The sequence below is a fragment of the Flavobacterium erigeronis genome (genome assembly GCF_054075165.1).
In genome coordinates, this window is the sequence record NZ_JBSKGP010000001.1 from 115,343 (window position 1) to 961,495 (window position 846,153).

General features: G+C 34.0%; 702 protein-coding genes, 9 tRNA genes, 1 pseudogene and 2 riboswitches (1 of these 714 running past the window's edge). Of the genes and pseudogenes, 359 read left to right on the forward strand and 353 right to left on the reverse strand.

What is annotated here, in order from left to right:
* A protein-coding gene (locus ACWA1F_RS00515; RefSeq protein ID WP_456890761.1) for a helix-turn-helix and ligand-binding sensor domain-containing protein crosses the window boundary here: on the forward strand, nucleotides 1-2,851 show its 3' portion. Its footprint begins 29 nt before the window's first position; the window shows 2,851 of its 2,880 coding nt (coding positions 30-2,880); its start codon lies off the left edge, out of view; the stop codon is at nucleotides 2,849-2,851.
* 41 nt (nucleotides 2,852-2,892) lie between these two features.
* Here ACWA1F_RS00515 and ACWA1F_RS00520 read toward each other — a convergent pair whose 3' ends face one another.
* Both ACWA1F_RS00520 and gldJ read right to left on the reverse strand, forming a co-directional pair.
* Nucleotides 2,893-4,179 carry a UDP-N-acetylmuramoyl-tripeptide--D-alanyl-D-alanine ligase gene (locus tag ACWA1F_RS00520; protein WP_456890763.1) on the reverse strand — a complete coding sequence of 429 codons (1,287 nt, stop codon included), beginning with the start codon at nucleotides 4,177-4,179 and terminating at the stop codon, nucleotides 2,893-2,895.
* Between the two features lie 106 nt (nucleotides 4,180-4,285).
* Nucleotides 4,286-5,971, reverse strand: coding sequence for a gliding motility lipoprotein GldJ (gene gldJ / locus ACWA1F_RS00525; protein ID WP_306155935.1), 1,686 nt, complete (start codon nucleotides 5,969-5,971; stop codon nucleotides 4,286-4,288).
* Between the two features lie 212 nt (nucleotides 5,972-6,183).
* Between gldJ and porU the strand changes: the two genes are divergently transcribed.
* From porU to ACWA1F_RS00565, 8 genes are all read left to right on the forward strand, one after another.
* Nucleotides 6,184-10,020, forward strand: a complete 3,837-nt coding sequence (gene porU / locus ACWA1F_RS00530) for a type IX secretion system sortase PorU (protein WP_456890765.1) — start codon at nucleotides 6,184-6,186, stop codon at nucleotides 10,018-10,020.
* Between the two features lie 40 nt (nucleotides 10,021-10,060).
* The gene (gene porV, locus ACWA1F_RS00535; protein ID WP_456890766.1) at nucleotides 10,061-11,266 is read left to right on the forward strand and encodes a type IX secretion system outer membrane channel protein PorV; all 1,206 of its coding nucleotides are present in this window, start codon (nucleotides 10,061-10,063) and stop codon (nucleotides 11,264-11,266) included.
* A 79-nt stretch (nucleotides 11,267-11,345) separates the two neighbouring features.
* Entirely contained in the window at nucleotides 11,346-11,828 is a 483-nt protein-coding gene (gene cdd, locus ACWA1F_RS00540) for a cytidine deaminase (protein WP_456890768.1), read from the forward strand.
* A 159-nt stretch (nucleotides 11,829-11,987) separates the two neighbouring features.
* The gene (gene pdhA, locus ACWA1F_RS00545; protein ID WP_306155854.1) at nucleotides 11,988-12,986 is read left to right on the forward strand and encodes a pyruvate dehydrogenase (acetyl-transferring) E1 component subunit alpha; all 999 of its coding nucleotides are present in this window, start codon (nucleotides 11,988-11,990) and stop codon (nucleotides 12,984-12,986) included.
* A gap of 5 nt (nucleotides 12,987-12,991) precedes the next feature.
* A complete protein-coding gene (locus ACWA1F_RS00550) occupies nucleotides 12,992-14,632 on the forward strand; it encodes a dihydrolipoamide acetyltransferase family protein (RefSeq protein ID WP_456890769.1) in 1,641 nt (546 codons plus the stop codon).
* A gap of 93 nt (nucleotides 14,633-14,725) precedes the next feature.
* On the forward strand, nucleotides 14,726-16,573 hold the full coding sequence (locus ACWA1F_RS00555; protein WP_456890771.1) for a hydrolase/aminopeptidase: 1,848 nt from the start codon (nucleotides 14,726-14,728) through the stop codon (nucleotides 16,571-16,573).
* 501 nt (nucleotides 16,574-17,074) lie between these two features.
* Entirely contained in the window at nucleotides 17,075-17,605 is a 531-nt protein-coding gene (locus tag ACWA1F_RS00560; protein ID WP_125722183.1) for a carboxymuconolactone decarboxylase family protein, read from the forward strand.
* A gap of 89 nt (nucleotides 17,606-17,694) precedes the next feature.
* Nucleotides 17,695-18,573 (forward strand): helix-turn-helix domain-containing protein, encoded by an 879-nt coding sequence (locus tag ACWA1F_RS00565; protein WP_456890772.1) that lies wholly within the window; start codon nucleotides 17,695-17,697, stop codon nucleotides 18,571-18,573.
* Here ACWA1F_RS00565 and ACWA1F_RS00570 read toward each other — a convergent pair.
* Nucleotides 18,570-19,814, reverse strand: coding sequence for a glycosyltransferase (locus tag ACWA1F_RS00570; RefSeq protein WP_456891808.1), 1,245 nt, complete (start codon nucleotides 19,812-19,814; stop codon nucleotides 18,570-18,572). The two genes, ACWA1F_RS00565 and ACWA1F_RS00570, sit on opposite strands and share 4 nt — an antisense overlap.
* Before the next feature lie 113 nt (nucleotides 19,815-19,927).
* Between ACWA1F_RS00570 and ACWA1F_RS00575 the strand changes: the two genes are divergently transcribed.
* Together ACWA1F_RS00575 and ACWA1F_RS00580 are read left to right on the forward strand one after the other, a co-directional pair.
* The gene (locus tag ACWA1F_RS00575) at nucleotides 19,928-20,509 is read left to right on the forward strand and encodes a MiaE family protein (protein ID WP_132990767.1); all 582 of its coding nucleotides are present in this window, start codon (nucleotides 19,928-19,930) and stop codon (nucleotides 20,507-20,509) included.
* 50 nt (nucleotides 20,510-20,559) lie between these two features.
* A complete protein-coding gene (locus ACWA1F_RS00580; protein ID WP_456890773.1) occupies nucleotides 20,560-23,316 on the forward strand; it encodes a hypothetical protein in 2,757 nt (918 codons plus the stop codon).
* 273 nt (nucleotides 23,317-23,589) lie between these two features.
* On the opposite strand, the gene rpmA is transcribed toward ACWA1F_RS00580, so the two are convergent.
* Nucleotides 23,590-23,850, reverse strand: a complete 261-nt coding sequence (gene rpmA, locus ACWA1F_RS00585) for a 50S ribosomal protein L27 (RefSeq protein ID WP_012023622.1) — start codon at nucleotides 23,848-23,850, stop codon at nucleotides 23,590-23,592.
* 24 nt (nucleotides 23,851-23,874) lie between these two features.
* Nucleotides 23,875-24,312: a 50S ribosomal protein L21 gene (gene rplU / locus ACWA1F_RS00590; RefSeq protein ID WP_073412831.1), complete on the reverse strand. Its 438-nt coding sequence runs from the start codon at nucleotides 24,310-24,312 to the stop codon at nucleotides 23,875-23,877.
* A gap of 272 nt (nucleotides 24,313-24,584) precedes the next feature.
* Between rplU and ACWA1F_RS00595 the strand changes: the two genes are divergently transcribed.
* Together ACWA1F_RS00595 and ACWA1F_RS00600 are read left to right on the forward strand one after the other, a co-directional pair.
* Complete coding sequence (locus ACWA1F_RS00595; RefSeq protein ID WP_456890775.1) at nucleotides 24,585-25,907, forward strand: M16 family metallopeptidase; 1,323 nt, start codon at nucleotides 24,585-24,587, stop codon at nucleotides 25,905-25,907.
* A gap of 12 nt (nucleotides 25,908-25,919) precedes the next feature.
* Nucleotides 25,920-27,968, forward strand: coding sequence for a M16 family metallopeptidase (locus ACWA1F_RS00600; protein ID WP_456890777.1), 2,049 nt, complete (start codon nucleotides 25,920-25,922; stop codon nucleotides 27,966-27,968).
* A 223-nt stretch (nucleotides 27,969-28,191) separates the two neighbouring features.
* Here the strand turns inward: ACWA1F_RS00600 and ACWA1F_RS00605 are convergent, their stop codons facing one another.
* On the reverse strand, nucleotides 28,192-29,058 hold the full coding sequence (locus ACWA1F_RS00605) for a DMT family transporter (RefSeq protein ID WP_456890779.1): 867 nt from the start codon (nucleotides 29,056-29,058) through the stop codon (nucleotides 28,192-28,194).
* Nucleotides 29,059-29,160: 102 nt separating this feature from the next.
* Between ACWA1F_RS00605 and ACWA1F_RS00610 the strand changes: the two genes are divergently transcribed.
* From ACWA1F_RS00610 to ACWA1F_RS00640, 7 genes are all read left to right on the forward strand, one after another.
* Nucleotides 29,161-29,538: a heavy-metal-associated domain-containing protein gene (locus tag ACWA1F_RS00610; protein ID WP_456890781.1), complete on the forward strand. Its 378-nt coding sequence runs from the start codon at nucleotides 29,161-29,163 to the stop codon at nucleotides 29,536-29,538.
* Nucleotides 29,539-29,841: 303 nt separating this feature from the next.
* Nucleotides 29,842-30,375, forward strand: a complete 534-nt coding sequence (locus tag ACWA1F_RS00615) for an OmpH/Skp family outer membrane protein (RefSeq protein WP_456890783.1) — start codon at nucleotides 29,842-29,844, stop codon at nucleotides 30,373-30,375.
* A 67-nt stretch (nucleotides 30,376-30,442) separates the two neighbouring features.
* Nucleotides 30,443-30,964 (forward strand): hypothetical protein, encoded by a 522-nt coding sequence (locus ACWA1F_RS00620; protein ID WP_456890785.1) that lies wholly within the window; start codon nucleotides 30,443-30,445, stop codon nucleotides 30,962-30,964.
* 10 nt (nucleotides 30,965-30,974) lie between these two features.
* Nucleotides 30,975-36,140 (forward strand): hypothetical protein, encoded by a 5,166-nt coding sequence (locus ACWA1F_RS00625; protein ID WP_456890786.1) that lies wholly within the window; start codon nucleotides 30,975-30,977, stop codon nucleotides 36,138-36,140.
* A gap of 7 nt (nucleotides 36,141-36,147) precedes the next feature.
* Nucleotides 36,148-40,521: an RHS repeat domain-containing protein gene (locus ACWA1F_RS00630; protein WP_456890787.1), complete on the forward strand. Its 4,374-nt coding sequence runs from the start codon at nucleotides 36,148-36,150 to the stop codon at nucleotides 40,519-40,521.
* A gap of 17 nt (nucleotides 40,522-40,538) precedes the next feature.
* Nucleotides 40,539-41,348, forward strand: a complete 810-nt coding sequence (locus ACWA1F_RS00635) for a toxin-antitoxin system YwqK family antitoxin (protein WP_456890789.1) — start codon at nucleotides 40,539-40,541, stop codon at nucleotides 41,346-41,348.
* A gap of 322 nt (nucleotides 41,349-41,670) precedes the next feature.
* A complete protein-coding gene (locus ACWA1F_RS00640) occupies nucleotides 41,671-42,336 on the forward strand; it encodes a hypothetical protein (RefSeq protein ID WP_456890791.1) in 666 nt (221 codons plus the stop codon).
* Nucleotides 42,337-42,378: 42 nt separating this feature from the next.
* Here ACWA1F_RS00640 and gldD read toward each other — a convergent pair whose 3' ends face one another.
* The 4 genes from gldD to mutY are packed head-to-tail and all read right to left on the reverse strand — an operon-like array spanning nucleotide 42,379 to nucleotide 45,782.
* Nucleotides 42,379-42,939 (reverse strand): gliding motility lipoprotein GldD, encoded by a 561-nt coding sequence (gene gldD / locus ACWA1F_RS00645; protein WP_456890793.1) that lies wholly within the window; start codon nucleotides 42,937-42,939, stop codon nucleotides 42,379-42,381.
* Nucleotide 42,940: 1 nt separating this feature from the next.
* Complete coding sequence (locus ACWA1F_RS00650) at nucleotides 42,941-44,236, reverse strand: gliding motility-associated protein GldE (RefSeq protein WP_456890795.1); 1,296 nt, start codon at nucleotides 44,234-44,236, stop codon at nucleotides 42,941-42,943.
* Between the two features lie 26 nt (nucleotides 44,237-44,262).
* Nucleotides 44,263-44,700 carry a single-stranded DNA-binding protein gene (locus ACWA1F_RS00655; protein WP_306155842.1) on the reverse strand — a complete coding sequence of 146 codons (438 nt, stop codon included), beginning with the start codon at nucleotides 44,698-44,700 and terminating at the stop codon, nucleotides 44,263-44,265.
* A gap of 35 nt (nucleotides 44,701-44,735) precedes the next feature.
* The gene (mutY, locus tag ACWA1F_RS00660; protein ID WP_456890797.1) at nucleotides 44,736-45,782 is read right to left on the reverse strand and encodes an A/G-specific adenine glycosylase; all 1,047 of its coding nucleotides are present in this window, start codon (nucleotides 45,780-45,782) and stop codon (nucleotides 44,736-44,738) included.
* A gap of 140 nt (nucleotides 45,783-45,922) precedes the next feature.
* Here mutY and ACWA1F_RS00665 point away from each other — a divergent pair, with 140 nt between their 5' ends.
* The 3 genes from ACWA1F_RS00665 to ACWA1F_RS00675 all read left to right on the forward strand — a co-directional run bounded on the left by ACWA1F_RS00665 (nucleotide 45,923) and on the right by ACWA1F_RS00675 (nucleotide 49,050).
* The gene (locus ACWA1F_RS00665) at nucleotides 45,923-46,213 is read left to right on the forward strand and encodes an HU family DNA-binding protein (protein WP_007805026.1); all 291 of its coding nucleotides are present in this window, start codon (nucleotides 45,923-45,925) and stop codon (nucleotides 46,211-46,213) included.
* Nucleotides 46,214-46,600: 387 nt separating this feature from the next.
* Nucleotides 46,601-48,145, forward strand: coding sequence for a ribonuclease E/G (locus tag ACWA1F_RS00670; protein ID WP_306155840.1), 1,545 nt, complete (start codon nucleotides 46,601-46,603; stop codon nucleotides 48,143-48,145).
* Between the two features lie 110 nt (nucleotides 48,146-48,255).
* Nucleotides 48,256-49,050 (forward strand): hypothetical protein, encoded by a 795-nt coding sequence (locus tag ACWA1F_RS00675; RefSeq protein ID WP_456890803.1) that lies wholly within the window; start codon nucleotides 48,256-48,258, stop codon nucleotides 49,048-49,050.
* A 1-nt stretch (nucleotide 49,051) separates the two neighbouring features.
* On the opposite strand, the gene pbpC is transcribed toward ACWA1F_RS00675, so the two are convergent.
* The 3 genes from pbpC to ACWA1F_RS00690 form a co-directional block, all read right to left on the reverse strand.
* Nucleotides 49,052-51,427 carry a penicillin-binding protein 1C gene (pbpC, locus tag ACWA1F_RS00680; protein WP_456890805.1) on the reverse strand — a complete coding sequence of 792 codons (2,376 nt, stop codon included), beginning with the start codon at nucleotides 51,425-51,427 and terminating at the stop codon, nucleotides 49,052-49,054.
* 130 nt (nucleotides 51,428-51,557) lie between these two features.
* The gene (locus tag ACWA1F_RS00685) at nucleotides 51,558-57,245 is read right to left on the reverse strand and encodes an alpha-2-macroglobulin family protein (RefSeq protein ID WP_456890807.1); all 5,688 of its coding nucleotides are present in this window, start codon (nucleotides 57,243-57,245) and stop codon (nucleotides 51,558-51,560) included.
* 215 nt (nucleotides 57,246-57,460) lie between these two features.
* Complete coding sequence (locus ACWA1F_RS00690; RefSeq protein ID WP_125722166.1) at nucleotides 57,461-57,904, reverse strand: nucleoside deaminase; 444 nt, start codon at nucleotides 57,902-57,904, stop codon at nucleotides 57,461-57,463.
* Between the two features lie 61 nt (nucleotides 57,905-57,965).
* Here ACWA1F_RS00690 and ACWA1F_RS00695 point away from each other — a divergent pair, with 61 nt between their 5' ends.
* From ACWA1F_RS00695 to ACWA1F_RS00705, 3 genes are read left to right on the forward strand one after another with little or no spacing between them, the layout of a single operon-like run.
* Entirely contained in the window at nucleotides 57,966-58,604 is a 639-nt protein-coding gene (locus ACWA1F_RS00695) for a hypothetical protein (protein ID WP_456890809.1), read from the forward strand.
* 54 nt (nucleotides 58,605-58,658) lie between these two features.
* Entirely contained in the window at nucleotides 58,659-60,446 is a 1,788-nt protein-coding gene (locus tag ACWA1F_RS00700) for a 1-deoxy-D-xylulose-5-phosphate synthase (RefSeq protein WP_456890811.1), read from the forward strand.
* A 32-nt stretch (nucleotides 60,447-60,478) separates the two neighbouring features.
* Complete coding sequence (locus tag ACWA1F_RS00705) at nucleotides 60,479-61,480, forward strand: DUF3078 domain-containing protein (RefSeq protein WP_306155833.1); 1,002 nt, start codon at nucleotides 60,479-60,481, stop codon at nucleotides 61,478-61,480.
* Nucleotides 61,481-61,544: 64 nt separating this feature from the next.
* On the opposite strand, the gene ACWA1F_RS00710 is transcribed toward ACWA1F_RS00705, so the two are convergent.
* From ACWA1F_RS00710 to ACWA1F_RS00720, 3 genes are all read right to left on the reverse strand, one after another.
* Nucleotides 61,545-62,891, reverse strand: coding sequence for a deoxyguanosinetriphosphate triphosphohydrolase (locus ACWA1F_RS00710; RefSeq protein ID WP_456890814.1), 1,347 nt, complete (start codon nucleotides 62,889-62,891; stop codon nucleotides 61,545-61,547).
* 528 nt (nucleotides 62,892-63,419) lie between these two features.
* Nucleotides 63,420-64,007 carry an outer membrane beta-barrel protein gene (locus ACWA1F_RS00715; protein WP_456890815.1) on the reverse strand — a complete coding sequence of 196 codons (588 nt, stop codon included), beginning with the start codon at nucleotides 64,005-64,007 and terminating at the stop codon, nucleotides 63,420-63,422.
* 222 nt (nucleotides 64,008-64,229) lie between these two features.
* A complete protein-coding gene (locus ACWA1F_RS00720; RefSeq protein WP_456890817.1) occupies nucleotides 64,230-64,811 on the reverse strand; it encodes an outer membrane beta-barrel protein in 582 nt (193 codons plus the stop codon).
* Nucleotides 64,812-64,959: 148 nt separating this feature from the next.
* Between ACWA1F_RS00720 and gldA the strand changes: the two genes are divergently transcribed.
* Both gldA and ACWA1F_RS00730 read left to right on the forward strand, forming a co-directional pair.
* Entirely contained in the window at nucleotides 64,960-65,856 is an 897-nt protein-coding gene (gene gldA / locus ACWA1F_RS00725; RefSeq protein WP_456890819.1) for a gliding motility-associated ABC transporter ATP-binding subunit GldA, read from the forward strand.
* Between the two features lie 397 nt (nucleotides 65,857-66,253).
* Entirely contained in the window at nucleotides 66,254-68,371 is a 2,118-nt protein-coding gene (locus ACWA1F_RS00730) for a TonB-dependent receptor domain-containing protein (protein ID WP_456890821.1), read from the forward strand.
* A 93-nt stretch (nucleotides 68,372-68,464) separates the two neighbouring features.
* Here the strand turns inward: ACWA1F_RS00730 and ACWA1F_RS00735 are convergent, their stop codons facing one another.
* The 17 genes from ACWA1F_RS00735 to ACWA1F_RS00815 form a co-directional block, all read right to left on the reverse strand.
* A complete protein-coding gene (locus ACWA1F_RS00735; protein WP_456890823.1) occupies nucleotides 68,465-69,865 on the reverse strand; it encodes a pyridoxal phosphate-dependent decarboxylase family protein in 1,401 nt (466 codons plus the stop codon).
* A gap of 102 nt (nucleotides 69,866-69,967) precedes the next feature.
* Nucleotides 69,968-71,191 (reverse strand): dicarboxylate/amino acid:cation symporter, encoded by a 1,224-nt coding sequence (locus ACWA1F_RS00740; protein ID WP_456890825.1) that lies wholly within the window; start codon nucleotides 71,189-71,191, stop codon nucleotides 69,968-69,970.
* A gap of 78 nt (nucleotides 71,192-71,269) precedes the next feature.
* Nucleotides 71,270-71,938 (reverse strand): class I SAM-dependent methyltransferase, encoded by a 669-nt coding sequence (locus tag ACWA1F_RS00745; RefSeq protein ID WP_456890827.1) that lies wholly within the window; start codon nucleotides 71,936-71,938, stop codon nucleotides 71,270-71,272.
* Nucleotides 71,939-72,070: 132 nt separating this feature from the next.
* The gene (metF, locus tag ACWA1F_RS00750) at nucleotides 72,071-73,027 is read right to left on the reverse strand and encodes a methylenetetrahydrofolate reductase [NAD(P)H] (RefSeq protein ID WP_456890829.1); all 957 of its coding nucleotides are present in this window, start codon (nucleotides 73,025-73,027) and stop codon (nucleotides 72,071-72,073) included.
* A 91-nt stretch (nucleotides 73,028-73,118) separates the two neighbouring features.
* A complete protein-coding gene (locus ACWA1F_RS00755; protein ID WP_456890831.1) occupies nucleotides 73,119-73,475 on the reverse strand; it encodes a four helix bundle protein in 357 nt (118 codons plus the stop codon).
* An 84-nt stretch (nucleotides 73,476-73,559) separates the two neighbouring features.
* Complete coding sequence (gene metH / locus ACWA1F_RS00760) at nucleotides 73,560-76,235, reverse strand: methionine synthase (protein WP_456890833.1); 2,676 nt, start codon at nucleotides 76,233-76,235, stop codon at nucleotides 73,560-73,562.
* Between the two features lie 116 nt (nucleotides 76,236-76,351).
* On the reverse strand, nucleotides 76,352-77,185 hold the full coding sequence (locus tag ACWA1F_RS00765) for a KilA-N domain-containing protein (protein ID WP_456890835.1): 834 nt from the start codon (nucleotides 77,183-77,185) through the stop codon (nucleotides 76,352-76,354).
* A 58-nt stretch (nucleotides 77,186-77,243) separates the two neighbouring features.
* Complete coding sequence (locus ACWA1F_RS00770) at nucleotides 77,244-78,245, reverse strand: homocysteine S-methyltransferase family protein (protein ID WP_456890837.1); 1,002 nt, start codon at nucleotides 78,243-78,245, stop codon at nucleotides 77,244-77,246.
* Nucleotides 78,246-78,582: 337 nt separating this feature from the next.
* Nucleotides 78,583-78,698: riboswitch (SAM riboswitch) on the reverse strand.
* Between the two features lie 248 nt (nucleotides 78,699-78,946).
* Nucleotides 78,947-79,081 carry a hypothetical protein gene (locus ACWA1F_RS00775; RefSeq protein ID WP_262700154.1) on the reverse strand — a complete coding sequence of 45 codons (135 nt, stop codon included), beginning with the start codon at nucleotides 79,079-79,081 and terminating at the stop codon, nucleotides 78,947-78,949.
* A 565-nt stretch (nucleotides 79,082-79,646) separates the two neighbouring features.
* Nucleotides 79,647-80,699, reverse strand: a complete 1,053-nt coding sequence (locus tag ACWA1F_RS00780) for an NAD(P)/FAD-dependent oxidoreductase (RefSeq protein WP_125722122.1) — start codon at nucleotides 80,697-80,699, stop codon at nucleotides 79,647-79,649.
* Between the two features lie 96 nt (nucleotides 80,700-80,795).
* Nucleotides 80,796-81,377 carry a precorrin-2 dehydrogenase/sirohydrochlorin ferrochelatase family protein gene (locus ACWA1F_RS00785; RefSeq protein ID WP_456890839.1) on the reverse strand — a complete coding sequence of 194 codons (582 nt, stop codon included), beginning with the start codon at nucleotides 81,375-81,377 and terminating at the stop codon, nucleotides 80,796-80,798.
* 48 nt (nucleotides 81,378-81,425) lie between these two features.
* Nucleotides 81,426-82,235: a uroporphyrinogen-III C-methyltransferase gene (gene cobA, locus ACWA1F_RS00790; RefSeq protein ID WP_456890841.1), complete on the reverse strand. Its 810-nt coding sequence runs from the start codon at nucleotides 82,233-82,235 to the stop codon at nucleotides 81,426-81,428.
* Nucleotides 82,228-84,318 (reverse strand): nitrite reductase, encoded by a 2,091-nt coding sequence (locus tag ACWA1F_RS00795; RefSeq protein ID WP_306155816.1) that lies wholly within the window; start codon nucleotides 84,316-84,318, stop codon nucleotides 82,228-82,230. The genes cobA and ACWA1F_RS00795 overlap by 8 nt, the downstream gene beginning before the upstream one ends.
* 67 nt (nucleotides 84,319-84,385) lie before the next feature.
* The gene (locus ACWA1F_RS00800) at nucleotides 84,386-85,630 is read right to left on the reverse strand and encodes a sulfate adenylyltransferase subunit 1 (protein WP_456890843.1); all 1,245 of its coding nucleotides are present in this window, start codon (nucleotides 85,628-85,630) and stop codon (nucleotides 84,386-84,388) included.
* A 141-nt stretch (nucleotides 85,631-85,771) separates the two neighbouring features.
* The gene (gene cysD, locus ACWA1F_RS00805; RefSeq protein WP_008466601.1) at nucleotides 85,772-86,671 is read right to left on the reverse strand and encodes a sulfate adenylyltransferase subunit CysD; all 900 of its coding nucleotides are present in this window, start codon (nucleotides 86,669-86,671) and stop codon (nucleotides 85,772-85,774) included.
* A 137-nt stretch (nucleotides 86,672-86,808) separates the two neighbouring features.
* Nucleotides 86,809-87,519, reverse strand: coding sequence for a phosphoadenylyl-sulfate reductase (locus ACWA1F_RS00810; protein WP_456890845.1), 711 nt, complete (start codon nucleotides 87,517-87,519; stop codon nucleotides 86,809-86,811).
* A 25-nt stretch (nucleotides 87,520-87,544) separates the two neighbouring features.
* A complete protein-coding gene (locus tag ACWA1F_RS00815; RefSeq protein ID WP_306155813.1) occupies nucleotides 87,545-88,447 on the reverse strand; it encodes a TSUP family transporter in 903 nt (300 codons plus the stop codon).
* A gap of 310 nt (nucleotides 88,448-88,757) precedes the next feature.
* Between ACWA1F_RS00815 and ACWA1F_RS00820 the strand changes: the two genes are divergently transcribed.
* Nucleotides 88,758-89,540: a sulfite exporter TauE/SafE family protein gene (locus tag ACWA1F_RS00820; protein ID WP_306155812.1), complete on the forward strand. Its 783-nt coding sequence runs from the start codon at nucleotides 88,758-88,760 to the stop codon at nucleotides 89,538-89,540.
* 116 nt (nucleotides 89,541-89,656) lie between these two features.
* On the opposite strand, the gene ACWA1F_RS00825 is transcribed toward ACWA1F_RS00820, so the two are convergent.
* From ACWA1F_RS00825 to ACWA1F_RS00875, 11 genes are all read right to left on the reverse strand, one after another.
* On the reverse strand, nucleotides 89,657-90,067 hold the full coding sequence (locus ACWA1F_RS00825) for an RrF2 family transcriptional regulator (protein ID WP_125722103.1): 411 nt from the start codon (nucleotides 90,065-90,067) through the stop codon (nucleotides 89,657-89,659).
* Nucleotides 90,068-90,201: 134 nt separating this feature from the next.
* Nucleotides 90,202-90,705 carry an RDD family protein gene (locus ACWA1F_RS00830; protein WP_456890847.1) on the reverse strand — a complete coding sequence of 168 codons (504 nt, stop codon included), beginning with the start codon at nucleotides 90,703-90,705 and terminating at the stop codon, nucleotides 90,202-90,204.
* 60 nt (nucleotides 90,706-90,765) lie between these two features.
* Nucleotides 90,766-91,278: an alpha/beta hydrolase gene (locus ACWA1F_RS00835; protein WP_456890848.1), complete on the reverse strand. Its 513-nt coding sequence runs from the start codon at nucleotides 91,276-91,278 to the stop codon at nucleotides 90,766-90,768.
* An 80-nt stretch (nucleotides 91,279-91,358) separates the two neighbouring features.
* Entirely contained in the window at nucleotides 91,359-92,531 is a 1,173-nt protein-coding gene (locus ACWA1F_RS00840; RefSeq protein ID WP_456890850.1) for a trans-sulfuration enzyme family protein, read from the reverse strand.
* A 164-nt stretch (nucleotides 92,532-92,695) separates the two neighbouring features.
* Nucleotides 92,696-93,124 carry an OsmC family protein gene (locus tag ACWA1F_RS00845; RefSeq protein ID WP_456890851.1) on the reverse strand — a complete coding sequence of 143 codons (429 nt, stop codon included), beginning with the start codon at nucleotides 93,122-93,124 and terminating at the stop codon, nucleotides 92,696-92,698.
* 139 nt (nucleotides 93,125-93,263) lie between these two features.
* The gene (gene thrA / locus ACWA1F_RS00850) at nucleotides 93,264-95,678 is read right to left on the reverse strand and encodes a bifunctional aspartate kinase/homoserine dehydrogenase I (protein ID WP_456890853.1); all 2,415 of its coding nucleotides are present in this window, start codon (nucleotides 95,676-95,678) and stop codon (nucleotides 93,264-93,266) included.
* Nucleotide 95,679: 1 nt separating this feature from the next.
* Nucleotides 95,680-96,663, reverse strand: coding sequence for an alpha/beta fold hydrolase (locus tag ACWA1F_RS00855; protein ID WP_456890854.1), 984 nt, complete (start codon nucleotides 96,661-96,663; stop codon nucleotides 95,680-95,682).
* Between the two features lie 77 nt (nucleotides 96,664-96,740).
* Nucleotides 96,741-96,848, reverse strand: a riboswitch (SAM riboswitch).
* A gap of 190 nt (nucleotides 96,849-97,038) precedes the next feature.
* On the reverse strand, nucleotides 97,039-97,239 hold the full coding sequence (locus ACWA1F_RS00860) for a hypothetical protein (RefSeq protein ID WP_306155808.1): 201 nt from the start codon (nucleotides 97,237-97,239) through the stop codon (nucleotides 97,039-97,041).
* Between the two features lie 637 nt (nucleotides 97,240-97,876).
* The gene (locus ACWA1F_RS00865; protein WP_456890856.1) at nucleotides 97,877-98,965 is read right to left on the reverse strand and encodes a homoserine dehydrogenase family protein; all 1,089 of its coding nucleotides are present in this window, start codon (nucleotides 98,963-98,965) and stop codon (nucleotides 97,877-97,879) included.
* Nucleotides 98,966-99,171: 206 nt separating this feature from the next.
* Nucleotides 99,172-100,476, reverse strand: a complete 1,305-nt coding sequence (locus ACWA1F_RS00870; protein ID WP_456890858.1) for an O-acetylhomoserine aminocarboxypropyltransferase/cysteine synthase family protein — start codon at nucleotides 100,474-100,476, stop codon at nucleotides 99,172-99,174.
* Nucleotides 100,477-100,522: 46 nt separating this feature from the next.
* Nucleotides 100,523-100,720 carry a hypothetical protein gene (locus tag ACWA1F_RS00875; RefSeq protein WP_125722087.1) on the reverse strand — a complete coding sequence of 66 codons (198 nt, stop codon included), beginning with the start codon at nucleotides 100,718-100,720 and terminating at the stop codon, nucleotides 100,523-100,525.
* 769 nt (nucleotides 100,721-101,489) lie between these two features.
* On the opposite strand from ACWA1F_RS00875, the gene metK reads away from it, so the two are divergent.
* Nucleotides 101,490-102,740, forward strand: coding sequence for a methionine adenosyltransferase (gene metK / locus ACWA1F_RS00880; protein ID WP_306155805.1), 1,251 nt, complete (start codon nucleotides 101,490-101,492; stop codon nucleotides 102,738-102,740).
* Nucleotides 102,741-102,841: 101 nt separating this feature from the next.
* Here metK and ACWA1F_RS00885 read toward each other — a convergent pair whose 3' ends face one another.
* From ACWA1F_RS00885 to ACWA1F_RS00895, 3 genes are all read right to left on the reverse strand, one after another.
* Nucleotides 102,842-105,082, reverse strand: coding sequence for a hypothetical protein (locus ACWA1F_RS00885; RefSeq protein WP_456890861.1), 2,241 nt, complete (start codon nucleotides 105,080-105,082; stop codon nucleotides 102,842-102,844).
* A gap of 93 nt (nucleotides 105,083-105,175) precedes the next feature.
* A complete protein-coding gene (locus ACWA1F_RS00890) occupies nucleotides 105,176-107,863 on the reverse strand; it encodes a carboxypeptidase-like regulatory domain-containing protein (protein WP_456890863.1) in 2,688 nt (895 codons plus the stop codon).
* Nucleotides 107,864-107,934: 71 nt separating this feature from the next.
* Nucleotides 107,935-108,822, reverse strand: coding sequence for a GLPGLI family protein (locus tag ACWA1F_RS00895; RefSeq protein ID WP_456890864.1), 888 nt, complete (start codon nucleotides 108,820-108,822; stop codon nucleotides 107,935-107,937).
* Between the two features lie 215 nt (nucleotides 108,823-109,037).
* Between ACWA1F_RS00895 and ACWA1F_RS00900 the strand changes: the two genes are divergently transcribed.
* From ACWA1F_RS00900 to ACWA1F_RS00915, 4 genes are all read left to right on the forward strand, one after another.
* A complete protein-coding gene (locus ACWA1F_RS00900) occupies nucleotides 109,038-109,853 on the forward strand; it encodes a hypothetical protein (RefSeq protein ID WP_456890866.1) in 816 nt (271 codons plus the stop codon).
* Entirely contained in the window at nucleotides 109,853-110,467 is a 615-nt protein-coding gene (locus ACWA1F_RS00905; RefSeq protein WP_129746158.1) for a deoxynucleoside kinase, read from the forward strand. The genes ACWA1F_RS00900 and ACWA1F_RS00905 overlap by 1 nt, the downstream gene beginning before the upstream one ends.
* 158 nt (nucleotides 110,468-110,625) lie before the next feature.
* Entirely contained in the window at nucleotides 110,626-110,922 is a 297-nt protein-coding gene (locus ACWA1F_RS00910) for a type II toxin-antitoxin system HigB family toxin (protein WP_456890867.1), read from the forward strand.
* A 3-nt stretch (nucleotides 110,923-110,925) separates the two neighbouring features.
* Nucleotides 110,926-111,294, forward strand: a complete 369-nt coding sequence (locus ACWA1F_RS00915; RefSeq protein ID WP_456890869.1) for a helix-turn-helix domain-containing protein — start codon at nucleotides 110,926-110,928, stop codon at nucleotides 111,292-111,294.
* A gap of 90 nt (nucleotides 111,295-111,384) precedes the next feature.
* Here the strand turns inward: ACWA1F_RS00915 and ACWA1F_RS00920 are convergent, their stop codons facing one another.
* From ACWA1F_RS00920 to ACWA1F_RS00940, 5 genes are all read right to left on the reverse strand, one after another.
* Complete coding sequence (locus ACWA1F_RS00920; RefSeq protein WP_456890870.1) at nucleotides 111,385-113,934, reverse strand: sodium-translocating pyrophosphatase; 2,550 nt, start codon at nucleotides 113,932-113,934, stop codon at nucleotides 111,385-111,387.
* A gap of 113 nt (nucleotides 113,935-114,047) precedes the next feature.
* A complete protein-coding gene (locus ACWA1F_RS00925) occupies nucleotides 114,048-114,578 on the reverse strand; it encodes an inorganic diphosphatase (RefSeq protein ID WP_306155797.1) in 531 nt (176 codons plus the stop codon).
* A 111-nt stretch (nucleotides 114,579-114,689) separates the two neighbouring features.
* Nucleotides 114,690-115,289 carry a DNA-3-methyladenine glycosylase family protein gene (locus ACWA1F_RS00930; protein ID WP_456890871.1) on the reverse strand — a complete coding sequence of 200 codons (600 nt, stop codon included), beginning with the start codon at nucleotides 115,287-115,289 and terminating at the stop codon, nucleotides 114,690-114,692.
* A 237-nt stretch (nucleotides 115,290-115,526) separates the two neighbouring features.
* The gene (locus ACWA1F_RS00935; protein ID WP_456890873.1) at nucleotides 115,527-118,028 is read right to left on the reverse strand and encodes a DUF5686 and carboxypeptidase-like regulatory domain-containing protein; all 2,502 of its coding nucleotides are present in this window, start codon (nucleotides 118,026-118,028) and stop codon (nucleotides 115,527-115,529) included.
* 70 nt (nucleotides 118,029-118,098) lie between these two features.
* Nucleotides 118,099-119,076 (reverse strand): pyruvate dehydrogenase complex E1 component subunit beta, encoded by a 978-nt coding sequence (locus ACWA1F_RS00940; RefSeq protein WP_306155794.1) that lies wholly within the window; start codon nucleotides 119,074-119,076, stop codon nucleotides 118,099-118,101.
* 501 nt (nucleotides 119,077-119,577) lie between these two features.
* Here ACWA1F_RS00940 and ACWA1F_RS00945 point away from each other — a divergent pair.
* The 4 genes from ACWA1F_RS00945 (at nucleotide 119,578) to ACWA1F_RS00960 (ending at nucleotide 123,129) form a co-directional block, all read left to right on the forward strand.
* Entirely contained in the window at nucleotides 119,578-120,324 is a 747-nt protein-coding gene (locus tag ACWA1F_RS00945; RefSeq protein WP_281634704.1) for an electron transfer flavoprotein subunit beta/FixA family protein, read from the forward strand.
* Between the two features lie 145 nt (nucleotides 120,325-120,469).
* Nucleotides 120,470-121,438 carry an electron transfer flavoprotein subunit alpha/FixB family protein gene (locus ACWA1F_RS00950; RefSeq protein WP_456890874.1) on the forward strand — a complete coding sequence of 323 codons (969 nt, stop codon included), beginning with the start codon at nucleotides 120,470-120,472 and terminating at the stop codon, nucleotides 121,436-121,438.
* A gap of 165 nt (nucleotides 121,439-121,603) precedes the next feature.
* On the forward strand, nucleotides 121,604-122,227 hold the full coding sequence (locus tag ACWA1F_RS00955) for a bifunctional nuclease family protein (protein ID WP_008466556.1): 624 nt from the start codon (nucleotides 121,604-121,606) through the stop codon (nucleotides 122,225-122,227).
* A gap of 50 nt (nucleotides 122,228-122,277) precedes the next feature.
* Nucleotides 122,278-123,129, forward strand: coding sequence for a thymidylate synthase (locus tag ACWA1F_RS00960; protein WP_456890875.1), 852 nt, complete (start codon nucleotides 122,278-122,280; stop codon nucleotides 123,127-123,129).
* Between the two features lie 35 nt (nucleotides 123,130-123,164).
* Here ACWA1F_RS00960 and ACWA1F_RS00965 read toward each other — a convergent pair whose 3' ends face one another.
* Entirely contained in the window at nucleotides 123,165-123,461 is a 297-nt protein-coding gene (locus ACWA1F_RS00965) for an isoamylase early set domain-containing protein (RefSeq protein WP_456890877.1), read from the reverse strand.
* Between the two features lie 239 nt (nucleotides 123,462-123,700).
* On the opposite strand from ACWA1F_RS00965, the gene ACWA1F_RS00970 reads away from it, so the two are divergent.
* The 4 genes from ACWA1F_RS00970 (at nucleotide 123,701) to porT (ending at nucleotide 126,565) form a co-directional block, all read left to right on the forward strand.
* Entirely contained in the window at nucleotides 123,701-124,045 is a 345-nt protein-coding gene (locus tag ACWA1F_RS00970; RefSeq protein ID WP_306155789.1) for a 2TM domain-containing protein, read from the forward strand.
* 10 nt (nucleotides 124,046-124,055) lie between these two features.
* Nucleotides 124,056-124,538 (forward strand): dihydrofolate reductase, encoded by a 483-nt coding sequence (locus tag ACWA1F_RS00975; protein WP_456890879.1) that lies wholly within the window; start codon nucleotides 124,056-124,058, stop codon nucleotides 124,536-124,538.
* Nucleotides 124,539-125,115: 577 nt separating this feature from the next.
* Complete coding sequence (ubiE, locus tag ACWA1F_RS00980; protein ID WP_456890881.1) at nucleotides 125,116-125,847, forward strand: bifunctional demethylmenaquinone methyltransferase/2-methoxy-6-polyprenyl-1,4-benzoquinol methylase UbiE; 732 nt, start codon at nucleotides 125,116-125,118, stop codon at nucleotides 125,845-125,847.
* Between the two features lies 1 nt (nucleotide 125,848).
* The gene (gene porT / locus ACWA1F_RS00985; RefSeq protein ID WP_456890883.1) at nucleotides 125,849-126,565 is read left to right on the forward strand and encodes a type IX secretion/gliding motility protein PorT/SprT; all 717 of its coding nucleotides are present in this window, start codon (nucleotides 125,849-125,851) and stop codon (nucleotides 126,563-126,565) included.
* 9 nt (nucleotides 126,566-126,574) lie between these two features.
* Here porT and ACWA1F_RS00990 read toward each other — a convergent pair whose 3' ends face one another.
* Nucleotides 126,575-127,303: an RNA methyltransferase gene (locus ACWA1F_RS00990; RefSeq protein WP_456890885.1), complete on the reverse strand. Its 729-nt coding sequence runs from the start codon at nucleotides 127,301-127,303 to the stop codon at nucleotides 126,575-126,577.
* A 37-nt stretch (nucleotides 127,304-127,340) separates the two neighbouring features.
* Between ACWA1F_RS00990 and tamL the strand changes: the two genes are divergently transcribed.
* The 5 genes from tamL to ACWA1F_RS01015 all read left to right on the forward strand — a co-directional run bounded on the left by tamL (nucleotide 127,341) and on the right by ACWA1F_RS01015 (nucleotide 133,457).
* Nucleotides 127,341-129,914 (forward strand): translocation and assembly module lipoprotein TamL, encoded by a 2,574-nt coding sequence (gene tamL, locus ACWA1F_RS00995; protein ID WP_456890887.1) that lies wholly within the window; start codon nucleotides 127,341-127,343, stop codon nucleotides 129,912-129,914.
* 60 nt (nucleotides 129,915-129,974) lie between these two features.
* Nucleotides 129,975-131,042 (forward strand): class II fructose-bisphosphate aldolase, encoded by a 1,068-nt coding sequence (gene fbaA / locus ACWA1F_RS01000; RefSeq protein WP_229354528.1) that lies wholly within the window; start codon nucleotides 129,975-129,977, stop codon nucleotides 131,040-131,042.
* A 104-nt stretch (nucleotides 131,043-131,146) separates the two neighbouring features.
* Complete coding sequence (accD, locus tag ACWA1F_RS01005) at nucleotides 131,147-132,001, forward strand: acetyl-CoA carboxylase, carboxyltransferase subunit beta (RefSeq protein ID WP_111367748.1); 855 nt, start codon at nucleotides 131,147-131,149, stop codon at nucleotides 131,999-132,001.
* A gap of 186 nt (nucleotides 132,002-132,187) precedes the next feature.
* Nucleotides 132,188-132,775, forward strand: a complete 588-nt coding sequence (locus ACWA1F_RS01010; protein ID WP_456890891.1) for a hypothetical protein — start codon at nucleotides 132,188-132,190, stop codon at nucleotides 132,773-132,775.
* Between the two features lie 67 nt (nucleotides 132,776-132,842).
* Nucleotides 132,843-133,457, forward strand: coding sequence for a hypothetical protein (locus tag ACWA1F_RS01015; protein ID WP_456890893.1), 615 nt, complete (start codon nucleotides 132,843-132,845; stop codon nucleotides 133,455-133,457).
* A gap of 96 nt (nucleotides 133,458-133,553) precedes the next feature.
* Here the strand turns inward: ACWA1F_RS01015 and ACWA1F_RS01020 are convergent, their stop codons facing one another.
* Together ACWA1F_RS01020 and ACWA1F_RS01025 are read right to left on the reverse strand one after the other, a co-directional pair.
* On the reverse strand, nucleotides 133,554-134,441 hold the full coding sequence (locus ACWA1F_RS01020; RefSeq protein WP_456890895.1) for a cupin-like domain-containing protein: 888 nt from the start codon (nucleotides 134,439-134,441) through the stop codon (nucleotides 133,554-133,556).
* A gap of 89 nt (nucleotides 134,442-134,530) precedes the next feature.
* Nucleotides 134,531-135,778: an ABC transporter permease gene (locus ACWA1F_RS01025; RefSeq protein WP_306155782.1), complete on the reverse strand. Its 1,248-nt coding sequence runs from the start codon at nucleotides 135,776-135,778 to the stop codon at nucleotides 134,531-134,533.
* Nucleotides 135,779-135,942: 164 nt separating this feature from the next.
* On the opposite strand from ACWA1F_RS01025, the gene purH reads away from it, so the two are divergent.
* The 6 genes from purH (at nucleotide 135,943) to rodA (ending at nucleotide 143,217) form a co-directional block, all read left to right on the forward strand.
* Entirely contained in the window at nucleotides 135,943-137,469 is a 1,527-nt protein-coding gene (purH, locus tag ACWA1F_RS01030) for a bifunctional phosphoribosylaminoimidazolecarboxamide formyltransferase/IMP cyclohydrolase (RefSeq protein ID WP_456890897.1), read from the forward strand.
* Between the two features lie 56 nt (nucleotides 137,470-137,525).
* Nucleotides 137,526-138,554, forward strand: a complete 1,029-nt coding sequence (locus tag ACWA1F_RS01035; RefSeq protein WP_008466528.1) for a rod shape-determining protein — start codon at nucleotides 137,526-137,528, stop codon at nucleotides 138,552-138,554.
* A gap of 112 nt (nucleotides 138,555-138,666) precedes the next feature.
* Entirely contained in the window at nucleotides 138,667-139,497 is an 831-nt protein-coding gene (gene mreC / locus ACWA1F_RS01040; protein WP_125723314.1) for a rod shape-determining protein MreC, read from the forward strand.
* Entirely contained in the window at nucleotides 139,490-139,996 is a 507-nt protein-coding gene (locus ACWA1F_RS01045; RefSeq protein WP_125723313.1) for a rod shape-determining protein MreD, read from the forward strand. Before mreC ends, ACWA1F_RS01045 begins: the two co-directional genes overlap by 8 nt.
* Nucleotides 139,993-141,963, forward strand: a complete 1,971-nt coding sequence (gene mrdA, locus ACWA1F_RS01050; protein ID WP_456890899.1) for a penicillin-binding protein 2 — start codon at nucleotides 139,993-139,995, stop codon at nucleotides 141,961-141,963. Before ACWA1F_RS01045 ends, mrdA begins: the two co-directional genes overlap by 4 nt.
* A gap of 18 nt (nucleotides 141,964-141,981) precedes the next feature.
* Nucleotides 141,982-143,217 carry a rod shape-determining protein RodA gene (gene rodA / locus ACWA1F_RS01055; protein ID WP_456890900.1) on the forward strand — a complete coding sequence of 412 codons (1,236 nt, stop codon included), beginning with the start codon at nucleotides 141,982-141,984 and terminating at the stop codon, nucleotides 143,215-143,217.
* A 205-nt stretch (nucleotides 143,218-143,422) separates the two neighbouring features.
* Here the strand turns inward: rodA and ACWA1F_RS01060 are convergent, their stop codons facing one another.
* The 6 genes from ACWA1F_RS01060 to xrtF form a co-directional block, all read right to left on the reverse strand.
* On the reverse strand, nucleotides 143,423-144,103 hold the full coding sequence (locus tag ACWA1F_RS01060; protein ID WP_306155778.1) for a DedA family protein: 681 nt from the start codon (nucleotides 144,101-144,103) through the stop codon (nucleotides 143,423-143,425).
* Between the two features lie 133 nt (nucleotides 144,104-144,236).
* Nucleotides 144,237-144,578, reverse strand: a complete 342-nt coding sequence (locus ACWA1F_RS01065; RefSeq protein ID WP_456890902.1) for a heavy-metal-associated domain-containing protein — start codon at nucleotides 144,576-144,578, stop codon at nucleotides 144,237-144,239.
* A gap of 34 nt (nucleotides 144,579-144,612) precedes the next feature.
* Nucleotides 144,613-146,619 (reverse strand): TonB-dependent receptor plug domain-containing protein, encoded by a 2,007-nt coding sequence (locus ACWA1F_RS01070; protein ID WP_456890903.1) that lies wholly within the window; start codon nucleotides 146,617-146,619, stop codon nucleotides 144,613-144,615.
* 119 nt (nucleotides 146,620-146,738) lie between these two features.
* Nucleotides 146,739-147,137 (reverse strand): HYC_CC_PP family protein, encoded by a 399-nt coding sequence (locus ACWA1F_RS01075; protein ID WP_456890905.1) that lies wholly within the window; start codon nucleotides 147,135-147,137, stop codon nucleotides 146,739-146,741.
* Nucleotides 147,138-147,183: 46 nt separating this feature from the next.
* Nucleotides 147,184-147,630 carry an exosortase F system-associated membrane protein gene (locus tag ACWA1F_RS01080; RefSeq protein WP_456890907.1) on the reverse strand — a complete coding sequence of 149 codons (447 nt, stop codon included), beginning with the start codon at nucleotides 147,628-147,630 and terminating at the stop codon, nucleotides 147,184-147,186.
* On the reverse strand, nucleotides 147,620-148,156 hold the full coding sequence (xrtF, locus tag ACWA1F_RS01085) for an exosortase family protein XrtF (RefSeq protein ID WP_456890908.1): 537 nt from the start codon (nucleotides 148,154-148,156) through the stop codon (nucleotides 147,620-147,622). The genes ACWA1F_RS01080 and xrtF overlap by 11 nt, the downstream gene beginning before the upstream one ends.
* 70 nt (nucleotides 148,157-148,226) lie before the next feature.
* Between xrtF and ACWA1F_RS01090 the strand changes: the two genes are divergently transcribed.
* The 10 genes from ACWA1F_RS01090 (at nucleotide 148,227) to rpe (ending at nucleotide 161,023) form a co-directional block, all read left to right on the forward strand.
* A complete protein-coding gene (locus ACWA1F_RS01090) occupies nucleotides 148,227-148,682 on the forward strand; it encodes a GAF domain-containing protein (protein ID WP_456890909.1) in 456 nt (151 codons plus the stop codon).
* 33 nt (nucleotides 148,683-148,715) lie between these two features.
* A complete protein-coding gene (locus ACWA1F_RS01095; RefSeq protein ID WP_456890911.1) occupies nucleotides 148,716-149,405 on the forward strand; it encodes a toxin-antitoxin system YwqK family antitoxin in 690 nt (229 codons plus the stop codon).
* Between the two features lie 131 nt (nucleotides 149,406-149,536).
* The gene (gene rpsO / locus ACWA1F_RS01100; RefSeq protein ID WP_111288334.1) at nucleotides 149,537-149,803 is read left to right on the forward strand and encodes a 30S ribosomal protein S15; all 267 of its coding nucleotides are present in this window, start codon (nucleotides 149,537-149,539) and stop codon (nucleotides 149,801-149,803) included.
* A 180-nt stretch (nucleotides 149,804-149,983) separates the two neighbouring features.
* Nucleotides 149,984-152,119, forward strand: a complete 2,136-nt coding sequence (locus ACWA1F_RS01105) for a polyribonucleotide nucleotidyltransferase (RefSeq protein WP_306155770.1) — start codon at nucleotides 149,984-149,986, stop codon at nucleotides 152,117-152,119.
* 244 nt (nucleotides 152,120-152,363) lie between these two features.
* The gene (locus ACWA1F_RS01110) at nucleotides 152,364-153,104 is read left to right on the forward strand and encodes a hypothetical protein (protein WP_306155769.1); all 741 of its coding nucleotides are present in this window, start codon (nucleotides 152,364-152,366) and stop codon (nucleotides 153,102-153,104) included.
* A complete protein-coding gene (locus tag ACWA1F_RS01115; protein ID WP_456890914.1) occupies nucleotides 153,105-155,885 on the forward strand; it encodes a TonB-dependent receptor in 2,781 nt (926 codons plus the stop codon).
* 4 nt (nucleotides 155,886-155,889) lie between these two features.
* Entirely contained in the window at nucleotides 155,890-157,119 is a 1,230-nt protein-coding gene (locus tag ACWA1F_RS01120) for a DUF4249 domain-containing protein (RefSeq protein WP_456890916.1), read from the forward strand.
* Nucleotides 157,120-157,132: 13 nt separating this feature from the next.
* On the forward strand, nucleotides 157,133-158,923 hold the full coding sequence (locus tag ACWA1F_RS01125; RefSeq protein WP_456890918.1) for a hypothetical protein: 1,791 nt from the start codon (nucleotides 157,133-157,135) through the stop codon (nucleotides 158,921-158,923).
* A 199-nt stretch (nucleotides 158,924-159,122) separates the two neighbouring features.
* Entirely contained in the window at nucleotides 159,123-159,986 is an 864-nt protein-coding gene (locus tag ACWA1F_RS01130) for a sigma-70 family RNA polymerase sigma factor (protein ID WP_456890920.1), read from the forward strand.
* 374 nt (nucleotides 159,987-160,360) lie between these two features.
* A complete protein-coding gene (gene rpe / locus ACWA1F_RS01135; protein ID WP_456890922.1) occupies nucleotides 160,361-161,023 on the forward strand; it encodes a ribulose-phosphate 3-epimerase in 663 nt (220 codons plus the stop codon).
* On the opposite strand, the gene ACWA1F_RS01140 is transcribed toward rpe, so the two are convergent.
* Complete coding sequence (locus tag ACWA1F_RS01140) at nucleotides 161,000-161,788, reverse strand: DNA/RNA non-specific endonuclease (RefSeq protein ID WP_456890924.1); 789 nt, start codon at nucleotides 161,786-161,788, stop codon at nucleotides 161,000-161,002. The two genes, rpe and ACWA1F_RS01140, sit on opposite strands and share 24 nt — an antisense overlap.
* Nucleotides 161,789-161,882: 94 nt before the next feature.
* Nucleotides 161,883-164,066: a carboxy terminal-processing peptidase gene (locus tag ACWA1F_RS01145; protein ID WP_456890926.1), complete on the reverse strand. Its 2,184-nt coding sequence runs from the start codon at nucleotides 164,064-164,066 to the stop codon at nucleotides 161,883-161,885.
* 214 nt (nucleotides 164,067-164,280) lie between these two features.
* On the opposite strand from ACWA1F_RS01145, the gene surE reads away from it, so the two are divergent.
* From surE to ACWA1F_RS01170, 5 genes are read left to right on the forward strand one after another with little or no spacing between them, the layout of a single operon-like run.
* Nucleotides 164,281-165,060 (forward strand): 5'/3'-nucleotidase SurE, encoded by a 780-nt coding sequence (gene surE, locus ACWA1F_RS01150; RefSeq protein ID WP_306155742.1) that lies wholly within the window; start codon nucleotides 164,281-164,283, stop codon nucleotides 165,058-165,060.
* A complete protein-coding gene (locus ACWA1F_RS01155; RefSeq protein WP_456890927.1) occupies nucleotides 165,053-165,322 on the forward strand; it encodes a hypothetical protein in 270 nt (89 codons plus the stop codon). The genes surE and ACWA1F_RS01155 overlap by 8 nt, the downstream gene beginning before the upstream one ends.
* A gap of 47 nt (nucleotides 165,323-165,369) precedes the next feature.
* On the forward strand, nucleotides 165,370-166,491 hold the full coding sequence (gene lpxB, locus ACWA1F_RS01160; RefSeq protein WP_456890929.1) for a lipid-A-disaccharide synthase: 1,122 nt from the start codon (nucleotides 165,370-165,372) through the stop codon (nucleotides 166,489-166,491).
* A 6-nt stretch (nucleotides 166,492-166,497) separates the two neighbouring features.
* Entirely contained in the window at nucleotides 166,498-166,998 is a 501-nt protein-coding gene (locus ACWA1F_RS01165; protein WP_456890930.1) for a C40 family peptidase, read from the forward strand.
* Between the two features lie 47 nt (nucleotides 166,999-167,045).
* Nucleotides 167,046-169,070 (forward strand): ComEC/Rec2 family competence protein, encoded by a 2,025-nt coding sequence (locus ACWA1F_RS01170; protein ID WP_456890932.1) that lies wholly within the window; start codon nucleotides 167,046-167,048, stop codon nucleotides 169,068-169,070.
* A 3-nt stretch (nucleotides 169,071-169,073) separates the two neighbouring features.
* On the opposite strand, the gene ACWA1F_RS01175 is transcribed toward ACWA1F_RS01170, so the two are convergent.
* The 6 genes from ACWA1F_RS01175 to ACWA1F_RS01200 all read right to left on the reverse strand — a co-directional run bounded on the left by ACWA1F_RS01175 (nucleotide 169,074) and on the right by ACWA1F_RS01200 (nucleotide 176,344).
* Nucleotides 169,074-169,523, reverse strand: a complete 450-nt coding sequence (locus ACWA1F_RS01175; RefSeq protein ID WP_306155736.1) for a thioredoxin domain-containing protein — start codon at nucleotides 169,521-169,523, stop codon at nucleotides 169,074-169,076.
* A gap of 260 nt (nucleotides 169,524-169,783) precedes the next feature.
* On the reverse strand, nucleotides 169,784-170,239 hold the full coding sequence (locus tag ACWA1F_RS01180) for a thioredoxin family protein (RefSeq protein WP_456890934.1): 456 nt from the start codon (nucleotides 170,237-170,239) through the stop codon (nucleotides 169,784-169,786).
* A gap of 218 nt (nucleotides 170,240-170,457) precedes the next feature.
* A complete protein-coding gene (locus tag ACWA1F_RS01185; protein ID WP_456890936.1) occupies nucleotides 170,458-170,925 on the reverse strand; it encodes a thioredoxin family protein in 468 nt (155 codons plus the stop codon).
* Between the two features lie 47 nt (nucleotides 170,926-170,972).
* On the reverse strand, nucleotides 170,973-172,457 hold the full coding sequence (locus ACWA1F_RS01190) for a peptide MFS transporter (RefSeq protein WP_456890938.1): 1,485 nt from the start codon (nucleotides 172,455-172,457) through the stop codon (nucleotides 170,973-170,975).
* Entirely contained in the window at nucleotides 172,458-174,134 is a 1,677-nt protein-coding gene (locus tag ACWA1F_RS01195; RefSeq protein WP_456890940.1) for a peptide MFS transporter, read from the reverse strand.
* A 38-nt stretch (nucleotides 174,135-174,172) separates the two neighbouring features.
* Nucleotides 174,173-176,344 carry a S9 family peptidase gene (locus ACWA1F_RS01200; protein WP_456890942.1) on the reverse strand — a complete coding sequence of 724 codons (2,172 nt, stop codon included), beginning with the start codon at nucleotides 176,342-176,344 and terminating at the stop codon, nucleotides 174,173-174,175.
* A 180-nt stretch (nucleotides 176,345-176,524) separates the two neighbouring features.
* Between ACWA1F_RS01200 and ACWA1F_RS01205 the strand changes: the two genes are divergently transcribed.
* The gene (locus ACWA1F_RS01205) at nucleotides 176,525-177,838 is read left to right on the forward strand and encodes a hydroxymethylglutaryl-CoA reductase, degradative (RefSeq protein ID WP_306155723.1); all 1,314 of its coding nucleotides are present in this window, start codon (nucleotides 176,525-176,527) and stop codon (nucleotides 177,836-177,838) included.
* A gap of 122 nt (nucleotides 177,839-177,960) precedes the next feature.
* Nucleotides 177,961-178,869: a GYDIA family GHMP kinase gene (locus tag ACWA1F_RS01210; protein ID WP_456890944.1), complete on the forward strand. Its 909-nt coding sequence runs from the start codon at nucleotides 177,961-177,963 to the stop codon at nucleotides 178,867-178,869.
* Nucleotides 178,870-178,888: 19 nt separating this feature from the next.
* On the opposite strand, the gene ACWA1F_RS01215 is transcribed toward ACWA1F_RS01210, so the two are convergent.
* The 7 genes from ACWA1F_RS01215 to ACWA1F_RS01245 form a co-directional block, all read right to left on the reverse strand.
* On the reverse strand, nucleotides 178,889-179,332 hold the full coding sequence (locus tag ACWA1F_RS01215) for a hypothetical protein (RefSeq protein WP_456890946.1): 444 nt from the start codon (nucleotides 179,330-179,332) through the stop codon (nucleotides 178,889-178,891).
* Between the two features lie 268 nt (nucleotides 179,333-179,600).
* Complete coding sequence (locus ACWA1F_RS01220) at nucleotides 179,601-181,700, reverse strand: peptidylprolyl isomerase (protein WP_456890948.1); 2,100 nt, start codon at nucleotides 181,698-181,700, stop codon at nucleotides 179,601-179,603.
* Nucleotides 181,701-181,807: 107 nt separating this feature from the next.
* On the reverse strand, nucleotides 181,808-183,064 hold the full coding sequence (locus ACWA1F_RS01225) for a hemolysin family protein (protein WP_456890950.1): 1,257 nt from the start codon (nucleotides 183,062-183,064) through the stop codon (nucleotides 181,808-181,810).
* A gap of 3 nt (nucleotides 183,065-183,067) precedes the next feature.
* Nucleotides 183,068-183,262, reverse strand: coding sequence for a hypothetical protein (locus tag ACWA1F_RS01230; protein WP_306155716.1), 195 nt, complete (start codon nucleotides 183,260-183,262; stop codon nucleotides 183,068-183,070).
* A gap of 4 nt (nucleotides 183,263-183,266) precedes the next feature.
* Nucleotides 183,267-183,824, reverse strand: a complete 558-nt coding sequence (gene lptC / locus ACWA1F_RS01235; protein WP_456890952.1) for an LPS export ABC transporter periplasmic protein LptC — start codon at nucleotides 183,822-183,824, stop codon at nucleotides 183,267-183,269.
* A gap of 51 nt (nucleotides 183,825-183,875) precedes the next feature.
* Nucleotides 183,876-185,105, reverse strand: a complete 1,230-nt coding sequence (locus ACWA1F_RS01240; RefSeq protein ID WP_306155712.1) for a hypothetical protein — start codon at nucleotides 185,103-185,105, stop codon at nucleotides 183,876-183,878.
* Nucleotides 185,098-185,832 carry a type III pantothenate kinase gene (locus tag ACWA1F_RS01245; RefSeq protein ID WP_456890954.1) on the reverse strand — a complete coding sequence of 245 codons (735 nt, stop codon included), beginning with the start codon at nucleotides 185,830-185,832 and terminating at the stop codon, nucleotides 185,098-185,100. Before ACWA1F_RS01245 ends, ACWA1F_RS01240 begins: the two co-directional genes overlap by 8 nt.
* Nucleotides 185,833-185,931: 99 nt before the next feature.
* Between ACWA1F_RS01245 and ACWA1F_RS01250 the strand changes: the two genes are divergently transcribed.
* The 4 genes from ACWA1F_RS01250 (at nucleotide 185,932) to ACWA1F_RS01265 (ending at nucleotide 189,825) form a co-directional block, all read left to right on the forward strand.
* Nucleotides 185,932-186,004 (forward strand) — tRNA-Phe (locus tag ACWA1F_RS01250).
* Nucleotides 186,005-186,268: 264 nt separating this feature from the next.
* Nucleotides 186,269-187,867 carry a C1 family peptidase gene (locus ACWA1F_RS01255; protein ID WP_456890956.1) on the forward strand — a complete coding sequence of 533 codons (1,599 nt, stop codon included), beginning with the start codon at nucleotides 186,269-186,271 and terminating at the stop codon, nucleotides 187,865-187,867.
* 213 nt (nucleotides 187,868-188,080) lie between these two features.
* Entirely contained in the window at nucleotides 188,081-189,574 is a 1,494-nt protein-coding gene (locus ACWA1F_RS01260; RefSeq protein ID WP_456890958.1) for an MFS transporter, read from the forward strand.
* Between the two features lie 14 nt (nucleotides 189,575-189,588).
* Nucleotides 189,589-189,825 carry a DUF6814 family protein gene (locus tag ACWA1F_RS01265; RefSeq protein ID WP_456890960.1) on the forward strand — a complete coding sequence of 79 codons (237 nt, stop codon included), beginning with the start codon at nucleotides 189,589-189,591 and terminating at the stop codon, nucleotides 189,823-189,825.
* A gap of 141 nt (nucleotides 189,826-189,966) precedes the next feature.
* Here ACWA1F_RS01265 and ACWA1F_RS01270 read toward each other — a convergent pair whose 3' ends face one another.
* From ACWA1F_RS01270 to ACWA1F_RS01315, 10 genes are all read right to left on the reverse strand, one after another.
* The gene (locus ACWA1F_RS01270; RefSeq protein WP_456890962.1) at nucleotides 189,967-192,843 is read right to left on the reverse strand and encodes an alpha-amylase family glycosyl hydrolase; all 2,877 of its coding nucleotides are present in this window, start codon (nucleotides 192,841-192,843) and stop codon (nucleotides 189,967-189,969) included.
* A 211-nt stretch (nucleotides 192,844-193,054) separates the two neighbouring features.
* Complete coding sequence (locus tag ACWA1F_RS01275) at nucleotides 193,055-194,353, reverse strand: HlyD family secretion protein (protein WP_456890964.1); 1,299 nt, start codon at nucleotides 194,351-194,353, stop codon at nucleotides 193,055-193,057.
* Nucleotides 194,354-194,377: 24 nt separating this feature from the next.
* Nucleotides 194,378-196,573 (reverse strand): peptidase domain-containing ABC transporter, encoded by a 2,196-nt coding sequence (locus ACWA1F_RS01280; protein WP_456891810.1) that lies wholly within the window; start codon nucleotides 196,571-196,573, stop codon nucleotides 194,378-194,380.
* A gap of 2 nt (nucleotides 196,574-196,575) precedes the next feature.
* Entirely contained in the window at nucleotides 196,576-198,165 is a 1,590-nt protein-coding gene (locus tag ACWA1F_RS01285) for a vitamin K epoxide reductase family protein (protein WP_456890966.1), read from the reverse strand.
* Nucleotides 198,162-199,544, reverse strand: a complete 1,383-nt coding sequence (locus ACWA1F_RS01290) for a DUF6734 family protein (RefSeq protein WP_456890968.1) — start codon at nucleotides 199,542-199,544, stop codon at nucleotides 198,162-198,164. The genes ACWA1F_RS01285 and ACWA1F_RS01290 overlap by 4 nt, the downstream gene beginning before the upstream one ends.
* A 5-nt stretch (nucleotides 199,545-199,549) precedes the next feature.
* Nucleotides 199,550-200,716 carry a DUF6625 family protein gene (locus ACWA1F_RS01295; protein ID WP_456890970.1) on the reverse strand — a complete coding sequence of 389 codons (1,167 nt, stop codon included), beginning with the start codon at nucleotides 200,714-200,716 and terminating at the stop codon, nucleotides 199,550-199,552.
* Between the two features lie 76 nt (nucleotides 200,717-200,792).
* On the reverse strand, nucleotides 200,793-200,993 hold the full coding sequence (locus ACWA1F_RS01300) for a hypothetical protein (protein WP_354588964.1): 201 nt from the start codon (nucleotides 200,991-200,993) through the stop codon (nucleotides 200,793-200,795).
* Nucleotides 200,994-201,446: 453 nt separating this feature from the next.
* Entirely contained in the window at nucleotides 201,447-202,262 is an 816-nt protein-coding gene (locus ACWA1F_RS01305) for a SusE domain-containing protein (protein ID WP_456890972.1), read from the reverse strand.
* A gap of 25 nt (nucleotides 202,263-202,287) precedes the next feature.
* Nucleotides 202,288-203,892: a RagB/SusD family nutrient uptake outer membrane protein gene (locus ACWA1F_RS01310; protein ID WP_456890974.1), complete on the reverse strand. Its 1,605-nt coding sequence runs from the start codon at nucleotides 203,890-203,892 to the stop codon at nucleotides 202,288-202,290.
* Nucleotides 203,893-203,927: 35 nt separating this feature from the next.
* On the reverse strand, nucleotides 203,928-206,909 hold the full coding sequence (locus tag ACWA1F_RS01315; protein WP_456890976.1) for a SusC/RagA family TonB-linked outer membrane protein: 2,982 nt from the start codon (nucleotides 206,907-206,909) through the stop codon (nucleotides 203,928-203,930).
* Between the two features lie 236 nt (nucleotides 206,910-207,145).
* Here ACWA1F_RS01315 and ACWA1F_RS01320 point away from each other — a divergent pair, with 236 nt between their 5' ends.
* The 15 genes from ACWA1F_RS01320 (at nucleotide 207,146) to ACWA1F_RS01390 (ending at nucleotide 226,613) form a co-directional block, all read left to right on the forward strand.
* A complete protein-coding gene (locus ACWA1F_RS01320) occupies nucleotides 207,146-208,177 on the forward strand; it encodes a LacI family DNA-binding transcriptional regulator (protein ID WP_456890978.1) in 1,032 nt (343 codons plus the stop codon).
* 177 nt (nucleotides 208,178-208,354) lie between these two features.
* Complete coding sequence (locus ACWA1F_RS01325; protein ID WP_456890980.1) at nucleotides 208,355-209,710, forward strand: MFS transporter; 1,356 nt, start codon at nucleotides 208,355-208,357, stop codon at nucleotides 209,708-209,710.
* Between the two features lie 22 nt (nucleotides 209,711-209,732).
* Entirely contained in the window at nucleotides 209,733-210,386 is a 654-nt protein-coding gene (gene pgmB, locus ACWA1F_RS01330; protein WP_456890982.1) for a beta-phosphoglucomutase, read from the forward strand.
* A gap of 193 nt (nucleotides 210,387-210,579) precedes the next feature.
* Complete coding sequence (locus ACWA1F_RS01335) at nucleotides 210,580-212,883, forward strand: glycoside hydrolase family 65 protein (RefSeq protein WP_456890984.1); 2,304 nt, start codon at nucleotides 210,580-210,582, stop codon at nucleotides 212,881-212,883.
* Nucleotides 212,884-212,904: 21 nt separating this feature from the next.
* The gene (locus ACWA1F_RS01340; RefSeq protein ID WP_456890986.1) at nucleotides 212,905-215,019 is read left to right on the forward strand and encodes a glycoside hydrolase family 97 protein; all 2,115 of its coding nucleotides are present in this window, start codon (nucleotides 212,905-212,907) and stop codon (nucleotides 215,017-215,019) included.
* 243 nt (nucleotides 215,020-215,262) lie between these two features.
* Nucleotides 215,263-217,125: a glycoside hydrolase family 13 protein gene (locus ACWA1F_RS01345; protein ID WP_456890988.1), complete on the forward strand. Its 1,863-nt coding sequence runs from the start codon at nucleotides 215,263-215,265 to the stop codon at nucleotides 217,123-217,125.
* Nucleotides 217,126-217,357: 232 nt separating this feature from the next.
* Nucleotides 217,358-219,022 (forward strand): alpha-amylase family glycosyl hydrolase, encoded by a 1,665-nt coding sequence (locus ACWA1F_RS01350; RefSeq protein WP_456890990.1) that lies wholly within the window; start codon nucleotides 217,358-217,360, stop codon nucleotides 219,020-219,022.
* A 201-nt stretch (nucleotides 219,023-219,223) separates the two neighbouring features.
* On the forward strand, nucleotides 219,224-219,901 hold the full coding sequence (locus ACWA1F_RS01355) for a glycerophosphodiester phosphodiesterase (RefSeq protein WP_456890992.1): 678 nt from the start codon (nucleotides 219,224-219,226) through the stop codon (nucleotides 219,899-219,901).
* An 86-nt stretch (nucleotides 219,902-219,987) separates the two neighbouring features.
* Nucleotides 219,988-221,196, forward strand: a complete 1,209-nt coding sequence (locus ACWA1F_RS01360; protein WP_456890994.1) for a BaiN/RdsA family NAD(P)/FAD-dependent oxidoreductase — start codon at nucleotides 219,988-219,990, stop codon at nucleotides 221,194-221,196.
* 5 nt (nucleotides 221,197-221,201) lie between these two features.
* Nucleotides 221,202-221,849: an HAD family hydrolase gene (locus tag ACWA1F_RS01365; protein ID WP_456890995.1), complete on the forward strand. Its 648-nt coding sequence runs from the start codon at nucleotides 221,202-221,204 to the stop codon at nucleotides 221,847-221,849.
* 95 nt (nucleotides 221,850-221,944) lie between these two features.
* Complete coding sequence (locus tag ACWA1F_RS01370) at nucleotides 221,945-223,015, forward strand: hypothetical protein (RefSeq protein ID WP_456890996.1); 1,071 nt, start codon at nucleotides 221,945-221,947, stop codon at nucleotides 223,013-223,015.
* A 103-nt stretch (nucleotides 223,016-223,118) separates the two neighbouring features.
* On the forward strand, nucleotides 223,119-224,486 hold the full coding sequence (locus ACWA1F_RS01375) for a YncE family protein (RefSeq protein WP_456890998.1): 1,368 nt from the start codon (nucleotides 223,119-223,121) through the stop codon (nucleotides 224,484-224,486).
* A 21-nt stretch (nucleotides 224,487-224,507) separates the two neighbouring features.
* Nucleotides 224,508-225,089 (forward strand): Crp/Fnr family transcriptional regulator, encoded by a 582-nt coding sequence (locus ACWA1F_RS01380; RefSeq protein WP_456890999.1) that lies wholly within the window; start codon nucleotides 224,508-224,510, stop codon nucleotides 225,087-225,089.
* A gap of 60 nt (nucleotides 225,090-225,149) precedes the next feature.
* Entirely contained in the window at nucleotides 225,150-225,839 is a 690-nt protein-coding gene (locus ACWA1F_RS01385; RefSeq protein WP_456891001.1) for an MBL fold metallo-hydrolase, read from the forward strand.
* 51 nt (nucleotides 225,840-225,890) lie between these two features.
* Nucleotides 225,891-226,613, forward strand: coding sequence for a hypothetical protein (locus tag ACWA1F_RS01390; protein ID WP_456891002.1), 723 nt, complete (start codon nucleotides 225,891-225,893; stop codon nucleotides 226,611-226,613).
* A 47-nt stretch (nucleotides 226,614-226,660) separates the two neighbouring features.
* On the opposite strand, the gene ACWA1F_RS01395 is transcribed toward ACWA1F_RS01390, so the two are convergent.
* Nucleotides 226,661-227,137 (reverse strand): TspO/MBR family protein, encoded by a 477-nt coding sequence (locus ACWA1F_RS01395; protein ID WP_456891004.1) that lies wholly within the window; start codon nucleotides 227,135-227,137, stop codon nucleotides 226,661-226,663.
* A gap of 148 nt (nucleotides 227,138-227,285) precedes the next feature.
* Here ACWA1F_RS01395 and ACWA1F_RS01400 point away from each other — a divergent pair, with 148 nt between their 5' ends.
* The 7 genes from ACWA1F_RS01400 (at nucleotide 227,286) to ACWA1F_RS01430 (ending at nucleotide 232,750) form a co-directional block, all read left to right on the forward strand.
* A complete protein-coding gene (locus ACWA1F_RS01400) occupies nucleotides 227,286-228,386 on the forward strand; it encodes a diphosphomevalonate decarboxylase (RefSeq protein WP_456891006.1) in 1,101 nt (366 codons plus the stop codon).
* Nucleotides 228,387-228,422: 36 nt separating this feature from the next.
* Nucleotides 228,423-228,677, forward strand: coding sequence for a hypothetical protein (locus ACWA1F_RS01405; protein WP_456891008.1), 255 nt, complete (start codon nucleotides 228,423-228,425; stop codon nucleotides 228,675-228,677).
* Nucleotides 228,678-228,681: 4 nt separating this feature from the next.
* Complete coding sequence (locus ACWA1F_RS01410; protein ID WP_456891010.1) at nucleotides 228,682-228,831, forward strand: hypothetical protein; 150 nt, start codon at nucleotides 228,682-228,684, stop codon at nucleotides 228,829-228,831.
* A gap of 3 nt (nucleotides 228,832-228,834) precedes the next feature.
* Nucleotides 228,835-229,773: a mevalonate kinase family protein gene (locus ACWA1F_RS01415; RefSeq protein ID WP_456891012.1), complete on the forward strand. Its 939-nt coding sequence runs from the start codon at nucleotides 228,835-228,837 to the stop codon at nucleotides 229,771-229,773.
* 67 nt (nucleotides 229,774-229,840) lie between these two features.
* Nucleotides 229,841-230,431: a DUF502 domain-containing protein gene (locus ACWA1F_RS01420; protein ID WP_456891014.1), complete on the forward strand. Its 591-nt coding sequence runs from the start codon at nucleotides 229,841-229,843 to the stop codon at nucleotides 230,429-230,431.
* Between the two features lie 59 nt (nucleotides 230,432-230,490).
* On the forward strand, nucleotides 230,491-231,447 hold the full coding sequence (locus ACWA1F_RS01425) for a geranylgeranylglycerol-phosphate geranylgeranyltransferase (protein ID WP_456891016.1): 957 nt from the start codon (nucleotides 230,491-230,493) through the stop codon (nucleotides 231,445-231,447).
* Between the two features lie 394 nt (nucleotides 231,448-231,841).
* Nucleotides 231,842-232,750: a pseudouridine synthase gene (locus ACWA1F_RS01430; protein WP_456891018.1), complete on the forward strand. Its 909-nt coding sequence runs from the start codon at nucleotides 231,842-231,844 to the stop codon at nucleotides 232,748-232,750.
* A gap of 61 nt (nucleotides 232,751-232,811) precedes the next feature.
* On the opposite strand, the gene ACWA1F_RS01435 is transcribed toward ACWA1F_RS01430, so the two are convergent.
* Both ACWA1F_RS01435 and ACWA1F_RS01440 read right to left on the reverse strand, forming a co-directional pair.
* The gene (locus ACWA1F_RS01435; protein WP_306155659.1) at nucleotides 232,812-233,414 is read right to left on the reverse strand and encodes a DUF937 domain-containing protein; all 603 of its coding nucleotides are present in this window, start codon (nucleotides 233,412-233,414) and stop codon (nucleotides 232,812-232,814) included.
* A 274-nt stretch (nucleotides 233,415-233,688) separates the two neighbouring features.
* The gene (locus ACWA1F_RS01440; RefSeq protein WP_456891020.1) at nucleotides 233,689-234,189 is read right to left on the reverse strand and encodes a DUF456 domain-containing protein; all 501 of its coding nucleotides are present in this window, start codon (nucleotides 234,187-234,189) and stop codon (nucleotides 233,689-233,691) included.
* 199 nt (nucleotides 234,190-234,388) lie between these two features.
* Here ACWA1F_RS01440 and ACWA1F_RS01445 point away from each other — a divergent pair, with 199 nt between their 5' ends.
* Together ACWA1F_RS01445 and ACWA1F_RS01450 are read left to right on the forward strand one after the other, a co-directional pair.
* Nucleotides 234,389-234,619 carry a hypothetical protein gene (locus ACWA1F_RS01445; RefSeq protein ID WP_456891022.1) on the forward strand — a complete coding sequence of 77 codons (231 nt, stop codon included), beginning with the start codon at nucleotides 234,389-234,391 and terminating at the stop codon, nucleotides 234,617-234,619.
* Nucleotides 234,620-234,668: 49 nt separating this feature from the next.
* On the forward strand, nucleotides 234,669-235,154 hold the full coding sequence (locus ACWA1F_RS01450; protein WP_456891024.1) for a hypothetical protein: 486 nt from the start codon (nucleotides 234,669-234,671) through the stop codon (nucleotides 235,152-235,154).
* Nucleotides 235,155-235,189: 35 nt separating this feature from the next.
* Here the strand turns inward: ACWA1F_RS01450 and ACWA1F_RS01455 are convergent, their stop codons facing one another.
* Nucleotides 235,190-236,293, reverse strand: coding sequence for a glycosyltransferase family 2 protein (locus tag ACWA1F_RS01455; protein WP_456891026.1), 1,104 nt, complete (start codon nucleotides 236,291-236,293; stop codon nucleotides 235,190-235,192).
* Nucleotides 236,290-237,234 carry a hypothetical protein gene (locus ACWA1F_RS01460; RefSeq protein WP_456891028.1) on the reverse strand — a complete coding sequence of 315 codons (945 nt, stop codon included), beginning with the start codon at nucleotides 237,232-237,234 and terminating at the stop codon, nucleotides 236,290-236,292. Before ACWA1F_RS01460 ends, ACWA1F_RS01455 begins: the two co-directional genes overlap by 4 nt.
* 120 nt (nucleotides 237,235-237,354) lie before the next feature.
* On the opposite strand from ACWA1F_RS01460, the gene ruvC reads away from it, so the two are divergent.
* The 8 genes from ruvC (at nucleotide 237,355) to ACWA1F_RS01500 (ending at nucleotide 242,610) form a co-directional block, all read left to right on the forward strand.
* The gene (gene ruvC / locus ACWA1F_RS01465; RefSeq protein WP_125723175.1) at nucleotides 237,355-237,909 is read left to right on the forward strand and encodes a crossover junction endodeoxyribonuclease RuvC; all 555 of its coding nucleotides are present in this window, start codon (nucleotides 237,355-237,357) and stop codon (nucleotides 237,907-237,909) included.
* Between the two features lie 110 nt (nucleotides 237,910-238,019).
* Nucleotides 238,020-238,397 (forward strand): four helix bundle protein, encoded by a 378-nt coding sequence (locus tag ACWA1F_RS01470; protein ID WP_456891030.1) that lies wholly within the window; start codon nucleotides 238,020-238,022, stop codon nucleotides 238,395-238,397.
* Between the two features lie 106 nt (nucleotides 238,398-238,503).
* A complete protein-coding gene (gene hemW / locus ACWA1F_RS01475) occupies nucleotides 238,504-239,655 on the forward strand; it encodes a radical SAM family heme chaperone HemW (protein ID WP_456891032.1) in 1,152 nt (383 codons plus the stop codon).
* 81 nt (nucleotides 239,656-239,736) lie between these two features.
* Nucleotides 239,737-240,507, forward strand: coding sequence for a cyclase family protein (locus ACWA1F_RS01480; protein ID WP_456891033.1), 771 nt, complete (start codon nucleotides 239,737-239,739; stop codon nucleotides 240,505-240,507).
* Between the two features lie 199 nt (nucleotides 240,508-240,706).
* Entirely contained in the window at nucleotides 240,707-241,108 is a 402-nt protein-coding gene (locus ACWA1F_RS01485) for a GNAT family N-acetyltransferase (protein ID WP_456891035.1), read from the forward strand.
* Nucleotides 241,105-241,455 carry a DUF4260 domain-containing protein gene (locus ACWA1F_RS01490; protein ID WP_456891036.1) on the forward strand — a complete coding sequence of 117 codons (351 nt, stop codon included), beginning with the start codon at nucleotides 241,105-241,107 and terminating at the stop codon, nucleotides 241,453-241,455. Before ACWA1F_RS01485 ends, ACWA1F_RS01490 begins: the two co-directional genes overlap by 4 nt.
* 6 nt (nucleotides 241,456-241,461) lie before the next feature.
* Entirely contained in the window at nucleotides 241,462-241,821 is a 360-nt protein-coding gene (locus ACWA1F_RS01495; RefSeq protein WP_456891037.1) for an MmcQ/YjbR family DNA-binding protein, read from the forward strand.
* Nucleotides 241,822-241,905: 84 nt separating this feature from the next.
* Nucleotides 241,906-242,610: a PH domain-containing protein gene (locus ACWA1F_RS01500; RefSeq protein WP_456891039.1), complete on the forward strand. Its 705-nt coding sequence runs from the start codon at nucleotides 241,906-241,908 to the stop codon at nucleotides 242,608-242,610.
* 171 nt (nucleotides 242,611-242,781) lie between these two features.
* Here the strand turns inward: ACWA1F_RS01500 and ACWA1F_RS01505 are convergent, their stop codons facing one another.
* The gene (locus ACWA1F_RS01505; RefSeq protein WP_456891040.1) at nucleotides 242,782-243,882 is read right to left on the reverse strand and encodes a DUF4407 domain-containing protein; all 1,101 of its coding nucleotides are present in this window, start codon (nucleotides 243,880-243,882) and stop codon (nucleotides 242,782-242,784) included.
* Nucleotides 243,883-244,119: 237 nt separating this feature from the next.
* Between ACWA1F_RS01505 and ACWA1F_RS01510 the strand changes: the two genes are divergently transcribed.
* Nucleotides 244,120-246,930 carry a TonB-dependent receptor gene (locus ACWA1F_RS01510; RefSeq protein WP_456891042.1) on the forward strand — a complete coding sequence of 937 codons (2,811 nt, stop codon included), beginning with the start codon at nucleotides 244,120-244,122 and terminating at the stop codon, nucleotides 246,928-246,930.
* A gap of 77 nt (nucleotides 246,931-247,007) precedes the next feature.
* Nucleotides 247,008-248,066, forward strand: coding sequence for a phytase (locus ACWA1F_RS01515; protein ID WP_456891044.1), 1,059 nt, complete (start codon nucleotides 247,008-247,010; stop codon nucleotides 248,064-248,066).
* A 344-nt stretch (nucleotides 248,067-248,410) separates the two neighbouring features.
* Here the strand turns inward: ACWA1F_RS01515 and ACWA1F_RS01520 are convergent, their stop codons facing one another.
* From ACWA1F_RS01520 to ACWA1F_RS01530, 3 genes are read right to left on the reverse strand one after another with little or no spacing between them, the layout of a single operon-like run.
* Nucleotides 248,411-251,074 carry an outer membrane beta-barrel protein gene (locus tag ACWA1F_RS01520; RefSeq protein WP_456891046.1) on the reverse strand — a complete coding sequence of 888 codons (2,664 nt, stop codon included), beginning with the start codon at nucleotides 251,072-251,074 and terminating at the stop codon, nucleotides 248,411-248,413.
* A gap of 54 nt (nucleotides 251,075-251,128) precedes the next feature.
* Nucleotides 251,129-251,863, reverse strand: coding sequence for a GLPGLI family protein (locus ACWA1F_RS01525; RefSeq protein ID WP_456891048.1), 735 nt, complete (start codon nucleotides 251,861-251,863; stop codon nucleotides 251,129-251,131).
* A 56-nt stretch (nucleotides 251,864-251,919) separates the two neighbouring features.
* On the reverse strand, nucleotides 251,920-252,141 hold the full coding sequence (locus ACWA1F_RS01530) for a hypothetical protein (protein ID WP_456891050.1): 222 nt from the start codon (nucleotides 252,139-252,141) through the stop codon (nucleotides 251,920-251,922).
* Nucleotides 252,142-252,275: 134 nt separating this feature from the next.
* Between ACWA1F_RS01530 and ACWA1F_RS01535 the strand changes: the two genes are divergently transcribed.
* Nucleotides 252,276-252,578 carry a helix-turn-helix domain-containing protein gene (locus ACWA1F_RS01535; protein ID WP_456891052.1) on the forward strand — a complete coding sequence of 101 codons (303 nt, stop codon included), beginning with the start codon at nucleotides 252,276-252,278 and terminating at the stop codon, nucleotides 252,576-252,578.
* Between the two features lie 53 nt (nucleotides 252,579-252,631).
* On the opposite strand, the gene pckA is transcribed toward ACWA1F_RS01535, so the two are convergent.
* On the reverse strand, nucleotides 252,632-254,236 hold the full coding sequence (gene pckA, locus ACWA1F_RS01540; protein ID WP_456891054.1) for a phosphoenolpyruvate carboxykinase (ATP): 1,605 nt from the start codon (nucleotides 254,234-254,236) through the stop codon (nucleotides 252,632-252,634).
* Nucleotides 254,237-254,537: 301 nt separating this feature from the next.
* A complete protein-coding gene (locus ACWA1F_RS01545; protein ID WP_306155620.1) occupies nucleotides 254,538-254,924 on the reverse strand; it encodes a DUF423 domain-containing protein in 387 nt (128 codons plus the stop codon).
* A gap of 187 nt (nucleotides 254,925-255,111) precedes the next feature.
* Here ACWA1F_RS01545 and ACWA1F_RS01550 point away from each other — a divergent pair, with 187 nt between their 5' ends.
* The 5 genes from ACWA1F_RS01550 to ACWA1F_RS01570 all read left to right on the forward strand — a co-directional run bounded on the left by ACWA1F_RS01550 (nucleotide 255,112) and on the right by ACWA1F_RS01570 (nucleotide 260,306).
* Nucleotides 255,112-256,476: a saccharopine dehydrogenase family protein gene (locus ACWA1F_RS01550; protein WP_456891056.1), complete on the forward strand. Its 1,365-nt coding sequence runs from the start codon at nucleotides 255,112-255,114 to the stop codon at nucleotides 256,474-256,476.
* Nucleotides 256,477-256,702: 226 nt separating this feature from the next.
* Nucleotides 256,703-257,173, forward strand: coding sequence for a transposase (locus ACWA1F_RS01555; RefSeq protein WP_456891058.1), 471 nt, complete (start codon nucleotides 256,703-256,705; stop codon nucleotides 257,171-257,173).
* Nucleotides 257,174-257,213: 40 nt separating this feature from the next.
* Nucleotides 257,214-258,518: a DcaP family trimeric outer membrane transporter gene (locus ACWA1F_RS01560; RefSeq protein ID WP_456891060.1), complete on the forward strand. Its 1,305-nt coding sequence runs from the start codon at nucleotides 257,214-257,216 to the stop codon at nucleotides 258,516-258,518.
* Nucleotides 258,519-258,538: 20 nt separating this feature from the next.
* Nucleotides 258,539-260,077, forward strand: a complete 1,539-nt coding sequence (locus ACWA1F_RS01565; RefSeq protein ID WP_456891062.1) for an MFS transporter — start codon at nucleotides 258,539-258,541, stop codon at nucleotides 260,075-260,077.
* A gap of 10 nt (nucleotides 260,078-260,087) precedes the next feature.
* Nucleotides 260,088-260,306, forward strand: a complete 219-nt coding sequence (locus ACWA1F_RS01570) for a DUF6814 family protein (protein WP_306155613.1) — start codon at nucleotides 260,088-260,090, stop codon at nucleotides 260,304-260,306.
* 167 nt (nucleotides 260,307-260,473) lie between these two features.
* Here ACWA1F_RS01570 and ACWA1F_RS01575 read toward each other — a convergent pair whose 3' ends face one another.
* The 6 genes from ACWA1F_RS01575 to ACWA1F_RS01600 all read right to left on the reverse strand — a co-directional run bounded on the left by ACWA1F_RS01575 (nucleotide 260,474) and on the right by ACWA1F_RS01600 (nucleotide 266,788).
* Entirely contained in the window at nucleotides 260,474-261,691 is a 1,218-nt protein-coding gene (locus tag ACWA1F_RS01575; protein WP_456891064.1) for a M56 family metallopeptidase, read from the reverse strand.
* Nucleotides 261,688-262,059 (reverse strand): BlaI/MecI/CopY family transcriptional regulator, encoded by a 372-nt coding sequence (locus ACWA1F_RS01580; protein ID WP_026726910.1) that lies wholly within the window; start codon nucleotides 262,057-262,059, stop codon nucleotides 261,688-261,690. Before ACWA1F_RS01580 ends, ACWA1F_RS01575 begins: the two co-directional genes overlap by 4 nt.
* A 113-nt stretch (nucleotides 262,060-262,172) precedes the next feature.
* On the reverse strand, nucleotides 262,173-263,135 hold the full coding sequence (locus tag ACWA1F_RS01585) for a DUF6624 domain-containing protein (protein WP_456891067.1): 963 nt from the start codon (nucleotides 263,133-263,135) through the stop codon (nucleotides 262,173-262,175).
* A 146-nt stretch (nucleotides 263,136-263,281) separates the two neighbouring features.
* On the reverse strand, nucleotides 263,282-264,250 hold the full coding sequence (locus ACWA1F_RS01590) for a DUF6624 domain-containing protein (protein ID WP_456891069.1): 969 nt from the start codon (nucleotides 264,248-264,250) through the stop codon (nucleotides 263,282-263,284).
* A gap of 19 nt (nucleotides 264,251-264,269) precedes the next feature.
* The gene (locus ACWA1F_RS01595; RefSeq protein WP_456891071.1) at nucleotides 264,270-264,680 is read right to left on the reverse strand and encodes a toxin-antitoxin system YwqK family antitoxin; all 411 of its coding nucleotides are present in this window, start codon (nucleotides 264,678-264,680) and stop codon (nucleotides 264,270-264,272) included.
* Nucleotides 264,681-265,399: 719 nt separating this feature from the next.
* Nucleotides 265,400-266,788, reverse strand: a complete 1,389-nt coding sequence (locus ACWA1F_RS01600; RefSeq protein ID WP_456891073.1) for a dipeptidase — start codon at nucleotides 266,786-266,788, stop codon at nucleotides 265,400-265,402.
* Nucleotides 266,789-266,897: 109 nt separating this feature from the next.
* On the opposite strand from ACWA1F_RS01600, the gene ACWA1F_RS01605 reads away from it, so the two are divergent.
* From ACWA1F_RS01605 to ACWA1F_RS01615, 3 genes are all read left to right on the forward strand, one after another.
* A tRNA-Leu gene (locus ACWA1F_RS01605) sits at nucleotides 266,898-266,982 on the forward strand.
* Nucleotides 266,983-267,137: 155 nt separating this feature from the next.
* A complete protein-coding gene (locus tag ACWA1F_RS01610) occupies nucleotides 267,138-267,887 on the forward strand; it encodes a hypothetical protein (RefSeq protein WP_456891075.1) in 750 nt (249 codons plus the stop codon).
* Between the two features lie 355 nt (nucleotides 267,888-268,242).
* Nucleotides 268,243-268,635: a hypothetical protein gene (locus tag ACWA1F_RS01615; RefSeq protein WP_456891077.1), complete on the forward strand. Its 393-nt coding sequence runs from the start codon at nucleotides 268,243-268,245 to the stop codon at nucleotides 268,633-268,635.
* 152 nt (nucleotides 268,636-268,787) lie between these two features.
* Here the strand turns inward: ACWA1F_RS01615 and ACWA1F_RS01620 are convergent, their stop codons facing one another.
* Nucleotides 268,788-269,012: a hypothetical protein gene (locus tag ACWA1F_RS01620; RefSeq protein ID WP_456891079.1), complete on the reverse strand. Its 225-nt coding sequence runs from the start codon at nucleotides 269,010-269,012 to the stop codon at nucleotides 268,788-268,790.
* Nucleotides 269,013-269,098: 86 nt separating this feature from the next.
* Between ACWA1F_RS01620 and ACWA1F_RS01625 the strand changes: the two genes are divergently transcribed.
* The gene (locus tag ACWA1F_RS01625; protein WP_306155593.1) at nucleotides 269,099-269,329 is read left to right on the forward strand and encodes a helix-turn-helix domain-containing protein; all 231 of its coding nucleotides are present in this window, start codon (nucleotides 269,099-269,101) and stop codon (nucleotides 269,327-269,329) included.
* A 297-nt stretch (nucleotides 269,330-269,626) separates the two neighbouring features.
* Nucleotides 269,627-270,418, forward strand: coding sequence for a hypothetical protein (locus ACWA1F_RS01630; RefSeq protein WP_456891081.1), 792 nt, complete (start codon nucleotides 269,627-269,629; stop codon nucleotides 270,416-270,418).
* A gap of 151 nt (nucleotides 270,419-270,569) precedes the next feature.
* Here the strand turns inward: ACWA1F_RS01630 and ACWA1F_RS01635 are convergent, their stop codons facing one another.
* From ACWA1F_RS01635 to ACWA1F_RS01680, 10 genes are all read right to left on the reverse strand, one after another.
* Nucleotides 270,570-271,235 carry an HAD family hydrolase gene (locus ACWA1F_RS01635; RefSeq protein WP_456891083.1) on the reverse strand — a complete coding sequence of 222 codons (666 nt, stop codon included), beginning with the start codon at nucleotides 271,233-271,235 and terminating at the stop codon, nucleotides 270,570-270,572.
* 369 nt (nucleotides 271,236-271,604) lie between these two features.
* Nucleotides 271,605-273,188 (reverse strand): MFS transporter, encoded by a 1,584-nt coding sequence (locus tag ACWA1F_RS01640; RefSeq protein WP_456891085.1) that lies wholly within the window; start codon nucleotides 273,186-273,188, stop codon nucleotides 271,605-271,607.
* 1 nt (nucleotide 273,189) lies between these two features.
* Entirely contained in the window at nucleotides 273,190-274,242 is a 1,053-nt protein-coding gene (locus tag ACWA1F_RS01645) for an HlyD family secretion protein (RefSeq protein WP_456891087.1), read from the reverse strand.
* A gap of 143 nt (nucleotides 274,243-274,385) precedes the next feature.
* Nucleotides 274,386-275,741 carry a TolC family protein gene (locus ACWA1F_RS01650; RefSeq protein WP_456891089.1) on the reverse strand — a complete coding sequence of 452 codons (1,356 nt, stop codon included), beginning with the start codon at nucleotides 275,739-275,741 and terminating at the stop codon, nucleotides 274,386-274,388.
* Nucleotides 275,742-276,097: 356 nt separating this feature from the next.
* Nucleotides 276,098-276,922, reverse strand: coding sequence for an AraC family transcriptional regulator (locus tag ACWA1F_RS01655; RefSeq protein ID WP_456891091.1), 825 nt, complete (start codon nucleotides 276,920-276,922; stop codon nucleotides 276,098-276,100).
* Between the two features lie 1,326 nt (nucleotides 276,923-278,248).
* Complete coding sequence (locus tag ACWA1F_RS01660) at nucleotides 278,249-278,494, reverse strand: GIY-YIG nuclease family protein (RefSeq protein WP_125723148.1); 246 nt, start codon at nucleotides 278,492-278,494, stop codon at nucleotides 278,249-278,251.
* Between the two features lie 67 nt (nucleotides 278,495-278,561).
* Nucleotides 278,562-278,635 (reverse strand) — tRNA-Asp (locus ACWA1F_RS01665).
* Nucleotides 278,636-279,239: 604 nt separating this feature from the next.
* A tRNA-Asp gene (locus tag ACWA1F_RS01670) sits at nucleotides 279,240-279,313 on the reverse strand.
* Between the two features lie 86 nt (nucleotides 279,314-279,399).
* Nucleotides 279,400-280,326, reverse strand: coding sequence for a DUF58 domain-containing protein (locus ACWA1F_RS01675; protein ID WP_456891093.1), 927 nt, complete (start codon nucleotides 280,324-280,326; stop codon nucleotides 279,400-279,402).
* Nucleotides 280,323-282,899, reverse strand: coding sequence for a M1 family metallopeptidase (locus tag ACWA1F_RS01680; RefSeq protein ID WP_456891095.1), 2,577 nt, complete (start codon nucleotides 282,897-282,899; stop codon nucleotides 280,323-280,325). The genes ACWA1F_RS01675 and ACWA1F_RS01680 overlap by 4 nt, the downstream gene beginning before the upstream one ends.
* Nucleotides 282,900-283,052: 153 nt before the next feature.
* Between ACWA1F_RS01680 and ACWA1F_RS01685 the strand changes: the two genes are divergently transcribed.
* The 5 genes from ACWA1F_RS01685 to ACWA1F_RS01705 all read left to right on the forward strand — a co-directional run bounded on the left by ACWA1F_RS01685 (nucleotide 283,053) and on the right by ACWA1F_RS01705 (nucleotide 288,768).
* Nucleotides 283,053-283,406, forward strand: coding sequence for a hypothetical protein (locus ACWA1F_RS01685; protein WP_456891097.1), 354 nt, complete (start codon nucleotides 283,053-283,055; stop codon nucleotides 283,404-283,406).
* Nucleotides 283,407-283,869: 463 nt separating this feature from the next.
* Nucleotides 283,870-284,790: a DUF4625 domain-containing protein gene (locus ACWA1F_RS01690; protein WP_456891099.1), complete on the forward strand. Its 921-nt coding sequence runs from the start codon at nucleotides 283,870-283,872 to the stop codon at nucleotides 284,788-284,790.
* A gap of 16 nt (nucleotides 284,791-284,806) precedes the next feature.
* Nucleotides 284,807-285,277 carry a DUF4625 domain-containing protein gene (locus tag ACWA1F_RS01695; protein WP_456891101.1) on the forward strand — a complete coding sequence of 157 codons (471 nt, stop codon included), beginning with the start codon at nucleotides 284,807-284,809 and terminating at the stop codon, nucleotides 285,275-285,277.
* A gap of 10 nt (nucleotides 285,278-285,287) precedes the next feature.
* Nucleotides 285,288-287,495, forward strand: coding sequence for a TonB-dependent receptor (locus ACWA1F_RS01700; protein WP_456891103.1), 2,208 nt, complete (start codon nucleotides 285,288-285,290; stop codon nucleotides 287,493-287,495).
* A 49-nt stretch (nucleotides 287,496-287,544) separates the two neighbouring features.
* On the forward strand, nucleotides 287,545-288,768 hold the full coding sequence (locus ACWA1F_RS01705) for a hypothetical protein (RefSeq protein ID WP_456891105.1): 1,224 nt from the start codon (nucleotides 287,545-287,547) through the stop codon (nucleotides 288,766-288,768).
* A 302-nt stretch (nucleotides 288,769-289,070) separates the two neighbouring features.
* On the opposite strand, the gene ACWA1F_RS01710 is transcribed toward ACWA1F_RS01705, so the two are convergent.
* Together ACWA1F_RS01710 and ACWA1F_RS01715 are read right to left on the reverse strand one after the other, a co-directional pair.
* Nucleotides 289,071-289,652, reverse strand: coding sequence for a hypothetical protein (locus ACWA1F_RS01710; RefSeq protein WP_456891107.1), 582 nt, complete (start codon nucleotides 289,650-289,652; stop codon nucleotides 289,071-289,073).
* 42 nt (nucleotides 289,653-289,694) lie between these two features.
* Nucleotides 289,695-290,249: a hypothetical protein gene (locus ACWA1F_RS01715; protein ID WP_456891109.1), complete on the reverse strand. Its 555-nt coding sequence runs from the start codon at nucleotides 290,247-290,249 to the stop codon at nucleotides 289,695-289,697.
* Nucleotides 290,250-290,456: 207 nt separating this feature from the next.
* Here ACWA1F_RS01715 and ACWA1F_RS01720 point away from each other — a divergent pair, with 207 nt between their 5' ends.
* Both ACWA1F_RS01720 and ACWA1F_RS01725 read left to right on the forward strand, forming a co-directional pair.
* Nucleotides 290,457-291,164 carry a LytR/AlgR family response regulator transcription factor gene (locus ACWA1F_RS01720; RefSeq protein WP_456891111.1) on the forward strand — a complete coding sequence of 236 codons (708 nt, stop codon included), beginning with the start codon at nucleotides 290,457-290,459 and terminating at the stop codon, nucleotides 291,162-291,164.
* On the forward strand, nucleotides 291,161-293,236 hold the full coding sequence (locus ACWA1F_RS01725; RefSeq protein ID WP_456891113.1) for a tetratricopeptide repeat-containing sensor histidine kinase: 2,076 nt from the start codon (nucleotides 291,161-291,163) through the stop codon (nucleotides 293,234-293,236). The genes ACWA1F_RS01720 and ACWA1F_RS01725 overlap by 4 nt, the downstream gene beginning before the upstream one ends.
* 314 nt (nucleotides 293,237-293,550) lie before the next feature.
* On the opposite strand, the gene trxA is transcribed toward ACWA1F_RS01725, so the two are convergent.
* On the reverse strand, nucleotides 293,551-293,868 hold the full coding sequence (gene trxA / locus ACWA1F_RS01730; protein ID WP_008466289.1) for a thioredoxin: 318 nt from the start codon (nucleotides 293,866-293,868) through the stop codon (nucleotides 293,551-293,553).
* 241 nt (nucleotides 293,869-294,109) lie between these two features.
* Between trxA and ACWA1F_RS01735 the strand changes: the two genes are divergently transcribed.
* The 4 genes from ACWA1F_RS01735 (at nucleotide 294,110) to ACWA1F_RS01750 (ending at nucleotide 300,620) form a co-directional block, all read left to right on the forward strand.
* Nucleotides 294,110-296,581, forward strand: coding sequence for an AsmA family protein (locus tag ACWA1F_RS01735; protein ID WP_456891116.1), 2,472 nt, complete (start codon nucleotides 294,110-294,112; stop codon nucleotides 296,579-296,581).
* A 178-nt stretch (nucleotides 296,582-296,759) separates the two neighbouring features.
* A complete protein-coding gene (locus ACWA1F_RS01740; RefSeq protein ID WP_456891118.1) occupies nucleotides 296,760-297,833 on the forward strand; it encodes an HD domain-containing protein in 1,074 nt (357 codons plus the stop codon).
* The gene (locus ACWA1F_RS01745; protein ID WP_456891120.1) at nucleotides 297,817-299,616 is read left to right on the forward strand and encodes an ORC-CDC6 family AAA ATPase; all 1,800 of its coding nucleotides are present in this window, start codon (nucleotides 297,817-297,819) and stop codon (nucleotides 299,614-299,616) included. The genes ACWA1F_RS01740 and ACWA1F_RS01745 overlap by 17 nt, the downstream gene beginning before the upstream one ends.
* 8 nt (nucleotides 299,617-299,624) lie before the next feature.
* Nucleotides 299,625-300,620: a hypothetical protein gene (locus ACWA1F_RS01750; protein ID WP_456891122.1), complete on the forward strand. Its 996-nt coding sequence runs from the start codon at nucleotides 299,625-299,627 to the stop codon at nucleotides 300,618-300,620.
* 53 nt (nucleotides 300,621-300,673) lie between these two features.
* Here ACWA1F_RS01750 and ACWA1F_RS01755 read toward each other — a convergent pair whose 3' ends face one another.
* Entirely contained in the window at nucleotides 300,674-300,907 is a 234-nt protein-coding gene (locus ACWA1F_RS01755) for a hypothetical protein (protein ID WP_456891124.1), read from the reverse strand.
* A 342-nt stretch (nucleotides 300,908-301,249) separates the two neighbouring features.
* Here ACWA1F_RS01755 and ACWA1F_RS01760 point away from each other — a divergent pair, with 342 nt between their 5' ends.
* A complete protein-coding gene (locus ACWA1F_RS01760) occupies nucleotides 301,250-301,564 on the forward strand; it encodes an HPF/RaiA family ribosome-associated protein (protein ID WP_306154800.1) in 315 nt (104 codons plus the stop codon).
* Nucleotides 301,565-301,810: 246 nt separating this feature from the next.
* Here ACWA1F_RS01760 and ACWA1F_RS01765 read toward each other — a convergent pair whose 3' ends face one another.
* A complete protein-coding gene (locus ACWA1F_RS01765) occupies nucleotides 301,811-302,467 on the reverse strand; it encodes a hypothetical protein (protein WP_456891126.1) in 657 nt (218 codons plus the stop codon).
* 447 nt (nucleotides 302,468-302,914) lie between these two features.
* On the opposite strand from ACWA1F_RS01765, the gene ACWA1F_RS01770 reads away from it, so the two are divergent.
* The 5 genes from ACWA1F_RS01770 (at nucleotide 302,915) to ACWA1F_RS01790 (ending at nucleotide 307,390) form a co-directional block, all read left to right on the forward strand.
* Nucleotides 302,915-303,403, forward strand: a complete 489-nt coding sequence (locus ACWA1F_RS01770; protein WP_456891128.1) for a nuclear transport factor 2 family protein — start codon at nucleotides 302,915-302,917, stop codon at nucleotides 303,401-303,403.
* Between the two features lie 263 nt (nucleotides 303,404-303,666).
* Complete coding sequence (locus ACWA1F_RS01775; protein ID WP_306154795.1) at nucleotides 303,667-305,049, forward strand: ammonium transporter; 1,383 nt, start codon at nucleotides 303,667-303,669, stop codon at nucleotides 305,047-305,049.
* A 503-nt stretch (nucleotides 305,050-305,552) separates the two neighbouring features.
* Nucleotides 305,553-306,230, forward strand: a complete 678-nt coding sequence (trmB, locus tag ACWA1F_RS01780) for a tRNA (guanosine(46)-N7)-methyltransferase TrmB (protein WP_306154793.1) — start codon at nucleotides 305,553-305,555, stop codon at nucleotides 306,228-306,230.
* Nucleotides 306,231-306,271: 41 nt separating this feature from the next.
* On the forward strand, nucleotides 306,272-306,910 hold the full coding sequence (locus ACWA1F_RS01785) for a LysE family transporter (protein WP_456891131.1): 639 nt from the start codon (nucleotides 306,272-306,274) through the stop codon (nucleotides 306,908-306,910).
* Between the two features lie 153 nt (nucleotides 306,911-307,063).
* Nucleotides 307,064-307,390: an MGMT family protein gene (locus ACWA1F_RS01790; protein WP_286968192.1), complete on the forward strand. Its 327-nt coding sequence runs from the start codon at nucleotides 307,064-307,066 to the stop codon at nucleotides 307,388-307,390.
* A 264-nt stretch (nucleotides 307,391-307,654) separates the two neighbouring features.
* Here the strand turns inward: ACWA1F_RS01790 and ACWA1F_RS01795 are convergent, their stop codons facing one another.
* Nucleotides 307,655-308,980 carry a sensor histidine kinase gene (locus ACWA1F_RS01795; RefSeq protein WP_456891133.1) on the reverse strand — a complete coding sequence of 442 codons (1,326 nt, stop codon included), beginning with the start codon at nucleotides 308,978-308,980 and terminating at the stop codon, nucleotides 307,655-307,657.
* A gap of 151 nt (nucleotides 308,981-309,131) precedes the next feature.
* The gene (locus ACWA1F_RS01800; protein ID WP_456891135.1) at nucleotides 309,132-310,481 is read right to left on the reverse strand and encodes a sigma-54-dependent transcriptional regulator; all 1,350 of its coding nucleotides are present in this window, start codon (nucleotides 310,479-310,481) and stop codon (nucleotides 309,132-309,134) included.
* Nucleotides 310,482-310,641: 160 nt separating this feature from the next.
* On the opposite strand from ACWA1F_RS01800, the gene ACWA1F_RS01805 reads away from it, so the two are divergent.
* From ACWA1F_RS01805 to ACWA1F_RS01815, 3 genes are all read left to right on the forward strand, one after another.
* Complete coding sequence (locus tag ACWA1F_RS01805; protein ID WP_456891137.1) at nucleotides 310,642-311,880, forward strand: efflux RND transporter periplasmic adaptor subunit; 1,239 nt, start codon at nucleotides 310,642-310,644, stop codon at nucleotides 311,878-311,880.
* Between the two features lie 97 nt (nucleotides 311,881-311,977).
* Nucleotides 311,978-312,685, forward strand: coding sequence for an ABC transporter ATP-binding protein (locus tag ACWA1F_RS01810; RefSeq protein WP_125719006.1), 708 nt, complete (start codon nucleotides 311,978-311,980; stop codon nucleotides 312,683-312,685).
* A gap of 131 nt (nucleotides 312,686-312,816) precedes the next feature.
* Nucleotides 312,817-315,243, forward strand: coding sequence for an ABC transporter permease (locus ACWA1F_RS01815; RefSeq protein WP_456891140.1), 2,427 nt, complete (start codon nucleotides 312,817-312,819; stop codon nucleotides 315,241-315,243).
* Nucleotides 315,244-315,307: 64 nt separating this feature from the next.
* On the opposite strand, the gene ACWA1F_RS01820 is transcribed toward ACWA1F_RS01815, so the two are convergent.
* On the reverse strand, nucleotides 315,308-316,900 hold the full coding sequence (locus tag ACWA1F_RS01820; protein ID WP_456891142.1) for a L,D-transpeptidase family protein: 1,593 nt from the start codon (nucleotides 316,898-316,900) through the stop codon (nucleotides 315,308-315,310).
* 419 nt (nucleotides 316,901-317,319) lie between these two features.
* Between ACWA1F_RS01820 and ACWA1F_RS01825 the strand changes: the two genes are divergently transcribed.
* The 4 genes from ACWA1F_RS01825 to ACWA1F_RS01840 all read left to right on the forward strand — a co-directional run bounded on the left by ACWA1F_RS01825 (nucleotide 317,320) and on the right by ACWA1F_RS01840 (nucleotide 319,845).
* Nucleotides 317,320-318,450 (forward strand): Mrp/NBP35 family ATP-binding protein, encoded by a 1,131-nt coding sequence (locus tag ACWA1F_RS01825; protein WP_125719000.1) that lies wholly within the window; start codon nucleotides 317,320-317,322, stop codon nucleotides 318,448-318,450.
* Nucleotides 318,451-318,531: 81 nt separating this feature from the next.
* Nucleotides 318,532-318,771, forward strand: coding sequence for a NifU family protein (locus ACWA1F_RS01830; protein ID WP_306154777.1), 240 nt, complete (start codon nucleotides 318,532-318,534; stop codon nucleotides 318,769-318,771).
* Nucleotides 318,772-318,985: 214 nt separating this feature from the next.
* On the forward strand, nucleotides 318,986-319,468 hold the full coding sequence (locus ACWA1F_RS01835; protein ID WP_306154776.1) for a hypothetical protein: 483 nt from the start codon (nucleotides 318,986-318,988) through the stop codon (nucleotides 319,466-319,468).
* Nucleotides 319,469-319,527: 59 nt separating this feature from the next.
* Entirely contained in the window at nucleotides 319,528-319,845 is a 318-nt protein-coding gene (locus ACWA1F_RS01840) for a 2Fe-2S iron-sulfur cluster-binding family protein (protein WP_091490641.1), read from the forward strand.
* A gap of 42 nt (nucleotides 319,846-319,887) precedes the next feature.
* Here ACWA1F_RS01840 and ACWA1F_RS01845 read toward each other — a convergent pair whose 3' ends face one another.
* From ACWA1F_RS01845 to ACWA1F_RS01870, 6 genes are all read right to left on the reverse strand, one after another.
* Entirely contained in the window at nucleotides 319,888-320,379 is a 492-nt protein-coding gene (locus tag ACWA1F_RS01845; protein ID WP_456891145.1) for a DUF6058 family natural product biosynthesis protein, read from the reverse strand.
* Between the two features lie 189 nt (nucleotides 320,380-320,568).
* The gene (locus ACWA1F_RS01850) at nucleotides 320,569-321,078 is read right to left on the reverse strand and encodes an SMI1/KNR4 family protein (protein WP_456891147.1); all 510 of its coding nucleotides are present in this window, start codon (nucleotides 321,076-321,078) and stop codon (nucleotides 320,569-320,571) included.
* A gap of 128 nt (nucleotides 321,079-321,206) precedes the next feature.
* Entirely contained in the window at nucleotides 321,207-322,196 is a 990-nt protein-coding gene (locus ACWA1F_RS01855) for an aspartate-semialdehyde dehydrogenase (RefSeq protein ID WP_306154769.1), read from the reverse strand.
* A gap of 176 nt (nucleotides 322,197-322,372) precedes the next feature.
* A complete protein-coding gene (locus ACWA1F_RS01860) occupies nucleotides 322,373-323,092 on the reverse strand; it encodes a hypothetical protein (protein WP_456891150.1) in 720 nt (239 codons plus the stop codon).
* A gap of 104 nt (nucleotides 323,093-323,196) precedes the next feature.
* A complete protein-coding gene (gene mscL / locus ACWA1F_RS01865; protein ID WP_456891152.1) occupies nucleotides 323,197-323,577 on the reverse strand; it encodes a large conductance mechanosensitive channel protein MscL in 381 nt (126 codons plus the stop codon).
* A gap of 204 nt (nucleotides 323,578-323,781) precedes the next feature.
* A complete protein-coding gene (locus ACWA1F_RS01870; protein WP_456891154.1) occupies nucleotides 323,782-326,253 on the reverse strand; it encodes a bifunctional UDP-N-acetylmuramoyl-tripeptide:D-alanyl-D-alanine ligase/alanine racemase in 2,472 nt (823 codons plus the stop codon).
* A gap of 133 nt (nucleotides 326,254-326,386) precedes the next feature.
* Between ACWA1F_RS01870 and ACWA1F_RS01875 the strand changes: the two genes are divergently transcribed.
* Nucleotides 326,387-326,992 carry a hypothetical protein gene (locus ACWA1F_RS01875; protein WP_456891156.1) on the forward strand — a complete coding sequence of 202 codons (606 nt, stop codon included), beginning with the start codon at nucleotides 326,387-326,389 and terminating at the stop codon, nucleotides 326,990-326,992.
* Here the strand turns inward: ACWA1F_RS01875 and ACWA1F_RS01880 are convergent.
* Nucleotides 326,987-327,691 (reverse strand): porin family protein, encoded by a 705-nt coding sequence (locus ACWA1F_RS01880; RefSeq protein WP_456891157.1) that lies wholly within the window; start codon nucleotides 327,689-327,691, stop codon nucleotides 326,987-326,989. The genes ACWA1F_RS01875 and ACWA1F_RS01880 overlap by 6 nt on opposite strands.
* Before the next feature lie 226 nt (nucleotides 327,692-327,917).
* Here ACWA1F_RS01880 and ACWA1F_RS01885 point away from each other — a divergent pair, with 226 nt between their 5' ends.
* The 4 genes from ACWA1F_RS01885 (at nucleotide 327,918) to ACWA1F_RS01900 (ending at nucleotide 334,335) form a co-directional block, all read left to right on the forward strand.
* On the forward strand, nucleotides 327,918-328,271 hold the full coding sequence (locus ACWA1F_RS01885; protein ID WP_456891159.1) for a hypothetical protein: 354 nt from the start codon (nucleotides 327,918-327,920) through the stop codon (nucleotides 328,269-328,271).
* 160 nt (nucleotides 328,272-328,431) lie between these two features.
* On the forward strand, nucleotides 328,432-330,639 hold the full coding sequence (locus ACWA1F_RS01890) for a TonB-dependent receptor (RefSeq protein WP_456891161.1): 2,208 nt from the start codon (nucleotides 328,432-328,434) through the stop codon (nucleotides 330,637-330,639).
* 238 nt (nucleotides 330,640-330,877) lie between these two features.
* A complete protein-coding gene (locus ACWA1F_RS01895; RefSeq protein WP_456891163.1) occupies nucleotides 330,878-332,986 on the forward strand; it encodes a prolyl oligopeptidase family serine peptidase in 2,109 nt (702 codons plus the stop codon).
* A gap of 353 nt (nucleotides 332,987-333,339) precedes the next feature.
* Complete coding sequence (locus ACWA1F_RS01900; RefSeq protein ID WP_456891165.1) at nucleotides 333,340-334,335, forward strand: Gfo/Idh/MocA family protein; 996 nt, start codon at nucleotides 333,340-333,342, stop codon at nucleotides 334,333-334,335.
* A gap of 205 nt (nucleotides 334,336-334,540) precedes the next feature.
* On the opposite strand, the gene ACWA1F_RS01905 is transcribed toward ACWA1F_RS01900, so the two are convergent.
* Together ACWA1F_RS01905 and dnaE are read right to left on the reverse strand one after the other, a co-directional pair.
* A complete protein-coding gene (locus tag ACWA1F_RS01905; RefSeq protein ID WP_306154751.1) occupies nucleotides 334,541-335,497 on the reverse strand; it encodes an outer membrane beta-barrel protein in 957 nt (318 codons plus the stop codon).
* Between the two features lie 177 nt (nucleotides 335,498-335,674).
* Nucleotides 335,675-340,207: a DNA polymerase III subunit alpha gene (gene dnaE / locus ACWA1F_RS01910; RefSeq protein ID WP_456891168.1), complete on the reverse strand. Its 4,533-nt coding sequence runs from the start codon at nucleotides 340,205-340,207 to the stop codon at nucleotides 335,675-335,677.
* A gap of 466 nt (nucleotides 340,208-340,673) precedes the next feature.
* Between dnaE and ACWA1F_RS01915 the strand changes: the two genes are divergently transcribed.
* From ACWA1F_RS01915 to leuB, 6 genes are all read left to right on the forward strand, one after another.
* Nucleotides 340,674-341,477, forward strand: a complete 804-nt coding sequence (locus ACWA1F_RS01915) for an SDR family oxidoreductase (protein ID WP_456891170.1) — start codon at nucleotides 340,674-340,676, stop codon at nucleotides 341,475-341,477.
* Between the two features lie 242 nt (nucleotides 341,478-341,719).
* A complete protein-coding gene (locus tag ACWA1F_RS01920; RefSeq protein ID WP_306154744.1) occupies nucleotides 341,720-342,640 on the forward strand; it encodes a helix-turn-helix domain-containing protein in 921 nt (306 codons plus the stop codon).
* Nucleotides 342,641-343,154: 514 nt separating this feature from the next.
* Complete coding sequence (leuC, locus tag ACWA1F_RS01925; protein WP_456891172.1) at nucleotides 343,155-344,549, forward strand: 3-isopropylmalate dehydratase large subunit; 1,395 nt, start codon at nucleotides 343,155-343,157, stop codon at nucleotides 344,547-344,549.
* Between the two features lie 159 nt (nucleotides 344,550-344,708).
* Nucleotides 344,709-345,305: a 3-isopropylmalate dehydratase small subunit gene (leuD, locus tag ACWA1F_RS01930; protein WP_091490627.1), complete on the forward strand. Its 597-nt coding sequence runs from the start codon at nucleotides 344,709-344,711 to the stop codon at nucleotides 345,303-345,305.
* Nucleotides 345,306-345,420: 115 nt separating this feature from the next.
* On the forward strand, nucleotides 345,421-346,941 hold the full coding sequence (locus tag ACWA1F_RS01935) for an alpha-isopropylmalate synthase regulatory domain-containing protein (RefSeq protein WP_456891175.1): 1,521 nt from the start codon (nucleotides 345,421-345,423) through the stop codon (nucleotides 346,939-346,941).
* A gap of 110 nt (nucleotides 346,942-347,051) precedes the next feature.
* Nucleotides 347,052-348,107 (forward strand): 3-isopropylmalate dehydrogenase, encoded by a 1,056-nt coding sequence (leuB, locus tag ACWA1F_RS01940; protein WP_289664457.1) that lies wholly within the window; start codon nucleotides 347,052-347,054, stop codon nucleotides 348,105-348,107.
* 97 nt (nucleotides 348,108-348,204) lie between these two features.
* Here the strand turns inward: leuB and ACWA1F_RS01945 are convergent, their stop codons facing one another.
* Nucleotides 348,205-348,576: an RNA recognition motif domain-containing protein gene (locus ACWA1F_RS01945; RefSeq protein ID WP_306154737.1), complete on the reverse strand. Its 372-nt coding sequence runs from the start codon at nucleotides 348,574-348,576 to the stop codon at nucleotides 348,205-348,207.
* A gap of 109 nt (nucleotides 348,577-348,685) precedes the next feature.
* Nucleotides 348,686-349,174: a DUF6252 domain-containing protein gene (locus ACWA1F_RS01950; protein WP_456891178.1), complete on the reverse strand. Its 489-nt coding sequence runs from the start codon at nucleotides 349,172-349,174 to the stop codon at nucleotides 348,686-348,688.
* A gap of 183 nt (nucleotides 349,175-349,357) precedes the next feature.
* On the opposite strand from ACWA1F_RS01950, the gene ACWA1F_RS01955 reads away from it, so the two are divergent.
* The 3 genes from ACWA1F_RS01955 to ACWA1F_RS01965 all read left to right on the forward strand — a co-directional run bounded on the left by ACWA1F_RS01955 (nucleotide 349,358) and on the right by ACWA1F_RS01965 (nucleotide 351,245).
* Nucleotides 349,358-349,921 (forward strand): 30S ribosomal protein S16, encoded by a 564-nt coding sequence (locus ACWA1F_RS01955; protein WP_306154734.1) that lies wholly within the window; start codon nucleotides 349,358-349,360, stop codon nucleotides 349,919-349,921.
* Nucleotides 349,922-349,936: 15 nt separating this feature from the next.
* Complete coding sequence (rimM, locus tag ACWA1F_RS01960; RefSeq protein WP_456891180.1) at nucleotides 349,937-350,461, forward strand: ribosome maturation factor RimM; 525 nt, start codon at nucleotides 349,937-349,939, stop codon at nucleotides 350,459-350,461.
* 70 nt (nucleotides 350,462-350,531) lie between these two features.
* The gene (locus ACWA1F_RS01965; protein WP_456891182.1) at nucleotides 350,532-351,245 is read left to right on the forward strand and encodes a tRNA1(Val) (adenine(37)-N6)-methyltransferase; all 714 of its coding nucleotides are present in this window, start codon (nucleotides 350,532-350,534) and stop codon (nucleotides 351,243-351,245) included.
* Nucleotides 351,246-351,282: 37 nt separating this feature from the next.
* Here the strand turns inward: ACWA1F_RS01965 and ACWA1F_RS01970 are convergent, their stop codons facing one another.
* From ACWA1F_RS01970 to ACWA1F_RS02000, 7 genes are all read right to left on the reverse strand, one after another.
* Nucleotides 351,283-352,923 carry a S41 family peptidase gene (locus ACWA1F_RS01970; RefSeq protein ID WP_456891184.1) on the reverse strand — a complete coding sequence of 547 codons (1,641 nt, stop codon included), beginning with the start codon at nucleotides 352,921-352,923 and terminating at the stop codon, nucleotides 351,283-351,285.
* A 36-nt stretch (nucleotides 352,924-352,959) separates the two neighbouring features.
* A complete protein-coding gene (locus ACWA1F_RS01975) occupies nucleotides 352,960-354,249 on the reverse strand; it encodes an HlyD family secretion protein (RefSeq protein WP_456891186.1) in 1,290 nt (429 codons plus the stop codon).
* A 2-nt stretch (nucleotides 354,250-354,251) separates the two neighbouring features.
* Nucleotides 354,252-356,444 carry a peptidase domain-containing ABC transporter gene (locus ACWA1F_RS01980; protein WP_456891188.1) on the reverse strand — a complete coding sequence of 731 codons (2,193 nt, stop codon included), beginning with the start codon at nucleotides 356,442-356,444 and terminating at the stop codon, nucleotides 354,252-354,254.
* Between the two features lie 315 nt (nucleotides 356,445-356,759).
* The gene (locus ACWA1F_RS01985; protein ID WP_306154719.1) at nucleotides 356,760-356,951 is read right to left on the reverse strand and encodes a hypothetical protein; all 192 of its coding nucleotides are present in this window, start codon (nucleotides 356,949-356,951) and stop codon (nucleotides 356,760-356,762) included.
* A 45-nt stretch (nucleotides 356,952-356,996) separates the two neighbouring features.
* On the reverse strand, nucleotides 356,997-357,131 hold the full coding sequence (locus ACWA1F_RS01990) for a hypothetical protein (protein WP_306154717.1): 135 nt from the start codon (nucleotides 357,129-357,131) through the stop codon (nucleotides 356,997-356,999).
* Nucleotides 357,132-357,200: 69 nt separating this feature from the next.
* Nucleotides 357,201-357,383, reverse strand: coding sequence for a hypothetical protein (locus tag ACWA1F_RS01995; protein ID WP_306154715.1), 183 nt, complete (start codon nucleotides 357,381-357,383; stop codon nucleotides 357,201-357,203).
* A gap of 57 nt (nucleotides 357,384-357,440) precedes the next feature.
* The gene (locus ACWA1F_RS02000) at nucleotides 357,441-358,997 is read right to left on the reverse strand and encodes a vitamin K epoxide reductase family protein (RefSeq protein WP_456891191.1); all 1,557 of its coding nucleotides are present in this window, start codon (nucleotides 358,995-358,997) and stop codon (nucleotides 357,441-357,443) included.
* A gap of 773 nt (nucleotides 358,998-359,770) precedes the next feature.
* Between ACWA1F_RS02000 and ACWA1F_RS02005 the strand changes: the two genes are divergently transcribed.
* From ACWA1F_RS02005 to ACWA1F_RS02015, 3 genes are all read left to right on the forward strand, one after another.
* A complete protein-coding gene (locus tag ACWA1F_RS02005; RefSeq protein ID WP_456891194.1) occupies nucleotides 359,771-359,911 on the forward strand; it encodes a hypothetical protein in 141 nt (46 codons plus the stop codon).
* A gap of 63 nt (nucleotides 359,912-359,974) precedes the next feature.
* Nucleotides 359,975-360,118, forward strand: a complete 144-nt coding sequence (locus ACWA1F_RS02010; RefSeq protein WP_456891196.1) for an rSAM-modified peptide — start codon at nucleotides 359,975-359,977, stop codon at nucleotides 360,116-360,118.
* Between the two features lie 54 nt (nucleotides 360,119-360,172).
* Nucleotides 360,173-360,319 carry an rSAM-modified peptide gene (locus ACWA1F_RS02015; RefSeq protein WP_456891198.1) on the forward strand — a complete coding sequence of 49 codons (147 nt, stop codon included), beginning with the start codon at nucleotides 360,173-360,175 and terminating at the stop codon, nucleotides 360,317-360,319.
* Between the two features lie 10 nt (nucleotides 360,320-360,329).
* On the opposite strand, the gene ACWA1F_RS02020 is transcribed toward ACWA1F_RS02015, so the two are convergent.
* Nucleotides 360,330-362,105, reverse strand: a complete 1,776-nt coding sequence (locus ACWA1F_RS02020) for a helix-turn-helix domain-containing protein (protein WP_456891200.1) — start codon at nucleotides 362,103-362,105, stop codon at nucleotides 360,330-360,332.
* 167 nt (nucleotides 362,106-362,272) lie between these two features.
* Between ACWA1F_RS02020 and ACWA1F_RS02025 the strand changes: the two genes are divergently transcribed.
* From ACWA1F_RS02025 to ACWA1F_RS02035, 3 genes are all read left to right on the forward strand, one after another.
* On the forward strand, nucleotides 362,273-363,451 hold the full coding sequence (locus ACWA1F_RS02025; RefSeq protein WP_248729059.1) for an acyl-CoA dehydrogenase family protein: 1,179 nt from the start codon (nucleotides 362,273-362,275) through the stop codon (nucleotides 363,449-363,451).
* An 88-nt stretch (nucleotides 363,452-363,539) separates the two neighbouring features.
* Nucleotides 363,540-364,322, forward strand: a complete 783-nt coding sequence (locus tag ACWA1F_RS02030) for a DUF3050 domain-containing protein (protein WP_306154701.1) — start codon at nucleotides 363,540-363,542, stop codon at nucleotides 364,320-364,322.
* 68 nt (nucleotides 364,323-364,390) lie between these two features.
* The gene (locus ACWA1F_RS02035; protein WP_456891202.1) at nucleotides 364,391-365,149 is read left to right on the forward strand and encodes an SGNH/GDSL hydrolase family protein; all 759 of its coding nucleotides are present in this window, start codon (nucleotides 364,391-364,393) and stop codon (nucleotides 365,147-365,149) included.
* Nucleotides 365,150-365,371: 222 nt separating this feature from the next.
* Here ACWA1F_RS02035 and ACWA1F_RS02040 read toward each other — a convergent pair whose 3' ends face one another.
* The 7 genes from ACWA1F_RS02040 to ACWA1F_RS02070 are packed head-to-tail and all read right to left on the reverse strand — an operon-like array spanning nucleotide 365,372 to nucleotide 371,499.
* Nucleotides 365,372-366,391 carry a hypothetical protein gene (locus ACWA1F_RS02040; RefSeq protein WP_456891204.1) on the reverse strand — a complete coding sequence of 340 codons (1,020 nt, stop codon included), beginning with the start codon at nucleotides 366,389-366,391 and terminating at the stop codon, nucleotides 365,372-365,374.
* Nucleotides 366,369-367,997 (reverse strand): flavin monoamine oxidase family protein, encoded by a 1,629-nt coding sequence (locus ACWA1F_RS02045; RefSeq protein WP_456891206.1) that lies wholly within the window; start codon nucleotides 367,995-367,997, stop codon nucleotides 366,369-366,371. The genes ACWA1F_RS02040 and ACWA1F_RS02045 overlap by 23 nt, the downstream gene beginning before the upstream one ends.
* Nucleotides 367,972-369,492, reverse strand: coding sequence for a polyamine aminopropyltransferase (locus ACWA1F_RS02050; protein ID WP_456891208.1), 1,521 nt, complete (start codon nucleotides 369,490-369,492; stop codon nucleotides 367,972-367,974). Before ACWA1F_RS02050 ends, ACWA1F_RS02045 begins: the two co-directional genes overlap by 26 nt.
* Entirely contained in the window at nucleotides 369,485-369,700 is a 216-nt protein-coding gene (locus tag ACWA1F_RS02055; protein WP_306154691.1) for a DUF350 domain-containing protein, read from the reverse strand. The genes ACWA1F_RS02050 and ACWA1F_RS02055 overlap by 8 nt, the downstream gene beginning before the upstream one ends.
* 14 nt (nucleotides 369,701-369,714) lie before the next feature.
* Entirely contained in the window at nucleotides 369,715-369,900 is a 186-nt protein-coding gene (locus ACWA1F_RS02060) for a hypothetical protein (protein ID WP_456891210.1), read from the reverse strand.
* Nucleotides 369,901-369,906: 6 nt separating this feature from the next.
* Entirely contained in the window at nucleotides 369,907-371,133 is a 1,227-nt protein-coding gene (locus ACWA1F_RS02065) for a DUF4178 domain-containing protein (protein ID WP_456891212.1), read from the reverse strand.
* Nucleotides 371,134-371,136: 3 nt separating this feature from the next.
* On the reverse strand, nucleotides 371,137-371,499 hold the full coding sequence (locus ACWA1F_RS02070; RefSeq protein WP_456891214.1) for an S-adenosylmethionine decarboxylase family protein: 363 nt from the start codon (nucleotides 371,497-371,499) through the stop codon (nucleotides 371,137-371,139).
* A 286-nt stretch (nucleotides 371,500-371,785) separates the two neighbouring features.
* Between ACWA1F_RS02070 and dinD the strand changes: the two genes are divergently transcribed.
* Nucleotides 371,786-372,631: a DNA damage-inducible protein D gene (gene dinD / locus ACWA1F_RS02075; RefSeq protein WP_456891215.1), complete on the forward strand. Its 846-nt coding sequence runs from the start codon at nucleotides 371,786-371,788 to the stop codon at nucleotides 372,629-372,631.
* An 86-nt stretch (nucleotides 372,632-372,717) separates the two neighbouring features.
* Here the strand turns inward: dinD and ACWA1F_RS02080 are convergent.
* Nucleotides 372,718-372,804: transfer RNA gene (locus ACWA1F_RS02080), tRNA-Ser, on the reverse strand.
* A gap of 59 nt (nucleotides 372,805-372,863) precedes the next feature.
* Nucleotides 372,864-373,733 (reverse strand): LysR substrate-binding domain-containing protein, encoded by an 870-nt coding sequence (locus ACWA1F_RS02085; protein ID WP_306154684.1) that lies wholly within the window; start codon nucleotides 373,731-373,733, stop codon nucleotides 372,864-372,866.
* Nucleotides 373,734-373,823: 90 nt separating this feature from the next.
* Here ACWA1F_RS02085 and ACWA1F_RS02090 point away from each other — a divergent pair, with 90 nt between their 5' ends.
* Nucleotides 373,824-375,068: an MFS transporter gene (locus ACWA1F_RS02090; protein WP_456891217.1), complete on the forward strand. Its 1,245-nt coding sequence runs from the start codon at nucleotides 373,824-373,826 to the stop codon at nucleotides 375,066-375,068.
* Nucleotides 375,069-375,244: 176 nt separating this feature from the next.
* Here ACWA1F_RS02090 and ACWA1F_RS02095 read toward each other — a convergent pair whose 3' ends face one another.
* From ACWA1F_RS02095 to ACWA1F_RS02125, 7 genes are all read right to left on the reverse strand, one after another.
* A complete protein-coding gene (locus ACWA1F_RS02095; RefSeq protein ID WP_456891219.1) occupies nucleotides 375,245-376,273 on the reverse strand; it encodes an asparaginase in 1,029 nt (342 codons plus the stop codon).
* Nucleotides 376,263-377,399, reverse strand: a complete 1,137-nt coding sequence (locus ACWA1F_RS02100; protein ID WP_306154679.1) for a 1-acyl-sn-glycerol-3-phosphate acyltransferase — start codon at nucleotides 377,397-377,399, stop codon at nucleotides 376,263-376,265. Before ACWA1F_RS02100 ends, ACWA1F_RS02095 begins: the two co-directional genes overlap by 11 nt.
* Before the next feature lie 63 nt (nucleotides 377,400-377,462).
* Nucleotides 377,463-378,251 carry a TatD family hydrolase gene (locus ACWA1F_RS02105; protein WP_456891220.1) on the reverse strand — a complete coding sequence of 263 codons (789 nt, stop codon included), beginning with the start codon at nucleotides 378,249-378,251 and terminating at the stop codon, nucleotides 377,463-377,465.
* Between the two features lie 401 nt (nucleotides 378,252-378,652).
* Entirely contained in the window at nucleotides 378,653-380,362 is a 1,710-nt protein-coding gene (locus ACWA1F_RS02110; RefSeq protein WP_456891222.1) for a S41 family peptidase, read from the reverse strand.
* 237 nt (nucleotides 380,363-380,599) lie between these two features.
* Complete coding sequence (locus tag ACWA1F_RS02115; protein WP_456891224.1) at nucleotides 380,600-382,261, reverse strand: S41 family peptidase; 1,662 nt, start codon at nucleotides 382,259-382,261, stop codon at nucleotides 380,600-380,602.
* A 507-nt stretch (nucleotides 382,262-382,768) separates the two neighbouring features.
* The gene (locus ACWA1F_RS02120) at nucleotides 382,769-383,494 is read right to left on the reverse strand and encodes a tetratricopeptide repeat protein (RefSeq protein WP_306154672.1); all 726 of its coding nucleotides are present in this window, start codon (nucleotides 383,492-383,494) and stop codon (nucleotides 382,769-382,771) included.
* A gap of 2 nt (nucleotides 383,495-383,496) precedes the next feature.
* Nucleotides 383,497-384,081 carry an RNA polymerase sigma factor gene (locus tag ACWA1F_RS02125; RefSeq protein ID WP_456891226.1) on the reverse strand — a complete coding sequence of 195 codons (585 nt, stop codon included), beginning with the start codon at nucleotides 384,079-384,081 and terminating at the stop codon, nucleotides 383,497-383,499.
* A gap of 130 nt (nucleotides 384,082-384,211) precedes the next feature.
* Between ACWA1F_RS02125 and ACWA1F_RS02130 the strand changes: the two genes are divergently transcribed.
* From ACWA1F_RS02130 to ACWA1F_RS02150, 5 genes are all read left to right on the forward strand, one after another.
* Nucleotides 384,212-384,511 (forward strand): hypothetical protein, encoded by a 300-nt coding sequence (locus ACWA1F_RS02130; protein WP_456891228.1) that lies wholly within the window; start codon nucleotides 384,212-384,214, stop codon nucleotides 384,509-384,511.
* Between the two features lie 348 nt (nucleotides 384,512-384,859).
* On the forward strand, nucleotides 384,860-385,834 hold the full coding sequence (locus ACWA1F_RS02135) for a hypothetical protein (protein WP_456891229.1): 975 nt from the start codon (nucleotides 384,860-384,862) through the stop codon (nucleotides 385,832-385,834).
* A gap of 112 nt (nucleotides 385,835-385,946) precedes the next feature.
* The gene (locus ACWA1F_RS02140) at nucleotides 385,947-387,899 is read left to right on the forward strand and encodes a PKD domain-containing protein (RefSeq protein ID WP_456891231.1); all 1,953 of its coding nucleotides are present in this window, start codon (nucleotides 385,947-385,949) and stop codon (nucleotides 387,897-387,899) included.
* 210 nt (nucleotides 387,900-388,109) lie between these two features.
* Complete coding sequence (locus ACWA1F_RS02145) at nucleotides 388,110-390,737, forward strand: CHAT domain-containing protein (RefSeq protein ID WP_456891233.1); 2,628 nt, start codon at nucleotides 388,110-388,112, stop codon at nucleotides 390,735-390,737.
* Nucleotides 390,707-391,144 carry a retropepsin-like aspartic protease gene (locus ACWA1F_RS02150; protein WP_456891235.1) on the forward strand — a complete coding sequence of 146 codons (438 nt, stop codon included), beginning with the start codon at nucleotides 390,707-390,709 and terminating at the stop codon, nucleotides 391,142-391,144. The genes ACWA1F_RS02145 and ACWA1F_RS02150 overlap by 31 nt, the downstream gene beginning before the upstream one ends.
* Nucleotides 391,145-391,211: 67 nt before the next feature.
* Here the strand turns inward: ACWA1F_RS02150 and ACWA1F_RS02155 are convergent, their stop codons facing one another.
* The 6 genes from ACWA1F_RS02155 to ACWA1F_RS02180 form a co-directional block, all read right to left on the reverse strand.
* On the reverse strand, nucleotides 391,212-392,462 hold the full coding sequence (locus tag ACWA1F_RS02155) for a TCR/Tet family MFS transporter (protein WP_456891237.1): 1,251 nt from the start codon (nucleotides 392,460-392,462) through the stop codon (nucleotides 391,212-391,214).
* Between the two features lie 121 nt (nucleotides 392,463-392,583).
* Nucleotides 392,584-395,760 (reverse strand): efflux RND transporter permease subunit, encoded by a 3,177-nt coding sequence (locus ACWA1F_RS02160; protein WP_306154656.1) that lies wholly within the window; start codon nucleotides 395,758-395,760, stop codon nucleotides 392,584-392,586.
* Between the two features lie 101 nt (nucleotides 395,761-395,861).
* Nucleotides 395,862-396,929 (reverse strand): efflux RND transporter periplasmic adaptor subunit, encoded by a 1,068-nt coding sequence (locus tag ACWA1F_RS02165; protein ID WP_456891239.1) that lies wholly within the window; start codon nucleotides 396,927-396,929, stop codon nucleotides 395,862-395,864.
* Nucleotides 396,930-396,941: 12 nt separating this feature from the next.
* Entirely contained in the window at nucleotides 396,942-398,276 is a 1,335-nt protein-coding gene (locus ACWA1F_RS02170) for a TolC family protein (protein WP_306154652.1), read from the reverse strand.
* Between the two features lie 89 nt (nucleotides 398,277-398,365).
* Nucleotides 398,366-398,965: a TetR/AcrR family transcriptional regulator gene (locus ACWA1F_RS02175; protein ID WP_306154650.1), complete on the reverse strand. Its 600-nt coding sequence runs from the start codon at nucleotides 398,963-398,965 to the stop codon at nucleotides 398,366-398,368.
* A 108-nt stretch (nucleotides 398,966-399,073) separates the two neighbouring features.
* A complete protein-coding gene (locus tag ACWA1F_RS02180; RefSeq protein ID WP_306154648.1) occupies nucleotides 399,074-399,595 on the reverse strand; it encodes a YceI family protein in 522 nt (173 codons plus the stop codon).
* Nucleotides 399,596-399,859: 264 nt separating this feature from the next.
* Here ACWA1F_RS02180 and ACWA1F_RS02185 point away from each other — a divergent pair, with 264 nt between their 5' ends.
* On the forward strand, nucleotides 399,860-400,834 hold the full coding sequence (locus ACWA1F_RS02185; protein ID WP_456891242.1) for a polyprenyl synthetase family protein: 975 nt from the start codon (nucleotides 399,860-399,862) through the stop codon (nucleotides 400,832-400,834).
* 46 nt (nucleotides 400,835-400,880) lie between these two features.
* Nucleotides 400,881-401,234 (forward strand): hypothetical protein, encoded by a 354-nt coding sequence (locus ACWA1F_RS02190; protein ID WP_456891244.1) that lies wholly within the window; start codon nucleotides 400,881-400,883, stop codon nucleotides 401,232-401,234.
* Nucleotides 401,235-401,270: 36 nt separating this feature from the next.
* Here ACWA1F_RS02190 and ACWA1F_RS02195 read toward each other — a convergent pair whose 3' ends face one another.
* Complete coding sequence (locus tag ACWA1F_RS02195; protein WP_456891246.1) at nucleotides 401,271-401,705, reverse strand: hypothetical protein; 435 nt, start codon at nucleotides 401,703-401,705, stop codon at nucleotides 401,271-401,273.
* A gap of 91 nt (nucleotides 401,706-401,796) precedes the next feature.
* Nucleotides 401,797-402,348, reverse strand: a complete 552-nt coding sequence (locus ACWA1F_RS02200) for a hypothetical protein (RefSeq protein WP_456891248.1) — start codon at nucleotides 402,346-402,348, stop codon at nucleotides 401,797-401,799.
* 116 nt (nucleotides 402,349-402,464) lie between these two features.
* Between ACWA1F_RS02200 and ACWA1F_RS02205 the strand changes: the two genes are divergently transcribed.
* From ACWA1F_RS02205 to ACWA1F_RS02240, 8 genes are all read left to right on the forward strand, one after another.
* On the forward strand, nucleotides 402,465-405,239 hold the full coding sequence (locus ACWA1F_RS02205) for a 2-oxoglutarate dehydrogenase E1 component (protein ID WP_456891250.1): 2,775 nt from the start codon (nucleotides 402,465-402,467) through the stop codon (nucleotides 405,237-405,239).
* A 4-nt stretch (nucleotides 405,240-405,243) separates the two neighbouring features.
* Nucleotides 405,244-405,816, forward strand: a complete 573-nt coding sequence (locus ACWA1F_RS02210) for a hypothetical protein (protein WP_456891252.1) — start codon at nucleotides 405,244-405,246, stop codon at nucleotides 405,814-405,816.
* A 90-nt stretch (nucleotides 405,817-405,906) separates the two neighbouring features.
* Nucleotides 405,907-407,154 (forward strand): 2-oxoglutarate dehydrogenase complex dihydrolipoyllysine-residue succinyltransferase, encoded by a 1,248-nt coding sequence (gene odhB / locus ACWA1F_RS02215; RefSeq protein WP_456891254.1) that lies wholly within the window; start codon nucleotides 405,907-405,909, stop codon nucleotides 407,152-407,154.
* A 198-nt stretch (nucleotides 407,155-407,352) separates the two neighbouring features.
* Nucleotides 407,353-409,845: a TonB-dependent siderophore receptor gene (locus tag ACWA1F_RS02220; RefSeq protein ID WP_456891256.1), complete on the forward strand. Its 2,493-nt coding sequence runs from the start codon at nucleotides 407,353-407,355 to the stop codon at nucleotides 409,843-409,845.
* Between the two features lie 63 nt (nucleotides 409,846-409,908).
* Entirely contained in the window at nucleotides 409,909-410,241 is a 333-nt protein-coding gene (locus ACWA1F_RS02225) for a hypothetical protein (protein WP_306154633.1), read from the forward strand.
* A gap of 12 nt (nucleotides 410,242-410,253) precedes the next feature.
* Nucleotides 410,254-410,556 (forward strand): hypothetical protein, encoded by a 303-nt coding sequence (locus tag ACWA1F_RS02230; protein WP_306154631.1) that lies wholly within the window; start codon nucleotides 410,254-410,256, stop codon nucleotides 410,554-410,556.
* Nucleotides 410,557-410,559: 3 nt separating this feature from the next.
* Entirely contained in the window at nucleotides 410,560-412,113 is a 1,554-nt protein-coding gene (locus tag ACWA1F_RS02235; RefSeq protein ID WP_456891257.1) for a PepSY-associated TM helix domain-containing protein, read from the forward strand.
* 244 nt (nucleotides 412,114-412,357) lie between these two features.
* Nucleotides 412,358-413,470, forward strand: a complete 1,113-nt coding sequence (locus ACWA1F_RS02240; protein WP_456891259.1) for a PepSY-associated TM helix domain-containing protein — start codon at nucleotides 412,358-412,360, stop codon at nucleotides 413,468-413,470.
* A 55-nt stretch (nucleotides 413,471-413,525) separates the two neighbouring features.
* On the opposite strand, the gene ACWA1F_RS02245 is transcribed toward ACWA1F_RS02240, so the two are convergent.
* On the reverse strand, nucleotides 413,526-413,873 hold the full coding sequence (locus ACWA1F_RS02245) for a toxin-antitoxin system YwqK family antitoxin (RefSeq protein WP_456891261.1): 348 nt from the start codon (nucleotides 413,871-413,873) through the stop codon (nucleotides 413,526-413,528).
* A 211-nt stretch (nucleotides 413,874-414,084) separates the two neighbouring features.
* Nucleotides 414,085-415,080, reverse strand: coding sequence for a TlpA family protein disulfide reductase (locus ACWA1F_RS02250; protein ID WP_456891263.1), 996 nt, complete (start codon nucleotides 415,078-415,080; stop codon nucleotides 414,085-414,087).
* Between the two features lie 157 nt (nucleotides 415,081-415,237).
* On the opposite strand from ACWA1F_RS02250, the gene aspS reads away from it, so the two are divergent.
* The 18 genes from aspS to ACWA1F_RS02340 all read left to right on the forward strand — a co-directional run bounded on the left by aspS (nucleotide 415,238) and on the right by ACWA1F_RS02340 (nucleotide 435,546).
* Nucleotides 415,238-416,989, forward strand: coding sequence for an aspartate--tRNA ligase (gene aspS, locus ACWA1F_RS02255; RefSeq protein ID WP_456891264.1), 1,752 nt, complete (start codon nucleotides 415,238-415,240; stop codon nucleotides 416,987-416,989).
* A 306-nt stretch (nucleotides 416,990-417,295) separates the two neighbouring features.
* Complete coding sequence (locus tag ACWA1F_RS02260) at nucleotides 417,296-417,490, forward strand: cold-shock protein (protein WP_007137066.1); 195 nt, start codon at nucleotides 417,296-417,298, stop codon at nucleotides 417,488-417,490.
* A gap of 242 nt (nucleotides 417,491-417,732) precedes the next feature.
* On the forward strand, nucleotides 417,733-418,098 hold the full coding sequence (locus ACWA1F_RS02265; protein WP_306154575.1) for an NADH-quinone oxidoreductase subunit A: 366 nt from the start codon (nucleotides 417,733-417,735) through the stop codon (nucleotides 418,096-418,098).
* A 150-nt stretch (nucleotides 418,099-418,248) separates the two neighbouring features.
* On the forward strand, nucleotides 418,249-418,797 hold the full coding sequence (locus ACWA1F_RS02270; protein WP_111378918.1) for an NADH-quinone oxidoreductase subunit B: 549 nt from the start codon (nucleotides 418,249-418,251) through the stop codon (nucleotides 418,795-418,797).
* A gap of 1 nt (nucleotide 418,798) precedes the next feature.
* Nucleotides 418,799-419,320 (forward strand): NADH-quinone oxidoreductase subunit C, encoded by a 522-nt coding sequence (locus ACWA1F_RS02275; RefSeq protein WP_306154573.1) that lies wholly within the window; start codon nucleotides 418,799-418,801, stop codon nucleotides 419,318-419,320.
* A gap of 21 nt (nucleotides 419,321-419,341) precedes the next feature.
* Nucleotides 419,342-420,580: an NADH-quinone oxidoreductase subunit D gene (locus ACWA1F_RS02280; protein WP_306154571.1), complete on the forward strand. Its 1,239-nt coding sequence runs from the start codon at nucleotides 419,342-419,344 to the stop codon at nucleotides 420,578-420,580.
* 262 nt (nucleotides 420,581-420,842) lie between these two features.
* On the forward strand, nucleotides 420,843-421,373 hold the full coding sequence (locus tag ACWA1F_RS02285; RefSeq protein ID WP_379827605.1) for a complex I 24 kDa subunit family protein: 531 nt from the start codon (nucleotides 420,843-420,845) through the stop codon (nucleotides 421,371-421,373).
* A 1-nt stretch (nucleotide 421,374) separates the two neighbouring features.
* Nucleotides 421,375-422,745, forward strand: coding sequence for an NADH-quinone oxidoreductase subunit NuoF (gene nuoF / locus ACWA1F_RS02290; protein WP_109191391.1), 1,371 nt, complete (start codon nucleotides 421,375-421,377; stop codon nucleotides 422,743-422,745).
* A gap of 92 nt (nucleotides 422,746-422,837) precedes the next feature.
* Nucleotides 422,838-423,866 carry an NADH-quinone oxidoreductase subunit G gene (locus tag ACWA1F_RS02295; protein WP_306154567.1) on the forward strand — a complete coding sequence of 343 codons (1,029 nt, stop codon included), beginning with the start codon at nucleotides 422,838-422,840 and terminating at the stop codon, nucleotides 423,864-423,866.
* A 6-nt stretch (nucleotides 423,867-423,872) separates the two neighbouring features.
* The gene (gene nuoH, locus ACWA1F_RS02300; RefSeq protein WP_456891271.1) at nucleotides 423,873-424,925 is read left to right on the forward strand and encodes an NADH-quinone oxidoreductase subunit NuoH; all 1,053 of its coding nucleotides are present in this window, start codon (nucleotides 423,873-423,875) and stop codon (nucleotides 424,923-424,925) included.
* 161 nt (nucleotides 424,926-425,086) lie between these two features.
* Complete coding sequence (locus ACWA1F_RS02305; RefSeq protein ID WP_456891272.1) at nucleotides 425,087-425,632, forward strand: NuoI/complex I 23 kDa subunit family protein; 546 nt, start codon at nucleotides 425,087-425,089, stop codon at nucleotides 425,630-425,632.
* Entirely contained in the window at nucleotides 425,633-426,172 is a 540-nt protein-coding gene (locus ACWA1F_RS02310) for an NADH-quinone oxidoreductase subunit J family protein (RefSeq protein ID WP_125718840.1), read from the forward strand.
* Nucleotides 426,172-426,492, forward strand: a complete 321-nt coding sequence (nuoK, locus tag ACWA1F_RS02315; RefSeq protein WP_008466103.1) for an NADH-quinone oxidoreductase subunit NuoK — start codon at nucleotides 426,172-426,174, stop codon at nucleotides 426,490-426,492. The genes ACWA1F_RS02310 and nuoK overlap by 1 nt, the downstream gene beginning before the upstream one ends.
* Nucleotides 426,493-426,498: 6 nt before the next feature.
* On the forward strand, nucleotides 426,499-428,382 hold the full coding sequence (nuoL, locus tag ACWA1F_RS02320; RefSeq protein ID WP_456891275.1) for an NADH-quinone oxidoreductase subunit L: 1,884 nt from the start codon (nucleotides 426,499-426,501) through the stop codon (nucleotides 428,380-428,382).
* Between the two features lie 10 nt (nucleotides 428,383-428,392).
* Nucleotides 428,393-429,832, forward strand: coding sequence for a complex I subunit 4 family protein (locus ACWA1F_RS02325; protein WP_456891277.1), 1,440 nt, complete (start codon nucleotides 428,393-428,395; stop codon nucleotides 429,830-429,832).
* A gap of 66 nt (nucleotides 429,833-429,898) precedes the next feature.
* Nucleotides 429,899-431,290, forward strand: a complete 1,392-nt coding sequence (locus ACWA1F_RS02330) for an NADH-quinone oxidoreductase subunit N (protein WP_456891279.1) — start codon at nucleotides 429,899-429,901, stop codon at nucleotides 431,288-431,290.
* Between the two features lie 154 nt (nucleotides 431,291-431,444).
* A complete protein-coding gene (locus ACWA1F_RS02335; RefSeq protein ID WP_306154553.1) occupies nucleotides 431,445-432,212 on the forward strand; it encodes a Bax inhibitor-1/YccA family protein in 768 nt (255 codons plus the stop codon).
* Between the two features lie 478 nt (nucleotides 432,213-432,690).
* Nucleotides 432,691-435,546, forward strand: a complete 2,856-nt coding sequence (locus tag ACWA1F_RS02340; RefSeq protein ID WP_456891281.1) for a pectate lyase family protein — start codon at nucleotides 432,691-432,693, stop codon at nucleotides 435,544-435,546.
* A gap of 65 nt (nucleotides 435,547-435,611) precedes the next feature.
* Here the strand turns inward: ACWA1F_RS02340 and amaB are convergent, their stop codons facing one another.
* On the reverse strand, nucleotides 435,612-437,165 hold the full coding sequence (gene amaB / locus ACWA1F_RS02345) for an L-piperidine-6-carboxylate dehydrogenase (RefSeq protein WP_456891283.1): 1,554 nt from the start codon (nucleotides 437,163-437,165) through the stop codon (nucleotides 435,612-435,614).
* Between the two features lie 180 nt (nucleotides 437,166-437,345).
* Between amaB and ACWA1F_RS02350 the strand changes: the two genes are divergently transcribed.
* Nucleotides 437,346-438,302 (forward strand): MBL fold metallo-hydrolase, encoded by a 957-nt coding sequence (locus ACWA1F_RS02350; protein WP_456891285.1) that lies wholly within the window; start codon nucleotides 437,346-437,348, stop codon nucleotides 438,300-438,302.
* Nucleotides 438,303-438,350: 48 nt separating this feature from the next.
* Here ACWA1F_RS02350 and ACWA1F_RS02355 read toward each other — a convergent pair whose 3' ends face one another.
* The 3 genes from ACWA1F_RS02355 to ACWA1F_RS02365 all read right to left on the reverse strand — a co-directional run bounded on the left by ACWA1F_RS02355 (nucleotide 438,351) and on the right by ACWA1F_RS02365 (nucleotide 440,673).
* Nucleotides 438,351-438,530 (reverse strand): hypothetical protein, encoded by a 180-nt coding sequence (locus tag ACWA1F_RS02355; protein WP_456891287.1) that lies wholly within the window; start codon nucleotides 438,528-438,530, stop codon nucleotides 438,351-438,353.
* A 131-nt stretch (nucleotides 438,531-438,661) separates the two neighbouring features.
* Entirely contained in the window at nucleotides 438,662-439,201 is a 540-nt protein-coding gene (locus ACWA1F_RS02360; RefSeq protein ID WP_456891289.1) for a 3-hydroxyanthranilate 3,4-dioxygenase, read from the reverse strand.
* Nucleotides 439,202-439,578: 377 nt separating this feature from the next.
* Nucleotides 439,579-440,673, reverse strand: coding sequence for an endonuclease/exonuclease/phosphatase family protein (locus ACWA1F_RS02365; protein WP_456891291.1), 1,095 nt, complete (start codon nucleotides 440,671-440,673; stop codon nucleotides 439,579-439,581).
* Between the two features lie 228 nt (nucleotides 440,674-440,901).
* Between ACWA1F_RS02365 and ACWA1F_RS02370 the strand changes: the two genes are divergently transcribed.
* From ACWA1F_RS02370 to ACWA1F_RS02420, 11 genes are all read left to right on the forward strand, one after another.
* Nucleotides 440,902-441,801: a S66 peptidase family protein gene (locus ACWA1F_RS02370; protein ID WP_456891293.1), complete on the forward strand. Its 900-nt coding sequence runs from the start codon at nucleotides 440,902-440,904 to the stop codon at nucleotides 441,799-441,801.
* Between the two features lie 159 nt (nucleotides 441,802-441,960).
* Nucleotides 441,961-442,332: a YraN family protein gene (locus ACWA1F_RS02375; RefSeq protein ID WP_456891295.1), complete on the forward strand. Its 372-nt coding sequence runs from the start codon at nucleotides 441,961-441,963 to the stop codon at nucleotides 442,330-442,332.
* A gap of 123 nt (nucleotides 442,333-442,455) precedes the next feature.
* Nucleotides 442,456-443,112 (forward strand): hypothetical protein, encoded by a 657-nt coding sequence (locus ACWA1F_RS02380; RefSeq protein ID WP_008466087.1) that lies wholly within the window; start codon nucleotides 442,456-442,458, stop codon nucleotides 443,110-443,112.
* A gap of 385 nt (nucleotides 443,113-443,497) precedes the next feature.
* Nucleotides 443,498-444,061 (forward strand): RNA polymerase sigma factor, encoded by a 564-nt coding sequence (locus tag ACWA1F_RS02385; RefSeq protein ID WP_306154536.1) that lies wholly within the window; start codon nucleotides 443,498-443,500, stop codon nucleotides 444,059-444,061.
* A gap of 499 nt (nucleotides 444,062-444,560) precedes the next feature.
* Nucleotides 444,561-445,739 carry a FecR family protein gene (locus ACWA1F_RS02390; RefSeq protein ID WP_456891298.1) on the forward strand — a complete coding sequence of 393 codons (1,179 nt, stop codon included), beginning with the start codon at nucleotides 444,561-444,563 and terminating at the stop codon, nucleotides 445,737-445,739.
* Between the two features lie 191 nt (nucleotides 445,740-445,930).
* On the forward strand, nucleotides 445,931-449,143 hold the full coding sequence (locus ACWA1F_RS02395; protein ID WP_456891300.1) for a TonB-dependent receptor: 3,213 nt from the start codon (nucleotides 445,931-445,933) through the stop codon (nucleotides 449,141-449,143).
* Between the two features lie 8 nt (nucleotides 449,144-449,151).
* Nucleotides 449,152-450,660: a RagB/SusD family nutrient uptake outer membrane protein gene (locus ACWA1F_RS02400; RefSeq protein ID WP_456891302.1), complete on the forward strand. Its 1,509-nt coding sequence runs from the start codon at nucleotides 449,152-449,154 to the stop codon at nucleotides 450,658-450,660.
* A gap of 14 nt (nucleotides 450,661-450,674) precedes the next feature.
* The gene (locus tag ACWA1F_RS02405; RefSeq protein ID WP_456891304.1) at nucleotides 450,675-451,754 is read left to right on the forward strand and encodes a SusE domain-containing protein; all 1,080 of its coding nucleotides are present in this window, start codon (nucleotides 450,675-450,677) and stop codon (nucleotides 451,752-451,754) included.
* A 108-nt stretch (nucleotides 451,755-451,862) separates the two neighbouring features.
* The gene (locus ACWA1F_RS02410; protein WP_456891306.1) at nucleotides 451,863-453,245 is read left to right on the forward strand and encodes an alpha-amylase family glycosyl hydrolase; all 1,383 of its coding nucleotides are present in this window, start codon (nucleotides 451,863-451,865) and stop codon (nucleotides 453,243-453,245) included.
* Nucleotides 453,246-453,325: 80 nt separating this feature from the next.
* Nucleotides 453,326-455,473, forward strand: coding sequence for a glycoside hydrolase family 97 protein (locus ACWA1F_RS02415; protein WP_456891812.1), 2,148 nt, complete (start codon nucleotides 453,326-453,328; stop codon nucleotides 455,471-455,473).
* Between the two features lie 234 nt (nucleotides 455,474-455,707).
* Entirely contained in the window at nucleotides 455,708-458,821 is a 3,114-nt protein-coding gene (locus tag ACWA1F_RS02420) for an Ig-like domain-containing protein (protein WP_456891308.1), read from the forward strand.
* 76 nt (nucleotides 458,822-458,897) lie between these two features.
* Here ACWA1F_RS02420 and ACWA1F_RS02425 read toward each other — a convergent pair whose 3' ends face one another.
* Complete coding sequence (locus tag ACWA1F_RS02425) at nucleotides 458,898-459,452, reverse strand: DUF5683 domain-containing protein (RefSeq protein ID WP_456891310.1); 555 nt, start codon at nucleotides 459,450-459,452, stop codon at nucleotides 458,898-458,900.
* Nucleotides 459,453-459,630: 178 nt separating this feature from the next.
* Here ACWA1F_RS02425 and ACWA1F_RS02430 point away from each other — a divergent pair, with 178 nt between their 5' ends.
* A complete protein-coding gene (locus ACWA1F_RS02430) occupies nucleotides 459,631-459,780 on the forward strand; it encodes a hypothetical protein (protein WP_456891312.1) in 150 nt (49 codons plus the stop codon).
* Nucleotides 459,781-459,856: 76 nt separating this feature from the next.
* Here ACWA1F_RS02430 and mfd read toward each other — a convergent pair whose 3' ends face one another.
* A complete protein-coding gene (gene mfd, locus ACWA1F_RS02435; RefSeq protein WP_456891314.1) occupies nucleotides 459,857-463,222 on the reverse strand; it encodes a transcription-repair coupling factor in 3,366 nt (1,121 codons plus the stop codon).
* Nucleotides 463,215-463,823 carry a hypothetical protein gene (locus tag ACWA1F_RS02440; protein ID WP_306154519.1) on the reverse strand — a complete coding sequence of 203 codons (609 nt, stop codon included), beginning with the start codon at nucleotides 463,821-463,823 and terminating at the stop codon, nucleotides 463,215-463,217. Before ACWA1F_RS02440 ends, mfd begins: the two co-directional genes overlap by 8 nt.
* A 311-nt stretch (nucleotides 463,824-464,134) precedes the next feature.
* Between ACWA1F_RS02440 and ACWA1F_RS02445 the strand changes: the two genes are divergently transcribed.
* On the forward strand, nucleotides 464,135-465,073 hold the full coding sequence (locus tag ACWA1F_RS02445; protein ID WP_306154517.1) for an L-threonine 3-dehydrogenase: 939 nt from the start codon (nucleotides 464,135-464,137) through the stop codon (nucleotides 465,071-465,073).
* 180 nt (nucleotides 465,074-465,253) lie between these two features.
* Here the strand turns inward: ACWA1F_RS02445 and ACWA1F_RS02450 are convergent, their stop codons facing one another.
* Nucleotides 465,254-467,134 carry a M1 family metallopeptidase gene (locus ACWA1F_RS02450; protein ID WP_456891317.1) on the reverse strand — a complete coding sequence of 627 codons (1,881 nt, stop codon included), beginning with the start codon at nucleotides 467,132-467,134 and terminating at the stop codon, nucleotides 465,254-465,256.
* Between the two features lie 64 nt (nucleotides 467,135-467,198).
* Nucleotides 467,199-468,833 (reverse strand): S8 family peptidase, encoded by a 1,635-nt coding sequence (locus tag ACWA1F_RS02455; RefSeq protein WP_456891319.1) that lies wholly within the window; start codon nucleotides 468,831-468,833, stop codon nucleotides 467,199-467,201.
* A 300-nt stretch (nucleotides 468,834-469,133) separates the two neighbouring features.
* Here ACWA1F_RS02455 and ACWA1F_RS02460 point away from each other — a divergent pair, with 300 nt between their 5' ends.
* The 3 genes from ACWA1F_RS02460 (at nucleotide 469,134) to ACWA1F_RS02470 (ending at nucleotide 480,796) form a co-directional block, all read left to right on the forward strand.
* Entirely contained in the window at nucleotides 469,134-473,759 is a 4,626-nt protein-coding gene (locus tag ACWA1F_RS02460; protein WP_456891321.1) for a T9SS type A sorting domain-containing protein, read from the forward strand.
* Between the two features lie 3 nt (nucleotides 473,760-473,762).
* Nucleotides 473,763-474,464, forward strand: coding sequence for a glycoside hydrolase family 78 protein (locus ACWA1F_RS02465; protein WP_456891323.1), 702 nt, complete (start codon nucleotides 473,763-473,765; stop codon nucleotides 474,462-474,464).
* 254 nt (nucleotides 474,465-474,718) lie between these two features.
* Nucleotides 474,719-480,796, forward strand: a complete 6,078-nt coding sequence (locus ACWA1F_RS02470) for an RCC1 domain-containing protein (RefSeq protein ID WP_456891325.1) — start codon at nucleotides 474,719-474,721, stop codon at nucleotides 480,794-480,796.
* Between the two features lie 73 nt (nucleotides 480,797-480,869).
* Here the strand turns inward: ACWA1F_RS02470 and ACWA1F_RS02475 are convergent, their stop codons facing one another.
* Entirely contained in the window at nucleotides 480,870-481,727 is an 858-nt protein-coding gene (locus ACWA1F_RS02475) for an MBL fold metallo-hydrolase (RefSeq protein ID WP_456891326.1), read from the reverse strand.
* A gap of 75 nt (nucleotides 481,728-481,802) precedes the next feature.
* Nucleotides 481,803-482,723 carry a hypothetical protein gene (locus tag ACWA1F_RS02480; protein ID WP_456891328.1) on the reverse strand — a complete coding sequence of 307 codons (921 nt, stop codon included), beginning with the start codon at nucleotides 482,721-482,723 and terminating at the stop codon, nucleotides 481,803-481,805.
* Nucleotides 482,724-483,064: 341 nt separating this feature from the next.
* Between ACWA1F_RS02480 and ACWA1F_RS02485 the strand changes: the two genes are divergently transcribed.
* The 7 genes from ACWA1F_RS02485 to sufD all read left to right on the forward strand — a co-directional run bounded on the left by ACWA1F_RS02485 (nucleotide 483,065) and on the right by sufD (nucleotide 487,518).
* Nucleotides 483,065-483,394: a HesB/IscA family protein gene (locus tag ACWA1F_RS02485; RefSeq protein ID WP_026727150.1), complete on the forward strand. Its 330-nt coding sequence runs from the start codon at nucleotides 483,065-483,067 to the stop codon at nucleotides 483,392-483,394.
* A gap of 59 nt (nucleotides 483,395-483,453) precedes the next feature.
* Nucleotides 483,454-484,902, forward strand: coding sequence for a Fe-S cluster assembly protein SufB (gene sufB, locus ACWA1F_RS02490; RefSeq protein WP_306154500.1), 1,449 nt, complete (start codon nucleotides 483,454-483,456; stop codon nucleotides 484,900-484,902).
* Between the two features lie 15 nt (nucleotides 484,903-484,917).
* Nucleotides 484,918-485,115, forward strand: a complete 198-nt coding sequence (locus ACWA1F_RS02495) for a DUF2683 family protein (protein WP_306154498.1) — start codon at nucleotides 484,918-484,920, stop codon at nucleotides 485,113-485,115.
* Nucleotides 485,106-485,231, forward strand: a complete 126-nt coding sequence (locus ACWA1F_RS02500; protein ID WP_456891331.1) for a type II toxin-antitoxin system RelE/ParE family toxin — start codon at nucleotides 485,106-485,108, stop codon at nucleotides 485,229-485,231. The genes ACWA1F_RS02495 and ACWA1F_RS02500 overlap by 10 nt, the downstream gene beginning before the upstream one ends.
* On the forward strand, nucleotides 485,232-485,378 hold the full coding sequence (locus tag ACWA1F_RS02505; RefSeq protein WP_456891814.1) for a Txe/YoeB family addiction module toxin: 147 nt from the start codon (nucleotides 485,232-485,234) through the stop codon (nucleotides 485,376-485,378). It begins immediately after the preceding gene.
* Between the two features lie 11 nt (nucleotides 485,379-485,389).
* A complete protein-coding gene (gene sufC, locus ACWA1F_RS02510) occupies nucleotides 485,390-486,136 on the forward strand; it encodes a Fe-S cluster assembly ATPase SufC (protein ID WP_008466070.1) in 747 nt (248 codons plus the stop codon).
* A 65-nt stretch (nucleotides 486,137-486,201) separates the two neighbouring features.
* Nucleotides 486,202-487,518: a Fe-S cluster assembly protein SufD gene (sufD, locus tag ACWA1F_RS02515; RefSeq protein WP_306154493.1), complete on the forward strand. Its 1,317-nt coding sequence runs from the start codon at nucleotides 486,202-486,204 to the stop codon at nucleotides 487,516-487,518.
* A gap of 185 nt (nucleotides 487,519-487,703) precedes the next feature.
* Here sufD and ACWA1F_RS02520 read toward each other — a convergent pair whose 3' ends face one another.
* Complete coding sequence (locus ACWA1F_RS02520) at nucleotides 487,704-489,053, reverse strand: serine hydrolase domain-containing protein (protein ID WP_456891334.1); 1,350 nt, start codon at nucleotides 489,051-489,053, stop codon at nucleotides 487,704-487,706.
* Between the two features lie 221 nt (nucleotides 489,054-489,274).
* Between ACWA1F_RS02520 and ACWA1F_RS02525 the strand changes: the two genes are divergently transcribed.
* From ACWA1F_RS02525 to ACWA1F_RS02555, 7 genes are all read left to right on the forward strand, one after another.
* On the forward strand, nucleotides 489,275-490,489 hold the full coding sequence (locus ACWA1F_RS02525; protein ID WP_456891336.1) for an aminotransferase class V-fold PLP-dependent enzyme: 1,215 nt from the start codon (nucleotides 489,275-489,277) through the stop codon (nucleotides 490,487-490,489).
* A gap of 11 nt (nucleotides 490,490-490,500) precedes the next feature.
* Nucleotides 490,501-490,926, forward strand: a complete 426-nt coding sequence (locus tag ACWA1F_RS02530; RefSeq protein ID WP_456891338.1) for a hypothetical protein — start codon at nucleotides 490,501-490,503, stop codon at nucleotides 490,924-490,926.
* Between the two features lie 2 nt (nucleotides 490,927-490,928).
* Nucleotides 490,929-491,351, forward strand: a complete 423-nt coding sequence (locus ACWA1F_RS02535) for a SufE family protein (RefSeq protein WP_456891340.1) — start codon at nucleotides 490,929-490,931, stop codon at nucleotides 491,349-491,351.
* Nucleotides 491,352-491,484: 133 nt separating this feature from the next.
* Complete coding sequence (locus tag ACWA1F_RS02540) at nucleotides 491,485-491,895, forward strand: GxxExxY protein (protein ID WP_456891342.1); 411 nt, start codon at nucleotides 491,485-491,487, stop codon at nucleotides 491,893-491,895.
* Between the two features lie 127 nt (nucleotides 491,896-492,022).
* Nucleotides 492,023-492,346 carry an SUF system Fe-S cluster assembly protein gene (locus ACWA1F_RS02545; RefSeq protein WP_012023258.1) on the forward strand — a complete coding sequence of 108 codons (324 nt, stop codon included), beginning with the start codon at nucleotides 492,023-492,025 and terminating at the stop codon, nucleotides 492,344-492,346.
* A gap of 80 nt (nucleotides 492,347-492,426) precedes the next feature.
* Complete coding sequence (locus tag ACWA1F_RS02550; protein ID WP_456891344.1) at nucleotides 492,427-492,936, forward strand: DUF2480 family protein; 510 nt, start codon at nucleotides 492,427-492,429, stop codon at nucleotides 492,934-492,936.
* A 78-nt stretch (nucleotides 492,937-493,014) separates the two neighbouring features.
* On the forward strand, nucleotides 493,015-493,947 hold the full coding sequence (locus ACWA1F_RS02555) for a DUF3078 domain-containing protein (RefSeq protein ID WP_306154476.1): 933 nt from the start codon (nucleotides 493,015-493,017) through the stop codon (nucleotides 493,945-493,947).
* A gap of 260 nt (nucleotides 493,948-494,207) precedes the next feature.
* Here the strand turns inward: ACWA1F_RS02555 and hflX are convergent, their stop codons facing one another.
* The 16 genes from hflX to ACWA1F_RS02635 form a co-directional block, all read right to left on the reverse strand.
* Nucleotides 494,208-495,437 carry a GTPase HflX gene (hflX, locus tag ACWA1F_RS02560; protein ID WP_456891346.1) on the reverse strand — a complete coding sequence of 410 codons (1,230 nt, stop codon included), beginning with the start codon at nucleotides 495,435-495,437 and terminating at the stop codon, nucleotides 494,208-494,210.
* A gap of 173 nt (nucleotides 495,438-495,610) precedes the next feature.
* Nucleotides 495,611-496,468, reverse strand: coding sequence for a hypothetical protein (locus ACWA1F_RS02565; RefSeq protein ID WP_306154473.1), 858 nt, complete (start codon nucleotides 496,466-496,468; stop codon nucleotides 495,611-495,613).
* A 166-nt stretch (nucleotides 496,469-496,634) separates the two neighbouring features.
* On the reverse strand, nucleotides 496,635-497,705 hold the full coding sequence (locus ACWA1F_RS02570; RefSeq protein WP_456891349.1) for a TFIIB-type zinc ribbon-containing protein: 1,071 nt from the start codon (nucleotides 497,703-497,705) through the stop codon (nucleotides 496,635-496,637).
* A gap of 8 nt (nucleotides 497,706-497,713) precedes the next feature.
* On the reverse strand, nucleotides 497,714-498,805 hold the full coding sequence (locus ACWA1F_RS02575) for an SPFH domain-containing protein (RefSeq protein ID WP_456891351.1): 1,092 nt from the start codon (nucleotides 498,803-498,805) through the stop codon (nucleotides 497,714-497,716).
* A gap of 13 nt (nucleotides 498,806-498,818) precedes the next feature.
* A complete protein-coding gene (locus ACWA1F_RS02580; RefSeq protein ID WP_456891353.1) occupies nucleotides 498,819-499,796 on the reverse strand; it encodes a hypothetical protein in 978 nt (325 codons plus the stop codon).
* A 2-nt stretch (nucleotides 499,797-499,798) separates the two neighbouring features.
* Nucleotides 499,799-500,779, reverse strand: coding sequence for a hypothetical protein (locus ACWA1F_RS02585; protein ID WP_456891355.1), 981 nt, complete (start codon nucleotides 500,777-500,779; stop codon nucleotides 499,799-499,801).
* A gap of 1 nt (nucleotide 500,780) precedes the next feature.
* Entirely contained in the window at nucleotides 500,781-501,767 is a 987-nt protein-coding gene (locus ACWA1F_RS02590) for a hypothetical protein (protein WP_456891357.1), read from the reverse strand.
* 2 nt (nucleotides 501,768-501,769) lie between these two features.
* The gene (locus tag ACWA1F_RS02595) at nucleotides 501,770-502,750 is read right to left on the reverse strand and encodes a hypothetical protein (RefSeq protein ID WP_456891359.1); all 981 of its coding nucleotides are present in this window, start codon (nucleotides 502,748-502,750) and stop codon (nucleotides 501,770-501,772) included.
* A 6-nt stretch (nucleotides 502,751-502,756) separates the two neighbouring features.
* Nucleotides 502,757-505,585, reverse strand: coding sequence for an OmpA family protein (locus ACWA1F_RS02600; protein WP_456891361.1), 2,829 nt, complete (start codon nucleotides 505,583-505,585; stop codon nucleotides 502,757-502,759).
* A 2-nt stretch (nucleotides 505,586-505,587) separates the two neighbouring features.
* Complete coding sequence (locus ACWA1F_RS02605; protein ID WP_456891363.1) at nucleotides 505,588-506,082, reverse strand: DUF4280 domain-containing protein; 495 nt, start codon at nucleotides 506,080-506,082, stop codon at nucleotides 505,588-505,590.
* Between the two features lie 6 nt (nucleotides 506,083-506,088).
* On the reverse strand, nucleotides 506,089-507,327 hold the full coding sequence (locus tag ACWA1F_RS02610) for a hypothetical protein (protein ID WP_456891364.1): 1,239 nt from the start codon (nucleotides 507,325-507,327) through the stop codon (nucleotides 506,089-506,091).
* Nucleotides 507,328-507,381: 54 nt separating this feature from the next.
* On the reverse strand, nucleotides 507,382-508,719 hold the full coding sequence (locus ACWA1F_RS02615; RefSeq protein ID WP_456891366.1) for a DUF5689 domain-containing protein: 1,338 nt from the start codon (nucleotides 508,717-508,719) through the stop codon (nucleotides 507,382-507,384).
* A 17-nt stretch (nucleotides 508,720-508,736) separates the two neighbouring features.
* Entirely contained in the window at nucleotides 508,737-511,556 is a 2,820-nt protein-coding gene (locus tag ACWA1F_RS02620) for a carboxypeptidase-like regulatory domain-containing protein (RefSeq protein ID WP_456891368.1), read from the reverse strand.
* Nucleotides 511,557-511,734: 178 nt separating this feature from the next.
* Complete coding sequence (locus ACWA1F_RS02625; RefSeq protein ID WP_306154467.1) at nucleotides 511,735-512,949, reverse strand: MFS transporter; 1,215 nt, start codon at nucleotides 512,947-512,949, stop codon at nucleotides 511,735-511,737.
* Nucleotides 512,950-513,295: 346 nt separating this feature from the next.
* Nucleotides 513,296-514,339 carry a Gfo/Idh/MocA family oxidoreductase gene (locus ACWA1F_RS02630; RefSeq protein ID WP_456891371.1) on the reverse strand — a complete coding sequence of 348 codons (1,044 nt, stop codon included), beginning with the start codon at nucleotides 514,337-514,339 and terminating at the stop codon, nucleotides 513,296-513,298.
* Nucleotides 514,340-514,416: 77 nt separating this feature from the next.
* A complete protein-coding gene (locus tag ACWA1F_RS02635; RefSeq protein WP_456891373.1) occupies nucleotides 514,417-515,487 on the reverse strand; it encodes an NADH:flavin oxidoreductase/NADH oxidase in 1,071 nt (356 codons plus the stop codon).
* Nucleotides 515,488-515,687: 200 nt separating this feature from the next.
* On the opposite strand from ACWA1F_RS02635, the gene rseP reads away from it, so the two are divergent.
* The 3 genes from rseP to ACWA1F_RS02650 all read left to right on the forward strand — a co-directional run bounded on the left by rseP (nucleotide 515,688) and on the right by ACWA1F_RS02650 (nucleotide 517,300).
* On the forward strand, nucleotides 515,688-517,031 hold the full coding sequence (gene rseP / locus ACWA1F_RS02640) for an RIP metalloprotease RseP (protein ID WP_456891375.1): 1,344 nt from the start codon (nucleotides 515,688-515,690) through the stop codon (nucleotides 517,029-517,031).
* An 83-nt stretch (nucleotides 517,032-517,114) separates the two neighbouring features.
* Nucleotides 517,115-517,188 (forward strand) — tRNA-Asn (locus tag ACWA1F_RS02645).
* A gap of 38 nt (nucleotides 517,189-517,226) precedes the next feature.
* Nucleotides 517,227-517,300: transfer RNA gene (locus tag ACWA1F_RS02650), tRNA-Asn, on the forward strand.
* Nucleotides 517,301-518,118: 818 nt separating this feature from the next.
* Here the strand turns inward: ACWA1F_RS02650 and ACWA1F_RS02655 are convergent.
* Nucleotides 518,119-518,802, reverse strand: a complete 684-nt coding sequence (locus tag ACWA1F_RS02655; RefSeq protein ID WP_456891376.1) for a hypothetical protein — start codon at nucleotides 518,800-518,802, stop codon at nucleotides 518,119-518,121.
* A gap of 117 nt (nucleotides 518,803-518,919) precedes the next feature.
* Nucleotides 518,920-519,198: a hypothetical protein gene (locus ACWA1F_RS02660; protein WP_456891378.1), complete on the reverse strand. Its 279-nt coding sequence runs from the start codon at nucleotides 519,196-519,198 to the stop codon at nucleotides 518,920-518,922.
* Between the two features lie 176 nt (nucleotides 519,199-519,374).
* On the opposite strand from ACWA1F_RS02660, the gene ACWA1F_RS02665 reads away from it, so the two are divergent.
* Nucleotides 519,375-519,773, forward strand: coding sequence for a helix-turn-helix domain-containing protein (locus tag ACWA1F_RS02665; RefSeq protein ID WP_456891380.1), 399 nt, complete (start codon nucleotides 519,375-519,377; stop codon nucleotides 519,771-519,773).
* 52 nt (nucleotides 519,774-519,825) lie between these two features.
* On the opposite strand, the gene ACWA1F_RS02670 is transcribed toward ACWA1F_RS02665, so the two are convergent.
* From ACWA1F_RS02670 to ACWA1F_RS02745, 16 genes are all read right to left on the reverse strand, one after another.
* Entirely contained in the window at nucleotides 519,826-522,435 is a 2,610-nt protein-coding gene (locus ACWA1F_RS02670; protein WP_456891382.1) for a hypothetical protein, read from the reverse strand.
* Nucleotides 522,436-522,576: 141 nt separating this feature from the next.
* Nucleotides 522,577-523,773: a C1 family peptidase gene (locus ACWA1F_RS02675; protein ID WP_306154448.1), complete on the reverse strand. Its 1,197-nt coding sequence runs from the start codon at nucleotides 523,771-523,773 to the stop codon at nucleotides 522,577-522,579.
* Nucleotides 523,774-523,994: 221 nt separating this feature from the next.
* The gene (locus ACWA1F_RS02680; RefSeq protein WP_456891384.1) at nucleotides 523,995-525,155 is read right to left on the reverse strand and encodes a BamA/TamA family outer membrane protein; all 1,161 of its coding nucleotides are present in this window, start codon (nucleotides 525,153-525,155) and stop codon (nucleotides 523,995-523,997) included.
* Nucleotides 525,156-525,221: 66 nt separating this feature from the next.
* On the reverse strand, nucleotides 525,222-526,190 hold the full coding sequence (locus tag ACWA1F_RS02685; protein WP_456891386.1) for a SphA family protein: 969 nt from the start codon (nucleotides 526,188-526,190) through the stop codon (nucleotides 525,222-525,224).
* Nucleotides 526,191-526,248: 58 nt separating this feature from the next.
* Complete coding sequence (locus tag ACWA1F_RS02690; protein WP_306154442.1) at nucleotides 526,249-527,424, reverse strand: helix-turn-helix domain-containing protein; 1,176 nt, start codon at nucleotides 527,422-527,424, stop codon at nucleotides 526,249-526,251.
* Nucleotides 527,425-527,538: 114 nt separating this feature from the next.
* Nucleotides 527,539-528,117 (reverse strand): DUF4136 domain-containing protein, encoded by a 579-nt coding sequence (locus tag ACWA1F_RS02695; RefSeq protein WP_456891388.1) that lies wholly within the window; start codon nucleotides 528,115-528,117, stop codon nucleotides 527,539-527,541.
* 289 nt (nucleotides 528,118-528,406) lie between these two features.
* Nucleotides 528,407-529,807, reverse strand: coding sequence for a DUF2252 domain-containing protein (locus ACWA1F_RS02700; protein ID WP_456891390.1), 1,401 nt, complete (start codon nucleotides 529,805-529,807; stop codon nucleotides 528,407-528,409).
* Nucleotides 529,808-529,824: 17 nt separating this feature from the next.
* Nucleotides 529,825-531,297, reverse strand: coding sequence for a DUF1254 domain-containing protein (locus ACWA1F_RS02705; RefSeq protein ID WP_456891392.1), 1,473 nt, complete (start codon nucleotides 531,295-531,297; stop codon nucleotides 529,825-529,827).
* Between the two features lie 43 nt (nucleotides 531,298-531,340).
* On the reverse strand, nucleotides 531,341-532,159 hold the full coding sequence (locus ACWA1F_RS02710) for a hypothetical protein (RefSeq protein WP_456891394.1): 819 nt from the start codon (nucleotides 532,157-532,159) through the stop codon (nucleotides 531,341-531,343).
* Nucleotides 532,160-532,266: 107 nt separating this feature from the next.
* Nucleotides 532,267-533,289 (reverse strand): HAD family hydrolase, encoded by a 1,023-nt coding sequence (locus ACWA1F_RS02715; RefSeq protein ID WP_456891396.1) that lies wholly within the window; start codon nucleotides 533,287-533,289, stop codon nucleotides 532,267-532,269.
* A 68-nt stretch (nucleotides 533,290-533,357) separates the two neighbouring features.
* Nucleotides 533,358-535,040 carry an arylsulfatase gene (locus ACWA1F_RS02720; RefSeq protein ID WP_456891398.1) on the reverse strand — a complete coding sequence of 561 codons (1,683 nt, stop codon included), beginning with the start codon at nucleotides 535,038-535,040 and terminating at the stop codon, nucleotides 533,358-533,360.
* A 578-nt stretch (nucleotides 535,041-535,618) separates the two neighbouring features.
* The gene (pyk, locus tag ACWA1F_RS02725) at nucleotides 535,619-537,052 is read right to left on the reverse strand and encodes a pyruvate kinase (protein ID WP_306154428.1); all 1,434 of its coding nucleotides are present in this window, start codon (nucleotides 537,050-537,052) and stop codon (nucleotides 535,619-535,621) included.
* Between the two features lie 5 nt (nucleotides 537,053-537,057).
* A complete protein-coding gene (locus ACWA1F_RS02730; RefSeq protein ID WP_198854955.1) occupies nucleotides 537,058-537,546 on the reverse strand; it encodes an IPExxxVDY family protein in 489 nt (162 codons plus the stop codon).
* A 125-nt stretch (nucleotides 537,547-537,671) separates the two neighbouring features.
* Nucleotides 537,672-538,412 carry a ribonuclease III gene (gene rnc, locus ACWA1F_RS02735; RefSeq protein ID WP_306154426.1) on the reverse strand — a complete coding sequence of 247 codons (741 nt, stop codon included), beginning with the start codon at nucleotides 538,410-538,412 and terminating at the stop codon, nucleotides 537,672-537,674.
* Nucleotides 538,413-538,421: 9 nt separating this feature from the next.
* Nucleotides 538,422-539,675: a beta-ketoacyl-ACP synthase II gene (gene fabF, locus ACWA1F_RS02740; RefSeq protein ID WP_111378847.1), complete on the reverse strand. Its 1,254-nt coding sequence runs from the start codon at nucleotides 539,673-539,675 to the stop codon at nucleotides 538,422-538,424.
* A 236-nt stretch (nucleotides 539,676-539,911) separates the two neighbouring features.
* Nucleotides 539,912-540,148, reverse strand: coding sequence for an acyl carrier protein (locus ACWA1F_RS02745; protein ID WP_007137004.1), 237 nt, complete (start codon nucleotides 540,146-540,148; stop codon nucleotides 539,912-539,914).
* Nucleotides 540,149-540,323: 175 nt separating this feature from the next.
* On the opposite strand from ACWA1F_RS02745, the gene purN reads away from it, so the two are divergent.
* A complete protein-coding gene (gene purN, locus ACWA1F_RS02750; protein ID WP_456891401.1) occupies nucleotides 540,324-540,887 on the forward strand; it encodes a phosphoribosylglycinamide formyltransferase in 564 nt (187 codons plus the stop codon).
* 517 nt (nucleotides 540,888-541,404) lie between these two features.
* On the forward strand, nucleotides 541,405-541,881 hold the full coding sequence (gene rnhA, locus ACWA1F_RS02755) for a ribonuclease HI (RefSeq protein ID WP_456891402.1): 477 nt from the start codon (nucleotides 541,405-541,407) through the stop codon (nucleotides 541,879-541,881).
* Nucleotides 541,882-541,937: 56 nt separating this feature from the next.
* Here rnhA and ACWA1F_RS02760 read toward each other — a convergent pair whose 3' ends face one another.
* Nucleotides 541,938-542,285: a DUF6249 domain-containing protein gene (locus ACWA1F_RS02760; protein ID WP_306154223.1), complete on the reverse strand. Its 348-nt coding sequence runs from the start codon at nucleotides 542,283-542,285 to the stop codon at nucleotides 541,938-541,940.
* 433 nt (nucleotides 542,286-542,718) lie between these two features.
* Here ACWA1F_RS02760 and ACWA1F_RS02765 point away from each other — a divergent pair, with 433 nt between their 5' ends.
* From ACWA1F_RS02765 to ACWA1F_RS02780, 4 genes are all read left to right on the forward strand, one after another.
* Nucleotides 542,719-543,306 (forward strand): RNA polymerase sigma factor, encoded by a 588-nt coding sequence (locus tag ACWA1F_RS02765; protein ID WP_456891404.1) that lies wholly within the window; start codon nucleotides 542,719-542,721, stop codon nucleotides 543,304-543,306.
* The gene (locus ACWA1F_RS02770) at nucleotides 543,290-543,694 is read left to right on the forward strand and encodes a hypothetical protein (protein ID WP_456891405.1); all 405 of its coding nucleotides are present in this window, start codon (nucleotides 543,290-543,292) and stop codon (nucleotides 543,692-543,694) included. Before ACWA1F_RS02765 ends, ACWA1F_RS02770 begins: the two co-directional genes overlap by 17 nt.
* A 206-nt stretch (nucleotides 543,695-543,900) precedes the next feature.
* On the forward strand, nucleotides 543,901-544,824 hold the full coding sequence (locus ACWA1F_RS02775; protein ID WP_456891407.1) for a PfkB family carbohydrate kinase: 924 nt from the start codon (nucleotides 543,901-543,903) through the stop codon (nucleotides 544,822-544,824).
* Between the two features lie 80 nt (nucleotides 544,825-544,904).
* Nucleotides 544,905-546,803, forward strand: a complete 1,899-nt coding sequence (locus ACWA1F_RS02780) for an amidophosphoribosyltransferase (protein ID WP_456891408.1) — start codon at nucleotides 544,905-544,907, stop codon at nucleotides 546,801-546,803.
* 853 nt (nucleotides 546,804-547,656) lie between these two features.
* On the opposite strand, the gene ACWA1F_RS02785 is transcribed toward ACWA1F_RS02780, so the two are convergent.
* From ACWA1F_RS02785 to ACWA1F_RS02800, 4 genes are all read right to left on the reverse strand, one after another.
* Nucleotides 547,657-548,268: a superoxide dismutase gene (locus tag ACWA1F_RS02785; protein WP_095930681.1), complete on the reverse strand. Its 612-nt coding sequence runs from the start codon at nucleotides 548,266-548,268 to the stop codon at nucleotides 547,657-547,659.
* 139 nt (nucleotides 548,269-548,407) lie between these two features.
* Nucleotides 548,408-549,034, reverse strand: a complete 627-nt coding sequence (gene pth / locus ACWA1F_RS02790) for an aminoacyl-tRNA hydrolase (RefSeq protein ID WP_456891410.1) — start codon at nucleotides 549,032-549,034, stop codon at nucleotides 548,408-548,410.
* A 622-nt stretch (nucleotides 549,035-549,656) separates the two neighbouring features.
* Nucleotides 549,657-550,268 (reverse strand): 50S ribosomal protein L25/general stress protein Ctc, encoded by a 612-nt coding sequence (locus tag ACWA1F_RS02795; RefSeq protein WP_306154212.1) that lies wholly within the window; start codon nucleotides 550,266-550,268, stop codon nucleotides 549,657-549,659.
* 73 nt (nucleotides 550,269-550,341) lie between these two features.
* Entirely contained in the window at nucleotides 550,342-551,283 is a 942-nt protein-coding gene (locus ACWA1F_RS02800) for a ribose-phosphate pyrophosphokinase (protein WP_111378835.1), read from the reverse strand.
* 286 nt (nucleotides 551,284-551,569) lie between these two features.
* Between ACWA1F_RS02800 and ACWA1F_RS02805 the strand changes: the two genes are divergently transcribed.
* A tRNA-Leu gene (locus ACWA1F_RS02805) sits at nucleotides 551,570-551,649 on the forward strand.
* A 113-nt stretch (nucleotides 551,650-551,762) separates the two neighbouring features.
* Here the strand turns inward: ACWA1F_RS02805 and ACWA1F_RS02810 are convergent.
* The 15 genes from ACWA1F_RS02810 to ACWA1F_RS02880 form a co-directional block, all read right to left on the reverse strand.
* Nucleotides 551,763-552,233, reverse strand: a complete 471-nt coding sequence (locus ACWA1F_RS02810) for an OsmC family protein (protein WP_456891412.1) — start codon at nucleotides 552,231-552,233, stop codon at nucleotides 551,763-551,765.
* Nucleotides 552,234-552,433: 200 nt separating this feature from the next.
* On the reverse strand, nucleotides 552,434-553,306 hold the full coding sequence (locus ACWA1F_RS02815) for an alpha/beta fold hydrolase (protein WP_456891414.1): 873 nt from the start codon (nucleotides 553,304-553,306) through the stop codon (nucleotides 552,434-552,436).
* Nucleotides 553,307-553,465: 159 nt separating this feature from the next.
* The gene (locus tag ACWA1F_RS02820) at nucleotides 553,466-554,653 is read right to left on the reverse strand and encodes an aldose epimerase family protein (protein ID WP_456891416.1); all 1,188 of its coding nucleotides are present in this window, start codon (nucleotides 554,651-554,653) and stop codon (nucleotides 553,466-553,468) included.
* A gap of 105 nt (nucleotides 554,654-554,758) precedes the next feature.
* Nucleotides 554,759-556,267 carry an L-arabinose isomerase gene (gene araA, locus ACWA1F_RS02825; protein ID WP_456891418.1) on the reverse strand — a complete coding sequence of 503 codons (1,509 nt, stop codon included), beginning with the start codon at nucleotides 556,265-556,267 and terminating at the stop codon, nucleotides 554,759-554,761.
* Between the two features lie 179 nt (nucleotides 556,268-556,446).
* Complete coding sequence (locus ACWA1F_RS02830; RefSeq protein ID WP_134148412.1) at nucleotides 556,447-557,148, reverse strand: L-ribulose-5-phosphate 4-epimerase; 702 nt, start codon at nucleotides 557,146-557,148, stop codon at nucleotides 556,447-556,449.
* Nucleotides 557,132-558,823, reverse strand: a complete 1,692-nt coding sequence (locus tag ACWA1F_RS02835; RefSeq protein WP_456891420.1) for a ribulokinase — start codon at nucleotides 558,821-558,823, stop codon at nucleotides 557,132-557,134. Before ACWA1F_RS02835 ends, ACWA1F_RS02830 begins: the two co-directional genes overlap by 17 nt.
* 231 nt (nucleotides 558,824-559,054) lie before the next feature.
* Nucleotides 559,055-560,170: a glycoside hydrolase family 43 protein gene (locus tag ACWA1F_RS02840; protein WP_456891422.1), complete on the reverse strand. Its 1,116-nt coding sequence runs from the start codon at nucleotides 560,168-560,170 to the stop codon at nucleotides 559,055-559,057.
* A gap of 40 nt (nucleotides 560,171-560,210) precedes the next feature.
* A complete protein-coding gene (locus ACWA1F_RS02845) occupies nucleotides 560,211-562,193 on the reverse strand; it encodes a glycoside hydrolase family 127 protein (RefSeq protein WP_456891424.1) in 1,983 nt (660 codons plus the stop codon).
* Nucleotides 562,194-562,426: 233 nt separating this feature from the next.
* Nucleotides 562,427-563,407: an arabinan endo-1,5-alpha-L-arabinosidase gene (locus tag ACWA1F_RS02850; protein WP_456891426.1), complete on the reverse strand. Its 981-nt coding sequence runs from the start codon at nucleotides 563,405-563,407 to the stop codon at nucleotides 562,427-562,429.
* Between the two features lie 269 nt (nucleotides 563,408-563,676).
* Entirely contained in the window at nucleotides 563,677-564,618 is a 942-nt protein-coding gene (locus ACWA1F_RS02855) for a glycoside hydrolase family 43 protein (RefSeq protein WP_456891816.1), read from the reverse strand.
* 268 nt (nucleotides 564,619-564,886) lie between these two features.
* Nucleotides 564,887-566,509, reverse strand: coding sequence for an arabinan endo-1,5-alpha-L-arabinosidase (locus tag ACWA1F_RS02860; protein WP_456891428.1), 1,623 nt, complete (start codon nucleotides 566,507-566,509; stop codon nucleotides 564,887-564,889).
* Nucleotides 566,510-566,519: 10 nt separating this feature from the next.
* On the reverse strand, nucleotides 566,520-568,058 hold the full coding sequence (locus ACWA1F_RS02865) for an alpha-N-arabinofuranosidase (RefSeq protein ID WP_456891430.1): 1,539 nt from the start codon (nucleotides 568,056-568,058) through the stop codon (nucleotides 566,520-566,522).
* 54 nt (nucleotides 568,059-568,112) lie between these two features.
* Nucleotides 568,113-569,117 carry an arabinan endo-1,5-alpha-L-arabinosidase gene (locus ACWA1F_RS02870; RefSeq protein WP_456891432.1) on the reverse strand — a complete coding sequence of 335 codons (1,005 nt, stop codon included), beginning with the start codon at nucleotides 569,115-569,117 and terminating at the stop codon, nucleotides 568,113-568,115.
* 121 nt (nucleotides 569,118-569,238) lie between these two features.
* Nucleotides 569,239-570,801, reverse strand: coding sequence for a RagB/SusD family nutrient uptake outer membrane protein (locus tag ACWA1F_RS02875; RefSeq protein WP_456891434.1), 1,563 nt, complete (start codon nucleotides 570,799-570,801; stop codon nucleotides 569,239-569,241).
* Nucleotides 570,802-570,830: 29 nt separating this feature from the next.
* Nucleotides 570,831-573,887, reverse strand: a complete 3,057-nt coding sequence (locus ACWA1F_RS02880; protein WP_456891436.1) for a SusC/RagA family TonB-linked outer membrane protein — start codon at nucleotides 573,885-573,887, stop codon at nucleotides 570,831-570,833.
* 573 nt (nucleotides 573,888-574,460) lie between these two features.
* Between ACWA1F_RS02880 and ACWA1F_RS02885 the strand changes: the two genes are divergently transcribed.
* Nucleotides 574,461-575,150 carry an NUDIX hydrolase gene (locus ACWA1F_RS02885; RefSeq protein ID WP_306154181.1) on the forward strand — a complete coding sequence of 230 codons (690 nt, stop codon included), beginning with the start codon at nucleotides 574,461-574,463 and terminating at the stop codon, nucleotides 575,148-575,150.
* Nucleotides 575,151-575,410: 260 nt separating this feature from the next.
* On the opposite strand, the gene ACWA1F_RS02890 is transcribed toward ACWA1F_RS02885, so the two are convergent.
* The gene (locus tag ACWA1F_RS02890; RefSeq protein WP_456891439.1) at nucleotides 575,411-576,409 is read right to left on the reverse strand and encodes a GntR family transcriptional regulator; all 999 of its coding nucleotides are present in this window, start codon (nucleotides 576,407-576,409) and stop codon (nucleotides 575,411-575,413) included.
* A gap of 101 nt (nucleotides 576,410-576,510) precedes the next feature.
* Between ACWA1F_RS02890 and ACWA1F_RS02895 the strand changes: the two genes are divergently transcribed.
* The 5 genes from ACWA1F_RS02895 (at nucleotide 576,511) to ACWA1F_RS02915 (ending at nucleotide 582,784) form a co-directional block, all read left to right on the forward strand.
* Complete coding sequence (locus tag ACWA1F_RS02895; RefSeq protein ID WP_456891441.1) at nucleotides 576,511-577,563, forward strand: aldose epimerase family protein; 1,053 nt, start codon at nucleotides 576,511-576,513, stop codon at nucleotides 577,561-577,563.
* A gap of 30 nt (nucleotides 577,564-577,593) precedes the next feature.
* A complete protein-coding gene (galK, locus tag ACWA1F_RS02900; RefSeq protein ID WP_456891443.1) occupies nucleotides 577,594-578,754 on the forward strand; it encodes a galactokinase in 1,161 nt (386 codons plus the stop codon).
* A gap of 18 nt (nucleotides 578,755-578,772) precedes the next feature.
* Nucleotides 578,773-579,831: a UDP-glucose--hexose-1-phosphate uridylyltransferase gene (locus ACWA1F_RS02905; protein WP_456891445.1), complete on the forward strand. Its 1,059-nt coding sequence runs from the start codon at nucleotides 578,773-578,775 to the stop codon at nucleotides 579,829-579,831.
* A 250-nt stretch (nucleotides 579,832-580,081) separates the two neighbouring features.
* Nucleotides 580,082-581,767, forward strand: coding sequence for a sodium/sugar symporter (locus ACWA1F_RS02910; protein ID WP_306154172.1), 1,686 nt, complete (start codon nucleotides 580,082-580,084; stop codon nucleotides 581,765-581,767).
* 237 nt (nucleotides 581,768-582,004) lie between these two features.
* Nucleotides 582,005-582,784, forward strand: a complete 780-nt coding sequence (locus tag ACWA1F_RS02915) for an SDR family oxidoreductase (RefSeq protein ID WP_456891447.1) — start codon at nucleotides 582,005-582,007, stop codon at nucleotides 582,782-582,784.
* A gap of 307 nt (nucleotides 582,785-583,091) precedes the next feature.
* Here the strand turns inward: ACWA1F_RS02915 and ACWA1F_RS02920 are convergent, their stop codons facing one another.
* Entirely contained in the window at nucleotides 583,092-583,958 is an 867-nt protein-coding gene (locus ACWA1F_RS02920; protein ID WP_456891450.1) for an AraC family transcriptional regulator, read from the reverse strand.
* Nucleotides 583,959-584,097: 139 nt separating this feature from the next.
* Here ACWA1F_RS02920 and ACWA1F_RS02925 point away from each other — a divergent pair, with 139 nt between their 5' ends.
* From ACWA1F_RS02925 to ACWA1F_RS02940, 4 genes are all read left to right on the forward strand, one after another.
* Complete coding sequence (locus tag ACWA1F_RS02925; RefSeq protein ID WP_456891452.1) at nucleotides 584,098-585,786, forward strand: UxaA family hydrolase; 1,689 nt, start codon at nucleotides 584,098-584,100, stop codon at nucleotides 585,784-585,786.
* Nucleotides 585,787-585,826: 40 nt separating this feature from the next.
* A complete protein-coding gene (locus ACWA1F_RS02930; protein WP_456891454.1) occupies nucleotides 585,827-586,591 on the forward strand; it encodes an SDR family NAD(P)-dependent oxidoreductase in 765 nt (254 codons plus the stop codon).
* 337 nt (nucleotides 586,592-586,928) lie between these two features.
* Complete coding sequence (locus tag ACWA1F_RS02935; protein ID WP_456891456.1) at nucleotides 586,929-587,783, forward strand: fumarylacetoacetate hydrolase family protein; 855 nt, start codon at nucleotides 586,929-586,931, stop codon at nucleotides 587,781-587,783.
* A gap of 12 nt (nucleotides 587,784-587,795) precedes the next feature.
* Nucleotides 587,796-588,131, forward strand: a complete 336-nt coding sequence (locus ACWA1F_RS02940) for an L-rhamnose mutarotase (RefSeq protein ID WP_456891458.1) — start codon at nucleotides 587,796-587,798, stop codon at nucleotides 588,129-588,131.
* Nucleotides 588,132-588,345: 214 nt separating this feature from the next.
* On the opposite strand, the gene ACWA1F_RS02945 is transcribed toward ACWA1F_RS02940, so the two are convergent.
* The gene (locus tag ACWA1F_RS02945; protein ID WP_456891460.1) at nucleotides 588,346-589,596 is read right to left on the reverse strand and encodes an NAD(P)/FAD-dependent oxidoreductase; all 1,251 of its coding nucleotides are present in this window, start codon (nucleotides 589,594-589,596) and stop codon (nucleotides 588,346-588,348) included.
* Between the two features lie 101 nt (nucleotides 589,597-589,697).
* Between ACWA1F_RS02945 and ACWA1F_RS02950 the strand changes: the two genes are divergently transcribed.
* From ACWA1F_RS02950 to dusB, 35 genes are all read left to right on the forward strand, one after another.
* Entirely contained in the window at nucleotides 589,698-591,218 is a 1,521-nt protein-coding gene (locus ACWA1F_RS02950) for a flexirubin biosynthesis tyrosine ammonia-lyase FlxA (RefSeq protein WP_456891462.1), read from the forward strand.
* An 81-nt stretch (nucleotides 591,219-591,299) separates the two neighbouring features.
* Nucleotides 591,300-592,523 (forward strand): WG repeat-containing protein, encoded by a 1,224-nt coding sequence (locus ACWA1F_RS02955; protein WP_456891464.1) that lies wholly within the window; start codon nucleotides 591,300-591,302, stop codon nucleotides 592,521-592,523.
* An 87-nt stretch (nucleotides 592,524-592,610) separates the two neighbouring features.
* Entirely contained in the window at nucleotides 592,611-593,342 is a 732-nt protein-coding gene (fabG, locus tag ACWA1F_RS02960) for a flexirubin biosynthesis SDR family reductase FlxB (protein WP_456891466.1), read from the forward strand.
* 206 nt (nucleotides 593,343-593,548) lie between these two features.
* On the forward strand, nucleotides 593,549-594,784 hold the full coding sequence (locus ACWA1F_RS02965; protein WP_306154152.1) for a beta-ketoacyl-[acyl-carrier-protein] synthase family protein: 1,236 nt from the start codon (nucleotides 593,549-593,551) through the stop codon (nucleotides 594,782-594,784).
* Entirely contained in the window at nucleotides 594,777-595,031 is a 255-nt protein-coding gene (locus tag ACWA1F_RS02970) for an acyl carrier protein (protein WP_306154150.1), read from the forward strand. The genes ACWA1F_RS02965 and ACWA1F_RS02970 overlap by 8 nt, the downstream gene beginning before the upstream one ends.
* Entirely contained in the window at nucleotides 595,032-595,910 is an 879-nt protein-coding gene (locus ACWA1F_RS02975) for an LpxL/LpxP family acyltransferase (RefSeq protein ID WP_456891468.1), read from the forward strand.
* Between the two features lie 379 nt (nucleotides 595,911-596,289).
* Nucleotides 596,290-597,192 (forward strand): NADPH-dependent FMN reductase family protein, encoded by a 903-nt coding sequence (locus tag ACWA1F_RS02980; protein ID WP_456891470.1) that lies wholly within the window; start codon nucleotides 596,290-596,292, stop codon nucleotides 597,190-597,192.
* 17 nt (nucleotides 597,193-597,209) lie between these two features.
* Entirely contained in the window at nucleotides 597,210-598,343 is a 1,134-nt protein-coding gene (locus ACWA1F_RS02985) for a dialkylresorcinol biosynthesis protein DarB (RefSeq protein WP_306154144.1), read from the forward strand.
* A complete protein-coding gene (locus ACWA1F_RS02990; RefSeq protein ID WP_456891473.1) occupies nucleotides 598,343-598,774 on the forward strand; it encodes a hypothetical protein in 432 nt (143 codons plus the stop codon). Before ACWA1F_RS02985 ends, ACWA1F_RS02990 begins: the two co-directional genes overlap by 1 nt.
* 8 nt (nucleotides 598,775-598,782) lie before the next feature.
* Complete coding sequence (locus ACWA1F_RS02995) at nucleotides 598,783-599,250, forward strand: ABC transporter permease (RefSeq protein WP_456891475.1); 468 nt, start codon at nucleotides 598,783-598,785, stop codon at nucleotides 599,248-599,250.
* Nucleotides 599,251-599,279: 29 nt separating this feature from the next.
* On the forward strand, nucleotides 599,280-599,681 hold the full coding sequence (locus ACWA1F_RS03000) for a flexirubin biosynthesis protein DarG (protein WP_456891477.1): 402 nt from the start codon (nucleotides 599,280-599,282) through the stop codon (nucleotides 599,679-599,681).
* Nucleotides 599,681-600,679, forward strand: a complete 999-nt coding sequence (locus tag ACWA1F_RS03005) for a BtrH-related acyltransferase DarH (protein ID WP_456891479.1) — start codon at nucleotides 599,681-599,683, stop codon at nucleotides 600,677-600,679. The genes ACWA1F_RS03000 and ACWA1F_RS03005 overlap by 1 nt, the downstream gene beginning before the upstream one ends.
* A 61-nt stretch (nucleotides 600,680-600,740) precedes the next feature.
* On the forward strand, nucleotides 600,741-601,439 hold the full coding sequence (locus ACWA1F_RS03010; protein ID WP_456891481.1) for an ABC transporter ATP-binding protein: 699 nt from the start codon (nucleotides 600,741-600,743) through the stop codon (nucleotides 601,437-601,439).
* Nucleotides 601,429-602,712, forward strand: a complete 1,284-nt coding sequence (locus tag ACWA1F_RS03015; protein WP_456891483.1) for an ABC transporter permease — start codon at nucleotides 601,429-601,431, stop codon at nucleotides 602,710-602,712. The genes ACWA1F_RS03010 and ACWA1F_RS03015 overlap by 11 nt, the downstream gene beginning before the upstream one ends.
* Nucleotides 602,687-603,136 (forward strand): acyl-CoA thioesterase, encoded by a 450-nt coding sequence (locus ACWA1F_RS03020; protein WP_456891485.1) that lies wholly within the window; start codon nucleotides 602,687-602,689, stop codon nucleotides 603,134-603,136. The genes ACWA1F_RS03015 and ACWA1F_RS03020 overlap by 26 nt, the downstream gene beginning before the upstream one ends.
* A 289-nt stretch (nucleotides 603,137-603,425) precedes the next feature.
* A complete protein-coding gene (locus ACWA1F_RS03025; RefSeq protein WP_456891487.1) occupies nucleotides 603,426-604,577 on the forward strand; it encodes a beta-ketoacyl-[acyl-carrier-protein] synthase family protein in 1,152 nt (383 codons plus the stop codon).
* Nucleotides 604,578-604,782: 205 nt separating this feature from the next.
* The gene (locus tag ACWA1F_RS03030; protein WP_456891489.1) at nucleotides 604,783-605,328 is read left to right on the forward strand and encodes a hypothetical protein; all 546 of its coding nucleotides are present in this window, start codon (nucleotides 604,783-604,785) and stop codon (nucleotides 605,326-605,328) included.
* Nucleotides 605,329-605,432: 104 nt separating this feature from the next.
* Entirely contained in the window at nucleotides 605,433-606,047 is a 615-nt protein-coding gene (locus tag ACWA1F_RS03035) for a 3-oxoacyl-ACP synthase (RefSeq protein ID WP_456891491.1), read from the forward strand.
* A gap of 2 nt (nucleotides 606,048-606,049) precedes the next feature.
* The gene (locus tag ACWA1F_RS03040; protein ID WP_306154122.1) at nucleotides 606,050-606,307 is read left to right on the forward strand and encodes a phosphopantetheine-binding protein; all 258 of its coding nucleotides are present in this window, start codon (nucleotides 606,050-606,052) and stop codon (nucleotides 606,305-606,307) included.
* A 142-nt stretch (nucleotides 606,308-606,449) separates the two neighbouring features.
* Nucleotides 606,450-607,646, forward strand: a complete 1,197-nt coding sequence (locus ACWA1F_RS03045; RefSeq protein WP_456891493.1) for a beta-ketoacyl-[acyl-carrier-protein] synthase family protein — start codon at nucleotides 606,450-606,452, stop codon at nucleotides 607,644-607,646.
* Nucleotides 607,646-608,710: a beta-ketoacyl synthase N-terminal-like domain-containing protein gene (locus ACWA1F_RS03050; protein WP_456891495.1), complete on the forward strand. Its 1,065-nt coding sequence runs from the start codon at nucleotides 607,646-607,648 to the stop codon at nucleotides 608,708-608,710. The genes ACWA1F_RS03045 and ACWA1F_RS03050 overlap by 1 nt, the downstream gene beginning before the upstream one ends.
* Nucleotides 608,707-609,483 (forward strand): polysaccharide deacetylase family protein, encoded by a 777-nt coding sequence (locus ACWA1F_RS03055; protein ID WP_456891497.1) that lies wholly within the window; start codon nucleotides 608,707-608,709, stop codon nucleotides 609,481-609,483. The genes ACWA1F_RS03050 and ACWA1F_RS03055 overlap by 4 nt, the downstream gene beginning before the upstream one ends.
* Nucleotides 609,484-609,774: 291 nt before the next feature.
* Nucleotides 609,775-610,401 (forward strand): flexirubin biosynthesis/transport protein LolA2, encoded by a 627-nt coding sequence (locus ACWA1F_RS03060; protein WP_456891499.1) that lies wholly within the window; start codon nucleotides 609,775-609,777, stop codon nucleotides 610,399-610,401.
* The gene (locus tag ACWA1F_RS03065; protein WP_306154112.1) at nucleotides 610,367-611,002 is read left to right on the forward strand and encodes a flexirubin biosynthesis protein LolB2; all 636 of its coding nucleotides are present in this window, start codon (nucleotides 610,367-610,369) and stop codon (nucleotides 611,000-611,002) included. The genes ACWA1F_RS03060 and ACWA1F_RS03065 overlap by 35 nt, the downstream gene beginning before the upstream one ends.
* A 37-nt stretch (nucleotides 611,003-611,039) precedes the next feature.
* Complete coding sequence (locus tag ACWA1F_RS03070; protein ID WP_306154111.1) at nucleotides 611,040-611,627, forward strand: porin family protein; 588 nt, start codon at nucleotides 611,040-611,042, stop codon at nucleotides 611,625-611,627.
* Nucleotides 611,628-611,629: 2 nt separating this feature from the next.
* Complete coding sequence (locus tag ACWA1F_RS03075) at nucleotides 611,630-612,244, forward strand: outer membrane beta-barrel protein (protein ID WP_456891502.1); 615 nt, start codon at nucleotides 611,630-611,632, stop codon at nucleotides 612,242-612,244.
* 17 nt (nucleotides 612,245-612,261) lie between these two features.
* A complete protein-coding gene (locus ACWA1F_RS03080; RefSeq protein ID WP_456891504.1) occupies nucleotides 612,262-612,900 on the forward strand; it encodes an outer membrane beta-barrel protein in 639 nt (212 codons plus the stop codon).
* A 6-nt stretch (nucleotides 612,901-612,906) separates the two neighbouring features.
* Nucleotides 612,907-613,278, forward strand: a complete 372-nt coding sequence (locus ACWA1F_RS03085; RefSeq protein ID WP_306154107.1) for a hotdog family protein — start codon at nucleotides 612,907-612,909, stop codon at nucleotides 613,276-613,278.
* Between the two features lie 2 nt (nucleotides 613,279-613,280).
* The gene (locus tag ACWA1F_RS03090) at nucleotides 613,281-613,766 is read left to right on the forward strand and encodes a hypothetical protein (RefSeq protein WP_456891506.1); all 486 of its coding nucleotides are present in this window, start codon (nucleotides 613,281-613,283) and stop codon (nucleotides 613,764-613,766) included.
* A gap of 16 nt (nucleotides 613,767-613,782) precedes the next feature.
* Entirely contained in the window at nucleotides 613,783-614,946 is a 1,164-nt protein-coding gene (locus ACWA1F_RS03095; RefSeq protein ID WP_456891508.1) for a DUF2062 domain-containing protein, read from the forward strand.
* Between the two features lie 99 nt (nucleotides 614,947-615,045).
* A complete protein-coding gene (locus ACWA1F_RS03100) occupies nucleotides 615,046-618,720 on the forward strand; it encodes a 1-acyl-sn-glycerol-3-phosphate acyltransferase (RefSeq protein WP_456891510.1) in 3,675 nt (1,224 codons plus the stop codon).
* Nucleotides 618,720-620,237, forward strand: a complete 1,518-nt coding sequence (locus ACWA1F_RS03105; protein WP_456891512.1) for a phytoene desaturase family protein — start codon at nucleotides 618,720-618,722, stop codon at nucleotides 620,235-620,237. Before ACWA1F_RS03100 ends, ACWA1F_RS03105 begins: the two co-directional genes overlap by 1 nt.
* Before the next feature lie 57 nt (nucleotides 620,238-620,294).
* The gene (locus ACWA1F_RS03110) at nucleotides 620,295-621,959 is read left to right on the forward strand and encodes a C45 family autoproteolytic acyltransferase/hydolase (RefSeq protein WP_456891514.1); all 1,665 of its coding nucleotides are present in this window, start codon (nucleotides 620,295-620,297) and stop codon (nucleotides 621,957-621,959) included.
* Complete coding sequence (locus tag ACWA1F_RS03115) at nucleotides 621,956-623,242, forward strand: flexirubin biosynthesis putative acyl-CoA ligase FlxY (RefSeq protein ID WP_306154095.1); 1,287 nt, start codon at nucleotides 621,956-621,958, stop codon at nucleotides 623,240-623,242. Before ACWA1F_RS03110 ends, ACWA1F_RS03115 begins: the two co-directional genes overlap by 4 nt.
* A 481-nt stretch (nucleotides 623,243-623,723) precedes the next feature.
* Nucleotides 623,724-624,716: a tRNA dihydrouridine synthase DusB gene (gene dusB, locus ACWA1F_RS03120; RefSeq protein WP_306154850.1), complete on the forward strand. Its 993-nt coding sequence runs from the start codon at nucleotides 623,724-623,726 to the stop codon at nucleotides 624,714-624,716.
* 34 nt (nucleotides 624,717-624,750) lie between these two features.
* Here the strand turns inward: dusB and ACWA1F_RS03125 are convergent, their stop codons facing one another.
* The 4 genes from ACWA1F_RS03125 to rbfA form a co-directional block, all read right to left on the reverse strand.
* Complete coding sequence (locus ACWA1F_RS03125; RefSeq protein WP_456891517.1) at nucleotides 624,751-625,764, reverse strand: hypothetical protein; 1,014 nt, start codon at nucleotides 625,762-625,764, stop codon at nucleotides 624,751-624,753.
* A gap of 99 nt (nucleotides 625,765-625,863) precedes the next feature.
* On the reverse strand, nucleotides 625,864-627,291 hold the full coding sequence (locus ACWA1F_RS03130; protein WP_456891519.1) for an MATE family efflux transporter: 1,428 nt from the start codon (nucleotides 627,289-627,291) through the stop codon (nucleotides 625,864-625,866).
* A gap of 172 nt (nucleotides 627,292-627,463) precedes the next feature.
* Nucleotides 627,464-628,663, reverse strand: a complete 1,200-nt coding sequence (locus ACWA1F_RS03135) for an ABC transporter permease (RefSeq protein WP_456891521.1) — start codon at nucleotides 628,661-628,663, stop codon at nucleotides 627,464-627,466.
* Between the two features lies 1 nt (nucleotide 628,664).
* The gene (gene rbfA / locus ACWA1F_RS03140; RefSeq protein ID WP_095930618.1) at nucleotides 628,665-629,057 is read right to left on the reverse strand and encodes a 30S ribosome-binding factor RbfA; all 393 of its coding nucleotides are present in this window, start codon (nucleotides 629,055-629,057) and stop codon (nucleotides 628,665-628,667) included.
* A 228-nt stretch (nucleotides 629,058-629,285) separates the two neighbouring features.
* Here rbfA and ACWA1F_RS03145 point away from each other — a divergent pair, with 228 nt between their 5' ends.
* A complete protein-coding gene (locus ACWA1F_RS03145; protein ID WP_456891523.1) occupies nucleotides 629,286-629,705 on the forward strand; it encodes a CBS domain-containing protein in 420 nt (139 codons plus the stop codon).
* A gap of 37 nt (nucleotides 629,706-629,742) precedes the next feature.
* Here ACWA1F_RS03145 and ACWA1F_RS03150 read toward each other — a convergent pair whose 3' ends face one another.
* From ACWA1F_RS03150 to ACWA1F_RS03240, 19 genes are all read right to left on the reverse strand, one after another.
* Nucleotides 629,743-630,993: a murein hydrolase activator EnvC family protein gene (locus ACWA1F_RS03150; protein WP_456891525.1), complete on the reverse strand. Its 1,251-nt coding sequence runs from the start codon at nucleotides 630,991-630,993 to the stop codon at nucleotides 629,743-629,745.
* 23 nt (nucleotides 630,994-631,016) lie between these two features.
* Nucleotides 631,017-631,796, reverse strand: a complete 780-nt coding sequence (locus ACWA1F_RS03155; RefSeq protein ID WP_456891527.1) for a lipoprotein insertase outer membrane protein LolB1 — start codon at nucleotides 631,794-631,796, stop codon at nucleotides 631,017-631,019.
* Between the two features lie 14 nt (nucleotides 631,797-631,810).
* A complete protein-coding gene (locus ACWA1F_RS03160) occupies nucleotides 631,811-633,160 on the reverse strand; it encodes a tetratricopeptide repeat protein (protein ID WP_456891529.1) in 1,350 nt (449 codons plus the stop codon).
* 49 nt (nucleotides 633,161-633,209) lie between these two features.
* Nucleotides 633,210-634,226: a sugar phosphate nucleotidyltransferase gene (locus ACWA1F_RS03165; protein WP_456891531.1), complete on the reverse strand. Its 1,017-nt coding sequence runs from the start codon at nucleotides 634,224-634,226 to the stop codon at nucleotides 633,210-633,212.
* Between the two features lie 60 nt (nucleotides 634,227-634,286).
* Nucleotides 634,287-634,721, reverse strand: coding sequence for a dUTP diphosphatase (gene dut, locus ACWA1F_RS03170; RefSeq protein ID WP_008465845.1), 435 nt, complete (start codon nucleotides 634,719-634,721; stop codon nucleotides 634,287-634,289).
* Between the two features lie 27 nt (nucleotides 634,722-634,748).
* Nucleotides 634,749-636,209, reverse strand: coding sequence for a lipopolysaccharide biosynthesis protein (locus ACWA1F_RS03175; protein WP_306154079.1), 1,461 nt, complete (start codon nucleotides 636,207-636,209; stop codon nucleotides 634,749-634,751).
* A 95-nt stretch (nucleotides 636,210-636,304) separates the two neighbouring features.
* Nucleotides 636,305-636,745: a GNAT family N-acetyltransferase gene (locus ACWA1F_RS03180; protein WP_456891534.1), complete on the reverse strand. Its 441-nt coding sequence runs from the start codon at nucleotides 636,743-636,745 to the stop codon at nucleotides 636,305-636,307.
* Between the two features lie 730 nt (nucleotides 636,746-637,475).
* A complete protein-coding gene (atpG, locus tag ACWA1F_RS03185) occupies nucleotides 637,476-638,336 on the reverse strand; it encodes an ATP synthase F1 subunit gamma (RefSeq protein ID WP_306154075.1) in 861 nt (286 codons plus the stop codon).
* A gap of 90 nt (nucleotides 638,337-638,426) precedes the next feature.
* Nucleotides 638,427-640,004, reverse strand: coding sequence for a F0F1 ATP synthase subunit alpha (gene atpA / locus ACWA1F_RS03190; protein ID WP_306154073.1), 1,578 nt, complete (start codon nucleotides 640,002-640,004; stop codon nucleotides 638,427-638,429).
* Nucleotides 640,005-640,041: 37 nt separating this feature from the next.
* A complete protein-coding gene (gene atpH / locus ACWA1F_RS03195) occupies nucleotides 640,042-640,575 on the reverse strand; it encodes an ATP synthase F1 subunit delta (RefSeq protein WP_456891537.1) in 534 nt (177 codons plus the stop codon).
* A 4-nt stretch (nucleotides 640,576-640,579) separates the two neighbouring features.
* Nucleotides 640,580-641,080: a F0F1 ATP synthase subunit B gene (locus ACWA1F_RS03200; protein ID WP_012023142.1), complete on the reverse strand. Its 501-nt coding sequence runs from the start codon at nucleotides 641,078-641,080 to the stop codon at nucleotides 640,580-640,582.
* A gap of 91 nt (nucleotides 641,081-641,171) precedes the next feature.
* The gene (gene atpE / locus ACWA1F_RS03205) at nucleotides 641,172-641,369 is read right to left on the reverse strand and encodes an ATP synthase F0 subunit C (RefSeq protein WP_008465835.1); all 198 of its coding nucleotides are present in this window, start codon (nucleotides 641,367-641,369) and stop codon (nucleotides 641,172-641,174) included.
* A 32-nt stretch (nucleotides 641,370-641,401) separates the two neighbouring features.
* Nucleotides 641,402-642,586, reverse strand: a complete 1,185-nt coding sequence (gene atpB, locus ACWA1F_RS03210; protein ID WP_306154065.1) for a F0F1 ATP synthase subunit A — start codon at nucleotides 642,584-642,586, stop codon at nucleotides 641,402-641,404.
* Nucleotides 642,587-642,704: 118 nt separating this feature from the next.
* Nucleotides 642,705-643,097, reverse strand: coding sequence for a hypothetical protein (locus tag ACWA1F_RS03215; RefSeq protein ID WP_306154063.1), 393 nt, complete (start codon nucleotides 643,095-643,097; stop codon nucleotides 642,705-642,707).
* A 57-nt stretch (nucleotides 643,098-643,154) separates the two neighbouring features.
* On the reverse strand, nucleotides 643,155-643,382 hold the full coding sequence (locus ACWA1F_RS03220; protein WP_095930601.1) for an AtpZ/AtpI family protein: 228 nt from the start codon (nucleotides 643,380-643,382) through the stop codon (nucleotides 643,155-643,157).
* Nucleotides 643,360-643,761 carry a bactofilin family protein gene (locus ACWA1F_RS03225; protein ID WP_456891541.1) on the reverse strand — a complete coding sequence of 134 codons (402 nt, stop codon included), beginning with the start codon at nucleotides 643,759-643,761 and terminating at the stop codon, nucleotides 643,360-643,362. The genes ACWA1F_RS03220 and ACWA1F_RS03225 overlap by 23 nt, the downstream gene beginning before the upstream one ends.
* Before the next feature lie 13 nt (nucleotides 643,762-643,774).
* Nucleotides 643,775-646,387: a type IX secretion system periplasmic lipoprotein PorW/SprE gene (gene porW / locus ACWA1F_RS03230; protein ID WP_456891543.1), complete on the reverse strand. Its 2,613-nt coding sequence runs from the start codon at nucleotides 646,385-646,387 to the stop codon at nucleotides 643,775-643,777.
* Nucleotides 646,388-646,477: 90 nt separating this feature from the next.
* Complete coding sequence (locus ACWA1F_RS03235) at nucleotides 646,478-647,173, reverse strand: ABC transporter ATP-binding protein (protein WP_456891545.1); 696 nt, start codon at nucleotides 647,171-647,173, stop codon at nucleotides 646,478-646,480.
* 77 nt (nucleotides 647,174-647,250) lie between these two features.
* Nucleotides 647,251-648,711 (reverse strand): DUF5687 family protein, encoded by a 1,461-nt coding sequence (locus tag ACWA1F_RS03240; RefSeq protein ID WP_456891547.1) that lies wholly within the window; start codon nucleotides 648,709-648,711, stop codon nucleotides 647,251-647,253.
* A 128-nt stretch (nucleotides 648,712-648,839) separates the two neighbouring features.
* On the opposite strand from ACWA1F_RS03240, the gene ACWA1F_RS03245 reads away from it, so the two are divergent.
* Both ACWA1F_RS03245 and ACWA1F_RS03250 read left to right on the forward strand, forming a co-directional pair.
* Nucleotides 648,840-649,892: a 2Fe-2S iron-sulfur cluster-binding protein gene (locus tag ACWA1F_RS03245; protein ID WP_456891549.1), complete on the forward strand. Its 1,053-nt coding sequence runs from the start codon at nucleotides 648,840-648,842 to the stop codon at nucleotides 649,890-649,892.
* Between the two features lie 151 nt (nucleotides 649,893-650,043).
* Entirely contained in the window at nucleotides 650,044-650,355 is a 312-nt protein-coding gene (locus ACWA1F_RS03250) for a hypothetical protein (protein ID WP_456891551.1), read from the forward strand.
* 146 nt (nucleotides 650,356-650,501) lie between these two features.
* Here the strand turns inward: ACWA1F_RS03250 and ACWA1F_RS03255 are convergent, their stop codons facing one another.
* The 3 genes from ACWA1F_RS03255 to ACWA1F_RS03265 all read right to left on the reverse strand — a co-directional run bounded on the left by ACWA1F_RS03255 (nucleotide 650,502) and on the right by ACWA1F_RS03265 (nucleotide 654,125).
* Nucleotides 650,502-651,509, reverse strand: a complete 1,008-nt coding sequence (locus tag ACWA1F_RS03255; protein ID WP_456891553.1) for a glycosyltransferase family 9 protein — start codon at nucleotides 651,507-651,509, stop codon at nucleotides 650,502-650,504.
* Between the two features lie 241 nt (nucleotides 651,510-651,750).
* Complete coding sequence (locus ACWA1F_RS03260; RefSeq protein ID WP_456891555.1) at nucleotides 651,751-653,496, reverse strand: ATP-binding protein; 1,746 nt, start codon at nucleotides 653,494-653,496, stop codon at nucleotides 651,751-651,753.
* Between the two features lie 23 nt (nucleotides 653,497-653,519).
* Entirely contained in the window at nucleotides 653,520-654,125 is a 606-nt protein-coding gene (locus ACWA1F_RS03265; protein ID WP_125718547.1) for a DUF4254 domain-containing protein, read from the reverse strand.
* A 111-nt stretch (nucleotides 654,126-654,236) separates the two neighbouring features.
* Between ACWA1F_RS03265 and upp the strand changes: the two genes are divergently transcribed.
* A complete protein-coding gene (upp, locus tag ACWA1F_RS03270; protein WP_456891558.1) occupies nucleotides 654,237-654,890 on the forward strand; it encodes a uracil phosphoribosyltransferase in 654 nt (217 codons plus the stop codon).
* Here the strand turns inward: upp and ACWA1F_RS03275 are convergent.
* The gene (locus ACWA1F_RS03275; protein ID WP_306154044.1) at nucleotides 654,885-655,814 is read right to left on the reverse strand and encodes a DUF6427 family protein; all 930 of its coding nucleotides are present in this window, start codon (nucleotides 655,812-655,814) and stop codon (nucleotides 654,885-654,887) included. The two genes, upp and ACWA1F_RS03275, sit on opposite strands and share 6 nt — an antisense overlap.
* 141 nt (nucleotides 655,815-655,955) lie before the next feature.
* Between ACWA1F_RS03275 and ACWA1F_RS03280 the strand changes: the two genes are divergently transcribed.
* Nucleotides 655,956-656,186, forward strand: coding sequence for a DUF6341 family protein (locus ACWA1F_RS03280; RefSeq protein WP_110308163.1), 231 nt, complete (start codon nucleotides 655,956-655,958; stop codon nucleotides 656,184-656,186).
* A gap of 40 nt (nucleotides 656,187-656,226) precedes the next feature.
* Here the strand turns inward: ACWA1F_RS03280 and purD are convergent, their stop codons facing one another.
* Complete coding sequence (purD, locus tag ACWA1F_RS03285; protein ID WP_456891560.1) at nucleotides 656,227-657,501, reverse strand: phosphoribosylamine--glycine ligase; 1,275 nt, start codon at nucleotides 657,499-657,501, stop codon at nucleotides 656,227-656,229.
* Nucleotides 657,502-657,634: 133 nt separating this feature from the next.
* Between purD and ACWA1F_RS03290 the strand changes: the two genes are divergently transcribed.
* Together ACWA1F_RS03290 and ACWA1F_RS03295 are read left to right on the forward strand one after the other, a co-directional pair.
* Nucleotides 657,635-658,954: a phenylacetate--CoA ligase family protein gene (locus tag ACWA1F_RS03290; protein ID WP_456891562.1), complete on the forward strand. Its 1,320-nt coding sequence runs from the start codon at nucleotides 657,635-657,637 to the stop codon at nucleotides 658,952-658,954.
* Between the two features lie 32 nt (nucleotides 658,955-658,986).
* The gene (locus ACWA1F_RS03295; protein WP_456891564.1) at nucleotides 658,987-659,517 is read left to right on the forward strand and encodes an ORF6N domain-containing protein; all 531 of its coding nucleotides are present in this window, start codon (nucleotides 658,987-658,989) and stop codon (nucleotides 659,515-659,517) included.
* Here ACWA1F_RS03295 and ACWA1F_RS03300 read toward each other — a convergent pair whose 3' ends face one another.
* The 13 genes from ACWA1F_RS03300 to ACWA1F_RS03360 all read right to left on the reverse strand — a co-directional run bounded on the left by ACWA1F_RS03300 (nucleotide 659,518) and on the right by ACWA1F_RS03360 (nucleotide 673,668).
* Nucleotides 659,518-660,285, reverse strand: a complete 768-nt coding sequence (locus ACWA1F_RS03300; RefSeq protein ID WP_456891566.1) for a glycosyltransferase family 2 protein — start codon at nucleotides 660,283-660,285, stop codon at nucleotides 659,518-659,520.
* Nucleotides 660,286-660,350: 65 nt separating this feature from the next.
* Entirely contained in the window at nucleotides 660,351-661,334 is a 984-nt protein-coding gene (locus tag ACWA1F_RS03305) for a UDP-glucuronic acid decarboxylase family protein (RefSeq protein WP_456891568.1), read from the reverse strand.
* 1 nt (nucleotide 661,335) lies between these two features.
* Nucleotides 661,336-662,460, reverse strand: a complete 1,125-nt coding sequence (locus ACWA1F_RS03310) for a glycosyltransferase (RefSeq protein ID WP_456891569.1) — start codon at nucleotides 662,458-662,460, stop codon at nucleotides 661,336-661,338.
* Nucleotides 662,447-663,640 carry an O-antigen ligase family protein gene (locus ACWA1F_RS03315; protein WP_456891571.1) on the reverse strand — a complete coding sequence of 398 codons (1,194 nt, stop codon included), beginning with the start codon at nucleotides 663,638-663,640 and terminating at the stop codon, nucleotides 662,447-662,449. Before ACWA1F_RS03315 ends, ACWA1F_RS03310 begins: the two co-directional genes overlap by 14 nt.
* Complete coding sequence (locus tag ACWA1F_RS03320; RefSeq protein WP_456891572.1) at nucleotides 663,637-664,428, reverse strand: glycosyltransferase; 792 nt, start codon at nucleotides 664,426-664,428, stop codon at nucleotides 663,637-663,639. Before ACWA1F_RS03320 ends, ACWA1F_RS03315 begins: the two co-directional genes overlap by 4 nt.
* The gene (locus tag ACWA1F_RS03325; protein ID WP_456891574.1) at nucleotides 664,421-665,803 is read right to left on the reverse strand and encodes an O-antigen ligase family protein; all 1,383 of its coding nucleotides are present in this window, start codon (nucleotides 665,801-665,803) and stop codon (nucleotides 664,421-664,423) included. The genes ACWA1F_RS03320 and ACWA1F_RS03325 overlap by 8 nt, the downstream gene beginning before the upstream one ends.
* Complete coding sequence (locus tag ACWA1F_RS03330) at nucleotides 665,784-666,884, reverse strand: glycosyltransferase family 2 protein (RefSeq protein ID WP_456891575.1); 1,101 nt, start codon at nucleotides 666,882-666,884, stop codon at nucleotides 665,784-665,786. The genes ACWA1F_RS03325 and ACWA1F_RS03330 overlap by 20 nt, the downstream gene beginning before the upstream one ends.
* Nucleotides 666,871-668,169: a flippase gene (locus tag ACWA1F_RS03335; protein ID WP_456891577.1), complete on the reverse strand. Its 1,299-nt coding sequence runs from the start codon at nucleotides 668,167-668,169 to the stop codon at nucleotides 666,871-666,873. The genes ACWA1F_RS03330 and ACWA1F_RS03335 overlap by 14 nt, the downstream gene beginning before the upstream one ends.
* 79 nt (nucleotides 668,170-668,248) lie before the next feature.
* Nucleotides 668,249-668,785 (reverse strand): hypothetical protein, encoded by a 537-nt coding sequence (locus ACWA1F_RS03340; protein WP_456891579.1) that lies wholly within the window; start codon nucleotides 668,783-668,785, stop codon nucleotides 668,249-668,251.
* A gap of 80 nt (nucleotides 668,786-668,865) precedes the next feature.
* A complete protein-coding gene (locus ACWA1F_RS03345) occupies nucleotides 668,866-669,855 on the reverse strand; it encodes a hypothetical protein (protein WP_456891581.1) in 990 nt (329 codons plus the stop codon).
* Between the two features lie 7 nt (nucleotides 669,856-669,862).
* On the reverse strand, nucleotides 669,863-671,542 hold the full coding sequence (locus ACWA1F_RS03350) for a DUF6909 family protein (RefSeq protein WP_456891583.1): 1,680 nt from the start codon (nucleotides 671,540-671,542) through the stop codon (nucleotides 669,863-669,865).
* Between the two features lie 123 nt (nucleotides 671,543-671,665).
* Complete coding sequence (locus ACWA1F_RS03355) at nucleotides 671,666-673,150, reverse strand: GH3 auxin-responsive promoter family protein (protein WP_456891585.1); 1,485 nt, start codon at nucleotides 673,148-673,150, stop codon at nucleotides 671,666-671,668.
* 11 nt (nucleotides 673,151-673,161) lie between these two features.
* Nucleotides 673,162-673,668: a peptidase gene (locus tag ACWA1F_RS03360; protein ID WP_456891587.1), complete on the reverse strand. Its 507-nt coding sequence runs from the start codon at nucleotides 673,666-673,668 to the stop codon at nucleotides 673,162-673,164.
* A 213-nt stretch (nucleotides 673,669-673,881) separates the two neighbouring features.
* Between ACWA1F_RS03360 and ACWA1F_RS03365 the strand changes: the two genes are divergently transcribed.
* Nucleotides 673,882-674,061: a Sec-independent protein translocase subunit TatA/TatB gene (locus ACWA1F_RS03365; RefSeq protein WP_008465789.1), complete on the forward strand. Its 180-nt coding sequence runs from the start codon at nucleotides 673,882-673,884 to the stop codon at nucleotides 674,059-674,061.
* Between the two features lie 158 nt (nucleotides 674,062-674,219).
* On the opposite strand, the gene ACWA1F_RS03370 is transcribed toward ACWA1F_RS03365, so the two are convergent.
* Complete coding sequence (locus tag ACWA1F_RS03370) at nucleotides 674,220-676,343, reverse strand: Tex family protein (RefSeq protein ID WP_456891589.1); 2,124 nt, start codon at nucleotides 676,341-676,343, stop codon at nucleotides 674,220-674,222.
* Between the two features lie 114 nt (nucleotides 676,344-676,457).
* On the opposite strand from ACWA1F_RS03370, the gene ACWA1F_RS03375 reads away from it, so the two are divergent.
* On the forward strand, nucleotides 676,458-676,727 hold the full coding sequence (locus ACWA1F_RS03375) for a DUF1294 domain-containing protein (RefSeq protein WP_456891591.1): 270 nt from the start codon (nucleotides 676,458-676,460) through the stop codon (nucleotides 676,725-676,727).
* A gap of 187 nt (nucleotides 676,728-676,914) precedes the next feature.
* On the opposite strand, the gene rpiB is transcribed toward ACWA1F_RS03375, so the two are convergent.
* Together rpiB and ACWA1F_RS03385 are read right to left on the reverse strand one after the other, a co-directional pair.
* Nucleotides 676,915-677,346, reverse strand: a complete 432-nt coding sequence (gene rpiB / locus ACWA1F_RS03380; RefSeq protein ID WP_306154006.1) for a ribose 5-phosphate isomerase B — start codon at nucleotides 677,344-677,346, stop codon at nucleotides 676,915-676,917.
* Between the two features lie 812 nt (nucleotides 677,347-678,158).
* On the reverse strand, nucleotides 678,159-678,392 hold the full coding sequence (locus tag ACWA1F_RS03385; protein WP_306154004.1) for a putative signal transducing protein: 234 nt from the start codon (nucleotides 678,390-678,392) through the stop codon (nucleotides 678,159-678,161).
* A gap of 110 nt (nucleotides 678,393-678,502) precedes the next feature.
* Between ACWA1F_RS03385 and rnr the strand changes: the two genes are divergently transcribed.
* Genes rnr through ACWA1F_RS03400 form a run of 3 tightly spaced genes read left to right on the forward strand, consistent with a single transcriptional unit; the run spans nucleotide 678,503 to nucleotide 682,072 of the window.
* The gene (gene rnr / locus ACWA1F_RS03390; protein ID WP_456891593.1) at nucleotides 678,503-680,686 is read left to right on the forward strand and encodes a ribonuclease R; all 2,184 of its coding nucleotides are present in this window, start codon (nucleotides 678,503-678,505) and stop codon (nucleotides 680,684-680,686) included.
* A gap of 22 nt (nucleotides 680,687-680,708) precedes the next feature.
* The gene (locus ACWA1F_RS03395) at nucleotides 680,709-681,377 is read left to right on the forward strand and encodes a head GIN domain-containing protein (RefSeq protein WP_456891595.1); all 669 of its coding nucleotides are present in this window, start codon (nucleotides 680,709-680,711) and stop codon (nucleotides 681,375-681,377) included.
* 14 nt (nucleotides 681,378-681,391) lie between these two features.
* Nucleotides 681,392-682,072 carry a LysE family translocator gene (locus ACWA1F_RS03400; protein WP_456891597.1) on the forward strand — a complete coding sequence of 227 codons (681 nt, stop codon included), beginning with the start codon at nucleotides 681,392-681,394 and terminating at the stop codon, nucleotides 682,070-682,072.
* A 273-nt stretch (nucleotides 682,073-682,345) separates the two neighbouring features.
* On the opposite strand, the gene ACWA1F_RS03405 is transcribed toward ACWA1F_RS03400, so the two are convergent.
* From ACWA1F_RS03405 to ACWA1F_RS03415, 3 genes are all read right to left on the reverse strand, one after another.
* Nucleotides 682,346-682,416: transfer RNA gene (locus tag ACWA1F_RS03405), tRNA-Cys, on the reverse strand.
* A gap of 94 nt (nucleotides 682,417-682,510) precedes the next feature.
* Complete coding sequence (gene folB, locus ACWA1F_RS03410) at nucleotides 682,511-682,870, reverse strand: dihydroneopterin aldolase (RefSeq protein ID WP_306153998.1); 360 nt, start codon at nucleotides 682,868-682,870, stop codon at nucleotides 682,511-682,513.
* A gap of 52 nt (nucleotides 682,871-682,922) precedes the next feature.
* Entirely contained in the window at nucleotides 682,923-683,141 is a 219-nt protein-coding gene (locus ACWA1F_RS03415; protein WP_456891599.1) for a hypothetical protein, read from the reverse strand.
* Nucleotides 683,142-683,273: 132 nt separating this feature from the next.
* Here ACWA1F_RS03415 and ACWA1F_RS03420 point away from each other — a divergent pair, with 132 nt between their 5' ends.
* The 5 genes from ACWA1F_RS03420 (at nucleotide 683,274) to ACWA1F_RS03440 (ending at nucleotide 688,193) form a co-directional block, all read left to right on the forward strand.
* On the forward strand, nucleotides 683,274-685,391 hold the full coding sequence (locus ACWA1F_RS03420) for a glutamine--tRNA ligase/YqeY domain fusion protein (protein WP_456891601.1): 2,118 nt from the start codon (nucleotides 683,274-683,276) through the stop codon (nucleotides 685,389-685,391).
* Between the two features lie 1,217 nt (nucleotides 685,392-686,608).
* On the forward strand, nucleotides 686,609-687,088 hold the full coding sequence (locus ACWA1F_RS03425; RefSeq protein WP_456891603.1) for a hypothetical protein: 480 nt from the start codon (nucleotides 686,609-686,611) through the stop codon (nucleotides 687,086-687,088).
* Nucleotides 687,089-687,181: 93 nt separating this feature from the next.
* Nucleotides 687,182-687,508 carry a YtxH domain-containing protein gene (locus ACWA1F_RS03430; protein WP_306153994.1) on the forward strand — a complete coding sequence of 109 codons (327 nt, stop codon included), beginning with the start codon at nucleotides 687,182-687,184 and terminating at the stop codon, nucleotides 687,506-687,508.
* Nucleotides 687,509-687,584: 76 nt separating this feature from the next.
* On the forward strand, nucleotides 687,585-687,935 hold the full coding sequence (locus ACWA1F_RS03435; protein WP_456891605.1) for a competence protein: 351 nt from the start codon (nucleotides 687,585-687,587) through the stop codon (nucleotides 687,933-687,935).
* A 3-nt stretch (nucleotides 687,936-687,938) separates the two neighbouring features.
* Nucleotides 687,939-688,193 carry a DUF6327 family protein gene (locus ACWA1F_RS03440; protein WP_456891606.1) on the forward strand — a complete coding sequence of 85 codons (255 nt, stop codon included), beginning with the start codon at nucleotides 687,939-687,941 and terminating at the stop codon, nucleotides 688,191-688,193.
* A 25-nt stretch (nucleotides 688,194-688,218) separates the two neighbouring features.
* On the opposite strand, the gene ACWA1F_RS03445 is transcribed toward ACWA1F_RS03440, so the two are convergent.
* Both ACWA1F_RS03445 and gltX read right to left on the reverse strand, forming a co-directional pair.
* A complete protein-coding gene (locus ACWA1F_RS03445; protein ID WP_456891607.1) occupies nucleotides 688,219-689,199 on the reverse strand; it encodes an SPFH domain-containing protein in 981 nt (326 codons plus the stop codon).
* A gap of 254 nt (nucleotides 689,200-689,453) precedes the next feature.
* Nucleotides 689,454-690,959 carry a glutamate--tRNA ligase gene (gltX, locus tag ACWA1F_RS03450; protein WP_456891609.1) on the reverse strand — a complete coding sequence of 502 codons (1,506 nt, stop codon included), beginning with the start codon at nucleotides 690,957-690,959 and terminating at the stop codon, nucleotides 689,454-689,456.
* Between the two features lie 230 nt (nucleotides 690,960-691,189).
* Here gltX and ACWA1F_RS03455 point away from each other — a divergent pair, with 230 nt between their 5' ends.
* The 7 genes from ACWA1F_RS03455 to ACWA1F_RS03485 all read left to right on the forward strand — a co-directional run bounded on the left by ACWA1F_RS03455 (nucleotide 691,190) and on the right by ACWA1F_RS03485 (nucleotide 702,744).
* The gene (locus ACWA1F_RS03455; protein ID WP_456891610.1) at nucleotides 691,190-694,588 is read left to right on the forward strand and encodes a coiled-coil domain-containing protein; all 3,399 of its coding nucleotides are present in this window, start codon (nucleotides 691,190-691,192) and stop codon (nucleotides 694,586-694,588) included.
* On the forward strand, nucleotides 694,585-695,004 hold the full coding sequence (gene ybeY, locus ACWA1F_RS03460) for an rRNA maturation RNase YbeY (protein ID WP_456891612.1): 420 nt from the start codon (nucleotides 694,585-694,587) through the stop codon (nucleotides 695,002-695,004). Before ACWA1F_RS03455 ends, ybeY begins: the two co-directional genes overlap by 4 nt.
* A gap of 592 nt (nucleotides 695,005-695,596) precedes the next feature.
* A complete protein-coding gene (gene mnmG / locus ACWA1F_RS03465; RefSeq protein WP_456891613.1) occupies nucleotides 695,597-697,468 on the forward strand; it encodes a tRNA uridine-5-carboxymethylaminomethyl(34) synthesis enzyme MnmG in 1,872 nt (623 codons plus the stop codon).
* 326 nt (nucleotides 697,469-697,794) lie between these two features.
* On the forward strand, nucleotides 697,795-698,643 hold the full coding sequence (locus ACWA1F_RS03470; protein WP_456891615.1) for a class I SAM-dependent methyltransferase: 849 nt from the start codon (nucleotides 697,795-697,797) through the stop codon (nucleotides 698,641-698,643).
* Nucleotides 698,644-698,879: 236 nt separating this feature from the next.
* Nucleotides 698,880-699,464, forward strand: coding sequence for an OmpH/Skp family outer membrane protein (locus ACWA1F_RS03475; RefSeq protein WP_456891617.1), 585 nt, complete (start codon nucleotides 698,880-698,882; stop codon nucleotides 699,462-699,464).
* 102 nt (nucleotides 699,465-699,566) lie between these two features.
* On the forward strand, nucleotides 699,567-701,846 hold the full coding sequence (locus ACWA1F_RS03480; RefSeq protein ID WP_456891619.1) for a helix-turn-helix domain-containing protein: 2,280 nt from the start codon (nucleotides 699,567-699,569) through the stop codon (nucleotides 701,844-701,846).
* Between the two features lie 136 nt (nucleotides 701,847-701,982).
* Nucleotides 701,983-702,744, forward strand: coding sequence for a hypothetical protein (locus ACWA1F_RS03485; RefSeq protein WP_456891621.1), 762 nt, complete (start codon nucleotides 701,983-701,985; stop codon nucleotides 702,742-702,744).
* Nucleotides 702,745-702,786: 42 nt separating this feature from the next.
* On the opposite strand, the gene ACWA1F_RS03490 is transcribed toward ACWA1F_RS03485, so the two are convergent.
* Both ACWA1F_RS03490 and ACWA1F_RS03495 read right to left on the reverse strand, forming a co-directional pair.
* Nucleotides 702,787-703,230 (reverse strand): hypothetical protein, encoded by a 444-nt coding sequence (locus ACWA1F_RS03490; RefSeq protein ID WP_456891622.1) that lies wholly within the window; start codon nucleotides 703,228-703,230, stop codon nucleotides 702,787-702,789.
* Nucleotides 703,231-703,351: 121 nt separating this feature from the next.
* On the reverse strand, nucleotides 703,352-704,323 hold the full coding sequence (locus ACWA1F_RS03495; RefSeq protein ID WP_456891624.1) for an HU domain-containing protein: 972 nt from the start codon (nucleotides 704,321-704,323) through the stop codon (nucleotides 703,352-703,354).
* Nucleotides 704,324-704,562: 239 nt separating this feature from the next.
* Here ACWA1F_RS03495 and dprA point away from each other — a divergent pair, with 239 nt between their 5' ends.
* A complete protein-coding gene (dprA, locus tag ACWA1F_RS03500) occupies nucleotides 704,563-705,663 on the forward strand; it encodes a DNA-processing protein DprA (protein ID WP_456891819.1) in 1,101 nt (366 codons plus the stop codon).
* Between the two features lie 16 nt (nucleotides 705,664-705,679).
* Here the strand turns inward: dprA and ACWA1F_RS03505 are convergent, their stop codons facing one another.
* The gene (locus ACWA1F_RS03505; RefSeq protein ID WP_306153972.1) at nucleotides 705,680-705,802 is read right to left on the reverse strand and encodes a hypothetical protein; all 123 of its coding nucleotides are present in this window, start codon (nucleotides 705,800-705,802) and stop codon (nucleotides 705,680-705,682) included.
* A gap of 131 nt (nucleotides 705,803-705,933) precedes the next feature.
* Nucleotides 705,934-706,908, reverse strand: a complete 975-nt coding sequence (gene trpS / locus ACWA1F_RS03510; protein WP_456891625.1) for a tryptophan--tRNA ligase — start codon at nucleotides 706,906-706,908, stop codon at nucleotides 705,934-705,936.
* 284 nt (nucleotides 706,909-707,192) lie between these two features.
* Between trpS and ACWA1F_RS03515 the strand changes: the two genes are divergently transcribed.
* Both ACWA1F_RS03515 and ACWA1F_RS03520 read left to right on the forward strand, forming a co-directional pair.
* Nucleotides 707,193-707,576: a GxxExxY protein gene (locus tag ACWA1F_RS03515; protein WP_456891627.1), complete on the forward strand. Its 384-nt coding sequence runs from the start codon at nucleotides 707,193-707,195 to the stop codon at nucleotides 707,574-707,576.
* 147 nt (nucleotides 707,577-707,723) lie between these two features.
* On the forward strand, nucleotides 707,724-708,464 hold the full coding sequence (locus ACWA1F_RS03520; RefSeq protein WP_456891629.1) for a lysophospholipid acyltransferase family protein: 741 nt from the start codon (nucleotides 707,724-707,726) through the stop codon (nucleotides 708,462-708,464).
* A 555-nt stretch (nucleotides 708,465-709,019) separates the two neighbouring features.
* Here ACWA1F_RS03520 and recA read toward each other — a convergent pair.
* From recA to ACWA1F_RS03540, 4 genes are all read right to left on the reverse strand, one after another.
* On the reverse strand, nucleotides 709,020-710,027 hold the full coding sequence (gene recA / locus ACWA1F_RS03525) for a recombinase RecA (RefSeq protein WP_125718440.1): 1,008 nt from the start codon (nucleotides 710,025-710,027) through the stop codon (nucleotides 709,020-709,022).
* Between the two features lie 143 nt (nucleotides 710,028-710,170).
* Nucleotides 710,171-710,680 (reverse strand): acyl-CoA thioesterase, encoded by a 510-nt coding sequence (locus ACWA1F_RS03530; RefSeq protein ID WP_111284243.1) that lies wholly within the window; start codon nucleotides 710,678-710,680, stop codon nucleotides 710,171-710,173.
* Nucleotides 710,681-710,795: 115 nt separating this feature from the next.
* On the reverse strand, nucleotides 710,796-711,179 hold the full coding sequence (locus tag ACWA1F_RS03535; RefSeq protein WP_095930182.1) for a DoxX family protein: 384 nt from the start codon (nucleotides 711,177-711,179) through the stop codon (nucleotides 710,796-710,798).
* 7 nt (nucleotides 711,180-711,186) lie between these two features.
* Nucleotides 711,187-712,335 carry a DNA polymerase III subunit gene (locus ACWA1F_RS03540; protein ID WP_456891632.1) on the reverse strand — a complete coding sequence of 383 codons (1,149 nt, stop codon included), beginning with the start codon at nucleotides 712,333-712,335 and terminating at the stop codon, nucleotides 711,187-711,189.
* Between the two features lie 413 nt (nucleotides 712,336-712,748).
* On the opposite strand from ACWA1F_RS03540, the gene ACWA1F_RS03545 reads away from it, so the two are divergent.
* The 12 genes from ACWA1F_RS03545 to ACWA1F_RS03600 all read left to right on the forward strand — a co-directional run bounded on the left by ACWA1F_RS03545 (nucleotide 712,749) and on the right by ACWA1F_RS03600 (nucleotide 746,454).
* Complete coding sequence (locus ACWA1F_RS03545; RefSeq protein WP_306153959.1) at nucleotides 712,749-713,201, forward strand: hypothetical protein; 453 nt, start codon at nucleotides 712,749-712,751, stop codon at nucleotides 713,199-713,201.
* A 191-nt stretch (nucleotides 713,202-713,392) separates the two neighbouring features.
* The gene (locus ACWA1F_RS03550; protein WP_306153957.1) at nucleotides 713,393-714,682 is read left to right on the forward strand and encodes a hypothetical protein; all 1,290 of its coding nucleotides are present in this window, start codon (nucleotides 713,393-713,395) and stop codon (nucleotides 714,680-714,682) included.
* Between the two features lie 102 nt (nucleotides 714,683-714,784).
* Nucleotides 714,785-715,189, forward strand: coding sequence for a hypothetical protein (locus ACWA1F_RS03555; protein ID WP_456891634.1), 405 nt, complete (start codon nucleotides 714,785-714,787; stop codon nucleotides 715,187-715,189).
* Nucleotides 715,186-716,649, forward strand: a complete 1,464-nt coding sequence (gene sprC, locus ACWA1F_RS03560) for a gliding motility protein SprC (protein WP_456891636.1) — start codon at nucleotides 715,186-715,188, stop codon at nucleotides 716,647-716,649. The genes ACWA1F_RS03555 and sprC overlap by 4 nt, the downstream gene beginning before the upstream one ends.
* 1 nt (nucleotide 716,650) lies before the next feature.
* Nucleotides 716,651-721,201: a PorP/SprF family type IX secretion system membrane protein gene (locus ACWA1F_RS03565; RefSeq protein WP_456891637.1), complete on the forward strand. Its 4,551-nt coding sequence runs from the start codon at nucleotides 716,651-716,653 to the stop codon at nucleotides 721,199-721,201.
* 118 nt (nucleotides 721,202-721,319) lie between these two features.
* Nucleotides 721,320-739,250: a T9SS type B sorting domain-containing protein gene (locus ACWA1F_RS03570; protein ID WP_456891638.1), complete on the forward strand. Its 17,931-nt coding sequence runs from the start codon at nucleotides 721,320-721,322 to the stop codon at nucleotides 739,248-739,250.
* Nucleotides 739,251-739,293: 43 nt separating this feature from the next.
* Nucleotides 739,294-740,274, forward strand: a complete 981-nt coding sequence (locus tag ACWA1F_RS03575; RefSeq protein WP_456891640.1) for a PorP/SprF family type IX secretion system membrane protein — start codon at nucleotides 739,294-739,296, stop codon at nucleotides 740,272-740,274.
* Between the two features lie 158 nt (nucleotides 740,275-740,432).
* Entirely contained in the window at nucleotides 740,433-741,620 is a 1,188-nt protein-coding gene (locus ACWA1F_RS03580) for a phosphoglycerate kinase (protein ID WP_456891642.1), read from the forward strand.
* 110 nt (nucleotides 741,621-741,730) lie between these two features.
* Nucleotides 741,731-743,554, forward strand: coding sequence for a LysM peptidoglycan-binding domain-containing protein (locus ACWA1F_RS03585; RefSeq protein WP_456891644.1), 1,824 nt, complete (start codon nucleotides 741,731-741,733; stop codon nucleotides 743,552-743,554).
* Between the two features lie 46 nt (nucleotides 743,555-743,600).
* Nucleotides 743,601-744,569 (forward strand): DUF4837 family protein, encoded by a 969-nt coding sequence (locus ACWA1F_RS03590; RefSeq protein ID WP_456891646.1) that lies wholly within the window; start codon nucleotides 743,601-743,603, stop codon nucleotides 744,567-744,569.
* Between the two features lie 618 nt (nucleotides 744,570-745,187).
* Nucleotides 745,188-745,829 carry a DUF1579 domain-containing protein gene (locus tag ACWA1F_RS03595; RefSeq protein WP_456891648.1) on the forward strand — a complete coding sequence of 214 codons (642 nt, stop codon included), beginning with the start codon at nucleotides 745,188-745,190 and terminating at the stop codon, nucleotides 745,827-745,829.
* A gap of 178 nt (nucleotides 745,830-746,007) precedes the next feature.
* Entirely contained in the window at nucleotides 746,008-746,454 is a 447-nt protein-coding gene (locus ACWA1F_RS03600) for a GNAT family N-acetyltransferase (RefSeq protein WP_456891650.1), read from the forward strand.
* A 91-nt stretch (nucleotides 746,455-746,545) separates the two neighbouring features.
* On the opposite strand, the gene ACWA1F_RS03605 is transcribed toward ACWA1F_RS03600, so the two are convergent.
* From ACWA1F_RS03605 to rnpA, 4 genes are all read right to left on the reverse strand, one after another.
* Nucleotides 746,546-747,349: an OmpA family protein gene (locus ACWA1F_RS03605; RefSeq protein ID WP_456891651.1), complete on the reverse strand. Its 804-nt coding sequence runs from the start codon at nucleotides 747,347-747,349 to the stop codon at nucleotides 746,546-746,548.
* Nucleotides 747,350-747,352: 3 nt separating this feature from the next.
* A complete protein-coding gene (locus ACWA1F_RS03610) occupies nucleotides 747,353-748,990 on the reverse strand; it encodes a S41 family peptidase (protein WP_456891653.1) in 1,638 nt (545 codons plus the stop codon).
* A 2-nt stretch (nucleotides 748,991-748,992) separates the two neighbouring features.
* Nucleotides 748,993-749,793 carry a DUF4349 domain-containing protein gene (locus tag ACWA1F_RS03615; protein ID WP_456891655.1) on the reverse strand — a complete coding sequence of 267 codons (801 nt, stop codon included), beginning with the start codon at nucleotides 749,791-749,793 and terminating at the stop codon, nucleotides 748,993-748,995.
* 70 nt (nucleotides 749,794-749,863) lie between these two features.
* On the reverse strand, nucleotides 749,864-750,268 hold the full coding sequence (rnpA, locus tag ACWA1F_RS03620; RefSeq protein ID WP_456891657.1) for a ribonuclease P protein component: 405 nt from the start codon (nucleotides 750,266-750,268) through the stop codon (nucleotides 749,864-749,866).
* Nucleotides 750,269-750,393: 125 nt separating this feature from the next.
* Between rnpA and ACWA1F_RS03625 the strand changes: the two genes are divergently transcribed.
* The 3 genes from ACWA1F_RS03625 to ACWA1F_RS03635 all read left to right on the forward strand — a co-directional run bounded on the left by ACWA1F_RS03625 (nucleotide 750,394) and on the right by ACWA1F_RS03635 (nucleotide 753,071).
* Nucleotides 750,394-751,134, forward strand: a complete 741-nt coding sequence (locus tag ACWA1F_RS03625) for a lysophospholipid acyltransferase family protein (protein WP_456891659.1) — start codon at nucleotides 750,394-750,396, stop codon at nucleotides 751,132-751,134.
* A gap of 45 nt (nucleotides 751,135-751,179) precedes the next feature.
* The gene (locus tag ACWA1F_RS03630; protein ID WP_306153931.1) at nucleotides 751,180-752,172 is read left to right on the forward strand and encodes an acyl-ACP desaturase; all 993 of its coding nucleotides are present in this window, start codon (nucleotides 751,180-751,182) and stop codon (nucleotides 752,170-752,172) included.
* Between the two features lie 245 nt (nucleotides 752,173-752,417).
* Nucleotides 752,418-753,071 (forward strand): HD domain-containing protein, encoded by a 654-nt coding sequence (locus ACWA1F_RS03635; RefSeq protein ID WP_456891661.1) that lies wholly within the window; start codon nucleotides 752,418-752,420, stop codon nucleotides 753,069-753,071.
* A gap of 271 nt (nucleotides 753,072-753,342) precedes the next feature.
* Here ACWA1F_RS03635 and tnpA (ACWA1F_RS03640) read toward each other — a convergent pair.
* The 4 genes and pseudogenes from tnpA (ACWA1F_RS03640) to ACWA1F_RS03655 form a co-directional block, all read right to left on the reverse strand.
* Nucleotides 753,343-753,807 (reverse strand): annotated as a pseudogene (gene tnpA, locus ACWA1F_RS03640) (IS200/IS605 family transposase).
* A gap of 553 nt (nucleotides 753,808-754,360) precedes the next feature.
* Nucleotides 754,361-756,460: a ferrous iron transport protein B gene (gene feoB, locus ACWA1F_RS03645; protein ID WP_456891663.1), complete on the reverse strand. Its 2,100-nt coding sequence runs from the start codon at nucleotides 756,458-756,460 to the stop codon at nucleotides 754,361-754,363.
* Entirely contained in the window at nucleotides 756,460-756,699 is a 240-nt protein-coding gene (locus tag ACWA1F_RS03650; protein WP_008465698.1) for a FeoA family protein, read from the reverse strand. The genes feoB and ACWA1F_RS03650 overlap by 1 nt, the downstream gene beginning before the upstream one ends.
* 103 nt (nucleotides 756,700-756,802) lie before the next feature.
* Nucleotides 756,803-757,468 carry an SCO family protein gene (locus ACWA1F_RS03655; RefSeq protein ID WP_456891666.1) on the reverse strand — a complete coding sequence of 222 codons (666 nt, stop codon included), beginning with the start codon at nucleotides 757,466-757,468 and terminating at the stop codon, nucleotides 756,803-756,805.
* 228 nt (nucleotides 757,469-757,696) lie between these two features.
* Between ACWA1F_RS03655 and ACWA1F_RS03660 the strand changes: the two genes are divergently transcribed.
* Nucleotides 757,697-759,754, forward strand: coding sequence for a M13 family metallopeptidase (locus tag ACWA1F_RS03660; RefSeq protein WP_456891667.1), 2,058 nt, complete (start codon nucleotides 757,697-757,699; stop codon nucleotides 759,752-759,754).
* A gap of 68 nt (nucleotides 759,755-759,822) precedes the next feature.
* Here the strand turns inward: ACWA1F_RS03660 and ACWA1F_RS03665 are convergent, their stop codons facing one another.
* Both ACWA1F_RS03665 and hemB read right to left on the reverse strand, forming a co-directional pair.
* Nucleotides 759,823-760,221, reverse strand: coding sequence for a c-type cytochrome (locus tag ACWA1F_RS03665; RefSeq protein ID WP_456891669.1), 399 nt, complete (start codon nucleotides 760,219-760,221; stop codon nucleotides 759,823-759,825).
* Nucleotides 760,221-761,219, reverse strand: coding sequence for a porphobilinogen synthase (hemB, locus tag ACWA1F_RS03670; RefSeq protein WP_456891671.1), 999 nt, complete (start codon nucleotides 761,217-761,219; stop codon nucleotides 760,221-760,223). Before hemB ends, ACWA1F_RS03665 begins: the two co-directional genes overlap by 1 nt.
* A 209-nt stretch (nucleotides 761,220-761,428) precedes the next feature.
* Between hemB and ACWA1F_RS03675 the strand changes: the two genes are divergently transcribed.
* Together ACWA1F_RS03675 and ACWA1F_RS03680 are read left to right on the forward strand one after the other, a co-directional pair.
* Nucleotides 761,429-762,061, forward strand: coding sequence for a hypothetical protein (locus ACWA1F_RS03675; protein WP_456891673.1), 633 nt, complete (start codon nucleotides 761,429-761,431; stop codon nucleotides 762,059-762,061).
* 2 nt (nucleotides 762,062-762,063) lie between these two features.
* Nucleotides 762,064-763,923, forward strand: a complete 1,860-nt coding sequence (locus ACWA1F_RS03680; protein WP_456891675.1) for a hypothetical protein — start codon at nucleotides 762,064-762,066, stop codon at nucleotides 763,921-763,923.
* A gap of 52 nt (nucleotides 763,924-763,975) precedes the next feature.
* Here the strand turns inward: ACWA1F_RS03680 and ACWA1F_RS03685 are convergent, their stop codons facing one another.
* The 11 genes from ACWA1F_RS03685 to hemA form a co-directional block, all read right to left on the reverse strand.
* Nucleotides 763,976-764,866 (reverse strand): fructose bisphosphate aldolase, encoded by an 891-nt coding sequence (locus ACWA1F_RS03685; RefSeq protein ID WP_456891677.1) that lies wholly within the window; start codon nucleotides 764,864-764,866, stop codon nucleotides 763,976-763,978.
* 81 nt (nucleotides 764,867-764,947) lie between these two features.
* Nucleotides 764,948-765,886, reverse strand: a complete 939-nt coding sequence (locus tag ACWA1F_RS03690) for a DUF4421 family protein (protein WP_456891679.1) — start codon at nucleotides 765,884-765,886, stop codon at nucleotides 764,948-764,950.
* Nucleotides 765,887-765,985: 99 nt separating this feature from the next.
* Nucleotides 765,986-766,444: an IS200/IS605 family transposase gene (tnpA, locus tag ACWA1F_RS03695; RefSeq protein WP_456891681.1), complete on the reverse strand. Its 459-nt coding sequence runs from the start codon at nucleotides 766,442-766,444 to the stop codon at nucleotides 765,986-765,988.
* A gap of 532 nt (nucleotides 766,445-766,976) precedes the next feature.
* Nucleotides 766,977-767,879, reverse strand: coding sequence for an oxygen-dependent coproporphyrinogen oxidase (hemF, locus tag ACWA1F_RS03700; RefSeq protein WP_456891683.1), 903 nt, complete (start codon nucleotides 767,877-767,879; stop codon nucleotides 766,977-766,979).
* Between the two features lie 3 nt (nucleotides 767,880-767,882).
* Nucleotides 767,883-768,296, reverse strand: a complete 414-nt coding sequence (locus ACWA1F_RS03705) for a hypothetical protein (protein WP_456891685.1) — start codon at nucleotides 768,294-768,296, stop codon at nucleotides 767,883-767,885.
* A gap of 1 nt (nucleotide 768,297) precedes the next feature.
* Complete coding sequence (locus tag ACWA1F_RS03710) at nucleotides 768,298-768,855, reverse strand: GNAT family N-acetyltransferase (RefSeq protein ID WP_456891687.1); 558 nt, start codon at nucleotides 768,853-768,855, stop codon at nucleotides 768,298-768,300.
* 1 nt (nucleotide 768,856) lies between these two features.
* Entirely contained in the window at nucleotides 768,857-769,231 is a 375-nt protein-coding gene (locus tag ACWA1F_RS03715; RefSeq protein ID WP_456891689.1) for a hypothetical protein, read from the reverse strand.
* A 147-nt stretch (nucleotides 769,232-769,378) separates the two neighbouring features.
* A complete protein-coding gene (gene hemE / locus ACWA1F_RS03720; RefSeq protein ID WP_209572690.1) occupies nucleotides 769,379-770,404 on the reverse strand; it encodes a uroporphyrinogen decarboxylase in 1,026 nt (341 codons plus the stop codon).
* A 50-nt stretch (nucleotides 770,405-770,454) separates the two neighbouring features.
* Nucleotides 770,455-771,120 carry a uroporphyrinogen-III synthase gene (locus ACWA1F_RS03725; protein ID WP_456891691.1) on the reverse strand — a complete coding sequence of 222 codons (666 nt, stop codon included), beginning with the start codon at nucleotides 771,118-771,120 and terminating at the stop codon, nucleotides 770,455-770,457.
* Nucleotides 771,120-772,043 carry a hydroxymethylbilane synthase gene (gene hemC / locus ACWA1F_RS03730; protein WP_456891693.1) on the reverse strand — a complete coding sequence of 308 codons (924 nt, stop codon included), beginning with the start codon at nucleotides 772,041-772,043 and terminating at the stop codon, nucleotides 771,120-771,122. Before hemC ends, ACWA1F_RS03725 begins: the two co-directional genes overlap by 1 nt.
* Before the next feature lie 127 nt (nucleotides 772,044-772,170).
* Nucleotides 772,171-773,421: a glutamyl-tRNA reductase gene (gene hemA, locus ACWA1F_RS03735; RefSeq protein WP_456891695.1), complete on the reverse strand. Its 1,251-nt coding sequence runs from the start codon at nucleotides 773,419-773,421 to the stop codon at nucleotides 772,171-772,173.
* 227 nt (nucleotides 773,422-773,648) lie between these two features.
* On the opposite strand from hemA, the gene ACWA1F_RS03740 reads away from it, so the two are divergent.
* From ACWA1F_RS03740 to ACWA1F_RS03770, 7 genes are all read left to right on the forward strand, one after another.
* Nucleotides 773,649-774,524: an AraC family transcriptional regulator gene (locus ACWA1F_RS03740; RefSeq protein ID WP_306153895.1), complete on the forward strand. Its 876-nt coding sequence runs from the start codon at nucleotides 773,649-773,651 to the stop codon at nucleotides 774,522-774,524.
* 221 nt (nucleotides 774,525-774,745) lie between these two features.
* Nucleotides 774,746-775,759, forward strand: coding sequence for a ferrochelatase (hemH, locus tag ACWA1F_RS03745; protein WP_456891697.1), 1,014 nt, complete (start codon nucleotides 774,746-774,748; stop codon nucleotides 775,757-775,759).
* Nucleotides 775,760-775,773: 14 nt separating this feature from the next.
* Complete coding sequence (locus ACWA1F_RS03750; protein WP_456891699.1) at nucleotides 775,774-776,340, forward strand: hypothetical protein; 567 nt, start codon at nucleotides 775,774-775,776, stop codon at nucleotides 776,338-776,340.
* Nucleotides 776,341-776,889 carry a CopD family protein gene (locus tag ACWA1F_RS03755; RefSeq protein WP_456891701.1) on the forward strand — a complete coding sequence of 183 codons (549 nt, stop codon included), beginning with the start codon at nucleotides 776,341-776,343 and terminating at the stop codon, nucleotides 776,887-776,889.
* Nucleotides 776,890-777,123: 234 nt separating this feature from the next.
* A complete protein-coding gene (locus ACWA1F_RS03760; protein ID WP_456891820.1) occupies nucleotides 777,124-778,539 on the forward strand; it encodes a sensor histidine kinase in 1,416 nt (471 codons plus the stop codon).
* Between the two features lie 10 nt (nucleotides 778,540-778,549).
* Nucleotides 778,550-779,332: an enoyl-CoA hydratase/isomerase family protein gene (locus ACWA1F_RS03765; RefSeq protein WP_456891703.1), complete on the forward strand. Its 783-nt coding sequence runs from the start codon at nucleotides 778,550-778,552 to the stop codon at nucleotides 779,330-779,332.
* A 185-nt stretch (nucleotides 779,333-779,517) separates the two neighbouring features.
* On the forward strand, nucleotides 779,518-779,916 hold the full coding sequence (locus ACWA1F_RS03770; protein WP_456891705.1) for a hypothetical protein: 399 nt from the start codon (nucleotides 779,518-779,520) through the stop codon (nucleotides 779,914-779,916).
* A 247-nt stretch (nucleotides 779,917-780,163) separates the two neighbouring features.
* Here the strand turns inward: ACWA1F_RS03770 and ACWA1F_RS03775 are convergent, their stop codons facing one another.
* The 3 genes from ACWA1F_RS03775 to ACWA1F_RS03785 all read right to left on the reverse strand — a co-directional run bounded on the left by ACWA1F_RS03775 (nucleotide 780,164) and on the right by ACWA1F_RS03785 (nucleotide 783,317).
* Nucleotides 780,164-780,817: a metal-dependent transcriptional regulator gene (locus ACWA1F_RS03775; RefSeq protein ID WP_306153881.1), complete on the reverse strand. Its 654-nt coding sequence runs from the start codon at nucleotides 780,815-780,817 to the stop codon at nucleotides 780,164-780,166.
* 164 nt (nucleotides 780,818-780,981) lie between these two features.
* On the reverse strand, nucleotides 780,982-782,850 hold the full coding sequence (locus ACWA1F_RS03780) for an Nramp family divalent metal transporter (protein ID WP_456891707.1): 1,869 nt from the start codon (nucleotides 782,848-782,850) through the stop codon (nucleotides 780,982-780,984).
* A gap of 74 nt (nucleotides 782,851-782,924) precedes the next feature.
* The gene (locus ACWA1F_RS03785) at nucleotides 782,925-783,317 is read right to left on the reverse strand and encodes a Fur family transcriptional regulator (RefSeq protein ID WP_306153878.1); all 393 of its coding nucleotides are present in this window, start codon (nucleotides 783,315-783,317) and stop codon (nucleotides 782,925-782,927) included.
* Nucleotides 783,318-783,410: 93 nt separating this feature from the next.
* Here ACWA1F_RS03785 and ACWA1F_RS03790 point away from each other — a divergent pair, with 93 nt between their 5' ends.
* The 8 genes from ACWA1F_RS03790 to ACWA1F_RS03825 all read left to right on the forward strand — a co-directional run bounded on the left by ACWA1F_RS03790 (nucleotide 783,411) and on the right by ACWA1F_RS03825 (nucleotide 791,208).
* The gene (locus ACWA1F_RS03790) at nucleotides 783,411-783,764 is read left to right on the forward strand and encodes a MerC domain-containing protein (protein ID WP_456891710.1); all 354 of its coding nucleotides are present in this window, start codon (nucleotides 783,411-783,413) and stop codon (nucleotides 783,762-783,764) included.
* 207 nt (nucleotides 783,765-783,971) lie between these two features.
* A complete protein-coding gene (locus tag ACWA1F_RS03795) occupies nucleotides 783,972-784,880 on the forward strand; it encodes an NAD(P)/FAD-dependent oxidoreductase (RefSeq protein WP_456891712.1) in 909 nt (302 codons plus the stop codon).
* 181 nt (nucleotides 784,881-785,061) lie between these two features.
* The gene (locus ACWA1F_RS03800; RefSeq protein WP_456891714.1) at nucleotides 785,062-787,311 is read left to right on the forward strand and encodes a TonB-dependent receptor; all 2,250 of its coding nucleotides are present in this window, start codon (nucleotides 785,062-785,064) and stop codon (nucleotides 787,309-787,311) included.
* 230 nt (nucleotides 787,312-787,541) lie between these two features.
* Nucleotides 787,542-788,006, forward strand: coding sequence for a thioredoxin family protein (locus ACWA1F_RS03805; RefSeq protein ID WP_456891716.1), 465 nt, complete (start codon nucleotides 787,542-787,544; stop codon nucleotides 788,004-788,006).
* Between the two features lie 18 nt (nucleotides 788,007-788,024).
* Entirely contained in the window at nucleotides 788,025-789,206 is a 1,182-nt protein-coding gene (locus ACWA1F_RS03810) for a lycopene cyclase family protein (protein ID WP_456891718.1), read from the forward strand.
* Nucleotides 789,207-789,217: 11 nt separating this feature from the next.
* Entirely contained in the window at nucleotides 789,218-790,015 is a 798-nt protein-coding gene (locus ACWA1F_RS03815; RefSeq protein WP_456891720.1) for a tetratricopeptide repeat protein, read from the forward strand.
* A gap of 210 nt (nucleotides 790,016-790,225) precedes the next feature.
* The gene (locus ACWA1F_RS03820; protein WP_306153862.1) at nucleotides 790,226-790,666 is read left to right on the forward strand and encodes an ArsR/SmtB family transcription factor; all 441 of its coding nucleotides are present in this window, start codon (nucleotides 790,226-790,228) and stop codon (nucleotides 790,664-790,666) included.
* Nucleotides 790,667-790,797: 131 nt separating this feature from the next.
* Nucleotides 790,798-791,208: a BrxA/BrxB family bacilliredoxin gene (locus tag ACWA1F_RS03825; protein WP_179003802.1), complete on the forward strand. Its 411-nt coding sequence runs from the start codon at nucleotides 790,798-790,800 to the stop codon at nucleotides 791,206-791,208.
* Nucleotides 791,209-791,392: 184 nt separating this feature from the next.
* On the opposite strand, the gene ACWA1F_RS03830 is transcribed toward ACWA1F_RS03825, so the two are convergent.
* The 3 genes from ACWA1F_RS03830 to ACWA1F_RS03840 are packed head-to-tail and all read right to left on the reverse strand — an operon-like array spanning nucleotide 791,393 to nucleotide 797,090.
* A complete protein-coding gene (locus ACWA1F_RS03830) occupies nucleotides 791,393-792,760 on the reverse strand; it encodes an efflux transporter outer membrane subunit (RefSeq protein WP_456891722.1) in 1,368 nt (455 codons plus the stop codon).
* Nucleotides 792,753-795,926: an efflux RND transporter permease subunit gene (locus tag ACWA1F_RS03835; RefSeq protein WP_456891724.1), complete on the reverse strand. Its 3,174-nt coding sequence runs from the start codon at nucleotides 795,924-795,926 to the stop codon at nucleotides 792,753-792,755. The genes ACWA1F_RS03830 and ACWA1F_RS03835 overlap by 8 nt, the downstream gene beginning before the upstream one ends.
* 18 nt (nucleotides 795,927-795,944) lie before the next feature.
* Nucleotides 795,945-797,090, reverse strand: a complete 1,146-nt coding sequence (locus ACWA1F_RS03840) for an efflux RND transporter periplasmic adaptor subunit (RefSeq protein WP_456891726.1) — start codon at nucleotides 797,088-797,090, stop codon at nucleotides 795,945-795,947.
* Between the two features lie 464 nt (nucleotides 797,091-797,554).
* On the opposite strand from ACWA1F_RS03840, the gene trhO reads away from it, so the two are divergent.
* The 4 genes from trhO (at nucleotide 797,555) to ACWA1F_RS03860 (ending at nucleotide 801,841) form a co-directional block, all read left to right on the forward strand.
* Nucleotides 797,555-798,913: an oxygen-dependent tRNA uridine(34) hydroxylase TrhO gene (gene trhO / locus ACWA1F_RS03845; protein WP_456891728.1), complete on the forward strand. Its 1,359-nt coding sequence runs from the start codon at nucleotides 797,555-797,557 to the stop codon at nucleotides 798,911-798,913.
* Nucleotides 798,914-798,936: 23 nt separating this feature from the next.
* Nucleotides 798,937-799,383 carry an IS200/IS605 family transposase gene (gene tnpA / locus ACWA1F_RS03850; protein ID WP_456891730.1) on the forward strand — a complete coding sequence of 149 codons (447 nt, stop codon included), beginning with the start codon at nucleotides 798,937-798,939 and terminating at the stop codon, nucleotides 799,381-799,383.
* Between the two features lie 986 nt (nucleotides 799,384-800,369).
* A complete protein-coding gene (locus tag ACWA1F_RS03855) occupies nucleotides 800,370-801,611 on the forward strand; it encodes a peptidase U32 family protein (protein ID WP_456891822.1) in 1,242 nt (413 codons plus the stop codon).
* Nucleotides 801,611-801,841, forward strand: a complete 231-nt coding sequence (locus ACWA1F_RS03860; protein ID WP_039118414.1) for a ferredoxin — start codon at nucleotides 801,611-801,613, stop codon at nucleotides 801,839-801,841. Before ACWA1F_RS03855 ends, ACWA1F_RS03860 begins: the two co-directional genes overlap by 1 nt.
* A 71-nt stretch (nucleotides 801,842-801,912) precedes the next feature.
* Here the strand turns inward: ACWA1F_RS03860 and ACWA1F_RS03865 are convergent, their stop codons facing one another.
* From ACWA1F_RS03865 to ACWA1F_RS03875, 3 genes are read right to left on the reverse strand one after another with little or no spacing between them, the layout of a single operon-like run.
* Nucleotides 801,913-802,455: a hypothetical protein gene (locus ACWA1F_RS03865; RefSeq protein ID WP_456891732.1), complete on the reverse strand. Its 543-nt coding sequence runs from the start codon at nucleotides 802,453-802,455 to the stop codon at nucleotides 801,913-801,915.
* A gap of 18 nt (nucleotides 802,456-802,473) precedes the next feature.
* The gene (locus ACWA1F_RS03870; protein WP_456891734.1) at nucleotides 802,474-803,811 is read right to left on the reverse strand and encodes an ankyrin repeat domain-containing protein; all 1,338 of its coding nucleotides are present in this window, start codon (nucleotides 803,809-803,811) and stop codon (nucleotides 802,474-802,476) included.
* A gap of 28 nt (nucleotides 803,812-803,839) precedes the next feature.
* Nucleotides 803,840-805,021: an ankyrin repeat domain-containing protein gene (locus ACWA1F_RS03875; RefSeq protein WP_456891736.1), complete on the reverse strand. Its 1,182-nt coding sequence runs from the start codon at nucleotides 805,019-805,021 to the stop codon at nucleotides 803,840-803,842.
* A 352-nt stretch (nucleotides 805,022-805,373) separates the two neighbouring features.
* Here ACWA1F_RS03875 and ACWA1F_RS03880 point away from each other — a divergent pair, with 352 nt between their 5' ends.
* From ACWA1F_RS03880 to ACWA1F_RS03905, 6 genes are all read left to right on the forward strand, one after another.
* The gene (locus ACWA1F_RS03880; RefSeq protein ID WP_456891738.1) at nucleotides 805,374-806,771 is read left to right on the forward strand and encodes a PSP1 domain-containing protein; all 1,398 of its coding nucleotides are present in this window, start codon (nucleotides 805,374-805,376) and stop codon (nucleotides 806,769-806,771) included.
* Complete coding sequence (locus ACWA1F_RS03885; protein ID WP_125718313.1) at nucleotides 806,755-807,234, forward strand: gliding motility lipoprotein GldH; 480 nt, start codon at nucleotides 806,755-806,757, stop codon at nucleotides 807,232-807,234. The genes ACWA1F_RS03880 and ACWA1F_RS03885 overlap by 17 nt, the downstream gene beginning before the upstream one ends.
* A gap of 10 nt (nucleotides 807,235-807,244) precedes the next feature.
* Nucleotides 807,245-809,551, forward strand: coding sequence for a penicillin-binding protein 1A (locus ACWA1F_RS03890; RefSeq protein WP_456891741.1), 2,307 nt, complete (start codon nucleotides 807,245-807,247; stop codon nucleotides 809,549-809,551).
* A 307-nt stretch (nucleotides 809,552-809,858) separates the two neighbouring features.
* On the forward strand, nucleotides 809,859-810,560 hold the full coding sequence (locus ACWA1F_RS03895) for a CoA transferase subunit A (protein WP_456891743.1): 702 nt from the start codon (nucleotides 809,859-809,861) through the stop codon (nucleotides 810,558-810,560).
* Between the two features lie 97 nt (nucleotides 810,561-810,657).
* Entirely contained in the window at nucleotides 810,658-811,311 is a 654-nt protein-coding gene (locus ACWA1F_RS03900; protein WP_456891745.1) for a 3-oxoacid CoA-transferase subunit B, read from the forward strand.
* A gap of 151 nt (nucleotides 811,312-811,462) precedes the next feature.
* Nucleotides 811,463-811,903 carry a hypothetical protein gene (locus ACWA1F_RS03905; protein WP_456891747.1) on the forward strand — a complete coding sequence of 147 codons (441 nt, stop codon included), beginning with the start codon at nucleotides 811,463-811,465 and terminating at the stop codon, nucleotides 811,901-811,903.
* Nucleotides 811,904-812,003: 100 nt separating this feature from the next.
* On the opposite strand, the gene ACWA1F_RS03910 is transcribed toward ACWA1F_RS03905, so the two are convergent.
* Both ACWA1F_RS03910 and ACWA1F_RS03915 read right to left on the reverse strand, forming a co-directional pair.
* The gene (locus ACWA1F_RS03910; RefSeq protein ID WP_306153819.1) at nucleotides 812,004-812,534 is read right to left on the reverse strand and encodes a DUF6646 family protein; all 531 of its coding nucleotides are present in this window, start codon (nucleotides 812,532-812,534) and stop codon (nucleotides 812,004-812,006) included.
* Between the two features lie 52 nt (nucleotides 812,535-812,586).
* Nucleotides 812,587-813,321 carry a metallophosphoesterase family protein gene (locus ACWA1F_RS03915; RefSeq protein ID WP_456891749.1) on the reverse strand — a complete coding sequence of 245 codons (735 nt, stop codon included), beginning with the start codon at nucleotides 813,319-813,321 and terminating at the stop codon, nucleotides 812,587-812,589.
* A gap of 140 nt (nucleotides 813,322-813,461) precedes the next feature.
* On the opposite strand from ACWA1F_RS03915, the gene dinB reads away from it, so the two are divergent.
* Both dinB and ACWA1F_RS03925 read left to right on the forward strand, forming a co-directional pair.
* A complete protein-coding gene (gene dinB, locus ACWA1F_RS03920; protein ID WP_456891751.1) occupies nucleotides 813,462-814,544 on the forward strand; it encodes a DNA polymerase IV in 1,083 nt (360 codons plus the stop codon).
* A gap of 98 nt (nucleotides 814,545-814,642) precedes the next feature.
* Nucleotides 814,643-815,143 (forward strand): PAS domain-containing protein, encoded by a 501-nt coding sequence (locus tag ACWA1F_RS03925; protein ID WP_456891753.1) that lies wholly within the window; start codon nucleotides 814,643-814,645, stop codon nucleotides 815,141-815,143.
* 130 nt (nucleotides 815,144-815,273) lie between these two features.
* Here ACWA1F_RS03925 and ACWA1F_RS03930 read toward each other — a convergent pair whose 3' ends face one another.
* From ACWA1F_RS03930 to ACWA1F_RS03975, 10 genes are all read right to left on the reverse strand, one after another.
* Nucleotides 815,274-816,878, reverse strand: a complete 1,605-nt coding sequence (locus ACWA1F_RS03930; RefSeq protein WP_456891755.1) for a fumarate hydratase — start codon at nucleotides 816,876-816,878, stop codon at nucleotides 815,274-815,276.
* Between the two features lie 73 nt (nucleotides 816,879-816,951).
* Complete coding sequence (locus tag ACWA1F_RS03935; RefSeq protein WP_456891757.1) at nucleotides 816,952-817,695, reverse strand: hypothetical protein; 744 nt, start codon at nucleotides 817,693-817,695, stop codon at nucleotides 816,952-816,954.
* Nucleotides 817,696-817,700: 5 nt separating this feature from the next.
* Entirely contained in the window at nucleotides 817,701-818,162 is a 462-nt protein-coding gene (gene tnpA, locus ACWA1F_RS03940) for an IS200/IS605 family transposase (RefSeq protein WP_456891759.1), read from the reverse strand.
* A gap of 423 nt (nucleotides 818,163-818,585) precedes the next feature.
* Nucleotides 818,586-820,025 (reverse strand): nucleoside recognition domain-containing protein, encoded by a 1,440-nt coding sequence (locus ACWA1F_RS03945; RefSeq protein WP_456891761.1) that lies wholly within the window; start codon nucleotides 820,023-820,025, stop codon nucleotides 818,586-818,588.
* Nucleotides 820,026-820,317: 292 nt separating this feature from the next.
* Nucleotides 820,318-821,391, reverse strand: coding sequence for a winged helix DNA-binding domain-containing protein (locus ACWA1F_RS03950; RefSeq protein WP_456891763.1), 1,074 nt, complete (start codon nucleotides 821,389-821,391; stop codon nucleotides 820,318-820,320).
* Nucleotides 821,392-821,883: 492 nt separating this feature from the next.
* On the reverse strand, nucleotides 821,884-822,597 hold the full coding sequence (locus tag ACWA1F_RS03955) for a 3'-5' exonuclease (RefSeq protein WP_456891765.1): 714 nt from the start codon (nucleotides 822,595-822,597) through the stop codon (nucleotides 821,884-821,886).
* 191 nt (nucleotides 822,598-822,788) lie between these two features.
* Nucleotides 822,789-823,265, reverse strand: a complete 477-nt coding sequence (locus ACWA1F_RS03960; RefSeq protein WP_456891767.1) for a methylated-DNA--[protein]-cysteine S-methyltransferase — start codon at nucleotides 823,263-823,265, stop codon at nucleotides 822,789-822,791.
* Nucleotides 823,266-823,355: 90 nt separating this feature from the next.
* Nucleotides 823,356-824,204, reverse strand: coding sequence for an NAD-dependent epimerase/dehydratase family protein (locus tag ACWA1F_RS03965; protein ID WP_456891769.1), 849 nt, complete (start codon nucleotides 824,202-824,204; stop codon nucleotides 823,356-823,358).
* A gap of 169 nt (nucleotides 824,205-824,373) precedes the next feature.
* On the reverse strand, nucleotides 824,374-824,823 hold the full coding sequence (locus ACWA1F_RS03970; RefSeq protein WP_456891771.1) for a GNAT family N-acetyltransferase: 450 nt from the start codon (nucleotides 824,821-824,823) through the stop codon (nucleotides 824,374-824,376).
* The gene (locus ACWA1F_RS03975; RefSeq protein ID WP_456891773.1) at nucleotides 824,808-825,710 is read right to left on the reverse strand and encodes a LysR family transcriptional regulator; all 903 of its coding nucleotides are present in this window, start codon (nucleotides 825,708-825,710) and stop codon (nucleotides 824,808-824,810) included. The genes ACWA1F_RS03970 and ACWA1F_RS03975 overlap by 16 nt, the downstream gene beginning before the upstream one ends.
* Nucleotides 825,711-825,859: 149 nt before the next feature.
* Between ACWA1F_RS03975 and ACWA1F_RS03980 the strand changes: the two genes are divergently transcribed.
* Nucleotides 825,860-826,255, forward strand: coding sequence for a rhodanese-like domain-containing protein (locus ACWA1F_RS03980; RefSeq protein WP_456891775.1), 396 nt, complete (start codon nucleotides 825,860-825,862; stop codon nucleotides 826,253-826,255).
* Nucleotides 826,256-826,316: 61 nt separating this feature from the next.
* Here the strand turns inward: ACWA1F_RS03980 and ACWA1F_RS03985 are convergent, their stop codons facing one another.
* Genes ACWA1F_RS03985 through ACWA1F_RS03995 form a run of 3 tightly spaced genes read right to left on the reverse strand, consistent with a single transcriptional unit; the run spans nucleotide 826,317 to nucleotide 830,597 of the window.
* Nucleotides 826,317-828,707 carry a M28 family peptidase gene (locus tag ACWA1F_RS03985; RefSeq protein ID WP_456891777.1) on the reverse strand — a complete coding sequence of 797 codons (2,391 nt, stop codon included), beginning with the start codon at nucleotides 828,705-828,707 and terminating at the stop codon, nucleotides 826,317-826,319.
* A 16-nt stretch (nucleotides 828,708-828,723) separates the two neighbouring features.
* A complete protein-coding gene (locus tag ACWA1F_RS03990) occupies nucleotides 828,724-829,071 on the reverse strand; it encodes a hypothetical protein (RefSeq protein WP_306153792.1) in 348 nt (115 codons plus the stop codon).
* Entirely contained in the window at nucleotides 829,068-830,597 is a 1,530-nt protein-coding gene (locus ACWA1F_RS03995; RefSeq protein ID WP_306153790.1) for a bifunctional GNAT family N-acetyltransferase/carbon-nitrogen hydrolase family protein, read from the reverse strand. Before ACWA1F_RS03995 ends, ACWA1F_RS03990 begins: the two co-directional genes overlap by 4 nt.
* 178 nt (nucleotides 830,598-830,775) lie before the next feature.
* Between ACWA1F_RS03995 and ACWA1F_RS04000 the strand changes: the two genes are divergently transcribed.
* Nucleotides 830,776-831,099, forward strand: coding sequence for a single-stranded DNA-binding protein (locus tag ACWA1F_RS04000; protein ID WP_456891780.1), 324 nt, complete (start codon nucleotides 830,776-830,778; stop codon nucleotides 831,097-831,099).
* Nucleotides 831,100-831,404: 305 nt separating this feature from the next.
* Here ACWA1F_RS04000 and ACWA1F_RS04005 read toward each other — a convergent pair whose 3' ends face one another.
* From ACWA1F_RS04005 to ACWA1F_RS04070, 14 genes are all read right to left on the reverse strand, one after another.
* Nucleotides 831,405-832,097, reverse strand: coding sequence for a DUF2461 domain-containing protein (locus ACWA1F_RS04005; RefSeq protein WP_456891782.1), 693 nt, complete (start codon nucleotides 832,095-832,097; stop codon nucleotides 831,405-831,407).
* An 84-nt stretch (nucleotides 832,098-832,181) separates the two neighbouring features.
* Complete coding sequence (locus tag ACWA1F_RS04010) at nucleotides 832,182-832,367, reverse strand: hypothetical protein (protein WP_456891784.1); 186 nt, start codon at nucleotides 832,365-832,367, stop codon at nucleotides 832,182-832,184.
* 82 nt (nucleotides 832,368-832,449) lie between these two features.
* Nucleotides 832,450-832,968: a ferritin gene (locus ACWA1F_RS04015; protein WP_306153784.1), complete on the reverse strand. Its 519-nt coding sequence runs from the start codon at nucleotides 832,966-832,968 to the stop codon at nucleotides 832,450-832,452.
* 89 nt (nucleotides 832,969-833,057) lie between these two features.
* Complete coding sequence (locus tag ACWA1F_RS04020) at nucleotides 833,058-834,509, reverse strand: hypothetical protein (protein WP_456891786.1); 1,452 nt, start codon at nucleotides 834,507-834,509, stop codon at nucleotides 833,058-833,060.
* A 130-nt stretch (nucleotides 834,510-834,639) separates the two neighbouring features.
* Entirely contained in the window at nucleotides 834,640-835,773 is a 1,134-nt protein-coding gene (locus tag ACWA1F_RS04025) for an OmpA family protein (RefSeq protein ID WP_456891788.1), read from the reverse strand.
* Nucleotides 835,774-835,947: 174 nt separating this feature from the next.
* The gene (locus tag ACWA1F_RS04030) at nucleotides 835,948-837,336 is read right to left on the reverse strand and encodes a hypothetical protein (RefSeq protein WP_456891790.1); all 1,389 of its coding nucleotides are present in this window, start codon (nucleotides 837,334-837,336) and stop codon (nucleotides 835,948-835,950) included.
* A gap of 31 nt (nucleotides 837,337-837,367) precedes the next feature.
* Nucleotides 837,368-837,997 (reverse strand): CatA-like O-acetyltransferase, encoded by a 630-nt coding sequence (locus ACWA1F_RS04035; protein WP_456891792.1) that lies wholly within the window; start codon nucleotides 837,995-837,997, stop codon nucleotides 837,368-837,370.
* Entirely contained in the window at nucleotides 837,997-838,704 is a 708-nt protein-coding gene (locus tag ACWA1F_RS04040; RefSeq protein ID WP_111284918.1) for an HAD family hydrolase, read from the reverse strand. Before ACWA1F_RS04040 ends, ACWA1F_RS04035 begins: the two co-directional genes overlap by 1 nt.
* Before the next feature lie 383 nt (nucleotides 838,705-839,087).
* Nucleotides 839,088-839,975 (reverse strand): DMT family transporter, encoded by an 888-nt coding sequence (locus ACWA1F_RS04045; protein ID WP_456891795.1) that lies wholly within the window; start codon nucleotides 839,973-839,975, stop codon nucleotides 839,088-839,090.
* Between the two features lie 141 nt (nucleotides 839,976-840,116).
* Nucleotides 840,117-841,523, reverse strand: a complete 1,407-nt coding sequence (locus ACWA1F_RS04050; RefSeq protein ID WP_456891797.1) for a hypothetical protein — start codon at nucleotides 841,521-841,523, stop codon at nucleotides 840,117-840,119.
* Between the two features lie 206 nt (nucleotides 841,524-841,729).
* Nucleotides 841,730-843,181 (reverse strand): hypothetical protein, encoded by a 1,452-nt coding sequence (locus tag ACWA1F_RS04055; protein WP_456891799.1) that lies wholly within the window; start codon nucleotides 843,179-843,181, stop codon nucleotides 841,730-841,732.
* A gap of 154 nt (nucleotides 843,182-843,335) precedes the next feature.
* Nucleotides 843,336-844,847: a flotillin family protein gene (locus ACWA1F_RS04060; RefSeq protein ID WP_456891801.1), complete on the reverse strand. Its 1,512-nt coding sequence runs from the start codon at nucleotides 844,845-844,847 to the stop codon at nucleotides 843,336-843,338.
* A 17-nt stretch (nucleotides 844,848-844,864) separates the two neighbouring features.
* Nucleotides 844,865-845,428 carry an NfeD family protein gene (locus ACWA1F_RS04065; RefSeq protein WP_306153765.1) on the reverse strand — a complete coding sequence of 188 codons (564 nt, stop codon included), beginning with the start codon at nucleotides 845,426-845,428 and terminating at the stop codon, nucleotides 844,865-844,867.
* Nucleotides 845,429-845,575: 147 nt separating this feature from the next.
* Nucleotides 845,576-845,851 (reverse strand): hypothetical protein, encoded by a 276-nt coding sequence (locus ACWA1F_RS04070; protein ID WP_456891804.1) that lies wholly within the window; start codon nucleotides 845,849-845,851, stop codon nucleotides 845,576-845,578.
* Nucleotides 845,852-846,153 lie beyond the last annotated feature (302 nt).

Genomic DNA, 846,153 nt, shown 5'->3' on the forward strand with positions numbered 1-846,153 from the left:
AATTTTATTGTTATTCTTACAAATAGAAGGTTTTTCACAGGTAAAAAATATTGGAATTCCAGATATAAAAAATTATAAGAGATCTGAATACAAAGGTGGAACTCAAAACTGGAGTATTGATCAGGATAAAAATGGCAATATCTACTTTGCTAACAACAGCGGTTTGATTCAATTTGACGGTTCAAACTGGCATAAATACTCCTTACCCAACAAATCGGAGATTAGAAGCTTAAAAATTGATGCTTTAGGAAGAATATTTGTTGGCGGAAATAACGAATTTGGATATTTTAAGTATGACGAAAAGGGAATTTTAAAATACTATTCCCTTTACAATCTTTTAAGCCCAATAGACAAAGAAAACATTAATTTAATCTGGAGAATTCACATTTTTAATGGAGAGGTTATCTTTCAATCATTCAGCAAGGTCTTTTTTCTAAAAAATGAAAAAGTTACAACGCTAACCGCTCCTCACAAATTTCAATTTTCATTTTTGGTTAACAATCGCCTTTATTTTCAGGATAAAACATTAGGAGTATTAGAATACAAAAACAGAAAACTTACAGCTATAAAAGGCACTACTGTTTTTAATGATAAAGAAATATGGTCACTTTTTCCATTGTCCAACAATAAATTATTGTATGCAACTTTAGAAAAAGGTCTTTTTGTTTCAGAAAACGGAGTTATCAAACCTTGGGCAACAGAGGCTAATGAATTCATTAAGAAAAACACTTCGCTGGGGGGATCAATTATCAAAAATAAGTTTATAATACTCAATTCGGTATTAGACGGAGCCATTATCTGTGATTTAAACGGAAAAATAATCCAGCATTTAAACCGTCAAAAAGGTATTCAAAACAACACCATTTTAGCTTCCTTTGTCGACAATAAAAGCAATATCTGGCTTGGTTTAGATAACGGAATCACTTTTATAAATGAAAATTCGCCTTTTTCATATTTTGATTACAGTTACAATATAGGGACAGTATACGCCTCTACCACTTACAACGGAAATCTTTATGTTGCAACAAATCAAGGGCTATTTTATCACCCTTGGGGAAGCTCTTTTAAAGACAGTCCATTTACGAGAGTTGAAGGAACGATTTCTCAAGTTTGGAACATTCAAGTCTTAAATAATGTATTAATATGCGCCAGTAACAGTGGGGCATTAATTATTGAAAACAACAGAGTATCAAAAATACTGGACAATAAAGGATATTTCGGATTTAAAAAAATACCCGACCACGAAAATTACATAATTGGTGAAAGCTATAACGGATTTTCAGTTTTTAAACGATCATCTTCAGGATATGATTATCTGCATCAGGTAAAAGGTTTTGATGAAACGACTAATAATTTTTCTGTAGAAATAGACGCTAATTACTTATGGCTAAAGAAAAATCCTTTCTTATATCAGGTAAAATTATCTGAAGATTTGCAAAGATTTGATTTTATCAAAAAACACGTCAACATATCTGAAAAATACAAAGGGATAAACAGTCTTCAAAACATTAATGGGAAAGTTTATTTTCAAGTAAAAAATCATTTTTACAGATATTCTGTAGAACAGGAAGCTTTTTTTGAAGATAAAAAAATAACAAACTTATTTAACGGAATCCCAACCATAAACACCTTAATCGAAGATCCGACAGGAAATTTATGGTATGCTTTTAACGAATCTCTTGGCGTATTAGTAAAAAACAAAAACGGGACTTTTACCAAAAAACAGGCAATATTCTCGAACTTGACCGGAAATTTGGTGAACAATTATATCTCAGTTAACGCGATAGATCCTCAAAACATTTTTATAGGATTAACAGATCGTTTGGCGCATTACAACTCGACCATTCCAAATACTTTTATGACAAAGCCAAAAGCTTTTATTGAAAGCTTTACAAATCCTGGAGACACTATTTTAACGGGAAATCTGGCCAATAAATTAGATTCATACAGCATACCATACAAATACAATCGTGTAAAATTTACTTTTGCATCGCCAACTTACGAAAATCAGGATAATGTAATGTATTCCTATAAATTGGAGCCTTTTGAAGAAAATTGGCGCGGATGGTCGTCTACAGCCATAAAAGAATACACCAATTTGAGGGAAGGCAATTATGTAATGAAATTAAAGGCCCGAAACAGCTATGGCATCGAATCGAATATTACTGAAGTTGAATTCACCGTATCGCCGCCATGGTACAGACACTTTTTGGCTTATTTGTTTTATTTGATGCTCATATTACTTGGCGCTTATTTAATTTCAGTTAGAATTAAGCTGAAGATCAGAAAAAACAGGTATTATGAAACCATCGAACAAAGAAGATTATATCTGGAGAAAGAATCTAAAATCAGACATGAACAGCATGATTTGGAAAAAGAAATTGAAAAACTGAAAAACGACAAACTTCAGATTAAAATCTTAGCAAAAGATAAAGAGCTAGTAAACAACTCATTGCAGGTTGTTAAAAAGAATAAAGTCTTAAATGGAATTATTCATAAATTGAAAGATATTGATACCGCAATATTGGATGAAACCACTAAATCTGAGTTTAGCAAATTGCATAAAAGTATTGTAAAAGAAGTAAATACCGATAAAAGTTGGAAAGACTTAGAAAAACACATTAAAAACGTGCATTTTGAGTTTTTAAAGCGCTTAAAAGGGCAATATCCGACAATATCTCCTCGAGAATTAGATTTATCGACTTATCTATTAATGAATATGTCGACAAAGGAAATCGCCGAAATCATGAATATCTCAACAGGTGGAGTGGAATTGGCCCGTTACCGTTTGAGAAAGAAACTAGGGCTAAACAAAAAAGAAAACCTAATAGGTTTTCTAATGAGCATTTAAAAACAAAAGCCATTCGACGCGTCGAATGGCTTTTGTTCTTTTTAAAAAATATAATCTAAAGTTCGCTCTAAGGCCATGCCTCGCGAACCTTTTATCAATATCATATTAGAATCAAATTGGAACGTTTTTAAGAACGATGCAAATTCATCAAAGGTTTCGAAAAACTTTACATTTTCATTTGACACAAGATTTGCATAAAATGATTTTCCAATTAAGAAACACAATGCCTGATCTTGAGCTACCAAAGAATTGACAATAACTTTGTGTTCATGTACACTTTCGTCTCCTAGTTCGAACATATCTCCAAGAATCATAATTTTATTTTTCTTTTCCAATTGCAGAAAATTGGTAATCGCTACCGCCATACTGCTCGGATTGGCATTGTAAGCATCTAAAATGATTTCATTAGAACCTTTTTGCATCATTTGAGATCTATTGTTTGCCGGAATATAATTCTCAATACCGCTCTTTATATCGCTTTCTTTTACCTCAAAATATTTTCCAATTGCCACAGCCGCATTTATGTTATTAGCGTTGTAAAGTCCAATTAAATGCGATTCAATTGCAAAATCATTATAATTAATAGCAACAAAAGGGTTGGCTGTAATATTCTGGATATTTAAATCTGCACTTTCTTTTTTCACTCCGAAAGTAAATGATTTAATTCCTTTTGATTTCTCAATCTGGATAGGATCTTCCAAATTTACGAAAACAGTTTTCTGGTTTGCAGCAAGATATTTGTACATCTCACTCTTACCAGCAATGACACCTTCAACGCCACCGAAACCTTCTAAATGTGCTTTTCCAAAATTGGTTATATACCCAAAATCTGGCTGTGCAATTTCACACAAAAATTCGATTTCTTTCTGGTGATTCGCTCCCATTTCAACAATTCCGATTTCTGTTTCTTTTGTAAAAGAAAGCAATGTCAAAGGCACGCCAATATGGTTATTTAAATTGCCAATTGTAGCTTTTGTTTTAAACTTTTTTGACAGCACAACGTTGATTAATTCTTTTGTTGTCGTTTTTCCGTTACTGCCCGTCAAAGCAACGATTGGAAGAGCCAAATAACTGCGATGAAACTTTGCCAATTTCTGAAGCGTTTGCAGACTGTTTTCTACCAGAATAGTCCTTTCATCAATAAAATAAGATTCATTGTCAATAACGACAAATAAAGCCCCTAAATCCAGCGCTTCTTTAGCAAATGTATTAGCATCAAAATTCTCTCCTTTAATAGCAAAAAACATCGAATTCTTTTCGATTTTTCTTGTATCTATAGAAAGAGAACTACACTGTAAAAACAAGTTATGAATGTCTTGAATATTCATTTATAAAAATTATTTACATTAAAAATAAGCAATAAAAAAATTCCAAATTCCAAAAGCTGAGTAATTCAGTTGGAATTTGGAATTTTTTTTATTGAATTTCTAGAATTTAGTTTCTAGGAGATTTTCTTTTTTCTGCTTTAGAACCTACTCTAGACATTGCACATCTGAAACCAATGTAATCAGTTGCCATATCTTGAGGGAAGTATCTTCTTTGAGCTGGATCTAACCAATAAGCTCTATCTCTCCAAGAACCTCCTTTGTAAACTCTTACTTTATCGTCGATTAAAGTTGTACGTTTACTAGAGTTATCATACTTTCTGATCATTTTTCCTAAACTATCAGTAGTGATGTTGTGCTTAGGAGAATTGTACATAGCTTGATCTGCTTTTGATCCTGATTCAGAATCTCCGAAGTCAAAATATCTTGAAGATTGTTTATCACCATCTCTGTAGTTGATATTGTCGCTTGTACTGAAATTTGTTCTTAAATATGTTTCTTGTTCGTCAACTGGCACTTGAGCAATTTCTCCTGGAAGGTTTCTTGCAATAACTTTACCGTTACTTAAAGTATCATATTTAATATTAGCAGCCGTTACAATTTCTAATTTACCATCTTTACCAATTTTGTTTTTAGCATATTGGTTACCTCTGTAGTAGTTGAAATCATTTGCTTCGTTATCGATAATAGGTCTGTAAACGTCAGCTACCCATTCTGCAACGTTTCCTGCCATATCATAAAGACCGAAATCGTTTGGTGCATAACTTTTTACTTCATTCGTAATATCAGCTCCGTCATCTGACCAACCTGCAATTCCACCGTAATCACCGTTTCCTTGTTTAAAGTTAGCCAATTGGTCACCTTTATTTTTACGTTTGTTAGAACGTGTATAATCTCCAGACCAAGGGTATTTCTTTTGTCCTTTGTAGATATTGTATTCTCTTTGTCCAACATCAGCTGCAGCTGCATATTCCCATTCAGCTTCAGTAGGAAGTCTGTATTCTGGTAAAATAACACCAGAAGAACGTTGAGCATAAACGTTTTTCTCTTCAGGAACTACACCGTCTTTACCAGCTCTAGGTTTTCTTCCGTTAGGGTTTTTCTTTAATACCAATTCTTCGTTTCCACCATAAGTAGTAGATGGAGAAGCAACATAAGCTTCAGTATTAAATAAACTTTCAGCGCTTACATCATTAGTTTTAGCACCTTTTTTAAGATATCCATTTTTTTCTAAAACAGCCTCGTTTACACGGTCTGTTCTCCATTTGCTAAATTCAACTGCTTGAATCCAGTTAACACCAACTACAGGATAGTTAGCATAAGATGGGTGTCTTAAATAGTTATTAGTCATCGTTTCGTTGTAACCTAAACGATTTCTCCATACTAAGGTATCAGGAGATGCTCCTTCGTAAATATTCTTGTAATTTTCTTCTGTCGGTGGAAAAACTTTCTTTAACCACTCTAGGTATTCTAAGTACATACCGTTCGTAACTTCGGTTTCATCCATATAGAATGATTGAACGTGTTGTTGAGTTGGTGTGTTATTCCAATCGTGCATAACATCATCCTGTACTTTACCCATAGTAAACGTACCTCCTTCAACAAAAACCAAACCAGGACCAGCCTGTTGTTTTTTTCCTGCATTTCTGGCAGCAGTTCCATTCTGACTATCTACATCCCAGCCAGTAGCTCTAGAAGCGTGAGAGGAACTCGATTTTTTGCTACAACTAGCCGTGCCCAACATCAATACCATTGACATCATTAACTGCAAGACTACAATTTTGTTTACTTTCATACTCATTCTTAGGTGATAAATTTAGGTGCTGCAATATAATAATTAACATTTAATTGGCAACATCTGTTCTAATAATTTTATTTAGCTGTTTTTTCCAGAAAATAACCTTTAGTTACGAACGCAAAAATATACTTTTTATTATTTACTGTAACATGAAATACTATATTTTTACTTACTAATTATTTTTTAAGTAAATTTCGCTTTTTAAACCTATGAAACAAGTAATAATTATCTCTCTTTTTCTAATTCCAATTCTTTCGTTTTCCCAGATAAATGGGGCTATAACGATAGATTGGCAGAATAAAAAAGAGGTAAATTTTGGCGAAAATAAAATCACAATTCCATACTTCTCAGGAAGCAGTTTTCGCTTCGACACTACAAAAAAAAGCATAACATTCCTCCAAAATTTGAACCAACAGAACGTCTCAAGTGGCAGCTCTGTGCAAATCAGCAATATCATTTACGAGTCAATCACTAGAGCAGATTTAGGAGATTTAACACTTGAAAACATCTCAGAAAAACCAAATGAGGCTGTAATTATCACCAACGCAAGAGATATAAAGTATACTTTTCTTTCGTTGTCTCCAATAATTAAAGAAGGAAACAGCTACAAACGCATAAAATCTTTTTCTTACTTTATCAGTAATGCAACTGCGCGATCTGCAAGCACTTCTTCCTTTCAAAAATCAGCAGCCATTTCAAATTCTGTTTTAGCGTCAGGAGAATGGTATCGATTTTACATCCAGAAATCAGGTGTTTACAGAATAGATCGATCTTTTTTACAAAGTTTAGGATTCGATCCTTCTAAAACTGATCCGAGAAGAATAAAGATATACGGAAATGGCGGAAGAATGCTTCCTTTGGCCAATAACACTTATTATCCTGATGATTTAACTGAAAATGCGATACAAATCTCAGGCGAAAATGATGGTGTTTTCAATAATGAAGATTACATTCTTTTTTATGCTGAAGGAACCGATACTTGGAATTCAGAAAGCCAGACCAACATAAACTTATACGACACCAAGTCCTATTATTATATAACTGCTTCTGGCGGTGACGGAAAGAGAATTCAAAACTTAAACCAGCCTACAGGAATTAGCACTTTGGAGCTAAACACGTTTGATGACTATCAATATCATGAAATTGACCAAACCAACATTGCGCACCTTGGCCGCCAATGGGTCGGCGAAGCATTTGATATTAATCAGGAACAGGAATTCTCATTTAGTTTCCCAAATCTTGACGCCACGGTTCCAGTAAAAATAGAAGTAAGCGCCGCATCGGCATCTTTAACCACTACTTCTTTTGCAATAGCAGCAAACGGGCAAAATACGGGGTCTATAAATTTTTCGCCTTTAATAGCCAATTCCGACACTAAATATACTACAGGTAAATTACCATCAAATGCACAATTTACCGGAACAGACAATATCAAAATAAAACTTACTTATAATAATAATGGTGTTCCTGGATCAAAAGGCTATTTAGATTACATTAATCTGACTGCCAAACGAAAGCTTTTAGGAACAGGCAAACAATTTCATTTTCAATACAACGCTGCCGGTTCTACAGCAGGAATCGTCAATTACACATTTGGAAATGCTTCGGCAATATCTCAAATTTGGGACGTTACAGACCTATATAATGTATCTAAAATAAAAAATGCAAATCAGGCTTCTTTTAGCTTTAAAGCCAATTTAGGAGAAATCAGAAAATATATAGCCATTGATCCTTCTGACTATTATGTTCCTTTAAAAGAAAATCAGTCGAAAATTGCGAATCAGAATTTAAAAGGAACGCTTTTTAGAAATAATCAAAATGCTTTTCAAGATATAGATTATATCATCGTAACTCCAAAATCTTTAGTATCACAAGCTGAAAGATTAGCGAGTTTCCATAGAACAAACTCCAATTTAAACACAAAAGTTATTGCTTTAGAAAATATCTATCAGGAATTTTCTTCTGGCAAACAAGATATTGCAGCTATTAGAAATTGCATTAAATATATTTATGACAATGCTTCTTCTTCAGAAAGAAGAGTCCGTTATGTCAACTTATTTGGAGACGCTTCGTTTGATTATAAAGACCGAATTTCAAATAACACGAACATTGTACCTATATATCAATCTCTAATAAGTAATACGGTTGGCGAAGCTTCATTTCCTTCTGATGACTTTTATGGATTAATGGACGCTAACGAAGGCGTAATTATTCCGTCTCTTGCCGGAATTGATATCGCGATAGGAAGAATGCTCGTTTCAGACAACGCGCAAGCGCAGGAAATGGTCAGCAAAGTTTTAGAATATTACGATACCAAATCTTATGGAAATTGGAGAAACAATATGGTCTTAATTAGTGATGATTCAGACAAAGCGGGCGATCAGACTTTACAGGCCAATCAAAATGCGCTTGCAGATCAAATTGCAACTGAAAAACCTTTTTTTAATATTGATAAAATATTTTTAGACGCTTACACACAAGAAGCTTCAGCGGGCGGATCACGCTACCCGAAAGCAAGAACAGACTTTTTTAATGCTTTTGAAAAAGGTGCTTTAATATTCAATTATTTAGGACATGGCGGTGAAGACGGATTAGCAAGCGAAAGAATTTGGGAGAAATCAGACGGACAAAACCTTACCAACCAATACAAATATCCTTTATTTATTACGATTACTTGTGAATTCTCCCGTTTTGATGATCCTACAAGACCAACTGCGGGCGAATATGTTTTCTGGAATCCGAAAGGAGGCGCTATTTCGATGCTGACTACCGTTCGTGAAATTGGGCAGACTAATGCTGAAGACTTCAATAAAACGCTCAGCAAAAACCTTCTTTCTTATGGTTCCAATCAATACAATACGATTGCAGAATCTTTAAGAATATCCAAAAACGAAAATCCAAGTTCTGCCAGCAATGTGGTTTTTTATATAGGAGATCCTGCTTTAATGCTTGCCATTGCAAAACCGCGAATTAATTTAACGAAAGTAAACGATATTGTGATTTCGCAAGCAATTCCTGACTTAAAATCGTTATCTAAAATTAAAATTTCTGGAGAAATCACAGACGAAAACAATACGCTTTTAAGCAATTATAATGGAGAATTAGCCACCGCTATTTTCGATAAATTAATTACAAATACGACTTTAAACAACGATGGTTTTAGCCCTCCAATGCAATTTAAAACTCTTGGAGAAACCATTTTTAGAGGAAACGCCTCCGTTACTAACGGTCAATTTGAATTTAGTTTTGTCGTACCAAGAGATATTAGAATTCCTGTTGACAATGGTCGAATTAGTTTTTATTCGAAGAAAAATGAATCTTTAGAAAATCAAACAGGCTACAATAACGTCATTAAAATTGGAGGAATTAACGAAAATGCACCTCAGGACAATATAAGTCCAAAAGTGAAGTTATATATGAACGATGAAACTTTTGTATCGGGAGGAATCACAAATGAATCGCCTTTTCTTTTGGCTTTTTTAGAAGATGAAAACGGAATTAATACAGCAAGCGGAATCGGACATGATATTGTCGCTATTTTGGACGGAGACGTAAGCAATCCTTATATTTTGAATGATTATTATCAGACAAAATTGGACGATTACACCAACGGAAATTTACGTTTTCCATTCAGAAATTTAGCTCCTGGACTACATACCATAAGTTTTACCGCTTGGGATGTTTACAACAATCCCGTTACGAGCGAAATTCAATTTACAGTTGTAGGAGACGATTCCTTGACATTATCGCACGTTCTTAATTATCCAAATCCTTTTTCTACTTATACACAATTTTGGTTTTCGCACAACAGACCGTACGAGCCATTAGATGTTCAGGTACAGGTAATGACCATTACAGGTAAAGTTGTCTGGACAAAAAACCAAACCGTTACAACAGAAGGATTTTTATCACGAGAAATAACATGGGACGGAAGAGACGATTTTGGTGATAGAATTGGAAAAGGAGTGTATATTTACAAACTGACTGTAAAATCGAATTTAACAAATAAAAAAGCAGAAAAATACGAAAAGCTTGTCATCCTATAATATTATATATATTTGCACCACCAAAACACAAGTCCCATAAATGAAAAAACTATCACTTTTATTAATTTGTATTTTTAGCATTTACAATTCAAAGGCACAGGAATCAAGACCTATTGTTACTGGAGTACCTTTTTTATTAGTCGCTGCTGATGCTAGAGCAGCAGGTTTGGCAGACCAAGGTGTCGCCACTTCTGCAGACGTTTTCTCACAACAATGGAACCCTGCGAAATATGCATTTTCTGAAGATGCGCAAGGTCTTTCTATCAGTTACACTCCTTATTTAACAGATCTTGCCAATGATATTTCATTAGGCCAGATTACGTATTACAACAAAATCAACGAAAAAAGTGCTTTTGCAGGAAGTTTTCGTTATTTTGGTTTTGGAGGAATTGAATTAAGATACACAGGAGATCCGAATGAAGCTGTAAGAGAAGTAAATCCGAATGAGTTTGCCTTAGACGGATCTTATTCTCTAAAATTAAGCGAGAAATTCTCGATGGCCGTTGCTGGACGTTTTATCAATTCAAATCTAAAGGTTGCTTCAGAAGAAGTTGATGCTACTTCTGCAAGTTCTTTTGCTGTTGATGTGGCCGCTTTTTACCAATCTGAAGAAATCGCTTACCAAGATTTCAATGGTAGATGGAGAGCTGGTGTCAACCTTCAGAACCTTGGACCAAAAATCAGTTATGATAATGACGATGTAAGTTCAAACTTCTTGCCTGCTAATTTAAGATTAGGGGGAGGATTTGATTTTATCTTTGACGATTATAACAAACTTACTTTAAGCGCAGAGCTTACTAAACTTTTAGTTCCAACCCCTCCAGGAATCGGAACACCTGTTGATGCAAATGGCGATGGAGATTTTGATGATCCAGAAGATATTTCTCAGCAAGAAGCTACTGAGATTGGCTACAGAAACTACAATGACATTGGATGGTTCGAAGGCGTTTTCAAATCTTTTGGAGATGCTCCAGGAGGTTTCAGTGAAGAAATTAAGGAGGTTACCTATAGCGTTGCGGCAGAATATATGTATCAAGATGCTTTTACAATGCGTTTGGGTTATTACCACGAAAGTCCAGAAAAAGGCGCTAAACAATTTTTCTCTTTAGGAGCAGGATTTAAGTACAACATCATGAAAATTGATGTTTCGTACTTATTCTCAGCATCTAAAATAAAAAATCCTTTAGAAAATACACTTCGTTTCTCTTTAACGTTTAACTTTGGAGACAAATACGAAACTTATTAAAGAGAAAAAATCAAAATAAAATAATTCAATCCAAATTCCTGCATTTTAGGAATTTGGATTTTTTTTCCCTTAAAAACAGATGAAAGAAATCAATATAACCTCTTCATTTACAATATTTGATAATTTAAATGAACTTCCAGCCAATATTCAAGATTTAATGAATCAGGCTGTCGAAATTAGAAAAAAAGCTTACGCACCCTATTCTAAGTTTAAAGTGGGCGCCGCTTTGCTTTTAGACAACGGAAAAGTTATCGTAGGTTCTAATCAAGAAAATGCCGCTTATCCGTCAGGACTTTGTGCCGAAAGAACAGCCATTTTTTATGCCGGAAGCAGCTATCCTGAAGCAAAAATCTTAAAAATGGCCATTACAGCAGCTTCAGACACCAACCAAACTACTGCTCCTATTCCACCGTGTGGATCTTGCCGACAATCAATAGCAGAATACGAGATAAAACAAGATACCCCTATAGAAATCTATTTTATGGGCGAAATAGGTGAAGTTTATAAATCAGCATCCCTAAAAAATTTACTCCCATTAATGTTTGATAAAAAGTTCTTGTAAAAAAAAGCCAAAAAGTAGCGTTTAAATTTTAGTTCTTAAATGTAATGTCTTATTTTTGCATCCCGACCTTTCGGGCGCAAATTTGTGGGAGGAAACTATTTTGCGTTACAGGCACAATAATCGATAACACAAACAACTTTAGCAAAAGAAAGAATTCAGATGAAAGAAGTTACAAAAGAGGTATATTTAAAGTGGTATGAAGACATGCTACTTTGGAGAAAGTTTGAAGACAAACTTGCAGCGTTATACATCCAACAAAAAGTTAGAGGTTTTCTACACTTATATAATGGTCAGGAAGCTGTATTAGCAGGTGCTCTGCACGCTATGGATTTGACCAAAGATAAAATGATTACTGCTTACAGAAACCACGTTCAGCCAATTGGTATGGGAGTTGATCCTAGAAACGTAATGGCAGAACTTTTAGGAAAAGCAACAGGAACTTCTAAAGGTATGGGAGGTTCTATGCACATTTTCTCTAAAGAACACGGTTTTTACGGAGGACACGGTATCGTAGGTGCTCAAATTCCTGTAGGAGCTGGTATTGCTTTCGCAGATAAATATTTCAACACTGGCGGTGTTACCATGACTTACTTTGGTGATGGAGCTGCTAGACAAGGTTCTTTACACGAAGCTTTCAACATGGCTATGTTATGGAAACTTCCAGTTGTATTTATCGTTGAGAACAACGGTTATGCAATGGGAACTTCTGTAGAAAGAACTGCAAACCACACTGACATCTGGAAATTAGGTTTAGGTTACGAAATGCCTTGCGGACCTGTAGACGGAATGAATCCTGTAAAAGTTGCTGAAGCAATGCACGAAGCTATCGAAAGAGCACGTCGCGGAGACGGACCAACTTTCCTTGAAATGAAAACGTACCGTTACAGAGGACACTCTATGTCTGATGCACAATTATACCGTTCTAAAGAAGAGGTTGAAGAATACAAAAAAATTGACCCAATTACTCAAGTTTTAGACGTAATCTTAGATCAAAAATATGCTACTGAAGCAGAAATTGAAGTAATTGACCAAAGAGTTAAAGATTTAGTAGAAGAATGTCAAAAATTCGCTGAAGAATCTCCATACCCAGATTTACAACAATTATACGACGTAGTATACGCACAAGAAGACTATCCATTTACACCTCATAAATTATAAGAATTATGGCAATTAAAGTAACAATGCCTCGTTTGAGCGATACAATGACGGAAGGAACGGTAGCGACTTGGCTTAAAAAAGTAGGCGATAAAGTAAGCGAAGGCGATATCTTAGCAGAAATTGAAACAGACAAAGCAACAATGGAGTTCGAATCTTTTAACGAAGGAACTCTTTTACATATCGGAATTCAGGCTGGAGAAACTGCTCCAGTTGATTCATTATTAGCCATCATTGGTAACGAAGGAGAAGATATTTCTGCTCTTTTAGCTGGTGGTGATGCTCCTGCTGCCGAAGCTCCAAAAGCGGATGCTCCTGCTGCTGAAGCTAAAACAGAAACTGCTGCTCCTGCAAAAGCGGCAACTGAATTACCAAAAGGAGTTATAGTAGTAACTATGCCTCGTTTGAGTGATACAATGACAGAAGGAACCGTAGCAACTTGGTTGAAAAAAGTTGGCGATACTGTTGCTGAAGGCGATATCTTAGCAGAAATTGAAACAGACAAAGCTACTATGGAGTTTGAGTCTTTCAATGCTGGTACATTATTATACATCGGTATTCAAGAAGGAAACACTGCTCCTGTTGACAGCTTATTAGCTATCATCGGACCTGCAGGAACTGACATTTCTGGAATTGCTGACAATTTCTCTGCCGGAGGTGCTGCACCTGCAAGTGCTCCTGCTTCTGAAGAAACAAAAGCTGCTCCTGCTGCTGAAAAAGCGCCAGAAGCTGCTGAAACTTCAAACGGAAGAATTTTAGCTTCTCCATTAGCTAAAAAAATTGCTTCTGACAAAGGAATTCAATTATCTCAAGTTAAAGGTTCTGGAGAAAACGGACGTATCGTAAAAAGCGATATCGAAAACTTTACTCCATCTACGCAAGCTGCACCTGCATCTAACGCTTCTGCACCTGCTGCAAAAGCGGAAGAAAAAGCTGCTGCTCCAAAAGTATTTGTTCCTGCTGGAGAAGTTTACACAGAAGAGATCAAAAACTCTCAGATGCGTAAAATTATTGCAAAACGTCTTTCTGAGTCATTATTCACTGCTCCTCACTACAACTTAGTAATCGAGGTAAGCATGGACGATGCAATGCAAGCTAGAGCTGCTATCAACAGCATTCCTGATACAAAAGTATCTTTCAACGATATGGTAATCAAAGCTTGTGCTTTAGCATTAAAAAAACACCCAAAAATTAACTCTACTTGGAAAGAAGATGCTATCATCATCAACCACCACGTAAACATTGGTGTTGCTGTTGCTGTTGAAGACGGATTAGTAGTTCCTGTATTGAAATTTACAGATGCTATGAGTTTATCTCAAATTGGCGGAAGCGTAAGAGATCTTGCTGGAAGAGCGAAAAACAAAAAATTAGGACCACAAGAAATGGAAGGAAGCACATTTACAGTTTCTAACCTTGGTATGTTTGGTATTACTGAATTTAATTCAATCATTAATCAGCCAAACTCTGCAATTCTTTCTGTAGGTGCAATTGTTGAGAAACCTGTTGTTAAAAACGGTCAGATCGTAGTTGGAAACACAATGATGTTATCATTAGCTTGTGACCACAGAACTATCGACGGTGCAACTGGAGCTCAGTTCTTACAAACATTAAAACAATACATCGAAAGCCCAGTTACAATGTTGGCGTAATCGTTGTTAATTTTATATTTAAATCCCGTCCCGAAGTTTTTCGGGACGGGATTTTTTGTTTAATTTTCATCCTCAAATTCAAAACCTCATAAAATGAAGAAACTAATTCTTTTCGCTTTATTTCTGACAGCAATCGCCTGCCAGAAAAAAGACAAAACAGAAAATACAGCAGCTGTTGTAGATGAACACAGCTATTCTAAACCAGAACTTGCTGTTGTAAAACATCTTGATTTGGACATCAAAGTGGATTTTGACACACAGACGATTTCAGGAAAAGCATCTTGGACGATTGACAACAAAAGCAAAGGAAACGAAATTATCTTTGACGAAAATACTTTAGAAATTACTAAAGTAACTTTAGGCGATGACGAAAAAGAAACAAAATTTGAGCTTGGAAAAGACACTGAATTTCACGGAAAACCACTTCATATTACGATTGAACCCAATACAACCAAAGTAAACATTTACTACAACACTACTAAAGATGCTGTAGCATTGCAGTGGCTAAAACCAGAGCAAACGGCAGACAAAAAGAAACCATTTTTATTCTCTCAAGGAGAAAGCGTTTGGTCTAGAACTTGGATTCCGTGTCAGGATTCACCAGGAATTCGTTTTACTTACAACGCAAAAGTTACAGTTCCTAAAGATTTATTGGCTGTGATGAGTGCTGTAAATCCTCAGACGAAAAATGATACTGGAGTTTATACTTTCAAACAAGACAAAGCGATTCCGTCTTACTTAATGGCAATTGCAGTTGGAGATATCGAGTTTCAAGCGATTGACAAAAGAACTGGAGTTTATGCAGAACCTTCAATGCTAAAAAAATCAGCTTACGAATTTGCCGAGCTTGGAAAAATGGTCGATGCTGCTGAAAAACTTTACGGCCCATACCGTTGGGGACGTTACGATGTTTTGGTTCTACCGCCAAGTTTTCCTTATGGCGGAATGGAAAATCCAAACTTGACTTTCTTAACTCCTGGCGTAATTGCTGGAGATCGTTCGCTAACAAGCTTATTGGCACACGAATTAGGCCACAGCTGGAGCGGAAACCTAGTTACCAATGCAACTTGGGATGATATTTGGCTAAACGAAGGTTTTACCACTTACGTTGAACATCGAATTGGAGAAGCAATTTTCGGCAAGAAAGAATTTGAAATGCAAAACGTTATCACAAATAAAGAATTAACAGATAATGTTGCAGAATATGGCGAAACCAATCCAGATACAAGATTAAAAGTTAGTCTTACGAACAGAAATCCAGATGACGGAATCAGCCAGATTCCTTATGTGAAAGGTTATGCGTTTTTAAGAGTTATTGAAAATGCTGTGGGACGCGAGAAATTTGATCCGTTTATTAAGAATTATTTTGATTCGCATGCATTCCAGTCGATCACAACTGAAGATTTTGTGAAGTATTTGAATGAAAATCTTATTAAAGGCGATAAAGCATTGGAAGATAAAATTAAATTGGAAGACTGGATTTACAAACCAGGAATTCCGTCAAACATACTTCCTGTTAGTTCTGCCGATTTTGATGCTATTGATGCCATTCAAAAAAGCTGGAGAGAAACTGGAGTAGCAGGTTTGAGCAAAAAAATCACTACAACCGCAGAAAAACAACATTTTATAGACCATTTGCCAGCTGACATTACAGCAAAAGAAATGGAAGCTATTAACAAAGAATTCAACTTTACAAAAGGCGGAAATTTCATTATCAAACGACAATGGTTTGTTCAGGCATTGCGTCATCAATACAAAGCTGCTTATCCTGCAATCGAACAATTTTTGATCGGAATCAGCAGAACTGGCTCTGTAATGATGCTTTACAAAGAAATGGTTAAAACTCCTGAAGGAAAGGTTTGGGCGAAACAGGTTTTTGAAAAAGCAAAATCTGGTTATCATGCTACGACTATTCAGGCTGTTGAAGGGGTTTTGAAATAATTTTTCTTAAATATAATTTTAAAAGAGGCTTTTTGCCTCTTTTTTTATGCCTAATATTTGTCATCCCGAGGAACGAGGGATCTCCGCGAGAAACTCCACAATCAGAATCGACAATCTTTGTAGAGCTACTTGCGAAGATCCCTCGTTCCTCGGGATGACAAACTAGACAAAAAAAACTTGACTAAAGATGACAAAACAAACGAAATAAGTTCTTATGAAAATGAATCCTCTAGCCCAGATTGAAGTGGAAAGCCCGGAGCTCGAAAGCCTGATTTTTCTTGCCAGAAAACAGCGACCAACGGAAGCTCGTTTTATGGTTTAGAAAAATCAGGCTTTTGAGTGAGGACTTGAAACGGAAAGCTGGATTAGCTCCTGAAAATAAAGCAAGGGAAAATTGTCCATCACATAGCGTAAATCCTCCATGCTCTAAAATCTGTAATCGTCGCACCTTTGTAATGTCAAAAGACAATAACAAATTATAACAATTAAAATTTAAATAAAATGACACGATTAACAGCATTAAACCCAGAAGAAGTAACAGGAAAAACTAAAGATTTATTCAACGCTGTACAAGCTAAATTAGGTGTTGTTCCAAATATGATGAGAACAATGGGGAATTCTCCAGCAGTTTTGGAAGGCTATTTAGGATTAAGCGGCGCTTTGAGCCACGGAAAATTAAGCGCTAAAACAGGTGAATTAATTGCTTTGGCAGTTTCAGAAAGCAACTCTTGTGATTACTGTTTAGCAGCTCACACTTTTATCGGTGAAAAATTGGTAAAAGCTGATCCAGCAGTTCTACACGCTGCAAGAACAGGAAATTCTACAGATGCTAAAACAGAGGCGATTTTGCAATTGGCTAAAACCTTAATCAGCAAAAACGGTTTGGTAAATGACGAAGATGTAAACAAAGCTAAAAATGCAGGCGTATCTGATGCTGAAATTGCCGAAACTGTGGCACATACAGCTTTGAATGTTTTGACCAACTACTTCAACAATCTTGCAAATACTGAAATTGACTTTCCAACAGTATAAGGCAATCTTTCAATAACAAAAAACAATGTATAAAGATAGCTATGAGTTTATTTCATAGCTATCTTTATATTTCCAAAAATGAATAGATTATGAGTTCACAGAATGTTTTCACTTTAATAAATCCGCAAAATGGGAATTTGGCTTTCAAGATTCTTCCTTTTGACGACAACAGCCATTTTGATTATTTACAGCGAAATAATTATTATTCTCTAATTTGGGTTACGAAAGGAAAAGGCAAAGTAAAAGCCGATTTTGCAGAACATCATTTTGAAGAAAACTCACTTCTCGCCTTTTCTCCATACCAGCCGTTTATGCTTTGCGTGAATGAACCAATTGAGGGAATTGCAATTCATTTTCATCCTGATTTTTACTGTATTCACATGCATCAAAAAGAAGTTTCGTGCAATGGAGTTTTATTCAACAACATTTATCAGCCACCTTATGTAAAAGTGACAGAGCAAGCTGCTTTAACTTTTAATATAGTTATTGAGCAGATGAAATCTGAGATTCAAAATGCAGAATTAGCGCAATATGAATTGCTTATTTCGTATTTAAAGATTTTTTTAATTACAGCTTCTCGATTAAAAACTGAGCAATTGGAAGAAATGAAATCGATTCCGGATACGAAAGAGCCTTTTATACTTCAAAATCTAAAGGACGCGATCGAACTGAATTTCAAAACCAAACATTCTGCCGCAAATTATGCCGATTTATTAAATATTTCTCCAAAAGCATTGGCGAAATTGGCCAAGAATTATTTCAATAAAACGCTAACTGATTTAATTTCGGAAAGAATTATTATTGAAGCCAAAAGAGAATTGTATCTAACCAATAAAACTGTAAAAGAGATTGCTTACGAATTGGGCTATGATGACGAGCATTACTTCAGTCGTTTCTTTAAAACCAATGCCGATGTTTCTCCGCAAATCTATCGTGAAACGGTTGGTTTTGGAAAAATGGACGCTTAACTTTTATTCTTAGCTTCTATCCATTTAGACATGTACATGGTGCTTTTGTAGGCATGATGTTGCAACAGATTTCCCATAAAATTATGAAGACGATGGTTTTCTGAATCTATTGAAAGTGAATTTACTAATGAAACCAATTGCTCAGAATAACTGCTTTTTTGATAGCATTTATTAATGATTTCGATTCCGTTTTTTTGAGACTGCTTCCAAAGATTTTCATCTTGATAAAGCTGAATCGCTTTTTTAGCAAATTCTGCCGGATTATCTTCAATAAAACCATTCCAAGACAACTCGGCATGCATCGCTTCTGAACCAATAGAAGTTGTGACACTTGGCGTTCCGCATTGCATAGCTTCTAATAATTTGCCTTTTAAGCCCGCTCCAAAGCGAATTGGCGCCAAAACAATTCTAGATTTCTTCACAATTTCATCAGCATCTTCTGCCCTTCCCATAATATAAAAACCATTTTTAGGCTGATGCAATTGCAGTACTTTTTGCGAAGGATAAGCTCCGTAAACTTCCAAAATGGCTTCAGGAAAATCTTTTTTTATGAAAGGCCAAATCGCTTCTTTTAAATATTGAACCGTATTCCAATTCGGTTCATGAAGAAAATTCCCAATGAAAACAAAATTCTTGCGATTTTCTAAAGAAGGTAGCTGCAGAAGGTTCTCTTCCTTCATTTCGTCAACCAAAAACGGAAGATAGAAAAGTAAGTCTTCGTTAATTTTGAAAACATCTTTTAAAATATTCATTTCAAAATCAGAAATAATCAGAGACAAATCGCATCTTAAAATACTGGCAATTTCTCGTTTTGCCACTTCTTCAGATAGCAAGTCGATTAATTCAAAAGCTCTATTTTCTTTGAAGGCTTTTTGCCTTGCGGTTCTTAAACAATGCAAATCTTCGGTATCTAAAATTCGGATTGCTTTTGGACATTTTTCAATCACACGCCATCCAAATTGTTCTTCAATCATAAAACGATCAAACAAGACAACATCTGGATTCAATTCTGAAACAAAATCATCAAAAGAAGAAGAATTGAGTTCGATATTTTTTTTCGAAACTCCAAATTCAGACAAATCCACCATAAAATCACTGTCCTGCGCGGCGCTGGCAAAAGTAATTTCGAATCCGTTTGCTGCGAAAATCGAAATCAATTGCATCATTCTACCGCCTGCTGCAGAAGACTTTGGCTCTGGCCAGACAAAGCCAATAATTAAAAGTTTTTTGGACTGTTCCATTTTAATTGGTTTCATTTTACAAAATAATACATTTTTGAACGTTTTTGCACCATTTTTCCTGACTTTCGGTTGTAAAAAAACACTAATTTTGCAAAACTAAATTCTTAGAAATTATGTTGGGATTAAAATTAGCTACAGACCCTCGCTGGGTAAATATCGTCGAGTCGAATATCGAGGAAATTTTAACTGATCACGCATGGTGCGAACAAAAAGCAGCTTCAAACGCCATTAGCATCGTGACGTATAATTCTGAAATAGAGGAATTAGTAACTGAAATGCTGGAAATTGCCAGAGAAGAACTGGAACATTTTCAGATGGTTCACAACATAATCAAACAGCGCGGACTTACTCTAGGACGCGAAAGAAAAGATCATTATGTAAATGAACTTTTTAAATTCATGAAAAAAGACGGAAGCCGCAGAGACGCGCTTTGCGATAGATTATTGTTTTCTGCCATGATCGAAGCTCGAAGCTGCGAGCGTTTTAAAGTGCTTTCTGAAAATATTAAAGATGAAGAATTGGCCAAATTCTATCGTGATTTAATGATTTCTGAAGCGGGTCATTACACCACTTTTTTAGGATTTGCCAGAAAATACCAAGACAACATTGACATCGACAAACGCTGGAAGGAATGGATCGAATATGAAGGTTCTATTATTACCAATTATGGTAAAAATGAAACTGTTCACGGATAATTTGAGCTCTTTTTTTGACTTTATCTTACATTTAAATACCACAATTCGCTATGCAGAAGAGTAAATCCAGATCAATCGTTTTTAAAATTGCGAAGTATTTCGGAATAACTTTCGCGGTTATTTTAGGATTATTATTTTTAACGCCTATCGTATTTGAGGATCAAATTAAAGAACAAATAAAGAAAACAGCCAACGAAAGGTTGAGCGCAGAATTGAACTATTCTGATGTTTCGGTTTCATTCTTTCGCCATTTTCCTTCTCTGACTTTAACTTTAGATGACTTAAGCCTCAATGGATCGGCTCCGTACACAAACGAAAAATTCATTACTGCAAAAGAGGTTTCTTTTGGGATAAATGTAGCGAGTCTTATTTTTAGCAAGTCGGTAAAAATCGATCAGATTTATTTATCGGATTCTTTTATAAATGTAAAAGTGAATCCGAATGGTGAAGCCAATTATAACATCTATAAATCTCAGGAACAAGCTTCTAAAGCTAAAGACAGTTCTGACACGGCTTTAAAATTGGAGCGAATTGAGATTTTGAACAGTAAGATTATTTACGACGACAAATCTACAAAAGTCCATTTCGACGCTTACGGATTTAACTATTTAGGAAAAGGAGATTTAAACAAAGCTGTTTTTGATTTGTATTCTAAAGCTAAAATCGAAAAATTAAATATCGTTTACGAAGACGAACCGTATTTAATGAACAAAAAGATTGACGCGGATTTGATTACAAAAGTCAACATCAACTCGCTTTCTTTCTTTTTCCAGCAAAACAACCTGAAAATCAATCAGCTATTAGTAGATTTCAAAGGAAAATTTGACATTTTAAAAGACGGCTACAATATGGATTTTGTCATTAAATCTGACAATAGCAAACTCTACGATGTATTCACCGCTTTTCCTCCAAAATACATTACCTGGCTTTCTAAAACAGAATTGCAAGGAAATACAAGTTTTCTACTGATTTTAAAAGGAAAATATATTACCTCAGAAAATATCGCTCCAGATTTGGATCTGGATGTTAAAATAAATGATGGGTTTGTCAATTATAACAAAAGCGCATTTCCTGTTTCTAACTTAAATTTAGACATTAAATCAACTGTTCCGTCATTAAATCCGGATTTAGTTATTGTTGATGCTAAAAATCTGTCTTTAAACATTAATCAGGATTATTTAAAATCTAAGTTTTTGGTTAAAGGAATCAATACACCCGATATTAATGCCGATTTTAAAGCTAAAATTGATCTTGAAAAATTAACTAAAGCGCTTGGAATTCCTGATATTGAATTAAAAGGAAATTTAGTTGGCGATGTAAAAGCAAACGGAGTATTTGACCAGAAAAACAAACGTTTTCCTGTGACAAACGGAACTATTAATTTGGATAATGGATATTTAAAAACACCTTATTACCCAAATCCAATTACAAACATTACGATTAAATCGAAAATCGAAAACCAAAAAGGAACTTTCGAAGATTTGAAAGTAAACTTACATCCGACGCAATTTACTTTTGAAGGAAAACCAGTATTTGTTCAAGCCGATTTAAGCAATTTTGATGATTTAAATTATGATGTAAAAGCCAAAGGAGAATTGGATGTGAGCAGAATTTATAAAGTTTTCTCTCAAAAAGGTCTTGATCTGGATGGTTTTGTAAAAGCTGATTTATCTTTAAAAGGCAAACAAAGCGATGCTGAAAAAGGAAATTACAGCAGATTAAACAATAAAGGAACGCTTGAACTAAGAAACATCGGAATTGCTTCTGAATACCTCCCAAAGAAATTCATTATTAAAGAAGGAATATTCAAAATCAATCAGGATAAAATGTCGTTCAATAATTTCTTGGCGGCTTATGGCCAGTCCGATTTTAAAATGAATGGTTATTTACAAAATGTTTTTAATTATGTGAGCACCAATACAGGCGTTTTAAAAGGTTCTTTTAAAGTGACTTCGCGATATATCAATGTTGATGAATTCATGTCAAAGGTAGATCCAAATGCATCTGTAAAACAGACTTCTGCTAAAGAAACAAAACAATCTGAAAATGCACAAACTGGAGTAATTATTATTCCAAGCAATCTAAATTTACAATTAATTGCAAATGCTCAAAAAGTAAATTTTGATAAATTAAACCTTCAAAATGCAACCGGGCATTTAACAATGAAAAATGGTAAATTGACGATGCAGAATACTGGTTTCAATTTAATTGGATGCCAAGTGTCTATGAATGCCAATTATCAAGCCGTAACGCCACAAAAAGCCAACTTTGATTATGCTATAAAAGCCACCGATTTTGACATCAAAAAAGCGTACAATGAGATCGAAGTTTTCAGAAAAATGGCAAGCGCTGCAGAAAAAGCACAAGGAATTGTTTCTCTAGATTATCAATTAAAAGGCCGATTAAACAAAAACATGGATCCTGTTTATCCTTCGCTTTCAGGCGGTGGAACGCTTTCTGTAAAAGATGTAAAAGTTCGTGGTTTAAAAATGTTTAATGCGGTAAGCAAACAGACGAATTCGGAGTCGATGAAAAATCCGGATCTTTCGAAAGTAGACATTAAAACCACCGTTAAAAACAATATTATAACTGTAGAGCGCTTTAAATTTAAGTTTGCAGGCTTCAGACCAAGAATTGAAGGAACATCAAGTCTAGACGGCAGACTGAACTTAAAAATGCGTCTCGGATTACCTCCTTTCGGTATTTTCGGAATTCCATTAACTGTTACAGGAACGCAGGATAATCCTAAAGTTAAAGTGGGAAGAAAAACGGAAGATTTGGAAGAAACTAAGGATACTGAAGAATAAAATTGGAAAATTCCAAATTCCAAATTCCAAATTCTAAATTCTAAATAAATAACAATATACTCCAACCTTTTCAAAGTTTAAAACTTTGACAAAGGTTTTTTTTTAGACCATTATATTCACACTCTTTGTCATTGCGAGGAACGAAGCAACCACACTACAATAATCACTAATTAAATTTAGCACGTGAGATTGCTTCGTTCCTCGCAATGACCAAAAAACAAAAAACCCGTTCAGAAATGAACGGGTTTTTTATAAAAAGTAATCTATGGATTATTATGCCTCGAATGGGATAATAGATACATAAGATTTGTTATCTCTTTTCTTTTGGAACTTAACAACTCCAGCTACTCTTGCGTGTAGTGTGTGATCTTTACTGATGTAAACATTTTCACCTGGATTGTGTTTTGAACCTCTTTGTCTAACGATGATGTTCCCAGCAATAGCAGCTTGTCCACCATAAATCTTAACGCCTAGACGTTTTGATTCTGATTCTCTACCATTCTTCGAACTACCGACACCTTTCTTGTGAGCCATGACGTATGAGTTTAAATATTGTTATTATTCTTTAGTAGCTTCTTTTTTAGCTTTTGGAGCTGCTTTTTTTGCTTTAGGAGCTTCTACTTCTTCAGTAGCTGCTTCTTCTGCTACAACCGCTTTTTTAGCTGCTGCTTTTTTAGTTCCTCCTGCTGCAGTAATACCTTCAATTACAATCTGTGTAAGATATTGTCTGTGACCATTTCTCTTTTTGTATCCTTTTCTTCTTTTCTTTTTGAAAACGATAACTTTATCACCTTTTAAGTGTTGTAACACTTTAGCCTCTACTGAAGCACCTTCTATAGCTGGGGCGCCTAAAGTTACATTTCCGTTGTCATCTAATAAAAGAACTTTGTCAAAAGAAACTTTTGAACCTTCTTCGTTAGCTAAACGGTGAACATAAACCTTTAAGTCTTTGCTTACTTTAAATTGTTGCCCTGCTATCTCTACGATTGCATACATACCAAATTGATTTATTGATTTTTAAGGTTGCAAATATACAATTAATAATTTACTGTGCAATCTATAAAAGCAAAAATATTTTCAATCAAAAAAACCTTGTTTTTCAAGCAGTTTCGCACGATAAATGAAACTATTTTAAAGTAAAAGATTGTTAAAATTTCATTTATTTAAAAACAAATCTGCAATTCATAATTAAAAAAACTATTTTTGATGTAACCAAAATCAACTCTTGTCGACCTACTCTTGTTGATATTTTAAAATTATTAATCTTTATGAAAAAATCAATAATGATGTTAAGTGCTGCATTAATGCTTGGCGGAGTGGCTCATGCCCAAAAAGTAGCTTTTGAAGAATACGATTTAGACAATGGATTGCATGTCATTTTACACAATGATCCTTCTGCTCCAGTTGTGATTACTTCGGTAATGTATCATGTTGGATCAAAAGATGAACGTCCAGACCGAACTGGATTTGCACACTTTTTTGAACATTTATTATTTGAAGGAACTCAAAATATAAAACGCGGTGAATGGATGAAAATCGTTACCGCAAATGGAGGGGTAAACAACGCCAACACGTCTGACGACCGTACTTATTATTATGAAGTTTTTCCTTCTAACAGCTTAGAACTTGGTTTATGGATGGAATCTGAAAGACTGATGCATCCTATTATTAATAAAATTGGAGTTGATACCCAGAACGAAGTCGTAAAAGAAGAAAAAAGAATGCGTTACGACAATCAGCCTTACGGAAATATTCTTCCTGAGGTTAAAAAGAATATGTTCAAAAATCATCCTTACAGATGGACTACAATTGGTTCTATGAAAGATTTGGATGCTGCAACGTTAGAAGAATTTCAAGCTTTTAATAAAAAATTCTATACTCCAAACAACGCTGTTTTGGTAGTTGCTGGAGATTTTGAAAAAACAAGAACGAAAGAATGGATTCAGAAATATTTTGGACCGATTCCTAGAGGTGAAGAAATTAAAAAACAAACCTATACAGAAGATCCAATTACTCAGACGATTAAAGCGACTTACGAAGATCCGAACATTCAGATTCCGATGATTGTCGCTTCGTACAGAACACCTTCGATGAAAACTAGAGACGCAAGGGTTTTAGATTTGATTTCGTCTTATTTAAGTGACGGAAAAAGCTCTAAACTTTACAAAAAAATAGTGGACGACAAAAAAATGGCGTTGCAAATTGGCGCTGTAGGATTTAGCCAGGAAGATTACGGAATGTACATTCTTTACGGACTTCCAATGGCTCCGAACACTACGGCCGATATTTTAAAAGAAATGGATGAGGAAATTGTAAAAATACAAACCGATCTTATTTCTGAAAAAGATTACCAGAAATTACAAAACAAATTCGATAACAATTATGTAAATGCCAACTCGAGCGTAGAAGGAATTGCAGAAAATCTAGCTTCGTATTATTTATTGTATGGTGACATCAATTTAATCAATACTGAAATTGACATTTATCATTCTATAACAAGAGAAGAAATTAGAGAAGTTGCCAAGAAATATTTAAATCCAAATCAGCGATTGATTTTAGATTATATTCCTACTCCTAAATCTCAAAACTAAGAATATCGAATCATGAAAAAAATATATACTTTTTTAATCCTTTTTTTCCTAACTGGAATTATGCAAGCACAAGATCGTCCACAACCCAAACCAGGAAATGCCCCAGTAGTCAACATCAAAAAACCGCAGACGTTTGTTTTATCAAACGGAATGAAGGTTTTAGTTGTTGAAAACCATAAATTGCCTAGAGTTAGTTTTACGCTTACGCTAGACAATGCTCCATTTACTGAAGGCAATAAAAAAGGAGTTGACGAATTGACTAGCAGTTTAATCGGAAACGGAACTAAAAAAACAACCAAAGAAGCTTTTAATGAAGAAATTGACTTTTACGGAGCCAATATCAATTTTACTTCGCAAGGTGCTTATGCAAGTTCATTGTCTAAATATTCAGGACGCGTTTTAGAACTTTTGGCAGAAGGTGCTTTACAGCCAAATTTTACTCAAACCGAATTTGACAAAGAAAAAGCAAAACTTTTAGAAGGTCTTAAAGCGGACGAAAAAAGCGTTCCAGCAATTTCTAACCGAGTGGTAGATGTTTTAGCTTTTGGAAAAAACCATCCAAATGGGGAATATCTTTCTGAAGAAACTGTAAAAAATGTTACTCTAGCAGACGTCCAAAACAATTACAACACTTATTTCGTTCCAGAAAATGCTTATCTTGTTGTTATTGGCGATATTAAATTTAAAGAAATAAAAACGGCTGTTGAGAAATTATTTGGCGGATGGAAAAAACAAGCAGCGCCTAAAAACACTTATCCAAGCCCAGTAAATGTTTCTAATCTGCAAATTGATTTTGTTGATGTTCCAAACGCAGTTCAATCTGAAATTTCATTGATAAATACTGTAAATTTAAGAATGAGCGATCCAGACTTTTTCCCTGCTGTTATTGCCAATCAAATTTTGGGAGGCGATTTCAACAGTTATTTAAACATGAACTTACGTGAACAGCATGCTTGGACTTACGGTGCAAATTCTAGCATTGGAAGCGGAAAATATGTTACTAAATTCAAAGCTTCATCGGCAGTTAGAAACACTGTAACAGACAGTGCCGTTGTTCAATTCGTAAAAGAAATCAAAAGAATTAGAACAGAAAGAGTTGATCCAGAAGTTTTAAGAAACGTAAAAGCAGGCTACATTGGAAGATTTGTAATGCAGGTTGAAAAACCGCAAGCTGTTGCACGTTACGCTCTGAACATCGAAACAGAAAAACTTCCTGCTGACTTCTACGAAAAATATATTCAGACTATTAATAATGTTACAGCAGACGATATTTACCGCGTTGCCAACAAATATTTCTTATTAGACAACATGCGTATTGTAATTGTTGGAAAAGGTTCTGATGTAATTTCTGGTTTAGAAAAATTACAAATTCCGATCAATTATTTTGACAAATACGGAAATCCAGTTGAAAAACCGGCAGCTAAAAAAGAAGCCCCAAAAGATATTTCAGCAAAAACAGTTTTCGAAAACTACATTAATGCTATCGGTGGCGAAAAAGCCGTTACTGCAGTAAAAACATTGTACATGAATGGCTCGACAACTGTTCCGCAAGCTCCTACTCCGTTGACTTTTACTTCTAAATTAGATTCAAAAGGAAAAATGATGGTTTCGCTTTCAATGGGAACTATGAATTTAATGAAACAAGTGGTTAATGAAAAAGGCGCATACGTTGAACAGCAAGGACAACGTAAAAACCTTGAAGGTGAAGATTTGGCTGAAATGAAAGCAAACGCAGCTCCTTTTGAAGAATTACAGCTTGTAAAAAGAACTGACTTAAAAGTTGAAGGAATTGAACCAATCAACGGAAATGATGCTTACGTAATTAAAGACGGCAAGACAAAGTACTATTATGATGTGAAATCAGGTTTAAAAACGGCTGAATCTAAAGTTCGCGAACAAGGCGGAAAATCGGTAGAACAAATCACAAATTTCAACGATTATAAAGAAGTAAAAGGCGTGAAAGTTCCTTTTAATTTAGTTCAGAATGTTGGTTTCGAATTAGACATCAAAATGTCTGATATCAAGATAAACGAAGGAGTTTCTGAGAAAGATTTTTTATAATACAAGGTACATAGCCACAAAGGCTCAAAGGCACAAAGTTTTTTATCAGCTTTGTCAAGGTTTTAAACTTTGACAAAGCTTTTCTTTTACGCTAAGTTTTGTCAGGCTGAGCGGAGTCGAAGCCCCGTTCCAATTGGGAAGCCCTTCGACTTCGCTCAGGGTGACACTGCAACAACAATTAACCATACCGATTGTCAGGCTGAGCGGAGTCGAAGCCCAAGCCTTACTTCTTCGCAGACAAATAAACTCCGATTAAAATAACAAAAGCACCAACTGACTGAATCGGAGTCAAAAATTCATTATTTAACAATCCCCAGAAGAATGCTACAATTGGAATCAGATAAGTTACTGATGTTGCGAAAACTGGCGACGATATCTGAATCAGTTTAAAGAAAAGGATATTGGCTATTCCGGTTCCTAAAACCCCTAGAATCATTACAAAAAGTATAGAATGCTGCGTTTCTGCAAAATGTATTTTCTGACCAATATCTGTTGTACTCAGAATAATTAAGGCTGGCAAAAATAAAACCGCAAAATTTCCTGTTGTAATGCTAACCGAATTTAAGTCGTGAAGATATCTCTTAATCAGATTTACGTTGATTGCATAACTAAGCGTTGCAATTACAACTAAGACGACATATAGATAATTCTGAGTTCCGCTTGAAGAATCTCCGCTTAAAACTAAAAGCAGACAGCCTACAAGCCCAACAAAAACGCCTAGAACCTGTCGCTTTTGAAACTGAATTCCAAAAGCCATAATTCCTAAAACCAAAGTATTTAAAGGCGTCAATGAATTTAAGATCGCTACAATCGAACTGCTCACCTGAGTTTCTGCAATCGCAAAAAGATAAGCCGGCATAAAAGTTCCGAAAAGTGAAGTTATAGCAACATACTTCCACTGGCGGCGAGAGATTTTTTTCAAACTATTAAAACCAAAAATCAACAAAAACAGCGCGGCAAAAATAATTCGGAATGAACCCACCTGAATAGCAGTCAGTCCAATTAGTCCCTTTTTTATTAAGATAAAAGAACTTCCCCAGATAAGAGAAAGAATCGCTAAGTAAATCCACTTTAACTGTTTTGTGTCCATAAATTGTTATTTAGTGCAAATTTGTAATTATTTTACGAACTGAGCATTCTCTTTTTATTAATTTTGCAAACAACCTAATTCGCAATTTAAAATTTATATATAATGAAAATTTCAAAAATCTTAATCGCTGCAACAATCGCTGGTTTAGTATTTGTTGGCTGTAAAAAAGAAGAAGATAAAAGTCTTCAAGTTGTAAATGCAGAAAAAACTGCTCCAAAAGAACACAAACCAATTGCAGCCGAAAATTTACAAACAGCAAGCTTTACAATAGACGGAATGACTTGTGCTGTTGGATGTGCTAAAACAATCGAAGAAGAATTAGCAAATCTTGACGGTGTTGACAAAGCAACAGTTGATTTTGACAAGAAAACAGCAACAGTAAGTTTTGATAAAACGATTCAGAATTCAGAATCTTTAACAAAAGTGGTTCAAGAAACTGGAGATGGAAAAACATACAAGGTTTCGAATTTTAAGTCTTAACTAAAAATACTTATTTCACAAAAAAGGATCCAAATTGGATCCTTTTTTTGTTATTCTTAATTTATTTAATACGCATAGATGAGTTATTCCAAAAAATACCCAAAATGTGGTTTACCGTAATGAAATGCCGATTTTATAATTAATATTTGCGTCGATTTAATGTTTGATGCGTTAAAAAACCAAGTTACAATACTAATAACCAATAAATCAACAAATTATAGATTAAAAAAAAATAACAATATACCACTTATTAAATTAACATTTATTTAATTAGTTTTGTTAAAATTATCCCAAGATCCAAAAATGAAAAAATTACCATTGTATGCTGCAGGTTTTGCAGTTTTTTTTAGTATTCTAGCAATTTATTTTGCAAAATCAAGTTCAGAATTAGTCTATGTAGATGTCAACAAATTGATTACTGGCTATAGCAAAACAAAAATAGCCAAAGCTGAGTTTGATAAAAAAGCTTCTTTGATGAAATCTAATGTGGACTCTCTTATCAGTAATTGGCAAAACGAATTAAAAACTTACGAAAAAGAAAGAGCATCTTTATCTCCGAAAGAATTAAAACTAAAACAAGAGCTGTTATCTAATAAACAGCAGCAAATTAATGGTTACCAAGAAGCTATCCAGAAAAAAATTCAAGAAGAAGATAAAAAAGTAACCCAAACCGTAATCAATGATATAAACGATTATATTAAAGAATACGGAAAAGATCACAACTACAAAATCATATTCGGCGCAAGCGGTGGTGGAAACATCATGTATGCCGACGACTCAACGGACTTAACTGAAGAAGTATTAAAAGGTCTTAATGCTGAGTATGACAAAAAATAAACTTTTACTATTTTTTTTATTACTAATAATTTCCTCTTGCTGCAAAAAATTTGATACGCAAGAGGAAATGAATAGTTATATACAAGATGAAGATAACGGCTATATCTATAAAAAAACTATAGCCGATGTTGACTATGTTTTACAGTACAGACCAACTGATTTATTAGTAAAACAAGAATTAGGTGACAAACCTAATCCTGCTCAAATAGAGAAATTCAGAGAACAATACAACAAATACATGTATTTCAACCTCTCTATGTCAAAAAACGATCAGGAGCTATTAAATGGGGTCGCTCAAGATAAAGCCAAATTCGGACAAATGGTAAATGAATTAGCTTTTGGAATGGAAGAAAAACTGCATGTTTATACTCCAACAAAAGACACTCTTGCCCTAGCCGACTTCATTTATCCGAGAATGTACGGAATGAGCAATTCCACTTCAATTATGATTGTTTATCCTCGTGATGAAAAATACCTGAAACAAGAATACCTAAATTTTGTAATCGAAGATTTAGGTCTTGAAACAGGAGATGTTAAATTCAAAATAAACACCAAAGCCTTAATAAACGAACCTCAATTAGTATTTTAATACCACTACCATGACCAAATTCCAAAAACGCCATCGTATTATTGCTACTTTTTTCTTGTTGATCTTCTTTCCAACAATATTACCTAATAATCTGTTTGCTTCTAATAATGGGCCAGTTGCGCCAGAAGCAACTAGTTTTGAGCCCATAGATGCAACAGATATGGTCAACCTAAATACAGGAGACATGTCCTATGTATTACCTTTACTAAATGTACCAAGCCCTGAAGGAGGCTACCCGCTTTCATTATCAAACCATGCAGGTATAGCTATGGATCAAGAAGCATCTTGGGTTGGCCTTGGATGGAGCCTTAATCCTGGAGCAATAAATAGATCTGTAAAAGGTGTTCCGGACGATTGGGATCAAACAAGAACAACCGAATTATTATATGATCAGGGACAAACTTTAAATTATTACAATTTATCAATTGGCGGAATGTTACCTAACGGTTTAACCATAGGAATGAGTACAGCTTGGGGAGCACATAAAGCTTGGGGAGGGATAATTGGATACGGAGGAGGATTTGGACTGAAATTAGATCTTGGTTCTGAAGATGCAGGAATAACTGCGTCGCTTGCTGGAGCAAGATATAGAATGGGGCAAAATACAGGTCAAAGCGTTGGATTAAGTTTGAAAAATGTAGATTTAAATTATGACTCTGAAACAAAAGCTTTAAGCTGGCAAGCATCATTAAAATTATCTAGTGCTTTAGGTATCTCATTAAGCTCTAATGGAAACAATACCATAACACTTTACAATTCAAGTATTAGTTCTTCAAGCAAAACAAATACCATTGGTGACTACTATCAAAATGTATCAACAAATGGATTTAATATTAACGCACTAGGTTTCTTCTGGGTTCAATACCAAAAAACACAAGTCTCTTATTCTCTTTTTAAACTAACCAACAGTTACAGTTCTGGAATTCTAAACCTCTTCGATTCAAAAAAAGAATCCCAATACAAACAGGACAAAAATTCTTCTATGGATGTTAGAAGCCATAATATCATAGATAAAAATCGCCCATCTAGCACTGGTTTGTTTACTCAAGCAGAAATAATATTACCTAACTATGATAATTATTCTGCAACAGCTCAAGGAATGTCAGGCACATTTTCGCCTCGAATTTATGATGAAGTTATGTTATATGGAAGAGGAGATGAATCAAATGATCTTACAACATATCTCACATATCCAACAAACACTAATGATAGTAATTATAAGCTAAACAATAAATTATTCTTCTATTTTGACAATGTAAATTCTTCTTTTTTAAGAACGCAAACTGGAGATTTCAAATCATTAGACACTACATTTAATTTAGACAACAATACAGTCGATTCTAATGGGTCAAATTATATGGGGAGGTTTGTAAATAATATCGTTACAGACACTGACAATACTTTTAGCTCTAATTTTAATAAAGATGGACAATTAACTAAGGTTGGTAACAGAAAAAGAGATGGTCAATATATTGAAGCTTTTACTAATAAGCAAATTGTAGATGGAAATACAGGACAGACCCCTTTTTTAGAATCCGCAGATTTTGATAGACAATATTACAAGAATATTGCCGAAAATGGAATTGGAGCTTACAGAATTACCGCTTTAGATGGTAAAGTATATCATTATTCACTGCCTGTATACAGTTTTGAGGAAGTTTATAAAAATTACTCCAATATCAATAATGAAAATGACAAATTTTTAGAAACAATCAAAACAAAACCATATGCAACGCATTGGCTATTAACTGCCATTACAGGCCCTGATTATGTAGATATCAATAATAATAATATTATTGACAAGGATGACTATGGGTATTATGTTCAATTTGAATACGGAAAATGGTCTGACGGATACGGATGGAGGTCTCCGAAAGTAGGAGGAAAAACATACAACGAGAAGAATCTCTATTTCTGGGGACGAAAACAAATTTATTATTTAGACAAAATTAAAACACGTACCCATACAGCTTTATTTGTTAAATCAATCAGAAATGATGACAAAAGTACATCTATACAATACAGAAATGGGCAATACCAATCTGGTGCAATGCCAATAAATCTAACACAAAATTTTCAAGATCGGATAGCAAGACCTATAGAACAAGGATATTATTATGTACCGGTATCAAGTGGATCTAACACATACCAGTATTTAAACTTTAATTATGATTATGATTACAAACACAGAACCTATAAATATGTGGATCTGCCCGAAAATTTAAGTTTAAAACTTGACAAAATAATACTTTTAAAAAATAGCGATGCTATAAATGTAAATAAAAATCTAGGAATCGGTACAAATAGAAAAAAAGGTTACGTCTATTTTGATTTTGGCTTTTTTGGCGCATACGATGTATGTCGCAAAAACCCATATGATGTGAAAATTGCTGACATAAATACTGATCAAACCGTTCTTGACGCGGAAGACATACGTGTTTTTAACCAGTCTCAAGGTTATGACATTCAAACAAAAGCCGTTAAAGTAATCAACTTTAATTACGATTATAGTCTTGGAAGTAATTTACCAAATGCCAGTAATGGCAGACTTGCTTTAAGAAGTCTTGAATTTAACGGTAAAAGTAATACTAAAACTATGCCTCCATATAAATTTAATTATTCCAAAAGCTCTGTACCATATAATTTTACTAATTCAGATAACTGGGGATATATTAAAGATAATCCAGATGCCTGGAGTTTGAATGAAATTATAACACCTAATGGAGGAAAAATAAAAATTGATTATGAGCCAGATTCCTTCTCAAGAGAAGCCGCTTTTAATTCAAATGCAATTACAAGATCAGCTGAATCTTTTTATAGGGTTCCTGAGCCGCGCTATAATATACCTATAAAATATTCGATACAAAATAACATTCTAACAATAAATTCAGATTTTAAATATCCATCTGATAATCTAAATGATATATTCAGTATAAATCAGGAAATTAATTTAAGCTTCCAGTTTAAAAACCCAAGTTCTCCGAGTTCTAACTCTCCTGACAATAAAGAATTTTTAAATAGTTACACAATAATTGGTATTAATAATACTAATAAAACATTAACTCTAAAACCAAACGATAGAACTGATATTGATCTTCAAAAAAGATTTTTTGAAGGACCTTACTGCTCTATTGTAAGTGGAGATGGAGGATTTACATCTTATGTATATAGTTATTCTCAGGCAAATGCCCTAGAATACGCATACAGCTTCAGGGTTATTGCCAACTATAATGCACTTATAGGCCAATATGGAAGAAATGGTAAAAATGGTGGAGGGCTTAGAGTTAAAAGAATTACTACATCCGATTTTAATAATGGCAATACATTATTTACTGATTATGATTATAGAAATCCTTACACAACCAATATCTCAGGGGTTACTTCTTTTGAACCCTCAGACAATCCTCAGGTAGCTGATAAAATTCAGGCTGTTGAAGAAATTCCATCACCGAACGTACAATATGAATATGTAACTGCGACCATTAAAAATAATTCTGAAGCCTTAGCCAGCTCTCTTTTTAATTTCAGAGTAATGGATGATATTATAATGAGCGATCCAAAACAGGGAGAATATGATTACAAGTTCGGAGATCAATTTTATATGAAATTTTATGGAGGCAGCAGAAGACAATTAAATTCCAATCATCGTCAAGTATCTACTTCTAAAATTACACTGTACGACAACTTTTCATCATTGGGACAGCTTTTAAGTGTAAAACATTTTAATTCTAAGCAACAATTAATAAGTCAGACCATCAATAAATATAAAAAGTTCCAATATGATGATAGAGAAAATGGTATTTCTCAAGAAAGCTATAAATATGCTATACAAGAGTACACTAATAGAAATGTAATAAATGTAAAAGATTATAGATATACTTTCAATTCTATAGGAAAAGTTACCTTCCCTTCCAGATTAGAAAGTACTACCACAACTAAAAACGGATGGTCTAATACAAACTATTATGAGAATTACGATTTTTTAACTGGTCAGGCTAACGAAGTACGAAACATAAATAGCGATGGTGAAATAACTAAAACTAAAATTGTACCTGCATATTTAAAATATGGAGGCATGGGGTCAAAAGTTGATAATCCTAGTATAAACAAAAATATGTTATCTCAAGTAGCTGTAAATTATTCTTACATGTATGATAAAAACGGTGGTGCAAGTAAGCCTTGGAAAGAAACTGGTGTTGGCATTACAACATGGAATAATATATGGTCATATAAAAATATGGCAGGCGCAACAGAATCTCCTACTTTATTAAATGAAAAAATTTGGAGAAAGCATAAATCCTATATCTGGAACGGCAACAAAGATAGCAATGGCATCTTTATAGGTTATATAAGTGGCAACAATTATGACACTGATGATGATTTTAAATGGAATCCTTCCGCAGGGGAAACACAATCTACTAGATGGAAGCAAATTTCAGAAATAACCTTATATGATCATTTTTCGGCTCCACTTGAAACAAAAGATATTAATGGTAATTATGCTTCAACTAAAATGGGAGATAATAACACCAAAATAACTGCTGTTGGAAATGCTGGGTATAATGAAATGTTCTTTGCAGGCGGTGAGAGCTCATTAATGGCAGGATTTGCCAATTTTATAGAACCCGAGGTAATAATGAATAATGCTTCTTTAAACGCTACTTATTCCCATACAGGCAAAAAATCGATAGCTGTCACATCAAGTTCTCAATTTGGAGTAGCAATGAAAAGCGGTCAGCACAGGGCTGGCAGATATAGAGTGTCCGTATGGGCTGAAAAAGCAAACGCTTCAAAAGCCAGGATAAATAATAATGGAACCGTAATAGATTTTTCAGAATCATATTCCGCAGGGAATTGGGTGCTAAAAGTTGGCTATGTTACTGCAACTTCAGGAGTATATAGCATTTATTTAACATCCTCTGACACTTCTATAGTATATTTTGATGACCTAATGATTCGTCCAATTTCATCTTCAATAAATGGATATGTCTATAATGAATGGGATGAATTAAGTTATATTATTGGGAACAATGGTTTAGCAACAAGATTTGAGTATGATGCTGGAGGAAGACTAATAAAAACTTACTCTGAAGTACTGGATGATACAGCAAATCAAGTAACAGGAGGTTTTAAACTATTAAAAACAAACACATATAATAATAGATATTTAAATTAATCAAGTTATGAAAAGATACATATGCATAATACTGTACATAATAGGTTTTTATTTAAATTTTACTATTGCCTATTCTCAAGAATCGAATAGCAAATCAGCTGCCACACAAAGAATCATAGAACCAGAACCAGGAAATTGTGAAGAATATCAAAAATATCAATGGTTTTATGACAATGATGGTGATGGAGCTGGAGATCCAAATTATTCACAAATGGCATGTACAAAACCTTCTGGAAAATGGGTCAGCAATAGCTACGATTGCAATGATAATAATTCAGAGATAACATACTACACTTGGTATTATGATGGAGATCGCGATGGCTATGGGGTAAACAACGTAACAAGATCAGATTGTACACAGCCGGAGGGCTTTGTTGACAATAACCTAGATTGCAACGACAATAATAAGGACATTCACCCTTATACAAAGTGGTATGTAGATAATAACGGAGATGGAATTGGATCAGATCTAGACGGTTCGCCAATTATGAGCTGTATCAAACCTGGAGAAAATTATCTTAATCAAGGAAGCGACAACACTGCTCATTGGATTCATCAGATTACTTATGATGTAAAAGGAAATACAACGGGAACTTCCAGAACTTTCTTTGATGATTTAGGAAAATCTGATGTAAGCTTATCCAAAGATTATGTAACAAATAAAATATGGGGTACAGAAACAACGTATGATGATTTTGGAAGAGCAGACAAAACTTCTTTTATTGCTCCTTCCCCATTGAATACTTTTGGAAAAACTAATTTTTTGAAAAGCAGTAGTGAAGCAGCTTCATCTTCTTCTCCACCTACTCTGTCATTAAACAATATTACATCAGGTGGTACTTATAAAGCTTCACAGTCAATCATTGTTACAGGAACAGTAAGTTCCGGCTTAAATGCAAGTTTGACAGCACCCACTATAACATTAACCAACAATTTTATTATTACTGCCACTGCAGGAAGTAGTTTTGTCGTTACTGCAGCAAATCTGCCTGACAATTCTGCAAATGCAAGTTTGGCAAATTATTACAGTGACAATAATACAGATGAGCTGTATCAGGCTACAGCAACACATCCTTTCGCTCAAACGAATTACGATTCCTTAAACCCTGGCAACGTAATAAATGTTGTAGGTGGAAATAAAATCAATGGAGAATGGAAGACAGGATATGCTTACACTGTTCCTGCCGCTCAAGAAATGTATTATGTATATGGCTCTGATTATTATGACGGACCCATTTCTGGCGGAAGGGAAGAAGTAATTACAAAGTTTTATAAATCAGTAAGCGTAGATGCAAATGGAAATGAAAATGTAGCTTTTACAGATGGAGAAGGAAAATTATTAGCTTCTGCCCGATCTGGCGGTTCAACAACTTATCCAGTAGTTTCACTTATTGGCACGCAAGGTTTTGTAGATGTGCACATTCCTGCAGGGATCACATCTGGAATTTCATTGATCGGAGGTGCTGGTTTATATAAAATATACGATTTAAAAACAGGATTACTTACATCTGGCGTAACGGGCGGAAACGCCTATAGAATTGAAGCAATTACGCCTCCAGCATTAGATCCTAAAACATACATTTCTGGCGGACAGCCTACATATGACTCTGGAGCATTGGGAATAACTTATAATGTAAATTATTATGATTATGCTGTAAATGTTTATAATAAAACGGGACAGCTAGTAAAATCGATACAACCTAATGGCTATACAGCCAACACAACTGTAGTCGCTAGCCCAAGCCACATGACTTCTACAAATTTTGTATCAACTTATGAGTATAATTCATTAGGACAATTAATAAAAGTCTCAAGTCCAGATGAAGGGATTAGTAAATTTGCATACAGGAAAGATGGACAGATTCGTTATTCACAAAGTGCGCTTCAAGCTGACACTAAAGTTTCTTATACCGATTATGATGAATTAGGGAGACCAAAAGAAAGTGGTGTTGTTACAGGTAACAATGGAATTTGGGCTAACGCCTCAGCAAATCCAGATGCTGATCTAACTGGATCTCGTTCTGAACAAGTTTTTACCATTTATGATTATCCTGAAAACAATGCAACATCTGTATCTATGCCTGCTAATTTAACTTTATCTGGAGTTTTAGCAACCGCAGGAATTAGCAGTACCAATTATACTCAAAATAATTTATCTGGAAATGTTGCTGTTACTTATACTAAACCTGGAACAACCATTTCGGCTATTACCTGGTATAGTTATGATTTGTATGGAAGAGCAGAATGGATCGTACAGTACAATGAAGGAATTGGAGCCAAAACTATTCACTACGAATATGACCATAAAGGCAATGCAAAAAAAGTTTTATTTCAAAAAGACAATGCTGCTGAATTATTTGTACACAGATATACCCATGACGCAAATAGTGTATTAACTAAAGTAGAAACTTCAACAAATAATGCGACCTTTACAACTCATGCAGACTACAGCTATTATAAAACTGGTGAATTAAAAAGAGTGAATATTGCGCAGGGAGCACAAGGCTTAGATTATGTATACACACTGGGAGGACAATTAAAAAGCATTAATCATCCAAGTTTAGAAGCTTCAAAAGATCCTGGAGGAGATGGCAATGATGTATTTGGTTTAACACTTGATTATTACAATGGGGATTACTTAAGAACTGGACGAAATATAACTTCTTCTCCAACCGCAGGATCTGATTACAATGGAAACATCAAAGCTGCTCGTTGGGCCAATAAAGGCATTTCTGGAGATTACAATGGAAGCAGTGCTAACCAAAAGGGCTATTTATATAACTATAATCGCAACAATTGGTTAACGGGGGCTACCTTTGGAAATACAAATTCAAGCAATGCTGTTATTAGTCCTATTGCTAGTTTAGCAGAAGGAAACCTTACTTACGATCCTAACGGAAACATTCAAAGTTTGCAAAGAACCAATGAATTAGGAACTATTGTAGACAAGCTGACCTACAACTATACTAATACAGGAAAAAACCAACTAAACAGTATCAACGAAAGTGCAGCCGTAACAACGGATATTAATGATATAGAAAATCAATCTCCCGGAAATTATGTTTATGATGCTGCTGGTCAGTTAATACAAAATGTTTCCGAAAATTTGTATTACTTTTACAACACTCAAGGACTAGTAACCGAAGTAAAAAAAGGGGCTAATACCTTAGTGAAGTTCTTTTATAATGAAAGAGGTCAACGTGTAAAAAAAGAAAGTTATAATAGCAGTAACTCCTCTTTACAAAGTACCACTTTCTATCAGTTAGATTTATCTGGAAATACTTTGGCCGTATATAATTTACCTAGCGGCGGAAGCATAACACAAATAGAATTATCTATATATGGCTTAGACCGTTTAGGTATTTATAAAAAATCAAGTGGAATTGCCAGCTATGAGATTAAAGACCATCTTGGTAACGTAAGAGCGATTATAGAAAAAGAAAACGGCAGTCCTGCTATTAAATCTTTTGCTGACTATTATCCTTTCGGAGAACAATTACCATCTCGTAATGCATTAAGCAATTATCGTTATGCTTTTCAAGGACAAGAACTTGATCAGGAAACAGGGATGGAAGCTTTTCAGCTGCGTCTTTGGGATGGCAGAATTGGGAGATGGCTTTCGCCTGATCCTATGGGCCAATACACAAGTCCCTACCTAGGGATGGGGAATAATCCTGTTAGCAGAATTGATCCTGATGGAGGTTTTGACATAGAACCAACAACTCCAGGTATAAGACATAGTGCTCAACCCGAAGGAGATTATTATTGGAATGACGTTACAAGCGCTTATGAATTTGAAGCTAAAAATGTAGGTTTTTCACAAAACCCAATATCTTGTATGCCGATGAGTGTTAACCATAATGATGCTTTTAGTTCTTTTTCAAGCGCTTTTGGTTTTTTTTCAAACACTTTTTATGATCCATATCCAAATTCTAAATGGGATTGGTTTAAAAATAGGCAAAGTGGTTATCTCTTCTTTGGAGGTGACGACGCTAGGGGCCAAGAGTATGGAGACTCTAAAGGCGGGTATGGCGAAATATATGGCACTATTGACAATAATTGGGCCGTACCAAGTAGTGCTGGAGTTGGGCCAAAATTAAAATTATGGCAAAAAAGATTTGGTGGATTTCCACAAAAATCCACGGTAAAAAATTGGATCAAAATAACAAAAGAAATCAAAGATTATAACTCAGGTGCAAAAAATTTAATAAAAGTTGGTAAAATTGCAATAGATTCTTATGACGCAATAAACGTTATGGATAGTTCAGTCCAAGTTCACGGCATCTCTGGTAATACTCATTGGTATATAAACGCTAGTGGACCAAGTGCAGCTAAAAGTATTCGTCAAGGTTTAACAAATGAGGGATACAAAATTGAATAACAACAAAATTATAATAAATGAAAAAAATAATAATAATCTTCTTACTACTACCTATTCTAATTATATCATGTAAAGAAAATGTAATTAAGGAATATAAAAATGGAGTTCTTTACAAATTATACACCCTTGACGATAATGATGAATATAATGGTGTATATAAGGAATTTTACAATAACGGAAATGTTAAAGTAATTCATAATTTTCAAAATGGTGTCTTAATTGATTCTTCAACAAGTTATAATACGGATTCAAGCCTTTTAGACATTAGATTTTATAATAAAAAAGATACTGTTTTTTGTAAAACATTTAAAAATAATACTTTAGAGAGTTCTGGAGAAGCATTCAAAACTAGAAAAATTGGTTATTGGAATTACTACAATGAAGATGGGCGAATTATTAAGAAACAGCAATTTATAAATCTTTGCGGTAAGCATTATGTTAATCAAAGCTGGGAGTATGATAAAAACAATAGTATAATAAAAAACAAGGGGAATTATTATAAAGTAATTTTAGAAAAAAAAGAATATTCGGTTGGTGAAAAAATAGACATTAAAATTATATACACCCCCTTATTGGGAACGAAATCAAAAAATTTAATTTGCACAAGTACAAAAATTAGTGATGATTTTTGTAATATTAAAGATGTAAAACTTGATTACTGGCATTCTGATAATAGAGAAATAACGATAAAATTAATTTTTAGCACGAAAGGAAATAAAAATTTGAGAGGTTATATTCAAGAGTATTTATATAAAGAAGAAAGACCTATTAATGATAAATATCTATATCGTGAAGTTTATTTTGACATATTCCTCCATATAAGATAATGCAAACGACAAAAACATATTTATTCATTAAGATACAGCAAAACAATCAATACTTCCAATAGCGCGGATTTCTAATCCCTGCCCGTAACAATAAGACACAATACAAATTATTAAATCCAAAAATCTTTCGCCTTATACTTATTTTTTAAATGCTTAACTGTTGCGCTTACTCAACTTTGTGGCACAGATTACAAATTTGCGCTAACGGATAACGGAAAATAAGGCTACTATAACAAATAAATTTACAGGAAAGATTGATACGCTGATTGCTTTTCAAAATAAAAACCCTTTAGTAAGATTTTATAAAACTGACGAAAAAATAATGTTGGATAGTTTGAATGTTTCTGATAAAAACTTTGTAACATTTAATTTGGGAGTAGATATAGATATGGATAAAGATAAATTTTTAAGCAAATTTAAGGCTAACAAAAAAGACTCTTTTTCTGACACTCTTTCAATCATCGATGACGAAGGAAATAGCTCAGTTGAACTTTCATTTACGAATAAAAAATTAAAAAAAATAGCAGGATTCTGCATTACAGCCCAAGGAATCATTCTTATTAATCAATCTTTTCAACTATTTATGCAGATAAATGAAAGCAAAAAGCATCCATACATCTGCACCTTTGTAGGAGCCGAAAATCCGAGTAATTACTTATTCCCCGGATTATATATCTTTTTAGTTGGTACTATTCTAATATTTAGTATTCCAGTATTATTAAAAACACTAATTAATCTAAACACAATAATACCATCTTATTTTCTTTTTTATTTCGTGCTATTTTCAATACTGAATTTTCAAATTAATATTTCTTTAGATTTCGTAAATAAAATATTCATTTGTTTAGGCATGTATTTCTCTACTATTTATATGTCAAAAACGAACAACTTTGATTGGAAAAGTCAAATCAAGAACAGTTATCTATTCTCCGTTTTTATAGGTATTTTATTAGCCGTAGCTCAATTAGTCTGGATTTCATATTATTAAAAAAATAATCCACAAATTTGTCACTTTGAAACTTCTAAAAAATTACTTCCACTTCAACGTTTCCATCAACCTCTGCATATCATTTTTAACATAACTCGCGGCAGGCATAATCGAGTCAAAGTTAGGCTTTGCGTAAAAATACATTGAACCAATTAAAAAATGTTTTGTACTGTCGGTAACGTAAAACTGAGAATTTGTCGCTGCGTTTCCGTCTACTTGATAAAACATTCCGTAAACCTTTTTCTGCGGATTTAGATATGGCTGTTCTAAAATATCATCGGCTTTAATAACGTGCTCGTAAGTCAGTTTTTGAGCGTCGCGTAGTAATTTGTCAATATTGCCATTTACGGGCTTATACGTCAAATAAATGGTCGCTTTCATCTTTGGATACGTAATTGCAAAACCGCATTCTTTCTCGCCTTTTATAATTGCATCTTCATTCATCTGAAAAGCAAACGGACAATTGTTTTCAAAGTTCACATATTTTGCTTCTGGATAATCCAATCGCAGGTAACTCGCTGGTTTAGGCAAAACATCATTTTTACAGCTTATAACAGTTAGCGCAAGCAAAATTGCCGTTATTGAAAGTATTTTATTTAACATTTTAATTTATTGTAACTTTTATTTGTTTTACACGCTTTTTATCTACTGTTTCTACGGTGAAAATACAGTTTTCAAAAGGCACTTTTTGATCTTTTTTCGGAAAATTTCCTAAAATCTCTAGAATAAATCCCGCCAAAGTTTCTGCTTCTCCTTTGTGAGACTCAAAAACATCTTCGTCAACATCGACTATTCTGTAGAAATCTTTCAGGTTTATTTTTCCTTCAAAAAGAAAATTGTTTTCATCAATCTGCGAGAAGTTTAGATTTTCATCGTCAAACTCGTCGCTAATATCCCCAACTATTTCTTCGATAACATCTTCTAGAGAAACCAAACCAGATGTTCCTCCATATTCATCAACCACAATCGCCAAATGGCTTTTCAAACTCTGAAAATCTTTTAAAAGATTATCCAATTTTTTATTCTCAGGAACAAAGAAAGCTTCTCTAATTAAAGATGCCCAATCAAATTCTTCTTTATCAATATGAGGCAGCAAATCTTTTACGAAAAGCACGCCTTCAATCTGATCGATATTATCGCGATAAACTGGAATTCTAGAAAAACCTGTTTCAATTATTTTAGGATAAATCTCTGCAAATGTTTCGGATATTTCCAATGCAAAAATATCAATTCTCGGACTCATTACCTGCTTTGTATCCGTATTTCCAAAAGAAACAATTCCTTCCAGAATCTTCTGTTCTTCTGTTGAAGTTCCTTCAGAATCGGTTAATTCCAAAGCCTGAGAAAGCTGATTGATGGAAAAATTATTTTTTTGTTTGCCCAATTTATGCTGCAAATATAAAGTAACAGCGCGCATTGGCAAACTTATAGGAGAAAGCACTTTATCTAGAAAAGCCAGCGGATAAGCAACTCGCTTAGCAAAACGAATACTATTTCTGCTTGCATAAACTTTTGGAAGCACTTCGCTAAATAATAAAATTAGAAAAGTAACTACGATTACTTCAAGTGTGAATTTAAATGCTGGCGAACTTACATTGACAAAAATATTTTGTCCCATATAAGCAAATAGGATTACTACGCCAATATTAAAAAAATTGTTTGCAACCAGTAATGTTGCCAAAAGCTTTTTAGGCTTGTCCAGTAAATTTGAAATAATTTTTCCTCTTGCAGGATTATCGTTTAAAGAATCATCAATATCTTGCTGAGATAAAGAAAAAAGAGCAACTTCAGCACCAGAAACAATGGCTGAAAGAAATAACAAAATAAAAATTCCGACGAAACCAATAATTAAATTAGCGTCAAAATTTGTAGAAAAAAGTAAACTGGGCTCTGGGTCCAAACTGTATAAAATTAGTTAAACGTCACTTAGAAGGGCAAATCATTTATTGGCAGTCCTTCAGGAGCATCAAAGTTAGCATTTTTTGCCGACTCTGTATCCTGGTTTTGTTTCGTGTAAGCAGTTTCTTTTTTTGTTGTCAGGAAAGTAAACTCCGTAACCTGAATTTCTGTTGTATATTTTGTCGTTCCGTCTTCTGTCTGCCACTGACGAGATTTTATTCTTCCTTCCACATAAATTTTATCTCCTTTAGAAAGATATTTTTCGCAAATCTCTGCCGCTTTATTACGCACAACCAAATTATGCCATTCTGTAGAAGTTATCTTTTCATTGGTCGTTTTATTGATATACACTTCATTTGTAGCCAGCTGAAAACGTCCGATGCAGTTTCCTCCATCAAAATAATGCATCTTTACATCATCGCCTAAATGGCCAATAAGCATCACTTTATTTAATGTTCCGTTCATAGTTTTGGTGGTATTTCTCCCAAAGATACATTTTTTTAGCAATTTATTTCTTGCTTTTCTATAAAATTATATATGACAATTGGAAAAGGAAAAGTTTTTAATTTTTGAGAATCCACTCCGTTTTCAATTTCTTCTTTTATCTTAATTTTCCAAAATTGTATATGCAAATGCTGATGCGAAAGTTTATGTATAAGAGTCGATTCGCTATAATCTTCTATACTTATAATAGTATACTCTGGAAAAATTTTATTCTTGATCGTTTTAGAAACCACGTCAAAATCAATTATTGACGGAGTTTCCAAAAGCGGAAACTCATATAGATTATGCCAGATTCCTTTTTGAGTTCTTTTCTGGATTAATGTATTTCCTAAAGCATCTTCTAAAATGAGATAATTAAAGAAGCGATTGGTGACTTTTACTTTTTTCGACTTAACAGGAAGCGCATTAACTTTTCCTTTTTGTAATGCAGCACAGCTTTCGTTAAAAACACAAACCGAACAGTTTGGACTTTTAGGCACACACTGCAGCGCACCAAACTCCATTATGGCCTGATTAAAAATAGCCGGACTATCTATAGGCATTAACTCGTTTGCCAAAGCCGCAAACTCTTTTTTGGTTGCTGGAAGTGCAATATCCGATTCAATATCAAAATAACGAGCCAGAACCCGAAACACGTTTCCGTCTACAACAGGAACTGATTCATTATAAGAAAAAGAAGCAATTGCGGCGGCTGTATATTCTCCTACTCCTTTTAGTTTTAAAAGTTCTTTATAAGAATCAGGAAAAATGCCATTTAAGTCATTACTTATATATTGAGCCGTTTTATGAAGATTTCTAGCTCGAGAATAATACCCTAAACCTTGCCAAAGTTTCAAAACTTTCTCTTCTGAGGCATCTGCCAAATCTTTTACAGTAGGAAATTCCTTCGTAAATAAAAAAAAATATGGCATTCCTTGAGCAACTCGCGTTTGCTGAAGCATAATTTCTGAGAGCCAAATTTGGTACGGATCGACCGTTTTTCGCCACGGTAAATCACGCTTGTTTTGTAAATACCATTTTATCAATATGTTAGAAAAATCCATTCGAAAATACTTAGATTGCAAAAGTAAATGTTTATGTAATTAAAATTTAACGATTTAGCTTGATTAATTATTTTTTTAATTCCTATATTTGCAAACTCAAAAAAATAGTACACCATTTATAAAATAAAATAGGAAAGAAAATGACGAAAGCAGATATCGTAGCGAAGATTTCAGAGAAGCTAGGTCTTGAAAAAGGAGACGTTCAAGCAACAGTAGAAACTTTTATGGAAGAAGTTAAAACTTCTTTAGAGACTGGAGACAATGTATACCTAAGAGGTTTCGGTAGTTTTATCGTTAAAACTAGAGCTGAAAAAACTGGAAGAAACATTTCTAAAAACACTACTATTAAAATTCCAGCACACAACATTCCTGCGTTTAAACCTGCAAAAGTTTTTGTAGAAGGAGTTAAAACTAACAACGAAGCAAAATAATATTAATTAACATAAAATCTGACACGATATGCCAAGTGGTAAAAAAAGAAAGAGACATAAGGTAGCGACTCACAAACGTAAAAAAAGAGCGAGAGCTAACCGCCACAAAAAGAAAAAGTAGTTTTAAACTACTTTTTTCTTTTTAAAAGTTCATTGAAATTGAAAATTAGTATTCAGTCATCAGTATTTAGTGTTCAGTCCACTGATTACTTACCACTGCAAACTGCCAGCTAGTTTTCGCCGGGTATAATACCTGTTTAAAATATTGTTTAATCCATCTGTAGATAAGATTTTAGATTTTAGATTTCAGATTTTAGATTTTTTTCTAAGTCTATATTCTTTTCTCTTTAGTTCTATTTTCTGAAAAAACAGATAAAAATTTACAGTGTGAATAAAGAATTAATCATTAGATCTAGTTCTGAAGCCGTAGATTTTGCCTTATTAAAAGATGGAAAACTAATTGAATTACACAAAGAAGAAGAGAAAAGCAATTTTCAGGTTGGTGATATTTTTATTGCCAAAATCAGAAAACCAGTTGCTGGACTTAATGCTGCTTTTGTAAATGTGGGTTTCGAAAAAGATGCCTTTTTACATTATCACGATTTGGGTCCAAACTTAGCTTCCCAACTGAAATTCATAAAACTTGTAAGCGCAGGTAAATTAAAAGATTTCTCCCTAAAAACCTTTCAGTTTGAAAAAGAGATTGACAAAGATGGCATCATTACTGATATTTTAAGTGCCAATCAATCTGTTTTAGTTCAAGTAGTTAAAGAACCTATATCAACCAAAGGACCAAGAATAAGTGCTGAGCTTTCTCTTGCCGGAAGATTTATTGTTCTAGTTCCTTTTTCTGATCGCGTTTCTATTTCTCAAAAAATAGAAGACAAAAAAGAAAAGGATCGTCTAAAAAAACTTGTTCTATCGATCAAACCTAAAGGATTTGGTGTTATTGTTCGTACAGTAGCAGAAGGCAAAAACGTAGCCGAATTAGAAAAAGATTTGCAGAACCTGCTTAGCAGATGGTCTGCAATGTGTAAAAAATTACCAACTGCTCATCATCCGTCAAAAGTATTAGGAGAGCTTAACAGAGCTTCTTCAATATTAAGAGATGTATTCAATGATACCTTTAGCGGTATCCAAATAGATGATGAAGAGTTGTACCATCAAACGAAGGAATATCTGCAAGAAATTGCCCCTTCAAAACAATCGATTGTTAAGTTTTATCAATCAAATGACACTCCGATTTTTGAGAAATACAATATAGAGAGACAAATCAAAACTTCTTTTGGCCGAACTGTTTCCATGAGTAAAGGTGCTTATCTTATTATAGAACACACTGAAGCTCTTCACGTTATAGACGTAAACAGCGGAAACCGTTCTAACAAAGCGACCAACCAAGAAGATACTGCCATGGAAGTAAATATGATTGCCGCTGCAGAAATCGCAAGACAACTACGTCTGCGTGATATGGGCGGAATAATCGTAGTTGATTTTATCGATATGTCTAATCCTGAAAATAGGAAAGTTTTGTTCGACTTCTTGCGAGAAGAAATGAGCGACGATAAAGCAAAACATAAAATATTACCGCCAAGTAAATTTGGACTTGTCCAGATTACTAGACAGCGAGTAAGACCAGAAGTTAACATTAAAACTAGAGAAGAAGATCCAAATAAAGTGAATGGTGAAATTGAAGCACCAATACTAATAATTGACAAGATCACCTCTGATTTAGAAAGACTTTTAAAAACCCACAATAAAGTTGTGCTTAACACACATCCGTTTGTGGCTGCATACCTCAGCAAAGGTTTTCCATCATTACGTTCAAAATGGTTTTTTGAACATAAGAAATGGGTGAAAATCATACCTCGTGACGCTTACACGTACTTAGAATATCATTTCTACGATAATAAAGGAAATGTTATTTCAGAATAAAATCAAAACCGCTTTTCGAAAGATTGGCGGTTTTTTTGTGCCTTTTCCATTCTTAAATTAAATATTTTTCTTACTTTTATCAAATTACATTATCCTATTTTTTATCTGCAATGCCATTTATTTATCCTCTTAATTTTCATTACAAAATAACTTCTTTCTACATTTTAACTGCATTTTTATGTTCATTTAAAATTACTGCTCAAAATGACACGCTGTATTTTAATCAGAAATGGAAAAATACAAGTAAGGATTCTGCTGTATTTTACAGAATCAAACCTTTTAAAGTAAAAACAAAAGATGCTATAGGTTATAAAATAAAAAACACCGATTCACTTTTCGTAATTAAGGATTACTATATAAACAATAATAAATTACAATTTGAAGGTTATTCAATAGATTATGAAGCAAAATATCTGGTTGGTAAAGCAGAATGGTTTACTGAAATTGGAAATTCTGATTCAAGAAATTTCAATTACAAAGAAAATAACAATACTACGAAGTTTAAAATTCCTGAATTTCTTATTTTTTATATAGACTACAAAATAGCCGATAAAAGCTTGCTTACAGGCGGCTTAGAATTTTGTCTTAATTGCAAAAATGAAAATAAACTGCTTTTAGGAATCGGCTATGGAATTACAAACAGTTACAACGGAAATTATTATGGCCTACCCGATCTCCATCTGTTTTATAACAGAGAGTTATTATTCTTCAAAACAGGAAGTTCTCATAAAAATGCTTATGCCTTAGGCGGATTCACCTTTTTTAATGTATTTGATTTGGGATTTGGCTATTCTTTCCCTTACCAAAAAGAAAGCATACCTCATTTTAAAGGTTTTACATCTTCTCTCAGTTTCCGATTTTCAAACAATCAGAAAGTGTATAAAAAATTCAATGTTATGCAATAAACTATTCCCTCACAATTTCAATCTTCCTTCTAATTTCATTTCCAGAAGCATCTACAACCGTAATATAATGCGTTCCTGTTGTTGGCGTAATGGCCAATTCATGAAATGTTTTGGTTGTAGCTTTATAAACATCATCAACGTACCAGAATAGTTCTTTATCTCTTTCAGAATAAGCGACTTTTAAAATTACCGGCTGCACGTTACTGCTGAAGTCTTTCGTTAAATAGATTTTGCTATTTGCTTTAGGATAAATAAAATCCATTGTAGTGGTCTGCGTTCCTTCACAGGCTTCTTTAAATGGCGGTAAAGGCAAATATTCTATATGTTGGCTTTTGTAATACCACGCCATAACTGGAGGCAGTACAAACCAGTTTTTAGTCACTATATTATCAATGTTTTCACAACTGCTATTGACCTGAAATTGTTCTGTTTTATCTAAATGAATCGTTTTATGATAGGGACAAACTTTAGTAGATTTTCCTTTTTTAGTAACCCATTGTTTGATTTTCGGACAATTATCTTTTGCTAGATAACCGCTTAATCGGCAAACCTCAACTTCAGCCAAATCATTGCATGGCGTATCAAACCATCTTTGTCGTGGCAATAAATTAAAAACATCAAATAAAATAGGCGCTGCACTTGTAACTCCTGTTAATGTTGGACGTCCTTCTCCAGTTGCATTTCCAACCCAAATTCCGACTACATATCTTGAATTTGTTCCAATTGCCCAAGCATCACGATTTCCGAAACTGGTTCCTGTTTTCCAAGCTATTTTAAGCGAACTGTCATAAAACTTCCACGCTTCGTCTCCTTCGGGTCTGTTGACTTCTTCCATTGCGTTGTAAGTCAGCCAAATTGAACCTGCTCCCAAAATATTCTTTTGATTGGTTTCTGAACCAAAATCAGGTTTAAAATCATTTTTATAATTGAGTTCGGTAAATTCGTTAGTTCGGTATTGTCCTTTATTTTTATTGAAATAATTGACCGTAGAAGAAAGATTCGCATACGTACGGCATAAATCCCATAAATTACTTTCAGCCCCTCCTAAAATCAGCGATAAACCGTAATGATCGGGTGTTTTATTAATATTCTTTAACTTGAATTTCTGCAATTCTTCATAAAATTTATTCACTCCAAAATCCTGCAACATTAAAACTGCGGGAATGTTTAATGAACGTGATAGTGCACGATGTGCGGGAACAGCTCCGTCAAAAGTCAAATTAAAATTCTGAGGCGTGTAACCAGAAATCTGTGTTGGAATATCGGCAATTAAAGTATTCGGCAATAACTCTCCATCATCAAGCATAGCGCCATATAAAAGCGGTTTTAAGATACTTCCTGTACTTCTTGGCGCATCAATAATATCCACATCTTTCTGGTGATCTGCATCGGCTGGAGCATTTCCAACATAACTCATAACATTTCTGCTCTGAACATCGATAACTAAAATCGCCAGATTATGAACTTCATTCTGTTTGTATTGATTGTAATAATATCTCGCAATTTGATTGACTCTATTTTGTAAAGCATAATCAATTGTGGTTTTTACTCTTGTTCCTTCTTCGTTTTTAGCCACTCTTTGAAGCAAATGTGGAGCAATTTGAGGCAAATCATACGGTTTCTGAGGCAATGGTTCTTCTATGGAAAGTTCGTATGTCTGCTTGTCAATTATGCCTTCCTGATGCAGTTTTAGTAAAAGTCGATTTCTTTTATTTAAAAGTTTAATCTGATTTTTTCCTGGATAAATCAAACTTGGTGCATTCGGTAAAACCGCTAAAACCGCATTTTCTGCCCATGACAATTGATTGGACTGAACGCCAAAATAACGCCAAGAAGCCATTTCGAGCCCGACAACATTTCCTCCAAATGGTGCGTGTGCTGCGTACATTTCGAGGATTTCATTTTTAGAATAACCCAATTCTAATCTTGTCGCGAGAATAATTTCGATAAATTTTTCAAAATAGGTTCTGTTTTTTCCTTTTCGCGAAAGCCTAATAACCTGCTGCGTAAGTGTACTTCCTCCCCTAACGACCTTTCCTGCTTTTCTATTTTGTTTGAAAGCATTTGTCATCGCGCCGGGATTAAATCCGGGATGTTTATAAAAATATTCGTCTTCGAAATAAACAATGCATTTTTTGAACTTATCGGGAACGCTGTCTTGCGCCGGAAAACGCCATTGGCCATCACGGGCAATTTTAGCTCCAAGCAGCTCTCCCTCTTTGCTTTCTATAACGGTTGAATAAGGTTCTTTGAATAAAGTTCGAGGTATCGAAAAATAGTAAATCAGCAAGAGCAGAAATGCAATTGCTGATTTTATCTTATTCTTTTTTATCCAATTGATAATGCGCTGAAAGAACGCTTTTATTTTATTTTTCAATACTTGTTATTTTAACCGCAATCCCGATAGCTATCGGGAGCAAAGATTTACGCAAAGTTCGCAAAGTTTTTTTTCGCCACGAATTCACGAATTTAAATTATAATAATTCGTGAATTCGTGGCTAATAATTTTACTTCACTACCTCGACCCAGAATCCTTTTGTTCTGGCTAAGAATGTATTATCATACATCGCTTCGCATTGCAATCCTGGCAGATAATAGTTCCCTAAATAAGATGCGTTCAACAGAATTCTGAAAACTTTGGTTTCTCTGGCCTTCATTCCGAAATAGAAATTCGTTCTGTCGTCGCGGATATCAATATAATCTGCAATATTGTTTACAGCGTCTCCGTAATCTGTGAAACGGGTATTTACAATTTCGAATCCTGAAGGAAGAATTTGCGATAAAGCTACGTTTTGAACACTTTCTCCTCTTTGGTTTTTAATCGTTACTTCCGCTACAAATTCAGTTCCCTGACTGATTTTCGAAACATTAATTATACTACCCTTTCTGTTTTTGAAAACAATAGAAGCCGTAACATCACTTTGAACCGCATTTTCTTGTCCGATTGGCAATATTCCAGTATTCAAGACGCGAACATAAACCGTATTGGCTTTATTGTTTTTCAGCGTGATACTATTTGAACCAGATGCAACAGAAAGACTGCGATCTGCGACAGATTTACCTGTATTTATCACTTCTCCTTTTCCGTTTTTACTAAACTGGATATTGATTCCTTTTGGACCGTTGCTCACCGCAAATTTCGACATCGCGTACAAGCTGTAAGCCGTTGTCTGCGTACTCATCCATTGATTTGCCGACATTTCTTTGGCTAATTTTGTTGCTGTAACAAAAGCTTTTTGTTTTTGATCTAAAAGCAGCATAGTTTCTAGAGCCATTGCCCTATTTCTTTCGCTTGAACCATAATAGTAATAACTGTAACCGTCTGAACTTCCGTCGATACTCGTTTTCAAGAATAAACTTTGTCCAGCCGATTTCTGACCTGCTAAAACATAAGCCGCAGCCAAACGAAGCATACTTTCGTTCGAAATGCCTTTTGTTTCTCTCAATCTGTTCATTGCTGATAAATCGGCATTTCCAGCTAAAGCTAAAGTGTACAAACGATACGCCTGCGCTAAATCATTTCCGTATTTCGGTTCAAAACGCCATTGTTTGGCTTCTTTCTGCTGATATGAAAGCCATTTAGATTTGAAATTAATTGGCAATACATACCCTTTTTTCTCTGCTTCAATTAAGAAATGTCCAGCATAAGAAGTTCCCCAATCGTCTGCAATTGCATTTCCTTGCCAGTATGGCATTCCACCATTAGACAATTGGAAATTACCTAATCTTGCAATTCCCGCAACAATATTTTTCTGAATCAGATCTTTTCGTTTCGCATCAATATCAGCCACATCAGCTAAATATAATTGAGGAAAAACCGATGAAGTTGTCTGTTCTACACAACCGTGCGGATATTGAATCAAGAATTGTAATCTTCCATTCAAATTCATAGACGGCATTGACGAAACTTCTAATCTTGCTTTGTTACTTCCTGCAATTCCAAATGTTTTCCATGAAATTGTTTTGGTGCTATTTGGCGTTAAAACAACATCGGTAAACGTACTCGTAACTGGATTCGGATTTGTCATATCGATTTCTACGTCATAAACTGATTTCTCACTTCCTGAAGTTGCGATTACCTGAACTTTTGCAATTCCTGTAGCCGAGCCGACAACCAAATTAAAATAAGCCATTTTTTCATCTGGCTGAGCAAAATTCAATCGTTGAACAGCACTTCCCATAACTTTCAATCCGTTGCTGGTTTTTACTTGAATCGAAACATTTTTGATTTTGTTTTCAGTTGCAAAAACTGTTACTGGCAATGTTACTTTTTCTGATGGCGAAATCTTTCTTGGCAACGAAGCCAAAACCATCAACGGACTCTTAACCTGAGTTGCTTTTTCTACACTTCCGTACGCGCTTGTATTCGCATCTCCCGCCACAACCATTGTTCGAACAGAACCAATGTATTTTGGCAATTTTAACTGATGCGATTTTGTTTCGCCTTTTCCTAATTTGAATGGACCGTAATACAGTACCACAGGTTTAAAACGGTTTGCTTTTTTGGCTTTTCCACCGCCCAAATCCTGATCTCCACCAATACTGAAAATCTGATTTATTTTTCCGCCGTAAGCTCCTATCACATCATCGTAAACGTCCCAAGTTTTTACCCCTAAAGCTTCACGAACATAGAAACTGTCCCAAGCATTTGGCGTTTTAAAACGAGTTAAATCTAAAAGCCCTTCATCAACAACTGCAATTGTATAAGTCATTTCTTTACCTGATTTTTCACCCACTTTTACGGTAAAGTTTTGTTCTGGTCGTAAAACATCAGGCATCGAAAGCGTTGGTGCCAGAATCGTATTTTTGTCTACCACTTCAATCGGCACAATTCCGTACATACGAATAGGCGAATCGTTTTTGGTTGAGGCGTGAGGCTGTAATAACGTGATATTAAAATATACATTTGGCGCCATTGCTCCCGTGATCGGAACTTCTACTTTTGTTTCTCCTTTTTTGGTTTCTGCCCAAATAGTTTGCACTACTTTCGATCCGTTTTCTACCGAAATCAACGCACGTCCGCCTTCGCTTGACGGGAAAGAAATTTGTGCTTTTTCACCAACAGCATAGTTTTTCTTATCGGTAGAAAATACCAACATATTAGCCGTAGAAGCATCTCTATTACGTGTTTTTCCAGACCAGATTGGCCAGTCGATATTTACTGTTAAAGAGGTTGCGTGACCATCCTGCTGATCTTCAACACGAATTAAATAACGCCCCCATTCTTCGTCTGTTAAGGCAAATTGGAAACTTCCTTTTCCGCTAGAATCCGTATTGATCACGAAGGTTTTATAAGAAGTCGTTGAGTTTGACGAGTTATAATTCGATAAATTATCGCTCGAAGAATCCCACCACCATCTCCAGTCTACTTTGTAAACTCTTACTTCAAGATTGCGGACTGATTTTGGCCTGCCGTTTTCATCAACCGTCACCACTTCAAAACGATTGTTTGTTCTGGTTTCAAGCATGCTGTACTTATTCAGTTCAGGCGTTTTAAGTCCGACATACGTTTTGTATGGCGAATAAGTCGTTGACATTACGTCTGTACTAAAATCACCACCTTCTTCATATACTTTTGTAATGAATGAAGCACGTAACATTCCTGGTGCCTGACCTTGCAATCTTGGCTGAATGTTTATCGAAGCTTTTCCGCTTTCGTTTAATTTTCCAGAGAAAACATTTATTTCTTCTGTACTAAATTGGCGTACAATATCATCAAAAGTATATTTTTCAAAACCTTTAAAAGTCGTGGTTTGCTGAGAGAATTTCGCCTGCATTTCTACATTCAAATTCTTTGCAATTGCCCCATGAAGCCAAGTTACTTCCAGATTATCTGTGTTAGGATACGATGCAGAAAGTGTTTTTCTACTAAAGGTATTTTTGATTTTTAAACGATTTGGTTTAATCGTTTCAATCTTAATGCTCTTATAGAATTTCGCACCTCCAACGCTTACCATTGCTTCCCAGTTTCCTGTTGGCGCATCTTGGTTGGTCGGAACTGTAAAAGAATAGTGATTTAATTCATTTGTTTTTTGAATGGTCTGATAAACCGTTTTTCCGTTCGGATCATTTAATCTGAACTTAATTGGATGTGATTTCGGAAGTTTATTCGCAGCGTCATTCAAAATAAAAGACAAATACAAATTATCTCCAGGACGCCAAACGCCTCTTTCTCCGTAAATAAATCCTTTTAAGCCTTTCTGTAAAGTCTCTCCCGCAACATCAAAATTACTTACCGATAAAGAAAGTCCGTCATCCAACTTCACATAAGTCGACTGATCGCCTAAAGTTACGATCGCGAAATAAGCGAATTTGTCTAATTGGAAAGATGCAATACCTTCGCTGCTTGTGGCTTCTGTCGCTATTTTCTGCTGTTGGAAATTGTACAAATCTACTCTCGCATTTGAAACTGGCTCCGTTGTAACAATATTGTTTACAGCAAACAAATACGATTTATTTTCTCCTCTTTTGGCAATAACTCCCAAATCTGAAGCTAAAATATTGGTTGCAATTCGAGCATTGTAGAAATAAGAACCTGTACAAGGATCCTGACTTTCTCTCCAATCGTAATCGTCATAATAATAGTAATCGTCGTAAGAGTTTCCGCTGTAGTTTACGTCGTTTTCATCCACTTCTTCTTCCTCAGTTTCGTCATCATTTCCTTCGGAAGTTTCACATTTATACAGCGAATATTTCTTTTTATAAACAAATTCAACTCTGTAAATTGCTCCTGGTTCTGGTTTAATAATTTTAGATAAATCTAAAGCATACGTATTCCATTTTGTGAGATTTACGAGCGTGCTTTCTCTTAAATTTAAAGTGGTTTTGGCAATTGGCTGCGCGACTTTTTTGAGGTTTTGCCCGCCATTTAATTCATTATACTGCAAAAACTGAAGAATATTATTTTTATAAATCTTATACACTTTTACATCAACAGCGCTCAGATTTACAGCTTCAAAATTTAATTTTAAATTATTTGAACTTGGTAGAATCGTTCCGTTTTTAACAAAGCGAATGTTTGGTTTGATCTGATCGAAAGAGATTTTTTCGCTGTAATTATTTTCCAGCTTTTTACCGTATTGGCTTTCAATTCCCTGAAAAACTTCTAATAATAATTCGCCTGTCACCACTTGCTCTGGTTCTTCATCTGGCACATATTCAACTGCTTCCTCTACGACTGCGGCAGCTGAATCTACTGCAACCGTGGCTGAGTCAACTACTACTGCAGCTGAATCTACTGCGACTGCAGCTGGTTCTTCTACAGCAACAGCTACTGGCTCTTCTTTTTTTGGCGCATTTTGGTTTGTAAAATATACTTTCAGTAAATTTCCTTGTGTTGAAAATTTCAGATTATTAGTATTTTGAATCGAAACCAATCCAGCAAAATCCTGCCCCTTTTCTAAAGGTTCAGAAAAATTAATTAAAACCTGCTGATTGTTTCCGTCTGGAACTTCAACTTTTATGACTTTAAATTCGTTGATGCTTGTGATTGGAAAATCAATCTGGCCTTTTTGATCAATATCAAAATCATTTCCGTCATAGATAATTTCTAAATTTGAAGCTTCAGACTGACGCTGAATACTGTCAATTATAAAATGAAATTCTTTTCCTGAAGACACATTTTTATCAAACTTAATCTTAAGATCGTTTCCGTTATGTTTGGCTTTAACCAGCTTAATTGCAGTTTCCAAATCAATATTATCTGCTACTTTTAAAGTACAGTTTAAATACTGATACTCTTTACTGTAAGACTGAATATCACCTGTATTAATGGTAAAATCCTGTTTAACCGTTTTTACTGTAAAATTGAATTTAGACAATTCCTTTTCCTTCTCTTTCGGAATCGCAGTCAGCTTATCTAAGTTTAAAGTAACTTGATATTCTGTACCCATTTTCAGTTTTTTCTCCGGAATAAAAGCTAATGTATTGGTAGAAAGCGCTACAACTTTCCCCCTTACGCTTGGCGAAATATCAAACAGATCGTCATCTAATTCCTGATTCGGTTTCCAATCATTTTTATCGAATGCCAAAACCACACGGATATCAGAATCTGCCGAAACGATACCCCCCGTAAAACTGGTAATGTAATCTTTAAATAACGAAAAATCGGAATTGAAATCTGCAGCTGATTTACGCCCGCAGGATTGAAAAATAAAAAACACAAAAAATGCGAGAAATAGTCCTTTTGCTTTCACTTCTATCTACAGTTAATCGGTTAATAAACTAGCAATTTAAATGTGTCATGCAATTAAAATTAACAGCAAAACCCAAAATTAAATTATGATAAAAGTAAATTATTTTCTGAATTTCTTAAGAAGAAAATTCTCTAATAATGATTATTTAACTTTTGTTGAAGTTTCTCAAATACTTAAAACTCCTTATAGTGCATCAGAAAGGTATCTATTGAAATTTATTTACGTCTTTCCAGAAAAAAACGTTTCATTAAATCGGCTGCTTCATTTGCCATTACACCAGAAACTACTGTGGTTTTAGGATGCAATTTTGTTCCCATATTCAGAAATCCGCGCTGTTCGTCGCGGGCGCCAAATACAATTTTAGAAATCTGACTCCAATACAAAGCACCTGCACACATTTGGCAAGGTTCTAAAGTAACGTACAATGTACAGTCTTTTAAATACTTTCCACCAAGAAAATTGGCTGCAGCGGTAATAGACTGCATTTCTGCATGAGCCGTAACATCATTTAGCAATTCGGTCAGATTATGGCTTCTTGCGATAACTTTATCGGCTACAACAATAACAGCTCCTACAGGAATTTCGCCTTTTAAGTAGGCTTCTTCAGCTTCCTGCAAAGCTTTCTTCATAAAATATTCGTCTGTAAAAGGATTTTCCATAATTGCAAAAGTAAAACTTTACACTTTAATTTTTATTACATTTAAACCTTGAAATTCGAGTATGAAAATAAAACATAAAATAACTGCTAAAATAAATTGCAAATTGTTTTTGTCAACACTGTTTGCGGTTATAACTGTAGTTTTTTTCAGTTGTCAAAATAAAGAAGACAAGCAACAAGAAGTTAAAAATATTAAAGTTGTTAAAGATACTTCAACAACACAATCAGTTGCTTTAGATACAACTGCAATAAGCAAGAAAAAATTAGAGCAAACTCAAAGAGATTTACCAAAAGCGGTGAAAACTGAATTAAAACAAACAACAACAATCGCATCTAAAGAAATTGATGCAAACAAAACTTCAAAAACTGATAAACCAAAAAAAGATGATTCCTCATCAAACCCAAAACCTCTTTCAAATATAAATGCAGAATTTCCCGGTGGTATCGACCAGTTTCATACTTTTTTTATGAAAGAATATAAAAAACCACAAGATGTTAATTACTGGAAACTCAATTTCACTCTAGCCTTTGCGGTAGAAAAAAATGGTTCTGTATCGTTTCTTGAATGTTCTCCAGCCGTTGAAGAACCTTTGGAAAAAGAAATTATCAGAGTTTTAAGTTTATGCCCGAAATGGCAGCCTGGCGAATCGAACGGAAAAAAAACTAGAATGCAATATTCTGTGCCTATTTTATTGAAATAAGACGCTGTAAAAGAAATTAAATTTAAAACCGTAAATTTGCTTTTTACCTTTACAATGAAAAGCGATTTACTTTCCAACATATATAATCCTGCTGATTTACGTCTTTTAAAAGAAGAACAGCTTACTCAGGTTGCTCAGGAACTTCGTCAGTTTATTATTGACATTGTTTCTGTAAAAGAAGGTCATTTAGGAGCGAGTCTCGGCGTTGTCGAACTTACAATTGCACTGCATTATGTTTTTAATACGCCAGATGATTTATTGGTTTGGGATGTGGGACATCAGGCTTACGGACACAAAATCCTGACGGAAAGAAAAGAAATTTTCCACACCAACAGGCAAATTGATGGAGTTTCTGGTTTCCCGAAAAGAAGTGAAAGCGTTTATGACACTTTTGGCGTTGGCCACTCTTCTACTTCAATTTCGGCAGCCCTCGGAATGGCGATTGCTTCTAAACTAAAAGGCGATTTTGAAAAAGAGCATATTGCAATTATTGGCGATGCGTCTATCGCAAGCGGAATGGCGTTTGAAGGTCTTAATCACGCTGGAGTTACAGATGCTAATATTCTGGTAATTCTTAACGATAACGCCATCGGGATTGATCCGAGTGTGGGCGCTTTAAAAAAATACCTTACTTCGGTTAAAAACGGAAAAAACCCGAGGCAGAATAACATTATAAAATCGCTGAATTTTGATTATTCTGGCCCTATTGACGGTCATGATCTTCCAAAATTGATTAAAGAATTAAATCGTTTAAAAAAGATAAAAGGTCCAAAATTTCTTCACATTGTAACTACAAAAGGAAAAGGATTGCAGCAGGCGGAAGAAAATCAGGTCAAATATCATGCTCCTGGAAAATTTGACGCTTCAACGGGAGAAATTCATTTAAAATCGGAAGAAAATCTGCCTCCAAAATATCAGGACGTTTTTGGCTTGACCATTTTAGACTTAGCCAAAAAGAACGAAAAAATAATCGGAATCACTCCGGCAATGCCATCAGGCAGTTCTTTAAAATTTATGATGGACGAATTGCCAGATCGCGCTTTTGATGTGGGAATTGCCGAACAGCATGCCGTTACTTTGGCGGCAGGAATGGCTACTCAGGGAATGGTTGTGTATTGCAATATTTATTCGACTTTTTTACAGCGTGCCTACGATCAGGTCATTCATGATGTGGCTTTGCAAAACCTGCCAGTTATTTTTTGTCTTGATCGTGCGGGCATGGTAGGCGAAGACGGCGCAACGCATCATGGTGTTTTTGATATTGCGTATCTGCGTTCAATTCCGAATATGGTTATCTATGCTCCGTTAAACGAAATTGAACTTCAAAACATTTTGTATACGGTTCAGTTGGGAATAGATCATCCTATTGCCATTCGATATCCAAGAGGCCGCGGAGTCATCCCAAATTGGGAAGTAGAAAATTTCGGACATTACGAAAAAATAAATTGGAACCAAGCAAAATGCCTTAAAGATGGTACGAAAGTTGCTGTGCTATCGACCGGAACAATTGGAAATAATGTTATAGAGGCTCTAAAAGAATCAACCAATTCGGAGGAGATTGCGCACTATAACTTTAGCTTCATTAAACCACTAGACATCAATACATTAAACACCATTTTTAAAACTTTCCAAAGCATAATTACAATCGAAGATGGAGTTAAAAATGGTGGTTTTGGAAGTGCTATTTTAGAGTTTGCAGCATCAAATAATTTTAAAAATTCTATTGAAATTTTGGGTGTTCCAGACGAGTTTATAGAGCACGGAACAGTAAATCAACTGCAACAATTGTGTAAAATTGACGTTAAAAGTTTAATAAATCTTTTTTCTAACGGTTCAAAATAATTATTTTGCGACACCAAAAAAAAATTACCAAAATGAATTTATTGCGTTCTACCCTTTTGCTGTTATTGCTTTTGTGTACTTCTAATAACTTTGCCCAGATTATACAAACCACTTTAAGCCCAAATCAAGCACCTAAACCGCCTTCTAACTGGACACCTAAAAACCAACTTGGTTTTGACCTTTCACAAATTGCTTTTGTCAATTGGAGTGCCGGGGGAACGAGTTCTATCTCAGGTTTATTTAAAGGTGAATTTTCTAGAACATATCTAAAAGGAAATCATAAATGGTTTAACGAACTTATTATGAAATATGGTCTAAATAAGCAGGATGATATTGAAATGAGAAAAACAGATGATGCGGTTCAATTCAACTCTACTTATGGTTTTAGAAAAGATACCGCTTCCAATTGGTATTATTCAGCTAAGTTTAATTTCAACACGCAATTTACAAACGGTTATAATTATCCTAACCGAGATGTGCCAATCTCTAGACCTTTCGCACCAGCGTATGTCTTTCTAGGAGCCGGAGCTGAGAATTCGAATAAAGAGAAAAATAGAACTTTTTATTTCTCACCTATTACGTTAAAAACCACTTTAGTATTAGATCAAAATTTGGCAAATCAAGGTTCTTTTGGTGTTAAAAAAGCAGTTTATGCACCAGATCCTTTAGACCCGACACAGCAAATTTTAATTGAAGAGGGGCAAAAAGTAAAAGCCGAATTTGGTATACTTTTAACTGGATACATGAAAAGCGAAATTTATAAAAATGTTTTTTATGAAAACAGGCTCACTTTATATACCGACTATTTAAACCGCTTTGGAAATGTGGATGTTGATTATGATACACGGTTGGACTTGGTTGTAAATGCTTATGTTAAAGCTAATATCGGCGTTCATATTATTTATGATGATGACATTAAAAATAAAAAGGACGTTATTGATCCAACTACAGGAACAAAAAGCCAGGTTACCGAAGGACCAAAAATGCAATTAAGACAAGTTTTGGGTGTTGGTCTTGTTTATGCTTTCAAATAAAAGAGAAAAATACAACTATAAAAAAAGCTTCTTTTAGAATATTTCTGAAAGAAGCTTTTTCTTTTTAACGCTTTTTTTGTCCCTGAATCATTTCATACAGTTCAAGCGCATTTCCGTCTGTTAAGAGCGAAACGTAATGACAAATATGCAATAGACGCTCATACAAATTGGTTTTGTCTAAATGATGCTTTTCTGGCAGCATTTTCAAAATCAATTTATCATAGTTTGAAGCAGTTCCGTCGTATTTATTATTGTATGCTGTTATAAATTTATCCAACAGCGTTTGAATAATCTGGTAACCCACAATTTCTTTTTCGATTACTTCTCGGCTCTGATAGATTTTTTCAACACTTAGTTTGATAATATCATTCATCTGCGCTTTGTATTTGCTTTTATCTGTTAAAGCATACGGAAAGTTTCCAGCCAAAATTGCTTCTTCATTTTCAACAAAGACATTTACAGCATCATTAATTAAAGTTCCGATTGCCAAAGCTCTTAAATAAGAGATTCGGTCTTCTTTTGTCGTCAATGATTTGTATTTGGAAACTCCGATATTGTCTTTGACCAGATTAATCAAATATTCTAAAGCAAAATCTTCAGAAACTAAACCTAGATTTATTCCGTCTTCAAAATCAATAATCGTGTAGCAAATATCATCTGCAGCTTCTACTAAATACGCTAAAGGATGTCTTTCAAAACCAATATCATCTCCAGATTTATTGGCAATCATTCCCATGTCTTTGGCCACTTCTTCAAAGAATAATTTATCTGTTTGAAAGAAACCGTATTTTTTATCTGCGATATTATTGGTTGGCTTTTTCGGAAGACTTTCTTTCGGATATTTCATAAAAGCACCTAAAGTTGCGTACGAAATACGAAGTCCGCCTTCAATTCCTGGACGGCTTGCCGTTAGAACTGAAAATCCGTTAGCATTTCCTTCAAAATCAATTAAATCCTGCCACTGTTTATCCGTCAGCTGATTTCTATATTTCTGACCGTTTCCAATAGAAAAATATTCTCCAATCGCTTTTTCACCAGAATGTCCAAAAGGCGGATTTCCGATGTCGTGCGCTAATGAAGCTGCCGCCACAATAGCTCCGAAATCATTCATATGATAACCGTGGACTTCTTTCAAGTACGGATATTTCTCGATAATCTTTTTTCCAACCAAACGTCCAAGCGAGCGCCCGACAACAGAAACTTCCAAACTATGCGTTAAACGCGTGTGCACGAAGTCTGTTTTAGAAAGTGGAATAACTTGTGTTTTATCTTGTAAACTTCTAAAAGCAGCAGAGAATATAATTCGGTCATAATCGACTTCAAATCCTAAACGTGTGTCATCTTGTTCTACACGTAATCTTTTGCTTGTATCGCCCTGACGTTTTAAAGATAAAAGTTGTTCCCAGTTCATTTTTATATTTTATATTTCTGATATTAGATTTTAGATTGAGGATCTAAAGGTCAAAAATACGTTTTATTCGCCACGAATTCACGAATTTTTACAAATCATTGCGCTTAAAATAATTCGTGAATTCGTGGCAAAAAATCTAAACGTCTGTTATGGAAAAATCATTATAAAATTGTGGTATCTAAGATATTTTTTTGTTTTTTATGCCAACAAGTGAGACCGAATTTAATTTGTTTTCGGTTTCACTTTAGTTGGCATTATTTTTAAAGTTTGCAAAGAATAAAAGAAACTATAAATCCTAAAACAAACCATATTACTCTGGTAATTAGAGCCTCTCTGTTTATTTCTTCTTTTTCAATATTTCTAACTTTCATGGCTTTTTGATTTAATATTTTTGATACGCAAAATTATAGCGAACAGAAAAAGAAAATAGACTTTAAAAAGTAATAAAATAACTCAATAAAATAATTTTCCTTATACATAAAAAAAGCGCTCCAATTGGAACGCTTTCTGATATGTAAAAATCTGAAATTAGAAGTTTTTAGAAACTCCGATGTTTATCGTTTTTCCAAAGTTGAAGTAAAATTGACTAGAATCAACATCATTTCCATCGTTATCATAGCTCAAAGTTTCATATCCTAAACCACCAATACTAAAGTTTAAACCAAAACCTTTTTTCATATTAATAAAAAGAGCGGGAGTTAAACCGGTATAAAAACCATTGCCTTTATTTTCATATTGAAGTAATCCATCATCATAACCTTTGTCTTTTTGACTTTTGAATCCAGCGCCTAGATCGGCAAAAACTGAAAAAGTTTCACTTAACGGATATGTATATCGCACAAATGCGCCAATTTTATATTCGTTAGATTTTCCTTCCCCCTCTCCAAGTGTACTTTTTGAAGATACCAAAGCAAACTCAACTCCAGCGGTCCAATTTTCATGAAATTGATAACCAACTTTTGGAGAAAAAGCGAAAGCATCTGTTTTTGCTGGCGCATCTTCACGATCGATTTTATTAGAGTTATAGCTAATGTCTCCACCAACCAAAACTGTTCCCTTTTGGGCATTTGCAAAGCCAAAAACTGACAATGCAAGAATAAGTAGCATTTTTTTCATTATGGTTTATAATTTAAAATTTGTAAGTATTAACCAACAACGATGCCACCTGTAATCCAAATAATACGCAAAAATTGATATTTACTATTGATTAATAATAGCCAAACAACAGCTTAACAAATCAATTAAAAACTGCGATCTAGATAACATTATCTTAAAAATCATCATAAAAAAAAGCACCCCAAATTGGAGTGCTTTCTGAAATTGAATATAAACTTAAGATTAAAAGTTTTTAGAAATTCCGATATTGAATGTTTTACCGAAATTAAAGTAGAAATTACTGTAATCTTCTCCGTTGTCATCAAAGCTTAAAGTTTCATATCCTAAACCACCAATACTGAAGTTAAGACCGAAACCTTTTTTCATGTTGATGAAAAGTGCTGGAGTTACATCTACATAAGCACCGTCTCCTTTATATCTTACATAATTGTTTGCAGTAGTGTAAATCTTGTTCTTTTCTGTTTGGAAACCAACTCCCATATCTGCAAAAACAGAAAAAGTCTGGCTTAATGATTTTGTATAACGTACAAAACCTCCTGTTCTAAATTTGTTGTCTTTACGTTTTAAATCTGCATTATCTATATCAGATGTGCTTAAAGAAAGTTCACCTCCAACTGTCCAATTTTCGTGAAATTGGTAACCTACTTTAGGAGAAAAAGTAAATGTACTTGCCTTATCTTCACTAAATCTGAATTCTGATTTTTCAGAAGTGTAACCGATGTTTCCACCAACTAAGATTGTTCCTTTTTGTGCGTTTGCAAAACTGCAGATAGCTAAAGCAGCTATCACTAACATTTTTTTCATGTGGGCTTTTAATTTAAAATTTAAGTTTCCTTTAACAACAACAGTGCCGTGAATTGGGAACTTTATATTTTTTTTAAGAAATACTTTAAAAGCCAAAATGTAGCAATCGAAAGGATTTCTCGTTACTTTTGTAGCAAATAAAAAGTCCATGTCGATAGAAGTAAACAACATATCAAAAAGTTACGGAACACAAAAAGCATTAAATTCAATTTCATTTTCGATTAAGAAAGGAGAAATTGTTGGATTTTTAGGTCCAAATGGAGCAGGAAAATCTACTTTAATGAAAATTTTGACTACCTATTTATTGGCAGATGAAGGCTCAGCCCTTGTAAATAGTCACGATGTCATGACAAATCAAAAGGAAGTTCAGCGCTCTATCGGTTACTTGCCAGAACATAATCCATTGTATTTAGATTTGTATGTTCGTGAGTATTTGGCATTTAATGCCGACGTTTATAACGTGCCAAAATCAAGAATTGAAGAAGTAATTCAACTGACAGGACTGACACCAGAGAGCCATAAAAAAATTGGCCAACTCTCTAAAGGATACCGCCAGCGTGTGGGACTAGCGAATGCTTTGCTTCATGATCCAGAAGTTTTAATTTTGGACGAACCAACTACCGGACTGGATCCTAACCAGTTAATGGAAATTCGTAATGTGATTAAAAATGCTGGAAAAAATAAAACAGTTTTTTTATCGACACACATTATGCAAGAAGTTGAAGCAATTTGCGATCGTGTCATAATTATTGACAAAGGACAAATAGTTGCCGACAACAAATTAGACCATTTAGTTACTGCCGATAAAGAGCAAGTTATTGAAGTTGAGTTCGATTACAAAGTCGAAGAACAACTTTTGGCTAAACTGGAAAATATTTCTTCGTACGTAAATACTCATGACATGACATGGGAGCTGACTTTTATTACCGAAAAAGATATGCGACCAGCTATTTTTGACTTTGCCAATGCAAATGGATTAAAAACACTACAATTGAATCAGAAAAATAAAAATCTGGAAGCTGTATTTAGAGAAATTACAAAATAAGGTTCTAAGTTGCTAAGATTCTAAGCTACTTAGATTTCAAGTTTTTTTATAAAAAAGCGGTTTGTTTTGAACGTAAAACAAACCGCTTTTTCATTTTCTTTTCATTCTTTTCTCTATAAATCAGTCAATTATCATTTTTATTTAAAAAATAATCATTATTTTTATTTAGACTTGTTATAAATAGTGTTATATTTGGCAAATCAAATTTTAAATGCCACGGTATGTTACGTACACTCCTTATCCTAAAAAAACTTATTTCAACTGTTTCAAATCAAGCGATAAATCTTCAAAAAAGGTTTTCAGACAAATTAGAACAAATTGTACTGCAATAAATTCTGATTTAAAAATTACAAGATTATGTTCTAGCCTCGGTTAGAATCGCCAAATTTAAAACAACATGAAAAATATTATAACCTCCATAATGCTTGCTTTTTCGGTATATGGATATTCTCAAACAGAAAAAGAAACTGACAGTATTGTTGAAACAACTATAAATGCTTTAGATGAAATTGTGATTAGTAAGAAGAAAGTACTTTACACTCAAAAATCAGATCGTCTTGTTTTTAATGTAGAAAACAGCATCGTTTCTGAAGGCGGAACAGCTCTTGATGTTTTATCGCGTGCGCCTGGCGTTGTGGTATCTCAAGATGGCGATTTATCTATTCGCGGTCAGCAAGGTGTTGCGGTAATGATCAATGGTAAATTGACACAGCTTTCTCAGAAAGAATTAGCTAACTATTTAAAAGCTACAACTTCATCAAACATCAAACAAATTGAAGTCATTACTAATCCTTCTTCTAAATATGATGCAGCTGGAAAAGCTGGTATTATCAATATTATTCTAAAAAAACCAAACTCTTCTGGTTTAAAAGGTACTGCATTTGCCAGTTATGGAAGAGGTCGAAAAAACAGAACCAATTCTGGTTTTAATTTAAATTACAATAAAGATAAATGGGGCGTTTTCGGAAATTACAGTTATACTTTCCGTGGCGAAGAAGAGCGTAAAAAATTCAATCAGACTCAATATACAGATCTTACGCATCAGCAAATTTTGTCTACAAATCATCAGACCTCTATTACAGATGAGCCTCTGACTTCTAATAATTTCAAAATTGGAACGCAATATGAAGTTTCTCCTAAAACTAATTTAGAGTTTTATGTAGATGCTAAAATCGGACGCTATGAAAATATGGCCGACGGAACTAATACAGTTCTTAATACTTCAAATCAGCCCATTTTTGATGCTTTAACTTACAATGACAGTAAAGAAAAATGGAACGATTATACGTATGCTTTTTCTGGTACACATAAATTTAATGACGAAGGAAAAAACATGAATTTTGATTTTGAATATGAAACGTCTAAGTTTAGATCTAACCAATTTCAAAGTGCCGATAATACAGCAAACACTACGGTTGTAAACGATCGTCGCGGTTATATTCCTTCTCAGTTAAAAGTTTTTACTGGAAAAATTGACTTTGTAAATCCGTTTAAGGAAAAGCAATCTATTGAGTGGGGTTTTAAGGCCAGCGTTAAAAACAATGATAATCCATCGGTTTACGAATATTACGAAAACAACGAATGGTTAATCGATTTTAATTCGACCAATCATTTTGAATACAACGAACAGATTTATGCGGCTTACGCCAATTATAAATATCAGTTAGAAAAATTAAATATTCAGGCGGGTTTAAGAAGCGAATACACTGCAATTAATATCGATCAGAAAACTTTAAACGAAGAGCACAAAGATGATTATTTAAAATGGTTTCCGAGTCTTTCTTTAAAATATGAATTCACCAGCAACCATTCTGCACACGCTTCTTACAGTAAAAGAATCAATAGACCAAGCCAGTTTGATTTGAATCCGTTCCGTTTTTACGATGATTCATTCAACTATTCGCAGGGAAATCCAAACTTGATTCCTGAGATTACGCACGCCATGGAAATTGGTTACGCCTGGAAAAGTAATTTTATGGCCTCTGTTTATTTTAATAGCACCAAAGACGTTTTCACAGAAGTGTATAACTATAATCCAGATACCAATACGACAGTTACAACTCAAATAAACGTTGACAAATCATACAATTACGGAATCAATATCACCAACACAGCTGAATTAAACAAATGGTGGTCTGTAAATACTTTATTTAATGTTTTTGAAAATAAATTTATGGCTGACATCTTAAACAGCAATACTATTGATCCTATAATGACATTAAATGTAAGCGTTCAAAATTCTTTTACCATAACAGAAACCCTGAAAGCAGAAGGAAATGCTCAATATCAATCAAAATCGAATCTTGGCATTTATCAAAGAGATGGATTCTTTGATTTCAGCATCGGAGTTTCAAAACAGGTTTTAGCTAAAAAAGGAAGCATCAAACTCAATTTTACCGATGTTTTCAATACCAATAATTTCTACATTAAATCTGCAGTTGCACAAACTGCTATTGATAAAAAATACGATCTAGACAATCGCATTGCGACGATTGCATTTACATACCGCATATAAAATTTCGTTCTTTAAATACCTTGTTTTTTGTTTTTTTTTTGTGTTAGTCAAGAGCCTGTTCCTTCAAACAGGCTCTTCTACATTTAAATAAGTTTATATTCTCGAAAGCACTTCTCTCATTTCCTGAATTACAAGTTTAATATCATTTTCTGTTGTACGCCAGTTTACAAAAGAAGCTCTAATTCCTTTTTTGTTTTGATAAACTGTCGGCGTCATAAATACTTTTCCGGTATCGTTCAAATCAGACAAAAATCGGCTTACTTTTTCCTGATTGTGTTCTCCTTTTAGCGTGAAGCAAACATTATTTAAACGAATTGGTGCTAAAAGCTCAAAATCATTTTCTATTAAAGCATTTCCAAAGTGCAAAGCTAATGCTGTACTGCATTCAATTATATCTCTAAAACCTTCTTTTCCATACGCTTTAAGCGAAAACCACGCTGGAAGCGCACGCAGACGGCGAGAATTTTCAGGAAGTACATTTAGATAATTAAAATTCTCCAAAGCATTTCCTAAATAAGGCGCATTTGAATTCTGAAATGTTTCAATCTGCAGGTTTATATGTTCTTTTTTAATTAAAAAGAAAGCACTTTCATAAGGCACATTCAGCCATTTATGACAATCAATTGTGATACTGTCGGCTCCTTCCCAGCCTTTTACCAAATGCTTATATTTATCTGAAACTGCTGCAAATCCGCCAAAAGCGCCATCGATGTGCCACCAGAAATTGTATTTTTCTTTTAGAGCAGCAATCGCTTCAAAATCATCAAAATCGGCAGTATTTACTGTTCCTGCACTTGAAATAAGTATAAAAGGTTTTCCGTTTAATTTCTTGATATTTTCTTCTAAATCGGCAATATCAAGAGCTTCACGATTTCCTTCAATGGTTTTTACAGTCGTATAATTCTGACTTCCAATTCCTAAAAGTGACAAACATTTTACAGAAGAAGAATGTGGAGTTGCTGTGAGAATATTGATAGTTTCTGAAATTCCGTTTTTAGCAAAATCTTTTCCAAACTGTGCTCCAAACCATTGCCTTGCAACGCCTAGAGACGTAAAGTTTGACATCGTCGCGCCTGTAACAAATCCGCCTAAAAAGTCATCTGGAAGATTTAACAGCTGTAATAATAAATGAATCGTTTCAAACTCAATAAAAGCCGACGCCCCACCTTGTGCTTTTACTGCCTGCGTATTCTGATCGTAAACAGCCGCCAGCCAGTCACCTACGATAGATGCCGGAGTAGAACCGCCTGTAACAAATCCCCAATATCTTGGCCCCGAAGAAGAAACCATCAATGGCGCTAGTCTTTCATTAAACTCTTTTAAGGCTTCGATCGAGCCTAGACCCAATTCTTTTAAAACGCTTTTTGGATCAATTGTGTACGTATTAGAAGTGGGAATATTTTCGATAGCATTTAAAAAATCAATTCCCTGCTGTTTTGTTTTTTCTAAAATGTTATCAAAATCATTGAGATCTTGCTGTAGTATTGAATTCATATTATATAGTATTAAATCTCTTTGTCAGACTGAACAAAGTCGAAGCCTTAACATAAGAGGAAAATATTTTAAATTAATTATTTGAGGTGTTTTAAAGTGAAGCTACCACTTCGTTTTTTCTGAGAATCTGGACACTAGCATCGATGAAATTACATCGCCGTTTGCATTTAATAATGTTGCAATTGGATCAACCAAAGTTCCCAAAATCATGGCTACTGGCAAAGCTTGCTCCATTGGAAATCCATAAACAGTAATAGCTAAAACTTCCCCTATGTAACCGCCATTCGGAATTCCGCCTTCGACAATAGAAACAATTATGGTAATTCCTAATGCCAAGAGAATGGTTAAAGGCTCGGTGAAATCTTTTCCAAACATGGCAAACAGAAAAGTAATTTTTAGGATAGATGACATACTCGAGCCATCTTTGTGTAAAGGCGCTCCAAGCGGAATCACCAAATTTCGAACATGCGCTGGAATTCCCATTTTTTGTGCAGCATCCAAATTAGCTGGAATGGTTGCAATACTGCTGCAAGTTCCGATTGCGGTTAAAGACGGCGTAATATTATTGCTCCAAAAAACTTTGAAAGCTCTTTTTCCGCCCGCAATAATCGCATATAAACTGAAAAATGTAAAGAAATAAAAAATACAGGCTGCATAATAAACTGCCATAGGTTTTGCGTAAACGCCAAACAATTGAGGTCCGAAAATGCCAACTTGATACGCAAAATAAGCTCCAAGACCAATTGGAGCAAATTTCATGATAATGTTTAATAATTGTTTCATGACTTCATTTCCAGAATCCAGAAAACTTTTAAATGCGTTTCCTCTTTCTCCCGACTGCAGAGTCGCAAAACCAATTAAAAACGAAAATATAATGAGCGCCAGCATACTTTTTCTGGACAATAATTCGAAGAAATCGTTTGTTGTAAGCAACTTTGCAATCTGATCGCCTACCGAACCTGTTTGAACATTTTCAAATGGAATTTTCGCAATAGCAATATCTTCATGAATTGGAAAAAGATAAACGGCAAAAATCATTACGATTGCTGAAATTAAAAGTGTCGAAAGGAAAACCAAAATCATGATTAAAAATAGTTTCCCGAGCTTTTCTTTCTGTTCCAAATTTGCGATTGATGAACCGATCGTAAAAAAAATCAATGGAATAATCGCTGTAAAAAGTAAGTTCAGAAAAATATCTCCAATTGGTTTTATTACCAACACTTTTTCTCCGAACACCAATCCGAAAATACTGCCGATAATGATACCGCCAAGAAGTAAAAGAATACTGCTGTAACTTTGTAGAAAATTGATTTTTTTTACTTCCATAATTTAAAAGTATTACAATTTAGAAACCAAAATGGAACAATGAAAGTACTTAAAAGCAACTAAATTTAATGCCGCAGATTAAAATGATTTAAAAGACTTTTCTAAGACAATCGTCGTAAAAGCCCTGTCAACCAGTTCGCCAGTTTTGCTTTTTATTTTTTCAGTCTGAGTTTCTTTGTAAACAATTTTAAAATCTGATTTTGCAATTAAATCCTGCGCTTTTTGAGTGCTATAAAGTTCGAACTCAAATTGCGTAAACGGCAGTTTTTTCATGAAATCTTCTTCAGCAAAAGTCAGGCAGAAATTACCATTTGGTTTTAAAACTCTGTAAATTTCTGAAAGTAAATCTTCTGGTTTCTGCCAAAAATAAATGGTGTTTACTGTGAATACTTTATCGAAAGTTTCATCTTCGAATGGAATTTTATTTCCATCATAAAGCGAAAAGAAAGCTTGTTTTTGAGAAACAAAATTTCTGTTTATTTTACGTGCTTCCTGAAACATCAAGTCCGACATTTCGAGTCCGTAATATTTTAAGTCTTTGGCTTGTTCGAAAAGAAATTCTACATGGCCAGCGTTTCCGTGACCTAATTCAAGAATTTTATTTTCCTTTAAAATATTTAAATTTTGGATGGAATGTTTGGTCATAGTGATGTTTGTTTCGTTCATCATATTACCCATTTCAATTCCTTTTTCTCCAGAAGGATGTTTCAATTGAGAAGCTATGGCTTGTAATTCTTCGTCTTTCATGATATGAAAATTTTAAACTTCTAAATTAAACAATTCCACGTTATGTTTGTCATTGCGAGGAACGAAGCAACCACATTTACAAAATCAGCAAAGAAAATACCTCGTGAGATTGCTTCGTTCCTCGCAATGCCGTTAAAAAACCTGACTTGCAATCTGTCTGATATTCTCCGATTTACCCATAGAATAATAATGTAAAAACGGAACTCCAGCTGCTTTTAATTCTAATGACTGCTGAATCGCCCATTCGATTCCGACTTGTTTGATATCAGCGTTGTTTTTGCATTTGTCTACCGCATCGATTAAATCTTCTGGCAAATCGATTCTAAAAATTTGTGGCAAAACTTGTAAATGTCTTTGAACAGCAATTGGCTTAATTCCAGGAATAATTGGAATTGTGATACCCATTTCTCTTGCTTTTTCTACGAAAGCAAAATATTTAGCATTATCAAAAAACATCTGCGTTACCACATAATCAGCTCCTGCATCAACCTTTTCTTTTAATCTTTTTAAATCCGATTGTAAAGAAGGAGATTCTAAATGTTTTTCTGGATAACCTGCAACTCCAATACAGAAATCGGCTCTATTATCGGTATCGATTACTTCGTGCAGATATTGTCCGCAGTTTAAATTTTTAATTTGTTTTACTAAATCAATTGCATAATGATTTCCCCCTGCTTTTGGCGTAAAAGACTGTTCATCTTTCATAGCATCGCCGCGAAGTGCCATTACGTTATTGATTCCTAAATAATGACAATCAACCAGCACATATTCGGTTTCTTCTTTTGTAAAACCTCCGCAAAGCAAATGCGGAACTGTATCGACATTATATTTATGTTTTATAGAAGCGCAAATTCCAAGCGTTCCCGGACGCATACGAGTCAGTTTTTTGTCTAAAAGTCCGTTTCCCTTATCAATGTAAATGTATTCTTCGCGAGAAGTCGTTACATCAATAAACGGTGGATTAAACTCCATCAACGGATCGATATTATCGTATAATTCCTGAATGTTCTTCCCCTTTTGAGGCGGAATAATTTCAAATGAGAATAATGTTTTTCCTTTGGCGTTTTCTATATGTTCTGTTACTTTCATTCTTTATTAGTTGATAGTTTTTGGTTGATGGTTGATGGCTTTAGTTTCTTTCTTGTCACAACTAACCATCAAATAAATTAACAATCAATAACTAAATTATTTTTTTATAATAGTTAATAAATCCGTTTAAGAGCTTTTTACAAGTTTCAATTTGTTTAAGAGCAACATTAAAATTATTATCATCAATATATTTTTGATCAAATGCCAAATAATATTGCGTTTCTAATTCATAAAGTGATCCTCTTGAAATATGAAGGAAATGTATCGTATCTTTTGATGTCTGTCTTCCGCAACCCTCTGCTATATTTGAAGGAATTGAAATTGCTGCTCTTCTCATTTGATTAGTCAATCCAAACAATTCTTCTTTTGGAAACAATTTAGACGAATCATATAATAAATTCACCAACTTTCGAGCCTCCAGCCAAACCTCCAATTTACTGTATTCCATTTTTTTTAGTTGTTAGTTATCGGTTGATAATTGTTGGTTCTGTGAGTCAATCCATCAACTATCAACCAAAAACCATCAACCATTCTAGTCTGCTATATTAGGGTTTAACCATTTTTGAGCGTATTCTAAAGGTACATTTCGGCGTTTAGCGTAATCTGTCACCTGATCTTCTTTTATTTTTCCGAGTCCGAAATATCGGCTTTTCGGATTTCCGAAATAATATCCCGAAACCGAAGAAGCTGGCCACATCGCCATACTTTCTGTCAATTTCACTCCCGTTTGTTTTTCAACATCCAAAAGCTTCCAAATCGTTGGTTTCTCCAAGTGATCTGGACAAGCTGGGTAACCCGGAGCAGGACGAATCCCTTTATAAGATTCTTTAATCAATTCTTCGTTGGTTAAAGATTCCTCTGAATCGTAACCCCAGAAATCTTTACGAACTCTCTCGTGAAGATATTCGGCGAAAGCCTCAGCAAAACGATCGGCAAGCGCTTTAACCATAATAGAGTTATAATCGTCAAGATTTTTCTCGTATTCCGCAGCCCATTCGTCTACTCCAAAACCGGTTGTTACACAGAAAGCTCCCATATAATCGTCAATGCCGCTTTCTTTTGGCAGAATAAAATCGGCTAAAGCTGGATTTGGTGCGCCTTTTGTTTTTTGAGATTGTACTCTTAAAGTCAAAAACTTCTCTAAAACTTTTCCGTTTTCATCGCGCAATTCGATATCATCGTCGTCAACTTGATTGCAAGGGAAAATTCCGTAAATACCTTTTGCTTTTAGTTTTTTCTCTTCCAAAATCACTTTCAGCATTGCTTGAGCATCGTTGAAAACAGAAGTTGCTTGTTCACCCACAACCTCATCGGTTAAAATCGCAGGATATTTTCCGTACAATTCCCAAGTCTGGAAAAATGGCGTCCAGTCGATATACGGAACCAAAACATCTAGTTCCACTTCAACGACTTGTGCACCAATTTTCTTCGGTTTCGTCGGAGTATATTCACTCCAGTCCAATTGCAATTTGTTTTTACGGGCATCTTCAATTGTCAAGAAATTTTTATCTCTCGAACGATTTAAAAATGTTTCTCTAAAATTGTCATATTCTGCACGAATATCAGCTGCATATATTTTTCGGTTATGATCTAACAGGTTTCCTGCAACAGTAACGGCTCTCGAAGCATCGTTTACGTGAATTACCGTTTCTCTATATTGAGGCGCAATTTTCACGGCTGTATGTGCACGCGAAGTCGTCGCCCCACCAATCATAATCGGGATTTTAATTCCTTGTTTGTCTAATTCTTTGGCCAAATAAACCATTTCGTCAAGCGAAGGTGTGATTAGTCCGCTTAGACCGATAATGTCTACTTCATGTTCAATCGCCGCTGCAATAATTTTTTCTGGAGGAACCATTACACCTAAGTCAACAATCTCGTAATTATTACAAGCCAAAACTACCGAAACGATGTTTTTTCCAATATCGTGAACGTCCCCTTTTACAGTCGCCATCAGGATTTTTCCATTTCCTTGTTTATCTCCAGCTTGTTTGCTTTCTTCAATAAAAGGCAATAAATAAGCAACCGCTTTCTTCATTACACGAGCCGATTTTACAACCTGAGGTAAGAACATTTTTCCGCTTCCGAATAAATCTCCAACGACATTCATTCCAGCCATCAAATTGATTTCGATAACTTCAATTGGTTTTGTCGCTGCCAGACGTGCTTCTTCTACATCTTCTTCAATAAAAGCATCGATTCCTTTTACCAAAGAATGCGTAATACGATCCTGAACCGATCCTAAACGCCATTCCTGAACCGCTTTTTCGTCACTTTTTACTTCGCCTTTTACATTTTCTGCAAAATCTAAAAGTCGTTCTGTCGCATCGTCGCGTCTATCTAAAATTACGTCTTCTACGTGTTCTAATAAATCTTTCGGAATATCATCGTAAATCGTCAACATTTCTGGGTTTACGATTCCCATTGTCATTCCGTTTTTGATCGCGTGGTATAAGAAAACCGAGTGCATCGCTTCACGAACCACATCATTTCCTCTAAATGAAAACGAAACGTTACTTACACCTCCGCTGATATGCGCGTGCGGTAAATTTTCGCGAACCCATTTTGTCCCTCTAAAGAAGTCCAACGCATTCAAACGGTGTTCTTCCATTCCGGTTGCAACAGGGAAAATATTCAAATCGAAAATGATATCCTGAGGCGGAAAATCAACTTTGTTTACTAAAATATCATATGAACGCTGGCAAATCTCCACTCTTCGATCATAATTATCTGCCTGACCAACTTCGTCAAAAGCCATCACAATCGCTGCCGCTCCGTAACGTTTGATTAATTTTGCATGATGAATAAAAGCTTCTTCTCCTTCTTTTAACGAAATGGAGTTTACAACACTTTTTCCTTGAACTACTTTTAATCCAGCCTCGATAATTTCCCATTTCGAGCTGTCGATCATAATCGGCACTCTCGAAATATCTGGTTCTGCTGCAATTAAGTTTAGGAATTTGGTCATGGCCGTTACACCATCCAACATTCCTTCGTCCATATTAATATCGATAATCTGCGCTCCTCCTTCTACTTGCTGTCTTGCGATATCAAGTGCCTCATCATACTTCTCTTCCTTGATTAATCGAAGGAATTTTCGCGAACCCGTTACATTCGTACGCTCCCCAACGTTTACAAAAACACTTTCGGGCGTAATAATCAACGGTTCTAATCCTGATAATACAAGGTCTCTTCTTTTTTCAGTCATTTTCTTTAAGGTACTAAGTTCCTAAGATTCTTAGGTTCTGAGTTTTTATTCTTATTCTTTATTTCTTTCCTGCAAGGTTTTTGAAACCTTGTAGGTATTTACGTTTTCTATAATCTTTAAAGTAATTTCTTTTTATCTGATTTTAATAACGATGTCATTTGCTCGATTGCCATCTTATTTAAACGAATTACTCTTTCATCTTGTGTTAAACCTAATTTTATTAGTTCAGCATTCATGCTTTCAATATTTACTAAAATTATAAGTTGGTAATAAGTCGCTTCATCTCTAATATTACCTTTAATATCAGGATTTTGTTTTCTCCATTCCTTTGCAGTTACACCAAACAATGCCACATTTAATACATCAGCTTCATTTGCATATACAATCCCTTTTAACTTTTGCGTAATATCTTTAGGAATCAAATTTTCTTTTATGGCATCTGTATGAATCCGATAATTGATTTTAGATAATTCTCTACTTAAATTCCAATTTAATGACAAACGACTATTTTCATCTCCTTTTAATCGTTGATAATCCTTAATAATATATAATTTAAACTCTGCTGAGACCCAAGATGCAAATTCAAAAGCAATATCTTTATGTGCAAAAGTCCCTCCATATCTACCTGATTTTGAAACAAGACCGATTGCATTTGTTGTAGTTATCCATTTTTGAGGAGATAATGTAAAGGCATTTGTTCCTGCTTCGTTTTTAAACCTATCGAATTCGATAGGTTTAAAATTAGAATTATTTAATTGCTCCCATAAGCCTATAAAAAGTATGGTATCCTTACTTCTAAGCCAATTATTTATGACAATAAAAGCATCATCTGGATTTTTAAATTTTGCAATATCAGTTAATGACAAATAATCATTATCATCTCCAAAATGTAAAACAGCTATTTCAGCGCCATTAGCATTTAATATTACTTTTTGTTTAATTTTTTCCATAAATACTTTAACATCATCAATTTCATTACTGTTTTGTTTATTCTTAATCAAATATAGATTACGCAAAAACCGGTGCCACTCTCGGCTTATAATCCTTCGCAACTTCAGCCATTAATCGGATATGATCTGGAGTTGTTCCGCAACAACCTCCAATGATATTGATTAAATTATCATCTAGATATTCTTTAATGAAAACCTGAGTTTGTTCTGGCGTTTCATCGTATTGTCCGAACGCATTTGGTAATCCTGCGTTGGGATGTGCCGAAACGTTAAACTGTGTATGTTGTGACAATGTTTTTAAATACGGTTTCAATAAATCGGCTCCTAAAGCGCAATTGAAACCAACGCTCAATAACGGAATATGTGAAACTGAAATCAAAAACGCTTCAACTGTCTGCCCAGAAAGTGTTCTTCCTGAAGCATCTGTAATCGTTCCTGAAACCATAATTGGCACATCGATATTGCGTTCGTCTTTTACTTCTTCAATGGCGAAAAGTGCTGCTTTTGCATTTAAGGTATCGAAAATCGTTTCTACTAAAAGTAAATCGCAACCTCCGTCTAGTAAAGCTTCAACTTGTTGTTTGTAAGCAATTCTTAAATCGTCAAATGTTACGGCTCTGTAACCTGGATCGTTTACGTCTGGTGACATACTTGCTGTACGGTTTGTCGGCCCGATTGAACCAGCTACGAAACGTGGTTTTGCAGGATTTTTAGCTGTGAATTCGTCGGCTACTTCACGGGCGATTCTTGCCGATTCGTAGTTTAATTCGTAAACCAAATCTTCCATGAAATAATCGGCCATACCGATTGTAGTTCCTGAGAATGTATTGGTTTCTACAATATCTGCTCCTGCTTCGTAATATGCAGCGTGTACAGCACGTATTGCATGTGGCTGTGTAAGTGATAATAAATCGTTATTTCCTTTTAACGGATGTGGAAAGTCTTTGAAACGTTCGCCACGGAAATCTTCTTCTGAGAAATTGTAACGTTGTAACATCGTTCCCATTGCTCCATCAAGGATCAGGATTCTTTCTTTTATTGCTTGTTGTATTGTTGACATATTTCTTATTTGTTAGCTGCTAAGACACTAAGGCGCTAAGTTGCTAAGCTTTTTTTAATTCTACTTCCGATTTTAAACCCGGCAGGTTCTAAAAACCTGTCGGGTTTATTAGTTATGTTGATTTTTTGTTTCTAAAAGTTCACAATTGATGGCTTTTTAGCCCCGATGGGAGCAAATATCCTTTTATTCTGGGGTTCAGAATAAAAGATATTGCGGACAGCGGGAACTAATGACGGCAAAAATGCGCCAATGATTCGCTCCTTTCACTAAAAATTATTTCAGTGAAATTATGTTGTAATGTTGTCAGGAAAAGTTTTGAGAAATACTGCTTGTATTTGTGTTATCTATCTTAGTTACTGTATTTACAGTATAAAGTAGAATTTAGCACCTTCTTTATGGTAAAGGGTTGCTAAGGTTTCATTGGGTCTATCCCTCCGCCTTTCGTGATAACTTTCAATAAAATTATGAACGCTGCAAAGTAACGACATAAAGGCGGTAATTGCAAGTTTTTTTTAAGATTCTGAGCTGCTAAGGTTCTGAGGTTCTAAGTTTTTTTGTAAAGCGACTAAGTTGCTAAGCTACAAAGGTTCAAAGGTTAAAAACGAAAAGCTCAAACTTATAAATAAAGTTTGAGCTTTTGTCTATTTTTTTGCTGTCGACTCAATAAATTTGAGTGTATTGTTCTTTTATCAGAAAGCTTTTTAAAAACTTCTGTCCCAATTAAGAAATGTGTCCATGACTTCTTGATGATCTGTAAATTCATTATCTGTCATTTTCATTTCATTGTCATTTTTTGACTTTTCTTCGAGTAGTGTTTCTTCATCCCATTTGCTCATAGTAGATAATTTTTAATACATTCTTAAAGTTAGTACTTTATATTGATTCTTCAAAATATTATTTTACAATGCAAAGCTAGTATCTCATTATGTCGGGTCAAAGGAAATAAGATTAAGTTAATGTGATGTTTTTTTAAGCTTCTGAGGCGCTAAGGTTCTAAGAAAGCTTAAAAGTCTATATTTGATTTGCATTATAAACACAAGATTGTAGAACATTGCCCACGGTTTCAACCGTGGGATGCGTTTTGTAATTTTATACGGCGTGATTTGCATTGCGTACCCACGGTTGAAACCGTGGGCAATGTTTGAATTTGATTGTTTAATATATGCTCTTGAAGAGAATAATATTTATAGAAAATATTTTAACCATCCGATAAAAAGCTTCAGCAGAGCGACACATATTTAGATAATATCGCTCTGCTGGAGCTATCTTAATGGGTATCCATTTCTGTTCTATAAATATGTCATCCCTCTGGGATTTTAAAATAAAAAGCCCAAACTTTTAAAAAGTTTGGGCTTGCTATATAAAAACCTTAGCGCCTTAGTATCTCAGCACCTCAGAAGCTTAGACTATCGCTTTCACAACCGCTTTTGGCGCTTCTTTACGAGTTCCATCGAAACCGTCTACTCCAGAAACTGTTGTATATTTCAATACGTATTTTTTACCTGGATTGATGATTCCATACGCCGCTTGACACATTAATGTTGCTTCGTGGAATCCGCAAAGGATTAATTTTAATTTTCCTGGATACGTGTTGATATCTCCAATTGCGAAGATTCCTGGAATATTAGTTTGGTAATCTAAAGCATTGTTTACTTTGATTGCATTTTTCTCAATTTCTAATCCCCAGTCTCCAATTGGACCTAATTTTGGAGTTAATCCGAAAAGTGGGATAAAATAGTCGCAATCGATTTTACGGTGTGCTCCGTTTTCTTCGATATCCAAAGATTCTACGTGCTCAGCGCCATTGATTCCGATTACTTCTGCCGGCGTAATTAATTTGATTTTTCCAGCTGATTTTAATTCCTGTACTTTTTCTACAGAGTCTAAAGCTCCTCTAAATTCGTTTCTTCTGTGAATTAAAGTTACTTCTGATGCTACGTTTGCCAAGAAAATTGACCAGTCTAATGCTGAATCTCCTCCTCCTGCAATAACAACTCTTTTATCTCTGAATTTCTCAGGATTTTTGATGAAGTATTTTACTCCTTTATCTTCATAAAACTCGATATCTTCAATAAGTGGCTTGCGAGGCTCAAAACTTCCCAAACCTCCCGCGATAGCAATAACTGGCGCGTGGAATTTAGTTCCTTTATTAGACGTTACAATAAAAGTTCCGTCTTCTTGTTTGTCGATTGTTTCTGCACGCTCTCCTAAAGTAAAACCTGGCTCAAATTGCTTAATCTGCTCCATTAGTCCGTCGATTAGGTCTCCAGCTAAAACTTCTGGGAATCCAGGAATATCATAAATTGGCTTCTTAGGATATAATTCTGAAAGCTGTCCTCCTGCTTGCGGTAAAGCATCTAGGATATGACATTTTAATTTTAATAATCCTGCCTCGAAAACGGCAAATAAACCTGTTGGTCCTGCTCCAATTATAAGTATATCTGTTTTAATCATTATGGTGTTGTTTATAATCATTCTTAATAACGCAAAGAAACGAATAAATCCTTGTACTTTCAATGATTTTTATCATTTATTTCTTTCCGAAACTTTTTACTCTCTATTTTTTAATGAAGAAGTGATCTCATTCATTCGTTTAACCTTCTCTTCAAAATTACCTTTTAGCGTTTTACGGTATTCATTCAGATTCTCAACCATTTGATTGATGTCTTCTGGAATTACTTCTTCAAAAAACTCACGAAGCCTTTTGGCTGTTGTAGGTGATTTTCCGTTGGTCGAAATGGCAATTTTCACATTTCCTTTTGTTACGATTCCGCCCAAATAATAATCGCATAAATCTGGTGTGTCGGCGATATTACAAATCAAATAACGCTTTCTGGCCAAGTCGTACACTCTTTTATTAACTTCAAGATTATCTGTACAGGCTATTACCATGTGGCGCTTTTTGAGCATTTTCTTTTTAAACTTCGATTTTGTTAATTTTATCGAAGGATGCTGTTCTGCTAGAATTTTTATTTCTAAATGAAATTCTTTTGCTACTACCTCAACATTGGCATTCGGACTTGACTTAAGCAAGAATGAAAGCTTTTCCAGACCTACATTTCCTCCGCCTACAATTAATACATTTAAATTGTGAAGCTTTAGAAATATTGGATATAATTCGTTTTGTTCCATTTTAATTTATTTTCATCCAATCAAAATTAGATGATTTTATTCAATCAATCATTTTTTACCAACGAATTGGTTCTGACGGAACATTTTATCTAACTCTTTCTTTTGACAAAATTCTTCGTAAAATCCTTTTAATTTAGTGCTTTCGCGAACAACCTCGCCTAAAACGATAATTGCTGGAGAACTTAATTCTTTTTCTTTTACGATCTCCAAAATCGAATCGACTGTTCCTACGCCAACTTTTTCTTCTGCTGTTGTTCCGTTTTGGATGATGGCAACTGGCAGATTTCCTTTGTTTTCTTTTTGAAACAAATCGATAATCTGAGGCAGTTTGTGCATTCCCATCAGGATTACAATGGTTGCAGAAGATTTTGCTGCGAGAGCTACATCTGAAGATAATTTTCTGTCTGATGTTGTTCCTGTAATGGCCCAAAAACTTTCTGAAACACCTCTTTTTGTAATCGAAATTCCTTGACTTGCTGGAACTGCGATTACAGATGAAATTCCTGGAATAACAATTGTTTCAATTCCGAAACTTTCTGCAAATTCCACTTCTTCGCTTCCTCTTCCAAAAATAAACGGATCTCCGCCTTTTAATCGAACTACATTTCCATACGTAAGTGCATTATCTACAATCAATTGATTGATTTGATCTTGCGTGTAAGCATGATTTCCGATTCTTTTTCCAACAAAAATTCTGATGGCATTTTTAGGCACGTAATCCAGAATTTCTTCGTTGGCTAAGGCATCGTATAAAACCACATTAGCTTCAGCCAGTGCCTTTACAGCTTTCAGCGTCAGTAAATCGGGATCGCCCGGACCTGCACCGACTAAAGTTATTTTCGGTTTTATATTATGCATTTGCTAATTCTTGTGCTCTGAAAGTTTCGATTTTATCAAAGAAAACTACTGCCTGAGCAATGTAATCTTTAGCGAAAGCTTCAGATGGTTCGTTTTTATTGATTTGGTAAACCAAGTCTTTAAAAGTTGAATTCAACTCTATTTTATTAGTGTCAATAAAAACAGTGTCAAATAAATCTACGATTCCTGCGTGATGATTTGTTTTTTGGTTTTCTGCCAATAACAATGCTTTTGCACCGTTTACAAATCCTGCATAAGCGTGATAAATGGCATCTGACCATTTTTGGTTATCGAAAGCTTCTTGTGCGAAAGTGATTTTTTCTTTGGCTTCTAATAATAAAGTCGCCACTAAATCGATCACCACACCTGCACATTCTCCAACTCCAACTGCTTTTACATAGTTATCTGCGTTACCCCAATCTACAAAATCAGCTTCTGTTAAATTGGTTACATCAGATAATGGTTTTAAGATTTCGTAGAAGTATTTCTCTCCTTTTGCATCGTAATAGTTCAGGAATTTTTCTCCATTCGCGTTAGCGTCAAAATCATTTAAGATCGTACGCAAAGCTTCTGGTCCTCTACGGCTTGGAATTTTGATTACTTTATCAGCAAAACGTCCTTCTCCGTTTCCTAATCTTCCACCACCCAATAAAACCTGTAATGCCGGAGCCACTAGTTTTCCTGAGTTGATAGACATTCCTTGGAATCCGATTGCAGACATATTATGCTGTCCGCACGCATTCATACAGCCTGAAATTTTAATTTCAATTTCGCGGTTGTTTAAATACTGAGGATATTCTGCACTTAAAACTCGTTCTAATTCTTCGGCAATACCTGTACTGCTCGCAATCCCCAAGTTGCAAGTATCTGTACCAGGACATGCCGTAATATCTCCAACTGAATTATATCCTAAATGAACAAAGTCCAATTTGGCTAATTCTTGATAAAAGAATGGTAAATTCTCTTCTTTTACGTGACGTATTACAATATTTTGACGCAATGAAAAACGTAATTCATTTGCTGCGTAATTTTTAATTAAATCTGCCAATAATCTGGCTTTATCAGTATAAAAATCCCCTAATAAAACTTTAATTCCGATAGCATAATAGCCTTCTTGTTTTTGTGCAATTACATTTGATTTTTTCCAAGCTTCATAAGCTGCTGTATCTTCGATTGTAACTTGCGGCACTTCTAAAACAGGTTCTGGAATTGGTCCGTCAAAAGCGGTTGTGTCGATTTCGTATGTTTCAAAAGCGATTGCTTTTTTCTCTTTTTCAACCAAATCAAGAAAAGCATCTTTCCCCATTTCTTTGATTAAGAATTTCATACGCGCTTTCATTCTTTTGGCGCGCTCACCGTATCTATCAAAAATACGGATGATTCCTTCTGCTGTCGGAATGATTTCGTTTACTGGAATAAACTCAGAAAGCAATTCTGCATGTGCTGGCTGAGATCCTAAACCTCCACCAAAAACTACTTTAAATCCTTTTTGTCCGTCTTTGATTTTTGGAATAAATCCTAAATCGTGCAAATAGCTCAAGGCTGTATCTTCGTCTGAAGAAGAGAACGAAATTTTAAATTTACGTCCCATTTCCTGACAGATTGGGTTTCTTAACAAATATTGGAAAAGTCCGTGTGCATAAGGCGAAACATCAAATGGTTCGTTTACGTCTACACCAGCTAATTCGCTTCCTGTAATATTTCTAACAGTATTACCACAAGCTTCACGCAAAGTGATATCATCTTTAGCCAATTCTGACCAAAGTTCAGGTGTTCTGTCCAAGCTCACATAGTGAATCTGAATATCCTGACGAGTTGTAATGTGCAAACGTCCTGTAGAATATTTATCTGACACTTCGGTAATTCTTCTCAATTGCTCGCTGGTTACTTTACCATAAGGCAATTTGATACGAATCATCTGAACGCCTTCTTGACGCTGACCGTAGATACCACGCGCTAAACGAAGACTGCGAAAACGCTCATCATCAATTTTTCCTCCGCGGAATAAGTGAATCTTTTTTTCTAATTCGATAATCTCCTTCTGAACTACCGGATTTTCTATTTCTGTTCTAAAACTTTCCATTTCTTTCTTGTTTTTGGTTTATTGTTGGTCGTTTATTATTGGTTTCTAAAAAACCATAAACCATCAACTATTTAATAAATCCAACTCCTGCTGTGGTATTGGTAGCGGTATCAATTAAGATAAAAGCGCCGTTTGATTTATTTTCGTTATAAGAATCAAAATACAATGGTTTGCTTAATTTGATTGTTACTTCTCCAATCTCGTTTATCGCTAATTGTGAAGCTTCTGTTGTTCCAGAATAATCTGTTGCAATAGTATTTTTAACGCTTTCTACTTTTGCTAAAACTCTGTTTGTATTATGCTGAACCAAGTATTTTGTTCCTGCAACCAGTTTTTTACTGTCCATCCAGCAAATTGTGGTTGTAATATCTTTTTCAATTTTTGGAAGTTCGTCTGATTTCACAATCATATCGCCTCTTGTAACATTGATATCATTTTCTAATTCGATTGTAACTGAAGATCCTGCTGTAGCTTCGTCAAATGATTTATCGAAGAAATGAATTTTAGAAACTTTAGATTCTGTTAAAGAAGGAAGAACCGTTACTGCATCTCCAACTTTAATAGAGTTTCCGTATAATTTTCCTGCGTATCCTCTAAAGTCGTGGTATTCTTCTGTTTTTGGACGAATAACAGTCTGAACTGGGAAACGTGCTTTTCCTGCTTCATAAACATCATGAGAATGTAGCCCTTCTAAATGTTCTAAAACAGTTTGTCCATCGTACCAAGGCATATTTTCTGATTTGTCCACAACATTTCCTCCGTTGATTGCACTTAACGGAATGTAGCTTACGTTTTGTTCTTTATAAGTACTTTTTGCGTTTAATGCTTCGAAATCGGCTTTAATTTTATTGAAAACTTCTTCAGAATAATCTACTAAGTCCATTTTGTTGATCGCAACGATTACTTCTTTTACTCTCAATAAATTATTGATAAAAAAGTGACGGTAAGTTTGCTCAATAACCCCTTTTCTAGCATCAATCAAAATGATAGAAACCTGAGAAGTTGAAGCTCCTGTAACCATGTTTCTTGTATATTCTACGTGGCCTGGAGTATCGGCAATGATGTAACTTTTCTTTACTGTTGAAAAATAAATGTGTGCAACGTCAATCGTAATTCCTTGCTCTCTTTCTGCCACCAATCCGTCTGTTGCAAGCGAAAAGTCAAGGTAATCGTATCCTTTTTGTTTACTGCTTTTCTCGATTGCTTCAATTTTATCTGTTGTCAATGATTTTGTATCGTACAATAATCTTCCGATCAAAGTACTTTTTCCGTCATCTACACTTCCTGCTGTTGCTATTTTTAAAACGTCCATTCTGTAATATTTTGTTTCAGGTTTAAAGTTTCAAGTTTTCTGTTGAAACTAATAATCTGTATGTTTTTGTTTTCTTGATTTTTACTTTTAAAATTTCGTTCCGAATTGCATTCATAATTCACAATTCATAACTCATAATTATTAAAAGTATCCTTGTTGTTTTCTTTTCTCCATTGCAGCCTCAGAACGTTTGTCATCAATTCTGGCTCCTCTTTCAGAAATCGTTGATGATCTGATTTCTCCAACTACTTCTTCAATTGTTGCTGCGTAAGATTCAACAGCTGCTGTACAGCTCATATCTCCAACGGTTCTGAAGCGAACAATTCTTTCTTCGATTTGTTCGTCTTCTTCTTGGTACACAAAAGGAGAATGTGACCAGATTAAACCGTCTCTCAAAAAAACTTTTCTTTTATGTGAAAAATAGATTGAAGGAATCTCGATTTTTTCTTTTTCGATATAACTCCAAACATCTAATTCTGTCCAGTTCGAAATTGGAAAAACACGAACGTTTTGACCATTTTCGATTTTTCCATTCAAAATATCAAACAACTCAGGTCTCTGATTTTTTTCGTCCCATTGTCCGAAATCGTCACGAACAGAGAAAATACGTTCTTTAGCTCTTGCTTTTTCTTCATCACGACGCGCACCACCAATACAAGCATCAAATTTGAATTCTTCAATTGCATCTAAAAGTGTTGTAGTCTGCAAGCTGTTTCTACTAGAATATTTTCCAGTTTCTTCAACTACTTTTCCTTCATCAATAGCATCCTGAACATTACGAACGATCAACTCTAAACCTAATTCTTCTACCAATTTATCTCTGAAAGCGATTGTTTCAGGGAAATTGTGTCCCGTATCAACGTGTAATAGAGGAAACGGAATTTTAGCAGGGAAAAATGCTTTTTGCGCCAAACGCACCAATGTAATAGAATCTTTCCCTCCTGAGAAAAGTAAAACCGGTTTGTCAAACTGTGAAATTACTTCTCTGAAAATGTATATCGCTTCACTCTCTAAAGCGTTTGTTTTTAATACTGAACTCATTTTGTTTTTTGTTTGATATTTTTTGTTTCAAGTTTCAGGTTTCAAGTTTTCACTTGATCTAAAATTCTCCACATTCATTCTATTCTCTTTATTCTATTTTCTAAAAGAAAGTCTTGCCTCTAGCTTCTTTCTTCTACTTAGTCTTTTTTCGCACTGTGAAGCCCACATTCTTTATGGCTTGACTCCCACCACCATCTTCCGGCTCTGATATCTTCTCCTGGAAAAATTGCCCTTGTACAAGGCGCACATCCGATACTTACGAAACCTTGTTTGTGTAAAGCATTTTGCGGAACATTATTTTCTGAAAGATACGTCTCAACTTCTTCTAAAGTCCATTTTAACAGAGGATTAAATTTGATAATTTCGAAACCTCCGTCGTATTCAAATAAATGCAAATCGCTTCTGTTTTCTGATTGTTCGGCTCTTAAACCTGTAATCCAAACTGAATTCCCTGCCAAAGCTTTTCTTAACGGAACCACTTTTCGAATGAAACAGCATTCTTTTCTATTTTCAACCGAATCGTAAAAACTATTCGGTCCTTTTGTCTGAAGCAGATTTTCTACTGAAGCTGCTTCTGGGAAAAAGACTTCGATTGGTCTTTTGTATTTTTTTAATGTTTTATGAAAAACATCATACGTTTCCTGAAATAATCTTCCGGTATCTAAAGTAAACACGGTAATATCAGTGTTACTTTTTGCAATGAAATCGGTAATTACCTGATCTTCTTGACCAAAAGAAGTCGAAAAAATCACTTTTCCCGGAAACTCATTTGCTAAAAAAACTAAGGTTTCGTCAAGCGAAAGAGCTGCAGTTTTTTCTAATAATTCTTGTACAATACTCGCACTCATAATCTCTCCTTTCTAAAATTATTCTTTAAAATAATTTAGATAATGTTTTTAAACTCAATAATATAATTAGAATCCCAACCGCAACCATCATTGGTTTTCTTTTAATTTTATTTACTAAAAATGCTGCAATTGGTGCCGCAATTACACCTCCTAAAATCAGTCCAATAATTACCTGCCAGCCGTGAATTCCTCCAAAAAGCATGAAAGTGATTCCACTTGCAAACGAAATCGCGAACTCAGCTGCATTAACAGAACCAATGGTATATTTCGGATTTCTTCCTCTTCCTAATAAAGTTGAAGTTACAATTGGTCCCCAACCTCCGCCGCCAACTGAATCCATAAAACCTCCAAAAACAGCTAAAACGCCTAGTTTTTTGGTTTTCTTTTTTTCAACATTTTTCTTCAACGCTTTTTTGATGATAATTACAGCCAAAACAATCATATAAACTGCTATGAAAGGCTTAATAATATCGCCATCAATCACATCTGACAATAAATAAGCTCCTGTAATCGAACCTAAAACTCCTGGAATCAATAAATGTTTTACCAGTTTTTTGTTGATGTTTCCAAAACGGTGATGCGAAAGTGCCGACGCTCCAGTAGTAAACATTTCTGAAACGTGAACCGCCGTACTGCTTACAACTGGCGGAACTCCATAAGCCAAAAGAAATGATGTTGCAGTTGCTCCATATCCCATTCCTAAAGCTCCGTCTACCAATTGCGCAAAAACACCAATTAAAAAGAACGCTAAAAGACTTTCATCAAATCCCTGAACAAAACCATCCCATGAAAATTCAGCGTGATGATTATAAATTAATGTAGCTACCAAACCTAACAACAAAATTACGGGAATCGCAATCCATAATTTTTCTTTTGATAAAGCATATGACTTTACCGTTGTGTTGTCTAACTTAAGTTCATTTTCCATATTTTAAGAATTTGTTTTGTTCTTAAAAATCCATTACCCTATCGGCTTAGTAGATTACTTTGCAAATGTACTACATATTTCGAAATATCAAAATAATATATTTACTTTTTTGCACAAGCTATTACCCTATAAACCAAGATAACAGACATTTAAAAAGGAATTAGTAATTAATTTAACAAATATTGTACTGCTTCGTCTTATTTTAACAGCACACCCTATTTTTGTGATTTACAAAAATACACATTTAATCTCTACCAAATCTATAGGATAATTATAAAAATGTTATTATTTTAGCGGCAAATATTTTTTCATGGATTTTCAGATTGGTCTTGTCATTGCAGGTTTAGTGGTTGGTTTTATTGTAGGGTTAACAGGTGTTGGAGGTGGTTCTTTAATGACTCCTATTTTATTATACTTTAATATACCTCCCACAACAGCAGTAGGAACCGATTTACTTTATGCCGCTTTTACTAAAGCCGGAGGAATTTTTGTTCACAATAAAAAAGGCAATATCAACTGGAAAATCACAGGATGGCTTACTTTAGGAAGTGTGCCCGCTGCTTTACTTACTTTATGGATATTGCACAGCATTAAAACAGATATCGAAACCATAAACCGTGTTATCAAACAAAGTTTAGGCTGGGCATTATTATTTACTTCTGTTGCGATTATTTTCAAGCAAAAATTAATGAAGTTTTCGCAGAAGCACGCTGGAGATAAATTTCATACCGAAAGTACAACTCAAAATATGCTAACTATTGGAATTGGAGTTTTGCTTGGAGCAACAGTAACTTTAACTTCAATTGGCGCGGGAGCATTAGGAACCGTTACATTATTTTTCCTTTATCCTTTGCTGCCAACTCCTAAATTAGTAGGAACTGAAATCGCACACGCGGTTCCGTTAACTTTAGTTGCAGGAATTGGCCACGCTTCAATGGGAAATTTAGACTTAGGATTATTAGGTCAATTATTAATGGGATCCCTTCCAGGAATCTATATGGGAAGTATGTTAAGCGGAAAAGTGCCTGATCAGTTTCTTAGAAATGCCATCGCAGTAATGCTTTTCCTTGCAGGCTACAAACTGATATTTTAAAAAAATAAACCATATAAGTTATATAAGTTCATTTTATATACATTCCGTATATAATTAGACGCACTGCTCTGCGTCTCTACAAAAATAAACTTATATAACTTATATGGTTTAAAAAATTAAAAAGCGATATCTGCCAAAGAATTGCTTTCTAATATTTTAAGAGTATTGTCACGAACTTCAGTCATTAAACGTCTTGCTGCACAAGTAGTTTCGTCGTCGCAGTCGTCGCATCTTTCGTAGAAATTATGGCTGGCGCAAGGCAAAAGTGCAATTGGACCTTCCAAAATTCTATAGACTTTTGCCATGCTAATGTCTTTCGGATCTTTTATTAAATAGTAACCGCCGCCTTTTCCTTTTTTTGCTCCAAGAAATCCAGAATTTCTTAGAAGAAGCAAAATACTTTCTAAAAATTTAATCGAAATATGTTCGCTTTTTGCAATCTCTGCAATTTGTACCGGTTCGTTATTCTCACGTCTCGCTAAATAAGTTAAAGCTTTAATTCCGTATTTTGTTTTCTTTGAAAGCACGTACTAGATTTTAGATTTTAGAATGTAGATTTTAGATTTCACTATTATCATAACTCTAAATTTTATTAGAAAACAAAAGTATGCTTTTTGTTTGAACTTTCACATAAGAAGAAAGTTAAATTCTACTAAACCTATCAGATTAATTCTTTTTCTCCAATCAAATCTACGGAATAAAAAATTTCCATATCTGATTCTAAACCTTTTCTGTTGACAACATAAGTTTTAGAAAAAGAGTCATGCCAAAATTTACCAGATTTACCTAAAAATGACACTATATCAAAAGGAATCAAACGGCATAACGTTCTAATAATGATCTTACCTAAATTTGGTTTCGCACCACTTTCTGTAACAACTACAATACCTGTAGCAAATTTGCCCATGGTTGCTCCAAAAAAAGATTCCATAAACAAATAATTAAGCATTAAAAAAGTAAATAATGCCAAGTAAGGGGAATTGGTAACAAATCTTTCCCAAACAGAGTATATATCCCAATTAAAAATATTCCCAATTATTACAATAATAAGACTAGAAACAAAAATTGAAATAAAAACAAAGATAAAATCAACAATACCACTTTCAAAACGCTTTCTGTCTGAAGCAAGCAACTTTTTATCAAGAATGTAAGTTCGACCACTCATAAATTTGTTTATATTAAAATTTTTCTGTCTGAAACAAAAGTATATCTTTTGCAGAATTAATTACAAAAAATTACTGCAAATTTGAAAAGCATTTTCTTTTTCTTGATACAAAAGATGATCCTGATTTTCAATAATCTGATTTGAAATTTTCAAATCCCAAAACCAAATTTTATTTGGAACATTTAAATCTCTATCTCCAAAATATAATCTTATTTCACAATTTGGAACTTCAGTTTCAAAACGCAATCTTGTCGAAGAAACAGCAACTAATTGTTTAGTTTTTAATCCTTTTAAAGAAGCTTTCCACCCAATTGTCCCACCAATACTAAAACCTAAAACAATTACTTCTTCTTTTTCAAAACTTAATAAACTATTTACTGCTTTTTCAATTCCTCCATTTACAAATTGATTATGAATTTCCTCTTCATTATTTGATGAATCAATCTGAGCTAATTTTAAAACATTGTAATATCGGATGTCATATTTAGATTCTAAAATTTTAATATAGTATTGAATCCATTCCGGATTGCCTCCAAATAAATCTGACAGTAAAAGCAATCTTGGCTTTGACATAATTTACATTTTATTGAAAAGTTAATATACTAAAAAAGGGCTATTAAATAGCCCTTTCAAAATTTTATATAATATTATAGTTATTCCAATGCTTGCTTCAAATCTGCAATTACGTCTTCTACCGTTTCTAATCCAACAGAAACACGAACCAAACCTTGCGTGATTCCAACTGCTAGTTGATCTTCTTCAGATAATTTGCTGTGTGTTGTAGATGCTGGATGCGTAACAATTGTTTTTACATCGCCAATATTTGCAGAAAGAGAACATAATTTAATCTTGTTCAAAAATTTTCTTCCTGCTTCTAATCCGCCTTTAATTTCAATCGCAATAATGTTACCACCTGAACGCATTTGCTTTTTGGCAATTTCATATTTTGGATGCGATTTTAAAAAAGGATATTTCACACTATTTACATTTGGATGACTTTCTAAAAACTCAGCTACTTTCAAAGCATTTTCGCAATGTCTGTCCACACGAACAGCCAAAGTTTCTAAACTTTTTGATAAAACCCACGCATTAAACGGTGACATTGCCGGTCCTGTATTTCTTGAAAACAAATAGATTTGACGAATCAGCTCTGCGTCTCCTACTGCAACTCCGCCTAAAACACGACCTTGACCATCCATTAATTTTGTTGCAGAATGCACTACGATATGTGCACCATATTTAATTGGCTGCTGAATGTAAGGCGTTGCAAAACAGTTGTCAATTATTAAAATCAAATTGTGCTTTTTTGCAATTTGACCTAGAAGCTCCAAATCAATTACATCTACACCTGGATTTGTAGGCGTTTCAGCATATAAGATTTTAGTATTTGGCTTAATAAAACTCTCAATTGTTTCTGGTTTATTGATATCAAAATACGAAGTTTCGATTTTCCATTTTGGAAAATAAGTCATAAACAAAGCGTGAGTCGAACCAAAAACACTTCCCGCAGAAACAATATGATCTCCAGATTCTAGCAATGCTGCAAACGTAGAATAGATCGCTGCCATTCCGGTTGCAAAAGCGTAACCAGCTTCGGCACCTTCCATCGCACAAACTTTATCAACAAATTCTGTTGTGTTTGGATTGCTAAAACGAGAGTAAATATTGCGGACTTTTTCTTCTGTAAAAGAAGCTCTCATATCCTCTGCATCTTCAAATATAAAGCTTGATGATAAGTACAAAGGGCTTGAATGTTCCTGAAATTGTGTTTTTTCTAAATTTGTTCTAATGGCTTGTGTTTCAAAACCAAGATCTTCTATATTCATTGTGTTGTTATTTTATTTTTAACACGAATTGCACTAATTAGCGCAAATTCGTTTTCTTGTAAAATTTCACAGAGATTCGCAAAGTGAAACACAGAGTTTCACAAAGCAATTAGTCTGATTTTTAATAAGCCACAAAAGAATTATCTAATTCTCAAATTGACTAATTATCTTAATTCTTCGTCGTTCAAGACAACTTTATACTTTATTGTTGCCGTTGGCTCAACCGTTTTAGCAACTGAGCAATATTTCTCGAAAGAAAGCTGCGCCGCTTTTTTTGCTTTTTCTGGGTTGATTTCTCCTTCTAAATAGAAAACCACATCGATTTCTTTAAAAGGTTTTGCTTCTTCGATTTGTACACGTGTACCTTCAACCTCAGCGTTAAAAGAAGTGATTTCTTGACGCTGTTTCTTTAAAATAGAAATCATATCAATAGCACTGCATCCCGCAACTCCCATTAACACTAATTCCATTGGACTTGCGCCTAAATCGCTTCCGCCAAATTCGGCTCTACTGTCAACGTCAACTATATGTCCGCGTTCATTTTTTACTTTAAAATGAAAAGCGTCGTTTACTCTGTTTAAGGTTACTTTCATTGTGTTGTTATTTTTTTGTTTTGTTGTTTATTTTTATGTTTTGTCTTTGCGAGGAACGAAGCAACCTCACTAACAATTACACAAAGCTTAATTTTGCAAATGTGATTGCTTCGTTCCTCGCAATGACAAACTAGACTTTTTATCCCTTATCAGACAATCTCAAAATATCTCCGAAAACTCCTCTTGCGGTTACCGCAGAACCCGCACCGGCTCCTTGAATAACGATTGGACGATCTCCGTAAGATTCTGTATAAATTTCGAAGAAAGAATCAGAACCTTTTAATCCGCCCAGTGCTGTGTCTGACGGAACTGAAACTAATTTTACTTCTAAATTTCCTTTATCATTTTGCAAATCTCCAGACAATTCACCAATGTATCTTAAGACATGATTTGGCTGTTGGTCTGCTTTTATTTTAGCATAAATTGGATCGAATTCTTTCAGTTTCGTCAAGAAATCGGCTGCGCTTCCTTCACGCAAATGTTCCGGAATTAGGTTCTGAATTGAGATTTCTTCGAACTCATTTTGCAAGTCTAATTCTCTAGCTAAAATTAATAATTTTCTACCAACATCGTTTCCGCATAAATCTTCACGCGGATCTGGTTCTGTATATCCGTTATCAATTGCTTCCTGCAAGATTTCGCTGAAAGGCGCATCTTTAGCAGAGAAATTATTAAATAAATAACTTAATGTTCCAGAGAAAACACCTTTGATCTTAGTGATATTTTCTCCTGAAAGATGTAGTAATTTAATGGTATCAATTAATGGTAAACCGGCACCAACATTGGTTTCGTATAAATAATTCTTTTGGTTTTCTGCTAAAGCTTTTCTTAGTTCTTTGTAAAAACCATAACTTAACGTATTGGCCACTTTATTAGAAGAAATCAAATCGAAACTGCTTTCTACAAGCGGAATATAATTTTCTACAAAAGCTGCACTTGCCGTGTTATCAATTGCAATTAAGTTTTCTAAATGATGCTCATTCGCGTAGGCGATAATATCATTAATTGTGTAAGCTTCTCCTTTGGTTTCTATCTCGTTTTTCCAGTTGCCATTAACACCGTATTTATTCAAAAGCAGCTTTCTAGAATTCGCTATAGCGAAAACATTCAACTTAATATCTTTACGTTTTTCAATTGCAGAAGCCGATTCTAAAATCTGATTAATCAAAGTTCCTCCAACTAATCCGTGACCGAAAATCGCGATGTTGATCTTTTTAGAAACTCCAAAAATCTCTCCGTGAATTACATTTAGCGCTTTATTTAATTCTTCTTTCTTAACAACCAAACTCACGTTTTTTCCTGTAACGGTGTTGTTGAATAAAATCGGAACAATTTTATTTTTAATTAAAGCCGTATACGGTTTATGGAACGTACTTAAATCCTGACCAATAATCGAAATTACAGATACATTGTCTGTTACCGTAATCTGATTGACGTCTTTCGAATAAAAGTCATTTTCAAATTCTTTTTCTAATTCGACAACCGCAGTTGTTGCTTTATCAGTTGCAACCACTAATCCGATTCCTCTTTCTGATGAACCTTGCGAAATGATACTTACACTGATATTGTGATCTCCCATTACTTTAAAAATTCGGGCATCAACTCCAGCTTTTCCAAGCAATCCGCGTCCTTCAAGATTTACAAGAGAAACATTTTCTAAAACAGAAAGCGTTTTAATTCCCTCTTTTGAAGAATCTGATGTAATTAAAGTTCCGCGGTTCTCGTGGTTGAATGTATTTAAAATACGCAAAGGAATATTCTTTTCTAACAAAGGAATAATCGTTTTGGCATGAAGAATCGTAGCTCCAAAATTTGCAAGCTCATTTGCTTCATTGAATGATAAATATTCAATTTTCTTTGCATCGGCAACCAAATCAGGATTTGCGGTGTAGATTCCGTCTACGTGCGTGAAGTTTTGTAATTCTTCAGCATTTAAATAATTGGCGATTAACGAAGCGGTATAGTTACTGCCATTTCTACCTAAAGTAGTTGTGTCGTTGTTGTTGTTAGATCCAATGAAACCTGTAACTATATTAACCGTTTCTCCGTTATGTTCTTTAAAATAATTGATTACGTTTTTCTTCGAAAGCTGCTCTAAAGGCTGTGCATCGCCAAATTTAGAATCTGTTTTCAGTAAATCCCTTGTATCTACGAAATTGGCTGGAATTCCTTTTTCCAATAAAATAGCTGTCAATAATTTAGCCGAAAGCAATTCTCCTTTTGACAAAATCTGATCTTTAATTTTTTTGCTATAATCGCCAATTAAGCTTACTCCTTCAAAAAGTTTATCTAAAATATTGAACTCTTCAGATAAATCAACTTGTGGGTAATCTGATATTTGATATTTTTTAAAGTTTTCTAATAATTCTTTGTAGCTGCCATTTTTAGCCGCAATGCTTAAGATAAATTCTAGCTCGTCTGTCGCATTTCCGCGTGCAGAAACTACAACAGCAATTTTTTCACCTTGACTAACTTTATCAGAAATGATAGAAACAACTTTGTTAAGTCCTTCTCCGTTTGCTAACGATTTACCTCCAAATTTTAATACTTTCATTTTATTTCTTTATTGTTTCTGCCTTAAAAATGTCGGCAAGTAAATGATCTAATTGTTTGTACTCGATTAAAAAAGCGTCATGTCCGTGAACAGAGACAATTTCGCTGTAGAAAACATTGTCTTTAAACTTCTTCAATTCTTCGTAGGTTTCTACGTTTTCTTTTGCTGTAAAAAACAGATCAGAATTGATTCCGATGATATGAATTGAAGCCGTTGTTTTAGCCAATAAGTTTTCAAAACTTTCACTATTTCTAGTAATATCAATTGTTTTAAGCAACTGATTCATTAATTTATAAGAAGAAAGCTGAAATCTTTTCTGCAATTTTTTTCCGTGGTGTGCCAACCAGCTTTCGATATTAAAAATCAAAAGATCCTGATTGATGGTTCTTTGGAATTTTTCTTTGAATGATTCTGGCGAACGATAACACAACATGGCATGAATTCTCGCATCTTCTATTGGTTTTGAAGAATTATTCAGGATCTGCTCCTGAAGAAAACAATTTGCAATAAGCCAGTCTGTCGATTTCCAGTCACTCGCAATCGGAATAAGGTTTTCTGTAATATTTGGCGCTAATGCTAAAATTTCCCAAGCAATTCCACCCCCGACAGAACCTCCGATAACAGCAAAAAGCTTTTCAACATTTAAGGCTTTTACACCCTCAATAAAGATTCTTGCAATGTCTCTGGCTGTAAAATCAAAGTAATTTTCGATTAAAAAAGAATTTGTTCCGTTTCCAGGAATATCAAAGGCTAAAATGGTATAAACAGCAGTATCGATAGTCTTACCTTCGCCAATTAAGTCATTCCACCAGCCATTTTCGCCAGTAACTTGTGAGTTTCCTGTCAAGGCGTGATTAACCAAAACAATAGGCGCACTGTGCAGCGGCTGGCCAGACAGTGTAAAACTTAACGGTATAGAATGATAATTTGCACCACTTTCTGTGATGAAATCTTGAATTATAATGGGATTTGGTATATTTTCCAATTTCAAATCTGTTGTATTATGATTTGTATATGGAAATATTAGAAAGAAAAAACTAGTCTAAACTAGAAAAATTCTGATTGTTATCTTTCCACGTTGGGCGTGGTAGAATGCAGCACCTTCTTCGAATTAACGAAGGGTTGCTAAGGATTCATCGGGTCTAATCCCTCGTCCTTTCTTTATAACATTTCAATACTTTTATGAACTTATCGAGTGCAAATTAACTACTAATTTCTTTAACAAACAAATTTAATCTAAAAGTGTTTGTTAAATTTCTGCGACTTACATGAGCAAAAACTATTATACGCAAAAATTTACCGAACAAAAATGCCCAGTAAAATTAAGCAGGTTTTCACCTAGTTTATGATGCTTTTCCGTTTAGATAAAAAGCGTTTCATTTTCTTTTGAATACATCAAAAACAATAAAGAGTTTGGTACTTTTTTGGCAGTACTTTTATCTTCTTCTGTGATTCCGAATCTTGGGTGAGCCAATTCGTTTGTTGGCGGCGGATTGCTATTTTTTGTCCTTCTGTTTTTCAATTTAGAAATTTTTTCTGCGAAGTAGTTCAATTTGCTCATGATATTAAGTTTTAGTTCAGTTGTGTTTTATAATCTTTATTTCTCTTTTATGTTTCTGTTAAATCGCTTTTTGGAATAAAAAAACCCTTTTGGATTTTTAGATACCAAAAGGGTTTAAGTTTTTACACTCATGTATGCTTTTAGTATCAACAGACGTATGCGCAAATAAGCGCGACAGTAAACATCTTGTTCATCTGTAAGGATTTATTCATCTGTGATTTATATTGTATTTTAAAATTCTGCATTTCTGTTAAATTAAAAAGCCTCCTAAAAATTTCTTAGGAGGCTCTTACTATATTATTATTGTATTCTTACAATTTTTTTAAGCAATAGACACCCCAACCTCGGTCTTAACCGAAATGGCACAAAACATTTTGTTGACTTTTAAGTTCATTTGATTTCTAGTAGTTTTTGGGTATAACAAATATGCAAATATTTTTTTTATTACACAAATTAAATTCAAGAATTTAATTACAAAAATCGTTAAAAATCAGTTTTTTAACGATAAAAAACCTCTTACAAAAACGAAAACGAAATAATAAAGGTAAAAAACTTACAAAACAAGCCTTTTTTTCTTCATGACTCCAATTGACAAATCAAATTATCAAAGAACCTTTTTCTTTTTTTATTCAAAAATTTACAGCCAGACTGCCTCTTTACTCCTAATTCGCTCTGCAATTTTTAGAATATCGGTTATAATTCCTCTTGAAATTGCCTGCTTGCACGGAGGCGCGCTCTGAATTACAATTGGAATATCACCGTAAGATTTTGTGTAAATTTCAAAAATCGTGTCAGAACCTTTTAATTGTCCAATTGGTGAATTGGCTAATTCAGAAATCAATTTGGTCTCTAAAGTGCCTTTTTCCAAATCAAATTCGCCCACATATCGAAGCACATGATCTTCTGCCTGAGTAATTTTGGCAATCTTAAAAGATTTATCGACAGCATCTTTATTGAGCACTCCATTTTTCTCCAAATGCTCTTCAGTTATAAATGGTTTGATCTTAATATCAGAAAGCTCAAAATCTTTTCCGATTTCTCTGGCCAATATCAAAAGTTTTCTTGCCGTATCATTTCCTGACAAATCTTCTTTAAAGTTGGATTTCATTAAACCTAAAAGGCTCGCATCTTTTAGAATGGAAGAAAACGAAACATCTTCTGTTGAAAATCGATTAAAAACATAACTCAGATTATCTGAAAAAACACCTCGAATCTTTGTGATTTTTTCTCCAGAATAATACAAATCTCTTAAAGTCCGTAAAACCGGAATTCCAGTCTCAACAGAGGTTTCGTAAAGAAACTCTTTGTCGTACTTTTTCAGATTCGATCGAAGTTCTTTATAAAGATCTAACGGAAGCGTATTGGCTTTTTTATTTACAGCTACAATATTAAATCCGTTTTTGATTAGCGTATTATAGTGTTTTACTAATTCGTCGCTGGCCGTTGCGTCTACAGCAATTAAGTTTTCGAATTCATTTTCTTGAGCAAATTCGACAATATCTTCTACTTTAAAAGGAACTGCCAATTGTCTGAAATTGGTTTCCCACGAATAACCGACACCTTCTTTTTCGAAGAAAGCGACTGTCGAATTGGTTATAATTGGAAAATGAAAATCGACATTTTTGCTTTCAAGAAAAAACTCCTGACTTTCGATAATCTGATTAATCAAAGTGCTTCCGATATTACCAATTCCAAAAAGGACAATATTTATTTTAAGCTTTGACATGATTTCTAACATTTTTTGAAACCATATAAGTCATATAAGTTCATTTTAGGATTGGCGCATTTCTGTGCGCACAAATTGTGGCGCAAGAAATTAAATGAACTTATATTCCTTATATGGTTTAAATTTATAAAGATGTTTTTCATAAAAAATTACCTTTAGCAAAACCACTCGCTAAAGGCAATCTTTCAAACAAAAAACAAAAAAACCTAATTTTTATTGATGCTGTATTGAGAAAGCTTCACACTTTCAAAAACTGCTTGCAGATCTGCAATTAAATCTTCGATATCTTCAATTCCGACAGACAGACGAATCAAATCTTTAGAAACTCCTGTTTCAATTTGCTCCGCTTCTGTCAATTGCTGATGCGTTGTGCTTGCCGGATGAATAATCAATGACTTTGTATCTCCGATATTAGCCAAAAGAGAGAACAATTTTGTTTCGTCTACTACTTTTTTCGCCGCATCAAAACCGCCTTTTAAGCCGAAAGTGATAATTCCGCTTTTTCCTTCTGGAAGATATTGATTTGCCAAATCGTGATATTTACTAGATTTCAGCCCTGGATAATTGACCCAAACCACCTCATCTTGTTTTTCTAGCCATTCAGCCAGAGCCAAAGCATTTTCGCTGTGTTTCTTAATTCGGATTGGCAGCGTTTCTAATCCTTGAATAATCTGAAAAGCATTAAAAGGACTCAAAGCAGAACCAAAATCACGCAGACCTTCAATTCGGGCTTTTGCAATAAAAGCCGCATTTCCTAAAGCTTCGTGATATACTAATCCGTGGTATCCTGCAGATGGTTCGGTAAACTCAGGGAATTTTCCGTTTGCCCAGTCAAAGTTTCCAGCATCAATGATAACGCCTCCTAATGAGGTTCCGTTTCCAGCAATATATTTTGTTAAGGAGTGAATTACAATATCGACACCATATTTAATTGGGTTTAATAAATAAGGTGTCGCAACTGTATTGTCTACTATAAACGGCACTTTAAATGCTTTGGCTTCTGCCGAAATTCCTTTAAGATTTAAAACATCCAATTTTGGGTTTCCTAGAGATTCTACAAAAAAAGCTCTTGTATTTTCTTTGGCTGCTTTAGTAAAGTTTTCTGGTTTTGACGGATCTACAAATGTTGTCGTGATTCCTAATCTTGGCAAAGTAACTTTTAAAAGATTATAAGTTCCGCCATACAAACTGTTTGATGCCACAATATGATCCCCCGCTTTTAGCAGTGTTAAAAAAGTTGTAGAAATTGCCGATGCTCCAGAAGCTGTCACCACCGCTCCGATTCCGCCTTCAAGTGCTGCCAATCTTTGTTCCAAGATATCATTGGTTGGATTATTTAATCTCGTATATATAAATCCGGCTTCGGCAAGACCAAATAAATTGGCCGCATGATCGGCATTATTAAAGACGTATGATGATGTCTGATAAATAGGCACTGCTCTTGTTCCTGAATTTTTAGTTACATCGTGTCCTGCGTGAAGTGCGTTTGTTGCAAATTTTTGTGTGCTCATGATTTCTTAGTTTTTTAGGTATTGTTAATACTATTATATATTGTAATTAATTGTTGAATTGCGCCTGAACATATAAATCTTCTTCTTCCAGATTGTATAATTGAAGGAGTAAAGAATTCTGACTTTCTAAATATTGATCCTGATTAAATTCTATTGTCTGATCTTCTAAAAAATTATTCTGTTCCTCAGAATTTGTTCTTAATAAGTATTCGTATGCGATTGTATTGATATCTAGTGTTTTCATGATTTTAAATTTTTAAGTATTGAAATAAAAAAAGCCCTTTCGGATGGCTTACCAAAAGGGCTTTATAGTTGAAACTATAACAAAGATTCGATCTTTCACTTTCGGCAACAGCAAGGCAGGATACACATTGGCATCTTACAACACATCATCATCATTTTATTTGCTGCTGAATTTTTCATTTTGTTTTGTTTTGTTTTTTATTTCACCATATAAGTGATATAAGTTCATTTGAATTCTGCTTATTAGACGCACTGCGGTGCGTCTCTACACATATGGTTTAAAAAATTTGTATAAAAAAACCTCTGCTGTTGGGCAGAGGTTTTATTGTTATTATAGATTTAAATACTAAACAATAGCGCGCTCTGCGGATAATTCCGACATCATACAGCACATATTTTTAATACCTAAATTCATTTCTTTCTTGTTTTGTTTGACAAAGTTGAAAACTTTTTTTCAAACAGCCAAACAAAAAGTGAATTATTTTCTATTACCCTATCAAATTACTATACTTGTGTTAAATTTTAATGGATTAAAATAAAAAAAGTTGAACTTTAATTTGCAAATCAAAATGGTTTCATACCTTTGCACGCGAATACAGAGGAAAAATTTGAACTGATTGCAACCTCTTCATAATGAAATGGTTCATTATGATTGCCGAGAGATAAATTTCGGCATTAAAAAATGCTAAAGCAGCAACTCTCCTTTAGCCCTTTTTTGCAATTATTTTTTCCTCGCTAAATTTTAATTTATACAAATTTAATACATTATTATGGCTTATTTATTTACGTCAGAATCTGTTAGTGAAGGGCATCCAGACAAAGTTGCAGATCAAATTTCGGACGCATTAATTGACAACTTTTTGGCATTTGACGCTGACTCAAAAGTAGCTTGTGAAACATTGGTTACAACTGGTCAGGTTATTTTAGCAGGTGAAGTAAAATCGAATACTTATCTTGATGTACAAAACATTGCACGTGAGGTAATCCGTAAAATTGGATATACTAAAAGTGAATATATGTTTGAAGCAAACTCTTGCGGAATTCTTTCTGCAATTCACGAGCAGTCTGCAGACATTAACCAAGGTGTTGACAGAGCTAAGCCAGAAGAGCAAGGTGCAGGTGACCAAGGAATGATGTTTGGTTACGCTACAAACGAAACTGAAAACTACATGCCTCTTGCATTAGATTTATCTCATAAATTATTACAAGAGTTAGCTATTTTAAGACGTGAAAACAAAGAGATCACTTATTTACGTCCAGATGCTAAATCTCAGGTAACTTTAGAATACAGCGATGATAACAAACCAACTCGTATTGATGCGATTGTTATCTCAACTCAACATGATGATTTTGACGAAGAAGCGGCAATGCTTTCTAAAATCAAAAAAGATATTATCGAAATCTTGATTCCAAGAATTATCGCTAAAAATCCAGAGCACGCTCATTTATTTAACGATAAAATCAACTACCACATTAACCCAACAGGAAAATTCGTTATTGGAGGACCTCACGGAGATACTGGTTTAACAGGAAGAAAAATTATTGTAGATACTTACGGAGGAAAAGGTGCTCACGGTGGTGGTGCATTCTCTGGAAAAGATCCAAGTAAAGTAGATAGAAGTGCTGCTTATGCTACACGTCATATCGCTAAAAACTTAGTTGCTGCTGGTGTTGCTGACGAAATCTTAGTTCAGGTTTCTTACGCAATTGGAGTTGCTGAGCCAATGGGAATTTTCATTGAAACTTACGGAACTTCTAAAGTAAACTTAACAAACGGTGAAATCGCTAAAAAAGTAGAAGCTATCTTTGATATGCGTCCTTACTTTATCGAGCAACGTTTAAAATTAAGAAACCCAATCTATAGCGAAACTGCTGCTTACGGACACATGGGACGTAAACCAGAAACTGTAACTAAAACTTTCTCTGCTCCAGGTGGAAACGAAAAAACAGTTACTGTTGAGTTGTTTACATGGGAAAAACTTGATTTTGTTGACCAAGTAAAAGCTGCATTTGGATTGTAATCTAGATCTTTAGACTAACTTAGATAGTTAGACTTCCAATATAAAAAAGCCGATTTCTATTGAGAAATCGGCTTTTTCTTTTTACTCATAAGAGTTTTTATTTAATAAGTTCCATTCTGCATTTTATTTAGCACTTCTTTCATTTCGTTTGCACTTTCGCCGTCGACACCTTCATTTAAATACTTTACTGCCAAAGTTTGTGTTTCAATTGCTTTTTGCTTTTGTCCGTCTTTGTAATATAGTTGAGCCAAAGTGTCTAAATAATAAGGACTATTTTTTGTTATAACCAAACTATATTCTGACCATTTGATAGCATCTTTTAAAAAGTTAGCATTCAGCGGGTTTGTAACTACAGCCCATGCCGCAGTGTTTGCTGTACTAGAATGATATTCTTTAAACATATTCCATCCGTCATAAGAATAGCTTGAACTGGAATCTAATGTTGAAAAAATCGCATCTAATTTCTCAATCGGACTTGTTCCTGCTAAAGTAGAATCGAAATACGTATTAAACTCTTTTAAATAAGTGGTATTAGAACCGTCTTTGTCTGTAATTTGGCTTAAATAATAGAAGTAGTTTCTATAGGCATCAAAATTTCCTTTTCCTGAAGCAATGATTTTTTTATAAATAGCATTGACTTTTTCTCTGTTTATTTCGCCAGAAACTCCATCTTGAGAAGCGTAAAGATTTTGCTGCAGGGCATCTGAAATTTCAGAAATCGGGTTTCCAACACTATGAATTTCTCCTATTTTAGTGTTAAAACCAGAACGAATACTTTCGATTTCATCTGAATGTTTTAAGACATAATCTATTGCTAAGAAATCGGTATCATTCAAAACTCTGTCTGTACTAAATAGCTGTTTTGTAAATCCTTGGTTTTTGATTTCTTTCAAAATCGTTTCGACCAAATACATGTTTACCGCTTTATCTTTTTGATGCGCTTCAATCAGTTTTTTCCAAGATTGCGCCACTTCTTTTTGGTCTAAAGCTGTTTTAGTTATTACGAATTCCGTTGAATTTGGATCGGTTACTGTATATGCTCCCTCATAATCATAAGATGATTCTAGTAAAGCAGCTTTATTAAAAGCATTTATTAAATCGGCATCAGATGCTTTTTTATTCTTTAAAATAGTATTGATAGAAAGAAAAGCATTTGCTCTCTGCAATCTTCTGTAGAAATCGCCATAATAACTAAACTGATATTGTTGTGTTGCCAAATCAGATTTTGCAATAGCCAGCTGATTTCCTTCTCCGTTTAAAATAATAATGCTTGGATCGCTGATGATTTTATTGTTTTTAAGCCATTTTTTATCATCGGCTCCAGCCAAATAATAATTGTAAATATCATAAAGCGCATTGTACGAATCGTACATATTATATCCTGTTTGCGTTTCCTGTTCTTTTACAAAATTGTCAAAACTCTCTTTAGCCGATTTGTTTTTGCTGTCTACTACAACAACCAAAAATTTATTGCTGGCTGATTTTGTAGACTCAATTGCTTTTTTAAGATTGCTTTCGATTTTTAATTTGAAATCATATTTGTTGTATGCCGGCGGCGGAATTGTTGCTTCAACAATAGCTGTGGTGTCTACTGCAACCCCAAAATCATCACTTAATAAAGTATTATCTTTTCCTGGATAAGTCCAATTTGAAACGGTCTGAGTTTCAAGAGGAGCAACTTTTGGTATTTTCTTAACCGGCTGAGGATCTTTTTCATTCACAAATACCAACGGATTCAATCCTGATTTCTCTGAAATTCTAAGTTCGTTGGTTTGTTTATCAAAGTATCCTGCAATTTGTAAATCGCCCAAAACTGCCAATTCATAATTGATTGTTATTTCTGAAACATCTTTTGGCAGCGCATATTTGTAAACAATGCTTTTACCTCCATATTCTTCATAAACTAGATATAAGAAATCCGTTTTTTCAATTTCAAAATCCAAATCGATTTTTGCATATTCTGGATCGACTTTAGTTTTAATATCCGAAATTCTCTGGTATTGCACTTCTTCTTTACCTTTTTGAGTTCCGATATAAAAAGAATAATAGGAAGGATCCGTAAACTTTATTTTTATGTTTTTAGCATTTTTATCTACCTTGAAAGAAAGATCAAAATTGGTCTGTGCTGATGGATTTTTTGCAAATAGTAAAGAATCGCCTTTTACCTCGTAACCGCCAGAATAAAAAACCAGTTCGTATTTATTATCATCTAATAAATTCAATTTGATTTTCTGACCTTTATTAATCGATAAATAAGTTCCTTTTTCAATGCCAGTTGTTTGAGAAAAAGAAACAAATGTTCCAATAAACAAGAGTACTAAACTCCAAATAAAGTTGCGCATAATTAAGATTTTGGTTGATAATGTATGAATCACAAAGATATTTGATTCTTCATTAAACAAATCACAAAACGCGCTATATTAGCAACAAAAATACTACAAATTATATTTCATCGAAAATATAATGTATCGAGGCTGAACGGTGTACTGAGAAACTCGGGTTGAGAACTGCGAAAAACTGTCATCATTAAGATAAGTTGTGTTTAACAGATTGGTTGCCGAAACTTTATATTCCCATTTGCTGTTCTTTTTCTGGTAAATTAAACTCGCACTTAGGAAATCATATTCGTTATCAACCGATTTATCTCCATTATAATAATGGTAGAATTCATATTCAGATACAAAAGAAAAACTGTCCAAAAAGTAGTAATCTAATCTTGCAAATGGCTTATCGGTATAAAAAGTTGAACCGCTGTATTTGTTAACCAAAAGATTATATCCAAACTCAATATTCGGAAGTTTTTTATAATTTGTTGAAGCTCTTATCGTATAACTTTGTACAAAACTTTCAGTAGTTCTTAACTCATCATTTTGTATGTTATTGAATTTAGACCAATTAAGACTCGCATTAACTGAAGCTTTATAGTTTTTTAAAAACGAACGTCCGTAAGCTCCCATTCCCGATACCGTTTCGTCTGCCAGATTCGAATTGTAAGGAACCGAAGATTGGTTAATCCCATCAAAATTTGCCTGCGTTTTTATCGCATCTACTTTTCTAGTATAAGTTGCATTGGCAAAAATGTTCTCAAAATTGAACATGTTATATTTAAAATAACGAAGCGAATGTACTTGCGAAGTGGCATTTTCTAAGAAACGATTTCCGCGAAATAAACTGCTGTAATCTGACAAAACATAACCCGCTGCCAGCTGATTGATATCGGTAAAATCATTCGTTAAAGAAAAATTATACGTCAGCGTTTCTGATTTTTTGATTTGATATAAAGCGAAGAAATCTGGCAACACTTTTACAAAATTCTGAGAATAATCGCTTCCTAATTGTCCGTTTGTCATTTGATACGTATGCAAACTTACTCCAGGTGTAAACGTAAACTTTCCAGTCAATATTTTATAATGAAAACCTAAAAACGCATCATTAAAACGGTAATCAACATCGTTATTATTTTCAGAATTATTTAAATCATTTCGATCTCCATTATCTAACATTTGAAAGATGTGAGAATTGAAGTTTTGATAGGAATACGTATTTCCTAAAGTAATATTGATGTTACTTTTTGGCGTTACCATATAATAGTAATCCAATTTGGCATCCAATTTATTAGTTTTCACAAACCGATCCTGATTCAGATCGTTTCTGTTTTGTCCCGAAATGTATCCTGACAAATCAAAAGGCTGCGATCTTAAATTGGCATTATAAAATGGATTTTCATCTTGATACAAATGCTGCATTTCAAAAGCAAAAATGTTTTTAGCACTTTGCGTATAATACAAACTCAAATTCTGATTAATAGAAGTTGGGTCTTGTTTCTTTCCTGTTAAAATGGTTTCAACCGCCGAAACATCGCTTACAATTGACTCACGAAGTAAATCGGTATCTTCATTTTGCTTGGTCAGTTTAGTCAAAATATCATAATCAAACTGAAATTTATCGCTTGGTTTATAAGTCGAACTCAGTTTAAAAAGTCCCAAATTATTTTTCTGATGAGTAATTTCATCACGTTTCTGCTGATCGCCAGAATCCAAAATCGTAGTTTGAGATTTGGTTTCTAAATCTGTTTTTGAAGTCGAAAGAATTCCAAAACCACTTAGATTCCAAGCTTTATTAACAGAATAAGCAAAATTTGTTGCTCCAAATTTGGTTTCGATTTCTTTAGCGCGATTATTTCTCAGCAATGAAATTCCTAAATCATTTGAAGAAACATTAAAACTACTTCCGCCCTTTTTCATCATATTTTTAAATCCGCCCGTGAACTTAAAATAGTCTTGCGCGGTAAGTGGCAATTCTCCAATATTATTAAAATTGGTTATTAAATTAATGCTGTATTTCGGACTGTAATAAAACAGTTTCGGATTAATAATATAGCGACTGTCGAGTTCTGCAACTCCAATTCCAGCGGTTACATCACCAAACCAAAAGTTCTTTTTTCCTTCTTTCAGTTTGATGTTCATCGCCACATTATCCTGATCGTTTTCAAGACCTTTCAATTGGCTAATTTCATTGTAATTTCTTAAAACCTGCACTTTATCAATCGCATCGGCTGGAATATTTTTAACGCCTAGTTTGGTGTCTCCATCAAAAAAATCTTTTCCTTCCACCATTAATTTGGATACTTTTTTCCCTTCCACTTCAATTTCTCCGTCGGCATTTACCTCAACACCAGGAAGCTTTTTCAAAACATCTTCCAGCTTTTTTTCTGTTCCGGTTTTAAAAGAATCTGCATTATACACAATCGTGTCTCCTTTTATAGAAACAGGCATTTCACGCACAATTTCAACGCCTTCCAATTCGATTCCTGTGCCATCCAAAACAATATTCTGAGTCATATTTTCAGCTTTTGTTGAAACCGCGATTTCTTTCGATTTCATTCCCAAATAACTTACTTTAATTGTGTAGGCCGTATTTGGTTTTAAAGTCAGCTGAAACTTTCCTTTGTCGTTGGTAATCCCGTACGAATCCATTGCTTTTGTACCATTATTAATAGCCATAATATTGGCCATCTCCAACGGATTTTTCTGTTCGTCCTGTATAAAACCATCAAAGCGAATACTTTGAGAAAAACATATAGAAGTAAAAAGTAAGGCAAAGATGAAAAGTGTTTTATTCATTATCAGAATATTGGAATTTTGAAATTCGAACTTTGGAATTTGAGATTTGAGATTTGGGATTTTATAAAAATTTATCTTCCCATTGGCGGAGCCATACCTCCACGTCCACGGTTTGTCTCTCTAAATTCTTCCATTTTTTTAATTACCGTTTCATCGTATTCTTTCTGCGAAACTACTTTTCCTTTTTTAGACGGTTTTATCTCTACTTTATCCTTCGCATTCAAAACAATTTTAGAACACAAAATCGTAGTTGTTCCATCGTTGATTTCTAGAATTAACCCAGGAAGTCCCCAATAGTTTTCTGGGCCTTGGTTTACAGGAATTTCTGGCGTATACCAAGCTGTTACAACAATTTCTTTAGGTATTTCGAAGTTATCGGCAAAATTCGTTTTTGTCTCTCCAGAAATCTTTTTTGCTTCGTCTTTTTTATCGTCTTCCTTTTTAGGTCTGAAATTTCTAAAATCGGTTTTGCTTGCTTGCTTTACTGCAGTTGCTTTAAAACAGTTGTAACCGCCAATTTGCTTGGTTTCCTGTTCCAATTTCCACTCTAATTTTGGGAGCGAATCAACAACAAGAAATTCTTTACCCATAAATTCCTTATCTACCGTATAGCTTTTTGTTTTTACATCTTTATAAAAAGTTCCTCCGCCACCTGTAAGCGAACCAAACATAACACGAAAACCTCCTTGCTGCTGGCCTGGTGCTTCTAGTTTTTCTTCTTCTTTATAAATAGAGGCCGATTTATCGAAGTTTAATATGAATGTTTTTTCGAGCATTTTTTTCATACGCTCTTCCATATTTTTCTGCATTTCTGGTGTAATGTCTCTGTTCCCACGCATTCCTTCAAACTTGGGCGCTTGTGTTTTTGACTCGTAAACAGCCATTCCCTGAAAGTCTTTTTGCGCCTGAATTTGCGTAGAAACAAGCAGCAACGTCATATAAAAAAATATTTTCTTCATTTCATTTTCATTAAAAGTGAGTAAATCCGATAAAACTTACATTCAAATGTATTATTTATTTTAAAATCTTAAAAACTAAATATATTAATGGCTTCTAAGCATAGATAGAACCGCTTATTTTTTAGACTATTAGATTAAAAAAAGGTTTAAGCCTTAAAATCGATTTTTTAAAAAGAGTTTTTCGTAATTTGGTGCTCTTGTAAATTAATTTTCTAATGCTTGGAACTGTGCAAAAATTTTTATTCTCTCTATTTGTTTTCTGCACTTTTAATGCACTTTCAGCTCAGGATTTGAGCATAAATCCGATTTTAATTTCGCAGTACAAAAATACTTCTGATATATTTTTAGGATATGATGCTTTTGGATATTCGTATCAGATTACCAACAATGTTTTTAGTAAAATTAAAGGCAAAGAAATTTTCGAATACAAGAATGTTTCTTTAGGAAAAATTACAAAAGTCGATCTTCAGAATCCGTTAAAAATTGTATTGTTTTATGAAGACTTCAATAGCGTTGTTTTATTGGACAATCAATTAAACAAAATGACCGAAATTAATTTTTCGCAGAACGCAACTCCAATTGTCGTTAGCGCAATCGGGATGTCAACTCAAAATCAATTATGGATTTACAACACTTTAAATCAGCAGATTGGTCTTTTTGATTATTTAAAAAATGAATACAAAACCGCTTCGATTCCGTTAACAGAACCAATTAAATATTATCAAACCGATTTCAATACTTTCTATTGGATTGATAAAAAAAACAACTGGTATTCTTGTGATATTTTTGGAAAAATTACTTCGCTTGGAAAAGTCGGAGAATTTGATAAAATTCAAATTATTGGCAGTTCAAAATATATTTTTAGTAAAGCTAATCACTTGTTTCTTACAGAGATTGATAAATCGGGTATTGAGAAGGTTTCTGAAATTAAAGTTTTAGAAAAAACCTTTGACAATTTTGATTACAAAGACCAAATTTTATCTATTTTTACAGCTACAGATATATTAAATTATAAAATCGTAACACCGTAATGCACATAGCAATAGCAGGAAATATAGGCGCAGGAAAAACCACTCTGACCAAATTATTAGCGAAACATTTCAAATGGGAACCTCATTATGAAGATGTAGTTGATAATCCGTATTTGGATGATTTTTACCATCAGATGGAGCGCTGGTCGTTCAATCTTCAGATCTATTTCCTGAACAGCCGTTTTCGCCAGGTGCAGCAAATTCGCGAAAGCGGAAAAAAAATCATTCAAGATAGAACGATTTACGAAGATGCGCATATTTTTGCTCCTAACTTGTATGCAATGGGTTTAATGACAAGTCGTGATTTTGAAAATTATACGTCTTTGTTTGAATTAATGGAATCATTGGTAAAAGCTCCTGATTTATTGATTTATTTAAGAAGTTCAATCCCAAATTTAGTGGGGCAAATTCATAAACGCGGACGCGAATACGAAAACTCTATTTCAATCGATTATTTAAGCCGTTTGAACGAAAGATACGAAGCTTGGATTCAGACTTATACGAAAGGAAAACTTTTAATTATTGATGTTGATAACATTAATTTTGTTGACAATCCAGAAGATTTAGGAGACATCATTAATAGAATTGATGCTGAATTGAACGGATTGTTTTAGAACACGAATTTCACAGATTTACACGAATAAAAAAGGCCTCTAAAAATAAATTTTAGAGGCCTTTTCTTTTTTAAAACAGGTATTATTTTGAAATATTTTTCTTACTTTTGTTTTAAACAAAATATTTCCCGTATTGGGAAAAAATAATTACTTTTGTAATGAGAATAATAGCAAAAAGAACTTTGCAAAATTTTTGGGAACGTTTTCCTTCTGCTAAACAGCAATTATTATCATGGTATCAGATTTTTGATAAAAACAACTTTCAAAATTCAAATGAAATTCGATTAATATTTGGTTCAGCTGACTTTGTTGGAAACAACAAGGTAGTTTTTAATATCTGTGGAAATCATTATAGATTAATTGTAAAAATTAATTATGAAACTCAGATTGTATATATCTTATTTGTTGGAACCCACAACGAATATGACGATTTAAAAGACATAAAAAGTTTATAGAAAATGGAAATAAAACCTATAAAAACTGAAAAAGATTATGATTTGGCTTTAGAAAGAGTAAATGCTTTATTTGATGCTAAACCCAATACGGATGAAGGAGATGAATTGGATATTTTGGTCACTCTTATCGAAAAATATGAAAAGATTCATTATCCAATACCTGAACCTGACCCTATTGAAGCAATTAAATTTGTAATGGAGCAAAGAGGTCTTACTGATGCCGATTTGGGGAATTTATTAAATAGCCGTTCAAGAGTATCTGAAATATTCAAAAGAAAAAGAGCGCTTACTATAAAACAAATTAGAGTTTTAACTAAAGAACTTCAAATTCCTGCTTCCATTTTAATTAAAGAATATGCATTAGTGCAATAAACAAAAGCCTCTAAAATTTTTAGAGGCTTTTTCTATTGAATTCTAAACCTGACAGGTTTTAAAAACCTGTCAGGTTTCTGTTCGATGTAATTATTTCGCAGCTTCGACTTTTGCTAAAACTTCTTCTTCAGTTCCTTCAAAAACTTCTGTTGTTGTTTTACCGTTTTCAGTTTTGGTAACCGTTCCTGTCGTTTTTCCGTTGATGTTTTTAACCTCAACTTTTACTGAAGACCTGTTTTGGTATTTTGAAGTATCAAAACAATCTGTTTTTTGATATTTTCCAGTTGTATCAAAATGAGCTAGACATTTTGCTGTTTCTTCTTCAGAACAACCTTTTTCTTTACACATTTTAATACATTCTTCTTTTGTCATTCCAGACATGTCTCCACATTTAGAGAAACCATCTGCATGCATTTCTGTTTTAGCACAACAAGAAGCTTTTGCAGCAATATCAGAAGGTGCATGACCTTCACCCAAAATTGGAGCAATTACCAATCCTATTAAACAAGTTAGTTTAATTAAAATATTCATTGAAGGTCCAGAAGTATCTTTAAACGGATCTCCAACTGTATCTCCAGTTACGGCTGCTTTATGCGCATCAGAACCTTTATAAGTCATTTCTCCGTTGATCATAACTCCTGCTTCAAAAGATTTTTTAGCATTGTCCCAAGCACCTCCAGCATTGTTCTGGAAAACTGCCCAAAGCACTCCAGAAACGGTAACTCCAGCCATATAGCCTCCAAGCATTTCAGCAATTAACTGATTGTTGTGCGTGTAAACTAACTTTCCTAAAAGAACAATTAAAATCGGGAAACCAATTGTCAGCACTCCTGGAAGCATCATTTCGCGTAAAGCGGCTTTTGTAGAAATTTCCACACATTTTCCATATTCTGGTTTTGCAGTTCCCTCCATAATTCCAGCAATTTCTTTAAACTGACGGCGAACTTCGTACACCATATCCATGGCGGCTTTTCCAACAGAATTCATTGCCAAAGCAGAGAAAACCACCGGAATCATTCCGCCGACAAATAACATGGCTAAAACTGGCGCTTTAAAAATATTGATTCCATCAATTCCTGTAAAGGTTACATAAGCTGCAAATAACGCTAATGAAGTTAAAGCTGCAGAAGCGATCGCAAATCCTTTTCCTGTTGCTGCAGTTGTATTTCCTACTGAGTCTAAAATATCGGTTCTTGTACGAACTTCTTTTGGCAGTTCGCTCATTTCGGCAATTCCTCCAGCGTTGTCAGAGATTGGTCCAAAAGCGTCGATTGCCAATTGCATAGCGGTTGTAGCCATCATTGCAGAAGCGGCTAATGCTACTCCGTAAAATCCTGCTAAAGCATAAGAAATCCAAATTGCTACAGCAAACAATAAAACGGTTGGAAACGTAGAAATCATTCCTGTTGCCAAACCTGCAATTACGTTTGTTCCTGCACCTGTTGAAGATTTTTGTACGATTGCCAATACTGGTTTTGTACCTAATCCTGTGTAGTATTCTGTTACAGATGAAATGGCTCCACCAACTACTAATCCGACTAAAGTTGCATAGAAAACGCGCATTGATGAAATGGCTTTAGATCCTTCTCCAAAGAAAGTCATCTGCATAGTTTCTGGCAGCATATACTGAACTAAGAAAAAACAAGCCACAGCTGTTAAAACAATAGAAACCCAGTTTCCTATATTTAATGCTTTCTGAACTTGCGCTTCTTTAGCATTATCATCTGTAACTTTTACTAATGTTGTTCCAATAATAGAAAATAGAATTCCGAAACCTGCAATCGCCATTGGAAGTAAAATTGGCCCAATTCCGCCGAAAGCATCGTTAATGCTTCCGCCCATATCTTTTATCACATAGTTTCCAAGAACCATAGCGGCTAAAACAGTTGCCACATAAGATCCGAACAAATCGGCTCCCATACCTGCCACGTCCCCCACGTTATCTCCTACGTTATCTGCAATAGTTGCCGGGTTACGAGGATCATCTTCTGGAATTCCTGCTTCTACTTTACCCACTAAATCGGCCCCAACATCGGCAGCTTTTGTGTAAATTCCACCTCCTACACGTGCAAACAAAGCAATTGATTCAGCTCCTAGAGAAAATCCTGCTAAGGTTTCCAGAACAACCGTCATTGTATCAGTGTCTTTCCAAACTCCGCCAGAAAAAAGATGGAAGAAAATGATGAAAAATGATGTTAAACCTAAAACGGCTAAACCTGCAACACCAAGTCCCATTACGGTTCCGCCGCCAAAAGAAACTTTTAATGCCTGAGGAAGGCTTGTACGTGCGGCTTGAGTAGTTCTAACGTTTGTTTTGGTTGCTATTTTCATTCCGATATTTCCAGCATAAGCCGAAAATAACGCCCCAAAAATAAAGGCAATTACGATTAATAAATGTGTTTTTACTCCTGGAATAAATGTAATTCCTGCCAAAGCTAAACTGGCTATAATTACGAAGATGGTTAATAACTTATATTCGGCTTTTAGAAAGGCTAAGGCTCCTTCGTAAATGTAATCTGAAATCTCTTTCATCTTACCGTCTCCGGCATCTTGTTTTAAAACCCAACTCCTTTTTATTCCCATGAAAAGTAATCCCAAAACTGCCATAACAATTGGCAGGTAAATCATAAATGCATTCATAATATTTTAATGGTTTTGGTTAATAGTCAACAATCTAACTAAAACGAATTTAAACAAAAAAGCAATACTCCTGACGGCAGTATTGCTTTTTTTATATTAGAATGCGGTTAAAATTATTTAATACTAAATAATCCTTCCGGTTTATTTTCAATGTCATCAAAACGTTTTGTACACTCAGCGATAATATCGTAAGCTTCTTTTACGTCTCCCCATCCTTCAACATCTACTTTTTTGTTTTCAAGATCTTTGTACACTTGGAAGAAGTGCTCGATTTCTTTTACTAAGTGTGGGTTCATGTCAGAAAGATCGTTTAATGAATTCCAGATTGGATCTGAAACTGGTACACAAATAATTTTTTCATCTGGCCCTTTATCATCTGCCATGTGGAATACACCGATTGGCTTAACTTCCATAACACATCCAGGGAAAGTTGGCTCGTTTACTAAAACTAATACGTCAAGAGGATCACCGTCTAAAGCTAAAGTTTCTGGAATAAATCCGTAATCTGCTGGGTACATCATTGAAGAGAATAACATTCTGTCAAAACGCATTCTTTTAATTTCAAAATCGTACTCGTATTTATTTCTGCTTCCTCTTGGTATTTCGATCAATACATCGAAAGTCGTTAATTTGTCTGCGGTCATTTTTGTTTTTTAATGTTTCTATAATTTCGGTTGCAAAAATAACTAAAGAATCTAGTTTTACAATAAAAAACAAGGTTAAATTATCTTCATTATCGTTTAAAAAACAAGCATTTAATAGGTGATTTTTCTATTTCGTTTCTTTAAGTAATAATGCCACAGCAAATAGGTTGCATAAGAACGGTAAGGACTCCATTGTTCAGCATGAATTTCCATTTCCTGTTTGTCGTGAATATTCAATAATTCTTTGATGGTATTGATTACGGCAATGTCTCCTAGCGGAATCAAATCGGGCTCTTCCAGGCAGAACATCAAATAAATATCAATCGTCCAGTTTCCTATGCCTTTTAATTTAATTAGTTCTTCGCGAACTTGCTTTGCCGATTTTGAAGCTAAACTTTCAATATCTAATTCTTTGTTTAAAACCGCTTCCGCTAAAATTTTAATATATTTCGTTTTCTGACGGCTTACTCCTAAACTTCTGAATTCTTCATCAGATAAAGCCGCCATGTTTTCTGGCGTACAATCTTTATAAACCTTAATTTTTAAAAATGTGGCTTTCGCCGAATCTATAGAGACTTGCTGTTCTAGTATCAGCAAAACCAAAGTTTCAAAACCAGGCGGCCGTCTCGGAATTGGAGGCAATCCATATTTTTCTATAATTTCTAGAAATATAGGATTTTTAGAGGATAGAAAATCTATGGCTTCCTGCATGATTGTGTTTTAAGTTTATTCCAAAATTAGATAAAAAAGAATCTCGCAAAGACGCAAAGTCGCGAAGTTTTTTTGTTTCACGCAGATCTAGCAGATGAAGCAGATTTATTTTTTTAATATTCTAAAAATAAGATCTGCACGCATCAGCTTAAATCCTTATAAATCTGCGTGAAACAAATCACAAAAAAAGCCGCAAAGAAAAACCTTTGCGACTTTGTAACTTTGTCTCTTTGCAACCTAAAAATAAAACCCAAAAGATCCTTTTATTGCAAATTTATGTGCGTCTGGCATATCTAAATAATTTCCTCTCCATGAGAAATCTAGACGGAATACTTTGAAAATATTTCCAATTCCTGCATTGTATTCCCAATATACTTTTTCTGGTGCATTGTATGGCAATCCAGAAGCATTTATTGCGCGATTGGCATCAGAAATAGTTCCGTGTACTGCTCTTACACCAATGAATTCTCTCCAATTTAGTTTTCTCATAAATGGAATTCTCGCGAATAGTCTTCCTCCAAAATCATGATTCCATTGCAGAGTTGTATATTGATCTGTAACGAATTCGTAGAAATTTAAGTTACTGAATGTATTCTCAATCGTAAAATAAGTCTGGTTACCTGGAATTACACTCATCAAACCTAATGGAATTGTTCCAAATGTTTTTCCTGTTTCAACTGTAATATTACTTCTTCCTAAAGGCCCAATAATAATTGGCTGTCTGTAGAAAACCTGAATTTTTTCGTACGCAAAATCACTGTCAAAAACTCCTTTTAATCCGTAACTAAAATTCACAAAGAAATGACTAAATGGACTATCAACTAAATCCCTTTCTACCCCGTAACCAATTGTTTTTCGGTTTGGCATAAACTCAAACTGAATATTGGCTTCTGCCTGTCTCACCATACTTTGTACCGTTCCTGCAGGATTTGCAGCGGTTGGTAAAGTAGTATAATAATCTAAACTAAACGTTTTTGATGCCGATTCTAAAGTTCGATAGGAGAATCCTGCCTGAACAATAAAATTCTTTTTTGCTTCCATTTCGATAGAAACATTGCTCAAATTAATATTCGTCAGCTTTCCGTTGCTTCCTGTAGTAAATAACGCTGATGAAGCAAAACTTCGCCCTAAAACATCGTTTGTTGTAGTTAAACTTGCACCAATCTGTTCAATATCGCGCCTATTTCCTCCAGAAATAATAAGTCGGTTTTTCTTATCAACCATCCATTTTCCAGAAACTCCATATTTGAACTTATTATCATCAAAACCATATGCAGTGTAAGCCTGAATACGCCAAGGGTCATTTGGTCCAAAATAGGTTCTTCCTCCAACTCTTAAGCGCAAGCCTTCTACTTCATTATACCCAAAAGTAGAGAAGATTGGTCCATAATCGAAGTTTTTAAATTCAATATAACCGCTTCCCAAAATAGAGACGAGATTATACAGTTGCTTAAATCGCTTAACGGTCTGTAAAGTATCGAGCATTTTATAAATACCCGCTTCGTCTTTATTTAATTTTTCAAAACGATTTTCTTCCCAGAATTCCGGCGGTCGTTCATAAACAGCATTATCAATAAAATTGACTTCTTCCTTATAAAACTTCTCTGGTTTCTGAATATTGAATTTATGTCCGCGATACAAAGTCGTTCGTTTTCCGTAAACTCCTTTTGATTTTTCTTTTTTATTTAAAGCAAAATCAGACATCATGTAATCACGCGTCAAAAGAAAAACAGAATCGTTTTCAACTTCAAATTCCTGTTCGATATAAATATCTTTTACCCAGTTAATATTGGCACTTTTGGTAACGCCCATATTAATTTTTTTGATCGCAAAAGTGGTATCATTAACCCAAAAATCTCCTTTAAAAGTTAATTCATTTTTACGTCTTGGATAGAAAACAATATTATAACACCATTTTTTGTCAATAAAAGCACTGTCTTTCAATACGTAATTGTAGACATCAATTCCCGTTTTAGACAGCGGACTTGTAAAACTTTTATCAAAAAATTTAAGGTGGTTATCGTAAATGTTGTAGTCAGAATAAAGGTCTTTTACGAAAGATAAAATCTGCTGATTTCCGTTAAAACCAGACATTTTATTCCCTGTTAAATTTTCTTTTACTTTCTTTAATTTATTGTCTCCATAAACATCATAAACGGATTCGTTTATAAAAATCGGCAGATAGGTTTTTCCCGTAACATCAGAAGTATCAACATGATTAAAGACAAACTCCATTCCTTTGAAAAGTTTGTTTTTCATGAATGCACTATCAATAGTATTCATGTCAAACTCGACTTTTTCGTACTTCTGCATTTGATATTGATTGAACTGGTACAATCCGTTTTTACGTTTTCTTGCCCAGATTTTCCTCAAGATATCCAATGCGGGATTGTTCTTCTTCGAAGTTTTACCTGTATAAATTACGACTTCATTTAAAGCTTCGGCTTCGCCTAAAACTATTTTAAAATCGTAGTTAACTGCTTTTTCCAAAGTGACTTCTTTATCTGAAAATCCTGCAGAACTTACAATCAAAGTTTTATAAGTATTGGGAGACTCTAAATAAAAACGGCCATCTTCATTAGATACAATTCCAATGTTTGTACCTTTAAATACCACATTTGCAAAAGGTATCGGCTGATTTGTTTTGTCCAAAACAACTCCACTCACTTTAGTTTGTGCAGTAACAACATTCGCAAATGCAAATACAATATATAAGAGAAGTAGAGTTAATTTGTTCATTATAAAGTAAAAAAAAACTTCACCAATCCATGTTTGTCTGATGAAGTTTTATGAGTATTATGTATTTGTATTATTTGTATAATACTTTTTTAACTGCTTTTACTACATCACCTGCATTTGGCAACCATTCTTTAAGCAAAACTGGTGAATAAGGTGCAGGAGTATCTGCAGTTGTAATACGTTGAATTGGCGCATCTAAGAAATCGAAAGCCTGTTCTTGAACAAGGTAAGTGATTTCAGAAGAAAGACTGGCAACTGGCCAAGCTTCTTCAAGAATTACTAAACGATTTGTTTTCTTAACAGAAGTTAAAATCGCATCTTTATCCATTGGACGAACTGTTCTTAAATCGATAATCTCACAAGAAATTCCTTCTTTAGCTAATTCATCAGCAGCAATAAAAGCTTCTTTGATGATTTTTCCGAAAGAAACGATAGTTACATCTGTTCCTTCACGTTTAATATCAGCAACTCCTAGAGGAATTGTGTATTCTCCGTCTGGTACTTCACCTTTGTCACCGTACATTTGCTCAGACTCCATGAAAATAACTGGGTCATTATCGCGAATAGCCGATTTCAAAAGTCCTTTTGCATCGTAAGGAGTTGAAGGAACAACAACTTTAAGACCTGGAGTATTAGCAAACCAGTTTTCTAAAGCTTGTGAGTGAGTAGCTCCTAATTGACCAGCAGAAGCTGTTGGTCCGCGGAAAACGATAGGCACATTAAACTGTCCTCCTGTCATCTGACGCATTTTAGCAGCGTTGTTTATAATTTGATCAATACCAACTAAACAGAAGTTGAATGTCATATATTCTACAATTGGGCGGTTTCCATTCATTGCTGAACCTACAGCAATTCCTGAAAAACCAAGCTCAGCAATTGGAGTATCAATTACTCTTTTTTCACCAAACTCAGCAAGCATTCCTTTTGAAGCCTTGTAAGCTCCATTGTATTCTGCAACCTCTTCGCCCATTAAATATATGGATTCATCGCGACGCATTTCTTCGCTCATCGCTTCGCAAATGGCCTCTCTAAATTGTATTGTTCTCATATTTTATATTGTATGTTGAATTTTCTGAAGAGCAAAAATAAATATTTTAAATAACTTAAAAGCATAAATTGAATTTAAAATCGCATGAACTTCTATCTGTTCTCTGGTTTTAACTTTTTAAAGTTTATTGTGATATTTACGAAATCGATATAATACGTATATTTTACACTTAACTTTTCTTAAAACTATTTTTCAGACAAACTTGTATTCATTTGTTTAATTCTTGTTTCTTCAGAATTCATTCATCAGAACGGAAAAATTCGAAAATTAGTATTTATCATACAAGATTAATTTACCGCTAAACCGTCAATCATTGCAAAATTCCTAACAATCAGACAAAATAGCTGTTTTTTCATTTTTAAATTCCGATGAAATTCATTTCAAACTGCATAATCAGCGAAATCGTAATAGTTTTAAAAAATATTATGCATGCATAGTATAATTATTCCAAATAATATTCTAAATTTGTAAAAGCATATTATAAATTCAAAATATATACTTATGAAAATACTAGTTTGCATCAGCCATGTGCCTGATACTACTTCAAAAATTAACTTCACCAACGGTGACTCAGAATTTGACACTAATGGCGTACAATATGTAATTAATCCTAACGACGAATTCGGTCTTACACGTGCTATCTGGTTCCAAGAACAACAAGGGGCAAATGTAACGGTTGTAAACGTTGGAGGTCCTGATACTGAACCAACATTGCGTAAAGCTTTGGCAATTGGTGCAAACGAAGCAATTCGTGTTAATGCAAATCCTACTGACGGATTTTTTGTTGCAAAACAATTAGCAGAAGTAATTAAAAACGGTGGTTACGATTTAGTAATTGCTGGTAAAGAATCTTTAGATTATAACGGAGGAATGGTTCCTGGAATGATTGCTGGAATTTTAGGCTCTAACTTCTTAAACTCTTGTACAGCTTTAACAGTTGACGGAAACAATGTAAAAGCAGTTCGTGAAATTGATGGTGGAAAAGAAACTGTAAGTACAACTTTACCATTAATTATTGGTGGACAAAAAGGTCTTGTTGAAGAGAAAGACTTGCGTATCCCGAACATGAGAGGAATTATGACAGCTAGAACTAAAGCGCTTACTATTCTTGAGCCAGTTGATGCTGCTGTAAATACAAAAGCGGTGAAATTTGAAAAACCAGCTCCAAAATCGGCAGTAAAATTAGTTTCTGCAGATAATTTAGATGAGTTAATCAATTTATTACACAACGAGGCTAAAGTGATTTAAGATTGTAGAGTTTAGATTTTAGATTGCTCATCGCAATGCTAAATCTAAATCAACATTTGATTCACTTCAAAATCTAAAATCAATAATCATTTTAGGTTTCAATTTTAAAAAATCTGAAATCTAAAATCTAAAATCTAAAATTATTATGTCAATATTAATATATGCAGAATCTGCAGAAGGAAAATTTAAAAAAGTTGCTTTCGAATTAGCTTCTTATGCTAAAAAAGTAGCAGAATCATTAGGAACTACTGTTACAGCTTTGACTGTAAACATTAGCGACGTAAGCGAATTAGGAAAATACGGAGTTGATAAAGTTTTAAAAGTAAGCAACGATAAATTAGCTGGTTTTAATGCAAAAGCTTACGCTGATGTGATCAAACAAGCTGCTGAAAAAGAAGGAACAAAAGTAGTTTTACTTTCTTCTACAACAGACAGTATTTATCTTTCGCCACTTGTTGCGGTAGCTTTACAAGCTGGTTTCGCTTCAAACGTGGTTGGATTGCCAGTTAGCACTTCTCCATTTCAAGTAAAAAGAAATGCTTTCTCAAACAAAGCTTTCAACATTACAGAAATCAGTACAGATGTAAAAGTTCTTGGTTTAGCTAAAAACTCTTACGGCCTTTTTGAAAGCGCTGGAGCTGCTGCTGCAGAAGACTTTAGCCCAACAATTGGAGACAACGATTTTGGAGTAAAAGTAGAATCTGTAGAAAAAGTATCTGGAAAAGTTTCTATCGCTGATGCTGATATCGTAGTTTCTGGCGGACGCGGATTAAAAGGACCTGAAAACTGGGGATTAATTGAAGATTTAGCTGCAGTTCTTGGTGCTGCAACTGCTTGTTCTAAACCGGTTTCAGATTTAGGATGGAGACCTCACAGCGAGCACGTTGGACAAACTGGAAAACCGGTTGCAACTAACTTATACATTGCTGTAGGTATTTCTGGAGCAATCCAGCATATTGCAGGTATTAACTCTTCTAAAGTGAAAGTGGTAATCAATAACGATCCAGAAGCTCCTTTCTTTAAAGTTGCTGATTATGGTGTTGTTGGAGATGCTTTCGAAATTGTACCTCAACTAACAGAGAAATTAAAAGCTTTCAAAGCTCAGCATTCTTAATACAAAGAATTCTCTTTAAAAATATTGCTGCCTAAAAACAAGATGTTGTATCTTTGTTTATAGGCAGCTTTTTTGTTCCATATTTTTTGATTAAAATTGCAGCTTTATTTTCTAATCAAAAACAGTATTAAAATAAGGCGCTAAGTGCCTTTTTTACAAACATATATGAGTCTAGTAAAATTATCCATAAAAGGAATTTCATACAGTCAAACTCAAAATGGCGCTTATGCCTTAATTTTGAATGAAGTCGATGGCGAAAGAAAACTACCTATTGTTATTGGCGCTTTTGAAGCCCAGTCAATCGCTATTGCTTTAGAAAAAGAAATAAAACCGCCACGTCCTTTAACTCACGATTTATTCAAAAATTTTGCTGAAAGATTTGATATCGTGGTGAAACAAGTTATCATTCACAAATTAGTCGACGGCGTTTTTTATTCAAGCTTAATCTGCGAAAGAGATAAAATCGAAGAAATTATCGACGCTAGAACTTCAGATGCTATTGCTTTGGCATTACGTTTTAACGCTCCTATTTTCACTTATAAAAACATCTTAGATAAAGCAGGTATTTACCTAAAATCAAACACTGCCGAAACAGATTCTGGAGCTCAGGAAATTGATGATGTTCTTTCGAATCCTGAAACTTTCGGACACGAAGAAGAAAGTAATCAGTCTGGAGATGTATACGCAAAACATTCTTTGCAAGAATTAAACGAACTTTTGGATCAAGCTGTTTCTCAGGAAGACTACGAAAAAGCAGCCAAAATTAGAGACGAAATCTCTAGACGATAAAATCTCAATTGTAGATTTTAGATTTCAGATTAATATTTAGATTTTATCAAATGAAACAATACTTAGATTTAGTAAAACACGTTTTAGAAAACGGCAATCAAAAAGGAGACCGAACAGGAACTGGAACAAAAAGTGTTTTTGGCTACCAAATGCGTTTTGATTTAAGTGAAGGTTTCCCAATGGTTACAACAAAAAAACTTCATTTAAAATCCATCATTTACGAATTGCTTTGGTTTTTAAAAGGAGATACCAATATTAAATATCTTCAAGAAAACGGAGTAAAAATATGGGATGAATGGGCAGATTCTAATGGAGATTTAGGACCTGTTTACGGACATCAATGGCGTAACTGGAACAGCGAAGAAATCGATCAGATTTCTGAATTAATTACAGAATTGAAAACAAACCCAAACAGCAGAAGAATGCTTGTTTCGGCTTGGAATCCTTCCGTTCTGCCAGATACCAAAAAGTCTTTTGAGGAAAATGTTGCCAACAACAAAGCAGCATTGCCTCCATGCCATGCCTTTTTTCAATTTTATGTGGCAAGTCCAGACCTAGAAAAAGGCGAAACAAAAGGAAAACTTTCTTGTCAATTGTATCAGCGAAGCGCCGATATCTTTTTGGGAGTTCCTTTTAATATTGCTTCTTATGCATTGCTTACCATGATGATTGCACAAGTATGTGATTTAGAACCAGGCGAATTTATTCACACTTTTGGCGATGCGCATATCTACAACAATCATTTTGAGCAATTAGAGTTGCAGCTTACGAGAGAACCAAAACCATTACCAAAAATGATTTTAAATCCAGAGATTAAAAACATTTTTGATTTTGATTATGGTGATTTCACACTTATTGACTACGATCCGCATCCTGCTATAAAAGGAAGTGTCGCTGTATAAAACAAAAAATCCGCTTTAAATTAAAGCGGATTTTTTTATACAATTAAAACACTGTTTTCACTTCCAGCAAAATCATTCCATTTATAAGAATCGGCTTCTGGGTCATTTACATAATTCCCGTCAACCAGATACTTAAATTCGTATATAGCATCTTTAACCAAGTCATAAGTTGCTTTAAACGTTCCATTTTTCAATTTACTCAAAGCGCCTTCTTCGGCATTCCAATTATTGAAATCTCCAACAACAGCAGCCGAATCTGCATCTTTAGCATCTATTGAAAACGTAACTTTACATACAGGCTTCGTTTTCACAAATTGTTTCTTTAAAGACATAACTATTTCGTTTTTAGATTTATACATCTAAAATTAATTAAATTCAGCGAAACTCCAGTTACTACCTGAACCGATTTATGATAATTCCAAAAACAGCATATCATTTTCGCTTTATCTATAATTTAAAGCTGTTAAAATTTTGTTTTTCAAATTCCTATAACATTTAAAAGGAAATATTCCCCATCCAAAATAGTGACTTTCGAAAATAAATTTTAACTTTATGATCTGATTTTTATCTTATGGAAAAAGAAGCACACGAACAGTACGAATACGCTAGACGCCGCTTAAGACAAAAAAAAGTCTTATATTTTCACTTTGTTCTTTTCCTGTTAGGAAGTTTATTTTTATTTGTTGCCAATAGATTTTTTGGTTTCGGAGAAGGCACAACTCAAAATTGGTGCATCTGGGGTATTACAATCTGGCTTTTCCTTTTTATTCTGCACTTTATAAAAGTTTACATAACCGACCGTTTTATGAATAAAAAATGGGAAAGAGAACAAATTGACAGACTTGTTGCTTTACAGCAAAAAAGAATTAGTCAGCTTGAATCTTCTATTAATGAAGAGAATGAAAATAAAATTTAGTTAGCATACCATGATTATAATGATAGCGGCAGCAGCCGAAAATAATGCGCTTGGAAAAAACAACGAATTAGTATGGCATTTGCCAAATGATTTTAAAAGATTTAAATCGCTTACTACTGGCCATCATATTATTATGGGAAGAAAAACTTTTGAAAGTTTCCCTAAACCATTACCAGATCGTGTTCACATTGTCATTTCGCGACAAGAAAATTACAAACCAGAAGGGTGCATTGTAGTAGACAGTATTGAAAAAGCAATTGCAATTTGTCCTGAAAACGATGACAGCTACATTATAGGCGGCGGAGAAATTTACAATCTTGGCCTTCCATTTACCGATATTATCGAATTGACAAAAGTGCATCATTCTTTTGATGCTGATGCTTTTTTTCCTAAAATCAATAAAAGCGAATGGGTTTTAGTGGAATCTGAAGAAAATTTTAAAGACGAAAAGCATCTTTACGATTACACTTACGAAACTTACATTAGAAAATAAATAAAAAACATCCTCTTTTTAGGGAGGATGTTTTTAAAACAACTGAACTGAAGCCTAACTCGCTCAAGAAAAATTTTTTGTTAAAAATCACAAATGTTAAGAACATCTGTAAAAACTGAATAACATTTAATGTTATTTGAGACCTAAATCTCAAAAACGCCTTTAATAACAAATACCACTAAGATATTAAAGGCAGAAAATTAAAATTTCCAAAAACAAATTTAATCCTAAGAACGTACTTTGCACTTAAATATAGTATTTCCCCCCAAGAACAATACTTTACAAAATTTCTTCAAGAACAAATGATTTACCAGCGCAAAAAAAGTAATCATTTGTTTAAGTCACAGCGACATCAATTATTAAAACTTTAATCATTTTTACTTTAGCAAAGTTGCTCATAATACAATCATTAGACAATACCAAGATTTAGGGATTTTGGCAAAATACCTAGATTTAGGGATGGCCGAAATACCTTTATATTGTGTTTTAAAACAAACACTGCAAAACATTTATTTGACAAATTAAAAAACTCAATTACAGTTAATCTAGATTGTTTATATTTGCCTAAATAAAAAAAATGTCTGAAAAAGTAACTCCGTATAAAGACTCTTCACTAGGTAAAAAAGAGCAAGTAACCCAAATGTTTGACACCATTTCTGGGAATTACGATAATTTGAATCGCGTAATTTCTTTTGGTATTGACGTTAAATGGCGTAAAAAAGTATTAAAGATAGTATCAGACAAAAAACCAAAAGTTATTTTGGATATTGCAACAGGAACTGGCGACTTAGCCATTTTGATGGCGCAGACTAATGCTGAAAAAATTATTGGTTTGGACATTTCTGCTGGAATGCTGGAAGTGGGAAAAAAGAAAGTAGAAGAGAAAAAACTTTCTAATGTTATCGAGCTTGTTTTAGGCGATTCTGAAAACATGCCATTTGAAGACAATCATTTTGATGCGATTACAGTAGGTTTTGGGGTAAGAAATTTTGAAAACCTAGAAAAAGGTTTTGCAGAAATCTTACGAGTTCTAAAACCAAATGGAGTGTTTGTTATACTAGAAACTTCTGTTCCTGATAAATTTCCTTATAAACAAGGTTACAATTTTTACAGCAAAAACATCCTTCCGTTAATCGGAAAATTATTTTCTAAAGATAATGATGCCTATGGTTATTTATCTGAATCTGCTGCTGCTTTTCCTTATGGTGAAGCCTTGAACAATATTTTGCGAAAAACTGGGTTTATAGATGTTGTGGCAATGCCCCAAACTTTTGGTGTCGCAACAATTTATTCTGCATCTAAAAAATAGTATGAAAAAAGTTGTAATCTTATTTTTACTGGTCTTAACGACAAAAGGACATTCTCAATTTGCTAAAAACATGTTTAGCAAAGACCCAATTATTAACCTAGAAAACTGGCAGAAACAGCGTGTTTACTTTGGTTACTATTTAGGATTTAATAGTTTTGACTTTAAATTTGATTACAAAAATCCTGTACAGGAAGACATTCAGGTTAAAAAAACTACTGGTTTTAATGTTGGTGTTGTAGCCGATTTAAGACTTCAAGAATACATCAATCTTCGTTTTGAGCCAGGTTTGTATTATACTAAACGAGATTTGTATTTTCCTGGCGTTGGAACTTCAGAAAGCGACTATTTAAGAGAAGTAAACAGTACTTATATTCATTTCCCTTTATTGGTAAAATTTTCAGCTTTAAGAACTGGAAATGTCCGCCCTTATTTAGTTGGAGGAATGTCTACCACTTTAAACTTGTCTAGTAATTCTAAATCTTCAGATGACAACTTTGAAGGAAAATTTAGAGTAAAACAATGGACAGCTGCCTATGAAATAGGTTTTGGAATTGACTTCTTTACAGAATATTTCATCTTCTCTCCTTCTGTAAGAGGAATGTTTGGAATTACAGATGAATTAATTCGCGATAAGCCAATAAATGGACCAAGTCCGTGGACAGATAATATCGATTCGATGAAATCTAGAGCGATTTTAATAAATTTCACTTTCCACTAAAACAAAATATCAACTATTTCGTTTAAATTCACTAAGAATAATTGCTGTTGCAGTAGCTACATTTAAACTTTCTGTTTTTTGCAGCTCTCCAAATCTAGGAATTGTTAGACGATCGGTTACTATTTTTTCGATTTCTTCTGAAATACCGTTGGCTTCATTACCCATAATAATGATTCCTTCCTGCGGTAATTGAGATTGATAAATATTTTCCCCATCCATAAAAGTTCCAAAAACAGGCAGTTTAGTTTGAGCAAGATAGATTTTTAAATCAACATAACTTACATTTACTCTGGTGATAGACCCCATTGTAGCTTGTACCACTTTCGGATTATAAATATCTACTGTTTCTTTAGAACAGACAATCTGCTTAATACCAAACCAATCGCAAAGACGCAAAATAGTTCCTAAATTCCCGGGATCTCTAATATCGTCTAACGCTAAAATTAAACCCGAATCGATTATTTTCTTTTCGGCTGGAATTTTAAAAACTGCCAGGCAAGAATTTGGAGTCGACAAAGCACTTATTTTTTTCAGTTCTTGATCACTAATAAGCGTTCGTTTTGAAGCATCAACTGCTTCAAAATCATTTAATGTTGTGTATAAATGTTCTAATTCAAAATTGGATTGCAGCAATTCTTGAATTACTTTTACTCCTTCAGCAAAAAATAATTGATTAGCAAAACGCTGCTTTTTTTGATGTAAACCTGAGATAAGCTTTATTTGGTTTTTACTAACCATAAAATAATGTACTTTTGAATTAAATATTAAAAAACACTTGAAAAATAATTCCACAAAAATAATAGCATTTCTTCTAATTGCAATATTAATTTGCGCTTGTAATGCCGTAAAAAGAGTTCCCGATGGAAAAAACCTTCTTGTAAAAAATAATATTTTGGTTAACGGAAAATCAACAAACGATGAAACGGCTTCTAACCAAATGTACCAAAAACCAAATGGTAAATTATTAGGTTACAAACTTCGATTAAATTTATACAATTTAGCCAATTTAAATCCAGATTCTACTTATCAGGCAAAATTTAAAAACAATCCTGGAAAGTATGAGCGTATGTCTAAAATATTTTCTGCAAAGCAAGTAGATCGTTTGGGACAGTCTTTTTATTATAAAGGGATTCATGAATTTCTAAAAAATACTGGTGAACCGCCTGTTATAATTGACACTTCAAAGACTAAAAAATCATTATTACGCTTAAAATACTATTATTTCAATAATGGCTTTTTTAATGTTCAAACCGATTATACTATTGATACGGTGGGAAAAAAGAGAGCCGCAATTAATTATAATATTACTACTGGACCGGCTTATAAACTGGATACCATCAGAACCAAAATAATGACTCCGGCATTAGACTCATTATATCAAACTAATAATGATCCTTCTTTATTAAAGTCTGGAAATCAATATAAAACTTCAGATTTTGAAGAAGAAAAAAACCGTATTACAACCTATTTCAGAAATCATGGGGCTTACTATTTTCAGCCTACTTATGTAACTTTTGACATTGACACTATCGGTAAAAAAGCCAAAGCAGATGTTACCTTAATTATCAATAACAATAGTATTCAAGAAAGAGATTCTAGCCGTACAGAACCTTTTAAATTGTATAAGATTAGCGATGTAAATATCTACACCGATTATTCTGCAGCAAATGCTAAGAAAAAACCAACAGACAGTGTAACGTACAATAATTTTAATCTATACAGTTACAAGACTTTAAAGTACAGACCGCGTGCTATTACAGATGCTATTTTCATTACAAAAGGAAGCACTTTTGCGGACTTTAGAACTACTCTATCTTCTCGATATTTAAATAATTTAAGAATTTTCAATTATCCTTCTATTCAATATGAAGTTGACAAAAGAGATTCTACAGCCCAATCTCTTATTGCGAATGTTTATCTAACGCCAAGAAAGAAATACAGCTTTGGGGCCACTCTTGACGTAACGCATTCTAATATTCAGGATTTCGGAATTGGAGCCAGTGTTTCTGAGACTATTCGAAATGTGTTTAACCGTGCAGAAACTTTAGAAATTTCGGCTCGTTTAAACGTGGGTTCATCCAGAGATATGGCCAATCCGAACGATAATTTCTTTAACGTTTCTGAATATGGTTTAGATTTAAAACTGAATTTCCCGAGAATTTTACTGCCCTTTGGAACAGAAAAAATCATTCCCAAGAGTATGATTCCGTACACTTCTGTGTCGTCTGGTTTTTCAAAACAGCGAAATATTGGTCTAGACAAAGAAAACTTCACAGGAGGTATTTCATACAACTGGACTCCAAAACGTCATAACACGGCAAAACTGGAATTGTTAAACGCACAGTTTGTCCGTAACTTAAATCCAGATAATTATTTTAGAGTTTATACTTCTTCTTATGATGATTTGAATGGAATTGGAAAAGATTACAATACTAATCCTTCTAACTGGGGAACTACACCAGATGAACAAGAGAGAAAAGATTTAACTATACCTACAGGAACAACGGGATTTACGAGAGAAGTATTGACTGGACAAACAGCCTTAACTCCTGCAGATTCCCAATACCAAGAAGTGGAAAGCATCGAAGAAAGAAGAGTCCGTCTGACTGAAAATGATTTCATTCTGGCGACAAGCTATTCTTTTACGAAAACAACAAAAAAGGATTTGGCTGATAATAATTTCTATCAATTTAGAACAAAAATCGAGTCAGCAGGAACCTTGCTGTCTGCAGTTTCTGAGATTGGAAATCTTCCAAAGAATGCAAGAGGAAACTATGAGATCTTCAATTTAGAATATTCAGAATATATTAAAACTGAATTTGATTACATCAAACACTGGGACTTTGGAAAAGAAAAAGTATTAGCCGTAAGAAGCTTCTTCGGAATTGCGATTCCGTTTGGAAATTCAAACTACATTCCGTTTTCTCGAAGCTATTATGGTGGAGGTTCCAATGACAACCGTGCTTGGCAACCTTATGCTTTAGGGCCGGGAAGTACGAATGCCGTAAATGACTTTAATGAGGCCAATATGAAAATTGCTGCTAGTATCGAATATCGATTTAAAATTTTTGGCGATGTTAAAGGTGCGCTCTTTGCAGATGCCGGAAATATCTGGAATGTGCTCGATAATGTCATAGATCCGAAGGCAAGATTTGACAACTTAAACGATTTAGAAGAAATTGCTGTGGGTACCGGATTCGGTTTAAGATATGATTTGAGCTTTTTTGTGATTCGTTTAGATTTAGGCTTTAAGACTTATAATCCGGCGCATGAGAAGGGAGACCGATGGTTTAAAGAATACAATTTTGGGCACTCGGTTTTAAATTTTGGTATAAATTATCCGTTCTAATGCTAATTAATTCTTATTTTTGCAACCTAAAAACTAAAAACAACTATAAAAAAAAGTACAATGGCACACAACATTAAACCAGGAGTAGCTACAGGAGATCAAGTTCAAGAGATCTTTAATTATGCGAAAGAGAAGGGTTTTGCTCTTCCAGCAGTAAACGTTACTGGATCTAGCACAATTAACGGAGTTCTTGAAACTGCAGCAAAACTAAACGCGCCAGTTATCATTCAATTTTCTAACGGTGGAGCACAATTCAACGCTGGAAAAGGATTATCAAATGCAGGTGAAAAAGCAGCTATCGCAGGAGGAATCGCGGGAGCAAAACATATTCATACTTTGGCAGAAGCTTATGGTGCAACTGTAATCTTACACACTGACCACTGTGCAAAAAAACTTTTACCTTGGATTGATGGTTTATTAGATGCTTCTGAAAAACACTTCGCAGAAACAGGAAAACCATTATTCAGTTCTCACATGATCGATTTGTCTGAGGAGCCAATCGAAGAAAACATCGAGATCTGTAAAGAATATTTAGCTAGAATGAGCAAAATGGGCATGACATTGGAAATCGAACTTGGTATTACAGGTGGTGAAGAAGATGGTGTTGACAACTCTGATGTTGACAGCTCAAAATTATATACTCAGCCAGAAGAAGTAGCTTACGCTTACGAAGAACTTTCTAAAGTGAGCCCTAAGTTTACAATTGCTGCTGCTTTCGGAAACGTTCACGGTGTTTACAAACCAGGAAACGTAAAATTAACTCCAAAAATCCTAAAGAACTCTCAAGATTTCGTACAAAACAAATTCAACACAGGACACAATCCAGTTGATTTCGTTTTCCACGGAGGTTCAGGTTCTACTCTTGAAGAAATCAGAGAAGGAATTAGCTACGGAGTTATCAAAATGAACATTGATACAGATTTACAATTTGCATACACTGAAGGAATTCGCGATTATATGGTTAAAAATCTTGACTATTTAAAATCACAAATCGGTAACCCAGAAGGTGCTGATGTTCCTAACAAAAAATACTACGACCCAAGAAGATGGGTACGTGAAAGCGAAGTTACATTCAACGCAAGATTGGAGCAAGCTTTTGCTGACTTAAATAACGTTAACACGTTATAATAAAAGTATTCAGTTTACAGTTTTAAGCGTTCTGTTTTGAATGCTTAAAACTGAATACCACTGAACACTGAAATTTTTATTACTGAACACTGAATACTAAAGAAATGGCTTGGTTTAAAAGACAAGAAAAAGGGATTACGACCGCTACAGAAGATAAGATGGACGTTCCGAAAGGATTGTGGTACAAATCTCCTACTGGAAAAATTATTGATGCTGACGAATTAGCAAGAAATTTATTCGTAAGCCCTGAAGATGATTTTCATGTTCGAATTGGAAGCGCAACCTATTTTGAAATTTTATTCGACAACAACGAATTTGTTGAGTTAGACAAAAACATGACTTCTAAAGATCCTCTGCATTTTGTGGATACAAAAAAATATGCAGATCGTTTGAAAGATGTAATGGAAAAAACTCACCTTAAAGACGCTGTACGTACGGGAGTAGGAAAATCTAAAGGAAGAGAACTTGTAATCTGCTGTATGGATTTTGCTTTTATCGGTGGATCTATGGGAGCAGTAGTAGGAGAAAAAATCGCAAGAGGTATTGATCACGCGATCAAAAACAAATTGCCTTTTGTAATGATTTCTAAATCTGGTGGAGCTCGTATGATGGAAGCTGCTTATTCGCTTATGCAATTGGCAAAAACTTCTGTAAAACTAGCTCAATTAGCTGAAGCTAAATTGCCTTACATCTCTCTTTGTACAGATCCAACAACTGGAGGAACAACTGCATCTTACGCTATGTTAGGAGACATCAACATCTCTGAGCCAGGTGCTTTGATTGGTTTTGCTGGTCCGCGTGTTGTACGTGATACTACAGGAAAAGATTTACCAGAAGGTTTCCAAACTGCTGAGTTTCTTTTAGAGCACGGTTTCTTAGACTTTATCACGCCTAGAAAAGAATTGAAAGATAAGATCAACTTATATATCGATTTGATTCAAAATAATGATATTCGATAGTTTTAAAACTATTCAAAATAGAAAATCCCAAGAAAAATTGTTTCTTGGGATTTTTTTTGTTTTTAACCATATAAGTAATGTAAGGTTATTTAAGTTTCTACTGCAGGGTTTTCCAAATCTAGAAAACGAAATCACACATAATTTACTTCCTGTTTTTTTATATCTTTATTTTAAATCTGATTCTCTATGGCTAGAATTTTTATTGGCATAATGATTTGTTTGCTTCTTTTGAATTGTGCTAAAAAAGAAGAAAAAGCTGTTACTAAAAACAAACCTTACATAATCTCTTATGAAAATGAAATGCTTCAAAAATATTACGATTCATCAGCAGTACCGCCTCCATCAACAAAAGGATTTTTCTATGGAGAAAGCCAATTATTAATTGACAAAAAAGGCAATCTTTATTTTTATCAGAAAAGATACTTTTTGAATTTTTGCAGTTACGGAAGTGAAAATGATACTCTTCCCCATTTTTTAAATTTAGAGCCAAAAGACATTGTTAGAATCCCTCAAAAGAACTTAAATGATTTTCTTTCGGAAAATATTTTGACAAAAGAGAAAAGGAGACAAATTTTAGTAATAGGCTCACAAAGCGATACAATTAAAAATCCTTACTTTTTGGATTTTTTAAAAAGCAACATCATACAAACTTACTACATAAGGAGAACCACACAAGAAGAAGATACTGTTTTAAAATACAAAACTAATAGTAATTACTATTACTCTGATTCTATTAAATGGGATCGAACAAAAATTAAGTTCCCTAGTAAATAACACAAGTAAATTTTAGGAAATTACTTCGTGGAATTTTTTTATATCTTTATTTTAAATCTGATTCTCTATGGCTAGAATTTTTATTGGTTTTATGATTTGTTTGCTTCTTTTGAATTGCAAAAAAAAAGAAGAAAAGATTATTATTAAAAACAAACCTTATATTATTTCTCAGGAAAACAACAGACAAATTATAAATGGAGACACCATTCCACCACCACAGATTCCAGGCTTTTTAGTTTATGGAACAAATACTTTTATAATAGATTCTGATTCAACAATGTATTATTTCAAAAGAGGTGACGTTGGCCACATTTGTGGAAATTGGGAAAGAGGTGATACAATTCCATATTTTATAAACTTACAACCTAAAGACTTAACTCAAATACCAGCTAATTCTATTTCTAGTTTTATAAAATCGAACTACAAAGACCATTATCGAAACATGACTTTTATCTCTTCAAAACTAGACACTTTAAAAACGAAAGTTTATTTTGATTTAGTTAGCGCACTTAAGTCTTCATCAAAAGAAAGAGATCTTTATTTCATGCGAAGAACAACCCAAGAAGAAGATACTGTTTTAAAATACAAGAAAGAAAACCTATCTTATAATTCAAAAAAAATTAAATGGGATAAAAAAAGAATAACATTTCCATTTATTAAGCCCGAATTACAAAGTAAATAATATATGACGTTCCTACGGAACTTTATCAGATGCGGGAAATTCATTTTTCAACGGAATAAATTCCGTTGCTACAAAATATTTCATTCCTACGGAATTTTAACTCGCTTTCTTCAAATCTCTTTTTAATTCTTTTTCCGCAATTTTATAAGCTAATTTTTCGCGCCAAACAGCATAACGTTTTCTAAAAACCACTTTTATACCACTATCTACCGCGCCGTGCATAAATAAACTCCATACGCTGGCTATTTTTCGGGATACAGATTGATCCCACGCACGAAGTGTTAGCGAAAAAGAACCATCTATATAACGCATCCAATGCCACATTCCTGTCGGCATGAATAAAGTATCGCCATGTTCTAAGAAAACTTCATACCCCTCTACTCCTTTTAAGGCTGGAAATTTTTCAAAATCAGGATTAGCTACATCGTAATCTTCTAAAGCGTAAGTTGTGTTTGGAATACAATACAATCTTTTTTTCCATTTATTATCAAATAAGATAATATGTTTTCTGCCTCCAAAATGAGTGTGAAATAAATGCGGCAGATCAATATCGTAATGTAGAAACGTAATAGCCTTAGAACCTCCAAAAAACATTGCAGGCATGCTTTCTATAAAACCTCCCATTAATTCTTTTGGAACTTTTACATCATTAATAAGTTCTGGCCTGTGTTTAAAAAGATTGAAGAAAAAAATACGCAGTTGCGTTGGCTCTCTTTTTATAAGATCTAAGTATTCGCCAAATTTCATACTGGCAATTGAAGCATTAATTACTTTTGAGGGATCAGCTTTAGAATTATCAACCAATTTCACCTCAATTTCTCCAGCAATTTCCTTAAAATATTCTGTCGACCATTTCTCCCTTGCAGGCCAGTCATTGGTAAGTCCTTTTATAATTAAGGGCTTCTTTTTGTCTAAATAATTTCTTTTGAAATCTTCTCTAGAAATAGACTCAACAGTATCGACAGATCTAAGGTTAAAGCTCATTTGTTTAATGGTTTAAGTTCTTAACCTATCAAAATTATCTAATTATTCCGACCCAACAAAATTTACAGTAAAATAACACAAAAGCAATATTACATTCCTGTTCGAATTGCTTCAACAGGATCTAAATTTGCCGCCGAAATTGCGGGTAAAATCCCCGAAATTAAGCCAATAAGCGCTGCTAAACCCGTTCCTAAAATAATATTCCCTAAACTAAGGACAAATTCGAAGTCAAGCAATTTAGTTAAGGCAAAAGCAATTCCCCAAACCATTAAAAGACCTATTATTCCTCCAATTACAGAAAGAATTACAGCTTCAAACAAAAATTGGAATAAGATAAATTTATTTTTTGCTCCCAATGATTTTTGAATTCCGATAAGATTGGTTCTTTCTTTCACCGAAACAAACATAATATTGGCAATTCCGAAACCGCCAACCAAAAGAGAAAATCCGCTGATCACCCAACCTACAAAATTCATCTGTCCTAAAATTCCATCAATAAAATCAGTAAATCCAGAAAGCACATTTATAAAGAAATTATCCATTTCACCTGCTTTCATTCCGCGGATTGCTCGAAGTTTCTGGGCAATTTGCGCTTTGTACGCATCCATATCAACTCCTTTTTCGGGTTTCAAAACAATTACAGGCGTCATTGCATCGCTGTCACCGTACATTCTTCTTAAAAAATTAGCTGGAATATAAACCGAAGTATCGTTACTGTCTCCAAAAAATCCTGCTCCTTGTTTTGCCATTACACCAATAACTGTAAATCGCTGTCCGTAGAGACGGATGTTCTTACCAATCGGGTCACTTGTTCCGAAAAGTCCATCAGCAATATCGTAACCCAGAACAATAACAGCTGTTCCAGAGTTCGATTCTGATTCGTTGTAAAATCTGCCTTTATCAAAACTCACACCGTCAATATCGACCATTTCGCTTGACGCTGGAATAATATTGACATCGCTGACTGTTTTAGAATCATACTTTAAACTTTCTCTATTTACAAAAAGCTGATACCCCACTTGATCGGTGTCGTTCATCGAATTTTTAAGCCCGACATACTCATCATATTTTACATTTGGAAACTGTTCTCTTTTCCATTGTGGAATTTCAGACGGCCCAAAGCTGAATTTCATTAAATAAATTGTATTTTTATCTAAACTGCTCAAATCTTTAGTGATTTTTTTATCTAAAGAGTCAACCGCAGCCAAAACAGCGATAATTGAAAAAATACCAATCGTAACGCCTAAAAGCGACAATAAGGTACGCAATTTATTATTTCGTAAAGCATTGATGGCGAAGCTCAGGCTTTCTTTTAATAATCTTAGATAAACGATCATATTTTTGTATTTTTCAATAAAGTAAAATTCAATAATTTAAATTTAAAAAACTAATAAAAGTTAACTTACTCATCAGTAGATTTTTTTAGCATATTGTTACACTAATTACTTTAAAATAATATATAAAAAAACTACTTTTGCAGTCTGAAAATCATAACTACACAATGAGCACAACTAAAAAAATACAATCGGCATTAATTTCTGTTTTTTCTAAAGATGGATTAGAACCAATTGTTAGAAAATTACACGAACAAAATGTAACACTTTATTCAACTGGAGGAACTGAAGACTTCATCAAAAACCTTGGTATTCCGGTAGTTCCTGTTGAAGATATCACTTCTTTTCCTGAAATTTTAGGCGGAAGAGTAAAAACTTTACATCCAAAAATCTTTGGCGGTATCTTAAATCGTCAAGATAATGAAAGCGATGTTCAGCAAATGAAGGAATTTGATATTCCTCAAATCGATTTAGTAATTGTTGATTTATATCCTTTTGAAAAAACAGTTGCTTCTGGAGCAAGCGAACAAGATATTATTGAAAAAATTGATATCGGTGGTATTTCATTAATTCGTGCTGGTGCAAAAAATTTCAAAGACACTGTAATTGTAGCTTCTGTTAACGAGTACAGTTTACTTTTAGATTTGATTACAGAGCAAAATGGAGCAACAACTTTAGAAAATAGAAGATTGTTTGCTACTAAAGCATTCCACGTTTCATCTCACTATGATGGAGCTATTTTTAATTATTTCAATACAGATGAGACTATTTACAAAGAAAGCATTGCAAATGGTCAAGTTTTAAGATATGGTGAAAACCCTCACCAAAAAGGATTTTTCTTTGGAGATTTTGATGCAATGTTCCAAAAACTTCACGGAAAAGAATTGTCATACAACAATTTACTAGATGTTGATGCTGCAGTTAATTTAATTGCTGAATTTAAAACTGACGGGCCAACGTTCGCGATTTTGAAACACAACAATGCTTGCGGATTGGCTTCTAGAAAAACGATCAGCGAAGCTTATTTAGCAGCTTTAGCTTGCGATCCTACTTCTGCTTTTGGAGGTGTTTTAATTTCAAATGTTAAAATTGATTTAGAGACAGCGCAAGAAATCAATAAACTATTTTGTGAAGTTGTAATCGCTCCAGCTTATGACGATGAAGCAGTTACAGTTTTACAAGAGAAGAAAAATCGTATTATTCTAGTTCAGAATGAAGTAGAATTACCAGCTCGCCAAGTAAGAACTTGTCTTAATGGTTTGTTAATTCAGGACAGAAATAATATTACGGATAATAAAGAGCATTTAAAAACCGTTACAATTACAGAACCTACTGCTCAAGAGATCGAAGATTTGATCTTTGCTTCTAAAATCTGCAAGAATACAAAATCAAACACTATTGTATTTGCTAAAAACGGAACATTGATTTCATCAGGTACAGGTCAGACTTCAAGAGTTGACGCTTTAATTCAAGCTGTTGACAAAGCAAAAGCTTTTGGATTTGATTTAAATGGAGCTTCGATGGCAAGTGATGCATTTTTCCCATTTCCGGATTGTGTAGAATTGGCTAAAAAAGCAGGAATAACTGCTGTAATTCAGCCTGGAGGTTCGATTAAAGACGAATTAAGTATAAATTATTGCAATGAAAATAATCTTGCAATGGTATTTACAGGAACTCGTCATTTTAAACATTAATTTGTTTAACTTTGTTCGATAAATAATTTATAACATTTTAAACCCCTAAAAAACTTATGGGATTTTTTGATTTCATGACCGAGGATATTGCGATAGACCTTGGAACCGCAAACACTTTAATCATTCATAATGATAAAGTTGTCATTGATAGTCCGTCTATCGTTGCACGTGATAGAGTATCAGGCAAAATCATTGCTGTTGGTAAAGAAGCCAACATGATGCAAGGTAAAACACATGAAAACATCAAAACTATAAGGCCTTTGAAAGATGGTGTAATCGCTGATTTTGATGCTTCGGAAAAAATGATCAATATGTTCATTAAAAGTATTCCTGCATTGAAAAAAAGAATGTTTACTCCAGCTTTACGTATGGTTGTTTGTATTCCTTCTGGTATTACTGAAGTGGAGATGAGAGCGGTGAAGGAATCTTGTGAGAGAGTAAACGGAAAAGAAGTTTACTTGATTCATGAGCCAATGGCAGCGGCAATTGGTATTGGTATTGACATTATGCAGCCAAAAGGTAACATGATTGTAGATATCGGAGGTGGTACAACAGAAATTGCTGTTATCGCTTTGGGCGGAATTGTATGTGACAAGTCTGTAAAAATTGCAGGTGACGTTTTCACAAATGATATCGTTTACTACATGCGCACACAGCACAACCTTTTTGTTGGAGAAAGTACTGCTGAAAAAATTAAAATTCAAATTGGAGCGGCGATCGAAGATTTAGATGGTCCGCCAGAAGATATGTCAGTTCAAGGTAGAGACTTGCTTACGGGTAAACCAAAACAAGTAGATGTTTCTTACCGTGAAATCGCAAAAGCTTTAGATAAATCAATTCAGCGTATTGAAGATGCAGTAATGGAAACATTATCTCAGACTCCTCCAGAGTTAGCAGCAGATATCTACAACACTGGTATTTATTTAGCTGGTGGTGGATCAATGTTAAGAGGTCTTGACAAACGTATTTCTCAAAAAACAGATTTACCAGTTTATATTGCTGAAGATCCGTTAAGAGCAGTTGTTAGAGGAACAGGAATGGCCCTTAAAAACATTGCAAAATTTAAAAGCATCTTAATCAAATAAGATTTAAAAATAACAATCAATTTACTTTTATAAGGGTCGAATTTTCAATATTTGACCCTTGTAAAAACTGAAACCTTTAAGCATATCCTGAAACAAAATAACCAGACAAGAAATGCAGCAAATATTTAATTTCATTATAAGAAACAGTAATCGATTGCTGTTTTTGCTGCTTTTAGGTATATCGTTAGGACTCACAATTCAATCACATTCCTTTCACAGAAGCAGAGTAATCAGTTCGGCAAATTTTTTAAGCGGAGGTGTTTACGAAAGAATCAATCGTGTTAATGAATACTTGAATTTAAGAGCAGAAAACGACGAACTTGTACTTGAGAACGCAAGATTAAAAAGTCTTTTATTCAATAAAGAAGACACTACAAAACCGCCTACTCCTGACAGTATTAAAGGTGTAAAACCTTCAGATATTATTGTATCTAAAGTTATTCATAATTCATACAGTACACACGAGAACTATATCACTTTGAACTCTGGAAGCAAAGACGGAGTAAAACAAGACATGGGAGTTATAAATAGTTTAGGAATTGTTGGTGTTATCGACAATACTTCGCCAAACTACTCCACTGTGGTTAGTATTTTGAATATGAAATCGCACATCAATGCGAAAATCAAAAAATCAAATCATTTCGGTTCATTAACATGGAACGGAAAAAGTACTGGATATGTACAGCTGGAAGATGTTCCTAGATTGGCTTCTATCAGAAAAGGCGATACGATTGTTACTGGTGGACAATCTGTAATTTTCCCTGAAGGAATTAATATCGGAACGGTTGATATTGTGTACAAAAAAGAAGGTACAAGTTTTTATGTTATAAAAGTGAAATTGTTTAACGACATGACCAATTTGGGACACGTTTATATCATTAAAAGTAAAGGAAGAGAAGAGCTTATTAATTTAGAAAACAAAAGCAAAGAGAAAGATGAATAGCGCTTTGTTGGTAAATATTTTTCGATTTATTATGTTACTGGCAATTCAGGTTGTTATTTTCAACAACATGAATTTCTTAGGATACATAAGTCCTTTTCCGTATATCTTGTATATCATTTTATACCCTGTAAACAGTAATAAAGCAGGATTAATAATTTCTAGTTTCTTCTTAGGATTAATAATGGATATGTTTTGTAATTCTGGCGGTATACATGCTACTGCCTGCGTTATTTTAGCTTATTACCGACCTTATATATTTAAATTTTCTTTTGGTTTGAGTTATGAATACCAAACTATTAAACTAAACGAATCTTTAACACCAGAACGATTTTCATTTATACTGGTCTCGGTCTTAATGCATCATATTGTATTATTTGTCTTAGAAGCATTCCAATTCAAATTTATCTGGGACATTTTGCTCCGAACCTTATTTAGCTCTATCTTTACGATAATCACCTCTATTATAATAATTTATCTTATTAAGCCCAATAAACGATGAGAAAAGTCTTGCTGCCCACTATAATTATTATTGCAGCATCTTTGCTAGTGATCAGAATCTTTTACCTGCAGATTATTGATGATTCTTTTAAATTAAAATCTGAAAATAATGCGATAAAAAAGGTCTATGACTACCCAGAAAGAGGCTACATCTATGATCGTAACGGAAAACTTCTTGTTGCGAATCAGGCTTCTTATGACATCATGGTTATTCCTAGAGAAGTAAAAAAAGACCTTAATATTGCTGAATTTTGTTCGCTTTTGAATATTACATCAGAAGATTACCACAAACGTATCGAAAAAGCAAAAGTTTATAGTCCTAGACTTCCTTCTGTATTTTTGTCTCAATTGAACAAGAATGAATTTGCTGCTTTTCAAGAGAAAATCAGAAAATATGATGGATTCTATTTCCAAAAAAGATCTCTTCGTGATTACGAAGTAGATTATGGCGCCAATATTTTTGGTTCTATTACACAAGTAAACGAAAGCCAAATTGCAAAAAATCCATACTATAATAGTGGAGATTTAATTGGAAGACAAGGTGTAGAAGAAAGTTATGAAGAAATTCTACGCGGTATTAAAGGCGTAAAATACATTCAAAAAGACAAATACAATCGAGAAATAGGCTCATACAAAAGCGGAAAGTATGACACAATCGCTGTTGCTGGAGAAGACATTAACTTAACTATCGATGCCGAACTTCAGAAATATGGGGAAGAATTAATGATTAACAAGCGAGGCGGAATCGTTGCTATTGAACCTAAAACAGGTGAAATTCTTTCATTAATTACCGCTCCTTCTTATGATCCCGGAATTTTAGTAGGACGCCAAAGATCTAAAAATTACACGCTTTTATACAACGATTCTATTGCAAAACCATTATACGACAGAGGACTTTTAGCAGAGTATCCTCCTGGTTCTCCATTTAAAATCTTAACAGGTTTGGTTGCACTTCAAGAAGGCGTGATAGACGAAGAAAAATTTAGTGTTTCCTGCCATCACGGTTTTAGCTACGCGCGTGGCCGTTTTATGAGATGTCACTGTAGCGGTGGACAATTGCAATTGCATAGAGGAATTTATCAATCTTGTAATACTTATTTTGCAACCGCTTATATGAGAACGATAAACAAATACACTAAGCCAGGCGCTGCTGTAGACATTTGGAGCAATCACGTAAAAAGTTTTGGGTTAGGTCAGTTTATGGGTTACGATTTGCCAACAGGTAAACGAGGAAATATACCAACTTCTAAAACCTATAAAAGAATTTACCCTAATGGTGGCTGGAGAAGTACTGCAATTGTATCTAATGCCATTGGACAGGGAGAAGTTTTGATGACGCCAATTCAACTTGCTAATATGATGGCAACAATAGCTAATCAAGGTTATTATTATACGCCTCATATTATTAAAAAAATTGAAGGCGAAAAGATTGATCCTAAGTTTACAACAAAACACGTTACCACAATTGACCAGAAATATTTCACTCCTATCATAAGCGGTCTATTTGATGTTTATAATCGAGGTACTGCTTACTCGCTTAGAGTAGAAGGAATTGATATTTGCGGTAAAACGGGAACAGCAGAGAACTTTGCTAAAATTAACGGTAAAAGAACGCAGCTTAAAGACCACTCTATATTTGTAGCATTTGCTCCAAAAGACAATCCGAAAATCGCCATTGCTGTGATGATCGAAAATGGAGGTTTTGGTGCAACTGTAGCTGGACCGATAGCAAGTTTGATGATTGAAAAATATTTGAGAAAAAAAATCACTAGAACGGATTTAGAAATTAGAGTTTTAAATAAAAGTTTGGCAGCAGAATACGCAAAAGTGGCGCCACCAAACCCAGCAAGTATTATAGAATCTGTACCTAAAGATTCTGTTTTGAGAGCCAAAATCATTGTCCCGAAACCAGTTGTTCCGAAACCAGAAGCCAAAAAAACAGCAGTAGACACAACTAAGAAAAACTAAGAAAGAAGATTATTTCAAATGAAAAATCAAAGTGTAAAAAATAATATTGATTGGATAAGTGTCTTTATCTACATTGCGTTGGTAACTTTAGGTTGGCTGAATATCTATTCGTCTTCTTTATTGTCTACAGATGGCACTTATCAAAAACAGCTTATCTTTATTTGCTGTACAATTCCTTTGATTTTTGTCGTTTTATTTGTTGATGGTAAATTTTATGAAAAATATGCCAGTATAATATTTGGTGTCTCTTTATTGTCTCTTGCAGGATTATTCCTCTTCGGAAAAACAATTGCTGGACAGCGATGCTGGTATGCCATAGGAAGTTTTACATTGCAGCCTTCTGAGTTTGCAAAAGCGGCTACTTCTTTGGCTTTAGCCAAATATTTAAGTGATACGCAAATTAACCTAAAAGAAACCAACAGGCAGATTCAGGCTTTAGCCATTATGCTCTTGCCAGTATTATTGATTTTACCACAACCAGACCCTGGAAGTGCTTTAATTTATAGTGCATTCATTCTTGTTCTGTATAGAGAAGGCTTGCCTTCTTGGTATGTTTGGACCGCCTTTATAACTATTGTTCTCTTTGTTCTTACTTTGGTTTTAGAACCATACGCTGTTATTATAATGGCTTTTATGGTCTTAGCAATCATACATTTTAAAGGCAGAGCAGTCGATCGAAATATCATTTTGAGCGGTATCTTATTAGTTTTAATCTCTGGATTTGTGTTTTCTGTAGATTATGTATTTGACAACGTTTTTAAACAGCACCACAGAGACCGTTTCAATATTTTACTAGGTAAAACTGTAGACATGAAAGGTATTGGATACAATACGAATCAGTCTGAAATTGCAATTGGATCTGGTGGATGGATCGGAAAAGGTTTTCTAGAAGGAACACAAACCAAAGGAGGGTTCGTACCTGAGCAGCACACCGATTATATCTTTACAACCGTTGGTGAAGAATGGGGATTTGCTGGTTCTTTTGTCGTTATTTTACTTTTCGTTAGCTTATTGCTTAGAGTAATTTATTTGGCAGAAAGACAGAAGACAAAGTTTAGCCGGGTTTACGGCTATTGTGTCGCTGCAATTCTCTTTATACACTTCTTTGTAAACATTGCGATGGTAATTGGTATTTTCCCAACAATCGGGGTTCCTCTGCCCTTCTTTTCATACGGAGGTTCTGGACTTTGGGGATTCACTATTTTGCTGTTTATTTTCCTTAAAATGGATGCTAATAAAGTGAATGAATGGTAGGTTTCTGAGCTACTAAGCTGCTGAGGGACTAAGATTAAGGTTCTGAGGTTATTCCTAGAGCTTCTTTCGTAAAGCTTTGAAGCTGTAAAAGTCAAAAGATATTTACTTAGACAACTCGTCATTTATATTTTAATATCGATATTATACATAAAAAATCCGAAGCTTTCACTTCGGATTTTGTTTTTATATGAATTGAATTTCTTTTTTAGATATTCTCGCTTGGTCTCTTTTTTAATAATTTCATTAAAACTGGGAAAGTAGAGATGATAATGATAATGATAATAATGTATTCGATATGTTTCTTTAAATCTATTCCTTGTTTTAAGAAGACACCGTATAAATAATGTCCTGCAAAAATCAATATAAATGACCAAAGGAAAGAACTTAAGACATTATAAAACATAAACTTCTTTTTGTCCATCGAAACGATTCCGGCAACAATTGGAGCAAACGTTCTGAAAATTGGCAAGAAGCGCGCGTAAATAATTGCTTTTCCACCGTACTTTTCAAAAAAGTCTTTTGATTGAAGCAGATATTTTTTCTTAAACCAGAATGAATCTTCTTTTTTAAATAAATAGTAACCGCTTTTTGCACCAAACCAATAACCTGTCATATTTCCTAAAACTCCCATAATAGCAACTGCTGTAGCAAGCAGAAATACATTTAAAAAATCATTTGGGATATAGGCAACATTCTCAATCAAATCACGGCTGTAGATACCTGCTAAGAAAAGCAAACTATCTCCAGGCAGAAAAAAACCTGCAAAAAGTCCTGTTTCAGCAAAAACTATAAACAGAACAATAAACAACCCAATCTGAAAACCTCCGACACTTAAAGTAATATAAAATTCAGGGTTTAATAACTGGGTCCATTCAAAATTATTCATAAAACGAGATTGGTTATCTTTATAGTTCGTGAAAGTAACAATAATTTACTTTAACCACAATAAAATGCGGTATTTTAAACATAAATTAACTATTAAAAAAAGCCCAAACTATTTGTCTGGGCTTCACTTTACACTATTCTCTTACATACTTGCAACAGTTATGCAAGTTGTCATAATCTTCAGTAGTTGCTTTAACTTCCTTAGTATCATGACCTGCCTTAGCAATTGCTTTGTTTAAATCTGATGGAGAACATTTCTCTTCATTTAAAATAACTGAAAGCTGATGCGAACTAACATCCCAGCTTGCCGATTTTACACCTGGAACACCGTAAGCGGCTTTTTCAATTCTTTTTTTGCACTGTTCGCAGTTTCCGTTTACTTCAGTTGCGTATTTTAAATTCTTATTTTTTTTGGTTTGAGCCTGAGCTGAAAAACCTAAAAACATCATTATGGCGATTAAAACTATTTTATTCATTTTGTCTATTATTTATCGTTATTGAAATTATTCTTTATTTAATTTTAAATCGTAATCCTGCATAATACATTTGCCCAAAAATTGGAGCGTATGCTATTGATGCATCAAAATTAGGTCCAAAGGGATCATTTGCCCCTAAAATTGCTTTTTTTTGCTTGTAATTTCCAATATTTTCTCCTCCTATATATACTTCAAAAACAGAAGAAAAAACACGTGTTACTTGCGCATTCATTACCGCATAAGCTGGAGAAAAATCTGGAAATTGATCTTCTGCTGGGTTCGATGCCGTATAAGGCAATTGCTGTTTTCCTGACCAGTTATAGGTAAAATCAAACTTCCATTGCTTATCATCATTCATAGTTGTTTCGTATTCTAAATTCCCTAAGAAACGATGTTTGGCTTGTAGCGGACGCTGGAATGTTCCTCTTAAATAATCTGTCTGAATGTCGTAATATTTATAAGCCGTTCTCAAGTTTAAATTATGAATCAACTCATAATTAAATTCAACTTGAAGACTGTTAGCAAAAGAACTTCCTTTCAAATCATAAAATAAAACTTGCTGTGGACTTTGCATTACGTCTACAACTGCTTGATTTTGGAAATCGGTTCTGTAGAAGTCAAAACCTGCATCGGCATTTTTGCCAAATATTTTGAATTTCTGCGAAAAACTCACTCCATAATTCCAAGCAATTTCTGGGTTTAAACCGTATACTTTTCCATTAGAATCTAAAATTGAAAAAGTTCTTGAACTGGCAAAAAGCTGTTGGTTTTCTGCAAAAATGTTAGCTGAACGTTTTCCTCTTCCTGCAGAAAAACGAATTACTCCATTTTTCCAAGGATTATATCTCATGTGCAATCTTGGTGTCACAAAAAATCCTAATCGGTTGTGATTGTCAACTCTTCCTCCTAAAATTAAACTGAAATTATCTGTATTGTCATACGTATATTCAAAAAAGGCACCGACCGAATTATCGATTCTGCTTACATCTGTCAAGTTTACAAACTCTTGATATTGATCGTAAGAAAAATTCAAGCCAGTTGTAAACTTATTCATCGTATTGTTTATAATCGAATTGAAAATCAAATTCGAATAAAAGCTGTTTTGCTTGATATCGTATTGATTTAAACCAAAATAAGAATCTTGTTTATGACTATTAAAAGCATTTTGAAATCCGATACTTTGGTATGGCATATCCTTAAACACATAACCGATTTTTGTTGAAACATCAAAACGTTCTGTATTAATTTCAGATCCCCAATAGTTTGTAGTTCCGCGATCACGATCTTTATCAAAATCTACTTCTCCAGTTTGCTTTTTATCATTCATATATCTGAAATTGATAAAACTAACCAAACCACTTTCTGGATTATAATATTGGTAGCGATTTAAAACATTGATTTGTTTTCCTAAAGGATTATCTAGAAAACCATCATTGTTCATGTCATTTTTTGCTACACGTGTATTTCCGTGAACAAATAAACTTGTTGCCCATTTATCTGAAAGTTTTTTATTAAAATGCGTATTCAATTCAAAACGAGAATCGGTCGAACCGTAAGCATTTAAAAAGAAAGGAATATCGCTTAATGGTTTTAAAAGTTCTGTGTTAATTTGACCTGAGATACTTTCGTAACCATTTATAACACTCCCCGCTCCTTTGGTAATCTGAACACTTTCGATCCAAGTTCCAGGAGTAAATGACAATCCGTAGGCTTGAGAAGCACCTCGAACAGAAGGGATATTTTCTTCTGTAATCATTAAATACGGACTCGTAAGCCCAAGCATTTTGATTTGTTTGGTTCCTGTTAAAGCATCAGAAAAATTAACATCGATTGACGGATTGGTTTCAAAACTTTCAGCAAGATTACAACATGCTGCCTTAAGCAGTTCTTTACTCGTAATCACAGAAGTATTGGCTGTTAACGTATAGGATTTTTTAATTCCTTTTTGCTTTTTTGTAATTTTTACTTCTTCCAGATCTTCTTGTGAAAATACCGATACAGAAAGCATAAATGCTACAAAAAGCATTATATTTTTTTGCATAAAAAAATGATTTTAATGTTGAAATAGAATTACATTTTTGCATTCTGCGAAAAGCAAAAAGCAATAAAATGTAAACGCAAAGCCTTAATCAAGACTTGCAGTGCATCTTAACATTAAAATCAGGAATAGAAAATATACTGATGGTATAATTTAAATAAGGGGGGTGCATTCGCATCAGCATAATACGAAAGAACTTCTTTCTTTTTGAAACTTGGAAGTTCTAAAAAAACAAGAGCCTTATAGTCTTGTGTAACTGCTGGGAAGGCAAATTGAAAAAAGAAGAATTTGATTGTTGCGTTATCTGATTTTTTTTCGAAATGAACAACTTTGTCTTTGCAACAAGAATTCTTTTTCTCTTTAGAACCGCAACATTTCTTTTCAACTACGGGTTCTGCTGTAGTTTTTAAAGAAACCGAAGCAATGTGTCCTCCACAATAGTGCACATCAAAAGCAAACCCAATATTGGAAACCAATAAAAGGAACGCTAAAAATAGGCCTGTACACTTTTTCAAATTCATAGTGCAAAGCTATTCAAAAACTGTCGATAAAAAACTAAAACAAATGTTATTTTTTAGCTTTTTGTAGCTGATAATAAAACCCAGGAATAAATAATAACACTAAAATAGGCTGAATTATAAATCTCCTTACATAAAAAAGAAGCCAGCCAGCATCTGGAAAAAATTGGAGTATTATAAAAAATGAAGTTAAAAGAACAACCAAAAAGAAAGCATATACAAACAAGCTGAATTTAAAAATATCGCGATTCTGAAACAAAGCATAAATCAGTAAAAGAGACAATGCCGAGTTTAAAAAATAACGCAGAAAAAGTCCCCAGAAAAGTTTTAAAGTATCTACTTCAGGATAAGGAATTGAATGAAAGTCGGCCTTAAAATATACCAGAAAAGGATCATAAAACAATTTATTTTCAAATGTTCTAATCAAAGCAAGACCTATTACCACAATAATTACGGTAAAAATTTTAAACTGATTCTCTTTTAATTTATTTAGCATATTTTGAAAATCTATTAATCCAGAAAATCCATAAAACAAAAACATATCCGTAAATCATTAAAGGAAAGAAAGTTCCGTGCAAAAATCGCGTATATTGCGGAAAGTTATACACAAGTACAATCAGAAGAGAAATTCTTATGACATTTAATATATAAATAGATATAAGACCTAAAAACATAAACAATAGAGTCTTTTTTAAATTTCCCGAAAAAGCAGCTACAAACGACACAAAGAGTATCATCACACTTACAGCATTACATCCTTCGGTAATGCGAGCGATATATCTACCATTTAAAATAATATCCTGCCACGGATTTTGTGAGTTTTTCTGAATTATGACATCATAATTAAACAGTTTTAGCAATTGCTCTGAATTTCTGCCAGAAAGCATCGTTACTCCGTCAAGATCTTCGACTTGATAGCTGTTTAAATAAAACTTATAAAGCAGTGTAAGCACAATATAAGTGAGGAAAAAGATGCTTACAAAAATCAAGAATGGCTTAAACTGGATTAAATATTTTTTCAAGAGATTTTTTTTTCAAATTTATGTATTTTTTAAGTTTAGCTTTAAATACTTTTGTATAAATTTTTACATTATGACATTTCAAGAATTACAACCAAAAATAAGCGCAATTATCGCTGGAAATGAAGCAACTAGAGACGAAAAATTATTGGCAGTCTGCCAGCTTTTAAATGAAAACGTAGAGTATTACAACTGGGTTGGTTTTTATTTTGCTAATCACGACACTAAAACTTTACATTTAGGACCTTACGTTGGCGCAGAAACAGATCATACCGTTATTCCGTTTGGAAAAGGAATCTGTGGACAGGTCGCAGAAAGCAATGCTAATTTTGTTGTGCCAGACGTTAAAGCTCAAGACAATTATATTGCCTGCAGTTTAACTGTGAAATCAGAAATTGTAGTGCCTCTTTTTGTAAATGGAGTAAATATTGGACAGATAGATATTGACAGCCACGTTATTGACCCTTTTACAGAAGCTGATGAAAGATTTTTAGAATTTGTAAATCAAGAAGTTGCTAAATTATTCTAGAAGAACTATTTTTAAGGTAAAAAATAGAACTGAATGAAAAGAATCCTTCCTTTTTTGTTTCTGATACTTTCAGTTAGTCTTTCTGCTCAAATTAATATGGTTTCTAAAAAAATCTTTTTAGACTCCTTAAATCGTGAATGCAAACCTGAAAATCAAATTTACACCAGAGTAATTACAAACTATTCGCAAGTAAGCGCACGCTATGTTGTGACTGACTTTTACAAGAACGGAAGAAAGAAAATGACAGGTTGCACTTTGGATCGCGATATTTTGAAAAAAGACGGCGAGTTTATTTACTTTTTTAAAAACGGATCAAAAGAAGCTGTTATCAATTTCAAAGATGATCATAAAGAAGGAAAAGAAATCAATTGGTATGAAAACCAAATTAAAAAGTCTGAAAAACAGAATATTTGGAATCCGAAAACCAAAACATCTCAAACATTGCTTTTAAATTTTTGGAATGAAAATAAAGAGCAGATTGTTACCGATGGAAATGGAGAATATGAAGGAACCGAAGGATTTACAACACAAAAAGGAACTATCAAAGATGGGCTGAAACAAGGCATCTGGCAAGGAACGGATACTTTGAACAAAGTTACTTTTATTGAAAAATACGAAAAGGGCGTTCTAATTTCTGGAACAAAGACAGATGAAAATAATATAAGTTATTCTTATCCATCAAAAGGAAAAGAAGTTGCTAAAAAATCGGCTTCAAATCATTAAAAAAGAATTTCTTAACTCCTTATTTTTAGATTCTTTTATTTTTTTTTGATTTTTCTGTTTTTTTAATCTAATTTTGCACCCGTCTTACAAAAGTTGTATGACATACATAAAAATCATTAAATAATATTGGAATGTATTTAAGCAAAGAAAAGAAAGAAGAGATTTTCGCACAACACGGTGGTGCAACAAACACTGGAAGCGCAGAAGGTCAAATTGCATTGTTCACTTACAGAATTTCTCACTTAACTGAACACTTGAAAAAAAATCGTCACGATTACAACACTGAGCGTTCTCTTGTACTATTAGTTGGTAAAAGAAGAGCTTTGTTGGACTACTTGAAAAAGAAAGATATCAACAGATATCGTGAGATTATCAAAGTATTGAATATCAGAAAATAATCAATATAGAAAAGAGGTGCGAGAGTGCCTCTTTTTGTTTTTACATTACAGCTGTTTATTACAAGCATATTACAAGAAAAAAAGTTTGGTTTTTCATTGGGTTTTAGATAACAACAACTACACACAACAACAACTACAACACAACTAAAACCCATTGTATAATCAATAAGGAAAAAATTTATGATTCCACAATTATTTGTAGAAAAAATCGATTTAGGTGATGGCAGAAGCATCACAATCGAGACAGGGCGTTTAGCTAAACAAGCAGATGGTTCTGTAGTAGTAAGAATGGGCGACACGATGATACTTGCAACAGCAGTTTCAGCTCGCACATCAAACCCAGGCGTTGACTTTTTACCATTAACGGTAGATTATCGCGAAAAATTTGCAGCAGCTGGTCGTTTCCCAGGAGGTTTCTTTAAGAGAGAAGCTCGCCCTAGCGACAGCGAGGTATTAACAATGAGATTAGTAGACCGTGTTTTACGTCCGCTTTTCCCAGATGACTATCATGCAGAAACACAAGTTATGATTCAGTTAATGTCTCATGACGAAGAAGTTATGCCAGATGCATTAGCTGGTTTAGCAGCATCTGCAGCATTAGCAGTTTCAGACATTCCATTTTACAACTTAATTTCTGAAGTACGTGTTGCACGTATCGACGGAAAATTAGTAATCAACCCAAGCAGAGAAGAATTAGAAAAATCTGATATCGATATGATGATTGGAGCTTCTATGGATTCTGTAGCAATGGTTGAAGGTGAGATGAAAGAAATTTCAGAAGCTGAAATGATTGAAGCAATTAAATTTGCTCACGAAGCGATCAAAGTTCAAATTGAAGCACAATACCGCTTACAAGCTGCTTTTGGTAAAAAAGAAATTCGTACTTACGAAGGTGAGAAAGAAAATGAAGAAATTTACAAAAAAGTAAAAGAAGCGGCTTACGATAAAATTTATGCTATTGCAAAAGTTGGATCTGCTAAACACGAAAGAGGCGCTGCATTTGCTGAAGTAAAAGAAGAAGTAAAAGCTTTATTTACAGAAGAAGAATTGGCTGCTGATGGTGATTTAGTTTCTAAATATTTCTACAAAACAAACAAAGAAGCTGTTCGTAATGTAGTTTTAGAATTAGGCGTGCGTCTTGATGGTAGAAAAACTACAGAAATCAGACCTATCTGGTGTGAGACTGATTATTTACCAAGAGTACACGGATCTTCTTTATTTACACGTGGAGAAACTCAAGCTTTGGCTACTGTAACTTTAGGAACTTCTAAAGAAGCAAACCAAATCGATTCTCCATCTGAACAAGGTGAAGAGAAATTCTACTTACACTATAACTTTCCTCCTTTCTCTACTGGTGAAGCAAAACCATTAAGAGGAACTTCAAGAAGAGAAGTTGGTCACGGTAACTTAGCTCAAAGAGCTTTAAAAAATATGATTCCTGCAGATTGTCCTTACACAATCCGTGTTGTTTCTGAGGTATTAGAATCTAACGGTTCTTCTTCTATGGCAACAGTTTGTGCTGGAACTATGGCTCTTATGGATGCTGGAGTTCAAATGACAAAACCAGTTTCTGGTATTGCTATGGGATTAATTACTGACGGTGAGAAATTTGCTGTATTGTCTGATATCTTAGGAGACGAAGATCACTTAGGAGATATGGACTTTAAAGTAACTGGAACTGCTGATGGTATTACGGCTTGCCAAATGGATATCAAAATCGAAGGATTACGTTATGATATTATGGAACAAGCTTTAGCTCAAGCTCGTGACGGACGTTTGCATATTTTAGGTAAATTAACTGAAACTATCGCAACTCCTAGAGCAGACGTTAAAGCTCATGCGCCTAAAATCATTACTAGAACTATTCCTGGAAACTTTATTGGAGCATTAATCGGACCTGGAGGAAAAGTAATTCAAGAATTACAAAAAGCTACTGGAACTACTATTGTGATCAACGAAGTTGACGAGCAAGGTGTTATCGAAATTTTAGGTACAGATCCTGCTGGAATTGAAGCGGTATTAGCAAAAATTGCTTCTATTACTTTCAAACCACAAATGGGAGAAGCTTACGAAGTGAAAGTTATTAAAATGCTTGATTTTGGAGCTGTTGTAGAATATACTGCTGCACCAGGAAACGAAGTATTGCTTCACGTATCTGAATTGGCTTGGGAACGTACAGAAAATGTTGCTGACGTAGTTAAAATGGGAGATGTTTTCCAAGTGAAATATCTAGGAGTTGACCCTAAAACTAAAAAAGAAAAAGTGTCTAAAAAAGCACTTGTTCCAAGACCTCCACGTGAGGATAAAAAAGAGTAATCAGATCTTAGTTTACTAAAGGTTTATTCATAGAAAACCCCAATTCTTAACCGAATTGGGGTTTTTCAGTTTAAATCTTTTTTTTAATAACGAAGCCAGTTTTCATTTTCGAATAAAAAACCTTCATACTATTAACTTAATTAAATAAAATTTTTATTACATTTTAACAATATTGCGTGATTTTTATAACATTTTTTTAATACTTTTGGAGCCATTCAATCCAAAAACAAAAATCACATTTCCTTTGAAAAATTACCAAAAAAAATTCATTTATCTTTCGATATTTGGAGTCTTCTTAAGCATATCACAGATACACTCACAATCTGTTGAAAAATTATCACTCTATGATTATTTCGATCAAGCGGTCGGAAAAGACAATTTGAATATCAATAACGGAATTGTACATAGTGAGCCTTTTCGAGCTATTGCAGGCAAAAACAGATATTACATTGAAGAGTTTAATGTTGGAGACATTAGTTTTGAAGGTCAGATTTATTCTAATGTCAATCTTAAATACGACATTTTAGTTGACCAAGTTATATACAAACAAGGTGGATCTTCAGAAAACCTACCAATTAATTTAATTAGCGAAAAAGTTGATTACTTCTTTATAAAAAACAAGAAATTTGTCAACTTAAAAGCCGAATCTACTAAATTCCCAAGTGTTATTAATGGCATTTACGAAGAAAATTACATCGATAATGTTTCTCTTTACATTAAACATTATAAGGAAAAAGTAAAAGTTTTTCAAAGTGACGGTGTTTACTACAATTTCATTTATAAAATAAACTACATCTTAAAATACAACAATTATTTTTATAAAGTAGATTCTCAAAAAGACATCAAAAAAATATTCCCAGATCTTAAAAAAGAAATCAACAGCTTTTACAGCACTAACAGAAAGTTAGAACGTTCCGACAAAACTCAGTTTATGGAAAATCTAGCAAAACAAATCAATGGTTTTTTAAGAAAAAGTTCTAATTAAATGAAAAAAATTACTTTTATACTCTTTTTAATCGCCTTTCAACAAATAATCAATTCTCAGGTAATTAGCGACAAAGTAACGGTTGAATTTAAAAATGCTTCCATAAAAACTGCCATTCAGGATATTGAGAAAGTATCTTATTTTAAATTCTATTTTGATGAAAAATGGTTTGAAAATGACAGCACTTTATTAAACAAACAATATAAAGAAGTGCGAATTGGCGAAGTTCTGGATGACGTGTTTCAAAATACAAGTTTTAATTACTTTGTCTCTCAAAACAAAGTAATTGTAACAAATAATAGTATTATTTACAGCCAGCTTCCAGATGATTATTTTGGCGGTTTTATGGAAAGAGATGAAAACGGACAAGTTACACCTGTCTTTTATCAGCAATATGATTCTGTAAAAAAGACAAACTCAAGAAATCCTAATAAAAATATTAGAGATCTTGTTCTGATCGGAAAAGAAGTTAAAGGACAGAAAAAGAAAACGTACACTTTATCAGGTTTTGTACGGGGTGGAAAAAATAATTCAGGCCTTGCAAATGTTCTAGTAAAAATTCCTAATTCAGAATTCACAGCTTCAACAGACAAGAGAGGATATTATAGTTTACAGGTTCCCGCCGGTTTAAATGTTTTAGAAACCGAAACATTTTCATACAATAAAGTCACTAAAAACATAATGGTTTATAATGACGGATCTTTGAATATTGCTTTAACGGAAAATATCAACCAGCTTGATGAAGTTTTAATTAACACAACTAAAAGTAAAAGCGCAAAATCTGCAATTACCGGCGTAACGACAATTGATGCTGAAGGAATTAAAAACGTTCCTTTGGTACTTGGCGAACGTGACATTCTTAAAGTCGCATTAACAATGCCGGGAATAAAAACTGCAGGAGAAGGATCCTCTGGATACAATGTAAGAGGCGGTAAAGAAGATCAGAATTTATTTTTACTTGATCATGCTACATTATACAATCCTTCGCATTTCTTTGGTTTTTTCACGGCTTTGAATCCATATACAACTAAAAAAGTGGATATTTATAAAGGAAGTATCCCTGCTGAATTTGGCGGAAGATTATCTTCTGTTTTTGACATTACTTCTAAAGTTGGAAACGTAAACGAATTTCAAGGAGAAGGCGGTATTGGTCCTGTTACTAGTAATTTAATGCTTTCTACTCCTGTCGTAAAAGGCAAATCAAGCTTGGTTTTTGGTGGTAGAGCAACTTATTCTGACTGGATTTTGAAAAGTTTAGACGAAGAAAATTTAAAAAATAGTCAAGCCTCATTTTATGATTTTATTCTAAAATACAATCATAAAATAAATGCTAATAATGATATTGAATCAACATTGTATTATAGCCATGACAAATTCAGTGTTTCTTCAGATTCATTATATAAATACAGCAACAGACTGGCAACTTTAAAATGGAATCATACTTTTAATGAAAAAAATAAAGGGTCGCTTATTGTTACAAACAGCGAATACAAATTCAACATTGACTACCAATCTGAAGGCTTGAATAATTTTGATTTTGGATATAAAATCAACGAAACTCAGGCAATGTTAAAAATGAATTATCTGTATAGCGATAAACATAAATTCAGTTATGGAATTTCGTCAAAACTATACTCTGTTGATCCTGGATATCTGAGCCCAAAAAATTCTGAATCTATTTTAGTTCCAATTGATGTAGAAACCGAGAAAGGACTGGAATCTGCGGCATACATTGGCGATAATTTTAAGATAAGCGACAAATTTCTACTAGATTTTGGTTTACGCTATTCTACTTTTGCCGCTTTGGGAAAATCTACTCAAAGAATTTACGAAGAAAATGTACCTATTAATGATGCTACGGTAATTGATACAAAAACGTACGACAATAATGAAGTCATTAAAAGATATGGCGGACTGGAACCAAGAATTGCGGCAAGATACTTTCTTACCGATGATTTTTCTATAAGAGCCAGCTATGACAAGACTTACCAATATATTCATTTATTATCAAACAACACAACGCAATCTCCTACTGATATTTGGAAACTTTCAGATTTGAATGTTAAGCCAGAAAGCGCACAACAAGTCTCTTTAGGTTTATATAAAAACTTAAAAGGCGGCGATATTGAGCTTAGTTTAGAAGGATATTACAAAAAATCGAAAAATATTTTAGACTATAAAGTTGGTGCCGAGTTATTATTAAACGAAAACATCGAAACCGAACTTTTACAAGGAGAAGGAAAAGCGTACGGTATAGAATTTTTACTTAAAAAGCAGGTTGGAAAACTTAATGGCTGGGTCGGCTATAGCTATTCTAGATCTTTAATAAAACTTGACAGCCAGTTTCAGCAGGAAAAAGTAAATGACGGAAAGTATTTCGCTTCCAATTTTGACAAACCACATGACTTTAGCGCTGTTTTAAATTATAAGATTACACAGCGTTACAGTTTTTCGAGTAACTTTATCTATCAGACTGGAAGACCCATTACTTATCCGATTGGAAGATATGATTACGGTAACGAGCAATACACAGTATACAGCGATCGTAACAAGTTTAGAATCCCAGACTACTTCAGACTTGATCTAGGTTTGAATATTGAAGGAAATCATAAAATTAAAAAATTAGCACATAGTTTTTGGAACATCTCAGTTTATAATGTTTTAGGAAGAAACAACCCTTACTCCGTATTTTTTATTACAGACAAAGGACAAATCAAAGCTTATAAAACATCTATTTTCGCTTATCCGATTCCAAGTATTACTTATAATTTTAAGTTTTAAAGACATGAAAAAATACCTATATAAAATCTCATTATTATTCATTCTGACATTTGCAATTAGCAGCTGTACAGAGCAATATGTTTTTCAGAATACTGATTTTGAAAGCGCCCTTGTTGTAGAGGGAACGATTACCAACGAACTTAAAAATCAAACTATCAGACTTTCGCAGGTTTATCAGCTTGAAGAAACCGGACCAAGGCTCGAAAAAGGTGCGAATGTATTTGTTTTAGACGATCAAGGCAACGAATATCAATTTGAAGAAAAAGATACTATATACGCTTCTATTACACCTTTCAAAGCCGAACCTGGAAGAAAATACCAATTAAAAATTAGAACAAGTGCGGGTAAAAATTACAGTTCAGACGAACAGATTTTAACCACAGAAACCAAAATAGATAATGTAACTGCGACCGTAGAAAATGTAAATGGAGAAAGAGGCGTTCAAATAAACGTAAACAGCTTTGACCCAACTAATACTTCAAAATACTATCGCTATGAATATACTGAAACGTACAAAATTATAGCACCTGTTTGGGATCCTAGAGAAGCTGTAATGGAAAGCTATCCAGCCGTTCCTGAAAATCCGATAGAGGGCACTCCAGGATCTCCTGCTGGAGAAAACATAGTGGTGAGACCTAGAAATAGAGAAACCAAAACTTGCTATTCTACTAAAAAATCCGATTATATAATTTTAAATAATACAAATAGCTTAAGTGAAGATCGCGTACATTTTCCTGTACGCTTTATCAGCAATCAAAATTATATAATCTCGCACCGCTATAGCATTTTTGTAAAACAATATGTTCAAAACTTAGCGGCCTATACTTATTATAAAACTTTAAAAGACCTTTCAAGCTCTGGAGGAATTCTTTCTCCAAAACAGCCTGGTTTCTTTTATGGGAATATAAAGTCTGTAGAAAATCCATCAGAAAAAGTGATCGGTTTCTTTGAAGTTTCTGCTGTTTCTTCTGAAAGAATATTTTTTAATTACGCTGATTTATTTCCAAAAGAAAATCTTCCACCTTATTATGAAACTGATTGCGACATTAAAAATTTTATAGATTGTGAAGGACTTCCTCCTTGCAGCGGACCACAACTTCGTAATTTAATAAGATCAAGAGAATTAGTCTTCGTGTCAACTAATTTTAATGGTGACTACGGAATGGTAAAACCACCATGCGGTGACTGTACGTCATTTTCATCTAATATTGTCCCTCCTTTTTGGATAGATTAATTTTTTATAATTCATGAGAAATCTTTACACATATTATAATCAAGCGAATATCAGAAGAATTAAGCATATCATTCTTTTGGTAATTTTGTTAATGCAGAACAGATTTGTTTTTGCACAGCATCTTCAAAATAAAAATACGCCTACTCTTTCAACTCAGGAAACTATTTTTCTACATTCAAATACTACAACTTTTTTGACTGGAGAAACATTGTATTTCAAACTGTATTGTTTAGATCCTTTAAACAATAAAACAAGCCAAATCAGTAAAATTGCTTATGTTGAATTAATTGACAGCGAAAAAAAATCTGTTCAGAAAAACAAAATATACCTTGATAACGGAATTGGAACGGGAGATTACTTTATTCCGACAACTCTAAAAACTGGAAATTACAAAGTGGTTGCCTACACAAAATGGATGCTAAATGATCCGAATTCGCAAAAACACCAACTAGATATTTTCATCATAAATCCGTTTCAAACTCAAGAGTCAACAGATAACATAACATTTAATCTTGCTGACACGCAAAATACTGCGACAACAACTCAAATTATAAATTCAAATACAGAAAATAATAAAAGAATTGATTTTGAATTTGACAAAGAAAGTTACTATACTAGAGAAAAAGTCAATTTAAAATTGAAATCGCTGACTGAAACTATCGAAAAAGGAAATTATTCTGTTTCGATCAGAAAAACAGATCAAATCCCAACTTTAAAACAGCTTACCCCAGCAGAATTCACCAAGAAATCTGCAGAAAATTATGCTGCTTTTAATACAAGTTCATTTACCTATATTCCAGAGGTAAGATCAGAACTTATCACAGGCTATCTTACATCAAGCAATAATCAGGATTTGAGCAACAAGTCGATTGCTTTATCACTGCCTGGAAAGGAATACGTATTGAAAATTGTAAAAACAAATGCTCAAGGAAAATTTGCATTTTTACTAGATCAATTTCCTAATTTTCCAAATGCTATTTTGCAAGTAACAGACGAAAACCGAAATGACTACACTATTCACTTAGATGGTTTTCCAAAGTATGATAGTTCTTCATTACAATTTACATCAAAGTTGAATTTATCTCCCAACTTAAAACAAGAAATTGAAGAAAGATCAACGGCTAGCCAAATTCAAAATGCTTATTATCAAATTAAAAAAGACAGTTTGGTGACAGAAGCCGTTATGAATCCTTTTTTCAGCACAATTGAAAAAGCTTATGTTTTAGATGACTACACAAGATTCCCTACATTAAAAGAAAACATTGTAGAGGTTATTGTAGAGCTTTATTACAGAAGAAATAACGGCAAATATGTGCTTCATATTAGAAACAACCAAAAAGATCTAGAAATTTATGGCCCACCATTGGTATTAGTAGATGGATTATTAATTCAGGATCCAAGTGATCTTTTTGATTACAACATGGCCAATGTAAACAAAGTAAGTTTAATTACAGAGCCTTATGTTTATGGACCAAATTTATATGGCGGTTTAATAAGTTTTGAAACTAAAAACAATGAATTTTCAGAAAATTACGCAAAAAAATATCTGAAAACAATGGAAATTCAGCGTCCTAATCCTCAAAAAGTATACAACAATCCAGATTATGCATCGGGAAATAAACTGCAAAGGATTCCAGACTACAGATATCAATTATTATGGAAACCTGATGTGAAATTAGAATCTAAAGAAGACCAATTGTCTTTTTACACTTCAGACATTAAAGGAAATTTTGAAGTTGTTTTAGAAGGCTTTACAGAAAACGGACAACCTGTTTACGTTTCAAAAAACATTACTGTAAAATAATAACTCCTTATTTATAATACATTTAGCCTTGACCAATAATTTGATCAAGGCTAAATTTTATACCTCAATTAACACGTTAAATTATCGATTCAATCTGGTATTGCATAAAAATTTAAAAAAAATTAAAAATAATTGTAACTTTTTCGATACTCTCTACGTATAACCATTTGTACACTTTAAAAAATAGGGAGACAACAACATGAGACAACTTAAAATCACCAAGCAGGTAACTAATCGTGAAACTGCATCGTTAGATAAATATCTACAAGAAATTGGAAAAGTTGACCTAATTACCGCTGATGAAGAGGTAGAATTAGCACAAAGAATAAAGACTGGTGATCAAAGAGCTTTAGAAAAACTAACAAAAGCCAACCTACGTTTCGTAGTATCTGTGGCTAAACAATATCAAAATCAAGGATTAACTCTTCCTGACTTAATTAATGAAGGAAACTTAGGTTTAATTAAAGCGGCTCAACGTTTTGATGAAACTCGTGGTTTCAAATTCATTTCTTACGCTGTATGGTGGATTCGTCAATCGATTCTTCAAGCATTAGCTGAACAATCTCGTATTGTACGTTTACCATTAAATAAAATTGGTTCTATCAATAAAATCAACAAAATGTACGCTTTATTAGAGCAGTCTAATGAGCGTCCGCCTTCTGCTGAGGAAATTGCAAAAGAACTTGACATGACCGTAAACGACGTAAAAGAGTCTATGAAAAACTCTGGACGTCACCTATCTATGGATGCTCCGCTTGTTGAAGGAGAAGATTCTAACCTTTATGACGTATTACGTTCTGGTGAATCTCCAAATCCAGATAGAGAATTAATTCACGAATCTCTTCGTACTGAAATCGAACGTTCTTTAGAAACATTAACTCCAAGAGAGGCAGATGTTGTTCGTTTGTATTTTGGTCTTGGCGATCAGCACCCAATGACTCTTGAAGAAATCGGAGAGACTTTCGACCTAACTCGTGAGCGTGTTCGTCAGATTAAAGAAAAAGCAATCCGCAGATTGAAACACACTTCTAGAAGTAAAATCCTTAAAACTTATTTAGGATAAAAATATTAAATTTCAATACTAAAATTCCAAATTCCAACACAAATTGGAATTTGGGTTTTATAATTTGGAATTTTACCGCAAACAACAGTTTGATTGACTGTTCGTTTTTTGATTGATGATTGAAACTCCGGCTGATTACCGGAGTTTTTTATTTGTTAATGTTTTTGTTACGCAAAGGGCGCAAAGGATTTTCGCAGAGCGCGCTAAGATTATAAAAAGGTTCTTGTTAAAGATAAAGTCCACAAAGCTTTGTGAACTTTGCCTTCTTATTTATTTAAAAAAAAACTTTGCGCACTCTGCGAAAATCCTTTGCGAGCTTTGCGGTAAAATTTCACATTCTAAGTATCTTTGTAAAAACAACACACAACTATACAATGATAAATACATTTATTGCTCCTTCAGTTCTTGCAGCAGATTTTGCTAATTTACAGCGAGATGTCGAAATGATTAATAACAGTCAAGCCGACTGGTTTCATATCGATATTATGGATGGAGTTTTTGTACCGAATATTTCTTTCGGAATGCCGGTTTTAGAAGCAATTTCAAAACATGCCAAAAAATATATTGATGTACATTTAATGATTATTGATCCAGATCGATACATTAAAAATTTTGCCGATTTAGGAGCAAATGGACTAACCGTACATTACGAAGCTTGCACACATTTACATAGAACATTGCAAGCAATTAAAGCAGAAGGAATGAAAGCTGGAGTAGCTATGAATCCGCATACTAATGTTGACTTATTAGAAGACGTTATTAATGATATTGATGTGGTTTGCATTATGAGCGTAAATCCAGGATTTGGGGGCCAGTCATTCATCGAAAACACTTATGACAAAGTAAAGAAACTAAAAGCGCTAATTACACGCAAAAACGCTTCAACACTAATCGAAATCGATGGTGGCGTGACAAGCAAAAATGCCAAGCAATTAGTAGAAGCTGGAGCTGATGTTTTAGTTGCTGGAAGCTTTGTTTTCAAAGCTGAAAATCCAACAGAAACTATTGCAGATTTAAAAGTCCTTACTACTTTTTAATTTTTTAAGATTCGGGAAGAAATCAATTCCAGTCATTTTTTCTAAAGTTTCAATCGGAACAACAAAATCATAAATCGATTTGTCGCTCTTTTCGTTTGGAACCAAAAAAGCAATTGCTTTATGCTCTTTACCATTTTTAGCTAAAACAATTTTATAAAAATATTTAGGGACAGCAACATTTTCTTTCCCTATTTTTTTATCCGAATCTTTTAGAATTCCGCCAGTCACTACATAAATATCATTGTATTTCCCAGCCCAGTAACGCGTCTTCTGCTCTATTCTATTCCAAATTCCAGAATTGAATTCCTTTTTCTGCGGAGAAATATTCGAAGTATAAAAAGTATCATTGTAAGCCTCTTTACTAAATTCCATATCTCCAGCAGGGCAAAGATGTCCTTTATCATAACCCGATTTTTTATAGTTTCTCCAATCTGCAGAACCTGTTGTTACTTTTGGATCTTCAATAAAATATGGTCTTTTGAAATCATTATTTTTCAAATATTCTTTTTTCAATTCGTAAGCCACCCATTCTGCTTGTTCAAACTTTTCATTATATGACAAAGTGTAATATTGATGCTTTACAATCTGTTTTGTTGTCGAAGTTGGCAAATAAGCAACCGTATAGACAGTACTATCAGTCGCTGTTGGATTTCCCTTAAAAGAAACAGCTTCTTCATTACTTCCTTTTTCAGTAATTTCTACATTTTCCTTTTTACAAGAAAACAAAGCGAAACTCATTAAAACCAAACTCAAACAAACTTTCATATTTCTATTTTTTAAAAGTTAAACTTACAAAAAAACGCTCCATAAATTCAAAAATTTATAGAGCGTTTTTAAACAAATTAAATTCTTTTCGAACTTAAGACTTCACTAGTTTATCCTTTTTCATTTTAGGATTAACCGCATTTTTTACCAAACCTTTTGTCTGTAAATCATCCAAAACATTCAAAGCTTCTTCTACATAAACATCTTTAGATAAAGCTTGGTGCCAAGCATCTCTTTTCTCTTTTAAAGAAGCATCTGCTTTCATTTCATCTTCTTCATAAGGAAGCGATTTAAAAATCAAATCGTTTTTGTAATCAGAAATTGGTTTGTATTTTTTTCCTTCGTTTTCAACTTGTTCTTGAGTTGCTTTAAAACTCTTAATATTCAAGCTGTATACGTTCTCTTTGTTTTTAACATCGATCCATTTCGCATTATCATCAATCAATTTGAACTGAGCATTTTGAGCAATTCTGTTTTTACTGTTCATAATTGCTTTATTGAAATTCTCAGTAGAAGTCCAAGTGCTGTAATCGGCTGGATCAATTTTGTCCCAAGGCATTGCATTGTCGATATCTCTTTCTCCCATTTTTAAGTAAGCATAACGATCTGGCATTACCACATCACTATGAACACCTTCTAATTGAGTCGAACCTCCATTAATTCTGTAAAATTTCTGCCCCGTAATTTTCAATGCGCCAAGATCTCCGTAGTTTGCATTACGCACAAACTGATTTAAATCTAATACATTTTGAACAGTACCTTTACCGTAAGTTTGTTTACTTCCGATAATAACTCCACGTTTGTAATCTTGAATAGCTGCCGCTAAAATTTCAGATGCCGAAGCAGAAAAACTGTTCACCATAATTACAAGCGGACCATCCCATTCGATTTTTTTATCTTTATCGTATAAAACTTCTTTCTTTTTACCAGCAGATTTTACCTGAACAATTGGCCCTTCTTCGATAAATAAACCAGCAATATCAACCACGGTAGAAAGAGATCCACCGCCATCATCACGAACGTCTAACACGATACCGTTAATATTTTGCTGTTTCAATCTTTCAACCTCGCGAGCAATATCTTTTCCTGCGTCACGTCCATCTTTATTTTCAAAATCGATATAGAATTTAGGAAGATAAATCACCCCATATTTCAATCCGTTTTTCTCAACAATACTAGATTTAGCGTAGGTTTCTTCAATTTCAACAACATCTCTAATAATTGAAATCACTTTAATAGAACCGTCTACTTTTTTAACTGTCAGTTTTACTTCAGTTCCTTTGTGACCTTTAATTTTTTTCACAACATCGTCCAAACGCATTCCAACAACATCTACCGGTTCCTCATTTCCTTGAGCAACTTTCAAAATTAAATCTCCCGCTTCAAGCTGTTTTCCTTTCCAAGCCGGACCTCCAGAAATCAATTCGTCAATTTGAGTAAAATCATTTTTCTTAGTCAAACGAGCTCCGATTCCTTCCAATTTACCACTGATATTAACATCAAAACGGTCTTTTTCTTCTGGTGCAAAATAACTTGTATGTGGGTCAAAACGAGCCATGATAGAATTCAAATACACAGAAAACCAGTATTCTCTATTCAAATCTTTAATTACGCTAAAATTATCATCTAGAGATTTTAGAGAACTTTCGCGAGTTTCTTTCTCTAAAGTTTCAAAAGGCTTTTCTTTGTAAGCTGGATCTTTTTTCTTCTTTTCTTCTTCAATTTTTTGTTTAGTAACTAAAGAAGAAAGTGTAGATAATTTTATTTGTTTTCTCCATCTTTCATTAATCTCAGCTAAGTTTTTTGCATACGGGATTTTTTCATAATCCGCATCAAAAGTTTCATCAACATTATAGTTAAATGGCTGCGCTAAAATCGTTTTATAACGTTTTTTGCTTTCTTCCATACGCTTCATTAACCTTGTATAAGTCAGGTTGAAGAATGTAATATCTTTATTCAAAAACTGATCATCCAACATTAATTCATATTGCTTAAACTCGTCAATATCAGACTGAAGGAAAAATCTTTTTGAAGGATCTAGAGCCTCAATATAATCTTTAAAAATACCTTTTGAGAATTCATCATTTATTTCTGCCGGACTATAATGCCCTTTTTCAATAACAAATGCTAGCAATTCCAAAAGTGTCTTGTCTCTATTAGGATCTGGGTCGATTGTCCTATCGGCATTCATTTTAAATGCAAATAAGGTAAGCGATAAGCACAATACGGCTATGAGTATCTTATAATTTCTTTTCATAAACTTTATAATAGCATTCATCAAAATTTTTTATCTAAATTACGTTAAAAACTATGCCACGAGAGCTAACGTCACGATAATTTTTTGTTAAAGATATAAAAATGTTTAATTCGCAAAAAAGTTCTTTACCTTAGTTGACAAATTTTGCATTATTTGTGACTTATCTCGAATAATTTGCAATTAAATTTAGATTTAAAATCTTACAATTGTTAAAACTACACATAATTTTTATTAAATGAAAGCTGAGAAACCACTAATTTTAGTAACTAACGATGATGGTATTCTGGCTCCCGGAATTAGAGCCCTTATTAGCGTTATGGAAACCATAGGCGACGTAATTGTCGTTGCGCCAGACAAACCACAAAGCGCAATGGGTCACGCCATAACAGTAAACAATACATTATTTATAGATAAAATTTCGAAAGAAAATGATACAATTGCAGAATACAGCTGTTCTGGAACTCCTGTTGATTGTGTAAAACTTGCTGTCAACGAAATCTTAAAACGCAAACCAGATTTGTGCGTTTCGGGAATAAACCACGGATCCAATTCTTCTATCAATGTCATTTATTCTGGAACAATGAGCGCGGCCGTAGAAGCGGGAATTGAAGGTATTCAGGCAATTGGTTTTTCTCTTTTGGATTTTGATTGGAATGCCGATTTTGAACCCATAAAATCTTTTGTCAAAAAGATTGCTTTAGAAACCCTTGCCAATAAACTCCCTCCAGGAGTTGTTTTAAATGTCAATTTTCCAAAACTTAAAGAATCAGAAATAAAAGGAATTAAAGTTTGCCGTCAAGCGAAAGCCTACTACGCACAGAAATTTGAAAAAAGACAAACTCCTTTCGGAAAAGATTATTACTGGCTTGCCGGAAAATTTGTCAATGAAGACCAAGGCGAAGATACTGACGAATGGGCTCTGGCAAACGGATATATTTCTGTAGTTCCTGTACAATTTGACTTGACTGCCCACCACTCTATTCAGCAACTTAACACTTGGAAATTAAATGACTAAAGAAATACTAATCGGTTTTTTAATCGGAATTTTTACGGCTCTTTTAGGAAGCTATCTATTCATCACTTTTTTCACAACATTTGACATTTCTTCAGGATTTCAAATGATTAGAAAGCAAGGATATTTGGGAAAAATAATCACTTTAGGAACACTTTTAAATCTTGCTGTATTTGCTATTCTTTTAAAAAGAAATAAAGAATTTATGGCTCGAGGTGTAATTTTAGCCGTGATTGTACTGGCAATTTCTACATTAGTTATTTAAATATTATCTTTGCTAAGTCACCGTTAGCACTTTACAAAAAAACCAACATGAAGTATTACATCATTGCAGGAGAAGCCTCTGGAGATTTACACGGTTCCAATTTAATGAAGGCATTATACGTTGAAGATCCAGAAGCAGAAATTAGATTTTGGGGCGGCGACTTAATGCAAAAAGCAGGCGGAACTCTCGTAAAACACTATCGTGACCTTGCTTTTATGGGCTTCATCGAAGTGGTTTTCAATTTAAAAACTATTTTAAATAATATTAAAATCTGCAAAAAAGACATCACGGAATTTCAGCCAGATGTTATTATTTTTATTGATTATCCTGGTTTTAATATGCGAATTGCAAAATGGGCTAAAGAATTAGGCTATAAAACGCATTATTATATTTCTCCTCAGATCTGGGCTTGGAAAGAAAACCGAATCAAAGCCATTAAACAAGACGTCGATAAGATGTATGTTATTTTGCCTTTCGAAAAAAGTTTTTACGAAGACAAACATCATTTTCCAGTAGATTTTGTCGGGCATCCGCTTATTGATGCCATCCAGAATCAGCCAGCATTTAACGAGGAATTGTTTCGAAAAGAAAATAATCTGGGCGAAAAACCAATTATTGCTGTTCTGCCAGGAAGCCGTAAACAGGAAATTACCAAAATGCTGAGCGTAATGCTAAGTGTTGTTGATGATTTTCAGGATTACGAATTTGTAATTGCTGGCGCTCCAAGTCAGGAATATGAATTTTATCAGCAGTTTCTAAAAAACAAAAACATCGCTTTTGTTTCTAATAAAACTTACGATCTGCTTCGTTCTTCAACAGCTGCGCTAGTAACTTCTGGAACGGCAACTCTAGAAACGGCTCTTTTTAAAGTGCCTGAAGTGGTTTGCTATAAAGGAAGCGAAGTTTCTTATCAGATTGCCAAACGTATTATTACTTTAAAATACATTTCTCTTGTCAATTTAATTATGGATAAGGAAGTGGTAACCGAATTAATTCAAGGAGATTGCAACAAAAAACGAATCAAAGAAGAGCTTCAAAAATTATTAGAGCCCGACTATCGCAATAAAGTGTTGCAAAACTACGATATATTAGAACAAAAATTAGGTGGAGTTGGTGCAAGCAAAAACACCGCAAAACTTATCGTAGCCGATTTAAAACAAAATAATTAATTGATTTTGAAAAAAATAATCCTTTTTCTGCTTTTAGCAATTGCTTTCACTTCTTGTAAATCCACTTCAACAGCAGTATCAAAAAATAGCAATACAAAAAGCGAATCAAAAAAAGAAAGCAGGTATTTAGTTAATAATTTAGTAGAAAAAGCAACCGAAAATATTGGAGTTCGTTACAAAGCTGGAGGAACCACCAAAAGCGGATTTGATTGCTCAGGACTTGTTTATACCACTTTTGAAAGTGAGAATATCAAACTTCCGAGACCCTCTTACGAACAGGCAAAAGTTGGAAAGGTAATTCCGCTAAATGATGCCCAAAAGGGAGATTTGATTTTCTTTAAAACCAATAAAAGTAGAACTATAAATCACGTCGGATTAATTACAGAAGTCAATTCTGATGAAGTAAAATTTGTCCATTCTTCTACATCAAAAGGTGTAATTATTTCTTCTACTAAAGAACCTTATTATAAAAACTCTTTTGAACAAGTTAACAGAGTTATTCCTTAAATAAAAAATTTATTATTTTTCTTACAAATATTTAATACTTTTACACCATGAAAGTATTAGATTTTCCGTTAGTAAAAATTATAATTGCTTTTGCACTTGGCGTAATTGCCTCGTACTATCTGCATTTTTCGATTTCATTAGTTATTATTTTGCTTGCGTTGAGTTTTGTCTCTTTTTGCGGAGCTTTCTTTTGGTCTTTAAACCGAAATAAGAAATCTTTTTTATTCGGATTTTCAAGTTATATTTTGTCTTTCTTCATTGGCACTTTTACACTTTTAAGCCATACCGAAAACCTTCAGAAAAACAATTATACTCATTGTAAATCTGCTTTCAAAAATCCTCAATCTATAACTTTACTTTTAAGAGAAAAATTAAAAAGCAATGATTACAGCGATAGATACATCGGCCTTATAAAAACGATCTCAGGAAAACCGTATTCGGGAAAAATAATTGTAAACGTTCAGAAGGACAGTAGCAAAAACCATTTGATTATTGGCAACAGCATTAAAATTCAAACGCTTTTACAGGAAAACAAATCAAGCAAAAATCCGAATCAATTTGACTACGGCCGTTACTTGGCAGACAAACAAATCTATGCACAGATTTATTGCCAGAAAAATCAAATTCTAGTTAGCAAAACTATCCAAAAAGACATTTGGTATTATTGCGCTAGATTGCATTCGAGAATAATTTCCAATCTTGAAAAATCAAAATTCAATAAAGAGGAAATGAATGTAGCTTTGGCATTAATTTTAGGCCAACAGCAAGAGATTTCACCCGACATTATTCAAGATTATCAATATTCTGGAGCAACGCATGTTTTATCGGTTTCTGGGCTTCACGTGGGCTTTATAATGCTTTTTATCACTTTTATTCTAAAGCCAATTCCAAACACAAAAAAAGGGTCTTTCATTAAATTAACTTCGATTCTCGTTTCTTTGGCTGGCTTTGCGGTAATTTCAGGTTTATCTCCTTCCGTTCTCAGATCTGTAGTCATGTTTTCATTTCTTGCCATTGGCAATCATCTTCGCAGAAACGGCAATATCTACCATACTTTATTGGTTTCGATTTTATTGATCTTACTTTTTGAACCGTATTTCCTATTTGATGTTGGTTTTCAATTAAGTTATTTGGCGTTATTTTTCATTCTTTGGCTACAGCCCATTTTAAAAAATATCTACAAACCAAAAAACAAGTTAGCGGTTTACATTTGGGAAGCGCTAACTGTTTCGTTTGCTGCGCAGATTGGCACGTTGCCTTTATGCCTTTATTATTTTCATCAATTTCCAGGATTATTTTTTGTCACAAATATCATCATACTTCCGCTTTTATCATTCATCATGATTGCCGGAATTGTCGTTATGATTATTGCTATTTTTAGCAGTCCACCAATATTTATTACAAAGATTTTTGAGAAAAGCATTTATCTGTTAAACCTTATGATTCATGCGGTCGCCTCTGTTGATTCATTTGTTATTCGTGATATCAGCTTTAATATGTATCATTTATGGGCATTCTCAATCTTTATAATAAGTACCATAATCTGGATCAAAAAACCGAATTTTCAGAAATTGCTACTGGCATCTGCTTCTATTATACTGATTCAGCTTGCTTTTATTTTTACCAAAATAGAAACTGAAAAACAAAAAGAATTAATTGTTTACAACGAAAAGAACAATACGCTTATTTCTGAGCGTTTGGGAAAAAATATTGTGCTTTATAGCAGAGACACTACAATTCATAACAACAAAAATATTAATTCGTACCTCGTCGGAAATTCAATTGATTTGTCTGGAATTAAAAAGATTCAAAATCTGCTTTACTTTAAAAACACCAAAATTCTGATTATAGATAGCAGTAGAACTTTTTCAGAAAAAATAAAACCAGACATTTTAATTCTTACTCAAACTTCTAGACTTAATCTTGATCGGTTGCTAGAAAATATACAGCCTAAAATTGTAATTGCAGATGGCTCCAACTCAAACTCCATTCTGAAATATTGGAAAACTAGCTGCAGTAAAAAAAATATCCCTTTTCATTCAACAAAAGAAAAGGGATATTATAGATTATAATTTTTATTCTGGATTTAAAATCGAATTGGATTCAGAAATCCAAGCTTTCGCACTAGAAGAAGTATATCCAATAAGTCCGAGTTTGTTAAAATTTGTTTTGTCTTTTCTAACAGTCACTTCAGAAAAACAAACTTGCGGAATCTCTTCGATACCAAAAGCATTCTTTAAACGTAAGTTTTGCTCTTTAGCGGCATCAGTAATAGTAGGATCTGAAAGATCTAGTTTGACCAAAATAACATTTTTACGAGCCCACTCTTCAAAATCTCGAGTAGAAAAAATTTCATTTTGCAGCTGCTGGTTTACACCCTGCCCAGTAAAAAAAATCAGCAAGGGCTTTCTCTTTTCGGCACTTGTAGCCACAGCGTCATTAATGTCTGTTTTCCATATTATATTTTGAGAATTCATACAAAATGGACTTAAAAACAATAGTAGGATAAGTAGTTTTTTCGGCATATAATTTTGGTTTTGGTTATGTTAATAAAACTAAAGTAGTATAAAAATATAATCCAATAAAAACTTTTAAGCGATTAAAAACCAACTTCTAAACATTAAAATCAAATTGCTAATAAATAGTCTATTTTTTAATAAATGTAAAATAAACACTAATTAAAATAATCAAATTCTTAGTAAACCCTTTTATAAAAAAATCCCCTTCTGTAAAACAGAAAGGGACTAAAAAAAAAATTAAAATAAAAGTCGAATGAAATCGTTTACTATTCTGCTGGATGTAAAATTGCATTTGATTCTGCAATCCAAGCCTTGGCTCCTCCAGGTTTATACGCTATTTTTCCTAAAGCGCTAAAAGTAGTTTTGTTTTTTCTTACTGATGCCATTGCAAAGCATACTTCTGGAAGATCTTGAACTCCAAATGCATTTTTTAATTTCACATTTTGTTCGCGATCGCTATCTGAAGCGTTCATATCAGACAAATCCAGTTTTACCAAGACCACGTTATCTCTTGACCAAACAGCAAAATCTGGCGTTTTAAAGATTTCATTTTGAAGATTTTCTGGTACACCTGAGGCAGTGAATAAAATCAACATTGGTTTTTTCTGGTCATTACTTATGGCAATGGCATCTGTCATGTTTGTTCTCCATGCTAGATTATTTTGTGCTTGCATCATAAATGACCCAAAAAAAAACAGTAGGATAAGTAATTTTTTAGTCATATAAATTGGTTTTGGTTAGATTAGCAAGACGAAATTAACATTATATTTTAGTTATCCAAATTTTATTGGCACAAAAAATACATTATGTGTTTTTTTATATATAATAAAATATAAAACACACAATCTAAAAGCTTTTTGTAAAGAATTTTTCCTACTAAACACAAAAAAAAAGCCCCTTACTAAGTAAGAGGCTTTTTTTGATTATTTTAAATCGAAATTTATAATTTCTTTGGATGTACAATTCCTTCTGCAACAGTTAACCATGCTGATGGTCCGCCAGCCACATAGCCTGTTTTACCAAGACCTTTAAAGTTGACTTTTCCTTCTTTTGTTTCTGCACTTGTAAAGAAAACAGTTGGAAACCCCTGAATACCAAAAGCTTGTTGCAATTCGTTATTTTGACTTTTAAGCTCTGGAGTCTGCGGAACAGATCTAGGATAATCTAATTCAACCAAAACTACATTATCTGTTGCCCATTTTTTAAATTCAGCAGTCTTTAAAACTTCATTTTGCAAACGAATACACCAGCCACACCAATCACTACCAGTAAAAAACATAAGCATAGGCTTTTGTTCTTTATTGCTAACAGTAATCGCTTCTCTAACATCTGTATACCATTTTAATTCTTGTGCCTGAAGATTTGCAGCACCAAGTAAAAACAAAGCAATAAGTACTATTTTTTTCATAATGAGAAATTTTCCACAAATTTATACAAAAAGTGATTACAATGTAATTATTTAACTTCTTGCATTAATCTTCTAATTAATGGCGTTAGAACAATAAATGCAATACCTGCAATAAGAGCATAAACAGCCAATTGATAATATCCGCTTGTGTAAGCAATAAGTTTAGACATTAATGTAGTTCCTGTATTGGCATCAGACATTTCAGCTCCTAATTTACCAGCAGCAAACTGTCCGAATGCACTAGAAAGAAACCATAATCCCATCATCATTCCAAATAATCTTTTTGGAGACAATTTTGTAATTACCGACATTCCGATTGGACCGATACACAATTCACCCAATGTATACAAAAGGTATCCTAAAGCAAATACGTCTAGCGAACTTAATCCGTCTTGGTTTACAAAATATCTAGCAGCATAAAAGATAAAAAAACCTGCTGCTAATAAAATAAATGACAAACCAAATTTAATTACTGTATTAGGCTCTATTTTTCGTTTAGACATATAGATCCACAAAAAGCCTAATAATGGACTAAAAACAATAACATACAGTGAGTTAATACTATTATTAACTACATTTGGATCGATATTAAAGAACAACAGTTTATTCGTTAAATTATCTTTGGCAAATAACGACAACGAACCTCCTGATTGCTCAGAAATTGCCATAAACATAAAATATGCAAAAATAAAAATAAAGGCAGCCAAAAACTTAAGTTGCTGCTTTCTTTCTTTTATTAGTATCAATTCGTATAAAAAATATACCAAAGCTAAAATCCCTATAGTATACATAAAATACTCTGTAAAATCAGAATTTATAACCATCATGTAAACTAGTGGAATTACTGCAAAAGAGCCTACATAAACAGCAATCTCATAAAGATTTCGTTTTTTAGGCGCATGATTTTCTAATGGAGAATTTCCAATTGGTGCTAAATGCTTTTTCGTTAGAAGAAAAGTTACAACACCAATTATCATAACAATCGCCGCCGAAAGAAAACAAAGACTCCATGAATAATTTTTCCCTAAATAAATCGGTATTGCTCCACCGAGCATTCCTCCAATATTAATCCCAGCATAAAATAATCCGTAACCTGCATCACGACGGCCGTCGTTTTCATGATATAATTCTCCTACCATGGAAGAAACGTTTGGTTTAAAAAAACCTGTCCCGATAATAGAAAGTGTTATTCCATAGTAAAAGAAATCGTGAGGATTTGCAGCAATTAGCAAATTACCCAAAATCATAACGATTCCTCCAAAAAGAAGCGATTTTTTAAATCCTAAAATTTTATCTGCAAAAATCCCTCCAATAAACGTAAAAGCATAAACAAAAGCCTGTACTGCACCATATTGAAGATTTGCTTTTCCTTCAACCAGACCTAATTGGTCTACCATGAAAACTGCTAAAACCCCTCTCATTCCGTAGAAACAGAAACGCTCCCACATTTCAACCAAAAACAAGTACCACAATTGTTTTGGGTACTTGCCTTCAAAATTTTGAATTTCTTCTAAAGTAATCTTGCTTTCCATTTATCTAACACCGTGCATTAATTTTTTCAAAAGTGGCGTTAAAGCAAATAATAAAATTGCCGCAATCCCTGTCAAGACAACAAAAACCATAAAGAACTCATATAAATTATGGATTTCGAATCCCGCAAAAATTGGATTTTGCGCACTAATCTGATGTTGATCCAATAAAGCTAATTGCTCAGCTGATGGTGTTATTTTTTTATCTAAAACCGCTTGAAGATCGATTCCAAGTTCTTTTGCTTTTGCAAATTTATCACCAGTTGCTGGCAAGATAGAACCTAAAGTTCCTCCTAATGCATATCCAGATGCATTAGACAAAAAGAATACTCCGTATAATAATGAAGCAAAACGTTTTGGAGATAATTTACCCACCAATGACAAACCAATTGGAGATAAACATAATTCTGCACATGTGTTTAAGAAATATAATAAGATAAGCCATTTAACCAATAAAAGTCCAGAAGTTCCGATGTAAGAAACCTGAGTAGCAATCATTAAGAAGCTGATCGAAATTATTACTAATCCTGCAGCAAGTTTTACTGGCGAAATAGGTTCTTTTCCTTTAGCTCTTAAAGTATCCCAAAGAACACTAAAAGGAACAGCCAAAAGCACCACGAATAATCCATTAAAAATTTGAACCATTGACGGTGGCATTGCCCACCCGAAGAAATGTCTGTCTGTTTGGTTATCAGCAATGAATGTCAAAGATGAACCAGCCTGCTCAAACGCAGCCCAAAAGAAAATAATAAAAAACGAAACGATGTAAATTACAATGATTCTATCTCTTTCAATTTTAGTCAAAGAAGTATCAGAAATAATTAATCCTGCTAATGCCAAACCACTTGAGTAAATCAATGTATAAATCAAGTTCTGACCCACAACATAATGGAAAAAGAATCCTAAAGCAATAAATGCAACTCCAGCACCGATCAAAGCTTTAGTAGAAAAGTTTGCTTTTTGCGCTTCTCCTTCTTCAAAATCTGAAGCATCGTTTTTAGACGGCAATCCTCCTAATGGTTTTCCTTCTGGAGAAACCACATATTTATTTTTTAAGAAGTAAAAAAGAATTGTCCCTAATAACATTGCAACAGAAGCTGCCATGAATCCCCATCTAAAAGCATGGATATCTCTAACTCCGCCTGCATCTTTAACATCTCCTAATAATGGACAGATTGACTGCCCAAGAAATGCTCCGATGTTAATTCCCATATAGAAAATAGTAAAAGCACTATCCAATTTTGTTTTTTCTTGTTTTGGGTACAAACTTCCCACCATACTAGAAATATTTGGTTTGAAGAATCCGTTACCAAAAACAATTACACCTAATGCAGAATACATGATGATTTTTGCCAGACCTAAATTTGATTCAAAAACACTTCCGCTGGTAAACAAAAGCATTTGTCCAATTGCCATTAATAATCCTCCTAAAAGAATACAGTTTCTGTTTCCTAAATAACGATCGGCAACAAAACCACCTAACATTGGTGTTAAGTAACAAAGTCCAAGAAAACCACCATAAATTAGCGAAGCTTCCTCTTCTTTCATTAATAATGAATTCACAAGAAATAAAGTCAATAAAGCTCGCATTCCATAAAAATTGAATCGCTCCCACATCTCCGTTCCAAACAATACCCAAAGTCCTTTTGGATGCGCAGTTTTTACTTGAGTTTCTCCCATATTATATTCTGTTTAATTAGGTTTAGTATATTTTTAGATTATAAATTTTCTTTGATAAAATTGGTCATTTTATTGTAAAGCTGAATTCTCGTGTTTCCGCCATAAATACCATGATCTTTATCTGGATAAATTTGAGAATCAAATTGCTTATTTGCCTGGATTAAAGCTTCCATCATCTGCATTGAATTTTGAACGTGAACGTTGTCGTCTCCAGAACCATGAATCAACAAGAACTTCCCTTTTAACTTGCTAACATGATTTATAGGAGAGTTTTGATCGTATCCGCTTGCATTTTCCTGTGGAGTCTGCATGTATCTTTCTGTGTAAACACTGTCATAAAAACGCCAGTTTGTAACCGGAGCAACGGCAATTGCCATTTTGAATACGTCGTTACCTTGGAAAATACAGTTAGAAGCCATAAATCCACCATAGCTCCATCCGAAAATTCCAATTCTAGAAGCGTCAACATAAGAGTAAGCACCAATTACTTTTGCCGCATCAATCTGATCTTCAACTTCGTATTTTCCTAATTCTTTTTGGGTTACTTTTTTGAAATCTGCTCCTTTGTAGCCTGTACCTCTTCCGTCAACACAAGCCACAATATAACCTTGCTGTGTCAATGAAATAAACCAGTAATCATTAGAATTATTCCATTGATTTGCTACCTGCTGCGATCCTGGACCAGAATATTGGAACATGAAAACAGGATATTTTTTTGAAGGATCAAAATCTTTTGGTTTTAAAATCCAAGCATTCAATTCGTTTCCTTTTGCTGTTTTTAAAACAATAAATTCTTTAGAAGGAAGATTATAACCTTTTAATTTATCAGCAAGAGCCTGATTATTTTCAATAACCTGAATTTCTTTTCCAGATTTAGCCTCATTCAAAGTGTAAGTCGTTGGCTGAGTAGCACTAGAATAGGTATTGATAAAGTATTGGAAATTTGGACTAAAAGTCGCCGCGTTTGTTCCAACTTTAGCCGTTAAAGCTGTTTTATTTTTTCCGTCTAATGAAATACGGTAAACTGCTCTGTTTATAGAACCATTTTCTGTAGACTGGTAGAAAATAGTTTTGTTTTTTTCGTCGAAACCGTAGTAATTAGTCACTTCCCAGTTTCCTTTTGTAACCTGATTTTTAAGCTTTCCGTTTTTATCATACACATAAATATGATTAAAACCGTCTTTTTCGCTTGTCCAAATAAAACTGTTGTCTTTTAAGAAAGTCAAGTTATCTGTGATATCTACGTAAGCTTTGTCTTTTTCATTTAAAACAACTTTTGCTGTAGCTGTATTGCCATCAACAAATAGTAAATCTAAATTATCTTGATGACGGTTTAAAACCTGTGCAGAAAGCACATTTGCATCATTTGTCCACTGCATTCTTGCAATGTAAAAATCATTATAGTTTCCTAAATCTACTTTTTTAGAAGTATTTCCAGCAGCATCATAAATATGCAATGAAACTACAGAATTTTTTTCTCCAGCTTTAGGATATTTGAAAGTTTCAATTTTTGGATATAAATCTTTGTGGAAAATTGACATCGAAAATTCTGGAACTTGGCTTTCGTCAAAACGAATATAAGCTAGTTTTTTACTATCTTTACTCCAGTCAAACGCACGTACAAAAGCGAATTCTTCTTCGTAAACCCAGTCCGTAATTCCATTTATAACGGCATTTTTCTTTCCATCAGTTGTAACTGCCGTTGATTTTTTTGAAGCAACATCATAAATATATAAGTTGTTTTCTTTCGCGTAAGCAATTTTAGTTCCGTCAGGTGAGAATGTTGGTTCTTGAATTTGGAAATCAACCAGTTTAGTCAGAGATTTTGCTGCGATATCATAAAGGAAATAATCTGCAGTAAAAGAGTGACGGAAGATTTTATTTGAATTACAAGCAATTAAGATCTTTTTTTCAGAAGCATCAAAAGTATAGCTGTCAATTCCGTCGGCAAGTTCTTTATGGTTTTTTGTATCTATAAGATTCGATACTTTTTTTAGCGTTGCAAAATCGTATAAATCAATCTGCATACTTCTGCTCGCCATATCAACATTTAAAACAGTATATTGATTTGTATTTTTTAGCGATTGCAGCTCATCCATTCCTTTAGCCCGGAAAGTACCGCCAAAAACATTTTCGACAGTTATCTTTTGCTGTCCAAAAACGACTGCAGTTAAAAATAAAAGTACTGCAGTAAATTTACTTGTATTCATTAGAATTATTTTAAATATAAAAAGAGCCCAATTTTAGTGAAAAATTTAAACATAATACACATTTTAAGTGTTAAATGTTAAAAAAAATAACGATTGCGTATTTCGATCTTCAAAATAGATTGCAAACAAAACTCTTAAAATAGTATCTTTGCCGCAACATTATTATTTAATATATTGAGAATGAACAACGCTGTTGCTGGATTTTCTAAATTATCCAAAAAAGAAAAAATTAACTGGATTGCAAATGAATATTTTTCGAATCCTGAAGAGGCGCAAAATATTATAAGAAATTACTGGAATTCAGACGAAAAGCTTCAGCAGCTTCATGACGAATTTATAGAAAATACGATTACAAACCTTTATATCCCTCTTGGAGTTGCTCCTAACTTTTTAATCAACGGAAAATACAAAACCATTCCGATGGCCATTGAAGAAAGTTCTGTTGTTGCAGCGGCTTCAAAAGCAGCAAAATACTGGTCAACAAGAGGCGGTTTTAAAGCTACAATAATTGATACCGAAAAAATTGGCCAAGTGCATTTTACCTATAGCGGTGATGCCGAAAAACTAACTCAGTTTTTTGACCAAATCAAACCAAAATTCTTTTCAGAAACACAAAGCATTACCAAAAATATGCAGCAGCGTGGCGGTGGAATTTTAGATATTAAACTAAAAGATAAAAGAAGTCTACTAGAAAATTACTATCAGCTTCATGCTACTTTTGAAACAAAAGACAGCATGGGAGCTAATTTTATAAATTCTTGTTTAGAGCAATTTGCTTCGACCTTAAAAGAAGAAGCTCAAAATTCTGACTTATGCCAAAATGATGAAAAATTAGAAGTCATAATGAGTATTCTTTCTAACTATGTGCCGCATTGCCTTGTTAGAGCTGAAGTTTCTTGCCCAATTGAAGAATTAGCAGAAAAACATATTACGAATCCACAAGAATTTGCAGAGCGATTTGTTCAGGCCGTGCAAATTGCAGAAATCGAACCTTTTAGAGCCGTTACCCACAACAAAGGCATCATGAATGGTGTCGATGCTGTAATTCTAGCGACCGGAAATGATTTTAGAGCTGTAGAAGCAGGTGTACATGCGTATGCCTCTAGAAATGGCCAATACGCAAGTTTGTCTCACGCGAAAATCGAAGATGGAATTTTTACTTTTTGGCTTGAAATTCCTCTTGCAGTGGGAACCGTTGGCGGTTTAACTTCTTTGCATCCTTTAGTGAAATTATGTCTGGATATTTTAGAAAAACCTTCTGCCCCAGAATTAATGGAAATTGTAGCTGTTGCAGGTTTAGCGCAAAATTTTGCAGCATTACGTTCTTTAACTACCACCGGAATTCAGGAAGGCCACATGAAAATGCACTTGAACAACATTATCAATCAATTTGAAGCTACAGATGAAGAGCGCCATTTAATTAAAACGCATTTCAAAAAAACAGCCGTTTCTCATAGTGCTGTGGTAGAATTTATTGAAAACCTTAGAAAATAACGAAAGTTAAATTCCAAACATTTCAATTTTTAAATAAATTCCAAATTCCAAAAACAACAGAATTTGGAATTTGAATTTGAGTCTTGGAATTTGGAATTTAAAATATTGGAATTTATACAACAATGAAGAAAACATTTTATAGTAACGGAAAACTTTTTATCGCTGGAGAATATCTTGTTTTAGACGGAGCAGATGCTTTTGCGTTACCTACAAAATTTGGTCAGGATTTAGTAATTGAAAGTTCTGAAGACAAACAAATTGAATGGAAAAGTTACGACCACGACCAGCATTTATGGTTTGAAGAAACTATTTCTTTTGATGAAGTTATAAAAGGTTCAGATCCGCAAATTGATACCGTAAAATCTACTTTAGTAAATATTCTGCACGAGGCTTATATTTTGAATCCAAAATTTATTGATAGTGCTAGTGGATACAAAGTAAGCACCCATTTGAGTTTTCCAAAAAACTGGGGATTAGGAACTTCTTCTACGCTTATAAATAATATTGCCCAATGGACAGAAACTAATGCTTTTACTTTGCTTAACAATAGCTTTGGCGGCAGCGGTTATGATATTGCTTGCGCGCAAAACAACACTCCAGTTTTATATCGAATTAAAGATAATTTTGTAAAACAAGTTGAATTTAATCCTGACTTTAAGGAACATCTTTATTTTGTTTATTTGAATAAAAAGCAAAATAGCAAATCAGCCATACATTCTTATAATAATCATAAAAGCAATCATTTAGCAGCAAGCGTTGCAGAAAATAATCGAATTACAGATGCAATTCTTCATGCCCAGACTTTAAAAGAGTTTGCTGTGGCAATTCAGAAACACGAAATCCATTTGAGTAATATCTTAGAAATGCAGACTATAAAAGAGGCTGTTTTCCCTGATTTTAATGGAGTGATTAAAAGTCTTGGAGCTTGGGGCGGCGATTTTATATTGGTAGTTTCTAAAGAAAATCCGAAGGAGTATTTCTTTACTAAAGGATATGAGACAATTTTGACTTACGAAGAAATGATTTTATAAAATCAATTTCAGAAACAAATTAATTAGCTCTTTTATTGCCTCTAATGTGCTTTGTCTCTAAACGACGAACAGCTTTGCTTTCTTGCTCATTAGACTCTATAAGCCTATTATGCAAGCGTTCTGCCATTTTTTCGATACTATTTGTAATAGAATCGTAAACCACCTCCATTCGGCGGTGTTTTTCTTCTTTTACTGCTCTTAAAACGTCTTCTACAAAAATTTTATCGTATTTTTCAGCAACAGAATCATGAGTATTAGTTAATCTAATTACATTATCGTTGCTCAAAATAGTAACTTTAAAATGCTGCTCTTCATTACTTAAATAATACTTTCCACCCAATTCATCAACATTGATGTCGGTGCTAGCCACTTTCAAAAGCTCTATAATAATACCATAAATATGACTTTCTATTTTGGTATATACTCTTGGCTTCTTTCTAAAAAACTTAAAAGTAAAAAACATTAAATAATTGATTATTATAGTTTTTGTTTATGGATTCTTATTTTCTTTTTAGCAAAAGCCAAAAATATGTTAAATTAAAAATTCGAGCAAATTAACTGTAATAATTTGAAAATCACAAGTTTTTTAAATTAAATTTCGATTATTCCTATATAGATTAAGAAAATTACCTCAAAAAAAAATATAAAATTTAATTATAGATATCTTAGGAAAAGAAAAAACCCGAAACACATAAGCGTTTCGGGTTTTTATAAGAGGAGTTACTTTTTAATTAGTAATTAAATTGTAATCTGTTATCTTCAATTTTAGCATTGTTTTTCAAAGCTGGCAATACTCTGTTTGCATCATTAGCACTTTGAGCTTTTACTTTTTCTACATAGGCAGCGTGATTAGCAATTGCAGGAGCTTTTACAGTTTTAATATTTTTCACTACATAAACACCTGTATTTCCTTCAATTGGAGCTGAAATTTTGTTTGCAGTTAAAGCAAATGCATTTCCTACTACTCTTGGCTCTTGTCCAACTCCACCTGGTAAAACTGGATTATCAAGAGTTACGTCTGCAGCTTGCTGAACAGCAACTCCCGCCGCTTTAGCAATAGCTTCAATACTTGAACCTTGCATTTTAGCTTTTAATAATTCTGCTTTTTTCTTGTTTTTCAAGATTGGCTCCACATAAGGTCTTGCCATATCAACAGAAACTAAACCAGATTTGTTTTCGCCTTTATATTGTGCAATAACGTGTCCGATGTTTGCGATCTCAAAACGTTTTACATCTCCTTTGCTTGTTTCTTTATCAAAAGCCCATCTTACAATGTTACGTTGGTTTCCTAATGGTCCAAACGCTTCATCCATAGCTTTTGCATTAACTGGCTGAGCAACTTTTAAACCTAATTCTTTAGCTGCAACATTAAAATCTTTATCAGCAGCGTCCATTTCAAATTTAGTTGCTAATGTAAATACTTTATCAGAAGTAGCTTCAGATGGCTCGATTTTTTGAGCAATTGTAGCTAAACGAATTCCGTCTTGTTTGTCTGTAATTTTGATAATGTGGAAACCGAAAACAGTTTCTACTAAACCAACTTTACCAATTCCGTTGCTGAATACAAAATCATTGAAAGGTTTTACCATTTGGTTTGGCCCAAAATATCCTAAATCACCACCTTGCTGTGCAGATGAATCATCAGAACTTGTAAAAGCTAACATCATAAAACTATCTGGATTAGCTTGAACTTGTGCTAAAATTTCTTCAGCTTTAGCTTTAGCTTCTTCTTTAGTTCTTTTTTCTTTTGCGTTTGGAGTTTGAGATCCTTCGTAACCAATTAAGATATGACTTGCTTTTGCATTAACACCAGCTTTAAATCCTTGAGATTTAGAGATTGCGTAGTATCTTCCGTAAACGTATGGTCCGTAAATTGCTCCAGCTGGCAAGCTGAATAATTTATCAGCATCAACTGCTGGCAATGCATTTTTAGGAACATAAGTAGAATCGTAAGGAACATCAGAATTTGCGTTTACAAATTCAGCAATGTTTGTTGCGTTTCTAAATCCTGGCAATGAATCGTTTTTACCCGTTTTTGCGTTGTAAACAACACTTCCTGATAATAATGCAGTTAATTTAGCTTTAATTTCAGCCTCATCTTCTTTAGAAGCTTTATCTTCAACTAAAACGTATTGGATTTCGCGAGTTGCGTCTGCTTTGAATTTTTTCTCGTTTTTCTTCATGTAAGCTACAATCTCATCATCAGAGATTTTTACTTCACTATCCTTAATAGAAGAATATGGAGCAGCTGCAAAAGCAAAACTTACTTTATTAGTTTCCATTTCATACTTTAATTTTCCTTCACTAGCAGTTGTGTAAAGTCCTGATTTAATTAAAGTATTATAGATTTGAAACTTTGCATTCAATTCAGCATCTTTCTCTTTTTGAGAGATGTATTGCGCCGCTTCTGGATTTGATTTAAAATAATCTTTAAACTTAACAACATCAAAAATTCCTGCTGCGTTTAAGAACATTGGGTTTTTACCAATATTTGGATCTGATTTCAAAACCTCTAAAATGTGTTTTTCACCAACTCTCAATCCTAATTTATCAAATTGCGTTGACAATAAAGCGATTGAAACTTCTTGATCCCAAACTCTGTTTGCAGCTTCAGTGGAAGTTATACCTTGCCCACTTTTTTCAACATTACTAACTTTAACTCTAAAGTCTTCAAATGAAATATCTTTTCCATCGATGCTTCCTACATCTTTTGAACTTTGACCAAATGTTCCTCTTGTAAATAGATCTTGTATTATAAATGCAAATAATGCAAGTGCAATAACTCCTATCAATAAAGCGGAACGCTGTCTAATTTTTGCTAAAACTGCCATTTTATTATCGTTAATTTTATATTCAGTTTGCGAAAATACAATTATCTAGTTAATAACAATACAACTAGCGTTTTATTTTCAACTTTTTTTTTCATTAATTTAAAAAATCACTCTTTAATCCTTAATTTGACTAGTTCGATTTTCTTATTTGAAGCCTCTTCAATAGAAAAATGAAACCTGTCTATTACGATTTTATCTCCTTTTTGCGGAATTTCTTTGGTATGATTTACAATAAAACCTCCTAATGTGCCATAAGAATCTTCTTCTGGAATCATCAATTTGTAAGTCTCATTGAGATACTCAACATCTAATCGAGTCGAAAACAAATACTTGCCTTCTCCTAATTCTTCTTCAACCAATTCTTCGTCTAAATCGTGTTCGTCTTCAATCTCGCCGAAAAGTTCTTCTACAATATCTTCAATTGTAATAATTCCAGAAGTTCCACCATATTCGTCTAAAACGACTGCTACATTTTTTCGTTTTTTGATTAGCAAATTCAAGACATCTTTAATCAAGATTGTTTCCGGAACAAATTCAACCGTCATTAAAACCGATTTTATAGTTGACGGCTTTTTAAACAAATCGAATGAATGAACATAACCCACAATATCATCTAATGAATTCTGGCTTATTATAATTTTAGAATAGCCTGTTTCTATAAACATCGCTTTAAGATCATCGACTGTATCAAATAAATCTATGTCTACAATTTCTGTTCGAGGCGTCATAATATCACGGGCTTTCACGCCAGAAAATTCTAATGCATTCTGGAAAATCTGAATTTCAGAATCTACTTCATCTTCTTCTTCAACCGTACTCATTTGTTCCGTTATATAATTGCCAAGTTCTATACGGCTAAACAAATGGATTTGGCTTCCTTCTGTTTTAAAAAATTTACTTAAAACAAAATCTGCAATCCAGATAAAAAAAGTAGAGATGTAATAAAATAATCGGTAAAACAAATATGCTGGAAGCGCTAGAATTTTAATTAACGAATTGGCATAAATTTGAAAAAATACTTTCGGAAAAAATTCTGAGGTTAGCAAAACTACAAATGTTGCGAGAAGTGTCTGAATTAGCACATTCCACCAATCAGAAAAAACTAAACCAAAATAGGCCATCCATTCTAAGATGAGATCGCCCATAAAAAAACCGTAAATTACCAGAGTTACATTATTGCCAATAAGCATGGCCGCAATAAACTTTGACGGATTTTCGGTTAATTTGGTTAAGATTCGAGACAAGAAATCGTCTTGTTTCTTTTCTATTTCGAGATAAATTTTGTTAGCGGATGTAAAAGCGATTTCCATCCCAGAAAAAAAGGCGGCTAGTATTAAACAGATTATTATAATACTAATTTCCATTTTTTATTGGTTTTTGTTACGGTCGTTATGCCTGTTAAGAAATCTTCTCCTAAAGAAGAACATGAAAATTGCCATTCCTGCAATTACAAAATAGAAAGGATAGCTCTCATCTCCTTCGTTTAGTTTTACGAAACCATCGTAAGTAAAGAAAACTGCAAAAAGGATGTAAACGTATTGTGTATATTTTAAATAACCCATAATATTATAATTCTTCGTTAGATTCAATTTCGCCAGTTATTCGCTGCGAATTGATCACTTTAAAATCTTTGCTAAAATCTATTCCCTGACCATGGGAAACCCCTTTTTTATCAGTCAATTTAAATTTTCGTTCTGTGTAAAACCATTCGTTTTTCTGATCGAAATATAATTGTTCTGTTTCTAAAATCTGACCGGCTTCAGAAGTAATTTTCACTTTTCCTATCAAATCGATAATTCCAGTATTTTTATACGAAACGGCATAATTGCCTTTTATAAAGGTACGTTTTTGCTTTTTATCGTATAAAGTAACGTCGATTCCTTTAGGAAATTCTGTAAATGGAAATTCAAGATTGGAATAATCCAGCATTTTCGGACTTATCAAAACTCCTGTAATGCGTCCAGAATCTGTGTATTTAATATTTACAGTATCGGCATCACTGGCAGGAACAAATTCTGAGAAGTTAATTTTCTGAACTTCTTTAAAATTACTTTCGCATCCAAAAAATAGTGTCACAGCAATAACTGTAACAACTATCAGACTATATCTTTTTGGTAAATTCATTTGCCAAATGTAGTAAATTGTAATGAGCTTCTAAAAGATAAAATATATTGTTTACTGGTATTTGCTCTTCACAAACCATTTGTCGTTGAAAGAGAAACTCACACTAAAATTAACATAATTTTCCTGCACTAACTCTGCTGAAGTCGTACCGCGTTTACCAAATTCGATTCCAAAATTTACATTTGAAAACGATCCTGGAATCGGAATTCCTGCTCCTAATGACATTCCGATATCTTTAATTGATTCGTTATTCACAATCAGACCAATTTTTTCGTATTTCAAACCAGCTCTATAGGTAATTCTGCTCATGTAACTAGTAAAAGAAGCATAATTTGGAAGGTAATATCCTCCAACAGCATATTTAGAATAACTCTCGTATCTCACATTAGGCATAGTATTATAATAGTTGGCTAACTGACCGTCTCCTTGAAAAGTCATATTTGCTCCTACAAGCCATTTTCTAGCTTCACCCATACCTAAACCAATACTTAATTTGTTCGGAAGTTTTAGTTTTGTTGATTCTGTTGGAACTGCATAAGCGCTAGGATCTCCTTGAACCGAAATAACTCTCGTATTATCTGAATTCAGATCACTTGCAAAAGAATAGCTTAAACTAGAAAACAAACTAACTTTTTTGTATATTTTTTTCTGATACATAGTCCCGAAACTAAATGCCGTTCCTGAAATTTCAGAGGTATTTACTTCTGCGGTTCCGTTTGCAACTCCCGTAATAGCTTCTACGCTGGTTGTTGTAATTTTTCCAAAATTATATTGTGCGTCAACTCCAATATTCCAGCCAGGAATTATTTTGTATGCTAAACCAAAATACACTTTATTGACACCACCTTTTCCGTCAAGCTGAGAACTTGTTGCTCCTTCTATAGCAGAATTGTCGTTACGAATTTTGTACCCTACTGAACTCACGGGTATTAAACCAAATGAAGCACCAAATTTTCCCATTGGAATTCCTAATGCTAAATAATCAAAAGTAGAACGCTGTGCTTTTTCTGACTGAGAACTCGTTTTTAAATTAGAAGTGGCAAATGTTCCTCCAACTGTAAAAGTGGTCTGAATTAAGCTGGCATAACTCGCCGGATTTTCTATATTTAAGTGAATCGTGTCCTGCTCTACTGCAACTCCTGCCATAGATCTGTTTTCAAGTGTTCCCTTGAATCTCACATCTCCTATTCCGAAAAAAGAATAAGGTGAAGCAGTACCTTGTTGAGCGAATGAAACGAACGATATAAGCAAACAAGCGCTTAGTATTACTTTTTTAATCATTGTCGATTTTATATTGATATGTTTGGCTCAAACTCTCCAGAAGGAAATTTGAATTGGCAAATATGGTATTTTTTAATCGTTTAGCCAAAAAATCTGCATCGCCTCCCGTTAAAATTATGATAAAATTTGAAAACTCTTTGCGATATTCATCGATAAAACCGTCAATCTCATAGACGAAACCGTTGACAACCCCAGAATGTATGGCTTGTGCCGTAGAGTTTCCTACATAAGAATCGGGTTCTTCTAAGGTTAGTAACGGCAGTCTGGCGGTAAAATTATGTAGTGATTCATATCGTAATCGAAGGCCGGGAGAGATCGCTCCTCCTAAATAATTGTCATTTTCGTCGATAAAATCGTAGGTAATGCATGTTCCTGCATCAATAACCAAACGGTTTTGTTTTGGAAATTGCAGTGTTGCTCCTGCAGCCAAAATCATTCGATCTATTCCTAAAGTTTTTGGCGTTGCATATTTATTATGGAAAGGAAAAATGTCTTCGTGAGTAAAAAAATGAACTTTTAGTCTGTTTTCGAAAGCTAAAAAGGATTGTTTTTCGATACTTCCGACTGAAGCAACAGCCAAATCGGAGCATTTTGGATATTTTTCTAAAATATTTTTAATTTTTTTTTCGATTTCATTTTTATCAAAAACAAAATTTTCTAGAGAAGTATTACCCTCAAATACAGATGCTTTAATTCTGGTATTGCCAACATCGACCGTTAAAATCATATTTCTATTTTTGCTTTTGCGAAGATACGAATTGATTTTTTCTAAAAAATGTTTTGCACAAACCAAAAATGATTATATATTTGCACCCGCAACAAGCACGGTACCTTAGCTCAGATGGTAGAGCAATGGACTGAAAATCCATGTGTCCCTGGTTCGATCCCTGGAGGTACCACGAAACCCACTCAACCGAGTGGGTTTTTTGTTTTTTATACTTTTCTGTTTTTAACCGCAAAGAGCGCAAAGATTTACGCAAGGTTCGCAAAGTTGTTTTAAGCTTTGCGAACCTTGCGTTTTTTACTACAAATATCCTATTTTGAAATTTTTTTTTTGTTTATTAAGAACAAAATGTACAAAAAATACATTTTAATTTTTTGTAGCTAAAATATTACTTTTTATGTGTTTTTATTCTTATTATTGTTAATTAAAACAAATAATTATGAAAACAAAATTTTTAAATTTAGCCATGGCATTATTTGCCATTTTAATGTTTCAATCTTGTCAAAAAGATGAACTTCCGCAAAATGTGGAAAAGAGCAGCACACAGAATGAAAAGAGATCTATGGGCTACATTCCTTCTACACCTGAGCAACTCGCTCAAATTAAGTCAATAAAAAGCTCTTCTCAATTTAGCAAAATTACTGCTTTGCCTTCAAAAATCTTGTTTCCAGAATTACCAACAGCTCTTAATCAAGGCTTTAAAGGCTCATGCATTGCCTACGCAATTGCAGATGCATGCACTCTTATGAACAATGAGACAAAAACATTAGCTGATGGAAAACCTAACTATAACGCATATGCAAGTGGGGATTATTTATATGAAAAATGTAGAATTTCCAAAAATTCATGTCAAGGAGGCATCTATTATATTGATGCTCTAGATGTTTTAAAAACAGAAGGAACAACCACTTATAGCGATATGGGTCTGACACTTTGTGGCACTCTGCCTACTAAAAGCCAACAAAATAATGCGAAAAAATTCAGAATAAATGATTATTACCGACTAACCTCCGATACAGGAAAACCGACTCTAGAAGACATAAAAAGACAATTAGCTAATGGCAATCCTGTAATTATTTCAATAGCTATTGATAATGACTTTACTTCAAGTTCCATTAAACTGTGGGATATAAACAATAGCGTGTACGCTGGCGGGCACGCTGTTGTTCTTACAGGATATGACAACGAAAAACAAGCATTCAGACTCCTAAATTCATGGGGATCAAACTGGGGCGAAAACGGTTACTTATGGGCAACTTATAGAAAAATAGAGCAAGCCATAAATGAGGAGGTTTATGTACTTGTAAAAGATAGTCCTTTAACTCTAACAAAAAATGTGAGTGGAACTGCTGTTACATTTATTAAAGACCTAAAAAAACGAGCAGACAATGTAGGTTTTTATCCTACTCAGCAAACTTTCACCAATCAGATGGTTCCTTTCATGAATGACGGCGAACTAAATTGGAATAATAATGTAATACAACCTCTTTACCAACAAAATAACAATCCTATGTTATCTTTGGGCTATTGGACATCAAATGATGGATTTGATATTAGCGGCGATTATACTTTCGAAGTAAGAGTACGATTAGAATCCAGCAAGTCAACGAGCTATCCTACCAATACAACAAAGGGTGTCATGCTCGAATTATGGAATGGCGGCTATGGAGGCAGCAAAAGCAAAACCATAGATTGCTTCATGCCAATAACAGGATCTGATGCATGGACCTATTTTAATAATGATCTAGGAGAAACTTACAAGTGGCGATCAAATTACATATTTGGCAACTATAATGGTAACTTACCTCTATCAAATGATGTAACAATAAGATTCCGTCTTAAAGATGGGCAATTTGTTGTAAACAATATTTCTCCAAGTCCTAAACTACCATCAGGAATCAATCGATTATATACTTTTAATATAAACTTTGTTGGCGTAATAGGCACAGTGAGTGACGTTAGAATTTATAGAGGAAACAAACAAATTGGTATCGATACATTTGACGATCGCGCACCAAAAATGCAATGGTATGAATAACACTTAAAAAAAGAAGAATTAATAATTATTTATCTGAAGCCTGTTTCTATAGAAACAGGCTTTTTACTTATTTACACTATTGAAACAAAGATCAAATGTCAACAAATAAATAGTTTTTGTCAAAAAAGTATTAAGTGGATAAAAAAATATCTTATATATTCGTAAAACTGTATTTTTAGACTTCAATTATTAACAAGATCTCAAAGTTGTTTTATGAGCAAAACTTCTACTAAGGGCATTTGGAAAGTGATTTCTGCCTCTTCTATGGGCACCATGATTGAGTGGTACGATTTTTATATCTTCGGCAGTCTGGCTGTTGTTATTTCAACCAAATTTTTCCCCAGTGACAATCCTACCGCCGCGTTCCTATCTACTTTAGCCACATTTGCCGCCGGATTTGTTGTTCGTCCTTTTGGCGCTTTATTTTTTGGAAGGCTTGGCGATATTATTGGTCGTAAATATACTTTTATGGCTACCTTATTATTAATGGGAGGTTCTACTTTTTTAATTGGCTGTATTCCGAGCTATGAAACGATTGGTTTTCTGGCTCCTTTACTGGTTTTGATTTTGCGCCTTTTGCAGGGACTTGCTCTAGGAGGTGAATATGGCGGAGCCGCAACGTATGTCGCCGAGCACGCGCCAGCAGGAGAAAAAGGATATTGGACTTCCTGGATTCAGACTACCGCTACTGTTGGTTTATTTATTTCGTTAATGGTTATTCTGGCAACCAAAAGCGTACTTTCTGCAGAAGCATTTGATTTATGGGGATGGCGTGTTCCGTTTTGGATTTCGATTGCGATGGTTGGCGTTTCTTATTTGATTAGAAAAAATATGGACGAATCTCCGGTTTTCGCGAAAGCTAAAAAGGAAGGAACAACAAGTACGAATCCGTTAAAGGAAAGTTTTGGGAATAGATATAATTTAAAATTTGTTCTCTTGGCCTTGTTTGGAGCTACAATGGGCCAAGGTGTGGTTTGGTATACAGGACAATTCTACGCCATGAGCTTCATGAAAACGGTAATGAATATTGACTCTTCTCAAGTAGACGAACTGTTAGGGATTGCTCTTTTAATTGGAACCCCATTTTTTATTGTTTTTGGATGGCTAAGCGACAAAATTGGACGCAAATATATTATGATGTTCGGAATGCTTATAGCTATTTTATCCTATAGACCTATCTACAAATCAATGTACACAACTACAGATATTAGCCTCAAAACAGAAATAGTCGAAAATTCCAGAGAAACAACCGAAAAAAAAGCTGACGGAAGTACTGTAACAACCCTTCAAAAAAAATATACTGACGGTACAACCGTAACAGAGAAAAAAACGTACATGGAGAAAAAAGATGTGCAAACAAGTGTCTCAATTCTAATTAATACAAACGATAAATGGGCTTTAATTTTTCTGGTTTTTATTCAAGTGTTATTTGTAACAATGGTTTACGGCCCAATTGCAGCATTTTTAGTTGAAATGTTTCCGACCAAAATTAGATATACTTCTATGTCATTGCCTTATCATGTCGGGAATGGAATTTTTGGAGGGTTGCTTCCTGCTATCTCTACTTACTTTGTATCACACGCCAAAACAGCAGGCAAAGCCGATTTTTATCTGGACGGATTATGGTATCCGATAATAATCGCCGGAATCTGTTTTGTAATTGGAATGATTTATATTGACAACAAAAACAAAATTACTCACCTTTAAAATTTACAAAAAAAATGAATGCGATTAAACAAGTTTTAGGGGCGTTATGGATTGCTTTGGCTGCAGCTGCTGCTTACTTTTGCGTTTTTGAATTTGGTTTACCTAAACTTCTTTCAGACCAGCAGGACGATTTGGTATTTGGTGCAATTATTCTATTTATACTAACCCCACTTATCGTTATGGGATTAGGAACATTTGGATATTATTCTTTAATTGGAGAGTATAATGACCCTAAAAGAAAAAACAAATAAAAATTATAATTAAAAATGTCTGATTATTAGCCCCTCGAAAAGACATTAAAAATATAAAAGATAAGATATTTGTATAAAAACTACTTAAACAAAAAAAGGCTGTCCATTTCTAGACAGCCCTTTTTTCATTACTAACCAAACCTAATTTTTAATAAACTTCACTACACGAACTTTATTATTTTCGTCAAACGTTTTTACGAGATACAATCCAGAAGTTAAATTATGTACTGAGAATTGATAATCTGTATTTCCGTTTGTATTAAATGTCTTCACTAATTGTCCTGCCATAGAATAGATATCTACTTTTGAAGTTTTAAATCCTAAAGTAAAATAATCGGCAACAGGATTTGGATACAGATTAACCTGACTTCCTTTTTCAAAATCTTCTATTGCTAGATTTGCCTGTTTATTTCCATAAATTCTATATTCTCCTGGAGCTAAACTTATTGGTGCGTTTACATCTGTAATGTTAATCGTCGAATTATCCATTAAGTTATACCACGCTCCAGTATATTGAAATCCCGGAATCATATTTTGTGCGGCTGTATCAAAATTGGCCAAAATCACTACGTCTTTCAACTGAGCCGAAGTCAAATTGCTGTTGGTGATTTTAATATTTACCATCAGAGTAGTTGTATTGGCCATTGTCGCCGTTCCTAAAAAAACTGGTTCTGCTTTTTTAAGCGTAATGATCTTAGCCCAATCGTTGTAAATTTTATTTCGATTCGAATCGCCAAGCCAATTCTCTGTCCATTGCGGCTGTGGTTTTGTATCCAATTTACAGTCGCCCGGAGTGGCTGACGTTTCATCGTTTACAGTTCCGTTATTACAGCTAAAAATAGAATCGTCCATTCCTAACTCGCCAAAATGCCAAATCATTTTTGGTCCTGGAATCAACAGAGAAACCGCTCCAATTGCAGACATTCTAGACAATGCCGTATTTAATGTTTTTACATTATAACTTCCGTTTGAAGCTCCATACTGTACATTTTTATACATCAATCGTTCTTCGTCATGGCTTTCTGCATAACCCATCAAACGATTTGCTGCAAATCCGCGGTTGGCGCTATTCATTCTAAAAATATTACTCTCAGAAGCATAGCCCATCGACAATTGATTGTACTCTTTTGTCATTTTACCCCACATCATTACCCCTTTGCTTGGTGTTTCTGTTACTTTATAATTGGCCCATTCTTTTTCTTCGGCATCACTTCCTAAATGTTCGAAAATTGTATAATGCGTAGGATCTATTGCCCAAGAAAAATCAGCATATTTTTTCAAAATATCGACGCGATCTTGTTTGAATGAATCGGTACAAGAATTATCTCCAGCTGTACATAATTGTGTAAATCCTTTGGTTAAATCCCAACGGAAACCATCAATTTTATATTCTTCAATCCATTGTTTAATCACTCGATTTACATAATACTGCGTTTTTAACGATTCATGATTAAAGTCTTCACCCACACTATAACTGTGTTTTGCTACTGTATTAAAATACGGATTTTCTGCTGTCGGCGATCCAAAACCGTCTCCGTCAGGATCATTCATCCACATTCTTACCATTGGATTCCTTCCAAAAGCATGATTTAGGGCAACATCAAGAATAACAGCAATTCCGTTTTGGTGGCACAAATCAATAAATTCTTTTAATTTGTCTGAAGTTCCGTAAAACTTATCTAAAGCCATGTGAAATGAGGTATTATATCCCCAGCTTTCATTACCTTCAAATTCCATTACTGGCATTAATTCGATCGCATTTATTTTTAGATTTTTAAAATAATCTATCTTATCAATCAAGCTTTGGTAACTTCTCGCTGCGTCAAAATCACGAACTAAAACTTCATAAACCACTAATTTTTCTTTTTCTGGTTTCACAAAATTTGTCACCTGCCAATTGTAAGGACTCTGTCCCGTTTTTAAAACTGTAACCTCAAAATTTTGCCCAGTTGGGTATACAGGCATATTCGGATAAGAAGCCGCAGGAATATATTGATCATCATAAGGCGATAAAACCAATGTCGAATAAGGATCGGCTGTTTTTACCATTGAAGGCGAATTTGTCAAAGGAGTCGCGTCGACAACCCAATATTGATACGTATTATTTTCGCCTGCAACCAATCCCGTTATTTCTAACCAAAATTTCCCTGTAGACGGATCTTTTTTCATGGCATAAGCTGTTGTTGGCTGCCAATTATTAAAACTTCCGGCCACATAAACAAAATCTTTTAAAGGCGCGTCTAGCACCAAAGTTGCTTTTGTAAAATCGGCAGGGTTGTAATTAATACCGTCAACCAAACCCGCAGGCATGGCTTCAGAAACAGTATTCGGATTTATAATCACAGTAAATTTCTTCGAAATCGTAGTTGCCCCTTGAGTCGCAATCAATTCATAATTTTGGTTCCCTGTAATATTGGTATGCGTGTACGAATAACTTGAAGTGCTAGCATTAGTATTTATAGTTGCTCCATTAGCTTTCAAAGTATAGCTTCCCGCCCCACCTGTATTTGTTGCTGCAATATTAAAACTTGAACCAGAAGCAATAATTGTAGTGCTATTTTCTGCCGGAGAAGTCAGAGAAACTTGGAAAGAGCCAACATTAAGAAAAAAGTCGGTACACGACGGCGCCAGTTTCAAGGTCTGACTTCCGTTTGCACTTCTAAATACAATTCCCATTTTTGTTGCCGCTGTCTGCTGAGCTGTTGTTAACGCAAAATAGGTGCTTGGCGTGATCGTAATACTCCATGTGCCATTTGCATTCTTAGTCATTAATCCAACGCCATCATCGGTTCCCCAATTTCCTTTGACAACTTGCCAAGGATTTGCTTCGTTACCTATTCCTGCATGCATATAAACCTTAGTCGGATTAGTCCCCATGGTATTGCATGTGCTCGAAGTAAATGAGGCTGTAATTGTAATGGGCTCATTTACCTGAAATACGGCTGGGGAAACGGTTATTTGCTGAGCATCAATAGTAATCGACAATAAAAAGAAAATAAAAAGTAAAGTTTTTTTCATATTTAAATTTTAAATAATGATTAATCAATCAAAAAATGGAGATAATTAATAAAGATATTTTATTAACTCGAAATGCAAGAGGTGTCATTTTAAAATAGACTTACGACAACGTTATAGTGTTTACAACTTTATTATAAATCACTGAAAATTATTATAAAAACAAAATTTCATATACTTCATTTTTTAACAGCAAATATCAATAAGTCAATATTTATCTTTGAACTAATTTTCTAAATTGATAGAAAACACGATCAATCAAGCGCATTTCATCAGTAATAATATCTGCTGTTCCAGTTAATTCTTTATCAAACTTTATGTTTCTGCCATAGCTTGTTAGCAGACCGTTTGGCATTGTAACTTCTATAAAATAATTTCCCTCTTTGTCTGTTATAGTCGACATAGATTGTATGCGTCCTTCCAGCATTCCGTATTCTTGAAAAGGGTAATTATCTAATTTAATCAAGACCTTTTGATTTTGTCTTATTTTGCCTGAGTTCTGAGATGGAACTTTTAGACTGCTAATATATTGTCCTTGATTTTCGGGCAATATTGTAGCAAACAAATCTCCTGTTTTTATGAGCTGATTTTCTTTCCATGAGTTTTGAAATTTGAAAATACCATCATAAGTGGCTTGAAACAGATAATTCTGTTTCCAGATTCTAATGCTTTTTTTCAAATCGTCCAACGTCTGAAATAAAGAAGTCAAATTAGTAACGTCAGCTTTTTTCTGAGAAATTTTACTGACTGCAACTTGTTTATTTGCTTGTTCGATCGCTTCTCTTTGCTGAGAAATCGCCGTATTTATCTGATCGTAACTCTGCTTAGCCTGCAAATTATTTGCTTTCTGGATATCTAAATCGTATTTTGAAATCACTCCTTTTTCATAAAGTTGCAACGATCTCTGGTATTGCACATCGCTCAATGAAAGTTTTATTTTTTCAAGTTTTTGCTGCCCATATAGTGATGACAATCTATTTTTGTTTTCTGTCTGTGAACTTTTACCTGCATTTATTTCTTCTGAATAAGGATGAAGTTTTTGATTCAGCTCATTTTCTATATAAGCCTTATGAAATTGGCTAAATGAAGATTGAATATCGCCAAGCTGTAAATTCTTCATTTCTTCGAAAGGAAAATAAAACGATTGATAATCGGAAGGAATTGCAGACACACTTTTGTCTAATTTTAAAACATCTTCAAAATTGGCAGAGCTTTCTAAAATAGCCAAAATATCATATTTCTTAACTTTTGAGGAATTGGAAATGTATAGTTTTACGATTCTTGAATTTACTTTAGATTCTAATCTTTCTGGCGGATAATTTGATGTTACTATGGCTTTGGCAGAGATTACATCTGGATATGTAATAAACCAGCTTCCAGAAACAAATAGAAGTATAACTCCAAAAATAATTGAAATGCCATAACGCACAATCCACGCTGGAGGATTTGACAATACTTCCTGCACAGCTTCTGAACGCAATTCTAAATCATCTAAAACACTTTTTGATGTCATTTGATTTTATATTAATAAGGAAATTTAACTTCCTAATTCTAATTGATTTTTTACTAATTCGTAGTAATTCTTTTGAGCAAGAACCAGTTCTTTGTGTGTGCCTATTTCGACTATTTTGCCTTTTTCTAAAACCACAATCTGGTCTGCGTTTTTTACTGTAGACAAACGATGCGCTATAATTACAGCTGTTTTCCCCACCAAAAACTGATTAAGATTTTCCATAATTATTTTTTCATTATTCGCATCGAGAGAAGAAGTAGCTTCATCAAAAAACAAATAATCCGGATTTTTATAAACCGCTCTTGCAATCAAAAGACGTTGTTTTTGCCCGCCCGATATTCCAGTTCCCTCATTGCCTATTTTGGTATTATATGAAAGAGGCAGACATTCTATAAAGTCTTTGATATTGGCCGTTTCAACAGCATGCAGCAATTTTTTCTTATCGATATAATCTTCGCCTACAGCTATATTATTGGCGATAGTGTCATTAAAAATAAATCCGTCTTGCATCACAACGCCGCATTTTCCTCTCCAGGCGCTAGGCGAAATAGTATTGAACTTCATCTTTCCTAAGAGTATTTCTCCTGCATTAGGCTCATAAAATTTCATGAGAAGCTTCAGTAAAGTTGTTTTTCCGCTGCCGCTTGTCCCTACTATTGCTGTTGTTTTTTGTCTTGGTATAAGCAGGCTTAAATCTTCTAGAACATAATCTTGACTTCCAGTATATTTAAAAGACACTTTTTTTATTTCAACATCAGAATGATCTAAATCATGGTTTTTAGGATTTAGAGCATCTTCTTCATCTTCTTTATCATGAATTTCACCCAAGCGTTCTAAACTTATTTTGGCATCTTGCAGAGAACGAACAAAACCAACCATCTGCATTAACGGACTGTTGAGCTGCCCGATAATATATTGTACAGAAAGCATCATTCCGAGAGTTAAATCTCCTTTAACGACTAAGGTTGCTGAGAAAAAAGTAATTAATAAATCTTTTAAATGATTAATGAAATTTGACCCCACAGATTGCCATTGTTCTAAAGAAAGCGCCTGAATATTGACTTTAAAAAGACGGATCTGAACAAACTCCCAACCCCAGCGTTTTTGCTTTTCGGCATTATGCATTTTTATTTCCTGCATTCCGTTTATAAGCTCAATTACTTTTGATTGCTCATTCGAAACTTGAGAGAAACGTTTATAATCTAATTCTTTTCTTTTTTTCAAAAAAAACAGAATCCAGCCGAGATAGACAATGCTTCCAATTAAAAAAACCAAAAACAATTGAAGGTTATAAAAAACCAAGACAAAGCTAAACACAACTAGATTTAAAAGGGAAAACATTACATTGAGCGAACTCCCAGTCAGTAATTGTTCAATTCTTCTATTATCGGCTATTCGCTGCATAATATCTCCGGTCATTCGGCTGTCAAAATAACTAATGGGCAATTTCATCAGTTTGATAAAAAAGTCCGAAACCAATGAGATATTTATTCTCGTACTGAGATGAAGCATAATCCAAGAACGAAGCACTTCTATGGCGGTCTGACCCGCAAAAAGCATTAATTGAGCCAGAAGAATTAAATAGATAAAATTTAAATCTTGAGTCTGAATCCCAACGTCAACAATACTTTGAGTAAGAAATGGAAATAATAACGAAAACAAACTCGCTGCCGCCAATCCGATTATTAGCTGAATTACCAGACCTTTATAACGAAACAAATATTTTGTCAAATAACTAAAACTTCTTTTAGATTTTTCATCATCTGCATCCCATTCGTTTTTATAAAATTCTGGTGTTGTTTCTAAAAAAAGAGCTACTCCTTCTTCAGTTTTTTCGTGTGCATTTTTACCTATCCAAAATTTGATAAATTCTTCTTTAGAATAAGTAATTAAACCGTGACTTGGGTCTGATACATAAACTCTATCTTTTTTTATTTTATAAACAATAACAAAATGCTGGCTATTCCAATGCACTATACAAGGCAAAGGCATTTCGTTTTGAAGTGTTTCAAAATTAGTTTTTAATCCAAGAGTTCTAAAACCTAAAGCTTCTCCTGCATCGCTTAAACCCAAAAGACTGCTACCTTCACGAGTAGTTTCAGAGAGATTTCGTATTTGCTGCAGCTCAATTACTTTTCCATAATATTTTGCAATAATGCGTAAGCAGGTTGGGCCGCAATCTTTAGTATCGGGCTGTTTGTAAAAAGGGAAAGAGGTAATTTTCAAAATGCTAAGATTTTTTCTTCTATTAGATTATCAATAAAAAAATTAAGTTCCTGAACGTCATATTCTTTGGGCAATAATTGTCCGTTTAAAATGATGGCTGGTGTATAAAAAATCTTGTTTTCAAGACAAAATTGATACTGAGATTGTATGAGCGAAATTCCAATTTCAGAATAGCCGTCCTGCCATTTTAATTTCCATTGTTCAAAATCTAATCTCTCGATATGCCATTCCTTTAATGATGAAACCGCTTTGTCGTATTCTCCTTTAATATAATAGGCCATTGCTTGTTTATAGACAATATTATATGGGTTTTGAAGATTCTCAACATTTATATTAAAAACAAGCTTTACTTTTAAATGTTCTGGATTTTTAGACTGTAACTTCAACAGTTTTTCATAAACGCTATGGCAATGCATACAAGACGCACTAAGAACGGCATTGATTGTGATTGGCGCGCTTTCTTTTCCAATTATAATGGTTTCTAATTTTTCTAAAGCGAGTTCGTTTACACTCTTTTCCCCATCAATTAAAGCTTTAAAAACAGGATATTTCCTTTTAAGCTGATTGTATTTAAGCTCTATAGTATTGTTTCTCAAGTTACTTATTACAAGTTTTTTTATTTCTAGAAAAAGAAAACTTATAATAACCAAAACGAATAAAAACAAGACTGCATTTTTAGTTTTGGTTAAATCTATATTTAGACTAAAGCCGTTTATTGAAACCAATGAAACCTGAATTGCTAATGCAAACACAATTCCCAAACACAAAACGCACCATTTTTTTACCATAAAACCTTGTGCAAAAACAGAATATAGCATTACAGGAATGCTAAAAAACGCCAAATAGCTGTAAAGAAAAGTAGAATCCTGAAATTTGGTGAAAATTGAAAAAAAAGTCAGAGCCAAAAAGTAGATTAAAGAAAGATCACTCAATTTTAATTTTCCTAGAATTTTTGCTCCTTTCGAATGAAGCACTTCTGTACAGCTTGTCTTTTTTGCAGCATAACATATTTTTGAAATTGCAGCATCCTGAAAACCCAATTCTTCTCGAACTAAAAAAACACTGATTAACAACCCAAAAATTGAGGCTAAAAAGTATCCTATGGACAGAAAAGGACTGGACAAATTCTGTGCATAAACCTGAAACAGAGCAAAACTGCCGATAAACAATAAAAGCAAAGGGATGTTTTTATAAAAAATGTCTTTGCCTAAATTTTCAGGATTTTCGTTTTCTTCAATAGCGACAATCATTCCGTTCCACCCTTCTAAATATTCATTTCTATAAAGTTTTTGAACAAAACCATTTGCAAACTGAATTTCAAAATCCTGGCTTATTTTTTTGGTGTAAACAATTTCGCTTCCGGTATGTGTACAAAAAACAGAAATAAAAGTATTGGGCAGATTTTCCAGTTCGCTTGGATCAATTCTCGCCGCTACATTTTCGATATCATAATAATTGAAAACATCTACAATCGCAATCAAGCTTGGATAATCGGGATGTGCTTCTAATTCGAGTAAAATTTTTTCTCCAACAAAACCATACTTATGTTCATGAAGATATTTTTTTAAATAAAAAAAGTCTGTCATTTTGATGCAATTAAGTCTGGTTCTTCAATCATTACTTTTAAAAAAAGCACTTTTTCTACTAAAAAGAATCTTATTCTGTTCTGAATTAATTCAATAAAATCATTTTTCCCCTGTTGATCTACATCTTCATCCAAATATGCGGTCATGTTGAGAATAAGCGTTTCATAAAGAATTGGTTTAGCAAGTTCCTCCAGAATTAATTCGTCGATTTCATCTATACTTAAACGAGAAATTCTTTGTCCCAGTTCTGGTAAAACCACCGATCTGATATTTATATCTAATTGGTCGTCAAAAAAATCTGTTATCTCCGTTTCTGGCAATTTCGATAATTCAAAAGCTTTATTATTAGCAATTAAAAAATCAAATTCCTGCGGAAATTCTAAAGACATAAAATTTCTTCCCACGAGATATTCGTTCGTCAATTCCTGTTCTGTATTTAAAGCATTTTTTATTTTAAAATGATTTTTCAAGCTTTTATTTACAGTATGGTCAAATGACATATTGTATTGTGAAAAATAGGAAGGAAATAATTTTCTTAATCGTTCAAAATATTCTGGATATTCTTTGATTACATAAGTTTCAAGACTGCTACAAATACGAACGCTTTTTTTGTAGGTTCCTAATAAATGCAGATAACTTTTTTGGTTTGGCACTTTATCAAAATCTCCAAATCCGATATAATTATTATCATTTGGAGTATCAGAAAACAAACAATTCACTTTTTTAGAAGACTCTTTTATCATGTTATAAAACAGCACCTGCTCAAAAAAAATATTGAAATTAAATCCATTAATAGAACTCCAAACCGATTTGTTTTTATCTACAAAATCAGAAGAAATCGAAGCATATTTCTTGAAATATTCATAATTATGACCACCAATTATACCCATATTATAAGCATAACTATTATGATTATTGAGATAGTCTTTCATCTCAGCAGGAACGTATACTAAATGAGGAAAAATATCTTGCCACATTTCTGCATAATATTCGGTTGTAACTTCTAGATTTTGAGCAATAAATTCTCCACTTAATAACTCATCTGAAAATTCTTTCCAGATAAACACATCTCCGTCAACATGCAAAAAAGGTTCGTTCTGAAGACTATAGGTTTTAATTTTAGGCATCGCCCAAAGACTTTTATGATAATGGTTAAGCTCATCTAGAACAACATGAACTTTATGATAAGGCAATTGAAGCTGGTTAATCAATATTTCATAACCTTTCTGATCGGTATATAATTCGACTTCATAAAATTTTGCTAACTGATTTGCACTTAATATCCAGCTTAACCAATTGTGTGCTTCAGAAAGCCATCCGTAATTTTCCTCTAATGGATTTTCCAGATTCTGTGACCAAAATGATTGAATAATTTTCATTGATTTTATAATTTGGAATATTTAATTAAGTTCCCATCAAGAAATACTTGCGAGAAACTATTATTTTCATTTCTATAATAATGTTTGGTTTTTGTGTTAAAAAAATAGTTGGAATGAAAAATCATTGAAGTCAAATCAAATTGGTTTTGCAAACCTTCATAGCTTATATAATTTTCCTTTTGGGCGCTTTTACCAATAAAAACAATCCGATTCATATAAGAATACTTTCCTTCTTCTATGCCTTTTAATTTTTTTATATTTAAAAACTTAGACCAAAACATATCTGCTCTAAAAAGAAAATTTCTAAAATTTGGATTTATGTCGTCTGTCCATTTGGCAAAAAAATAGTTTGAACTTTTTCTGATGTTGTACTTATCAATGTAATAAGATCTTGGTATTTTGTTCCATTTTTTTTGAACCGAAAAAACATTATTCTTATAACTGCTAAGATGATACAGCAAAACTTCGTACTCGTTTTTATAGCTTAAAATTCCGTTATCCCATTTTATATTTCCAGGTGTTCCTTCGATAATAAATAAATCAAAATGGATTCTGATGTTATTTTTTTCCCTAACTAAAACATGGAAAATGCTTTCTGTTTTTGTTTGCACATCTAGAATGTTAATTCCTGACATTACTTCATCATAAGCTCCTCCACATTCATCAAAACAATAATTTTCATTTGAGGTAAAAATGAATTGATAATCTTTACTTTTTTCGAATAAATAATTCACAACGGGATTGTTTCTAAAAAGCAAAAAATAGCCTGAAGGAAAAGAATCTTTAACTGAAATAACATCATAATTATTGAGCAGTTCTTCGGTCATGAATTCTCTTATTCTGCCAAAAACAAGATCAATATCGCAAACGCCCCAAAAATCATATTCTGAAATTTGATCCTGAAAAATAACTCCAAACGCAGGTTTGAAATCGCAAATTTTATAAGCACTGGAAATTTGTATATCGAGATTGAGTTTTTGTGAAGCAAGAGAATTAAAATCTGCCAATGAAAATTTCACAATTTTGACATTTTTAGGCGTTTCCCTTTTCTCTTCATCATCAGAAAAGATAATAAAATCAATACTTGGATTAGTCTCACAGGACTTTAGAAAAAAATCAAAATACCAAGGAAGTTTTCCTAGATAACAGTTTAGCAATATTATTTTATTCATTTCGTCAGACCAGAAAAACAGACTATACTATAATTAACTTATAGTATAGTCTTTGTTATAAATTCTCAAGAATTATTTAGTAGCAAATTCCAGTATAAATGTCTCCTGGATATTGTGGTTTTGGAACACATTTTAAAGTTGGCGCGCAGTTAAAAATACCGTGGTTCAAATAGCAGAAACTTCCTGCTGGAGATCCGCATCCTGAACCTCCTTGAATCATTCTCATTTCGTCTCTTTTTAAACCTTCTGTAATATTTTTTAAACTAATCTTTTTCATTTTAATAAATTTTGATTTTTTACATGTCTACTCATTAGCTTTTCGACTTCCGCTTTTTGGTTGTTACAAAATCATCTTTTAGTGACATCAATTTCAGGTTCGGTCTTAGGTTGCGCAACCTGTATTTAAGAGTCTTTTGATTTGCATTTGCAACTACAAACTAATCAGACTGATAAAACAAAAACTAGGTGTTTTTTTAGCAGTAATTATGCTATTGCTTTTTTAAAAATATAAAAAATACCTTACCGATTAACGGCAAGATATTTCCAAACAACACTACAACGTTATAGTGTTAACAAATAATAATAACAATAAAAAATTATGTAAAAAATTAACAGTTATGTATTTTTTACAATTAAATAATACAAAATCAACAAATAAACGTTTTCAAAAAATCGCATAAAAAAGGGCTGTCTTGCGACAGCCCTTTCTGAAATTATATGTGCTAAAAAATTAATCTAATGTGATCTTTTTCGCACCATTATCGATTGTTAAAACTCTTGGTCCTGTAACTCCTGTGTATTTAAAGTTACTATCGCCATCACCAGCATTTACCAATTCGTCATCGATAGTATAACCAGCCGATGAATAGTAAGTATAGTTACGGCTTGCATCCCAGTTACCATTGCTTGTAAAGTTGTTTCCTAAGAATTCTCTAAATGATTCTCCGCTTTTAAGAACAACTGTTACTTGATAAACATCTGTTTTACCAACTACTAATGGGAATTCAGTTTCTGCATCACCATCCCAAGACCATCCTCCTGGAGTAGCTGCACCAACTAACCAGTGAGAAGTTGCCAATGGTACGTGGTAAGGAGTCGCTTTAAAAGTATAGAAATTAGAATATTGCGCTTCTGCTCCTGTACCAACAGTCGCTTTAATACGAATATCAACACTGTTTTCTTCTTTCTCAATAAAACCTCCGTTTACCAAAGCAGAGTTTAATTCTGCTACTGTTAAAGCTCTATAACGCGCTGTAGTTGTAGTAACTGCAACTGGTGTCGCAAATTTTGTTCCTGCTTTTGCAATCTCTATAGTATAATTAATAACAGTTGCTGTACCATCGTATTTTGCATAATCCCAAATTACTGTAGTTGCAATCTCTTTTTCATTTTCTTTAGTAAGAACAATGTTAAAGTCGTTTTGAGGGCTAAGTAAAACTGGGGCATCTGCCGGTGTAATTACTGGTCTATCTTCTACATCATCTGCATTACATGACACCGCTAATACACCAATGAATGCGATTAAAACTTTATATATATTTTTCATTTTGTTTATTTTTTATAAGGGTTAGTTAGTATCCTGGATTTTGTTGTAAAGTTGGGTTTGCCTGAATAGCTCTTGACGGAATAGGCATTAAATCTCTATAAGAGTCAGTACCACTACCATTTTTAATACCGCCTTTCCATTGCCAGATTTTAGATGATCCTGTGAATTTACCAAAACGGATCAAATCTGTTCTTCTATGACACTCCCAGAATAATTCACGTCCTCTCTCGTCTAAAAGAAAGTCTAATGTTAATTCTGCATTTGTAATAAGACCTGCACTAGCTCTTGCTCTAATTTTATTTACATATTCTAAAGCTGTTGCTATATTACCTGTAGTTGCTCCTCTAAGTGTCGCTTCAGCGTACATTAAATAAACATCTGACAATCTGTACATAGGGAAATCTGTGTCTGGCATATCTGGTCTTTGTGCTTTAGAACCATCAGAATTTACATTTGTAAATTTTGTAACCGCATAACCGTTGGTAAATACTCCGTAATCAGCTATATCCAAAGTTTGTCCATCCGTAAAGAATGTGCCTCTTTTATCAGCCGCCGCATTTACGTCAGGAAATAATTGTACAAATTCTGGTCTTGTTCTAATTCCTGACCAGCCACCGTCCATTCCTTGATCTGCACTAGCCATTTTTCCTCCAATAGATGCGTGTAGAATAAAACTCATACCTCCACCGATTGCTCTAATTGCATTTCCATCTCCAACAACTGGGAAAATAACTTCAGTTTGTGCACCATTTCTATTATTATCCGCAGAAAATATATAGCGGTAAGGAACATTTGCAAAAGTATAAGTAGAACTAGTAATCTCGTTACATAATGTAGCTACTTCATTGTATCTTTCTGTTCCTGTATAAACTTTAGAATTTAGATAAATCTGTGCCAATAAAAATTTAGCCGCTATTTTATCAACTCTACCATACTCATTAGATCCAGAAGCTGCTAAAGTAGCATCCATATCTTTTAATTCTGACTCTACAAAAGCAAAAACTTCTGCTCTTGTTTTTTGTTCTGGAAAATAGTATCCAACTGGATCTTTTTCTGTAGTAATTGGCACATTTCCAAATAAGTCCATCAAATTAACATAAGAAAAAGCTCTTAAAAAACGTGCTTCTGCTCTTAAAGTAGTTACTTCTGCTTTTAGATTTGCATCAACACCTCTTGCTTCTAGTTTTTCATCTGTAGTTTGTCTTAAAAATTCATTCGCAACACTGATTTCATAAAAAGCGCGTGAAAAAATTCCATACAAAAACTGATTACTCGGGCTCCATTTTTGTCCATTTATAGCTGGCAAACCGTCATCAGACCAAGCCACAATTGCCTCATCTGTTGGGAATTCCTGAGTAACAAACATTAGTCGTAAATAACTACTGAAATCTCCTCCAAGACCAGCAATATCTGCTTGACCGTCACCATCATTTCCTCCTACATACAATCCTGCATACAACTTCGCTAATACTTGTTTGTATGATGCTGGATCTTGAAAAAATGCATCAGAAAGAAACTCATCATCATCCTTTGGCGTCACGTTTAAATCGTCAGTACACGAAGTAAGCGTCATACTTATTCCTAAAATAAATAGGAAGAAATAAGATATATATTTAAATGATATTTTCATTTTGTTATTTTTTAAATTTAATTTTCAATGTACTATTAGAAGTTCGCATTTACTCCAAACAAGAATGTTCTCGGTCTCGGATAAACATTGTTATCTATTCCGTTGAATTTTTCAGGATCTAAACCATTGTATTTTGTAAGTACAAAAACATTTTGAACTCCAGCAGTAAATCTTAATGAAGCTGCTTTTAATAATGATTTATCAAATGTATATCCTACTACAATGTTATCTAACTTGATGAAAGAAGCATCTTTCACATAGTAATTTGAGTAATTACGCTGTGTTCCATTATTATTACTTTCAGTTGTAAAACCTGTATTATAATAATCAGTCGTGATATTAGCAAGGTCTGAATCTCTTCTTAAACCAGCTTGCAAATATCCTTTATCAGAACTTACGTTATCGAAAATGTAATTTCCTAAACTAGCTCTCCAGTTCATTGTGAAATCAAATTTTTTATAATTCAAAGTAGAATACAATCCGAAAGTATAATCTGCCGTTGGTTTATGATATTTATAACGGTCAGCATCTGTAATCGCTCCGTCACCATTTCTGTCTGCATAAGCACCTTGAATAGGTCTTTTGTTTTCATCATATAATTGCTCAAATACAAAGAATGAATTTGGAGCATATCCCTCAGAGTGAATTAACACCTGATTTCCTGTACCACCAGCAATTACATCTCCTGTAATATATCCTTGGAATCCAGGAACTGTAACTCCTAAATCAGATATTTTTTGATCAATATAGGTTACGTTAGCTGCAACATTCCATGTTAATTTATCATTTTTGATGATGTCTGATTGAACGCTGAATTCAACCCCTTTAGTTCTAACACTTCCAATATTGCTATATCCTTGGTTACGAATGTTAGCTCCATCTGGAACTGGAATATCTGCTAATAAGTCGCTAGATTTTTTATCAAAATAGTTGATAGATCCAGTCAATCTTTCATTAAAGAATCCAAAATCTACTCCAATATTCATCTCAGCTAAATCCTCCCATTTAATATCTTCATTGTATCCTTCTGGCCTTGCAGCTCTGTAAATAACACCATCAAACATATATTGAGTATTCAATGTTCCAAAAGTCACCCTTCTTAAGAAATCGTATGCTGGCGGAATATCCTGCTGACCAGTAGTTCCGTATCCAACTCTTAATTTTAAGCTAGATAAAGTTTGATTATCTTTCAAGAATGCTTCTTCTGCCAAATTCCATGCAAAAGCACCTCCGGCAAAGTTACCCCATCTGTTTTCTTTAGAGAAACGAGAAGTTCCGTCTCTTCTGTAGTTAACAGTCAATAAATATCTACTGTCATATCCTAAATTTACACGTCCAAAATATGATTGCAAATTGATATCTGGATCAGTCGTAACATCCGCAGGCGGATTTGGCTGTTTGATGTCTCCAGAATTGAATCCTTCTCTCTGGAATAACTGATAGTTGTAACCAGCTGTTGCATCAATTTTAAACTTACCAATATCTTTAGTATAATTAAAGTATGTATTTAAGTTTTTGTTCTGACGATTGTCTGTATAGTGAGTGTATCCACCTAAGTTTACCCAGTTACCTTTATCAAATGAATTAGGTTGGTATCCTAAAATACTTTCTGTGCTAATAGCATTGTAACCATCACTATCAAATTTATCAATACCTGCTTCTGCAACGATTCTTAAATCTTCAAAGAAATGGAATTTATAATCTAATCTAATGTTACCCCATTTTCTTGTAGAAGTTGCTCTTCTATCCTCTTGATTTATTCTTGCAACAGGGTTTCTTGCTGGCAATAACGGCACATTTCCATTTGCTTCCAACCACTCGAAGTATCCTCCATAACGAGAACCTTCTTGGTAAACTGGCTGTGTCGGATCAAATATAATAGCACTGCTAATTGCTGCTCCTTCATTTTGGAATTGATTTTTACCAAAAGCTAAATTTCCTGTTATATCAATTTTTAAATGATTGTCAAATAAAACTGGATTTAACGATAACGATGTCGTAGTTCTTTCAAAAGAAGTGTTTCTTAAGATTCCAGGATTATCAACATTTCCAACAGATAAACGCACTGGAAGTTTATTAAATAATGACCCACTTACTGAGACGTTATTGTTTGTTGTTAAAGCTGTATGGAAAATTTCATCTTGCCAATTTGTATTTGCTGTACCTAATAAAGCTTTTTGAGCTGGCGTACCATTTGCGTTTACAAGAGCACGATATTGATCTGCACTTAAAACATCTACTGTATTAGCAACTGTATTGATACCAACTTGAGAGTTAAAGTTTACTTTTACGCCACCTTTTGTTCCTTTTTTAGTAGTGATTACAATTACACCATTTGCAGCACGAGAACCATAAATTGCAGCTGCAGATGCATCTTTTAAAACTGTAAATGACTCAATATCGTTTGGATCAATTGTAGATAAAATACTAGTTGCTCCACTAGGAACCGCATTACTCATAGGAAGTCCATCAATTACAATTAAAGGCTCGTTAGAAGCACTTAAAGAAGATCCTCCACGAATTCTAATATCTGCTTTTGCACCTGGAGCTCCTCCTCCAACTACATTAACACCAGCAATACGTCCGCTGATTAATGTTTCTGGAGTTACGTTGATACCTTTATTAAATTCTTTAGCAGAAATTTGAGAAACAGATCCTGTTGCGTCTTTTTTCTTCACAGTACCGTAACCAACTTGCACCACAACTTCTTTAAGCTGATTTGTGTCTTCTTCTAAAGAAACATTTAATGTTTTTTGACCAGTGTATTCAATTGTTTCCGTTTTGTATCCAATGAAAGAAACAACGATTTTGTTACCGTTTTTAACATTTGATAGCTGGTAATTTCCATCAAATCCAGTTGATGCACCGTTTGGAGCACCTTGTACATTTACATTTACCCCTGGTATTGGCTGACCTGTTGTTTTGTCAACAACAGTCCCTTTTAAAGTGTTCTGAGCCAACACTGTAAAAGGCAACAATAGGAATAAAAATAACAACTTTTTGTAAATTGTTTTCATACTTTTTGTTTAAATTAGTTTTGAGTTTTTGAACGTTAGTTAAGTTTTTAATTTTACTTCGAATTTCAAAATTATGAATTTATTAACATGCTCGACCAGAGGCAATTTATTATGCGTTACGAAAACGTGGTAGTGTTGAAAACTTTCTATATTTTGTAATCTTTTCAGTCAAAAATTATCAATTCTAAAAATATTAGATACCTTTATTAATAATTAGATTTTTTTCAAATAAAACCATGAAACGCAAAATAACCTTAAAACAGATTGCAAAGGAGCTTGACGTGTCTATCTCAACTGTCTCAAAATCACTTAGAAACAGTCTTGAAATTGGCGAAGAAACACGACTAAAAGTGCAGGCTTTTGCGAAGTTTTACAACTACAAACCAAACAATATTGCTCTCAGTTTAAAAAACCGAAAAACGAAGAGTATAGGAATCATTATTCCCGAAATTGTACACTACTTTTTCTCTACCGTTATCAACGGAGTCGAGCAAGTCGCAAATGAATACGGATACAGCGTAGTAATCTGTGTATCAGACGATTCTTTTGACAAAGAAGTTTTAAACATGGAGATGCTGGCCAACGGAAGTATAGATGGTTTTATCATGTCTCTGTCTAAAGAAACACAATACAAAGGCGACTTCCATCATATTACCGAAGTGATCAATCAGGGAATGCCTGTAGTAATGTTTGACCGTGTTACCAACGATATATTATGCGATAAAGTAATTATTGATGATAAATCTGCTGCTTATGAAGCCGTTCAAAGTTTAATTGACAATGGCAGAAAGAAGATTGCTCTAGTAACTACAGTCGATTATGTAAGTGTTGGAAAACTGAGAACTGACGGCTACGAAAAAGCATTATTAGACAATGGACTACCTTTTAATGAAGAACTTATTATTAAAATTGAAGATGTAGAAACTTGCGAAATAACGATCAGTCAGCTTTTACATGAAAGAGCTTTTGATGCTGTTTTTGCTGTAAACGAGCTTTTTGCTGTAACCATTATCAAAACAGCAAACAAAATGGGATTGAAAGTTCCTGAAGATTTAGCTGTAATTGCTTTTACTGACGGAATCATTTCAAAATACTCTACTCCGACTATCACAACTGTTAGTCAAAGTGGCGAAAAAATGGGTAATAAAGCAGCGAAAATGCTTATTGAAAGACTCGAAGCCGAAGAAGATGACGACGAAGAACATACTGAAAATTACACTACAGAAGTGATAGAAACACACCTCATTAAAAGAGAATCTACTGACTAATTTTCTTAAAATCAATCTATTCCAAAGCCATAAAAAATATTTATGGCTTTTTTATTAGCATAAATAAAAAAATAATTTATACTTTTACGCCCGTCAAGGCTTTTACTTTTACTTCGAAAAAACAGTAAGTTTTGATAAGCAAAGCGCTTATCGTATAATTTTTCACAAATTACGATAATGGAAAAGCGTAAATTAAGTTTCTGGGAAATTTGGAACATGAGTTTCGGCTTCTTAGGAATACAAATGGGGTTTGCACTTCAGAATGCAAATGCCAGCAGAATTCTTCAAATTTTTGGTGCCGACGTACATGAACTTTCGTGGTTCTGGATTATTGCTCCTCTTATGGGATTGATAGTACAGCCTATTATTGGTCATTATAGCGACAAAACTTGGGGAAAATTCGGCAGACGAAAACCTTTCTTTTTAGTAGGAGCCGTTTTAGCTTCAGTGGGATTAATTTTAATGCCACAAGCCAACATTTTCATTTCTGTACTTCCCGCTCTGTGGGTTGGAGCAGGAATGCTAATGATTATGGATGCTTCTTTCAACATTGCCATGGAGCCTTTCCGTGCACTTGTTGGCGACAATTTAAGAACAGATCAGCGTACTGCGGGATTTAGTATCCAAACTTCATTAATTGGTTTTGGAGCCGTAATTGGTTCAGCATTACCCTACGTTTTAACGAAATATTTTGGCGTGCCAAACAGCACAGTTCCAGGAAGTGTTCCGTTAAATCTGACTTTGTCCTTTATCATTGGAGCAGCGGTTTTAATTGGTTCGATCTTAGTAACTTTATTCACAACCAAAGAATATTCGCCTGAAGAATTGGCAAGATTCGAAGATCCGCAAAATGAAGTGATTTCTGATTCTGAAGAAAAATCAAAAATTACAGACATCTTTACCGATTTTGCAAAAATGCCATTAACCATGCGTCAGCTTAGCTGGGTGCAATTCTTTTCTTGGTTTGGTTTATTCGGAATGTGGGTTTTTACAACTCCAGCCATAGCGCACCATATCTATGGGTTACCATTAAATGACACTTCTAGCCAGCAATATCAAGATGCGGGTGACTGGGTCGGAATTTTATTTGGTGTTTACAACTTAGTTTCTGCTATTGTCGCTTTGTTTTTCTTACCGTACATCGCTAAAAAAATTGGTCGAAAAGCAACACATTCACTTTCATTGATTATTGGAGGAATTGGATTAATTTCCATCTATTTCATGCCAAATGAAGACTGGGTTGTACTTCCAATGATCTTAATTGGAGTTGCTTGGGCAAGTATTTTGGCAATGCCATACGCTATTTTAGCTGGATCTATTACTCCTAAAAAAATGGGTGTTTACATGGGAATCTTCAACTTCTTTGTTGTTATTCCGCAAATTGTAAATGCGTTAATTGGAGGTCCAATTGTAAAATATCTTTACAACGGAGATGCCATTTATGCTTTGGTTACAAGTGGTGTAAGCTTTCTAATTGCTGCCGCTTTAGTTTCTAAAGTAAAAGACGTAGACGACTTTTCTAAAAAATCATAATTTAAGAATAATTCCCCCTAAAATGAACAAAAAGGCATTTATATTCGACCTTGACGGCGTAATTGTAGACACCGCCAAATACCACTTTTTGGCTTGGCAGAAAATCGCTCAGTCATTAAATATAAATTTTACCCACGAACATAACGAACTTTTAAAAGGCGTGAGCCGAGTTCGTTCGCTAGATATAATTCTCGGATTAGGCAATGTTCAAGCTTCTCAAGAAGACAAAGACAAATGGCTAATTCAAAAAAATGAAGATTACCTATCTTATTTAGTTGACATGGATGAAAGTGAGGTTCTTCCAGGAGTTTTAAAAATTCTAAAACTATTAAAAGATAAAAATCAAGGAATTGCATTAGGTTCTGCCAGCAAAAATGCAAGACCAATTCTAGAAAAAACAGGGGTTCTATCTTACTTCGATGTTATTGTTGACGGAAACGACGTCACCAATGCAAAACCAGATCCTGAAGTTTTCTTAAAAGCGGCTCAATTATTAAACATTGATCCAAAAAATTCAATTGTATTTGAAGATTCTGTTGCCGGAATTCAGGCAGCAAATATCGCAGAAATGGTAAGTGTGGGAATTGGTGAGGAAACAATTTTACATGAAGCTGATCATATTTTTAAAGATTTTACCCAAATCGAAACAAGCTTTATTGAGGAACTAATTAGATAATGAGAAAATTTGATAATTAGATAATTTCTCCACAAACGAATTATCTAATTACCTAATTGACGAATTGTCTCAATTAAAAAAAATGTAAAACAACAGCAATTCAATAGAATAAAAGTCAAAAAAAATAATTATCCAATTATCCCAATTGACAAATTATCTAATTGACACATTGCCCAATTATCTAATTAAACAAATGAATCAAGATTATATAAAACCAGACAATTGGTCCGTAATAGAAGAAGGATTTGATGCTGAAAGAGTAAAATCGTCTGAAAGTCTTTTCAGCATCGGAAACGGCGCTATGGGACAGCGTGCGAATTTTGAAGAGACATATTCTGGAGAAACTTTCCAAGGAAGCTATATTGCAGGTATTTACTATCCAGACAAAACAAAAGTGGGCTGGTGGAAAAACGGTTATCCGAAGTATTTTGCGAAAGTTTTGAATGCGCCTAACTGGATTGGAATTGATGTAGAAATCAACGAAGAAAACCTTGATTTACACAATTGTACAGAAGTTAGAAATTTCCGCAGAGAATTGAATATGAAAGAAGGATGGTACAATCGTTCTTTTGAAGCTGTACTGAAAAACGGAACTGAAATCGCGATAAACATCCGTCGTTTTCTTTCAATGGATTTAGACGAAGCGGGAGTAATTAAATACGACATTACGCCTTTAAACAAAGATGCAAAAATCGTTTACAAACCGTATATCGATGCTGGAGTTACCAATGAAGATGCGAACTGGGAAGAAAAATTCTGGGAACCGCTTGAAGTTAAAAAAGGAACAAACGAAGCTTTTGTAACTGCTCAAACTTTCAAAACGCATTTTAAAGTTACGACTTTCATGCACAATACGATTTTGGCAAATGGTGAAAATATCAACGTTTCTCCGTCAACAATCGATTCAACAACAGATAAAGTTCAGTACACTTACGGAACTATTATCGCAAAAGGACAAACCTCAACGATTCAGAAAATTGGAGGTTATACGGTTTCTTTAAACCACGAAAATACTTTGGCTGGTGCCGAAAAAGTAATTAAATCTGCAGTTGCTTTAGGGTACGAAACTTTGCTTCAAAACCAAATTGATGCTTGGGCAAAAATCTGGGAAATGTCAGACATTACAATTGAAGGTGATGTTAAGGCACAGCAGGGAATTCGTTTCAATATTTTCCAATTGAACCAAACCTACTCAGGAAAAGATTCTCGTTTGAATATTGGTCCAAAAGGATTTACAGGAGAAAAATACGGCGGATCAACTTATTGGGACACTGAGGCGTATTGTATTCCGTTTTACATGGCGACAAAAGATCAGCAAGTTGCAAGAAACTTATTGACGTATCGTTACAACCAATTGGATAAAGCGATTGAAAATGCTAAAGATAATTTAGGTTTCAAAAACGGCGCTGCTCTTTATCCGATGGTAACCATGAATGGTGAAGAATGCCATAACGAATGGGAAATCACGCATGAAGAAATCCACAGAAATGGAGCGATTGCTTTTGCCATTTACAACTACAACCGTTACACAGGAGATTACTCTTATATTCCAGAAAAAGGATTAGAAGTTCTAATCGGAATTGCACGTTTCTGGCATCAGAGAGCATCTTTTTCTAAAGATAAAAATCAATATGTGATTCTGGGCGTAACAGGTCCAAATGAATACGAAAACAACATCAACAATAATTTCTACACCAATTATATTGCAAAATGGTGTATCGATTTTGCTTCAGAACAAATAGAAAAAGTAGCCAAAGAATATCCTTCAGATCATAAAAGAATTTTAGAAAAAGTAACGCTTTCTTCAGAAGAAATTAAAGAATGGAAAAAAGTGGCAGACGACATGTACTTCCCTATTTCTGAAGAACTTGGAATCTATTTACAGCAAGACGGTTTCTTAGACAAAGATTTAGTTCCTGTTAAAGATTTAGATAAATCGCAGCGTCCTATTAATCAAAAATGGTCTTGGGATCGCGTTTTACGTTCGCCATATATTAAGCAAGCCGATGTTTTGCAAGGTTTTTATTTTTTCGAAGATCATTTTTCTAAAGAAGAATTAAAACGTAATTTTGAATTTTACGAATCATTTACGGTTCACGAGAGCTCACTTTCCCCTTGTGTGCACTCAATTCAAGCTGCTGTTTTAGATAAAATGGACATGGCATATACTTTCTATTTAAGAACTTCTCGTCTGGACTTAGATGATTACAATAAAGAAGTAGAAGAAGGCTGTCACATTACCTCAATGGCTGGAACTTGGATGAGCATTGTAGAAGGTTTTGGCGGAATGCGTGTTAAAAATGACCAGCTTCATTTCTCTCCAAAAATCCCTAAAGAATGGAAAGGCTATTCATTTAAAATCAATTTCAGAAACCAGATTTTAAAGGTTTCTGTAAATCATGACGAAACTAATTTTACCGTAGACGGCGATCAGGATTTAACGATTATCGTAAACGGGAAACCGATAACAGCAGAAAAACCTGCTTCAATTAATTAATATTTCTAAAATCAAAAAAACATGAAAAACTTATTTTTCGCAAGTTTAATCTTGTTTGCGGCTAGCACAATCGCTAAAGCGCAACAATTAAAATCTCCCGAAGGAAAGTTCGTAATGGAATTTTCGCTTCAAAGCGACGGAACTCCAACTTACAATTTAAAATACAAAAACAAAGAAGTTGTAAAAACCAGTAAACTAGGCCTTGAACTGAAAGATGATAAAAAATCTTTGTTGAATGACTTTACAATTGCTGATACTAAAACTTCAACTTTTGATGAAACTTGGAAGCCGGTTTGGGGTGAAGTAGATCAAATTAGAAATCATTATAATGAATTGGCGGTTACTTTAAACCAAAAAAGTACAGACAGACAAATCGTAATCCGTTTTCGTTTGTTTGATGACGGTTTAGGTTTCCGTTACGAATTCCCAGCACAAAAGAATCTTACTTACTTTATAATAAAAGAAGAAAGATCTCAATTTGCTATGGCTGGAGATCACACAGCTTTCTGGATTCCAGGAGATTATGATACTCAAGAATACGATTATACAAAATCTAAATTATCAGAAATTAGAGGTTTATCTCAAAAAGCATACACAGCAAACGTTTCTCAAAAGTCATTTTCACCAACAGGGGTTCAGACTTCTTTGATGATGAAATCTGCTGACGGAATCTACATCAACCTGCACGAAGCAGCTTTGATTGACTATTCTTGTATGCACCTTAATTTAGATGATAAAAACTTAGTTTTCGAATCTTGGTTAACTCCAGACGCAAAAGGAGATAAAGGACACATGCAAGCGCCAAATCACTCTCCTTGGAGAACAATTATCGTAAGCGATGATGCTAGAGAAATCTTAGCTTCAAAAATGACGTACAACTTAAATGATCCTTCAAAAATCGAAAACACTTCTTGGATCAAACCAGTAAAATACATCGGAGTTTGGTGGGAAATGATTACAGGAAAAAGCTCTTGGTCTTACACAAACGATTATCCAACAGTTCAATTGGGAGTTACAGATTTCGCGAAAGCAAAACCAAACGGAACACACGGAGCAAACAATGCTAACGTAAAAAAATACATTGATTTTGCTGCTGCAAATGGTTTCGACGCAGTTTTGGTTGAAGGTTGGAACGAAGGATGGGAAGACTGGTTTGGACATTCTAAAGATTATGTTTTTGATTTCGTAACGCCTTACCCAGATTTTGATGTGAAAGGACTACACGAATATGCAAAATCTAAAGGTGTAAAAATCATCATGCACCACGAAACTTCAGGATCTGTTCGTAACTACGAGCGCCACATGGATGCTGCATACAAATTCATGAACGATAACGGATACGATGCTGTAAAAAGCGGTTACGTTGGAGATATTTTGCCAAGAGGCGAAAACCACTACAGCCAATGGATTGTAAATCACTACCAATACGCTATCGAAAAAGCAGCTGATTACAAAATTATGGTGAACGCTCACGAAGCGGTTCGTCCAACAGGAATTGCAAGAACGTATCCGAACTTAATTGGAAACGAAGCAGCAAGAGGAACAGAATACCAAGCTTTTGGAGGTTCTAAACCAAATCACGTTACGGTTATCCCATTTACAAGATTAATTGGTGGACCAATGGATTACACGCCTGGAATCTTCGAAATGGATATCAGCAAAATGAATCCTGAGAACAAATCACATGTAAACAGTACAATCTGTAATCAATTGGCTTTATACGTTACAATGTACAGCCCATTACAAATGGCTGCTGATACTCCAGAAAACTACAACCGTTTTCCAGATGCATTCCAATTCATTAAAGATGTGGCTGTTGACTGGTCAGAAAGCAAATATATTGAGGCTGAGCCTGGAGATTTTATAACGGTTGCCCGTAAAGCAAAAGGAACAAACAACTGGTTTGTTGGAAACGTAAACGGAGAAACGGCTCGTACTTCAAACATCGATTTCAGCTTCCTTGAAAAAGGCAAAAAATACACAGCTACAATTTATGCTGATGCAAAAGATGCACATTACAAAACAAATCCGCAGGCTTATACCATCAAGAAAATTGCTGTTACAAGTAAATCAAAATTATCACAGCTTTCTGCTCCTGGAGGAGGTTATGCGATAAGCATTATTGAAAATAAATAATTAAAATAACCATATAAGAAATGTAAGTTCATTTAATTTGAAATTCCCCAGTTTTAACTTATTTGTTCTTACATTTTTTTATATGATTTAATTCAAGACTGATTGTCTTTGTTCTAAAGTTTAAACAACCTGTAATCCCGAAGCGTCGGGACAAAACCTTGTAGGTTTATATAATACCAAAGACTTTCTCTAGAATACCTACAAGGTTTTGAAAACCTTGCAGGAAACTAAAAACTTCACGTTATGAACATCAAAAAAACAAACCACACATTCTACAAACTAATCCTTTTAGTTTTGTTGTTTTCCGCTTCCGCGAAAGCGCAAATCCAAAAAGTAGAACCGCCTTTCTGGTACGCCGGAATGAAAAATCCGGAATTGCAGATTATGTTCTACGGAAAAAACATTGCACAATATGAAGCTTCTGTTTCGAACAACGTTGCGATTAAAAATGTAGAAAAAACAGAAAACCCTAACTACGTTTTCATCACCATCGACACGCAAAAGCTTAAAGCATCAGAACTTACTTTTTCATTCAAATTGAAAAACAAAGTCGCTTTTACACAAAAATATTCTCTTAAAGAAAGAAGAGCCAATTCTGCTGACAGAAAAAGTTACGACGCATCAGATGTAATGTACTTGATTATGCCAGATCGTTTTGCTAACGGAAATCCGAAAAACGACAGCGATGCTAATTTAACAGAAAAAGGAAACCGCGCAGAGCCAGGCGGACGTCACGGCGGCGATATCGAAGGAATCATCAAAAACTTAGATTATATCTCGTCTCTTGGTGCAACGACTATTTGGAGCACGCCTTTATGCGAAGACAACGACAAACAGCATTCTTACCATACTTACGGACAATCTGATGTTTACAAAATCGATCCTCGTTATGGAACGAACGATGACTACGCTCGTTTATCTGCAGAAATGCACAAAAAAAACATGAAATTGGTTATGGATTACGTAACCAATCACTGGGGAATCACACATTGGATGATGAAAGATATGCCAACCAAAACATGGTTCAACCAATTTGAAACTTTCACACAAACACACCACAGACGTGAAGTAATTACAGATATTCACGCTTCAAAAATAGATCAGGAAGTTTGTGTTGACGGCTGGTTTGTACCTTCTATGCCAGACTTGAACTTAAGAAATCCGCTTGTGGCAAAATACTTAACTCAAAACGCTATTTGGTGGATTGAATTTGCAAACTTAGACGGTTTCCGTGTGGACACTTATAATTATTCAGACAAAACGGCAATGGCCAATTGGGCAAAAGCAATTACTACAGAATATCCGAACTTTAATATCGTAGGTGAAATCTGGATGCACAATCAGGCGAATTTAGCTTTTTGGCAAAAAGACAGTAAAATTGGAGCGATCGAGAATTACAATTCAAACCTTCCATCTGTAATGGATTTTACGCTTCAAAGCCAGGTAACGTCAACTTTCAACGAAGACGAACCAAGCTGGGACAACGGATTGATTAAATTCTACAACAATTTTGCAATGGATTTTTTATATCCAGACACGAATAACATTCTAGTTTTTGCTGAAAATCACGATACAGATCGTATGAACGATAAGTTCAAATACGATCTTCCGAAATACAAATTGGCAATGACTTTATTGGCAACTATTCGCGGAATTCCACAGATTTACTACGGTTCAGAAATTGGAATGGGCGGTGACAAAAGCAAAGGTGACGCCGATATTCGTCAGGATTTTCCAGGCGGCTGGGCTGGTGACAAAAACAATGCTTTCACAGCGACAGGCAGAACAGCTCAACAAGCAGCTTATTTTGATTTCACTTCAAAATTATTCAATTGGAGAAAAACAAACGAAGCGGTTCATTTTGGAAAAATGACGCATTATATTCCTGAAAATAACACCTATGTATATTTCAGATATACAGATAGTAAAACGGTTATGGTAGTTTTCAATAATAATGCAAAACCACAGACTGTAAAAACAAACCGTTTTAAAGAAAACATCAAAAACTACAAATCAGGAAAAGATGTTATCTCAGGAAAAGCATTCGATTTAAGCTCTGAAATTACTCTAGAACCAAAATCGGCTTTGGTTTTAGAATTGGAGTAATTTCTTAACACATAGAAACATAGTTTATAGAAACGTAATAAGTCGTTTCACTCAGCATCAATACACATAGCTATGTGTTAAATGACGAGTCATTTTTCGATCTTCTCATTTAGAAAGGAAAAAATCTATGTCTCTATGTGTTTAAAATTTTTAGCCACAGATTAAAAAATCATTCTAATCTTTTTAATCTGTGGCTATTCTTTTTATTAATACTTCGTTAAATCAAATATTTATGAAAAAATACACTTTCCTTTTTCTATCTTTAGTATTCATAATTACGGGTTGTTCTGGCTCAAAATCAGTTTCAATGAATACAGATACTTCAAAGACACCTTTCGTTTGGGAAGGCGCAAATGTTTATTTTTTACTTACAGATCGTTTTTACAACGGAGACAAATCCAACGACATTAATTTTAACCGAACCAAAACTCCTGGAAAACTCCGCGGATTTGAAGGCGGTGACATTATCGGAATTACCAAAAAAATCGAATCGGGTTATTTTGATAAACTCGGAATCAATGCCATTTGGCTTACGCCGATTGTAGAACAGATTCACGACGGCGTTGATGAAGGAACTGGACTTAGTTACGGTTTTCACGGCTATTGGGCAAAAGACTGGACGTCTCTTGACCCCAATTTCGGAACCAAAGAAGATTTAGCCAATTTGGTTAAAAAAGCCCACGAACACGGAATCAGAATCGTTTTAGACGGCGTTATCAATCACACTGGTCCCGTAACTTCAGAAGATCCTGTTTGGCCTTCAGACTGGGTTCGTACGGGAATTGTTTGCGATTATAAATCGTTCGAAAATACAACCATGTGTACGCTGGTAGATAATCTTCCAGATGTAAGAACAGAAAGTTCTCAAAATGTAGAATTGCCACCACTTTTAATTGAAAAATGGAAAAAAGAAGGCCGTTACGAAAAAGAAATTGCTTCGCTTGATGAATTCTTCAAAAGAACAGGTTATCCTAGAAGTCCGAAATATTACATTATAAAATGGCTTACTGATTATATTACAGAATTCGGAATTGACGGTTACCGTGCTGATACTGTAAAACATACCGAAGAAGGCGTTTGGGCCGATTTCAAAAAAGAATGTGATTACGCTTTCGCGAATTGGAAGCAGAACCATCCGCTTCAGGTTTTAGATCAAAACCCGTTTTATACGATTGCTGAAGTTTACGGCTACGGAATCAGTGGCGGACAGGAGTATGATTTTGGAGATAGAAAAGTTAATTATTTCCAGAACGGTTTCAACAGCATGATCAATTTTGAATTTAAATGGAATGCTGCTCAAAGCGATTATGAAACTTTATTCTCGAAATATTCGAATGCTTTAAACAACGAATTAAAAGGTTATTCAGTTCTTAATTATACGTCTTCTCACGACGACGGCCAGCCTTTTGATGCCAATCGTGTAAAAGGTTTTGAAGCAGGAACTAAGCTTTTACTTTCTCCTGGAATGTCACAGGTTTATTACGGAGACGAATCGAATCGTTCTTTGGTTATAGAAGGAACTCAAGGCGACGCGACTTTACGTTCGAACATGAATTGGGATGATATTCAAAACAATGCAGATACGAAGCGAATGCTTTGGCACTGGCAGAAATTAGGGCAGTTCAGAAGAAATCATCCTGCAGTTGGCGCTGGAATTCATTCTAAAATTGAAAGCAAACATTACTTGTTTTCAAGAACTTATACTAACGGCAATTTTACAGATAAAGTAATCATCGGTTTAGATTTACCTGAAGGTAAAAAAGAACTTCCTGTAAACTCCATTTTCGAAAACGGAACCAAATTAAAAGACTCCTTTTCTGATAAAGAAGCTGAAGTCATTGATGGAAAAGTAACTATTGATAGCGAATATGGAATTGTTTTATTAGAAAAGATTTAAACTTAACCGCAAAGCACACAAAGATCTACGCAAAGCGCGCAAAGTTTTTTTGCCACAAATTTCACAAATTTTCACAAATTAATTTATCTTATCTAATTTGTGAAAATTTGCGAAATTTGTGGTTTTTATTTTTTTTAAAATTCATTGCGACCTTTGCGTAAATCTTTGCGACCTTTGCGGTTAGAAAAAAAACACTCGCAAATGCTAAAAATAGCTCATAGAGGTGCAAAAGCATACGAACCCGAAAATACTCTTCAGGCTTTCCAAAAAGCTTTAGATCTAAATGCAGACGGAATCGAACTCGATGTTCACCTAAGTGCTGACGGACATATTATCGTAATGCATGACGAAACCATCGATAAAATGACCAACGGAAAAGGTGAAATCAATACTTATACTTTAGCTGAATTAAAGTCATTTCGAATCGCTGATACACTTCAAATTCCAACTCTAAACGAAGTTTTTGATTTAGTCGACAAAAAATGTTTCATCAATGTTGAGCTAAAAAATGCCGATACTTCAAAACAAGTTGTTTCGTTAATTGAAGAATATATTTCTAAAAAAGGCTGGAAATACGAACATTTTATCATTTCAAGTTTTGACTGGAACGCTTTAGAAGAAGTTCACAATCTAAATCCAAACATTTTAATTGGTGTTTTAACAGAAGAAGATATTCAATCTGCTTTGGCTTTCGCCGAAAGTATAAAAGCATATGCTATTCATCCTGATTTTCAGTTATTGAATAAAGAAAATACAAAAACCATTCAGGAAAAAGGTTTCCAAGTTTTCCCTTGGACAGTAAATTCCGAAGAAGACATTCAAAAAGTAAAAAGTTACAACGTAAACGGAATTATCTCTGATAATCCAGACAAAATATAAAGTTTAAGAATAGCCACGAATTCACGAATTTTTATTCTCAAAGATTGGCAAAAATAATTCGTGAATTCGTGGCGATCAAAAAAATTATGATTAAAAATTTCGATATAATAATCGTTGGCGGAGGTGCTGCAGGCTTTTTTACAGCAATTAATATTGCAGAGAAAAACCCAAAACTCAAAATCGCTATTTTAGAAAGAGGAAAAGAAGTTCTTTCTAAAGTTCGTGTTTCTGGCGGCGGTCGCTGCAACGTTACGCACGCTTGTTTTGAACCCAACGAATTGGTAAAATTTTATCCGCGTGGCGAAAAAGAACTTCGCGGGCCATTTCATCAATTCTGTTCTGGAGATACGATTGAATGGTTCGAAAAACATGGCGTCGAATTAAAAATTGAAGAAGACGGAAGAATGTTTCCCGTTTCGAATTCATCACAAACTATTATCGATTGTTTCTTAAAAGCAACCGAAAAATTAGGCATAAAAGTACTTACAGGACAAAGCGTACAATCGATTTTCAAGAAAGAAAATCATTGGAAAATTGATACTCAAAGTGACAATTTTGCTTGCGAAAAATTAGTAATGGCGACCGGAAGCAACCCAAAAATCTGGGAAATGCTTCAGGAACATGGCCACGCTGTTGTAAGCCCCGTTCCTTCCCTATTTACTTTTAACATCAAAGATCCGAGAATTAAAGAATTGCCAGGCGTTGCAGCGCAGGTTACGGTAAATGTAAAAGATACAAAACTAGAATCGACTGGGCCTTTGTTAATCACACATTGGGGAATGAGCGGACCCGCAATTTTGAAACTTTCAGCTTGGGGCGCACGTATTCTACACGATAAAAATTATCAATTCACCATTTTTGTGAATTGGTTAAACGATGTTGATACCGAAGATGCCGAAAAAATTCTAAAAGACTTAAAACAAGAACACGCTAAAAAAGCCGTTTCTAAAAAATCTCCTTTTGATTTTCCTAATCGTTTGTGGGAAAGTTTAGTTTTGGCTTCAGATATTAGTGAAGAAACCAAATGGGCAGATTTATCGAAAAACCAATTGCAGAATTTAGCTTTACAATTGACAAAAGCAAAATTTCAGGTAAACGGAAAAAGCACTTTTAAAGAAGAATTTGTAACCGCAGGCGGAATCGATTTAAAAGAAATCAACTTTAAAACCATGGAAAGCAAAATTCACGAAAACCTTTATTTTGCGGGTGAAATCGTCAATATCGATGCCATTACAGGAGGATTTAATTTCCAGAATGCCTGGACAAGCGGGTTTATTCTGGCTCAAAATATTTAATTAGAATGAAATTTAAAGGAATTATTTTTGATTTAGACGGAACATTAGTCAATTCATTACACGACATTTCAGATGCAATGAATATTGTTTTAACTGGTTTAAATCACCCCACTCATAGTTACGAAACCTATCAATATTTTATCGGAAGCGGTTTGCGAAATTTGGTCAGCAAAGCTTTGCCTTCAACTCATAATAATGACGAACAAATCGAAATTTGTTTTGATTGCATGATAAACGAATATCGTAAAATCTGTACTTTAAAGACAAAACCATACGATGGCATTTTAGATCTATTGAACAATCCAGCTTTAGAAAATATCAAAATGGCTGTTTTTTCGAATAAAGCAGATGAGTTGACGAAAAAAATAGTTTCAGAAATTTTTCCAGAACAATTTGATTCTGCCGTTGGCTTGAGTACAGAAGCTCTGAAAAAACCAAATCCGTTTGAGGCTTTAGAAATTAGTAAAAAATGGAATTTAAGTCCCGCAGAAATTCTTTTTGTTGGCGACTCTGATATTGATATGTTGACTGCAACCAATGCGAATATGTTTCCTGTTGGCGTTACTTGGGGTTACAGAACCGAAGAAGAATTGAAAAACAGCGGAGCCAAAAAAGTGATTCATAAAGCATCTGAATTAATTGAAATATTATAACCCTATAATTTTTTATATTCTCCATTATTACTAAAAAAACTTCTATATTTGCTTTTTACACATAAGTCAAATCTTACAATAATTTCGAAGTAATAATGAAAAAATTCTTATCGATTATAATTATATCAATTATAATTTTAAGTTGTGAAAATGATGATTCCCAAAGTTTTAAAGAAGAAAAAATAATATTAAAGACCAATGTTATTGATGCTGAATATTCAAAAAAAAATGATCAGTTAGTATATATCTCTTCAAATCCTTCTCAAGTTAACATTCTTGATTCCAATACAGAGTCGTTAAAAAAGATTTCACTGGCTTATGAGCCTAAATGTATTTCTATTTCGCAAGATGGAAACACAGCTGTAGTAGGTCATGACGGCCACATTACACATGTTAATTTAAAAAATCCTTCTATAATCCAGACGTACGATATTTCTTGCTCTGCTCTTGATATAGTTCTTGGCAATAATAGATGGGCTTATGTTTTTCCAGAAAAAGATCAATGGACATATGTTAAAAGTGTTAATATGAATTTGGAATACAATTACGAAATGCCTATCAGTATGTACAATCAAATATATGCAGGAACTAAAGGAAGACTACATCCGTCAGGCAAATATATTTATGCGCAAAGCCCGTCATCAAGCGCTAAAATTCAGAGACTTACAATAAAAAACGGAAATATTGATGATAGATATGAATCTGATTTCGAGGAAGAAGACTATACTATTCCAAGCATATGGTTTTCAGAAGATGGTAACAGGCTTTTTACTAGAGAGAGGAGTGTTTTAAAAACCTCTGAACTTAATAGTTTAGATGTTTTATATAATGGTAGAATTCCTTCCGAAAACAATTCTAAGATTGATTGGATGGATCATTCTTCATCAAAAGGAAAATTATATGTGATCTTTTCAAATGGTGACAGATGGAATCCAATAAAATCAAATAACATTTATGTTTTTAACGATTCAGATCTTAGCTATGTAAATAAATTTGATTTAGAAAAATATTTCAGTCAAACGAAACAAAATAGTGTAGAAACTTATGATGCAGCTCCTTACTTTGTTTTTAGCAACTCAACTGGAAATCGTTTATTTGTAATAACAAAAGCGCTTAATTCTGATTTAGTGAATGAATGGGCGGTTCAAAAAATAAATGTTAACTAATAATTGTTCTTTTTAATTAAAACTACCTAATATTTGTGTCTCTTTTTTAATTATAGCGATCAAACACTATTAAAAATAATGAGATACAAAACAAAATAATATTATGAAAAAAATTGTATTAGCCTTAATTACGGTGTTAACAATTGTTGGCTGTTCGAATAATGATTCAAATGAACAAACTAAAGAAGCAAATTACTCGGTACCAGATACTTTAAATTTTACAATCTTCAATAATAAACTTGTTCTTAACATTGAAAATCAAGGAGAAGTACTTTTAAACTATAGTATAGTAAATTCTAAAAGCTATGTCTCTCTTTCTAAAAAAGAAGGAAATATAACTTCTCTAAATCATGATGAGATTACGGTTACAGTTGATAAACAAAACTTACCAAATGGTAAATCTTATTCAAAACTATATCTGAATATCAACAATAAAAAAGATTCAATAGTTGTAAGCGTTACCAATTTTGTTGAACAAAAAGTAATCTTAAATTCTGATGTTGTAGATGCAGAGTTTTCTAAAGTTACCAATCAACTTGTTTATGTTTCATCAAGTCCTGCAGCTGTAAACATCCTAAGTACAAATACAGGCTTAATTGAAAGTATCCCATTATCGTATCTTCCTACATGTATCTCAATATCTCCTGATGGAAAAACTGCTTTAGCTGGACATGATGGATATATTTCTTATATCAATTTAACTGGCAAAACTATTACAAAGACATACCCTGTATCCTGTTATGCAAATGATATTGTACTTGCGGGCAATAAGTGGGCATATGTTTTTCCTAAAAATGGTCAATCAACTTTTATAAGATCCATTAACTTAAACTTGGCAAATGACAATGAATATCAACATCTTGGTGAAAAGATTTACGAAGGAAACAAAGCAAGATTACATCCATCAGGCAAATATATATACGGAGCAGAAAATGGGTTATCCCCAATGGATATAGAGAAATACGATATTCAAAATGGAAATGCAGAATATAGTTACGATTCTCCGTATCATGGAGATTATATTATGAATGGAAATTTGTGGTTTTCTGAAGATGGAAATAGAATATTTACCAGAGGCAAAACTGTATTTAAAACTTCCGAACTTAGAAGTCAGGATATGTTATATAACGGTGTAATCAATACTGACACGAATCCATACACACCTATACAATGGCTAGATCATTCAGTAGCAAAAAACAATCTGTATTTATTACTAGTAGCTGATGATAGCTGGACTCAAAAGAAACTTCCTTACATTTATATATATAATGATTCAAACCTTGCTTTTAAAAACAAAATCCCGTTAGAGCAATTTCTAGTTTCTAAAAATGAATCAGAAAAAGTATTTTACGATGCAGAACCATTTTTTGTGTTTAGTAATTCTATTGGAAATAATTTATTTGTAATAGTAAAAGCAACTGGATCTGGTTTAGCCAAAGAATGGGCAATAGAAAAAATTAGTGTCGAATAAAAATATTGTTACCCAATATAATTGATAAAAAAATATCTTTCACTACAAAAACAAATCACAGCAATTGCTTCTTTTTCTGAAAATGAAATTGAAGCAATTTCTTCTTGTTTTGAATATGAAAAATACAACGCCAAAGAATATCTCTCTGAAATGGGAAAAATCAGCAACAGGATTTTTTTCATTCTAAACGGATTGGCAAGGGTTTATTATTTAAAAGACGGAAAAGAAATTACTACGTATTTAAGCTGTGATGACGGTTTTATTGCCTCCTATTCGAGCTTTATCAATCAGACTAAATCATTTGAAAATATTCAGTGTATTGAAGATTGTGAAGTGCTTTCTATTGCTTTCGAAAAAATGCAGTTTTTGTACAGCGAAATTCCGAATTGGGAACGTGTCGGAAGAATTTTAGCCGAACAGAATTACCTTTGCATGGCTGACAGAGTTTTAAAACTTCAAATGATTCCTGCCAAAGAAAAATATTTGACTTTTCTGGAATCGGCTCCAGCCAAAATAATCCAGCGAACACCTTTAATCCATATTGCTTCTTTTCTTGGAATTACGCCAGAATCGCTGAGCAGAATTCGTCAAGATATTTCTTAACATTTATCAAGTAGATTGAAAACCCGAATTCAAATCTTTGCGAAATAAAATTTCAAAAAGATGAAGAATATTGCCAAAGACTTTTATCAAATTCCATTATTTCCTCGAAACGCTATAAATTCCTACTTAATTGAAGATGTCTTAATTGATGCTGGAATTAGAACTTCTGCCAAAACTATATTAAAAGCAATTAAAGGCAAATCTGTTACCAAACACGTACTCACGCACGCCCACGCCGATCATCAGGGAAGCAGTAAAATAATCTGCGAAAAACTCAACATTCCGCTTTTGTGCAGCGAAACCGAAAAAGAATTTGCTGAAAATGGAAATGTTATTAATGAATATCCAAATCCGAATCATTTTATTTCTAAGTTTCAGAAAAACTTTTGGGCTGGAAAAGGGCATTCCGTTTCTGAAACTTTAAAAGGAGGCGATCAAATTGGTGGTTTTACGGTGATTGAAACTCCAGGACATTCTCGTGGTCATTTATCTTTTTTTAGAGAAAAAGACGGCGTTCTCATTGTGGGCGATGTTATGACCAATATGAATCTCTTAACAACAAAAGTTGGTCTGCACGAACCTCCTAATTTATTTACTAAAGATTCGGAAACGAACAGAAAATCTATTTTAAAACTGGCTTCTTTAAAACCTAAAATATTGTGCTTTGGCCATGGTCCTGTTTTATATGATAATGGAGAATTGGAAAAGTTTTCAAAATCATTAATTAACAAGAATTTACAGAATCTGTAAGTTTTCGTTAAGAGTATTCTAATAATTTTACTCTCAGCAAATTAATCGCGTATGAGAGTAAAATTACTTACCACAATTTCTTTTCTTACTTATCAATTTTCAATTTCCCAGACTGAAAAACTTCTTCGTGGAAAAGTTATGAATCAAAACGTATCTCTTCAAAAAATAGAAGTCATCAATAAGACTGCTAAAACTAGTACCACTACAAATGATTTAGGAGAGTTTTCGATTTTAGCAAAAGCAAAAGACAGTTTGATTTTTTTCTCCCAAGATTACTTATTTACAAGATTGCAACTAAAAAATGCAGATTTAGAAAGTGGTTTTATAATTGTAAATATGACTCCAAAAGCTGTAGAATTGGAGAATGTAGTTGTTTCCAGATCTGTTTTTAATAAAACTGAACTTAAAAAAATCGCCAATGACAAAGAGGGAATAAATAAGATTATAATTCGAAAGCAATTTGACGAAGTAACTTCAAAAGTAATGGTCTATGACGGCCAAATTAAACATGGTTTGAATTTCAGTTACCCCATTTTTGATAAACCGAAGAAAAAAATAGAGCCTAGCGACGACCGTTTTAAGAAACTCGTCATCGCTTCTTGTCCACCTGATTTTTTTATCAAAAATTTAAAAATCAACCCCGAAGAAAAAGAAATTTTCTTAAATTTCTGTAATGCTGATGCAAAATCTAAAATCCTTTTAGAAAAATCAAATGTTTTAGAATTAATGGACTTTTTATATGCTAAAAATGAAGAATTTAAGAGTTTGAAATAGAATTCTAAAAAAACTTGAAACAAAATAAACCTGAAACATGAAACTACTTATTTATTTAGCCACCAAATACTAGCATTCAAAACCGTTGCAAATCCGACCCAAGCCAAGTAAGGAATCAATAAATAACCTGAAATTTTATTGATTTTAATGAATTTCAAATACGTTTCGTAAATCATTAACCACAAGAGAACAATTTCAACAAGTGCCAGCATCGGATTTTTTAATCCGAAGAATAAATACGACCAAATTGCATTTAATGTCAATTGAATTAAGAAGAAAAGTAATGCTGTCTTCACTTTTTCAGTTTGTTCTTTTATTTTGTCCCAAACCAATGCCGCTGCAACTGCCATAAAAATGTAAAGCATAGTCCAAACCGGCATAAAAATCCAGTTCGGCGGATTAAAAATCGGTTTTTCAATTGTTGGATACCAGGATTCTACACTCGGTCTGGTTACCAAACTTGCAGAATATCCAACTGCTAAACAAACAATTAAAGCTATAATGATTTTTACCGTTTTATTCATTGCATCAAATTTTGAGTTCAAAAATAATCAAAAGAAAAATGAAACCATATAAGTAATATAAGTTCATTTAGTAAAGGCTTTATATTTTCTTATATAACTTATATGGTGAAAAAATTTAAAAACTATCTTTGCCAAAATTTTATAATTCATGTTAACAGCAGCCGATTTTATTCCAGCTCAATATACTTCAACAATAGAAAACGGAAACTTTGAATGGAGTGCTCCAAGCAACATTGCCTTAGTTAAATATTGGGGCAAAAATGACAATCAGATTCCGGCAAATCCTTCAGTAAGTTTTACTTTGAATAACTGTAAAACGATTACAAAATTGGCTTTTTCGAAGAAAGACATTTCGACTCCGCTCAATGTGACAAATCATTTTTCTTTTGATTTACTTTTTGAAGGAAAACCTAAAGAAGATTTCAAACCAAAGATTCAGAAGTTTTTAGAAAGAGTTGAAGTTTATCTGCCGTTTTTGAAGGATTATCATTTTACAATTGATACACAGAATACTTTTCCGCATAGTTCTGGAATTGCTTCTTCGGCTTCTGGAATGGCGGCTTTGGCAATGAATTTTATGAGTTTGGAAAGAAAACTAAACCCGGAAATGACAGATGAATATTTTTATCAAAAAGCTTCATTTTTGGCACGTTTAGGTTCTGGAAGTGCATGCCGAAGCGTAAAAGGAAATGTAGTCGTTTGGGGAAATCAGGCGAATATTGAAGGAAGCACCGATTTATTTGGAATTGAATTTCCTCATATCATTCACGAAAATTTCAAGAATTATCAAGATACGATTTTATTGGTTGATAAAGGCGAAAAACAAGTTTCGAGTACTGTCGGACATGATTTAATGCACAATCATCCGTATGCTGAAAGACGTTTTACTCAAGCACATGAAAATCTAGACAAATTAATCGCCATTTTCGAAAACGGAAATATCGAAGAATTCATCAAAGTGATAGAAAGTGAAGCTTTGACTTTGCATGCTATGATGATGACTTCTATGCCGTATTATATTTTGATGAAGCCAAATACATTGCAAATCATCAATGCTATCTGGAAATTTAGAGCTGAAACTCAGATTCCAGTTTGCTTTACACTAGATGCTGGCGCCAATGTGCATGTGCTTTATCCTGAAAATGTTGCAACAAAAGTATTGCAATTTATTCAAACCGATTTAGTTGTTTTCTGTCAGAATAGTCAGTACATTTGCGACGAAATTGGAAACGGTGCAATTGCATTGTAATTTTGCGTATCTTTAATACTTTAAAGCTAAAATAAAATGAATACAGCGGCTATAAAACTTTATGACTTGTTTAGAAAAGAGCTTAACCTCGACGAGAGTAAGGCTAAAGAGTTTGTAGAAGCAATTGACAGAACAATCAGCGAAGAAATCAGACAAGATAAAAATGAAATTGCTTCTAAAGATTTTGTGAAAAAAGAAATCACCGATGCGAAAAACGATATGATCAAATGGTTTGTTGGACTATTTTTCGCTTTAGCAATGATGATAATTGGCTTGTACATTAAAAAATAAAGTTATGGACATTGAAGCAGAAAAAATCGAGGTAGCAAAACTGATTATGGCTTGTGATAATCCTATCATTTTAAGAAAAGTTCGAGAACTTCTGGAAAAAGGATTAAAGAAAAAAGCTTCTCAATCAAATAAAATAAAAAAAGACATTAAATAAATCATGAAAGGACCATTATTTTACTCAAAAATATTACTCTTTGGAGAATACGGAATTATCCGCGACTCTAAAGGACTTTCTATTCCTTATAATTTTTATAACGGCGCTTTGAAAAAAAGCGAAGAACATTCGGCAGAAGCTATTGCATCTAACAAAAGCTTGAGAAGTTTTGCTTCTTACCTGGAAGTTTTACATACGCAGCAGCCAGAGTTGGTTACTTTCGATTTAGAAACTTTAAAAAATGATGTCGAAAGCGGCATGTATTTCGATTCTAGTATTCCGCAAGGATATGGTGTGGGAAGCAGCGGTGCTCTTGTTGCGGCTATTTATGACAAATATGCTACAAACAAAATCACAGTTTTGGAAAATCTTACTCGTGAAAAACTATTACAATTAAAAAATATATTTTCACAAATGGAGAGTTTCTTCCACGGAAAAAGTTCTGGTTTAGATCCTTTAAACAGTTATTTAAGCATTCCGATTCTTATTAATTCTAAAGATAATATTGAAGCAACCGGAATTCCGACTCAGAGCTTTGACGGAAAAGGTGCTGTATTTTTATTAGATTCTGGAATTGTCGGTGAAACTGCTCCGATGGTTAACATTTTTATGGAAAACCTAAAAGACAAAGGTTTCCGTGCGATGCTAAAAAACCATTTCGTAAAATATACCGATGCCTGCGTAGAAAACTTCTTGCAAGGCGACATGAAATCTTTGTTTACCAATACCAAGAAACTTTCTAAAGTGGTTTTGAATCATTTTAAACCAATGATTCCAGAACAGTTTCATGGAATCTGGCAACACGGAATTGATACCAACGATTATTATCTAAAACTTTGCGGCTCTGGCGGCGGCGGTTACATTCTAGGTTTTACCGAAGATTTGGAACGCGCTAAAGCTTCGCTGAAAGACTACAAACTGGAAGTCGTTTATCAATTTTAAGCTTTAGGTTTATAGACATAGCTGGTAAATACTCTTCTTTAAATTAATCTTTAAAAGATATATAATTATGAAAAGTATTTTAAAAATTATCAAAGCAACATTTTTGGGAGGCATTTTATTTCTGGCTCCCTTAATTTTATTGCTTGTACTTTTAGAAAAAGGCTTCTCTATAACACAAAAAGTTACTAATCCGATTGTAAATAATCTCCCTAGAGTCAAAATTTTGGGATTGGCTTTGCAAGAAATTGTAGCCATTGCGATTATCGTAATTATCTGTTTGGTAGCTGGGCTTATTTCGAGAACTGTTTTTGCCAAGCAGCTTATTCAGAAACTTGAAGAAAGCGTTTTAAGTTTTGTTCCTGGTTATTCATTTATGAAAAACATGAATGAAAGCATTATGGGAATCGAATCTAACGAAAATCTAAAAGTTATTCTAGTTCCGACAGACGCTGGATTACAGTTTGCCTTTTTGATTGAAGAAATTAACGAAAATAAATTTGCCGTTTTTATTCCAGACGCACCAAATCCGTGGAGCGGTTCTGTGGTTTTTGTGGAGAAAAAAGACATTACCGAAGTTGATATTTCGCAAAAAGAAGCATTGGCCTGTATTAGAAAATTAGGGTTTGGTTCTAAAAATTTATTAAAAAATAAGCTTTAATCATTCTAAAAAAAATATTTGCCTTAAATTACCACTCTAAAAACTATAACCCATAAGAAATGCTGAGCAGACAAAATAAACTTTTAATAATGAAAATTGTTAGTCTGTTCTCTGTAGTTCGTGGTTACAACATTCCGATTATTGTTCTGGCGCAATATTTATCGGCTATTTTTATTCTTGCACCAGAAATTAGAGCGCTCGATATTTTACTTGATTTTCATTTATTCTTAATTGTTTTTGCATCTGCTATTACAATCGCTTCGGGTTATATAATCAATAATTTTTATGACAGTCAGAAAGATTTAATCAATCGTCCGAATAAATCTATGTTGGATCGATTGGTAAGTCAGAAGACTAAATTATCGGTTTACTTTTCTTTAAATTTTCTTGCTGTATTAATGGCTTTTATTGTTTCGTGGAGGGCATTTTTGTTCTTCTCGGCCTATATTTTCTTAATCTGGTTTTATTCGCATAAAATTAAAAAGTATCCAATAATAGGGAATTTAATGTCGGCATTGCTCGCAGTAACGCCATTTTTTGCAATTCTGCTCTATTTCTATAATAAGATTTCGTTTGAAGAAATTGAGAATCACATGAGTCATTTTGTAGTGATTTCGGCGCATGCTATGTTCTTGTTTCTACTTTTACTAATTCGTGAAATGATTAAAGATCTGGAAAACCTGAAAGGCGATTTGGTAAATGATTATCGCACCATTCCTGTCCTTTATGGTGAAAAAGTTTCGAAACAAGTTATTACGGCGTTAACTATTTTGACTATTCTTCCCGTTTATATTTTGGTAAATATTTATGATGTCGGTTATATGGACATTTATTTTTATGTCTGTTTTGGCGTTTTACTTTTTTTCCTGATTTATTTGTGGAAATCCGATTCTAAAGAACAGTATTTACGACTTCATAATGTACTCAAGTTTTTGATTGTAGCTGGAGTTTGCTGTATCGTCCTGATTAATCCGAGCGTTTTATGGCACGGGAGGGAATTGATTTCTAATTATTAAGTTTGTTATTTCACAGAGTTTTTTATTCCGCAAAGATTCACAGAGTTTTTGCACAAAGATTCGCCAAGATTTTTTAAAAGCTTTTCTTTAAAATGAATTCTTTCTTCTTTATACTTTTCAATAATTTTAAATTCTTTGTGTATCTCTGTGGCACAATACCACTCAATATCTAAAAGAAGCCTATTGTTTGGATTTAGCCCCGATTGAAGTGGAAATCCTTTTATTTTTTGCTGCCAAAAAATAAAAGATTGGAGCGGAAAGCGGGAATCCATGCTTAAAAAAAGCCTATTGTGATGCTTCTAAACCATTTAAAAATCAGCGCTATTAATCTAAGAACAATGAACTTAAGATTTATTAGCAGGAAAAAACTATCTTTGCATAAATTAATGATTGTATGAACAACAAGGAAGGCAATAATAAAAGAGGCGGATCGAGACCAAACAGCTCAAGATCAAACTCTAACAAGCCAAAACCTGCTTTACCAAAACGCGCGCAGGGACCAAAAAAAGTAAAACCTGAAGTTAAAGCAGCGCAGGAAGCAGCAGCTGAAAAACTTAAAAAACAAAATCAGCCTGCAAAGAGACAAAAGGCTTCAGATGAAATTCGTTTGAACAAGTACATCTCTAATTCTGGTGTTTGCTCGCGTCGTGATGCGGACATTTATATCCAGTCTGGAAACGTAAAAGTTAACGGTAACGTAGTTACTGAGATGGGATATTTGGTGAAATTAAATGATGTTGTAAACTTTGATGGCGTTACGCTAACTCCTGAAAAGAAAGAATATATTTTATTGAATAAACCTAAAAACTTTACGACTGCTTTTGATGAAGGCCAGGAATACCGTAACGTTCTAGAACTTGTTCGTGGTGCTACAAATGCAAAAATTGCAGCTGTAGGAAGAATGGACAAGAATACAACTGGTTTGCTTTTGTTTACAAACGACACTGATATGATTCGTAAATTCACGCTCCCGAATCAGAAATCGCCTAAAATTTATCAGGTTTCTTTAGACAAAAACTTAAAGTTTGAAGATTTAGAAAAAATCAGCAAAGGTTTAGTTCTTGACGGACACCGCGTTTCTGTTGAAGAAGTAAGCTACATAGATAACGAACCAAAAAGTGAAGTTGGCCTTAAATTGCGTACATCTAACGTAAAAGTGGTGCGTGCTATTTTTGAATCTTTCGAATACAATGTATTGCGTATTGACCGTGTTTCTTTTGCTGGATTAACCAAAAAGAATCTTCCTCGAGGAAATTGGCGCTTTTTGACCGATCAAGAAATTATCAATTTGAAAAACATGTAATTGTTTTCAAATTAAGATTATAAATGAATCCTGTTTTCTTCTGAAAATGGGATTTTTATTTTTAGAAACTAAAGAAATTATGTCCGAAAAGGGTAAAAATAGATCTTCCGATAGATTGGTTTTTATCTTCTACTGTTTCGTAAGATGAAAAGCCTAGGATGATTTTGATTCCGGGAGGAATGCTGTTTAAAATTTCTCTTTTTTGGTCGTCTAAAAGGAGTTTTAAACTTTCTATTAATTGAAGATTGTATCTTAAGTAAGACATTACAAGTAATGCTGAAAAGTTAAGTATTTCGCGAGCTGTTTCGCTTTTTATACCAACTTCATTGGAAACCATTTCTGAAATTCTGCCTTTTTTATTAGCAAATAATTCTTTCAGCAATATATTTCCTTCCAATCGGTAACAGTCGTCGACTGATAATATTCTGCCTGCATTAAAATCTACTTCTTGGTAAAAAGTGGAATCTTCTTGGATTAGTGAAACGATTTCAGAATAAAAATCAGATTCTTCGGCTTTGTTGTAGAGTCCCATTAAAATCGTGCCGATCGAGACGTCTATTCCCTTTATTAGCAGTGCATCATTCTCAAAATAAAACTTGTTTAACTTGGAGACAACATTAGAAGAAATAAAGCGTCTAAGTTCAATTTGTAGGTTTGGGGTCATACTCATAACTTAAAAAATGATTATTTATATTCGTTTAAAATAATCGATAAAATGAGGCTTTTTATCGTTTATCGTGATAAAAATATAAAATATTTTAACATTTCCAAAAATTAAGTTAAAAATTTACCTTCTTAATAACCAGTTCTTAACAATAAAAACTTCTTAGCACTAGTAAATTCAACCTTTTCCGGTTCAAATACAAAACAAATACATGTAAGAAAAACCTTTTGTTTGTTTTTAATTCCAAAGCTAAAGAGCTGGAAATGTTATAGAATTAAAATAAAATGTTTCGATATTCCCACATAATACTTAAAAATATACCCAAATAAACTACTGCAAACAGAAAGTTAACAAAACTCGAAGCGAGGAATCCTAATAGCGATCCAGTAGCCGCTTTTAAGGCCCTTTGATGATTCTGAGAGTCATACATTAATTCGCCGATAAAAGCTCCCACAAATGGTCCGATTATAATTCCAAACGGAATTGGCGCTAAAATTCCGACTATCAAACCAATGTTGGTTCCCCAAACTCCGTAAGAGCTTCCACCGAACTTTTTGGTTCCTTTTGAAGGAATTACATAATCTAATATTGTAATAATGACCATTAGGACAAAAGTGATTCCTAATACCCAGTAATTATTTTCGACTGCCTTTGTGAAATACAGCAAAAGCAGTCCGACCCACGAAGAAGATAAGCCAGGAAGAACAGGTATAAAACTCCCGAAAACTCCAACAATCATACATATAAAACCTAATAATACCAAGATTAAATCCATAACTTTTTGTAATTTTGCACCTACAAATTACATTAAATTTTGTGAGATGCGTTATATAATTCAAATATTACTATATACATTTCTAATTTTTGCGATTAGTCAGAATAGCAATGCGCAGACAAAAAAACTTCCTTTACAAGATCAAATATTGCAAGACAGCCTATATCGAATCAATAAGAAAAAGATTTTAAATTTTTCTATGAAGGAATTTGATGCGCTTTTCTTTGAGTTTTTTACAAAGAAAAACAATCCAGATATTTTGCTGTCTAAGACCGAATATTACGACTATACGGTTCAAATTGCCACTTTTTCTGATCGCCTTGCCCGTTTGTATCCTGATCAAAAAGAAGTTGCCGCTCAAAACAAAGAAAAATGGCTGTCGGAAAGCTATGAAGATTATTTAGAATACAAAGCATCTCAAAAAAAATAATCGTATTTTTATACCACAATTTTTTTCTATTCAATTCAACTTTAAAATCTTGAAGCAGTTTTTCCTATTTTTCATTTGTCTCCTTTTTAATTCTTGTCAATACTTTGAGAAGCAGGTTCCGTCTGAAAAAGAGTTACTTCAAAAGGAATTAAAATCAATCAATTGGAAAGAAGTTGATGAATATCCGTCTGTTCCAGATTGCGATAAAATTGCCGATAAAAAACTTCGGCAGCAATGCTTTTTTGAAGTAATGTCGAGCCTTATTCAGGAAAAATTAAACATCGATACGTTGTCTATTTTATATCCTGAATTGGATACCATCGAAGTAAAAGTAACTGTTTTTCCTAATTCGACGATGAAGTTTGAGCCTCAGTTTCCTAAAGATTCTGTGGCTTACGACACCATAAAAATCGACAGCATACTGCATGCGCGTCTAGTCGATTTCCCAAAAGTAAATCCAGCCATAAAACGTGGGATTCCAGTAAAAACGCAATTTATTTTGCCGGTTATTATAAAAGCAAAAGAAGACAAATAAATTTAACCATATAAGGCATATAAGCTTATTATAAGTTACTTTTTGAATTTTCTGTCTTTCCATTCATAAGAGCCAAATAGACTATACAAAGCTACAGTTGAACTAAAAAACGGATAAAGCAAACTGCTTAATAAAAGGCTTTTAATTCTCGTTTTAGTTAAAAATTGATTCGTTATTGAAAGTAAAACAAAATCAATTGCAACTTTAGCAAAAGCAAAAATTACAAAAATTGGATAAGGCCAGATTCCGAAAATCAGAAGAAAAAACCCAATAACAAAACTTAGATTTCCAAAGAAAACAATTAGCCCTAAAAATTTACCAAAAGTACTTTTGTATGAACTCGTTTTGGCCGCCCAGCGTACTCTTTGATAAAATAATGATTTCCAATTTTCGGTTGGTTTTGTTGTGACGATTGCCTCTTCTGCCTTTAAATAATGAACTTCTTTCGGGAATTTCTCAATTGCTTTTTGCAGTAAAAAAACGTCATCGCCACTGGCAATTTTATCGTTGTCGCTAAAACCATTCAAATCTTCAAACAATGATTTCTTGTAAGCGAAATTGGCTCCATTGCACATAAATCCATTTTTCAAACCAAAACTTCCAATTGTTGCACCTTGCAGGCTTGTTAAATCTAATTGCTGAAAATGATCTAAAAAAGAGTTATCACATTCATAAGTCACAGCTCCAGCTAGCATTGAAACTTTATTTTCTTGAATATAATTATCAAAAGTCAAAAGCCAATTTTCAGGAACAATACAATCAGCATCCGTCGTAATAGCCCAATCGGTTTTTACATGTTGCATCGCGGTTGTAATGGCATCTTTTTTGGGAGATTTCGAAACCCGAATATTGTCGATTTGTGAAACGTCAAATGTGAAATGTGAAATGTGAAACTTTTCATCTGAATTGTCATCAACCAAAATAACTTTAAATAAATTTTTTGGATAATTCACATTAGAAAAACTCTCTAAAAGTATCGGAAGATTTTCTTTTTCATTCCGAAAAGGAACTATAATCGTAAAACTAGTTTTCGGCTCTAGATTCTTTCTTTGGTATGTTTTTATTCTAAAAAAACCATAAATAAGTAAAGCAATACTTATGATGTAAATGGCTAATATGGAGAAAAATCCAAAAATCATTCTGTCGTTTTGGTTTTAAAATTCAGCACAAAATAACTTCCTAAAACAACTGGCAGAACTACATTTAGAAACCACATCAAAGTAGAGATAAAAATGACAATCCATTCGTTTACGCCCAGAATTCCAAAGAAATAAATGGCAACACTTCCTTTTACTGCAAAATCTAAAAACTGAAAAGTCGGTAGAGAAGATGCTAAAAAATAAACCGATGTAATCGCTGCCATTAAAGTTAAATACGGTAAATCGACATCAAAACCCAAAAACAAAAAGTAATATTGATGCGAAAAAACTACATAACGGCAGATTCCTAAAAAGATATTTTTCTGATGAACCGATTTCGGAATTTCATTGATTTTATGAATCAGTTTTTCGATGGAATAGCCTTTGATTTTTATTTTTTTTATAGAAAAAAGTAGAATTAAAAGCAATAGAAATCCGCCGAAAAGAATCAGCACTGTTTTGGTTGTAATAACATTGAACTGCGCATTGAAATAGAGCAGTCCGAAAACTCCAAAAATGATCGTTAAAATCATCTGGATTCCGTTGCAGATTAAGTTTAGAAATACGACTCTTTTGGCCTCCGATTTTGGATAATATAACGCTTTTCCTGCGTACTCTCCTACTCCATTTGGCGTAAAAATCCCAGCTGTTAAAGCGGCTAAAACCTGTTTTGTAGCTTCGTAAAGCGATATTTTGTGAATTACTTGCGCAAGATTCTGCCATTTCAAAATCTCGAAATAACGGTTCAAAACACTCAAAAGCAAAATAAACGAAATCCCTAAAACCGACTGATTTTTCTTGAACAATACAATAAACTTCTGCCAGTCTAATTTGTCGTTATTCGCCAGCTGGTTGTATATAAAATAAAATGCACCGCCAACGATTAAAAGTTTGGCCAGAAGAACTAGGAATTGCTTAGCTTTGTGAGGAATTGAAATCATGCCGCAAAAGTAAAGCTATTTCGCAAAGATTCACGAAGAAATCACAAAGATGCACGGAGAAAATAAAAACTTTGTGAATCTCTGTGGCAGCTTAGCGAAACTTTGTGTAACCAACTAAGAATGACACAAGAACGCATCATATTAGGTATTGACCCCGGAACCACAATTATGGGTTTTGGATTAATAAAAGTCACCAATAAAAAAATGGAATTTTTGCAGTTAAATGAATTGCAGCTTTCCAAATACGATAATCATTACCAAAAATTAAGAATCATTTTCGAAAGAACAATCGAATTAATTGAAACGCATTGCCCAGACGAAATCGCAATTGAAGCGCCTTTCTTTGGTAAAAACGTACAGTCAATGCTGAAATTGGGTCGTGCGCAAGGCGTTGCAATGGCCGCAGGACTTTCGCGAGGAATTCCGATTACAGAATACGAACCTAAGAAGATAAAAATGGCGATTACCGGAAATGGAAATGCCAGCAAAGAACAGGTTGCCAAAATGCTTCAGCAGCTTTTAGGCTTAAAAGAATTACCCAAAAATCTGGATTCAACCGATGGTTTGGCGGCTGCAGTTTGCCATCACTTTAATTCTGGAAAAGTGGTCGCTGGTAAAAGTTATTCAGGTTGGGACGCATTTGTTAAACAAAATGAGGATAGAGTTAAAAAGTAGTGATCAGTGGTCAGTTTTTTAGTGATCAGTTTTCTAATAATCTGCAATTAATTTTTGTAAGTTTTTTCTTTTTAAAATTAAATACTTTATCTTTGTCTTTAAAAAAGTAAATGAGATTTCAAGATTTATTAGCTTATAAAAAGTCATTTTCTCTAGCAATGAAAATATTTAATATTACAAAACAGTTTCCAAAAGAAGAAACTTATTCATTAACTGACCAAATTAGACGTTCATCAAGGAGTGTTCCTGTAACTATTGCAGAAGCTTACAGAAAAAGAATATATCCAAAACATTTTTATAGTAAATTAACTGATTCAGATGGAGAAAACTCAGAGACACAAGTGTGGCTAGAATTTGCTCTTGCCTGTAAATATATTTCAATTGAATTATATCAAGAACTTTTAAATGAAAGTATTGAAATAGGGAAACTAATAAATTATATGCTTTTAAATCCAGGGAAGTTTGGAGTAAAAGTTAGTGATCAGTGATCAGTTTTTTAGTGTTCAATTACAACTTATACTGATTACTAAAAATCTGATCACTAAACACTAATTAAACTGATCACTAAAAACCTGACCACTGAACACTAAAAAAATGAGCGGCATCTACATTCACATACCATTTTGCAAGCAGGCTTGCCATTACTGCGATTTTCATTTTTCGACTTCGATGAAGAAGAAAGATGAGATGGTTTTGGCATTGGCTAAAGAAATTGCGATGCGTAAAAATGAGCTCTTCGACTCCGCTCAGAGTGACAATGCAGTTGAAACAATATATTTTGGAGGCGGAACACCTTCTGTTCTTAGTAATGAAGAAATTAACTTCTTGATTTCTGAAGTTTATAAAAATTATAAAATTGCCGAAAATCCAGAAATTACGCTCGAAGCCAATCCAGATGATTTGTCTGCTGAACGCATTTTAGAATTATCAAAAAGTCCGATAAACCGGTTGAGTATCGGAATTCAGTCTTTTTATGAGGCCGATTTGAAGATGATGAATCGCGCTCATAACTCGGCGGAAGCCAAAAAATGTTTGGAAGAAGCGACCAAATATTTTGATAATATTTCGTTGGATTTGATTTACGGAATTCCGGGTTTAACTGATGAAATGTGGAGACAAAATATTCAAACAGCTTTGGATTTCGGCATTCCGCATATTTCGAGTTATGCTTTGACGGTCGAACCAAAAACAGCTTTGAGCAAATTAATCCAAACCGGAAAAATTGCTGAACCTCAAGATGAAGTGGCTTCCAATCATTTTACTATTTTGGTTGAAATGCTTCAAAACAACGGTTTTATTCATTACGAATTATCGAATTTTGGAAAAGAAAATTATTTCTCCAAAAATAATTCGGCTTATTGGCTAGGCAAAAAATATATCGGAATTGGTCCATCTGCACATAGTTATGATGGCGAAAAACGAGGGTGGAATATTGCTAATAATTCACTTTATTTAAAAGCAATTCAAAACGATGAACTTCCATTAGAAACAGAAACCTTAACTATGTCTGACCGTTATAATGAATATATTATGACGGGTTTACGAACGATTTGGGGCGTTTCTCTGGAAAGAATTGAAAAGGAATTTGGAATCGAATATTTGAATTATCTTAAAAAGCAATCTCAAAAATTCTTAAACGATGATTTGCTTTCAATCGAAAACAATATCTTGAAACCAACTTTAAAAGGAAAATTTCTAACGGATGGAATTGCTTCAGATTTATTTTATCTAAATTTGGAAGAGTAAAGAATTAGCCACGAAGGCACAAAGGCACAAATTAATTTAAACTTTGTGACTTAGCGTCTTTGCGGCATAAAACCCAAATTTGTGTTAGCAACAATCAACAACTTCGAAATAGACTTATCAAAACCCATTGATATCTCAATTCCATTAACGAATACAGATGAAAATCCGATTGCTTGGTATATTGAGAAACCTGTAATTGAACCCGTCGTTTTCGGCGATTGGATTGGGAAAGTTTCGGAAGGAAAATCATCGACGAATTTTAATAATATTTTCTTCAATCCGCATGGGCATGGAACGCATACGGAATGTTTGGGGCATATTACCAATGATTTTTACAGCATTAATCAGTCTTTAAAACAGTTTTTCTTTTTTGCGAAATTGATTACGGTTGAACCTGAAAAAGAAGGTGAAGATTTTGTGATTACGAAGGAACAAGTTCAAAAAGCGTTTAGCACTTCGACTCCGCTCAGTGTGACAAAACCACAAGCGATTATTATTCGAACAATTCCAAATTCAAAAGACAAAAAATCAAGAAAATATTCGAATACAAATCCGCCGTATCTTTCTGAAGAAGCCGCGATTTTCATCCGCGAAAGCGAAATTCAACATTTATTGATCGATTTGCCAAGTGTTGACAAAGAGCATGATGAAGGAAAATTATTGGCGCATAAAGCGTTTTGGAATGTAAAAGACACACACAATTTAAATTCAGATGCGAGATTAAATGCAACAATTACTGAAATGATTTATGTTCCAGATGAAATCGAAGACGGAGATTATATCCTAAATTTACAGATCGCTTCTTTTGAAAACGACGCAAGTCCAAGCAAACCTATACTATACAAGATTTAAAAAGTTAGCCACGACCCGAGCGATAGCGAACAGGCGAAGCAATTGCACGAATTTGCACGAATTTTATTTTAATTATTTTCTGCCACAGATTAAAGGATTAAAATAATTAAAAAAATCTGTGAAAATCTTTTAATCTGTGGCTAAATAAAAAAAGAAATTAGAGTAATTAGTGAAATTCGTGGCAAAAAAACTCAACGAAATGATAGAAGTATCGACAGATAAAACAAAACTTGATGTTCCTTTTATACAGAACTTTTTGAAGGATATTTATTGGGCAGCGGGGCGAACGATGGACGAAGTACAACGCACGATTGATGCTTCATTTTGTTTTGGAATTTACCTTGACAACAAACAAATTGGTTTTGCACGCGTAATAACTGATTATGTCGTTTTTGCTTATTTAATGGATGTTTTTATTGATGAAGAACATCGAGGAAAAGGCTATTCGTCAATGCTAATCGATGCGATGATGAAAGAACCACAATTGCAAGAAGTCAAAATTTGGCGTTTGGCAACAACCGATGCGCACTTTTTATACGAGAAATTCGGATTTACTAAATTAGCGCATCCTGAAAAAATGATGGAAAAAGTAATCAAATGAAAACAGTTTTAAAACTCGAAGAAGCCGCTTTATTTATTCTTGGAATCTTTCTTTTTAACCGTCTAAATTATGAATGGTGGTGGTTTCTGGCTTTAATTTTAGCTCCCGATTTATCGATGATTGGTTATGCATTTGGCAACAAAACTGGCGCATTAATTTATAATATCTTCCATCACAAAGGAATTGCGCTTTTAGCTTATGCAGCAGGATGTTATTTGAATATTGAAATTATGCAGTTAGCCGGAATTATTTTATTTTCACATTCGGCAATGGATCGAATTTTTGGTTACGGCCTTAAATACGAAAAAGGCTTTAAATACACGCATTTGGGCGAAATCGGTAAATAAATAATTATGAATTTAGAAACGTTTTACGAATATTGTCTCTCGAAAAAAGGTGTCAGCGAACACTTTCCTTTTGATGAAGATACTCTGGTGTTTAAAGTGGGCGGAAAAATGTTTGCTTTGTCTTCACTTTCTCAATGGGAAAAAAACGAGCAATCGGTCAATTTAAAATGTGATCCCGAGCGCGCGCAAGAACTAAGAGCCGAATATGACGAAATAAAACCAGGTTTTCACATGAGTAAAGTGCATTGGAATACGGTGGCTTTAAACGGAAATCTTCCTGATAAATTTGTCAAAGAACTCATCGACCATTCTTACGAATTAGTTTTCAAAAGCTTAACGAAGAAAATTCAAAATGAAATTACTTAATTAAAAAATTAGGCATTACATTTGTAGCGTCAGTAAAAAAAACTTAGCCGCTCAGCAGCTTAGAAACTTAGCACTTAACAAGCAATGAAAGAACAATTTAAAAAGTTTTTAAACGAAGAACAAGATCCAAAAGCGATTGAAAAAATCACTTCGAAACTTACCGATTTATTAATGAAAGGTGAAGAAGTTGGATATATAGCAGTGCAAAAAAAGCCTGCAATTACTGTTTTTCCAGATAGTATTGTATTAACAAACAAACGTATCATTATCTGTAAGCCTAAAAATTTAGGTCTTTCTATGGATTTTACAGATTATACTTGGGACGATGTTGCAAGCACTTTTGTGAAAGAAAATATTTTAGGTTCTGAGTTTTCTTTTGGAACTAAAACTGATTTAGCGGTTTCTATTGATTATATTCCGAAAATTCAGGCTAGAAAAATTTATACTTATGCTAAAGAGCAATTGGATTTATTGAAAAATCCAGTTCAAACTGCAGTTCCTGTTCAGGAAATTGTAGAAGAAGCAGAACCAGAAATCGAGGAAGTTGAAGAAGTAGAAACAGAAGAAGTAACGAGTTTTGCTGAAATTTTGCCTGCTGCTCCAGTTTATGAAACTTACGAACAAATTACACCTCAGGCACCTGCTCCGACAGGAGATCGTAAATTAAGCGAATTATCTAAAGAAGAACTTTTTGATAAATTGCAGAATTATAAAAAGCTTCTTGATAATGGTTTGATTATGCAAGGAGAATATGATGCTTATAAGAAAGAGATTTTGAGCTATATGTAAAACTTAACCGCAAAGGTCGCAAGGATTTACGCAAGGTTCGCAAAAATAAATAGCCACAGATTAATAGATTTAAAGGATTTTTATAATCCCAATAATCATTTAATCTGTGGCTAAAATTTTTAAATTGTAGCGTGCTTTGCGTAAATCTTTGCGAACCTTGCGGTTAAATTCTTAAAGCGTTGCTTTCTGCTTCTCTACAAACTTATGCGATTGCAATTCCAGCAATTCCTTTGCGTTTTTTCGCTGTAAATCGTACAGACTTTTATCTTCTGCAATATCAGCATAAACTCTATCGTGCATTTCAGCACTAGTTTTAACCAATAAATCTCTTTGATATTTGTTTTGCGCTAAAGTCGCTTTCATCGCGGTTTCGGCTTCTTCTTGCTTAAAATCGAATTCTCCTTTTGGCGCTAATAATTTGGCAATAATTGGCGACGTTTCAATTGCCAGAAACAAGAGCATAATGAAGAAAGACGGAAGCCAAGGCAATTTATTCAACGCATTGATACGCGCCATTAATCCGTCGAAACCTTCTATGATGGGCTGTGTCTGCGAAACTTTTTTATCTAAATCGGCTTGAAGCTGTTTCCCCGCTTTTTCTTTTTCGGCAATTTTGGCTTCGTTAGTCGTTTTTAATGTTTCGTACTCTTTAAGTGCCGCATCATGTTTTTCGCGTTTTTCTTTATAAACTGGGCCTTTTCCTAGTTTTTTAGTTCCGGCTGTTCCTTCGGCTTCTGTAATATAAGTAGAATACAAAGCGTTTACTTCTTTTTCTTTCTTAACTATATCAGCTTTTAGTCCTGCGATTTCAGCTTTATTTTTATCTAAATCTGTTTTGAAATAAGTTCCGATTTGCTTCTTATTTGCCAATTCCATTTCATTTTTTTCCTTCAATAAAACGGTATTGATTTCTTTTTCGAAAATTTTAATTTCTAAAGGTTTTGAAATTACAATCGCAATAATAATAGCCAAAGCAATACGTGGAGTCGCCTGCAGGAATTCATCCATAAAACGATCTCTTTTTTTAATGGTAGAAACGATAAATCGGTCTAGATTAAAAATCAATAAACTCCATACAAATCCAAAAATCAAAGCGGGATAAATAGAATCGAAAACGGTAAAAAGCGCATAAGCACTGGCTAAAAAAGCCATAACTGCTGTAAAGAAAACCGTGGCGCCAATACCAACATATTTGGTTTGCTCGCCTTCTGAGCAGTCTTTCAGGATGTCTCGGTCGACTCCTGAACATAGGATAAAAAATTGTTTTAACATGATTGATGATTTTTGATTAATGATGATACGGCAAATTTAACGCCAAATTTTCAATTACAATCAAAATATCATTTTCTTTTTACTTGTGAATCAATTATTTGATGGCTTGTATGTTATTTAAAGATTACTAAAATCTAAAATTATGTGGCTAATCATAACACTATGTTAATTTTTTTTGAAGGCTTTATTAATACATGAGGTTTAGCTTCGCAACCGAAATCAAACTAAACACACACAATGAAAAAATTCTATTTACTAACCTTATTCTTTTTATTCGCCTTTACAGGATTTGCTCAGAAGGCCATTATATCTGGAAAGATATTAGATGCCGACGACAAACTGCCTCTTCCTGGAGCTATGGTTCAAATTGTAGGTGAGAAAAAATATACCGTTTCTGACTACAACGGTCGTTTTGAATTATTAAATATTAATGAAGGAACTTACAAAGTTGAAGTAAAATATATTGGTTATACTTCTTTAACTCAAGAAATAAAAGTAGAATCAGGAAAAAACAACGTAATTGACTTTTCTCTTAAGGCTTCTGAAAATGAGCTGAAAGAAGTTGTTGTTGGAGATATCGTAAAAGGTCAGGCAAAAGCACTGAATCAGCAAAAAAACAATAAAAACATTGGAAACGTTATTTCATCTGACCAAATGGGACGTTTTCCAGATGCTAACGTGGGAGACGCTTTAAAACGCGTGCCTGGTATCACGATGCAGAATGACCAAGGTGAAGCTAGAAATATCATTATTAGAGGTTTGGCTCCGTCTTTAAACTCTGTAACTTTAAATGGAGATAGAATTCCTTCTGCAGAAGGAGATAATAGAAACGTTCAAATGGACTTGATTCCATCTGATATGATTTCGACAATCGAAGTAAACAAAACCCTTACCTCTGATATGGATGCCGATGCAATTGGAGGTTCTGTAAACTTAATTACTAGAGCAACTCCAAACGGAGAAAGAATTTCTGCAACTCTTGCGGGAGGTTATTTACCAATTCGCGACCATGCTTCTTACACTGCAGGTTTAGTATACGGTAACCGATTTGCTAATGATAAATTAGGAGTTGTTTTCAGCGGATCTTACAACAATGTAGATTACGGTTCTGATAATATCGAAAACGAATGGGTAAAAGATGAATTCGGAAATGATTATCTGCAAGCTTCTGAAATTAGAAAATATGATGTACAGCGTATTCGTAGAAGTGCTTCTTTGGCTTTTGATTATAAATTCAACGAAAACAATACGATTTTTGCAAACGCAATCTACAACTGGAGAGACGATAGAGAAAACCGTTTCAGAACCACTTATGATGATATTGAACCAATTTACAATGGCGAAGAAATTACAGGTTTTGAAGGCCGTGTAAAACGTCAGACTAAAGGTGGTGTTGATAATAATAGGAACAAAAACAGAAGATTAGAAGACCAAAGAGTGCAAAATTACTCTATTCGTGGAGAACACTTAATCAACTCAACTTTAGATTTAGACTGGTCTGCAAACTACGCAAAAGCAAGAGAGTATCGTCCGCAAGAGCGTTATATCGAATACCGCCAGAAAGGTTTAGAAATGTTTCAAGATTTATCTGATATCAGATTTCCGCTTATCACAACTGTAGGAGAATCTGTTGACGAATTTGAATTTGATTCTGTTACTGAAAATACAGACGAAACAAGCGAAAGCGAATTTGGTGCAAAAGTTAATATCCGTTTCCCTTTCTCTGTTATTGCTGGAGAAAAAGGAAGATTGAGAACAGGTCTTAGACTTCGTTTGAAAGAAAAAGAAAGAAACAATATGTTCTATTCTTACACTCCGATCAATGACGATATGGAATTATTATCGCAAGTTCCGACAAGTTATTATGACGGAAGAGATTTTAATCCGGGAAGTAAATATGTGCCAGGAACGTTTGCATCTGCTAATTTCTTAGGAAGTTTAGATTTAAACAATGCCTCTTTATTCGAAAAAGAAACAGATCCAGCAGAATATTTAGCCGTAAACTACAATGCAAAAGAAAGAATCACTGCAGCTTATGTAAGATGGGATCAGGATTTTAATGATAAACTTTCTATGGTTTTAGGTTTCCGTGTGGAGAATACGCATATTGATTATACAGGAAACCGTGTACTTGACGAAGAAGAATTAGAGAGCAAAATCAACAACACGAACTCGTACACTAATTTATTGCCAAGTATCTCATTACAGTACAACGCAACAAAAGATTTAATTTTAAGAGCTGCTGCTACAACGGCTTTGGCAAGACCTAACTATTATGCTTTAGCTCCTTATGTAAACAATATTGCTGCAGATAAAGAAATTACAGCTGGAAATCCAGATCTTAAAGCTACGTATTCATACAATTATGATTTCATGGCAGAGAACTATTTTAAATCTGTTGGTTTAATTTCTGGAGGTGTTTTCTACAAAAGACTAAATGATTTTATCTACAACTATAGCGACAACCAATATGATGCTGCAAAATTTGCTGCAGATTTCCCAAATCAGATAAACCCAATTCCAGCGGGAGAAAACTGGTCATTCTTACAATCAAGAAATGGAGAAAATGTTGATGTTTACGGATTTGAGGTTGCATTCCAGCGTCAGTTAGATTTCTTACCTGGGAAATTCTTAAAAGGTTTTGGTATCTATTTGAACTATACATACACGCAATCTAAAGCAAAAGGAATTGCCGATGAAGACGGAAATGAAAGAAATGACATCAGTCTTCCAGGTACAACTCCACACATGTTTAACGGATCTCTTTCTTGGGAAAACAAACGTTTCTCTGCTAGAATCTCGACTAACTTTACCTCTGATTACTTAGACGAATTAGGTTCTGAGTCTTACAAAGACAGTTATTATGACAAACAATTTTTCTTAGATGCAAATGCTTCTTATAAAATCACAAAACAATTACGTGTTTTTGCTGAAGCTAACAACTTAACAAACCAGCCTTTACGTTACTATCAAGGTGTAGCTGACCATACTAAACAGGCAGAATATTACCAAGCTCGTTTTAATCTAGGATTGAAATTAGACTTATAAAATACAATTTTTTAAAATTCTTACATTAGACAGAGTTTTTAAGGCTCTGTCTAATTGCATTAAAATATATTATTAAAATGAAAAATAAATCTATATTGTCATTTTTACTTTTAAGCGTTTTATTCATCGCTTGTAAAGACGATAAATTAGCTCCAGTTCAGCCAAACGCTGTAAAACCGACAGCAGTAACAGAAGCTTTGCCACACGATACAGACGATCCTTCAATCTGGATACATCCAACAGATCCTTCAAAAAGCATTATAGTTGGAACAGATAAAGATTCAGATGGCGGTTTGTATGCTTTTGATTTGAATGGAAAAATCCTTAAAAAATCAATTCCGTTAAAGCGTCCAAACAATGTTGATATCGCTTACGGATTGATTATTGATGGAAAAAAAGTAGACGTAGCGGTTACAACTGAAAGAGAAGAAAACAAAATCAGAATTTTTAGCTTACCTGATTTAGAGCCAATTGATAACGGCGGAATTCCAGTTTTTGAAGGAGAAGCACAACGCGACCCAATGGGAGTTTCTTTGTACACTCGCCCAAGCGATCAAAAGATTTTTGCTATTGTAGGAAGAAAAACAGGGCCTTCTGGAAGTTATTTATGGCAGTATGAACTTTCTGGAAACGGAAAATTCGCAGCAGCAAAAGTAGTTCGCAAATTCGGAACTTACAGCGGTAAAAAAGAAATCGAAGCGATTGCGGTTGACAACGAATTAGGTTTTGTGTACTATTGCGACGAGCAAGTTGGAATTAGAAAATACAAAGCAGATCCAGCTTTAAACGATAATAAAGAATTAGCATTCTTCGGTCAAAAAGATTTTAAAGCAGATCACGAAGGAATTGCGATTTACAAAAAAACAGATTCAACTGGATACATTTTAGTATCGAATCAGCAGGCAAATTCTTTTATGGTATATCCGAGAGAAGGTGCAAAAGGCAATCCAAACAATCACCCGTTGTTGGCTGAAGTTCCAACTTCTACAATCGAATGCGACGGTGCAGATGTAACAAGTGTTAATCTTGGCGGAGCTTACAAAAACGGACTTTTCGTAGCAATGAGTAACGGAATGACTTTCCATTATTACGCTTGGGATTTAATTCAAAAACGCATAGACGAAGCAAAGAAATAAAGATTCAGTGTTGATTTGAAATTGCAGGTTTTCAGTCCTTTCCTTTAAACTGTGACTGAAAACTGCGTTTCAATGATGATTCTTTCACAAAAACACACAAAGTAAAAAACGCAAAGGTTCGCAAAGTATTTTTTTAATCTTTGCGAACCTTTGCGTAAATCTTTGCGGTAAAATTTTGATGCTGAAAGATGTTAGTATTGTCAGACTGAGCGGAGTCGAAGCCCCGTTCCAATTGGAGCGCCCTTCGACTTCGCTCAGGGTGACATAAAGAACTGCATTCTAAACTGAAATCTAAAAAACTGAGCACTGATCACTAAAAAAAAAGCTGTTTAAAACGATTAGTTTTATAATTTATATGTCAGCGAAAACATCAATACTCTTGGCAAAATATAAGTCGCTTGCTGACTAATTATATAATCTGAAAAAAAGTAGCTGTTCTTTTTCTGTACATTAAATACGTTGTTACAAATCAATTCCAAACCAAGTGAGCTATTTTTTCTTTGGTATCTCAACGCCATATTAGTTATCTCATGAAAATTATTTTCATTATTAGAATTGGAATTTTTTAGATATTGATAATCTATTTTACAGTTCCAAAAACTTAAAAAATCATAATCAAAAATGCCACTTATCGTATCTGACCAATAATTAGATTTTGTTAGTCCGCTAAAATGATCAAATCCTTTTTCATACCCAAAACTAAAATTAGGCCATTTTTTAAAGGTCATTTTTAGTATTAATCCTGCATTTTTTTTGTTTCTAGTATTCAATGTCAAAACATTGTTCAGCATTTGATAATAACTAAGCCAATTAACATTTGCATTTAATTTCAAATCAAATTTGTATATTTTTTTTGTAAATGCTCCTGTAAAGAAAATAGTGTTTTCAGGATTATTTGTCCAGACTGGTGTATTGTATTGATTAATATCTTCTACTACCACTTCATTTCTAATCGTTTCTGTCTTTTTAGTGTAACTAAAAAATCCATTCCAGAAAATACCTTTATACATATTCATCTTTGTATATAGTAAACTAAAAGAGTGGTATCTAGTATTTTCCAACATCTCATTTCCTTTATAGATAAGATTATATGTTTGAAGAGTATAGCGGCTGGACAAAGCATTAATTTCAGGAAAATTTGTTTCCAATTTGTAACTAAATGTTAATTTTTCTGATTGATTAAATTCGTAATCGCTATTCCATTGAGGTTGAAAAAGATATTTTGAGAATCCATAATCATTGTCTATCTGGTTGTTTTTAAGTTTATAAAAATGATAATATAAACCCGCTTTATTAGTCCATTTACCGATTTTAAATTTATATTCTAAACCATAAAAAATGTCAGTAAATCGATATTTTGTTTTATTTCCAAACCCTGATTTATCAAAATCATTAATTATGTAATCACTTAAAATTTGTTTTTCTGATGTTTCAAAATGTGAGTTCTCAAACGTCACACCGATATTTGTATATAAATGATTACGATTATTTATTATCCAATAATGTTTAAAAACCCCATCAATCGTGTTTGTTTTTAATTCCTTTAATTGTTCAATTTTATAATCTATATCTTCTTGCAGCGGAATTAACCCTATGAAAAAAGGTTTATTTGTCAACCATTGCTTTTTCGGTTTATTATTTTCATACATCTGATTAAAAACAAATGTCGTAGTATGAGCCAAGTTATAATTTTTATGCCATTCTAAATATTGCTTGTAAGAAACATTATTTTCATTATTTATTGTTTTAAATAGGTTTGAATTTGTATTTGAAATCGATTCTAATATGCTGTTTAAATCATTAGTTCCAGATTGAAATTGTGTATTATAAAACAACTTTTGATTTTTGTCTGGAGTATAATCCAATTTTAGATTACTCACATTTAGATTACTCAAGCTACGATTAGCTTCTATCTTATTCTCAAAAGTCTGATTAATATTTTCTAAATATTCATTTTGCGTGTATTTTTTTGTTTCTCTAAAAACTTCTGAAAAAATAGTAAAAGCTGAGACACATAATTTTTCGGAAGGATTAAAACTAATGTTTATTGCTTCAAACTGCGATTTGTTTTCCACAACATCTGTATTGTCTTTTGTAAGTGAATATAAACTATTGGCTGTTTTCCTTTTTATAATATAATTGCTCCAGCTGTTTGTAAATCTTCTTAAATCACTATAGGTAAAAGTGCTTTTTCCAATATTATTGACATCACCTATAAAACTGATATTTAATTTTTTAGAATAATAGAACAACCCCGAATGCAGCAGATTCGATTTATCTACTCCTATACCAAGCCCTGCTTCTATATCTCCAAAAACAAATTTCTTTTTATCTTCTTTTAGCTTAACATTCATTGCCAAATCTTCGCTATCAGAAACTTTTTTCATAAAACCGACTTCATTAAAATTATCTATGACTTCAATTTTATCAAGGGCATCTGCTGGAATATTTTCCACAGCCAATTTAGATCCTCCACCAAAAAAAGGCTTTCCTTCAACCAGCATTTGGGTAACTTTTTTACCTTGAACGGTTACAGTTCCATCTTTATCAACTTCAACTCCGGGAAGTTTTTCAAGAATTTCTTTCATTTTGCGTTCGTTACCGTTTGCAAAACTTTTTACATTAAAGGTTAGGGTGTCTTTTTTTATTTCAATAGCCTTATATTCATGTTTTATAACAATTTCTCTCAGATTTTCTCCGCTTGGTTTAAGTATAAAATCATGTGTTAGATTCTCTAAGTTAGATTTAACAACAAATAACTCATCTATAAAACCAATATATGAAGCGTTAATCTCGTAATCTACACCATTTTCTAATTCTAATCTATAACGGCCTTTATGATCAGTAATCGCAAATTTTAAACTTGCTTTTTCTTGTAAAGGTTTAGCGATAATATTAGCCAATTCTAAATTAACATTTGTATTCGAAGAAACCACACCTGTTATTGTATGGTGGGTTTGGGCAGTAGTAATTATAGAAAATAAGAAGAAAATTATATTTTTAATCATTTGTAGATTTTACACCGTTTACACGAGTATTAAAGATTAACTGGGTGAAAGCCTTTAAAACTTATCTCCGGGTTTTATAAATCCATTAGTAGAATTTCTGTTTTTATAGACTGTCATTATCTTTTCATCTAATTGCTCTTGATTAATAATCGGATAATCTTTTGGCTGCCCTATAACAGGTGGCTTAGGCAAATTGAGATCAATTTTTTTAACGCCATAAACAACATTTCTTACCTGAAGTTCTAGAATTAAGCCTGGTAGATTACCATAACCATTAGGCCCAAAAGAAATTGGAATTTTTGGGCAATACCAGGCAATAACTGGAAAAACAAAATTTCCTTTGCCATTATTTACTTTTTTTGTAGAAGTAGCTTTATAACACACAAAACCTTCAATTTCTTTTGTTTCGTTTTCTAGCACCCAGTCTTTAACAGCATCTGTTTTTAGCAAATAATTACCAAAACCATAGACTGCACAAAGCGAAAAATCTTTGTTTTGATAAACTTCGTTCATGTAACCAGCAGTTACTTTTGACATAAAAACATCTTGACTTCCTAATCCTAAGCCCTCATTAGAAGAAAAAACAGCATTTTCTTTATCAAACAATAAAGTGAAACTTAAGTATTGTGCATTATTAATTGATTCCCTATAGGAATTTTCTATTACGCCTCCTTTCAAAGCCTCAATCATTTCGATTGTAACTCCGTATTCAATTTTACCATTTTGAACTTGTGCAAAAGAATTTAAAGCATTAAGCAGTATAGTAATTACAATTATTCTATTTATCATAAATATGTTTTTGAAAAAAATGGGTTTTCTCCTATAGTGAAAACCCATTTTAGTTATTATCCTCTCATACAAGAGCCCCATGCACCCGCTCCATAAAAATAAGATGTCCAGTAACCGCATCCATTCGACATACATTCATCGAATGCAGCTTCTTGATCTTGCATACAGTTATAGAAAATGATAGTTTTAACTTGAAGCTTTTTAACTTCTAGATTATTAGCGGAAGCCACAGTTCCAAATCCTACTACAGCAAAAACTGTAAATAATAATTTTTTCATAAATTTAAATTTGTAATATTAATACTATTTTTTTAATATTACAAAGATGTATTTATGTTCTTTTTCTTACTATATTAATATAGAATATAATTTATTCTGTTTTTAACTAATTATTCCCAATAAACCTTTTAATTATGCCAGTAGGATTTAAAATCAAAAAATTGAGAGAAGAAAATAATTTATCTCAAAGCTTATTAGCCGATCAATTAGGAATATCACAAAGTGAATTGTCAAAAATTGAAAATGGAAGGACAAAAAAAATTGATATTTATCTGATGATTAAAATTTGTAAATGTTTCAACAAATCATTAGACTTCTTTACCCCTGAAAAAAGATTAGAAAAAGAAGTGGAAAATTTTAATATTGAAATTTCTTCTGGTATAGTAATGGATGAACTAAAAAAAATAATTACTGAGTTTCAAAAGAAAAATAAATAATAAAAAAAGCTGTTCATCTCTGAACAGCTTTTTTATTGAATCAATAATTCCTTTTATTCTGTAATTGGCGCTCCTGCTAAGATTTCAGCGTTGGCAAACTCTTCAAATTTGGCGAAATTAGCTTTGAATTTATGTGCTAATTCCAACGCTTTTTTATCGTATAAATCTTTGTCTTCCCAAGTATTTCTAGGATTTAGAATTTCTTCTGGAACATTCGGACAAGATTGTGGTTGTGCAATTCCAAATACTTTGTGATCTACAAATTCTACATTATCCAATTCTCCTTTTAATGCAGCAGTAATCATAGCACGAGTAAATTTCAATTTCATACGGCTTCCTGTTCCGTAAGCTCCGCCAGTCCATCCTGTATTGATTAACCAAACTTTTACGCCAGCATCTTTCATTTTTTTGCTTAACATTTCAGCATATCTTGTTGGGTGCAAAGGCATGAATGGCGCTCCAAAACAAGCAGAGAAATTAGGCTGAGGCTCTGTCACACCAGCTTCTGTACCCGCAACTTTTGCCGTATATCCAGAAATAAAGTGGTAAGCCGCCTGACCTGGAGTTAGTTTTGAGATTGGAGGCAAAATTCCGAAAGAATCTGCCGTTAAGAAAAATATATTTTTAGGATTGTGTCCAACCAAACCTGGCTGCACATTATCAATATGCGTTATTGGATAACTTACACGAGTATTTTGAGTGATCGAAACATCATCATAATCTACTTCATTTGTTCCTGCTTTAAAAACCACATTTTCTAAAAGCGCTCCTTTTTTAATTGCTCTAAAAATGTCTGGTTCATTTTCTTCAGTTAAATTAATAACTTTTGCATAACAGCCGCCTTCAAAGTTGAAAACCGTATTTTCGTTTGTCCATCCGTGCTCATCGTCTCCGATCAATTTACGCTCTGGATCTGCAGATAAAGTTGTTTTTCCAGTACCAGATAATCCGAAGAAAATTGCTGTATCTCCTGCTTCACCAACATTGGCGCTACAGTGCATTGGAAGTGTATTTTTGAAAACTGGAAGAATAAAGTTCAAGGCAGAAAAAATTCCTTTTTTCATTTCTCCTGTGTAACCTGTTCCTCCTATTAAAGCGATTTTTCTAGTAAAATCTAAAATAGCGAAGTTAGATTGTCTTGTTCCGTCTACGGCAGGATCTGCCATAAAACTTGGAGCACAAACTACTGTCCATTCTGGAGTAAAATTAGCCAATTCTGACTCTTCTGGACGTAAGAACATATTGTAGCAGAACAAATTTGACCAAGCTGTTTCTGTTACAACACGAACATTCAATCTGTAATTTGGATCAGAACACACATAAGAATCACGAACAAAAACTTCTTTGTCTGATAAAAATGCTGTCACCTTATTATAAAGCTTTTCAAAAGCTTGTGGTTCAAACGGGATATTTACATTTCCCCACCAAACTTGATCTTTAGTAATATCATCTTTTACGATAAAACGATCTTGTGGAGAACGACCTGTAAATTCACCTGTATTAATTGCTAAAGCTCCAGTAGAATTCTCAACACCTTGTCCTGACTGCAAAGTAATCGCATGTAATTCATCTGCAGATAGTTGATAACGAACTTTTGCATTTTCAATTCCTAACTCTTTTAACGAAATCGATTGCGCGAAAACTGTATTAGTGTCCATAAATTTTTAAGTTGTGTGTGATTTTTTGTTTAAAGCAAAATTACAGATTAATTCTTATTCCTTTTAAAATACTTAAATTTCACTTTAATTAATGTCAAAAAAGAGAAATTTTACTTTAAAAATTACAAAAAGAAAAAAATAACCGCTCCTAATTTGTTTATTTACAACCTAATGCGTGATTTTGTTATATTATTTTTGTTTAACAATAGAAAATACAAAAAAGTCACACAAATAAAGTTATATGTTATTTATGTGACAAAATTAAAGATTAATTCTTAGACAGAATTTTTTTTTCGGGATTTTATGATTTTCGCTTCAAAATCGTAAAGAATAATAGCGTCCAAGCAATAATTAATAGAAAACCACCCACTGGAGTTGCGAATACTATAATTTTGGAATAGAATAAAGTGTAGTCTTTTGTTGCCACCAAATAGATAGATCCGCTAAAAAGAACAACACCAGCAACTACGAAATTGTAGATTGCTTTTAAGGTCTTTTCTGCAATTTCTTTTTGGGTCGATAAAAAAAGAAGAAATAGAGCATGATACATTTGGTAACGAACACCAACTTCAAAAGTATTTAACTGATCTACCGAAAGGTATTTTTTCAATAAATGAGCGCCAAAAGCACCCAAAATAATAGCTAACATACCAATAAAAGCTCCAGTCAGAACGATTCTTCTTTTCATAATATATCTCTTTTGAAATTTGAAGCAAAAATACTTCAAACGAACTGAAAAACCGCCTAACTTATTCGATTATTTAGAACAAAAGCAGATTATTTTCTGTTATAATTCAAAAAATAAATTCAATTAAATTCAAATTCAATTGTTATATTTATAACATTTAAATATATTTGTGTTAAATATTTGAAACATGAGAAACGTTTTAATAATTGGAGCAGGAAGATCTGCATCGTCTTTGATTCGATATTTGCTATCAAAATCTAGCGAAGAAAACCTGCAAATCACTGTAGCCGATCTTTCTTTGCCTTTAGCGGAAGCTAAAACACAAAATCATCCAAATGCCACTCCAATTGCTTTAAATATTTTTGATACTGACGAAAGAAAGGCCGCTATTGCGAATGCTTCAATCGTGATTTCAATGTTGCCCGCACATCTGCATATTGAAATTGCCAAAGATTGTATCGAATTCAAAAAACATCTGGTAACGGCTTCTTATATAAGTGATGCGATGCAAGCGCTTGATACAGATGCCAAACAGAACAATCTGATTTTTATGAACGAAATTGGCCTTGATCCTGGAATAGATCATATGAGCGCCATGAAAGTTATTGACGAAATCAGATCGAAAGGCGGAAAAATGCTTTTGTTCGAATCTTTCTGCGGCGGACTTGTAGCACCTGAATCTGATACTAATTTATGGAACTATAAATTTACATGGGCGCCAAGAAATGTAGTTTTGGCGGGGCAAGGCGGTGCAGCCAAGTTTATTCAAGAAGGCACTTATAAATATATTCCGTATAGCGCTTTATTCAGAAGAACTGAATTTCTAGAGGTTGAAGGTTACGGAAAATTTGAAGCCTATTCGAATCGGGATTCTCTTAAATACCGTTCGGTTTATGGCTTAGACGATATTCTCACTTTATATAGAGGAACAATTAGAAGAGTTGGTTTTTCTAGAGCTTGGAATATGTTTGTACAGCTCGGAATGACTGATGATAGTTATATTTTAGAGGGGTCAGAAAATATGAGTTATCGTCAGTTTATCAACTCTTTTCTTCCGTATCATCCAACGGATTCTGTCGAAATTAAAACCCGTCTAATCTTAAAAATCGATCAAGACGATATTATGTGGGATAAACTTCTGGAACTGGATTTATTTAACCCAAACAAAAAAGTAAATCTGCCAAATGCTACTCCTGCTCAAATTTTAGAAAAAATCTTAAGCGAAGGTTGGGCACTGGAACCAGATGACAAAGATATGATTGTGATGTATCATAAATTTGGTTATGAACTGAATGGAGAAAAGAAACAAATCGATTCTAAAATGGTTTGCATTGGCGACGATCAAACCTATACCGCAATGGCAAAAACGGTCGGACTTCCCGTTGCGATTGCGACATTATTGATTTTAAACGGAAAAATCACAACTCCCGGCGTACAGCTTCCAATTAAAAAAGAAGTTTACGAACCCATTTTGAAAGAATTAGAAGAATATGGCGTCATTTTTAACGAACAGAAAGTGCCTTATTTTGGATACAATCCAGACTTATTTTAGTCTGGACTGCATGTTTATTTTAGAATTTTTTTTAATTAGTTTTTAATTTTGATCCGCTTCTTCCATCAGAGGCGGATTTTTTTTGGAAAATTTCAAGGATTTTCACACAATAGATATCTTCTTTATTTTAACATTAAAAAAATAAATATAAGTTTTTTATGATGTTTTTTATTTACATAACATAATTTTGTAGCTAATTTACTATATTTATGCAAATTAATTATATATGAAGATTTTAGCGTGTCCGAAGTGCCAGAGCAGCACAATTATTAAGAGCGGTGTGATCAAAAGCAAGCAGAGGTATTTATGTAAAGGATGCAATTACTATTTTACAGTTAATAAAATTGGCAAAAAGATTGACAGCTATTATGTTACAAAAGCCTTGCAATTGTATCTGGAAGGTTTGAGTTATAGAGAAATAGAACGGGTTTTGGATATTTCTCATGTAACAATCAGTAATTGGATAAAGGCATTTCATATCCAAAAGCCTTTTCAGACTGATTACCACCCTACATACAAGATTTTCAGTCACATAGAATTAATTGAATTCTTGTCAAAAAAGGAATTTTTATCTGGCGCAGGAGTTATAATAACAGAACTTGGAGATAAATTTATGGTTATAAAATGGGAACGCTACAAAGCGCAACTATACCTCTTTACACAAATATATACCAGTATTTTTTTTACTGATAAATAATTTCAATTTGGCGGTCTTGAAAAACTAACCAACCGCTATAATGAAAAAAAAATTGCTGTTCTTTTTACTTGGAATACTTTCTCTGCAGGGACTTGCACAAAATTCAAAAGTCGAAAATACTTCAGTTATACCAACCTTAACTGCAAAAGAATGGGATTTTAATTTTTACGGTTTTATAAGAACCGATTATATTTTTGACACTAGAAAATCGGCGCAGGTACGTGAGGATAATTTGAATCTTTATCCGTTAGACAAAAACTTGGATATAAATGGACAAGATTTAAACAGTACAGGGGCTTCGAATATCTTATCTATAGTTTCAAGAGTTGGCCTAAAAGTAAAAGGACCAGATGTTTGGGGAGCAAAAATGACTGGAACTCTCGAAGGAGATTTCTTTGGAAATACAGAAGCTTCAATAGGATTAGTAAGACTGCGACATGCTTACATCACTATGGATTGGTCAAAAATTTCGCTTTTAGTTGGCCAAACATGGTATCCGGCATTTATTCCCGAAGTTTTTCCCGGTGTAGCCAATTTTAATACCGGAATTCTATTTAATCCTTTTGGATGGGCATCTCAGATTAGAGTGAAACAAAACTTCACCAAAGAATTATCACTATCGGCAACAATCTATAAAGAACGTGAGTTTACAACAGCAACTGCAGCTGGAGGAACGCAAAACTCGGCTTCCATAAATTCTGCTTTACCCACTTTTCACGCACAATTTCAATTTAAAAATACCAATTGGTTTGCCGGTATCGGAGCAGAATACAAATCACTCCAGCCTCTTACAGAATATAAACCGACACCATCTACAACAGCAAAAACTACCGAAAAGGTAAATAGCTCATCCTTCTTAGGATTTTTAAAATATACAAACGATACATTTTCTATAAAAGCATATGGAATTACAGGAGGCAATCTAAACAATTTTGTAATGCTGGGCGGTTTTGCTGGATATACAAATCCCATGCAACCTGAGAAATACGAACCTACTAAAACCTCATCTTTTTGGATGGATCTGGCAAGCAATAATAAAAAGATAGCCCCTGCACTGTTTTTTGGTTATACCAAAAATGAAGGAAATGGAAAAAATGGTCTTGCAGCCGATGAAACTGTAAAGTATTATATGCGAGGTGTATCGAACTCTAGAGTCGTAGATAATGTCTGGCGCGTTTCTGGCCGTGTTGAATTTAAACGCAATAATTTTAAAGTTACTCCAGAACTAGAATACACTGCAGCCACATGGGGAGATTTGGACACAAAGGCAAACGGAAAAGCAGGTTTAAACAAAACAGATGTCGCCAATTTACGGGCATTATTTTCTTGCGCTTACTCTTTTTAATTAACTAACAACCACACATTATGAAACAAAATTCAACAAAAAAGATCTGGAAAGTAATTTCCGCTTCTTCTATGGGAACAATGATTGAATGGTACGATTTCTATATTTTTGGAAGTTTGGCGGTCGTGATTTCAACAAAGTTCTTTCCTGCAGATAATCCTGCGGCGGCATTTTTAGCAACATTGGCAACCTTTGCTGTGGGTTTTATAGTTCGTCCATTTGGAGCTTTATTTTTCGGAAGGCTCGGCGATCTTATAGGACGAAAATATACTTTTATGGTTACCTTACTATTAATGGGTGGTGCAACTTTCCTGATAGGCTGTATTCCGAGTTTTGAAACCATTGGATTTATGGCTCCCGTTCTAGTATTAATCTTAAGAATGCTTCAAGGTCTTGCGCTCGGCGGCGAATATGGCGGTGCGGCAACGTATGTGGCAGAACATGCCCCTGTGGGCGAGCGAGGTTATTGGACGTCTTGGATTCAAACTACAGCAACCGTCGGGTTATTCATTTCGCTAATGGTCATTTTAGCTACCAGAAATTTGCTGACACCTGAACAGTTTGACCTTTGGGGATGGAGAGTTCCGTTTTGGATTTCTATTCTTATGGTTGGAGTTTCGTACTTGATTCGTAAAAACATGCATGAATCTCCTGTTTTTACCAAAGCAAAAGAAGAAGGCAAAACCAGTAAAAATCCTTTGGCAGAAAGTTTCGGAAAAAGGTATAATCTCAAATTTGTTTTATTGGCCTTGTTTGGTGCAGCAATGGGGCAAGGTGTTATTTGGTATACCGGACAATTCTACGCCATGAGTTTCATGAAAACCGTGATGTCTATCGAATCTTCTCAGGTAGACACGCTATTAGGAATAGCGCTTTTGTTTGGCACCCCGTTCTTTATTTTTTTTGGATGGCTAAGCGACAAAGTTGGGCGCAAATATATTATGCTGGGAGGAATGCTAATCGCAATTATATCCTACAGACCGATTTATCAAAAAATGTATGAGGCAACCGATGTAAAAAATAAAACAGAAATTGTCGGTAAAACCAAGATTACAGCAGTGCTCAAAGAAGGCAAAGAACGTGTAATGGATTCAGTTTATACCACTACAAAATCGTATACAGACGGAACCACTTTTCTTGAAGTTAAAACAGTACAGCTAGTAAACGGAAAAGCAATAGTTGCAGATGGAAAGATAAAATCAGAAATCAAAACCACCATAAATATTAGCAGCAAAGATAAATGGTCGCTTGTTTTTTTAATCTTCGTTCAGGTTTTATTTGTTACGATGGTTTATGGCCCTATTGCGGCTTTCTTGGTCGAAATGTTTCCTGCAAAAATCAGATATACCTCAATGTCTCTGCCCTATCATGTAGGAAATGGAATTTTCGGAGGATTGCTCCCAGCAGTTTCTACTTATTTAGTTATAAATGCTAAGGAAAAGGGCGATGCCAGTTTCTATCTGGAAGGACTTTGGTATCCGATTATTATTGCATCCGCATCTTTTATAATCGGAATGATTTATATTAAAAATAAAGACAACAAAAACACTCATATTTAAACACACAGCCATGAATCAGATAAAAAGAGCTTTCGGATTGATTTGGATAGCGTTAGCAATTGCATCCTCCTACTTTTGCATATTTATTTTCGGTCTGCCAAAATTAGTATCTGGCAAACAAGAAGATTTAGTTTTCGGGATTATCATTCTTTTGGTGCTTACCCCATTAATAACTGCTGGACTAGGTATTTTTGGCTATTACGCGTTAATGGGCGATTATGATGACTAATATTTTTTCTTTAAGTGACAAAGGGGCAAAGTAACAAAGGGGCAAAGGGTTTCTACTTTGCGTAAAAAAAACTCCAGCTAAAGCTGGAGCCTATTGAAAAGTCTTTTGCAATTTCTTTGTCTCTTTGTCTCTTTCTCACTTTGAATCTTTGCAACTTTGTCTCTTAGTTACTTAGACTCAGCCTGAATCGTAATTGGCAAACTATAAAGCACTCGAACAGGCTTTCCATGTTCGCTTCCTGGAATCCATTTTGGAGAAAGTTTTAAAACTCGAACTGCTTCTTCTCCTAAACCATATCCAGCATCTTTTACAATTGTGATTTCAGACAGACTTCCGTCTTTTTCGACCATAAACTGCATCGATATTTTGGTTTCGATATTATTTTTTGAAGCTTCTGCTGGAACTTTAAAACGCTGCCCCACAAACTTATAAAATTCTATAATTCCGCCTGGAAATTCGGGCTGTTTAATTTTTAAATCTCCTGATTTATAAATCTTATTGGTAACTGGATCAACATTTTGAGCTGTCGCTTCTGAACTAAAAGTAAACAGAAGTAAACTGCAAACTACGCCAACAATAAAAACCTTGAAAACTATTTTTAAAGCAGATTCTTTTTTAGTCATCATAAGCAAACGCTTTTTAGTTATTTGATAATTAATAGTACTTGCCAGCGGAACTGTTTGTTTGTTTGAAGCAAAATCAAGCAGCAGATTCTGGTAATTGCTTATTTCTCCGAACTGTTTATTTACAGCTTCATCGGCCAAAAATTCGTGATTTAGCTTAATAGCTTTTATAAAATAAGAAATGAACGGATTTACCCAAAATACTATTCTCAAGACCTCAGCAAAAAGAATATCCAGCGTATGTTTCTGCTCCAAATGCGCTTTTTCGTGCGCGATTAATTCTGATGGAATTTTTCCTGACTCAAAATCTGTTTTATTAATAAAAATGGCATTCCAAAAAGAGTGAGGCAAAACAGCTTCTTCCGTTAAAACTACTTTTACGCCATTGATCAAGCGGGTTTCTTTTGTTTTTAGTTTTATAAAAAATGAAATCAGGTTTAAAACCAAACGGAAAGCTAGCACTATTGAAACCATAATATAAACACCGCTCAAAATAGCGAATAGGTTTTTCATAATATAATTTTGATCTAAAGGAGTACGATTAGTTTGGATTATTATTTCGTCCAATTGAATGGTATTTATTCCTGTTTCAAACATCGCCTTCACTGAAAACAAGTGCAGCGGAATCACAAAACTAAAAACCAAACTCCCAATAAGATACGCGCGATTAAAACGAAACATTTTTTCGTTTTCCAAAAGCAATTTATATACTGCATAAAAAACCAAAAGCAGTATTCCAGATTTTAAAAGATAGTTTATCATTTTTTCTTTTTTTGAATTTCTGAATCGATTATTTTTTTAAGATCTTCCAATTCTGAAGCCGATAAATTGGTTTCGGTTGTAAAGAAAGAAGCAAACTGCGACGCCGAATTATTAAAGAAATTGCTAATCAGCCCTTTTACGTGTTTCGAGAAATAATCTGTTTTTTTTACCAAAGGATAATATTCTCTCGAATTTCCAAATTCGTTATAGGCAACAAATTTCTTATCAATCATTCGTTTTAAAAGCGTAGCCACCGTTGTCGTTGCTGGTTTAGGTTCTGGATAAGCTTCGAGCAAATCTTTCATAAAAGCTTTTTCAAGCTTCCATAAATGCTCCATTAATTGTTCTTCTGCGTTAGATAATTGCATTTTTTTTAAGGTTCTAAGGTTCTGAGCCACTAAGCTTCTGAGATTTTAAGTTCTATCTTAATTCTTAATTCTTAATTCTTAATTCTTAATTCTTAATTCTTAATTCTTAATTCTTAATTCTTAATATTTTCAAACTTTTCCGATTCTGCTAATTCTTTTTTATAAGCTTCCAAATTCCATTCAATATTCATTTTTGCTGCATATTCAGCCATAGTTCCGAGTCCGACTTCTGCACGTCTTTTATCTACGTTATCTGGATCAATCATTGGCGCTATGCAAATCTTGTTTGTCTTTTTATTCTTCGAACTTTGACTGCCATAAATTTGTTTTTTCCCTTCTCTCAAAGCTACTCGATCTTCCAAATATGCCAGATTTGCTGAATCTGCATTACCATTTATGACGGCTTCTCTCATCATAGGCAAATACTTTTGCTGGTATTGTAAATCGGCGTGCTGAATAACCACAAACAACGTTTTGTTTCCCTCAACACCTACAATATTTTTCCCCAACCAACCTCTTTCATCCAGTATTTTCATCACCTTAACGAGGTTAATACTGTCTTTTCTATCCATAATTTTACCTATGCTGTCCATTTTCTTCTTATCAGGATTTTGAGTTTTATAGACATTCATAAATTCTCCTCTAATTTCCTGATCATCAGTATAAATCAAAGCAAGTTCTTTTTCTAGCGCCTTATCGTAATTTGCGCCAATAGTCTCCACCTTTTTCTGTAATTTATCGATCGTCTTTTTCCATTCTTTTTCTGAATGCAGACGCTTTAAATCATCATCAATTTGAATATGTGAAATGTTTTCATATCCTTTATCAATTGACAGATTCAGCCATTTAAAAGCTTTTTTGTTTTCTTCTGCCATAGACGCAGAACAGCCTGCATGATAGAAGTCAACAAACGATTTTTGCTCTATTTTAAAAGCTTTAGAATAATACGCAACAGACAATTTATAGTTTTTTGCCTTATAACAAGAATCTGCCTTGCTAACCCATTCTTTATACGTTTGAGCATTTAAAAAACTGAAATTCAGCACAAGCAAAATAAAAACAATCGATTTTTTCATAGGCTAAAGTTAGGTTTTATTTAATAATCTGTTCTGAGATTAATTTCCTTTTTCCTGAAAAATACAACCCTTGCAAAACAAAATCGATGCGTTCCTTGAATCTGTTCTCATTAACCATTTTCCGCTAGCTTCTGTCACGTATTTTTTTACTTGGTTTTCTTTTCTCGGATCATTCTTTCAAGTTCTGGGAGCTCTTTTTTATATTCTTCTACGTTCCAGACAATATCCGATTTTATGGCAGAATCTGCCAGTGGTCCTAATCCTACTTCCGATCTTCGCTTATCTACATTATCAGGATCTTCAAGAGGTGCAATAAATTTCTTTTGGGTCAAAGGATTTGTATAAACCTGACTTCCGTAAATCTGTCTACCTCCATCTCTCAACGCGACACGATCCTCAAGATAAGCAAGATGACTAGGTTTTGCACTTCCCTTTTTTGCAGCTTCTCGCATCATTGGCAAATACTTTTTCTGGTATTTTAAATCGGCATGCTGAATTACCAAAAACAATGTTTGATTAGCCTGAGAGCTCACTAAACCAGTGCCAACCCAGCCTTTTTCATCCAAAATTTTCATCACTTTAATAAGATTGATACTGTCTTTATACCCCATTAAATTATTAATACTATCAAAAGCTTTACTTTCTCGGCCTTTCTCTTTATAAATCTTCATGAATTCATGTCGAATACCCTGATCTTCTGTATAAATGGCTAAAAGTTCTTTATTAAGAGGTTTATCGTAATTTGCTTCAAGCACATCTAATTTTTTCTGTAAATGATCCATTGTTTCTTTCCACTCTTTTTCTGAATGTAGCCATTTTAAATCACTATCCATTTGAATATGTGCAATGCTTTCAAAACCATTATCAATCGCCAGATTTAACCACTTATAAGCTTTTTTATTTTCTTTTGCCATAGACGCAGAACAACCCGCATTGTACAAATCATCAGGATCTTTCTGTTCTATTTTAAAGGCTTTTTCATAATTAGCAACAGACAATTTATAATTTTCGGCACGATAACAAGAATCAGCTTTTTTAACCCATTCTTTATAGGTTTGCGCTTCCGCGAAAGCGAAGTTGGTTACAATAAAAAAGCAAGCAAATAGTTTTTTCATAGGTTTGATAGTTAATAGTTTATTGTTTTTTTTGTTCTGAGATTAATTCTCCTTTTTCATAATATTTAATGTTTTTCAGTTTTCCGTTATCCGAATAAAACTTCCATTCTCCAAAATAAAACCAGTGCGACTCAACCGAGTTAGTTTCAAATTTAGTTTTCCCTTTCGATTCTAATTTTCCGTTTTCATAATAACTTTTTACAACACAAATTCCATTTTTGTATTTCTCTACCTTATAGATTTTTCCGCCAATATAAGTTTTCCATTTTTTGACAGGCTGATCGTTTTTGTAATGCTCTATAGATTTATATTGAATATTATCCTGAACATAAACATCAACCCACTTGCCTTCTTTTTTCTTATCAATTTTCTGATTGACAACAGAAGTTTTACAACTTAGAAAGCTAAAGAGCATCAAAATAAAAGTCATTTTTTTAATCATTGGCTCTACAATTATAGATTCTATTCTACAAATGTAGAATTAAATTTCAAACAGACAAGTTTTTTCTTATGTTTTTATCTCTTAGATTATTTTTTTAACCGCAAAGAACGCAAGGATTTTTATCAAACGTTACGTTTATAAACGCAAAGTTCGCAAAGCTTTGTACATAAAGCTTTGCGAACTTTTTAAAATCTTACTTAAAAAATCTCAGCGAACTTTGCGTAAATTCTTCGCGTCCTTGTGGTAAAAAAATCCGCTCATTTCTGAACGGATTTGTATCTAAATCAACTTTGTCAAAGTTTAAAACTTTGACAAAGTGAAAAACTTAAAAAACTTTGCGTCTTTGTGACTTTGCGAGCAAAAAAAAGCGCACTTTGTGTAAAAAATTTAACCGAAAAGTTCGCAAGCATTTTTACCATAGGTTACGCACATAAACGCAAAGTTCGCAAAGCTATATGTACGTACATAGCTTTGCGAACTTTTATAAATCTTGCTAAAAAAAATCTTAGCGAACTTTGCGTAAATTCTCCGCGTCCTGCGATAAAAAAATTTAACCGCAAAGTTCGCAAGGATTTTTATCAAACGTACACTTATAAACGCAAAGTTCGCAAAGCTATGTACATATAGCTTTGCGAACTTTTATAAATCTTGCTTTAAAAAATCTTAGCGAACTTTGCGTAATTCTTAGCGTGCTTTGCGGTTAAACTTTATTTAGAAAGCTCCACAAAATACTTGTAAAACAACGGAATCGTCTCAATACCTTTCAAGTAATTGAAAATTCCGAAATGCTCATTTGGCGAGTGAATGGCATCACTATCCAAACCGAATCCCATTAAGATCGTTTTACTTTTTAATTCTTTTTCAAACAAAGCCACAATCGGAATACTTCCTCCAGAACGAACTGGAATTGCAGGAACTCCAAACGTTTCTGTATACGCTTTATTTGCTGCCTGATAACCAATACTGTCAATTGGCGTAACATAACCTTGACCACCGTGGTGAGGCGTTACTTTTACCGTAACTCCAGCTGGAGCAATACTTGTAAAATGTTTTGTAAACAATTCTGTAATCTCTTCCCAATCCTGATTTGGAACCAAACGCATTGAGATTTTAGCGAAAGCTTTACTCGCAATAACCGTTTTAGCACCTTCGCCAGTATAACCGCCCCAGATTCCGTTTACGTCTAATGTCGGACGGATTGAGTTTCTTTCGTTGGTTACATACCCTTTTTCGCCGTAAACATCAGCAATGTTCAAAGCATTTTTATAGCGTTCTAAGCTAAAAGGCGCTTTTGCCATTTCCGCTCTTTCTTCTGCAGATAATTCCTGAACTTTATCGTAAAAACCTGGAATCGTAATATGGTTATTTTCGTCGTGAAGCGAAGCAATCATTTTTGCCAAAATATTAATCGGGTTCGCTACTGCCCCGCCGTACAATCCTGAATGCAAATCGCGGTTCGGACCTGTAACTTCTACTTCAACATAACTCAAACCTCTTAAACCTGTCGTAATAGATGGCTGCTGGTTTGAAATCATTCCTGTATCTGAAATTAAGATTACGTCGTTTTTCAGTTTTTCCTGATTGCGCTCTACGAACCAAGCCAAACTTGCAGAACCTACTTCTTCTTCTCCTTCGATCATGAATTTTACGTTGCACGGAAGTTCGTTGTTCTGAACCATATATTCCAATGCTTTTACGTGCATGTACATCTGACCTTTGTCGTCACACGCTCCACGCGCAAAAATGGCTCCTTCTGGGTGAATATCTGTAGTTTTAATAACCGGTTCAAATGGTGGCGAAGTCCATAATTCTAAAGGATCTGGCGGTTGTACGTCGTAGTGACCGTAAACTAAAACCGTTGGAAGATTTGGATCTATAATTTTTTCGCCGTAGATAATTGGGTAACCTGGAGTGTCGCAAGTTTCGACATAATCGCAGCCTGCTTTTGTTAAACTTTCCTTAACAGCTTCTGCTGTGTCAATAACATCTTGAGAGTATGCAGTGTCGGCACTTACCGACGGAATTTTTAATAATTCGATCAACTCATTGATAAAGCGATCTTTATGTTGTTGAACGTAGGACTTAATATTTTCCATTTAAATAATTTTTATAGAAACCCAAAAGTACGAGAAAAAGAATTAAAAAAAATTTTCAAAAAATGCTTTGATAATTCAAAAGTATGCCTATCTTTGCACCCACAATTCCGCGGATATGGTGAAATTGGTAGACATGCCAGACTTAGGATCTGGTGCCGCAAGGCGTGTAGGTTCGAGTCCTATTATCCGCACCAAAAAAGCTTCTGAAGATTTTTCAGAAGCTTTTTTATTTTACCTACTTCTCACTTTTGTTATTAAAATTGTTGATAAGCAATTTACTACAATTTTAAACCTTTGTCTTTCTGTCTTATTTTTGAAAAAACATACTTTCAAAATTAAGATTAAAAAAATGCTTAAAAAACTTGAAGACTTAGTTAAATTTTTTCCATTACTTTTCGTGGTATTAACAACTCTAGGATACATTCATCTCCAATGTTATTATTATTTTTTTGATATTGAAATTTTAAATTATTTAGATCTCTCTGAAATTATTTTATTGTTTTTCGATAAATCAATTTTATTAATTTTGGGATTATTACTCGTAATAGCTATTTCTTATATCCTAGATGACAAACTTGAAAGAAAGTTTTATACCAGCACCAAAGAAGAATCAAGCCGACCAAAAATTGATCGCAATAAAAGGTTTTTTAAAATAATCAAATACTTCTTATTCTTTACTTTAGCATTGCAAATTATATCCAATTTAATAAGAGAAAATTATATTGGTTTAGTTTTTCCTATAGGCTTTATTATATCCATAATTATTTTTTTTCTATTTGAGAAGTTTTTTTTTAGAGTATTTTTAGAAAAATATAGTTCTTTTTTTTTCTTAAGCTTTACAATTAGTTTAGCCGTTGTACTACTTATTAACCTTAATACAATTTCTTCTGTTTTAGAAAAAGGATATAATTTGAGACACAATCACCAAACCATTAAGCAAGTTTCTTTTTACTACAATAATAAAATAGTTAAGACATCTAATAAACTATTTTATATTGGTGAAACTAAAAAAAATCTGTTTCTTTTCGATTCCCAAAAAAGTGAAACTTTAATTTTCAAAATGGAAAACATTGATAATTTGAGAATAAAAAATAAGTAGTTAATTTAAAAATTTAATGAATAGAGAATTAGTTTTTCTTAGAAGTACATTTAGATATTTTGATAAAAACAAATCATGGATTTTAAGTGGCTTATTTATATTCTCAATCATAAGAGATTATGTTTGGTATGCTTGCTTTGGTGTAAATATTTTATCATATTCCACAATACAAGACACCTTCATTTCAATGTTTAACTACATTTTAATTTTCACAATTTTTCCTTTTCTTTATTTCTCACTATCATTCTTTTCCCCAGCGATAAAAAAAGAATGGAAAAAAATTGCATTAATAATCTTTAAGTGTATAATTGTATTGATATTTGGTTTTATATTTTTTTTCCTATTCAAAAAATCTATGTCTTTTCTTTCCGTCTTATTTGTTGTTGCATCTGTAATGCTAGACTACCATGAAAAAAACCATATCAAAATTTTAAGTTTTATTATATTAATCTTTACTCTTTTATCATTTTATCTGCCATTAATTACCTATATGGAAGTCTTAAATAAAATTGAAAAAGGAAAGTCTACACAATTTATGGTAAAAGAAGATAATATGGATTTCTTTTCATTTTCTTACAACAATCATATTTATGATACATCGAGCAAACGTTTTTATTTAGTAGGTAATACGACAAACTACTTTTTTCTATTTGATAATAAAACCGACAAGACTTTAATTTTTCCTAAAGACGAATGCAAAGACATCAAAACAGAAGTCTTTATACTTTCTAATTTAATTAGCAAATAATAATTGATTAATCCATCCATCTTGACGAAAGAAGATCCCCAACATCACCAACAAGTTTGTACACTATGAAAAAAATTGCGGAAATCACTCTGGAATTTTTGTCGGTTTTGTTGTTTTGGTTTCTCCTTTCGTCGAGATGAATTGTTTATTCTCTATTCAACCTCCAAATAAGGATCCAAAACTTCTGCCAATTCATTGAGCCAATAATAGAAGTTTTCGAGATTTATTTTTCCTAAAGAATCTTTTTCTCTTATCACACTTAAAGTCAGCATATAATTTGCTTGACGAATTGCCTTTGCCATATCTTTTGGATCTATAACATTTGTAAAGAAGTTATTTAACCGATTTTCAACTTCCGAAACACATTCTGTAGCCATTGTCTTATTTTTTGTTTGAGGCAAATATAATAATTTGTAGGCATGTATGCTATCAAAAAGGAAATAAATCTTTCCACTTTTGAAATATGAACATTTCAGAAGAAACTTATATCATAAATCTTGGGATTCACATTAGACAATTACGTGAAAAAAAAGACTTATCACAGCAAGATTTAGCTGATGATTCTGGTATGACCAAATCTCAAATAGCAAGAATAGAAACTGCCAAGATCAATACTTCCGTAAAAACTCTAGTGAAAATTGCTAAAGGTTTGGATATTGAGCCAAAAGAGTTGTTGGATTTTCCTTTGAAATAATTTCGGTTAAAGCCATTTTAAAAAACTCCAGCTAAAGCAGGAGGCAATTGATTAAACTTATATTTCCTTCATCAAATCAAACCTACAAGGTTTTGTCCCGAAGACTCGAGATTGCAGGAAAATTAAAAATGAACTTATATTTCTTATATGGTTTAAAAACCATACACCGCAACAATAATTCAGAAATTTCTTTAATTATTTTATGTTTTAGTCTATAAATATTCTTATTTTTAAATACCAAAAACCTAATTCTCCTTATTTTATTCATTTTTAAAACTCTAAAATCCTTTAGAACACATGAAAAAATACAGATTATTAGTTATCCTTTTAGGAATTATTGTGCTTTTTTACCTTGCGAGAACGGTTCGAAACTTTACCGTTAAGCAGGAAATTCAAACCATAAAAACAGAACATTTTATGGTTTCCTATAGCGGAATTTACAAAAGTGAAGCAGAAAAAGTCAGCAAACATCTGGAAGAAAATTATACGCCAATAAGAGAAAATCTAAAAGACGTAAAACACGACGTTATAAAGGTTTTTATTTACGGTTATTCACACAAGTTTAAAGCGGCTACTGGCTTAAAAGAAAACACAAAAGGCACAAGCCGCGGCCCAAACGAGTTTCATTTTGTCTGGACGAGTTGGTTTAATTCTCTTTTTCCCGACGATCCGTTAAAAACGGCTTTACACGAATTTACGCATTGCGTTCAATTAAATATCTTGATCGATAAAGCCAAAGAGACTATAATTACGCAGGACAGAGCAACTTTTGAAAAGGAATTCGATAAAAAATTCAAAGCCGAATATCCGCGCTGGCTCTGGGAATCGATCAGTATTTTTGAAGCGAAAGAAGTAAATAAATTAAGCGTAAAATATGCCAAAAGCAAAAACCTGACTTTAGAAGAATTAAATAAAAGCAATCAGATTTATAATATTGGCTATACGATTATTGAATATGTAACTTCTAAATGGGGAAAAGAAAGCGTGGCTCAATTAATTTCGTCATTTGGCAATATTGAAAAAACACTAAAAGTAACGCCCGAAGAATTTGAAAAAGGCTGGATTGCTTTTTTGGAGGAGAAGTATTGACGAAACTCAATTTAATCCGTCTTGTTATGTCATTTCGACTGAAAGGAGAAATCACACTCGGGATTCTACAAAGATTGGCAACATACTTTGTGGAGTTTCTAGTGTGATTCCTCGTTCCTCGGAATGACAAACTTTGGGGAAATTTGGGATTTTAAGAATTGGTATTTAATATCTCAACTATTTTCCCCACATTCACTTCACTATAATCATTGATATAAAAATCACAAGGCGGAAGTTCTTCTTTGGTATGCGTACTCAAAACGCCTACGACTTTCATTCCGGCATTTAATCCTGCTGTAACGCCCGAAAAAGAATCTTCGAAAACCACACAATCCGACGGAGAAGCACCAACACGCTCTGCCGATTTTAAATACACTTCTGGATTTGGTTTGTGAAACGTAACGTCTTCGCTAGACATCATCGAATCCATTTTTTGGTCGAGTTTTAGGAAATTGGCAATCAAATCCAGATTCGCACGCGGCGCAGAAGTGGCAACGGCCGTTTTGAATCCGCGGGATTTTAATTCTTCCAGAAACGTCATATAATGCGGAATCGTTTCGACTTTGTCTTTATAAATCTCACGAAACATTCCTTCTTTTTCGTCTTCCAATTTGATTAATTCTTCTCCCGCAATCGGACGTTTGAAGAAATGCGACATGATGTAACTATTATGTTTTCCGTACATATGTTCTTCAAATTCTTCATTGGTGTACGGAATTTTATATTTATTGAAAAACTCTTCGAAAGCAACTACATGATGCGGATTGGTATGGCAGATTACGCCGTCCATATCGAAGATTACACATTTTTGGCTCATAATTTTGTTCTATTTTTTAAACGGGTGCAAGATAAGGCAATAAAGCGTTTATTACGCAGAGATTCACAAAGGTTTTTCGCAGAGATACGCAAAGAGTTTTTTTTGAATCGCGCAAAGTCGCAGAGGCGCAAAGTTTTGTTTCACGCAGATTTTAAAAGATTTAAGCAGATTGTGCAGATTATATTTTAAAGAATCAAATAATCTGCTCGATCTGCTGAATCTGCGAGAGAAACAGAAAATCCAATTAAATCTGCTCCAATCTGCGGCATCTGCGTGAAACAAAATCCTTTTAATCTTAATAATCTGTGGCAAAAAAACAAAACTTAGCGCCTCTGCTCCCGATAGCTATCGGGATTGCGAGATTAAACCCTACCCTATCCAAATTTTACTTTTAACCAAAGTAATCGTCTGTCTCAAATGCTGATTTAAAGCAATCAGAATAATCAAAACTACTAAACCATAACCCACAATCGTATAAATTTCCATATCGGCCAATAAAGTCGATTGTTTGCTTATCGTTCCGAAAATCTTTTTCATGGCAAGAACATTGGCATTGTCTGCTGAATATCCTTTGGCGATAAAACTCTGCGTTGTAGCAGCGATATTTTGCTGTGCTTCTGGATTTTCTCCTGTTACGAATTGGCTTAGCTTTAAAAAGTGCTTTTTATTCAGGAAAACCATTGCATTCTGCATGACGCAAAAACCAATCGTACTTCCCCAGAAACGTCCCGAAACGCCGACAATTCCCGAAGAAACCGCCATATTTGCCGGAACCGATGATGTCGTAAATAAGATGAGCGGAACAAATAAAAACCCAACACCAATTCCTTGCAAAATATAGGGAACAATAATATCTGATAAAGCCACATCGGGCACAAAAAGAAACGTAAACCAAAAATGAAATATCGCAATAAGCGTGAAACCAATCAGAAAAATGATTTTGGTCGAAACGGATTTCATCAGAAAAAAAGCGGCTAAAATAAGTCCGATTACATTTCCTAATCCGTTAATGTATTGCACGCCCGCCACACGCGACGGATCCCAATTCCAAATTGAATACATCGCCCCGTGACACAAACTCAATGTGGCACGGCTGATGTAAAAAAGAAAAAACAATAGAAACCCAATTCGAAGATTGGCGTATTTTATCACTTCAAAATCGAAACTTGGACGTTTTACCAAACGTTCTTTAAAAATGAACAATCCGCCTGTAATAAGCGAAATCATTAGCATAAGAACCATTTCTGAAGATTGAAGCCAGTATTTTTTTTCGGCATAAACAAAAAAGTAGGCACCGCAAAGAATAGAAATTAAAACCAAAAAATAACTCATCCAATCGATTTGATACAAAGGGATTTTCTTTGTAATTCGGTGCCCTCTAAAAGTAACTAAGATTAAAAAGACGTTTAAAACCTGAAGTCCGCCCGAAACATACAGCATGTATTTCCAGTCGTAATGATCGAGGAACCAAACCGCAATATTCATAATAAAAGGCGTAGACAACAGCAATGCTCCGTAATAGAATGAAAAACCAATAATTATCGCATTTTTAGTATTGAATTGTTCAATAAGCAATTGTCTAATGGTGATTACAGGAAGCGCCATCAAGATTCCTTCTGCAACTCGCATCAATAAAAAAACCGAAAAATTGGTAATATAAGCCGAAGAAACAATCGTAATTCCGATAAGGGAATACACCGCCATCAGGTAATTTTTGGCAGGAAAAAAACTCGAAAATCGGCCTTCGATTAAAATTGTAGCGAGCAACGTTCCGTACGTAACGCACATTGCGAATTGCAAATCTTCTGGCTCAATATCCAGAAAACTTGCCGCATAGGTTACATTCGAACTGTAAACTCCCAATAAAATCATGGAATGCAACAGACAGACGAACAATATAATTATGATCGCCCATCGCGGAACCCAAGATTTAAATATACTTTTATCTTCCATTTTATTTGTGTGCAGCAACAACTGTAATGTTCATTCCTGCTCTTAAAAAATCGGTTTGTTTGTCGTTGTCTTTTAACTGAATTCGAACTGGAATTCGCTGTTCGATTTTTACAAAGTTTCCTGTCGCATTATCTGGAGGTAGCAAAGAAAATCTCGCACCGCTCGCAGGCGATAACGAAGCAATTGTTCCCATAAAAGTTTTATCATTTATAGCATCAGCCTTGATTTCGACTTCTTGTCCAACGGTTAAATATTGCAGTTGCGTTTCTTTAAAATTGGCTGTAATCCATTTTTCTTTACTTACTATTGAAAGCAAAGATTGTCCTTCTTTTACCATTTGTCCTGGCTGTAAAGTGCGTTTTCCGATCCAGCCGTCGTAAGGCGCTGTAATAATCGTGTACGAAAGAAATAAAGCCGCATTATCGACAACAGCTTGTTTTGAAGCAATATTCGTCTGCGTTGTTGGAACATTCGCTTCGGCAACAGAAGTGCTTAAAGCCGAAGAATGAATTCTATTTTTCATTTCCTGAAAATGCGCCTGAGCCGTTTCGTAATCGGCTTTTACTTTTTCAAGTTGTTGCGAAGTCGCTGCTTCTTCTTTTACCAAAGCCTGATATCTTTCGTATTCTAATTTGGTTTTCCAAAGATTTGATTTTGCCGCTTCCAACTGCGATTCGTTTATCGCCGTTGCACTTGCTGTATTTATGGCATTTTTCTGAGCCACAACACTATTTTGTTTAGCGTTTTGAACATCGGCCAAAGCCACATTTAGTTTCGACTGATATTCTCTGTTATCAATCACCACCAAAGTATCACCTTTGTGCACAAACTGATTTTCGTTAAAACGAACTTCCTGCACATAACCTGTAATTCTAGACATAATCGGCGTTACGTATTGCTCCACCTGCGCGTCGTTGGTTTCTTCGTGATTTCGGTTAAAAACATAAAACCAAATCCCTAAAATAACCCCGCTTATAACCAGCGTACACGCAATAATTGTTATTATGATATGAAACGTTCTATTTCTTCTAGTTTCATTTTTTATCTTAACCATAAACTTTATATCTTTTAATTTCCCCGGATTAAAATCCGGCGCTACAATATGAATCGTTCCTTCGGAACTAAAAATCTATATTCTTTATTCTATTATCTATTTTCTTATTTCAAGTCTTGTTTCTAGCTTCTTTCTTCTCAAAATCAGCTCTGCGAAAGCATTCCAGCCGTATGCAACAATTCGTAATGTTTTAAAACCGCATCCAATCGCGTAGAGATTTTGTTGTATTTTGCTTGAAGCAAAGCATTATCAGCATCGACCATTTCGGTTATCAAGACCAATTGATTTAAGTATTTCAGCTTTACAATTCGATAATTTTCTTCGGCTAAATCCAAGGCTTTGTCAACCACTACAAACTTTTCCAGGATTTCTTGATATTGTGTATGGTCTTTAAACAGTTTGTCTTCAATTTCGTCTTTTACAATTTCGGTTTGCATTTTCTGCCACTCGATTTTCGTATTAGCCTGTGCAACTTTGGTTTTGTTTTTATACAAAGCCGAAAGATCAAAACGCGCCTCGATTCCCACCTGTCCTAAAGTATACAAATACGGATTGGGCGGAAAGAATTTATAGTTTGGATAATAAAAACCATAATTTCCAAAGAAATTGACGCTCGGCAGATAATTCCCTTTTACCAATTGCAATTCGGTTTTACTGATTTTCAATTCCTGACTTGCAATTCGCATTTCTTCGTTCTGCATCGCTTTGTTCAGATAAAAATCATACGGATCTAAACCGTTCATTTCGTCTAAACTGGAAGTTGTATCGATTGCAATTTCCTCATTTTCTGGAAGCTGAATCAACGTCTTCAGATCGTGAAGTGCGATTTTAATGTTTTTGGAGTTAGTTAACGCATTCAATTCGCGATCTGAGAGTTGCAATTCGGCACGAATAACTTCATTTTTGGTCACCGTACCATGTTTCTGCATCGACTGAACTTCCTTCAATCGGCTTTTTTCTTCTTTAATGTTTTCTTCAAAAATCTTCTGAAGTTCCATCATTTTATAAATCGACAGATAGTTGGCTACGACCTGCAATTCGATATCATTCTCTGTTTTTTCCGATTTTATTTTGGCAATTTCGCTTTCATCATTCGCAATTTTAATCGCGTTGTTGATTTTGTTTCCAACGTAAATTGGCATTTTAAAAGTCGAATTTACCTCATAGATTTCCGGAATTGCTTTGGTTACTTCTTTCCCGTTAAGAAAACCGTTTCCTTTAAATTCGGTAATGTTGGTAATTCTGGAATACATTCCGTTTAATTCGACATCTGGAAGTCGGAGTTCTTTTCTTTCTTTGATGTTTTGCTCTGAGAGCGTAATGTCCAATTGAGATCTTAGGACTTTTTTGTTGTTTTCTTTTGCCAGTTTCATCGCTTCTTGTAAAGAAACCGAATGAACCTCCTGAGCTTGTAAACTACTGAATGCTAATGCAATTAAAATTATCAATAAGCTTCTGAGAAAACAATCTTCTTTAGAATTTGTTGTTTTAAGGAACATGAATATTTAACTATTTGATGCTGCAAAGTTCCTTCATTTTTTCGTTGACTGATAATTATTAAAAGCCAAGAACATATTCATTTCAGCCAAATGTTAAAATCTCCATTTCCGAAAACGTTGTATTAAAATATTGAAGTCCAAAAGCTTACACCTTTTTGTTTTATACAGATTTTCAAGGGTTTAGAAAAAAAAGTTTCACGCAGATTTAAATAGATTAAAGCAGATCTGGCAGATTTTTTTTTTAATATTTATCTGCTCAATCTCCAAAATCTGCGAGAGAAAAAAATTATACATTCCAACACAAAAAAAATCAAAATTAAATCTGCTTTAATCTATTTAAATCTGCGTGAAACAAATTATTTGCTTTTCTCCAAAATTTCCTGACCGTTTAAGTAATCAGAAGGTCTTTGCCCGAGAATTTTAAAAAAGGTATTACTGAATGTAGGAACACTGTTGTAACCCACTTCTTCGGCGACTTCTTTGACCGAAAGTTTTCTTTCCAATAAAAGCTCGATCGCTTTTAAAATTCTTCGAATAGTATAATATTGAATAAAAGACATTTTAAGATCTTTCTGAAATAATCTTGATAACGACCTTTCACTATATCCAAACTCATGCGCTACGTTCGAAAAGAGAATTGTTTCTCCCAAATTATTCTCCACATGACGCAAAATTTTACCCAAGCGTTTGTCTTTCGGTTGCGGTAATTCTAACGGAAGATTCGTCGGACAGATTTGCGGTAAAATGGCTTTTATAGCTTTAGCAATGCTAAAATTCGGAGTTCCTTCTTCAAGATCGCCATTCCAACGATTGGTAAAAAGCATCATTTGTAGCAAAAGGTTATTTACGGGATAAATGCCTTCGTTTTTATAAAACTCATCTTCATTTTCTTCAATCGGAAAATAGAGATTCCGCATCATCACATGTTCTGACTTTGGTTCGATGCTGTGCTCTAATCCTGCAGGAATCCAAATAAAATGTCTTGCAGGTAAAAAGTACGATTTCGTTTCGGTTGTCACAAAAACCACGTCGCCTTCTGCGTAGAGCATTTGCGCTTTTTCGTGCTTGTGTGTTGGAACAAGCAATTCACCCATTATATCATGATGACAATAGATGCTTTTTGGGTCTGCATCCACTCTCTTGATGTAATATTTGTCTACTTTAAATGGTGATTGTTCCATAGTTCTTTAACCGTTAAGGTTTACGCAAAGTTCGCTAAAATTCTTTATTAGGCGTTGAAATATGCTCGCAAAGTCGCTAAGACGCCAAGTTTTGTTTTTTTGCCACAGATTATATGGATTAAAAGGATTTTGTTGTTTTTTGTCATTTCGAACGGAGAGAGAAATCTTCACAAGTAGCTCGATACAGAATATCGCCAATCTTTGAGAGTTTCTCGCGAAGATTTCTCTCTCCGTTCGAAATGACAAGATTCTCCGAATTCTTTTTAGAGAAAAACCATAGCCCAAGGTTTCAACCTTGGGAAACGTATTGTGATTGCGTAATGTGATATTGATTGCGTACCCAAGGTTGAAACCTTGGGCTATGTTCTGATGTTATTATGTGCAAAATTTCATTGCGGTTAAATTCCAAAAAAAAGATTTTTCCACCATTTTTTGTCATTTCGAACGAAGAGAGAAATCTTCGCAAGTAGTTCGATACAGAATATCGCCAATCTTTGAGAGTTTCTCGCAAAGATTTCTCACTCCGTTCGAAATGACAAGATTCTCCGAATTCCTTCCAGAGAAAAACCATAGCCCAGGGTTTTAACCTTGGGAAACGTATTGTGATTGCGTAATGTGATATTGATTGCGTACCCAAGGTTGAAACCTTGGGCTATGTTCTGATGTTCTATGTGAATTTTTCTTTACGGTTAAATCAAAAAAAAAGATTTTTCCACCATTTTTTGTCATTTCGAACGGAGTGAGAAATCTTCACAAGTAGCTCGATACAGAATATCACCAATCTTTGTAGAGTTTCTCGCGAAGATTTCTCACTCCGTTCGAAATGACAAGATTCTCAGAATTCCTTCGAGAGAAAAACCATAGCCCAGGGTTTTAACCTTGGGAAACGTATTGTGATTCCGTGATGTGATAATGATTGCGTACCCAAGGTTGAAACCTTGGGCTATGTTCTGATGTTATTATGTGCAAAATTTCCATTGCGGTTAAATTCCAAAAAATAAGGATTTTGTTTCACGCAGATCTTACAGATTAGGGCAGATTATTTAAATTTAAAATCTGCGCAATCTGCTTAAATCTTTTAATCCTGATAGGTATCGGGAGCGTGAAATAAAAACTTGGCGTCTTTGCGACTTTGCGAGATTAAAAAAAACCTTTTGCGGACTTTGCGTTCCCGATAGCTATCGGGATAGCGCCCCTTGCGGTTAAATCCAAAAAAAAGTCTTTCCATAACGGAAAGACTTTCTAAATTTAAGTCTCGTTTTGAAACGAGAGGACTCGAACCCGTCTCGTCTCTAGACGAGATGACAGGCATGTATTCTAACCAACTTATTTTCTGTCTTGAATCAGAGCTTCAATTGATTTACGATTCAATTTTTTCAATCGTAATTCTTCAATTAAAGCTTCTCTTTTAGTTTCAAAACCTTTTAAATAAACTAATTCCCAAGGGCCTTTATTAGCCGTATATTTACTTCTATTTTCATTATGATATATCAATCTTTGATCTACGTTTTCACTAAAGCCTTTATAGTAGACATCAAAAGTTTTTGAATAAATAATATAAACGTAAAACATAATAGTAAGCTTTAAGTATAAACAAAAAAAATGCCTTTCTTTAGAAAGGCATTTTTAAAAAACTAAGCGGTCTGGACGGGACTCGAACCCGCGACCCCATGCGTGACAGGCATGTATTCTAACCAACTGAACTACCAAACCCTGCTTGTATTGTGAGTGCAAAAATACAACAGAAACTGGATTCTGCAAGGGTTTTTAGAAATAAAATTTAATAATTTTTTAATGAGCTAAATTCCAATATTTTAAAAATTGAAGTTTTTGCCAAAAAAGAAGAATTTTCTTTATTCTTAGCTTTTTCTAACCGCAATGCACGCAAAGTTTTTTTTAAGACGACACAAATAATCGCAAAGTTCGCAAAGCTTTATCCAAATAGCTTTTGCGAACTTTTTTATTATATAAAAATTACTCCAAAAACTTAGCGTTCTCTGCGTAAAATTCTTTGCGAACTTTGCGGTTAAATCTTTACGGAATTACGTGTGCGATTTCTCCCTTCGGTCGAAATGACAAACTATATGTAAATTGGAATTTGGAATTTAAATTTTGAGACTTCAAAATCATTGGAATTTACCTTTTTACAAAAGGTCTTAAATCAAAAAAGCCATCCACAAAAGTGGAAAGCTTTTCATTGGTCTAACTACTAAACCAGCTACGAGTTACAAAGTCGTAGCAAAACAACACAACTAATCTTAGATACCGTATTTGGGCAAAAAAGCCTTTCTGTTACGAAAGGCTTTTCCCAATATTGCGGTCTGGACGGGACTCGAACCCGCGACCCCATGCGTGACAGGCATGTATTCTAACCAACTGAACTACCAAACCTCTGCGTTATTGCGGTTGCAAAGATATAACAGAATTTCGTTTCTGCAAGTGTTTTTATAAAAAATATTTAATTTTTATTTAAAATATTATCCAAAGTTTTGTTTTTCAACCAAATAAGTAGTCAATATTTTTTCAAAGTTATCGCCCACATTGACCGAAACATACTTAATCTGGTTCTTCGCGCAGGTTAAAGACAACTCTTTAAAGTAGGCTTCTGCCCTTTTCTCGTATTCTTCTTTTACATTATCGGCAAAAATAGAAACCTCATCTCCTGATTCTAAGTCAATAAACTTTCTCGGCGTATTGTCAAAATCAAATTCCAATTCGGTTTTACTGTCTACCACGTGAAACAAAACGACTTTATGTTTATTATGTTTCAAATGCTGCAACGCGTTAAACAACTTCTCATCGTCTGCTGTTTGAAACATATCAGTAAACAAAATAATCATCGAACGGCGATGCATTTTCTCTGCAATTTGGTGCAAATACGTAATGGTATCAGTCGTTTTTTTGACTTTTGGCTGTTCTAACAATTGTTCCAGTTTATTCAGCAGCATTCGGTGGTGGCGATCGCTACCTTTTTCTGGAGCGTAATATTCGTAATGATCGGAGAAAACGCTTAGACCAACAGCATCGCGCTGTTTCTTTAAAATATTCATCAAAACTGCCGAAGCCAGAACTGCAAAACCAATCTTCTTTTCATAAAAAGGCTGATTCGATTTCAGTTCAGGATAATGCATTGACGACGAATTATCTACAATAATATGACAGCGCATATTCGTTTCTTCCTCAAAACGTTTGGTGTACAAACGGTCTGTTTTGGCAAACAATTTCCAGTCGATATGTTTGGTGCTTTCGCCTGCGTTATAGACTTTATGCTCAGCAAATTCGGCCGAAAATCCATGAAACGGACTCTTGTGCATTCCCGAAATAAAACCTTCCACAACCTGATTTGCCAGCATTTCAAGATGCTGAAAACTGGAGACTTTCTCTATTTCTGTTTCGATTTTCATTCGGTTTCTTTTTTAATATTTTGTGCTTTATAAAGCAAATCTGTCGCTTGATATAATTTACGTTTCAAGATTGGACTAAAATTAGGGTTTTCTTTTAAGAATCGCTGCACTTCATCAAAAGCATATTTCGACGAATATTTTCCAACCGTATTATCCAGCCAGTCTTTCGGAAAGAAAATATCTCCCGTACGCTGAATTTCGTCTACCAAATCTAGTGAAAATCTAAGATATTTTTGCGCACTTTCCTGACGAAGCGGATGATTTACATTGGCAAGTCCGGCAGAAACCCAAGATTCTTTCTCACGGTTGGCATCGTCTTTTAAAGATTCAATGAAAGCATTTCTCACTTTTTCATCCTGAGAAAGCGAAGGCATCAGAAACTCAAATCGTTTTATTTTATCTGGATTTGTCATCGCCATTTTAGCTTTCACTAAAATCTGATTGGCTTTTTCATGTTTAAAAATGGCTAGATTCATTGCCATATTGGTGTAATCGTCTTCATTTAATTTCAGACCTGGAATCGTGATTTCTTTGCTCCAGATTTTAAATAATTTTTCTTTTCCAGAATCTGAGTAAGCAATCGAACTAAACAATACGAATAAAGTCTTTTTAATATTAGCTGATAATTTTTCGTTTAAACGGGTATACAAGACATCTTCAAGTTGCTTTTGGACTTTATTTTGCTGTTTTTCAGTCAAAAATCTCCAGTAAATTGTATTCAGATTACCTGAAACCATTCGCAAAACCAATTCATTTTCTTCCGATTGAATTCCTCTAAAAAGACAATCAAAAGCTTTTTCTGGCGAAACATTCCCAACCAAAGTATTTTCATAAAGATTACTGTACGCCGAAGCCCTTGCAACCTCATCTTTTAAACCTGAAATATAATTTAAATTATTCCCGTCAAGCGGAAAAACACCGTATCCAAAACCATTATAATTATAAATGACAGCCAACGGTTTTTGGAGTCCGATCGCTTCGTTTAAAATCAGTTTTTTATCATTTATCTGAGCATTCAGCACTTTTACTTCATTCTTATAAACCAATCCGATTTGGAAAATCTGAGGCCAGATATTATCCGAACCGTCTTCTGCTTTCTGACTGATTTCAAAGCTTTTAATCTTATTGTTTTTATCCAATTCCACTTTGTCAGAAAAAATGGCTCTTCCCGATTTGTTTACCCAAACCTCGCTCCATTTCTTCATGTCTAGAGGCGTTTCGGCATCTAGAATTTCTACGAGATTATTCCAATCGGCATTATCGTTGGCGTATTTCTGAATGTATTTTTCGATTCCTTTTTGAAAAGCTTCCTTCCCCATCGAAGCTTCTAACTGGCGCATCATAATCGGTGCTTTATTGTAAATCATGGCACCATAAAGCGACCCCGCATCTTTCAAATTGGCCAAATGTTGTCGTATCGGATGTGTCCCCAACGAACGGTCTTCCGCGTAAGCGCTAGGATAATGCGCTGTAAAAAACTGCAAATTGTGATTGACTTTCGGGAAAATTGGATTCATGATTTTGTCTGCCATAAAATTGGCAAAAACCTCTTTCATCCAAACGTCATCAAACCATTTCATGGTGACCAAATCGCCAAACCACATGTGTGAGGTTTCATGCGCGATTAATTTGGCGCGATTCAATTTTTCGCTGTCTGTCGAACTATTATCCAAAAACAAAGTCGATTCTCGGTATTGAATTGCCCCGACGTGTTCCATTCCGCCATATTGAAAAACAGGAATTGCAGCAAAATCTAGTTTCTGAAAAGGAAATTTACAATTGGTATATTTTTCTAAAAAATCTATCGACTGCTGATGCAAATTGAAAATCGTATCGGTACTCATTTCAATCTTTCTCGGATTGTTTTCCCTATACAGCATAGTCATTTCCATGTTCCTTGGCTTTTTTATTACACTTTGAAATTTTCCTGCTACGAAAGAAAACAAATACGTACTCATCTTATCGCTTTCTCCAAAAGTGTAAGAAGTGAAATCGCCTTTTTCATTTTTTTCTTTGACATCGGCTCCAGCCAAAACTTTCCAATCTTTCGGAACAGTTAAACTTAATTTATAAGTAGCTTTTAAATCGGGCTGATCGAAACACGGAAACAGTGTGCTCGCGCGGTCTGGAACTAATAAAGTGTAGAGAAAATCATCGTTTCGGTTGAGAGATAAATTCCCAGCAATAAACGAAATCTGGATTGTATTTTTCCCTAAAACCAAACTCTGTGAAGGAATTACAATATGTCCTTTTTCATGAATAATCGCAATGTTTTTTCCGTTTGCTTCAACTGTTTTGATGTTTTGAGATTTCTCTTTAAAATCTAAATACATAGGCTGACTTAGGTCTGATAAAGTTGCTTCTAAAACCAATTTTGAAGTAATATCTTCGCTTTTCTGATTCGAAATTTCGAATGAAAGATCGTACTTCAAATTAGAAATCTGCTGTTTTCTAAAATGCGCCAATTGTTCTGAAACACCATTTTCTAGAACAATATTTTCTTTTGGTTTGGATTGGGAAAATCCAATCGTAATGGTCATTAAAAAACTGAGAAAGCTGTAGCGAAATTTCATTTTTAAAGGAATATAAGATTGGCTAAAATAGCAAATTAGCTGCTTTTTTCAAACAATTACTGCAACAACATTGCATTTAAAAATAAGATTTATATATTTGCAACATTATTGCATTAATCAGCAAAAAACTCGTCCAGAAGTCAACCTTCACGAATGAAAAAGAAAATTAAATATATCAATCTTCTGATGCCATTAATCGTATTGTTCGCAATACTGTTTCCGGCTGTCCATTCGTATGAACATATTCTAGATACGCATTCGTCAAAAGAAAAACTGGAATTTTCAATTTCAGAAAAGCCACAGTTCAAAGCAAAATTACATTCGTTTCATAAATGTTCGATTTGCGATTTTAAATTCAGCGCTGTCGGAACTTTTGAGTTTTCTGCTTTTCAATTTTATAAAAATAATGTTGCTGTAAAACATCTTAGTTTCTACAGCGAACAGCATTTAGCATTTTTTAAAGGGTCTTTATTCTCACTTCGAGCCCCTCCTGCTTTTACACTTTAATTTTTGTGCTCCGATTGTTCGGCTGTTTTTTTATTTGTCCTTTTTAATGATTTAAAATCTTAAAAAGCGATTAACAATCACATCTGTTTTCAGAAGTTAATACTTTACATTGAATTCATTTTTGCATCAAAAATCTATTTTTTGATGTTGAGATACTGCTTTTTTCCGCACAAAAATTATTTCCCTTTTTAATCGATTTCTGTATTCTGACTTAAAGCTTAATTATGGCTTTTGGTCTGTTTGTTTATGTCGCTCCTCTGGAGCTTAATGATAGATTCAATTTCGATTTCTATAGATATGTCGCCCCGCTGGGGCTTTCGCATCAATGCCAATTTGATTCTATAACTATATCGTCCTCTGTGGCTTTCGCCTAAATCTATCGTCCTTATTGGACTCAGACACATTGAACCTTTTACGTAACCCAAATACTCTTTATAAAATGATCAAAATCAAATCAGAAAAAATGAAAACAACAAAACTCATTCTGGCTTCGCTTTTTGCTGCAATTGCTTTTACAAGCTGTAGCAATGACGATTCAGAACCAGAAAAAGCTATTCCTACAATCGACAAAATCGAATTGGGTCTTGGCAACAACGAAACGGCAACTATTGGCGCAGATTTCCATTTTAATGCGGAAGTTACTGCAGCTGATAAAATCGAAAATGTACAGGTCAAAATTGTTCAAAGAAGCGGTGAAACCTATTCTAAAGTTTGGTCGCACGAAATTACTTGGACGCAATATGCGGGTGCAAAAAACGCAACTGTTCACAAACATTTTGATATTCCAGAAGACGCTGCAGAAGGTAAATACGACTTTATCATTATCGTAAACGACCAAAACGGAAGTAAGCTTGAGATAAAGAAAAACCTAACGCTTTACAAATTAGAAAATATTCCCGTAAATCCTGTTGCATCGGTATTTACTCTCTTTATAAATGATGCTTTTATGTACCGAAAAGGCAAGTTTTCTAATGCTGATGCCAAGTACAAAAACAACGACATTTTCAGTTCTCAGGTAACACTAGAAGGCGTAAAAGGAGACGGAATTATGTATTTGCTTTTAATTAATAAGAATGTCAAACATACTCCCGAAAGTGTCGATCAGATTGATTTTAAAAAAGTTATTGTTTATGATGTTTTTGAGCATAAAAATGTAGCCGATGCGAGTCAGTTCTCTAATGTTCCTTGGGACGGTACAAAGTTTACGAGAGAAACTCCAAAACTTACCATTGGCGCTGCAAAAGACAACAATGTTCCTGTTGGACAAGATTTAATTGCTAACAAATCTTGGGTTGCAGGCGATTATACTTTCTTGGTTTTGTACAAAAATACAACGTATAATATCAATTTTTCACAGTCGATCGATTTGCCATTTGCCCTTTAATTAAAATTCAGAAAACATGAAAAAGATAAAAATATTGTTGAGCGTCTTGGCTCTTGCTTTTATTTCTGCCTGCTCTAGCGATAATGCCGAAATCGACACCGAATATCCTGTAATTGATATTACAGCGAGCGGCGCATTTCCAATTCAGTGCAGTACAATCCAACGCGGGCAAACTATCACTTTTAAAGCCGTTTTTAGCGATAATACCGCGCTGGGTTCGTATAGCTTAGACATTCATCACAATTTCGATCATCATACGCATAGTACAGAAGTGGAAAGTTGCGAGATGGATGCCATAAAAAAACCAGTAAAACCAATGCTTTTCATTAACAATTACACCATTCCCGATGGCGTAAAAAATTATGAAGCAACGGCACAAATCTCAATTCCGGCGGATGTTGATCCAGGCGATTATCATTTTATGATCCGTTTGACGGACAAAGAAGGCTGGCAGACTCTGAAAGGTTTAAGTATTAAAATTTTATAAATCAGATTTAATGAAGAATGCCCAATTCCTTTTTTGGAAATCTTGTTTTTTACTCCTTAGTTTATTGCTTTCAACTGAAGTTATTTCTCAAAATCAGCCTTCAGAAAAAAAGCCTGAAATTAAAGAACTCAAAGAAGTTTTGGTAAACGGAAATGCTGCTGAAAAACGCAAAAAAGAAGAATCGCTGAATGTAGAAACCGTCAACAGCAGTTTTATTCAGCGTAATCTTGGCGGAAGCTTGATGCAGTCTTTACAGAAATTGCCTGGCGTTAAAACTATTTCGATTGGTTCGGGAGGTTCAAAACCGCTTATTCGAGGTTTGAGTTTTAATCAGGTAATTGTGGTCGAAAACGGTTTAAAACACGAAGGCCAGCAATGGGGCGCCGATCACGGATTGGAAATTGACCAATATGCGGTAAACCGAGTAGAAATCATAAAAGGTCCTTCTTCATTTATTTACGGATCTGATGCTGTGGGCGGTGCGGTGAATATTAAACCGCTTCCTCTTCCATTTAAAAATACTTTTGGCGGAAGTGTGGATCTTACTGGAAAAAGCAACAATGCACAATTTGGAAGTTCGCTTAATTTATTTGGGCGAAATGAAAACTGGTTTTTCGATACGCGTGTAACGGCTATGGATTATGGCGATTATCGCGTTCCAACTGATAAGGTGCAAGTTTACAGTTATGAAGTTCCATTATACAAAAATCATTTGCGGAATACGGCAGGACGCGAACTCGATTTTCATTTGAGCACGGGTTACTCTGGAGAAAACTTGAAGTCTGCTTTTTATTTCAGTAATGTTTACACCAAAAGCGGATTTTTCGCGAATGCGCACGGACTCGAACCTCGAAATGTGGATACAGAACTGCACGATAAATCGAGCCGCGATATTTTGATGCCATATCAGCAGGTGAATCATTTGAAGGTGAGCAATACAACTTCATTTAATTGGAAAAATCATGCTTTTGAAACGCAGCTTGGTTTTCAGAAAAACTTTAGAAGAGAATGGAGCCATTATGTAAATCACGGTTATATGTCCCCAATTTATCCTGAAGATATGTACGCGCCGCAAGATCTGGAACGCCAATATGATAAAAACGTTTGGTCGTTTTCTGCGAAGGACGAATTCGCCATTAATCACCATCAGATTACTGTCGGGACTAATGTCGTTATACAAGAAAATGCGATTAACGGATGGAGTTTTCTAATTCCGGCTTTCAACCAAATTAATGCGGGTCTATTTGTTTATGATAAAATAGAACTGAACGAAAAATGGTTGCTGCACGGCGCTGTACGTTACGATTACGGCAAAATTAAAATGAAATCGTATTACGATTGGTTTCAGAGTCCTGTTACAGAAAACAATCAGACGGAGTTGGAATATTTACAGCGTTCTCAGGATCTGACGAAAACCTTTGACAGTTTTACATGGTCGGCGGGAATCAATTATAATCCTGGAAAACTTTCGCTTAAAGCGAATTTAGGATCTAGTTTTAGAATGCCAATTGCCAAAGAACTGGCTTCAAATGGGGTAAATTATCATTATTTCCGATTTGAAAAAGGAAATCCGAATCTGGATGCGGAGCGTTCGTATCAACTAGATTTAGGAATGGAATGGAATCAGCAAAACTGGTCTTTTCAGCTGACGCCGTTTGTGAATTATTTTCCGAATTTCATTTATCTGAATCCAACTTCGGCACATGATATTTATTATGGAGCAGGAAATCAGGTTTTTGAATATGAGCAAAGTGAAGTTTTCCGTTACGGTGCCGAATTGCAGACACGATATTATTTCATCAAATCTTTAAGCGCCGAAATCGCGGCTGAATACTTGTATTCTGAACAAAAATCAGGAAGCAAAAAAGGTTATACGCTTCCGTTTTCTCCACCGCCTTCGGTTTTATTTGGACTGAATTATGAACCTCAAATTAGCTTTTTAAAAGATTCTTATTTCTCTGTTGATTATCGTTTTACAGCTACACAAAACAATATTGTTCCGCCTGAGAAAAAAACAGCCGAAAGTCATGTTTTTAATGTGGCTTTGGGCACAAAAGTAAAAACAGGAAAAGAGGATATCAGCATCAATGTTCAAATCCAAAATTTATTCAATACGAGATATTTAAATCACACTAGCTTTTACCGACTTATCGAACTTTCAGAAGCGGGAAGAAATATTATTGTTTCTATGAAAATTCCTTTTTCGATTTCGCGATAAGCGTACCATTCAAAATCAATTATTTACAAATTTTAAATCCTTTATTACAATGAAAAACAAGTTTTACAAACTGCTATTTTTATTTGCTTTGTCGCTTTTTGCGGTTTCGTGCAGCAGCGACGATGACAATCACGACGACCATGATCACGATCATGACACTTCGGAAGAACATACATTTGTTAGAGTTTTAATTTCTGACGAAAAAACAACAGAGCTAACGCTTTTTGATCCACATGAAGAGAAAACGAGTTCATTTACGGCAAAATTTGCTAAATCTTCTTTATACACGACAGAATCTGGACGTTTTGCAGGAATTGTGCACAGAGACAATAATTTCGTAGAAACCTTCGACAGCGGACTGGAATTGCACGGCGATCATATTGATGTTGATGATGTTCCAAAATTTGGAATTTTAGCGACAAGCGCATTAAAACCAACTCATTTTAAAAGTAAAATTGGAGAAATCCTGACTTTTAATGACGGTGACGGAACGCTTTCTGTTGGAAAAGAAGCTGATGTAAACAAAGCTGGAGCGACTTTCAAAAACATTAACGCAGGTTTATTGGCGCATCATGGTGCAATGGCAACGTTTAAAAACGGAACTTACGCGGTTACGGTAAAAGACAATTCGGTTACAGGAACGCTTCCAGAAAAAGTAAAAATTATTGACAACACCGGAAAAACGCTTTTTGAACCTAAATTGGCTACAAAAGGAATTCACGGAAATGCTTCAGACGGAGTTTATGCTGTTTTTGGTTCGTCAAGCGGAATTTTAGTTGTAGAAAGCAATGGAAATCAAAAACTAATCAATCACCCAGAAGATTTTGGAACAGCTTGGTTTGGAAGTATTTTAGAAACCGCTTCGGCTGGAAAATTTATTGGTTACACGGCTGCAAAAGGCGCTTATTTAATCGATGTTGTAGCTAGTACGGTAAAACCAATCATTGCGAATACAACGATTATGCAATGCAAAGTGAGTTACGATCATAAAAAACTGGCTGTTTTATTGCATTCAGGAGATTTCAAACTTTACGACATCAGCAGTTTACAAGTTATAAAAGAAGTTAAAGCAACTTCAGAAACGGCAACAGATGCGACTTTAAAACCACAAATGGCAGTAACTGACCGTTTTGCGTACGTTACTTCGCCAACAAGCGGAGAATTATTACAGTTAAATCTTTCTACATCGGCAATCAAAAAGACTAAAGTTTCTAGTACTCCTTATATGATTACGGTATTAGGTTATGAAAACAGCGAAACACACAATCACTAATTTGGTTTAGCTGCATACCATTTTCAAGGACAAGTTTGCAAAGTTTAAAAGCTTTGCGAACTTTTTCTCATTTAGTTTTATTCTAGTCCAAAAAAATGCTCGCAAAGACGCAAAGTCGCCAATTTTGTTAAAAAATTTAAGTAGAAAAATCTTTGCGTCTCTGCGACTTTGCGCGATTAAAAACATATAGAAATAAAAAAACTTTGCGGTTAAAATAACCCCCATTACATTGCAAACGAAAAAGGTCTGACGATTGTCAAACCTTTTCCTTTACTAATTCAAAAGCTATCCAAAAAAAAGAATTATTCTGTTTGTTGAAAATCAAAGCTTAAATCTCCCGCATTATAGCTTGAAGACACCATAGTTGGGAATGTCTGTGCTGTTCCCGAAAGCCATCTGTACTCATTAATTGTAATATTTCCTGCCACAATTGGATACGTTACGTTAGAATTATCTGCTTTATTCTTTTTGTACCAATCATTTGAGTTCATGGTAATCATGTATTTTTTGTCTTTTTCTAAAGCCAGCTCGCTAATTTCTTTTGTAACCTGCACATCTGCAGTAACTACGTTTACAGTTTCAGAACGTAAAACTGCTTTAGAAGCAAAATCCCAGATTGTTACCCGAATCGTCGGGTTTGCCGCGGGAAGCTTTAAAGTTAAAGCGTTTATTTTTCCTTTTACGGTTGGCGTAAATACAAGTCCAAATTCGTAATCTCCTGAGTTAATAAAATTGGAAACGGTAGTAAAACCTGTAGCAGTATAATAAGCCGCAAGCGGATTTTCTGTTTCAAATTTTGGCGTATTGTCTTTGTCATCATCACTGCTGCAAGCTGCAGAAAGAGTAATAATTAGAACGGTAATAAAAGTTTTAAAAGCTCTCATGGTATATTATTTTTAGATTAGTTTTTATTTAAATTGATTTAGTTAAGGTTGGATATTAAAATGCGCGCAAACTTCTTCGTAACTCATTTTAGCATAATCCAGTTTTGCTTTTTTTGCTGTAGCAGCTGACGCGCCTCCAGGAATTAAGATATAACGATAGGTAAGAGTTGATGGCAGTCCAACTGTTGTTCCGTCAGCCGCATGTTTAAATCGGAAGATTTTGATTGTATTAAGACTTGCAATGGCTGTAATTGTATTAGCATATCCGCCAGCTGTTGAAGTGTAAGGCAGTGTATAAATATTAACTCCTGATCCAAAAGACATATATACTAAGATGGTTCCTTTAGCCATAATGTCTGCCGTAAGTTGCGGAACAGCAAAAGAAGTAGATAATCCTGACGTTCCGTCTATTGTTTCTGGTGTTCCTGCTGGCGCATTAATCCAGCCGCTATAGATTACATTTGCTGTTCCTGCTGGTCCTTGCGCTCCAGGTGCTCCGTCGACTCCATTTACTCCATCGGTACCGTCATCTGAGCTGCAGGAAATTATTGAAACTGAAATTAGAAAAATGAAAAAAATTGACTTAAAAGTTTTCATAACATTTTGGTTTAAAAAATTTAATTAAATAGTTCTTTTTTAACTTAATAGCTTTTATTTTTGCAACTATCACAAAGGCCATTTTGTTTATTTGTGATAGATTTACAGGACAAAGTTGCCGGATTAAATTCTGTGAAAAAACCGCTAATAGACGAACAGCATTTTAAATAGACAGACGACCTACTTTTGCAATTCAAAGACAGTTTGATGATGAAAAAATACTCTTGCATTATTGTTGACGATGACGAAATAGACAGGCTTACGGCGGTTTCTTATGCCAAGAAGTTTCCTATTCTAGATATTGCAGGCGTTTTTGAATCGGCTGAAGAGGCAGTTCCTTTTTTAGAAAAAGAAAAAATTGACATTCTGTTTCTGGATATCGATATGCCAGGATTAAACGGAATTGAATTTAGAAAACAGGCATTAGAAGTTCCTGTCTGCGTTTTTATAACCGCTCATCCCGAACATGCAGTAGAAAGTTTTCAGATCGAAACTTTAGATTTTATCGTAAAACCTTTAAAACTGGATCGTTTTACCCAAACCATAAATCGGATCGAAGAGTTTATGGAAATTAAACTCAAAGCTTCTCTTTTTGAAGCCAGTATTGGCGGCGATACCATTTATATAAAAGAAGGCCACGAACAGACTAAAGTAAAACTTCACGAAATTTTGTATCTCGAAGCGCTTAAAGATTATACTTTAGTGGTGACAAATCAGAAAAGACATTGTGTTTTATCGAGTATCGGAAATTTGCTGAAAGAAAATCATTTTCAGTCCTTCGTTCGTATTCACAGAAGCTACGCCGTACAGAAGCAATATGTGCAGAAAATCAATTCAAACGAAATCATTTTGAATAATAATGCCGTAATTCCGATTGGAAGAAGTTATAAGGAAAACCTAAACTTAATGGCATGAAAAGCGTAGGGCTACTGCTTTTACTTTTCATTTCTTGGAATGCTTTTGCACAGCAGGAACCTAATTTAGCGCGTTATAAAACAACAGATGAAAAACTGAAAGTCTGGCTTCGATATACTACCCAACTTTTAGAAAAAGAAGATTATTCAAAACTAATAATCGCTGCAGACAAAGGTATTTTGATCGCTAAAAACCAGAATGCTTATAAAAGCCGTTTTTATATTCAAAAAGGACTTGCGTATGAGTTTAGCAACAATCAGTATAAGAATGCGCTGGTAAATTATGAAAACGCATGGAAATATGCTCGAAAAGCGCGCCATTTAAAAAATGAAACCACCGTTTTAATGCGTTTGAACTACGCTTATTATTCGGTTCAGGATACCGTAAAAAGTAAATCTTTAGCCCAATACATTAAAAAGGTTGTTGATACTACCAAAAGCAATTATACCAAAGCTGTTTTGTATGGAAGTTTAGCCGAATATTATCAGGATAATGCCCAATACGAGACTTTTATCAGTTACCAATTAAAAGCGATTTCATATAAAAAACTGCTTAAAAAAGATAAAGTTAATGTGGAAAATATTGGCATTTCCTATCTTCAAATCGGGAGTGCTTATACGAGAATGAAACAATATCAAAAGGCAATCGAATATTTGAACGAAACCAAAAAATATACCATTCATTCTCCTTATGTCAACGCTTTTTTATGCAATTATTACCTGCATTGTTATGGTTCACTAAAAGAAAAAGACAGCATTCAAAAATATTACAACCAAGTATATACTTATCCTACACCAAAAGATTCTTTATTTCTCAATCTAAGTTATGCTAACCGAAGTCTATCGGAATATTATGTCAACGACGGCCAGACTCAAACCGCTTATTATTATGCTAAAAAAGCGGTTTTATTAGGGAAAAAATCCAATGATGAGGATATTATTATGGAAGCCAATGCGATAATGGGAAGAGTTTTGTATGAAAAAGGAGAATACAAAAAAGCCATTGAAACCTTAAAAAAAGCTTCTGTAAATGCCTTAAAATATGATAAAGAATCGTTTGTCAACATCAACAAAAGACTCTCTCAAAGTTTCGCCGCACTCGGACAATGGAAAGAAGCCTATTATTACAACGAAATCTACAGCAAAAACAGCGACGAAATGATGGCTGAATCTGCCAAGCAAAATATTGCCAATGCAGAAGCTAAATTTCAGAACAAAACCAAAGCGCAGGAAATCAAGAATCTTTCGACCGAAAATGCCATTAAAAACATTCAGATTGAAGATGCCAGACAACAGCGTATTTTCCTGACCGCAGGAATTATTCTGGTTCTTATTATCGGATTATTATTATGGAGACAAAGCCAGATCAGGAAAAAAACCAATCTGGAGCTTCAGACACTGAATCAGGAATTGGATGAAGCCAATAAAATAAAGGCGCGATTCTTTAGCATAATAAATCATGATTTGAGAAGTCCGATTTCAAATCTGATTCATTTTCTGCATCTTCAAAAAGAAAATCCCGAATTATTAGACGAAGAAACCGCACTAAGAATGCAAACCAAAATTACGACTGGAGCCGAAAATCTATTGGATTCTATGGAAGATATGCTGCTTTGGAGCAAAGGCCAAATGGAGAATTTTAAACCTCAACCGAGAAAAACAACTGTTTCTTCTATTTTTTATGAAATCCAAAAGCATTTTTCGAGCGCAGAGAATGTCGAAATTATATTCGAAAACCCGGAAAACATCATTCTAGAAACCGACGAAAATTATCTAAAAACCATAATGCGAAACCTAACAGGAAACGCCATAAAAGCTTTAGACAAAACTCCAAACGCACAAATTATTTGGAAAGCCTGGCAGGAAAACGGAAAAAACTTTCTCTCGATTACCGACAACGGCCCAGGCGGCACACAGGAAAAATTCAAAGCCCTTTACGACGAATCTGAAGTAATCGGAATCAAATCGGGCTTGGGTTTACATTTAATTCGAGATCTAGCAAACGCCATAAACTGCAAAATTGAAGTCTGTTCCAAACCAAATGCCGGCGCTACTTTTACATTGATATTCTAGGTTTTTCGCCACGAATTCACGAATTATTGTTATGCTTTAAGAAAAACTCAATTTGCGAAATTCAATTACACAAAAATATTAGTGCCAATTCGTGAATTCGTGGCGAAAAAATCCTTTTTAATCTGCGTAATCTGTGGCAAAAAAATAAGCGTCACTTTCATTATAAAAATTCGAGAAATTCATGCAGTAAAAAAATTAGCGTCAATTCGTGAATTCGTGGCGAAAAAAAATAATTCGTGGCAAAAAAAAACAGCCCAATAAAAAAGGCTTGACTCTCGTCAAACCTCTTTTATATCAATTGCAATCTTTGGAGATTACAACAAAGCGTCTAAACTATCTGCGTAGGCTTGTTTCGGAGCAACTCCTACTTGTTTACCTACAACTTCACCGTTTTGGAAAACCAAAACTGTTGGTATGTTACGCACACCGTATTTTGCAGCAAATTCTTGGTTAGCGTCTACATCTACTTTACCAACAACTACTTTACCAGCGTACTCTTCGCTTAATTGGTCAATGATTGGACCAACCATTCTACAAGGACCACACCATGCTGCCCAAAAATCTACCATTACTGGTTTATCTGATTTTAAAACTACTTCATCAAAAGTAGCATCTGTTATTGCTAATGCCATAATATATTAAGATTAAATTATGTCTGAATTATTAACTTTCAAACTACAGTACAAATTTAAAAATTTAAAACAAATCAAACACCATTACTAAATTAGTTTTCATTATAAATGTATTGTCATTAATTATATACTGTAAATACATTTTTGTTCTATTTATAAAGTTCGTATTAATTTGAATATCAAAAATTTAAATTAAAGTTAAATTTTTATAGTATCTTTAATGTCAACAAATTTGATTTTAATGCCGGAAACTTTACTTCAAATAAAGACCTTTTTCCAATCTGAACGTTTTAAAAAATATGCCAAACGCTTCGGATTTTTTATTTTGGGATTATTTGCTATTCTCCTACTTGCCTGCGGAGCCCTGTCGATTTACTTCAACCAAAATAAAGCCGAAATTATAGCCAAAGTCAACACCAAAATCAATGAAAATATCAATGGCAAATTTCACGTAACCGATTTCCATTATAAGTTTCTCACGGGTTTTCCCAATTTTACGCTTGCGCTTAATGAGGTCGAAATTAAAGACAATAAATGGCCGAGCCACAAACATACTTTACTGAAAGCAAAAGAAATAGAAGCGCGTTTAAACATCTGGAGTTTACTGCAGCACGAAATTAATATTCATAAAATCTTAATTAACGACGCCAATATTTATATTTATAAAGCCGAAGACGGTTATTCTAATGTCAATATTTTCAAGCCCAAAAAGAAAAAACCGCAAACCAATACAGATAAGCCAGAAACCACGATAGACGAAATCAACCTCAACCGAGTTCATGTAATTATCGACAACCATTTGGGACATAAATTGTTTGATTTTGATGTCGCAAATTTAGAATCTAAAGTCAATTATGACGATGACAACTGGCAGACGAATCTGTTTTTGAAAACCAAAATCAATAGTCTGGCTTTTAATACCGTTCATGGAAGTTTTGCTAAAGAAAAAATACTCGAAGGCAAATTTGATATTTCGTATTCTGAAGGCAATCAGAAAATTGACATTCATACCAAAAATCTTAAAATTGGTTCTGACACTTTTGATATTGTAGCTTTCTTTAATATCGGAAAAGGAAATTCGCTTTTCGGAATCAATATCGGAACGGATATTTTATGGCGAAATGCTTCCAATTTATTATCGGCAAACATTAGTTCGAAGCTTAATCAATTCGATTTAAAGAAACCGATTAAAGTAAACTGCGACATCAAAGGCGATCTGAATGTAGAAGGCGACCCAAAAATTGTGGTGCAGGCCGACATTCGAAACAACGAATTGACAATTCCCGATGGTTTGTTTACCAATTGCTCTTTTAAAGGAATTTTTACCAATAATTTCAAACCCGAAAAAGGTTTCAGCGACCCAAATTCTGCCATTATTTTAACTCATTTTAAAGCAGAATACGAGACTATTCCGCTGACAATTGCCCAAGCCGTTATCAATGATCTCGAAAAACCAATTGCAACAGGAGTTGTAAATGCTGATTTTGACGTATCAAAACTCAACGGAATGGCCAACAATAAAATTCTCCATTTTGAAAGCGGTCATGCCAAAGCCAATTTAAAATTTCAGTTTGATATTGTCAATTTGTATATCAACAGACCACGTTTTACTGGCGATGTTGACATTGACGACACAACTTTTGATTATTTTCCGAAAAACATCAGAGCCGAAAAAACAGACGTACAATTATCGTTTACCGAACAGGCGCTTTACATTAAAAAGATTGCCTACAAACACAAAAATAATATCATCCGCATTGATGGAAAAATCGATAATTTCTTGAATCTCTATTATGACGCACCAGAAAAAATGGTCGTAAACTGGAATATTTATTGCCCGCATATCGATGTAAAACAATTTTTGGGTGTACTCAAACAAAGTCCTGCCCAAAAGAAAATAGCACAGAAAAAACCCGCTAAAGGAAATGTCAATTTTATGACGCAGTTAAAACCGGTAATTGATAAATGTACGGCAATAATTAACCTCAAAGCAGACAAAATCACTTACGGATCATTAACGGCAACAAACACCCGAGCGACTTTGCAAATGCTGAATTCTAAAGTGCTGCTCCAAAACGGAACCCTACAAACCTCTGGCGGAAGCATCAATTTTAGCGGTTCTGTACAGCCAAGCGGCAATCATTATGTTTTTAGTTCAAATGCTCAGGTAAACCGCGTAGATATTGCCAGTTTCTTAAGATCGTTCAACAACTTCGGAATCACCTCTTTTAGTCCGAAAAATATTCGCGGCCGATTAACCAGTAATGCCAATGTTGTCGGTTTAATGAGTAGTAAAGGCGATTTAATTGTCAATTCGATGAAAGGAAAACTGGATTTTAATGTCAATCAAGGCGCACTGCTCAACTTTGAACCAATTATGAAAGTCGGCAAATTTGCTTTTCCGCTTCGCGATGTAGAGAATATAACTTTCAGCGATTTATCTGGTTCGCTCAATCTTCGCGGAGAACAAATTGATGTCCATAAACTTACCATAAGTTCCAGCGTTCTCAACCTTGATGCCGAAGGCATTTATTCTTTCGGCCGAGGCACGAATCTCGCCCTCACCGTTCCGCTAAGAAATTCTAAAAACGACGCCAAACTCGCCACCAAAGCCGAACGAAAAGCCGTTCGCGAACGCGGTATTGTCCTGCATCTTATTGCTTATGATAATGAAGGGAAGATGAAGATTAAGTGGGGGAAGAAGGGGAAATGATGAAATTCTCAACATATTGACATTTTAAAAGTACAATATTTTAATTAAAACCTTTTATATTTGTCAATAAATTACTATAATATCTGCCTTTATTTCTTTAAAACTTTAGTTTTTTGCAATAAAGGAAAATTATAATTGAAACCCAAAAACCAAAAATAAATCTTTTAAAAACCATAAAGTGAATATTGAAGAAGAATTCTTAAAGTTCAGAGGAAAAAAAAATATTTTCCCTCATGATAAAAATTATATTAGTTACTACGAAATCCTAAAAGAAAAATTTGATAAAGATGTTCATCCTGAAGTTAAATCAAAAATTTTAGAAATTGAAAAAAGTGGTTATTATAATGATCATGGGATTGATCATATCAAAATGGTAATTGATAGGGTTTCCAAAATTATTGAATGCTTAAATCCTACTTTTAAGAAAGAAAAGAATAAATATCACATAACCCCTTATGAATTATTTATTTTATTAATGGCTATTAATCTCCACGATACGGGTCACTTAATTGCAAGCAGAGCAGATCATGCAAAAGCAGGAAAATCACTTCTAGCCAAATTTGATAAAGATAATTTACTGAGCGCTGCAGAAAAAACAATTATTGGAAATATTGCGCAAGCACATGGCGGAAAAGATGATCCCATCGGAAAGCTAGAAAAAGTTATGAACCTTTCACATCAAGAAATAAGGCCTCAATTTTTAGCCGCCCTTTTGAGATTGGGTGATGAATTAGCTGAAGACGAAACAAGAGCGTCTGGTTTCTTATTAGAAATTGGGCAAATTGAAAAAACAAGTGTAATTTTCCATTTATATTCAGCAAGTTTAAATAGTGTCACTCTTAATAGTAATGAAATTTCTTTAGATTTTTATCTAACCGACAAGTACTTAGATAGAGCTTTTGAAAAACAAACTAACGAGGGAATAGTCGAAGAATATATAATAAATGAAATATATACTCGTACTCAAAAAACATTATTAGAGTCTCTATATTGCTCTAGGTTTCTTCCTGAAAATGCTAGATTTAACAAGGTTAAAGTGAAAATAAATTTGCTAAAGTTAGATAGTCATGAAGAAATTATGCCTGCTATTGGATATAAATTAAAAGAAAATGGTTATCCATTTATAACAGAAGAGGATATCTACAAAAGATGCGAAAGCCTTTCAATAATGGGCGAAAAAATTGATGGAAAATATGTCGCAGATCTTATTAAAGAACAAGAAAAATCTAGAAAAAATGAAAAATCCATTTGAAGTAAACACACCCGAAGGAATTAATGCTGAAGATGTTCATGATCTATTTGTAGATGTTTTTTCTGATTTTCATCAGGTACCAAAATCAGGGCATACTTTCTTGAATGGTCCAAGAGGATCTGGAAAGAGTATGATGTTTAGGTACATGATGCCAAATTGTCAAAGAATAATAAAATTAGACGATGACACTATTAGATATAAAGAATTTTCAGAACTAGATTATTTTTCTTTATATGTACCCATAAAACTTACGGATATAAATTTAAAAGAATTTGAAAAATTTAAAAATGATGCAAGTATTTTTATCAATGAGCATTTGTTAACTAGTTACATTGCTTCAAAATGTTTTCTAGAATTTTCTACTCTTGATGAAAATCTAGATAAATATATTGATGAAATATCTCATTTTTATAAAGATACATTCTTATGGTATTTAGAATTAACTGGATTTGACATTTCGAAATATGAAAACCTTGACTTCAAATCTGCTAAAGAGTATTTCGCACAAATGGTAAAACTAATGGATAAAGTTTTTATTACTTGTAAAAAATACTGGGTAAATCTGGCAATAAATCCTAATGAAAGTGGATCTTATAACGGATCTTTATGCAATTATTTAGATTTTTTACTTCCGATATTAAAAGAAATAAAAAAGATGTCTTTCATGCCGCAAAACAAGCCTATTTATTTACTTATTGATGATGCAGGTTATTTAAATAAAACTCAAGCTCAGGTATTAAATACTTGGGTTTCTTATAGAACTTCAAGTGACGTTTGTTTAAAAATCTCTACACAAATTGATTATAAAAGTTATAAAACAACATCTGACAAAACAATTGATTCTCCTCATGATTATTCAGAAGTAAACATTGCGGATATTTACTTAACAACGAACAATAATTATTACAAAAGAGTAGATGAAATTGTAAAAAAGAGAATTAGTAAATTTTTAAAAAAGAATATAGCTTCAGAAGATTTCTTTCCTGCTGATAAAGAACAATTGATTAAACTTCAAGCAATAAAAGAAGATTTGAAAGAAAAGTTTAAAAATAATGATAAAAAACATACTGCAGGGGATGCCGCGAGAAGATATGCAACATCAGAATATTTTAAACAAATTTCTGGAAATTCATCTACTTATAGTTATTCAGGATTCGAAAATCTAGTAGCTATATCTTCAGGGATAATACGCCACTTCTTAGAACCAGCATCAAATATGTTTGCAAATTATCATAAAGACTCTCATTCTATTGATTTTATTCCAGATAATATTCAAAATAACGAGATAAATGAATATTCTAAGAGATTCTTTGAAGAAGAATTTGTTAAAATAAATGAAGAACATGGAAGTAAAAGAAGTGGAGAAAGATTTAGTAAAGCCGATAAGCTTTATAATCTAATTCAAGGACTTGGTGGTGTTTTTAAAAAAATTTTTATGTCTAATAGAACTGAAAGAATTGTTTTTTCAGTAGCACTAAATAATTTACCAGATGCTGAATTAAGTGAAATTATTGATTTGGCCGTTCATTATGGTTATCTTCATAGAAGTACAATTGGAAATAAACAAGGTACTGGAAGAAATAAACTTTATATCCTTAGCAGAACTTTGGCTCCGTACTTTAAATTAGATCCCACAGGAATAAAAGGTTATAGATTTATGAGTTCTGAACAATTAAAAATCAGCTTAACTAATCCTAAAAAATTTATTGACGACGTTTCAAAAAGCCTAGACAATGAATTGGATAATGTCGCTCCAACTTTATTTGACAATATTGAAATTTAGAAAGAATTATGAAAATAAAAAACATAGATATTGCAAAATACCTTGGCAAAATAGATTTACTATTTCTGTCATCTGGATTTGAGGATCGTTCAAAATCATTGAGTCAATGTCTTGACAAATCAAAAATCACTAAGACTGTTTTATTTCATTTAGAAGACAATTATACTTTAGCAGTTAATAATAAGGATCAGATGATTTCCTTACTAGACATAAATGATCTGATTGAATATCCAAAAAATGATTCATTTAGTACTTTCAATATATTCTATAAAGAAATTGAGACTCTTTTGACAAATATTACAACAAAAAGAAAACTTAAAGTTATTTTAGATGCAACTGCATTCTCAAGAGAAATATTGCTCATCTTAATTAAGGTCTTAACAAGACCGATATTTATAAAAAAACTTGATATTTGTTTCATTCATACTCCTGTACTAGATTATTCAACTGACAAAGGTTTTTGGCTAACAAAGGGCGTTAGAGAAATAAGACCCATTTTTGGTTTTTCAGGAATTATGACTCCTTCAAAAAAGCTATTACTTGTAGTTTTTAATGGCTTTGAAGAAGAAAGAACCGAAATAATAATCGAATCATTTGAACCAAATGCGTTAATATTAGCAAATCCTTCAAAATCTGGGTCAATTAGCTCTCAGATAAAGTGTCTTGTAGATATCAAATATAACAATATAAAAAATAAATTTAAAAATATTCTCGTAGAAGAAAAAGAATTTTCTTGTTTAGAAATTGAAAGTACGATCGCCTTACTTAATGATGTTTATGATAAATACAATGAGGAATATAATATTGCTATTTCTCCATTAAATAATAAAACTTCTACAATTGGAATTGCAATCGCCTCAATTATAAATGATGCTTTTCAAATATGTTATGCATCTGCAAATCAGTACAACATTGACAAAAAATTAACACCTAGTGAATACTTTCTGCTTTATAATTTAAGCGATTTTTATACTGAAAAATCAAAAGAAACTAATACATTATAAATTAAGATTAACAAAAAGCCACTTCCCAGTGGCTTTTCTCATTTCGATAAATTCTACTCAACCTCCAAATAAGGATCCAGAATCTCGGCCAATTTTTTCAGCCAGTAAAAGCTTTCATCCAGATTGATATTTTCTTGTTGCAGAAATTCGTTTTCGTGCATTACGTTTAAGGCAAGAATATAATTTACTTGTCTTAGGGTTTTCGCCATACTTTTCGAATCGATTGAATTGTTGAAGAATTCAGCTAATCTCAATTGGGTTTCTTTGGAAAGGGTGTTTGTACTCATAATCTTGAATTTTAGGAATAAAAAACCCATGTAGCTTAGCTGTCCTGCGCATTCAAGAACGCGCTACGGTTGTTTCCAATACCGTCAGCATACCACATGGGCAAGAATTTTTTTGTGTTCATAATCTTGAATTTTAGGAACTTCAAATATATGAAAAACAAAAATAAATTGTAAGTTTTTTCTTTATTTATAAATTAAAATACTATGAGTATATTTTCACCAATCGAAATTACAAAATTGAAAAATAAATCGTTTAAAATTTCATAATATTTCCTTAACCTACTTGTCTTTTAGTTGTAAAATCGATAAGTTTGAGAATGAATCATTAAAAAATTATCCGTTATGAAAGTACAAATCAATACAGACAAAAACATTGAAGGAAGTGCAAGATTAGAGAGTTATTTTTCTTCAGAAGTTGAAAAAAGTTTAGATCGTTTTCAAGATAAAATTACCCGTGTCGAGATTCATTTTGGTGATGAAAACGGCGAAAAATTCAGCTTGCATGACAAAAAATGTGTGATTGAAGTCCGCCCTGTAAAATTACAGCCTATAACGGTTACAGAACACGCCGAATCGCTTGAGAAAGCTTTCAGTGGTGCATTGGCTAAAGTAAAAAAATCGCTGACTAGCACTTTCGAAAAAATAAAAGAACATTAATTTTTAAACCATATAAGCGATATAAGTTCATTTTTAGTTTCTTACTGAAAAGAATTAATCTCGCAAAGACGCGAAGCCGCAAAGTCTTTATATACTTTGCGGCTTCGTGCTTTTATTAAATAAATGATAAAAACTTAAATTTTCTAAAAATTCAAAGCCTCAAAGTATAAACTTTGAGGCTTTGTTTATTTACAGTAAAAATAAAAAAACTTTAAATTTTCTTATATCACTTATATGGTTCAATTTTTATTTTGGCAATGGAGCTCCAACGGCAACGTCACAACGGTGACCTGGTTTTCCGTGTGGCGGATTCATTCCGTCTGCTACTGTTGCTTCTGTTCCTTCGGTACTCAATAATGCCGGAACTGGATTTGATGCTGGCGGAGGCGTTACCGAAAAGTTTTGTGTAACCGTTCCGCTTTGTGCTGTGTTTGTAGTTGTTGTATTTTTTGCGGGAGGCGAATTTAATGGTGCTCCAACCGGAATATCACATCTGTGTCCTGGCTGTCCATGTGGCGGATTCATTCCTTTTGCTGTTTTAGCAGGAACAGTTGTAGTTGTCACTACTTGAGGCTGTCCTACTTTTACCGTTTGTCCTGTTTGCGTCGCAACCTGACCTTGCTGTGGCGGTGCAGAATTTAAAGGCGCTCCAACCGCAATATCGCAACGATGGCCCGGCTGTCCGTGCGCTGGATTGATTCCTTTGGTGTCACTTAAAACGGTATTTGGATTTGCTGCAGGATTTTGCACCACAGGCGCAGCAGCTTTAGTTGTATCTTTTGCAAGTCCTAACCTTACTAATTCAGATGTTGCTGTACTTTCCTGCGGTTCCAATTCTTTTTTGCAGGAAATAAAAAGTAAAGAAGTAACTGCTAGCGAGCTTAGAAGTATTTTTGCATTCATTGGGGTATTATTTAAGATCAATCAAATATACTTGTTTTTTGAATTTAAATCCTATAAGTAATGTAAGTTCATTTAAAGTTATTTGTTAATGAATTTTAAATGTTGCAAAATGTGATTTCTTTCCTCTCGCAGATCGGACAGGTTTTTTATGTTTCACGCAGATTTTAAATGATTAATGCAGATACCGCAGATTATTATTTTATTAAATAATCTTTTACTATATCTGCTAAAATCTTTCGAATCTGCGTGAAACAAAAACTTAGCGACTCGGCGACTTTGCGAGAAACAACTATCGGCTTTAATTGACTTCCATTGGTTTAAAAAATATTGCGTGCAAAAAAAATTAGCGTCTTGGCGACTTCGTGGCAATAACCAATCCTTTAATTGACTTACATTACTTATATGGTTTAAAAAAAATAATATCTTTAAACTTTAAATTTATATCTCATGAAAAAAATTGCTTTACTTCTTCTATTTATTACCGCTTTCGCGAATGCACAAACCGACAAAAACAAAATCAATCAGACCTTAGACGCTTGGCATAAAGCTGCAGCTGAGGTTAAATTTGACGCTTATTTTAGTGTATTAAATTCAGATGCGATTTATATTGGCACAGATGCTACCGAAAATTGGACCAAAAAAGAATTCGCTGTTTGGGCAAAACCTTTTTTTGATAAAGGAACGACATGGAATTTTAAAGCCTTAGAACGCCATATCTTTTTTGACAAAAGCGGAAAAATTGCTTGGTTTGACGAATTGCTAGACACGCAAATGAAAATCTGCCGTGGTTCTGGAGTTTTGGTTAAAGTGGGTAACGAATGGAAAATTCAGCATTATGTTTTATCAATGACAGTTCCGAATGACGAAGTTGACGCTGTAACCAAGATAAAAGCGCCAATTGAAGATGCTTTGATTGCAAAACTTCAGAAAAAATAAAACATTTTCGACTTTTCTTATTATAAACATAACTTTTTGAGCACTTTAAAAGCATTGTTGATAGACTAATTTTAATTAATTCGTCAAAAACAATGCTTTTTTGTAACTTTAGAATAAGATACTGTCAAAAAAAGAAGCTGTATTTTACAAAATCGATCAAAATAAAAGCCTAACCTCTATTTTAACAGCCTTTAAAACGAGAATATTTATTTTTTTCTAACTTTGACCCCAAAAAAAATAGGGTTAAACAAAGTATTTTAAAAATGAAAATAGAAAAACGCTGGATTATTTCCTTTATTATGATAAGCGTCGTATGTACGATAGGTGCATTTTGGCCGACAGTTACAGAAAATAATTATGTTTTATCAGAATTTGGAACTTTAGATCATATCGTTCCTGCCGATGTTGCCTGGATGCTTACTTCAAGCTGTCTGGTTTTGATCATGACACCAGGATTGTCTTTCTTTTACGGCGGAATGGTAGGAAAGAAAAATGTCATTTCGACCATGCTTCAAAGTTTTATCTGTTTGGGTGTTGTAACGCTTTTATGGGTTGTGGTGGCATTTAGCTTAGCCTTTGGAGAACCAGTCGGATTTGGTTCTGGAGATCATTTTTACAGCTTTTTCGGAAACCCGACCACTTTTGCTTTTATGGATTATGTGGGCGTTCTGCCTCATAAGCAATTGGCAAATACGATTCCGTTTATGCTTTTTGCTTTGTTTCAAATGAAATTTGCCATTATCTGCCCTGCGATCATTACAGGTTCGTTTGCAGAACGCGTTCGTTTTATTTCTTATTTAGTATTCATCAGTTTATTTACCATATTTATTTATGCTCCTTTATGTCACGCCGTTTGGTATCCGACGGGTGTTTTAGGAAGCTATTTTGGAGTTAAAGATTTTGCAGGAGGAACTGTGGTGCACATGAGTTCTGGTTTTGCAGCTTTGGCCGGAGTTATTGTTTTAGGAAAAAGAAAAAACAGCCAGCATATTCCAACCAATATTCCGTTTGTATTATTAGGAACTGGAATGCTTTGGTTTGGATGGTTTGGATTTAATGCTGGATCTGCTCTTGCTGCCAACGGAACTGCCGCTATGGCTTTTGCTACAACTACCACTTCATCTGCTGCAGCGATGCTAACTTGGATTTTCTTTGACCGAATGAACGGAAGAAAAGTTTCGGCTCTTGGGGCTTGTATCGGGGCGGTTGTTGGTTTAGTGGCCATTACACCTGCCGCAGGATTTGTTTCGGTTCCAGAAAGTATGTTCTTCGGATTCATCACAGCTTTGGTTTCTAATACGGCTGTAAACTGCAAATATTCTAAAAGATTCGACGATACGCTTGACGTTTTTGCTTGCCACGGTGTTGGTGGAATTATGGGAATGATCTTAACAGCCGTTTTTGCTCACGGCGAAAATGCAAGTTTACTTCACGGCGGTTGGAATGTTTTCGGACACCACATGATGGCATTGGTTTTGGTTTCGATCTTTACTTTCTTCGGAGCTTATTTCTTGTTTAAAGTAACCAATTTTATTATTCCACTAAGAGTTTCAGAAGAATCAGAACACATCGGATTGGATTTATCGCAACACGATGAATCTCTTGATCCGAAAGCACAGCCAATAACAGAACCACATTACGGTTAATTTTTTTTTTCGCCACGAATTCACGAATTTTATTTTTAAAAACAATTCGTGAATTCGTGGCGGAAAACTTTTAAGCCACAGATTGCACAGATTCTCACAGATTAAAAAATAAAATCCATATAATCTGTAGCAAAAAAATATCAAGAATAATTCGTGAATCCGTGGCGAAAAAAATCTACACACAGTTAAAATCCGTTTAATCTGTGCAATCTGTGGCAAAAAAATAAACTAAGAATAATTCGGGAATTCGTGGCGAAAAAATATACGCACAGTTAAAAATCCGTGTAATCTGTGTAATCTGTGGCGAAAAAGAAATCAGAGTAATTCGTGAATTCGTGGCGAAAAAATTTACGCCCAGTTAAAAATCCATTTTAATCTGTGAAATCTGTGGCAAAAGAAAAATCAAGAATAATTCGTGAATTCATGGCGAAAGAACTTTTAAACCTAATTCCGCTATTTTCATTCGTTTATATTCCTTAATTTTGCGGAAAATTTTTGTAAAAGTGGGAAGTAAAAATAAACTAAAAAGATTCAGAGAAAACGAAACATTTGAAAACGTTTTTCAGCCAACCAGAGAAGAAGTTGTAGGCAATTTAATGCCTTTAAGAGGAAAATGGAATTCTGATTTCTTTAAAAATGATAATCCATTAGTTTTAGAATTAGGATGCGGAAAGGGAGAATATTCTGTTGGATTAGCAGAGAAATACCCCGACAAAAATTTTATCGGAATCGATATTAAAGGAGCACGTTTCTGGAGAGGTGCCAAAACTGCTGTAGAAAATGGTCTTCACAATGTGGCATTCGTTCGTACACAAATCGAATTGATCAATCATATTTTTGCTGAAGGCGAAGTGGACGAAATCTGGATTACTTTCCCAGATCCGCAAATCAAATACAAGAGAACAAAACACAGAATGACCAATTCTGAGTTCCTGCAATTGTACAAAAAAATCCTGAAAAAAGACGGTGTCGTAAATCTTAAAACCGATAGTGAATTCATGCACGGTTACACGCTTGGATTACTTCACGGAGAAGGCCACGAGGTTCTTTATGCCAATCATAATGTTTACAAAAACGAGGGAAGCCCAGAAGTGGTAACTTCGATCCAAACTTTTTATGAAAAACAATATTTAGAAATTAACAAGGCAATTACGTATATTCGTTTCAAAATTAAAGACTAGCTTTAATTTTGAAACCTTTATCTAACCGATTTAATTACTAAATGACCTACCTTACTCCATTACTTTCAGGTTTTATTGCTGCCGCTATTGGGACAATTCCGCCAGGATTGCTCAATATGACAGCTGCCAAAATAAAAATGAAAGAAGGGAAAAAGAATGCTATTTGGTTTGTAATCGGTGCTGTTTTAGTTCTTTTTTTTCAGGCGTATGTGGCAGTATTGTTTGCACGCGTTATAGATAATCGCCCAGACGTTGTCATACTTTTGCGCGAAGCTGGTTTTGTCATTTTTGCAATCTTAACTATTTACTTTTTCTTTTTTGCAAAAGAACCAATAGCCAAGAAAAAAACAAAGATCAAAAAGAGCAGTAAAAAAAGTCGTTTCTTTCTAGGAATGCTGCTTTCTGGACTGAATTTCTTTCCTATTCCGTACTATGTTGTTGTCAGCGTGACGTTGGCCTCGTATCATCTTTTTGTATTCGAAAACGCGATTATTTTGACTTTTGTTTCTGGTTCTGTTCTTGGAGCTTTTATCATTTTATACAGCTATATCGCTTTCTTTGGAAGAATAGAAAAGAAAACCGATTACTTTATGCGTAACATGAATGCTATAATCGGAACCATTACTGGATTAGTTGCCCTTGCGACACTTTTTAATATCTTGAATTATTACTTCGGATAAAATTTATGCCACAGATTAAAGGATTAAAAATGATTCTTTCTTTTTTTGTGATTAAATTTTTACGCAGATTTCCCAGATTTAGCAGATAAATAGTAATTTTAGAATCCTTTTAATCCTTTTATCCCGATAGCTATCGGGAGTAGCAAAATAATTATGGCTGAAGAGAATTTTTTCGAAAGAGTTTATGTAATCGCCAGACAAATTCCGTTTGGAAAAGTAACTTCTTATGGCGCTATCGCAAAAGCTTTAGGCACAGCTCGTTCTGCACGAATGGTCGGCTGGGCAATGAACGCCTGTCATAATATGGATGATGTTCCTGCACACCGAGTAGTCAACCAAAAAGGACTTTTGACTGGAAAACACCATTTTGACGGAACGAATTTAATGCAGCAGCTTTTAGAAAATGAAGGCATTAAAGTTGTCAACAATCAGATTGTCGATTTTGAAAAACATTTTTGGAAACCTGAAATTCAGGGGTGATTTTTTTTGAACCATATAAGTCATGTAAGTTTTTTTTAATCTCGCAAAGTCGCAGAGGTACAAAGCTTTTTTGTTTCACGCAGATTCTGCAGATTAGAGCAGATTTAATTTGATTTTTTATAATACAATCTGCGCGATCTGCTTAAATCTTTTTAAATCAGCGTGAAACATTTTTTTGCGACTTCGCGACTTTGCGAGAGATTCGACAAAAATTAATGATTTACTTTTTAAATGAACTTAAATCGCTTATATGGTTTAAAAAAATTAAATCAAGCATATCACAAAACTTGTTTGATCTTCATCGGTTTGATAGCTTAAATAACCGCCGTGCGCTTCAATGATATTTTTAGAAAGCGTTAACCCGATTCCGGCGCCGTCTTTTCTTGTGGTGAAAAATGGCAAGAAAACTTTATCTCTAATCTCAGCATCTACTCCTTTTCCGTTGTCAGAAATCACGATAAAAAAGCGGTTGTTTTCGGTATAGCTGGAAATAATCAGTTTCTTTTCTTCTTTTTCTTTTAAAGCATGAATACTATTGGTAATCAAATTGATAATTACTTGTTCCATCTGATTTTTATCAATCAGAATAGAGCGTGAACTATGAATTTCATTGATTAATTCTATTCCTTCTTCTTTCAAAATCGGACTCATTATGCGCAAGCAATCTTCAAACAAAGCATTTATCGGTGTCATTTGCTTGTTGGGAGTCGGAAGCATGGCCAATTTGCGGTAATTTTCGACAAAAAACTGCAAATGATCACTTCTGTTTATGATCGTCGAAATACTGCTTTTAATGTCTTCAAAATCATCTTCTTCCAATTCTTCCTGATCTACAATATGAAGTAAATTCTGCGAAAGCGCCCGAATTGGCGTTAAAGAATTCATTAATTCATGCGAAATAATTTTCATTAAATTAATCCAAGCTTCTTTTTCTTTTTTCTCAATAACACGCTGAATACTATCCAATAAAATAATAAAATATTCTTTGTTATAGGTTTGCGTGCGAGAAGTCTGTAACATAAAAGTCTGCAAATCCTGATCTTCTATTTTAATCGAAATTGCCGTTTTAAGTTCGCTAAAATCTACGTTTTCGATTTCAGCACAAAGACTTGGAAGATAATTTTTAAGGTATTTCCAATGACTTACTTTCGGTACTTTAAACAAACTCGAAAAACAATCGTTCATAATGAAAATCGACCAGCTGTCTTCTTCTTTTTCTAAAATGAGAGCGGCAGTATCGATACTGTTCAAAATCGAACGATAGATTAATTCTTTGGAAATCTGCTCTTGTTTCTGAACCTTTAAAGTATCGTATAAAAGATATAAACTATTAAAATTGTCTTTTTTATGCTCTTCTGGAAAATGGGCAGAAAAGTCGTCGTGCAAAATGGAATTAATTGTTTTATCATAAAACATCAATTGATTTTTGACAAAAAAATACATTTCGAACAGAAATATCAAAACAAAAGCGCCGACTAGAATCCCGTTGAATTGAAACCCTTTATAAAACAACAAAGCACTGCAGAGAAATAGTGCCATTACAAACACAACTCTTATAAACAATGCATTATAAAATTTCCAATTCTTCATTTATTTTATTTGAATTGCCTCCAGCTTTAGCTGGAGAGATAAAATTATTGATAGAAATAGGGCTTTAGCCAAACATACACATTTTGGCTAAAGCCTCAAATTCTTTCCTTATTATTTACATCCAGCTAAAGCTGGATGCTATTCATAGTATTTAATTCTTCAAATCGTATTTTTCAATTCTTCGATATAATGCTGCACGCGACAAACCTAATTCTTCAGCAGTTTTACTGATATTTCCGTTATGTTTGAATAATGCTTTTTCGATCGCACCTTTTTCCATTTCAGACAACGGATTTTCATCATTTTCCTGAATTTCTTCAAAATCCAAAATATCGAGATCCATTACAGAGATTGTATTGTTTTCGGCGAGAATCAGAGCGCGTTCGATTTTGTTTTCCATTTCGCGGACATTTCCTTTCCACGGATATTTTTCTAAATAAGAAGCCGCATTATATTCAAATTTTAAATCTTGCTGATTGTACTTTTCGGCAATCTGTTCTAAGATAAAGTTCGCCATCGGTACAATATCGTCTTTTCTTTCGCGCAAAGACGGAAGATTGATTTCCATTGTATTGATTCTGTAAAGTAAATCTTCACGAAACGTTTTATTTTTTACTTCTGTTTTAATATCGCTGTTTGTTGCCGCAACAACGCGAACATTCAGCGGTCTTGGTTTACTCTCTCCCAAACGCGTTACGGTTTTAGTCTGCAAGACATGAAGTAATTTGGCTTGAAGATGAAGCGGAATATTCCCTATTTCGTCTAAGAAAATAGTGCCGTTTTGTGCTGTTTCAAATCTTCCGGCAGTATCAATTTTGGCATCTGTAAAAGCGCCTTTAGCATAACCGAAAAGCTCACTTTCGAACAAATTATCGCTCAACGAACCTAAATCTACATGTACAAAAGGCTGATTTTTTCTTTCAGAATGCTGATGAATATACTCAGCAAAGACATATTTTCCAGTTCCGTTTTCGCCCAAAATCAAAACGTTGGCATCTGTACGCGCTACTTTTTCGGAGATCGCATAAGCTTGTTTTATTTTGGCTGAAGTTCCGACGAAATATTTCTTTTCTGTTTTTTCTAATTTATCAACGGTTTTTTTACTGTTTTTTCTGCTTTCGGTAACGGCTTTATCAATGATTTCAAGCAGTTTTTCGTTATTCCAAGGTTTTAAAACATAATCAAAAGCACCTATTTTAATGCCTTCTACAGCAGTTTCGATTTTACCAAAAGCCGTCATTAAAATTACAATTGTGTTTGGCGAAAGCGTTTTGATTTCTTTTAGCCAATGAATTCCTTCTCGCCCATCTTCAAAACCAATTCGGTAATTCATATCCAGCAAAACTACGTTGATGTCATTTTCGCTTAAGATTGAAATGATTTTTTTTGGACTATTAGTGGTAAAAATCGTTTCAAAATGTTTCTTGAGAATCATTTTTGCAGAAAAAAGAATTTCTTCCTGATCGTCAACAACTAATATTTGGGCTAGTTTTTTTCTCATGTGGTGTTTTTTCTGTCCGCTTCCGAACGGTCAACTGTTCATTATCGGACACTGCTTTTCTGAGGCGGTTTTTAAAGTCTCTTTAAAATCAATGCCTTACAAATAATAAATTTTATGGCACAGTATTTACCTATTGACTATCAGTAAAATAATTAAAAAAATGGACACGATAATTCCTCGTAAAAATAAAAAATTTAGATATCTCGCAATAGCAATTGCTGTTTTTTTAGTTTTGCTTACCATCACGATTTTTGCTTTTAACACCAAAAGAACCTTAAACGTAAAAACAGACGAATTGGTAATTCAAAAAGCAGAAAAAGCGTTTTTCGAAGATTTTGTCGTTTTTCAGGCAAAAGTAGAACCTTTGAATATGATGCTGGTAAATGTAACTGAAGGCGGTTCTGTAAAAGAGATTTTTGTAGAAAACGGTGCTATGGTTACCAAAGGACAGTCGCTGGCACGTTTGTACAATCCGAATACAGAACTGAATTATCTGACTCAGGAAACGGCTATTATCGAGCAAATCAACAATTTAAACACAGGGAAATTAAACATCAGAAATCAAGAATTGAACTTAAACAAAGATCTAGTTCTGATTGAACACGATTATAACGACGCCAAAAGGCTGTACGACATGAATGCGAAGCTTTACGAAAAAGATGTCATTTCTAAAAACGACTGGAATACCTTTAAGGAAAGTCTTCGCTTTCAGGAAGAACGTAAAAAAACGATTCAGCAGAGCATTCAAAAAGAAAAACAAAGCAATCAGGTTCAGATTTCGCAAATAAACCGTTCGATTCAGACGATGGAAAAGAGTTTGGATATCCTTAGAAATAATAAAAAGAACTTTTTAATTACAGCGCCAGAAACAGGACGATTAACTTCTTTTGAAGCGGTTTTGGGACAAACTTTTCAGGCAGGTCACAGCATTGGAAAAATTGACTCTAAGAAAGGTTACAAACTGGCAGCGGAAGTTGATGAGTTTTATCTGGAAAAAATTAGAGAAGGCTTAAAAGGTCAAGTAGAATTTAAAGGTGCAACTCTTGAAGTTATGGTAACTAAAGTAATTCCTGAAGTTAAAGGCGGACGTTTTACTGTAGAATTGGCTTTTTCATCTAAGGAAAATATTGTTCTTCAGGACGGACTCAGCTTTGGCGTAAAATTGATTTTATCTGAAAAGAACAAAACACTGGTAATTCCGAGAGGCGCTTTTAACCAAGAAGCTGCAGGAAAATGGATTTTTGTAGTGAATGGAAACAAAGCCGTAAGAAGAAATATCAAATTAGGACGAGAAAATCCTTCTTATTATGAAGTTTTAGAAGGCTTAAAAGAAGGCGAATCTGTAGTTACTTCTTCTTATACCGATTATAAAGACATCGAAGAGCTTTCGTTCGAATAAATATCAAAACAATAAACCAAAAACAATAAACAACAATCATCATTTCAATCATCAATCAAAAAACGTATTTAATAACATTTCAAAACCTTAAAAAATTATGATCACAATTCAGAATTTAACCAAAGTTTTTAGAACAGAAGAAATAGAAACTGCTGCTTTGAGCGGAATCAATTTAGAAATAAAAAAAGGAGATTTTTTAACTATTATGGGGCCTTCAGGCTGCGGAAAATCGACTTTACTGAATATTATCGGTCTTTTGGACAGTGCAGATGGCGGAAGCTACAAATTACTAGATCAGGAAATGATTGGTTTGAAAGAAAAAGGAAGAGCGAAAGTTAGAAAAGAAAATATTGGTTTCATTTTTCAGAATTTCAATCTAATCGATGAGCTTTCTGTTTATGATAATATCGAATTGCCTTTGCTTTACAACAATGTAAAAGCTTCTGAAAGAAAGCAAAAGATTGAAGCCATTGCAGAAAAACTAAATATTTCGCATCGATTGAGACATTTTCCGCAACAGCTTTCTGGAGGACAACAGCAGAGAGTTGCCGTTGCAAGAGCTTTGGTAAATGATCCGAAGATTATTTTGGCCGATGAGCCAACAGGAAACTTAGATAGTAAAAACGGTAATGAAGTAATGGAACTTTTAACCGATTTACATGCTAAAGGCGCTACTATTTTGATGGTTACCCACTCTGATTATGATGCTTCTTTTTCGCAAAGAACCATTCACATGAAAGATGGAGTTATATTTTCTGAGAAATTAAATCAACGAAATGTTGATGTTTTTATGGACGCTAAATAACAAACTGATGATTAAAATTATTGTCACAGCATTCGTAGTTCTGGTAGAATTTGTCTGCAGAATATTTACTATGCTTTAAAACCAAAAGCATTTCAAAACAACCATATCAACTATAAAAAATATACATCAAAATGATTTTTAACTGGTTTAAAATATTTATATATCATTTAAAGCAAAGCAAATTGTTTTCGCTTTTAAATGTTCTAGGATTAAGCATCGGAATTGCTGCGGTTATTTTTGCCATTCTGTACTGGAACAACGAGCACTCTTACGATCAATGGAATCCTGGAAAAGAGAATACTTACATGGTTTTGAACAGGCTTAGCAATGGAGACACTTGGGGGTCTAATTCGATACCATTTGGTGAAACTTGTAAAGCTACAATTCCAGAGATCGAAAAAATATGCTTCTTTAATACTTGGTACGACGAGGATCTTATCAAATATCAGGGTCAAAAAGTAATTGTAAAAAACATCACAACTAGCGATGAAAACTTCTTTGATTTCTTTCCTTTTGATATCATAAAAGGTGCAAAAACAAATATTCTTAAAGAAAAAAATAGTGTCGCTATTTCTGAAGAACAGGCTCAATATTTTTTTAAAAATGAAGACCCAATTGGAAAATCTATTGTTTTTGGAGGAAAAAATTATACTATAAAATCGGTTTATAGAATTATCAAACCTTCCTCTATTCAGCCTTCTTTTGTTTTTAACGGAGTAAAGAGAGACGGCGACGAAAACAGCTGGGGAAATTTTAATTACGGCTTATTGATCAGAACTAAAAAAGACGCCAATATTAATGCTGTTTTAAAGAAAATGCAAAATGTCTATTTTGTAAACAGAACTGTAAAAGATGCCAAAGAAAGTGGAATGACTGTGGCTCAATATGTAAAAGAAAATGGAGAAATAAAAGTAATATTAGATCAATTAAAAACGTCTCGACTTCATGGAACCAAAAGTTCTGCAGGACAAAATTACCCAGAAGGTGTTGGTAATTTAAAACTGCTTTACATCATGGCTGGTTTATCCATTTTGATTCTGGTTTTATCGCTGGTTAACTATATCAATCTGGCAACAGCATCTTCAATAAAGCGTGCAAAAGAAGTTGGAGTACGTAAAATTGTAGGCGCTTCAAAAAAACAGATTATTACTCAGTTTATTTTTGAAACTGCTATAATTGTAACGCTGGCTATTTTATTCGCATTAGCAATTGTAGAACTTTCATTGCCTTATTATAATTCTTTTTTAAGAAAGACTTTAACCATGAATGGTAGCGAATTTTACCTGCAGCTCATTTTCATTTTTGGATTAGTAATTGTTCTTGCAGGTATATTCCCGGCCATTTATATTTCGAACTTTGAGACTTTAAAAGTATTAAAAGGTAATTTTTCGAGAAGCAAAAGCGGAATCTGGATTCGAAATTCGATGCTTATTTTTCAATTCGGAATTGCTGCATTTTTTATCATCGGCGCCTTAATTGTGAACTCGCAGGTCGATTATATGATGAATAAAGATCTGGGCTTTAGCGGAGATCAGGTTCTTTCGATTCGTTATAATACTCCAGACAGAATTAGAAGAACAGATCAATATCTGGTACAAAAACAAGAAATGAAAAAGATTCCTGGTGTCGTTGATGTTACTGTTTTTGCGGGTGCGTTTGGAACCACTAGCGGTTCTAGTTCAGGATTTAAACATAATGGGATTTTTGTACAGCCAAAAAACATTGAAATGGATTTTGGTTTCTTAGACATGATGAACATAAAAATGGCTCAAGGACGCGATTTATCTCCTGAATTTGCATCAGATACTATTAGCAGTATGTTAATGAATGAGACGCTGGTTAAAGAATTAAATCTAAAAAACCCGATTAATACGATTATAACTTCTGGATGGAGCAACGGAGGAGATAATTTAAAATTTAAAATTGTCGGGGTTGTAAAAGATTTTAATCTAACCGGATTACAAAATAAAGTACCTCCAATGGTTTTTATAAATCTTAAAACTTTAAAGTGGAATAACTTTGGAACTGTCCTTGTAAAAGTGTCTCCAAATAATTTAACAGAAACGTTAGAAAAATTGAAATTATACTGGGAGAAAAATGTAAACCCTGACTATCCTTTTGACTACGAATTTGTTAACAAAGGATTTGCGCGAACTTATGAAGAGCAAGTAAAGCAAAAAAACCTGTTTTTTATCTTAAATCTAGTCGTAATTGTAATTGCTGTATTTGGATTGTTTGCTTTGGCATCATTTTCGATGGAGAGAAGATTGAAAGAAATCGCCATTCGAAAAACTTTAGGAGCTGAAACAGATATACTCTTAAAAGAATTATCGAAACAGTATATTGTTTTCTGTTTAATAGGATTTGGAATCGGAATTGTTCCTGCTTATATATTATTACAGAAATGGCTCGAAGATTTTGCTTTTAGAATCGGAATATCATCCGTTCCTTTTGTAATTGCCCTGATTTCTCTTTTGATTTTAACTTTAATTATTGTTTTGACAAAAGCGTTTCAGGTTACCAAAATAGATGTATTAAAATATCTAAAATACGAATAAGCTTGTAGACCATTTTTTTTAAAGAAGCCCGACAGATTTCAGTAAAATCCGTCGGGCTTTTGTTTTAATCTTTCATCGTTACAGCATCCGAATAAAGCAATTTATCTAAACTCTCATCGCGGCTATACACATCTGGAAAGAAATTTATCTCGCCATTGTCCTGAACCCAAGCCGTAAAATATCCTATATAAACTGGAATTTTACGTTTAAGCATGCAAGTAGTTTCTTTTTCGCCACTCATGGCTTTTTCAATTTTATCAACTGGCCAATCTGGATCATCTTTTAAAATATGCAATGCCAATTGTTTCGCTTCTTTTACATTGATACAGCCATGACTAAATGTACGATTTTCAAACTGGAACAAACTTTTGGCAGGTGTGTCATGCATGTAAATGTCATTTGGATTTGGAAACATAAATTTCACTAATCCTAGCGAATTTTTAGGTCCTGGTTTTTGTCTTACTTTCCCTCCATTCCATTCCATATTATGTTCGGCAAGATAATTTTTATTACTGGCAATTTGGAGTTTGAGCTCGTTCTGAATAATACTGTTCGGAACATACCAATAAGGGCTAAAAACAATACGGTCCATATTACCGCTGAATATGACAGTTTCGCTAAGCCTATTGCCAACAAAAATATCCGACACCAAATCATACTTGCCGTCTTTAACATAGAACATTCTGAAAGACGGAATATTAACCATTACATATTCTTCTGCGCGTGCCAATTTGGTCGGAATCCATCTGCATCGTTCCATATTTAGCATAATGGTTTTAATTCTTTTACTAATCGGTTCATTAAACTGCTTAATATGATCTCTATTAATAATATAATTGAGCGTCAAACCGTGTCTTTTTTTGTAATTCATAACACCATCCATCAACTCTCTATCATAAAAATCACTTTTAGAATCTTGCTTGAGATCGCCAAGCACATAGAGCCTTTGTCTTATTTGTTTTATCGCTGGTGCAGTAGTATCTGGTCGCATATCTTTGTATGTAGCGCTATCAATCGTGATTTTCTGCCAAAGACCATCTTTTTCTATCTTTCTGTATTTCTTTAAAGCATCCTGAAGTTTATAATATTGCGAGAATAGCAAATAATCATCTTCATTTAATCGATCAGAATCAACAATAAGAGAGTCTAAAATTCGAGCATAAGAAATATTTTTCGCTGGAAGAAACCAGCCTATTTTTTTTAACGTTGCAGGATCTACTCCAGAGTAAACGTTGCTAGCATAAAACACATACATGTTTGTAAGCAATAATTCTGTATCAATTTGCGGAGGCTCGATATTATCGCTTTCGTTAAAAGCTTGGTCAATTACATCCTTATAAGGCATTGTAGCCTCGATTCCCTGATCTTTGAGCACATTTACTTTTTGATATAAAAGCGCTCCAAATTCGGTTATGCTTTTATCATCATACCAAATAGATTTGTATTGTTTGGCTTTGTAGATATCCTCAACATCTTTCTGATACTTTTTAAGTTTGGGATATTTTTTAAAGAATGCATTAATCGAAGCAGCATCAATAGTAATAATTGAAACCGCTTTCCGATTTGTAAAATCAGCTCTGTTTTTGGTAGTAGAATTAAATGAAAAAGCAAAAAAACTGACTGCGGCAATAATCAATGAAAAAGTAAAATTTCGCATATTTTTAAAGTTTAAATTGAAGAAATAACTTTAAAAAAAAATACCGAAAACCCAATAAATACTTTAAAAAAACCTAGTTTTCACATATTTTTTTCATGTCTTGAGAATCATCGATTTGGGCTATCAAATATAACGAAGTTTTGTGAGAATTTTTATTTAATTAAAAGAAAACTTACATAAAAAACATTTGTTTGAATCGGAAAAACTTTTCTCTCGCAATCCAAAAGTCCGATCGTTCTTAATTCTTATTTTCATCAAAATTTAATGCCGCATAATTTTGAATAATCTCAATATCAATAATTACAATTCAAAAACGCTTAATTTCCGAACTTAATCTGTTATCTTTGCACCCTGAAACAGTTTAAATAAATATAATCTTATAAGACTGTTTTCTTGGAATAAAAAAATAGCCCATTACAATGAAACTAGATAGAAAAGAAATTCTAAAAGCTTTAGAGACAATCACTATTGCTGGAGAAGGAAAAAATATGGTGGAAAGCGGCGCTGTAACCAATGTTATTACATTTGGAGATGAAGCTGTTGTAGACCTTGTATTGCATACGCCTGCTATGCATATCAAAAAAAGAGCGGAAGATGATATAAAAAAAACAATTCATGATTTAATATCTCCTGATGCGAAAGTAAAGGTTAATATTAAAGTAGAAACTCCAGAGAAACCTGAAATTAAGGGGCGTGCAATTCCTGGAATCAAAAATATTATTGCAGTTGCTTCTGGTAAAGGAGGAGTAGGAAAATCTACTGTAACGGCAAACTTGGCTGTAACGCTTGCAAAAATGGGCTTTAAAGTTGGTGTTTTGGATGCTGATATCTACGGGCCATCTATGCCAATTATGTTTGATGTTGAGAACGAAAAACCTGTTTCTATTACAGTTGACGGAAAATCAAAAATGAAACCTATTGAAAGCTATGAAATCAAAATGCTTTCAATCGGATTTTTTACAGCTCCAAGCCAAGCTGTAATCTGGAGAGGACCAATGGCTGCTAAAGCATTAAATCAAATGATTTTTGACGCAGATTGGGGAGAATTAGATTTCATGCTTCTTGACTTGCCTCCTGGAACTGGAGATATCCACCTTTCTATCATGCAGTCGCTTCCAATTACGGGTGCTGTTGTAGTAAGTACACCACAAGCAGTTGCACTTGCAGATGCTAAAAAAGGAGTGGCAATGTTTATGCAAGACAATATCAATGTTCCAGTTTTAGGAATTATTGAAAACATGGCTTATTTTACACCAGAAGAATTGCCAGAAAATAAATATTATATCTTTGGACAAGAAGGTGCTAAAAACCTTGCCGAAGATTTAGATGTTCCATTTTTAGGAGAAGTTCCAATTGTACAGTCTATTCGTGAAGCAGGAGATTACGGTCGCCCTGCAGCTTTACAAACAGCATCGCCAATAGAAAAAGTTTTTGAAGAAATTACTAGAAATGTAGTACAGGAAACAGTGAACAGAAATGAGAGCTTACCGGCAACAGAAGCAATCAAAATTACAACAATGGCAGGCTGTTCTGCAGTAAAGAAAAACTAATTAGATAATGAGATAATTTGCCAATTAGAAAATTTTAATCATTATCTAATTGGCTCATTTCACAATTGACACATTATAATTATGACAACAGAAGAATTAACAAGTAATGTTTTATTGGCCTTAGACGAGATAAGACCATTCTTAAAATCTGATGGTGGAGATATTTCTTTGATCTCTATTGAAGATGACAAACATGTAAAAGTTCGTTTGGAAGGGGCTTGCATTAGCTGTAGTGTTAATCAGATGACGCTAAAAGCAGGTGTAGAAACAACTATAAAAAAATATGCACCACAAATTGAAACTGTGGTAAATATAATGTAACAAATTGCCTCTTTTCGAAGAGATTGTAAGTTTGAATATTAACAAGAATAATAATCCTTAAAGGATTTTGATTAGGAATTATTCAATAACAGTCTTAAAAGAAATGCAGTTTTTACGACATTATCAAAAAAGAACTCAAAGTTTTAAGAGTTTTAATTAAGGAATTGTTACATTTTTAACTTAAATTTGTGACATAACCCTCAATCTTAAACTTATGAAAAAACATTACGCTCTTTTTTTATTATTGTTTTTTGCCGCAAAAAATTACGGCCAACAAAACCAAACACTCTTCGCAGATAAAGCGTGGGTAAATGAATCTGAAGAATGGTCAGACTTTCAGTATGCTGGTCAAATTATTTTCTCTACCACAGCAAGCAGTGAAGAAGGAAGTCTTAGAATTGGCAACTATGATCTTCTATATGATTTTTGCGAAGGAAAAGCAAAATTTTCCAACAAGGCCACTTACAGTTCTGCGGAATTTTCTCATCCAAGAAAAATTAGTTCTCAAACCGACAAACAGGGAATTTTAAATTCTAATTATGAGGGAACCCTAATTTTTCAGTCTGATAAAGATTATTATTCTGTAATAGCTTTGGTTACAATACTAGAAAAAGGGGGCAATATTATTGGTGTAAAAATGCGCCAGAAAGAAGGCAACCGAAAAGAGTATGCCTTTAGCTTAAAAGAAAAAAGTTAATTTTAAATAAGGATTTTTTCACGTTATAAAATCCTGCCACAAAATTCCAATAATTAAAAATGGATGTATTAATAAAAATTAAAGATCGAGAAGGAGTTATACACGAATTACAGGCTCCAACTGATATGGCAATGAATATAATGGAGTTATGCAAAGCATACGAACTTCCTGTTGAAGGAACCTGCGGAGGAATGGCCATGTGCGCTTCTTGCCAGTGTTATGTTCTAAATGATGTTGCATTACCAGAAATGGGTGACGATGAGGAAGCCATGCTTTCGGAAGCATTTTATGTTAAATCTAATAGCCGTTTAGGTTGTCAGATTCCAATTACTGAAGATTTGGAAGGTTTGGAGTTAGAATTAGCGCCAGAATACTAAAAAATACAAAAGCGAGAATTTATGATTCTCGCTTTTTTGTTTTTAATACTTCTTGATCAGATCGTCTAAAGAAAACTCTCTTAATAATTTATCTAAATATTTTCCTCTACTGCTCAATTCACGCTGATAAGGAGCAAACAAACTTGTCGATTTATTCAGTTCATCATTCAATTCTTTCAGATAATTTTCTTCTTCTTTTGTCTGCGAAGATGATTTATTGGCTATAAAATCTAGAATTCGTTTAATCGCGATTTCTTTTTCTACAATCGCATTTTCATCATTATTCAAAGTGCAGATTCCGTAAACGCCTTTACAGAAATAATCCCACTCTTCTTCTAATGCTTTATCAGCCTTTTCACTAATTATCTGGTCTTTTTCATCAAAAACATTTCCATAAGCAAATGCTTTATTCTCATGATTATTTAAATAAGATAATAAATTCTGTTTAAATTCATGCTTTAATTTTTCATAACTCTCTCCAGTATTTTTCTTGATCAGATCTACAATATTTTTGGCAAAATATCTTCTGGACATTGTTAATGTATGCTGATCATTTAAAGGAGAACTAATCGTTATTTCCGAATCAATTACATAAGAAGGTGATGGAATTAACTTTTCTTCAATAAGCTTATTTAACTCATCATAGATAATCTTGTAAGCCTTTTGACTTCTTCAAATTCCAGATAATTATCTACGATATAAGCAAGATTTTCATCTCTCATCTTAATTACTTTTTAAAAATTCTGATGGATCAAAAGGCTCAAATTCTCTTTCAGAAAATGCTTCGGTCAATATTCCTGCTGAACATAACCATGAAATAGTTTCTTCAAGCGAATTACCTATGTTGTAAATCATTTCACTATATCGTGGTAAAATATAATATTGATTATTTAAAAGAATAATTTCATCTCCATCAAAAGTATCTCCAATTCTGATTGAATTTAAAACTTGATCTTTCGTTAAAACCTCTTTTCCTTCATCCCAAAACCAATATTCGGTTATACGCTTTTTCCATTCTTCCAGAGTTAAAACAATCGTCTCAGGAAGATAAATTCGCACATAAGTTCCTCCAAGAATACCGCTTCCATATTGTTGAACGTATTCTTTATAATCTTCATCAAACACTACGTTAAATGTCTTTTCGCAAGCCAGAATTTCTTCTTCGTCGGCTGTAAATAGGTCAGTTTTATTCGTATTATAATTTGGAATTATCTTATAGTTGTCAAAATTCATATTATAAGTTTTAACTGCTAATTTAATTATTTAAGAACCAAGCCAAAAGTTTTTGAAACGAAAAAACCGTAATCACATTGCTGCGATTACGGTTTTTTCTTTATAACAATTTTATTTAATCTCTAAAATTATACCAAACCTGCTTTAATTAAATATTCAGCGATTTGGATTGTGTTTGTTGCAGCACCTTTTCTTAAGTTATCAGCAACAATCCACATGTTTAAAGTGTTTTCCTGGCTTTCGTCACGACGGATTCTTCCAACAAAAACATCATTTTTACCTTCAGCATACAATGGCATTGGGTAAGTAAAGGTATCTAAATTATCTTGAACCACTACTCCATCAGTGTTGTGTAAGATTTCGCGAACTTCATTTACATCAAAATCATTTGTAAACTCAACGTTTACTGCTTCACTATGTCCGCCTACAACTGGCACACGAACTGCAGTGGCCGTAACTCTAATAGTGTTATCACCTAAGATTTTTTGAGTTTCGCGAACCAATTTCATTTCTTCTTTAGTGTACCCGTTTTCTTCAAAACTGTCACAGTGAGGAATCGCATTTCTGTGGATAGGATATTTGTAAGCCATATCTCCTTGAACTCCTGCGTACTCATTTTCTAACTGTTTAACCGCTTTTACACCAGTTCCTGTAATAGATTGGTAAGTAGAAACAATGATTCTTTTAATGTTGTATTTTTTATGTAATGGAGATAAAGCCAAAACCATCTGAATAGTCGAACAGTTTGGGTTTGCGATAATTTTATCTTCTTTAGTCAAAACATCAGCATTGATTTCTGGAACCACCAATTTTTTAGTCGGATCCATTCTCCATGCAGAAGAGTTGTCGATTACAGTTGTTCCGGCAGCAGCAAATTTTGGAGCCCATTCCAAAGATGTATCACCTCCAGCAGAGAACACAGCGATATCTGCTTTCATATCAACAGCTGTTTGTAATCCTACTACTTTATATTTAGTTCCTTTGTATTCGATCTCTTTTCCTACTGATCTTTCTGATGCAACAGGAATTAATTCTGTAACAGGAAAATTTCTTTCCGCTAAAACTTTAAGCATTACTTCGCCAACCATTCCGGTAGCACCTACAACTGCAATTCTCATTTTTATATTTTTAAATAATCAATTAATCTAATTTGTATGGCAAAAATAAGTATAATAAAAGTCTTGACAAGGTGATTCACAAAAAATAACAAATTGTTACAAAATAAACATTTCGTTTTAAATTTTAATAATTGACTTTTTCAAATGAAAGTCACCGAAACCAAAACTATTAATCTTTATGAATAAAAAATGACGATATCATCATCAATACTTTTTGCATTTTTACTCAATTCTATAGCATTAAATAATATTGAAGAACTTTCATTAATAAGTCTCTCGTTATCCATAGCACTTTCAAAATGACTTTCTACAGTATTTTTCAATAACTCGTTTTTTCCAAGACTTTTAATCGTAAGAATTAATTCTTTCTTTTCATTCAAATCATCACATTCATTGAGTTGTATTCTACTATGTAAAAGTATAATATACTCCAGCTCTTGTATAAACTCATCTCTTTTAAGATTCATTCTATCTCTTTCATCATAATTCCAACTTGAATAATCCACCGATTCAGAATCACCTAGACTTAAAAGAAAAAAACTTGCACAGCCATGTGATATTTTATGCATTAACTCAAAACCAAATTCCTTCATCTTATCTACAAATCTTGGATCTTCTGGGGCATAATAACCCATTTTCTCCATTCCTACAGATACTTCGTAAATATAGCTTTTGATACGATCTAATTCGTGAAAAGTCAATAAGAATGTGTCCGTTTTTATTTTCTGAATTATAACATCAGCATCTGTTTTAGAATACGTATCCCCATTAATGGTGTTTTGTTCAACTAAGTGATTTTTAAAGAAAACATATGAATCCTCTTCTTTTTCAAGTTCTATAAATTTAGCTGTTAAAACATCTCTTTTTAAAAGATAAAAATCTACATGACATCCCATAATTTTTCGTGCAAATCGATTAGTTTTTAATCTGAAAACAAATCTAAAAAAACCGCCTCTTTAGAAGGCGGTTAAGTTAGACTTAGTGTAGCGGTATTATATTTTTATTTATTTTTTAATAAATCTCTAATTTCTGTAAGCAACTCTTCTTGAGTTGGTGCTGCAGGCTGATTCGGTGCTGGTTCTTCTTTCTTTTTAAGGCTATTCATTCCTTTAATAACAAGAAATAAAACAAATGCTACGATGATAAAATTAATTACTGCTGAAAGAAACAGACCGTATTTTACACCTCCAAAGGCGGTTAGTTCTTCTATCTTTGACAAATGAGCTGCGTCTAAAGCTGGTTTTAATACTAACGGTGTAATCACGTCTTCGATAAATGAACTTACAATTTTACCAAAAGCAGCTCCTATAATTACAGCAACAGCAAGGTCAACTACATTGCCTTTCATTGCAAATGCCTTAAATTCTGAAAAAAATCCCATATCTGACTTGTTTATATTTATAATTAACGAGTATCGAAAATACGCAATTTTATTTAAAAAACCATATTAGCCATTCTCTTTTAAACCATATAAGTTATAGTAGAAATTATAAGTTTGACGTAATTAAAATACATAATCAAGCAACAAAAGAAATAATCTACATCTAAAAATGAACTTATATAACTTATATGGTTTAAAATAATACTATCTAAAAAATACGCGCTTTACTCGTTGTGAAATGCTTGTCATAATCTCGTAAGGAATGGTTTTTAACGCTACAGCCATTTCTATTACGGTTGGGCTTTCGCCGAAAATAATCACCGAATCGCCTTCTTTGCAATCGATATGGCTTACGTTAACCATTAGCATATCCATGCAGACACTTCCTACGATTTTAGCTTTTTGGTTTTTAATCGTTACATAACCAACCTCATTTCCCCATAATCTCGCAATTCCGTCTGCGTAACCAATTGGGATTGTTGCAATTTTTGTTTCTCTATCTGCCATAAAACGACGTCCATAACCTACGCTGTCGCCAGCAGGAATAGTTCTAACTTGAGAAATTATCGATTTTAAAGTTCCAACGTTTTCCAGATATTTTTGTTCTGACCAATCGTTTGAAACTCCGTACAAACCAATTCCTAAACGTACCATATTGTATTGCGCATTTGGGAAATTGCTAATTCCAGAAGTATTCAAAATATGTCGGATTGGATTTATATTTAATTCACTAATTAATCTTGAAGATAATTTCTCAAACAATGCAATCTGCTGATTAACAAAATCAAAATGTTTTGGATCATCACTTGTCGCCAAATGCGACAAAATACTCTGTACGCGAACGGTTGAATTTCCTTTTAAAGTTGCAATCAATTCATCGATGGTATTATTTTCAAAACCTAAACGATGCATTCCCGTATCCATTTTAATATGAATTGGATAATCTTTTAAGTTCTTTTCACGGGCAATTTTCAAAAAGGCATTTAGACCTTTTAAACTATAAATTTCTGGCTCTAATTGATATTGGATAATAGAAGGAAAACTGGTCGATTCTGGATTTAAAACCATAATTGGAAGTTTTATTCCTCCGTTTTTCAACGCGATTCCTTCATCGGCGAAAGCCACACCCAAATAATCTACTTTATGATGCTCTAATAATTTAGCAATTTCTAAACCGCCGTTTCCGTAGCCAAATGCTTTTACCATTACCATCATTTTGACATTTGGCACCAGTTTTGATTTGTAATAATTAAAGTTATGGCTAATAGCATCGAGATTAATCTCTAGAATTGTTTCATGCGTCTTTTCTTCCAGGTAAGAAACAATTTCTTCAAACTTAAAAGATCGCGCTCCTTTTATCAGGATCGTTTCATTATTGAAATCTAAATTGTCAATTTCGGCTATAAAATCGGCTGTGTTTAGAAACATTTTACTGTTCGGAAACTTAGCTTCAAAAGAAGAAATCGTTGGCCCAATACCAATTACTCGGTTTATTTTATTGTCTGAAATTAACTGGGCAACTTTAGAATACAATTCTTCGTTGGAAAATCCGCTTTGAAAAATATCTGATAGAATAACAGTTTTTGAAGCACCTTTTTTCTTTTGACTTTCTAAAAAGTCTAACGCAATTTTAAGCGACTGAAAATCGGAACTGTAACTATCATCAATAATACTGCAATTGTTGATTCCGTTTTTTACTTCCAAACGCATTCGAACAGGATAAAGCATCTGAATTCGATTCTGAATCGTTTCCTGATCGTAATCAAAATGCAATAAAACCAATAAACACGAAATCGCATTTTCTACAGAAGCCGAATCGCTAAAAGGAATTATAAGATCATGAATTTCGTTTTTGTATTGATATTGAATTGCTGTCATTTCATTTTTGCTTTCTTTTTTCGAAATAAAAACATCAGCATTCTTATCTGTAAAACTCCACGAAAAAAGCTTTCGCGGATGCATCATATATTCTGCTGCAAACTGCAATAAACAAGAATCGACAATTTCGTATTTTTGATAAATAATTATCGGACAATCTTTGAACAAGAGCAATTTCTCGTCTATTTTTTCCACTAGATTTTTAAACCCTTCGTCGTGCGCAGAACCTATACTGGTAAGCACACCAATTGTTGGTTTTATAATTTCCTCTAGTTTAACCATTTCGTTAACTGTCGAAATTCCAGCTTCGAAAATTCCTAAATTGTGTTTTTCATTAATGGCAATTACCGAAAGCGGCACTCCAACCTGAGAATTGTAACTCTTTGGACTTCTAATAATATTATAATCTGGGCTCAATAAAAAATTAAGCCATTCTTTTACAATCGTTTTACCGTTGCTTCCCGTTAATCCGATAACTGGAAAATGAAACAGATTTCTGTAATAAGCCGCAAATCCCTGAAGTGCAAAAAGGGTATTTTCGACCACCAAAAAATTAGCTTTATCTGCATAACCTTCTGGAATATACTGTACCACAAAATTCTGAACTCCGTTTTCTATTAAATCGGGAATAAATAAATGAGCATCGTTGTTAACGCCGGCCAAAGCAAAAAACAAGGTTTGCGATCCGTTTTGAAGTGAACGGCTGTCAATTGAAATATGATCGATTAAAACATCAGCCTCTGAACCAATCCATTTGGCATGAAGAACTGAAACCAGGCTTTTTAAATTTATGCTCATTTGGTAATTTCTTTTTTTCAAAATTACAGTATTAAGAGTTAATTTGCCACGAATTCACGAATTTCCTTTTTATATCATTCGTGAATTCGTGGCAAAAAAAGTATATTTGTTTTTACACCACAAATATTGCGTTTTGAAAAAAGTACTTCCACTCTTCTCTTATATATTACATCCGATTTTTATATCGCTGTACGCTACTTTGTTTTATCTGTTTTGCAAAGAAGACGTTTTTAGCAGACAGGAAAAGTATTTTGTATTAATACAGATTTTAGTAATCAATATCATCGTTCCCGTTTTGTTTTATCTGCTTTTAAAATCGACTGGACATGTAAAATCGATCATGTTGAGCCAAACTTCAGAACGAACTATTCCGTTGATTCTGCAATGTTTTTTATATATTTTATTAGTCAAAAGAAGCATTGTCATTACCCGTTATCCTGAACTTCACTTCTTTTTTCTTGCGGGTTTATTCAGTACTATTTTAGCATTGGTCTGCGTACTTTTTAAGACAAAAGCAAGTCTGCACATGGTTGCTATTTCGGGTTTAACGGTTTTTGTTATCGGATTAAACATTCATCTTCAAATGCATAATCCGTATTGGCCGGCATTACTTATTTTATTGTCGGGAATTGTGGCTTCATCTCGTTTAGAAATGAATGCGCATACTCCTAGGGAAATATTAGTAGGATTGTTTATTGGAATAATGCCACAGCTTTTATTTTTATATCTCTGGTTATAAAATATAAAAAATCAATCCCGCATTTAAGGTTTTCATTTTGATTGGTTCTCCAGACAAAGTAGTGGTCGAATTAAACAGCGGATTTAAGCCATAATACAAATAAAGATTCCATGTATTGTAACCCGCAGCAATGTATGGTCCGTATTGAAATGTATTGACATTCTTGTTGTTATTGATTCTGTATGTATTTTCGCCATCGTTTAAAAGAGACATGCTCGAAAAAACATAACTCAATTTTACTCCGCCATAAATACGCCAGAATTTAGTGCTTTCATAAGTCGAATTACGCCATCTGAATTCTATAGGAAGATCTACGGAATATTGACGGTAACGGTTCGATACAAATTCGCCATAATTATTCACACCATATATTGGATTGCCTGACGCATCTTCAGAAATTGTTAAGTTTTGAAAGTAATTCTGATAACTCAAACCTAAACCTGCTGCAATAGCAACTGTCCGAGATTTATTTACGGGCATATCACGCAAAAAACCTCCTGAAAGTCCGAGAGAAAATTTATTTTGTTTGAAATTGATCGGAATATCGGTAAACATATTATACGTAACCGAAAAATAAAACTGATCTTCTCGATACAGAGAATCTATTTTTACAACTGGTTTTATCTCAGGTTTAACCTCTTCTTGTGCAAAAGAGTTAAAAAAAGTGAGTAAAAATAAGCAGCTAAAAATAATTCGCATGTCGTGGTTTTGGGTTTTAAAGAGATGATTACAAATAAACGTTTTTGTACGCTTATTTATTTCACATACAAATATAATATAATGCTTTTTGTAGTAAAGATACAAAGTAAAAATATTCTCATTTTGACTGCGATTAAAATTAATTGCTGCATTATTTTTAATAAATCAATTCGCTGAAAGAAAAAATTAATCAATTTTGTTTTTATCTTTTATACCTTTGCAGAGCATGAAGAGAAAGCAGCTCATATTAAGTGTATCGTTTGCTGTAACAATATTGTTTTCGATATTGTTTCAGTCCATACACAGTTATGAGCATATTGTAAAACAGCTTACAGAAAAACAGTGCCATCATAATTACAATGATCCTAATGGCGAGATAACACATCAGCATCATGATTATGACGTTTGTTTTGTTTGTCATTTTGCTTTTGAATCTTTTATTCTTCCGCAAAATTTCTCTTTTGAATTTCATTCATTTGACAGAGAAACACCTTATTTCTTCCCATTTTCAGAGAAGATTTTTTCAATTTCAACCACTTCGTATTTCTTACGGGGGCCTCCTGCTGTTATAGTTTCTTAAATTTCGATTATTCGAAAAACATCACTTTTCTTTTAATTAAATTCAAAATAACATTGAGTTTCCTCATCCTATTACTATCAATTAGGATCAGAATGCTTTATTGTTGGCTTTTGTTTTTCATTCGAAGAAAAAATCAATTTAACTATAGCATCATTTTCAAATGAAAAAATTTATAATTGCCCTTGTTTTAGGGTTTTCGGGCATGCTGAATGCTCAAAATTCGGTTTCAGGAATTGTAACCGACACTCAAAACAATCCATTGCCTGGCGTTTCTGTTTATGCTCCAGAATTGCATAAAGGAACTACAACAGATGCAAACGGAAAATACGAACTGAATAATCTTCCAAGCGGAAGCCTGCGTATCGCTTTTACTTATGTTGGATATGCCAATCAAAATAAAACAATTGCTAAATTATTAAAGCAAAACACTTTAGACATAATTCTAGAAGAGTCTATTTTAGAAATGGATGAAGTAGTCGTGTCTACGCCTTTCAACAAATTGCAATCGCAAAACGTAATGAAAATCGAGCACGAAAGCATTAAAACTTTACAGCAAAAAGGAACTTCAACCTTAATTGAAGGTTTAGCCACCATTCCTGGAGTTTCGCAGATTTCTACGGGAACTTCTATCGGAAAACCCGTAATTCGCGGACTTAGCGGTAATCGTGTTTTGGTTTATTCTCAAGGCGTTCGTATCGAAAACCAGCAGTTTGGAGACGAACATGGTTTAGGTTTAAATGATGCCGGAATCGAAAGCGTCGAAGTAATAAAAGGGCCAGCTTCCTTATTATACGGTTCTGACGCCTTAGGAGGCGTTTTATATTTCAATCCTGAAAAATTTGCTGATGCGGGAGATTTTAAAGCTAATTTCAGTCAAAAATATTTCACAAATACACAAGGAAGCAATTCTTCTATTGGATTGAAAACTTCTACAGAAAATTGGAAATTCTTAGCACGCGGAAGTTACAACACACATTCTGATTATAAAATTGCTGATGGCGACCGCGTAACCAATTCACGTTATAACGAAACTGATTTTAAAACTGGAATCGGTTATAGTAATTCTACTTTCTCAAGCGTTCTTCGTTACAACTTTAACAAACTGGATATTGGAATTCCAGAAGATGGAATTGCAGAACAATCGTCAAGCAAAGACACGCAATTTCCGAGACAGGGAATTAACAATCATCTATTGAGTTTGAATAATGTGATTTTCTTTGAAAACTCAAAATTGGATGTTGATTTAGGATACATTGCTAATGACAGAAGCGAATTTGAAGACAGCAATGAAGCTTCTTTGCACATGAAATTGAATACTTTCAATTATAATGCGAAATATCACTTTCCTAAATTCGGAAAAATTGAAACTATTTTAGGCGTTCAAGGAATGCATCAGACGAATAAAAATTCTGGTGAAGAGTACCTGATTCCAGATGCCACAACTAACGATTTTGGTGTTTTTGGAACTGCTAATTACGAATGGGATAATAGCGTTCTCCAAGCAGGATTGCGTTTTGACAATAGAAATGTGAATTCAATTGCTCACGGAACTGAAGGTGAAGAAGGATATTTTCAGGCTCTAGACCGATCTTTTGACAGCTTTAATGCTTCTTTAGGCTATAAAACCAAATTGGCAGAACCGTTAACGCTTCGTTTAAATGTAGCAACAGGATTTAGAGCGCCAAACTTAGCAGAACTGACTTCAAACGGTGTTCACGAAGGAACAAACCGTTACGAAATTGGGAATGCAAACTTAAAAACGGAACAAAACGTTCAGACCGATCTTAATTTAGAATATAAAAATTCTCATTTTGAGTTTTTCGTAAACGGATTCTACAATCATGTAAACAACTACATCTACACTTCGCCAACAGGAGAGGTTTTAGACGATAATGATGTTTTTGCTTACGTTCAGGACAATGCACAATTATTTGGTGGAGAAGCTGGTCTTCACTTTCACCCGCATCCTTTAGACTGGTTGCATTTTGAAACTAGTTTTGAAACTGTTACAGGCAAAAAAGACAATGATGATTATCTGCCTTTAATTCCTGCAAACAACTGGAATAATACGCTTAGAACCGAATTTAATATCAAAAACTGGTTAAGCGAAGGTTTTGCATCTTTGAATGTTTCATCAACTTTCAACCAGAATAATGTGAGCGGTTTTGAAACGGCTTCTAAAGGATATACTTTGGTAAATTTAGGTTTTGGAGGAACAGTTAAACTCGGAAAAACGGCTTTTGATATTAACTTAAACGGAAACAATTTATTCGATAAAAAATATATCGCACACCTTTCAAGATTAAAAACAGACGGTATTCCGAATATTGGAAGAAACATCGTTTTGGGCGTTAATTTTAATTTATAATTTTTTTTGAACCATATAAGTTATATAAGTTCATTTTAGCATAATGGGCTATCCTGCAAGGTTTCAAAAACCTTGTAGGTTTTGTTTATTTTAGATTTGATCGCAAATTATACCTACAAGGTTTTGGAAACCTTGAAGGAAAATAAAATGAACTTATATGACTTTTATGGTTTAACTTTTCTTCCAGATTTTTTACAACAAAAAGTACTATTTTTGTTACAACAGATAAAAACTAACTATGAAAAAAACATTTTTATTAATGGCAATTACAACCGCAGGACTATCATTTGGTCAAGATAAACTTCAATATCCGCAAACTAAAAAAGGAGAAACTGTTGATGTATATTTTGATACTAAAGTAAGCGATCCGTACCGTTGGTTAGAAGATGACAAATCTGCTGAAACGGGAGCTTGGGTAAAAGCTGAAAACGAGGTTACTTATGGTTACTTAAATAAAATTCCGTTTCGTGATCAACTTAAAAAACGAATGGAACAACTTTGGAATTACGAAAAAATTGGAGCTCCATTTAAAGAAGGAAAATTTACGTATTATTCTAAAAACAACGGACTTCAAAATCAATCTGTAGTTTACAGAAAAGATGAAAAAGGAAAAGAAGAGGTTTTCTTAGATCCGAATACTTTTTCTAAAGACGGAACAACTTCGCTTGGCGGTTTAAACTTTTCTAAAAACGGAAACATCGCGGCTTATTCTATTTCTGAAGGAGGAAGCGACTGGAGAAAAGTCATTATTATTGATGCGCTTTCTAAGAAAGTTTTAGAAGATACTTTGGTTGACATCAAATTCAGCGGCGTGTCTTGGCACGGAAATGAAGGGTTTTACTACTCTAGTTACGACAAACCCAAAGGAAGCGAATTATCTGCTAAAACAGATCAGCATAAATTGTATTTCCATAAACTGGGAACTTCTCAAAAAGACGATAAAGTAATTTTTGGAGCTGACCAGAAAAGAAGATATGTAGGCGGATATGTTACTGAAGACAATCATTATTTGGTAATTACAGCGGCTAATTCGACTTACGGAAATGAATTATATATTAAAGATTTGACTAAGCCAAACAGTCCGATTGTTACCATTGTAGATAACTTTAACAGTGATAGTGCTGTTATCGAAAATGAAGGCAACAAATTGTTTATCGAAACCGATCTTAATGCTCCAAACAAACGCGTTGTGACGGTTGATGCCTCAAATCCGAAACCAGAAAATTGGAAAGATTTCATCAAAGAAACCAAAGATATTTTATCTCCTTCAACTGGCGCTGGCTATTTCTTTGCTAATTATACTAAAGATGCGGTTTCATTCGTACAGCAATATGATTACAGCGGAAAATTAGTGCGTGAAATTAAACTTCCTGCTGTTGGAACTGCAGGCGGTTTTAGCGGTAAAAAAGAAGATAAAATTTTATATTACAGTTTTGCGAATTACACTACTCCAGGAAGCATCTATTCTTTGGAACCAAAATCGGGTAAATCTGAAATTTATCAAAAACCAAAAGTAGATTTCAAAAGTGAAGATTATGAGTCTAAACAGGTTTTCTACACTTCAAAAGACGGTACAAAAGTTCCGATGATTATTACGTATAAAAAAGGAACAAAATTAGACGGTAAAAACCCGACAATCCTTTACGGTTACGGCGGATTCAACGTTAGTTTAACGCCAAGTTTCAGCATTGCCAATGCAGTTTGGATGGAAAATGGAGGTGTTTATGCTGTTGCTAACTTAAGAGGAGGCGGTGAATACGGTAAAAAATGGCATGATGCAGGAACTAAATTGCAAAAGCAAAATGTGTTTGATGATTTTATCGCTGCTGCGGAATATTTAATCGCACAAAAATATACTTCAGCTGATTATTTAGCTATTCGCGGAGGATCTAACGGAGGTTTATTAGTTGGTGCAACAATGACGCAACGCCCTGATTTAATGAAAGTAGCGCTTCCTGCAGTTGGAGTAATGGATATGCTTCGTTACAATGCTTTTACAGCAGGTGCTGGATGGGCGTTTGACTACGGAACTGCTCAAGACAGCAAAGAAATGTTTGAATATTTAAAAGGTTATTCTCCTGTTCACAACGTAAAACAAGGAACTCATTATCCTGCAACTATGGTAACTACTGGAGATCATGACGACCGCGTAGTTCCAGCGCACAGTTTTAAATTTGCTTCTGAATTGCAGGAAAAACAAACAGGAGAAAATCCGGTTTTAATTAGAATTGATGTAAAAGCAGGTCACGGAGCAGGAAAATCTGTTGCGGCGACTATTCAAGAAAATGTAGATATTCAAGCGTTTACACTTTACAATATGGGTTTTAAAGCTTTGCCTTCGAAGTAAGATTTTAGAAACTAGATTTTTTTATAGCCACGAATTCACGAATTTTTTTTGTGAGTTCGTGGTTATTTTTTTTGCCACGAATTCCACGAATTGCGCTAATTTGTTTCACGCAGATTTAAAAGATTTAGGCAGATAAAAACAGATTTTAAATCTGCTCCATCTGCAAAATCTGCGTGAAACAAAATACACCCAAAGTTTAATCTTTTTAATCTGTGGCGAAAAAAATTAGCGCAATTCGTGTAATTCGTGGCAAAGAATTTTTTATCCACAATCTGCGTGAAAAAATAATTCGTGAATTCGTGGCTAACCTTTTTTAAATAAACTTTAAATTTGAGAAACTTAAAACTTAAACCATGAAAATTATAAAATGGGGAATTATTGGCTGCGGAAATGTAACCGAAGTTAAAAGCGGACCCGCATTTCAAAAGGCTCCAAACTCTGCTTTGGTGGCTGTGATGCGCAGAGATGCTGCCCTTGCAGAAGATTATGCCAAACGCCACAATGTTCCGAAATGGTATTCAAAAGCTGAAGATTTAATAAATGATCCAGAAGTTGATGCTGTGTATATTGCTACTCCTCCATCTTCTCATAAAGAATACACTATTTTATGTGCCAAAGCGGGAAAGCCAGTGTATGTTGAAAAACCAATGGCGTTGACTTTTGAAGAGTGCAACGAAATGATCAGCGCTTGTAAAGAGCATAATGTTCCGTTGTTTGTGGCTTATTACAGAAGAGCACTTCCGCGTTTTTTAAAAATTAAGGAAATCATCGACCAAGGAAAATTAGGGAATATCAGACATGTCAATTGTGTTTTATACCATCCTTTTGAAGAGCGTTATGATGACGAAATCAATCTTCCTTGGACAGTTTTGCCACATATCTCTGGAGGGGGAATTTTCGTCGACTTGGCTTGCCATACTTTAGATTTCTTAGACTTTGTTTTAGGTCCGATTAAATCGGTTCGCGGACATGCGACTTCTCAATTAATGGCTTACCCTGCTGAAGATTCGGTTTCGATGTCTTTCTTATTCGAAAATGGGATTCACGGTTCTGGAATATGGAATTTTGCAAGTTTTGAGCGCTATGACAACACTGAAATTGTGGGCGATAAAGGAAAAATCTCTTTTTCTACTTTTGGAAATGATCCACTTCACATTCAGTATGCAAATGGCGAAAAAGAAACTATTACCATCGAAAATCCGCTTCATATTCAACAGCCTTTTATTGAAACGGTTATTGCAGAACTTTTAGGTAACGAAGGCGCTTCTCCATCAAAAGGAACTTCTGGTGCTAGAACAACCTGGGTAATCGATCAGGTTTTGAAGGAGTTTAGAGAGGCTTCGAAATAAATTTGAAGCAATGTTTGTCATCCCGAGGAACGAGGGATCTTCGCAAGTAGCTCCGTAAAGTATAGTTTTCAATCTTTGTCGAGTTTCTTGCGAAGATCCCTCGTTCCTCGGGATGACAAACAATTCGCAAAATATCATTAAGCCAAACAAAAAGAGGATATTCTTTCGAATATCCTCTTTTTTTAAACTAAAAACTTCTATAAAATTATAGGCTGTATTTGATCCCTAAAGTTAATCCTAAACCAGAAATTCCAACATATGAACTTAACTCATCCATTGCTTCGTTAGGTCTTGTTGTATCTCTTTTATCCGGAGTAGCTGTATTTGGATTAAAGGCTGCATTATTAGAATTAACATCTAATCTATCTCTATAGTTAGTATGAATTTGTGACGTAGTTCTTGTCGCTAATGCGTCTTGTCCATTTACAGTAAACTCAGTAGTTTCTTTTGTTTTCCCATGAACTGTAAAGTTTCTGTATTCCAATTCAGCAAAAGCAGAAAGGTGACTAGTTAATTTATAAGTTGTACCAACAGCAGCCGTAAATCCTAAAGTTGGGTTTGGTTTTACTTTATCTACACTATGAACGTTTCCAAAAGCAACAGGTGCTCCTGTAGTTGGATTAAATGCAATTGGCGCATAGGCATCAGAAGTGATTTCTAAATCTCCATGAATAGGAACTAAAACCCCAACTTTTGTATAAGGCTCAAATCCACCAGATTCTCCTAAAAACATTACAATTGCAGGCGCTAAATCAAAAGCTGTAATTTGACCTACAGATTTGAAGCTATATTCTCCCGTTGGAGTAATTGGCGTATCAGTAGTTGTCTGAGCCATTTTTTTATCATTACTGTTATAGTAATTAACCCCTAATTCAACTCCTAAACGTGTCGAAAAACGATAACCTGCAGTAATACCAGTTCTAAAACCTTGACCGAAAGAACCTGTGATACTTTTTTCAGATACTAATTGTCCTCCAACAAATGTTTTGTCTAAAGGTAAATTTCCTCCAACAACTGGAAATTCTGTTGAAGCTGTTTGGTTAAAGTATGATCCTCCTAGTTTGAAATACCAGCTTTCTGGTTTGTCTGCTTTTTCTGTTGTCTGCGCAACACCGGCCATTGAGCAAACTAATAATCCTAATAAAAATAGGTTCTTTTTCATAATTTTGATTTATTGATTTATACAAACTTAGAATAATTTAACAGATTCTTACAGTTTGCAAAGTTAGACTTGGAACGAAAACGTTGTAATTTGGCGCAATATTACTAAAAAACAATTATGCATGCATAATTTTAACACTAAAAATTAACATTCGTTTAAATTTTAACTGTTAAATTTTTAGTTCAGTTTAAAATTAATCTGCATTTTCTCTAATTCCTGCAATAATTCAGTTGATATTCTAACCTTCAGACGACGGCTAGGCATCGATAATTTGGTTACTACTTTGATTTCTTCTACCTCATTTACTTCCTGAATTTTCGTGTTTTCAGGACCATCTTCAGTTTCGCTTTCTTCTTCAAAAACTGCATCTTCTGCTTCAAAATCAGTTGGAGTTTCTACCTCAACCAATTTTTTAATTTTTTCTAATTCCATTATTTCAAAAGTCACCGAGTTATCCCCTTTATTTTCATTGAATAAATGGCTCAGCTTATGTATAAATTCAGGATGAAGATCTTTAATATTCAAAAGCAAGATTAGCTTTTTAGCGAAAGCTTCCAAAATATCCTGCAACTGGCGAATCTCCACAAACTGCATTCTCGGATCGGTTTTCTTACCCGTATCATGATTTACCCAGCCATCTTTTATTAATATTTTCAAAAAGGCAAAGTTATTCTGAATCAAGAAATGGCGGAATTTCAAATATTCTTCACCAAAAATCTTGAATTCGTAACTCTCATCATATCCTTCTAAGTTAAACGCCGCCCAACCTTTTCCGTTTTTCGCTACACGATGCTGAACGTTATTAATAATTCCGGCAAAATGAAGATTCTTTCCAACATATTCGTTCATACTTTTCAAAGCTTCTAAACGAGCGTTGCAGAAATATTTCATCTCAAATCTAAAATCATCAAGCGGATGCCCGGAAATATAGATTCCGACCACCTCTTTTTCTTTGGCCAGTTTTTCCATTGTACTCCAGTCTTCGCATGGCGGTACGACGGGTTCTGCAATCTGCACTTCACTTGCTTCTCCAAACAAACTTACTTGCGATGAGTTTTCATTCTCTTGAAATTTCGATCCGTAACGCATGGCTTTTTCGTAGAATGTAATTCCGTCTCCATCATCGTGAAAATACTGAGCTCTGGTTGTTCCTTCAAAAGAATCAAAACCTCCAGCCAAAGCTAAATTCTCAATCGCTTTTTTATTCGCAGCGCGCAAATCAATTCTCTTCGCTAAATCAAAAATCGACTTATATCTTCCGTCTTTTCTGTTTTCTACAATTGTTTCTACAGCTCCAGAACCTACTCCTTTAATCGCCCCCATTCCGAAACGAACGGCGTAATCATCGTTTACCGTAAATTTATAGTACGACTCGTTTACGTCAGGCCCTAAAACTTGTAAGCCCATTCGTTTACATTCTTCCATAAAGAACGAAACTTGTTTAATATCGTTCATGTTATTCGAAAGCACCGCTGCCATATATTCAGCAGGATAATGCGCTTTCAAATAAGCCGTTTGATAGGCAATCCAAGCATAACAAGTCGAGTGCGATTTGTTGAAGGCGTAACTCGCGAAGGCCTCCCAGTCTTTCCAGATTTTCTCTAAGACTTTGGCATCGTGACCTTTTGCAGCCGCTTGTTCAACAAATTTCGGCTTCATTTTATCTAGTACGTCTTTCTGTTTCTTACCCATCGCTTTACGAAGTACGTCGGCCTCACCCTTTGTAAATCCAGCCAAAGACTGAGACAAAAGCATTACCTGCTCTTGGTAAACCGTAATTCCGTAGGTTTCAGATAAATATTCGGCGCAGGCATCTAAATCGTATTTGATTTCTTCGTCACCATTTTTTCTTCGAACGAAAGACGGAATATACTCCAAAGGTCCTGGACGATAAAGTGCATTCATGGCAATTAAATCTCCAAAAACTGTCGGTTTCAGATCTTTCATGTATTTCTGCATCCCAGGTGACTCGTATTGGAAGATTCCAACAGTTTCTCCTCTTTGGAACAATGCATACGTTTCTTCATCGTCAATTGGGAAATTATCTGGATTCAGCTCAATTCCCGTTCTATATTTTACCAGTTTTACGGTATCTTTTATCAGCGTAAGGGTCTTCAGACCCAAGAAGTCCATTTTCAAAAGACCTGCACTTTCAGCAACCGAGTTATCGAACTGTGTTACATATAAGTCCGAATCTTTTGCGGTAGTTACGGGAACATAATTCGTAATATCCGACGGTGTAATAATTACCCCGCAGGCGTGAATTCCCGTATTACGCATCGAACCTTCCAGAATTTTTGCCTGCTGAATGGTTTCTCCAGCCAAATCATCTTCATTGGCAATGGCGATTAATTCTTTTACATTATCAAATTCGTCTGAACGAAGGGCTTTTTTAACCTCATCTTCACTTTCCGAAATGAAACGCGCCAAATTCCATTTTGACGGCATCATCCCCGGAATCAATTTCGCAATTCTATCCGCTTCAAATAAAGGTAAATCCAGTACACGCGCCGTATCACGAATCGCCGATTTGGTAGCCATTTTACCATACGTGATAATCTGCGCCACCTGTTTCTGACCGTATTTGTTGATTACGTATTCCATTACACGTCCACGACCCTCGTCATCAAAGTCGATATCAATATCGGGCATCGATACACGGTCAGGATTTAGGAAACGCTCAAAAAGTAAGTCGTATTTAATAGGGTCGATATTGGTAATTCCGAGACAGTATGCAACGGCAGATCCCGCTGCAGAACCACGACCTGGTCCTACCGAAACGTCCATTTTTCTTGCCTCGGCAATGAAATCCTGTACAATCAAAAAGTAACCTGGATAACCTGAGTTTGAAATCGTTAATAACTCAAAATCCAAACGTTCCTGAATTGATTCGGTAATTTCGCCATATCTTCTTTTCGCACCTTCCATCGTAAGGTGTCTCAAATAAGCATTTTCACCGCGAACACCATTGTCTTTTTCGTCTTCTGGATCAACAAATTCTTCCGGAATATCAAATTTAGGAAGCAATACATCTCGATAAAGCGAATAACCTTCGACTTTATCAATAATTTCCTGAATATTAATAATCGCTTCGGGAAGATCAGCAAAGAGCTTTTTCATCTCGTCTTGCGACTTATAATAATATTCCTGATTCGGAAGCCCGTAACGGTAACCACGACCACGGCCAATTGGCGTTGCCTGTTTTTCACCGTCTTTTACACACAATAAAATGTCGTGCGCATTGGCATCTTCTTTATTTAAATAATAGGTATTGTTGGTCGCAATTAATTTTACATTATGCTTTTGCGAAAACTCAATCAGGGTTTTGTTGACGCGATTTTCATCTTCTTGATTGTGACGCATTATTTCTAAGTAGAAATCTTCGCCAAATTGTTCTTTCCACCAAATCAGAGCTTCTTCGGCTTGGTTTTCACCAATATTCAGGATTTTACTCGGAATTTCTCCGTATAAATTCCCAGACAAAACCATGATATCTCCTTTATATTGCTCAACAATTTTGCGGTCAATTCTCGGAACATAATAAAATCCATCAGTATATGCAATCGAAGCCATTTTTGCCAAGTTATGATAACCCGCTTTATTTTTAGCCATTAAAACAACTTGATAACCGTTGTCTTTTTTGGATTTATCTAAATGGTTTTCACAAATATTAAATTCACACCCAACAATTGGTTTTATTTCAGTTTCTGTTGGTTCTTCACCAGCTTCAACTAAAGCTTTGTTTTTTGCAGAAGCTCCTTTGTTGTGATTCATAACAGCGCTCACAAAATGGAAAGCTCCCATCATGTTTCCAGTATCGGTCATTGCCACGGCAGGCATTCCGTTTTTGGCTGTAGCCGCTACGATATTTCCAATTCCGATGGTAGATTGAAGAACCGAAAACTGGGTGTGATTGTGTAAATGCGCAAATTTTGCCGCTTTAAAATCGGCTTTATCTTCTTCTGACACAACTGTTTCTTTGCCTTCTCCAGCAAGAGCTTTAAGCTGTTCTCTAATTTTATCAGAAGCCGCTTTTAAATTGATGTGTTTTAAACCAATGAGCTTAAACGGCTCAGCATTTCTTTCTTGAAATTCTTTGAAATACTCTTTCGGAACATCAAGCTCTTCTTTGGTAAAAACCTCTCTTCTAACCAATTCTAAGAAGCAACGCGTAGTTGCCTCAACGTCGGCAGTTGCGTTGTGCGCTTCCGCGAAAGGCTTATCGAAAAGATAACTGTGCAATTCGGTCAAAGTCGGAAGTTTAAATTTTCCTCCACGACCTCCGGGAAGCTGTAATAATGAAGCCGTAACTTCGGTACAAGTATCCAGAACAGGCATCGAACTCATTTGAGATTCTACTCCCATTCTATGAAATTCGGCTCCCATAATATTAACGTCAAAACCTAAATTCTGACCAACAATAAATTTGGTTTTGCTTAAAGCGATATTGAATTTCTCCAAAACTTCAGCCAGCGTGATTCCGTCGGCTTCTGCCAGTTCGGTAGAAATTCCGTGAATACGTTCGGCGTCATACGGAATATTAAATCCTTCTGGTTTTACCAAATAATCCTGATGCTCGATAAGCGTACCCATTTCGTCGTGCAATTGCCACGCGATTTGTATACAGCGAGGCCAGTTATCAGAATCGGTAATTGGCGCATCCCAGCGTTTTGGTAATCCGGTTGTTTCGGTATCGAATATTAAATACATATATTTTTATGGAAAAGTCAATTTTTAAAACTCCAAATTCCAAATCTTTCCTATTGCAAACAATTGACAATATGAAACATAACTAAATGCGAAATGAAAAACGGAAGGAAGTCAAATTTACGCTTTTTTTACAGAAATAACGAAACGAAAGTTGTTAACAAAAGCACTTTTAACACCTATTCAAAATGCAATTCTTCAACGCGGATGAAACGGATTCGTTATCACGAAGACGCAGATAAAAACGGATTTTTTAGATATAATAAAAAAATCCGTTTTAATCTGCGTTTTTGCCTAGCAAATCCGTGTCATCCGCGTTATAATTTCAAAACAATTTCACTCATGTTTTTTCATCCTAAAATTTAGATTATTCATTTTGGATACTCATTGCACCAAAATGAACACTTTTAAACTCCAGCGTATCCTGAACTTTGCTTCATCAAATTATAACAATTAAAAAATAATAATCATGAAAACAATTTTTATCACAGGCGCATCATCAGGTTTAGGAAAAGCAACAGCAAAATTATTTCAGGCAAAAGGCTGGAATGTAATCGCAACGATGAGAACTCCAGAGAAAGAAACAGAACTTTCGAATTTAGCAAACGTAACGCTTTTACCTTTAGATGTCACCAATTATGATCAAATTCAAAGTACGGTTAAAAAAGCGCTTGAACTAAGCGATATTGATATCGTTTATAACAATGCCGGTTATGGTCTAATTGGTCCTTTGGAAAGTCTTAGTGATGCACAAATTACCAAACAACTTGACACTAATTTACTGGGTGTAATTAGAGTTACGAATGCTTTTATACCCTATTTCAGAGAAAGAAAAAGCGGTTTATTTATCTCTACAACTTCTATCGGCGGATTGATTGCTTTTCCGTTAGGATCAATTTATCACGCTACAAAATGGGGATTGGAAGGTTGGAGCGAAAGTATGGCTTACGAATTGAATCCGTTTGGGGTTCATATTAAAACGGTTTCACCGGGCGGTATTAAAACAGAATTTATACATGGTTCTCTTGACACAGGAACAAAACCGGAATACGAAGCTATGACCAACAATATGTTTGCAAGTGTTGATGCAATGTTTCAAATGGCATCAACTCCAGAACAAATTGCCGAAGTCGTTTACGAAGCCGCAACCGATGGAAAAAATCAATTGAGATATGTAGCTGGCGAAGATGCAAAAGCGCTTTACAAACAAAGATTGGAGCAAGGCGATGAAGTTTTTCGCGAAGCGTTTGGTAAACAGTTTTTTGGAGAATAATAAAAATAGCTTCGGAGAAGCGAAATATTTATAGAAATCATATTTCCTATTAATAGCAAAGCTCCAGCGGAGCGAAATACATCAGTATTAAAATATTTCGCTCCGCCGGAGCTCTTTTGCATCTGCATGGTTGGATTTCTATAAATATTTCGCTTCTCCGAAGCTGTTTTTTTCTAAACAAATAGGCTGCTTAATTGTTTCTGAAAAACCTAATTAATCTTTTAATTTCATACATTTATATCATGGAAAAGAAAAATAATCCTCCTGCAAAAATTTCTTCTATCTCACAGTTTCACAGCTTATTGAATCTGCCCAAACCGCTTAATCCGATGATTAGTTTGGTCGATAACACGCAACTGGTTATAAATGGAGATTTAGACAATAGCTCTTTTCTGCTTGAATTTTATAAAATATCTTATAAATTTTCGACCAACGGAAAAATGGGTTACGGTCAGGGTTATTACGATTTTAATGAAGGCGGATTGATGTTTGCTTCTCCCAATCAGCTGATTTTTACTGATAATGAAGAAGGAGCAAAATATGGCGGTTTCACTTTGCTTTTTCATCCCGATTTTATCCGCAATTATCCTCTGGGAAAAAGCATCAAAAAATACGGTTTCTTTTCTTATGATACGAATGAAGCGCTTCATCTTTCAGACAGCGAGAAAGCCATTATTATTGGCTTATTAAAAAGCATTGACAACGAACTTCATACTGCAATTGACGAAATGAGTCAGGACGTAATTGTTTCTTATATAGATGTTTTGCTCAATTACAGCAATCGTTTTTACAAACGTCAGTTCATTACCAGAAAAACAATTAGCCACGATTTGTTATTGAAGGTTGAGGAAACGCTCGATAGTTATTTTAATAATGCCGAAAGCTTAAAAAGAGGCTTACCAACGGTCGATTTTCTGGCTTCAAAAATTAATGTGTCTACGCACTATTTAAGCGATATGCTCCGCAATTTAACTGGACAAAATGCACAACAGCACATTCATTCTAAACTAATCGAAAAATCAAAAGATTTCTTGATTACAACCAATCTTTCAGTTGCAGAAATTGCTTATCAATTGGGTTTTGAATATCCGCAATCCTTCAGCAAATTATTCAAAAAGAAAACCAATTTAACGCCTTTGGAATTTAAAAATTCTTTGAATTAATTTTCAAAAAACATCCAATCATCCGATCCATTTTCTTCTTAAAATTCATAAAAAAATACAAAAATTCACTTCTTGGATGTCGTAGTATTTTAGTCTTTTTTTGAAGAGATAGAATCATTCTAAAAAGCTTTTTTCGATTAAAAAAAAGCAAAAAAACGTGTTTTTTACAAATTTTAAAAACTATCAATTATTACTATTTTTATTCATTTTGTTACATTTTTTCAAAACAAACACTGTATTTTATAGTGATTTTGAGATAAATTTGCAAACTATTAAAACAAAGAACAATCAAGCAGAATTAAATCTGAAAAAGAAAAACAAAATCAGTTTCTAAATCATTTTTCTGTCAAATTTGAAGTTGCAAATGCTAATTGGCAATTTGTAATTTAGTTTGGGTATCGTATATAATGAAATATTGAAATTGACGCTTTTTTATCTTTTTTTACTTTTGTTTTGCTATTATAATGAACAGGAAAGGCTGTAGTTATAGAATTACATTTAAAAAAAATAAAAAATGAGTAAGACATTATTTGACAAAGTATGGGATTCACACGTTGTGCGTAAAATTGAAGATGGACCAGATGTGTTTTTTATTGACCGTCATTTCATTCATGAAGTAACGAGCCCTGTTGCTTTTTTAGGATTAAAATCAAGAGGCGTTAACGTTCTATATCCAGAACGTACTTTTGCAACTGCAGACCACAATACACCGACTATAAACCAGCATTTACCTGTTGCAGATCCTTTGTCTGCAAATCAGCTTAAAGCGCTTGAAGACAATGCAACTGAATACGGAATTTCGCACTGGGGATTAGGTCACCAAAAAAATGGTATTGTACACGTAGTTGGTCCTGAAAACGGAATTACTTTGCCAGGTGCTACTATTGTATGTGGTGACTCGCATACGTCTACTCACGGTGCTTTTGGAGCTATCGCTTTTGGTATCGGAACTTCTGAGGTTGAAATGGTGCTTTCTACTCAATGTATTATGCAGCCAAAACCAAAGAAAATGCGTATCAACGTAAACGGACAATTAAGTAAAGGTGTTGGACCAAAAGACGTTGCGCTTTATATTATTGCTCAATTGACAACTTCTGGAGGAACTGGATATTTTGTTGAATACGCTGGTGATGTTTTTGAAAACATGACTATGGAAGGCCGTATGACAGTTTGTAATTTAAGTATCGAAATGGGTGCTCGTGGAGGAATGATTGCTCCTGACCAGACTACTTTCGATTTCCTTGAAGGAAGACTTTACGCTCCAAAAGGAGAAGCGTGGACAAAAGCAGTTGAATACTGGAAAACACTTAAAACAGATGCAGATGCAGTTTTTGATGCTGAATTAAACATCAAAGCTTCTGACATTGAACCAATGATTACTTACGGTACTAACCCTGGAATGGGAATTGGTATCACAAAACATATTCCGAACGCTAAAGAAGTTGAAGGCGGTGAGGAAACTTACAAAAAATCTTTAGCTTATATGGGCTTCCACGAAGACGATGTAATGATCGGAAAACAAATCGATTACGTTTTCTTAGGAAGTTGTACAAACGGACGTATTGAAGATTTTAGAGCTTTTGCTGAAATTGTAAAAGGAAGAAAAAAAGCGGATAATGTTACAGCTTGGTTAGTTCCGGGTTCTCACGTTGTTGAAGCGCAGATTAAAGAAGAAGGAATTTTAGATATTTTAACTGAAGCTGGTTTTGTACTACGTCAGCCTGGATGTTCTGCTTGTTTAGCAATGAACGATGATAAAGTTCCTGCTGGAAAATACGCAGTAAGTACTTCAAACAGAAACTTTGAAGGTCGTCAAGGTCCTGGTTCAAGAACACTTTTAGCAAGTCCAATTATGGCTGCTGCAGCTGCGGTTACAGGGAAACTAACGGATCCAAGAGAATTATTTTAAATTGGAGATTTTAGATTTTAGATTGCTCACTTTGCGTAATCTTCTAAATTTCTTCAAGTAAAAATTCATTCACATTATTAATACAAAAAGGTTTTAGCGTTTAGATTTCACCCCAGAGAGGAAAATCTAAAATCTAAAATCCAAAAATCTAAAATTAAAATGGCATACGATAAATTTAATATACTTACTAGCAGCGGAGTTCCGTTGCCAATTGAGAACGTAGATACAGATCAAATTATTCCAGCTCGTTTCTTAAAAGCTACAAAACGTGAAGGTTTTGGAGATAACCTTTTCAGAGACTGGAGATATAACGGAGACGATACTCCAAAAGCAGATTTCGTTTTAAACAACCCAACTTATAGTGGAAAAATCCTTGTAGGAGGAAAAAACTTCGGTTCTGGATCTTCTAGAGAGCACGCGGCTTGGGCGGTTTACGATTACGGATTCCGCGCTGTGGTTTCTTCTTTCTTTGCAGATATCTTCAAAGGAAACTGTTTAAATATTGGTGTTTTGCCAGTACAAATCAGCCCAGAATTTTTGGCAAATATTTTCAAAGCTATCGAAGCTGATCCTAAAACAGAATTAGAAATCAATCTTCCAAACCAAACCATTACTTTATTGTCAACTGGCGAGCAAGAATCTTTTGCTATTAACGGTTACAAAAAAAATAACTTAATTAATGGTTTTGACGACATTGATTATTTACAAGATATGAAAGAGGATATTAAAGCTTTCGCTGATAAACTTCCTTACTAATAGAAATATCATTCAGTCTATTAGACCCGAAAGGCTTCAAAACCTCTCGGGTCTTTCTAAATTAATAATACAAACCCACTATCATTTCGAATTAAAAGAAATATAGAATATCAATATGGAAAAAAGAAAAATTGAAATAATGGATACGACACTCCGTGACGGTGAACAAACGTCTGGGGTATCTTTTTCTGCTGCAGAAAAACTGACCATTGCGCAATTATTGTTGGAGGAATTAAATATTGATAGAATCGAAATTGCTTCTGCGCGTGTGAGCGAGGGAGAGTTTCAAGCTGTAAAAGGCATTACTTCATGGGCTGAAGAACGCGGCTATATTGACAGAATCGAGGTTCTGACATTTGTAGACGGCGGTGTTTCGATTGACTGGATGAAAAAAGCGGGTGCCAAAGTGCAGAATTTATTGACCAAAGGCTCAATGAATCACTTAACGCATCAGTTAAAGAAAACGCCTGAACAACATTTTGCCGAAATTGCTCAAATTATCGCTTCCGCGAAAGAAAACAATATTGAAACCAATGTTTATTTGGAAGACTGGAGCAACGGAATGCGAAATTCTCAGGATTATGTTTTTCAATTTCTAGATTTCTTAGCAACTCAACCCGTTAAAAGAATTTTATTGCCAGATACTTTAGGCGTTTTAATTCCGTCTTTGACATTTGAATTTATTTCAAAAATAAAAGCAAAATATCCTCAGATTCACTTTGATTTCCACGCGCATAACGACTACGATTTAAGCGTTGCCAATGTTATGGAAGCCGTAAAAGCTGGAATCAATGGACTTCACGTTACGGTAAACGGAATGGGAGAACGCGCTGGAAATGCTCCTCTTGAAAGTACTGTCGCAGTTATAAACGATTATATGCCAGAAGTACACATTGGCATAAAAGAAACATCTTTGTATTCTGTAAGTAAGCTAGTGGAGACTTTTACAGGTTACAGAATCCCTGCTAATAAACCAATTGTAGGCGATAACGTTTTTACGCAAACTGCTGGAATTCATGCCGATGGCGACAACAAAAACAATCTTTATTTTAATGATTTGCTTCCAGAACGCTTTGGAAGAAAAAGAAAATATGCACTCGGAAAAACTTCGGGCAAAGCCAATATCGAAAAGAATCTTCAAGAATTAGGTTTAAAACTGAACAACGAAGATTTGAAATTGGTGACCCAAAGAATTATCGAGTTGGGCGACAAAAAAGAAACCGTTACCAAAGAAGATCTTCCCTACATTATTTCTGATGTTTTGGATAGTCACACATACGAAGAAAAAATTACGATCAATTCTTATATGCTGGTTCATTCTAAAGGAATGCGCCCTTCGACAACTTTATCTCTAAATTTAAACGGAGAAATAATCGAAGAAAACGCTCAAGGAGACGGTCAGTTTGATGCTTTTATGAATGCTTTATCAAAGATTTACAAAAGCAAAAAATTAACGCTTCCAAAATTGATTGATTACGCAGTAAGAATCCCACCCGGAAGCAGCTCAGACGCTTTATGCGAAACGATCATTACCTGGGTAAATAACGGAAAAGAATTTAAAACAAGAGGTTTAGATTCAGATCAAACGGTTGCAGCGATAATTGCAACACAGAAAATGCTCAACATAATAACTTAATATAGTGACAAAGGTTCAGAGTTGCAAAGTGACAAAGGTTTATACCACTTTTAAACTTTGAACCTTTGTTACTCTGTCACTTTGAACCTTAAAATAATAAATACTACAAAATGAAATTAAACATAGCCCTTTTAGCCGGTGACGGAATCGGACCAGAAGTAATCGATCAAGCCGTAAAAGTATCAGATGCTATTGCACAAAAATTTGGACATGAAATTACTTGGAAACCAGCTTTAACTGGTGCCGCTGCAATTGATGCTGTTGGCGAGCCTTATCCAGATGCAACACACGAAGTTTGTAAAAATGCCGATGCCGTTCTTTTTGGAGCAATCGGACACCCAAAATACGATAATGATCCTTCTGCACCAGTTCGTCCAGAGCAAGGTTTGTTGAAAATGCGTAAAGCATTAGGTTTGTTTGCAAACGTAAGACCAACTTTTACATTCCCTTCATTATTAGATAAATCTCCATTAAAAAGAGAAAGAATCGAAGGAACTGACTTAGTTTTCCTAAGAGAATTAACTGGCGGAATCTACTTCGGAGAAAAAGGAAGAAAAGATAACGGAGACACTGCTTACGACAACTGCGTTTATACAAGAGCTGAAGTACAGCGTTTGGCTAAAAAAGGTTTCGAATTGGCAATGACTCGTTCTAAAAAATTATGTTGTGTGGACAAAGCAAACGTTTTGGAAACTTCACGTTTGTGGAGAGAAACGGTTCAGGCAATGGAAAAAGACTATCCAGAAGTTGAAGTAAGCTACGAATTTGTTGATGCAGTTGCGATGCGTTTGGTTCAATGGCCAAATTCTTATGACGTATTGATTACAGAAAACTTATTTGGAGATATTTTAACAGATGAAGCTTCTGTAATTTCTGGCTCAATGGGATTAATGCCTTCTGCATCTATGGGAGCTGAAGTATCTTTATTTGAACCAATTCACGGTTCCTACCCACAAGCTACAGGATTGAACATTGCTAATCCAATGGCTACTGTTTTATCTGCTGCTATGATGTTCGAAAACTTCGGATTGATGGAAGAAGGAAAAGCAATGAGAGATGCTGTAAACAAAGCTTTAGAAGCAGGAGTAGTTACTGAAGATCTAGCTAACGGAGGCAAAGCCTACGGAACAAAAGAAGTTGGTGACTGGTTGGCTGCGAATGTATAATTAGTTAATTTTTGTTTCAGGTTGCAGGTTCCTGAAACTTGAAACAAAAAAAGGGATCAATGAAAATTGATCCCTTTTATATTTTAGAAAAAAAATATTAATATCCTCCTCTGTTTCCACCACGGTCATTTCCATAACCTCCACGGTCATTTCCACCGCGGTTGTTTCCATAACCACCACGGTCGTTTCCGCCACGGTTGTTATTAAAACTTCTTCTTTCGCCTTCTGGTTTAGGCTCAGATTTATTCACAACAATTGTACGTCCTGAAACTACAGCACCGTTCAATTCATCGATAGCTTTTTGAGCCTCGCTATCATTTGGCATTTCAACAAAACCAAATCCTTTACTTCTTCCAGTAAATTTATCAGTAATAATTTTAACAGAGTCAACTGCACCATAAGCCTCAAAAGACTCTCTTAAATCTGCTTCCTCAATACTGAATGGAAGGCTTCCAACAAAAATATTCATAGATATTTATTTATAATACTTGACAAATGTAGTCTTATTTTTTTCTAATCTACTATATATAAGTTTATTTAAGTTTTTATTTGGATTTAAGCATAACCGAATAGCAGTATTATTCGGCTGGAATTTTATTATCTGCCCCTATCTTAATTTTATAAAAAACACCTTCAGTAAAATGTATTTCCTGTTTTTCAGCATCAGGATTAGTATTAACAGCCGTAAATTTGAATGTTCCCGAAATAGTATTTTCTTCCTTATTATATTCGGTCACTGTAATTTCTCCATTTCCTTTACCTGCTCCAGTGCTAAATTCTGCCTCTTGTCCTTCAATTGTAGTTTTATAAATGGCCTTTGTATTTTCATCCACACCTAAAACAAAAGTTTTCTCAGCTATTTCAGGAAGCTTAAAATTGATTTGTTCGTAGCCAAGAGAACTTTCGACAATAAAAACTCCATTCGTTTCCATTTCTACTCCATAAATTTGAGCTCTCCAAAAAGTGTTCTCTTTTAAAGCTTGAAAAGCGGTATTATTAGATGCAATATCTGCTGTACAAGATCCTAGCAGAAGTATAAGTGATAAAAAACAGAAGTATTTTTTCATGTTTAAAAATGAATTTGGTGCAGACTTAATACACTAAGAACTGAAACTAAAAAGTCAAAAAAATGCTGAAAAAACAGCTCTTATATATTTAATGCTTTTTGAAACGTATATTTCGTAAAAAAATTATATCTTTGCGCCCTTAATTAACAGAGGTCGAGTACCTCAAAATTTAATCATTAGATTATGTCAGTAAAAATTAGATTACAAAGACACGGTAAAAAAGGAAAACCTTTTTACTGGGTTGTAGCTGCAGATGCACGCTCAAAAAGAGATGGTAAATACTTAGAGAAAATCGGTACTTACAATCCAAACACTAACCCAGCAACTGTTGAGCTAGATCTTGACAGCGCAGTAAAATGGTTACACAATGGTGCACAACCAACTGATACTGCAAGAGCAATCCTTTCTTACAAAGGTGCTTTATTGAAACACCACCTTGATGGAGGTATCCGCAAAGGAGCTTTAACTCAAGAGCAAGCAGACGCTAAATTAGCAGCTTGGTTAGAGGCTAAAACTGGAAAAGTTGATGCTAAGAAAGATGGTTTATCTAAAGCAAAAGCAGATGTTAAAGCTAACGCTTTAAAAGCTGAAAAAGAAGTAAACGCTAAACGTGCTCAAGCTCAAGCTGAAGCGCTTGCTGCTGCTACTGCTGTTGAAGAAGCTCCTGCTGCTGAAGAAGTTGCTGAAGTTGAAGCAACTGAAGAAGCTCCTGCTGCTGAAGAGAATAACGAAACAACTGAAGCATAATTTTACTTAGCGATAATGCGTAAAGAAGACTGTTTTTATTTAGGTAAAATCGCTAAAAAATTTAGTTTCAAAGGTGAAGTTCTGATCTATTTAGATACAGACGAACCTGAGTTATACGAAAATCTGGAATCAGTGTTTGTTGAACACAACAAACACTTGGTTCCTTTTTTTATTGAGTCAAGCTCAATGCACAAAAACGACTTTCTAAGAGTTCGTTTTGAAGATGTAAATACCGAAGAAGAAGCTGATGCTATTGTTGGAAATGGTATTTATCTTCCTTTATCTATGTTACCAAAACTTAGCGGTAACAAATTCTACTTTCACGAAGTTATTGGTTTTGAAATTGAAGACAAACGTTTAGGCGTTTTCGGAAAAATAACTTCTATAAATGATTCAACTGCCCAACCTCTTTTTGAAGTTTTAAATGGCGAAGTTGAAATCTTAGTTCCAATGATTGACCAATTTTTGGTAAAAATTGACCGCGAGAACAAAAAGGTTGTTATGGATCTTCCTGAGGGTCTTGTGGAAATGTACCTGTAAAAAAGTATTCAGTGTTCAGTTTTGAGTGTTCAGTTTTCTTATTGAACTTATAATCTCTAATTTCTTATTTATGTCTAAATTCACTTTTAAGCAATTTTCTGTTTTACAAGACAAAACCGCAATGAAAGTAGGCACAGATGGTGTTTTATTAGGTGCTTGGACTCCTATTTCTCATCATCCTTTTAGTGTATTAGATATTGGTGCAGGAACTGGAATTATTGCTTTGATGATCGCACAGCGTTCTAGCGCAGAACAAATTGACGCTTTAGAAATTGATGAAGATGCCTACGAACAAGCGGTAGAAAATTTTGAAAGTTCTCCTTGGGGCGATCGTTTATTTTGTTTTCATGCTGGTTTAGATGAGTTTATAGAAGAACCTGAGGATGAATATGATTTGATCGTTTCGAATCCGCCTTTTTATGCTGAAGATTATAAGACAGAAAATGAACAGCGCGATTTAGCTCGTTTTCAAGATGCAATGCCTTTTGAAGAAATTGTTGAAGCTGCCGATCTATTACTTTCTGAAAATGGTATTCTTGCGATTATTATTCCTTTCAAAGAAGAAGAAAAGTTTATTTCTTTGGCAAAAGAAGCAGAATTATATCCGATAAAAATTACGCGTGTAAAAGGAACTCCGACTTCTGAAATCAAACGTAGTTTATTGGCTTTTAGCCGAAATGAAATTTCAGAAATCGAAGTTAATGAATTAGTTATCGAAATTGATAGGCATGTTTATACTCCGCAATATATCGAATTAACTAAAGAATTTTATTTGAAGATGTAAAAAACATCTTTGACAAGGGTTTCTATTTAAATTCTCTCTATTTTCCATTTTTAGCAAAAAGAATTGCTCTGTCCAGAATTTCATCTTTACCCTGCTGAATTCCTAAAATAGTTTGCTGAACCTCAATATCTGGAACAATCCCAATACGTTGGGTCTCTTTTTTATCTGGATAAAAAACTCCATAACAAGTAAAAGAAGTCCAAAGACCTTTAATAATTTCAAATCTATAACTATATCCGTCTGAGCCTGCGGTCTGATTTCCTATTATAGTTGCTTTTGGAGCAACTTTCAAAGTCATTGCAGAATATTCAGAATGGCTGATTGTTTTTTCATTTACTAAAATAATGACATTGCCTTTGTAATAATCTGGATTAATTTTTCCGCATTTCCCACCTTCAGCATCTTTTCTCCAAATAAAACGCCCAGGAGAACTTAAATCAATATCGACCGATTTTACAAATTCGACTGGTTCTGGATTTAAATATTCTGCAATAAGATAATTGGTTCCCTGCGGATAGTTGCGAATATCAAAAATTATAGCTTTTGTGTTTTTAAATTTTTCCATCATAGCTTCCACATCATCAGGAAATAACGCTCCCATGTTCACATATCCAATATTATTTTCCAGCAATTTATATTTCTCCTGATGATTTTCATAATTAATTATTAGTTCTTTATATTCATAGAAATTTATTGTTTTTATCATTGTTTTATCATCTCTGATAAATTCAATTTCAGCAGTATTTGTCTTATTATAAAAAACGGGCCAATCTATTTTGTTTAAAATGGCAGGAGAATTAGAACCTTCAATATATTTTTGATTTTTCTTTATAAGCTCGGCAACTGATTCTCCCCTTATTTTAGTAATAATATCACCAATTTTTATGTCGTTTATCTTTGATAGAGAATCATTTTTAAAACCCGTAACGATTGCCTTATCATCAATAATTTTCACATTAAAAGGAATAGATTTCCATCCAAAAATTTGAAATAATTTATTTGCTCCAAAAAGAGCATGACTATCATTCAGTTTAGCACTCAGTTCTTTTAGTGATAAATAATAATCATCCTCAGAGATTGGACTAATTGTTCTTGGCAGAAATTCATTCAAAGTCAAATCCCAGTTTTGATCCATTTGGTATTTGTACGGAAAGAAATATTCTACATAATTCCAAAAACGAAACAAAGCCAAAAGACGAAATTTTTTGTCCTTATCATTAAATTCACTGTATTCTATTTCATTTTTGAATGCAATGCCTTCTTCAACATAATATTGCTTTCCTTGAATTTTATTCTCTTCAATAAATTTAAGCTTCTGACAAAGGCTTTTAGCAAAAAATTCATTTTCCTGAGTCCAAGAGAGATCAAAATTTTTATCAAAATACTCCGTCTTTTCAGAAGCAATTTCAGCTTTATAGACTTTTACTTTCCCTAAAGAATTAATCCATTTTTCTAAAACATCTGAAAACTCAGCATCAGTTTTTGCTTTTTCAATTTTAGGCAAAACTTCAAAAAGCTGCTGATCCCAATCAAATTTTCCACTCGCAACATTTGGGTGGTAATATTTTAGAAACCCCCAAACTTTACATGTTGCCGCTAACTTTTGAGTTTCAGTAATTGGTTTTGAAAAAGAAATCTGAAATAATAAAAGAAGAATAAAGAGTAGCGTTTTTTTCATTTAGAAAATATGGTTTTAGGTTAGTTTGTTTTTGGGTTAAACTTGTTCAAAAATATTTTTAAACTGATATAAAATTCGTTCGATTAAACGCAGATCTTCGGTTACAATTTCTGCGCTTCCTTTCATTTCCTGCTGAAAGGCAATCTGTTTGTTATAAGAAGTTTTTAAACCGTTTGGAAGTGCCACGTCCAGCAATAAATTTCCATCCTTATCTGGCACTAAGGAAATATTTTTTATTTCGCCTTTCAGCACACCAAATTCTCTATCAGGATAATTGGCCAGTCGAATATTGACTCTCTGCCCCACTTTTATTTTTCCTGAATTTAAAGCCGGCGCTTTTACTTTTCCGATGAAGCTGTTTTTTGCGTCTGGAATGATCGAAAATACATTGTCGCCAACATTTATGGTCTGATTTTCATTCCAAACCTGCAGAAAAGTAACTTTTCCGCTAATCGAAGATTTTAAGGCGTATGCCAGTTCCCAATCGCGTATTACTTTCTTTAACTGATAAAAAGATTGTGAAACGCTGCGTCCGAGATTAACTTCTTCTCTGGTGCTATTTATCTGCGAATTCTGGCTTGATTTTGTATTGTCTATAAGAGAAGACCTCAATTGGGAAATTGATGACAATAAACTCCTGTAATTCTTTTGTGCCTGAAGAAAATTCAATTTCTTGGCTTCCATTTCCTGAGCCGAAATAATTCCTTTATTAAATAATGTTTCAAAACGGGCAACCTCATTTTTCTGAAGTTCCAATTCGCGCTCGTTGATCACTTTCTGTTGCTGCAGAATTTCTAATCTCTCCGTTATCTGAATTTTTTCCGATCGCTGCGCTCTGCTTTCTATTTCAAAAGGATGCAGATCTTGGTTTAATTCCTGCGCTTGATAATCTTTTTGAAATACGGCAAATGCACTTTCTATTTCGCCTAATTGTTTGTTTTTTAATAATTCAAAAGGAAATTCTTTTTTAGAATTGTTTATATCGTATTTGTCCACAATATCTTTTAACAAAAAAACATCTTTGTAGTTGGCTGTATTTTCGATAATGGCCAACGTGCTGTTTTTGGCAACTACGGTTTTATTTCTGACCAAAATGGCTTCAATGCGCCCAGAGGTTTTTGATACTATTTTCTCTGGCGGAATATTAGTAGTAATTACAATTTCTGCCCTTACAACGTCTGGATATTTTACAAACCACGAAACAAAAAATAGCATGATAATGATGGCAAAAATCAAAACTGTTCCCCATCGGATCATCCAATGCGGGACTTTGGTCAGGATATCCTGCACTTCTTCGCTTCTTAATTCAAATGTATCTTCGTTCATGATTAATTTCCTAATTGCAGCTGATTTCTAACCAATTCAAAATAATTTCCTTTTTGTTCCACCAATGCAGAATGGCTTCCGATCTCGATGATTTTTCCTTTGTCTAAAACCACAATCTGATCTGCATTCATAACTGTACTCAAACGGTGCGCGATTACAACTACGGTTTTGTCTTTGAAAAAGATATCCAATTTTTTCATGATTTCTTTTTCATTATTGGCGTCTAAAGCTGAAGTCGCTTCATCAAAAAATAGAATTTCAGGATTTTTATAAACTGCCCTTGCAATCAATAAACGCTGTTTCTGTCCGGTACTCATTCCCAGACCTTCTGCCCCAATTTTGGTATTAAAACCTAAAGGCAATTCGCTGATGTATTCTTTAATATTGGCTACATCAGCAGCATAAAGCAGTTTTTCTTTATCTACCCTGTCAACTCCAATAGCAATGTTATTGGCAATAGTATCGCTAAAAATAAAACCTTCCTGCATCACGGCGCCAATATTGGATCGCCAAGCGCTTTGCGATATATTTCTAAGCTGCGAATTTCCAATAAGAACTTCTCCTTTTTCAGGTTCGTAGAACTTAAGAAGCAGTTTCATTAAAGTTGTTTTACCGCTTCCGCTGACTCCTACTATTGCGGTTACTTTATTGCACGGAATTATCAGACTTAAATTATCTAAAACGGGAACGTCTGAACCTAAATATCGAAAAGAAAGATTTTTAATTTCGATATCGACATTTTGCGGCACTTCGTTGGTCTGATTGATTTCCTGTTGCACTTCGTCTTCTTTCTCATGAATTTCAGACAATCTGGCCAGCGATATTTTAGCATCCTGCGATTCTCTCACAAATTCAATCAGCTGAGTAATCGGACCATTTAAACTGCCTACAATGGCGCTTATGGCAAGCATCATACCCAACGTTATAGAACCATCAATAACCAATTTGGCCGACAGAAAGATGATGAAGATATTCTTTAATTCATTAATAATCGAAGAACCGATTGTTTGCGTCTGCTCCAAAACAAGTCCTTTTATAGAAACCCTGAAAAGTCGTGCCTGAACATACTCCCAGCCCCATCGTTTTTGCTTTTCGGCGTTGTGAAGCTTAATTTCCTGCATTCCGTTTATGAGTTCCATCACTTTACTCTGTTCGTTGGAAACTTCAGCAAAACGTTTATAATCTAATGCTTCCCTTCTTTTCAAAAACAAAACAATCCATGCAAAATAACATACGCTTCCTGCAAAAAAGACTAAAAAGATCTGCAGATTGAAATAGGCCAGAACACCACCCATAACAAACATATTAATTATAGAAAAAAGAACGTTCAGAGATGATGTGGTCAGTATTTTCTCGATACGGCGATGATCATTTATTCGCTGCATAATATCTCCCGTCATTCGAACATCAAAAAAGGAAATAGGCAGATTCATTAATTTGATAAAGAAATCTGAAATGAGAGAAATATTGATTCTAGTGGATAAATGCAGCAGAATCCAGCTTCTGATGAGTTCTAAGCCTGTTCTTCCTGCAAAAACAAAAAGCATAGCAAAAAGTATCAGATAGATAAAATGGATATTCTGATTCTGGATTCCGACATCAACAATACTCTGCGTTAAAAAAGGAAAAATCAGGTTCAGCAAACTGCTCGCTAAAAGTCCTATCGCAAGCTGGATAAGAAATGATTTGTATTGAAGCAGATATTGGGAGAGAAAACGGAATCCTAATCCTGAATTTTCTTCTTTATCAAATTCCGATTGAAAAAATTTGGGCGTTGCTTCAATCAATAAGGCAATACCTTCTTTTGTTTCATCATCGGCATTATTACCAATCCAGAACTTTACAAACTCTTTTTTACTGTATTCTAAAAGACCAAAAGCGGGATCTGAAATATAATATTTCCCCTTTTTAATTTTATAAAGCACTACATAATGATCGTTATTCCAGTGAAGAATACAAGGTAGAGGTGCTTCTTCAATTCTTTTTACAGACAGTTTTACGCCTAAGGTTCGAAATCCGATTTTCTCGGCGGCATCACTCAAAAAAAGCAAATTACTTCCTTCACGAGTTGTTTCGCTAAAATCTCTCAACTCCTGAATATTGATTGTTTTACCGTAATATTTAGCAATAATTTTTAAACATGTCGGTCCACAATCTTTATGGTCTGCTTGTCTGTAATGGGTGAATTTTTTCAATTTTATTTTGATTTATTCAAGACCAATGTAAGAAAAAATTTTCTTGTTAATCCATAAAAAAAACAGAGAAAATATAAATCTTCTCTGTTTAACTATTTAAAAACAAATTTTAGCAACACAATTTCTTTAGGACATGGCCGCGGTTACCCTAACCAAATAAAACTAACACAGCGACCAACTCCTAAGAATCTCAGTACCAATCATCAATACTGAGAATATGCTCAATGTTCCACGATCGAGCGCCTATACATTCAAAAAAAACATGACTAAATTCTAAATAAGGCTATATCGTATTACTTTTAAAAAAGTTAAAAATTAACAACAAAGACGACTTGTATCACAAATACCCGATGATGTATTTAGCGGACAAGTTTCGCCTGGCGGTATTAAAATGCATCCTGCTTGCAAAGCATAAATCCAGCATTCTGGAATTCCTCCTCTAATGGTTTTTTGCTCACTTTTATTAATGTGCTGAGCACCTTCAAGGCTTAAAATTTTCTTTAGCATATAATACCTTTTTTAGTAACTATCTTTCTGTTACTTCTTTGAAAATTAACAAGCATAATATTTATCGACAGCCGCATCATTGCAATTGAATTCTTGCGCATAATCACTGCCCAAAATATTTTTCTGCTCTTTTTTTGTCAATTTTCTTGTTTCTTTGCTTTTCAAAATTTTTTCTAACATAATCTAGCTATTTACATTTTTGAGTTTAAGCCTCAAATCTCTAATAACTTGATGCTTAAAATTTCCTCTTTAGCAGCTTCCGACATAATTACTTGGAATGCAGTTCCAGTACGCTGGCACAGTTCCAAATTCTGTACATCTTTTAGCTTTAAATCCGTCTTCACAAATAGGAGCATGATCTCCATTTATTGTTTTCAGCTCATTAGCAGTCAATTCTACTGCACCTTTCAATTTCAAAATATTTTTTAACATAACTGCAGGTTTTTGGGGTTTAACTATTTCTATTTGGACAGTTGAAACTTCTGTGTTTTATGCTGTTTTTTCTAAAATTTGAACTTCTTCGACAAAATCATTTAAGAAATATTTCAATTCATTCAATTCATATTCATTAGGAAACAGCCTGTCGTTTACAATTTTAATAGGTGTGTAATTAAAATTGTTCATAGAGCACCAATCGTATTGTTTCTGAATTTCTTGATTTATCATCATGCTTACAGAATCAACATTCCATTTTTTAAGCCACTTTTTGTGAATCATTCTCTTGATATACCAGTCTGAAATTGCTTCAACTGTTTTTCCTGGCGTTGTTCTATTAATCGTTAAAAGTCTTTCGACAACTGCTTTGTATGGATTATCGTTGTTTTCTGGATTAATATTAAAAAGAACATTCAAAAATATTTTATCTGGATATTTTAACACTAAATCAAAAGCTTCTTGAAAAGTTTTATAGCAATGTCCACAGCTTGGGCTAAGGATTACAGAAAGCCTAACTCCTGCATTTTTATTACCAAATGTCAAACCTCTTAAATCTTCAAATCCTTTTGTATATTTTACTTTTTTAGACAAAAAGTTTAATAGCGAATAATTTCTTTTAAATTTCTTAAGCTCTTTCAGAGAGTTCTCATTCTCAAGCATTTTTCTAATCATTACCTTAACTGTTGCCCAAATTGGTATTAAAAGCAATAAAGAAAACACGTATGGAAAAATGGCTTGGAAACTAAAACTTAGTGTAAATAAATCTGAAGAAAACCAAACAATACTCTGAACCAGTATTAAAAATGAGATTGCTAAGCACATGATGCACCATTTTTGAATCTCAAATTTTTGAATCCAAATCGAACAAACTATTATTGGAATAGCCAATAGACTTAGAAATCCAACAAAAACAGCTGAACTTAAAGGCTGAACCAATATCGCAATAATGCTTGAGCTAAAGAAAAGCAATGGCAAATCTGAAAAACTAATCCATCTATTTGCAATATCATCATTAAAGCTTATTACGGAGTGGCAAGAAGAATTGGAACTTAAATTGCAGAATTTTGAAATCACTGTGTTTTTAACTCCCCATCTTTCTTGTACAATAAAGATGCTTACAATTAAACCAAGAACAGATGTTACCAAAAATGAAGCGCTAAATATATCAAAACGATTATAGAAGAAAGACAATCCCGCTAGAAGCACAAGTGGCAAAAAGTATTTTAACCAATTGTATTCGATTTTTAGATTTTCTCTTGCTACAACATTGTTTGGTTCAATAGCTACAATTACACCATTCCAGTCTAAAAGGAATTTGTCATACGATAATTTTTGAGTTCCTTTTTTTGTGGTTGTAATTCTAACTCCGCTTTTAATTTTCTCGACTAATATTAATTCGTCTTTAAAATACGCCAAAAAGTTAAACGGCAAATCTTCGATCTGTTCTTTCGAAACTCTTACGGCTGCATTCTCTACAGAAAGCAAATCAAACGAATCTGTAATGGCAAACAAACTCGGATAATTCGGATGAGACAAAAACAGATCCTTGAACTCATTTTTTATGTCTGAGTAGCGATTGATTTGCAGAAATTTTTGGACCAGTTTTAACATCGTTTTTGATCGTTTTTAAATCATAATTACACTGCAAAGATTGGGGATTTTATTGATAAAAAATGCATATATGCATACATTTTATTAATTATACCACATACAATTTATAAATTATACCAAGTATAGTAAATACCTTAATTTATTTATTTTCAACATATTACGTCTTTATTTTTTCGCTAAAAAGCTCAAAAAGCCTATTTTCGATTAACGGTCTTCCTTTTTATCTAGTTTTGGATAAGCAATAATCTAAACATTAAAAAACATGAAAAATAGGCCAATTAAAACCTATGATTTTACAAGAAAAAAATCATAGAAAGAGGCTGCAAAAAGTGATTTTAAATCATCAAAATTGCCCCTTAAAAACATCAAAAAACACTCCCAAAAAAGTAAGTTAGGATTAATTAAAAAACATACAGTTACCTTAAAGTAATACTTTTTCTACTGCTTTTTGAACTAAAATAAACCCAAAAAATCTTTACATAAACCAATTTTTAGCGCAGTTTTTTTTCGCATTTGATAAAGTTGCCTAAAAAAATTATGAAAGATTTATAGTACTAATTTTTAATATAAACATATACAATATGATAGACTCAAAGTTAACATTCAAAGATTTCGAATCAGAACAAATTAGTAAAGATTCCAAAAATTATCCGTGGCGATAATCGTCAGTCTGAAGGTACCACCAATCCGATAAAGAACGGATCTGGCAGAAACGGTTAATTTCTCATAAAATTTAAAACAGTCCAAAAAAATAGAACCCTAAAAAAAGAAAAATGAAAAATACACAATTAACATTCAAAGATTTCGAATTAGAAACTATAGATAAAAACGCTCAAAAAATTATTCGTGGCGGTGGCAGTGACTCTGAAGACACAACCAATCCTGTAAAAAACGCAGGTGGAGGAAATGGATAATTAAAAATCTCATGAATTTTTAAAGCTCATCCTAAAAAAATATAATCTTAAAAACGCAAAAAGATGAAACGTAAAATATTAACATTCAAAGATTTTGAATTAGAAACTATAGATAAAAAAGCCCAGAAAATTATTCGCGGTGGAGATGAAGAACCTATTGACCCACCTACTACTCCTGCAAAAAGTGGAGGAGGCGGAAACGGTTAATTCACCCATAAAATTTAAAGTAATTCAAAAAATATAATCTTAAAACTTAAAACGATGAAACATAAAATATTGACATTCAAAGATTTTGAATCAGAAACTTTAGATAAAAAGGCTCAAAAAATTATTCGCGGCGGAGATGAAGAACCGCCTATTAACCCACCTACGGGTCCTGTAAAAAATGGAGGTGGCGGAAATGGCTAATAATTTCTTCTTAAATATTGTTCGCAAACTGAGCTGGAGAGACTCCAGTTCTTTTGCGAAACGATTTTGCAAATGAAACGGCATTTTTAAATCCTACACTTTCTGCAATAGCTTGAGTTGAATATTTACGATATAAATGATTTGTAATCATCTGATTGATAACGTAATTTATTTTCAACTCATTAGAATATTCCCCAAACGATTTTCCAAATCTTTTGTTTACCACGTAGGACAAATATGTGGTATTGGTTTTAATTTTTTTAGCAACATATGAAAGTGTAAAATCTGCATTTAGATATTCAAGCTTTTCTTCAAGCGCCAATAATTTTTCTACAATTTTATTTTCTTTCGCTTCATCTATACTAAGATTCGCATTTTCTTTCTTAAGTTGGACGTCTTCAAATTCTGGAACTTCTACAACTACAGTTTTTTCTACTGCTGCATTTTCGAGTTCGGCTTTTTCCATTTCTTTTTTCTCCAAATTGGATTTAAATTCCTCAATTAGAGCATTCATTTTTTTCTGAGCTTTATTTTTATCCCGAATATTTTTAATCAGAAAAAATACAATTCCTAAAACCAGAATAACATAAAAGACTTTTAGAATTTTGTTCCATAAAACTTCATACTTATACTTTTCCTGAATACTAATCATCTCATCACTAAGATCTGCGGTTCCGAGTTTGTAATTAACTTCCAAGGCTTCCTCTCTCAGTTCTCCTTCATATTTTTCGTAAGAATCAAGATAGACTTTAGAATGTTTAAATGCTAACTCGGGTTCGTTTTTAATATTATAAATTTTGGCCTGAAGATAATTGGATTGAAAAGAAATTCTATCTATTTTTTTTCCTTGAACAGAAGCAGAATCAACTTTTTTCAAAAAAACCAGCGCTTTATCGTATTTTTTTTGCAAATAATTAAGTTCTCCTAAATTATAATTCGCAAATCTGTTATATGTTAAGTCATTATTCTGTTTAGCGTACATTGAAATATCAAAATACGTTTTCTCGGCATTTTTATATTCTTTTTTAAACAAATAAATATTTCCTAAACTAAGAGTAGAGGTCATTTTATTATCTATGTAATTTTGGGAGTAAGTAATGGCTCTTTTGTAAAAATATTCTGCCGAGTCAAGTAAAAACAGCTTGCTCCTATTTTTCGCAAAATAACCTTCATACACATTTCCTAAATTGGTATAAATATTACTTTTACTATTTTGGAGCTGGTCAGACTCATACAGATTTTCATTCTTACTCAGGAAATCACTATTTTGCCTTAAATTTTTAATAGCGAGTTCATAATTCCCTACTTCTTCGTTTACTAGAGCTATATTACTTTTAAATTTTACAATCTGAATAACATCATTTGTTTTTGTAGAAAGCTTAATTCCCTCCTGATAGCTACTTAAGGCATTACTGAAATTTTTTCTCTTCCATTCAGTAAGTCCCTTATAGTTATATAGATAGGCTCTAAGATTGATTTTTTCAACAGATTCCGGAATTTTTTTATAATAAGATAGTGCCTTATTATACCATTCATCAGCTGTGAGTCTATTGTTTTTTAATTGGTACAGATAAGATCCTGCACCATAAGCGAACGCTAAATGTATATTATTCCCTGATTTTTGTAATTCAGCTACATATTGAAGCCCTTGGTCAAAATTACCATTCATGCTGAAACGAATTTTATCCTGCAGTTCCAGATATTCTTGTTCAGTAAACTCTTTTGTAGGTTGAGCCTTACCGGTAAAGAATACAAGTAAAAAGAAAAAAGAGATGATCAGCCTCATTAAAGTTTGTTTTTGGAATTCAAAAATAGTCTATAAATTATCAATAAACTACAATTAATTTGCCAAATTCCTATTAATTATATTTTTGCTATATATAAATATAACAATTTAACCGTAATTTGTTATATTTTTATTGTGTAACTTTGCTTTGATAAAAATTAAACAACATGAAACCAGACCTATTTCAATCTCCAGATTACTATAACTTAGACGATTTGCTAACAGACGAACATAAATTAGTTCGTGAGTCTGCTCGTGCGTGGGTTAAAAGAGAAGTTTCTCCTATTATAGAAGAATATGCTCAAAAAGCTGAATTTCCGAAACAAATTATAAAAGGTCTTGGCGAAATTGGTGGTTTTGGCCCTTATATTCCAGTAGAATATGGAGGAGCAGGATTAGATCAAATCTCGTACGGACTTATTATGCAGGAAATTGAAAGAGGCGATTCTGGCGTAAGATCTACCTCATCTGTACAATCTTCTTTGGTAATGTATCCAATTTGGAAATACGGAAACGAAGAACAGCGAATGAAATATTTGCCAAAATTGGCTACAGGAGAGTTTATCGGCTGTTTTGGTTTAACAGAACCTGATCACGGATCAGATCCAGGAAGTATGATTACCAATTTTAAGGACATGGGCGATCATTATCTTTTAAATGGTGCCAAAATGTGGATTTCAAACGCTCCTTTTGCTGATATTGCTATTGTTTGGGCTAAAAATGAAGAAGGAAGAATTCATGGTTTAATCGTAGAACGAGGCATGGAAGGATTTTCCACTCCAGAAACACATAATAAATGGTCACTTCGTGCATCGGCAACTGGCGAATTGATTTTTGATAATGTAAAAGTGCCTAAAGAAAATCTTTTACCTAATAAATCTGGTTTAGGCGCACCGCTTGGGTGCTTAGATTCAGCTCGTTATGGAATTGCATGGGGAGCAATCGGCGCTGCTATGGATTGTTACGATACGGCTTTACGATATGCAAAAGAAAGAATCCAGTTCGGAAAACCGATTGGAGGAACTCAATTACAACAGAAAAAATTGGCCGAAATGATTACCGAAATCACAAAAGCGCAATTATTAACTTGGCGTTTAGGTGTTTTAAGAAATGAAGGAAAGGCAACAACAGCGCAGATTTCTATGGCAAAACGTAACAACGTAAATATGGCAATTACCATCGCACGCGAAGCAAGACAAATGCTCGGGGGTATGGGAATCACTGGCGAATACTCGATTATGCGTCACATGATGAATCTAGAAAGTGTGATTACTTATGAGGGAACTCATGACATTCATTTACTGATTACTGGAATGGATGTAACTGGAATTCCTGCGTTTAAATAATTGATAATTATTAAAATATATACAAAATCAATCTAAAAAGCTTCTTCTAACAGAGAAGCTTTTTATCTTTGCATCAAAATTTTTTAAAATGAATATCGAAACGATAAACAAAAGCATACAACCACAAAAAGACCAATTATTAAACCACTCCTTATATAACAAGATTCAAAACATAGATGAGTTACACAGCTTTTTAGAAACTCACGTTTTTGCTGTTTGGGATTTTATGTCACTTTTAAAAGCATTACAAGCCAAACTTACCTGTACAACAACACCTTGGTTTGCCACTAAAAACCCAGAAACCCGTTATTTAATTAATGAAATTGTTCTTGCAGAAGAAACCGATTTAACACTAGACGGAAGAAGACAAAGCCATTACGAAATGTATTTGGAAGCAATGGAAGCTTGCGGTGCCGATACAACTGGAGTTTTGAGCTTTTTATCAGAAGTACATTCGCTTCATAATATATTCGTTGCCATCAAACAAAGTTCATTGCATCCAAATGTAAAGTCTTTTCTTGATTTTACTTTTAGAGTTATTGAAGAAGGAAAACCGCACGAAATCGCAGCAGCATTCACCTTCGGAAGAGAAGATTTGATTCCGAGTATGTTTACGCAGATTTTGAAAAATTTCCAGAAAAACCTTCCCGATACTGATCTGACAAAATTGCTTTACTATTTTGAAAGACATATCGAACTAGATGCCGACGAACACGGACCAATGGCAATGCAAATGATTACAGAATTATGTGAAGAAGATGCTCAAAAATGGAAAGAAGTTGAAGAAGTTTCTATTCTTGCCTTAGAAAGACGCATCGCACTTTGGAATGCCATTGAAGAAGAAATCGTGATGAAAACCGAAATGGTATAAAATCCAAAACCGCATATTTAACGTAACTATTTGTTTAAAGCGACTGCAAAATCTAATTTAAACAGATTATGAAACCACATTTTAAACAAATAGTTACCGTTATATTTTCCATCTTTCTTTTGAGCTGTAATGCCGAAGAAACAGATTCACCTCCGCCTGTAATAACTCCCCCGGTTGTAACTCCTCCCAAAGCGCCCGAACCTCCAATTTCAGGTTCAATAAATTATTTAGCTTTAGGCGATAGTTATACCATTGGCCAAAGCGTTTGCGCGACTTGCCGTTTTCCAGAACAACTCAAAGCGAGTTTAAACGCCATGTATTCTAGTTCGATTTCGCTTAAAATAATTGCGACAACAGGCTGGACGACATCTAATCTATTATCAGCAATTGAAACCCAAAAGCCAGAATCCAATTATGATTTGGTTACACTTTTAATTGGCGTCAACAATCAATATCAGCATAGAAATTTTTCTGTTTACGAAAAAGAATTTCCAGAATTGGTCAATAAAGCAATAATGCTGGCCAAAGGCGACAGAAAAAATGTTGTCGTGATTTCTATTCCAGACTACGCATATACTCCATACGGTCAAGCTCTTGCAGGAGATCAAAGTAACAAAATTTCAGCAGAAATTACACAATACAATAATTTTGCAGAGAACTACTGCAACACCAATCAAATTGCTTTTGTTTCGATTACTGAGATTACTCGCGAAGGCCTTAACAGTCCAAGTTTAGTTGCTTCAGACGGACTTCATCCTTCAGAATCTGCCTATAAAATGTTTGTCTACAAGATGATGCCGAAAGTAAAAATGGCATTGCAGAATTAGTTTTTTTAGAAATAGAAAATTCGTTTTTTTAACGGATTAAAATTCGTCGCTACTAAATTTTATTTTGAAATATCGAAGAGCCATCGGCTCGAATAATTTTGTAGGGACGGATTTTAATCCGTCCATAAGCGGCGGCAGGAAAATCTATATGAATCTCTCTTCAACGGATTAAAATCCGTTGCTACAATATTTATTCGTTTCTACGAAACTTTATTGATTGATTTATTTCTTCGATTTCCATATAAAACCATCTAATAAATAATGCGTAAACTGAGGCACCGTCAGTAATGGAACCAATAAAATCTGCCAGTTCGAAAAATCAAAATTGGATACGCTAATGTTTTCATTCCAAACAAAAAGTTCCCAAAGAAATTCTTCCGAAAAGGCAATTGCAAGAAGAATTCCAATATAAATCAAAAGTCCTTTATATTGTTTTAAAAAAGACAATTTCCCTAGTTCAGATTCCGATTTTCCGTCGATTTCTTTAAAATAAATCAATGCCATATACGGAATTCCGTGCGAAACGACATTCAATAAAGTAAAAATCAGATCGTCATTAAAATATACAATTCCGAAATACCAAGAAAGTGCCGTTCCTAGAATAATCATATTCTTCGGAATATTAAAAAACTGATTTTGAATAGATTTTACCGCAGTATAGATCACATACAAAACCATAATTGCGACATAGATCCAAAACAGAACTTCCAGCAATTTTTCGTTTTCAAATCTAAAAAATTCATTTTCCACAAACCAGTTGAACTTTCGCTTAGACGAAAAAAACCAATATAGCATCGGATATCCAGTTGAAGCATAAATAGCCAAATTATCAATCCAAACTGACATTTTGGTTTTAGTTTCTTTTCTAGCGTACAATCTCATAAATCCGTATTGCTGTCTGATGAAATGAAAAACAGCTACATAAGCCAAAAACGACCAAAAGACTAAACTTCCAAAAGAGAAAAGCACAATTCCGGTTACAAAACAAAAAAGAGGAAGCAAAACCAATCTTCGCTTTTGTTTCTGAAATTCATCGGCAACAAAATAAGTTTTAAATAAAGTCGCATAAACGTGCGCTACGTCTATAAAAACAATTAGAAAAAGCCACGTATAAAAAGAATAATGTTCTTCAATTTCAGTAATATAATCCTGAAAAATGAAGATAATCGCCAGCACAAAAAAGGAAGGTCCGATAATAAATGTCAGATCTGTTTTGGCTTTATGAATCCAAGGTTGTGTCATCTAATAATTCGTTTACTGCATTAATTCCTTGATGAAAAGCTTCTTCAAAAATCGAAATTCCAGACAAATCGCTATGCGCGAAATATATCTTTTTCTTAATATTTTGTTTGGCTTGTTTCTTCGCTTCACCAAAAATAAATCCTGGTGCTGGCGAAATCATTCCGTGTCCCAAAAGAAAAACTTCTATCTCTTCTGTACATTCTTCAATATCGGGATGGGCAATTTTTAAATCATTTAAAACAAATTGCTTCCAATATTCTTTGTCTTTTTTATAAAGCTCTTTTCTAGTCTTCTTTAAATCGGCCGAAGAAAAACTATAATAATACGTAATGACCTTTTTATCCTGAACCTGATTCAAAGTCTGATGCTGATCATAGACATATCCCAAACCTTTTGCATCATAAATCACATTGTCCCAAGACAGCGGAAAACTGCCATTGTCTGCTAAATCATTGACGATTAAAGTTGCCAAAAGCCACGGTGTGTAATGAAAATCTTTTGTGAAAGCCTTTCGATCTGAAATCAAATACTGATTTACAAATTGCGGAGATGCCATAATTACTTTATCAGCAATGATTTCAACAGAAGTTTTTGTCGCATCATCAAAAGCTTTTGCGATTACTTTTTGGTTTTCGATTTTCACTTCATAAACCAAATGATTCTTTAAAGATTTATCAGTCGTATATTTTTTTAAATGAGTGGCAAGTCGCGCATTTCCTTCTGGCCATGTCAAAACGCTGTCGTGTTTTTCAGGCGTGCTGTCTTGCTTTCTTCCCGCAAAATAATGAATTCCCGCCCAAGCCGAAACATATTCAATTCCCAAACCGAAATCGTCTTTACAACAATAATCAATATAATTAAACAAAGGTTCAGAAGTAAAATGATTCTCTTTAAACCATTCCTTCATCGTAATTTTATCTAAAGCTCTTGTCTTTTCGTCTTTAGAAGAAAGATAAATCGGTATATCAAACAGAAATTTTTGGTCTTCTCCTTTTCCAGTTCTAAAAACGTCCATTTGCTTGAAGAATTTCTCAAACTCCAAATCATCAGAAACTAAATTGCCGTTTTTTGGCACTACGCCTTCTTGCCAATTGTTTTTGTAAAACAAGCGTTCGTCTGGCGCAAAAGTCAGCTGCAATTCATCAAAAATGGGAAATCCTTTTGAATCGTAACCTAAAATTATTTTTTCTTCTTCTAAAAATTGAAGCAATTCTTTGTCTTGAAAATTTGGCAATGGCAGATAATGCGCGCCCAAAGGATATTTCGAGTATTTGTTTTGTCCATTTGAAGAATTTCCTCCTAAATGGTTTTCTAATTCTAAAATTAAAAAATCTGAAATGCCTCTTTTTTGAAATTGTCGTGCAGCGCTCAAACCCGAAATTCCTCCGCCGACAATTAAATATGGTATCTGAATTTGCTTGGTCGGCTTAGGAAAATCTTTAATCCATAAACGATGTCCGAGCAAATGTTTGGTTCCAGATAAACGAATTAGCAGCACCGCAATTTTATCAGAACAAAACTGCAGAAACGGAACCGCAATTAAAGCCGCGCCAATTACTTTTATAAAACCTCTTCGCGATTTATTGCAGTCTTCCCCACTCTTCATCAAAATAACGTACTAAAATCTGGTTGTCTAAACGGTTAATTTCGATCTCATTCGAAATCATATCATTGGTAAAATAATTGAATCGGTCAAATTGATAATTGTAAAATTTCAATTTTTCGGCTTTTAGGTTTACGGTATTAAATGTAGTCCCGAAACCGTTTATAGCAATTGTATAACCCCATTCTCCAAACGACGGAACATACGCATGATACGCATCGACCTGCGGGAAAACTTGCATTACGGTTTTATTAATACACCAAAAAGATTTTGGCGCAAAATAAGGCGACGTGGTCTGTATAACTGCTACTGCGTCTGGCTTTAAAATGGTTTTTAAAGTCTGATAAAAATTCAGCGAATACAATTTCCCCAAACTATAATTGGACGGATCTGGAAAGTCGATTATCGCGACATCAAATTGCTCTTTACAGCTTTTTGCCCAAATATAAGCGTCTGTATTGATCACTGTTACTTTAGGATTATTGAGTGAATTTTGGTTGAAATTGGTTAATACCGTATTGGTCTTGAACAACTTCGTCATTCCTTCGTCCAAATCGACCAAAGTTACTTTTTCGACGTCTTTGTATTTCAGGATTTCACGAACCGCCAAACCGTCTCCTCCACCCAAAACCAAAACATTTTTGACGCTTTTTGCCATCGACATTGCGGGATGAACCAAGGCTTCGTGATAACGGTATTCGTCTGCCGAACTAAACTGCAAGTTATTATTCAGATAAAGCCTGTAATCGCTCTTATTGTGCGTTAAAACAATGCGCTGATAAGGTGTCGAATTGGTATAAATGATGTTTTCTCCGTACAATTTGCCTTCTGAATACGCCAGAATATCGTTCGAAAAAACAAAAACCGCCAACAATAATACAAAGGAAAAAATGGCTTTTGCTTTCAGAAAATAAACCTTTTTTAATTCTCTTTTCAGCAAAAAACAAAGTACGATTGCAATGCTTACATTGATCATTCCAAAGAAAAGAGAAGTTCCCATGATTCCTAATTTCGGAACCAAAACTAATGGAAACAGAATTGAAGCCAGCAAAGCCCCGATATAATCAAACGTGAAAACATTCGAAACGAGATCTTTAAACTCGACTCTATCTTTTAAAATATTCATTAAAAGCGGAATCTCTAATCCGACCAGGAAACCCGTTACAAAAACGAATAAATATAAAATAAACTGAAATGACCCAACATTTTCGAATAATAGAAATAAAACTACCGAACTCAGACCTCCAATAAGTCCAACCAGTATTTCAATTTCTACAAAAGTGTTGAGCAGATTTTTATGAAAAAACTTGGAAAAAAACGAGCCTATACCCATCGAAAACAGGTACACGCCAATAATAAACGAAAATTGTTTTACCGAATCGCCCAATAAATAACTAGCCAAAGTTCCTGCAACCAACTCATAAATAAGTCCGCAGGTGGCAATTATAAATACGGCAAAAAGTAAAAGATATTCGAACCTAAGAAACTTTTTACCCATGAATTGCGGCACTAATAATCATGGAGATTCCAATGATAAATGCTGCCAGAACAATCGCAACAGCAACATTATTTTTTTCTACAACTTCTTTCCAAGTGTGCTCTGGAGTTAGTTTTTCAATAATAAAATACCCGATTAACAGAATAACAATTCCTAAAAAAGAATAAATAATCGAGTTTACTATTGGCTGGGCGTGAATTAATTCCATATTGATTGATTTTTTTATTTGTGATAAAAACGGTTATAAGATGTTCGGCTTCCGCTCGTTGTTGATTTATAATTTTCTGTGGTTTCGCAATCGCAGATTCGGTTTCCTGCGAGTGTAAAATAGATGTAAACTCCAAAGCAAAAGAACCCGATTGCCAAAGGAGCCCAATTATAGCTGAAAAAATCAAAAATTCTTTTCATATTAATTTATTCGTAAGTAGAGTAAGAACTGTCTGCCCATCTCTTTTTTTCAAATTGAATTCTAAAATAACGTACTATTAAGTAAATTACAATCATTCCGATAATAACCAACCAAGCATTTCTGTTCGAAGGCTGATTCCAGACTACACTGATCGACATTTCGCTGTTCGAAAGATCTTCTGGAGCTTTCATTGGGGTTATTAAAAGATGGTATTTTCCGCCTTCTACACCGCAAATATTAAATTTCTCAGACTGGCTTCCTTCTGTCCACGATTCTCCATCAGAACTGCCGTAATAATATTCTATGTCTTTGTTGGCGTAAATTTCGTCATTCGTATCTTCGTTTATCAAAGCAATATTTACGTTTGCCCAAGAATTATTAACGCCTGTAGAAACCTTTATAGTCATAGGCGCCGATGCGCCATTGAGCACAAACGACGGACTTGTCATTTCCTTATTATCAAATTCGCTAAATTTAATGCTGCTATTAAAAACATTTTGCTCCACCTGATCTTTATAAATGTACCAGTTTGCAGTAATAATCAGCAAAGCAAAAAGACAGAAAATAACAGCTGTATTTTTAAGATCAAAATAAAACGGCTGAATCATACTAGTTCCTGACTGATACGGCAATGTTATTCCTGGAAATGCTTTTTTGATTTTATTTTTGCTGATATATTCACCATGAAAAGCAGTTTGAACATTATTCATTTTCTCAACCGAAACAATGTATGGCGGATTTATAAATTCTGCCAAATGAATTTTCTTATTTGGAATCTGAAAATCGAAAAATCCTTTCGCATTAATTATGTCAGCATCCGAATGTTCAAATAAGTCGTAATCTCTTCCATCATATTTTAGAACTTTCGTTCCTTTTTTGATATCGGCAATCTCTTCCATTTCGGTAAGCATCATCCAATGCCCGTTTGAAAGCGACAAGTAAAGAAATTCTTTTTCTTTGTTCTGCAAGATAAATTCTGTCCAAGTGTAATCTGGATACACATTTTTCCTTAAAATTCCCGTTACTGTGTACTCACTTCCGTTTAAGAAACCAGTGTCGCCAATTGCCAGCGGACAATCATGAAAAGGAGCTTTATATTGCGATCTTCTTCTAAATTGTCCCGCATCATCAACGACATAAACACTATAACATACAGGGCAAACAAAATTTATTACTTCAAAACCAACCTCTAATTCGGTTTCTGTATTACAGTCGTAACAAGGAATCTTCATATTTTAACGGTTAATTTCAAAATCTTTAATAATTGAGGCATCAAAATACGTAACATAATCGGCCATTACAGCGCGCACTTTTGCCGAATTATCCTGAAGATAATTGCACAAATAAACGTCTAAAGTTAACTGATTGTATTCTGGCCAAGTGTGTATACAAATATGCGATTCTTTCAAGCAGTACGAAATCGTAAAACTGGCGTTATCAAAATCGTGAACCACTGCTCCGACCTTCTCCAGTTCGTATTTCTCCAAAATAGAATTGGTAACCGCAACAAAACCTTTGCTGTCTGTAAGCTTCGAGATTTGGCCGACATGTAGAGTAACCAGTTTATGTAACCCTGGCGAATAAGGAGGTAAATCCATCAAATTATTTGTATTACGCAGGAGCCAAATATATAATATTTCTGTAATAAAAAAATGCGGGAAACCGTATTTTTAGAATAACTTTTTAGGACTATGTATTTATAGTTTTGATGTTTTTTTAAGGAGCAGAAATTTGGTTTTCAGGATAAGTTTAGTCCCGCTATCCGCTAAAATACTACTATTATTAATGTACTTCTAATCATTATCTTTACATTTTTTTTATCCAAATACCATTGCTTAAATGTTTTTATGTAAATTTTCTTACATTTGAAATTAAAAATACAAAATGAAAAACGAGATAATCCATACTTTAACCAATAATTTTGAGACTTATTCTAATCACACAGAAGATGGAATTGAATTTTGGCTTGCAAGAGATTTACAGCATCTATTAGCATATTCAAAATGGGACAATTTTTTAGGAGTTATTTCTAAAGCAAAAACGGCCTGTGAAATCTCTGGTGAAAACATAGAAGACCATTTTGCCGACGTCGGGAAAATGGTTTCAATCGGCTCAGGTACTCAAAAAGAAATAGCCGATTTAATGCTTACTAGATATGCTTGTTATCTTATTGCTCAAAATGGAGATCCTCGTAAAGAAACTATAGCTTTTGCACAACGTTATTTTGCTATTCAAACGAGAAAAGCAGAGTTAATCGAACAAAAAATACTTGAATACGAACGTGTTCAGGCCAGAAATAAACTTAAAGCAACCGAAAAAGAACTTTCACATGTAATTTTCGAACAAACAGGGAGTAATGAAAATTTTGCTTTAATTAGAAGCAAAGGAGATACGGCATTGTTTAGCAAAACTACTCAACAAATGAAGGTAAAATGGGGATTAACAAGTACAAAGCCATTGGCCGATCATATGCCTACAATACTATTAAAGGCAAAGGATTTTGCAACAGAAATAACCATTTTTAATGCTAAACAGCATAAAATGAAAACAGAGCATCAAATATCTAATGAACATATAGTCAACAATAAGTCTGTGCGAAATACACTGCTTTCACGTGGTATTGTTCCTGAAAATTTGTCTCCCGAAGAAGATATTAATAAAATTGAAAGAAAATTATTAAGTGATGAAAAAAAAGCTTTCAAAAATCCCGATAAACTAAACGATAAGTAATATTGAGAATAACTAAGCACAATTAGGATTTTATAATATAAAATCCCTCAATTTCATTAAAAATGAAGTTGAGGGATTCAATTCAGCAGAAAGGAAGGGATTCGAACCCTCGATACAGTTACCCATATACTAGCTTTCCAGGCTAGCTCCTTAAACCACTCGGACACCTTTCTATTTTGGTCTGCAAATAACACAAAAAAATATGACTTTACAAAAGTAAAATCGAAGTTACTTATATGCTTTTTCTAAATTCTTCCATAAACAGTTTTACCGCTTTTTTCTGATAACTGCCAATTGTAAGCATAAAAGCCTCTCTTTTGGTCGCAACACCTGTGATCTGTATCGCTTTGAGATCATCCCAGCCCTTTAATGCTTTTTCAGCCACTATGGTCGACCAGTCACTGTTTTCTACCATTTGCAGCAGTGCGTGAATAGAATGCAGTTCGATCGAAATCTTGGGTTTCATATTAAACTTCTGGAATAATTCTTCGACAAATTCTCTTGAGTTCGAACCTTTTCCGGGTAGAATCAGCGGAATTTCTTCTATTTTCTTAAAAGCAATTTTATCTAAATGCGCCAAAGCATGATTTTTAGAAACTGCCATCACCATATTCGATGTAAATAAAGGCACTTTTAAAATCGGACTTTCAATGGTATGCGACGGAATGACCAGAACGACATCAACGTCATTATTAATCAATTTTTGCTCGAGCGATTCTGTGGTGCCGTATTCTACAATAATTTTTAGGTTCTTATATTGTTTGGCAAATGTATTGACAACAGGCAGAATCAAGAGTCCGAAAATATAAGTCACGCCAATTCTAAGTTCTCCACCAATCATTTCATTTAAATCTTCAATTGCCTGTTTTCCGTTTTGAACATTTTCGACCACTTTTTTCGCGTGGATCAGAAAAACAGAACCTGCTTCTGTCAATTGCACTTTCTTGCCAATTCGCTTAAACAAAGGCATGCCGAGTTCTTCTTCAAGTTTTTTTATTTGTTGTGAAAGTCCCGATTGCGTTACAAAACACAATTCGGCTGCTTTGGTAAAGTGCAAAACCTCAGCCGTTTTAATAAAATATTCCAGTTGATATATTTCCATATTGATAAGTTTTAATACTTATTATCAGTAAAATTATTAATTTTTCTAATGCTATCATAATCCCGACCTTTGTATTAAATATTTAGAGTCATGTTTAAAGCCTTAAAATCAAAAAACTTCAAGTTATTTTTCTACGGTCAATCTGTATCAGTTATCGGAACCTGGATGCAGAAAACAGCCGTAAGCTGGATGGTCTATAGCATTACAGGATCTGTTTTTTTATTGGGTTTGGCAACTTTCTTAAGTATGATTCCGTCTTTGTTTTTAGCGCCTTTGGCAGGAAGTATTATTGGACGCTACGACAGACACCGCGCCATGATGGTATTGCAGTCTTTGGCAATGCTTCAAGCTGGGGCTTTAGCTTTGCTTATTTATCTTAAAATATACAATATCAATTTCATATTGGCATTGAGCCTTATTCAAGGAATTATTAATGCTTTTGATATGACCTGCCGCCAAACCATGATGATCGATATTGTTGACAATAAAGAAGATCTTCCAAATGCGGTGGCGCTTAACTCCACTTTAAACAACTTTGCACGTATTGCGGGTCCTGCGCTTGCTGGGATTATTTTGCATGAATATGGAGAAGACATTTGTTTTATTGGAAATTTTGTGAGCTACGTTCCTGTTCTGATTTCATTAATGATGATGAAAATTACACCGCATATCAAAACTGAAAACAAACTAAACATGATTGACGATCTTGTAGAAGGTCTAGATTATGTAAAAAAAGAAACCGAAATGGCACGAATGCTCATGATGCTAACTTGCAGCAGTTTATTTGTAATTTCTTTTAATACTTTGATGCCGGTTTTTGCGAAAGATATTTTTAACGGAAACGCAGAAACTTTCAGCTGGTTCGAAAGCGCTGCCGGAATTGGTTCTGTTTTATCTGCCATTTATCTTGCCAATCTAAAATCGGCAGAAAACATGAATAAATTGATGATCGCAGCAAGTTTACTTCTTGGTTTCAGCGTAATTATTTTAGCGGTTTCAAGCAGTATCACAATCGCTTTGATTTGTATGACGCTAAGCGGAATCGGAATGATGGGACAAACTTCTTCTATCAACATTTATATTCAGACTCATAGTGCTGTTAATATGCGTTCTAGAAGCATCAGTTATTATATGATGGCGTATCAGGGAATGATTCCTGTGGGAAGTTTGATAATTGGTTACGTTTCTCACTCACTTGGCGTAAGAGCTACCGTTGCTATTCAGGGAATAATTTGTATTCTTTCTGTGATTGTTTATGTGTATTACAAAAAACATAAAGCTACTGAGGAGGACTTGGAGACTTGTCCTGTTCCTTACGGAAATTCCAAAAAATAAATCCCAAATTCCAAGTGGATTTTAAACCATATAAGTGATATAAGTTTTTTTCCAAACAATGCGTAGAACTTTGTCAAAGTTTAAAATTTTGACAAAGTTCTCGAAAGCCTAGCAAGACACTCTTTGCCATTTCGGGCAAATTTGGAATTTGGGATTTAAAAAAATTGGAATTTCAATTAAGATATTTCCCCGCGCAAAGCAGTTTCAAATACATCTTTAAACTCGTTTTGAGGAATTTTATGTCCTAGCAAATACATTAGTTTTGTAATTGCGGCTTCTGTAGTAATGTCTTTTCCAGAGATAACGCCTAAAGATTTTAGGGCTGTGCTGGTTTCGTATTGTCCCATGTTGACGCTTCCGCCTGAGCATTGCGTTACGTTTACGATATGCATTCCAGATTTAATGGCTTTTTCAATTAAGTTTAAAAACCAATCTTCGGTTGGAGCATTTCCTGAACCGTATGTTTCTAGTACAATTCCGCGTAGGCCAGAAGTCCCAAGAATTGAAGCTAGAACAATTTCGCTCATTCCAGGGAACATTTTGATAATGGCTACGTGATTGTCTAAGTTTTTATGAACGATCAGTTTTGCGTCTTTATTTACAGGAAGAAATAAATGTCTGTTTAATTTTAAGTGAACACCAGATTCTACCAATTCTGGATAATTTGGCGCTGTAAAAGCTCTAAAATGTTCTGCATTTACTTTAGAAGTTCGGTTTCCGCGGTACAATTTGTATTCAAAATACAAGCAAACCTCTTTAATAACTGGTTTTCCGTTTTCTAAAAGCGAAGCAATCTGAATTGCTGTAATCAGGTTTTCTTTGGCATCGGTACGCAAATCTCCAATTGGCAATTGCGAACCTGTAAATACAACTGGTTTTGCTAAATTTTCGAGCATGAAACTCAATGCCGAAGCCGAATACGACATGGTATCTGATCCGTGCAGTACCACAAATCCGTCAAAAGCGCTGTAGCTTTCCTCGATAATAGTGGCAATTTTGGTCCACATTTGAGGATTCATATTTGAAGAATCTATTGGGTGCTCAAAAGAAATCGATTCTATTTCACAGTCCAATTGTTTGATTTCTGGAATTTTCTGAATTAATTTACCAAAATTGAAGGCTTTGAGCGCTCCCGTTTCAAAGTCTTTGCTCATACCGATAGTTCCTCCGGTATAAATCAATAGAATTTTTGCTTTAGATGACATCTTGGTATTTTAATTTATTGACAACAGGATTAGCATACATGGCTAAAAACCCTTGCCTTGTAACAGGATTATCGCTTCCGATTCTCATTTCTAAACGACGCTCAAACAATGATTTTTCGCTTTCTTTATACTTGTCAGCAAATCTATCTGTTTCGTTCAGAATATCGTAAGCAATAAAATTAGTAGGCCATAATTGATAATTTTTCAAAATAACATCATCAATCGTTTGTGCCAAAGCCTGAACTTGCTTGTTTGCATTGTCATTCTCAGCTACAATCTGATCGATTTCGGTATCTAAAACATCTCCGACAGAAATATGTATTCTTTTTTTAGTTCCCATGATACCACTTATAATGGTCATGAAATCTTCGTTTTTATCTTTTACGTAAACTTCGTTGTTTGCTTCTGCCATTAATTGTGGCATTTTCAGCACATCCGTCGGATCATATTCGTAAGAAATAGAAACCGGAACGATTCTCAATTTCTTAAAATAATCCATTAAGTTTTCTTCGTCAGAACCCATTCCAATCATTTTTAAAACTCCAGGATTGGTTTCGTCATTTCCATCTTTTGTTCTTCCTTCTCTTTGTGCAATCCAAACCGAGCGGTTTTCGCGAAGCAGTAATTGTCCCATATATTCAGCCAATAACTTAGAACTTTGCAGCATTTCACGAGGCGTTAATCCTCTTAAAACCAAAAAGTTTCGATTTAATTTCGCTAAAGTTGCCAAGAAAGCTTTCTTTACTAGATTGTCTCCAATTGCCGAAGCTGTCATTACTAAACCATGTTCGAATAAACATACATTTAGTAAAGTAGTGTCCAAAAGAATATCTCTGTGATTCGAGATAAAAAGATATGAAGTATTAGGTTCTAGTTTTTCAAAACCTGAAGTAGTTAAACCTTCAGAGCTTTTTTCTAGAACTTTCTGAATTGTGTTATAAATAAAGTTGCATTGAAAATCACGAATCGAGTGTGTTTTCTTTAATTGTTCCTTCCAAACCTCATCTTCTACTTCCGGAAAAGTAAAGTTCATCATGGTTTTCATCATCGGATGATTAACCACACCATGAAGTGCTTCATTTATTTCGGAATCATAAAAAGGTCGAATGGCATCAAATTTCTGCATTATTTATATAGATTTAAGTGGGCAAAAGAACAAAAAAAAAATTAAAGTTTTGTAAGGCACAGGTTAAATCCCAAAAACGTCTTTTGAGTTTTGGGTTGTAATTGTTGCGATTTCTTCTATAGAAACTCCATATATATCGCTCAATTTAGCAATAACGTTTACCAGATAACTGCTTTCGTTTCTTTTTCCTCTATAAGGAATTGGCGCTAAATAAGGAGAATCTGTCTCCAAAACGATATGTTTTAAATCGATTTGATTTAAAAACTGATCGATTTTTCCGTTTTTAAAAGTCACAACTCCACCAATTCCTAATTTCATATTATAAGAAATAGCTTGCAATGCCTGTTCTAAAGTTCCGGAAAAACAATGAAAAATCCCAAACAAATCTTCAGATTTTTCTTCTTCTAGCACTTCAAAGATTTCATCGAAGGCTTCTCTGCAGTGAATTACAATGGGCAATTTGTATTGTTTTGCCAGCTGAATTTGTCTTTTAAAAGCGATCTGCTGTTCTTTTAAATGCGTTTTATCCCAATACAAATCGATTCCGATTTCGCCAACTGCATAGAATTTTCTTTTAGATAATTCGGTTTCCACATGCGCCAATTCGTCCAGATAATTATCTTTCACATAAGTGGGATGCAAACCCATCATCAAAAATATATTTTCAGGATAGTTTTTCTCTAAATCGTACATAGACTGCGTTGCTGCAGCATCGATTGCAGGAATAAAAAAACGTGTAATTCCAGCATCTATAGCGCGCTGAATCATTTCGTCTCTATCCTGATCAAACTCTTCAGAATATAAATGTGTATGCGTGTCGGTAATAATGGGTGTTGAATTCAAGGCTTTCATTTTAAAACGCCAAAATTACGACAATATTAAAAGAATAGCAATTCTGGAGTTGGAACGCGGATTTTCCAGATTCGCTTTCGCGAAAGCGCAAATGAAAAATGGATTTTTATTTTTTTTGTTATTTCTGAAAGAGAATTCTATGCATCGTTAGACTTGACAAGTTTTTAAAACCTGTCAGGTCTAGACGCGAAGTTGTTGCGAATTTTTCCTTTCGCAGATTTTGCAGATATGGCGGATTTTCACACACCGTTTGTCTTGCTGAGCGGAGTCGAAGGATCTCATGCTGTGTCTACACATTGTGGTTACAGCACTTGTCCTTCGACTCCGCTCAGGAAGACAAAACTTTGATGAGTTACTTGCGAAGATCCCTCGTACCTCGGGATGACAGACATCGCGATTTCTTAGTTTTTAAGATTTTCCAGATTCTTGATTGTTGCTTGCTGCTTTTGAGAATCTTGTGGTTTTAATTCTCCTTTTTCTATAAAAGAAATTGCTCTTTCTAAAACCTCATCTCTTCCTTCCTGAATTCCTTTTATGGTTGGTTTGACTTCAATATCTGGAACAATACCGATTCTTTGGGTTTCTCGACCGTCTGGATAATAAACTCCAATTCCGGTAAAAGCAGTATGAAATCCTCTGAAATCAAACTCAAAATTATTTCCATCTGTTCCCGCTGTCTGGCTTCCTATAATAGTGGTATTTCCTGCCGTTTGAAAACACATTGCCGTCCATTCTGACTGACTTATAGAATCTTCGTTAAGCAATACAATCACTTTTCCTTTGTAATGATCTTTGTTTGCAAATCCAGCTTTTCTTCCTTCTTCAAAAACAAATCTACCTGGATAGTTTAAACAAGGATATGTATAATCGCAAAATTTCTTTTCCTCTGAATTCAAGAAATCTGAAATCTCTTTAAAAGTTCCTTTTGGATAATTTCTCATGTCAAAAACAATTGCTTTTGTCGATTTGAGATTCTCTATCATATCAGGAACATTTTTGGGTTTAATTTCGCCCATATTAACATAGCCGATATTGTTCTCCAGAAGTTTAAATTTATCTTTCTTTTTCTGCGCTCCTTTTTTAAATTCATTTCTGTGTGAATCATGGTAATTAAACCATTTCATCGCTTTTGTTTCGTATTTTCCGTTTGTTAAAAATTCTACTTTAACATTTTCAAATTCGCTTTTTAGTAAACTAGCAATAATTCTGTTTTGATAAGAAACTTCATTTGAAGCACTAACAACATCTCTCTTTTCTTCAATAAGCTCTTTAATCGTTTTATTGTTGATCTTAGTAATTACGGTTCCAATTTTAATATTATCAGCTTCAGCTAGACTATCTCCTAAAATCTCAGTAATGACTAGCTTTTCATCTATTATTTTACCTGTTGCAGGAAAATAAACTGGGCTTTTTACAGTTGTTGCATCTGGATAAATGTGAAACATAACATGACTGTCATTTAGTTTCGTACTCATTTTTCTTAATGCTTTATTAAACTCATCCGAATTTTTCGCCTCAACCATAGCAGGAAGTATTTCATTTAAAGTAATATTCCATTTTTGATCCATAATATATTTATATGGAAAAAAATATTCTATTGCATTCCAATAAGCAAATGTCATTAAAAGTCTGTTGCTTTTATTATTATAATCAAGGTCAAAGTAATTTTTTACCGTTTTAAAAGCATCAAAATCTGGGTTAAATTCTGTATTACTCTGAAACCTATTTTCTTCAATAAATTTCAATTTTGCTGAAAGATTTCTAGAAAATAAAGCACTTGTATTGATCCACGATAAATCAAAATTTTTATCAAAAAACTTGACATCTTTCGGCTCAGGAATTGGTGCAATTAGCGGCACTTCTCCTAAAGTATCTATCCAGTTTGAAATTACCAATGAAAACTCTTTTCTTGTTTGCGCCTTTTCGACTTTTGGCAAAATGTCTAGCAATTGCTGATCCCAGTTGAATTCTCCAGCAGCAACTTTTGGATGGTAATATTTTAGAAATCCCCAAACTTTACATGTTGTGGCAAGTTTTTCTGTTTCGGTAACTTTTTGACTAAAGATAAATTGAGAAAAGATAATTAGAAAAAATAAGGTAATTTTTTTCATGCAATGCTTTGGGGTTGGTTAAATAGTTTTGGGAAACTTCATTTTTTGATTCCGCCGAATGTAAGAAATATTTCCAAACAACTTTTACGGCTTTCCTCAAATTATACTGAAAATTAGCAAACTAAAAAGCATCTAAAAGATTCGCTTTCGCGAAAGCGCAGATAAAAACAGATTCGACTAAAAACAAAAACCTTTGTCAAAACTTAAAACTTTGACAAAGGTCTAAACAATAATAACCTATTTTCCATTTTCTATATAGAGCAAAGCCCGCTCCAAAACCTCATCTTTGCCTTCTTTAATTCCTTTTATAGTTGGTTTTACCTCAATATCGGGTACAATTCCTATACGTTGGGTTTCCCTTCTGTCTGGGTAATAAACTCCCATTCCTGTAAATATTGTTTGAAATCCTTTAAAATCAAATCGAGAAATAGTTCCGTCTGCACCAGAGGTCTGACTACCAACTATAGTAGTATTACCAGCGCTTTGAAAACACATCGCTGTCCATTCGGCATGACTTTGAGATTTTTCGTTAAGCAAGACAATTACTTTTCCTTTATAGTTATCTTTATTGTCAACACCTATAGAACTTCCTGGAGCCCACATAAATTTCCCTGGATAACTTATATCTGGAATCGTATAAATGGCAAATTTATTTTCTTTAGAACATATAAATTTGCCAATTTTCTCAAAAGTCCCATTTGGATAATTTCGCAGATCAAAAACAATTGCTTTTGTATTTTTTAATAGCTCAATCATATCAGGAACATTTTTTACTCCTAAAATCGCCATGTCTACATATCCGACATTATTATCCAGCATTTTAAATTTTTCCTTCTTTTTTCTTGCTCCTTTTTTAAATTCATTTCTGTGCGAATCGTGATAATCAAACAAAGTCATTGTTTTGGTAATGTACTCGCCATTTTTAAAAAACTCTACTTCAACCGTGTCAGAATAACTTAGCAAAATTCCTTTAACCAGCTTATCTAAATATTTAGCTTCATTAGAAGCACAGATCCAATCTTTCTTTTCTACAATAATTTCTTTTATTGTCTTTCCATTTACTTTAGTAATAATATCACCAACTTTTATATCAGCTGCCTGTGCTAAACTATCTCCTAAAATTTCTGTAACCACTATTTTTTCATCGATTATCTTAGCATCAACAGGAAAATAGTATTTATCAGGTTTAACTCCTTCCACAGCAGGATATATATAAACATCGTTATGACTATCATCAATTTTTGAAGTTAATCTTATCATTACTTTATAAAAATCTTCCCGATTATCAGCCTTAATAGCTAAAGGTATTATTTGTTCTAAAGTTGTATCCCATTTTTGATCCATTATATATTTATACGGAAAAAAATATTCTACTAGATTCCAAAACATAAAGACCATTCTAAGCTTTGAATTCTTATCTGTAAAGTCTGGATGCGCAAGACTTTCATTTTGCATACCAATATTTCCTGAAAGCGGTACGGTGTAAACATAAAATTGCTCTCCTTGATATCTATTTTCTTCTATAAATTTTAGTTTCTTCGAAAGTTTTTTAGAAAATAGTTTACCATTAAACCAGCTCAAATCAAAATTTTTATCAAAATGTTCTATATCCTTTGGCACAGCAATCGGCGCTATTTCTTTTACTGGACCAAGATCGTCAATCCAATTTTCTAAGATCAAAGAAAATTCTTTTTGAGTTTGTGCTTTTTCTATTAAAGGCAATTTTTCTAAAAGCTGAGTATCCCAATTCAATTCTCCACTAGCAACTTTGGGATGATAGTATTTTAAAAATCCCCAGACTTTGCAGGTTGCGGCAAGTTTTTCGGTTTCAGTGATTTTATTTTGGCTAAAGAGAATTTGTGAAAAGACAATAAAGAAAAATAAGGTGATTTTTTTCATGCAATGGTTTGGGGTTGGTTTGAAAAAGTTTTGGAAAACTTCATTTTTTAATTCCGTCGAATGTAGGAAATATTTCAAAACAACTATTACGGTTTTCCTCAAATTATACTGAAAATTAGCAAACTAAAAAGCATCTAAAAAGATTCGCTTTCGCGAAAGCGCAAATAAAAACGGACTATTATATTTTGCTAAAAACAAAAAACCTTTGTCAAAGCTTAACTTTGACAAAGGTCTGAACAATAATAACCTATTTTTGTTATTCTAACGAACGAAGGACCTCACAAGAAGCTTCGAAAAAGAAAACCCCCATTTTTTCTCTCGATCAGCTAGTGCGATCCCTCGTTCCTCAGTACGACAAACAGGTTTTTAATTTACCTGCTCCTATAAATAGCAAAGTGCGTTCCAAACTTCATTTTCTCTAAAAAGAAAATCGAATTTAGAACTAAAATTCCAAATTCGATTGAGGTTTCCCGTATTCTGGGCATTTTTTTTACAAAAAGTTGAAATTTATTCCAATTCTTCTAATAAATGTTCCACTTCATCATAATCTTCATAATCCTGTGAGATGGTTTCTAGAATTGCTTTACACTCGGCATATTTTCCTTGTTTTAGCTTAGACAAAGCCAGATTCCACTTTGCTTTTTCTTTGAAAACAGAATTTCCTGCTTCTAATTCTTTAAAAATAGTTTCAGCTTTTACATATTTGTTTACCTGCAATAATGAAACACCGTAGAAATATTTAATTTCTGGCGAATTATTTTCTTTCAAAATGCTTTCAAAAAGCGGAATTGCTTTCTCATATCTTTTTCCATTAAAATCATTTTCTGCTTTTTTCAAAGTTTCTTCAGACACGCCTCTCTCTGTAAAATAAGCACTTTCTGGATGATTGTAATCTTCAAAATTTGGATAATGTTTATAATCAAAGAAAAACAATCCGAACATAATAATTACCGATGCGGCAACGGCAAAATACCACGGCTTAAGCGATACAACTTTTTGTTTCTTTTTATTGAAATATTTATCCGAAATTCGAGTCAGATTTTCTTCAAAAGCGGCTCGCTCCTGTTCTTTTCCAAATTTATTTTCCAGCTGAAAATGCATTTCTTTGAAACTTTCAAACTCCGAAGCCAGTGTAGCATCTTCAGAGAGCTGTTTCTCAAAATTGTTTTTTTCATCAACGGTCAGTTCGCCTTGAAGATATTGGTCAAATAATATATAGCGTTCTTCGTTCATGATTAATTGTTTTTTAAAGAGTTAAAAATTTTCGCTTCCTGAATCCATTGCGTTAATTGCCCTGTGCACAACGATTTCTTTTTTCTGACATAGCCGTAAGTTACGTTGAGTTTTTGCGCCACTTCTTCCATTGATTTTAGAGAAAAACTGAGTTTCAAAACTTCTTGACATTTCTCTCCCAGTTTCTGAAACATGGTTTCGAAAAGCTTTTGTTTTTCATCAAATTCTTCTGCTTGAGCAATTAGTTCGTGAGCAGATTCATTGATAGATACTACATTCTCATAAATTGTTACCCCTTTATTGGCAGAATTTTTCAGTTCGTTGAGCCAGCGTCTTTTGCATAACAGGAAAAAATAGGCATCAAATGGGCAAGTCAGCTGAAGTTTTCCGGCTTTCGCCTGATTAAAAAGCAAAATCATGATTTCCTGAATCACATCCTGCGCATGATCTTTGTCACCAGAATTATTAGTGATAAACTGGACAACTTTTGGCGCGAACTTTTTATATATCATTTCAATAACTACAGAATCGTTTGCAGCAAGTCCGTCGATATATTTTTGATCAGGATGAATTTTATTTTGATCCATAAAAAAACATTTTACAGCTAATTTAAAAAAAGAATCTTAAAAATCTTTAAAAACAAGAGGTAACAATATTACAATCAATTGTATATATCAAAACAAAAGTCTTTTAAAAACCTTTAAAAAATTAAAAGAAATGGAAAGTTATCAATTTATTACTGAAAAAAACATAGATCGATTTTACGAAATAATCGCCGCCAAAACTCGCAACGGTTTTGTTATTACAGAACAAAATGAGAAACTGCCTTATGTGGTTTTGTCTAAAGAAAAGAAAGCTGTAAATCATACTTTTCATTTCTTTCTCAGCATCATTACCTTGGGTTTCTGGTTGATTGTATGGATTTATCTCACTATTACATTTTCTCGCAAAAAAGACATTTTGGTTGCTGTTGACGAAGATGGAAATCTATTTGAAGACAAATGTATTTCTGTTTAATTTTTTAAACACATAGAAACATAGGTTTTTATACTGTAAAAAGAATATTAAAAGAAACTAGTTTCTAACGCATAGCCTATACCACTTTTACTATGTGAATTTAAATTAGTGAAACGCCTCTTTTAAAGACTCCTAAAAACTATGATTCTATGTGTTTAAAAAAAAATGAGCATTAACGGGGTAACAATTTTTCAGTCTAATTGATATAACACTATAAAAGCCTTTAAAAAAAAAATCAAAACAAAGGGTAACAAAATCAAACCCAAATTGATTTACAAATAAATATAACAACCAAATCTGAAAAACCACTTGATAACAATCAAGCCAGATTTATAAAAACTAGAAATTATGAAAACAAATTTTAAAACAATCGGACTTTCACTTTTATTACTAATCTCTTTTGCAAGCTGCGATAATACCGACGGAGATGACATCAAACTTTCGCCACCAACTGCTGGAGCTTTTAAAAGTATCAACGAAAAAGGACTAAAAAGAAATACACAAAATTTTACGATGACAGCGGGAAATGGCACCGTAACCTTAACCTCAGCAAAGGGTGTAAAGCTTTACATTAATGGAGACTGTTTAACCAAAAACGGAAACCCAGTTACGGGTCAAGTCGACATCGAATACATCGAACTTTTTGACAAGGGAAATATGCTGGTTACCAATAAACCAACAATGGGAATTATGCCTGACGGAAAGAAAAATCTTTTAATTTCTGGAGGAGAATTCTTCATCAAAGCAACTCAGGGGGGAGTCGAATTGCAAACTTCTTGTTCGTTGAGCATGATTGTTCCAACGGCGCTAACTGACGGATATGACAACTTAATGACTTTATGGACTGGAGTTATAGATGAAGATGGTGAACTGGCTTGGAGAGAAGCCAATGCAAATGGTGATGGTAAAGGCGGCGTACAAGGCGAAGGAAACAATTATTATGTAACATTCGGAAACTTTGGATGGACTAATGTTGACCGTTTTTACAACGACCCGAGACCAAAAACAACTATTCTGGTTGATGTTCCAGACGGCTACAACAACACAAACAGTGCCGTATATCTTTCTTATGATGGAGAAGGCACAAACGCTCTTGCCAAATTGGACACTTATACCGCTGAAGGATTGTTTAGCGAACATTATGGACAAATTCCAGTTGGTTTAGCTTGCCATATCATCTTTGCAACTGAAGATAATGGAAACTGGCGTTATGCAATAAAAGGCGTAACAACAACTGCAAATGCCGTTTACACCTTTACATTGTCCGAAACAACAGTCGGTACAGAAGCTCAATTGGTTGCTGCAATAAATGCCATACAGTAACTTACAAATGCTTTTTTTAAGAAAAAGTGATGATTTGCTCATCACTTTTTTTTACATTTAATCTTGTTTTAAAATTGATTCTGAAGATTTTAAAGCCAAAAAATATCTCGTTATGAAACCACAACTGTCTATTTTCTTTATTCTATTTTCTATTCTTTCAATAGGTCAAACCAAAGTAAAAGACACCATAACCCGAAGAGCCAATATTGGTTTTACTCAAAACGGAAATCAGGTTATTTTTAAACCCGAAACACCGCCTTTGATTCCGATTGCGGGTGCGCCAAAACCAAGTTATTCGTATTTATGGGAACTTGGCGACGGACATTACAGTAAAGAAGCCGAGCCGAAACATGTTTATAAAAAGAAAGGCACTTACACGACAAGACTTGCCGTAACGAATAATTATGACAACGGAAAACCGCCGGCAACAAGACCTAAAAAAGTAGCGGTAAATGATATTACTGACACCAATTATAAAGACATTGCGTCTATTGCAGATCAAAACGGATTTGCGATTATCAAAAACTGCGATCCAATTCCAGATCAGGAAATGGTAGTTGTAGTGAGTTACCAAAATCTCGAAAATTATGTTTCGAGCGGAAAGCTTTATTTGTTTTATAATGAAAAGCAATTCAAACACAACAATTTCGAATTAAGCGATTTTAGAACGTATGCGGGCGAACGTGAAGTTCAGGAAAAATTGGTCGCTTCGACTGACGATCTCAACGATTCGAATACTTTTTTGGCTTCCGCCGAAGGGAATTTCAAAACTAAAAAATACCGCAATACCACAACAGAAGAAGATTTGGATGCTTCGCTTCTAGATGCGAATAAAACCTATCATAATGTTTCTATTTTAGAATTTGATGAGGCCAATCCTGGAGAAACGCGAAATGTTTTTTACACTTTTAAAACGACTCCTGAAATGATAAAAGATACCAGCGCAACGGTTACCATGCGCGGTATTTTTGTTCCGAATCGAAGCTATAAAAACCATAAGGTAAAAAATCTAGAAATGGAAATTGTAACTTCTCACGATCCAAACAAAATGGGATCCAACGGAAGTTTTATGAATTACAGATTGGTGCGTTTTAAAAGAGTTAATTTCAAAACTCGTTTTCAGAATAACGGTGAAGGTCCAGCGCGAAAAATCCGTTTAGAAACGGATATTCCCGATATGTTTGACAAAAAGACTTTTCAAATTGAAAGTATGTATCCAGAATGTCCAATTTGTCCAAAAGGCGAAGAACCAACTGTAAGCTGTCTCGACACAATTATCAAACAAAAGCAGATTATTTTCACTTTCAAAAATATCTATCTTCCTGGAACCGAACAGAAAAACGTTCATGAAAAAGATTCTACCAAAGGTTTTGTCAAATATTCAATGAAGTTTGGCGAGGATTTTCATAAAGTAAAAACCAGAAGCCGCACGGCAATTATCTTTGATAAAAACGAACCTATTATAACCAATTATGCCACAACAAGATTCTTGCCTGGAATTTCGATTGGTGCCAAAGCAGGTTATAATATTTATCCCGATTTAGATAAATCTACGAGTTATTTCGTGGGCGCGACGCTTTCTCCTTTTAAATCCTATCGTTTTTACTGGCAGGTAGAGTGGGAAAATGCTTTAAACCAATATAATAGTGCTGTAACTGTTGTTGATGCCTTTAACACTAATGCCAACGGAACGAGACAACTAGTGCGAACGACAACTTCTACAGAAAATAAAAATATCAATTGGGAGATTCCGATTTTGATTCGATATAACATTAATAATTATATTGGAATTGGCGCAGGAATTCAGGCGAATGTCAATGTATCGTCTGAACAAAATCAAACAATTCAGGTGGATACTTACGAAGGCGACAAGGAAAATTTCTTGATTAGCACCGAAACTTCTTCAAACAAAATAAAAAACACGTTTACCGATTATAAAGCAGGACTTCTATTTGATCTAACGGCTGGTTTTGCGAGAATTGGTCCAAGTCTGGGCGCGCGTTATGTGATGAATTTCGAACAGAATTTTAATTATGTCCAGCTTTATGGTATTTGGAAGTTTTGATTGGTTACGCAGAGATACACAAAGTTTTTTGCCACAGATTAAAAGGATTAGAATGATTTTTTATACTCTTTGGCTAAAGTTTTGCCACGAATTTCGCTAATTTTCACTAATTTAATTTGTGCTAATTCGTGAAATTCGTGGCAAAAAATCTCGGCGAAACTTTGTGGAAATCCTTTGGGAATCTCTGCGAAATAAAAAAACAACTTTAATATGAACTTATATCGCTTATATGGTTTAATATTTTTCCTCCTGACAATAAATGGTTTCAGCCAAAGTCAGGAAGAAAAAATCTACAATGCGATTGATAGTTTTACCGCAAAACCTTCCGCGGAAGCGTTACAAAATTTAAGAAATACGGAAAGTGTTTTTTGGAAAAGTGTCAAACCGAAAACTAAAGATGAGTTACTTGCAATTGTAATTCTTAATTGCAATAAAGCTTATTATGAAAATCAGTTTGGGCAGACTTTAGATGCGGTAAAAAGCTATGAAAAAGCTTGGATGATTTATCAGAAAAATAAATTTAAAAACTACGATATTATTGAGTTCTGCCTAAAACCTTTAGGAAATTTATACACGATTCTGGGTGATTACGAAAACGCGGAAAACATTATCAAACAATATTATTTTATTGCCAGCAAAGAAAAAAACGAATCGCAGAAAGTTTCGGCGATTCTCAATTTATCCAATGTTTATCAAAACACTGGAAATGTTGAAAAAGCCATTGATTTAATCGAAAAAACACTTCAAACTGAAAAACTTTCTCCCACTCAAAAAGGCATTTTATACAATAATTTAGGAGCTAATTATTTATTAACGAATGTTGGTTTTGTTGTAAAATATAATGTAAAGAATGCCGAAAACTCTTTTTTAAAAGCAATTTCTTTATTGAAAAAAGATAAATCTCAAAGTGAAACTTTAGCGAATGCGTACCGAAATTTAGCCAAACTAAAAATGGAGCAAAACGATCTGGAATCGGCTTCAGAATTTTTAGCGAAAGCGAATATCGAATTTCAGAAAACGGTCAAAGAACCACGAAAAATAGCGCAATTGTATTATGAAACCGCTTTTTTGAATTTTAAGCAAGGAAAAATTACCGAAGCGAATCAGAATATTTCAGCTGTTTTTAGGACTTTGATTCCAAATTACAATTCGAAAAATATACTTCCAAATCAGAATTCGCTTTATGCAGAAACCGTTTTATTGGATGCTTTAGATTTGAAATCGGAGATTTTTTTAACCGAAAATAAACCTCAAGATGCTTTGAAAAGTTTTGCTCTTTCATTTCATATTGAAGAGTTATTACAGACACTTTTGATCTATGAAAATTCTAAAATCGTAACCCAAATCAGAAACCGAAATCGAACTGAAAAGTGCATCGAGATCTATTATTCGCTTTATCAAAAAGAGAAAAAAACGAGTTATTTGGAAAGTGCTTTTCTGCTTTCGGAAAAAACAAAGTCGGTTGTTTTAAAAAATCATCTTTCGAATGCAGCGTCACTTTCGAGAGAACAAAAACTGATTTTACAGCAATTACAAAACTGGAATACTACGATTTTAAAAGAGCAGCAGAAATTGGAATTGGCAGATATTTCTAAAATAAACAAAGCGATAAAAAAGCAAAATGAATTGATGCTTTTGCTGAAATCAAAAAACACAAAAAACAATGCAAAATCGCAAAACACGTTTGAACTAGGAAAATTGTTTGACAAATTAGAAAAAGATAATGCAGTTCTAGTGGAATACTTTTTTGGATCGCATTCTATTTACAATTTTACTATTGAAAACAGAAAAATAAAACTCTTTCCTATTTCTTTGGATGGTACTGGATTAACGAAAATAATTGGTTTTATTAATAATTTTAATGATTCTAAAACAATTGCCAATAATCCTAAAAATTACAATCTTGTCGGAAATAAGGTTTATAAAAATCTTGAAATTCCAAAACCTAATCATCACAAAAACCTTATTATAATTCCAGATGGAATTTTAGGTTTTCTTCCTTTCGAAGCTTTAATAACGACAGCATCAGAGACAACCAATTTTGCAAAAATGCATTATTTGCTTCATGATTTTGACATTGCCTATAATAATTCTGCTGAATTTTATTTGAATTCTATTTCGCTTTCGAAAGGAAAAAAATCAGTTGTAGGGATTTTTCCAATTTTCGAAAAAACTAGTTTTACACTGCGTTTTTCTAAGAATGAATTAGAATCTATTAAACATAATTTTGAAGGTCAGTTTTTTGAAAATGAAAAGGCAACTTTCAATAATTTTAAAAATAATGCCGTTGGAAAATCGATTATTCATTTAAGTACACACGCTTCGGCAGGAGATTTGGAAACTCCTGCCAGCATTAAATTCTACGATCAGGAAATCTTATATTCTGAGTTATATAATTTACAACTCAACCCCGATTTGGTTGTTTTGAGTGCCTGCGAAACAGGAATTGGAAAATTGTTTAAAGCCGAAGGTGCCATGAGCGTAGCAAGAGGTTTTCAGTTTGCAGGCGCGCAGAATCTTTTGTTTTCTTTATGGAATGTGAATGATTATACAGCTTCCGTTTTCATGGATTATTTTTATAAAGAAATAAAACACAATTCTTCTTTTGTACACGCAACAGCAAACGCGAAGAGAGCATTTTTAAAAGATGAAAATATTCCAAATGCGAAAAAATCTCCTTATTATTGGAGTGCTTTTGTGTATTATGGAACTCTAGAAACTCCCGAGAAATCTTCAAATTATATCTTCTATATCATTAGTTTTTTGGGTGTAATTGCTTTATTTTTGATATTTAAGAACAGGCATAAATGGAAAATCTTCACAAAATTCTCAAAATAGAGAAGTACAAAAAAATAAAGTTTAAAATTACCAAAACACAGCATTTGCAGATTAAAGCCAAGATTAATGGCATTTCTGGAATTTTCATTTTAGATACGGGCGCATCCAATACCTGTGTCGGTTTTGAAAGTATTGAACGTTTTGAACTGTCTGCAAAAAACTCTAAAACAAAAGCTTCTGGAGCTGGAGGAACTGGAATGATTACACAGATTTCGTCTGAAAACAAACTGCAGTTAGGAAGCTGGAAAAGCAAAAATTTCAGTATCGTTATTTTTGATCTTTCGCATGTAAATGAAGCTTTAGAATCTTTTAAAGCGAAACCTGTTCATGGCATAATCGGCGCCGATGTTTTATTGGAAGGAAAAGCGATTATTGATTATTTTAATCATTACGTGTATCTTAAATAAAAGGAAATTCCAATTTTTTAAAATCCAAATTCCAAATAAAAAGCCTTCTCATCGAAGGCTTTTACTTTTATTCTATTTCTTGTTCGACAATTTCTGTTTTTGAAACCGAATGTTTTTTCAACGAAAAATAAGCTACAACTGTGCTCAATAACATTAAAACTCCACCCAAAATAAATGGCGCTCCTGCAAATTTAAATGGCGCATCTTCGTGAGTGAAAAAGTAAAAGGTATTGGCCATCATTGGAGGCCCAATAATCGAAGAAGCACTCATTAAACTGGTTAAAGTTCCCTGGATTTCTCCTTGTTCACTTGGTGCAACTTTACTTGCTACAACAGATTGCAAAGCGGGTCCAGCAATTCCTCCTAGACAGTACGGAATTAAAAACACAAACATCATCCAGCTTTCTGTTGCAAAAGCAAATAACAGCATTCCGATTGTATATAAGGCCAGACCTATATAAATACTTTTCTCATTTCCAATTTTAGGATTGATGTAACGAACTAATCCGCCTTGCACCACTCCTACTAATAAACCGATTATTCCTAATGAGATTCCGATCATTCTTTCGTCCCAATTAAATTGATAGATGGTAAAGAAACTCCAATTACTTTGTACAGCATGCGAACCGACATACAATAGAAATATTGCGGCTATTAATCCGATTAATGTCGGGTATTTTCTTAACCCTAAAATTGCTCCAATTGGGTTGGCGCGTTTCCAGTCAAATTCTCGTCGGTTTTCTTTTTTAAGTGATTCTGGTAAAATGAAAAATCCGTAAAGAAAATTTAGCATGCATAAAACGGCTGCTGCGTAAAATGGAACTCGCGATCCATATTGGCCTAAAAGTCCGCCAATAACAGGTCCAATGATAAATCCTAATCCGAAAGCAGCTCCAACTAATCCGAAGTTTTTAGCTCTGTTTTCAGGCGTACTTACATCGGCAATATAGGCTGATGCTGTTGTAATACTTGCACCCGTAACTCCAGCAATAATTCTTCCAATAAAAAGCCAGATTATAGTTGGCGAAAATGCCAGTAAAATATAATCTAAAGAAAATCCGAAAAGGGAAATTAATATGATTGGTCTTCTTCCGAATTTATCACTTAAATTTCCAATTACAGGAGCAAAAACAAACTGAGTTATCGCATACGCGAAGGTTAACCAGCCACCAATTTTTGCGGCTTCGCTGATGTCTCCATGAATGAGTTCTTCTATTAATTTTGGAATTACAGGAATAATAATTCCCCACCCTGTAATGTCTATTAACATGGTTATGAAAATAAACCCAATTGCTGCAGACTTATCTTTTTGTGGCATAATACATTTTAAAAATGAACTACAAATAAACGAAAAATCCCAAATTCCAATTTAAGGAATCTGGGATTTTTGTTTGAAATTCCGAATTCGGGTTCGGAATTTCTATTGAAAATTAAAACTATTAATGTGTATGTTTCGGATTAAAACCGTCTTCGCTTAATTCTGTATGCTCATAATCTGCATGCATTTCAGCCTCGTAATCGATTTTTTCTCCTTTAGAGAACTTACGGATAATTTTCTCCATAATTTCATAGATTACTGGTACAACAATCAAAGTAAGGAATAATGATGAAATCAAACCTCCGATGATTACCCATGCTAATCCGTTTTTCCACTCAGCTCCTGCTCCAGATGCTAATGCAATTGGGAACATACCAAATACCATCGCGATTGTTGTCATCAAGATCGGACGTAAACGCGCGTGGTTTGCTTGGATTAATGCTGTTCTGATAGATTCACCAGCAGCTCTTCGCTGATTGGTATAATCGACAAGCATGATCGCATTCTTACACACCAGACCGATCAACATGATGACCCCTAAAATGGTAAAGATATTCAATGTATTGTTTGTCAACGCCAATGCAAATAAAACTCCAATGAACGAAAGCGGAATAGCAAATAATACGACAAACGGGTGAACGAAACTGTCGTAAAGACCAACCATTACAAGGTAAACCAAAATAATAGCGGCTAATAATGCAATTCCTAAAGTACCAAAACCTTCAGATTGGTTCTCTTGGTCACCACCCCAGATATAGTTAACTCCAGTTGGTTTTTGCAATTTATCCAGTTTTTCTTGCCATTGCTGTACAATTGTTCCTGCTGGCACCCCAACGTTCTGACCTTGTACGGTTACAGAAGCAGTTTTATCTCTACGCTCTAATTTACTTGGTCCAGAACCTTCTGTAATAGTAGCAAATTGGTTTAATTTAATTTGCTGACCTGCATTGTTTATGAAAATCAAGTTACTAACGTCTGTGATATTTTTTCTATCAAATTCATTGTATTTGATGTTGATGTCATATTCGTATTCACCAGCTCTAAATTTACCGTCTGTATTACCGCTATAAGCCGTCTGCATGGTTAAACCAACCGTTTGAAGCGTTAATCCTAAAGCAGCCATTTTATCTCTGTCTACCTGAACGTTGATCTCTGGGTTTCCGTCCTCAACTGTTAATTTAATCTCTGTTGTTCCAGGAATGGTACGTAATTCAGCTTCTGCCATCTTTGCAAATTTCATAGCGCTTTCTACGTTTGGACCAGTTACGATCAAACCTAAAGTTGCATCTTCAGCAGTTCCTAAGATACCTACTGGTACTGTTTTAACTTTAGCTCCAACCAAAACTTTCTCCAGTTTACGTTTTACTTTTGCAGCATACACGTTCGCGTCATCTGTACGATCTTTTTGTTCGATCATTTTAACGTCGATCTCTGCTTTGTAAGCCGTTGCCTGAGCAGCTCCTAAACCTTCACTGGTTTGTCCTACAGTTGTAATCTGGCTGAAAACGTATTTTTCTCCTTTTAAGAAAGCTTCTGCTTTTTGTGTCATAAAGTTAGTCTGCTCTAATGAAGCATCTTTTGGCATCTCGATTTGTACTAAGAACTCCCCACTATCAGATGATGCGAAGAACTCTCCTCCAATGTATCCGCCTCCCATTAACCAGAAGATCGTTCCAAAGAACATTACAATGATAGCCACCATTGTTTTGATATAGTGATCTAAACACCAGTTTAGTAAGTTTGATACCCAGTTTGTAAAACGAGTTAAGTAGCTTTCAAATCCAAGAATGATTTTTCCGAAAAGGTTTTTGCCTTCAATATGCTCTAGTTTTCCAAAACGAGAAGACAACCATGGAATAATTGTAAATGAAGCCAATAACGAGAACATTGTTGAAATAATTACCGTAACACAGAATTGTGTAATAATATTCGATACCAATCCTGTACTCATTGCAATTGGCAAGAACACCACCACAATTACTAACGTAATCGAAGTTACCGTTGCTCCAATTTCGGCAGTTCCATCATAAGAGGCACGAATTCTGCTCTTACCCATCTCCATGTGTCGGTAAATGTTCTCCAATACCACAATCGCGTCATCCACAAGAATACCTACAACAAGAGATAAACCAAGTAAAGACATTAAGTTAAGCGTGTAACCTAATAAATAGATTCCGATAAATGTAGCAATCAAAGATGCTGGAATAGATACCATTACGATTAACGAGTTTCTAATACTGTGCAAGAAGAACAACATTACAAATGCTACCAGAATAACCGCGATTAACAAGTCATGTACAACAGAATCTGCTGCCTCAAGCGTAAAGACTGTACTGTCTTTTGCCACTTCTAATTTCAATTGAGCCGATTTGTAATCATTCTCTAATGTTTTGATCGTTTTAATCAACTGCTCACTTACCGCAACGGCATTCGCATCTGATTGTTTTACAATTTGAAGTACGATCGCACTTTTCTGATCTACACGCGCAATTTTCTCCGCGATTTTTTGCGTATCCTGAACGTCAGCAATATCCCCTAAACGAATTTGAATTCCGTTTTGAGAAGAAACTACTAAGTTTCTTAATTCGTCAACGTTCTTATATTTACCCGCTAAACGGATTAAGATTTTTTGATTTCTAGTTTGAATATTTCCTGTTGGGAAATCCAAGTTTGAAGTTAAAATAGTTTGCTGTACTTGAGGAACAGAAAGACCGTAACCTTGCATTTTAACAGCGTCCAAGTTTACTTGAATCTCACGCTCTTGACCACCAATAATATTTACCTGCGCCACCCCTTGTACACGAGACAAAACTGGAGCAATCTTTTTATCGATCAAATCGTAAAACGCTGCTTCGTCCATTTTTCCATTCGCGCCAAGCGTCATAATTGGTAAATCACTCAAAGAGAATTTAGTCAAAGACGGCGGATCTGCATCGTCTGGAAGATCACTTAAAATCGCATTAATTTTACGTTGCGCATCGTTCATGGAAATATCTACATTGGCAGTAGAAAGTAATGTGATCGATACTACAGAAAGTGATTCGTAAGATTTCGAATCGATTTTCTTGATATTTTCTAAGGAAGCAATCGCGTCCTCAATTTTCTTAGTAACCGTGTTTTCAACCTCACTCGGAGAAGCTCCAGGATATACAGTTGAAACCGTAATTACGTTGGTTTCGAATTTTGGGATCAGCTCGTAGCCCAATTGGCTGTAACTGAACAATCCACCTAATGTCAGAATTGTAAACAATACAATTACCAACGACGGACGTTTAATGGATATTTCGGCTAATTTCATATATTTTTTTATTTTATTAAGTCCTTAGTTTTTAGTCCCTAGCGGTTAGTTTTTGGCTAATTCTAAGGACTAGGTACTTTGTACTAATAACTAATTAACTATTACTTAATAATTTCTACTTTATTTCCGTCTTGTAAGTTGATTTGTCCTGTAACGATTACAACTTCTCCGTCATTCAAACCGTTGATGATTTCAACTTTATCTCCTAAAATTCTTCCAGCTACAACTTTTTTCAATTTAGCAACATTGTTTTCTACAACAAAGATTTCGTTGCTGCTCACACTTCCAACAAATGCATTTCTTGGAACCACTTTTAAGTTTTGCTTTTGGTTTTTAGCACCAAAGTTTGCCGTTCCGTACATACCTGCTTTTAGGTCGTTGTTAGCGTTGTTTGTAATTTCAATTTCAACAGGGAAATTTAAAGACGCATCTGCTTTTGCAGCGATGAAAGTAATTTTACCAGAGAAAGTTTTATCAGGATAAACACTTGCTGTAATTTCAACAGGGTTTCCTAATTTTAAACTTGCCACTTGGCTTTCGTTTACCGTAACCGTCAATTTTAATTTAGAAACATTTACAATATCAAATAAAGCAGTTGCAGGCATTCCAGCTAAAATAGAACCTGGTTCGATATATTTTTTATTGATGTATCCGTTAATTGGAGCTTTTACTCTTGTATCACCAACATTGATTTTAGCTTGAGTGTAATTAGATTGAGCATTTGTCAAAGCCAATTTTGCTTGATCTAATTGCTGTTTTGTAACACCGCCAGTTTTAAAAGCATTTTCATATCTAGCATAATCCGATTTTGCATTTTGATAAGCTGCTTCAGCTGCTTGAGCATTTACGTTGATAACGTCACCTCTTACTGTTAAAAGAGTTTGTCCTACTTTTACATAGTCCCCTTCTTTAACTAAAACACTAATTACTTTTCCAGATTTCTCAGCAGAGAAAGTCAATTCTTGAATCGGTGCAAAGTTTCCGTTTGCAGTAAAACCTAAGTTAACATCTTCTGTTTTTACTGTTGCTACTTTTACAGAAACCGCTGCATTCTTTTCAGCCACAATTGCAGTTTTGCCTTCGTTTTCTGCTTTGTTTTTATTTAAAATGTAGTTAATCCCGACAAAAGCCACGACTATGATTACGATTGTTATAATTATTTTCTTCATTGTAATAATTTGTTATTTAGTAAGAGATTTTAGTTCGCCTTTCGATTTGATTAGAGATATTTCGGCAATTTTATAATTTAAAACTGCTCTTGTAAAGTTATTTTGAGCTTCAAGCGATGCATTTTCTGCGTCTAGCAAATCGGTTAAAGAGGCTAAACCTTGAAGGTAATTGTTTTTGGTATTGCTTAAAATTTCACCAGCTAAACGCATATTTTCCCTCTGATTCTCGATAGTAACCAGATTGTTTTTTATCTGAGTCATAGCATTTCTATAATCTAAATCAAGAGAAAGTTTGGTGTCTTTAATATCTTCTTGAAGTTCTCTGATTTGAACATCTGCTTGTCTCACTTTAGCACGAGTTCCAAAACCTGTAAAGATTGGTACGTGTAAGTTTAAAGCAACTGCAGAGAAATCTGACCAGTAAACTCCTTTTTCTGGTTTTGCAAACCAAGGCATTTCTGGACCTTGCCCAAAATAATTGTAGCCAGCAGACAATGAAAGCGTTGGATAATATCCTGCTTCAACTGCTTTTTTATTGAATACTAACAATTCTTCTTGTTTTTTCAATAATAAGTATTCTGTTCTGTTTTCAATATTTGGCTCTTCTGTTAAAGCTGCTGGAACGACTTCAAATTCTTCTTTTGGTAATACGATTTGAGTTTCAATTGGCATACCCATATAGAACTTCAATGCATTTTCTTGCAATTCAATTTGATTTTTAATCTGCTGACGCTCTGTGTCTATATTAGACATTTTCACGATAATACGATCTAAATCAATTTTTTTAGCCAGACCATTATCAAACTGTCCTTGTACGATATCGCGAACTTTTGTAGTATTTACATAATTGCTATCTAGCAAAATAAGTCTTTCTTGCTGCACGTAAACAGAATAGTAGTTGTTTGCAACTCTCTCAATAACTTGCTCTTCTGTCAATTGATCATTGATTTGATAGAATTCGCGAGTAGATTTTGCCGCTCTCAATCCTGTAAAAACAGACTGATCAAAAATTGCCTGAGTTAAAGAAAGTCCAGCAGTTGAAGACCATTTTTGACCAAAAGCTGCTTGAATTGTAGTTCCTGGCGCACCAAAAGCCGCTCCATCGATAACTGTGGTTTGAATTACTGGATTATAAGTCAGATTTCCGTTTGCGCTAATTTGCGGTAAAGCTCTCGAACGCACTTCTTGAATTTGGTACTCACTATTTTCAACCTGAAGTTTTGCTTTTTTAGCATCCGCTTTATTTTGAAGCGCATAATTGACTGCGTCTTTCAGAGTTAAAGTAGTGGTTTGTGCGACGGCAGACAAGCCTATTGTACACAAAACTATAAGAAAGATTCTTTTCATAAGTAGTTACTATTTATTTAAATATTTGAGATGGCATCGTCATTTTATCTTTTACAACTCTCCCAGAAAAATGACGACAATTTGGATAATTAATTATTAATTTTTTTTAATTGCTTTTCTAATTCCTCTACTCCTTTTTCGGTTGCCATGGCACGAGTATGATACTCCAAGGCTTCTAATTCTATTCTTTGCGCTTCACTTTCAGAAACCGTATTTTCGTTTATATGAAAAACTAGAGTGTAATAAAATTTAACATAAATCTCTATGTTTAAATCACTTCTATAAAGACCTTCTCGAATTCCTTTTTCAATATTATCTCTAAAAAGCTGGGTACACTGATCGATTTCGTACGATAAGATGTTCTGATAAATCTCCGGATAATGTTTTTTTAACTGATAAATTGGAGAAGTATCAATATTGTTTTTAAACATGTCACGAAACATTTCTCTAATCTCAAAATTTTCATGAATTGCATTATAATTCTTTGCTATAATGGTGTCCATAATCTCGTGAACTTGACTATGAACCAGTGAAGTGCTTTCTTCAATTAAAACTTCCTTATTGCAGAAATATTTGTAAATCGTTTTTTTCGAAATACACATTTCTCCTGCAATATCATCCATTGTAACACTTTTAAAACCAAGCTTTAAAAACAATTCGCTTGCTTTTGCTATTATCTTCTCTTTCATTTTAAATTCTCGAATTGCCTTACAAATATACTTTGGAAACTAAAATCAAAAAAATAGTTTCCGATTTATTTGTAATAATTTTACATTAATTTATTCTTTTAGTAAGATTTATATGCTAAATTCTAAATTTGCTATAAGTTTGATGTCTTTACCTAGAGCTGCACCAGAAGAATGATTGAAAGAGCTGAAATCTAAACCAAAGTCTTCGCGTTTGATATTTCCTTTAATTTCAAAAGCTACTTTCTTTTCTCCGTTGTAAATATTCTCGCCTAAAAATTCTGCGTCCAATTCAACTACTCTCGTAATATCTTTTATCGTTAAATCTCCTTTGAAGAAATTGATATTCTGATTTACTTTTTGAAATGATGTCGATTTGAAACTGATAATTGGATGCTCATCTTCTTCAAAAAAATCTTGAAGCTGCAAATAAGCATCTATAGATTGGAAACTTTCATTTTTGTTATTGATATCCAATGAAAATTCTACAGAAGCATCTTCAATTTCATTGTCTTCAATATTCACATACCCATCAAATTTATTTGCAGTTCCTCCCAAATAAGAAGTTCGCGATTGTCTCATTTTCAATAAAACATCTGATTGGCTAGAATCTAAGGTCCATTTTGTTTTCATAAGCACTTGATTTAATTGATTTTATAAATCATTCAAAAATCTTAATGGAAACTTTTATGGTTTTCTCAGTTTCCATTAACGCTGCAAATATAGACAGGAAACTCTGAATACCAAAAAAGTTTCCAAGTTTTTTAGATTTTTTTTAAAACATTAAAAATGAGAATAATTAAAAGCCCGTTTCCAATCATTAATCGGCTTTTAACATTTCGTCCTCAAAAATTCATATATGAATTGTATATTTGAGCCTCGAAATCAGAATTTATTATGCACGATATAAGTCAGTACCAAGATTTTTTCATCAATTATCTAAAAAACCAAAACATACATAAAGAGCCTAAAAATCTTTACGAACCTATAGAATACATTTTAGGACTTGGCGGCAAACGAATCCGCCCTGTTTTAACTTTAATGGCTGCAGAGGTTTTTGATACTGATTATTCGACGGCACTTCCCGCAGCAATGGCGGTCGAAGTTTTTCATAACTTTTCTTTAGTTCATGATGACATTATGGACGATGCTCCATTAAGGAGAGGACAAGTTACGGTGCATGAAAAATGGGATTTAAATACAGGAATTCTTTCTGGAGACGCTATGCTGATTTTAGCCTATCAGTATTTTGAGCAATATGAACCAATTGTTTTTAGAAATTTAGCCAAATTATTCAGCAAAACGGCGCTTGAGGTTTGCGAAGGACAGCAATGGGATGTTGATTTTGAGACTCGTAAAGATGTTACGATCCCGCAATATCTAAAAATGATCGAATACAAAACAGCGGTTCTAGTAGCAGCAGCCATGAAAATGGGGGCAATTGTGGCTAAAACTTCTGAAAAAGAAGCTGATTTAATTTACGATTTCGGATTGAATTTAGGATTGGCTTTCCAACTTCAAGATGATTATCTGGATGCCTTTGGAGATCCGGAAACTTTTGGAAAACAAGTTGGAGGAGATATTATAGAGAACAAAAAAACGTATTTATATCTAAAAGCTTTAGAATTTTCGTCAAGCGAAAAAGCTTCAGAATTAGAACAGTTGTTTACGTTACAATTAGACGATAATTCAGGAAAAATTGAAACAGCGAAAGCTATTTTTAATGAATCTGGAGCCTCAAAAGCAACTCAAGATGCCATCGAAATGTATACTTTAAAAGCTTTTGAAACGTTAGAAAAAATGGATATCAATGCCGAAAAGAAAGACATTTTGAGAACTTTTGGCGAGAACTTAATGGGACGTAAAGTTTAGTATTCAGTAAATCTACAATCATCACTCTAAAATCTAAAATAATAATATGTTTGTAGCACCAACAAATACAGAATCTTTACTAGAGCAGGCTCAGGCACAGACTTTATATCTTAATCTTATTGAACAGATTAATAAGGATTTCAATCTGGCCAATGAAGGAATCGATTTTCCGTTAAGCATTTCGCCAGACGAATTGAAAATCCAGCTGCACGAAAAAATCTATCGAATGATTCAGTACAAATTTGCTGAATATTTGAATCTTCTTTATATTATAGATGTTCCTGAAGACCAAATAAAAAGTCTCGATGGCTCTGATTTGGTAATTCTAGCTGAACAAGTTGCTTTTTTGATTCTGAAAAGAGAATGGCAGAAGGTGTGGTTTAGAAACTTCTACAAGTGATTTTTTTTAGCCACGAAGGCACAAAGTCACAAAGTTTTATCTTTGCAACTGTACTTTTAGAATTTCATGACTTTCTTTTGCATAAGTTATTCTAACAGGCAGCCCGTCTCTAAAAACTCCATTTTTCGTTTTACTGAAATGATTAAATTGACCTAATAGAACATTACTATAACTAAATTCAACTGAATCAACTGTAAAACTTTCAATAGTAATAGTTGCCATTTTTTTTACCTGTTCCTTTCTTTCAAAATCTGAAATAAAACCTTCAACCACCAATGAATTAGGCGACCTAAAAACATTCAAAATCCTCTCTTCTGTTGTGTCTTTTATAAAAAACTTCAAATAGAAAAACATAATTGATGATAAACTAAAAAATATTCCTGTAATCCACAGTAAAATTATTTTTTCATAATCTTCATCTTTCTTTTTAAATCTTTTAATCAAACCCCAAAGAATGAGCGATACAATCATCACCCAAAAAAAGATTTCAAAAGATCTTATGTGAGTTGGCAAATCAGATATCGACCAATAAGTATAGTAATTCATAAAAAAACTTAGCACCTTAAAAATAAACTCTCACAAAAGGCATAAATCCAGAGCCGTAAAGACTTTTATTTGGATCATACAAAACATCGTAACGCGCTCCAATTGTCACATTATTAGTTCTGTACCCTGCTCCTAAATATAAAGCTGTATTCCAATAGGCATCGGCAAAACCTGGATGATAGTAATTTTCTTCGTAGTCGGTATCAACCCTAACCTGCTCCAATTCTGCAGATAATTGCAGTTGCGGAATCGGGTTTACAAGCGTGATAAAACTTCCGCCGTAAACAAAAGATTCGTAATAATTTTTTTGATATAAATATCCAAATTGCAATCCGACACCAACGGCAACAATTTCGTTGATATTGTAAATCGCACTCGGCATTACCGAGACATTAGTGTAGCCAGATCCAAAACCCAATCCGAGACCACCTCCAAATTGAACTTTTTCCCAAAAATGGTTACTGTTGTCAATGACATATTTTTGTTGTGCAATAGTATAACTAGAAAATAACACTGCCAAAATCACAAAAAAACATCTGCAATCGATTGAAAATTGAATTTTATTCATAGTTAACGTTTATTTTAACAAATTTTTACGTAAAAGTACGTAAAAAAAAGATTTAAATAAAGGTGATTGTTGTACTTTTGCCTTTCTATATAACAAAAAGTATATTCACTCATATTATGGATAGGTTTTCATTTTTAAACGCAGCGCATACCGAGTTTTTTGCACAATTATACGATCAATATTTAGTCAACCCAGACAGCGTTGAGCCTAGCTGGAGAAGTTTCTTTCAAGGTTTTGACTTTGGACAAACAACTTATAACGACGAAAACCCTGTGCAGACAATCGTTGAGTACGTGACTAGCGACAACACAGATTACAGTCAGGTTTCTGAAAAACTAAAGAAAGAATTCAACGTTTTAAAATTAATTGACGGATACCGTACGCGCGGGCATTTATTCACGAAAACAAATCCTGTTCGTGACCGTAGAACTTCATCTCCAACTTTGGATATCGAAAACTTCGGATTATCGGCGGCAGATCTTTCAACTGTTTTTGATGCTGCTCAAACAATCGGGATGGCGCCTTCTTCTTTGCAAGATATCGTAAATCGATTAAAAGCTATTTACTGCCAGCATATCGGTATCGAATATATGTATATTAGAAATCCTGGCGTTGTAAAATGGATTCAAGATAAATTATCTGTAAATACAAATCAGCCGAATTTCTCTACAGAAGAAAAGAAAACGATCTTAAATAAACTTAACGAAGCTGTTTCTTTTGAGAACTTCCTTCATACTAAATATGTTGGACAAAAACGTTTCTCATTAGAAGGTGGAGAATCTATCATTCCAGCTCTTGATGCTTTAATCGAGCAAGCTGCTGAAAAAGGTGTTGAACAATTTGTAATGGGAATGGCTCACCGTGGTCGTTTGAACGTTTTGGCAAACATCTTCGGAAAATCGACTCAAGATATTTTTGGTGAATTTGACGGTAAAGATTACGATCAGGAATATTTTGATGGTGACGTAAAATACCACTTAGGTCTTACTGCTGACAAGAAAACAAGAACTGGAAAAAGCATCAATATCAATTTAGCGCCAAACCCTTCTCACTTAGAAACTGTTGGAGCTGTTATTGAAGGTATTACCAGAGCAAAACAAGATAAATATTATAATGATGATTTCTCTAAAGTTTTACCAATCGCTGTTCACGGTGATGCTGCAATTGCAGGACAAGGTATTCTTTACGAAATCATTCAGATGGCACAACTTGACGGTTACAAAACTGGAGGAACAATCCATATCGTAATCAACAATCAGGTTGGATTTACAACGAACTACTTAGACGCTCGTTCTTCTACTTATTGTACAGACGTTGCTAAAGTAACGCTTTCGCCAGTATTGCACGTAAATGCTGATGACGCTGAAGCTGTTGTACATGCTGTATCTTTTGCATTAGACTACAGAATGCAATTTGGACGTGACGTGTTTATCGATCTTTTAGGATATAGAAAATACGGACACAACGAAGGTGACGAACCTCGTTTTACACAACCAGTTTTATATAAAATCATTGCTAAGCACAAAAACCCAAGAGACATTTACGCTGAGAAATTACTTTCTGACGGCGTAATTGATGCTTCTTATGTTAATGCTTTAGAAAAAGAATACAAATCTAGATTAGAAGAAAACTTAGAAGCTTCTCGTAAAAAAGATTTGACTATCATTACTCCATTCATGAAAAACGAATGGGAAGGATTTGTTCAGGTTACTGATACACAAATGCTTCAAAAAGTAGATACCACTTTTGACAAAAAAGGATTGGATTCTATCATCAATACAATCTCAACTTTACCAGAAGACAAAAAATTCATCAACAAAATCACTAAAATTGTATCTGACAGAAAAGCAGGTTATGATAACAATACTGTTGATTGGGGAACTGCTGAAGCATTGGCTTACGGTTCACTTTTAACAGAAGGATTTGATGTTAGAATTTCTGGACAAGACGTAGAAAGAGGAACTTTCTCTCACCGTCATGCTGTGGTTAAAGTAGAAGATTCTGAAGAAGAAGTAATTTTACTAAATGCTATTGAAAACAAAAAAGGAAACTTTGGCGTATTCAACTCTCTTTTATCTGAGTACGGAGTTTTAGGTTTTGATTACGGATATGCTTTAGCAAATCCAAAAGCCTTGACAATCTGGGAAGCACAATTTGGAGATTTCTCTAACGGAGCGCAAATTATGATTGACCAGTATATTTCTTGTGGAGAAGATAAATGGAACAACCAAAATGGTATTGTGCTATTATTGCCTCACGGATACGAAGGACAAGGTGCTGAGCACTCTTCTGCAAGAATGGAGCGTTACTTACAGCTTTGTGCAAGACATAATATGTATGTTGCAGACTGCACGACTCCAGCAAACTTCTTCCACTTATTGAGAAGACAAATGAAGAGCAATTTCCGTAAACCTTTGGTAGTTTTCTCTCCAAAAAGTTTATTGCGTGATCCAAGATGTGTGTCAACAGTTGAGGAAATCGCAAGCGGAAGTTTCCAAGAAACTATTGATGACAATACTGTAGATAAAAAGAAAGTTAAAACTTTGGTTTTCTGTACAGGTAAATTCTACTATGATATTGTTGCTGAAAGAGAAAACAACGGAAGAAATGACGTTGCGGTTGTTCGTATCGAGCAATTATTCCCTTTCCCTGCAGAACAAATCAAAGAAATCATTGCAAAATATCCAAATGCTGATGATTATGTTTGGGCGCAAGAAGAGCCTAAAAACATGGGAGCTTACAGCTTTATGTTAATGAATTTTGATTTCATCAAATGGAGATTGGCTTCATTAAAAGCATATTCTGCTCCAGCATCTGGAAGTTACACACGTGCAAAACGTCGTCACGCAGATGCTATCAGAATGGTATTCGATAAAAATTTATTTAGATAGATTTATGAAAAAAGTATTTCTATTTATTGTTATTTTATTATCAATAACGGTTAATGCTCAAGAATTAAAGAAACCGGCCGAAGGAAAAACAATTGTTTACTTCGTAAGGTCTTCTGGAATGGGAATGTTGATAAATTTTAAATATTTTGATGGAGAAAAATATTTAGGAAAGTTTAACTACGGGAAATATTTGATTTACGAATGCGATCCTGGAAAACATTTGTTTTGGTCTAGATCAGAAAACACAAGTTTTATAGAAGCAGAACTTGAACCAAACAAAATTTACATTATTGATTCTGAAGCTCAAATGGGCGCGATAAAAGCTGGTGTAAAATTAGTGGCATTTGATCCTAAAGCCGAGCATTACAAAACACCTAAAAAATTTGAGAAAAAGAAAAAAATTATTTTAGAAGCAATTACAGAGCAGAAAGAATATATTGCTACAGCTGAAGATCTCAAAGAAGGCGCAACAGAATTTGAAAGTGTAATTAAAAGATCTACTGAAAAATATAATAAATCAAAAGAAAAAGGAGAAGAATTTGCAAAAGTCCTTCCTGAAATGTCATACACAAATTAGATAATAAAAAATAATTGTTTCGGTTTTAAGCTTCACGTTTTGTCATAAACCTGAAACTTGAAACTAACTAAAACTTTAAACAAAAACAAGATGATTTTAGAAATGAAAGTCCCATCACCAGGGGAATCAATAAAAGAAGTTGAAATTGCAACTTGGTTAGTAAAAGACGGTGATTATGTAGAAAAAGATCAAGCTATTGCTGAAGTTGATTCAGACAAAGCAACTCTTGAATTACCTGCTGAAATGAGCGGTGTAATTACACTAAAAGCAGAAGAAGGCGATACAGTAGCTGTAGGTGCTGTAGTTTGTTTAATCGATACAGATGCTGCAAAACCAGCAGGATCTGCTCCAGCAGCTGAAGCTCCGAAAGCAGAAGCACCAAAAGCGGAGGCTCCAAAGGCAGAAGCGCCGAAAGCTGAAGCTCCAAAAGCGGCAGAAGCTCCTGCAGCTGCAAGTTATGCAGCAGGAACTCCATCTCCAGCAGCAAGAAAAATATTAGACGAGAAAAATATTGCACCAGCATCAGTTTCTGGAACTGGTAAAGGTGGAAGAATTACTAAAGATGACGCAATAAACGCTGTTCCTTCTATGGGAACTCCAACTGGTGGAAGCCGTGGAACTGAGCGTACTAAATTATCAATGTTACGTCGTAAAGTAGCGGAAAGATTAGTTTCTGCTAAAAATGAAACGGCTATGTTGACTACTTTCAACGAAGTAAACATGACGCCAATCAACCAAATTCGTAACGAATATAAAGATGCTTTCAAAGCTAAACACGGTGGTTTAGGTTTAGGATTTATGTCTTTCTTTACAAAAGCAGTTACAAGAGCTTTACAATTATACCCAGATGTTAACTCTATGATGGATGGTGATTACAAAATCGGATACGATTTCTGTGACATTTCTATCGCAGTTTCTGGACCAAAAGGATTAATGGTTCCTGTTGTTCGTAATGCTGAAAACTTAACTTTCCGTGGAATTGAAGCTGAAATCAAAAGATTAGCTTTAAGAGCTCGTGATGGTCAAATTACAGTTGACGATATGACTGGAGGAACTTTCACAATCACAAATGGTGGTGTATTCGGAAGTATGTTATCTACTCCAATCATCAACCCTCCTCAATCTGGAATCTTAGGAATGCACAACATCATCGAGCGTCCGATTGCAGTAAATGGAAAAGTGGAAATTCACCCAATGATGTACGTTGCTCTTTCTTATGACCACAGAATCATCGACGGACGTGAGTCTGTTGGTTTCTTAGTTGCGGTTAAAGAAGCTTTAGAAAACCCAGTAGAATTATTAATGAATGGCGATGCTAAACGTGCTTTAGAATTGTAATCAGCATAATTTTCAAAATATAAAAAGCCTGTTCATTTGTTTGAGCAGGCTTTTTTGCTTCTTAAACAACCATTTCCAAAACCTATTTTCTGACTAAAAATGATTATTTAAAAAAATTATTTAGAATAAATAAGAATAGCTTGCATTATATGCATTCAACATGTACATTTGCGCTATTAAAATCAATTCTAAATAAAAATGAAATTCAAATTTACAATTTCTTTTTTGAGTTTTTGTTTTGCTTTAATGACCAGCGTATCTGCCTTGGCTCAAGAAAAAGCAACTATTAAAGGCCAAATTAGCTTAACAAATAATGAAGCTGCAGACAATGTTTCTGTAGTATTGAAAGGAACAAAAATAGGAACAAGTACAGATGCAAATGGTTTCTATGAAATTAAAAACATTAAACCAGGAAATTATGTGATTAAAGTTTCTGGAATTGGATATTCTTCTAAAGAAAAAAGTGTTAGCCTTAATGCAGGCGATTCTATTATTGAAGATTTTAGAATTAGCGAAAACTCTCAAGAATTGAATGAAATTGTGGTAAACGGAAACAGAAAAAACCCGTTAGCTCGTAAAGAGACAACACAAGTATCAAGATTACCTCTTAAAAATCTTGAAAACCCACAAGTTTATACTACCATTACTGCTGAACTTTTAAAAGAACAGGTAGTTACAAATATTGATGATGCATTAAAAAATGCTCCAGGTTTATCTCCGCTTTGGGCTTCTACAGGTCGTGGTGGCGACGGTGCAGGATACTTCTCTCTTAGAGGTTTTGCCGTACAGCCAACTATGACAAACGGATTGCCAGCTTTGAATAACGGAAGCATCGATCCTGCAAACATTGACAAAATTGAAGTTATTAAAGGACCTTCTGGAACTTTGTTCGGAAGTAGTTTAATTTCTTACGGAGGTTTAATTAACCTTACTACAAAAAAACCTTACGATCATTTTGGTGGAGAAGTAAGCTACACTGCTGGAAGCTACGGATTAAACCGTGTTACTGCTGATGTTAACACTCCATTAGATGATGAACACAAAATTAATTTCCGTGTTAACACAGCTTACCACAGCGAAAATAGTTTTCAAGATGCTGGATTTAGAAAATCGTTTTTCTTTGCTCCTTCATTATCTTACCAAGTTAGTGACAGACTTTCGTTCTTGATTAATACAGAATTCATGAATAACAAACAGACGAACCCAACTATGTTATTCTTAGATAGAGGAACAGAGTTGAGAGTTCATAACATGGATGAATTAGGATACGACAACAAACGTTCTTATACAAGCAACGAATTATTTATCGAAACTCCTTCTTACTCTCTTCAAGGACAGATGAATTACAAAATTTCTGACCAATGGACTTCTCAAACAGTTCTATCTAGAGGATCATCTAAATCTGAAGGGTATTATACTTATTTATACGAAGGAACACAATTTGCACCGACGCAGATTAATCAAGGAATTGTTTTAGGACGTTCTATGAATTACCAAGACACTACTACATTAACAACAGATATTCAACAAAACTTTATTGGCGACTTTAAATTAGGCAGTTTAAGAAACAGAATTGTTGTTGGTTTGGATTATTTTAATAGAGGACAAGTTGACAATGGTTCAGGATACGTATCAAACGGATATGTTTATATCGGAAACTTAGATGTAGCAACTGTAAATAATTATTTATTTGGAATTACAGATCCTACAAAATATATTACAGATAATGACAGCGGTAATCTAACAAAAGCTGGTTCTGACAAACTTATTGCAGCAACTGATGCAAACAACAACAAAACAAAACAAGAAGTTATTAGCGCTTACGCATCAGATGTAATCAATATTACGCCTGCATTATCGGCAATGGCTAGTTTACGTGTTGACCGTTTTATGACAGAAGGTGACGTTACAACAAATGCTGATGATTTTAACCAAACTTCTTTTTCACCTAAGTTCGGTATCGTTTATCAGCCAATTATTGATAAAGTATCGCTTTTTGCTAACTACATGGATGGTTTTACTAACACAGCTCCAACAACTGATACTGGCTTAGGCGGAATGGGTATTCCAAGAACTTTCAAACCAGAACATGCTAACCAATTTGAAGTTGGTACGAAATTAAATGTTCTTAAAGATAAAGTTTATGCAACATTCAGCTACTACGATATTAAGGTAACAGATCAAGTTTATACTGTTTATGGTTCTACAGGCGGAGTACCAACTCAAACCTCTTACCAGGATGGTGAACAAAGAAACAAAGGTTTTGAAGCAGAAATCGTTGCAAGCCCAATTGACGGTTTAAACATCGTTGCAGGTTACAGCTACGTTGATGCTGTCCTAAATGCTGGAGATCCTTCTTTTGTAGGACATAGACCAGAAAGCTCTGGACCAAGAAACACTGCAAACTTCTGGGCAAGCTACAAATTCCCACAAGGAGATTTACAAGGATTTGGTTTAGGTTTTGGAGGAAATTATGCTGATAAAAACTTAATCATGAACAGAAATGTTGTGGGTCAGTTTACACTTCCTTCTTACACCGTATTAAATTCATCTATTTTCTACGGAACAGAGAAATTTACATTGACACTTAAGTTAGACAACATCGCAAATGTTGACACTTATGACGGATGGTCAACCATTCACCCAAAAAACATGAGAAGTGTGTCTGCAAACTTTTCATATAGATTTTAATAAATAATTCACAAAAACACCTTTCTAAAAATTTAGAAAGGTGTTTTTTAAATTTCTAAGATTATGATTACTATTGCCAGTCTTATCGTTTTTTTAGCTTTTTACACGCTTTATTACACCTCAAAAAGAGCGGTTTTATCGTATGATTTTGGTTTTGAGAAATGGATGAAAAACAATCCAAAGCAAACCAAACTTACAGGTCTAGGATTATTATTGATTGCTTATGCATCTTGGCTTTACACACAATCTTTAGGCTGTGGCACTTTGATGTTTTTTATTCAGCTAATGACTGTTGGAAGCTTAATTATCATTTTAGCACCACTGAAAAAGGTAAACCACAAAGCGCTTTTAGCACTTTTGATCATCATTTCTATTTTAGAATTTTATTACGCTTAAATCCATTAACGAATGCCAGCAAATCCAAAATATTTAACTCCAGCCTTTTTGCCGCGTTTTCTTAAAATCACGGCCGCAATTTTAGGCGGTTATTTCGTTGCCGTTTCTTTTCACCTTGCTCTTGCGGCTTGGTTTAATAGAGCTAATGTTTTAATGACAATGGCTTATAGCGGTTTTATTCTTTGGGTTGCGCTTATGGTCATTGCTTTTCTAGCCAAAAGTGGTTGGAAAATTTGGGGAATTTACATTCTTCTTACTTTAGTGTTCTGTCTTTTTATTTACTTAGGTCAAACTTACCATCCAACGGCAAAATAATTTATGAATAACCGTCATTACAATATCTATTTTCATACACATACTGTTAGCGGAATCGTTATCAGCGTAGTTCTTTTTGTAATTTTCTTTGCTGGGTCTTTTTCTTTTTTTAGAGATGAAATCATCAATTGGGAAAGAAGTGAATCCACTGCAATTACAAGAGAAATCCAACTAGACTACAATAGTGCACTGAAAGATCTTGACAAAAAACATATCCTTCACGGAAGAAATATTACCATTTCTAAACCTTCTGTCGAAGAAAGAGTAGCCGTTTACATGGAAGGAACCAAAGATACTTTGGCACCAGCCAAACAAAAAGAAGGTTCATTTTTCTATCTTGATGCAAAAAATTTTAAATCGTACACTTACGAAGAATCGTATTCTTTAGGAGAACTTTTATACCGTCTGCACTTTTTAGCGCAGATTCCTTATCCTGCCGGATATTATTTATCTGGATTTACAGCTTTATTCTTCTTGTTTGCAATCGTAACAGGAGTTTTATTGCATTGGAACAAAATTGTATCCAACTTCTACATCTTTCGTCCAAAAGAAAAATTAAAAACACTTTGGACAGATGCGCACACTGCATTAGGAATGATTGGTTTACCATTCCAATTTGTTTATGCGGTTACAGGAGCCTTTTTTATGATTAAACTTTTAATAGTTGCTCCCGCTGTAATGGCTCTTTATGGAGGAGATGATAAAAAACTGTATGACGAATTAGAATACAACGATCCTGATTATACTTTTGAAAATAAAAAACTGGCCAATCCTTTTAATGTAAATGAATTAGTTGCAAAGGCAAAAAACAACTGGAAAGATTTTGAAATCACCAGAGTAATCATTCAGAATTACGGAGATATTAACATGCATGTTTTGGTTGAAGGCGAATTATTATCTCATAAAAAATTTGTCGGCGTTGGAAAAGCAGTATATCGCGTATCTGATGGAAAAGAAATTGCTAAAAAAGATCCAGTTTCACAAAACAATTATCTTGATGCTGTAAAAACTGTTTTATACCGTATCCATTTTGGCGATTATGGCGGATATGCTCTAAAAATCGTAAGTTTCATTTTAGGAATTATAACCTGTTTTGTCATAATTTCTGGAGTTATGATTTGGCTTGTTGCTCGACAAAAAAACAATTTGCCAGAAAAGAAAAGACGTTTCAACGCTGCAGTTGTGCGTATTTATTTGGCTATTTGTTTAAGCATGTATCCTATAACAGCGCTATCTTTCATTGGAAGTAAAATTTTCTATCCTTTAAGCCAATCTAATTTATTTGCACTTTATTTTGGAGGATGGTTAATCCTTACAATCTTCTTTATTATTAAGAAGAATGATGCTTTTACGAACAAGTTCTGTCTGATTTCTGGAAGTATTTTAGGATTCTTAATTCCAATTACAAACGGTATCGTTTCTGGAGATTGGTTTTGGACTTCTTTTATGGAAAACAAAATTCAGATTTTCTTTATTGATGTTTTCTGGATTTTCTTGGCTTCCATTTCGTTATATACAGCTTATCATTTAAAACCTAAAAAAGCGGTTTCTAACTAAAAAGTTTTTTTTTGCCACGAAGACACGAAGGCACTAAGTTTTTTTGAATCTCGCAAAGTCGCGAAGTCGCAAAGTTTTTCTTTCACGCTGATAAAAAAATCCTTTTAATTTTTTTAATCTGTGGCTAAAAAAACTTTGCGACTTCGCGACTTTGCGAGATTCTTTTATCAGCTTATCTACAAATTATTTGCAATAACTTGTCCCTTATAAATTTTGAGCATACTTTTACGCTTTTAATCAAAAAATGGGATTCAAGACCAAAATACGATTTCTGCATAAATGGCTCGGATTAATTTCTGGGCTTATTGTTTTTGTAGTCTGTATTACGGGTTGTATTTTTTGTTTTCATGACGAAATAAAAGACATTACCCGAAAAGAATGGCGTTTAGTTGAACCTCAAAATAAACCATTTTCACTACCTTCTGAGTTGCAGAAAAAAGCAAAAGAAGCCGTTCCCGAAAACAAAATCAGCATGATTGCTTATTACGGAAAAAACAGATCGGCAATTGTTTATACGTATTCAGATAACGGAAATCTTTACTTATATTTTAATCCGTACACGGGAAAATATTTGCAATCTGAAAATCCTGAAACTGATTTCTTCATTATTGTAGAATACATTCATCTGTATCTACTTCTACCCGACTATATCGGAAAACATATCATTGGTGGTGCTACAATTATTTTCATCTTATTGTTAATTTCTGGAATTATACAATGGTGGCCCAAACGAAAAAGTGATCTCAAAAGAAGTTTAACTATAAAATGGGATGCCAAATGGCGCCGTGTCAATTATGACTGGCATAATACCACAGGTTTTTACATTTCGTTAATTGCTTTAATTCTAGCCATAACTGGGCTTACATTTACATACGAATGGGTTGGCGACGGAATTTACAAATCGTTCAATTTGGGCGGAGACAAAGCAGCCGAAACTAAAACACCTATAATTGATACTACTGCATTCAAAGCAAATTCGATTACCGCAATTGACAAAGCCTTTATTCAGACTCAAAAATTAGAACCAAAAGCAGAAATGTTTTTTGTGATGATTCCGCAGCAAAAAGGCGATATTGTGAGTACAGGTGCTTATCCGCATACATTACGTTATGACCAGCAGAGCAATTATTATTTTCATCCGTCAAGCGGAAAATTAATTCAAAGTCAGACTTTCGATAAAAAAACTTTAGGATTACAAGTTGTAGAAATGAATTACGGAATACATACGGGACAAGTTTTGGATCTTCCTGGAAAAATTCTAGCCTTTACCGTAAGTTTAATTGCGGCCGCACTGCCCGTAAGCGGATTTATAATTTGGTTTGGAAGAAATAGAAAATCTAAAAAAGTAAAAGCATAAAAAAACCGCCTCAATGATCGAGACGGTTTTTTTATAGTTGTTTTCGAAATTATAATTAATTTCTGTTTGCTAAAGCATTTTTCTGTAAACTTTTAACTGAGCTTACTTTATTGTCTACATAGGCAACTTCATTTAAACTGCTTTCATTGAAGTAAATCCATTTTCCAGTTTTAACTCCGTCTGTGTATTCTCCAACGGCTTTTTTATTTCCATTTTCGTCATATGATACCCAGACACCGTCTAATTTACCGTCTTTAAAAAAGCCTTCTTGCTGCACTTTACCATTGTCATAGTAATACGTTGCTTTTACCTTGTTTCCAGCAGCTTCTAATTCAGGCTTTCCTTCTTGTGCAACTACAATTCCTGAGAACAATATTGCAGCTAAAATTACACTCTTTTTCATATCTTTAGGTATTTAATGTTAAGAAATCTTTATCAAATATAATCAAATGTTTACATTAAAAAAACTTTTGCTTAACAATTTGGTAACATAGAATAAAAACTTAACATTGGAAAACTTCAAAAAAACAAAAAACCAGCGCTCAGGCACTGGTTTTACTGGTGTTTTATAAAAAATGCTATTTTACGAAAACGTTTTAAATTTCGTAAAAAATTTAGTTCAATAATGCGCTAAGCTGTTTATCTAATTCAGGATCAGACGGTCTTGCCGCTTCAGATTTCAGAATATTTCCATTTGGATCTATCAAGATAAATCTCGGAATTCCTAATATACCGTAGTTAACAACAAACTCAGATTCCCAATCCTTGTCAGCCAATAGCTGTGTACCGCCAAGATGCTTATCATTTACAAATTTTTTCCATTTCTCAGTATCTTTCAGTTTATCAATAGAAATACTCACAAATTCAATATTCTTTCCATGATATTTTTCTTCAATTTTTTGTAAATACGGAATCTCAGCTCTACAAGGTGCGCACCAAGTTGCCCAAACATCAATGTAAACATATTTCCCTTTCAAGTCAGAAAGTTTTGTTTTTCCTCCTTTATAGTTATCATAATCAAAACCTGGAGAAGGTTTTCCAGTCAATTTATTAGCTTTTGCAGCTCTCTCGTATTGTTCTGTGCCATATTGGTGAAAACTTTCGAAACTAAGTTTTAAAGATTTTTTAAACTCTGGATCAAAATTATTCTTCTCTAAATTTTCTGTATCCGATTTTAATTTGCCGTCAAGCAAAGCTGTAAATTCAGCTGGTTCTTTAGTAAAAGCATCTTTCTGAAAGTTTTCGTCCTTTAGGGCTTGCTCTGCTAAAAAATTACTTTCATCAACACCTTTACCATTATAAACAATAGTTTCGTCAAATTCTTTTGCATCCATTGTTAAATTGATTTCAGAATTTGGCTTTAAGTATAAATTAGAAGATTCCTTTCCGTCAGAAAACACATAAAACCCCTGAGGAGCATCAAAAGTTGCAGCAAAAACTTCCTTTTTATCAATTGGAATTACTTGTCTGAAATTATCTCTACCTCTTATTACAAGAGTATCGCTATTTCTATTGGCAATCTTAGCAGTAAATTTTATTGAATTTTTACTTTGACCGATAACATTCAAAGCATTAAAAATTACCAAACCTGCAACAAAAAGTTTTTTCATAGGTATTATAATTAGTTTTTAGATAATCAAAACTAAATAAATTAAAGCTTTCAGATTTGACAATTAACAAAATATTTAAAATTATTCTGCATCAACTTCTCACTTTACTATATTAATTTGAATTTTGTGTTTACTTTTGCAGTCTAAAATTTTGATTATGTATAGAAGTCATAATTGTGGCGAATTAAATGCCTCAAATATTAATACGGAAGTTACACTAGCGGGATGGGTTCAAAAATCTCGTGATAAAGGATTTATGAATTGGGTTGACTTACGTGACCGTTACGGAATTACACAACTTATTTTTGACGAAAGCCGTACCGATAAAACCGTTTTTGAATTGGCAAAAACTCTAGGAAGAGAATTTGTGATTCAGGTAAAAGGAACTGTAATTGAGCGTGAAGCTAAGAACAAAAATATTCCAACAGGTGAAATCGAAATTTTAGTTTCTGAATTAACGATTTTAAATTCGGCTTTAACTCCTCCTTTTACGATTGAAGATGAAACAGACGGTGGAGAAGATATCAGAATGAAATACCGTTACTTGGATATCAGAAGAAATCCGGTAAAAAACAGTTTATTATTCCGTCACAAAGTGGCAATGGAAGTTCGTAAATATTTATCTGATTTGGATTTCTGCGAAGTTGAAACTCCTTATTTAATTAAATCTACTCCTGAAGGAGCACGAGATTTCGTTGTGCCAAGCCGTATGAACGAAGGTCAGTTTTATGCTTTACCGCAATCTCCGCAAACTTTCAAACAGCTTTTGATGGTTGGAGGAATGGATAAATATTTCCAAATCGTGAAATGTTTCCGTGACGAAGATTTACGTGCAGACCGTCAGCCAGAGTTTACACAGATTGACTGCGAAATGGCTTTTGTAGAGCAGGAAGACATTTTGAATGTTTTTGAAGGATTGACAAGACATTTATTAAAAGAAATTAAAGGTATTGAAGTAGAGAAATTCCCAAGAATTACTTACGACTATGCCATGAAAACATACGGAAACGACAAACCGGACATCCGTTTCGGAATGAAGTTTGGAGAATTAAACGAGTTTGCACAGCATAAAGAATTCCCAGTATTTAATGCAGCAGAATTAGTTGTCGGAATTGCTGTTCCTGGAGCAGGAAACTACACTCGTAAAGAAATCGACGGATTAATTGACTGGGTTAAACGTCCGCAAGTGGGAGCATCTGGAATGGTTTACGTAAAATGCAACGAAGACGGAACATACAAATCTTCTGTAGACAAATTTTACGATCAAGACGATTTGGCAAACTGGGCAAAAGCTACAGAAGCAAATTCTGGCGATATGATTTTTGTACTTTCTGGTCCTGCAAACAAAACACGCGCACAACTTTCTGCACTTCGTATGGAATTGGCAACTCGTTTAGGATTGCGTAATCCAGAAGAATTTGCACCTCTTTGGGTTGTAGATTTCCCATTATTAGAGCTTGACGAAGAAAGTGGCCGTTACCATGCAATGCACCACCCATTTACGTCTCCAAAACCAAAAGATATGGCTTTATTGGAAACAGAACCTGGAAAAGTTCGCGCAAATGCATACGACATGGTTTTAAACGGAAACGAAATTGGCGGAGGATCTATTCGTATTCACGATAAGGCGACACAGCAATTAATGTTTAAATATTTAGGATTTACCGAAGAAGAAGCAAAAGCACAATTTGGTTTCTTAATGGATGCTTTCCAATTTGGAGCACCGCCGCATGGAGGTCTTGCTTTTGGTTTGGATAGACTTGTTTCCATCTTAGGCGGACAAGAAACAATTAGAGATTTTATCGCTTTCCCAAAAAACAATTCTGGGCGCGACGTAATGATCGATGCACCTGCTGCAATTGATAATGCACAATTAAAAGAACTAAAAATTAAAGTAGATATTGCTTAGTTTAAATAGTTCACTCATAAAAACTAAAAACGCGTTGCAATTGCAGCGCGTTTTTTGGTTTAATAAAATGTTAAGAAAAATCTTAGAGCTATTTTTTTTGAATTATCAAATTCTTACAAATGCAATATTTTTAGATTCTTACAATTAATGATTCGCAAATTTCACTATTCTATAAATAAATTGATGCAATAAACCGCGTAAAAACACTGTAAATCAATAATTTTTACAAAAAATTAACACGTAGATGTCTTTTGTATTATTTTATATATTACATTTGTTTTATTATAAATTATTATTACAATTACAATGCGTACAGGTACAGTAAAATTTTTCAATGAATCTAAAGGTTATGGATTCATTACAGACGAAGAAACAGGAAAGGACATCTTCGTTCACGCTTCAGGAATTAACGCGGAAGAATTACGCGAAGGTGACCGTGTAAGCTACGAAGAAGAAGAAGGAAGAAAAGGGAAAGTTGCTGCTAAAGTAGCAGTAATCTAAGAAAAATATAGCAATTTATTTTTTTTGCCTCTGAATGGTCTCAGAAAACGTCTCGAAATATCGGGACGTTTTTTTTTACCCATTTCTTAAAAAAATATTAAAATAACGCAATGTTATTTATAATGAATAAAAATTACACGTAAACGCGGTTTCAAGCACTACTTATCTCCTCCTTTAGCTTGTGTTTTACAGAGTTCCAAGTTATCTTTGTGGCTCATTTTTTAAGTAAAAAATCGAAGTTTATGCAATCTGATCAATACAGTTACATTCCTATTTTAATGCAGTTTATTCTAGCTGTTGGTTTTGTGGTAGGAACAATCATTATTTCTGGAAAATTAGGACCTAGAAGAACCTCTGAAGTTAAAGATAAAAACTTCGAATGCGGTATCGAATCTGTTGGTAACGCCCGTATTCCTTTCTCAGTAAAATACTTCTTAGTTGCTATTTTGTTCGTATTATTCGACGTAGAGGTTATTTTCCTTTACCCATGGGCAGTAAACTTCAAAGACTTAGGAGTTGAAGGAATGTTAAAAATGATAGTTTTCATGTCTTTACTTTTAGTTGGTTTCTTTTATATCATCAAAAAGAAGGCATTAGAGTGGGAATAAATGATTTTAGATTTTAGATCTGAGATTTTAGATTTATCTAATACTGAGATTTAAAATTTGAACTCAAATTTAAAGTACTGATTTAAAAAATTGATTTTACTTTTTACGATTTAAAAAATCTAAAATCTAAAATCAGAAATCTAAAATAAAATGAGCGATTCAAAAGTAAATATGGTTGCGCCGCCAGAAGGAGTTACTGGTGAAGGTTTCTTCGCTACAAAACTTAGTGATGTTGTTGGTTTAGCAAGAGCCAACTCATTATGGCCGCTTCCTTTCGCGACTTCATGCTGTGGTATTGAATTCATGGCAACAATGGCATCTCACTACGATTTAGCTCGATTTGGTTCTGAACGTGTAAGTTTCTCTCCTCGTCAAGCTGATATGCTTTTAGTAATGGGAACTATTTCTAAAAAAATGGCGCCAATTTTAAGACAAGTTTACGAACAAATGTCTGAACCACGCTGGGTAATTGCTGTTGGAGCTTGTGCTTCTTCAGGAGGAGTTTTTGATACGTACTCTGTTCTTCAAGGAATTGACAAAGTAATTCCGGTTGACGTTTATGTGCCAGGATGCCCGCCAAGACCAGAACAAATTGTTGATGGAGTTATGAGATTGCAAGATTTAGTAAAAAGCGAATCTGTGAGACGAAGAAGCTCACCAGAATATCAAGAATTATTAGCTTCATATAATATCTCATAAGATGGCTTTAGAAAATACCCAAATTCAAGACAAACTTGTAGAAACATTCAGCAATGATGTTTTTAACTTTCAACAAGAAAGAGATATTTTTTCTTTAGAAGCTTCGGCTGATAAAATCACACCGTTGATTCTATTCCTTAAAAACGATCCAGAATTAAAATTTCATTTCTTAACTGACTTATGCGGTATTCATTACCCAGATAATGAAGCAGAACGTCAGTTTGCAGTTGTATATCATTTACACAACTGGTACGAAAACAAAAGATTAAAAATCAAAGTTTTTCTAAACGGAGAAAAACCAGAAATAAAATCAATTTCAAATATTTTCTTGTCTTCCAACTGGATGGAAAGAGAAACTTTCGATTTCTATGGAATTGACTTTATAGGTCATCCACAATTGAAACGTATTTTGAATATGGACGAAATGCAGTCTCACCCAATGAGAAAAGAATTCCCATTGGAAGACAGCGGAAGAACTGATAAGGATGACAGGTTCTTTGGAAGAACAACAACAAATTGCTAAAAAATAATTCAACATTATAAAATGTCAGAACTATTATTACCACCAGAGCATCGTTATGCTAAAATAATTAAGGAGAGACTAAATGACGACGGAAGCGAACTTTCTGTACTGAATTTAGGTCCGACTCACCCAGCTACACACGGTATTTTCCAAAATATCTTGTTGATGGATGGTGAAAAAATTCTTGAGGCTGAGCCAACTATTGGTTACATCCACAGAGCTTTCGAAAAAATTGCCGAAAATCGTCCTTTTTATCAAATTACACCTCTTACAGACCGTATGAACTATTGTTCGTCTCCTATTAACAATATGGGATGGTGGATGACAGTAGAAAAACTATTAGGTATTGAAGTTCCTAAAAGAGCTCAATATTTAAGAGTTATCGTTATGGAGCTGGCTCGTATTACAGACCACATTATATGTAACGGAATTTTAGGTGTAGATACTGGTGCGTATACTGGTTTCTTATACGTTTTTCAATTTAGAGAAAAAATCTACGAAATCTACGAAGAAATTTGTGGTGCTCGCTTAACAACCAATATGGGAAGAATTGGTGGTTTTGAAAGAGACTGGTCTCCAGAAGTTTTCAAAAAACTAGATGCTTTCCTTGAAGAATTCCCTCCTGTTTGGCAGGAATTCCAAAACCTATTTGAAAGAAATAGAATTTTCCTTGATAGAACTGTAAACGTAGGTGGTATCACTGCTGAAAAAGCTATGGCTTACGGATTTACAGGTCCAAACTTACGTGCTGCGGGAGTTGATTATGATGTACGTGTAGCACAACCTTACTCATCTTACGAAGATTTCGATTTTATTGTTCCTGTTGGAAAATCAGGAGACACTTACGATCGTTTCTGTGTTCGTAATGCTGAAGTTTGGGAAAGTTTAAGCATTATTCGTCAGGCGTTAGAGAAAATGCCTCCAGGAAACGAATACCATGCTGAAGTTCCAGATTATTACCTTCCTCCAAAAGAAGATGTTTACACTTCTATGGAATCTTTAATTTATCACTTTAAGATCGTAATGGGAGAAGTTCCTGTACCAGTTGCAGAAGTATATCACCCAGTAGAAGGAGGAAATGGAGAACTTGGATTCTATTTAGTAACAGACGGAAGTAGAACTCCATATAGATTACATTTCAGAAGACCTTGCTTTATTTATTATCAAGCATTCCCAGAAATGATTAAAGGCGCTATGCTTTCTGATGCAATTATCATCTTATCAAGTTTGAACGTAATTGCAGGAGAATTAGACGCGTAATTGATTGTAGATTTAAGAGTTTAGATTTTAGATTGCTTCGCAGATTTTAAAATTTAGATTTCTAAATCTAACCCAAATAAAGATTGAAGAATCTAAAACTTAAAAAATTATAGATATAGATTATAGATACAGATTTGAAAAAATCTAAAATCTAAACTCAGAAATCTAAAATTAACAAGATTGCAGAATACGGATTGGACAAAGATTTGAAAAAATCTATCCCGATAGCTATCGGGACTAAAATCTAAAATCTAAAATAAAAATGGAACGTAAACATTACAAACAAGAAATAAATATGACTGAGGCATTGATGAACCGCATCAATGAATTGATCAGTCATTATCCTGAGGGCAAACAAAAATCGGCTTTACTGCCTGTTTTGCACGAAGTTCAGGATGCACACAACAACTGGCTTAGCATTGAACTTCAAGATAAAGTTGCCGAGATTCTTCAGATCAAACCGATTGAGGTTTATGAGGTGGTTACTTTCTATACGATGTTCAACCAAAAGCCAATTGGTAAGTATATGTTTGAGTTCTGCCAGACTTCTTGCTGCTGTTTAAGAGGTGCTGAGGATCTGATGGATTACACTTCTGAAAAACTAGGCATTAAAATGGGCGAAACAACTCCAGACGGAATGTTTACTATTGCTGGTGTAGAATGTTTAGGTGCTTGCGGATACGCTCCGATGATGCAGTTGGGTGATTTCTACAAAGAAAAACTGACAGAAGAGAAAATCGATCAGATTATTGCTGATTGTAAAGAGGATAAAATAATATTACACGATAAATAAGATGTCACAAAAAATATTATTAGATAAAATCAATATTCCTGGAATTAAAACCTACGAAGTATATCGTCAAAACGGTGGTTATGCTTCTGTAGAAAAAGCTTTAAAAACACTTACTCCAGACGAAGTTACTGAAGAAGTAAAAAAATCAGGATTACGTGGTCGTGGTGGTGCAGGTTTCCCTGCTGGAATGAAATGGAGCTTTATTGATAAAAAATCAGGAAGACCAAGACACTTAGTGTGTAATGCCGATGAGTCTGAGCCAGGAACATTCAAAGATCGTTTCTTGATGGAATATATTCCTCACTTATTGATCGAAGGAATGATTACTTCAAGCTACGCTCTAGGCGCGAACCTATCTTATATCTACATTCGTGGAGAATATATGTGGGTTTTCAAAATTTTAGAAAGAGCAATCGCAGAAGCAAAAGCTGCAGGTTGGTTAGGAAAAAATATATTAGGATCAGGATATGATTTAGAACTTCACGTTCACTGTGGAGCTGGAGCATATATCTGTGGAGAAGAAACAGCATTAATCGAATCTTTGGAAGGTAAAAGAGGAAATCCTCGTATTAAACCCCCTTTCCCAGCGGTTTCTGGTCTTTGGGCAAACCCAACAGTAGTGAATAATGTTGAAACTATTGCAACGGTGCCTTGGATCGTAAACAATTCTGGTGATGATTATGCTAAAATTGGAATTGGACGTTCTACTGGAACTAAATTAATTTCTGCTTCTGGACACATTAAAAATCCTGGAGTTTACGAAATTGAATTAGGTTTAAGTGTTGACGAATTCATGAATTCTGATGAATATTTAGGAGGAATGTCTTCAAGCAGACCTTTGAAAGCATTTGTTCCTGGAGGTTCTTCTGTGCCAATTTTACCAGCTGAATTAATTTTTAAAACAGCAAACGGGGAAGACCGATTAATGACTTACGAATCTTTAAGTGATGGTGGTTTTGCCACTGGATCTATGTTAGGCTCTGGAGGATTTATCGTTTACAACGACACTGCTTGTGTAGTTAGAAACACTTGGAATTTTGCTCGTTTCTACCACCATGAATCTTGCGGACAATGTACTCCTTGCCGTGAAGGAACTGGATGGTTGGAAAAAATCTTATGGAGAATCGAAAACGGTCAAGGCCGTGAAGAAGATATCGAATTATTGTGGAGCATTCAAAGTAAAATTGAAGGAAATACAATTTGTCCGCTTGGTGACGCCGCTTCTTGGCCAGTAGCTGCTGCGATTCGCCACTTTAGAGACGAGTTTGAATATCACGTTCGTTTCCCAGAAAAAATTAAAAATAGAGATCACTTTGTAGCTGAGCCTTTTTCTCAGGTTAAACATTTAGTTGGCGGTAAAGTAATCGTATAAAAATATATAGCAGAAAGTTATAAAGTTAAAAATATTAAAAGGACAGCAACTCTTTTGAATATTCTTACTTTCAACATTCAAATCAATAAGAGATGAAAGTAACCATAGACGGTCAAAGTATAGACGTAGAACCAGGAACAACGATCCTGCAGGCTGCACGTATGATTGGTGGAGATTTAGTTCCGCCAGCCATGTGCTATTACTCAAAATTAAAAGGCAGTGGCGGAAAATGCCGTTGCTGTTTAGTTGAAGTTTCTAAAGGTAGTGAAGCTGACCCGCGACCAATGCCAAAATTGATGGCATCTTGTGTAACAGGATGTATGGACGGTATGGAAGTAAACAGTAAATCGTCTGCAAGAGTAACGGAAGCACGTAAATCTGTAACAGAATTTTTATTAATCAACCACCCATTAGATTGCCCTATTTGTGATCAGGCTGGAGAGTGTGATTTACAAAATTTAAGTTTCGAGCACGGAAATCCGAAGTCACGTTACATTGAAGAAAAAAGAACATTTGAACCAGAAGATATTGGTCCGAATATTCAACTTCACATGAACCGTTGTATTCTTTGCCAAAGATGTGTACAAGTTGCAGATCAATTGACAGACAACAGAGTTCACGGGGTATTAGACCGTGGTGATCACGCTAATATTTCGACTTGTATTTCTAAAGCTATTACAAATGAGTTCTCTGGAAACATGATTGATGTTTGTCCAGTTGGAGCTTTAACAGATAAAACTTTCCGTTTTAAATCAAGAGTTTGGTTTAACAAACCTTACAACGCACACAGAGAATGTACAACTCCAGGATGTTGCGGAAAAACTACCGTTTGGATGTTTGGTGGAGAAATTCAGCGTGTAACTGGTCGTAAAGACGAGTACCATGAAGTAGAAGAATTCATCTGCAACAGCTGTCGTTTTGATCATAAAGATGTGAAGGATTGGGTAATTGAAGGACCAAGAGAATTTGAAAAAGACTCTGTAATCAACCAAAATAATTACACTCAGAAATTAGAGAAAGTAACGATCGACACAGAAAAGAACATTCTTTTAGGCCGTGATATTGACCGTAAAAAAATTAGTATGGCAGCAATTCCATTAACTGATAAAGACCAAAAATAGTAAGAAATGGAAAGTGCATTAATTATAGAAAAAAGTGTTGTGATTGTAGTCGTTTTTGCGGTTACAATGATTATGGCAATGTATTCCACTTGGGCAGAACGTAAAGTTGCTGCTTTCTTACAAGATCGTGTTGGACCAAACCGTGCAGGATGGGGTGGTTTGTTGCAGCCACTTGCAGATGGTATGAAATTGTTTTCTAAAGAAGAATTTTTCCCAAACACTCCTAATAGATTCTTATTCGTTGTAGGTCCGGCAATTTCGATGAGTACAGCCTTGATGACAAGTGCTGTAATTCCGTGGGGAGATCGTTTACACCTTTTCGGAAGAGACATTATTCTTCAGGCTACTGATGTAAATATTGCTTTATTATACATTTTTGGAGTTCTTTCTGTTGGAGTTTACGGCATCATGATTGGTGGATGGGCTTCTAACAATAAATTCTCTTTGATGGGAGCTATTCGTGCTGCTTCTCAGATGGTTTCTTACGAGGTTGCAATGGGATTATCAATAATCGCTTTATTGATGATGACCGGAACAATGAGTTTAAAAGAAATCTCATTACAGCAGCAAGGAATGAACTGGAACGTTTTTTATCAGCCATTATCATTCTTAATTTTCTTAATCTGTTCATTTGCAGAAACAAACAGAACTCCTTTCGATTTAGCAGAATGTGAAAACGAGTTAATTGGAGGTTACCATACAGAATATTCGTCAATGAAAATGGGATTCTATTTATTTGCTGAATATGCGAGTATGTTTATCTCTTCTACTATTATTTCTGTTTTATTCTTTGGCGGGTACAACTACCCAGGAATGCAATGGATGGTAGAAAATGTAGGTGTAAATGCAGCTAATTTATTAGGAATCGCAGCATTATTTGTAAAAATATGTTTCTTCATATTCTTTTACATGTGGGTACGTTGGACAATTCCAAGATTTAGATATGACCAATTAATGAACTTAGGCTGGAGAATTTTAATTCCGCTTTCGATCATTAATATCATGATAACAGGTGTTGTTATTTTAAGACACGAAATCTTAGCTGCCTTAGGCTTCTAAGAACCATAATGCCCTAGCCCTGATAGAAGCGGCATCCTTATGTTTTTTTCTTTAAAAAATATAAGATATAGCGGATAGCAGGATTAGCTTCAAATAAAAAACAAAATAGATTTTGAATTTGATTGATGTCAAATTGTAAATCATAAACTATAATAGTAAAAATGTCAATAGAAACTATATCATTATCGGGTAGAAAAAAGGTGGTGTCAAATAAAGACATGTCTTTTGTTGAGCGATTGTATCTTGTGGCGATTGTAAAAGGTCTGGTTATTACAGTAAAGCACCTTTTTAGAAAAAAAGTTACCATTCATTACCCAGAGCAGGTTCGTGAAATGAGTCCAGTTTATCGTGGTCAGCACATGCTGAAACGCGACGAACAAGGCCGTGAAAACTGTACTGCTTGCGGATTATGTGCATTATCTTGCCCTGCAGAAGCAATTACTATGAAGGCTGCAGAACGCAAGCCAGATGAAAAACACTTGTACAGAGAAGAGAAATATGCAGAAATCTACGAAATCAATATGCTTCGTTGTATTTTCTGTGGTTTATGTGAAGAAGCTTGTCCAAAAGACGCTATTTACTTAACTGAATCTAAAGTGTTAGTTCCTGCTAGCTACAACAGAGAAGATTTCATTTTCGGGAAAGATAAATTAGTAATGCCTTTAGAAATGGCTTTGAAAAACGCTCAACTTAAAAACGCTAACTAAATGATACATATTCCTGATTTTGCACACGCAACAACTGTTCAAGTTATCTTTTGCTTTTTAGCGTTTATTACCGTTATTACTGCTTTCTTGACTATTTTCAGCAGAAACCCGATTCACAGTGCCATCTATTTGGTAATCTGTTTCTTCTCAATTGCTGGTCATTATTTACTATTAAATTCTCAATTCTTAGCTGTTGTTCATATAATAGTCTACTCTGGAGCTATTATGATTCTGTTCCTGTTTACCATCATGTTGATGAACCTGAACGAACAACGAGAAGTTCACCGTCCTAGAATTACACGTCTTGGCGCTATTGTTTCTTTCTGTTTAATCTTGATTGTTTTAATTACAATCTTTATTAACTCGAAACCAATTGTGGGTGAATACGATTCTACTGGAGAAGATTTCCAATCAATTAAAGTTTTAGGTAAAATTTTATTGGACGAATATATGGTTCCTTTCGAATTTGCTTCAATCTTACTTTTGGTTGCTATGATTGGAACAGTTCTATTGTCTAAAAAAGAAAAATTAAATAAATAATGGGTAATATATTAAATCAAATAGGTATTGAAAACTACATCTTTTTGAGTGTTGTACTTTTCTGTATTGGTATTTTTGGTGTATTGTACAGACGAAATGCTATTATCGTTTTCATGTCTATCGAAATTATGTTGAATGCGGTAAACCTTTTATTTGTTGCTTTTTCAACTTATCATCAAGATGCGCAAGGACAAGTTTTTGTGTTCTTCTCGATGGCGGTTGCTGCAGCCGAAGTTGCGGTAGGATTGGCCATTTTAGTTTCTATCTTTAGAAATATCGGATCAATTAGTATCGATAATTTAAAAAATTTAAAAGGATAATCAGAAATGGATACCAATTTAGCTTTAATTTTAGTTTTAACTCCTTTACTAGGTTTTCTAGTAAATGTCTTTTTTGGAAAAAGCTTAGGGAAAACAGCTTCTGGTGCAATCGGAACTGTTGCTGTAGCGATTTCTTTTGTAGTTTCTCTTTTACTTTTTAATCAAATAACTTCAACGGGAAAAGGAATTGAGGTTACTTTATTTGATTGGATTCAAATTAGCAACTTAAAAATCAATCTTGGATTTTTATTAGATCAATTATCTGTTCTTTGGTTATTATTTGTAACTGGAATCGGATCTTTGATTCACTTATACTCTATCAGTTACATGCATGACGATGAAAATATGCACAAGTTTTTTGCGTATTTAAATCTGTTCGTATTCTTTATGATTACGCTTGTAATTGGAAGCAACTTATTAGTTCTTTTTATTGGATGGGAAGGTGTTGGACTTTGTTCTTACCTATTAATTGGATTCTGGCATAAAAACCAAGATTACAATGATGCGGCAAAAAAAGCTTTCATCATGAACAGAATTGGAGATTTAGGTTTACTAATCGGAATGTTCATCATCGGGTCGATGTTTTCAACTTTGGATTATTCGACTTTAAAAACTTCAATTGCAGGAACAGCTGATTTAAATTTACCATTACTTTCTTTAGCTGCTTTATGTTTATTTATTGGAGCTTGTGGTAAATCTGCTCAAATTCCTTTATATACTTGGTTGCCTGATGCGATGGCTGGGCCAACTCCAGTTTCTGCATTGATCCACGCGGCTACGATGGTAACTGCAGGTATCTTTATGGTAACAAGATTAAACTTTGTATTTGACTTAGCTCATGATGTACAAAATGTAATCGCAATTATTGGAGCTATCACTTCATTGGTTGCTGCTACAATTGGATTAGTACAGACAGATATCAAAAAAGTTTTAGCTTATTCTACAGTTTCTCAATTAGGATTAATGTTTTTAGCATTAGGATTTGGAGCTTATGAAGTAGCCGTTTTCCACGTAATCACTCACGCTTTCTTTAAAGCTTGTTTATTCTTAGGTTCTGGATCTGTAATTCACGGATTACACGGAGAACAGGATATGCGTAACATGGGAGGTTTGCGTAAAGCGATGCCAATTACATTCTGGACCATGTTAATTTCCTCATTAGCAATCTCAGGAGTTCCATTCTTCTCTGGATTCTTTTCTAAAGACGAAATTTTATTGACAGCTTTCCACCACAGTATTCCATTATACGTTGTTGGATCTATTGCTTCAATTATGACAGCTTTCTATATGTTCCGTTTAATGTTCTTGACTTTCTTCAAAGAATTTAGAGGAACAGAAGAACAAAAACACCATTTACACGAAAGTGGTTCTTTAATTACTATTCCGCTTATCATCTTAGCTATTTTAGCAACTTTCGGTGGATTAATTAGTTTACCTGGAAACAGCTGGTTAAATCATTACCTAGCTCCTCTTTTCACAAAAGTAGCTGGCGAAGAGCACCATTTAGGAACAACTGAATATACTTTAATGGGTGTTGCTGTTCTTGGTGGATTATTAGGAATTTTAATTGCGTACGTAAAATACTTTAAACAAGATAATGTTCCAGAATCTGATGAAAACATTACAGGTATAAGCAAAGTTTTATACAACAAATATTATGTAGACGAAGTTTACGATGCCGTATTTGTTCAGCCAATTAATAGCTTATCTAAATTCTTTAGAGATTATATCGAAACTGGTTTATCTGCTCTTGTTTTCGGATTAGGCAAAGTGACGAATGAAATCGCTTATCAAGGAAAGAAATTACAATCAGGAAGTATCGGATTATATCTATTTGTATTTGTTTTAGGAATGTGTGCCATTATTTCCTATATATTTTTAGCTCAATAATATTATAACTATGAACGTTTCTACTATATTAATTATACTTTTAATTGGTGCATTTGCCACTTATTTTTCTGGTGACAAACTAGCTTCAAAAGTTGCTTTGCTTTTCAGCTTAGTCGCTTTAGGATGTTCAATTGTATTATTGAATAATTATAATGCTGGTGAAAATATTAGCGTAATCAACAGCTGGATTACACAGCCTAAAATTTCTTTCGCTTTAAATGCTGACGGATTAGGATTGGCAATGGTTTTATTAACTGCAGCCCTTACTCCTATTATTATATTTTCTTCTTTTGGGAATGAATATAAAAACGCAAAAGCTTTCTACGGATTAATTCTTTTTATGGCATTTGCTATGACAGGAACTTTCTTAGCTTCTGATGGTCTTTTATATTACATTTTCTGGGAGCTTGCTCTTGTTCCGATTTACTTTATTGCTTTGATCTGGGGTAATGGCGATGCTGAAGAACGCAGAAAAGCAGTGGTTAAATTCTTTATTTACACACTTGCTGGTTCGTTATTCATGTTAACTGCTTTTATTTATTTATACACAAAAGCAGGATCTTTCTTAATTGAAGATTTATATAAATTAAATTTATCTGCTTGTGAGCAATTCTGGATTTTCTTGGCATTCTTCTTAGCTTATGCTATTAAAATTCCAATTATTCCTTTCCATACTTGGCAGGCAAATGTATACCAAAAAGCACCAACTGTTGGAACAATGCTTTTATCTGGTATCATGTTAAAAATGGGACTATACAGTGTTCTTCGTTGGCAATTGCCACTTGCACCAACAGCTGCAAAAGAATACATGTATATCTTTATTGCTTTAGGAATTGCAGGTGTAATTTATGGCTCAATTGTAGCCTTAAGACAAAATGATCTTAAAAAATTATTAGCTTATTCTTCTCTTGCACACGTTGGTTTAATCGCTGCGGCTTCTTATACCTTAACACTTGATGGTTTAAGAGGTGCAGTTTTACAAATGATTGCTCACGGTTTTGTTGTGGTTGGATTATTCTTTGCTGCCGAAGTTATTTTCAGAAGATATGAAACTAGAGAAATTGCAGAAATGGGCGGTATTCGCACGCAGTCTCCAAAATTTGCTTCAATGTTTTTAATCTTAGTATTGGCTTCTGTTGCATTACCAAGTACATTTAACTTTGTTGGAGAATTTACTGTTTTATACAGCTTATCTCAAATTAATATTTGGTTTGCTATTTTAGGAGGAACAACTATTATTTTAGGAGCTTATTATATGTTGAGAATGTTCCAGCACGTAATGTTGGGTGAAACGAACTCAAAAGCTTTTGCTGATGTGACACTTAACGAAGGAATTTCTTTCGCAGTAATTATCGCTGTTTTATTGTTCTTCGGATTTTATCCAAAACCAATCACAGATTTGATTACACCAAGCTTGGAAAACATTTTACAAGTTATCAATAAGAACTAATATTTTAAACAAAAAATAAATTAGGGTTACATTTAAAAATGGAAATCCTAAATCAAAAAGATAAAAATGAATACATTAATAGCTATAACAGGATTGGGTATTTTCTGCCTATTGTTTGAAATTCTTAATTTAAGAAAAGCCATCGTTCCTTTTACCATCTTAGGTTTACTAGGAGTATTGGCAATCAATTTCTGCGAATTCGGAATGGAACAAAGTTATTACAACAATATGATTACAGTAAGTAAGTTCTCTACTTCGTTTTCATCATTGTTTATTGTCCTGACGATTTTCCTTGTAGCATTAAGCCATAATTTCTACCATAATCATCCAACGAAAATTTCAGATTATGTTGCTATTAAAGTTTTCTTACTGGCTGGAGCTGTAGCAATGGTTTCTTTTGGAAACTTAGCAATGTTCTTTTTAGGAATTGAAATTTTATCTATTGCATTATATGTTTTAGCAGCAAGCGATCGTTTAAATATTAAGAGCAACGAGGCCGGTATGAAGTATTTCTTGATGGGATCTTTTGCCTCTGGAATTATCTTATTCGGTATTTGTTTGATTTACGGTGCAATGGGAAGTTTTGATATTAGCGAAATTCACGAAAGCGCACTTTCTGCAGAGTTACCAATCTGGTTTCCAATCGGTATGATTTTAATGGTTATCGGTATGTTGTTTAAAGTAGCGGCTGTACCTTTCCATTTCTGGGCTCCAGATGTTTACGAAGGCTCTCCAGCTTTAACAACTGCTTTAATGAGCACATTGGCAAAAGTGGTAGCAATTGCAACGCTATTTAAATTGATTTCTGGTTTAAATTTAATTGCTTCATTAGACAACCAAGATCTTTTACACACATTTGAAGTTATTGTAGTTGTTCTTTCTATTGCTTCAATGTCTGTTGGTAATATTATGGCATTAAGACAAGTAAACGTAAAACGTATGTTGGCTTTCTCTGGAATCTCTCACGCAGGTTTCATGTTAATGACATTATTAACTGTTTCAGCTTCTGCTGGCGTTTTATTATACTACACTGCTGCTTACGCATTATCAGGAATCGCAGCTTTCAGCGTAATTTTATATGTTTGCAGAGATCATGACAATGAAGACATTACCAATTTCCACGGTTTAGGAAAAACAAATCCGTTATTGGCTGCAATCCTTACAGGTTCATTATTGTCGATGGCAGGTATTCCTATTTTCTCTGGATTCTTTGCTAAATTATTCTTATTCAACCAAACTATTCAAGCAGGATATATCGGATTAGTAATTGTTGCCGTAATCAATTCTATCATTAGTGTTGGATACTATTTCAAATTAATTCTTGCTATGTATTCTAAAGAACCAAATCAGGAAAGAACAGGAAGACCATTCCTTATTTATGCAACTGCAATAGTTTCAATTGCTTTAAATATTATTATTGGTTTATTCCCTTCATTAGTTTTAGACTTATTGAATTAAGATAAGAAATACAATATATAGAAAAATCCATCAGTCTCGGCTGATGGATTTTTTTTGCTTTATAAAGAACAGAAAATCATGTTAAAAAATTCTCTCCGGAGATTGCACTTCAAAAAATCTCCATATATTTGGGTTCAATTAAATGTATTAAATTATGAACTTTAATTCAAAAAATCCATTTTTAAACAGTAAGCGTTTTTCAAATGCTGACTCAAGAACAGAAGTACACCAAGCTCAGATTATTGATTACAATCAAGAAATGACGGTGTCTGGAACAATCAATAAAACTGCAATCTTATTTCTTATTTTATGCGGTGCTGCTATGGTAACATGGTGGATGGCTTTTAACGGAATGAATCCTATGTTGCCTACAATTGGAGGCGCAATTATTGGTTTTATTTTAGTGTTGGTTTCTTCATTTAAACCACAGGCTTCTCCTTACCTAGCGCCTGGATATGCTTTATTTGAAGGATTGTTTATTGGAGGAATTTCTGCAATATTTGAATTAAAATTTCCAGGAATCGTAATTAATGCCGTTGGTGCAACTCTAGTTACTTTCTTAGTTTGTTTAGGATTATACAAATTCAGAATTGTTAAGGTTACAGAACAATTTAAATCTGTGGTTGTTGCGGCAACATTGGCAATTGCTACTTATTATTTAATCTCTTGGTTAGTCTCTCTATTTACAAGCTGGCAGCCTGTTCATTATGGAAATTCTATGATGAGTATTGGGATCAGTGTTTTTGTAATTATTATTGCTGCTCTTAATTTATTCTTAGATTTTGATTTAATTGAAAAAGGTGCAAGAGAAAGAATGCCAAAATTTATGGAATGGTACGGAGCGATGGGATTAATGATTACATTGGTTTGGTTATACATTGAATTCCTAAGACTTTTAGCTAAGCTTTATAGTAAGGATTAATTTCTTCTTTATAAAAATTTAAGCCCTTTTGAGTAAAATCAAAGGGGCTTTTTTTATTTTAATAAATTACTTTTTTAAAGTTTAAATGTAAATTTTGAGATTAAATCTTTAAGAATAATCTGTTCTTCAAAAAACAAAAAGAATTCTTTTCCTACAAAAAATGGAAATGTAATTTATGTAATTAAAAAAAATTACAAATCCTCTAAATTCTTCCTGTTTAAATTGTAAAATTCTAAAAAGCTAATAAATTACGGCTTTCCTTACACAATAATCAATGTGTAATAAATTACAATTCATGCAATTAATTACATTTTTAACATTTTAAAAGCTAAAAAAATTAAGTATATTCTTTTTTTTAGTAAAAAAATTACGGTATTAAAAATTAATATATAATTTTGTGTAATCGATTACAATTAAACCACTTGGAGTCGAAAATAAAACCACTTACTTATTTTATTAACTATCTTAAACAAACACTATGAAAAAAAACCTACTTTTCGTAGCTGTCTTTCTTATGACAGCTCAATTATGGGCCCAAACTATCAATGAAGCTTCCGGCTGGTTGGAATCTGCTTTTGTAAAGTGGCAGCCAGTCAGCGGTGCCCAGACCTACAATGTTTACTACACGGGTAACGGATTTACAGACAAAAAAATTGACGACCAGCTTATTAGAAGTTATGGCTCTTATTTTCGCGCTGATATTCCTGGGTTAAAAGCGGGAACTTATACCGTAAAAGTAAAGCCTGTTATAAATGGCAACGAGGGAACTGGAACCACAACGGGAAGCTTAACTGTAGCAGCACATGACCGAAATGGATTTGCCTTTGAAAGCGGCCGCATTCCAGGCGGATATAAAGCAGACGGAACTCCAAAGGATAATGCCGTAATTCTTTACATTACGCAAAATACCAAAAACACCATTTCTATGAATATTACTGGTGCAAGTTCAAATCCTTGTATTGGTTTACAAAATATTTTGTATGCCATTAAAAAAGGAAAAGATACGCGTCCGTTCATTATTCGTTTGATTGGAAATATCACCGATATGACCGTTATGGAAGGTGGTGATGTTGTTATTGAAAACGCAAACAATGCTTCAAGTTATGTTACATTTGAAGGTATTGGTGACGACGCTGTTGCAAATGGCTGGGGAGTTAGATTGAAATCGGCTTCAAACATAGAAGTAAGCAATCTTGGATTTATGAACTGTAACAGTACTGCAGGTGATAACGTAGGAATGCAGCAAGACAACGATCACGTTTGGGTACATAACTGCGATTTATTCTATGGAAATGCAGGAAGCGATGCCGACCAAATAAAAGGCGACGGAGCATTAGACAACAAAACTTCGACTTATATTACATTGTCTTACAACCACTTTTGGGACAATGGAAAAGCAAGTCTTTTAGGTTTAAGCGAAGGTACAACTTCAGGATTGTACATCACATATCACCACAACTGGTTTGACCATTCTGATTCTCGTCATCCACGAGTGCGCTATTATTCGGCACATATTTACAACAACTATTATGATGGCGTTTCTAAATATGGAGCAGGTTCAACTTTAGGATCTTCACTTTTTGTTGAAGGAAATTATTATAGAAACAGCAAGCACCCAATGCTAACTTCACTGCAAGGTACTGATATTTGGGACGAAGCGAACCAAGTAAATAACGCAGGAACAATGGGAACATTCTCTGGAGAAGCAGGTGGAAGCATCAAGGCTTTTAACAATACTTTTGACGCTTCTAACGGAACAAACAATATGCGTTTTGTAGCGTATAATGATCCAAATCCTCTGTACAATATTTCAGGAAAGATAAGCTCTACAACAGATTTTGATGCTTACGTAGCGGCAACAAGAGGAGAAGTCGTAAGCAGTTCTGTAAAATCGAAATCAGGCGCTAATAGCTACAACAACTTTGATACAGATGCTAATTTGTATGTAAAAAATTTAGTAGTAGACACTCCAGCAGCGGCAAAAACTAAAACGACTCAATATGCGGGACGTGTTTCTGGAGGAGATTTAAAATGGACATTTAATAACGCAACAGACGATACTTCTTCTTTAGTTATTACAGCATTAAAAACAGCTCTTACCAACTATACAGGAACTCTAGTTGCTGTACAAGGCGAAGGAAATCCACCTTCAAGCGGGCAGACTTTAACGCTGACATCTACTTCAAACAACAATCAGACTGTTGCAAGCGGAACTGCAATTTCTTCGATCGTATTTACATGGGGTGGCGACGCAACTGACGCTACTGTAACGGGATTACCAGCTTCTGGATTATCTTTTGTAAAAAATACATCAGCAAAAACGATAACTATTTCGGGTACGCCAACTGCAACAGTTTCGTATTCTATTGCAACTTCTGGAACTAGTGGTTCCCCAGCCACTGGTTCAGGAACTGTAACTGTTACTGCTGCAGGAAACCAAACTTTAACTTCTTCTGGAAACAATAACCAAACTGTTTCTTCTGGAACTGCAATTGCTTCGATTGTGTTTACTTGGGGCGGAAACGCTACAGACGCTTCAGTAACTGGATTACCAGCTTCTGGATTGTCTTTTGTAAAAAATACATCGGCAAAAACCATTACCATTACAGGAACTCCAACTGCAAATGTATCTTATTCTGTAACCACTTCTGGAAGTGCAGGAACTCCAGTAACTGCATCAGGAATTATAACCGTTACAACGGGTTCTACTGGCGGTTCTGAAAATCATAATTTTACAACTTCTGGAAAAACAAGTTCATTCTATTCTATTACAGGAAATATGAATTCAACTCCAGGTTCTGTAACTTATAATGGCTTAACGCTAACACAACGATTAAAAATTGAATCGAGCACTTCTATAACGTATACAACAACAAGTGCATCAACTTTAACATTGGTTTTCGATTCTAACTTTACAGGAACTATTAAAGTAGACAATGTTTCTTATACCGCATCTGCTGGTATTGTAACAGCTTCTATTGCTGCTGGTTCTCATAGCATAACAAAAGGTTCTGTTGCCAATTTATTCTATATCAGCACGGTCTACAGTGGAGGAACGTTAAAAATGATGACTGCAACTGATTTAGCTGTAGAAGAAAACGATACAAAAACTTCAGATATTATTTTATATCCAAATCCAGTTTCTAGCACTTTATATTTATCAGATCCTGAGCAAAAAGTGCAAAAAGTACTGATTTACAATATTTCTGGAAATCTAGTAATTAATTCTGGAAATTCTCAAAGCATTGATACAAGCGGATTAATTCCTGGAACTTATCTAGCGAAAATTTATACTGTCGATGGATCATTTAATCAAACTCTTATAAAAAAGTAAAACTAAACTTAACTTAAAAAGGCTTCCAAATTTGGAAGCCTTTCTTATTTCAGATATTTATATAATTACAAATCAAATTTAATTCCCTGCGCTAGCGGAAGATTTGTTGTATAATTGATTGTATTTGTTTGGCGTCTCATATAAATTTTCCAAGCATCAGAACCTGATTCGCGACCGCCTCCAGTTTCTTTTTCGCCTCCAAAAGCACCACCAATTTCGGCTCCAGAAGTTCCAATATTTACGTTTGCAATTCCGCAGTCAGAACCAGTTGCTGATAAAAATCTTTCGGCTTCCCGCAGATTATTCGTCATAATTGCTGACGATAATCCTTGGGCAACACCATTCTGAATTTCGATTGCATTTTCTACTTCACCAGCATATTTAATTAAATATAAAACTGGAGCAAATGTTTCGTGCTGTACAATTTCAAACGAATTTTCAGCTTCTGCAATAGCCGGTTTTACGTAACAGCCACTTTCATAACCTTGACCAGAAAGCACTCCTCCTTCTACTAGAATTTTTCCTCCTTCAGCCACAACTTTATTCAAAGCTGCTGCGTACATTTCGACAGCATGTGTGTCAATAAGCGGTCCAACATGATTATTTTCGTCAAGCGGATTCCCGATTCTCAATTGTTTGTAAGCCGCAACCAAAGCGTCTTTTACTTTATCATAAATACTTTCGTGAATGATCAGTCTTCGAGTTGAAGTACAACGCTGTCCAGCCGTTCCAACCGCTCCAAAAACAGCTCCGATTACCGTCATTTTTATATCTGCATCTGGAGTCACAATAATAGCATTATTTCCTCCTAATTCTAATAATGATTTCCCTAATCTTCCTGCAACGGTTTGTGCTACAATTTTTCCCATTCGGGTTGAACCTGTAGCAGAAATAAGGGGAATACGAGTGTCTGCTGTCAGCAACTCTCCTATTTTATAATCTCCATTTATTAAACACGAAATTCCTTCTGGAAGATTGTTTTCTTTAATAACCTGAGCAATAATATTTTGGCAAGCAATACCACAGAGAGGCGTTTTTTCAGAAGGTTTCCAAACGCAAACATCTCCAGAAATCCATGCTAAAGCTGTGTTCCAAGACCAAACTGCAACTGGGAAATTGAATGCCGAAATAATTCCAACAATTCCTAATGGATGATATTGTTCGTACATACGGTGTCCTGGCCTTTCAGAATGCATCGTTAATCCGTGAAGCTGACGAGATAAACCAACTGCAAAGTCGCAGATATCAATCATTTCCTGAACTTCTCCAAAACCTTCTTGCAAAGATTTCCCCATTTCGTAAGAAACCAATTTTCCTAAAGCTTCTTTATTTTGTCTCAATTTTTCTCCAAACTGACGTACAATTTCACCACGCTGTGGCGCCGGAATCAATCTAAAAGTCTTAAACGCTTCTGCCGCTGTTTGAATTGCTTTTTCGTAATCTTCTGCAGTTGACATTTTTACCGAAGCAATTAATTTTCCGTCAACCGGCGAATAACTCTCTAAAATTTCTCCAGAAGAAAAATTGTTTATTCCTGTTGATGTTCCTTTATTTATTGTCTTGATGCCCAATTTTTCAAGAGCTTCATTCATTCCAAATTGCGATGCTATTGTTGTCATTGTAACTTTTTTAGTTAAAATTGTTATATTTTAATGTAAAGATATTGTTTTAGAATTAATTTTCGATTGAAGTTAATTCATAAATCAACGTAAATTTAAGTTTATTTTAGAGTATTAACAGTAACGAAACTTTATTATTAGATTTATTTAATGAAATTTGCATTACTTAAAATTAAAAATATGACTCTTAATCGGCTTCTTCTCTTTTGTTTGTTATTCGTTTCAACTCACATATTTTCTCAAAAAGAAAATGCCTCTTTTTCTGTAGTTCCATTGGGTGTAATGGGCGGTATTGATGAAAAAAATCTTTCTGCTTACTTAATAGCTCCTTCCAATACTAACGACTATATCTGTCTTGACGCTGGAACGGTAAATGCGGGAATTGAAAAAGCTATTGAAAAGAAAACTTTTAAAGTTTCTACAAGTGAAGTTTTACGCAAATACATTAAAGGATATTTGATTTCTCACGCGCATTTAGACCATGTTTCTGGTTTAATTATCAATTCTCCAGCCGATTCTTCGAAGACGGTTTATGCAACGCATAAATGCATGGAAATGATGGAAAACCATTATTTTAATGATCAGACTTGGGCCAATTTTGGAGATGCGGGACCTGGTTTCCCTTTAAGAAAATACCATTTTCAAACTTTGAATTTAGGCGAAGAAACTCTTTTAACGAATGCTAAAATGACGGTTAAGGCATTTCCTTTGAGTCATGTTAATCCATTTGAGAGTACTGCTTTTTTAATTAGAAGCAATACTGATTATGCATTATATTTAGGAGACACTGGACCTGATGAAGTCGAAAAAAGCAATAATCTTCGTGATTTATGGACAGCCGTTGCACCATTAATTAAACAAAAACAATTAAAAGGGATTTTTATTGAAGTTTCTTTTCCAAATGAGCAACCGGACAAATTTTTATTTGGGCATTTAACTCCTAATTATTTAATGAAAGAACTTCATGTTCTAGAAGATTTAGCAGGAAAAGGTTCTCTGAAAAACTTCAAAATTATCATCACGCATTTAAAACCTCCTGCGAAGAATATTGTAAAAATTAAAGAGCAGTTAAAAAATCAAAATGATTTAGGAGTTCAGATTATTTTTCCTGAACAAGGGAAAAAATTGGAGTTGTAATTTATTACGCCACAGATTTCACTGATTAAAAGGATTAAAATTAATATTTTAATCCTTTCTTTTTAAAATTCCGTTTTTCTCTAATTCAATTAGCATTTCTTCATGAGTAATAAAATCGCCAGCTAAATACTCTTCTTTTGCTTGCTTGATATCAGCTTTTAATTCTAAAATAAATTTTTCTTCTTCGCTAAGTGAAGGTGAAACATTTAATCCTTCATCATTTTTCATATTTATATCTGTTTAACAATTCTAAAAAGTAGGTGTCATAGCCCTGATGGGATCGGCATCCTTTTGTGGCGGGGTTCGCCACAAAAGATATAGCGGACAGCAGGAAATAGCTTCTAATATTTATTATTTAATTATTTCTTCGCTACAAATCTCGGATCAGTCTCCATCACAGTTCCGCAATTATCGCATGTTCTTAATTCTTCTGAATTGTAAAAATGTTCAAAATGAGGAAGAAAATCTTTCTCTATATTGTGAAGTTCAAAATACACTTCGTACAATTTATGATTGCAGTTGTCACAGTGCCAAAGCAGGCCATCAGTAAAACCTTGTCCAGCGCGTTTTCTTTCAATTACAAGACCAATAGAACCTTCTGAACGAACAGGAGAATGAGGCACTTTGGCCGGATGCAAATACATATCGCCCGCGTTTAATTCCATTTCTCTACGCTCTCCATCTTCCTGAATCACCACTTTAATACTTCCTTCCAGCTGATAAAAAAGCTCCTCTGTTTCGTTGTAATGATAATCTTTTCGGGCATTTGGCCCTGCTACAATCATTACAATATAATCTCCAGAATCTACATAGAGATTTTTATTTCCAACAGGTGGTTTCAATAAATGACGATTTTCGTCAATCCATTGCGTCAGGTTAAAAGGTTTTGCTATAGCCATTTTATAAGTACTAATTTTGAAAAGCTAAAGTTAGTAAATTTGTAGAGACGCACCACAGTGCGTCTTTAGATTCGTATAAAACATTTAAAAACCATAATCGAAAAGATTACTCTGATTATTCTGCTGCTTATAAAAGCCGTTGCAAAAGAAGTTTTGAAGAAAATCAAATGAGTTTTTTTGCCACAGATTAAATGAATTAAAATGATTTTTTTAGTTTGCCACGAATTTCACTAATTACACTAATTCATTCTGGCTGAAAAAATCCTAAAAATCTTTTTAATCTGTGGCTAAAAAATTCGAGCAATTCGTGTAATTCGTGGCAGAAAAATTTTTAGGGTTTTAAAACGAGATATTAGACGCACTGCTGTGCGTCTCTACTAAAATTCTTTTATCAAATAAATATAAACGGGAAAATGATCACTAAACCCTGCTTCTGCAACTGAATTTCGCAGCGGATAACCTTTATATTGTCCCGAAGTTTGAATAAGATAAGGTTTGCTAAAAATACCAGCTTTCCAAAAATTATAAGTTGAAAAATCAGGTTGAATTAAGGATTGGGTCATGATAATCTGATCAAAAATATTCCAAGAATCACGATAAGCGATCGTTCCTAAACCTTTATTTTGAAGTTCTTCAAACGGATTAAAAACACCAAATTCTGTTACTTCAGTTTTTACACCTTTTGTACCTAAACCAGATTTTATGCTTTTATTCAATGGTCCGTCATTAAAATCTCCCATCGTCAAAACTTTGGCTTGCGGATTAATCTGTTGTAGAGAGTCGATAATTTTTCGGTTTAATTTTGCTGCGGCTTCTCGAAAGAGACTTGTTGCTTTTTCTCCACCCGATCTCGACGGCCAGTGATTAACAATAATATGTATTTCTTCATCTTCCAAAAATCCTGAAACCAAAAGCTGATCTCTCGTAAAAACACGATTCTTATTTTCCCTTTTAACCTCAATTTCATCATCTAAAACTTCAATCAGTTCTTCTTTTTTAGGAATTTCTTTTTTATAAATAATTAATGGAATATTCGAATAAGAAGTCGGTCTGAAATATTTTTTCTGATAAAGTAAAGCCACATCGATACCCCGTTTGTCTGGCGAATCGAAATGAATAATTCCTAAATCCAGTGGCAAGAGTTTTGGCTCTTTAATTAAATCTTCTAAAACATTGCGATTTTCTATTTCTGCTCCGCCAATTAAAGTTGGCGAATTTGAATTTTCAGGTGTTCCAATTTCAGAAATCACTCTCGCTAGGTTTTTCAATTTCTGTTGATATTTTTCTTTTGTCCAATGCTGCGCACCATTTGGAGTCCATTCATCATCGTTTGTAAAAATATCATCTTCAGTATCATACAGATTTTCGAAATTGTAAAAGGCAACGGTATGTATTTTATACTTTTTGGATTGCGATTGCGTTTGAAAAGAAAAAAGAATAAGTATTAAAAAGTAGCTTCTAAAAAAGTGCATATATTTAGTATTTAAAAAAACATTCAATATTACTCTTTTTTAATTAATTGTAAGAAAATTCAAATATATTTAAAATCTAAAATTTCTATATTTGTTTTTTCATATAAATGAAAGAAGCAAATGATGACCATGAAAAACCTTTTAAACATTAAGAAACCGTCTCTTATTTATCAATTCGCATTTCTTATTTTTGCTTTACAATCATTCAACTGTCAATCTCAACAAAACATGATAACACCGCCTTATTTACAAAAAGGAGATACTGTAGCGCTTTTAGCGACAGCGCGAAAAAATATCGATGACAATTTAAAACCAACAATAGATTTATTGCACAGCTGGGGTTTAGAAGCAGTTGTCGGATCTACAATTGGCTTAGATTACCATCAATTGGCTGGAACAGATGAGCAAAGAGCTGCCGATTTTCAAAAACAATTAGACAATCCTAATATAAAAGCCATTTGGTGTGTTCGCGGCGGATATGGTACTGTTAGAATGTTAGATTTATTGGATTTTACGAAATTCAAACAGCATCCAAAGTGGGTTATTGGTTTTAGCGATGTCACAGTTTTGCATAATCATTTGAATACGATGGGTTACAAATCTATTCATGGAATTATGCCGGTTACGGTTCCAAGAGCAACTCCAGATGCTGTAAGTTCTTTAAAAGCGGCGCTATTTAATGAACCTATTTCGTACTTGGTAAGTCCAACTCCTATGAATCGTTTGGGAAGCGCTACTGGCGAATTGGTGGGCGGAAATTTATCTATTTTATATAGTCTATTAGGATCTCCATCGGCAATTGACTGCAAGGATAAAATTTTATTTATAGAAGATTTAGACGAATATTTGTACCATATTGACCGTATGATGATGAACCTGAGACGCAACGGCTGTATTGAAAATCTAAAAGGAATTATCATTGGCGGAATGACAAGCATGAAAGACAATGAAGTGCCTTGGGGTAAAAATGCTTTGGAAATTATTGATGATGTAACCAAAAAATACAATATTCCGGTAATTTTCAATTTTCCAGCAGGCCATATTAGAGACAATAGAGCTTTAATTATGGGAAATACCGTTTCTATGGAAGTTACTGCTACTGGAAGCACGGTTACTTTTAAAAGATAATATTTCGTATTCCTTTTTTAAGGAAGTTCAAAATACCACATAAAATCTCGCAAAGACGCGAAGCCACAAAGTTTTATGATTTTGTGTCTTCGCGTCTTTGCATGCAAAAAACTCAAACCCAATATAAGATTCAAAAACTTGAAACTTTAAAAGAAAACCATGGCAGAACACAATGATTTAGGAAAATTAGGCGAAGACCTTGCCGTCTCGCATCTTGAACAAAACGGATATACTATTCAACACAGAAATTACGTTTTTCAGAAAGCAGAAATAGATATCATTGCACAAAAAGATTCTATTTTAGCCATAATTGAGGTAAAGACTCGATCGAATTTAGATTTTGGTTCTCCGCAGGATTTTGTGAAGCCAAAAAAAATTCAATTACTTATAAAAGCAGTAAATGCCTACATAAACGATAGGGAAAAGGATTTTCAGGAAGATTTAGAAATCCGTTTTGATATCGTTGCCATCCATAAAGACAGGGAATCATTTGCAATTGAACATCTTACCGATGCTTTTTATCACTTTTAACATAATTTTTTATTGTTATAATTGTAACAATTTGTTTTTTTATTTATATTTGCAAAGAATTATAACATCGCAATGTTAAATTAACAACCAACTCAACTGTTACCAAAAAAAAAAAAAAGAATTATGAAAACTGTTTCTTCTATTGTAGAAAACTACATTAAAACAAAACCATTTTTATTAAATGCTCTGTCGCTCGGAATTATTAACCTAACTTCACTTTCGCGAAATATTATGACCGAATTAGAAAGTGAGTTTGGAAAAGAAGTAAAACAAGGCGCTGTTGTAATGTCTTTAAAACGACTGACGGAAGAATTAGATTTTAAATTAAACCACAAAATCAATAAAGTAATTAAAAATATAGGTGAAATCACCGTTCGTTCTGAGCTTACAGATTACACTTTTGCAGCATCTGAAACTGTTTTAAACAAACAGGCAGATTTAATCTCAGACATTAATGCTTTATCTGATATTTTTTATACCTCATCTCGTGGCGTAAACGAAACCAATATCGTTGTCAGCAGCAGTGTAAATCACTTAGTTGAAAAACACTTTATGAGAGAAAAGTTAATCCAAAAATTAGATAATTTAGCTTCTATTACAGTAAAATTACCAAAAGAAAATATCGTAGTTCCGGGTATTTACTACTTCATTTTCCAGCGTTTGGCTTGGGAAGGAATTATTATCAATGAGGTAATTTCGACTTCAAATGAATTTACGATTTTAGTTGGAGAAGATCAAGTTGATGTCGCTTTTAAAGTGATCAAAGACTTGAAAAACTAATGCGAAAAATACAGCTTTTAAAAATCAAATAAGAGTTTATAATACCAAAATCCTTTTGTCTTCCTATAAGATAAAGGGATTTTTCTTTTGAAATAAAGCCAGAAGACTAAAATTTCATATTTCGTAGATAAGAATATTCTCAAAAGTAAGATTCGGAATAAAAATTTATTTGGCAATAGCGTCAAAATAACACTTACTTGTAGAAAAGCCACTTCAGCGTGATTTTTAAGTCATCATTACAAAAAACTAACAAAAAATCCGAATTAAGTTTTTTTAGATATAATTTGTTGCGAATAATATTTTTATATATTTGCGAGGAAGTCAGATTCAGGACCTCTTATTTTGATAGCCTAATATCATTAGAATTAAATAAAAGCGATTAAAATTGTTAGAAGCTGCCAACCATAGTGAAAAATTATTGGTAAGTGAACTCAAAAAAGGAAACGAAAAAGCCTTTCGCCAGCTTTTTGATTTATTTCGCCAAGATATTTATGGATATAGCATTAGTCTTCTAAAATCGAAAGAAGCTGCAGAGGAAAATGTGCAGGATGTTTTTTTGAAAGTTTGGCTTAATCGCGAAAGTTTAGATGTAGATCAGTCTTTTAAAGCCTACATTTTTACGATTGCCAGAAATCAGGCTTTTAATGTTTTGAATAAAGCGGCAAATGAAGTTATTTTGAAAGAAGCCGTTTTTTATGAAAGTCAGAAAACACATGAACACGGAGATTATGCTATTCGGGAAGCCGATTGTAAAAAGCTCCGAAAACAAGCTATAAAGCAACTCCCGCCCAAACGACGGCAGATTTTTAAAATGTCTCGGAAAAAAGGAATGAGCTACGAAGAAATAAGCGAGGAACTCGGAATCTCGATAAACACGGTCCGGAACCAAATGAGTAAAGCGCTCGAATCGATGCGCGGTTTTTTTCAACTTCACGATGAAATTATCTAACCAAAACCACAATAATGCCCTTAAAAATCACTCTTCGGAGTGATTTTTTTGTTTTAAATTATACCAATCCCTCTTTTTAAAATCATCTATTTCAAACATAGCCCAAAACGTCTTGATTTGCGTGATTTGCGTTGCGTTCTAAGATTGAAACCATAGCCCACGGTTTCAACCGTGGGAAACGTATTGATTTGCACGATTTCTATTGCGTGATTTGTTGCGTTGCGTGATTTACATTGCGTGATTTGCGTTGCGCTCCCACGGTTGAAACCGTGGGCTATGTTTTAATTTCTTTGCGTCGATCTTTGTCAAAGTTTAAAACTTTGACAAAGATTTCTAATTAATCAGAAAATTTTTTGTTTACAAAAACCTTTAAAAATCAACAAGTTAACCACATATCATTCGTTTCCAAATGTTAAAATTTAAAAATTTATAACGTTTGAGTAGTACTCAACTCCTTCTCAGCTGTATTATAGAAACACAGAACCCAAAAACATTCTTAATGAATTCAAATTCTGAAATAAAAACGCTTTTAGAGAAGTTTATTTTAAATCAATGTACTGCTGAAGAAACAGAACAGGTTATTGTTTATTTCAGAAGCAATAATCTTACTGATGAATTTCCAACAGTAGAAGAAGTGAAAAATCTCTTGAGCGAAATGCCAAAAATGGAGGAACAGAAAGCCGATTCCATTTTTGACAACATATTAGCTACAGCAAAAGAACAGGAAACCGTTATCGAATTACAACCTAGAAAATCAAACTACAGAAAATACATTTCTATTGCGGCTTCTGTTTTGGTTCTTCTTGGAGTTGGACTTGCCTACAAACAAGGTTTCTTCAGTAAATCTACTGAAGCAACTTTCGATTTTAAAAGCTCTGATATTGTCCTACAAATGGAAGACGGAAGTATTAAAGTTATTTCTGAAAACGGAAAAGTTCAAGTTCATGATAAAAACGGGAATATTATTGGGAACCAAGACGGCGATAAATTGGTTTATGAAAATCAAGCTGATTCTGATCAATTGGCTTACAACACGCTTAAAATTCCGTTTGGCAAAAAATTTCGTTTGCAATTATCAGACGGAACTATGGTTCATTTAAATTCTGGTACTACTCTAAAATATCCAGTAAAATTTATTGCTGGAGAAAATCGTCAAGTATATCTGGACGGAGAAGCTTTTTTTGATGTAGCAAAAGATAAAAAACATCCTTTTATTGTAAATGCAGATAACTTAAATGTCCGCGTTTTAGGAACACACTTTAATGTGTCTAATTATCCTGAAGATGCTGCCACAGATGTTGTGCTTGTTGAAGGTTCTGTTGGCATGTATCGCTCTAGCGAAGATTTTAATGCTGAGAAAAGCACTATTCTTAAACCAGGTTTTAAAGGAAGCTTCAACAAAGCAAATGCTTCCATCTTGACCAAACAGGTTATTACAGAAATTTATACTTCTTGGATAGATGGCGGACTTACTTTTAGAAATATGGCTTTCAAAAATATCATTACTAAATTGGAAAGACGCTACAACGTAACAATCATCAATAAAAACGAAAAATTGGCAAATGAGAAATTCAACGCCAGCTTTAAAGAAGAATCAATCGAAAATGTGATGAGTTATTTTAATGATGTTCATGGCATTAATTACACGATAAAAAACAATCAGATACTAATTAACTAACCACCTAAAACCAATACAATATATGATGAGATAACATTACGGGAATAAAAAAATCGGAAAGAGCTGCGAACAATTTCCGATTAACTAAGTGATTGAATATAACGAATTAACTACAATCAATTAACAAAATTATGAAAAAAAAATCTAAGAATAATGGGTTTCTATACTCATTGTTCCAAAATGACCTAAAATTGAAATTAACTACACTACTTATTTTGGTCGCCATGTTTAATATCAAAGCGAGTACTTATGCGCAAAAGACAAAAGTTACTCTTGAATTGAACAATTCAACCATCGAAAAGGTTATTGAGACCATTGAACAAAAAACAGATTTTAGATTTATTTACAAAATGAACGATGTCGACTTAGATCGAATGGTTTCAATTTCTGTAAAAGATCAGTCTATATATGTTGTTTTAGACAAAATTTTTAAAGGAACGCCAACCGAATTTAAAATTCGTGACACGCAGATTATCCTAAAAAAACCAGAGCTTAAAACGCAAGTAATCGAATTTCAAAAACAAACCGTTTCTGGTGTTATTACAGACGAAAACGGCCTGCCATTGCCTGGAGCTTCAGTTATTGAAGAAGGTACAAAAAATGGAATGGTTACGGATTTTGACGGTAAATATAAACTTACTGTAGAAAGCAGCCAGTCTGTAATCATTGTATCTTTTGTGGGATATAAAGAAAAAAGAGTAACTGCAAATCAACCTGTTATAAACATTCAGCTACTTCCAGACGCAACTGACTTACAGGAAATTGTAGTAGTAGGTTATGGAACTGCAGCCAAAAAAGATGTAACAGGAGCTGTTTCTTCTATTGCCGCAAAAGACATGAATCAGGGAGCAATTGTAAATCCTTTGCAGTTGATTGCAGGAAAAGCTGCCGGAGTTAATATTACGCAGATAGGAAGCGAACCAGGTTCTGGTCCAAGTGTTCGTATTAGAGGTATTGGCTCTTTAATTGGGGGAAACGATCCTTTGGTAGTAGTTGATGGGATTCAGGGAAACATGGATTTATTAAATCAGGTTCCGCCAAGCGAGATTGAGAGTATCGATGTTTTAAAAGATGCTTCTGCAACTGCCGTTTATGGTTCTAGAGGTGCGCCTGGTGTAATCATTGTTACGACTAAGAAAAACAAAGCCGGAAAAACTACGATAGAATATACAGGCTCAACTTCTGTTGATTTTATTCCAAAAAAACTGGATATGTTGAGCGCTGACCAATGGTGGGAAACGGGTCAAAAATATGGTGTTCCGGCTTCTGCAAATCATGGTTCAAATACCAACTGGTATGGTCTTTTAACTGAAACTGGAATTACTCAGACTCATACCTTATCATTTGGTGGCGCAACGGATAAATTTAATTACAGAGCTTCTATAACAGCTATTACGCAGGATGGTGTGGTAATTAATTCAAGCAACCAAAAATATATTGGGCGCATTCAGGCGACGCAATTGGCTTTAGACGATAAATTAAAATTGACTTTTAATTTAAACTCAGGAATAAATAATATTACAAGCAGTATTGGAAGTATTGGTACCGTTGCTTATACATCAAACTTAATTACAAATGCATTATTAGCAAGACCAACAGATCCTGTTTATAATACTGATGGAACTTATTTTACAGATCCTGCCGTATTTCATTACTTAAATCCTTATGCGGCTGCACAAGAGGTTACTAATGAAAGACAAGAAGATAATTTATTTGGAAGTTTAAAAGCTGATTTAGATTTAGGAAAAGGTTTTACAGCAAACTGGTTTGGAAGCTGGAGAAAGACCAATTATACAGCTGGATATTATATGCCAGCAGAATCAACAGACTTTAATGCGGTTGAACAACATGGTTTTGCCAATATTGACAATAAGAAACAAAACGAAAAATTAACAAATTTTAGTCTTACCTATAAAAAAACCTTCGGAATCCACAGCTTTAATGCATTGGCTTTATACGAATGGCAAAGTCAGACTTACCAAGGTAATTATACTCAGGCAAGAGGTTTTATCAGTGACGAAGCTACATATAATGCGCTTCAGTTTGGCGATTTGTCTAAAGTCAGAGCTGGAGATATCAGATCTTATAAAAATGACAGATCATTGGCTTCTTATTTAGCACGATTAAATTACTCTTTATTAGATCGTTATTTACTAACAGCGAGTATCAGACGTGATGGCTCATCTGTATTTGGTTCAAACAACAAATGGGGTAATTTCCCTTCAGCATCTGTTGCTTGGCAGATTAACAAAGAGTCTTTTATGATGAATCAGAATCTGTTTAGCGAATTAAAATTGCGTGCGGGTTATGGTGTAACAGGAAACCAGCAAGGACTTTATCCGCAGACTTCGCTTCCATTAGTTGACAGCGCAGGAAATATTTATTTTGGAGGGTCTATCATTACCAATTTTGGTATTTCGCAAAATGCCAATGCTGACCTTAAATGGGAAACCAAAAAACAAACGAACATTGGACTTGATTTTGCTCTTTTAGACAATAGATTAAGAGGAAGCATCGATGTTTATGATTCTAGAACTGATAATCTTTTGTTTGATTATACAGTACCTCAGCCTCCTTATCCGTATAATAAAATTAAAGCCAATGTTGGAAGCATTTCTAACAAAGGTTTAGAAGTAGCGCTGGCGTATGATGTTATAAGAACAGAAAACAGCACGCTGACATTAGCAGGAAACATGTCTTTAATGAAAAACGAAGTTCTTAATTTAAGTGGTAGCATTAACGGCATTCCTTTAAATACAAACTTTGTAAACTGGGGAGCACCAAACTCATTACTAGTACAAGGAAAACCAATTGGTTCGTTTTATATTTTAGAAAGTACTGGTACCAATAGTAATGGCGTTGAAACTGTTAAAGATCGTGATGGAGACGGTAAAATTGATCAAGGAGCTACAAGTCAAGATCGTTATTATGCAGGTTCTGCATTGCCAACTTACACTTTTGCGTTTAATCCGTCTTACCGATACAAAAACTTCGATGCTTCTATGTTAGTAAGAGGCTCTGGAGGAAATAAAATTTACAACAACCTTAATCAGCGATTAAGCATGTTGGAAAATACTGGTAGTTCTAATGTTTTGCAAAGTGCTGTTGGTAGAGGAATTTTTTCTTCGCCATACGGATCTGATGCATGGTTAGAAGACGGTTCATTTGTTCGTTTAGAAAATCTTACTGCTGGATATACTTTCCGCTTTACAGATAAATATGTAGACTCTGTGCGTCTTTCTCTTACTGGAAATAATTTATTCTTAATTACAGATTACACAGGTGTTGATCCAGAATTAAACATAAGCGGAAGTGGTGACCCTAATGATAACTTCGGCGGCGATAAAGGAATTTATCCTCGTACCAGAAGTGTTGCATTTGGTTTGACTGTAAAATTTAAATAGTAGAAGAAATGAAAATTAAAAATATAGTAATAGCAGGAAGCGCATGTTTCTTGACACTTTTTAGCTGTACAGATATCAACGAAAATATATACGACAAATATCAGCCGGACAGCTTTTATGGAACTCCAGAAGGAGCAAATATTGCTCTTGCCAGCGTTTATGCTGAAATTCCGGGTGACTTTGAACGTAAAAGTGTACCTGGAGTAGGTTACGCAGGAGCAGATAACGGCTGGTACGACATGAACTGTATGTCATCAGACGAGCAGGTAATTCCGCATAGAAATGACGGTAACTGGCAGCAGGATTTTGCCCGTCTGCACAAACACGAATGGCTTCCATCAGAATTTATCATCAACAATACTTGGAACTGGTTATATAAAGGTATTTTCAATGCTAACCTTGCAGTTGAATTACTAGAAAAAGGAAATGCAGAACCTTCAAAAATTGCTGAAGCAAAAGTATTACGCGCTTTCTTTTATTATTTATTAATTGATGATTTTGGAAATGTTCCGTTTTACACAGACAATAATATTACTGTTGACAAAATTCCACAGTCAAGCCGTAAAGAAGTTTTCGATTTCATCGTAAAAGAATTGACAGAAAATGTAGAATTACTTTCAGTAACTAAAGGCGGTAATTATTACGGAAGATTCAATAAATGGGCGGGTTATACTTTACTAGCAAAAGTGTATTTAAATGCAGAAGTATATACAGGAGAAGCAAAATGGAATGAGTGTTTAACTGCTTGTAACAAAGTAGGCGAAGGCGGTTTTTCATTGCATTCAGGCGAAGCAAACGATGCTAGTCCGTTAGGAAATAAATATTATGAATTATTTGGAGACGTACTTCCAGATGATGAAACCATTTTACCAATTTTTGCAACTCTAGATGTTGTTTCTCGTAATGTGTACGCCGTTCGTAGTGTATACGGTCCGCAGGGTACCAATATGTTTGGATTAAGCGGCTGGAACGGAACTATAGTTCCAAAAGATTTCTTCTTGAAATATGCCGTAAACGATGTCCGAAGAAAGCAATTTTTGTTTGGAGAACAGCCAGGAGGATTTAATTATACTCTTGAGGTTGCTTCATTAGACAATCCGGGAGCAGCACCGCAGGCAGGAGTTCGTAATGTGAAATTTTATCCTGCAGGTGTAAAAAGTGGCGGTGGAGCTTCAAACGATTTCCCAATTTTTAGATATGCTGATGTAATCTTAATGATAGCAGAATGTAATGCCCGCTTAGGAAATCCTGCTGCTGCAAAACCTTTTGTAGATCAAATTAGACAGCGTGCAGGCTTAGATGCTTTAGACCACAATCCTACTCTTGATGATATTTACAACGAAAGAGGATTTGAATTAAGCTGGGAAGGCCACAGAAGGCAGGATATGATTCGCTTTGATAAATTTTTATTAGCAAACGAATTCAGACCAGCATCTCCAGCTTTCAGAAAATTGTTCCCAATCCCAACATCTGCTTTAGATGCAAATCGTGGACTTAAACAAAATCCGGGTTACTAAAAACAAAAACTATTATGAAAAAATATATTAATAAATTATTCGTATTAGGCAGTTTGCTTTTTTTAGCAACTTCCTGCGAAACCGAAGGACAATTAACAACCTTAGCGACTGTCACTTTCCCTTCAGCAATTGAAGCTTCATCGAGTACAATAGTTCTTAAAGAAGATGTTTCAGATCAACCGGCTTTGCTTGTTTCATGGCCAAAGGTAACCTATCCTATTAGTGCGCCTGTGAGTTATGCCATACAGTTTGATTTGACCACAGACATTAAAGGAAGTGAAGCGTGGCAGAAAGCCAAAAGAATTGATGCAGGACAAGATGTTTTGAGCAAATCATTTACAGGTGCCGAATTAAATAAAATTGCCACAGATTTAGGGCTTAAACCTGATGTAGCTGGCGAATTAGTAATTCGTGTAGAATCTACTATGGACCATAGAATTTATTCAGATCCTATCGTAATAACAGTTACGCCTTACCTTAAAACGGTTGTTATGGGCGAAATCTATATGCCGGGAAGTTATCAGGGATGGACTGTGGAAACTGCTGCTGCATTAAATGAAATTCAATTGGGAGTCTATCAAGGTTATATGACTTTACCAGAAGGTGCAGGTCCTGGGTTTAAATTAAACAAAGGAAGAAACTGGGCACAATTCTACGGTGCAGGTGATACAAATGCTGATTTAAAAAATATGAGCGACACTGATTTTGTACTTCCTGAAGCAGGTTCTTATCAAATAAAAGTAAATTTAAATACTTTAAAATGGAGTTCTACACCTTATGCATGGGGAATTGTTGGAACTTCTCAAGCCGGAGGATGGGACAACAGCACGCCTATGAGCTACGATCATCAAACCAAAACATGGAAAGTTACAGCCAATTTAACAGCAGGAGCTTTAAAATTTAGGCTAAACAATAGCTGGACTATCAATTATGGACCAGCAGATCCTTCTACAAATACCATTAATTTAGATAATGGAGGTGCTTATGACATTGCCGAAGCTGGAGTTTACGAAGTAACTTTTAAGATTGATGAAAAAGATCCACTAAGTAACGGTTACCCAAAAACTGCAACTTGTACGATAGTTAAAAAATAATCTAACAATGTAATAAAAGCTAGATTAGTTTTGAGTGATACCTGCCTTTTTGAGCGAAAGGCAGGTTATTTTAAACTCTAAATTTTATTACATCCAAATTCAATAATTATGAAATTTAATATAAAATTCGTTTACGGATTAGTACTTGCATTAGCCTTTATGTCATGCAGTTCTTCTGATGATGATAACAAAACACCAGAATCTCCGTATACCCAATTCGGTGCTCCTTTTGATAAAATGCCGAAAAAAGAAGATGCAATTATTTATCAGGTAAATATTCGCGCTTTCAGTCAGGCTGGAACTTTAAAAGGTGTTCAAGAAAGATTGACTCAGATTCAGGAATTGGGCGCCAATGTCATTTACTTAATGCCAATTTACCCTGTTGGAAAAGAAAGAGCCTCTGGCGAATTAGGTTCTCCTTACGCAGTAAAAGATTATAAAGCTGTAAATCCTGATTTTGGAACTTTACAAGATCTTCAGACTTTAGTTGAAGAAGCGCATAAAAAAAATATGGCGGTGGTTTTAGACTGGGTTGCCAATCACACTGCTTGGGATAATGCGTGGATTACACAACACAAAGATTGGTATCAGCAAGATGCAAGCGGCAATATTATCATTCCGCCAGGAACCAATTATAATGATGTGGCTCAGCTAAACTTCGAAAATAATGAAATGAAAGATGCTATGATCGATGCGATGTCTTATTGGGTTTACAATGCCAACATTGACGGTTTCAGATGTGATTATGCTGATTTTGTTCCAAATAATTTCTGGGCTGATGCTATTTCAAAATTGAGAAAAATCAAAAAAAATCAAGAGATTTTAATGTTGGCTGAAGGTTCAAAATTCAATCACTTTGCATCAGGATTTGATTATACTTTTGGTTTTAATTTCTTCTCGACTTTAGAACAGCTTTTCAAAGAAAATAAATCGGCTACAACTATCCAGAGCTCTAATACAACTGAATATGCAAATGTTTACGATCCATCAAACAAAGTTGTTCGCTACACTAGCAATCATGACGTAAACCTTTCTGAAGGAACTCCGTTGGAGCTTTTTGGAGGTAAAAAAGGATCAATTGCAACGTTTGTAGTGGCAGCTTATTTAAAATCAGTTCCAATGATTTACAACGGTCAAGAAATTGGTTACAACAAAAGATTAAATTATTTTGCTAAAACACCTATTGACTGGTCAACGGCCGATAACGAAATGTTTGCTGAATACAAAAAAATCATTGCTTTCAGAAACACCAGTAACGCTATTAAAAGAGGAGAATTTACCGGTTACAGCAGCGATGCCGTAAGTGCTTTTACAATGATAAAAGATGCTGAAAAAGTATTTGTGCTTTCTAATTTAACTGACTCTACTGTAAAACAGCTTATTCCATCAACATTAAAAGGAAACTGGAAAGATGCATTTACAGGTGCTGCAGTAACAGTTGGAACAGATGTAACCTTACAGCCTTTTCAATATTTAGTGTTGAAAAATTAATACCTAAAGCAACTTTAAAATCTAAATTTGCACAAAACTAAATAAACATGAATTTTCAATCCCAAAAATCATTGCTTCAAATGCGTTTGAGCAAAAAAAATGCGCTTTTATTTTTTGTATTTCTAAGTACATTATGGCTTCAGGCACAAGAAATAACTTCGCCAGACAAAAATCTTTCTTTAAAATTTGAATTAAAAGAAGGCGGAATTCCGTCTTACCAATTATCATACAAACAGAAACCAATTATTAAACCCAGCTCATTAGGTTTAGAACTAAAAAATAACGCTTCGTTTATGGATGGTTTTACCATTACAAACACGGCTCAAACTTCTGTTGATGAAAATTGGAATCCGGTTTTAGGGGAAGAAAAAACAATTCGCAATCATTACAACGAATTGGTTGTCACTTTAGCGCAAGCGAAAAACAACAATAGATTTATCCGTCTTCGTTTTCGTTTATTCAACGACGGATTGGGATTTAGATATGAATTTCCTAAACAAAATGACCTGAGTTATTTCGTAATTAAAGAAGAGCGCACCGAATTTAATTTGGCTGGAAATCATAAAATTTTCTGGATTCCAGGGGATTATGATACCAATGAATATGCGTATACGACTTCGAAGATTTCAGAAATTCCTTCGTTGATGAAAAAAGCAACGATCGAAATCAATGCACAGCAGCCCATAAAAGAACTTTCTGTACAAACGCCTTCTATGATGAAATCGGATGATGGTTTGTATATCAATATTCACGAAGCAGGATTAATCAATTATCCGGCAATGTATTTAGAAGTGGATCCGAAAACCAATAAAATGGTAAGTCATTTGGCTCCAGATGCAGTTGGAAACAAAGGTTATATGCAGACTGATGCGCAGACTCCGTGGAGAACGATTGTAGTAAGCGACAAAGCAACCGATATTTTAGCTTCTAAACTAATTCTGAATTTGAATGACCCAACTTCATACAAAGATGTTTCTTGGATTAAACCAGTAAAATACATTGGAATCTGGTGGGAATATTTCGTTGCCGGAAGAAGTACTTGGGCTTTTGGAAAAGAAAACAACGTTAAACTAACGGATGATTTTACGAAGTTAACTCCAAACGGAAAACACGGAGCCACAACAGAACGTGCTAAAGAATACATTGATTTTGCTTCTAAAAATGGTTTTGATGCAATTCTAATTGAAGGTTGGAACATTGGCTGGGAAGACTGGATTGGCAACTGGAAAGAAGAGGTTTTCGATTTCGTAACTCCTTATCCTGATTTTGATGTTAAAGCAGTTCATGCTTACGCTGCCTCCAAAGGCGTAAAAATTATCATGCACCACGAAACTTCAGGATCGGCTACGAATTACGAACGTCGTTTGGATCGTGCTTTTCAATTTATGAATGACAACGGTTATGATGCCGTAAAAACAGGTTACGTAGGACAGATTATTCCACGTGGCGAACATCATGACGGGCAATGGATGGTCAATCATTACATTAACGTTGCGAGACGTGCTGCCGATTATAAAATTATGATTAACAGCCACGAAGCCGTTCGTCCAACGGGATTAAACCGAACTTTTCCAAACTGGATTGCTCAGGAATCAGCGCGCGGTACCGAGTTTGAATCTATGGGAGGATTAGCTCCAGATCACACTACAATTTTGCCTTTTACCCGTTTAATGGGAGGTCCAATGGATTATACACCGGGAATTTTCCAGACCGATCTTTCGTATTACGGAACAGGAAGTTCACAACGAGTAAACACCACTTTAGTAAAACAATTGGCTTATTATGTCACCATGTACAGTCCGTTGCAAATGGCTGCAGATATTCCAGGAAATTATGAGCGTTTTCCAGATGCATTTCAGTTCATCAAAGGTGTGGCGGTAGATTGGGATAACAGTTATATTCTAGAAGCAGAACCTGGAGATTTTGTTACAATTGCCAGAAAAGCAAAAGGCAAAAACGAATGGTTTATTGGCGGAATTACAGATGAAAACGCAAGAACAGCCAACATTTCATTTGATTATTTGCCAGCAGGAAAAAGTTTCGTTGCAACGATTTACGCCGACGCTAAAGAAGCAGACTGGAAACAAAATCCGCAGAAATATACTGTTACTAAAGCTGTTGTAAACTCAAAAACAAAATTGAAGCAGTATTTAGCTCCTGGAGGAGGAGTTGCCATCAGCATCAAAGAAGGAACTGCTTCAGATTTGAAAGGATTGAAAAAATTATAGATTACAGATTACCAAGTTTTTTTTAGCCACGAATTCACGAATTTTTAAAATTAAGATTTTTATATAAATACTTAATTCGTGAATTCGTGGCGGAAAAACTACGCTCATTTCTGAGCAAAATTAAAACTTACTATTGAAAACTATTAACCACAAAATGTTTGTCGAATTTAAATACAATGCGAGTGAGAATGAATTTTAGTTAAGATGCCGACAAGCATGCAAAAAACTATTATTATGAAAATCAACATTACCCCTAGTTTATTTCATTTTACGAAAGCACTATTTTGTTTTCTGTTATTATTTGCAACTTCCCTTTACGCACAAGATCCCGCGCAGTACGGAACACCATTTGCAGGCGTTCCCGATACACGAGATATAAACATGTATCAAGTGCACATTCGTCCGTTTAGTGCCAACGGAAATCTAGCCGGAGTAACCGCCCGTTTAGATAATATCAAAGCACTCGGCACCAATGTCATTTATTTAATGCCGATTTTTCCCCACGGAACCGATTCCCGAAGTTCCCCTTCACCTTATTGCATCAAAGATTTTAAAGCCGTTGGTTCAGAATATGGTTCGCTGGCCGATTTAAGAACTTTAGTTGACGGCGCTCACAGTCGCGGAATGGCCGTTATTTTAGACATAGCTATCAACGGAACTTCATGGGATCATGGCTGGACTGTTTCGCATCCTGAGTATTACAAACGAAGCGGTACAACAATTCAGCAATTAGGAAACTTCTCAGATATTGCAGCGCTCGATCTTAATAATTCAGCAACTAGAAATGCAATCAAAGACGCTATGCGTTACTGGATTTTCGCTGCCAATATTGACGGTTACCGCTGCGATTATGCCAATAATCCGCCTTTAGATTTTTGGTCTGAAGTGAATTCAAATCTTCGAGGCATTGCTTCTCATAATTTATTAATGTTAGCCGAAGGTGACAGACAAGAGAATTTTCAGGTTGGTTTTGATATGAATTATGGCGACCGTTGGTTTCACAGTGGTTTATATGATGTTGCTAACGGCGGACCTGTTTCTCAAAGACTTCAAGATCAAACAACTTACGAATATGCTAAAGCAACCGGAAATCAGCAAATTGTTAGATACACAGGTAATCATGATACGTACACCAATGATGATGGCGTAAGAAGGCCAATTATTCCATTCAAAAGTCACAACGGAATTGTTGCCAATTTCTTAGTTTCGGCCTATATGAAAGGAGTCCCTTTCTTAATGAGCGGACAGGAAATAGATTATGAACCAAAAACCGACTGGCCTTGGCAGAATTTCAAATTCAACTGGTCGCAAAATCCAACCGCTGCCGCCGATTTTGCTAAAATTTTAAATTTCAGAACACAAAGCGCTGCAATCCGTCGTGGTGATTTAACGACTTATGCAAACGATGATATCAGTATTTTCACCAAAACATTAGGTACAGAGAAAGTAATCGTAATGTCGAATTTGAGAAATGCCTCAAAATCGTACGTTATTCCAGCAGCTTTGGCGGGAACTTATGTAAATCCGTATAACAATAATGCTTCGGTGACTTTGACTACGGGGACTACAAGAACTTTTGCAGCTTATGAATATTTAGTTTTAACTAACACCAATGCACCAGTTGTAGCGGTTACAGGAGTTTCTGTTAGTCCGACAACGGCAACTGTTGGTTTAGGAACAACACAGCAATTAAACGCAACAATTGCTCCAGCAAATGCAACCAATCAAAACGTCACTTGGACATCAAGCAATACCGCAGTTGCAACTGTAAACGCTTCTGGATTGGTTACAGCTGTCTCGGCAGGAACAGCCACGATTACGGTAAAAACAGTTGATGGAAACAAAACAGCAACCTCAGCTATAACAGTTTCAACAATTCCCGTTTCTTCTGTAGCGGTTTCTCCAACTTCTGCAACTTTATATGCAGGAAATGCACAACAGCTTTCGGCTACAATTTCACCAACAAATGCAACGAATAAAAATGTTACTTGGTCGTCTAGCAATACTGCTATTGCAACAGTAAATAGTTCTGGTTTGGTGACGGCAGTTACTGCTGGATCAGCAACAATTACGGTAAAAACAGTTGACGGAAACAAAACAGCTTCGACAACAATAACTGTAAACCCGAATAGTAATTTTACTGTTTATTTCTATAAACCATCAAACTGGGGAACTGGAATCAAAATTTATTATTGGAGTGCTTTACCAACAGGAGTTTTAGCAGATGCATCATGGCCGGGCGTAAACATGACTAACGCAGGAAATGGCTGGTACAGTTATACGTTTACAAACGTAACTTCAACGAATTTAATTTTCAATGACGGAACTAACCAAACAGCCGATTTAAGCCGAAACAAAACAGGCTGGTATATGAATGGCGCTTGGTACGATTCTAATCCTGGAACTGGTATTGCGGTTACAAGCGTAAGTTTGAGTCCATCTTCGGCATCACTAAATGTTGGTGGAACGCAACAGCTTACTCCTACTGTTCTTCCTTCAAACGCCACTAATAAATCAGTTACATACAGCTCAAACAATACGGCTGTCGCGACTGTAAATGCTTCAGGTTTAATTACCGCTGTCGCGAATGGAACAGCCACAATTACCGTTACAACTGTGGACGGAAGTAAAACAAGTACTTGCTTAGTATCGGTTACCACAGCTTCTGGTGGAGGAAATTATTACACGATCAAAAACAGATGGACAGGCGCTTATTTATCTGATGCAGGAACAAATGTTGGCTACGGAAGTACCGTTTCTGGAAACAATTACAAATGGCAGAAAATCGCAATTGACGCCACTTATTTTGTATTGAAAAATGTAGCAACAGGTGAATTAATTAATATTGAAGGACAAACTGGATCTGTACAATGTAATATTACTGACACCACTTTCTGGAGTGCACAATGGTCTAGCGATTATATCGACGGAACTTGGACAAGATTGAGAAACAGATGGCAATCTGGAAACATTATTCATGTTGAAAACCAAACAGGATCTGCACAATACGGAAATTCGCAAGACGGCTGGTATAGCGCGCAATGGCAATTGGAACCAACAACTGTTGGAACTTCAAAAATGGCACTTAATGTTGAAGAAGCTCCTGCAGCTGAACCTGTAATTGGCATTTACCCAAATCCTTCTACAGGAAATGAATTTAATATTGTAATACCTGAAATAACAAATGGAGATGCCGAAGTTTTTGTTTCTGATTTGAATGGGAGAACTCTTTTAAACCAAAGACTTTCTTCTTCAGGACAAGTTAATCATCATTTATCTACAGGAATTTATATTGTAAATATCGTTTCTAAAGATTTTAATGTGACTAAAAAGCTGATTGTGAAATAATATTTTTTTTTGCCACGAATTCACGAATTAATTTTCTATAAAATTTTTAAAAAATTCGTGAATTCGTGGCTATTTTTTAAAAAGTATAATTTAGAGCAAATCCAAAATCATTTTCTGCTGTTATATCATTTTTTATAACTGCGGGTTTAAATGCTAATCTTTCATCCACATTAAATTGAGACAATGCGGCATCAATATTCGCATCAATAATATTTAAAACGTAAAAACCGACCATAAACAAAGCAGACAAATCTCTGTTTCTTTGAAACTGTTTTTGCGCCGTAATTAATTGGCTTTCGCTTAACCTCGCCATATAATCAGAATCACTTTTTTTACCTTCAAGTCTGTTTTTGTATTCGTCTCTATACAAATTGTATTTTTTCTGGTTATCTATATACAAATAAGTACTCGTGCCAATTGCACCATACACCAACGGAAGTTTCCAGTATTTTTTATTATAAATCTGTCCCAAACCAGGTAAAACGGCTGAATAAAAAGCGGCTTTTGCAGGACGAAGCGGATCAATCTCAACTGATTTTAAAGTATCGTTTAAAACGATTTTATTTTTATCCTGAGCAAAAATGGATGATAATCCAAAAAGTAAAAAAAGAACAAGAAATTGATTTTGCATAAAGTTAGCTTTGAAAATTTTGATTCAAAGAAAACTTTTTAGTTCTAAGATTTTTCTTAAATGAAAGATAAATAAAACTTAAATTTAAAACTCATTAAAAACCAAACACATATATCTTACACATAAAAATAATACTACAAATTTTGCAATATTCAACTTAAAGATGTTACTTTGCAGAATGAAAACTACAGCGGTAAATAAAGAAGTAATCAAAAAAGCAATTCTCAAAATGAGAGAAGACAAAATTGCGATACGCTCTTTTTTACAAGAAAAAGCTTCTGTCGAAACCTTAACTTCAAAAGGTATCAAACTTGTTAAAACAATATAATAATTATAGTCAATAAATTATAAAAGCCGATATACTTTCGCATATCGGCTTTTTTAGCTTAAAATAATTACAACTTTTACTCCTCAAACAACTCCATCAATTCCAGCGCACGTTTAATTGACTTAACATTTTCAAAAGTCAATAATAAACGTAAACCATTAACGGTTTGTTTTTCTTTCATTTTGCAGAGATTACTATGCTTTTGAACAAAGTTTAAAACATTTCTAAACTTTACAGACTGATAATAATCAGATTGTTGATCGGATACGAAATAACCAATCATTTTGCCTTGTTTCAAAACCAATTTCTCGATTCCGACTTTCGTAGCAATCCATTTTATTCTGATGCTGTTTAATAAAGCTGTTGCTTGTTTTGGCAATGGCCCGAAACGGTCGATTAGTTTTTTCTCGAATTCCTGTAAACCAGCTTCGTCTTTTATGGCACCCAATTCGTTGTATAAAACCAAACGTTCTGAAACGTTATTAATATATTCATCTGGAAACAACAATTCGAAATCGGCATCGATTTGAATGTCTTTTACGTATTCTTTCGTATCGATATCATTTTCTTCAGGATACAAATCTTTGAATTCGTTTTCCTTCAATTCTTCGATCGCTTCGTTCATGATTTTTTGGTACGTATCAAAACCAATTTCATTGATGAAACCACTTTGTTCACCACCTAATAAATCTCCTGCTCCACGAATCTCCAAATCTTTCATCGCAATATTGAAACCGCTTCCTAATTCGCTGAATTGCTCCAACGCTTGGATACGTTTTCTCGCATCTTCAGTCATTGACGAATACGGCGGACAGATAAAGTAACAAAATGCTTTTTTATTGCTTCGTCCTACTCGACCACGCATTTGATGCAAATCTGACAATCCGAAATTATTGGCATTATTAATAAAAATCGTGTTGGCATTCGGAACGTCCAATCCGCTTTCGATGATTGTGGTTGCGACTAGAACATCAAAATCTCCGTTCATAAAACCTAACATCAATTCTTCGAGTTTCGCGCCGTCCATTTGTCCGTGACCGATTCCGACTCTGGCATTTGGAACCAAACGCTGAATCATTCCTGCAACTTCTTTAATATTTTCGATTCGGTTATTAATAAAGAAAACCTGTCCGTTTCTTTGAATTTCATACGAAATCGCATCGCGGATGATTTCTTCATTAAAACCAACCACATTCGTTTCAATCGGATAACGATTTGGCGGAGGCGTTGTAATTACGGATAAATCTCGCGCCGCCATTAAGGAAAACTGCAAAGTTCTCGGAATTGGCGTCGCTGTCAATGTCAACGTATCGACATTTGCAGCAATGGTTTTCAATTTATCTTTTACGTTTACACCAAACTTTTGTTCCTCATCGACAATCAATAAACCAAGATCTTTAAAAACTACATTTTTATTGACCAACTGGTGTGTTCCAATAACAATATCCAGTTTTCCTTCGGCTAAATCTTTTAAAGTCTGTGTTTTTTGTTTTGCAGTCCTAAATCGGTTTAAGTAACCAATTGAAACTGGCATATCTTTTAAACGTTCTGAGAAAGTTCTAAAATGCTGATACGCCAAAATTGTGGTCGGAACTAAAACGGCAACTTGTTTACTATTGTCTACAGCTTTAAAAGCGGCACGAATCGCAACTTCGGTTTTACCAAAACCAACGTCGCCACAAACCAAACGATCCATTGGACGATCGCTTTCCATATCGGCTTTTACTTCTGCCGTTGACTTCATTTGGTCTGGCGTATCTTCGTAAATAAAAGAGCTTTCTAATTCGTTTTGAAGATAACTGTCTGGCGCAAACTGAAAACCTTTTTCTAAACGACGTTTTGCATACAGCTGAATCAAATTGAACGCAATATGTTTAACACGTGCTTTGGTTTTCTGTTTCAGAACCTTCCAAGCATTGGAACCTAATTTATATATTTTCGGAGGTGTTCCGTCTTTTCCGTTGTATTTGGAAATTTTATGCAGCGAGTGAATACTCACATACACAATATCATTATCGGCATAAACCAGTTTTATAGCTTCTTGTGTTTTACCTTCAACTTGAATTTTCTGCAATCCGCCAAACTTCCCGATTCCGTGATCAATATGCGTTACATAATCACCAACAGAAAGTGCGGTTAATTCTTTTAGCGTAATATTTTGCTTTTTAGAGTAACCATTTTTGATATTGAATTTATGGTAACGCTCAAAAATCTGGTGATCCGTATACGCCGTAATCTGATTTTCTTCGTCAATAAATCCCTGATACAAAGGCAGAACAATCGTGTGATATTGTTTTCTAATATTTTCTGAATTTGCTTCGTCTAAACTTTCAAAAATATCATGAAAACGTTTTGCCTGAGTATCATTCGAACAAAACAAATAATTCACACATCCGTTAAAATGATTTTCGCTCAGATTATTCATCAATAAATCAAATTGTTTATTGAAAGAAGGCTGAGGCTGAATATGAAATTCGAATTTTTTGGTCGTTTTATAAACGGGTCTTGAAGCCAATTCGACAACCGAAAAATCTAAAGAACGTTTTATAAAAGATGCCTGATTCAAAAACAATTGTTCTGGCGTGGCATGTTTTATTTCTTTCGAAAGTTTCTCAAAAGCTTCTTCCGCTCTTGCAAATTGTCTGTCTAATTGAGAAAAAAGTCCTTCGGTATTTTGAATAAAAAGAACTGTTTTTTCGGCAATATAATCTAGAAAGCTTTCGCGATTTTCCTGAAATAGTTTATTTTCAACATTCGGAATAATCGTGATTTTTTTATGGGCTTCTACCGATAATTGTGTCTCAACATCGAAAGTTCTGATGCTGTCTACTTCGTTTCCGAAAAACTCAATTCGGTATGGATGATCGTTTGAAAAAGAAAAGACATCGACAATTCCTCCACGAACCGAAAACTCTCCAGGTTCTGTAATGAAATCGACTCTTTTAAATTCGTATTCAAACAAAACTTCGTTGATAAAATCAATTGAAATTTTATCGTTTAAAGCGACTTTTAAAGTGTTTTTATCCAATTCTCTTCTCGTAACCACTTTTTCAAAAAGTGCTTCGGGATACGTGACAATTACAGCTGGTTTTTTTCTAGAATTAATTCTATTTAAAACCTCAGCACGAAGTAAAACATTGGCATTATCGGTTTCATCAATTTGATACGGACGGCGGAAAGATGCAGGATAGAATAATACATCCTGCTCGCCGATCATTTGTTCTAAATCGTTCAGGTAATAAGCCGCTTCTTCTTTGTTGTCTAAAACAATCAGAAAAGGCAGTTCGGTTTTCCTGAAAACAGAACGTATAATAAATGAAACAGCAGATCCTAACAATCCGCTGATGTTCATTTTTACTTGGTTTCCTTCCAGTAAACTTGATGCAATCTGCTGTGCTTTTGGCAGATTGTCGTATGTGGTATATAAGGCATTTTTACTCAACTCTCGGTATATTTGGATCTATTGGCGGTGCCGAACTCGGTATCGCACGTGCTGTATCTAACATTCTAAGGAAATCGGCTTCTCCTTCTTCTTTTGGGATTTTGGCTTTTTCGACAATTTTATCCATTTGTCTTTCTAGCGAAATCAATTCTTTATTAATTTCCTGTATCAAAAAAACCACTTTATCGTCTGGAATTTTACTTAAATGAATAAACAAATCCAACATTTTAATTTTAGTAATTAGAATAGAAATACGGCTTTTTATCTGTGGCTGATTAAACTGTGCAGGAATATTATTGTTCAAAGCCATTGCTTTTTTAGCAATAGCTGTCGATTTTTTTTGAAACGCGCCGATTGTTTTTCTGGGCTTATCGCCGATTTCTTTTATAAACTCACGCCACTCTGTCCATGAATTCAATTGTGATTCTGAAATTTCATTAATCGGTTCGTCTAGAAAAGTCCAGCCTTTATTTATATTATTAAAAATAGCTTCTTTCTTTTTCGCTTCTTTTGCGTTTTCTGCAAGGCGTTTTTCATTTTCATTTTGGCAAGAAAATAACACAGTTGTCAAAAGCAGAAAAAGAGATATTTTGTATTTCATTTATTAAAATGTTAGGCTGCAAAGTTACGAAGTAAATTTACAAATATGAATTCTGATTTTATGCTAAAGATTCTATAAATCAAGGCTATTATTTTTATCCTTTATGACGTGAAATAAGAAGATTTTTTTCGTTTTATTCTTCTTAAAAATGACCTTTTAAACCGAAAATAAAAAGGCACAAAGACACACCCCTCTAAAAGAGAATAATCCAACAAACAAACTTTTTAATTATTGAATTAATAATTTATTATTCAAAAAAACTCACGTAATTGCGAAAACGTTATATTTGTAAATCTAAAAATCATGAAAAAATGAATCCAAAAATATTGATCATTGGCGCTTGCGGTCAGATTGGAACGGAGCTGACCCAAAAGCTTCGTAAAATATACGGAACAGAGAATGTAATCGCTTCCGATATTAGAAAATTAAATACTGATGTTGTTAATTCAGGGCCTTTTGAGGTGGTCAATGCTTTAGATTTTAATCAGATCGAACATTTGGTAGAAGTACATAAAATTACAGATGTGTATCTAATGGCTGCTCTTTTGTCTGCAACGGCTGAAAAAAATCCTGCTTTTGCTTGGGATTTGAATATGAATTCGCTTTTTCATGTTTTAAATTTAGCTAAAGCTAAAAAAATCCAGAAGATTTTCTGGCCTTCAAGTATTGCTGTTTTTGGTCCGACAACTCCAAAAGAAAACACACCGCAATATACTGTAATGGAGCCTTCAACAGTTTACGGAATCAGTAAACAAGCTGGTGAAAGATGGTGCGAATACTACCATAATATTTATGGTGTTGATGTTCGCAGTATTCGTTATCCAGGCTTAATCAGCTGGTCAACTCCTCCAGGCGGCGGAACTACAGATTACGCTGTTGATATTTTCTATAAAGCTATTGCTGATAAAAAATATGAGTGTTTCTTATCTTCTGAAACGAAAATGCCGATGATGTATATGGATGATGCGATTGATGCAACCATCAATATTATGAAAGCACCAGTTGAAGAAATTAAAATACATTCGTCTTACAATTTAGCCGCGATGAGTTTTACTCCAACTGAAATTGCTGCTGAGATCAAAAAACATATTCCAGAATTTGAGATTACTTATAATCCAGATTTCCGTCAGAAAATTGCGGACAGCTGGCCAGCAAGTATTGACGATTCTTCTGCCAGAGAAGACTGGGGATGGAATCATAAATTTGATTTAGAATCTATGACAAAAGATATGATTGAGCATTTGAGTTAAATTGATCTCCAGAACTCAATTAATTTAAACACATAGAATCATAGAATTTTGAATCTTTAAAAAAGACGTTTCACTTTTTATAAACAAACATAGTTTGGCTTTTTAAAAGAAATTGTTCCACATAAAAAAAGTCCCGATTAAAATTTTAATCGGGACTTTTTCATTTTTATAATTTGAAGATTACTTCACTTCAAAAACGTTATTTGTCTGTTTTACATCAGCCATTAATCCGCTTGGATCGATAGTGATTTTTTTGATTGCCGTTTTGGCTTTATCAATCGTAAAACTATAGTTTTGCTGTGCCCAAGCCCAGTCTTCCAAAACTGTTCTTTTTTCGTTCGGATTTGGATTTGGCTTAATGAAATTCATCATTCTCAACGGAATATAGAATGTTTCAGAAGTTCCGTCTGTATAATCTACTTTTAAGTCAATTGGCATTGGCATTCTACCGATTCTTTCTAAAGAAACAGTTGTTTTTCCAGCATTGTCTGCCACGTCTTTAATTCCGTAATCGATCGTATTTGTTGTTTGCGTCCAATCAATTAAATACCAATCTAATTCAGCACCAGAAACTCTTTCAGCTGTTCTTTTGATATCGTTTGGAGTTGGATGCTTGAATTTAAAATCGTTGAAATATCTGTGTAAAGTTGCATCAACGTTTGCTTTTCCGATTACATATTCTAACTGAGAAAGGAAAAGACTTCCTTTTACATAAGAAGAAATACTGTACGGACGGTTCTCATCGTAACGATCTCCGTGCGTTGTCTGAGGCTGTTCTTTACCAGAATTTACTAAGCTGTAATACGCTTTGTAATTCCCAACAAAAGGATTCACTTCTTTTTTGTCTCCTTTTAATTCATTCAAAGCACTGTCTTCAATGTAAGTCGTAAAACCTTCGTCCATCCAAGGGTGTTTCGATTCGTTTGAAGCCAAAATATGTTGGAACCAAGAGTGTCCTAATTCGTGCGTTGCAGTACCTAGAATTCCTTCCAAAGTTCCATTTCCTAACATTAAAGTACACATTGCATACTCCATTCCGCCATCTCCACCTTGAATAAATGAATATTGTTTGTACGGATATGCTCCAACTCTTTGGTTGTAATATTCCATTACTTTCACCATTAACGGCTCTAACTGTTTCCAGTTTGCAGTCGTTTTTTCGTTGTTTTTGTAGAAGAAATGCAAATCTACATCGTTTGGTCCTTTTACAATATCATGCGTATATTCTTTGTCTGCAGCCCATGTAAAATCGTGAACGTTTGGCGCAATAAAATGCCATGTTAACGTTTTTGCTTTTTTAGGATAAGTAACCGTTACACCTGCATCTTGGTAACCGTGTCCGATAGAATTTTTGTCTTGCAAATATCCTGAACCTCCAATTGTATAATCTTTATCGATGGTAATTTTTACATCAAAATTACCCCAAACACCGTGAAATTCTCTCGCAATGTACGGATCTGCGTGCCATCCTTCGAAATCAAATTCAGCTAATTTTGGATACCATTGAGACATAGAAAGCTCTACTCCTTCAGAATTGTTTCTTCCAGAACGACGAATCTGAACCGGAACCTGTCCGTCAAAGTCTAATGTAAAAGTCGTTTTAGAATTTGGCAGAATTGGTTTTGCCAAAGTCACTTCTAAGATTGTTCCTGAAACTCTTGTTTGAGCCACAACGCCATCTTGTTTGAAGTTTGTAATTTTTAAATAACCAATTTCGTTTGGTTTTAAAGTTTCAATACGGCTTTGTTTTACTTCTTTTCCGTCTGCTCCTTTTACTTTATTAACCATTCTTCCGTCTGGATCTTTAATAAAATGAAGGCGTGCATCCATTTCGCTTCCTGGCTGAAAAGCATTTGGAAACAAATGATAAAATACTTTTTTTAGAGTATCAGAAGAGTTGTTGGTATAAACCAGCTCTTGTTTTCCTTTGTACTGATAGTTTTTTACATCCATCGAAACTTCCATTTTATAGTCAGCGTGCTGCTGCCAATATGGGGCGCTTTGCGCGAAAGCCGAGTTAAAACCTAAGCTTAGGAAAGAAAGTAAAATAATTTTTCGCATGTTTATATGTAATAGAAAATGGAAGAGCGCGAACTCTTCCATTGGATTAATCGTTTAATGTTGTTTATTTTTTAGACATCTTTTCAGCCATTAATAAAGCATTGTAAGCATTTACCATCTTCGCTGTTTTTGATGATTCTACAGAAGAAACGGCAGCTGGTTTCTCTCCCGGATTTTCGCTTTTACCTAAAACAACTGTTGAAGGAAGTGCTACACCAGAATCCATCAAAATCTTTTTAACCTGTGCGGCTTTTAATTTTGGATAGTAAGAGCGAATCAAAGCCGCTACACCCGCAGCATTTGGAGATGCCATTGATGTTCCTTGTAAATATTTGTATTTGTTGTTTGGAACTGTTGCATAAATTTCTTCACCTGGAGCAAAAACGTCTACGTTTATTTTTCCGAAGTTTGAAAATGAAGCTACAACTGTTTCTCCATACGATTTATTAATCGCTCCAATGGTGATTAAATTATCTGCAAATTCTTTTACGTTGTCTTGAGAATCGTTTGGATAATTGATGTTTTTTGTTTCGTCAATATTGTAACCGTCGTTTCCAGCTGCGTGAACAATTAAAACGTCTTTTTTAGCTGCATATTTAATCGCATCATAAACCCAGTCTTTGTGCGGAGAAAAGCTTTTTCCAAAACTTCCGTTGATTACTTTTGCTCCATTGTCTACGGCGTAACGAATTGCCAGAGCAATATCTTTATCATACTCGTCTCCATCTGGAACGGCTCTTACAGTTAAAATTTCTACGTTATTTGCTACTCCGTCTCCACCTAAATTATTCCCTCTAACTTGAGCAATAATTCCAGCAACGTGAGTTCCGTGTAATGCTTTTTCTTTATCTGGACCAAATACTACGTTATTTCCATATTTAGTACCTTTAATATCGTCTGGATTATCTCCTACGATTTTTCTTCCGTCAAAATCTTTATTTAAGTTGTATTTTAACTGCTCTTCAACCTCATCGCTATACTCTTTTAATTCTTCTTCTGGATTAAAAGTTGGCCCAGCATTTGTAAAAATCTGAGTCATAACCGCCTTACTTCTTGCTACTTTTGGATCTGTAGAAGTAATTGTGCTTAAATCTTCGATTTTATAATCTGTCTTGTTAAGCTCTTTTTTTATGGTGTTATGAACTTCCATTAAAAAATCTGCTTGCTGTTTATCTTGAAGCGCTTCTTCGTATTTCTCTGTAAATTGTGCTAGAGCAGCTTTATATTCAGCAGAACCGTCATCGGCTTTTTTTACGATACGAGTCATTTCCAGATTTTCGTGAACAGCATCTCCAAGGAAATTCCATCCGTGAACATCATCAATAAATCCATTTTTGTCATCGTCGATTCCGTTTCCTGGAATTTCTTTTGCATTAGTCCAGATCATTCCCTGAAGATCTTCATGCTCGATATCTACACCAGAATCTACAATTCCTACGATTACTTTTACGCCTTTTTTACCTTGCAATAATTCAGCGTAAGCTTTATCAACGCTCATTCCCGGAATTGAATCTTTTATTAGATCAAGATGACTCCATCTTTTTAATTCATTTTCGCTAAGGGGAGCTTTTTTTACAACTGCTGCAGGAGCTTTGATAAACTCTTTTGAAGTGGAAACCTGCGCTTGAACTGTAGCACTACATCCTGCTAAAACAAGCAATGCAAAAGCAGATAATTTGAGGGGTTTTATATGATTCATTTATGTGTGATATTTAAGTAAAGTTAAAAGATGGGTCTAAATTATGCTTTTTTGTTACAAAAAACTAACTGTTAACACTGTGTTATGAAATTTTGATGTAAAATGCTTAAACTATAATATTTACAAACATTAAAATGCAAAATGAATGTTGTAAGATTAATAATCGCAAATATACTTTGAGTGAATTATTTCTTTTTAAAATGTAAAAAAATCAACAAATAATACAGTCGTTACGTCTTCCCGTAAGGTTTATCCATTTAATTGACTTACACTTGCGCGACCTAATTCTAAACTTTTTCTATGAAAGCAAAACTACTCTTATTGCTGTTACTGGCAAATTTTTCTATTTATGCGCAACAATACACTAAGATTCCCGATCCTAATTTCGAGAAATTCTTAATTAATGAAAAATACGATTCAGGAACTCCTGACGGACAGGTTTTAACCGCAAACATTTCTGGCATAAAAGCATTAAATGTAAACGGATTAAACATTAGCGACTTAACTGGTATTCAAGACTTCAAAGCATTGACTCAGTTAATTTGTTCTTTTAACAATTTAACTTCTCTTGATGTTTCTCAAAATACATCACTTACAGTTCTAAATTGTTTTTCTAACAAAATAACAAGCTTAAATCTTTCTAAAAATACGTCTTTAGATAATTTAAATTGTGCTAGTAATTTACTAACTACTTTAGATATATCGGCAATTACTTACATAAGAACTGTAAGCTGTTATGACAATAAGCTTAAAGCTTTAAATCTTGCAAACAATATTAATCTAAGTAGCCTTAACTGTTCTGCAAATGATTTTACAAATGGGCTAAATCTTTTTAAGAATCCTTATTTGACATTTTTAAACTGTAATTTCAGCAATTTAACTAGTTTAGATCTTTCAGAAAATAAATCTTTACAGTTATTAAATTGTCAAGGAAATAGTTTGAAGACATTGGATCTTTCAAACAATACTGCGCTTACATTTGTAGATTGCAGTTCGAATCAATTAAAAAGTTTAAATTTAAAAAATGGAAAAAACACCATTTTAACTACTACTTCTACTTTTAAAAACAATTCAAACTTAAGCTGTATTCAGGTTGATAATGAAGTTACTGCAACGGCAAACTGGGCAAATCTAAAAGATGCAGCGGCTGTTTATAACACCGATTGCAGTATAGAAGTTCCGAGCACATCTATTCCTGATATCAATTTTGAAAAGAAATTAATTGCTTTAGGCATAGATTCGGGTACGCCAGACGGTAAAGTTCCTACTAGTAAAATCAATAAACTCACCAGTTTAGATGTATCATCGAGTTCGATTACTGACTTAACAGGTCTTCAAGATTTTGTTTCGTTAACATATTTTGTAAATATGTACAACAATACGCCTACTGTAGATCTTTCTAAAAACGTTAATTTAACTTTTTTTCGTTGTGAAAGGAGCAACATTGAAAATTTAAATGTTTCTCAAAACACAAAATTAACTCAATTAATGTTCGGAGATAATAAAATTAAAAGCGTAGATCTTTCTAAATTGACTGAGCTGAGAGAATTATATTGCTATTCTAATGCACTGACAAATATCGACTTGTCGAGTAATGTTAAATTACAAACATTATACATTTATGAGAATCAGCTAACCAAATTAGACCTTAGCAAAAATGTCGCTTTAACATATGTAAATGCTAGATCAAATAGATCATTAACAGAATTAAACTTAAAAAACGGGCAAAATACTCTAATCAAAAAAGGCAGCCTTATTGCAACTGAAAATACTAGTCTATATTGCATTACGGTTGATGATGTCGATTATGCTAATACAAACTGGAGCACGGGAAAAGACATATCTGTTGATTTTACTTTAGCTTGTTCTGAACCAGAATATACTCTTATTCCTGATGTAGAATTTGAAAAAAAACTCATCTACAATGGATTAGACATGGTCCAAGATGGTAAAGTGCTAACAAAGAAAATAGCTAACGCTGAGTATTTAAACATTGATGATTCTCCTATTACAGACCTAACAGGATTGGAAGTTTTTACGAATTTAAAAAGATTATACTGTAGCGGTATAAAGACAAAAAATATTAATCTTAGTGCTAACACCAAGTTAACCGAATTAAGCTGTACTTCAAATAATTTGGATTCTATAGATTTGTCTGCTCTTGTAAATTTAAAAACATTAAATCTTTACAATAATAAATTCACAGAAATTAATGTTTCTAAAAATCTGGCACTAGAGAGCATTTATGTCCACAGAAACAATTTTACATCAATTGATTTTAGTGCCAATAAAGCTTTATCTGCAATTTCTTGCGATTACAATCCGATAACAAAAATTAATGTTTCCGAAAATACTGCTTTAAAATATCTAAATTGTTCAAGCACGGCAATTACAAGTTTGGATGTAAGAAACAATCCAGCACTTTTAAGTTTAGATCTTAAATATAATAGAATAACTACGATAGATCTTTCTAAAAATCCAGAATTATCAAGCTTAAACTTGGCTCAAAATCCAATAGTTTCTTTCGACTTAAAAAACAATAAAAAACTAACCAATTTAGATTGTTCGGGCAGTTATTATAGTTCTGCCAATGGTGGTTCAGGTTTGTTAACTTCTCTTGATCTAACAAATAATGTACTTTTAACTAATTTAAATTGTTCAGCAAATCAATTATCTACACTTGATTTAACATCTAACACTAAGCTTCAATATTTTTATGCTTTCGGAAACATCCTTACCACTTTAGATCTTTCTAAAAATACTGATTTAATATATGTTTCCGTAAACAGCAACAAATTAAAAAGTCTGAACTTAAAGAACGGAAATAACACTAAAATCACTTCATTTGAAGTAACAACTAACCCTTCATTAAGCTGTCTAGAAGTAGATGATGTTGCGTATTCTACTGCAAATTGGACCAAAAAAGATATTACAACAAGCTTTAGCACTAATTGCGCTTACAGCACAGCTATTCCTGATCCTAAATTTGAAGATAAGTTAATTGCTCTTGGAATTGATTCGGGTGCAAGAGACGGAAAAGTTCTTACTGCTAATATTGCTTATTTAACATCATTGGATATTTCAAATGCTGAAATTACTGATTTAACTGGTATTGAAGATTTTGCTAGCTTAGAATCGCTTTTAGCTAATGAAAACAATTTGAATAAAATAGATGTTTCTAAGAATTTAAAATTAAACAGTTTAAGTGTTGCCAAAAATAAATTAACACAATTAAATCTATACAGTAATGGCGCTCTTCAATCTCTTATCTGCAACGATAATGAGCTTACATCTTTAGATTTATCAAAAAATAAAAATCTATTTGCGGTTTATTGCCCTAACAACAAACTTCGTTCTTTAAATTTAAAAAACGGAAACAATATTGCTTCTGATGGGCCAGGTGTTAAAAATTTCACCAACAATCCTAATTTAACTTGCATTCAGGTAGATGATGAAACTTATGCTAATTCAAAATGGAGCGCATTTAAAGATGCTACAGCTTCATACAGTACAAGTTGTGAATATTCGACAGCAATTCCTGATCCTAAATTTGAAGACAAATTAATTGCTCTAGGAATTGATTCGGGTGCAAGAGATGGAAAAGTTGCTACCGCAAAAATTATTGAAATTACATCTTTGAATATTGATAAAGCTGAGATTTCGGATTTAACAGGACTTCAAGATTTTATATCATTAAAAGAATTATCTGCTAGAAATAACTTAATTAAAGAATGGGATTTTTCTAAAAATACTACTTTGACTAATTTAGATGTAAGTATAAACAAATTCACATCTTTAAATGTTTCTAAAAATACTCCTCTGAAAATATTGTCTTGTGGCAATAACTCGATTTCTAGTCTAGATGTGACACAAAATACTAATTTGAACTATTTAACATTTGAAGGAAATAAAATTGAATCTATAGATTTATCTCAAAATAAAGAGCTTATTTTTCTAGAAGCTGGAAGTGGCTTATTGAAAAGTTTGGACATTTCTAAAAATCCAAAAATCTATTATTTAAACTGTTATAATAGCGCTCAACTACAAACACTGAATCTGCAAAATGGCAATAATGCTTTGATGAAAAATGGTTATGTGTCATTTTCAAACAATCCAAAATTGTACTGTATTCTTGTTGATGATGTAATATACGCTAATGCAAACTGGGCAAATAGAAAAGATGCTACAGCAACTTATAACACAGAATGTACCGGCGAATTGTTTTTACCTTCTTACAATTTTACTGTTGAGACTAAAGGAGAATCTTGTTTAGGAGAAAATAATGGAGAAATTAGCATCGTTGCACAAGCTTCATTTGCTTACAAAGCTATCATTAACGATAAAGCTTACACTTTTACAAATAACAGTCTAAAAGTTGCAGCATTGTCTCCAGGAGTTTACGCGATTAAGATTACAATTCCTGAAATGATTTTCGAACAGAATTTTAATGTAACTATTCAAAAAGGAGCAACTATTACAGGAAAATCTAATGTATCTGCAAAAAATGTAGAAGTTGAAATTACGGAAGGAACAGCTCCATTTACAGTATTTGTTGACGGCGCAGAGCAATTCCAAACAACAGATGCTAATTTTACAGTTGCTTTGGATAAAGCTGGATTGGTTGAAGTAGCAACTGCAAAAGCTTGTGAAGGTGTGTATGCTAAAAAAGTTACTTCTTATGAATTAGGAACTACTCTTGCGGCTTATCCAAACCCTACTTCTGGTAGTATCGAAATCGAAATTCCGAGCACTAAAACTGAAGTTTCAATTGAATTGTACAATTTTGGCGGTCAAGTAGTTTCTCAAGGAACTTATAACATTGAAAGCGGAAAAGCTATTTTAAATCTTGAAAAATTACCTTCAGGAATTTATGCTGCTAAAATCAATTTAGAAACTCCGGAATACGTTAAAATCATAAAAAAATAAAAAATGAAGAATTCTATATACCTTTCAATAATCTGTTTAGTATTTGCAGCCTGTGGAAGCGGAGGTGGAGATGATCCAGTTACGCCTACGCCAGTAAATACTGCTCCTACGGCACCTGTTTTAACAACTCCAGCAGACAATAAATTGTGTTTGGATAACAATGTTTCTTTTCAATGGAATGCTTCAACAGATGAGCAAAAAGATGCGATTGTTTATCAAATCCAAATCGCTAAAGATAACGCGTTTGCTCAAATTATAAATACACTTGACAATTCGTCTCTTTCTACAAGCGCTTTGGCATTAGAGAAAAACACTGCGTATTACTGGAGAGTCAAAGCAACAGATGCTAAAGGATTGGCTAGTGCTTATTCGTCTACTTTTAAGTTTTATACTGCTGGTACAGCTGTTGTAAACCATTTGCCTTTTGCACCAGAATTGGTTTCTCCTGTATTAAATTCAGCAATCGGCACCTCTTCTGCAAACTTAACGTGGAAAGCTTCTGATGTAGATACTGCTGATATTCTTACTTATGACGTTTATTTTGGAACGGCAAATCCGCCAACGGCAAAAGTAAGCGAAAATACAAGTTCAAAATCATTTGAAGTTGCGCTTCAATCGACTACACAGTATTACTGGAGAATTGTTGTAAAAGATAATAAAGGTGGTGAAACCGTAGGTCAGGTTTGGAAGTTTAAGACAAATTAGACTTAAAAATTACAATTAGTTAAAACCCAAAAAATCCCATTTTCATTCAGTTGAAAATGGGATTTTTTTCTAGTAGATGGTTCTACAGTATGCATTACGTCTTTCCGTAAAGAAAAATCTTTTTAAAATTGTATAATTGCATTGACTAAATCCAAAACTGAACCTATGAAAATAAAATTACTTGTATCCTGTTTTTTGACACATTTTCAATTTAAATTCATCTCGCAATTAATTAACCCCAAATATTTAACTCTATGAGGAAAATTTTACTTTTAATTTTAATTCTTTCTTTTAATCAAATAGATGCCCAATGCTGGAAATCAGTAGCTTCAGGAGCTACTTACACTGTTGCTATAACGACAAATGGTACTATTTGGTCTTGGGGAGATAACAGAAAAGGGCAATTAGGTATTGGCAGTTTTACAAATTCCAACATACCTAACAAAATAGGAACAGACAACGATTGGAAAACAGTGTCAGCAGGACAATCCTTTACTGTTGCATTAAAAACAAATGGTACTTTATGGGCGTGGGGAGATAACTTTTACGAACAACTTTGTGATGGTACTAGAACGAACAAAAGCTTACCCGTTCAAATAGGAACTGCAACTGATTGGGCCACAATTTCAGCAGGAGATGGTTTTTGCATTGCTTTAAAAACGGACGGTACTTTATGGGGATGGGGAAATAATTATAAAGGACAGTTGGGTGATGGTACAAATACAAACAAAAATACTCCCACCCAAATAGGCACAGCCAATGACTGGCAAACTATTGAAACAGGTTCTGGCTACAGTGTCGCTATCAAAAAAGACGGAACACTATGGGCATGGGGATCAAATTCATTTGGTCAATTAGGTGATAACACTACTACTGACGTCCTTCTTCCAAAGAAAATTGGAACGTCTAGTGATTGGAAAACTATCTCTGCTGGTGTATCTCATACAATGGCTATAAAAACGGATGGTAGCTTATGGGGATGGGGAGAAAGTGCCTATGGAAATTTAGGTAGTGGCTCTAAAACAGACTTCTATGTTCCTACAAAAATAGGAATTTTTACAGATTGGAAAACTATTAGTTGCGGTGGAAATCATACTATTGCTATTAAAACGAATGGTTCTTTATGGGGTTGGGGATACAATCCAGAAGGAGAATTGGGCAATGGGGCAAATACAAATGTCATGGCTCCTACGCAAATAGGTTCGTCAACCAATTATGAGACTATAGCTGCTGGATTTTTTCATACTGTCGTCATAGATACAAGTAACTCTATTTGGACAGCAGGTCGAAATGCTGAAGGGCAATTAGGTGAGGGAACGTTTGTTAATAAAAATGTAACGATACTTTTAGCCTGCCCAGGGACATTAGCAGCAACAACAAATTTAACCAATTTAAGCTGTCTTGGTGATAATATAGGATCGGCATCTATAATATCAGTTAACGGTGGAACAGCTCCATATACTTATTTATGGTCTAACGGAAAAACAACAGCGTCTATTACAGACTTAAAAGCTGGAATTTACACTTGCACAATAACAGATGCTACTTCATTATCAATCACAAAAAGCTTCGACATTTCACAACCAACAGAGTCTCTTAGTTTTACCTTTGTTGTTCAAAACGCCGACTGTAGCAATGTAAGCAATAATGGAAACATAACAATTAATGCTTCTGGAGGAACAAAACCCTATGAATATTCAATTTTAAATCCTGGAATTTTTCAAGAATCAAATGTTTTTACTGGTTTGCCTTCTGGCATCTATGAAGTAATGGTAAAAGACCAAAACGGATGTCTGGTTCAAATGATTGCAACCATTGACCCAAGCTATACGCCGCCGCCAACTCCTCTCCCAGCTGTTCAAACATTCAATAATACCGCAATTGTTGCCAATTTAAGAGTTGGCGGAAACAATCTCAAATTTTTTACTGTTGATACAGAAGGAATCCCTGTAGATCTATCTACTCCTTTACAAACAGGCAAATATTATGTTTCTCAAACAGATTTTGGATGTGAGAGCGCTAGAGCTGTAATTGATGTAACCGTTGAGACAACTATAGTTGGAGATCAAATACCAACAAATGGCTTAATTGCGTATTACCCTTTTAGCGGAAATGCAAATGACACCAGCGGAAATAGATTAAATGCAAGTGTTAGTGGTGCTACCCTAACCACAGATCGATTTGGGAACAATAATAGCGCTTATAGTTTCAATGGTGTAAGCAATTTTATAAATGTTGTTATTCCTAATATTCCTCAAAGCAATTCTTCTAGAACAATTTCGGGTTGGTTTAAAACAGATGATGTTTTTACAAATCCAAATAAACATGAAACTTGTATTTTTAATTATGGCGCTTTAGAAAAATCCAAAAGACTATCTCTTTATATTTACAGCAAAGGCTATCTTGAAACTATTACAGGACCTTCTTTTTCTAGTGATGACTTTTATGTAAACAACTATAATTATTCCAATAATGATTGGTACTTCTTCACGCTTACATATGACGGTACTAAACTTTCATTATATGTAAACGGTAAGTTTGTAGATGAAAAAGCTATAAGTCTAAACACTACAAATAACATTTTCCGATTAGGCGAAAAATATCCTGATAATAGTGATGAATGGTTTAAAGGAAAAATAGACGATGTTGCTATTTGGAATCGCGTTTTAACTCCAGAAGAAATTTCGGCTTTGTACACTCCTGGTGAACAGCCATCTTATACGTTAATTCCAGATCCGAATTTTGAGCAAAAATTGATTAACTTGAGATTGGATTCTGGTATAATTGATGGAAAAGTCCCAACATCTAATATTAATACCTTAAAATCATTAGACGTTAGTAATAGTAATATTTCAGATTTAACAGGAATACAGGACTTTGTATCTTTAACCAATTTGAATTGTAGCCAGAATAGTCTGAAAGCGTTAAACGTAAATAAAAATACTGCTTTGATTGTTTTAAATTGTAATAACAACCAGATAGCCGCTTTAGATGTAAGCAATAATACTGCTTTGACTGAATTAATTTGTTACTCAAATAAATTAACTTCTTTGGATGTTAAAGCTAATACGGCTTTAACAAAATTAGATTCGGGCTCAAACCAATATACTACTTTAGATGTAAGCTCAAATACTGCTTTAACATTTTTGGGATGTAATACAAGTCAATTAACCAGTTTAGATGTAAGTAATAATACTGCTCTGACTCTTCTGGATTGCCGTGAAAACAAGATTAAAGCTTTAGATGTTTCTAACCTCACTGCTCTTAAAGAGCTATATTGTCAGTCTAATCAATTAAAAGATTTGGATGTAAGCAAAAATAAATCTTTAGAATTAATAAATTGTTCAAAAAATCAGTTAACAACTTTGGATATAAGCGCGCATCCATCTGCAATTGGTTTATATGCTAATTCCAATCAATTAACGAGTTTAAATTTGAAGAATGGAAACAATATTAACTTCCAATTACTATATCTAAACCTTAAAAACAATCCAAATCTAAGCTGTATTCAAGTTGATGATGCTACTTTTTCTAATGCAAACTGGTCTACTAAAAAAGATCCTATTGCAAACTTTAATACCGATTGTGTAACTTCAAATCTATACACTTACATTCCAGATGTGAATTTTGAAAACAAATTAATAGCATTAGGAATTGATTCTGGAGTAGCGGATGGAAAAGTGTTGACTTCTAAAATTTCATCACTTACTTCATTAGATGTTTCGGCAAGTTTAATTTCAGATTTAACAGGAATTCAAGATTTTACTTCGTTGAATAAATTGAATTGTGGAAACAACAAACTTTTGAGCCTTAATATTTCCAATAACAAACTTCTGAAAGAATTAAATTGCAGATATAATGATTTAACTACCTTAGATGTGTCAGCAAATACAGGTTTAACTTCATTAGATTGTATTTATAATCATATTACAACCCTGGATGTATCTAATATGGTGGAACTTCAATCATTGCTATGTACGGGTAATCAAATAACAAATTTAGATGTAACTAAGAATTTGCATTTATATTGGTTTGGATGTAATACTAATAAACTAGAAACTTTAGATGTTTCACAGAACAAAATTTTGCAATATTTAGATTGCGGATTCAATCAACTGACATCTCTTGATATTTCTAATAATACAGCTTTATTTTATTTAAATTGTTATCACAATAAGCTGACATCTATAGATGTTTCTATGCTTCCAGAACTAACGTCTTTAGCTTGTTCAGCGAATCAATTAAGTAGCCTGAACATTTCTAAGAATGTTAAACTAAATTCTCTACTGTGTGAGGACACCAATATTTCAACTCTTGATATTTCTGCTAATACAGGGCTTAAGGAATTGTTTTGTGGAAATGGACAACTTACAACTTTAGATGTTTCCAAAAATAAGGCATTAACCCGTTTACACTGCCAGAATAACAAACTAACTTATTTAAATATTAAAAATGGGTCAAATACACTACTCACTGATGTGAGTTTTATACAAAATCCAAATTTAAATTGTATACAGGTCGATGATGTGGCTTATGCCAATGCAAACTGGCCTACTAAAAAAGATCCTATTGCAAACTTTAATATATACTGTGAAAAATATACTTTAATTCCCGATCTGAATTTTGAAAAATTTCTAATTACCAAAGGAATTGATTCAGGATCTCCCGATGGAAAAGTTCTTACCTCAAAAGTATCTTCTTTAACTGAATTATTTATTACTCCACAATCTATTAGCAGTTTGTCTGGAATTCAAGATTTCATCTCTCTAGAAACCCTTCATTGCGATGATAATCAACTTACTAGCATTGATGTTTCTAACAATATTAATTTAGAAAGTTTATCTCTGGGTAATAATAAGTTAACAGATTTAGATGTTTCTAAAAATACGGCTTTAAGAAGCCTCTATTTTTACGACAATCAAATAGCCACTATAGATGTTTCAAAAAATACAGCTTTAGAATATTTGTATTTTCCAGGAAGCAAGATAACAGATTTAGACATTTCAAAAAATACTGCTTTACGTCACTTAACCTGTAGCTCTAATTTATTAACTACCCTAGACCTTTCTCAAAATACAGCTCTTGAAACTTTACTTTGTGATCATAATCAATTAACAGAATTAGATATTTCCAAGAATACTTTACTGGGCGGCTTACAGTGTAACAGTAATAAACTGACAGCTTTAAATACTTCGACAAATACTAATCTGGTCAGAATTGAATGTGATTCTAATAAAATTACACATTTAGATACTTCTAATAATCCTTTATTAAGTGGTTTGAATTGTAATTCTAATCTATTAACGACTCTTGATATTTCAAAAAACACTTCTTTAGATTATATAAAATGCGCTTCCAATCAATTCATTAGTCTTAATTTAAAAAATGGAAACAATATCAATTTTGTCAATACAACTATGGTTGATAATCTAAAAAACAACCCGAATTTAACCTGTATTCAAGTTGATGATGTGGCTTATTCAAATAAAAACTGGATGAATGCGAAAGATTCCTGGGCAACTTACAATACTACCTGTACACCAGAATACGTAGCGCTTCCAGACACAAATTTTGAGCAAAAGTTAATTGATCTAGGAATCGATACTGATGGTCTTAATGGAAAAATCACAATTGCAGATGCAAGTTCGATAACAAGCATAGACCTTTCAAATAGCAATATCAAAGATCTAACAGGAATTGAATACTTTACTTCATTGACAACCTTAAACATAAGTAATAACCAAATTACTTCTCTAGACGTAAGTAACAATTTACTTTTAGAAACGCTTGATGCTTCTTCAAATCAGCTTACAACATTAGATTTATCTAAAAATACTAAGCTAACAATTGTATACGTAGTGAATAATCCTTTGGTTTATTTAAATCTTCGAAACGGCAATAATAGAAATTTTGTATTGTCTTCTCCAACAACAAGACAAGCTGCTGTATGGGTTTACACCAGTTTCTTAGGACTTACCTCTCTAAGCTGTATCCAAGTTGATGATGAGAATTATTCAAATGCAAATTGGTCCAACATCAAAGAATCGACTACTGCTTATTCTAATACTTGTAAAAGTCTAGGTGTGGATGAATCTACTCTTAATCAAACTGTAGTTTATCCAAACCCAACGAAAGGAGTGGTAAACATCACTAATATTTCTTTAAACAAAGCAACAGTTTACAATTCGTTAGGACAATTAGTAAAATCTTTCATTTTAAATAATGCAAACACAGATAATACGATCGATTTGTCTGGCTTGCCTAGAGGAGTTTATTACGTGTATTTAATTAACGGAGATGCCGCTTCTGCTAAAAAAGTTATAGTAGAATAATCATCACTCAATAACCAAAAAATCCCATTTTCATTCAGTTGAAAATGGGATTTTTTTATATTTAATTCTTCCTCTAAAGAATCTCTTCGCAAGTAAAAACATCTTTTAGTCGAACTCCTTTTTCTGTGTGTTCGACCGTTATAATCTGATTGTGCGCATCGTGTTCTAGAAACAAATAATGATTCTGATCTGCTGCTGCATTTAGAAATTTAGATTTTTCTGGCATTGTCAGCAACGGTCTTGTATCGTATCCCATAACATAAGGAAGCGGAATATGTCCGGCTGTAGCCAACAAATCGGCACAAAAAATAATCGTTTTATCTTTGTATTTAATATACGGAATCATTTGTTTTTCGGTATGCCCGTCTACATAGTAAATATCGAAACCTAGTTCTTTTGAGAATCCAAAATCAGAATCAGGTCTTTCAATAAAATTCAATTGTCCGCTTTCATGCATTGGCAAAATATTTTCTGCTAAGAAAGAAGCTTTTTCACGCGCATTTGGTTTAATTGCCCATTCCCAATGATTTTCGTTTGTCCAAAACTTAGCATTTTTAAACGCTGGCTCATAACCCGTTTTATCCGAATTCCACTGAACGCTTCCGCCGCAATGGTCAAAATGAAGATGCGTCATAAAAACATCTGTGATATCATCTCGGCTAAAACCATATTTTCCCAAAGATTTATCTAACGAATGCGAACCCCAAAGCGAATAATATCCAAAGAATTTTTCAGATTGCTTATCGCCCATTCCCGTGTCAATCAAAATAAGACGATTTTCATCTTCGATCAATAAACAACGCGCAGCAATATCAATAAGATTATTAGCATCGGCAGGATTGGTTTTGTTCCAAATCGTTTTCGGAACAACGCCAAACATAGCGCCTCCGTCTAACTTAAAATTTCCAGATTCTATTGGGTAAAGTTTCATGAGAATGATTTTCTAAAACAACAAAGCTAGAAAATTCAAATCCCTTTTGCTAAAATTAAAGGTTAAAAACTTTTATTACTCTAACGTAACCGAAGTGCTTCCCATGATTTCCTGCTTATCAAAATAATTCACAAAATAAGTTCCTTTCTTAAACTGATCTGCATTTAGAATTCCGTAAGCATTTAAAGATTTTCCTTGAAAATCGGCGCTGACAATAAAACTATACACCAACGCTTTATCATTCCCAAATTCAATCAATTTATTGTCTCCTAAAACCGTGTTTTTCTGATCTAAAACCTGAACATAAAAAACTCTTCTTCCTGTTTTTGCAACCGCATTTCCGTTAACTGTAAAACTAATTTTAAGCTTTTTGGTATTCTTTGCCTTTGTCGTTTCCAATTCTGCTCCTGAGCTTTTTTCGCGAAGCGCAACAGCTTTAAAATTGCTCAAATAAAGCCTTGAAGCATCTTTTAAAGTCGATTCTAATTTCTTTTGTTTAGAAATCAGCGTATCGTTTTCTGCCTTTTGCTGATACATGACCACGTTCTGGCTTTCAATTTCTGTCAATAAATTTTTATTCTGCGATTTCAATTTTTTAATCTCCGTCACTTTACTTTCCAACGAAGATTTCAAACCAAAAAGTTGATTTCTATAAATTCGAATTTGATCGGCAGACGGATTTTCCGAAACTTTAATGATTTCCATTAAACTTTCTACATTTCTGCGCTCCAATTCTAATTCCTTAGACAAAGCTGTTTTTTCTAAAATAGCCTGATCATAAGCTTCTTTCAATACATTCAAAGAATCTAAAATATCTTTTTGTTCGCTTGTTTCTCTACTTTCAGATGAAATTGTATTTACTATACTTTTATTTCCAGCTTCACTTTCAATCGCATCATTCTCATTACTAAAAACTAAAGCTACAGCACCTATTCCTAAAACAAAAATTAAAGCAAACAAGGGCTTGAACCACTTAATTTCATTTTGTTTATTCATAATTACTTATAATTTTCTGCAAAAATATTGAATAAAAAACGACTATAATCAGTAGAAATACTTGTTTTTTAACATTTACAAGCGATATTTGCAGCTTCAATTCTAAAAAAAGAAGTTTTTTAAAAATCGGAGCTGTTTCCAAGGTCGATTTAACAAAATAAGTAATATCTATTTTCTCATTTGTTATAATAATGTGAACCGCTATGGAAAAAGGTTTTTAAGTCGTATCTTTGCAGATAATTTCATTTCTGCATTGACATACAGCACTTTAAAATGTACTAATTTGATTACTTTTTAAAGAATAATTAAAGGAATGTTGAAAAGATAAATACTAAAAAACAATGATAAAAGTTTCTGATACAGCCAAAAAGAAAATCATCGACTTAATGACAGATGATGGTTTTGACGCTGCACACGACTATGTTAGAGTAGGTGTAAAAAGTGGCGGATGCTCTGGTTTGTCTTATGATTTAAAATTTGACAAAACTAAGGGTGATGATGACAAAATTTTCGTAGATAACGACATACAAATTGCGGTTGAAAAAAAATCGTTTCTATACTTAGCTGGAACAATTTTAGAATTCTCTGGCGGATTAAACGGAAAAGGTTTTGTTTTCAATAACCCAAATGCAAGCAGAACTTGCGGTTGCGGAGAGTCATTCTCACTATAATTAAAGCTAAAAAAATCGTAAAGTAGAAATCTAATTTTTACTTGATATTAAATAAAATAATGAGCAAATACACCGAAGACGATTTAAAAATCGAACTGGAAACTAAAGAATACGAATACGGATTTTATACCAATATAGAGTCTGAAACATTTCCTGTGGGCTTAAACGAAGATATCGTTAGAGCTATTTCTCTTAAAAAAGAAGAACCAGAATGGATGACCGACTGGCGTATTGAAGCTTTCCGCGCATGGAAAGAAATGATCGAACCAGAATGGGCAAATGTTCAATACGAAAAACCAGATTTTCAGGCTATTTCGTATTATTCTGCTCCAAAACAAGTAGATCCTAATAAAACTTTGGATGATGTTGATCCAGAATTATTAGAAATGTACAAAAAATTGGGAATCTCTGTAGACGAACAAAAAAAGATGAACAATATCGCAATGGATATTGTAGTCGACTCTGTTTCTGTAGCTACAACTTTCAAGAAAACTTTGGCAGAAAAAGGAATTATTTTCTGTCCGATTTCTGAGGCTATCAAAGAGCACCCAGAATTAGTAAAAAAATATTTAGGTACAGTTGTTCCTCAGAAAGATAACTTTTATGCTGCTTTAAACTCAGCTGTTTTCTCTGACGGAAGTTTCTGCTATATTCCAAAAGGTGTGAAATGCCCAATGGAACTTTCAACGTATTTCAGAATCAATCAAGCAGGAACTGGACAATTCGAAAGAACTCTAGTTATTGCTGATGAAGGAAGCTATGTTTCTTACCTTGAAGGATGTACAGCTCCAAGTCGTGACGAAAACCAATTGCATGCTGCTGTGGTTGAATTAATCGCATTGGATGATGCTGAAATCAAATATTCAACCGTTCAAAACTGGTTTCCAGGAAACAAAGAAGGAAAAGGTGGTGTTTTCAATTTTGTAACTAAAAGAGGATTATGCGAAACAAATGCTAAAATTTCTTGGACACAAGTTGAAACAGGTTCTGCTGTAACTTGGAAATATCCTTCTTGCGTACTTAAAGGAGATAATTCGGTTGGGGAATTTTATTCTATCGCCGTTACCAATAATTTCCAACAAGCTGATACTGGAACAAAAATGATCCATTTAGGAAAAAACACTAAATCGACTATTATTTCTAAAGGTATTTCGGCTGGAAAATCACAAAACAGCTACCGTGGTTTAGTGCAAATTTCTCCAAGAGCAGAAAATGCAAGAAACTTTTCTCAATGTGATTCTCTTTTAATGGGCAATAACTGTGGAGCGCATACTTTCCCTTATATCGAAAGTAAAAATCCATCAGCTAAAATTGAGCACGAAGCAACAACAAGTAAAATTGGAGAAGATCAGGTTTTCTATTGTAACCAAAGAGGTATCCCGACTGAAAAAGCGATTGCCTTAATTGTAAACGGTTTCAGTAAAGATGTCTTGAACAAACTTCCAATGGAATTTGCAGTTGAAGCTCAGAAATTATTAGAGATTTCTCTTGAAGGTTCTGTAGGTTAATAAAAACAAAACATTATGGATATACTTTTAAAAAATGTAAATAAGAAAGATTTTCCGATTTTTAAATCACTCGCAAAATCTCTTGGTTTCGAAATTGTTGAAGAAGTAGAAAAACCATATAATCCCGAATTTGTAAAAGAAATTTTAGACGCTGAAAAGAGCATAAAAGACGGGAAAGGAATTAAAATAAAAACAGAAGATTTGTGGAAGTAATTTATTCTGAAAAAGCTCAAAAAGACAGAGAATATTGGAAAAAATCTGAAAATAAAGCGGTCATGAATAAGATTACAGCCTTGATTGAAGACATTTTACTTCATCCTTATGAATGAATTGGAAAACCAGAACCTTTGAAATATCAACTTTCAGGAAAATGGTCCAGAAGAATAAATCAAGAGCACAGATTAATTTACAGAGTTACCGAAGAAGAAACAATTGAAATATTAGATATCCTTTCGATGAAAGGACATTACGAATAAAATAAATACAAATGTTAAGTATAAAAAACCTTCACGCCGCGATTGGTGATAAAGAAATCCTTAAAGGAATCAATATTGAAGTTAAAGCGGGAGAAGTTCACGCTATCATGGGACCAAACGGTTCTGGAAAAAGTACACTTTCTGCTGTTATTGCAGGAAACGAAAACTACGAAGTTACAGACGGAGAGGTAATTCTTGACGGAGAAGATCTTGCTGATCTAGCTCCAGAAGAAAGAGCACACAAAGGTGTTTTTCTTTCGTTTCAGTATCCTGTAGAGATTCCTGGAGTTAGCGTAACTAACTTTATGAAAACAGCGATCAACGAAACTCGTAAAGCAAACGGACAGGAAGAAATGCCTGCTAACGAAATGCTGAAAGTAATTCGTGAGAAATCTGAATTATTAGAAATCGACCGTAAATTTTTATCTCGTTCTCTTAACGAAGGTTTTTCTGGAGGAGAGAAAAAGAGAAATGAGATTTTCCAAATGGCAATGTTAGAGCCAAAATTGGCTATTCTTGACGAAACCGATTCTGGTCTTGATATCGATGCTTTAAGAATTGTTGCAAATGGCGTAAACAAATTAAAAAGCGACAAAAACGCTATTATCGTTATTACGCACTACCAACGTTTGTTAGATTATATCGTTCCTGATTTCGTTCACGTATTATATAATGGAAGAATCGTAAAATCTGGTGGAAAAGAATTGGCTTACGAATTAGAAGAAAAAGGATACGACTGGATCAAAGCAGAGAACTAGTTTACAGTTATAGTTTACAGTTTGCAAAACTCATAACTTATAACTCATAACTCATAACTAAGAAAATGGATTTAAAAGAAAAATTAGTATCGTCTTTTATGGCTTTTGAAGAGCGTGTAGATGTGCATTCAGATTTGCATGACATCCGTACAACGGCTATAAAAAACTTTGAAAATAAAGGTTTCCCAACCAAAAAAGAAGAAGCTTGGAAATATACATCGCTAAACGCCATTTTAAAAAATGACTTTACGGTTTTTCCAAAGCAAGAAAATGCAATTGAATTTAATCAGGTAAAAAAATATTTTTTACACGAAATTGACACCTATAAATTAGTTTTTATCGATGGTGTTTTCAGTTCGCATTTGTCTTCTACAACACATGACGGAATCGATGTTTGTTTGATGTCTTCGGCATTGACTAAACCAAAATATAAAATGGTTATTGATACCTACTTTAATCAAATTGCAAGCAAAGATGACAGTTTGACTTCATTGAATACCGCTTTCGCGATTGAAGGTGCTTTTATCAATATTCCAAAAAAGAAAGTCGCTGATAAACCAATTGAGATTATGTATTTTTCAACTGGAAATGAAGCAGCTTTAATGGTTCAGCCAAGAAATTTGGTTATTGTGGGTGAAAATTCACATGTTCAAATTATTGAGCGCCATCAAAGTTTGAATGAAAATCCGGTTTTAACGAATTCTGTTACGGAGATTTTCGCTCAAAAACGTGCGATTGTTGATTATTACAAAATTCAAAACGATAACAGCGAAGCGAATTTAATCGACAATACTTACGTTTCACAACAACAGGAAAGCCATGCTTCTGTTCATACTTTCTCATTTGGAGGAAATCTTACTCGTAACAACTTAAACTTCTACCATTTCGGAGAAAGATTGACAAGTACACTTAACGGAATTTCGATCTTAAATGATAAACAACACGTTGACCATTACACTTTGGTAAACCACGCACAACCAAACTGCGAAAGTTTCCAAGATTATAAAGGAATTTTCTCTGATCGTTCGACTGGAGTTTTCAACGGAAAAGTTTTGGTAGAAAAGGAAGCTCAAAAAACAAATGCTTTCCAAAAAAGCAACAACATTTTATTGAGCGACAAAGCAACGATCAACGCAAAACCGCAGTTAGAGATTTTTGCTGACGACGTAAAATGTTCTCACGGATGTACAGTTGGACAGCTTGATGAAACAGCAATGTTCTACATGCAGTCTCGTGGAATCCCGAAAAAAGAAGCTAAAGCTTTATTGATGTATGCATTTTCAAATGCCGTTATCGAAAGCATCAAAATACCAGAATTAAAACAAAGAATTACTAAAATCATTGCCATGAAATTGGGCGTGAATTTAGGATTTGATTTATAATATTTCTTAACCGCAAAGAGCGCTAAGGTTTACGCAAGGTTCGCAAAGTTTTTATATAGCTTTGCGAATTTTGCGTTTTTATACTCTCTTGGTTTTCCTGCAAGGTTTCCAAAACCTTGTAGGTATTTATCCTATTTCTACACCTACAAGGTTTTGGAAACCTTGCAGGAGAGCTACTAAACTATTTATTTCTTTACACTATCAATTACCTCCTTCAAAAACCCATTAAAATCAAATCCCGGTTCCTCTTCCTTCACTCCCATTCTCACAATCACCATATCCAAAGACGGAATAATAGCCACCATTTGACCTTGATAACCGCTGCAATAAAACATATCACGAGGAACATCTGGAAATTTTCCTCCAGCGTTTAACCAAAACTGAGCGCCATATTTTCCTTCAGAAGTATTGGTTGGAGTTGCAGTATATTTTACCCAACTTTCGTCTAAGATTTGCTCGCCGTTCCAATTTCCTTTATGTAGATATAATAATCCGAATTTTGACCAGTCGCGCGGTGTTGCCCATCCGTAAGAAGAACCCACAAAAGTTCCAGACATATCTTGTTCTACAATCATCGAGTTCATTCCGATTTTATCGATAACAGCACTGTACCAAAAATCAAGATATTCTTGCTGCGTTTTAAATTGTCTTCTTAAAATCAGCGATAATAAATTGGTCGTTCCAGAAGAATAATTCCAATGAGTGTTAGGTTTAAATTGTGCCTGTTTATCCAATTGCACTTTCCCCATATCTTCCGCTTGAAAAAGCATTTTTGTCGCGTCGCAGATTGTGCTGTAATTCTCTTCCCATTCTAAACCAGAATTCATGTGTAGCAAGTCGTTCAACGTAATATTTTTACGTTCGTCATTTTTCCATTCTGCTACTGGAGCCGGTTTGTAAATATCAATTTTTCCTTGTTTGGCCAATACTCCAAAAGCAGAACTTGTAATGCTTTTTGTCATCGACCAACCTAAGATTTTGCTGTCTTTGTTAAATCCAGTATCGTATTTTTCGGCAATCAGTTTGTCTTTATATAAAACTACAACGGCACGCGTTCTTTTAATTCTTCCTCCCGTTTTATCGAAAGCATTATCAACCGCTTTTTTTAATTTGGAATAATCAACATTCGAAAAAGCAGTATCTTTTGGTTCGTTATTTCCGAACGGAAAAGGAAGATTGTTTTCTAATTTGGTTCTTTTTGGAAGTAAATACGGTTTCGAAATATCAAAATTATCATTAATCAAAGTCGCTCCTAATCCTTCACGGTAAATTGCTTTTCGCTCTTTCAATCCATAAACAGACGAAATGGCAAATTTCCCTGCATCATCAATTGAGTTTTTTGCCAGATCAATCATATCGATATCATTGTCTGTTTTCTGAATTAAATCCAACGGACGATTATCAATAAAATGTCCTGAGGCCACACTTTTGGCCGAGAAACCAGAAATCAAATCGAGCTTCGGATAAGTCGTAAATCCGAAATACAAAAATGCAAGAACTACTGCAAGCAAAAGTACTTTGAGAAATTTTTTCATGATGATTAGTTTATTTTTAATGCAATATAAATAATTTATGTTCACGTTTTTAGAACTCAAATTATAATTCTGTTTCAGATAATTCAGAAAAGGGATTTGATTTTTACGGAATCTACATTTAGCTCTCCAATCGATGGCACCATAAAAGGAAATTATAGAATTCCTGTATAAACAAATTTAGTTTTAGTACTTTTGTAAATAGATTTTTTCTAAATAAGAATATGTTAGATATCCAAAAAATAAGAGCCGATTTTCCTATTCTTTCTCAAAAAGTTAATGGAAAACCTTTAGTATATTTCGACAACGGAGCTACTTCGCAAAAACCACAAGTTGTAATTGATGCGGAAGTAAAATATTATAACGAAATCAATGCCAACATTCACCGTGGCGTTCACACTTTGAGCCAGTTAGCGACTGATGCTTATGAGATTTCACGCGGAAAAGTGAAAGATCATATCAATGCAAAACATGCTCATGAAGTGCTTTTTACTTCGGGAACAACACACGGAATTAACTTAGTTGCAAACGGTTTTGCTTCTATTTTAAAACCAGGCGATGAAGTGGTGGTTTCTTCATTAGAACATCACAGTAACATTGTGCCTTGGCAAATGTTATGCGAAAAAACAGGTGCTGTTTTAAGAGTAATTCCAATTGATGAAAACGGAGAATTAATTATTTCAGAATTTGATGCTTTACTTTCTGAAAAAACAAAAATCGTAACCGTAAATCACATTTCAAATGCATTGGGTGTAATCAATCCAATAAAATATATTATTGATAAAGCGCACGCTGTTGGCTCTGCTGTTTTAATTGACGGCGCGCAGGCTGTTCCGCATTTAAAACCCAATGTTCAGGAACTAGATTGTGATTTCTATGCTTTTTCGGGTCATAAAATGTGCGGTCCAACGGGAACCGGAATTTTATACGGAAAAGAAGAATGGTTAAACAAACTTCCTCCATATCAAGGCGGTGGCGAAATGATCAAAGAAGTGACTTTCGAAAAAACAACATACGCAGATCTTCCTCATAAATTTGAAGCAGGAACACCAAATATTGCTGGCGGAATTGTTTTAGGAACGGCAATAGATTATTTAAACGAAATTGGTTTTGATAAAATTCATGAATACGAAAATGAATTATTAGAACATGCTACAAAACGTCTTAACGAAATTGAAGGCATCAGAATTTACGGAAACACAAAAAATAAAGCTTCTGTAGTTTCGTTTAATATTGATGGAATTCATCCTTATGACGTTGGTTCTATTATAGATAAATTAGGAATTGCGGTTAGAACCGGACATCATTGCGCTCAGCCAATTATGAACTTTTTCTGTATTCCAGGAACAATTCGCGCTTCGTTTTCTTTCTACAATACCAAAGAAGAAATTGATTTAATGGTTGATGCTGTGAAAAAAGCACAAACCATGTTAAGCTAAAAAATAAATTTATGCGAATACTATCATTATTACTTTTAACTGTTTTTATCGCAGGCGGATGCTGCAGTCAAAAAAAAGCAGATATGGCATCAACTCAAATTGAATATTCTGCACTTTCAAGAGGTTATCATAAAGTGATAACCGTAGAAAACAAAACAGTTTCTGTTACAAAAGAGCGTAATGGCGAAGCTGTGAAAAGCAATATTGATGACGCAAAATGGAACGAAATTGTTTCTGCTTATTCAAAAGTTAATTTAGAAGGTCTTTCTTCTTTGAAAGCTCCAACTGACAAACGTACTTATGATGGTGCCGCAATTGGCAATTTAAAAATAACAAAAGATGGAAAAATATACGAAACTCCAGGTTTCGACAATGGTTTTCCTCCAAAAGAAATCGAAAAACTAGTAAATTTATTAGTTGATTTTTCTAAAGAATAATTATGACAATAAAAGAAATTCAAAACGAAATAATAGATGAATTTTCAATGTTCGATGACTGGATGCAGCGTTATGAATACATCATCGAACTGGGAAAAAGTCTTCCGTTAATTAAAGAAGAATACAAAACCGACGAGAATTTAATTAAAGGTTGCCAGTCTAAAGTTTGGTTGCAAGGCGAAGAAAAAGATGGAAACATAGTTTTTACTGCCGACAGTGATGCGATTTTGACAAAGGGAATTATTGCGATTTTAATTCGCGCTTTCTCCAACCAAAAAGCTAAGGATATTCTAGAAGCAGACACAGATTTTATTGATGAAATCGGTTTAAAAGAACATTTATCGGCAACAAGAGCAAACGGCTTGGTATCGATGATCAAAAACATCAAAATGTACGCTTTGGCTTTTGATGCTAAGAATAAATAAGGTTAAACCATATAAGCTATATAAGTTCATTTAAAAGCAGAACTTAAATTTCTTGTATAACTTATATGGTTGTGAAAACATAAAAAAGTAAGTTTTATCTTTCTTTTTATTTGTAATATTGCTAAAAAAAGTAATGATTACAAAGAAATATTTGACTGATTTAATTTATCAAGTTAATGGAGCAGCAATTGAAGTTCATAAAAGAATTGGCGCAGGACTTTTAGAAAGTATTTATCATCAGTGCATGATAAAAGAATTAACTTTAAGAGGAATTAAATTTCAATCCGAACTGAAGATTCCTGTTGAATATAGAGGTTTGGAACTAGAATCAGATTTAAGATGTGATTTGTTTATAGAAAACTGTTTGGTTGTAGAATTGAAAGCGGTGGACCAAATTATTCCAATACATATTGCAAAATTAATGTCTTATATGAAACTTTTAGAGTCTCCAATAGGATTAATGATAAATTTCAATGTTACAAATATTTATCATGAAGGTCAAAAAACATATGTAAACGAACGATATCGCTTACTCGAAGATTAAAAAAATAAAAATTTAACCATATAAGTGCATATAAGAAAATTTAAGATTATCCTTAAATGATCTTTGGAAACACAAAGTAATTTAAATGAACTTATATAACTTATATGGTAAAAAAACAAAAAATAAAATGGAACAAGAAATAGACACAAACGAATTAGGAGAATCAATCGTAAGAGTTTTAAAAGGTATTTACGATCCTGAGATTCCTGTAGATATTTACGAATTAGGATTAATTTACGATGTAATGGTAAACACCGATTACGAAGTAAAAATCTTAATGACATTAACTTCACCAAACTGCCCAGTTGCAGAAAGTCTTCCAAGAGAAGTTGAAGAAAAGGTAAAAACAATCGAAAACATCAAAGATGTAGATGTTGAAATTACTTTTGATCCGCCTTGGAGCAAAGATTTAATGAGCGAAGAAGCAAAATTAGAATTAGGAATGCTTTAATAAAAAGTGTTCAGTGTTCAGTTTTTTAGTAATCAGTATTTCTGAATACTAAAAAACTGAACACTGCCTACTATAATATCATGGAAGAAATCATCAACAAAGTTGCCAACAGTGCGTTAGAAGTATTTGATCTTGAGGATTATTATCCTAAAGGAATGCGTGTGCAGATTGACATTTCGCAATGGCTTTTAGAAGGTTTTTTATTAAAAGAAAAAGACTTTAGAGAGCATCTTAAAAATCATGACTGGTCACAATATCAAGATCAATATGTAGCTGTGTATTGCAGTACAGATGCTATAATTCCGGCTTGGGCTTTAATCTTAGTAAGTGTTCATTTAGCGCCATTTGCTAAAAAAGTAGTAAACGGAAGTATTGAAGATCTTGACTCAAGTCTTTACGAAGAGATTTTAAGCAAAATCGATTATTCTGTTTACCAAAGTAAACCTGTTATTGTGAAAGGCTGTTCTAGAAAACCAGTTCCTATGAGAGCCTATATTTTAGCTACAACCTATTTACAGCCTTTTGCAAGAAGTATTATGTACGGCGAAGCCTGTTCTGCAGTGCCTTTGTATAAAGAATCTAAGAAATAACCTGCAATAACACACAGTATTCCCTTAACTTTCCATTGGTTTTTAGTATATTTGGTTATACACTCTAAACTAAAAACCATGAGAAAGCTAACTTTATTACTTTTCATTTTAGTAAACTTCACATTTGTACAAGCCCAAAATTCAGAAAAAGAGTTAATTAAAAACACTGAAAAAGCAGTAAAAAAAATTAACGATACTATAGAAGGAGAAGGCTGGAAAACAAAAGGAATTGTCTCACTTTTATTAAATCAGTCCAGCTTCAATAACTGGATTGCTGGAGGTGAAGACAGCTTTTCTGGAACACTGGGAATCAATTACGATTTCAATTACAAAAAAGATGACATCACTTGGGACAACAAACTTTTAGCCTCTTACGGTTTATTGCAAACCAAAAATGCTGATTTTGAAAAGAAGACAGATGACAGACTCGAATTCAATTCTATAGTTGGGAAAAGAGCTTTTGGAGAATGGTACTATTCTTATTTCCTTAATTTCAGAACCCAATTTACAACTGGTTATATTTACGGCCAAGATGAAAACGGTAAGGAAATTAGAACCGAAAACACCAAATTCATGTCGCCAGGTTATTTAACCACAGGTCCCGGTATTTATTGGACGAAAGATGACAATTTAAAACTCAATTTTGCTCCGTTAACCTCAAAATTCACTTTTGTAGATAATGCTTACACCTCTGGAATTGATTACGTAGATGGTGACTATTTTGGTGTAGATGCTAATAAAAGTATGCGTTATGAACTAGGTTTCTATGCTTCTGTATATTACAAACTCGCCATTATGACCAACGTTACTGCAGAAAACACTTTAAATCTTTATTCAAACTATCTTGAAGATCCTCAAAATGTCGACATCGATTACTCGTTAAATATTGTAATGAAAGTAAATAAATTTCTATCGGCAAATTTATCGTTTCAAGCCATTTATGACGACAATGCCTTTCAAGGTTTCCAAACCAGAGAAGTATTTGGTTTAGGAATTAATTTCGGATTCTAATTTGTTTTTTTAACGCAAAGGGCGCAAAGTTTTTTTTTATGAAAAACTACACTTAAAACGCAAGTTCGCAAAGCTTTATCTAAATTTAGCTTTACGAAGAAACAATAAAAAAGGCTTTAGTCAAACTACAATAGTTTGGCTAAAGCCTTCTCCTGTTCAACAAAAAAACCTCCAGATAAATCTGGAGGCAATTATTTTTAAATTCACAATCTACAGAAATTGGAATTTGGAATTTTCTAATTTGGAATTTGATCTAAAATTTATTCTTCTTCCTTTTCCACAGCATCCTTATAATCTGGATACAAAAATTTATTGTAAGGAAAACGTGTTATATGAATCTGACGAACCGCTTCATAAACTACTTCTCTAAACTCTTCAAAGTTTTCTTTGTTTCTAGCCGAAATAAACAATGCATTGTCTTCTCCAACATTACTCATCCAAGTCTGTTTCCATTCGTCAAGCGACCAGTGTTTTCTGGTTCTTTCCGTAATTAAATCATCTTCATCGATAGTAAGATATTTATAAGCATCGATTTTATTAAAAACCATAATGGTGGGTTTATCGTTGCTCTTTATTTCCTGCAAAGTTTTGTTTACTGACTCAATATGATCTTCAAAATCGGGATGCGAAATATCTACTACATGCAAAAGCAAATCTGCTTCGCGAACCTCATCTAGCGTACTTTTAAACGAATCAACCAATTGTGTTGGCAATTTTCGAATAAATCCAACCGTATCAGAAAGCAGGAATGGAAGGTTTTTAATTACTACTTTTCGAACCGTTGTGTCTAAAGTTGCAAACAATTTATTCTCAACAAAAACATCACTTTTTCCAATGGCATTCATCAAAGTCGATTTTCCGACATTCGTATATCCAACTAAAGCTACACGAACCATTGCGCCGCGGTTACTTCGCTGAATGCTCATCTGCTTATCAATCGTTTTGATTTTATCTTTCAGCAACGAAATTCTGTCACGTACAATACGTCTATCGGTTTCAATCTCTGTTTCTCCAGGTCCACGCATACCAATACCCCCTTTTTGGCGTTCAAGGTGTGTCCATAAACCAGAAAGTCTTGGCAGTAAATATTGGCATTGCGCCAACTCTACCTGCGTTCTTGCATAAGAAGTTTCAGCTCTCTGCGCAAAAATGTCCAGAATCAAGTTGGTTCTGTCTAGAATTTTGCAGTCAATAATTCTTGAAATGTTTTTTTGCTGTGAAGGCGTTAATTCATCATCAAAAATTACAGTCGATATTTTGTTTTCTACTACAAACAGATTGATTTCGTCAATTTTTCCCGTTCCAACAAAAGTCTTCGGATTAGGGCGTTCCATTTTCTGCGAAAAGCGTTTAATAACTTCACCGCCAGCGGTAAAAGTCAGAAACTCCAATTCGTCTAAATATTCATTTAGTTTTTCTTCACTTTGATTCTGAGTAACAATACCAACGATTACTGTTCTCTCAAAATTTATAACTTCTTTTTCTAACATAGTCTTGAATAAGTTGCAAATTTAATCATTTGTCTGCTACAATCAATTATACAATTTTGTTTTTGCATTTATATCTAAATTCGATTGAAAATAAACTGCAAAAAAAATGGAACCTGTTGAGATATACCCAACAAAGCTCCACTTTTAAATTGAATGGTCTAAGTTTAAAACCCTTATTCGTAAATAAACGTTTTTTCCGTTTTTACAATTCCGTTTTCCTCAATTTGAGAACAAGAAATTGGATAATTTAATTTGTTGTATTTGTACTTTCTGCTCACCGCAACCAATGCTGTTGATGATGGGCTGAAATTCATTTCGTTATTATAAGAAATAGATTCAAACTCAAATTCCTCTTCGTGATAAGAAATCATAGGTACGATTACTTTGTAGTTATCACCAAAAAGATTTTGAACGATTAATTGGTCAACCGATTTTTTATCATCATAAGTATATGTTTTAGAGATTTTATCTCCAACCAAACCTTTATGTCTCGACACGTTATCGTTAACATATACATATTCTAGTTTTCCAATAATCGCTTTGTTTCTATCACGTGAAGTACGTCTTACAATAATTCCGTTTTCCACAAGATATTCGATATCGTCTACTAGATTCTGATGATTAGTACTCTTTTTTGTAGTTACTTTTACCCTTGCACCTTCATATACAAACGAAACTGTTTTGGTAATATAATTTGGACCTTCCTGATATTTTTTTACAAATTTGGTAATATTGTTATCAGGATTGTAAGTATAGTTGATTACTTCTTTCCAGTCACTTCCAACTTTATCTTTTACGGTCATGTCTAGCAATCCGTTTTTGTTATAATAGAAATGCTGTACAACATCAGAAGTAGTTATTGTTTGAACTTTACCATCTTTAAAAACCATTGTTTTATTAACAATTTCACCGTCTTTAGAGTTTTGATAATTGGTTTTTACAATGTTAATCTGCTTTAGTTTAACGATGTCTTGACTGTGCATCAAGAAAGGAGACACCATCAGTAAGATGGCAACAAAGTAGGTTCTCATATTTGTTTTTGTATTGATTTGGGATGACCAAAATACAAAAATCAATTAGATTTTAACAAATTAAAATTTAAAAAAAACTAAACTGTTTTGTTAAGCATTTTTAAACTGCGTTAATTTTAAATTTTAATCACAGTAAACCGCATTAAATGAAGCATCTATATAAATCTTAAAGAACAATAGCAATGGCAAGTATAATTATGGCAACTAAAATTGCTAATGCAATTTTTAGATTGCTGTACGGTCGTTCTCCTACTAATTTGCCACTTCTTCCATTGACATAAAAGCAATATAGTTTATTGTTATATGTATAGGTACTTACATATACAGGTAGTAGAATATGCGTAAATTTAATATTACTCGATGCTGTTTTTAAATTATTAATACGCTGGTTGTCTCCTCCAATCTTTCTGCAAATTTCAGTTTTTATTGTGCTATTAATAGTGTTTTGTACATTTTGAAAACCTTCATTTAATTTAACTTTATACTTTTCAGTTACAAAACCTGCTAAATATTTATCGTTCATTTTAACTAAGGCTCCCATATCCCAAGGAAATAATTGTTTTAAGGAGTTTTTATCAATATTTCCCGAGGCAGGAGTTAAAATATCTTCAAAAGCAACAGAAATTGAGCCCGAGACATCACTCCATTCTGTTTCTATAATTGGAATTTTATTTCTCCCTACCTTAACTGTCGAAGTATAATTTTTTCCTCTTTCTCCTGTGTATTCAGAAAAAGTTTGCAAATCAAATGTCCAATATGGAATATAAACACCTTTTAATCCTCTATGAGAAAGCGCCGTTTTCTTTAAATTATCTGGTGCCCACCATAGGCCATCAATCCATTTTGAAAGTATATTATAAACTTGCGGAGTGTCTAAATTAAAGGGAACAATATAATTAGGTTTTATAAATCTTTCATCTCGAATATCATTTTCTAACAAAGCGGTACCGCAATACGGGCAAAATAAAGATTTTAAATTTTCTGCTACCGATGAAATAGAACCACAGCTTTTACACTGAATTATTTTTTCTGTCTCAAAATCTTCAGATTCAGATTTTTTGAGATATTCATAAAAATCCAGTTTCTCAATAATTGTATTTTCTGTCCGTATTTCATTTTTTGTACCGCAATATTCACATACTAGTGTATTCGTTCCTGGCTTATATTTCAGTTCCGCACCACAATTAGCACATTTTGAAGTGCTTAATTGTTCTTCGTTTATTTCTGCTTCGTTCATTACAGGCATCAATTATTTGGTAATGGCGGTGGACTTTGTTCAAAAATGTTTTTTAAATCTTCAACCTCAACAGCTTTCTTCCAATCAGACAATCCTTGACACCAAACCAAAGTTTCTTGAACAAACTGTCCCGTTTTTTCCATTTCTTTAATTTGATTTTTGGTAAAAGGACCAGATTGTTGATTATTGATTGCTACATAATAATTTGATTCGGCAGGAATTGGAGGCGGTGTGTTTTGAGGTTGCTGTTGAACATGGGTTTGGTTCATCATGCCACTCATTGCTAATCCCACTCCCATACCAACACCAGCACCTGCCACCCCAGATTGATTATTTGCGGCAGCTTCAATTGCTTTTGCCGTTTTATACTGTGTAAGTTTTGATAAATCTATAGTATTTAATCGGCTTAACTCAAATATCTCTTTTTTGATTTCATCTGGCATTGATACATTTTCGAGCAAAAATTTAGTTACCTCCATACCATAAGCTTCAAAATCGTCTTTCATATAACTAAAAATAGCCGTTGAAAGCTCATTTAAATTTGAAGCATAATTTTCTACAGGAAGATTCGCTTCTCCTATAGCATCTGTAAAACGTGTTACGATAGTACTTTTTAATTGTTCTTGTATCTGTTCTGTTGTAAACTGGCCATTGGTGCCTACAACTTCTTTTATAAATTTTCCTGAATCTATAATTTTAAAAGTATAGGTTCCGAAAGCACGAAGTTCTAACATTCCAAAACGATTATCGTTTAGTGTTACAGCATTTTTTGTCCCCCACTTCTGATCCAAAAAATTTCTTGTATTGACAAAATAAACTTCAGCTTTAAAAGGACTATTAAAACCATATTTCCATCCTTTTAAAGTAGTCAAAACAGGTAGGTTTTGAGTATTTAAAGTGTATGTACCTGGATTAAAAATATCTGCAATTACTCCTTCACTAATAAAAACCGCCTGTTGCCCTTCGCGAACAACTAGCTTTGCTTCATTTTTTATTTCGTTTTGATACCTCTCAAATCTGGCTACAATTGTATCATTACTATTGTCAATAAATTCAATAATATCAATGAATTCATTTTTAATCTTTTCAAATAATCCCATATTTTCATTTTTTTTATCTCAAAATTTTAAGCTCTGTTTCTCCTTCTGGTATGTATAAATAATACTTTAAAAAATCTGCCATTCTATCTTTATCATATTTTGCCCATAAGGCAGATTCTCCTTTTAAATTTTTATCTTCACTTTTGAGCTCTAAGCATACTATTTTACCATCACCATACAATTTGAGTTCATAGCTTTCTAATGGTTGAAGATTATAATCTGCAATGGTAAAAGCCTCCAGATAAGATTCTAAAGTTTCTTGCAATTCTGTCTTATTGTAAAACAAGCTCTGAGAGATTTGTTTCTCTTTTAACTCTAAATAAGAAAAATAATCATCCTCTCTTTTTTCATTGATTATCTTCCATTGGTTTTTATAGAAGTTAACCACTTTTTCTTCTAATATTTCTTTCTTCCACTGGCTTAAATCACGGGCTTTATCCAAACTGTTAAATTCATAAGGCATAGTCGCATTAAATGTAAAACTTGCTTCATAATAGTCTTTTCCAGTAGCTATAAACCTTGTTTTTTCATATCCGTCAGCTTCATACGTAGCTAATGGCGTTATGTAAGTGGCTATTTCTTTCCCTTTTAAATCTCGTTTTCGGTTGTCTGATTCTGTTATTCTTATTTTCATATTAGTATCCCATGCCAAAGTTTGTAAATCCCTCAAACCATGCTTGCCTGCAGGATACATTCTTAAAGTTACTTTCTGAATGCCACTCTTAAAAATACAATTGTTAATCTCAAATGTGCCTCCATCCAACATCTCTTTAAAATTTTTATTAACCGGAATATCGTTTACCAGTATTTCCGAATAGCATATATTTTGTTCATAGTGTAAATAATACATTGGCTCATATGTATATCTTTTTGTATTATTCATCATGGTTTCAATATAATTTTTGCTCGTTAAATTGTTCATTTTATTATTTTGAGAACAAGCTGTAAAACATGATAAAAACCCAAGAAGTATCAATTTTAAAAACTTCATTCCTAGTATATTTTAAATTCTGTTTCCCCTTTTGGGATGTAGAAATAACGATTACAAAACAATGTTTTAATTCCTACTCCATCATCAAATTTTGCCCATAATGAACTATTACCTCTTACTCTAGGATCAATAGAATCCTGCATTAATGCAACTAGTTTACCATCTGCAAAAAATACCATTTTGTAATTTTCAATAGGCTGCATTTCAAATGATGAAAGTCTATAAGCATCCATTAACATTGTCCAGACATCATTTATATAATCACGATTTTGATATTCAGATATAAACTGGTTTTTTAAATTAGGGTACGAAATTTTTGCAATATTATCATATTCTTTGTTTTGATATATTGATTGAATTTTATGATATTCGGATACGAGTTTTTTTTCTAATAATTCTTTATCCCAGTCTTTCAAATCTCTAGCATTCTCAAAATTTTCAATCGCATAAGGTACTTCTGCTTCAAAAGTAAAACTAGCCTCATAGTATGTTTTACTGTTCCCAATAATTATTGGTCTATTATCTTCGTTTAAGCCCTTTTTTACTGTTGCAAATTTTCCTATTTCTGTATCTTTATCAGTTTTCTTATCATATTCATTAACTATGATTGACATACTTGTTTCTGGAATAAATTTGTCTATATTCTCATCTTTATAATTACCTACGGGATATAGACGTACTGTAACTTTTTGTATACCACTTTTAAAAATGCAATTATTTATATCCTGAGTAGGAGCATCAAGAGGTTTTTGGAAATTCTTATAGACTGGAATATCATTAACTAATATTTCAGAAGAACACCAATTGCTTTTTATCAACAATTGGTACATCGATTCTTTTTTGTAATGTTTTACATTTGAAGCTAATTTATCTACTATATTTTTTTCTGTTATTTCTGGATTTTGCATGATTATTTCTGTTTTGTTTTGAGAACAACCATAAAAACAGACCATCAGTAAACTAAAAATCAAATTATTTCTCATTCTATCTCAAAATTTTAAGCTCTGTTTCTCCTTCTGGGATGTATAAAAAATATTTTCTGTATTTTGCTCTTACAGATTCTTCATCCTTATATTTACCCCATAAAGCTGATTTCCCTCTCATAATTTTTTCTAAACTTTTGAGTTCTAAGCATACTAGTTTGCCATTGCCATAATACTTCACAACATAATTTTCTAAAGGTTCAAGTTTAAAAGTTGGATCTGTAAAAGGCATTAAATAAGCTTCCAAATTTTCTTCCAATTCTGTTTTATTACTAAACTCACTTTGGCAAGTTTCTTTTTCTTTCAAATCCAGATATGAAAAGTAATCATCTACTCTTTTCTCATCAATAATCATCCACTGATTTTTATAGAACTTTAAAATTTTTTCTTCTAACATATCTTTGTCCCATTTACTTAAATCACGAGCTTTTTCTAAACTATGAAACTCATATGGTACAGTAGCATTAAAAGTAAAACTTGTCTCATAATACTTCTTTCCTGAACCTACAAATTTTGTTCTTTCATAACCATCAGCATTTTTATATGTGCTAAGAGGTGTTACATAAGATATTATTTCTTTACCTTTTAAATCTCGTTTTCTATTGTCAGATTCTGTTATTTCAATTTTCATGTTAGTTTCATCTGTAAATGTTGAAAAATCAAAATCCTTATTATTATCTATGGCATACATTCTTACCGTCACTTTTTGAATACCACTTTTAAAGATGTAATTATTAAGACGAAGCGTTCCTCCATCAACCATTTCTGTAAAATTTTTATTAACAGGAATATCATTTACCAATATTTCTGAATAACAAACATTTTGCTCATAGGTCAAAAAATACATTGGCTCATATGTATATCTTTTTGTATTATTCATCATTGTTTCAATATAATTTTTGCTCGTTAAATTGCTCATTTTATTATTTTGAGAACAAGCTGTAAAACATGATAAAAACCCAAGAAGTATCAATTTTAAAAACTTCATTTCTAGTATATTTTAAATTCTGTTTCTCCTTTTGGAATGTAGAAATAACGATTACAAAACAATGTTTTAATTCCTTCTCCATCATCAAATTTTGCCCATAATGAACTATTACCTCTTACTCTAGGATCAATAGAATCCTGCATTAATGCAACTAGTTTACCATCTGCAAAAAATACCATTTTGTAATTTTCAATAGGCTGCATTTCAAATGATGGAAGTCTATAAGCATCCATTAACATTGTCCAGACATCATTTATATAATCACGATTTTGATATTCAGATATAAACTGGTTTTTTAAATTAGGGTACGAAATTTTTGCAATATTATCATATTCTTTGTTTTGATATATTGATTGAATTTTATGATATTCGGATACGAGTTTTTTTTCTAATAATTCTTTATCCCAGTCTTTCAAATCTCTAGCATTCTCAAAATTTTCAATCGCATAAGGTACTTCTGCTTCAAAAGTAAAACTAGCCTCATAGTATGTTTTACTGTTCCCAATAATTATTGGTCTATTATCTTCGTTTAAGCCCTTTTTTACTGTTGCAAATTTTCCTATTTCTGTATCTTTATCAGTTTTCTTATCATATTCATTAACTATGATTGACATACTTGTTTCTGGAATAAATTTGTCTATATTCTCATCTTTATAATTACCTACGGGGTATAGACGTACTGTAACTTTTTGTATACCACTTTTAAAAATGCAATTATTTATATCCTGAGTAGGAGCATCAAGAGGTTTTTGGAAATTCTTATAGACTGGAATATCATTAACTAATATTTCAGAAGAACACCAATTGCTTTTTATCAACAATTGGTACATCGATTCTTTTTTGTAATGTTTTACATTTGAAGCTAATTTATCTACTATATTTTTTTCTGTTATTTCTGGATTTTGCATGATTATTATGGGTTTATTTTGACAAGATGATATAATTGTAACAAATAATAAAATGATTGAAATTTTTGTTTTCATTGTGTACTATTTTTGCGGTTTGGAATTAAAAAAATAAATTTTATTTAAAGTAATTGTTTTCCCTTCTAGTAAAATAAAATCAATAGGGTCATTATTATTTGAAGAATATTCATATTCTCCAAAAATATCATTCCGCCCTTTTATATTTCCTGTAAAAGTGCCTTTTAAACCAGAAAATTTTAATTTCTGTTCCATGTACAATCCCTTCCCTTCTTTTTTATCATATCCAAATTGAGTTATTATGACTGCTTCGCAATCCATTTCAAATTTAATCTTAGCATCAACCTGCAATTCTAAAGGTGAAAATTCAAACAATTTTTTGGAAATATTTCCTTCTAATAAGACAGTTCCATTTATTTTTCTACTATAAGTTGTGCTATTATTTTGAATCAATTCGCTAAACATATCTTTTAAACTGTATTGCTCAGTTAAAACATTATATTGAACATTTTGCTCAATATTTATTTCCCCAAATATTTTTAATGTTATTATAATATTACCGCCTATTTTTTTTAAGACGTTTTCTATTTTATCTTTCTTTTTTTGATTGCTTTCTTTAGCAGACTTCTCCTTAATTAGATCAGCTAAATTGAATTTTTTCTCAAAATTTATAGCTACTAAAGGATCAGCTTTTATATTAGCCTCAACAATCAATGCCACTCTTTTGTCTTCAAGCATTTTGTAATACATTCCTGTATTTATGGCAATTGAAGGCGGAACTAATTCTGCTCCTGCATCATCTAGATATTTAGATACTTTTTTTATTTTCTTAGCGATTTTTGCCAGCTTTCCTTGTGCGCTTCTTCCTCTTGTAAGATAAAGCATCAATAAGTCTATTACAATTCCTACTGCCACCATTTGATAGATTACATATGCAACAATATATCTTGTAACATTATCTGTCTTAATAAAATCTAATTCTTTGCCTTCTAAACTAAGTGGTATTCCTATTTTTTCAATTTTACGGTCATATATGGCATGCAAGCCTACATCGTAAATTTCTGCTTCTTTTTGCATGTACGGCCATAGGACATTTTGTGTAAGCCATCCACTTGGAAATAATCGAAGTATATCGCCTATAATAGATTGAGAAATCTCTTTAATTTCTTGTTCTATTCCATTTTTTAATTCCAACTTTTTATTATGAAAATAATAAGGAGTTTTAGCTTCTACACCTTTTGTTGTATGCGTATAATTATATTGAAAATGTGCTATCCAGACCACATCAGGATATGCATTTATAGTAAAAGTAGGGTGATCTGTAATGGAGTAATAAGCGCAGGAATGTAAATAATAGTGGTATTTACTTCTATACTTGTCTCCAAAAGAAAATACATCTTTCATTTTTGGCACATCTGGAAGCAATGAATTAAGTTTAACTTTTATTTCGTTGGTTTTATTTTCTATTAAATCGTGAGGATCTAACTTTACATAACTTTGATAAGATTCCAATTTATTTAAATGCTCTTTTGTTTTGTGGCATCCTTTTCTGCTAAGACCTTCAATAAAAATTGTAGCCTCTACTGGTTTATTATAACTTGGAACAACCACATCATGCACAAGAGTTTGCGCATCATTTTCAAAAAGTTTAAACTTTAAGGTCGTTCTTCTATTTTCCTGATGTTGTTCTTCAGATATATTTTCTCCTTTATATATTAACTTTGTTTTTCCGTACCCTTTTGCAGTAATTAATTTAGCATCTACACCTTTAGATATTAAGTACTTTACTACAGAATCTGCTCTTTTGCTTGACAGTTCTAAATTGTATTCATCTGTTCCCCTAATATCAGTGTGAGCCCCTATTTCTACAGGTAATAAAGGCGGTTCAATTAAATATTTTGCTACCTCATCAAGTATTGGTTTTGCATCTTTACGAATTTCCCATTTGTCATAATCGTAATGAATTTTGTCGAGAGTTTCAAAATTATCATTTGGATTTGCGCGTCGAATAAACTTACCTTCATCAAAAATCAGATCATCTTCTAAATAATTTATTCTAATTTTGGTAAACTTACAGCTTCCAGGATTTTTTTTAAATGGCTCGTTCTGACCAACTTTTGATTTACTGGTTCCTGTTTCTACTTTTGGCAAAATTAATTGCGTTTTGTTTTTGATACGCAGATAACGCGCATGATAGATTTGGTTTTTATTATCTACAATATATTGATCGGTAGATGGATTCTTGACTTTGATATAAAAATCTTCTATTTCTTTTTTATATTTTATTTTCCAGCTTATCGTGTCTCTTAATATGATGTTTATTTCTCCATTTATTACTGGAGTTTGCTTATATACAATTATTAGTTCATCATCATCAATACCTTTACCTCCTCTTACCCGACGGTAAACCTCGACAATTAGATTACAATACCCATTTAACCCTTCTGTTTCTAATCTGAGATAGATTGGGTTTCCGTAGCAAAAATTGTGTGACTTCCTTACATCCTCGCCTTTCGTTTCTGTAGACCATGCGCTAGAGATAATTTTAGGTTCACACCATCCATTAATAACCATACCAGCGGTTTTAGAGTATTCGATAGGCAAACTTGCCTCAACATAATAGGCAAAAGGACCACATAACTTTTTAGGAAGTTTTATTCCGTAAGTGTCCGAAGCCTTTTTATTCATTTTCAGAATAGTCTGTCTCGGATTATAATGCAGAAGGCGCCATAATATTTCCTTGTTTTTTTCTTCAGCAGTAGTTTCATTATGCCAATCTGCAATTTTAAAATACACAAATTGGTTTGCTTCTATTACAGTTACTGCATTTGATTTGGAAGGTTTACTTACTATTTTTCCTTCACCGCTCCATTCAATTTTTTTTATTCCTTTCATAACTAACAATGTTCTATTCCATTACAATCTAGATCTGGTTTTCCTATTTCGCCTAAGTTTAATAACGGGTTGATTCTGTTTTGTATATCTGGATTTGCCTGCTGAAAATTTTGTGCAATTGGCTCAGAAATTTGGCCGTGATTAACAATTTCAATACTGTCTGGCGTACCCATAAGGCAGGTGGCTTTACTGTCTTCTAATATTATTTTACCGCCATTGCTCAGCGTTATTTTATCATAAAAATTTTTCCACTCCGTAATCTGAATTACGCACGGCAAAAAATCGGCACCAATAGGCTGTTTTGTACATTTTCCAAAAGTGTTTTTCTCAAATGTTTGTCCAATATCTTTTGTAGAAGCATATAACTTTTTCTTGCCCTCTTTATCATTCCCAAAATGTTTTGATTGCGATTTTACTTTTAAAATATCGGTATCAGGCTGTACACTCAAAATACATCTGCAAACTGCTCCCTGAACTACTTTATGTTTCTCACTCATATTAATTTATTTATTAAAAAAGAATTCAAAAATGCCGTAAACAGCAATAGCTATTATTACAACAACTAATACGGTTAGCCATCTTGTTTCACGTTCCATTTTTTCTTTCTTTCTATCTGTTGGCACATATAATTTAACTCGAGAATTAATGGCTAATTTGCCTTCCTCTTTACTGTCAGATAATTCAATTGTAATTTTTTGCGGTACATTAAGCTTCATTTCACATTCTAGAAAAAGGCTATCGATGATGTTTGTGTTTGGATTCAAAAAATAAAAAGCTTCAAAATTTCCTTCCATTTTTTCAGATTTCCCATCTAAATCTATATTTGGAAAATCTAAATTGTTTTCAAAATCATCTTTGCTTCTATTATCAAAAAGAACTCCTGTTTGCGTTACATTTACCAAATTATATTTATCTACCGCGGGGAGAATAGATTGCTTGACATCAAAGACTACTTCACCAATTCTTTGTGAGACTGGAAATCGGATTTTATTTTGAATCGTTAAATCTTCTTTATATTCAATATGTATTCCTGAAAAAAAAGATCGCAAAAACCAATCTTTAGAAAAAGATTGTGCAATAGTGTCATCATCAGCTATATTTTTTTCAAACACTTTTAACCGTTCCTCAACAGCTTCTCCTTCAAATTCTTTAAGGACTTCTGTTTTAGTTTCTGGCCAGCGTTTTCTAATTTGATTAAAATTATGTATTGCTGTGTAGCTTCCGTTAGAATCAACAACAACTTGGAGCGGATAAAAAACCTTAGCAGTCATTTCTGCTAATTTATCTGCCATTGTTTTTTCTATTTCTTCATCAACATACAATGATTTTCTATCTATCTCAAAAAAGAAATATTGATTTTGATCAGTCGATAACCATTTTATAGTGAATTCTTCTTTTAAAGAATATTTTATATCGCCATTGCTAATAGTATATTTTGCTAAATACTTTTTATTAAGTAATTGAGGTTGAAACGGTAATTTATAGTCTTTATTAGAAAAATGTATGGGTTCGCGCTGGGCTTCTTTAGCCTGCTTTTCTTCTTGAGATTGTAGAATTATATATTTAAGATGTCTTGGAAAATCTTTACGTATGGAATCTTCCTCTGGACAGTATCTATTATGATAGCTTCGTAATTCTGATACTTCAATACCCAACTTCTTTGAAACACTTTCTAGAGTATCTCCTGAAAGTATTTCATAAGTCAGATAATCATTATAAGAAAATGTATTTAAGTAAAGCATATCTTATATTTTATTAAATCAAATATAAGAATTATTTTACAATATTATATTTTTTTATTTCTCCCCAAATATTTTAACATCATCTACCATAAAAGCGCCATTTAATGTTTTGTCTTTTCCAGATCCGATGTATTTAAATGCAATATGTATGTTTCCAGAATAAGCAGAAAGATCGATTCCGCCAGAACTGATAAACTCGCGAGAAGGCGTTGCAAGTGTCGGCACTTTTGCTTCTAATTTTGTCCATTTTGCTTTGGTGACACTTGCTCCGTCAAAATTGGTTGAAACATATACTTCCAAAGTATTTAAAGGTGAGTCTATTTTCAAATCATGCTGTGCACTTCTAAACGAAAGAACAGCATTTTTATACCCTGAAAGATTTATTTTAGGCGAAACCAACCAAGCCACATTTTCAGCTGCAGTTGTGCTTGTGGTGTTAAATTCTGCATATCCATTTCCAGAATATACCATGCTTTTCCACAATTTTGTTGCTTTCTCCACAATATTGCTCCAGCCTGGAAGCGTAAAATTCACATTGTTTTTAACCGATTGAAAATCTTCTGAAAAAAATGGCGTATTTCTTTTTCCGTTCATCACGATATCACTTTCATAGCGAACCATAAACTGATAATCTGAACCAAATTTGGTTAAAATCCCTCGAACTTTTCCACTCCCTTCTGGCACAGCGTGATCTGCAAATTTTGCATAAGAGCTTGTCCTAAAAATAACCTGATTTCCCGTTTTATCTCTTAAATACCAATTGGTTGAACCTCCAATATTATTCGATTCTTCAAAATAATGACGCCCCAATGCTGCTTCGGTAAACTCAACATCATTTAATTCAATCAAAGTATTGAGTTTAGAATCTGAAAGTACTTCTTCAATAGAAAGTGATTTTACCAATTCATTTTCGTCGATATTTGTACACGAAGCGTTTAGAACATTCTTGTATTCGTTTTGAGAAATCCTTCCAATTGTCGGATCTCCAGCGTTGCTCAAATACAAACTCCCAATTCTTAAACCACCATAATACAAATCTGTAAATTGATTTTTAAGTTTTACAAACACTTTATTTCCTATACGATAATCGATATAAGTATTGGTTGCATCAATAGGAACACTAAAACCTATTGCAGGGTCTTTTTGGGTTGCTTTTGTCTGTAATGAGATTGTTTTAAAAAAATTCCCCCCTTCATCGCTAGAAACGACATAAGCTTCTATTACATCATCGTACAAATACTGCTTCGCTGTCGTTCCCGAAAGTTCATAAACTTTTTCTACCGTTTTATTGACCTCTAGATTGGGCTGATTGCAAGCTAATTGCGGAACTTCCACTTCTTGACTGCAGCTGTATAATAATGATAATGCCAAAAATAAAATTAGTTTTTTCATAAGAATAAGTTTTCAGTTTATAAACCAACAGTAAGATTTAGAAAATAAGTTCGGCCGTAACCATAATAATATCTTGATCCAAACGATGGTGTTCCGCTTGACATATCTTGATTTAGAGCTCTAAAATTGGCGTTTCTTGCTTGTTCAAAACCGCCAGTTTTATACATTAAATCCAAAGCATTATTGACACTGGCAAAAAGTCCGACGTATTTTTTATGAATTCGCCAAGATTTGCCTCCGCTAAAATTTAGCAATGTAATTGGCTTAAATTTTTCTTGTTTCAATAATTCATTTCCTCTTTCGGAAGTCGCTTCAGAAAACGGAAAACCATTGGCTGGATTGGTATAAAATTGAGAAGTTCTAGAAATCGGCGAAACATCAATATAGCTTTCGGCCAAATAATTGACATTAGCGCCAAGCCACCAAAACTTCGGATCACGATATTCCAGTCCAAAAGAATAGGCTTGTTGCGGAGTGCCTGGCTGTTTGTAATTCTTTAAAAAAGCTGGCCCGAAATCAAAGTTGGTTTGCGCGCCTTCTTTTGCTCTGTTGGCATCGTTTGTAATTGTCACATCAGGATTACTGCTATAAATATAATTCCCAAATGCAGCAGATAAAGTGGTTTTTAATGTTGATGAAATCTGACACTCTAAACTCAATTCGGCTCCTGTGTTTTTCTTATCCAGTTTTGTTAACGTCTGGCTGACAAATGCATTTGTTGGATCGTAACCAGAACCATTGTCAAAAATTCCTTCGGCATAGAAATAAGAAGTTTTTGAAGCATTTCTAATTGCCGAATAATAAGCAGTTAAACGTAATTTAAGTTTTGCCGAACGGTATACATAATTAGCCTCGGCACTAGTGATATTTTCACTTTCGATTCCATCAACTAGGTTATTATTTAAACGTGCATTCGAAAATGTATTTCTTAGTGAAGGCGCTCTAGTGAAATGTGCAGCATTAAAAAACAGCAATTGTTTTCCTGAAATTTTATAAGTGAAACCGCCTTTGAAACCAAAATTTTCAAAATTTACCTTTTCGCTTTTTCCTAATGAAGTAGTCGGATAAAGTCCGTTTTGATATAATCCTTCTCTTTGATAATCTGACATTGAATAAGATTGCGCCAAAAAGAATTCGGTTTTGTTGTAATTAAATTTAAACTGAGCAAAAACATCTAAAGTACTGGCCAATAAATTATAATTATATCCGTAAACATCTCCTTTCCCGACTTGTCGATTTGGATGCTGCAAATCGGACTGCGAAAGATTTCCTTTGTAAAATGGATCAATATCTTCGAAATATGCTCCGCCAAGAAGATCTAATAAATATTGAAAATTATGTGATTTTAATTTCTTAAAAGTAAATCCTCCATCAAAAGAAATATTAGGCGTAATCTGTGAATTTAGATTTGAATTTGCTGCAAAAGTACGATCATCTGTTCGATCTTCGTAAAGCACATAATGGCTTTGCGTAGGTATATAACCGTCTGTACCAAACTTCTGATTGGCAAAATACATTTCGCCCCAATTAATCTGCGGATTTGCTAAAAAAGCTATTTTGTTTTTTTCGGCATTTTCATAATCTGGAGTAAACGCGCCCGAAAATTCGCCTTGATCTTTCGCGTAAAGCGAACTAAAATAGCTTGGCATTTTTCTGTAATAAACAGGATCTGGACTGTCAGCATTTTGATAATCAATATTGCTGTTTCCTACTTTTCCGAACTGATACATTATTCCCGAGTTCAGATTGGTTTTATCATCAATTTTAAAATAATGGTTGAGCATAAATAGTGGCTCTTCGACGTTTTTTACTCTAGCATTTCGTTTTTCTCCATTCTGAAATCCCCAATACGAATTGTATTTTTCGCCCATTAAATCAGTAACCTCAGTGGTATTGGCGGAATTTTTTCCGCGTGAATTTGGCGTATAAAATCCCGTGAAATTGATGGACTGTTTTTTGTTTAATTTCTTTTCTACACTAAGAAAAAAAGAATCGGCATCGAAATTTGTGCCTTCAAAATAACCTTCATCTGTCCATCTCTTTCCAGCTGAAATGGCAAAAGCCCATCCATCAGCATTCATTCCAGAAGCATAAGTGCCAATTGCCCTCCATAAATAAGTGGTATTGCTTCCAGAAAAAGTTAGTGAAGCTCCTTTTCGATACAGAGAAGCGCGGGTATAAATCTGTTGCGTGCCTAAGATGCCTCCAAAAGTATAATTCGAAGCTGTTGTCCCGACTGAGAATTCCTGATTTCGAAGCACATTATTTAAACCTCCCCAATTCCCCCATTGCGGTCTGCCGTCGTAGATTTTATTCATTGGCATTCCGTTGAGCATTGTGACGGCGTTTTCACTATCTAAACCGCGAACACGAAATCGGGCTTGTCCCCAATTGAAAGCCGATGCCTGCATGAAAGCATCTTTTGAAGACTGTAAAAGTCCAGAGGTCATTTCAGACGAACTGTTGTCATCTGAAAAATCATTATCTGACAGCGTAATCAATGCCGCTGGAACTTCATCTGAATACGTATCTTCTAATTGTAAAATTCCGAGATTTATGTCTTGTCCTGAATTGGACTGCACTTTTAAAAGGAAATCTTTATATCCTTGATTTCTCAATAAAAGCAATTGTTCTTTTTTAGGAAATATATGAAGTTCAAATTTCCCTGTTTTTGACGTGAGCTGCATCACGGCGGTGTTTTGTATCGTAACCACTACATTTTCTAACGGATTTTGCGTTCGGGCATCGATAACAATTCCTGATACAATAATTTCTTTTTGCGAAAAAGCAAAATTGAAAAACGATACAATAAAGAAGACTGCGTATTTTTTTACCATTAAAAATCCAATTTATTTTGAAATAATTCTTCAAAAGATAAAATTGGTTTTTGGAAAAAAAGAACGCTTAGAATCCAAGCCTTTTCTTGAATTCAAATGTAGCAAAAATATTTAAAAACAAATAAATTCCTACAAATTTATTTAGGTTTTATTAAATTCTAGTAATTTTTAATTAGGATTAACTTCTAATTTTAGAAACCATAAAAGCAATAAGAACCCCAAATATTCCGATAAAGGCAAAAGAAAACTGCAATCCGAAACTTTGTGCAATATGTCCAATTACTGGAGGCCCCATTAAGAAACCTAAGAAACTTACACTCGAAACAATCGTTAACGCTTCGCCCGCTGGCACGGTTGGATTTTTTCCTGCAATACTATATACGGTAGGAACAATGGTTGCAACGCCCAAACCTACAAACATAAAGGCAATTGTACACGGAATAATATAAGGAAGAAAAACTGCCGTAAAAAGTCCTGCTGAAATCATGACACCGCTAATCTGCATAACACGTTCGCGCCCAAATTTATTGATTAAGCCGTCGCCCAAAAATCTTCCGCTGGCCATCATAATCATAAAAGATGTATAACCCAAAACCACCAATGGTCCAGGCGCTTTTACAATATCTTTAAAGTAAACACCGCTCCAGTCAAACATAACACCTTCGCTTGCCATACTGCAAAATCCGATTACTCCAAGCCAAAGCAAGGCGGTATCTGGTTTTACAAATAGCTTTTTGCCTTCTTCTTTTGGTTTCTTTTTTTCTTTGGCTCTAACTAAAAATTTGAAGTTAAAAGCCACCATCAATAAAACAATTCCGGCTACAATCATAAAATGATGCAGCGGACTTAATTTTAAAGCTAACATTCCTAAACCTACCAGTGCACCAGTAAATCCAGCAAAACTCCACATGCCATGAAAAGAAGACATGATTGTTTTTTTGAACAAAACTTCGGTATAAACGCCTTGTGTGTTTACGGCAATATTGGCAAGATTTCCGAAAACTCCAAACAAAAATAATCCTAAGGATAATTGTAATGATGTTGTTGCCAATCCTAAATTGATTAAGCACAAAACATACATAATTAAAGAGAAAATCAGAATACGATGGCTGCCGAATTTGGTTACCATTTTTCCCGAAAATGGCATCACAATCAGCTGTCCGACCGGAAGCGCAAACAAAATGGATCCCAAGTCTCCTTCTGTTAAATGCAAAGTGGTTTTGATATCTGGAATTCGGCTGGCCCATGTGGCAAAACTCAAACCCATTCCGAAATAAAACATTCCAACAGCAAAACGAATTCTATTTAAATACGAAGCTTTAGCCTCTCTAAATACTTTCTTGATTTTTGCTTTGGTCTGAAAAAGCGCTAATGGGTTAAAATTTAACAGCATATTGAATTTGTATTGGAATGTGTTCAAAAATACTAAAAACGCTCGTTAAAGTGCATAAAGCCTAAGGTTATGCACAATATACAACGTTATTGTTTATAAATTCAAAGATTTTCAGTTGAATTCGGTTTATTAAAATTACAATTTTTTAAGATGCTAAGCCTCTAAGCTACTAAGTTTCTAAGCAAATAAACAAATGAAAAAAGCTCCAGCGGAGCGACATATATTATAGATTATAAAAATATATCGCTCCGCTGGAGCTTTAATATGGTAATCTTATTCTCTACTATAAATATTTCGCTTCTCCGAAGCTTACAAAATAAAAACTAACCTTTTCAGATGCGCATCTCTATGATATGCTTATTACTTTCTGCTGTGCATTACTTGCAATTGCGGCTTCTATAACCTGCATTACTTTTACGCCTTCGTCTGCGGTAACGGGCTCTTTTTTATCGTTTACAATCGAATCATAAACGCCATCGAAGAAACTGAAATAATTGCCTTGAAGCGTTGGTATTTTTTCTCTCACAATTTTGCCGTCAATTTCGGTATGCAAAAGTCCTTGAAGGTTTTCATCTTCTGTTCCCCAAGATTCTCGGTTTGGCTTTTTACCCACTTTCAAATCGTCTTCCTGAACATCTCCACGCGGTTTTAAGAAAGAACCTTTTCTACCGTGAATCGTGTACGCTGGATGGGCTTCGCGCACAAAAAAACCAGCTTTTAGGCGGACTCTGAAATTAGAATAAAACAAAGATAAATCGATCCAATCGTCTACAACAGAATTTTCTCTGGTTACGCGAATGTCTCCAAAAACAGCTTTCGGACAGCCAAAAAGACTTATAGCCTGATCGATAATATGAGGACCTAAATCTTTTAAGACTCCTGCTCCATCATTTGCGGTTTCTTTATGCGCTTTTGGACTTAGCAGCGGATTATATCTGTCGAAATGAAATTCTGCTTCGACTAAATCTCCTAAAACGCCGTCATCGATTACTTTTTTAATGGTTTTAAAATCGCTGTCCCATCTTCTATTCTGAAAAACAGCCAATTTCAAACCTTTTTCTTTGGCAATTGCCGCCAATTCTTTTGCTTCTGCAGCCGTTGTTGTAAAAGCTTTTTCGACCACTGCATGTTTTCCTGCCAAAAGTACTTTTTTAGCATATTCGTAATGCGTTCCTACGGGCGTATTTACAATTATTAAATCGACCTCATCGCTTAATAATTCATCTAGCGAAGCGTAACTTTTTACGTATGGATAATCTTCTTGGATTAATTTTTTGCTTCTTTCCCAAGAACCTAATAATTCAAATCCTTCGTGAAGATCTAAAAATGGAGCGTGGAAAACTTTTCCCGACATTCCGTATGATAATAATGCTGTTTTAATTTTCTGCATCTGAGTCTGTTTTTTCCGCCACGAATCCACGAATTATAATTTTAAAATAAATTCGTGAATTCGTGGCTAATAAAATATTAAAGTTTAGCTCTTTCGTATTGTTTTGGCCATTGAATATCGTCTCCTAAATCTTTAGCAAAGTCCAAAGGCAAATTTGGGTTTCTCAGAGATTCTCTGGCAAACAAGATCAAATCGGCCTGATTCTTATTTAAGATTTCTTCTGCCTGACGCGCTTCTGTAATTAATCCGACCGCGCCTGTTGCAATGCTGGCTTCTTGTTTTACTTTTTCTGCAAAAGGGACCTGATAACCTGGTCCTAATGTGATTTTTTGATGCGAAACCAATCCACCTGACGAAACATCGATTAAATCTACTCCTTTTTCTTTTAATATTTTAGAAAGCTGTACAGATTCTTCTGGATTCCATCCGTTTTCTACCCAATCGGTTGCCGAGATTCGAACCAATAACGGCAAATCTGAAGGCCATTCTGATTGTACCGCTTCAACAATTTCTAAAGTAAAACGAATTCTATTTTCAAAACTTCCTCCGTATTCATCCGTTCGTGCGTTTGTTAGAGGCGATAAAAACTGATGCAGCAAATAACCATGAGCTGCATGAATTTCTAGCACTTGATAACCCGCTTCAACTACTCTTTTTGTAGCAGTTTTGAAATCTGAAATTACTTTCTGAATTCCGTTTTGGTCTAAAGCTTCAGGCAAAAACGGTTCGTCATCATGATACGGAATCGCACTTGGCGCAACGGTTTGCCATCCGCCTTGAGCGAAATCTAACTTTTTGTTTCCCAACCAAGGAGCCGAAACACTTGCTTTTCGGCCAGCATGCGCCAATTGAATTCCGGGAATGGAGTTTTGAGAAACAATAAATGCGTTGATTTGTTTTAGTTTCTCGATATGCTCGTCTTTCCAAATTCCAAGATCAGAAGGAGAAATTCTGGCTTCTGGAGAAACTGCCGTAGCTTCCTGAATAATCAATCCAGCGCCGCCAGTGGCACGGCTGCCCAAATGAACGAGATGCCAATCGTTTGCAAATCCGTCTATTGCCGAATACTGGCACATTGGCGAAATGGCGATTCTATTTTTTAAAGTGATTTTTTTTATGGTGAGAGGAGAAAATAATTTCGTTGCCATAGATTGTAACTTTTTATGAATTTTTACTACCAATTGAATAAGGCAGTGTTTGAAAAGTAAAGTTACGGCATCTTGCTAAAAAGAGAAATCGAAATGTTTATTAATTAACAAACATTTAAAATCTTAAACACTATCTTGCGTACTTATATTAAAATAGAAAACGCTACTTTTGTGCGTTAAATACGAATTAAAAACAACAAATGGATATAGTTATCAAACTCTCTCAATTTCTATTGAGTTTATCTTTACTTATTATTCTTCATGAATTAGGGCATTTTATCCCTGCTAAATTGTTTAAAACTAGAGTCGAAAAATTTTACTTGTTTTTTGATGTTAAATATTCACTTTTCAAAAAGAAAATCGGAGAAACAGAATACGGTATCGGATGGCTGCCGCTTGGTGGTTATGTGAAAATTTCTGGAATGATTGACGAAAGTATGGACAAAGAGCAAATGGCTCTGCCTCCTCAACCTTGGGAGTTTCGTACTAAACCAGCTTGGCAACGTTTAATTATTATGCTTGGTGGGGTTACTGTAAACTTTATATTGGCTTTTATTATTTATATCGGAATGGCATTTGCTTACGGAGATACTTACATCGCCAATGCTGACTTAAAAGATGGTGTTGCTATTGAAAATCCTGCTATGCTTAAAGCTGGTTTTAAAACAGGAGATAAAATTGTTTCTATTGACGGAAAAGCAGTAGACGCTTATGACAGTGATATGAACATGAATATCATCATGGCAAAACACGTTTTAATTGAAAGAAACGGGCAACAGCAAACTATCACAATGCCAACAGATTTTGTAGATCAGCTTTCTAAAACAGAAAAAGGACTTCTTGTAGGTATTCGTTATCCTTTTGCTATTGGAAAAGTTCCAGAAGAATCTCCTAATCAGAATTTAAAAGCAAAAGATTTGATTCTTTCTCTTAACGGACAAAAAGTTAAATATTTTGACGAAGCAAAAGCAATCTTAGCTGCAAATAAAGGAAAAGAGATTTCTGCAGTTGTATTACGTGATTTAAAAGAAACACCTCTTAATGTAAAAGTTTCTCCAGAAGGAACTTTAGGCGTTTTTTCTGGTGGTTTAGACATGAAATCTTTAGAAAAACTAGGCTACTATAAAATAAGCAAAAAAGAATATGGTTTCTTCGAATCTATTCCGGTTGGTCTTCAAAAAGGAAAAGATCAATTAGTAGGTTACGGAAAACAATTGAAAATGATTTTTAATCCAGAAACAAAAGCGTACAAACAAGTGGGTGGTTTTGCGGCGATTTACAATATTTTTCCAAGTTCTTGGAGCTGGGAAGTGTTCTGGTCAATCACCGCTTTATTGTCGATTATGCTTGGAGTTATGAATTTATTGCCAATTCCGGCTCTTGATGGCGGACATGTGATGTTTTTATTATACGAAATTGTAAGTGGCAAAAAACCGAGCGATAAATTCCTAGAGAATGCGCAAATGGTTGGTTTTGTTTTACTTATTTCACTACTACTGTTTGCTAACGGTAACGACATTTACAAAGCCATTGTAGGCAAGTAAAAAAAAGTCAAAAAAAGAGCGAAAATGTTTTTGAGAAACTAAAAATAGTTTTATATTTGCACTCGCTAAAAAGAGCAACAACTTCCTCCTTAGCTCAGTTGGTTAGAGCATCTGACTGTTAATCAGAGGGTCCTTGGTTCGAGCCCAAGAGGGGGAGCAACTTTTTTTAGCAAACATATTTACCTTTAAGGTGATTCCTCCTTAGCTCAGTTGGTTAGAGCATCTGACTGTTAATCAGAGGGTCCTTGGTTCGAGCCCAAGAGGGGGAGCTTAAAAAAAGACGATCAAATTGATTGTCTTTTTTTTTGGCTAAATTTCAAATTCTGAAAATTCCAAATTCCAATGTTTTTTTACCGCAGAGGACGCTGAGATTTACGCAAAGAGCGCTAAGATTTTTTTCTTAACTTAATAGAAGCCGTAAGAGTTCGCAAAGCTTTGTCCATAAAGCTTTGCGAACTTAATATTTAGATATCGCTTAAAAAATAACTTTGCGATCTTTGCGTAAATCTCAGCGTACTCTGCGTAAATCTTCTATCTTTTTAACACAAAGCGCCCCAATCTTGTCATTTCGACGAAGGAGACCCGAGCGATAGCGAACTGGCGAAACAAATCTTCGTAAGTAGCTCCGTAAAGTATGTCAAATCTTTGGCGAGTTTCTCGCGAAGATTTCTCCTTCGTCGAAATGACAAACTATCTCTATAAAATAAAAAAAAAGATCGCAAAGCTTCATGGATATAGCTTTGCGAACTTAATCTTTAGATTTAACTCAAAATAACCTTTGCGTACTCTGCGCAAATCTCAGCGTCCTCTGCGGTAAAAAATCAACGCAAACAAAAAAGCCCACAAAGCTATAGACAAAGCTTTGCGAACTTAATCTTTAGATTTAACTTCAAAAAACCTCAGCGCTCTCTGCGCAAATCTCAGCGTCCTCTGCGGTAAAAAATCAACGCAAACAAAAAAGCTCACAAAACTCCATACACAAAGCTTTGCGAACTTAATATTTAGATATCGCTTAAAAAATAACTTAGCGATCTTTGCGTAAAATCTCACCGTACTCTGCGTTAAAAATCGCGGTTAAAATAAAAACTTACTTCATACTCAAAGTTTCACTTTTGAACCTCTTCATTAAAGCATCTGCTTTTTCATTTTCGTTTATTGATTTTAAAGACTGTGCGTATCTGTAATAGTAAATAACATCAAGATCTTTGGCTTCAGCAAATAACTTCTCGTAATAGCCAACTGCTGCGGTGAGATTCCCTTCAAAATAAAAGCGGTCTGCGACTTTTTTCAGCATATCGACAGATTTGTAGCCTTTGTCAATAACTTTTTCGTAGGTGTCTACCATATTAACCGTAACATATTTTGAAGTTGTAGGAGCGGGAGCCGTGATTTCGACCTTAACAGGTTCTACAGCAGCGTGCAAATTGGCTACGGTTGCTTTGGCTTCTATTGTATTTGGAGCTACTTTTGGTTTTCTTTTTACGTAATTCGGAATTACTGTTCTCGTGTTATTAGGACCAAGATCGTAAGTATCGACCATGTCCAATTTGGTAACTTGGTAAGTAATTATTCTACCTCCAAAAAGCTTATTTATTCTCTCTTCTACATAATACGATTGTATAACATAATCGCTATTATTAGCAAGATTATCTGTCAATAGTGTCGTTTTTCCTATTGCTGGAGACGCAGAGGCATCATTTGTGCTCTGGGCAAAACAGCCGAGAGAAAATACGAACGCAAGTGTAACCATAACTGCTTCATACTTTTTCATGATTTTTGAATAAAATTAATGCTCCAATTAAAAAACTCACATTAAAGTTACTCATTTTCTACTAGTTAGCTTTATTCTCACTACAACTTACTCATAAATACGATAAAGTACTTCTTTTTACGAATGCAGCATTTGAACGCAGGCTTTTTCGATTTCTTGATCTGAAAATGGTTCTAAGGTTTTAGCCAGCATTTTACTGGTTCGAATACAGCTTAACATTTTAATTCGCAACGGGAGACTGTTTCCCGATTCTGTTTCGAGTAGGTATTCGAAAATTTCGGTTAAGTGTTCGGGATGGTTTCTAAATTCTCCGTCGAAACAAATGTCTGAGACGAATTTAGATAAAGATTCTAGGATTTTGTTTTGACTTTCGCTGTTTTCGTTTTCTGTTTTCATGGCGTTTATTTCTGGTTTTGGTTTTAAATAATTATTGTACGAAAAATTGTATTTTTGTTTTAGCGAAATAAACAATAGAATGCATTACAGCAAAATACATCGGATTGTATTGCACCAGCGAAAGATTGTATTTTACTATATTCCTAATTTTTACGGATTTTTAATATCTTTGAAGTATGAGCACAGCAACAAAACCAAAACATATCGGAAGAAACATAAGCCGTATTAGAGAGCTTAGAGGAATGAAACAAGAAGCACTTGCTATTGCTATTGGTGTAAGCCAACAGTATGTTTCTACTATTGAAGGAAGCGAAACGGTTGATGATGAAAAACTGACGAAAATTGCGGAAGCTTTAGGTGTTTCATCTGAATCAATAAAAAGCTTTTCAGATGAAGGTGTTGTTAATTACTTCAACAATGTATATGACAACGATATAACTGATAGTATTGTTAATGCAAATGCACTAGAATGCACTTTCAACCCAATTGATAAAATTGTGGAACTTTATGAGCGTTTGGTTTTGGCGGAGAAAGAAAAAGTGGAGTATTTAGAGAGGTTGTTGAAGGGGAAGTAGGGATTGCACAAAATGGTTTAATAATAATTCTAAATAATTTTATTATTTCAAATTAATCTTTAATCTCATCCAAAATATAATATGATATTATTTCATCGTCTAAACTTTCAGTTCTTGTAAACAATTTATGAGTTTTACTAAATTTAGAATCAAATTCATTACTCTCTAAAATTTCATCGAATAAACTTTTGTTATCGAACTGAACATTTAAAAATTTACAGTCAACAAATTTATTATTCAAAAATTTAGCATCACTTAAATTGATATTTTTAAAAGTAACATTTTCAAAACTATTACCATGTATCTTAGCATTCAAATGATACATTTTAAATAGAGTATTTTCAATTTTATTATCTTTTAAATGCAATACGACATGGCCTTTCATTTTAAAAATCAAATTATTAATTTTAAATCCCGAAAAAAACTGTGATATAAAACAATATTCCCTAAATTCAATATTCTTTATTTCCTTGTAATAATCCAAAGTTGAATCAATAGCAAAAATAAGTTCATTTAATTTACTAGTGGTTTTAACTCTAAACTTTAAACTATCAGTTAACGAATAAAATAAAACCCACATAAGATCAAAAATCTCTTTACTTTTCTCTTTCGCAGTTAGTTGTTCATTTCTCCAGTCATAAGTTAGTAATATATCTTTTTCAATAAGTTTATAAAAAACATTTTCAGTTTGTTTCATTACTTTTGCTTGAATGTCAAAATTATCATTAGTAATAATGTTTTGTAAATTATTGACAATCTCCTTGTTAATGTTTTTATTACCAATCATTTTTTTTAGAATATTAAAATATTCCTCTATAGTTATTGCTTTTAAATCACCGTCCTCATCAGCATTTAATACAATTCTTTTAATTTCTTCCCAAATATATTCAGCTGTTAAAAATTCCCATAAAGAATTATGAAAAAATTCTATGGCAGTATCTTCATCGTGAGTTTTATTAGAATTCTGAAAATAAAAACTTATTAACAAATATTTACTGATCTCTTTTATTCGTTTTGATTCATTTGTAATATCATTGTTTAAGCATTTTTCTATAAACTGTTTTGTAGCTTCTAATTCATGGAGTTTTTTTATTGAAATATATAAATTAGGAGATTGAAAAATCTCAAATGCAATATTTCTAATATATTGTCGTAAATATTTACTATATTTTTTAGAATCCTTTTTCAACTCTGGCTTTATGTAATGCAATTGTCCATTATTATCCCAACTTCGTTCAGCTAAAGAATCAAAAATTTTGCTATAAATGTTAGATTTATTATCATTTTCTTTTATGTCGATATTTGAAAGCGCAATAAAATACATTAAAACCGGTTGTTGAATCAATTCCTTTATATGAATAAATTCGGGTTTTGTTAGAATTAATTTGATCTTATTAATAAGAATGTTTTCAGGATAGAAATTTTTAAACTTTTTAACATATTGACTTATTTTTTGATCACTTAAATCATCTAATTTAATTACCAATGTTTCATCAACACTGGGATCATTAACATCTAAATAATTTAACCTAGATGTCAGAATAATTTTAAATTTTCTATTATATTTCGTTGTTTTATTTAATCTCCCATATAAGTTTTTTAGATCTAAATTTGACAAACCTCCACTCATGTAAGCTTCATCTAATCCATCCAATATTAAATTGCAACAATCATTATTAAAATCAATATTCTGAGATATAGCCTCATTTATAGTATCAAAAGTTTTATCGATAAAATCTCTCGCATTTAAGTCCCTAATTTTAATAAAGTAAAGAGGCGTACTGGGCAACCCAAAAGACTTTTCTAAAACATCATAAATTAATCGATAGCAAAACGATGTCTTACCTTGACCAGGTTGGCCAAGTACAAAAATCATATTATAATTCTCTTTAAATTGAGGAAATTGCTTCCCTTCTAAAAAAAAATCATTAAAAAATGAATGTACATCTATTGCTGTTTTCGGATTAATAAATTGATCGCTCCCATATATTCTACCACTAACATTTTGCCTATATATAGTGAAGTTAGGTTCAATATATAAATCTTTTAGAGCTTCTTTAGCCTCACCAATATTAGACTGTAAGGTATTTGTGTAAAATTTTTTAATGTATAAATAATGATTAATTTGATTTCCTAATTTATCATTTTGATCATAAACAGGGTTATTAAAAAAAGAAACCAGATCTACATACTTTTCTTTATTATTCTCAAATTCTTTGTAAAGATTTTCCCTAAAAACCAAATAATAATCATAACAAAAATTATACGGAATCTGTATATCTAATATTTTAAGATACTTTTCAAAAAGAGTAAATGAACTAGTTAAATACTTTGGACTGTATTGTAAGATATTTTCAAAAAAATCTTTAGTTAAGGTTATCTCTTCTTCAAAATATTTTTTCCATTCGTATTCTAAATTTTGAAAAATAACTACTAAATCCACAGCAGTATCAAGCTTTTTTTGATCTAACTTTTTAGAAAGTTGGGTATTTGTTATTTTGGTTACATTGTAAAGTAAATAAAAAGCTTTGTTTTCTAAACTCGTATTAATGTCTAAAATTTCTGTTATAGCAGAACCCAAATTAAAATCAAATAGATTTTGAAATATTTTCTTATTATCTATTGCAAAATCTAATTTTGAGCTATTTAATTTAATTTGCATTGAGAAGTTATTTTATTAGTAAGACAAATTTGTAAAAATATTTATCAATATCAATATTTTGTAAGTAAAAAAACTATCAATAAAAAAATCGCCGTAATCAAAAAGATCACGGCGCTTTTCTATTTCAAAAGTCTAATAAAATTAAACCCCTAATTTCTTAGCAATTTCAGTAGGAATTCCTCCTTTGTTTACTAGAAGAGCAGTAGTTTTATATTTTACGAAATTCTTAGTTACAAACAAGAAACCTTTGTAGTCGTTTGTTTCTCCCCAAGAGTTTTTTACGATATAATATTCTTTACCCGTTTGATCTTTTGCAAGACCAATAATGTGCATTCCGTGGTCGTCTGTAGTAGTGTAGTTATCAAACGCTGCTTGACGCATTTCTGGAGTAATTTCTGGTTCAGCTTTTGGTCCGTTAAATAAGTCTGCTTTTTCTTCTGCAGTCATATCGTCGAATTTTTTAGTCGCTACATACGCCACACCGTTTTTCCAGCTGAACGTTTTCTCGCTCACGTCTGTTGCCCACGCCACAGTGTATCCTTTTTTCAACGCATTGTCGATAACATCTGTCATGTCATTAATTTTTACGTTGTAAACTTGATCTAGTGACCAGTTGTCTGGCACCATCATCGTTGTTTTTTGGTAGTAAGGCACATTGTTGTAAGAAGACATTTCTACGTACTCATCTGGGTTAATTCCAACCATTTCTTTTGCAAAAGATTGTGGCGTATAGTTTTTCCCTTTGTATGTAAAGTTTTCTGGAGCTTTTCCTAAATAAGAATCGATCATTGCTGCGTAAGCTTTTTTCCAAGTTGGAGTCAATTCTCCGTTCGGATTCTTCACAACAGCCGTCAAAAATCCTTCGATTAAAGCGCCCATTTCAGCAAATTTATTTTTGTCTGTTCCGTAGTTTAATCCCGTGTAAACTTCTCTCGGCACAGTTCCGTATTTTTTGTACATATTGATTACATCGTGCAAAGCTCCTCCGTCTCCAAGCGTAATCGCGCCGTGCATACGAACGTAGTTTTCTCCTTTGTCAACATACACATTTCTTGCAGAATAAATCTGAGATAGCTCTACCGGCTGTTTTCCTAAACGAATCATTTCTGACTCTAAGAATGAGTTTGAAGCATAACTCCAGCAAGTTCCAGATGAACCTTGGTTTTTTACCGATGTTGTTCCTAAGTTAATTACTTCTGTAAATTTGAAGTTCTCTTTACTTTTGTCGCTTGCGTTTAGTTTTAGTGAATTTACTAATACGTCTTGCGCAAAACAGCCTGCAGTTCCAGCTAAAAATACCGAAGCGGCAAACACTGATTTGAATGAAAATGTATTCATAATTTATGTTTAAGATTTAACAAAATTAGTCGCCAATGTTTCCAATTTGTTACAAAACAATTAAATATTATACAATTTGTGTTATGTTTAGTTGTTAATGTTTTCTTAATGACTCTGATTATTAGGACATTTAATACAAAAAGCCTCCGTAATGCTTTACAGAGGCTTTTTGAGTATAATTTTTTATAAATTAACTTCTTACAAGTTTTTTGCTTTTTTAGTTATCGCAGCCAGTTGCTTCCAAAAACGATATAGTACGCCCAGTCTTCTGGTCCGCGGGCAACATCTACACCCATTCGGAGTTTAAACTTTCGAGCAACAAGGTATCTAAAACCTGTTCCGTAGCTGTACACCACGGGTTTTGCAAAAGCTTTGTCCCAGTCGTTAAACGCGCTTGCAAGTCCTCCAAATCCCATAATACTCCATCGACGGTAGAAATCCCAGCGCAATTCGGCTTCGGTCACAATACTGGTGTTTCCCATATATCTCGCCGCAGGAATTCCTCGCAAATTGATTCCTGGTTTTAGATAAAAAGGCGGACTCCCCAACGCCTGCTCTCCTTCTATCCTAAGTCCGCCAATTAATGTTTTCGCCAACGGATAATATCCAATTGCCGATAAGTTTATTCGCCAAGCATCGTAATCGCTTCCGAGTACATTATCTGACCAGAAAAAGTCGGACTGAATCCTTATTCCTTTATCTGGCGTAAATATATTATCGCGTCCATCAAACTGAATGGCGCCACCAAACTGACTTATGGTGCTTTTAATGTCTTTTGGATTTACAAAAGGCGGCGGAAGGCTTACATCGGGCAGATTTATTTTAGAATTTAAAAACAAATATTGCGGTCCTGCGCTCCATTTTGCATTTCTGAACTGTTTGAGCCATTGGGTATAAAAAATGGTCGATCTAAAATTGAGTTTAAATTCCTGATCGTTTGCTTTGGGAATATTGTTGGCATAAAACGATAAGTTTACATCGCCGTAACCTGCCATAACTCGGTATAAGATTCTAGGTTTTATAAGTGTTGAAGAACGAAAAACTCCAGTCATCCAGCTTTTGTTTCCGGTGTACATTCCCATTCCTCCTGTTATGTCGGGGTTTATAAAGCGTTTTTTACCGTTTTCGTCTACAACCGGCGCGTGTTTTTTTAAGAAAATCGGAACTACTGCTCCGCCAATTCCTCCTAAAGCGGGTTCTGTAATAATGGTTGGAACGACAATAAAACCGTGTGCATAAATAATATAATCGCTTAAATCGAAAGCGCCATCTAGAGAGTCTTTTACACTTATATGATATTTTTGTGCGTTTGTAAAGTTAAACGACCAAAGAGATAGGAGTAAAAAAAGAATGATTTTTTGTGATGGTTTTCTGTTTTTCATAAAGAATCTAAATCGTTTGTAATTCATTCTTAAAACTCTAAGCCTTCAAAAATGCAAGTCTGTAAATTATTTTTTCTTCAGACTGAAAACGTGTGCCAGCGTGATAAAAAAAGTATTTCCCTGAAATCTATTTTCTGCATTTATTTCTCCAAGCCATCTAAAACCAACATTCGTCATACTGCCAATATGCAGATAGTTAACCTCTGCTCCTAGTGCATTGACATGATCTTTGTCTGGCTCAATTACAAAAATATTCCCTACCGGAATTTCATCATCTGACAGTTTGTATTGCAGATAATAAATTAAACCAGCATTTAATATTCCTTTTGGAGCTGTTTTTTCGGCATTCATGCAATAAAATGTTTTTCCTAAACCACCTTCAATGCTTAGGATATCTCCAGTTTTGATGTCGGTATCTTTTTTCTTTCCATTGATTTCATAAGAGGCCAATGCCGAGAAATGAAATGTTTTTTTATCATTAAAAAACAATGTTGTTCCTCCTGAGAATTCGTTTACAAACATTCCTAAACCGCTATTATCACTGCCTCCTGCTTCATATTTTCCTGTTGGAAGAAACATTTGATAGCTAAAAACAAAATCGGCTCTTTTGTTGTGCCAGCCTAACTGGATTGGCTGTATGTACATGTCTGTAAAAGCAAAATCGCTTTTGGAGTCAATATAACTGCCTTGAATAGTGTTTGAAGCTCCTGCTATTAAAAGCGTAGCCCCATAATTGGCTCCCAAAATTTTGAAATCGCTGACAAAATTGGCACCAACACCAGTAAGAAACATGGTAAGATTTGGATCTCCTACTTTGTCTCCGTCGCTATTTCGCAAAGATGATGCGCTGTAAATATAGCCTGGAATGTACACGCTCAAAGTATTTTCTGGAGCTTGTGTCCCAGACTGTAGCCCCATAGAACCCAAAATGTGAGCTCCTTTTAATTGTGCATTACTATAAAAAGAAATCAATAGCAGCATAATGGTTAAAACCGATTGCGCTATTTTTTCCGAATCATTAATTTTTGCTTTCATGATGGAATATTTTGAATGAATTAAGGCTCTGAACTATTTAATTTATGAGGAAAGAACTTTACTTAAAATAATAAGCTTCTGAACGATCAGGATTAATTCTAATCGTTTTAAAATATTCTGAAGGAGATTTTCCGGTGTGTTTTATAAACGCTCTAAAACAAGTTGTTCTAGATTTAAAACCAGAACCCCAAGCCATGCCTTCTAATGATAAATCTTTCCATTCGGGATCGTTTATTTTATCTTTAAAATATTCAATTCGTTTAAGATTTACATAGTCTTGAAAATGAAGACCAAATTCAGAATTAATCAAATTAGACAAATGGTGCACTGATATTCCCGTCTCGTCAGACAAATCCCTGATTACGAAATCCTTTTTTAAGAATAGGTTTTTAGAATTTAAAACATAATCTAATTTCAAAAGGTATTCTTCTCTTTTTTCTAGAGGCAATTCGTTTACTATTGGAATCGTAGTCTTGATTTCTTTGGTTTTTACTACTAATGTATTATCAACCACAAAATCGAATGTTTCTTCTTCATCATGAAAAATCTGCGGTCTGAAATAAAGCCAGCCAACTGTAAAAAATAATACGGAAGAAATTAGCACATAACAGGAAAGATCTGATGCGTCTACTTTTTGAAGTAAAAAATGATGAACAAAAAGCGCCGAAAACAAGAACAAAATCATGAGATTATACACTCTAATCCAATTGATTACTTTATTGTGATGAAATTGGTTTCCTTTAAATTTTTTCAGATCATAGTTTAAAATCAACATGGTTTGAAAAAAGACATAGAAAAGCCAAATTGTCAACGTTAAAACAGAAAATGGATTTTTGATTAGTCCTGCAATATAATCGACCGCTTTTATATCAGTGTAACTTCCAACATAAACAATCAGCGTTAAAAAGAAATAAATAATGAATGGCATAAAGTGAAGCCAATCGTATTTTCTGAAACTTTTATTTAATGATAAAATGTTTCTAACATACAAAAATGAGCATGGAGCGGTTAAAAATATAAACGCTTTTGTGATAGTAAAGAGATCTGGGAAATTTTTAAATAAATTGGCCGACAAATAAAAATTGTAGATACTTACTACCGCCAGGCTCAGTAAAAACATACCCAAAAAGAAGCTTTTAGAATAGTTTTTTCTGGAAAATAAAACCATAATTGAGGTTGCGAGTCCAGCAATTGTGGCTACAAAAAAGAAAAGGGAGAGTAGTATATCGATCATTTTTTAAGTTTATTAGTGTGGTATTATTATCTTAAAAATAGAATGCGAAAAGGGGCTACAAGAGTAAAGCCTGTACTTGCCGAAAATGGCAAGTACAAAACTTTATTTGTTTCATTATTTTTTAACGGCTCCCGGAGGGAAACCAGCTAGTATTTTTTGGATAGAACTATTAATAAATTCTTCTGGATTATCTGGTTTGCTGTCTATTTCAGCATTTCCGATTCCCTGCCAAACCAACTTATCTGTTTTTGTAGATACGATGTCTATTACCAGTGAGCCATCAACATAATCGTAGGTATTAAATGTTGTATTGGCACCTCCCATCATAGCTCCGCCTCCCCAATAACCGTAAGGGCGGTACATTCCTCCGTATCCGTAAAAATCGGTATTGGCACTAACAGAAGTTTTGTTTTTTAAGATAGAAACGGCATTAACCTTTAAATCTGGAGTGCTGGATTCTGTAAATCCTTTTGCCAGCATTTCGTTTCTAATTGCTTTGGTAACACGGTCAACATTCAGCTGATTAACCTGACCTTGCTGTGCTTTTAAATCGTAAACGGCAAATGTTTTGTATTCGCTGAAGTTAGCCGCATGATCATAATCTGTTGTCACTTTTACAGTTGGAGAACAGCTGTAAAACAAGCCCAAGAATAGAATTGGGATTATGCGAAGATTTGTTCTTTTAATATTCATGTTGTGGTATTTATTAAATTAATAATTAAATCAGTTTAACTCGAATCTATTAAAATCGTAAAAATCTTGAACGGAGGGGGCTTAATCATAATAATTGTTTCATACAGCACAAATCACTATTAAACAATCACTTAGATCACTCTCAAAGATAAATTATTTTATTTAATTAACACTATTAAATAAATAAAATCTTACGCCTTTGTTTTCGTGGCTTTTTGGCTTCAAGATTTTGTTTTTTTATTCTATTTACTCTGTACGGCTACAATACTTTTTTCTATTAAGAAAAAAATTAAATTTCTGGCGCTACAGGCAATTTTCCGTGTTTTATTGCTTCCAGCATTTTTTGGTAATCCAATTCGTTTTGATGGGCATACAGCATCGAAAACTCAGCAATTGCATCGGCAAATTCGTCTGTATCTCCAATATAACCCGAAATTAAAGAAGGATCTCCCGAACGCGCATGAGCTCTTGCCAGTGCCCATCCGCAAGCTTTGGCGTAATCTGCCATATTTTTGGGCTTCATAATTTCGAGAATTGGTTTTATTTTGGCATCTCTAAGCTGTCGAATGTAGAAGAACTTACCTGTGCTGTCATTTGTCCAGCCTAGAAACATATCAGACGCCGATTGCATCAGTTTTTGTCCCATAACAATGCGTTCGCCCTGATGCTTATATTTTCCTTTAATTTTTACATTTTCTTCTAATACGCTTTTTCTGGCTTCTTTAAATTGCAAAAAAATAGGTTCTCCTGTAGCAGACATTAATAAGCTGATACCGCAAAGGGTTCCAACACTTCCTACACCCACTACTTTTATGGCTATATCATGAATTCTATATCGGCTTAACAAAATCTGTTTATCTTCTGATAGCGATTCGACATATCTTTTATGAATAATCTCGCCTTCTTTATTAATTTGCTTTTCAAGATCTCCGCTAGGATGAAATATCAAAGGCTGATCATCTTTTATGCGGGCTCTGGCCCCATCAAAATAAGTCATCTTTGCAAACTCTTTTTCATGAGCCGTATATTCTGAAGCCTTTTTTATTCTTTTATGATGAAATTCTTTGAGCTCTTTGTCTTTTCCTAACTCAATCATTTCTGCAAAATCAATATCGGCATACCAAATCTGAAGGGCAGATAATTTACTGTAATCCAGCATGTGCCGTTTGTAGCTATCTGCAACATTCCAAGCAAATTGTTTACCGTTTTTGTTGGAGAATTTTCGCCATTGTCCTGCAATGACAAAACTGGCTGCCAATCTTTTCACATCCCATTCCCAAGGGCCTGGAAATGTTTCGTCAAAATCATTAATATCAAAAACCAATTTGCGTTCAGGAGTTGCAAATCCGCCGAAATTCATTAAATGGCAATCACCGCAAAGTTGAAGGTTTATTCCCGATACGGGCGTATGGGCCAAGTCTGCGGCCATAATCGCTGCAGCTCCTCTGTAAAATGAAAAAGGCGATTCCATCATTCTTCTGTATCGAATAGGCAAGAGACTTTCAACTCTTCCTATACTGGTCTCAATCAAAATGTCTACAGGATCTTTTCGATTAGTAAACGAATTCCATTCCTGATGTTTTGACAAAGGCACTTTTTTTCTGATCAAAGCGCCTTTTTCATAACGTTCTGCCTTTGATGCCAATGGATCAAATATGGTTTCTTCGATATCTTTAGATTTTTCAGGCATAACTTTTAATTAGCGTTTTATCCTTTTACCAAAGATGGCGGCGTATAGCCTTTTATCATGCTTTCTTCTGGCCAATAAGAACGTAATAAAAGCCCAAACTTATCTTTTGGAACAGGAAGCCAATTGCTGACTTTGTCTGCAGATGGTTTCGTGTTTTGGAAATATAGGGTTAGCGAGCCATCTGTATTATATTTTAAATCTTTATTTTTCGTTCCTAACGAATAAATTTTGGCATCATTTATAAAAAAGAAATGATTATGATCATAAACAGTCAATGACCAGAAACCTTTTACTTTCGGAATTAAATCTTTCGTAAAAGTGATGGTGTAATTTGATTTTCCATTCAATTCAACACCTTTATTATCTAAATCCTGATTGTAATAAATGGTTTCCTGCGGCTGGTTTACAAATATATTTGCTCTCGCAGCACTTGTTCTGCTGAGATAATCGGTACCAAAGTTTGCTCCATTTTTTGTCGTATTCCAATAGTTTCCTACCGGTACGCCTACATTTTTGAATTGACGAAGCGGTTCTATTAATTCTCGTTCAGCATCTATTGCCGCTTTTGTTAAAACTGGCATTAAAGTGCTGTCTTTTTTAGCTGCATCTAGTACTGAAGTAAACTGCCCATAAAGTGCTTCTTCTCCTCTTAATGGCGGAACTTCTTTTAGAATACTTGGAAATTCTTGGAAAAATTTCTCTGGAATTACAAAAGCAACTTCTTTTCCGCCTTCACTTTTATTTGGATCAGGAAATGATGGTATTTTTGCCCATTCTTTTGTTTTTACTTTTCCATCGTATTCACTTAAAGGATATGCCATCAATTGATTGATAACAGGCTGAATGGCTTTTCTGTCTTCTGCAGTATTATTTAAAAACGCTCTCGGAATTACAAAAGCTAAGTTTGTATCGCTATGAAAAACTTCTGTAATGCCGTCAGGAACTTTTCCGTTCCAGCCTGGTCCTACGATTAAATAAAAACCTTTTTTACTGCCATACATGGCACCCAATTTTGCAATTCCGTCTGTACGCTGGTTTCCTAATTGAACCACCCAGAAACGATCTCCGAAATCTGGAACCTGGACTACAACAGGACTTTCATTCAGCATCATAATTCCGAATCCGTAAACTACATCCTGATTTGGACAGGCAACATAGCGTTCAAATGGCGTAATATAATCTGATGTCATGCACAAATTATTTACTGGTGCAACAGGAACTGCTCCACCATTAAGTCCCGGCGTAGGCACTTTGCGCATTACCAATACGCGATTGTGCATATTTACCAATGGCCATCCCCAGAAATACATTTGTTTTCCAATCTGGTAAACATATTCTTTTGTCATTACAACATCGGGAACTGGTCCCGGAACAACAGATTTTACGGTATCTTTTACAGCTTCATTAGAAGAAACTGTATTTTCTTTTTTATCTGATTTACATGAAATTATTAGTACTACAAGTAATAACAATGCTGCCGCTTTTTTCATATATCTAATAGATTTAAATTAAAACAATGTGAAATTTATCATTTTAAGAACCAGGAAATATAAAGGCTACTACCGCTCTAAGCCCCCAATCTGGTCTTATGCTTGAATGCCCTACAACTGGTATTAAAGGCATAACAGCAAATTGCATCGTCTGATTTCCTAATTTGGTAATGGCTCCAACATTTGGACTAACGGTAATTAGCGTCGAATTGCCTTGCCAGTTTTGTGTAATCTCTGAAGTAATACCTAAACTCGCACCACTTTTATAGCTATGTGTTAGAAATAATTGTGTGTAAAACTGATTAAAATCGGCTCGATCATTAGCTCCTGCAACAGACCAAATTTGATTGGCCAGAAAACCTATAGAAAGTCCTTTGCCTTGGTGCATGACCAAAACACTAGGTCCAATTCCAAATTTTTCTGTTCCTAAAAATTTTTCTGTCGCGGTTGGCACTAAAAAAGCAGGACCAACTCCTAAAATAATTCCCTTTGTTTTAGGAGCAAAAAAAGCAGTTACTGTTGCGTCACTTAAACCAAACTCATGTGTGTTTTCTCCCGTAACATCTTGCTGATCTACAACTGGAAGAATATAACGAGTGATTAAATTTAGATTCTCACTTAATTTAAAAGGAACAACTGGCTGTATATTGATCTGATATTTTATTCCATTATACGGACCAATTCCATAAGTAAGATTGTTTTGCAGCGGTACACTAATTAAGCTTGCAACAGGATTTGCCATTTTATCGGCAAGTTCTTGTGCACTTGTTCCAGCTTTAGGCTCTTCTTGTGCAGATACGACTAAACTTGAAAGTAAAAAAGTTACTCTTAGAAATAACTTTAGGGCGTTTTGTGATCTCATAATTTTCATAATCGTATACTTAAAGATTATCAATCATCTTTTTAGTCAAAAAAGAAACAGCCTCAACTTTTAAAAACTGTTTCTTTTTGATTTTTACTAATTCGGAATTATTTGTCTGGAAATATAGTTTTCCAATCGTCTTTCATACTGATTACATGATATTTGTATTTAGCAGCAGTACTTAATGAAAGATTATCTTTTTCTTGATAACTATATTCTCTAATAGAATCATTGTGGTTTACAATCATCTGAAATGAAGGATATTTGCTACCTTGAGAATATCGCAGCATGGCAAGGTCTCCTGCTCCGCCTTCATTTCCGCAGGCAAAAACAGGTCTTTGACCAATATGCAATTGTATTCCGACTGGTTTGCCCACTTTATCATCTAAAAGGTCTAAGGCTGGTTCTCTAACAATATTATTGGTAGCATCATCAAATTTATATTTGAAAGAAGTTCCCACAACCTGATATTTTGGAATTCCGTAGAAATCTTCAGAAATAGTACGTACCAATTCTACAGTTCCACCTGTTACAATAAAGGTTTTAAAACCGTTTGCTCTCAGATAATTCAGCAATTCTAATTGAGGCTGGTATCTAATTTGTTTTATCGGCACATTTTTACCAGGATATTTAGCTCCTGCAAAAAACTCCTTAGCCGAAGCTTCAAACTCCGCTTCAGTCATACCGGTATGAGTCGCTGCAACGAGTTCTATAAGTGCTTTATCTCCCCCTTTTTCAAAAAAGGCTTTATCTTTTTCTACGACAGCTTTAAAAGGCTGTTTTTTTGCCAACTCCGGATTTGCTTCGACCATTTTTTTCACACGGTAAAACGCAAATAATTCCTGTACATAAGGTTTTTCGGCCCACAAAGTTCCGTCATTATCAAACGTTGCAATTCTGTCTCCTTCAGGAATAAAATCAGCGCTTCCTTCTTTGGTTACTTTCGTAACATAATCGATAATTTCTTTCTTTAAAGGCGTGTCGTTCCAGCTTGGCAAAGGGTCAGAACTCGTTGCTACATTGGTACTGTCAGAAACTGAAGTATTTACTGCAGCTGGATTATCAGATTTTTTGCAAGAAACAAACACAAACAGTGTCAGCGTTAAAATGGATAGTTTTATCTTGTTCATGACATTTTGAATTGTAGTCAAAAAGATCCAGACACTTACGCCTGAATCTTTTTAGAACTGGTTACTATTTATTTTTTCTTCGAATCAGAAGCCGCTTTATCACCTTCCATTTTTGGCAATACATTTTTCTCTATAAACTTTTGCGCCTTAATACTTTGCAGCATTTCTTCCATAATCGTATATGCAGAGAAACTTGGCGGAATAGAACGCGGTGGAAAATCTTTGAACGTCATCGCAAATTCTACTACATCATTTGTATTTCCGTAAATCAAAGGAACATGATTCAACTGCCAGTCATAAAACGTATTCGAAGTAATATCTGCTCTTTCAAACGGATCCTGCATTAAGTTGAAGATTTTTTGAAGCCTTAATTTAGTAAAAGGTTCTGCCCAAACTTCCAAAGTTCCTTCTCTTCGCTGTTCTGCATATACAAATTTATAATCTCCTTCACGCCAGCCTACAAGCAGACCGTCATCATCAGAATATATAAATCTGTTTCTTGCACTTTTTTGAGATTTTCCTCTTAAAAAGTCTTCTTGGTTGTATCCATCCAAGTGCACTTTATAATTTTTACCATTAGCTGTATAACCAGTTAAAAGTTTTTTAACTAAATCTTTTTCTCCAGCAATAGACGCTAATGTTGGCATCCAGTCGTTATGCGACATAATTTCGTTACTCACTACACCTGGTTTAACAACTCCTGGCCAACGAATCATACATGGAACTCTAAAAGCTCCTTCCCAGTTTGTGTTTTTCTCAGAACGGAATGGTGTCATTGCTCCATCAGGCCAAGTATTCATGTGCGGACCATTATCTGTAGAATAAACTACAATTGTATTGTCTGCAATTCCTAAATCGTCTAATGCTTTTAGAAGATCTCCAACAGTCATATCATGTTCGATCATACCGTCAATGTACTCACTGTCTCCGTGTGTGTATCTTCCTCTGTGCTCAGGTCTTACGTGTGTGCGAAGGTGCATACGCGTTCCGTTCCACCATACAAAAAATGGTTTTCCAGCTGCATGCTGTCTTTTGATAAAATCGATTGCTGCTGCAGATGTTTCATCATCAATAGTTTCCATTCTCTTTTTAGTAAGAGCTCCTGTATCTTCGATTTTTTGTTTGCCCACTTTTCCAAAACGAGGATCAACTGTACCATCATCTGCACTAGTTGCAGAACATTTTAAAACTCCTCTAGGTCCAAATTTTTTCAAATATTCTGGATCTTTTGGATAATCTGGCAATTCTGGTTCTTCTTCGGCATTAAGGTGATAAAGATTCCCGAAAAATTCGTCAAAACCATTTACTGTCGGAAGGTTTTCGTTACGGTCACCCACGTGGTTTTTACCAAATTGCCCTGTTGCGTAACCGAGATTTTTCATAATCCCTCCAATAGAAGGATCTAACTGGCTCATTCCCATTGGAGCCCCTGGATATCCTACTTTTGTCAATCCAGTACGAATACCGTGCTGCCCAGTTAAGAATGCCGCACGTCCTGCAGTACAGCTTTGCTCTCCATAATATTGGAGAAAACGTTGTCCTTCATTTGCAATTCTATCAATATTTGGTGTTGTATACCCCATTAGTCCATCGCTGTAAGCACTAATATTAGTTGTCCCAATATCATCCCCCCAAATAATAAGAATATTTGGCTTTTTGCTTTGCGCCATAATAGAAACCCCAGAAAAAAATAGTAACGCCAATACCTGAAAGGTATTTATAAATCCGCATTTTAATTTAATTTGTTTCATGATTAAAAAATTCGTTAATAGATCTTGTTATTATTATATGAGTTTGATAAATGCAAAAAAATCAAATGGGAAATGGTAAGCTTTCAAAAAAACAATCTAAACGAGGTTTCATTTTTTTGATGTGTTTCAAATTCATTTTATTTTAAAATCTGAAACAAAAAAATTTTAACTTTTTCTTAAGTCTCTCAAAATTAACTAATAAATGAGCGAACAATTGTATTTATTCGGAACGAGCTTGTTTCATTTTATAATATGAAACAAGAAAAGTTAAAAATTTGCACCAAAATGTTTCATCTTATAAAATGAAACACATCAAAACGTCAGAAAATTAACTAGTTACATTTTTGTTACCAAAAGTTCGAAAAAGAAGAAAATGAAAGTTTGTTCCGTTTTTTTGTGCAGTTAATTTGTAAAAATTGAGTCAAATGAAACATAAAAACTCTTTTTTTGACCAAAAGTGTATAATATTGCCAGAATAGCAAATCAAGGAAAGTAAACTATTTTTGAAAAAGTCTCAAAAAACAAAAAAGCCGCTTAAAGAATAAGCGGCTTTTTTAAAATATGTTTTGAAGAAATAATTACTCGATTTCAGAAACTCTCATCGTGTTAACCATTCCTCTATCTTTAATTGGCATTGCAGCAAGGTTGATTAAATAATCTCCTTTTTTTGCATAACCTTTCTCGATTGCAATTTGATTTACGTCTGTTACAGTATCATCTGTACTTTCTTCATTATCATAGTAGAAAGATTTAACTCCCCATAATAAATTCAATTGTGTTAAGATTCTTCTGTTTGAAGTAAATACTAAAATATGAGCAGTTGATGGTCTCCAAGCCGAAATTTGGAATGCCGTGTAACCACTGTTTGTTAAAGTACAGATCGCTTTAGCTTCGATCTCATTTGCTAATAAAGCTGCTTGGTGACAAACTGTTTTAGTAACAAAACGTTTTGTTTTAATCTGTGGTGTATTTTGTGGAACTTGAATTAAAGGTGAATTCTCAACAGCCTCACAAATTTGTGCCATTCTCTGAATTACTTGTACAGGGTAGTTTCCTGTAGCCGTTTCTCCAGACAACATAACAGCATCTGCACCATCCATTACAGAGTTTGCAACGTCATTTACTTCTGCTCTTGTTGGAGTTAAACTTGTAATCATTGTTTCCATCATTTGTGTAGCAACGATAACTGGAATTCTAGCCGTTTTAGCTCTTCTGATCAAATCTTTTTGCACCAATGGAACTTCGTGAGCAGGAAGCTCAACACCAAGATCTCCACGAGCAACCATTAAACCATCGCAATATGCTACAATTTTATCCATGTTCTCAAGAGCTTCTGGCATTTCAATTTTAGCAATGATTGGAATTTTAACTTCAGAATGCTTAGCAATTAATTCTTGTAAGTCTTGTAAATCGCGAGGAGTCTTTACGAATGAAAGTGCGATCCAGTCTACTTTTTGCTCGATAGCGAAAATTGCATCTGCAATATCTTTTTCTGTTAAAGCTGGTAAAGAAATTTTTGTATTTGGAAGGTTAACTCCTTTTTTAGACTTCAATTCTCCACCTTGGATAACTTTAGCAACAACCTCTGTTTTTTTATCTGTAGAAACAATTTCGAAAATCAGTTTACCATCATCAAGCAAGATACGCTCTCCAACGTTAACATCATTTGGGAAATTTTGATATTTCATGAACGCTCTTTTTGATGTTCCGATAATATCTTCAGCAGTTGTAAAAGTAATTTCATCACCATCGTTTACAACAGTACCTTCTTCCATTACACCTACTCTAAGTTTTGGTCCTTGCAAATCTCCTAAGATTGCTGTTGTGTAACCAAACTCTTCGTTTAGGCCTCTAATAATGTCTATTTTTTCTTTTACTCCTTCGTAATCTGCATGCGAAAAATTGATTCTAAACACATTAACACCTGCGTCGATCATATCTTTAATGATCTCTCTTGTACTACAAGCGGGGCCAAGTGTAGCAACAATTTTGGTTTTCTTGTTTGTTAGCATTTTTTTTAAAAAATTAGATTGTTTTTTGATTTTATCTTGTCTGTATCAACGGCATAAATAGCCGCAATACTTTCTATTGTGTTTAATTTTTGTTGAATTTCTGAAAAATTAAGCGCCTCTTCGCTATTATCAATTTTCAGGAAAAAATCGACTTTTTTAAATTCAGGAAGTAAATGAATTGTTGTCGAAACCTCACTTGTTTCATTAGAAAACAAATTCTGAAAATCATTTGTACTCACAGAAATGATTTCATTTTTATTCTGAATTAAATTCCAGGAAACAGCTTTTTCTTCATCATAATAATAGAATCTCGAAAAATTTGCTTCACCTTCCTTAGTTTGAGCATGGATCTCGTGTTTGCTCTTACTTAAGTTAATCGGAAGGATTTTATTAATAAAATAGGCTAATCTATAATCTTCTAATGAAGTATGAATTGCCATTAAATAATAATCAATTTCGTCAAATTCGTCTAAATCCAATTTATGAATAGCCATGTCTTGAAAAATCAAGTTGTAAATATACTATTTCTAAACGGAGCATCAACAGTTATGACATGCTTGTTTTGTTAAATTATAAACGAAAACGTTGTAGCCTTGTGATAGTTACAACATTTTTGCAGCTATTTCTTGTCAATTTTCTCTTGAAATGCAAAATATGCTCTTTGCGATGCTTTTTCTTCTGCTTTCTTTTTTGAAGTTGCTCTCGCTCTCGCAACAACTTTATCGTCGATACTCAATTTAACACCAAATAAACGCTGGCCGTCTATGCCATTGTCTTCAAAAATGTCATAATGAAAAACTCTTTTTTCTTTCTGGCACCATTCGATAACAAGGCTTTTATAACTTATAACTTTTCCTTCTAATCGAGCAATATCGACATAAGGTGTCACTACCTTTTTTTGAATAAATTTTTCGCAAAAAGAATAGCCTTTATCTAAATAAATTGCTCCGATAAGTGATTCAAAAATATTACCGTGAATGTTTTCTCCAAAATGCTGAATTGGCACTTTGCTTTCTACAAACTGTACTAAATTTAAATCTTTACCCAATTCATTTAAATGCTCACGACTCACTATTTTGGAACGCATTTTGGTCAAATAGCCTTCGTCTCCATTTGGAGCCTTGTTAAACAAATGTGCAGCAATAACCGCACTTAACATAGCATCTCCTAAAAATTCTAGGCGTTCATAATTTATAGGATGGCCTTTTTCATCTAATTTATTTGAAGAGCGATGCGTAAAAGCTCTTCTATAAAAATCAATATTTGTAGGCTGAAAACCAAGAATTTTCTGAATAGTGTCAAAAAAAATCCCGTCTTCTAGAGAACGGGATTTAGAAAATATTTTTTTGATAATATTCATATACAGAAATTAGTCAGCTAGTTTTTTAAACAATACGCAAGCATTATGTCCACCAAAACCAAATGTATTACTCATAGCAACATTTACTTCTCTTTTTTGAGGTTTGTTTAGAGTAAGGTTTAAAGATGGGTCAATGTTTTCATCAACAACTGTATGGTTAATCGTTGGAGGAACAATTCCGTGTTGCATTGCCAGAATAGAAGCAATAGCTTCAATAGCTCCAGCAGCACCAAGTAAGTGTCCTGTCATAGATTTTGTAGAGTTGATATTGATGTTTTTAGCATGATCTCCAAAAACTTTGCTAATCGCTTTTAACTCTGCAACATCTCCTAATGGAGTAGAAGTTCCGTGAGTATTGATGTGATCAACTTGATCAGGGCTCATTCCAGCATCTCTCAATGTATTTTCCATCACTGCAATAACTCCAATTCCTTCCGGATGTGGTGCAGTTAAGTGGTAAGCATCAGAAGACATACCTCCACCGCCAATTTCGCAGTAGATTTTTGCTCCTCTAGCTTTAGCATGCTCGTAATCTTCAAGAACTAACGCTCCTGCTCCTTCTCCTAATACGAAACCATCTCTGGTAGCATCAAAAGGTCTAGAAGCTGTTTCTGGGCTTTCGTTTCTTGTAGATAAAGCGTGCATTGAGCTAAATCCTCCCATACCTGCAATTGTAACTGCTGCTTCAGAACCACCAGACACAATAACATCACACATTCCTAAACGAATGTAATTGAAAGCATCAATTAACGCGTTTGCAGAAGATGCACAAGCAGAAACTGTAGTATAATTTGGCCCCATATACCCGTTACGCATAGAGATATGCGCAGGAGCAATATCAGCAATCATTTTAGGAATAAAGAAAGGATTGAACTTTGGAGTTCCATCACCTTTTGCATAATACAATACTTCATCTTGGAAAGTTTCTAAACCTCCAATTCCTGCTCCCCAGATAACACCAACTCTTTGTTTGTTTACGTTATCATTTGTGATTCCGGCATCTTTGATAGCTTCATCACTGGCAGCAATTGCATACTGTGCAAATTTATCTAATCTACGAGATTCCTTGCGATCCATGTAATCTTCAATATTGAAGTTTTTTACTTCGCAGGCAAATTTCGTTTTGTGTTTCTCGGTATCATAATATGTGATTGGAGCGGCTCCGCTAACTCCATTCACAAGTGCATTCCAATATTCTTGGATATTATTCCCGATAGGAGTAAGTGCACCTAATCCTGTTACAACAACTCGCCTTAATGCCATAAATATGTATTTTGTACTTTAAACAAATAAAACCCACGCTTTCTTAACTTATAGTTACTTAAGAGCCATGGGAATTACAATATAAATATATCTTTTTGATTGAGAATCAATCGAAATTTAAATTTTAAAAAAATAATAACACCCGACTCTTAAAAATTTCAAAAATCAAAAATCAAATTCCAATTGGAATTTGGAATTTCAAAAATTGGGATTTTTAGAAATCGGGTGTGGTATTATTATTTTTTTGCTTCTTCGATATAAGAAATAGCTTGACCAACAGTAGCAATGTTTTCTGCTTGATCGTCTGGAATTTGAATATCAAATTCTTTTTCGAATTCCATAATAAGCTCAACAGTGTCTAATGAGTCAGCTCCTAAATCATTAGTGAAGCTTGCTTCTGTTACAACTTCGTTTTCGTCAACACCTAATTTGTCTACGATAATCGCTTTTACTCTTGATGCAATGTCTGACATAATCTTTAATTTTAGAATTTAATTTGTTGGCAAAAATAAAAAACTTTATTTTAAAACAACTATTTAGTTTATAAATGTGACACTAATTTATAAAATTAATTTCAAGAAAGGTCTTTCAAAGCTATTTATTTTCGTTTTTTATTCCGTTTTTTGCATTCTCAAAACACACAGCTTTATGAAAAAAATTATCGTTTTTGCCTCAGGATCAGGAACTAACGCAGAGAACATTATAAAATATTTTGCGAACACCGAAATCGCGAAGGTCGTTTCGGTCTTTACAAATAATGCTTCAGCAAAAGTGATTGAAAGAGCAAAAAATCATCAAATTCCAGTTGAAATCTTCTCAAAAAACGAACTTTTAGAGAGAAACGTACTACAAAAAGTACAGGAAATCGACCCAGATTTGATCGTGCTGGCTGGTTTTCTATTGAAGTTTCCCGAAAACATAATCGAACTATATCCAAACAAAATAATAAATATCCATCCTGCACTTTTACCGAATTACGGAGGCAAAGGAATGTACGGAATGCACATACATAGAGCTATTGTAAATAATAAGGAAAAAGAAACTGGAATCTCTATTCATTATGTAAACGAACATTATGATGAAGGCGGTATTATTTTCCAAGCAAACGTTGCGCTAACAGACGAAGATACTCCAGAAACCGTTGCAGAGAAAATTCACGAATTAGAACAAAAACATTTCCCGGAGATTATCGAGAGATTACTGCACGCGTAATTTTTTTAAAACCATATAAATTATATAAGTCCATTTTAGAAGGGGGACGCAAAATTATAGGAACGTAAAATTTAAGATCATATAAGTGTATTTGAATTCATTTTAAGTTAAAGTATAAAATAACAAAACTTAAATGTCCTTGTCACTAAACAACATTGCATTCCAATTTTTTAAATACCCTTATATAACTTAAATGGTTTAAGAAAAGAAAAAACAGACAAAGCATTTCCTTTTCTATCAAAACTTAAATGCCCTTGCCAATCCATTAAGCAACATAACGTCCAATTTTTAAAATGAACTTATATAACTTATATGGTGAAAAATAAAAAAAACAGACAAAACATTTGCTTTACTATTAAAACTTAAATGCCCTTGCCTATCCATTAAGCAACATAACGTTCCAATTTTTAAAATGAACTTATATAACTTATATGGTAAAAAATAAAAAAACAGACAAAGCATTTCCAATCTAAAATCAACAATCTAAAATCAACAATCTAAAATCTAAAATAATTAAATGTCTCACCAAGTACATATATATACAGACGGCGCTGCAAAAGGAAATCCAGGAAATGGCGGTTATGGTGTTGTCATGGAATTAGTAGGTACTCCATATAAAAAAGAATTCTACGAAGGTTTCCGTTTGACTACTAATAATAGGATGGAACTTCTGGCCGTAATTGTGGGTCTGGAAAAACTCAAAAATCCAGGCATGACGGTTCTGGTTATTTCCGATTCTAAATACGTAGTCGATTCTGTTGAAAAAAAATGGGTTTTCGGATGGGAGAAAAAAGGCTACACAGGCAAGAAAAATCCTGATTTATGGAAACGCTTTTTAATTGTTTACCGAAAACACAAAGTCGATTTCAAATGGATAAAAGGCCACAACAATCATCCGCAAAACGAGCGTTGCGATCAGTTGGCCGTTATGGCATCCATGCAGCCCAAACTTTCGGTTGACGTTTATTACGAAACCATTGGCTCTAAAGAATAAAAAAACGCATCATATATATGATGCGTTTTTTGTACTAACTTAAATCTTTAAACTGCTTATTCTTTATCTAAGTCTTTTGCTGTTTTAAATCCAACTAAAAGTCCAATACCAGCCATTATAAATATAATTGAAGGATAAACAGCTCCATCATTTAATGAAGTGTAAGTTGTAATTAATAAAGCAATAAATATACCTGCGCCACTTCCTATTAATAAGAAAGCCAAATTTACTACAAACACTTTCCATGCTGGAACACCGCCATTTTTTCCTTGAATAAATATACTCGCATCTACTCCTTTTTCAATAAGAGCCAAACGCTCTCTGTTTCTTGTTGAATAAATTAAATAAACGATCCCGAAGATCATTAAAAAAAAGCTGATTGGAATTAAAATTTTGTCGTCCATGATATTTACGTTTTTAATTGATTGATATACCCATAGGACGACAGGTTTTTAAATGAGGTTACAGATTTTGGTGAAAAAATTAGATAATTAGAAAATTTGTCAATTAGATAATTATAAAACCACTGATAATCAATTAATTTTGAAGTTGTTTTTTTTTTCGCAATCTTGTCAGAAATGACAAACTAAACAGAAATACTCTTATGAAAATAATTGCCCTAGCCCCGATAGAAGTGAAAATCCTTTTTTATTTTTTCTTTAAAAATAAAAAAGATTGAAACGGATAGCGGGATTAGCTCCTAAAAAATATTTGGTTTAATCATAGAGATCGAAATGACAAATCACAGGGAAAATTGGAATTTGGAATTTAAAAAGTTTGGAATTTATTTTTCAAGATTCTTGTAACCTTTTTCAAAACATTGTCGTCCTATATAACATGAGCACAATAAATGATCAGCATTATATCGATAAAATTTTGCAAGGCGAGACCAATGCGTTTGCCGTGCTGGTTGATCGTTATAAGGATATGATCTTTACGCTGGCTCTAAAAATGGTAAAAAATCGAGAAGAGGCAGAAGAAGTTGCACAAGACACTTTTATAAAGATTTATAATTCGCTGACGAAATTTAAAGGCGATTCCAAATTTTCGACTTGGATTTATAAAATAGCCTACAATACTTGTTTAGACCGATTGAAGAAAAACAAAAAAGAAGATTTAAATATTTCGATTGATGAATTTTCTTCGCATTTAATTAAAACGATGGACAATGCTTTGAGCGCTTTAGAAGATAAAGAACGTAAGCAGACCATCCAGAAATGCTTAACTTTATTACCAAACGACGAAAACTTTCTGCTAACTTTATTTTATTTTGAAGATCAGAATTTAGAAGAAATTGGAAAAATCATGAATATTTCGGCCAATAATGCTAAAGTAAAATTGTTTAGGAGCCGACAGAAATTAGCCGTAATTTTGAAACAGCAGTTAGAACCAGAAATAATAGAATGTTATGAAAGAGAGCGATAAAAACTTAGAACAACTTATTGATAAAATGATGGCTGAAGAAAAACTGCAGTCGCCATCTTTTGATTTTACTTCTAAAATAATGTCTGAAGTTTTAATCTTGGAAGAGAAAAAACTTAAAGCATACAAACCTTTAATATCTAAGCCTGTTTGGATTGCTATTGGCGCCGCTATAGCTTTCTTAATCGTATATGTTTCTCTTTTTTCAGTTTCTGAAAGCAATCTTAAAATCGACGAAATCGGAACTTTATATTCTGATAAGATTTCAACAGCATTTTCAGGAATTCATTTTTCGAAAAATATGCTGTATGCTATTTTAATTGTTCCTATTATGATTTTGGTTCAGGTTGGCGTTTTGAAGAATTATTTTGATAAGAAGTACGAGTTGTAAAATAATCGCATTTCTTTTCGAAAAATTTGCATTTTAAATCCTAAAAACATATTTTAAGCATTCCAAAAAATCAATTTTAACCAATTCATTTACAAGCTTTTTACTTCGAAATCGTTGTCATTATTTTAAGAAAATTTTGAGAACCTAAACCATTGCAAGATTGTAACTTATAGAGTATCTTTGCACCCTAATTCGAAATTCATAAAATGAATAAACTATTGATTGTTGGAACAGTTGCTTTCGACGCGATTGAAACTCCTTTCGGAAAAACAGATAAAATATTAGGTGGTGCTGCAACCTACATCGGATTATCAGCGTCATTTTTTAACTTACAATCGGCCATTGTTTCTGTAGTTGGCGACGATTTCCCTCAAGAACATTTAGATCTTTTAACTTCAAAAAATATTGATATCTCTGGTATCGAAATTGTAAAAGGAGGAAAAACCTTTTTCTGGAGCGGTTTATACCACAACGATTTAAATTCTAGAGATACTTTAGTTACTGAATTGAACGTTTTAGCTGATTTTCAGCCGAAAGTTCCTCAAAACTACAAAGATGCTGACGTGGTAATGTTAGGAAACTTACACCCATTAGTACAAAGCAGCGTTTTAGATCAATTGGAGAAAAAACCAAAATTAGTTGTTTTAGATACAATGAACTTTTGGATGGACTGCGCTCTTCCAGAATTATTAGACGTTATTAAACGTGTAGATGTTATTACAATCAATGACGAAGAAGCAAGACAACTTTCTGGTGAATATTCATTAGTAAAAGCGGCTGCGAAAATCCAAGATATGGGACCTAAATATGTGGTGATCAAAAAAGGAGAACACGGAGCACTTTTATTCCATAATAGAGAAGTATTCTTTGCACCAGCTTTACCATTAGAAGATGTTTTTGATCCAACTGGAGCAGGAGACACTTTTGCAGGTGGTTTCTCTGGGTTTATTGCGCAAAGCGAAAACATTTCGTTTAGCAATATGAAAAACGCAATTATTTACGGTTCAAATCTAGCTTCGTTCTGCGTTGAGAAATTTGGAACCGAAAGGATGGAAACATTAAGCAAAGCAGAAGTAGCGATTCGATTACAGCAATTTAAGTCGTTAACTCAGTTTGACATAGAAATATAATGCCTAAGAGCCTCGATAAAACGGGGCTTTTTTATTACGTTAATACACACAACTTACAACAACACACAAAAAACAAAACAATGAGCGACGCTTTAAAACACGAATGTGGGATAGCCTTAGTTAGACTACTTAAACCGCTTGAATATTATAAAGAAAAATACGGAACTGCTTTTTACGGAATCCAGAAAATGTATTTAATGATGGAAAAACAGCACAACCGCGGACAAGACGGAGCTGGTTTTGCAAGCATTAAATTTGACGTTGATCCAGGACAGCGCTACATTAGCCGAGTTCGTTCTAATCATGCACAGCCAATTCAGGACGTTTTTAAACAAATTAACGAACGCATTAGCGAAGAATTGAAAGAGCATCCAGAATTGGGTGACAATATGAAAGAACTAAAAGCAAATATTCCTTATGTTGGAGAATTGTTTTTAGGTCACGTTCGTTACGGAACTTTTGGAAAAAACAGCATCGAAAGTGTTCACCCATTTTTACGTCAAAGTAACTGGATGCACCGTAACTTGATTTTGGCAGGAAACTTTAATATGACGAATGTTAAGGAACTTTTCGAAAATCTAGTTGAATTAGGGCAGCATCCAAAAGAAATGGCTGATACTGTTACTGTAATGGAAAAAATTGGTCACTTCTTAGACAAAGAAGTAATGCAATTGTACCAAGACTGTAAAGCTGAAGGTTATTCTAAAAGAGATGCTTCTCCAGTAATTGCAGAGCGTTTGGATATTGCTAAAATTTTAGCTCGTTCTGCTAAAAATTTAGATGGAGGTTATGCTATGGCTGGATTATTAGGCCACGGCGATGCTTTTGTTTTTAGAGATCCAGCAGGAATTCGCCCAGCGTACTTTTATCAAGATGACGAAGTGGTTGTAGTAGCTTCTGAAAGACCAGTTATTCAAACTGTATTTAACGTTCCTTTTGAAAGTGTTCAGGAGATTGATCCAGGACATGCTTTGATTATCAAGAAAAATGGTAAAGTGAGCATGAACCAGATCTTGGAGCCTACTGTTAAAAAAGCTTGTTCATTCGAAAGAATTTATTTCTCAAGAGGAAGTGACGCTGAAATTTATCAAGAACGTAAAGATTTAGGTAAATTAATTTTACCAGCCGTTCTTAAAGCAATTGACAGCGATACAGATAACACTGTTTTCTCTTATATCCCAAACACAGCTGAAACTTCATTTTATGGCTTAGTAGAAGCTGCTCAGGATTTCTTAAACCAGAGAAAAAACAATTATATTCTAGAAAATAGAAATACATTAACTGCAGAAACGCTTCAGGAGCTTTTATCTGTAAAGATACGTACAGAGAAAGTAGCCATTAAAGATGCTAAGCTTAGAACTTTTATTACTGAAGATAGCAGCCGTGACGATTTAGTAGCTCACGTGTACGATGTTACGTATGGTGTAATTAAGCCAGAAGACAACTTGGTAATTATTGATGACAGTATTGTTCGTGGTACTACATTAAAAATGAGCATCATCAAAATGATGGATCGTTTGAAACCAAAACGTATCGTAATTGTTTCTTCTGCACCGCAAATTCGTTACCCTGACTGTTATGGGATCGATATGGCTAAACTAGAAGGGCTGGTTGCTTTTAGAGCAGCGCTTGCTTTATTAAAAGAAAGAAACCTATACCATATTGTAGACGAGGTTTATGCTAAATGTAAAGCACAAGAAAATTTCCTTGATAAGGATGTTGTGAATTATGTAACTGCAATTTACGATCAGTTTACAGATGAAGAGATATCTGATAAAATTGCAGAAATGTTAAGCTCACCAGAAATCAATGCTGAAGTAAAAATCATCTTCCAAACTGTAGATGATTTACATAAAGCATGTCCTAAAAATTTAGGCGACTGGTATTTTACTGGAGACTACCCAACTCCTGGTGGAAATAGAGTTGTAAATCGTGCATTTATGAATTTTTACGAAGGAAAAGACGCTAGAGCTTATTAATAAAATACTAACAAAAGGTTAAATTGTGCATTTCATCGGTTTTTTTTGCCGTTCATCCTATTTCTTTGGTGAAATTGAAAAGCTATGATACTTTTGGAATACCATAACATTAGTAGGTTAAGTTTATGGTAGATTTGGGGCAAAAAGGGTGGTAGAAATACCACCTTTTTTATTGGAATAAACTCAAATAATTTATAAACAGCAGATTATATCTCTTAATCGGATTTACTTACCTTTCATCTAAAAATTTTTCTTCATAAAAATAACTGCCATACATTTACTATACCATAACATTAGTAGGTTAGTTTATGGTAGATTTGGGGCAAAAAAGGCGGAGTAATATCCGCCTTTTTTATTTTTACAGTATAAATAATTGAAAAACAATTAGTTATATGATTTTTATCGAGTATAATTGCCTTTCATCTAAAAAATTTTCATTATAAAAATGTCTGCCATACATTTACTGAACCATAACATTAGTAGGTTAGTTTATGGTAGATTTGGGGCAAAAAAGGCGGAGTAACATCCGCCTTTTTTATTGCAATAAATCTATAAATTTTCCAAAATAGCCCATATAGGTTTTTAATCGGATATTGTTGCCTTTCATCTATAAAGTTTCATTCAAAAATATATCTGAACTACCTTTACAAGACCATAACATTAGTAGGTTAAGTTTATGGTAGATTTGGGGCAAAAAAGGTGGAAGTGATTCCACCTTTTTTATTTTATTTTTTTTGAGAGAATAGATAAAAGAAAATAGAGCAAAGACTTAAACTTAAAACTTATAAATAAAAAAAAAAAGACGAACAGCTTTCGCCATTCGTCTTTCTTCTATTTTCTAGATTCTATTTTCTTATTTATCTAAAGCAAATCTTCTAGCAACTTCTGTCCAGTTAATTACACTGAAGAAAGCTTCAATATAGTCTGGTCTTCTGTTTTGGTAGTTTAAGTAGTAAGCGTGCTCCCAAACGTCCATTCCTAAGATTGGAGTTCCACCGTTACCAGCAACTTCTGGCATTAATGGATTGTCTTGATTTGGAGTACCTACAACTTCTAATTTTCCACCTTTCTGCACTGTTAACCAAGCCCATCCTGAACCGAATTGTGTAGCTCCAGCTTTAGCAAATTTAGCTTTAAATTCTTCGAATGATCCGAAAGAAGCTTCAATTGCAGCTAATAAATCACCTGTTGGCAATCCTCCTCCGTTTGGAGACATAACTGTCCAAAACAAATTGTGGTTGTAGAAACCTCCACCGTTGTTACGAACTGCTGCGTTAGATTTATCTAAGTTGATTAAGATGTTTTCGATTGTTTTTCCTTCTAAATCTGTTCCAGCGATCGCTGCGTTAAGATTTGTAGTGTATGCATTGTGGTGCTTTGTATGATGGATTTCCATTGTACGTGCATCAATATGTGGTTCTAATGCATCGTATGCATAAGGTAATTGTGGTAATTCAAAAGCCATGGTAAAATGATTTTTATGGTTTATAATAATTTATTCCAAATTTAAACATTTAACTTTGGAATTGAAAATACTATTTCGTTATAATTGAATTTAATTAACTGATAATTTACATTTTTATCACATAAACATCTGAAAATCTTTATTTTCCATTAAAAGTCGTCATTGTATTTTCTAAACCTGCAGTTCCAAAAGTTCTAATTATCTCTGCAGAAATTTCGAAGCGTTCTGGTAGTTTTGCTTCCTCCTCAGCAGTCCATTCTCCTAAAACATAATCTACTTGCTGGCCTTTTTTAAACTGGTCGCTAATACCAAATCTATAACGGGTATAGTTTTGGGTATTTAAAACCAAATTGATATTTTTCAATCCGTTATGTCCGCCATCGCTTCCTTTTGGTTTGATTCTGATGGTTCCAAAAGAAAGATTTAAATCGTCTGTAATAACCAATATATTTTCCAGCGGAATATTTTCTTTGTCCATCCAGTATTTTACCGCTTTTCCACTTAAGTTCATGTACGTATTAGGCTTTAAAAGAAAAAAAGTTCTTCCTTTAAATTTATATTCTGCCAATGAACCTAGTTTTACGGTTTCAAACGAAAGACCTTCTTTTTTTGCTAAGAAATCAAGTATTTTAAATCCGATGTTATGCCTGGTGTTTACGTATTCGGCTCCTATATTTCCTAATCCGACGATTAAATATTTCTTCATATTATCTATGTTCTCTTCTTTTGGTGTTGATGAAAACAGTTTTGTTATCCATTTTATCATTTAGCAAAAATAGGGTTAATTGGGGAATTAGGAAATGTGTTAATTAGATAATTTGTCAATTAGATAATGCTGTGTTTTTTTTTAACCGCGAAGTTCGCGAAGGATTTACGCAAAGAACGCGAAGAATTGTCCTGTATTCTTTTCTCATTTTTGTCAGGCTGAGCGGAGCCGAAGCCTCAGCTCAAAGCTTAACAATCTAACATGAAATACTTTGCGCGGCTTCGGCTCCGCTCAGCCTGACAAAAGATTGAAACAAGATTTTTTTTCAAACCTCATTCCAACTTATAAAAACGATATTTCTCGCTAGCCCTGACAGGAGCGGTATCCTTTTTCTGGTCTCGTTTTTTTTGACGAGACCAGGAAAAGATTTAGCGGATGGCAGGAATGTTACTTCTGATGAAAACGGAGGTTTCTGCTTCTAAAAAATAATTAGATAATTAGGGTAATGTGGCAATTAGATAATTTGGAGTACGTGAATTACTGTGTGGGGCTTCTCCCGAAACTTCGGGACGCTCAGTCAGGTAAATAGATATTAGAAGCTCAGTAGCTTAGAAACTTAGAAGCTTAAAAAAAAAAAGCCCCAATCGTAAGATTGAGGCTTTTTGTATAGTTTGAAAAAAAATTATTTTTTCTTTCCTTTTGCAGGAGCTTTTGCAGCTTTTGCAGCTTCTTGAGCAGCTTTCATAGCAGCACGAGAAATTCTTACTTGAGCAACAACTGTGTTGTCTGGGTGCATAATTTTGTACTCTGGTTTTCCAACTTTAGTAACGTATAATTTGTTACCCATTTCAAGTGGAGTAATGTCAGCCTCAACAAAATCAGGAAGATTTGCTGGAATAGCTTTAACTTTCAATTTACGTTGGTTCAAACGTAAAACACCTCCCGCAAGAACACCTTTAGATGTACCAACGATTTTCACAGGAACTTCCATAGTGATTTCTTTGTCATCAAATAATTGGAAGAAGTCAATGTGTAAAATTTTGTCAGATACTGGGTGAACTTGGATATCTTGCAAAATTGCATTGAACGATTTTCCTTTTCCAAGTTCGATCACAACTGTGTGAGCGTTTGGAGTGTAAACCAAGTTTTTGAATGCAGTAACGTCTGCTGAGAAATGTACTGCTTGGTTTCCTCCGTATAAAACGCAAGGTACCTGTCCAGCATTACGTAAGGCTTTAGTTGACACTTTGCCCACGCTTTCTCTTTCTGATCCTTTAATTGTAATCGATTTCATTGTAAAAAAATATAGTTATTAAATAAATATTCTAATTCTTATTGTAGTGAGATTGCTTCGTTCTTCGCAATGACTACATTATAAATTTTCCACTGATGGAATTGTTGTGGTGAACCATTTGCATTACCTCAGCAAATAGAGGCGCGCAGCTTACCACTTTTATTTTCTTTGACTCTTTCTTTAACGGAATAGAATCTGTTACGATTAATTCTGTTAGTTTAGAGTTTTCAATTTTCTCGTACGCACCGCCAGATAAAATAGCGTGTGTACAAATTGCTCTTACACTTAGTGCTCCTTTTTCGATCATTAGGTCGGCAGCTTTCGCTAAAGTTCCTCCTGTATCGATCATGTCGTCTACTAAGATTACGTTACGTCCTTTTACTTCACCAATTAGCTCCATAGTGTCGATAACGTTGGCTGCTTTTCTTTGTTTGTAACAGATTACTACATCTGATTCTAAAAACTTAGAGTAAGCATATGCTCTTTTTGAACCTCCCATATCTGGAGATGCAATTGTCAAATTTTCTAAATTTAAACTTTCTACGTATGGTAAAAAGATTGTAGATGCAAATAAATGATCTACTGGTTTTTCAAAGAATCCTTGAATCTGGTCTGCATGCAAATCCATTGTCATGATTCTTGTTGCTCCTGCAGCTGTTAATAGGTTTGCTACTAACTTTGCTCCAATCGGAACTCTTGGTTTGTCTTTTCTATCTTGTCTTGCCCAACCAAAATAAGGCATAACCGCTGTAATATGTCTTGCTGATGCTCGTTTTGCCGCATCAATCATTAACAACAATTCCATCAGATTATCTGCACTTGGAAAAGTTGAACATACGATGAATACTCGCAATCCTCTTATTGACTCTTCGTAAGATGGCTGAAATTCTCCATCACTATACGTTGACATCGTTACTTTTCCTAACGGAATCCCGTAGTCTTTTGCAATTTTTTCTGCAAGATAAACACTTTGTGAACAAGCAAAAATTTTAGCTTCTGGTTCTAGGTGCGACATTATATGTGTTGTTTTATTCCGTTACATTTAATAAAATTTTACTTTATCATTTCTGCAAAGCTCGATACGCTTAAATGTCTCGGATGTAGTTAGTTGTGTGTGCTTCGTTTTAACGAGCTGCAAATTTATAAAATTAATCGAACACTGAAAGTAAAATTTTGAGATTTTTTATTAGAATTTTTAATTTTATTTTTTACATTTGCACCGTGTTAAAGGAATGGGCACAGAAATGAACTCATTCTATTGCGTTAAAATAATCACTTTAGATTGTTTTTTCGTCTGCTAAGCCCGGATGGCGGAATTGGTAGACGCGCTGGTCTCAAACACCTGTGGGAAACCGTGCCGGTTCGACTCCGGCTCCGGGTACAAAACCTCTTCTTAACGGAAGAGGTTTTTTTGTTTTATTTCTAACCATATAAGTTATATAAGAAATTATAAAACTTAGTGTGCTTTAAATGAACTTATATCTCTTATATGGTTCAAACAACCTCACAACTCGCATTATGCAAAACTGGAAAATTGCAAGAATTAGCAATAAAACACAATTGATTTGCTTTTGTATGAAGCTCTAAAGCCAGTTCTATCTTATCTAAATTCGCAATTATAACTTTCGGATTTAACCAAACTTCCACAAAACGACCGCTTCCGTCTGGATTTACTTCTAAAACTCCTTCGGCATTGTCTGAATATTCCAGAACTTCTATTCCGTTTTGGGAACAGACATATAAATAAGACATCATGTGGCAGGAAACCAGACTGCTTAACAGCAAATCCTCGGGATTGTATAATTCTGGATCGCCTTTGAATGCTTTTGCTGCTGAAACGTCTAAAACTGGTTTTCCTTCAATTTTTATTTGATGGGTTTTACTGTAGAATCTTTTTGATGATTCTGTTTCATTTTTCTTGGAAGTCCAGTTTAATTGGGTTTTGAATAAATGTTTGAATGCCATAACTGCTTTTTTTCGCCACGAATTCACGAATTTATGCAAATTGAAATGCATGCAAAAATCTAATTTCACAAATTTCAATTTCACAACTTGGAATTTTTTAGAAAAAATTCGTGAATTCGTGGCTATTAAAACTAAAAAACCTCGAAAGCAATTACTTTAGAGGTTTTAGAAATTAGAATAAATTAACAAATTCCAAAAAATTATTTTCCCCATTTAGTCCAGTCAGAATCTGGTCTTTTAAATGGTTCTGATAAAAATTTATTCACTATTGCATTAAAAAGTTCCGGATTTGAAGCCGGTGCAAAATGCGTTTCTCCAGGCATAATGCATAACTGTGCTTTAGGTATGTTTTCGAATATTTCAATCGTATGCTCGTTTCTAATTATATCTCTGTCTCCTGCTATTACAAGAACTTTTGCCTTTATTTTTGATAAGTCTTTTGCTGGAATATTTGGTTGGTTTAGCAAAAGCCCCGCAAGTTGTTTTCCTAAATCCCAATTTTCACTGGTGTCTTTCGCTTTAATCTTCGACTCAAGCATCTCTCTCGTTTTCGAAACATCATTAATCGCCCAAGAATTAACACCGTTAGGTCTCAAATTGGCACCCATTGCCACCATTTTCTTTATTTTGGTTTTTCCTGAAATTCCCATTTGCAAAGCAACAATTCCGCCATCACTCCATCCAACAATACTAATCGAATCTAATTTTAAATGATTTACTAATCCTTCCCAATCTTTTGTAATTTGAGTATAAGTTAAAGAATCTGTTTTCAACTCCGATTTACCTTGACCTCTGTTATCGGCGATAATAACTCTATATTTTGTTTTAAAATAATCAATCTGATTTCCCATCGATTCAATACTACCGTTATTTCCATGAATCAGCAATAATGGCTCTCCTTTTCCATATTCTTCGTAATAGATTTTAGCACCATTAAGTACAACAAATTTTCCAACGGTTTCATTTTTACCGTATGGAGTATCAAATTTGAAATTCATTTCAACCTGAGCATTTGTTGTTTCAAATACTGAAAAAATTAACAATAACAATAGTAGTTTAATCGGTTTTTTCATAAATAAAAAGTTTTTTTTAGGATAGTTATTTTCCAAATATAAGAAAGAACATACAAATTGATATTCTTTTTTACTTTAATTTTCAACTATAAAAAAACCTCGAAAGCAAATCACTTTCGAGGTTTTAGAATTACTAAACTAATTAACAGATTTTAAAAATTACTTCTTTACAGAGAATTTAAAAGTCGTTTTCGTTTTATAATTTTCTCCCGGGTTCAAAACCGTTGTTGGGAAGTTTTTCTGGTTTGGAGAATCTGGATAATGTTCTGTTTCTAAACATAATCCTGTTCTGTGTGCAAAAGTTCCTCCTTTTGGCATCGGTAAAGTTCCGTCAAGGAAATTTCCAGAGTAAAACTGAATTCCAGGTTCGTCTGTTGTCATTTCCATAACTCTTCCGCTGGCTGCGTGGTATACTTTTGCAATGATGGTTTTTCCTTTTTCATGATTGTTCAACACCCAGCAGTGATCGTAACCTTTTCCTCTTTCTAACTGCTCGTTTTTAGCATTGATATCTTTTCCAATTAATTTTGGAGTTCTGAAATCGAAAGGCGTATTTGCAACATCTTCTAATTTTCCTGTCGGAATTAAAGTTGCGTCAACTGGAACTAATTTATCTGCATTTAAAGTCAGTTCGTGATCTAAGATTGTTTTTGTAAAATCTCCAGATAAATTGAAATATGAGTGCTGTGTCAAGTTCACAACCGTTTTCTTGTCTGTTGTCGCTTCATATAAAACTTCTAACTGATTATCATTTGTCAATGTATAAGTCACAAAAACTTGTAAATTTCCAGGATAACCTTCTTCCATATCTTTACTTAAATACGAAAGTTTTAAAACAGCAGAATCGCCAGATTTTACCTCATCTGCTTTCCAAACTACATTAAAAAATCCTTGTGGACCACCGTGTAAAGCATTTGGAGCGTTATTAATTGCTAGCTGATATTCTTTTCCGTCAAGCGAAAATTTTCCTTTCGCAATTCTGTTTCCGTATCTTCCGATTAAAGCTCCAAAAAACGGATTCTCTTTTTCGTATTGTGCCAAAGAATTAAAACCGATTACTACATTTTCTGAAACACCTTCTTTATTTGGCACTTTCAAATCTGTAATTCTTCCTCCAAAAGTGATGATATCAACTTCCATCCCATTTTGGTTTTTCAGCTTATAACTTTCCACTTTTTCGCCTTTAGCAGTTGTTCCGTATTCCGATTTTTCAATCGTAACCGAAGCTTTTGCATCAGCAGTTTCTGTTTTCTCTGTATCAGCTTTTTTATCGCCTTTACACTCAACTAATACTATCGCCGTACTCAAAAGAGTCAAAATGAAAACACTACGTTTTAATACATTCATAAATGATATTTTTTAATTTTTGTAAAAAGTAAAATATTAGATGTTAAAAGCTAAAAGTAATAAAAAACTTAGAAACTCAGAAGCTTAGAACCTTAGCGGCTTAGATTACAGTCCATGTTGAAACAAATGGAAATACGCTTCGTTTGCATTGATTTTATCTTTGAAATCTCTTACTGTAGTTCTTTCATCAATAACTAATAGTTCGATTCCTGCGATGTCTGCAAAATCTTCCATATATTCAGTTGTCAACGACTGGCTGTAAACGGTATGGTGCGCTCCTCCTGCAAGAATCCAAGCTGTTGCAGCGATTTCAAGGTTTGGTTTACAATCCCAAAGAACACGTGCAACTGGTAATTTTGGTAATTCTGCCATTGGTTTTACCGCTGTAACTTCGTTCACAATCAAGCGGAAACGAGTTCCCATATCCACCAAAGAAACATTGATTGCGTCTCCCGCAGGTGAATTAAACACCAAACGAGCAGGATCTTCTTTTCCTCCAATTCCTAACGGATGCACTTCACAAGAAGGTTTTCCATCAGCAATTGATGGACAGATTTCCAACATGTGAGATCCTAAAACGTATGATTTTTGTGGTGTGAAATGGTACGTGTAATCTTCCATGAAAGAAGTTCCGCCTTCTAAACCAATGTTCATTACTTTTAAAGCTCTTACCATTGCAGCCGTTTTCCAGTCTCCTTCTCCACCAAAACCATAACCATCGGCCATCAATCTTTGTGTTGCGATTCCTGGCAATTGTTTCCAAACTCCAAGGTTTTCAAATGTATCTGTAAAGGCTCCGAATCCTCCTTCTTCAAGGAAAGCTCTTAAACCTAATTCTATTTTTGCTGCTTCTACTAATGAACTTCTTTGTGCTCCGCCTTCTTTTAAAGAATCCGTTAATGTATAAGAAGACTCATAAACTGCCAATAAATCTGCCAATTGAGCGTCTGTAACTTTCTCAATATGTTTCGTAACGTCTGAAGAATCATATCCATTTACTGACATTCCAAAACGAATTTGTGCTTCAACTTTATCGCCTTCTGTAACGGCAACTTCACGCATATTGTCTCCAATACGGGCAACTTTTAAGTTCTGCAATTCGTCCCATCCTAAAACCACTCTTGACCAGATTCCTAATTGTTTTTGAACTCTTTGGTCTTCCCAGTGTCCCACAACCACTTTACGTTTTTTACGCAATCTTGACATGATAAAACCAAATTCACGATCTCCGTGAGCCGATTGATTCAGGTTCATGAAATCCATATCGATGCTTCCCCACGGAATTTCAGCGTTGTATTGGGTATGTAAATGACATAATGGTTTTTTAAGTATATTCAATCCGCCAATCCACATTTTTGCAGGTGAAAAAGTGTGCATCCAAGCGATAATTCCAATACAATTTTTAGCTGAATTTGCAGCCAAACAAACATCTAAAATCTGCGAAGGAGATTTCACCACATCTTTATAAACCACTTTTACCGGAATTGAAGACGAAGCGTCTAATCCTTTTGCGATTATCTGTGAATGTTCTGCTACTTTTCTAAGTGTTTCTTCACCATATAATTCCTGGCTTCCTACTACAAACCATACTTCTTTTTGAGAGATATCAATCATGTCTTTATTTGTTTATTTTGTTTCAAGTTTCAGGTTTCAGGTTTCAAGTTCATTGGAAACCTGATAACTAGAATTGTTATTTTTATTGTTTTGTTTTTGTTCATTTCACATTTTACGTTTTACATTTCACGCTCCAACAACTTGAAACTTGAAACTAAAAAAAACCTGAAACAAAACTCTTATTGTCCGTAATACGAGTCTTTTCCGTGTTTACGATTGTAATGTTTCTTTATTAATGAATCTTTTAATCTTGGTGCGTTTGGGTTGATTTGTAAAGTCAGATACGCCATTTCTGCTACCACTTCTAAAACTTTACTATTATAAACCGCTTTTGCTGCATTTTTTCCCCAGGCAAACGGACCGTGATTTCCGATTAAAACCATTTCTACTTCTTCGTACGAAAGATTTTTTTCTTTGAAACAATCCAAAATCTGAATTCCAGTATTGTGTTCGTAGTTTCCTTCAATTAAATGATCTGCCATTGGCGGTGCGCACGGAATATCTGCTGTTAAGTGATCGGCATGCGTGGTTCCGAAAATCGGAATATCTTGTTGTGATTGCGCCCAAGCAACAGAATACGTTGCGTGTGTATGTGCAACACCTCCGATATTTGGCCAATTTTTGTATAAATAGGCATGTGTTTTTGTGTCTGAAGACGGACGCATTGTTCCTTCAATAACATTATTATCAAAATCGACAATTACGATATCTTCAGGTTTTAAATCTTCGTACGGAACACCACTTGGCTTAATGGCAAAAACACCATTTTTTCTGTCCACAGCGCTCACATTTCCGAAAGTATAAACTACAAGATTCAATGCGTTTAACTGCATATTTGCCTCGTAGCATTCTTGTTTTAAATCTTTATAAAGAGAACTCATTTTGAGAAATTTTAATAGTTGGATCAGCGAAAGCACTTAATTGTTCGTAAGCTAAAAGCAGTTTATGATATGCTTCTACTTTATCTGTTTGAGGAAAATATTCTCCGTCAAAATCACTTCCGATTTTTTGGCTTGCTTCGATTACGTTTGGATAAATTCCTGCTGCGACCGCTGCGTATATTGCCGCACCTAAAGCTGGAGTTTGGTCTGAAGCTGCAATTTTAATTGGCTTATTTAAAACGTTAGCCAAAGTCTGCATTATAAAAGGAGATTTACGGGCAACACCGCCAATTCCGATAACGCTGTCGATTTTTACACCTTCTTCTTCAAAACGGTCTACAATTTTCTTCGCTCCAAAACAGATAGCGTTTACTAAAGCTTTGAAAATATGTGGCGCTTTTGTTCCTAATGATAAATTAGAAATTGCACTTTTTACTTTCTGATTGGCATCTGGAGTTCTACGTCCGTTGATCCAGTCTAAAGCAATTGGAAGACTTTCTGAAACTGGAATTTTCTCTGCTTCTTTAGTTAGTTCTACAATCAATTTATCGCTGAATTCTTCTCTTAATTGTTCTTTTTGAGCGTCATTTAAAACAGAAGATGAACCTAATAAATGTTCTGTCGGCCACATCAATAATTCTTTGTACCAAGCCAATAAATCTCCAAAAGCAGATTGTCCTGCTTCTAAACCAATAAAACCTGGAATTACAGATCCGTCCACTTGTCCGCAGATTCCGCGTACGGTTTTTGTTCCAACCTCATCATAAGAACCAACCAGAATATCACAAGTTGAAGTTCCCATAACGCGAACTAAAGTATTCTCTTCGATTTTAGCTCCAACCGCTCCAGAATGCGCGTCAAAAGTTCCAACTGCGATAATAGTTTCTGTTGAAAGTCCTAAACGATCTGCCCACTCTTTGCTTAGTTTTCCAGCTGATAAATCTGAAGTATACGTTTCATCGTATAAATTGCCACGTAATTGTGCTAAATACGGATGTAATTTTTCTAAGAATTCAACTGGCGGAAGTCCGTTCCAGTCGGTGTGCCACATGGCTTTGTGTCCCGCTGCGCAACGGCTTCTTTTGAAGGTTTTTAAATCTTTATCTTCAATTAACAAATAGGTCATTAAATCGCAGTGTTCCATCCAAGTGTGCGCTGCATTTCTAACCTCTTCGTCCTGTCTTGCAATGTGAAGGATTTTTGCCCAAAACCATTCAGAAGAATAAATTCCGCCTACATATTTTGTAACGTCTTCTCCGCCCCAGCTTACAGCCAGTTCGTTGATTTCGTTTGCTTCATTGATTGATGTGTGATCTTTCCATAAAACCATCATCGCATTTGGGTTTTCTTCAAAACCTTTTGTCAATGCCAATGGCGTTCCGTCTTTGGTAACTGGAACTGGAGAAGATCCCGTTGTATCAATACAAATTCCTTTTACTAACGAAGGATCAACTTTACTTTCTTTAATAACGGTTTGAATCGTGATTTCCAATCCTTCAATATGATCCAAAGGATGCTGGCGAAACTGATTTATAGAAGCGTCACAATATTGTTTGTTTTTCCATCTTTTATAATGAGAAACATTTGATGCCAACTCCTGTCCATTTTCTGCGTCAATAAGCACCGCTCGAACAGAATCTGTTCCGTAGTCCAATCCTATTACGTAATTTTTCATTTCTAAATTTAATTGGTTAAATAATTGACAAATATAAAGATTATAATTTTATAAGTGTACAAAAAACACTTAATATGATTTTGCTGTTTAATTTTTATAAAAAATGCATCAAAACAAGGCTTTAAGCTTAAAACCAAAGATAAATGTCAACATTACATTTATTCTTTTGCGATTATTTCATCTTAATCTTCAAAACAATTAGAAAACAAGTTGGAAATCGTACTAAAATTTTTAATTAAATTCAAATATTGGCGTACCGTTTTTATCAAATTTTAATTTCATCATTCTCGCATGACGATTAGGATCGTATAACGGATCTGCGATAATTTCTTTCAACGATCTTTTATCTGTCGCAGGTACCACTTTTGGATCACCAACTGCTTTTTCATAATCCCTTGCATGATAAATTACTAATGGTTCTCCGTTTTCATCTACTGTGAAGGAGTTATGTCCAGGTCCGTAAATGTGTTTTGCTTCATTGGTTTTTAATACGGGATATCTGGATTTTTTCCAAGAATTTCTATCTAATAAATCAGCATTTTCATCTGCTTCCATCATTCCCATACTATAACAAGAACCCGTAGCACTTGCCGAAAAAGTAATGTAAATTTTGCCATTGTGTTTAAGAAATGCAGGCCCTTCATTTACCCAAAAACCGATGCGTTCCCAATCATAATCTGGAGTCGTTAGCATGAATTGAACTGTTTTTAGTTTTATGGGTGATTCCATTTCGGCTAAATACAAATTAGAAGCAGCGAACTGCCCGCCTGTTTTTTCTGCCCAACAGAAATAGCGTTTATTTTTATGCTCAAATACAGTCCCGTCTAGAGAAAAATCGGTAAAGCTTTTTGGATCTGCGTCGGCTGCCTGCATTTGCCCAAGCTCAATCCACTTGTCATGCAAAGGATCCTGACCTGTACACTGCAAAACATAAGGTCTTAATCTCCAAATATCGTCTTCTTGGCTTGCCGCAAAATACATGTACCATTTTCCATCTAAATAATGAATTTCTGGAGCCCAAACATGACGGCTCATTGGTCCGCTTTTGTGTTTTTCCCATACTCTAAAAGTTTCCGCATTTTGAAGTTCATCAATAGACTTTGCGCGTCTTAACTCTATAGCGTCATAAGTTGGTACCGATCCTGTGAAATAGTAATAACCATCTGTATGCTTGTAGATAAAAGGATCTGCTCTTTGCAACACAATAGGTTTATTAGTTAAAGTTGTTTTTGTAGCCGTCACCTCTTCTTTAGACAGCTCTTTTTCTGCTTTTTTATCTTTACAAGAAGAGATACTTACAAAAACAACGGCTGAAAGTGCCAGATTTTTCAATAGGTTTATTTGCATGTTATATTGGTTTGTTGAATTAAATTTATTTGTGCGGAATTCAGTTTTTAAAATCAATCCAGACTTTCATTTTATTTACGCCTCTGTTTGACCAAGAATAGTATGGAATTGCTTTGAATTTATTGGTTTCAATTACATTCACTCCGTTCAATAAATTGGCTTCTTTTTTAACTTTGAAAGTATCGTTGGCGCTGATATTTATTTTATCGAAATTGCTTCTGTTGTCTACTTCTTCAACCGCATAAACAATTGGTCCGTATTCTAAAGACACTTTATTTTTGTTGGTTTCTACTTTCGAATTCGTTTCTACTTCCTGAACTTCCATTGGGAAATTAAGCGCAATTTTGTCTCCTTTTTTCCAGTTTCTCGTTACGTTGAAATAGCCATTTTCAGGTTGGATTGTCAAAGTTTCTCCGTTTACAGAAATCGTTGGTTTTTGAGTCGAAGCTTTTTTATACGTATATAAATCGCCTGGTAAAACTTCATTTCGTGCCCAACCCGGAACTCTAAGTTTAATCGTGAATTTGCTTTCTTTTTTTGGGTTAACCGAAATGCCAACTTTTCCATTCCACGGATACGAAGTCTGCTGTGAAATCTGTAAATCGGTTTTTCCTAAAGTGAAAGAAGCGTCGTTTGAAGCATATAAATTCACATATAAATCATTCTTTGTTTTAGAGTAAATCAATCCCGGAATTGACGGAATAAAGCGAATCAAATTCGTTGGACAACAAGAACAGTCAAACCAAGCCTGACGCGTGCACGAACCTCTATTTGACTTATAAACGCCGTCAGATTCTAAAGCATTTGGATAGAAAAATTGTTTTCCGTCAAGCGAAATACCCGAAATTAATCCGTTGTACATGGTTCTTTCGATCACATCAAAATATTGTGCCTTTCCGTATAAACTGTGTAGTCTGTGGTTCCAATATACATCGCCGATTGCGGCGCAGGTTTCGTTGTAAGCGGTTAAATTTGGTAATTCATAATTTACACCAAAAGCTTCTCCGTCGTGTCTTGAACCGATTCCGCCTGTGATGTACATTTTTTTGTTCACCATGTTTTCCCATAAATTATTTACGGCATTTTCATAGCTTTTATCTTTGGTTAAAGCCACAATATCGGTCATTCCTGCGTACATATAAACCGCTCTTACGGCATGCCCAACCACTTCATTTTGCTCAATTACAGGCATATGATCTTGTGCATATTCGCCATATAATTTATGATCTTTCGGATTGCCGCGATTGTCTAAGTAGTATTTTGCCAGTTTTAAATAATCTTCTTTACCCGTAATCTGATACAATTTCAACAAACCCGTTTCGACAATTTGATGTCCTGGAACACCTCTTATCTGATCTGGTTTTTCTCCAAATGTTTTCACTAATAAATCGGCATTTTTGATGGCGATGTCCAAGAAATTTCTTTTTCCTGTTGCTTCATAATGTACAATAGTTGCTTCGATTAAATGTCCTGCATTGTAGCATTCATGGCTAATTTGTAAAGATTCCCAACGTTTTCCTTCAATCACCGGAACCCAAGTTGCAGGCGGTTTTGCTGGATTTATAGTTCTCCATGTTGTTAAATACCCATCTTTTTCCTGACCGATTTTTACAATAGCAATTAAGGAATCTAAAACTTTTTCCAATTTAGGATTTGGTGCCGAAATCAATGTATTTGATGCGCCTTCGATAATCTTGTAAACGTCGGTATCATCAAAAGGCATTTCTCCTCGAACGGTTCCTGTTTTTTGTTTTCCAGCAATTAAAAAATTCTCAAAACGGCCTTCTTCATTACATTTCTGAATGGCATATTCTATCGTAACTTCCTGCACTCTTTTGATAATAGGAAGCCAAAATGAATCTGTCAATTTTACATTTTGAATGTTGACTGGTTCAATTTCGTAACCTGCTTTTAAGGCTGAAGTTTTACTCGATTGTACGGCATTGTTTTTGGTTTCTTTACAGGAAGCTAAAACCAGAAGCGAGATGAAAATCGTTAAAATTGGTAAGTTGTATTTCTTCATTGTATTGTTTTATACTGACTTATTCGATGTAATTATTTTTTTAAACACATAGAATCATAGTTTTTCTTTGTCTTTAGAAGGCATTTCATTTGTCTAAATTCACATAGTTATGTGTTTAAATTTTGTTTCCCGCAGTCCCGATAGCTATCGGGAGCAGATTAAGCAGATTTATTTTAATCTTTTTAATCTTTTTAATCTTTTTAATCTTGAAAATCTGTGGCTAATAATTTTATTTATTTTAGAACAGGCCATAAATCGGCGTCCCATTGCATTTCTTTGACTACTAATTTTGGCGTTCCGTTGGATTTCTTTTCGTAAGCGTGGTAAAACATATAATCTTTTCCATCGAAAGTATAAGCACTATTATGGCCTACGCCGAAGTAATTTTCGTCGCCTTGAACGACTAAACTTCCTCCGCCTTGGTCGAGCTGTTTTCCTTCTTTATCTAAATAAGGCCCTGTTACATTTTTTGATCTTCCGACAACGACTTTATAAGTGCTTTTTTCTCCGCGACAGCATAAATCCCAAGAAAGGAATTGATAGTAATAACCGTTTTTCTTAAAGATAAATGGAGCTTCAAGCGCGCCATCACCAGGATCTGAATCGGCTAATTCGAAACTTCTTTTACGTTTTGAAATCGTATGCCATTCTTGCGGTTCAGCAATCGATTTTAAATCAGAATTTAATTTGACCAATTTCAATCCTTCCCAAAAAGAACCAAAAGAAAGCCAAGGTGTGTTGTTTTCATCAAAAACCAAATTCGGATCAATGGCATTCCACATATCACGGTTTGGATGTGACTGAATGACAATTCCCTGATCGATCCATTTGTAGTTTTTATCTTTTGGATTTAATGTTGTATTGGTAGCCACGCCAATTGCCGACGTATTTTTCGCGAAAGCGGAAACCGAATAATACAGATAATATTGATTATTGTGGAATGAAATATCTGGTGCCCAAATGTGGTTTTTAAAATCGGCTGCAACGCCATCTGCCCAAACTGGTTTTTCTTTGAAAACCTGTTGTTCTTTGTTCCATTTTTTTAAATCTTTCGAACTAAAAACACTGATTCCGTTGCCTGTACAAAACAGATAATAAGTGTCATTTTGTTTGATGACGACCGGATCGTGAACGACAATATCCTGCGCAAACGAAGATGAAGTTATCAGCAACATTAGAGTTGTAATTGTCTGTTTTATGTTTTTGTAAACCATATAAGTGATGTAAGTTTTTGAGCTCTCCTGCAAGGTTTTCAAAACCTTGTAGGTCTTTATTATACATGAATTCTCATTTTTGTCATCCTGACGAAGGAAGGATCTCCGTTAGTAGCTCGACAAAGATTGACGATTCTCTAAATGGAGTTACTTGCTGAGATTCCTCGTTCCTCGGAATGACAAGATTGTGGTTACTTTTCTAATTAAGAACATTTAAGTTTTAAAAACAGAATTTAAAATGGCCTTCGACTCCACGCAGGCTGACAACCTTACTGAATTCCCTCAGATGTCATCACGACACGTTTCATCGTTCCGTCTTTGTTGTAAAATAATTTATCGACGCAGACTGACCTTCTAAAACTTCCTCCATGTGGTTGCGATGCTCCGTTGTGATAAATGAAATAAGATTGCCCTTTAAAATCAATTATCGATTGATGGTTCGTATTGCAGTTTCCAGCTAATTCGTTTAGAATTCCTTTAAACTCCCAAGGTCCAGTAATTGATTTGCTCATCGCGTAGGCAATTTTCTCTGGAAATTCATAGGCGTACGACAGATAATACCAGCTCTTATGTTTGTGAATCCACGGTGCTTCGGTGAAATTGGGCAGTTTGATGTGATGAATTTCTCCGTCTATTTCCGTCATATTTTCTTTTAATTTGGCATAATGGCAAGCAGTATTTCCCCAAAATAAATAAGCTTGTCCATCATCATCGATATAAACCGTAGGATCGATGTCATCCCAACTTATATCGCTAAATTTGGTCATATCGTTGGTGATTAATGCTTTTCCTAACGCATCTTTAAAAGGTCCAAGCGGATTGTCTGCAACCGCAACTCCAATCGATTTTCCTGGAACTGTGCCATGTTCAACTGTTACATACCAATAGAATTTTCCATTTCTTTCTATTACCTGCGAAGCCCAAGCATCACTTTTCGCCCATTTAAAATCGGTTACTTTTAAAGGCACTGGATGCGATTCCCATTTTTTCATATCCGAAGAAGAATACACCAGCCATTCATTCATTTTATAAAAATTAAAATCGTTTGGTGCTTCGTCATGACCAGCATACAAATACACTTTGTCTTTATAAACCAATGCCGCTGGATCGCCGGTGTATTTATCGGTGATAACGGGATTGTTTGTTTTTACCGATTGCGCAGTGGCTATCGATAAGAACAAAATGGACAGGCTTGTAAATAGGTTTTTCATCATTGCTTTTATTTTTTTTTCGCCACGAATTCTCGAATTTTACCAAATTATAATTCGGGAAATTTGCGGTTATTTTTATTACACAAATTTTTAGTCATTTTAATTCGTGAATTCGTGGCTTATTTTTTTGTTTCACGCAGATTTTACAGATTAGAGCAGATTTATTTGATTTTTTTCTACCTGCTAAAATGGTTCTCTCGCAGATTCTGCCGATTTATTTTTAAGCTCTTATACCTTTGGAATTTGGGATTTAAAAAAATTGGAATTTTTAGTTCACTTTCTTACCCCAAACCGCTAATCCTGCGCTGTTGATTCCGGTGTAGGTTAAAGTCACTTTTCTGGTGGCCGATTCCCAATCCCAGGCATCGACTACGTTGCATTTTACTCCGTTTATGGTGGCGATTTTTTTAGCAGGATCATACGACCAAGTTCCTGTTATGTCTCCACTTACTTTTTTATCTGCGGTTAGAAAAATCGTAACTGCTTTCTGCATGGTTTTGTATTGGTAATTCATCGTGATTTGTTCCCAAGTCCCTACCAGATTTCCTTCTGCAAAAGTCGTTGTCGGCACTCCCGCATAACGTTCTGGTTCTATTACAGGCCAACCGTCTTCTGTCCATTGAATTCCGTGAACGTGTCCCATCATAACCGCATTAGAAACTGCGATTCCAGCAACACCTTCAGGCAAACGCGCTTGAGAAGCATAATACCATTGTTTGGTTGTTGGATTTTGGAAAACAGCACAATGCGCAAATCCAACCCAGCCTGTATGATTTTTAAATTGATACGGATGTGTTACCAACGGAAAACATTCTGCTCCGTTGGTAATGCTCATTCCTGTATTGGTTACATAAGGTCCAAGAATATTTTTGGAACGCGCTACACGTGTGTTGTAAGCCACCGATAATTCGTCATAAGCCAAAAACAAATAATAATATTGTGTGTCTGGATTGTAGATGATTTCTGGTCCTTCAAGTGCTTGCCAACGGTTTGTGTTTACGTTTCCACGGCCTGCAATTCTTACTCCGTAATCGTCAATGGTTTTTAATTTATCTGGTTTTCCTGTTGTTGGATTTAGTTTTAAAGCCGCGATTCCAGAATGCCATGAACCGTAAATTAAGTATTGTTCGCCTTCTGGGGTTTCGATAAAACTCGGATCGATGGCATTGAATTTAAAATAAGCATCCCAATCGTTTCCTCCGTTTCTAACATAACTTTTTACGCCATCTGGTTCAGAACAAACGACCATTCCTTTGTCGACCCAATTGTTGGATGCCAAATCATCTGTTTCGGCTAAGCCAATAAAAGCGCGCTCTGACCAAGACGTGTTGGTGTCTGTTCCGACGATTGGATTTGTAACTACAATGCTGTAATACATTCTGAATTTGTTTCCGACTTTTCGAACACACGGCGCCCAATAACCATAACTTGGATTTTCGATTGGAGGAAGCGCTGGATTCATTCTCGCTCTTTTATTATTTAATGAATCTTTTACCCAAGCCGGAGCTGTGGTCATAGAAGATCCCATGAATTCCCAATTGATTAAATCTTTTGATCTTCTGTAGAAAAAATGTCCGTTGCCTTCATGCGCATTTCCGTATGAAGCATCGGTCTGATACATATAATAGTACTCTCCCGATTTTTCAACTGAAGGATCATGAACGTTGGCTAAATTCCATTGTGATCTGCTTGCCCAACTTGCAAATGCCGTATAATTGTCAGCATACGTTGGCCCGTTAAAAGTTGGCGTAACCACTGGCGGATTCACCACTGGGCCTGGATCTGGCGTTTCTGTCGCTGGATCATCTTTGGAGCAGCTTACCGCAATAAGTGCCACAAAAAAGAGTCCGATGTACGAAACTGTTTGGAGAATGAAATTGGATTTTTTCATCTTTATAAATTTATTTTCCTTCTAAAACAACTACTGAGAAAGGAGGAATTGTGATTTCAAGTTTTCCTTTTTTGTTTTCGAAACCTTTAAAAGTTGTTGGAACAATTTTATTTGGATTTTCGAATGAATTGTAATCTTGTAATTTGGCAGAAGTAATAATCGTTCCTGTGAAGTTTTTAACTCCTAAATCTTTTACATCAATTTCGATTTTGTTCTTATTTTTGGCATCCACATTCACTAAAGAAATATGAACCGCTCCATTTTTATCTTTTGATGCTGAAGCCGAAACTGCTGGAAGTGTTTCTCCGTTAAAAGTATAAGAAGGCGATTGAAAACTTACTGGCAATAGTTTAGCATCTTGATGCACCGCATACATTTTCATTACAGAATACGTTGGCGTAGTGATCATTTTGGCTTTATCAGTCAAAATAACGGCTTGTAAAACGTTCACGCATTGCGCTAAGTTTGCCATACGAACACGTTCTGCGTGATTGTTGAAAATATTTAATGTCGCTCCCGCTAAAACAGCATCACGCATGGTATTTTGCTGGTATAAAAATCCAGGATTTGTTCCTTTTTCTACTTCGTACCAGCCGCCCCATTCGTCTACAATCATGGCTACTTTTTTCTCTGGATCGTATTTGTCCATAATCGCAGAATGTTTGGTAACCAATTCTTCCATTTTTAAAGCGGATTGCATGGTTTTGAAATAGCCTTCTTCTGTAAATTCTCTGTCGCTTCCTTTTTTGCCCCAGTCAATTACAGCATAATGGTGAACACCAACTCCGCCTAACATATTTAACGGAATTCCTTTCATTAAAACTTCTGTCCAATTGTAATCAGAACTATTAGATCCTGATGCAATACGTGTGATTCCGCCGGTATTTTCCCAGTCCGACATGAAAGTTGCGTATTTGCGGTATTCGCCTGCATAGTATTCTGCGGTCATATTTCCTCCGCATCCCCAAGCTTCATTTCCAATTCCCCAATATTTTACTTTCCAAGGTTCTTTTCTTCCATTCTTTACACGCAAATCACTCATCGGACTTTTACCTCCAAAATTGGTGTACTGAACCCAGTCAGCCAATTCCTGAACGGTTCCGCTTCCTACGTTTCCAGACAAATACGGTTCTGCGCCTAGAAGTTCGCACATGTTCAAGAAATCATGCGTTCCAAAACTGTTGTCTTCTGTTGTACCTCCCCACCATTTGTTTACAATTGTTGGTCTTTCGTTTTGCGGTCCAATTCCGTCTTTCCAGTGGTAGGTATCAGCAAAACAGCCTCCAGGCCATCTTAAATTTGGAATTTTCAATTCTTTTAAAGCCTTTACAATATCATTTCTTACTCCGTTTGTATTTGGAATTTTCGAAGTGTCGCCCACAAAAAATCCTCCGTAAATACAGCGTCCTAAATGTTCTGCAAAATGACCGTAAATATTTTTGTCAATTGTTGGTGCATCAGCAGAATTTTTAATGGTTATTGTCGTCTGCGCGAAATTTAACTGACTACAAAACGTAATAAGAAATGAGATTAAAAGTGCTTTTTTCATAGTGGTTTTTGTTGTAGAGGAAAGTCCGAAAACTTTCCTCTGAATTTTAGTTTTTTAATAAGAAAGTGTTGGCCATCCAGATGACCATGTAAAGTATACGATTTCGAGTTTTGGGTTTCCGTTATCGGCTGCGTTGTAATAATGAACAGCTCCTTTTTGAGTTCCTGTAATTCTAGACAAATGTCCTGGCCCAACGTAATTGCCTTGTGAAGCCAAAACGGTTGTTCCGCCACCGCTTTTTAAAGAAACTCCATTTTTGTCTACAAAAGGTCCAAACGGACTTGTAGAGCGTCCGACAACAATGTAATAGGTACTGTTTACGCCATTGCAACAAGTGCCGCGGTTAACAAACATATAGTAATAACTTCCTTCTTTAATTAAACAAGGAGCTTCCCAAGATGCGCCGTTTCCGCCTGCAACAATAGTTCTACTTCCAATTGTTTTTCCTGTTGAAGGATTAATTTGAACAACGCCAATTCCGGCATGCCAAGAACCATAAGCCATATAAACATTGGAACCATCCACTAAAATTGATGGATCAATCGCATTAACATCTGAGGCTGATGAAGACGAAACTACGACTCCTCTGTCTGTCCAGTTTGTTCCTGCGCTTTGCGAAATGGACGGCGTCGTAACCAATCCAATTGCTGAAGTTGCAGAGCCAAATGTCGAGCAAGAATAATACATATTCCATCTGTTATTGAACCAAGCCACATCTGGCGCCCAAAATGTTTTTGTAAATCCTGGAACATAACCCGTAATCCAACTTGGCGTTGATGAGAATACTGATGTTCCCCAAGACCAGTTGATTAAATCTCTTGAATAAGTAACTGGAATATTATCTCCAGTGGTAAATACATAATAATTAACGCCGCTTTTTACAATCGTACTCGGATCGTGCGATGGCACATTTCCGCTGACTGTTTTAGCGGTTGAATTGGTAACCTGTGAATCCTGAGCATTTGCAGCTGTTGCTGTTTCCTCTGTTGGGACAATATCTTCATTTTGACAACCCCAAAATAATACTGCTAATAAAACCAAACTTGTAATTGTTTTCATTGTTCTAATTTTAGTTACTGTTAAAAATTACTTCTCTTGTATTCCAAATTCTAAGGCATAATATCATGTGAAGCGACAATTCTTCACATGATATTAGGTATCTAACTAACTCAAATAAATATTAATAACTGTCGTTTTGGATAGTTCCCGGATTGTTATCCATTTCTAATTGCGGAATCGGGAAATATTCTCTTCCTGCTGTATAAGAATTAAATTCGGCATCTCTTGCTTTCAGCCAAGCTAATTTAGCTGGATCTTGAAGCCATCCCCAACGACGGATATCGTCAAAACGGTGTCCTTCAAGAGGGAATTCTAAAAATCTTTCGTGGCCAATCTGTTCTCTCATCTGTGCTTGGCTCATTCCTGGTTTTACAGTTGCCAAGTCAGGAAGATTTACTCTGTTTCTTACCATTTGAATGTAAGTATAAGCTCCAGGAGTATCTCCTGTTTCGTTTAAACATTCAGCATACATTAATAGAATATCGGCATATCGCAATAAACGCTCGTTGATTCCAGAACGCCAATCGTATTCGTCTGCAAATTGTCCGTCAGAGTTTTGGTATTTTCTACAGAATAAATCGTTTAAATCGGCTGGGCTTGAAGCATAAAATGTAGCAAAATCTTTTCCGTACAATTGCATGCCGCCTGGTTTGTTGTAGAAAATAGTAGCTTCTAAACGCGGATCCTCTGCGCCAGATACCGTTTTTTCTTCTTTAAATTCATTAAATAATGCCCACGTCGGTTGTACGTCTGTCCATCCGAAAGCACGAGGTGCGTATGTAATTGCACGTGCAGAAGTTTTTCCCCAGCCAGAAGCAGGAGCACCTCCCCAACCTAAATCAACTCCGCCGGCATCTCTGCTAAATTGCACTTCAAAAAGAGATTCTGAATTGTTTTCGTTTGCCGTTGTGAAATTGTCTCTATAATTATTTACTAAAGAATAAACTCCTAAATCTATTACTTGTTTAAAAGTACTTTTTGCATTAGTAAAATCTTTAGTAAACAAATAGGCTTTTCCTAAATATCCTAATGCGGCACCTTTAGTCGCGCGTCCTTTTTGTCCTGCGTCTAATCCTGAAATACCAACATAAGTCGTTGGAAGCAATTCTGCAGCAGCTTTAAAGTCTGCAATAACTTGTGCCCAACCTTCTTCTTGTGTTTTTTGAGGATAGTAAACCGCTAATTCTGTTGGAAGCGGCACATTCTTAAATAAATTTACAGCGTGAAATAAATACAATCCTCTTAAGAAATAAGCCTGTCCTATAATTCTGTTTTTTAAAGCTTCATCTTCAAATTCAATTCCTGGAACATTTGTCAATACTTGATTAGCACGGTAAATACCTTGATAATAGGTTTCGTAAGCCCAACCATAAATAGCAGGATCTGCTACATTAGAGTTGAAATGTCCAACATTGTACATAGAACCCCAAGGGCTATTTGTACGAGAATCATCTGCTTTTACGTCCAGCAATAATGGCGTACTTCTCATGTAAGTTCCGTCTGTCAGTAAACTTCCGTAAGTTGCATTTACACCTTGCAGTGCATCTTCATCTGTTTTCCAAAAATTATCGACAGAATCATTATTTGGATCCAGTTGAGTCAAATCTTCGTTGTCCACACAGCTTGTTGTTACCAAGGCTAATGAAAGGAAAACGGTTATATAGCTAAAAATTTTAGATTTCATTTTAATACGTTTTAATGGTTAGACCTGGTTTAGAAGCTCACTTCTACTCCTAAAGAAATTGTTCTCGGATTTGGAAAAGATCCTGCATCATATCCTCTTGAAAGCAATCCGTCACTGTTAAAGTCAGGATCGTATCCTTTATATTTAGAGATAATCAACAAGTTTTGACCATTTAGGTAAACCTTAGCTTTTTCAATAAATTTATCCTTAAGCGGAATGTTATAACCGATTTCCATTGTCTGCAGTTTCAAATAATCACCGCTTTCAATAAATCTGTTTGAATCTCTAGCATTTCCATTTGGATCTCCAATAACTGGAGCCGGAATATTGGTATTGGTATTAGTTGGAGTCCAATAATTTAATTCGTCTGTATGATGGTTCGTGTATTGACCAATCATTAAGTTGCGGTACATGGCATTAAATACTTTATTTCCACCAGCTCCCTGCCAAAACATGGAGAAATCGAAGTTGGAATAAGAAGCGCTGAAATTAAATCCGAAGCCATATTTAGGAATCGTTACGCCTTGAAACGTTCTATCAGCATCAGTTATAGCTCCGTCACCGTTTACATCTCTAAATTTCACATCTCCAGGAGCTGCGCCGGTTTGTGTTGGAGAAGACGCAACCTCAGCCGCATTCTGGAAAATTCCGATCGCTTCCCAAGCAAACATTTCTCCTACCGATCTTCCTACTTCCGTTTTAGAAACTGCTCCGTAAATAGGGTTTCCGTTTACACCGATTTTAGTCACTTCATTTTTAAGTGTTCCAAAGTTGGCAGAAATATCATATTTAAATTTATGATGATGATTGCTGTATGACGCTGTAAACTCTACACCTGAGTTTTTCATTGATCCTGCATTTGTTGTCACACTTGCCGGAAATGCTCCTGTAGAAAACGGAAGTGGAACTCCTAATAATAAATCATCTGATTTTTTAATGAAATATTCTGCTGTAAACTGTAAATCATTATTGAAGAATCCTAACTCGATTCCAACATTTGAATTCGTAGATTTCTCCCATTTCACATTCGGATCCAATGCCGCTACTACCGTTGTTCCTGGAGCAAGCTCATTATTAAAATCATATCCTGCAAAACTGTTTACTGTCGAAGCAAAGAAATATTGCGAAATAGTGTTATTCCCTAAAGTACCATAACCTCCTCTAAGTTTAATATTGCTCATCCATTCTGGCAATGTCCAGAATTTCTCATTGCTAAGTTTCCATCCTCCTGAAAAAGAGTAAAAGTTTGCTGAATTATTTTTTTCGCTGAAAAGCGATGTTTTATCTTGTCTAAAATTCGCTTGCAACAAATAACGGTCATCATAAGCATAATTTAATCTGCTGATATAAGATACTCCAGTAATTGTAAATTTATACTCAGATGCATTTCTAGCATCTGCATATTGAAGCATTGGAATGTCGTTTGGAGTAAAACCTACACCTCTCATATTATACCTATGATAATCTCTTTTTTCTTGAATCCAACCTGCAAGTGCATCAATTTTGTGTTTGCCTAATGTAACTTCGTAAGTCAGTAAATTGTTCAAAAATGTTCTCAATTCATTTCCAGTTTCAACATCTAGAGAAGCTTCATCATTTGTAGTAATATAATACCAACCTAAATCACTTGGCGGAATAAACTTTCTAGTTTCCCAATCTGTTCTGTCATAACTTACGTCTAATTTGTATTTAAGACCCTTTACAATTTCAACTTCTCCCCAAACGTCTCCAATGAAACGATTTCTTTTTCCGTTGTTGTCAATTAAATTGTTGTATCCAATTGGGTTCATCGAAATAGCTCTCTGAGTCAAGTTATCTGTACCTCCATAACCTCCAAGTCTATTGGAATCGTAAACTGGCATAGTCGGAACCGCTCCTAAAATGTCACTTACAACAGTTTGTCCAGCATTGTATTCATTAAAAATTTCTTTATCAGATTGTGTATAGGCTATTTTCGCACCATATTTAAATCTTCCTTTTTTACCATTCAAATTTAAATTGGTTGACAATCTCTCATAATCTTGAGGCGTTTTGATGTAGCTTGTATTTTTAAAATAATCCACATTAAAACTATAGGCAATACTTTCTGCACCACCAGTAAATGTAAGAGCTTGATTTTGTACAACACCCGTCTGAAAAGATTCTTTCTGCCAATCTGTGTTTACATTTGATATATACGAAGGACTGTTTGGGTCATTTCCTGGCGCAATACTTACAGGAACTCCTGCTCTAATATCTCTGTTTCTTTCAGCTTCACTAGTGATTTTCTGATATCCTACGCGATCTGTAACATCCCATTTTTTAGCCACATTTTGAAGACCTACAATCGACTTGAATTTAATATCCATTTTGCCTTGTCTGCCTTTTTTAGTCGTAATAATTACGACACCATTGGCACCGCGAACACCATAAATAGCAGCAGACGAAGCGTCTTTTAAAACCTGCATCGATTCTATTTCTCCTGGAGCAAAGTCGTATGGAGAATCGACCATGATCCCGTCAATAACAAACAACGGATTATTGTTACTAAATGAAGTTATCCCTCTAATTTTTACATTGACAAAACCTCCCGGTTCTCCCGAAGACTGTACCGTAACGCCTGGCACTTGTCCTTGAAGCATTTTGGCAGCATCATACGTAACTACTTTTTTAGCCGATTCTAGATTAACAACACTTACAGAACCCGTTAAGTCCGATTTCTTTTGAGTTCCGTAACCAATAACAACTACCTCATTAAGTTTATTGGTGTCTTCGCCCAAAGCCACATCAATTTTAGACTGGCTTCCTACGACTATCTCTTTGTTCTGAAATCCTATAAATGAAAAAACTAAAACATCATTTGGCGATGCTTTAATCGAATACTCTCCGTCAAATCCAGTTGCAGCAACTGTTTTGGTTCCTTTTATAATAATGTTTACACCCGGCAAAGGAAGATTGTCTTGCGCCGATGTTACAACCCCTGTAATCGTTTTGCCTTGAGCAGACAACTGATTTACAGAAAATAATAGCATTAATATTGCTAAAATCCAGTTCGTTTTTGGCAATAGAAAATTGCAATACAAAAGTAATTTTTGTTTTGTAATCATAATGGTTTAGTTAAGATTGGTTAGTGGTTTTAGTTAATAAGTGTTAATCTTACATTTGTAAATTTAACTAAAAAAAAACCACGTAAACAAATTAATATCACAAAAAAAGAGCTGAAAAAAAACACATATCGCAAATTAAGTGTTGAATTAACATTTAAAAATTCATAGTTTTTTCAAAAAACCAGTCGTTTTTTAAGTTTTAATTGTGTAAAAAATACACTTTTAATGAAAAAGTCGTTTTTTAATCAAAAAACGACTCCAATAAAAAATTGAAGAAATATTCTGTTTTTTAATGTTTTGAATGGAAAAAAATGATATTTTTGTAGGTAAAGGATTGTTTATTTTAGATCGTTTTTGACTAAACAGAACCTTTTTTTACAAAAAACTATCCTTGACTGTCCTGTTTTTTTCTTAAAAAAATCTTAAAATGGAGATTTGTGTGTTATTTTTGTGTAAAATCTAACTTTTTTAACTTTACATTTGAGCAGTTATTTATGTAAGTGTAAAATCTACATTAATAAATTATGATAGCTTTTAAGAAGTTCATATATTTACCACACCAAATTAATATATATGCTAAATAGTTATAGCTCTGCTGATAAAGTTTTACTGGCAGTAGACTGCATCATTTTCGGATTTGACAATGACGGTCTGAAAATACTTCTTATTCAAAGAGATTTTGAGCCTGAAAAAGGAAAATGGTCTTTGATTGGAGGATTTCTAAAACGCGATGAAGTTTTAGATGCTGCCGCAACCCGAATATTAAATACATATACAGGTCTTAACGATATTTACATGGAGCAGTTGTATGCTTACAGTGAAATTGATCGTGACCCGGTAGAAAGAACCATTTCGGTTTCTTATTTTGCTCTAATTAATATAGAAAATCACAATGCAGAACTGATCCAGAATTATCATGCAGAATGGTTCCCAATTAATGATGCGCCAAATTTAATTTTCGACCACAACGAAATGGTGCAGAATGCGATTAAGAGACTTCGATACAAAACTTCTATAAAACCAATTGGTTTTGAACTGCTTCCTGAAAAATTCACCATGCGCCAGCTTTTAGAATTATATGAAGCGATTTTGAGCAAAGAATTGGACAAAAGAAATTTCATCAGTAAAATAAATTCTCTGGAAATCTTAAATAAACTAGACGAAAAAGACATGCAGTCTTCTCGCAAAGGTTCTTATTTATATACTTTTAATAAAGAGAAATATGAAGAAAAATTACTTAACGATTTTGTTCTTAATCTTTAATTTTTTTTCAACACATAGAATCATAGTTTTACTTTGTCTACAAAAGGCATTTCATTTGTTTAAATACACATAGCTATGTGTTCAAATCTAGATTTGTTTTTTTTCTTTAGATGGTCCTAAAATCTATGCTTCTATGTGTTTAAGTTTTCAACACTCCCGATTGTCAGGCTGAGCGGAGTCGAAGCCCGGTTCCTATTGGAGCGCCCTTCGACTTCGCTCAGGGTGACAAACTAAATTTCTATTCGTGGCAAAAAAAAACATCACAAAGAATTCCGCATAATAAGAGCAGATCTGTTTTCGATCTGCTCTTTTGTTCCTTTTAGAACCATATCGGCTAGAATTTTTCCCATCAATTCAAAATTGGTCGAGATCGTTGTAATGCCATTTGCCGCAATTTTCTTCAATGGCGTTTCATTATAAGATATAATTCCGAAGTCTTCTCCGAGTTTTAAATTTCGATTAATGGCATTTTCTATAACCAAAAGCAGATCGCGGTCGTGCGGAATAATGTACAAATCTCCCAAAGCAATAGACTGATTGCTGAAATCTGAGATAATTTCATACTCAAAACCATACGTCTGGCAAAACGATTCAAAACCTTGTTTCATTCCCAGAGGCTCTCTAAAACCAGAAAAAATCAAAATCAATTTCTTGTATTTTGACAATCGAGATTTGCCTTTCATCAAACCTTCATAAATATCTTTTTGATGATTCTGGTAAATCGCTGGGAACATTTTCAATTCCGAATTGGTCTGATCCAAAATAATTACGTCGCCTACTGGTAGGGTTTTTATAGAATCGACGATATCGTTTAAGTTCGTCGGCATGATAATATATTTGGTATAATTCCCATTGCTGTCATTTAGCAGTTTTTTGAAAACCTGAACATTAAAATGATGAAAGAAAATATCGACCTGAACATTTTTTCCGATATTTTTTAAAAACGAATTATAAATGTCTTCTTTGAAAATATTCAATTCGTCAAAAAGCAAAAAAACCTTCTGAGTTATAGTGATTTCAACGCTTTTAACGTAATATCCCTTTCCAGGAATGGCATAAATAATTCCCCTTTTCTTCAATTCGTCATACGCCAGCAAGACCGTATCTCGAGACAAAGAAAAAGCCAAACAAACTTTATTGACCGACGGAAGCCTGTCACCTTTAACTAAATTCCCCTCTTCAATAGCTTTTTCTATTGAAAGAATAATCTGCTTATATTTTGGCAGACCGATATTATTTTGAATTGAAATGATGCTCACGATAAAGTCATTTTGACTATTAATATTAAAAACTGGTAGGTACTGGTATGCAAAAATAATAAATGTTTCTATTTTTGGATTTCACTTTTGGTAAAATTTTTATGGAAATAAAACACATATCGCATTTAAAGGAGAATCCTAATTGTAAATTGTTTGGTTTAATGCCTAATAAGGATGAAATTTATTCAATTGATCTAGTTAACAAAAACGGAATGAAAGTTCAGATCATCAATTATGGTGCAACGGTAACTTCGATCCAAATTCCGTTAAACGGAAAACTGGTAGATGTGGTTTTAGGTTTCGATAATATAGAAGCGTATTTAGAATCTTATAATTTGCCAAGTGCTCCTTATTTCGGAACTACCGTTGGGCGTTATGCAGGACGTATTCATAAAGGTGCTTTTAGCCTTAATGATATCGAATTTAAACTTGATGAAAACAATAACGGAAATACACTTCACGGCGGAGACATGGGATTTGGAAGAAGAATCTGGAATGTAGCAAATGTAATTTCTGGAGAAAATTCATCTGTTACTTTTAGTCTCTTGAGCGAACATTTAGATGAAGGTTTTCCAGGAGAAATGACTGTTTTCTTGACGTATACTTTAACCGAAGAGAACGAATTAAAGCTAGAATATAAAGCAACCTCAACAGAAGATACCGTTATCAACCTAACGCATCACAGTTATTTTAATCTTGACGGGCACGATGCAAATGTTTTAGAACAACAAATGTTTATCAAATCGGCTAAAATGCTGGAAACAAATCCAGACAATATTCCAACTGGAAATTACACCGATTTAACCAATCATAATTTTGATTTCAGAACGCCAAAAAACTGTCCGTTTCCTATTGACAATTCTTTCGTAGTCAATTCTAAAACAGAAATTGTGGCACAGTTAATCAGCTTAAAAAATAATCTACGAATGAATGTTTACACAGATCAGCCAAGTGTACATATATATGTAGGCGGAAATTGTTTCGGAAAACTAAAAGGAAAAGAAAATGTAGATTACAATGCACAAAGCGGAATTTGTTTTGAAACGCAAAATTTCCCAGACGCTCCAAATCATGCTCATTTTCCAAATGCTGTTTTGAAAAAAGGAGAAGAATACACTCAGAAAACGCTTTACAAATTTGAAAATTTAAATTAACCAAAAAACCACAATACAACTAACTATATAATGAATGATATTTTAATACAGAATACCACTGCTTTTTTTGAGAAATCTTTCGGAGCTTCTCCAGAAAAAACGGTACTTTCTCCAGGCAGAATCAACATCATTGGAGAACATATTGACTACAATGACGGTTATGTTTTACCTGCCGCAATTGACAAGATAATCTGTTTCGCTTTCGCTAAAAATAATACCAAAACTTCAAAAGTGATTGCGATTGATTTAAACAAAGAATTTGAAATCGATCTGACTCAAGAAGTAAAATTGAGCGATGTTGTTTGGACCAATTATATTCGTGGAGTTATCAAACAATTGCAGGATAATGGCTTTTCGTTTGAAGGTTTTAACTGCGTTTTCAGCAGTAATATTCCAGTTGGTTCTGGATTATCTTCTTCGGCAGCTTTAGAATGCGGAATGATCTTCGGAATTAAATCTCTTTTTGATTTAAAATTGGAGAAAAAAGATATCGCATTATTAGGTCAGAAAGCAGAACACTGGGTTGGAATCAACTGCGGTATTATGGATCAGTTTTCTAGTGTTCACGGACTTGAAAACAAAGTTATTCAGTTAGATTGCAATACTTTAGATTTTGAATATCACAACGCCGACTTCAAAGATTATTCTCTAATTTTATTTGATTCTAATGTAAAACATTCGCTTTTTACATCAGAATACAATACGAGAAGAATTGAGTGCGAAGAAGGTTTGTCAATCATAAAAAGCCATTTTCCAGAAGTAAAAAGCTTTAGAGACGCAACCGAAGAACAGGTTTTAAGTCTAAAAGACAAATTTTCTGGAAAAGTTTTCAGCAGAGTTCATTTCGTAGTAAAAGAAATCAATCGTGTGATCAAGGCTTGCAAAGCTTTAGACGCAGGAAATATCGAACTTTTGGGCGAATTGCTTTTTGAAACACACTATGGTTTATCTCAAGAATATGAGGTAAGCTGCGAAGAATTGGACATGTTGGTTGATACCGCAAAAGAAGATGAAGCCATCGTTGGTGCCAGACTAATGGGCGGCGGTTTTGGCGGCTGTACTATCAATTTAGTTAAAAAAGGACACGAAAATGAGGTAAAACGTAAGTTCTCTAAGCTTTATTTAGATACATTTGGAATTGAATTAAAATTCTATGATGTAAAAATCTCAAACGGAACAACGCTACTTTAAAAACCACAACACACTACAATGAAAAATTTTGACATTAACGAAGATCCGCACAGACGCTTCAACCCACTAATTAACGAATGGGTCTTGGTTTCTCCTCACCGTTCAAAACGCCCTTGGCAGGGACAAAACGAAGTTATTTCTACCGAAGAACTTCCGCAATACGACCCAACTTGCTATTTATGCCCAGGAAATGTTCGCGCCAACGGAGCGCATAATCCTGCTTACGAAAACAGTTTTGTTTTTGAAAATGATTTTGCGGCAATGAAGCAGGACGAAATTATTTTTGAAGACGATATTAAACATACTTTTTTTAAAGCTAAACCAGAACAGGGAATTTCGAGAGTGGTTTGCTTTTCGCCAAGACACGATCTAACATTGCCAGAAATGGAAATTGCTGATATCGAAAACATCATTAAAACTTGGCAGAAAGAATATACCGATTTAGGAAATATTAAATTCATCAACCACGTTCAGATTTTTGAAAATAAAGGAAGCGTTATGGGTTGCAGCAACCCGCACCCACATGGCCAAATTTGGGCGCAATCGTCTCTTCCAACTCAAGTTGAAAAAACGCAAAACAGCTTAAAATCATATTTCGATAAAAATGACAGAACATTATTGGAAGATTATGTCAAAGCCGAATTAAAAGTGGGCGATCGTATTGTAATCGAAAATGATCATTTTGTAGCATTAGTTCCTTTCTGGGCAATTTGGCCTTACGAAACTATGATTGTAAGCAAAAGAGCCGTAAACAAAATCACCGATTTTACTGCTGAAGAAAGTACCGCTTTCGCGAAAATCTTAAAGCAGCTTACCACGAAGTACGACAATTTATTTAATACTTCTTTTCCATATTCTTCAGGAATTCACCAATCGCCAACAGATGGGTTGCTTCATCCAGAATGGCACTTTCACATGCACTTCTACCCACCGTTGTTAAGGTCGGCAACTGTAAAGAAATTTATGGTTGGGTACGAAATGATGGGAGAATCTCAACGAGACATTACTCCAGAAAAAAGTGCCGAAATCTTGAGACAACTTTCGGATGTGCATTACAAAAGTCTGGTAAAAGCGTAAGAGTAAGTGTTGGAATTTAGTCGAAAATCAAAAATTTAACACAATTTGTTATTAATAAATGTAAAAAACACATTTACTAATGGCCGATTTCTAAATTTTTATTTTACATTTGGCTTCTGCTTTTATTTTCGCAAAAAAATAACAGAAATAAAACACATCTTTCATTTTTAACAAGATTAAACAACATAAAACCAATTTAGAACCACATAAACAAACAACCCTATAATAATTATTTAAAATACTACTAACAATGAACCAAAACCTTGCTGTCGCAGATTATGCGGTTTTTATTATTTATTTTATCGTAGTTTCGGTCTACGGTTACACGGTTTACCGCAAACGTAAACAGGACGAACAAGATGCTAAGGCTTACTTTTTGGCTGAAGGAAATTTAACTTGGTGGGCAATTGGTGCTTCTCTTATTGCTTCTAATATCTCTGCAGAACAATTCATCGGAATGAGTGGTGAAGGTTTCTTTTTAGGAATCGCTGTTGCTGCTTACGAATGGCTTGCTGCCGTTGCTCTTATCATCGTGGCGGTATGGTTTATTCCTGTATATCTTAAAAATAAGATCTACACGATGCCTCAATTCTTAAAAACTCGTTACAACGAATCTACTGCTTTGATTATGGCAGTTTTCTGGCTGTTTTTATACGTTTTTGTAAACTTAACTTCTATTCTTTATTTAGGAGCTGTTGCCATTAACGGTCTTGCTGGTGGAGAATATCTGCACGTAATCATGTTAGGATTAGCCATTTTTGCTTTATTTATTTCTCTTGGAGGAATGAAAGTTGTGGCTTACACAGACGTTATTCAAGTAGCCGTTTTAATTATCGGAGGTTTGGTAACTTCTTATATCGCTCTTACAACTGTTGGAAGTGCTTTTGGAGTTGGTGAAAATGCAATTGCTGGTTTCAAAGTGTTAATGAAAGAAGCGCCTGAGCATTTCAAAATGATTATTCCAAAACCGACTGCAACTTCTTCGCAGTTAGAAATCGATAAATATTTAACTTTCCCAGGATTGTTATCTTACGCTGCTGGTATCTGGATCATCAACTTAAACTACTGGGGATGTAACCAATACATTACACAAAGAGCACTTGGAGCAGATTTGCAAACAGCTCGTACAGGAATTTTATTTGCTGGTTTATTAAAATTATTAATGCCGCTTATCGTAATGCTTCCTGGAATTGCTGCTTACGTTCTTTACACAAACGGACAATTGCCTCAATTGGTTGGAGGAAAAGATGGTGCTTATTCTGCCATTCTAACATTCCTTCCAACAGGATTAAAAGGACTTTCTGTTGCGGCTTTAACTGCTGCAATCGTAGCTTCTTTGGCTGGAAAAGTAAACAGTATCTCAACAATTTATACATTAGATATTCATAAAAAATACATTCAAAAAGATGCTGGAGAAAAACAACAGGTAAACATTGGTAGACTTGCGGTATTTGCTGCCATGCTTTTAGCGGTATTATTTACATGGAATGACATCTTAGGAATCGGTGGTGTTGGTGGATTTACATACATCCAAAAATATACTGGATTCATTAGCCCTGGAGTTTTTGCTATGTTCTTCTTAGGTATGTTCTGGAAAAGAACTACAGGAGCAGCAGCTATCGTGGGTGTAATTTTAGGATTTGTATTATCGGTTTTATTCAACGAATACGCTCCTGCATTATTTGGAAACGACACACTTTTATATACAGCTTACCCTAACGGAAAAGGAGCTTTCGAAATTCCATTCCACATCTGTATGGGATTATCATTCTTATTTACAATGATTGCGATGATTCTAATCAGTTTCGCTGGACCAAAAGTAAACCCTAAAGCATTCGAGACTGAGCCTGGAATGTTTAAAGTTAAACCGCAGACAACGGTCTTAATCGTAATCACGATGCTGATCATTATCGCGCTTTATGTTAAGTTCTGGTAATAAATATCAGTTCTAATTCTCTCTATTTTTACAGCTGTTGTTTGTCATGAACAACAGCTGTAAATTTTTAAAAGAGTTTTGTTTTTTTGCCACGAATTGTACGAATTTCGCTAATTTCTTTTTTAAATTATTTTAAAATTGGTGCAAATTGGTGTAATTGCTTCGCCTGTTCGCTATCGCTTGAGTCGTGGCAAAAAAAACTCGAACTTAAACAGTATTTAAATTAAAATAAAAATCATGCAGTTATCATTAACCCAAAAAATCATCATCGTTACGGGCGGTGCAAAAGGAATCGGTTTAGGAATTGTTAAAGTTCTGGCCGAAGAAAATGCGATTCCGTTTATCGTAGGACGTAACGAAAATGACAACATCAAAGCCGTAGAAGAATTAAAAGCCATTGGAAAAGAAGCGCATCAAGCTGCTGCCGACTTAACCAAACCAGAAGACTGCAAAAAAGCCGTTGAAGCCGTAATTGCCAAATTCGGAAGAATTGACGGATTGGTAAACAATGCCGGAGTTAATGACGGCGTTGGACTAGAAAACGGAAATTATGAAGATTTCGCTGCTTCGCTTCACAAAAACTTGGTTCATTATTATTTAATGGCACAGCACGCGCTTCCGTATTTGAAAGAATCAAAAGGTGCAATCGTAAACATCGGTTCTAAAACTGCTGAAACCGGACAAGGCGGAACCTCAGCGTACGCTGCTTCAAACGGTGGACGAAATGCTTTAACCAGAGAATGGGCGGTTGAATTACTAAAATACAGCATTCGTGTAAACGCTGTAATCGTAGCCGAATGTTACACCCCACTATACGAAACGTGGATCAATACTTTTGAAAATAAAGAAGAAAAGCTGGCAGCGATCACGAAAAATATTCCCTTAGAAAACAGAATGACAACCGCTGAAGAAATCGCTAATATGGTGGTTTTCTTATTGTCTGAAAAATCAAGCCATACTACTGGACAGATTATTTATGTTGATGGTGGTTATACGCATTTGGATCGATCTATTTAATTTTTTTTACAAATTTTTTTCGCCACGACTCGAGCGACAGCGAATAGGCGAAGCAATTCACGAATTTTTTTTCACGCAGATTGAGCAGATTTACTTAATGATCTAATTCGTGAAATTCATCATTTTTCGCCACGAATTCACGAATTGCGATTGAAAAAATTCGTGAATTCGTGGCAACTTTTTTTAGCATTCCAGTTTGTCAGGCTGAGCGGAGTCGAAGCCCACGTCCAATTGGAGCGCCCTTCGACTTCGCTCAGGGTGACATAACTAGAATTAAAAATCCTTTTTAATCCTTTAATCTGTGGCATTAAACCAAAGCATTACTCTTAAACTCCGTAGGCGTAATTCCTTTACACTTTTTAAAAAGTTTATTAAAATTGGATGCCGTTTTATAACCACATTCATAAGCAATCTCAGACATACTTTTATCCGTTTCCAACAACAATTTACAAGCATTCGAAATCCTGATTTCATGCAGGTAATCCATGAAATTTTTCTTGGTTTTGAGTTTGAACATTCTGCAGAAAGACGTCCTTGTCATATTCGCGACAGCGGCAATTTCTTCTAGGGAAATATTCTTTTTATAATTTTTATTCACATATTGAAAAACCTCCGAAATGCGATCCGTTTTAGAATCCTTTTGCATTAAAGAATAAATTTCGTCGTTAATGTAAATCTTATCTGGACTATCCGAAAGAATCGATAGAATTTCGAAAAGTCCGACAATAACTTCGAAGTCTTTTTTGGCGACTAATTTTTCTAGTTTTTTGGCAATCTGTTTATTCGTTTTTCCAATAATTGAGATCCCTTTTCCTGCTTGCACAAAAAGCTCATTTATTTTTTGAGTTTCCTGAAGTTCATAAAAGGCAGATCCGAAAATATCTTTGTTGAAATACACCACAATCGAATTGGCTTTCAGCTCATCAATTCCCTGATAATATTTCTCGTCATTCAGCCAGACATGCGGAATATCTGAACCTAGAAAAATCATATCACCAGGCTCAAAAGGCATAACCGAATTTCCAATAATTCGCTTTCCAAAACTCTCTTTCACGTACACCAATTCCAATTCTGGATGCGAATGAAAAGGCGACTGAAAAAACGGCTCAATCCGATTCAAAACTGAAACTTTGGAGTTGAGATACGACGTTATTTTGGTTTGCTCTAATTTCATATTGCAAAGATAATAAAAGATTACACAATGATAATATTGGGCTAATAACCAATGCTTAAAAAAACTACTTTTATTTTTCGCTTATCTCTCATTTTTTTAAAGAAAATCAGGCTTTTGAATTGATTTAAAATCACGAGAAATGGCATCAAAAAAAGAAAAAAAACAACAAGCAATGTCTGAGAATAATACAAAAAAACTGGTTGTAAAACTACATCCGGATGATAATGTTTTGGTTGCCCTGACCGATCTTCAAAAGGGAGAAACCATTCATTTTGAAAATGAATCTTACCTTTTAAAAGACCTCATCAAAGCGAAACATAAATTCTACATGCAGGATATGAAGCAGGGAGAAGAGGTAAATATGTATGGCGTTTTGGTTGGAAAAGTACAGTTTGATGTACCGCAGGGAAGTTTAATGACAACCGAAAACCTAAAACATGCGGCAGATCCTTACGCGTACAGAAATGCTTCTTACGAATGGACCGCACCAGATGTTTCTAAATTTGAAAACCGAACTTTTAAAGGTTATAAAAGAAAAGACGGACGCGTTGGAACTGCCAATTACTGGCTTTTTGTACCAACTGTTTTTTGTGAAAACCGTAATCTTGACGTAATCAAAGAAGCGCTTCACAAACAATTGGGTTATGCGGTTACAGACAAATACAACCAATTTACGCACGAATTGCTGGAAGGTTATTTGAACGGAAATGACATTAATGATATTAATATTGAATTGAATCCAACACCAAAAAACAAACGTGTTTTTGAAAATGTCGACGGAATCAAATTCTTAAATCACCAAGGTGGTTGCGGCGGAACGCGTCAGGATGCTTCTACTTTGAGCGCTTTATTGGCTTCTTATGCGAATCATCCAAACGTGGGCGGAATTACACTTTTGAGTTTAGGATGCCAGCATTTACAAGTTCAGGATTTTGTAAATGATGTTAAAAGACAAAACCCTGAGTTTGATAAACCGTTGTTTATTTTTGAACAACAGCAAACCGAAAGCGAAGAAGTTCTGATCACCAATGCTATCAAAAAAACTTTTGAAGGTTTAATCGAAATCAATAAATACGAAAGAACCGATGCTCCTTTAAGCGATTTATGTATTGGTGTAAAATGTGGCGGAAGTGATGGTTTCAGCGGAGTTTCTGCAAATCCTGCTGTGGGTTATACTTCTGATTTAGTTGTCGCTTTAGGCGGAAAAATTCTTTTGGCAGAATTTCCAGAATTATGCGGCGCTGAACAGAATTTAATTGACCGTTGTGTTACCGAAGACAAAGCCAGAAAATTTATCGATTTGATGGAATCTTACGATGAACTGGCACATAAAGTGGGTTCTGGTTTTCACATGAATCCTTCGCCAGGAAATATCAAAGATGGTTTAATTACCGATGCTATCAAAAGTGCGGGTGCAGCCAAAAAAGGCGGAACTTCTCCAGTAATTGACGTTTTAGATTATACCGAATTGGTTACAAAACCAGGTTTAAGTTTGGTTTGTACACCAGGAAATGACGTGGAAGCTACAACAGGAAAAGCAGCTTCTGGAGCAACACTTATTTTGTTTACAACAGGTTTAGGAACGCCAACAGGAAATCCGGTTTGTCCTGTAATTAAGGTTGCGACCAATTCTGTTTTGGCAACGAGAATGAAAGACATTATCGATATTGACTGCGGACCAATTATCAGTGGAGAAAAATCTATTGAAGAAATGGGCGAGGAAATTTTAGAATACTGTATCAAAGCGGCAAGCGGCGAAATTATTCCGAAAGCGGTTCAATTAAATCAAGACGATTTTATTCCTTGGAAACGAGGCGTATCTTTATAATCTCATTTCAATTAAAAATAAATTATTAAACACATATAATATGTTTTCATTACAAAATAAAAAAGCCATTATCACAGGCGGCGGAAGCGGAATCGGAAGAGCGATTTCGGTTCTTTTTGCAAAACAAGGAGCTGAAGTTCACATTTTAGAATTAACAGAAGAAAGTGCAAAAGAAACAGTTGAAGAAATTAAATCGGCTGGCGGAAGTGTTTTTGCTCACGCTTGCGATGTTTCAAATCACGAACAAGTAAAATCAACTTTCGAGAAAATCGGAAACATCAATATTCTGGTAAACAACGCTGGAATTGCTCACGTTGGAAAAGTGGACACTACTTCTGAATCTGATTTTGACAAAATTATGAACGTAAACGTGAAAGGTGTTTACAACTGTCTTCACGCTTCGATTCCTGCATTGAGAGCTTCTGGAGGTGGAGTAATTTTGAACTTAGCCTCAATCGCTTGCTGGGTTGGAATTCCAGATCGTTTTGCTTATTCTACTGCAAAAGGTGCAGTTATGGCGATGACTTTGTCGGTTGCAAAAGATTATTTGAACGATAAAATCAGATGTAATTCGATTTCTCCTGCGCGAGTTCACACGCCTTTCGTAGACGGATTTATTGCTAAAAATTATCCAGGGAAAGAAGAAGAAATCTTCGAAAAATTATCTCAATCACAGCCAATCGGAAGAATGGGTAAACCAGACGAAATCGCGACTTTGGCATTATTCCTTTGCAGCGACGAATCGTCTTTCATCACGGGTTCTGACTATCCAATTGATGGTGGATTTATAAAATTGAATAACTAAAAAGAAATAGCCACGAATTGCTTCGCCTGTTCGCTATCGCTCGGGTCACGAATTTATACAAATTATGATTCGTGAAATTCTAGGTGATTTTATTTCACGAAGATCTCACGAATAATTGAAATAAAAATTCGTGAATTCGTGGCGAAAAAAATATAAAGCCACAGATTTAAAGGATTAAACAGATATACACTGTTTTGTCAGGCTGAGCGTCCCGAAGTTTCGGGAGAAGCCCATTCCAATTGGAGCGCCCTTCGACTCCGCTCAGGGTGACAATCTAATTCATAAATCATTTTAATCCTCTAAATCTGTGGCAAAAAAAACTCAAAAATAAAAGAATATGAAACTTATTAGATTCGGAGAAGAAGGAAAAGAAAAACCAGGAATTCTTCTAAATGATAAAAGATACGACGTTTCCTCAATCATAACAACAGATTACAACGAAGCGTTTTTTGAAAATGACGGTTTAAAAAAATTAGAAGAAGCTTTAAAAAGCAATCCAACTTTACCAGAAGTTAGCGATTCAGTTCGTTTAGGATCTGCAGTTGCAAGGCCTTCAAAAATTATCTGCATCGGATTAAACTATGTGGATCACTGCGAAGAAACTGGCGCTGCAATTCCAGAAGAACCAATTATTTTCTTCAAATCTACCACTTCTCTTTGCGGACCAAATGATAATTTGATCATTCCCAAAAACAGTGAAAAAACAGACTGGGAAGTAGAATTGGCATTTGTTGTTGGTAAAAAAGCAAGCTACGTTTCTGAAGAAGATGCGCCAAATTATATCGCTGGATATTGCCTTTTGAATGATTATAGCGAAAGAGCTTTTCAAATTGAGCGCGGCGGACAATGGGCAAAAGGAAAAGGTTCTGATACCTTCGCTCCTCTTGGACCAACAATGGTTACGCCAGACGAAGCTGGAGATGTAAACAATCTTAAAATGTGGCTGACGGTTAACGGAAAAACTTTCCAAAACAGTAATACTTCAAACCTGATTTTCAAAATTCCATTTTTAGTGCATTATTTAAGTCAGTTTATGACATTGCTTCCTGGCGATGTAATCAGTACAGGAACGCCTCCGGGAGTTGGATTAGGAATTAAACCAGATCCGATTTACATTAAAGCGGGTGACGTAATCGAATTAGGAATCGAAGGTTTAGGCACAAGTAAACAAACTGCTGTAGCTTATTCATAAATAAAAAATAATATGGCAACACAAAAATTCTGTTTGGCCTTAGATTTAAAAGATGATCAAAATCTGATTGCAGAATACAAAGAACTGCATGAAAATGTTTGGCCAGAAATCAAGAAAAGCATTCAAGATTCTGGAATAGAAGTTTTGGATATTTACTGCACGGGAAATCGTTTGTTTATGATCATTGAAGGCGATGAAAATTTCTCTTTCGAGAAAAAAGACAAAGCCGACGCTGAAAATGAAAAAGTTCAAGAATGGGAAACTTTAATGTGGAAATTCCAACAAGCTTTACCTTGGGCAAAACCAGGTCAAAAATGGATTTTGATGGATAAAATATTTCAGTTATAATTCACGAAAAATATTCCGCTAGGAATATCTCATCGGTAGAAAAAAAATATTGCCACGGTGAATTATGTCCTGTAGGGACATCTGATTTTATGCAAATCCATTCGTCAATAATTCAAACGTTCCTACGGAACGTGTAATTGCGATTTCAATTTCGTTCTACCGACGAAACATTCCTAGCGGAATGACTACTTCTAAATCATAAAAAAAGCCCTGATTATTCAGGGCTTTGTTCTTTTTGCATATTTAATAAATACGCCATATTCGCTATTACGTGATCGTGTTTCTTTACAAACGGATTTTCCTCATTCCAAACATAACCTGCCAAAACCGCACATATTTTTTCTTTCACATCTGGGTTTTCTGGCTGATGGAAGAATAGCGTCTGTAGATTTCCAGTATACCATTCTTGCACATACGTGGTGAAAACAGCAATCCCTTTTTTCATGTATTCTGTAAATTCAGTTTCCCAATTTACTTCAATTCCTTTCGATTCTTTCAAATATAATTTTGCGGCCAGCATTCCAGATTCGGTTGCAAAAGCGACTCCAGAAGAGAAAACAGGATCTAAAAATTCTGAACTGTTTCCTGTTAGAGCAAATCCGTCGCCGTACATTCTCTTTACCGCTCTCGAATAATTTTCAAGTTTCACCGGCTCAAACAAAAACTCTGTTCCAGCAAATCTTTTAATATAATAATCCGATTTCTGAATGGCATTTTTTAAAGCCTCAGCATTGTCTTTATTGGTAGAAAGCGAATTGATAAAATCGGTCGGACCAACAACTCCCAAACTTGTATTTCCGTTAGAAAACGGAATTACCCAAAGCCATACTTGAGTTTCCAGAATATCAAAAGAAATCTGAGTTCCCTCCTCGCCTTCTGGTCTGTTAATGTCTTTTACGTGCGTAAATATAGAAGAATGCGGATCTAATTTAGATGGTGTATCCAAATCCAAAAGTCTTGGCAAAACGCGTCCGTATCCGCTAGAATCGATAATAAATTTAGCGTGAATTTCTTTTAGATTTCCTTCTTTGTCTTTTACTATCGTTTTAGAATTTTTTCCTTCAAAAGAAACTTCCAAAACTTCAGTTTCAAATTCTAGATCAATTCCTTTGCGCACAATTTCCTGCGCCATCGTATTGTCAAAATCAGCTCTTGGAACCTGCCAAGTCCAATCCCAGCCTTCGCCAAATTTTTTGCTGAAATCAAAATTGCAAATCTCTTCGCCTCTAATAAAACGAGCTCCTAATTTCTTTTCGAAATTCATTGCATCTAATGCTTCAAACAATTCTGCCTCAGCAAAATGGTCCATTACACGCGGAATAAGGCTTTCACCAACAACAAGTCTCGGAAACTTTGTTTTCTCAACAACTTTAACCTTAACATTGTTCTTAAAAAGATAAGATGCCGAAACACATCCTGATGGTCCTGCACCAATCACTAAAACATCAACAAACTCCTTTGTCATATTAGAATTATTATCATTAATTAACCTACATTTGCCATCATCAAAATAACTACATTTATTTTGATAAATAAAATTAAATTAGCACAACCAAAATCGATTTGATGAATACAATAAATGAATATTTAAGTTTAGCTGAATTTGAAGCCATAATCTTTGGAAAAAACAAAGTTGCGATAAGTGATGTGGTTCTAAATCGAGTAAACGAAAGTTTTAATTTCTTAAAAGAATTCTCAGGAAATAAAGTAATCTACGGCGTAAATACTGGCTTTGGTCCAATGGCTCAATATAGAATTAAAGAGTCAGATCAAATTCAGCTGCAATATAATTTAATTAGAAGCCACTCTTCTGGAACGGGAAAACCGTTGAATGCGGAATGTGCAAAAGCAGCTATTTTGGCTCGTATGAATACACTTTCTTTAGGAAATTCTGGTGTTCACCCTTCTGTTATTCATTTAATGGCAGAATTAATCAATAGAGATATCACCCCTTTAATTTTCGAACATGGCGGTGTAGGTGCAAGTGGAGATTTGGTTCAGCTTTCTCATTTAGCGTTAGTTTTAATTGGCGAAGGCGAAGTTTTTTATAAAGGTGAAAGACGTTCAACTGCAGAAGTTTTCGAAATTGAAGGTTTACAGCCAATTCAGGTAGAAATTAGAGAAGGTCTTGCATTGATCAACGGAACTTCAGTAATGACAGGAATCGGAGTTGTAAATGTGCATTATGCGAATAAATTATTAGATTGGTCATTAAAAGCTTCTTGTGCGATTAATGAATTGGTTCAGGCTTACGACGATCACTTTTCGGCAGAATTAAACCAAACCAAACGTCATAAAGGACAGCAGGAAGTGTCAGAAAGAATGAGAAAAAATCTTTCTGACAGTACTTTGATCCGTAAAAGAGAAGATCATTTATATTCTGGCGAAAACACCGAAGAAATCTTCAAAGAAAAAGTTCAGGAATATTATTCATTAAGATGTGTTCCTCAAATTTTGGGGCCAGTTTTGGAAACTATCAATAATGTTGCTTCTATTTTAGAAGACGAATTCAATTCGGCAAACGACAACCCAATTATAGACGTAAAAAACAAACACGTTTATCACGGCGGAAATTTCCACGGAGATTATATTTCGCTTGAAATGGATAAACTGAAAATCGTTATTACCAAATTAACGATGTTGGCAGAACGTCAATTGAATTATTTATTGAATTCTAAAATCAACGAAATCCTTCCTCCATTCGTAAACTTAGGAACTTTAGGTTTCAATTTCGGAATGCAGGGCGTTCAGTTCGTAGCGACTTCAACAACTGCCGAAAGTCAGATGCTTTCAAACCCGATGTACGTACACAGTATTCCCAACAACAATGACAATCAAGACATTGTGAGTATGGGAACAAACTCAGCTGTTATTACCTCTAAAGTGATCGAAAACTCATTTGAAGTTTTAGCTATTGAATTGATTACCATCGTTCAGGCAATCGATTATTTAGATCAAAAAAATAAAATTTCATCGGTTACTAAAAAATGGTACGATGATATTAGAACTATAATTCCAACATTTAAGGAAGATCAGGTAATGTATCCTTTTGTACAAAAAGTAAAAGATTATCTAATCAACAGTTAATCTAAAACGATTTGTGTTTTAAAAATAATGCCCCAAAAAGAGTTTTAACTTTTTAATCATTAAAATTGAATTTTAAAAATCATGAAAAAGACATTTATTTTTTTACTGCTAGTATGTATTCAAGTTGTTAATAGTCAAGAACTGGCATTAGTTAAGAAAAATTCGAAAATTGGATATATTACCAAAGACGGATCTTTTAAAATAGAACCTCAATACAAATCTGCTAAAAGCTTTTCTGAAGGTTTAGCCGCTGTAGAAAATGGCGGAAAATGGGGATTTATTGATTCAAAAGGAACCTTTGTAATTCCCGCAGATTTTAAAGATGCCAAAGAGTTTAACAGCGGAATTGCTGTTGTACAAAAAGATAAAAACTGGGTTTATATCAATACAAAAGGAGAAATTCAAAAAGCTCCTGCAACAGAAAAAGTATTTGATTTTAATGACGGCGTTGCTTTTATCAGACAAAACAATAAAGTTGGACTGATCAATAACAAAATGACGGTTGTTCTAGAACCAAAATACGATCAGATCAAACCTTTTGAAAATGGTTACGCAAGAGTGGAACTAAACAAAAACTGGGGAATTATTGATACTAATGGAAAAGAATTGGTAGAACCTGTTTATGCTGAAATTGGAAATTATTTTAAAGGCACAACTTGGGCAAGAAAAGATAAAACTTTCGGATTGGTAAGCGGCGGAAAATTTATTCCGGTTGATGGTGCAGAAAAAATCTGGGATTTTGAAACTCAAGATTTGACTTTCGCCAAAAAGAATGGAAAAATCGGGTACATCGATTTAAAAGGAAACTGGGCCATTCTTCCAATTTATGATAAAGGAAAAGCATTCTCAAAAAATTTAGCTCCGGTTTTGGTTGGAAAAAAATGGGGATTCATTAATCCTGAAGGAAAATTTGTTATTGAACCAACGTATAGCGATGCAGAAGTTTTCAGCACCAATGGTTTGGCTCCTGTAAAAGAAAGCAATTGGGGATTTATTAATGAATCTGGAAAATTGGTAATTCCAACTCAATATGGCATCACTACAAATGCTATTATCGCGATGTTTACACAACAAGATAAAGGATTTATTGGCGGTGTTGCGAGAGTAAAAAATGAAGGGAAATGGGGATTTCTAAAACCAGACGGAACTGTTCTTGCCAACCAATGGTTTGAAAATGCTGAATTGTTTTCTAAAAGTGCAGAAAAACCTCAACCAGCTGCAGCTCCTGCCGAAAAACCAAAAGAGGAAACTAAACCTACTGCAAAAAAACCTGCTGCAAAACCAGCACCGAAAAAGAAGAAATAGTATTTATCTCCAATAAATTATAAAATTTGCATCATGAAATCGCTCTTATTACAAAAGCGATTTCATGATAAATAAAACCTACATTAAATGAAATGTGTATTAGTAACAGGCGGTTCGAGAGGAATTGGAAGTGCGATTTGCAAAAAACTTGCCGTAGAATCCGATTATCATATTCTGATTAATTATCATTCGAATAAAACAGCTGCCGAAGAAACATTACAAGAAGTGCAAAAATTAGGCGCGACGGGAGAAATCTTAGGTTTTGATGTTTCTAATTTTGAAGAAGTTCAAAATGTTTTAAACAAATGGCAGGAAGAAAATCCTGAAAAATTGGTTGAAGCAATTGTAAACAATGCCGGAATTACAAAAGATGGTCTTTTTATGTGGATGACTCCCGAAGACTGGAACGGTGTTTTGAATACTAGTGTAAACGGTTTCTTTAATGTAACTCAGTTTTTCATTCAAAAAATGTTACGCAACAAATATGGGCGTATTGTAAATATGGTTTCAGTTTCTGGCGTTAAAGGAACTGCAGGACAAGCCAATTATTCGGCTGCAAAAGGCGCGATTGTAGCAGCAACCAAAGCTTTGGCTCAGGAAGTTGCCAAAAGAAACATTACGGTTAATGCTGTTGCTCCAGGTTTTATTAGAACCGACATGACAAGCCAGCTAGACGAAAAAGAATTATTGAAGCTAATTCCTGTAAATCGTTTTGGCGAAGCCGAAGAAGTAGCAGATTTGGTAAGCTTTTTGATTTCTAAAAAAGCCAGCTATATCACAGGAGAAATTATTAATATAAATGGCGGAATATATTCTTAGAATTTAAAGCCTAAAATTGCCACAAAGACACAAAGTCGCAAAGTTCTATTAATAAAACAATTTAAAAGAAAAAACTTTGCGCCTTCGCGACTTTGCGAGATTAAAAAAGCAACAAGCTAAAAAACTTTGTTACTTTGCCACTATATTACTTTGTCACTATGCAAAAAAATTACACTTTATAGATTAAAAAATTACTTTGAAAGACGATGAATAGAAGAGTTGTAATTACTGGAATGGGAATTTATTCTTGTATCGGAACTTCTTTAGACGAAGTAAAAGATTCTTTGTACGAAGGAAAATCTGGTATTCAGTTTGATTCTGAACGAAAAGAATTTGGTTTTCAATCGGCCTTGACAGGGATGGTTCCGAAAACCGATTTAAAAAATCTTTTGACACGCAGACAACGCATGAGCATCGGTGAGGAAACCGAGTATGCGTATATGGCCACTATAGAAGCTTTGAAAAATGCAGGAATTGACGATGCTTTTTTTGATGATCATGAAGTTGGAATTATGTACGGAAACGACAGTGTTTCTAAAGCCATTATTGACGCTACAGATATTGTTCGCGAGAAAAAAGACACCGCTCTAATTGGTTCTGGTGCGATTTTTAAATCGATGAATTCTACCGTTACCATGAATCTTTCAACGATTTTTAAACTTCGTGGAATTAACTTAACTGTAAGTGCAGCCTGCGCGAGTGGGTCTCATTCTATTGGTTTGGCGTATTTTTTAATTAAAAGCGGATTTCAAGACATTGTTATCACTGGCGGAGCGCAGGAAATTAATAAATATGCCATGAGCAGTTTTGACGGATTAGGCGTTTTTTCTAACCGAGAAGGCGATCCGACAAAAGCTTCAAGACCTTTTGATTCTGACCGCGACGGATTAATTCCGAGTGGCGGCGGAGCAACTTTAATTCTAGAAAGTTACGAATCTGCTATTGCTCGAGGTGCCAATATTATAGCAGAAATTGGCGGTTATGGATTCTCATCAAACGGCGGACATATTTCAACTCCAAACGTGGATGGTCCTGCAACAGCGATGAAACGCGCACTTGAAGAAGCAAAATTACAAGCATCTGATATTGACTATATAAATGCTCACGCCACCTCAACACCCGTTGGAGATGCTAATGAAGCAAAAGCTATTTTTGAAGTTTTTGGCGAAAAAAATCCGCCTGTTAGTTCTACAAAGTCAATGACAGGACATGAATGCTGGATGGCTGGAGCAAGCGAAATTATTTATTCTATCCTAATGATGCAGCACGATTTTATCGCGCCAAACATCAATTTGGAAAATCCAGATGAAGATGCGTCAAAATTAAATTTAGTTAAAACTACGTTAAACAAAAAATTTGACATATTTTTGTCCAATTCTTTCGGGTTCGGAGGAACCAACTCTGCGTTGGTGGTTAAAAAGTTTAAATTGGACAATGAATAAAGAAGAGATTATAGCAAGAATTAACGGTTTTTTAGTTGATGAATTTGAAGTAGACAATGACGACATTGAACCAAATGCTAATTTAAAAGATACACTTGGGTTAGACAGTCTGGATTATGTTGACTTGGTCGTTTCAATAGAGGCAAACTTTGGTGTAAAACTAGTTGAAGCAGATTTTGTTGGAATCTCTGATTTTCAAAGTTTTTACGATTTAATCGAAAATAAAATCAAGGCCAAATCTGCTTAAATGAGTCAATGGGATGGCAAATCCAAAGGAACTGTTTTAGGGTATAGAATATTCGTTTTTTTAATTCAAAAAGCGGGTGTCAAAGCTGCTTATGCCTTACTTTATTTTGTTGCTTCTTATTATTTTTTATTTCTAAGAAAAAGCAACAAAGCCATTTTCTACTATTTTAAAGAAAGGCTTCAGTATTCCTATTTCAAATCAAAAAAAATGGTTTTCAAGAGTTATTACACTTTTGGACAGACTATTATTGATAAAGTTTCTATTTCCGCAGGAATGCGAAACAAATTTACCTACGAATTTGACGGAATAGAAACACTGAAAAAATTACTCGCCGAGAAAAAAGGCGGTGTGTTGATTAGTGCTCATGTCGGCAATTTTGAAATCGCAGAACATTTTTTAGGAGATATTGACCTCAATTTCCAAATCAATCTGGTTACTACAGATTTAGAGCATTCAGCCATTAAGAATTATCTAGAAAGCGTTTCTCAAAAACCTACCGTAAAATTTATTATCATCAAAGAAGATCTCTCTCATATTTTTGAGATCAATGCCGCTTTGGCTAATAATGAGCTAATCTGCTTTACAGGCGACCGCTATTTTGAAGGAACCAAATCTCTTTCAGCAGAGTTTCTGGGTAAAGAAGCCCATTTTCCTGCAGGTCCGTTTTTAATTGCTTCAAGATTAAAAGTTCCAGTCGTTTTTGTATATGTAATGAAAGAACCAAATCTTCATTATCACCTATACGCCCGAGAAGCCGAAGTAAAACACCGCGACGAAAAAGCACTTTTGAAAGAATATATAAAAAGCGTTGAAAGCATCTTGCAGAAATACCCTCTGCAGTGGTTCAATTATTTTGACTTCTGGAGTTCGCTTAAATGATTTGCCACAAAGGCGCAAAGGCACAAAGTTCGTTGCCTATAAATTTTATTTGCCACGAATTCACGAATTATTTTAAATACAGTAACGATGATTTTTCTAAAATTATAACTACAATTAATTTCACGAATTATGGTTTATGCAAAGGATATTATTTTAAGAAAAAGAATTAGTGAAATTAGCGACAAAAGCATTCGTCCAAATAATTAGAGAAAATTCGTGAATTCGTGGCTAAAAAAACTTTGCGGCTTAGCGACTTTGCGGCAAAAAAACAGTAAAAATTCGTGAATTCGTGGCTATCAAAACTCCACCCACCAAATAAGAAAATTCGTTTAAATAAATTTACTTATTTTTGCTCACCACCAAAGCCAAAAGACCCTAAATGAAAAACGTACTCGTAATATATTACACACAGTCTGGACAATTGGAATCGATTGCACAAAATATTGCAAAACCATTTCTAAATTCAGAAGAAATAAATCTTACTTTTCACGAAATACAACTAGAAAAACCATTTCCATTTCCGTGGAATAAAGAATCTTTTTTTGATGCCTTTCCAGAATCTTTTTTACAGATTCCGACCGCATTAAAACCAGTTCCAGAAGAAATTTTAAATACAAAATACGATTTGGTATTATTTCATTATCAAGTTTGGTATTTGTCTCCTTCAATTCCAATTAATTCATTTTTGAAAAGCGACGACGCCAAGAAAATTTTGAACAATACTCCCGTAATAACCATCAGCGGATCTAGAAACATGTGGATCATGGCTCAGGAAAAAATCAAAGTTTTGTTGCGAAAAGCCAATGCGAATCTGGTTGGAAATGTTGCTTTGGTAGACCGAGTTGGAAATTTAATCAGCGTAATTACTATTGTAGAATGGATGTTTTCTGGAGTGAAGAAAAAATATTTAGGTATTTTTCCGCTTCCGGGTGTTTCAGAAAAAGACATTCAAGAGTCAAGCAAATTTGGAGAAATCATGCTTGATACTTTACAAAAAAATAATTTAGCGCAATTACAGCCAAAATTAGTAAATGCTGGCGCTGTAAAAATAAGTTCATATTTAGTGACTGTTGACAAAACGGCCAATAAAATTTTCAATAAATGGTCAAATATCATTTATAAAAATCAAAAAAACCGAAAACAGCTGCTTAAAGTATTTAATGTTTATTTATTCCTTGCGATATGGTTAATTTCACCAATAGTGTATATATTGCACCTTATTACCTATCCGCTAAAATTAAAGAAAATTAAAAAGGAAACTCAATATTATCAAGGAGTTTAGAAGAGGAAATTTATATTATGTTTGAAGTATATATTACAAAAGCTGCAAAATATTTGCCAAACGAAGCCGTTTCAAATGACGAAATGGAAGCCTACTTAGGCCTTATCAACGATACTGCTTCTAAAGCAAGACGCATTATTTTGCGCAACAATAAAATTACAAGCCGATATTACGCTGTTGACAAAGAAGGAAAAAGCACGCACAGCAATGCCGAATTAACAAAAAATGCCATTTTACCGTTATTCGACGAAAATTTTACACCTCAGGATTTAGAAGTACTTTCATGCGGAACTTCAACTCCAGATATTTTTCTGCCTTCGCACGCTGCGATGGTTCATGGTCTGCTTAAAAACAAATCGGTAGAATTAAACTCTTCAACCGGAGTTTGCTGCGCTGGGATGAATTCTCTTAAATTCGGTTTTCTTTCTATTAAATCTGGAAATTCAAAAAATGCAATCTGCACAGGATCAGAAAAAGTTTCTACTTGGCTGAATGCCCAAAAATACAATCACGAGGCTGACAATTTAAAAACTCTTGAAGAACAGCCAATTATTGCTTTCAAAAAAGATTTCCTTCGCTGGATGTTATCAGACGGTGCTGGAGCTTTTTTATTAGAAAATAAGCCACGAGGACCAATTTCTTTAAAAATAGAATGGATGGAGGCTTTTTCGTATGCGTACGAATTAGAAACCTGCATGTATGCTGGAGGTGATAAACTAGAAAATGGCGAAATTAAATCTTGGAGCGATTACGCGCCAGAACAATGGCTGAATGAATCTGTTTTTTCTATCAAACAAGACGTTAAATTATTAGACGAATTTATCCTATCAAAAGGTGCAGAAAGCATGAAAAATGCGATGGATAAAAACAATATTAAATCAGACGATATCACTTATTTTATTCCTCACGTTTCTTCTAACTTTTTTGTTGAAGGCTTGAAAAAAGGCTTAAATGAAAGAGGTATCGGAATGACGGATGATAAATGGTTCATGAATCTTTCTAGAGTTGGAAATGTTGGCTCTGCCTCTATTTACCTTGCTCTTGAAGAATTGCTGAATTCAGGAAACTTGAAAAAAGGAGATAAAATTTTATTATCTGTTCCAGAAAGCGGAAGATTTTCTTTTGCATATGCGTATTTAACTGTTTGCTAATGGAAACAATGGCACTTCTAGAAAAAGAAATGGTAGAAAATTTATTGCCGCAAAAATTTCCTTTTGTGATGGTAGATGCTATGCATTCTTATACCGAAACTTCTTTGGTTTCTGGTTTAGAAATTCAAAACGATAACATTTTTGTTTCCGATGGTATTTTTCTCGAAGCAGGTTTAATAGAACACATGGCACAATCTGTAGCATTGCATACAGGATATCAATTTTTTTTGAAAAACGAAATTGCTCCTACAGGTTACATTGGCTCTATTAAAGAAATTGAAATTAAAAAGCTTCCAAACGTAAACGACATTATTCAATCTGAAATAACGATTCTGCAAGAATTTGCCGGAATCACTTTGGTTGATATTGTGACGACCTTAAATAACAAAGAAATTGCCAGAGGACAAATGAAAACCGTTTTGGCAAAATAAAATCAAAAATGAAAACTAGTTCTGCCGTTGACATACAAAATTATTTACCACACCGAGCACCAATGCTTATGGTGGATTTGATTTTGAATATCGATTCGAATTCGGTAGAAACTGTTTTTCTTATTAAAGGCGACAATATTTTTGTTCAAAATAATGTTTTTATAGAAGCCGGTTTAATCGAAAACACAGCACAGACTTGTTCGGCGATTGTTGGAAAAAAATACTTTTTTGACGACAACGGACTAGAAAATGAGAACGTAAATGTAATCGGATTTATCAGTGCTTTAAAAAATGTAAAAATTCACGCACTGCCAAAAGTTGGCGATACTGTTATGACCAAAGCCGACTTGGTTTCTAAATTTACAGGCGACGATTATACTTTATGCACGATGAGCTGTAAAAGCTTAGTCGAGGATCAGATTCTATTAGAATGCGAAATTAATTTGTTTATTCAAAAAACAATTTCGGTTTCGTAACAATTCCACTTGAAAATAATAACTAGGTAATGGAAAAAGACAAAGTACCTCAGGATCAAAGCAATTTAACGAAAAACAACGTTAAGGAACTTTTGTATGCAACAGACGAAAATGGAGAATATACCACGACATTAAGTACGGGCTGGGAACCAAAAGCTATTGCCCTTTCTAATTCTATCGACGAAATAAACGAACGAATTGCTGATGCCAGACAACAAGTTTTAGACGGTGAAGCAAGTCCGATCCTATATTTTATGGAATTAAATAAAATGGATCTGACTATTCTTTCCAGTTATGTTGGTTTGTGGAAATGGCGGGTAAAAAGACATTTTAAACCAAGTGTTTTTGCCAAACTAAATGATAATACTTTAAAAAAATACGCTGATACTTTTGAGATTTCTATCGAAGAATTAAAAAACAGCATCAAATAATGGAGTTAACTTTTACACATCATCAGTCTGCTCATTGCGAGAATGGAGTAGCTTCAAATCTGTTAAAAAACAACGGACTAAATATTAGCGAACCGATGGTTTTTGGTATTGGTTCGGGTTTGTTTTTTGTCTATCTGCCTTTTATAAAAGTCAATCACGCACCAGCAATTAGTTACAGAACTTTGCCAGGACAGATTTTCAATAAAGTAGCAACCCGTTTAAATTTAAAAATAAAAAGACAAAAATTTTCTTCTGTTTCGAATGCCAATAAGGCGTTAGACGAAAATTTAAAAAACAATATTCCAACCGGATTACAAGTTGGCGTGTATCATTTGAGTTATTTTCCAGATGAATACCGTTTTCACTTTAACGCGCACAATTTAGTCGTTTACGGAAAAACCGAAACCGATTATTTGGTCAGCGATCCGGTTATGGAAACCGTAACCACTTTAACGCACGACGAATTAGACAAAGTTCGTTTTGCCAAAGGCGCATTCGCTCCGCGCGGACAAATGTATTATCCAATTCAGATTCCAAGCAATGTCGATTTAAAAAGCGCCATTATAAAAGGAATCAAAAATACGTGTCGCGATATGCTGGCGCCAATGCCAATTGTGGGTGTTCGCGGAATCAAATTTGTTTCTAAAAGAATTAGAAAATGGCCAGCTAAACACGGTGTGCGAAAAGCCAATCATTACTTAGCACAAATGGTTCGTATGCAGGAAGAAATCGGAACTGGCGGCGGCGGATTCCGTTTTATTTATGCGGCATTTCTACAAGAAGCTTCGGTTATTTTAGGTAACGAAGAACTAAAAGAACTTTCTAAAGAAATGACAAAAATTGGCGATTCTTGGCGTGATTTTGCTGTTGAAGCTTCGCGTATTTACAAAAACAGAAGTGCCAAAGAAGATGCTTACAACACTATTGCCGATGAACTTTTGGACATTGCCAATAGAGAAGAAATCTTTTTCAAAAAACTAAAAAAAGCAATCAGCTAAAAATATTTTGCAGTCTATCATTCAAATAGAATCCCTTTCGAAACAGTACAAAAATGCAGAAATGTATTCTTTGAACAACGTTTCGCTAAACATAAATGAAGGCCAGATTTTTGGTTTATTAGGACCAAACGGCGCTGGAAAAACCACTTTAATTTCGATGCTCTGCGGATTGGTAAAACCAACTTCTGGACATTTTACAATTGATGGTTTAGACTATCAGCATCATGCTTCAAAAATTAAAAAAATCATAGGCGTTGTGCCTCAAGAATATGCTTTATATCCGACTTTAACGGCAAGAGAAAATCTGCTTTATTTTGGAAGCATGTACGGTTTGAAAGGTTCGGATTTAAAAGATAAAGTGATCGAAGCTTTGGATCTTTTAGGTTTATTGAAATTTGCCGATAAACAAGTTCAGACTTTTTCAGGCGGAATGAAACGCCGTGTAAACCTGATTGCGGGAATCCTTCATAATCCAAAGGTTTTGTTTTTGGATGAACCGACTGTTGGTGTCGATGTGCATTCTAAAACCGCTATTATCGATTATCTAAAAGTTTTAAACCAAAACGGAACAACGATTATTTATACTTCTCACCATTTGGCTGAAGCTGAAGATTTTTGTTCTGATATTGCGATTTTAGATCAAGGACAGATTTACGCACAGGCAACGCCGTCGGCATTAATTGAATCTACAAAAGATGCCCGAAATCTCGAAGATGTTTTTATTTCATTAACCGGTAAAGCGTTGAGAGATGGTATATAAAATTTGGATGTCGGTAGTAAAAGAATTCCTTTTGCTAAAAAGAGATTTAGGCGGACTTATCATTTTATTTGTCATGCCGTTGGTTTTGGTCATTGCCGTAACCTTAATTCAGGACAGCACTTTTAAGGCGGTAACCGATTCTAAAATTCAGATTCTTTTGGTCGACAAAGACAAAGGAGCTGTTTCGAAAACGGTTTTCGAAAATTTAGAAAAAAGCAGTTATTTTACTGTTGTGACACAAATTGACAATCAACCGATTACCGAAAAAGTTGCCAAAGAAAATGTGTACAAAGGAAAATTTCAACTGGCAATCGTAATTCCAGAAAATCTAAGTTCTGATTTACAGACTAAAGTCGAGCAGAATGTAGAGAAAATCGTCAGCAATTTAGGTTTGACAGACAGTACTGCAACTGCAGAACCTCAGCGTGTCATTAAAGAAAAAGAAGTAAAACTGTATTTTGATCCAGCCGTTCAGATGAGTTTCAAAAATGCCGTTATGAGTTCTATCGACAAAATGATTTCGCAGATTGAAACCAAATCGATTTATTCTACTTTTCAAAAACAATTAGGAGAAGAAACGATCAATTTTGAACAAAAAAACTTCATTACTTTCAAAGAGATAATTCCGAGAATCAATAACAAAGAAGTTCGCCCGAATTCTGTTCAGCATAATGTTCCAGCTTGGACACTTTTTGCCATCTTTTTTATTGTTATTCCATTATCTATCAATATTGTAAAAGAAAAAACACAGGGAACTTTCGTTCGATTACGAACAAATCCCGTTTCCAATTTAATTGTGATTGTCGGAAAAACCATCACCTACTCGATCATTTGTATGATTCAGTTTTATATGATGGTTGCGGTTGCCGTTTTCTTATTTCCATCAATCGGATTGCCTTCTTTAAATATCGAAGGACATTTCTTTTTGACAAGTGTTGTCGCCTTATTTTCAGGTTTTGCAGCAATCGGCTTCGGAATTTTATTAGGAACCGTAGCAAGCACGCAAGAACAATCTGCTCCTTTTGGTGCCACAAGTGTGATTATTTTGGCAGCAATTGGAGGCGTTTGGGTTCCCGTTTTTGCAATGCCGAAAATCATGCAGTATATTGCAAAATCTTCTCCAATGAACTGGGGTTTAGAAGCTTTTTACGATGTATTGCTTCGAAACGTTTCTTTCGTCGAAATCATTCCGAGAATAACTTTGTTATTTTTGTTTTTCATTATTACAACTTCCATCGCATTATTTTATGACAAAAAGAAAAGAGCAGTTTAAAGAAGCTACAGATCTAACCGTTTCACACGAAATCAGGATTCGTTTTAACGAAACCGATCCGCTTGGAATTGTTTGGCACGGCAATTATATCACTTATTTTGAAGATGGAAGAGAAGCATTTGGACGTGAGCACGGATTGACTTACTTGGATATTGCCAAAACTGGCTACACAACGCCAATTGTAAAATCGACTTGCGAACATAAATTGTCTCTTCGTTATGGCGATGTTGTAACGATTGAAACAACGGTTGTAGATACGCCAGCTGCGAAAATGATTTACCGTTTTAAGATTATTGATGACAAAGGAGAAGTTGCCTGTACGGGAGAAACCGTTCAAGTTTTTTTAGATAAAGAAGGAAATTTAATGTTGACGAATCCTCCTTTTTATGAGGAATGGAAAAGGAAAGTTGGGTTGTTGAAATAAAGTTTTTTTGCCACGAATTTCACGAATTGACGCGAATTCTAAATGCAAAAGTTAACCGCAAATTTCACGAATTTTCACAAAGTAAAAAGTAAAATCTGTGTTGATCTGCTTAAATCTGTAACCCGAGCGATAGCGAACAGGCGAAGCAAATCTGCGTGAAACTTTTTAGACAACAGTTTATAAAAATAAAATCAGCTTAATCTGCAATCCCGATAGCTATCGGGAGCGGGAGCTTAAAAATAAATACCTACAAGGTTTTGGAAACCTTGCAGGAGAATCGAGATTTAAAATGTCAAAAGAAATATACATTACAGAAACAAATTGTATCACGCCTTTAGGTTTTGATGTGGAATCCAACATCGAAGCGATTCTTCGTGGCGATTCTGGAATTCAGCTTCATAATGATATTTCTTTGATGCCAAATCCTTTTTACGCTTCGATTATAAGCGATGAAAATATAAATAAAGCTTTCGGGGAAGTTAGTTCCGAAACTAAATATTCGCGTTTAGAGAAATTGATGATTCTGGCTTTAGATCCAATTATCAAAAAGTCGGGAGTTGAACTAAATTCAAAAACTGGATTTATACTTTCTACCACAAAAGGAAACGTAACGGCTTTACAAAATAATACTGAAGAAAGTTTCAACAACGCGCATTTAGATGTTTTAGCCAAAAACGTTGCCAATTTCTTCGGATTTCAAACACAGCCAATCGTAGTTTCGAATGCCTGCGTTTCAGGAATTTTAGCGGTTTCAATTGCAAAAAGAATGATTCAATCGGAACTTTATGACCACATTTTTGTCGTAGCTGGCGACGAAGTTTCAGAATTTGTTTTGTCTGGTTTTAACGCTTTTCAAGCAATGAGCGATTCGCCTTGCAAACCGTATTCTAAAAATAGAACTGGCGTAAGTTTGGGCGAAGCAACCGCTGCTGTTTTAGTTTCGGCGGAAGCCAAAAACGCTAAAATAAAAGTGCTTGGCGACAGTTCGATCAACGATGCGAATCATATTTCTGGTCCGTCAAGAACAGGCGAAGGTTTGTTTAGAAGTATTCAGAATGCTTTAAAAGAAGCACAAATTGAAGCCAATAAATTAGATTATATTTCAGCGCACGGAACCGCAACGCCTTATAACGACGAAATGGAAGCCATTGCTCTAACTCGTTTAGATTTACAAAACGTTCCAATAAATAGTTTAAAAGGATTTTACGGCCATACGCTTGGCGCTTCGGGATTATTGGAAACCGTAATTGCGATAGAATCTGCCAATAAAAATACGCTTTTTGAATCAAAAGGTTTTGATGAAATCGGTGTAAGCGAAAATATTAATGTAATTGAGAAAAATCAAGAAGCCAATATTAATTTCTTTTTGAAGACAGCTTCTGGGTTCGGAGGTTGTAATACGGCTGTGGTTTTTGAAAAGGTAAAACACGAATTGCATTAATTTTCACGAACTAAAAATTTGAACTGTTCGGAATTTCCGAACAGTTGAATATAAAATCGAACTTGTAAGGAAATTTTACAAGTTCAAAAAATCCAACTCTCAAATAAATCTTGAAAGTTCAATTGATTTAATTTAAATGAAACTATCAAAATTCATATTTATAACTCTAATTCTTCTTTCATCTTTTGGATGTAAAAAGAAAGAAATGTCTGAATCTGAATTTGAAAAAGAAGTTTTAAATAGTGTTTTTGTCGAAATTGCAGATTCTATTCACAAGGACAGAAGAATTATGCTGCCTCCTCCTAGTCCAAAATATAGTGATTTTAAAACTGGCAAGCGTGATACTGTTGGTTATGGAAAAATATTAAAAAAGTATTGGCATGATCATGATAGCATTAAAAAAGACAAAAGAAGAAAACTAATTGCTGTATATGGTTTTTTGAAAAATAATGGTATCAATGATAATAAATTTGATTTAGCACCTTTCAAAAACAATAAAAAATATGATTTTCAATATATGTCCAAATTTCCAGACGAAATATCTTGGGATTTAAATGATATCAAAAGTTCATTGCCAGTAGGGACAATTAGTATTTCCGGAATTCGTTTTAATAAAACTAAAACATCCGGAATTTTAGAAGCTAGCTCATCTGCAGGTGGAGGAAAAAGCGGAAGCGGTTTTGAAATTACAATTGAAAAAAAATCTGGAGAATGGCATATCAGTAAAATTATTAATACTTGGGTTTCATAAAAGATAAAACACGAATTGCACTAATTTTCACGAATTAATTAGTGTAATTTTTAAGCTTGGAATAATCTGTGTTAATTTGTGAAATTCGTGTTTAAACTATAATAATGACTCAAAAAACATACATACAATCCTATATCCAAATTGAAAACAACGAAATTGTTCTCAACGGAAAATCTGTATTCAAAATTGAACCAACAGATTTTGCAGATTTCGCCAAACAAGCTTATCGCAATTTTGAAATGCATTATCCAAAGTTTTTCAAAATGGATGCTTTGAGCAAACTGGCTTTTTTAGGATCAGAATTGCTTTTGAGTCCGATTACCTCTACGGAGCAGGAAAATAATATCGCTTTGGTTTTGGCGAATAAATCGTCGAGTTTGGATACCGATGTAAAATATCAGGAATCTATTTCAGACAAAGAAAACTATTTTCCGAGTCCGGCGGTTTTTGTTTATACACTCCCAAATATTTGTTTGGGCGAAATAAGTATCCGCCATCAGCTGAAAAGTGAAAATTCTTTCTTTATATTTGACACGTTTAACACCGAATTTATGTCGAATTATTCGAATATTTTGCTGACTACGAATAAGGCTGATACCGTTTTATGCGGCTGGGTAGAATTTTTTAATGACAGTTATAAAGCTTTTCTTTGCGTAATCGGAACGGAAGAAAACACAGAATATAAAAACGAAACTATCAATACATTATACAATAAATAATCATGGAAGCATTAAAAGAAGAATTAAAAAATAAAATCATAACGACTTTAAACCTTGAAGATATCGCAGTTGAAGATATTGCTGATAACGATGCTTTGTTTGGAGACGGTTTAGGTTTAGACTCGATTGATGCACTTGAATTGATCGTGATTTTAGATAAAGACTACGGAATTAAATTAGTAGATCCGAAAGAAGGAAAAGCTATTTTCCAGTCTATCGAAACTATGGCAGCGTACATTAGCGCAAATAGAACTAAATAATTGTAGATTTTAGATTGCAGATTTTAGATTTCTACCGAAACTTAAAATCTGAATTTTTAAAAATCTGTCAACTTTGTCAAAGTTTAAAACTTTGACAAAGTTCTAAACAATCTAAAATCTAAAATCATAAATCTAAAATTAGATGAAAGGTGTTGCAATAACGGGAATGGGAATTATCTCTGCGATTGGTAATTCGGTTGAGGAAAATTACATTTCACTGACCGAAAATAAAATCGGTATTTCTCGTATTCAAAATATAGCTACTGTTCACGCAGATGTAATCAAAGTTGGCGAAATCAAAAAAACCAACGAAGAACTCATCAATGAATTGCAGCTCGACGAGAATAACAATTTCTCCAGAACCGCTATGATTGGCACTTTGGCAGCAAAACAAGCTGTTGAAAATGCTGGCATTACCAATATAAATGAATTTAGAACCGGGCTTATCTCTGCTACAAGCGTGGGCGGAATGGATATGACGGAAAGACATTATTACGATTATTTCGAAAAACCAGAATTGGTTAAATATATTACCTGCCACGACGGCGGTGATGTTGCCGATAAAATTGCTGAAGAATTAAGCTTAAAAGGAATGGTTACAACGATCAGTACTGCTTGTTCTTCTGCTGCGAATTCAATTATGTTGGGCGCACGTTTGATCAAAACGGGAAAATTAGATCGCGTAATTGTAGGCGGTGCCGATGCTTTGGCAAAATTCACCATCAACGGATTTAAGACTTTGATGATTTTATCCGACGATTATAACAAACCTTTTGACAATACTAGAAAAGGATTAAATCTTGGAGAAGCAGCCGCATTTTTAGTTTTAGAATCGGATGAAATCGTTGCGAAACAAAACAAAAAAGTACTGGCAAGAGTTTCAGGTTACGGAAATGCAAATGACGCGTATCACCAAACGGCTTCTTCAGAAAATGGAGATGGTGCATTTTTGGCGATGAAAAAAGCGTTTGAAGTTTCGGGTTTAAAACCTTCTGAAATTGATTACATCAACGTGCACGGAACCGCAACGCCAAACAACGATTTGTCTGAAGGACGCGCTTTGAAGCGAATTTACGAAGACTCGAACGTTCCAGATTTCAGTTCTACAAAACCTTTTACGGGTCACACTTTAGCGGCCGCAGCGGCAATTGAAGCCGTTTACAGCGTTTTGTCCATTCAAAATAATGTGGTTTATCCAAATTTGAACTTTGATGTTCCGATGGAAGAATTCGATTTGAAACCCCAGACTACTTTAAAAAATAAAACTATCGAACATGTTCTCTCTAACTCTTTCGGATTTGGAGGAAATTGTTCCACTCTTATATTTTCAAAAAGCTAATGACAAAAAAAACATATATAAATGGAGTAGGCTGTATTTCGACTCAAAAAACATTTGATACTGTTTTTTTAGAAGAAGCTGTTGTCAATCATGACGAAAATGTACTGGCAATTGTTCCGCCAGCATACAAAGAATATATTTCGCCAGCTGCCAGCCGACGCATGGCAAAAGGTGTAAAAAACGGAATCGTTGCTTCGGCTTTGGCGATGAAAGATGCGAATGTAGAAAACGTTGACGCGATTATTACCGGAACTGGTTTGGGCTGTATTGAAGATTCTGAAAAATTCCTGAAAAGTATTTTAGACAATAATGAAGAATTTTTAACTCCGACTTCTTTCATTCAGTCGACTCACAATACAGTTGGTGCTCAGATTGCTCTTTTACAGCAATGTAAAGGTTACAATTTCACTTACGTGAATGGTGCTGTTTCTTTTGAATCAGCTTTGATTGATGCGAAAATGCAAATTGAAGAAGAAGAAGCCAATTCTATTTTAGTCGGTGGAGTTGATGAAAACGGCGATTATACTACTGCCCTTTTCAAACTAAACGGCCGAATTAAAAAAGACAATTCGGGTCCGTACGATGTTCTGACTTCTAATACAAGTGGAGCAGTTTACGGAGAAGGCGCGAGTTTTTTTGTTTTAGAAAATGAAAGAAAAGAAAATACGTATGCTGAACTTTTAGACATTTCTATTGTAAATACTCTGGAAGAAAATGAAGTTGAAACCGCAATCCAATCTTTTCTAAAATCAAATAATTTGGAAATTTCAGATGTTGATGCTTTGATTCTAGGTTTTGACGGAAATGCTAATTTCGAAAATTATTATAAAAATATTGCTGAAAATACATTTGCTCAAACTCCTGTTTTGTATTACAAACATTTGTGCGGCGAATATGATACGGCTTCGGCTTTTGCTTTTTGGATGGCAACTAAAATTTTAAAAACGCAGGAAATTCCAGAAATTGTGAAAGTAAATTCGGCTACAAAACCTGCTTACAAAACGATTTTATTATACAATCAATTAAACGGAAAAAACCATAGTTTTACGCTGCTGTCAAAATGATAACGCACAAAAACATATCACTGTTTTTTATCTTTTTATTGCTTTTATTGTTTCTTCTGAATCTTTATAACGCAATTCATTTTCTGTGGTTTGTTCTTATAATTCTAGTTTGGATCGGAATCAATGCTTTTGGTTCTGCCCGAATTTCTTCCAATTATCATGTAAAAGCGTTTTGTAATAATCCTTTAGAAAAAGAAAAAAAAATTGCTTTGACTTTTGATGATGGCCCGAGCGTTTATACGTTGCAAGTTTTGGAACTTCTAAAAAAATACAATGCCAAAGCAACTTTTTTCTGTATTGGAAAAAATATTGAAACGCATCCTGAAATTCTTCAAAAAGTAATTTCTGAAGGACATTTAGTTGGAAATCATTCGTACTCACATTCTAAGTTTTTTGATTTTTATAATGCAAAAAAAGTAATCGAAGAACTTCAAAAAACAGATGAACTTCTGGAGAAATTCACTTCCAAAAAAATCAACTTTTTTCGTCCGCCTTATGGAGTTACGACGCCTTCGATTCGGAGAGCTTTAGAAGTAACCGGACATAACGTTATTGGATGGAATATTCGTTCGCTTGACGGAGGAACAACAAATGTAGAATTGATTTTGAAGCGAATTAAAAAACACGTTTCTCCCGGTGGAATCGTACTTTTGCACGATACGGGATCTCACTCTGTTTTGGTCTTGGAACAGTTTTTGCAATTTTTACAGCAAAATGATTATCAAGTCGTTTCGATTGAAGAACTTTTGAATCTTAAAGCTTATGAAGATTGAACGCGGATGACACGGATTCGCTTTCGCGAAGACGCTGATTAAAACGGATTTTAATTCTAGTAATTTTACTGGAATGCATAAAAAAAATTAAACACATAGAAACATAGATTTAATGCATTTGAAAAAGTAAATCAAAAGAAACTCGTTTCTCACACATAGCTATGTTTGTTAATGCAAGTGAAACGCCTTTTTTGAGATCACTAATTCTATGTTTCTATGTGTTAAAATAGGTATTGTTCATTGTAGACCTACAAGGTTTCGAAAACCTTGCAGGAAATTAAATAACAAAATATGAAAACTAAAATAGCACTTCTTATTCTTTTTATTTCAGGCAATTTGTTTGCTCAGGAACAAAAAATGTCTGCTGCAGAAATTGCACAATTTAAAGAAGATGTAAATGTTGTGGCAAAAAAAATCAAGACTTTAACTACCGATTTTGTTCAGTACAAACATTTAGATTTTTTATCCAAAGATATTGAGACTTCGGGAAAAATGATTTTTAAAGAACCTGCATTACTTCAATGGCAATATAAAAAACCATACAATTACAGCATTACTTTCAAAAACGGCAAAATTCTGATTAACGACGAAGGAAAGAAAAGCGCCGTTGATATTGGGAACAGCAAAATCTTTGCGCGAATCAATAAATTAATTGTGGGAAGCGTGAGCGGAAATATGTTTGACGATAAGGAATTTACGATTTCGTATTTTAAATTGAAAGGTCAGAATCTGGCGAAATTTATTCCGAAAGATGCGACGCTGAAAAAATATATTAAACAAATCGAACTGACTTTTGATAAAGAAGAAGCAACTGTGGTTCAGGTAAAATTGTTGGAATCTTCTGAAGATTATACTCGAATTGTACTTAAAAATAAAGTGATCAATGCAAAAATCGACGATTCAGTTTTTACTAATTAATTGCTTTCTGGCAGTTGTTTTAATTTCTTGTGGTTCGGTCACAAAAAACTATACGCCCAAAAAATTAGACAAAACGTCTTACACGGTTCCCTATTTCTCAGATTCAAAAACCGATTATGTTTACAAAACTAATATCAGTGTTTACGGAAATGAATTGTCGGGAATTTTTATTGCCAAAAAAATAAACGACACTACGCACCGAGTTGTTTTTACAACCGAATTTGGAAATAAATTAATGGATTTTGAAATTTCAGAAACCGATTTTAAAGTCAATTCAATTGTGTCTGAACTAGATCGAAAAATATTGATCAATACTTTGAAAGAAGATTTCAGATTGCTTTTAAAAAAGGAATATCAGATTCAGGAACAATTTGAAACGGAATCGGCAGACATTTATAAATCGGCAGACGGCAAACGTGACAATTATATTTTTATCTCCAAAAAAGATCAAAAACTAGAAAAGATTGTTCATTCGTCTAAAACAAAAGAAAAATTTACGCTGTTTTTCAATTCAGAAAACAATATTTTTGCTGAGAAAATTCAAATAATTCATCAGAATATAAAGCTGAAAATCGAGTTAAATTATTTTAAATCAGAATAGAAAATTAAACTAACCATAAACTTTAAATCAATTCAAAATGAGAAAATTTGCTGTACTTGCAATTATGTTATTAATCGGAATCCAGACAGAAGCGCAGGTAAGAGTTAGTCCTGGACTTAGAGGAGGTTTGAATGTATCGACATTAACGAATATTGACGACAATAGTTCGAAAACAGATTTTTATATTGGCGGATTAGTGGACATCAAATTCAATAAATATTTCTCGGTTCAGCCAGAGATTACCTATTCTAGACAAGGTGATGAAGGAAGATACTTTGAAAATGGCCGTTATTATTCTGAAAAATATGAGTTGAATTATATAACACTTGGAGCTGTTGCAAAATTTAACTTTAAAGGTGGCGGTTTTCACGTTTTAGCAGGTCCGTCTTTAGATTTAAAAGTGGATGATAATTACATCAATTCTAATCCTGAAGATTTCGATCTTGCAATCGTAGGAGGTGTTGGCTACACATTGCCAAACGGACTGACTTTTGAAGCGAGAATCAAACAAGGGTTAGTTGATATTTACGGTTATGACAATTATGACAATGACTATTATTATGATGATGTAATTTTAAATCAGGTTTTCCAAATTGGAGTTCGTTATACATTTAAAACAAAATAAAAATGAATAAAAGAATATTCTTCTTTGTTGCTGTTTTTTTTGCCGTTTTAAATATACAAGCCCAAATAACGGCGAAGCCAGGTTTAAGAGCAGGATTTAGTTTTTCGACTATTTCTGAAATGCATGCCAATTACAGAACCGATTTTTATGCTGGAGGTTTAGTAGATATTCATTTAACGAAGCATTATTCGCTTCAGCCAGAAATCAATTACACTAGACAAGGTTCTAATGATGTGGCTAGAAATTATTATGACGAAAATACGCAGACCAATAGAGTAGAATATTTAGATCTGGAAATAAATTATCTGTCGCTTTCGGCAATAAATAAGTTTACTTTTGGACAAGGAATTCAGCTGCAGGCTGGTCCAACTTTAGATATTTTATTGAATGATAATCTTGCCGTTAGAAAAGCGCAAAATGATCTAGGTTTGGTTTTAGGAGTTGCTTATGCGCTTCCTTCAGGTCTAACATTTGAAGCACGATTTAAAAAAGGATTGCTTGATGTTTTGAGCAGTGATTATTATCAGAACGACTCTAATAATTATTATTTATTTGGAGATTATAACACAAACGTTAATTTTCAAATTGGGATTAGCTATTCTTTTAAAACAAAATAAAAACATTAAAATATAAAATGAGAAAACAAAGTTTAACTATAATCTTATTCGCTTTTTTTGCATTTGTAACAACACAAGCTCAAGTGACCTTTAAACCTGGAATACATGCTGGAATAAATATTTCTAAATTGACAAACACAGATTTAAACAGCAAAACAGATTTTTACATTGGAGCTTTTGGAGCTTTAAAACTTGGAAGAGTTTATACCCTTCAGCCTGAATTAACGTATTCAAGACAAGGTGGAAAAGGAAATCAAGCCGTAGGAACTGAAAGCACTTATGATCCACAAACCAATATGTATACGAATTCTGTTGTTAGTGCTGATGTTAATGCTTCATTACAATATATTTCTGCAATAACAATTAATAAATTTAATTTTAATGAAAATATATACGCCTTGGTCGGACCTTTTTTTGATATACTAGTTTCAGATAACTTTGAAACAAATCCTAAAGGTTTGGAGGGAAGTTTTTCAAAAGGAGAAGATATTGATTTGGGTATTGTTGGTGGTTTGGGTTATAGTTTCAATAATATTGCTATTGAAGCAAGAGTGAAAAAAGGAGTAACTGATGCCTACATTAATCGTTATGTGTATAGCGATAGTACTAATAATTTAGTATTTCAGTTAGGTGCAGCATATTCATTTGGAAAATAAAAAAATATGATTTTACAAGATTTTTATAAAATACTATCGGAGGAAAAAGTATCCGATTCAAAATATAATATTACAATTTTAGTCAACGAAAAACATGAGGTTTTTAAAGGACATTTTCCTGGAAATCCTATTATGCCGGGTGTTTGCATGATTCAGATTATTAAGGAACTAACAGAATCGATTGTAAAAAATCCGTTGATGATTCAGTCTTTGGCAAATGTAAAATTCATGGCACTGATTAATCCAGAGGCCACACCAGAATTACGATTGGAACTGGATGTTACAACCACTGAAGACGGTTTGGTAAAAGTGAAAAACACGACTTACTTTAACGACACCACTGCTCTTAAACTGAGCACAGTGTACAAAAAAATATAATTATGAAACTGTTACTGACATTACTTTTATGGGTTAGTTTTGCTGGAACGCCAGATTTGGCTTCGATCCGCAAAATGTATTCTGATGTAGCAAAATCAGAAACCAACGCCAAAGATTTTGTTGCAAAACTTTCGGGCGTTTCCAATAATGATGATAAAATTTTAATCGCTTATAAAGCTGCTTCCATTTTAGTAGATTCTAAGTTTGAAAAAAAATTAGGCGAAAAAATTGAACGTTTTAAAGAAGGCGCTAAACTTCTTGAAGCAACAATAAAAAGCGATCCGAGCAATATCGAAATGCGAATGATCAGACTGAGCGTTCAAGAAGATGTTCCTGGAATTACGGGCTACAAGAAAAATATTAAAGAAGATAAAAAATTCATTACGACGTATTATGCATCGCAAAGTGCGGCTTTGAAAGAGTATCTTAAAGACTTTGTTTTACAATCTAAAAGTTTCTCTGAAAAGGAGAGACAATTCGTGAAGTAAGCCCAAAAAACACCTCATGAAATCACAGCACGAATTACTTAGTTCGACTAACTTTTGCGTTATTGTACCTACGTACAACAACCAGAAAACACTAAAAAAAGTACTGGATTCTATTTTAGATTTCACCACAAATGTCATTATTGTCAATGACGGATCGACTGATTCTACGAGCGAAATTTTAAAATCGTATTCTCATTTAACGCAAATTCACCATCCTCAAAACATAGGAAAAGGACGCGCGTTAAGAAACGGATTTAGAAAAGCGCTGGAATTGGATTTTGAATACGCCATTACAATCGATTCTGACGGACAGCATTTTGCAGCAGATATTCCTGTTTTCTTAGAAGCCATCCAAAATGAGCCAAACACTCTTTTAATTGGAAGCCGCAATATGACGCAAGAAAATGTTCCGAAGAAAAGCAGTTTTGGAAACAAATTTTCTAATTTTTGGTTCAAGTTTGAAACCGGAATAAAACTAGACGACACGCAATCTGGATTTAGATTGTACCCGCTTCGATTGCTGCCAAAACGTTTTTACACCAATAAATTTGAATTTGAAATCGAAGTTATTGTACGCGCTGCATGGAAAGGAATTACCGTAAAAAATATTCCGATTCAAGTTTTGTACGATCCAGCTGAAAGAGTTTCACATTTTCGTCCGTTTCAAGATTTTACCCGAATCAGTATTTTAAATACGGTTTTGGTAACCAATGCTTTGCTGTATATAAAACCTCGCGATTTCTTTAGGCGAGCAAAAAAAAAAGGTTTTAAAAAATTCTTTCTAGAAGATATTTTAGAAAGCAATGATTCTAATTTTAAAAAATCTGCGGCTATCGCTTTAGGTATTTTTATCGGTCTTTCGCCTTTTTGGGGATTTCAAACCGTGTTGCTTTTTACTTTTGCGGCCTTGTTCAGACTTAACAAAGTCATTGCTTATCTTACGTCAAACGTAAGTTTTCCGCCTTTTATTCCGTTTATTATTTATGCTTCACTTCAAGTGGGGAGTGTTTTTGTAACTAGCAGTACGCCACTCGTTTTAGACAGTTCCATTACACTCGACGATATTCAAAAAAATGCTACTCAATATATCGTAGGAAGTCTTATTTTAGCATCCGTTTCGGCGCTGACAGTTGGCTCAATAAGTTATTTGCTTTTAACCGCTTTCAGTTCCAAAAAATAAAATAGTTTTGCCACAGATTTAAATCTGCCACGAATTCACGAATTTATTCAAATCCATTTTTAATTAATTCGTGAATTCGTAGCTAACAAAATTTTAAATATGCATCAATATTTCTACGCCATTCATCTGTTTGTAAATCGAAGAAAATCTCTTTCGGTGCTGCTGGCTGTATTGATGCTTTTGGTTTTTGGCTTTTTTGCTTCAAGATTAAAATTTGAAGAAGATATCACCAAGCTTATTCCCACAAACGACAAAACTGATGTTACCGCCAAAGTTTTAAAACAATTAAACTTTGCCGATAAAACGACCGTAATTTTCAGCTTGGACAAAAATGGCTCTGCCGAAGATTTAAAAGAAATGGCGACTGTATTTTCAGACAGCGTTTCAAAATCTTGCAAACCTTACATCACAGGAATTCAAGGAAAAATAGACGAAGAAAATATTCAGGAAACTATTGATTTTGTTTACAACAATCTGCCACTTTTTCTAGACGATAAAGATTACGCTGCTATCGAAAAGAAACTTCAAAAAGACAGCATCGCATCGATCGTTGAAGGAAATTACAAATCGATTATTTCGCCTTCGGGATTTGTAACCAAAGATTTTATTCTCCAAGATCCGTTTGGGATTTCGTTTATCGCTTTAAAAAAATTACAGCAACTAAATATTGGCGACGATTTTACACTAGAAAATGGATTTGTAATGACGAAGGATAAAAAAAAATTGCTGCTTTTTATCGCTTCAAATATTCCGTCAAGCGAAACAGAGAAAAACACCATTTTTGCCGAAAAACTAAAATCGATTCAAGAAAATTTAAATCAACAATTTAAAGGCAAAACTTCGATCAGTTATTTTGGTTCTGCCCTTATTGCAGTTGCAAACGCCACGCAAATAAAGAGCGACATTATTTTGACAACATCAATCGCGATGTTTACTTTGATGCTGATTCTGATTTTGTTTTATAGAAAAATCTTAATTCCGTTCATTATCTTCGTTCCGACCGTTTTTGGAGGATTGTTTGCGGTTGCATTTTTATATTTTGTGAGAGAACAGATTTCAGCAATTTCACTCGGAATTGGTTCTATTCTTTTGGGAATCACAATCGATTATTCCATCCACATTCTCACGCACTACAAACACAACAGTGATGTAAAAACACTGTACAAAGACATTACGATGCCCGTAATTATGAGCAGTTCTACAACGGCTGTGGCATTTTTATGTCTGCTTTTTGTAAAATCGGATGCGCTGAATGATCTCGGAATTTTTGCTGCCGTAATTGTTATGGCTTCGGCAATTTTCTCTCTTTTGATTATTCCTCATTTATACAAACCAAAAGAAAATCCGGCAGAACACAAGAAAAATGTGATCGATAAAATGGCGCATTTCTCTTTTCACAACAATAAATTCTTAATTGGTTTTTGTGTCATTATTACCATTATTTGCTGTTTTACTTATAATGATGTTGGTTTTAATAACGATTTATCACAACTGAATTTTATTCCGAAAGAAATAAAAGCTGCCGAAAAACAACTGGAAGAAAGCACGAGTCTGACTTCTAAAACTATTTATGTGGCTTCTTACGGAAAAAGCATGGAAGAAGTTTTGCAACATAATAGCCAGCTTTTCGAAAATTTAAATCAAGAAAAAGAACAACATAAAATTTTAAATTTCAGTTCTGTTGGAGGAATTGTGCTTTCGCAAAAAGAACAGCTTCAGAAAATCGAAAAGTGGAATGCATTCTGGAATTCGCAGAAAAAGCAATTTGTACAATCAGAATTAATTGCCGAAGGCTCTAAATTGGGTTTTAAACCGACAACTTACAATTTGTTTTTTGATCACTTAGATTTTGATTTCAAACCAATTTCTGCAAACGAATATTTGAAAATTCAAGCTTTGCAATTGCAAGAATTTGTTACAGAGAAAAATGGTTTTTACACCATTTCGACTTTAGTAAAAGTAGCGCCAGAACAGCGCGATGCTTTTGTAAAATCGGCTTCTGCAAAAGAAAACATCATCGCGATTGACCGCCAGCAGATGAACGAAACGTTTTTCAGCACTTTAAAAACCGATTTCAATTCATTAGTAAATTATTCTTTTGTTGCTGTAATTTTAATTCTGTTTTTCTTTTTCCGAAGAATCGAATTGGTTATTGTCAGCTTAATTCCAATTGCTTTAACGGGAATTGTAACCGCTGGAATTATGGGACTTTTTGGCATTCAGATGAATATTTTCAGTATGATTGTCTGCACGTTGATTTTTGGACACGGAGTCGATTTTAGCATTTTCATGACCAGCGCGCTTCAAAAAGAATACACCAACGGCGTTAACGAAATTGCAATTTACAGAACTTCAATTATTCTGGCAGTAATCACAACAATCTTAGGAATCGGCGCCATGATTTTTGCCAAACATCCTGCACTGACTTCTATTTCATTGGTTTCACTAATAGGGGTTTTTGCGGCGCTTATTATTACTTTCATTTTCTATCCGATTCTATTTAAAGTTTTTATATCAAATCGATCAAAAAAAGGAAATCCGCCTTTTCAATTGCGAACTTTTATTCACGGTGTCATTTCATTTGCCTATTATGGTTTGGGCGGAATTGTAATGTCGATTTTCAGTTTTACCATTATGCCGATTTTGCCTTTTATTAAAAAAGCAAAAATGAAAGCTTTCCGATATGTGATTTCAAAATTTATGAAATCGGTATTGTATTCTAATCCATTTATCCGCAAAAAAGTCGTTAATCATTTCCATGAAACTTTCGAAAAGCCAGCCGTTATAATTGCCAACCATTCTTCATTCCTAGACATTTTAGCCATCGGAATGCTGAGTCCGAAAATTATTTTCTTGGTGAGCGACTGGGTTTATAACTCTCCTATTTTTGGCGGTGTTGTAAGAAAAGCAGGTTTTTATCCCGTTTCTGAAGGTCTTGAAGGCGGCGTCGAACATTTGCGCAAAAAAGTAAATGAAGGCTATTCTTTAATGGTTTTTCCAGAAGGAACTCGATCTGAAAATAATATCATAAAACGATTCCACAAAGGCGCTTTTTTCCTTGCCGAAGAATTTAAAATCGATATTATTCCGATAGTCATTCATGGCGCTTCAGAACTAATTCCGAAAGGCGATTTTGTCATTCACCACGGAAAATTAACCGTTACTATTTTAGAGAGAATCACGCCTGAAAATCTTTCTTTCGGAACAAATTATACAGAAAGAACCAAGCAGATTAGTAGTTTCTTTAAAGGAGAATATCGAAAAATCCGTCAAGAATTGGAAGGTCCCGATTATTTCAAAACCATGCTTATTAACAGTTACGATTATAAGGAAATCGAAATTGGAAATAGCGTGAAAAAAGATGTAAAGCAAAATCTTGAAACCTATTATAATTTAAATAAACACATTCAGCCAAAAGCAAAAATTCTTCATTTAGGAAACGATTACGGACAATTGGATGTTTTATTGGCGATACAGGAACCGCAACGCAAAATAGTTTCTTTTATAAATGATGAAGAAAAATTGCTGGTTGCCAAAACCAATTATTTAGTTCAAAAAAGAAAAATAGCTTATCTCGAAAAATTAGAATTGGCACTTGAAAATCAGTACGATGTCCTTTTAATTTCTGACGAAAATTACTCAGAAGAAATCGAAAAAATAATTGCTGCCGTTTCTTCTATAATTTTAGTCAATTGTCCTCGTTTAAAAAATCAGTTGGGGAATTTTGAAATTGTTTCTGAAGAAAATGCTTTAATCGTTTTAAAGAAAAAATAATGAAAAAACAGTACGATGTAGTCATAATTGGCAGCGGTTTGGGCGGATTGGTTTCTGCCGTTATTCTGGCAAAAGAAGGCTACAGCGTTTGTGTACTCGAAAAGAACAATCAATATGGCGGAAATCTCCAGACTTTCGTAAGAGATAAAACTATTTTTGATACGGGAATTCATTACATCGGAGGTTTAGGCGAAGGCCAGAATCTACATCAATATTTCAAATATATTGGCATAATGGATCATTTGAATCTAAAAAAAATGGATGAAAATGGTTTCGATATTATTTCTTTTGACGACGATAAAACCGAATATCCGCATGCACAGGGTTTCGAAAATTTCATCAAACAACTGACTGTTTCTTTCCCTGAAGAAAAAGAAAATCTCGAAAAGTATTGCGAGAAAATAAAAGCAGTCTGCAAAACTTTTCCACTTTACAATCTAGAATCTCAAGGAAAATATGATGACGAAATTCTAACGCTTAACGCGAAAGAAACCATCGATTCTTTTACTCAAAATGAAAAACTGAAAGCCGTTTTGGCGGGATCCAATTTTCTGTATGCGGGCATAGCCGAAAAATCGCCTTTTTATGTACACGCGCTTGTCGTCAATTCTTATATTGAAAGTTCATGGCGCTGCATAAACGGTGGAAGCCAGATTACGAAACAGCTTCTGAAACAGCTGAAAAAATGCGGCGGCGAATTCTTTAAACATAAAGAAGTAACGAAGTTTGAAGTCGAAAATCAAAAAGTGAATTCGGTTAAAATGAAAGACGGAACCGAGGTTTCGGGAAATATTTTTATTTCGAATATCGAACCCAAAACGACTTTGAAAATGGCGGGTCAGGAAAACTTTCGAAAACCGTTTTTCAATAGAATCCAAGATCTGGAAAGCGTACTTTCTGCTTTCAGCATTTATATTGTTTTTAAACCAAAAACTTTCAAATACATTAATCATAATTATTATCATTTCAAAAGTGCCAATGATGTTTGGACGGCGCATGAATACGACGAAAATTCTTGGCCAAAAACTTTTATGGCTTCTATGAATCCATCTAAAAATAATGAAGAATGGGCAGATGGAATGACGTTTTTAACGTACATGAAATATGATGACGTGAAAGCTTGGAAAAATACCTTCAATACGACTTTTGAAGAAAATGAAAGAGGTGAAAGTTACGACGAATTCAAAGCTAAAAAAGCAGCGAAATTTTTAGAAGAAATCGAAAAAAAATTTCCTGATATAAAAGATTGCATCAAATCGGTGCATACTTCTACTCCGCTTTCGTACCGCGATTATATCGGCGGAGACGGCGGAAATATGTACGGATATGTTAAAGATTCTAATAATCCGATGAAAACTTTAATTCCGTCCAAAACTAAGCTAGAAAATCTTTATCTTACAGGCCAAAGTATTAACATGCACGGAGTCTTAGGCGTTACAGTTGGAGCGGTCATAACTTGCTCAGAAATTGTAGGAAAAGAATATCTGCTGGAAAAAATCAAAAAAGCATCTGAATAAAATGTAAGGGAAAATTCCAAATAGAAAATTCCAAATCCCAACTCAGCTACTAGCGTTATGAAAAACTCAAGTTTACTTTTATCTTCTTTATTTTTTATGTTGATAATTGTTTCCTGCGGTACTTCAAAATCTAAAAAACATACGCCTGATATTTCGGCTTTCAATGCTACAAAACCAACGGTACAAAAAATATCCGACAGCATTTTTATTTCTGGACCAAATTCGCTTTTAAAGAACAAACAAGGGCTTTGGGAATTGTATGTAGAAGGCGATCCGCTAGAAATCGGATTGACAACAGGCGCGCTAACCGATTCGCTTCTCGAGAAACAACAGCATATTTTTTTCTCTAAAATAACCGATTTTGTTCCTTCAAAATTTCAGCAGAAACTGCTTCGCCAGTTTTTAAAGTGGTACAATCGAAAGTTATATTTAAATGTTCCAAACGAATATCAGACTGAGATTTATGGTGTTTCGCAATATACTTCGGCAGAGTTTGACAATATAGCACCACAATTTCAACGCAGTTTATACTTGCATGCAGCTCACGATATTGGACACGCTTTGCAAGATTTAGCTTTGGTCGGTTGTTCTTCTTTTGCAGTTTGGAACGAAAGATCAGAAGATGGAAGTTTAATTCTCGGACGCAATTTTGATTTTTATGTGAATGACGCTTTCGCGGAAAATAAAATCATTGCCTTTATAAAACCAGAACAAGGATTTCCGTTTATGATGGTGACTTGGCCCGGAATGATTGGCGCTGTTTCTGGAATGAACTTCGAAGGTTTGACGGTAACGATTAATGCTTCTAAATCTAAAATTCCGCTTAGCGCGAAAACCCCAATTTCTATACTGACACGCGAAATTTTGCAGCATGCCAAAACTATTGACGAAGCCGTTGCCATCGCAAAAAAGAGAAAAGTATTTGTTTCTGAATCGATTATGGTGGGAAGTGCCAACGATAACAAAGCCGTTTTAATTGAAGTTTCGCCAGATAAAATAGATGTTTACGATGTTCCGAATAGCGATCAATTAATTTGTTCGAATCATTTTCAAGGCGAAGCTTTCAAAAATGACAAACGAAATCTAGAACAAATTGCCAACAGCCATTCTGAATATCGATATGAAAGAATGCAGGAATTACTATCTGAAAATCCAAAAGTGAATCCTGAAATTGCTTCAGAAATTCTTAGAAATAAAGAAGGTTTACAAAATATGGCTTTAGGTTACGGAAACGAAAAAGCATTAAATCAGCTTTTGGCGCATCACGGAATTATTTTTAAACCGAAAGAAAAACTGGTTTGGGTTTCGGCAAATCCGTTTCAGTTGGGCGAATTTGTTTGTTATGATTTAAATTCCATTTTTGGAGAAAACCGTAATGAAACAAAATCCTTTCAGAAAGAAAATTTGAATATTGCCAAAGATCCATTTTTGGAAACGACTGCGTTTCAGAATTTTAAAAAATTTAAAATTGAAGATCATAAATTAGATGCAATTCTAGAGAAGAAAGAAACAGTTTCTCCAGAATTTCTTCAGAATTATCAGGCATTAAACCCCAATTATTGGGTTGTATATTATAAGACAGGATTGTACTTTTACCAAAAAAAGGAATTTCTTCAGGCAAAGCTGAATTTTGAAAAGGCTTTAAGTCACGAAATCACCACAGTTCCTCAAAAAGAAGAAATTGAAAAATATTTAAAAAAAGTCAAAAGAAAATTAAAATGATTCCAGCAATAGAAAAAGATTCTTTAGAAGAAATTAAAATTTTTCAAGAAAAAAAACTAGCCGAACTTTTAGCTTATATCAGCGAGAACTCTCCTTTTTACAAAAGGCTTTTTGCAGGACAGAATATTGATATTTCAAAAATAAAAACGCTCGAAGATTTACAGCATCTTCCTGTTACGACGAAAGAAGATTTACAGCAATATAATGATGATTTTTTATGTGTTTCACAGCATAAAATTATCGATTATGCCACAACCTCTGGAACTTTAGGAGATCCCGTAACTTTTGGTTTAACCGATTCTGATTTGGATCGTTTGGCGTATAATGAAGCCATTTCGTTTGCCTGCGCCGGAATTGCAGAAGGCGACGTTGTGCAGTTAATGACAACCATCGACCGAAAATTTATGGCAGGTCTTGCCTATTTTTTAGGTTTGCGAAAACTGAAAGTCGGCGTTATTCGTGTTGGTGCAGGAATTCCAGAAATGCAATGGGATTCTATTTTAAAATACAATCCGAGTTATTTGATTACGGTTCCTTCTTTCCTTTTAAAATTAATTGAATACGCTGAAATTCACGGAATTGATTATAACAATTCGAGTATAAAAGGAGCAATCTGTATCGGAGAATCTCTGAGAGAACAAGATTTTTCGATGAATATTCTATCGAAAAAAATCACAGATAAATGGAATATTAAGTTGTTTTCTACTTACGCTTCCACTGAAATGAGTACAGCTTTTACCGAATGTGAACATGGAAAAGGCGGACATCATCATCCAGAATTAATCATCGTTGAAGTTTTGGACGAAAATAATATGCCTGTAAAAAACGGCGAAACGGGCGAACTGACTTTTACTACTTTAGGAATTGAGGCGATGCCATTATTGCGTTTTAAAACAGGTGATATGGTTCAGTTTCATGACGAGCCTTGCGCTTGTGGACGAAATACACTTCGCGTTGGTCCAGTTGTGGGACGTAAAAAACAAATGATTAAATATAAAGGAACAACATTGTATCCGCCAGCGATGAACGATGTTTTGAGCAGTTTCGACAATATTGAAAATCATTTAATTGAGATTTCAACCAATGATTTAGGCACCGATGAAATCCTGATTAAAATTGCAGTAAAAAACCAATCTCCAGAATTTCTGCAGGAAATAAAAGACCATTTTAGAGCCAAATTGAGAGTTACGCCAAAAATAGAATTTGTTCCAAAAGAAATTTTAAACCCTATTGTTTTTAACCCGATGAGTAGGAAACCTATTCGCTTTTTTGATTATCGATAACTTTTTTTGAAACCATATAAGTGATGTAAATTCATTTTAAAAAACTTTGAGCTTAAAAAAATGTGATGACCTTAAATTTGTTAAACACTTTTCCATACTTATATGTACTAAAAAACAGCTTTGCAATTTAAATGACTTATATGTCTTATATGGTTCAATTTTAACAATAGAATTTGTTCCAAAAGAAGTTCTAAACCCTATTGTTTTTAACCTGATGAGTAGAAAACCAATTCGCTTTTTTGATTATCGTTAGATTTTTTTGAAACCATATAAGTTCATTTTTAAAAAACTTTGAGCTTAAAAAAATGTGATGACCTTAAATTTGTTAAACACTTTCCATACTTATATGTACTAAAAAGCAGCTTTGCAATTTAAATGAACTTATATGTCTTATATGGTTCTATTTTAACAATTTACGCTGACTTTGAATGTTTTGCTGTGAATTGAACTAAATGTTGTAATTTTGCAAAAAATATAGATGATGGTTAAGATTGGCAATATAGAACTACCCGAATTTCCTTTATTACTTGCTCCGATGGAAGATGTGAGTGATCCGCCGTTTCGCAGATTATGCAAAACGCATGGAGCTGACATGATGTACTCTGAGTTTATTTCTTCTGAAGGATTAATTCGTGATGCGATAAAAAGCCGCATGAAGCTAGATATTTTTGATTACGAACGTCCGGTCGGAATTCAGATTTTTGGTGGAGATGAAGAAGCAATGGAAATGTCTTCTAAAATCGTTTCTACTGTAAAACCCGATTTAGTAGATATCAATTTTGGATGTCCGGTAAAAAAAGTAGTTTGCAGAGGTGCTGGTGCAGGAGTTTTAAAAGATGTTGATTTAATGGTTCGTTTGACAAAAGCGGTTATTAAAGGTACAGATTTACCTGTTACTGTAAAAACACGTTTAGGTTGGGACGATAACTCAATTAACATTGATGAAGTTGCTGAAAGGCTTCAAGATATTGGTGTTCAAGCTTTAACTATTCACGCTAGAACACGTGCACAAATGTATAAAGGCCATTCAGATTGGTCGCACATTGCTCGCGTAAAAAACAACCCAAGAATTACAATGCCAATTTTCGGAAACGGCGATATCGACAGTCCAGAAAAAGCATTAAAATATAAAAACGAATACGGAATTGACGGAATCATGATTGGTCGTGCTGCGATTGGTTATCCGTGGATTTTTAATGAAATCAAACATTTCTTTAAAACGGGTGAACACTTGCCTGCTCCAACGGTTATCGATCGTGTTGAAGCTGCCCGAAATCATTTGCAATGGTCAATGGATTGGAAAGGCGAACGTTTGGGAATTGTAGAAATGCGTCGTCATTACACTAATTATTTCAAAGGAATTCATTCATTTAAAGAATTCAAACAAAAATTGGTTACTACTGATGAACCTGAAAATCTTTTTGCGATTATGAAAGAGATTGAGCAGGTTTATGCAGGGTATGAGTTTGTTTAAATAAAAAAAGGAGAAGTTAAAACTTCTCCTTTTTTTATTTTTTATTTTCAATCTTTGACAATCTTTTTTCTATTTCACTAAATCTTTCATTTTCTTCCTGAAGTTTTTCTATTTTCTTATTTTGATCAATGACATAAAGAGTTAATTCTTCTATTTTTTGTAAAAGTTTAGCATTTATTTCTCCTAAATTAATACCCCTCTCAATAACTTCTTTTTCACTTGGGATATTTTCTAAATGTCCTTTTTCTGCAATATGTTTTTCAACCGCTTTGAGTGTTGGCAAATTGTACTCTTTTTTAAAAACGAAATCTGACCAATTTAGCATATCTACCTTTACTTCTTTGGAGTGAATTGTACCATTTACATCTAGTTTATTCTGTGGATTTATCGTACCTATACCCATGTTACCATTTGCTGCGATCCTTACTTTTTCAGTTAAATCGACATTATTATCTGCTTTTGTCCAAAAAGTTAAATATCCTGTTAAAGATCCTCCCGCTCTGGGCATTCCAATTCTTCCTATTTCAGCATCTCCTTGCTTAGCACTTATCCTACCAACATCAACAAATTGCGCATCATTTCTAAAACTTCTCAAAGAAACCACAGCTGGTGTTGTCTCTGAATTATAAATTTCTAATTTTTCAGTTGGATTTGAAATTCCAATTCCAACATTGCCTGCTATAATTTGATTTCCTGAGAAATAATTTGCACCTCTGGTTGCTAATTCATACCAAATTGTATTTGTTGAAGTTGCCGAACCAGAAGCTAATTTTCTGAAGTATAATTTGTCATTTTCCGCTATTGTTGAAGCTATCTGCAATTGATAATTATTATTAGAATTAGGATGTCTGATTACAAACAAATGCTGCCAATTACTTTCAGGTAATGAACCGGTTGGATTAAGTCCATTATAGGTTCCTGATGCAAGAGGTATTGTGAAATCATCAAGGATATTAGCTAATCCATTTCCTATTTGTTGAGAGTGTAAAGTCAAAGCAAGTAGACTAATTCCGACTGTTATTCGAATTTTTTTTAATTGATTTTTCATTATTTTTAAGCATATTTAGATTATTCCGAAAGTTAAAAATAAGATTTCATTTACAGAGTACAAAAAAGACCTTCTAAATTGAAGGCCTTTCGTATTATGTTATACCTGAACTCTCTTCCACTTTCCTCTTTTATAGAAAAAGATTCCTGCTAAAGTAATAGCCGTTTCAGCAACTGGAATAGCAATAAAAACTCCAGTTGGTCCCATATTAAAATGTTTCGCTAATACAAAAGCAAGCGGAATTTGAAACAGCCAAAACCCAAAGAAATTAATTCCTGTTGGTGTCCAAGTATCTCCCGCTCCATTGAAAGTATTGATTAAAACCATTCCGATTCCGTAGAAAATAAAACCGATGCTCATGATCTGCAAAGCTTCAATTGCAATAGTTTTTACTTGTTCATCATTCGTGAAAAACGAAATAATATATTGTCCAAAAGCCAAAGTAATAATCATAATCGATGCCATGAAAATCACATTATATCTGGCAGTAGTATAAACTGATTTTTCGGCACGTTCGATTTGTTTCGCACCTAAATTCTGCCCGACCAAAGTCGCTGCTGCATTACTCAATCCCCAAGCTGGAAGAATGAAAAACATCATAATTCGCAACGCCGTCTGATAACCCGCCGAACCATGATCTCCACCTGTTGTTGCTACTAATTGTGCTAAAAAAATCCAGCTGCAAGATGCAATTACAAATTGTAAAATTCCAGGAGCAGCTATTTTAACTAAAGCTTTTATCTGTGCAAAGTCTGGAGCAAAATATGGAATTTTTATTTTTAAAATTCCGTTTCCAAAAAACAGATGGTAAACTTGGTACAGAACACCAATGCTTCTTCCGAAAGTCGTTGCCAAAGCGGCGCCAACTAATCCGAAAGCTGGAATTGGTCCGAAACCATTAATCAAGATTGGACATAAAATGATATTGCAGATGTTAGCAATCCAAAGGCTTTTCATTGCGATTGCAGCGTTCCCGGCTCCACGAAAAATTCCATTTATAAGGAACAATAGCATAATACACAAACTTGATCCAATCATAATTTGAGTAAATCGGTAACCGTGTTCAGCTGATTCTATTGACGAACCCATTAAAATCAAAATATCTTTTGCATAGATAATTCCGAAAATGCTTAAAACACTATTAACAGCAAAAGCTATAATAATGGCCTGCATTCCCGCTTTCGCAGCAGCGATAGGATCTTTTTCTCCAATTCGCCTCGCCACGACTGCCGTTGCTGCCATACTCATTCCGATTGCGAGAGAATAAATTACAGTCAATACCGATTCGGTCAATCCAACGGTTTGAATAGCAAAACTACTATGCTCTAAATGTCCGACGAAATATAAATCGACTAGAGCAAAAACCGATTCCATCATCATTTCTAAAACCATCGGAATGGCCAATAGAATTACGGCTTTCTTTATACTTCCTGCAGTATAGTCAAAAGATTCGTCGCCTTTTAAGGCTTGTTTTAAAGTAGTGAAAAATTTAGAAAAGAAGCTTTTTTTTATAGTTGTTTCTGTCATGATATTTTAGGATAAATGATAAAATTGGTCCAGAATTATTTTTAAAATCTGAACTAAAAAAAGTAAACGTAAGTATCCTAATTATTCTAAAAATAAAATAGGATTAGGCAGAAACAATCATATGCTGTAGATTTATAAGGCGGTAAATATAAGTAATATTTTTTAAGAAATATTAATCAAGCAGTTTTTTACTCACTCGGCTGCTGGCAATTAATGAGGCAACAAAACCTAGTGAAATAATTGTTGTCATTACAATTAAAACATTTTCTATTGTAAAAACAACGGGATATGCCAAAGTCGGCGTGATCATGATAAGTTCAAATTTCTGCTGTAATATCACGAGGATGATTCCCAAAACCAGTCCGATTAAGCCGCCGAAGACACTTAATAAAGTTCCTTGAAGCAGAAATATTTTTCGAAGATCTGTGATATCTGTACCTAAATTAAAAAGCGTTTTTAGATTTCCTTTCTTTTCTAAAATCATCATAATCAAGGCGCCAATCAAATTAAAAAGAGCCACAATTATCACTAATGTAAAAATCAGATAAACAGCAATATTTTCGGTATTAAGCATTTTATATAAAGACTCATTCAGCTGTGCTCTGTTTTTTAAAGTAATTTTATTTTTAAAAATAGAATTAAGCTGCGCTTTTATTGCTCCCTCATCTGCATTTTCTTTTAAATTAAATTCAATTCCTGAGATTTGATTGGGTTTGTACATTAATAATTCTTGCACTAATCCTAAATCTGCAAATACATATTTTGAATCTAAATCTTCGCTGATAGAATAAATTCCAACTGGCAGAACATCTGTTTTATTGAAAGCTTCTTCCGGATTTTCGATAGCTCCTTTTCCTGGTTTGGGTGCAAAAACCTGCAGAGGGTTTTCAAAATCAAGAATTCCCATTGAGAAGTTTTGAGCTAAACCGTAACCAATTACAACCTGAAAACTATCTGGTTTAAGCCATTGGCCATTAAAAAGCTTTTTCTTGATATCGTTAACAACTGGATAAAGGCTGTCAACACCTTTCAAATAAGTAACTTGCTGTTTGTCTTTAAATAAAAACAAAACACGTTCTTCTATTATTTTGGTATAAGAAGCAACGCCATCTATTTTTTTTATTTGAGCTTGCTGCTCTGGAGTGATTAAAAATGATTTTCCGTACGTACTCGTCAATTTTAAATCTGGGTCAATTTCATTTGTAAACGAAAGACTAAAAACTTTTAATCCGCTGAAAACAGATAAAACAACAAACAAAGCCATCGTGCCAACAATGATTCCCATGCTGGCAATACGGTTGATAATATTGATAGCATTGTTTTTACTGCTGCTAAAAATATATCGTTTGGCTATGTATAAAGGAAAATTCAAATTACGACTTTCTTCTTTTTTCTAAAAGATCACGATTTTCTATTGGATTTTCTTTTCCTGCAAGTGCGTTGTCGATTTTCTCAATATAATCTAATGAGTCATCAATAAAGAATACCAAATTGGGAACACGGCGTAATTGCAAACGTACACGCTGTGATAAATCATGTTTGATTAAAGTTGTATTGGTTTTAATTGCTTCTAATGTTTCTTTGGCTTTTTCTTGCGGAAAAATGCTTAAATATACTGTTGCCACAGATAGATCTGTAGTTACACTAACTTTGGACACTGAAATTACCAAATTTGTAATTCCGTTTTTTCTCACTTCACCTTGCAGAATATCAACCAAGTCTTTCTGGATGACACCACCTATTTTTTTCTGTCTATTTGTTTCCATACTGCAAAAATACTACTTTTTAAATTCAATAAAATGCAATTTCAAATCAACTTCAAAATCAATTTACATTTTACTGCTTAAAAATTGAAATTAATACCTCGTATTTATTTTCATTTAAAAAAATAACTATCTAAAATACGTTTTCTTTCTCAATTTTCTCGTGACAAAAATCAGCTTTTAACTATCAAATAATCTTCAAATTTGATGTAAATCTAACACCATCAAATTATGAAAAAGAGAGAACCAATCAGCCACATTATGACCAAAACTGTCATAACAATAAATCAAAATGATGATTTAAAAAGTGTAGTGCAAAAATTAAAATCCAATGCTATACGACATCTTCCTGTTGTGAATGGGAAAGAAGTTGTGGGAATTATAAGCCGTACCGATATTAACCGACTAACTTTTGGTGCATTGTTTGACGGGCAAGATGGTGCAGACGAAGCTGTTTTAGAAATGCTTACTATTCCGCAGGTTATGACTTCAAAACCTAAAACAGTTTCTTCAGATCTTATTATTAGAGATTTGGCAGAGATTTTTGTGACAGAAGAATTTCACGCTGTTCCAGTTGTGGATCAAGGAGAATTGAAAGGAATTGTTACGACAACAGATGTTTTAAAATATTTCTTAGAAGAAAGTTATTAATATAAAAAAAGGGAGCTTAATTGCTCCCTTTAATTTTTTATCTGCTTTGTAGCCATCCTTCTGGATTATTGTTTGATGTATTTTGAAGAATCAAGAATTTGATGATTGTTTTTCCTGTATCACCACTTGTTCTCACTCTTCCAATGCTTTGTTTGATAGATACTTTATCGCCCTGACTTACAGAAACTGAACTCAAGTTTTGGTAAACCGTAAAATAATCTCCATGCTGAATTACCACTGCTTTATTTACTGGAGACAAAACAATTACTTTAGAAACTTCTCCTGCAAATACAGCTCTTGCACTTGCGCCGTCTTCGGTAGTAATCTCTACACCAGAATTATGTACTGTAATTGAAGGATGCAGCGGGTGTGGCTGATCTCCGTATCCAAGAGAAATAAATCCTTTTTCTACTGGCCAAGGCAATCTTCCTCGGTTAGCTTTGAAATCGGCTGCTAAAACTTTATCTTCTGGAGTTAATGCAATTTTAGACGAAGAAACTGGTGCTTTTGTTTCGCTTCCTGGATTTGCTTTTGCTCTTTCGGCAGCAGCTTTTCTATTCGCTTCTGCAATCGCTTCACGAATTAAACGATCAATCTGTCTGTCAATTCTTTTAGATTCGCTTTGTTTAGATCGAATATCTGCAGCAATTTTATTTTTGTCCTTTTTAAGAGCATTTACTAGTTTCTGCTGTTCTTTTTTCTCCGCTTCAAGAGTAACTTTTTCTTTCTGATTTTCAACTATAATTTTCTTTTTTACTTGGCGCTGACCATCTAGTTTAGCATTAAAATCTACTAACTGCGCTGTTTTTGACTGAATCTCTAAACCTTGATTTTTTCTAAAAGCGGTATACTGTTTTAAGTATTGTGCTCTTTTATAAGCCTGCAAAAAGCTTTCAGAAGATAAGATAAACATGGCACGGCTTTGCTCAGAACGGCTTTTGTATGATTTCAAAATCATTTCGGCATAATCTTCTTTTAGAACTTTTAATTCTTTTTTAAGTTTATTGACCTGAACCTGATTAATATACATGTCATTACTAAGCAGTCTTTCTTGTTTTGCCGTAGTATTAATTAATTTCTCTTTTAATTTGATTTTATTGGCCTGAATCAAATATTCGTTTACCGCTGATTTTTCTTTTTTACGAACAGATTGAAGCATTTTTTCATTGTCTCTGATTTCCTGCTGAATCTGTGCTTTACGCTGCTCCAGTTTTTCTTGCTGCGAATCCTGCGCCCACACAAAAGTAGTGGCACATATTAAAATTAGGCTTAGGAGAAATTTTGGCATGTTTATGTTTTCTTTTTGCAAAATTACTTAATTAAAACTTGTTTGTATCCGCTTGGGACACTGTAAGGAAAAGAAAGTTCTTCGTTGAATGAAATATTATTATAATTTAGATTAATGCTGGTTTTTCCTTTTGGCTGAACCGCATTGATTTCAATACTTGTCGGCAATGTTCCATGATCAAAATTTTTAGTGTCTGAATAAGCTATTTGCAAAGTTCTATTTTCTGATGGCTGCGAAATCTCTTCTTTCTGAATTAAATATTTCTCTCCATCTAAGAAAAAGGTTTTCTTCAAATTAGCATCCTTTTCTTCGTCTAATCTAAATAGGCTATCGACAATAGTCTGCGTATATTTTCCTTTTCGTAAATCATCAAAAGCTTCTCCAACCAATAGATTTTGAACTTTTGTATAATCTAAATCTGTTCCCAGCCATTTGCTTAAACTTGTAAAATCTCCATCGTAATAAGTGCTGTTTATTTTTTCGTAATAACTAACTTTTGATGGTGTTATTAAAGCTTTTGCCATTGTGATTCCCAAGAAACGTACGCTTATTAAAATCTGTTTGTCTTTTTCGATTCTAATTTCGGCAGTAACATTTTGGCTTTGTTTTTCATCAGCATATTTTGCACTTGCTTTTATGTAAAGTGTCGAAAAATCTAACTTATTGTCATAATGTTTTTCGATAACTTTTTTATCCTCTTTTGGTGCTACGGTCTGGCTTGTATTTCCTTGCACCGCTACTGCTTTTGATTTACATGAAATCACGGCAATAGACAATACTAGTATTGATATATATTTTTTCATCTGAATTCTTCTTTTTATTTTTTCTTCTTTAATAATTCATTTGCCTTCAAAAAGTATTCCTCTTTTTTCTTTGCATCTCCCAATCCATTATAAGCTTCTCCTAACTGAATATTAAAATTTGATTCTAATTTTACGTCATCAACTACATAATCAAGACCCATTTCTAAAACCGTTTTTGCATTTTTAAACTGTTTCAGCTGATTGCTTCCTAAACCTGCATAGTAATAAAACTGAGCCTGACTCGGATAAACCTCAATCAGCATCATGGCTCTTTTGGTCATTGGGTCATATTGTTTTGCTTGCGAATACGCTTCTAACAATAACATATTAGTCTCCAAATCAGTATCTGAATTTGCCTTTAAATCTTTTTCGTAATATTTAATAGCATTTTCAAATTGTCCTTTGCTATGATAAAATTTTCCAATCTCTTTGGCAACGTCTACATTTGGATCATTATCGAAATACGAAATGGCTTTTTCTAAATCGGCTGAATATTGTGGATTTTTATTTACATAAATCAAAAATTCATTCAAAGTTCTATGTTTGATTTTTGAATCGATTTTTGAACTTGCTAAAATCACGTTCATCGATTTTATAGCTTTATCAGCTTGATTGGCATCTAAATAGGTTTTAAATAAACTCACTTGAGCCCATTCTGAATTTGGAATTTCTTTTGCCAATTGTTTGGCCACTTCCAGCGATTTTTCATTTTCATTATTCTTCGAATATAAAAGAATAAGATTGAGATAATTAGATTCTTCTTTGGGATCTTTTTTAATCTGCTGAACCAAATTGTCTATTTCTGAGTTCTGGTATTTTCCTTGAGATAAAATCTGCTGTTTGTAAATTTCGCGATCGGCCGACTTTCCGAATTTATCGTTCATTTCGTTAATGGCTGTCAATGCCTTATCATACTGATTGGTAATCATGTACAACGAAATGAGATCGTCTTTGTATTCTTCATCAAAAGCAATAATTTTTTGAATCGTTTCTATCGCAAGCGGATAGTTTTTGGTTTCGAAACTTACATCGTAAATTCCGAGCCAAAACCATTTATTTTTAGGATCTAATTGCGTAGCTTTTTCAAAAGCATCCTGTGCATTTTGATATTGTTTAAGCAACAGGTAATTTTTCCCTAATTCAAAATAAGCAACTGCATCATTGGGTTTCAGCTTGATGCATTTTTCCAATGATACAATGGCTTTATCATAATTTTCAATTCCTTTTTGTTTTAATGATTCATAAAAAGAATCCTGATATTCATCTGTTGCCATAGCAATATCTTCGGGTTCTGTCTGAGCAAAAACCGAAAACGTGCTTCCGAAGAAGGCAAAAAATAAAACAGTTAAGATTCTCTTTTTCATTATTTTAAAATTACATTTTAAACAAAACGAAATTTTGATATTTTTTATTTTATTCTAAAACAGCATAATCACCAATACTGATACTTGTAAATTTACCGTCGTAACTTACATGATTTCCGATCATGGCGTTATCAAGATCAGCATTTTTAATTTGAGAATGAGTCTGAATCAAACTGTTTTTGATTGTACTGTTTGTTACCTGACATCCTTTTCCTAAAGAAACATTTGGACCAACAGTAGTGTTTTTCAAGACAACATTTTCTCCAATATAACAAGGAGGAATAATAGTTGAATTTTCTAATGTTACTCCATAATCTACTAAATGTTCTCCATCGTTATGCAAGAAACCTAACATTCTCGTGTTCGTTTCAACCGTAACATCTTTATTACCGCAATCCATCCATTCGTCTACGCTTCCAGTTTTAAAAACTTTTCCGTTTGCCATCATGGCTTTAATTCCGTCGTTGATTTGGTATTCGCCTCCGTTTTGAATATTATTATCCAAAACATTCTGAAGCTCGTTTCTTAAAACACCAACTTCTTTAAAATAGTAAATTCCGATAACCGCTAAGTCACTTACAAACTCTTTTGGTTTTTCAACCAATTCGATAATTTCATTATTTTGATTTAGTTTTACTACACCAAAAGCTTCTGGCTGGTCTACTTGTTTTACCCAAATAACAGCATCTGCAGATGGATCTAATTCAAAATCTGCTCTAATTAGTGTGTCGGCATAAGCAATTACAGCTGGACCAGAAAGAGAATCTTTTGCACACATAATTGCGTGTCCAGTTCCTAAAGGCTGATCTTGACGGTAGATCGAAGCTTTTGCTCCTAATCCTTTAGCCAAATCTTCTAAACTTGTTACAACATCATCTCCAAAGAAAGCTTCGTCTCCTAAAATAAACGCAACTTCTTCAATTGGTTCTTTTAATATTTTGGCAATATCTTCAACTAAACGGTGCACGATAGATTTTCCCGCAACTGGAATTAACGGTTTTGGAACGGTTAAAGTATGAGGCCTCAATCTTGATCCGCGGCCTGCCATTGGCACAATTATTTTCATTCTTTATTTGATTTTATGGGAAGATTTAAAATCTTCATTGGGTTTGGTCTTTCTCTTCTATTATTTCACGCCAGTGCTTCCAAAGCCTCCTTCACCTCTTGATGTTTCAGAAAGTGTTTCAACTTCTATCCATTCTGCTCTTTCGTGTTTTGCAATAATCAGCTGCGCAATTCGTTCTCCATTTTCGATTACAAAATCGTCATTAGATAAATTTACTAAAATTACTCCGATTTCTCCTCTATAATCTGCGTCAACAGTTCCTGGCGAATTTAAAACAGTTACTCCTTTTTTTGCCGCTAGGCCGCTTCTCGGTCTTACCTGCGCTTCATAACCAATTGGCAATTCTATAAAAAGTCCTGTCTTTACAATAGTTCTTTCTAAAGGTTTTAACGTAATTGGTTCTATAATATTGGCACGCAAATCCATTCCTGCAGAAGCAATTGTTTCGTAATTTGGTAAATCGTGCTGTGATTTATTGATAATTTGAATTTTCATTTTTAAATATAATTTTCTTAAAACGTCTTATTTTCTTTTCATTATTCCCTTTATAGTATCTTTTTCGAAATGGTAAACGAGATACATAAAAGCTAAAAGCAACGGAATTCCAACATAATATTTTTCTCTAAATCCGTAAAATGAAATTATTGAAAATAATATTGAAACGCCTAAATAAGCACCAATCTTGTTCATATCGTAAGGAATCGGATAGTATTTATTTCCTAAAATATAAGAAATAAGCATCATGCTTCCGTAAGCAGAAATAGTTGCAATTGCAGAACCATAATAACTGTATTTCGGAATTAATAAATAATTTAAAATCAAGGTAATAATTGCACCTACAATAGAAATGTACGCTCCGATTTTTGTTTTATCTGTCAGTTTATACCAAACCGATAAGTTGTTATAAATTCCTAAAAAGAAATTTGCCAAAATAATTAGCGGCACCACTTTCATAGCTTCCCAGTACGATTTATTGTCTAATAACAAATATTTTAAAACGTCTGCAAAAACAATTACTCCTAATAAAATCAAGGATCCTAAAATCACAAAATATTTAGTAATAACGGCATAAGTCTGAGGTGCGTTTTCATTTTTAGCATGACTAAAAAAGAAAGGCTCAATTCCTAATCTGAAAGCTGTTGCAAAAAGAACCATAAATAATCCTAATTTGTAACAAGCAGAATAAGCTCCAACTTCAGATTTTGCTAAATTTTCTGGAAGCAAATAACCTAAAAGAATTTTATCGAAATGTTCGTTTACAGCAAAAGCAAGTCCGGCTACCAAAATTGGAAGTCCGTATTTCATCATTTTTTTCCAAAGTACTGGATCAAATTTTCGCCCAAGCGAAAGATAATTTGGAGAAAGGACAACAAATGTTGCTAAACTTGCCAAAAGATTTGCGATGAAAATATAAGCGATCTGGAAGTTTTCAATATATAGATTATCCCAAACAGAATTCGGGTTTGAAGCTGCCAGTTTTGGCAAATACATTAAGAAAAATATATTTAATAATAAGTTTATAACAACATTTCCAATCTTAATTGCAGCATAAACCATTGGTCTTTGGTTAGCTCTAAGTTTAGAAAACGGTATTAAAACCAAGGCATCCAAAACTAAAATCCATACCGAATACGTAATATACTGAACGTCGACTTCGGCTAAATTAGCAAGTGTGTTTCTGAAAATGAGGGCTACAAAAAGGAAAATTATTGAAGTCCAAAATATAGAAATAGTCGAAGTAGCAATGACATTTTTCTTATCTTCTTCTGCACTGTAAAATCTAAAAAATGCCGTTTCCATACCGTAAGAAAGAACTACGTTAAAGAAAACCATCCAAGACAATACGATCGAAACTTCACCATACTCTGCTGTAGGCAATATTCCTGTATATAATCTCACTAATAAGAAACTCAGCATTCGCGGTAAAACTGTTGCCAGTCCGTAAATTGCTGTTTGTTTGAATAGATTTTTATATAATCCCAAAATATAATTCTAATAATGTTTGTAAGACAAAAATAACCATTTCTTTTGTTTAATGGTGTTTTTGTTAATGCAATAAAGAAAAGTTATGTATGTTTTTAAACAGTCATTTTCTTTTCATCTAAAATTTTTACAAAATGAAACCCTCTCGGAGCATAACCTTGATTATAATAAAATCGATGAGCGGCAAAGTTACCTGTAAATGCATCCAATACTATACTGCTGCAATTCAATTCTATTGCTTTTTTCTCTACATAATCGGTAAGCATTTTTCCAATTCCTTTAGATCGGTATTCAGGATGTACCACAAAATTGTCAATTTCGAGATATTTGCCCGTCCATAATTTTGTTGCAGACCAACATCCCGTAATTCCGATACAATTTTCTTCTTCAAAAACGGCAATTTGAGTATAATTATGCGGAACCATTTCTGAAAGAAACGATTCGTATTTTTCTTCACTTAAATTAGGATACAGAAAACGTATAGTATCAATCTGAGAGAGCATCTCTTTTATGGTTGTTAGTTCTCGTAGTTTCATTTCACTAAAAAATTATACTTCAAAAATACTTATTTTCGACCGAAATACTTCTCAATTTAAAGCAAACGATATTTCACATTTTTAGAAATTTGTAAGAATGAAAAAAATAGTTTTTATTTGTGTTAATATAATAATAAGAAATCTTCAACGTTATATCATTAAAAACCACTTCTTTAGAACTTTTTTCTTAAAAAAGTTCATTTCTCATTACAGATTTTTTTCAAAACATGTGAATCATATAAATATCACATGGAAATTATGTAAGATTTTTTCGTTAAACCTTTCTTAAATTTGTTTCACAGGGATTGAGAAAGCTAAATACAACCCTTATAAAAAAGGAAGCACTGGGACTAATAAAGCTTGTTTGTTCCCATAAAAGACAAAGCATAAAGGGATTGAAGTTAGCTAAAATGTAACCCTTATAAAAAAACTAAGCATTGGGATTGATAAAGCTTGTTTGTTCCCATAAAAGACAAAGCACAGGGATTGATTCTGCTGAAATGTAACCCTTAAAAAAACAGAGCAATGGGACTAATAAAGCTAGTTTGTTCCCATGAAAGACAAAGCACACAGAGTTATCTGTCTATTTTTATAAAATGGTAGTGATTCTCAATTTACTTATAATTTGAGAATCACCATTTTATAAAATTATTTTTAAAAAAGAATAAAACTTCCAATAAAAAGAAAAGCCAGCTTTATGCTGGCTTTTCTTTTTATATTATGGAATAGATTATCCGTTTAAAGCTTCTGCTCCACCAACAATTTCCAAAATCTCACTTGTAATCGCAGCCTGACGAGCTTTGTTATAAGTTAATTTTAATTGGTTTCTTAAAGCTGTAGCGTTATCTGTTGCTTTGTGCATTGCAGTCATACGCGCTCCATGCTCAGAAGCAAATGAATCACGAATACCTTTGTACAATTGTGTTTTTAAAGACTTAGGAATTAAAGCCAATACAATTTCTTCTTTACCTGGTTCAAAAATATAATCTCCTGAAGGAGCAGCTGCATCTGTAGCGATAGGTGCTAACGGTAAAAACTGTTCTACTTGAACAATTTGAGTCGCAGCATTTTTAAACTGATTGTAAACTAATTCAATTCTATCGTATTCTCCAGATAAAAATTTCTCAGTCAAATTATCTGCAATTCCGGCAACATTTTCAAAAGTTAAATGATCAAAAATTGCATTGTGATGACCGTGAACTTTATGCGTTTTGCTTAAAGCGTCGTTTCCTTTTTTACCAATAGCAAAAATATCAACTTGTTTTCCAGCGTAAAACTCTGTACGGTTTTTAATCTCTTTAATAATATTCGAATTGAAAGCACCGCATAAACCTCTATTTGAAGTTACTGCTACTAACAATACTTTTTTTACTTCACGTTGTGTAGTGTAATCTCCTCCTACTTCACCTTCTAGTGTAGCCGAAAGATCTTGCAATAACTCCGTTAATTTCTCGGCATAAGGACGCATTGCAGTGATTGCATCTTGTGCTTTCTTCAGCTTTGCAGCAGAAACCATTTTCATAGCCGATGTAATTTGCATCGTCGATGAAACGGAAGTAATTCTATTACGGATTTCCTTTAAATTTGCCATCTATTGATTAGAAAATGTGACAATTTGAAAATTAGATAATTAGAATAATGAGTAAACATTTTCTAATTATCTAATTTACCAATTATCTAATTAGTTATATTTTGCTGAGATTTCTTTTGCTGCTTTTTCGATAACGTCTGTAATAGTGTCATCTAATTTTCCAGCTTTCAAAGCATTAAGTGTATCTTTATGTTTGCTGTTTAAGTAAGCTAAGAAATCTGCTTCGAATTCTTTTACTTTATTTACAGGAACATTTCTTAACAAGTTTTTAGAACCAGCGTAGATAATAGCTACTTGGTTTTCAACTGGATAAGGATCATTTAAACCTTGTTTCAAGATCTCAACGTTTCTTTTTCCTTTTTCAATTACGTTTAATGTAACAGAATCTAAGTCAGAACCGAATTTAGCGAAAGCTTCTAATTCACGGAATTGAGCCTGGTCTAATTTTAAAGTTCCAGAAACTTTTTTCATTGATTTAATCTGTGCATTACCTCCAACACGAGATACAGAGATACCTACGTTAATTGCAGGACGAACCCCAGAGTTGAACAAATCTCCATCAAGGAAAATCTGACCATCTGTAATAGAGATTACGTTTGTTGGGATATATGCAGAAACGTCACCAGCTTGAGTTTCGATAATTGGTAAAGCAGTTAATGAACCACCACCTTTTACGATTGACTTAATAGAATCTGGTAAATCGTTCATGTTTTTAGCGATACCATCATCAGCGATTACTTTACAAGCACGCTCTAATAAACGAGAGTGTAAGTAGAAAACGTCTCCAGGGTAAGCCTCACGTCCCGGTGGTCTTCTTAATAAAAGAGAAACCTCACGGTAAGCAACAGCTTGTTTAGATAAATCATCATAAACGATAAGAGCTGGACGACCAGAATCTCTGAAGTACTCTCCAATTGCAGCACCAGCAAATGGAGCGTAAACTTGCATTGGAGCTGGATCAGAAGCATTTGCAGCAACGATAACTGTATAAGCCATTGCTCCTTTTTCTTCTAACATTTTTGCGATTCCTGCTACAGTCGAAGCTTTTTGTCCGATTGCAACATATATACAGAATACAGGTTTTCCTGCATCGTAAAATTCTTTTTGATTTAAGATTGTATCGATACAAACAGTTGATTTACCTGTTTGACGGTCACCGATTACAAGCTCACGCTGTCCACGACCAACTGGGATCATAGCATCAACTGCTTTTACTCCTGTTTGTAATGGCTCAGTAACTGGCTGACGGAAGATAACTCCAGGAGCTTTTCTTTCTAATGGCATTTCGTATAAGTCACCACCAATTGGCCCTTTTCCATCAATTGGAAAACCAAGAGTGTTAACAACACGTCCTACCATTTGCTCACCTACTTTAAGAGAAGCAATACGTTGAGTTCTTTTTGCAGTAGATCCTTCTTTAAGTCCAGTTGATGGTCCTAATAATACAACCCCAACATTATCCTCTTCAAGATTCAATACGATACCTTCCATACCGTTATCAAATTCTACTAACTCACCATATTGTACATTAGATAGCCCGTAAACACGAGCAATACCGTCTCCAACTTGAAGTACTGTTCCTACTTCCTCTAGCGTAGCACCAGATTCAAAACCTTCTACTTGCTTTCTTAATATTGCTGAAATTTCAGCAGGTTTGATTTCCGCCATCTTAATTTATAATTTAGACACTTTTTGTGTTATAAAACTAATTACTTAACTCTCTTTTTAATACTTGTAATCTGTTTGCAACAGAAGCATTGTATTGATTATCTCCTATTCTCAAAATAAATCCACCGATAATTGAAGGATCTACTATATTTTCAATTGTAATTTTTTTATCTGATAAAGTTGCAACTTTTGCTAAAACTTTAGCTTCTAAAGCAGCATCTAATGGAATTGCTGTTGTAACTTTCGCTACTTCAACACCATTATTTTCATCAAATAATTTACTGTATCCTAATGCAATTGCATGTAGAATTTCAAATCTTTTGTTTTCGAATAATAAACGGAACAATCCTTTTGTCACTCCATTTACGTCTGCAAAAACTTCTAAAAGAGCACCTTCTTTAACTTCAACTGTAGTCGTTGGGTTCTGAATAAATGCACTCAATTCCTCATTTGTTTCAATTGCATTAGCAATTGATTTCATATCGTTATTGACAGCTTCGGCAACACCTTTAGAGTTTGCTAAGTCTAGAATTGCTTTTGCATAACGAATTGCTGCTCTTGTACTTGCCATAATCTTAGTTTAACTTTACGTCACCTAACATTTTCTCCACCAATTTAGTTTGAGATTCTTTGTTAGATAATTCTTCTTTCAATAATTTTTCAGCAATACTCAATGATAGTGTAGAAACTTGAGATTTCAATTCTGCCATTGCAGCATTTTTTTCGCTTTCGATAGCCGCTTTAGCTTGTTCAATCATTTTTTGACCAGCTTCTTGTGCTTCGTTTTTAGAATCAGCAATCATTTTCTCTTTCATTTCGCGAGCTTCTTTCAACATCGCGTCACGTTCTGCACGAGCTTCATTCAAAATTCTTTGATTGTCAGCTTGTAAATTTTCCATTTCTCTCTTTGCGTTTTCAGCAGAAAGCAATGCATTTTTAATACCTTCTTCTCTTGCAGTAATAGATTCCATAATTGGTTTCCAAGCAAATTTTACTAAAAGCAAAATTAGTATTACTAAGATTAAAGCCTGCCAGAAGAATAATCCGAATGAAAAATCGTTAATTAACTTATCCATTTTATATAACTATATTAAATATTTAATTTCTTTTTTTAAAAGTAACAACATCTTTAACCAACCGTTAAAGATGCTGTTATTTCTTTCTTTATTATTTTCCTAAGATTAAAGCAGCAAATGCTAAACCTTCTAATAAAGCAGCGATAATAATCATCGCAGTTTGGATTTTACCAGCAGCTTCTGGCTGACGAGCAATAGCGTCCATAGCAGATCCACCGATTTTACCTAAACCTAAACCTGCACCGATTACTACTAAACCAGCACCTACTAAAGTTGGAATTGTTCCCATAAGTATTTATATATATAAAATTAAACTTCTAATTAAATGATTGCGTTTTCTTCCTCATGTGCATGTCCGTGATCATCATGATGGTGATCTTGAACAGCCATACCAATAAACAATGATGATAACATTGTGAAGATAAACGCTTGTAAAAATGCAACTAAAACTTCAATAACTGAGATAAACAGAGTTAATCCTAATGAGATTGGTAAATCTGCAGCTAAATTTTTTCCAACAAAAATCATTGCAATTAAACTCATAATTACTACGTGACCTGCAGTAATGTTTGCGTACAAACGAATTAATAATGCGAATGGTTTTGTTAATGTTCCTAAAACCTCAATTGGAGCTAAGATAATTTTCATTGGAACCGGTACTCCTGGCATCCAGAAGATGTGTCCCCAATAATCTTTGTTTGCACTAAATTGTGTAATAATGAAAGTAAATAATGCTAAACAAACTGTAATTGCAATATTTCCTGTTACATTGATTCCTAGTGGAGTCATTCCTAATAAGTTTAACAACCAAACAAAGAAAAATACAGTTAACAGGTAACCCATATATTTACGGTATTTTGTCTCTCCAATATTAGGAACTGCGATTTCGTCTCTAATGAAAATAATAAGCGGTTCTAAAACTCTACCAAATCCAGTTGGGATTGGTCCTTTCTTATATGATTTTGCTAAACCAGTAAACATTAAAAATAATAATACTGATACGAAAAGCATTGAAACAACATTTTTAGTAATTGAAAAATCTAATGGTTTTTCATTTGAAGGATGACCGTGCTCATCAAAGTTGATTGTTCCGGCTGCATCTGTTTTGTAAATTTTACCGTGAACTAATTTATAGTAGCTACCGTCAACTTCTGCAACTTCTTCTCCGTGGTGTAATTTTGAAGAAGAGAAAACTTTTAAACCTCCATCAATAAGAATAACTGGTAATGAAAAACCATAGTGCTTATTTTCTTTTTCATCTGAAAAGAAAACGAAGTCATGAGAATCTTGTAAGTGGTGATCAATAAAAGCATCCACTTTTGCTTTTGGGTCAAGAGCAACATGCTCTCCTTCTTCGTGAGCATTATGTGAAACTACTTTCTCTTCGTGAGCAGTTTCAGTTTGAACATGCGTCGAATCATTCTCTGGATTTGCAAAACCCATAATAGGTAGAGAAGCAACAAAAGCTGCAAGAATAAAGCTGAGTGGTTTGTTTGAAATCACCATATCGTGGAAAATCTTATTTTTTTACGTTTCTAAAATTTGGTGCAAAGGTACATTTTTTATTAATATTCAAAAGGATATGAAAAATTATTTTTAAACCTTGTTTTAAAGAATTGTTATTTTAACGCTTTTCATTTAATAATCGGACAGTTAAAAGCGTTTGAAATAACAAAAACAGCACAAATGTTATAAAAAAACTAACTTTTTCAACATCGGTTTCTCCAGTTTTGTTTTTTAAGATCGGCTGCAGAGCTAAATAGGCTAATAACATTTGTGTAAAAGTTCCGAATAAAAACGCCATTCCGACGATTTCAAAATTCTTCTTTTTTACTACTAATAATATAAGGTATAATAAAGACGAAATTGCGAAGAACGATAAATACAGTATTTCTAGACTGTAATGAAAGTTCTCTGTTTTAATTTCGCTAAAGAAAAAAAGGGCTTTATGTACTATATAAGTTCCTAAAGCAAGACATAACAAATAAAATAGCGGTTTGTAATTTTTTGAAAGCATTCGAAATAATTTTAGTGCAAAGATGCAACTTTTATCTCAAGGCATTTTATATACAAACTACTTTGTTTTATTGATGTCATTTACTTGTCGGATTACATTATATAATGCAACGCCAACTCCAGCCAATACAAAAATGGTGTTATAATATACTTTTGGGCTTGGATGTTTCTCGTCGAGCCAGGTTCCGAAATAAGAGAATACAAAGATGATTACTCCCATTTGAAAAGGAATATTAATAAATGCCAGCCATTTATTTCTCCTATTATTGTTCGGTTCCTTTTCCATCTTCTAGCATAATTACTGTATTGGAATGGGCAAGCATCGTACAGGTTGCTGTAAAGTCAGCTCCTGGTTCTATCGAAAGTTTTCCTACTGCTACCTCTCCGTGTATTTGAGCAGTCGATTTAATATTAAGCGTTTCTAGAACTTTTATTTTTCCGTGAAATTCTCCTTCAATATCTGCATTGTTACAGATAATTTCTCCTTTAACAACTCCTTTGGCCCCAATCACTATTTTGCCCTGCGAAGTAAAATTTCCAATCAATTCGCCGTCTAATCTAAAATCGGCTTTAGAAACTATGTCTCCTACTATTGATGTTCCTTCTACAATTCTGTTTGTTTTTCCTAATTGTTCAGTTCCGTTTTTTTTTACTTTTTCAAACATGGCGGTTAAGATTTTAAGGGGTTTTCGGGGTAAGGTATGCGTCTAAATTCTTTTTAATCTGAACAATTTTATAATTATCATTTGATATAATTATTGCCTGATCTGGAATTTTATATTTTTTATCTTCTCTAAAAACTCCTGCAATATCATTTGCATAAGCTTCAGATTTTAAACCATGAATAACTACAAAACTTTCTGTTTTATTGTATTTATCCAGAGATGTTGTCAATCTTTCGTAATTTTCTACTAATAAAAATACTCTAATCGCTTCTTCAATTCTTTTAACCGTTTTTGTATCGGTATTAGCAACGCGGTATAATATTTTCCAGTTTTTAGTGTCGGTTGTCGTAAAATTAAGTTTTTCTAAAACAGGAACTTGTTTTTCTAGAATTTCTCTAGCGTTTTTACCCTCTTCACTATTTGGATAATTATCTGCCACATTCTCAAGTCCTTTTTTATAGGCTTCTAAACCATTTACTTTTCCTAAAGTATTGGCTTTCAATAATTCGTATTTAGAAACAATATCATCTCCAGAATATTGGTTAATCAGATTGTCAATATTGGCTAAGACTTCATCAAAATGTTCCTCTTCAAAAAGTTTATACCATTTTTGATATTCTTTGTCGGGACTAGAATTTGAATCTTCTTCCTTATTATTTATAATGTGAGCATATCTGGAATCTGGATATTTCGTAGAAATCTCCATTTTTATAGCTTCTGCTTTTGCCGGATTTGTAATTTGATAAATTTTGTACAAATTATACATTGATGGCAACACCAGTTTTTCTTCAGGATTGTTCTGAAGCAATTGTTCTAGTTTGTCGCTCGCCAAATTGTATTCTTTAAACTTCTCCTTATATATAAGTCCTAATTGATAGTACGAAAAATTACGTTCTTTACCAATGCTGTCCATCGCCACTTGCGAAGTTGGAAGCTGTTTTACATAATAGGCAACCGTATATTTTTCTGGTACAATTGTATCTTTCAGAGCATTGGCGACTTCATTAGTAGCAATTGTATCATTCATGGCATTATCATTGGCTGCTTTTATTCCCGCCAATCTCCAGTTACCGCCCAAAGTTCTGTTACCCCACATTTTTTTAAACTGCAGTTTTCCATAGGCAACCGTTGTCGGATTATAAAAATAAAATGAACTTGCATTATCGTTTCCGCCTGGAGGCATTCCAATTCCTTCTGGTTCTGCAGGTCTACCCAATGATTGCGGATTCACAGCTCCATTTCCAGGAATCTCGGCTTGAGAGTTTCGGTCGATATTTGCCAATCGTTCTTTTTCTTTTTCTTCTAAAAGTTTTTTGGCTTCGTCCTTCTTTTTAAGCTCGGCTATATAATTTTCGAAATAATCTTTCTTTTCGTTTGGCGGCAAATTATACACCTTAATAATACTATCGTTACGTTTTGCAATCGCTTCGTACTTAATTACGTCATCAAGATTTTTTCTATTTTTTTCTATAAAGGCAAATTCTCTGGTTTTAGGATCCATTTTTACCAAAGTACTATCATAATACTTTGCTGCCATAGAATAATCTGTATCTTTAAAATACATATTCCCAATATTTCTATAGGCAGAAGCCATCAAATACGGATCTTTAGATTTTCTTCTTAAAGATTTATTGTAGTATACTAAAGCATTTTCTTGATCTTTCTTTTTATCATAATAAACTCCCATTTCATAAAAAAGAACATCATAGTAAGGGCGATTTTCACGATCGGTTACCAATTTATTAAATGTCTTTAAGAAAATCGTATCATTATCTTTTCCATAATCAAACATTTGTGCTTTTTTCGCGTAAGCGTGCATCATATATTTACGATCTGCTTTTCTATTTAAATCAATTACTTGATCGAAAAAATAAACCGCACTATCCTTTTTTCCTTCTGCCTGATACATTTGGCCAAGGATAAAACGATATCTTGCACGTTCTTCGTTATTTCTGGTAAATTGTTCTGCAATTCTAAGTTTAGCAACGGCGCTGTCTTTTTCCTCCAAATTTAGATATGCTTCTGCCAAAAGAGCATTTGCATCTGCATAAGTTTGTTTGTCTAAATCTGTTTTTTTAAGTAAAATTTTGATGTTTTTAAGAGCAATTGCATCGTTACCTAAACGCATATTGGTTTTTTCACGCCAGATTTTTGCAATATTAATATTATCGCTTTCAGGATATTTATATAAAACATAATTGAATGCCTCAATTGCCGGAATAAAACGCTGATCGTAATATCTTGCTTTTCCCAACATTAAGTAAGCTTCATCAATCTGATAATTTTTTTCTCGACCGCCAATATTCATCGAGTGCTTCTGAATGGCTTTTGTCGCTTTTGTTTCTGCCAGTTCAAAATCTGGATTTTTAGCTTTTTCGCCTTCAGAAAAATTTTCGTCGAATTGCATTTTTTCAATTGGCAATAATTTCCAAAAATTATCTTCGTTATTCGCCTGAATAGATTTTAATCCTTTATCAAGACCAATTCCGCCATTGTACAAAATGTTATATTTTGTGCTTAAGGCATGGGAATTTCTAGACAAAAAGGTATTTTTTTTGGTAGAACAAGCTATCAAAAAGAATAAAAAAACGAGAGTAAAACTATATTTAAGAGTATTCTTTTTCAATAGAAACGAGTTTAAAACAGATAACTACTAAAAATTGGTTTTAGTATATTCATTTGTAAAAATACGCTTCTTTTTTAAATATAGAAATTCTTACACAGCAAAAAACAATTCTAGTTCTTGTAAGGTCTCTTTTGAAGTCTGAATGTCCTTCACTATTTCGCCTTTGTTAAGGACTACAATTCTATTGCAAACCTCGACAGTATGCTGTAAATCATGACTTGAAACTAAAACAGTTACGTTTGGATCATCGGCTAATTCTTTGATAATTTTTTTTAATCGGCTTACTGTAGTTGGATCTAAATTTGCAAAAGGTTCGTCTAAAATAACTACTTCTGGATTTCCAATAAGTGTTGCAATGATTCCCACTTTTTTCTGGTTTCCTTTGGACAGATCTCGAAGGTATTTTTTGTTCTTCAAAATTTCACCATTAAAAAACTCTTCATGTTTACCTAACAGCGCATCGACATCTGCTTTGTTCTGATTTCGCAAATCGCCAATAAAATAAAAATATTCTTCTGGAGTTAAATATCCGATAAGGAAATTTTCATCCAAAAAAGATCCTGTAAAAGATTTCCATTTTTCGCTTGTATTTACTTGAATATCATTGCTTTTAATATATCCCGTTGAAGGCTGAATAAGGTCTAAAAGTAGACTGAAAAAAGTGGTTTTCCCTGCTCCGTTATTTCCCACCAATCCAAAACTTTGTCCTTTTGGAATTTCTAGATTACTGATATTTAAGACTGTAGTTTCGTTATATTTTTTTGAAAGCTGATTTACTTGTATCATGATAATTTTAGATTTTTGATTGTAGATTTTTAGATAATTATCTAATTGACTAATTCTCTAATTAACTAATTGGTTAATTAACTCTTTTGTTTATAAGCACTTATCGTACTGTACTTCTCTATTTTGTATCTCTTTTCTATTAATGAAAAAACTTTTTCCTTGAAAATAAATCCGATAACTCCTGCTCCTGCTACGAGAGATAATCCAATCATTTTATTTCCCAAATAAAGACCTAATGCGTATAAACCTAGAGGCAGCAAAATTTTTGGCAACGACAAAAGCATTGCACTTACATTAAAGGCCTTTTTATCTCCAAAAGCTCCGCCAGCATTACTTAAATCGATTGGAGTTTTGGTAAATGCCCCGCCTAAAAGAACCAAATGAGAGTTTACTCCAATATTGTAAATGGCTCCTACAACAATAGTTAAGTAAACTTCCCATCCAAAAAACAAATAGAACAATGCCAATATGGTCGAAATGAAAGTCGCTATAACAATAAGCCACCACTTAGAAGTAATGTAGCCTCTGTACGGAATATTCTGTGTCATCATTAATTGATAATACGAACTATCCCAGCTTGGTACAAATTGTCCGAAAACAAATAGAAATCCTCCCGAAACAAATATTCCGGCAAAAATATGCATCGCTTCTGGCTGGTGCGTGTTTCCGAAAAAAATCAATCCGTAGAATAAAAAAATCACACTCATTAAAATAGTGGTTTTTGACCTTTTATTTCTTTTGATGAGTTTAATATCATTTTTCAGAAAAGTGCCCAAAGTCCCAAACTGATTAAGCCACGAAAGATTTTCTGTAGAAGCAATATCTTGTTTTACAGAAAGTCCTGCGTCGAGATATAAATTTTTTTCGAAGTATTTAAACGTAAAAAAGTGCAACGCGATCAATACTAGAATCGGAACCAAAAACAATCCGTCGATGTCATAAAAGCTTTGAAAAAATGGAGTTGTAAATAATGTAATATCAAATAGTTCATAATACTGCGCACCTCCTAGAGCTACAATCAATATTAAAAACAGGGCGAACAGTTTGTCAATATTGCTTAAAATAATATTCAGAAAATTGTTGATGTAAATGATAGACATTACTCCCAAATGCCAGAAAATAATTTCAATAACATCATAACCGTTTAAAATCAAGACAACCGAAAACGGAATAAAAAATAAAGCATGAATCCAGTTAAAGAAAGACAAAACGGTTTTGCCTAAAGAAAAATGGACAATCGTTGGTTTCTTTAAAGGAAGAACCAGTAATGGCTTAATATTCAAGACTGGGATTGGCTGCAATAAGAGTCTAATTACTAAATCAAATAGGAAGTAGTAAATCAGAAATTTGTTAATGGTTAGTAATGGCTCCAGTTTCATTTCTTTAAGCATGTAAAATGCCCCAACTCCCATACCAATAAAAATTAGTGAAAAATAGACCATCAAAAAGCCCATTATGATTTTCATTGCCAGATTTTTACCGAAAGATGCCGATCTGATAAAAGCTTTCCATTCGAGATAAATAAACTTCTTAAACATGGTTTATGGTTTTAGTATTTTTGTAGTAAGAGACCAAATGTAGGAAAACGTTACAAAAAAAGTTAAAAAAAATAATTTAGTGGCAAACTTTTAATAGTGGTTTGCTACTTTTGCATAAAAATTCTATCATGCCTTCATTCTTAAAACTTATAATTAAAGAGGTTAAACGCGAAACTGCAGAGGCTGTTTCTATACTTTTTAATGTTCCTGAAGAACTAAAACCAGACTACAAATTTATAGCTGGACAATATATAAATTTAAAACTAACTCTTGATAATCAAGAAATAAGACGTGCATATTCTATTTGTTCTGCACCAGACAGCGGCGAACTAAGAATTGCTGTAAAAGCGGTAAAAAACGGTCTTTTTTCTCAGTTTGCCAATACTAAATTAAAAGCTGGAGATGTTCTTGAAGTAGGACAGCCAGAAGGTAAATTTACTTTTGAGCCAGATGCTGAAAGACAAAAAAACTACGCAGCATTTGTTGCAGGTAGCGGAATTACTCCTGTTCTTTCTATCGTAAAATCGGTTTTAAAAAATGAGCCAAAAAGTTCATTTGTATTGGTTTACGGAAATAAAACTCCTGAAAACACGATCTTTCAACAAGAACTTCACGATTTGCAATTGCAATACGTAGGCAGACTTTTTGTGCATTATGTGTACAGCCAAGCGAAAGCTGAAAACGCATTGTTTGGAAGAATTGAAAAATCGACTGTGAATTTTGTTTTGAACAATAAACACAAAGAACTTGAATTTGATAAATTTTTCCTTTGCGGACCAGAAGAAATGATTAATACGGTTTCTGATGTTTTGAAAGAGAAAAATGTAAAAGAATCTGCGATTAAATTTGAGCTTTTTACTTCTTCTTCTGAAGAACATGCAATTCAGGGTTCTCAAGAAGGGCATACAAAAATTACGGTTTTAGTTGATGACGAAGAGACTACTTTCGAAATGTCTAAAAAACAAACTATTCTAGATGCCGCACTAAAACAAGGTGTTGACGCTCCGTATTCTTGTCAAGGCGGAATCTGCAGCAGCTGTTTAGGACGTGTTACAACTGGTTCTGCAGAAATGACTAAAAATTCTATTTTAACGGACAGCGAAATCGCAGAAGGTTTAATTTTAACTTGCCAAGCACATCCAACATCTGATACTATTTATGTGGATTATGATGATGTATAATTTGTAAAATTCCAAAAAAATATAAATTCCAAATTCCAATGTTAAAATTGAGATTTGGAATTTTTTTTATCGATTATTTATAATCTTTGTCAAAGTTTTCATTTTCCATTTGGAATTTGGAATTTAAAAATTTGGGATTTTATTTTATGTTATGAAATCAATTCGAGAAATATTTAGAAATAATAGAGATCTTCTGGAAGAATCTGAAGTACAGCAGCTTGTAGAGTATTGCGAAGAACTTCAAGACGAAATTGTAGAATTAAAATTTCAAAAAACGGAGAATAAAGAACTTGCTTTAATTGACATGATTAAAGAAGTTATAAAAGGTTGCGAAGCTTTAGACAAAGAACAAATGGAACATGAACGGTTTGGTTACGATGCGCCAGATTATAAATCAACTATTGCGTACTTACAGCGATATATTCATAGCCGATGCCGTGAGGAAAAAATTTGGATAGGATAGTTAAATTCCAATAAAAAAAATCCAAATTCCAATTTGAAAATCTTTGCGTAAATCTTTGTCAAAGTTTAAAACTTTGACAAAGATAAATTCAAGTCAAAATTGGAATTTGGATTTTTTTTTACTGAAATTTTTCTTTCTATTGGAATTTAAAATTGTTCTTCAATTTTAGAAACAACATTTTCTGGTAAAATAGTTCTCATCGCATCTTCATAACCTTCCACAATTTTGTTTCCATAAACTGAAGTTGGCAGTTTCGGATATTGATTTCGGTCTGAAGTTATTGCGTTTTCTAAGCTTTGATTGAATGGTAAAAATCCCGCAAACGGATGCGTAGCGCCCCAAAGTGTAACAACTTTTACACCCAGCATTGCTGCAATATGAGCGTTTCCAGAATCCATAGAAAGCATCACATCAAGGTTGCTGATTAATTGTAATTCCTGCTGAAATTTAATTTTTCCAGCCATATTAATTACATTTTCAAATGGTTGAGCAATCGAATCTAAAATTTCGATTTCTTTCTTTCCTCCGCCAAAAAGCAAAATTTTATACGACGAATTTTGAGCCAGTTTCGCAATTACTTCTTTCATCAAATCCAAAGGATAAACCTTAGAATCGTATTGAGCAAAAGGAGCAATTCCGATTAATTTTTGGTTTTTGTTTCCGATAATTTCTAAAATTTCCGAACTTAAAATTGCTTTTTCAGGAAAAGTCGGATTTGATAAATCTAACGGAAAACCCAATCCTTCAAACACTTTTGCGTGTCTTTCAAACATAGTTGGCAGTTGTTTGAAAATCTTATTTTCAGCTCGAGTTAATTCTTTTTTTCCTTCTCTTCCCTTATCAACCGTTGCTCTTTTTTTTCCGCTTAAAGCGAAAAGCAAACTCACAATCTTAGATCTCAACACATTATGAAGATCTGCAAAAGCATCTATTTTGAGTTTTTTTACATCTGAATATAACTTCAAAAGTCCTGAAAAACCTTTGTGTCTTTCTTTTTCGTCAAAAGCAAAAAACTCTAGATTGGGAATTCCGTCAAAAAATGGTTTGAAAAAAGGACGTGAAATAACCGTCAATTTCACGTTTGGATATTGTTTTACAAAAACGCGTAAAACAGGAACCGTCATGGCGACATCTCCCATTGCGGATAGTCTCATGACGGCTATATATTTGATCTTGTTGGACAAATTTTTAGTCTTAAAAATTAAAAAAATGGTGAAATGTTCTAAAAAAGTGGTTGTTTTTTGGCCACTTTTTGGCCATTTCGATTTATAAAAATAACGTGAAAATCAAGTATTTGCATAGCTCTTATTAACAAAATAACGTGGTTTTCAACAATTTAATCGTTTTTTTTGGTCTTTCTTTGGCCATTTCTGCTCTTTCTGCTCTTTGTGTTTTTTATGTTCTTTCTGTTTTGTTCTTCATCATCTCTTTCATACCTATATTTAATGCTTCAGATATTACTTCAATTTCTTTAATATAATCTTGACTTAGTTTATAAGTTGACGCAGGCCCTTCCCCTAGTTGTTCTAGTGTTTTATTTGAAACTAATTTATCTACTCTAAACCTTACTTGTTTTCTAGATAATTTGTCTTCAAAAAGACCTACAAAATCTTTCATTTTTGCATTTTCTTCTTTAGTCAAAAACTGTACAATCGCATTAAAAACTTGGCTGTCATCTATTTCTTTAAGATTATAATATTTTGCTTTTTCATCTGTAAAATCATAATAATCCTTAGATAGGATATAAAAAACTGCATTTGTTTTACCTCTTTTCTCAATTAGTTTTTTCTGCAAAAGATGATTTATTTGTTCTGATTCAAGGTCATTTTTGTGAACTCCATTTTTAATTTTATTCAAGGTAACTATTTCAAGAACAGAAAGTTTTTCGTTTTCAGGAAGTTCTTTTTGAATTGAATCAATAAATAAAGCAAAAGCACGATCTTCTATTATTGCAGAAAGTTTAAGATTTACTTGAAAATTATCTGATTTTGAATAATCAGGTTCTGCTTTGCCTTCTGATAGAGTATTATAATATATTTTATCTACCCCTTGCCCTGAACGTTCAACAATTCCAGTCTTTTGCAAAATATCTGCTAATAGTCTATTTCTTGGAGTGCTTGGTATTTTTATTAAATTCTCTAAAGTTACCCCAGCAGGAAAGCCACCGGCATTAATAACATCAAGTCTTTGCGGAAATTGTTTAATTACAATCTCAGATGTTCTTCGATAGTCTCTATGTGAAATGGCATTATTAATAGACTCTCGAATTACTTCTTCATTAAAATAAGGAATATTAAAAATATATGCCCCATCTTGAATCGGAAAGCTTCCATTTCTTAAATTAATCGTTTTCCATAATTCATCTATTAAAATAAAAAAAGGTTCTACAAATTCTATTCTATTATCGAAAGGAATTTGGCTTTCTGAATTTCTATATTCTAACATTACTTTGGCTTGTGGTAGCCTTTCTTGCAACGTTTCTTTTTTTGCCAATAAAATTAATGCCGCATTAGTTAGCTTGCCTTTTTTTAAAAGATCTAGGTCAGAAAGAATCTGTTTATTAGGCAATAACTTAAATTGTGGATTATTTTGTTTGATAGAGTATTTTTCTTTCAGTAATAAGATGGCTTTTTCATCTAAATCTGAAATTTCTAAATCTTCACATATTTGCTGTGAAAAATCAGGTTCCTGCTCTTGAATAATTTTTAAATAAAATTCATCTGACATTGGCTTCAATTCTTCACCAACTCTCATTAAAGCAACATCTTCAAATTTAAAAACTTTTCCAGCAGGTCTACATGGAATCTCTATTACTAATACTCTTTTAGATTCTTCGTAAAGTTCATATATAGATGGACGGATTCCCGTATCTGTATATATTCTAGATTCAAGTTCTCCTATAGTACCCAAATTTTGTTGAGTTCCAACTACTTCATGAGGATAATTATCAGTCATTCCTATAACTAGGTATCCTCCACCTTCATTACATAAAGCAGTAACATATCCTAAAATGCATCTTCGTCTATCGCTTGGTTTAGGTTTAGAACCTCCATCATAGGATATGTTGCCTCCTTCTCCTTTTTTAAATTCAACTCTGTCTTCTGACTCTTTGAGTTTTTTTAATATTTCAATTGTAATCATAGACAAGTTAGTAATCTAAAAGATTATTTTTTGTTTTGATATAAAACTGGGTTCAATTCATCGTCGTTGTACATTTTCATTTGTTTGTACACTTTCATGAATTTATCTCCGTTTTCAATATCTGTCAGTAATTCTTCAATTGCTGTAGATAAATCTGTTCTTTGTTCTAAAAGAATGTTTAATTTTTCCTGACATTTATCTCTGTGCTCCTGAGAAGCCTCTGCGCGAGTTGCTTCTTCATGCATGTGGTAAATTTTTAAAGCTAAAATAGACAATCTGTCAAATGCCCAAGCTGGACTTTCAGAATTGATTTTTGCTCCGTCTTTTACTTTTACATTACTGTATTTTTGCAAAAAGTAACTATCAATATATTCCACCATATCAGTACGTTCCTGATTTGATGCGTCGATTCTTCTTTTTAACGTTAATGCCGCAACTGGATCAATCTGCGGATCACGAATAATATCTTCGAAATGCCATTGAACGGTGTCAATCCAGTTTTTAAGATATAACAAATGCTCGAACTTATCTTTTGGATAAGGATTATTGATTGGCTGATCTACATTATCAAATTGATGATAATCTTTGATGCTTTGTTCGAAAACAGAATATGCTAATTTTGAAAACATGTCTTTATTTTTTTTACTAAACAAAGATACTTTTTATACTTTTATACTTTCAAAAAAAGCGTTAATTTTTCAATTATTCATAAAAAACAATTGATCTTCTAAAAAAATAGTATGAAAATCCATTATATATCTGAGAACAACAGTGTGTTAAATCATTTTTTAGGACAGATCCGAAATGTAGATGTTCAAAACGACAGTATGCGCTTTCGCAGAAATATTGAGCGCATTGGCGAAATTATGGCTTATGAATTGAGCAAAATTTTACCTTATAAAGAAGTAGAAATTCAGACTCCTCTAGGAATTAAAAAGACAACACAAATTGATACCGATTTAGTATTGTGCCCTATTTTAAGAGCTGGACTGCCGCTTCATAATGGTTTTCTAAATTATTTTGATCATGCAGAAAACAGTTTTGTTTCTGCTTGCAGATTTCATCCAAACAATGACGATGAATTTGAAATTAGGGTTGAATACCAGGCAATTTCAGATTTAAACAACAAAACAGTTTTACTTCTCGACCCAATGCTTGCCACTGGTCAATCGATTGTGGCAGTTCATAAAAAATTAGTCGAAAATGCTACTCCAACAGAAATTCATATTGTTGTAGTTATTGCTGCTCCTGAAGGTATTGCTCATCTAGAAAAAAATCTTCCAGAAAACTGCCATTTATGGGTTGCCTCTTTAGACGAAAAACTAAATGAGAAAAATTATATCGTTCCTGGACTTGGCGACGCTGGCGATCTTGCTTACGGAAGTAAATTATAATTGAGAGAAAAAAGTAAATAAACTACACACAATCAAGGTGTAATATACAATTTCGTTATTCAGTTTTTGCTGCATATATTCTACATGACTCGTTGCCATAATAGTTAATGGGGCAATGCTAAACAATAATAAATCATTGCTTTTATTTGGCGAAATGATGTACACAAAAGCCGCTATAAAAAAACAAGCCACAATTTTCTTGTACGAAGAATGTACAATTTGCGGTCTATTTGATAAAGTCATTAACATCGAAGTAACAAAAAATAAAGCAACTGCAGTGTAGATTGAAAGTGCTGCGTTTTCGTAATTATTCTTAAAATAATCAATTCTAAAATCAACAACAGCTCTTTCTTGAATGAAAGCTACGGCATCGAGATTTATAATTAAAGATGTCATGTAAAATAAAATCGCTACCGCCAAAAGTGCTATAAATGGCAAAACCCAGTTTCTATAATCTCTTGAAACGTGGAAAACAATAGATATGTAAACCAATATTAGGAAGAGAATACTCCAAAATTGAAATAAAGAGGCTACAAAAATCCAAAATGCCGCATCAAATATTTTTTCTTTCGAAGATTTTAACGATTGAAGCGAAATTAATCGTCGAAGTGCCAATAAAATGAAAAAATTGGCATATATAATATTTGGGTTATTAAATATCGTTGGAAAAAATAAAATGAACAATAAGTAGAAAAGTATCGCGTAACCATTGTCTTTACTGAGGCCGTTCTTTTTTACAATAAAATTAATCATAAAAAAAGAAGCCAAAATAAAGCATAATAAACTCACTTTTTGGAAAGCCAAAAAATAAGAAGTAACCCAAGAAGGGTCTTTAATTTGGAACATAAAAAAGAAAACCAGTATTAAAATTACAACCAATGAATAATTTAATGGCGTAGATTTTTTAAAAACACTTGTTATCATAAGGATATTTTATACTTTTGTGATTGTAAAGATACTACTTGTTTAAAAGGAAAAACCTAACAAGTTGAAAAAAGATTTGGTTCGCCGAATTTTATCTTCAAGGCATTACACAACAATAAATAACATATAATTTTTAAAATTATGACAGCTTTTTTCGAAGGAATTCAATACCTATTCGTTAACATTTTGTTTGCTCCTCTTGACTTTTTACGTCGTTTGGAATTAATTACATGGTTTGGTGCAAACACTATCAACTGGATTTTTATGATCATCTGCTCTGTAGCAATCGTATATTGGATTAAACAATTACGCATTTTTGATGATGCTGGAACAGAAAACCAAGATACAACAGCTCATTCATTTTTAAAATAAAAACCAAACCCTTAATTAAAAGGGTTGGTCTGTTTTATTTTTAAATTAGATCGAAGCCGATATCTTTTCTAAAATACATCTTATCAAAGCTTAGTTTATCTATGTTTTGGTAAGATTTTTTTATGGCCTCCTGGAAATTATCTCCATATGAAGTTACAGCAATGACACGTCCTCCATTAGTAACGACATTTTCGCCATCTAATTTTGTTCCTGCGTGAAAAACAATAGAATCTGTAACATTTTCTAAACCAGAAATTACTTTTCCTTTTTCAAAATCTTCAGGATATCCGCCAGAAACAACCATAACAGTTGTAGCACTTCTTGGATCAACTTCCAGATTAAACTCTCCTAATTTCTGATCTGCAACAGATAAAAACAATTCAACTAAATCTGATTTTAATCTCGGAACCACAACTTCGGTTTCAGGGTCACCCATTCTTACGTTGTACTCAATAACAATTGGCTCTCCTTTTACATTGATTAAACCAATGAAAACAAAACCTTTGTACTCGATTCCGTCTTTTTGGAAACCTTCGATTGTTGGTTTTACAATACGTGTTTCAATTTTTTCCATTAAAACTGCATCAACATAAGGAACTGGAGAAACTGCTCCCATTCCACCTGTGTTCAATCCTGTATCTCCTTCTCCAATTCGTTTGTAATCTTTTGCTGTTGGAAGAATTTTATAACTTTTACCGTCAGTTAAAACGAAACAGCTTAATTCGATTCCATCCAAGAATTCTTCGATAACAACTTTAGAACTTGCCGTTCCAAATTTGGCGTGAACCAGCATGTTTCTTAATTCCGTTTTTGCTTCTTCAAGATCTTGAATAATCAAAACTCCCTTTCCAGCTGCTAATCCGTCTGCTTTTAAAACGTATGGAGGCTGTAAAGTTTCTAAGAAATCGCATCCTTTTTCAACCGTTTCGGCAGTAAAACTATCATAAGCTGCAGTTGGAATGTTGTGTTTCATCAAGAATTCTTTAGCAAATTCTTTACTTCCTTCCAATTGCGCACCTAATTTTGACGGTCCGATAACCGGAATATGTTTTAAACTTTCGTCATTTTTAAAATAATCGTAAATACCTTTTACCAATGGATCTTCAGGTCCTACGACTACTAAACTTATATTTTCTTTAAGCACTAATGCTTTCACGGCTTCAAAATCGGTTGCAGAAATTGCAACATTTTCAGCGATTGCAGCAGTTCCTGCATTTCCAGGTACTACAAAAAGTTTTTCGCAAAGCGGACTCTGAGTCATTTTCCATGCAAATGCATGTTCCCTTCCGCCTGATCCCAATAGTAAAATTGTCATGGTGTTGTTGTATTTAGTTGTGGTGCAAAAATAATTGCTTTTGAACGTAAAAAATAATTTAATCTTAAAAAGTTATGCATTCTTCTTCGTTAGTTAAGGGATAATATTATTTTTGACTAAAATTTAGCCTCAGATGATTCCTCTCTTCGATATTACACTTCGTTTAAATGGTTTTCCGATAAAGAAAGCCAAAGCCGAATTGGATAAAATTGTTCATTTTTCTGAAGAAGAATTTGCAGTTTTTCTTGAAAATAAAAAGAAAGAAATTGTTGATTTTCATTTAAAAAATAATCCTTTTTATAACGAATTGATTGGCAATAAAATTGTAGAAAAATGGGAAGATCTTCCTATTCTAAACAAACAAAATCTTCAAAAACCACTTGAAAAAAGGCTTTCTAAACGCTATACTATAAAAAATGTTTACCTCAACAAAACTTCAGGATCAAGTGGAACTCCTTTTGTTTTTGCCAAAGACAAATATTCACATGCTCTGACTTGGGCATCAAATATTATGCGTTTTGGCTGGTTTGGAATTGATTTTAATCATTCTTACCAAGCACGTTTTTATGGAATTCCTATGGATTTTATTGGATATCGAAAAGAGCGATTCAAGGATTTTCTAACGCATCGTTATCGTTTTCCTGTTTTTGATTTATCTGATGAAATTCTTGAAAAATTTCTTGAAAAATTCAAAACCAAAAAATTCGATTACCTCAACGGATATACCAGTTCTATCGTTTTGTTTGCTAAATATTTAGAACGAAAAAATATCATTTTAAAAGAAATTTGTCCAACTCTAAAAGCTTGTTTTGTCACTTCGGAAATGCTTTTTGAATCAGATAAAAAACTCTTAGAAAAACAATTCGGGATTCCAATCATTAATGAATATGGCGCTTCTGAACTTGATTTAATTGCTTTTGAAAACCCACAAGAAGAATGGCAAGTAAATGCTGAAACTCTTTTTGTTGAGATTCTAGACGAAAATAATCATCCTGTTCCACATGGAGCGGAAGGCAAAATTGTAATCACTTCTTTATTCAATAAAGCAAATCCGTTTATCAGATATGAAATTGGCGACATCGGAATTTTAGACGAAAAAAGCACTCCTCAAAAACCAATTCTCAAAAAACTTATAGGAAGAACCAATGACGTTGCTATTTTACCAAGCGGAAAAAAATCTCCTGGATTAACCTTTTATTATATAACCAAAAGCATTGTTGAAGACGACGGAAATGTAAAAGAATTTATCATCAAACAAACTAAGTTAGATACTTTTCAAATTGAATATATTTCTGAATATGAATTGACTTCAGATCAAATTCAAAAAATCGAAGATGCTATTTTCTTGTATTTGGAACCCAATTTAAACTTCACATTTACCCGAAAAACGATTTTAGAAAGAACTAATAGAGGAAAACTAAAACAATTTAAATCTTATATTAAATATAAATAAAATCTTACATTTGTTTTTTTTAATAAAAACTTATGGACGGTCAATCTTTACTTTCAGAAGAAACAATTTCTGATAAAATATATTTTATTCGCGGTCAAAAAGTGATGCTTGATTTTAATTTGGCTTCCCTTTATGAAGTCGAAACTAAAAGGATAAATGAGCAGGTTAAAAGGAATTCATTAAGATTTCCCGAAGATTTCATGTTTCAATTAACTGAAAATGAATACGCTTCTTTAAGGTCGCAAATTGCGACCTTAAAGAAAGGACGTGGAGAGCATCAAAAATATTTACCTTTTGCATTTACTGAGCATGGTGTTTTAATGTTATCAAGCGTTTTAAAAAGTGACAAAGCCATTCAAACCAATATTCAAATTGTGCGAATTTTCACGAAAGTGAGGCAAATGCTTTTAGATACGACCGAAATAAAAGTCGATATTCTACAGATTCAGAAGAAGTTAGAAAATCATGATAAAAATATAGAATTGGTTTTTTCTTATTTGGATGAATTAACGGAGAAAAAAGAAAGTGAAGAAGAAAGAGTAAAAATTGGATATAAAAAATAATTATTTTGATTTTATATACTTAGGCTTAATAACCAATTGTGTAAACAAAAACCTCAACATCAATAAAATAGAAAGCAATAAATTAAATCCGTGAAATTCTCTGTAAACTCCAAAATTGTGTTTTATCAACTTAAATTTTGAAGACGAAACCGAATTTTTTCTAATTCTATAAAAAGCCAAAGGTTCTTGAACTGGTTTTGCAACTTTAATTTGTTTCAAAATTGTCAGCCAGATTCTCCAATCTTGACGCTTTTGTGTAGTTTCTAAAATAATTTTACCAAAATATTCTGCATCGTAAATTGCTGTCAAATTGCCCACATAATTACAAAAGAACAACTGTTTATAAGTTAACGGATTTGGTGATTCTACTCTTCTGTTTAAATCATTTCCTTCTTCATCGATAGAATCGTAAAAGCTAAAAGTAAAATGTAGATTATTGGTTTTTAAAAACTGAATCTGCTTTTCTAATTTTTCGGGAAACCATAAATCATCGGCGTCTAAATAAGCAATATATTTTCCCGTAGCTTTTTCTAAAGCTGCATTTCTAGCAAAACCATTTCCACGGTTTTCAGGTAATTTAAAGAGTTTTATTCTATTGTCTTTTTCGGCAAATTCCTCAATTATAGCAACTGTTTGGTCAGTTGAAGCATCATCAGCCAAAATCATTTCCCAATTTGTATAGGTTTGATTTTGAACAGAATCAATTGTAGATCTTATGAACTTTTCAGTATTATATGTTGGAACAATAATAGAAACTAATTCGTTCATCTGATGCTTTTGTTTTGGAGCTTTATTAAAAAACAGCCCGAAGTAAAACCGGGCTGTGTCAAATATTATTTTATATAACTAGAAAAATCTTTATGTTCTTCTTTTGAAAGTTCTTCTGGCGATAACGATCTGAAATAATCGTAAGTGATTTTCATTCCTTCAGAACGACTTACTTTTGCTTCCCAACCTAATAATTCTTTTGCTTTTGTCGTATCTGGCTGACGTTGCAACGGGTCGTTTATTGGCAACGGATGATACACTACTTTCTGATTTGTTCCTGTTAGTTTTATAATTTCTTCTGCAAAATCTTTGATTGTAATTTCGTCAGGATTTCCAATATTTACAGGATATACATAATCAGAATGCAGTAATCTGTAAATCCCTTCAACCTGATCGTCTACGTAACAGAAAGAACGCGTTTGCATTCCGTCACCAAAAATGGTTAAATCTTCGCCACGAAGTGCTTGGCCAATAAAGGCGGGAATTACACGTCCGTCGTTTAATCGCATTCTTGGTCCGTAGGTATTAAAAATACGCACGATTCTCGTTTCTACTCCGTGAAAAGTATGATACGCCATCGTGATTGATTCCTGAAAACGTTTTGCTTCGTCATAAACTCCGCGAGGACCAATTGTATTTACATTCCCGTAATATTCTTCTGTTTGCGGATGAACTAACGGATCTCCATAAACCTCAGAGGTAGAAGCGATCAAAATTCTGGCTTTTTTTACTCGTGCCAATCCTAATAAATTATGTGTTCCTAATGACCCAACTTTCAAGGTCTGAATCGGAATTTTCAAATAATCTATCGGACTTGCCGGAGATGCAAAATGTAAGATATAATCTAAATCACCTGGAATATGAACAAACTTGGTAATATCATGATGGTAGAACTCGAAGTTCTCCAATTTGAATAAATGCTCAATATTTTTAAGATCTCCTGTAATTAAATTATCCATTCCGATTACAAAGTAACCTTCTTTGATAAATCTGTCACATAAATGTGATCCTAAAAACCCTGCTGCTCCGGTAATAAGTATTCTTTTCATATTATGTTAATTGCTCTCTGTAAATAGATTCCAGATCGTATATTTTTTTATAAATATTATGATGTTTTTCAAATGTCTCTTTCGCATTTATTGAAAACTCATTATATAGTTTTTGATCTTGAAGTAAAGTGTTTATTTTTTTACTAAACTCTTTTGTATCGTTTTCCTTGATACAGTAACCGTTGTAATCATTTATAATTAAATCTCTATTTCCGTCACAATCTGAAACTACACTCGGAACTGATAATGCTAAACTTTCTATCACTGAATATGGAAGTCCTTCGTATCTTGCTGTAGATATGTATAATTTTGATTTACTTATAATATTTAAAACATCTTCCCTTGTTGTCCAATTCAATAACGTTACCATATTTTTTAAACTACGCTTATTTATTAAATCTTCAACTTGTTTTATATGATCTGAATGATGTCCTACTCCTAAAATTACAAGATGAATATTTGACATCTTATTGAGTTCATATAAAACTTCTATCAATTCTTCGATGTTTTTTTGATAACATGGTCTTCCAACTGTACAAAGATATTCATCTGGCCATGTCTTTGGTATCGATAAATCAAAAATATTTTCAATTGGTTCTATTGCATTGTTAAAAAGGTTTGTTTTCGGTTTTGGAAAACCAACCTCTCGTATAGCTCTATTTAACTCAGATTGTGAAGAAGCTAGTAAAATAGTGTTTCCTTTAGAAAGTAATTTTTCTATCTTTAAAAAAAAGGACTTTTTGACTTTACTCTCTGCACTTAAAAAAGAAAATGCTTGCGGTGTATGTAAAACTTTTGTACCTGTTAAAAACCCAATTATTCTGCCAATAACACCACCTTTTGTACTGTGTGAGTGTATTAAATCTGGTTTTTCTTTATGAATGATTTTCCATGTCTTCAAAATTGCCTTCAAATCATTTTTAAGAGATATCGCTCTATAAATTGGCAATCGATAATGAACAATTGGATTAGAATCTTTATTAACAAATTCATTTTCAGTATCAGAATCTCCATGAATAACAATATTTTCAAAATTCTTGGCGTCTAAATTATGGAGTATCTGTCTCAATGAAACATCGACTCCTCCTACTGAATGTAAAATATGCGCAATTTTAATTTTCTTCATTTGTTTTTCTATGGAGCAAAATTAGTATAAATATAGCAAACAAGTAACATCCAAATTGTCTGTAAAATATGTTCTCTACTATAAAAAAAAGTAAAAAAGCTATCCCTATTGCAATTTTAAAAAAATCCAATCTTACCTCTAAAAATAATACCACAAAAAAGCTAACAAACAAAAGAAAAGCCATTATCCCACCAATCAAATAAAAATCAATAAACTGATTATGTGAATTAAATTTTTCAGATAAGAAATATTCTTTTTTTGATTCATTTTCTATGCTTGACGCATAACAATCCATAAAATGATTTTTTATAGTCTGATAACCTTCAAAACCTGTAAGCAAATTAAAATCATTTTGTTGTGTCATTTTAAAAGCACAATTCCATATTACAATTCTTGGCTCATAATCAGAGGCTTCTTGTATAGATTTTTCAAAATTACTTTTTATAAAAAACCTCTCTCCTATGTTTTTATTTGACATTACTATCGCGACAAATAAAAGCGTTAATATTAATGCAGAAAGTATTTTTTTATACCATTTTGTTTTAAGATAAAATACAAAATAAATTCCGGAAATTACAAACACTGAAATAATAGAAATTCTAGCAGAAATCAATAAAATAAAACTTATTAAGACACATGAATTAAAAATATAAAGTTTACGCCACTTAGATTTTTCTACAGATTTTTCTATTGATAATAGAAATCCCAATACAGCAATAAAGCCAATATAGGGACGCTCTAAAAGCAATAATTTATTTACCTCAGCAGTGTTAGAAAAAGGTAGAATTCCTGTTTGAAAATAAAATATTCCTATTCGAAATAAAGAAAGTAAAATACATGCATTGATGCCTATTAAAACAACTATTTTTAATATCCTTATGTCCTTTAGTTTATATGAGATAACTGAAATCCAAAAAATTAACAGTAAACCTTTATAAACTCTAAAGTCAAATGATAAATTACCATAGCAAGCTGATTTTATTATTAAATAAAATATTAAAACCAGCAAAATGTTTTTTGAATAATAATTGGTTTTAAATGCTTTTTTGTCAAAGTTTATTAGAAATAAAACTGTTAATATTATTAATCCAATATTTGGCAGCGCTTTAGAAAAGAAAAGCACCAAAACCATAAAAAAAACAATATAATTAAATAAATCCTCCTTTATAAAGCTTTTCATTTTTTAATTTGTTTTAAAAATAATATAAAACGATAAGGAAGAATTAGTAATATATAGTTTCTAATGAGTCCATAAATTGGATAAAAACCAAAATAGAAATTTTCTTTTATTATTTTAATTCTACTTAATACCTGCTGCTTTCTCTTTTGTAATGAAATACCCTTTTCATTGATTTCTATTTGAGTAAGATATTCTGGAATATTTGCCATTTTATAAAGCTTTGAAATAGAAAAAAAGAAAGCATAATCTTCTGCCGATTTATAATTTAAAGGGTACAATCCGACTGTTTTTAATATTTCTACAGAAAACATAATTGCAGGATGAATCAACATCGAGTTTAAATACATTTTATTCTTAATGTCTCTATCATTCAATGGTAAATTAATTGAATACAAAAACCTATCATTACTATCAACTGCCAAAACATTAGAACCGACAATTTTAATATACTCATAATTATTCAAAAATTTCTCTTGAATAGCAAATCTTTTGCCAATACAAATATCTCCACAATCTAATCTAGCAATAAAACTATATCCTCTCTCTATAATAATTTTTAAGCCCGTATTTAATGCTGTTTCTATTCCTTTATTTATTTCTAAATATTTGAAAAAAACTTTTCCTTTAGCTTTAAAACTTGATAATATTTCATTCTCATCAAATTTATTTAAACTTCCATCGTCAATAATGAGAACATCAACTTCTTCATCTTGATCAATAGATCTTAATGTTTTAACTAAACCTTCAGAGTTATTATAATAGGGTATTAAAAGTACTACCTTATTCATTAGTGATTTTTAAAGATTTATATCTCATTCTTATCAAAATTGCCAAACATAGCCAAGCTCCATAAATCCTAAAAGTATCTATTTGCAACCAGTTTATGTATAAACCTAAGAGAGAAATTAAAACAATAATCAAAAGTGTTTTTTCTTCATTTTTTGCATTTATCATCAGAATTCTAACTTCATTTACAGAAAAACAAATTATCATTAAAAATAAACTAATTCCAATTACTCCTGTCTCAGCTAACAATCTTGTATAAAGATTATAACCTGGCGGAAATGCCTTTTCTTTTTTGTTTTTATAAAATAACTTAAACTCGTAATTATTTCTCGTTGCCCAATAAGGATAATGAGTTCTGTTGTGATAAGCTTGCTGCCCAAATCCAACCCCCGTAATTGGATTTTCTATAAATACTTGCAATGCCGCATACTGCATTCCAAATCTCGACTGATTTGAGACATTTTTGGTCAAATTCTTTCTAAAATCTAAGGAATCTATTTTTACGCTAACGGATTGAATCAATTTTTCTCCTTTAAATACTAGTAAAACTGAAAAGACTATTAAAAATCCAACTGCAAAATTGGTTACATATTTCTTAAATCTTATATCCTGATATAAGAAAATCAAAAATATAAACCCTTGAAAAAATATCACTATTAATGCTGTTCTTGATCCTGAAAAATACGTTAGGATTAAAATTGAAAGTGTTGGCAAAAATCTTGTTACTTTTTTGCTGGTGAGAATATAACTAAACATCCAACCTGAAATAGTGATAAGATAAATGGCTAAAAAAGGTGGCTCGTAACTTATTGCAGAAATTCTGCCTCCAGGATGAAGATCTGCTTCTAAAAAGGGAAAATAGTCGAATGCTTTTAAGATGGGGTAGAAAAACATGTACCCGAAAACTGAAATTAAAATTTCTAAAAAACCATAAATCGAAGCCACTATAAGCGAATAAAGAAACACCTTTCTGATTTTAAAAAGTATTTCTCTAAATTCCATTTTTGCTAAAACATTAATGTATAGAACGAAAAATATAAGCGCTGAAATAAGCAAAGCAAAATACTGTCTTATAAATCTGTTTATACCGCTTGTACTTTTAAAATAGTTAGAAATTACTGATGGTGCATTGAATATTGTTGTTATCAAGCACCAAGATAAAAATATAATGACAAGCTGAAAAATAAGATTTCTATAAGGAATTATTATTCTTTTTGTAAAGATTGCATTAACTAATAAAAACAAAAATCCAGCGAATAAAAAAAGTGCTCCCGATTCTGTTTTAAATTCTCCTAAAAAAGCTATTCCTCCATATCTATTAAAGGGAAAAAAGAAAAGACCTAAGAAAAATAATATCTTATATATTTTTGCAAGCACTTTTAGCGTTTTTTGTCAATTTATTTATTTTTCTTATTGTTTCTGAAATTCTTGGATGATATCCTACTTGAATGCCTAAAATTAATAAAACTAACAAAAAACCGGATTTATTAATTATTACTTTTAAAATCATGCTTTCAAACAATCCTTTGTCTTTCAGAATTTCCTCTGTATATTTCTTTGATAAATTATATATCTTATCATGAAAAACCATATTAATAATATAGTCTTTCTTTGTTTGAAAAGGAATTTTTAGAACAGAGCATTTATAAACTAAATAAAATACTCTTTGAACAAGTCTAATAGCCTTAAATTTTTCTAAATCAACATCAGAGATTTTAAGGTTATATTCTTGTTTATAATCAAATTGATATTTTTCAAGGGCTTTTGAAAAATAATCATTTTCTAAAATTTGCCTTGATTTACTATCAGCTACATCTCTGTAATAATATCCAGCATAATCAATAAATGAAACTTTTGAAGCTTTATTAAAAGCCTGAATATTAAACATATTGTCTTCTTCAATAACTTTATTCTTTGGGAATCGAATATTATTCGTGTTGATAAAAGTTCGTTTGTAGATTTTATTCCAAACTGCAAATAAATCTTCAACTCTTAAAAGATTAGGAATAATTTTATCTTGTATAAAATCTTGATTAAAAACTACATTTATATCAAAACCATTATCTTTAACAATATATTTACTGTCTCTTCCTAATATTGTTTTTGATACTATAATATCTAAATCGTTTTCTGTCGCATTTTTATATAATTTTTCTAAGAAATCATTTTTTAGAAAATCGTCATTATCCAAAAAGCCAATATATTTTCCCAAAGCTATTTCAATTCCTGTATTCCTTGCTTCACTAATCCCCTTATTTTCCTGATTTATTAATTTAATCCGGTTATCCTGTTTTTGATAAGCTTCTATAATTTCAAAACTATTGTCGGTTGAACCGTCATTTATAAAAATATACTCACACTCGGAAAGAGTTTGATTCAGAACCGATTTTATGCAATCATGCAAATAATCTTTTGCATTGTAAACTGGAACAATAACACTAATTTTAATAGGTGTCATGCTTATTTTGTTTTAAAATCAAACTAATTTCTTTCTGAGAAAAATACCCCATTCCCAAAAAAATTAAAATCTGAATAATTATTACTGTTACTGCAGTTCCTGTTTCTTGATAAAAATAAGATAATATGAAATTAATACCAAAATTTAGAATTGTTGCCCAAACAATTACCCTAAAGTAAAGCACATCTTTCCCTAAATTTAGAAGAATCTGCTTGCCAAACATAGTATCCAAAAATGATAACAAAGGGATAAGAATTAAAATTCTAAACAAAATAACAGAAGGAAACATCTCATTTCCGTAAATAATTTCGATAATTTGTTCTGCAAAACACAAGCAAATTATTACAATTACAGAAAATACAAACGTTCCAAATATTGTTACTTTCTTAATTTTTTGAATAGCCTTAATCTTATCAAAAGCCATTTCTTTTGAAAGATAAGGAAAAATAGTGTTAGAGATTGGAGTCTGTAAATTTCCTATTGCACGAGCTAATTTCTCTGCCGCAGAAAAAAAACCAACAGATTGATTTCCAGCTAATAATCCTAAAATTAAAGTATTTGTATTAGTGAAAAGAGAAATTTTAAGTTCTGATAAAAACATATATTTCGATTTATCAAGTTGCTCTTTTATGCCTTTAAAAGATTGTATCTTAAATGTAATTTGAAAATCTTTCCAAATATAAAACAAAGCAAAAATTCCTGCCGAGATAAACCCCAAAGCATTAAAAAGTGGCACTAAATAATAATCTGACTTTTCAGTTACAAAAACAAAAAGTGCAAGAGTAAATACTGTTTTTGTAATCAGATTCAAATATGTAACATATTTCATTTTTTGCATTCCGAGAAAAAACCATACAGGGAAAAGTGCCTGCCCTAAAATAGAACCAAATGAAAATAAATAAATAAACCAATAGTCTCTAAAAATAGTAAAGAGAAAAACAATACACATCATTACAACAAAACTCAAACCTACTAAAAGCAATTTAGCAGACATAATTTGGTTGAAAATAAGATTATGTTTTTCATAATCATCGACGACTAAAGAAATATCACGAGTACCAGTGGAATTAAATCCATAATCTGTTATTACTTGGAAATATGTAACAAAAGCGAAAGAAAAAGATAAGAGTCCAAAATACTCAACTCCTAAGACCCTTATTAAATACGGAAACGTTATTAAAGGTAAAATTACATTTAAGGCTTGAAGCACAGAAAGATATACAAAATTTGATGCTAAGATTTTGTGTTTTTTGTACCGATGAAATATATCAAAAATCAGCTTCAATATTTAGTGTTTTTAGAGTAAAAAAGGCTATACCTTTTGAAGGAACAGCCTTAAAATTAATAATAGATTTTGCAAAAAATTACATTTTAACCCCTCTAACCATTTCAATTTTAGGATATAAAACTTCTTTAGTTAAAAAATAAGGGTCGTAATTTTCACCTTTTTCAAAGAATGATGCAGTACCTGTTTCTTCATCAAATTTTATAAATTCATTTGGTGTAAAATATTTCAAAATATCTTTTTGTTCAATTTTAAATACTCTTCCTTCAAAACTCAGCGTAATAGAATTGATTATAACTGGATTTTGATCTTTATTAGAACTAACATCAAAACGTATATCATTCGGTAAAATTCCTTCTGGAATACTAAAAGTTACTTGCTGTGATTCTGTTTTTCCTTTTACACCATTATAAACTGTATTTTTTGCATCAAAATAAGCAATTGAAGGATCTTTGTAAAAAAGAATAAGTTCATCATCTTTTTCAATTTTTAAATCTACAATTACATCAAATGTATTTGTTTTTAATTCTTCTACTGGCTGTGCTTCTTCTTTATTCTTACAAGAGATAAATAATGTTAATAAAACTAAATTTATGCAGATCAACTGTTTTTTCATCTTTATATTTTTTTGCAAAAGTATATAATTACTATTTCTGTTAAAGTTTTTTATTATGTTCAAATTAATTTAATTGATTTTTAATTTACAAACCCTGCTAAATCTTTTTGCTTTTTATAGAATGATATAAAAAATTTCCACAAAACGAATGCTAAAATAAATAATAAAGGCATAAAAAATTTCAATTTACCATTGCCCAATTCGACTAACTGCATATTTGCTGTAACATTATTTTCTTTTATAATTTTATCAAAACCAATTAATTCAATTCTATGAGCTGCCTGTTGATTCAATAAAACATCCTTGGTTTTAATGACATCATTCAATTGGGTGTTTTCGTTAAAATAAATTAGTTTGTCGTTTCTTAAAGCTCCATTTGAAGAATTAGATAAATTATTTAATATTCCATCAATTTGTCTAATAATTGAATCTGTTTGTTGCAATTTTAATTCCACATTCCGATACACAACTTTCTGAATTTTAGAATAATAATCTGAAGTATTTAAATAATGTAAAAGTGGCTTTATTAAATTTTCTTCTGACATTATCTTATTTGTTTCTAAAACTATAGTCTGAAAAGTATAATTTTTACTGGTAATATTTTCCTGTAGAACCTTATTTATATCACCATCTTCGGCCATCAATTTTATCAATTCGAAGTTTTCAGGCTTATTCTGAATGAAATTGTAAACATCAGCAATCGGTTTTACTTCTATAACTTTAAGATTTTTAGGTTGCGAAATTCCAACAACTTCTTTTAAAAAAAGTGTATCGTTTTCCTTAATCTTCGAGTTGATCAAATCTACTTTTGCATACAAATAGTCCGTACTCCCAAAATTCGGTGTTACAATAATCTCATGTCGGTAACTTTTTTGAGTTTGATCCAAAAACATTCCAATACCAAATCCTGCGACAATCAAAATCAAGACAATCACCCAATTTTTAATAAAAAACTGAATACTTCTAAAAATAGAACTGTTTATTATTCCAAAAAAATTACTTATTTTTTTGGAAATCTGCACCAAATCAATCTCCTGATCTTCCAAATTTTGAGGTACTTTTGTACTCATTTACAATTTATTTTATATTGAAAATTTGTTCTAAAATTTTAATAGTAATCAAATAAGTAGGTTTTACGCCAGTTGTTCCTAAACCTCCAGAAGCCAGTGTACTTCCAGTTTCTAACGGATTATCAGACGCGTAATACGCATAACGAACCTTAATATCGTGCGGTACGCTTTTTCTAATTTTTGATGCTGACTGAATTGCTTTTTGGTAGTAAGATCCTTCCATTTCTAGACCAATTACTCCCCAAGTCGATTCGTGGAAAAATTTCAATAAATCTCTGTTTTGCAATGATGTTCCTAAAACAGTAACCATAGCTCCTTCGTAAATATCAATTTCATTTCCTTCGAACATCGAGCCAGTTAATTCATTTTCAAAGAAATAATTATCCGCTGTCCCTTCGTTGATATGTGCTGTCGGAATCATGATATCGCCTTTTCCACCTTCTAGAATTCCGGCTTTACCCATTATAGAAACCGATTTTACATTTAGTAAAGTTTCTTTTTTAAACGGTTTTAAAAGCTCATCGATGGTTTCGTAAGCCTGCTCTCCAAAAGCATAATCCATTACGATTATGACTGGTTTTTCTTCGCCCACATTGGCGTGCGAAAATGCTGTTTTTGACCAGTCAACTTTGGCTGTATCAAAAATCTGAACATCAATATTAGTTCCAGAAGTATCTGGTAACGAAATCATTCCGTTTTTTAACGCCAATTCTTCAACTTGAGTTCTAATTTCTTTTGAACCCGAAGCGCTTAATTCTTCATAAATAAAGAAATCTGTTTTTCCTTTATATTTTGTTTTTAACAATGGCGTCGCAAAAATCGAATTCATAACACTATGCATGTTCGCACTAATCACGTGAATTGGTCTTTTTAGCAAATCGTTTGCCTTTAAAACTTCTTTTATGTTGGTTGCCCAGATTTCTCCGTGAATGTGATGTCCCAAACGCTCACGTAAAACAGGACTAAAAGTGATTGTACGTTTATTGTTTTCAACAATTTCTTCAATCGCTAATTTTCCTAACCAATAGATAACATGCAGGAAACGATCTGGTGCACTTTCAGAACCGAAAGCGTCATAAATATCTAAAACTTCCTCAAAAGTTCTAGCCAAAATATTTGCAACGTGCGAAATAGCTTTTTCTTTTTCTACCAAAGAAAGCTTTTTGGTGTGCATAACAGCTTGCTCCAGTTTTTGCCAATCGCGCGAAACCTCTCCTCCATCGTCTATTAAAACTCTATTTTTGATTTTATGAGATTCTATGAAAATAAAAGTCAAATGTGTCAGGATATCATAAATATCTGAACGCCCGCGTGTGATTTCGACATTCATTTGCTCCTCGTCTATTCTGTAACAGTTTCTTCTTCTTTTTGGAGGAACAATTGGCTGAAAATGCGATTTAGAATATCCTTCGTCTGACGTTAAATTGATAAAACGGCACTGTTCAATTCCGATTGGAAGACGCTCTATAACATACAAAAGTCCGTTAAGTTCCACTTTTTCCTCGGCTATATTTCCGTAAATTTCTGGACGCAATGCCAATAATGATTCTCTTAAACTATCGCCCGAAACTCCCATTGGTTTGTAAAAACCACGGTTGAACAAATGGCGCATTGTAATGTACATTTTTTCAATTGCTGCAGAAGATTCCTGTGCTCTTGATCTTGATATATGTTTGGTTTCTTTCATGTCTTTTTCATTTTAAAATCTTCCAAATTGAAGATTAAAAGATTTTCCGTTAAACGAAAGTAGGAATTTTAAATAAAACTTTCATAAAACGGCATTTAACAAATTGTTAGAGAAGTTTTGTTTCTACTTCAAGTTATCCGCAATATTTCTGTCGTTCGACAATCTCGGTATTTTATTTTGACCTCCCAATTTTCCTTGCGATTTCATGTATTCCTGAAATCCGTTTTTGGAGACCTTTGTGATCACAACTTTTCGCAACACATTTCCTGTAATTAAATCGTCGTAATAAATATTTTGTTTTCGCATCGAATTGTCTAACGCTTCCGCGAAAGCGTCAAAATTGTCTGGTTCTCTTTCAAATTCAATCAGCCATTCATGATAAGGTAATCCGCTGGCAGGCGTAATTTGCGGTGCCACAGTAAATTCGTTAATAACAATATTAGTTTCTGCAACTGCTTCTTTCATTGCATTTTCAACTTCATTAGCAATGACGTGTTCTCCAAAAGCCGAAATGTAATGTTTGATACGTCCAGAAACTATAACTCGATACGGAGCCAAAGATGTAAACTGAACAGTATCGCCAATATTATAGCGCCAAAGTCCAGCGTTGGTAGAAATAATCAGCACATAATTTACTCCGACCTCAACCTCACCGATTGTATATACTTTTGGATTTTCGGTAAAGAATTCATCAGCTTTTATAAATTCGTAGAAAATACCTGAATTCAGCAAAAGCAGCATTCCTTTTTCTTTCTGCGAATCCTGATACGCAAAAAATCCTTCAGAAGCCGGAAATAACTCGATACTGTCTACTTTTCGGCCAATCATATTTTCAAATTTGGCTCGATACGGCTCGTAGTTAACTCCTCCGTAAATAAACAGATTAAAGTTTTTGAATATATCGCCTATTTTCTTCCCTCCGCTTTTCTTTTCCAAACGCTCAAAATACATTTGCACCCAAGACGGAATTCCAGAAATAACAGACATATCTTCTTTTATCGTTTCGTCTACAATCGCATCTACTTTGGTTTCCCAATCTTCAATACAATTGGTTTCCCACGATGGCATTCTGTTTTTCTGGAGATATTTAGGAACAAAATGCGCTACAATTCCAGAAAGTCTTCCAAATTTAATCCCGTATTTCTCTGTTAGAATTGGACTTCCCTGCAGAAAAATCATTTTTCCGTCAACAAAATCGGCTTTTCCAGTTTCTTGGACATAATGCAAGATCGCATTTCGCGCCGCTTCTATATGATAAGGCATTGATTCTTTGGTCAGCGGAATATATTTTGCCCCAGAAGTGGTTCCCGAAGTTTTAGCAAAATATAATGGTTTTCCTTTCCATAAAACATCCGATTCTCCTTTTACAACCTTTTCAACATAAGGCTTTAAATCTTCGTAATCTCTTACAGGAACTCGTTTCTGAAAATCTTCGAAAGTTTTTATTTCATTGAAATGATGATCTTTTCCAAATTCGGTGTTTTGGGCACTTTCAATTAAATTTTCAAAAATCTTTTGCTGGGTTTCAATTGGTTTGTTAGCCCATTTACGTGTTTTATTGTATATTTTTTTAGCAAATATTTTTGCCGCAATTGACTTAATTGACATTTTCAGTGGTATTATTTTTTATCACTTTTCTTTTTGTCTTGAGATTTTGCTTTCAGTTCTTTTTCTGTTTCGGCGACGTCTTCTCTTAATTTTATCTCAGCATCCGAAGCTTTCATATTTACATCTGAAGCATCTTCTACAGATTCTGCTAATATAGAATCTTTATTAAATTTTGAATATTCTAATTCTCCCTTTAAAACTCTTTGAATTCCTTTTATATAAGCTTCATTTTGTTTTAAAGCAGTTTCTAAAGAATCCGATTTAATGGCCAGTCTTGTAGCATTTCTTTTCAATTCTGTAGAAGAATATCCCGGAATAAATTCGCGAAGCGGAGTAAAAGCAATAATGAAAGTAGTAACCAAAATTAGAAATATTCCGCCAAGAGTAAACGTTACGAAAACATTCATTAAAGTAAGCCTCAAAGAAAATAACTCTTCAAAAGTCTCCTCATTTAAAATAACTAAACGGTTTTTAATGAACAGTTTTTTCCTAAAATTCTTTTTCTTTTTTTTAGTCATTATCCTTCTTTATGCTAGCAAATATAGTAATTAATCGTCATGATATTTAGTCGAAAAATTTTATGAAGAGCTATAATTTACGATTTTATAAAATATTTAACGTGGTCTGATACAAATATTTTAAACTAAAAATACTTCTATTTCGTATATTTCTATATACCTTTGCGGAATAATTAAGAAAAACAATTTGCTTCGGCATTAAATATAATAGTCATGGGAAGATTAGGTCTTACAGAAATCCTTGTTATCGTAGGTATTGTGATTTTACTTTTTGGAGGTAAAAAAATTCCAGAATTAATGAAAGGTTTAGGAAGCGGAATTAAGGAATTTAAAAACGCTGCTAAAGACGATCAACCTGCTGCTTCTAAAAAACAAGAGGAAGAAACGAAATAATAAATTCGAAAAACTTATTAAATCCCAAACTGCAATCGTAGTTTGGGATTTTTTATATCTATAATGAAAAATAAAAACGCCTAACTACAATTGTAATTTAGGCGTTTTTATTAACAATTCCAGTAATATTGGAATTTAGAATTTATTTTTTTGAATTTTTAAAGTACCATCGTCAACTGAATTCTCTTTCTATCTTCATCAACTTCAGTAACCTTAACATCAACATGCTGGTGCAATTTTACCACTTCATTTACGTCACTCACAAATCCGGCTTTTAACTGAGAAATGTGAACCAATCCGCTTTCTTTAATTCCGATATCGACAAAACAGCCAAAGTTGGTAATGTTGTTCACAATTCCTGGAAGGATCATTCCAGTTTTTAAATCTTTAATCGATTTTACGTTGGCGTCGAATTCAAAAACCTTCGCTGACTTTCTTGGGTCTAATCCTGGTTTTTCAAGCTCTTTTATGATATCTTTTAACGTTAATAAACCAATTTCTGGCGTAACATACTTTTCGGGTTTAATAAGCGCCGTTTTTTCTTTGTTTGCAATTAAGTCGTTTAGAGAAATATTCAAATCTTTCGCCATCTTCTCCACAACTGGATAAGCCTCTGGATGCACCGCAGAATTGTCCAGCGGATTTTTAGCATTCGTAATTCTAATAAACGCTGCTCCTTGCTGATACGCTTTGTCTCCTAAACGGGGCACTTTTTTCAGCTGTTTTCTATCTTCAAAAGGTCCGTTTTCAGAACGATATTGTACAATGTTTTCGGCCAACTTCTCTCCGATTCCACTCACATAACTTAGCAAATGTTTACTCGCTGTGTTAATGTTAATTCCAACCGAGTTCACACAACGAATTACCGTACTGTCTAATTCTTCTTTTAATTTAGTTTGGTCAACATCATGCTGATACTGCCCTACTCCAATCGCTTTTGGGTCGATTTTCACCAATTCGGCCAACGGATCTGAAAGTCGTCTTCCGATAGAAACCGAACCACGAACGGTTACATCATAATTAGGAAATTCTTCTCTCGCAATTTTTGAAGCCGAATATACAGAAGCTCCAGCCTCAGAAACTACAAAAACCTGAATCGGCTTGTCGAATGCGATTTTTTTGATGAAAAATTCAGTTTCTCTCGAAGCAGTTCCGTTTCCGATAGAAATCGCATCAATTTGATACGCATTGACCATCGAACGGATTTTTTTAATCGCCATTGTTTCCTCATTTTGAGGCGCGTGCGGATAAATGGTTTCATTATATAATAAATCGCCTTTTTCGTCCAGACATACTACTTTACAACCGCTTCTAAAACCTGGATCGATTGCCAAAATTCGTTTTTCTCCCAACGGCGGTGCTAATAATAACTGCCCTAAATTGTTAGCGAAAACCTGAATAGAATTTGCATCTGCTTTTGCTTTTGCTTCTTGTAAAGTCTCGTTTCCAATTGCTGGATTCAATAAACGCTTGTAACTGTCTTCAATCGCCAGCTGTAAGTGTGCTGTAGAATTATTTTGTTTTTTAATAATGATTTCGTCGATAACATCGTAGGCATCATCGATATCAACATCGATTTTCATTTTGATAAAACCTTCATTTTCTGCTCGAAGCATCGCTAACAAACGATGCGCCGGTGCTTTTGTCAATGGTTCTTCCCAATCAAAATACTGACTGAATTTCTGCGCTCCTTCTTCCTCCGCTTTCTTTTTAACAACTTTAGTTCCAATAGTAGCTTTTCGCTGAAACAATCTACGAAGCTGTTTACGAACATAAATATTCTCGTTGATCCATTCAGCTACAATATCTCTCGCGCCTTGAATTGCGGCTTCTTCGTTAATTACATTTTCATTTAAATATTGTGTCGAAATAAAATCGAAATCGGCATCACTTTCAGACATTATTAATTTAGCCAAAGGCTCCAATCCAAATTCACGGGCAACATCTGCCTTTGTTTTTTTCTTCTTTTTATACGGAAGATAGAAATCTTCAATTTCCTGTAAATCAAAACTATCTTCAATCTTTTTCTTCAAATCTGGCGTAAGCGCTTTTTGCTCTTCAATAGATTTTAAAACCGCTTCTTTACGTTTAACCAAAGTTTCGTATTCTTTCTGAAGTTTTGCAATTGCTTCAATAACAGTTTCATCCAGATTTCCGGTCGAATCTTTTCGGTAACGCGAAATAAACGGAATTGTACAATCTTCTTCTAAAAGTTTTACTGTGTTTTGAATACTAACTGCCGGTGCCTGTACTGACTTGGCAATAAATTGAATATTAGTCATAGTTTTAATGAAATAATTTCTTGTTTATAAATGACTTTTTCTGCTTATTTAAAACCCTAAACAGAATATCATTCGGTTGGCTAAAATAATATCTTTGTTTCTATTTTTTAGCCAATGAAAGTTTTATTACTATATTTTTTAATTATAAATGTTCTTGAATTTATAATTGTCGGTTACGACAAATTTTTAGCCCGCAAACAAAAACGCCGAATCCCAGAAAACACGCTGTTTTTCCTAGCCTTAATCGGCGGAACAATTGGGTTATTAACAGCAATGTTAATCTTTAGACATAAAACGGCTAAAACTTCTTTTATTGTAAAGTTTGTTGGAATTATTTTGATTCAGATTGTATTGATTTATTTGAAATTAACTGATAAAATTTAGACCAAAAACGTTAATTCCGTCAGTACGTTGACTGAATTTACATTAATTCAGTCAGTGAAAAAACTGTACAAAATTATAATCAATTAATTTTCAATACAATATAAAAAAAACCGGAAAGATTCTAAAAAAATCCGCCCGGTTTACTTTTTCTTATATGGTGCGAAGCACCGAATTTTTTTCTGAACTTTTACGAACAAGCAATTTTATTCACTCTGTTTTGGTGTCTTCCACCTTCAAAAGCTGTATCAAGGAAAGTTTCAACAATTTCTACCGCTTGTGCAATAGAGGTGTATCTCGCCGGAATACTCACAATGTTTGCATCATTATGTAAACGCGTTAAATAAGCAATTTCTTTAGTCCAGCATAAACCAGCTCTCACTTTAGGGTGTTTATTAACAGTCATTGCAATTCCGTTCCCGCTTCCGCAGATTACGATTCCAAAATCAGCTTTTCCTTCAGATACATCATTCGCAACTGGATGTCCAAAATCTGGATAATCTACAGAAGCATCTGTATCTGTACCATAATTAGTTACCTCATATCCTTTTGCTTTAAGCATTTCAACAATTGCTTTTTTATATTCTGGTCCTGCGTGATCGTTTCCTATCGAAATTTTCATTTTTTAATACTATTAAGTTGTGTACTGCAAATTTACTTAATTAATATAGGTTTGCCACGAATTGAAGTAATTTTCACTAATTTCTTTTATTCTCAAGAGTTTTAAACATTATTAAAATCTAAAATTATAATTAGTGTACATTCGTAAAATTCTTGGCTATAAAAACCAAATATATAAAGCACTTGATACCAATATCTTATCACTTATTAACAATTTTGATAACTTCATAAGTATCTCACAATCAATAAATAATAATCAGAATATTTGTTAAAATTTTGAGGTGTTAATATGGATTTCTAATTCGTTGATATTCAGTTAACTTTAAGTTAACAGAAAATGTTAATAAGTTCGAAAAGAAAATTAGAACTATTTTTTGGTTATTTAAGAAAAATGCTTAATCCAAAATCAGTTTTAAATACGCAAGAAAAGTTTCGTGAATTTTTGGAAAAGTTATCAATACCAAAAATGTCATTTTCAACAGAAATCAACATATCAACTTATCTACAAAATGAATTCATTTTTGGTTGTCAACCGTTGTTAATTAAAATACAAAAAGTCTTATAAATTAATCATTTAACTAAAAATAACTATGTTGATAACTCAGAATAAATAAGTAAAACGAGATTTCAATGACTTCAAAAAAAATTTTATTCGACATATTAACACACTATAATAACCAACAAATTTTTTTAAATTTTTAAAAATCTTTTTTGTTGTATTTAATATATGTTGAAAACTAAAAAAGTTTAAAATGAAAAATTTTATTTTTTGAATTGAATTTTTCTGAATCGATTCTCTTTTGAATTTTTGTTTCAGACGATTTTAAGCGGATTGTTGAGATTGTCCAAGATTTCTTGAACTTGTTCGAAATCGTTTGGATGTACTTTGAGTTTGATTCCGCCCAGTGCATTGGAGTAAAGCGGTATAACGGAAAGCGTCATTTCGTTTTCGAAAAAATAGGGGATTCCTTCTTGTTCTAGTAAGTGTTTGAGAACCACGGTTTCGTGCAGATAATTGAATACGGCGATCGTTTTAAAGCTTTCCATATTAGGTCTTTTTGTAAATGTACGAAAAGTTATATTTTTAATAATTCTATTTGTTAAAAAGTATTATCTGATATCTTATTTGTAATTTTAAGCCTTATTAGAAAAGATATATGAGTAAGAAAATTAGAAAGCCGATAAAGAAAGAGAAAGATTTCTCTGGAAAAATACTTAAGATTTTATCGCAACATGCTAATAAACCATTCAATTATAAACAAATAGGAGCAAAGCTAGAATTAGACGATACAAAAAGCAGAAATCAGATTATAAAAGATTTGAAAATTCTTGCAGCTCAAAAGAAGATTATAGAAACAGAACCTGGAAAATACTTGATTAAAGCAGTAAGCCAAGATTACTACGAAGGAACAATAGATATGACGAGCAGAAAAACGGCATATTTTATTTGTGATGAATTTGAAGAAGATGTTTTTATTCCGACCAATAATTTGAATCGTGCTTTAGATAAAGATAAAGTTAAAGTTTACGTTTATAACAGAAGAAAAGGAAAAAGACCTGAAGGTGAAGTAATTGAAGTTATCGAAAGAGACAAAACAGAATTTGTAGGTGTAATTGATATGCAGCCAAATTTTGCTTTTGTTTCTACTGCAAACCCTAAGATGTACACGGATATTTTTATTCCGAAAGATAAAATAGGAGAAGCAGAAAACGGTGACGTTGTTTTAGTGAAGATTGAAGACTGGCCAAAAAGAGCTGACAGCCCGTTCGGATCTGTAATTCGAGTACTTGGAAAACCTGGAGAACATAATACAGAGATTCATGCTATTTTAGCAGAATATGGTTTGCCTGCAGATTTTCCGGTAGAAGTAGAAGTTTTTGCACAAAAATTAGATACTTCAATTCAGGAATCTGAGATTGCCAAACGTCGGGATATGCGTGATACACTTACGTTTACGATAGATCCAAAAGATGCAAAAGATTTTGATGATGCATTGTCTTTCAAAAAGTTAGAAAACGGTAATTTTGAAATTGGTATTCATATTGCCGATGTTTCGTATTATTTAGAAGAAGGAACAATTCTAGATGATGAAGCATATCAAAGAGCAACTTCAGTTTATTTGGTAGATAGAGTAGTGCCAATGCTTCCAGAAGTATTGTCTAACTTTGCCTGTTCGCTTCGTCCGAATGAAGAGAAATATACTTTCTCTGCCATATTTGAAGTTTCTCCAACAGCTCAAGTTATTAACCAATGGTTTGGAAGAACGGTAATCTATTCTGATCAGCGTTTTGCTTACGAAGAAGCACAGCATATTATTGAAACAAAAGGAAATAATACCATTCCGGTTGATATTTCTATTACTGGAGAATCGTATGTTGTTTCAGACGAAATAGTTGAAGCTACTTTAAAACTAGATGAATTAGCTAAAATTCTAAGAAAGAAAAGAATGCAGCAAGGAGCTATTTCTTTTGATAAAGTAGAAGTGAAATTCAATTTGAATGCTGAAGGAGAACCTGAAGGCGTTTATTTTAAAGTTTCAAAAGATGCCAATCATCTGATTGAAGAATTTATGCTTTTGGCTAATAGAAAAGTGGCTGAATATATTGGTAAACAAAAGAAAACCTTTGTTTACCGTATTCACGACGAACCAAATGAAGATAAACTGATTGCTATGCAGCAGGTTATTGCTAAATTTGGTTATAAAATTGATTTTAGAACAAAAGGTGATATCGCAAAATCGATAAATGCTTTGATGGAAGAAGTAAACGGTAAGAAAGAACAAAATCTTATTGATACTCTTGCCATTAGAAGTATGAGTAAAGCCAAATATTCGACAGATAATATCGGGCATTATGGTTTAGCTTTTGATTATTACAGCCATTTTACATCGCCAATTCGACGTTATCCAGACGTAATGGTGCATCGTTTGTTACAATTTTATCTGGATGGAGGAGCTTCTGTAGACGAAGAAACGTATGAAACCAAATGTCTGCATTGTTCCAATATGGAAAGTTTAGCTACAAATGCTGAACGTGACAGTATCAAATACATGCAGGTTAAATACATGCAGGATCATCAGGATGAAGAATTCCTTGGCGTTATTTCTGGTGTTACAGAATGGGGAATTTATGTTGAAATCGTTTCTAATAAATGCGAAGGAATGGTAAGAATCAGAGAGATAAAAGAAGATTACTATACTTTTGACGAAAGGCAATATGCATTGGTTGGAGCTACTTCAAACCGATTATTGCAATTAGGAGACGAAATTTATGTTAAAGTAAAAAATGCCGATTTAGTTAAAAAACAGCTGGATTTTCATTTTTTAAGAAGAGCAGAATAAATATTAATTTAAAAATAAAAGTATGAAAAAGCTAATTATTGGTGCTGCAATTTTATTTGTACAAATGTCTTTTGGTCAGGTTACCAAAGAGTTGGGAGATTTTGATACCGTAAAAGTATTTGATAAATTAAGTGTAAAATTAGTTCAGTCATCTGAAAATAAAATTGTTATAAAAGGAGCAAGAGAAGCAGAAGTAGAAGCAGTCAATAAAAATGGTATTTTGAAACTAAGAATGCCTTTTCCAAAATTGCTTTCTGGAAATGATCTTGATATTACTTTGTATTACAAACACATCGAATTGATTGATGTGAATGAAGGAGCAGAAGCAAAGAGCAGTGAAACGATCAAAGCTACTTCTTTTAAAGTAAGTGCTCAGGAAGGCGGAATCATTAATGTTGACTTAAATGTTGATAAGCTTAAAGTAAGCTCTGTTTCAGGAGGTTCGATCACCTTAACAGGAAAAGCAGAAAACCAGGTTGCAAGTTTAGGAGCTGGCGGATATTTGCTAGCAAGTAAATTAAATACTTCTCAGACCACTGTAAGCGTTTCTGCGGGCGGAAAAGCAGATGTAAATGCTTCTACCCTTGTAGATGCAAAAGTGAGCGCAGGAGGCTCTATTTACATTTATGGAAAACCAAAGCAGATAAACCAAAAAACAGTTTTTGGTGGTAAAATCGAAGAAGTAAAGTAATTAATTGTATTTGAATGATAAATGATATTCTAACTGGACTTCCATGGGGACTTTTTCTAAGTTTTATGGTAGGTCCAGTATTTTTTATACTAATTGAAACCAGTATTACTAAAGGATTTAGAGCCGCAATGGCTTTTGATTTAGGTGTTGTTTTAGGTGATATTTTCTTTATAGGAATCGCATACTTAGGAAGTTACAGACTTATTCAGAGTTTAAAGGATAAACCGGCATTGTTTATTTTTGGCGGAATTATTATGCTGGCTTACGGCATTATTTCTTTCGCAAGATTAAAGAATGATGAAAAAATGGATGCCGAAGAAATAGATCGTGATATTATAAAAAGAAATTACGGAAGTTTGTTTATAAAAGGGTTTATTTTAAACGTAATCAACATCGGAGTTCTTGGTTTTTGGCTGGCTGTTATTATTTCTGTTGGACCAAAATTAGAAATGATAAACTCACGAATGTTTACTTTTTTTACTTCGGTTATCATTACTTATTTATTAGTCGATTGCATTAAAATAGTATTAGCGAAACAGTTAAAATCAAAATTGACACCAAATAATATTCTAAAAATTAAGAAAGGAATAAGTGTCGTTTTAATGGTTTTTGGAGTGGTGTTAATAACTCAAGGATGGTTTCCAAAAGAAAAGGAAATGGTGAAAAATGCCTTTGAAAGAATAGAAAATAAGTAGTTGTTAATAACTCAAAATTATAAAATCAAACCTCTGAATTTCAGAGGTTTTTTTGTGTTTAGTCATTGCGAGGAACGAAGCAATCTCACTAACATATCAACGTTTCTAATATCATAATGAGATTGCTTCGTTCCTCGCAATGACGCATAAAAAAAGAGACACATTTCTGTATCTCTTTTAAAGGGTTGGTCCGGATTCGAACCAATATCTTTAATTAATTTTTCCTAAAAATTAAACATAAAAAAAACCTTCAAATTGCTTTGAAGGTTTTAGAGGCATCGTCCGGATTCGAACCGGAGTAGGAGCTTTTGCAGAGCCCAGCCTAGCCGCTCGGCCACGACGCCATTACTTGAACGGATGGCAAAAGTAACTAAAATCTTTAAATTTTAAAAGTTTCGAATAAACTATTTTAAAAATTTAAGATTTTAATTTTTAAAATTACTTTCTAATTTCCGTCATTTTTATAGTAACTGACTCAACATCACCACCAATAGGCGGATTAATTTTAGAAACCCAAACTGTTGTTTTTTCTACTGTTTCTATCTCATTTAACACTCGAATATTGATTCTTTTGGCTACATGTTCTAATAAATGCGAACGAATTGCCATTTCTTCAGCAACAATTTTGTTCAAATGAACATAATCTACCGTATCCAAAAGATGATCTGTTTCGGCTGATTTCTGTAAATTGGTTTTAATTTTTAAATCAACTGTGTAATCAGAACCAATTTTTCCTTCTTCAATTAAACATCCGTGGTAAGAAAAAGTACGGATATTTTTAAGTTTTATAACTCCCATTTTTATAATTTTATTCTTGTAATATTTTGATTTTTTATTTGGGTAGAATAAGTTATTTATTCCATTTTTTATCAAGCTTTTTAATTGATTCTTCTAAACTTATATAATCTTCAGGTTTAGAATTTTTAATTCGATCTAAAACCATTTTCTGCTGCCACAAAGGAATTTCATTTTCTGAGCTTTCTTCTATAGAAACATCAGGAATATATTTTAAAAAATTAACGAAAGTATCATAAAAATCATCTGAAATTGTAATAGTTAGTTTCCTCATAATTTTCATTATTATCAAAAGCTATAAATTGAATTTTAAGTTTCAAGTTTAGAGTAAGTTTCCAAAGAAAACCATAAACTATAAACAGTAAACTATAAACTTTTTTATCTTTGCTAAAATTACTATAAAATAATGGCATCAGAAGAGAAATCACTCAATTTTATTGAACAAATCATAGAGGAAGACGTAAAATCAGGTCTTTCAAATACTAAACTTCGCTTTCGTTTTCCACCAGAACCTAATGGATATTTACACATTGGGCATGCAAGTTCTATTGCTTTAAATTTTGGTTTAGGAATTGATTATCAGTCACCTGTAAATTTACGTTTTGACGATACCAATCCAGAAAAAGAAGAACAGGAATTTGTTGATGCTATTAAAAAAGATGTTGAATGGTTGGGATATACCTGGGCAGAAGAATGTTATGCTTCAGATTATTTCCAGCAATTATACGATTGGGCAGTTTTATTAATTAAAAAAGATAAAGCCTATGTTGACAGTCAGACTTCTGAAGAAATGGCTGCTCAAAAAGGAACTCCTACAACTGTTGGAACAGATAGTCCATACAGAAATCGTTCTGTTGAAGAGAATTTAGATCTTTTCGAAAGAATGAAAAATGGTGAATTTGAGGCTGGTACACATATTCTTCGTGCTAAAATTGACATGAAATCAACAAACATGTTAATGCGTGATCCAATCATGTATAGAATTTTACACAAACATCACCATAGAACAGGAGACAATTGGAAAATCTATCCAATGTACGATTGGGCACACGGACAGAGTGATTATTTAGAGCAGATTTCTCACTCATTTTGTACACTAGAATTCTTGCCTCACCGTGAACTTTATGATTGGTTTTTAGATCAGATTTTTGATGAAAATAAACTGCGTCCAAAACAAAGAGAATTTGCAAGACGTAACTTATCACATACTGTTGTTAGTAAAAGAAAATTACAGCAACTAGTTAAGGAAAAGCATGTTAACGGTTGGGATGATCCAAGAATGTCAACAATCTCTGGATTAAGAAGACGTGGTTATACAGCTGCATCTTTACGTAATTTTGCCAATACAATTGGTATTGCAAAACGTGATAACCTAATCAATGTATCGGTTTTAGAATTCTGCATTCGTGAAGATTTGAACAAAATTGCACCTCGTGTAATGGCTGTTTTAGATCCTGTAAAACTGGTAATTACCAATTATCCTGAAGGAAAAGAAGAGTGGTTGGAAGCAGAAAATAACCAGGAAGATGAAAATGCAGGTTTCAGAAAAGTACCTTTTTCTCGTGAATTATATATCGAAAGAGAAGACTTTTTAGAAGAAGCTCCAGCTAAATATTTCCGTTTGACTTTAGGAAAAGAAGTGCGTCTTAAAAATGCGTATATCATTAAAGGAGAATCAGTTGTAAAAGATGATGCAGGTAATATTACAGAAATTCATGTAACTTATGATACCGATTCTTTAAGCGGAAGCGGGACAGAAGCAAGCCAAAGAAAAGTATCTGGAACATTGCATTGGGTTTCTATCAAACATGCTTTGGAAGCAGAAGTTCGTTTATACGATCGTTTGTTTACAGATGAAGCTCCAGATAGTTATAAAGAGAAAAATTTCTTAGACTTTGTGAATCCAAATTCGTTAGAAATTGTTACTGGATATGTGGAACCAAGTTTATCAACAGCTCAAAACGAAGATAAATTCCAATTTCAACGTTTAGGGTATTTTACTGTTGATAAAGACTCAACTCCTTCAAAATTAGTGTTTAACAAGACTGTTGGATTGAAAGATGCTTGGGAAGAAAAAGGTAAAAAAGAGGAAAACAGCATTAATAATTCTTTGAAAGAAATCAATAAATATTTTAAAGTTGAGAGTAAGCCAGAACGAATTGCAATTGAAAGTGCGATAGGAGAGAACATCAAAAATATCTCAAGTTTTTCTTTGATACAGAATTCATTAAAGAAAAATATCAACAATAATAAGGCTTCGCTGTTGTTTTCTCAGTTTATTTTGAAATATTCAAGCTGGAAATCTACAGATTTTGAAGAAGAAGATATCAAAAAATTATATTCGATGTCTTTAAAAAGTGAATCGACTTATGTTCGTTCAAAAGCACTTTTAAACTTAAGAGATATTGAAAGTGAAAGTTTGAGAAATCAATATGATGATGAAATTTTGAAATTATATTCAAATCCACCAAAAAATGCTTCTGAAAGAGAAATTGAAATTCTTTCTGAAATGGTGAAAAAGTAATATCAGATAAATTTATGAAAAGCGCTTTTATAAGCGCTTTTTTTTATTATATAAATTTACTATTGAAATTTTAAAATTTATAATTTTTATAGATTAAAAGTAACTTTCATAAATTGATTTTAATAGAAAATAAAATTTTATTGGATAACTAATTCATTTTTTAAATTTAAGTTTATTAGAAGTCTTTAATTTAGTTTTTAGCTTTTTTGTCTTAAGATTTTGCTGTTAAATCTATTATTATAATTTTTGATAATTATTATTTATAAGTTTAATTGATTTAATTTATTATCTATAAAAACTATTAATTTAGTATTTTTAATTAATTTTATAGATTAAAAGTGACCTCTATAAATTATCATTAAGCTAAAATAAAAAATGAATGAATCGAGAAGACCTTTTTTTGTTTTTCATTCGTTAAAACTCTTTATTTTATTTTTTTTAACTTTTTAGTCTCGATTTTCTTCTCAAAAAATTAAAATTAAAGTTTTTTCTTATTTTTAATTTATTCGGCTTCTTTTTTATAATCATAAGTTTTGATTATTATTTTTAGTGAAATTTAGTTTCTATTTATTATTAAAAAAATTGACTGTTGAGTTCTAATTAATAGATTTTAATTATTTTTAAGCTTTTCATTTTAATTTTATAAGTAATAAATTTTAATTATCAATTTTTATAAAACTTTTATTTTTAATTATTATTTATAAAAATGATTGAAAAATTTAAAATAATAGTTTGTATATATCGATTTTAACCGTCATAAATTGATTTTAAGACGTTTTTAAAACTTAGTTGATAGATAACTCATTTTTTATATTATTATTTATTTACAGTCTTTATTTTAATTTTTACTGTCATTTTAGTCAGTTTAACGGCTTGTTAACACACAATTGTTTATAAAACTGCTATTTTTAACTCACTATCAAAAGTCAGAGATGATTTTTGTAAAAAATTAAAATTTGCCGTAAAGAATCTAAGTTGAAATTTATTGTTTATAGAAACTCGTAATTTTTATAACAATAGTTTTTCAAAACTGATTTCCCAAAAAGACAATTTTATGTTCTCATTTTTATTATGATGTAGTCTTGATAATTTCTATCGTAAAAAAGATATTTTTCAAATTGTATCATAATGTACAAAATTCCATAATGTTGAATTTGTGTGAAAGTTTAGTTTTTAAATTTCAAATCTGACAATTTTTAATTTTAAATCTAAGTATCATGAAAATTTTATATTTCGCACTAGCATTATTATTTGCAAACGTAGCAATTTCGCAAACACATCAAATTACAAAACACAATGGAGAACAACTTGATGTAAATTTTATTAAAAACGAAAATGGTTTTGTTTATTATTCTTTAAACGGTAGTTCTGAAGAAATCAAAATTAGTAAACACGCTGTTTCATCAATTACTAACAAACAAACAAAACAAACTCAGAAAGTTTCTGATAAAATAGTAGTAGATTCAAAAGACGATTACAAAATGGTTACTGTTTTGCCACAAGAAAAAACAATAGGGCTGAAACAAGCTGCTAGTTTTACTGGGGTCTCGACTAGGACAAAAGGCGAACCGCCAATTGCAAATCAGAACCAGACTGCTATGAGAATCAAAACTAAATCGGCTTCAAATGGTTATCCTTTTGTTAGCATTGTTGAAAAAGCAGATGGTAAGTATGAAGCTGTAGCTTATGTGTATTAATAATATTGTTAATTTTTTGTAAATTACAATTAATCAAAGTTTTATCAGTTTAAAAAAGAGTATCTTTATTAATAATTTTAAATTGTAACTATCATGTCTAAAAATTTAAATACAGCAGCAGCAATTTTGGCTGCAGCGGCTGCAGGAGCGGCGATCGGGATTTTATTTGCTCCGGATAAAGGATCAAAAACCAGAGCTAAATTAAAAGAAGGAATTGATGACGCTAAACATAATCTAAAAGATTCATTTGATGCAAGTTCTGAAGTTCTGCGTGAAAAATTTACTGGCGCAACAAAAAACCTAGATGGAACTTTAAATGATTTGTTATCAAATGTTAGTCACAAAACAGAAGAAGTAATTACTTTTTTAGAAACTAAACTTGCTGAATTAAAAGCACAGAACGCTAAACTTCAGAAATAATATTTTTATAAAGCACAAATACTGGCTTATTTTTATAAGAAAGTTTTGTGCTTTTTTTTTATTTAAAATTTAAATTATGGCTTTTGAAGAATTAAAAGAAAACACTGAAAAAGTTCAAGATCAGGCTAAAGAATATATTGAAAGCCATTTCGCTTATTACAAACTTTGGGGTTTTAAGGTTGCAATGAAATCTACAACTCTGATTTTTAAGTTTACTTTGATTTTGTTGTGTTTTAGTATGGTCTTAATTTTTGGATCTTTTGCTGCAGCTTATGCTTTTGGTTCTTTGTTTGAAAGTAATGCTCTCGGTTTTTTAACAGTAGGAGGAATCTATTTGGTGATAACTGTTTTACTTTTCTTTATAAAAGATAAGATGGTGGAGGGACCAATTTTAGAAAAATTTTCAGAAATCTTTTTTAATGATTAATTTATGGAAAGAAAAAAATACTCTTCGTATGCTGAGATTGAAAGGGATCTGGAAATTCTAAAACTCGAAAAAGAAATCAATTATCAGAAATTGGTTTTAAGTTTTCAGAAAACTAAAGAAAGCATTACACCGCAAAAAATGGTAAATGGTTTTATTTCATCTTATACAGGTTATGTCAAAAAATCATTTCCAGAAATTTTGCAATTACTTATACCATTTGTTATCAATTGGTTTATAAATAAAAAAAGAGGCAATTAAGCCTCTTTTTTATTTTGAATTATTTTTATACTTCTGGTTGAACATCATCTTCATAACCAGATTGATGTTGAGTTGGTTTATGTTTTTCTACTTTTTTAGGCGTATTTTTTTTCATCATTTCGCCCACTTGGTTAGAAGCTGTAAAAGAAGCAACCATATTATTTAGCATATCACTTCCAGCTTGTGGAGAATTTGGAAGAAGAATCAAGTTAGAATTTGTGTCAGATCCAATAGATTGTAAAGTATCATAATGTTGAGTTACTACAATTAGGGCAGAAGCTTCTTGAGAATTAATACCCACATTATTCAAAACTTCAACACTTTCTACAAGACCTCTTGCAATTTCACGACGCTGATCTGCAATACCTTGTCCTTGTAAACGTTTACTTTCAGCTTCAGCTTTTGCTTTTGCAACAATTCTAATTCTTGAACTTTCAGCTTCAAATTCTGCAGCCGTTTTTTCTCTATCAGCAGCGTTGATTCTGTTCATTGCATTTTTTACCTGGATATCTGGATCAATATCAGTAACCAAAGTATTGATGATATCATATCCGTAAGTAGACATTGCTTCGTTCAATTCGCGTTTTACTGCAACTGCGATATCATCTTTTCTTTCAAAAACGTCATCCAATTTTAGTTTCGGAACTTCAGCACGAACCACATCAAATACATAAGATGTAATCTGATCGTGTGGATATTCTAATTTATAAAAAGCTTCGTATACTTTTTCTTGAATCACTTTGAACTGAACCGAAACTTTCATTTTGATAAAAACGTTGTCTCTAGTTTTAGTTTCGATGATAACATCTAACTGCTGAATTTTAAGATTTACACGTCCGGCTAATCTGTCAACAATCGGAATTTTTAATTGTAATCCTGAATTTCTAACACTTTGAAATTTTCCAAATCGTTCGATTACTACTGAAGTTTGTTGTTTCACAGTAAAGAAAGATGACATGAAAATGAAGAATGCCACTACTAAAAAGATAATTAATCCTGTACCCATGGTTATTTAATTTATATTTATGATTCTGGTAAATTACGAAAATTCTTCTAAAATAAAATTATCAAACATTAAAAAAACGCTAAGAACATTTTTGAGATGTTATTTAGCGTTTGACTTTTTTTGAACCATTAAGAGATTAAGATAATTAAGTCAAATCTTTGTCAAGATAATTAAGCTTTATAATCTTAAAAAACTTTGGCAATTTTTACCATCAAGTCAAGCTTAATTAACTTAATATCTTAATGGTAAAATTTTTATAATGTTGAAATCGCTTTCTGAATTCTTGAAATAGTTTCTTCTTTTCCAATGATTTCTACAATGTCAAATAGGTGAGGACCTTTCAAAGCTCCAACCAAACTAAGACGGAAAGGTTGCATCACTTTCCCCATTCCGATTTCATTTTTAGTTAACCAATCTTTTATGATCGCTTCGATATTTGCAGAATCAAAACCGTCAATATATTCAAGAGTCGAAATCAATTCTTGCATTAAAGCTGGTGTTTCTTCTTTCCAATTTTTGCTTGCTTTCTCATCGTAAGATGTTGGCGCCTGAAAAAAGAAATCTGTTAGTTCCCAAAAATCAGAAACGAAGTTGGCTCTTTCTTTAATCAAAGAAACAATTCTTGTAATATCATATTTAGAAACGTCAATACCTTTTTCTGCTAAAATAGAAGAGAAGGTTTTTGCTAAATCTGCATCATTTTGTTTTACTAAATATTGGTGGTTGAACCATTTGTTTTTCTCAGGATCAAATTTTGCTCCAGCTTTGTGAACTCTGCTCAAGTCAAAAGATGCAGCCAATTCTTCTAGAGAATAAATTTCTTTATCAGTTCCATCATTCCATCCAAGTAAAGCAAGGAAGTTTACAACTGCTTCTGGGAAAAATCCTTTTTCTCTGTAACCAGATGAAACGCCTTCTTCCGTTTTCCATTCTAGAGGGAATACTGGAAATCCCATTTTGTCACCATCTCTTTTTGATAATTTACCATTTCCAATTGGTTTTAAAATCAAAGGTAAATGTGCAAATTCTGGAGCTTCCCAATTAAAAGCTCTGTATAATAAAACATGAAGTGGCATAGAAGGCAACCATTCTTCTCCACGAATTACATGTGACGTTTCCATCAAATGATCATCAACAATATTAGCTAAATGGTATGTTGGCATTCCGTCACTTTTGAATAGAACTTTATCATCCAAAAGATTCGTTTCAAACTTAACATCGCCACGAATGATATCTTTTAAATGTAAAGTTTCATCAACCGGAGTTTTAAAACGAATAACATAATGTTCACCATTTGCAATTCTCTTAGCAGTTTCTTCTGCAGAAATTACTAAAGAGGTATCTAGTTTTTCACGATTATGATGATTGTAAATAAATGTTTTTCCTTCAGCTTCATGTTGTTTTCTATGAGCATCCAAAGCTTCTGGAGTATCAAAAGCATAATATGCCCAACCCGAATTGATTAATTGATCGGCATATTGTTGGTACAAATCTTTACGTTCGCTTTGTCTGTACGGACCAAATTTTTCATTTTTTCCAACTGTTTCTTCAGGAGCAATTCCTAACCATTCCAAAGCTTCCATAATGTAAGCTTCTGCACCTGGAACAAAACGAGTCTGATCTGTATCTTCAATTCTCAGATAAAAAACACCGTTATGTTTTTTTGCAAATAAATAATTAAATAGGGCAGTACGAACTCCGCCAATATGTAATGGTCCAGTCGGACTTGGTGCAAAACGCACACGAACTTGCTTTGACATTTTGTTTATATTTTAATGCAAAGATACGACTCTAATTAGATAATTTGAAAATGAGGATAATGAGATAATGGTTTACTTTATGGTTAATTATCTAATTTCTAATTTTATTAATTTCTAATTAAATAATTTAAAGAATATACGTTTAGTATGTCAATTGACTAATTATCTAATTAACTCATTTTCTAATTATAATTACTACTTTTATAGGTTATAATCAAAACAGATTTATTTTGAAAACATCATCTGCGATATACCAAAAATTAGAAGCTTTCATTAAGAAATATTATATCAACGAATTGATAAAAGGGATTTTACTTTTTACTGGATTCGGACTTTTGTATTTCTTGTTTACGCTTTTTGTAGAATACTTTCTTTGGCTGAAACCATTAGGAAGAACGTTTTTATTTTGGCTATTTATTGCTGTTGAAGTTTTCCTTTTAATTCGTTTAATTGTATTTCCATTATTCAAATTATTCAAACTTCAAAAAGGAATTGATTATACGCAAGCTTCTAAAATTATTGGAAATCATTTCACAGAAGTGAGTGATAAGCTGACGAACTTTTTACAATTGTCTTCAGAAAATAATGCTGAAAGTTCTGAGTTAGTTTTGGCTTCGATAGAACAAAAAGCAAATTCTCTGCAACCAATTCCTTTTGGAAATGCAATCAATTTTAAAGCAAACAAAAAATATTTGCCATTAGCTTTGGTTCCAATTTTGCTTTTTGTAGTGTTTTATATTTCTGGAAATAGCAATGTAATTTCTCAAAGTTTGAATAGAGTAGTGCATTTCAATTCTGCATTTTTACCGCCAGCACCTTTCAAATTTGTAGTTCTAAATTCTAATTTACAAGCAGAACAAAATAGAGATTTCGTTATCAAAATGGAATCTGTTGGAAACATTGTTCCAGAAAATGTCATGATTCATATTGGAGATGAAAGCTATTTTATGGAATCTTCTCAACCTGCAAAGTTTGAATTTAAAGTTGAGAAACCAACAGAGAATATCCAATTTTCTTTTGAAGGAAACAATGTAATTTCAGAAGATTACGAATTGAAAGTAATCACTGTTCCTTCTATTGCAAACTTCGAAATGGTTTTGAATTTTCCTTCTTATTTAAAGAAAAAATCAGAGACAATTCAAGGAACTGGAAATGCAATTTTACCTGAAGGAACGACTGTCACTTGGAGAATGAACACTAAATCTACACAAGAAGTAGTGTGGAAAAGAGAAAATGAAGTTTTGAAGTTCAATAAGACAGAAAATGAGTTTAAATTAGCTAAAAATATAAGTCAAAATACCGAATATCAAATACTTACGTCTAATGATAAGGTTAAAAACTACGAAAAACTAGATTATCAGCTTTCTGTGATCAAAGATCAATTTCCAACCATCAATGTTGGGCCTGCGCCAGACAGTTTGAAGCTGGATAAGAACTATATCTTGGGTAGAGTTGGTGACGATTATGGTCTTTCAAGATTACAGATTGTGTACTACGAACGTAACAAACCACAGTCTGCTAAACGTGGAAATATCAATGTGAAGTCTGGTGTATTCGATCAGTTTGTTTTTAATTTTCCAAGCAATCTTCCAGTTGAAGAAGGAGTATCTTACGAATACTATTTTGAGGTTTTTGATAACGATGCACCACACGGATTTAAGAGTACAAAGTCTTCTACGTTTTCAGATCGCGTAGCTACAACAGATGAAATTCAGGACCAAGAATTACAGCAGCAAAATAATAACATCAATAGTTTATCTAAATCTTTGAAGAATCAAACCAAGCAGATTTCTGAAATGGATAAGCTTCAAAATACAGGAAAAGAAAAAGATAATCTAGAGTTTAAAGATCAGCAGAAGATCAATGATTTTATCAAACGTCAGAAACAGCAAGACGAAATGATGAAACAATTCTCTGAGAAAATGAATCAGAATTTGGATAAATTCAAAGACGATAAGAAAGATAAAACCGCTGAAGATTTACAAAAGCGTTTAGATAATGCACAGAAAGATTTAGAAAAGAATCAGAAATTATTAGATGAATTGAAGAACTTAAATGATAAATTAAACAGCGAAGATCTGTTTGATAAAATGGAAAAGTTCAAACAAATCAGTAAAAACCAATCTCGTAATCTAGAGCAATTAGTTGAGCTGACGAAACGTTTTTATGTTTCTAAGAAAGCAGAACAAGTTGCTGAAAAACTAAATAAACTGTCAGAACAACAGGAACAGTTATCAAATAAAGAGAAAGAAAATACAAAAGAAAAGCAAGATGAAATCAATAAGTCTTTTGATAAGATTCAGGAAGATTTAAAAGATTTGAAAGAAGAAAATAAGACTTTAAAGAAACCTTTAGATATTCCTTCTGATGCTTCTAAAGAGAAAGATGTAGATAATGATCTTCAAAAAGCTTCTGAGGAATTGAGTAAAAAGAATACTTCTTCGGCCAAACCAAAACAGAAAAGTGCTGCCAAGAAAATGAAGAACATGGCTCAGGAAATGCAGAGCGAAATGGAAGGTGGCGAGCAAGAACAATTGGAAGAAGATGTGGCAATGCTTCGTCAGATTCTGGATAATCTTTTAGCATATTCTTTGTCACAAGAAGATGTGATGAAACAGTTCAAAGCAATGAAATTAGGTTCTTCTACATTCACAAAAAATATCAAGATTCAGCAGAATTTAAAACAACAGTTTAGACATGTTGATGATAGCTTGTTCGCACTTTCATTACGTAACCCAAAGGTTGCAGAAGATGTAACAAAAGAAATTGGTAATGTACAATACAACATGGACAAGGCTATTGAAACCTTAACTGATGTTCAGATTCCGAGAGGAGTTTCACACCAGCAATATGCAGTTTCATCTGCCAATAAGTTAGCCGATTTCTTAAGTGATTTGTTGAATAATATGCAAATGTCTATGCCTAAACCGGGAGCTGGAAAACCTAAACCAGGAGACGGACAAGGAATGCAATTGCCAGATATTATACAAAAGCAAAAAGGTCTTGCTGATAAAATGAAAGAAGGAATGAAGTCTGGTAGTAAACCTGGAGAAGGGCAACAAGGACAAAGTGGAGAAGGTAAACAAGGTCAGGGACAAGGTAAAGATGGCAATGGAAAAGAAGGCCAAGGTAAAGATGGAAAAGGAAAAAACGGACAAGGTAACCAAGGTTCTGGTAATGGTAAAGATGGAAAGGATGGAAAAGAAGGTGAAGATGGGGAAGGAGATGCAGAGGCTATTATGGAGATTTACAAAGAGCAAGTTAAACTTCGTGAAGCATTGCAAAAAGAATTAGCAAAGAAAGGTTTGGACTCTCAAGGTAAATCTGTAATAGACCAGATGAAGCAATCTGAAAAACAGATTTTAAATAAAGGTTTTAAGAATGAGAACTTGCAACGTATTTTAAATATTCAACAAGAATTATGGAAATTAAACAACGCAGTTCAGCAACAAGGACAGGATACACAAAGACAATCTGAAACCAATAAGGCTGAATTTACTAATCGTTCAAATGCTTTACCAAGTTCATTATTGGAATATTTAAACAGTGTAGAGATATTAAACAGACAATCACTACCTTTGCGCTCGAATTTTAATCAAAAAGTTCAAGAATACTTTAATACAAAATGATAAATTTTAATTACGAAACAGATTTTACTTTAGGAGACGAGCAGGCTTTTAGCGACTGGCTAAGTGCTGTAATTGTTTCTGAAAAGAAGACTGAAGGAGAAATCAATTATATATTTTGTGACGATGAATATCTTCATAAAATAAATGTAGAGTATCTGGATCATGACACTCTTACAGATATTATCAGTTTTGATTATACTGTTGGTAACGAGTTGAATGGAGATATTTTTGTTTCTGTAGAGCGTGTTGCAGACAATGCAAAAGACTTTAATGTTTCATTTGCTGAAGAGCTTAAGAGAGTGCTCTCACACGGTATACTTCACTACTGCGGGTACAAAGATAAATCTGATAAAGATGCGCAATTAATGAGAGCAAAGGAAGAGGAAAAGATGAAGATGTTTCACGTGGAACAGTAATTAAACTTCTTTAAAATTATGTTCCACGTGAAACGTTTTTAGATTTGGTTTTTAAAATGTTCCACGTGAAACATATTTTAGTTAATGAATATATAAACGTTCCACGTGGAACGTTGTAATAGAGAAGTGATTCTTTGAAATAAATCGTTCCACGTGGAACGATATTTAAAACTGATATTGAGAAAAAGATAATAGTGTTTCACGTGGAACATGATTTTGAAAGTTCTGTAGAAGTTTAGAATGGAAGTTTAGAATGGAAGTTTAGAATGGAAGTTTAGAATGGAAGTTTAGAATGGAAGTTTAGAATGGAAGTTTAGAATGGAAGTTTAGAATGGAAGTTTAAAATGTTTCACGTGGAACGTTTGGTTTTAAAGATTCTGTTTAGAAGTTCTGTTTGAAGATTCTGTTTGAAGATTCTGTTTGAAGATTCTGTTTGAAGATTCTGTTTGAAGATTCTGTTTGAAGATTTCAATTTTGGAATTTGGAATTTCAAAATTGAAGATTAAAAATATTCGTTCCACGTGGAACAAAGAAAATATAAATGTAATTCTAGAAACCGCGTTAGCGGTTTTTGGAGAATAATAAAACAAAAATGTTTTTAGAAGAATACGATGTTATTGTGGTTGGTGCAGGCCATGCTGGTTCTGAAGCTGCGGCTGCGGCTGCAAATTTGGGATCAAAAACTTTATTGGTTACAATGAGTTTGCAGAACATAGCACAGATGTCTTGCAATCCTGCGATGGGTGGAATTGCAAAGGGACAGATCGTTCGCGAAATTGATGCGCTCGGTGGATATTCGGGAATTGTTTCCGATCGCACGGCAATTCAATTTAAGATGTTGAATAAATCGAAAGGACCTGCAATGTGGTCTCCAAGAGTTCAAAGTGACAGAATGCGTTTTGCAGAAGAATGGAGAATGATGTTGGAGAAAACTCCAAATCTTGATTTTTATCAAGAGATGGTAAAAGGGTTAATTATTGAAGACGGAAAAATAAAAGGAATTAGAACTTCGCTTGGTGTAGAAATCAAAGCGAAGTCTGTCGTTTTAACGAATGGTACTTTTTTGAATGGTTTGATTCATATCGGAGAAAAACAATTCGGTGGAGGAAGAGCAGGAGAAAGTGCTGCAACTGGAATTACCGAAGATTTGATCAAAGCGGGTTTTGAAGCAGGAAGAATGAAAACAGGAACGCCTCCTCGTGTAGATGGACGTTCTTTGGATTATTCTAAAATGAACGAAGAAAAAGGAGATGCAAAACCAGATAAGTTTTCATATTCAGATTTGACAACTCCATTAACGCATCAGCGTTCTTGTTACATGACATATACTTCGTTGGATGTTCATGATATTTTGAGAGAAGGTTTTGATCGTTCTCCAATGTTCAACGGAAGAATCAAAAGTTTAGGTCCGAGATATTGCCCTTCTATCGAAGATAAGATTAATCGTTTTGCAGATAAAGAGCGTCATCAATTATTTGTTGAGCCAGAAGGATGGAATACTTGTGAAGTTTATGTAAACGGATTTTCAACTTCACTTCCGGAAGATATTCAATTTAAAGCTTTGAGTTCTGTTGCTGGTTTTGAGAAAGTGAAATTCTTTCGTCCAGGTTATGCAATCGAATATGATTTCTTTCCTCCAACTCAATTGAAACATACTTTGGAAACGAAGTTGGTTGAAGGTTTATATTTTGCTGGACAGATTAACGGAACAACAGGATACGAAGAAGCAGCATCTCAAGGTTTAATGGCTGGAATAAATGCACACTTGAAGGTTCACGAAAAAGAACCTTTGATTTTAAAACGTGACGAAGCATATATTGGAGTTTTAATTGATGACTTAATTACGAAAGGAACAGAAGAACCTTATCGTATGTTTACATCAAGAGCAGAATACAGAACATTGTTGCGACAAGATAATGCCGATTTCAGATTGACGCCAATGTCATACGAAATTGGTTTAGCTTCTGAAGATCGTTTACGCAGAATGGAAAGAAAATTAAACGAGTCTGAAAAGATGGTTTCGTTTTTTAGAGAAACAAGTGTTTCTGTTGCAGAAACCAATCCGATTTTGGAAGCTAAAGAATCTGCACCAATTTCGCAAGGAGATAAAATGTTCAAGATTTTCTCTCGTCCACAGATCGAATTAGAAGATATGTTGAAATTTGAGAAAGTTTCAGCTTATATTGAAGAGAATGATTTGGATGAAGAAATTGTTGAACAAGCCGTAATCCAAGTAAAATATTCTGGTTATATCGAAAAAGAAAGAAATAATGCAGATAAGTTGAATCGTTTAGAAGAAGTAAAGATTCCAGAAAATTTCGATTACGATAAAATTAAATCAATGTCGATTGAAGCAAAACAAAAGTTAAGCAAAATTCGTCCTGTAACTATTTCGCAAGCTTCAAGAATAAGCGGAGTATCACCAAGCGATATTTCCGTGCTTTTGATTTATATGGGAAGGTAATTATTTTAGATTTCTGAGTTTAGATTTTAGATTTAAAGTGCAAGTGTTCCACGTGAAACTATAAATCTGAATTTTGAATCTAAAATATTCTTGTTCCACGTGAAACCTTTTCTGAAATAAGAATGATTTCAAATTCTTAATTCTAATTTTAAAGTTTGATTTTAAGAAAATAAGTATTCAATAGCTTTCAAAAATAGATTTGCAATTAAGTTGAATTATCATATTTCATAAAAGATTAAAATAAACTAAAATAAAATCCTAAAAGCGATAGAATTTCGCTTTTAGGATTTGCTATAAATTAAACCCAATATCTATAAATTTAAAAAATGAACGTTTTAAATAAAAAACACTTTCTTACAGTAAAAGACCATTCTGTTTCAAAAGAAATTTTTGAATTATATCAAGATGAAGAATTTGATATGCTAATTACTTCTCCGCAACCTGAACTTCAAAATTTAGGAAGATATTACGAAAGCGAAGATTATATTTCGCATACAGACAACAAACGTTCATTATTTGAAAAAGCATACCACTTTGTAAAAAATATTGCGCTTCAAAACAAATTGAATTTAATAAATGGCGAGCAAAGTCAAAAAGGGAAAATTTTGGATATTGGAGCTGGAACTGGAGATTTTCTTTTGACAGCAAAAAATGATGGTTGGGAAACTGTTGGAGTAGAACCAAGCGATCGAGCAAAAAATATTGCAAAAGAAAAAGGAATTTCTTTTGTAGAAGAAACAAGTACTTTAGAAAATAATTCTTTTGATGTAATTACAATGTGGCACGTATTAGAACACGTTCCAAATTTGGAATTACAAATTGCAGAATTAAAGCGTTTATTAAAACCAACTGGAACTTTAATTGTTGCGGTTCCAAATCATAAATCTTTTGATGCGCAACATTACGGAACTTTTTGGGCCGCTTATGATGTGCCAATTCACTTTTGGCATTTTTCAAAAAAATCGATTCAATTGCTTTTTGAAAGAGTAGATATGAAATTAGAAAAAATACTTCCAATGAAGTTCGATTCGTTTTATGTGAGTCTTTTATCCGAAAAATACAAAACAGGAAAAATGAATTATATCAAAGCTTTTTTCGTTGGTTTAAAATCAAATTGGAAAGCCAAAAACACAAAAGAATATTCATCGCATATTTATGTTTTAAAGAATAAATAAAACCTAAAAAATCAGCATAAAGCTATTTCTTCAAAATACTGGAGAAATAGCTTTTTCGTTTTAAAAAAAGTCAAAAAAACGGCCGTATTTATGCTATAAAGTTGAATTATTGCTATTATTTTTTCTATAAATAAAAACAATATCATAAAATTTACGCATTTTTTAAACTTTATGCTGATGCTATTGATTTTTTTATATTTTTGTCTTCAATACTTAAAAAATAGAATTTAAAAAAAATGAAAAAAGCATTAGTTATTATCGCACTTTCAGTTTTCGCAGTTTCTTGTAACAAAACAGCAGAGGTAAAGGAAGTAAAAACAGCTTACGTGGATACTTCGGTTTTGATGAAAGAATACACTGAGGCAAAAGATTTAGAGGCAAAGTACAAAGCTCAAGCGGAAGAAAAAGGTAGACAATTACAAGCTGAGATTTCACGTTTTAAACAAGACGCTGCTAATTTTCAAAGCCAGGCACAAGCAAACGGTCAAGCTTGGGCACAGCAAAGAGGTGCTGAGTTGCAAAAAAGAGAGCAGCAATTAGGTTATGCACAACAAGCATTAGCACAACAATTACAACAAGAAAGTGGTGTAGAAATGGATTCTCTTGTTAGTGGAGTTAAAAAATTCATCAAAGAGTACGGAAAGAAAAACGGTTACTCTTACATCTACGGAACAGGAGATGCTGCAACAGTTTTGTATGCTGAAGACAAATATGATATCACAAAGGAAATCATCAAAGAATTAAACGACAAATACAAAGCGTCACCAAAAGCAGAGGCTAAACCAGCAGCTGAAACAAAAGAAGGCGAAGCTAAAAAATAACACTACCAAACTAACTAAATTACTGAAAACCTAAATCCACTAAAGATTTAGGTTTTTTCTTTTTATAAAAATGCGGTAATTTTATTTTTCAATACAGGCAAAATGCAGAACGTTTCAGAAGCGGCAGCTTACACTTTACAATTCATCAATCAGACTCAAAAATCTATTTTTCTAACCGGAAAAGCAGGAACAGGAAAAACTACGCTTTTGCGCGAAATTATTGCGACGACCCACAAAAATACTGTAGTTGTTGCGCCAACTGGTATCGCGGCTTTGAATGCGGGCGGGGTAACTATTCATTCGATGTTTCAGCTTCCGTTTTCTGCGTTTATTCCGTCGTATGATGCAAGTGCACAATTTACAGAAACGGTAAAGTTTGAAAACAAAGAAACACTGCGCCGTCATTTCAAAATGAATAACGTCAAGCGAAATGTGATCAAAAACATGGAGCTTCTGGTTATTGATGAAGTGAGTATGATGCGCGCCGACTTGCTAGATGCTGTCGATTTTATGATGCAGACGGTTCGTAGAAATACGCAGCCTTTTGGTGGAGTTCAGGTTTTGTTTATTGGAGATTTGTTACAGCTTCCGCCAGTCATTCGAGATGAAGAATGGCGAACGCTGAAAAACTATTACCGCGGAAAATTCTTTTTCCATTCTCACGTTCTACAAACCTATCCGCCGATTTATATCGAATTGTCAAAAATTTACCGACAGACCGATGATACGTTTATTTCGGTTTTGAACAATCTTCGAAATAATCAAATTACTCCAGAAGACATAGCTGTTCTAAATCAGTATGTTAAGCCAGATTTTGACTTCAAAGAGAACAAAGGCTATATCACGCTCACAACACATAATGCCAAAGCGGATTCTATCAACTCACAGTCAATCAATGATTTAGATGGTAAAGAATACGTTTATACGCCATTTGTGGTTGGAGATTTTCCAGAAAAGATCTTTCCTGTTGAAGAAGAACTGAAATTGAAAGTCGGCGCGCAGATTATGTTTGTTAAAAATGATTTGTCTTTTGAAAAAAGATATTTCAACGGAAAAATGGGCGTAATAAAATCTTTGTCTGACGAAGAAATCTTTGTTCATTTTCCAGAAGAGAACATGACGCTCGAAGTCGAAAAGTACGAATGGAAAAATATTCGCTACAAAGTCAACGAACAAACCAAAGATATCGAGGAAGAAGTTTTGGGGACCTTTGCTCATTATCCGATCAAACTGGCATGGGCGATTACAGTGCACAAAAGCCAAGGTTTAACTTTTGACAAAGCAGCGCTCGACGTATCGCAAGTTTTTCTCCCTGGGCAGGCCTATGTAGCACTTTCGCGTTTGCGTTCGTTAAACGGGCTTATTTTACTTTCTCCAATGCAGATGAACGGCATTTCCAACGATCAAGATGTGATGGATTACGCTTTGAACAGAGCAACGGAAGAAACTTTAAAAAACTCACTTCACTTCGAAACCAAGAATTTTATTCATAACTATTTGATAAACAGTTTTAATTGGAACGATTTAGCACAAGAATGGAGAAATCATCGTTTTAGTTACAACGAAAATGCGGCTGGTTCCGAAAAAACAAAACATGCAGTTTGGGCGCACAAACGTTTGGACACGATTGAGCAGCTTGCCGAACATTCACAGAAATTCATCATTCAGCTCAACAAAATCTTCAGCAAAGAAACGGTCGATCTACTTTTTGTGAAAGAAAGGGTAGAAGCGGCCTACGATTATTTTTTCAAGCCAATGGACAAATTGGTGGATGATTTAATTTATAAAATGGCTGAAATTCAAAAATTTAAAAAAGTAAAAGAGTTTTACGAAGAATTGAATTTTCTGGAAGATCTTCAGACGAAAGCAGTTTTACGATTGATGAAAGCGAAATTATTGATCGAAGTTGTGGTTGCTGGCGAAGCGATCAGCAAAGAAAAGCTGTCGTCGCCAAATATTAAAAATTATAAAATCAACAAAGCGGAAAGAATTCGCGGAGAGCTTCAGACGACAAATACAGACATTTTTAGAGCAGAAGAGTCTGTTGTGCGATACAAATCAGCTAAAGCGGAAAAAAGTGAGCTTAAAACGGCTAAAAAAACGACAGTTGAAGAAACACATGATCTGTGGCTTGAGAAACATTCGATTGAAGATATTGCAAGAATGCGCAAACTAACTGTTCAGACTATAGAAACGCATTTGATAAAATTGATTCAGGTGAAAAAAGTGGATATTAACGATGTTTTGCCGTATGATAAAATTTTGGCCCTTCGAGAGGCTTTTGAATTTTATCAAGAAGAATCTTTGAGTCCTTTGAAAGAAAAACATGGAGATGAATTTACTTGGGATGAATTGAAAATGTTCAAAGCAAGTATTAATTAATTTTTTGAGAACGGTCTTTCTCAGTCCTACGTGGAACAAGCGGAAATGTGACAATTTGAAACCATAATTTTGTAAAATTTTGTGATTGCATTTTTAGTAAATTTGATGTATGATTTTGATTCTTAAAAATTTAGCTATGAAATGTAAAGCACTTTTTTTCTTTTTTCTGATGGTCTGTTCGCAGTTTGCACAAAGTCAGGAACTGAAACCAGAATATCAAAAGTTTATTTCAACGTTTATTTCTGAAGTAAAAAATAATAATAAAAATGCGGTTGCGGCACGAATCACCTTTCCGCTAAATCGGGAAAATCCAATTCCTTCGCTTAGGAATAAGACGGAATTTTTAAAAAGATATAACGAAATTTTTGATAAGACTTTGATTGACAAAATCGTTAAATCTAATCCGGCAAAAGACTGGTCAGAAGTGGGATGGCGCGGAATTATGCTATACCAAGGCGATCTTTGGATTGATACAAACGGAAAAATTATCAGTATCAATTATCAGTCAGAGGTCGAGAAGAAACAGAAGAATTCCTTAATAGCAGCACAGAAAAAAAATGTCAATTCTTCGATTTCAAATTTCAAAAAACCTGTTGCTATTCTCGAAACTTCTAAGTTCAGAATTAGAATTGATGATTTGGGAAATGATAATTATCGTTACGCTTCATGGTCAATCAAAAAGAAAATGACCGATACTCCAGATTTAATAATTGAAAATGGAGTTTTCTTCGCAGAGGGAACAGGAGGAAATCATCATTACGAATTTAAAAAAGGCAACTATGTTTATGAATGCCATTTTATTGTTTTGGGAGAAGATAACTCGCCTCCAGCTCAATTGATTATAACGCAAAATGATAAAACAATTTTGGAACAGAATGCAAAAATTGTTTCGCGATAAACAAAAAGCCAGATTCAAAAGAATCTGGCTTTTTGTTTTGAATTATACCGAAGTATTAAGTTCTTCTAACTTCTTTTGCTGTTGAATTTTCTTCAATTTTAATTTTTGAATTTCTAATTCTTGCTGTTTTATTTTTACTTCTTGTTTTTGCAAAGCTTCATCAGAAACCGAAGTCGTATTTATTTTATTTCTAAGTTTTTGATTGTCTGCTTCTAACTTCTCAATTTTTTTATTGGTATTCTGAAGATCTTTTTGGGAATTTTGAAGTTCCTTCTGCTGTTTGTCTAATTTTTTCTGCTCTTTTTTAAGTTTATTCTGTTCGTCTTCAAGTTTCCTGTTGCGATCACTGATTGTTCTTTTTGATTCATCGGTTGTTTTTTTGATCGCATATTGCTGCTCTTGTTCAGTAGTATTTTGTTGAGCAAAGAAAGTATTAGAATTTAGAGCAATTGCTATAACTAAAGCAAGTTTTAAAATGTACTTCATGATTTAAATTTTTTGAGCAAAAGTAGAAGTGGAATTTTGCACAAAAGAGAACAGAAAGTCATTTTATGAATAGAATAAGCCAAAAAAAATCCCATTCAGAAGAACGGGATATTTTTAAGATTTATAGATTTTCGACCAGAATCCAAGCTTGAGGATTTTCGCCTTTTTGTATTTCTTTTTGAGCTTGTTCCGCTTCTTTCATTGTCGCATAACTTCCGTACAAAACAGGAAATAATCCATGTTTGTTTTCTTTAAGCATTCTCGCTTTGAAACCGTCTTTAATTAATTGGTTATAAGCTTTTTTTGCATTTTGTTCACTTCTAAAAGCACCCGCCATAATGTGGTAAGGCATTGTAGTCTCAACAGTTTCAACAGCTGCAGAATCTACAGAAAGTGTTACAGCAGGAAGCGGACTTTTGATAAAGAAAGTCGCTTCTTGAATTTTGTTTTGTACTTTTTTCTGAACCGCTTGTTCTACAACAAGTGTCTGATTGTCAATTTGATTTTGATATAAAGGGTAACCAATGCTTCCTGTAATTCCAAGCCCTAAAACAAGAATGGCAGCATATCGCAAAAATGGATTTGAAGATTTGGTTTCTTCATCATTATCATGCAATAGAACAGCATCTTTTTCTTTTGCAGCTATCTTTTCTATTTTTTTCTCGAAAACTTCTTTTTTCACCATTGGAGAAACAAAAGGGCTCAACCCAAATGAAGTTGCCAAGTAATTGGTATGGTCGTTTGGTTTGAAAACAATGTTGCTTTCAGAGTTTAAACGCAGTTCGCCAATATTTTTTAGAAGAATCACACCTTCTTCTTCCAGTGTTTTTTTCCAGTTTAAAATTTCAAATGCAATAGCACTTACTGCAAAACCGTAAGATGTTTTTTCGGCTTGTGCAATATGATTTGCCAACAGTCCATCATTATTTTTGATTCGGCTGTTGAAAGAAATAGTCTTTTTTGGAGGAAAAAACGAATTAGTGCTTTCATTCAGCTGAGCCGAATGCGTTTCTGTTAAAAATGCACCAAATCCTGGAACCGTTACACACTGATAACGATACAATAACTGTGAGATATATACTTCGATTTTCATATCAACAAAGTTATGCAACGCTTATAGTTATCAAAATTTTATTCACAATTTTTATTAACAATTGAGATTTATTTTTAGACAATTCGTTTTCAATTATTTAAGTTCATTTTTATTGAAGGTCTGACGAAATCGGGAAAATTAAATCTTAAATTTATTAAGAAATTACTTTGTTTTAATGATATTTGCCACTTCAAATGAGTGAAATTATTTTTTCTATTTTACATAATGTTTTAAAGAAAATGACCGATCAGGAATTATTTAGTTTACTAGCCTTATTGAAAGTTGATGGAGTGGGAGATATTTTAGGCAAAAAACTGCTTCATACTTTTGGGTCGGCTTCAGACATTTTTAAAGCAAAAAGTGCTCAGTTGGCTGCAGTTGACGGAATTGGAGCTGCTTTGTTGAAGAATCTAAAAGACAAGACCATTTTTGAAAAGGCAGATCGCGAACTTTCTTTCATTAAAAACAATACTATCGACGTTTCTTTTTTTCAGGACGAAAGTTATCCTGAGCGGCTCAAACATTGTTTTGATGCGCCGATTCTAATTTTTACTGCCGGAAATCTAGATTTTAAAAACAAAAAATTAATCAGTATTGTGGGCACTAGACAGATTACTTCTTACGGTACCGATTTCTGTAGAAAACTGATAGAAGATTTAGCTCCGTTGGATCCCGTTATTGTCAGCGGATTTGCCTACGGTGTTGATATTGTGGCGCATCAGGCCGCGATGGATTATAACCTGCAGACCGTTGGAGTTCTAGCTCATGGGTTGAATCAGATTTATCCGCGCACGCATAAAAAGTACATGGCAAAAATGGAAGAAAACGGCGGTTTTATAACGGAATTTTGGAGCGATTCAAATCCGGATAAAGAAAAATTTGTGCGCAGAAATCGTATAGTTGCCGGAATGACAGAAGCAACAATTGTCATTGAATCTGCCGATAAAGGCGGGTCGCTAATAACTGCAAATATGGCCAATGATTATAATCGAGATGTATTTGCGGTGCCTGGAAGAGTGAGCGATAAGTACAGTCAAGGCTGTAATAATTTGATAAAAACGCAGAAAGCAAATCTATTGACAAGCGCTGCCGATTTGATTTATATGCTGAATTGGGATATTAAAGAAAAACCGAAACATATTCAGAAACAGCTTTTTGTAGAATTGGAACCCGACGAACAGAAGATATATGATTTTCTCCAAAAGAACGGAAAGGAATTATTGGATATTATTGCAATCGAATGCGAAATTCCAATTTATAAACTATCAGGAATTCTGATCGGAATGGAACTTAAAGGCGTTATAAGACCACTTCCCGGAAAACTTTTTGAATCAATTTAACGCAGAAAATCCTATTTTATTTATTCCTAAAATGTTTATACAATCGGTATAAAATATAAATTGCCAATAAACCGAAAATGATATTTAGGACTTGAAACAAATACGGTGGTACGTTATAATCTTCAATATACTTATTCATCTTTTTTATTTTAAATAATTAATATACTTGAAGTTACAAAATTAATTTAGGAATAGAATAATTATAAATCAAAAAAAACGCTGATCAATTTTGATCAGCGTTTCTAAATATGTCGATTTATCTAGAGTTTTTTATTTCTGAAAGCCAAGAACTTCTCTAACCTTTGCTAAAACTCCATCAGCAATTACAGAAGCTTTTGAAGCGCCTTTTTTCAATAAAGCATCTACTTCTTCAAGGTTGTTGATGTAGTAATTGTATTTTTCTCTTTCTGTTTTGAATTTTTCTGTAATCAATTCAAACAAAGCTTGTTTCGCATGACCGTAGCCATAATTTCCGCCTAAATAATTAGCTCTCATTTGTGCAATTTGCTCTTCTGTTCCTAACAAAGAATAAATAGCAAACGCATTACAAGTATCTGGATTTTTCGGATCTTCAAGCGGAGTACTATCCGTTTCAATACTCATAACTTGTTTGCGTAAAGTCTTATCATCCAAGAAAATATTGATAATGTTGTTGGCAGATTTACTCATTTTTCCTCCGTTTGTTCCAGGAATTAGCATAATGTTCTCTTGAATTTTTGCTTCAGGAAGAACAAATGTTTCGCCCATTTGATGGTTAAAACGTGCCGCAACGTCACGAGTAATTTCTAAATGCTGTAATTGATCTTTTCCAACAGGAACAAATTCAGCATCGTACAATAAAATATCGGCCGCCATTAACATCGGATAAGTAAAAAGTCCAGCATTAACATCGTCTAAACGATCTGCTTTATCTTTGAAAGAATGTGCTAATGTCAATCTTTGAAATGGAAAAAAACAGCTCAAATACCAAGTCAATTCTGTCGTTTGCACCACATCAGACTGTCTGTAAAAAGTAACTTTTTCAGGATTTAAACCACACGCAAGCCAAGCCGCAGCAGTGCTATAGGTGTTTTCTCTTAAAGTTTTTCCGTCTTTAATTTGAGTGATGGAATGTAAATCGGCAATAAACAAATAAGATTCATTTGCTGGATTATTTGATAATTCGATTGCCGGAATAATTGCTCCTAATAAATTTCCTAAATGCGGTGTTCCTGTACTTTGAACACCAGTAAGTATTTTTGCCATTCTCGTTTTTTTCTGAAATGCAAATGTCGGAATGTTTTTTCTAACCGCAAATTTTTTATAATGAGAGAGGCGTGTAAGTTTTTTGATAGGCTTTTATATTGATGTTTTTTTAACGCAAAGGACGCAAAGGATTTTTCGCAAAGAAAAGAAGTTATATTTCTTATAGCCGTTGCTTCGCAACAAGTTCACAAAGCTTTATGGAAATGCTGAATCTTTAAACATTTTTAATATTGATTATTATGTATAAATTATAAGAAAATATTTATAAATTTGCTTTTTAAATTATGACAGAAAACGAAATATCAAATATTGTAATTGGACTAGCAATTGAAATTCACAAAAAACTAGGGCCCGGATTATTAGAGAATGTCTACAAAGAATGTTTGTTTTATAAAATTAAGCAGCGAGGACTTCTTGTTGAAAAAGAAAGATCTTTGCCATTTATTTTTGAAGAAATTAAGTTTGATTGCGGATACCGTATAGATTTGCTTGTGGAAAGCAAATTTCTAATTGAGATAAAAAGTGTGGAATCACTTAACGTTAACCATTTGGCACAAACATTAACCTACTTAAAACTAGGAAATTTTAAACTTGGCTTATTGGTAAATTTCAATGAAAGTCTTTTAAAAAATGGTATCAGAAGAGTAGCAAACAACTTTATTGATTAAGCTTTGCGAACTTATTGCGAAGCAACGGCTAAAAAAATCGCTTTAAAAACTTTGCGAAAATCCTTAGCGTTCTTTGCGTTACAATATCTAGCGCACTTGAATAAAAAATCTTTATAAAATTCATTTCGGTTTCTTACATTTGAATCTATGAAAATATTTAAAATTGCTTTTTGGATTCTTTGGCGTATTTGGTTCTACATTTTAATGGCGGTTCCGATATTAATTATGCTGCCATTTTTATTAATTTCTATTATCTCAGAAAAGGGATATCCGTATTTCTTTAAGATGGCTCGAATCTGGTCCAAATTTATCCTTTTCGGAATGGGCTTTTATTATACCGTAAAACGCGAACAGAAGCTCGTTAAAGGCAAAAGTTATATGATTGTGGCCAACCACACCTCGATGACTGATATTATGCTTATGCTGGCTTTAATTAAGAATCCGTTTGTTTTTGTTGGAAAGAAAGAATTGGTTAAGATTCCGCTTTTTGGATTTTTCTATAAACGAACTTGTATTTTAGTTGATAGAAGCTCATCTAAAAGTAAAAATGAAGTTTTTAAAAGAGCTCAAAACAGATTAAATCAAGGTTTAAGCATTTGCATTTTCCCTGAAGGAGGAGTGCCAGACGATGAAAGCATTTTGCTGGACGAATTTAAAGATGGCGCATTCCGATTGGCGATTGAACATCAGATTCCGATTGTGCCGATTGTTTTTCCTGACAATAAAGAACGCTTTTCTTATACGTTTATGAGCGGAAGTCCAGGAAAAATGCGTGCGCGAATTTTGCCTTTCGTAGAAACAGAAGGTTTAACGATTGAGAACAGAAAAGAATTAAAAGAACAAGTTAGGAATATCATTTACAATGGTTTGATCGATTTTCAGAAATAACCATAAAAACATTATGTAAAATACAAAAAGCCGGTAGACTGATTAATCTACCGGCTTTTTTTTGAATTAAAAACCCCCTATTTTTATTCAAAAGTTATTATCTGTGAATTATCTTTTCTGAAATAAAACGCAATACTTTTTTAAATTTCAATTTGGTTTTTCTTCGGTTTTTACTGTACAACAATTCTATTTTTTCTTTCATGGTTAAAAATATTAATGGTTGATAATAAAGAGTTTAGTTAATAACTCAAGTTAATGTCACATTATTATAGATGCAGAAAAATTTAAAAGGTTGCGTCGGAATTTTAAAATTTAACAAAAATCCGCCAGTTTGAAGACCAACGGATTTTTTACTCAAATAACCAACCAACGTAAATTCTAAAAAAACCCGTAAATTGATATATGGCAGTACCAATCATAAACTGCTTTTTTTATAGAGATGGAAGTTTAATGAAAAGGTTGCGTGAAAATTTCATTTTTATTTCAAAATAAAAAAAGCCGAGCGATTTTTGTATTATCACTCGGCTTTTTAAGCGTCTTTTTTTGACTTATTTTTTAGGCATTTGCCAATTCTTTTATGTGTTCTTTAATTTTAATTTCCAGTTCTTCAGCAAGTTCTGGATTATCTTTAATTAAAGTTTTAACAGCATCACGACCTTGTCCTAATTTTGTATCACCGTAGCTAAACCAAGATCCTGCTTTTTTAACGATATCAAATTCTACCGCTAAATCTAAGATTTCACCAGTTTTAGAAACACCTTCTCCGTACATAATGTCAAATTCGGCAGTTTTAAATGGCGGTGCTACTTTGTTTTTAACGATTTTAACTTTAGTTCTGTTTCCGATTACGTTTTCACCGTCTTTAATTTGAGCAGAACGACGAATATCTAAACGAACAGACGCATAAAATTTAAGTGCGTTACCTCCAGTTGTAGTTTCAGGATTTCCGAACATAACACCAATTTTCTCACGAAGCTGGTTGATAAAGAAAACCGTACAATTTGTTTTGCTGATAGTTCCAGTAAGTTTTCTCAAAGCTTGAGACATCAAACGTGCGTGAAGACCCATTTTTGAATCTCCCATTTCGCCTTCAATTTCACTTTTTGGAGTTAAAGCTGCAACAGAGTCAATTACAACAATGTCTATAGCTCCAGAACGGATAAGGTTTTCGGCAATTTCTAAAGCCTGCTCTCCGTTGTCTGGCTGAGAAATGATTAAATTCTCAATATCAACATTTAATTTTTCAGCATAATTTCTATCAAATGCGTGCTCGGCATCGATAAAAGCGGCAATACCACCAGCTTTTTGAGCTTCTGCAATCGCGTGAAGAGTCAAAGTAGTTTTTCCAGAAGATTCTGGACCATAAATTTCGATAATTCTTCCTTTAGGATATCCGTTTACACCAAGTGCTAAGTCAACTCCTAATGAGCCAGAAGAAATCGTTTCTACTTCTACAATGGCTCTGTCGCCCATTTTCATTACGGTTCCTTTTCCGTAGGTTTTGTCAAGTTTGTCAAGCGTTAATTGCAGTGCTTTTAATTTGGCTTCTTTGTCTGAACTCATTTTCTAAAATATCTAAATTATTAGTTTTGTCTTATTGGATAAAATTAAGAAAATTCTTTCTTAATTCTGGTTTTTATTTTTACAGTTTGTAAAATTACTTCTTTTTTAGAAGTTTGATTGTTCCAATTTGTATCAAAATTGGACTATAAAAATAAAGCTTTCAATTCTGTAGCATCTGATGGTTTTATTTTACCAGCAAGTAATAAACTCAACTGTTTACGACGCAACGCCGCATCAAATCGTTGGATTTCAAGTTCAGTTTCTGGTACAATTGCAGGAACTTCAACTGGTCTTCCGGTGTCGTCTACAGCAACAAAAGTATAAATAGCTTCATTGGCTTTGGTTCTGTTTCCAGACTCGCGGTCTTCTACCCAGACATCTATAAAAACTTCCATCGAGCTTTTGAAAGATCTTGAAACTTTTGCTTCTACGGTTACAACGCTTCCAAGCGAAATAGCTCTGTTAAAAGCTACGTGATTTACAGAAGCCGTTACAACAATTCGGCGCGAATGTCTGCGGGCAGCAATACTTGCGGCGCGATCCATTCTGGCTAATAACTCACCGCCAAAAAGATTGTTTAAAGGATTTGTTTCGCTCGGTAAAACTAAATCAGTTAAAATAGTTAGGGATTCTGAAGGATGTTTTGGATTCATTTCTTTTGAATAATAAATTGTTTTTGATGCTCAAATGAATGAGCTTTTTCGCCACAGATTTCACAGATTAAAATGATTAAAAAATCTGAAGCTAATTTTTAAAAATCTATATTGATTAATTCAACCAATAAACAGCCATTACAGCTGGTATAAAATAGATGACAATGGTTCTCGCACCATCGTAATCTTTTGCAAGTCTTTGTCCGAAAAGCATCATTAGCAAACAAATGCATGAAAAGATAGCTCCGTAAAAACCGAATTCTCTTCCGTTGTTTGTGAATAATTGAATTCCTCCAACAACACATAAAATTCCAGAAATTAATTCTAAAATTAGTAAATGCAATAGCGCTAACGGAACTTGATTTTTTAAAGGAGTTTTGGCAAAGTGCTCTTTAAGCCAAGCGACATTGTCTTTCCAGTAAAAAATTTTTTCGTAACCCGATTGCAAAAAAGTTAAAGCTAGAAAAGCTAAAAGTAAAATTGAGGCAACATTGTTCATTGATGAATTATTTTTTATGAATTAAACGAGTCAATTTGATCGATAAATCGGTAAGGATTATTTTTGCATTTCCGTTTCTTTCAATATGATACATCGCATCTGAAAGTTCTTTGAATATTTCGTGAATATTATTTCCGTTGACAAACGGTGCAAAATTTTCCAGTTTAAATTTATCCACTTTTGGTTCGATATAAACCAAACTTTGAGCCTGATAATTTAGCATAAGAGCTTGACGGAACATTTCGATGCAATATTGAATAAATTTTTTCTGGCTTTCGCGTCCAAGCGTAGCAATCTGCTCGCTCCACGAAATCAAATCTTGAATCGCAGCGGCATTTCCTTTTGCTCTAAAAGCAGCACGAACCCAATTGACAAACCATTGCTCAAACGGAAGATCGTCATCGTCTTCTTTTAACAAATGCAAAGCTTTATTAAAATTTCCTTGAGCTTGATGCGCAATTTTCTTAGCTAAATTGGGATCTATACTTTCTTGAGCAACCAAAGCTTCAGCGATTACTTTTTCCGGAAGTCCGCTAAAGTGGATTACTTGGCAGCGTGAACGAATGGTTTGGATAATATCTTCTTCGTTTTCAGAAATCAGAATAAACATGGTTTTGTCTGATGGTTCTTCTAAAAGTTTCAGCAGTTTATTGGAAGCAGCAATATTCATTTTGTCGGCCATCCAAATAATCATGATTTTGTAACCGCCTTCATAAGATTTTAGCGAAAGCGATTTTAAAACTTCCTGTGCATCTTCAACACGAATTTCTCCTTGTTTGTTTTGAACACCTAGAATTTTGTACCAATCGAATAATCCTCCGTATGGCATTTCTTGGATAAAACTACGCCAGTCTTGAATAAAATCTAAACTTTTCGGTTTTGTTTTTACGTCTTCGGTAGTGACAGTCGGGTAAATAAAATGCAGATCGGGATGTGAGATGTTATCAAACTTTAGATTGCAGGAATCGTTTCCGTTTGAATTTTCATCGCCGGTATTGCCGCACAAAATATATTGAGCGTACGCAATGGCAGTTATTAATGTACCGCTTCCTTCTGGACCAACGAATAATTGTGCGTGAGGAATTCTACCAGAAGCAGCACTTTTTATCAAGTGGCTTTTGATGTAATCTTGACCTAAAATTTGAGAAAATTGCATAGGGCAAAGATAGAAGAAAATGTGTAGTCAAAAATTTTCGGAAGTAAGATTATTTATGGACTGTAATTTTGATTTTTTTTAGATCAGTTTCGACAGAATTTTGTTAATAAATATGTCCAAGTGAGTAAATATCAAGATGTTTTTGTTAATATTTTTTTTCGAAATTCGGTAAAAGGAGCTATTTTTTGATTATTTAAAGAGTTAATTTTTTATTTTTTATAGTCAATATCTTACCGTTTTAATATTAACAATTTTAACAAAAAGCGCGTTAAAACGCACATTTTCTCGACATAACGCTGGTTTTTAAGGTTTTTTTAAGGTTTTTTTTTGAAAAAAAAATCCATTCGAGTTGTTAATTAAGTTAATTTATATATTTTTGTTTTTATCAACAACCAATTATAAAATAAGAATCTATGAAAGGGAAAATTATTCTATTTAGTGCTTTTTTTATCTTAACTACTGCGGCTGTTTCGGCACAAGCTAAAAACGCACCGAGAAGTATTATCAGTACAACTGCTCTTATCCGTAAATACCATGATCAAAAAGAATTGAGTGGTATGCAAAAGGGAGAACTTTTGGAATTATACATCGAGCGTATTAAAGTATTAGTTAAAACTCTCCCTTACATTGCTTTGGTTACAAAACCTGGGGTTACTATGGCTGACCTTGGTATTCCAGACGATAGTGATCACAAAAAAATATTAGATGCTCAGGCAGTAGGTACATCAACATTCTTGGATACAACTGTAGAATTCCAAAGAAAAATGATGCCTTACTCTGATAAAGGAAATCTAATCGCTGCAATTTTGTTCTACGAAAGTACATTGAAATCATTACACGAGTTCAACGACTTGAACGAAATGTAATAAAGTTTTATCTTTTTAAAACCTTTTTGAAAGTGTTTACGTAAATGGATAAAATTTATTCGGACACTTTTGAGAAACATAATAAAAAAAGAACTCATTCTCGAGTATTCTGAGAAATTTCGGAAAACTCGAGAGGAGTTTTTTCATTTACGCATACCCAAATTTATTATTAACCGTAATACCCCCTTATCATGAAAAAAATTACTCAATTAATCTGCGTTCTTTTGACAGTGGCGAGTATGAATGCTCAACAAGAGAAAGGAATTATGGGCTACACCAATTGGTTAAACAACTGGACCGAGTTTAAGCCTAATAAAGTTGACTATGGAGAAGCAAACCAAATTTTGGCAGGAAATATTTCTGTTAATACTAAATTGCTTAAAAGAAATATTTACGTTTTGCAAGGAAACGTATATGTTACAAACAATGCAGTTTTAACTATTGAGCCAGGAACTGTAATTATTGGTGATTTCGAAACTAAAGGAACATTAGTAATTACTAAAGGAGCACAATTAGTGGCTGACGGTTTAGAAACAGATCCAATTGTATTTACTTCAAACCGCAGCATGAAAAAAGCTGGAGATTGGGGTGGAATCGTAATCCTTGGTGATGCACCTATTAATAAATTTGGAAATGTAGGTTCTTATAACCTAGATCTTGATCCAACAATGACTACTTACGGTGGAGACAACGTAGCTTCAAACTCTGGAATTTTGAGATTCGTAAGAATTGAGTTTGCTGGAAAAAAAGTAAAAGGTTTAGATACTTTCAATGCTTTGACTCTTGCTGCAGTTGGAAACAAAACTGTACTTGAAAACGTTATGGTGAGCTACGCAGGAGGAGATTCTTTCGGAATCTTGGGTGGTGACTTAAATGCTACAAAATTCGTTTCTTATAAATCAGTTAACGATGACTTTAAATTTTCTCAAGGTGCGCAATGCCGTTTCTTCAACTCTCTAGCAGTTAGATCTTCTTACTTCTCAAGTACTAAAGATGGATCTCGTTGTATGGAGGTAAGATCTTTTGAAAAGAAAAGTGAAACAGACTTTACTAAAAAACAAACGCTAGTTGTTGCTAGCAATATTACTATGGTTAACGACAGTGAAAATATTAAAGCTGATATTCAAGCAGGTTTAGTAAAAGAAGCTGTATATGTTGCAGAAGGCGCTTCTCTTGAAATGAAAAGAAGTGTAATCTCTGGATTTAACCCTGCAGTATTATTGGACAGCAAAACTGAGATCAATGATGCCAACCTTAAAAAAATCAAATTTGAAGAAATGTACTTTAACCTATGTAATGGAAACATCTTTACAGAGTACAATTCTAACAATGAAGATTTAGAAAGCTGGTATGGAAACAGTGTTTTCTTTAATGTTTACTCTCAAAGTGATAACAAAGAAACATTCATTGACATCTTCAATCCTAAGAAACCTGATTTCAGATTACAATTAGGAAAAATCACAGCTTCTAGCGGCAAATAGACATAGTTTCGATTTTTATTTCCCTCGCGTAAATTTTATTAATTAAGTCCCCAGACACAATTTATGTATCGTCTTACGGGCCCAAATAAAGATCAAGACATAATGGTATCTACGAAAAAATATTTTTTATATATAATATTTTTGGTTTCGCCTATATCGTTAACTCTATATGCACAGAATACAGCAGAAAATCCTACTGAGGCTGCTGTTTCTGAGTGTGGTTTAACGGCTTGCAATAACCAAAACAACAACATTGCTGTTATTGAAAACGGCAAAACAAGTAATTTAAATCAGTCTATAGTAGGGATTTCCACCCCCAAGGAAAGCCTTACTATAGCGGCTGAGTCAAATACTGTATCTAATAATTGCGAAGAGAACTCATCATTTGCTGCAACTTCAATTATTGCAAAAGAAGTAATTGAAAACTACAAGTATGATTTCTCAGAAACATTTATAGATATTCTGTTTTTTGAGCGTATAGATCTAGCAAGAACACGCACTATATGATTCAAAAAATTACTTTATCTTTTTTTAAAGTTTTAATCTTATTTGGTATAATTATTTTTACTGAATCAAGTATTTATGCTCAATCATCAATATCTCCACAACAATTACCTTTTAAAGATATTTGTGCTGGAGATATTGTTAATGGTGCTAAATACAATGAATATTTAGCAACTTTTTCCTATTTAAATTTTCCGTCAGAAGTTACTTTTTCTGTTCAATTGTCTGATGAATTTGGCAGTTTTACCAATCCAACAGCGACTACCACTCTTGATGTTTTTACATTATCAAGTACTGAAAAAACAATCAAATTCGCAATTCCTACGACATTAAAAGGTTCTAATACTTACAGTTTAAGAATAGTAAGTAGTAACGGGGTTAATAGCCCGAGAGCACAAAATTTTTCAGGGGCAACTTCTTTTTCAGCTTATTATAAAGACTATGTGTCTTCATTTTTAATAAATCAAAATAGAAATACTGCTGCTTTCTGTTCTGGAGGGAGTTTTACTTTGTCGGTTGATAACCTTACTCCCGAAGTTCCAGGCTCGTCACCAGCAAATTATCCGAATATTAAATACAAATGGTATAAAGATGATGTTCTAATTTCAGGACAAAATTCGTCTTCTTTAGTAGTAAATTCTGCAGGTGTTTATTTTGCAGAACTCGATTACGGTGAATGTTCGAATGTAAATTTTAGTTCAAATAGAGTTACAGTTTCATCATCATCATCTGGTTCTGCGATTACAATAAATTCATCTTTAGGAAATCCTTTTTGCGCTAGCGGCGCAGGAACGGTTTTAACAGCTACAGCTGGAAATAGTTATCAATGGAAAAAAGATGGTATTGCAATAGCAGGAGCTACTAATCGTACTTACTCTACAAACGAATCTGGAGTTTATACTGTAGATGTAGATTTTGGTGGTTGTAATGCAACAGGATCAATCGACTTGAAGAGCAATGGTTTCAATGCAAATATAGATGCTGAGGACGGATACAAATTAAGTGAAGGAGAAACTGTAACGGTTACGATAACAACAGACGCCGCCGATCCAACTTATGAGTGGTATTTGAATGACAATTTAATTCCTAATGAAACATCAAGCTCTTATGTAGTAGCTGTAAAAGGTAACTATAAAGCGATCGTTTCTCAAGCAGCTGGATGTATCGCTACAAAAGAATTTTCATTTAGAATAAACGGAGAATCTGGTCCATCGAGTGTTATTCCGAACATTATTAAACTAAGCGGGATGAATCCATATTGGAATATTCCAGATGAATATAAGAATGCAAATACAAAAGTAATGATCATTAGTTCAAACGGAGATATGGTTTTGGACGTGGTGAATTACCAAGGCGATTGGCCTCAAAACAATATAGATTTTAAGAATGTAAATCCAGTTTATTACTATGTTATTCAAGGCGATGCAGGTGAAAAAAAAGGATCAATAACCGTGATTAAATAATATGAAGAAACTTTTACTATTCATCACGTTATTTTACGGTTTATCTTATGTACTCTATTCTCAAGAAGCTTCTGAGGATGGAGTTGTTTCGTTTTCGTTACCCATAAGAAATTCTTTAAAGTTTAATAGATATTTGATCAACCCGACATTTAGTTTTGTTCGTGAGTCAAATCCATATATCAGTTTTTATAACAAAAGACAATGGACACAGTTTGAAAATGCTCCTAATACCTATATTTTTGGTTATTCTGGGCGCTTTAGAGAAAACGAAGCTTTTGCAGTTAGTTTGTTTCAACAGAATTATGGTTTAATGACCGTTTTTGGTGGGGTAGCCAATTTTGCTCACAATATTGTTCTTGAAGAAGACAGTAATTTGACATTTGGTTTAAATGCAGGCTTTTATCAAAGTGGTATAAACACAGGAAAAATTATATCAGATGATACCACTATTTTGAATGGAGATTTTCCAAAAAGCACGCTTCTTACTATTAATCCTGGTATTAATTACGGAACTGCCTTTTTAGATTTCGGATTGTCTATTAACAATTTAGTGCTTTATAATTTAGGATCTGGAATGGTAAAAGAAGATCCAGAAAGAGCGATTCAACTGCATGCAATGTACACAGGATACATTGACAGTTATGGCTTTTTTGACAGAAGTAAATTTTCTGGAATTGTTAGAACGGAAATTAAAAAAGATAAAACAGTTATTTCGGGTCTTGGAATGCTTGCACTTCAGCAAGGAGTTTGGGCGCAAGCAGGTTATAACACATTATATGGTGTTTCTGCAGGACTTGGAGTTAATATTTCTCCAAGTATTGCTATTGAATACAATTACGAAAGAGGGATGGGCAATTTCTCTAATTTGGGCGGTTCTCACGAATTTGCTATTGCCTATAAATTCAAAAATAGAAATTACTATTACGGAGATGATGAGGAAGGATCTTTAATTGATCCGTCAAAACCAAAACCAGTACCTGCTAAGCCAAAATCGCAAGCGACTCAAGTTAACAGAACTGAAATTACTGAAAAGAATAGGTTAGCTGCAGAAGCAAAAGCAAAAGCTGATGCAGAAGCCAAACAAGCTAGATTGGCAGCGGCAGAAAAAGTTAGAGCTGATGCAGAAGCAGCAGCAAAAGCAAAATTAGAAGCAGATAATAAAGCTAAAGCAGATGCTGAAGCTGTTAAGATAAGATTGGCTGCCGAGGCAAAAGCCAAAGCAGATGCGGCAGCGGCTGCGAGAGCCCAAACAGCAACAGCAAACAGAGCTGTTGCAGCGACGCAAAAAACACAGGCGCAATTGGCAGCTGACAAAGCAAGAGCTGATGCAGAAGAGCGCAGAATAAAATTAGCAGCTGACAACAAAGCTAGAGTAGATGCAGCAGCAGCAGCGAGAGCACAAGCAGCAGCAAACAAAACGGCGACGGCTCCAGCTACGCAGAAAACACAAGCGCAATTGGCAGCTGATAAAGCAAAAGCTGATGCGGAGGCAATGAAATTAAAATTAGCCGCAGATGCGAAAGCTAAGGCTGATGCAGAAGCAGCGGCTAAAGCAAAAGCAGAAGCGGCAAATAAACCAGCAGCTCCAGCTCCGGCTCCACAGAAAACGGCGGCACAATTAGCAGCTGACAAAGCTAAAGCAGACGCAGAAGCTGCAGCAAAAGCAAGATTAGTGGCAGCTGAAAAGGTAAAAGCAGATGCAGAAGCAGCAAGACAAGCTAGATTGGCGGCTGCAGAAAAAGCGAAAGCAGATGCAGAAACAGCAAGATTAAAATTAATTGCAGACAATAAAGCTAAAGCAGATGCAGCTGAAGCAAAACGTAAAGCAGATGCAAAAGCAAAAGCAGAAGCTGCAGATATGCAGTCCATATTAGCAGCAGATGCAAAAGCAAAAGCTGATTCAGATGCATTGCAGGCAAGATTAGCTGCAGAAGCAAAAGCAAAAGCGGCTGCAGAAGCGAAAACAAAAGCTTCTATCGATGCGGCTAACAAAGCAAAAGTGGCTGCAGACTTAAAAGCAAAAGCAGCAGAAGAAGCAGCTCTTAAAGAAAAAGCAGCAGCAGAAGCAAAAGCGAAAGCAGATGAAGAAGCAAGACAAGCGCTTATCGCTGCAGAAGCCAAAGCCAAAGTAGATGCAGAAGCATTAAAAATAAGACAAGCAGAAGAAGCACGTCAGGCACAATTAGCAGCTGAAGCAAAAGCCAAAGCTGATGCGGAAGCACTTCAAGCTAAATTGGTAGCAGATGCTAAAGCGAAAGCCGACGCAGAAGCTGCAGCTAAAGCAAAACTAGAAGCCGATGCAAAAGCAAAAGCTGATGCTGAAGCAGAGAAAATAAGATTAGCAGCAGAAGCAAAAGCGAAGGCAGATGCAGAAGCAGAAACAGCAAGATTAGCTGCTGAAGCCAAAGCCAAAGCAGATATGGAAGCATTACAGGCTAAACTAATTGCTGATGCAAGAGTGAAAGCAGATGCTGAAGCTACGGCAAAAGCGAAAGCAGAAGCAGAAGCTAAAAAATTACAAGAAGCAGAAGATGCTCGTCAAGCGAAATTGGCAGCAGATGCGAAAGCCAAAGCAGATGCAGAAGCGTTGAAAGCCAAACAAGCAGCAGAAGCAAAAGCGAAGGCAGATGCAGAAGCGGAAACAGCAAGATTAGCAGCTGAAGCAAAAGCGAAAGCAGATGCGGAAGCATTACAAGCGAAACTTGCAGCAGAAGCAAAAGCAAAAGCAGATGCGGAAGCATTACAAGCGAAACAAGCTGCTGAAGAAAAAGCAAGAGTGGAAGAAGAAGCTCGCCAAGCGAAATTAGCAGCAGATGCTAAAGCAAAAGCCGATGCGGAAGCACTTCAAGCGAAACTTGCGGCAGACGCTAAAGCCAAAGCAGATGCAGAAGCCTTACAAGCGAAACAGGCTGCTGAAGAAAAAGCTAGAGTAGAAGAAGAAGCTCGTCAAGCGAAATTGGCAGCTGATGCTAAAGCAAAAGCGGACGCAGAAGCATTACAGGCTAAACTAGCTGCAGATGCTAAAGCAAAAGCAGATATGGAAGCTTTACAAGCAAAATTACTAGCAGATGCAAAAGTAAAAGCAGATGCAGAAGCAACAGCCAAAGCGAAGGCAGAAGCAGAAGCTAAAAAATTACAAGAAGAGGAAGATGCTCGCCAAGCTAAGTTGGCAGCTGATGCGAAAGCGAAAGCCGATGCGGAAGCAGAAAAAGCAAGATTAGCAGCGGAAGCTAAAGCAAAAGCCGATGCAGAAGCATTACAAGCGAAGCAGGCTGCTGAAGAAAAGGCTAGAGTGGAAGAAGAAGTCCGTCAAGCTAAATTAGCGGCAGATGCTAAAGCAAAAGTGGACGCAGAGGCATTAAAAGCAAAACAAGCAGCTGACGAAAAAGCGAGATTGGATGAAGAAGCTCGTCAGGCAAAATTAGCGGCCGATGCAAAAGCTAAAGCAGATGCTGAAGCACTTGAAGCAAAACTTGCAGCCGATGCGAAAGCCAAAGCAGATATGGTGGCCCTTCAAGCTAAACTTTTAGCAGATGCTAAAGCGAAAGCTGATGCAGAAGCTACGGAGAAATTAAAAGCTGAAGAAGAGACTAGAAGATTAAAAGAAGAGGAAGAGCGCCAAGCAAGATTAGCAGCAGAAAAAGCGAAAGCCGATGCTGAAGCAGCAGCTCTAGCGGCAAAAGCGCAAGATGATACAGGAAAAGCAATAGAAAACTTGACTCAGTCTGTTGAAAGCACACGTAAGCTGCAGAATGATTTATTAGATCAGTTTAAAGCAACTGTTGCAAATAAGCAAAAAGACTTAAACGATTTAAAAGAGGAGAATGACTTAAGTGAAAAAGGTATTTATAAGGAACCAAAACCATTTAAGAGTGTAGCGGCAGAAAACAGTCTGATTGAATCATTAAAAGTTCAGATTGCTGATGCCAATAATAGCATGAAAAATGAGATTGCGAAGTTGACGAACCTTTATAACGAAAGAAGTAAAAAGTTCCCTAAAGATGATCCTTTGAATAAAGCTTATCTAGAAAAGATAAACGAATTGAAAGCAGCTCAGTTAAAAATGCAAGCAGAAGGCGCTGCTTTAATTGCCGATTTGGAGCGTATTAAAACAGAGACTGAAATCGAGCGTAAACGTAGAATTAAACGTGCCGCTTATGAAAATGACGAAGGAAGATATGCGCAGGACGTTGCCGCTCTTAAACGAATAAAAGAGACGACAAAATTGAGCAGCACACCATTAACATCAAGTGATTTTGATTTTGGTGAAGAGCAGTCGAATATGCAGATTATTAAGAATATTAAAAACTCTGATAGCGGCTATTATTTAATTGTTGCGGTTCATAACAGCGTAGAGAAACGTGATGATTTCTTAAGAAAGGCAGTAGCTGCGGGACGTTCAGATATCAATTTCTTTTACAACGTGACAACAAGTAAGTATTACATCTACTATGAAAAGTTTGATGGTTTACAAGAGGCTACAAAAGCAATGGAGGCAAAAGGTAGCAAACCATACAACGGTAGAATGGCTGTCGTAAAAGTTGAAAATTAATAGAATAATAGTCGGTCCTCTAGAAAGGAGGACATAATAATAAATGTTATTTCATACAAAGTGTTTTATTCAATAATGCCCCTTAGAGGATAAAATGTAAGTAAACAAAAAAAAGATTATGAGAAAACCTACTAACCTAAGATTGATTTTATTGACTTTGTTTTTATTGCAAAGTTATTTTGTGCTAGCACAAAATCATGTACCTTTTACTTCAAGGTTTGATACGAGTATAAGAGGAGATATGATGCTTATTGGTAATAGTATTGTTAATAGAGATAACAATAAGACCGGTGAGTATGCAAAAGATGCTTATACTGGAGGTGGAGATAATAATAATCAGAACATGCAATATATTGATATTGATAATGATCCTGATACTTTTAGTTCTAGTTCTGCAACTTTAAAGGTGCCAGATGCGAGTAGAGCTTGTTATAATATTGTATATGCTGGATTGTATTGGTCAGGTGTGTATACAGAAGGTTCTTTAAATAACAGAACTGTAAAGAGAAGTGATTTAGGCAATGTTAAGTTTAAGCTTGCCAACGAAACGACTTATAACAATATTAATGGAGAGTTGATTTACGATTATTACAATAATAGTCCAAGAACAACTAATGGAGATCAAATACCATACGCTTATTATGCTAATGTAACAAAACTGCTTAAAGACTCGAAAAATCCTGAAGGAGAGTATACTGTAGCCAATATTAACTCTGCTCGTGGCCAATTGAATAATGGAGGATATGCTGCAGGATGGTCATTATTTGTTATTTATGAAGATCCGAAATCAAGCGCAAAATATATTACTGCCTACGACGGATTTAGCTGGATTAAAGCTGGGGGCCAAGATTTGACCTATTCTGTTTCAGGTTTTAAAACCATTCCAACAGGAAATGTAAAAGTAAAATTAGCTTTTGCGGCTTTAGAAGGAGATAAGGCAACGACTGGTGATACTTATTCTATAAATGGGACACAGGTTTATACTAATGAGCGTGCAACAAATAATTTCTTTTGCAGTGTTATTAATGATCTTTCGGGAAATAATCTCGAAAGAAATCCGGCCAGTACAAATACACTGGGTTTTGATGCTGGGATCATCAATTTGCGTAATACTAACAATTCAATTATTAAAAATGGTGATAGTAGAGCTAATTTAAAACTAACGACTAGTGGAGATGGTTATGGTGTTTACTTTAATGCTTTTAACGTAGAAGTTATTGCCCCTCAAATTGCTTTAACAAAACTTGTAAAAGACACAGACGGAAAGGATATTGGAGGACAAAATGTGACGCTTGGTCAGCAATTGCGATATGAAATTAATATTCAGAATGTAGGTAATGATGATGCAACATCATTGGTTATTACCGACCAGTTGCCAATAAACGTTATTTTTGATCAGACAAGAGACTTACTTCCGTTGCCAAAAGGAATTATAGTTAAAACACCATACAATCCGGTTACAAGAAAAATCGTTTTTGAGGTTACAGATCCTAAATTAATAACAAAAAACAATCCTACTATAAGTACTATCGCTTTCAAAGTTCAGGTAGTTCCTGATTGTCATGCATTAAGCGAGGCTTGCTCTAATAGTATCGACAACCAAGCTTTTGCTACTTATAAAGGTAAAGAAAATACTAGCTTTTCAATCGATGAAACAGATCCTCAAGGAAGTGTTAATTCAACTGAAGGTTGCGCTGTAACACCAAAAGCGACAAACTTTTTAGTAGGTGTAGATGGTTGTCAATATACAGAGAATGTAACTTTATGTACAGATAGTGTTGATCTTATTCCAGCAAAAGGATATGATAAGTACACATGGTATAGTGACGCCAAAATGACAATTAAAATTGGTGAAGGAAATCCATTTAATGTGACCAAAGAAGGAACATATTATGTGTATAATTTAGCGCAAGCACCATGTAGATCTATTTCTCAATCTTTTGTGGTTACACGTTTTAAAAGCACAACTACAAATCCTGTGATACCTTTTGCAAGTGAAGTTTTAACATGTGCCGATACTGGTCAACCATTTCCAAACATTTATTTGTGCGGTGGTAATGCTAAAAAAGAAATAAAAACAAATATTACGGATGCTTCTAATATAGTATGGGAACGTTTCGTTGAAGGTAGCTGTACTGTTTCAACAGGTAAAAACTGTCCGAACGATGCACTTGCAAGTACTGGAAATCCAAGTGAACTTTGTAAATGGGATCAAGTAGGAACAGGATCTGATTATACTGCAAATAAAGCAGGAAAATACAGATTAACAGTTACCTATAAAGGTGGAGTTTGTTTCAATCGTTTTTATTTCGATGTATATCAAAATACATTAACTCCAACTGAAAAGCACACTGATATTATTTGTTCATCAAACGGTAGTATTACCGTTGAAGGTGTTCCTGCTGGATATGAGTATGCAATTAGCAAAGATCCTAGCGGACCTATCGGAGCATATCAGTCAAGTAATATTTTTCCAATAAGTACTGAGGGTTCTTATACCGTACATGTTAGACAAACGAACGTAACTACATTTCCATGTGATTTTACAGTTGAAAACATTCTTATTAGAAAACTAGATGTTGATGTTAACAAAGTGATCACACAACCTCTTTGTGCAGGTGCGAAAGGTACTCTTGCAGTTGCAGCAAATAATGTGAATCCAAATTATACTTTTGTTATCACACAGGGTGGGGCACCAGTTCAAACGATAGGGCCAACTTCTGAAAAAGATGCAAAATTTGAATTGCTGGCAGGTGATTATGTACTAACAGTGACTACAGCTGATGGTTGTAGTAATATAAGTGATATCAAAATAGTTGCGCCAGATCCACTTACTGCGGCTTATGATGTAAAATCACTAACGGCATGTTCAGATGGAGAAATTACTGTAACCCCTAAAGGAGGTACGGCGCCGTATTTTTACTCTATAAACGGGCAGCCATATGTTTCTGAAAATAAAATTCCTGTAACAAACCCAGGAGGAAGTTATAGTATTGTAGTTACGGACAGTAATGATTGTAGCTATACGATTCCGACATTTTCGGTAAATCCTATTGCTAAACCAACGGTTACTATAAATTCAAACAATTTAAGTTGTTACAATGCTAAAGAAGGAGAAATTTCGATTTCGGTTACTCCTGCAAATTCTGGTTATACGGTTTCTTATAACGTAAATGGTGGCACTTTTACAACTTTACCAACATCAGGTTTAACGGCGGGAGATTATAAAGTTATTGTAAAATATACTATTGGTGGTGTAGAGTGTACAGATCCAGAAAAAACTATTACGATTACAGGACCTTCGGCTACACTTACTGCGTCTGCAGGTGTTGCTGAATTATCAGGTTGCGGACCAACAGGCAATACTAAACAAGGAATGGTTAGAATTACTAACCCTCAGGGAGGTGTACCTTTTCCTGCACCAGACTTATATAGATATAGTTTTGATGGAGGAAATACTTACATCAAAGATAATTTTGCCTACATAAACCCAAGCACAACTCCTATTACATTATATATTAAAGATGCTGCAGGGTGTATTTTCCCTATGTCAGGTATTATTTTAGATGAAAAACCGGCTGATCCTATATTTAGTGAGCCTGTTTTAAATTATAATTGTAAAGGTGAAGGTACAGCTACAGTAACGGTTAACGCTGATGCAAGTCCTAATTACAGCTATTCTTATTATTTAGGTAAACCTGATCCGGCAAACCCTTCTAATTATATTTATACTCTAAATACAAACTCTCCGGCTAACATCTTTAAAGATATTCCTGTTGGAGATTATAAAATTAAGGTAGAGTATAATTTAGTATCTGTTCCGACTTTTAGTAATTTACTAAAAGAAGATTTCGGAAGTGGACCACCAACAACAGCTCCTGGTATTGCGACAGCATACTGTTTTAATGATCAAAGAGTTAATCCTCCATATTTATGTAAATATCCAGATGGTAAACCAAGTAGATCTGTTGAAGATAATGCTTACTCTGTAGCAAGTTTCTTCTGGAGAGATGACGATCCAAATAGTAATAATAGTGGTGCTTGGTTCCATTATAAAGATCATACAACTAACCCAAATAATTTAGACAATACAGGAGATCCTAATGGTCGATACTTATTGGTAAATGTTGGTAATGCAGCTGGTAAATACGGTATCTTATACAGTAAACCAATTGTAGATGTTATACCGAATCAAGATGTAATTGTAGATTTCTATGTTGGAAATTTACTAATGCCATCTTATAATAGTGCAGCTCCAATTATTAGAATTGAATTAATTGATTCTAAAGGTAATGTGGTAGCGAGAGATGATACAGGAGAAATTGCGCCTGGTTTAAATCATCCTGACAGAAAAAAATGGGTACCAATTAGTATTAAGCTAAACCCTGGAGATAATAAAAATTTAACTTTTGTTATACGTTCAGGAAGTGAAGTCTTTAATGGAAACGACTTAGTTATCGATGATATCTGGGTACGTCAGTTACCAAAATCATGTTTACAGGCTAAAACTTTAGATCTAAAAGTTCAAGCTGGACAAGGATTTAAAGCAGAAGTTAAAGGTATTACTGGAGTATCATGTAACGGTGGTAATGACGGAGGTTTCAGTATTTATGCAGAAAACTTTAATACTACAGATGGATTTTTCTACACATTAAACGGTGGAGCTACAAATCCAACATGGGTAAACTCTAAAGTTTCGCCTGTTGTAATTTCAGGAAAAAGCGCAGGTCTTTATGATGTTCGTGTTCGTTATGCAAATGACGCAGCGTCTTGTAACGCTACAATTCCAACAACAATCCCTTCTAAGGATCCATTTGTTGTAAATGCAACGGCTTCGGCAGCAACTTGTAAAGGAGCAACAGTTACTGCTACTGCTACTGGTGGTACGCCTGCTTATACTTTAACATTAAAAGATAAAAACTCTTCCTATACTAGAGTTTTCCCAATTGATGGAATTTTAAATGAAGTTCCTGCAGGTACCTATATTATTTCTGGTGTAGATTCTAAGTCATGTAGTGATGCAATGGATACAGAGCTGGTAATTGATCCAGCGTCTATACCAAAGGCAGAAGTAGTTCAAAACACTGGTTTATGTTTTGATAATAATGCAGGTGCAACAATTACAGTTAATATTATCGGAGGTGTTGGGCCTTTCACTTATAAAGTAAGTACAGATGGAGGAACTACTTATGGACCTCAAAGCGCTACATTTACTACAACATCATTTGATTATAAAGTAACTGCTACAGGTACATACAGCTTCTTAATTACAGACGGTAATAGTTGTGATGCTTTGGCAGTTAGTCAAACAATTGGTAAACAATTGTCGGCACGTTCATCTATTAGTGGTGCATTAACTTGTACAACTGGAAAAGCTACAATTGAGGTTACAATTGAAGGAGGAACTACACCATTTAAATACATAGTAAAAAATAAAGCAACTAATGCTACTTTATTTACTAGTGGAGATATCACTGGTCCTACATTTACGTATACAGATGTTCCTGGAACTTATGTTTTCACAATTACTGATAAAAATGGCTGTACAGCTGTTGAAGAAAAAGAAATAAAACAATTAGAGCCAGTTACTGCTGAACATAAAGTTGAAAATGTTACTTGTTACAATGCTGATAATGGTTATGTAGATATTACACCTTTAACAGGTGAGGCTCCATTTACTTATCAGTTTAATGGAACAGGTGCTTTTAGTACAACTACTCACTATGGCAATTTAAAAGGTTCTGTTGCTGGAATTACATATAGCTATATTGTAAAAGACAATTTAGGCTGTGAGGAAGATTATACATTTACAGTTTACCAACCAGAAGATTTAGTGCCATCGGCATCAATCACTGCACCTTACACTTGTTTGAGTGGAGCTACAATTTCAGCATCTGCAATAGGCGGTAATGGAGGTTACACTTTCGAATTAAGAAATACAACGACAAATATCGTAGCAGGAACGAATACGACTGGTCTTTTTGAGAATTTGACAACCCCAGGAAGTTATTCTGTTACTGTTACAGATAGTAAAAACTGTACTAAAACAGTGGCAGTTACAGGTACAATTAATGCATTGAACCCTCCAGCAGGAATGACAATTGATAATAGTGCTGTAACTTGTCCTTCTAATAAAGCTACAGTTACTATTACTAACGTAGTAAATGCTTCTAACGTAGCAGTACCAACTGCTGGTTTAGAATATAGAATAAAAGCACCAGCTGCTTATGCTACAACTACATTCCAATCTAGTAATTCATTTGCTGGATTAGATGCTGGTGTAACGTATACTTTTGAAGTTAGAGATGCAAATAAATGTGTTTATGAAAAAATACATGAAATTAAATCATTGCCAGTTATTTCAGTAAGCGTGGCATCTCAAAACAATGTTGAATGTTCAGGTGAATCTAACGGAACGGCTACATTTACAATTTCAGGTTTAGGCAACAATGTGAACTACAGCTATGTTGTAGATTCTAGAGCAGCAGTTACAGGAACTTCTCCAAACACAGGAGCATCATTTGATATTACTGTTACGGGATTAAATGCAGGTAGCCATTTGTTTACAATTACAAATACCGTAACATCTTGTCCAGCATCGCAAACAGTTACTATCGCTGAACCTGCAACGCCATTATCTAAAAATCCAGAAGCTTTAACTCATGTAACTTGTGATGTCAAAGGAACTGCGACAATTAATGTAGTTGGCGGATGGGGAACTTACACTTATGTAGTAACACCTCCAACAGGTCCTGTAATTACACAAACAACCAACTTGTTTACTAATTTAGAACCTGGAAGTTATACTTATACTGTTACAGATTTGAATGGCTGTTCAGTAAGCGGAAGTTTTACTATTAATGATAAAGTTGATCCTATAGCTTCTATAGCAACAACTACAGATTATTGTGCAAGTAGTACAGGAGCAACAATTAGAGTAACTCCTAACACTGCGCCAAACTATGTGTATACTATTACAGGCGGTACACAGCAAAATAATGGTACGTTCACTGGATTAATCCCAGGTAGTTATGTAGTAACGGTTACAGATACATCAACAGGATGTTCTATCGATTTACCAAGCACAACAATTGCTTCTCCAGTTGAAGCATCAATTGAATTGGATAAAGATTTAGATTGTGATGCTACTAATCCAAATGCAATTATTAAAGTAACGGTTCGTAACGGTTATCCAGATTATAGATATAGAGTGAGTACAAACGGAAGCGGTTTCGCAGGAGCTTATATTCCTGTAGGAGCTGGTCAAACAGTATTTACTCATACTACAACAACAGGAGCCAACGCGGCAACTTATGAATTTGAAATTTTAGACAGCAATAATTGTAGAACTACAGTAACACAAAACATTGCGGCTAGAGCTATACCTGATTTTAGTGTTGATGTTGAGCATGTGAAATGTCATGGTGAAAATACAGGAATTATAACAGTAACGGGAATTCCTGCTAACGGAACATATGAATACAGCATTGATGGCGGTCCTTTCCAACCTACAAACGTATTTACCGGATTAGGACAAGGTACTTATCAAGTTACTATTAAAGATGATAAAAAGTGCGAGACAACAAAACCAGTAACAGTTAATGAACCAGCAATTGCTTTATCTGCTTCTGCTGTTGCAACAGACTTGAAATGTGGAACAGGTAACGCTCCGTTAACATCTACAATTACAGTTACTGCTGCTAATGGAACACCATTTGCAGGAACTAACAAATACAAATATTACTATAACGGATCTACAACTTTTGTATATTCTAATACTTATACAACAAGTACTTCAGGTGTAGTTGATATTATTGTAGAGGATGCTAATGGTTGTACTACTACAACTTCTGCAACGGTTAATACGTTAAATCCACCATCTGCATTAGCTTTCTCAGCACCGGCGATTACTTGTGATCCAGCTAAATTAACTACTGATTTATTGGTGACGGTTACAGATGGTGTATTGCCATTGAAATATGAAATTACTAGCACAACTGCGGCTGTTGCACCAGCAACTCCTGTGGTAACAAATGTAAATTCAAACACATATACTTTTAATGATTTAGCGCCAGGTAATTATAATTTTAAAATTACAGATAAAAATGACTGTACCGTAACGGGTAGTTATGAAATTAAAGAGGTTGTTAAAATTACAGCATCAAATAGAATTGTAAAAAATGTTTCTTGTTATAACGGAAACGATGGAGAAATTGAATTCACAATTTCTGGAAACACTACAGGAGGATATGGATATACTCTAACAGGAAGTGTAACAGGTGCAATTAGTGGAGGAAATAAAGTCGGTGATGTTATAACTTACACAGGACTTACACCTCAGACTTACACATTTGTAGTTACTAATACAGCTACAAGATGTGAAGCTACGCAAGTAGTAACATTAGCAAATCCTACCCCAGTAACTATTCTTACTGCTGCAGGTACTAAAGTATATTGCGATAAACCAAATACTACAATAAAAGTTTCAGCTTCTGGAGGAACTGGTACATTACATTATGCTGTGGTTGGAGCAACTGAGGCGGCACCAACTTTCCCAGGAGATTATAATACAACTGGAATTTTTACTAAGAATACAACAACTCTTGGTTTAAACTATAATGTTTATGTACAAGATGATAAAGGTTGTAATATACAAACAACTGTTAGTGTTGTTAGAAATAATGCACCAACAATAGATCCTGCTCCGACAACTTGTTTTACAGGAACTGCAAGTGTAACCATTACGGGTACTGTATATGGAGGAACGGCTTTATATGGTATTGATGGAGTTTATAGTACAAATCCAACAAAAACAATAACAGCCCCTGGATCTTATGTTTTAAGTATTAAAGACGATAATGGTTGTGAGGAAAAAACAACATTAGTTGTTAATGATCAGTTGGTACTTACAGTTACACCAAACAAAGATGCTACTTGTTCTGCAGTTCCGCCTTTCACAACAGCGGATGCACAAGTAACGTTAAGTGCAGCAGGTGGAGATGGTACTACTTATGTTTACGGATATAGCACTAGTAGCACAGGACCATTTACTACTCTTCCAGGAAATGTATTTAATACATCAATAATTGGAACTTATTATTTCAACGTTACATCTGATGGATGTTCTGCAATTTCGACGGTTTCTTTTGAGGTAACTACTCCTCAAAAACCTACTGCGACAGCTACAAGTACTAATCCAAAATGTTATAACGTTTCTGAAGGAACAATTACAGTAACAGGACACGGAGGTGTTCCTGGTTATCAATATCGTGTTAATGGAGGTGCTTGGCAAGATTCGCCTATCTTCACTGATTTAGCGGCGGCTGTGGCACCAGGTACAGATTATACTTATGAAGTTAGAGATACAAAAGGATGTATAAGCGATCCAGAAACTATTACATTAGTTCAGCCATCTCAAATTGTTGTTAATAGAACACTAGTAGGTATTACTTGTAACAGTACAAACGGAGTATCTTTAGGATCAATCTCGATTGATAGTGTTACAGGTGGAACAGGCCCTTATGATTACTATGTAACAGGAAGAAATTATAATAAATCATTTTCTAATGTACCAGGAACCGCGCAAGTATTTGAAATCGTTGACTTTGGTATATATGAAATACGAATTATAGACGCAAATAACTGTCCTTATATAGAAGAAGTTACAATTACATCTCCTCCAGAAGATCTTGATATTACGGTTACAGCACCACCTCCAGCAGATTGTACTGCCTTAGGTTCTGCCATTGTAGCTGTAGGAAGCGCGACGTCAATTCCGGTAGGAAACGGACCATTTTACTTTAGTTATTATACAGGTGTTACACCTGTATATCCAACTATTGGAACTTGGTATCCAGAAACTACTCCTTTACAAACGGTTATTCCTAATTTAATTCCTGGAGTAAGATATACTTTCATTGTTTATGATAGTAAATCAGGATGTTATTATTATGAGATTGCTGACATGCCTATTCCATCAAATTCAACGCTTACTGTTGGAGCACCAACTGCACAAAATGTTACTTGTACAGGAAGTTCAGATGGTAAAGTTAGTTTTGTAGTTAGCAGTACTTATGGAACAGCTACACCAATTACTTATCAGGTGTATGACGCGTTATCTTTAGCGCCATTACCAATTAATGGTTCAGGTACAGTTCCTGCTAACGGTTCACTAACAATTAGTGGTTTTGGAGCAATGGCTCACGGAGACTATTTTGTTCTAGTAAAAGAAGACGCTGGAGCAACAAATGCAGGATGTAGTAAATCTACAGCGATGTTTTCTATAAGACAATCAGCAAAGTTATTAGTTGCAGATTATGAAATTGTAAAAAATGATAATTGTAAAATAGATGCTGGGGTAATTAGAGTAAGTGGTAGTGAAGGAACGGCGCCATACAAATATATGGTTACTACAACTGCTACTACACCAGATGTATTAGATACTGCTTGGACAAGTGTTCCAGTATTTAATAGAGATTCAAATAATTATTATGCTTGGGTAAAAGATGCTTATGGATGTATTCAAGGCACTCCAGTATTCTTGTTACCGTTAGACCCTACTCCAGTAATTAGCCTTGACGTAGTTAATTATTGCGCTGGAGAAGGAGCATTCCAAGTTACTGTTACCGTAGATACACCGGGAATCGCGCCACATTATATCAGTGTGAATAATGGGAATTTTACTGAAATTACAGGTTTAACTCATACGATTCAAAACTTAAATTCAGGTCCTGTTAGTGTCGTTGTTAGAGATGCGAACGGTTGTGAATCTACAGCGGCATCTACATTAATTAATGCAACGCCAATAGCAAGTGCTTTAGTAACAAAGGTATTAGACTGTTCTGTTTCAGGAAATGCTGTGGCAAATGCTGAAATTACGGTTACAGTTTCAAAAGGAACAACGCCATATGCTACTTATGAAGTTAAAAAAGGATCAGGAGCATATACTGCAATTACTCCAACAACAACTGTAGTAGGAGGTAAAACGACGTTTGTTTATTCAGTTTCTGCTGTTGATGCAGACACTTACCAATTTAAAATTACAGATGCTCATGCATGTCCAATTGAAACCAATATAGTAAGAGTTGATGCAATTGTTCCAATTACACCTTCTTCAAACCCAATTCAACCGCTTTGTAATGGTGGAAATGGAACGGTAGAATTATCAGCAATAGGAGGTAAAGCACCTTATACATTTGCATTTAACGGTTCAGGAGTATTTAGTGATGAGACTGTATATTCAGTGGCTGCAGGACCTTACACTTATATTGTAAGAGACGATTTAGGCTGTGAAGTTTCTGGAAATGGAACTTTGGGACAACCAACTCCTTTAGCTGATAACGGAGCAACAGTACAAGGATTAAAATGTACGACTGGAAATGCTACTGTTCCAGCTACTGTAGTATTAGCAGCAACTCCAGGTTCTGGTACAGCTCCTTATTACTATAGCTTTAACGGAAGTGATTTTACAACTACGACTACATATACTGTAGATAAGAATGCAGATCAGACTATTCCATATGCTATCAAAGATGCTAATGGTTGTGAAGTTCCAGGTTCGGTTGATATATTTAAATTAAACCCTCCAACAAATTTCACAATAACTCAAGGACCGGTTATTACATGTACAACATTGAATACTACAGCTACCATTTCTGCAGTTCAAAACGGTGTTGGAACATTAACATACCAAATTATTTCGCCTGCCTTAGTTGATAATGGTACGGTTGCGACATTTACAAATCTTTTACCAGATGTGGATTATGTATTCCAGGTAACAGACGAAAATGGCTGTACAGCTCAAAAAACATTTAGAATTGATAATGTTATCAAAATAAATATTGTAGAGCAGTCTAAAACGCCAATTACATGTTTAGGTGCACTAGATGGAAAAGCTTCTTTCTTCGTATCTGGATTCGGAACGGGTGCTGGGACATATCATTATATATTAGATGCTCCTTCGGCAGCAGTTGTTGGTTTAACATCGTCAACTATTGATTTAACAGGATTATCTGCAGGAAGTCATACAATTACTGTATATGACGATGCAACAAATTGTGAAATGCCAATAACATTTACAATTGCAGCACCGCCGGCAGCTTTAGCTTTAGCTCCATTAAATGTAACACCTAAAGGATGTACGACTTTTGGAGGTGTAACAATGACTGCAAGCGACGGATGGGGAGACTACACTTATTATGTAGAACAACCGGATGGAAGTATTTTATCTAATAAAAATGGAACTTTTGGAAACTTAATCCAATTAGGAACTTACGATGTTCATGTTATAGATGCTAATAATTGTAGAATTGATCGCACATTTACATTAATTGCACCAGTTGATCCAACAGCAACAATTGCTGCAGCATCAGACTATTGTTATGTTAATGGTGCAAATACAACTACACTTGTTGTTACTGCAGCTTCTACATCTACATTTGATGTAAGACCATTTGAATACAGTATTAATAACGGCCAGAAATGGCAGCTTTCTGATACATTCGCTAATTTAAGTCCAGGAAACTACACTATCGTAGTTAAAGACAAATTTGGATGTAAATCAACTGCTGTTAATACAGAGATTAAAGGCCAATTGTATGCATCTGCAAACATAGAGAAGCCAATTTACTGTACGGGTGCACTTCCGGCTGATGGTATAATCAGAATTCAAGCAGTAGGAGGTTATGCTCCTTACAGATATACTGTTACTTATAATGGTGTGACATCTGCAATCAATAACTTTACTAACGCATTGTATTCAGATTACACAGTGTCAAGTTCGGCAAATGGAGTATATGTTTTCGAGGTATATGATGCTCATGATTGTCATGTTGCAACAAATACTGTAGACATGGTAGCTCCAACAGCAGTAACATTTAATGCAGTGCCAACCTCACCAAATTGTTCTGCTCCGCAAGGAAATGTGACTAATGGTTCTATATTGGTAACATTAGCTCCGGGTAATGACGATAAAAATTATGCGTATACTATACAGCGTACGATTCCAGCAGGTGGTACCTTGATTTCTCAAAGCACACCTTTATTTACAGGTCTAATTGCAGGAACTTATACAGTTACTGTAACTTCAGGAAAACAATGTACAGATAGTAAAATAATTGTTATTGACGAACCAATACCAGTAGTAGCTAGTGCTACGCCATTGCAAGTTACATGTTCAGGAACAAATACTCCAAACCGTACGGTAGTTGAAGTTACTGCTACAGGTGGTGCAGGTGGTGGTATAGTTACAAATTATACATATAGTAATAACGGAACAAATTGGAAACCAGAAAACACATTTACTGTAAATAATGAAGTAGCACAGAACTTAACATTTTATGCTAAAGATGCAAATGGCTGTATTGATGAGATTACAATTCCAATTGCAGCGTTCCCTAAATTAACTGCTGCTGTAGCAACTTTAGGTGATAAAGCTTCTTGTGCGAATAACGGACACGAAACTATTCATGTAGAGATTACAGGTGGAACATCTCCAGCTAATTTTAATTATGAAGTGTATCAAGATGGACAGATTTTACAAACTGCAACTCCTGTTGGCTTAGGCAATACTAGTTTCGATTACATTGCTCCAACAGCAGGTCATTTCTATCAATTTAAGATAATAGACAATGTTACATCATGTTCTATTATGACAAATGCTTATCAAGTACCGTTATACAATACTGCAAAAGTTATTGCGACGGCTTCTGCATCAGTATCTTGTAATGGTGGAACAAATGGTGAAATCACTATCGATGTGATAGATTATAAAGGACCTTACACTTACCAAGTTTACAACGCTGGTGTAGCTGTAGGGGGTTCAGGATCTGGATCTGGTGATAGTACAATTACTAATCCATTAACAATCCCTAATATGGGTGCGGGTGGCGTTTATACAGTAGTTATTACTGAGACAAACTATCCATTCTGTCCAGTGACTTCAAATACATTTGAAATTACTCAACCACCAGTATTAGATTTGATTAGCTTTATCCCAGCAGTGAAAAATCAATATTGTGATTCGGCTGGTGCGGTTATTACAATCGATGAAACACAAATTGTTGGAGGTACAAAAGGATATAAATATGTTGCAGTATTGCCAACAGCAGGTGTTCCAGCTGATGGTCAATTCAAAACGGATAAAATAATTATAATCCCGACTACAGAAATTGCTCCAGCATTTGATACTTGGCATGTATATGTAATGGATGCTAAAGGATGTAAAGCATTTGTACCAGTAAACATTTCAAGAGACCCAATGCCGGCTATTACAAATGTGAGTGTAGTTAGTCCTTGTTATGATGTTGCAGGTTACAGAATTGATGTTGCGGCTACAGGTGTAGCTCCATTAGAATATAGTTTGGATGGAAAACAATATCAAAGTGATGCTTTCTTTATTGTAAAAGATGCAGGTGATTACACTGTAAGTGTAAGAGATGCTAACAAATGTGTTGTAACAGCGGGAACTGCATTTAACATTCCTGAGCCACTTACATTAAAAGCAGATATTACAACAGAGCCAACTTGTATGACTGCAAATGGTGTAGTTACATTAACTGCCGGTGGAGGTAAAACGCCAGCAGCATATGTATATACAAGAGATAATTGGGCTACTACTCCAAGTATATCTAACGTGTTTACAGGTTTAGCCCCAGGTTCTTACAGATTTATTGTAAGAGATGTTGCGACAAATTGTGAGAAATTTGTAGACGTTACAATCGATACACCAACACTAGTAACAGGCATTACAGCAAAAGGATTTGATGCAACTTGTAATACTTATCGAGATGGACGTATAGAGGTAACTCTTGATCCATCAAACAATAACCCAGTTTACAGATACAGCCTTGCTGGTCCAGAAAACAGGCCTCTTCAAGATTCAAGATACTTCTATGATTTACCAGCTGGTAATTATGTGGTAACGGTAGTTTCTGGTAAAGGATGTCCTGCAACTGCTCCAGTAACTGTGGGTGAGCCAGCTCCAATTGTGGTAAATCAGCCTGTAGTTACACCATACTTATGTAATGTTGGCAACACAGCTATCGATGCTACAATTACGGTACCTGCTGGTTCAGTAAGTGGAGGTTCAAACGACTACATTAGATATCAATTCGTAAGAAATGGTTCAGTAGTTCAAGACGATGAGAGAAATGTTTATACGGAATCTGATTACTTAGGAGGAACTTATGTAGTAAATGTATTTGATAGTAAAGGCTGTCAAGGCGGATACTCTTCAGTTACAATTGATCCTTATGTAGATATTGCTCGTTTAGATCTTGCTACAACAAAAATCAACTGTAGAGATGACGAATCAGTTCAAGTAACAGCAGTTCCAACAAGAGGAACATTGCCTACTTTGACTTATACAATTGAAGGTACAAATGAAACCGTTTATCCTGTTACAAATGGCGTAAATGGATTATTTACTGGATTAAAACCAGGTACTTATTTAATAAAAGTTACTAATCCAGTAACAGGTTGTGGTGTAGAAAAACCATACATTGTTAATGAGCCAAATACATTCAAATTTGTAGCTTCAAACATCAAAAATGTAACTTGTTATGCAGATGTAGACGGTGCAATTACATTGACTTTAGTCGATAATATTCCGACACCATTAGATGAAGCGGGACCATTTACATATGTATTGACTCACGAATCTGGAAGTAGCGTAAACGGATCTTCAATGGGTACAAAAGTTGAACTTTCTAACCTTGCCGCTGGTAAGTATACACTTGTAGCAGAATTAACAGGACTTCCATATTGTTCTGTTACAGCAAACTTTACGATTGAACGTCCAGCTGCTGCTTTAGAAATTAAAACTTCTAAAAAAGAAATTACTTGTGTAGCAGGTAATGATGATGGAGAGATTCGTGTAAGTGCTCAAGGCGGATGGCCAGGTAGTTACCAATATAAATTAGATGGGCCAATTACAGTAGATTTTTCTAGTCAAAACATATTCCCAGGATTAAAAGCAGGATTGTATACAGTTTCTGTTAAAGATGCTGGAGGTTGTATTGATACAGATCAGGTTACATTAGTAATTCCAACACCAATTGCGGTTACGGCTTCATCAGACAGAAATTTATTATTATGTAATGGAGATTTAAGCGCTACGATTACAGTAACTGCGGTTACAGGTGGTCAGGGAAGTAATTATTTATATACTTTAAATACTACTTCAGTTACTCCTGTGAGATCTTCAGGACCTCAGTCTACACCTTCATTTGCAGGTTTAGGAGCAGGAACTTATACGGTAACTGTAACTGATGGATTTAATTGTATCGGAGAATCAGCTCCAATAACAATTGATGAGCCTTCTGAAATTAAAGCAAGTTTGGCTGAAACTAGAAAAAGAACTTGTCTTACAGATACTCAGCTTACTTTAACTGCTCAGGGTGGTACAGCTCCGTATACATACAGTACTGATGGAGTAACATATTCAACAGTTCCATTTCCAAGTTCTATTTCGTTTGAAGTTGTTCCAGGTGAATACAAATACTATGTGAAGGATGCTAACGGATGTGTTGATTTTGATACTAATAAAATTACAATTGCACCTCTTGAGCCATTGTTGGCTAATTTAGATCGAACTCATGCAGTAGTATTATGTCGTGAAGATGCAAGTGGAGTAATTATAGCAAAAGCTACAGGTGGATTAGGAAATTACGAATACACTTTATTAGATGCTAATGGAAATGTAATTCAAGGACCACAATCAGAAGGTAGATTTGGTGGCCTTCTAGCTGGCGATTATAAAGTAGTCGTGAAAAGTGGAGATTGCGAAACTCAACCTGAGGATGTAAACATTGATCAGCCAAGAGAAGTATTCTCTGCCGAATTTATCCCAACTCCAGTTAAATGTTTTGGCGGTAATGATGGACGAATTGAAGTAATTGGTAAAGGCGGAACAGGAAACTATAAATATTCTATTTCACCAAGAAACGACCAATACTTTGACAGTAACATTTTTGAGAAGTTAAAAGCAGGCTTCTATACTGTAATTGCAACAGATGAAAATGGATGTTATGATACTGAAGTAGTTGAGGTTAAACAGCCTTCGGCACCACTTTCAGTTGTCGAATCTCCTGGATTGACAATGCCTGAAGTATGTGCTGGAGATCTGAACGGTGCATTTACAATTGACTTTGCAGGTGGTACGCCTCCATACATGGTTAGTTTAAACAACCTGAATGGTACTTATCAATTGGTTAATGGAACACAGCATACATTTGAGAATCTCGCTGGAGGTATTTATACAGTATTTGTGAAAGATGGTGGAAACTGTCCTCAGGAAGTAGAAGTTAATGTACCAATGCCGGTAATTCTTAACCCAACTGCTGAAGTAACATATGACTGTGTGAACAATGCTCAAGCAAACATGGTAGTAGTAACGGTTGATGCTTCTAATAATCCAACAGATGTAGATTACTCTCTAGACAATAGTGGAGTATACCAGCCAAGTAACATCTTTACAAATGTTCCTGCTGGTGATCACTTCATCGTTGCAAGACACACTAACGGATGTGAAATGCCAACAGCATTATTTACTGTCACTCCAGTTGCAGAAGTTAGCTTAATAGACGTAACAAACCAAAGCAAAGACATCAATACAATTGTTGTAAAAGCTTCTGGTGGAGTTGCTCCTTACGAGTACAGCTTCAACGGTGAACCATTTACATCATCTAACAGCTATAGAATCTATAAAACAGGAATCTATAAAGTGATTGTAAGAGACAAAAATGGTTGTGAAGCAACAATTGATGTTGAAGGTACATTCTACGATTTCTGTATGCCAAACTACTTTACGCCAAATGGTGCTACAAACACTACAATTGGTCCAGACTGTGGAGCATTAGCATACAAAGAGTTAACGTTCGATATTTACGACAGATACGGTAGAGTAGTAGCGAAATACCGTGTAGGTGGAAAATGGGATGGTAGATACCACGGAAGTGAATTGCCAACAGGTGACTACTGGTACGTTCTTAAACTAAATGATCCGAAAGATCCGAGAGAATTTGTTGGACATTTCACATTATACAGATAACAAAATTATAGCCCCAATGATGTTGTCTAAAAAAATTATTACAATGAAAAAGTTTATTTTATCCTTAGTACTCATGGCTGTAACAACAAGTTACAGCCAAGAGTTAAACCTACCAGTGTTTACCCAGTATTTAGCTGATAACCCTTTTATTCTTTCCCCTGCTTATGCTGGTATTGGAGATAACCTCCGTATTAGAGCCAATGGTTTAACGCAGTGGGTCGGAATTAAAGATGCGCCAGATAACCAATCATTGTATGCAGATTTTCGTGTTCTTGACCGTTCAGGAGTTGGATTGTCATTGTATAATGACAGCAACGGAAATACAAGACAGACAGGAGCTAAAATCTCTTTTGCTCACCACTTGATCTTAGATTATCGTACAGAACAATATTTATCTTTTGGTATCTCTTACAACTTTAATAGTTTCCGAATTGAGACTGGAAACTTTAATGATGGAAGTAACGGAAATCCGCCAATTGGAGGAGTCCAGCCAACAGATAACCGTTATAGCGCTAATAATAACTTTGATGTTAGTGCTTTGTATCGTAACAGAGGCTTTTACTTTAGTTTTAATGCGAACAACGTATTGAAAAAGAATATCAGTTTGGAAAGAGTAAACGAACCAGATCTTTTATCAAACTTTCAGGTGTATTCTGGATTCACTTTTAGAGACGGAGAAAATAGACGTATTGAATACGAACCATCGGTTTTCTTACAGTACTTTGCAAGTGACCAGCGTTCTACAACCGATTTTAACTTCAAATACAGACGTTATAACCGTTACGAAGATTACTATTGGATTGGAGTTTCTTACCGTTTCTTAAACGACCAGTTCCCAAAACCTTTGGCTATGGGGCCAATGGCAGGTTTTATGAAATCTAAATTCTATTTTGCATATTCTTACCAGCTTATGTTTAATGGTCTTGGATCTTATAATTCAGGAACACACTCAATCACAATCGGATTCGACTTCTTGCAATCAATCAGTAACTGTCCTTGTACGCAAAGTCCAGTTCACGATTAAACAAGCTTTTTTTATCATTTTTGAGAATTAATTTGTTTGTTTTCATAATTTACAACGTTTTCGTTTTTATTGCTCGATTATTTTTGCTTTTTTGAAATTTAGACTACTGTAAAAGTTCTATATTTGTTATTCTTTCAAAAAATTAAAAAATTTAGCAGATGAAAACTTTAAACGATTTCGATTTTAAAAATAAAAAAGCAATTATCCGTGTTGACTTCAACGTGCCATTGGATGAAAATTTTAATGTAACTGATACAACACGTATCGAAGCAGCAAAGCCGACTATTGATGCTATTTTAGCACAAGGCGGAAGTGTGATTTTGATGTCTCACTTAGGAAGACCAAAAGGAGCAGAAGAGAAATACTCTCTAAAACATATCTTAAAAACAGCTTCTGATATTTTAGGAGTTCAAGTAAAATTTGCTGAAAACTGTGTTGGAGAACCAGCTCAAACTGCAGCAAAAGATTTAAAACCAGGCGAAGTTCTTTTATTGGAAAATTTACGTTTTCATGCTGAAGAAGAAGCTGGAGATGTAGCTTTCGCTAAAGAATTAGCTTCTCTTGGAGATATTTATGTAAACGATGCATTTGGTACGGCTCACAGAGCACACGCATCGACTACAATTATTGCACAATTTTTTCCAAACGATAAAACTTTCGGAACATTATTGGCAAAAGAAATTGACAGTTTAAATAAAGTTCTTAAAAACAGTGAAAAACCTGTAACAGCAGTTCTTGGAGGATCTAAAGTTTCTTCTAAAATCACCGTTATCGAAAATATCTTAGATAAAGTAGATCACATGATTATTGGAGGAGGTATGACTTTTACTTTCATTAAAGCACAAGGCGGAAAAATCGGTGAGTCTATCTGCGAAGATGACAAATTAGATTTAGCTCTTGAGATTTTAAGATTAGCTAAAGAAAAAAATGTTCAGGTTCATATTCCTGTTGACGTTATTGCTGCAGACGATTTCTCAAACACTGCCAATACTCAGGTTGTAGATGTAACTGCAATTCCTGATGGATGGCAAGGTTTAGATGCTGGTCCAAAATCTTTAGAGAACTTCAAAAAAGTAATTTTAGGTTCAAAAACGATTCTTTGGAATGGTCCATTAGGAGTTTTCGAAATGGAAACTTTCTCTAAAGGAACAATTGCATTAGGAGATTATATCGCAGAAGCTACAGAAAATGGAGCATTTTCATTAGTAGGTGGTGGAGATTCTGTTGCAGCAGTAAAACAGTTCGGATTTGAAGACAAAATGAGCTATGTTTCCACTGGTGGCGGGGCAATGCTTGAAATGTTAGAAGGAAGAGTTTTACCTGGAATTGCAGCGATTTTAGACTAAAATATCACAATTAACATTTTTTTAAACACTTTTCTTCAATAAAGGGCTTAGATTTGCAAAAATACAACTCTTGTAATTGTTTGAATTACAGAATTTTAAAATAATGTTATATGATTGTAAAGAAAATATCCTTAGTGGTGACCGCTTTGTTTTCTATGTCGATGTTCGCGCAGGAATCTGCAGAGTTCTCGAAAGAAATAAAGCAAGACATTAAGTTGTCGTATTTAGATTCTATTAAAAGCACATTCAAAAAAGATCATTTAGCTTCAAAAGTTGACAGTCTTTGGATGAACGAATTAGTAAGTCTAGATATTTATGATGATCTGACCAAAGACATTCAAACCATTAACAAAGATGTTACTGTTGATGAAGAACTTCCGACTGAATTGCTAAAACAGCGTTTGGCGGCGATGAATCAGAAATCACCTTTTGAGATAGAATACAATCAAGGATTAGAAAATGTAATAAAGTCATTTCTTAAGAACCGTAAAAAATCGTTTTCTCGATTAATGGCTTTATCAGAATATTATTTCCCAATATTTGAGGATGCTTTTGCCAAACAAAACGTTCCTTTGGAAATAAAATACTTAGCCGTTGTAGAATCTGCTTTAAATCCTAAAGCAGTTTCTAAAATGGGCGCCACGGGTCTTTGGCAGTTTATGTATGGAACCGGAAAACAATACGCTTTAAAAATTGATTCTTATATCGACGAAAGAAGTGACCCTCTTAAAGCTACAGCCGCAGCTTCAGAATACATGAGCAAAATGTTCAATATTTTTGGTGACTGGGAACTGGTTTTAGCTTCTTACAACTCAGGTCCAGGAAATGTTACCAAAGCTATTCGTCGTTCTGGCGGAAAAACAAAATACTGGGACATCAGAAATTATCTTCCAAAAGAAACTCAAGGTTATGTTCCAGCTTTCCTAGCAACAATGTATCTTTTTGAATATCATAAAGAGCACGGAATTAACCCAGAAAGAGCGGTTGTCAAAAACTTTGAAACTGATACGGTTTGTGTAAAAAATCAAATGTCTTTCAAACAGATTGCTGATTTGTTAGACATGCCACAATCACAAATAAAACTTTTAAATCCTTCTTATAAAAGAGAAGTTGTGCCTTTCTATCAAGGAGAACAGCATTTTATCAGACTTCCAAAAGACAAAGTAGCAACATTCGTTTCAAACGAAGAGCAGATTTATGCTTACGTTAATTATGATACAAATTTCAGATCTACTTCATCTAGATTAGCAGTTAAATATGCTCCAAAAGCGAAAGTGGCTAAACCTGCTGTTGCAAAACCTGCAACAATTGATAATGGTGATTTCGAATTTTATAAAGTTAGAAAAGGAGATAATTTAGGAGCAATTGCAGCAAAGTATGATGTAAGCATTAGCGAAATTAAAAAATGGAATAATCTAAAAACAAATGCTGTTGCAATAGGCAGAAGTTTAAAGATTAAATCTGATGAACCTTCGGCTATTAAAGCAAGTGCATCTATAGATAAAAAGGAAGAAGCAATTGCATCTGCTGATGAAAAAGATAAGCCAGCAGCTGTTGACATGGACTATGTTGTAGTAGCTGGAGACAATTTAGGAAGCATTGCAAAGAAATTCGGTACGACTATTGCGGAGTTAAAAGAACTTAACAATTTAACTTCAAATAACATTGGTTTAGGAAAAACATTGATTATTTCTAAAGCAGCGATAGTTATAGAAGAGCCAACTTCAACAGCAATTGCATCAAACTCGGTTGATTCATTCAAGAAAAAAGCAGCTTCTAAAAATGTTAGTGAAGATTATTACGTTAAGAAAGGAGATTCTTTATACAGCATTTCTAAAAAATATCCTGGAGTAACAATTTCAGATATCAAAAAATGGAATGGCATTAAAGATGAAGATATTAAACCGGGAATGAAACTTAAAATAAACGGATAATAGAATAATCTTATTAAATTTGGGTTTTATTTCATAAATTAAAAAAATGAATAAAACCCATTTTTTATTGCTATTAGTCCCATTTTTCCTGACTTCTTGTTTCAAAAGCGAAAAGCAAAGCGAAACCGTTTCAGGAAAAACCAATACCATTTCGGTCATTGTTGACGACCAGTTGTGGTATGGAGAAGTAGGCGACAGCATCAGAAATAAATTTGCCTCACCAGTTCTTGGACTTACCCAAGAAGAACCGCTTTTTACCATAAATCAGTATCCTGCCAGATTGCTTGAAGGTTTTGTGACTGACAGCCGAAGCATTATTGTGGTTAAAAAAGCCGCCACAGAAAAGTTCGAAATCATTCGAAGCAAAACATTACCTCACAATACTTTTCGCATTTACGGCAAATCTGTAGACGATATTACCTGCAGTCTAGAATTGAATGCGCCGCAAATAATAAAAATTATTCGTGATGCCGAAATTCAGAAAATTCAGGAAGATAATAGTGCTTCATTGCTAAATAAAGCCATTATAAAAAACAAATTCCATATCAATATTCAAATTCCGACAGGATATGAATATATGCTGCACAAAAAGAAATTTATCTGGCTCAAAAAAGAAATTATAAGCGGTAATACCAGTTTATTAATTTACCAGATTCCACTTCGCAATTTCAAAAAGAAAAAAGATGTCGTAAATGCCATCGTAAAAATGCGCGACTCGATCGGAAAATATATTCAAGGAAGAGAACCCAATACACAAATGATTACCAGCGAAGCATACGCGCCATATTTCTCTAAAGTAATGTTGGACAATAAAAACGCATTCGAAACCAAAGGAACTTGGGAATTGAAAAACGATTTTATGACTGGTCCATTCATCAATTACGCGATATTAGACGAAACCTTTAATCGCGTTTTAGTGATAGAAGGATTCTCTTATTCCCCTTCACACCAAGAACGCGATTTAATGCTAAACCTCGAAGCAATTATAAAAACAGTAAAAATCGACAAGAGATAGATTTTTGTTTCAGGTTTCATGTCTAACGTTTCAAGTTTGATATGCTTTATGTGTTTTGCCGCAGAGTTCGCAAAGGTTTTTTCGCAAAGAACGCTAAGTTTTTTTGCGGGTATCATTAAAATGATAAGCTCACAAAGCTTTGCGAACTCAATATATAGATTCTACTTAATCTCGCAATTAAAATATCTTCGCGTCCTTTGCGTTAAAAACAGACAAAGCATATCAAACTTTTATGTCAAGTTTCAGGTTAAAGAGTTTCACAGTCAAATATGCATATTTCTCTGCGACCTTTGACTTCTCAAATCTTAGCGTTCTTTGCGAAAATCCTTTGCGTCCTCTGCGATATAAATACACATACGGCTTTGCGAACTTCGCCTTCTCAAAAACACTCAGCGCTCTTTGCGAATAATCCTCTGCGCCCTCTGCGTTAAAAAACAGGACAAAGCATATCAAGATTCCAATTTATTAAAAGCATCGGGTCAAATACACACACAGCTTTGCGAACTTTGCGTTAAAATGCACCCAATGCATATCAAACATGAAACATGAAACCTCAAACCTGAAACAAACCAAAAAATTTCGTACTTTTATTCATAACAAACATTAAAACAAATAGTTATGAGAAAATTAACTGCAACCTTAGCAATAATAACCATGTGTTTTGTTTCTTGTAAAAAAGAAGTAAAAGACGAAACAGTAACTCCACCAGCCACAGATTCTATTAAAACCGAAGAACCTGTTGCCGAAGCGCCACTAGATTCTGCCGCACAAATGAAAGCTTGGCAGGAATATGCAACACCTGGAAATCCGCATAAATTAATGGCCGATGAGGTTGGAACGTGGAATTGTGATATGACATTTTGGTCAGAACCAAATGGAAAACCAGAAAAAGCAACTTCTACAGCCGACATTAAAATGATTTTAGGAGGACGTTACCAAGAAGCCAATTACAAAGGAACAATGATGGGACAGCCATTTGAAGGCAAAAGTACTCTAGCCTATAATAATGCCAGCAAAGAATACACGACAACCTTTATTGATAATATGGGAACCGGAATGATGGTGGCCGTTGGTAAATATGAGGAAGCTACAAAAAGCATGGAGCTAAAAGGAGATATGGTAAACCCAATGAACGGTAAAAAAACACCTTACAGAGAAGTGTATACGATTATAGATCCGAAAACCAGAAAAATGGAAATGTACGATGTCAAAAACGGATCAGAATATAAAAGCATGGAAATTGTTATGACGAAAAAGTAGTTTTTCTAAAAGGGACAAAGTGACAAAGTTGCAAAGGTTTTTTTAAGTTTTTATCACTAGATAAAAAATGCAAAGGTGCAATCGCAATTGCACCTTTGCATTTTTTTAATAATCTTTGTGCCTTTGTGTCTTCGTGGCAAAAAGACCTTTGTGCCTTCGTGGCAAAATTTAAAGTAGAATGGAATTAAAATGGAAAATTAAGCCTTTTGAGGCATTAACAGTGTTTGAGTTATATGATGTGCTCAGATTGCGAAGCGAGATCTTTGTAGTAGAGCAAAACTGCGTTTATTTGGATCTTGACGATAAAGACAAGAAAGCATTGCACCTTATTGGTGAGTTTGAAGGCAAAATTGTAGCCTATTCACGTTTATTTGATGCGGGAATTAGTTTTGACAACGCTTCTATCGGAAGAGTCACTGTAGATGCCAATTATCGAGATAGAAAATTTGGACACGATTTAATGCGTGAAGCAATTGCCCAAATTAAATCCAATTTCGGAAAAGACAAAATAACCATTGGAGCACAATTGTATCTGAAGAAATTTTACGAAAGCCACGGTTTTGTTCAAACCAGCGAAATGTATTTAGAAGATGATATTCCGCATGTCGAAATGATAAGAGAATAAAAAATAAATAGATTTTCTCAGTTTTTGACGCAGTCGAAAACTTTTGCTCTTAGCATTACCTCAGGAGCTTAGCAACTCAGCACCTTAGAAGCTAAATCTTAGTAATTACAAACTCCACCCGCCGATCAAAATTATCACCTCGACCTAACGGATACTTATTGCCGCAGCCGACATAAGTCATGCGACTTTTGGATATTTTTTTGGACATTAAATAATGAAAAACAGTTTTGGCGCGATTCCATGAAAGTCTTCTTTCTCTAGTGGCCCTGTCAATACCGTCGCTATAAATTTCGGGCGTACAGCATACATGCCCGCGTATTTCAAAATTTAGATTTCTGTGATTTTGAAGCGTTATGGCAATTTTATCGAGTTCTTTTTTAGAAGTTCCAGTAAGTTTTGCACTTCCAATGTCAAACAGAATAGATTCCATGCAAACCTTATCACCGACTTTTAAATTGTCTTTGAAAGAAGTATGCATTCCTTTTCCGAAACTATTTTTCTTAACGGCGATCAAGTCAACCCGCCGATTCCGTAGACGCGTTTCGTACAGATTTTCTACCGTATCTGGTTTTACGACAACACGTCCTTTTCCTTCCAGAATAACAATTTTGCTTTGATTGAATCCTTTTTTGACCAGCAGATTCTGAATTGTATTCGCCCGATTATTAGATAATCTAAAGTTATACTCATCATTTCCGCGATCATCACAATAGCCATAAATCTGTATAGACTCTATTTTTGCAGTGTCTATGTTCTTTATAAAGTTAGAAACCACATTGATTTGCTGGTTGGTCAAATCATATCTGTCAAATTCAAAATAAATCGTTTCAACAGGTTTTTGCTGTGCTTCTGCTGTATAAAATGAAAAAAGAATCAAGGCTAGAGTTATCTTCATTCACTACATTTTTAAAATCGTCTTATATTCTGTTTGGTTATTTAATACACTAACTGCTCTTTTAATTTCTGAATTGTTTTTTAGATAATACTGATACAAACCTTCCTGATATTGATATCTTTTAATCAATTCTTCCAAAATCATGTTTTTGATTTCTTTTTGGTTTTTATCCAGTAAAGTTGTTTCGCTTTTTTCTAAAGCATTCAGTAATTGATGATATTCGGCAGTAATCGTCTCGTCTATTTTTTCTTTTTTAGCTGCAGCTAAAGTGTTTTTCAAAGCCACTTCAGTTTCAGTATCAAAAGTGATTTTATTCGTTTTTAAATATTGTTTGAAGGCGGCGTAGTCAGCATCAGTCAAAGTTGGAATCTTGTCACCCAGATTTGGATTTTTATAATAATAAGTTGTTGCATAATCAAAAACGCCATCATTTTTAATCAAAGCCGTTGCAATCGCACTTGTTTTAGCTTCTTCCAGTTCGATATCCGGCAAAACACCTCCACCGTCATAAACCGTTCTTCCTTTTCTGGTTTTAAAAGCATTATAGTTTTTAGCATCAGTTTTCTGCGCCACACCATTTTTGTCTTTGTGCGCATAATCCAAAGCCTGAATGCATCTTCCAGAAGGCGTATAATATCTAGAAATGGTTACTTTCAATTGTGTTCCGTAAGTAAGATCAACAGAACGCTGTACTAAACCTTTTCCGAAACTTCTGCTTCCTAAAACAACAGCACGATCCAAATCTTGCAACGCACCAGAAACAATTTCTGAAGCCGAAGCACTTCTTCCGTTTACTAAAATCGCTAGCGGAATTTCAGTATCAATCGGTTCTTTTTGCGTTTTATAAGTATTATTGTGTTTTTCAATTCGTGATTTAGTCGTTACAATTACTTCATTCTTTGGAACAAATAAATTACAGATGTCAATAGCTTCGTTTAGCAAACCACCAGGATTTCCTCTCAAATCCAAAACAATTTGTTTCGCACCGTCAGCTTTTAGTTTTTCTAATGCGTCTTTCACTTCGGCAGAAGCTTTTCTGCTAAAATGCGCCAAAACGATATAACCCGTTTTATCATCAATTTTTCCGTAAAAAGGAACCGATTTAATATCCACTTCATCCAAAACCAAAACAGTAGTAAAAGGTTTTCCTTGACGAAGATATTTAATGTTGATTTTTGTGTTTTTAGTTCCCTTCAATAAAGAAGAAGCATCGTCTTTAAAATCGGCAATCATAATGTCTCCAATCTGAATTATCTCGTCACCGGCTTTAAGTCCGGCTTTGTCAGCAGGATAATCTTTATAAGGTTCGCGAACAATCAGGCGATCTTTTTTTCTAGAAATCAAAGCACCGATTCCAGTATATTCTCCAGTATTATTGATTTTGAAGTTGACAACATCCTGTTCGTTAAAATAAACCGTATACGGATCCAAGCTTCCCAACATGCTTTTAATCGCTTTATCCATCAAATCTCCAGGGTTGGTTTCGTCAACATAATTGGTATTTACAGCTTTAAACAAAGTCGTAAAAATTTCGATCTGTTTGGCAATTTCAAAAAAATCTTCTTTAAAACTGGTTCCAACAAACAACATTCCCGCCGCAGCGACTGGTATAATAAATTTCTTTTTGAAATACGGATACATGATTATTCTTTTTTTCTTCTTTTAAATCTTTTTCTAATAAAATAGGCTAATACACAAAATATGATAATAAACGGCCAAACGCTGATTAACCAAATAAAAAAGCCAGACAATTCATTAAATCCAGAATTTACGGCGGTTAACAACTTTGATCCGTACGAAACTTTTACGCTTTGTTTTTCTGCAATAGGTTTGTAAAAATTGATAAAAACTCTGCTCTCTGAAATCCTGCTTTCTAAATATTTTAACTGGCCCTGTTTTGATTCAATTTCTTCTCTTATCTCAGAAATCTGTTTTTCAATTTCTAAAATCTCGCTTACTTTAGTTGCCTTTTTTAAAATCTCTATATAACGTTCTTCTAATTTGCGTTTTGTTTTTAATCTCGAATCAAGATCGATATATTGATCGGTAACATCTTCTGATGAAATTTCCTTTTCATCAAAATAAGAAACACCTTTTGTAATTGATTGTAAAAAAACATCAAAATTCTGACTCGGAACTTTTACAGTTATAGTTCTGTAAAGCGAAATATTGTTTTTGCCTTCAGAGTCAGATTGTATAGTGGCGTTATTTTCTTTAACTGCTTTTTGAATTTGCTGAAATGTTTCTTCAATATCAGCTGTCTCAAATTTTAGATTAGCAGATTTAATAATTTTTTGAGGAATTGTTTGCGGACCGTCTACTGATGCTGGTGCTGACATTGTAATGGCAGAAACCTCGCTGTTATATATTTTTTCATCAGATGCTTTGCTGCAAGCAGATAATGTAATAACTAAAAACAGTAATAAAGAAAAGATATATCGCATAAAATTTCAATTTAGAGCTAAAACTACGATTTTTTTGCCTAACTTGATTAATAATCTTACGTTTTGAAATTTACGCTTCTGTTTTTGTTTCAGAATCTAACGGTTTATTGATTTGAGCCGAAAATTTCTCAAACAGCTGAACCATTTTGGTGTTGATTTCTTCGTAAGATAAACGGTCTTTGGTTTGATAAAAAAGCATAATCGAATACGGTTGATCCAGATTATCCAAAAGTAAATGTTTGTTTAATCGATAAGTTTCTCGCAAAACTCTTTTGAAGTAATTTCGATCAACTGCTTTTTTGAAATATTTCTTGGAAACAGAAACGCCAACTTTGGTTTGTTCTTCTGAATTTGCTTCCGCTTGACGGTAAACCAAACGAAGCGGGTATTTAGATACCGATTTCCCTTCAGAAAATAATAATCCGATGGTGGTTTTGCTTTTTAAACGCTCGTTTTTAGGGTAAGTAAAGTTCATTTAATTCAGAAAAAATTTGCAAATTTTAGTGCAAAGGTACAATTAAACCAGAAAAACGGTTATTGTTTTCAATTTTTATAAGCCTAAAAATATATTTACTACTTTTGCGCATTAATTTTTGAAGCATGGAAAAAATTATTTCTTATCCCATATCGGTAATTTACTATTTATTATTTGGTTTGTGTTTGGTTGTTTTTCATCCAATTCAGTGGATTTGTTTAAATGTTTTTGGTTACCAGGCTCACAAAAAAAGTGTTGATTATTTAAACTTCTGCCTTTTAACCTGCACTAGGCTGGTTGGAACAAGATATACCATAGAAAACGTAGGCACGGTTCCGAAAGGAGTGCCGATTATTTTTGTGGCAAACCACCAAAGTATGTACGATATCGTTACAATGATTTGGTACTTTAGACGTTTTCATTGTAAATTTGTAAGTAAGAAGGAGTTAGGAAGCGGAATTCCGAGTGTTTCTTATAATTTGAAACATGGCGGATCTGTCTTAATTGACCGAAAAGACCCTAAACAAGCGATACCAGTTATCAAAGGCTTGTCTGAATATATCGAAAAAAACACAAGATCGGCCGTTATTTTCCCAGAGGGAACAAGAAGTAAAACGGGAGTACCAAAAGAATTTGCGCAAAGCGGTTTAAAAATTTTATGCAAATATGCACCATCTGCATACGTTGTACCCGTAAGTATCAATAATTCTTGGAAAATGGTAAAATTTGGTTTTTTTCCTGTTGGTTTAGGAAATCATCTGAAGTTTACAGCTCATCCAGCTTTGGCTGTTAAAGATTACAAATTTGAAGAGCTGATGGAGATTACTGAAAAAGCAGTTAAAGAAGGAATAAACGAGTATAAATAGATTTTTGCTTTCGCGAAAGCAAAGGTCCCAAATTAGAAAAGAGTAATGTCTATAAAAAACATTAGATTAGAAGTAATGCAGTTTTTGGAAAAAAACGTGGATAGCTTCGTTGAACAGTATTTAATTCCGGTGGAAAAAATTTGGCAGCCGTCTGATTTCCTACCTAATTCTGAAGGAGAAAACTTCTTTGAAGAGGTGAAAGAATTACGCGAGATTGCTAAAGAACTTCCATACGATTTCTGGGTTACGCTTGTAGGTGATACCATCACAGAAGAAGCGTTGCCAACATATGAGTCTTGGTTAATGGATGTAGAAGGTGTAAACCAAGTAGAAAATGGCGGTAACGGCTGGTCAAAATGGATTCGCCAATGGACTGGTGAAGAAAACCGCCACGGAGATCTTTTGAATAAATACTTGTATTTGTCTGGTCGTGTGAATATGCGTGAAATTGAAATGACTACGCAGCATTTGATCAACGACGGTTTTGATATTGGAACTGGATCTGACCCGTACAAAAACTTTGTATACACTAGTTTCCAAGAATTAGCAACTTATGTTTCGCACAATAGAGTAGCCCAAATGGCTAAAAAATTTGGCGATAACAAGTTGTCTAAAATGTGTAAAATGATTGCTGGTGATGAAATGCGTCACCACCATGCTTATAGCGAATTTGTTACTAGAATTTTCCAAGTGGATCCAAGCGAAATGATGTTGGCGTTTCAATACATGATGAAACAGAAAATCGTTATGCCAGCTCACTTTTTAAGAGAATCTGGACAAAAAATCAGTACTGCTTTCGAACAGTTTTCTGATTCTGCTCAGCGTATTGGAGTTTACACGGCAAATGACTATGTAGACATCATGCAGAAATTAATCAACAAATGGGAAATTGATAAAGTAACAAACCTAACGGATGAAGCTGAAAAAGCACGTGATTACTTAATGAAATTACCAGCGCGTATGGCTAAAATCTCTGAGAGAATTGTAATCCCTAAAGAATCTCACATCTTTAAATGGGTCGAGCCTGCTAGACTTTAATTAATTTTAGATTTTTGGAATTTGGAATTTGGAATTTCAGTATTGTGACAAAGATTGTCCTCCTGAGCGAAGTCGAATGATCTCATGCTAAATCCACTCTACATTGGAATTTGGAATTTAAATTTTGGAATTTTTCCTAAAAGCAACAAAGTTGCTTTAGATAGAATTAAAAACATATTTGTTGATTGTTGAGGTTTTTCAAACTTTGGCAATCAACATTTTTTATAAACTGTAAAAACTTCTGTATGAACGCTTCACAATTGATTATTAAAACCATTGCTTTTGTAAAAGAAAAACTAAACGATGCCGAAGGCGGGCACGATTGGTTTCACATAGAACGCGTTTATAAAAATGCTATTCTGATTGCAAAAGAAACAGAATGTGATCTTACAGTGGTACAATTGGGTGCTTTATTGCACGACATTGCCGATAGTAAATTTCATAACGGAGATGAAACGATCGGACCAAAAACAGCAAGAGCGTTTTTAGAAGCCGAAAATGTTTCTGAGGACATCATTGTTCATGTTGTCAATATCATTGAAAATATCTCTTATAAAGGCGGAAATTTCGAAAGAAAGTTCTCTTCAGTCGAATTGGATGTTGTTCAGGACGCAGATCGTCTAGATGCTATTGGAGCAATCGGTATTGCAAGAGCTTTCAATTACGGCGGATTCAAAAACCGAGCGTTATATAATCCGGAAATTGCGCCTGTAACGAATATGACAAAAGAGGAGTATAAAAAGAACAATGCTCCAACCATTAATCATTTCTACGAAAAGCTTTTACTGCTAAAAGATAAAATGAATACCGAAAAAGGAAAAGAAATCGCTGCCGAAAGACATCGTTTTATGGAAACATTCCTCGCTCAGTTTTATGCAGAGTGGGAAGGGCTGAAATAGAGTGTTCAGTTTTTAGATTTTAGTATTCAGTCTTTCAAGGGTGATTTTTCATTATCAAATACGTAATAATTGTAGCGCAGAAAAAACCAATCGCAAACCACAATAATCGAGCGACTCTATTGTCTCGTATAATTTCCATTCTATCTTCTTGTGTCATTGTTGATGAATTTTAAAAATCAAAAATAGTTTTAGAAAATATACTAACAGGTTAATTTATGTTTTTTAAATAACATAATAAGACATTTTTTATTCTTCGAAAGTAAAACAGATTTTAAGCATCGATCCAATCAAACAAAAATTCTTCTTTAAATTCAATATTATATTTGATTAAGAAATCGTGATATTCTTCTTTAAAACTTCTTTTACGATGATGCTCTTCCTGATTATCAATATAACGAATAACATTTTCTAAAGAAGAATGGCTATAAGAAATAGCGCCATAACCCTCTTGCCATTGAAACGCATATTTTGAATATTGCTTTTCCTTTACAAATGCATTGGATGATTTTTTAATTTCTCTAATCAAATCAGATAAAGCACAAGTTGGCTTCATTCCAATCAAAAAATGAATATGATCAGATGTTCCATTTATAGCTAGCATCTTTTGACCTTTGTTCTGAACAATGCCTGTTATGTATTTGTATAATTCTTCTTTTCAAGATTTTTCAATTAAAGAATTTCTATTTTTTACTGCAAATACTACTTGTATGTAGATTTGAGAAAATGTTCCTGCCATTTTATTTTGAATTGTTATGTAAGTAAAAATGTGGTTGTGTGACCCTTTCAGGGTCATTGCATCATGGAGATTATTCTTTTTCTATAAACATTTAACTCCTTCGGAGTTTGATTTCTAGAAATACATGATACTGTATTTTTTATTTATCAAAAAATCCCGAAGGGATTATATGTTTATAGAAAAAGAATGATTAGCGCGACATATTGACCCTGAAAGGGTCACACCCACGAAAGATTATCTTTATAAGATTACCAATTCAAAAATATGAGATTGAAAACATAGATATAGGCAAGAAAAAACTTTTGAGTAATAATAAAAGACAAATTTTAAAAACAAAATTCAAGAAAAAAGCTTCACAAAGAAATTTAAAAAATCTCTGTGAAGCTTTTGTGTTTATTTTGAGAATCTCCGTGAAATAAAACCCCTAACTGCAACCGCAATTTCCATCACCGCAGTCCTTTTTCTTTTTCGATTTAAAGAAATATTTTTTGACTAAAAAAGCGACGGCTAATCCTAATATTGTAAAGGCAATTATCTCTTGAATCATGACTTTTTATTTTAATAGTTGATAAGCGATTAAAGCAGTAAAATAAGCTAATCCGCTCATGAAAATTAACTGCATTGCAGGCCATTTCCACGAATTGGTTTCTTTTTTTGTAATGGCCAATGTACTGGCGCACTGCATGGCAAAAGCATAAAATAAAAGTAAAGAAATACCCGTTGCAAAGTCAAATACTTTTTTGCCGGTATCTGGACGGACTTCTGCCTGCATTTTGCTTTTTATGGTCGATTCGTTGTCGGTATCTCCAACGCTGTAAATGGTTGCCAATGTTCCAACAAAAACTTCACGCGCTGCAAACGAACTGATTAAGGCAATTCCGATTTTCCAGTCGTAACCTAAGGGCTGAATTGCTGGCTCGATTGCACGGCCCATTAAACCGATATAAGAATTCTCTAGTTTTTGTGAATTAACTTCATTTTCAAACTGCGTTTCATCCAAAGTGGTATTGGCAAATCTTTCTTTTACGATGGTTTCAGCATCATTAAATTCTTTTCCAGGTCCGTACGAAGCCAAAAACCATAAGATAATAGAAATTGCTAAAATGATTTTACCTGCTCCAACAATAAATGCTTTTGTTTTTTCTACCACATTAATACCAACATTTTTAAGAAGAGGCATTTTGTAGCTTGGCATTTCAACAACGAAATACGTTTTTGATTCGAGTTTTAAAACCTTATTTAAAATATATGCCGATAATATTGCAGCAAAAAATCCTAAAACATAAAGCGCCATTAGCGTTAATCCTTGAACATTTAGAAATCCAAAAATACGCTTGCTCGGAATTACCAATGAAATAATAATCGCATAAACAGGTAACCTTGCCGAACAAGTTGTAAATGGCGTTACTAAAATGGTGATTAAACGTTCTTTCCAGTTTTCAATATTTCTGGTTGCCATAATTGCCGGAATCGCGCAGGCAGTTCCCGAAATTAAAGGCACGACGCTTTTTCCTGAAAGTCCAAACTTACGCATGATTTTATCCATTAAGAATACCACACGGCTCATATAACCGCTTTCTTCCAAAATGGAAATAAATAAAAACAAGAAAGCAATCTGCGGTATGAAAATAATAACGCCGCCAATACCCGGAATAATTCCCTGCGAAAGTAAATCGGTTAAAATACCGCTTGGCAGTTCTGCTGCAACCCAGCTGCTCAAAGAAGCAAATGTGCTGTCAATGAAGTCCATCGGAATGGTTGACCAGCTGAAAATCGATTGGAAAATCAAAAATAAAATCGCAAAAAAGATAAAATAACCCCAAACTTTATGCGTTAAAACGCGGTCTAATTTAGCGCGGATATCTTTTGCCATTGAAGCATCGACTTTTAAACCTTCTTTTAAAACATCATTAATAAACTGATATCTTTTGATGGTTTCTTTCTGCTGCAAACGCTTTAATTCTGAATGCGATTTGGTAAAAGTGCTGCGAACTTCATTTCGGTCCAAATTCGAGAAATTGACATCTTGGGTAATTACCAACCACAATTTGTACATTAATTGATTCGGAAAAGCATGTTGTAGCTTTTCAAAATATTCAGGATCAATTACAGAAGCGTTTAAACACGGTTCGTGCGTAATGTTTTTATAAGAAACAATTAATTCTTTCAATTCATCGATTCCTAAACCTTTACGCGAACTAACTAAAGCAATCTTAGTTTTTAGTTTTTCTTCTAAATAGGGAATATCCAAAGAGATTCCTTTGCGTTCCATACGATCTGACATATTGATGACCAAAATCGTCGGAATTTCTAAGTCTTTTATTTGCGTGTAAATCAGTAAATTTCGTTTCAGATTTTCAACATCTGTTACCACTACTGCAACGTCTGGATATAATTTGTCGTTTTTATTCAGTAAAAGTTCAATTACCACACTTTCGTCCATCGAACTTGCGTTCAAACTGTATGTTCCTGGTAAATCTAGAATATTGGCTTTTACGTTATTAGGTAATTTGCAGAAACCGATCTTTTTCTCAACGGTAATTCCGGGATAATTCCCCACTTGCTGATTAAGTCCCGTTAATTGATTAAAAACAGAAGTCTTTCCGGTATTTGGATTTCCGATAAGGGAAACATTGATATTCTGAACGCTCATTACAAATTGGTTTTGATAAGTTCAACTTCAATTTCACGAGCGGTTTCGATACGGATTGCAACATGAGAACCGTTTATATCCAAATATAAAGGATCGCCAAAAGGAGCAACCTGCAGTAATTCAACTAAGCTGCCAGGCAGACAACCCATTTCTAATAATTTAAGTGGAATAAGATCGATATCAAAATCTTTGATAATGGCTTTTTCGCCTTTTTTCAGAGTGTGTATTGTATTTTGCAAGCTTATTTAGATTGAATTTAGATTGCAAAAGTAGGCAATTATTCTTTATTTCAAGGCATTTAACACTTCCAGAAATGCTAAATGTTTCTAAAAATAAGGGATTTTACTCGTTTGAGAGAAATTCGATGTCTTCCAAAAGACGTTTTACATCTTCTTTATTTGTTCCATCATAAAAACCTCTAACGCGGCGTTTTTGATCGACCAAAACAAAATTTTCTGTATGCACCATATCATAAAGCTGATCTGGTCTTCCTAGTTTAACAGCCAAATACGATTTTCTGGCCATGGTGTAGATTTCTTTTTTATCGCCAGTAACCAGATTCCATTTGCTGTCTACAACTCCGTATTTTATAGCGTAAGCTTTTAAAACCGAAACACTGTCTACTTCTGGAAAAACAGTATGAGAAAGCAGCATTACTTTCGGATTATTTAAAACTGCTTTTTGAACATCAACCAAATTCGTTGACATTTTTGGGCAGATTGATCCGCAGGTGGTAAAGAAGAAATCGGCAACATAAATTTTTCCTTCGTAGTTTTTCTGGGTAATAGTATCGCCATTTTGGTTAACGAAAGAAAAATCGGCAATGGTGTGGTATTTACTTTTATATTGAATCGTACTGTCTACCAATTCTGGATTGACATCAGCGGGATTGTAAATTGGAAGTGTCTTTTTGGGTTTTAAAGCAGAATAAAACAAAGATATGGTAACAACCGAAAACACTATTAGAACAATAAAGAATTTGCGGTATTTATATAGAAGCGATTTCATAAAAATAATTTGGCGCAAAAATACAAAAAGCAGGTTTTAAAAGCTTTACTGAAATATTTTTTTAACAGGCTTTTGTAACATTTACTAGGCAGTTGTAGACAAATACCTCAAGTGTAAAATTTTGATCTGTGAAATTTATTCGTTTTTTGAGTTTTCCAGTTAGAATTTTAACACAATTTTTGAAATAATAACAATATGTTTGTATTTTCCCTTAAACTATAATTTTTTATGAAAAAACAATTTGCTAAACCTGTGTTTGGTGTGATATCTGCAATGTTTGCAATTACTGCAACCCAAGCTCAAAATGCCCCAAAGGAACCAGGTATCAACGTTTCGTATATGGATACGAAGATTAGCCCAAGTCAGGATTTTTTCAAATATGTAAATGGAACTTGGCTAGAAAAAACAGAAATTCCGAGTGATCGTACGACATGGGGAAGTTTTAATGAACTGATTAAGAAAACTGACAAAGATGTTACGGCAGTTTTGCAAGAAGCTTCAAAAAATCCGAAGTACAAATCGAATACCGATCAAGGAAAAGCTATTAATCTATACAATACGTACTTAGATTCTATTGGAAGAAACAAAAAAGGAATCGAGCCATTAAAACCTTATTTGAAAAAAATCGATGCAATCAAAAGTGTTGCTGATCTTCAGAAATATTTGGTTGAAATGGAAAAAGAAGGAAATGCTGGATTTTTCGGAATTTACATTGGAGCTGATGATAAAGACAGTTCTAAAAACTCTGTAAATATCGGCCCAAGCCAATTAGGACTTCCTGATAAAGATTATTACACTTCTGACGATAAAGATTCTAAAGATAAACGTGCAAAATACGAATTGCATGTTGCGAGAATGCTTCAGTTTATTGGAGAATCTCCAGAAAAAGCGAAACAAAGCGCTGCTGAAATTTTAGCTCTTGAAACAGAATTGTCTAAACCAAGGTTTAATAGAGTTGAAAGAAGAGACAGTCGTTTGCAATATAACCCAATGACAATCGCTGAACTTCAAAAATTAACTCCAGCCATTAAATGGAATGAATATTTTGCAGGTTTAGGAATTACTAAATTAGAGACTGTAATTGTTTCTGAGCCTAAATACATGACGGCTTTAGAAACGGTTTTCAAAGAAAACAAAGTGGCACAATGGAAAGAATATTTAAAATGGGATCTATTAAACAATGCTGCAACTAAATTGACCACAGCAATTGATGATGCTAATTTCGATTTCTACAGCAAAACATTAAGAGGGGCAGTTAAACAGCTTCCTGCAGATGAAAGAGCACTTGGTGTTGTAAACCGTAGTGTTGGAGAAGCGCTTGGTAAATTGTATGTAGAGAAAGTTTTTCCTGCTGAAGCAAAAACCAAAGCTCTTGATATGATTCATAATGTTATTACGGCTTACCAAAACCGTATTAACAATTTAACTTGGATGTCTAAAGACACAAAGGCAAAAGCAATAGAAAAGTTAAATAAAATTACCATAAAAGTTGGATATCCAGACAAATGGAAAGATTATTCTGCTTTAACAATTAAAAGTATTGCCGAAAGGGGAACGTACTTTGATAATAGTAAGAACGTTGCAACATGGAATTTCCAAAAAGGTATTGAAAAACTAAACAAACCAGTTGACAAAACAGAGTGGCATATGTCTCCGCAAACGGTAAATGCATACTACAATCCGTCTTACAACGAAATTGTATTTCCAGCTGCTATTTTACAGCCGCCTTTCTATAATTACCAAGCTGACGAAGCAGTTAATTATGGTGGAATTGGTGCTGTAATCGGACACGAGATTTCTCACGGATTTGATGATTCTGGTGCACGTTACAACGCAGAAGGAAATTTGGTTGACTGGTGGACAGAAGAAGACTTGAAACAATTTACTGCTCTAGGAACAGACTTAGCCAATCAATACAGTGCTCTTGAGCCTTTGCCAGGAATTCACGTTGACGGTCATTTTACTTTAGGTGAAAACATCGGAGATTTAGGCGGAATCAATGCTGCTTATGATGGATTGCAATTATATTTGAAAGCTCATGGAAATACAGGTTTAATCGACGGATTTACACCAGAACAGCGTTTCTTTATTTCTTGGGCTACCGTTTGGAGAACAAAAACTAGAGACGAAGCAATCAAAAATCAAGTGAAAACAGATCCGCACTCACCGGGAATGTACAGAGCTTATGTGCCAATTCAGAATGTAGATGCTTTCTACAAAGCTTTTGATATTAAAAAAGGAGATAAAATGTATGTTGAACCAGAAAAACGAGTTAAAATCTGGTAATCAAAATGATATAAAACTAAAAACGGCGCTTGATAAAAGTGCCGTTTTTTTTATGGAATAAAAGTCAATTATTTTAAATGACTGTAGATGTAAGTTTCGATTGCTTTTAATTCTTCATCAGACATAGACTGAGTAATCGCAAAATTGGTTTTCATAACCTCAAACTGGCTCGGATCTACAATTGGTTCTGCGTTTCCTTTTAAGAAAGTAACCATATCGCCGTTTTTGTCTTTGTAGATTTTGGCAATTTCTTTAATGCTTGGTCCAATTACCTTTTGATCTGGCTGATGGCAAGCGGTGCAATTTCCTCTTCCTTCAAAGATTTCTTTTCCTAATTCTTCAGGTGTTTTGGCTTTCGCCGATTCTCCTTCAGAAACAGATTCGGTTGCCAAATTGGTGCTTTCTGAACCTTCTTTTTTACAGGAAGCAAACGCCAGAACAGCAGATAAAAACAATACTTTTTTCATTATTTATTGTTTAAAAGTATCGCTGCTTCTTTAGCAAAATAAGTAGAAATTAAACTTGCTCCTGCGCGTTTAATGCACATTAACTGCTCCATCATAATTTTATCATTATCCAGCCATCCTCTTTCTGCAGCAGCTTTGATCATGGCATATTCACCAGAAACGTGATAAACCGTTACAGGAACATTTACGGCATTTTTAACTTCGCGAACAATATCCAAATAAGCAATTCCAGGTTTTACCATCACCATATCGGCACCTTCTTCAACATCGTACAAAGCTTCTTTGATGGCTTCGATACGGTTGGCATAATCCATTTGGTATGTTTTTTTATCTTTCGGAACCACAACATCAGCTTCTCTTGGAGCCGAATCTAAAGCATCTCTAAAAGGTCCGTAAAATGCAGACGCATATTTAGCAGAATAGCTCATAATTCCAACATTCTGAAATCCAGCAGCGTCCAAACCTTCGCGAAGGCGTAACACTCTACCGTCCATCATATCGCTTGGCGCTACAAAATCGGCACCAGCTTCTGCATGCGAAACCGCCATTTTTACTAATGCTTCAACCGTGCTGTCATTTTCAACATCGCCATTTTTTATGATTCCGTCGTGACCGTAAATTGAATACGGATCTAAAGCGACGTCTGGCATTACAATCATTTCTGGACAAGCTGCTTTAATTGCGCGAATTGCTTGCTGCATCAAACCGTCTTTATTCCAAGCTTCTTTTCCTGTGTTGTCTTTTAAGTTTTCGCTGACTTTTACATAGATGTTCACAGCGCGAATTCCCAAAGCATAGATTTCTTTAACTTCTTCAACCGTTAAGTCGATAGATCTGCGAAAAATTCCTGGCATTGACGGAATTTCAGCTTTATAATTTTCGCCTTCTGCAATAAACATCGGGAACATAAAATCGGATGGACTTAAACTGGTTTCGCGAACTAAAGAACGAATAGATTCATTTACTCTTAATCTTCTGCCTCTGTGTAATGGGAACATATAAATTTAGATTTTAAATTTTAGATTTTAGATTTCTGCCGAAATCGTAATTTCTAAAACTGTTATTGTTTTGTTTTTTTGAAGAATAACTGTCTTTAAAACAGCGTTACAAAGTTAAGCAAAAAGGAACAAAACTAGACTTTTAGCCTTTTGCAGAAACCGTTAATATTATCTAAAAATTTCTGACATTTTTGAGCTAAATTTGTAAAATGAAGAAAATTCTCATTTTATGCTGTTGTCTGTTATTGACAAGCTGTTTTGAAATAACAGAAAGAATCAAACACCATGACGATCAAAGTGGCGAATATACTCTTATGATCGACTTTTCACGATCTTGGTTTAAGACTAAATCGGCTATATTTCTAGAAGAAGTGGACGGCGTTAAGATTCCGAGCGAACAGGAAATTACTGCCAAGCTTACTGATTTTAAAGAAAAAGCCTTGAAGATTGATGGAATCTCAAACGTAACGACAAAAACCGATTTTCAAAATTACGTTTTCATTATCAAACTCAACTATGCCAATTTAAAAGCTTTAAATGCCGTTGTCAATACGATAAACAATCAGCGCGATCAGATTCACTTTAGCGGAAGCGGCAAAACTTTCGAAAGAATTGCGTCATATCCAGTTCCAGAAAAAGTGGTAAACGACCCAAAGAAAAAGAAAGATCTTGAAGAAGCCAGCATTACTTCGATTTATACTTTTGATAAAGATATTACTGCTGTAGATAATCCGAACAGTAAAATATCAAAAAATAAGAAAACGGTTTTTTTAAAGCAAAGTATGTACAGCGTATTTAAAAAATCGACATTAATGAATAATACAATCCAATTAACGCCATAATTATGAAGCATTTTTACACCTTAATTTTCCTATTCGCCGCGTATTTCTCTTTTGGACAAACTGTTCCAGACAAATACGATTATTTTGTGCAGTTCAACGGAAACCAGCTTTCTAAAAAAGTAAGCCTTGACGAAGTTTTAAATCATCCGATTATCACAAAATATACGAGTAAAAAACCTGATTTTGATCTTCGCCAGTATACTTCAATTATAAAATTGGATGATAAAATTACGGTTCATGGCAATTTCTTAGATTCGGTTCCTTTTTATCAGGTAACAATTCCAGTTAGAAGCAAAGAAGCGGTTAGGCAATATTTGATTGAAAAACAAGGTGCAAATGATAAAAATGGCACAATAGAAGATTTCGGAAAATATGCGGTTTTTACACCAAGCGGAGTAAAAAGATCTTTTGTTTGGAATGATACGCATTTGGTGGTAATCGAATTGACAAAAAGACTTCCGTCTAAATTTTATGATGTAGCTGAAACTACTGTTGCAATGGACTCTGTTTCGGTTGTAGAACCTTACGAAGAAACTACAGTGGTTGTAGAAGCTCCTGCGGTTTACGATGTTCCAAATATGGAAAATCCGCCAAAAATTGCGGAACCGCAATATAATGATGCTGTAATAATTGAAGAACCAGCTACGGCCGAAAGAGATTCTTTGTACGATGGAAATCCGTATGAAGAATATACTGCAGAGCAAGCCGAGTTTGATAAAAAATTGGCCGAGAAACAGCGTGAAATGATAAAGGCATTATTCGAAAACGGATTTACACCGCCAACTTCTGCGAAAATAAATGTTTCGGCAGATATTTCTTCTTGGGTAAATTATGGCGGATTTATTTCGAGTTTCTATTCGTTGTATAATTATCCACTTTCATTATTTGGCGGTTATGACAAATATTTGCCAATGCAGAATAACTTTGGAAATTTTATAAAAGGCATCAATTTGGATTTTTACTTTGATAATGATAATGCCAGAATGGAAGAGATTGTAGAATATTCTCCGCAAATTGCCGATGTGGTGAGCAAAATTAGTAATCGAAAAATCAACAAAAATATTTATAACTATTTCCCAGCTGAAAAGCCTTTAGGGTACATTTCGTATCATGCGAATACAAAGGCTGCGCTTGAAAACTTCCCGTCATTAATGACAGACTTATTTCAAAATCCGAAAATGAGCAAAGAAGATATCGGCATCGTGACAGATTTAATATCGACAATTGTCGATGAAGAAGCTACAGCCAAGCTTTTTGATGGCGATTTGAGCGCTTTTTTATATGATGTAAAAGAAGTTGAGGTAATGACAAAAAAATATGGTTACGATGAAAATTACGAAGAAAAAATAACGGAAGAGAAAGTGAAAAAAGAAATTCCGCTATTTGGTTTTATTTTTACTTCGACACATCCAACTTTTGGAGATAAATTATTGCAGTTGGGCGTTCGTAAAAAAGTATTGGTTCAAAATGGAAATGTTTATACAATTGTCGGAACTCAAGAATATGATAATGTATTTATTATCAAAGACAAAGATGTAGTTATTGTTGCCAATACAAAAGATTACTTTGGTACAGGAAAAGGATCTTTTGCGAAAGACACCAAGAAAGATTTGAGTAAAAATTACATTTCTGGAAAGCTGGATATTGCGCAAACAGTGAAAACATTTGGTAAAAAAGCCAAAGATTCTGAATTGGATCGAATGGCAAAAATTGCAGCTCAATTTTCAGATGTTTCTATTGAATCGCCTAAAAAGCTAATTGATAATAAATTGAAGTTCGTTTTTAAACTAAACTCTTTTAAGTCGGACAAAAACATCATTTTGCAGACATTAGATTTAGCCGACGAAATGACTACGAAATAATCTAAAAAACGAAAAACCCTGAAACGGATTGCTTCAGGGTTTTTTTATGATTTTATTGAATCGAAGCTTCATAAATTTCCTTAATTGAGCTTTCTAATCGAGCGTTAAATTCCGAATCGAGTTGCTGAGCCGTCAGTCCTTCAGACAAAGCTCTTGAGAAACTCGCAATCAATCCGTGGTTTTCTGCTAGTTTCTTATTGGCTTCTTCTCGAGAATATCCGCCCGAAAGCGCCACAACACGCACCACGTGCAGATCTTTCATTAAATCACTATAAAAGTTATTTACGGTTGGTATAGAAAGTTTGAGTATAACTTTTACATTTTCGTCCAATAAATTAAGCTGTTTCTGGATTTCGACTTTCAGTATTTCTTCAGATTTTTGTTTGTCTGTACTGTAAATATCAATTTCAGGCTCAATTATAGGAACTAATCCTTTTTGGAAAATTTGTAAACCAACTGCAAATTGCTGTCCGACAACTTCCTGAATCCCAATTGCATTTGCCTCTTTAATAACAGAACGCATTTTGGTGCCAAAGATTTTTCGCTCCACAGCGCGATCCAATAATTCGTTTAGATTCTCTATGGGTTTCATTAATTGTACGCCGTTCGCAAGATCGGTAAGACCTTTGTCAACTTTTAGAAACGGTATAATGTGTTTTTTCTCCCAAAGATATTCAGCCGTCCATTGTCCGTCGATTTTGCGATCCATGGTGTTTTCAAACAAAATAGCGCCTAGAATATATTTACTGTCAAAAGCTGGACTTTTTATAATTCGGGTTCGCATTTCATGTACAAGCGTGTACATTTCTTCTTCATTTTTATACTGGTTTTCTTGAACGCCATATTGCGATAATGCCTTTGGTGTACTGCCACCGCTTTGATCTAATGCAGCAATGAATCCTTTTCCGGTATGCATGAGATTTAATTGTTCTATATTTTTCATAATAATGAATTTTAGTTTTTTCTAAATCTCTCTAAATTAAGAATTTTTTCGCGCCTAATTCTTAATGAACTGTAAAATTTCTTACAATCCCATTTTCTCATTGACTTTGTCATAAACTTCTTTTACCTTTTTTGGAGGATCAAATCGGTAACCAACAGAAAGTTTAACGGTAGCAATATTGTCATTTAACCTCGGATCAACTTTGTCGTCTTGGGCAAAACTTACCGTATTAAGACTTGCAAAACCAAAGAAACGATCGTTGTTATAAGCTAATTTTAAATTAAAATCGGCTTGGTACAAAGCTGAGGTGTCTCCGTCAATATCGTTAACTCCTGCGCCTAAAGCTAATCCCGCACCAATTAAAACCCTATCGCTAATTACAAAATTGTAGTAATAAGCAGGAGCAAGGGTAAAGACATACAAATCGCCAGGTGACGAATCGGGAGTGTTTAAATCTAGATTGGTATAATAAAAAGAGAAGGACGGAATAAAACTTCCTGAACTTTTAGTCTGCCATTCGTTTTGGCTCGTCAGGGTTTTAAAAGAAAATTTATCATTGAAAATATAAGAAGTCGATCCTCCGATTTTGGTGGTTCGCATGTTTGGCAACTGAGCCGTTATATTATCATCGCTAATATAAAATCCTTTTTGGTTGATGAAGGTAAAGGACTGCATCCATTTTTTGTAATAAAAACGGGTATGGAAATTGAAGTTCTTAGATTTTGAATCGCCCGTATTGCCGCTCAGGAATTTAGGTGCAAAACCAATCGAAATGTCAATAATTCTGTAGCTTAAGCTAAAACCAATCTGTTCGCGCCGATTCGGAATAAGATCAACATAGAATTTTGGTTCCTCAATATCTGAAGTAATCTGAAAACTATTCGAGGTGTCTAAATAATAAACACTGGCGGTAATTTTATCATTGTACGATTTAAAATACCGATTTTGTAGGGTGTCGTTTTGAGCGAAGCATCCGAAAATGCTGGTGAAAAAGAGTATGTAAATTGGTTTTAAATTCATTCAACTAGAGAATATGTTAGTTTACAAATTGCTCCAGCGGAGCAAAATATTTATAGCAATTATATTAGTAGACAACAACAAAGCTCCAGCGGAGCGCGATTATATTTCAGCAAAAATATATTCATCTTTAAAATCAATATCGAACAATTTCAAAAATGCGATATATTCTTCTTTGAATGTTTTTGTTTTATGATGTTCTTCCTGATTTTCAATGTATTTTATAACATTTGTTAATTGTGAATGGCTGTAAGAAAAAGCTCCAAAACCTTTCTGCCATTCAAATTTACCGTTTGTCCACTTCTGTTCATTTATAAATTTTGATGAATTGGATTTTATATCTCGTACTAAATCTGATAATGTAATATTTGGTTTTATTCCAACTAAGATATGAATATGATCTGGCATTCCATTAATAGCAATGAGTTTTTGTTTTTGATTGGTAATAATTCCTGTAATATATTTATAAATTTCATCTTTCCATTTTTGGGAAATTAAGTTTTGTCTTCCTTTTACCGCAAAAACAATTTGAACATATAATTGAGAATAAGTATCCGCCATTTTTAATTAAATTATTGAAAGGCAAAGCTAATTAATAATTTTATTTTGTAGGATAAGTATTTCTTTTTTTGTTTGTGAAATATGTCGCTCCGCTGGAGCTTTTTATCTAAATCATTTCTAAATTGCTATAAATATTTAGCTTCTCCGAAGCTTTTCTTAAATATAATAGTTACAAAGGGCTTCGGTGAAGCCAAATATTTATAGAACAAAATAATTACCAACCACAAAAGCTCCAGCGGAGCGACATATTTTTTATGCGGAAGCATTTTCCATATTTGACGATTCTATTCTATAAATATTTCGCTCCGCTGGAGCTTTTTGGAGAGGGAGGATCATCTTTTTCTATAAATATCTAGCTTCTCCGAAGCTTACTTTTAATATGAAAATTAAATGCAAAAAACTTCGTTTCTCCTGTAAAGTTTATGTATAAAAAATGCTCCCTGAGGAGCATAATATTTATAGATAATTTGAAATGTCTAGATATAAGCTCCAGCGGAGCGACATATTTTTAACTTAATGTTTAAAATAAACATCAAAGCCATTCATGCGGATTTGCCAACACATTTATCAATTTCTCTTCTTCGCTTCCCACTTCTGGGTGATGATCGTAAACCCATTGCACATGCGGAGGCAAACTCATTAAAATACTCTCGATTCTTCCGTTGGTTTTTAATCCGAATAAAGTGCCTTTATCGTGAACTAAATTAAACTCAACATAACGGCCACGACGAATTTCCTGCCATGTTCTTTGTTCTGGTGTATACGAAAGATTTTTTCTTCTATCTACGATTGGCACGTACGCTTCAAGGAAACTATTTCCAACTTCGGTTACAAAGTTGTACCAATCTTCCATTGACATTGATTCATTTGCTTTGCAATAATCAAAGAACAAACCGCCAAGTCCGCGCGCTTCATTTCGGTGTGCATTCCAGAAATACGAATCGCATTGTTTTTTATATTTCGGATAAAACTCCGGATTGTGCTTATCGCAAGCTGTTTTACAAGTTTGATGAAAATGAACCGCATCTTCTTCAAACAAATAATAAGGCGTTAAATCTTGTCCACCGCCAAACCATTGCTGAATCACATTTCCAGCTTCATCGTACATTTCAAAATATCGCCAATTGGCGTGCACGGTAGGAACCATCGGACTTTTCGGGTGAATCACCAGACTTAATCCGCAGGCGAAAAAATCAGCTTCGCCAACACCAAACATTTTTTGCATCGTTTCCGGAAGTTTCCCATGAACGGCAGAGATGTTTACACCGCCTTTTTCAAAAACCGCTCCGTTTTCAATCACGCGCGTTCTTCCGCCGCCGCCTTCTGGACGTTTCCATAAGTCTTCACGGAATTTAGCTGTTCCGTCAACAGCTTCTAATCCAGCTACGATTTGGTCTTGTAAGTTTTGTATGTATGCGTAAAATTTATCTTTCATTTTTTATTTTTCATTTTCCAGTAAAGTATCATGATATTTGAATGCAATATTCATATCAATCACGATTGTGGTATCTTTTTTTATAATTTTTACAAATCTAGAATTTGCTTTTTTTACTAATGAATCTCCGATTTCAGTATTTTCCCAAATAATAGGATAAACATAAATTATACCTGAATCCTTCAATTTAAAGGTCTGATTCATGTGGTTTTGTTTGTCTAAATATTTTTTTACGAGTGATCCAGAAAATTTTTCACCAAACATGTTTATATATGCATCTTTACTCATTTTGGCTTCGTTAGAATAATAGGAACAAGTACTGACGAATATTGCAAAAAAAAGCATCACAAAAAAACCTTGATATATTGGGTTTAAATTTTTAAACTCAAACTCAGATATTTCTTCAAGTGAAATCATATTATTGCTTATCTAATAAATTTTCTTCGTATTCTGATTTAAGCAATCCGAAATAAACCGAGTTTTGCAACTCTCCATCACCATTTCTAAATTCGTCTCGTAAAATTCCTTCTTGTTTAAAATTGTGTTTCAATGCAATTCGCTGACTGGCCAAATTAACTTCCGATGTACATATAACCTTATTCATCAATAATTCATTAAAACAGAAATCAAGCGCTTCAGAAACCATTTTAGATGTTATTCCCTTTCCTTGATAATCTTCGTCAATAAAATAGCCTAATTCACATTTAGAAATGCGATAATCGATTGTTTTTACACACAAATAACCAATCAGTTCGTTGGTATTTGTATTTCTGGCAAAAAAGAAAAATCCCTCGTTATTTTTCTCTTTATCTGAATTGACCGCAATAAAATCTTTTGCTTTCGATAAAGAATCAGAATTAGCGAGTGTTACAGGGAAAGTTTTTGCAATATGATTCGTATTCTTTTCAATTAGTTTATAAAACTCTTCAGGAAGAATATTTTCAATTCGGTCTGTTTTCCAATTTGTAAAACTCATTTTATTGGTTTTTGAGTGAAGCGATTTTAGCATTTATTCCGAAAGAAAAAACGTTGCTTTTCTGCTGAATGTATTGATAAATAGACAAAACTTTTTCTTGGAAATCGTATTCTGATTTAGAGAATTCCAAAAGTAAATCGGCAAATTGTTCTAAATGATCCCAATCAAAATGAAGAAGCATCAACAACGAAATTAATTCTTCATTTGAATAATCAACCAAAGTTTCAATGTTTAATCCGAAATCTTTTAGTTGCTCTTCAATATTTGCTAATTGTAAGCTGTCCAAAGGGTAAGGTACAAAAATGAGCGTTCGTAATGTTTTAAGAACATTATCGATTCTGATTTTTTCTTCGTCTCTTAGGCCTTTGTTGAGCATTTGTAGATTTGATTTATTCTGAATGTTTTCATTTCGTCTCCACGGATTAAAATCCGTGGCTACAAAATAAATCGTTCCTGCGGAACTTTATGAATGTGTTTTAACTTTTCAAAGAAAACTGAACACTAAAAAGCTGAACACTGAATATTAATTCCCGTATTCCTTAACAGCATCAATAAATGCCTTAGCGTGATCAACAGGAATATTTGGTAAAATTCCGTGACCTAAGTTTACAATATATTTATCTTTTCCGAATTCGTCAATCATTTGGTGAACCATTTTCTTAATTGTCGGAATTGGAGAAAGCAATCTTGAAGGATCAAAGTTTCCTTGTAAAGTGATATTTCCTCCAGACAAATAACGAGCATTTCTAGCCGAACAAGTCCAGTCAACACCTAAAGCAGACGCACGGCTTTTACCCATGTCACCAAGTGCAAACCAACAACCTTTTCCGAAAACAATTACCGGAGTAATGTCAGCCAAAGCATCAACAATCTGGTTGATGTATTTCCATGAAAATTCCTGATAATCAACTGGAGAAAGCATTCCTCCCCAAGAATCAAAAATCTGAACGGCATTTACGCCTGATTTTACTTTTTCTTTTAAGTATAAAATAGTGGTGTCTGTAATTTTTTGTAATAAAGTATGCGCTGCAGCTGGATTAGAAAAACAGAAACCTTTAGCAGTATCAAAACTTTTAGAACCTTTTCCTTCAACGGCATAACAGAAAATTGTCCAAGGCGAACCAGCGAAACCGATTAACGGAACTTCATCATTCAACATTTCTTTAGTCAGTTTTACAGCGTCGAAAACATAACCTAAAGTTTCATTTACATCTGGAACATAAACTTTATGAACATCTGCCAAAGAACGAATTGGATTTGGAATAATCGGACCTAAATTGTCTTTTAATTCTACGTGAATTCCCATTGCACGTGGTACAACCAAAATATCTGAGAATAAAATCGCCGCATCTGGAGCAATTCTGCGAATTGGCTGAACTGTGATTTCCGCAGCTAATTCTGGCGTTTCGCAACGTGTAAAAAAATCATATTTATCACGCAGTTCTCTAAATTCTGGTAAATATCTTCCTGCCTGACGCATCATCCATACTGGCGGACGCTGAACTGTTTCTCCTTTTAATGCTTTTAAAAATAGGTCGTTTTTTAACATGTTTTTTATTTTAGTTGCAAAGTCGTAAAGTGACAGAGTTGCAAAGGTTTTTATTTATATTCGTTAATTACATCTTCAATCACATCTTCAACTGTTGGCTGATTGGCGATAATGATGTTTTTGGTGATTTTTTGTAAAGCTTCGGCAGTGGTTTCTCCAATGCAAAAACAGATTTCTTTATTAATTTTATTTTCTTTCAGATAACTTTTTACCCCAGACGGACTAAAAAATAATAAAGCGTCTGGTTGTACTTTTATTTTCTGTGGCGTTAACGAAGTATCGTAAACTTGAATTTCGTTGAATTGTATTCCAGCTTCTTGTAAAGCCTCTGGAAGCGTATCTCGTCTTAAATTCCCACTGAAAAAAGTATAACTTTCTTTGTTGTAAATCAAAGCAATAATTTCGGCCAAATCTGCTGCGTAACCCGTGTAAGCCATAACATTAAACCCATTATCGCTTAAAAGCGATTTGGTTTTTAAGCCAACGCAGTAAACGTTTTTTGTCTTGAGCTTTTCTGATTCTGGGTGAGATAAAACACTGTGGACGGCATTCTGACTTGTAAAAATCAGACTTTCGTTGAGGTTTTCTAATTTGAAATATTTGTTTTCGGTTTTAATGAAGTCGGCTTCAATAACTTCGAGACCAATTTTTACCAGCTCTTGTTTTAAAAGCGGATGTAATATTTTAGTGGATACTATTTGAATCGGTTTCGCCATTATTTCTTCAAAGATTCTTTAATAGATGCCATCAATTCTGCGCCGCCATTATTCAAAATTTCTTGAGCGGAATTAAAACCTAGTTTTTTCCATTCTGAAATGTCAACCGTTTTGTCGATTTCCAGTTTTTGTTTTCCGTCAACAGAAAGTAAAACACCTTGAAAATGCAAAGTATCTTCATCTTCGTTATAGCGAACCAAAGCCCCGATTGGTGCTGTACATCCGCCTTCGAGCGTTCTTAAAAACTGACGTTCGATGTGTGTACAGATTTCTGTTTCAATATCGTTTAATTGCGAAAGTGCGTCAAGAGTATAATTGTCATTTTCCATTGCCACAACCAACATCGCTCCTTGCGCCGGCGCCGGAATCATCCAATCCAGATTAATAACGTTTTCTGGTTTTAAGTTGATGCGTTCTAAACCTGCAGCAGCAAAAACAGCTCCATCCCAATCATTATCGTTCAATTTCTGCATGCGCGTATTTACGTTTCCGCGTAAATCAACAACTGTGTGATTTGGGTATCTATTGAACCATTGTGCCTGGCGACGCAGACTTCCGGTTGCAATGGTACTTGGATTAGCAAAATCAGGATTTCCTTTATGAACTAAAATGTCCAAAACATTAGCTCTTTCTAAAACCGCTGCCTGAACAATTCCTTTTGGCAAAGCAGTCGGAACATCTTTCATAGAATGCACCGCAATATCAATATCGCCGTTTATCATCGCGATATCAAGGGTTTTAGTGAAAATTCCAGTAATCCCTAATTCATAAAGGGGTTTGTCCAGAATAATATCACCCTGAGATTTAACAGCAACAATCGAAGTTTTATAGCCTAAATCATTAAGTTGTTTCTCAACAGTATGTGCTTGCCAAAGTGCTAATTCGCTGTCACGCGTCCCTATCCTGATCGTCTTTTCTGCCATTTTTAAAAATTTCACCATATAAGTAATATAAGTTCATTTTAGAATTGTATTTGAGCAAAACTAATCAGTAGCGCTTTTAATATGAACTTATATTACTTATATGGTTTAAATATAAGGTTTTATGTTTTTATGATGCTTTTATTTTGAAGACTTTTTCGATCCATTCGATGCTTTCGTCAACCATGGTGTCGTCGTCTTTTAAATGATTTGCAAAATGAGTAGTGATTTTCTGGATGATTCTGTTGCTGATGATTTCAGCTTGCTCTTCATTAAAATCAGCAATTTTTCTGCTTTGAAAATCCAGTTCCGAAGCTTTGATGGCGTTTAATTTTTCTTTTAACGCGTTGATTGTCGGCGCAAATTTTCTGCCTTTCATCCAGGTTGTAAATTCTTCTTTAACTTCTTCAATAATAGCTTCTGCTGCAGGAATGTGTAATTTTCTGTTTTCCAAAGTTTCATCTGTCAATTGAGACAAATAATCCATGTGAATTAAAGTTACACCTTCTAATTCCTCTACATTTTCATTTACGTTTTTCGGAATCGATAAATCCAGAATTAATAAAGGTTTTTTAAGATTTAAAATCGCTTTGTCAACCGTTGGGTTTTGCGCGCCTGTTGCCACAACGACAACATCCGCTTTTTGAAGTTCTAAATGTAATTCAGAATAATCTTTAACAATCAGATTCAATTTTCCAGCCAATTTCTCGGCTTTGTCTTTTGTTCTGTTGATTAAAGTGATATGTTCGTTTTTAGTATGTTTTACCAGATTCTCGCAAGTATTTCTTCCGATTTTTCCAGTTCCGAACAATAAGATATTTTTATTGCTGATATTCTCAACATTTTTCATAATGTATTGTACGGATGCAAAAGAAACTGAAGTCGCTCCAGAACTAATTTCGGTTTCATTTTTAATTCTTTTGCTTGCCTGAATCACTGCATTAACCAATCTTTCCATAAAAGCATTGGCTAAATTCATTGATTTTGAATGAATAAAAGAAGTTTTTATTTGAGAGATAATTTCGAAGTCACCCAAGATCTGACTGTCTAAACCAGTTCCTACGCGAAAAATATGATTGATAGCTTCTTGATTTTTGTAAACGAATCCCACTTTTTGAAAAGCGTCAACAGATCCGTTACTATTATCGCAAATCAATTTTATTAATTGAAATGGGTGTTCTGCAAAACCGTAGATTTCGGTTCTGTTGCAGGTTGAAGTTACAATTAAGCTTTCTATTCCATCGTTTTTAGCTTGTTCCAGTAATCGCGTTTTCGCAACGGCATCCAAACTAAATTGACCTCTGACCTCAGCATCAGCTTTTTTATAACTCAGACCAACTGAGTAAAAATAAAGATGTTTCGGTACGTTATTGTTTTCCATAAATTCACTTTCATAAAAGTGCAACAAAATTATTACTATACCATCGATAAAAATAACGCTAAAAGTACTTTTTATGTCGCTGTATGTTTTTTTGATCCTAAATAGGTGTTTTTGAGTAAAAAGGACTACTTTTGTAGCAAAATCAACTCATTTGAAGTGATTAGTTTAGAGTCGTTCTAAATAACGTTTGAACTTTGTTTTGATTTTCGTTTCAAAAAAATATCGCTATGGGTTCTCAAGAAATTATAAAAATTGAAGACGACTTTACGCTGATCCGTTTTCAAAACGACAGTTCCGAGCCATTTTTTGCACAGCACGAAATTGTAGGTACTGGCCTGATACAGTTTCACTTCGGAATAAAAGGCAACGCCAAATTCTTGTTCAATCAAGGTACTTATGCTTTGGAGTTGAAAGAGGAAAAATCACTGCTTTTATATAATCCACAAAAGGAATTACCGCTTCATTTAGAGTTGGCTCCAAACTCGTGGGCAATCTCTGTAATTGTTTCAATAAAGAAATTTCACGCGTTATTTTCGGCGGAAGCCAATTATATTACTTTCTTAAGTCCAGATAATAAGGATAAGAAATATTATAACGAAGGAAATATCAGTCCGTCAATGGCAATTGTGCTGAGTCAGTTGTTTCATTACAACCTTCATCCTTCTATAAAAAATCTTTATTATAAAGGAAAAGGATATGAATTATTGAGTTTGTACTTCAATAGAACCGAAGATCCAAATGCAGAACAATGTCCATTTTTGATTGATGAAGATAATGTTTTGAAAATCAGAAAAGCCAAAGAAATTGTAATTGCAAACATGGCTGAACCGCCAGGATTGCAAGAATTGGCAGATGAAATTGGACTGAATTTGAAAAAGCTCAAAATGGGTTTTAAACAAATTTACGGCGACACGGTTTATGGTTTCCTTTTCGATTACAAGATGGATTTCGCCAGAAAACTATTAGACAGCGGATCGTATAATGTAAACGAAGTAGGGTTGAAGATTGGATACAGCACAGGAAGCCACTTTATAGCCGCATTCAAAAAGAAATTCGGAACAACACCAAAAAAATATTTGATGTCGATTAATGCGAATGTGTGATTTTTTTCGCCACGAATTTCACAAATTGACACTAATTAAAAATGCTTTGATTGCCCGAATGCAATTCGCTCATTTCTGACGAACGAATTATTGGAACATCAATTTTATAAATCAAAACATAAACAAAAAATAATAATTATCATATTTCTAATAAAGTACAGCACTTACTTTTGCGGAAATTTTTAAAAATAAATAAAGGCTCTAAGCCTAAAGCAAAAAACATGAAAGGCGTATTATTAGTAAACTTAGGTTCTCCAGACAGTCCACAACCAAAAGATGTAAAACCATATTTAGATGAATTTTTAATGGATAAATACGTAATTGACGTTCCGTATTTATTGAGAGCATTATTGGTTCGCGGTATTATTTTAAGAAAAAGACCAGAAGAATCGGCTCACGCTTACGCGAAAATCTGGTGGGAAGAAGGTTCTCCGCTTGTTGTTCTTTCTGAAAGAATGCAACAAAAAGTACAGCCATTAGTAAACGTTCCAGTTGCATTGGCAATGCGTTACGGAAGTATGACAATTGAAAAAGGTCTTCAGGAATTGCACGATAAAGGAGTTACAGATGTAATGCTTTTTCCTTTATATCCGCAATATGCAATGGCTTCGACTTTGACTATTTTGGTTAAAGCCGAGGAAATTCGCAAAAAGAAATTTCCTCGCATGAAATTTACCGATGTTCCTGCATTTTATAACAAGCCTGATTATATCAAAAACTTAGCAGATTCTATCCAGAAACATTTGGTTGGATTTGATTATGATCATTTATTATTTTCATATCACGGAATCCCGGAGCGTCATATCCGTAAAACCGATGTAACGAAATCGCATTGTAAAATTGACGGCTCTTGTTGCAACACGCCATCGCCAGCACATGAGTTTTGCTACCGCCATCAATGTTACGAAACTACAAGACAAGTCGTTAAATTATTGGGGCTTCCTGAAGATAAGTACAGTTTAACTTTCCAATCTCGTTTAGCGGGAGACAAATGGTTAGAACCTTATACAGATGTTGAAATCGATAATATGCCAGCAAAAGGAATCAAGAAATTAGCGGTTGTAACTCCGGCTTTCGTTTCAGATTGTTTAGAAACTCTGGAAGAAATCGCAATGCGAGCAAAAGAAGATTTTGAAGCAAACGGCGGAGAAGAATTTTTAGCAATTCCGTGTCTAAATGACGACGACGAATGGTGTGAAACCGTTTCGAATTGGATTAACGATTGGGCTAAGTAATTGAAATTGTTGAAATGAGTAAACTAAAATATCTGTCGATTCTCTTTTTAGCTGCTATAATTTTATCGGGATGCAAAAAAAGAGAAACTTTTGAGAACAACGTTTTTTTTGATAAAACATTTAACTGGGAAATTGCAATTCCAGATGATTATGAAAAAGTGAATCAGAAGGAACAAGTCGAGAAAGGAGCGCCACTTTTGATTGAGACAAAGAATTCTATTGTTGCCTTTAAAAGAGATAATAAGAATTATTTTTCTGCTAATTATGAAGATGTTACTGGAGACAACAGATCGGTTGACCTCAATTTAAGATTGAAAGATTTTTTATTTTTAAAGAAAATAGGTCAACTCTATCCAAAAGGTAAAATGGGAGATTATGCTGTAACGAGTGAGAATATTTCAGGTTTAAAATTTAGAAAATCAAAAATTGCTGTTACAGAAAATGGCAAGACTGTTGCGACAGTTGTAATTTTCTCTAGCATTTTTATTGATAAAGTTTTTACAGCTTCAATAGTTTATGAAGACGAAGAGTATGGCAATGCTATGATAAATCTGTTTCAAAAATCAACATTTAAGCAATAAATGGAATACTATAACTATTTAAAATCACTGCATTTAATTTTTGTAATCACTTGGTTTGCAGGATTGTTTTATATCGTGCGTTTGTTTGTGTACCAAATTGAAGCCAACGACAAACCTTCGCCAGAAAAAGAAATTCTACAGGCGCAATACAAAATAATGGCCTATCGTTTGTGGTATATTATAACATGGCCGTCGGCAGTTTTGGCGAGTATTTTTGCTTTTTGGATGCTATTTTTTACAGAAGCCGGTCATGTTTGGATGAAAATGCCGTGGATGCATGTAAAACTGTGTTTCGTTTTTCTTTTGTATTTGTATCACGGAAAATGCCATCAGATTTTTAAACAGCTGCAAAACGATGAGGTAAAATATACCAACAACTTTATGCGTTTATGGAATGAAGGTGCTACGATTATTTTGTTTGCTGTCGTTTTTTTAGTAGTTTTAAAAAGCGCCATCAATTGGATTTTCGGCGTAATCGGAATTATTTTATTCTCCGTTTTAATCATGCTGGGATTCCGATTTTACAAAAGAATCCGCGAGAAGAAATAAAAAAGAGTTGCCACGAATTACACGAATGGCGCGAATTTCTATTTAAAGTTTTGCCACAGATTAAAGGATTTGATGGATTTTCAAATTATACTTTAAAAAAAATCATTAAAATCCTTTAATCTGTGGCTAAAAAATTCGTGCCATTCGTGTAATTCGTGGCAACAAAAAAACAAAACTCAGATGCTAAACTTCAAAATGTCAATGCTTTCGCTTCGTACCAGGATTTTCCTGTCGATGATTGTATTGATTGTGGTAGCATCTTTTTTATTAGCTTCGATTTCGATTATTCAATTTAAAACCGAAGCAAAAGAATACCATCAGGAACGACTTGAACGAAAAGAAAATGCCGTCAAAGAACACATCAATTATGTTCTGGCAACGACTACTTATCCGTTGAAAACGCAGAATTTGGATTTGATTTTTAAAGATAAAATCCACGAACTGGCACAGATTCATAAAATTGAAATCAATATTTATAGTCTTGATGGAAAACTGCTCAAATCTTCTAAAGAGACTTTTGCAGTAGATAAAGTCGCTCCGCCAATCCCAGAATATATTCTAAAACTCGTTCGTTCTTCTATCGAAAAGCGATTTGTCGACATCAAAACTATTGACGGCGTTAAAAACAGATCTTCGTACAGTTTAATAAAAGACGAAAAATTCAAACCGCTCGGTATTTTAAATCTTCCATATTTAGAAGACGACGGTTATTATGATAACGAGCTGAATACTTTCTTGATTCGTTTGAGTCAGGTATATTCTTTTATGTTGATCGTGGCTTTCGCGTTGGCTTATTTCCTTTCGACTTACATTACAAAATCACTTAAAACCATTTCAGATCGTTTAGAAGAAACCAACTTGGATCAGAAAAACGAAAAAATCGTTCTGGAAGCGAATAGCAAAGAGGTAAACTTCTTGATTAAAGCCTATAACGGAATGGTGGACAAACTCGAAACCAGTGCCGTAAAATTAGCGCAAAGCGAAAGAGAAGAGGCTTGGCGTGAAATGGCGAAACAAGTTGCACACGAAATTAAAAATCCTTTGACGCCGATGCGTTTGACGGTGCAGAGTTTTCAGCGGAAATTTGATCCGAACGATCCAAATGTAAAGCAGAAAATGAATGATTATTCCGAAACCTTAATTCAGCAGATTGATACCATGACAGCTGTGGCTTCGGCATTTTCGAACTTTGCTTCTATGCCGGCACAGCAGAATGAAACGCTGAATGTCGTTGAGGTTGTCGAACTGGCGTTAGATATTTTCAACGAAGATTATATTGTTTTTGAAAGCGAAGAACGAGAAATCATTTCCAAAATGGATCGTACGCAATTAATTCGTGTTATTACCAACTTGGTTAAAAACGCAACTCAAGCCATTCCAGAAAGCCAGTTTCAGAAATCAATTGTAGTTACGGTAAAACGCCTTGAGGGTAATGTTGAAATTGCCGTAAAAGACAACGGAATTGGTATACAGAAGCAAGATATAGGAAGGATTTTCGAACCAAAATTTACCACTAAAACAAGTGGTATGGGACTCGGACTCGGAATTATCAAAAACATTATAGAAAATTACAAAGGAACAATTACCTTTGAGTCAACTTACGGAAAAGGAACCACTTTTACAGTTTCTTTGCCTATCACAAACTCATAAAACCACTGTCATGAACTACGAAAATATTTTAGTTTCTATCGAAGAAAGAATCGCAACGATTACTATAAACAGACCCACAAAACTAAATGCTTTGAACAAAGCAACGATCAGCGATTTAAGTAAAGCTGTTTCGTTTTTAGAAAGTGACGATAATGTTCGTGTAATTATCATAACCGGAACAGGAGAAAAAGCTTTTGTTGCAGGAGCGGATATTTCGGAATTTGCAAATTACAATGTTGTTGAAGGGGCACAATTGGCTGCTGAAGGACAAGAATCTCTTTTCGATTTAATCGAAGGACTTAAGAAACCAGTTATTGCTGCAGTTAACGGATTTGCTCTTGGCGGCGGATTAGAATTGGCAATGGCTTGTCATTTTAGAATTGCTTCTGATAATGCAAAAATGGGACTTCCAGAAGTTACTTTAGGATTAATTCCAGGTTATGGAGGAACACAGCGTTTGCCTCAATTGGTTGGAAAAGGCCGTGCAATGGAAATGATCATGACCGCAGCCATGATTTCTGCCGAAGAAGCGAAACAATACGGTTTGGTAAATCACGTAGTGCCACAAGCTGAACTTTTGTCTTTTACAAATGTAATTGCGCAGAAAATCATTAAAAATGCTCCTTTCGCTATCGGAAAAGCAATAAAAGCAATCAATGCTAATTTTACTGATGGTAAAAACGGTTTTGATGTCGAAATAAAATCATTCGGAAAATGCTTCGGAACTGCCGATTTTAAAGAAGGAACTACAGCATTTCTAGAAAAAAGAAAAGCTGAATTTACAGGAAAATAAAGTTATACCGCAGAGTTGCACAAAGATTCCACAGAGATACACCAAGAAGATTTTATTAAACTTTGTGTGACTTTGCGAAATCTTTGTGCAACTTTGCGGTAAAATAAACACAAAGAGAGAAAAACTTAGAATCTCAGCCTCTCAGAACCTTAGAAGCTATAAAAAACCTTAGCACCTTAAAAAAAATGTACGAACCAATATTTGCCCTTTTTTGTGAACGAGTTAAAGAAAGCATCCAAAGCGGAACTTTCGCTAAATTGACTTTGGCCAAAACAATGGGCGATACCGACTTAAAAAATGTTTACTTCCGCTTGGTTTTAAACGAAGACAATACGTATTCGATCTCGCTTACTTTTCGCTATAAAACCGAAGAAATAGAAAGCATTCATACTTTAGACGAAGCGTTGTTGATTTTGGGTTCGCACATCAAAAACCCTTTTCTAACGGCACTTTTATTTACAACCAACGATGACGTAACTTTTAAAGTAAATAAAAAAAATGCTGGAAGCATTATCGAGCAAGCACCAACATTTAAAAATGCGTCGCCAGTAATGTTAGAAATGATTGAGAAGGGAATTGTTTAAATAGGAATCCTTCCTATGTTTTCAACGGATTAAAATCCGTTGCTACAATATGACCATTTCTACGAAACTTTATTTTGAATTATAAAAAGAGCCATAGGCTCGATACATTTTGTGGGGACGGATTTTAATCCGTCTGAAAAATTGAGGTAATTACTTTGCGGGACTTCGACTTCGCTCAGTCTGACAAGAGAATAAAATTCTTCGTGAATCTTTGTGAAACCTCTCTGTGAATATCTGCGAAATAATCCTAAACCAGCTTTACAAACAGATTAGAAGCAATTTTATTCGAAATAGATAATTCGGTTCCATTCACTTTAATTCGAACCGATAAATCGAAAGATTCTTTAGAAAGAAATTCAATTTTCGATCCTAAAGCGATTCCTTGTTTGTCTAAGTATTTAAGAAATTCCGATGAGGTATCTTTAACACCCACACAAACGCCGATCTGGTTTTCCTCTAATTCAGATAAAAGCTGTTTTTCAATTTTTATAATTCGTCCGTTTGCATCTGGAATCGGGTCACCGTGCGGATCTTCAGTCGGATTTCCCAGAAAATCATCCAAACGGTTAATCAATTGCTCTGATTTGATGTGTTCCAATTGTTCGGCAATATCATGAACCTCATCCCAGCTGAAATTTAATTTTTCTACCAAAAACACCTCCCATAAACGATGTTTTCTCACAATCATTTTCGCGGCAAGCTTTCCGTTTTCGGTTAAAGAAACGCCTTGGTATTTTTTATAATTCACTAAATCTTTCTCTGCCAATTTTTTAAGCATATCAGTTACAGAGGAAGCTTTCGTTTCCATAATTTCAGCAATAGCATTAGTGCTCACTTCCGTCTCCAAAGCAGCAGTCAGATGATATATAGATTTTAAGTAGTTTTCTTCTGAAAAGGTCATTCTTTTTTAAGTTTCAAAGGTGCAAAGTGACAAAGAGACAAAGTTTTATGTTTTGTCAGTTTGAGCTTTGCTTATTTTTTAGACAATAAATAAAGATAAAATAAAGAAATCATAAAGTTCGGAGAAAAGCTTTGCAACTTTGTCACTCTGCACCTTTGAACCTCTCATTTAACAATCAACAAAGGTATCGAAATTTTATGTCTCAATTTGTCAACCGTTGTGCCAAAAAGAATATCTTTTAGTCCAGTGTGGCCGTGGGTTCCCATAACGAGAATGTCAAAATCTCCACCGTTTATAATTTCTGGAATTACTTTGTTTGGTTTTCCAAAGCCAAGTTCTGTTTCGATCTTGAAACCTTTTTCGGTTAACATGTCTTTATACTGAAGTAAAAGCTTTTCATCGATTGTGGTTTCATGATCATGTACATGAACGCCGTACATTAAGGCTCCGACTGTTTCTACGACGTGAATTAGAGTATAATTGGTTTCAGCTCCTCCCAATTCAAAAGCTTTGTTTAAAGCAGTTTCGTCTGCATTTGAAAAATCTACAGAAATGGCAATGTTTTGAATGCTTTGGCTTTGTTTAGGAGAAAAACGCAACTGCAAATTGTGAGGCGAATGATTGATCGTTTTTGCCTTTGCTTTTGCAATAAAAGGTTTAAATACAATGTAAAGCAGTAATCCTAAAAAGCCAAATGCTAATGGAACGACTGTTAGCCACAAAATGGTTGGATGATTAGATTCGGCTAGCCAAGAAGTAATTTCGTCATAAACCAGTTTCGCATTCAATGAAACAATAATCAATGCAATAATCCACGAAACAATCTGAGTCGTTTTAGAAATATGAAAACCATTCATTTTCGATTTATCGCTCACAAAATGGATTAGCGGAATTATGGCAAATCCCAATTGGAGACTCAAGATTACCTGACTTAAAATCAGTAATTTTCCTGTAACATCTTCTCCGTAAATGTAAATGACGATTAAAGCAGGAACAATCGCAATTAAACGCGTAATAATTCTACGAACCCAAGGCTGAATTCTCAAATGCAGATAACCTTCCATTACAATCTGTCCCGCCAGCGTTCCCGTTACGGTAGAACTCTGTCCAGCGGCAATAAGCGCGACGGCAAATAAAATGGGCGCCCATTTGTTTCCTAAAAGCGGTTCTAAGAATTTATGTGCATCTTGAATTTCAGCAACTTCAAACATTCCGTTTTTGTGGAAAGTTGCCGCAGCCAGAATCAATATGGCTGCATTAACAAAAAAGGCAAGATTTAGCGCAATTGTCGAATCGATAAAGTTATATTTCAACGCCTGTTTGATTCCCGCGGGCGTTCTGTCAAATTTTCTAGTTTGCACTAAAGACGAATGCAGGTAAAGGTTGTGTGGCATTACGGTTGCTCCAATAATTCCGATCGCAATATACAAAGCAGCAGAATTTGGAATAGAAGGAACGAGTCCGCCGATGATTTTATGAATTTCTGGTTCGGCAAAAATCATTTCGAAAATAAAAGAAAAACCAATAATTGCCACCAAAGCAATAATAAAAGCTTCCATTTTTCGAATTCCTTTATTAATCAAAAACAAAAGGATAAAAGTATCCAATACAGTAATCAAAACCCCTTCCAGAAGTGGAATCCCGAATAAAAGATTAATACCAATCGCCATTCCGAGAACTTCTGCTAAATCGCAGGCGGCAATCGCAATTTCAGCTAGAAAATATAAAATGTAGTTAATGTATTTAGAGTACGTTTCTCTCGAAGCCTGCGCAAGGTCACGCTGTGTTACAATTCCGAGGCGGGCACTTAGACTCTGCAAAAGCAAAGCCATTAAGTTACTCATTAATAAAACCCAAACCAAAGTGTAGCCAAATTGGCTTCCGCCGGCGATATCGGTTGCCCAGTTTCCTGGATCCATATAACCTACGCTTACTAAATATGCTGGACCTAAAAAGGCTAAAATTTTTCTGAAACCTGTTTTTTTATGTTCTGTAGAGACAGATTCGTGTACCTCTTCTAAAGATTTACCCATTGTAAAAGTATTGTTTTCACAAATATAGAGAAAAATTATATTCGCGAAACAATATTTTTAGACGAGTCTAAATGTTAAATGTTAGAATTTAAACATTTTGGGCACAATCCAGAAAGTGTAAAGTTGATCTCGTTTACTTTGTAATTGTGTGGCATAATGTAACTAGGTTTTACACTTTCCAAGCAAGTAATTTCATGACAGTTTTCGCAGCTAAAATGAGCATGGTTGTGAATGTGCACACGTTGATGTGAATGATTGCACTTCGCATACTTTACCGTTCCGTCAAGATTCGAAATTTTATGAATAACATCTTCATTTATTAATCGGTCTAGAATTCTATAAATAGTAACGCGATCGCATAAATCATTTAATTGTTTGTGAATTTCGGTGTGCGAAAGAGCGGTTTTAGATTTTTCAAACACTTCTAAAACAGCGGTCTTTGCGGCGGTATTACGTGTCGTTTTCATTTGTACAGCATTAAAAATTAAACGCAACAATGTTGCAATTGATAAAAATATGTATATTTGCAACAAAATTGCATTAAAGCAAAAGTACACAGAATGAAGAAAATAAGCACACCTTTTTACGATATTTTAGGAATTTCAAGCGCGACCATTTGTCTGGTTCATTGTTTGATTTTTCCTCTTTTAACGATTCTTCCTTTAGGTTTGAGTCACAATCCAATTATAGATTTACTATTTGCTTCGATAGGTTTATTTGCAATTCTCAAAATTATAAAAAAATCAGCTCTTTTGGTGTCGTCTATTTTAGTTGTTTCAATGGCGCTAATTTGGATCAGTGTTTTGGCGGATCTTTTTTTCGAAATTCATTTGGATCTGATTTATTTCGGAGGAATTGGAATGGTCATCGGACATTTAATTAATTACAGATTACACAGAAAACAAAATCATTAAAATAACCCATTGCGTGAAAATAAAACTTGATTTAAACACATAGAAACATAGATTTTATTGTTTCGTTTTAAGAGTATAGAAAAAGCTAGCTTTAACACATAGTTCTATGTCTAATTATTCTAAGTGAAACGCCTTTTTCAAAATCCTAAAAGCTATGTCTCTATGTGTTTAAAATAATTTCGCCCAATAGATTTAAAAATTAGCAATATGGAAAAGAAGAATTTTGAAGTGATTATCATTGGCGGAAGCTACAGCGGATTATCGGCTGCCATGAGTTTAGGGCGCGCTTTGCGTCAGGTTCTTGTTATTGACAGCGGTTTGCCTTGTAACAGGCAGACACCGCATTCTCATAATTTTATTACGCAAGATGGTGAAAAGCCTGCAGTTATTTCGGCGAAAGCCAAACTTCAAGTTGAATTTTACAAAACAGTTGAATTCTATAACGGACTTGCAGTGAAAGCTTCGAAAATTGAAAATGGTTTTGAAATTACAACAGAAACTGGAGATGTTTTTACAGCTAGTAAAGTATTGTTTGCCACTGGTGTTAAAGACTTGCTTCCAGAAATTAAAGGGTTTGCAGAATGTTGGGGAATCTCGGTTTTACATTGTCCGTATTGTCACGGTTATGAAGTTAAAAACGAAAAAACCGCGATTATTGCCAATGGAGAAATGGGTTTCGAATTTGCCAAACTAATTTCGAATTGGACAAAAGATCTTCGTTTATGCACTAACGGTAAATCGGAACTGACTTCAGATCAAACGGAAATCTTGAAGAAAAAAGGTGTTTTAATTTTAGAAGAAGAAATAGCTTCTTTTGAACATAATGCTGGATATGTCACTAATATCGTTTTTAAAAATGGAGAAAAAGTCGATGTAAAAGCAATTTACGCCAGAGTTCCTTTTGAACAGCATTGTCCGCTTCCAAAAGATTTAGGTTGTGAAATAAATGAGATGGGATATTTAAAAGTCGATTTCATGCAAAAGACAAACATTCCAGGAATTTATGCCAGTGGAGATGCAACGACTCAAATGCGTTCCGTGGCTTTGGCAGTTTCTACGGGTTCTTTCGCAGGAGCGGTAATCAACAAAGAGCTTATTGACGAAGATTTTTTGTAGATGTTTTTAAACCATATAAGTCATATAAGAAAATTTAAAGTTTTTCTAAAATAAACTTATATGACTTATATGGTTTAAAAATTTTTAACGGATTGAAATTGAAATGTTTTAAAAAACTGATTCAAGAATAATCATTTGTCGAATTTAATTTTTAGATTTGTCTAAATTTAATTTTAAAAGAATGAAATATTTATTTTTGACAATATTAATATTAACTGCTAAAAACATTTACTCTCAAAATATTTCTGGAAAAGTAGAAACAGGAGTTCCTAATCTTCAAGAAATTAAAGTCTCTTTGTTAAATACCAACTTTAAAACTCAAACCGATTCTTTAGGAGTTTATCAATTTCAAAATGTTCCAAAAGGCTCTTATAGAATACAAGTAACCTCGACTGGATTCAAACCTGTAACCCAAAGGATTTTATTGGAAAATGAGAATTTGAATCTTGATTTTGAATTGCAGGAAGACAATAACGAATTGAACGAAGTCGTAGTTTCTGGAACTTTAAAACCTGTAAAAAGATTAGAAAGTGCCGTTCCTGTTGAGGTTTATTCACCAACCTTTTTCAAGAAAAATCCAACGCCAAGTATTTACGATGCACTTCAAAACATAAATGGCGTTCGTCCGCAGCTCAATTGCGGGGTTTGTAACACTGGAGATATTCACATAAACGGATTAGAAGGCCCGTACACTTTGGTTATGATCGACGGTATGCCAATTGTAAGCAGTCTTTCGACAGTTTACGGTTTGTCTGGAATTCCGAATTCTTTGGTGGAAAGAATCGAAATTGTAAAAGGCCCAGCTTCGTCACTTTACGGAAGTGAGGCCGTTGGCGGTTTGATTAATATTATTACTAAAAACCCAACGAATGCGCCGACATTTTCTGCCGATTATTTCACGACTTCTTATTTTGAAAGCAATCTCGATTTAGGCGCAAAGTTTAATGTAGGCAAGAAAGCAACTTCAATTGTTGGCGTAAATTATTTTAATTACGATCAGGTTATCGATAAAGACCATGATAATTTTACAGATGTCACGCTTTCTGAACGAATTTCGGTTTTTAATAAGTGGAGTTTTAAACGAAATTATAATCGCCTTTTTACGATTGCAGCGCGCGGAATGTACGAAGACCGCTGGGGTGGAGATGTTCGCTGGGAAAAGAAATATCGTGGCGGCGATGAAATCTATGGAGAAAGCATTTATACTAAAAGAGCAGAATTAATAGGAAGTTATCAATTGCCGTTTGAAGAAAAACTGATGCTTTCTTTTTCTGGAAATGTACATTATCAAGACAGCCGTTACGGGACAACATCGTATATCGCCAATCAGAAAATTGGATTTTTGCAATTGACTTGGGATAAAAAAATCGGAGCAAACGATCTTTTGGCCGGAATCGCAAGCCGATATACCTATTACGATGATAATACGCCGGCGACAAAAGAAGCTGAAAATACCTGGCTTCCGGGAATTTTTGTGCAGGACGAAATCACATTTTCTCCAAAAAGTCAGGTTTTGCTTGGAATGCGATATGATTACAATTCAATTCACGGATCGATTTTTACACCCAGATTTGCATATCGATTTAAAGCCAATGAAAATACCATTTTCCGCTTAAATGCTGGAACTGGATTCAGAGTTGTGAATTTATTTACCGAAGATCATGCGGCATTGACAGGTTCTAGAGATGTTATTATTGAAAGCGACTTGAAACCAGAGAAATCGGTAAACGTCAATTTAAATTATATCCAGAAAATCAATTTCGGAAACGGAACTTTTATGGGAATTGAAACTACGGCTTTCTACACGAGATTTAGCAATAAAATCATTTCTGATTATGAGACTAATCCAAACGAAATTATCTACAGCAATATTGATGGTTATGCGATAAGTCAAGGAATCAGCACGAATGTTGATCTTAATTTTCCGTCGGGATTAAAATTTATTGTTGGAGCAACGGTTTTAGACAATAAAAATGTGGAAAACGGAATTTCGGAAAGACCCTATTTAACGGAAAATTTCACAGGAACTTGGAGTATATCTTATAAAATCCAGCCTTGGGATTTGTCTTTAGATTATACCGGAAATGTTTACAGTCCGATGAAATTGCCTCTGTTGAGCGAAACTGATCCAAGAAGCCCAAAATCGCCTTGGTACAGTATTCAGAATATTCAGATTACATATTCAGGATGGAAAGATTTTGAAGTGTACGGCGGAGTTAAGAATCTGCTTAACTTTACACCAAAGCAAAATAATCCGTTTTTGATTTCGAGAACGAATGATCCTTTTGATAAAAATGTGCAGTATGATTCGGCTGGAAAAGTTTTGGTTACACCAGATAATCCGTACGGTTTGACATTTGATACGACTTATGTTTACGGGCAGAACCAGACGATTCGAGGTTTTTTGGGATTGCGATATACGTTTAGGTGATTTTTTGTTTGCCACAAATTGCACAAATTTTCACGAATTTTTTTGATGCTATTTGTCAGGCTGAGCGGAGTCGAAGCCCGCGGCCAATTGTAACGCCCTTCGACTCCGCTCAGGGTAACAAATGGCAATAAATAAAATCAATTTAATTCTTTTAATCTGTGAAAATCTGTGGCAAAAAAAATTAGCGGAAATTCGTGAAATTCGTGGCTAAAACAACAACAACAACACAAATGAAAAAGCTATTTCTACTTATTCTCTTCTTCGGAATAACTTCAACGGGATTCTGCCAATTAAAAAGCAGCACTTTTGAAGAAGTAGACAGCTTACAACAAATTCAAAAACGAAAAACCGTCATTTTCATCCATACCGATTGGTGCCAGTTTTGCCAGCGAATGAAAGCAACGACTTTCAAAAATCAAGAAATTATTGAAAAACTAAACGCTGATTTTTACTTTATTGATTTCAATGCAGAAGAAAAGCGAGAGATTACTTTTCAAAACCAAACATTTAAATTTCAGCCAACAGGAAATAATGTTGGTGTTCACGAACTGGCTTTGCAACTGGGAACTATCAATAACCAAATTACTTATCCGATTTTATGTGTTTTGAATGAGAAGAACGAGATTATCTTTCAATACAATTATTATCTCAGCCAAAAAGACTTTAAAGTTCTTTTGGAAAAATTGAAAGAATAAATTTTCTTATTTTTGAGAATGAATTCTTCGCAAATCCCACATTTCGACTACATTTTTACAGGAACTGGACTCGCATCTCTGATGACGGTTTATAAAATGATTTTGTCTGGAAAATTCGCAGATAAATCTATTTTACTTCTGGATAAAGATGCAAAGAAAACCAATGACAGAACTTGGTGTTTTTGGGAAAAAGAGGAAAGCATTTGGAATCCTATTATTTCTAAAAAATGGGATTCTGCACTTTTTGCCAATGCCGATTTTAATCGTGATTTGGCGTTGAAGCCTTACCAATACAATCAAATTCGCGGATTGGATTTCTACAATTTTGTTTTTGATGAAATTTCAAAACATCAAAATATTACTTTCTTAAACGAAAAAGTAACTGACATTAATGAACTGGAAACACATGTTTTCGTCGGAACAGAAGAAAACCGATACACTAGCGTTTATCTTTTCAATAGCATTTACACTAAGGCTTTCGCCGAAAGGCAAAACAAATATCCTGTTTTGCAGCAGCATTTTGTGGGCTGGTTTGTGAAAACGGAAAATGAAGTTTTCAATCCAGAACAAGTGACCTTCATGGATTTTTCGGTAGAACAAAGGGGAAATACAAGATTTATGTATGTTTTGCCCATTTCTAAAACAGAAGCTTTGGTTGAATATACTTTGTTTTCTGAAAAGCTTCTTCAAAAAGAAGAATACGAAAAGGAGATTGAAAGCTATCTGAAGAAATTAGGTGCTGGAAAATACGAAATTCTCGAAAAAGAGGAGGGAAGCATACCTATGACTTGTTATCCTTTTTGGGAAAAGAATACCAAACGCGTTTTGAATATTGGCACGGCGGGCGGATGGACAAAAGCGAGTACGGGTTATACTTTTAAAAACTCTGATAAAAAATCATCAGAGCTTGTGGCGTTTATTCAAAATACTTTGACCTCGCTCGGTATGACGACATTTCATAAAAAATCAAGATTTTGGTTTTACGATTTGCTCCTTTTGGATATTCTTCATCGAAATAACGAATTGGGAAGTTCGATTTTCTCTTCCTTATTTAAAAAAGGAAATCCGAAACTGATTTTTAAGTTTTTAGATGAAGAGACCACTTTTTTAGAAGATGTTAAAGTTATTTTAAAGTGTCCCAAAATTCCATTTATTAAAGCGTTATTTAGAGTGATTTTTCTTTCAAATAAATCTAACTAAAAACGTAACCATTGAAAAAAATTACTTTACTATTCAGTTTCTTTTTTACAATCTTTTTGTTCGGACAAGTTTCAACCAACAAAGCGCACGATGCCATTGTGGAAGAATTTTTGACTAATTGTGCCGAAAAACACAATTACATTATAGAAATGAGCGAATGGCAGGCTTGCCTGGATCAAGGTTTGCAGAAGGATAGTACCGTTGCTTACTTATGGCAGCAAAAAGCGATGCCGTATTTTAAATGCAAAAAGTATGAAGTCGGAATGCCATTTTTGGACAAGGCAGTACTTTATGACAAAGCAAGATGGCTTTCTTATCGCGCTTTTATGAAATGCATTTTTTCACATAGTTACAAAGACGCTATTGCTGATTTTGATGAAGCTATAAAATTGTATGGAAATAGCTATGTTATGGATCATTCTTTTAATTTTTATAAGGCACTCTGTTATCTTCAGTTAAATGAATATGAAAAAGCAGAAAAGCTTTTGGATGATTATGTGAGCGACATTTATAAAAACAGGCAGCAATTGGAACATCCGACGGCTTATTTTTATCAGGGAATCGCAAAGTATGAACTTAAAAAATGGGATGAGGCAATTGTTATTTTTGATAAAGCATTAAAAATATATCCAGAATTCTCAGATGCTAAATATTATAAAGCCGTTTGCTGGCTTAAACAAGGAAAACCTAGAGAAGAAGCTATTGCCTTGGTTGAAGTTGCAAGAGCAGATGCAGCAAAAGGATTTTCTATAAATGAAGATAATACGGTTTATGAAACGTATCCGTATCAAAAGAAATTTGGCAAATAGAATTTTATCATCGTCAAAAATAGTTGATAGCCCAAGTTATGGGGTTTATTATTGATAAGCTGAATAAAAAAAACACCTTATTTTTTTATTCTAACGACTTTTAGGGGTACTTATAGATTTACGCAACATTTAGATTTGTGCACTGTCAAAAGACATGATTTGTCTATTATGATAGACGATTAACGATGATGAATTTGTAAATGAATAAGAATGAGCAAGCTTCTAAAATTTGATGAAGAAACTGAAGTAGTTGGCGATATCTGCAAAGCTCTTGGTCATCCTACTAGAGTCCAGATTATGACACTTCTCTGGAAACGAGATAAAAGAACGTGTGGCGAAATTGTCGATTTAATTCCGCTGGCACAATCTACAATTTCAAAGCATTTATTGGAATTGAAAAAAGCAAATTTGGTTAGTATAAAAAACGTCGGTAAAAAAGTAATTTATTCGGTTGATATTAATAGTATAGAGATACTTAAGAAATATTTGACCCATTATCTTTCAACAATTGAAATTTCTGAAGAAAATAAAGAAACGGTTTTAACAACCAAACATAAGGTGAGAAACAGAAACAGTTATTTGAAGCAGTATAATTATCAGTTTACCCATAAAAAATCAAAACTGGAAACTTTGGATATGGCTGAAATTTGATTACTGATAAATAATTCATTCGATATAAAATTTCTTATCAAACTATAACAAAACTTTATACCTCAAATTAACTAGTTGCGAGTAATCTTTGTAACTTTGCAAATCAAAAGTAAAATTTAAAAACATAAAATATGTATCCACTAGACATGGTAAAACCAATGGAGGCTGAATTAACAGCTGCTGGTTTTCAAGATTTACATAGTGCTGAAGCTGTTGAGAATGCTATCAAAGCTGAAGGTACCACTTTAGTTGTTGTAAACTCTGTTTGCGGGTGCGCTGCTAGAAATGCACGTCCGGGAGCAAAAATGAGTTTAGAAGGCGCTAAAAAACCAGATCACTTAATTACTGTTTTTGCAGGTGTTGACAAAGAAGCTGTAGATGCTGCAAGACAGCACATGTTTCCTTTTCCTCCATCATCGCCATCTATGGCTTTGTTCAAAAACGGAGAATTGGTTCACATGTTAGAGCGTCACCACATTGAAGGACGTCCAGCTGAATTAATTGCTGAAAACTTGCAAGATGCGTTTAACGAGTTTTGTTAATTTTTTTAAGCTTCTAAGTTGCTGAGGTACTAAGGTACTAAGTTTTTTAGGGACAAAGATTCAAAGCGACATAGTTACAAAGATTTGAAAAGCACCTAATTTTAGGTGCTTTTTTTTAACTCTAAATAGAGATCTTGCATCTTTTCTTAAGCTCAGTAGCTTAGTACCTCAGCACCTTAGAAGCTTAGAGCCTCCATCCCCCGCCCAGTGCTTTATACAGCTCAACCATCGAACTTAGTTGTCTTTCAGATAATTGCGCTAGACTTAATTGTGCATTGAAAAGGTTGGTTTCTACATCTAAAACTTCTAAGTAAGAAACATAACCACTGTCATATCTTTCGCGAGATAGTTTGAAATTGATTAAAGCAGCTTGAACTTGTCTGTTGCGTGCTTTCCATTCTTCCTTATAGGTTTTAATATTTTGAATGGATTGTTCTACTTCGCCTACTGCGGTGATGTATGTTTTTTGATAACTTAATTTATCTTGTTCAGCAAGCTGTCTGTTGATTTCAACTCTTCTTTTGTTTTTTCCGAATGCAAAAATAGGTCCTGCGATTCCGCCAGATGCGTTTTGAATATAAGAACTTCCTTTAAAAAGGTTGCTTAAATCGGCACTTGCAAATCCGGCGATGGCTGCTAGATTAATAGAAGGAAAACGCATGGCTTGAGCAACTCCAATTCTTTCATTTGCCGCAACATATCTCAACTCGGCAGCTTTTACATCTGGTCTGTTTTCTAAAAGAGCAGAAGGAATCGATAAAGGAATTTGGCTGACAATCTGCAATTCAGTATTGCTTTTTCCTCTCGGGATTTGAGATGGAAGCTGACCAGTAAGCAATGCAATTGTGTTTTCTTGATAGGTTATTTGTCTTTGAATGTTAGGAATTGCGGCTTCGGCAATGGCAACCTGCTGTTCAATCTGTACTTTGTCAACTTCAGAAATGTAACCCTTCTCAAATCTCTCGCTTATGATTTTATAGTAGTTTTCTCTGGTTTCGAGTGTCTGTTTGGTTATTTCCAGCTGATCATCTAAATTTCGCATCTGAAAATAAGCAGTCGCAATATTAGCAACGATTTCAGATAATACTACTTTACGGGCTTCTTCGGTTGCAAGAAGTTCATTTTTAACAGCATTATTTTCATGGCGAAATTTTCCCCAAAAATCAAGTTCCCAAGACATGCTAGCGGTCGCCGTAGAAGGACTGATATATTTCTCATTGCTGTTGATTGTGGCGCCATATTGGACAGAAGGAAATAAATCTGCTTTTGTATAGCCTAACTCAGCACGAAGCTGATCAATTCGTGAAACGGCAATTTTAAGATCATAATTATTCTCGAGACCTTTTCGTATAAGATCTTTTAATACATCATCATTAAACAAATCAAACCATTTTACATTGGTTACCGAAGCGAGACTGTCTAAATTTCTTTCGTTTATATAAGAATCTGATTTCAGCTGTTCAGGTCTTTTGTATTTTGGTCCAACCATACATCCTGCGGGAAATAAGGAAAGAACCAATATAATAACGATTATTTTATATTTCTTACTCATGGTCTGTAGTGTTTGGTTCTACATTATTTTCTGATGCTGCGATTGTTTCATCTTTTTTCTTCCCGATGTTTTCAATCATAACAAATAGACCAGGTACAATTAATACACCTAATACTGTGGCGATTAACATACCGCTAAATACTGCCATTCCCATTACAATACGCGCTTGAGATCCTGCACCTGTAGCGGTTAGTAGCGGAACAACTCCAAGAATGAAAGCAAAAGCAGTCATCAAAATCGGACGGAAACGAAGTTTTGCAGCATACATCGCCGATTCGTAAAGAGGTTTTCCTCTCTCATATTCTTCCTTGGCAAATTCAACAATAAGAATAGCATTTTTAGCCACTAACCCGATAAGAAGAACGAATCCGATTTGCGCAAAAACGTTATTGACATAAGCATCACTTCCAAATCGCGCTAGAAAAAGTCCTAAAAGAGCTCCAAATACAGCGAATGGTGCTCCAAGAAGTACACTAAAGGGTAATTTCCAGCTTTCGTATTGTGCGGCTAGGATTAAGAATACAAAAACCAATGCCATAACAAAAACGGATGATCCGCCAGGCGAATGCTTTTCTTGATAGGAAAGGTTGATGTAATCGTAACTCATATCTGCAGGCAAGGTCTGTTTGGCCACTTCTTCTAATGCTGCTAAAGCTTGTGCACTACTATAGCCATCGTTTGGACTTCCTCCAATTTCGGCAGATCTAAATAAGTTTAAACGATTCGTAAAATCGGGTCCTGACACTTTGGTTGCCGTAACTAAAGTAGATACCGGAAGCATATCTCCGTTATTGTTTTTTACATAAATCAAGTTTAAATCTTCTGGTCTAACACGATTCGCAGCTTCTCCTTGTACGTAAACTTTGTATTGGCGTCCGAATCGGTTAAAATCATTTACATAACTTCCTCCCAAAAATGCTCCGAGCGCTTCGGTGACTTTAGAGACTGGAATTCCTAATTTCATTGCTTTATCGTTGTCGATATCCAATTTAATTTGCGGAGTTCCAGCATTAAAAGTGGTGTAAATTCGTTTTATTTCTGGGCGCTGCTGTGCCGCTGCGATAAAGTTCTGTGTTTGTTCGGCTAAATATTGCGGTGTGTTTCCTCCTCGGTCTTGCAGCATTAAACTAAAACCAGCTGACGCACCCAAACCTTGAATTGCAGGCGGACCGAATGAAAAGCAGGTTGCGGTTGTAATTTGAGTAGCCAGTTTTTTATTGAATCGGTCTACAAACTGCTTAGCCGTTTCTGCTCTTTCTTCCCAAGGTTTTAAAGAAATGAAGACAAAAGCATTATTAGGCTGATAGGAGTTAGTCAGCATACTAAATCCGTTTATTGTGGTGTAGGATAGAATAGATTTTTCTTCTTTAAGGAAACTGTCCACTTTTCTAGAAATTTCATCGGTACGCTGTAAGGACGATGCAGGAGGCAGAGCGATATTTACTAATACATAGCCTTGGTCTTCTTCTGGAATAAATCCTAACGGAATTTTTTTGCCTAAAAGAACAACTGCGGTTAATATAACTGCGAGTAAAACAATAATGCGAATAGCTTTTTTTGCAAAGAATGTTGCTCCGCCGATATATTTTCCTGTCACTTTTTCAAAAATTCTATTGAAGCCAGAAAAGAATTTGGCCAACCATCCTTTTTGCTGGTCAAGAGGTTTTGTGGGTTTTAAGAGCATGGCACAGAGCGCGGGACTTAAAGATAAAGCACTGAATGCCGAGAAGGCGACCGAGACGGCAATGGTTATGGCAAACTGCTGATAAAAACGTCCCGTAATTCCGGGTGTCATGGCAACAGGAATAAAAACAGCACATAGAATTAAAGCAATGGCAATTACAGGTCCAGAAACTTCTTTCATAGCTTGAATAGTTGCTTCTCGCGGATTTTTTCCATGTTCGATATGATGTATTACGGCTTCTACAACCACAATGGCATCATCGACCACAATTCCAATTGCCAATACTAATCCTAAAAGAGAAAGGGTATTGATTGAAAATCCTAACAGCGGGAAAACGGCTATGGTGCCTATCAGCGAAACTGGAACGGTAATTAAAGGAATTAATGTAGCGCGCCAGTTTTGAAGAAATATAAAAACCACTAAAATAACTAATAAAATGGCTTCGAAAAGGGTGTGAACAATATCATCGACTCCAGCAGTAATAGCAAGTGTTGTATCTAAAGATTCTTGGTATACAATGTCTTGCGGAAACTTTTCAGACATTTGTTTCATAGTGGCTTTGGCGGTTTCGGCTACATCAAGAGCGTTACTTCCAGGCATTTGATACAACGCCATAACAGCACTCGGTGAGCTGTTTCTTCTGGCGGTTGAGCTGTAATTTTCTGTTCCCAATTCAATACGCGAAATATCGGCCAATAAAACCTGAGCCCCATCTTCTTTACTTCGAACTACAATATTTCCAAATTCTTTTTCGGTGACTAATCGGTCTTGAAGCGTTACTCCGTAAGTGAATTCAGTATTAGGTGGTGCCGGCTCTGCTCCAAATTTTCCTCCCGGACTAATCATATTCTGAGCGTTCAGCGCATTTTTTACATCATCAACAGTTACGCCGAGTTTATTCATCATATCCGCTTTTAGCCAGATGCGCATGGCATAGTCGCTTCCTCCAAAAAGAGTTACTTCTCCAACTCCCTTTATACGGGCCAGCTGGTCGACAACATTAATGCTCGCATAGTTATTTAAAAACTTAGCATCATATTTCGGATTTGAAGATGTAATTGTAAATAGCATCATTGGGAACGATAAAGATTTTTTTACCACGACACCTTGCTGTTTTACACTCGAGGGCATAAACGGAGCAGATTGGTTTTGTCTGTTTTGGGTAAGCATGTTAGCATTATCCAGATTAGTTCCTACATCGAAAGTAACTTCAATGGTACAAGCGCCATCAGAAGTGTTGACAGATTTCATGTATAGCATATTTTCAACACCATTTACCTTTTGCTCAATAGGAGTGGCAACTGCTTGCTCAACATTCAGTGCATTTGCTCCTGTAAAAGAAGTAGTAATTTTTACAACAGGCGGATTAATATCTGGATATTGTGAAATAGGTGTTTTTTGCAGTGCCAGTAATCCAAGTATCACAATGATAATACTAATTACAATGGCAACAATCGGTCTTCGGACGAAAAATTCTCCCATAATAGTATGTGATTTAGATTACTTTGTAGTTACAGTTTCAGGATCGCCCAATTGCCATTGAACGATTTTAGGAGTAATGACACTTCCGTTTTTCAATAAAGAAGTACCTCCTATGGCTATCTTATCGCCAGGTTTTAGACCTTCTTCAATGATGTAACCATTTTTAACGGCGGGACCTGGTTTTACAATTTGCATTTGCACTTTATTATCATTGCCTACTACATAAACTTGATAAATACCCTGAACTTCTATGACGGCGCGTTGCGGAATTACAAGAGCTTCTTTGCGAACGTCTGTCAGCAGTGCCACTTTTACATATTGACCAGGACGAAGTAATTTATCTGGATTTGGAAAAGCGGCCTCAAAGGTAATTGCACCAGTAGAAGGATCGATCTGTCGGTCTGCAAAACTTATTTTTCCTGTTTGTGGATAGAGAGAACCGTCTGATAGCTTTATAGTAACAGTTGCAGCAGAACCTTTTAGGGAAGAGTTGGGTTTATTGAATTCTCTAAAGAGACGTAAAAATTCCTGTTCACTTATGGTGAATCGAACCCTGACATCTCCAAGATCCGAAATTGTGTTTAAAATAGAGGCTGGTCCCGGTCTTACATAATCGCCGACTCTTACTTTAGATATGCCGATTAATCCTGAAATTGGCGCTATGATTTGACAATAACCCAGTTCGATTTTTGCGTTTTGAACTGAAGCATCTGAAGCTTTAATTTGTGCTAACGAAGCATTATAAGCCGCTTTCGCCGAAATCAATTCACGCTGGCTAACTGCATTCATTTTGGCTAAGGGAGCGATCATGTCCAAATCTGATTTAGTTTTAGATAATCGTGCCTGTGATTCTGCCGCACCTCCTTGCGCTTCATTAAGTTTAGCCTTGTACGGTAAAGGGTCGATGGTGTAAAGTACCTGGCCTTTTTTAACAAAACTCCCTTCTTTGAAATTCATACTTTCAATGGTACCATCAACTCGTGGGTTAATCTGTATATCCGATTGACCAAAAGTCTGTCCAGTATATTCAGATTCTAATTTTACATCTTGCTGTAAAACCGAGGTGACTGAAATTTCTAACGGTTTGGGACTAGGCGGTGTTTCTTTTTTGCAAGAAAAAAATACAAAGCTTAGTAAAATTGCTGAGGAGTAGATTTTGTTCATTGTTAAAATTCTTTTAGGTGAAATTTATTGAATACAACTAATTAAAAATCAGTAAAGTGCAATAGCTAAGTTAGCGTTTTTTTAATTATATGAATATATATTGTCTATATTTTGTTAATTTCAGTTAAAAATTTATTTATCTGAATATCAGCTTGTAATATAAAATGGGATGAAATGATATTTAATCACGATGAACTGCGTTTTTGTAAGAATGATTTATTCGATGCGAATATATATTTAGCTTCTTCCATCATTGATGTTTTAAATCAAATCCATTTGTAGATAAAGGAGTTGGAGAATTTTAGAAGGCCAGTAATTTTATAATCTGATATTCCAAACCTGTTAAAAAAAACAGATAATTAGGTCAAGATCATTTTTAATCTCAAAATAAACCCTAAATTTGCCGCAGATTTTAAACAAAATCTAAAAAACATATATATTCTTAACTTAAAACTGTTTATAGCATGCAACTGTATAACACTTTAAGCGCAGAAGAAAGAGCCATCATGATCGATGATGCAGGTAAACAACGACTTACGTTGTCTTTCTATGCGTATGCCAAAATTCAAGATCCACAAAAATTTCGTAATGATTTATTCTTAGCCTGGAATGCACTCGATGCTTTAGGTAGAATTTACGTTGCCAGCGAAGGAATAAATGCTCAAATGAGTGTTCCTGCCGAAAATTTTGAAGCTTTTAGAGAAACTCTTGAAGCTTATGATTTCATGAAAGGCATACGATTGAATGTTGCTGTAGAACAAGACGATCATTCCTTTTTAAAATTGACTATCAAAGTTCGCCACAAAATCGTTGCCGACGGTTTAAACGACGACACTTTTGATGTTACTAATATAGGCGTTCACTTGAAAGCCAAAGAATTCAACGAAATCCTTGATGATCCAAATACAATTGTGGTTGATTTTAGAAATCACTACGAAAGTGAAGTTGGACATTTTAAAGGAGCTATTACTCCAGATGTTGAGACTTTTAGAGAAAGTTTGCCAATCATTAACGAACAGCTGAAAGATCATAAAGACGATAAAAACCTTGTAATGTATTGCACAGGCGGAATTCGTTGTGAAAAAGCGAGCGCATACTTCAAGCATCAAGGTTTTAAAAATGTTTACCAGTTAGAAGGCGGAATTATTAACTACGCTAAACAGTTGAAAGAGGAAGGTTTAGAAAGTAAATTCATTGGAAAAAACTTCGTATTTGATAATCGTCTCGGCGAAAGAATTACAGATGATATTATTTCGCAATGCCACCAATGCGGAAAACCTTGCGATAATCACACGAACTGTGAAAACGATGGTTGTCATTTATTGTTCATTCAATGCGATGACTGTAAAGCGGCAATGGAAAACTGCTGTTCTACCGAATGTTTAGAGATTATCCACATGCCTTTGGTTGACCAAGTTCGTTTAAGAACAGGAAAACAAGTAGGAAACAAAGTGTTCCGAAAAGGAAAATCTGAAAATCTGAAATTCAAACATTCAGGTGAATTGCCAGAAACGGCTTTGGCAACAGCTCAAAAGCCAGCTGATATCCGTCAGAAAATAAAAATCAAAAAAGTGTTACTTGGAAAAGCGGAACATTATTATGTGAAAGCGCAAGTGGCACAATTTACTATAGAAAACCACGAACTTAATGTGGGCGATAAAATCTTAATTTCTGGACCAACAACTGGAGACCAGGAAATGATTTTAGAAAAATTCATTGTAAACGGAGCAGAGACCACTACTGCTAAAATTGACGATAAGGTTACTTTTGAAGTTCCTTTTCGTGTTCGTTTGTCAGATAAATTGTATAAAATTGTAAATTAGCGTTTTTTAAACGTTAATTTACAATGTCACAACATTCCTTTACTAAGTTATGGGTGCACGCCATTTGGGCTGCAAAACACCGCCAAGAATTAATTGATTTTTCGATTGAAAAAAGAGTTCATGATTATATTCGAGATGAATTAATTGACCTTGGTTGTCCTGTTAGAATTATTAACGGAATGCCAGATCATGTGCATGTTTTATTTTTACTAAATCCGAAAAAGACTATTGCAGATGTCATTGGTCGAGTAAAAGGAGGTTCTTCTCATTCTATAAATGGAGAAAATCTGATTCTTGAAAAATTTGCTTGGCAAACGGGTTATGCCGCATTTGCTGTAAGCGAATCCCAGCTGGATGTTGTTTATAATTATATCAAAAATCAAAAAAAGCACCATCTTAAAATAGATGGGCAAAAGGAATTTGACGAATTTGTAAAACTGCATGGTTTTGAGAATAAAACCAATCCATAAACAAAAAATATCACAATCTAAATAAACATAGTCCATGGTTTCAACCGTGGGTACGCAATGTAAATCCTCAACGGTTCGCAAGCAATACGTTTCCCACGATTGAAACCGTGGGCAATATTTGAAAATCTATTCGTAAAGATTTGGAGCATAATTAATTTTATATTGAATTAAAAAAAACGGACAAAGAATCTAAAAACATAGCCCACGGTTTCAATCGTGGGTACTCAACGGTGCGTAAGCATTACGTTCCCCACGATTGAAACCGTGGGCTATGGTTGAAAAACTATTCGTAAAGATTTGGAGCATAATGAATTTTATGTTGAATTAAAAAGGCGGACAAAGAATCTAAAAACATAGCCCACGGTGGGTACGCAAAGATAATCCTCAACGGTACGCAAGCAATACGTTTCCCACGATTGAAACCGTGGGCAATGTTTGAAAATCTATGCGTAAAGATTTGGAGTATAATGGATTTTAGGTTGGATTAAAAAATCAAGACAAAGAATATAGAATCATTGCCCACGGTTTCAACCGTGGGTGCTCAAAGAAAATCCTCAACGGTATGCAAGCAATACGTTTCCCACGATTGAAACCGTGGGCAATGTTTGAAAAACTATTCGCAAAGATTTGGAGCATAATGGATTTTAGGTTGGATTAAAAAAGCGGACAAAGAATCTAAAAACCATAGCCCACGGTTTCAACCGTGGGTACACAAAGAAAGTCCTCAACGGTGCGTAAGCATTACGTTCCCCATGATTGAAACCGTGGGCTATGTTCGAAAATCTATGTGTAAAAAATTCTTTTGTTTATGTTTTAAAATTATACTACAAATAATATTTAAAACATAGACTATGATTTTAATCATAGTCTTGGAATGTATATTCCCATTATTTTGCAGCTTTTTTAATGATGGTTTAAAAAATCAAGATAAAGAATCTAAAATCATAGCCCAAGCTTTCAACCTTGGGTACACAATACAAATCAAAATGACAACAACAAACAAAATCGAACTCATGGCTCCAGCAGGAAGCTTTGACTCACTGCAAGCAGCACTTGACAATGGCTGTGATTCTGTATATTTTGGAGTTGAACAGCTTAACATGCGTGCGCGTTCGACGGTGAATTTTACAATTGAAGATTTAAAAGAAATTGCGAATCGCTGTGAAGCAAAAAATGTTCGAAGCTATTTGACTTTGAACACAATTATTTACGATCATGATTTATCGGTAGTAAAAACACTTTTGAATAAGGCCAAAGAAGCCAATATTACTGCTGTAATCGCTTCTGACCAGGCTGTAATTGCGATGGCGAGGTCTATTGCAATGGAAGTGCATATTTCTACACAGCTGAATGTAACTAATATCGAAACGATTAAATTCTACAGTTTGTTTGCTGATACCATGGTTTTAAGCCGTGAATTAAGTTTACGCCAAGTAAAGAAAATTACGGAACAGATTGAAAAAGAGCAGATCAAAGGTCCGAACGGGAATTTAGTCGAAATTGAAATTTTTGGCCATGGCGCTTTATGCATGGCCGTTTCAGGGAAATGTTATTTGAGTCTTCATTCGCATAATTCCTCGGCCAATCGCGGTGCCTGCAAACAAAATTGCCGAAAAAAATATACCGTTATCGATCAGGAAACAGGTTTTGAAATAGAATTGGATAATGAATATATGATGTCACCTAAAGATTTATGTACAATTGATTTCTTAGATCAAGTGATTGATTCCGGAATTCAGGTTTTAAAAATCGAAGGACGCGGCCGTGCGCCAGAGTATGTGGCAACCGTTATTAAAACCTATCGAGAAGCAATTGACGCCTATTATGAAGGCACTTTCACCAAAGAAAAAACCGCAGTTTGGATGGAAGCGCTAAATACCGTTTACAATCGTGGTTTCTGGTCCGGATATTATCTAGGGCAAGAACTAGGTGAGTGGAGCGATATTCCAGGATCGGCAGCGACTCAGAAAAAAGTTTATGTGGGGAAAGGAATGCATTATTTTCCAAAAGCTGAGGTTGGGCAATTCAAAATTGAAGCTTATGATATTAAAATTGGAGATAAAATTTTGGTAACAGGTCCAAGTACAGGTGCTCAAGAAATGATTATCAACGAAATGTTTGTAAATGATATTGCAGGAGAAAAAGCAACAAAAGGAGACGATTGCAGTTTAAAACTTCCTTTCAGAATCAGAATGTCGGACAAATTATATAAAATTGTTGACGCATAATGGTTATCATCACTTTACAAAGAGACAAATGCATTGGCTGTAATTATTGCGTTGAAATGGATCCTGTACATTTCCAAATGTCAAAAAAAGATGGAAAGTCGGTTTTGCTTCATTCTCAGAATGCAAAAGGCTTTTTTACTTTAAAATCGCCAAATCATGCGATTGTAGAAAGCTGTGAGTTGGCGGCGAAAGCTTGTCCAGTTAAAATTATTACAGTTAAGGAAACTTAGAAATAAAAGAAAAACCCTATTTTGTATGGTAGCAAAATAGGGTTTTTGATTTTTCAAGAACAGCTAATTCTTTAAATTCCAATTTTAGCATTGATATTATGCTTATCTACATAAGCCTGTGCCACAGTCATCAATTTGGTGAACTTTGCATCTATTTCGCTTTGAGTTGAAGCATCAAAATCGGCAATTGCTTTTTGTATTTGTTCAGGAGAAGCTTTTTCGTCTTTCAATTTAGCAATAGGTAAGTAGCCTTCTTTTTGTTTTGCAATCGCATAAGAAAACAAGTCTTTAGATGCTTGAAGAAGTTCTTTGTTGTCGTCATCTTCTGGTATATCTTTAATAGTTTGAAAACGTGTTTCTAAATTGGAGATATCATATTTGAAAGCATCCTGATAAGAAGAAGGAACCATCTTTTTTTGAGTTTCATCATAAACCTGTGCTTCTGATTGCAGTTTTTCATTGATTTCTTTACTTCCAAAACGCGATAGCAAATTTGAATTTAAAGCTGCTATTTCAAAAGTCTTTTCTGGTGAAAGGTTGTTGCAAGAAGTAGCAATCAAACTTGCGGTGATTAATAGTAAAAATAGAGTTGTGGTATTTAAGATTTTTTTCATTTTTAAATTTATTATTATTTATCCTTTTAAGATTTTACTTTTCTCCATATCAAATTCTTCCAAAGTCAAAATGCCAGCATCCAGAAGTTCTTTTAAATCCAATAACGCTTTCTTTTTTGCTTCCATAGAATTTCCTGAATCTGTTGGCTGAGGTTCACTTTTCTGAATTGGTGTTACAACTGTGCCCGAAGGAGCATATTTTAGAATCAATTCGGTAATCTCATTGAAACCTTTTACATTCGAATAATCAATTGCTTTCTGCTCTTTTACGTTTACGATAGAAGCATCGGCTTTGTTGTCCAATAAATATTTTACGACATCTTTTCTTCCGTTGGCTGCGCTGTAATGCAAAGGCGTGTTTCCAGATTCATCTTGAATATTAATATTTGCTCCGGCTTCAATAAGTAATTTTACCATACTTAAATTTCCTTTTTTTGTTGCTACATGCAAAAGACTTTCTCCGCCGTAGTTATACGTACTGTTTAGCGTAAAACTGGATTCGTTGCTAAGGCTAGAAGCGCTGACAATCCAGTCCAAATAATCATTCATCGACGAAGTATCACCCGCTACAGGTTTACTGTAATTAACGTCAACTCCATTTTCTAAAAACAAAGCCACAATCTCCTTTTGGTTATTCGCGCAAGCGTACCAAATTGGAGAATATCCATTATTGTTTGAAGTAAATACATTGGCACCTCTTTCGACCAATAATTTAGCCAGCATTCGGTTGGTTTCGTAACAAGCAATCAAAAGTGCATTTTCACCAGCATGATTTACGTGATTTACATCGGCGCCATTATCCAAAAGTAAGGTCACCATCGGGATCGATTTAGTATAACAAGCATACAATAAAGGCGTATTTCCTTGTTTATCGGTCACATTAATATCGGCTCCTTTATCTAAAAGCAACTGAATAATTTCTCTGTTTAGTTTTGCCGAAGCTAATATTAAAGGAGTTTCTCCATTGTTATTCAGTAAATTAACATCGATTCCGGCTTCAAGCAACTTTGTTGCAATTTCGATTTGAGCCGTTTGAACGACCAAATGCAACAGACTATTTCCGTATTTATCGTTTTTAGTAATTTCTGCACCATTTTCTAAAAGATACAACGCCGTTTGTTTCTGTTTTTGAAGACAGGCAAAGTACAAAGGCGTTTCACCTTGATGATCTTCATAATTGATATCGGCTCCATCTTCGGTTAATATTTTAACGATATCTAAATATCCTCTGTGTGCTGCGTAGTGAAGTGCGGTTCTTCCTTTTTCATCGGTATATTTTACATCAACTTCTTTATTTTGAAGCAGTAATTCGGCTATTTTTCTGTTGCCGTTTTCACAGGCAACTATAAATGACATTGACATGTTTGTATTTTTTAATGATTATTTATTGTTTCATCAAAAGCTCGACTGTTTTGATTTTCAGATTATCTTTAGAGGCAAGCATTAAAGCCGTTTCGTCTTTATCGTTGGTGATTTCTTTATCAGCGCCATTTTCAAGAAGCAATTTTACTTTTCGGTAGGTTTCCTTTGCCATTTCAGCATCATAATTGATATTGTACTCGCAGACTTTATGCAAAATAGTATTTCCATGATTGTCTTGTTCGTTAACATCAACGGATTCGCTGTCCAAAACTGACTTTAAAATGCCTGATTTCTTTTCGACAATAAAATCAAATCCCGATTTCGGATTTCCATAATATTCAGCGCAGTGATTTAAATCGGCTCCATCCGATAACAATCTTTGCAACGAATTCAGATCATATTCAGAATCAGACATCATTCGGATGAACTCTGTAAGCAAAGTTTTTCCATTTTTATTGATACTATTGAAATTGGCTGACGATGATTCTGCTAAAAGTTCGTACATCGGAATAGAGAATTGTTCCGCCGCAGCGTAATAAAAAGCATTGTTTTCCTGATTGTCGGTTTCATTCGGGTCTGCTCCATTTTCTAATAAAAATGGCAAAATGTCTTTTCGATTTCTCTTAACCGCACATATTAACGGAGTAGTTCCGACAATGTTTTTCTCGTTGATGTCAACTCCGTTATCAATCAAAATGGTAATATATTCTTTTACTTTTTCGACATCTAAGCCGTAAGTATTCAAAATAGTATAAATAAAATTTTCCCCTGCATTGTTCTTATACTGTGTGTTAGCCCCAAAATCATCAACTAAAACTTTAACTGTTTTTGGCGAAATACCTTTTTCAAGAAAATAGCCTATTAAAGTTTTATCGCTAATTTCGTCATTGATATTATCCATCTTCGACATCAATTCTTTGAAGAAAGCAATGGATTCTTCATCATCTTTCAAATACAAAGTCAGCGGTTTAAAAATCGATTGGTCAAAACTGTCGAGTTCATAAATATCCGTTTCGATAAAGCCAGCTTTTATCAGTTTTTCTATGAAATCAACTTCTTTGGCTTCAATAATTTTTGCTGCTATTTGAGAAAAATTGTTTTTCAGATATTGTTCATTAAATTTTTCTCCGTTATTTAGGCATTCTCTGGCCTCGTCAAATTTTCCCTGAAAAAGGAAACTTTCAATCTGGTTTTGTGTTTGCATTTGAAATATATTTAAAATAAGATAATTTTTGATTATTGTTTGGCTGAATCCATTGGCTTCGCAAAGGGTGCTGTAAGATAAAACATAAAAATCGGAAATATATTTTAGGATAAAAAGTTAAAAAGACCAGTAGCGATTTAAAACAGTCAGAAAACCGAATTTTGAGAAAATTTTATTGATTAGTGAGAATAAACTTAAGTTTTTTGAAGGATTTGATTTGTAAAGCGTTTCAAATTTTATTTAACAAACCATTAGTTTTAATCGATAAAAAGCAAAATAAAAAAAATACTATCTTTACCGATCGAACGTTTATGAACTTAAGCTGCATTCTGGCAGCACTACATATATAATTATGGCATGTACAAGTTGTTCAACCTCAGATGGTGGCGCACCAAAAGGTTGTAAAAATAATGGGACTTGCGGCACCGATAGCTGCAATAAATTGACGGTTTTTGACTGGCTTTCTAACATGAGTCCGTCTAATGGAGAGGCGATTTTTGATTGTGTTGAGGTTCGTTTTAAGAACGGACGTAAGGAATTTTTTAGAAATTCAGAAAAATTAAATTTAAGTATTGGTGATATTGTAGCAACTGTTGCATCACCAGGACATGATATTGGAATTGTGACTCTTACTGGAGAGTTAGTAAAGATTCAAATGAAGAAAAAAGGGGTGAATTACGAAAGTAATGACGTTCCAAAAATTTACAGAAAAGCATCTCAAAAAGATATCGATATCTGGTCTGTGGCCCGTGATCGTGAGGAACCAATGAAAGTTCGTGCGCGTGAATTGGCGATTCAGCATAAATTGGAAATGAAAATTTCGGATATCGAATTTCAAGGTGACGGATCTAAAGCAACTTTTTACTACACAGCAAATGATCGTGTCGATTTTAGAATGCTGATTAAGGATTTTGCTAAAGAATTCAGCACCAGAGTTGAAATGAAACAAGTGGGTTTCCGTCAGGAAGCGGCTCGTTTGGGTGGGGTTGGTTCTTGCGGACGTGAACTTTGCTGTTCGACTTGGCTAACCGATTTTAGAAGCGTTAATACTTCTGCGGCACGTTATCAACAGTTATCATTGAATCCGCAGAAATTAGCGGGACAATGCGGAAAATTAAAATGCTGTCTGAACTATGAGTTAGACACTTACATGGACGCTTTAAAAGATTTTCCAGATTATGATACCAAACTGATCACCGAAAAAGGCGATGCAGTTTGTCAGAAACAGGATATTTTTAAAGGATTAATGTGGTTTGCTTACACGAATAACTTCGCTAACTGGCATGTTTTAAAAATCGATCAGGTTAAAGAAATTATTGCCGAAAATAAGCAGAAAAATAAAGTTTCTTCTTTAGAAGATTTTGCTGTTGAGGTAGTTGCAGAACCAGAAAAAGACTTCAATAATGCAATGGGTCAAGAAAGTTTAACTCGTTTTGACCAGCCAAAAAGAAAGAAAAAACCAAATCGCAAGCGTAAGCCAAATGCAGAGGCGGCTGGTGTTGCAACTCCAGTAAAACCGCAGCAGGATAAGAATGTAAACAGCGTTAAACCAGCAGGAAATAATAACAATCCGAACAATGGTAATGCGAATAATGGCAATCCAAATAAGCCGAACAATCCAAATAAGCCAAATCATAAGAAAAAGCCTAATTCGAATAAAAACAATCCGAATAAGCAAAATTCAAATGAAAATAAACCTGCTGAACCTAGAAAACCAATAACGAATACTAAAAATGAGAATAAAAAATAGCGGAATTCTTCTTTTGGCAGCAATACTTCTTTTTTCTTGCGATAAAAAAAGAGTATTTGATGAGTATAAATCTGTTGGAAGTGCTTGGCACAAAGACAGTATTATAAGCTTCGATCTGCCGGTTTTAGATTCTACGAAAAAATACAATCTTTTTGTAAACATACGAGACAACGACAATTATCCGTTTAATAATTTGTTTTTGATTGTTGCTATTGAAACGCCAAGCGGATTTACAAAAGTAGATACATTAGAATACCAAATGGCAGAGCCAGACGGGACATTGCTAGGAAACGGTTTTTCTGATATAAAAGAAAGCAAGCTTTATTACAAAGAAGATGTAAAGTTTACAGGAAAGTACAAAGTTCACATCAAACAGGCTGTGAGACAGTCGGGTAAAATTCCAGGTGTTGAAGCTTTACAAGGAATTACAGACGTAGGTTTTAGAATAGAACAAAAAGATTAGATAAATAATTATGGCTGCTAAAAAAAACAATCAATCCAATAGCGTTAAGGATATTAATTATTACAAAAAGAAATTCTGGAGAATATTTGCCTATTTTCTAGTAGGAATTTTGGCTTTCTTTTTATTTGCTTCATGGGGACTTTTTGGTTCTATGCCTTCATTTGAAGATTTAGAAAATCCAGACTCAAATCTTGCTACAGAAATTATCTCTTCTGATGGAGTTGTAATTGGTAAGTATTTTAAAACCAACAGATCACAGCTTAAATATTCTGATTTGCCTAAAAATTTAGTTGAGGCGCTTGTTGCAACTGAGGATGCACGTTTTTACGAACATTCAGGAATTGACGGACGCGGAACTTTAAGAGCTGTTTTTAGTCTTGGAACAAATGGTGGAGCAAGTACATTGACACAGCAATTAGCTAAACAATTGTTTCATGGCGAAGGGTCTAAATTCCTTCCTTTCAGGATTGTACAGAAAATAAAAGAATGGATTATTGCTATTCGTTTGGAAAGGCAATATACCAAAAATGAAATCTTAGCAATGTACTGCAACGTTTATGATTTCGGAAATTATTCTGTTGGGGTAAGTTCTGCGGCACAAACGTATTTTTCTAAAGAACCAAAAGATTTGACAGTTGACGAATCGGCTATTTTGGTTGGAATGTTTAAAAACTCAGGGTTATACAATCCAGTAAGAAATCCAGAAGGAGTAAAAAATCGCCGTAATGTGGTTTTGTCTCAAATGGCAAAAGCAAAAATGATTTCTGAAGCTGAAAAAGAAAGACTTCAGAAATTACCGATTACGTTGAAGTTTAAGCTGGAAAGCCACCGTGAAGGTATGGCAACTTATTTTAGAGAATATCTTCGTGATTACATGAAAAAATGGGTAGCAGATAACAAAAAACCAGATGGTTCTGATTACGATATTTATAAAGATGGTCTAAAGATCTACACTACAATCGATTCAAGAATGCAGGGTTATGCTGAAGAAGCAGTTGCTGCACACATGAAAAATTTGCAGGAACAGTTTTTTATTGAAATGAAAACCAATAAAAATGCGCCTTTCGTAAATATTACACAGCAAGAAACAGACCGCATCATGATGCAAGCGATGAAAAATTCAGTTCGTTGGGCTCAGATGAAAGAAATGGATAAAAGCGAAGATGATATCATTGCTTCATTCAAAGTAAAAACAAAAATGCGCGTCTTTACTTGGAAAGGAGAACGAGATACGGTAATGACACCTTTAGATTCTATTCGTTATTACAAACACTTTTTACAATCTGGTTTAATGGCAATGGAGCCTCAGACCGGAGCAATTAAAGCTTGGGTTGGAGGAATCAATTACAAATACTTCCAATACGACCACGTAGGTCAAGGAGCTAGACAAGTAGGTTCTACTTTTAAACCTTTCGTTTACGCAACTGCGATTGAAGAATTAAACATGTCTCCTTGCGATTCTATTCTAGACGGACCTTTTATGATTCATAAAGGACGCCATCACGTTACAGAAGACTGGGAACCAAGAAACTCCAACCATACTTACCGCGGAATGGTAACTTTAAAACAAGCTTTGGCTGGTTCGATCAATACCGTTTCGGCTAAATTGATTGACAGAACAGGTCCAGAAGCTGTTGTTGAATTGACTAAGAAATTAGGAGTAAAAACAGAAATTCCAGTTCAGCCTTCTATTGCTTTAGGAGCGGTAGATATTACAGTTGAAGACATGGTTGCGGCGTATAGCACATTTGCCAATCAAGGAGTTTATGTAAAACCACAGTTTTTAAGCCGAATTGAGAACAAAAGTGGAGAAGTTATCTATGAGCCAATTCCGGAATCTCATGACGTTTTAAATAAAGATATTGCCTTTGCGGTAATCAAATTGCTTCAAGGGGTAACAGAAAGTGGTTCTGGATCACGTTTACGTACCGAAGGCGGTGGTAGCGGAGATAACCGTTGGACAGGGTATCCATACATGTTTAGAAATCCGATTGCTGGTAAAACAGGAACAACACAAAATCAGTCTGATGGTTGGTTTATGGGAATGGTTCCGAATTTAGTAACTGGAGTTTGGGTTGGATGTGAAGACCGTTCGGCTCGTTTCAAAAGTTTGACTTACGGTCAAGGAGCAACTGCAGCACTTCCAGTTTGGGGTTATTTCATGAAATTGTGTTATGCAGATAAAGATCTTCAGGTTTCTAAAGCAGAATTTGAGCGTCCGGCAAATCTTTCTATTAAAGTAGATTGCTATCAAAGGCCAGCTGTGGTAAAAGATACTACACAAACCGAACAAAATACAGACGAGTTCGAGTTGTAAGTCTCGATAAAATTTTACCGCAAAGAGCGCTAAGATATATGCAAAGTCCGCAAAGTTTAATTTAAACTTTGCGGACTTTTTTGTTTAGAAATAGATTTTATCAAAAAAGAGCGCAAAGATTTACACAAAGAACAATAACACAAAGCTTTGCGAACTTTGCGTTTTTATAGAAACTTACATATTAAAAATCTTAGCGTACTCTGCGGTTACTTAACATTTGATGAATATATTATTTTACGAAATCGTTATAATTTCATCTAAAAATCTTATTTTTATCAAAAATATTCAGCAATAAAGATAGTTTGTTATGATAACAAAAAAAGTAAATAACGTTCAGGAAGCCATCATCGGAATTGAAAGCGGTATGACCGTCATGTTTGGAGGTTTCGGATTATGCGGTATTCCTGAAAACACCATTGCGGCTTTGGTAAACACATCAATTTCAGATTTAACTTGTATTTCTAACAATGCAGGTGTAGATGATTTTGGTTTGGGATTATTGTTGCAAAAAAAGCAGATTAAGAAAATGATTTCTTCTTATGTGGGAGAAAATGCCGAATTTGAGCGTCAGATGCTTTCTGGGGAATTGGAAGTTGAATTAACGCCTCAGGGAACTTTAGCAGAGCGCTGTCGTGCGGCTCAAGCTGGAATTCCGGCTTTCTTTACGCCAGCAGGTTACGGAACTGAAGTTGCGGAAGGAAAAGAAGCACGCGAATTCAACGGAAAAATGCACATCATGGAAGAAGCCTTCAAAGCTGATTTTGCAATCGTAAAAGCTTGGAAAGGTGATGAAGCTGGAAATCTAATCTTCAAAGGAACTGCTAGAAACTTCAATGTCTGCATGGCGGGAGCTGGAAAAATCACAATCGCAGAGGTTGAAGAATTAGTTCCTGTCGGAACATTGGATCCAAATCAAATTCATATTCCGGGAATTATGGTTCAGCGTATCTTTCAAGGAGAAAAATTTGAGAAACGTATAGAACAACGTACAGTACGTCAGAGGAATTAGATAATTAGAAAATGTGATAATTAGATAATTAATTTGGATTTCGCAAAAGTAGCATTATCTAATTATCTAATTTCCAAATTAACTCATTTAGAAAAATATGTTGACAAAAGAAGATATAGCAAAACGAATTGCAAAAGAGGTTAAAGACCGATATTTCGTAAACTTAGGAATCGGGATTCCGACTTTGGTTGCGAATTATGTGCGTGAAGATATCGCGGTTGAATTTCAAAGTGAAAATGGCGTTCTCGGAATGGGGCCTTTTCCATTTGCTGGAGAAGAAGATGCTGATATTATTAACGCTGGAAAACAAACCATTACAACGCTTCCTGGAGCAAGTTTCTTTGATTCGGCTTTCAGTTTCGGAATGATACGAAGCCAGAAAGTAGATTTAACGATTTTGGGGGCAATGGAAGTTTCTGAAAATGGAGACATTGCCAACTGGAAGATTCCGGGAAAAATGGTAAAAGGAATGGGAGGCGCAATGGATTTGGTGGCTTCCGCCGAAAATATAATCGTTGCCATGATGCACGTAAACAAAGCAGGAGAATCAAAAATCTTAAAAAGATGCACTTTGCCGCTTACGGGCGTAGGATGCGTTAAAAAGGTTGTAACAGAGCTCGCGGTTCTCGAAGTAACAGAAAAAGGTTTTAGGCTCTTAGAACGAGCGCCAGGTGTCTCAGTCGAGCACATCATCGCCTCAACCGAAGCCGATTTGATTATTGAAGGTGAAATTCCTGAGATGATTATTTAAAAAAGGGACAAAGTTGCAAAGGCTCAAAGGAACAAAGTTTTGGATTGTGTATAAAAACAAAAACCGCCGAAAAGGCGGTTTTTTGTTTTTTGAGGATGAATTATAAGTAATCTTTTATTTACATTTGTTCGAATTTAAAAAAAGGCATCATTTGGAAAAGTTTGAAATAGACATTAAGTGGGGAAGTTACTTGTTTGTCGCAAATTTGATTGTTTCGACAATTATCACGCTATTTATGTTTCTAATTGACCGACAAAGTCTGCGATATTTTGACAATGTTATTGTGATAGTTCTTATAATTCTGCTCTTTTATTTTACTAATAAGGCAATTAGAGAAAACAAAAAATATGGTTTAAGCCGAGGTTATCGAAAGTTTTTTGTTTTTATAAGGCTTTTGACTTTCTTTTTTCTTTTAGCATCATTTTTAAATGGAAGTGCAATTACAAGTACCAGTAGTTGGTATTTATCCTTGTTTGTGCCGTACAGAGAAAAAGATATTTCAGAATTATTAGAAGATGATTCACACGAATATAACGGAGTTACAATTAAAGAGTTTGTGGTAGCATTAAAAAGAAAATTTGCTAGAGCATAAATTTAGCATGATATAAAAAATAAAAAACCGCCCAAAATTAGGCGGTTTTTTTCTATTTGAACTTAGAAGCTTAGGGTCTTAGAGCCTTAGCAGCTAAATATTATTGTAGATTAAACGAAGCTCCTAAACTGAAAGTAGCCTGATTATTTAAATGATAGAACGGATCATTGTTTGAACCGTATTTTGCAATTGGAAATCCGATTTCTGTGAAAACACCGAATCCGTCAGTAAAGAAATAACGACCACCAACGTGACCGCCAAAGTTGTGTAAACCTAAGCTTAATCCAGGGTAAATGTCTAATTGCTGAACACCAATTACGCTAGATAAGTTAGCATTGATTCTTGCTTTTGCATCAAAACGATCTCCAAAATCTGGATCAGCATCATTATAAGCAACATTGCTTCCGTGGTAAAAACCGGTAAAATTATCAACTCCTAATAAATAATTTGCGACAAATCCGAAAGAGAAATTTTCTCCTAAACCAAAATCAATAGAACCCTGAATTCCAGATCCTCCATCTTGTAAATTTGCACCTACGTTTACTCTCATGTCACCTTTTCCTGTAAACGCACTTTGCGCATTAATAAATCCGAATGATACCAAAAACAGGAGTGTAAAAACCTTTTTCATAAAAATTTAATATTAATTATTTTGAATGGCAAAAGTAACTCATTTAAATAAATTAATTCCTACCTTTTTCGTTAAAATATAATTCGTTTAAAGGCTCACTTTGCCAGTATTCCTTGGTGTCGACGTCTAAAATCGTAAGCGGACCTCTAAATGCGGCACCCGTATCTACATTCCATACACAAGCTCTATTTACAGGAACCGTTTCGCCGATTCGAGTAACTGGAGTGTGGCCAATATAAACTTCCTTATAAACGGTAAATCTTTTAGGATAGTGTAAGTCGTCTTCCTTTAATTTTGGGTCTAATGATAGAGCCGTTTCCCAAAGTGTTCTATCCCAATAAAATAACTTTGAAAAATATTCCCATTTTACACCATTCAAATTGGTAAAACCAGCATGAACAAACAAACGGTTTTGATCGTCAAGATAATAATCCTGAAGATTTTCCAGAAATTCGATATGAGCTCTTTTCTTTTGTTCAGAAATTTTGGCGTAGCCTTCAACAGTGGCTTTTCCGCCATGTTTGTACCACATTTCTTCATCAAAATCATCGTTTCTTTCTTCTAGCCAGTCCAAAGCAAGCTGGTCGTGGTTTCCTCTTATGCAGATGCAGTTTTGTTTGCTTTTTAAATCAATCAAATAGTCAATTACTTCAACAGACTGACTCCAGCCGTCAACATAATCGCCCAAAAAAATTAGAGTATCTTCAGTAGTAACTTTGGCTCTGGTTAAAACTTGCTCAAGTGCAAGTAATCCGCCGTGTATGTCACCTATAACAAATGTTCGCATTATTTAATTTTTCGAGTAGAAGAACAAAAATAAAAAGAATAATTGGTTTGAACTCATCGAATTCATATTCTTTAAAAATTGATATGATTTATAACTGTTTACAGCGCTTTTTTATTGTTTTTACTCTGTAAATTTGCAATATGTCTGAAACACCAACATATCGTAAAATTATTCATATTGATATGGATGCATTTTATGCGTCGGTAGAACAGATGGACAATCCAGAATTGAGAGGGAAACCAGTAGCCGTTGGAGGTTCAGAGAATCGGGGCGTGGTTTCGGCGGCAAGTTACGAAGCCAGAAAGTTTGGTGTTCGAAGTGCTCTCAGCGGAGCTTTAGCCAAAAAATATTGTCCTGAAATTATCTTCGTTCGACCAAGATTTGATCGTTATAAAGAGATTTCATCCAAAATCCATAAAATTTTTCACGATTATACCGATTTGGTTGAGCCTCTTTCGCTTGACGAAGCTTATTTGGATGTAACTCAGAATAAAAAAGGAAATCCGAGCGCAAGTCTTTTGGCGCAAGAGATTAGACAGCGAATTTTGAATGAAGTCGGTCTTACGGCATCTGCTGGAATTTCAATCAATAAATTTGTAGCTAAAATTGCCAGCGATTACAACAAACCGAATGGACAGAAAACGGTTAATCCTGATGAAGTAGAAGCTTTTTTGGAAGATCTTCCGATTCGTAAGTTTTATGGAGTTGGAAAAGTGACAACAGAGAAAATGTATCAGCTCGGAATTTTTACTGGAACCGATTTGAAAAGCAAGTCTTTGGAGTTTTTAGAAAAGCATTTCGGAAAATCGGGAACGTTTTATTATCACGTAGTTCGAGGCATTCACAACAGTGAAGTAAAACCTTCCCGAATTACTAAATCGGTGGCTGCAGAACATACGTTTAATGTGAATTTGTCTTCTGAAATTTTTATGATGGAGCAATTGGAGCGTATTGCAACTTCGCTTGAAAAACGGTTGCAAAGGCATAATATCTCTGGAAAAACCATTACACTCAAGATTAAATACAGCGATTTTTCGCAACAGACAAGAAGCAAAACGCTGCCTTATTTTATTTCTGATAAAAGTCTGATTATGGAAAATGTGGAGGAATTATTGTATCAGGAAAAAATGAAAGATTCCGTTCGGCTGCTTGGAATTTCACTGAGTAATTTGAATACCGAAGTAAAAAAGGCAGTTGTGGTACAGTTAAAGTTTACGTTTTAATAACAATTTTTAAAAATTCAAAATAAGATGTTGACTGTGAATAGCAAGATTTTTCTCCTATCTTTGAGAAAAAAGATTTATCTATCTCATTGTTTTATATGAAAAGTAAAAATTCTGATGATGTGCAGCAGCGAAATTCAGTTCCAATTCTAGCTTGGGATTTTCATTACGAATACCTTAATGAACTAAAAGCCCTAAACACTGATTTGAAAAGAGTAAGTAAAATCTCTGACGAATTTACTTGGGATGAAAAGAAACTTAACATTCAAGAAAGAATTAAAAATGAAGTAGTTGTCGTAACCGATTTGAATCTGAAAATAGTTTTCGCGTCAAGCGGAATAAAAAAAATGACAGGTTATAGAGAAGAAGAAATCTTAGGCAAAACCCCAAAAATGTTTCAGGGTCCGGCAACTTCTCAAAAAGATTTAAAGGAAATTAGAGAAGCATTAAAAAAGAAAATCCCCTTTGAAAAAACACTCGAAAACTATAGAAAAAACGGCAATACGTACAAATGTAAAATCGATGCCTCTCCGGTTTACAATCTCAAAGGAGAAATTTCGCATTTTATAGCCTTCGAAAAACAGGACATGAGCGCATAAGTTTTGCCACAAAGGCACTAAGACGCAAAGAATTTTTTAAAGATATGCTATATAAAAGCAAAAACCGCCTTTTGGGCGGTTTTGCTTTTTTATAAAAAACTTTGTGACTTTGTGCCTTTGTGGCAAATGCCTATAGATTGGCAAAGAAATCATTTCCTTTGTCGTCTGTGATAATGAAGGCTGGGAAATCTTTAACGGTGATTTTACGAACCGCTTCCATTCCTAATTCTTCAAAATCAACTACTTCAACTTTAAGAATATTGTCTTGCGCTAAAATTGCAGCAGGACCTCCGATAGAACCCAAGTAGAATCCGCCGTATTTGTTGCAGGCATCTGTAACTTGTTTAGTACGGTTTCCTTTTGCCAACATAATCATACTTCCGCCATTTTTCTGAAATTCATCAACATAAACATCCATACGTCCAGCAGTTGTAGGTCCGAAACTTCCAGAAGCCATTCCGTCTGGAGTTTTCGCAGGACCAGCATAGTATACTGGGTGATTTTTGAAATATTCTGGCATTGGTTTTCCTGCGTCTAACATTTCTTTAATTTTTGCGTGAGCAATATCTCTCGCAACAATTACAGTTCCGTTTAGTTTTAAACGCGTTTTAACTGGATATTTAGAAAGCTGAGCCAGCATATCTGCCATTGGCTGATTCAAATCAATTTCTACTGGAGCTTCTAAATGTGGAGCTGTTTCGGGTAAAAATTGTTTTGGATTTGTTTCTAACTGCTCAACAAATATTCCGTCTTTTGTAATTTTTCCTTTGATGTTTCTATCCGCAGAACAAGAAACGCCTAATCCAACCGGACAAGAAGCCGCGTGACGAGGCAAACGGATTACACGAACGTCGTGCGTGAAATATTTTCCTCCAAACTGCGCTCCAATTGCACTTTCCTGACAGATTTTCTGAACTCTTTCTTCCCATTCGTGATCACGGAAAGCTTGACCAGCCATGTTTCCAGTTGTTGGAAGATTATCATAATATCCAGCAGAAGCTTTTTTAACAGCGCTTAAGTTGGCTTCAGCAGAAGTTCCACCAATTACTAACGCTAAGTGGTAAGGAGGACAAGCCGAAGTTCCTAGATCTTTAATTTTAGTGCGAATGAATTCATCTAAAGATTTTTCATTCAACAAAGATTTTGTCTGTTGGTATAAATAAGTTTTGTTTGCAGAACCACCACCTTTTGCCATGAACAAAAAGTCGTAAGAAGTTCCTTTTTTAGCATAAATATCAATTTGCGCCGGAAGATTTGATCCTGAATTTTTCTCTTCAAACATCGAAATCGGAACAATCTGCGAATAACGTAAGTTTCTTTTTTGATAAGTATTAAAAATTCCGCGGCTTAACCATTCTGCATCATCAACACCAGTAAAAATGCTTTCACCTTTTTTAGCCATTACAATTGCAGTTCCTGTATCTTGGCAACTAGGCAACTGACCTTCGGCAGCTACAGATGCATTTTGAAGTAAATTGTAAGCAACAAAACGATCATTGTCTGTCGCTTCTGGATCGTCTAGAATTTTTCTTAGCTTTTGCAAATGTGTCGTTCTCAACATAAACGAAACATCTGTTAACGCTTCTTCAGCCAATAATTCTAAACCTTTTGGATCAACCGTTAAAACTTCACGTTCTCCAAATTGCTCCACTTTTACAAAATCAGAAGTGATTTTGCGGTACTGCGTATCATCCTTTAAGATCGGATAAGGATCTTGGTATATAAAATCAATCATTAGTTTTGTTTTTTTACAAATTTAGAAATTATTTACCTAAGAAAGAATTTGAATAACGACTCTGTAGCTGTTTTTATTCTATGGTGTTAAATTGGTCAAACGTCATCTTTTTTTCAAAGTATGGTTTGTCTTTAGCAGAAAGCAACATCTTTTTCCATTTGTTATCTTTTAATTCGAAAGCAATAGAATCAGAATATCTTAGAATTCCCATGTCTTGATTTTCGTTTTCATCATCTGGAACAAATGCAACAGTTTTGCAATAAAAAGATTTTGGTTCAGAATTCTTTTCTGGATTAATGATTTCCAGCCAATTACCCCAACCACTGTCCGACATCGTATTCCATTGATGTACTAATTGCAGGTTTTTATTTTTAATGTAGTATAAATAATTATCATGTGAATATCCACATGCTGGATACCCGACAGAAATCTGTAAAAAAGGAGAATTTGTAAAATTTTCCGATGTTAATCCGTAAGAAGCAATCCATTCAGAACCTTTTTCGAAACCTTTAATTGCAATTTTTGAAGAAGCTGTTTTGGTTTTATTCTGATAAAAATCTAATCGGTATTTTACAGAAACGATACTGTCTTTATCTGCCTGCTGTTCTACCAAATGTGCTAGAATATAATCTGTGGCAGATTCTGTCCCGTCCATATAAATGGCAACGGTATCAGTTTTAATGATTTTCTCATCATTTGTAACGGGCAAGGTTTCGTGATTTTCAAGTATTTCTGCAATTGGTGGTGCAGCATCTGTAGGTTTTGTTTTCTGGCATCCGATTAAGAGCAATACGAAGAAGAGGGGGGCTATTTTCATAATGTTTATGTTAGATTTTCAAATATAAATTTTTCATCGTAATCAACATTAAATTTATTTAGAAAATTTAGATATTCATCATTAAAACTTTGTTTCTTGTGATGTTCTTTTTGATTTTTAATGTATTTGTAAACAGAATCAATTTGAGATTGACTATAAGAGAAAACACCATAACCAACCTGCCACGAAAATTGAGATTTCGTTAGTTTATTGTCATTGATATATTTTGAAGATTTTGCTTTGACATTTTTCATGAGATGAGATATGGTAATTGTTGGTTTTAGCGCAACCAAACAATGTACATGATCTTCACCACCATTTACAATAATGCTTTTGCAACCATTTTCGTTAATTAAATTGCCAATTACGCCAAGTAATTCAGATCTCCAGCTTTCTTCAATTAAAGCATTTCTATATTTAACTGCAAAAACTACTCGAATGTAGACTTGATGATAGGTATTTGCCATGTTTTTTTCTGGCAAAAATAAATGCTATAAAATGGAATTAGATATTTTTTTGTAATATTTAACTTTCTTTTTTTGTTGATTGACATATTTCGTTATCTCCACGGATTAAAATCCGTGGCTACAATATGTAACGTTCCTACGGAACTCTTGAATTGCTGTCATTTATGATCAACGGATTAAAATCCGTTGCTACAATATTTAAACGTTCCGATGGAACTTTTGCAAATTGTTGCGCAAATAAAAAGAGCCGTCGGCTCGAACAATTTTGTAGCCCCGGATTTTAATCCGGGGAAGCGTTCCAACAATCTTTAAATCTGGATTTTAATTCGGGAAATGTTAGAAAAATTTTGTAATCTGGATTTTAATCTGGTATGACGAAATGATTTATATTTCCAAAATTAAAATTTGACAATAGCTAAAATGCTAAAAAAACCAAGTCGCCACAAAAATTGCCGTAATCACGCAGATCAAATCTACCAAAAGCATTGTGCCTAGTGCATAACGCGTGTTTTTGATATTTACAGAACCAAAATACACCGCAATTACATAAAAAGTGCTTTCGGCGCTGCATTGGAAAATACTGCTCAATCTAGCGGTTAGAGAATCGGCTCCAAAAGTATTCATTGAATCGATCAAGAATCCTCTTGAACCTGCAGAACTAAATGGGCGTAGCATGGCAACAGGAAGCGCATTCGTAATTTCTTTGCTTACGCCTAAATTCGAAAAGATAAATCCGATGGCGTCACTGATAATTTCGAATAAACCGCTATTTCTGAATAATGAAATCGCCACCAACATTCCTAAAACATAAGGAAAAATAGTAACTCCCGTTTTCACACCATTATTGGCACCAACAACGAAAGTATCAAAAACCGTTGTTTCTGCTTCTTTGAATTTTTTCTCATGTACAAATGAGAAAATTAAAGTAAAAGCAATAATGGCAATTAAGATTAATCCAGAAAGGTTAGAGGTAAAATAGTTTTTTCCAATTAAATCCAAATGATTCACATACATCAGCAGACTCACAATAGCCACAATCAAAACCATTAAACCAATAAGAAGTGAAGCACTTTTAAAATTGATTTTTTGTTTGATTCCAACAATTAAAAATGCTGCAATAGTTCCGATAAACGAAGTGATGATACAAGGCAGCATCACATCAGCAGGATTGCTTGCGTTTGCCGCCGCACGATACCCAATTATCGAAGTTGCGATTAATGTCAATCCAGAAGCGTGAAGGCACATAAACATAATTTGCGCATCGCTGGCCTTGTCTTTTTCGGGGTTTATTTCCTGTAAACTTTCCATAGCTTTCAGTCCAAATGGAGTTGCAGCCGAATCTAATCCCAAGAAATTGGCAGCAAAATTTAAAGTCATATAGGAAATTGAAGGGTGATTTTTCGGAATGCTTGGAAACACTTTTACAAATACAGGACTTAAAGCTTTAGCTAGTTTTCCTGAAGCTCCAGAAACAATTAAAAGTTCCATTAAGCCACAGAAAAAGGCTAGATATGCAATAAGAGGCAGAATTAAATCGACCAAAGTGCTTTTACAAGTTGGTAATAAACCGTCAGATTTTTGAAGTCCGCTGTAAATTTTTACCGTTTTGTTTTTGTAAACATAAGTAGTGTCGGCATTTAGCGTATCACGATTGATAATCATGGTCTGATCTGGCGCCTTTTTTATGCTGTCTTTTAAGAAAGCAGGAAGTTCTTCGACGTATTTTTCAGAAACTAAAATAGGATCGTCTTTCTTTCCATTTAAAATAGAATCAATAGTATACGTATTGGCAGTAAACAAACTGACTACAATAAAAACAATCGAAGAAATGAAAATCGCTAACCAAAATCTGCTTAATACCATAATTGTAATTTTTTGTAAATGTAATTATTTAGCAATAATAAGCATAAAGATTCTGTTTCAGAAGAATATTTGATTCTTTGGATTTGAAATAATTGATTTAAAAACTTGAATTTTGGTGTCGCTCCGCTGGAGCTTCTGTTAGAGAACGGATTTAATTGCTGTAAATATGTCGCTCTTCCAGAGCTATTTATATCCTGAAACTAAGCTCTGGAAGAGCGACATATTTATAGAAAAGGTTTAGTCACAGAAGAAAAAGCTACAGCGGAGCGACACATTTAGCACTGCTTTCAAATCAAGAAATAACAGCTTTAGTTTCTAAATACGTTTCAAAAGATTTAATTCCTTCCAAAAGAACCTGTTTTTTGTCCACTTCTATTTCATTGAAAAACTCCGTTTCTATTTTAACATGATCCTTTTTAATGGTTCTTTTCCAGATGCCAATTACTTTTCCGTTTTCTAAAATAATAGGTTTGAAAATCCCATTATTGGTAAAAACTTTCGATTGATGTTCTGTATTAAATGAAGCTTCGCGTGTTTTATACGAAATTAAAATCTCATCAAAAGAGGGAAGAAAATGCACGCTTTCGCGAAAGTTATCCTCGTCTGAAAACCCTTTTTTAAACCAATATTGCTGATTATCAATGGTAAGCTTACTTAATTGCAACTCAATTGCACTAATGGCTTTTTGGCAAATTGTAGGTGGAAAACCTGACCACCACGAAAAATCAAGCACTGTTGCTGGACCGTGACTTTCAAAATAACGTTGGGCGAGTTTTGCTAAAGCTTCTTCTTTGGATAAATGAGTTTTTGGTTTGGGAACTCTTTCTTCGAGTAAAGCATAAGTAATTTGTTTGCCTTTCATTTTGCCATTGCAGACCAAACCGTCCAATTCGGCATTCATCATAATCGCAGCACTTAGGAAATCGTCACTTGAAGTTTTCTTGATTCCAAGTTCTTGCATAATTTCATCTCGAGTCAAATGATTATTTCCAGACAATAGTTTTTCGATAGAAGCATTCGCCTGATTCAACTTTTTCTCATCATAACCAAATTTTTTAGCTCCAGAAGCCGTAAAACGTTTTACTTGTAGAGCAGAAAGATCCAGCATCCAATAAATGTCATCTGGAGAAACAAAATGCCAAGTCGGACGTAGAATATGAGTTCTAATAATTTTACCTGAATCTATAGCTTCTTGAATCTCTTTTTCTGAGGAATCACAGCGAGAACCAATTGCCCATTTCGCCATGGCATAATCCTGAGCTTGCATGGCGCCAAAGTGCTTCACAATTTCTTGCGGCAAACAAGAACTTGATTTATAAAGTTTTTGAGAAACCAGACGATAATGTGAAATTTCAGAATGTACCACAATTTGATTTTTTAGAATAGAAAATTAAAAAAGAAGACAATGCCAGTTGCTGAATAACTAATATGTAAATGCCATATTTTAATTGACTTTGATTAAAATAGATAAAATAAACAGAAGAAAGTAAACACAAGCTAATCAATACATATGTTAATTTATGCTTTTTGAAATGAAAAGAAATTATTTCAAATAAAATAGAAATGGGAAGTAAAAAAATGATAATAAGATCTATTGTTTCCAAATAAGGATATCTCATAAGGTAAATGATATTTTCACTAATTCCTTTCATATATTCAAAATAATTTGTTGAATATGAGTAAGAAGTGTGTGTTGTAGAGTTGTTAAGAAATGGGAAAAACAAAATTCCAATTGCAGATATTAATAAAATATAAATCAATAGATTTTTCATTTTTGTCCTTTTTTAAACGATTATTAAGTTATATAAGTTCATTGACGACTTTGTCCCTTTGTTTCTCTGTCCCTTTGTCCCTCCAATTAGACATGAATAATTTCATCCTCAATCAATAAATCTTCTCGGCGTAAGCGTAAGAAAATCTGAGCTACAGCAATCGTATCTTTTTCGCAATACGTAATAATTCGGTCAATGTCTTTTTCGACATAATAAACATGAGCAACCTGGCTTCCATCAATATCGCCTTTTGGCGATGGTACGCCTAAAATCTTGGTGAGCAGTTTTAAAGAAGTAAAATGTTTATAATCTCCAAACTTCCATAACTCTAAAGTATCCAGATGCGGAATCTCCCACGGTTTTTTGCCGAATAGATTCAGTTTATCTGGAATTTGCAATTGATTGATGATCATTCTACGTGCAATAAACGGAATATCAAATTCTTTCGAATTATGTCCGCAAAGCAAATGCTGCGGCTGATTGAAATGATTATTAACCAAATTGCTGAAATCTTTCAGGATTTTCTTTTCTTCACCAAAAAACGAAGTCACTCTAAAATTTCTAACATCACCTTTGATCGTAAAAAAGCCGACCGAAATGCAGATTATCTTTCCAAATTCAGCCCAAATTCCGGCGCGTTCGTAAAATTCTTCTGGAGTAAATTCATCTTTACGCTGATATTGCGTTTTTAAATCCCAAAGTGACTGCATTTCCGCGTCAAGCGAATTGAAATTCTCTTCTTCAGGAACGGTTTCTATATCAAGAAATAAAATGTTATTGAGGTTTACTTTTTCAATCATAATTTTGCTGTGGGTTTTCGCCACGAATTCACGAAAATTATACTATTTTTTATTTGATATAAATGTACACAAATTTGATCTCAATATTTTTTGAAAGTACAAATTGAATGTATTTTCTTATTTATAAATTTTTAGAACAATAATTAATATGCTATGATTAAAAAGAAAATTCGTGAATTCGTGGCTAAAAACTAAAATAAACTTTGCTGTTGAGAAGGACTTTCATGTTCTAAAAGCCATTTTTTGCGCGACAATCCGCCGGCGTAACCCGTTAAAGATCCGTTTGTGCCAATAACTCGATGGCAAGGAACCACAATCCAAAGCGGATTTTTACCATTTGCAGATGCTACGGCGCGAATTGCTTTTACGTCGCCAAGCTTTTTGGTCTGATCCATGTAACTCACCGTTTTTCCATATGGAATTTCTAACAATGCTTTCCATACTTTTTGCTGAAACTCGGTTCCCTGCGGATTCAGTTTAAGATCAAAATCGGTTCTTTTGCCTTCAAAATATTCGTTTAACTGGAAAACAGCATCTTGCAAAACTTCAGGAATAGTTTCTGAAACATCATTGGTGCCAACATCTGAAACAGAAATTATAGCAATACCATTTTCATCTCCAACAATTCTGGTGATTCCTAAAGGCGAGTTGATGAATACTGTTTCCATAAATTTCTCGGTTTCCAAAACCATATAAGTTATATAAGCAAATTTAAGTTTTTCTAAACTCTTTTCATAAACTTACATGACTTGTATGGTTTAATATTGATCCAGCTTAAATTTATGATTTAAGAGTGTTTCAATTTTTATACTTGAAATTTCCTTTTTAATATTTGATTTTTCAGAATTGAATTTCGGTTTTGGCAAATTCATTTTAATCGCCTTTTGGGAATAATACTCCTCTCTTGTTGGATGAAATGGCGCAGCAGCATTAAAAACCTCATTCCATTTGGATTGATTTATAATTTCTTCTATGATTTCGATGCAATCGTTTCTGTGAATCAAATTTATTGGAGCATCTGGATTTTCTAGGTTTTCTTTCCCTGCGAGAAATTTTACAGGATGACGATCTTCGCCAATTAATCCGGCGAAACGGAGAATGGTAGTTTCGAAGTTTTGATTTTCTTGAAGAAGCTTTTCTGCTGCAACTAATTGTTTGCCACTTTCAGTATCTGGATTTGGAATAGTTTCTTCGGTTACAATACCGTTATCATCGCCATAAACCGAAGTTGAACTTACAAATAGCACTTTCTTAACCGTTGATTTTTCTATAAACGGAATTAGATTCTTGATTTTTTCTACAAAAGCTTTTTTCTCAGAATTGGGATCGGCAGCTCTCGATTTTGGCGGAATGTCGATAATTAGAATTTCGCTTTCCGCTAAAAAAACGTTGATATTTTCAGAAACGGAATCACTTTCAAGCGCTCCTTCTCGCGAAGTTTCGGGATCGCTAAGAATGACAATAAACGGATTTATTCCTGCCTCTTTCAAAATGGAAAGTTTATTTTCTGAAGTTGTAGAGCCGTTACCAGAATATCCTTTTGCAATTAAGTTTTTTGCTAAAGGAAGACCGAGCCAGCCACAGCCTAATATGCTTATTTGTTTCATTTTTTTATTTTTGAAGGTGCAAAGATACAAAGGTGGAGATTCAAAGTCTTTGTTTCACGAAGATTCAACAGATTTTTGCAGATTTATTTAAATTATGATCTGCGTCTATCAGCTTAAATTTTTTTAAATCTGCGTGAAATAAAATAGCGACTTTACGCGACTAAATTTTTCACAAAGTTAAAGTAAATCGCACTTTATCTTTTCCTTTTGCGCCCATTCTGTTGTAGAATTTAATTGCTCTTGTATTAAATTCGGGTGTTTGCCACTGAATGTTGACACAATTGTTTTTTGTTCCGATTTCCTTTAGTTTTTCAATTAAGACTTCGCCAATTCCAAAACCTCGGGTTTCTTCTTCCAAGAACAAACAATCCATGTAGAGAAAGGTCTGTGCATTCCAAGTAGAAAAATCAAAAGTATAACATGCATAACCCACAATAGTTTCTTTTGTAGCGACAACTAAACAGTATAATTTAGGATTTTGGCCGAACAAAGCATTTTTTAAGCCTTCTTCTTTTCTTTCAGGATAAAATTCAGCCTTTTCAAACTCTGCATGTTTTTGAATTAAAACTAACAGTTTAGGCAAGTCTGTGATTTCGCAGTTTCTTATTGAATATTCCATTGTAAGTTGATTTCGTTTTGCAAAAAGCTGATGAAATGATGAAAATAATCCGGATAGTTTTCGTTGGCACGTGTTGCAATGAAATGTTTTCTTTTCAAACCATTTTTTCCAACTTTTACTGCGCGTAGCGAACTGGTTTTTAAATAGGGTGTAAATGCCCATTTTGCCATTGACATCACGCCCATATCGGCTTTTACCATTTCAAGAGAAGCTTCGGTTAATGGCATTGGCGTTATTTTCTTCGGACTTACTTTGGCTGGAGCCAAAAGAAATTGATGAATTGTAACCGTTTCCAACGGAAGCGAATGAATTATAAAATGTTCGTTAATGAAATCTTCGGCAACGACATGTTTTTTATCTGCCCAAGGATGATTTTCAGAAACTACCATTACAACTTCATCTTGAAAAAGCTCCTGATATTTTATATTATTATCTTTTATTTGATCGCTTACAATGGCAATGTCAATCGTATTTTCTAATAGTTTTTGTAAAGGAATATGGGTTGCTTCGGCTACAATTTTCAATTCAACATTCGGATATAGAAGATGAAATTGCTTTAAAACCGAAGGAAGCCAATGGTAACTCGAGAAACATTCTGTACTGATTCTGATTTCGCCATATTCTCCAAAAACCATTTGTTTGATCTGATCTTCTGTTTCGGCCAATTTGTTCAGAATTTCATTGGCCAATTCATAGATTTTTTCGCCTGCTTTTGTAAGTACCAGTTTTTTATTCGTTCTTAAAAAAATGGCAGTTCCCAATTGATATTCTGCTTCTTTGAGCTGATGGCTCAAAGCCGATTGTGTCAAATGAAGTTTGTCGATCGCTTTTGTAATGCTTCCTTCTTCGACGATCGCTTTTATCAATTTTAAGTGGCGTATTTCCATTTCTAAATGAATTTAATACACAAAGAAACAAAATTTTAGACTGACTTTTGTATGAAAAAAAGTAATGCTTTTGATGAATTCTTTTCGTTTTTATGGTCTTGAATGTTCGTCTACTTTTGGAAAAGTAAAAACCTTAAAACCAAAATAAAATGGAAGCACAAATTAAACATTATGAAAACAAATTAGCTTTTGAAATGGATCCGTCAGATTTGTTTGACGCGCTTAATAATGGCGAAAAAGTAATTGCTCTTGATGCAAGAAAAGCTTTTGGATTTGAAGCAGAACATATTCCGAACGCGATTAATATTCCGCATCGCGAAATGAATCTGGAAACAACACAGCATTTAGACCGAGATGTTTTGTATGTTACGTATTGCGACGGAATTGGCTGTAATGCTTCAACAAAAGGTGCTTTGAATATGGCGAAATTAGGTTTTAAAGTGAAAGAACTAATTGGAGGAATAGAGTGGTGGAAATTTGATGGCTATGCAACTGAAGGTACAAAAGGAAAAACAGAAGGTTTAAAATTTGAATGTGCCTGCTAAAAATAAAAAAGCAGACTTTCTAATCAAAGTCTGCTTTTTCTAATATTTCCGATTATTGTATTTATTCTTGAATTGGTGCAGGTTTTACACTGTCTTTGGCAACAGCCAAACTATCTTTCACCACAACTGGTTCAAGCGGCTTTATTGGTGGCGTATATCTTTTGATTTTCTGCTGTATTAAAATCGCATCATTTAAAACAAAAGGTGTCGGCATCATCCAGTTTTGTCTTGGTTTGACGTTTAATAACGGATTGGTCATTAAATCGAACGAACTTTCGATTAAATCCATATCAAAAATAGATGATTTATTGATGTAAAATTCCATTTCAAGCGGTTCATTTCCTACAACATAGTAACATAAAATTTTGCTGTCCTCTCTTTGTAGACGATTTCCTTTTTCGCCAGAAGTTGCCACTCCATTTGCTTTAAAGTTGTAAAACGTCATTTTCGGATTAGCATAAACGTCGTAACGGTTTACTTTTCTGTTTGGAGTGATTTTAATTTTTAAATATCTATTATTTCCAATAACACTGTCTCTTAAAAACTGAATTGTCGGTTTTGGAACTTCAACGACAGGAGCAATAGCGCTATACGTAAATGTCGTGTTATATTTGCTTGACAGCGGCAACGTATTTAAACCTACGGCTTTTTGATTGCTTTCGCCTAAATAAGATTTGGTCCATTCGTCCAAATTAGTATCATACGTTGTCCAAACAGCAGAATTGTTGTCGGCATTGTAAACGTATAATAAACTATTTGATTTGGCTTTGCCATATTCGTAGCCAGAATGATAGCCAGCGTAAATGAAAAACGAAATAGAAGCAATAAAGAAAACAATAATCCAAGCTCCTTTTTTGGCAAAGGCACCGAATATTGGCAATAATAATCCGAATAGTAAAACGGTTAAAATTGCACTTCCAAAAAGTATTTTAAGTCCTAATCCGATTGGGAACATTACAATAAAAGGCGCCACAATCGCAAGAGCAGGAATGCTGAAAAGTAAATTCATTCCTAAGCTGTAATGCTGTGTGAAAACAAAGATTCCGAATAATAGAATTCCGAAATAAACTGGAATAATTAAGAAACCAGCTCCTGTTAGACTATTAGCTAAAAACGCATTAATAATAATCCAAAGCAATAAAGGAGCTACAAAATGGTTCATTGTAATTTTAGCTTCGGAGAAATGATGGTAGAAAGCAAAACAAATAGCAATGCTCAATGTAACAAACGCGCCAATATACGCATGTCCATTGTATGTAAATCCGTTTAGAAGATCAGAATATTGCGGATAAATTTCAAGAATAAGTTTCCATCCTAAAAATGTTACCAATCCAGCAATTATAATAGATCCTAAAAGAGGAATAAAACCTTTGAAAATTTCTGTGAAAGTGATGATTCTCTTTACTTTTCCAACAAAAATGAAGATGAATAATAAACCAAAAGCAATTAGCGTCATTGGCATTACCCAAGTAAACGGATAACTGATGAATGAAAAAGGAGCGCTGAAGTAAACATCGTCTTGTGTTGACTCAGTTTGGTTTAAATCAATATTAGAAAAATATTTTAGCAAAGGCATGATGTAAGTGCCTTGATGCGCTAATGTCGTTTTGTTTAAATGCTGAATATCGTCTTGCTGCGTATGGTAGTTGAAGTGACCATCGATAAACGCGAAATTGAATCCCTGGATATTGGCTTGTTCTCTAAAAACGGTCAAATCGGTATCGTTAGGAAGCATTTTGTAAATACTGTACATCAAAGAATTTGAAACTGGGTGAGAAGGTTTTGCTTTTGTAAATTCCTTAACCAAAGCTTCATTTCCTTTATTGGTTTCCATCAGCATGTAGCTTGGTCCAGAAGTTCCTCTTGCTTCAAAGTTTAAAACCAGACCTACATCTTTTGCCCAAGGATGTTGGTTTACGAATAAAGCAGCTCCGTTTAATCCTAATTCTTCTGCATCAGAAAATAAGATGATAATATCGTTTTTTTGAGGATTTTTGGAATATAAAAAAGCACGTACACCTTCTAAAATTGTAGCAATTCCCGAAGCATCGTCGCTAGCACCTTTTGAGAAAGAATGCGGTGCACTGTCATAATGAGAAAGAAGTAAAAGCGCTTTGGTATTGTTGGTTCCTTTAATTCGAGCCAAAATATTTTTTGACTTAACCAAAAGACCTTTATCATTTAGAGTAAAACCTTCCTGAACACTCGTTTCTAAACCGATTCTGTTTAATTCCAGTTTTAGATAATTGGCAACAAGTTCGTGATTTGTCGATCCGACATAGTGTGGTTTCTGCGCAATAATCTCAACCTGATGGAAGGCTCTTTCAGTAGAAAACTCCGCAAGCGCTTCGTCGTCTTTAGAGATTCCTTGCGGCATCATCGTGGCGTATATAATGCCAAGCAAAGCTAAAACGCAGGTTATGGCTAGAATTGAGGTTTGGTTTTTTCTCATGGTAAAATAATACTAACTATATTTCTTTTTTAACAAGCATAAAATAATCATTGTCCAAGGAACGATAGCCCTGATCGTACAAGAAGTAATATGTATTTCCTGTCTTGGTCTGCAAAATGTTTGTAAAGAACTCAAAATCAAAGCCTTTTGTTAGTAATTTATCTCTTGAAGCTTTCGATTTTCCTTCTACATTTAGCTCTGCCAAAATACGGTAATTTTTGCGTAACTTGTTGTTTATATTTCGCATGAAATTCGTACTATCTTTATTTATTTTGTTATTGTACGCATTTCGACAACTGTCGGAACAGAATTTTTTGTCTTCACGTCCGAAAATTTTAGCGGAACATTCCAGGCATGTTTTCATGAATTCAATTTTTTAATTTCATAAAGGTCAGATCTACGGTCTTTTAATGTTTTTACGCTTCCATGTTCATGAAGCTCTTTCAATAGATTCAGATCAACATCCACAATTAATGTCATTTCGGTGTTTGGAGTAGCTTCCGCTTTAATTCCATTACTTGGAAAAGCAAAATCTGAAGGCGTAAATACAGAAGACTGCGCGTATTGAATGTCCATATTGTTCACTTTTGGAAGATTTCCAACGCAACCTGCTATGGCTACATAACATTCGTTTTCGATGGCGCGTGCTTGCGAACAATGTTTCACACGTGTATATCCATTTTGAGTATCTGTTAAAAATGGCACGAAGAGAATATTCATTCCTTCATCAGCTAAAAGTCTCGAAAGTTCTGGAAACTCCACATCGTAACAGATTAAAATTCCAATTTTACCGCAATCGGTATCAAAGGTTTTAAATTGCGATCCGCCTTTCATTCCCCAATGAATAACTTCGTTTGGCGTGATATGAATTTTGGTATACATTTCTGAAGTTCCGTCTCTTTTGCATAAAAAACCAACGTTATATAAATTTCCGCTTTCCATGTACGGCATACTTCCGGTGATAATATTGATATTGTATGAAATAGCAAATTCTTGAAACTTCTTTCTGATAGGATCAGAGTGACGGGCCAGTTCACGAATAGCTTCTGCTTCAGATAAATGATTATAATCAGCCATTAGCGGAGCGATAAACAATTCGGGAAAGAGTGCAAAATCAGATCCGTAACCCGAAACGGCATCAATGAAAAATTCGGCTTGTTCAAAAAGCGCTTCGACATTATTCAGCGGACGCATTTGCCATTGAATTAATCCTAAACGAATGATATTTTTCTTCAGATTTATCAGTTTCGGACTATCATCGTAATAAATATTATTCCATTCGAGCAAAACTGCGAATTCTTTCGATTCTTCATCGCCTTCCAAATAATTTTTGATGACTCTTAAAACGTGAAAATCATTGCTTAACTGGAAAGAAAGCACAGGATCGTACAATTCCTTAGTACGAACTTTTTCGATATAGGCTTTTGGAGACATCTTTTTGGCATGTTCCCTGTAATTCGGAATTCTTCCTGCAAAAACAATTGCTTTTAAATTCAGCTGTTCGCAAAGTTCTTTTCTAGCATCATATAATCGGCGGCCTAAACGGAGACCTCGATAATTTGGATGTATAAAAACATCTATTCCGTATAAAATTTCAGCATTTGGATTATGAGTAGAGAAGGTGTAGTCACCACTAATTTGCTGGTAATTGTGTCTTTTTTCCACCAATTTTTCATCGACAATAAGCGATAATGCAGAGCCCACCACCTTTCCGTCAACTAAAATCACCAACTGGCCTTCCGGAAAAATAGAAAGCAATCTTTCTATATCATCAGATCCCCAATACGAATCGGCCATTTCTGGATACGATTCAATCATTGATTTTTTTAATTGTTTATAGTCCTCAATTTCAAGATTTCTTAACTCTACTTTTTTAATTTTTGTCTGCATATCGTAAGATTTATCTCAAATATACAAAAAACAATTTCCATTTACAAACGCTTACAAATAGTTACAGTCGATAGTAAACAGTTAATAACCGACTGCCGATGCTGGGGTTTCTCATCTTTGCATTGTTGAATTTGAAGAACAATTCAATATTAATTATAACACTAAAATAATATACGCCATGAAAAACAGAGTACAGCTAATTGGGAATGTAGGAAACGATCCAGAAGTTAAAACATTAGATAACGGAAGAAAACTAGCGCACATCACAATTGCAACAAAAGATTATTACAAAAATGACAAAGGAGAACGAGTAGAACAAACCGAGTGGCATCGCATTACTGCTTGGGGAAAAACAGCAGAAATTATTGAAAAGTTTGTGGTAAAAGGAAAAGAAATTGGGATTGAAGGAAAACTAACGCATCGAAGCTACGATGATAAGAACGGTGAAAAACGCTATATTACCGAAGTAGTGGCAAATGAAGTTTTATTGTTGGGAAAATAATGTTTTAAGTTTCAAAATCACAAATTCCAATATATTGGGCGTGCCACCATCCCGATAAAAGGGCCAAATTTGCTTGAGCTTATTCGCCCTTTTACGGGATGCTGTCGGGCTATCCGCTCCACCGCGGTGGATTGCTTCTATCCCTCACGCAACCGGATTTTAAGAACAAATAGTCCCTAATCTTCGTCATAAACATATTGATTCATTTAGAAGCTTTGTCAAAGTTTTAAACTTTGACAAAGCTAATTTCGACAGAAACCCGACAGTTCCGAAGCCTCGTGAAAAAATCTGTCGGGTTAATGTTTTTATAGAACCGAAACCCCATTAGCATCTGTTGTGAGCACTTCGCTCATATAGTCAAAAAATGGACGCATGTTTTTGAAAGCGTCCAAAGCGAGTTCTAAAAATTGCGGACTCAAAACTTCTTTGTCTGTAAAACGTTTTATAACCAAAAATTGTTTGAAACGAAGCAAATCAATAGCAGGATGATCAATATCGAAACCTTTTGGTTTAGTTATGAGCTGTTCTCCTTGCAAAGTTCCAAAATTGGTAACGAATGATTTTGAATTTAAGATTTTCTGAAAAGTCTCTGGATCGTTGGCAAATTCGGTTCTTATTCGTTTTAAATCTGCAGCATTTGGTCCCCAAAAACCACCTGCAAAAAAGCTGTTTCCTTTTTCTAAGTGAAAATAATAACCGCCGCGTCTTGCAGCTGTGGCGCGCGTGTAACTGCCGCCCCAAAATGTTTTAAAAGGAGTTTTATCTTTAGAAAAACGAATATCACGATAGATTCTGTAAACGCTTTTTTTTCCTGAAGCATTTTCTAAAACATCAGTTTTGGAAAGTTCTTTCAGTAAAGCGCCAGCAAAATTTTCGATATGATTGAGTTCTATCAAATATTGCGGTTTATGTTCTTCAAACCAAGGTTTGTTGTTATTCAGTTTTAGCTCAACTAAAAAGTCAAGACTAGATTTAGGTATTGTAAAATCGTTTTTCATAATGGAATTTAAAAATCGAAAGTGGACTGCAATTTAAAACTAAAAAACCCACCAGAGAAATCTGATGGGTCTTTCTATATGTTGTTAAGCAGTTTTTTTGAATAAATCAAACATAGGACAGCGTGAGCAGCGTTTCTTTTCACTCTTTTTATATTTCTCACAGCAAGAAGATTTACAGTTTTCAATCTTCTTAATTTTATCAAGGATATCAGCGTTTTTCTTTTTCTTTTTATCCTTTTTTTTGTCCTTGTCTTTTTCTTTCTTGCCCAATTTTCCTCTGTATTATAAAAACAGAGACAAATATAAAAGAAAAAAGTTATTTTTAAATGTTCTAAATAAACTTTAACTTTTTCTATTTCGGATTGATAGCAATTGAACTAGTAACTGTTAATTGCTGAATATCACGATCAAACAAGTAAAGTCCACCTTTATCATCCCCAATCAAGTTGATTTTATCTAAAATAGATTTAGCTGTAGCTTCTTCTTCGATTTGTTCAGAAACATACCATTGTAAGAAATTGTGTGTAGCATAATCTCTGTCTTCAAAAGTAATGTGTACCAATTCGTTGATAGATTTCGAAACAAAAAGTTCATGATTATAAAGTTCCTCAAACATTTCTTTAAATGTAGTATAAGTCGTTTTTGGCGCTTTTAAATCTGTAACCTGAGCGTGACCTCCGCGTTCGTTTACATACTTAACCAATTTAAGCATGTGCGCACGCTCTTCATCTGACTGTGTGTACATAAATTGAGCAATTCCCTCTAAACCTTGTACTTCTGCCCAACAAGCCATAGAAAGATACGTTTGCGAAGATTCTGCTTCTATGCGGATTTGCTTGTTTAAAGCCGATTCAATATTTTTTGATAGCATAATAGATGTCTTTTTTGTAAAATTAAGAAAAATTATTCATTTCATTTTTCTAAACCTTGAAAACATTGGATTTGTCCACGCTCTTAAACTTAACGAGGTGCAATTGTGCCAAAAGAAAACGGCTTTGAGAAGTTAGACTTGCTCATAATAGGATTTTCATTGTCTTCCATCATAAAACCGTCGGTAAATTTGCGCATGAAAAATTGTTTGGAAGTACTATCATAATAGCTTAAAATGTAATAATCCTTTAATCTTAGCGCGTCGTATAATTTGATTGTTTTATTATTGTTTAGATAATAAAATAGATTTTCAATTGCCAATGGCCTTGTCTGATAGTCTGGCGTAAAATTTAATTTCTCATTTAACATCGCATCAAAATAAACTACTTTGCTTAATGAGTAGGAAAGGCGCTCTCCAAAATCAGAATCACCATCAAAAGAAAAATAAAAATCGGAGTATTCTCCAAGGCCGCTAAAGGTAATAAAGCTGTCTTTGTTGTTTTGAAAAACGGATATGCCAGCCGTAAGACCGTTTATATTTTTTATAAATTTTTCAGTCGTTTTCAATTGACGCGGTTTGCCGTTATCAATTTGCATAAGGAAAGGAGAGTTTTTAAATGGGATGGTATCATTTTTTGAAAAAGAATAATTCTTAATGATTTCGCCAGAATCAAAATTCTTAATCTCAAATAGAAACGATTCTTTACTTGCTTTTATTTGAAATAGTTTATTATCGCTATAAAAAGAATTCGATGTTCGGGATTGAGTTTCATGAGCTGGAAAGTTAAACGTTTTTTCTTTTACACCGCCAGCTTTAATATTAAGATCGAATGCTTGTGTTTTTATAAAATCAGTATCGAATGTTAGAATAATATGATCACGAACCACAAACATTTTACTTGTGCTTGAAGCCAAATCTATTGGGGCATAAATATCGGGGTCTACTTGATTTAATGGGTTTTGCTTAATAAACTTATCAAAAGAGATTTGTACATTTTTTTTATTCTTGAATGTAAAGTTGGAAAAATCAAATGTTCTAATGCTGCATTTTTCGTTTTCAAATTTATAAAGAAGAAGATGATCAAGGTCTTTCTCTTTAGCAAGAATATAAAAAGTATTCTGTTGCTGGAAACTGCTGATTACGTATTCATGATTTTGCGGAAAATCGAAGTTTAATAATTCCGAAGTTTTGTCATCTGGATTATAGACCGTAATTAGGACGTCTCTATAATTATTTGAACTCCAATATAGTGCTGGTTTTTTATCCTTACTGATGCTGTAGCCAATTAAATTTCGGCTTCTTTCGTGTTTCAGCGAATCTGTAAATTGATTCGAAAGAAATAAAGAAGCATTGTATTTAAGAATATTAATATTCTTGTCATCCCAAGTAAAAACATAAATATCATTGGTGTTTTCATCTTTGGCATTTAAAACCTGAGTTTTTCCTAGAAAGTTTAGATCTAGTGGTAAAGAATTTAAGACTGTTTGACTGAACAAAACTGTTTTAGAAAACAAAAGAAAAAGGAGTAGTAGTTTCTTCATAAATGTGTTTCTTGAGATATCACAGATTTGTTTCAAATTTTATGCCGTAGTACGATCATTTTAATTATAAAATAAAAAAGTCCTTAAGATAATTGTCTTAAGGACTTCGATTTACATTTAAAAAAAGGAATTATTTAACAATGAAAGTAACTCTTCTAGCTAATCTTCTAGCTTCATCAGAATCTTTTTGAATTGTTGTATCTGCACCATTTGCAATAACATTTAAACGAGAAGAAGCAATTCCAGCTTTTTCAAAAATAGTTTTAACGTTTGTTGCTCTAGCGTAAGATAGTTTATCGTTGTAGTCTGCTTTTCCAACTTGGTCAGCATAGCCAACAAGATCAAGAGTAGCAGAAGGATTTTTTCTTAAGTAAGTTAATACTACATCAATTGCTGCAGTAGAGTTTTCGATTGGAGTTGTTTTGTTGAAATCAAAATACACACTGTAGTATTTGTCATTGATCATTTTTCTTATCAAATCATTATCTGTCAACTGAGTATTGTTTGCTTGCTTCTCTACGACAACTTCTTTCGTTGCAGGTATTTTCTTGATTTGTGCTTCAAGATCTGTTACTTTGTTTTCTAAAGCAGAAATATCAGTATAGCCGTTGTTTTCTGTTACAACCCAGTCAGCATGTTTTGCGTTTTTACCTAAGTAAACGTTTAAACCAACTGTTCCGTTAAAGATTAATCCAGAGAAACCTCTGTTTCCAGGAACATAAGCTCCATCAAACGTATGGTCTTGTGTTGCATTTAAAATAGTAGAGAAATCACCTGTTAAAGCAATTCTGTCTGATAATCTTATTTGTCCAGTCAAACCTGCGATAAAGTTTCCTATTTCATCTGCTTTTTTAAAATTATCGCTTCTTAATTGAGCATAACCAAAACCAGCATGTCCTAACAAACCAAAAGTTTTAGTCCAAGTTTCAAAATTCATGATGCGGCCTAAGTTGGCAACAGCTTGTAAATCTACTCTGTAGTATTTTGAATCAAAGTCGATAGAGCTGCCTTTTGCAGTAAAACTGTTGTATCCAAAGTCTGCCTTCAAACCAAATTTATTGTTTAACATATAACGAACACCTAAATCTCCAGTCCAAGGACTTAAGGTGTTAGTAGCATATCCATTACTAAATGGGCGTTGAGGTTTATTAACTCCCGTGCCTAAATCGATAGACCATTTATTAAAACTGTTATTGTTTTCTGTTTGCGCATGTACTCCAGTTAACGCCAGGGCAAATGCAAGAGTCATTACAACTTTTTTCATTATTTCTTATTTTTAAATTTTTGCCCAAAACAACAAAAAAATGTAAGTAAAAACCTTCTTTAAAAGTCAAAAAAGTATTAGAATAAGGTCACTTTCAAAATTTAAAAACAGATAATGATAAAAAGAAAAATTAAAAAATGTGCTGAATTTGTTTAAGTTGCTGATTACGAATTCTTAATCCAATCCGTCGGTAAATTTTCGGAGAACAAATTGTCTGGCAATAATGTCGTAATAGCTTAAAATTGTGTAGTTATTTAGCTTTAGAGTATTATAGAGAACGGCTTCTTTATGTGTATCTAAAAAATAGAAGATTTTATCGCTAGCAAATGGCTCATGTGTTTCTTGCGTCAATTCCAGCTTTTTGGTCCAAATACTTTCAAAAAACACGGAATAATTGCTTTCAATATTATAATAATTGTTGGAAGGGAAATCTCCAAACGGATCATTAAAAGCGTTTATAGATATTGTTTTGAAATTACTTCCCGTTCCGCCTAAGGTAATGAAGAGATTCTTTTGATTTTTATATACCGAAAGTCCAGCATCAAGAGCAGATAATGCTTTTAAAAATTTAGCGGTATTCTTTAATTTTCTAGGTTCGCGATCCTCAATCTGCATTAGCAAAGGCGAATTGCTAAAACGGATGGTATCTTTTTTGGAAACCGAAAATGTTTTTATCGATTGGCCAGATTCATAGTCTTTAACATCAAACAAAAGTTCGTCTGCGTTGACATTGATTTGATATAGCTTGTTTTCGTGGTAAAAAGAGTTGGACGTTTTTGGATTTTTTTCTCCAACTGGTTTCGAAAATGTCTTTTCTTTTATTTCCAGACTTTCTAAATCAATATCAAATAATTGCGTTTTTCTAAAGCTTTGGTCTAAAGTCAGAATCAATCGGTTTGGAAGCGTATAAATTTTACTTTTGGCCGAAACTTTATACAACGGATTGTATTCTCCAGCATCCATTTTTTCAATCGGGTTTTCATTCAAAATTTGATTGAATGTTCTAGGCTGGGTTTTTCTATCTATAAATTTGAAAGAACTAAAATCTAGAAACTTTTCTTGTGCCATTCCGTTTTTAAAGATAAAAGCCGTTAGTGCTTGTTTGGTTTTTTCCTGCATCAGCAGATAGAAATTATTATCTTTTTGATAATGCGCCAAAATAGCTTTGTCTTCAAGCGGAATCTGAAATTTTAGTGCTCTAGAAGTTTTGCTTTCCAGATAATATTTAATCAGAATGATGGTTTTTTCTTCTTTCGAAAACCAGTACAAAGTAGGATTTCCGTCTTCGCTAAAACTATATCCCATCAGAGATCTGTTTTCGGTATACTGACGGTTGGTGACCAATTTATCTCTTAAAAATAAAGCGCTATTGTATTTTAGGATAGAAAGGCTGTCTGCGCTTGCGGCAAAAACAAACACGTCATGAGTAACGGTATTTTCGCCAGCTACAATTTCCGACTGGCCAATTTTGTTTTTTAAATCGATTGCATAAGTAGTCAGCACCGTTTGACTAAGCAAAGAGGTGGAGGAGATTAAAAACAAAAAAATAAAAATTCGTTTCATGTGTTTTTGGGCGCAAAAATCATTCCTTATTTTATTGATTCATAAGCTCTTGAAAAAGATCTACAAACTGACCAACATGCATTCCGTCCATTAAACCGTGATGGACATAGACTGCCATAGACATGGTTCTTTTTCCTGTTTCGGAAACCATCATTTTTCCGAATGAAATTTTCGGACAGCTGTCTGGATATGTAAAACTGCGTGCGTGGGTTATGGAACTAAAATTCAACCACGGAATTGCCGAGAAATGAATCAGATTGTCATCATCAAAAGATCGGGTAAAAAGTCCGGTTGTGTTTTGAATGCGTTCGATTTCCGTTAATGCTATTTGTTCGAATGTTTTAAAATCCGGATCGTATTCAATTAAAGAAAAACCAAAAGTCCCATCTTCACGCCCAATTGTGGCTGATGCGTCAATACGATCGTTAATGTATATTTGGTCTTCTGAAATTCGGTATCTAAAATTTTCAATGGCGTTTACCGCAGCCAGCGTTTTATGTAAGTAGAAAATGAAAAAAGAAGCATTTATACTTTTTGCGGTTTGATACGCTTTGGTACAATCGATTTCTACAGTAGCGCCAAAAAAAGGTTCTTCCATCTGTTTGAAATGCGCAAAATGCTCTTTTCTATTCCAATTTTCTAAGTCTAAAAGTGTTTTCATTATAATAAATTCGGAACCACTTCTGCAATAGTTTCAAAAGAACTAAAATGCTCGTGTTCTATAGTGTGATTGATTTTTTCGTGTTCCCAGGTTGTGTGAAACGGAATATGTACGGCATAACCGCCAATTCCTAAAACTGGTAGCACATCTGATTTTAATGAGTTTCCGATCATCAAGAACTCATGCGCCTGAATGTCTAAACGGCCTAAAAGTTTTTGATAATCAATTTCTTGTTTGTCTGACATTACTTCGATATGGTGAAAATAATGTCCCAAGCCAGAACGGTGCAGTTTGCTGTGCTGATCTTTCAAATCGCCTTTTGTAGCAACGACCAATTTGTATTTTCCTTTTAAGGCTTGGAGCGTTTCTTCGATTCCGTCCAGCAATTCGATTGGTTTTTCGAGTAATTCTTTTCCGTATTGAATGATTTTTTCAATGACTTCAATAGGAATGGTATTGTTCGAAATGTTCATAGCCGCTTCGATCATCGAAAGAATGTAGCCTTTAATTCCGTAACCATATAAAGGCAGATTGGCAATTTCAATTTTGAATAATTCCTGCGAAATGCCTTGATGCGAAAGATAATCTTCCATTAAGGCACAGAATTTATGTTCGGTTTCCTGAAAGTAAGGTTCGTTTACAAACAAAGTGTCATCGGCATCAAAGGCGATTACTTTTAAGTTTGGGATTTTAGTTTTATGTAACATAATGTTTTTGTTTCAGGTGTTTTTTAGGTTTGCCACTAATTACACTAATTTACACTAATTTTTTTATAAAGATTAGCAAAAATCTGAGGAATCTGCGGGAGATATTTTGCCACAGATTAAAAGATTAAAAAGGATTATTTAATCTGCTGAAATCTATTTGAATCTGCGTGAAATTTTTTTTAGCCACAACCCGAGCGATAGCGAACAGGCGAAGCAATTGCACAAATTTTCACAAATTTCTTTTGGGTTAAATAATTAAATCCGCTTAATCTGTCAAATCTGCGGGAGATATTTTGCCACAGATTAAAGGATTAAAAAGATTTAAAAAAGTAAATCCGCTCAATCTGCTTAAATCATTTAAATCTGCGTGAAACTATTTAACCTCAATTCTTAGAAAACAATCGTTTCAAAGAAATCGTCTTATCATAAAATGTTATTCGGATTCCGCAAAGCAGAATAATTCCGCCGAAAACCATTTGTAAAGTTATTTTTTCTTCCAAAAACAACCAAGCCAAAATAGAGGTAATTACAGCTTGACTTAACAAACTCAATGAAACTCTTGTGGCGCGCATGTGCTGTGTCGCATAACTTATGGAAAGCCAAGCACACAATTGGCAAATTACAGCTTGAAGCACTAGAACAAACCAGCCTGCATCTGAAAATCCTGTGAAAGGTTCGTTTAACGAATAACATAAAATTCCCAAATAAATGCTTGAAGCGGTTAAGCTGATGGTCATAAACGAAAGCACATCAACCTGCGAAAGCACATTTTTGCTGACCAAAAGATAAATTGAATATAAGATTCCAGATAAAACCGCAAATAGAAATGCCTGATCGAAGTTTAAATCGATAAAAAACTCAAAACCGACTAGAGTTATCATTCCGAGCAAAGCGACCAATGTACCAATCCAGAAATTTGTGGCTGGTTTTGTTTTCAAAAAGAAAAAAGAACCGACCCCGACCCAAACAGGAGATAAATTTGTCAGCAAAGAAGCCTGAGTTGCGCTTGATTCCTGAATGGCGATATTCCAAACGGCAACATCTGAAGCAAATAAAATACCGCAAAGCGCTGCTAAAAGCAGAAATTTTGGTTTCGGTAATTTGAAATTTCCTGAAATTATAACATAAGGTAAAAGCAGGGTCACAGCAAAAAACATTCGGTAAAATGCCGAAATCAAGCCTGGAGTTAAACGTAATTTTACCAATATCGGAAAAATGGATATGCAAAGTATACCGCAGATTAAGGCTAATCTTGGTTTGGTGAGTTTCATTTAATGTATTTTGTTCTTGAATTATTTTTTCAAAGATAATCTAGAAAGGGAGTATTTTGAAAGCGAAAAACGCGAATCAATTAAAAATCTTAATTGGTTCGCGCTTTTTAAAAATATTTTTTAAAATTCTGATTTTTAATATTATTCGCTAAAGCTAAAAATCTGGTATTTTTTATTTTGTTTATTATAATTTCCAAGATAAATAGAACTGTCTAATTTGAATAGAATTAAATCTTTATATAAGACTTTATTAAAAAGTGTTCGGCCGTCTTTTATGTTTTCATTTTCCTCTAGAAATATTCTTATTTTTTCAAATGCTGAGGTTTTGACCTCGTCTTTCAAATGGTTAAAATTGGAATCGAACAGACAAGTCGTATAAACCACATTTTTGTCTCTATAAGAAATCAGGTTTTCTATAGTGTAGCTTGAATAAGACATGGCGATAGGAGCACTTGAAAATCCACCTGCCATTCCCATTCCCATTCCACCTCCATTTGCTATGTCTTCTGAACTTCCAATAACGGTATAATATAAACCATCTAATTTATAACACGATATGCCAGGAGTAGAGTTATTAATCTTGCGTATAAATTGTTTTGGTTTTTCTAATATTTTTTTATTAGAAAATGTGCCTGATTCCTGAAAAACATCCGTATTTTTAAAAGGGATTTCTTCATCTCGCAATGCTTTGTAAGTATTAATTCTCATGCCATCTAAATCGCTTATGGTTAAATATAGAACTTCAGGATTTGTTTTGATCTGAATGAGTTTGTCATCGATTAAAAAAGAATTGGATTCAAATAAAAATCCATCATATTCATGACTTATTGTGCGTTGCTGTTTAATTGCCTTTAAAGAAGCAGTAAAGTCGTTTAGATTTATTCTTAAAATATCTGTAGCATGTGGACCAGTATCTAGTGTGAAAATAATCTCGTCATTTTTATAAGTATAGATTTTATTTTTTCTAGTACTCAAAGCCAGTGAAGGAGGGCTTTCGTTATTAATATTTTGAAAAAAGAAATTGGAAGATTCCCAAGTTAATGCAGTATGTAAATTTACAGGATTTCCTTCTTTGTTGTTGAATTCAAACTTCGACAAATCGACCGTTTTAGTGTCTAATTCACCTGAAGGATCAAAAACATAAAATTTTAAATTTCCGATATTTTTGACAAGAGTAATTATATAAAAAACATTGTTGATAGTAAGTTCTTTAACAATCTTTTCTTTTTTCAGTTCTAAATCAAAAAATTTAATATTGATTTGCTTTGTTGCAAAATCAAAAGATTGTGCAAATATTTTTTTTCTGTCTTTTGAACCCCAGAAAATGCTATAGCTTTCATCTTTCTGAGTATATCCAAGAATTTCTTCGTAAGTGCTTTCCGGCCTTACAGCAGAAATCGAATCTTTAATATTAAAAGTGGAATCAAATCTTATTGAAGAAACTTTTTCTTTATCGTTTGAAAATAACACAATTTCATTTTTGGTCTTATTAGTTACCTGATAGAAATCTCTTTTTTTTTCTAATTTGAGATCAAATTCTTTTATCATTTCCTGTGCAAAGGTGTTAATAGTCAGAAAAAGAAAGCAGGCAAGGAGTGATTTTTTTAGCATAGATTAAGTTGGCAATTTTTGGTTGGGTGAAGATCTAATTTTTTCTGTATAAAGGTTTGAATACTTTTCTTTATTAAATTAAACAAGCGTGAAACTAAAGATTTCACGCTTGTTTAATTTATTTAAAAGCTCTTAGATTCACATTAATCTGCAAACTTTCGAATTGTATATTCTTTTGTTTTATTATCGTAGTAGCCTAGATAATATACCGCTTCTATATTAAATAAAATTTGAGACGAAACATCTTTGTAGTCATCAAAGAAAGTGCGTATTTTATCAAATGCCAAAGGCTGTAAATCGCCTTTTATATGATTGTCTTGATTATCAAAAAGACCTTCAATTTTAACTACTTTTCTATTCGCATAAGAATTAAAATTCTCCATCGTAGGGCTTAAGAATGCAACACTTACCAAAGCTCCAATTAAGCCAAATTGATTTGCAACAGTTTGTCCTGTAGATGGTCCTGTAGAAGAAATACCTCCAAAAGTAATAAGCGTATTTTGACCAATATGATAGCAAGAAAGACCAGCATTTAAATTGACAATTTTTCTTAAAAATTGAGAGCTGTTTGTTAAGGTTCTTTTTCCTCCAAAATCTCCGCCTTCAAGATAAATGTCTGAGTTTTTAAAATCAATTGGAGTGTCAGATGTGGCTGAAAATTCTTTTAACGTATTATCTTCTAAGTCTTTTACAGTAAAGAAAAATTGATCTTCAGACGATTTTAAGATGTAAAATTTATTGTCAAAATAAAATGAATTCGAAGTTATAGCGATTTTATATCCTGTAGAAGTTACATTAGAAATACCTGGAGATCGGATTATCTTTTCAGTAGCCGAAAAATTCTGTGTATCAATTATAATTGCCTGTGTGTAATCTGAATTTGTATCAATAGTTAAAACAAGCGTTTTGCCATCAAAATAACATTTTCTTTTTCTAGCAGCGTCTGTTAATGAAGTCGGATTTTCAACATTGATGTTTTTTAATGAAAATGGAGCTTCAAACGGAAGCAGATTTTCTCCTAAAATTCCATAGATATCTGATTTTGTATAATTAGATTTGAAGAAATGGAATCCGTCCAAATTGATAATTTTTGCTGAATAAACACCATTTTTGTCAAAAACATGTAGTTTTAAAGAGTTGCCTTTTTTGGGAACAGTTAAAATGTAAAATTTCTCGCTTTCGCTGAATTTCTGAAGCACTTTTTCTTCTTTAAGGTCAAGAGTATATTGCTGTGTTGTAACTTTTTTGTTCGAAACATCATACAATTGAGAAAAGATGTTTTCGTAATCGTTAGACGCCCAAAACAAACGCGGATTGTTATTATTGCTGTTATAGCCAATCATCATGTCGTATGTTTTAGTATTTGGTCTTTCGGCAGAAATACTGTCCACTATTTTCATGTTTCCGTCAAGATGAATCGCTTTTACTTTTATTTTATCACTAACAAATAAAGTAACATCTTTCTTCTCATTATTTACAACCTGAAAGATATCACGATTCTTTTTTAATTCGATAGGCACAGAGCTTACAATTTCTTGCGAAAATGATGTCAAAGCGCTTAATATTAAGCAGAAGCCAAATATTTTTTTCTTCATACAGCTAATTTGTTTTTGGTTAGATAATTTTTGGGCTAATATCTTAATTTTTTGGATATGGAGAATTTATCAAATAATATTTTTTAAAAGCAAAAAGCATGAATCGATAAAAGTTAACCGATTCACGCTTTTTTATTTTCTAAAATGAAGATTTTTACTCTTTTGTCTCTTCTACTTGGATAGTTGGAGGAACTTCTGGAGTGTCTTCACCTTTTAGGTAAGTCGGTAAATTTAATCCAGCCATATTGAATAAATCATTTAATGGCGGAACAGTTTTCATCATGCCAGAAACAAAATTGGCTGTTGATCCATTTTCGCCCTGGCCATTACCCGAATCCCAAACCGTAATTTTATCAATTTTGATATTCTTAACCGCTTCAACCTGAGTTTTTACCAATTCTGGAAGTTTTTCCAATAATAAAAGCTGGAATGCTTTGCTTGGATCTCCACCTGCAGCAGCCACAACATCTTTATAACCTTCAGCTTGTTTGGTTAAGATTTCGAATAAACCTTTTGCTTCTGCTTCCATTTTAGCGAAAATTGCATCAGCTTCTCCTTTTGCATTCTCTCTGATAGTTTCTGCAGCAGCTTGTGCTTCGATAATTGCTCTTTGTTTAGCAATTTCAGCAGGAACGACAATGTTGGCAATTTGTGTAGAACGCTCTCTTTCAGAACGCGCCAACTCGGCTTTCTGTTCTGCAATATAAGATTCTTCTAATGCTTTTGCTTGTTGTACTTTTTCTGCGGCTATTGCAACACGTAATGATTCTGCTTCTTTTTCTCTACGAAGTGCTTCTGAATTGGCAATAGCAATTTTTGCCTCATTTTCTCCTTGAATAGCAATGGCATTGGCTTCAGAAGTTTTTACCCTTGTATCTCTTTCTGCTTCTGCTTTACCAATTGTTTCGTCTTTAGAAGCAGTTGCGATACTAATTTCTTTATCTTTCTGAGTAATCGCAATTTTTACGTCACGATCTCTATGTGTTTCTGCAATTTGAGTATCTTTTTCTCTATCGGCAAGAGCTTTACCAATTTCTCCGATTTTTTCTTGTTCAGCAACACTAATTTTTGCTTCGTTGATGGCTTTTGCAGCAGCTTCTTTTCCTAAAGCTTCGATATAACCCGATTCATCTCTAATATCGGTAACGTTTACGTTGATTAACTTTAAACCAATCTTTTTCAATTCGCTGTCTACGTTTTTAGAAATATTGTCTAAGAATTTATCACGATCAGAGTTAATTTCTTCAATAGTCATTGTTGCAATAACCAGACGCAACTGACCAAATAAAATGTCTTTTGCCAGTTCCTGAACCTGTTCTGATGATAAACCTAATAACCTTTCAGCAGCAGTATTCATACTATCTGATTCTGTAGAAATTGCAATTGTAAAACGACAAGGTACATCAACTCGAATGTTCTGACGGCTTAATGCATTAGTTAAATTGGCTTCGATAGAAAGCGGTTTTAAATCCAGAAAAGAATAATCTTGAATTACTGGCCAAATAAAAGCTCCTCCACCATGTACACAACGGGCTGAGGTACCACCAGTACGTCCGTAGATTACTAAAATTTTATCTGAAGGACATCGTTTGTACCTTGAGATTAATGCTGAAATGGTTACGAATAGAACGATTGCCGCAACTGCAATCAAAATAATTGGGTTCATTATCATTATAGTTTATGTTATAGGGTTTCTACGATGAGGAGGTTGTTTTCTATTTTAACAACTTTTACAGCTGTTCCAGAAGCAATTCTGGCATTTTCGGTCATGGCTTCCAATTCATGAAAAGCGCCGTTTACGCTAATCATAATTTTGCCTTTTCCAGTTTTATTTTCTGGAATTGTTAAATAAACTTCTGCAGTTTTATCAAGTGTATTAGAAAGTTTAAACGAATTATCTTCGGCTAATTTTTGAACTTGTTTGATTACGAAGAAAAATAAAAGCACAAATAAAACCCCCACAACAAAAGAAAGTACAATCAAAAACCAAGTATGTTCACCAATTGTAGAGTAAAAAGAAATTCCTGTCCAGCTGAAACCTAACAGAAAATTGATCAAATTTCTTAAAGAGAATAATTGAAAATCGCCACCATCATGCATATCAGCATTAAAATCGGTATCAAAACCATCCGCGATATCAAGACCTGAAAAGGTAATAATAGTTTGAATAAGAAAAATTAAACTTGATGGAATAGCGATATACCAAAAAGATTTAAGCAGAGTAGGCAAGCTTTCTAATAGTTCCATAATTATAAGTTTTTTGAATAACTCTTGGCGCTAATATCTAATTTTTTTTGTAAGAAAACTAATTTGGATGAAAAATGTGTTTATAATTGTTTTTAGAATGAAAAAGCGCGAAATTCAATTTGAAAATTCACGCTTTTTTGGACTGTTTTAAACTACAGCAAATTTACTGCAAGCTTTCTCAATCTGTTTATCCGAAAACGGTTCGAGCGCTTTGGCAAGCATTTCACTAGTTTTGATGCATTCCATCATTTTGGATCTTAAATCTTTGTCATCTCCCAAATCTGTTTCCAGAATTCGCTTGAAAATTTCAGATAAATAATGGGGTTGTTCTCTAAAATCTCCTTCAAACCATAAATTGGAAAGGAAATTGGCCATCGACGGTATAACGTCGTGGTGTGTTGGTTTTTGATTTTCTGTTTGCATATTAGAAAATATTAGACACACGAATACCACGTTTTAGGTGTGCAAACATTCCAAGGAATAATTTTAGGCGGTTTCCCGTTCCCTTCACCATGACGTGGTATACGCTTATTGTTACTTTAATATGTTTAAGGATTTCTCCTTAGAAATGTTTGCAAAACAAACTTACAAATATAAATTTGAAAGAAATAATAAATTGTAAGAGTTTTATATTGTTTTTTTGTGCCAATGTTGTCATTTAGAGGAACGAGAAATCGCACTAGAAACTCGACAATATGTGAATCCCGCGTGCGATTTCTCGTTCC

Bases quoted from the DNA above. Each gene is read 5' to 3' on its own strand.
- ACWA1F_RS00520 (WP_456890763.1), bottom strand. From the start codon at position 4,179: ATGAATATTCAAGACATTCATAACTTGTTTTTACAGTGTAGTTCTCTT.
- gldJ (WP_306155935.1), bottom strand. From the start codon at position 5,971: ATGAAAGTAAACAAAATTGTAGTCTTGCAGTTAATGATGTCAATGGTA.
- porU (WP_456890765.1), top strand. From the start codon at position 6,184: ATGAAACAAGTAATAATTATCTCTCTTTTTCTAATTCCAATTCTTTCG.
- porV (WP_456890766.1), top strand. From the start codon at position 10,061: ATGAAAAAACTATCACTTTTATTAATTTGTATTTTTAGCATTTACAAT.
- cdd (WP_456890768.1), top strand. From the start codon at position 11,346: ATGAAAGAAATCAATATAACCTCTTCATTTACAATATTTGATAATTTA.
- pdhA (WP_306155854.1), top strand. From the start codon at position 11,988: ATGAAAGAAGTTACAAAAGAGGTATATTTAAAGTGGTATGAAGACATG.
- ACWA1F_RS00550 (WP_456890769.1), top strand. From the start codon at position 12,992: ATGGCAATTAAAGTAACAATGCCTCGTTTGAGCGATACAATGACGGAA.
- ACWA1F_RS00555 (WP_456890771.1), top strand. From the start codon at position 14,726: ATGAAGAAACTAATTCTTTTCGCTTTATTTCTGACAGCAATCGCCTGC.
- ACWA1F_RS00560 (WP_125722183.1), top strand. From the start codon at position 17,075: ATGACACGATTAACAGCATTAAACCCAGAAGAAGTAACAGGAAAAACT.
- ACWA1F_RS00565 (WP_456890772.1), top strand. From the start codon at position 17,695: ATGAGTTCACAGAATGTTTTCACTTTAATAAATCCGCAAAATGGGAAT.
- ACWA1F_RS00570 (WP_456891808.1), bottom strand. From the start codon at position 19,814: ATGGAACAGTCCAAAAAACTTTTAATTATTGGCTTTGTCTGGCCAGAG.
- ACWA1F_RS00575 (WP_132990767.1), top strand. From the start codon at position 19,928: ATGTTGGGATTAAAATTAGCTACAGACCCTCGCTGGGTAAATATCGTC.
- ACWA1F_RS00580 (WP_456890773.1), top strand. From the start codon at position 20,560: ATGCAGAAGAGTAAATCCAGATCAATCGTTTTTAAAATTGCGAAGTAT.
- rpmA (WP_012023622.1), bottom strand. From the start codon at position 23,850: ATGGCTCACAAGAAAGGTGTCGGTAGTTCGAAGAATGGTAGAGAATCA.
- rplU (WP_073412831.1), bottom strand. From the start codon at position 24,312: ATGTATGCAATCGTAGAGATAGCAGGGCAACAATTTAAAGTAAGCAAA.
- ACWA1F_RS00595 (WP_456890775.1), top strand. From the start codon at position 24,585: ATGAAAAAATCAATAATGATGTTAAGTGCTGCATTAATGCTTGGCGGA.
- ACWA1F_RS00600 (WP_456890777.1), top strand. From the start codon at position 25,920: ATGAAAAAAATATATACTTTTTTAATCCTTTTTTTCCTAACTGGAATT.
- ACWA1F_RS00605 (WP_456890779.1), bottom strand. From the start codon at position 29,058: ATGGACACAAAACAGTTAAAGTGGATTTACTTAGCGATTCTTTCTCTT.
- ACWA1F_RS00610 (WP_456890781.1), top strand. From the start codon at position 29,161: ATGAAAATTTCAAAAATCTTAATCGCTGCAACAATCGCTGGTTTAGTA.
- ACWA1F_RS00615 (WP_456890783.1), top strand. From the start codon at position 29,842: ATGAAAAAATTACCATTGTATGCTGCAGGTTTTGCAGTTTTTTTTAGT.
- ACWA1F_RS00620 (WP_456890785.1), top strand. From the start codon at position 30,443: ATGAATAGTTATATACAAGATGAAGATAACGGCTATATCTATAAAAAA.
- ACWA1F_RS00625 (WP_456890786.1), top strand. From the start codon at position 30,975: ATGACCAAATTCCAAAAACGCCATCGTATTATTGCTACTTTTTTCTTG.
- ACWA1F_RS00630 (WP_456890787.1), top strand. From the start codon at position 36,148: ATGAAAAGATACATATGCATAATACTGTACATAATAGGTTTTTATTTA.
- ACWA1F_RS00635 (WP_456890789.1), top strand. From the start codon at position 40,539: ATGAAAAAAATAATAATAATCTTCTTACTACTACCTATTCTAATTATA.
- ACWA1F_RS00640 (WP_456890791.1), top strand. From the start codon at position 41,671: ATGTTGGATAGTTTGAATGTTTCTGATAAAAACTTTGTAACATTTAAT.
- gldD (WP_456890793.1), bottom strand. From the start codon at position 42,939: ATGTTAAATAAAATACTTTCAATAACGGCAATTTTGCTTGCGCTAACT.
- ACWA1F_RS00655 (WP_306155842.1), bottom strand. From the start codon at position 44,700: ATGAACGGAACATTAAATAAAGTGATGCTTATTGGCCATTTAGGCGAT.
- mutY (WP_456890797.1), bottom strand. From the start codon at position 45,782: ATGGATTTTTCTAACATATTGATAAAATGGTATTTACAAAACAAGCGT.
- ACWA1F_RS00665 (WP_007805026.1), top strand. From the start codon at position 45,923: ATGACGAAAGCAGATATCGTAGCGAAGATTTCAGAGAAGCTAGGTCTT.
- ACWA1F_RS00675 (WP_456890803.1), top strand. From the start codon at position 48,256: ATGCCATTTATTTATCCTCTTAATTTTCATTACAAAATAACTTCTTTC.
- ACWA1F_RS00690 (WP_125722166.1), bottom strand. From the start codon at position 57,904: ATGGAAAATCCTTTTACAGACGAATATTTTATGAAGAAAGCTTTGCAG.
- ACWA1F_RS00695 (WP_456890809.1), top strand. From the start codon at position 57,966: ATGAAAATAAAACATAAAATAACTGCTAAAATAAATTGCAAATTGTTT.
- ACWA1F_RS00700 (WP_456890811.1), top strand. From the start codon at position 58,659: ATGAAAAGCGATTTACTTTCCAACATATATAATCCTGCTGATTTACGT.
- ACWA1F_RS00705 (WP_306155833.1), top strand. From the start codon at position 60,479: ATGAATTTATTGCGTTCTACCCTTTTGCTGTTATTGCTTTTGTGTACT.
- ACWA1F_RS00710 (WP_456890814.1), bottom strand. From the start codon at position 62,891: ATGAACTGGGAACAACTTTTATCTTTAAAACGTCAGGGCGATACAAGC.
- ACWA1F_RS00715 (WP_456890815.1), bottom strand. From the start codon at position 64,007: ATGAAAAAAATGCTACTTATTCTTGCATTGTCAGTTTTTGGCTTTGCA.
- ACWA1F_RS00720 (WP_456890817.1), bottom strand. From the start codon at position 64,811: ATGAAAAAAATGTTAGTGATAGCTGCTTTAGCTATCTGCAGTTTTGCA.
- gldA (WP_456890819.1), top strand. From the start codon at position 64,960: ATGTCGATAGAAGTAAACAACATATCAAAAAGTTACGGAACACAAAAA.
- ACWA1F_RS00730 (WP_456890821.1), top strand. From the start codon at position 66,254: ATGAAAAATATTATAACCTCCATAATGCTTGCTTTTTCGGTATATGGA.
- ACWA1F_RS00735 (WP_456890823.1), bottom strand. From the start codon at position 69,865: ATGAATTCAATACTACAGCAAGATCTCAATGATTTTGATAACATTTTA.
- ACWA1F_RS00740 (WP_456890825.1), bottom strand. From the start codon at position 71,191: ATGGAAGTAAAAAAAATCAATTTTCTACAAAGTTACAGCAGTATTCTT.
- ACWA1F_RS00745 (WP_456890827.1), bottom strand. From the start codon at position 71,938: ATGAAAGACGAAGAATTACAAGCCATAGCTTCTCAATTGAAACATCCT.
- metF (WP_456890829.1), bottom strand. From the start codon at position 73,027: ATGAAAGTAACAGAACATATAGAAAACGCCAAAGGAAAAACATTATTC.
- ACWA1F_RS00755 (WP_456890831.1), bottom strand. From the start codon at position 73,475: ATGGAATACAGTAAATTGGAGGTTTGGCTGGAGGCTCGAAAGTTGGTG.
- metH (WP_456890833.1), bottom strand. From the start codon at position 76,235: ATGACTGAAAAAAGAAGAGACCTTGTATTATCAGGATTAGAACCGTTG.
- ACWA1F_RS00765 (WP_456890835.1), bottom strand. From the start codon at position 77,185: ATGGAAAAAATTAAACAAAAAGTAATATTAAATGCTAATGGCGCTGAA.
- ACWA1F_RS00770 (WP_456890837.1), bottom strand. From the start codon at position 78,245: ATGTCAACAATACAACAAGCAATAAAAGAAAGAATCCTGATCCTTGAT.
- ACWA1F_RS00775 (WP_262700154.1), bottom strand. From the start codon at position 79,081: ATGAGCAAATGGGATGAAGAAACACTACTCGAAGAAAAGTCAAAAAAT.
- ACWA1F_RS00780 (WP_125722122.1), bottom strand. From the start codon at position 80,699: ATGATTAAAACAGATATACTTATAATTGGAGCAGGACCAACAGGTTTA.
- ACWA1F_RS00785 (WP_456890839.1), bottom strand. From the start codon at position 81,377: ATGGAACAAAACGAATTATATCCAATATTTCTAAAGCTTCACAATTTA.
- cobA (WP_456890841.1), bottom strand. From the start codon at position 82,235: ATGCATAATATAAAACCGAAAATAACTTTAGTCGGTGCAGGTCCGGGC.
- ACWA1F_RS00795 (WP_306155816.1), bottom strand. From the start codon at position 84,318: ATGGAAAGTTTTAGAACAGAAATAGAAAATCCGGTAGTTCAGAAGGAG.
- ACWA1F_RS00800 (WP_456890843.1), bottom strand. From the start codon at position 85,630: ATGGACGTTTTAAAAATAGCAACAGCAGGAAGTGTAGATGACGGAAAA.
- cysD (WP_008466601.1), bottom strand. From the start codon at position 86,671: ATGAGTTCAGTATTAAAAACAAACGCTTTAGAGAGTGAAGCGATATAC.
- ACWA1F_RS00810 (WP_456890845.1), bottom strand. From the start codon at position 87,519: ATGAGTGCGAGTATTGTACAAGAATTATTAGAAAAAACTGCAGCTCTT.
- ACWA1F_RS00815 (WP_306155813.1), bottom strand. From the start codon at position 88,447: ATGGAAAATGAACTTAAGTTAGACAACACAACGGTAAAGTCATATGCT.
- ACWA1F_RS00820 (WP_306155812.1), top strand. From the start codon at position 88,758: ATGGATTTTCAGATTGGTCTTGTCATTGCAGGTTTAGTGGTTGGTTTT.
- ACWA1F_RS00830 (WP_456890847.1), bottom strand. From the start codon at position 90,705: ATGAGTGGTCGAACTTACATTCTTGATAAAAAGTTGCTTGCTTCAGAC.
- ACWA1F_RS00835 (WP_456890848.1), bottom strand. From the start codon at position 91,278: ATGTCAAAGCCAAGATTGCTTTTACTGTCAGATTTATTTGGAGGCAAT.
- ACWA1F_RS00840 (WP_456890850.1), bottom strand. From the start codon at position 92,531: ATGAATATAGAAGATCTTGGTTTTGAAACACAAGCCATTAGAACAAAT.
- ACWA1F_RS00845 (WP_456890851.1), bottom strand. From the start codon at position 93,124: ATGAAAGTAACCTTAAACAGAGTAAACGACGCTTTTCATTTTAAAGTA.
- thrA (WP_456890853.1), bottom strand. From the start codon at position 95,678: ATGAAAGTATTAAAATTTGGAGGTAAATCGTTAGCAAACGGAGAAGGA.
- ACWA1F_RS00860 (WP_306155808.1), bottom strand. From the start codon at position 97,239: ATGAGCAAATTGAACTACTTCGCAGAAAAAATTTCTAAATTGAAAAAC.
- ACWA1F_RS00865 (WP_456890856.1), bottom strand. From the start codon at position 98,965: ATGTCAAAGCTTAAAATAAATATTGTCCTTTTTGGAATTGGTAATATC.
- ACWA1F_RS00870 (WP_456890858.1), bottom strand. From the start codon at position 100,476: ATGAGCACACAAAAATTTGCAACAAACGCACTTCACGCAGGACACGAT.
- ACWA1F_RS00875 (WP_125722087.1), bottom strand. From the start codon at position 100,720: ATGAAAACACTAGATATCAATACAATCGCATACGAATACTTATTAAGA.
- metK (WP_306155805.1), top strand. From the start codon at position 101,490: ATGGCTTATTTATTTACGTCAGAATCTGTTAGTGAAGGGCATCCAGAC.
- ACWA1F_RS00885 (WP_456890861.1), bottom strand. From the start codon at position 105,082: ATGCGCAACTTTATTTGGAGTTTAGTACTCTTGTTTATTGGAACATTT.
- ACWA1F_RS00890 (WP_456890863.1), bottom strand. From the start codon at position 107,863: ATGAATAAAACACTTTTCATCTTTGCCTTACTTTTTACTTCTATATGT.
- ACWA1F_RS00895 (WP_456890864.1), bottom strand. From the start codon at position 108,822: ATGAAGAAAATATTTTTTTATATGACGTTGCTGCTTGTTTCTACGCAA.
- ACWA1F_RS00900 (WP_456890866.1), top strand. From the start codon at position 109,038: ATGCTTGGAACTGTGCAAAAATTTTTATTCTCTCTATTTGTTTTCTGC.
- ACWA1F_RS00905 (WP_129746158.1), top strand. From the start codon at position 109,853: ATGCACATAGCAATAGCAGGAAATATAGGCGCAGGAAAAACCACTCTG.
- ACWA1F_RS00910 (WP_456890867.1), top strand. From the start codon at position 110,626: ATGAGAATAATAGCAAAAAGAACTTTGCAAAATTTTTGGGAACGTTTT.
- ACWA1F_RS00915 (WP_456890869.1), top strand. From the start codon at position 110,926: ATGGAAATAAAACCTATAAAAACTGAAAAAGATTATGATTTGGCTTTA.
- ACWA1F_RS00920 (WP_456890870.1), bottom strand. From the start codon at position 113,934: ATGAATGCATTTATGATTTACCTGCCAATTGTTATGGCAGTTTTGGGA.
- ACWA1F_RS00925 (WP_306155797.1), bottom strand. From the start codon at position 114,578: ATGACCGCAGACAAATTAACGACTTTCGATGTATTGATCGAAATACCA.
- ACWA1F_RS00930 (WP_456890871.1), bottom strand. From the start codon at position 115,289: ATGCAGGAAGCCATAGATTTTCTATCCTCTAAAAATCCTATATTTCTA.
- ACWA1F_RS00935 (WP_456890873.1), bottom strand. From the start codon at position 118,028: ATGAACAAATTAACTCTACTTCTCTTATATATTGTATTTGCATTTGCG.
- ACWA1F_RS00940 (WP_306155794.1), bottom strand. From the start codon at position 119,076: ATGAGAACAATACAATTTAGAGAGGCCATTTGCGAAGCGATGAGCGAA.
- ACWA1F_RS00945 (WP_281634704.1), top strand. From the start codon at position 119,578: ATGAAAATACTAGTTTGCATCAGCCATGTGCCTGATACTACTTCAAAA.
- ACWA1F_RS00950 (WP_456890874.1), top strand. From the start codon at position 120,470: ATGTCAATATTAATATATGCAGAATCTGCAGAAGGAAAATTTAAAAAA.
- ACWA1F_RS00955 (WP_008466556.1), top strand. From the start codon at position 121,604: ATGAGTCTAGTAAAATTATCCATAAAAGGAATTTCATACAGTCAAACT.
- ACWA1F_RS00960 (WP_456890875.1), top strand. From the start codon at position 122,278: ATGAAACAATACTTAGATTTAGTAAAACACGTTTTAGAAAACGGCAAT.
- ACWA1F_RS00965 (WP_456890877.1), bottom strand. From the start codon at position 123,461: ATGTCTTTAAAGAAACAATTTGTGAAAACGAAGCCTGTATGTAAAGTT.
- ACWA1F_RS00970 (WP_306155789.1), top strand. From the start codon at position 123,701: ATGGAAAAAGAAGCACACGAACAGTACGAATACGCTAGACGCCGCTTA.
- ACWA1F_RS00975 (WP_456890879.1), top strand. From the start codon at position 124,056: ATGATTATAATGATAGCGGCAGCAGCCGAAAATAATGCGCTTGGAAAA.
- ubiE (WP_456890881.1), top strand. From the start codon at position 125,116: ATGTCTGAAAAAGTAACTCCGTATAAAGACTCTTCACTAGGTAAAAAA.
- porT (WP_456890883.1), top strand. From the start codon at position 125,849: ATGAAAAAAGTTGTAATCTTATTTTTACTGGTCTTAACGACAAAAGGA.
- ACWA1F_RS00990 (WP_456890885.1), bottom strand. From the start codon at position 127,303: ATGGTTAGTAAAAACCAAATAAAGCTTATCTCAGGTTTACATCAAAAA.
- fbaA (WP_229354528.1), top strand. From the start codon at position 129,975: ATGGCACACAACATTAAACCAGGAGTAGCTACAGGAGATCAAGTTCAA.
- accD (WP_111367748.1), top strand. From the start codon at position 131,147: ATGGCTTGGTTTAAAAGACAAGAAAAAGGGATTACGACCGCTACAGAA.
- ACWA1F_RS01010 (WP_456890891.1), top strand. From the start codon at position 132,188: ATGGCTAGAATTTTTATTGGCATAATGATTTGTTTGCTTCTTTTGAAT.
- ACWA1F_RS01015 (WP_456890893.1), top strand. From the start codon at position 132,843: ATGGCTAGAATTTTTATTGGTTTTATGATTTGTTTGCTTCTTTTGAAT.
- ACWA1F_RS01020 (WP_456890895.1), bottom strand. From the start codon at position 134,441: ATGAGCTTTAACCTTAGATCTGTCGATACTGTTGAGTCTATTTCTAGA.
- ACWA1F_RS01025 (WP_306155782.1), bottom strand. From the start codon at position 135,778: ATGATCGTTTATCTAAGATTATTAAAAGAAAGCCTGAGCTTCGCCATC.
- purH (WP_456890897.1), top strand. From the start codon at position 135,943: ATGAGCACAACTAAAAAAATACAATCGGCATTAATTTCTGTTTTTTCT.
- ACWA1F_RS01035 (WP_008466528.1), top strand. From the start codon at position 137,526: ATGGGATTTTTTGATTTCATGACCGAGGATATTGCGATAGACCTTGGA.
- mreC (WP_125723314.1), top strand. From the start codon at position 138,667: ATGCAGCAAATATTTAATTTCATTATAAGAAACAGTAATCGATTGCTG.
- ACWA1F_RS01045 (WP_125723313.1), top strand. From the start codon at position 139,490: ATGAATAGCGCTTTGTTGGTAAATATTTTTCGATTTATTATGTTACTG.
- mrdA (WP_456890899.1), top strand. From the start codon at position 139,993: ATGAGAAAAGTCTTGCTGCCCACTATAATTATTATTGCAGCATCTTTG.
- rodA (WP_456890900.1), top strand. From the start codon at position 141,982: ATGAAAAATCAAAGTGTAAAAAATAATATTGATTGGATAAGTGTCTTT.
- ACWA1F_RS01060 (WP_306155778.1), bottom strand. From the start codon at position 144,103: ATGAATAATTTTGAATGGACCCAGTTATTAAACCCTGAATTTTATATT.
- ACWA1F_RS01065 (WP_456890902.1), bottom strand. From the start codon at position 144,578: ATGAATAAAATAGTTTTAATCGCCATAATGATGTTTTTAGGTTTTTCA.
- ACWA1F_RS01070 (WP_456890903.1), bottom strand. From the start codon at position 146,619: ATGCAAAAAAATATAATGCTTTTTGTAGCATTTATGCTTTCTGTATCG.
- ACWA1F_RS01075 (WP_456890905.1), bottom strand. From the start codon at position 147,137: ATGAATTTGAAAAAGTGTACAGGCCTATTTTTAGCGTTCCTTTTATTG.
- ACWA1F_RS01080 (WP_456890907.1), bottom strand. From the start codon at position 147,630: ATGCTAAATAAATTAAAAGAGAATCAGTTTAAAATTTTTACCGTAATT.
- ACWA1F_RS01090 (WP_456890909.1), top strand. From the start codon at position 148,227: ATGACATTTCAAGAATTACAACCAAAAATAAGCGCAATTATCGCTGGA.
- ACWA1F_RS01095 (WP_456890911.1), top strand. From the start codon at position 148,716: ATGAAAAGAATCCTTCCTTTTTTGTTTCTGATACTTTCAGTTAGTCTT.
- rpsO (WP_111288334.1), top strand. From the start codon at position 149,537: ATGTATTTAAGCAAAGAAAAGAAAGAAGAGATTTTCGCACAACACGGT.
- ACWA1F_RS01105 (WP_306155770.1), top strand. From the start codon at position 149,984: ATGATTCCACAATTATTTGTAGAAAAAATCGATTTAGGTGATGGCAGA.
- ACWA1F_RS01115 (WP_456890914.1), top strand. From the start codon at position 153,105: ATGAAAAAAATTACTTTTATACTCTTTTTAATCGCCTTTCAACAAATA.
- ACWA1F_RS01120 (WP_456890916.1), top strand. From the start codon at position 155,890: ATGAAAAAATACCTATATAAAATCTCATTATTATTCATTCTGACATTT.
- ACWA1F_RS01125 (WP_456890918.1), top strand. From the start codon at position 157,133: ATGAGAAATCTTTACACATATTATAATCAAGCGAATATCAGAAGAATT.
- ACWA1F_RS01130 (WP_456890920.1), top strand. From the start codon at position 159,123: ATGAGACAACTTAAAATCACCAAGCAGGTAACTAATCGTGAAACTGCA.
- rpe (WP_456890922.1), top strand. From the start codon at position 160,361: ATGATAAATACATTTATTGCTCCTTCAGTTCTTGCAGCAGATTTTGCT.
- ACWA1F_RS01140 (WP_456890924.1), bottom strand. From the start codon at position 161,788: ATGAAAGTTTGTTTGAGTTTGGTTTTAATGAGTTTCGCTTTGTTTTCT.
- ACWA1F_RS01145 (WP_456890926.1), bottom strand. From the start codon at position 164,066: ATGAATGCTATTATAAAGTTTATGAAAAGAAATTATAAGATACTCATA.
- surE (WP_306155742.1), top strand. From the start codon at position 164,281: ATGAAAGCTGAGAAACCACTAATTTTAGTAACTAACGATGATGGTATT.
- ACWA1F_RS01155 (WP_456890927.1), top strand. From the start codon at position 165,053: ATGACTAAAGAAATACTAATCGGTTTTTTAATCGGAATTTTTACGGCT.
- lpxB (WP_456890929.1), top strand. From the start codon at position 165,370: ATGAAGTATTACATCATTGCAGGAGAAGCCTCTGGAGATTTACACGGT.
- ACWA1F_RS01170 (WP_456890932.1), top strand. From the start codon at position 167,046: ATGAAAGTATTAGATTTTCCGTTAGTAAAAATTATAATTGCTTTTGCA.
- ACWA1F_RS01175 (WP_306155736.1), bottom strand. From the start codon at position 169,523: ATGCCGAAAAAACTACTTATCCTACTATTGTTTTTAAGTCCATTTTGT.
- ACWA1F_RS01180 (WP_456890934.1), bottom strand. From the start codon at position 170,239: ATGACTAAAAAATTACTTATCCTACTGTTTTTTTTTGGGTCATTTATG.
- ACWA1F_RS01185 (WP_456890936.1), bottom strand. From the start codon at position 170,925: ATGAAAAAAATAGTACTTATTGCTTTGTTTTTACTTGGTGCTGCAAAT.
- ACWA1F_RS01190 (WP_456890938.1), bottom strand. From the start codon at position 172,457: ATGGAAAGCAAGATTACTTTAGAAGAAATTCAAAATTTTGAAGGCAAG.
- ACWA1F_RS01195 (WP_456890940.1), bottom strand. From the start codon at position 174,134: ATGGGAGAAACTCAAGTAAAAACTGCGCATCCAAAAGGACTTTGGGTA.
- ACWA1F_RS01200 (WP_456890942.1), bottom strand. From the start codon at position 176,344: ATGAATACAAGTAAATTTACTGCAGTACTTTTATTTTTAACTGCAGTC.
- ACWA1F_RS01205 (WP_306155723.1), top strand. From the start codon at position 176,525: ATGAACAACGCTGTTGCTGGATTTTCTAAATTATCCAAAAAAGAAAAA.
- ACWA1F_RS01210 (WP_456890944.1), top strand. From the start codon at position 177,961: ATGAAGAAAACATTTTATAGTAACGGAAAACTTTTTATCGCTGGAGAA.
- ACWA1F_RS01215 (WP_456890946.1), bottom strand. From the start codon at position 179,332: ATGTTTTTTACTTTTAAGTTTTTTAGAAAGAAGCCAAGAGTATATACC.
- ACWA1F_RS01220 (WP_456890948.1), bottom strand. From the start codon at position 181,700: ATGGCAGTTTTAGCAAAAATTAGACAGCGTTCCGCTTTATTGATAGGA.
- ACWA1F_RS01225 (WP_456890950.1), bottom strand. From the start codon at position 183,064: ATGGAAATTAGTATTATAATAATCTGTTTAATACTAGCCGCCTTTTTT.
- ACWA1F_RS01230 (WP_306155716.1), bottom strand. From the start codon at position 183,262: ATGGGTTATTTAAAATATACACAATACGTTTACATCCTTTTTGCAGTT.
- lptC (WP_456890952.1), bottom strand. From the start codon at position 183,824: ATGAATTTACCAAAAAGATATAGTCTGATAGTTGTTACAGTTATTGCT.
- ACWA1F_RS01240 (WP_306155712.1), bottom strand. From the start codon at position 185,105: ATGATTAAAAAAGTAATACTAAGCGCTTGTTTGCTTATATCGTTCGTT.
- ACWA1F_RS01245 (WP_456890954.1), bottom strand. From the start codon at position 185,832: ATGATTTTAACGGTCGATGTTGGCAATACCAGAATTAAAGCATCTGTA.
- ACWA1F_RS01255 (WP_456890956.1), top strand. From the start codon at position 186,269: ATGAAAACAAAATTTTTAAATTTAGCCATGGCATTATTTGCCATTTTA.
- ACWA1F_RS01260 (WP_456890958.1), top strand. From the start codon at position 188,081: ATGAGCAAAACTTCTACTAAGGGCATTTGGAAAGTGATTTCTGCCTCT.
- ACWA1F_RS01265 (WP_456890960.1), top strand. From the start codon at position 189,589: ATGAATGCGATTAAACAAGTTTTAGGGGCGTTATGGATTGCTTTGGCT.
- ACWA1F_RS01270 (WP_456890962.1), bottom strand. From the start codon at position 192,843: ATGAAAAAAACTTTACTTTTTATTTTCTTTTTATTGTCGATTACTATT.
- ACWA1F_RS01275 (WP_456890964.1), bottom strand. From the start codon at position 194,353: ATGACATCAAAAAGTGTTTTAGATGATTTAGAATTGCGTTCAGAAGCT.
- ACWA1F_RS01285 (WP_456890966.1), bottom strand. From the start codon at position 198,165: ATGACAGACTTTTTTTATTTAAAAAAATATCTTCATGAACATAAGTAT.
- ACWA1F_RS01290 (WP_456890968.1), bottom strand. From the start codon at position 199,544: ATGAAAATTATTCAATCATTTTGGTCACAGAATCTGGAAAATCCATTA.
- ACWA1F_RS01295 (WP_456890970.1), bottom strand. From the start codon at position 200,716: ATGAATAAAATAATATTGCTAAACTGTTATCTAGGAAAACTTCCTTGG.
- ACWA1F_RS01300 (WP_354588964.1), bottom strand. From the start codon at position 200,993: ATGAAAAAGATTAGTTTAAAAAATATTACAGAAGGTTTAAAAAGAGAC.
- ACWA1F_RS01305 (WP_456890972.1), bottom strand. From the start codon at position 202,262: ATGAAAAATATATATAAAGTTTTAATCGCATTCATTGGTGTATTAGCG.
- ACWA1F_RS01310 (WP_456890974.1), bottom strand. From the start codon at position 203,892: ATGAAAATATCATTTAAATATATATCTTATTTCTTCCTATTTATTTTA.
- ACWA1F_RS01315 (WP_456890976.1), bottom strand. From the start codon at position 206,909: ATGAAAACAATTTACAAAAAGTTGTTATTTTTATTCCTATTGTTGCCT.
- ACWA1F_RS01320 (WP_456890978.1), top strand. From the start codon at position 207,146: ATGAAACGCAAAATAACCTTAAAACAGATTGCAAAGGAGCTTGACGTG.
- ACWA1F_RS01325 (WP_456890980.1), top strand. From the start codon at position 208,355: ATGGAAAAGCGTAAATTAAGTTTCTGGGAAATTTGGAACATGAGTTTC.
- pgmB (WP_456890982.1), top strand. From the start codon at position 209,733: ATGAACAAAAAGGCATTTATATTCGACCTTGACGGCGTAATTGTAGAC.
- ACWA1F_RS01335 (WP_456890984.1), top strand. From the start codon at position 210,580: ATGAATCAAGATTATATAAAACCAGACAATTGGTCCGTAATAGAAGAA.
- ACWA1F_RS01340 (WP_456890986.1), top strand. From the start codon at position 212,905: ATGAAAAACTTATTTTTCGCAAGTTTAATCTTGTTTGCGGCTAGCACA.
- ACWA1F_RS01345 (WP_456890988.1), top strand. From the start codon at position 215,263: ATGAACATCAAAAAAACAAACCACACATTCTACAAACTAATCCTTTTA.
- ACWA1F_RS01350 (WP_456890990.1), top strand. From the start codon at position 217,358: ATGAAAAAATACACTTTCCTTTTTCTATCTTTAGTATTCATAATTACG.
- ACWA1F_RS01355 (WP_456890992.1), top strand. From the start codon at position 219,224: ATGCTAAAAATAGCTCATAGAGGTGCAAAAGCATACGAACCCGAAAAT.
- ACWA1F_RS01360 (WP_456890994.1), top strand. From the start codon at position 219,988: ATGATTAAAAATTTCGATATAATAATCGTTGGCGGAGGTGCTGCAGGC.
- ACWA1F_RS01365 (WP_456890995.1), top strand. From the start codon at position 221,202: ATGAAATTTAAAGGAATTATTTTTGATTTAGACGGAACATTAGTCAAT.
- ACWA1F_RS01370 (WP_456890996.1), top strand. From the start codon at position 221,945: ATGAAAAAATTCTTATCGATTATAATTATATCAATTATAATTTTAAGT.
- ACWA1F_RS01375 (WP_456890998.1), top strand. From the start codon at position 223,119: ATGAAAAAAATTGTATTAGCCTTAATTACGGTGTTAACAATTGTTGGC.
- ACWA1F_RS01385 (WP_456891001.1), top strand. From the start codon at position 225,150: ATGAAGAATATTGCCAAAGACTTTTATCAAATTCCATTATTTCCTCGA.
- ACWA1F_RS01390 (WP_456891002.1), top strand. From the start codon at position 225,891: ATGAGAGTAAAATTACTTACCACAATTTCTTTTCTTACTTATCAATTT.
- ACWA1F_RS01395 (WP_456891004.1), bottom strand. From the start codon at position 227,137: ATGAATAAAACGGTAAAAATCATTATAGCTTTAATTGTTTGTTTAGCA.
- ACWA1F_RS01400 (WP_456891006.1), top strand. From the start codon at position 227,286: ATGTTAACAGCAGCCGATTTTATTCCAGCTCAATATACTTCAACAATA.
- ACWA1F_RS01405 (WP_456891008.1), top strand. From the start codon at position 228,423: ATGAATACAGCGGCTATAAAACTTTATGACTTGTTTAGAAAAGAGCTT.
- ACWA1F_RS01410 (WP_456891010.1), top strand. From the start codon at position 228,682: ATGGACATTGAAGCAGAAAAAATCGAGGTAGCAAAACTGATTATGGCT.
- ACWA1F_RS01415 (WP_456891012.1), top strand. From the start codon at position 228,835: ATGAAAGGACCATTATTTTACTCAAAAATATTACTCTTTGGAGAATAC.
- ACWA1F_RS01420 (WP_456891014.1), top strand. From the start codon at position 229,841: ATGAAAAGTATTTTAAAAATTATCAAAGCAACATTTTTGGGAGGCATT.
- ACWA1F_RS01425 (WP_456891016.1), top strand. From the start codon at position 230,491: ATGCTGAGCAGACAAAATAAACTTTTAATAATGAAAATTGTTAGTCTG.
- ACWA1F_RS01430 (WP_456891018.1), top strand. From the start codon at position 231,842: ATGAACAACAAGGAAGGCAATAATAAAAGAGGCGGATCGAGACCAAAC.
- ACWA1F_RS01435 (WP_306155659.1), bottom strand. From the start codon at position 233,414: ATGACCCCAAACCTACAAATTGAACTTAGACGCTTTATTTCTTCTAAT.
- ACWA1F_RS01440 (WP_456891020.1), bottom strand. From the start codon at position 234,189: ATGGATTTAATCTTGGTATTATTAGGTTTTATATGTATGATTGTTGGA.
- ACWA1F_RS01445 (WP_456891022.1), top strand. From the start codon at position 234,389: ATGAAGGAATTTGATGCGCTTTTCTTTGAGTTTTTTACAAAGAAAAAC.
- ACWA1F_RS01455 (WP_456891026.1), bottom strand. From the start codon at position 236,293: ATGATTTTTGGATTTTTCTCCATATTAGCCATTTACATCATAAGTATT.
- ACWA1F_RS01460 (WP_456891028.1), bottom strand. From the start codon at position 237,234: ATGATTTCAATTCCTCACAAAGCTAAGCAATTCCTAGTTCTTCTGGCC.
- ruvC (WP_125723175.1), top strand. From the start codon at position 237,355: ATGACACAAGAACGCATCATATTAGGTATTGACCCCGGAACCACAATT.
- ACWA1F_RS01470 (WP_456891030.1), top strand. From the start codon at position 238,020: ATGAGATTTCAAGATTTATTAGCTTATAAAAAGTCATTTTCTCTAGCA.
- hemW (WP_456891032.1), top strand. From the start codon at position 238,504: ATGAGCGGCATCTACATTCACATACCATTTTGCAAGCAGGCTTGCCAT.
- ACWA1F_RS01485 (WP_456891035.1), top strand. From the start codon at position 240,707: ATGATAGAAGTATCGACAGATAAAACAAAACTTGATGTTCCTTTTATA.
- ACWA1F_RS01490 (WP_456891036.1), top strand. From the start codon at position 241,105: ATGAAAACAGTTTTAAAACTCGAAGAAGCCGCTTTATTTATTCTTGGA.
- ACWA1F_RS01495 (WP_456891037.1), top strand. From the start codon at position 241,462: ATGAATTTAGAAACGTTTTACGAATATTGTCTCTCGAAAAAAGGTGTC.
- ACWA1F_RS01500 (WP_456891039.1), top strand. From the start codon at position 241,906: ATGAAAGAACAATTTAAAAAGTTTTTAAACGAAGAACAAGATCCAAAA.
- ACWA1F_RS01505 (WP_456891040.1), bottom strand. From the start codon at position 243,882: ATGTTAAAACAATTTTTTATCCTATGTTCAGGAGTCGACCGAGACATC.
- ACWA1F_RS01510 (WP_456891042.1), top strand. From the start codon at position 244,120: ATGAAAAAATTCTATTTACTAACCTTATTCTTTTTATTCGCCTTTACA.
- ACWA1F_RS01515 (WP_456891044.1), top strand. From the start codon at position 247,008: ATGAAAAATAAATCTATATTGTCATTTTTACTTTTAAGCGTTTTATTC.
- ACWA1F_RS01520 (WP_456891046.1), bottom strand. From the start codon at position 251,074: ATGATTAAAAATATAATTTTCTTCTTATTTTCTATAATTACTACTGCC.
- ACWA1F_RS01525 (WP_456891048.1), bottom strand. From the start codon at position 251,863: ATGATAAATAGAATAATTGTAATTACTATACTGCTTAATGCTTTAAAT.
- ACWA1F_RS01530 (WP_456891050.1), bottom strand. From the start codon at position 252,141: ATGAAAAAATTATTATTTACAGTTTTTGCTGTAGTAGGATTTGGAACT.
- ACWA1F_RS01535 (WP_456891052.1), top strand. From the start codon at position 252,276: ATGCCAGTAGGATTTAAAATCAAAAAATTGAGAGAAGAAAATAATTTA.
- pckA (WP_456891054.1), bottom strand. From the start codon at position 254,236: ATGGACACTAATACAGTTTTCGCGCAATCGATTTCGTTAAAAGAGTTA.
- ACWA1F_RS01545 (WP_306155620.1), bottom strand. From the start codon at position 254,924: ATGAAAAGAAGAATCGTTCTGACTGGAGCTTTTATTGGTATGTTAGCT.
- ACWA1F_RS01550 (WP_456891056.1), top strand. From the start codon at position 255,112: ATGAGAAACGTTTTAATAATTGGAGCAGGAAGATCTGCATCGTCTTTG.
- ACWA1F_RS01555 (WP_456891058.1), top strand. From the start codon at position 256,703: ATGAAGATTTTAGCGTGTCCGAAGTGCCAGAGCAGCACAATTATTAAG.
- ACWA1F_RS01560 (WP_456891060.1), top strand. From the start codon at position 257,214: ATGAAAAAAAAATTGCTGTTCTTTTTACTTGGAATACTTTCTCTGCAG.
- ACWA1F_RS01565 (WP_456891062.1), top strand. From the start codon at position 258,539: ATGAAACAAAATTCAACAAAAAAGATCTGGAAAGTAATTTCCGCTTCT.
- ACWA1F_RS01570 (WP_306155613.1), top strand. From the start codon at position 260,088: ATGAATCAGATAAAAAGAGCTTTCGGATTGATTTGGATAGCGTTAGCA.
- ACWA1F_RS01575 (WP_456891064.1), bottom strand. From the start codon at position 261,691: ATGATAAACTATCTTTTAAAATCTGGAATACTGCTTTTGGTTTTTTAT.
- ACWA1F_RS01580 (WP_026726910.1), bottom strand. From the start codon at position 262,059: ATGCAATTATCTAACGCAGAAGAACAATTAATGGAGCATTTATGGAAG.
- ACWA1F_RS01585 (WP_456891067.1), bottom strand. From the start codon at position 263,135: ATGAAAAAATCGATTGTTTTTATTTTGCTTGTGCTGAATTTCAGTTTT.
- ACWA1F_RS01590 (WP_456891069.1), bottom strand. From the start codon at position 264,250: ATGAAAAAACTATTTGCTTGCTTTTTTATTGTAACCAACTTCGCTTTC.
- ACWA1F_RS01595 (WP_456891071.1), bottom strand. From the start codon at position 264,680: ATGACTTTTATTTTGATGCTCTTTAGCTTTCTAAGTTGTAAAACTTCT.
- ACWA1F_RS01600 (WP_456891073.1), bottom strand. From the start codon at position 266,788: ATGGAAAATATTAAGTCCTACGTTCAACAACATAAAGATCGCTTTATC.
- ACWA1F_RS01610 (WP_456891075.1), top strand. From the start codon at position 267,138: ATGCTTAAAAAACTTGAAGACTTAGTTAAATTTTTTCCATTACTTTTC.
- ACWA1F_RS01615 (WP_456891077.1), top strand. From the start codon at position 268,243: ATGTCTTTTCTTTCCGTCTTATTTGTTGTTGCATCTGTAATGCTAGAC.
- ACWA1F_RS01620 (WP_456891079.1), bottom strand. From the start codon at position 269,012: ATGGCTACAGAATGTGTTTCGGAAGTTGAAAATCGGTTAAATAACTTC.
- ACWA1F_RS01625 (WP_306155593.1), top strand. From the start codon at position 269,099: ATGAACATTTCAGAAGAAACTTATATCATAAATCTTGGGATTCACATT.
- ACWA1F_RS01630 (WP_456891081.1), top strand. From the start codon at position 269,627: ATGAAAAAATACAGATTATTAGTTATCCTTTTAGGAATTATTGTGCTT.
- ACWA1F_RS01635 (WP_456891083.1), bottom strand. From the start codon at position 271,235: ATGAGCCAAAAATGTGTAATCTTCGATATGGACGGCGTAATCTGCCAT.
- ACWA1F_RS01640 (WP_456891085.1), bottom strand. From the start codon at position 273,188: ATGGAAGATAAAAGTATATTTAAATCTTGGGTTCCGCGATGGGCGATC.
- ACWA1F_RS01645 (WP_456891087.1), bottom strand. From the start codon at position 274,242: ATGGTTAAGATAAAAAATGAAACTAGAAGAAATAGAACGTTTCATATC.
- ACWA1F_RS01650 (WP_456891089.1), bottom strand. From the start codon at position 275,741: ATGTTCCTTAAAACAACAAATTCTAAAGAAGATTGTTTTCTCAGAAGC.
- ACWA1F_RS01655 (WP_456891091.1), bottom strand. From the start codon at position 276,922: ATGGAACAATCACCATTTAAAGTAGACAAATATTACATCAAGAGAGTG.
- ACWA1F_RS01660 (WP_125723148.1), bottom strand. From the start codon at position 278,494: ATGTTTTACGTTTATATTATTTATTCAAAAACTTTTGATGTCTACTAT.
- ACWA1F_RS01675 (WP_456891093.1), bottom strand. From the start codon at position 280,326: ATGAAAATCGAAACAGAAATAGAGAAAGTCTCCAGTTTTCAGCATCTT.
- ACWA1F_RS01680 (WP_456891095.1), bottom strand. From the start codon at position 282,899: ATGAAATTTCGCTACAGCTTTCTCAGTTTTTTAATGACCATTACGATT.
- ACWA1F_RS01685 (WP_456891097.1), top strand. From the start codon at position 283,053: ATGAAAAAGAAAATTAAATATATCAATCTTCTGATGCCATTAATCGTA.
- ACWA1F_RS01690 (WP_456891099.1), top strand. From the start codon at position 283,870: ATGAAAACAACAAAACTCATTCTGGCTTCGCTTTTTGCTGCAATTGCT.
- ACWA1F_RS01695 (WP_456891101.1), top strand. From the start codon at position 284,807: ATGAAAAAGATAAAAATATTGTTGAGCGTCTTGGCTCTTGCTTTTATT.
- ACWA1F_RS01700 (WP_456891103.1), top strand. From the start codon at position 285,288: ATGAAGAATGCCCAATTCCTTTTTTGGAAATCTTGTTTTTTACTCCTT.
- ACWA1F_RS01705 (WP_456891105.1), top strand. From the start codon at position 287,545: ATGAAAAACAAGTTTTACAAACTGCTATTTTTATTTGCTTTGTCGCTT.
- ACWA1F_RS01710 (WP_456891107.1), bottom strand. From the start codon at position 289,652: ATGAGAGCTTTTAAAACTTTTATTACCGTTCTAATTATTACTCTTTCT.
- ACWA1F_RS01715 (WP_456891109.1), bottom strand. From the start codon at position 290,249: ATGAAAACTTTTAAGTCAATTTTTTTCATTTTTCTAATTTCAGTTTCA.
- ACWA1F_RS01720 (WP_456891111.1), top strand. From the start codon at position 290,457: ATGATGAAAAAATACTCTTGCATTATTGTTGACGATGACGAAATAGAC.
- ACWA1F_RS01725 (WP_456891113.1), top strand. From the start codon at position 291,161: ATGAAAAGCGTAGGGCTACTGCTTTTACTTTTCATTTCTTGGAATGCT.
- trxA (WP_008466289.1), bottom strand. From the start codon at position 293,868: ATGGCATTAGCAATAACAGATGCTACTTTTGATGAAGTAGTTTTAAAA.
- ACWA1F_RS01735 (WP_456891116.1), top strand. From the start codon at position 294,110: ATGCCGGAAACTTTACTTCAAATAAAGACCTTTTTCCAATCTGAACGT.
- ACWA1F_RS01745 (WP_456891120.1), top strand. From the start codon at position 297,817: ATGAAAAATCCATTTGAAGTAAACACACCCGAAGGAATTAATGCTGAA.
- ACWA1F_RS01750 (WP_456891122.1), top strand. From the start codon at position 299,625: ATGAAAATAAAAAACATAGATATTGCAAAATACCTTGGCAAAATAGAT.
- ACWA1F_RS01755 (WP_456891124.1), bottom strand. From the start codon at position 300,907: ATGAGTACAAACACCCTTTCCAAAGAAACCCAATTGAGATTAGCTGAA.
- ACWA1F_RS01760 (WP_306154800.1), top strand. From the start codon at position 301,250: ATGAAAGTACAAATCAATACAGACAAAAACATTGAAGGAAGTGCAAGA.
- ACWA1F_RS01765 (WP_456891126.1), bottom strand. From the start codon at position 302,467: ATGAATGCAAAAATACTTCTAAGCTCGCTAGCAGTTACTTCTTTACTT.
- ACWA1F_RS01770 (WP_456891128.1), top strand. From the start codon at position 302,915: ATGAAAAAAATTGCTTTACTTCTTCTATTTATTACCGCTTTCGCGAAT.
- ACWA1F_RS01775 (WP_306154795.1), top strand. From the start codon at position 303,667: ATGAAAATAGAAAAACGCTGGATTATTTCCTTTATTATGATAAGCGTC.
- ACWA1F_RS01785 (WP_456891131.1), top strand. From the start codon at position 306,272: ATGACCTACCTTACTCCATTACTTTCAGGTTTTATTGCTGCCGCTATT.
- ACWA1F_RS01790 (WP_286968192.1), top strand. From the start codon at position 307,064: ATGGCTGAAGAGAATTTTTTCGAAAGAGTTTATGTAATCGCCAGACAA.
- ACWA1F_RS01795 (WP_456891133.1), bottom strand. From the start codon at position 308,980: ATGAAGAATTGGAAATTTTATAATGCATTGTTTATAAGAGTTGTGTTT.
- ACWA1F_RS01800 (WP_456891135.1), bottom strand. From the start codon at position 310,481: ATGAGAAAAAAACTAGCCCAAATATTAGTTGTTGACGATCAGGAAGAA.
- ACWA1F_RS01805 (WP_456891137.1), top strand. From the start codon at position 310,642: ATGGACACGATAATTCCTCGTAAAAATAAAAAATTTAGATATCTCGCA.
- ACWA1F_RS01810 (WP_125719006.1), top strand. From the start codon at position 311,978: ATGATCACAATTCAGAATTTAACCAAAGTTTTTAGAACAGAAGAAATA.
- ACWA1F_RS01815 (WP_456891140.1), top strand. From the start codon at position 312,817: ATGATTTTTAACTGGTTTAAAATATTTATATATCATTTAAAGCAAAGC.
- ACWA1F_RS01820 (WP_456891142.1), bottom strand. From the start codon at position 316,900: ATGCGAAATTTTACTTTTTCATTGATTATTGCCGCAGTCAGTTTTTTT.
- ACWA1F_RS01825 (WP_125719000.1), top strand. From the start codon at position 317,320: ATGAAACTAGATAGAAAAGAAATTCTAAAAGCTTTAGAGACAATCACT.
- ACWA1F_RS01830 (WP_306154777.1), top strand. From the start codon at position 318,532: ATGACAACAGAAGAATTAACAAGTAATGTTTTATTGGCCTTAGACGAG.
- ACWA1F_RS01835 (WP_306154776.1), top strand. From the start codon at position 318,986: ATGAAAAAACATTACGCTCTTTTTTTATTATTGTTTTTTGCCGCAAAA.
- ACWA1F_RS01840 (WP_091490641.1), top strand. From the start codon at position 319,528: ATGGATGTATTAATAAAAATTAAAGATCGAGAAGGAGTTATACACGAA.
- ACWA1F_RS01845 (WP_456891145.1), bottom strand. From the start codon at position 320,379: ATGTCCAGAAGATATTTTGCCAAAAATATTGTAGATCTGATCAAGAAA.
- ACWA1F_RS01850 (WP_456891147.1), bottom strand. From the start codon at position 321,078: ATGAATTTTGACAACTATAAGATAATTCCAAATTATAATACGAATAAA.
- ACWA1F_RS01855 (WP_306154769.1), bottom strand. From the start codon at position 322,196: ATGAGAATTGCAGTTGTAGGTGCTACCGGAATGGTTGGCGAAGTAATG.
- ACWA1F_RS01860 (WP_456891150.1), bottom strand. From the start codon at position 323,092: ATGGGATGTCATGTAGATTTTTATCTTTTAAAAAGAGATGTTTTAACA.
- mscL (WP_456891152.1), bottom strand. From the start codon at position 323,577: ATGGGATTTTTTTCAGAATTTAAGGCATTTGCAATGAAAGGCAATGTA.
- ACWA1F_RS01870 (WP_456891154.1), bottom strand. From the start codon at position 326,253: ATGAGCATAAATTTAAAAAGCCTGGTTTCAGTTCTTCATGCCAAATGG.
- ACWA1F_RS01880 (WP_456891157.1), bottom strand. From the start codon at position 327,691: ATGCGAATTATTTTTAGCTGCTTATTTTTACTCACTTTTTTTAACTCT.
- ACWA1F_RS01885 (WP_456891159.1), top strand. From the start codon at position 327,918: ATGAAGAGAAAGCAGCTCATATTAAGTGTATCGTTTGCTGTAACAATA.
- ACWA1F_RS01890 (WP_456891161.1), top strand. From the start codon at position 328,432: ATGAAAAAATTTATAATTGCCCTTGTTTTAGGGTTTTCGGGCATGCTG.
- ACWA1F_RS01895 (WP_456891163.1), top strand. From the start codon at position 330,878: ATGAAAAAAACATTTTTATTAATGGCAATTACAACCGCAGGACTATCA.
- ACWA1F_RS01900 (WP_456891165.1), top strand. From the start codon at position 333,340: ATGAAAATTATAAAATGGGGAATTATTGGCTGCGGAAATGTAACCGAA.
- ACWA1F_RS01905 (WP_306154751.1), bottom strand. From the start codon at position 335,497: ATGAAAAAGAACCTATTTTTATTAGGATTATTAGTTTGCTCAATGGCC.
- dnaE (WP_456891168.1), bottom strand. From the start codon at position 340,207: ATGTATTTAATATTCGATACCGAAACAACCGGATTACCAAAACGCTGG.
- ACWA1F_RS01915 (WP_456891170.1), top strand. From the start codon at position 340,674: ATGAAAACAATTTTTATCACAGGCGCATCATCAGGTTTAGGAAAAGCA.
- ACWA1F_RS01920 (WP_306154744.1), top strand. From the start codon at position 341,720: ATGGAAAAGAAAAATAATCCTCCTGCAAAAATTTCTTCTATCTCACAG.
- leuC (WP_456891172.1), top strand. From the start codon at position 343,155: ATGAGTAAGACATTATTTGACAAAGTATGGGATTCACACGTTGTGCGT.
- leuD (WP_091490627.1), top strand. From the start codon at position 344,709: ATGGCATACGATAAATTTAATATACTTACTAGCAGCGGAGTTCCGTTG.
- ACWA1F_RS01935 (WP_456891175.1), top strand. From the start codon at position 345,421: ATGGAAAAAAGAAAAATTGAAATAATGGATACGACACTCCGTGACGGT.
- leuB (WP_289664457.1), top strand. From the start codon at position 347,052: ATGAAATTAAACATAGCCCTTTTAGCCGGTGACGGAATCGGACCAGAA.
- ACWA1F_RS01945 (WP_306154737.1), bottom strand. From the start codon at position 348,576: ATGAATATTTTTGTTGGAAGCCTTCCATTCAGTATTGAGGAAGCAGAT.
- ACWA1F_RS01950 (WP_456891178.1), bottom strand. From the start codon at position 349,174: ATGAAAAAATACTTCTGTTTTTTATCACTTATACTTCTGCTAGGATCT.
- ACWA1F_RS01955 (WP_306154734.1), top strand. From the start codon at position 349,358: ATGTCAGTAAAAATTAGATTACAAAGACACGGTAAAAAAGGAAAACCT.
- rimM (WP_456891180.1), top strand. From the start codon at position 349,937: ATGCGTAAAGAAGACTGTTTTTATTTAGGTAAAATCGCTAAAAAATTT.
- ACWA1F_RS01965 (WP_456891182.1), top strand. From the start codon at position 350,532: ATGTCTAAATTCACTTTTAAGCAATTTTCTGTTTTACAAGACAAAACC.
- ACWA1F_RS01970 (WP_456891184.1), bottom strand. From the start codon at position 352,923: ATGAAAAAAACGCTACTCTTTATTCTTCTTTTATTATTTCAGATTTCT.
- ACWA1F_RS01975 (WP_456891186.1), bottom strand. From the start codon at position 354,249: ATGAACGAAGATACATTTGAATTAAGAAGCGAAGAAGTGCAGGATATC.
- ACWA1F_RS01985 (WP_306154719.1), bottom strand. From the start codon at position 356,951: ATGCTAAAGAAAATTTTAAGCCTTGAAGGTGCTCAGCACATTAATAAA.
- ACWA1F_RS01990 (WP_306154717.1), bottom strand. From the start codon at position 357,131: ATGTTAGAAAAAATTTTGAAAAGCAAAGAAACAAGAAAATTGACAAAA.
- ACWA1F_RS01995 (WP_306154715.1), bottom strand. From the start codon at position 357,383: ATGTTAAAAAATATTTTGAAATTGAAAGGTGCAGTAGAATTGACTGCT.
- ACWA1F_RS02000 (WP_456891191.1), bottom strand. From the start codon at position 358,997: ATGTTAAAACTGGTCCAAAAATTTCTGCAAATCAATCGCTACTCAGAC.
- ACWA1F_RS02005 (WP_456891194.1), top strand. From the start codon at position 359,771: ATGAAAAATACACAATTAACATTCAAAGATTTCGAATTAGAAACTATA.
- ACWA1F_RS02010 (WP_456891196.1), top strand. From the start codon at position 359,975: ATGAAACGTAAAATATTAACATTCAAAGATTTTGAATTAGAAACTATA.
- ACWA1F_RS02015 (WP_456891198.1), top strand. From the start codon at position 360,173: ATGAAACATAAAATATTGACATTCAAAGATTTTGAATCAGAAACTTTA.
- ACWA1F_RS02020 (WP_456891200.1), bottom strand. From the start codon at position 362,105: ATGAGGCTGATCATCTCTTTTTTCTTTTTACTTGTATTCTTTACCGGT.
- ACWA1F_RS02025 (WP_248729059.1), top strand. From the start codon at position 362,273: ATGAAACCAGACCTATTTCAATCTCCAGATTACTATAACTTAGACGAT.
- ACWA1F_RS02030 (WP_306154701.1), top strand. From the start codon at position 363,540: ATGAATATCGAAACGATAAACAAAAGCATACAACCACAAAAAGACCAA.
- ACWA1F_RS02035 (WP_456891202.1), top strand. From the start codon at position 364,391: ATGAAACCACATTTTAAACAAATAGTTACCGTTATATTTTCCATCTTT.
- ACWA1F_RS02040 (WP_456891204.1), bottom strand. From the start codon at position 366,391: ATGACACAACCTTGGATTCATAAAGCCAAAACAGATCTGACATTTATT.
- ACWA1F_RS02045 (WP_456891206.1), bottom strand. From the start codon at position 367,997: ATGAAGAGTGGGGAAGACTGCAATAAATCGCGAAGAGGTTTTATAAAA.
- ACWA1F_RS02050 (WP_456891208.1), bottom strand. From the start codon at position 369,492: ATGGGTAAAAAGTTTCTTAGGTTCGAATATCTTTTACTTTTTGCCGTA.
- ACWA1F_RS02055 (WP_306154691.1), bottom strand. From the start codon at position 369,700: ATGGAATTAATTCACGCCCAGCCAATAGTAAACTCGATTATTTATTCT.
- ACWA1F_RS02060 (WP_456891210.1), bottom strand. From the start codon at position 369,900: ATGAAAAGAATTTTTGATTTTTTCAGCTATAATTGGGCTCCTTTGGCA.
- ACWA1F_RS02065 (WP_456891212.1), bottom strand. From the start codon at position 371,133: ATGAAGATTCCTTGTTACGACTGTAATACAGAAACCGAATTAGAGGTT.
- ACWA1F_RS02070 (WP_456891214.1), bottom strand. From the start codon at position 371,499: ATGGATTTACCTCCTTATTCGCCAGGGTTACATAAACTGGTTACTCTA.
- dinD (WP_456891215.1), top strand. From the start codon at position 371,786: ATGAAAAACGAGATAATCCATACTTTAACCAATAATTTTGAGACTTAT.
- ACWA1F_RS02085 (WP_306154684.1), bottom strand. From the start codon at position 373,733: ATGGAAATATATCAACTGGAATATTTTATTAAAACGGCTGAGGTTTTG.
- ACWA1F_RS02090 (WP_456891217.1), top strand. From the start codon at position 373,824: ATGTTTAAAGCCTTAAAATCAAAAAACTTCAAGTTATTTTTCTACGGT.
- ACWA1F_RS02095 (WP_456891219.1), bottom strand. From the start codon at position 376,273: ATGTCATCTAAAGCAAAAATTCTATTGATTTATACCGGAGGAACTATC.
- ACWA1F_RS02100 (WP_306154679.1), bottom strand. From the start codon at position 377,399: ATGCAGAAATTTGATGCCATTCGACCTTTTTATGATTCCGAAATAAAT.
- ACWA1F_RS02105 (WP_456891220.1), bottom strand. From the start codon at position 378,251: ATGAAAGCCTTGAATTCAACACCCATTATTACCGACACGCATACACAT.
- ACWA1F_RS02110 (WP_456891222.1), bottom strand. From the start codon at position 380,362: ATGAAAAAAATTACCTTATTTTTTCTAATTATCTTTTCTCAATTTATC.
- ACWA1F_RS02115 (WP_456891224.1), bottom strand. From the start codon at position 382,261: ATGAAAAAAATCACCTTATTTTTCTTTATTGTCTTTTCACAAATTCTC.
- ACWA1F_RS02120 (WP_306154672.1), bottom strand. From the start codon at position 383,494: ATGAACGAAGAACGCTATATATTATTTGACCAATATCTTCAAGGCGAA.
- ACWA1F_RS02125 (WP_456891226.1), bottom strand. From the start codon at position 384,081: ATGGATCAAAATAAAATTCATCCTGATCAAAAATATATCGACGGACTT.
- ACWA1F_RS02130 (WP_456891228.1), top strand. From the start codon at position 384,212: ATGGAAAGTTATCAATTTATTACTGAAAAAAACATAGATCGATTTTAC.
- ACWA1F_RS02135 (WP_456891229.1), top strand. From the start codon at position 384,860: ATGAAAACAAATTTTAAAACAATCGGACTTTCACTTTTATTACTAATC.
- ACWA1F_RS02140 (WP_456891231.1), top strand. From the start codon at position 385,947: ATGAAACCACAACTGTCTATTTTCTTTATTCTATTTTCTATTCTTTCA.
- ACWA1F_RS02145 (WP_456891233.1), top strand. From the start codon at position 388,110: ATGAACTTATATCGCTTATATGGTTTAATATTTTTCCTCCTGACAATA.
- ACWA1F_RS02150 (WP_456891235.1), top strand. From the start codon at position 390,707: ATGGAAAATCTTCACAAAATTCTCAAAATAGAGAAGTACAAAAAAATA.
- ACWA1F_RS02155 (WP_456891237.1), bottom strand. From the start codon at position 392,462: ATGCCACAAAAAGATAAGTCTGCAGCAATTGGGTTTATTTTCATAACC.
- ACWA1F_RS02160 (WP_306154656.1), bottom strand. From the start codon at position 395,760: ATGAAATTAGCCGAAATATCCATTAAACGTCCGTCGTTGGTAATTGTA.
- ACWA1F_RS02165 (WP_456891239.1), bottom strand. From the start codon at position 396,929: ATGAAGAAAATAATTATAACAATCGTAATCATAGTCGTGGCTTTTGTC.
- ACWA1F_RS02170 (WP_306154652.1), bottom strand. From the start codon at position 398,276: ATGAAAAGAATCTTTCTTATAGTTTTGTGTACAATAGGCTTGTCTGCC.
- ACWA1F_RS02175 (WP_306154650.1), bottom strand. From the start codon at position 398,965: ATGAAAGAGAAGATAATAGCAAAAGCAAGCGAATTGTTTTTAAAGCTT.
- ACWA1F_RS02180 (WP_306154648.1), bottom strand. From the start codon at position 399,595: ATGAAAACAAAATGGACCTTAGATTCTAGCCAATCAGATGTTTTATTG.
- ACWA1F_RS02185 (WP_456891242.1), top strand. From the start codon at position 399,860: ATGCACGATATAAGTCAGTACCAAGATTTTTTCATCAATTATCTAAAA.
- ACWA1F_RS02190 (WP_456891244.1), top strand. From the start codon at position 400,881: ATGTTTGTAGCACCAACAAATACAGAATCTTTACTAGAGCAGGCTCAG.
- ACWA1F_RS02195 (WP_456891246.1), bottom strand. From the start codon at position 401,705: ATGATTGTATCGCTCATTCTTTGGGGTTTGATTAAAAGATTTAAAAAG.
- ACWA1F_RS02200 (WP_456891248.1), bottom strand. From the start codon at position 402,348: ATGAATAAAATTCAATTTTCAATCGATTGCAGATGTTTTTTTGTGATT.
- ACWA1F_RS02205 (WP_456891250.1), top strand. From the start codon at position 402,465: ATGGATAGGTTTTCATTTTTAAACGCAGCGCATACCGAGTTTTTTGCA.
- ACWA1F_RS02210 (WP_456891252.1), top strand. From the start codon at position 405,244: ATGAAAAAAGTATTTCTATTTATTGTTATTTTATTATCAATAACGGTT.
- odhB (WP_456891254.1), top strand. From the start codon at position 405,907: ATGATTTTAGAAATGAAAGTCCCATCACCAGGGGAATCAATAAAAGAA.
- ACWA1F_RS02220 (WP_456891256.1), top strand. From the start codon at position 407,353: ATGAAATTCAAATTTACAATTTCTTTTTTGAGTTTTTGTTTTGCTTTA.
- ACWA1F_RS02225 (WP_306154633.1), top strand. From the start codon at position 409,909: ATGATTACTATTGCCAGTCTTATCGTTTTTTTAGCTTTTTACACGCTT.
- ACWA1F_RS02230 (WP_306154631.1), top strand. From the start codon at position 410,254: ATGCCAGCAAATCCAAAATATTTAACTCCAGCCTTTTTGCCGCGTTTT.
- ACWA1F_RS02235 (WP_456891257.1), top strand. From the start codon at position 410,560: ATGAATAACCGTCATTACAATATCTATTTTCATACACATACTGTTAGC.
- ACWA1F_RS02240 (WP_456891259.1), top strand. From the start codon at position 412,358: ATGGGATTCAAGACCAAAATACGATTTCTGCATAAATGGCTCGGATTA.
- ACWA1F_RS02245 (WP_456891261.1), bottom strand. From the start codon at position 413,873: ATGAAAAAGAGTGTAATTTTAGCTGCAATATTGTTCTCAGGAATTGTA.
- ACWA1F_RS02250 (WP_456891263.1), bottom strand. From the start codon at position 415,080: ATGAAAAAACTTTTTGTTGCAGGTTTGGTAATTTTTAATGCTTTGAAT.
- aspS (WP_456891264.1), top strand. From the start codon at position 415,238: ATGTATAGAAGTCATAATTGTGGCGAATTAAATGCCTCAAATATTAAT.
- ACWA1F_RS02260 (WP_007137066.1), top strand. From the start codon at position 417,296: ATGCGTACAGGTACAGTAAAATTTTTCAATGAATCTAAAGGTTATGGA.
- ACWA1F_RS02265 (WP_306154575.1), top strand. From the start codon at position 417,733: ATGCAATCTGATCAATACAGTTACATTCCTATTTTAATGCAGTTTATT.
- ACWA1F_RS02270 (WP_111378918.1), top strand. From the start codon at position 418,249: ATGAGCGATTCAAAAGTAAATATGGTTGCGCCGCCAGAAGGAGTTACT.
- ACWA1F_RS02275 (WP_306154573.1), top strand. From the start codon at position 418,799: ATGGCTTTAGAAAATACCCAAATTCAAGACAAACTTGTAGAAACATTC.
- ACWA1F_RS02280 (WP_306154571.1), top strand. From the start codon at position 419,342: ATGTCAGAACTATTATTACCACCAGAGCATCGTTATGCTAAAATAATT.
- ACWA1F_RS02285 (WP_379827605.1), top strand. From the start codon at position 420,843: ATGGAACGTAAACATTACAAACAAGAAATAAATATGACTGAGGCATTG.
- nuoF (WP_109191391.1), top strand. From the start codon at position 421,375: ATGTCACAAAAAATATTATTAGATAAAATCAATATTCCTGGAATTAAA.
- ACWA1F_RS02295 (WP_306154567.1), top strand. From the start codon at position 422,838: ATGAAAGTAACCATAGACGGTCAAAGTATAGACGTAGAACCAGGAACA.
- nuoH (WP_456891271.1), top strand. From the start codon at position 423,873: ATGGAAAGTGCATTAATTATAGAAAAAAGTGTTGTGATTGTAGTCGTT.
- ACWA1F_RS02305 (WP_456891272.1), top strand. From the start codon at position 425,087: ATGTCAATAGAAACTATATCATTATCGGGTAGAAAAAAGGTGGTGTCA.
- ACWA1F_RS02310 (WP_125718840.1), top strand. From the start codon at position 425,633: ATGATACATATTCCTGATTTTGCACACGCAACAACTGTTCAAGTTATC.
- nuoK (WP_008466103.1), top strand. From the start codon at position 426,172: ATGGGTAATATATTAAATCAAATAGGTATTGAAAACTACATCTTTTTG.
- nuoL (WP_456891275.1), top strand. From the start codon at position 426,499: ATGGATACCAATTTAGCTTTAATTTTAGTTTTAACTCCTTTACTAGGT.
- ACWA1F_RS02325 (WP_456891277.1), top strand. From the start codon at position 428,393: ATGAACGTTTCTACTATATTAATTATACTTTTAATTGGTGCATTTGCC.
- ACWA1F_RS02330 (WP_456891279.1), top strand. From the start codon at position 429,899: ATGAATACATTAATAGCTATAACAGGATTGGGTATTTTCTGCCTATTG.
- ACWA1F_RS02335 (WP_306154553.1), top strand. From the start codon at position 431,445: ATGAACTTTAATTCAAAAAATCCATTTTTAAACAGTAAGCGTTTTTCA.
- ACWA1F_RS02340 (WP_456891281.1), top strand. From the start codon at position 432,691: ATGAAAAAAAACCTACTTTTCGTAGCTGTCTTTCTTATGACAGCTCAA.
- amaB (WP_456891283.1), bottom strand. From the start codon at position 437,165: ATGACAACAATAGCATCGCAATTTGGAATGAATGAAGCTCTTGAAAAA.
- ACWA1F_RS02350 (WP_456891285.1), top strand. From the start codon at position 437,346: ATGACTCTTAATCGGCTTCTTCTCTTTTGTTTGTTATTCGTTTCAACT.
- ACWA1F_RS02355 (WP_456891287.1), bottom strand. From the start codon at position 438,530: ATGAAAAATGATGAAGGATTAAATGTTTCACCTTCACTTAGCGAAGAA.
- ACWA1F_RS02360 (WP_456891289.1), bottom strand. From the start codon at position 439,201: ATGGCTATAGCAAAACCTTTTAACCTGACGCAATGGATTGACGAAAAT.
- ACWA1F_RS02365 (WP_456891291.1), bottom strand. From the start codon at position 440,673: ATGCACTTTTTTAGAAGCTACTTTTTAATACTTATTCTTTTTTCTTTT.
- ACWA1F_RS02370 (WP_456891293.1), top strand. From the start codon at position 440,902: ATGATAACACCGCCTTATTTACAAAAAGGAGATACTGTAGCGCTTTTA.
- ACWA1F_RS02375 (WP_456891295.1), top strand. From the start codon at position 441,961: ATGGCAGAACACAATGATTTAGGAAAATTAGGCGAAGACCTTGCCGTC.
- ACWA1F_RS02380 (WP_008466087.1), top strand. From the start codon at position 442,456: ATGAAAACTGTTTCTTCTATTGTAGAAAACTACATTAAAACAAAACCA.
- ACWA1F_RS02390 (WP_456891298.1), top strand. From the start codon at position 444,561: ATGAATTCAAATTCTGAAATAAAAACGCTTTTAGAGAAGTTTATTTTA.
- ACWA1F_RS02400 (WP_456891302.1), top strand. From the start codon at position 449,152: ATGAAAATTAAAAATATAGTAATAGCAGGAAGCGCATGTTTCTTGACA.
- ACWA1F_RS02405 (WP_456891304.1), top strand. From the start codon at position 450,675: ATGAAAAAATATATTAATAAATTATTCGTATTAGGCAGTTTGCTTTTT.
- ACWA1F_RS02410 (WP_456891306.1), top strand. From the start codon at position 451,863: ATGAAATTTAATATAAAATTCGTTTACGGATTAGTACTTGCATTAGCC.
- ACWA1F_RS02415 (WP_456891812.1), top strand. From the start codon at position 453,326: ATGCGTTTGAGCAAAAAAAATGCGCTTTTATTTTTTGTATTTCTAAGT.
- ACWA1F_RS02420 (WP_456891308.1), top strand. From the start codon at position 455,708: ATGAAAATCAACATTACCCCTAGTTTATTTCATTTTACGAAAGCACTA.
- ACWA1F_RS02425 (WP_456891310.1), bottom strand. From the start codon at position 459,452: ATGCAAAATCAATTTCTTGTTCTTTTTTTACTTTTTGGATTATCATCC.
- ACWA1F_RS02430 (WP_456891312.1), top strand. From the start codon at position 459,631: ATGAAAACTACAGCGGTAAATAAAGAAGTAATCAAAAAAGCAATTCTC.
- ACWA1F_RS02440 (WP_306154519.1), bottom strand. From the start codon at position 463,823: ATGAAATACAAAATATCTCTTTTTCTGCTTTTGACAACTGTGTTATTT.
- ACWA1F_RS02445 (WP_306154517.1), top strand. From the start codon at position 464,135: ATGAATCCAAAAATATTGATCATTGGCGCTTGCGGTCAGATTGGAACG.
- ACWA1F_RS02450 (WP_456891317.1), bottom strand. From the start codon at position 467,134: ATGCGAAAAATTATTTTACTTTCTTTCCTAAGCTTAGGTTTTAACTCG.
- ACWA1F_RS02455 (WP_456891319.1), bottom strand. From the start codon at position 468,833: ATGAATCATATAAAACCCCTCAAATTATCTGCTTTTGCATTGCTTGTT.
- ACWA1F_RS02460 (WP_456891321.1), top strand. From the start codon at position 469,134: ATGAAAGCAAAACTACTCTTATTGCTGTTACTGGCAAATTTTTCTATT.
- ACWA1F_RS02465 (WP_456891323.1), top strand. From the start codon at position 473,763: ATGAAGAATTCTATATACCTTTCAATAATCTGTTTAGTATTTGCAGCC.
- ACWA1F_RS02470 (WP_456891325.1), top strand. From the start codon at position 474,719: ATGAGGAAAATTTTACTTTTAATTTTAATTCTTTCTTTTAATCAAATA.
- ACWA1F_RS02475 (WP_456891326.1), bottom strand. From the start codon at position 481,727: ATGAAACTTTACCCAATAGAATCTGGAAATTTTAAGTTAGACGGAGGC.
- ACWA1F_RS02480 (WP_456891328.1), bottom strand. From the start codon at position 482,723: ATGAATAAACAAAATGAAATTAAGTGGTTCAAGCCCTTGTTTGCTTTA.
- ACWA1F_RS02485 (WP_026727150.1), top strand. From the start codon at position 483,065: ATGATAAAAGTTTCTGATACAGCCAAAAAGAAAATCATCGACTTAATG.
- sufB (WP_306154500.1), top strand. From the start codon at position 483,454: ATGAGCAAATACACCGAAGACGATTTAAAAATCGAACTGGAAACTAAA.
- ACWA1F_RS02495 (WP_306154498.1), top strand. From the start codon at position 484,918: ATGGATATACTTTTAAAAAATGTAAATAAGAAAGATTTTCCGATTTTT.
- sufC (WP_008466070.1), top strand. From the start codon at position 485,390: ATGTTAAGTATAAAAAACCTTCACGCCGCGATTGGTGATAAAGAAATC.
- sufD (WP_306154493.1), top strand. From the start codon at position 486,202: ATGGATTTAAAAGAAAAATTAGTATCGTCTTTTATGGCTTTTGAAGAG.
- ACWA1F_RS02520 (WP_456891334.1), bottom strand. From the start codon at position 489,053: ATGAAAAAATTTCTCAAAGTACTTTTGCTTGCAGTAGTTCTTGCATTT.
- ACWA1F_RS02525 (WP_456891336.1), top strand. From the start codon at position 489,275: ATGTTAGATATCCAAAAAATAAGAGCCGATTTTCCTATTCTTTCTCAA.
- ACWA1F_RS02530 (WP_456891338.1), top strand. From the start codon at position 490,501: ATGCGAATACTATCATTATTACTTTTAACTGTTTTTATCGCAGGCGGA.
- ACWA1F_RS02535 (WP_456891340.1), top strand. From the start codon at position 490,929: ATGACAATAAAAGAAATTCAAAACGAAATAATAGATGAATTTTCAATG.
- ACWA1F_RS02540 (WP_456891342.1), top strand. From the start codon at position 491,485: ATGATTACAAAGAAATATTTGACTGATTTAATTTATCAAGTTAATGGA.
- ACWA1F_RS02545 (WP_012023258.1), top strand. From the start codon at position 492,023: ATGGAACAAGAAATAGACACAAACGAATTAGGAGAATCAATCGTAAGA.
- ACWA1F_RS02550 (WP_456891344.1), top strand. From the start codon at position 492,427: ATGGAAGAAATCATCAACAAAGTTGCCAACAGTGCGTTAGAAGTATTT.
- ACWA1F_RS02555 (WP_306154476.1), top strand. From the start codon at position 493,015: ATGAGAAAGCTAACTTTATTACTTTTCATTTTAGTAAACTTCACATTT.
- hflX (WP_456891346.1), bottom strand. From the start codon at position 495,437: ATGTTAGAAAAAGAAGTTATAAATTTTGAGAGAACAGTAATCGTTGGT.
- ACWA1F_RS02565 (WP_306154473.1), bottom strand. From the start codon at position 496,468: ATGAGAACCTACTTTGTTGCCATCTTACTGATGGTGTCTCCTTTCTTG.
- ACWA1F_RS02570 (WP_456891349.1), bottom strand. From the start codon at position 497,705: ATGAACGAAGCAGAAATAAACGAAGAACAATTAAGCACTTCAAAATGT.
- ACWA1F_RS02575 (WP_456891351.1), bottom strand. From the start codon at position 498,805: ATGGGATTATTTGAAAAGATTAAAAATGAATTCATTGATATTATTGAA.
- ACWA1F_RS02580 (WP_456891353.1), bottom strand. From the start codon at position 499,796: ATGAAGTTTTTAAAATTGATACTTCTTGGGTTTTTATCATGTTTTACA.
- ACWA1F_RS02585 (WP_456891355.1), bottom strand. From the start codon at position 500,779: ATGAGAAATAATTTGATTTTTAGTTTACTGATGGTCTGTTTTTATGGT.
- ACWA1F_RS02590 (WP_456891357.1), bottom strand. From the start codon at position 501,767: ATGAAGTTTTTAAAATTGATACTTCTTGGGTTTTTATCATGTTTTACA.
- ACWA1F_RS02595 (WP_456891359.1), bottom strand. From the start codon at position 502,750: ATGAAAACAAAAATTTCAATCATTTTATTATTTGTTACAATTATATCA.
- ACWA1F_RS02600 (WP_456891361.1), bottom strand. From the start codon at position 505,585: ATGAAAGGAATAAAAAAAATTGAATGGAGCGGTGAAGGAAAAATAGTA.
- ACWA1F_RS02605 (WP_456891363.1), bottom strand. From the start codon at position 506,082: ATGAGTGAGAAACATAAAGTAGTTCAGGGAGCAGTTTGCAGATGTATT.
- ACWA1F_RS02610 (WP_456891364.1), bottom strand. From the start codon at position 507,327: ATGCTTTACTTAAATACATTTTCTTATAATGATTATCTGACTTATGAA.
- ACWA1F_RS02615 (WP_456891366.1), bottom strand. From the start codon at position 508,719: ATGAAAAAACTAATTTTATTTTTGGCATTATCATTATTATACAGCTGC.
- ACWA1F_RS02620 (WP_456891368.1), bottom strand. From the start codon at position 511,556: ATGGTAAAAAAATACGCAGTCTTCTTTATTGTATCGTTTTTCAATTTT.
- ACWA1F_RS02625 (WP_306154467.1), bottom strand. From the start codon at position 512,949: ATGCTGTTAAATTTTAACCCATTAGCGCTTTTTCAGACCAAAGCAAAA.
- ACWA1F_RS02630 (WP_456891371.1), bottom strand. From the start codon at position 514,339: ATGCAGAAAATTAAAACAGCATTATTATCATACGGAATGTCGGGAAAA.
- ACWA1F_RS02635 (WP_456891373.1), bottom strand. From the start codon at position 515,487: ATGGCAACGAAATTATTTTCTCCTCTCACCATAAAAAAAATCACTTTA.
- rseP (WP_456891375.1), top strand. From the start codon at position 515,688: ATGGATATAGTTATCAAACTCTCTCAATTTCTATTGAGTTTATCTTTA.
- ACWA1F_RS02655 (WP_456891376.1), bottom strand. From the start codon at position 518,802: ATGAAAAAGTATGAAGCAGTTATGGTTACACTTGCGTTCGTATTTTCT.
- ACWA1F_RS02660 (WP_456891378.1), bottom strand. From the start codon at position 519,198: ATGAAAACAGAAAACGAAAACAGCGAAAGTCAAAACAAAATCCTAGAA.
- ACWA1F_RS02665 (WP_456891380.1), top strand. From the start codon at position 519,375: ATGAGCACAGCAACAAAACCAAAACATATCGGAAGAAACATAAGCCGT.
- ACWA1F_RS02670 (WP_456891382.1), bottom strand. From the start codon at position 522,435: ATGCAAATTAAATTAAATAGCTCAAAATTAGATTTTGCAATAGATAAT.
- ACWA1F_RS02675 (WP_306154448.1), bottom strand. From the start codon at position 523,773: ATGAATACATTTTCATTCAAATCAGTGTTTGCCGCTTCGGTATTTTTA.
- ACWA1F_RS02680 (WP_456891384.1), bottom strand. From the start codon at position 525,155: ATGAAAAACAGAAAACCATCACAAAAAATCATTCTTTTTTTACTCCTA.
- ACWA1F_RS02685 (WP_456891386.1), bottom strand. From the start codon at position 526,190: ATGAAAGCAAAAATTAATGATTCGGAAAAAATAGCGCAATCGGTTTTA.
- ACWA1F_RS02690 (WP_306154442.1), bottom strand. From the start codon at position 527,424: ATGATCGATATACTACTCTCCCTTTTCTTTTTTGTAGCCACAATTGCT.
- ACWA1F_RS02695 (WP_456891388.1), bottom strand. From the start codon at position 528,117: ATGAATATTAAAAGAACAAATCTTCGCATAATCCCAATTCTATTCTTG.
- ACWA1F_RS02700 (WP_456891390.1), bottom strand. From the start codon at position 529,807: ATGCCTGAAAAATCTAAAGATATCGAAGAAACCATATTTGATCCATTG.
- ACWA1F_RS02705 (WP_456891392.1), bottom strand. From the start codon at position 531,297: ATGAAAAAAGCGGCAGCATTGTTATTACTTGTAGTACTAATAATTTCA.
- ACWA1F_RS02710 (WP_456891394.1), bottom strand. From the start codon at position 532,159: ATGAGATCACAAAACGCCCTAAAGTTATTTCTAAGAGTAACTTTTTTA.
- ACWA1F_RS02715 (WP_456891396.1), bottom strand. From the start codon at position 533,289: ATGAACAAGATAAAACTATCCATTTTAACGCTGACACTGTTTGTGTTT.
- ACWA1F_RS02720 (WP_456891398.1), bottom strand. From the start codon at position 535,040: ATGAAACAAATTAAATTAAAATGCGGATTTATAAATACCTTTCAGGTA.
- pyk (WP_306154428.1), bottom strand. From the start codon at position 537,052: ATGCTAACAAACAAGAAAACCAAAATTGTTGCTACACTTGGCCCCGCT.
- ACWA1F_RS02730 (WP_198854955.1), bottom strand. From the start codon at position 537,546: ATGGCTATTCATAAATTGGATTTAGACGAATTTGACGAAATTGATTAT.
- rnc (WP_306154426.1), bottom strand. From the start codon at position 538,412: ATGAATATTATCAAAAAAATATTTTCTAAATCCCGTTCTCTAGAAGAC.
- fabF (WP_111378847.1), bottom strand. From the start codon at position 539,675: ATGGCATTAAGGCGAGTTGTTGTAACAGGATTAGGTGCACTTACTCCT.
- ACWA1F_RS02745 (WP_007137004.1), bottom strand. From the start codon at position 540,148: ATGTCAGACATTGCATCAAGAGTAAAAGCGATTATCGTAGACAAATTA.
- purN (WP_456891401.1), top strand. From the start codon at position 540,324: ATGAAAAAAATTATCGTTTTTGCCTCAGGATCAGGAACTAACGCAGAG.
- rnhA (WP_456891402.1), top strand. From the start codon at position 541,405: ATGTCTCACCAAGTACATATATATACAGACGGCGCTGCAAAAGGAAAT.
- ACWA1F_RS02760 (WP_306154223.1), bottom strand. From the start codon at position 542,285: ATGGACGACAAAATTTTAATTCCAATCAGCTTTTTTTTAATGATCTTC.
- ACWA1F_RS02765 (WP_456891404.1), top strand. From the start codon at position 542,719: ATGAGCACAATAAATGATCAGCATTATATCGATAAAATTTTGCAAGGC.
- ACWA1F_RS02770 (WP_456891405.1), top strand. From the start codon at position 543,290: ATGAAAGAGAGCGATAAAAACTTAGAACAACTTATTGATAAAATGATG.
- ACWA1F_RS02775 (WP_456891407.1), top strand. From the start codon at position 543,901: ATGAATAAACTATTGATTGTTGGAACAGTTGCTTTCGACGCGATTGAA.
- ACWA1F_RS02780 (WP_456891408.1), top strand. From the start codon at position 544,905: ATGAGCGACGCTTTAAAACACGAATGTGGGATAGCCTTAGTTAGACTA.
- ACWA1F_RS02785 (WP_095930681.1), bottom strand. From the start codon at position 548,268: ATGGCTTTTGAATTACCACAATTACCTTATGCATACGATGCATTAGAA.
- pth (WP_456891410.1), bottom strand. From the start codon at position 549,034: ATGATAAAATGGATAACAAAACTGTTTTCATCAACACCAAAAGAAGAG.
- ACWA1F_RS02795 (WP_306154212.1), bottom strand. From the start codon at position 550,268: ATGAAATCGATTACAATTAAAGGATCAGAAAGAGAAAGCGTGGGCAAA.
- ACWA1F_RS02800 (WP_111378835.1), bottom strand. From the start codon at position 551,283: ATGTCGCACCTAGAACCAGAAGCTAAAATTTTTGCTTGTTCACAAAGT.
- ACWA1F_RS02810 (WP_456891412.1), bottom strand. From the start codon at position 552,233: ATGGCATTCAAACATTTATTCAAAACCCAATTAAACTGGACTTCCAAG.
- ACWA1F_RS02815 (WP_456891414.1), bottom strand. From the start codon at position 553,306: ATGAAAAAACCGATTAAACTACTATTGTTATTGTTAATTTTTTCAGTA.
- ACWA1F_RS02820 (WP_456891416.1), bottom strand. From the start codon at position 554,653: ATGAATGTATTAAAACGTAGTGTTTTCATTTTGACTCTTTTGAGTACG.
- araA (WP_456891418.1), bottom strand. From the start codon at position 556,267: ATGATTGATATCTCTCAAAAAGAAGTATGGTTTGTAGTAGGAAGCCAG.
- ACWA1F_RS02830 (WP_134148412.1), bottom strand. From the start codon at position 557,148: ATGAGTTCTCTTTATAAAGATTTAAAACAAGAATGCTACGAGGCAAAT.
- ACWA1F_RS02835 (WP_456891420.1), bottom strand. From the start codon at position 558,823: ATGAAAAATTACGTAATAGGATTGGACTACGGAACAGATTCTGTTCGA.
- ACWA1F_RS02840 (WP_456891422.1), bottom strand. From the start codon at position 560,170: ATGCAAATAAACCTATTGAAAAATCTGGCACTTTCAGCCGTTGTTTTT.
- ACWA1F_RS02845 (WP_456891424.1), bottom strand. From the start codon at position 562,193: ATGAAGAAATACAACTTACCAATTTTAACGATTTTCATCTCGCTTCTG.
- ACWA1F_RS02850 (WP_456891426.1), bottom strand. From the start codon at position 563,407: ATGGTTTACAAAAACATAAAACAGACAATTACAACTCTAATGTTGCTG.
- ACWA1F_RS02855 (WP_456891816.1), bottom strand. From the start codon at position 564,618: ATGAAAAACCTATTTACAAGCCTGTCCATTTTGTTCTTATCGATAGCC.
- ACWA1F_RS02860 (WP_456891428.1), bottom strand. From the start codon at position 566,509: ATGAAAAAATCCAATTTCATTCTCCAAACAGTTTCGTACATCGGACTC.
- ACWA1F_RS02865 (WP_456891430.1), bottom strand. From the start codon at position 568,058: ATGAAAAAAGCACTTTTAATCTCATTTCTTATTACGTTTTGTAGTCAG.
- ACWA1F_RS02870 (WP_456891432.1), bottom strand. From the start codon at position 569,117: ATGAAAACAATTACAAGTTTGGTTTTATTAGCAGTATTATTTTGGGGT.
- ACWA1F_RS02875 (WP_456891434.1), bottom strand. From the start codon at position 570,801: ATGAAATCTAAAATTTTTAGCTATATAACCGTTTTCCTTTCATTAGCC.
- ACWA1F_RS02880 (WP_456891436.1), bottom strand. From the start codon at position 573,887: ATGATTACAAAACAAAAATTACTTTTGTATTGCAATTTTCTATTGCCA.
- ACWA1F_RS02885 (WP_306154181.1), top strand. From the start codon at position 574,461: ATGCTAAATAGTTATAGCTCTGCTGATAAAGTTTTACTGGCAGTAGAC.
- ACWA1F_RS02895 (WP_456891441.1), top strand. From the start codon at position 576,511: ATGGAAATAAAACACATATCGCATTTAAAGGAGAATCCTAATTGTAAA.
- galK (WP_456891443.1), top strand. From the start codon at position 577,594: ATGAATGATATTTTAATACAGAATACCACTGCTTTTTTTGAGAAATCT.
- ACWA1F_RS02905 (WP_456891445.1), top strand. From the start codon at position 578,773: ATGAAAAATTTTGACATTAACGAAGATCCGCACAGACGCTTCAACCCA.
- ACWA1F_RS02910 (WP_306154172.1), top strand. From the start codon at position 580,082: ATGAACCAAAACCTTGCTGTCGCAGATTATGCGGTTTTTATTATTTAT.
- ACWA1F_RS02915 (WP_456891447.1), top strand. From the start codon at position 582,005: ATGCAGTTATCATTAACCCAAAAAATCATCATCGTTACGGGCGGTGCA.
- ACWA1F_RS02920 (WP_456891450.1), bottom strand. From the start codon at position 583,958: ATGAAATTAGAGCAAACCAAAATAACGTCGTATCTCAACTCCAAAGTT.
- ACWA1F_RS02925 (WP_456891452.1), top strand. From the start codon at position 584,098: ATGGCATCAAAAAAAGAAAAAAAACAACAAGCAATGTCTGAGAATAAT.
- ACWA1F_RS02930 (WP_456891454.1), top strand. From the start codon at position 585,827: ATGTTTTCATTACAAAATAAAAAAGCCATTATCACAGGCGGCGGAAGC.
- ACWA1F_RS02935 (WP_456891456.1), top strand. From the start codon at position 586,929: ATGAAACTTATTAGATTCGGAGAAGAAGGAAAAGAAAAACCAGGAATT.
- ACWA1F_RS02940 (WP_456891458.1), top strand. From the start codon at position 587,796: ATGGCAACACAAAAATTCTGTTTGGCCTTAGATTTAAAAGATGATCAA.
- ACWA1F_RS02945 (WP_456891460.1), bottom strand. From the start codon at position 589,596: ATGACAAAGGAGTTTGTTGATGTTTTAGTGATTGGTGCAGGACCATCA.
- ACWA1F_RS02950 (WP_456891462.1), top strand. From the start codon at position 589,698: ATGAATACAATAAATGAATATTTAAGTTTAGCTGAATTTGAAGCCATA.
- ACWA1F_RS02955 (WP_456891464.1), top strand. From the start codon at position 591,300: ATGAAAAAGACATTTATTTTTTTACTGCTAGTATGTATTCAAGTTGTT.
- fabG (WP_456891466.1), top strand. From the start codon at position 592,611: ATGAAATGTGTATTAGTAACAGGCGGTTCGAGAGGAATTGGAAGTGCG.
- ACWA1F_RS02965 (WP_306154152.1), top strand. From the start codon at position 593,549: ATGAATAGAAGAGTTGTAATTACTGGAATGGGAATTTATTCTTGTATC.
- ACWA1F_RS02970 (WP_306154150.1), top strand. From the start codon at position 594,777: ATGAATAAAGAAGAGATTATAGCAAGAATTAACGGTTTTTTAGTTGAT.
- ACWA1F_RS02975 (WP_456891468.1), top strand. From the start codon at position 595,032: ATGAGTCAATGGGATGGCAAATCCAAAGGAACTGTTTTAGGGTATAGA.
- ACWA1F_RS02980 (WP_456891470.1), top strand. From the start codon at position 596,290: ATGAAAAACGTACTCGTAATATATTACACACAGTCTGGACAATTGGAA.
- ACWA1F_RS02985 (WP_306154144.1), top strand. From the start codon at position 597,210: ATGTTTGAAGTATATATTACAAAAGCTGCAAAATATTTGCCAAACGAA.
- ACWA1F_RS02990 (WP_456891473.1), top strand. From the start codon at position 598,343: ATGGAAACAATGGCACTTCTAGAAAAAGAAATGGTAGAAAATTTATTG.
- ACWA1F_RS02995 (WP_456891475.1), top strand. From the start codon at position 598,783: ATGAAAACTAGTTCTGCCGTTGACATACAAAATTATTTACCACACCGA.
- ACWA1F_RS03000 (WP_456891477.1), top strand. From the start codon at position 599,280: ATGGAAAAAGACAAAGTACCTCAGGATCAAAGCAATTTAACGAAAAAC.
- ACWA1F_RS03005 (WP_456891479.1), top strand. From the start codon at position 599,681: ATGGAGTTAACTTTTACACATCATCAGTCTGCTCATTGCGAGAATGGA.
- ACWA1F_RS03010 (WP_456891481.1), top strand. From the start codon at position 600,741: ATGTATTCTTTGAACAACGTTTCGCTAAACATAAATGAAGGCCAGATT.
- ACWA1F_RS03015 (WP_456891483.1), top strand. From the start codon at position 601,429: ATGGTATATAAAATTTGGATGTCGGTAGTAAAAGAATTCCTTTTGCTA.
- ACWA1F_RS03020 (WP_456891485.1), top strand. From the start codon at position 602,687: ATGACAAAAAGAAAAGAGCAGTTTAAAGAAGCTACAGATCTAACCGTT.
- ACWA1F_RS03025 (WP_456891487.1), top strand. From the start codon at position 603,426: ATGTCAAAAGAAATATACATTACAGAAACAAATTGTATCACGCCTTTA.
- ACWA1F_RS03030 (WP_456891489.1), top strand. From the start codon at position 604,783: ATGTCTGAATCTGAATTTGAAAAAGAAGTTTTAAATAGTGTTTTTGTC.
- ACWA1F_RS03035 (WP_456891491.1), top strand. From the start codon at position 605,433: ATGACTCAAAAAACATACATACAATCCTATATCCAAATTGAAAACAAC.
- ACWA1F_RS03040 (WP_306154122.1), top strand. From the start codon at position 606,050: ATGGAAGCATTAAAAGAAGAATTAAAAAATAAAATCATAACGACTTTA.
- ACWA1F_RS03045 (WP_456891493.1), top strand. From the start codon at position 606,450: ATGAAAGGTGTTGCAATAACGGGAATGGGAATTATCTCTGCGATTGGT.
- ACWA1F_RS03050 (WP_456891495.1), top strand. From the start codon at position 607,646: ATGACAAAAAAAACATATATAAATGGAGTAGGCTGTATTTCGACTCAA.
- ACWA1F_RS03055 (WP_456891497.1), top strand. From the start codon at position 608,707: ATGATAACGCACAAAAACATATCACTGTTTTTTATCTTTTTATTGCTT.
- ACWA1F_RS03060 (WP_456891499.1), top strand. From the start codon at position 609,775: ATGAAAACTAAAATAGCACTTCTTATTCTTTTTATTTCAGGCAATTTG.
- ACWA1F_RS03065 (WP_306154112.1), top strand. From the start codon at position 610,367: ATGCAAAAATCGACGATTCAGTTTTTACTAATTAATTGCTTTCTGGCA.
- ACWA1F_RS03070 (WP_306154111.1), top strand. From the start codon at position 611,040: ATGAGAAAATTTGCTGTACTTGCAATTATGTTATTAATCGGAATCCAG.
- ACWA1F_RS03075 (WP_456891502.1), top strand. From the start codon at position 611,630: ATGAATAAAAGAATATTCTTCTTTGTTGCTGTTTTTTTTGCCGTTTTA.
- ACWA1F_RS03080 (WP_456891504.1), top strand. From the start codon at position 612,262: ATGAGAAAACAAAGTTTAACTATAATCTTATTCGCTTTTTTTGCATTT.
- ACWA1F_RS03085 (WP_306154107.1), top strand. From the start codon at position 612,907: ATGATTTTACAAGATTTTTATAAAATACTATCGGAGGAAAAAGTATCC.
- ACWA1F_RS03090 (WP_456891506.1), top strand. From the start codon at position 613,281: ATGAAACTGTTACTGACATTACTTTTATGGGTTAGTTTTGCTGGAACG.
- ACWA1F_RS03095 (WP_456891508.1), top strand. From the start codon at position 613,783: ATGAAATCACAGCACGAATTACTTAGTTCGACTAACTTTTGCGTTATT.
- ACWA1F_RS03100 (WP_456891510.1), top strand. From the start codon at position 615,046: ATGCATCAATATTTCTACGCCATTCATCTGTTTGTAAATCGAAGAAAA.
- ACWA1F_RS03105 (WP_456891512.1), top strand. From the start codon at position 618,720: ATGAAAAAACAGTACGATGTAGTCATAATTGGCAGCGGTTTGGGCGGA.
- ACWA1F_RS03110 (WP_456891514.1), top strand. From the start codon at position 620,295: ATGAAAAACTCAAGTTTACTTTTATCTTCTTTATTTTTTATGTTGATA.
- ACWA1F_RS03115 (WP_306154095.1), top strand. From the start codon at position 621,956: ATGATTCCAGCAATAGAAAAAGATTCTTTAGAAGAAATTAAAATTTTT.
- dusB (WP_306154850.1), top strand. From the start codon at position 623,724: ATGGTTAAGATTGGCAATATAGAACTACCCGAATTTCCTTTATTACTT.
- ACWA1F_RS03125 (WP_456891517.1), bottom strand. From the start codon at position 625,764: ATGAAAAATCAATTAAAAAAAATTCGAATAACAGTCGGAATTAGTCTA.
- ACWA1F_RS03130 (WP_456891519.1), bottom strand. From the start codon at position 627,291: ATGACAGAAACAACTATAAAAAAAAGCTTCTTTTCTAAATTTTTCACT.
- rbfA (WP_095930618.1), bottom strand. From the start codon at position 629,057: ATGGAAACAAATAGACAGAAAAAAATAGGTGGTGTCATCCAGAAAGAC.
- ACWA1F_RS03145 (WP_456891523.1), top strand. From the start codon at position 629,286: ATGAAAAAGAGAGAACCAATCAGCCACATTATGACCAAAACTGTCATA.
- ACWA1F_RS03150 (WP_456891525.1), bottom strand. From the start codon at position 630,993: ATGCCAAAATTTCTCCTAAGCCTAATTTTAATATGTGCCACTACTTTT.
- ACWA1F_RS03155 (WP_456891527.1), bottom strand. From the start codon at position 631,796: ATGAAAAAATATATATCAATACTAGTATTGTCTATTGCCGTGATTTCA.
- ACWA1F_RS03160 (WP_456891529.1), bottom strand. From the start codon at position 633,160: ATGAAAAAGAGAATCTTAACTGTTTTATTTTTTGCCTTCTTCGGAAGC.
- ACWA1F_RS03165 (WP_456891531.1), bottom strand. From the start codon at position 634,226: ATGAAAATAATTGTGCCAATGGCAGGCCGCGGATCAAGATTGAGGCCT.
- dut (WP_008465845.1), bottom strand. From the start codon at position 634,721: ATGAAAATTCAAATTATCAATAAATCACAGCACGATTTACCAAATTAC.
- ACWA1F_RS03180 (WP_456891534.1), bottom strand. From the start codon at position 636,745: ATGAAACTACGAGAACTAACAACCATAAAAGAGATGCTCTCTCAGATT.
- atpG (WP_306154075.1), bottom strand. From the start codon at position 638,336: ATGGCAAATTTAAAGGAAATCCGTAATAGAATTACTTCCGTTTCATCG.
- atpA (WP_306154073.1), bottom strand. From the start codon at position 640,004: ATGGCGGAAATCAAACCTGCTGAAATTTCAGCAATATTAAGAAAGCAA.
- atpH (WP_456891537.1), bottom strand. From the start codon at position 640,575: ATGGCAAGTACAAGAGCAGCAATTCGTTATGCAAAAGCAATTCTAGAC.
- ACWA1F_RS03200 (WP_012023142.1), bottom strand. From the start codon at position 641,080: ATGGATAAGTTAATTAACGATTTTTCATTCGGATTATTCTTCTGGCAG.
- atpE (WP_008465835.1), bottom strand. From the start codon at position 641,369: ATGGGAACAATTCCAACTTTAGTAGGTGCTGGTTTAGTAGTAATCGGT.
- atpB (WP_306154065.1), bottom strand. From the start codon at position 642,586: ATGGTGATTTCAAACAAACCACTCAGCTTTATTCTTGCAGCTTTTGTT.
- ACWA1F_RS03215 (WP_306154063.1), bottom strand. From the start codon at position 643,097: ATGCTTTCAAAAAATTACAAACCGCTATTTTATTTGTTATGTCTTGCT.
- ACWA1F_RS03220 (WP_095930601.1), bottom strand. From the start codon at position 643,382: ATGGAAAAGGAACCGAACAATAATAGGAGAAATAAATGGCTGGCATTT.
- ACWA1F_RS03225 (WP_456891541.1), bottom strand. From the start codon at position 643,761: ATGTTTGAAAAAGTAAAAAAAAACGGAACTGAACAATTAGGAAAAACA.
- ACWA1F_RS03235 (WP_456891545.1), bottom strand. From the start codon at position 647,173: ATGATACAAGTAAATCAGCTTTCAAAAAAATATAACGAAACTACAGTC.
- ACWA1F_RS03240 (WP_456891547.1), bottom strand. From the start codon at position 648,711: ATGTTTAAGAAGTTTATTTATCTCGAATGGAAAGCTTTTATCAGATCG.
- ACWA1F_RS03245 (WP_456891549.1), top strand. From the start codon at position 648,840: ATGCCTTCATTCTTAAAACTTATAATTAAAGAGGTTAAACGCGAAACT.
- ACWA1F_RS03250 (WP_456891551.1), top strand. From the start codon at position 650,044: ATGAAATCAATTCGAGAAATATTTAGAAATAATAGAGATCTTCTGGAA.
- ACWA1F_RS03255 (WP_456891553.1), bottom strand. From the start codon at position 651,509: ATGAGACTATCCGCAATGGGAGATGTCGCCATGACGGTTCCTGTTTTA.
- ACWA1F_RS03260 (WP_456891555.1), bottom strand. From the start codon at position 653,496: ATGATTACAATTGAAATATTAAAAAAACTCAAAGAGTCAGAAGACAGA.
- ACWA1F_RS03265 (WP_125718547.1), bottom strand. From the start codon at position 654,125: ATGTTTTCAAAATTAGCATATTCTGTTTTCGAACAAAGCATCAAAGAT.
- upp (WP_456891558.1), top strand. From the start codon at position 654,237: ATGAAAATCCATTATATATCTGAGAACAACAGTGTGTTAAATCATTTT.
- ACWA1F_RS03275 (WP_306154044.1), bottom strand. From the start codon at position 655,814: ATGATAACAAGTGTTTTTAAAAAATCTACGCCATTAAATTATTCATTG.
- ACWA1F_RS03280 (WP_110308163.1), top strand. From the start codon at position 655,956: ATGACAGCTTTTTTCGAAGGAATTCAATACCTATTCGTTAACATTTTG.
- purD (WP_456891560.1), bottom strand. From the start codon at position 657,501: ATGACAATTTTACTATTGGGATCAGGCGGAAGGGAACATGCATTTGCA.
- ACWA1F_RS03290 (WP_456891562.1), top strand. From the start codon at position 657,635: ATGATTCCTCTCTTCGATATTACACTTCGTTTAAATGGTTTTCCGATA.
- ACWA1F_RS03295 (WP_456891564.1), top strand. From the start codon at position 658,987: ATGGACGGTCAATCTTTACTTTCAGAAGAAACAATTTCTGATAAAATA.
- ACWA1F_RS03300 (WP_456891566.1), bottom strand. From the start codon at position 660,285: ATGAACGAATTAGTTTCTATTATTGTTCCAACATATAATACTGAAAAG.
- ACWA1F_RS03305 (WP_456891568.1), bottom strand. From the start codon at position 661,334: ATGAAAAGAATACTTATTACCGGAGCAGCAGGGTTTTTAGGATCACAT.
- ACWA1F_RS03310 (WP_456891569.1), bottom strand. From the start codon at position 662,460: ATGAAGAAAATTAAAATTGCGCATATTTTACATTCAGTAGGAGGAGTC.
- ACWA1F_RS03315 (WP_456891571.1), bottom strand. From the start codon at position 663,640: ATGAAAAGCTTTATAAAGGAGGATTTATTTAATTATATTGTTTTTTTT.
- ACWA1F_RS03320 (WP_456891572.1), bottom strand. From the start codon at position 664,428: ATGAATAAGGTAGTACTTTTAATACCCTATTATAATAACTCTGAAGGT.
- ACWA1F_RS03330 (WP_456891575.1), bottom strand. From the start codon at position 666,884: ATGACACCTATTAAAATTAGTGTTATTGTTCCAGTTTACAATGCAAAA.
- ACWA1F_RS03340 (WP_456891579.1), bottom strand. From the start codon at position 668,785: ATGAAAAAACAGTTGATCTGCATAAATTTAGTTTTATTAACATTATTT.
- ACWA1F_RS03345 (WP_456891581.1), bottom strand. From the start codon at position 669,855: ATGAGTACAAAAGTACCTCAAAATTTGGAAGATCAGGAGATTGATTTG.
- ACWA1F_RS03350 (WP_456891583.1), bottom strand. From the start codon at position 671,542: ATGAAAGAAACCAAACATATATCAAGATCAAGAGCACAGGAATCTTCT.
- ACWA1F_RS03355 (WP_456891585.1), bottom strand. From the start codon at position 673,150: ATGTCAATTAAGTCAATTGCGGCAAAAATATTTGCTAAAAAAATATAC.
- ACWA1F_RS03360 (WP_456891587.1), bottom strand. From the start codon at position 673,668: ATGACTAAAAAAAAGAAAAAGAATTTTAGGAAAAAACTGTTCATTAAA.
- ACWA1F_RS03365 (WP_008465789.1), top strand. From the start codon at position 673,882: ATGGGAAGATTAGGTCTTACAGAAATCCTTGTTATCGTAGGTATTGTG.
- ACWA1F_RS03370 (WP_456891589.1), bottom strand. From the start codon at position 676,343: ATGACTAATATTCAATTTATTGCCAAGTCAGTACAGGCACCGGCAGTT.
- ACWA1F_RS03375 (WP_456891591.1), top strand. From the start codon at position 676,458: ATGAAAGTTTTATTACTATATTTTTTAATTATAAATGTTCTTGAATTT.
- rpiB (WP_306154006.1), bottom strand. From the start codon at position 677,346: ATGAAAATTTCGATAGGAAACGATCACGCAGGACCAGAATATAAAAAA.
- ACWA1F_RS03385 (WP_306154004.1), bottom strand. From the start codon at position 678,392: ATGGAAAGCTTTAAAACGATCGCCGTATTCAATTATCTGCACGAAACC.
- rnr (WP_456891593.1), top strand. From the start codon at position 678,503: ATGAGTAAGAAAATTAGAAAGCCGATAAAGAAAGAGAAAGATTTCTCT.
- ACWA1F_RS03395 (WP_456891595.1), top strand. From the start codon at position 680,709: ATGAAAAAGCTAATTATTGGTGCTGCAATTTTATTTGTACAAATGTCT.
- ACWA1F_RS03400 (WP_456891597.1), top strand. From the start codon at position 681,392: ATGATAAATGATATTCTAACTGGACTTCCATGGGGACTTTTTCTAAGT.
- folB (WP_306153998.1), bottom strand. From the start codon at position 682,870: ATGGGAGTTATAAAACTTAAAAATATCCGTACTTTTTCTTACCACGGA.
- ACWA1F_RS03415 (WP_456891599.1), bottom strand. From the start codon at position 683,141: ATGAGGAAACTAACTATTACAATTTCAGATGATTTTTATGATACTTTC.
- ACWA1F_RS03420 (WP_456891601.1), top strand. From the start codon at position 683,274: ATGGCATCAGAAGAGAAATCACTCAATTTTATTGAACAAATCATAGAG.
- ACWA1F_RS03425 (WP_456891603.1), top strand. From the start codon at position 686,609: ATGAAAATTTTATATTTCGCACTAGCATTATTATTTGCAAACGTAGCA.
- ACWA1F_RS03430 (WP_306153994.1), top strand. From the start codon at position 687,182: ATGTCTAAAAATTTAAATACAGCAGCAGCAATTTTGGCTGCAGCGGCT.
- ACWA1F_RS03435 (WP_456891605.1), top strand. From the start codon at position 687,585: ATGGCTTTTGAAGAATTAAAAGAAAACACTGAAAAAGTTCAAGATCAG.
- ACWA1F_RS03440 (WP_456891606.1), top strand. From the start codon at position 687,939: ATGGAAAGAAAAAAATACTCTTCGTATGCTGAGATTGAAAGGGATCTG.
- ACWA1F_RS03445 (WP_456891607.1), bottom strand. From the start codon at position 689,199: ATGGGTACAGGATTAATTATCTTTTTAGTAGTGGCATTCTTCATTTTC.
- gltX (WP_456891609.1), bottom strand. From the start codon at position 690,959: ATGTCAAAGCAAGTTCGTGTGCGTTTTGCACCAAGTCCGACTGGACCA.
- ybeY (WP_456891612.1), top strand. From the start codon at position 694,585: ATGATAAATTTTAATTACGAAACAGATTTTACTTTAGGAGACGAGCAG.
- mnmG (WP_456891613.1), top strand. From the start codon at position 695,597: ATGTTTTTAGAAGAATACGATGTTATTGTGGTTGGTGCAGGCCATGCT.
- ACWA1F_RS03470 (WP_456891615.1), top strand. From the start codon at position 697,795: ATGAACGTTTTAAATAAAAAACACTTTCTTACAGTAAAAGACCATTCT.
- ACWA1F_RS03475 (WP_456891617.1), top strand. From the start codon at position 698,880: ATGAAAAAAGCATTAGTTATTATCGCACTTTCAGTTTTCGCAGTTTCT.
- ACWA1F_RS03480 (WP_456891619.1), top strand. From the start codon at position 699,567: ATGCAGAACGTTTCAGAAGCGGCAGCTTACACTTTACAATTCATCAAT.
- ACWA1F_RS03485 (WP_456891621.1), top strand. From the start codon at position 701,983: ATGAAATGTAAAGCACTTTTTTTCTTTTTTCTGATGGTCTGTTCGCAG.
- ACWA1F_RS03490 (WP_456891622.1), bottom strand. From the start codon at position 703,230: ATGAAGTACATTTTAAAACTTGCTTTAGTTATAGCAATTGCTCTAAAT.
- ACWA1F_RS03495 (WP_456891624.1), bottom strand. From the start codon at position 704,323: ATGAAAATCGAAGTATATATCTCACAGTTATTGTATCGTTATCAGTGT.
- dprA (WP_456891819.1), top strand. From the start codon at position 704,563: ATGACCGATCAGGAATTATTTAGTTTACTAGCCTTATTGAAAGTTGAT.
- ACWA1F_RS03505 (WP_306153972.1), bottom strand. From the start codon at position 705,802: ATGAATAAGTATATTGAAGATTATAACGTACCACCGTATTTGTTTCAA.
- trpS (WP_456891625.1), bottom strand. From the start codon at position 706,908: ATGGCAAAAATACTTACTGGTGTTCAAAGTACAGGAACACCGCATTTA.
- ACWA1F_RS03515 (WP_456891627.1), top strand. From the start codon at position 707,193: ATGACAGAAAACGAAATATCAAATATTGTAATTGGACTAGCAATTGAA.
- ACWA1F_RS03520 (WP_456891629.1), top strand. From the start codon at position 707,724: ATGAAAATATTTAAAATTGCTTTTTGGATTCTTTGGCGTATTTGGTTC.
- recA (WP_125718440.1), bottom strand. From the start codon at position 710,027: ATGAGTTCAGACAAAGAAGCCAAATTAAAAGCACTGCAATTAACGCTT.
- ACWA1F_RS03530 (WP_111284243.1), bottom strand. From the start codon at position 710,680: ATGAATCCAAAACATCCTTCAGAATCCCTAACTATTTTAACTGATTTA.
- ACWA1F_RS03535 (WP_095930182.1), bottom strand. From the start codon at position 711,179: ATGAACAATGTTGCCTCAATTTTACTTTTAGCTTTTCTAGCTTTAACT.
- ACWA1F_RS03540 (WP_456891632.1), bottom strand. From the start codon at position 712,335: ATGCAATTTTCTCAAATTTTAGGTCAAGATTACATCAAAAGCCACTTG.
- ACWA1F_RS03545 (WP_306153959.1), top strand. From the start codon at position 712,749: ATGAAAGGGAAAATTATTCTATTTAGTGCTTTTTTTATCTTAACTACT.
- ACWA1F_RS03550 (WP_306153957.1), top strand. From the start codon at position 713,393: ATGAAAAAAATTACTCAATTAATCTGCGTTCTTTTGACAGTGGCGAGT.
- ACWA1F_RS03555 (WP_456891634.1), top strand. From the start codon at position 714,785: ATGGTATCTACGAAAAAATATTTTTTATATATAATATTTTTGGTTTCG.
- sprC (WP_456891636.1), top strand. From the start codon at position 715,186: ATGATTCAAAAAATTACTTTATCTTTTTTTAAAGTTTTAATCTTATTT.
- ACWA1F_RS03565 (WP_456891637.1), top strand. From the start codon at position 716,651: ATGAAGAAACTTTTACTATTCATCACGTTATTTTACGGTTTATCTTAT.
- ACWA1F_RS03570 (WP_456891638.1), top strand. From the start codon at position 721,320: ATGAGAAAACCTACTAACCTAAGATTGATTTTATTGACTTTGTTTTTA.
- ACWA1F_RS03575 (WP_456891640.1), top strand. From the start codon at position 739,294: ATGAAAAAGTTTATTTTATCCTTAGTACTCATGGCTGTAACAACAAGT.
- ACWA1F_RS03580 (WP_456891642.1), top strand. From the start codon at position 740,433: ATGAAAACTTTAAACGATTTCGATTTTAAAAATAAAAAAGCAATTATC.
- ACWA1F_RS03585 (WP_456891644.1), top strand. From the start codon at position 741,731: ATGATTGTAAAGAAAATATCCTTAGTGGTGACCGCTTTGTTTTCTATG.
- ACWA1F_RS03590 (WP_456891646.1), top strand. From the start codon at position 743,601: ATGAATAAAACCCATTTTTTATTGCTATTAGTCCCATTTTTCCTGACT.
- ACWA1F_RS03595 (WP_456891648.1), top strand. From the start codon at position 745,188: ATGAGAAAATTAACTGCAACCTTAGCAATAATAACCATGTGTTTTGTT.
- ACWA1F_RS03600 (WP_456891650.1), top strand. From the start codon at position 746,008: ATGGAATTAAAATGGAAAATTAAGCCTTTTGAGGCATTAACAGTGTTT.
- ACWA1F_RS03605 (WP_456891651.1), bottom strand. From the start codon at position 747,349: ATGAAGATAACTCTAGCCTTGATTCTTTTTTCATTTTATACAGCAGAA.
- ACWA1F_RS03610 (WP_456891653.1), bottom strand. From the start codon at position 748,990: ATGTATCCGTATTTCAAAAAGAAATTTATTATACCAGTCGCTGCGGCG.
- ACWA1F_RS03615 (WP_456891655.1), bottom strand. From the start codon at position 749,793: ATGCGATATATCTTTTCTTTATTACTGTTTTTAGTTATTACATTATCT.
- rnpA (WP_456891657.1), bottom strand. From the start codon at position 750,268: ATGAACTTTACTTACCCTAAAAACGAGCGTTTAAAAAGCAAAACCACC.
- ACWA1F_RS03625 (WP_456891659.1), top strand. From the start codon at position 750,394: ATGGAAAAAATTATTTCTTATCCCATATCGGTAATTTACTATTTATTA.
- ACWA1F_RS03630 (WP_306153931.1), top strand. From the start codon at position 751,180: ATGTCTATAAAAAACATTAGATTAGAAGTAATGCAGTTTTTGGAAAAA.
- ACWA1F_RS03635 (WP_456891661.1), top strand. From the start codon at position 752,418: ATGAACGCTTCACAATTGATTATTAAAACCATTGCTTTTGTAAAAGAA.
- feoB (WP_456891663.1), bottom strand. From the start codon at position 756,460: ATGAGCGTTCAGAATATCAATGTTTCCCTTATCGGAAATCCAAATACC.
- ACWA1F_RS03655 (WP_456891666.1), bottom strand. From the start codon at position 757,468: ATGAAATCGCTTCTATATAAATACCGCAAATTCTTTATTGTTCTAATA.
- ACWA1F_RS03660 (WP_456891667.1), top strand. From the start codon at position 757,697: ATGAAAAAACAATTTGCTAAACCTGTGTTTGGTGTGATATCTGCAATG.
- ACWA1F_RS03665 (WP_456891669.1), bottom strand. From the start codon at position 760,221: ATGAAAAAAGTATTGTTTTTATCTGCTGTTCTGGCGTTTGCTTCCTGT.
- hemB (WP_456891671.1), bottom strand. From the start codon at position 761,219: ATGTTCCCATTACACAGAGGCAGAAGATTAAGAGTAAATGAATCTATT.
- ACWA1F_RS03675 (WP_456891673.1), top strand. From the start codon at position 761,429: ATGAAGAAAATTCTCATTTTATGCTGTTGTCTGTTATTGACAAGCTGT.
- ACWA1F_RS03680 (WP_456891675.1), top strand. From the start codon at position 762,064: ATGAAGCATTTTTACACCTTAATTTTCCTATTCGCCGCGTATTTCTCT.
- ACWA1F_RS03685 (WP_456891677.1), bottom strand. From the start codon at position 764,866: ATGAAAAATATAGAACAATTAAATCTCATGCATACCGGAAAAGGATTC.
- ACWA1F_RS03690 (WP_456891679.1), bottom strand. From the start codon at position 765,886: ATGAATTTAAAACCAATTTACATACTCTTTTTCACCAGCATTTTCGGA.
- tnpA (WP_456891681.1), bottom strand. From the start codon at position 766,444: ATGGCGGATACTTATTCTCAATTATATGTTCAAATTGTTTTTGCGGTA.
- hemF (WP_456891683.1), bottom strand. From the start codon at position 767,879: ATGAAAGATAAATTTTACGCATACATACAAAACTTACAAGACCAAATC.
- ACWA1F_RS03705 (WP_456891685.1), bottom strand. From the start codon at position 768,296: ATGATTTCACTTGAAGAAATATCTGAGTTTGAGTTTAAAAATTTAAAC.
- ACWA1F_RS03710 (WP_456891687.1), bottom strand. From the start codon at position 768,855: ATGAGTTTTACAAATTGGAAAACAGACCGAATTGAAAATATTCTTCCT.
- ACWA1F_RS03715 (WP_456891689.1), bottom strand. From the start codon at position 769,231: ATGCTCAACAAAGGCCTAAGAGACGAAGAAAAAATCAGAATCGATAAT.
- hemE (WP_209572690.1), bottom strand. From the start codon at position 770,404: ATGTTAAAAAACGACCTATTTTTAAAAGCATTAAAAGGAGAAACAGTT.
- ACWA1F_RS03725 (WP_456891691.1), bottom strand. From the start codon at position 771,120: ATGGCGAAACCGATTCAAATAGTATCCACTAAAATATTACATCCGCTT.
- hemC (WP_456891693.1), bottom strand. From the start codon at position 772,043: ATGGCAGAAAAGACGATCAGGATAGGGACGCGTGACAGCGAATTAGCA.
- hemA (WP_456891695.1), bottom strand. From the start codon at position 773,421: ATGGAAAACAATAACGTACCGAAACATCTTTATTTTTACTCAGTTGGT.
- ACWA1F_RS03740 (WP_306153895.1), top strand. From the start codon at position 773,649: ATGGGTTCTCAAGAAATTATAAAAATTGAAGACGACTTTACGCTGATC.
- hemH (WP_456891697.1), top strand. From the start codon at position 774,746: ATGAAAGGCGTATTATTAGTAAACTTAGGTTCTCCAGACAGTCCACAA.
- ACWA1F_RS03750 (WP_456891699.1), top strand. From the start codon at position 775,774: ATGAGTAAACTAAAATATCTGTCGATTCTCTTTTTAGCTGCTATAATT.
- ACWA1F_RS03755 (WP_456891701.1), top strand. From the start codon at position 776,341: ATGGAATACTATAACTATTTAAAATCACTGCATTTAATTTTTGTAATC.
- ACWA1F_RS03760 (WP_456891820.1), top strand. From the start codon at position 777,124: ATGATTGTATTGATTGTGGTAGCATCTTTTTTATTAGCTTCGATTTCG.
- ACWA1F_RS03765 (WP_456891703.1), top strand. From the start codon at position 778,550: ATGAACTACGAAAATATTTTAGTTTCTATCGAAGAAAGAATCGCAACG.
- ACWA1F_RS03770 (WP_456891705.1), top strand. From the start codon at position 779,518: ATGTACGAACCAATATTTGCCCTTTTTTGTGAACGAGTTAAAGAAAGC.
- ACWA1F_RS03775 (WP_306153881.1), bottom strand. From the start codon at position 780,817: ATGACCTTTTCAGAAGAAAACTACTTAAAATCTATATATCATCTGACT.
- ACWA1F_RS03780 (WP_456891707.1), bottom strand. From the start codon at position 782,850: ATGGGTAAATCTTTAGAAGAGGTACACGAATCTGTCTCTACAGAACAT.
- ACWA1F_RS03785 (WP_306153878.1), bottom strand. From the start codon at position 783,317: ATGAAAACGACACGTAATACCGCCGCAAAGACCGCTGTTTTAGAAGTG.
- ACWA1F_RS03790 (WP_456891710.1), top strand. From the start codon at position 783,411: ATGAAGAAAATAAGCACACCTTTTTACGATATTTTAGGAATTTCAAGC.
- ACWA1F_RS03795 (WP_456891712.1), top strand. From the start codon at position 783,972: ATGGAAAAGAAGAATTTTGAAGTGATTATCATTGGCGGAAGCTACAGC.
- ACWA1F_RS03800 (WP_456891714.1), top strand. From the start codon at position 785,062: ATGAAATATTTATTTTTGACAATATTAATATTAACTGCTAAAAACATT.
- ACWA1F_RS03805 (WP_456891716.1), top strand. From the start codon at position 787,542: ATGAAAAAGCTATTTCTACTTATTCTCTTCTTCGGAATAACTTCAACG.
- ACWA1F_RS03810 (WP_456891718.1), top strand. From the start codon at position 788,025: ATGAATTCTTCGCAAATCCCACATTTCGACTACATTTTTACAGGAACT.
- ACWA1F_RS03820 (WP_306153862.1), top strand. From the start codon at position 790,226: ATGAGCAAGCTTCTAAAATTTGATGAAGAAACTGAAGTAGTTGGCGAT.
- ACWA1F_RS03825 (WP_179003802.1), top strand. From the start codon at position 790,798: ATGTATCCACTAGACATGGTAAAACCAATGGAGGCTGAATTAACAGCT.
- ACWA1F_RS03830 (WP_456891722.1), bottom strand. From the start codon at position 792,760: ATGAGTAAGAAATATAAAATAATCGTTATTATATTGGTTCTTTCCTTA.
- ACWA1F_RS03835 (WP_456891724.1), bottom strand. From the start codon at position 795,926: ATGGGAGAATTTTTCGTCCGAAGACCGATTGTTGCCATTGTAATTAGT.
- ACWA1F_RS03840 (WP_456891726.1), bottom strand. From the start codon at position 797,090: ATGAACAAAATCTACTCCTCAGCAATTTTACTAAGCTTTGTATTTTTT.
- trhO (WP_456891728.1), top strand. From the start codon at position 797,555: ATGCAACTGTATAACACTTTAAGCGCAGAAGAAAGAGCCATCATGATC.
- tnpA (WP_456891730.1), top strand. From the start codon at position 798,937: ATGTCACAACATTCCTTTACTAAGTTATGGGTGCACGCCATTTGGGCT.
- ACWA1F_RS03855 (WP_456891822.1), top strand. From the start codon at position 800,370: ATGACAACAACAAACAAAATCGAACTCATGGCTCCAGCAGGAAGCTTT.
- ACWA1F_RS03860 (WP_039118414.1), top strand. From the start codon at position 801,611: ATGGTTATCATCACTTTACAAAGAGACAAATGCATTGGCTGTAATTAT.
- ACWA1F_RS03865 (WP_456891732.1), bottom strand. From the start codon at position 802,455: ATGAAAAAAATCTTAAATACCACAACTCTATTTTTACTATTAATCACC.
- ACWA1F_RS03870 (WP_456891734.1), bottom strand. From the start codon at position 803,811: ATGTCATTTATAGTTGCCTGTGAAAACGGCAACAGAAAAATAGCCGAA.
- ACWA1F_RS03875 (WP_456891736.1), bottom strand. From the start codon at position 805,021: ATGCAAACACAAAACCAGATTGAAAGTTTCCTTTTTCAGGGAAAATTT.
- ACWA1F_RS03880 (WP_456891738.1), top strand. From the start codon at position 805,374: ATGGCATGTACAAGTTGTTCAACCTCAGATGGTGGCGCACCAAAAGGT.
- ACWA1F_RS03885 (WP_125718313.1), top strand. From the start codon at position 806,755: ATGAGAATAAAAAATAGCGGAATTCTTCTTTTGGCAGCAATACTTCTT.
- ACWA1F_RS03890 (WP_456891741.1), top strand. From the start codon at position 807,245: ATGGCTGCTAAAAAAAACAATCAATCCAATAGCGTTAAGGATATTAAT.
- ACWA1F_RS03895 (WP_456891743.1), top strand. From the start codon at position 809,859: ATGATAACAAAAAAAGTAAATAACGTTCAGGAAGCCATCATCGGAATT.
- ACWA1F_RS03900 (WP_456891745.1), top strand. From the start codon at position 810,658: ATGTTGACAAAAGAAGATATAGCAAAACGAATTGCAAAAGAGGTTAAA.
- ACWA1F_RS03910 (WP_306153819.1), bottom strand. From the start codon at position 812,534: ATGAAAAAGGTTTTTACACTCCTGTTTTTGGTATCATTCGGATTTATT.
- ACWA1F_RS03915 (WP_456891749.1), bottom strand. From the start codon at position 813,321: ATGCGAACATTTGTTATAGGTGACATACACGGCGGATTACTTGCACTT.
- dinB (WP_456891751.1), top strand. From the start codon at position 813,462: ATGTCTGAAACACCAACATATCGTAAAATTATTCATATTGATATGGAT.
- ACWA1F_RS03925 (WP_456891753.1), top strand. From the start codon at position 814,643: ATGAAAAGTAAAAATTCTGATGATGTGCAGCAGCGAAATTCAGTTCCA.
- ACWA1F_RS03930 (WP_456891755.1), bottom strand. From the start codon at position 816,878: ATGATTGATTTTATATACCAAGATCCTTATCCGATCTTAAAGGATGAT.
- ACWA1F_RS03935 (WP_456891757.1), bottom strand. From the start codon at position 817,695: ATGAAAATAGCCCCCCTCTTCTTCGTATTGCTCTTAATCGGATGCCAG.
- tnpA (WP_456891759.1), bottom strand. From the start codon at position 818,162: ATGGCAAATACCTATCATCAAGTCTACATTCGAGTAGTTTTTGCAGTT.
- ACWA1F_RS03945 (WP_456891761.1), bottom strand. From the start codon at position 820,025: ATGGTATTAAGCAGATTTTGGTTAGCGATTTTCATTTCTTCGATTGTT.
- ACWA1F_RS03955 (WP_456891765.1), bottom strand. From the start codon at position 822,597: ATGATTGAAAAAGTAAACCTCAATAACATTTTATTTCTTGATATAGAA.
- ACWA1F_RS03960 (WP_456891767.1), bottom strand. From the start codon at position 823,265: ATGGAAACAGTATTCATCAACTCGCCTTTAGGAATCACCAGAATTGTT.
- ACWA1F_RS03965 (WP_456891769.1), bottom strand. From the start codon at position 824,204: ATGAAACAAATAAGCATATTAGGCTGTGGCTGGCTCGGTCTTCCTTTA.
- ACWA1F_RS03970 (WP_456891771.1), bottom strand. From the start codon at position 824,823: ATGGAATATTCAATAAGAAACTGCGAAATCACAGACTTGCCTAAACTG.
- ACWA1F_RS03975 (WP_456891773.1), bottom strand. From the start codon at position 825,710: ATGGAAATACGCCACTTAAAATTGATAAAAGCGATCGTCGAAGAAGGA.
- ACWA1F_RS03980 (WP_456891775.1), top strand. From the start codon at position 825,860: ATGGAAGCACAAATTAAACATTATGAAAACAAATTAGCTTTTGAAATG.
- ACWA1F_RS03985 (WP_456891777.1), bottom strand. From the start codon at position 828,707: ATGAGAAAAAACCAAACCTCAATTCTAGCCATAACCTGCGTTTTAGCT.
- ACWA1F_RS03990 (WP_306153792.1), bottom strand. From the start codon at position 829,071: ATGAAAACATGCCTGGAATGTTCCGCTAAAATTTTCGGACGTGAAGAC.
- ACWA1F_RS03995 (WP_306153790.1), bottom strand. From the start codon at position 830,597: ATGCAGACAAAAATTAAAAAAGTAGAGTTAAGAAATCTTGAAATTGAG.
- ACWA1F_RS04000 (WP_456891780.1), top strand. From the start codon at position 830,776: ATGAAAAACAGAGTACAGCTAATTGGGAATGTAGGAAACGATCCAGAA.
- ACWA1F_RS04005 (WP_456891782.1), bottom strand. From the start codon at position 832,097: ATGAAAAACGATTTTACAATACCTAAATCTAGTCTTGACTTTTTAGTT.
- ACWA1F_RS04015 (WP_306153784.1), bottom strand. From the start codon at position 832,968: ATGCTATCAAAAAATATTGAATCGGCTTTAAACAAGCAAATCCGCATA.
- ACWA1F_RS04020 (WP_456891786.1), bottom strand. From the start codon at position 834,509: ATGAAGAAACTACTACTCCTTTTTCTTTTGTTTTCTAAAACAGTTTTG.
- ACWA1F_RS04025 (WP_456891788.1), bottom strand. From the start codon at position 835,773: ATGAAAAAAGTTGTAATGACTCTTGCATTTGCCCTGGCGTTAACTGGA.
- ACWA1F_RS04030 (WP_456891790.1), bottom strand. From the start codon at position 837,336: ATGAAACGAATTTTTATTTTTTTGTTTTTAATCTCCTCCACCTCTTTG.
- ACWA1F_RS04035 (WP_456891792.1), bottom strand. From the start codon at position 837,997: ATGAAAACACTTTTAGACTTAGAAAATTGGAATAGAAAAGAGCATTTT.
- ACWA1F_RS04040 (WP_111284918.1), bottom strand. From the start codon at position 838,704: ATGTTACATAAAACTAAAATCCCAAACTTAAAAGTAATCGCCTTTGAT.
- ACWA1F_RS04045 (WP_456891795.1), bottom strand. From the start codon at position 839,975: ATGAAACTCACCAAACCAAGATTAGCCTTAATCTGCGGTATACTTTGC.
- ACWA1F_RS04050 (WP_456891797.1), bottom strand. From the start codon at position 841,523: ATGATAAAAGAATTTGATCTCAAATTAGAAAAAAAAAGAGATTTCTAT.
- ACWA1F_RS04055 (WP_456891799.1), bottom strand. From the start codon at position 843,181: ATGAAGAAAAAAATATTTGGCTTCTGCTTAATATTAAGCGCTTTGACA.
- ACWA1F_RS04060 (WP_456891801.1), bottom strand. From the start codon at position 844,847: ATGAACCCAATTATTTTGATTGCAGTTGCGGCAATCGTTCTATTCGTA.
- ACWA1F_RS04065 (WP_306153765.1), bottom strand. From the start codon at position 845,428: ATGGAACTATTAGAAAGCTTGCCTACTCTGCTTAAATCTTTTTGGTAT.
- ACWA1F_RS04070 (WP_456891804.1), bottom strand. From the start codon at position 845,851: ATGCAAACAGAAAATCAAAAACCAACACACCACGACGTTATACCGTCG.